We start from the raw sequence: 922746 nt of genomic DNA, 5'->3' as shown, positions 1-922746 counted from the left end.
CTGCGCTACAGCAGGCTTTTATGCAGCGGCTGGATCGCCAGATGGTGTGGCTGGTTTCACCCGGTGAGCAGGACGATCCGCAGGTCGCTGCCTGGTGGCTGGCGCAGTTGCGTGCGCTGCCTGACCTGAAGCTTGTGCAGGGCGATCTTGATGCACAGCAGCAGCAGCAGTGGGGCCGTTTCGCCTGGCAACACCGCAATGGTCTGCTTGATGAGTCGACACGCAGCCGCTTGCAGAACGGGGGTGAGGCGCAGGCAGACTGGCTGCTGGCGCAGCTTTTTTCAGCTTTCTCGGGCGTCAGCAGCAGAGAGTTGCAGGGCGATCCTTTGATGCTGGTGCGCGGTTCACAGCTGGCGCTGGCTCAGAATGCCGGACGTATGACGCTGCATGATGGCTGGCTGACCGTAAAAGACGAGCAGGGTAAGCAGTGGTATTTTCTGCATGGCGAACTGGCGAACAATGCTTTCAGTATGCAGCAGAGCCATGCGCTGGTGACCCGGCTTAGCGCGCTGGAGCAGCAGCTTAAAAGCCGCTGGCCGCAGGCGAAACTGCTGACGCGGGGTACTGTCCTGTTCAGCGACAACGCCAGCCAGCGTGCGCAGCACGATGTTAAAACCCTGGGGAGTGTAACGCTGGGTGGCGTCGTCCTGCTGGTGCTGCTGGTCTTCCGATCACTGCGTCCATTGCTGCTGACGGTGACGTCTGTGGCGGTAGGCGCGATGGCAGGCACAGTGGTGACGCTGCTTTGCTTCGGTGAGCTGCATCTGATGACGCTGGTGATGAGTCTGAGTATTGTCGGCATCTCGGCGGATTACACGCTCTATTATCTCACTGAGCGTATGGTTCACGGCGAACAGCAGTCACCGTGGCAGAGCCTGCGCAAAGTCCGCGGTACGCTGCTACTGGCGCTTGCGACCACCGCGATTGCCTGGCTGCTGATGCTGCTCGCGCCCTTTCCCGGACTGCGTCAGCTGGCGGTGTTTGCCGCCAGCGGATTAACCGCATCCTGTCTGACGGTAATTCTGATCACGCCGTGGCTGGTACGTGGATTACCGGTGCGCCCGGTGCCGCTGATGGTGCCGCTGGCGCGCTGGCTTGCCGCCTGGCGTCGCCAGCGCGGGTTGCGTGTCGGATTACCTGTATTGATGGCCATCTTCGCCCTGACCGGAATCGCTCAGTTAAAGGTAGATGATGACATCGCGCATCTGCAAAGTGCCCCCGCACAGCTGCTTGAACAGGATCGCCAGCTCGCTACTCTGACCGGCCAGCGTGCCGATCAGACCTGGTTTGTGGTCTGGGGCGATGATGCTCAGCAGACGCTGCAGCGGCTGGAAAAACTGGCACCGGATCTCCATCAGGCACAGCAGCAGGGCTGGCTGCAACATTATCGTCTGCTGCCGCTGAAGTCGCTGGCGCAGCAACAGCAGGATCTGCAGCTGCTGAAACAGGCCGTTCCGACGATTACGGCCCGCCTGCAGCAGGCGGGAATTGCCCTTGCCGCGCCGGATCTGACGCCAATGCCGGTAACACCCGATGCCTGGCTGTCGGGTCCGCTGAGTGAGGGCTGGCGTCTGCTGTGGCTGACGCTGCCGGACGGGCAGAGCGGTGTTCTGATCCCCACCAGCGGCGTAAAAAATAGCGCCGCACTCGCAGAGCTGGCTAAGCAGCATCCTGGCGTCAGCTGGATCGATCGCAAGGCGAGTTACGATGCGCTGTTCAGTTTCTGGCGTACCCTGCTCGGCGGATTACTGGCACTGGCGCTGCTGCTGATCACCCTGAGTTTTGTACTGCGCCTGGGATTAAAGGCGGGCTTACGCAGCGCGCTGCCGTCGGTGCTGTCGCTGGCGATGGCGCTGGCAACGCTGGGCTGGATCGGCGCATCGCTGAACCTGTTTGCGCTGCTGGCGCTGATTCTGGTGCTGGGGATCGGCATTAACTACACGCTCTTTTTCTGCAATCCACAGGGTACACCAATGACTTCGTTGCTGGCGGTATCGCTGGCGATGATCACCACCTTACTGACGCTGGGCATGCTGGTATTCAGCAGCACCAGCGCGATTGCCAGTTTTGGCACCGTATTATGCAGCGGCATCTTCAGCGCTTTCCTGCTGTCACCGCTGGCGATGCGACCCACCCGATCAAGGAGTAAACGATGATCCGCGCCGCCTGTATTCTGCTGACGGCTCTGCTGCTCAGCGCCTGTGCCGGACCGGCACCCGACAGCAGCCGTCCCACCGCCTGGCTGAAACCGGGCGTGAAGGTGACGCTGCCGCCGCCAGGCATCCGTCCCGCCTTTCAACAGCAGCAGTTGCTGACCGGCCAGGTTAAAGGTCAGAGTCAGTCACTGCTGGTGCTGCTCAGTGCTGATGAACAGCAAATTGATCTGGCGGGGCTCTCTTCAGTGGGTATTCGACTCTTCAGTCTGCGCTATGATGCCAGCGGTATTCATACCCAGCAGTTGATGCCGCTGCCACAGATGCCGCCCGCGAGTCAGGTTCTGGCAGACATCATGCTCAGCTACTGGCCGCTGGATGCCTGGCAAAAACAGCTGCCGCCAGGCTGGAAGCTGCAGGATAAGGGATTAAAGCGACGGCTGATCGATGCCGATAACCAGCTGGTAACGGAGATTAATTATCTGCAACGGGGTAATCAGCGCCAGCCAGTCAGCATTCGGCAGCATGCCTTTGGCTATCAGATCCGCATTCAACATCTGGACGCCTCATGATTTATATCTCTGCTATCGGCATGCTGAATGCCCTGGGAAATGACAGCCAGCAGATCGCGGCCAGCCTGAAAAAAGGTGAGGCACCCGGTATGCAGTTGCGTCATGGCTGGCTGAGCGGTGATCGCGCCTGTTGGCTTGGCAGAGTTGAAGGTGAGCTGCCAGCGATTCCTGCTGTCCTTAGCGCGCATAACACCCGAAACAACCAGCTGCTGCTGGCCGCGCTGATACAAATCCGTCCGACGCTTGACGCGGCGATTGCACGCTATGGCGCCAGCAGAGTGGCAATTGTACTGGGGACCAGCACCTCGGGGGTGGATGAGGGGGATCAGCAGATTTGCGGCGGCCAGCCCGATTATCACTACCAGATGCAGGAGCTTGGCGATCCGTCACGTTTTCTGGCGCACTACCTGCAGCTCGATGGCCCGGCCTATACCATTTCTACCGCCTGCTCTTCCAGCGCCCGCGCCATTATCAGTGGTGAGCGGCTGATCGCGGCAGGGCTGGCGGATGTCGCGCTGGTGGGCGGTGCAGACTCGCTGAGTCGGATGCCGATCAACGGTTTCGACAGTCTGGAATCGCTCTCTGAGCGTCGCTGCGCGCCGTTCAGCCGCGAGCGTGACGGCATCTCGATTGGCGAAGGAGCCGCGCTGATGCTGCTGACGCGGGAACCGCAGCCGCTGGCGCTGTTGGGTGCGGGTGAATCCTCCGACGCCTGGCACATGTCTGCGCCTCATCCGCAGGGCGAAGGCGCTGAACGGGCGATGCGAATGGCGCTGCAACAGGCGAATCTGTTGCCGCAGCAGGTGGGTTATATCAATCTGCATGGCACAGCCACGCCGCTGAACGATCAGATGGAAGCCGCCGTGATTCATCGTCTGTTTGGCAATGCGGTGCCATGCAGCTCAACCAAACATCTGACCGGCCATACGCTCGGCGCGGCGGGCGTGTGCGAAGCTGCGCTCAGCGCGTTGATCCTGCAGAACAATCTGCCGCTGCCTGCGCAGGATTTTAGCGCGGCGGCGCAGGATGAGACGCTGCCGGATTGCGGATTGCTGTTACAGCCACAGGCGCTGCAACGGCCGGTCATCGCCTCTAATTCATTCGCCTTTGGTGGCAACAACACCTGCCTGATTCTGGGACGCCTTGATGGACATTAATTCTCCCGCGGCACTCTGGCTGCCGCATGCTGCACCGATGCTACTGCTTGATCAGCTGATTGCCGTTGATGAAGAGCACGTTCACTGTCAGGTATCGACCTGTGCCGATGGCGTACTGGCGCCGTTTCTGACCCCACAGGGCGAACTGCCTGCCTGGTTTGGCGTCGAGATGATGGCTCAAACCGTAGGCGTCTGGTCGGGCTGGCATGCAAAGCAGGGTGGCGCAACCCTTGTCCCGCCCGGCATGCTGCTGGGTGGACGCGGCTGGCGGGCAGATCAACCGTACTTTCCCGCGAACGTCACGCTGGATATCAGAATGACGTTGCTGATGCGCGATGACCGTATGGGCAGCTTTGAGGGCGATATTTGTTACGGCCCGCAACGGCTTGCCAGCGGTCGTCTCAACACCTGGCAACCCAATGAAACAGAGTTAAAGCAATTAATGTCACAAGGAAATCAGCCATGACAAGGTCGGTATTAGTCACGGGCGCCAGTAAAGGCATTGGCCGCGCGATTGCGCTGCGTCTCGCCCAGGATGGCTATCAGGTTATCGTTCATTTTAACCGCGACCGCGCGGGGGCTGAGCAGTGCCTGCAGCAGATCGAATCTGCAGGCGGCAGTGGTCGTGTGCTGGGATTTGATGTGGCTGACCGGGCAGCCACCCGTGCCGCGCTGGAAGCGGATATAGCGCAACACGGGGCCTACTATGGCGTGGTGAGCAATGCTGGTATCACCCGTGATGCAGCGTTTCCCGCCCTGACGGATGAGGAGTGGGACAACGTGATCCACACCAATCTCGACAGTTTTTACAACGTTATCCAGCCCTGCGTGATGCCGATGATCGGCCTGCGCCGCGGTGGTCGCATTATTACCCTCTCTTCGGTCTCCGGGATGATGGGCAATCGCGGTCAGGTCAACTACAGCGCGGCGAAAGCGGGCATTATCGGGGCCACCAAGGCGCTGGCGATTGAACTGGCTAAACGCAAAATCACCGTTAACTGCATCGCGCCCGGTCTGATTGATACCGGCATGGAGGGGCTCGAACCTCAGGTGATTGAAGAAGCGATGAAGATCGTGCCGATGAAGCGCATGGGCACGGCCGACGAAGTCGCCGGACTGGCGAGCTATCTGATGTCCGATATCGCCGGTTACGTAACGCGTCAGGTGATTTCAATTAATGGAGGCATGCTGTGATCCAGCGGGTAGTCGTAACCGGTATGGGCGGCGTAACGGCCTTTGGTGAATCCTGGGCTGAGGTTTCGGCGCGTATTCGTGCCGGGCGCAACGCGGTACGCTTTATGCCGGAGTGGCAGATCTATGACGGACTGCATACCCTGCTCGGCGCGCCCGTGGATAACTTTGAACTGCCTGCGCATTATACCCGCAAGCGTATCCGCGCCATGGGCCGCGTTTCGCTGCTGGCAACGCGTGCCACCGAACTGGCGCTGACCCAGGCAGGGCTGATTGACCATCCGGTGCTGACCTGCGGAGAGACGGGCATCGCCTACGGCTCCTCAACCGGCAGCACCGGGCCGGTCAGCGAGTTCGCCACCATGCTGACCGAAAAGCACACCAACAATATTACCGGCACGACGTACGTGCAGATGATGCCGCATACCACCGCCGTGAATGCCGGGCTCTTTTTCGGCCTGCGCGGCCGGGTGATCCCGACCTCCAGCGCCTGTACGTCAGGCAGCCAGGCTATTGGCTATGCCTGGGAAGCGATTCGTCATGGATATCAGACGGTGATGGTGGCGGGTGGTGCGGAGGAGCTTTGTCCGTCGGAAGCGGCAGTGTTTGACACCCTGTTTGCCACCAGCCAGCGTAATGACGCACCGCACACCACGCCTGCACCCTTTGATCAGCAGCGCGATGGCCTGGTGATTGGCGAAGGTGCCGGCACGTTGATCCTGGAGTCGCTGGACCATGCCCTGGCGCGCGGCGCCACGATTTACGCGGAGCTCACCGGTTTCCATACAAACTGCGATGCCGCCCATATCACGCAGCCGCAGCGGGAAACCATGCAGATCTGCATTGAGCGGGCATTGCAGAGCGCCGGTATTACCGCATCAGAAGTCGGTTATGTGAATGCGCACGGCACGGCCACTGAGCGGGGTGATATGGCAGAAAGTCTGGCGACGGCAGCGGTGTTTGGCGAGTCAACGCCGATCTCCTCTCTGAAATCCTATTTTGGCCATACGCTGGGTGCCTGCGGGGCGCTGGAAGCCTGGATGAGCATTGAGATGATGCGGGAAGGGTGGTTTGCGCCCACGCTTAACCTGACGCAACCGGCCGCTGATGGCGGTCAGCTGGATTACATCATGGGTGAGCCGCGAGAGATTGAAACCGACTATATCCAGAGCAACAATTTTGCCTTTGGTGGCATTAACACATCTCTGATCTTCAGACGCTGGCGCGGCGTCTGATATCCGGTCCGTGCGGTACTGACACGGGCCAGTTTATTTTCCGAACGAAAAAACCGGACGATAAACAACCTTTCATTTACACTGTCACTCACCGCATTACGCCCTGCGGCCCTATTTTCCACAGGATAGTTATGTCTTTGCCCTTGCCACCCGACGATCACGATGAGCCAATTCGCCAGTCACTTGACGATGCGCACTTTGCGATAGTGGTGCTTGCGGTGACCTCGGTAACGCTTATAATCTTTGTCCTGATAGTTACGCTCTGGATGAGCTGACACGCCCAGGGATTCGTCGGATGGCATAAGGAGAAGACGATGGACTCCGGAGATGACAAATTAATCGCAATTATCGGTTTGCTGGCGGCCTGCCTGATCGGGGTCACTTTCCTGTTTACCATGGTCTGGCTGACCGACGTTCGTCATCCTGCCGATCCCTCTCTTGATGTTCGCTCCTGTTACCCGAAGAACCATCCTTCTCAGCATGCCTGATTATGCGTTACGAGTGGTGAACTTAATCTGCTGACTGCGCAGAACCAGCGCCAGCGCTTCATGCAGCTTGCGGTTGCCATTAGGATCAGCTAATCCCAGCAGCGGACCGGGTGAACGCCGGTCGTCAGCCCAGGCGGGATACTCCACCACCGGATAGAGCGAAATGCCCTCCACTGCAATGCCGTGATCCAGCGCTACCGCCACGTTTTCACTGATCTCCTGCAGCCAGGGGGCGCGCGCGTCACCCTCTGCGCCGGTTTCGGCAATTAACATCGGGCGCTGGTAGCGTTGCCAGCACTGCGCCAGCAAAATGTGCAGTGGAGTTCGTGCCGGATCCTCCAGTGACATCGGCTGGTCGGGGAAAAACCAGTGGTTATCGGGATAGTAGTTCAGGCCCAGGATATCCAGGCAATCTTCACTGCCGCCTAACTCTTTATCAACGCGACCGGCCAGCATATCCCAGGCCTCGAACTGCGCCTGATGCTGCGCATCCGCGTAAGGTTTGCTGTCTGGATTATCGGGATGATGGGCAATCTGTACCAGCGGATCGGTCAGAACAAAACGTGCTTCCGGATAGACTTCGCGAATGGCGTGAATCGCTGCCAGCGAGGCACGGACCAGCTGTCGCTTCAGTTCTTTACCGCGATTAGCGGCATGGGGATTGAACCAGGCCACATCGGCTCCAGCCCATGACCAGAATGAAATTTGATTTACCGGCGTAAAGAAGGGGCGTTCGATGCCCTGATCGCGCATCAGTTGTGCCATCGCACGGGCGAAACGACTAAAATGCTCAACGAATTCGGCTTTCCAGATATTAAGATGATCGGGATAACCAAAGTGCGCCAGCTCCCAGATGATCTCCATCTGCTGACGCTGTGAAGCTTCTATCATCGGCAGAAAACTTTGCCAGTCATACTGGCCGGGGATCTTTTCAATCAGATGCCAGCGTGCACCGTCACGGGCGGTGAGCAGATGCTGTTCAGTCAGGGCAGCATAATCTTTTTCCAGCAGCATATCGTGGCCACTGCTGAAAACCATATCGAGCCGTTTACCCGGTGTACGGCAGGCGGTGGAGCAGGGAAAACTGCCCTGAAAAAAGCTGCGAAACAGGCTGGGATGGTAGCGCTGGCGGGCATCTGTAAGGGATTGATGAGACATATTCCTCTCCTGCCGGGTTAATGCCGGTCACAGATCGTCCGGTTAAGTCTAGACTAAAAAACGCCCATAACTGCCCACGCATTCGGAACAGAGGTATGGTGTCAGAGGGCGGGCCGGGGAATAATAAAAAATAACTGCATTTTACAGGGAATTGTCATGACCGAAGCGTTTGAGCTCTCCCAGTCATCGGAACGTACCAGCTGGCTGGAAACGCAGCTGGAGCCAGAGTGTCAGCGTCATCCGGGAATGAGCGGTGTCCATCAGCTGAGCGACGGGCTGGATGCCTTTGCCGCACGCTATCTGCTGATGCAAAAAGCGGAACGTTCACTCGATATTCAGTACTACATCTGGCAAAACGATCTGTCGGGACGGTTGCTGTTCAGCGCGGTGCTGGAGGCGGCCCGTCGTGGCGTGAAAGTGCGGCTGCTGCTGGATGACAACAATACGCCGGGCCTGGACGATACGCTCGCCCAGCTTAATCGCCATCCCAACATTGAAGTGCGGCTGTTTAATCCCTTCTCGTTTCGTACCCTGCGCGCACTGGGATATCTCACTGACTTTACCCGTCTGAATCGCCGCATGCACAACAAGAGCTTTACCGTGGACGGTGTCACGACTGTGGTCGGCGGGCGTAATATCGGCGACGAATATTTCGGCACCGGCAATGAACCGTTGTTTGCCGATCTGGACGTGATGGCGATAGGCCCGGTGGTGAAAGAAGTCGCAGAGGATTTTGAGCGTTACTGGCGCAGTAAGCCGGTATCAAAGCTGCAGCAGGTGCTGGATGAAGAGGAATCCGAAGAGGACAGTGTGAGCCTGCCAGCAGAATGGCGTCACAGTGAACCGGTACAGCGTTACCTTCAGCGGCTGGAAAATTCGTCACTGCTACAGGAGCTGGAAGAGGGCACGCTGGACCTGACCTGGGCGAAAGCGCGACTGCTCAGTGATGATCCGCGTAAAGGACTGGGTAAAGCACGCGCCAGAAGCCTGCTGCCGCAGCGGATGATGGAGGTGATTGGTACGCCGCAGGAGCAGTTCGACATCATCTCTGCCTATTTTGTGCCGACACGCGCTGGCGTCGCTCAGTTGCTGGCGCTGAAGCGCAAAGGGGTAAAAATTGCCATTCTGACCAACTCGCTGGCGGCCAACGATGTCTCAATTGTCCATGCCGGCTATGCTAAGTGGCGCAAAAAACTGCTGCGTCACGGCATCGCGCTCTATGAACTTAAACCACAGGCGGGCGTGCCTGATGCCCCGCACGACCGGGGATTAACCGGTAACTCGGGCTCCAGCCTGCATGCCAAAACCTTTTCGGTAGATCAACAGACGCTGTTTATCGGTTCGTTTAACTTCGATCCGCGTTCTGCCGTGTTGAATACCGAGATGGGGCTGGTCATTGAGAGTGCGGCGCTGGCCGCAGAGACGCATCAGCGTTTCAGCCACTCGATGCGCGATCGGGCATGGACGCTGCGGCTGGATAAGTGGGGAAGGGTTAACTGGCTGGAGTATCCGGATGAGCCGCAGCAGATTGTGCATAAACACGAACCGGGTTGCTCGTGGTGGCAACGTCTTCAGGTAAGGCTGGTGTGGCGACTGCCGATTGAGTGGCTGCTGTAAACCGGACCTTGCCTGGGTACAGGCGCTGGCTCAGGAAACATACGCCCTCCGCAAAGACGCAAAACCCGCCATCCCTGGCTCGCTCAGCGCGGGCGATTACGCACCTCATCTCTGAGGTGCGCCCGTTGCCGGGCCAACGCGTTGCGTTGTTCAAAAACGCTCCCGACGTTTTGTCCCTGGCCCGCTATGCTTTGCTACGTGTGTATGCTCCCATCGCTTTAAACGCTTAAGCGGTCTGTGAGACACATCATTTATAGCCTGAGCTCACTGATGGCCTGAGATCAGTGATTGCCTGTCATTGTGCTTGTTTACGCTCAAATTTCCCCGAGAACAGGAAGCGCAGCAGCGGGATGCGCAGGTGAATCTCATACAGCAGAAACGCGATGCCAAACACCATCAGCAGGCCCACAAAGAAGCCCAGCGTGTTGTTTTCAATCCGTGGTGTGACATAAATACCATACAAGAGCGTCAGCGGATGGTGCACCAGATAGATAAACAGCGACGCATTCACCAGATACATGATGCGTGGCGAATGCGAATTCAGCAGCTTATGACCAAAGCAGAAGCAGACGTTCAGCATGCAGAGACCCATCAGCGTGGTGATAATCGCATCCAGCTCATATAACCAGCCATCGCCGCTGCTGAGACGCTGATTTGTGCAGTAGGCAACAAACATCACCACCGCGCCGATCCACATCACCGGATTAAACCGCACAAACAACTGCTTTAGCGGCGGATGTTTCCATGCCAGCGCCCCCAGCATAAAGAACGGCAGATAGAAAAGCGTTTGCATAACCACAATGCTGAATAAGCCATCCATCAGCCAGGCTGGCTGGAATATAAACACCAGACGGCGGAACACACACCACACCAGCGCCCATGTCAGTACACCCGCGGTCAACGCTCCCCAGCCCACCCGCGTATAATCAATGGTGCGGTGCTGATCGCGCAACCAGCGGAACGTGACCATGCCGAGCGTGGTCAGCATCACCAGCACCACCAGGAACCACAGGTGTGAAATCAGCTCCCACATCAGGTTATTGAATTTCTGGTACGGCGTGAATCGCGGCCAGTCAGCCAGCTTATCTGTCCAGGCCTTCAGCATGAAAAATTGCGGCAGCGTGAGCAGCGGAACGGCGGTGAGTAGCGGGATCCCCACACGCTCCAGACGCACTTTCAGGAAGCGACGTGGCTGATAGCGCAGATACAACATGTAGGAGAAGTATCCTGAAATGACAAAAAACACCTGCATACGAAATGCATGAATAAAGTCATTCAGCAGCGTCAGCCATAACGAGGCCTCATGACTGTTGACGGCCCATTTTTGCGCGGAGTAAATGAGGGAAACATGAAAAGGTACCCCCAGTAACATCAGATACGCGCGTATGGAATCAAGAAAGTATTCACGTTCAGGTTTTACAGTACTCATAAAGTTCCAGTTCGTTAGTACGTATGGCCGGTTTCACCCTGAAACCGGATTATGTTCTGTGAAAAGTCTACCTGGGATAAACCAGGTATACTATCAGTGGAATCCGTAGTGTCTAATTGTCCTAAAAGTAGCGTTAACCCAGACGAAATGCGGGAACAATGTTGCGCATAAGCTGTCGGAAAACCGAATAATCCTTTAAGATAAACGGGTTTGATTTAAGCACACGAAAGGGGGGGATGTGCCGACTAAAGAAAAAAATAAAGCCGGACTGATGAAGGTACGCTGGATTGGTACTGCAGTTCTGCTGGCGTTGTACGCCAATAACAGTTGGGCGTTTAACATCGATGATGTAGCCAAACAAGCCAAAGCGTTGGCAGGGAAAAGCTTTGAAGCGCCTAAAAGCAATTTACCCTCTCAATTTCGTGAAATGAAATTTGCTGATTATCAGCAGATCCAGTTTAACCACGATAAAGCGTATTGGGGCAAACTGCGCACGCCATTCAAGCTGGAGTTCTATCATCAGGGCATGTATTTCGATACCCCGGTGCAGATCAACGAAGTGACGGGCAGCGCGGTACGCGAGATTAAATACAACCCCGACTATTTTAATTTCGGTAACGTAAAACATGACGCAGAAGCGGTAAAAAACCTCGGATTTGCGGGTTTCAAAGTGCTTTACCCACTCAACAACAAGGGTAAAAACGATGAGATCGCCAGCTTCCTGGGTGCAAGCTACTTCCGTGTGATCGGTGCTGGCCAGGTTTATGGCCTGTCGGCGCGTGGCCTTGCCATCGATACGGCGTTGCCATCCGGTGAAGAGTTCCCGCGTTTCAAAGAATTCTGGATTCAGCGTCCTAAACCGCAGGACAAGCAGCTGGTGATCTACGCACTGCTTGATTCGCCGCGTGCGGCGGGCGCGTATCGCTTTGTGCTGCATCCGGGTGAAGCGTCAACGGTTGATGTGCAGTCTAAAGTTTACCTGCGTGATAACGTCGGCAAACTGGGGATCGCACCACTGACCAGTATGTTCCTGTTTGGTCAGAACCAGCCGTCGACGGTGAACAACTTCCGTCCGGCACTGCACGACTCTGATGGACTCTCTATCCATAATGGCAACGGAGAGTGGATTTGGCGTCCGCTGAATAACCCGCGTCATCTGGCGGTGAGCACGTTCACCATTGAGAATCCGAAAGGTTTTGGTCTGCTGCAACGTGGGCGTGACTTTGACAACTACCAGGATCTGGACGACCGCTATGACCTGCGTCCAAGCGGCTGGGTTGAGCCAATCGGCGACTGGGGTAAAGGCCGGGTTGAACTGGTTGAAATCCCGACGGCAGATGAAACCAACGACAACATCGTTGCTTTCTGGACGCCAGAGACGCTGCCAGAGCCTGGTAAAGAGATGAACTTCAAATATCGTCTGCACTTCTCGCGCGACGAAAACCAGCTGCACTCCGATGATACCGCCTGGGTCAAAAATACCCTGCGTTCAGCGGGTGACGTGAAGCAATCTAATCTGGTGCGTCAGCCGGATGGCACCGTGGCTTTCACCATCGACTTCGTGGGTAAAGACATGAGTAAGATGGCGGAAAACAGTCAGGTGGCACCTCAGGTCAGCGTCGGTAAAAATGCTGATGTGGTTGAGCAGAGCGTACGTTATAACCCGGTCACCAAAGGCTGGCGTCTGGTGTTGCGTCTGCGTGTGAAAGATGCCAAACAGTCCACGGAAATGCGTGCGGCCCTGGTAAGCGGCGACAAGACATTGACGGAAACCTGGAGCTATCAGTTACCTGCCAATGAATAAATCGACTTTTACACCTCAACGTTATGTGGAATCTCTGCCGCTGGATGCGGCAGGGAAGGCACGCCTGAGCGTCTCCTTGCAGAATGCCGGCGAGTTCCACTTCATCCATGATGCGCTGGGAAGGGATGTCGCAGCCAGTGATCGTCCGGATGATGCGCCGTTAAAATCGGTCTCATCGCGGGTTGAAATGGCCTGGCCTGATTCATTGGCCGACGGTCAGCAGCTGGGCAAAGATTATCTCGACCGCACCACGCTGAAAGCGATGCCGAAGGTCAAACGCTCACTGATGTTCCCGGAAGCGTGGCGGACCAACCCGGTCGCCCGTGCCTGGGACTCACTGCGTGGACACAAATCGGTTCCGCGTTATGCCAATGCGGAAGAGCGTCGTGCCGAAGAGAAGTGGCGTCATGTCGGTTCAATTCGTCGCTACATCCTGCTGATCCTGACCATATTTCAGACGGTGGTCGCCACCTGGTACATGAAGAGTATTCTGCCTTATCAGGGCTGGACGCTTCTGGATCCGATGGAGATGATCAATCAGAACTGGCAGCAGTCAGTGATGCAGATTCTGCCTTACTTATTGCAGACCGGTATCCTGTTCCTGTTCGCCATACTCTTCTGCTGGGTCTCTGCTGGCTTCTGGACAGCACTGATGGGCTTCCTGCAGCTGCTGATTGGACGTGACAAATACAGTATCTCTTATTCAACGGTCGGAGATGAGCCGCTAAATCCGGAACATCGTACTGCGCTGATTATGCCGATCTGTAATGAAGACGTTGAGCGTGTTTACGCCGGTCTGCGTGCGACATGGGAATCCGTGGTTCGCACCGGTAACGCTGAACACTTTGACGTTTACATCCTCAGCGACAGTTACGATGCGGATATCGCCATTGCCGAGCAGAAAGCCTGGATGGAACTGGTGCGGGATGTTGGCGGCGCAGGCAAGATTTTCTATCGCCGTCGTCGTCGTCGTGTGAAGCGTAAAAGCGGCAACATCGATGACTTCTGCCGTCGCTGGGGCAGCAACTATAGCTACATGGTCGTGCTGGATGCGGATAGCGTCATGAGCGGTGAGTGTCTCACCGGTCTGGTACGCATGATGGATGCTAACCCGAATGCCGGGATCATCCAGTCGTCGCCGAAAGCATCGGGTATGGATACGCTGTATGCGCGCTGTCAGCAATTTGCCACCCGTGTATACGGTCCGCTCTTTACGGCCGGTCTTCACTTCTGGCAACTGGGCGAGTCTCACTACTGGGGTCACAACGCCATTATTCGCGTAAAACCCTTTATTGAGCACTGTGCACTGGCTCCGTTACCGGGCGAGGGCTCTTTTGCCGGTTCGATCATGTCGCATGACTTTGTGGAAGCTGCGCTGATGCGTCGTGCTGGCTGGGGCGTCTGGATTGCCTATGACCTGCCGGGATCCTATGAAGAGCTGCCACCGAACCTGCTGGATGAGCTGAAGCGTGACCGCCGCTGGTGTCACGGTAACCTGATGAACTTCCGCCTGTTCCTGGTAAAAGGGATGCACCCGGTCCACCGTGCGGTATTCCTGACCGGTGTGATGTCCTACCTGTCTGCTCCGCTGTGGTTTATGTTCCTGGCGCTTTCAACTGCCTTGCAGGTGGTGCATACGCTGATGGAACCGACCTACTTCCTGCAGCCACGGCAGCTGTTCCCGGTCTGGCCGCAGTGGCGTCCCGAGCTGGCAATAGCGTTGTTCTCGACCACCATGGTGCTGTTGTTCCTGCCGAAGATGCTGAGTGTGGTGTTGATCTGGTTCAAAGGGTCAAAAGCCTACGGAGGTCCTCTGCGCCTGCTGGCTTCACTGGTGCTGGAAACGCTGTTCTCAGTGCTGCTGGCGCCGGTACGTATGCTGTTCCATACGGTGTTTGTTGTCAGTGCCTTCCTCGGCTGGGAAGTGGTGTGGAACTCTCCGCAACGTGATGACGATGCGACGCCGTGGAGCGAGGCATTTAAACGTCACGGTTCGCAGATGGCATTGGGTCTGGTGTGGGCAACGGGTATGGGACTGCTGGATCTTAACTTCCTGTGGTGGCTGGCCCCGATTGTCTTCTCGCTGATTCTGTCTCCGTTTGTTTCTGTGATGTCGAGCCGCTCAACACTGGGTCTTAAGAGCAAGAAAGCCAAATTGTTCCTGATCCCGGAAGAGTACTCGCCGCCGCAGGAGCTGGTGGATACCGATCGTTATGTGCTGCTAAACCGCGAACGTGCGCTGGAAAATGGCTTTATGCATGCCCTGTTCCATCCTGCGTTTAACGCACTCGCAACGGCACTGGCGACATCGCGCCATAAGCAGAGTCAGCTGCTGGACTATGCACGTGACCGTCGTGTGGATCAGGCACTGAGCGATGCACCGGATAAACTGGGCCGCGAGCAGCGACTGCAGTTAATCAGCGATCCGGTGGTACTGGCCCGTGTTCATACCCGACTGTGGGAAAATGCGGATAAGTATCATCAGTGGGTAGAGAGTTATCAGAAACTTAACCTCAACCCTAACGCGCTGGCAAAAAACGCGTAATCTGAAAAGCGGCAGCGATGCCGCTTTTTTTATGGGATTAAAACAGCGATACGCTGATAAATTGTTTGCTGGCAGTCACCGTGAGCAGCGCGTGACGTTTTCAATGGCAGTTCATAGCGGGTATCAGTGGTGAAAGCATTTTTAAAGGCAGGCGTTGTTGTAGCTGCGGTGCTTTGCTTAAGCGGATGTGGCAGTATCATCAGTCGCACCCTGCCGGGACAGGGACACGGCAATCAGTATTATCCCGGCGTACAGTGGGATGTACGCGACAGCGGCTGGCGAGTCTTAACGATCCTCGATTTGCCACTGTCGCTGGTGGTTGACACCCTGTTGTTACCGGTGGATGCCAGTCACGGTCCTTACGAATAACTGCGATCGGAGTCGCTGTTATCATCTTCCCACTCTTGCGCGGCGGCTTCACCCTCTTCGGTGTCCAGCGGCGGCTCAAGCTGGAATTCGCCGTCATCCCATTCGTGCAGGGTATTTTCTGCTAACCACTCCTGGCGCAGTTCAACTTCGTCAAAGTCAGCATCAAAGATGGCCTGTGCGGCGTCACCGCTGCGGAAGGGCAGGCATTCCCCCGCTTCACCTTCATCGGTCAGGAACTCAGCCTGCCACATAATATCGCCATCCTGCATGACATACTTTTGCAGGCCAAACTGACTGATCGATGCTTCTTCTTCATCCACCTCAGGATTGTTAGCGAGGTACTCTTCACGTGCAGCATCAATCGCTTCCTCTAACGTACTGTACATGCTCATCAATCTTCTCCTTACCGGGTTCATTAACTGCAGATTCATTTGATTTCAGTGAAGGATAGACGAAATTCAGGGGAGGGAAAGGGCGGGTCAGTGCAACTGGCGGGAAATAAACCATTTCCCGCCAGTCAGGGTCAGATCATCTTTTGTGGAAAGTGCAGAACGGGTTGAACAGAGTCATGAATCACCGGCGCTGAGTAGCGGATACAGCATTTTATACAGGGCTTAACTTTCTTAAAATTAATTCTGGCGATGGAAAGCGCCTGGCTCAGGTTATATAAAGTGCCAATGAAGATGACTTCATCTTTATCTGGCATTCGCTTACACCCTTTACGATGAAGGAAATGATAATTTTCCTGATCGGTACCAATTGTGACGTAATAGTAGAGACCTTTGTTCATATAATATGTCCCGATAGAGGTTTGCTGTGTTGTCTTTTTATAATTTTTGTCAGAGCGGTTAAAGATCTGACTGTCACGAAAGAAACTACCGATTAGCTTTAACTTCTTCAAATGCCATAACGGTCTATCAGGCTGTTAAAAAAATGTAAAAAGGAATATAGGTCAAATTAACAAGGCAAAAGCTTGTAATATAAGTTAATTTTAATCGATCCATTAGCCAGAATACATCGTTAAGCCTGGCTAAATAGGATTAGGCCTGGTTTGAAAGTTAATTAGCACCAGATATTATTAAATACAGTACGCTGAAAATTAATGACTAAAAGAAAATCAGGCAGAATAGCGCCTGTTAGTAAGGTTTTTGATTATAAAATCGAATTTTAAATAGATAAATAAACTATTTTGAACTTCATGGTTGATTAATTAACGGTCCTGAAAATTCGATGAAACGATGATCCCGCCACGAGCGACTGATTTATTCAGCAGAGCATAGAGTAAGAAAAGCGCTAAATGCCAGAAAGACATTTAGCGCGAAAGGATTAATAACGGGAGGGTTCGCCTTCGGGGCGGGTTTTAAAGCGACGATGAAGCCACATATACTGTTCCGGTGCCAGCAACACGCCTTCTTCAACCACTTTGTTCATTCTGGCAGCGGTGACAATATCGCTCTCCAGCGTAAATTCGTCGCTGATGTCAGGCAGTATCATCAGTTCATAACCACGACCACCAGGCAGACGACGCGGCACAAAGGGAATAACCGCCGGTTTACCAGTACGAATCAGCAAATGGGTGCCCACCGTGGTTGCCGCTTTTTCCACAGCAAAGAAGGGCGCAAAAACGCTGCTGCGTGGGCCATAATCATGGTCGGGTGCGTACCAGATAATGTCGCCGTTTTTCAGCGCGCGAATCATTCCTTTAAGATCTTTGCGGTCAATCATACTTTTATTTGAACGCATCCGGCCTTTAACCTGCAGCCAGTCGATCAATTTGTTGTCATTAGGGCGATAGACGCCAATGCCTGGATTATGGATACCAAACATGCGCGCCCCAATTTCCAGTGTCAGAAAGTGCATGCCAATAAGCAGGACACCACGCTGACTATCCCGCGCCTGCTGAATATGCTCCAGACCTGAAGGCTTATGCCATTTATTGATGCGCCAGTCAGGCCAGAACCATGCCATACCGGTCTCGATCAATCCCATGCCAACCGATTCGAAATTGTGTTTTACCATCGCTTCACGTTCATTGATCGGCATTTCCGGAAAACATAATTCCAGATTACGTCGGGCGACACTGACGCGGTGCTTCATAAAACGCATCCCGATACGACCAATATTGCAGCCGAGAACATAAAGCAGGGGATAGGGAAGTAGCACCAAAAGATAAAGAAAAGCGACACCCACCCAGGTCAACCAATAGCGCGGGTGAAGCAGTTCTCGTGAAAACTGAGGCAACTGGGTCATATGAAGGTTAATTTTCCTGCGTCGCGCACCGTGCGGTGCTGATATCTCATTAATTTCTGCCATTGTGCCAGTTTTTATCGGGCGTATAAATATCACTGACGGAACAGGCTACTGCAGGCGGATGTAAACTCTCCAGATATTGGCGGAAAAAACAGCACAAGATGATCGGTTCTTACACTGGCCTTTGCATCCTGCTGAAATCAGGTATCATGTGCCCGCTAAAATTCTCCTATTGATAACAGGAAAGAACACCATGCCAGTGTTACATAACCTCGTTTCCAATAAAGAGCTGAAGGCGCGCATGCTGGCTGAAACTGAGCCGCGCACCACTGTCTCTTTTTACAAATATTTCCAGATTGCCGATCCAAAAGCATTCCGTGATGCGCTCTACGTTGGCCTGACAGCACTCAAGGTGTTTGGCCGCGTCTATGTCGCGCACGAAGGTATTAATGCGCAGATCAGCGTGCCCGCCAGTCAATATGAAAAGATGAAAGCGTGGCTCTATAGCTTTGATCCGGCGCTGAATAATCTGCGTATGAATATTGCCCTGGACGATGATGGAAAATCGTTCTGGGTGCTGCGTCTGAAAGTGCGTGATCGCATTGTTGCAGACGGTATTGAAGACAGCAGTTTCGATGCCAGCAATGTGGGTCAGTATCTTAAAGCAGCAGACGTTAACGCGATGCTGGACGATCCTGACGCGCTGTTCGTGGATATGCGAAACCACTACGAATATGAAGTGGGGCGTTTTGATAATGCGCTGGAAGTGCCTGCTGACACCTTCCGCGATCAATTGCCGATGGCGGTTGATATGCTGCAGGATCAGAAAGACAAAAAGATCGTAATGTACTGCACCGGCGGGATCCGCTGTGAAAAAGCCAGCGCCTGGATGCGGCACAACGGCTTTGAGGATGTCTATCACATTGAAGGCGGGATCATCGAGTATGCCCGCCGCGCGCGTGAGCAGGGGTTACCGGTACGCTTCAAAGGCAAAAACTTTGTCTTTGATGAGCGGATGGGTGAACGTATTTCTGACGACGTGCTGTCGAACTGTCATCAGTGCGGCGAACCCTGTGATACCCACGTCAATTGCGTCAATGACGGCTGTCATCTGCTGTTTATTCAGTGCAAAAGCTGCGCAGAGAAGTTTGAGAACTGCTGCAGCCCAATCTGTCAGGAAGAAGCAAAACTCTCTCCGGAAGAGCAGCGCGCTCGCCGGGCGGGACGTGAGAATGGCAATAAGATCTTTAACAAGTCACGTGGCCTGTTAAATATGACTATTCCTTCGCCAGTGAAGAAATAAACGTGGCCGCCTGAAGTGAGCTTCAGGCGGCGTGTTGTTTTACTGACGTACACCTTCAACTGAGATCATCAGCTGCACCTTCTGCGAAGCGGGCCCCAGATCTTTAGTGATGTTGAAATCTTTCAGTGCAATTTCCCCTTCGGCCTCAAAGCCAGCGCGGTAACCGCCCCACGGATCTTTACCTTCACCCAGCATTTTCGCCTCCAGCGTCACCGGTTTCGTCACGCCATTCAGCGTCAGATTGCCGGTAATCTTCAGCTCATCACCCTCTTTTTTTACCTCTGTGGATGTAAACGTGGCCTGCGGGTTTTTACTGGTGTTCAGGAAGTCAGCGCTGCGCAGGTGCTTGTCACGTTCAGCGTGATTGGTATCGACGCTGCTGGTGTTAATCGTGACGTCGACTTTGTCTGCTGCAGGGTTCTTCTCATCAAAAGTGAAGCTGCCATCGAAATCTTTAAAGGTGCCGTAGAGCCAGCTGTAACCCAGATGCTGAATACGGAACTGAATAAACGCGTGCTGGCCCTCTTTATCGATTTTATAGTCTGCAGCATTGGCGGTCATCGAACTGAGCAGCAGGCTGGCACCGGTCATCGCCAGCAGAGTCTTTTTGAACATATTATTTATCCTTTTCAGAGGGAGAAGGGATGCGTAAACCTGACATCCGTTTTAGGGTGATATCACGATCGATAAAATGATGTTTTAACGCAGCCAGACCATGCAGTACCGAGAGGATCACAACCGTCCAGGCCAGCCAGAGGTGAATGTCGCCCGCCAGGTCAGCCTGCGCGCCTGCACCGCTGAACAGCGCAGGCAGGGTAAACCAGCTAAATACAGATATCGGTTTGCCATCGGCGGTTGAGATCAGATAGCCACTGATTAAAATGGTCAGCAGCAGGGTGTACAGCAAAAGGTGCGCAACCATTGAACTGATACGCACCAGCGGGGAATAACTGCTCAGCGGTTTTGGCGGCGGCGAAATAACACGCCACACCAGACGAACAATCAACGCCAGCAGCAGCATCACGCCAATGCTTTTATGAATTTCCGGCGCGTCGTGATACCAGCTATCGTAGTAGCCCAGGCCGACCATCCATAACCCCAGCGCAAACATGGCATAAATCGCCAGCGCCATACACCAGTGCAGCAGCACGGCAATCAGTCCAAACTGATGAGATGAATTGCGTAATAACATGATGTCGTTTCAAAAAAGAAATAATATGAAATAAGAATCTACATTATGAAATATAAAAGCAATTGCCCTTACGTTTCTATAAATTTTATTTTTTAATATGAAATGGCTGAATAAAAGGAGGTGAAGATGCGCAATATTTCTGAATGAGTTATTTGTGGCAAAGGGCTCGTCAACGAATAAGGCGGCGAATTAACCTGAAGTGCGGAATAAAACCGTGTCATTATGTCAGCAAAATTCAGTTTACGTCAGTTAATGTCAATGGGTGGCGCCCACTTGATGCCACCCATTTTCAGCGTCAGAAGCGCGAAAGGCGGAAAGGGGTCAGATCAAATGAGAACGGTTTTTTCTGAGCAAATTCTGCAGCCAGTTCACCTAATACACTGGCAAATTTAAACCCGTGTCCGCTGAGTCCGGTAATCAATAAACGGTCAGGTTCACCTGGCAGCGTATCAATAATAAAGTCCTCATCCGGGCTGAAATCGTAGCTGCAGGCTTCACCATGCAGACAGACACCCACGCCGGGTAAAAACTGACGCAGGAAACTAAAGGCTTCACTGCCATCGGCCGCGACCGCACCAAAAGGTTTACGATCCTCTGGCTGCTGCATCGGCTGTCCGCCATCATGACGCCCCACCTTCAACGCGTTATTATCCGCCGGGAAGCCATAGAACTGGCTGCCATTCGTCATTTCTACCGTAAAGCCGGGAAACTTATTGTTTTCGCTGTAGCGACCATCAGCCTGATACCAGGCAAACACTTTTCGGGTGGGGGCCACTGGCAGGTCAGGAACTAATTTACCGACCCAGGTGCCGGCACTGACCAGCATTTTGCGACCCCGATAGATACCGTCCAGGGTGGTGACCTGCTGCAGATCGCCATCACGTCCCAGCTCGGTGACCGGACAGTTAAACAGCTGTGCACAGCCCGCCTGCTCCGCCAGCTGAATCCAGCTGCGAACCGCCTGTTCGCACTTCAGATAGCCGGAGTCCGGCTCAAAGACGCCCAGATAACCCTCAGGCACGTTAATTTGCGGCCAGCGCTTTCGCACGTCATCGGGCTGCATTACCTCAATGTTGAGTTGCCAGCGAGCGGCGCTGTCGATGACGTTCTGAATAAAAGGTGACTGAATTGGCGCAAGGTTAAGTACGCCGCTGCGATGCATAATGCGCTCACCGGCGCGCTGTTCCAGTTCATCCCACAGCGTCTGCGCTCGCAGGACCAGGGGAACGTAGCGTTCGCCTTCGCCATAAGCGTGACGGATCAATCGACTTTCGCCGTGATGCGTGCCCTGATTGTGGGGAGGATGTGCACTGTCGATCATCAGCACCGATAAACCCGCCTGGGTAGCATAGTAGCCTGCCGCCGCGCCCACTGAGCCGCTGCCGACGACGATAAGATCATAAATCATGATAACTGTGCTCTAAGAGTAAGATAATCAAAAGAATACCAGAAACAGAAACGAAAAAGGCACCCCTGAGGGCGCCTCTTTGATGCGGCAGAGATTAATGCTTATTGAGGAGTCGTTCTATCTGCTCGGCTGATTCTATCTTGGCGATGCCCGCTTCGAGTATCGAGATAAACTGCCTTGCCACATCCGTTGTCAGCCAGTAAGTAGGGCCAACATCCGCTTCTTCTTCTTTTTGATCCTGCGACGACAGCGAGTGCAGGCGGATCATCATGGCGTCATAGCTATCAACGGTACTGATATCCCAGCCCACCAGCGGATGAGTCTGAATAACGTCTTTTCTTCTGTCCATTATAACCTCCTTATTACTCGTTAAACGAAGTGCATGGTGAGGTTCAATGCGGCTTTTTTATTCCAATAGCGAAACTATTATAACAGTAAACCAGGGAATCATGACTTTAAAAAGGCCGTGAGTCAGCTTCTCACAGAATATTTGCGTTTGAAAGGCGCGGAGGAAAAAATAAAATGCCTGGCAGGCAGGCAGGCAGGCAGGCAGGCAGGCAGGCAGGCAGGCAGGCAGGCAGGCAGGCAGGCAGGCAGGCAGGCAGGCAGGCAGGCAGGCAGGCAGGCATTTTAATCACTATTCATTGGGCAGGCAAAAAGTGGCTTCAGCCACGTGAGCCTGCTTAAAGTGTCGGGCTTTCTGGCACGATGCCGCCGCCGCGTTTCTGCAGTGTTTCTGCCAGACGGGCAAAGTGCTGCTGAAGCTGTTCATCATGGTTTTGATTTTGGGCTTCCAGCGACAGATTGTGCACCAGCAGCTGACTGGCGCGATCGTCAAGACAGAAAATCAGACTGGAAAAGGCATTTTCCAGCACCGTCAAACGACGCTGTTGATCACCAATCAGTGCTAACAACTCACCAAAGGTCATCGCCTCTTCCGGTTTATCAGTAGTCATGGTGCGCACCTCCTGTTATGCGTGACGAGCGCAAGGATAGGGTATTGATCATTAAGAGTCTAGATGCAGAGAGGGGGAAGTGCGAGAGGGAAGAAAAGATAAAAAAACCGGGTGGCGACACCCGGAAAAAAAGCACAGTGGCGGTTAATCAGTAATGAACCAGTCATCAGCACTTTCCCACGTCTGCTGCAGGATTTCGCTGATCTGGTCGCGCGTCTCTTTTCCACCGCCCAGCACGCTGAGATTATTGGCACTGGCGTAACGTACCTTGACGTGATTGGTCGAGTCAGGGAACTGTTCATCAATGCGGCGCGATAATTCATCGCTTAACGCTTCAATCGCGCCAGCAGGAAGAGGTCGGGTATTGGATACGGTAATTTCAACGCGCATAATAGCCTCCGGTTAAGATGCTGTATATATTTACAGTATCGACGAGCCGGAGGCAAGTAAAATTATGCGATGCGCCAGTTCAGTGTTTCACCCGCCAGGAACGGCACCAGAGCGTGGCTGCCGAGCGCGATTGATTCAGGCACCTGCCAGGGCTCACGCACCAGCGTAATCGTCCCTTCATTCAGCGGCAGGCCGTAGAAACGCGGCCCATTCTCAGAACAGAACGCTTCGAAATGTTCCAGCGCGTTCAGCTCTTCGAAAACGGTGGCGTAAGCGGGCAATGACGTTGGCGCATTAAACACGCCAGCGCAGCCGCAGCTGGCTTCTTTGAGATGGCGCAGATGCGGCGCAGTGTCAGTGCCGAGGAAGAATCGTGGGTTTCCGCTTGCTACCACCTTACGCAGCGCTTCCTGATGCACGTTGCGCTTAAGGATCGGCAGGCAGTAGAGGTGCGGACGAATACCGCCCACCAGCATATGGTTGCGGTTAAACATCAGATGCTGCGGGGTAATGGTTGCGCCCAGCGTCTCATCGGCGGCGGCGACATAGTCAGCGGCGTCCTGCGTGGTAATGTGCTCCATCACCACCTTCAATGCCGGAAACTGGCTGCGCAGCGGCACCATTACGGTTTCGATAAACCGGGCTTCACGGTCAAAAATATCAACGTGTGCATCGGTAACTTCACCGTGGATCAGCAGCGGCATACCGAGCTTCTGCATACGCTCCAGCACGCGGGCAATCGACGCGATGTTGGTGACGCCATGGCTGGAGTTGGTGGTGGCGTGCGCAGGATAGAGCTTGGCCGCGGTGAACAACCCCGAGGTAAAACCGCGCTCCAGCTCATCAGGATCCAGTGAGTCGGTCAGATAGCAGGTCATCAGCGGCGTAAAAGCGTGCCCGGCGGGCAGCGCCGCCAGGATACGATCGCGGTACGCTTCACCTGCCGCCACGCTGGTTACCGGCGGCACCAGGTTCGGCATGACAATGGCACGACCATTCACCGCGCTGGTATAGGGCAGGACCGTGTTGAGCATCTCATCATCACGCAGATGAATATGCCAGTCGTCAGGGCGACGCAGGGTAAGTTGCTGAGGTTGTGCTGTCATCAGTGAAGCTCCGGCAGAAGGGAAACAAAAGGCATGTTTTGGCCGGGGTCTAAGCATAAGGATTCAGGCAACCGTTTGCACCTGCTTTTTATGTCGATAAAGAAAATCCGCGCCATAAGGCGCGGAGATCGGGATTACTGTGTGAACGGAATGACCAGTTCTCCCGGTTTCACTTCCAGTCCTTTGGCAAATTTCTTCGCCAGCGACTCGCCTTTACTGCGGTCAGCACTCAGTACATAAGCAGGATTTTGATCAAAATAGCTTTTGAGTGACTGATTCAGGTATGGCGTCAGCGTTTTCATAATTGACGCCATTTTTTCCGGGGCAACCTGCGTATCGACAATCTCCAGATCGCGAAGATAGATGGCGCCCTGCTGCGGCTCATAAACCGGCTGAGCACGCATCTTCAATTGCATATCGGCCTGCTGAGGACCAAACAGTGAGGTGACGTTAATTTTTGCATTGCCGGAAAGTGTCACCTTTCCTGGCTCTTCGCGCCCAATCTGACTGGTCAGGTTGTTCAGCACAATATGCGCGTTAACCAGTCCGGATACGCCAATGTCTTTCTCATAGTTGTTGTGCTTCTGCAGCGCCTGATTCACTTCCTGTTCGCTGATGGTGTATTGGGTCAGTTGATTACATCCGCTCACCAGCAGCGCAATCAACAGGGCCGTCAGCCCGAAAAATGCCTTTTTCATCGATCTTTATCCTGAATATCAGAGCCAGTAAACAGGCTATAGCCTGCCTGAATGCGGGGCGGGTGTCATCAGGAAAGGGATGAGAAACGCCGCAGCGTCTCTCATCGCGGCAGGGTTAGTGGGATATTGAAGAGAGAAGATTTACCTGGGTCTGTTTAGCCATATTATCGCGGTAGTCAGCGACCCGTGCTGGCCAGTCGATACCCGCCACCAGCGTCAGTGAGCGCAGCAGTGGAAAGAGATTAAAATCATCTTCTGACAGCTCGCCGTTCACCGCATTGGGCTGTTCGATTAATTTGTCCAGCTTGCGCAGATCCTGGCTGACATTTTTAATCAGCCCGGCCGAGTGACTTTTCAGCGCGTCAAAATCACCGATGCTTGCCTGCTTTTTGGTGCGGAAATAGTCACGCGCCTCCGGGGTAGCGAATTCGGCAAACGCCGACTCAGCAATGCGCGGCAGTAGCAGTTTGTTGACATAGCTATTCATATGACGCAGCCAGTCAGCGATTGCCGGATTCAGCGCGCCGGTAATCAGCGGCTCGCGATCCTGCTGATCGACATAATGCACAATATCCATACTCTCAGGCATCGCGCTGCCATCCTGCTTCTGCAGAATCGGCGCCATTTTCTGCCCAATCAGCCGGTTCGGCGTCTCCTCGTCGTCGTTTAGCATCACCACCAGCTCAACCGGTTTGTTCTTCAGGCCAAAAATCATTCGCGCTTTAACGCAGAAAGGACAGTGGTCATAGATATAGAGCTTCATCCTGATCTCCCGGGTTTCAGAGGGTTATTGTTAAACAGAACGAATCAATTCTTTCTGTTTTCGGGCGTGTGAAAAGTATGGAAGAGATTACTCAACAGGGCAAACTCACCTGGCAGAGGCATCACAGGAACCGCCGCTTAAACCAGCCATTCTGATGAATGAAAGCGGTGATAACAGAGCAAAATCAACCTCTTTATGGCGAAAAAGCTGTAACGTTTTACCGCAGCCCAGGCGACGGTTATAGTGAAAGCCGGTTAATGACGGCTCATCTTCATCAGCCATTGATTTCAGGAGTCAGGATGTTTGGCTATCGTTCTGCCGCGCCCAGGGTGCGATTAACCACCGATAGACTGGTGGTCCGTCTGGTTCACGAACGTGATGCCTGGCGAATGGCAGATTACTATTCGGAAAATCGCCAGTTTTTAAAACCCTGGGAACCGGTGCGCGATGACAGCCACTGCTATCCCTCAGGGTGGCAGGCAAGGCTCGGACTGATTTCGGACATGCATAAGCAGGGCTCCGCCTTCTATTTTATTCTCATGGACAGCGATGAAACCGAGGTGCGGGGCGTGGCGAATTTCAGCAACGTGCTGCGCGGATCGTTTCATGCCTGTTACCTTGGCTATTCACTGGGTGAAAAGTGGCAGGGACAAGGGCTGATGTTTGAGGCGTTGCAGGCGGCTATCCGCTATATGCAGCGCCAGCAGCATATTCATCGCATCATGGCGAACTACATGCCGCACAACCAGCGCAGCGGCGATCTTCTGGCGCGACTGGGTTTTGAGAAAGAGGGATACGCGAAAGATTATCTGCTAATTGATGGGCGCTGGCAGGATCACGTGCTGACAGCGTTAACTCTGCGGGAATGGACGCCTGACCGGCGTGGATAATGATGAGGATGCGAGCATGAAGATGGTTTTATCGGCGCAGGCGTTGCGCGTACTGGGCTGTCTGCTGGAGAAGCAGGTCACCACGCCGGAGCAGTATCCGCTGTCACTGAATGGTGTTGTGGTTGCCTGTAATCAGAAATCGAATCGCGATCCGGTCATGGAGCTAAGCGAAAGCGAGGTTCAGAATCAGCTCGATCTGCTGGAAAAACGGCATCTGATCACCGCCAGCAGCGCCGCCGGGCAACGGGTAGTGAAATATGAGCAGCGTTTCTGTAACTCTGCGTTTGGTGCGCTGAAGCTCAACAGCGCGGAAGTCGCCCTGCTGACGCTGCTGCTGCTGCGCGGGCCACAAACACCTGGCGAACTGCGTACCCGCAGCGGTCGTCTGCATGAGTTCAGTGACGTCAGCGAGGTCGAGCAGACGCTGGAAGGCCTGATGCAGCGTGACGACAGTGCACAGGTGATGCGCCTGGCGCGAGAGCCGGGTAAGCGTGAAAGCCGCTTTATGCATCTGCTGAGTGATGAGAGCGATCAGCCGCAGGCCGCTGACGCGCCGGAAGAGCAGGGCGACCTGGCGACGCGCATTACCCTGCTGGAGCAGCAGGTCGCGGCGCTTCAGGCCCAACTCACCCAACTGCTGCAAACGGAGCGCTGAAATGACACTACGTATTGGTGTGTTGGGATTAGGCGGTATCGCGCAGAAAGCCTGGTTGCCTGTGCTTTCTGCAGCAACAGACTGGACGCTGGTGGGCGCATTCTCCCCGAATCAGGCCAAAGCCCGCCCAATCTGCGACAGTTATCGCATCTCAAATTTTGGTTCGTTAAATGATTTAGCGGCTGCCTGCGACGCGGTCTTTGTCCACAGCAGCACCGCTACGCATTACGACGTGGTCAGGGCACTGCTGCTGGCCGGAAAAGATGTCTGTGTGGACAAGCCGCTGGCTGAAACTCTGGAGCAGGCTGAGTCGCTGGTGGCGCTGGCGGAAAAACGTCAGCGTAAACTGATGGTGGCGTTTAACCGTCGATTCGCGCCGCGCTATCAGCAGCTGCGGGCGAAGATGACCGACGCTGCCTCTCTGCGGATTGAAAAGCATCGCAGCGATAGCGTCGGGCCACAGGATCTTCGCTTTACCCTGCTCGACGATTACCTGCATGTGGTGGACACCGCACTCTGGCTGGGCGGCAAACCGTTTCGCCAGGTTCAGGGACGTATCGACACCAACGAACAGGGACAGATGCTCTATGCTGAGCACCATTTCAGTGTTGAAGGATTAACGATCTCCACCAGCATGCACCGCCGCGCAGGCAGTCAGCGCGAGCGGGTCAGTGCGGTATGTGACGGTAAATGCATCGACATCAGCGAGATGCGCGACTGGCACGAAGAGCAGAGTGATGGCCTGATAATTACGCAGCCACCCGCCTGGCAGAGCCATCTTGCTCAGCGCGGTTTCAGCGGCGCGGCGCACCATTTCATTGACTGTGTACAAAATCAGACGAAGCCTGAAACCAGCGGTGAACAGGCGCTGATGGCGCAGCGTGTCGTAGAAAAACTGTGGCGCGAGGCCACCCGCGAATAACGCCTTGTAACACTCCGTGCTGGTCATTTCCCTCTGTGGCAGTAGACTGTCGCCGGGCATCCTCAGGTGCCCGCGCTAATTCTCCTTTTTTGCTGATTCTTTTCAGGATGCGCCGTCAATTATGAATTTGTTGAAATCGCTGGCAGCGGTCAGTTCTATGACCCTGTTTTCCCGCGTACTGGGCTTTGCCCGTGATGCCATTGTGGCGCGGGTGTTTGGCGCCGGAATGGCGACCGATGCGTTCTTTGTTGCGTTTAAACTGCCCAATCTGCTGCGGCGTATTTTTGCTGAAGGTGCATTTTCTCAGGCTTTCGTGCCGATTCTGGCTGAATACAAAAGTAAGCAGGGCGAAGAGGCGACCAGACTCTTCCTGGCTTACGTCTCGGGCCTGCTGACGCTGGCGCTGGCGCTGGTCACCGTGGCGGGCATGATCGCTGCGCCCTGGGTCATCATGGTCACGGCGCCCGGCTTTGCTGACAGTCCCGATAAGTTCGCGCTGACCAGCTCGCTGCTGCGGGTAACCTTCCCCTACATTATGCTGATTTCGCTGGCGTCGCTGGCGGGTGCGGTACTCAACACCTGGAACCGTTTCTCGGTGCCAGCCTTTGCGCCGACTCTGCTGAACGTGAGTATGATTGGTTTTGCGCTGTTTGCTGCGCCGCATTTCCATCCACCGGTGATGGCGCTGGCCTGGGCCGTGGTGGCTGGCGGCGTACTGCAACTTGGCTATCAGCTGCCGCACCTGAAGAAGCTGGGGATGCTGGTGCTTCCCCGCCTGAATCTGCGTGATGCGGGTGTCTGGCGGGTTATGCGTCAAATGGGGCCTGCCATTCTGGGCGTTTCTGTCAGCCAGATTTCCCTGATCATCAATACCATTTTCGCCTCGTTCCTGGTCTCAGGTTCAGTCTCCTGGATGTACTATGCTGATCGTCTGATGGAGTTTCCCTCTGGTGTGCTCGGCGTGGCGTTGGGCACTATTCTGCTGCCATCGCTGGCTAAAAGTTTTGCCAGTGGCAACCATGATGAATATTCCCGACTAATGGACTGGGGTCTGCGCCTGTGCTTCCTGCTGGCCCTGCCCAGCGCCGTAGCCCTGGGTATGCTCTCCGGCCCGCTGACCGTGGCACTGTTTCAGTACGGTAAATTTACCGCTTTTGATGCATTGATGACGCAGCGTGCCCTGATTGCTTACTCTGTCGGCCTGATGGGACTGATTGTGGTTAAAGTGCTGGCACCGGGCTTCTATTCCCGTCAGGACATCAAAACGCCGGTTAAAATCGCGATTATTACTCTGATCATGACGCAGGTAATGAACCTGGCGTTTATTGGTCCGTTGAAACATGCCGGTCTGTCACTGTCGATTGGTCTGGCAGCCTGTCTCAATGCGTCGCTGCTTTACTGGCAGTTGCGTAAGAAGAATATCTTTAACCCGCAGCCAGGCTGGAGCAGCTTCCTGATCCGCCTGCTGGTCGCGGTGGTGGTCATGGCTGGTGCACTGTTCGCCATGCTGCAGTGGATGCCCGCATGGGAGCAGGGCCCGATGCTGTGGCGACTGCTGCGTCTGGCGGCGGTCTGTGCAGTTGGCGGCGGGGCCTATTTCCTGGCGCTGGGGCTGCTGGGCTTCCGGTTGCGCGACTATGCTCGGCGCACGACTGTGTAAGGTTTGCAGCCATGAGAAATTCAATGTGCAGGGAACGGGGGCATAGGAGGAAAGCGTCCCGCGCCATGGACAAAAACGCCGGGAGCGTTTTTGAACAACGCGAAGCGTTGGCCCGGCAACGGGCGCACCTCAGGGATGAGGTGCGTAATCGCGTGGGCCGAGCGTGTCATGGATGACAGCTTTTGTGTCTTTCCGATCTGACCCGGTTCCCTGTACAGGCACAATCTCAAAGCGAATCGTGATAAAGAAAATAACGCACCAATAAAAAAATCCCGCACCTGGCGGGATTTTTTACGCTACTTTTCGACTCAGGCTTTACGGCTTAACGTCGCCTGGCCTTTACCCATCCCATCCGGGCCATAAAAGGCCTGCGTCTGATGCGGCTTCAGCACTTCAAGTGCATTTTCGGTGTAACGAATCTGATGTTGCAGCAGCAGGCCATTGTGGACATTGGCATCCTGCAGACGACGGGAATGCTGCTGGATCGTATCCCAGCGGCGAGCCATGTCGTTCTGACCACGATAAGGTGCTGATGTCGCCTGACTCTGTTCAGCGGCGCGACGCATCTCATCCAGATAGTTGAGCGTACTGAGCAGCGCGCTTTTATCTTCGGTGATACGCTGCAGCAGGTTGCTGTTAATGCTGCCCGCTGCCAGCTGCTGCTGCTCTTCTTCCAGCACGGCTGACAGCGATGCCAGCACGTCCTGCATCTTATCTAATGTGGTCTGCAAATTACTCATGGGAATTAGTTACCCTCTAAATACGCCTTGGTGTCGGCAATCAGCGCATCGGCGATTTTGCCGGTATCCATCTTCAGTTCGCCATTACGAATGGCGGTTTTCAGTTGTTCAACGCGCTCGACGTTAATATCTTTGCTGCTCGGCTGCATCAATTGCGCCTGCGCGCTGCTCAGGCTGACCTGGGCTGCTGCAGGGGTCGTGGCGGCTGCCACCGGGCTGGCGCTCTGGCGCACTTTGCTGTTACCGGACTCACTGCTATCGCGGCTCTGTACGGTGCTGGCGGGTTTCAGCGGTTGCGTTCTGTCAATGCTCATATTCGGGCTCCTGTACGGTCAGGGGGAAGTCTGCCACCTGAATCATAATAGCGTTATCGCTTTGTTGATTCTTCTATCGGCAGCACTTAGGGCTTCTTTAACACTTTACAGCGTTATAAGAATATTCCCATCCTCCCGGACCTTACCGCTGACAACCTGGCCATTTCCCATACGGACACGGACCGACTGCGAACGGGCGGCATTGTTCAGCGCCTTGCCCTCACCGCTGGCGTCAAATCCATCACCGCTGGCAATCACCATCACATTCTGACCCGCCTTAACCCGCCACGGCTGACGCAGCGTGGACGGATTAATCGGCTGTCCGGGCTGGATATCGCGCAGCACCACAGCATCGGCGACCGAGTCCGCATTCAGCAGGGCGCGGGCGGGCAGGGTGTCCAGGCGGCCGGTCTGCAGCGTGAAATCGCTCTCGCTAACGCTACTGCCCTGACTCAGCAGCCGGTTCGCCACCAGATAAGAGCCGGTGACCTGGACCTGTACCTGGATATAACGGCGATTCTCACCGCAATTTGCCGCCACGCTCATATTGCCCCACAACCGGCTGTTGCCGGGCAGCGTGAACTGTGGCGCCTCACAGGCTGGCCACTGTTCTTTCGGCGTGCGAACCACTACGACCATGCCAGCAGCATGCTGGGCGTCACGCGCTTTAAAAAATTGATTCAGTTGTGCATTGAGATCCCCGGCAGAAGCTGGCAGGGCAATCACGACCAGCAGACTGGTCAGCAGGGTCAGATATCGACGCATTGTGCATTTCCTCACTGATGATGGCGACGAGTGTAACCTTTAAGAAAAATCCTCAATTGTCAAAATAGCGGCCATTTAAGTCGCTATTCAGACGATGACGTCTTGCTTTTTCAAATTAAGCTGCGAGCTCGAAATTCTCATACGCGGAGGAAACATGCTCGACAAACTGGATGCGGCGCTGAAATTTGGTACGGAGGCCCTCAACCTGCGTGCTCAACGTCAGGAGATCCTGGCGTCAAATATTGCCAACGCCGATACCCCTGGATATCAGGCCCGGGATATCGACTTTGCAAGCGAGCTGAGTCGGGTGATGTCCAATGGTCGTGCGGAAGGCAGCAGCATGGCGCTAAAAGTCACGTCAGCCCGGCACATTGAAGCACAGACAAACGGCGCACCATCGATGGATATGCTTTATCGCATTCCCGATCAGCCTTCTGCCGACGGCAACACCGTAGATATGGACCGTGAGCGTACGCAGTTCGCGGATAACAGCCTGAAATATCAAACCGACCTCACCCTCATCAGTAGCCAGATCAAAGGCATGATGAGCGTGTTACAAGGGCAATAATTATGGCCTTGCTGAATATTTTTGACATTGCCGGCTCAGCGATGACCGCGCAATCACAGCGATTAAACGTCAGTGCCAGTAACCTGGCGAACGCCGACAGCGTCACCGGCCCAGATGGTAAGCCTTATGTTGCTAAGCAGGTGGTCTTCCAGACCGATGCGGCACCCGGCTCCGCCACCGGCGGTGTGAAAGTGGCAAAGGTCGTGGATGATCCCACACCCGCGAAGCTGGTGTATGACCCGGGCAATCCCATGGCTGATGCCAAAGGCTACGTGAAGATGCCGAACGTGGATGTGGTTTCTGAAAGCGTCAACACCATGTCGGCGTCACGCAGTTACCAGGCCAACGTTGAAGTGCTCAACACCGTGAAGTCGATGATGATGAAAACCCTGACCCTTGGGCAATAACGGAGAAAATTTATGGCTATCGCGGTAGGCGTTAACGACAAGCTGGACCCCACGGTTCTTAGCTCTTCTAACACCAGTGGCACGGGCAACAATGCACAGGATCTGCAGAACCAGTTCCTGACCATGCTGGTGACGCAGTTAAAGAACCAGGATCCTACGAATCCTATGGATAACAGCCAGCTCACCACGCAGCTGGCACAGATCAATACCCTGAGCGGCATTGAAAAACTGAATACCACGCTGGGATCGATCTCCGGCCAGATCAACACCAGCCAGTCACTGCAGAGCTCCACGCTGATTGGGCATGGCGTAATGGTCAATGGCGGACAGATTCTGGTCGGCAAAGGCACCACGACGCCATTTGGCGTTGAACTGGCCTCTGCCTCAACCGGCGCAACCGCCACCATTACAGATGCCAATGGCTCGGTAATCAACACCGTCGATCTGGGCGCGCTGAGCGCGGGCGTGCACACCTTCTCGTGGGACGGCAAGCTCACCGATGGCTCCGTTGCGCCAGATGGTAAATACAGCGTTGCGATTGCCGCAAGCAATGGCAACACACAACTGGTGGCACAACCGCTTAACTACGCCTACGTCAATGGGGTGAGTACAGCGAACAACACCACAAAACTGGATCTCGGCACCATGGGCTCCGCCACCCTTGACGACGTACGTCAGATTCTCTGATTAACCTGTAGACAGGAAACAAACACATGTCATTTTCCCAAGCGGTCAGCGGCCTTGGTGCTGCTTCAAGTAACCTTGATGTCATCGGTAACAACATTGCTAACTCCGCCACTGCGGGCTTTAAATCGAGCACCATCGCGTTTGCCGATATGTTTGCCGGTTCTAACGTCGGCCTCGGCACCAAAGTCGCTGCGGTAATCCAGAACTTTAACGATGGCGCGACCACCACCACCAGCCGTGGCCTGGACGTTGCGCTGAGCGGTAACGGTTTCTTCCGTATGACCGACAGCAGCGGCGGCGTCTTCTATTCACGCAATGGCCAGTTAACGCTGGATGCCAACCGTAACCTGGTCAACACCCAGGGTCTGAACGTGACCGGCTATCCGGCCAGCGGTTCACCGGCTACCATCCAGGCAGGTGCTAACCCGGTTGCACTGCGTATTCCTACTGAGCAGATGCCCGCCCGTGCGACTACCACTGCCGGTCTGGTTGCCAACCTGAACTCAACGGATACCACGCCATCCGTGCCTACCTTCTCGACGGCGAACGCGGACAGCTACAACAAGAAAACCACGGCCACCGTGTTTGACTCGCAGGGTAATGACCACGCGCTCGACATGTATTTCGCGAAAGACACCGCCAGCAACAGCTGGACCGTGCGCACCATTGATGCCAATACCGGCCTTTCAGCGGGCGATTTCAGAATGGCGTTTGACACCAGCGGTAAGCTGACCAGCGTCTCTAAACTGAATGCAAACGGTACGGTAGCGAGCACCACCACCGATGGCACTGTTGGCCTGACGCTTAACGTGGGCGGTGCCAATGGCGCGGTCGCCAATCAGCCCATCACTATGAGCATGCTGGGCAGCCTGCAGCAGAACACCGGCGCCACCAACTTTGGCAGCCCGACCCAGGATGGTTATGCCCCTGGCGATCTGACCAGCTACGCGATCAATAATGACGGCACCATCACTGGCAGCTACTCAAACCAGAAAACCCAGCTGCTGGGTCAGATCGTCCTGTCAAGCTTCTCGAACCCGGAAGGTCTGCAGTCGAAAGGCGATAACGTCTGGCAGGCGTCAAGCGCATCCGGTCAGGCAGCCATTGGTCTGGCTAACACCGGCACCTTTGGTTCACTGACCGCCGGCGCACTGGAATCTTCCAACGTCGACATGAGTAAAGAGCTGGTGAACATGATCGTGGCGCAGCGTAACTATCAGGCGAATGCGCAGACCATCAAAACTCAGGACCAGATTCTCAACACGCTGGTTAACTTACGTTAATTCGCTAACAGGATTGCCATATGGATCACGCGATATATACCGCGATGGGCGCGGCCAGCCAGACGCTGGATCAGCAGGCGGTGACCGCCAGCAACCTCGCCAACGCCTCTACACCGGGTTTTCGTGCGCAGCTGAATGCGCTGCGCGCAGTACCGGTGAGTGGCTGGTCGCTGCCGACCCGCACGCTGGTCGCCGCCTCTACACCCGGCGCCGACATGAGTCAGGGCGCGATGGATTACACTGAGCGTCCGCTCGATGTGGCGGTGCAGCAGGATGGCTGGCTGGCGGTACGCACCGCTGACGGCAGCGAAGCCTACACGCGTAACGGCAATATGCAAATCAGTCCGACCGGTACGCTGACGGTTCAGGGCAATCCTGTGATGGGCGATGGCGGTCCGATTGTGATCCCGCAGGGTACGGAAATCACCATTGCTGCTGACGGTTCGATCACCGGGCTGAATGCCGGTGATTCCCCGAACGCCACGGTCCAGCTGGGCAAGCTGAAGCTGGTCAGGGCAACCGGGCAGGAGCTGCAGCGCAGTGATGACGGCATGTTCCGTCCTACTGCGTCGACGCAGGCGACCCGCGGAGCCGCGTTACAGGCGGATCCCACCATGCAGGTTATGCCTGGCGTACTGGAAGGCAGCAACGTCAAACCGGTAGAAACCATGGTCGATATGATCGCCAACGCCCGACGTTTTGAGATGCAGATGAAAGTCATCACCAACGTCGACGAAAATGAACAAAAAGCCAACCAGCTCCTGAGCATGGGCTGAGGCACGAGGATAACAACATGATTCGTTCTTTATGGATCGCTAAGACCGGTCTTGATGCGCAGCAGATGAACATGGACGTCATTGCCAACAACCTGGCAAACGTCAGCACCAACGGCTTTAAGCGTTCACGTGCCGTGTTCGAAGACCTGATGTACCAGACCATGCGCCAGCCGGGCACCCAGTCATCAGAACAGACGACGCTGCCATCGGGTTTGCAGATTGGTACCGGTGTCCGTCCGGTGACGACGGAGCGTCTGCATACTCAGGGCAACCTGTCGCAGACCAGCAACTCGAAAGATATCGCCATTAATGGCCAGGGTTATTTCCAGATTCAGATGCCGGATGGCACCTCGGCTTATACCCGTGACGGCGCGTTTCAGGTTGATCAGAACGGCCAGCTGGTGACCAACTCCGGCTTCCCGGTGCAGCCAGGCATTACCATTCCCGCTAACGCCACCAGCATTACGGTGTCGCGTGACGGTGTGGTCAGCGTGACGCAGCAGGGCCAGGCTCAGGCCGCGCAGGTCGGTCAGTTAACCCTGAGCACCTTTATGAATGATGCTGGTCTCGATAGCGTGGGTGAAAACCTCTACAAAGAAACACAGGCATCGGGCGCACCGACAGACAGCACCCCAGGCCAGAACGGCGCGGGTCTGCTCTATCAGGGCTACACCGAAACCTCAAACGTTAACGTAGCGGAAGAGCTGGTCACCATGATCCAGACGCAGCGTGCCTACGAAATCAACAGCAAGGCGATCAGCACTTCCGATCAGATGCTGGCGAAATTAACGCAGCTTTAATCCCGAACAGGGCCAGCCCGTGCTGGCCTGAATGACAGACATTAATAAGGTCGTGACACCGTGGCGAAGCAACAGATTCTCAAGCCTGGACATTGGTTAGTCGCCTCGTTGCTGCTAACTCTTAACGGATGTGCTCTGGTCCCGCGTACCCCGCTGGTCGAAGGTGCAACCACAGCGCAACCCATGCCGTCCGCGCCACCGGTGGTCAACGGCTCCATATTCCAGGGCGTCGCGCCGCTTAACTACGGCTATCAGCCGCTGTTTGAAGATCGTCGTCCGCGCAACATCGGCGATACCCTGACCATTACGCTGCAGGAAAACGTCAGCGCCAGCAAAAGCTCCTCGGCCAGTGCCAGCCGCGATGGCAGCAACAGCCTGGGTATAACCGGGGTGCCGACTGGTCTGGCCGGTCTGGTCGGTGCAGGTGGCGAAAAAGCCAATCTCAGCGCCGAAGGCAAAAACGATTTCGCAGGTAAAGGCGGCGCATCTGCCAATAACACCTTTACCGGCACCATTACCGTCACCGTGGATCAGGTGTTGTCAAACGGCAACCTGCACGTGGTGGGCGAAAAACAGATCGCCATTAATCAGGGCACGGAGTTCATTCGCTTCTCGGGCGTGGTCAATCCACGCACCATCAGCGCCAGTAACGCCGTGTTATCTACCGCTGTCGCCGATGCACGTATTGAGTACGTCGGAAATGGTTATATCAATGAGGCGCAGACCATGGGCTGGTTCCAGCGTTTCTTCCTGAACATCTCGCCGATGTAAGAGGTTTCAATGAAAAAGTTAACGCTGTTACGCGCCGGGCTGGCGCTGCTGCTGGGCGTCAGCCTGCTGGCCAAAGCCGATTTGATTCGTGATTTAACCACGGTACAGGGCGTGCGTGACAACCAGCTGCTGGGCTACGGCCTGGTGGTGGGTCTGGATGGCACGGGTGACCAGACCACCCAGACGCCATTTACTACGCAGACAGTGAGCAACATGCTGTCACAGCTGGGTATTACCGTGCCTGCCGGCACCAACATGCAGCTGAAAAACGTGGCGGCCGTCATGGTCACCGCCAAACTGCCTTCGTTTGCCCGTCAGGGACAGACGCTGGATGTGGTGGTCTCCTCGCTGGGTAACGCCAAAAGCCTGCGTGGTGGCACGCTGTTAATGACGCCGATGAAAGGGGTTGATAACCAGGTTTACGCGCTGGCGCAGGGTAATATTCTGGTCGGCGGTGCCGGTGCATCAGCAGGCGGCAGCAGTGTTCAGGTTAACCAGCTGAACGGTGGACGTATCACCGGCGGGGCAACCGTAGAGCGTGAACTGCAGAGCAACTTTGGTACGCAGAACACCATCAACCTGCAGCTTAACAGCGAAGATTTCTCAATGGCACAGCGTATTGCTGATGCAATCAACGCCCGTGGCGGTTACGGCGCGGCACAGCCGCTGGATGCCCGTACTGTGCAGATCCGCGTGTCACCTAATAATGGTGCGCAGGTGCGCCTGCTGGCTGAGATCCAGAACATTAATGTGTCGATTCCGGTAGAAGATGCCAAAGTGATCATCAACTCCCGTACCGGCTCAGTCGTTATGAACCGTGAAGTGACGCTGAATCAGTGTGCGGTAGCCCAGGGCAACCTGTCGGTGACGGTTAACCAGCAACAGAACGTGAGTCAGCCTGATACACCGTTGGCCGGTGGTCAGACGGTCGCGACGACGCAGACGCAGATCGATCTGCGCCAGACCGGCGGTGCGCTGCAACGTGTTAACGCCAGCGCCAACCTGAATAACGTGGTGCGTGCACTGAATGCGCTGGGTGCGTCACCAATCGAACTGATGTCGATTCTGCAGTCGATGCAGAGTGCCGGCTGTCTGCGTGCCAAACTGGAAATTATCTGATGGCTGACATGCAATCTCTGACAAGTTCGGCTTTTGACAGCCGCTCCCTGAATGAACTGAAACGCCAGGCCAGCAACGATCCGAAAGCACATGCGTTGCAGGTCGCGCGTCAGGTCGAAGGGATGTTTGTACAAATGATGCTGAAGAGTATGCGCGAGGCGTTGCCGCAGGACGGGATTATGGGCAACGAACAGACCAAACTTTTCACCTCAATGTATGATCAGCAGATTGCACAGGAGATGGGTAAGCGCGGCCTTGGCCTGGCGGAAACCATCGTCAAACAGATGCAGCCTGCCACCGCGCCGGATGAAAAAGCCGGTACGGTGCCGATGAAGCTGGATAACAGCTTTATTCTCAGCACCAGCGGGGCAAAACCCATGGCCGCGGAGCAGCTGGAGCAGATTGTGCGTAAGGCGATGCCGCGTCTGCCGCCGGTTGCGTCACCCACAGGCCTGCCCAGCGACAGCCGCGAGTTCATCGCTCAGCTGACGCAACCGGCGCAGGCTGCCAGTCAGCAGAGTGGCATTCCGCATCACCTGATTCTGGCGCAGGCTGCGCTGGAGTCGGGCTGGGGCCAGCGTCAGATCCTGACCCGCGACGGCAAACCGAGCTACAACGTGTTCGGGATTAAAGCCAGCGGCGACTGGAAAGGTGACACCACCGATATCATGACTACCGAATATGAGCAGGGTGAAGCGAAGAAAGTCCGTGCCAGCTTCCGTGTTTATAACTCCTACTTCGAGGCGCTGACAGACTACGTCAAACTTCTCACCAAAAACCCACGCTATGCGGCGGTGACCAATGCCACATCTGCAGAGCAGGGCGCGCAGGCATTACAGGCGGCAGGATATGCCACCGATCCGAAATATGCGCAAAAGCTGGTGGGAATGATTCAGCAATTCAAAAGTATGGGCGACAAAGTCGTCAAAGCGTACAGCCAGGATATGGGTGACCTGTTCTGATCATTGCGCCTCAAGTTTCACTTAAGCAAGCCGATAACATCCCTATAGCCAGATGCGTTTTCGCCTGCTGGCGCCCACTTTGATGTCTGCCAGCCCGGTTAACGGGGAACGTAAGGAACCGAGATGTCCAGCATAATTAACTCCGCGATGAGCGGACTGAGTGCCGCGCAGGCCGCTCTGAGCACCACCAGTAACAATATTTCCAATTACACCGTAGCTGGCTATTCACGTCAGACCACGGTCCTGGCGCAGGCAAACAGTACCCTGCAGGGCAACAGCTATTATGGTAACGGCGTGAATATCACCGGTGTACAACGTGAATATGATGCATTTATTGCCACGCAGTTACGCGGTTCCAGCGCGAACTACAGCGCGGTAAGCACCCAGCACAGCCAGATTTCAAACATTGACGATCTGCTGTCGACTTCGACGACCAGCCTGTCAACCTCGCTGCAGGGCTTCTTTACTAACCTGCAGAACGTGGTCAGCAATGCCAACGATCCGTCAGCACGTCAGTCAATGCTCAGCAATGCACAGGGTCTGGTCAGCCAGTTCCAGACCTCGGCGCAATACCTGAACAATATGCAGAACAGCGTCAATGCAGACGTCGGTTCCAGCATCAAGCAGGTCAACACCATTACCAGCCAGATCGCCGATCTGAACAAGCAGATTGGCAAACTGAGTACCGCTAACGGTGCCGCTCCTAACGATCTGCTTGATAAGCGTGATCAGCTGGTGAATACCCTGAATAACGTAGTTGGCGTCACAGTGTCGCAGCAGGATGGCGGCTACACGGTCTCCATGGCGAATGGCCTGACGCTGGTAAACGGCGACAAATCTCACGATCTGGTGGCGATGCCTTCCAGCAGCGATCCGACACGCACTACTATCGGCTATGTCGATAAACAGGCGGGCAACGTCGAGATTCCGGAAAAGCTGATCACCACCGGCTCGCTGGGCGGTCTGCTGGCATTCCGTAGTCAGGATTTGGATCTGGCGCAGAACCAGCTGGGTCAGTTAGCAGCTGCGTTTACGACCAGCTTTAACGATGTTCACAAGCAGGGCTTCGACAGTAACGGCGATCAGGGCGTTGATTTCTTTAATATCGGCAGCCCGCTGGTGGTAAGCAACAGTAAAAACAGCACCGCCGCCTCCGTTACCGCTGAGTGGACCGATACCAGCGCGCTGAAAGCGACCAACTATAACGTCAGCTTTGACGGTACTAACTGGAGCGCCACCCGTGCCTCTGACAGCACCGCTGTGACCATTGCACAGGTTAAAGACGCCAGCGGCAACACCACGCTGAGCTTTGATGGTTTGAAGCTGACCGTTCCCGGCACGCCTGCACCGGCTGCTAAAGACAGTTTTCTGGTGAAGCCGGTCCAGAACGTGATCAACGACATGTCCGTCGCGATCACCAATGAATCTGAGGTCGCTGCTGCCGGTGCCGTTGGCGGTGAGAGTGATAACCGCAATGCGCAAAAACTGCTGAGTCTGCAGGATGCGAAGCTGGTCGGTGGCAACGCCACGCTGTCGCAGGCTTACGCGGCTATCGTCAGTAGCGTGGGTAACAAAACCAGTTCACTGCAGACCACCAGCGATACACAGAAAAGCGTGGTCAGTCAGCTGACCCAACGTCAGCAATCGGTCTCAGGCGTAAACCTTGATGAGGAGTACGCCAACCTGACTAAATATCAGCAATATTACATGGCTAATGCGCAGGTGCTGCAGACCGCCAGCACCGTGTTTAATGCATTGATCAATATTCGCTAAGGGCAGGAGATAACATGCGAATCAGTACAAATATGATTTTTGAGCAGCAGGTGCGTGGCATCACTGACTCACAGGCCTCCTGGCTGAAATCAGGCGAGGAGCTCTCCAGCGGCCGCCGTGTGAATAATCCTTCGGACGATCCCATTGCGGCGTCACGTGCTGTGGTGTTGTCACAAACCCAGCAGCAGGGCAAGCAATATGCGCTGGCGCGCACCTTTGCCGATCAGGGCCTGTCTCTGGAAGAGAATACGCTGAAAGGTGTCACCGATGGGATCATTGCGGCGCAGGGGCTGATCGTTAACGGTTCAACCGGTACCCTGAGCGACAGTGACCGCGGATCGATTGCCACTCAGCTGGAGGGCATTCGCGCTCAGTTACTGAACCAGGCAAACAGCCAGGATGCCAATGGCCGCTATATTTTTGCCGGTTATAAAACCGACAGCGCGCCGTTTGTTGACACGGCAGGCACCGGCGTCAGCTACACAGGCGGTACCGAGGCAATCACCCAGAAGGTCGACACCAGCCGAACCATGACCGTAGGGCATACCGGTGACAGTATCTTTATGTCGATTTCCGGTAACGCTAAAAAAGAGCCGGATGGCAGCGCCAGCGAAACCAATGTGTTTACGATGCTGGACAGTGCCATTGCTGCATTGAAAGTGCCGCAGGATGATGCAGACGCTGCAACCAAACAGACCTTCCAGGATGCGATGGATAAAACCAACCGTGGCCTGGGTAACTCGCTGAATAATGTTTTAACGGTACGTTCTGAGATTGGTACTCAGCTTTCAGAGCTCGATACACTGAATGCACAGGGCGATGACCGCAGTGTGATCTATAACTCGCAGATGAGTGACCTGGTTAACGTAGATTTAACCGAGGCGGCGTCCAGCTATACCATGAAGCAGACAGCCCTTCAGGCGTCGTACAAGACCTTTACTGATATGTCCAAGATGTCACTGTTCCAGATGAATTCGTAGTCTGACCTGAAATTTTAGGCGTACTTTAACCGGATGCGCTTACTTTTCCCCACTCTCCCGTTAAAGGAGGGTGGGATTTTTTTTGCCTGCGATTCGGTTGATGGCGGGCGGGAACATTAGCTTTTAAACCAGGTTCTGTGACAGCGGAAAATAATTCGCATGGTTATCCTGCTTTCACGTATTCACCGCACGGACTCCGGAATCACCCACCACAGCCCAATAGCCCAACAGCCCAACAGCCTACCTGCCGAAATGCCGGAGTAAACCTTCGTTGTTGCCTGAAGAGACCCCTGCAGAGACTGTTTATCCGTAATCCGGCTGGCGGGCAGAATTGCAGCCATAAAAAAACCCCGGCTTTAAGGCCGGGGTTCGGTTCACAACAGCTTATGCGTTACGGCTTGGTTGCCGGTGCAGTGGCCTGATGGGTGGCGCTATGCGCTCCTGCAGAACCGCGACCGTCGAACTCATACGGTGCACGCACCCAATCACTGTGCGGAGCCGGTTCTGACTGCCAGACTGGCGCAGGCGCTTTGGTCATTGGCGCAGAAGCAAAATGCTTCCAGCGTGTACCGTCGTTCGGTACAGCTGCAGCTGCTGGCACAGATGCGTCGGCAGGCAATGACACTGCAGGTTCGGTCGCCTTCACAGGTTCCGCTGGCGCGATATCACGTGCAGCAACCGGAGCATGAGGTTCACGAACCGGTGCTGTTTCAGCCTCTGCTGCGACTGGCGCATTCAGCACTTCTTCAACCTCGGCTGCGATCTCTTCACTGACATCAGTGGCTGACTGCTCAGTAACGTCCGCAGGCTGTTCAACCTCTGATGATTGTGCAACCTCTGCAGGCTGTACCGTCTCAACAGCAGGTGTCATAACCGGCGCTTCAGTGACGGGTTCAGCAGGCACGGCTTCAGCCGCGACAGCGTCTGCTTTCACTTCATCGGCAGCTGGAACCACAGAAGGCTGTTCGTCAACCGGGGCGTCAATAGCACGGGTATCATCAGTGTTGACGACCGGCACTGGCGTTTCTGCCTGCGGCTCAGCATGCTGCACTGGCGCGTCCTGCACACCCGATTCCACAGCGGCAGCCACGGGCAGGGCATGGGTAGCCACTGCTGTTTCTTCCGCGCTGTACGCGGGTGTCTGGTGTGTCACATTCTGCACCTGCTCTTCGCTGGCCTGGCTCACCGGATAGCGAATCCAGACTTTACCAGAGGCCATCTCGGGAGACGCTGCTGCTGCGGCCAGAGGCATGGCTGACTGCGTCGGGTAACGCTCATCACGGTAACGACGACGACGCTGTCCGCTCACACGCAGATGGCGTGGCGAACGACGTGAGCGACGTGGCATATTGGCGTTATCACGGTTGTCGCTGTCATCCTGTTCGTCACTCTGCTGGGCCTGGAACTCAGGCTGCGGCTGTGCAACTTCAGCTGGCTGAGGCTGACGCACTTCGGCAGGCTGGACAAAGTCGCTGGCTTCGGCTGGCATAGGTTGACGATTATCATCAACACGCACCTTCTGGTTCAGCTGACGCGGCTTACGACGCGGCATAACCTGTACGCGCTCATCATCCTGCACCTCGGTCGCGTCCGGGGCTTCTGCGACCACTGCTGGCTGCTCAGCTACTTTGGCGGCTTCTTCACCGGCGCGTTTCTCTTCCTGACGACGACGCTGACGTTCAGCGCGCTGTTCACGGCGCTGTTGCTGCTGCTCATCACGCTGCTGGCGCGCTTCTTCGCTCAATGCCGGACGCTCTTCGCGTACTTCACCTGACTGAGACTCACGCTTGTTGCGGCGGTTGTTATTATTGCCCTCGCGCGGCTCACGATTTTCACGTGGCTCGCGGCTTTCGCGCGGTTCACGGCTCTCACGCGGTTCACGACTTTCGCGAGGCTCACGGCCCTCACGCGACTGTGCGTTATCCCCGTTACGCGGCGTACGCTCACGACGATTGTTATTGCGACGGTTGTTATTGTTGCTGCGTCGTTCGCCACGACCGTTGTTGTTTTCCTGCTCACCTTCAGGCGCTTTTTGCGGTTCAGCAACCTCAGCGGTCACAGGTTTAGCAGCAGGGGCTTCCTCGCTGGCAAACATTTTTTTCAGGCCGCCAAGCAGACGCCCGAAGAAACCGGTGCTGGCCGTCGCAGGTGCAGCCACCGCAGGTTTAGCTTTTGCCGCTGGCTGAGCTTCAGCACGCTGCGCTTCCGGCTCAACTTCTACCGGAGCCGGCGGTGCATCAGGCATCACAAACGCGGCCAGAGCAGGCTGCTCAGGACGACGACGCTCTGCATGCTCTTCTTCCGACGGCATCGCCATTTCGGCTTCGTGCAGCTTCGGCAGATGATAGCTCAGGGTCTGGGTCTCTTCGCCTTTACGTACGCGCAGCACGGAGTAGTGCGGGGTCTGCATCTTGTCATCAGGAACGATGATTGCCCGCACGCCGCCCTGGCGTTTTTCAATCGCGTTGACCGCTTCACGTTTTTCGTTCAGCAGGTAGGAGGCAACCTGAACCGGAACAATAGCGTGAACTTCTTTGGTGTTGTCTTTCAGTGCTTCTTCTTCAATCAGACGCAGAATCGACAAAGCAAGTGACTCGTTATCACGGATGGTGCCGGTGCCGCTACAGCGTGGGCAAACGTGATGACTGGATTCACCTAATGATGGGCTCAGGCGCTGACGGGACATCTCCAGCAGGCCGAAACGCGAAATGTGGCTGATCTGAATACGGGCGCGGTCCTGACGAACAGCTTCGCGAAGACGGTTTTCAACTGCGCGCTGATGGCGTACCGGCGTCATATCGATATAGTCGATAACGATCAGGCCGCCCAGGTCACGCAGGCGCAGCTGACGGGCGATCTCGTCAGCGGCTTCAAGGTTAGTGTTGAACGCCGTCTCTTCGATGTCACCGCCGCGCGTTGCGCGTGCTGAGTTGATATCGATCGCGGTCAGCGCTTCAGTGCTGTCGATGACAATCGAGCCACCGGAAGGCAGGCGGACTTCACGCTGGAAAGCGGATTCGATTTGCGACTCAATCTGATAATGGCTGAACAGCGGGATTTCACCGGTGTAGAGCTTAATTTTGCTGCTGAAGTCCGGACGGCCCAGCGCAGCAATATGCTGACGTGCCAGTTCCAGAACTTTAGGATTATCGATAAGGATTTCACCGATGTCCTGACGCAGATAGTCGCGGAAAGCGCGGACAATCACGTTACTCTCCTGATGGATCAGGAACGGAGCAGGACGGTTTTCAGCGGCTTTCTTGATCGCTTCCCAATGCTTAAGACGGAAGCTTAAATCCCACTGCAGCGATTCGGCCGATTTGCCGACGCCGGCGGTGCGGACAATCAGTCCCATGCCTTCCGGCAGGTCAAGCGCCGACAGCGCTTCTTTTAATTCGGTACGGTCGTCACCTTCGATGCGGCGAGAGATACCGCCTGCACGTGGGTTATTCGGCATCAGGACCAGGTAGCTGCCCGCCAGAGAGATAAAGGTGGTCAGCGCAGCGCCTTTGTTGCCGCGTTCTTCTTTATCAATCTGAACAATAACTTCCTGCCCTTCACGCAGTACGTCTTTAATATTCGGACGACCATGCGCGTTATAGCTGGAGGGGAAGTATTCGCGGGAGATTTCTTTTAACGGGAGGAAACCGTGACGCTCTGCGCCGTAATCGACAAACGCAGCTTCAAGGCTGGGTTCAATGCGCGTGATTTTACCTTTGTAGATGTTGGCTTTTTTCTGTTCGTGTCCAGGACTTTCAATATCCAGATCGTACAGACGCTGACCGTCAACCAGGGCAACGCGCAACTCCTCCTGCTGAGTTGCGTTTATTAACATTCTTTTCATCGTGACTTACTCGTTATTCTTTCATGAGTGATTACAGCTGCGGGCATAATTACCCTGGACGAGTATCAACCGATGGCCCCGTGACTTAGTGCAATGTCGTCAACCTCACGGCTGTCGACCGCGCGAGGGGCGCAAATAACGTCGGTGGCCTGTTTTTCATAAGGGAAAACAGCACCAGATAGTGGAAATGCCTGAGAGAATAAAGAAAACCCGTGCATCCCATACTGCTGTCCAGGCCGCAACCCGCAGCCCGCTAAGTGCCTGATTTCGCATTACGTCTTACGCCATTGCTGCGTGTCTGCTCAATCCGGCAAAATGACAATTTCGCTCGGTTTCTGCCCTGAAATGCATCAGTTAGGAAACTCAGGCATTATTCCATTGCTAACCTTCATATAGCAAGGCGACTTTAGCCAGCTTGTGAAGTTTCTTTACATTTAACGCGTTAATGTGTCCGACAATGCAGCGCTTTGCTGAAAAAGCCAGCAGAGAGGCGACTTGCCGTCACACCAACTCCTGAGTTAAGCACAGAAAAAGGGGTGGCGCTATCAGGGGACACTATTTAGAATCGCCGCCATGAAAACAGAGAATCCCGGCGTACATTTTGTCGCCATCACGGCTGAAAATGCCGGACAACGCATTGATAACTTTTTGCGCACCCAGCTTAAGGGTGTGCCAAAGAGCATGATTTATCGCATCGTACGCAAAGGCGAGGTGCGGGTGAATAAAAAGCGCGTTAAGCCAGAGTACAAGCTGGAGGAGGGCGATGAGGTACGCATTCCGCCTGTTCGGGTAGCGGAACGCGATGAAGACGCTGTTTCCCCTAAACTGGCAAAGGTTGCCTCACTGGCTGATGCCATCCTGTTTGAGGATGAGTCGCTGCTGGTAATGAATAAGCCTTCCGGTACCGCCGTGCATGGGGGCAGCGGACTTAGCTTTGGCGTCATTGAAGGGTTACGCGCCCTGCGACCTGAAGCGCGCTTTCTGGAATTAGTGCATCGCCTCGATCGCGATACCTCAGGTATTCTGCTGGTTGCTAAAAAGCGCTCGGCGCTGCGTTCTCTGCATGAGCAACTGCGTGAAAAGGGCATGCAGAAAGATTACCTGGCTCTGGTGCGCGGTAACTGGCCCTCACATCTGAAGGTGGTTCAGGCACCGCTGCTGAAAAACATCCTGCAGAGCGGAGAGCGTGTTGTGCGCGTCAGCAGTGAAGGCAAGGCGTCGGAAACCCGCTTTAAAGTGGAAGAGCGGTTCGACTTTGCCACCCTGGTAAAAGCGAGTCCGGTCACCGGACGCACACATCAGATTCGCGTTCATACACTGCATGCCGGGCATCCCATCGCCTTTGACGATCGTTACGGCGAACGTGACTTTGACAGTCAGCTGGCCTCAACCGGATTAAAACGGCTGTTCCTGCACGCAGCGGCGCTGACCTTTACCCATCCTGGCACGGGCGAAGTAATGCGGGTCGAAGCGCCACTCGATGATGGGCTGAAGCAATGCCTGAATAAACTGCGTCAGATGAAGGCGTAACGGCTCTCCGGTATCAGTCCGTTAAAGGATTGATACCGGCCTGCTGCAACATCTCATTCAGCGCAATCAGCGGCAGCCCAATCAGCGTATTGGGATCGCGGCCCTCCAGTCGATCAAACAGACAAATTCCCAGCCCTTCACTTTTAAAACTGCCGGCACACTGCAGCGGCTGTTCTTTTTCCACGTATCCAGCGATTTCGGCGTCGGTTAAGGTGCGGAAATGCACCACAAAGGGCTCACAGCACTGCAGCAGTCTGCCACTGCCCGGATGAAAAAGGGCCAGACCGGTATAGAAGGTAATGGCTTTACCGCTGGCGGCACGCAGTTGCGCGCATGCATTCTCCGCCGTGTGAGGCTTTCCGGTGATCGTGCCATCCAGCACGCAGACCTGATCCGAGCCGATGATCCAGTGGCTGGGCCAGGTTTTTGCCAGCGCCTGCGCTTTTGCCACGGCCAGGCGTGTTACCAGCGCTTCGGCGGTTTCACCTGGCACGGGGGACTCATCAACCTCCGGCACGGCGGTCATAAATGGCAAGCCAAGCTTATGCAGTAAAGCCTGCCGGAAGGGCGACGTTGAAGCTAAAAGAATCGATGGTGTCATTTTTTTTCAATAGTGATAGCGAATTGGTGGCAGTCATTTTAAACTGTGCGCCGCACTGGATGCGAATAGTGGTTGAAAGATGCTGTTTAACGGCCTTTTTCTTTGACTCTATGACATTACAAAGTTAATATGCGCGCCCTATGCAAAAGGTAAAATTACCCCTAACGCTGGACCCTGTCCGCACCGCTCAGAAGCGCCTTGATTATCAGGGTGTCTACACATCTGTACAGGTGGAGCGTGTGGCCGAGTCGGTCGTTAGTGTGGACAGTGATGTGGATTGTGCCATGTCGTTTGCGGTTGATAACCAGCGTCTGGCGGTACTGACGGGTACTGCTGAAGTACAGGTGACGTTGCGTTGTCAGCGCTGCAACCAGACCTTTCCCCATCACGTAAAAGTGAGTTACTGCTTCAGCCCTGTCTCTTCTGAAGAGCAGGCCGAAGCATTACCGGAAGCGTACGAGCCGGTCGATGTCAACGAGTTTGGTGAGATCGATTTGCTGGCGGTTGTCGAGGATGAACTGATTCTCGCGCTGCCGGTCGTTCCGGTGCACGATTCTGAACACTGTGAAGTGTCCGAGGCGGACATGGTCTTTGGTAAACTGCCTGCAGAGGCGGAGAAACCAAATCCATTTGCCGTATTAGCCAGTTTAAAGCGTAAGTAATAGGAGTAAGGTCCATGGCCGTACAACAGAATAAACCCACCCGTTCTAAGCGTGGTATGCGTCGTTCGCACGATGCGCTGACCACTGCTGCTCTGTCAGTAGATAAAGTTTCTGGCGAAACTCATCTGCGTCACCACATCACTGCGGATGGTTACTACCGCGGTCGCAAGGTTATCGTTAAGTAAGTTTCTTGCTTAGCAAGGCGATACCTTGACACGTTTGACCCTGGCGATTGATGCCATGGGCGGGGACTTCGGTCCCTGCGTGACAGTGCCTGCAGCATTGCAGGCACTGGCCTCTCATTCGGAACTTTTCCTTCTTCTGGTCGGCAATCCCGACACCCTCATGCCATTGCTTGCCAAAGCGGATTCCTCCCTGACGGGGCGTTTGCAGGTTATCCCTGCCGAATCGGTTATTGCAAGTGATGCGCGGCCTGCTCAGGCCATCCGGAACAGTCGCGGCAGTTCAATGCGTGTCGCGCTGGAGATGGTCAAAGAGGGACGTGCACAGGCCTGTATCAGCGCCGGTAATACCGGTGCACTGATGGGGCTATCAACACTCTTATTAAAACCGCTGGACGGTATCAAACGCCCGGCGCTGATGTCCGTTTTACCGCACCAGCAGCAGGGTAAAACGGTGGTACTGGATTTGGGCGCGAATGTTGACTCAGACAGTGCCATGCTGGTGCAGTTTGCTGTGATGGGGTCGGTAATGGCTGAGCATGTGCTTGGTATTTCACGGCCCCGTGTCGCGTTGCTCAATATTGGTCATGAAGAGACTAAAGGGCTGGAAACTATTCGCGATGCCGCAGTAGTACTGCGAGAATCACCGCAAATCAACTATATTGGTTACCTCGAAGGCAATGACCTGCTTACCGGTAAAACGGATGTGATGGTCTGTGACGGTTTTGTCGGAAACGTCACGCTGAAGACAATGGAAGGCGTGGTAAGAATGTTTCTTTCTCTGCTGAAGTCATCAGGGGAAGGTAAAAAACGGTCATGGTGGCTGACGTTGCTGGGACGCTTAATCCAGAAACGCCTGGCGAAGCGCTTCGGGCAACTCAACCCTGACCAGTACAATGGCGCTTGTCTGTTAGGATTGCGCGGAACAGTGATCAAGAGTCACGGCGCAGCAAATCAACACGCTTTCGCCGTGGCGATAGAACAGGCAGAGCAGGCGGTGAGGCAGCAAATTCCCGAGCGAATTGCTGCGCGCCTTGATGCTGTATTAGCCAGGAGTGACAAAGCCTAGATGTATACCAAAATTATCGGTACGGGCAGTTATCTGCCCAGCCAGGTTCGCACCAATGCCGATCTGGAAAAAATGGTGGAGACGTCGGACGAGTGGATTGTGACCCGTACGGGCATCCGTGAGCGCCGCATTGCTGCGCCTGACGAAACCGTCGCCACCATGGGATTCAGTGCGGCGCAACGCGCCCTTGAAATGGCCGGCGTTGACGCGAACGAGATTGGGCTGATTATTGTCGCCACAACCTCTTCCAGCCACGCCTTCCCAAGCTCCGCCTGCATGATCCAGCAAATGCTGGAGATCAAAGACTGTGCGGCATTTGACCTTGCTGCCGCCTGTGCAGGTTTTACCTATGCGCTGAGCGTGGCCGATCAATACATTAAAAATGGCGCGGTTAAACACGCTCTGGTGATTGGTGCTGATGTTCTGGCGCGCGCGCTGGATCCTGAAGATCGCGGTACCATCATCCTGTTCGGTGATGGCGCTGGTGCGGTCGTGCTGGGTCAGAGCGAAGAGCAGGGGATTATCTCAACTCATCTTCATGCTGATGGTCGCTATGCCCAGTTGCTGACGCTGCCTTATCAGGATCGCGCTCATCAGGATCAGCCTGCTTATGTCACAATGGCAGGCAACGAAGTCTTCAAAGTCGCGGTTACCGAGCTGGCTCACATCGTTGACGAAACGCTTCAGGCCAATAATCTCGATCGCGAAATGCTGGACTGGCTGGTGCCGCATCAGGCTAATCTGCGCATCATCAGCGCCACCGCGAAAAAACTCGGTATGACCATGGATAAAGTAGTCGTTACACTGGATCGTCACGGCAATACCTCTGCCGCATCGGTGCCAAGTGCACTGGATGAAGCGGTTCGTGATGGCCGCATCAAACCCGGACACCTTATTTTGCTGGAAGCCTTTGGTGGTGGATTCACCTGGGGTTCTGCGCTGGTTCGCTTTTGATTGACAGGAACGAAAGATGACGCAAATTGCATTTGTTTTTCCAGGTCAGGGTTCACAGACCGTGGGCATGCTGACTGAATTAGCCGCGACCTATCCGCTGGTTGAAGAGACCTTTCGTGAAGCCTCGGACGCGCTGGGATATGATCTGTGGCAGTTAGTGAGTCAGGGTCCGGCTGAAGAGCTGAATAAAACCTGGCAGACTCAGCCTGCATTGCTTGCCGCCTCGGTGGCTATCTATCGTGTCTGGCAGCAGCAGGGCGGTCAACAGCCAGTCCTGATGGCCGGTCACAGCCTGGGTGAATACTCTGCGCTGGTTTGCGCCGGTGTGCTCAGCTTTGCTGATGCCGTGAAGCTGGTTGAGCTGCGCGGCAAACTGATGCAGGAAGCCGTGCCAGAAGGCACTGGCGCGATGCAGGCGATTATTGGCCTGGATGACGCAGCTATTCGCAAAGCCTGCGAGGAGAGCGCGCAGGGACAGGTGGTTTCACCGGTTAACTTCAATTCGCCGGGCCAGGTGGTCATTGCGGGTAACAAAGAAGCCGTTGAGCGTGCAGGTGCTGCCTGTAAAGCCGCGGGCGCTAAACGTGCCCTGCCACTGCCCGTCAGCGTGCCTTCCCACTGCGCACTGATGAAGCCCGCAGCGGATAAACTGGCGGTCGCGCTGGAAAACATTACGTTTGCTGCGCCTGCGGTGCCAGTGATTAATAACGTCGATGTGAAAGCAGAAACCGATGCTGCGGCAATCCGGCATGCGCTGGTTCGTCAGCTTTACAGCCCGGTTCGCTGGACTGAGAGTGTGGAAGCGATGGCAGAACAGGGCGTTACGCAACTCCTGGAGATGGGTCCAGGTAAAGTCCTGACCGGTCTGACGAAACGTATTGTCGATAGTCTGACAGCGGCTGCCGTTAACGATACAGCATCCCTGACAGCTGCACTCGGTAAGGAATAAGAGGAAAATCATGAGCTTTGAAGGTAAAGTTGCGCTGGTTACCGGCGCGAGTCGCGGCATTGGTCGTGCGATTGCAGAAACCCTGGCGGCACGTGGTGCTAAAGTTGTGGGTACTGCAACCAGCCAGAATGGCGCCGACGCCATCAGTGCTTACCTTGGCGACAAGGGTAAAGGCCTGTTACTGAATGTGACAGATGCTGACTCCATCAGCAGCGTTTTAGAGAATATTCGCGCGGAATTTGGCGAAGTGGATATTTTAGTCAATAATGCAGGCATTACGCGTGATAATCTCCTCATGCGCATGAAGGACGATGAGTGGGAGGATATCTTAGATACTAACCTCACATCGGTATTCCGCCTTTCTAAGGCGGTCCTGCGTGCCATGATGAAAAAGCGCGTGGGCCGTATCATCACCATTGGTTCCGTTGTTGGAACCATGGGTAATGCGGGCCAGGCAAACTACGCGGCAGCTAAAGCGGGTTTGATTGGTTTTAGCAAATCACTGGCGCGCGAAATCGCGTCACGTGGCATTACCGTCAACGTCGTGGCTCCAGGCTTTATTGAGACTGACATGACGCGGGCACTGAACGAAGATCAACGTTCCGGTATTTTGGCGGAAGTCCCTGCGGGTCGCTTAGGCGATGCACAGGAAATCGCCAATGCTGTCGCATTTTTAGCCTCTGACGAAGCAGCCTACATCACAGGTGAAACGCTGCACGTCAATGGCGGAATGTACATGGTCTGATAAATCACGAAATCATTTGCTTTATTTGCGGTTAAAACCGCAAAATAACGCAAAATCGTGGTTCGACCAGCCGGGATTTTGTTGCATCTTTTTCACCATTTTATACACTACGAAAACCATCGCGAAAGCGAGTTTTGATAGGAAATTAAATAGTATGAGCGATATCGAACAACGCGTTAAGAAAATCATCAGTGAGCAGCTGGGTGTGAAAGAGGAAGAAGTCACCAACTCTGCATCTTTCGTAGAAGACCTGGGTGCCGATTCTCTTGATACCGTTGAGCTGGTGATGGCTCTGGAAGAAGAGTTTGATACTGAGATTCCAGACGAAGAAGCTGAGAAAATCACTACCGTTCAGGCAGCGATCGACTATATCAATAGCCATAAAGGCTAATGAATATCTTCAGGCGGTCGCTCGACCGCCTGATTTTTTTGTTTGTCCCACATAGTTCCCTATTTCCCCTCCCTGGAGGACGAACGTGTCTAAGCGTCGTGTAGTTGTGACTGGTCTTGGCATGTTGTCTCCTGTCGGCAATACCGTAGAGTCTACCTGGAGTGCTCTCCTTGCCGGTCAGAGCGGCATTACCCTGATCGACCATTTTGATACCAGTGCTTATGCAACGCGTTTTGCAGGTCTGGTAAGAGGTTTTAATTGTGATGACTACATCTCGCGCAAAGATCAGCGCAAGATGGATGCCTTCATCCAGTACGGCATTGTAGCCGGTATGCAGGCCATGCAGGACAGTGGTCTGGTTGTCACCGACGAAAATGCAGGCCGTGTTGGCGCGGCAATTGGCTCCGGCATCGGTGGTTTAGGTCTGATTGAAGAGAATCATACTTCACTGGTCAACGGCGGTCCGCGCAAAATCAGCCCATTCTTTGTGCCTTCAACCATCGTTAACATGGTGGCGGGGCATCTCAGCATCATGTATGGCCTGAAAGGTCCAAGCATCTCTATCGCGACAGCCTGTACCTCTGGTGTGCACAACATCGGTCATGCTGCACGTATCATCGCTTATAACGATGCTGACGTGATGCTGGCGGGTGGCGCAGAGAAAGCCAGTACGCCATTAGGCGTGGGTGGTTTTGGTGCAGCACGTGCCCTCTCAACCCGAAACGAAAACCCGCAAGCGGCCAGCCGCCCGTGGGATAAAGATCGCGACGGTTTTGTGCTGGGTGACGGTGCCGGCATTGTGGTACTCGAAGAGTACGAGCATGCGAAGAAGCGTGGCGCAAAAATCTACGCTGAAATCGTAGGTTTTGGTATGAGCAGCGATGCCTACCACATGACTTCACCACCAGAAGATGGTTCAGGTGCCGCGGCGGCCATGATCAATGCGCTGCGCGATGCCCAAATGACGCCAGAGCAGATTGGCTATGTCAACGCGCACGGTACGTCCACGCCAGCGGGTGATAAAGCGGAAGCGCAGGCGGTGAAATCGGTCTTCGGGGCAGCGGCCAGCAGTGTGATGGTCAGCTCAACCAAATCAATGACCGGGCACTTGCTGGGTGCCGCAGGCGCTGTTGAAGCGATTTACTCGATTCTGGCACTGCGCGACCAGGCTGTTCCTCCGACTATCAATCTCGACAATCCGGATGAGGGCTGCGATCTTGACTTCGTACCTCACACCGCGCGTCAGGTTTCTGGTCTGGAATACACGCTGTGTAACTCTTTCGGATTCGGCGGAACCAACGGTTCATTGATTTTCCGTAAAGTGTAATCGTTGCTGATTGCTAAAAAGGCCCGCGATGCGGGCCTTTTTTTATCCTGCAAAATGCGGTGAAATCAGAGGTCACGCTCAGGAGAGAACGATGTGGATTAACGGGTTCAGACAATCGACAGTGGCCGCCAGCGACCGCGCACTGCAGTTCGGCGATGGCTGTTTTACTACCGCCGCCGTGCGTCAGGGTAAAATTGTGATGCTGGAAAGCCATATTCAGCGCCTTAAAGATTGCTGTGAGCGGTTATGGATCGCTGGCGTCGACTGGCATCAGCTTGAGACCGAGATGAAGCAGGCCGCTTATGAACAAACCCAGGCGGTGCTGAAAGTGATTATCAGCGCGGGCAGCGGCGGGCGGGGTTACAGCCGTCGCGGCTGTGGCGAACCTGTGCGAATCGTCTCTCTGGCCGCCTGGCCACAACACTACACCGATATACAGCAGCGTGGTGCCCGACTCCGGCTTAGTCCGATTCGTCTGGCGCGAAACCCGCAATTTGCCGGTATCAAGCACCTGAACCGCGTGGAGCAGGTGATGATCCGGGCTCATCTTGACCAGACAGACGCCGACGAGGCGCTGGTGCTTGACACTGAAGGTTGGGTGGTGGAATGCTGTGCGGCCAATTTATTCTGGCGTCAGGGCACGCAGATTTTCACGCCCGATCTCTCGGCATCGGGTGTCGATGGCATTATGCGGCGGAGTCTTATGGCGCAACTTGCTGCCGCAGGTCAGGCTTGCCAGATAGTGAAAAGCGAACCGGCGCAACTGCTGGCCGCCGATGAAGTGGTGATATGTAACGCGCTGATGCCGGTTCTGCCGGTCCGACAGATAGAAGCGGTGCAGTTTACTGAGCGCTCGCTGTTTAAGCAGCTGCTGGCAAGCTGTGAACAAATAATGGATGCATCATGATTCGAAGTAAAAAGATTCTCGTCAGCCTGCTGGCAATCGTCGTTCTCGCAGCGGTGCTGAGTTACTGGCAGGTTAAGCAGTTTGCTGCCACCCCATTGACGCTGAAACAGGAAACGATTTATACGCTGCCTGCCGGCACGGGGCGGGTTGCGCTTGAAGCGCAGCTGGAAGAGCAGAAAATTATTCCCCACAGTATCTGGTTTGGTGCGCTGCTGCGTCTGGAGCCGGAACTGGCGACCTTTAAGGCGGGCACTTATCGCCTTGAGCCAACCATGACCGTACGCTCGCTGTTACAGCTGCTGGCCAGCGGCAAAGAGGCGCAATTCCCGGTGCGGTTCGTCGAAGGTCAGCGGCTCAAAGAATGGCTGAGTGAACTGCGTAAAGCGCCCTACATCCGGCACACCCTGAAAGACGATCAGTTCGCCACCCTGGCCAGCGCACTCAAGGTGGAGCCTGAACAATTGGAAGGCAACTTCTTCCCGGATACCTATCTCTACACGGCGAACACCACCGATATGGCGCTGTTGCAGCGGGCGCATGATCGGATGAAAAAGACCATTGATGCGGTGTGGCAGGGACGGGCGGACAATCTGCCCTATAAAACGCCACAGGATATGGTGACGATGGCCTCCATCATTGAGAAAGAGACCGGTGTCAGCGAAGAGCGCGCACGTGTCGCCTCGGTGTTTATTAATCGCCTGCGCACGGGAATGCGGTTGCAGACCGATCCCACCGTCATCTATGGCATGGGTGACAGTTATAACGGCACGCTGACCCGCAAAGATCTTGAAACCGCCAGCGCGTACAATACTTACACGATTAACGGGCTGCCGCCTGGCCCGATTGCCATGCCGGGCAAAGCATCGCTGCAGGCAGCAGCGCATCCTGAAAAAACGAACTATCTCTACTTCGTTGCAGACGGGAAGGGTGGACATACGTTCACCACCAACCTTGCCAGCCATAACAAAGCGGTGCAGATTTACCGGCAGACACTGAAGGAAAAAAATGAACAGTAAGTTTATCGTCATTGAAGGCCTGGAAGGCGCCGGAAAGACCACTGCGCGTGATGCTATTGTTGCCACGCTGCGCGCCCGGGGCATCAACGATCTGGTCTTTACCCGTGAACCGGGCGGCACGCCGCTGGCAGAACAGCTGCGGACACTGGTCAAGCAGGGGATTGAGGGTGAGCAGGTTACGGATAAAGCAGAGCTGCTGATGCTCTATGCAGCGCGCGTTCAGCTGGTGGAGACCGTCATCAAACCTGCGCTGGCTCGCGGTGCCTGGGTGATTGGCGATCGACACGATCTCTCTTCTCAGGCTTACCAGGGCGGCGGTCGGGGACTCGACAGTGAACTGATGCAGACGCTGCGTGATGCTGTCTTAGGCGATTTCCGTCCCGACCTGACGCTCTATCTGGATGTGACACCTGATATTGGTCTCCAGCGTGCCCGTGCACGTGGCGAGCTGGATCGTATTGAGCAGGAGTCATTGCGCTTCTTTGAGCGCACCCGCGCGCGCTATCTGACGCTGGCAGCAGACGATCCCACCATTCTTACCATTGATGCCACTCAGTCGCTGGAAGAAGTGACCGCGTCACTTAAAGCGACGCTGGATAGCTGGCTGGCGGAGCAGGCGTGATGAACTGGTATCCGTGGCTGAATCAGCCTTACCGTCAGGTGATCAGTCAGCACCAGGAAAATCGCGCGCACCATGCGCTGATGATCCAGGCGATGGCGGGCATGGGCGATGAGGCACTGGTCTGGGGAATGAGCCGCTGGCTGATGTGCCAGCAGCGGGATGGTCTGAAAAGTTGCGGAGAGTGCCACGGTTGTCAGCTGATGCAGGCCAACACCCATCCTGACTGGTATCGACTTGAGGCAGAGAAGGGCAAAAGTACCCTGGGCATTGATGCGGTGCGTCAGGTGACGGAAAAGATGTATCACTTTGGTCAGCAGGGCGGCGCGAAAGTGGTCTGGCTGCCAGATGCTGCGCAGCTTTCGGAAGCCGCAGCTAACGCACTGCTGAAAACCCTTGAAGAGCCGCCTGCCAACAGCTGGTTCTTCCTCAGCAGCCGTGACCCCTCACGCCTTTTGGCCACGCTGCGCAGCCGCTGCATGACGCTTCATCTGACACCGCCGGACGAAGGACAAAGTCTGCTCTGGCTGAAGAAGCAATCCTCCCACGATGAACAGATGCTGCTGGCAGCGTTGCGCCTGGGCGCGGGCGCACCCGGAGCGGCACTGAGCCTGCTGGAAACCGGACCGTGGCAAGCCCGTCAGAAGCTTTGTGACGCGCTGCCCGCTGCGTTACAGCAGGACATCCTGCAACTGCTGCCTGCACTGAACGCGGACGACGCGGCCGCACGTATCGGCTGGCTGCTCTCGTTATTGCTGGATGCCATGAAATGGCAGCAAAATGCGGGACAATGGCTGAGTAATATTGATCGACAGGATGTGGTGCAGCTCCTGGCCGGTTACTTTTCCGCCAGTGCGCTCAACAGCAGCACCCAGGCATGGATGCGCTGTCGTGAGCAGTTACTGCATGTGGCGTCAGTCAATCGCGAATTATTGCTGACCGATCAGCTCCTGAGCTGGGCGGACCTACAGAAGCCCGCGCTGGTCGGCTAAACCTACCTGAGAGTAATTATGTTTATTGTTGATTCCCATTGCCATCTTGATGGCCTGGATTATGAAAAGAACCACCGTGACCTTGATGATGTGATCGCTAAAGCAGCAGCGCGTGACGTGAAATTTATGCTGGCTATTGCCACCACGCTGCCGGGTTTTCACACCCTGAAAAGTCTGGTTGGCGATCGAAAAAACATTGCCCTCTCCTGCGGCGTGCATCCGCTGAATCAGGAAGAGGCCTATGACGTTGAGGAGTTTCGCCGGCTCTCTGCCGATCCTCAGGTCGTGGCACTGGGTGAAACCGGGCTGGATTATCACTATCAGCCAGAGACCAAAGATCAGCAGCAGCGCTCATTCCGGGAACATATCCGTACCGGCATCGCGCTGAATAAACCGATTATTGTTCATACCCGGGATGCACGCGAAGATACGCTGGCGATTTTGCGTGAAGAGCAGGTCGAGCGTTGTGGCGGCGTGCTGCATTGCTTCACCGAGGATCAGCCCACCGCCGCAAAGCTGCTGGATATGGGCTTTTACATCTCATTTTCCGGTATTGTCACCTTCCGCAATGCTGAACAGTTACGCGAAGCTGCGCGTTATGTGCCGCTGGACAGGATGCTGGTGGAAACGGATTCACCTTATCTGGCACCCGTGCCGTATCGCGGTAAAGAGAATCAGCCCGCTTATACGCGCGATGTTGCCGAATATCTGGCCGTATTAAAAGGCGTGGATATGGAAACGCTGGCCGCTGCCACCACTCAAAACTTTTCAACGCTGTTTCATATCCCCATGAGTAAGCTGGGCGGCTAACCGTCTTTTATTTCACTCTCTGTAATTAATCTGCAACCTGCTTATATGACCCTGTCTATTCAGCCAGGGTCAGCTTTTTATCGTCGATTACTCGTGCGGATCAGTCAGAAATTTCGTAAAGTGCGCGGCTCTGTTTGTTGAAACGTGATAGCCGTCAAAGTAACAATTCGGGATTTATTTTACCCTTCGTAATAAATCAAAAGGCGGTCACCGCCAGCCCGGCAAAGAACCCTCCCTCTTTGCCACGCGCTCTGCGCAAATATGCACTCATACTCAGGAGCTTCACGCTATGTTCAAAAATGCTTTTGCCAACCTTCAAAAGGTCGGTAAATCGCTGATGCTGCCGGTATCGGTTCTGCCGATTGCCGGTATTTTGTTAGGGGTCGGTTCAGCCAATTTCAGCTGGTTACCAGCAGTGGTTTCCCATGTAATGGCAGAAGCGGGTGGATCGGTGTTCGCCAACATGCCACTGATTTTTGCTATCGGCGTGGCGCTGGGCTTTACTAACAACGACGGCGTTTCGGCACTGGCCGCCGTTGTCGCGTATGGCATCATGGTGAAAACCATGGCGGTCGTTGCACCGCTGGTGCTGCATCTGCCAGCGGCAGAGATCGAGGCGAAACACCTCGCCGATACCGGGGTGCTGGGCGGTATCATCGCCGGTTCCATCGCCGCTTACATGTTCAACCGCTTCTACCGCATCAAGCTGCCAGAATATCTGGGCTTCTTTGCCGGTAAACGCTTTGTGCCGATTATCTCTGGCCTGGCGGCGATTGTGCTGGGTGTGCTGCTCTCCTTTATCTGGCCACCCGTCGGTGCTGCGATTCAGGAGTTCTCACAGTGGGCGGCCTATCAGAACCCGGTTGTTGCCTTTGGTATCTACGGCGTTGTTGAGCGCGCGCTGGTGCCATTTGGTCTGCATCACATCTGGAACGTACCTTTCCAGATGCAGATTGGTGAATATACCAATGCGGCAGGTCAGGTATTCCACGGCGACATCCCACGTTACATGGCAGGTGACCCGACCGCAGGTAAACTCTCAGGTGGCTTCCTGTTCAAAATGTACGGTCTGCCAGCAGCCGCGATTGCTATCTGGCATTCAGCGAAACCTGAAAACCGTGCCAAAGTTGGCGGCATCATGATCTCTGCTGCGCTGACCTCATTCCTGACCGGTATCACCGAACCGATTGAATTCTCATTCATGTTCGTGGCGCCGATTCTGTATGTGATCCATGCGCTGCTGGCAGGTCTGGCCTTCCCAATCTGTATCCTGCTCGGAATGCGTGATGGCACCAGCTTCTCACACGGTCTGATCGACTTCATCGTGCTGAGCGGCAACAGCAGCAAAATCTGGTTGTTCCCGATTATCGGCATCATCTACGGCCTGGTTTACTACACCGTATTCCGCGTCCTGATTGCGAAACTGGATCTGAAAACGCCTGGCCGTGAAGAGAGCAGCAGCAGCGAGCAGTCTACCGCGACCGGAACGGAGATGGCGGGCAAACTGGTAGCTGCGTTTGGTGGTAAAGAGAACATCACCAACCTGGATGCCTGTATCACCCGTTTACGTGTCAGCGTTGCTGATGTAGCGAAAGTGGATCAGTCTGAGCTGAAAAACCTCGGCGCTCGTGGCGTGGTGGTTGCGGGTTCCGGTGTACAGGCAATTTTCGGAACCAAATCCGATAACCTGAAAACCGATATGGATGATTACATCCGCAGCATGTAATCATTAAGAGATGAAAAAGCCCCGCTAAGCGGGGCTTTTTTTTGGCCAGGACTCAGAGGTAAACACGCAGATACTCAGTCAGACAGAGCAGGGCCATCGCCTGACCGTACGGCATGGAGGTCAGGGGAACCGTGCGGTAGTAGTCCAGGTCACTGCCCATTGCAGTACCAAAAGAGACCTGCTTCAGCTCGCCATCTTCATCAATATTGGCAATTACTCCGTGCAGCGCTTTTTCTGCCACCTCTCGATACGCAGCGGGCAGATAACGCTTGCGCACCGCTTTCAGGATGCCATAGGCAAACCCGGCGGTGGCAGACGCTTCCGGATAGCTGTGCGGATCATCGAGCAGGGTGTGCCACAATCCGCTGCTGTGCTGACAGGCCTTCAACGCGTTGACCTGGCTCTCCAGCACCTGCTGCAGAAAGCGACGGGTCGCGTGATGTTCAGGCCAGTTCATCATCTCCAGGAAGTCGGGAATGACAATCGTCACCCAGCTGTTGCCGCGCGCCCAGCGCGCATTGGCGAAGTTATGGCGGCCATCAAAGTTCCAGCCGTGAAACCATAAGCCGGTTTCGCGATCCATCAGATACTGGGTATGCAGCAGAAACTGATAGCTCGCTTCTTCAACCCACTCATCGCGCTTCAGCAACTGACCAATTTTAGCCAGCGCCATTACGCTCATCATCAGCGTATCGTCCCAGAGCTGCTGGGTGTTCTCATTGTTATAGACAATATGCTGCAAGCCGCCCTGTTCAGTACGCGGCATTTCATACATGACCCATTCTGCCCAGCGCTCCAGCACCGGCACCCAGGCCAGGTTTCTGGTCTCTTCATAACGATAAGCCAGCGTCAGAAAGGGGCACACGGTATTCACGTTTTTGGTCGGCGTGCCTTCCGCCAGACGCTGCGTAAACCATCTGTCAATGATGGCCAGCGTCTGCGCGTCACCGGTCTGCTGATAGTAGTGCAGCATGCCGTACAGGCCGATGCCGTGTGTCCATTCCCAACCCGCCCAGCCTTTAGTATCAATCACCCGGCCATCGTCCAGCCGTAATAAAAATTCGCCTGTTTCATCCGTGATATTGACCAGATTCTGAGTCAGTTTCTGAATCAGCTGAACCAGTTCGCTGCGTGGCAGCAGATACTCAGGCTGGCACAATAAGTTGCTGTGTTTAACGGGAAATACAGTCATGGTCTATTCCTGTCGTTTTAAGGTGGTGTTTAAAGAAGGGGTTAATACGGGATGTGCGGTAAGTTTTTGCGGCGCGGGCTTGTTGCGATTAAGGAAGCCAATGTTGTTATTACCCCACAGATTCTCGTAAGGCATGCCTGCCAGCGTTTCGACAATGCTCCGTGCTTCCGGGGTGAGACTTTCCGGCACGATACGGCCTGCCTCGCGCATCTTCAGCGTCTCCTGGCGCAGCACGGTGTGCGTCTGCAAATTCAGTTTAAAACGCAGTGAGACAATAAAGCCGCAGGTCAGCACGGCCACCGTGCCGATGCTGAGAATCGCCAGAATAGTGTGGCTGACGCCCGGCGCCTGCGTGGCCTGGCCAGATACAAAGCCGGAGAGCTGCAGCACGATGCCCACCAGCATGACGGCACCCGCCTGGGACGCTTTACGCGTCAGGGTCATGATGCCGGCAAATATCCCTTCACGGCGCTGACCGGTGATCACCTCATCCACATCGGCGATATAGGTGTAGGTGTTCCACGGCACATAGTTGATGCCGCCACGCCCCAGGCCTGCGACGGCAGAGATCACCAGCAGCAGAGACATGTTGTCGTTCATTCCGGTATACCAAAGACCGGCATAGGAGAGCGCGGCGAGGCCAAAGAGTATGGCGACCAGACGATAGGCAGGGGCCGGTCCCATACGGATACAGAGCGGGATCATCACCATCACAGCAATAAACTGCAAGACTGCCATTGTGCCCATCAGGCTGGAGGCAACCTGTGCACTCTGCATCAGCACAAACACCACGTACCATGTAAAGACGGCGTTAAACACATCCTGAGCAATATAGCCGCCGAGATACATGCCAAGGTGTTGCCGGAAGATACGGATACGTAAGGTTGAGGCCAGTTCGACATAGAGCCGTTTAAGACTCTGCATCAGCGTCAGCTGCTGCTTTTCCTGCTCCGCACGGCGTGATTCGGCAGAAAAGTCATCGGGGTGACGTTCCCAGGTAAAGCACCACACCAGCGTCAGTACCAGCGCGCAAATTACTGAGAACACCAGGCTGGCATAGAAAAAGGAGAGGGGATTTTCTTTGCCCAGCATGCTCAGCAAAATACCGGGTAAGAATGCGGCCAGTATCGCTGATAATTGTGCCAGACCAATTCGCGCCCCGGAAAAGCGGGTCTTCTGTTTAAAGTCGTCGGTCATTTCCGGCACCAGCGTTTCATAAGGCACCAGAATCATGGTGTAGACGATATCAAACAGCAGGTAAGTGCAGAGATACCACCAGAAACTCATGTCGCTAACCCACATCAGGCTATAACTGAAGACACAGGGTATGCCGAGCAGGATAAAGAATTTCCGGCGGCCAAAACGTTTGCCCAGCCAGGTTGAACCGAAGTTGTCGGTAAGGAAGCCCATCAGCGGGCTGACCACGGCGTCCAGCACGCGAGCGGCGGCGAAAATCAGCGTGGCCTGAATGGGGGTTAATCCACAAAAGGTCGTGTAAAAATAGAGTAACCAGGCGGCAGTCAGCGCCGTTGTGCCTGCTCCGAGAAAATCGCCAGATCCATAGGCCAGATAGTGGCCAGGACCAATTTTACGTGAGCGCATGTGTGAGGCTCCTTAATGTTATGGGGCAATTTGACCGGGTGACGCCAGACATCTCCCCCGGACTGATTAGCAAAGTAGAGCTGACGCGGCGGTTAAACCTTCGCAATCTGGCAACCAAAAGCGTTGAAGTGGCAATCAGGCAAAGAAAAGGGGGGCATAATTCTAATTTATAAAACAGCGTTTCATTTTTATGTGATGGCGGCTGCTTTATGGGTATTCATACTGGGGTTTCAGGCAGGGGAGTGAGGGGGTGCTGCAAAGGCACGCGAACAATGCAAGAAAAGTGGTACTGAGGTTGAAAGAAAACAAATTTCTCCCGCATACTGATTGATTACGACTCAGGCTAAAGGAATTGCACCATGGCTGAAGAAACTATTTTTAGTAAAATTATCCGCCGCGAAATCCCCGCTGATGTGGTTTACCAGGACGAGCTGGTCACGGCCTTCCGTGATATTTCGCCTAAAGCACCGACGCATATTTTAATCGTGCCGAATGTGCTGATCCCCACGGTCAACGAGGTGGAAGCCGCGCACGAGCACGCGCTGGGACGCATGTTTACCACCGCGGCGAAAATCGCCCGCCAGGAAGGTATCGACCAAAATGGTTATCGTCTGATTGTGAACTGCAATCAACATGGTGGTCAGGAGGTTTATCACATTCATATGCATCTGCTGGGCGGCGAACCGCTGGGTCCGATGCTCTCTAACTGATAACGGAAACGTGCTATGCGATCCTGGCTGACTGGCCTGCCGATCCTGCTCTGCCTGACGGCTTGCAGCAGTGATAAACCGATGATCAATACGTCACAGTCACTGGTGATGGAGTCCTCTGTGCTGTCGGCAGGGATTATTACCGATGAGCCGACGCTGGATGAGAACGATGGACTCAAACGTGCCACCAGCGTGCTCTATAATCAGCGCGAAACACCGGTCGTTGTGCACTACCGTTATTACTGGTATGACGACAAAGGGCTGGAAATCACCCCGCAGGAACCGGCGCAGACCGTCACCGTTCCGGCGCAGGGCAGCATAGTCGCCGCCTCGCAAATGGGTAACCTGACTGCCAGTAAGGTTCGTCTTTATCTCTATCTTTAAGGATTTTCATCGTGATACGCAGTTTTAATCGTACCGGAACGCTTCTGATGGCGCTCATTCTGACCGGCTGTGTTGTGAAACAGCAGCAGCAGCCTGCACCGGTTGAACCGACCCAGCCCGCTGAGCCAACCCAGCCCGTTCCGCAACCTGAACCGGTACCGCAACCGCAGCCTGTGCCGCAGCCGCCAAAACTGGTGACTATCAACTGGGATGCCACCGTTCAGCCGCTGGTGGCGCAGATGTTACAGGCCGCCAGCGCCGAGCCTGGCAGCGTGCTGCTGGTCGATCGGATCAAAAACAGCACCAATGGCTCGCTGCAAAGCGACAAAGCCACGGCAGCAATCCAGAATGCGCTGAATAATAACGGTAAATTCACCCTCGTCTCTGCAGATCAACTGGCACAGGCCAAGCAGACGCTGGGATTATCGCCGGATGACAGCCTGAACTCGCGCAGTAAAGCCATTGGCCTGGCGCGTAACCTCAACGCACAGTATGTGCTCTACAGTAACGCGCGTGGCGATGTTAAAACACCGACCCTGCAGATGCAGCTGATGCTGGTTCAGACCGGCGAGATCATCTGGTCCGGCAACGGCATTGCTCAGAATTAATCCGGCATTCCAGCGGATCATTGAACAGGTCACGGGCGAACCAGACAAAGCATTGATTATGCCGCTGGCCGGTCTGACCGGACACAGCCAGAAGATTGTCAGCCCGTCCGGCACCTTTATCGTTCGGGCGACACCGCAACCGGCTATTCCCTTTGTGGACCGGCAGCGAGAATTCCGACTGTTACGAAAGTTGAGAACCACGGGGCTGGCGCCGCAGCCCGTAGCGTCACATCGTCAGGGAATTATCCTGACCTGGTGCGCGGGCGAGGCGCTGGATGCACAACGCTTCGGCGAGCAACGTCCGCAGATCGTGGCCCTTCTGAAGCAACTGCACCAGCAGCCGCTGACCGGCTATCAACTGTCGATGTTATCGCTACTGTGGGATTACTGGCAGCTTACACCTCAGCGGCATCATCGCTGGCTGCGAGCGCTCAGGCGCCTGACGCAGCAGGGTGAGCCCCGGCCGCTGAGGCTGGCACCGCTGCACATGGATCTGCATGCCGGTAATGTCATACAAGGTCCCGAAGGCCTGCGTCTGATTGACTGGGAATATGCCGCCGATGGCGACGTGGCGCTGGAACTGGCGGCCGTCTGTGCCAGCGATCCGCAGCACGATGCCGAATGGCTGGCAGAGTATGCAGCGGCGATGCAGCTGCCGCTTCCCGCGCTGGTGCAGCAGGTCAGACGCTGGCAACCCTGGCTGCGCTTGCTGATGGCCAGCTGGTATCAGCTGCGTGCCAGTCAGAGTGAAAACGAAACATTACACCAGCTGGCCCGACAGAGCTGGGAACAGATTTAATCGCGTTATGCAGCTGCATAACGCCACAGGATTCAGGTTATGAGAACACATTTACCCGGCCCGCTGATGCTTGACGTTGAGGGCTATGAACTGGATGGCGAAGAGCGCGACATCCTGAAGCATCCGCTGGTCGGCGGCTTAATTTTATTTGCCCGAAATTATCACGACCCGGCTCAGCTGGCAGAGCTGGTGCGGCAGATCCGCGCGGCCTCTCACTCCCGGCTGGTGGTTGCGGTGGACCAGGAGGGCGGTCGCGTTCAGCGTTTCCGTGACGGCTTTACTCAACTGCCCGCGATGCAATCCTTCGCCGCGCTTCACGATGCAGACACCGCAGGTGAGATGGCGCAGCAGGCGGGCTGGCAGATGGCGGCCGAAATGATCGCGATGGATATCGATATCAGCTTTGCGCCGGTGCTCGACATTGGTCATATCAGCGCTGCCATCGGCGACCGCTCTTTCCACGCCAATCCGGCCATTGCTCTTGCTGTTGCCCGCCGCTTTATTGCGGGGATGCACGAGGCAGGCATGAAGACCACAGGTAAACATTTCCCGGGGCATGGTGCGGTCAGCGCCGATTCGCATAAAGAGACGCCACGGGATCCGCGCGACGAAAAAACGCTGCGTGAGCATGACATGGCGATCTTCAGCAAGCTGATCACCGAGCAGGCGCTGGATGCCATCATGCCTGCTCACGTCATCTACACCGACGTTGATCCGCTGCCCGCCAGCGGCTCGCCATACTGGCTGAAAACCGTGTTGCGCGAGCAACTGGGCTTTAATGGTGTGATTTTCTCCGACGATCTGTCGATGGAGGGCGCCGCCGTGATGGGAAGCTATTCTGAGCGGGCGCAGCAGTCCCTTTCTGCCGGTTGTGACATGATTCTGGTCTGCAATCAGCGCCAGGGAGTCATCAGTGTGCTGGATAACCTGATCCCGGTCGGGTCAGAGCGCGTGACGCAGCTGTATCATCAGGGCAGGTTTACCCGCGGTGAGCTGCAGGCTACGCATCGCTGGAAAACCAATGCCCAGCAACTGAGTGCGCTTCAGGAACGCTGGCTGGCTCACAAGGCGTCGTGGTAAGCAGTGACTGCCCGGCGCTATCTCAACCCTGAGGATTATCATGATCATTTATCTGCACGGTTTTGATTCCAACAGTCCGGGCAATCACGAAAAGGTGCTGCAACTGCAATTTATCGATCCTGACGTCAGGTTGATCAGTTACAGCACCCGCCATCCTAAACATGATATGCAGTTTCTGCTGAAAGAGACCGATAAGATGCTGACGCTGTCCGACGATGACCGCCCTCTGATTTGCGGTGTCGGGCTGGGCGGCTTCTGGTCAGAGCGCATCGGGTTTTTGTGCGGCATCCGCCAGGCGATCTTCAATCCCAACCTCTTTCCGCAGGAGAATATGGAAGGGAAGATCGACCGTCCCGAGGAGTATCAGGATATCGCCACCAAATGCGTCAGCGATTTTCGCGAGCGCAATCGTGACCGCTGTCTGACCTTCCTCTCCCGTCATGATGAGGCGCTGGACAGCCAGCGCATCGCCGACCAGCTGCATCCGTTTTATGACATCGTCTGGGATGAGACAGAAGGGCACAAATTCAAAAACATATCCCCACACCTTCAGCGGATAAAATCTTTTAAAACATCAGGTTAAACATGTCAGGCACCGCAAGGTGCCTGTTTTCGTTACGTAATTATCTGAGTTTTATTTCTCCGCTTTGATGTATATCAATATTCTTATGTTCTCCTCTTCCCGCCATGCTATTCTGGCCGCAGATTGCGATTTTAACTTCGCCAACCCTATGTTTCTTAAGGTTTAATTTAACCTTTGGTTAACTTTTGGTTCACAATTTGAGGGGGTCTTTGTTGACTACGTCTGTTAAGAGAATTGTTATTGTCGGCGGGGGAGCGGGCGGCCTGGAAATGGCGACGCAATTGGGCCATAAACTGGGTCGTAAAAAGAAAGCCGAAATTATCCTGGTTGATCGTAACCATAGCCATTTGTGGAAGCCGCTGCTGCACGAAGTGGCCACGGGTTCGATGGATGAAGGCATTGACGCACTGAGCTATCTGGCCCATGCCCGCAACCACGGTTTTGAGTTCCAGTTGGGTTCGCTCACCGATATCGATCGCAGCCGCAAAGTGATCCGCCTGGCCGAAGTGCTGAACGCACAGGGCGAAGTGCTGGTGCCACAGCGTGAAGTGGCCTACGACCAGCTGGTCATGGCGCTGGGCAGCACCTCCAATGATTTCGGAACGCCGGGTGTCAAAGATCACTGCATCTTCCTGGATAATCCACATCAGGCGCGTCGTTTCCACAACGAAATGCTCAACCTGTTCCTGAAATTCTCTGCCAGCGAAGGCAAGGTCGAGAAAGTGAACATCGCTATCGTGGGCGGCGGCGCAACAGGCGTTGAGCTGTCAGCGGAGCTGCACAACGCGGTGAAACAGCTGCACAGCTACGGCTTCAAAGGCCTCGGACGCGAAGCGCTGAACGTGACGCTGGTGGAGGCGGGCGAACGTATTCTGCCTGCACTCCCACCGCGCATCTCTGCTGCTGCGCACCAGGAGCTGACCAAACTGGGCGTGCGCGTTCTGACGCAGACCATGGTCACCAGCGCTGAGCGTAATGGCCTGAATACCAAAGGCGGCGAGTTTATCGAAGCCGACCTGATGGTCTGGGCAGCAGGGATCAAAGCGCCTGACTTCCTGAAAGAGATTGGCGGACTGGAAACCAACCGTATCAACCAGCTGGTGGTGAAAGAGACCTTGCAGACCACGCTGGACGATGACATTTACGCCATTGGCGACTGTGCCTCCTGCGCCCTGCCGGGCGGCGGTTTTGTTCCGCCACGTGCCCAGTCGGCGCACCAGATGGCCTCACGCGCGATGGAAAACATCCTGGCGCAGCGTCACGGTAAACCGCTGAAAGCCTATGTCTATAAAGACCATGGCTCGCTGGTGTCGCTTTCCCGCTTCAGTACGGTCGGCAGCCTGATGGGTAACCTGATGCGTGGCTCGATGATGGTGGAAGGGCGTATTGCACGCTTTGTCTACATCTCACTCTACCGTATGCACCAGGTCGCGCTGCACGGCTACTTTAAAACTGGCCTGATGATGCTGGTGGGCAGCATTAACCGGGTGATCCGTCCCCGGCTTAAGCTGCACTAAGCAAGCGTAATCAGTCTGGTCAAGGCTAAGCCTCCTCGATATTGAGGGGGCTTTTTTTTTGCGCCAGACTGGTGGGGAGTCGCGGCTGGCGGACAGCCGTGCAACGGTTTATTCGTCGCGCTGGAGCCCCGTTCAGTCAGCTATGCCGCGCGAACCCTGAGGCGTCAGCGTGAATGGGATATCACCAGTCTGACTGGTTTACAGCCGCTTATTGTTCCTGCGAATCGGCTCACTGTATCGAATCTGACAGGGTTCATGTGTCAATATGATCAGGGCGTAGCGCCAATATTGGTCATCTCTTAATGTATTGAATTTGAAGTGATTAAAGTAAATTCTGGTGTCGATTACTTCTGGCTTACATCTCATCAGAACTCTCCTAAAAACTGGCCCTGATAGCAAAGTGACCAATTTCCTCCATTTATCTGATGTTGCATTTTCGGTCCATCTGTAAAACTTCATCTCAACAAACACGGCGCGTCGCGCACGCCGGTTATACCTCAGTTAACGAGGATGCTTTAACAGCAGGATTGCGCGGTAACACTTTTCAGGAGGAACTTCCTGTGAATAAATCAATGTTAGCGGGTATCGGTATTGGTGTAGCAGCAGCGCTGGGTGTTGCAGCCGTAGCAGGCATGAATGTGTTTGATCGCGGTCCTCAATACGCTCAGGTACTCTCTGCAACACCAATCAAAGAGAGCATCAAACAGCCACGTCAGGAGTGCCGGAACGTCACACTGACCCACCGTCGGGCCGTACAGGATGAAAACCGTCTTGCTGGCTCTGTATTAGGTGCAGTGGCAGGTGGGGTGCTGGGTCACCAGTTTGGTGGCGGTCGCGGCAGGGATGTAGCGACAGTAGCGGGTGCGGTAGCGGGCGGTTATGCCGGTAATCAGGTCCAGGGTGGACTGCAGGATCGGGATACCTACACCACAACCGAACAGCGCTGCAAAACAGTTTATGATAAACAAGAGAAAAAACTGGGATATGACGTGACCTATAAAATAGGCGATCAGCAGGGTAAAATCCGCATGGAAAATGACCCCGGCACGCGTATTCCTCTGGATCGCAATGGTCAGCTGGTTCTCAACGGCGATCAGGCGTAATTGGGCAAAGCTTTGCTGCACTCGCGGCCACACAGCACGACGTAATAGTGAAATAATGAAAAAGGCGCATCGTATGATGCGCCTTTTTTTATCGCCATTTCCCGCGCTTTACCGATTAGCTCAGTAGTGCGCGGGCAGAGGTGTTACGCCTGATGCTCAGCCAGTTGTGAAACAAAGCCCTGCACCCACTCCATCCGTATTTTCCTTTCCGACAGCTCGCGGGTAAACCGCAGGCGTGTCGGGCCATCCAGCTTCCACTGCTGTGGCTCTTTCTGCAACAGGCCGATCAGCCATGCTGGATCCACATTGTTCTTCGGCGCAAAATCGAAATAACCGCCTTTGTCGCTGGCTTCGATCTTACGCAGACCGACAGCACGGGCCTTCAGACGGATAATCGCCACGTCCAGCAGATTTCGGGCTGGATCGGGCAGCAGGCCAAATCGGTCGATCATCTCCACTTTCAGCTCCTGTAATTCCTCTTCAACCTCTGCGCTGGCGATGCGCTTATAGAGCGAAAGACGGGTGCTGACATCCGGGATAAACGTCTCTGGCAGCAGGGCGGGCATCCGCAGCTCTACCTCTGTCTGATTACTGGTGAGATCTTCCAGTGACGGCTCGCGACCCGCTTTTAGCGCGTCGACCGCATTCTCCAGCAGTTCCATATAGAGTGTGAAGCCCAGCGTCTCCATCTGTCCGCTCTGCTCATCACCCAGTAGCTCGCCGGCACCGCGAATCTCCAGGTCGTGCGTAGCCAGCGCAAAACCGGCTCCCAGATCTTCCAGAGAGGCGATCGCTTCCAGTCGCTTATGTGCATCGGCGGTCATCGATTTTGGATGCGGCGTTAACAGCCAGGCATAAGCCTGATGATGCGAACGGCCAACGCGACCACGCAGCTGATGCAGCTGTGCCAGACCAAAGTGATCGGCCCGCTCAATGATGATGGTATTGGCAGTCGGAATGTCGATACCGGTTTCGATAATGGTGGTACAGACCAGCACGTTAAAACGCTGATGATGGAAATCGTTCATCACCCGTTCCAGATCGCGCTCACGCATCTGGCCATGACCAATCGCCACACGCGCTTCCGGCACCAGTTCGCTGAGACGCTGCGCCGCTTTCTCAATATTTTCAACGTCGTTGTAAAGATAGTAGACCTGTCCGCCACGCAGAACTTCACGCAGGATCGCTTCACGGATCACCAGATCGTCAAATTCACGCACAAAGGTTTTTACCGCTAAACGGCGGGCAGGCGGTGTGGCGATAATCGAGAGATCGCGCATGCCGCTCATGGCCATATTCAGCGTACGCGGGATCGGCGTGGCGGTCAGGGTCAGAATGTCCACATCGGCACGCATCGCCTTGATGCGCTCTTTGTGACGCACCCCGAAGCGGTGCTCTTCATCAACAATCAGCAGGCCGAGATCGTGCCATTTGAGATCGCTCATCAGCAGCTTATGGGTGCCGATTAAAATGTCGATCTTGCCGTCACTGGCCTGTTCCAGCACCTGTGCCTGCTCTTTGGCGGTACGGAAACGGGAGAGCATCTCAATGCGGACCGGCCAGTTGGCGAAGCGATCGCGGAAGTTATCGTAGTGCTGCTGTGCCAGCAGGGTGGTCGGCACCAGCACGGCCACCTGTTTATGGTTCTCAATCGCCAGAAACGCCGCGCGCATTGCCACTTCGGTTTTACCGAAGCCGACGTCGCCGCACACCAGGCGGTCCATGGCCAGCGGCTGGCACATATCACTCAGCACCGCATTGATTGCCTGCGCCTGGTCCGGTGTGGTTTCAAAGGGGAAGCTTTCGCAGAACAGCTGATACTGTTCACGATTATGCTTAAAGGCAAAGCCGGATTTGGCGGCGCGCTGGGCATAGATATCCAGCAGTTCCGCCGCCACATCACGCACTTTCTCAGCCGCTTTCTGCCGGGCGCGTGACCAGGCATCGCTGCCCAGTTTATGCAGTGGGGCGTTATCGTCCGCGCCACCCGCGTAGCGACTGATCAGGTGCAGGGACGAAACCGGCACATAGAGTTTGGCGTCATTGGCGTAGGAGAGCATCAGGTATTCCGCCTGAATACCACCCGCTTCCAGCGTCGTCAGGCCGATATAGCGCCCCACACCGTGCTCCAGATGCACCACCGGCTGGCCGGGGCTCAGCTCCGCCAGGTTACGGATCAGAATGTCCGGATTGATAGTGCGACGGGTATCCTGACGGCGACGGCTGACGCGTTCGCCCAGCAGATCGCTTTCGCAAATCAGTGCCCGGTTACCCTGGGTATCAATGAAACCGCGCTCGCTGGCGCCAATCATCAGACTGAAACGATCGTCGACAGTTTCATCGAAACGATGTACCGGCTGAGGGCGCAGTTTAATCCGGGCCAGCAGTTCCTGCAGGGTCTCGCGGCGGCCTTCGCTTTCAACCGAGAAGACGACAGCACCGCTGAAGGTTTCAATAAACTGACGCAGATGGTCGAGCGGCGCTTTCGCCTGCGCCTGAACGGCAAGGTCGGGCAGCGGGGTGTAACCGAGGTTAGTATTCGCCGCTTTGTCGGGCAGCACTTCATTGGTCATCTGAATGCGCGGCCAGGCTTTAAGCTCACCCATCAGGGCATCGGGACGCAGCCACAGGGTAACCGGCTCCAGCAGCGGACGCATCGGATCAACGCGGCGATTCTCATAACGCACCTCAGCATCCTGCCAGAAGCGGCGGGCGCTGCCTTCCAGATCGCCACAGTTCACAATCAGGGTGTTATCTGGCAGATAGCTGAACAGACTCGGTAATGGCTGTTCAAAAAAGAGCGGCTGCCAGTATTCAATGCCCGCAGGCAGCGTGCCTTTACTTACCTGCTGATAGACATGCTCCGACTCGCGGCGCACATCAAAAATTTCGCGCCAGCGGCTGCGAAACAGCTCAATAGCCGCTTTGTCGCTGGGAAACTCATGGGCCGGCAACAGGTTAATTTCCGGGACGGCTTCCAGCGTACGCTGACTGTCGACGTCGAACAGGCGCAGGCTATCAATCTCATCATCGAAAAAGTCGATGCGATAAGGCTGATCGCTGCCCATCGGGAACAGGTCGAGCAGGGCGCCGCGCGTGGCGTATTCACCGTGCTCCATCACCTGATCGACATGGCGATAACCGGCCTGCTCAAGCTGGTCGCGTAGCCGGTCGCGTGACAGTTTTTGTCCCTGCTTCATCACCAGCGCATGGCCGTGCAGGAAACTGTGCGGGCAGACGCGCTGCATCAGGGTGTTGACCGGCATGATCAGCATACCGCGCTGCATCACCGGCAGCTGGTAGAGTGTCGACAGGCGCGCGGAGATAATATCCTGATGCGGCGAGAAGCTGTCGTAGGGGAGTGTCTCCCAGTCAGCGAGGTGCGTCACCGGCAGATCGGTAAACTGACGGATCTCATCCAGCAGACGCAGGGCGGTTTGGGTATCGGGGGTAATCATCAATACCGGACCCGCATGGTGTTCGGTAATGCTGGCACACTCCACCGCGTGCGCTGCGCCTATAATCTGGCCAAGCTGACGGTGATCGCCGGATTTAACGGGCAGGGTATAACGAGTCTGTTCGGGCATGGGATCTCGGGGTTGCTCCATTTTTCCAGGACGTAATCATTCCATATTATGTCAGGGGGATCACCTTTGCGGCACAATTTTCCTGCCGCGCCGCGCTGAATCCAGGGATTGGTCAGCCATTACCTGGCGTCAGCGGTAATGCAGCGGATAGAGAGAGAATAGACGGAGTCTGGCGAGGCAACATAAAAAACCGCCGTCGCTATGCAGCGACGGGGTTAAGCGGGCATTTTATTTTATGGATTGCTGTGTGTAATGCATGCGTGGGCGGTCGATATTTGCCCAGGATAGTTCCTGCTCAGGATGGTAGCTGAGGTTGCCGTCGTCCCACTTTACGTAGTAGCCGGCGGGTGCGTTTCCCTGCTCAAAGACATTGATAATTTCGCCTCTGATCTCCCCGGATTTATGTTTGACGATACTGCCTTTGGGAAATTTCAACATGGTCGCTACCTCTACCGCTGTGCGATAAATTCACCCCTTATCCTGTACTGATTATAGTCTACACCCCACCTGCGCTGAATAATCAGCCAATAAGCGGCGGCTTTATCGGCTATTCCGCGGCTTTGGGGCAAGAGATGACGCATCCGGATGCAACTTTGCTGCCGACTCAGAGGGTTAGAGGTTTCATAAAGCCAGCCGCTCCTTTATCATCCCACTACCTATTTTCAGGCAACGGCTTACTGGATTCCATGTATCAACCTGTCGCGCTATTTATCGGTCTGCGTTACATGCGCGGACGAGCATCGGATCGCTTCGGTCGCTTTGTCTCCTGGCTCTCAACGATTGGCATTACGCTTGGCGTGCTGGCGATGGTCACCGTGTTATCGGTGATGAACGGTTTTGAGCGTGAACTCGAAGGCAATATTCTTGGGCTGATGCCGCAGGCGCTGATTACCAGCGACAAAGGCAGTCTCAATCCCCAACAGCAACCCGCCGCCTCGCTGAATCTGCAGGGCGTTAACCGCATCGCGCCGCTGACCACCGCCAATGTGGTGCTGCAAAGCCCGCGCAGCGTCTCCGTTGGCGTAATGCTGGGCATTAATCCGGATGAAAAAGATCCGCTGACGCCGTTCCTGGTGAATACCCAGCAGAGCGTGCTGCAGCCCGGACAGTACAATGTCATTCTCGGCGAACAGCTGGCATCACAACTTGGCGTAAAACGTGGCGATCAGCTGCGTTTGATGGTGCCGTCTGTCAGCCAGTTCACGCCAATGGGGCGGGTGCCGAGTCAGCGTCTGTTTACGGTAGCGGGCACCTATGCTGCCAATAGCGAAGTCGACGGGTATCAGATTCTGGTCAATCTGCAGGATGCGTCGCGCGTCATGCGTTATCCGGCCGGGAATATTACTGGCTGGCGACTGTGGCTGGATAAACCGCTATCAGTCGACAGTCTGAGTCAGCAGACATTGCCTGCGGGCCTTATCTGGAAAGACTGGCGTGAGCGCAAAGGCGATCTTTTCCAGGCAGTGCGCATGGAGAAAAACATGATGGGCCTGCTGCTGAGCCTGATCATCGCCGTCGCAGCCTTTAACATCATCACGTCATTAGGCCTGCTGATCATGGAGAAGCAGGGCGAAGTGGCGATCCTCCAGACCCAGGGCCTGACACGCCGGCAAATCGTGGCGGTGTTTATGGTTCAGGGTGCCAGCGCCGGGATTATCGGCACGCTGCTCGGCACGCTGCTCGGCGTCCTGCTCGCCAGCCAGCTCAACAACTTAATGCCGGTAATTGGCCTGTTCCTTGATGGGGCCGCGTTGCCGGTTGATATTAATGTGTGGCAGGTGGTCACTATCGCCCTCAGCGCGATGATTGTGGCGCTGTTGTCTACGCTCTATCCTTCGTGGCGCGCTGCCGCCGTTCAACCTGCTGAGGCTTTACGTTATGAGTAACACTCCTTTGTTGCAGTGCCGCGACCTGTGCAAACGCTATCAGGAAGGCAGCGTGCAGACCGATGTGCTGCGCAATGTGGCTTTCAGCCTCCAGCCCGGTGAACTGACGGCTATCGTTGGCAGCTCAGGCTCCGGTAAAAGTACGCTGCTGCACCTGCTGGGCGGTCTGGATGCGCCGACCTCGGGTGACGTGGTGTTTGATGGTCAGTCACTGAATGCCATGTCCTCATCAGCCAAAGCCGAACTGCGTAACCGCGAGCTGGGCTTTATCTATCAGTTCCACCATCTGTTGCCGGACTTCAGTGCGCTGGAGAACGTGGCGATGCCACTGCTCATTGGCAAAACTGCGAAAGCGGAAGCGCAGGATCGCGCCCGTGAGATGCTGGCGGCAGTCGGTCTGGACCATCGCGCCACGCACCGGCCTTCTGAACTGTCAGGCGGCGAACGCCAGCGCGTGGCGATTGCCCGTGCGCTGGTCAACCGTCCTCGTCTGGTGATGGCGGATGAGCCAACCGGCAACCTGGATGCGCGCAACGCTGACGCTATTTTTGAACTGCTGGGCGAACTGAACGTGCGTCAGGGCACCGCGTTTCTGGTGGTCACGCACGATCTGATGCTGGCAAAACGCATGATGCGACAGATGGAGATGCGTGACGGTCAGTTAAGCGAGCAGCTTACTATGGCAGGAGCGCTGTAATGGGCTCGTCGTTATCCCTGTTGCTGGGCCTGCGCTTTAGCCGCGGCCGCCGTCGTGGCGGCATGGTCTCGCTGATTTCGGTGATCTCTACTATCGGGATTGCGCTGGGCGTGGCGGTGCTGATTATCGGTCTGAGCGCCATGAACGGTTTTGAGCGTGAGCTGAACAATCGCATTCTGGCGGTGGTGCCGCACGGTGAGATCGAGGCGGTCAATCAGCCGTTTCAGCACTGGCAGTCGATGATTGCCCCGATTGAAAAGGTGCCCGGCATTGCAGCGGCAGCGCCCTACGTGAACTTCACTGGCCTGATTGAGAGCGGTGCCCGGCTGGAAGCGCTGCAGGTTAAAGGCGTTGATCCCGCACAAGAGCTGCGTCTCAGCGCACTGCCACAGTTTGTCGCCAATAACGCCTGGTCCACTTTTGCCGCCGGTAAGCAGCAAATCATTCTGGGCGGCGGCATCGCGAAATCGCTGAATGTGAAGCAGGGCGACTGGATCACCATTATGATCCCCAATAACGATGGTGATAACAAACTGCTGCAGCCAAAACGTATCCGGCTTCAGGTCAGCGGTATCCTGCAATTGAGCGGCATGCTCGATCACAGTCTGGCGCTGGTGCCGCTGGCCGATGCGCAGCACTATCTGGAGATGGGTGACAGCGTGTCGGGCATCGCCCTGAAGATGACCGACCCCTTCCAGGCGGTCAAACTGGTGCGCGATGCGGGTGAGGCGACCCGCTCTTACGTCTACATCAAGAGCTGGATTGGCACTTACGGCTATATGTATCGCGACATTCAGATGATCCGCGCGATCATGTATCTGGCGATGGTGCTGGTGATTGGCGTTGCCTGTTTTAACATCGTTTCCACGCTGGTAATGGCGGTAAAAGACAAAAGCAGTGACATTGCAGTGCTGCGCACACTCGGCGCTAAAGATCGGCTGATCCGCGCCATCTTTATCTGGTACGGTTTGCTGGCGGGTCTGCTGGGCAGCGTCAGCGGCGTGGTCGTGGGCGTGCTGGTGGCGCTTAACCTGACCTCGCTGGTGCGCGGACTGGAGTCGATTACCGGCCATCATCTGCTGGCGGGGGATATTTACTTCATTGATTTCCTGCCGTCGGAATTGCACTGGATTGATGTGTTCTCAGTACTGATTACGGCGATTCTGCTGAGCCTGCTGGCGAGCTGGTATCCCGCCAGACGTGCCAGCCGCATTGACCCGGCTCGGGTATTAAGCGGTCAGTGAAAAAATGCGGCGCGAGAGGTTTTCGCGCCGCATCTGTTTAAGACCTTTGCTGTTGGGTTGTGCCCTCAGCAACCGTTACTATCGGGTGATGTTGACCCGGAATCTGTTTAGAGCGGCTCACCGCAGCCGCTACGCCAGGAGATTTTATGCGTACACCACGTCGCCGCATACGACTTGCCCGCCTGAAGAAAACCCGGAGAAAAGTGCATCAGCGCTTTCGCCAGCGCATTTTTGAGCGCGATCGTCAGGCCGAACTTGCCGCCCATCCTCAGCCGCATGTTGTGGTGCTGACCGGCGCAGGCATTTCAGCGGAGTCCGGCATCCGGACCTTCCGCGCGGCTGACGGCCTGTGGGAAGAGCACCACGTGGAAGATGTTGCAACGCCTGAAGGCTTCAGGCGCGATCCTGCGCTGGTGCAGCGCTTCTATAATGCGCGCCGCCAGCAGTTACAGGAGGCGGAGATTCAGCCCAATGCCGCTCATCTGGCGCTGGCAGAACTGGAGCAGGTATTAGGCGACAATTTCCTGCTGGTCACGCAAAACATCGACAATCTGCATGAGCGAGCCGGAAACAGTCGGGTGCTGCACATGCACGGTGAGCTGTTAAAAGTGCGCTGTGTCACCAGCGGTCAGGTGATTGAGTGGACCGGTGATATCACGCCGGACGATCGCTGCACCTGTTGCCAGTTCCCCTCTGCACTGCGGCCGCATGTGGTGTGGTTTGGCGAAATGCCGTTGGGCATGGAGCAGATTTATCAGGCGCTGGAACAGGCGGACTACTTTATTGCTATCGGCACTTCAGGCCACGTTTATCCGGCCGCAGGTTTTGTCCATGAAGCCAAAATCCAGGGCGCGCATACCGTTGAGCTGAATCTGGAACCGAGCCAGGTGGGCAACGAATTTGCCGAGCGGCACTATGGTCTGGCGAGCGAAGTGGTGCCGGAGTTTGTGCATAAGCTGCTGCGCGGGCTTTATAAGTAAGCGGGGCGGCTATAACCGCACCCGAGGTTACAGGCAAAATCTGGCCCGATTAGCGGTGAGATCCAGCCTGCACCGGGAACACGGTCAGATCGGAAAGCCGCAAAACCGTCATCCATAACTGCCTGGCCCGCACGATGACGCACCTCATCCCTGAGGTGCGCCCGTAAACAGGCCGACGCTTACGTTATTCAAAACGCGCCCGGATTTTTGTCCCAGCCACGGGACGCTTTTCTCCTCTGACCCTGTAACCGTTGTGTTGAGTCTGCACGCTGCGGTGATTTTCTCGCCGGGTCAAACCGCCTCTTTGTTATTAACATTGCGAGGTTTACTGCAACAATCTTGTAATAAGGCGTTTATTTCGGGCTTATTGCTTTCCCAAAGGTTATCGACAGCGCTAACCTGTCTCCAGATGATTTTACGCAACGTTATAACCGCCGGGTCTGTGAATAATATCGGACGGCACTTTTAAAGGATGGGCTATGGAACAGTTACTTGAGCGCTTTTTAAGTTATGTGGCAGTTGAGACGCAGGCTAAGCCGCAGGCTCGTCAGGTCCCCAGCAGTGAAGGGCAGTGGACGCTGGCGCGTCAGCTTCAGGAAGAGCTGCTGGCGCTGGGTTTTGTCGATGTCACCCTAAGCGATCACTGCTGCGTCATGGGCACACTGCCCGCCAATGTCGACTGGCCGACGCCGGTCATCGGTTTTATCTCACACATGGATACATCGCCTGACTTTACGGCAAAACATGTGAACCCCCAGATTATCGAAAATTATCGCGGCGGAGACATTGCCCTGGGTAATGGCAACGAGATTCTCTCGCCGGTGATGTTCCCGGTGCTGCACAAGCTGATTGGACACACGCTCGTTACCACCGATGGCAAAACCCTGCTGGGTGCGGACGATAAAGCGGGTATTGCCGAGATCATGACGGCGATGGCGCACCTGGCAAAAAGCGACACGCCGCACGGTGCGATCCGCGTCGCCTTTACGCCCGATGAAGAGATTGGTCGTGGCACCTCACATTTTGATGTGGACGCGTTCGCGGCTGACTGGGCCTACACCATTGATGGCAGCGATCTGGGCGAGTTCGAGTATGAGAACTTCAATGCCGCCTCCGCCACCGTCAAAATTGTCGGTAATAACGTGCACCCGGGCTCCGCAAAAGGCGTGATGGTCAATGCGCTGGAGCTGGCAAATCAGTTCCATGCTGCCGTTCCGGCCAGTGAAAAACCGCAATATACCGACGGCTATGAGGGCTTCTATCATCTGCATCAGATCAAAGGCAGTGTAGAACACGCTGAGATGCTCTATATCATTCGTGACTTCGAAACAGAGAGTTTTGAACAGCGTAAACAGACGCTGCTGCAGATTGCAGCGGAGATTAACAAAACGTTGCACCCGGACTGCTCCGTCACGGTTGAGATCACTAACAGCTATCGCAACATGCGTGAAAAGGTCGAGCCGTTCCCGCACATTATCGACCTGGCTTTACAGGCGATGCGTGACTGTGACATTGAACCGGTGGTGAAACCGATTCGCGGTGGTACAGATGGCTCGTCACTGTCGTGGAAAGGGTTGCCTTGCCCGAATATTTTTACCGGCGGCTATAACTATCACGGCAAGCATGAATTCGCCTCGCTGAATATCATGGCGAAGTCGGTGGAAGTGATTGTGCGTCTGTCAGAGCTGGCAGCGCAGAAGAAGAGTTAAATAAAAAGGCTCTCTGCCACAAGGGTCAGAGAGCCTGATTCAGCAGCAGCGCCCGATAGCGCTGTGTTGATTATTCGTCGTCGCCAAAGAACCAGTAACCGGCATTCACCAGACCGGCGATCTGCGCCAGTACGGCGGGATCATCCAGCGCATCACCCAGATCGTCGAGTGTGATGCGATAGTGATTCGCCAGCACTGCCATCACATCGGGGCGTGAACACTCAACCCGCTCGCCGTTGATATAAACCGAGTCGCCAAGGGTCAGAACACGCAGGCCACCTAACCGACTCAGGGTATCACCCTGTTGCAGCGCATCATAAATTTCGTCAGGCTGATAAGGCGGTTCCGGCGGCGCGACGTCGAGTTCGTGACGCGACTGCGAAATAAATTCGCCAAACCACTGCTCAAAATGCTCTGGCTGATTGACCACATCCAGCATCAGCTGACGAACGCCTTCAATCTCCTGCGGCAGGATCTGTGATGGACAGTCGCGAGAAGGCACATCCGGATCGCTAAAGCGCAGGCTGCCCAGCTCATTGGCCAGCGCGTAATCAGCAAAGCCGCTAATTAACTCCCGGCCGCTTGGAGCGCGGAAACCCACGGAGTAGTTCAGGGCGTTTTCCAGTGAGTAACCTTCGTGCGGGAATCCTGGCGGGATGTAGAGAATATCGCCCGGCTCCATTTCTTCATCAATGATGGCATCGAACGGTTCAACCTGCAGCAGATCCGGGTGCGGGCAGTGCTGCTTCATCGGCACTTTCTCACCAACGCGCCAGCGACGGCGACCGGTACCCTGAATGATAAATACATCATACTGATCGAAATGCGGGCCGACACCGCCGCCAGGCACGGCAAAAGATACCATCAGGTCATCGATGCGCCAGTCAGGCAGGAAACGGAAAGGGCGCATCAGCGCGGCAGAAGGCTCATGCCAGTGATTGACCGCCTGGACCAGCAGCGACCAGTTGTTCTCTCCCAGATGATCGTAGCTCTCGAACGGGCCGTGGCTGACCTGCCATTTGCCATCCTGATGACTGACGAGGCGGCTGTCCACCTCGTTTTCCATCGCCAGACCAGCAAGTTCATCCGGTGAAAGAGGATCGACAAAGTTTTTAAAACCACGCTTCAGCACTACCGGGCGTTTCTGCCAGTAGCGCTGAATAAAATCGGGCCAGTTAATATCGAGCTGATAGTCCATAAAAGGGTTCCGCTTAGGGCTGTAAATGCCAGCAAGTATAACAGCCCTGAGGGTTTTCTACTCGCGGCGATGTTCGACTTCCTGGCGCTGAAAGACTACTTCCATTCGTGTTCCGCCAAGTGCGCTGCTGGAGGCAATCACGTTGCCTTCATACTGCTCCAGAATGTCGCGCACCACCGCCAGACCCAGCCCCTGACCGGGACGCAGGGTATCGGCGCGCTGACCCCGGACGAAGACTAAATCACGCTTGCTTTCAGGAATGCCCGGACCATCATCGTCGATATAGAGATGCAGTGCATTTTCGCTCTGATAAGCGCTGACTTCGATAAACTCCAGGCAGTACTTGCAGGCGTTATCCAGCACGTTGCCCAGCACTTCCATAAAATCATTCTGGTCGCCCACAAAGGTCAGCTCCGGGGATATATCCAGCGAAATCGCCACACCCTTGCGCTGATAGACTTTATTCAGCGCCGAACAGAGGCTGTCGAGCAAACCGGACACGGAATGGATGTCGCGCTGCAAGGGGTTGTGGTCGGCCTGCATACTGGCGCGATGCAGATAATATCCGACCTGCTGCGAGATACGGCTGATCTGCTCCAGCATGACCGGCTCAGCCTGCTCTATTGTCAGCTCTTTGCCGTTTCGCAGCGACCGCAGGGTGCTCTGTAAGACGGCCAGCGGGGTTTTCAGGCTGTGGGTCAGATCCGAAAGCGTGGTGCGATAGCGGGTATAACGCTGCCGCTCATTCGTCAGTAACAGATTGAGGTTGCGCACCAGACTGCGCAGCTCCTGCGGTGGATTATCCGCCAGATTCTCGCGCTGACTGGTCTCCAGTTCACGCACCTGCTGTGTCAGCGCGCCAATCGGTCGCAGACTCCAGTGCGCCGCCAGCCACAACAGCGGAATAATCAGTATCAGGTTGGCCGCCAGCACATAGCTGAACCATGACCAGACCACATCAGAATGCTGCAGCTCCTGCGGGATCGAATCGACGACCACGATGGTGAGCGCAGGGAGATTGGTGGTGGCATCGTAACGGTTAACGGCAACTGAGTGGGTAAAGGTGTCGTTGCTGTCCGTGTCCCAGTCGTTGAGCCGCTGCTTAGCATTCACGTTATTGCCCATCGCCACCATGCTGGTGCGGTTGCTGGTATCAATCTCGTAAAAGTCGGGCTTCAGCAGCCATTCACGACGGATTTTTTTGCGGATCTCAGGCACATCGCGTTGCTGCCACAGCAGCTTACCGTGCTCATCGTAAATGAACACCAGTGTCGGGAAATTGAGTGTCATCCGTTCCGGCTGGGCGATGGTGAGCGTGTTGTCATGCCATTGCGCCAGCGTAAAGAACAGATTGCTCTCGCCGCGCATGACGCGGTAGGTGTTTTTATCGAAACTCACCACATAGCCAATCACGGCGACCATGCCGTAAGAGAGCGAGAGGAAGAGAACTATTGCTGCAGACGCCAGCAGAAAGCGGGCGCGCAGCGAGATAGGGCGATAACGGTTAAACCAGGACATGGTCAGAGATCAAAGCGGTAACCCTGGCCACGGACAGTGGCGATGACGTCGGTTGGGTGCAACGCCAGAATTTTTTTGCGCAGACGCCCCATCAGAACATCGATGGTGTGGCTTTCACGCAGTTCAGCGTCAGGATAAAGCTGCAGCATCAGCGAGTCTTTACTGACCACTTTGCCCGCGTTACGGATCAGCGTCTCGACAATGGTGTATTCAAAGGCGGTAAGCTTCACCGGCTCTTCATTGACCGTGAGTTCACGGCGCGAGAGATCCACCTGAAACGGTGCCATATCGATGATCTGCGACGCATGCCCACTGTTACGGCGCATCAGCGCCTGCAGACGTGCCGCGACCTCTTCAATGTGAAACGGCTTGGTGACGTAGTCATCCGCTCCGGCTTCCAGCGCTTCCACTTTCGCCTGCCAGCCTTCGCGGGCGGTTAGCACCAGAATCGGCTGACGCACGGCATCACTGCGCCAGCGGCGAATCAGCGACATGCCATCTTCATCCGGCAGGCCGAGATCGACCAGTGCGATATCGGGCAGATGTTCGCGAAGAAAATAGTCGGCTTCTTTGGCGTCTTCGGCGGCATCGACCTGATGGCCCATGTCACGTAACTGGACGGCGAGATGATGGCGCAGCAGGGCATTGTCTTCAACAACCAGAACACGCATAGAAATTCCTTACACTCTGTTTGAGTCAACCTGCAGAAAGTATACGCGAAATGTATTAAACAAGATGTTAACGCAGACCGGACGGGGCCGGTCTGCGGCGGGTATTATTTCAGATCGTCAACCATCTGAATAGCGCGGCCAATATAGTTTGCTGGCGTCATCTGCTTAAGACGGACTTTTTCTTCTTCTGGCAACGCCAGACTGTCGATAAACGCCTGCATACCGGCGGCATCCACGCGTTTACCACGCGTCAGCTCTTTCAACTTCTCATAAGGTTTTTCAATACCGTAACGGCGCATCACCGTCTGAATCGGTTCTGCCAGCACTTCCCAGTTGTGGTCCAGCTCATCCAGCAGGCGGTCACGGTTCACTTCCAGCTTCGAGATGCCTTTCAGGGTGGCCTGATAGGCGATCAGCGCATAACCGACGCCCACACCGAGGTTACGCAGCACGGTGGAGTCGGTCAGATCGCGCTGCCAGCGTGAAACCGGCAGCTTGCTGGCCAGATGCTGCATTACGGCATTCGCCAGACCCAGATTGCCTTCCGAGTTTTCGAAGTCGATAGGGTTCACTTTATGCGGCATGGTGGATGAACCAATCTCGCCCGCAATGGTTTTCTGTTTAAAATGGTTCAGTGCCACATAGCCCCAGATATCGCGATCGAAATCGATCAGGATGGTGTTAAAGCGGGCGATACAGTCGAACATCTCAGCGATATAGTCGTGCGGCTCAATCTGCGTGGTGTAGGGGTTCCACGTGATCCCCAGCGAGGTGACAAAGTTCTCGCTCAGTTCATGCCAGTCCACTTCCGGATAGGCGGCAATGTGGGCATTGTAGTTACCGACCGCGCCGTTGATTTTGCCCAGCACCTCGATCTGCTTCAGCTGACGTAACTGACGCTCCAGACGGTAAGCCACGTTAGCCATCTCTTTACCCATGGTCGACGGCGTGGCTGGCTGGCCGTGGGTGCGGGAGAGCAGCGGGATATCACGGTATTCGCTGGCAAGGCCTTTGACAGCGCTGATCAGCTGCTGCCAGTAGGGCAGGATGACGTCACGACGGGCGGTTTCCAGCATCAGCGCGTGCGACAGATTGTTAATATCTTCTGAAGTGCAGGCGAAGTGGATGAATTCAGAAACGGCGTGCAGGGCAGGCAGATCGGCGACTTTCTCTTTCAGGAAATACTCTACCGCTTTCACATCGTGGTTAGTGGTGCGCTCGATAGCTTTAATGCGTGCCGCATCATCTTCAGAAAAACCGGCGACAATCGCATCAAGGAAAGCGTTTGCGTCGGCATCAAATGCAGGAACTTCCTTGATCTCTGCGGTCCCGGCCAGTTTTTGTAACCAGCGAACTTCAACCTCAACGCGGAATTTCAGCAAACCGTATTCGCTGAAAATCGCACGCAGCGGGCTGACTTTATCGCCGTAACGACCATCGACAGGTGAAACGGCGGTCAGAGAGGATAATTCCATCAGTGCAACTCCTGAATCATTTAGCGTGTTTTGCCGCACCGACTTAGTAAGTCAGTGGCAGCCGGGATAAGAGGGTTTTTGCTTCACGCAGCAAACGCTGACGCGAGAACATCAGTTGCAGTCGGCCACCACCGACCTGCTGCCACAAGACAGCCGCACGGATACCGGCTAACAGCGTGGCGCGCACTTTACTCTGCACCTGCGTATTCTGAAGCACCGCAGGCGAACCGGTAACCTGAATACGTGGGCCAAGCGGGCTGATCACATCTACATAGATGGCCGCCATCGCGCTCAGTATGGTGTCGGACTCAAGTTCATAATGCGCCAGCTGGCGATCCAGCTGAGTAATGCGCTGTGCCAGTGTGGCCATGGCGGATTTACTGGCGCTAAGCTTGCGCTCCAGCACCATCATGCTCAGGGTATAACGCGTCAGTTCTGCGCCTGCACCCTGGCGACTGCTGCTGTTCAGCACCGCCATCAGGGTTTCGAGCCCGAGGCGCAGGTTGGCTTCATTGTTGCCAAACACCGCCAGCGTGGAGCCAGGATTAAGGTCCAGCACGCTGCGCAGCGACACGGTCAGCGCCTCTGGCTGGCAGTGACCCTGCTGAGCCAGCTGCTGCACCAGATGGGCGGACTGACAGATGCCCGCCAGCGCCAGCGTAATTTCCTGATAATTTTTCGCCACGGTTACTCCTGTTTACGCGTCATCAACGCGGGCTGTTCCCGCTTACTCCGCCACTAACGGCAGGCGCTGTTCGATAATACCGCCACCGAGGCAAACGTCACCAAGGTAAAACACCGCAGACTGACCCGGCGTGACCGCAGCGACGGGTTCATCGAAACGCACTTCAATGCGATCGTCGCCGTGTGGAATAATCTCACAGGGAATATCGGTCTGACGATAGCGGGTTTTCACAGTGCAGCGAAGCGGGGCTGTAATCGGCTGGCGATCAACCCAGTGCAGCTGCTGTGCAATCAGGCCTACGGACATCAGCCGCGGATGATCGCCGCCCTGGGCGACAATCAGGCGGTTACGTGCCACATCTTTGTCGACAACATACCAGGGATCATCTTTGCTCTCTTTCAGGCCGCCAATCCCCAGGCCTTTACGCTGTCCCAGAGTATGGTACATCAGCCCCTGATGTTCACCGACAATCTGGCCTTCCGTGGTTTCAATCTCGCCAGGCTGAGCGGGGAGATAGCGCGCCAGGAAGTCGCGGAATTTGCGTTCGCCGATAAAGCAGATGCCGGTCGAATCTTTCTTCTTCGCGGTGATCAGGTCCAGCTGTTCGGCAATGCGGCGCACTTCCGGTTTTTCCAGCTCGCCGACCGGGAACAGACTCTGGGCGATCTGCTGGTGGCTCAGCGTATAGAGGAAATAGCTCTGGTCTTTGTTGCCATCCAGACCGCGTAACAGCTGGCTCTGGCCGTCCACGTCATGGCGGCGCACGTAGTGACCTGTGGCGATGAAATCTGCGCCCAGGTCCTCTGCGGCGAACTCCAGGAACGCTTTGAATTTGATCTCTTTGTTGCAGAGAATATCGGGGTTAGGCGTGCGGCCCGCTTTGTACTCTTCGAGGAAATGCTCAAAGACGTTATCCCAGTATTCAGCCGCAAAGTTAACTTTGTGCAGCTTCATACCCAGCTTGTCGCAGACCGCTTGCGCATCCGCCAGATCGTCCGCGGCGGTACAATACTCCTCGCCATCGTCCTCCTCCCAGTTCTTCATGAACAGGCCTTCAACCTGGTAACCCTGCTGCTGCAGTAACCAGGCGGAAACGGAAGAATCGACGCCGCCGGACATACCGACGATCACTTTTTTCTGGCTGTTGTCAGACATGACACGCTCGCATTACGATAAAAAAACAGGCGGCGCATTCTATCATGCAGAAGGCAGGCGCGCACCCTCGTGAAACGGCCACTGGAACGGGCTGACAAGATGTAGCGGGTAGCGCGTGCCCTGTTGCCACAGCCGTACGCTTTCCGCAACCAGCGGCGAACGCAGGTTGGAGGCAGTGAGAATCTGCGCTGGCGGCAGCCACCAGCAACAATCGATGTCGCTGTCCTGCGGCTGGGTTGGTGCTTTCTCCGCCAGATCGACGCCAAATAAAAAACGCACAAAAGGCGTACTGTCGGGCGCGATCCACTGGTTTATTCCGATGAAATAGTGCATCGAAGCGGCGATGCCGGTCTCTTCATAGAGTTCACGTTCGGCAGCTTCCAGCAGCGTTTCATCCGCTTCGAGATGTCCGGCTGGCTGGTTCCAGGTGGCACGACCGTTAATCGTCTCTTCTACCACCAGCAGTTCACCTTCAGCCTGAACCAGACAGGCGACAGTAACATGAGGTTTAAACATCTCTTCTCCGCAATTGTTAACCTGAGGTTATAAAAGATAGAAGCTCAAGGTGCAATATTGCTGAGTTCGCGCCATGCACCGGGAGCCAGATCGTCGAGTGAATACTGTCCCATCGCGTAGCGAATTAACCGTAAGGTGGGGAAACCAATATGGGCTGTCATCCGGCGTACCTGACGATTACGGCCTTCATACAGTGTGACTTTCAGCCACTGCGTCGGGATATTTTTACGTTCGCGGATCGGCGGCTGACGTGGCCAAAGCCACTGAGGCTCAGGCACTTTCTCTATGCCAGCGGGCAGGGTCATGCCATCTTTAAGATTAACCCCATCCCGCAGCGGCTGCAGATCCGCCTCCTGTGGCTCGCCTTCTACCTGCACATAATAGACCTTGCCGGTCCGTTTACCGGGCTGCGTCAGCGCGGCCTGCAGCGCGCCGTCGTTGGTCAGCACCATCAAACCTTCACTGTCGCGATCGAGGCGGCCTGCGGCATAGACTTCTGCGACGCTGACAAAATCTTTCAGGGTGCGGCGACCTGCTTCATCGGTGAATTGTGGCAGCACGTCGAACGGTTTGTTAAACAAAATCACACGGCGCGGCATCGCAGGGCGAGCAGGGGGGCGTCGCGCATCACGCGTCGGGCGGCTGAATCGTTTATCCTGGTGAATTCGTTGAGTTGTTTTTCGCATGGGCTTTGCAGTCAGAGACAATCGGCGCATTATAACGTGAAATTGCGGTGATTGGCGTGGCCGAAATATTCAAGTAGTATTGACGCGCATCTTACAAATCATTAACAAACGCCCAGGAGAGGTTAATGGAAAGCAAAGTAGTTGTTCCGGCGGAAGGTCAGAAAATCACCCTGAATCAGGGCAAGCTTACCGTGCCAAACAATCCAGTCATTCCTTACATTGAGGGTGACGGTATCGGTGTTGATGTTTCCCCGGTCATGCTGAAAGTGGTCGACGCGGCGGTGAAGAAAGCCTACAACGGCGAGCGTAAAATCTCCTGGATGGAGATTTACACCGGTGAGAAGTCAGTTGAACTCTACGGCCAGGACGTCTGGCTGCCACAGGAAACGCTCGACTTAATCAAAGAATATCGCGTGGCCATCAAAGGCCCACTGACCACCCCGGTCGGCGGCGGTATTCGTTCACTGAACGTGGCACTGCGTCAGGAGCTTGACCTCTACGTCTGCCTGCGTCCTGTACGTTACTACAAAGGCACGCCAAGCCCGGTTAAACGCCCTGAAGAGACCGACATGGTGATCTTCCGTGAAAACTCCGAAGATATCTATGCGGGTATCGAGTGGAAAGCGGGCTCTGCCGAAGCGGACAAAGTGATCAAGTTCCTGCGCGAAGAGATGGGCGTGAAGAAAATTCGCTTCCCTGAGCAGTGCGGTATCGGCGTTAAGCCGTGTTCAGAAGCGGGTACCAAACGTCTGGTACGCGCGGCAGTAGAATACACCATCACCAACGATCGTGATTCACTGACCCTGGTTCACAAAGGCAACATCATGAAGTTCACCGAAGGCTCTTTCAAAGACTGGGGATACCAGTTAGTGAAAGAAGAGTTCGGCGGCGAACTGATCGACGGCGGCCCGTGGATGAAGTTTAAGAACCCGAACACCGGCAAAGAGATCATCGTTAAAGATGTGATTGCTGATGCGTTCCTGCAACAGATCCTGCTGCGTCCGGCAGAATATGATGTTATCGCCTGTATGAACCTGAACGGTGACTACATCTCTGACGCCCTGGCGGCGCAGGTTGGCGGTATCGGTATCGCCCCAGGCGCGAACATCGGTGACGAATGTGCACTGTTCGAAGCAACCCACGGTACAGCACCTAAGTATGCTGGTCAGGATAAAGTGAACCCAGGTTCAGTCATTCTGTCAGCGGAAATGATGCTGCGTCACATGGAGTGGTTCGAAGCGGCCGACCTGATTGTTAAAGGTGTTGAAGGCGCTATTGCTAACAAGACCGTGACTTACGATTTCGAACGCCTGATGGATGGCGCTAAACTGCTGAAATGTTCAGAGTTTGGTGACGCGATCATCGAAAATATGTAATCCGCATTACGTAACATACAGCCAACACGAATGTAAAAATCGTGTTGGCTTTTTATTTCACGCCTTCTTTCCCCAAAACTTCCCCAAAACTCTTCCCCAAAACTGTTCATAAAATCACCTTCACACAGCAACCACAATCCAGTCTTTACCGCGATCATCGTTATAGCGATCAGTCATTTTCTGGGTCTTATGGCCGAGTAACTTTTGAGTGTCCACACCCTGTTCACGATATAGACGTTCCGATAGCGAACGCTGCTCATGAAACGTTGGCGCAGCGCCTTCAGCCCACGTTATACCGCAGTGTTTCCGAGCTTTTTTGAATGTGGTGGTAATTGAGCTGGCAGACACTTTATCCCCCCGGACGGCCTGCGAGGTTGAGTGACGGAAATGGACCAGATATTTACTCACAACAGCGTCCCGGCATTGGGCGATAACCTCCCTGAGTGAGATCTCAATGGCCATGCACCTCAAGCTCAGAGGGATGGCTACACGGCAGCCGGTTTTCTCCTGGGTAACATGCAGCATGTCGTCCCAGATGTCCGAAAACTTCATATTAGAAATATCCCCAATCCGCTGGCCGGTGACAAGAGCCAAAAGCATTGCGCTCTGGAGATAGGGCGGGTGATCTTCTGCAGCGCTGAATATGGCCTGCCACTCGTCCAGTGACAAACGCTGACGTACGACCCGGTTGCGTGGCTGTTTAGTGGCCTGTGCAGGGTTGTAGCCGGGGGGAACGTGCCCAGCGTGCTGGGCCTCTTTGAACACATCGATGATCGCCATCCTTACTACCTGCGCCATTCGGTTATGGCCTTCGGCTTTAACAGCATCGACTATCTCCGCGACCTGTAATGCGCCAACATCCTTTAAAAACATCATCCCGCAATGCTGACGTAATAAATCGACAGGCTTCTTTTTTTGCTTCACGGAATTTAGTTTTATCTCGCCTGAAACAAGACGCTCTTGCTGTATTTCAAGATAACGATCAAGCCACGTTGTGACGGTGATAAATTCCCGCGACTCCCGCATTTTTGCGATCTTCTCATTAACGCTGAGGATCTGACGGGTGCGCTGTTCTGCAATAATGGCGTTGGCTTCATTTGCGACTTGTTTCGCTTCATCAGCATTAGTGCCCAGGCTGTGAAATTTTCCAGTGATAGGGTGCTTATATTGCCAATACACACGACCAGTACGTTTATCCAGTTTTGAATAAAGGTTGGGGATAGTAATGTTATGGGTGCGCGGTCTTGCAGCCATCCTCGATAATCCTTCTCAATTTTGGGTTTGCTGTCGGTGCTAATTTCGGTGCTGCGAGAATCCCGGTAAATCGCGCTTCACGATCAATCATCCATTTCCGGCCAACCTTTACTGCTGGTGGGGCCATCATTCTGCCTTTGGCATACGCCTTCAAAGTGCGTGCGCTTGGCGCTTCTTCCCCAAACTCATCTTTAGCCCAATCTTCAAGGCTAACCATTCTGGACATAATCAAACCTCATGACCGGCCAACCTCATTTCAGGTTGACCGAGAAAATTTTATTCTCAAAAATCAGCAATTCTTAACGTTAGAAATGCCAGTGCATTTATAGGCATGCATGCATGCAAGTCCTCACCCTGCACTATGCTTACTGCAGGAGGTACAACATGTGTGGACGATTTGCGCAGTACAGCAGCAGAGATGAGTATTTCGAAGCCCTCGGCGTTAAGCCTGATGAAGTCATCTATGACCCTGAGCCGATAGGGCGCTTTAACGTGGCACCAGGCACAAACGTTTTGCTGCTTAACGAACGTGATGATGAATTGCACCTCGACCCTGTTTACTGGGGTTATGGCCCTGAATGGTGGAACAAACAACCGCTGATTAACGCGCGCGGAGAAACTGCTGCTACTGGTCGCATGTTCAAACCACTCTGGAATCACGGACGCGCTATCGTGCCTGCGGATGGTTGGTTCGAGTGGAAGAAAGAGGGAAACAAGAAGCAACCTTACTTCATTCACCATAAGAAAAAGCAGGCGCTGTTCTTTGCTTCCATTGGTAAAGCGCCATTCAGTAAAGATCACGGCCATGAGGGTTTCGTCATTGTCACTTCTGCAAGTAACCAAGGCATGGTTGATATCCATGACAGACGTCCGCTGGTACTCACAGCCGACGCTGTGCGTGAGTGGCTCAGTGTTGAAACCAGCCCGGAACGTGCTCAGGAGATCGCGCATGACGCAGCAGTCCCTGAAAAGGACTTCAGCTGGCATCCCGTAGCTAAGGCGGTTGGTAATATCCATAATCAAGGTTCCGAGCTGGTGGATGAAATCGATGATCCGTTGGTGTAATACTCACTACCCTTTCCGGCACGGAGTTGGGCGGCGAACTGCTTAGCCTTTTCGCCGACAAAGGTGTCATCGTGAGCGCAGTTGTTCTCCCAGTGTTTTGCAAATAGCTCAACATTCTCAGCCCACATAGAGTTGAGATAGGTATCGGTGGATGGATGCTTCAGGGCCTGCATTGCGTCGTATAGCAGTGAATGTGCTGGATTCAGTGAATTCTGTACGGCGTGATAACACGCCGCACTGTATTGACCAATCAGGCGCTCAATTATTTCTCCACGAACTGCATTCTCAGCCATCAACGCGTCACGCTCTGCATTAAGAGCAGCGTAGCGTTCATAACTTACATAACGACCGGCTTTGTGCTCTAACATTCCCCGCAAACCATTATGGGAATAACGTTTAACTGCACTCATTTGTATCTCCCTAACCCATACATTCCATGTAAATCCCGCTGGCAATCAGTCTGGCGCGTCGTTTAGCTGCAGCACGGAGGCGCTGGATAGTCTCCTCTGAGCGGTCATTACTCTGGTTGATAACCATTGGCGGCAATGCCTGCCGGGCAACCCGGCGTGGACGTCTGGTCAGCGTGTAGGTGCGGTCAATAGCATTGCCACCCAGGCTAACCGGGTTAGATGCCTCAACCTGCAACGTCTCACCGCCACGTCTAAGCGTGCTGTTGATCAGGCGGTTGAACTCACGCAGGGTGATACCAAAGCGTGCCGCCAGCTCACGACCTGTCGCCGGACCCTTTGAGAGTTGCCAAGCAAGTTTCTCGCTGAATCCGGCGTTCGGGCCGTTGCTACGGCGATATTGGGCCACCTTCTTCATAGCTGTGGCTCCTGCTGAGCAGGGCGGCAACATACATGTGAGCGTGTTGGGGTCAGTCTGGTGCGCGCTGTGCGTTTCAGCTTGAGCTGCGAAACCAGTCTCGGTGTGTAATCGCCTGGGGTGTTACAGATGAGGCGTGGTTGGGGGTATTCGTCGAAAATTTCAGTAATCAGGTCGTCAATGTCCTGGATCATAATCATTTCCTCGATTATGGCTGGTGGGCTACTGCAATAGCCCCAGCCGTTTCTCCACATTAAAAAAGCATTACAGGGCATCCTTTATTTCATCAAAGCGAGTGATTTCCTGTAGAAAGGAAGTTTACCCATCAAAACATCCAAGTCAACTCATAAAGTTTTAATATCAAAACTTATGAGAGCAGGAGAGGACAAAAGGCCCGTTATAGCGGGCGGTTGATAATCAGAGGGAGTTGAGGATGTGAATTTATGGCAGTTTGGTCTGAACGGAAACACCTGTAGCAATAACATGGTCGAGCGATTCAAGCTCAATCGTTTTATAGCCGGGTTTTATGGGGGCAAGGTAAGCACTTGGCCCATCAATAACCAATTTCTTGATTACTGTTGATTCACCAACGCGAGCTAAAACTATCTTGCCTGATTGAGGTTTAACATCGGGGTCAAAAATTATGGTGGAGCCTTCAGGAATGCTGATGGAGCCATCCCCGGTCATTGAGTCATTATCCATTTTTACAGAAAATGCACGGGGGGAAACATCGTCTGTCACATTAGTCCAATCAGGAAAATCATTATCTTGGTTCATGAGGTTTCTCCAGTCCCCCGCCTGCGCCAGCGAGATTAGAGGGATCCTCTGAAGTGGCCTTTGATCCACCTCACCTGACTTAGCCCTTTGTGAATATGCCCCGCCATTTATTAACCAACTTTCAGTAACGTTTAGTATTTTAGCTAGTTTGGGAATATGTGTTGCAGAAGGGTTATTGTTTCCGTTAACCCACTGGCTAACAGTGCCCTTTGATACCCCGGTTGCAGCAACCAGATCCCTGCTTCGCAAGTTCAAGTCTCTCATTCGCTTATTTATACGGTCACTAACTGATTCAATCATGTGTTTGGTTTCTTAAACTGGAAAGTTTTTTATTATTGACGCTTTTAAGTTTTGTTGTTTAAACTGAATTCGTTTAAGGAGGGACTATGCGTAAAACAACAGTTATTAAGCATTTCAGGGGAACTGTTGCGACAGCTACAGCCCTAAACGTTTCAAAATCAACCGTAAGTTTGTGGGGGGATGTAATCCCTTGGAAGTATGCATTATTGATTGCCGCAGCTACGGCAGGCTCTGTGCCGTTTAACTGGAAAGATTATCCAGAACTTACTCCAGTCTTCAAACCACAGCAGAGGGCATCAAAGCGTGGGTAAGGAACCGAAATGGAAAGCTGAGAGACAGCCAGCATGGCTGATTAAAGCCATCAGGAAAACTGTTGCCGGTCTGGCTGGTGGATATTCCGAGGCCGCTGAGATTCTGGATGTTACCGAGGACGCTGTTCATAACAGGCTGCGCAGCGGTGGCGATCAGTTGTTTCCAATTGGCTGGTCTCTGGTTTTGCAGCAGGCAGCAGGCAGTCATCACATTGCAAACGCCATAGCCAAAACATCTGGTGGTGTATTCGTGCCATTGCCAGACGTTGAGCTGGTGGATTACGGCGATATCAATCAGCGACTGCTGGAGGCTATCGAGCAGATCACCCGCTACTCACAGCAAGTCAGAGCAGCCATTGAGGATGGAGTGGTGGAACCGCATGAGCGTGAGGTGATTGACGAGGAATTACACCGTGCCATTACCAAATTACAGGAGCACACCACGCTCGTTTACAGGGTTTTTTGTGCCCCAGAAAAGTGAGAACGCCGGGTTGCAGCCCAGCGTTCTCGGCGACTACATCAATTAGTGTGGAGAAATAATCGCGTGAATAATTTAAACAGATCCCCGGATTTTCCGCAATTCCGTTGCCTGCCCATGACGGGCGGGACCAGCCATCAGCCATTCCGTTATGCGCTCAATTTACCTGATGGCCATCATGCAGTTAACCACAGTTTCGTTGAGTGGGCTGTGGGTGAGCAACTTAAGAAATTAAGCAAATCAGGGGGCTAAATGCCCCAGCAGACAAATGAAATTATTCAGCCGTGGGTTGCGCGCTATGCCGATCCACGCGGTGTGATTGTTGAAACCATTGGCGTTGATGTAGCGAATAACAGGGTGCTGTTCAAGCGTCCAGGCTATCCGCACGTCTGCGTCCAGCCCCGCAATCTATGGGGCCAGAAGTTCAGGAGAGTTGGATGAGCGTTAAATTGTCTGCATACGTCTGGGACGGTTGCGCGGCTTCGGGTATGAAAATCACCAGCGTGGCCATAATGGCACGCCTGGCTGATTTCTCCAGCGATGAGGGCATCTGCTGGCCCTCAATCGCCACCATAGCCCGGCAGATTGGGGCTGGTCCCAGCACTGTACGCACCTCAATTCGCAAGCTGGAAGTCGATGGCTGGTTGAACAGTACGCCACGGCGTAAGGGCAACCGCAACACCTCGAACATGTATCAGCTAAACGTCAGGAAACTGCGTGAAGCCGCTGCTGTTCACCAGCCAGAATCTGATGCGTCAGAATCTGACACATCAAAATCTGATGCACCAAATTTTGATGCGTCACATTTTCACCCGTCAAAATCCGACCATAAAACGGGTTTTCACCCCCCAGAATCTGGCGACGATCCGTCAGTAAGATCAAAACATGATCCATTAGATAAAAACCTCTCTTGTCCGGACGCTTCGCGGCCAGACGACTCGCCTGTGAATAACCCTGATCAATTCCTGGCTCGCTTTCCCGACGCGGTGGTTTACAGCGAAAAGAAACGCCACTGGGGCAGCCATGAGGATTTGAAGTGCGCCGAATGGATTTGGGGGCAGATTACTCGCCTATACGAACAGGCCGCCGAGACTGATGGTGAACTGGCAAAACCCAAAGAGCCGAACTGGGCAGCGTGGGCTAACGACGTGCGCCTGATGTGCTCACAGGACCAGCGCACTCACTACCAGATTTGCAAGATGTTCAAACGCGTGCAGGGTGACCCGTTCTGGTGCCGGAACATCCTCAGTCCGTCAAAACTCCGCGACAAATGGGATGAGCTGGTACTAAGGCTCGGCCCGGTTCAGCGGTCAATCACAGACATTTCACCAGTTGATTACGCCATCCCAGAAGGGTTTCGCGGTTGTTAAGGGATTTCAAAAATGACTACGCTATCGAAAATTTACGACAACAAATCTAAAACTGAAACGAACATCACTACCCGCAAAACCTACTTGCTGGGCGTTGATGAACTCTATGTCGAGATTGGTTACAACATCCGGAAAATCGATCAGACCCACGTCGAGGAATTCCGCAATGCCTACATCGCTGGTGAGCATGTGCCTCCGCTCGCTGTACAGGTAACAGAGCAGGGCATAAAAATCATCGATGGCCACCACCGTTACTACGGGGCCAAACTGGCACAGGAGGCCGGTTATGACATCCGTCTGGAATGCAAAGATTTCGTGGGCAGTGAGGCTGACCGCATCGCCTTCATGGTCACATCAAGTCAGGGACGCGCACTGGAACCATTGGAGCGCGCAGCTGCATATCAGCGTCTGATTAATCAGGGCTGGGAACCGGCGCAGATTTCTAAAAAGGTTAAACGGTCGATCACTGACGTTGAAAATCACCTGGCGCTGCTGACGTCTGGTGATGAGCAGATCGCATTGGTTAAAAACAAAGAGGTTGCCGCCACTACGGCAGTCGCGCTGGTTCGTGAGCATGGAGCATTAGCTGGCATGGTAGCGAAGACGGAGCTAGCAAAGGCAAAAGCTACGAGCAAGAAAAAACTGACCAAATCCGCTGCCATGCCACAGGTCAGCACCAAACATGCTCGCTATCTGGTAGAGCTACTAACCAAACACTGCCAAGCAGAAGAGGGAGAGAAGGGCGCATGCGTCATCCTGACGTTTGAAACTGACCTGCAGGTGGCCGAGGTGATGGATATCATTCAGGCCGCAAAAGAATATTGAGGCATCACGAAATAAGAAATAAATGACAACCGCACCATCTTAGTCAAGAAAGCTTAGGATGATGGCTTACGTTGCTAAAGAAATAAGCTTTTAACAAAAGTCGTTAATGGCAACTACAAAGTGTATATAGTGTAGTTGCCATATTTCGAATTTAAAATTTATTATTCTTTGTCTTCATCTTCAAAGAAAACCCAGTCGTCATCATCATCGCCATCCGCATCATCTTCTATGTCATCAGGGATCTCGTTGAAATATCTTCCTAAGGTTTCATTATAAAGAGCCGTTAATTGTTCTCTATATCTTAATGGAAGGTTTTCATCATCTAAAACAGTAGAGATTCGCTCGAGCATTTCTGAGGGCAAATGTATGTGTTTAAGGTGATTGATATAAGTCATGATGTTCTTATAATATCTATCACTATTACGTGTGTCTATCGAGGTATTGAATGAATGAAGCTGCCTATAAAAGTTGTTTTTATGGGTTTTATTTTTATATGACAAATGGATTTTAGTCGACTTCTCAGATGCTCGCTCTAGTTCTTTAATTAACTCAGGAGAGGTTTCTTTACCATCCAGATGGCTGTTTGCAGCAATCAAAAACGAAGCAGATGAATATAAGAGTAGCTGAGAACCTTTTCCTTTTTCAGATAGCTCTGTTTTTAGTGATTCCAACGGCCCTCTGGTCCGACCCCCAGTTTCAAACCACCAGTCTTTTTTATTGTCATTGGTAACTAATATTACAGCTTTAGGTTCATATTCAGATGAATAATTAAGGATTTCATTCCAGATGAACCAATCACCAAATTTTCTTTTATAAATGATGTTATTGTAAGAAAATGTTTCTTCTTTTTTTGTTTTTGCATCTTCAAAACCTGGGGGGATTTGATTACTGTAGCGAATCTCACCTAATTTTTCTAATGCAAGAATATTTTCTTGGTTAGGCGCTTTACCTATGCGATTTCCTGCTAATTCACTGATGCGATCCCTTACTGTGTCATGGTTTTTTAAAAAGTCTGCCTCATGGATTCTAGTGTTTATCTGTTCTTCAACAAATTTGTCTACCGTACTCTGAAGGTGCGAGCTTAATTCGCTTACTTTGTCTCTTAAGCTATCGTATCTTCGTATGGTTGCGGCATGTTTTTTGTCAAAATTATTAATGTCAGATGCCTCTAATATTCGAGAGGCAATATGATCGCTAGAATGTTTGAGTTCCATAACATGATCTTTTATGGCGGTTAGTCTGTTTCGCTGATATTCAAGGCAGACATGATATGGAAGCCATACTCGATCCTGTATTTTTTCCCATTGACTAAAAAATGCAGCTCGAGTCTCACTTTCACAACGATAAAGAAGAAGTAGAGCATTTGTATCAAAAACAAATACACTTTTATTACTTCTCCATAATTTTTTTGTTTCAGCTTCGGTAGCTCCATAAAAACCACCAAACAAATCTTTCATATCCGTTCCACCATAAAGATGACATAAAATATAAATGTAAGCTTTTTTTTAACTAATGTTAAGTTTTTCTTTACTAAAAGGGTGAAAATAGTGACTTTTTGACTTAAAAGAGTGTTTTTATGACCAAGAGACACTTAAAGCATCAGTTTACCTAATTGTCTCTGTTTAAGAGGTGTGCTTTCTTTCTGAGCTTTTAATATGCCAAAAATGCAATAACAAAATTAAAAGTGACTTTCTAAAATATCTGAATAGATTAATTTAATTTTTTTTTGATATCATGAGTATGTGCATAAATCTCATAAGGTGCTGAACATGATTGTTCGGGCATGAGATTAAATCACTTAATTGTCAATGATGCTGCTTTGCAGAGCACATCATGATGAATTGCACCGGGATGTAAGGTCGCATAGCCAGATTGTAATGCTATCTCGGTTCTACGATTACCCATCGTAGTTGGCATTTTAGGTTCAGTTAAAAATTAATAGTGTGGAGGGATTATGCGTGACATGTCACAGCTTTTGGATTTATGGGGCGCCTGGGCAGCCAGCGATAATAGTGGTGTTGACTGGCAGCCTATAGCTGCAGGTTTCAAAGGATTACTACCTCATGGCAAAAAAACCAGGATGCAATGTTGCGATGATGAAGGGATAAAAATTGATGGATGCGTAGCAAAGTTACGTAAATACAAACCTAAAGAATATGAGTTATTGATCGCTCATTACGTGATAGGCATATCTTTACGCTGCATCGCTAGGAAAAGAAAGTGCTCAGATGGAACTATTAGAAAAGATTTAGAAACAGCTACTGGTTTTATTGAAGGCTGCTTATGCATGCTTGATTCGCATTTATCTTAACTGCTATAAGGCGGTTCAAAACCGCCTTACTGTTTTAAGAATACTTTAATGTTTTCGCGTATAATAATCAGGCAATATAGCATCAGGAAAACAGTTAGAATAGCAAGCCAAACACAAAACAAACTAGCATAAAAATTAGTCGACAAACCTATAGTGAATTGCGAGATGGCTGTGATAATGGAAAGCCAAATCGCAAGGTTAATGAATGCAGATAAATTATCCAGTGGTTTGAAAAGCTCGGATTCATTAACCTGCTCCTTCGTTATACCACGCGCGGCTGCGAAAGTTTCTTTGTAATCAGCAGTCCCGAACACTTTCTCTTTTAGGTTTACTATTACAAAAGTATGTAAACTAAGAAGGAAGGATCCTACTGATATAAAACCTGAAAAAAGATACCCCCTCAGGTTCTTATGATGAAACTCAAAAAAACGAGTATTTAATTCAGGCGAATGACGATACAAACAAATAAGTGCACCAAGAGTCAGAAAAGATAAAGCTATCAGTACCACGTACTGATAGCGAATTCTTAATGATCCAAGCCAATTAATTAAAAACATTCCTGTTTTTTCCATTGATGATTTGATCTTTTATTATACCTACTACATCATTCGAAGTGTAGTTGTCATTTGTCAAACCATCAACTTTATCAGCAATAAAATCGAAATCATATTGTTCAAAAAAAGTCGGGCAATTGACTACATCTATAAGCCTTTCGTTATCTAAATAGTCTATTGCAACAACCTTAGCTTTTAAAATGTTTGAAGTGTTTTTGTAAGCGTCAGAAATGAGTTGTCCTAAGGTGCTTGTTTTCGTTCTCGCAGCGTTTTCGATAGAGAAATTAACATCTATGTTATTAGTCAAGGTCTCAATGGCTTTCATTGGTTTCTCTATGAAATCCAAATGAGAGAATCTGAAAGACGCGGACTTAATTTTTTTGAATTGAGCTAGAATGTTTTCTATATTGTCTTTAGTTGTAAGGATCTTAAAGTTTGGCCTTTGTTTGTATTTCTTGTTGATGGCTATAACCGCTTTTTGTTTAGGTTTTTCTCCTAGCAAACTAATTTCATCAGTATTTTTCTTTCGAATATATTCGTTACTAATAGTTTGAAAATTTGAAAATAAAGAGCTAATTGAACATGACGAATGATGATAGAGGTATAAACCTTTAAGTGTTGACTTTTTGAGGCAAAAGAAATTGAATGAAACAAGTTTCTCATTACTTTTCAAGTCTTCAACTTTCAGTTTGAACTTACCTCCACTGATGGTGGACTTGCAGCTTTTCTTCTGATTCCTGTAAGTCAAAACCATGCCTACGTAGAACTCTGAGTCTTCTGTCAAAAGTATTTGTCTAGAGTAATCCAGATACGAGTGCACCCGCGCAGATGAATCTATGAAAGACTTCAATATTTCAGAGATATTAATGTGTGGATTCAAGTTTTCAATGTGGAAACCAATGCTTTTTACTTTCATATCAATCCTTTAGTGACAAAGTAAATTTCTAATACTTCTTTTTTTGAATCATACCGAAAAAAAACGTGCAGATCACTAACGCGTACGCAAAAATCCTTGTAATGTGATAAGAGTGGGTTCCACGCATTGCTGCTTACCATCCTAAGAATGGGTATAAGCGCTTGCGCTAAATCGCGTTAAATCTTTCCAATTGAGGTGAGTTTTTATATCCATTAATCCGAAGTTGAGTATTAACCCTCTTATTCCTTCATCTATAATTTTACGTTAAAATAGATAATATTTTTAGCTAACACTTTGATGTATAAGTGTTATGCACTCGATAGGTTGTCAGAGGATACTTACGAACCGAATGTTATTTTGGCTATGAAATAGAGTGACTTTTGAGTGATAAAAAGAATAACCATGCCCGGCATTGAGTTAATCAATGCCGATTGTTTGCGTGTGCTGAAAACCATGCCAGACGATTCAGTTGACCTGATTGTTAGCGACCCGCCGTATTTCAAAGTAAAACCGGTGGGATGGGACAATCAGTGGAAAGGGGATGAAGATTATTTACGGTGGCTGGATTGCTGCCTGGCGGAGTTCTGGCGGGTGTTAAAACCTAACGGGAGCATCTATCTATTTTCAGGGCATCGACTCGCATCTGACGTTGAAATCATGATGCGTAACCGATTTAACATCCTCAACCACATCATCTGGGCTAAGCCTGATGGACGCTGGAAGGGCTGCCACAAAGAAAGTCTGAGATCATACTTCCCCTCAACTGAACGCATACTATTTGCAGAGCATTATCAGGGGCCGTACAAACCAGACGCCTATACTCGAAAATGCGTTGAGCTGAAACAGCAGGTACTAAAGCCACTGATTGATTATTTCTGTAATGCCCGGTCAGAATTGGGTGTAACCGCTGCCCAGATTGTTGCGGCAACTGGTAAGAAGAACATGGTCTCGCACTGGTTCGGCACCAGTCAGTGGCAGCTACCCAGCGAGGCAGATTACCTGAAGTTGCAGGCGCTGTTTACTGAGATAGCCATCGCACGGCATAAATCAGGAACGTTAGCCACACTGTATCACCAGCTGGTGGACAACCATCACTCCCTGAACCGTAAATATCTGGAGCTGCAGGAGGAATACAAATCCCTGCGCAGGTATTTCGGCGTCACTGTAGCGGTTCCTTATACAGATGTATGGACACACAAACCGGTTCAGTTTTACCCAGGCAAACACCCATGCGAAAAACCCGCTGAAATGCTGGAGCAAATTATCAATGCCAGCAGCAGGCCGGGTGATGTGCTCGCTGATTTCTTCATGGGGTCAGGGTCAACGATAAAGGCGGCAATAAAGCTGGGCCGTTCTGCAATTGGCGTTGAGCTGGAAGAGGAACGGTTCAGGCAGACGGTTAGCGAACTGAATCAGCTAATCGATTAAATCAGAATTTATTAATCATTAAGAGGGACCGCTAATGGCTGAGCCATTAAGCACCGGCGCTACGGCAACCGTAGCTGGCTGGGGCATTGTCACGTCTGCGCTGGTGGGTTTTATCACCTCTGTAGATTACTCAATCGCGTTTGGAGCGTTTGCTGGGTCGATGTGTTTTATCGTCACCGCCAGCAATCTGACGCGAAAGCAGATATTCGGTTATTTCCTGTTTGGCTATGCCGCTGGAGTATTTGGGGCCGGATTTGTAGCGGACAAAGTAGAGAGCTATTTCGATTATCGGGAAAAACCACTTGATGCCCTGGCGGCTGTCGTTATTTCCGCTGCTGCGGTGCAAGGCTATTTCTGGCTAAAAAATGGTGGCGTTTCAAAACTACCATTCGTTAAAAAATGGCTGGGGGAGAAATCATGATTGGTAGCGATTTCCTGACAGTGATTGATGTCGTTATTTGCGCGGCTATTGCTTTACGCCTGATGGCATTCAGCAAAACAGGGCGAACACATAAGCGTGGTATTTCATGGATAGCCGCAGGGCTGATTCTGTTCTATGGCAATTTCACATTGCTCTGGCTGTTTGGACAGTACCACGCCAGCGGCTGGCCGGTTGTTATTACAAACGCGCTGATATGCGCGGCTGTATTTGCGGCGCGTGGAAATGTTGCGCGTCTTGTTTCATATCCAACACAGGGAAATACAAGAAATGACGGGCAATAAAATTCCACGCGGCATTCGCAATAACAATCCTGGCAATATCCGCTGGGGTGATGAGTGGAAAGGTCTGGTACCTGAAGCCCAGCGTACAGATAAATCATTCTGTCAGTTTGCGTCCCCTGAATTCGGCATCCGGGCAATGATCATCATTCTTCGCAATTACCAGAGCAAATACGGCCTGAAAACAATTACGGGCATCATCAAACGCTGGGCACCGCCGAACGAGAATGACACTCAGGCATACATCCTCAGTGTGGTGAAGGCCACGGGGGCTGATGCTGATAAGCCGATTGACCTGACAGACAGCCGTAAGCTATTCCCGCTTTTGCAGGCAATCATCAGGCATGAGAATGGCACGCAGCCATACAAATATGATGTTTTTATTCGGGCGCGCGATCTCGTCTGACAGCAGGAGGTCGCATGGCCGCTTTCCAGTTTATCAAAAATTATTCACACCTATTCGTCATCGGTCTTATCTGCCTGGCGCTCTGGATGCTGAACGCCCGAAGCTCACAGCTTGAGGCAACTAATCAGCGGCTGGAGAAGTTAGCCAACAGCAAAGACGATCAGATTAACGATCTGCGCTCCAAGAACGATGGCCTGGCATCAAGCGTCACGGAGCTGGTAACAGCCGTTAAGCAGCAAAACGATGTGATGAGTCAGGTTGCAGAGCAGCGTGCCGTAACAGCCCAGCAGAACCGGAAACTACAGAATGAAATTAAGCGTTACCTTGCGGCGGAAAAGTGTGCTGTTGTTCCTGTCCCACTTGATGCTGCTGACAGGCTGCGCGACGCAGCAAAAGCCGCTGGTGGAGTACCGGACAGTAAAACAGCCACAGCTAAGCCTTCCGGCTGAACTGACTATCCAGATTGACGTGCCAGCGCCATCACAGGATATGACGTTCGGTGACAGCGTGAGCCTCAACGCTGAGTTATATGGCGCTCTGGGACAATGCAACATTGACCGGGCGGCGCTCAGGTCGCTAGAGCAAAAAAAATGATAAGAACACGGCTTTACTTAGTAATAATCTTTTTTGCACCCTTGGAAAAAAGTCGTCTTTTCTTATAGTATGAATCCATACATAGAGGCAGTTAAAACTGAAGCGCGGAATTATGGCTGATTTAGCTTATATCAATCCTGACATCATCACCTGGGCGCAGAGCCGAGCTCGCGTTTCTGATGAGGATTTGTCTCGCGCTACAGGGGCCAAAATTGAAAAAGTGCTAAGTTGGATTCAAGGTATTGATAAGCCAACTTTTTCTCAGGCTCAGAAAGTGGCAGGTCGTCTCTATATTCCATTTGCTTATCTTTTTTTACCAGCGCCACCTCAAGAGCTAATTCCTTTGCCTGATTTACGCACCATCAGAAATGTAGGTATGCGTGATAACATCAGTGTGAATCTTAAAGATACTATTTTTACTGTTTTAAGAAGGCAGGATTGGTATAGGGATTATTTACAGGAGCAAGGAGCTTCCCCACTGGATTTTGTAGGTTCTCTGGAGTTGCAAAATGACCCCGCTGATGTCGCAGTCAGGATTAAAAATCACCTTGGTTTAGATAAAATTGATCCTGCAGGTATGAACTGGGAAGTATACCAGCGCACAATTGTCAACTCTGCAGAAAATGCAGGAATTCTTGTAATGAGAAGCGGTATCGTTGATAACAATACACATAGGCCGTTAGATATCAATGAGTTCCGTGGTTTTGCCATCAGCGATCCATTAGCCCCTGTTATTTTCATTAATTTGAAGGATGCACCTGCAGCTCGTCTGTTTACCTTGATCCATGAATTAGCTCATTTATGGATTGGGCAGAGCGGTATATCTTCTGCAAGTGCCAACGAAGAACTGCTGGTAGAAAGGTTCTGCAATCAAGTGGCGGGTGAGTTCTTAGCTCCTCGGAACAGTGTTCTAGGATTATGGGACGAAACTAAAGAGTTGGGCGTGAATATCGCTAATATTGCTAGGCATTTTCACGTAAGTCGGTATGTTATAATTCGAAGAGCATATGATCTTAATTTGGTCACATATGACGATTACCAAGATTACTATCGTACCTTAATGCGAGACTTTGATGAGGCAGAGGGAGGCGGTGGTAATTTCTATGCCAGTGCGCAGAATAAGAATAGCGCTAGATTTAGCAGGGCTTTACTAGACGAGGCTTTAAGCGGCAGAGTTTTGTTGCGAGATGCTGGCAAACTATTGGGTGTAGCCCCTGCGAAACTTAAAAAATTTGCAACGGAAATTGGTGCCTAATGTATCTGATTGATGCGAACGTTTTTATAGAAGCTAAAAATAAATACTACCATATGGCTTTTTGTCCGGCCTTTTGGGACTGGTTACTACATGGTTGCCAAGGCGGTAGGCTTTTTAGTATTCAAAACATATATCAAGAGCTCATCAATGGTAATGATGAGCTCAGGACGTGGGCTCAGGCCAATCGTCAGTTTTTTCTACCTGTGAGTGATAATGCTACGCAACAAAACCTTGCTTCAGTGGTTGCTCATGTTGCAGAACAACAGGTTCTAGCACGCATGAACCCAGGTGCTATGGATGAATTTCTTAGAGGAGCTGACACTTGGTTAATAGCCAAGGCCATGACAAGTGGGGCGACAATAGTTACGCATGAGAGACTTAACTTTGATTGCAAGCGTAAGTTTCTCATTCCTAACATTTGTAACCACTTTGGAGTGGCTTACATAGATACCTTTGCTTTGCTGCATACATTGAATGCATCATTTATCATGGCTGCATAATTTAAGGTCAAAAAATATATTCATGAAACCGCCTTCGGGCGGTTTTATTTTGTGCTGAGTACTGTACTCACTGCATTCACTTTCCAGCATGAACGCAAAGCATCACTTACTTGTGGATGGCCCTAACATTTTCTGGTTAAAATCTTCTGGCCACACTCTTGTGGTCAACAACAGTCAAAGGGCATTGAATGTCAGATTTTGATGAAGACGATAACGAAGAGCTTGTCACGTGTGACGCTTGTGGTGAGCAGTATCCTGCGGATAGTTATTGCGCAAGATGCGATGAGTTCAATCCACCTGCTGGCACAGATTGTGAATTTTGTGACAAGCCTGCAACCAGCTATGTTCAAGATCATCCGGTGTGTGATGATCATTTTGATGATGCGTACCCTATTGATTGAATTGCAGCGATAAGATCTTACAAGCCGCCTCCTGGCGGCTTTTTTATTGGAGCAACCAATGATTGTTACACCCGATGCCACTGTCATTGGTGGCACCAATACGCCGGGAATATCAGTACCTAGCGCTATCGTGATTGGCGGTCAGGCTAAACAGCCAGCCGACACGATATTCATTCAGAACGACAGCGACAAAACACCCACATCCCCGTGGTTCGTTACGCAGATAGATAGCACGCATTATACGATGCTGAACGCGACCGCCCCTAAAGGCTGGCAATACCTCGGCGCGTTTTTAGTCAGCGGTGAGACCGGCGCTCAAATCGGGCGCGCAGACGGCGCGGTCTGGACGATATCTAACCCCAGCATGGTGCAGCATATCAGCACATCTGCTGGTGGTCAGGCGGCTGTCAGTATCCTCACTGCAGGAACCTGCGTTCTGACGGTCACGCTACGTGACATGGTTTCAACATTAGTGATAACCGCCGTCTAACTTCCAACCCAATCAATGAGAGGAAGCTATGTCTGAGTCATTAACTGTAACGCGCACGCCCGTCCAGATTACAGATGGCAGTAACAGCGCGCACATAACTATTGAGGCTGGATACGTTGAATATGCGGACAGGGCAGATAGTCCCGCATGGCACAGACCTGATCGCAAGGTCGTTGATGTCAGCTGTCCGTGGGTGTTATGGATGCGTGCAACGCGCGGACCAGAGGCTGAAATAGTCATTACACGTCGCACTGAATAATTCTGATGGCAACCCTCAATGATCTTACCCGCCAGATAGAGTCGATAAAAAAACAAATACCGTTCGCCACAGCCAGGGCAATGACAAGTGTCGCAAGGCAAATCAGTAATGCCCAGAAAACTGCCATGCTGAGGACGCTGGATAATCCCACGCCATTCACGGTGAATTCTGTCAGGGCTGCGGGAGCATCAAAAAATAATCTGGTAGCGCGCGTTTACGTCATGGATACCGCTGCTGCCTACCTCACCCCGTTTGAGACTGGAGGTGTGCACCACCTCAGCAGCAGTGCGCTGCTCAATCCCAAAAATATACGGCTTAATAAGTATGGGAACCTGCCTCGCGCCAAGCTGGCGCAACTGAAGGGCAAAACCAATACCTTTATTGGTGACGTTAAGGGAGTGAACGGTGTGTGGCAGCGTAAAAACTCCAAGGTCCCAAAAAGCAGACGTTTGATGGCTCGCGGTACTGACGGCGAGATGAAGCAGGTTGGCTGGAAGAAGCGTAAGCGGTCTAAGAACGGAGCAAGACAACCTCGACATAAAACCCGGCCGCCGAAGCTGCTACTGCGATTCGGTGAGGCCATGCCGGTTCAGCCTGTCCTGGGCTATATGGATCGAGCCAACACGATGGCCAAAGCATTGCTGCCGGGAGAAATTCAAAAAGCGCTGGCCGATGCCATGCGGACAGCTCGGTAGGGGGCAGGACAGGGCACAAATTTTTTGGGTCCTTCCTGCGACCTTTTTGTTGCACGGGCATTGCGCGCCGCACGGTTTTACCAGCTATGAATTTTTGATTTTGTGTCCCAATGTCCCAATGCATAGTTATGCAATTCCGCGCTAACTCATCTTTTCTTATAGAAAATTTCTGGCCGCATAATTTTTTTGTGTCCCAGTCAATGTCCCACTTTATGGGACATGCCCCATTTTATGTCCCATTCGGAGGATTTCATATGTCAGAGATGAGCATGAGCGCCTACGCTGCGCACGCTGGCGTGGACAGGAAAACAGTCACCATAGTCAGGCCCGACCGGCTTTACCTCACAGTGACGCTGAATAGCCCGGACGGCAGCTCGCATCAATATAAATTTAACTGGTTATGGAGAGATAATAATGCCGTATCAGCGACCTATACTCAGTGAGCTGCGCAGCCGGAACCGGCAGTTCATTACCTCGGAGCTGGAAAATCCATCCGAGTTACTGAGATTTTCCAATCTGCGGATTATTGCAGATATGGACGCCGGTATGAGCCATCTGCATTTTGACTATCTGGACTGGATAGCGCGTCAGAGCAACCCATTCACCGCAGAAGACGAGTGGCTTGCTGCGTGGGGGGCACTAAAAAACGTCTACAGGAAAGACGCGACGGCGGCGACAGGACCCGAGGTGATGTTCTCCGGCGTGCCAGGGCGCACTATCGCAGCCGGAACCGTTCTGAACCGGACCGGTGGCATGCAATATACGCTGGGTGCTGCAGTTACGATTTCTGCCGCTGGAAGTGGCAGCGGCAGCATTACCGCTGTTCTGCCGCTCAGCGGAAGTGCACTCACTCCGGCAGACGGCAATGCTCAGGCAGGCACCCTGCTGGCAATCGATGGTGCCATCGAGGGCGTAGTCAGCACTGCGACAGCGGTGCAGGCTATTACAGGCGGCGCTGATATGGAATCACAGGAGGGATTCCGCAGCCGCATCCTGCAGGCGTATCAGTCATCCGCAGAGGGTGGTAGCGAGGATGACTACAAACGCTGGGCGCTGGAGGTGTCCGGTGTTACCCGTGCCTGGGTAGTGCCACGTTTATTGGGGGCGGGCAGCATTGGGCTTTACTTCATGTGCGATGGGACAGACCGAGCGAATCATGGATTCCCGGTTGGTGTTGACGGTGTCGCAACCAATGAAAAATACCTTTATGGCAAAGCGCAGGGCGATCAGCTTCGCGTAGCAAATCACATTTTCTCAAAACGTCCGGCCACCACACTGGTCTGGGTATGTTCACCCATAAATCGAACCGTTGATCTTGATATTGGCGGCATTCCTGACACTGATGCCGATACCGTCGCGGCCATTCAGAGCGCTGTTGATGAGGTGTTTTTCGACAACGGCGAGCCGGGCGGAAAAATTTTTATTTCCGATCTGAATCTGGCCATCGGCGCTATCAGTGCCACACGTGGTTTTGTTCTGAATGAACCCTCCGGCATTTTCATTCAGATGAGTGCTGGGGAGCTGCCGGTTCGCGGTAATATTACTTTCAGCCGGGGCGCATCATGAGCCGCTACAGCACAGATGATTACGCGCGCGCTCTGGGCTTGTTATTACCCCAGGGTAAAGCCTGGAAACATCCCCCTGGCTCAGTACAGGCGCGCGTACTGAGGGGGCTGGCAAAATCATATCAGGCTAGTGACACGGCGGCACTTTCGCTTCTTAGAAATGCATTCCCGGCCACGGCAGGTTCACTTCTGACAGACTGGGAGCAAGCACTGGGGCTGCCGGACGATTGCGCCATCAGTGAGATGGGCACGATAGCGCGGCGACGCCTGGCTGTCGTAACAAAACTGACAGGTTCGGGTGGTCTGTCAATCGATGCGCTCATACAGGCGGTCGCAACGTCCGGATATGTTATTACGGTCACTGAGTACCGACGCGCACGCTGCGGCTTGTCTGCCTGTGGCGACCCGATTAATGGCGATGACTGGCCTCTGGTTCTGCAGGTTAATGTGCCTGAAACGACCATATTGCGCGCGCGTTGTGGGCAGGCTCACTGCGGCGATCCGCTCAGGACATGGGGTAATAAAACGCTTGAGTGCATTCTTAAACGGCTTGTAGCGCCCGATCTTATTCTACGAATCAACTACATACCTGCCTGATTAAAACCTTTTTCTCAACTTTATATTCACTTCATTGTGAGGGACTTCTTATGCAAAAAATTGGTGATATCACCGATACAGCCGATGGTAATGGCGAATTTACAGATGGCAACGTTGCGGGGAATGTTCAGCCCACAGAGCTGATGGCCGCATGGTTTAACAGTGTTCAGAGAGAAATAATTGCGGTCCTGGCGGCAGCGGGAATAGTTCCGGATAAAACCAATGATAAGCAATTGTCTGAGGCTATTCAGGCGATTCTTTCAAAGGGAATTTCCGGAAGCGGTTATTTGATTTCTGAGAATAACCTGAGCGATCTGAAAAACGCGTCCGAGGCGCTCGGTCACCTTGGACTGGATAATGTAGGTAACTGGCAAGCTGTCCAGGCAAATGGCGGCAAGCATAGTTCCGGCAATCATCATCTGTATATTGACTGGGACGGGAAAAAATTACATTACACCGTTGACGATACTGACGTTGGAGAAGCATTCACCACACAAAACCCGCCTACAGCCGCGCAAACTGGCGCATATCCCATGACCGGGGGCTATCTCAATGAGGAGGTTAGCGCGACCGTTATCTCTAATCTTAAAGACGGTAGCGCCGGTCAGGCTCTTTACGCTCCTATGTGGCGCTCGTGTCTGAAGAATCGCGGCGGAGATATGGACTTCAAAGACGGCGCATCGGCTTGTTTCCGTCTGGTAGAGGTTATCAGTAATTATGCATTTGCTGAAATACTGGTTGATGGCTTTGGCATCGTCAGATCGTTTGAATTTCGTAATGATGGAACGATACATGCTCCGAGTTCGGTATATGCAGGGCAGGGATTCATTGCGCCGGATGGCAATTTATATGGCCCCGCCTGGGGAGGTTACGCGAATAATTGGATATTGGCTCAAATTAATGCGCTCAATGTCGCAATAAATAATCAGTTAAATAATATGAACGCTGACCGCAATAACTGTGTAAGGGCGACAGCACGCGGAGGCAGGCAGCATAAAGTTGGCGGCGATTGGGTGGGGGACTGGGAAGCTCCAGCCGGATGCCGCGTGACTGGGTTTAATACTAATGAAGGTGGTGACGGTCGCAAAATGGGAATCTACTATCGTGCCGATTATTACTACACCAATGCTAGCGGATGGGTGCAGGCAGGAGATATTGCATAATGAATGAGTTTAAAAACGTCAAAAACTATAAAACTGAGCCATTGGATGGAAACGGACCTTATATGGCTGCGTATTTCTGCGACGAGCTGGGGCGCGATTGGTATGAGACCCGTCAGGGCTGGGTGGGAGCAGTAGCTGTAGATGCCAATGGGCTGGTTTGTTCCGTTGCACGCTCACAAATGCAGGTTCAATTGTTTACGATGGTGGAGGGTCAAACGTTATATGAGGTTGACCCTGATACCATTCCAGCTGATCCGCTGGGAAAATATAATTATGTAAACGGGGTGTTTACAGTTAGAGATTTAACGGAGGAGTAATCATATCTGACGGCTATCTTCACTGAGCTTAAACTTTTCAGCCAGTCGGTGCAGGGCAACGATAGACATGAACTCCTGACTGATTTCAAAGAAATCATCCCAGTGAGCGCTAAGAAAAAGTGCGATCACCTCAGTTTCTTCTTCATTAAGTTCCATCTTAATACCTTTCATTTACCTTTATATAACAATGCGAATGAATGTGCCTGGAACCATACCATAACATATGTTTCGGTAGCTTAATTAACATGGGGCATATTTATAATTCATTTACTTTCAGATAGTTGAGGTAATCGATCTGTTTAACCGATCAATCTTTCGTTATTGATCGGTTAAAACAGTTATGACCAGATTGAAACTGAGATTATTTTAAGTGCTGTTAGATGGAGCTAATATTATGAAGAGGAGAACAGCGTGGACGTTAATATTATTTGGATGTGTGATAGCGTGGACGATAATAATATTTTTAGTGGTGAAGTTTTATAAAAGCTTCTGGTTCTACTTTTGATATGCCAACACCAGCCCGGCTAATGCCGGGTTTTTTGTGTTTAAAATACTTTTATGGAATGCGTCTCGCATACCTGAAACACTGTCCTGTATATTCAGGCCGACGGATTTAAAATGACGCCTCTTACAAGTTAGGAGGCACTATGGAACAGGAATTCGAGGCGCAGGCCTATGACGCAGCATGCAGGATAATGGGCGAGGCTGTGTGGCAGCTGGTGGCCGCAGGGGAACCGGTAACGCAGGATGCCATTGCTGACAAGATTGTGCTGCTCTCAGCGCGTCATGATGAGTTGGCGGCCAGCATTGCACGGTCAGTGTTGTTACAGGCATAAAAAATCCCCGGCGACGGGCAAGCAGTTAACCTTGAAAGCTAGCAGTGTCCGCTTTGTGCCATTAGCGGACGTCCAAGCCGCAATCCATTCGTTCCTATGGTTACGTAATGAAACAGATGACGAATGGTGTTTTTTTTACGTAAGGTAAATGCTGATTCCGCAGCTAAATAAAGGAAGTAAGCATGGGAAGATTTCAGGGTAAACGTATACTGATCACGGGCGGCACCAGTGGCATCGGGCTGGCAGGGGCTCAGCGTATTGTTACTGAAGGTGGCAACGTAGCCATTACAGGGCTTAATGAAGAAAGGCTTGAACGTGCACGCAGCTTGCTTCCTGCGACATCACTTATTTTAAAAAGCGATGCTGCAAGCGAAGTTGACATAAACGGACTGGGGGAAGCTATCAGAGGCTGGGGTTCACTTGATGGATTATGGCTTAATGCCGGCTTTGCAGAGGTAGGCTCTCCGGAATCTGTAACGGCAGATTCTTTCAATCATATGATGAATGCTAATGTGCGCGGTCCGATGCTACAGCTGGCAGCTCTCTCCAAATCACTTAATTCAGGGGCGTCCGTCCTGGTGACATCATCCTCATCTGTATATGAAGGAGCGGCGATGACAAGCCTGTATGCAGCGACGAAAGGCGCCGTTATCGCTATGGTCAAAAGCTGGGCATCTGCGTTTGCTGAACGCGGTATCCGCGCCAACACTTTGGTACCAGGTCCGATTGAAACTAACTTCAGGCACTTTATGCCAGAAGAGTCTCGTCAGCAGTTTGAAGATTTTGTGGTAAGCCAGGTTCCTTTGGGTCGTGCAGGAACAGCAGAAGAGGCCGCTGCAGTTGCACTTTTCCTCCTGTCCGATGACGCATCCTATGTTACCGGCAGCCAGTATGCTGTAGATGGCGGTCTGGCACATTACTGACCGCTTCCCAAAGTCACGAAATTAATCGAATAACGTCCGCTTCTCGCTCTTAGCGGACGTCACAAATGCTAGGTTAGTTAGGACTTATTTCTAGACGTATATGACCCGCTTGGATTGGATACTTACTCCTTCATTGAAGGAAATGCATTAACCGAATCATTAAATTGGGAGTATTACCACCAATTGCATCGGATTGTTATGAGTGAACACTATAATCGTTTTTTTCTGCTATTTCCCACGCGGAAGCAAACTCAGTTGGCGTTGGTGGAATGATATCAAACCAGTCAAAATTAAATACTTTTTCTCTCTGTTTATGTAAATCACCTGTCGTATCAAACCCATCTCCAGGTAATCCTGTCTCAGAATTTACAACCAATACACTTAATGGTGGTAATTTGTTTTGAGCACAAAAATGAAGAATATGACCTAGTTGACGATCCATCGTACCTGCGCCTTTATAACCAAGAATATCAGCAATCTCTCCATATGTAGTTATCTTACGCTCATAAGAGAATCCGATAAGAATTTGCCATATTTGTAATGCTCTATTCTCAAGGGTGTTTTTTTCAGAAAAATATTGGACCATAGATTCCTCTTCAAAGTTACGATACACACAACAGGGCATACTAAATTAGCGCAACGTTTTGTGTGTGCCCTGCAACTACAGGGAGAGCATACTGCTTGCGGTAGTTCTTCCCTCAGTAAAATATCATGCTCAAGGTTGTAAGCCATCCCCCAATTTTCAGTAGCGCAGGGTTGTAGAGTGGAAATATCTGTCAAAGACAGTAATTTGCTCATAAGGGACAACCATACTCAAATCTCTCACATTTCAGGAGATTTGAGTATGAATACGTAACCGTGGAACAAAGACCGTATCATCGGCCAAAAAAGACCTCTTCAGATCTCTCATATCTGGGGGATTAGTATCCGTCTTGAACTGGAAGGAAAAGTACGCGATTTAGCTCTGTTTAACATGGCTCTGGACAGTAAACTTCGGAGCTGTGTCTGGTTAAGCTAAAAGTTTATGATGTGGCCTATGGGCACTCTGTTTCGGGCAGAGCGACTGTGCTGCAGCAAAAAACGGGCAGCCCTGTTTAGTTTGAACTGACGAAGGGAACCAGAGCGGCTTTATCCGCATGGATCAAAATGGCTCATTTACGTAGTAGCGACTATCTTTTTCAGTCCCGCATTAGTTCTTCAAGACACATTTCAACCAGACTGACCTGCTCCATGTTGATTCACACAGACTGCTGTTATCAATGTCCGCTTTTCGCTCTTAGCGGACCTGTGCAGCATAGTAAAAAGAGCCGCAGCGTCGGGGCAAACTTTAACCGCGCCAGTCTCAGCGGGCTGCGGGTGTAATTTGAGATTAGTTACCCGCAATCGAAGCCGCCAGTCTAAAAATTCAGCACTCTCAGTGACTTTACAATGTTGCTCCCCGTTTCGGCTTGATCAAATCCACTGATCGATATTACTGTTTATCCATACAGTATTCATCAGAGGAGGATTTATCATGCCGCGAGATTACGAAATCATGATTGCTTTTCGGCAGGCAATAAAGCGCGATGCTGCCGGTCGCTATACCATCAGCACACTCGACTTCATCAGAGAACTCGACCGCATGAACTGGCATTACACGCTAAGGGCGGCGAATAAGTGGATAGAGACACATACGACTACGTTCCGAGATATCTCACCTACAGACGGTGATGAGCGCGTGTTTCAGGTGTTCAATCCTAATGGCGGCATGTGATGTTCGCCTTAGTTGATGTGAACTCGTTCTATGCGAGCTGCGAAACGATCTTTCGTCCTGACTTACGCGGCAAACCAGTGGTCGTCCTGTCGAATAACGATGGGTGTGTCATTGCACGTTCCGCAGAAGCCAAAAAGTTACAGGTGCCGATGGGAGCGCCTTACTTCAAGCTTAAAGACGAATTCAGAAAGCATGGCGTCCATATTTTCAGTTCGAACTATGCACTTTATGCTGACATGTCGAACAGGGTAATGACCACGCTTGAGGGTATGGCCCCAGCAGTGGAAATTTATTCAATCGACGAAGCGTTTATGAATCTCGGCGGCATGAGCCGTATTGAACCACTGGAGGACTTCGGACGCCGGGTTAGGGCGCGTATCAAGCAAGAAACACATCTCATCGTAGGTGTTGGCATTGCGCCAACCAAGACCTTGGCAAAGTTGGCAAATCACGCTGCAAAAAAGTGGTCAAAGACAGGCGGCGTACTAGACCTGTCGAATATTGAACGTCAAAAGAAACTGATGGCGCTGGTGCCGGTTGAAGATGTCTGGGGTGTTGGCCGTCGCATAAGCAAGAAGCTGAATGCCATGGGCGTTATTACCGCGAAAGATCTGTCTGAGCAAAGCACTTACATCATCCGTAAGCATTTTAACGTGGTGCTGGAGCGTACAGTAAGAGAGTTGCGCGGGGAGCCATGCCTGGAGCTCGAAGAATTTGCACCAGTAAAACAGCAGATAGTGTGCTCACGTTCATTCAGTTCACGCATCACTGAATATATTTACATGCGTCAGGCTATTTGCTCTTTCGCAGAGCGGGCAGCCGAAAAGCTGAGAAAAGAAAGGCAGTTCTGTAAGCAGATAGCAGTTTTTGTCCGAACCAGCCCGCACGCAGAGGGTGAAATCTTTTATGGCAATCAGGCCTCGCGAAAGTTGCTTACCCCTTCTAACGATACTCGCGACATCATCCGGGTTGCTATGGACGCACTTGATGACATATGGGTAGACGGACACCGTTATATGAAAGCAGGTGTGATGTTAGGCGACTTTTTCAGCCAGGGTGTGTCTCAGCTCAATCTATTTGATGAGTACCGGCCACAGCCTAATAGCGAAGCTCTGATGCGAGTGATCGATGGGCTAAATCAGAGCGGGAAGGCCAATTTATTTTTTGCCGGGCAGGGGATTGAAAGGTCATGGACCATGAAGCGAGAAATGCTTTCACCAGCTTACACGACCCGTTTTGCAGACCTGCCAGTCGCAAAATGAGCGTAGCTGTTTTTAACCTGTTACCACTGCCAATCTGAGATTGTAATGAGTGAAATTCATACAGAGTTGCGATAAAAGTCTTCCCCAAAACTCAGTGCAACCTATTGGATTTCGTAGCATTTATTTTCGTTAACAAAGGACATGAAAAGCACTTTTTTCTTGGTTTTTAATCAATTAAATCAGTTGGATAACCTTGTTTTGCAAAGATAATGCTGCGTCACATGGAGTGGTTCGAAGCGGCTGACCTGATTGTTAAAGGTGTTGAAGGCGCTATCGCTAACAAAACCGTGACTTACGATTTCGAACGCCTGATGGATGGCGCTAAACTGCTGAAATGTTCAGAGTTTGGTGACGCGATCATCGAAAATATGTAATGTCTGCCTGAGCCAGCATAGCGTTCAACGCTGTGCTGGTTTTTTTGTTTCTGCTTTCACCCCTCGCGCTTTCTTCCGCATCATTTTTAGTCATAACAGATTCAGCAGACGCACGCTTTAAAGACGCAGAAAACCCAACGACATTTATTGCTTTCGCACCGCATGCTGCAGGTGTCTTTTCAGGTAAGTGTGTGGATGAATCATTTATCGCTGCGTATCACGGTAATATTTCTATACGTACCTCTGCCTGATTACACGGTAAAAGAAACACCGCGATCGTCAATCTTCCCTCCAGCATCATCTGAATAATGATTAATGAAATAGCGTACTCAGAGAAAAGTTTTCAGAACGTTAAATAGTTAATGACGCTGAATATCTTTCGCCTGTTTTCTGCTCAGGTTTTGCCGGCGTTATAAGTGGGTAATTAATTCATAGTCATGAAGTCATGTCTGAAAAAATTCATTGCGTGTTTGTCGGCATTGAGTTTTGAAGTGTTATTTACTTTTTCAATCAACAGTCCGGCTAATGAATCAGTCAGAGAACGGGATTTTAAAATGGCCAATGTCTTTCCAGAATATCGTGACTATTGAACCAACCTCAATCTGCGCTGACTAATTTGCTGACTTGTGCCGTTACGTTAACGCGTTCAGAACGTTGAATGGGCAAGTCTTACTTTAATTCAGCCAGTACGGCGTAGCCTGTGCGCAGAGGATGTCAGATATGCGGGTTTTAATTATTTGTCGGGATAATATTGGCGACACGTTACTGACCACGCCGCTCATTAGTGCGCTGGCGCAATCTGGCCAGCATCAGGTCGATGTGCTGACCAACAATTACGCTGCGCCCGTGTTGCAGCATAATCCCGATATCCGGCAGCTCTTCTTTTACACCAAGCTGCATCACCGCGAGGCAGGGCAGAGCCGGCTGGCTTGTGTTTTACAGCGACTGAAGCTGATGCTGACCCTGAAAAAGCAACGTTATGACGCTGTGATTCTGGCAAAAAGCCGCTGGGATCAGCACGGTATGAAGTGGGTTAAAACGGTGCGGCCCACCAGAGTGATTGCTTTAGGTGAACAGTCGCATCCGCTAATTACCGATCTGTTGCCCCCGCCGGGCAAGTCTCCGTGTCATATCAGCGAAACCCTGTTCAGTCTGGGGCGGCCCTTCAGTCTCAGCGCCATAGCGCCGGGCAAACTGACGCTGTTGCCGGATACGGCAATTGCCGCCAGCCTGCGTGATACCTGTGCGATTGATTCCACTGTGCCGGTCTATGCCTTACAGATCAGCGCCCGTAAGCCGAGCCAGCAGTGGGAAGCCACCCGATTTGCCGAACTGGCTGAAAAGATTGCAACGCGGCATGCCTGTCAGATTATGCTGCTGTGGTCACCCGGCAGTCGCGATAATCCGCGTCATCCAGGTGATGACGAAAAAGCGCATGAAATTATGGCGCTCTGCCCGCACCTGCCGATCAAGGCGGTGTCAACCACCAGCCTGCCGCAGCTGATTGCAGCCATGTCGTTGTGTCAGGGGCTGGTGAGCAGTGATGGTGGGGCAATGCACATTGGTGCCGCGCTGGGATTACCGGTGGTGGCGCTGTTTGGCGACAGCGATCCGGCGTGCTGGCATCCGTGGCAGGTTAACTATCAGGTTCTGCAACCAGCGTCACGTGAGGTCAACGCGCTGAGCAGTCGCGAAGTTTATGACGCCTTCGTCCAGACCATTATTCCCTAATCATTTTCAGGCCAGTGTCCCTGTCTGGCCGCTTCACACAGCATGGCAACGGTTAATGGACAATATGTGCCTGCGCTGAACCTCCGGTCAGGCAGGAAGCGCCGCGGGGCAGAGGCCGGAAAATAGCGCGCTTCATTGTAGTGCTCTGCGCTGACGCCAAAAGTGCTAAAGAAATCGCTCATCAGAAGGGCAAACTCTACCTCATTCAGCGGTAATTGCTGCAGATGAAAATTTCTCCGATCCACTTTCCGGAACCAGCCCAGCGCGGTTGGCTGATTGTGATACTCAATCAGCGCAACAATGGCTTGAGAAAAATCGTTCATTAACCCACCAGCTTAGCCACGGCCTGCCCGACCTCTTCGACCCTGATATTTGCCATCGGATGCTGTGACGCCGTTTTATCCGGACGATGAATGATAATGTGGCGATCGCTGTCCTGGCAGGGGCCGGTATAGCGAGGATTGGCGGTTGAGAACAGGCTAACCGTTGGCGTCTGCGCTGCTACGGCGATGTGCAGTGGACCGGTATCACCGGTGACCAGCAGGTCCAGTGTGCGAATCAGGTTAATCAACCCACTGAGATTAGTTTTCCCTGCCATGGATGTAACATTCTTACGGTAGTCCAGCGGCAGGCTTTCGATAAATTTCCGCTCCAGCGGCTGTTCAGCGGCGGTACCCGTAATGATAATCTCAGTGTCGGGCCAGCGTTCCAGCAGGGTCATTGCCAGCTGCTGGAAAGAGGCCAGCGGCCAGCGGCGAATATCTTTCGATGCGCCCAACTGAAAACCAATACGGCGATGGTTAGCTTTAGGGGGCAGGCTGCTATTCGTCTCGGGCAGATGCATCCGGGTCTGCTCGGTCTCTGCACCCAGGGCTTCAATCAGTTTCAGCTTACGCTTGATGGTATGGTCGTCAAAATAGCCTGAATAGTGATTCAGATATTTATTTAACACAGGCGACTCGCTGCCATAATGGTCGCGCACAATGACCTTACTGCCCGTCAGTACTGAACTCATAATATCGTAGGGGAAATGGGCGTGTAATATGACTGAGAGGTCAGGTTTGTGGCGACGCAGTTTGAAAAACAGCGGCAGGAAATTCGCAATTTTGTTATCCCATATATAGATCCTGTCAAACCAATCATAACGGCTGACAAGGTCTTTATTTTTCTTGCTTGAGACCAGAACAAATTTGCTCTCAGGATAGTGCTTTTTCAGGCTACAGATAGCCGGGGTGTTCATCAGGAAATCCCCCAGCGCTGTCGTGGAGTAGATCACCACCGTATCGGGCGTCAGCGTCTTAAGGTCCTGAGGTTTTTTTCTGGTAGAAAAGCGAGAATAAAGCGTTAAAAGTCGGTCTATCAGATAAATCTTTTTTTTCTTCACGTCAGAATTCTCTTGAACTTAATAATGTTATTAAAATGAAAATATTATGGAGTGTTAGAGATTGACGCTACAGATAAAGTTCATTAATACGGAATGTTTTTCTGAGCCGTTGAATTTTCGTTTGAACTTTGGCCGATTTTTTTACTTAAATAAAAATGCAATTTAATTATTTGTGATCAAATTGAAATTTTCTGGGAAGTTTTATTAATGAATTAGGCAGGTTTTAATTTCAGGCTGGACTACTAGCAGATTAATCATTAGCGAAGATATTTTATGTGACTGAGGAATAATACAACGCCATGAATGAACCCCGGCATAGGTGCCGGGGCTGGGAATTATGACTGAGGCTGCCCCACGGGTCCGGCGCCCAGCGTACCGCCCGGTGAAGACTGACCGCTTGGCGCATGAGGACGGCCATCCGCTTTAATCGCGTCGCTCCTCTGTGAGCAGCCTGCCAGAGAGGTAAACGTCGCTGCAACCAGCAGCAGAGCAGAAAGTGTTTTCATAAGGTCACCTTGATGTTGTCAGAAACAGAACGTAACTCAACGCTGAGTCTCCCGGCACGCTGACCTGAAAAGGCTTATCTTTCAGATATATCTCAGCTGGCGAGACGCGTCGGAGCAAAAAAAACGGAAGCGCGCGGCTTCCGTTCTGTTGGCGTTCAGCGGGTTTACTTGCGGCCCAGCAGGAAGCCGATAAATACGCCAACGCCTGCAGCAACGGCCAGACCGGCGACAGGATTAGACTGAACCTGATCGCGGATAGTTTCAGCAGCGTCGCGGGCAGCATAGGTTGCCTGGTTGGTGTAACGGCGTGCTGCGCCTTTAGCCTGATGCTCAGATGAACCGGTTGCTGCACCCCATTGTTCCTGAACTGCGCCAGCGGCTTCTTTTACTTTATCTTCGATTTTTCCTGACATTTATTGCTCCTTGGTTATGAGTGAGACCCTCAAAGCGTAGCAAAGATAGTGAATTCTGCTCTTCCAGCGGGAGATTTAGGGCTAAGAAATCATTTCTGGCTGTTAATGGCGTGGTGTTTGCGGGCCAGCCATTTCCTGTCTGGCCTTTGAAAAGGCGGCACAGGCAGCCACAGCCGGAGGAGAAGCGATGAAACGTGATACACTGAATGATGATGACTATGAAGAAGTCTGCCGGGTGATTGGCGATGCGGTGATTGTGCTGATGGAGCGCGGTCATGACACCCGCCGTGGCGAAATCTATGACCTGCTAAAACGTACGCGCCAGCAGCGCGCCCATAGTGAACGGGATGAACAGCGGAGGCTGGATCATGCCATCCGGCTGGTCAAACCCGACGTATAGCGGGGGAGCGCCGCGCTACTGCAGCAGCACGCCCTGAATCAGGCTGGCCTCAACAAGGGTGACCTGATCTATTTTCAGCGCCTGCATAAACCCTTCCACCAGTAACAGATTGCTGACATCGGTGGCGCGGTAGTCACCCGACAGTTCACTGTCGCCTTTCCAGACCTGTTGCTGCGAAAGCTGCTGTAATTCCGTCAGCGTATAGCGATGGGGTTTTCCCGGTAACTGATTGCGGATCGAAAAACCGTGTACGCCTCCAATGCCAATGACCCGACGACCCGCCACATCCTGTTTAATCTGCGGGCTGACTTCATTCGTCGCGTAAAACTGCACAAAGCGCAGCACCGACGGCCGCCAGGAGCCAATCGGGTTAGGGGAGCTGACCTGCGGGCTATTCTTCAGCACCGTCAGAATAAAGTTTTTTAACGTTACCGAGGCCAGCTTACCCTGATAGATATCGGCTACCAGCTTGCCGGACTGCTGTCGCCAGGCGGTCATCTGCATCGACCCGCCGCCAATATCCCAGACCAGTAACTGCTCATCACGGATTGCCGGATCGTTAAGCGCGGCTTTAGCGGAAAGGAAACCGAGTTTCGCTTCCTGCTCTTGCGAGATGATGTTGATTTCCGCACCGGTCTGACGCTGCAACTGTTCAATGACTGCCTGACCGTTACTGGCGTTGCGGAACACCGCCGTGGCGACGCCGCTGATTCGCTGTGGATGAAAGCGCTTTGCGTGCGCAACAAGCTGCTGCAGTGCGGCTATGCCTTCCTGTGTTATCGCCGGATTGAGCTGGTTATCTGCTGAATGCGCTAATGCATCGTTCCAGGCCACGGCGCGCTGATCCTGATACAGCACTTTTTCAATGCGTAGCTGGCAGACGTTGACGCGTGCAACCGCAACTTTCGTGGTGCCAGAACCGATATCCAGGCCGGCGCGAATTTGCTGGCAACGATCGGCCTGGGCAGCGGCGGCAAAAAACAGCGAGCAGACGAGTGTAAAAGCAGACAGCGCAGCAGAACGCATAGCGACTCCGGAAGCAAAGGGGATCAGCGTGAACGAGCGGCAACGCAGGCCGGATAGACGCTCACCAGAAAATGACGAAGATGATCAAAACACCATTCGGCGTCATCCGCCTCAGGACAATAGAACTGAATAGTGATTTTTTCGTAATCGCGCTGACGCTGGCGCAGCGGTGACCAGCTCCAGTCGAGTACAGAACGGGCATAATTGACCAGGCTCTCTGCGGGCATCTGATGCTGCTTCTCCTGCCCGGCCAGATAACGGTAGAAGCTCGCCTCCAGCTGCAATGCCTCCTCGTGCCCGTGTTGCGGAAGATCGGGTCGAAAGGCCACATCGATAAAACCGCAGATAGCATCAGCCTGCTGCTGCCAGTCACAAGCCAGCGTCATAAACAGCCCTTCCTGCAGATTGATCTCTTCGACCAGCCGCCGAAGATTTACTGAGCGGTTCAGCACCGCGATCTCCTCAAGCCGACCGGTTTCCAGCGTCAAATCAAAACCACACGGATTCACTGAGCCATCTGCGTTGCGGGTGGCGGGGAAGGGGAAGTCAATATAACCGTTGTTATCCAGACGCTTTTCCATCAGAGGGACCTGCTGCTTGACGTTTCCTGACAATAAACGATCTGGCAGCAGGATTCATCCCCTATGGACAGGTCCAGGTGATTTGGGTGTCCTGATAAGGATTAATCAGGCGGAACTGCTTATCTGACAAGCGTTGCGCATAGTAGCCTTCAGGCGTAATGGCGGAGGGAACATATTTAAATCGATCCAGCGACTGCAGCGGACCACTCTTCACGCTGACATTCTCACGGGTCACCGTGAAGCTGTTAACAAGGTCAAAAATCACGCCCTGAGTTTCCCCCATCGACTGACCATAAATTGTCGAGACCTCACCTGGGCACTCCACACCTTTCGGGCCAGATGAACATCCAGTCATCATCGTGATGAGGATAAACATGCTTAGTCGCATCATGATTTTCTACCTGCTTCAATCCCTGGGCGTTTTATGACACCGCGTCTTTCCTGCGGCGCCACTAATGACTTAATCATAGCAGTTTCCACTACGCTTTCTGTTTGAGATTTGTTTAATCGTTAAGCAACAGGAATGTAAAGGGGTGACTTTGCTTATCAATAAACGTTATTCTTGGCTCCTTTGCGCACCACTTAGGCAAATCCAGGGATAAATGATGAAAGAAGAAGAAGCAAGTCTAATGATTATTCGCCATGCAGTTGACCAGCTTGAAGCCGATAAGAAGCAACAAGTGATCGCCTGCTCAGCGGATATTCGTGCAGCAATGCAGGCTTACGATAGCGAGAATGCGGGGCTGGCGCTGATGTTAGTGGCGGCCGAGGTGGCGGCTGAATAATCCTTATCCGGCCAGTATGGCTGCCTGTCTGACTGGCCGGATTACTTTATCTTTTCTCAACTTTCAGCTTTTTTCGCACACCGATTCCATTTTTTAATGGTCTTAGTGTCAATGCCTCACTACCCACCTGCGATCGTTAATATGTTAAGCTAAAAATTCTTAGTAAAATCAGCGGAGACACAGCATGAAGGCAGCGTTAATTGCCCTGGGCCTGCTGGCCTGTCACATTGCACCCGCCTGGAGCGAAACCGAATTTCAGCTTAACTGCCCTGGCAGGGCGACCATGACCGTTTCACGTGCTGAATATGGTTTAACCACCCTGATGTGGCCAGAAAATCATTTCCAGATTGCGGCCGGTCAGCAGCGTACCCGTCTGGAAGCGGGCGATAAGGTGGCGATTACCCGATTTCGCAACGGCGATCAGCTGATTGTAAACCAGCGCACTCAAGCCAGTTTCTTTGTCTATCACGACAGCGATAAACTGCTGCCCTGCAGCCGCACCGAAAAACGCGATGTGGATGCGCTGAGCCTGGAGCGCTATGACGATCGTCAGCGTTCCGACAGTTAACCGCCCTGGAGCCACTATGCAACCTGAGATTACCGATAACGTCACCGCGCAGGACCTGGATGAAGTCAGACTGGGTCTGACTGCGTTCAACAGCAAATATATTAATACTGATGAGATCAGGTCGATCGGCGTGTTTATTCGTGATGACCAGGGCAGAAAGCTGGCCGGGCTGACCGGATCAACCGCCGGAAACTGGCTGCGGATTGATATGCTGTGGGTGAGTGAGGCGCTACGCGGGCAGGGGGCGGGCAGCAAGCTGATGCAGGCGGCAGAGCAGGAGGCGCGGGATCGCGGCTGTCGTTTTGCGCAGGTGGATACCGCCAGTTTTCAGGCGCGACCGTTTTATGAAAAGCTCGGCTATACGCTGCGCTTCAGTCTGGATAACTATCCACGGCATCACCAGCGCCACTATCTGACGAAAGCCCTGTAATCAAAACAAGGGTTGCTGACGCAAATCCAGCGGATTCTGTTCAGCCTCATCAATCGCCGCCAGCCAGCTCTGCAGCGTGACCTTTTTCCAGGAGAGATGTCCACGCGTAGTGCTCATCAGCACCACGTCAGGACGCAGCGATCGATAAAACTCCAGCGTTTGACTCAGCTCAGCCAGATTACTGTCCGGCACCAGCACCGTGACCCACTGATCATGAGAACGTGTCACGGTGTCGCCGACAAACAGATAGGTCAGCCCCAGCGGCGAGGTATAGAGATAACTGCAACTGCCTGGTGTGTGTCCTGGCGTTGACAGTAATTGAACATCCCCGAAGTGCGTCTCGTGCTGTGAAAAGGTGTCGTCAGGTTCAGCAAAACGGCTTATCGCTCCCAGCGAACGGCTATGGCAGTAAAGCGCGCTACTAAAGCGTTGCTGAATCACCGCCGCGCCGGGCGCAGATTCGTGCCAGTGGGTCAGATAGTGGCGGATGACGCCGCCGCTATCGGCGATGACTTCATGATCAAGCGGGTTTTCTACACGGCCAATCAGCAGATTGCCGCGCGGGTGACGCAGCATAAAGCCATGCATCATCAGGTCGTTAACGGCATCTTCCACCGGAAATTCCGGGGTCGAGATCCACAAATCGTCATACAACGGCTTCAATGTCGATCTCCTGAAACGTACTTTATTCCCGCAGGACGGGGTGGCCGGTTGCCTGTAAATGGGCGTGGCCCTGACTGACCGCTAATCGTGCGCGGGTACCCAGCGGCAGTGTGACGGTGTCAGCAGCATGACCAAAATCTAATCCACTGATCACTGGCAAACCACTGATGTCACGCACGTGTTGCCAGACGGTCTCGAAATTAAACCCATTGTCATACTCTGACAGAGCCGTGCTGGTGAAGCTGCCTGTGACGATCGCCCGCTGGCGCGCCAGAATGCCGCTCTGCTGCAACTGAATGAGCATGCGCTCAATGCGGAACGGATGTTCATTCACATCTTCGATCACCAGAATGCCGTTCTCAATCTGTGGCATCCACGGCGTGCCAATCAGTGAGCAGAGCATCGCCAGATTTCCGCCCCACAGCGTACCCTGCCATTCGCCCTGATCTGGCGTTTCACTCTGCCATTTCACCTCTACTGTAGGCGATGTTAGTGCCTGCCAGAAGTGGTGGAGGGTAAATTCAGATAAGGTCGCGGCGCCGAAATTACCCGCCAGCATGGGGGCGCTGAAGGTAATCAGGCCGACCTGCGCCAGTAACGCCAGCTGAATCACGGTGAAGTCGCTGTGGCCACACAGCGCTACTGGCTGATTCATCAGACGGCGCTGCAGGCCGATGTAGTCGATGAATTCCAGTAACCGGCTGGCCCCATAACCGCCTCGCACTGCCAGCACGATATCGGGCAGGGTGCTCAGGCTGGCAAGCTGATTGATATCCGCCAGGCGTTCTGCATCTGTTCCCGCAAAGCGCTGAAAACGGCGGGTGATCACCTGTTCGTTCTCTATCTGATGGCCCGCCGCACGCAGGCGCGCAATAGCCTGCTGCGCCGCAGGTTGGTTGTGACAGTAACCGGAGGGGGAGATAAGACGAACTGAACGTGAAATCATCATACTTTCCTGCTGTTGGCGGCTGACTAACGGCGATGATGGCGAAAAGCCTCGCTGAAGTCACGGTACGCGCCGCATTTTAGTGCATTTAGGATAAACGGTAATTTTGCTCTCAGGCTGCCTGGGTATGATAGCATTCGCCACAACAGCTACGAGACGAAAAATTGCTGAAAATCCGACACCTTATACTCCCGGCGTTACTCCTGACCGGCTGTGCCAGCGAGCCACCGCATCAGGTCGTTAAGCAACGCAACACGCCATTAACTCAGGCACCCCCGTCCAGCGTCAATGGGACCTGGGCAATGTTTACCGAAGATGCCGCCAGTCATTATGGCGTTGATGAGAAGTTGATCAGCGCCATTATCAGTGTCGAGTCGGGAGGAAATCCGGGCGTGGTGAGCCGTTCTAATGCGGTGGGTCTCATGCAGATTAAAGCGTCAACTGCCGGGCGCGAGGTCTATCGCACACTGGGCCGTCGTGGTCAGCCATCGAATGCTGAGTTGCGCGATCCGGCCAAAAATATTGATATCGGCACCGCCTACATCCGTATTCTGCAGAATTCAGCACTGTCAGGCATTCGTGATCCGCTGACACTGCGTTATGCCACCATCGTCTCTTATGCCAACGGTGCAGGGGTGTTGCTGAGGACGTTTTCCAGCGATCGCGATCGGGCCATTGCGATGATTAATTCCATGTCCCCGGATGAGTTTTATCAGCACGTACAGAAAAAGCATCCGGCGGCGCAGGCACCGCGCTATCTCTGGAAAGTGACCACAGCCTACCGCACAATCTGATGGCGTGTGATTACTCCTGCGGCGTGAGCAGTAGTCGCGCCGTGGGATAATCGATAATCAGCACCTTAATGTAACCTCCCAGCAACGCTCCCCGAATCGCCTGCGCTTTTTCCCGTCCGCCTGCCAGCCCCACGACCTGCGGGCACTGTTTAACCTGCGCCAGTTCCATCCCAATCACCGGATCTTCCTCGGCTTTCAGCACCGGCTGTCCACAGGCATCAAAGTAGTGCAGGCAGATATCGCCTACCGCGCCGCGCGCTGCCAGCGTCTGCAGCATGTTGCCATCGTAGTAGTTGCCGGAGTTGCGCAGCAGTGCTGACGGCTCCAGGTCGCCAATACCGACAATCGCCAGGTCTACCTGATCAAATTTACTCAGGACTTCGGCGACCTCTGCGTTGGCTGATAGTCGCTGACGATCGGTGACCGAATGCTCAATTGACTGCGACGGCAACAGCCAGGCGGGACAGTTCAGCAGCGCCGCCAGATTCTGCGTCAGAATGGTGGCCTGCACGTTGCCGTTAGCCCCAACGCCGCCCAGCAGCTGAATCACCCCTTTACAGGCGCTGTTAAGCGGATGCAGCGCATCTACCATCGCCCGGATAGTACCGCTCCATGACGAAATGCCAATCAGTTCATCATTACGCAGCCGGGTCTCCAGATAGTGAGCAGCCGCCGATCCAATCGCCTGTTTAATCTGTAGCGATGACGCCTGCTCGGGCACATCCACCACAATCGCCTGTGGCAGGTTATAGGTCTGTTCAATGGCCTTTTCCAGCTCCGGATAGACGTTGGCCGGTGGCACCACACTGATCTTGACCACACCTTCTTTCACGCTGCGATTAAGTATGCGTGAGACAAACGACTGCGATAAGGTCAGTGACTGCGCAATGTCGGACTGCTTCATCCCTTCGACATAGTAAAGCGTGGCAATCTTCACCATCAGTCGTTGTTCATCCTGTTTTGCCATCGGTTTTCCCTCTCTGAATCTGCCCGGTATTGTTAACCAGGATGATCAAAATCACAACGCAGGCTAATTTGTGATCGTTTTCGCTTTTTAAAGATCGCGCATTGGACGGCGTGTCTGCGCAGGCGCATAGTCATTATGCATATAAAATCGCATGTGAATATATATTCAAGCGGAGAATAATAATGACTCGTCCTCTGATTAAACTGACCCTGCTGGCTTCAATGATCGCTTTTTCTGCAACGGCGCTGGCGGCGGAGCAAGGCCTGCTGGCGATTATCACCCCATCCCATGACAACCCTTTCTTTAAAGCCGAGGCGGAAGGCGCTCTGGCCAAAGCCAAAGAGCTGGGTTACGCCACGCTGGTGGCGTCGCATGACGATGATGTTAATAAGCAAAACCAGCTGATTGAGACCGCAATTGCACGAAAAGCCAAAGCGATCATTCTGGACAACGCCGGTGCGGACGCCACCGTCGGACCGGTGCAGAAAGCCAAAGATGCCGGCATCCCGGTTTTCCTGATTGACCGTGAAATTAATAAAACCGGCATCGCCGTGGCGCAGATCGTCTCCAATAACTATCAGGGCGCGCAGCTGGGTGCAGAGAAATTTGCCAAATTGCTGGGCGGCAAAGGGGACTACATTGAACTGCTCGGCAAGGAGTCTGATACCAATGCGGGCGTGCGGTCGCAGGGTTATCACGATGTACTGGATGATTATACCGACATGAAAATGGTGGCGCAGCAGAGCGCCAACTGGAGTCAGACCGAAGCCTTCAGCCGCATGGAAACCCTGCTGCAAAAACACCCCAACATCGTGGGTGTGATCTCTGGCAACGACACCATGGCACTGGGCGCAGAAGCGGCGCTGAAAGCCGCGGGAAAAACATCGGTGATCGTGGTGGGCTTCGACGGCAGTGACTACACCCGCGATTCCATCCTCAACAAAGGCAATATCAAAGCGACGGTGCTGCAGCCGGGCTGGGATCAGGCGCAGATGGCGGTCTCGCAGGCGGATTACTACCTGAAGAACGGCAAAGCGCAGAAGCAGGAGAAGCAGCTGATGGACTGCGTGCTGATTGACGAAAGCAACGCCGCGAAGCTGAAAAACTTCAACCTGGCGAAATAACCATGAAACGTATACTGGCGGTATTGATCGGGATGGCGCTGCTCAGCGCCTGTACCGTGGTGGATCTGGATGCGGACGGTAACCCGATCATGCCGAAAGATCCGCACGCGAAGCCCAGCTATACCACCCAGACGCCGCAGCAGATTGCGGAGGAAACCTGGCAGCCGCGTGTTATGGCCACTGCGAACAGCCACGCGCTGAGCTGGGCCGACATGGAAGCGAAAAGTCAGACGGTGAAATCTGGCGGCCGCGAAAGTGTCTTTGTGCGGGCCAGCGGGACGGCCAGCGCTTTTGATGAGAGTAACCCGCGTGAACGCACGCTGACGCTGATGATTAATGGTAAGCCGGTGGCGATCAGCGTTGGCCCGGTATTGCGCAGCAACGCTATCCGGGATGCCGCCGGTTTCCGTTTCGAAGAATTTACTAATCAGGTGCAGTACGCCCAGCTCACCCGGGCACTCAACCGTCATGCAGTGAAGCAGTTGCCGCCACTGGATGCCAGTTGGGTCAACCAGCCAGTGCAGGCGCTGCTGGCCGTAAGCATCGGGCAGAACAGCGTTGAAGAGGTGGTGGCGATTGAGCTGAAGCGGGGGACGCCCTGATGGAAGATGACATTATTCTGAGGGCTGAACAGATCTCCATGCTGTTTCCCGGCACGCTGGCGCTGGATCGCGTCGATTACCGGGTCTGGCGTGGCAAAGTGAATGTGATTATCGGGGAAAACGGCGCGGGCAAATCGACGCTGATGAAGATTCTGGCGGGCGTGCAGCAGCCTACCGCCGGGTCGCTGTTTCTGAATGGTGAGCCGCTGACGCTGAGCAGCACCCGCGATGCCGCCCGGCACGGCATCGGCATGGTGCATCAGGAGCTGAATCTGTTTGAAAACCTTACCGTGGCGGAGAACCTGTTTCTGGGCCGGGAGATCCAGCGTGGCCTGGCGCCGATCAATGAGGCGGAGCAGGCACGGCGCACCGCCGCACTGATGGCGCGTCTTGACCAGCCTATCCCGCCCGGTGAGCGGGTCGGCAATCTCAAAGTGGGTCAGCAGCAACTGGTGGAGATCGCTAAAGCGCTGGCGGAAGACGCGGACATTCTGATTCTTGACGAGCCCACCTCGGCGCTGAGTAAAACCGAAGTTGAGATCCTCTTCCGGGTCATCCGCGACCTGACGCAGCAGGGCGTTACCCTCATTTATATTTCTCATCGGCTGGAAGAGCTGATGGCAATTGGCGACGTGATTACGATTCTGCGCGACGGACGCTTTCAGGCAGAAGCGCCGGTCAGCACCATCGATGTGCCGTGGATCGTTCGCGAGATGCTCGGCAGTGAGCCGGTGACCACCTTCCTGCCGGACGAGCGTGAGTTTGGCGCGCCGGTTCTTGAGGCGCAGCACATCACCTGCGTCAGCCCCAACGGCAATACCCTGGTTGATGACGTCAGTTTTCAGGTGCGGGCCGGGGAGATTGTCGGGATCTACGGCCTGATGGGGGCGGGTCGCACGGAGCTGTTTGAGTGTCTGCTCGGCAGCCAGCGTCACTATCTGGGCAAGCTGTGGCTCGACAGTAAACCGCTGCCTACGCGCCTGCCCACTGCCGACCGCATCCGCATGGGGATGAGTCTGGTGCCGGAAGATCGCAAACGCGCCGGGATTTTCCCGGTCTCGTCAGTTGCCAGTAATCTCACCATCGCCAGCCTGTGGCGGCGATTGTCGCACCGCTTTGCCATTGCGCACCGGGCGGAGCAGCAGGCAGTGACTCAGACGGTCGGTAATCTGGCAATCAAAATCTCCTCGCCGGACGTTGCTATCAGCGCACTGAGTGGTGGCAACCAGCAGAAAGTGGTGATTGGCCGCGCGCTGCTGACGAATCCGCGTCTGCTGCTGCTGGATGAGCCGAGTCGCGGCATTGATGTCGGGGCTAAAGCGGAGGTGTTTCGCATGATGGTGGCGCTGTCGCAGCAGGGTATTGCGGTGCTGTTCTCCACCTCAGACCTGAAAGAGATTATGGCGGTAGCCGATCGCATCCTGGTGATGTCGGGCGGCAAACTTACGGCTGACCTTCCGCGAGACCAGGCGGAAGAGGCAGCGCTGGTGAAAGCAAGTGCGCAGGGGTTCTGAGCATGAAAAGCAATAACAGCGTCGCGCTGAACACACTTCCGGCGAAAGCGTTTAGTTCACGCGAAAGCATTCTGCTGCTGCTTCTGAAGCTGCGTACTTTTATTGCGCTGATTCTGATTGTCGGCTTCTTCGCCATCACCGTGCCGGACTTTCTTGCCACCGGCAGTCTGGTGATCATGGTGAAACACATCGCCATCAACGCCTTTCTGGCGCTGGGTATCACCTTTGTCATTATCACTGCCGGCATTGACCTGTCGATTGGGGCGACGCTGGGGCTGTGCGGCATGATCGCGGGCTGGCTGATCACCAAAGGGATTGTGCTGCCGATGTTTGGCATCGCCATCTTCCCCAGCGTCTGGGTAATCGTGCCGGTCGTGCTGTTGATCGGTGCGCTTATTGGCGCAGGCAACGGCTGGATCATTACCCGCTACAACGTCGCACCTTTCATCTGCACCCTTGGCACCATGTACATCCTGCGCGGTGCGGCGATGCTGACCTCCGGTGGCGAAACCTTTCCCGGTTTGCAGGGTAATCCGCTATTGGGTAATACCGGCTTCGATCGAATCGGGGCCGGCACCTTTCTCGGGCTGCCTTATGCCATCTGGATGATGGTGGTGCTGGCGCTGGTGATCGCCTATGTCGCTCGTCGCCTGCCGTTTGGCCGTCAGGTTTATGCCATCGGCGACAACGAGCGCGCCGCTGAACTCTCAGGCGTGAAAACCCGTCAGGTGAAGATTCTGGTTTATACCCTGTCGGGATTCTGCGCAGCGATTGCCGGCATTGTGGTCTCATCACAACTGGTCGCCAGCCATCCGGCAAACGGCACAGCGTTTGAGATGAACGCCATTGCGGCTGTGGTACTGGGCGGCACCTCACTGGCGGGCGGACGTGGCACGATTGTCGGGACGCTGATCGGTGCGTTCGTCATCGGCTTTCTGGCGGATGGTCTGATCATGATGGGCGTCAGCGAATTCTGGCAGATGGTGATCAAAGGCATCGTCATCATCATCGCGGTCATCATCGACCAGACTCAGAGCCGGATGCAGCAGAAGGCGGCGGTCGTGGCGCAGAAAGCATTAATTGAGGAGGGGGCACCGGCTAAATCCTGACTGGTTTATCGCCGTCCGGGCAGGGTGCACCGCTAAGCGATTCTGCATAAGCGGCAGCAGTCAGCCCGGAGTGACGGGCAGTGTGGTGAACAGAGGACAAGACCTTTATCAGCCACACACTTTTTTAGGCACAAAATTTTTTAACTGGCGTGAATATATATTCATAACCGATTTAAAATTCAGAGGTAGTGTATGAATCCTTTCAATCTTCCGGTCGAAGACCTTGAGCGCCGGGCGCGGGCTATCCGTCGGCGCATCATCCAGCTTAACGCAGGCAGCCCGGCAGGCGGTCATACCGGCGCTGACCTGTCGCAGGTGGAGATCCTCACTGCGCTCTACTTTCGCATTCTGAACTGCGCACCGGATCGCACGGATGATAATCAGCGTGACATCTACATCCAGTCGAAAGGGCACGCGGTGGGCGGCTACTACTGCGTGCTGGCGGAAGCGGGCTACTTCCCGACCGGCTGGCTGGCGACCTATCAGCACGCGGACTCGCATCTGCCCGGCCATCCGGTCCGGCAGAAAACGCCGGGCGTCGAGCTCAATACTGGCGCGCTGGGCCATGGCCTGCCTGTGGCGGTCGGCATCGCTATCGCAGCGAAAAAAGATAACAGTTCGCGCCGCATCTTTGTGGTCACCGGCGATGGTGAGCTGGCGGAAGGCAGTAACTGGGAAGCGGCACTGGTCGCGGCGCATTACGGCCTCGATAACCTGATCATCATCAATGACAAGAACAAGCTGCAACTGGCGGGTGCGACCCGCGACATCATGAACACCGATCCGCTGCCGGAAAAATGGCGCGCCTTTGGACTGGAAGTCACCGAATGCAACGGCAATGCGATGGCATCAGTGGTCGACACCATTGAAAACCTGCCGAAGAACGGCAAACCGCAGGTGATTGTGGCGCATACCGAAAAAGGCTTTGGCGTCTCCTTTATCCAGAGCAAGGCGGAATGGCATCACCGGGTGCCGAAAGGCGAAGAGATCGCACTGGCACTGGAGGAGCTCAAAGATGAGTAATGCACAACATTTAGCAAGCGTCATGGTGACGGCCTTTATCGACGCGGTGAATCGCGGCGTGGATCTGGTTCCTGTGGTGGCCGACTCAACCTCAACCGCCAAAATTGCCCCCTTTATTAAGGCATTTCCCGACCGGCTGATTAATGTCGGCATCGCCGAGCAGACGCTGGTGGGAACAGCGGCAGGTCTGGCACTGGGCGGCAAAGTCGCGGTGACCTGTAACGCCGCGCCGTTTCTGGTGTCACGTGCCAATGAGCAGGTGAAAGTCGACGTCTGCTACAACAACACCAACGTCAAACTGTTCGGGCTGAATGCCGGGGCCAGTTATGGCCCGTTAGCCAGCACCCATCACAGCATTGATGACATCGCGGTGATGCGCGGATTCGGCAATATTGAGATCTATGCGCCTTCCTGCCCGCTGGAGTGCCGCCAGATCATCGATTACGCCCTTGAGCATGTCGGGCCGGTCTATATCCGTCTGGATGGCAAAGATCTGCCGCAGCTGCACGATGAAAATTATCAGTTCAGACCAGGCGCGATCGATGTGCTGCGGGAAGGCAGTGACATCGCGCTGGTGGCGATGGGCTCAACGGTTCACGAGGTGGTTCACGCCGCCGAGCAACTGACTGAACAGGGCATTTCAGCCGGTGTGATCGCGGTTCCATCGATTCGACCCTGTGATACCCAACAGCTGCGCAACCTGCTAAATCACTATCCAGCGGTGATTACCGTGGAAGAGCACAACGTCAATGGCGGCGTCGGCAGCCTTGTGGCTGAGGTGCTGGCGGAAGGCGGTTGTGGCATCCCGCTGTTGCGGCTTGGCATTGCGGATGGGGAATATGCGATTGCAGGCGATCGCGCCTCCACCCGCGCCCATCACGGCATTGATGCCCGCAGCGTGGTCAACAGTGCAGCGCGCATCTGCGCAGGAGCATAAACATGGTGGGACCTCTGATTCTGGCGATTGACGAAGGCACCACCAATGCCAAGGCGATTGCGGTGGATCGCGACGGCCGTGTGGTGGCACGCGGTAGCCAGAGTTTAACCCTGCAACACCCGCAGCCCGGTCTGGCTGAGCAGGATCCTGTGGCAATCTGGCAGGCGGTAAAACAGGCCATCGCCCATTGTCTGGCGTCGTGTGCAGGTGCGCCTGTCGCGGCGGTGGCGATCAGTAATCAGCGTGAGTCGGTGATGATCTGGCAGCGGCGTGATGGTCAGCCGCTGACACCGCTGGTGAGCTGGCAGGATCGACGCTCCGAGTCATTCTGTCGCGACCTTCGTCAGGCGGGTAAAGCGCCTCGCATCACCGGCCTGACCGGGCTGGCTGTTGATCCGATGTTTCCGGCCGCCAAGCTGACCGGGATGCTGGCCACCATTCCCGAGGGCGCGGCGCGGGCGGCTGCCGGCGAGCTTTGCATCGGCACGGTCGACAGCTGGCTCACCTGGCAGCTCAGCGCGGGCGAAGTCTTTATCACCGATCACGCCAACGCCTCCCGCACGCAGCTCTACAGTCTGCACCTCAACGACTGGGACGACGAGCTGCTGACGCTGTTTCAGTTGCCGCGCGCCGCACTGCCGCGCATCACCTCTTCAGCCAGTGAACAGGGCGTGGTGGCGGTAAATGACATTCCCGGTCTGGCGGCAGGCACGCCGATTCTGGCGCGTATTGGTGATTCCCATGCCGCGCTGCAGGCGCAACGCCGCGGCGAGTCTGAAGTGGTGAAAGCCACATACGGCACCGGCTCTTCATTGATGATGTCCATGGCAACGCCGCTGCTGACGGAAAATGGCCTCAGCACCACGGTGGCCTGGCATGACGGCACGCTGCGTTATGCGTTTGAAGGCAACATCACGCACACCGGTTCCGGTGCCGCCTGGCTGGGTAAACTGCTCGGCGTACAGGATCCACGTGAGCTGACCGCGATGGCGCAACGCTGCGACGACAATCAGGGCATCTATTTTGTCCCTGCGCTCTCGGGTCTGGGCGCGCCCTGGTGGGATCTTCAGGCACGCGGCATGGTGTGCGGACTGACGGATGCCGCGACACCTGACGTGCTGGCGCGGGTGGCACTCGAGTCGATCGTCTGGCAAATCGCCGATGTCTTTTTCGCGATGGAGCAGGCCAGCGGACAGCAGCTTCCGGCGCTCTGTGTCGATGGCAGCGCCACTGAAAATAGCTGGCTGATGCAGTTACAGGCCGATGTGTTGCAGCGGCCGCTGCAGCGGGTCCCGACTGCTGAGGTCTCCGCGCTGGGCGCGGCACTGCTGGCAGGCAAAGTGCTGGGGTGGTGGCAGCAGGGCAGTGATATGCAGGCTTTACAGGGCGGCAGCGTCATCCTGCCGCGTGAAGAGAACGCGCAGCGTATGCAGGAAAATTATAAAGGCTGGATCGATGCCGTTGCACGCTGTCGTTATCAGCCACATTAATCCTTATCCGGAGCAGAGCCATGTCAACACTTCCTCAGCAGTTAACCTTCGGTGTCATTATTGGCAACCGGGGTTTTTTTCCCAGCTATCTGGTGGGCGAGGCGCGCCAGCAGGCGGTCGCGCTGTTTGAAAAAATGAAAATCAATACGGTCATGCTGGATGAAACCCAGACCAACCTGGGCGGCGTAGAGACGCGGCAGGAGGCAAAAATCTGCGCTGCACTGTTTCGCGAGCACCGCGAAAAAATTCACGGCATTGTGGTGCTGCTGCCTAACTTTGGTGATGAAAAAGCGATTGCAGAAGCGCTGCGTCTGGCTGGCCTGAATGTGCCAGTGCTGGTGCAGGCGGAAGAGGATAATCTCGATAAAATGGGGCTGGCGACCCGTCGCGACAGCTTCTGCGGCAAAATTTCGCTCTGCAATAACCTGCGGCAATATGGTATTCCGTTTACCCTGACCCGCCAGCACGTCTGCGCCCTGAGCGGTGAGGTCTTCAGGCAGGATCTGCAGCGGTTTAGCCAGCTCTGTCGTGTCGTGAATGCCATGCGTCGGGTGCGCGTCGGGGCGATTGGTGCGCGGCCCGCCGGATTTAACACCGTGCGTTATAGCGAAAAGCTGCTGGAGAAGATGGGCATCGCGGTGGAAACCCTGGATTTATCGGAGATTTTTACGCGTACCAACCGGCTGCGCGATGATGATATCCGCGTAGCAGAGAAGCGTGAAATCCTGGAGGCTAACGCTGATGCGCGCGGCATTCCGGGTGACAAACTGGTGACCATGGCCAAACTGTTTGTGGTGATCAGCGAATGGATCAGTGACAACGATATTGATACCACCGCTATTCAGTGCTGGACCTCACTGCAGGAGAATCTGGGGATTAACGTCTGCTCAATCATGAGCGTGATGTCGGGCCAGCTGATGCCCAGCGCCTGCGAAGTGGATGTGATGGGCGCGCTGTCGATGTACGCGCTCGCCAGCTGTTCGCTGAGTCCTGCCTCACTGGCGGACTGGAACAACAACTTTGGCGATGAACGGGACAAATGCGTGCTGTTTCACTGTGGTAACTTCGCCAGTGCCAGCCTGGAGTCACCGACGATGGGCACGGCCGATATCATCGGCACCACGGTGGGCAAAGAGAACACCTGCGGTGCAGTGCATGGCCGGATGAAGCAGGGTGATCTGACCTACTTCCGTCTTTCAACCGACGATTTTAGCGGCGAAATCAAAGCCTATGTCGGTGAGGGAATGTCGGTCACCGATCCGCTGGACACGGTGGGCTGTCGTGCGGTGATTCAGGTGCCGCAGCTGGAAACATTGCTGGCGTGGATCTGCCGTAATGGCTTTGAGCATCACGTGGCGATGAATCACTCAGCGACGGCAGATGTGCTGCAGGAAGCGTTTAGTGAGTATCTCGGTGTAAGTTGTTACCGGCATGAGTAAACGGTGAGACTGAATTGCAGAACGCCATAGGGGAAGGTGGGACAGCCGATGCGCTTACGGTTCTGGCCGCACCGGTATCCCTGCCCGCCATCCCAATACAGGAGGGCGGGCCTGGGTTTAGCGCGCCATCCTGCGCACCTCGCCATCTTCATTTTCCACCGCAACCAGATCCACCGGAGGCAGATTGCCGCCGCTGAACTCCACCTGACGAATCGGGAAGGCGAAGCGGATGTTACGCGCTTCAAGAGCCGCCATCAGCTGCAGGTTAATTTCCTGCTGAATATCCATGTATTTGTTGTAATCCGCATCCAGCACAAAATAGACCACTTCAAAGGTCAGCTTTGAGTCTTCAAAGGCCAGGAAGTGGGCGCGGTCAAAACGGGTCGTCTCAATGTCCTGGATGATCTCTTTAACCAGCGGGCTGATCGCCCGAACCTGATCAGAGGGCGTGGCATAGCTGATACCAAACTTAAAGACGATGCGGCGCTGCTGCATGCGTTTGTAGTTATGGATGGTCTGCTGCAACAGAATAGTGTTTGAGCAAACAATCTGCTCACCGCTCAGGCTGCGCAGACGCGTGGTTTTCAGGCCAATATGTTCAATAGTGCCCGCAATATCACCAAACACAATAAAGTCGCCGTGCTCAAACGGCTTGTCAAAGCCTATCGCCAGCGACGCAAACACATCACTCAGCACGGTCTGAATTGCCAGCGCAATCGCGATACCGCCAACGCCAAGGCTGGCAACCAGTGCTGTAATGTTGATGCCGATGTTCGACAGAATGGCAAGGAACATCATGATCCAGACCACCACCCGCAGCAGAATGCCCAGGATCACCGTCGTCACCGGATTACGCACATGAATCGGATCGCGCAGCAGGCTTTTCAGCCACAGCCGGATGCCGCAGTCTATCCATAGCGCGAGCTGCACAATCAGCGCCAGGAACCAGCCGTGCGCAATGGTCACGCTCCATGAAGCAGGCAGGTCGACAAACTTCAGGGCAATCAGCAGCGAAAAGATCAGCAGCAGTGTCTGGCTGGTGCTGCGCAATATCTCCACCAGAATCGCAGTGGCGCGGACGTGACGATGTTCGCTATAGAGGGCAATCCGGTTGGAGATAAAGCGAATCAGGGTACGTAATACCCAGTAAATCACCAGGGTAGAGACGATAACGATAGCGCTGTTGAGCCAGAGTTCCTGATTAAAAAAGAGGGCGTGAAAACGACGTGAAGAGAGCCAGTTTTCCATTGGGGAGGGTCTCCTTGCTGGGTTCCGGTTTAAAAGAAAACAAGCAGGAAGCATAGCCTGGATGCGGCCCACCTGCGTGGCGCATCCATAAAGCAGTTACTGGAATCGGGTCGATTTATCGCGCGCCAGGCGCTCAAGGGCAAAGATAATCTGCTGAAGCTGTCGCTCCTGTGCCGGATTCAGCGTGGCAAAACGAAAGCTCAGGCGGGGTGTAATCAGGGTTTCATTTTTGCGGTTCACGACACAGCGTTCGCCAATACTCAACAGCTTCACCGGCACTTCAAAAATGCCATATTCGCCCAGCTCAACCCGGAACTGATTGAAGCTGTCGCCATTCTGCAAGCCTTCCGGCAGCGGTTCATCCACCAGCACACCGATACCGCCCAGAGAGAGATCCTGTAATCGCAGACGCGTTTTACTGCCATCCGGCCACAGGGTGTGGCACCAGAACTGCGGCTCCATCGGTGCGCAGACCCGAAAAAATTCCCGTCGCTGAATCTGCCACAGCAGGTCCGGCAGCGGTGAGCTGAAAGCGGGTAAGCCTTCAAACTCAATTTTTTCCAGTGAGGTGAGGCTGAACTCCACTTTTGCACCAAAGGTTTCAGCGGTGATACTGAGATCATCGCTGGTTAGTGCGTACTCGTTATCCAGGTTATTACTGCCGAGGTCAAACACCACGCGATCTTTATCGGCAGTCAGCATCCGGCTGATAAACTGCCCGCGCGGGAAGCGCACCAGTAAGGGCGTCTGCAATCGCAGCAAATCTTTCATAACGCCCAGAACCGCCAGCGTGCCACGTTTTAAATATTGTTCCTGGTCGGCTTCTTTCACGTCCTGCTCCACAAGGGGTTACTGTATTTACACTCTTTTTTTGCCTCGTCACGGTTATCGGCGCGGCTGGAAAAAGCTTTAATTTGCTCGTCATCAATAATAACTGTGAGCGGACGAGCAATTTTCGAAATGCTGGCTATACTTATCGCGGTAAACCGCTTGATAAATCAGGCGTTCACGATTTAATCATAAAAAGGAAGGAGCAACAGATGGGTATTATTTCCTGGATCGTCTTTGGCTTGATCGCGGGTATTCTGGCGAAGTGGATTATGCCGGGTAAAGACGGTGGCGGTTTCATTCTGACTGTTGTACTGGGTATTATCGGTGCAGTAGTGGGTGGCTGGATCAGTACGCTGTTTGGCTTCGGCCGCGTCGATGGGTTTAACTTCGGCAGTTTTGTGGTCGCAGTGATCGGTGCCATCGTGGTGCTGTTCGTGTACCGCAAAGTACGCAGTTAACCGTAACAGTTTTAACAGAAAAGGGGACGAAGCGATTCGTCCCCTTTTTTTATCTTTTACTCTGCTATCAGAAGTCGTAACCGACAGTCGCCATCACGCTGCGCTCCGCGCCCCAGTAGCAATAGCCTGTGCCGTAACAGCCCGCTACATAGGTGCGGTCGGTCAGGTTATTGGCATTGACCTGAACCCATGCGCCTTTCAGGCTGCTGTTCCAGACACCCAGATCGGCCCGCACTGATGCATCAAACAGCGTCACCGACGGCACGCGCGTGGTATTTTCATTGTCCGCCCACTGTTTGCCGATGTAACGCACGCCCGCGCCCGCACTCAGACCGTAATCAAACTGATAGTGACCCCAGAGTGCAGCCATGCTGTTAGGGGTGACATACGGCGTATGGCCGCTGTTGCCATCCACCGAATCTTTGAAGCGCAGATGGTTCAGCGTATAGCTCGCCACGGTGCTCAGACGCGGGGTTAACTGATTACGTGCTTCCAGCTCAATACCCTGTGAATGGACTTTGCCCGATGGCGTAAAGGTGCCGTCTTTAACATTACGGTTTGCCACATCCTTCTGCGTCAGGTCATAAACCGCCATGCTGTAAAGATCGCGGGTGCCCACCGGCTGATATTTCACCCCGGCTTCATACTGCTCTGAGGTGGTCGGCTTCAGCAGGTTATTGTTGGGATCGGTAAGCGCAGTCGGGGTAATCGCCTGGCTCCAGCTGACATAAGGCGAAATGCCGTTGTCGAAAGCATAGAGCAGCGCCGCGCGTCCGCTAATGTGATCATCCTGACGACGATCGCTGCCGCTGTTTTGTGCGACGATGCGATCGTAACGGCCGGAGAGATCGAGATGCCAGCGATCCAGCTTCATCTCATCCTGCAGATAGAGGCCGGTCTGGTAGTAACGGCGGGTGCTATCTGCCCAGGTCTGCTCAGGCATATCGCCCACCTGATCGCCGGTCACGGCATTCAGCTGGTTAGCCGGACCGCCAGCCTCACTGATCTCATTTTTGTAACGATGATATTCGGCACCCAGCGTGACGCGGTGCTCCAGTTCGCCGGTGTTGAACTCCGCCTGTAAGCGGTTATCCGTGGACCAGGCGGAGAGTGACGAGCGCTCGCCAGAGTAGTAGCGATTCAGCAGATCGGGATTATTTTCATCCCAGCCAATCTGATAAACCTGATCGAGATCGACATTCGAGTGGCTGTAACTGCCGGTTGATGAGAACGACCAGACGTCGTTAAAGCGATGGGCGAAATCGAAGCTGTAGATCTGCTCGTGGCGTTTGAACTGATCAAGATCGCTGTTGCCCTCATAGAAGCCGTTGCTCAACTTATAGCCGTTGTGTTCGGTAAGGCTGCCGTCACCCGGCACGGAACCGTGATAACCGCCTGACGGATCTTTTTGCAGGTAGGCTTTCAGAATCAGATGGGTATCTTCATCAGGTTGCCACATCAGCTGCGGCATCAGCGCATATTTCTCTTCACGGGTATGATCGTACTGGGTATCGCTGTTGCGGGTTACGCCGGTCAGGCGAAACGCCCACTGGTCATTAATGGCATTGGTGTAGTCAAACATCGTGCCGGTGGTCGCGTTGCTGCCCGCCTGCACTTGAATGTGACCCTCCTCCGCGAACTGAGGACGTTTAGTCACCATGTTCACCAGTCCGCCCGGCACTGTCTGGCCATAGAGCGCGGAAGAGGGGCCTTTGATCACATCGATGCGTTCCAGGAAAGCATTATCCACCTGCAATATGTTGAAACTGCCGCCGTCACTCATCAGCCGCATCCCGTCGAGGAAGGTGTTATCGACATCGCCACCGTGGAAGCCGCGCAGGGCAATGGTGTCGTAACGGGTAGCGGCCCCGCCGAAGTTAGTAAAGACGCCTGAGCTGTAACCCAGCGCCTGATTCAGGGTCAGTGCGCCCTGATCCTGCATCTGCTGACGGGTGACTACGGATATTGATTGCGGCGTGGTGATCAATGGACGATCGCTCTTGGTTGCGCCCTGGCTGGTGGTCGCCAGATAGCCCTGGGTGGGCGTGGTCGAATCCTCCAGCGGTTGGGCAGTCACAACCATATCAGCAGCAAAACTCAGAGCAGGCGCAGTCAGCGCCAGGGTGCAGAGGTGAACATAACCTTTCAGCGACAATGACAGTTTCATCAAAATTCCTTTCTTGGCAAAGGGTCAGGCGGGTGAATAAAATTATTGATAGGCAATCTCATTATCATAATGAGAACTATTACCTTTTGTAAATTTGCTGCAATTTTGCCTGTAGATGAAAGAAGGTCAAGTAAAATTCGCTGAAAGGGAGTGCGGATACCTCCGGCGGGGCCAGAGGTATCCAGAGTGACTTAGTTTTGTGAGGCAGACGCCTGAGGAATATCGTGGGCGCTGTTACAGGTTTTATCTTTCGGGCAATACTTATCGAGCAGTTTCAGCGTGACGCCGTTTGTCCAGCCGAAGCCGTCCTGCAGCGGATATTCACCGCCACCGCCGCCGCCAAGATTTTTGCCGTCAACGACATATTTTTCTACCAGTTTATGCTCACGGTCATAGGTGTTCTGGACGTTTTGCAGGAAGCGTAAGCCGACCTCTTTTGCGAGTTTCGGCTGGTTATAGTGCTCAAGACCTTCCACGGCAACCCACTGCAGCGGGGCCCAGCCATTCGGTGCGTCCCACTGCTGACCGTTGTTTACGGTGGTAGTTACCAGACCACCAGGCTTCAGCAGCTGTTTTTCTACCGCGCTGGCGGTGCTTTCAGCCTGCCTGTCACTGGCTACCTGAAGATAGAGCGGGAACAGGGCAGCAGCCGTTAACTGCGGATGGACCTGTTTTTTCTGCCAGTCATAGTCGGCGTACCAGTTCTGTTTGCTGTCCCACAGATAGCGGTTGATTGCTGCCTGACGCTTCTCTGCGCGATCGGCAAACTGCTTTGCCAGATCGCTCTGCTTATTCATCTGGTAGCCTTTTGACAGCGTCTGCTCCAGGTGGAACATCAGGCTGTTAAGGTCAACGGGCGCCAGCTGTGTGGTGCGGATTGTCGACAGATTATGCGCATCGGTGAACCAGCGGGAACTGAAATCCCAGCCCGACGCGGCACCGGAACGCAGCTCGCGGTAGAGCTCGGCTTTATTGCGCTGCGGCGCTTTCTGCGCGGTGGCAATATCATCCATCCAGGATTCAGTACGTGGCACGTCGCGCGCATCCCAGTAGCGATTGAGCAACGTACCATCCGCCAGTTTAATCACCCGCTTGCTGGCGGCACCGGCCGCGACTTTATCGCTGTCGGCCATCCAGTAGTCATACTCTTTCTGCAATTGCGGCAGGTAGCGGGTATAGGCTTTGCCGTCATCATGCGTGGCCAGCAACTCGACCATCATGCTGAAGAACGGTGGCTGTGAACGGCTAAGGTAGTAGCTGCGGTTGCCGTTGGGAATGTGGCCATAGCGGTCAAGCAGCGAGGCGAAGTTATCCGTCATATCCTGGACTTTATCCCAGTGTCCGCTCTCGGCCAGCCCCAGCATGGTGAAGTAGCTGTCCCAGTAATAAACTTCGCGGAAACGCCCGCCAGGCACCACGTAGGGTTTTGGCAATGGCAGCAGCGAGTCGTACTGACCCACGCTGCTGGTGGTGCGGGTCAGTACTGGCCACAGGCCATCAATGTGCTCACGCAGGTTTTGTCCCGCGGGCGGGACATATTTGTCGCCCGCAGCGGGCAACGTAAAGTTGGTATCCACAAAACGTTTCAGGTCGAAATTGCGCTGTTTCTTCTGCATCTGCCAGTCGGCAAGAATCGAGGCGGGATCGAATTTCGGTACGGCATCAGCAAAGGTCTTTTGATCGGGATAGAACTTCGCCTGTTGCACGGCGTTAAACAGCGGCCCTAAACGAACGTCCGGCGGCTGCGGCTGATTGTTCAGCATGCGGCTGTTATCGTCGGCATGGGTGGTGAAAGCGGGAACGCTCAGCAGCAACGTGAGCAGAAAGGGCGCATAACGCTGACGCCGTGGGTTGGCGTTTACCTCAATTTTTGTCATCGGTTTTTCTCCTTGTCCGAAATGCGGCCGCGCGTAACGCATTGACCACAGGACCAACTTTAGACCTTATCTGTCTATTTAACCCTGACGCGAGCCGGAAATGTGAAGCCACGGGAATTATTTTTATGGAAAAAACCGCTTTTTCACGCCGGTTTTTTCTTGCTCTCACCCCACTTTTCCCCGACGCTGAAAGAAAAAAGGAGAGCAGGATGGAGATCATCTGGTATCACCCGTCGCAGTCTGCAGCGGCCTGGATTAACGGTTTACAACAACGCCTGCCTCAGGCGCGGGTTCGCGCCTGGCAGCCAGGCGACAACGGTCCGGCTGATTATGCGCTGGTCCGCTCCCCGCCCGCAGAGATGCTGCAGGGACGCGCCACACTGCGCGGCGTTTTTGCACTGGGCGCAGGTGTTGACGAAATTCTTAAGCAGCTGCAGCAGCATCCTGAGATGCTGCCCGACAGCGTGCCGCTGTACCGGCTGGAAGATACCGGGATGGCGCGTCAGATGCAGGAGTACGCGGTGCATAGCGTGCTGAGCTGGTTCCGTCGTTTTGACGACTACCGTCTTCAGCAGCAGCAACAGTGCTGGCAGCCGCTGCCCGCTTACACGCGTGAAGCGTTTACCATCGGCATCCTGGGCGCCGGCGTACTGGGACAAAGCGTGGCGGAGAGCCTGAAACCCTGGGGATTTCCGCTGCGTGTCTGGAGCCGCTCACCGAAAAAAATTGATGGCGTAACCAGCTTTGCCGGACGCGATGCGTTGCCTGCGTTTCTGCAGGAGACGCGGGTGATCATCAACCTGCTGCCGAGCACACACGAGACAATCAATCTCATCGATCAGCACTTTTTACAGCAGCTGCCGCACGGCGCGTTCTTCCTTAACATCGCACGCGGCGCGCAGGTGGTGGAAGAGGATCTGCTGGCTGCGCTCAACAGCGGTCAGCTGAAAGCGGCAGCACTGGATGTCTTTCAGGTGGAACCGCTGCCCGAAGCACATCCGCTATGGTCCCATCCGCGTGTCACGATCACACCCCATAATGCGGCGGTAACCTTAATCGACGAAGCTATCGACTACATCGCCCGTGCCATCAATCAGGATCAGGCAGGCGAGCCGCCGCAGGGCAGGGTGGATCGTCAGCGCGGCTATTAATGAAACGGCCCCGTCAGGGGCATTCAGCAGGAGAAGAGGATGTATCCGGTAGATCTGCATATGCACACCATCGCCAGCACGCATGCTTACAGCACGCTGCATGACTACGTGACTCAGGCGAAGCAAACCGGCCTGAAACTGTTTGCCATCACCGATCACGGCCCTGACATGGCCGACGCGCCGCACTACTGGCACTTTATTAATATGCGCGTCTGGCCGCGTGTCATTGACGGCGTAGGGATTCTGCGCGGCATCGAAGCCAATATTAAAAACCAGCAGGGCGAGATCGACTGTTCCGGCCCGATGCTCGATGCGCTGGATTTGATCGTCGCCGGTTTTCACGAGCCAGTTTATGCGCCGCGCGACAGAAAACATCACACTGACGCGATGATCGCCGCCATGGCAGGTGGGCTGGTTCATATCATCAGCCATCCGGGCAACCCGAAATTCCCGGTCGATATTCCGGCGATCGCCGAGGCCGCAGCGCACTATGACGTGGCGCTGGAGCTGAATAACTCCTCCTTTACGCACTCGCGTCCAGGCAGTGAACCGAACTGCCGGGCTATCGCCGCCGCCGTGCGTGATGCCGGAGGACGGCTGGCATTTGGCTCCGATTCCCACACGGCGTTTACGCTCGGAAATTTTGAACACTGCCTGCGAATTGCCCGCGAGGTGGATTTTCCCGAGGATCGGGTGTTAAATGTCACGCCGCGTCGCCTGCTCGACTTTCTGGAAATGCGTAGCGGCAAATCTATTGCTGAACTGGCTGACTTTTAATTTATTACTTCGGGGACTACATGCCGCCAGACTTTCTGCACCAGGTGTAAGCTGTGGGTCTGAAATATCTTATTTGCGGTTGAGTTCCCGAGTTGAACCGACTGTAAAAGGTACATATATAGCTAATGGTACAGTCGGGGATGACCTTAAGTTGCGAAACGAACGTGAAAACGAATGGTTTTATCAGGTGGTCAAATCATTAATCAGCAATGCAGAACCATTACGCAGATTAGTCACTACCGTAATTACCGAGTTTTACTGGAAACTTGATGCTCAAGGTAAGGAGGCTGTTCGCAATCAATTGGCCTATGGAGCCGGAAAGATAGGAGGCGATCAGGATCTGGATTATATCAGTAGCCACCCTCAGACCTTTCAAAGGATCAGTAATGAAATTTGTAAAAAGGCTGGGTAAACTTTCGGCACATGTAATTGAAGGGACGATTACAGTCGTGATGAGCTTCGTTGCTCTCGCTTCACTCTTTGTGTTCGATAGCCTGGCGTTGAAACTATGCTGTTTCTTCGGGGCTGTATTACTGGGATATGGGGCCGCTTACTTTCTGGGTAAAGTCAGAGGTGAGCATAAGGTATGAAAGTTACAGTAAATTCTCTCATCGACTCTTTTATATTACGGACAGCAAAGATTGAGACTATGTGCTTTACCAACGCGGCAGGAACATGTAATCGATACGCTGAACATGATGAAGTTTCTGAATTTATGCAGCAATATCATTATTGAAATTGAGGGGTATGCCTGTTCATGAAGATCAGGTTTTAAAATTTAATGGAAGATATTTTGATAAAATGAAAAAAATTATTCGCTGGTTTTACGCCTGGGTGAGTCAATCTTTCTTTGGGCTGATACCACCAGTTGTGGGTGTGGTTGGCGCTATTTTATTTATAAACGTTTTTCCTGACTATGGTTTGCTGTTCGCTTTACTGTGGTTTGTCTTAATCATCTATATTAGCGTAAAATATTTTCGTTTTTATTAGTAAGAAATTTTCTCTGCTGAACTGGCCGTTTTTTAAGATATTTTAGACATTTTGACTTTTTGCCTGGCTGAGATTGTTGAGTTTAAGATTGGGTTTCTGAAACAATAGACCAGCGACGTTGTTAAGACCATTGAAGTCGATGGACGGCTGGCATTTGGCTCTGGTTTCCCTACTGTTTCCAGGGCTCGGTCCTCTCTACAAGCACCTGCGCATTGCCCGCGAGGTGGATTTTCCTGAGGATCGGGTGTTAAATGTCACGCCGCGTCGCCTGCTCGACTTTCTGGAAATGCGTAGCGGCAAATCTATTGCTGAACTGGCTGACTTTTAATTTATTTTGCCTCAAGGAAATCTGACTCATGAATGAGTTTTCCATTCTGTGCCGTGTGATTGGCTCACTGTTTAATCGTCAGCCGCAGGACCCGCTGCTGGTGCCGCTGTTCACACTGCTGCGTGAAGGCAAACTGCAGTCGCAGTGGCCGCTGGAGCAGGATGAGCTGCTGACGCGTCTGCAACAGAACAGCGATCCGCAGGCGCTGGCTGCTGATTACAATACGCTGTTCGTTGGCAGCGAATGTAATGTCCCGCCTTACGCGTCACAGTGGCCCGAAGGCAAAGCTGAAGCGGACGTGCGTGCATTTCTGACCTCACGCGGAATGCCGCTGAGCGATGCGCCTGCTGACCATTTTGGTGTACTGCTGCTGGCCGCGTCATGGCTGGAAGATCAGTCCGCGGAAGATGAGAGCGCAGCGCAACTGGCGCTGTTTGAAGAGTATCTGCTGCCGTGGTGCGGTACGTTCCTGGGTAAAGTGGAAGCGCACGCGACCACTGCGTTCTACCGCACCCTCGCGATGCTGAGCCGCGAAGCGATTCAGGCGATGTACAACGAATTGCTGGATAGCAGCGAAGAAACGCCCGACGCCTGATTCACCAGGTCGCCGGGTGCGTACCCGGCGCGGAGCCAGATGTCGCGAACATCTGCGGGGTGCCGGGGAGCCAGGCTGCTGCCCGCAGCCTTACCCCCAATCCCCACGGCGTTAATTCGTAACAGGGCAGGTTATCTTTAACCTGTGGCTCAATGCCAGCGCCTGCGCACTGCCCGAGTGGGTGCTGCTGCAATAGCCATGCGGTGCGCGCCAGTGACAGCCGAACCTGGCTGCCGTGACCATCTGTAACGCGTCGCCTCAATCCCTCCAGCACCGCCGCCGCCAGCAGATAGCCAGTGGCATGATCCAGTGCCTGAACTGGCAGCGGAACCGGTTTGTCGCTCTGCTGCCACTGCATACCCCGTTCAGCAATGCCACATCCCATCTGCACCAGACTGTCAAACCCCCGGCGGTTGCGCCACGGTCCCTGCCAGCCCCACGCATTAAGCCCGGCAAGGACAAGGCCAGGTGAGAGCGCCTGAAGGGTCTCTGCGTCAAACCCAAGCCGTTCAAGCGCATCCGCCCGATAGCCATGCACCAGCACGTCTGCCTCGCGCAGCAGGCGGATAAACTGCTCGCGATCGGCAGTCTGAGTCAGGTTGAGCACCGCACGGCGCTTGCCACAGCTCAGCTCCTCATCCAGTGTCGGCTCCTGCCAGCCCGGCGGATCGATGCGCAGCACGCTGGCCCCCAGGCTGGCAAGAAATCGGGTAGCGACCGGCCCGGCAATAATCCGCGTCAGATCCAGAACTTTTATACCCATTAACGGACGTGCCTCGGCCATCGGCCAGTCGGGCAGAGGAGCCGGCTGGGTGGTCTGCCAGCTAAACAGCGGCTCGCGCTGCACTGCCTGACCCTGCGGGTGCTGCTGCCAGGCAGCGGCGCTTCGCATCTCTGCGGCACAGCCACCGGCATCAATAATCGCCTGCTCCAGTTCGCTGGCCTGCCACTGCTGGACCTGCATCGCCAGCGCCGCGCGATCGGCGTGCGCGCCCAGCACCTGCTCCATCGCCAGCCGGTGATGTGCGGCATTGGTATGCAGGCGGATCCAGCCATCGCGGCTGCGATAGTCACCGGCAAACGCATCCCACATCGCGGGTGCAGCACGGTTCAGCGGATAAAAACTCTGCTGAAACCAGCGCGATGCCAGGCGCACATTAACGGCGACGGGCGGAGAGCAATAGTCAGGGCGGGAGGCGGCGATGAGCGCGGCGGTGGCCTGAGTTGCCAGACCAATGCTGGTGGCCGCCAGTTCACTGACGGCAAAAGCAGAAGAGAAGGTGGCGCGATCAACGAAAGCGGGAAGAGGCAAGGCGTCGGCGTCGCCCCGCAATCCCTGCTGCATCTGCTGCCACAAAGAAGCGGCAAGCTTTAAGTCCATGTTGTGCTCCCTGAGAAAGGTCATTTCTCAAGCATAGCACGCCGGATTAACGCCGCCGCAGGCGCGGGAAGCGGGCATGCATCCGCAGGTTACGCAGGTTAATCACCGCGATGGCCGTGCCGAGGATCACCAGTGAAGCACCGATAATCTTAAAGCTGTTCAGGCTGTCACCGAGTACCACAATCCCCATCAGCACGGATAAAACCGGCGTCAGCAGCGAGTAGGGCATGATCAGATTGACGTTATATTTCTTTAGCAGCATATACCACAGCGTATACGCCACAATCGATGAGGCGATGGCGCTGTAGAGAATCGCGAACCAGCCGTGCCAGCCTGCATGCTGCAGGGCATAGAGCTGGTTCGACTCCATCACAAAGCTGGACGCGCCTGTGATTGGAATCGCCAGAAACGCAATCCATCCGGTCATGGTTAAGGGCTTTATCGGCGGTGACTTCTTCACAATCAGATTACTGACGGCCCAGCCGGTGGCGCTGCACAGCAGCAGACAAAGCACCCACCAGGACGGAATCGTCGGGCTGCCGGAGAGCACGACCACGCCGCTCAGCGAGATCATAATGCCCATCAACTGCACCAGCTTCAGCTTCTCTTTCAACACCACCATTGCCAGCAGCATCGCAATGGGCGTACCTAACTGCACCACAATCGCACCGGTGCCGGCATCGGTGTAGCGCAGGCCCACAAACAGCAGCGAGAAGTGCATAAAGCCGAACGTAAACGCCAGCAGCAACAGCCAGGGCAACTGCTGACGGTTAATCCGACAAAACGGCACCAGCACGATGGCCACGACCACAAATCTCATAAACGTCAGAAACAGAGGCGGCAGCTCCAGCAGGCCCCATTTCACGGCAACGTTGTTGAAGGCCCAGATTGAAACCACCATCAGAATCAGAAAAAAATGCCGCACAGCCACGATAATATCCTTTTGATGATTTTTGCTTAGCCCGCTAATGATGGCACGAACTGCGGCATTCCAGCCAATCGCAGCAACAAATTTTCTGCAATTGCCGCGCAGCCGCTGAGACTTTTGCGTGCGATGCTGGCAGACTGATTTGAAACGACTTCTTAAGGAACCGATTCGGTATGACACCTGTGTCCGCGTTACCCCTTGCGTTAATTCAGCTTGAAGTCCCACCCGCAAACGTCGTCTCAGAGATTGGTGAACAGCCACGCTGGTTTATTGATGCGCTGGATTTGCAACCTGATGCGTACCTGATTGTCCGGCCCCATCTGGGCGAGGCATTACCCGATTTCGATCAGATATCCGGGGCGATCCTCAGCGGTTCCTGGGCGATGGTCACCGATCACGCTGAGTGGAGCGAACGCAGTGCCGCATGGATTCGGGCAGCGATTGATCATGATCTGCCGCTGCTGGGCGTCTGCTATGGTCATCAGCTGATGGCCTATGCGCTGGGCGGCGAAGTGGCAGATAACCCCAATGGATGGGAGCGTGGTCTGTTACCGATTCGCTGCTCAGCTCAGGCGCAGCGCGATCCGCTGCTGCAAAACCTGCCACAGGATTTCAGCGTCTGGCTATCGCATCGTCAGTCGGTTATCAGCGCGCCGCCTCAGGCGCAGGTGCTGGCCGCGTCTGCACGCGATGGCTGCCAGATTGTGCGCTATACACCGCAGGCGCTCTCAGTGCAGTTTCATCCCGAATTTTCACGGCACATCATGAACGTCTGTACGCCGCAGGGCTGCGCAGAGGATGGGGCAAACGAGATTGAAGGGAAAGACTGGGCGCGCGAGTTGCTGGTGACGTTCTGGCAACAGACGCGCCCGGCAATGGGGCGTGCTCAGGGCGCGTAGTGACGCGTACAGCGATAGACCCAGGCGGGTGGCACGTTTTTCAGCACCCGCTGGCGCTCCCAGGTGAAGTAGCGCGACAAGTCAGGCTGGGTCAGCGAGGTGTACTGGAACTGTACAAACACGCCCTTGGGGCCGAGGGCGTTATAAACCGCGCGCAGAATGGCTTCACGCAGCTCAGGCGGAAGTGACAGCAGCGGCAGGCCAGAGAAAATCACGTCATATTCCCCGCTCAGGTACTCCGCAGAACAGGTCCGTACTGTCATGCGTGGATCATCCATCGCAACAAGTTTGTCTGCCAGCGTGTTACTGATCTCAAAAGCATCCAGCGTGGCATCAGGTGACATCTGCTCCAGTATCCAGCGCGTCAGCACCCCATCACCCGCGCCGAGTTCGGCAACACGTAATGTTTCAGGCCATTCGACTGATGCGATCATGGCGCGGCACAACGCCTCAGATGAGGGCGTAATGCTGCCCATCTTGCGTGGGTTGCGGATAAACTGATGCACGAAATTGGCTTTAGCGCGCATCAGGGTAATAGCTGAAGCCAGCATGTTCATCTCCAGAATGAATTTGTCCTCAGGTTGACCCTCTTTGTGCCGCAGAAGTTTCTCTTTGAACAGCCGTTTGGGTAAAAGTCGGAATTATCTAAAGACGAAGCGGAAACGCCTATTCCTTCGGGGCGGTCACAGTTTCCGGATAACAGACCTGACAGGCTCTCAATGATGCTTCATGTTAATAATAAGTTTCATCATTGTTACATCAGTCACCTGTCAGGAGAATGACCATGCGTTACGCCGCCCCCGGAGAACAGGGTTCTCTGATCACATTACAAAAGAATTATGGCAACTTCATTAATGGTGAATTCGTCGCGCCGGTGAACGGCAACTACTTCACCAATACTTCGCCAGTGAACGGCTCTGCGGCCGGTGAATTTCCCCGCTCAGATGCCGCCGATGTTGATAACGCCGTCGCCGCTGCGGCTGCGGCGGCTGACGCCTGGGGAAAGACATCGCCACAACAACGTTCTCTGCTGTTACTGAAGATCGCCGATCGGCTGGAACAGCATCTGGAGACCATGGCGGTCTATGAAACCTGGGACAATGGGAAACCGGTACGCGAAACGCTGGCGGCGGATATGCCGCTGGCGGTCGATCACTTCCGCTACTTTGCCGGTTGTGTGCGGGCGCAGGAAGGCAGTGCGGCAGAGATTGATGAGTTCACCGCTGCCTACCATTTCCACGAGCCGCTGGGCGTGGTGGCGCAAATTATCCCCTGGAACTTCCCGTTGTTAATGGCGGCCTGGAAACTGGCGCCGGCGCTGGGCGCAGGTAACTGCGTTGTACTCAAACCGGCAGAACAGACGCCGCTGTCGATCACCGTTTTTGTCGATCTGATTAAAGACCTGCTGCCGCCAGGCGTGCTGAACGTGGTGCACGGCTTTGGTAAAGAGGCAGGCGAAGCGCTGGCTTCTCACTCCGGCATTGCTAAGGTGGCCTTTACCGGCTCTACCGCGACCGGGGGTCACATTCTGGAACTGGCAGCGAAAAGCCTGATTCCCTCAACGGTCGAACTGGGGGGCAAATCACCCAACATCTTCTTTGAAGACATCATGCAGGCGGAAGAGAGCTTTATTGAGAAAGCCGCTGAAGGCGTGGTGCTGGGCTTCCTGAATCAGGGCGAAATCTGTACCTGTCCGTCACGTGCACTGGTGCAGGAGTCCATCTACGAACCGTTTATGGCCGCCGTAATGAAGCGGGTAAAAACCATTAAACGGGGCGATCCGCTGGACACCGAGACCATGGTCGGCGCGCAGGCGTCACAGCAGCAGTTTGATAAAATTCTCTCTTACCTTGAGGTTGCCCGTCAGGAGGGAGCTGAAGTGCTGGTGGGTGGGGGTGTTGAGAAGCTGGATGATGAACTTAACAGCGGTTACTACATTCAGCCCACCCTGCTGAAAGGCAACAACAGCATGCGGGTTTTCCAGGAGGAGATCTTTGGACCGGTGATCGGCATCACCACTTTTAAGGATGAGGCGGAAGCGGTCAGCATCGCTAACGACTCTATTTATGGGCTGGGTGCGGGCGTCTGGACGCGAGATATCAACCGTGCTTATCGGGTGGGCAGGGCGATTAAAGCCGGTCGCGTCTGGACTAACTGCTACCATCTCTATCCGGCACACGCCGCGTTTGGTGGGTATAAAAAATCGGGTATTGGTCGCGAGACGCACAAAATGATGCTGGACCACTATCAGCAGACCAAAAACCTGCTGGTCAGTTACAGCATCGAGCCGCTGGGCTTCTTCTGATCGACCTCACCAAATAATTTTTCCGTTTGTTACCGTTAAACCACGCTGAGGCGTGGTTTTTTTATGTCCCGATTTTGTAACCTGCTGACACACTTAAACTTATCAGCGGTCAGATTTTTGTAAAGAACACTTAATCAGTCCTGGCTGCGCACAGAGTGTGGCCGTGTAGCGTTTCGCTTATCTGCCTTAATTCCTTTCCCTTCTTCACTCACGGCAACGCTGTCATTCAATCAATTAACTCATTGATAAATTGTCTCTTTACAGATAAATCCTGCCGCTTTAACGGCACTTCAGTGAAGGATGCCTTTTCTCACCACGCTTCCGTCACCCGCAATCAGCGCCACTTTTTACATGAGTTACTTTAATGATGCTTCAGGGGTGAAAACACTAATTTGTAAAAATACTTTATATTTTTGCATGTTGTTAAGATTTGTCCTAAGTGGGTGCTTAAAAGCTCGACATATTTGGCTTAACTTATTTAGTTAATTATTTCTTAAGTAAATTCTAATGAAATAGGCCCGTTGAAATTTTGTCAATCTTCTGTAAACTCGCAGCTTATATTTACACATGGATCGTAATTTCGGACCCACGGGCAGGGACTACCTGGCTCGTGCGGTAGCTATGAAATTTTATAATGATAATAAATACATGAAATTTAAGCATTTAATTCATGTGTTAACAGGAGTGTTAAGTCATTTTATTTCGTAAGCGAATAGCGTTATGTATGTAAATCGTATTCAGTTTGTCGGTTTTACGACCAGGGATGGCATTAGTAAAACTTGGGTTTTGCCTGCCTGCTAAAATTTGCCGGGAAAAAATTGATCATGTTTCTGATCGTTTATTGCCAGGTCAGATTCTTCTCCATTCCCGCTCATACCTTCGCTGATGGTTTTTCATACTTAACTTTAACTGATCGTTTTTTGTAAGGTTACGCAACAGTTTTGCGCCGTTCGTTTAAGAATGATCATTCTGAATGGCCCTGATTGCGCTTCTTTCAAGCCCTGTTTCTAAATTTTCAACACTCACAACCGGCCTTTGGCCTCTCTCCAGGATATGAATGGAACACAACATGAAAAAAATGGCGAAGCTCCACATTGCACTAGGCCTGATGTTTGTTTTCTCTCTCGCGGGTTGTAAAACACCGCCGAAAATGACCGATGACACACTGGTCACCAGCACGGTGGACGGCGTAGCACTCAGCCACCGTTATGCCGTAAAACCCCCCGCGCAGTTCAGCCCGATTAACGAGACTTACCGCGCGCTCTATCCTGGCTCGGTGATGAGCCAGCCAGGCTACGGTGGCAAGGTGGTGGAGACGCTGAAAACCGGTGAAAGCTATACCGTGATTGGTCAGGTGGAGAACAACTGGCTGGCGCTGGGTGAACCGGCCCAGGCTGCAGAAGCGAAACCGGATAGCGGCACGGCTACCGTGAAAGATGCACCGCAATCTGCCACGCCGCAGGCGACAGTTACGTTGACGGGCTATGTGCCGTTTCGCGCCGTGGTGAAAAGCGATCTCTACGATCAGACAGTTAAAGCCGATCAGCCTAAACGTCGTGCGCGCAGTAGCAGCAAGAAGAAAACCTGTGTCGCGGTGAATGGTGACAGCACTGCCTGTCAGAACAGCACCAACGGAACCTGGATCATTAACTAATCGCAAAAAGCAGGGAGGGCTTGATGATGAGAACAACTCAACTGCGTGGTGGGCTGATAGTGCTGCTGGCGTTGCTGCTGGCGGCCTGTAGCAGCAGTAAGCAGCCTGTGGCTTATTACAACCTGGACGTGCAAGGACAGAATCAGCTCAATGGCGGTGCGCCGCTGAAAGTCCGGGTGTTGTTACTGAGCTCCGATGCGGAGTTCATGTCAGCAGACTTCTTCTCCCTGCAAAACCAGTCCGCCACCGTACTGGGCAGCGCACAACTCAATACCCAGCAGTTCTTCCTGACACCCGAGCAGCGCAGTAAAACGCTGCGCATCAAGAGCCTGCCGGAGACACGCTTCATCGGCATCATGGCGGAATATCAGGCGCTGGACGGCAAAGTCTGGCGCCTGTCGCTGCCGGTGCCTGAAGATGCGTCGCCCTCATTCTGGGCGTTCTGGAAACGTAACGATGGCGAGCTGAATGCGCGCATTGTGGCGGGGATTAATGGCCTTCGCGTGGAAAAACAGTGATGCCTATGAACAGAGCCGAAAAAGTGGTCTGGACCGAGGGGATGTTCCTGCGTCCCCATCATTTCCAGCAGTCAGAAAATTATCTTCTCAGCACCCTGCGTGAGTGGGGCCAGTCACAGCGCGCTTATACCTGGGGCTTTTACGATCTGGAGTTTGATGAAGCGTTGCTGCGTCAGGGAAAACTGGCGCTGAGCGCCGCCAGCGGCTGCCTGCCGGATGGCACATTTTTCTCCTTCAGCCAGCCACAGCATGGCCCGGCACCGCTGGACCTTCCGGCCTCTGTTGACCGCAGCAAGGTCGTGCTGGCGATACCGGCCCGACGCAATGGCCGCGAAGCCGTCGCTTTTCAGGAGTCGCAGGACTCTCTGGCGCGCTACCTTGCCTGGGAAGCGGACGTGGAAGATGACAACGCACAGGCCGTGGGCAGCGCCACAGTGCAATTCGGCAAGCTGCGCCTGCGTCTGATGCTGGAGCAGGATCTCACCGCCGAGTGGACTGCGATGGGCGTGGCGCAGGTGATTGAAAAACGCAGCGACAATCACATCCGGCTCGACAGCGACTACATCCCGCCGATGCTGGGCCTGAACAGCAGTCGTCCACTGCAAAACATGTTTAACGACCTGTACGGGCTGATCCAGCAGCGCAGTCAGCAACTGAGTCAGCGAGCGCCGGGCACCGGCCGCTTCAACAGCGCTGATATGGTCGATTTTATGCTGCTGGCGCTGCTCAATCGTCAGCTTGGCCTGCACAGCCATCTGCAACATCTGCCGTTACTGCATCCTGAAACGCTCTATAGCCACTGGCTGCAACTGGCGGCGGAACTCAGCACCTGGACGCCCGCCCGCGCACCTGATGCGCTGCCGCTTTATGACCATGACGATCTTCACAGCTGCTTTAGCCGTCTGTCGCTGCTGTTGCGGCAGGGACTGTCGCAGGTCATGGAAGAGAGCGCGATTCAGCTGCCGCTGACCCAGCGCTCGCACGGCCTTAACGTCGCCACTGTACCGGAAAGCAGCATGGTGCATGAGTTTGGCTTTGTGCTGGCAGTAAAAGCCAGCGTGCCGGCTGATACCCTAAAAACCCATTTCCCGGCGCAGATGAAAGTCGCGCCGGTCAGTAAAATCCGCGATCTGGTGCAGCTGCAACTACCGGGCCTGGCACTTCGGGCGATGCCTGGCGCGCCGCCGCAGATCCCGTGGCATGCCGGATACAGCTATTTCGAACTGGATAAGAACAGCGAGCTATGGAAAGAGATGGAGCGCTCGGGCGCTTTTGCGCTGCATCTTGCCGGTGAGTTTCCGGGCCTGAACATGGAGTTCTGGGCCATCCGCAGTCAGTCAGAATAATAAACTGAGCACGCAGCATGATGCAGGAACAACAAAAATCACACAGCGATCTTGCGCCCGATGCCAGCCACCAGAATGTGCTGGTCGCGGCGGCTAACCCCCTGATTAACGCGATTCCACAGATCCGCCATTCGGTATCGCATGACGATCCGGCGCAACTGCGCCAGCAACTGATTGACCAGATTCGCCGCTTCGAGCTGAGCTGCCAGCAGTCCGGTCTCGGCTACGAAGTGATCATCGGCGCGCGTTACTGCCTTTGTACCGCGCTGGATGAGGCGGCGGCGCTGACCCCGTGGGGCAGCCGCGGCGTCTGGACCAGCAACGGCTTACTGGTGACGTTTCACAACGAAACCTGGGGTGGCGAGAAGTTTTTCCAGCTACTGGCCAAGCTGTCGCAGAACCCAAGACGCCACATTCTGATGCTGGAGCTGATCTACTTCTGCCTGCTGCTGGGGTTCGAAGGCCGCTACCGGGTGCTGGACAATGGCCGTTCGCAGCTGGAGACCATCAAACAGCGTCTGCTGCAGATGATCAGAAGCGTGCGCGGCAATTACGCGACGGCGCTGTCACCGCATCCCACCGATCAGCCGGTGCTGCGCAAGCTGTGGCGACCGATGATCCCGCTCTGGGCCTGCGCCGCAGTCGCCGGGCTGGCGGCCTGTCTGTTCTATATCGTGCTCAACTGGCGTCTGGGCGATTACACCTCGCCGGTTCTGGCCCGCATCTATCAGACGACGTTACCGGAAGTGAAGATCGGCAACCCTGCGCCGCCACCGCCCGCCACGCTCGACCTGCGCGGTTTCCTGAAACCGGAAATTGATGCCGGGCTGGTGGCGGTTCGTGATGAAGCGGATCGCAGCGTAGTGACTCTGAAAGGGGATGGGTTGTTTGCTTCGGCGGCCACCGACGTGCGCGGACGCTATGTCGACGTGATCCAGCGCATTGCCGCCGCCATGAACAACGTCAGTGGCCAGATTCAGGTGATTGGTTACAGCGATAACGTACCGATCCGCAGTGCGCGCTTCGGCTCCAACTTTGAGCTTTCGCTGGCACGCGCGCGGTCGGTACAGTCCCTGCTGCAACAGCAACTGGCAGATCCATCACGGGTGAAAGCGGAAGGACGCGGCGAAAGCAATCCGCTGGTGCCAAACAACAGCGCAGAAAATCGCGCACGTAACCGTCGCGTTGAAATCACACTGCTGGTGGCGCCGGATGCGACGCATGCCGAACTCAACGGCCTGGCGAGAGGGAACTGATCCATGCTGAATATTCTGTTTGCGGTGCTGACCAGCCGCCTCGCGTGGGGCTTCGTCGGCATCACCGCGCTCTCATTCATTATCTGGGTCATTGGCCCGGTCTTCTCAATCGTTGATTCGCGGCCGCTTGAACCAGAGCAGAACCGGATGATCAGTATCGCACTGCTCTATCTGGTCTGGGGTCTGGGGCAGGCGATCCCACGGCTTTACAATTACTGGCTCAACCGCAAGCTGATGTCGAGTCTGGAAACCGGCAAAAGCGATGCGCCGGAAGCAGATCGTCAGCGTCTGACCAGTGAAGAGCAGGTGCTGGCAGGGCGCTTCTCTGAAGCCACAGAGATGCTGAGAAAGGCGCATTTTCAGCGCCACAGCAGCAAGGGTACGCCGTTCTGGGCGCAGCGCTTTGGCCGCCAGTATCTCTATCAGCTGCCGTGGTACATGATCATCGGCGCACCCGGTGCCGGTAAAACCACCGCGCTGGTCAACTCCGGCCTGCAGTTTCCGCTGGCGGACAAGTTCGGCAAGTCGGCGCTGCGCGGCATCGGCGGCACCCGCAACTGCGACTGGTGGTTCACCAATGATGCAGTCCTTCTCGATACCGCCGGGCGCTACAGCACCCAGGAGAGTCAGCAGGATAGCGATGCCAGCGAATGGCATCATTTCCTCGACCTGCTGCGTAAATATCGCGGACGTCAGCCAATTAACGGTGTCATCGTCACCCTGAGCGTATCCGATCTGCTGAGCCAGTCGCCCGAGGCACTGCGCAACCAGGCGCTGGCGCTGCGTCAGCGTCTGATGGAGCTGCACGATCGTCTCGGCATCCGTTTCCCGGTCTATGTGCTGGTCACCAAAGCTGACCTGCTTAAAGGCTTCCGCAGCTACTTCGGCTCGCTGGACAAAGCCCAGCGCGAACAAATCTGGGGGTTCACTTTTCCGTGGGCGAAGGCATCTGCCGCCGATTTTGAGCTGAACAGCCAGTTCCAGCAGGAGTATTCACTGCTGCAACAGCGACTTGATGCCGGACTGGCCGACCGTCTGCTGATGGAGAGTGACGCCCAGGCCCGGGCGGAAAGTTATCTCTTCCCACAGGAGTTTGCGGCGTTACGTCCATTACTGGCAGACGCACTTGATACGCTGTTTGCCCGCTCCGATTTTGAAACCCAGTTCGCGCCACGCGGCATCTATTTTGCCAGCGGCACCCAGGAAGGACTGCCGTTTGACCGGGTGATGGGCGAGCTGAACCGCGCGCTGAATCTGCCAGGCCAGCAGGCGGGCGAATCAGGCAGATGGGATCAGGTTGATAAAGACGCGCCAATTCCGCAGAACAAAGGCCAGAGCTTCTTCCTGAAAGGAGTGCTGGAAAATGTGATTTTCCAGGAGTCGGGCCTGGCGGGCAGTAATCGCTGGTGGGAACTGCGCAACCGCGCCGGATTGTGGTCGGGGTATCTGGCGCTGCTGGTGCTGCTACTGGTGGCGGGCGGACTGTGGCTTACCAGTTACAGCAAGAACAAAACTTACCTGCAGGAAATGGCTGCTAAAGGGCCACAGGTTGAGCAACTGGGCAATCAGCTTCAGCAGCAGGTCAACGGCGATCTCTTTGCGCTGGTGCCCTATCTCAACACCCTGTTGCACCTGCCAGAAAGCGCCGACTTCTCGCTGGAGTCTCCACCGCTGACGCGCCGCATGGGGCTTTATCGCGGCACCGAGGTCAGCGATGCAACCCGCGCGCTTTACGACAAAGCACTGAAACAGCTGCTGTTGCCGCAGGTGGCACAGAACATCACCCGCTGGCTGCGTAATGACACTGGCAGCGATGCGGACTACAGCTATGAAGCGCTGAAGGCGTATCAGATGCTCTATCAGCCGAAGCACTACGATGGCAAATTCCTGCAAGCCTGGCTGATGCTGAATCTCTCACGTGAGCTGCCGCAGAACGTCACGCAGCAGCAGGTAAAACAGCTGGCGTGGCATCTGCAACAGCTGCTGGAAACGCAGATCCACTCGTCGCCCTACGCGAAGGATGACGCACTGGTAAAGCGCGAGCAGGAAATGATTAATCAGATGCCGCTGTCACAGCGGGTTTATGGACGCCTGAAGCGCCTGCTGCAACGGGATGACAGCCTGCAACCGGTCACGCTGGCGTCGCTGGGCGGGCCTCAGAGCGAGCTGGTGTTTTCCCGCAAAAGCGGTAAATCGGTTAATGACGGGGTGTCCGGTCTCTATACACCGGACGGTTACTGGCAGCATGTCGATAAGCAGATTGCCCCGGTAACGCAGGCACTTTATCAGGACGATCTCTGGGTACTGGGCGGTGCTGCGCCGCAACAGAAAAGTGAGCAGACCGATCTCGCGGTGCGTCAGCTCTATGTGCAGGACTATATCCGCCAGTGGGAGCAGTTTCTGAGTGATATCCAGCTCAACAGCAGCGCCGACCTTTCGCAACGTATCAACACCGCGCGTCTGCTGTCAGGCAATCACTCGCCGCTGCGCCAGCTGGTCATCAATCTCAGCAATCTGCTGACGCTGAACCGGGCGCAACCCGATGAGAAAACCGCGCAGGCAGCAAAACCGTCGGATAACAGCGCCACCCGTACTCTGGAAGCGCTGTTTACGTCACCTGAAGCGAGCGCTGCGCGTGGACAGGCGGCAACGCAGGTCTCTCCGGAACAGGCCGTTGCTGTGCACTTTGCGCCGATCCTTGAGCTGGCACAGCCGCTGCAGCAGGGCAGCAAGGTGCTGGCGGTGGATGACTTCCTGCACCAGATTGACGACCTTTATCGCTACCTCACGGCGGTGCAGGATGCCGCCAACAGCGGAATGCCGCCACCGGCCAGCGATGCGATCAGTCGTCTTCAAGCCAGTGCCGGAAGACTTCCCGGTTCGCTACAGAATATGGTCTCCAGCATGGCGGTCGGCGCCAGCAGTGATGCACAGCGCCGCGACATGGATAACGTCCGTAAACGTATCACGATGGAGGTGGGCAGTTTCTGTCGTCAGGCGATCGCCGGTCGTTATCCGCTGGTGCGCTCCGCGCGCAGTGAAGTGACACCTGACGACCTGGCCCGGATGTTTGCGCCTGGCAGCGGCATGATGGACAGCTTCTTCCGCGACAACCTGGCCAGCAAAGTCGACACCACCAACGCATCGTGGCGCTTTACGCCAGGTATTGACGGCAAAACGCTGCCGGGTGGCGAAGCGCTGCTTCGTCCTTTCCAGCAGGCGCAGTCAATTCGTGATGCGTTCTTTGCCAACGGCGCAACCACGCCAGGCTTCCGCGTCACGCTACGCACCGTAAAAATGGACAATGACATCCTCAACCTGACGCTGGATGTGGATGGTCAGCAATTGCGTTACAGCCACGGGCCGCAGGCCGTGCAGATGGTCAGCTGGCCCGGCCCTGGCGGCACCAGCCAGGTGCGGATGCAGCTGGGCCTGACCAACGGCACCACGTCGACGCTGGTCACCAGCGGCCCCTGGGCGCTCAATCGTTTCTTTGACCGCGCCCGGGTTACTGCTGCAGGCGGCCTGACCCGTGAAGCCACGTTCAGCGTGGAGGGCCATCAGGTCACGCTGTCGTTCACCCCTGGCAGCATTCGTAACCCGTTCCAGCTTCCCGGCTTTAGCTGCCCCTGAAACAGGACCCGACAATGACTCATTACGCTGCACCCTGCTGGTACGGCAAATTGCCCAGCGCAGGTGACTTTGTGAAGCGCCGCTTTCCTGACGTGCTCTATCGCCAATGGTCCAGCTGGTTTCAGGTGGGCCTGCATCACTGGCAGAGCAGCCAGGAGAGTGAAAACGCCCCGTCGCGCCCGTTCCTTAACGCGCCGGTCTGGAATTTTGTGGTGCCGCCGATGCTGGGCAGTCAGCTGATCCAGATGGGCTGCCTGATCGCCGCACGGGACAGCGTAGGGCGTAACTATCCGCTCTGCGCGCTGCGCCACTTCACCCCCGCCGAGTGGTCTCCCGCGCTGCTGGCCCGCTCCGGCGAGTGGTATCAGCAGGTGGGCAATACGCTGCTGCGGGTGGTGCAGGGTGGCGGATCGCCGGAACAACTGGATCAGGCGCTGATCAGCATTCCGCAGCCGCAACCGCCGCAGGAAGCGGGCGAGTCATCAGATATTCTCAACGTCATCGGGCATGGCGACACGCCCTCGACGCTGAACTGGGCGCTGCCGGGCGAGAACTTCGACCCGCAGTTTTACACCAGTTTCTGGTGGACCAATCAAAGCGACGGCTTCCCGCTTTATACCCAGGTCCACAGCGGTAACTTCACCGCTCAGCTCTTTTCATTGCTGTTTGATCCGGCCGGTGGGGCAAAGCCGGGACGAAACGGACTTTATCCCCCGATGTTTGAATCCTGAGGCGACACGCATGACGATGAATACAGAGGCCTTGCTGGCTCCGGTCAGTGAAGAGAATCCCGGCGGCGATAACCTGGAGTACGACGCCGATTTTCAGGCGATGGAGCAGGCCAGTGCCGGCAAAGCGGAACAGCAGTTCGGCGATACCATCATTCCCGCGGAACCCGCCGACTGGAACAAAGTTGAGAAGCTGGCAATAGCCTTACTGGGCCGCAGCAAAGATTTGCGGGTGATGCTGGCGCTGACGCATGCCTGGACGGAGCTGAAAGGGTTGCCGGGCTATGCGCAGGGTCTGAAGCTGATTGAACAGGCGCTGCTGCTTTACTGGGAGCCGCTGTGGCCTCGTCTGGAAGAGTACGGCGAACAGGATCCCTTCTACCGTATCAATGCTCTGGCGTTGCTGGGTGACAAGACCTCCCTGAGCGGCGCGGTGCGTCAGTGCTGGCTGCTGCGCTATCCGTCCGACGGCATCTCGCTGCGCGATGCTGCCGCCCTGTGTGACGGCAGCAAAACCGAAGTGGCGGATTATCCCGGCGGCCTGCCGCGTCTGATCGACGAACTGGCACGCGGCGACCAGCCCGGCATTGAGGCGGTACTGCAGATTCATGAGCGGCTGCAGACCATCTGCGAAACCATCGCCGAACGGCTGGGCGAGGCGGCAGTGCCTGAACTGATACAGATGCGCCGACAGATTGCACTGATCGCCGAACGCTGCCAGGCCACGGACCTCAGCCAGCTGATTCCCACCGCAGCGGCGGAACAGACCGCAGAAGCCGCTGCACCGGCGGCTGTCGCAGCGGCCCCGCGCGCTGCAGCGGACTGGCGCACGGTACAGATCAGTTCCCGCGCCGACGCGCAGCTGATGCTGGAGAAAGTGAAACTGTACTTCACCCAGCATGAGCCGAGTCATCCGGCCCCGCTGATGATTGATCGGGTACAGCGCTTAATCGAGCGCGACTTTCTGGAGATCATCCGCGAACTGGCACCCGATGGCGTTCATCAGCTGGAAACCATTTTCGGACGTCGCGACTAAGCAGGCGTGACCCACTCACACAGCGGGACCTGCGCGCCTGCTGTGACACATTATCCGCGCATCATTGATGGAGAAAACCATGGCAACAAGCAAATCCAGTGGGCAGAAGTTCATTGCCCGCAATCGCGCGCCTCGCGTCCAGATTGAATATGACGTGGAAATTTATGGCGCGGAACGCAAAATCCAGCTGCCGTTTGTGATGGGCGTGCTGGCGGATCTGGTGGGTAAACCGCTGGAGCCGCAGCCGGGCATCGACGAACGGAAATTCCTGGAGATCGACATCGACAACTTCGATGAGCGCATGAAAGCGCTGAAGCCGCGCGCCGCGTTCCAGGTGGACAACACCCTGAATGGCGAAGGCAAGCTGAACATCGATCTCACCTTTGACAGCATGGATGACTTTTCGCCGGATGCGGTGGCTCGTAACGTCGAGCCACTGAGCAAGCTGCTGGAAGCGCGTACCCAGCTGGCGAACCTGCTGACCTATATGGACGGCAAAAACGGTGCGGAAGAGCTGATTGGTAAGGTGCTGCAGGATCCTACGCTGTTGCAGGCCCTGACCCATCTGCCAAAGCAGGATGAGGCCACTGAAGGTAAGGAGCCGCAGGCATGACGCAGACTTCACAACAACCGCAGTCGCAGGGCGCAGCCAGTTTCAGTCAGGATGAGTTCAGTGCGCTGCTGAATAAAGAGTTCCGGCCAAAAAGCGATCAGGCGCGCGCGGCGGTCGAAAGCGCGGTGAAAACTCTGGCGCAGCAGGCGCTGGAAAACACCGTCACCGTCTCCAGCGATGCGTATCGGACCATTCAGGCGCTGATTGCGGAGATCGACGAAAAGCTGTCGCAGCAGGTAAACCAGATTATTCACCACCCGGAGTTTCAGTCGCTGGAAAGCGCCTGGCGCGGCCTGAGCTATCTGGTGAACAATACCGAAACTGACGAGATGCTGAAAATCCGCTTTATGAGCATCTCCAAGCAGGAGCTGGGTCGTACTCTGAAGCGTTACAAGGGTGCCGGCTGGGATCAAAGCCCGCTGTTCAAGAAGATTTATGAGCAGGAGTATGGTCAGTTCGGCGGCGAGCCGTTTGGCTGCCTGGTGGGTGACTACTACTTCGATCATAGCCCGCAGGATGTTGAGCTGCTGGGTGAGATGGCACGTATCGGTTCGGCCGCGCACTGTCCGTTCATTACCGGTACCGCGCCGGAAGTGATGCAGATGGAGTCCTGGCAGGAGCTGGCGAACCCACGCGATCTGACCAAGATCTTCCAGAACACCGAATATGCTGCCTGGCGCAGCCTGCGTGAATCGGAAGATGCACGCTATCTGGGTCTGGTGATGCCGCGTTTCCTGGCGCGTCTGCCTTATGGCATTCGTACCAACCCGGTCGACAGCTTCGACTTCGAAGAGCAGACCGACGGTTCCGATCACGGCAACTACACCTGGAGCAATGCCGCCTACGCCATGGCCGCCAACATCAACCGCTCATTTAAAGAGTATGGCTGGTGTACGGCGATCCGCGGCGTGGAGTCGGGCGGTGCAGTGGAAAACCTGCCGTGCCACACCTTCCCGAGCGATGACGGCGGCGTGGACATGAAGTGCCCGACCGAAATCGCTATCAGCGATCGTCGCGAAGCCGAACTGGCGAAAAACGGCTTTATGCCGCTGGTGCATCGCAAAAACTCTGACTTCGCCGCCTTTATCGGTGCGCAGTCACTGCAGAAGCCGATGGAGTATCACGACGCCGATGCCACCGCCAATGCCCGTCTGGCGGCGCGTCTGCCTTACCTGTTCGCCTGCTGTCGCTTCGCGCATTACCTGAAGTGCATTGTGCGTGACAAGATCGGCTCTTTCCGCGAGCGCGACGAGATGGAACGCTGGCTGAACGACTGGGTGATGAACTACGTCGATGGCGATCCGGCTAACTCCTCGCAGGAGACCAAGTCCCGCAAGCCGCTGGCCGCTGCCGAGGTGAATGTGGAAGAGCAGGAAGATAACCCAGGCTATTACGCTGCGAAGTTCTTCCTGCGTCCGCACTATCAGCTGGAAGGCCTGACCGTTTCGCTGCGTCTGGTTTCTAAGCTGCCGTCACTGAAGAATGACAATGCTTAAACGTTGAGTCGCAAGGTTTTCAGGCGCGAAAGGGGTTTGCGCCTGATGCCTGACAGAAAGTTTGCTGAAATGAGTGTCAGGGAGGATGACAGCATGGTTAAAAAGCTAGTCCTGTATTTATTACATCTCCTGCTGAAATTTATTTCTGGCCTGATTTTATTCAGCTGTACAGGTTATTTCATTTTCTTCTGTGACTGGAATGTCACGATAATGATGAAAATAATTAACGGTATTCTGATTACTCTTTCAGTCACTGTTTCGTTAGGTTTTTACTGGGCAGGAGATAAGCTAAGAAGAATTTATTAAGTGCTTCTCTGCTTTCTGAATACAAGGTGAAAACCTCGATTCCGCATTATGAAAAGATGAATATATATTGCCCGGCTTAATGTCTGGTAATTCGGTATCTGAAATATCGTTTATGACGATATTTCAGAAGCAAGGCAAAGGTAAAATATGGACTGTTTTATTCAGCCCCATGCTTTTCTTTTTGCCATATCCTTGCTTTTTTGAAAGCAATAATCTCAACCAATAAAGAGTGAAAGATAATGGCTATTGATATGTTTATGAAGGTTGACGGTGTTACTGGCGAGTCGAAAGACTCAAACCACACTGGCTGGACCGATATTACCTCTTTCTCATGGGGTGCCTCTCAGCCAGGCAACATGTCTGTTGGCGGCGGCGGCGGTGCCGGTAAGGTTAACTTTAACGACCTGCACGTGAATGCATTAATCGATAAGTCAACTACGGCGCTGCTGAAGAACTGCGCAAGCGGTAAGCATCTCGCTAAAGTTGAACTCTCTATCTGTAAAGCGGGCGGCTCTCAGGTTGAGTATGCACGCATCACCCTGGAAGACGTTCTGGTGACCGCTGTGAATTACAATGGCTCCGACAACGGCGATACCCTCGGAATGACTTACTCCTTCCAGGCATCCAAAGTGAAGCAGCAGTACTGGGAGCAGAGCGCTTCCGGCGGCAAAGGCGCAGAGAGCAGCGCAGGCTGGGACATCAAAGGCAACAAAGAAGCGTAATAAACGACGCCTCCGAAAAGGGGGCGTATCTTCATTAAAATTAATGAATTAATGCAGTGGTTATACGTTTTGCTCATTTAATTGCAAAAGGAGGTTGTTTATGGCTGAAAAAAATTCAATTGAGCCGGGATTTTGTGTTGTTCAGCGTCCGGGAAGACTGACTGAGCAGGCAATGTGGCTTTATGGCACGCGCAATATGTCTGCCGCGAACTATTTTTTGCAATTAAATGCTGATGTTGCATGGGCTAAACCAGGCCAGATTTTAATCGTTGCTGACCCTGACGGTAACAATCATCCTGCAGCCATGCGCACTCTGGAAGAGGCTAAATCCAGAACCAATAATAGTGTCACTCATCTGACGGTTGATGAGGCTGATTTCTTTAACCGCCATTATGCCTCTATTGCTGCAATTACCAACTTTATGGATAAAGCCTCAGGTATCATAGGTGACGCAGGCGAGAAGTATTTTAATGAAATTGGCAATAAACTTACCGCCATTGAAAATGCCTATCGTAATCAATATCTGACATCTGGAACATTGTTCGGTCAGCAGTTTTTTGTTGAGCGGAAGCGGTTGTTTGGTGAGCTTGAAGTGTTACTGAATCGTTTATCCCGATTTGTGCTGAATTTGCGCCCCTACGAGAAGATAAAACATGCATTAAACCTTTCCAGTTCCTCTATCATCCATGATTGGCAAACGGCAGGCACAACAGCAATACGTGGTTATTCGACCTATGTAGATAGTGCAGCCAAAGCAGCAAAATTCATGAAAATGGGTGGGTGGGTTTCGATAGGATTTAGTGCTGTAAATACGACTAATGAGGTTTATCACAGTTGTACCAAAGAAAGAGAAAATGAATGCTCTAAAGTGGCGGTGAAAGAGTATTCTAAGTTTGCAGCAAGCACGACTGCAGCTATCTTAGGTGGTGCGGCGTCTGCAACACTTGCAACATCTGCCTGTGTGGCACTGGGTGTTGCAACCGGAGGCATTGGTGCGTTAGCTTGTGGAATAGTTGGTTCCACAGTGGGTGGTTATGGCTCTGCTAAGCTGGGTGAAAAAGGGGCGGGTATTTTGATGGATAAGATTTTATGATTTGGTATGATTTTTTTATGTATGGCAGCTTAATTTTATCTGTTTTAGTTATTTCGCTGCATGTTTATACTGCGTGGTTCTTTAGAGTTAATCAAAAAGCTTATCAGGATTTTATCAATCTTTATCAAAGTACAGGGTTGCAACTAGACTTGACCACTAAAGTTGCAAACCATTTGGGATTCTATGCTAATTATCAGAAAGTAGCATTTTTCATGAATCTCAGAAAGGGGCGGAAAATGCGTTTTTCTAAGTCTGAAAATGTCAGTATTCAGGCCTATGAATTTGTGCAGCAACAACCCAGAGAGAAAATGGTGTGGATGGAAAAAACGCTCCACCTTTACCAGTTTACATTTTTCCTGACCGTTGGCTGGGCTGTTTTTATGGCAGTTTTCGTTTATGTATTTAACTGAGGTTAGGGATAAGACTGCAGCAATGCCCGAGGGCGTGTGACACTCTGACGGCAATATCTGCTCTGATACCTGTCACTTCCTGGGTGGTGCAGAAAATGGTAGTTTTGTTCCTGATGTTGCCTCCCTGTGGATACTGAAATGAAAAAGTTACTGATTTTACTGGCTCTGACGTCATCTCCTGCGGCGCTGGCGATAACGCCTCCTGCCCCTGACTCGTTTAAACAACCGCAGATTTTCAGCAACTGGCTTCTCAACCGTTGCGCAGGTAGAGCTACCACTGACAAGGCTTTCACTGATGATGCCTTTAAAAGCGCGTCAGCCTGGTTAGAGATAAGCCATCTTCCCGTTGAAGCATTCAGCGAGGGCGATAAGTTAATCAATGACTATCTGAAGATGAACCTTACAGGCTCGGTTTCAGGAAATTTCAATATGATGAAATGCACGCTACTTGCGCAAAGCCAGGATGCTGAATCTCTCTATAATAAATATAAAAAATAATTTCTTTTTTGTGGAAAGCTCTAGGGGTTCAGTAACGCTAAATATCATAAATGAATTTTCATAGAAGATGTTTTTAGTTAAATGTAATCGCGTATTACAGCTGAAGCTCAGCATGATAGTGACTCGTAAATGGAATCAACATATGATAAAGAAAATAATCCATATTATTATCATGGTGCTTATTGGTTTGCCTTCATTGTCTTTAGCAAAATCAGTTTCACACTTTGAAGGAAAAATATTCAAGGCGGATATCACCTATAGTTGTGAGGAAGGTAATCTTACCTGTGATAACGTTTCGCTCAAGTCCAGAAAAGTAAAAGATAATTCTTCAATTGTCCTTAAAGGCGAGACCATCAATACAAATTGCCCTGATGTCTGCGACTTCAGGGGATATCGCTTTACGAATGGAAAGTACGAGTATTCTTTTTATCCCAGTCAGAAGGGCGATAACCTCTGGGATTATATCGTGACATTCAAGGGGAATGTTATTGCTCAGGATGTTGGCGTGATGAAATAAACCGCTTATAAAGTGCTGCATAATGAGCCTGCCCATTTGCTCAGGCATGGGTAAGTTATTACAGGTAAAGATTTTAATGAGAACATGTTTTTCTATATTGCTGTCTATCACGGTTATGTATGTTTCGCCCGTCCACGCAATGAGTGATTGTTCAAAAGGGAATAACGACCAGGAAGTTTACAATTGCGCCCGGAAAAACAGAAGCCAGACTGAGATTGATTTAAATAAAGAATATAAACTGGCTAAAGCCAGAGTTGAAACTCTTTTTGAAGGTGATAATAAAGCGCTTAGTCAATATATGAGTACATTAACTGACGCTCAACGAGCGTGGCTACAGTACCGGGATAATGACTGTAAACTGGCTTCTTATGTTGCAGATAAAGGAAGTGATTTAAGTAACGCTAATTTTAATATGTGCACTTCTGAGCTTAACGAGCAAAGAGTCATAAAGCTTAAGTTGATTCCCTATCATTGATCGTTAAGAGTGCTGAGATAATTATGAAAAGAATAAGTAAACTGATTTTGATCGGTGTGTCCCTTTCCGTAAGTGCTTCAGCGATCGCTGATGAGACCTGTGCAAAACAGCCTTCAGACGGCACGCTGTTTCAGTGTACTGTTCAGCAGAAGACGCTGGCGGAAGATGACCTGAACAAAGCGTATCATACGGCTAAAAGGCGGATTGTACAGATGTACGGCACACAGAAAAAACTGGCTGATGACTATGTCGCAACGCTGGTAGATACCCAGCGCAACTGGCTGAAGTATCGTGATGGACAGTGCAGGCTGGAGGCCTTTGCGGCTGAAGAAGGCAGCAATGCGAGTGCGGTGGCGACTAATCTCTGTGTTATCCGCATCGATAAAGAGCGTTTTGCTCTTCTGAAACAACTGCCTTACTGATGATTTTCCTTGCTCAGGCTTTACAAGTCGGGCACGACATTCTCTTTAACTATCGCGCATGGCGTTACGCTTTAATCCCGTTTTTTTCAATGCCTGTAAATGATTCTGAATAAATGCTATTTAAGCAAGAGAGTCTCTGGTGCTCATAATAAGATTATCTTTGAATTTATTTTAATTATTACCCTGTTCGTTAGTTAAAAATTAACCTTTAACGCAATGTTATCGGCTTAACTAAATATGATGGCTTTTCTGTTTATAAGTCTTAATTAACCGCCAGCTATTTAAGAAAACCAATTCTAAAATCTCCCGCTCCCTATACCCCGCGCCTTTCCCTGAGAGGTGCGCGGTATAGATGCCGAACCGCTAACCGCAGGAATCCGTTATGCGCTTTACGATAATAACGACTAAACCGGGCCAACAGCCGCCTCAGACTCATTGTGATTTCTTCCCGCCCGGCGGCACCATTGGTCGCGGCGTGGATAACAATCTGGTGCTGCCAGATGATGACCGGACGCTCTCCCGCCTGCAGGCGATTGTGCACATCACCGCGAACGGCGAATGTCGCCTGACCAACCGTGGCAATGTGACACGTGTGCTGCTGAACGATATTCCACTGGAGCGTGGTCGGCAGGTTGAACTGCAGGATGGAGACATTCTCGGCATTGATGATTATCAGCTGCTGGTCAGCGACCTCAACGGTGATCATCAGCCGCAGATGGAAAGGGCCGCTCCTCGTCCTGAACCCGTGCAGCCCGCTGCACCTGTTCGCGAACCTGCAGCCGAAAAAGACAGCACCACCGCTGCCATTCCCAGCGAAATCTGGGACAGCCTGGCGAAAGAGTTTTCGATTTCAGACGATCTCTCTAAACGCAAAGCGGTGCCCGAGATACCGGATGCCCATCCGCTGACCACGCCTGCTGCGGCTGACCGGAATCCGGAAGATCCGCTGGCGCAACTGATCAACGATGCGCCGCTGGATTATGGTCAGCAGCCTAAAAGCAGCAGCCTGTTTGATGACGGCGATGCGCTCTTCGCACAGCAGAGCATTTTTGACGATCGGACGCCGAGCACGCTGTCGGCTCAGCAGCATAACGCGCCAAAGCAGGCTGAAGCGCCCGCCGCTGAACTGGATCCGCTTAGTCTGTTTGACGGCGAGAGCCAGACTGATGTGCGCAACCATGACGATCCATTAGGACTGATGATGGGCAATGCGGTGCCGCTGGCACAGCCTGAGCTGCCGACAGCGAAACCGTCCACGTCGCCGGTATCGCCTCAGCAAGAGGCAAAACCTGAGCCGGTTACTGCACGCGCACCTGAGCAGGTCTCCGTCAGCCTGAACGAAATGGAAAACTCACCGCTGTTCAGCGGTATCGACTTACCGGTTGATGACCAGCCTCAGAGCCAGGTGCACAGCGAAGCCCCACGCCAGGCGGATGACGCGGAGTCCAGCCAGCCAGACGCGGTGAATCCGCAGAACGACTACGGTGGGATCACGCTGCCCACGCCGCAGGCAGTACAGCGCACGCCATCGCCAACGCCAAAAGGGCGACTGCGCATCGATCCGGTTGCTTCCGGTCATCATCATGCCGCTGCAGTTCCTCCCTCAACACCGAGCCAGAGCAGCGGCGACGCCCTCAAGGGCGAACTGCTGGATGCGCTGCTGGAAGGCATGGGCCTGCGTGACCTGCAGCCGACGCCACAGTTTGATCGCGAACAGATGCTGCAGTTTGGTCAGATGCTCAGCATGTTCTCACAGGGCACGGTGGCACTGCTGTCGTCGCGTTCGATCCTCAAGCGCGGCGTCAAAGCCGACATGACGGTGATCCTTGATGATGCCAACAACCCTTTCAAGCTGCTGCCGTCGGGTAAAACCGTATTAATGCAGATGTTCGGCAGCCGGATGCCGGGCTTTATGCCGCCGCGTCAGGCGGTGCGTGATGCGCTGATCGATCTGCAGGCGCACCAGCTGGGCATGATCGCCGGTATCCGCGCCATTATCGCCTCAATGCTGCAATCCTTTAACCCGGAGCAGCTGGAAGAAGAGGCTCGTCAGGCAGGTTCAGTGTCACGTATTGGTCTGCCGGGCAGCCGCAAAGCAGCACTGTGGGAGCATTTTGTTGAGCGCTACGGCGAGACAGCGGGCGAGATCGAAGACGACTTTCATACCCTGTTTGGCGAAGCGTTTCTGCACGCCTATGACCTGGAAGTCAATCAGTACAAAGACTCACAAACCCACACGGATGACGCATGAATATCACTATTGCCTCGACGTCCAATCAGGGCGATCGCGCCAGTAATCAGGATCAGATCGGTGATGTCATCGGTACGCGTTCAGCCTGCTTTGTCGTCTGCGACGGTGTAGCCGGGTTTCCCGGCGGTGACAGGGCGGCCGCCATCGCCCGCAGCAGCCTGCTACAGGCCTTTGATGGCGATGCGCACCTCAATGCGCAGTCGATTCGCAACTACGTTAATCACGCGAACCACGCCATCCGGCAGCAGCAGAAAGCCAGCAGCGAACACAGCCGGATGGGGACCACGCTGGTCAGCCTGTTCATTGACCGCGACTACCATCTTGCCTGCTGGGCCCATGCAGGCGATAGCCGCCTCTATCTGTTTCGTCGCGGCTATCTCTATCTTGTCACCACCGACCACAGCCTGGTGCAGCAGATGAAAGATGCCGGACATCGCACCGAAGGCATCAACAGCAACCTGCTCTATTTTGCGCTGGGGATGGGTGATGAGCAGCGTGACGCCAGTTACAGCGACGTGGTCGAAATCGAAGATGGCGATGCCTTTTTACTATGCACCGATGGTTTCTGGCATGGCGTTTCGCTGGAGCAGATGCAGCAGTCACTGCACATGGTGAACACACCGGAAGAGTGGCTGACGCTGATGCAGCAAATCATCAAAAACGATCAGTCGGATCAGGGGCAGCAGGATAATTTCAGCGCGCTGGCCGTCTGGATTGGATCGCCCCAGGACACCACCTTGCTGCACTCGCTCTCTGAAGCGGCGCAGTTCTTCCCTCTGCGAGATTGAGAACGCCAACATGAAATATGGATTACTGGGTCTGGCTGCGCTGGTGCTCAGCACGCAGGCTTATGCTGAAAACTATCGCATCGTACAGTCCCCGGCACAGAAACTGGATGTCTGGATTGATGACGTCAAAAACAATCAGCTGTCGAGCTGGTGTAACAGCACCATTAACCTGCGCATCGTGACGATGGGTGAGAAAAACCCGACTGTTTTAAAAGAGTTCTTGCCACGGGTAGCCGGACTGATGGCCACGCAGTGTAAACCGCTGCAGCAACTGCACTGGCAGCTGACCGATCCAGAGGGCAGTGAGATCGCCACCGGCAGTGCCGCTCGTGCGCAGCAGTGGAAAACCGTGGTGACGCCAGCGGCACCGCAGCAGCAACAGCAACAGCCAACCACGGCGGCCGTGCCTGTTGACGCTCTGCGCAATGCCGCCCAGGCGGATACCTCGCCGTGGCTGCAATTCAGTCTGCTGGATGGCTGCCATTTCCGCACCTGGTGGCAGCATCCGGCGCAGGGTAGCGCGCTGTTTGTTCCCGCAAAACAGGGGCTGGTCTGCGGTTCTGACGGCTGGCTCAGCGGGCAAAGCCGCCTGACTCAGCAAGGTAACGGTGCATCTGCGGCAATCGGCGTGACCTTCCTGCAGGGTTTCCCGGTGACGGGCCTGAGCAATCAGTCATCCACGGCCGAACTCCACATCACCACGGTCAATAGCGAGCGTATGGTGCTGAGCAACGAAAAATCCCCTGACAGCTGGCTGGTTCTGCCGTTCAGTAACCGTTTTAACGGCTGGCAGGCGGTGCGTCAGGTGGTGGTGCAGATGCCCGCCAGCGAAGCGGCTGATGAGAGTGCGGTTCAGGCGCGTCTGCAGGAAGTTCGCAAAGTCTGGTCACCGTGGGTCAGTGGGGATGGCACGCTCAGCGTGCAGCTGGTGGAAAAACTGCATCCTGAACTGAAAGATCCCGCCGCTGCGGTCTATCGCACCCTTAACTGACGCAAAAGGAGTTTGCATGGAATCCTTACAACACCTTCTGGCTAACGCCACGCTCGGCGAAACACTGGCTGACGTCACCCGCCAGATTCAGGCGAATCCGGCAAATGCCGATCTGCGGGCTGCCTTTGTGCAATTGCTTTGCCTGTCAGGTAACTGGTCGCGCGCGCAGACGCAGTTGCAATCCTGGCTGGCGTTAAGTCCGCAGGCGCAACCAACCGTCAATCTGTTGCAGCAGGCGATCGCCGGTGAACTGCAGCGTGACGCGGTACTGCGCGGTGAGGCCGATCCGGTACTGCCGGGCAGCGCCTGGCACTGGTGCGACACACTGCTGGCCGCCTTACAGGCCGACACCGCGGGTGATGTCGCGCGCGGCACTGCACTGCGGGCTGAGGCACTCGACCTCGCCGACGCCAATCCCGGCACCGCCACCCAACAGGATCAGCCAACCGCATTCAGCTGGCTGATGGATGGCGACAGCCGTTTCGGTCCGGTGTGTGAAGTGATCAATCAGGGGCGTTACTACTGGATCCCGTTTGCCGCCATTCGTGAGATGCAGTTCCAGGCGCCTGCCAGCGTCACCGATCTGGTGTGGCGTCACACACGCGTGCAGCTGGTGGATGGCAGCGAGCAGGTGTGTCAGATTCCGGCGCGCTATCCGCTGCTGGCGGGTGCAGACGAGCGTTTTCTGCGTGCCAGCGTCACCGAATGGAAGCCACTTGGCGATGATACGGATCAGTTCATTGGCCAGGGACAAAAAATGTGGCTCAGCGACAGCGCGGAATTCTCGCTGCTGAGCCTGCAGCAGGTCACGTTCGACAATACAGAGTCTGCCGATGAGTCATGATTCAGGCGCGCACAATGATGGCTATGCCCAGCTGCACGGCGGCTTTCGCGCGCGCAAAAAGCGCGATGCGTTGACCGCCCGCGACAAGCTGCAATCCTCATTGCTGGATCGCCTGACCGACAACGCGCCGGACAAGCAGCAGGAGGCGGAGAACAGCATGCTGATCAGCCACAGCACGCTGCGTCGCCACGTCCTGCGCGATCTGCAGTGGCTGTTCAACACCATTAATAACGAAGCGCAGCAGGATCTCAGTGGTTTCGATCAGGTGCAGCGCTCGGTCTGGAATTTCGGCGTTGCGCCGCTGGCCGGGCAGAACGTCTCCGATATTGAATGGCAGGATATGCAGCGCAAAATGACCAACGCCATTCTGCACTTCGAGCCGCGTATTCTGCCGCAGGGGCTGCAGGTGCGCTGCGTCAGCGATCTCGGCTCGCTCAGCCTGCACAACGTGCTGTCGATTGAGATCAAAGGGCGGCTCTGGTGTGTGCCTTATCCACTGGCGTTTCTGTTCCGCACTCAGGTTGATCTGGAGAGCGGCCATTTCGAACTTCAGGATGCAGGATAACCATGGACAGCAATCTGCTCGACTACTACAACCGTGAACTGGCCTACCTGCGCGAGATGGGGGCAGAGTTTGCGACGCGCTACCCGAAAGTGGCGGGACGTCTTGGCATGCATGGCATTGACGTGGCGGACCCCTATGTGGAACGGCTGATGGAAGGGTTTGCCTTCCTGACGTCGCGCGTGCAGCTGAAGATGGATGCGGAGTTTCCGCGCTTCTCACAGCGTCTGCTGGAGATGATTGCGCCATCTTATCTCTCGCCAACGCCCTCCATGGCGATTGCGCAGCTGACGCCGGACAGCCGCAAAGGTGATATCACTCAGGGTTTCCGGGTGCCGCGTGGCACCATGATGGAGAGCCAGAACCTGAAAAAAACCGGGGTGACCTGCAGCTACTCCACCGCACACGATGTGGTGCTGCATCCGCTGCGCATCACTGAAGCCAGCCTCGGCGGCGTGCCAGGTGATCTGCCTTCTGGCGAGCTGAAACTCACGGGCCTGGGCGCGGCAAGTGCGCTGCGCATCCGTATCACCTGTGAAGGGATCTCCTCGCTGAGTCAGCTCAACGTCGAGGACCTGATGCTGTTCCTCAGCGGCCCGGATATTCAGGCGCTGAAGCTGCTTGAGCTGCTGATGCAGCATCGGGTAGGTATCGTGCTGCAGTCGGTAGAGAAACGGCCACAGCGTCAGGTGCTGACAGATGACGCCCTGCAGCAGGAGGGTTTTGCGCCAGAGCAGGCGCTGCTGCCCGACGACCTGCGCAACTTCGACGGCTATCGTCTGTTGCAGGAATATTTCGCTTTTCCGGCACGCTTTCAGTTTATCAGCCTGAGTCAGCTCGGCCCGTTTTTGCGCCGCTGCGACAACGCCACAGCGTTCGACATCATCATCCTGCTCGACAAAGCGGACAGCGCGCTGGAAAGCGTGGTCGATCACAGCCATCTGGCGCTGCACTGCACGCCGGTCATTAACCTCTTCCCGAAAACCGCCGAGCGTCTGAAGGTCAGCGACAGTCAGCATGAATATCATCTGGTAGTGGATAACATCCGGCCGCTGGATTATGAGGTGCATTCGGTGCAGCGGCTGTTTGCCACCGTAGAGGGCAAGCGGGAAGAGCAGGTATTCCGCCCGTTCTGGAGCACCTTCAGCGGCGATCAGGGTGACTATGGCGCCTACTTCTCGCTGCGCCGCGAACAGCGCACCCTGTCAGAGCAGGCACAACGTTATGGCACGCGCACCGGCTACATCGGTTCAGAAGTGTTTCTGTCGCTGGTGGATGAGCATCATGCGCCGTGGCGCGACGACGTGCGCTATCTCTCTGCCGAGGTGATGTGTACCAGCCGCGATCTGCCGCTGATGCTGCAGCAGGATCAGGGCAACTTCGTGATGCCGGATTCCATTCCGGTGTCGGAGCTGAAGCTGTGCAAAGGACCGACACCGCCGCGTCCGGCGCTGGCAGAAGGCCTTTCGGCCTGGCGGCTGATCAGCCATCTGCAGATGAACTATCTCAGTCTGATGGACAGCAGCGACGGGGAAGGTGCGGCGGCGCTGCGCCAGTTGCTGAGCCTCTACGCTAATCTCGCCGAAGCGCCGGTTGCCCGCCAGATTGACGGCATTCGTCACTGTACGCTCAGCGCGGTAAACCGCCGTGTGCCTGAGCCAGGGCCGGTGGTGTTTGCGCGCGGTGTCAGCATCACGCTGGAAGTGGATGAGCAGGCGTTTTCGGGTGCCAGCCCATGGCTGTTTGGCAGCGTACTGGAGCGGGTTTGTGGCCGGCTGGTGGCGCTGAACAGCTTCACAGAATTCACCCTGAACAGCCAGCAGCGCGGGGAAGTGGGCTACTGGCCACCGCGCATGGGCAGGAAAGCGCTGATATGAGTGGCGAAAAAGTCATTACGCTGCCGCGTCTGACCCGACTGCCGGATGATTTCTGGCAGAAAGTCATGGCCGCGCCGTGGCGCTACGATCTGTTTCAGCTGCTGCGACGGCTGGACGCGCAGGGCGGTCAGCGCTATCCGCTGGGCCGTGCGCCGCTGCCGAAGTTCGAATCGGTACGCATCGGTCAGACGCCGTCACTGGCGTTTGCACCGGCCACCGTCGCCAGTGCCACCCCGCGTGAGGGTTCGGAGCGTCATGAGCTGTCGATCTACAGCTTTGGCCTGTTTGGCCCCAACGGCCCGCTGCCAACCCATCTGACCGAATATGTGCATGAACGCATCGTGCATCATCAGGATCACAGCCTGTCGGCGTTTGCTGACCTGTTTCACCACCGCGCCACGCTGCTGTTCTATCGTGCCTGGGCGGATGCGCAGCCGACCGTGTCGCTGGATCGTCCCGACGACAGTCGCTTCCTGAACTATCTCGCCTGTCTGGCGGGCATCGGTTTGCCGGCCCAGCAGCAGGCCAGCTCGCTGAGTCTCCATGCCCGACTGATGCTGGTGGGCCATCTCAGCCGTCACGGTCATGATGCGGAAGGGCTGGTGCGCATTCTGCGCCACTACTTTGGCGTACCGGTCCGGCTCACGCAGAACCTGCCGCACTGGCTGACGCTGGACAGCCGCGATCAGGCCCGACTGGGCGCGGGACGTCACATGCCCCGGCTGGGCGCCTCCGCGTTTCTCGGTGTGGCGGTACGTGATGTGCAGCACCGTTTTCGCCTGCACCTGGGCCCGCTCAACGCCGCGCAGTATGCCCATTTTCTGCCGGATGCGCCCGGCGCGCAGGAAGTGCGCGACTGGGTGCGTCACTACCTTGGCATCGAAATGCAATGGGATCTCAGTCTGATCCTGGCCGCTGACGAGGTGCAGGGTGTGGCGCTGGGCGGCACTGCCCGACTCGGCTACACCAGCTGGCTGGGGCAGATGCCGCAGCCGCACGATCGCGAAGATTTCATGTTTGAGGTTGAGGCTGCTTCACGCTAGCCCAGCCGCTTTCCCTGTTACACAGCCTGCGTCTTTCATTGAAGAGAGCCCCCTATGTCAGAAATCAGCCGTGCCGTGCTATTCGGCAAACTGGATACGCTGTTATTTTCCTCGCTGGAAAGCGCCACCGCCTTTTGCAAACTGCGCGGCAATCCCTATGTCGAACTGGTGCACTGGCTGCATCAACTGATGCAGCAGCAGGATGGCGACTTACAGCAGGTCATCACACATTTTTCACTGGATGAAAAGGCCCTGACTCAGGACATCGTTGCCGCGCTGGATCGCCTGCCTCGCGGTGCCAGTGCGGTCTCCGACCTCTCTGAGCATATCGACAGCGCCGTTGAGCGGGCGTGGGTTTATGCCTCGCTGAAATATGGCGCGACCCGCATTCGCGGCGGTCATCTGCTGATTGGTATGCTGAAAACCTTCAACCTGGCCAGCGTACTGAAAGGCATCTCCGGCCAGTTCAGCCGGGTTAATGCCGATGCGCTGCTGGCGGATTTCGACACGCTGCTCAGCAACAGCAAAGAAGCGCAGCAGGCGATGAGCGCGCCGGCAGATGCTGCTGGTACAGCGCCTGCGGCCAGTGGCAGTTCGCTGGAGCAGTATGGACAGGATCTGACCGCGCGCGCCCGTGAAGGCCGCATCGATCCGGTAACCGGGCGTGACGATGAGATCCGCCAGATGGTCGATATCCTGATGCGTCGTCGTCAGAACAACCCGTTGTTGACCGGTGAAGCGGGCGTCGGCAAAACCGCGGTGGTCGAAGGCCTCGCGCTGCGTATTGCCGCGGGGGATGTGCCTGCGCCGCTGCGCGATGTGCAGCTCTGGCTGCTGGATATTGGCCTGCTGCAGGCGGGTGCCGGGATGAAAGGGGAGTTCGAAGCGCGACTGCAGGCGCTGATCAATGAGGTGCAGTCCAGCCCGACGCCGATCGTGCTGTTTGTCGATGAGATCCACACTCTGGTTGGCGCGGGTGGTCAGCAGGGCACCGGCGATGCCGCCAACCTGCTGAAACCGGCGCTGGCGCGCGGCCAGCTTCGCACCATCGGCGCGACCACCTGGGCCGAATACAAAAAGTATATTGAGAAAGATCCGGCGCTGACCCGCCGCTTCCAGACCGTGCAGGTGCAGGAGCCGGATGAAGCCAAAGCGATTCTGATGCTGCGCAGCACCGTCAGCGCGCTGGAGAAACACCATCGCGTGCTGTTGCTGGATGATGCAGTCACTGCGGCAGTGAAACTATCCCATCGCTACATTCCGGCGCGTCAGCTGCCCGATAAAGCGGTGGCGCTGCTGGATACTGCCTGCGCCCGCGTGGCGGTGAGTCAGGGCGCGCAGCCTGCGGCGCTGGAAGATTGTCTGCATCGTCTGGCCGCGCTGGAGATTGAAGCGGAGATCATTGAACGTGAAATCCGCGTCGGCCTTGGCGATGTGACCCGCCAGCAGGCGATTGCCGCAGAGCGCACCGCCCTGGAAACTGAACGTGATGCACTGCAACAGCGCTGGCTGCAGGAGCGTGAACTGGTTGAGACGCTGATTGCGCTGCGCGCCCGCTGTGTAACCGAAGAGGATCCGGCGCTGCGTGAACAGCGTGATGCAACGCAGCAGCAACTCACGGCGCTGCAGGGCGACTCGCCGCTGCTGTTTGCCGCCGTGGATGCAGGCGTGGTGGCTGCCGTGGTCTCGGACTGGACCGGTATTCCACTGGGCCGGATGGTGAAGAATGAGATCGACGCCGTCCTGAATCTGGCTGACACCCTGAACCAGCGCGTCATCGGCCAGCGTCACGGTCTGGATCTGATCGCCAAACGGGTTCGCACTACGCGCGCCCGCCTGGATAACCCCAACAAGCCCGCAGGCGTCTTTATGCTGTGCGGCCCGTCCGGTGTCGGTAAAACCGAGACCGCGCTGGCGCTGGCCGAGTCGCTGTATGGCGGTGAGCAGAACATTATCACCATCAACATGAGTGAGTTTCAGGAGGCGCACACTGTCTCGACGCTGAAAGGTGCTCCGCCGGGCTACGTCGGCTACGGCGAAGGCGGCGTGCTGACCGAAGCCGTTCGCCGTCGTCCCTACAGCGTGGTGCTGCTGGATGAGATTGAGAAAGCCCATCCGGATGTGCATGAGCTGTTCTTCCAGGTGTTTGATAAGGGCTGGATGGAGGATGGCGAAGGTCGCCACATCGATTTCCGCAACACCATCATCATTCTGACCTCGAACGTCGGCACGCAGTTGATCAGCGCGATGTGTGCTGATCCTGAACTGATGCCCGATCCGGATGCCCTGAGCACCGCGCTGCGTAAACCGCTGCTGGAGGTGTTCCCGCCTGCGCTGCTGGGCCGTCTGCTGGTGGTGCCGTATTACCCGCTCAGCGATGAAATGCTGGCGGAGATTGTGCGGCTGCAGCTGGCGCGCATTGTGCGTCGTCTGGCCGACAACCATGGGATTGAGGCGCAGATCGACGAGTCGGTGGTGAGCCAGATCGTCCAGCGCTGTACCGAGGTGGAGTCGGGCGGTCGCATGGTGGATGCCATCCTCACTAACACGCTGTTGCCGCAGATGAGCCAGATATTGCTGAGTGCGCACGCCCGCGATGAACGCTATCGCCGCGTCGAAGTGCGTTGTGAGCAGGGCGAATTTGTCTGCCAGTTCGCTGTTTAAAGCTTAGTTATCAGAGAGTTTTCGAATATGTCGGAACATGATCAACCCCTGAATGTCCCCAACGCGCTGCCGCTGGGTTACCGCTTTAATGAGTTTGAAATCAAAGAGGTTATCGGCGGTGGTGGCTTTGGTATCGTCTATCGCGCCTGGGATCACCAGCTGGAACGTGATATCGCCATCAAAGAGTTTATGCCCGCGTCACTGGCGGTGCGCAGCGATGACCTTAATCTGGTACTGCGCAGCGAACGTTTCAGCAAAACTTTTCACGCCGGACTGAACAGCTTTATTCAGGAGGCGCGTCTGCTGGCGCGCTTTAACCATCCGAACCTGCTGCACGTGCTGCGTTTCTGGGTGCAGAACGACACTGCCTACATGGGCACGGTGTTCTACAGCGGCACCACGCTCTCAAACTTCCGCGAACGCAATCCGCAGTCGGTAGATGAAACCTGGATCCGTCGCATGCTGCCGCCGCTGCTGGGCGCGATTAAAACCATCCATGAAGCGGGTTACCTGCATCGTGATATCTCGCTGGATAACATCCAGATTCAGAGCAGCGGCGAGCCGATCCTGCTGGACTTCGGGTCGGCGCGCAAAACCATCGGCAACCTGTCGGATGAGAGCGAGACCATGCTGCGTCCCGGCTATGCGCCGATTGAGCAATACAGCGACAACGACGAGAGCGAGCAGGGCGCGTGGACCGATATCTACGCGCTGGGCGCGGTGCTGCATACGCTGATTACCGGTGCACCGCCACCGGTCAGCGTGGTGCGGAGCATCGAAGATAATTATCAGCCGCTGGTGCAGCGTCGTCTGGCGGGGTTCTCCACAGCGCTGCTCAGTGCCGTGGATCGTGCTCTGGCGCTGAAGCCGGAAGATCGCCCGCAGAGCATTGATGATTTTGCTGTGCTGATGGCGCTGCCGGAACGTGAACCGGAACCGCTGCTCAGCGCAAAAATGAGCGGGCCAGGTACGATGCTGGTGCCGATCACAGAAGAAGAGGAGGAGGTCAAACCCGCCTCGCCGCTGAAAACGCTGCTGGGACACCGGTTTGCTCTGCCAGGCCTGGTGGCTGCGGGTGTGCTGGTCGGCCTGTGCGCCGGTCTGCTGATGTCACGCGGTAATGAGTCATCGCCGGCTGAGGTCGCGCAAAACAGCGCGCCTGCCGTCACCGTCGCGCCGGTTAACCAGCCGGTGGCTGCGCCACCGACGCAGGCTGAGACCCCGGCAGAGAAGGTTGTCAGCGCGCCGGCGCAGACCTCTGAACCTGTACAGACCGCCGCACGTGAACCCGATCCTCAACCGGCACCGCCACCCGCCCCGGTCGCCCAGGTTTATATCCGTCTGCAGCAGGGCGAACGCGTTCAGGTGAACGGTCAACCGCAGGCGCTGGTCCCGGCGGTGAATGGCTTCGCGACGCTGCAGCTGGCCCCAGGTAATTACACCTTTGCCATTAGCGGCCAGAGTGGCACTCGCCAGCAGACGCTGAACATCAGCGAAGAAGGCGTCTGGTTGCTCGATCCACACAGTTAATAGTCAGGGATTACTTATGTTCTCACGCATTACTGCACAGCTGCCGGCGGACGGCCTGCTGTTCCACACGCTCACGGGCACCGAGACGCTGTCCCGTCCCTTTGTGCTCACCGCCGAACTGCTGGCCACCGACGCGCGCATCGACCGTCACGCCCTGCTGGGCAAGCCGGTGACGTTTACGCTGCCGACCGACGGCCTGATGAACGCGCTGAGCCCGCGCTACCTCAACGGCAAAATCACCCGGGTGGCGGTGCGCAGCCAGGAGCTGAGCGGCACCCGCTACGCGGTCTACCAGCTGACGGTTGAGCCGGACCTGTGGCCGATGCAGCGCGACCGCAACCTGCGCATCTTCCAGAGCCAGACGGTGCCGCAGATTGTGCAGACGCTGCTGAAGGAGTACGCGGTTAACGTAGAGACGCGCCTGGCGGGCAACTACCGGGTGTGGGAGTACTGCGTGCAGTATCAGGAGAGCAGCCCGGACTTCATCAGCCGCCTGATGGAGCTGGAGGATTTACTACTTCTTCCGCCACGAGGCGGACAAACATACGCTGGTGCTGTGCGACGCGCCGGACCAGCATCAGGCGTTTCCGGGCTATGAGACCATCGCCTATCACGTCACCCCGTCGGGCGGCGTGGTGACGGAAGAGGGCATCAGCCAGTGGTCGCTGGCGGAGAGCGTGACGCCGGGCATCTACAGCACCGACGACTACGACTTCCGCAAGCCGAACGCGTGGATGCTGCAGGCGCGGCAGAACCCGGCGTCGCCGGTGCCGGGGTCGGTGGACGTCTACGACTGGCCGGGCCACTTTGTCGACCACAGCCACGGCGAGTCCTACGCGCGCATCCGTCAGGAGGTGTGGCAGGCCGAGCACCACAGCGTCAGCGGGTCGGGCACCGCCACCGGCATCGCGCCGGGCTTCACCTTCGCCATCATCAACGCGCCGCACTTCAGCGACAACGGCGAATATCTGGTGACCTCGGCGACCTATGACTTCGCCGAGAACAGTTACGCCAGCGGCGACACCGGCGAGAGCCGGCACAATATCAGCTTCACGGTGCTGCCGTCGTCGGTGACGTACCGCACGCCGCCGGAGACGCCGTGGCCAAAAACGCACGGTCCGCAGACGGCGAAGGTGGTGGGGCCGAAAGGCGAGTCGATCTGGACCGACCGCTACGGCCGGGTGAAGGTGAAGTTTCACTGGGACCGTCTGGCAAAGGGCGACGACACCAGCTCCTGCTGGGTGCGCGTCTCCAGCGCCTGGGCGGGTCAGGGGTTCGGCGGGGTGCAGATCCCGCGGGTCAACGACGAGGTGGTGGTGGACTTCATCAACGGCGATCCGGACCGTCCGCTGATCATCGGCCGGGTGTATAACGAGGCGAGCATGCCGCCGTGGGCGCTGCCGGCAGCAGCGACGCAGATGGGCTTTTTAAGCCGGTCGAAGGATGGCACGGCGGATACGGCGAACGCGCTGAGGTTTGAGGATAAGGCGGGTGAGGAACACCTGTGGATTCAGGCACAGAAGAACATGGATACGCATGTTAAAAATGATGAATCACACAGTGTTGGTGGCTCACAAACCGTCAGCATTAATCGAGACTACAAAGGTAAGGTGGCCGGTGCGCATGAGCAGGCAACACAGCTTTCACATACGGAGGTAATTGGTGGTGGTTTTTTACAACTAGTGCAGGGAGGCATTGTGCAAGCTTCTGATACCGGAATACGTCTGGTGGCTGGTCAATCCATTCTGGAATTAGGCGCTAACGGTCAGGTCAATCTGCAATGTATAAATTTCACAGTGAACGCGTCCGGGCAGGGTGAAATTAATACCGGCGGTACGCTGGATTTAAATATTAGTAAACCTGCCGCTGCTTCTGATACAGAGCCCACATCAGCACAAATTCAGAATGCTGTAAAAGCGGCATTTAATCAGGGAAGTAAAGAATAATGGAAATTAAATCATTTGCTCTTTCAGAGGGCACCCTCAACTTGTCTGATGCCTGGCAGGATCACAGCATCAATGTTCTGAAATTTCCTGCCAGTGATGCAACTTTAGTCATCACCCGCGCATGGGATATCTCACCTGAAGAAGAAAATGACTATTTCTCCCAGCAGCTGGCCAGGATTAAGCAGCGAATGAAGAAGGTTGTAATGGGTGAGCAGGTGACAAGCACTATTGCGGGCCAGTCTGCAAAAGAGGTCAAACTCTCTTTCGAGAACCAGCATGTCATGATGTATGAACAGCTAGCGATCGTGCGAATGGAAGATCATCTCCTTGTACTGACCTTTAGCCGAACGACCCCTTTTGATGCAGATACAGATGCGCTCTGGAACTCAGTCAAAGCGGGTATGCAACTGGGAGTCTGACGATGACGGATTTTATTGCAGCCCGTATCGACGACCCCCTGGTGCATAGCTCGGCGCTTGCCGATTTTGTGGGAGGCCTGGTAGAAGGTGCCATCGTTGCAGGAGTGATGCTGGCAGCGGGTACAGGAATTGGTGCGGTGATTGGCGGTGCAGCGATTGCCGGGCTGATTTTCAGCGGAAAACTTGAGGAAATCGGCGACGCTGCAGGCAAATTTGTCGACAGCGTAATTGATCCCGGACCGCCTGATGCGATCATCATCAGTGGGTCTGACGATGTGTTGATAATGGGGAAAAAGGCAGCGCGCGCAGCCGGCACTGTGGATCGTGGCTATCTTAATATGCCAGTTGCCCAAGATGAAGGCATTGACTGGGCGGGGATCGGTATGCTTGCGCTTACTGGCGTAGCAATGGCAATGAAAACAACACTGAATCCCGGTGCTGCGCTTATGTCAGTGGCTGAGAAGGCTAGCCACATTACGTCTGATGACATTAAAGATTGGGGAAAAAGCGTCTGGACCAGCCTGACTCAGCCTGTGGTGGAAAGTGCAAACCCTTATGCGGCACCCATGCCGCAGGATAAAGTCGCATGTGCTAAAGGCCATATGGTCACCAGCAGTAATTTTATCGCGCAGGGTTCAAAAAAAGTGTTAATCAATAACCAGCCTGCTGCGCGTAATGGTGACAAAAGCACTTGTGAAGCAGTTATTAAAATTAGCGAAAATCCCCGTGTACGCATCGGCGGCGATACCATTACAGTGCGTGACATCCACAGCGGTAAAAACATGCTGGCGTATATGGCTGGTAATTTACTGGGCGGGGCCCTGGCAGGGGTACTGCCACAGCTGATCAAGTTTGGTTACAGCCGTCTAATTCTGCGCGGCCTTGCTAAAGAAATCATTTGCCCGCTCGGCGGCATCGTCGCAACCGAAGCCGCTGCTCAGGCAGTCATTAAAGCCAGTAGTACGGCATTTCCTGTCAATATTGCTACTGGCGCTAAAATCCTTGCACAGGATGAAGACCTCGATTTTGTGCTACCGGATCGCATACCACTCAGATGGCAGCGTATTTACCACAGTCGCAACTTAGCAGCCGGGATATTAGGTACTGGCTGGATGCTGCCTTTTGAAACCCGCTTGTATCGTTTGCCGGATAATCAACTGATGTTTCGTGATATGACTGGCCGTGAGTTGGGCATGGGCAAGGTCAATACAGGAGACGTCATTGATTTTCAGGAAGAAGGTCTGAAACTGTTCTGTAGCCCGAACGGTGCGATGGTGATACAGCATCATGACGGCGAACACCAGCTTTACGAACCGGATCCCTTAAATATGGGCGAATGGCGCCTGCATCGTCTCTACGATCGCCATGAAAATGCTCAATATTTTGAATGGAATAAGCAGGGGCAGTTGGTACGCATCTTTAGTGATAATGAAGCACTTGATGTCGAGCTTGAGTATCAGGAGTGGGGACGGCTTAGCGCAGTATATCAGGTTTGTGGAAATACGCGCCGCTGCATGGTGTCTTACCGTTACAACGAGCAGAACCAGCTGATCATGGTGAGCGATGCGGACAACATCGTTTTGCGCCAGTATGGCTGGGATCGGGCTAGTGACATGCTGGCATGGCACAGTTTTTCAACCGGCCTGAAAGTTCAGTATCAGTGGCAACCCGCTCTGGACAGCAGGCACTGGCGAGTTTCTTCCTACCAGGTGCTGGATGAACAGGCAAGCGTGCTGGAAAACTGGCGTATTAATACTGACGAAAAAGAACGCATCGCCTATGTGAGTAACGATGAAGGTGTATCCAGTCAGCATCGCTGGGATATGTTGTACCGTATAACGGCTTATACCGATGAACATGGCGGTAGCTGGGCATTCAACTGGGCTGGGACCAGTGAACAGCTAAATGAGATGGTACAGCCCGACGGAGCCCGCTGGGAGTACGCTTTTGATGCGCGTGGAAATCTGACGATGGAGCGCGATCCGCTGGAGCGCACCACGCTTAAAACCTGGCATCCGTTATATGCGCTCCCGTTGAAAGAGGTGTTACCGAACGGTGCAGTATGGCAATACGAGTATAATCTAGCCGGTGATGTTGTGTCTCTGACCGATCCGGAAGGTGCAACCACGCTTTTTAAATGGAATGAACAGGGAGATCTGGTTGAGCGCATAGATGCTCATTGTAACCGGCACTGTTTCTGGTGGGACAGTCGTGGCCAACTAATCCGCGAAGAAGACTGTTCCGGTTACCCTGCTCGCCGTCAGTATGATGATACAGGAAGGCTGGTAAGCATCACGGATGCGCTGGGCAATACACAGCGATTTGCATGGAGTCCGGCGGGGCGACTTGAAATTTTAACGCGTCCGGACGGACGTGAAACCCGATTCGAATACAATAAAGCCGGCTTACTATGCGGGCAAAGTATTGAAGGTATTCTGGCGCATAAAGTTACTTTAAATTCCCGTGGTCAGGTCATTGAGGCAGTTGATCCGGCGGGCCAGAAAACACAGTTTCGTTTCAATCGGGCTGGGCGACTGACAACATTAATTAACAGCAACATGCAGGAGTGGCATTTTAGCTATAGTTCGACTGGATTATTGCAGCAGCAGCAGGATTATGCAGGACGGAAGACCGAGTATCATTACAATGCGCTCCAGCAGGTAGAGTCGCTTATCCGCTATCCGGACAGCAGCAGCGAAATGCCGCCTCAAGTCACGAACTATGAATATGATGCGCTGGGGCGAATGACGGCGCGTGAAACATGTGAGCATCGGACCGAGTTCCGGCACAGTGCCCTGGCATTAGAGATTTGTCGCGCGCCATATCAGGAATGGCGTCAGGCTGCTATTGAGATGCGTGACCCGGAACATGCTGAATATCAGATATTTACCTATAATAAACTGGGCAGATTGATCAGCGAAAAAAATCATTCAGGGGAGTACTGTCATCAATATGATGCACTGAATAATCTGAGTGCAACGTCATACCCGGATGGACAGAAAATCGACTTTCTTCGTTACGGCAGTGGACATCTTCTGGAGATTCAACTCTCCTTCAACGCGAAAAAGTTGTCCCTGGCAGGATATCAGCGAGACCGTCTGCACCGGGAAACGAATCGCACGCAGGGCGTGCTAACGCAGGAGACATATTATGACGTGGCGGGACGGATTTCCCATCGGCGCTGTCTGGACAACCCGCGTAAAACGCTGATTGCAGAAAGACGTTACCAGTGGGATCAGGCCGATCAGATTATCCGTCAGATTTATACAGATGGCACACCGTCGTCGCCGCAGGAGAAATACCGACAGTTGCTATGGGGATACGATGCAGCTGGCAGGGTGACGCAAAGCATAATGCCGGGCTGTGATGAACAGTTTTTGTATGACGCTGCAGACAATCAGACAACACAGGATTTGCATCCGGTACGGAATAACATGCTGAGGCGTCTGGATGGTGTGCGCTGGGAATATGATGGCTTTGGTCGTATGACGGAGCGGCATGATAGCCACCGGGGTATTGTGCAGCGTTTTTTTTATGACAGTGAGCATCGTATCAGTGATGTTCAGATTGAGGGTGATATTGAATTCAGCCGCGCGCAATACTTGTACGATGCGCTGGGACGCCGTACGGAAAAACGCGTCTGGCGGCACCGTCAGGAGCAGCCGGAATGCACAAAATTTGCCTGGCTGGGCATGCAACTGGTTGGTGAAAGCAGCACTCACAGGCCAGACACAGGCGTACGCTATGTTTATGCAGAAAACAGCTACGAACCGCTGGCACGTATTGACAGCACAGGCGCGCATAGTGATATTTACTGGTACCACACCGAGATAAACGGCCTGCCGGACAGGCTGACTGATGAGGAAGGCAAAAGCGTCTGGCGCGGCAACTTCTCTGTCTGGGGGCGCACCCTGTCAGAACAGTGTAATGCGAGCTGGGGCGTGCCGCAGAACCTTCGTTTTCAGGGACAGTACCTTGACCGTGAAACCGGGCTGCACTATAACACGCTAAGATATTATGACCCGCGCGGCGGTCGCTATACGCAGCCGGACCCGATAGGGTTAAAGGGTGGATTGAATACTTACACCTATGTTAATGATCCAATGGTTTGGGTGGATCCATTAGGCTTGATTCCTTGGGAAAAAGGCACGTTTAACTCCTGGTTTAATGGCGCATCAGTTCAGGATATTATCGATAATAAATCAGCTGTTGAGAGTGCTCTTCGAAGTCCCGGTGGTATGCATGAAATGTTCCCTGTATCGATAGCATCTAAAGCGAAAGAGTTAGGGTTTAGCGCAGAAGAGCTTAAAGCAATGACAGTTCCGACTAGCGAAATTACATTTATTAATGTCACTGATAGAAATGGAATGCCTGTCCCAAATGGTCCTCATCATGGAAGTAAAGCAGGGCGGCATTTCCATAACAAACTTATCAGTGATTTAAAAAGTGCTGAAACTAAGATGCAAGCCATAGACATTATAGAAACACACCATTCGATCCACATGAAACGAACAGGATGCTTTTGATGAATACTAATTACGACGCGGATATTGTACATCTTTGGATAGGAAGTAATTATGATTCCGAAAAAGACTATTTGAAATATTTTGAGCTTGATTACTCAACTGAAGGGGATTTTGAGGATCCCTCCTATAAAGTTTGTGCATTTTGTCAGTATCTTGGCACAAAGTGGTACGATGAAGACTTTATAGGAATAATACCAAGAGAAGAAAAAGATGTTCCTCTTAATGAGATACTTGAGCAAGCAGCAGTTGATCTAAGTGAGATGGAAAAAATAAGAAATACATGCGCCAACTTGGGAATTGATAAAGCAAACGCCATTTTATGGTATTCAAATCTTGACGTTGATAATTTTCCTGCTATAGGTAGTGATTTTAAAGGATTAAAATATATTGGTTGCTTCAAAGGTGATTGATTTAACACTTTAAAAGTGATCTAACCTAGTTTCTTGGTATCTACCGGAGGCGGCTATTATGCTCATTCCGGTTTTTTATTCATAATTTCAACTCTCTGCTATTTTCTTAGAGATGCTCATATCCTTCAGTGAAAATTAACGATAATTTATATTTTATTATCTATTTTGACGAGTCTACTATTTTTATCGTGAGCTGGTCGCGAGGTTCAAGAATGCTTTCAAGTGGAACTATTTACTATTTAAATGAAGATGAAATTGTTTATTACAAGAAGAAATCCTTGGAGGTAAATAGCGATGCCTCTATTAAGCTATATCAGTATTATGCATTTTCAAATTTCATCAAGCCTGACATGATAAAATGGTTGAAAATATCTGCCTTACAAGGAAATGAGGTTGCCAGGTACAATTATGCGGTTTATTTGATAAATAAAGGAGATATGATTGAAGCTTCGAGATTGATCGATGAGATTCAATCTTCTGGTGATGCTGCATCAGCTAATGAATTGAGAGAAAAGATTAGGTGAGTACATTTATGGGTATTTTATTAATCAATTTATAATTCTCTATGTTGCTTTTTAAAATTTCTCCAACTTAAGGATAAATTTCACTGGGGTTATGATTAGGCTGGTAACTTAGCTCAGCTTTCTAAATTAATAGATCATCCGCAAGCGAGTCCTCAGGCATTAAATTTTCATTCTTCTATTTAAAGCCGCATTTTATCCGCATATTTGACCGCCCTGACTCAATCATCAAACTAATACGGAAACAACCAGCGTCAGATTTTCTTTATTATTAAGATTAACGGGTGAAGTTTATTTGTAACTTATCATAAATTCCGTGAGTGATTTTATTATTAGCAGTGTAGGATGTTCGGATAATGTTGAGGGAGGTGGCCTTAGCAATATTGCTATAATTAGCGGCTACATAACGATTCTGGCTGCTAATTGATTTTTAAAAATGGATGGCAACAACATGGAAATTTTAGCATTTTTATTCTTCTGGTCAGTGACGGTGTATTTTATCTGGAGCAGTAAGATTTCCTATGGAAAAGAAACGCTGGCTGGTATAGGGAAAGCTTTTGTTGGGATTTTTATCGCCATTATCGCTATTGGATTCGTGCTTAAAGGACTGGCAGCTATAATCCCGGGTTTTACCAGGGACGCCGCAGGGGACTTAATGGAGGCGTTAGGTGCATCATTATTTTTTATATGGGGTATGAAATTTATACTTGTCGGATTCTGCAATATGTTTGGCACTGTTATGGATTTTCACAAGAAATATAATGCAGACAATTACAGGCGGTTTTCACCGGCTATCAGTAAGCTGGCACCAGGGCTGTTCATTTTTTCAAAGGTCATTCTTTCTCTTGGAACTATAGTGATTTATTACGGCATCTGGCTGGCGAATTAAACTAAGAAGGGAAACAGGCTGTTAATATTAACAAGGAATATACTTTTCTTTTACGTCGGGCTTCTCCAGGGAAGCGATCTAACAGCGCTTCCGAAAATGCCTTTATACCCTGGCCAGAGAAGAAATCCTGCATTACCGTTGCGCTGCCAGGCAGCTTCCAGCCAAGGGACTGGAACCAGTTGCCTCCCTGATATCGGTTTAACTCACATCTGACGCTAATTAACCACGGATGACTCACCCTGCCTGGAAGTCTGGGCCGCGTATGAAGGCTGCCAGTGTGAGATAAATATGTCTGACTGGCTGTTTAAAAAGCCTGCCATGACGGGCTAAAAGTCCTGTAACACCACGGGAACTAAACCGGGACGGTGTGCTGCCTGTGTAGAGAGTTACAAACGGTAGGTGAAAGCAGCAGCGCGACACGCATTACCTGTCGACCGCGGATGGCTGGGAGCCACTGGTGCACATCGATACTCTGAATGACAGCGCCATGACGTACTGGTACCTAATCTCTAATATAAGCACGGAATCTGATTATGTTCTCACGCATTACTGCACAGCTGCCGGCGGACGGCCTGCTGTTCCATACGCTCACGGGCACCGAGACGCTGTCCCGTCCGTTTGTGCTCACCGCCGAACTGCTGGCCACCGACGCGCGCATCGACCGTCACGCCCTGCTGGGCAAGCCGGTGACGTTTACGCTGCCGACCGACGGCCTGATGAACGCGCTGAGCCCGCGCTACCTCAACGGCAAAATCACCCGGGTGGCGGTGCGCAGCCAGGAGCTGAGCGGCACCCGCTACGCGGTCTACCAGCTGACGGTTGAGCCGGACCTGTGGCCGATGCAGCGCGACCGCAACCTGCGCATCTTCCAGAGCCAGACGGTGCCGCAGATTGTGCAGACGCTGCTGAAGGAGTACGCGGTTAACGTAGAGACGCGCCTGGCGGGCAACTACCGGGTGTGGGAGTACTGCGTGCAGTATCAGGAGAGCAGCCTGGACTTCATCAGCCGCCTGATGGAGCTGGAGGGGATTTACTACTTCTTCCGCCACGAGGCGGACAAACATACGCTGGTGCTGTGCGACGCGCCGGACCAGCATCAGGCGTTTCCGGGCTATGAGACCATCGCCTATCACGTCACCCCGTCGGGCGGCGTGGTGACGGAAGAGGGCATCAGCCAGTGGTCGCTGGCGGAGAGCGTGACGCCGGGCATCTACAGCACCGACGACTACGACTTCCGCAAGCCGAACGCGTGGATGCTGCAGGCGCGGCAGAACCCGGCGTCGCCGGTGCCGGGCTCGGTGGACGTCTACGACTGGCCGGGCCACTTTGTCGACCACAGCCACGGCGAGTCCTACGCGCGCATCCGTCAGGAGGTGTGGCAGGCCGAGCACCACAGCGTCAGCGGGTCGGGCACCGCCACCGGCATCGCGCCGGGCTTCACCTTCGCCATCATCAACGCGCCGCACTTCAGCGACAACGGCGAATATCTGGTGACCTCGGCGACCTATGACTTCGCCGAGAACAGTTACGCCAGCGGCGACACCGGCGAGAGCCGGCACAATATCAGCTTCACGGTGCTGCCGTCGTCGGTGACGTACCGCACGCCGCCGGAGACGCCGTGGCCGAAAACGCACGGTCCGCAGACGGCGAAGGTGGTGGGGCCGAAAGGCGAGTCGATCTGGACCGACCGCTACGGGCGGGTGAAGGTGAAGTTTCACTGGGACCGTCTGGCGAAGGGCGACGACACCAGCTCCTGCTGGGTGCGCGTCTCCAGCGCCTGGGCGGGCCAGGGGTTCGGCGGCGTGCAGATCCCGCGTGTTAACGACGAAGTGGTGGTGGACTTCATCAACGGCGATCCGGACCGTCCGCTGATCATCGGCCGGGTGTACAACGAGGCGAGCATGCCGCCGTGGGCGCTGCCGGCGGCGGCGACGCAGATGGGCTTTTTAAGCCGGTCGAAGGATGGCACGGCGGATACGGCGAACGCGCTGAGGTTTGAGGATAAGGCGGGTGAGGAACACCTGTGGATCCAGGCGCAGAAGAACATGGATACCCATGTTAAAAATGATGAATCACACAGTGTTCTGAACAATAGGACAGTTTCGGTGGGCGCTAATAATGAGACGCGAGTGGATGGTGACCATGCTCTCGGCACTCAGGGAAATAGTAAAACGCTGACAACGGGCAATCGTACTGAACAGGCCTTTGCTTCTTACACCATTGCAGCCGGAGACACTGTAAGGATCGAGTGTGGTCTGAGCGCGATTGAGTTAACTAAAGAAGGTGCGATTAATTTTATTGGTAAAAATTTTAACATTACCGTCGATGGTAATGGAGAGATTAATACCAAAGGTGGTGATTTACATTTAAATCCGGAAGGAGGAAGCGCTGCAATAATTGCACCGGGTAGTGGACATAAAAATAAAATAAAAAGTGAAATTGAAAACTACTTTTCTTCATCAGCAAAAAATACCAAAGGATAAAAATGGCCACCTATACTCTTCAGGAAGCTTCAATTGAACTGCCCGACATATTTAAAGACAGGACAATGAACCTTTTTACGCTCAGCGAAAATAATGCGAGTGAGTTTACGTTCGTAGTGTCTCGCGCATCTGCTTTTCATCACGATACAGTGCAAAAAGTGGCCGCTAGAATTATCAATGAGATGAGTGTCACTGTTCCCGCTTTTGTAAACATAACATCACAACTGATCGAGATAGATAATCTGCCTGCAGTTGAGCTTTTTTATCATTTTGAAAATGATGGCGCTGAGATCTGGCAAAAACAATCGATTGTTTTATTTGATGATGACGCCGGGGGTAAAAAGATTGTTTGTTATATTGGAACATGCCCAGGACGTTTTAATGATTATTATACTAAGCAATATCATGAGATTATTAACAGTATAAAATTTAATTCTCGTGATTCTGATGATGAGCCGGTACCCGTGGCAACTGATGCGTCGGGGATTTTCTTTTCTTTTGATACCGATACTAAAGTGCTTACCGCACATGAAACGGTGACATTACTTTATCAGAATGTTGATTTGAAAAGAGCTCTGAATGGCAGTTATTTGTTCTTTGACTCAGCGGGAAGCCCATTACATATCGCCGCCTTAAATAATGAAGAGCCGTTGCGCTATGCACTATGGACATCACCACACAGAAAAAACTCATCTGTAAGAGATATTCTTGGCATGGCAAAAGCCTTTAAAGGACCAGAAGATCTCGCCAGCGAATCACAAATCCTTGCGTTTCTTCAGAGACATAAGGATGTATAAATCATGGCTGAATTCAATGCTGCCAGAGAGCAGGACGAGATAGCCCACACAGCTTCTAAAGGCTGGATGATCGCCGGGTTAATTGGCGGTGCCATTTTAGGTGCAGCAGCCGTTGTTGTAACCGGTGGAGCGGCTCTGGTTGTCGTATCTGCAGCAGCAGCCGGTGCCTGTGCTGCCGGAGGGGTGGGTGAAGTGCTAGGGAGCATGTCATGGGCTCCGCGGCATAACACAGGCAAACTGTTATCCGGCTCGCCGAATGTTTTCACCAACAGCAGAGCAGCGATACGTGCACATTTGTCCAAAGGCGACTGTGATGAGCACAGCGGCTCATCGCAACGGGTTGCTGAAGGTTCGGACAAAGTTTTTATTAACAACTTTCCTGCCGCCCGCATCGGAGACCGTTTGACCTGCAGTGCGGAGATATCTGGCGGTTCCACCAATGTCTTTATTGGCGGAGGCAAACTTCAGACCGACGATATCAACCCCGAAATCCCTGGCTGGGTAAACTGGGTGATGATGGGAGTGGGCACTGCTGCCGTTGCGGTCCTGGCTTCACCTGCTATAGCCCTGTTAGGATTAGCAGGCGCAATGGGTGGTGGTTACGCTGGCAGCTGGGTCGGTGGCAGACTGTTCGGGGAAGACTCTGACGGACAAAAATGGTCTATGCTGGCAGGCAGTTTTGCCGGTGGGGCATTGGGTGGCAAAGGGGTAATGAAGTTTGATGCCTGGCGTGCTGTCAAAACGGGTGAGAACGTTGAGGTTGTGCCTGAAGTTGTAGCTGAACCTGTTGTTCCGAAAATGTCTTTGTCTGAGGCTGTTGGAAAGGCCCAGGCGGATGAATGGATTGCAGCAGGACGTGCAAACGCATTGAGCAATAATGCGGTGAAGTCTGCAATGCTTACGGATGACCAAGTGGGAGCTTTATATGGCTATACCACGAATGAGGGTTACACAGCATTAAATCCAGCATTAAGAGGTCAAACTCCATTAACTCCAGAATTAGAAGCCTTTGCCGCACATGCTAAGGATGGCCTTTCCAAGCTCCCTCCTAATAAAGGACTTTCATATCGAGGGATAAATTCCCTTCCTGAAGAAATACTTGCTAAAAATCAGCCTGGTAACATTGTTTCAGATGGTGCATTTATGAGTACATCCTCAAATGAACCATTTCAAGGTAACATATTGATTAAAGTCAATGGTGCTTCCGGGCGAGACGTGGCATTTTTATCAGAGTATCCTCTTGAAGCGGAAGTTTTATACCCTCCAGACACACAATTTAAAGTTATCGAAAGAATTGATGATGGCGGGAATATTACATTGACTTATAAGGAGTTTTTATGATTGATCTTAGGGCTGATGATGATGCGCTTTTCATTTATGCCAGACGTTACGCTCATTTAATACCCCAGGCATCACGGCAGTTGATGAACAGAATGTCTTATGAGCAAAAACCTTTACGCGCTAAACCTGAGGACGCTCTCAAGCCAGAATGGGCGAAATCCTTACCTCAGAAAATTACTGATGAACAGGCATTAGATAAATGTCAGGGCGCTTTGATGGGGTTGGCGGTTGGAGACGCTATCGGCACAACGCTAGAATTTATGCCAAGAGATAAAGCTCGCGTTGATGATATGGTTGGCGGGGGACCTTTTTCTCTTAAACCCGGTGAGTGGACTGATGACACCTCGATGGCGCTGTGTCTCGCTGAAACTTATATTGAAAGCCATAAATGTGATATTACATTGTTCCGACAAAAGTTACTTAACTGGTATAAGAATGGGACAAATAGTTCTAATGGCGTATGCTTTGATATAGGTAATACAACGCGCTATGCGCTTGAGCAGTTTGTACTTCATGGACCAACCTGGATGGGGAATACTTCTCCTGAGACTGCAGGAAATGCAGCATTAATCCGCCATGCACCTACTGCTATTTTCAGAAGGAAATCGTTTATTGACGGTTGGCGAGATGCGATATTACAGAGTGAGGCTACACATTGTGCCGCAGAGTCTATAGATAGCTGTCGCTTTTTTAATGTCATGCTTCATTACATCTTAAATGGTTACAGTAAGAGTGAGAGCTTTGCTCCTCATCTTATGGGATCAACATTACGTGTATTGATCATCAATGCCGGTGAATATAAAGAAAAGCATCGGGATCAAATTCGCTCCTCGGGCTATGTTATCGACACCCTTGAGGCCGCATTATGGGCCGTCTGGCATACAGACAATTTTAAAGATGCCATTTTGCTGGCGGCAAATCTTGCTGATGACGCTGATAGTGTGGCAGCAACGGCTGGTCAGTTAGCGGGCGCATTGTATGGACTGTCAGGCATTCCTCAGGAGTGGGTTAATAAAATAGTCGATAAAGACAGAATTCTTGCGCTGGCCGAAAAGCTGTTTCACTTAGCACCTGAAGAGAAAGATTGATGATAAGATCCCATATCTGAAGTATGGGATTTTTTTTATAAATAAAAAGATTGAAGTTGAAGTGGTTTCTAATCACATTCACTAAACTGTAAAGACATTTCGATGAACTTGATCTGAGTAATAATGCATTGTTTGTTATTTATAAATTAAAATTATTCAAAAAAGAATTTTCTCCTTGTGTTTTCTGGTTGACATCCAAAAAACATGTTGACTAAAAAATTATTGCGATGACCATTTTCATAAATGTTTCTCGTTTTTAATCGGGATTTTTGATAAATAATTTCATCCTGAAATCCATTACTTCTAATCAGAAGATGCTTTAAATAAAAAAATCATTTCCCTTCCACTTTTACTGACCCGCTTCATCGTCAGTTCTGTCTGTACGGAAAAAAACATGTTCTCACGCATTACTGCACAGCTGCCGGCGGACGGCCTGCTGTTCCACACGCTCACCGGCACCGAGACGCTGTCCCGTCCCTTTGTGCTCACCGCCGAACTGCTGGCCACCGACGCGCGCATCGACCGCCACGCCCTGCTGGGCAAGCCGGTGACCTTTACGCTGCCGACCGACGGCCTGATGAACGCGCTGGGCCCGCGCTACCTCAACGGCAAAATCACCCGGGTGGCGGTGCGCAGCCAGGAGCTGAGCGGCACCCGCTACGCGGTCTACCAGCTTACGGTGGAGCCGGACCTGTGGCCGATGCGGCGCGACCGCAACCTGCGCATCTTCCAGAGCCAGACGGTGCCGCAGATTGTGCAGACGCTGCTGAAGGAGTATGCGGTTACGTGGAGACGCGCCTGGCGGGCAGCTACCGGGTGTGGGAGTACTGCGTGCAGTATCAGGAGAGCAGCCTGGACTTTATCAGCCGCCTGATGGAGCTGGAGGGGATTTACTACTTCTTCCGCCACGAGGCGGACAGGCACACGCTGGTGCTGTGCGACGCGCCGGACCAGCATCAGGCGTTTCCGGGCTATGAGACCATCGCCTATCACGTTACCCCGTCGGGCGTCGCCGGTGCCGGGCTCGGTGGACGTCTACGACTGGCCAGGTCACTTTGTCGACCACAGCCACGGCGAGTCCTACGCGCGCATCCGTCAGGAGGTGTGGCAGGCCGAGCACCACAGCGTCAGCGGGTCGGGCACCGCCACCGGCATCGCGCCGGGCTTCACCTTCGCCATCATCAACGCGCCGCACTTCAGCGACAACGGCGAGTACCTGGTGACCTCGGCGACCTATGACTTCGCCGAGAACAGTTACGCCAGCGGCGACACCGGCGAGAGCCGTCACAATATCAGCTTCACGGTGCTGCCGTCGTCGGTGACGTACCGCACGCCGCCGGAGACGCCGTGGCCGAAAACGCACGGTCCGCAGACCGCGAAGGTGGTGGGGCCGAAAGGCGAGTCGATCTGGACCGACCGCTACGGCCGGGTAAAGGTGAAGTTTCACTGGGACCGTCTGGCGAAGGGCGACGACACGAGTTCGTGCTGGGTGCGCGTCTCCAGCGCCTGGGCCGGTCAGGGGTTCGGCGGCGTGCAGATCCCGCGTGTTAACGACGAAGTGGTGGTGGACTTTATCAATGGCGATCCGGACCGTCCGCTGATCATCGGCCGGGTGTACAACGAGGCGAGCATGCCGCCGTGGGCGCTGCCGGCGGCGGCGACGCAGATGGGTTTTCTGAGCCGGTCGAAGGACGGCACGGCGGACACGGCGAACGCGCTGAGGTTTGAGGATAAGGCGGGTGAGGAACAGGTCTGGCTGCATGCTGAAAAGAACATGGACACTGAGGTGGAAAACAATGAAACCCACAGCGTCGGCAGCAACCGGACTAAAATTTATAACTAATGCCAGCAAATGCGGAGGTGCTGATGCTCCAGTGAGTAAAACATTTATGGTGAAAGATACTAAGCACGAACGTGTGGATATTGAGATTATTTCTGGTAAAGCATTTTTGGAGTAGATATGTTTAATAACTACCTTAATGATGAAAAGGTTTATTTAGAGTTAGAGTCTTTTTTAAAAAATTTCTTCTTAAATTTTATAAATTGCAAGGAATCAGTTGACTGTCCATATTACAATACTACGTTTTCAAATGGAAAGCCGTTTATGGATGGCAATCCAATATTTTCAGCACGAAAAAAAAATAATGGCACCATCATAAAAGTTGTTTTAGATGAAGATGCTAATTCATTAAGTGAGTTTGATAAAGAGGTCGACGGCTTTCCTATTCATGTCATAGTTGCTAATGCTTCTTCTTTAGACTCTATTAAAGAGAAGATTATCTCTTGGTACGAAAAATATAATTAATATATATCCGTAATTATCAATGCAGCAAATAGAAAATAATTACTAAGCACCAAGATTGACGCACAATATCTTACCGGACGGGCGGGAACTGAAGCAGTTCCACTATGGCAGCGGGCAGCGGGTGCAGGTCAACTTTGGTACCCGTGTCATCAGCGAAAGCGAACGTGGCGTCCTGCACCGTGAAGTGCGCCGCACTCAGGGTGCAATCACCAGTGAATATCGCGTTACTGAATTAGCATGGAATCTACTTATATTCGCACGCATTACCGGACAGCTGCCGGCGCACGGTCTGCTGTTTCATACGCCGAATGACACTGAGGTGCTGTCACGCCCATTTGTGCTTGCCGCTAAGCTGCTCTCCACCGACGCGCGCATCGACCGCCACGCCCTGCTGGGCCACAATTTACATACACATTGTTGAAGCGATAAAGTGATAAGAAGGTGAAAATGCATTTTTTAACTGAAATACCCTTCATTATCGGTATTACTATGACGGTTATGGGTTTGTTAGTGATGTTTTTACTGTTCAAACCAGATAAAAATGAGTTGATAGAAATAAAAAACTGGAAAGCCAGAGATGAGTGGCAGGGTTATATAATAACTACCGAGCCTGTCAGCTGGTCGCAAACAAATACCCAATATGATGACGGTTTTTTTTATAACTTCAATGTGCGGCTTACCCTTTCTGGTAAAGAGACTATATGCACCGGAAAAGGGTTGGTAATTAAAGGTAAGATCCATAAGTTAAAGAAAGGTATTAAAGTCATTGTAAAGTATAGCGACGAAATCCCATCAAAAGTCGCTATACTTGATGTGTTATATGAGTAAGTTATAATAATTCATCCTGCGGAAAATTTTTCTTGCTTGAAGATATGTTAACTATTTTTCATAGAAAACCTTGCTCAGGTTGCATTAAGGATATTTATACAAGTAAGGATATTTATACAAGTAAGGATATTTATACAAGTAATAATGTCGAACACTATGGTAAGCCTATCGCTTCATTTTCCCTATTTCTGAAAGGCATGCCCGCAATCCTTTTGCCTGGCAGGAGCCTTCAAAACTCTACCAATGCGAGTGCCATACATACCGTGCCTGATCAGCTCAACGTACTGATGCTGGTACCCAAAGCTAGTGCCTTTTGCCGAATTATCATCTTACAGGGATGAAAACCATGTTCTCACGCATTACTGCTCAGCTGCCGGCGGACGGCCTGCTGTTCCATACGCTCACCGGCACCGAGACGCTGTCCCGTCCCTTTGTGCTCACCGCCGAACTGCTGGCCACCGACGCGCGTATCGACCGTCACGCCCTGCTGGGCAAGCCGGTGACCTTTACGCTGCCGACCGACGGCCTGATGAACGCGCTGAGCCCGCGCTACCTCAACGGCAAAATCACCCGGGTGGCGGTGCGCAGCCAGGAGCTGAGCGGCACCCGCTACGCGGTCTACCAGCTGACGGTGGAGCCGGACCTGTGGCCGATGCGGCGCGACCGCAACCTGCGCATCTTCCAGAGCCAGACGGTGCCGCAGATTGTGCAGACGCTGCTGAAGGAGTACGCGGTCAGCGTGGAGACGCGCCTGGCGGGCAGCTACCGGGTGTGGGAGTACTGCGTGCAGTATCAGGAGAGCAGCCTGGACTTCATCAGCCGCCTGATGGAGCTGGAGGGGATTTACTACTTCTTCCGCCACGAGGCGGACAGGCATACGCTGGTGCTGTGCGACGCGCCGGACCAGCATCAGGCGTTTCCGGGCTATGAGACCATCGCCTATCACGTCACCCCGTCGGGCGGCGTGGTGACGGAAGAGGGCATCAGCCAGTGGTCGCTGGCGGAGAGCGTGACGCCGGGCATCTACAGCACCGACGACTACGACTTCCGCAAGCCGAACGCGTGGATGCTGCAGGCGCGGCAGAACCCGGCGTCGCCGGTGCCGGGCTCGGTGGACGTCTACGACTGGCCGGGCCACTTTGTCGACCACAGCCACGGCGAGTCCTACGCGCGCATCCGTCAGGAGGTGTGGCAGGCCGAGCACCACAGCGTCAGCGGGTCGGGCACCGCCACCGGCATCGCGCCGGGCTTCACCTTCGCCATCATCAACGCGCCGCACTTCAGCGACAACGGCGAATATCTGGTGACCTCGGCGACCTATGACTTCGCCGAGAACAGTTACGCCAGCGGCGACACCGGCGAGAGCCGGCACAACATCAGCTTCACGGTGCTGCCGTCGTCGGTGACGTACCGCACGCCGCCGGAGACGCCGTGGCCGAAAACGCACGGTCCGCAGACCGCGAAGGTGGTCGGACCGAAAGGCGAGTCCATCTGGACCGACCGCTACGGCCGGGTGAAGGTGAAGTTTCACTGGGACCGTCTGGCGAAGGGCGACGACACCAGCTCCTGCTGGGTGCGCGTCTCCAGCGCCTGGGCGGGCCAGGGATTCGGCGGGGTGCAGATCCCGCGGGTCAACGACGAAGTGGTGGTGGACTTTATCAATGGCGATCCGGACCGTCCGCTGATCATCGGCCGGGTGTACAACGAGGCGAGCATGCCGCCGTGGGCGCTGCCGGCGGCGGCGACGCAGATGGGTTTTCTGAGCCGGTCGAAGGATGGCACGGCGGACACGGCGAACGCGCTGAGGTTTGAGGATAAGGCGGGTGAGGAACACCTGTGGATCCAGGCGCAGAAGAACATGGATACGCATGTTAAAAATGATGAATCACACAGTGTTCTGAACAATAGGACAGTTTCGGTGGGCGCTAATAATGAGACGCGAGTGGATGGTGACCATGCTCTCGGCACTCAGGGAAATAGTAAAACGCTGACAACGGGCAATCGTACTGAACAGGCCTTTGCTTCTTACACCATTGCAGCCGGAGATACCGTAAGAATCGAGTGTGGTCTCAGCGCGATTGAGTTAACTAAAGAAGGTGCGATTAATTTTATTGGTAAAAATTTTAACATTACCGTCGATGGTAATGGAGAGATTAATACCAAAGGTGGTGAGTTACATTTAAATCCGGAAGGAGGAAGCGCTGCAATAATTGCACCGGGTAGTGGACATAAAAATAAAATAAAAAGTGAAATTGAAAACTACTTTTCTTCATCAGCAAAAAATACCAAAGGATAAAAATGGCCACCTATACTCTTCAGGAAGCTTCAATTGAACTGCCCGACATATTTAAAGACAGGACAATGAATCTTTTTACGCTCAGCGAAAATAATGCGAGTGAGTTTACGTTCGTAGTGTCTCGTGCATCTGCTTTTCATGACGATACAGTGCAAAAAGTGGCCGCTAGAATTATCAATGAGATGAGTGTCACTGTTCCCGCTTTTGTAAACGTAACATCACAACTGATCGAGATAGATAATCTGCCTGCAGTTGAGATTTTTTATCATTTTGAAAATGATGGCGCTGAGATCTGGCAAAAACAATCGATTGTTTTATTTGATGATGACGCCGGGGGTAAAAAGATTGTTTGTTATATTGGAACATGCCCAGGACGTTTTAATGATTATTATACTAAGCAATATCATGAGATTATTAACAGTATAAAATTTAATTCTCGTGATTCTGATGATGAGCCGGTACCCGTGGCAACTGATGCGTCGGGGATTTTCTTTTCTTTTGATAACGATACTAAAGTGCTTACCGCACATGAAACGGTGACATTACTTTATCAGAATGTTGATTTGAAAAGAGCTCTGAATGGCAGTTATTTGTTCTTTGACTCAGCGGGAAGCCCATTACATATCGCCGCCTTAAATAATGAAGAGCCGTTGCGCTATGCACTATGGACATCACCACACAGAAAAAACTCATCTGTAAGAGATATTCTTGGCATGGCAAAAGCATTTAAAGGACCAGCAGATCTCGCCAGCGAATCACAAATCCTTGCGTTTCTTCAGAGACATGAGGATGTATAAATCATGGCTGACTTCAATGCTGCCAGAGAGCAGGACGAGATAGCCCACACAGCCTCTAAAGGCTGGATGATCGCCGGGTTAATTGGCGGCGCGATATTAGGTGCAGCAGCCGTTGTTGTTACCGGTGGAGCAGCACTGGTTGTTGTATCCGCAGCAGCAGCCGGTGCCTGTGCTGCCGGAGGTGTGGGTGAAGTGCTTGGCAGCATGTCATGGGCTCCGCGACATAACACAGGCAAACTGTTATCCGGATCGCCGAATGTTTTCACTAACAGCAGAGCAGCGATACGTGCACATTTGTCCAAAGGCGACTGCGATGAGCACAGCGGCTCATCGCAACGGGTTGCTGAAGGTTCGGACAAAGTTTTTATTAACAACTTTCCTGCCGCCCGTATCGGAGACCGTTTGACCTGCAGCGCTGAGATATCTGGCGGTTCAACCAATGTCTTTATTGGCGGAGGCAAACTTCAGACTGACGACATCAACCCCGAAGTCCCCGGCTGGGTAAACTGGGTGATGATGGGAGTAGGCACTGCTGCCGTTGCGGTCCTGGCTTCACCTGCTATAGCCCTGCTAGGATTAGCAGGCGCAATGGGTGGTGGTTACGCTGGCAGCTGGGTCGGTGGCAGACTTTTCGGTGAAGGCTCTGACGGTCAAAAATGGTCTATGCTGGCAGGCAGTTTTGCCGGTGGGGCATTGGGTGGTAAAGGGGGTATGAAGTTTGACGGTTGGCGTGGTCGTAATAATATTAATGCTAACAAACTTCCGTTAAATGATGAAAAAATCGCCGAAATACAAAGTATCGAAAAAACATTTAGGCCAGACCCCGAAACATATTTACCTAAGGATTATATTGATTCTCATGCAAAATCCTTTGAAAATGGCGCATCTAGAATAGTCACTAGAAAAAGTTTTGAAGATTATGGTATTGGTAAACCTGATCCAGGGAGGACGGAATTTGTTCTAACCAAGGAGCGCGCTGGACAAATGATTTCTGAATCAAAAGGAGATGTAGGAGTGATTGCAGATAAATTAGGCATCCCACAGGAACAATTGAAAAACGATAGTCTTGTTTTGATTGAATTTGAACCTACAGAGTTGTACTCTCCAAAAATGCCTACTGGTAATGAATGGGGAGCTAATAAGCAATGGATTCCGGGTGGCAAACTACCACAAGGTGATCTTGAGGCTGTAGTAAAAACCGAAGGAATGGTTAAAGGCAGAGATTATACCGTGACCGATTTATTAACAGGAGAGAAATTATAATGAGTAAAAATAAAATAGCAATGAATCCTTGGGATTTTACTCTGTATGAGTGTGACGATAGCTCATATGTAATGAAGGTTATGTTTAGTGAAGGTGATTACAAAGTTGATGTCGAAAGGTTCTTCATTGTAACTCCATATATTGATATCCGTTCTATCGATAGTGAAATGTTAAAAGATCTATCAAAAAAAATAAGAGAAGCCCCAGAGCAGTACGTAATAAATGAAATTAGCAAGGAGAATTTTGAATTAATATAGTTTTAGTTTTTTCTATTTGGTGAATAAAAAGGTTTGTCTTTAGCTTACTTTATACATTCCGTTTGTAATAAGGTTGGCCTGGTGATTTTTAATTCAAGATCTGCCTTTGCTCTCAAACAAGAAGAGTGCATATTGGGTTTATGATGAAGAAAGAAAAATATACTGCTTTAGACTACATCAATGATGCTATTGATATCACTAATCAAAGAGCGATGGAAAAACCGGATTTTAGAGTTTTTCAGGTTGCTCTGAAACAGCTTATGTACGTAAAAAAAATATTAACTGGTGAAGAAAAAGATAAAAGTGTCCTGCATAGCATGAATCTGGGGAGTTTGGCTTCCAAAGAGTTTGATACAACTGACCCAGAGCTTGCCAAACATCTTTCAAACGCAAATTATATTGCATCTCAAATAGGCGCGGGACTCAAAGTCATTCTTCCTCATCAAATCGATCCTGAATATGAAAAACGGAAAAAAAGATATTTAAAAGTACAGTAGTAGATAAATATTGAGGCTTTAATGTATAAAGGATAACGCAAATAAAATTCCCTGGTGGTAAATCACCAACTGGTGATTATGAAACTGTTATTTCCATGAAAAATTTAGATAAAGAGATAGACTATCAAGTTTATGATTTAAAGAAGGGGCGATTTATTATTGAAGCTAAGATTGTTAAGTCACGTCAAGGTGACTTTAATTTACTGCGTTCGGATAGTAAATGGTTTATAGGTGTTCTTATTCCAAATTTCTATCCAAACTCGCATTTTGACATTAGTAAGGTGTTTGTATTAGATGAAAATGATCTTCTTCATAGAGATGACTTTGACTATCTAATCAGTTTGGCCGGGACTATTCGTAAGGATTGGACCAACTTTTGTGATAGAGAGGTTAAAGATATTAAGGTTGTGAAGTGATTTATTATAAGTGAATAAAAATAATTCCCTCTCACTAGAAAAAGGTTTTTTTAGAGAGTTAATCCTATCACTTTTTATATTAAGTTACTATAGTGTAGGGTTTTGGGTAGACACTGTATTTAAATATAGGGTGATGCCTCTAATTGGTTTAATCTGATGTATAATGCACGCTTTTAAGATTCTCATGGCCAGCGTTAACGTTCATTGCCTCCATTGTCAGTCTGCTCACGTTTACCGCCATGGTCAGAACCCTAAAGGCTATGACAGATTTCGCAGCCGTCACTGCCACCGCGTGTTTCAACTCACTTACGCTTATGAAGCCCGTAAGCCGTGCATTAAAGAACAGATCACTGAAATGGCCTTCATCAATGGTGCCTGGGTTCGTGATACCGCCAGAAAACTGAACATTGGCATTAACACCGTCATCCGGAGTTTAAAAAAATTAGGCCAAAGCGGTTAACCTCTTCACCCGTCGCCCATGCTGATGTGGCGCTTATCTGCGAACTTTATGAGCAGTGTAGCTTTGTTGGCAGTAAAGCCCGGCAGCATTGTTCCTTTTTTTCGTGTGTTTTGATTTTCGCTAACATGCATAATGAAATAATCAAGAAGTAGTTAGTCAGTGAAATAAATGGGGATGTTAAATGTGCATGCATCACGATGGTTTGTAATGTATATTATATTTCCTTATTTTAATTTAAAATTATTTAAAAAATAATTTCCTCTTTGTGTTTCCTGGTTGATATCCAAAATACATATTGACTGAAAAAAATATTATATTGATCATTTTCATAAATGTTTATTTTTTAATCGGGGTTTTGTTTTAAAAAATAATTTCGCCCTGATATCCATTACTTCTAATCAGAAGATGCTTTAAATAAAAAAATCATTTCCCTTCCACTTTTACTGACCCGCGTCATCGTCAGTTCTGTCTGTACGGAAAAAACCATGTTCTCACGCATTACTGCTCAGCTGCCGGCGGACGGCCTGCTGTTCCACACGCTCACGGGCACCGAGACGCTGTCCCGTCCGTTTGTGCTCACCGCCGAACTGCTGGCCACCGACGCGCGCATCGACCGTCACGCCCTGCTGGGCAAGCCGGTCACTTTTACGCTGCCGACCGACGGCCTGATGAACGCGCTGAGCCCGCGCTACCTCAACGGCAAAATCACCCGGGTGGCGGTGCGCAGCCAGGAGCTGAGCGGCACCCGCTACGCGGTCTATCAGCTGACGGTGGAGCCGGACCTGTGGCCGATGCGGCGCGACCGCAACCTGCGCATCTTCCAGAGCCAGACGGTGCCGCAGATTGTGCAGACGCTGCTGAAGGAGTACGCGGTCAGCGTGGAGACGCGCCTGGCGGGCAGCTACCGGGTGTGGGAGTACTGCGTGCAGTATCAGGAGAGCAGCCTGGACTTCATCAGCCGCCTGATGGAGCTGGAGGGGATTTACTACTTCTTCCGCCACGAGGCGGACAGGCACACGCTGGTGCTGTGCGACGCGCCGGACCAGCATCAGGCGTTTCCGGGCTATGAGACCATCGCCTATCACGTTACCCCGTCGGGCGTCGCCGGTGCCGGGCTCGGTGGACGTCTACGACTGGCCAGGTCACTTTGTCGACCACAGCCACGGCGAGTCCTACGCGCGCATCCGTCAGGAGGTGTGGCAGGCCGAGCACCACAGCGTCAGCGGGTCGGGCACCGCCACCGGCATCGCGCCTGGCTTCACCTTCGCCATCATCAACGCGCCGCACTTCAGCGACAACGGCGAGTACCTGGTCACTTCAGCGACCTATGACTTCGCTGAAAATTCCTACGCCAGCGGCGACACCGGCGAGAGCCGTCACAACATCAGCTTCACGGTGCTGCCGTCGTCGGTGACGTACCGCACCCCGCCGGAGACGCCGTGGCCGAAAACGCACGGTCCGCAGACGGCGAAGGTGGTGGGGCCGAAAGGCGAGTCGATCTGGACCGACCGCTACGGCCGGGTGAAGGTGAAGTTTCACTGGGACCGGCTGGCGAAGGGCGACGACACCAGTTCCTGCTGGGTGCGCGTCTCCAGCGCCTGGGCGGGTCAGGGGTTCGGCGGGGTGCAGATCCCGCGGGTCAACGACGAGGTGGTGGTGGACTTCATCAACGGCGATCCGGACCGTCCGCTGATCATCGGCCGGGTGTATAACGAGGCGAGCATGCCGCCGTGGGCGCTGCCGGCGGCGGCGACGCAGATGGGCTTTTTAAGCCGGTCGAAGGATGGCACGGCGGATACGGCGAACGCGCTGAGGTTTGAGGATAAGGCGGGTGAGGAACAGGTCTGGCTGCATGCCGAGAAGAACATGGACACTGAGGTTGAGAACAATGAAACCCACAGCGTCGGCAGCAACCGGACTAAAACCATCGGCGGCAATGAAACAACCGAGGTGAAGAAAAATCGTACAGAAACGGTTGATCAAAATGAAACCATTACCGTTCATCAGAATCGTACTGAAACGGTGGATGGTAATGAAACCATCACTGTACACAGTAATCGCACTGAAACAGTCGATCAGAATGAGAAAGTGCGTATTGGTCAGAATCAGTCGGTAACGATTAATGGCAACCAGACACTGAAAGTGGATAGGGCGAAAGCTGAAACCATTGCACTGGCTTCAATGCTCAATGTCGGTCTGGCTCAGAACACCAATATTGGCGCGGCATACATACTAAACGTTGGTGGCGGCTGGATGACCAATGTCGGCGGAATGCAGGCACACCATGTCGGCATGAAATATTCGCTCAATACCGGACGGGATATGGCATTGACTGCCGGGACTACTGCGGAGTTCAGTGCTGAAGACAAAATCACCCTGGTATGTGGCGAATCGATGATTGTGCTTGAGCATAATGGCACCATCACCATCAGCGCGAACAAGATCAAGCTGGTCGGTGAGAAGGTGATTGATATCGACGGAACACAGATAGACATCAACTGATTATGGAAAATTTTGCTAACTATAGCGCTTTTCCAGCGCTGCTGTTTGAGTCGCTTGACCAACATGATCATGGCTTTAACGTCCTGGTGGCTCGCGTCAGTTACGATCTTGATATCATCACCGGTAAGCTGAACTTGTGTGAAGATCAGGGCGAACTCTTCGAGCAGGATTACTATTACGATGAACCGGGTACCAGCAGTGTGCGTTTTGAAAGCGACCTTGCGCCTTATAAACCCAGACTGGATGTGGTGATCAATGGCACTGCGTGGGCACCCGAAGATAAGCCCGTGCGGCATTTCACTGTAGGCGCTCGAATCGGTGATTTCACCCGTCTGCTAAATGTTTATGGCCCGCGCGAGTGGCGAAAAATGGTTGCCACCTGGCAGCTCACTAACGGGAAGCCTGTTACGCATGTTGATTTACGCTATGAATTTGCTCAGGGAGGCTTTTACCGACTGGAAAAAGGTGAGGAACTGGCATCATCTTTTAATAGTGTTGGCATAGGTTGGTTACCGGCTAAGGCTCAGAAAGAGCTAAAATTTCAGCATCTTCCGGCACCCCAGTTTGAACTACTGCCCAACCCTGTTAAGAATATTGAAGATGAAAATCTGCCTGCCGGTTTTGGTTTCTATGGTAGAGGCTGGCATCCTCGTATTACGTTTGCCGGTACCTATGATGAAGCATGGAAACAGCATCGGCATCCGTTTCTGCCCGCTGATTTTAAGTTTGACTACTGGTGTGGCGCGCATCCCTGGATGCAATTCCCCTTGCCGAAACCTATGACAAGCATTCCCGTCACACTCAAAAATCTGATATCGCATCAGGAAAAGAGTGGGCAGCAGCTCGATTTTTCTGTACCGGTTGAAACACTTTTTGCTTTTGTTACCACGCAGCAGGGCGCCGGGTTGACGTATGATTTGCAACTCGACACGCTGGTTATCGATCTACCCACGCGCAAAGTGCATTGCAGCTATCGCGTGGTATTTTCTGAACAACTGGAACCCGCAATGACCGAGTTACGCTTTATCGCTATGGATGAGCGGAAAGTGATGGTACAACGTGCGCAGCAACAGCTTACCGACAGTCAGGCTGACAGTTTTATCCCCCTACCACCTTCGCTCTTGGCTCTTATCAACAAGGAGCAACGCCATGGCTGATAACTATGCCGCACGTAAAGACGGCGTATATAAAGTTGTCGGTTTAGCACCGGATCTCTGTTTTACCCCCGGTATTCAGCCACCGGTTCCTTATCCGGTAACGGCTACGCTGGCGCCTTCAAAAAGCACTGTCGATAGCGTGAAATTTAATGGTCATCCGGCGTTTGTTTATAAATCAAGCTACGTCCCTACCACTATTGGTGATGCAGCAGGGCGCAATAAAGGTGTGGTGAGTGGAACGGTTGAGGGTGACTGCTGGTCAATAGAGCACAGCCCGGACACCTATATTGGTGGTTATCCCTTAAACCGTGTGCAGGATCTTTTTGCCATGAATGGCAAAGCGCTTGGCGGACGTGGTGGAAACCTGACAAAAAAAGAGACGTGGGAAAGGCGTAAGGCTCTGATAGAAAAAGGGAAGAAAAGTAAGGACCCTAAAGTGGTGCAGGCGGCTTTGCGGCTTGAGCAGAATAATACTGGCATGGAAAAGGCGAGGTTAGCGGACTATGTTTATGAGCCCCGCGATCCCACCAGACCTATGCCTGAAATACCTGAAGGCTGGAAAGATATCAGTGACGACCCTGAGGCGCTGGCAAAATATAACCTTACGCCAAAATCACTAAGAATCGCTAAAGACCCGGGTTTCCGTGCAAGGGTATATGAGCCCGACGAAGCTGTTTTTGGAAAAGATATGTCTGCATCCGTCGTATTTAGAGGTACGCGAATGAGGGAAACCGCTGACTGGAAAAACAATGTTCAGCAGGGCATGGGTGTAGACTCAAATTATTACAAGCAGGCTGTTTCAATAGGCACATCGGTTCGACGCTCCACAGCGCCAATTGATATGACAGGACATTCTCTGGGAGGCGGAATGGCTTCATCAGCTTCACGGGCAAGCGGAAAAACGGGCTGGACATTCAACTCTGCTGGATTGAAATCATCAACCGTTAAAAAGTACAGCGGCGAAGTACCTGTCACTGAAACGGCAGAAAATATCTCTGCTTATCGTGTCAAAGGTGAAATTCTTACTATGATACAGGAGCCTGGATTCTGGGCAGGGGCTGCAGTGATTGGTGGACTAGGACTTACTGGACTGAAAACTCTGGGGCCATGGGGTGCAGTTGCATTTAGTGCGTTAGGAGTGGCGTTGGTAGCGTCTCCTTCTGCAGTTGGCAACAAGCATCCTATGGATGGCGGAGAGGGAAGTGCAATTGATATGCATGGGATGGACCAGGTAAAACACTGTATTGAACTGGAGAAAGATAATGACGAGAAGTTGTTATCTTCAATTTAAGGAGAAAAAATGGTTAAGTCTCTTATAAAAAAAGTAGCCCGCTATGGTGGTCTGATATTTTTAATTTCGATTTCAGGATGTAATGCAATGAGTAAATATCCTCCAGAACAATTTTTCCATGGTACACAATTGAGCCTTGCCCAGGCTATCGCCAGTGAGAATATCGCTGATGTCAGGAAGCTAACCCCTGACACCTCTCTTAATAAGCCAGGTAAGCAGGACATGACATTGCTCTATTTTGCTTTACAGCAAGCAAAAAATAGAAAAAGCCAGCAATTAGAAATCATCAGTCAGCTTGTCAAAGCCGGTGCCGACCCTCTTCAGGATGTGCCTGATATGGGCAGTGTCGCTGAATTAGTCGCCACATCGCCGCACCCGGAGTTTATGGCTGCGTTAATTGATGGTGGCATGGACGTGAATGTTAAAGTCCAGGGGCAACCCTTGCTGCATGATGCCGCTTCAGATGGTACCTTAAAAACTCTGGCGCTGATGGTAAATCGCGGCGCAAATGTTAATGCGACAGACTCGCTGGGAAAATCAACAGTTATGGCTGCGTTGGATGGAATGCAGTTAGATACCGTCGAGTGGTTACTGAATCACGGAGCCAATCCTAATGCGGTTGAAAAAAACACCGGATGGTCATTTATGCGTCAACTTGACGATGTGATCAAACGCAATAATGGTGAGAAAGGTTCTACACAGGACAAGTTAATGGAAATTCATAAGCTTGCTAAACAAAAAGGTGGACGTGCTTAATTTTGATTCCTGCTGATGAAGTTATGGCTGCTTTCGTCAGTGAAAAGACAAGGATGTCATAATGGCTTTAAGGAAAAATCAATAGATTTATTATTATTCAATATCAGTATGCCAGATTACTTAAATATAATAAATCAGTTGCCACTGAGGATGATGCCATTTGTTTTAACTGTGATTGGTTTATTTTCTTGATTGGAAAAGAAAGTTATAAGATTATTCCATGGGCCAGAAGGTTGAGCTGGCATAAGCGATGCTAAAGCCAACATAAGAGAATCTTGTTTAGTTCTGTTAGATAACAAATTAGATTGGCTTAAAAGCAGCGTATAGAAATACTTTTCTATTTTATTGAATGTAGATTGTGAAGGCAGATACAAAAGCTAAGGAGTGGTTTTTATCTTTAGTGCGGGTTCTGATCGCAATTGAAAGGTTATGCAATATTTTTGGTAACGTGATGAAATAAATAATCGCTCCCCAGTATGTAAGGGTCTGCTTATCAGGGTCTTGCCAGAAATGTAGTGGGATAGTTGTATATGGTTGATAAGGCATGATGCCGCTCCACGTATTAAAAATGAAAATGCTGAGGGGTTTAATATTATTCTGAATAAAATTATTAAGCGCCAGGGTATGAGGTTTTTTTAAAGTATGGGTCAGATGATTTATTTTCAGGAGTTAGAAAATAACATTGATATAAAAGCAACTCGCCGGAGGTGAATTTTGGGTTTTATAAGGAAAGTAATCTTATTGCCGTTAATATTTTCTTTGTTAACTTTACAGGCTTGTGATGATATGAAGAAAATCCATCCGGAGGATTACTTTTCAGGAAGCCAGTTACAACTGGCACAGGCAATTGAAGATGGCAATGTTGATGAGGTGGAAAAATTATCAACTCAAACTGATCTTAATAAACCTGGCGAGAAGGATTTGACCCTTTTGTATTATGCCCTCAGTGAAGCTTCAAATAAGGACGTTAACAGACTCAATGTAATGAGTGTTCTGGTAAAGCATGGCGCCGATCCTGTTCAATACGTTGCCGATATGGGTTCTGTGGCAAGTAACACAGCGGGATATTCAGATCCTGCTTTTGTCAAAGCATTAATCAAAGGAGGGATGGATAAAAACGCGAAATTTGACAGCACGCCGATAATATTTTATGCAACTAATGAAAAAGCCTTCCCTACTCTAAAGTATTTTGTTGAAATAGGTGCTGATGTCAATGCGAAAGATAGCTTAGGACAAACAGCAATTTTTGAGGGGATGTATGGTCGACAATATGATCAGGTTGAATACCTTCTTCATCATGGTGCGCATGCAAATGTTACTGATGTGAATAATGTAACTTTTAATCAACTGTTGGATAAAATTATTAGTAATACAAATAAAGATAATACAAAGGCCCTTAATAAGCTAGAAGATATAAGAAAATTAACGCAAAAAAATTAATAGATGTTTGGGCTAAATTGAAAATCAGCATCTTATGAATGCTTGAATTTTCGATTAATGTAGACTGAGATGAACCTGTCATAGTTATACTCAGTGACAGGTTCAGATTGCATAAAGGCCTGCTTATGCAGGTTTTCTCGTGATTTAACAGATGTTCAGAAGTGCTGGCTGGGGTGTCAGAAACATAGTGATAATAAACCTTAACTGCATCACTTTCTGGCGTGATAGCGAGACGGTCCAGTACTGGTATGATTCCTCGTACCTAAATGATGGGGCATGATGATTACTACTCTGACATTGCAATTATTATATGCCTGATTTTAAGTATATGTTCTGGCCTCACTAATTTATTCTGCATCTAAACCCTTTTTGACAAGATTTGACTGCTTCATCTTTTTTCACCTCAATTCATAAATGATTAAACGGTATCAGGTGAAACTATTCACCTGAACTGCATGGCATGCCTCAGATCTTATTCCTGAGTAAACAAGTTTAATAAATAATTCCTTCTTTAACCTGTACAGTTTCGCACGGAGCTCCAATGGCAACCGGAAATACGATTGGTAAATTACAATATGCGCCTGCGCCACAAGGCCATGTGGCGGCGGGCAGTGCCAACCCGCCGAAAAAGAAAAGCTGGTGGAGCAGTTATGGCGACTGGGTGCATACCGGTCTGGACGTGTTAGGCGCAGTTCCTGTTGTCGGCGCGGTAGCTGACGGCGCGAACGCCGCGATTTACACCGCAGAAGGGGATTATGGTAACGCTGCACTTTCAGCCGCTTCGGCGGCAGCTAACTTTGTACCCGGTGGCGGGGCGGCGTTTAAAGCCGGTAAGCTGGCAGCAAAAGCGGGTAAAGCGGTAGAAGCCGCGAAAGTGGGCAAAGGCATTGCAAAAGAAGGGGCTGAACTGGCTGAAAAAGCAGCCGTCAAAGCTGAAACGACCGCTGCTAAAGTCGAAGCTAAAGCCGCTAAAAAAGAAGCTGATGAAGTTATCAGCGCTAAAAAAGCGGGCAGCGAAAAGGGAGGCAGTGACAAAGGGCATGCGCAGAAAAAGACTGAGCCGTGCAAAATTCCGGCAAGGCCTCTGCCGCAGGTGGATATGGCGATTGGTAGTCCGGTTAACCCTGTACTGGGTATCAAACTGCTGTTCGGCCCTGAAGATAATGATTTCTCTTTCCCGGCATCAGTTCCCCTTAACTGGCAGCGCTACTATTTTTCTGATGAAATCGGCAATGGCTGGCTGGGACAGGGCTGGTCACTGCCCATTTCACAGGAAGTACGTAAGAAAGCGGGTCTGCTGGTCTTAATGGATGAACAGGGTCGCGAAATTGAGTTCCCCTATCCGGAAGCGGGCCGCCAGCCTCAGCTTCATCGCTATGAGCAACTCTACCTCTCGCAGCCGCAGCCTGAGGAATTTTGTATTTCGGCCGGGGATGAAAGCCAGCACTGGCACTTCAGTCATAAAGTTGAATCTGACCGCTGGCTGTTGTCTGCCATCAGCGATCGTCATGGCAACCGGCTGACGCTCCGTTATGATATCCGGCATCTGCCGGTGCAGATTGAAGATAGCGCTGGTCGTCGATTTAATATCAACTTCTCTCAGTTTGAATCGGACACGGGGAGTGCTTTTTTCCGTATCACCAGCGTCAGCGTCTGTTATCCGTCTGATCCTCTGAATGCCGAAATTCTGTGCCGCTACGATTATTCACCTCAGGGTGACCTGATTGCCGTGCGTAATGAGCTCAACGAGGTGCTGCGTGAATTCCGTTACCGTAACCATATTATGGTGGCGCATCGTCGTGCGGGCGAAATGGAGTGTTTTTATCATTACGATAAATATTCCCCTGAAGGAAAAGTTCTGGCACATCGTGACAGCCTCGGCGGGGAATGGCGTTTTGAGTATGGCGGTCAGACCACAACGGTTGTTGACGCTCTGGGGCGCGTGACACGTTACGACTTTGACGATAATCAGGAACTTATCGGCTATCGGGATGCGATGGAAGGAACCATTCGTATCAAACGTAATGTCCGCGGTCAGATGACACAACTTACTGATCAGTGTGGCCGATTTACACGCTACCGCTATGATGAACGCGGCAACTGTACGGCCATCATTGAGCCAGATGGTCAGACTACACGTTTTGATTATCACGAACGCTGGAACACGCCGGTTCGTGTGACCAACATGCTGGGCGGCTCGCGTGAATTTATCTACGACACAGCAGGAAACTTAATCCGTTTTTCGGATGAGATAGGACGCATTACAGAATACAACCATGATGACCGTGGCAATCTGGTCAGGGTGCGTGATGCTGCGGCGGGCGTACAAACGTTATGCTGGAACCAGGCCAACTTTCTGATTAGTCATACCGACTGTTCCGGACGCACATCGACCTTTGACTATGACAAATATGGCTGGATGAAGCAGCAGACGGATGCCGCAGGCAACCAGACGCTGTTTTATAACCGATGGAATGGCCTGCCCCAGCGTATTGTGCATGCCGATGGTGGAACGGAAAGCTTTGAGTTTGACCGCTGGAGACGTCTGATTGCCCGGCAGGATCCTCTGGGGCAGGTTACGCGCTGGACGCTGGCTGCTGATGGCTTGCCGCTATCACGCACTGATGCACTCGGCCACAGTATTGGCTACGAATACGATCTGGCCCGTCGCCTGACCGCACTGATTAATGAGAACGGTGCGCGATATACATTCCGCTACGACGCCCGGGATAACCAGGTCGAGGAGCGCGGGTTTGATGGTTGCAAAACGCGTTATGAATATGATGACAGTGGCTGGCTGCTGGTTCGTATTGAAGAAGGCGATGGCAGCGGTCAGGTAATCCACTCGCACTATCAACGGGATCCCGCCGGACGATTGCTGGAAAAGCTGGTGTCGCGCGGTGGAGATGCCACATGGCAACGTACCCGCTATCGTTACGATGCGCTGGGACGCCTCACAGCCGGTGTCAATCACGGCGGACGCTCTGAACTCGAATGGGATGATGCCGGACAACTGCTCGCAGAGCGGACGCTGGTTCGGGGTCACCGTTATGAACTGCGCCACAGCTATGACGAGCTGGGTAACCGGACGCACACTATCTTACCGGATGGGCGGGAACTGAAGCAGCTCTACTACGGCAGCGGGCATCGGGTGCAGGTCAACTTGGGTAACCGTATTATCAGTGAAAGCGAACGTGACGTTATGCACCGTGAAGTGCGCCGTACCCAGGGTGCAATCACAAGTGAATATCTTCACGACGAAATGGGACGGCTGATAAGCCAGCGTGCGGGCCGTGGCGCGCAGTCAGCGGTGGCACGCGAGTATGTCTGGCGTCGCGATGGCCAGCTGACGCAGATTACGGATAAATACACGGGTGATTATCGTTACGAATATGACGCGCTGGGACGGATGACGCGGGCGCGTGATGAGCATTTCGCCTTTGATCCGGCGCACAATCTGCTGAGTGAAACTCAGACGCAGCCATTACAGGATAACTGGCTCAGGGTTTATGAAGATAAACGCTGGACCTATGACGGCTTCGGTAATGTGACGCGCAAACAGAGCGGCCGCCACACAGACCAGCAGTTTATCTGGAACGCTGAACATCAGCTGACCGAATCGGTGAGCATCCGCAACGGGACCGAGCAGCGAACCACCTACGGCTATGATGCGTTTGGACGTCGAAGCTGGAAACGCGATGCTTTTGGTATCACGCGCTTTATCTGGGAAGGCAATCGCCTGCTGAGTGAGGTGAGAGGCTCGCGCCAGCACCTCTGGATTTACGAGGATGACAGCTTTGCTCCGCTGGCGCAGATCAGTCTGCAGCAGGGCGAGACGGAGCATGAAGCGCAGGTTAACTGGTATCATAACGACGTGTCAGGTCTGCCACGAGAGCTGACTGGTGCTGATGGCAGTGTGGTCTGGCGTGCCGTCTATCGTGCCTGGGGCAATACGCTGCGTATAGAGCAGGCAGCCGGAGAGAATGCAGAGCCGGTTTATCAGCCGCTGCGCTATCAGGGTCAGTATTTCGATGCAGAAACAGGTTTGCACTATAACCGCTTTCGCTATTATGATCCGGATGCGGGCAGGTTTGTGAGCCAGGATCCGATAGGGCTTGCTGGTGGGGTTAACCTTTATCAGTATGCGCCGAATCCGCTGAGTTGGGTGGATCCGCTGGGGTTGAATCGGGCGAAATGTAAACCCGAAGCTGTTGAGTTAGATCCCAAAACGATTCGTTTTAGCCAAAGTTCTGTAAATGGTGCTGCTGATTTAACTCATAGTATGAGAAAGAATGGGTGGACTGGAGACCCCATTGATGTTGTTAGAATGAGCGATGGAAAATTAACAACTATTGATAATACCAGAGTACTTGCAGCATCCAGAGCAGGGATAAATGTCAAAGCAAGAATTCATGATGGTTCATCATCTTTGCCAAATGAATTTATTGAACGCTTTACTACTAAAAAAGGAACGCCTTCTTCCTGGGAAGATGCAATACAATTACGAATTGGTAAACAAGCTTCTAAATACAAAAATGGTTATCCTAACGGGTCAAATATAATAGGGTCATTGGACTAATATGGAACAGCTTCTACTTGAAAAAGAACTACCAGTAGGGTTTTCTTATCCTGATGAGTTTAAAAGAATAGTATTACAAGGCTTACTGGATTTTGATCCGTGGCTCATTCTTCAGGGCGAGAGACTGAGAATTCGCTTTAATGGAATAAAAAGCCGTTATCCATCACGTGAATTAATACCTTTTGCAAGAAGAGAGGATAACGATGATGTTGCTTGTTGGGAAGTTAATAAGCCAGGTAAGGTTATAATTATTCATGACTTCGCCAGCGAAGGTTACGAAAATGTCCAGGAAATTGACAGCTTCTGGGACTGGTTAAGAAGCGCTCTTGAAGCTACGATTGAATACGATGGAGAGTAAAGTTTAAAAAGCCGGAAGCGATCTTAACGATCCTTCCGGCTTGTTCTGTTTAGCTGTCCGCTGTCAGAATCAGTCAGTCCTGTACAACCTTTACCGTTTACTTTTGATCGACCTCAAATCTCAACTCAGCCAGCTACTTCCCGGTAATATATCGCGTCTCTTCTGAACATAGCAGACCATTTCCTCATGCGATAAGGCCACGCAGCGAGCTTTGAGGATCAGCAGCATCACGACACCAGAATAACCGGCTCAGGGTTTATGAAGATAAACGCTGGACCTATGACGGCTTCGGTAATGTGACGCGCAAACAGAGTGGCCTCCACACAGATCAGCTCTTTATCTGGAACGCTGAACATCATCTGACCGAATCAGTGAGCACCCGCAACGGGACTGAGCAGCGAACCACCTACGGCTATGATGCGTTTGGACGTCGAAGCTGGAAACGCGATGCGTTTGGCATCACGCGCTTTATCTGGGAAGGCAATCGCCTGCTGAGTGAGGTGAGAGGCTCGCGCCAGCACCTCTGGATGTACGAGGATGACAGCTTTGCGCCGCTGGCGCAGATCAGTCTGCAGCAGGGCGGGACGGAGCATGAAGCGCAGGTTAACTGGTATCACAATGATGTGTCTGGTCTGCTATGCGAGCTGACTGGTGCTGATGGCAGTGTGGTCTGGTGTGCCGTCTATCGTGCCAGGGGCAATACGCTGCGCACAGAGCAGGCAGCCGGAGAGAATGCAGAGCCGGTTTATCAGCCGCTGCGCTATCAGGGTCAGTATTTCGGTGCGGAAACGGGTTTACTCTATAACCGCTTTCGCGATTATGATCCGGATGCGGGCAGGTTTGTGAGCCAGGATCCAATAGGTCTTGCCGGTGGGGTTAACCTTTGAGTTGGGTGGATCCGCTGGGGCTGAGTAAATGTTCTTTAGTTAAAGCTAAAAGCAGAAGTGATGCTTTGAAACGGGCTAAGGAACACGCTCAGGTGCCTAGGGGGAGACGCAATATTAGTATTGATGAACTTAACCCTACGAGCCGGGGTAGAACTTGGGCGAAAATGAAATCTGACGGAGAAAAATCACTGGGAAGAGAAAATCGGTATGGCAAAAATAAATGGTTTGAGCATCCAGACGGACATCCTGATGCTGGGCAGTCTGGTGTGCCCAAACATCATGAGTCAGGTCATATACATTCAGTAAATCCTAAGTGTGAAGAGGTAATATTTACATGGTAGCTAACGAAAGATTAATCAAAATTCCCGTTCCTAATTTTAACGAAATTATTGAAATCAAAAAAGACTCAGAAGCTTTTTGTTTATGCTACCAATTTAATGTTGATGACTACGGGTATGGTCCATATGGTTTTGATACGGATAAAGCTAAAGATTTACTCAAGGTTCTATTTTCTGAAATATATTACTATGACAATCAGGTTAGAGGGTTGGTAAAAAAAACGGTACTCGACTCTGAAGGTCTGTACTTTTTTAAACGTTGGGAGAAGTTAAAGTCTGACTTGGATAGTTATAAGTTGGCGATTAAGAAAAATGAAATTTTAGCTAGGAAAGGTGTTGCTGTAGAGGTCTTGAATGAAAAGCCTGAGTTGTATGACGTTTATGAGAATGGTAAGTTATCATCCCGGGTGCTAAATGATTTAAGCCGCCTGGGGTGCGAATTTTTCATTGTCAATAACTACATGCCACAAGGCGGTAAATGCCTTATCTTCACAGATTCATCATGCTTGAATAAGGTTAAGTCACTCGCTAAAGATCTTGAAATAAAATTCGACTCATTTCCTTCTATAGATTCGTTGAAAGCATGGTAATTTATTATGAATGATGATTGCAATGTTGACAGGCGATATTAATGTAAAAATTGCATTAAAACCCCTCCACAACCTGTTTTTTGGTGAAAGGGATAGTACAGAAAAATCTGGAAGCAATGGTGGTGCAGATGGTGCTATCATCAACGGTTGCGCAACGGTTTTAGTTGGCGGTTAAATAAAGATATGGTTGATTCTAACATGAAATTTATAGCATTTTTATTTTTCTGGATTGTAACGGTTTATTATGTCTGGAACGGAAAGGATTTTTATAATAAAAAAGAATGGGCAGGATTTGGTAAGAAGTTTGTAGGTGTGCTGGTTGGTATTGTAGTACTTGCCTTTGCGCTCAAAGGATTAGTGTTAGCTATTCCCGGGTTTAGTAATGATTTTGCTGGAGATTTAATGGAAGAAATAGGCATTTCTTTTATATTTATTCTTGGCATAAAGTTTATGATTATCATGATTTGCACTTTATTTATTGGGGTTGTGGGTTTTCAAAAAAAATATAATGCTGATAATTATGCCCGAATTTCACCTACTGCCAGTAAGTTAGTGCCTGGCATGCTCATCTTTGCAAAATGCGTGGTTTCTCTTGGCTCTATAGTGATTTATTACGGCATCTGGCTAGCGAATTAAATTAAGAAGGGAAACAGGCTATGAATTTTGAAACGGACTATACTTTCCCCTTACGCCGGGTTTCTCTAAAGAAGAAATCGAACAACGCTTCTGGAAATGCCTTTATACATCGGCCAGAGAAGAAATGCTCATTACTGGGTTGTGCTTCCTTAAAGCCTCAAACCTGCGGAACTGGAGCCGGTTGCGTTCCCTGGTGTCGGTTTAACCAATATCGGTCGCTACTTAACCACGGATGACTCACCTTATCTGGAAGTTTGGGCCGCGTATGAACGCTGCCAGTGGGAGATGAATGCGTCTGACTGGCTGTTTAAAAAACTCGCCATGATGGGCGAAAAAATTCTGCACCGCCGTCTTGTCGGTAAGGCCTCAGAAAACGGTATTTTTGCAGATGTATTGACCCTAAAAACGCACGCTTCCGGTGACGAAGTGATCTCACGATACACTGTTCAAAAAGATTACAATCGGGAGATCGGCGGTGGGAACTACCTCTTATTAAAAGCGTCCTGTGCAGCACGCGACTATCCTTCGCTTGCCAATGAAATCTATTTTACAGTGGTTAACTGGAATCAGCTGCATCGCAGTAACTTGGCCATGGCGGAGTTGCTGACCTCGGTTAACCTGGATGGGGAAAACGCTTTTAAAATACCTGCTTCCTGGCATGCCAGCGTTATTGCTGAGAACAGGCTTATCGTCGATCACACTATAGATGGTGTGAATTACGGGGTCATTAATTTTTGCTTTTATTCCGGTACCGTATGCCATTCCGCAGAGGATGCTTTTGAAAAGTCGACGCAACGTTTCCGGGACCATGAGCATTCGGTCACGCTGGTGGCAAACGAGCTGGAACCCATTCCTAATGATATCAATGCTGCGCTGGGATCATTATCGACCTGTACAGGTGAACTCTACAGCGACGAAGAGAAAATGCGCGCCTTTTATCAGAGTTATATATTCAATTGTTCAGGCTTGTGGTGCTACGTTGAATTGGTAGGGCAGCACAGAAATGATAAAAGTTATCACTTCGAAGCGAACAAACGCTGCGTAGAAATTATTCTGGCGACCCTGAATATCAACGTGAAATAATAGTAATCTTGCCAGTTACACATCTTTAGCTGGCATTCCGCCTCGTAGCAATGAGTATTGAGGCATCTATTTTTAACTCGTCATATGATCCGCTGCAATAATAAAAGACGCTTGTCTGACCCTCTGGTATTGCCTGACCTCGGGCAATACCCGGGTTAATTCACCGATTACCATCTGTCCGGGAAATCATCATGTTCTCACGCATTACTGCACAGCTGCCGGCGGACGGCCTGCTGTTCCATACGCTCACGGGCACCGAGACGCTGTCCCGTCCCTTTATGCTCACCGCCGAACTGCTGGCCACCGACGCGCGCATCGACCGTCACGCCCTGCTGGGCAAGCCGGTGACCTTTACGCTGCCGACCGACGGCCTGATGAACGCGCTGGGCCCGCGCTACCTCAACGGCAAAATCACCCGGGTGGCGGTGCGCAGCCAGGAGCTGAGCGGCACCCGCTACGCGGTCTACCAGCTGACGGTTGAGCCGGACCTGTGGCCGATGCGGCGCGACCGCAACCTGCGCATATTCCAGAGCCAGACGGTGCCGCAGATTGTGCAGACGCTGCTGAAGGAGTACGCGGTCAGCGTGGAGACGCGCCTGGCGGGCAGCTACCGGGTGTGGGAGTACTGCGTGCAGTATCAGGAGAGCAGCCTGGACTTTATCAGCCGCCTGATGGAGCTGGAGGGGATTTACTACTTCTTCCGCCACGAGGCGGACAGGCATACGCTGGTGCTGTGCGACGCGCCGGACCAGCATCAGGCGTTTCCGGGCTATGAGACCATCGCCTATCACGTCACCCCGTCGGGCGGCGTGGTGACGGAGGAGGGCATCAGCCAGTGGTCGCTGGCGGAGAGCGTGACGCCGGGCATCTACAGCACCGACGACTACGACTTCCGCAAACCGAACGCGTGGATGCTGCAGGCGCGGCAGAACCCGGCGTCGCCGGTGCCGGGCTCGGTGGACGTCTACGACTGGCCGGGCCACTTTGTCGACCACAGCCACGGCGAGTCCTACGCGCGCATCCGTCAGGAGGTGGGGCAGGCCGAGCACCACAGCGTCAGCGGGTCGGGCACCGCCACCGGCATCGCGCCGGGCTTCACCTTCGCCATCATCAACGCACCGCACTTCAGCGACAACGGCGAATACCTGGTGACCTCGGCGACCTATGACTTCGCCGAGAACAGTTACGCCAGCGGCGACACCGGCGAGAGCCGGCACAACATCAGCTTCACGGTGCTGCCGTCGTCGGTGACGTACCGCACACCGCCGGAGACGCCGTGGCCGAAAACGCACGGTCCGCAGACCGCGAAGGTGGTGGGGCCGAAAGGCGAGTCCATCTGGACCGACCGCTACGGGCGGGTGAAGGTAAAATTTCACTGGGACCGTCTGGCGAAGGGCGACGACACCAGCTCCTGCTGGGTGCGCGTCTCCAGCGCCTGGGCGGGCCAGGGGTTCGGCGGGGTGCAGATCCCGCGTGTCAACGACGAGGTGGTGGTGGACTTCATCAACGGCGATCCGGACCGTCCGCTGATCATCGGCCGGGTGTACAACGAGGCGAGCATGCCGCCGTGGGCGCTGCCGGCGGCGGCGACGCAGATGGGTTTTCTGAGCCGGTCGAAGGATGGCACGGCGGACACGGCGAACGCGCTGAGGTTTGAGGATAAGGCGGGTGAGGAACACCTGTGGATCCAGGCGCAGAAAAACATGGATACCCATGTTAAAAATGACGCCAGCCATTCCGTCGCCAACAATCACAGCCATTATGCGGGCGGCAATGAGTTGTATCGGGTCGAAACCAATCGCGTCCACGGCGTAAAAGGGGGCGAAGAGCGGCTGACCGGTAAAGGCAAGCTTGATGCGGTAGTCGATACCTATGTTGTGGGTTCGGGCACTAAACTTCGCCTTGAATGCGGAGAGAGCGCTATCGAACTCAATGCGAATGGCCAGATTAATATTGTGGGTAAAGGCTTCAATATTTTCGTGCAGGGCGATGGTCACATCACCACCTCTGGCGGCAAACTGAACCTGAACACAGATGGTGCGAAGCCAGGCACTAGCGCACCGGGCTCCAGTCATAAACAGAACATCAGCCAGGCGGTGGAGAACCTGTTCCCGCCGAAGCAAAAAGGCCAGGCCGCGCCCGCTGCACCAAAGGCTGCGGCGGCACCGGCGAAAGGGGCGGCTGCACCGTTGGCCAATTCTGCTTCTGGCGATAAGAAGAGCAAATATGACTACTCGGTAGATGAAATGGTCAAAAAGCAAAAAGGACTTAAAGCCACGCCAGTGAAATGGGATAAAACCAAAAAAGGCTTTGTAAACGCAACCGAGGATGATATTAAAAAATATGTCGATCCTGCCAACCACATGGAAGGCAAAGACAAATATCAGTTTGTGGATCTTTCCTCCTCAGCCGGGATTAGCAAAGAGGATATGAGCACTTTCCTTAAAGATAAAGGCACGCTGTCCGGTCAGGAACAAACTTACCTGGATGCAGCTAAAAATATAATGTCAATGAGGCATACCTGGCCGCGCATTCCGCGCTGGAGACGGGAAATGGCACCAGTGAGTTAGCTAAAGGTGTCATGGTTAATGGAACCAAAGTTTACAATATGTACGGTATCGGCGCGCTTGATGGCAATGCGGTAAAAACCGGTGCTAACTATGCCTATAAGCAGGGCTGGACAACGCCGGAAAAGGCGATTGACGGCGGCGCTAAATGGATATCTGATAAGTTTGTTGGCTCTGGTCAGAATACTTTGTATAAAATGCGCTGGAATCCGGCCTCGCCGGGTACACATCAGTATGCGACAGATGTTAACTGGGCTACTGCTCAGACAACCAGCATGAAGAAAATGTTCGACAGTTTTCCGAATGCGAATCTTTCTTATGACATACCTGAGTTTAAATAAGGGACTGATAAAAATGATTTTTTCTATGAGAAAGGCAGTGTTGTCGTTTGCGCTGCTGTTCCCTGCCGTTCAGGTAAATCTGGCTACTGCGGCGACAAGCCTCACAGTCCCTGCAGCCTTAACAGCCGCTGACTTTAGCGTGAAAATCAATAATCATCCTTTTACATTAGGTGATAAATGGAGCGATGAAACTCAGAAGCAGGTGGGCGCGCAGATTAGTGAAAACTTTGTTGGCGATGTGCCTGCCGGTGACATCAGCTATAAGTACTACCAGCACAAATATGATGGTTTTGAAATCTACACTGCAAACCTGTTCTGGCAAAAAGAGCAGCGTGATATCGACAGCTATCTTATTGCACAGATCACCATCAACACGCCTGCGATCAAAACAGCAAGAGGCGTAGGACCTGGCGATAGCCAGGATGTGCTGGTTAGTAAATATGGTCAGGGCACAGTGGATGACAGTGATAATCAACACTGGTTATATTATGACGCTGATCACAAACGCATGTCATTTCAGTTAGAGCATAAAAAAGTCAGTCATATTATGATGACGATTAATACGGATGATTGAAAGGGGTTCTGCGTGATATGTTGCGCGGAATTGAATTATGTTATATCTCTGATGTGATCATTATTGTTAAAAATGACAGAGTAGTTATGGTTAAATTTTTACCTTTAATAGTTTTTTCATTGCCTCTGACCGTGCTTGCCAATAACGCATGCCCGATGTTGAGTGATTCTGCCAACGCAAAAGGCGTGCGTTTCGACAATACAGATAATGTCTACAAGGTTGGCGGGTCAGGACGGCTGCAGTTTTATTCTGCGCCTGATAGCCGTTGTGCAGAAAAAGATGTTTTTGTGGTGCCTGGCAATGAATTATATGCTTACGTCGAATATGGAAAGTATTACAGCGTAATGTATGTGGCCAATGACGGAAACCAGGTTAATGGCTGGGTCGAGAAATTCAGATTAGTTGAAACACATACTGGTATCGCACCCAATTATGATGAAAATAAATAGTTAATTCCTCTGCTGTTAATAACATCCCGTTTTTACTTTCCCCATATGGAAATCTATTATGAATTACCAATTCAATGAGGGCGCCTTTGCGCTTTTTCCTGCTGTCTGGCAGGACACCACCATGAATATTCTCCGCGACGAAGCCAGTGGGCTGGCATGGGTTGTAAGCCGTGGTGTTATTTCTGAGGGCAGTGATGCGGAAAAAGAATTCCAGCGTCAGTGGGACACGTTGCGGAGTCAGATGGGTCACATCCAGCAGAGTGAGTTTGTACGCGTGATGGCGGGTGTAGATAACACCTTACACGCAATTGAAGTTGAAACTATGTTTGACCGTAATGGGCAGGCCGTGTGGCAGAAACAGCTGGCTACGCAGGTGCCGGACTCGAACACCTTAATGATTTTTACGCTCTCCGCGATGCGTCCATTCAATGAAGAAGACGGACAGCGCTGGAGTGCTTTTAAACAAAGCCTGACTCTGAACACGCCACGGAAAGCATAACTTATGGATAATCCTGCGGCCCGCGTGGGCGATGAGATCATTCACTCCAGCATTTTTGCTGATATCACCAGCATTGTGGCAGAAGGTGCGGCGTATGCCGTCATTGGTGCCGCAGTGGGTGCTGCTATCGTCTCGGCAGCGCCACTGCTGGGTACAGGGGCGGCAGCGGCGAGTGTCGCTGCCGTGGGTAACAGTTGCCTGCTCAGCGGTATTCTTGGCGGTATACTGGCCAATGCCGTGGGTCTGTCACAGGAGATCAGCAAAGCGGCCGATGGGCTGGGAAACATGATATTCCCGCCGTCACCCGCCGGAGTGATATCCAGCGGTTCAGACAACGTCTACGTAAATGGTCTTTTAGCCGTGCGTGCGGCCGGGATGCTCACGCCCGGTGAGACACCGCCACCGGAACCGCAATCGCCGAAGAGCTTTGCCGACTACGGCGGCATGCTGCTCTCTGCGGTGGGCCAGTTTGGCAGTGCAATGTGGCAACCTACGGTCGCCTCCGCCGATGCGGGTACCTCTCCGCTGGAGCAGGACAAAGTGGCCTGTGAAAAACACAGTGGACCGCAATATCTGGCGCAGGGATCGAAAAGTGTCTTTATCAATGGCCAGCCTGCGGTGCGCGCAAAGGATAAAACCACCTGTGATGCCACCGTGAGTGACGACGTCTCCCCCAATGTCATCATTGGTGGTGAAACGGTCACGGTCAGAGAGATCAAAAGCGGCAAGGTGCCGGGCCTGGCTGTGATGATGATCGGCCTTTCTCTGATCCGTGGTCGCCCCAGTCAGATCCTCAAAAACATGCCCTGCGCGCCGGCCTGTTCGGTCAGGGCTGGGCCACGGTGTTTGACAGTTACCTGACGCTGGAAGGGAATCGGGCGACCTGGTTTGATGACAACGGGCGCGAGCTGAGCTTTGACGTTCCTGGTGAAAAAGAGGTGCTCTACAGCATCAGCGAAGGGTTGATGGTGCGGCGCAATGATTCTGGCGATATCGCCATTGCCGATGACGACGGTGCGGTCTGGCGTCTGTACCGGCGCACGGCTGCTGACCCGCAGGTGCTGCGTCTGGCTTCACTGAGTGATGAGTACGGCAACGCCCTGGAGATGGGGTGGGATGAACAGGCTCGTCTGGTGCGTATTCATGACGCGCCGCTGGCGATTGACGTTACGCTGCACTACGACGACAAACAGCACGCGCGGCGCCCGACATCAGCCAGCCATTTTGATGGCAATCAGCACTGGTCCCTGACGCGCTGGACATACACTGAACAGGGCCAGCTTGCCAGCGTCACTGATGCCGCTGGCGTTGTGTCGCGGCGCTTCCGTTACAACGACGACGGGTTAATGGTCTGGCATCAGCTGCCCGGCGGGCTGGAAAGCGAATATCGCTGGCAGAAGCTGGATCACTGGCGCGTGGTTGAGAACCGCACCAATACCGGTGATGGCTGCCACATGCATTACGACCTTGAGGCGGGCATCACGCGGGTTTCAACCTATGACTGTCAGCAGCGCGAACATCACTGGAATGCTGCGGGCCTCATCACCTGTTTTATCGACGAGCGGGGCGAGAAGTGGCGTTATGAGTGGGATGAAAACGAACTCCTGACGCGCCGCATCGATCCGCTGGGCAACGCGGTGAGTTTCACCTATGACGATCTGGGCAACCGCATTGAAGAGAAAGATGCTGACGGCGGTGTGCAGGCTGTGCAATGGCTGTCCCACCGTTCGCTGCCGACAGTGGTTGCCGGAGCAGACGGTTCCACCACGAAGTACTATTACGATCCCCATCATGGCCTTGAGCGCGTTGTTGATGCGCTCGGGCAAAGCACGCTCTATAAACGGGATGAATTCGGACTGGTTGTCGAGGAGATCGACGCAGCGGGTAACAGCTACCGCCGGGAGTTTAACGATGCCGGCCAGGTTATCCGTGAAACCGACTGTTCAGGATTGACCACGCGCTACCGTTATCATCCCCTGGGATGGCTCAGCTCTGTCATCGCGCCGGATGGTGAAGAAACCCGTTATCACTATGACGCAGCAGGCCGTCCTCTTCAGCTGGAACGCGCAGAAGGATGGGAAGAGCGGTTGCACTGGAGTGAAAGTGGACTGCCGCTGGCCTATGAATCGGCTGATGGCAAGCGCAGTGAATTCCGTTACGACAACGTCGGGCGACTGATCGCCAGCCGCAATGCAGAGGGTGAGACGGTTCAGCGAAGCTGGGACAGCCGTGGCCGATTGACGGCGCTGCAAAACGAGAACGGCGAGCAGTATCAGTTCGAGTGGGGCGCGGATTCTCTGTTGCTGGCTCAGGTCGGGCTGGATGGCGTTGCCACGCGATATGATTATGACGCAGCGGGCCGCACGGTATCACGTACCTTTGCCGCCGGGCACCCTCAGTCCATCACCCATCGCTACCACTGGAGCCGTGCGGGACAACTGCTGGCGCGGACCACGCCGGAAGGCCAGACGCGCTATCACTACAGTGGCGGCGGTCAGCTGGGTAAAGTGTCGCAGCATCTGCCGCTGTCTGACGCGGAGTGGAGCCAGCAGGCCGAGCAGGAGATCACATTTAAATATGATGCGCTGGGCCGCATCGTTGCTGAACAGGGAGAGCAGGGCAAACTGGCGTGGGAGTATGACGCGCTGGGTAACTGCACAGCCTTAACACTGCCGGATGGTCGCAATCTCAGGCAGCTTTATTATGGCAGCGGTCATTTACTGAGCATCGCGTTAGACAACCTGCCGGTCACCGAGTTTACTCGTGACACGCTGCATCGGGAACTGAGCCGGACACAGGGCGGCCTGACCATGCGCAGTGAATATGATCGGTCAGGCAGACTGCGCCGCCGTGACGTGTTCAGGGGAGACGCGCAGCGTCCTGCGCCGCGCGTCTGGTCCCGTCGCCGCGACTTCGATTACGGCAACAACCTGATCCGTGAAGAGCGTGACGATAATCCGTTCAGCCAGACGTTATGGAACTACGATAACGCCGGCCGGCTGTTGTCCCAGGACGGCGCACAGCCGGGCAATGAACAGTGGCGCTGGGATGGCGCAGGCAACCCGCTGGATCGCCATAGTGCCGCGCACGTGATGCATAACCGTGTCACAGAACTGAACGGTATCCGCTGGCAATATGACATTCATGGCCGTACCACTGAGAAGGATGATGGTCAGACCCGCTGGCGATATCGCTACGATGGTGAGCATCGCCTGACGGACGTCATCAGCGAGCCACGGGACCGTAATAAGCCGCGCACTAAGGTGAGTTTTCGCTACGATCCGCTGGGACGCCGCATCAGTAAAACCAGCCAGCCGCTGTTACAGGGAAGACCGTCTGGCAACGCCGTCACGACGCGCTTTGTGTGGGAAGGTTACCGCCTGCTGCAGGAGATCCACGACGGCATTCCGCTGACCTACGTTTACAGCGACAGCCAGAGCTATGAACCGCTGGCCCGTATTGATGGTGTTGAAAGCCCGGAGATTTACTGGTTCCATAATGCGGCCAACGGGATGCCGGAGCTGCTGACCGACAGGGAAGGGCAAAAAGCGTGGGAAGGGATCAACAGCCCGTGGGGCAAGCTGCTGCGCGAGTCCAGCCAGCGGATGCCGGGCTACGATCAGAACCTGCGTATGCAGGGCCAGTACCTGGACCGGGAAACCGGACTGCACTACAATCTGTTTCGTTATTATGACCCGGACAGCGGACGGTTCACCCAGCAGGATCCGATAGGGCTGGCGGGCGGGATCAACCTTTACCAGTATGCGCCGAATGCGTTAGGGTGGGTGGATCCTTGGGGGTTAAGTAGGTGTAGTGTTAAACCAACCAAGCGGTTACCTGAGGCTGAACAAGGACAATATAATTATAGAGGGATACATAAAGGTCATCCTGAATGGGATAATGCTTTGAATGGAAAAGTTGTACCGGGTAATGTGTCTTCTAAAATATCTCCGGAAGAGCATAACTTTGGTGGTGTGTCTGGAAATAGTCCATACACTTCCTGGACTGATGATCCTGCTGTAGCGCGAGGATTTGCCGGAGCAGACGGTGTTGTGCTCAGAGTGAAAACGGGCGCGCCTAAACCAAGTGATGCTTGGTCGTGGGAATATTCTTTTGATGAATGGATGGAACGTGAGATATTAATGAAAGGAGTTCGGTTTGGCGATGTGGAGGTGTTTTTACCATGATTGACTTAAAAGTGTCTAAGCTAATTGATAAGCATTTCCCTGAGGTTTATAAGCATTTATTGAACGAGAACGGTAATAATAAAATTGCTGCTTTTGAATGCAGTAGAGAAAATGAATTGCGTTTGATGAAAGTTCATTATGAGAATGCTAAACGTTCAGGGCTAAATGCGATAGGTTTAGAAAACTTAATTATTGGGTTGAAGGAAAATCATGATGATGTAGTTTTCCTTGTTAACATAAAAAATCGGAGGTATTTTTTCAAATTGTACTTTAACAATAAGTTACAAGACCTATTAGGGTATGTGGTTTTAGAATTAAGAAAAAAAACAGAAGAGGAGTTACGTTGGGGGCGTGAAGTTTTGGGTATTAATAATAAGCATCCTGATATTTGAAATTATTAAATACTGTTTATAATAAGCGATCTTTTCGGGGTTTATCATATCCAATGACTTATATTCATAATATTTTTTCAAGAAAGTAAAAGTCTGAGTAACAAAATCCGCAACATACCTGCAATGTGTCAATGGTATCTACCAGGTTTATGATCTCGTCGAAAACGGTGGTCAAAACGTAGCGTGGCTGGACTCTCAGGATTGGTACGTTGCCACTTCAACGTCTCTTGACCTTATTTCACTTGCCAGTGTGGGCGGTGCATTAAAAGAAGCTCTCGCAACATGGCGAGCGATGAAATCGGTCTCTTCTTTAAAAGCTACGGAGTGGCTCAGGAACTATCCAAGGCAGGACAGGGCGCGGCTTACTGAATTAATCATCAAGGCACAAAACCCGGGTATAACTAATAAAGAGCTCAAAGCCGCCATCCGTGCAGGACTTTATCCAAAACGTTTCCCTGTAGAGCCGGTGCAAAAAGAACTTGTTAAGCAACTCGCACAGGTCGTCACCAGTGCAGCGGCTGTGGCTGGCAGTGCTGTCAGTGGTATCATTGCTGCTCCAGGTAACGTCCCGCGCACCGGACGCTACATCGTGGGAACAATCCAGTCACTGGCGGTAATTTAATGCAATTTTTATCATGGCTTATTGGACGTAATATCACTGAACTCCTGCAACAGGGGCGCGAAATAGATCAGGCAATCGCACGGCAGGATGATTCCATACTTGCCCGATCTACTTCAGAGCTTGAGCGCTATTTTAAGCAGCCTTCTGAGGCGCTGCCCCGGCAAAATGGCTTCCCCGTTGCAATTGTGCTGATGCTGTTACTGGTTGCATTTGCATTTAATCTGCTGACATTTCTGCACGCTTTACCTCCTCTGAGTCCACAGATACACGCGTTGAGTTTTTTTGTTCCCTCAATTGTTGTTATTGGCGCGATACTCACGTCCAGTTACCTGCTTGCGCGAGGCCATACAGCGGGTGTGGCGGGACTGGCTTATGTCTGTGCAATATTGCTTATATCGACTGTTTTACTCCTGAGCTACAGCGTTGTTACTGCTAGCCACTCGGGCCTGTGGCTGATTCTGGCACTCGCTGCTTTAGTGGGTGCTCGCTGGGTACTGAATGGGCAGGGTTTCGTCCTGTTTGCCATTTACTGCCGGACACAACGCCTTGCCAGCGTCGCCCGGCAGCGTCGCATGAAATAACCCATACGGGTCTGTAGTGCTGTTATCGCGGAATATCCATTCCGCGACTCTCGTCATACCATCCACTTTTCTCTCAAACCTTAGGCCTGAAACTAAAAGCCAGATGTAAGTTACTCCCTGGTGAGTATTGATGATGAGAATAGCTCTGCGATATTCAGGTTTCCCTGGCTTGATTTCGATTTAGGTAACAACCTCAACCCTGAAGAGTGCGACGATATCTTTTCAGCAGACATCATGTAACTACGATAATGCAGGTTGTTTGTTGCCTTATAATGACGTGCAGCCAGGTTTTGAGCAGTTGCGACGGGACAATGCAGGCAACCCATTGGATTGCCCCATACGGGTTCAGACATCATGCATAACCGCCGTGAACTATATCCGCTGGAAAAATGATATCCATGGTTATCACACCCGGGAAGGATGACGGTCAGACCCACTGGCACTTCCGTTACGAGGGTGAGCATCGCCTGACGGACGTCATCAGCGAGCCACGGGACCGTAATAAGCCGCGCACTAAGGTGAGTTTTCGATACGATCCGCTTGGGCGTCGTATCAGTAAAACCAGCCAGCAACTATTACAGGGAAGACCGTCTGGCAACGCCGTCACGACGCGCTTCGTGTGGGAAGGCTACCGCCTGCTGCAGGAAATTCACGACGGCACTTTGCTGACCTATGTATACAGCGACAGCCAGAGCTATGAACCGCTGGCCCGTATTGATGGCGTGGAAAGCCTGGAGATTTACTGGTTCCATAATGCGGCCAACGGAATGCCGGAGCTGCTGACTAACAGTAAAAGGACAAAAAGCCTGGGAAGGCATCAACAGCCCGTGGGGCAAGCTGCTGCGCTAGTCCAGCCAGCGGATGCCGGGCTACGATCAGAACCTGCGTATGCAGGGCCAGTACCTGGACCGGGACTAATTTGCTTAAGCAAATTTGAACATCGCTTCAGCGATGGCCCCTGGGGGGTGAGGCACCGCAGGTGCCGAATTAACCGGACTGCACTACAATCTGTTTCGTTATTATGACCCGGACAGCGGACGGTTCACCCAGCAGGACCCGATAGGGCTGGCGGGCGGGATTAACCTTTACCAGTATGCGCCGAATGCGCTGGGGTGGGTGGATCCTTGGGGGTTGATGAAGTGTAAAGACCCTGCGAAAGAAGCAACTAAGTGGCAGGGGCCACATAACGATAACTATCCATTCATAGATGTTTATGAGAATACAGTTATAAAAAAAGGGACGATACTTTATGCGCTTCATCCGAATGGAGATCAGTTACCTGCTTATACTGTGAGTCATCCTACTGTCAGACAATATAAAGGTAATCCACTTGGCTATCATGAGGCTTTGCAGGTTAAATTGGACCCAAAATATCCAATGCGTTCAAAGGTAAGAGCATATTTTGTTACAGAAGATATATATGTAGCCAGAGGACGTGCTGAAGCTAATCCTCAACATGGTAAGGGAGGGGGGCTGCAGTTCTATATTCCGGAAGAAGCCCGACTTAAACTGAAACCTGGGAAAGTAATTGACATATGAAAAAAATGAATTTAGACGAGTCAAATGGAGCTTTACTTATTGATGGAAATGAAATAGATCTTTCCTCTTACAGTGCCTTTACTAATTCTTCATTTTTTAAATGTGCTGATGATTTGACACCTTTTGGGAAATATTATTTTTTTTCAAAAGATGTCCTTTGGCATAATGAACCATTTTTTGTGGAGTTCAGACCATCCGTTTTTTCAATTAAGGGTAGTGTTTTTCTTACCAGCAAAACTGGTGAATTTTTTAAGAATATGAATGATTGGGAAAAAAGAGCAAACTTAAATATTTTAAAGGGAGAAGAGAGTAGATTGTTTGCATGGGTGCTAAATAGATACCCTAGTAATTATAAAGGTACAATAGAAAACCCTCCTTATGGTCATGTTTGGAGTTTTACATGGGGAGAAATAACAGTGCAGTCAGATACAAACGCATTTGAATGCGGGATATACATTAAATGGAGCTTAATTTAAATCTTCATGTCTTGCTTATATTTCAATGTAAAATATTTGTGTAAAATCATCATGATGATGCACTAATATTTGAAGGTTAAACGTGACTCAGAATGGAGTTGTAGCCGCTGGCAATAAGGTTTTCATTACTGCTCCATCTGAAAATATTAATGGTTTTAACCGCTGGTTTTATTGCTACAGATCAGCTCTGTTGTCGCATAAGTAAAACAACCTAAATTTGATTTAGAAAATACCTTCGGGCAGCTACATAATCCCGTGCTTTATGCTAGATGGTTCTCACCTGCTGTAGGAAATCTCCGACGGCTTTCCGCTGACCTACGTTTACAGCGACAGCCAGAGCTATGAGCCGCTGGCGCAAATGGATGGAGTGGAAAGCCCGGAGATTTACTGATTCCATAATGCGGCCAACTGGATGCCGGAGCTGCTGACTGACCGTGAAGGTCAAAAAGCCTGGGAAGGCATCAACAGCCCGTGGGGCAAACTGCTGCGCGAGTCCAGCCAGCGGATGCCAGTTGTTCAGCAGAACCTGCGTATGCAGGGCCAGTACCTGGACTAATTTGCTTAAGCAAATTTGAACATCGCTTCAGCGATGGCCCCTGGGGGGTGAGGCACCGCAGGTGCCGAATTAACCGGACTGCACTACAATCTGTTTCGTTATTATGACCCGGACAGCGGACGGTTCACCCAGCAGGACCCGATAGGGCTGGCGGGCGGGATTAACCTTTACCAGTATGCGCCGAATGCGCTGGGATGGGTGGATCCTTGGGGTTTGAGTAGGTGTAGTCTTAAAGGAAAGTATAAAGAAATTGATAAGGCAGAATTACCTGATTGGATAAGGGATTCTTTCAAAGATGGAGAATATAAAACAGTTTTAACAACTGAGGATGTGACCTTGTATCGCGTTTTTGGTGGTAATGCGAAAATAGATGGCTCATTTGTTGGTACATCTCCGGCGCTGAATAAAATTCAGGCGAAAATAGATGCTGCACTTTTACCGGAATGGAAAAATACCAGACAATTCGAGGCAACTTTAAAAATCCCGAAAGGAACGATTCTTCAGATTGGGAAAGTTGAGAAGCAGATTATGAAATCTGGTGCAGTTCTTGAGGGTGGGGTGGACCAGATACTGCTTCCGCACGGATATCCTGTCAGTTGGATAACTGATGTTAGATTTTTATAATTGAGAAATTAACTATGAACAAGCAACAACTATTGGTTGAAATAGATAAGACATCTTCTTACATAGAAGGAGTTATGAATGGCGAAAATAAAGGGAGGTTAATAGTATTTATTGATGAGTTGAAGTTGCTTAAAGTTAAAGTTATGAATAACAGTATTATGAATAATCCTTTAAGAGGTTTTCCGCGTCGCTATGCTGAGATGTATAACGATTACCTCCATGCAATAACGGATGTAATGAGCAAAATTGAAAAGTCTGTCGATGCATATTTGGATAGCAACTAATTCTTGCTTTAGTATTAATGGCTTTGCCTTAATGAAAAGAGGTGGGCGAATCCTGTGGTTGCGCTTATACCTTTTTATATTGTTGTATACTTAGTAAAATAAGAGAGTGCTTTAACTAAGTTTTATTGGCTTTGTTTCTTTTTACTGACTAGAATGTGATAGTTGTCACTTTATTCTAATTAGATTGGAAATTGTTATTCTTAAATTAAATATAATTATAAATAATCTTACATCCATTGTTTACTACAGTATGATCAGCATCCATGATATGGTGCTGTAAATATCCAACAGATGTATGCTGGTTATAGGGCAATAGAGTTCGATAAAATCGATATTTTACCGGAGAGAGAATGATAGATTTTTTTCCTACAGTGAGGTTTTAGATTTTCTTGAAACATTTTTCCAAAAAAGGATTAAAAATGAAGAGTATCGTGAGGAGATGAACGCTATCATTGATGGTAGTCGTAAAAATAAAACAGTTTCAATACGGGCTATAGATGTTTGTTTTATGAATTATCGTAAGGTTATAGGTGATTTTAGTCTTCCTACAGATGAGGAGATGGAAATCTGGAAGCAGTTATTTAATTTTTGGCAGTGATGCTTGAATTAATTCAAGTGAATGTCGAGTTGTGCTTCGCTTTACAGTGGGTATTTAATTGCCATGTTTAGATGATGATTATTTTTAAAATATTTTCTTTATATGGAATGCAAGTCCTCTATTAGGGCTTTTGAGTCAAAGTTGAGTAATGGAATGGCTGTTTTTTTGTGCAATCAAAAAAGGTAAGCTTGTTATTATATCACCTGCATAATGATATGAAGTTTTGGTGCGGTAACAATGGTTTTTCCATTTCGCATTTCAATATCTAAAAAACTCTCTTTTTACCCTGTTGAGCCTATAAGGAGATAAAATGAACCTGCCAGGAATGAATCCCGAAAATAACTTACCGGGTTATGACATCGCGAGACTAACCGGTTATGGGGCACCTGATTTTGATTTCAAAGCGCTGGGTGCAGCAATGGATTGTACCCGGGAGTTTTATCAGGCTGGCATCATCTATGCAGATGGCGCACAGCGTTATCTTGTCCGGCCTGGTCAGCGTCATCCTAATGGCCAAAGTGGTATCGTCACACATCTTATTGTGACCAAAACGCCTAAGCAAGCCACAGCGTCTGATACGGGCAAGTCACTGAGTGAAGCAGTCAGCGCGACCTCAATGGGCACGGAGATTGCCTCGACCGTTCTTTCCTGTGGTGCCATGATTATCACCGCTGGCGTGGCGGTTATCGGTGCTTCAGCAACGCCGATAACGGCTGGCAGTAGCGGCGTGCTTGTCGCCATTGGTTATGCCGGTGCTGCGGCAACAGGTGTGCAGTGTATTAATGGTATCTACCGGGTTTATGATCTCGTCGAAAACGGTGGTGAAAACGTCGCGTGGCTGGACTCTCAGGAGTGGTACGTTGCCACTTCAACGTCTCTTGACCTTATTTCACTTGCCAGTGTGGGCGGTGCATTAAAAGAAGCCCTGGCAACATGGCGAGCGATGAAATCGGTCTCTTCTTTAAAAGCTACGGAGTGGCTCAGGAACTATCCAAGGCAGGACAGGGCGCGGCTTACTGAATTAATCATCAAGGCACAAAACCCGGGTATAACTAATAAAGAGCTCAAAGCCGCCATCCGTGCAGGACTCTATCCAAAACGTTTCCCTGTAGAGCCGGTGCAAAAAGAACTTGTTCAGCAACTCGCACAGGTCGTCACCAGTGCAGCGGCTGTGGCTGGCAGTGCTGTCAGTGGTATCATTGCTGCTCCAGGTAACGTCCCGCGCACCGGACGCTACATCGTGGGAACAATCCAGTCACTGGCGGTAATTTAATGCAATTTTTATCATGGCTTATTGGACGTAATATCACTGAACTCCTGCAACAGGGGCGCGAAATAGATCAGGCAATCGCACGGCAGGATGATTCCATACTTGCCCGATCTACTTCAGAGCTTGAGCGCTATTTTAAACAGCCTTCGGAGGCGCTGCCCCGGCAAAATGGCTTCCCCGTTGCAATAGTGCTGATGCTGCTGCTGGTTGCATTTGCATTTAATCTGCTGACATTTCTGCACGCGTTACCTCCTCTGAGCCCACAGATACATGCGTTGAGTTTTTTTGTTCCCTCAATTGTTGTTATTGGCGCGATACTCACGGCCAGTTACCTGCTTGCGCGGGGCCATACAACTGGTGTGGCGGGACTGGCTTACGTCTGTGCAATGTTGCTTATATCGACTGTTTTACTCCTGAGCTACAGCGTTGTTACTGCTAGCCACTCGGGCCTGTGGCTGATTCTGGCACTCGCTGCTTTAGTGGGTGCTCGCTGGGTACTGAATGGGCAGGGTTTCGTCCTGTTTGCCATTTACTGCCGGACACAACGCCTTGCCAGCGTCGCCCGGCAGCGTCGCATGAAATAACCCATACGGGTCTGTAGTGCTGTTATCGCGGAATATCCATTCCGCGACTCTCGTCATACCATCCACTTTTCTCTCAAACCTTAGGCCTGAAACTAAAAGCCAGATGTAAGTTACTCCCTGGTGAGTATTGATGATGAGAATAGCTCTGCGATATTCAGGTTTCCCTGGCTTGATTTCGATTTAGGTAACAACCTCAACCCTGAAGAGTGCGACGATATCTTTTCAGCAGACATCATGTAACTACGATAATGCAGGTTGTTTGTTGCCTTATAATGACGTGCAGCCAGGTTTTGAGCAGTTGCGACGGGACAATGCAGGCAACCCATTGGATTGCCCCATACGGGTTCAGACATCATGCATAACCGCCGTGAACTATATCCGCTGGAAAAATGATATCCATGGTTATCACACCCGGGAAGGATGACGGTCAGACCCACTGGCGTTATCGCTACGATAGTGAGCATCGCCTGACGGAAGTGATCAGCGAGCCGCGGGACCGTAAAAAGCCGCGCACAAAGGTGAGTTTCCGTTACGATCCGTTGGGATGTCGCATCAGTAAAACCAGCCAGCAACTGTTACAGGGGAGACCGTCTGGCAATGCCGTAACGATGTGCTTTGTCTGCAAAGGTTACCGCCTGCTGCAGGAAATCCACGACGGTATTCCGCTGACCTATGTACACAACGACAGCCAGAGCTATGGGCCGCTGGTCCGTATTGATGGTGTTGAAAGCCCGGAGATTTACTGGTTCCATAATGCGGCCAACGGAATGCCGTAGCCGCTGACTGACGGTGAAGTGCAAAAAGCTTGGGAAGGCATTAACAGCCCGTGGGGCAAGCTGCTGTGCGAGTCCAGTCAGCAGCTTGCCTGTCGTTCAGCAGAACCTGCGTATGCGGGGCCAGTACCTGGACCGGTACAAATATGCCTGAGCAAATTTGAACATCGCTTCAGCGATGGCCCCAGGGGCCAAATCAACCGGACGGTACGACAATCTGTTTCGTTATTAAGACCCGGACAGCGGACGGTTCACCCAGCAGGATCCGATAGGGCTGTCGGGCGGGATCAACCTCTACCAGTATGCGCCGGATGCGTTAGGGTGGGTGGATCCGTGGGGGGTGATGAAGTGTAAAAACCCTGCGAAAGAAGTAACGAAGTCAAAAGAACAAAAAATCCCGATTATCCAGAAATTGATGTTTACAAGAACAGGAAGCTTTAAAAGGTACAATTCTCTATGCTATTTATCCTATCGCAGACCAAAAACCTGCATATGTAGTGACATTCCCTACTGTTAGACAATACAGAAATAATCCGTTAGGTTATCACTTGGCTTTGATAGTTAAATTAGGTCCACGCTGGCCAATTCGTACAAAATTAAGAGCATTTTATGTAAGCGAGGATATTAATGTTGCCTATGGCAGAGCAGTAGTAAATAAAATTTATGGTGATGGTGGGGGGCTTCAGTTCTTTGTACCAGAGAAATTTAGGTATTTCATAATCCCAGGGAAGATTATTGCTATATGAAAAAGTTAAAATTTGAACCAACTACAGGTACATTAGTCATAGATGAAAAATATTTGGAAATTATAAGTGAAGAGCTTTTTTGTAAAAGCGAGCTTTACAACAGCTTACAAAGTTCAGGTTCTATAAAAAGCCTGATGCCTCATCATTATCTTATCGACTCAATAATTTTCAATAATAAAGAGTTTGAACTTCATATAAGGCCAGTAATTTTTAATTTACCGTTCATGGTTCAACTTGTGGATAAAGGAAATGAATATTATCATTCTTTAAATGATTGGGATAGGCGAGCTGACATTGAAATGTTAAATGAATCAGTAAGAGACTTATCTAAATGGCTTGGCTCATCTCTTGAACTAGGGAGTCCTGATTTTATTAAAGCTGAAGTCGTTAGATGGGGTTTTCCCTGGGGGAACGTGTCAGTTTCATATGAGACAAGGTCATTTAACCATGGTATATATATAACCAGGGATGCAGGGTTATAAAACAAAATTATAATAACAAATAGTTAGGTTGGGTAAGTTAAAGAAAGATGCATATTAAAAAATGCAATATTTTTCTTATAAAAAATCAACTTGTTTACATGTTTACTTTAAAATGCAATCTAAAATGATTCAGTGATTATTAGATAAAATAAAGTAGATTTTAAAAATCAGACTCTGCACTTTTATCAGGATGGAAAAACTACACCATTCTAGGCAGTTTTTAAACTCTGGAAGAACAAATCTTCAGAACGAGCTGTTTGAGAAAAAAATAATGCGATCTGGTGCTGTTCTTGAGAGGGTAGCACGCTAAAAAAAATCTATTCGACTTATGAAATAATGAAACTATTGCCGGTTGATAATGAGTCAGCTATTCTTTGGTTTGTACAGCCGGGTTAAGCAACTCAACATGAGACCTTTTTAATATTGATAAATTAGCTGAAAACAGCTTTTTGAGGGGTTTATGAAAATAGTTAATTATCAGAGTGAAATTAGATTAATTCATGATGGTTTTGAAGATGCTTTGTTGAAGAATGATAAGGAAGTAAAATGTCCTTGCTGTGATAGTATTGTTTATTTTGGGTTGTACAACTCAGAAAGTTTAGATGTGTTTGACGAAAGAAAAAGAACACATATAGTCGGCGGCATTAAAGGACTGAAATTTATTGAAGGCGAAATTAAAGAATATAGATATAAAAATAGCCCACTGAGAGTGCTGAAAACAAAATGCTCAAATGGGCTGCATAACATAGTAGTTGTTTTTACTTACAAGGAAACACAACCTGCCCGATATGCGTCTTATCTTGTAGGTTTGTTTGATGATGAAAGTCTTAATAAATAATATTATGACATTTAGGTGTAGTTAGAATGTTATGGCCTCTTTAAATAATATCAAATATAACGAGAAAAAAGAACCGAGACAAGTTATTAATAAATATGAAAATGGTAAAAGTCAGGTGATATATAAGAGGGGATATAATATTTCTATTCAATAAATCGGTAATGATATATGTTTTTTAACGACTATTGTAATGATGCAGGTAATGATTTTAAGAATTAACATATGTTGACTATTTCAAAGGTACATAACTTATTACTTTAATATTGACGCGCTGAGGTTCGATGATAAGGCGGGTGTCTCTGCTGCGGCTAAGTCGTCCGCTGCACCTGAAGCAAGAAGCCCTGCTCGCAAAGCGCGTCCGTTGCCCGTGAATAAATAAGCTTTCTTTGATAAAGTTTATCCCGCAGAGCTAAGGTTAGTGAAAAAAACAGGCGTCCCGGCCGAAGTTACTATGGCTCAGTTAATCCTTGAGTCAAGCTGGGGGATTTGGTTCCTGTTGTTAAGAAAAGGAATACTGGCAGTAACAATACCTTTGGAATCAAAGTTGTTTGGTTCTGAAACTGTTACTCATGAAATTATCAAGGGTAAAAAAGTAAAGATCGTTTACAGTTTTGCCAATTATAGGTCGGTTGAAGAGAGCATTGAGCAACATGGTCAATTTTTGATGGACAACAAGCGTTGCAGCAGTCTTTTTAAATCTTAAGCTCCTATACAATGGGCGAAGGGGCTTCAAAAGAAAGGCTATGCAACAGATCCAGATTATGCTAAAAAACTTATCGGAATTATGAAAGGTAGAGGTCTTATATGATAAGATTTTAACGGCGTTGATGATTGTTTTTCCCCTGTCAGTTTTAGCTAATGATTTTTGCGAAAAGTTAGATAAGTCAGGTATTACTAATGGGGTTCAGCTTGATAATACCGATAATTTATATAAAGTTGGAGGGAAAGGGCATTTGCTGTTTTATTCAGCGCCTGATGAAAAATGTTTGTTGAAAGGAATTTTTGTTATACCCAATGATCATCTTTATGCTTACGTTGAACTGAATGGATTTTACCGCGTCATGTACCTCTCAAACAACGATGATCAAATTATGGGGTGGGTTAAAAAAAACAGACTGATTGAAACGCACAAGGGCTTAGCTCCTGACTACAATAATCCTGGCTGATTAGTTTTAAACCTGAACGAGGATAGCTAGAAACTGGGCGCGGGCTTACAGGGATCTTGTTATAAACAGACTATCAGTAAAGCCATAGAATTCCTGTTCGCGTCTGAGAATCATTCAAATGGCCTGACCAGACGATATACTAATGAAGCTGCAGAATTGTTAAAGGTTTCAGATGAATACAATGAATTTATTTATTAGGTTATTTTTTTTGGTTTTTGTTACAGGTTGCTCAATAGGTGTTGCAACAGCATCGGATACCCAGACGCTTTATTCTCAGTATAATAATCTGAATAGTGTTTCAAATGTTTTTAATAACCAGAAAGTCGTTTCCAGTTTGAAGTCTGTGCTAGGTAGTGAGTACATTAACTTCAGCCAGAATTTTGATGTTTTTGGCGAGCCTCACAAAACAGAGAGTGGTGGTATATTCGTTGAGGGCTGGTTAAAGGATCTTTATTTAGTGCAGGCTTCAGCATTTGTTATACAGCCTGACGGTAAAGTCTATGCTGCATGGATGTTGCCTGAAGATAATAATATACATTATGTAAGCAATGATCGTGCAAGTAGTAAAATGCAGGAAGATATTGCGAGTTGGGTAAAGCGTTTTGATAAAGAACAATCAGTTACTCGCGCAAAAAACAAAAAAGAAATGCAAAGTAATAGTGAGGGATTTTTCGAGACGGCAAAATTCAAAATAAGAATAACGTCACTCTGCGCTGTGGGTTCGAAGTGTAATGACGTTAGTTATGAGGGTGTAAGAAAATCGGATGGGGCACTTGTCAGATTAAAAGGCAAAGCCATGAAAAGTGATTGTGGTCAAGCATTCTGCCCGGTACTGAGTTATAAATTCCGTAATAATGATGCAACATACATTATCAACAATGTAATGAGTAATCTTACGGTTGTCGTTAATAATAAAATCGTGCTGTCTGAAGGCGGGAAGTGGATGGATATTTCCGAGTAGTTAAATTTTTGCGTGATGGTGTTTCATGTATGCGCACTATTGCACGGGATTATTCACAGCACATGTAAATAAAATATCATTAAAAATAAATATGGTTTGATTAATCTTGCTGCTTTCAGTTGTAGTTATTTATTAGCTTTATATCAACAGCTGGAAGAACAGGGTTAATTAGCATCTGAAATTTCAAGGTTAATTAAATGAAAAAAGTTGGATTTAGCATTGCGGTTTTATTGTCAACATCTTCATTATCCTTGTTTGCTTCTGAACACTTTACCGGCCAGTGGAGTGGGCAGGAAAAAAATGATAATGGGTCGTTATATTCAACGTTAACATTAAAATTAAAACAGAATAATAATAACATAATGGGTAGTTATTGTTATGTTATCAGAGGCGGGAACAAAATAGATTGCCCTGATGATAATGACATCAACATCAAAGGCACTGCAAATGATAAAAATGCTTTGATTGAATTTGATTCTTCATTTGGCGGGGTGAAGGGTAAAGCAAAGTTAGAATTTAAAGATAATAAAGTTTTATGGAAATTAATCAAAGACCCTGAGAATGGCGAGTTTTATGCACCAAAAACTTATACACTCGATAAAGAAGTTAATCAGAGAAATTTAAAATCGAAGATGAAAGTTTTTTCAACATCTGATTTCACTATTACCTTAGTCAATGGTTGCGGAGAGTTTTATACAGTATGTGATAAAATTAAATACTTTGGGCTCAGAAATAAAGATGGGAAGCAAATTACTCTTGAAGGTAAAACCACGCAACCTGTTAATGCAACAAAAGCGGAAGGAATGATTTTCACAAATGGTACCGTAGATTATATTGTGAGCTTTAATCCGCTTGTGCTGAAGGTAATGCAGGGAAATAAAACACTCGCACAGCAGGATGGTAAGTGGGAGTGATGATTTTTATGATTCTCATTTGATATTATTACTTCTTTTCAAATGCTATGAATAACCTTGGTTGATGCTGTGATTTTTCTTGGGGTGGTGATATTTTCTCTCCACCCAACAAATATTTTTGAAATGTAAATATTTAATATTTAGTGATTTTTTTACGCTGCATTAGTGAATAAATGTGACTTATTATGTTAAGCCCCTGGCTCTGATAAAATCCAATGATTATGAATCGTTTTTTCGCCAGTCTTATATTTGTGCCTGTTATCCTGTTTTTATCCTGCATTGCAAGTGCAGAATCCAGCACTGAATCGTCTCTTCCTGCTCTTTACGAGGGCGATTTTTCCGTTCTGCTGAACGATTATGTTTTCACTTCAGGTGACACCTGGAGCAACGAAAATTTCGTACGCGCAGGCAAGGCCCTGAGTTCAGTTCTGGCCGGAAAAGTGGCCATCAATAATCAGCAGTACAACTATCTTCAGCTTAGCTAGGACGGCTTTGAGTCGTTCAGCGCTGCGGCGGCTGGAGATGCCAGCCATACGGTTCTGGCTGAGATCCTTCTGAGAAGTGCCAGCGTGCCAACGGCCCAGAATATTGGGGTAGGTGATAGCACGGAACAGGTTCAACAAGCCTATGGACCAGGAAAAGAGGATAATAGTGATAATCAGCACTGGCTTGTACACACGTCGGGCGGGAAACAATTAATGTTCCAGATTGACCAGGGGGAGTTCAGCTCCGTCATGTTGAAAACAGACCTGGGTGCAGAGCAAAGCGAAATCAGCGCTGACCAGGCTATCATTGCCGCCACGGAAGCGATTCATACCTGGCACCTGACCAGCCTCGATGATAACTGCCTGCGGTACGATCCCGACGATAGCAGTAATAAACGTTTCTTTGTCATCACGGTTCGTGAAGATCATCACGACAGCAGTTGTGGTGGCGATCCTCATATTAAACATCAGCTTTTTGATATTAAAGTTGCGCGTGATAATACATAGCTACTCACTAATGCCGATAACTTTGATGGCGAATTCCATAGCCTGATTCCACCCAGCATAAAAAATTAATAAAACGGACCACCAATATGAATTACAAATTCAATGAGGGCGCCTTTTCGCTTTTTCCTGCTGCCTGGCAGGACACCACCATGAATATTCTCCGCGACGAAGCCAGTGGGCTGGCAGGGGTTGTAAGCCGCGGTGTTATTGCTGAGGACAGTGATGCGGAAAAGAATTGAAGCGTCATTGGGACACGTTGCGGAGTCAGATGTGTTATATCCAGCAGAGTGAATTTGTACGCGTAATGGCGGGTGTGGATAATGTCCCGAGAGCCAGAAAGTAAAATAGCACCCTGGTTTGGTGAGATTGGTTTAGGTGTACAATATCTTTTGCCAGAATCAATGAAGTCTATAATTGATTCCGGACATTTAAAAGAAGTTAAAACAGGAAGGCAATGTGGATAAGAAGTTATTAATCAAAACGTTATCATCTATGGATATTCCAGCGGACAGCTATTCGATTGAATATATATCTAATGAATCTTTATGTTTGATCTATGAAGGGTTGCTTTGGAAGATATTTTATAGTGAAAGAAGTCATCGTACTGACGAAAGATGCTACGCCGATGAAGAATCCGCATGCAAAGCATTTTTGGCGAGATTAAAACACATGCTGGGATGCTAAATAAAATGTTAAAGCCGCAGTGAAATTGATAGGCCAATATTATTCATCTTTTCGTTATGTAATATCTAAGGTCGTCTGCTAAGCGTTCACCTCTTATCCTATATGCGCTGCGCGTCTGGTCCCGTCGCCGCGACTTCGATTATGGCAGCAACCTGATCCGTGAAGAGCGCGACGATAATCCGTTCAGCCAGACATTAAAGAACTACGATAACGCTGGTCGGCTGTTGTCACAGGACGGTGCGCAGCCGGGTTATGAACAGTGGCGCTGGGATGGCGCAGGCAACCAGCTGGATCGTCATACTGCAACGCATGTGGTGCATAACCGTGTCACCGGACTGCACGGTATTCGCTGGCAATATGACATTCATGGCCTTACCACTGAGAGAGATGAAGGGCATACCCGCTGGCACTACCGTTACAATGGTAAGCATCGTCTTACGAAGGTGAGCAGCGAGCCGCGCGACCCTAACAAGACGCTCACTAAGGTGAGTTTTCGCTACGATCCGCTGGGACGCCGCATCAGTAAAACCAGCCAGCCGCTGTTACTGGGAAGACCGTCTGACAACGCCATCACGACGCGCTTTGTGTGGGAAGGCTATCGCCTGCTGCAGGAGATCCACGATGGCACTCCGCTGACCTATGTGTACAGCGATAGCCAGAGCTATGAGCCCCTGGGGCGTATTGATGGGGTGGAAAGCCCGGAGATTTACTGGTTCCATAATGCGGCCAACGGGATGCCGAAGTTGCTGACTGACAGTGAAGGGCAAAAAGCCTGGGAAGGAAATAACAGCCCGTGGGGCAAGCTGCTGCGTGAATCAAGCGAGCGATTTCCGATGGTGGAGCAGAACCTGCGGATGCAGGGCCAGTACCCGGACCGGGACTGACTTTCTTTAGCAAATTTGAACATCGCTTCAGCGATGGCCCCTGGGGTGAGGCACAGCAGGGGCCCAATCAACCGGACTGCACTACAATCTGTTTCGTTATTATGACCCGGACAGCGGACGGTTTACCCAGCAGGATCCGATAGGGCTGGCAGACGGGATCAACCTTTACCAGTATGCGCCGAATGCGCTGAGGTTGGTGGATCCGTGGGGGTTGAATTGTAAAAAATTCAAGGAAAATATAAAGAAATTAAGAAAAGGCCCCTTGCAGAATCACTCGCTGCTATATTTACAAATAGTGATTACGAAACTGTTATTACAACATAATATATTGTCTTATACCGTGTTTATGGAGGACGGGCTGATGTGGGCGGTTCATTCGTCTCAACATCAAGTGCAGGTGGTCGTATTCAACCAAAAATTGATGCTGCGTTGCTACCTGAATCGAAAAATACAAGACTGGTACCTAAGGGTACAATAATGTAGATTGCTTAAGTTGCCCCTCAAGTAACAAAATCTGGTGCAATCTTTAATGGTTAAGCTGAAAAAATAATTCCTCCTCGAGAATGGGAACAGAGTTAGATTTTAAATTTTAAAAAAATTAACACGCCATAGGTTTTAATATGAAAAAGAGTGAAGTTATAAAAATCCTGAATGATACTTTATTATTAATAAAACATGAAACTAACAATTATGGAAAAAATAAGCTTGATGATGTTATTAAAAAGTATGAACTTACAATAAAAAAAATAGTGAATGAAAGTCTTGAGCACAATGACATCCACAACTCAGTAAAAGCTTATTTGGAAATTTATAATGATTACGATAACCCATTGCTTTTTAAAATGTCAGATGCTGAGAAAGCAGTGTCTACATATCTGCGGCCAACGGGATGCCGAAGTTGCTGACTGACAGTGAAGGGCAAAAAGCCTGGGAAGGGATCAACAGCCCGTGGGTCAAGCTGCTGCGTGAATCCAGCGAGCGAGTTCCGGTGGTGGAGCAGAATCTGCGGATGCAGGGCCAGTACCTGGACCGGGACTAATTTGCATAAGCAAATTTGAACATCGCTTCAGCGATGGCCTCAAGGGGGTGAGGCACCGGAGGGGCCGAATCAACCGGACTGCACTACAATCTGTTTCGTTATTATGACCCGGACAGCGGACGGTTCACCCAGCAGGACCCGATAGGGCTGGCTGGCGGGCTCAACCTTTACCAGTATGCGCCGAATGCGCTGGGGTGGGTGGATCCGTAGGGGTTGATGAAGTGTAACAACCCTGCGAAAGAAGCAACGCAGTGGCAGGGACCAGGGAATAAATCTTATCCAGGTGTCGATGTTTATGAGAATACGGTAATAAAAAAAGGTACGATACTTTATGCCCTTCATCCTAATGGAGATCAGTTACCTGCATATACTGTAAGCCATCCTACAGTCAGACAACATAAAGGTGATCCACTTGGCTATCATGAAGCTTTGCAAGTTGAGTTGAACCCAGCATATCCAATGCGTTCAAAGGTGAGAGCTTATTACGTTACAGAAGATATATTTGTAGCCAGAGGGCGTGCTGAAGCTAATCCTAAACATGGAGAAGGGGGAGGGCTGCAGTTCTATATTCCGGAAGAAGCTCGGCTTAAACTGAAACCTGGAAAAGTAATTGACATATGAAAATAATGAATTTAGACGAGTCAAGTGGAGCTTTACATATAGATGGGAGTGAAATAGATCTTTCATCTTACGAGGCTTTTACTAAGTCCTTTTTTTTTAATTCAGTTGATGATCTGACATCAGTTGGAAAATATCGTTTTTTTTTAGAAGACGTCAGTTGGCACGATGAACCATTTACTGTGGAATTCAATCCGGCTGTTTTTTCTTTCAAGGCGCTTGTTTTCCTCACTAGCAAAACCGGTGATTTTTATAAAAGTCTATCTGATTGGGAAAAAAGAGCCAATGTAAAGGCTTTAAAGGAAGAAGAAAAAAGAATGTTTGAATGGATGCTTAATAGATATCCCAATAATTATAAGGGTGAATTAAAAGATCCTCCTTATGGTCATGTTTGGAATTTTGAATGGGGAGAGATAACGGTACAGTCGGAAGAGAGATCATTTAATTGTGGGATATACATTGAGTGGGGCTGATTTTAAATTACCAGTCTTATCAAGATCTTATTTTATAATATTTGTGCAATGACATATTAACAAGTTGCCAATATTTATAAGTTGGCTCTATATGATGGATGCGAATGTTCGATAGCGATTTTTTATTCCTTTGCTGCTGGAAGGAATGGCAAGCAGACCTGCTAGCGATATATTCACGATGGCAGGGGCATGGTGAATTCTATTTCAGATGCTAAATAATTTGTTATGATCTTTTTCTGATGGAATTTATGGTTGCTATTTGATGTCATTATTGCAGTGATAATAAATGGAGCATCTAGCATTTTTTTCAATCAAAAAATGATAGGGTTTTTTGTGGGTTGTATGCTTAACGATATATAAAACTGATGTGATAATGACTGGTTTTTCTCTTCAAATTTAATATCTCAAGAAATCTATTTTTACCCTGTTGAGCTTATAAGGAGATAAAATGAACCTGCCAGGAATGAATCCCGAAAATAACTTACCGGGTTATGACATCGCGAGACTGACCGGTTATGGGGCACCCGATTTTGATTTCAAAGCGCTGGGTGCGGCAATGGATTGTACGCGGGAGTTTTATCAGGCTGGCATCATCTATGCAGATGGCGCACAGCGTTATCTTGTCCGGCCTGGTCAGCGTCATCATTTCACTTGCCAGTGTGGGCGGTGCATTAAAAGAAGCTCTGGCAACATGGCGAGCAATGAAATCGGTCTCTTCTTTAAAAGCCACGGAGTGGCTCAGGAACTATCCAAGGCAGGACCGGGCGCGCCTTACTGAATTAATCATCAAGGCACAAAACCCGGGTATAACTAATAAAGAGCTTAAAGCCGCCATCCGTGCAGGACTCTATCCAAAACGTTTTCCTGTAGAACCGGTGCAAAAAGAACTTGTTAAGCAACTCGCACAGGTCGTCACGAGCGCAGCGGCTGTGGCTGGCAGTGCTGTCAGTGGTATCATTGCTGCTCCAGGTAACGTGCCGCGTACCGGACGCTACATCGTGGGAACAATCCAGTCACTGGCGGTAATTTAATGCAATTTTTATCATGGCTTGTCGGGCGAAATATCACTGAACTCCTGCAACAGGGGCGCGAAATAGATCAGGCAATCGCACGGCAGGATGATTCCATACTTGCCCGTTCCACTTCAGAGCTTGAACGCTATTTTAAACAGCCTTCTGAGTCGCTGCCCCGGCAAAACGGCTTCCCGGTTGCAATAGTGCTGATGCTGCTGCTGGTTGCATTTGCATTTAATCTGCTGACATTTCTGCACGCGTTACCTCCTCTGAGCCCACAGATACATGCGTTGAGTTTTTTTGTTCCCTCAATTGTTGTTATTGGCGCGATACTCACGGCCAGTTACCTGCTTGCGCGGGGCCATACAACTGGTGTGGCGGGACTGGCTTACGTCTGTGCAATGTTGCTTATATCGACTGTTTTACTCCTGAGCTACAGCGTTGTTACGGCTAGCCACTCGGGCCTGTGGCTGCTTCTGGCACTCGCTGCTTTAGTGGGTGCCCGCTGGGTACTGAATGGGCAGGGTTTTGTCCTGTTTGCCATGTACTGCCGCACACAACGCCTCGCTAGCGTCGCCCAGCAGCGTCGCATGAAATAACCCGTAGTTGTTTTTAGTGCTGTTATCGCGGAATACCCCTTCCGCGAATCTTTTCTTTTTTTCTCTCAGACCTGTCGTTGATAGATTTCGATAATGAGGATTGCCATGCAAAATTCAGGTTTCTTCGGCGCGACTTCGATTACAGTAACGTCCTGAGCCTTGAAAATCGTGATGATATACGTTCAGCCAGACATGATAGAAATACGATAACGGCAGTTGGTTATTGTCGCAGGAAGGTGCGCAGGCAGTTAAGGAACAACGACTCTGGTATAGCGCAGGCAACCCGCTGAATTGCGAGTCCACCCAGCGAAAATCAGTAGTTCAGCAGAACCTGCGTATTCTATATGGCATGAGACGGGTGCAAATAATTTTTGGCCGCCTGGCGTATATACTTCTGGGTGAATTCCAGATGAAATTATAGATCACAAAGTCAGTAAATGAATTTTTTATTAATATAGTTTAAAGAAAGGAGTAAATGATGGGAAAGACTATATTTAGTGGCTACGGCATGTTTATTACCCAAGAGGATGGAAAGTATTTTATCAACTATGATGCTGGTGGGATTTCTAATAAAGATGTTAAGTCTGAGATAAGCGAAGAAGAGTTTAATAAAGCCAGGCTATGCGAACAAGACGCTTATGAAGTAATCATTCGCACTCAAGTTAGAGATAAAATAAACTGCCAGCAGTGAGCTGATTATTTTGTGATTTCACTAACTCCAAAGGCGGCCAAACTATGTTTCTGTAGTTCGACTTTTCAAATCTACCAGTGGCATTAAGTGCTGGATAAACCATTTCCTCCCCTTGCCCATATCCATCCCTTCTCCCCGAACGCAATCTTTTTCCTATGACCCACCCCTTGCTTGAACCCATTCCCTGTGCCAAACCCCCTGAAAAACTCACCCATCATCACTATTCCCTCTGGCTATAACCTGCCGTTATACCCTCCTGCTAAACAAGCATTCGTCACCTTTCAGAACGCATGAAATAGTGGTTTCAGAACCTGATCTTTTGGCTGAAACGAGAGACAACATGCTAATCCCACAACCCTATTTACTCTTTCTTGGCGATGTTACCGATCCCCTCGCGGCAAAAACGGCGCGCGGTATTCATATCTGGCGGCCGGAGCAGTGCGTTGGCGAAATTAAACTGCCGGGCTGCACGGTCAGTCTGGGTCTGGATGAACTGGATATTCCCGGCGCCAAAGCACGTGGCGCGAAAACGCTGGTACTAGGCACAGCTAATGCCGGCGGCTATCTGCCTGCACACTGGCTGGAAACGATTAAAAGTGCCATTCAGGCAGGTATGAATGTGGCCAGTGGTCTGCACCATCGGCTGGTGGACGAACCTGAACTGGTCGCGCTTGCGCAGGTTGCTGGTGTTGCGCTGTTTGACCTGCGTCATATGCGTCCGGCGCTCAGTGTGGGCAGCGGTAAGAAGCGCTCAGGTAAGCGCATCCTGACCGTGGGTACGGACTGCTCTGTGGGCAAGATGTACACCTCTCTGGCGCTGGAAGCTGCGATGCGTGCGCGCGGCATGAAAGCTGATTTTCGTGCCACGGGACAGACCGGTATTCTGGTCGCAGGGGAGGGTATTGCTGTGGATGCGGTCATCGCTGACTTTATTGCCGGTGCCGCAGAAGCGCTGTCACCGGCGAATGACGAGGACCACTGGGATATCGTTGAAGGGCAGGGATCATTGTTCCATCCCTCCTATGCGGGCGTGAGTATGGGGCTGATGCACGGTGCGCAACCACACTGGCTGGTGATGTGTCATGAAATGGGACGTCCCCATATGCGTCATTTGCCACACCAGCCCATGGTCAGCCTGCAGGCGTGCGTGGAAGCCAATCTGCGTGCCGCGCAGGTGACCAGTGAGTCGGTTCAGCTCGCTGGCTTTGCAATCAACACCTCCAATTACAGTGAAGAAGAGGCGCTCGCTTATTGCGCCGAAATCAGCGCTGAGTTCGGCTTACCGGCCACGGATCCGGTGCGCTTTGGTATTGATGAGATCGCCGCACTGCTTCAGGAGCGTGGCTGAAATGCGACAGTTGCAGATTGAGGTGGTGGAGCTGCCGCTGGCACGACCCTTTGCTATCGCACGCGGTACCCGAACCGCCGTGACGGTCATCCGGGTCACACTGGAGCAGGAGGGGTTCATCGGGCAGGGCGAATGTACCCCGACGGCGCGTTACGATGAGTCGCCGGAGAGCGTTCAGGCCATGCTCGAAGCCGTTCGTACTGAGGTAGAGTCGGGCCTGAGCCGTCATGATCTGCAACACCGTTTACCCGCAGGTTCTGCGCGCAACGTGCTGGACTGTGCGCTGTGGCGACTTGATGCCGCCCGGGCGAATCAGACGCTGTGGCAAATGAGTGCGTGCTCTCAGCCAGAGTCAGTTGTGACTGCAGAAACCCTTAGCCTGGATACGCAGGAAAATATGGCTCTTGCAGCGGCGGATGCCGTGTTACGTGGCGCTATCCTGCTCAAAATTAAGCTCGACCGCAGTGAGATTCTGGAAAAAGTGGCGGCCATTCGTGCGGCGGCACCGCATGCCACGCTCATTATCGATGCCAATGAAGCGTGGTCGGGGCTGGACCTTGAAAGCCTGCTGGTGGCATTGAAGGCCTTCAATATTGCGATGGTCGAGCAACCGCTTCCCGCTGGACAGGATCATGACCTGCAACGCTTTAAGCATCCCATACCGGTCTGTGCCGATGAGAGCTGCCATACACGGGTGGATATTGCCGGATTACGCGATCGTTACGAAATGATCAACATCAAGCTGGATAAGTGCGGTGGCCTGACGGAAGCGCTGGCGATGGCGGATGAAGCCCGGACGCTGAATATGCGCATCATGGTCGGTTGCATGCTGGGCTCGTCACTGGCCATGGATGCAGCATTGCCCGTCGCGGTTAACGCAGAGTTCGTCGATCTGGATGGCCCCATCTGGCTTGCCGCCGACAGTTCTCCTTTTTTGAGCTACTCCGAAGGCCGCATCTGGCTATAACTCTGCGAGGCGACGATGACGGACACACAACGTACTTCTCCTGCAACCCGCGCTGCCTTGCCATCCCCCGTGCTGGCGATTCAGGATCTCAGCGTCTCGTTTCATGGACGCAGTGGTGAAAATCAGGCACTCAAAGGCATCAGTTTTGCCATTCATCCCGGTGAAATTGTCGCTGTCGTGGGCGAAAGCGGCTCCGGTAAATCTGTCACGTCGCTGGCTGTGATGGGCCTGCTGGCAAATAACGGCTGTATCGATCGCGGCAGTATGCAGTTTTGCGACCGGAGCGGAAACGTACATGCATTAGAAACGCTGGATGACGCTCAGCGCCGCACACTGCGTGGCCGTGAAATGGCGATGGTCTTTCAGGAGCCCATGACGTCGCTGAATCCGGTGCTGCGCGTTGATGATCAGCTTACAGAGGCATTACGCGATCACCATCTGTGTGACAAAAAGCAGGCCCATGCGCGCGTGCGTGAACTGCTGCGACAGGTGCGAATCGCCGATGTGGATCGCGTTATGAAAAGCTATCCGCACTCGCTGTCAGGCGGCATGCGGCAGCGTGTGATGATTGCGCAGGCCCTTGCCTGTGACCCGCAACTCCTGATTGCTGATGAGCCGACCACTGCGCTGGATGTCACCGTTCAGGCGCGCATTCTCCATATTCTGCGTGACCTGCAACGCGAGAAACAGATGGCGGTGCTGTTTATCACCCATGATATGGGCGTGGTAGCGGAAATCGCCGATCGCGTGGTGGTCATGCTGCGAGGCGAAGTGGTCGAGCAGGGAACCGTATCTGAGATTTTTGCCGCCCCGAAGCACGCTTATACCCAGGCGTTACTGGCGGCAGTGCCAAAACTCGGCGATATGCGGGAACACACGTGGCCGCAACGCTTTCCTCTGCCGGGTGCGGGCGAGGCTGTGCAAAGCGAACAGCAAACCGCTCGCTATGACGTTGCGCCGCTGCTGGATGTGCGCGGTTTGAAAGTCTATTACCCCATCCGCAGCGGCATCTTATCGGGCCTTACGCATCATGTGCATGCGGTGGAACAGATTGATTTCAGTCTGTGGCCGGGTGAAACCCTGGCCATCGTGGGTGAAAGCGGCTGCGGCAAATCGACAACCGGACGGGCGCTGATGCGCCTCATCAACAGTGACGCTGAAAGCATTCATTTTGAAGGAAAGGAAATCTCTGACCTGAAAGAGGCCGCGTTCCAGCCGCTCCGCCGTGAAATCCAGATGGTGTTTCAGGATCCTTATGCCTCACTGAATCCCCGCCTGACAGTGGGTTTTACCATTGCCGAGCCGTTACTGTTACATGGCATGGTCTCTTCACTGGAACAGGCTTCCCCACAGATTGATGCGCTGCTGAAGAGCGTCGGTCTCCTGCCAGAGCATGCGCGTCGTTATCCGCACGAATTCTCGGGTGGTCAGCGTCAGCGTATTGCCATTGCCCGCGCTATGGCGCTGAAACCGAAAGTGATTATTGCGGATGAAGCGGTATCAGCACTCGATGTTTCAATTCAGGCGCAGGTGGTGAACCTGATGATGGACCTGCAGCAGCAAACGGGCGTGGCATGGATTTTCATCTCTCACGATATGGCGGTCGTCGAGCGTATTGCGAATCGCGTCGCGGTGATGTACCTCGGCCAGATTGTGGAGCTTGGACCACGTCAGTCGGTCTTTAATCAGCCGCAACATCCCTATACCCAACGTCTGCTGGCTTCCGTGCCAGTCGCCGATCCAGAGAACCGTCAGCCCCGTCTTTTCGATGACAGCGAAATTCCCTCGCCGTTGCGTAAGGTGGGTGAAACGGTCACTAAACCCCGTTATCGCCAGGTTGCGCCCCAGCACTGGGTCGCTGACGGCATTGCATTGTAATTATCCTCAACGACCAGGAGAATCTATGAAAACGCTGTTTCGCCGTACTTCGCTAGCCCTCGCATTGACGACGACGCTGGTCATGACTGCGCAGGCACAGGATCTGCGCATTTCAATGTATGCCGATATCACGGGGCTGGATCCACATGACACCTCGGATAATGTCAGCTACTCGGTGCAGAGCGGCATCTTTGAGCGGTTGTTCCAGTTTGATCCCACGATGAAGCTGCAGCCCTGGCTGGCGACCGGTTATACCTCTAATGACAGTGCCACCGAATTTACGCTGACGCTGCGCAAAGGTGTCACTTTCCAGGACGGTACCCCGTTTGATGCCGAAGCCGTCAAAGCGAACCTTGATCGTCTGGCAGATCAGAAAAAAGGGCTGAAGCGTAATAGCCTCTACAAAATGATCGATAAGGTCACGGTAATGGCACCCGACCAGGTAAAAATCGATCTGAATCAGTCGTTCGGGGCCTTTATCAACACGCTGGCGCATCCTTCGGCGGTGATGTGGAGTCCATCCATTCTTAAGCAATACCCGGACGAAGCGCAGTTGCGACTGCATCCGGTCGGCACCGGTCCGTTTAAATTTGTTAACTGGACACCGGGCAAAGCGGTCACGCTGGCAAAGTATGACGGTTACTGGCAGAAGGGATGGCCTAAAGTCGACCATGTGATCTTCTCGCCGAGTCCGGAAGATGCGACACGCGTCGCCGCATTAAAATCGGGGCAAGTGGATGCCATCTGGCCACTGCCTTCAGACCTGATCGCTGCCGTGAAACAGGACAGCCATCTCTCCATTCAGCGCGATCCGAGCATTTATCTCTATTACATGGCGATCAACACGCAGCACAAGCCGCTGGCGGATGTTCGGGTGCGTCAGGCCATCAACTATGCGATTGATCGTAATCTGTGGCTGAAAGTGGCGTTTGCCGGTCTGGGTAAACCTGCCACATCCGCTATACCGGAAGGCGTACAGTTCTACCAGAAACAAACCGATCCTGAGTACAGTTATGCGCCGGATAAGGCCAAAGCTTTGCTGAAAGCGGCAGGCTATCCGAATGGTCTTGATCTTAAGCTCTGGGTGACCAATGCCACGGCCAGCGTGCGTGCCGCTCAGGTGCTGAAAGCGCAACTGGCCACGGCAGGCATTCGGGCCACGGTGACGCCGATGGATTCCGGCACGCGCAACGCTAAGTTGTGGGGTGTACAGGACCCGAAAAAGGCCGAGTTTGACCTCTATTATGGTGGCTGGTCGACCTCAACAGGCGATGCCGACTGGGCGCTGCGTCCGCTGTTTGCCACCGAATCCTGGGTGCCGACCTCCTATAACGTCTCCTACTTCAGTAATCCTGACGCAGACAAAGCGATTGCAGCCGGGCTGGCGACGGCCGATCCGGCAAAGCGCGGCATTGCCTATGCACAGGCGCAAAAGGTCTTGTGGAAAGAAGCGCCGGTGGCGTTCCTTGGTACGCCAGATAACCTGGTGGGCAAGCGTAGCACCCTGAGCGGCGTTTCAATGCTGCCTGATGGCAATTTCCTGTTCACTCAGGCGTCCTTTAAATAAGACGGTTCTTCTCTCGTCACCACTCTGGATCGGGGCGGAGACGTGAGGAGGCCAGTCACACCTCATTTCAGGGAATGGCATGTTTGCATACATCATTCGCCGATTACTGGAGATGATCCCGGTTTTGCTGGTGGTCTCGTTGCTGGTATTCGGTTTTATCAAGCTCATGCCGGGCGACCCGGCGCGCGCTTATGCCGGACCGGATGCGCCCATCGAGGCCATCGAGGCGGCGCGTCAGCATCTCGGGCTTAACGATCCGCTGCCGCAGCAGTACCTCCACTGGATCGGCAGCCTGTTGCAGGGCGATCTGGGCACCACCTATCGCACTCAGCAACCGGTGCGGGAGGTGATTCGACAGGGCTTTATGCCGACGCTGTGGCTGGCCTTAGCAGGTTTTACCTGGTCCGTTATTCTCGGGTTGTTATTCGGCGTGATGGCGGCCCTGAAACGGGGAAGATGGCAGGACTGGACGCTGATGAGCGTGGCGGTAGGCGGTATTTCGATGCCCGCCTTCTGGCTGGGGCTGTTGCTTATTCAGTTCGTCGCGATGCCTTTTGGGCTGTTTTCGGTCAGCGGTTTTAACCAGGCCAGCGATATTGTCCTGCCCGCCATCACGCTGGGTTCGTCGGTTGCGGCGGTCATGGCGCGCTTTACCCGTTCGGCCTTTCTTGAGGTGGCGCAGGAAGATTACGTGCGCACCGCCAAAGCCAAAGGACTGCGTAACCGGCTGGTAACGTGGAAGCATGTGATGCGCAATGCGCTCATTCCGGTGATTACCATGCTGGGTCTGCAGTTCGGTTTTCTGCTGGGTGGCTCCATCGTCGTCGAGAGTGTTTTCAACTGGCCAGGGTTAGGCTGGTTATTGATTGAGTCGATCAAAGCGCAGGATCAGCCGGTGATTCAGGCACTCGTGATGTTGTTCGTGTTTGAATTTATTGTGATTAATCTGCTGGTCGATCTGCTTTACGCGGTAGTTAACCCAGCCATTCGCCTGCGACAGGAGCCGAAATGAGTAGTCAATTGCTGACTGACAACCCGCCTCAGATCATTCGTTCGCCGTGGCGTGATTTCCTGCATGCCTTCGTGCGTAACCCTCTGGCACTGGTCTCAGGCGGCTTTGTGCTGCTGTTGATTGTGGTGGCGATCTTTGCGCCCTGGCTGGCGCCCTGGGATCCTATGGCCCCGGACTGGATGGCGTTATCGTCACCGCCAACGGCGGCACACTGGATGGGGACCGATGAACTGGGGCGCGACCTGCTTAGTCGCATTATCTATGGCGCGCGTATTTCGCTCTATATCGGCGTGCTGTCGGTGACGATCGGCATGCTGGTCGGGGTCATGTTCGGGTTACTGGCGGGCTATTACGGCGGTTGGGTTGATATGTTGATCATGCGCGGTGCCGACGTCTTATTCGCGTTTCCCGGCATGTTGCTGGCCATTGCGGTGGTGGCGCTGCTGGGGACGGGCCTTAACAATGTCATTATCGCGGTCGCGGTATTCAGCGTGCCGGTATTTGCCCGCATCGTGCGGGCATCGACGCTCTCTCTGAAGCAGGCTGCCTATGTTGAAGCCGTACGCTGTGCCGGTGCGCCAGACCGCGTGATTATTCTGCGGCATATTCTGCCCGGCACGCTCTCCAGCGTAATTGTCTATTTTACCATGCGCATTGGTACCAGTATTCTGACTGCGGCGGGCCTGAGTTTTATCGGACTGGGTCCGGAGCCAGACGTGCCGGAATGGGGCAATATTCTGGCGATGAGCCGCAGCATGATGATGGCCGGATCCTGGCACATGAGCGTATTTCCAGGGCTGGCGATTTTTATCACCGTGCTGGCATTCAATCTGCTTGGCGACGCGTTGCGCGATACACTCGATCCCAAACTCAAAGGCTGACGATGGATTACCAACAACTACAGCGCGATCTGCTGCTTGATCGCTGGCGTAACCTGCGTCAGCTTGGGCAGCCACGAAGCGCCTGCGGACCCACTAATCGCATCAGCGATGTTGCGGGCGTGCGTGTCGGACATTACACGCTGAATGAAGGCGAAAAGCAGACTGGCGTCACCGCTATCCTGCCGCCGGGCGATAATCTGTTTCTCACACCGCTGCCGTGTGGGGCTGAGGTGCTGAACGGCTTTGCGAAACCCGTCGGACTGGTTCAGATAGAGGAACTTGGCGTGCTTCAGACGCCGATTCTGCTCAGTAACACGCTGGCGGTTGGCACGCTGTTTACCGCGCTGGTGCGCGATGCCATCCGTCGTAACCCGGAACTGGGTAGGACGTTGCCCACGGTGAATCCACTGGTGCTGGAGTGCAACGATGGCTGGCTGAATGATATCCAGGCGCTGGCAATCAGTGAGGATATGGCTAAGGCGGCGCTGCAGACGGCCTCCGCAGACTTCGCGCGTGGCAGCGTCGGCGCGGGACGCGGGATGAGCTGTTTCAGTCTGAAAGGGGGCATCGGAACCGCCTCACGGGTAATTCCTTCACTCAACGCCACGCTTGGCGTGCTGGTATTGGCCAATTTCGGCGCGCTGGAGGCACTCACACTGGATGGCGTCCGGGCGGGCGAGATGATTGCGCCGCTGCTCGCCGGAGAGGCGCCGCAGCGTGATGCCGGCTCTGTCATCATCATCATGGCAACAGATGCCCCGCTGGACACACGGCAGCTAAAGCGCATCGCGAAGCGAGCCGGTGCCGGTCTTGGAAGGCTGGGCAGTTACTGGGGACACGGCTCGGGCGATATTGCCGTGGCGTTTTCCACGCAACCGCTGCCACTGCCGCCACAGGACGACACGCTGGAGCCGCTGTTTGCTGCCGCAGCGGATGCAACGGAACAGGCTGTACTCGATGCCTTGTTGAGCGCAGAGGCTGTTACTGGCTTTCGCGGTCATCATCGTCCCTCACTGACGCAGATTCTGGATAAATTAACCTCATGAAAATTTTTATCTCGGCCGACATTGAAGGTATCGCGGGGGTCATGCGCCCGGAGCAATGTTCACCCGGCCACCCGGAGCATCAGATCGCCCGTGGTCTGATGGAGCAGGAAGTGAATGCCGCGATTGCGGGTGCGTTTGCGGGTGGGGCAACCGAAGTGGTGGTTGCAGACAGCCATGCTCAGATGACCAATTTGCGTGCGGAAAATATCGATCCCCGCGCCCGACTGGTGCAGGGCAAACCCCGCTGCCTGTCGATGGTGGAGGGGATAGAACAGCAGACGTTCGACGGGCTGTTTCTGGTGGGATTTCACAGCGCAGCAGGTGAATCTGGCGTACTGGCGCATACCATTAACGGTCGGGCATTCTGGCGTATCCATATTAATGATCTGGTGATGGGCGAAACCGATATTTATGCGGCTGCCGCTGCTGAACAGGGCACGCCATTGCTGCTGGTCACGGGTGACGATCAGTTACAGAGCTGGATAGCGGAATATTACCCAGCGGTCGATTACGTCTGTGTAAAGCGCGCCATTTCGCATACCTGCGCGGAATCGGTCAGTCCGCAGGCGGCACAGCATGCGATCGCTGCCGCGGCAAGTGCCGCACTGCAACATCTCCATCAGGTGAGCACAACCCGCCTGACGGCACCTTACACGATGCGGCTTCAGGCCACTAAACCTGTACTGGCCGATCTGTTCAGTCTTATCCCCGGCGTCACGCGCCTTGATGCCGTTACCGTGGCGTATCAGGCGGAGAAAATGGAAACGTTGATCAGCTTACTCAGTGCATTCTCCTATCTGGCGAGTACGCAGTCGTAGCAACTTTATGCCGGGGCTGCACTGGTTTTGCGGTACAGTTTTTGCAGCAGGATAATGATTGCTCTCACTCTCCGCCGGTACAGCTGGTTGAAGAGGCCTCCGTGTCCGGTATTCCATCCAGGGTAAATCATCATGCGGCTCCGCCATATAGAAGTCTTTCAGGCCATCGTACAGACCGGCAGCATCAGCGCAGCGGCGCGCCTGCTGAATGTGTCGCAGCCGAATATCAGCCGTGTGCTGAATCACGCTGAACAGCAGCTGGGATTTGCGCTGTTTGAGCGACGGCTACAGGGAATGAGTGTGACGGCAGAAGGGCGACGTCTGCTGCCTGAAATAGAGGATCTCTGCCAGCGCCTGCAATCCATTACCCAGCTCACCGAACAGCTAAGGCGTGGCGAAGGGCAACTCGTTCGCGTTGGCGCCGCTCACGCGTTTGGTCAGATGGTGATGGCTCCCGCGCTGGTCACCTGGCGGCAACAGATGGCCTCGGTCAGTGTGGAACTGGTCACCGAGCACTTCAGTACCTTATGCCAGATGATTCTGGATAATCAGCTCGATTTCGCGCTGGTCTTTGGTCAGCAGGTCGATGCGGATCTTCTGGCCGAGCCTCTGTTTCAGTCCTCCATGGTGGCGCTGCTACCGCTCACTCATCACTGGCATGAACCCGTTACGCTGGAGTGGTTGTGCAACAATAATTTACTGATGATGCAGGCGCAGGATCCGCTTGGACGCGTACTTCACCGTGCGCTGCGCGATAAGAAACTGAACCCCGCCGTGTCATTGTCGATTAAAACCTATTCGGTCATTGCAGATATGGTGCTGGCAGGCGGCGGCACGGGCGTCGTGGATCTCTTCACCGCCTGCCGCTATGCCGAACAGTTAAAGCTGCTGCCCATAGCACAACCTCTGCCGTTTGAAGTGATGCTGATCAGCCGCCGTGACCAGCCGCAGTCGCAGTCCACTCTGCAACTTAAGCAGGTCATCCGTAACAGGCTGTGGGAGATCGCCCGGCAGTGTGAGGCGCAGTTTATCCGTGGCTGAACAGGTGCCGTTTCAGGTGAAGAGAAGGGGAAGAGGGTGCGCTCAGGTAGCTTTAGATTCTTTTGGCGGGTTTTGCAGAAGAAGGAGAGGAGCTAAAGCAGTAAACTTTTAAGTCATGATTCCAGCGTTGCGGGAATCTGCTGACAGACACTACTGTGAGAGCGTTAAAAAGAAAAACCCACGCCATTGCGTGGGTCTTAGCGAGTCTGTCAGGTTTTATGGGGTTGCTTAAACCGCATGAAAAAATCAGACGTTAAACAGGAAGTTCATCACATCGCCATCTTTCACGATGTACTCTTTACCTTCTGAACGCATCTTGCCGGCTTCTTTCGCACCTTGCTCGCCTTTATAGGCGATAAAGTCTTCAAACGCGATGGTCTGGGCGCGGATAAAACCTTTCTCAAAGTCGGTATGGATTTTACCGGCTGCCTGTGGGGCTGTTGCGCCAACCGGGATGGTCCATGCACGCACTTCTTTCACGCCAGCGGTGAAGTAGGTCTGCAGGTTAAGCAACGAGTAACCGGCGCGGATCACGCGGTTCAGGCCCGGTTCTTCCAGTCCCAGTTCGGCCATGAACTCGTCACGGTCTTCATCTTCCAGCTCAGCAATGTCAGACTCAACAGCGGCACACACAGGCACCACCACAGAACCTTCTGCTTCGGCGATAGCGCGCACCTGATCCAGGTACGGGTTGTTCTCGAAACCATCTTCATTGACGTTAGCAATGTACATGGTGGGTTTCAGGGTCAGGAAGCTCAGATAGCGGATGGCCGCTTTGTCGTCTGCATCCAGATCCAGTGAACGCAGCATGCCTGCTTCAGAAAGATGCGGCAGGCATTTTTCCAGTGCAGCCAGCTCGGCTTTGGCATCTTTGTCGCCGCCTTTGGCTTTCTTCTGCACACGCTGAATCGCACGTTCACAGGTCTCAAGATCGGACAGGGCCAGTTCGGTGTTGATCACATCAATATCTTCAGCCGGGTTGACTTTACCCGCCACGTGGATGATGTTGTCGTTTTCAAAGCAGCGCACCACGTGGCCGATCGCTTCGGTTTCGCGGATGTTGGTCAGGAACTGGTTGCCCAGGCCTTCACCTTTTGACGCGCCTTTCACCAGACCCGCGATATCGACGAATTCCATGGTAGTCGGCACCACGCGCTGTGGCTTAACAATCTCAGAAAGCTGGTCGAGACGCAGGTCAGGCATTGGCACCACACCGGTGTTTGGCTCAATGGTGCAGAAAGGGAAGTTAGCCGCTTCGATGCCCGCTTTGGTCAGCGCGTTGAACAGAGTGGATTTACCGACGTTCGGCAGGCCCACGATACCGCATTTGAATCCCATGGTTTGATACCCTTTATAACTGGATGGACAGCACGTCAGACGACGGACTGTCGGAGACGAATAGAAAAATTTCGCGCATTATACACGGAATCACGACGATTCGGGCGTTTAAGCAGGCTTGAAGGCGTGCAGCCGGTTCATCGCCTTAATGCGATCCTCTTTCAGCCACAGTTCGGTGCAGCGCACCGCTTCATCAATGGCATCATCAATCAGCTTCTGCTCACTGGCAGGCGGCTTGCCCAGTACAAATCCGGTTACCTTATTACGATCGCCGGGATGCCCGATGCCGATGCGGAGCCGATGAAAATTGTTGTTGTTGCCCAGTTTGCTGATGATGTCTTTCAGACCGTTGTGACCACCATGCCCGCCGCCTTGTTTAAACTTGGCTACGCCGGGTGGCAGATCAAGTTCATCGTGTGCCACCAGAATCTCTTCCGGCGCGATGCGATAAAAGGTCGCCATCGCCGCAACCGCTTTACCGCTCAGGTTCATAAAGGTGGTCGGCACCAGCAGGCGCACATCCTCTCCGGCGATCATCAGGCGGGCGGTGTAGCCATAGAATTTGCCTTCCTCTTTCAGTGACTGATTGTGGCGCTCAGCCAGTAAATCCAGATACCAGGCACCCGCATTGTGGCGCGTGGCGGCATATTCAGCGCCCGGATTGGCAAGGCCCACAATCAGTTTAATGCTGCTCACAATGATTATCCTGCTGTTATTGCGAAAGGGCGTTAGTTTACTTCGCCACAGCCAGGATGACAAAGCACAAGCGCCGAAATGGTTCAGTGAAGTGATTAATCATTTTCTATCTAAATCAACAGGCTGGACTCAGGGCCAGGGAATGCTTTATGACTGATGTGTGATCCAGTCCGCAACGTAATCTTTACCCATTGCCTAAACTTATGGCACTTAACATTGTGTGCGGTCATTTTCTCATAAGGATGGGGGTGCAGCATGAAATACCAACACTGCCGTGTAGCAGGTAACAGCTTGATGGTACTGGGATTAGTGACAATGGTGCTGGGCGTCGGCTTCTCAATTATTAATCAGCTCCCCTCACTTGATCTGCCACAGCTTCTGGCTCAGGGGGCGATTTTAGGCATCTTTATTGGTGCGCTGCTATGGCTGGTGGGCGCCGGTCTGAGTGGTCGTGAAAAGGTAGAAGATCGTTATTACTGGCTGCGTCACTATGACAAACGCTGCCGCAGATCGCACAACTCACATCATTAAGTGAGTGCAGCCGGGACCGGATGCTGCGCAGTGCAGTTCCGGCCACTGGCTTTCGCGTGATAAAGCGCCGCATCTGCCAGTGCCAGTAAATCCTCAAAGCCCTGATGCGGTTGGGTCAGCGTTGCGAATCCAATGCTGACTGAATAGGTAATCTCATTGGGCTGTGACTTACAAACCGCCAGTCGTGTCGCTTCACACCAGGCTTCCGTCTCCTTTGCTCCGGCCGGGATTATCGCCGCAAACTCCTCTCCACCCAGCCTTGCAAAGCGCCCGTCAGCAGGCATCAGCTCTCTGACAATGCCGCAAAAGTGGATCAAAATCTGGTCACCCTGCTGATGCCCATACCGATCATTAATGCTCTTGAAGTGATCAAGATCGAACAGGATTGCACTATAAGGCCGGTTCTGACGGCGGCAATGCGCCACAATTTTTTCTGCTTCGTTAAATAAAGCACGGCGATTCCAGGCGCTGGTCAGCGGATCGTGCAGGGAAGTGTGTTTCAACACGCTCTGCATCCGCTCATTCACCATGGCCAGAATGGTAAATGTCAGGCCAATGACAAACAGAATGGACTCCAGAATCACGTAAACCGAGAAGTCCGATCCGCCAATGGCACCATGCCTGGTACTGGCAATGGCGCTATCCAGAAAAATGCGCGCCAGATGAAACAGCAGGTGAATCCACAGCAGCAACTGTGCAGGCCAGAAAGTCGATTTTAGCGAGTCACGAGCCAGCCAGACCAGTTGAATAAATGCTGCGGTATAGGCCATACAGGCGATACACAGCACAAATACTCGCCTGGGCAAGCTGTAATAGAAGGCCGGAAAGCAGCAGAGGAGTGCCCAGAGCAGCGCGCCCAGCAGCCAGTGGGTACCGATGGGTTTGCCACTCAAGCGCCGCAACGCATTTAACAATCCGCCATAAGCCAGCATCACTAAAACATTGCCCACCGCAACCGGCAGAAAATGCAGGCCACTGCTGCGCAGGCTACTTAAGAACACGGAAATCAGGGTAAATATCAGCGACAGGCAGGTGAAGCCCAGAACGCGGTCATACTGCGATCCAATCCAGGCAAAGACCATGATGATGCTCAGAAACCCCAGTACATAAAGCTCGCAAATAAATAAGGTATAGATATCGAGGTTCATGAGGGCCGGGTTCTTATTAAAATTGCGTTGCAAATTACCACTTAACGGCATCGGGCAGAAGCGGGGAACGCAGCGTTTTACTAAAAGAGTGAGTGGCGTTGAAAATAGGGGATAGTGGGGAAATTTATCGCGGAAAAATCAGAAAAAGAAGTGCGTTAGTCGGGCGACTGGCTGGCTTAAAAAAACCGGGCACAGGGCCCGGTTCCGCGAAGAATTAATGCTCGAACATCGCCGAGATCGATTCTTCGTTACTGATGCGGCGAATCGCTTCAGCCAGCATGCCAGATAAAGTCAGCGTGCGCACATTCGGCAGTGACTTAATCTCGTCAGACAGTGGGATGGTATCGCAGACGATCACCTGGTCCAGAACGGATTTACGCAGGTTTTCAACCGCATTGCCGGAGAAGATCGGGTGCGTCGCGTAAGCAAACACGCGTTTAGCACCACGCTCTTTCAGCGCTTCAGCCGCTTTGCACAGCGTGCCGCCGGTGTCGATCATGTCGTCGACCAGCACACAGTCGCGGCCAGCAACGTCACCAATAATGTGCATCACCTGAGAAACGTTCGCGCGAGGGCGGCGTTTATCAATGATAGCCATATCGGTGTCGTTCAGCAGTTTAGCGATAGCACGGGCACGTACTACGCCACCAATATCGGGAGAAACAACAATCGGGTTTTCCAGACCGATCTGCATCATATCTTCCAGCAGGATCGGACTGCCAAATACGTTATCAACCGGGACGTCGAAGAAGCCCTGGATCTGCTCGGCGTGCAGGTCAACCGTCAGAACACGGTCAACACCGACGCTGGAAAGGAAGTCTGCCACTACTTTTGCGGTGATTGGCACACGCGCGGAACGCACGCGGCGATCCTGACGGGCATAACCAAAGTAGGGAATGACTGCGGTAATACGACCAGCAGAAGCACGACGCAGCGCGTCGACCATCACAACCAGTTCCATCAGATTATCGTTGGTGGGGGCACAGGTGGACTGGATGATGAAAATATCACCACCGCGTACATTTTCGTTAATCTGTACGCTCACTTCACCATCACTGAAACGTCCTACAGCGGCGTCTCCCAGGCTGGTGTAAAGGCGGTTGGCAATACGTTGTGCTAGTTCCGGGGTGGCGTTACCAGCAAATAGCTTCATATCAGGCACGAGAAGAACCTCAGGCTTTGCGTCCAGAGAATGAACGGCATGACAGTAACCGGCGCGTACAGTCATGTGCGTTCACACGGGTGTGTTGATGCGAAACGTGCAGTGTCTGGAACGTGGTGACACTGTCACGCAATCGCTAATCGCCTCGCAGGGTACGCTGTAGCGGCGAAACATTTACGCCCCGGGCTACAAATCCGCGCACCCCATTCGGGGCAAGCTCCAGCACCTGACGGGCAGCAGACTCAGTGTCGAATTCAGCAAACACACAAGCGCCCGTGCCAGTCAGGCGTGACGGCGCGTATTCTAGCAGCCAGGAAACAAGCTCATCAACCTTACGAAAACGTTTTCTTACCACTGCTTCACAATCATTGGTGAAGGGTGCAGCTAAAAGCGTCGATAAACTGCGCGATGGGGTATCACGCGTCAGTTCGGGGTCGTTGAATACCACTGGTGTGCTGATGTTCACGCCGGGATGAGCGACAAGATACCACTTTTCTTCCGGCTCTGCGGGCTGAAGTTGTTCACCCACTCCCTGCGCAAAAGCCGCGAAGCCGTGCACAAACACCGGCACATCCGCGCCCAGTTTCACGCCAATTGCTGCCAGCTCATCCGGTGTGAAGCCGGTTTGCCACAGATGATTCAGCGCCACCAGTACGGTAGCAGCATCCGATGAACCTCCACCGAGGCCGCCCCCCATGGGCAGATGCTTCTCAATGGCGATCTGTGCGCCAGCACGAGCAGGCAGGCAATGCTTATTCAGGGCTGCCTGTTTCAGCCTATTTGCGGCGCGCACAATCAGGTTATCTGCATCCGCGACGCCTGCCACCGGCGTTAACAGCTGAATGGAATCGCTGTCATCAACGGTAATCTGCAACTGGTCACCGTAATCCAGAAACTGAAACAGCGTCTGCAGGTTGTGATAGCCGTCGGGACGACGGCCAGTGATGTAGAGAAAAAGATTCAGTTTTGCCGGGGCAGGCCAGTGGGTGATCATTGAACGGTCCAGCCGTCCATACGCAGTTTAATTCGCTGATCACCCTCTTTCAGCTCCAGGCTGGACGGCAGCGGTGGGGTAACTTTGCTATCGTAACCCGCAATAGACACCTGCCAGTTCTGGCCGTCGCGGCTGTAGTTCAGGCTGCTTAGCTGATAGTTCTCGTTAAGCTGATAATCGGTGGCATCGCCAGGCAGACCCATCATCCACTGGCGCAGGTTTGCCAGCGGAATGTTCATGCCAGTAAGTTGCGAAATCATCTTCTGTGCATCATTGCTGACGTAACGCTTGCCTTTGTTATCGACGATCTGCACCACCGAGCCCTGTGCATCAAGCTGCAGTTCGGTACTGCCCAGTGGATTGGTCAGCAGCAGGCGATAGCGATCAGGCGCGGTCTGTTGCCAGTTGAAGCGGGCATAGACTTTCTGCTTGTCAGAGAGGTAGGCAAAGGCACCGCGGGTCTGATAGTGCGTAACCTTTGAGACCGCCTGCTGATGCTGTTGCCACTGTGGCGCGGTAACGCTGGGGCCCGGGCCTTGCGGTTTGTTGACGCTACAGGCCGCCAGCAGGACGCTGGCAAGGGGCAAAAGGCGCAACAGATTGCGTGGTGTATTAAGCATCAAGTGGTCATCTCCTCGGACACATGTATTTTTCGTAACGGATAACGCTAACCGTCCCGGTTTTAACCGTCAATGCTGTTATGCAGCAAATTGCGCACGATCGGGTTAATCTTATTACAGTCATAGCCTTTGTATGGCTTTTCTTGATCTGCCGCATCTTGTAGAATGCGCATCACAAAACCCTGACATTATTGGGACATCCCAACTAAAACCGCCATGACGCTGCTCGCTCTCGGAATCAATCACAAGACAGCCCCCATTGCTCTGCGCGAACGCGTCTCGTTCGGGCCGGAGACGCTTGAGCAGGCGTTAAACAGCCTGTTATCACAGCCCATGGTGCAGAGCGGCGTGGTGTTGTCCACCTGTAACCGGACTGAACTTTACCTGAGTGTAGAGCAACAGGCCGACTTACAGGCGCGTCTGGTGAGCTGGTTATGTAATTATCATCAGCTGGATGAAGAGGATGTACGCAACAGCCTCTACTGGCATCAGGATAACGAGGCGGTCAGCCATCTGATGCGCGTCGCCAGCGGACTCGACTCCCTGGTACTCGGTGAACCCCAGATCCTCGGTCAGGTAAAAAAAGCGTTTGCTGACTCCTCGCGCGGTCAGGCACTGAGCAGTGAACTGGAGCGCATGTTCCAGAAAACCTTCTCTGTGGCCAAACGCGTGCGCACAGAAACCGATATCGGTGCTAACGCGGTCTCGGTGGCGTTTGCCGCCTGTACGCTGGCCCGCCAGATCTTCGAATCTCTCTCTTCCGTCAATGTACTGCTGGTCGGCGCAGGCGAAACCATTGAGCTGGTGGCGCGTCATCTGCGTGAGCATCAGGTCAAAAATCTCATCATCGCCAACCGTACCCGCGAGCGCGCTGAAACGCTGGCGGCGGAAGTGGGTGCGGAAGTGATCACGCTGGCGGAGATCGATGCCCGTCTGGCTGAAGCCGACATCATTATTTCGTCAACCTCCAGTCCGTTACCGATTATCGGCAAGGGAATGATGGAGCGCGCCCTGAAAGCGCGCCGCAACAAACCGATGCTGCTGGTCGATATTGCGGTGCCGCGCGACGTAGAGCCGGAGGTGGGCGATCTGCCTAACGCTTATCTCTACAGCGTGGATGACCTGCAGGCGATCATCGAACAGAACCTGGCGCAGCGCAAAGCGGCCGCGGTTCAGGCCGAAAGCATCGTGGTTCAGGAAAGCAGCGAATTCATGGCGTGGCTGCGCTCACAGGGCGCGGTGAATACGATCCGTGAATATCGTTCTCAGGCGGATGAAATCCGCGCTGAGCTGGAAGGCCGTGCGCTGCAGGCGCTGCAGCAGGGTGCCGATCCGCAGAAAGTCATGCAGGAACTGGCGCACAAGCTGACCAACCGTTTAATACATGCTCCAACCAAATCACTTCAGCAGGCCGCCCGCGATGGCGATAATGAACGCCTGCAGATTTTACGCGACAGCCTGGGTCTCGATTAGGTACACCGCTGTCGCCACCTGTTACGGGAATCCCACATTTAAATGAAGACCTCTATAGTTGCCAAACTGGAAGCCCTGCAGGAGCGCCACGAAGAAGTGGAAGCGATGCTGGGCGATGCTGGCGTGATCGCCGATCAGGAGCGTTTCCGTGCGCTGTCACGCGAATATGCCCAACTGACCGATGTGACCCGTTGCTTCCGCGACTGGCAGCAGGTACAGGAAGATATCGAAACGGCGCAGCAGATGCTCGACGACCCTGAAATGCGTGATATGGCGCAGGAAGAGTTGCAGGAAGCGCGTGAGAAAAACGACGTGCTGGAGCAGCAGTTGCAGGTTCTGTTACTGCCGAAAGATCCCGATGATGAGCGCGCCTGCTTTATTGAAGTGCGCGCCGGCACCGGCGGCGACGAAGCCGCGATCTTCGCCGGCGATCTGTTCCGTATGTACAGCCGCTATGCCGAAGCGCGTCGCTGGCGCGTGGAGATCATCAGCGCCAACGAAGGCGAGCATGGCGGTTACAAAGAAGTCATTGCTCGCGTGACCGGCGACGGTGCCTATGGGCGCCTGAAGTTTGAGTCAGGCGGCCACCGTGTGCAGCGTGTACCGGAGACCGAATCTCAGGGCCGTATTCATACCTCAGCCTGTACCGTTGCCGTGATGCCGGAAATTCCGGAAGCAGAACTGCCGGAGATCAATGCCGGTGACCTGAAAATCGATACTTTCCGTTCTTCTGGTGCAGGCGGTCAGCACGTTAACACCACCGACTCCGCGATTCGTATTACCCACCTGCCCACCGGCATCGTGGTGGAGTGTCAGGATGAACGTTCACAGCATAAAAACAAAGCCAAAGCGCTGGCGGTGCTGGGTTCGCGTATTCACGCGGCAGAGATGGCCCGCCGTCACGCTGCCGAAGCCAGTACCCGCCGCAACCTGCTGGGCAGCGGCGACCGCTCTGACCGCAACCGTACCTATAACTTCCCGCAGGGCCGCGTGACCGATCACCGTATCAACCTGACGATCTACCGTCTGGATGAAGTGATGGAAGGCAAACTTGACAGCCTGATCGAGCCGATTGTGCAGGAATACCAGGCGGATCAGCTGGCGGCGCTGGCTGGTCAGGATTAATGGATTTTCGTCACTGGCTGAAACAGGCGGTTGCCACGCTGTATGGTGGTGACAGCCCTAAGCGTGACGCAGAGATCCTGTTGGGTTACGTGACCGGCAAGTCACGCAGCTGGTTAATTGCCTTTGATGAAACGGTGCTCAGCGATGAACAGCTGGCGCAGCTGAATAGCCTGCTGGCGCGTCGTGCCCGGGGCGAACCGGTAGCGCATCTGGTGGGCGAGCGCGAGTTCTGGTCGCTGCCCTTACGCGTCACTGATGCCACGCTGATTCCGCGTCCGGATACCGAACTGCTGGTTGAACAGGCGCTGGCGCATCTGCCTGCGACACCTTCGACCATTCTGGATATGGGCACCGGCACCGGAGCGATTGCGCTGGCACTGGCCAGCGAGCGCCCCGACTGTCAGGTGACCGGCGTGGATCGCATTCAGGCCGCCGTTGAGCTGGCAGGCAGTAATGCGCAGCAGCTCAGCCTCAGCAACACTCGCTTTCTGCTCAGTCACTGGTTCCAGGCTCTCACGCCGCAGCGCTTTAGTCTCATCGTCAGCAATCCGCCCTATATTGATGCCAGCGATAGTCATCTGGAGCAGGGTGACGTGCGTTTCGAACCGCGCAGCGCGCTGGTGGCCGATGAGGCGGGACTGGCGGATCTGCGCACGCTGATCGAGCAGGCACCTGCGTGGCTGCTACCCGGCGGCTGGCTGCTGCTGGAGCATGGCTGGCAGCAGGGCGAAGCGGTGGCTACGCTGATGCGGCAGAATGGCTATCACGCCGTTGAAACCGTCAACGATTACGGTGGCAATCCACGAGTCACCTTAGGTCAGTTCCCCTAATAAAAGCGCTTTAAAAAGGATTTATAATGGTCGCCTTTTATCCTCTGATTAAAAATCTGCACATCTTAACCGTCGTGCTGACCGTGACGCTGTTTCTGCTGCGGTTTTACTGGCTGCGCTGTGGTTCGGCAATGATGACGAAACGCTGGGTCCGCATTCTGCCGCACATTAATGACACGCTGTTACTGGTGACCGGCGTCTCGCTGGTGATGATTACCCACTTCTATCCCTTCACGCCGCAAGGAAGCTGGCTGACGGAGAAGCTTTTAGCGGTTATCATCTACATCGCCTTAGGATTTGTGGCATTGAGTCGACGTCCACGCACTGATCGCACCCGCTGGATCGCTTTTCTGGTGGCGTTACTCGCCCTGGTGACCATCATTACGCTGGCGCTGACTAAAATGCCGTTATGGGGATAGTATGACCTCGACCGAACAATTAGATTTCAGCCAGACACCGCTGTGTGAAGCGGTGATTGGCGCTACGCTTGCCATCCGCGCCGATTTTCCGGCGTTGTCGGTGGAAGCGCAACTTGCGGCGTTAGTCGCCGAAGCGCGTGACTATGTCAGCCACGCTGAAGATGCGGATATGCAGCTGGAAAAGCTGCTTGAGCTGTTTTATCGCCAGTGGGGATTTCGCGGCGCCAGCGGTGTCTACAAGCTTTCTGATGCGCTCTGGATCGACAATGTGCTGAAGACGCGTCAGGGCACGGCAGTGTCACTGGGCGTTATCCTGCTACATATTGCCGCCGAGCTGGAACTGCCGCTGATGCCGGTGATTTTCCCGACGCAGTTGATTCTGCGTGCGGACTGGATTGATGGCGACAAGTGGATGATCAATCCGTTCAATGGAGAAACCCTTGACCGGCACACGCTGGAAGTGTGGCTCAAAGGCAACATCAGCCCGACCGCGCGTCTGTATGATGATGACCTCGACGAAGCGAAGACCGTCACCGTGATGCGCAAAATGCTCGACACGCTTAAAGCGGCATTGATGGAAGAGCAGAAGATGGAACTGGCACTGAACGTCAGTCAGGTGCTGTTGCGTATTGATCCGGATGATCCCTATGAAATTCGCGACCGCGGTTTGATCTACGCGCAGCTGGAGTGCGAACATATCGCGCTGAATGATTTAACTTACTTCGTTGAGCAGTGTCCTGAAGACCCGGTCAGCGAAATGATCAAAGTTCAGATTCACGCAATCGAACAAAAACAGGTCACGCTGCACTAAGCGGACCCACTGAAAAGGAAAGGGCATGACACAGAAAGTCGTGAGTATTGGCGATATCAACGTCGCAAACGATCTGCCATTTGTACTGTTTGGCGGGATGAACGTGCTGGAGTCACGCGACCTGGCGATGCGCATCTGCGAACACTACGTCAACGTGACCACGAAACTCGGTATCCCTTACGTCTTTAAGGCGTCGTTTGATAAAGCGAACCGCTCCTCAATTCACTCTTATCGTGGCCCGGGCCTGGAAGAAGGGATGAAGATTTTCCAGGAGCTGAAGCAGACTTTTGGCGTGAAGATCATCACCGATGTTCATGAAGCGTCACAGGCGCAGCCAGTGTCTGAAGTGGTGGATGTGATTCAGTTGCCAGCTTTCCTGGCGCGTCAGACTGATCTGGTAGAAGCGATGGCAAAAACCGGCGCAGTTATCAACGTTAAGAAGCCACAGTTTGTCAGCCCGGGTCAGATGGGCAACATCGTTGATAAGTTCGCTGAAGGTGGCAACGAGCAGGTTATCCTGTGCGATCGCGGCAGCAACTTTGGCTATGACAATCTGGTTGTCGATATGCTCGGCTTTAACGTGATGAAGAAAGTCACCAAAAACAGCCCGGTGATTTTCGATGTGACCCATGCGCTGCAGACGCGCGATCCGTTCGGTGCAGCATCAGGCGGTCGTCGTGCTCAGGTGGCTGAGCTGGCGCGTGCCGGTATGGCGGTCGGCATTGCCGGTCTGTTTATCGAAGCGCATCCGGATCCGGAACACGCCCTGTGTGATGGCCCATCCGCGTTGCCGCTGGATAAGCTGGAGCCATTCCTGGTGCAGATGAAAGCGATTGACGATCTGGTGAAAAGCTTCCCGGAACTCGATACCAGCAAATAAGTTTGCTGAAAAAAAAGAGCGATTACTCGCTCTTTTTTTTCGTCTGAAGCCCGCTGCCGTTACAGCATGATGGTCATCAGATATCCGATAAACAACGCCAGATGGGCGGCACCGTTCAATACATTGGTGCGTCCGGTCGAGAAGGAGAGCTGACAGAGAATCAGCGACGCCATCATAATCACCATCTGTGGCGGCTCCAGACCGAATATCAGCTCCTGTCCGGTCAGGGTGGCGATAATGGTTACTGCCGGTACCGTCAGGGAGATAGTCGCCAGCACCGAACCAAAGAACAGGTTCATGGCGCGCTGTACCTGATTCATCAGCACAGCCTTAATTGCGCCGAGCCCTTCCGGCGAGAGGATAAGCAACGCCACCAGGAAGCCGGTAAACTGTGCCGGTGCATTCAGGTCTGTCAGCAGGCTTTCCAGCGTATTGGCGTTCATCTTGGTCACGGCAATGACCGCAATCAAATGCACGATCAGCCAGATAGTGTGCCAGACGCTGCTGTGCGCCGAAGGTTTACCATGATGCGGATCCCCATCGTCACTCTCATCTTCATGCTCATAAACAAACAGGCTCTGGTGGGTTTTGGTCTGAATCAGCAGGAAAACGCCATACATTGCGGCTGAAATTGCCGCGATGAGCAGGGCCTGGGTGACAGAGAAATTACCGCCCGGCAGCGCGTTGGGAAATACCAGCACCAGAATCGCGAGGGGAAAGATAGCGATCAGATATTGTTTCACGCCCGCCAGATTGACGTACTGCGTCGCAAACTTATTACCGCCCAGCAGCAGCGCAAAGCCGACCAGCCCGCCGGTCACAATCATCACAATCGAATAAAGCGTATCGCGCATCAGGCCGGGTGCGGCATCGCCTGTCGCCATCAGCGCCGAGATCAGACTCACTTCCAGAATGACGACAGAGAGGCTCAGAATCAGTGAGCCATAGGGTTCGCCCAGCCGGTGGGCCAGCACATCTGCATGTCTCACCACGCTAAACGCGCTGCTCAGAATGGCAATCAATGCCACTAAGTTGATACCGACGACAACGGGAAATGCGGTGTTAGCACCAAAAAAATAGAGTATACCCAGCGTGATAAGGGGAAATATCAGCGAGAATTCCTTGTGACGAGTTTTTTCATGTGAAGGCATTCACCATCCTCTCTGGTTAATGATTATCCGGACACAGCGGGGGCTGCTGTTAGAAATATAATCAGTTTTAGGGCAGTGCGCAGTTTATCTTTTCACCGGCCCTGACAGGAGAAATTTACTGGTTTTTACTTAAGTGCAATAACCTTTTGAAATGATATTAACCTGATGTTATCTGGAATATTGCAATATTAATCAGGATACAACAAGTTTGACCTATGCACCTATCCTGACGATATATGTCACAAAAATGGCATTTTAATCTAAATTTCAGGGATGGGCTCATATTTTTAAACTGAAGTGACGATAAGTACAGGTTTGCGTTTTTTTACTGTTGCGCCAGGCTTAACCAGAAACACTAAACCGCGACGATAAACAGAGGAAAAATTATGCCTTACGATAAACGAACCGACTTACCCGACAACGTTAAGCACGTGCTTCCTGCGCATGCGCAGGATATCTATCAGCAGGCATTTAATAGTGCGTGGGATCAATATAAAGAGGCGGAAGATCGACGCGGCGATGATTCGCGGGAAGAAGTGGCGCATAAGGTCGCCTGGTCAGCCGTGAAAAAAGAGTATGAAAAAGGGAATGACGATAAGTGGCATCCTAAAGCGTAATCGCCTTGCTAGTCTGTTCACGTCAAAGGGCCAGGATTATCCAGCCCTTTTTTTCGACTTCGCTATCAGGTTTATCTGGTTTTTTTTAACCTGCGACCGGAATCACGCTTGAAACCCCGCGCGTAAATAGATTAATGTCAATTTAATGAACGAAACGCAGCGCCGTTTTGGAGATCATGTTACAGGAGCACTTTCGCAGGACGCCGATGACGTTGAGGAGGTCGCATTGCTTACCCGGGAATTTCTATTAAAAGCGGATTGTAAAACATCATTCGGGGATATCGATGAGACGCTACTCTGGAGTTGCGAGCAGCGCGCCGCCTCGCTGGCCGCCACGCTGGCCTGCCGTCCCGATCACAGCCCTGTCTGGATCTTTGGTTACGGCTCACTGATGTGGAACCCGATTTTTGAGGCGGATGAAGTTGCATCCGGTTCGCTGGAGGGCTGGCATCGTGCTTTCTGCCTGCGGCTGATCGCGGGACGTGGCACTGCCACGCATCCGGGGCGCATGCTGGCGCTGAAACAGGGTGGCCGCACAACCGGACTGGCATTTCGTCTGCCGGAAGCGCGCTTACATGAAGAGCTGGCGCTGCTGTGGAAGCGTGAGATGATCACCGGCTGCTATTTACCGACCTGGTGCGAATTACAGCTGGAGGATGGCCGCAGCGTGACTGCGCTGACCTTTATTATGGATCCACGTCATCCGCTTTATGAATCGGACTCCTGCCCGGAGGCGATTGCGCCGCTCATTGCTGCGGCCAGCGGCCCGCTGGGTTCGAATGCGCAGTATCTGTTTGCACTGGAAGAGGAACTCACCCGTCGTGGCATGGAGGAAGAGAGCCTGAGCCGGCTGGCGCATCAGGTGCGGACGCTGCAGCAATCCTGTCTCAAACAGGCCTGAATCAGGCCACAGGCGAATCAGCAGCGCAGAAGCCGCATAGAAAAGGGCGCGACACTGTCGCGCCCTTTTACGATCGATCCGGGGATTACTTGCCCGGATTGATAAGCCAGGTTCCAGGCTTATCAATGGTCAGGGATTGGGTATGCGTCTCACTGCCATTTTGAACGTCTATTTTGTACTGCCCGGCCGCCAGATTCAGCGCGGCAAATCCGCTGCTGCCAGGCTTCACCTCGACCTGCTGTCCGTTGAGCACTACGCTTTCACCGCTTTCCAGCTTCAGATAGACCGTCGCCAGCGCGGCAGGAACGGCTGCGGCTGGCGGCGTCGATGCAGGTGCCGGATGCGTCACGGCTGAGCTGTTGCTGACCACATCTGGCATTGCCGTGTGGCGATTAGCCAGCCAGATGGCGACGACCACCGCCAGGATAGCCACGGCCGCCAGGCTCAGCAAGACAGGTGACAATTTGCGCACCGCACGCGGGGTAACAGGCTCCGCTGCGGCGGCTGCATGATTCATCGCCATCACAACCGGCGGAGCCGCCTCAACGACCTCTTCGATCGGCATAACCGGCGGCTCGCCCGGCACCGGGAAACTGTTGACCACGGCCTCAACATCACTGACCGGCAGATCGATCAGTGCGGCAAAGGCGTCGATGGTTTGCGGGCGATCACCAGGTTTCATGGCCAGCGCGCAGTCAATGGCGTGCAGCAGCGGCAGCGAGTAGCCTTCCGGCTGGCGTTCCACCAGCGGCTGATAATTATCTTCAATGCAGCGCACCACGCTCACCGGCGGGGGATTACCGGTAATCAGGCTATGCAGCACCGCGCCCAGGGCGTAGATATCCGTCCAGGGTCCCTGTTCAACTTCACCCTCTTCGCTGTACTGTTCGATGGGTGCAAAGCCAGGCTTAAGCATGATCTCCGTTTCGTCAGAGAGGTTGCCGATCTCCTTACGCGCCGAGCCGAAGTCCAGCAGTACGGGCAGCTGATTCTCCTGAAGCTGAATGTTGTCGAGGGAGATATCGCGATGCAGATAGCCAGCCTGATGAATCGTGCTGATAGCACCCAGCAGCGGCGGCAGCAGACGGCGGATCCAGGCTTCAGAAATCGACGCCGGGCTGGTAACCTGCCACTCTTTGAGCGTCATGCCACTGTAGTAGAGCGTGCCCATATAGGCCGTGCCGTTCTGCTCCCAGAAGCGCAGCACGTGCAGCAGTCCCGGATGATTAAATCGGGCCAGCAGACGCGCCTCCTGAATAAAGCTGTTCAGTCCGGCATTAAACAGTTTCTGAAAACGCTCTCCGCGCAGTTCCAGTGACAAATCGGCGGCACGAACCGCCAGCGACACCGGCATATACTCTTTTATAGCAATTGTGCGTTCGAGCTGGTGATCCCAGGCGCGATAGACAATGCCGAAGCCACCGCCTCCGATGACTTCCTTGATCTCAAACTCATTAAAACGGTAGCCGTCAGGCAGGGCATTCGGAACAGTTTTCGTATTATCATTTGCCGACATAGTGAACTCTCTGTACACGGCCTGATTGCCAGGCTGCGCGGTAATTAATTGATGTTACGCCAGGCACCAATGGCAGGATCAACCAGATCCGCGTGCAGGGTGTCGATAAGTAACACATTCACTTTTTGCTGTGGCATGAAATAGGGCGCCCACTGGCTGCGCAAGGTATCGACTCGCGATTTCACCGCGTCAGCATTCTGCTGCGCAGCATTCTTATCCATTTTAATCAACAGTGCGCCATTGAAGCGCCAGACATGTTGTCGTGCATCAAAGGGCAGGACCAGCCAGCTATCTGAGGCGTCCGGGCGGGTCACAATCATGCGCTGATTATTAGCGGCGATGACCTCAAGCTTGCTGTCCGGAATCGCCAGGTTGGCGATGGGATAGCCCTGATAGAAGGTGACAGCGACCGGCGTGGGATGTTCCGGGGTCACCAGCGTCAGCTCACTCTTGCCCTCAGCCCAGCCATCCGGCGAGCAGTGCTGCTTGCTGACGTCCGGTATAAACAGCGTCTGAGCATTTTCATTCCAAGCGGTGCGGAAGTGACAGCCGCTGGGGAGATCAAAATGTTGCAGCGGCGTGCTATTGGCAGGCCGTGACAGGTCAAGTGGTGCGGCGTTGCTGTCACTGGCGCTAACGGTGGCATCCGCCATCACAATAGGGCGCCAGTTCTGCAACTTGCTTGCGCTGCCGCTGGCCATGACGCCACCTTCTTTGTTGGTCATCTGCCAGGGCAGTTCATCCAGTAATCCGCACTGATTGGCGAGCAGGGTGCCGACGCGCGGTAAAAAGGTGGTCAGCACGGCGGAATCCTTACTTTTACCGGAGACGATGCGCAGCGGCAGCGTCTCTTTACACCAGTCGTCGGGCGCTTTGCTCACCACATTATCGATGTAGACCTCCAGCGCCAGGCTGGGGGAGTAGACCACCCGATAATTTTCAGCCTGGGCATTAAAGGCAATCAGCAGGGTGATGATGCCGGGCAACCACAGTTTCATAAGGATCCTTGGAATCAAAAACGAGGCGGCAGAAAGCGCGCCGAATCAGCCAGTGAATAAAGCAATGTTGCTTCTTCTGGCTCACCAATCCAGACCGCCAGTGCGCTGAGATTATCTTTCTTCACGTTGCGGCTCACCGCCTGTTCCATCAAAGCCAGCCACTCTTCACACGCATTCACCATGCGCAGCGCCTGTTCCATTTCATCACTGGTCAGATTCAGCCAGAAGCCGTCGGTACAAACCAGAAAAGCATCGCCATCTTCCAGCGCAATCTCTTCTGAAAAGCTCACTAAGCGAGACGGCTCAGCGCCGAGCGCATTATAGAGTAAATTACTGTTAATGCCGGTATTTTCATAGCCTGCATCTTTCAGTTGCTGGGCCAGACTGTGATCCCGTGTTACCTCATGAAGCGCGCCGCGGCGGAAGTGGTAAACCCGGCTGTCACCTGCATGCGCCCACCATGCACGTTGTTTATGGCGGTCAATAAACAGGGCCGCCAGCGTCGTACTCATGCGTGAATATTTCGGATTTTTACCCTGTGCCTCGTGCAGCGCCAGGCGGCACTGCTCAATCGCCTGACGGGTCATTTCCGGCGTAAAACCGTCATGCGCCTCTATCTGGCTGAGCAGGGTGTCGCGCACCAGCTGCGCCGCGATCTCCCCGCCAGGCAAACCGGCTACGCCATCGCAGACCACAAAACAGGCTTTATGCTCATCCAGCGCCGTGCCGGTGCGATCCTGATTTTCATCGCGTAAGCCCTGCTGGCAGCGGCTGGCAAAAACAATTTTCATGTTTCATCTACCCGCGTCTGCGAGTCCTTGTACTGATTCACCTCCATGTCATAGGCATGAAGAAAGGCCTCGCCAAACAGCGTGTGGAAATCATCTTCAATCTCACCGGCAGTTCGCTGGTAATTACGCATGAAGTAGTCCCACAGCGCCGCCTTTTTGACGGTGGAAAATGGCAGCTTTGATACCACGCCATCGGCACGCGCCTGCTCTTCCAGACGCTGTGGATTAAAGGATTGCAGCATTGCCGCAATAATGGCGCGGATACCGGCAATCATGCCCAGCTGGTGGGCCTGCAAATCGACCAGTGCATCACGTACTGCCTGTTCCGGCGGCATAAAACCGGGCATCTGGCTCTGGTACATCTGCATCAATACAGTTTTACCGGAGGGCAGGATCTTGAACGGATTATTGGCTTCGTTCAGGATCATCGTCATGTCTGCTTTTACGCCACGCTTGAGAATGGATCGCGACGAGAGCAGTGCCACGGTGCCCTGAGAAAACAGGCTCAGCATCCGGCCAGTAATCCGCATCTGCTCTTCGTCAATCGGTGTGGCATGCACATTGCTGAGCCCCATGCCGTCCAGCAGTGCGGCGATGAGCCGATCCTGATCCACCGGCTGTGTCATGAACGCTTTCTGCGGCTCACTGGCCTGCGGATCGATGGCCAGACGCGCATCGTTGTGGCGCTCGTGGCGTAAAGGAGGAGAATCGTTGACCAGCAGCCGATCCTCAACTTCATGATGTTCGTGAATGCCCAGCGGGTTTGCAGGCTCGGCGCTGTCGCCAGCAAACAGCGCCAGGGGATCGTTTCGCGCGTCATTGCAGGCGGGATCACGCACTTCCAGGGCATAGTCACCGATGCGCAACGCATCGCCATGCTTCAGAAGCACCTGCATGCCGCGCCCCAGGGCGATGCCGTTATGTTCTACCGGCGTCACGCTGCCCTGATTGGTCAGGCGACACTCTCCGTCATGTGACAGGTGAACCAGTGCCTGCAGACGCGAAATAGCCCGCGTCTCATCAGGCAGCACCAGATCGTTGTCCTGACTGCGGCCAATGGTGCCCCCAGGCGGTTGAAACGCAACGCTTTTGACCGGAAAATCCGCGGTGCTTTGCACAATGGTAAATTGCATGAGTTATCCCAGATTAAACAGCAAACGCATCCGGCCTCACTCGAACATCGGAGGATAGAGGCCATTACGTCCCGGCAGTGAACCTGCCGCCGGGTTGAACAGTAACGAAAACAGTTGCGCAGTGAGATTGCCGCTGTGCTTGTGGGTCGCATGGACAAACCCATCACTACGATTACTCCACCAGTAGCTCATGTGCTGCTGAGGGTCAAAGCGTTCAGCCACTTCACGCCAGCTCAGCGTGCAGGGCAGATCCTGAAAGCCGAGCACATCCATAATTTCAGAAGGCTTTCTGGCGGGAACCAGCAGCGGCGGCAATGCCTGAATCTGCTGCTCTAACTGCTCACCATCCAGCGGGGTCTGAACAGCCTGTAACAGCGTCGCGCCCAGATCCTGAAACCAGTCACCAGAGATGGTCAGTTGGGCCGGATGCCACTGCGCCAGTGAAAAGCTGTGCAGTGCCAGAAGCGGCCAGGCGCGTCCAACACGGTCACAGGAGGGCAGTAAACAGCCCATCTGTATCTGGGGTCGGGTCGCGGTCACCGGCAGGACAAAATTCCACACTGGCGCGTGAAGGAAGTTCGCGCTACTGGACCACGCCTGCTGATGCCAGTGCATCAATCCCTGCTGGAACCAGTGATTCCAGGGGCTAATCTGTTGCTCGCTCAGCCGACGGTGCAAAAAGTCACCGGTCGATGGCAGTTTGCCATACCAGCCGGGGGCGATGTAAGCAGCCATATTCACCTCACCGTTACTCGCTTTGCGAGTGTGATGGCGGGGCCTGGTGCAGCGGCGTAACCGCCAGCATGTCACCTTTCTGGCCCGCAATGTTCAGATTCTCCGCCAGCTTACGCATCATTAATGCATTATCCCGTGCATAAGGCGATGACTGAATCTGTTGGTCCAGCAACTGGCTCAGGTGCCAGTCGAGTTGCTGCAGATCGCGGGCGCTTACTGTGTCGGGCAGTGAACGCTGTAAATTTTGCAGCAGCCAGGCCCGCAAAAATTCGCCATCGTAGTTTCGCGGCTGATAAAGCATCTGATAGGCGCGCAGCGCATTGCGGCTGTAAGCGTTATCATCACCGGGATCGTTACGCAGAATGTTAGTGATCTGCTGTGCTACCCGCGGCAGCAATAAAGACTTAAGCGCATTTTGATAAAGCACCCAGGCGGCATCGCTGACCTGGCTACCGCGATATAAACCCGCCCGCATGGTAAGCGGTGGATTATCGAGAGAAAAACGTTCTGAGAGCGGTAGCTTTACCAGGTTGTTCAGAAAGGGTAGCAGATCAAAAATATTATCAGCAGGCTGATGAATCACCTGCTGACTCTGCTCGCGTATCGCCGGTACCCGCGCGGCAACCTGTTGCAGATAATGTTGATTCTGATAGTAGCTGAGGCTCCAAAGGCTGGAGGCGATCAGAAGTGCACCGGCCAGTACGCCATAGCCAATCCAGTGGAACAGCTGATTACGGTACTCCCAGCGACGATTACTGCCCGCCAGACCGCTTTCTTTGAAAATCAGATCGCTGAGCAGGTCACGAATAAAGAAGCTCTGGCCTTTGTTGCCCGGAATCGGACTGTTGCGGTTAACACTGTCCCAGGCCGCAATGGAGTGATCGCCCGCCTGACGTAACTGCAGTTTGCGGCTCAGTTCTCCCATCACCCGGTCAAACGGCAGGCCTTCCTGCGTGCCACTGGTGAAAAACAGGCCACGCGGGCTCCAGGCGACCGCATCCTGATGCTCAGAAAAAACGATATCCAGATATTCGTTCAGGAGTGGACGCAGTGAGGCAAACTCCTGCGGGAAGAGGAAGCACTCTGCACGCGCGTTCAGATCGCGCTCCTGGGTCATCTGTCCTGACAGATGCTGCTGGAGATTCTCTTCCAGCCGCTGGAACTGCTCGCCAAAATTGCGGTGCCAGTCATCTTTGTGCGGCTTACCCGAATCCCAGTTAAAGGTGAAGCCCCAGATAGCGTCACGCCGCGCTTTATCCATAGAGCCAAAGTAGCTCATAAAACCTTTCAGCAGGTCGGTTTTAGTGACCATCACATAGACCGGGAAGTGAATGCCGGTCTGCTGATGCAGTTCCGCCATCCGCTCGCGCAGCGCGCTGGCCTGGGCGAAACGCGCCTCGGCGGAATCACTCAGCAGATCGGCAACGCTAATGGTCATGATGACACCGTTGATCGGCTGACGAGTGCGATAGCGTTTCAGCAGATTGATAAAGCTGTGCCACTCCGCAGCATCGCGCACGCGCTGGCTTTCCTGCAACGCATACCGTCCGGCGGTATCGATCAGCACTGCACTGTCAGTAAACCACCAGTCGCAGTTGCGGGTGCCGCCAACGCCACGAATCGCCTGCTGGCCCAGGGTGTCAGTGAGCGGAAACTCAAGACCGGCATTAAACAGCGCGGTAGTTTTACCGGCACCGGGCGCACCCATCACCAGATACCAGGGGAGCTGGTAGAGATAATTGGCGTTAAAGCGAGACAGTAAACTGCCGCTGTGACGGCGTCCAAACTGCGTGCGTTTCAGCTGCAACGCGGCTTCGCTGAAGCGCTGGTTGAGCCGCTCATCTGTCATCTGGCGCTCGGCAGGATCGTCGTTATCCGACAGCTGAAGTTGGGTCAGTAAGCGACTGTTAAACCAGGCACGATAAAGCGACGGAATGAGTTGAAACAGGATCCAGAGAAAATAGAGCGCACCTACGGTGAGCTGGCGGGGCAGAACCGGTTCCAGGGGGCGTGACTGGCCCCATGACCAGAACGGGCCGAGCATCCAGACCAGGCAGCTCAGCGCCGTAACGCCAATAAAACTCCACAGCAGGCGATGTGTTAACAGCAGGCGAAGTGAGGCGCGCATTATTGTGCTCCTTGATGATTACTGAGCGTTTCAGGCGCGGCAAACAGGGTAATTTCGACGCGACGGTTGCGGGTCCGGTTTTCGCTGCTGTCATTAGGCAGCAGCGGATCGCTATCGCCACGGCCTTCAGAGCGAACGGTATGACCGTCGTTCAGCTGAACCTGTAACAGCTGAGTGATCGTGCGGGCGCGGGCAAAGGAAAACTCATAGCTGGAGGCAAAGCGGCTGTTATCCACCGGATGATCGTCGGTAAACACCGAGACCAGGATGGTCCCTTTGACATCTTTCATCGCGTTTGAGACGCGCGCCAGCAGCGCCCGGCCCACCGGATTGATCACCGTACCTTGCTCAGCAAACAGTTTGTCCGCCGGAATAATCACTTTGCTGCCAAAGGCGCCGTCACTGACTTCAAGCTGTCCGGCCGCAATCACATCATTCAGGCGCTGACGGAGGTCCAGCAATGCCTGTGGCGAAGAGGGTCGGCGGCCCGCGGTAATTTGCGGCAGGGGGGTCTGATAGATGGCGCGCAGCAGGGGTTCGGCGGCATTGCCAAGCCGCCAGTTTAGTCCACTGTAGATCAGGCAGCCAATCAGCGCGACCAGCATGGCACAGGCCCAGAGCGGTACCATGGGACGGGCAAGAGTGCTCACCAGCGGATGAACTTCTACCAGTGGCGGTTGCGGCGTCTGGCGCTGAGCGCGCGTTTCATCAATCAGGCTTTTCAGGCGATTACGGATGCCGTCGCACTGGTTGCGACCATTTTCGCTGCCGCGATAGCGGCCCTCATAGCCCAGTAGCAGGCAGTACTGCACGACTTCCAGCAGCCAGAGATGCTGCTGCGGGCTCTGTGAAATGCGTGACAGTAGCTGAAAGAATTTTTCACCGCCCCAGCTTTCATTGTGGAAGGTGACCAGCATGCCGTTGCCAGACCAGACCCCGCGCGTGCCCCATGGGGTCTGCGCCGCGGCTTCATCCAGCGCAGTGCAGATGCAGTAACGCGCGCCGATAATCATCTCAAAAGGCAGCCCTGCCTGTTTACAGCGTTGTTCAAACTGGCGGATTTCATCGATCAGAGACTGGCGCAGACCCGCAGGGTCGTCATGTGTGGCTGCCTGACGAATTTGTACTACCGCGTTCAGTAGTGGCGCCGCAGCCTGAAGTAATAGATTCTCATTGCCTGAGGGGGGCGCCTCACGCGCAGGGGATTCCACAGTCATTAATTAGTGATCTTCCAGCCAATGGCTAATCCCTGTACCCACAGCCCGGGACGGTGCTGCAGGCAATATGCGCCGGATTTCATATTCAGTCTAAGATCCAGGTCGCGGTATCGTTAGTCCGACAGGCTTTGCTGTCACCGCCAACGGCTACGCAGACCTGCTTGGTTTTGCGGGGACGGGGACGGTCGCTCTGCACGGTCGCATCATAACGATCGCTCGCGACGCCTGCTTTTAGCGGCACATAGCCGATCAGTGGACCGTCAGCCTGGTCGGCAATGGCCAGCCAGCTGTGTTCCACATTACCCAATACTTCAAAGGGTTTACCCGTTTCGAGATAACGAACGACTTTGCCGCCGTAGTCAGGCGAGGTCATCACTGATGCACCATAGAGCGCGCGCCAGGTCTGGTTAACGGGTTCAAATTCAGTCGGTGCCGCGACAGCGTGTCGATGGACCAGTTTGACGCCGTTAATTTCGCTGGTGACCAGCGTATCGTCAGTGACGGGCGGCGGCGGGGCCTTACAGCCTGCCAGGGTAAGGACCGCCAGCAGTGTTAACGCAAGACTCTTTTTCACCATGTTCCTCGTGATCTCATCAAAGTAACTGCATGTTGCCGGACCCGATGTCATGAGGCGCTGTTTGTCGCGCCGCATCGTGCCAAAATTCTGTGTTCCAAAAAAAGGTCAGTTTACATCGGGATAGTAACGCTTTTAGTCTACCTAAGACTTTTGAGAATTCAAACCATTGCACCCACTGCCGATGCGTGATAGTGGGCACTTTACGTGCGGGTTTTGAAGCCAGAAAAGCGCCAGCAGATATGATAGTTAAAGTTAACTGAATTATCGCGGCAACAAACTGCCTGAGAACAGTGCCGCGCATTCTGACATGCAATTAATCCGATTGGAAACTATTAAGTTTTACTAATAACTTGTTGTCGAAAAATTTTATCGATTTGCGTTAAGAATATTATCAAAATCAGAATTTACGCCCTGTTCTGGTCCGCGTTTTTACCGAAAGCGGCACGCCTTTTGCTTCTCAAAGCTTTTAACCGCACAGAGGTGAGCAATGGGTAATGCCATGACATGGCTGCAGGCATCGCGTAATAGCGATATTGCCAGTCTGCAACGGTTGCTTGAGACAGGCGAGTTGATAACCGCTATCAGTGAACTGGTTCATCGACTGCAGCGTGAACGTGGCGCAAACAACCTCTGGATCTGCTCAAATGGCGCGCTCTTCAGCGCCGAACGTCACGCCCGTCAGCAGGAGGTCAGTGCCAGCCTGCAGCATTTTTACCGGGCGCTACCGCCCGCCGTTGCGCAGCCTGGCTTTAGCCGCTTTTGCAATCTGATTGCTTCGGCCCTGCAGGCGCTGGACGGATTACCCGCGCTGCGTGAGCAGATCAGCCAGCGAGAGCATGATCAGGCTGCAGCGATGTCCGCGTTTAATCAGGTTATTCGCACCTTACTTAATCTGGTCTTTGAAGCCGCCGACACGGCAAGCTATCCCGCGATTTCCCGTGCGCTTATCGCGCTGTTCAGTTTTATGCAGGGCAAAGAGCTGGCCGGGCAGGAACGGGCAATCGGAGCTGCGGGCTTTGCGGCGCGTCATTTCACACCCGATCAGCGTAGCCAGCTGGTGGCCCTGATTGCGGCCCAGGAGCAGAGTTTTGCCACTTTCCAGGAATTTGCTGACAGCGCGACCTGCGAACGCTGGCAGCCGCTGTCTCAGGCCAGCCGGGACATTGAACGTCTGCGGCGCATCGCCTGTACCGGAGGGCCCTGTGATGAGACCGGCGCACTCCACTGGTTTTCTCTGCTCTCCAGGCGGCTCGATCAGATGAAAACCCTTGAGGATGCCCTGACGGCTACGCTGATGCAGCGCTGTCGTGAAGCGATTGATCAGGCGCACCAACAGCCGATGTTCACGATGGTACAGGGCGACAGCAACTTTTCGCTTTATGTCTCCGGCGCTGACTGGCTGCATGGTGCAGCTGCGCTCAACAGTGACGGCCTTGCCCCGCAGCTCGGGCGCTCGGTGCTGTCGCTGATTGGAGAACAGTCGCAGCGTTTGCAGCAGCAGACGAATGAGCTGGCGTCAATGCGTGCCTCACTCGACGAACGTCGGGTGATCGATCAGGCCAAGCACTGGCTGATGCAGCAGCAGGGTTTCACCGAAGAGGCGGCCTGGCAGGCGCTGCGCAAAAGTGCGATGAATCAGAATAAGCGGGTACTGGAGATCGCGCAGGCGGTGCTGGCGGTGGCGAAGACTCTGAACACCTAACCCGGATGAGGTAGCTGCACAGCGTTTGTGCGTGATCTGCGTCAGAAACGTGCAAAAACGGTTAATTTATCACCAGCCTCTTCCCGCAGATCGGCATTCACGCGGCTTCGGCGATCTGGCACACCCTTTGCTTTAACCTTACAGAGAGTACGCATTGCTCCCGCCAATGGCGGTGGGGTCAGTGCTTTGGATAAAGGCGTCCATCCGCAGGCTTCGGCTTGTCGGAGGACGCCTTTTTTTATTTCTGTTCAGGGGCAACATGATGAGCAAAACGCCTTTTTCACTGACACGACGTCAGGCGCTGATCTCCGGTGCTGCACTGGGTGCGGCCTGGATCGTTCCGGGATTACGAAATTCAGTCTGGGCGGCAGGTTCCGATGCGCCAGAAAAGCCGCAGGTACGGGTGGGCTTTATTCCGCTTACCGACTGTGCGCCCGTGGTCATGGCGTCGGTCAAAGGCTTCGACAAGAAGTATGGCCTGACGCTGGCGGTCAGCAAAGAGGCGAGCTGGGCGGCGGTGCGCGACAAGCTGACCTCCGGTGAACTGGATGCGGCGCATGTGCTCTACGGCATGATCTACGCACTGCAGCTGGGTGTGGCGGGACCGCAGCACGACATGGCGAACCTGATGACGCTCAATCACAACGGCCAGGCGATCACCCTCTCGAACCAGCTGAAAGCCAGTGGCGTCACCGATGCGGTCAGCCTGAAAAAAGCCGTGGATGGCAGTCCCAAAGGCAGCCTGACTTTCGCGCATACCTTTCCCACCAGCACGCACGCTATGTGGCTCTACTACTGGCTGGCTAATGCCGGCATTCATCCGTTTAACGATGTGCGCACCGTGGTCGTGCCGCCGCCGCAGATGGTGATGAACATGAAGATTGGCAACATGAGCGGCTTCTACGTCGGTGAGCCGTGGAACCAGCGTGCCATCAGCGACAACATCGGTTTCACCGCCGCCACCAGCCAGCAGATCTGGCCGGAGCATCCGGAAAAAGTGCTCGGCACCCGCGCGCAGTGGGTGAAAGAGAATCCTAATACGGCCCGCGCGCTGACCGCCGCGGTGCTGGAGGCGGCGCGCTGGATTGATGCCTCAGACGATAACCGCCGTGAAACCGCGCAGGTGTTAGCCGGGCGGGCCTGGATCAACACCAAAGTGGAGACGCTACAGGGGCGAATGCTCGGCCAGTATCAGAACGGGTTGGGGCAGTCCTGGCAGGACGCGCACCCGATGCGCTTCTTCGACAACGGCAACGTCAGTTTTCCGTGGCTCTCCGACGGCATGTGGTTCCTGACGCAGATGAAACGCTGGGGCCTGCTCGCCAGCGATCCCGACTACCTTACCGTGGCCCGCCAGATCAACCGTATCGACATCTACAAACAGGCGGCCAGCGCAGTCGGGCAGATTGCACTGCCCGCCAGTGAGATGCGCAGCAGCACCCTGATCGACGGCAAAGTCTGGGATGGCAGCAATCCTGCCGCCTACGCCGCCAGTTTCGCTATCAAACGTTAAGAGAGGTTGTTATGAGAACTGACGCGCGCGCGCTGGCTCAGCCGGAGCAAACCCCCGACAGTGCCACCGTAATTCCGTTACAGGTCACCCCGAAAGCCGCCGTTCGTCCGGCACGTCTGCGTCCGTTTTTGCAGCGCTGCATTCCGGCTGCGGGCGGCCTGCTGCTGATGTTGCTGGTGTGGCAGATCGCCGCCTTGTTTGAACCCTCGTTTCCTTCGCCTTACGCGACCTGGCAGGCTGCACAGGTTCTGTTCGCTGACCCGTTCTACAGCAATGGCCCCAACGATCAGGGCATCGGCTGGAATGTAATGGCCTCGCTGCAGCGCGTCGCCATCGGCTTCGGCCTGGCCGCGCTGGTGGGCATTCCGTCCGGTTTTCTGCTGGGACGCTTTACCTTTATGGCGCGGATGTTCAATCCGATTATCGCTCTGCTGCGCCCGGTCAGCCCGCTGGCCTGGCTGCCGATTGGACTGCTGCTGTTTCAGCGCGCCGAGCCAGCCGCCAGCTGGACCATTTTCATCTGTTCAATCTGGCCAATGATCATCAACACCGCCGAAGGGGTGCAGCGCATTCCGCAGGATTACCTCAACGTCGCGCGGGTGTTACAGCTCTCTGAATGGACGGTGATGCGCCGGATTCTGCTGCCCGCCGTGCTGCCTGCGGTGCTCACCGGCGTACGTCTCTCTATCGGCATCGCATGGCTGGTGATCGTCGCCGCCGAAATGCTGACCGGTGGTCTGGGCATCGGTTTCTGGATCTGGAACGAGTGGAACAACCTCAACGTGGCAAACATTCTGATCGCCATTCTGATTATCGGCGTGGTCGGGCTCCTGCTGGAGCAGGGTCTGATGCTGCTGGTGCGTCGTTTCAGCTGGGAAAAATAAGGAGAACATCATGCAGCAACACATTATTCGCGTTCAGCAGGTGAGCCAGCGTTTCAATACCGCCAGCGGCGAGTTCCTGGCCCTGGACAACGTCAGTTTTGATATCCGCGAAGGCGAAACCCTGAGCCTTATTGGCCATTCGGGCTGCGGCAAATCGACCCTGCTGAACCTGATTGCCGGATTAACCCGTCCCAGCAGCGGCGTACTGCTGTGTGATAACCGCGAAATCACCGGACCGGGTCCGGAGCGTGCGGTGGTGTTTCAGAACCATTCGCTGCTGCCGTGGCTGACGGCATTTCAGAACGTTGAACTGGCGGTGCAGCAGGTGTTTAAAGGGCGCTTCAACAAAGCGGAGATGCGCGACTGGATCGAACACAACCTCAATCGGGTACAGATGAGCCACGCCATGCACAAGCGGCCTGGCGAAATCTCGGGTGGCATGAAGCAGCGCGTTGGCATTGCGCGTGCCCTGGCGATGAAGCCGCGCGTGCTGCTGCTGGATGAGCCGTTTGGCGCGCTGGATGCGTTAACCCGCGCCCACCTGCAGGACAGCGTGATGCGTATCCAGCAGGAGCTGAATACCACTATCGTGCTAATCACCCATGACGTGGATGAAGCGGTGCTGCTCTCCGACCGGGTACTGATGATGACTAACGGCCCGGCAGCACAGGTCGGCGAAATCCTGACTGTTGATCTGCCGCGTCCGCGCTCGCGGGTCGCGCTGGCGGATGAGCCGCGCTACCACCAGCTGCGCCAGAAAGTGCTGCATTTTCTTTATGAAAAACAGACCACGGCGGCATAAGGAGCAGACCATGAGGCAACGGTTGCTGGTGATAGGTAATGGCATGGCGGGGATGCAGATGGTGGAGAGCCTGCTGCAACGTGCGCCGCAGCGTTACGCCATCACGGTCATTGGCCGCGAGCCGCACGGCAACTACAACCGCGTGCTGTTGTCGCCGGTGCTGGCCGGTGAAAAATCCTTCAGTGACACCCTGATCCACGATCAGGCGTGGTATCAGCGGCACGGCGTCACGCTCCTGAACGGTGAAACCGTCCTGCAGGTCGATCTTGCCGCGCGTACTGTGCAGACCGATCGGCGCCAGCTCAGCTGGGATCAACTGGTGTTTGCCACCGGTTCGCAGCCTCGTCTGCCCGCGATTCCTGGCATCGATGCGGATTGCGTCCGGGTTTTTCGCAGCATTGCTGACGTCCGGCAACTGCTGGCAGGTCAGGGACCGGTGGTGGTGTTGGGCGGCGGCTTTCTGGGTATTGAAGCGGCAGCAGCACTCCGCGCCCGTGGCCGTGATGTCACGCTGGTCCACCACAAACCCTGGCTGCTGGATCGCCAGCTGGATGCAAAAGCGGGCGAGCTCTTGCTGACGGCATTAGCGCAGCGCGGCATCCGCTGTGAACTCAACAGCGGACTTGTGGCGATTGACGAGACGGGTGTGACGCTGACCAGCGGCCACCACGTTGCCGCCACACAGGTGGTCATCGCCATCGGCGTTCAGCCCGGGATAACGCTGGCGCAGGCGGCGGGTCTGCCGTGTCAGCGCGGCATTCTGGTGGATGGTCAGCTGCGCAGTGCCATTCCTGGAGTTTACGCGGTGGGTGAGTGCTGTGAAATCGCGGGCGAAACCTTTGGTCTGGTCGCGCCTTGTCTGGCGCAGGCGCAGATTCTGGCGGCGCAACTGGCCGGATCGCCGCTGGCGGATTTTGTCAGCCAGCCGCTGGCGACACGCCTCAAAGTGAGTGGCATTTCACTGTTCAGCGCGGGCGACGTCAGTGAGGCGCCCTCTATCAGCAGTTTTGACCCGATATCCGGCGACTATCGCCGTCTTTTTCTTCGTCATGGCCGCCTCTGTGGCGTGCTGCTTTCTGGCGACACCCGGCAAGGGCCTGCGCTGATGGAGCGTCTTCAGCACGCCGAACCTGTCACGTTCGCTGCCCTGTTCGATCACGATCAACCTGAACCGCAGCCACAGGCTGCAGAGAGTCCTGAAATGAGTAAACCGGTTTTAGCCGTGGTGGGTCACGGCATGGTCAGTCACCATTTTCTTGAGCAGCTGGTTGCCCGCGAAATGCATCAGCACTATCACATCGTGGTTTATGGCGAGGAGCGCCAGCAGGCTTACGATCGGGTGCATCTGTCGGACTATTTCAACGGCAAAACGGCCGACGACCTGTCGCTGGTCGACGGGGACTTCTTTGCCCGGCACGGTATCGAACTGCGGAGTGGCTATTCGGTTGTCGCGATCGACCGCCAGCAGCACAGCCTGCGTGACAGCACGGGCAGTGAACTTGCCTGGGATAAGCTGGTGCTGGCGACTGGCTCACGCGCGTTTGTCCCCCCGGTGCCGGGCCACGACGGCGATCGCTGCTTTGTCTATCGCACGCTGGACGACCTTGATGCCATTGCCACCTGCGCCCGCCATAGCCAGCGCGGCATCGTGATTGGCGGCGGCCTGCTGGGTCTGGAGGCGGCGAATGCGCTGCGGCAGCTCGGGCTCGAAACGCACGTGGTGGAGTTTGCGCCGCGCCTGATGGCGGTGCAGCTTGATGAGGGCGGTGCGCTGATGCTGCGTCAGAAGATCGATGCGCTGGGCGTGACGGTTCACACCTCGAAACAGACCGAACTGATTGAGCGACAGCCTGACGGCAGCGTGGTGCTGCGCTTTGCCGACGGCAGCAGTTTACCCGGCGATCTGGTGCTGTTTTCCGCCGGTATCCGGCCGCGCGATGAGCTGGCGCGTGAGGCGGGTCTGACGCTGGGACCGCGCGGCGGCATTGAGATTAACGATCGCTGCCAGACCAGCGATGACGACGTGTTTGCCATCGGCGAATGCGCGCTGTGGAACGGTCAGATCTTTGGCCTGGTCGCGCCGGGTTATCAGATGGCGCGGGTGCTGGCCGGACATCTGGCGGCTGAACCCATCGCATTCAGCGGTGCAGACATGAGCACTAAGCTGAAACTACTGGGCGTGGAGGTCGCCTCGTTTGGTGACGCTCACGGCCGCACGCCGGGCAGCCAGCACTATCACTGGACCGACGGGCCAAAAGGCATCTACAAGAAAATCGTGGTCTCTGCGGAGGGCACCCGGCTGCTGGGCGGCGTGCTGGTGGGTGACAGTAGCGATTACGCCACGCTGTTGCAGATGATGCTTAATGACTTACCGCTGCCTGCCGCACCGGAAAGCCTTATTCTGCCTGCACTTGCCGGTGCGCCAAAAGCGCCAGGCGTCGCGGCGTTGCCGGACAGCGCCCAGGTCTGCTCCTGCCACAACGTCAGCAAGGGCGATATCTGCGCGGCGGTGAAAGGGGGCTGCGGTGAGATGAGCAGCATCAGGAGCTGCACCAAAGCGGCCACCGGCTGTGGCGGCTGTGCGGCGCTGGTGAAGCAGGTGATGGAGTTTCAGCTGGAAAATCTCGGCGTTGAGGTGAAAAAAGATGTCTGCGACCACTTCGGCTATTCACGCCAGGAGCTGTATCACCTGGTGCGGGCTGGCGAGTTTAAAACCTTCGATGCGCTGCTGGCATCGCACGGTCGGGGGAACGGCTGTGAAGTGTGCAAGCCGCTGGTGGCGTCATTGCTCGCCTCCTGCTGGAATGATTATCTGCTGAAACCGGCGCATCTGCCGCTGCAGGACACCAACGACCGCTACTTCGCCAACATCCAGAAAGATGGCACCTATTCCGTGGTGCCGCGCGTTCCGGCGGGTGAGATCACGCCGCAGGGGCTGATCGCCATTGGCGAGGTGGCGGCGCGTTACGACCTCTACACAAAAATCACCGGCGGTCAGCGTATCGACCTGTTAGGTGCGCGGCTCGACCAGTTGCCGGATATCTGGCAGACGCTGCTGGAAGCGGGTTTTGAAACCGGTCACGCCTACGGCAAATCGCTGCGAACGGTGAAGTCCTGTGTGGGATCGACCTGGTGCCGCTACGGCGTGCAGGATTCGACCGCCTTCGCCATTGCGCTGGAGAACCGCTACAAGGGGCTGCGCGCACCGCACAAGATCAAGATGGCGGTTTCGGGCTGTACCCGAGAGTGTGCAGAAGCGCAGAGCAAAGATATCGGAGTGATCGCCACTGAAAAGGGATGGAACCTCTACGTCTGCGGGAATGGCGGGATGAAGCCGCGCCATGCTGATCTGTTCGCCAGCGATCTCGACGACGCGACGCTGCTGCGCTATGTCGATCGCCTGCTGATGTTTTACATCCGTACCGCCGATCGGCTGCAGCGTACCAGTGTCTGGATGGACAATCTGGAAGGTGGTCTGGATTATCTGCGGCAGGTCGTGATTGAGGATAGCCTCGGGCTGGGCGCGACGCTGGAGCAGGAGATGCAGCGGGTGGTTGACGCGTACCAGTGTGAGTGGCAGACCACGCTGGCGGACCCGTCGAGACTTGCGCTGTTTACGCCGACGATCAACAGCGACCAGCCTGATGAATCGCTGTACTACAGCCGGGTACGCGGTCAGCGTCAGCCTGAATCCGTACCTGCGCGTCCGCTGCTGCAACTGCCCGCTGAGCCCTGGAGTGCAATCTGCGCACTGGAGGCGATTCCGCCGGAGGCAGGGATTGGCGCACGACTTGGCAGTGAGCGTGTCGCGCTGTTCCGTCTGGGTGACGCGCTGTTTGCGCTGGAAGATCGCGAACCTGGCAGCGACGCCAGCGTGCTGTCGCGCGGGATCCTGGGCGATGTCGGCGGTGAGCCGGTGGTGATCTCTCCGCTTTACAAGCAGCGGATACGGTTGCGTGACGGCCAGAGTCTGGATAATCCGCAGCACCAGCTGCGCTGCTGGCCGGTGAAGCTCGAAGCGGGGCAGATCTGGCTGGCAAATCGTCCGCTCAATCAGCTGGCGCAGGCATCATGAACAGCACCTGTCCCTATTGCGGCGTCGGCTGTGGCGTCTGCGTCACGCCGCAGGGACCTCATCAGGCAACCGTGACTGGCGACCCGCAGCATCCGGCCAATGCGGGCCGGTTGTGCGTTAAGGGGGCGGCGCTGGGTGAGACGCTGACGTCGCAGGGACGTCTGCTGACCGCCGAAGTTAACGGCCAGCCGGTCAGCCTTGATGCGGCGCTGGATGCGGCGGCGGCGGGATTGCGTGCGGTGATCGATCAATATGGTCCGCAGGCAGTGGCATTTTATGGTTCTGGCCAGCTGCTGACGGAGGATTACTACGTCGCCAATAAGCTGATGAAAGGCTACATCGGTGTCGCCAACATCGACACCAATTCACGGCTCTGTATGGCATCGGCGGTGGTCGGCTATAAGCGGGCGCTGGGAGCCGATGCGGTGCCCTGCTGCTATGAGGATCTGGAGCAGACCGATCTGGTGTTGCTGGTTGGCTCCAATGCTGCCTGGGCGCATCCTGTGGTCTGGCAGCGGCTGATGCAGGCAAAGCAGCAACGACCTGCAATGCAAATTGTGGTGATTGATCCGCGCCGCACGGCAAGTTGTGACCAGGCCGATCTCCACCTGCCGCTCCGGCCCGGCAGTGATTCGGCGTTGTTCTCCGGTCTGCTGCACTGGCTGGCTCAGCACGATGGCCTTGATAGCAGCATGTTGCCTCACCTTAATGGCGTGAATGAAACGCTGGCCGCTGCTGCGCAGTGGGATGTGGTGCGGGTGGCTGATACCTGTGATTTAACGGAGCAGCAGGTCGCGCATTTTTTCCAGCTGTTCAGCCAGCATGAGCGTGTACTTACGCTGTGGTGTATGGGGATTAATCAGTCCGTCACCGGCAGCGACAATAACCAGGCGATTCTTAATCTGCATCTGCTGACGGGTAAAATAGGGCGCGTGGGCTGCGGACCTTTTTCGCTGACCGGACAGCCGAATGCGATGGGCGGACGTGAAGTGGGTGGCCTGGCAAATCAGCTGGCGGCGCACATGAGTTTTACGGCAGCAGAATGCGATCGGGTGCAGCGCTTCTGGCGCAGCCCGACGATTGCCCGCGAGCCGGGGCTGACCGCACTGGACCTTTTCAGGACAATTGCGGCAGGCGAGGTGAAAGCGGTGTGGATTATGGGCACCAATCCGGCGGTGTCGATGCCGGAGGGGAATCGCGTAGCGCAGGCGCTGGCGGCCTGCCCGCTGGTGATTGTGTCGGATGTGATGGCGCAGACCGATACCAGCGCCTTTGCCGATATTCTGCTGCCGGCCCAGGGATGGGGTGAGAAGAACGGCACGGTGACAAATTCAGAACGGCGTATTTCGCGTCAGCGCGCTTTTGCCGCCGCGCCAGGTGATGCACGGCCTGACTGGTGGCTGCTGGCGCAGGTGGCGCAGCGGCTGGGCTTTGGTGAGGGCTTCAACTGGCAGCATCCGTCGGAGATTTTCCGCGAGCATGCCGCGCTGTCGGGCTTTGAAAATCATGGCCAGCGCGCGTTTGATATCAGCGGGCTGGCGCAGTTGAGTCAGGCTGAATGGGATGCACTGCGTCCGGTGCAGTGGCCGGTGAACTGTAATTTTCCGCAGGGTTGCGCCCGACTGTTTGGCGATCGCCGCTTTTTCCATCCGGACGGTAAAGCCCGTCTGCTTGTCCCGGCCACGCCTCTCCTGCCGCGGCGAGATTCTGCTTACCCGCTGCTGATGAATAGCGGTCGGGTGCGCGATCAGTGGCATACCATGACGCGTACCGGGCTGGTGCCGCGTCTGATGCAGCATTGCGATGAGCCCTTTGTGGCGCTGCATCCTGCTGACGCCGCGCAGTATGGCGTGACGGTGGGCGTTCTGGCGCGGGTGCAGTCTGCGCAGGGCTGGATCAGCGCCCGGGTGCGTATTGATGCGGGGATGCGGCGCGGCGAGTTGTTTGTGCCGATGCACTGGAACCGGCAGTTCAGTCAGCAGAGTCACGTCGATATGCTGATCGCCGGCCAGGCCTGTTCGTTTTCAGGGCAGCCTGCGCTGAAGCAGACGCCGGTACGGATTCGTCCTCTGGCGGTGACCTGGCAGGGCTGGTTCTGGCAGCGTGAGATTGCGCCGCTCGCGGGATTACGTTACTGGTCGCGCGCGCCTTATCCGGCAGTGCAGCGCTATGCCGTGGCGGGTGCGGGATCGCCGCAGGCGTGGCTGGCAGAGCAGATTGATCTGTCAGGCTGTGACGTGCAGGTCGCCACTGGCAGCGGCGCTGATTACCGGTTGCTGGCATGGCGCGACGGTGCATTGCAGCTGGCGTTTTATGCCGGTAGCGCCTTGCCGTCGCTGGATAGTGCGTTTGTTGCGGCGGCGTTTGCGGATGCGCCGCAGGATGCAGCCGGGCGGCACAGCGTGCTGGCGGGGCAGGCGATGCAGCGGCGTGCAGCGGGACGGATTATCTGTAGCTGTATGTCGGTGGGTGAGCAGACGATTTTGCAGGCGATGGCGCAGGGGTGTCGCACTACTCAGGCGTTAGGCGAGAAGCTAAAGTGCGGCACACAGTGCGGCTCCTGTATTCCGGAGCTGAAGCAGTTATTGCTGTCCGATGTGGTTGTGGAGGAATGATGACGCGAGCAATTGATTCTCTGGATAAGTTACTGGCTCCGGCCGGTGTGACAAAGCCGCAGGGTGCAGTATGGCTGGTGGGTGCAGGCCCTGGTGATGTGGAGTTGCTGACGGTGAAAGCATTGCGTTTACTGCAGCGGGCTGAGGTGGTGGTGTATGACCGGCTGGTGAGTGAAGCGGTGATGGCAGAGGTGCCGGAGAGTGCGTTATGCATTGATGTGGGTAAGCAGCCGGGGCAGCATGGGCTGAAGCAGGCGCAGATTAATCAGTTGCTGGTGGATCTGGCGCGTAGCGGGCGCAATGTGATCCGCCTGAAGGGAGGCGACCCGTTTATTTTTGGGCGGGGTGGCGAGGAGATGGTGAGCCTGCAGGAGGCCGGGATTCGCTGTGAGGTGGTGCCAGGGATTACCGCGGCGGTGGGCTGTGCGGCGGCCAGCGGCATTCCGTTGACGCACCGGGATTGTGCGCAGTCGTTGCGGTTGATTACCGGGCATGGGCGGAGTGGCGAGCCGCAGCTGGATGCGGCTGCGTTGTCGGCAGAGAATCAGACACTGGTGTTTTATATGGGGTTGAGCTGGAGTGCGTCGATCAGTGCGCAGTTGCAGGCGCAGGGACGGGATGCGGAGACGCCGGTGGCGATTATTGAGAAGGGAACCCGGCCGGATCAGCGGGTGCTGATTACCACATTGGGTGGGCTGGCGGAGACGGTCGCGCGGGATCAGCCGGTGTCGCCGTCGCTGCTGGTGGTGGGTGAGGTGGTGCGGTTTTATCGGGCGGATTTGCAGGTTCGGGGTGGGGGAGTTGGGGAGAGATGCGTTGCGGAGGAAAGGCCTGCCTGATCGCAAAGGGATCCTGCATCCCTGCGGATTGTTCGGGTGAGCAGGCTGGGAGGGTTTGATGAGCGGGTGAGCCGGTGCGTCGTGCAGGAAAGGCCTGCCTGATCGCAAAGGGATCCCGCATCCCTGCGGATTGGGCTCGCCTTCCCTGGCTCGCACACTTTGCTCTTCAGGCAGGCCTTACCTGCACTGTTGGCGATGGCGCGGGGTTTTGCTGGAGCAGGTCTGCGAGTATGCGGGATTTTTCGGGTGAGCAGGCTGGGAGGGTTTGGTGAGCCGGTGCGTCGTGCAGGAAAAGCCTGCCTGATCGCAAAGGAATCCCGCATCCATGCGGATTGGGCTCGCCCTTCCTGGCTCGCACACTTTGCTCTTCAGGCAGGCCTTACCTGCACTGTTGGCGATGGTGCGGCGTTTTGCTGGAGCAGATCTGGAGAGTGTGCGGGTTAGTTCAGGTGAGCAGTTGTGTTTAATATCAACCAGGGAGGGGCTAAAGATGCGCAGTGACTATAGGTGATTAATGTCCGTTATGAGCGAAAAGCGGACGTACGACTAAAAGCTGCCATCAGACGGTTTTTATCTGGATGATCAGGTACTGATCTTAATTTACAAAGCTATCCAAAGATAAATGAAGCCGGATTGAAAAGGGGGACTATCCGCTTAATTAGGCGGAAATTCGGTTACGCAGGCCAGCATAGATTTTGGTAAAAAAATGGCCCCCATCCGGGAGCCAAATACCAGCAATGGGGGGCCATATATCCCTGGTGGAGGATTAATTATCTTGAGTGCGCAGGCTGCTTTAGCTGTGCATCCTGTACACGGGGAATAAAAAAAAGGGGCCACGGATAAAGACCCCCCGGCAGAACGGCATGCCCCTTAGCCGTCTGCCAACACAGCAAGGTTCATCAGGCGGTACGCCGTCCAAATCCCATCCTTTTCAGACGAGGAGACAGCTCTACCGACGTACGGCAGCCAAGCTTGAGCATGATATTTTTACGGTGCTGGCTGATAGTTTTAACGCTCAGCTGAAGCCGATGGCCAATGTCGGTCAGGCTGCGCTGAGTAGCGAGCAGGCGCAGTAATCCGAACTCCCGCGCTGTCAGGGCCTCTTTGTTGTTTCTGACCGTCAGGGCTTCCTCCTGCACCTGAGGTCCGACTGCATAGCCGAACACTTCGCCTGCAAGCTGCAGGATGTCAGAACGCTTAGAGAGTACGCAGACACCGGGAAGGCGGCTGAGTACATGGCTGATAACTGCCTTTTCGCGCATATCCGTCAGGATAATCAGCCGGGTGTTCGGGGAAACGCGGCGCAATGAAACCAGCAGCTCTGTTACGGCCTGCACGTCCCTGCCGAAAGCGCAGAGTTCGCTGATTACCACATTTGAGCCTGCGGCAATGCGCAGTGCAACATCAAATTCTTCCTGCTCAACCAGCCGGACCCTTATGTGCTTTTCACTGAAATAGCAGTTGATGCCCTGTGCTATCCACTGGTCGCTGTCCATCACGGTTACTGTGAACATAATATCTCCTCGCATTCTCTGAGTGTTATTACACCCCAGCCAGCAGCGTGGATGAATCAGATAGTGTCATGTATGGCTGTAGGTATTGTCCTGGTTTCAGCGAGGAGATTTGGCGTTAAAAGCAAGGGCGAAGGCTTCAAGCATATTTGCTGCCTTCAGGACGTGATGAAGGATGACATCAGGCTCTTCCCCCATTTCAGCGAGCTCCTCCAGCTTCGCGCACTGTTCGTCCAGACGGCGGATGCCGGTCACCCGCAGCGTACCGGCAATACGATGAAAAATCCGGCAGGCGCCAGGTAAATCGTTTTCCATAACGGCCTGTCTGGCGCTCTGCAGGTCGCTTCGGGTCTCACTGATGGCGGTGCGGATAAAAAGGTCCGCCTCCTGAGGGCTGTCCGGAATAAAGGCATCGAGCGCAGCGCGGTCAATCCACCCGCTCAGATCGTCATCCGGCCCTGAGCCGGGCGGCTCATACGCACTGATGGCCTGAGCCAGCCGTGAAAGTTCTACGGGTCTGAACAGACAGTCGTTCATGCCTGCGGCCAGACAGCGTTCGCGGGCGGACTCCTGTGCGTCAGCCGTGATGCCGATGATGATAACGTCCGGATCCTCCTGCCGGATGAGACGTGCCATTTCCGGACCGTCCATTTCCGGCATGCTGCAGTCGGTCAGTATGATATCAGGGTGTGACTCGCGCCAGGCCTGTATACCGGCGCGCCCGTCATCAGCGATCAGCGCCTGATGACCAAGGAGTGCGAGCTGCCTGGATATGAGCAGCCTGTTAGCCGGGTGGTCGTCTACCAGCAGCACCCGGCGAGGCCGCCCGCGTGGCAGTTCGGATATTTCTTCAGGTTCAGCCGTGTGGGGGCGGGTCTGTACCGGCACGTCCAGCGTGAAAGTACTGCCGCGCCCTGGCATACTCTCAAGGGTGAGTGTACCCCCCATCAGTGTGACAATCTCGCGGCTGATGGCAAGACCCAGTCCGCTGCCGCCCGGAGCCGTATCCTGTGCCTGTTCAAAAGGTGCAAAGAGCCTTGCCTGGTCGCCTTTAGCTATGCCTGGGCCGGTATCTTCCACGGCGATACTCAGCCTTTCTGTCATCAGTGTAACGAGCACACGTATATGTCCCGCTTGTGTAAATTTCACCGCGTTTCCTGTGATGTTTGCCAGCACCTGCCGCAGACGATGATCGTCGGCAAAGATGTCAGCGTCATCAGGCATCTCCAGGGAAAGCGCGACACCTTTCTGCCGTGCCAGGCTGGTAAATGCCTGTATGACAGGCCTGGCGATCGTCCCGACCGGCGTCCAGCGGGGCTGAAGGCTCATCTTTCCGGACTCGATACGCGCGATATCAAGCACGTCACCTATCAGCGCCAGCAGACTCAACGAAGACTCATGAGCCACACGAATGAGCTCCGTATCAGCACGTTGCTCCTGCACCTGCAGTTCAAGCAGGCCGATAACGGCACTGAGCGGTGTACGGATTTCATGACTCATGGTCGCAAGAAAACGGCTCTTGGTTCTGCTCGAAAGTTCGGCCTCGGCCCGGGCCTCCTGAAGTGCGGTCTGCATATTCAGGTAAGCCGTGACATCCTGCCAGCCCCCGATATATCCACCGGTTTCTCCATCACCTTCCTGAAAGCTCGTCATCCAGTGCCGGATTGTCTGGCCAGACCCATTCCCGGCGTCAAGTTCGAACTCGGCCTCAAGCGGTATATCTCCTGAGGGCGGTGTTTGCATACACTCCGCCCACACCCTGTACAAAGGATGGCGGCTGTCCCAGAGCGGGAGGCTGAGACGACCGGCCGCACTACCGGTGAAGTAGCGTCTGAACGCCGCGTTAGTGTGGATAATATCTCCGTCTCGGCCGGTTACGTAGACGGGACGGGGCGGCCCGTTAATCAGCCGGTCGCGAAATGCGACTTCCTGACGTAGCAGAGACTTAGCCTGCCGGGTTCGCCGCACCTGCCTGCGCAGCGATGCGGCCCAGGCGGCGGTGACAAGGATTAGCGCCAGCGCACCCGCCGCGCCAGTATAAAACTCAGTACGATAAATTTTCCACGTATCAAAACGTGCAGCCGGCGTGGACTGCCAGTGAGCGAGAATGGCGGTGACGATGTCTGGCGGGATGATTGCCAGGGTTTTATTCAGTATTGACAGTAACTCCGGATCGGCCCGGCGCACACCAAACACTACGGCTGCATCCTCCAGTGGCAGGCTCTCGCGAAGGGAAAGTCGGTCCCGGTAGAGGCCCTGAGTCAGATAGCGGGCTCCCGTGAGCGTAGTCAGGGTGGCGTCGGTGTCACCGTCGGCCACTCGCTGCATGGCAAGCCCTGGATTCCCGGTCCAGGTTACCGTGGCAAGCGGCCACGTTGAGGTGAACCAGGCCGAGGCATCCTGCCCGGGCACCAGGTCGGCGCGCCGCATAGAGCCATCAAAATCACTGCGTGTCACCATCACCATTGGCGTGGACATAAACGGGGCGCTCAACAGCAGGCTTTGGCTGCGCTCCTGACTCCATATCAGGGGCGACGTCATCAGTACTTCGCCACGTACCAGCGCGTCGGGCAGGTCCCTGCTGTCACCGATATCTATGTAGCGGAACCGGATGCCCGTGCGGAGGCTCACAAGGGCGAGCAGCTCCGGGCCGATGCCGGCAGGTGCACTGCCAGAACCAGTGACGAAGAACGGTGCGTTGAAGGCTGAGCCGGCTACAGGCACCTCAGGGTGCTGGCTCAGCCATGCCTTCTCCTCACGGGTCAGGCTAAGTGGTGCGGCAACAAAGCGTGTCAGATCGTTCTGATCCCAGCGTGACGCAAGTATCTCGCCGACCTGACTGGCGCGCAGATTTTCTATCGCTGTGCGCAATGCGTCGCTGAATAATGGCTCGCGCCCGTCTGTGATAAGCCGGTAAGGGGACATGGGAGCATCCGAAAGGCGGCTGACTTCCAGGGAGTTAACGAAGTTTCGTCCGGTCAGATACCACGCCTCGCCAGCCGGCAGTATGACTGATGCTATGGCTCCCTCGTCGAGCAGAGCAAGCTGCCGCCCGGGACTGAGTTCAGACTGTACCCGGGCCGGCTTTTTAATGTTTGCAGCTCCGCGACGCGTTACCTCTACGGGAAGGGCTTCAGCTACGGTGACGAGATCACCCGCATTATAGTGTTTTGGGATAGCATCGCCGGCAGGAGTGAACACCGCATCCGCCCGTCCCGCGTCAAGCGCAGCGAAAGCCTCTTCTGCGCGGTCGTAATGCTCCACCTTCAGTGTCAGCCCCATACTACGGGCCGCGCTCCAGGCAAAGTCCGGCAGGTAACCGGTCAGGCGTCGTGACGGATCTGTTCTCACTACAGGGGGACGGGCTGGACCATATAACGCCAGCGTCATCTCGCGTTTTTGTCCCAGCCAGCGCCACTGCGCGTCGGAAAGTACCGGTGACTTAACATCCTGCAGGGCAGCAGGGGTGTAACTGAGCTTTACCGGCTCGGCACCCGCAGTCGGTAACAGTATGCACAACAGCAGAAGGCAGGCGCGCATCAGGAGATATTATTCCGGCGCGTAAAATCCAGCAGGTCGCGCTGGTTTTTAAGGCCGAGTTTCTCCATCAGCCGCGCCTTATAGGTACTTACAGTCTTGTTACTGATTTCCATTCGCGCAGCAATATTCATGATCTCCCGGCCCTCGCCCAGATAGCGCAGAACTTCGAACTCGCGCTTTGAGAGCTGGCGCAGACGGTCACTGTCAGGATCAGCCACACTTTCTGCCCAGGACTCGTGCATCCTGAGCGGAAAGTAGCCATAACCTGAAAATACCGCACTGACGGCGTGGGACAGATCGGCCAGGCTGTTCTGCTTGCTGATAAAACCATTGGCACCGGCCTTCATACTGAGCTGGGTGTAATATTCAGGATTTTTTCCACTCATAACGATGACCGGTACGCGGATGTTAGCCGCGCGTAACAGGGCAATAGCCTCCGTGCCACTTATACCCGGCAGGTCAATGTCCATTATCAGCGCCCCGGCGTCGTGCTGCCTGACAAGCTCTACGACGCGGTCAGCACTGTCAGACTCGGCCACCACATTATGTCCGTCTTTTTCTAACAGCATCCGGATAGCCAGGCGCGCCAGCGGATGGTCGTCAATGATTATAAACGCGGCCATATTCAATCTGCTCTGTTAAACATCATTCAACTATATTCTGCAGAATCATCACATGCAAAAAATATATTTATGTAGTCCCTTTCCTACGGCGCTTTTCCCACCTTCTTAGTTAAATCCGTGCTGGTTTAAAAATTAAGAATAAAAAAGTGCATATGTAGTCCCTGGCTTACAGGGCGCCTCCTGCCGTCTGATTCTTGATGTGGTCTCAAGGTGACAGAATCATCTCCGGACGTGCTCACACCTGCGCTGAGCCTTGGAGACAAGAGTAAAAAATGAAAAAAATATCTTCCCTGATGAATAACGAACTTCTGCGCCCTTCTGCCTGGATATTTATTACCGTTTTTTCACTGGGCTGGTGGTGCCTTGCGAGCGTACTTATTCAATTTATTTTCTGACTTTTATTAATCAATGTGAGCACAACACCATGAATAAAATTTTTAAAGTAAAATGGAATGCCGCCTGTCAGCGATATGATGTCACCTCAGAACTGGCTAAAGGTAAAGCTAAGTCTTCATGTAACAAACGAGCTCTTTTGAGGTCGGCTCAATTTTTTCTGGCCATTACGCTTCTTGCGTCTGCGGAATCATCAGTTGCTGATATCAATATTGATTTAATTCCATTCACACCTGTGGACGGTTTAACAATCGAAGTTAGTGATGTTAAGGAGTTAACTTCTTCTGATGGGTTTAAATCAGTCAAACCCGGGAAGCCTGGTTATATTGTTAGTACGTTTAAAGAAATGGCTGAGCTGGGCTACCTGAAATCAGGGGCAGAATATATCAATGAGAAAGCTTTGACGTTTGGTTCAAAAGTATCCACCTCAGTGTTTGATCCTCAAACTGGTAGTTTTGTAACTGTAGAAGTATATGATGGCAATAACATGAAGGAGATGCTTTTATCTTCAATAAAATCACAGATAAACGTACCTGTAGGTAATGAGCAATATGTAGGGAGAAATCTGATAAATGTCAATCCAGGTGGTAGTCTGGATGTTAATTTAGGAGATTCTTCCGGCGACTGGAAGAGCAACAGAGATAATAATCTTGTAGCATACATGAAAGGTAAGCGAGACGATCCAACGTTTGTCTCATCTTTCTTTAAAGTAAACTCTGATCTTACGAGTTCTCCTGCAAAGATCAATTATAAAAGCAAAACGATTGTTTCTCTTGGTAATGCTTTAAATTATATTCTTAAGAACGAATCTGGTGTGCAGGTGCCATTGTACACTTTCCTTTCAGGCTATAGTGGTAAGTTTGAAAGCGTAATTGGTCAACAAAATGTCACTAGTCTCGATGACCTAAGGCAATATAACAATGACCTGATTGCAGCGCTCAAGTCAGGTGTTATTACGTCAAATCAATATAACTCTGAGTTCAAGCTTGCCTATGATAATAAGTACAAGTTCGTATATGTTGACTCAGCGATTGACGATGATGATGCGATTTACGATCCTGTAACTAAAGATACTGTTTCTTATATCCTTGCCAGTGGATCTGGGGCTGAGATTGAAATTTCTTCAGATGCTGATATTGGAAGTTTTAGTTCAGATATAACACTTGTCATGCTTAAGGATGGAGCCAAGCTTGTCAATGATGGGAAACTTAGTAGTACTGCCAACACTTCTCGCGGAAGTTATTTGGTTCAAGCTGATAACTCATCATTCGAAAATAACGGCACGCTTTATGCGGGTTCAAATGCAGACATGCTGGGTTATCTCGCGGTCGGAGGCGTCACGCCAGTCGGTGATGCACAGATTATTTCAGGTCAGTCTTTTGCTGTTAGTGCTACTAATTCTTCAATAGTGCTAAATAACGGCGTTATTAATGTAGGGCCCCACGGTCAGTATGCAAGTAACTGGGGGGTTTGGCTTACTAATAATTCAAAAATGGTAAATAATGGAAGTCTAAATGTTTCGGCTTATTATGAATCCCCTTCATGGGTTGGCTCTGGACTTTTCACTGCGGGTGCAGTAGTCCGTTATGGCGCTGAGTTGCAAAATAATGGTGATATATATATAGGAAGACTCTCCCAAGAAAATACCTCAGATTCAACAAATAACATAGATACGGCGAACTCTGGAAACCGGCTCGTTTGGGTAAATAGTAATGGGGTTTTTTACAATAACGTCGGTGGAGTACTGACTATTGGTAATCTCGTTCAAGGGGCTGCGGCCATTGTAGCGGATGCAGCGGATGCAGTTGCCATTAACAATGGTGAAATTAACTTAAACGGTAGGGCGTCAGGCAAGACAGAGCCGGCACCATTGCAGAATATAGGCATGAGCTCTCTTAGTGGGGCACAAAATGTCATTAATGGTTCTAGCGGTAAAATTTCAATTAACGGAATCAACTCTGTCGGGATGAAAGCATATTCTTCATCAACTGACAGTATCAGTACCCATGTACGTAATGAGGGTACCATTGAGGTTGAGACCGGAGTCGACCCGGTGACGGGTACCGCCAACTATGGTCTGTGGGCCGAAGGACCTATGGCCACCGCCACTAATGCGGGCATCATTAATCTTGACGGCACAGGAGCTATCGCCGCACATGCGCGCAGTGGTGCGCAGCTGATTATCGAGGACGGTGCAGCCGTTAACTTCCGCGATAAAAATCAGACGGGTTACTACGTCTTCGGCGCCGGCTCACGCATCACCGACAACAGCGCCGGCAGGCAGGATGTCAGCACTGAAGGTTCCGTGCTTTACCGTATAGATGGCGGCGCTGCCTTTGACGGCGGCGGTACCGGTACACAGGTTGGAGTAAGCGGTAAAAACGCTACCGGCCTGCTGGTTACAGGCGGGCAGGGGGCAGGGAGCACCCTTAGCACCGGCAACATGAATCTGAACGTGACCGGGGAGGGAGCCTCAGGCCTGCGTGTAGCGGGCGACTCCAGCGGCGTGCTCACGGCGGATACCATTATTAATCTTAGCGGTGCTGGAAGCTCGGCGGGCATCGTGGAGAACACCTACACCGATATCAGCGGCAATCAGAGTCAGGCTGAAGGGGCTACGCTCACAAGCTTTGCCACACTCAACAGCGCCAACGCAGCGCCAGGTGCGGTGGGCTACATCGCCCGCAACGGTGGCACGCTTGACCACCGTGGCACGATCGATTTTACCGCACTGGACACTACGGGCGTGCAGGTTGAGGGTGGCGTTCTTAACAACAGCGGCACCATCCGCGTAAACGGCACGGCTGTGGACGTGTCAGGCGCGGACTCATCGGTCAGCAACGCCGGGATGGTTGATGCTACCGATGGCACGGCCGCCTTCCGCGTCCGTGACGGCGCAGCACTGAACCTTAATGGTAACGGGACGGTGCGCGCGGGCGGCAGCGCCCACGGGGTGCTGCTGGACAGCGGCGCAACCGGGCTTATGGTTGACGGCGCCACTATTGAAATGTCCAGTGGCGGTACCGGGAGTGCCATCGAGAATGCTGCAGAAATCGCGGGTATTCAGCTGAAGAACACCACCATCACCGTGGGTGACGGCTACGGCGTGCGCACGGCCGCCACCCTGGCAGAGGAGAACAGCGGCACCATCACCGTCAGCGGTGCAGGCGCCGGCATCTACTTTGGTCACGCCGATGGTTCCCTGTCAGACAAGGATTTTGATACTTCAAAATCGCAGAATCTGGTCATCAACGTAGACAGCACGCAGGGCCGTGGCGTCGTCACTCATACCAGCGGCGACGTGAAGTCGGGCGCGAGCATCAACGTTAATAACGTGGCTGGCGGGGCGGCGCTCGTCGTCAGTGGCAGTACCCGCAACGTCGAACAGTCGGGTTCGCTCACCTCGCAGTCTCTGACCTCGGCGGTGGTGGATGTGTCCGGCGGCAGCGTCAGCAGCTTTATAAACAAAGGCGTGATTCAGGCGGCAGGTGCGGCCTATGACGCCCTGCGGGTGACGGCCGGCAGCTATCTTAACTTTACCAACGCACGTGGTGGTGACATCACCGGACGGGTTGCACTCGCCGATGGCAACAACAGCGTCACGCTGGAAGGCGGCAGTTCGGCTGACGACGTCACGACCGGCAGCGGCAACGACAATTTCTACCTGAGCGGAATCCGCCCCTCTGATACCGGGCTTTTCAGCTCACTCCAGGCTGGCGCGGGCGCGGATACGCTTAACCTCAGCGACTCCCTGCTGGCGGTAACCGATCCGGCGGCCCTCACGGGCTTTGAGGCGGTGACGCTGACTCGTGGCTCAGCGCTCACGCTCGACGGCACGCTGCTGGCGCTCGGGGACACGAGGGATGACGCGGCGGGCACAGGCTACAGCGTCAGCGGGGATAGCACACTGCGCATCATTGGCGCGGGCGACACGGCCTTCGGTAGCTTCCTGCGTGGTGCGGGTACTCTGGCGGCGTCCGCACAGGGTAATGCCTTTAACTTTTCGTCAAACAATGCCGCAGCAGCGGGCCAGGACTTTACCGGCACCCTGATGCTGAACGACGCCACCTTCGCGCTGGGCGGCCTGAATGCACAGGCACTTGCCGCCTCCCGTCTGCTGGCAGGCTCTGGCAGCACAGTGCGCGTAGCGGACGGTGTGCAGCGCATCGGCGGACTCGCCTTTGACGGTGGCACCGTGGCCTTTGATACCGGCACGCCGGGCGAGAGCGAAGCTAAAGGCAGTGTGCAGACCGCAGGCCTGCTGAACCTGAGTGGCAACGGCACGGTGCAGGTAAATGCCGGAACCGTAGATAACTCCACGGTGCTGTCACCGGAGGCGCTGCCGCTGATGGCACAGGATGATGCAAACACCCTGCTTAAGCTGGCCGGCAGCGAGGGTACGGTCACCGGCAGCGGCGGTAACCTGGTGCTGAAGGACCAGAACGGCAACGTTATCAGCGATGCGCTTTACACGCAGGTGACACAGAACGGTCAGACCGTGGCGAACGCCACTTACGACTACCGTCTGACCGGTGGCGCAGCTTCTGACGGCCTCTATGCAAGCTATGGTCTGACGGCGCTGACGCTTCTGACCTCCGGCAGTGATGCACTGGTGCTGGACGCACGCGGGCAGACCGGCAGTGCGACAGACATGAGCGCTATGCTCAGCGGTGGCGGTGACCTCGCTGTTGACACCGGTACCGGCCAGACCGTGTCGCTTTCAAATACCGGTAACACCTATACCGGTCGGACGGATGTGCGCAGTGGCACGCTGCAGATGGGGAACGATAACGTGCTCGGCCAGACGTCTGAGTTGTCACTTGCCGCAGGCACCGCGTTTGACATGAACGGGCACAGCCAGACCGTGGGAGTACTGAATGCGGCAGCAGGCTCCCTGACGGATCTTAACGGCGGCAGCCTGTCGGTCAGCCAGGGTGGCACGACGGACGGACGCCTGCAGGGTGCGGGTTCGCTTAACGTCAATGGCGGAACCCTGACGGTACATGGCAGCAATGCCGGACTTACCGCCACCACCACCATTGGCAATGGTGCGGCGGCGGAGCTTGACGATGTGCAGGGACTGGGCAGCGGCAGCATCGTCAGTGATGGTCTGCTGGCCCTGAATCGTGCGACCGGACGGCTGGTCAACCGCCTGAGCGGCACCGGCTTGGTGGCACTTAACGATGCCAGCGACATTGTGGCTGAGGGTGACAACCGTGACTTCAGCGGTCGGTTCGCCATAACGGACGGTAGTACGCTGACCGCCACCGGCGAAAACAGTCTCGGAACGGCTGCGGTGGATAATGACGGCCTTCTGAACCTGAACGGTGCTGCAAGCTGGATGCTGGATAACGCCGTCACCGGAGGCGGTGCGCTGGCTCAGAACGGCGCCGGCGTGGTGACCCTGAGCAGCGCGTCTGCTCAGTACACCGGTAATACGGCAGTGAACGCGGGCGGCCTGCAGCTTGGCAGCGCCGGACAGGATGTGACCCTGGCATCAGGCAGGACTGACGTGGCGGCCGGGGCGGTGTTCGGTGGCTTTGGCGGTACGGCGGGAGATGTAATCAACGCCGGTACCCTTAAGCTGGGGGGACTCGGTCCGGTGACGCGCGCAGCGGGTGGTGCCGTGCAGTTTACCATCGGCAGAGACCTGACCAGCAGCGGTACCCTGGCGGTGGCGCAGTCGGGTGTGGCAGGCAGCATGCTGCATGTGAAGGGCAACTATACGGGTAACGGCGGGCGTCTGGTGCTTAATACCGCGCTGGGCGGTGATGGCTCGCTCACTGACCGCCTGGAGGTTGACGGCAACACCAGCGGAACAACCGCGGTGACGGTGAACAATGCTGGCGGCAGCGGTGCAAAAACCATTGACGGCATTGAAGTGATAACCGTTCATGGCATGTCAGAAGGTGAGTTCACGCAGGAGGGCCGTATTGTAGCAGGTGCTTTTGAGTATCACCTGGCCCGGGGCAAGGATGCAGACAGTCCCAACTGGTACCTGCACAATACCGTGGAAGAGGCTGGTGGTAACGAAGGCAGCGAAGAGGAGAAACCCGCCGAAGAGGATGACGTTGTACGCGTTTACCGCCCGGAATCCGGTGCATATGCGTCAAATATGGCTGCAGCCAACACTCTGTTTAACACGCGTCTTCACGATCGCCTTGGTGAAACGCACTACGTGGATGCCATCACGGGTGAGACGAAGGTGACCAGCATGTGGCTGCGTAATACTGGCGGGCACACGCGCTTTGCCGACAGCAGCGGCCAGCAGAAAACACAGGCTAACCGCTATGTGATGCAACTTGGTGGTGATGTGGCGCAGTGGAGTTCTGACGGCGCTGACCGCTACCACCTTGGCGTGATGGCTGGTTATGCAAATCAGCACAGCAATACGCATAACCATTTAAGCGGGCAATCAGCGAAAGGCAGTATTAGCGGCTACAGCGCAGGTGTTTATGGTACCTGGCTTCAGGACAATGAACAGAAAACCGGCGCATACGTAGACACCTGGGCGCAGTACAGCTGGTTTAACAATAATGTGCAGGGCGATTCGCTGGCACCGGAGTCGTATAAGTCTGAGGGTATAACCGCCTCGGTTGAGAGCGGTTATACCTGGAAGCTTGGTGAGAAAAATGAGCGTGAAAGCTATTATATTCAGCCCAAGGCACAGCTGACCTGGATGGGCGTGGAGGCAGACAGTATCCGGGAAGGTAACGGAACACAGGTTCAGGGCACAGGAGATGGCAACATTCAGGCTCGCCTTGGTGTCCGGGCATTTATGAAAGGTCACAGCAAAATTGATGACGGAAAAAACCGTACGTTTGAGCCGTTTATCGAGGCCAACTGGATTGGTAATACCAAAACTTTTGGCAGCCAGCTTAACGGTGTCAAAGTTTCGCAAAAAGGCACCCGCAATATCGGGGAGCTGAAAGTGGGTGTTGAGGGCCAGATCAAGCCGGGCCTGAACCTGTGGGGGAACATCGGTCAGCAGGTGGGTAGCAGCGGCTACTCGGATACCAGCGCGCTGGTCGGTGTGAAAGTGAGTTTCTGACCGTTAACGTAAATCATAAGGCGCCTTCGGGCGCCTTTTTTATGACGCCCCTCTTCGGCAGGAAAGTCCGGGCCGCCGACGAGCACAATTGTTTATAAGGTGAGCGAAAGTGTTACGCCTGAGAATGCTCAGTGGCTGACAGTCCGGCTGACCTTTGTACGCGAACGTCAGCTTCTGGCACATAGCGGACGTTAGCCCTATCTCCCAATCGTAGTTGAAACAACTCCTTTACAATCTCACTTTTCAACAAGGGAAATACACCTGTCGCTGTTCGGGAGTACTGAGCTCTGCTTTTATCTCTGTATTACAGCTCACAGCCGAGAGTACAGCGATGTATAACAGTGAACGGATATCCCTGCGGATTGGGCTCGCCTTCCCTGGCTCGCACACGTTGCTCTTCAGGCAGGCCTTACCTGCATTGTTGGCGATGGTGCGGGGTTTTTAGTGGCTAACTGAAATGTCCGCGCTTACCTGTGCCTCACATTTTCGGGTCTCACCGCTCTGGAATCACTCACTTTAGCGGGGTACGAATTTTAAATTAAATCGCCCGCTTCAGCGGCAGTGGGGCCACCAGCACTTTTACGCCCAGAGCTTCAAACGCTTTGACCTGCGCGGGGCTGATGCCGCTGTCGGTGATCAGGTAGTGGATGTTGCTCCAGTCACAGGGGAGCGCGAACATGGATACCTTGTCGATTTTACTGGAGTCGGCCACCACATATACTGTGCTGGCGGATTTGATCATCGCCAGTTTTACTTTGATATCCGTTTCACTGGGGAAACTCAGGCCCAGACGCGGCGAGATGCAGGCGGTCGCCAGGAAGAGTTTTTCAGCCAGCACGTTTTCAAAAAAGCTGGCCGCTTTCTCGCCTGAGGTGGAGAGCGTCGGAAATTTAAAGGTGCCGCCGGTCAGCAGGATATTGATCCCCGGCTCGCCACCCAGTTTCAGGGCGATATTGACTGCCGTGGTCACCACTGACAGACGGCGGATGTGGCTGATGGCGTCAGTAATCGCGGTGGTCGTGGTACCGGAATCGAAAATCACCGTGTCGCCATTTTCGATATGCTGCGCCGCCAGCCGGCCAATTGCCTTTTTCTCTTCCAGATGGGTCTGCCGCTCCAGCAGCATCGCCCCGGTATTCTGCTTGCCCGTCATCAGCGTTGCGCCACCGTGGTAGCGCTGCACAAAGCCCTGTTTCTGCAGCATGCGCAGGTCGCTGCGCAATGTGGCTTCGGTCAGGCCAAAGGTCTCCGTCAGTGCTTTGACCGTGACCGTGCCATCCTCACGGATCATCTCCAGAATTTTCTCGCGGCGTTGCTGCATGTCAGCGAACTGCTCACTTTTGCTTTTCAATCGAAATGCTCCCTTTTCCAATAACCTGAGAGGTCGGGCAAACAAGGTCTCTGTGGCTGAGTTTAACGCGCCATTTTTATGAATGCGAGATAGCCAGATAGGCCATTGGTTTTCGAACGAAAATTAGCAATCCGCATGTTATTGAATCTCTCAGGCTTTCCCGATTGCAGCAGTGCAGCTTTATTTCGTGACTGGAAGCCAGATCACGTCTTTTCAATCAGATAAGCGGCTTTGAGAGGCAGATGGTCGAAATTTGATCTGCTCCACACATCATTTCTTTTCGATAGCATATATTTTTGTTCGAAAATGAATGAATCAACCGCATCAGCAAAAATCTGAGGGGAAGAGTGGGATGAGTGGCGAATATGACGTAAACCTGCGCTACGGCGTAGATACCGCAATGAATCTGGCTGACAAAGTGGCGGTGGTGACCGGTGGTCTGGGCGGTATCGCCATGGCGACGAATGGCATGTTGCTGGAGAAGGGTGCGCGTCTGGCTCTGCTCTATCCGCCGTTTGAAGCGGAGAAGGTTGCCAGTCTGCAGGCGGATTTTGCGGCCGATCGGGTGCAGTTTGTCTGCTGTGATGTCACCGATCCCGCATCGGTGGAAGAGGCGTTTGACGCGGTCGTTTCACATCATGGCCGCATCGATATCCTGGTGAACTGCGCGGGCTACGTGATGCTGCAACCCGTGATTGAAACCGATTTTGCCGAGTGGCAGAAGCAGATCGCGGTGAATCTTACCGGGCCTTTTCTCTGCTCGCAGGCAGCTGCAAAGCTGATGATCCGTGCCGGTGCGGGCGGCAAAATTATTAATATCGCCTCTCAGGCGGCGTCCATCGCTATCGATAACCATGTCGCCTACACCTCCGCCAAAGCAGGTCTGCTGGGCATGACCAAAGTGATGGCCAAAGAGTTTGCGCCGCATCGCATCAACGTGAACACCCTGTCGCCCACCGTGGTGCTGACGCCTATGGGCGAGAAAGCCTGGCGCGGCGAAAAGGGCGAGCAGATGAAAAAACTGATTCCGCTGGGCCGCTTTGCCTATACCGATGAAATTGCCGCCGCCGTTCTGTTCTTCGCCAGTAACGGCAGCGACATGATTACCGGTGCCGATTTAATGATCGATGGTGGATTCACTATCTGGTAATGCCAGCCCAACATCCGGGACTTCATACCCTGCCATAACGATAAGAGAGAACATCATGAAAAAACGTACCCTGCTTTGCACTGCCGTGGCTGCCTGTCTGGTTTCGCAGGCGGCGTTTGCCGCCGAAAAAGGCACCATTATGATTCTGGTTAACTCACTCGATAATCCCTACTACGCCTCCGAAGCCAAAGGCGCCAATCTCAAAGCGCAGGAACTGGGTTACAAGACCACGGTGCTGTCGCATGGCGAAGATGTGAAGAAGCAGAGCGAACTGATTGATGCCGCTATCGGTAAGAAAGTGCAGGGTATCGTACTGGATAACGCCGACTCCACCGCCAGCGTGGCGGCAATTAAAAAGGCCAAAGATGCCGGCATTCCGGTGGTTTTAATCAACCGTGAAATCCCGGTCGATGACGTGGCACTGGCGCAGATTACCCACAATAACTTCCAGGCAGGTTCCGATGTGGCCAACGTCTTTGTTGAGAAGATGGGCGAAAAGGGCAAATACGCCGAGCTGGCCTGCAACCTGGCCGACAATAACTGCGTCACCCGTTCAAAGTCATTCCATCAGGTACTGGATCAATATCCTGATATGCAGAGCGTGGCGCGTCAGGATGCGAAGGGCACGCTGATCGACGGTAAGCGCATTATGGACAGTATTCTGCAGGCGCATCCGGATGTAAAAGGGGTGATCTGCGGCAACGGGCCGGTTGCGCTGGGCGCGATCGCTGCGCTCAAGGCGGCCGGTCGCAACGATGTGATTGTGGTGGGCATTGATGGCAGTAACGATGAACGCGATGCAGTGAAAGCGGGCACGCTGAAAGCCACCGTGATGTTGCAGGCCCAGGCGATTGCCGCCGAAGGTGTCACCGATCTCGATAATTTCATTCAGAAGGGCGTGAAGCCGGAAAAACAGCGTGTGATGTTCCGCGGCATTCTGATTACCCCGGAAAATGCCAAAAACGTCCAGGACTTCAACTACAAGTCGTAACTAAACGCTGCCGCGCCTGCGTAAGCGGGCGCCAGGGAGAAGAAGATGTCCCGAAGAGTCTGGCTGACGCTGGTGGTCTTACTGTTAAGCGGCTGCAAAATTGTGTCGCAGCAGGAGCTGGCTGACCTGAAAAATCCACCCAATCCAAAAATGGCTAACATCGACCAGCTGTGGCAGCAAAAACTGGTGCCGCAGGTCCAGGCAGAGGCGAAACCGCTGGCGACACTGATGAAGTCGCTGCAGTCTGCCAAAGACTTTGACAGCGCCTGTCAGACTTATGGCTATCGCAGTCAGGCTGAGAATCCCTGTGTCTTTAGCGTCTCGGTTCGCGGTGAGGTGACCGCGTTAAACACAACGTCGCGCAGCGGAAAAATGACGGTGAAAGACGAATCAGGTGACAGTGTCACTATTCAGACCGGGCCGATTATTCGCGGGACCGCGTTGCGCGATGCCTATAAAGGTGCGAGCTATCAGGACTTTAATGACCAGGTGCTGTTTGGTGACTACGGTAAGGCGATTAACCAGCACGCTTCCACCCTGATGCAGCAGTTCGCGCCGAAAGTGGGCGATAAAGTGAGTGTTTCCGGTGTGTTCAGTAGCTGGGATATTCCGCAGCAGTTGCCGGATATCACCCCGGCTGCGATTACCCGGCAATAAGGAGCGGCAGATGCAAAACCCTCAACCGCAACCGTCCGGCGATGTGATTATCGAAACGCGCAATGTGTCGCGCCTCTATCCCGGTGTGACTGCGCTCGATCAGGTCAGCTATCGGGTTTACCGCAACAAAGTGAATGTCCTGATTGGTGAGAACGGTGCCGGTAAGTCCACCATGATGAAGATGCTGGCGGGAGTGGAAACACCGTCGTCGGGTGAGATTTTGCTGGATGGCAAAGTGGTTTCACTCAATTCCACACATCAGGCGGAAAAACAGGGTATCAGCATCATTTTTCAGGAGCTAAACCTGTTTCCAAACATGAACGTGATGGACAACATTTTTATCGCCAATGAGTTTTTCCAGCGCGGTGTAATCAATGAAAAGTATCAATACGCGCTGGCGAAGTCGCTGCTTGACCGGCTGCAACTGGATGTCGATCCCTACGCGCCGCTGGGCGAGCTGGGCATTGGTCATCAGCAGCTGGTAGAGATCGCCCGCGCGCTGTCGAAGGATACCCGGGTGCTGATCATGGATGAGCCGACCAGCGCCCTGAGCCAGTCGGAAGTCAAAGTGCTGTTCAGCGTTATCGACCAGCTGAAGCGGCGCGGCGTCACCATCATCTACATCTCTCACCGGCTGGAAGAGCTGATGGAGATTGGCGACCACATCACCATTTTCCGCGATGGCCGCTTCATCAGTGAGCGTGAGGTGCGCGACGCCAGCGTGCCCTGGATCATCGCGCAGATGGTGGGTGATAAGAAAAAACAGTTCGACTATCAGCCTGCGCCACAAGGGGAAACGGTGCTGGAGGTCGAGGGACTGACCGCGCTGCATCAGAACGGCGGCTACAAGCTGAATGAGGTCAGTTTTACCCTGCGCAAAGGCGAGGTGATTGGCATTTATGGACTGCTGGGGGCCGGACGTACTGAGTTGTTCAAGGGGCTGATTGGCCTGATGTCCTGTCAGTCGGGCCGGGTTCGGCTGGCCGGTAAAGATCTGGCGAAACGCAGTTTCCAGCAGCGGCTGAAAAGCGGCATCGCGCTGGTGCCTGAAGATCGCAAGGGCGAAGGGGTCATTGAACTGATGTCGGTGACGGCCAACATGACGCTTTCTGACTTCAGTCTGCGCGGTTTTCGCCGGGCGCTGGGGCTACTGAATCCGGGCCGGGAGCATCAGCGGGTGAATGAGATGATCGGCCATCTGGCGATCAAGGTCAGCGATCCTGACCTGCCGGTGACGGCGCTGAGCGGCGGTAATCAGCAGAAGGTGGTGCTGGGTAAAGCGCTGATGACCGGACCGCAGGTGGTGTTACTCGATGAGCCAACGCGCGGCATTGATGTGGGCGCTAAAACCGACGTCTATCACCTGATTGGCAACCTGGCGCAGCAGGGGCTGGCCGTGATGTTTTCATCGTCCGAACTGGATGAGGTCATGGCGCTGGCAGACCGCATTTTAGTGATGGCCGATGGCAGGATCACGGCCGATCTGCCGCGCGCAGCGGCGACGCGGGAACATCTGATCGCGGCATCAACCCCGCAGGATTAAGCGCCTTATTTTATTTGTCAGTCTGAAGCGGGGCAGTGCTCACCATCCTCACGTACTGCGTGTACGTTTCGGTTGTTATGCGCTGTCCCTGTCCCGACTGCCTGCAACGATTACGCGTACTGGAACAGGCTCTAAGCTGGCCGGAGAATGTCATGAACCAAAAATATCTGCTTTATATGTATTTGCTTAAAGCGCGCACTTTTATTGCATTGCTGATAGTGGTCGGCTTTTTCAGCGTGATGGTGCCAAACTTTCTGACGCCCTCCAACCTGTTGATCATGACGCAGCACGTAGCGATTACCGGACTGCTGGCGATTGGTATGACGCTGGTCATCCTCACCGGCGGTATCGACCTTTCGGTGGGCGCGGTCGCGGGGATTTGCGGCATGGTGGCGGGTGCGCTGCTGACCAATGGCATTCCGTTGTGGGGCGGCAATACGCTATTTCTCAACGTGCCTGAAGTCATTCTGGTGGTGGCCATCTTTGGCGTGCTGGTGGGGCTGATTAACGGCGCGGTGATCACCCGTCTGGGCGTGGCGCCCTTTATCTGCACTCTGGGAATGATGTATGTGGCGCGCGGTGCAGCGTTGCTGTTCAACGACGGCGGCACCTACGCCAACCTGATAGGGCTGCCCGCACTGGGCAACACCGGTTTTGCGCTGCTTGGCTCCGGCACTGTACTGGGTGTTTATCTGCCTATCTGGCTGATGCTCGGCTTTTTACTGCTCGGCCTCTACCTGACACGCAAAACCCCGCTGGGTCGTTATATCTATGCCATCGGCGGCAATGAGTCCGCCGCACGTCTGGCGGGCGTACCGATTATCAAAGTAAAAGTCTTTGTCTACGCCTTTTCTGGCCTTTGTGCCGGTCTGGTCGGGCTGGTGGTCGCCTCGCAATTACAGACCGCACATCCGATGACCGGCAATATGTTTGAGATGGACGCCATTGGTGCCACGGTGCTGGGCGGCACAGCGCTGGCAGGCGGCCGTGGGCGGGTTTCCGGCTCGATTATTGGCGCGTTCGTTATCGTCTTTCTGGCGGATGGCATGGTGATGATGGGCGTCAGCGATTTCTGGCAGATGGTCATTAAAGGCCTGGTGATTGTGACTGCGGTGGTGATCGACCAGTTCCAGCAACGTCTGCAAAGCAAAGTGGTGCTGCTGCGTCGCCATGAAAAAAAGCAGCAGGCAGCGCCTCTCACTGATGTCCGTCACACATAACAGGAGCAATTATGAGCCGCGAACAACGTGGAAAAACAGTGGTGATTACCGGTGCCTGTCGCGGCATTGGTGCCGGGATTGCGGCGCGTTTCGCCCGCGACGGGGCCAGGCTGGTGATGGTGTCAAATGCTGACCGGGTCTTCACGACCGCCGACCAGATTCAGCAGCAATACGGCAGTGAGATTCTGGCGCTGCAGGTCGATGTCACGGATGAAGCGGCGGTGCAGCAGCTCTATCAGCAGGCATCTGAGCGCTTTGGTCAGATTGACGTCTCAATACAGAATGCGGGTGTGATCACCATCGACCGCTTTGACACCATGCCGAAGAGCGACTTTGAACGGATTCTGGCGGTGAATACCACCGGCGTCTGGCTCTGTTGTCGTGAAGCGGCAAAATATATGGTGCAGCAGCGCAGCGGCAGCCTGATCAACACGTCATCGGGGCAGGGACGCCAGGGCTTTATCTATACGCCGCACTATGCCGCCAGCAAAATGGGCGTGATTGGCATCACCCAGAGTCTGGCGCTGGAGCTGGCGCCGTGGAATATCACTGTCAACGCTTTCTGTCCCGGCATCATCGAAAGTGAGATGTGGGATTACAACGATCGTGTCTGGGGTGAGATCCTCAGCAGCGAGGAGAAAACCTACGGCAAAGGTGAGCTGATGGCGGAGTGGGTGAAAAACATTCCACTGAAGCGCGCCGGTCAGCCGGAAGACGTGGCGGGACTGGTGGCCTTTCTTGCCTCGGACGATGCGCGCTATATCACCGGGCAGACCATTAACGTGGATGGCGGGTTAATCTTCTCCTGACAGAGGCTTTTCTGCGTTGGGCCTGCGTTAAATGCAGGCCTTATTGAGTGCGGATTTTTCTGTTATATGCACAATTTGCCGCTGCTGTCCTGCATCACCGTCACAATATGTTAAGGTAAGTGCTAATGATTTGTCTTTAATCACAGCAACGAACTGATCAATGTGCCGGGTGACATGATACGGAAAACAGGAGTTCTCTCTTTGATTGCGCTGTCGCTGACTGCGACGCAGAGTGCCCGCGCATTCCAGACTGAAACAGCGGTGTCCGAAACGCCCTTCGATGATCCGGCGCGCTACAGTGAATCGCTGCCGACGCTGGGCGGTGCCAGCGATCAGGATGAAGAGTGGAGCAAAAAGCTGGCGGCCGTGGCCAAAAGTATCGGTGAAGCCAGTAACAACAGCGACAGCAATGTCACGTTTGGTCAACAGGCGGGTGTCTGGGCGTTCAATCATCTGCGGGATGAAGTGGCGGGCCGGGTTGAGAGCGAAGGGCAGTCACTGCTTTCCCCATACGGCAACGCGCAGCTGGACCTGAAAGTCGATATGAACGGGAACTTCGCGGGCACCGGTGGCGATCTCTTTAGCGCCCTGTCCGATGAGAACAGCCTGCTCACCTTCAGCCAGCTTGGCCTGCACGATACCGATGATGGTCTGGTTGGCAACGCGGGGCTGGGACAACGCTGGGACGCGGGTGACTGGCTGCTGGGCTATAACGGTTTTATTGATCGCACCTTCAGCAGCGGCCTGCAACGTGCATCGGTGGGCACAGAGGCGTGGAGCGATTCGATGCGCTTTTCTGCCAACTACTATCAGCCGCTTTCCGGCTGGAAAAACCTGAATGATTCACAGCAGCAGCGCATGGCGCGCGGCTATGACATCACCAGCCAGAGCTATCTGCCTTTTTATCGCCAGCTGGGTGTCTCGGTGAGCTATCAGCAATATCTGGGTGAGAATGTCGATCTGTTTAATAGCGGCAACCGTTATCACAACCCCTCCGCCATGTCGTTTGGCCTCTCCTACACGCCGGTGCCGCTGGTCACCTTTTCAGCCACTCACAAAGCCAGTAGCGCTGGTGAAAGCCAGGATCAGCTGGGGCTTAAACTCAATTATCGCTTCGGCGTGGCGCTGAGCCGTCAACTTGATGCCGGTAATGTCGCAGAGGCGCGCTCCCTGCGCGGCAGCCGTTATGATACCGTGACCCGCAGTGATACGCCGGTGCTCTCATTCCGTCAGCGCAAAACGCTCTCCGTATTTCTGGCAACGCCGCCGTGGCAACTGAGCAGTGGCGAGAGTCTGCCGCTGAAGCTGCAGGTGCGGGCCAGCAATGACATCAGGGCGGTAAGCTGGCAGGGTGATACGCAGGCGCTGAGCCTGACGCCACCGGCCAATAATGCCGATCCGCAGGGCTGGAGTGTCATCTTACCGCAATGGGATCCCTCACCAGAGGCCAGCAATGAATACCGCCTGTCGGTAACCCTTGAGGACAGCAAGCAGCAGCGTGTGACCTCTAACTGGATTACCTTAAAAGTCGAGCCGCCCATGGGCCTGGACACGGCTCCGCAGAACGATCGTTATGATTTGATGGCGCCTGCTGGTGCAGCACTTTAGCGGGTAAGTTCTGCTAAAAGAGAGGAAGGAGGGCGGTCTGGAACGCCGTCAGGCAGAGTGATCTGATGATCAGTTAACCAGTTTTGTCACAACGCGAACGGCTTTGGCGTAAATTTCTCTCTGGCCGTTGAACGATCGCGCCTGTTGAGATTGCAGAAATGCGATGATTTCCAGTACACCCGCACTCTGGCCTGACTTCAGCAGGCTTGATACAGCATGGCCGACAACGGCATGGACATCATCCATATCCCCCGGTTTATCGCTACTCAAAAGAAACTCCAGCGGTAACTGGTTGGCTGAATTGCGCATAACGAAATACGCTGATTATTTAACATGTTCATTCGTTTATCAAAAGCACCTTTCATGGCAGAGCCCTGAGCAATTTTTCGCGCAGCATGGCGACCTGGGTTGTCAGCAGGCCGAGCTCACTACAGTCAGTATCCATTACCGACACCATATCCGCCGGGACGCCAGCCGCGTCGATTTTAAGCTGGTGGCCCTGTTCTGTCAGAGAGATGAACACCCGGCGCTCATCGTTACCGGTGTCACGCTGGCGGCAGAGGATGCCCGCACCTTCCAGCCGCTTCAGAAGCTGGCTAAGCGTGCCGGAATCGAGCCGAACGCGGGCACCAATCTCAGAGACGGTCAGGCCATCTTTTTCCCACAACACCAGCAGCACAAGATATTGCGGATAAGTGAGTCCCAGCGGTTTTAGCCGGGATTGATAGAGCTTTGTCATGGCAAGTGAGGCGGAATAGAGCGCAAAGCAGAGAAACTGATCAATGGTTTCAGGCGCTGCGCTGGCGGGAGGCGTTTCAGAGTTCCCCGCGATTTCGTCATTCATACTTTTACTCATTCTGAGTCGGGGGAGATAAAGCCCGATGACGGGCAGTTTGCCAGCCTTGAATTCTCGCTAAGTGTCTCAGGAGAAATGGCTTGTTGCAGCCTCTCTTTGCTGGTGTCAGACATCAGATGTTCAGGCGCTATCGCGACGGAGGGAGCAGGCTACAGTGCACGTCTGAATGAAAGAAAGCACAGTATTGAGTCAAACTAAATTGAAGTCAATATAACCGGATGTACCTTCCGGCTTACCTCGCGCTTATTGATGTAATACAGAGTAAATCGACTGCAAAATTTAAGCACTTTGGCGGGCTGACAGGAGCACATTGCCCGTGTAATCGACCTTCGGTGTCAGCCTTTCCGGGAATCGGGTGTGCTTTTAACGCGTCAGGGCGCGGCGTCCAGCTGCTGGCGATTTTATTATTTCCGTTAAGGACCACTGCGCACGAGTGTCCAGAGAAATGAGAGGTTTTCCGTCCCTCTGTCTCATGCGTTCACCCTGTTGTAATAGCGTGGATAGAAATAAGAGGCCAATAGATTGATAAACCTGTTTTTATCGTCTGATGCCAGGGCTTGCTTTCCTCAGAATACCCGCAGGCTGTTCATACTGCTTAAGCGGTTAAAGCCGTCCGTGTTCACAAATATAACTGGACTGGCCTGTTAATTTTGCCCGCGCTGCCGATAGAACACTCAGCAGGATTGATGACGGAACCGACATGTTCGGGGCTCCGCCGATCGTTTGTCTTGCTGCCGTAAGGCTGAGAACGGGCGAATGCTATGTCCAGACATAGCGGAGGCGGGCTTATTGCAGACGGCTTAACTGACAGGGTATGAGAAGTACGCCCCGGTTTTTTTACTGATCATTAAAACAAAACTCTGAAACTTGCCATCACCGGGAACTAACGCATGCGCCTGAAACTTTTCTGGCTCGCAATGCTGAATATTGCGACCATTATTTTACTCTCCACACTGTGGGAGTTTGGGCTTGAAGCGCGGATTTGCCGCCTGCTAGGCCTGGGCTACGATACAAGTTTTGAAATCAGCGAGCGATTGCGGTTTATTCTCACCTCCTCCTCGTTTGCCGGGCTGGCGATGGTTGTTCCTGCGCTGCTTATCGCGGGGCTGATTCGCAAAACCCGAAGGGCGGAAAAAAACGCACTCAGGCTAGCCGGAACCGATGAGCTGACCGGTGTTATGAACCGCCGATCCTTCAATGCACACATTGCTTCGCTTAAAGCATGCGGCGCGGCCTACACTCTGACTCTGCTGAACGTTAATCACTTCAAGAGTATCAATGATCTGAATGGCCATCGTCAGGGTGACGCGACCCTGATCGCACTGGCTGATCTGCTGACCGCTTCGGCAGGCAGCACGAGCAAGGTGTTTCGTGTGGGCGGGGATGAATTCGCCATTGTTGCCGAAGATTCACAGGCTGAGCAGGCGCAGACTTTCGCCGAAAGTTTATGCGAACAGGCAGCATCGATACGGACAGGGCCGCACACCTTTCTGAGCCTCTCAGCAGGCATTGCAAGTTCCGCCTGTACGGGGCAGGCTGATGTCATGCGGGCGGCCGACCTGGCGTTATATGAAGCGAAGCAGGATAAGTGCTCTCATCTGGCACGATTCTCCCCGGACATGGAGCTGCGCTTTCGCCAGCGTGAATGGCTGGAGCAGGAGGTGGTGGCCGCCGTCAGCGGTCACGCCATCGTTCCCTTTCTCCAGCCGCTGGTCTCTTTGCGCACCGGAAACATTACCGGTTTTGAGATACTGGCACGCTGGATCACTGCGTCAGGCCAGACGGTTTCACCCGCAGAGTTTCTGCCGGTGGTGGAGCGACTGGGGCTTATGGACAGTATGACCGTGGCGCTTCTGCAGGATGCGGTCAGTGCCACCCGTGCATGGCCCGCCGGGCTCTGCCTGTCGCTAAACATCACTCCGGAACAGCTGCTGAGACCGTCACTCACCAGCTGTCTGTCTCGCATTATGCAGCATGCCGGACCGGTAATGCTGGAACTCGAAATCACCGAACAAAATGTTATGGCCATTTCCGATGATGCCCGCGAGGCGATTCGTCAGCTGAAAGAGACAGGTATCGGCGTGGTACTGGATGATTTTGGCACCGGCTATTCCAACCTGTCGGTATTGCTGGGGCTGGGTATTACCAAAATCAAAATTGATCAGTCATTTATCGCCGGCATCGTGACCGGATCGGAGCAGCGGAAAGTCGTTGAAACGCTACTGGCGCTCTGTCAGGGGTTGAATGTGGTGATCACGGCAGAGGGGATAGAAGATGTCGCCACGCTGAGATGGCTGAGAAAACGCGGCTGTGATTACGGTCAGGGCTATCTTTTCAGTCGTCCGGTGCCTGCCGGACAGGCAACCACGCTGCTGGCGTCTGCCAATGTGGAAGAACTGATGCAGGAAGCGACGGTAGCCGTCAGCTTAGTCAGGGCACTGGGTTAACGCCGCGTGACGTTGTCTGAAGTGTGGCGTGAGACAATAAACGGGCCTGGCGTGAAGTGCCAGGCCCATAATGACATCAGAACTGGTAAATCAGACCCAGCGCGGTAATGTCGTCGGTTGCCAGACCCAGCGGATTGTTATCTTTCAGCAGGTTAATGCGGTATTCACCATAAACCGACATGTTCTTGTTGAAGTAGTAAGTCGCACCCACTGCGGTGTATTTAATGATGTCGGCATCGCCGATATTCTCAATGTCCTTGCCCTTTGATGAGACGTAACCCAGGGATGGACGGAAACCGTTCAGGAACTGGTACTGCGCCACAGCTTCAAAATTCTGCGCTTTGTTGGCGAAGCCGCCGCTAATTGGGGTGGCATTCAGGGTCTCACCGTACATGGCGGCCAGATAAACCTGGTTCGCATCATATTTGACCGACGTCGCCCAGTGCTGGGCTTTCTCGCCTTCACCACGTGCGGCTCTGTTTTGCGCGGTCGTGCGATCGAGACTGGCAAACGCGCCAGCGAAGCTCAGACCGAAATCAAAGTCATAAGACGCGGACAGGGCGAAACCATCACCGTTGGAGCGACGTACGCCATCGATATTATTGCTGCGGTCGTTTTTGCCCTGATACTGCGCGGCAAGGTTTAATCCGTCTACCAGACCAAAGAAATCACTATTACGCCAGGTGAGCACGCCGGTTGAGCGGCCAGAGAGGAAGGCATCGGTATAACCGGAGTCGCCGCCGAAGAATGGCAGCATATCCGTATAGCTCAACGCGTCATACACCAGGCCATAGTTGCGGCCATAATCCAGCGATCCCGCCTGGCCAAACTTCAGGCCTGCATAACCCAGACGGGTACGGTTGGTCGCCTGCGCATCACTGCCTTCGGAGTTGTGAAGGCTGTACTGATACTGCCAGAAACCATAGCCAGTGAGTTGATCAGTAATCTTTGTCTCACCTTTAAAACCAAAGCGGGCATAAGAGGAGGTATCACCGTTGTTATTATTATCATCTGAAAAAAGGTGAGATACGTTAATCTTGCCGACCAGATCCAGCTTATTGCCATCCTTGTTATAAACTTCTGCGGCCTGTGTGGAGGAGAGACCGATCAGCAACGGCATAACAGCCGCCAGTAAAGTGCGCTTCATCATTTAATTATTATCCTGTCTTCATTAATTATTATTCCCCTGATACGGGGCGAAAAGAAAATGACACAAAAAGATAAATTTACAAAGTGGAATATAAGTAACAAAATGTGATTTAGATATTCCGCAGGCAGGAAAGCGATAGGAAAAGGAGATTAACTGAAAAGATAATAAGATTTTCTTCTTATATCAAATTATGATTAATTTTAATTTAATCCTTTTTAATCATGGATTTGATCAGTTACCGAGTGACATTAATCAATCCCTTTTGTTCATTTTTAAATCAACGTGTTCAATGCATTAATTATGATTAACAGGTGTAGAAGAATAAAATTGTAATGTTTTTATTCTAACCATTAGCGTGCATATTAATATCTGAACATATTTTAATGAATAATATTTTTATTCCATATAATCACGCCAGAAATAATCTTTCCAGTCACTGATCAAATTGTAATCTGATTGCGGATTAATTAATCAGGTTCAGATGCACGGATCTCTGCGGCAGTCGCGATAAATGAAAATATTTTGTTAAATCTAAACGATCAGCGTCTTTTTGAAGGATGACGCATCGATCCCGCGCTGCACCAGTGTGAGGCAAACCGCGCTAAAACAGGGCGCCGGCGGGGGTTTTCTGGAGAGATAATTTATCAGCGATCACAAAAGCGATATTTCATCCCGTGAATGCATAATTCCGCTGTTTAAAACCCGGCTATGCCGCTGCAATCAGACAATTATTCACTATATATGCAAATTAAGTGAATATTGATTGGTTGTAAGCTATTGATATTACGTTGTGAAGACCATTTTATGCATTAATTCTCTGGCTGGCACGTTAACTGCACTCTACAGTAGGGCAGCATTACAACATCTTTTAACAATTTTAAAACATAAGCTTTACCCAGCCGGTAAAGTCACGCAGGAGAATGGGTTATGGCACTGCACGTTTCACGTCACGATTTCGATCAATGGATGATGCCGGTTTATGCACCTGCGACCTTTATACCGGTTCGCGCGGAAGGCTCCACCGTCTGGGATCAAAACGGCAAGGATTATATCGACTTTGCTGGTGGCATTGCCGTCAATGCGTTAGGACATGCGCATCCGGCTTTACAACAGGCGTTGCAGGACCAGGCCGCACGGTTATGGCACACCGGGAATGGCTACACCAACGAACCGATCCTGCGGCTGGCGAAACAGTTAATTGACGCCACTTTTGCTGACCGTGTGTTCTTCTGTAACTCTGGCGCGGAAGCGAATGAAGCAGCCCTGAAACTGGCGCGTAAAGTGGCGCATGACCGGGTCGGCCCGCATAAAAGTGGCATCGTGGCGTTCAAAAATGCGTTTCACGGACGCACCCTGTTTACTGTGTCAGCCGGAGGGCAGCCCGCTTACTCCAAAGATTTTGCACCGCTGCCGCCAGAGATTCAGCATGCGCCATTTAACGATCTGGCCGCTGCGGCTGAACTGATTAATGACCACACCTGCGCGGTGATTGTTGAACCGATTCAGGGTGAGGGCGGCGTGTTGCCTGCCGATCCGGCGTTTCTCCGCGGACTGCGTGAACTTTGTGATAAGCATCAGGCCGTGCTGATTTTTGATGAGGTGCAGAGCGGCGTTGGCCGCACCGGCTCGCTTTACGCCTACATGCATTATGGTGTCACGCCGGATGTACTCACCAGCGCTAAAGCGCTGGGCGGCGGCTTCCCGATTGGTGCGATGCTGACCCGCGAAGATCTCGCAATGGTGATGGGCGTTGGCTCCCACGGCACCACTTATGGCGGCAATCCGCTGGCGGGTGCGGTGGCCGGTAAAGTGATGGAGCTGATCAATCAGCCTGAAATGATGACCGGTGTCACACAACGTCACGCGTGGATTGTTGCGGCACTGGATGAGATCAACCAGCGTCTGCATCTGTTTAAAGAAGTGCGCGGTCTGGGGCTGCTGATTGGTGCCGTACTGAGCGACAACTTTGCCGGTAAAGCCAAAGAGATCAACCTGGCCGCCGCTGAGATGGGCGTGATGGTGCTGATTGCCGGTGCCAACGTGGTGCGTTTTGCCCCGGCACTGAATATCAGCGAGCAGGAAGTGAAGCTGGGCATGGCTCGCTTTGCCGAGGTGTGTGAGCGTCTGGTCCGAGGGTCCGCATCATGATGGTAATCCGTCCCGTTGAACGCGATGACTTAAGTCAGCTGATGGCACTGGCCGGCAAAACCGGTGGCGGTCTGACCTCGCTGCCCGTCGATAGTGCCACGTTACAGGCGCGTATTGATCGATCGCTGCAGACCTGGGAGGGTACGCTGCCCCGCGCTGAACAGGGCTATGTCTTTGTGCTGGCGGACAGCGAAGATAACCGCGCCGTCGGCATCTGTGCCATTGAAGTGGCTGTCGGCCTGCAGGAGCCCTGGTATAACTTTCGTGTCGGCACGCAGGTGCATGCCTCAAAAGAACTGAATGTCTATGCCGCGCTGCCAACCCTGTCACTGAGTAACGATCACACTGGCAGCAGTGAACTCTGCACGCTGTTTCTCGATCCCGATTACCGTGACGGCAAAAATGGCTACCAGTTGTCGAAATCCCGCTTCCTCTTTATGGCTAATTTCCGTGAGCACTTCACGAATCGGGTTGTAGCTGAGATGCGTGGCGTCAGCGATGAGCAGGGGCATTCGCCATTCTGGGAGAGCGTGGGCAGCCGCTTCTTCTCAATGGAATTCAGCAAAGCCGATTTCCTCAGCGGCACCGGCCAGAAATCCTTTATTGCTGAGCTGATGCCGAAGCATCCGCTCTATATTGATTACCTGACGCCAGAGGCGCAGGCGGTCATCGGACAGGTGCATCCACAAACGGCACCTGCCCGTGCCGTGCTGGAGGCGGAGGGCTTCCGCTACCTTAACTATGTCGACATTTTTGATGGCGGCCCGACGCTGGAGTGCGATATCGACCACATCCGCGCCGTGCGTAAAAGTCGTCTGCGCAGCGCTGAACGGGGTGAAAATCCAGCGGATGCGCCACTCTGTCTGGTTGCTAATAACAATTACCGCCAGTTCCGTGTGGTGCTGATCCCGGCCCATGCCGACAGCGACAGCGTGCAACTGACGGATGAACAGATGCGGGCGCTCCACTGTCAGCCGGGCGACAGCCTGCGCGTAGTGACGCTCTGCAAAGAGGAGAAAACAGCATGACGCACCTGATAAAGGGAGAATGGGTAGACGGTGACGCGGAGGTCCTGACGAAAGCGGATCCGGTCAGCGGCGAGACGTTATGGCAGGGCAAGGCGGCATCAGTCGCACAGGTCACGGCAGCCTGTGACGCGGCGCGCGCTGCCTTTCCGGGCTGGGCCAGACGCCCGCTGGCGGAACGGCAGGCGATTATTGAGAAATTTGCGGCCGGGCTTGAGGTTCACAAAACAGACCTGGCAGAAACCATTGCCCGTGAAACCGGCAAGCCACGCTGGGAAGCACTGACCGAAGTCGGTGCGATGATCAACAAAATCGGCTTTTCGGTGAAGGCGTACCATAGCCGCACCGGTGAGCAGCATGAGGGCGAAAGCTCGCTGCGCCATCGTCCGCACGGCGTGCTGGCGGTATTTGGCCCTTACAACTTCCCCGGCCATCTGCCAAACGGTCATATTGTTCCGGCGCTGCTGGCGGGCAACTGCGTGGTCTTTAAACCCAGTGAACTGACGCCGCTGACCGCCGAAAAAACGGTTGAGATCTGGCTGGCTGCGGGTTTGCCTGCAGGTGTACTGGCGCTGTTACAGGGTGGTCGGGAGACCGGTCAGGCGCTGGCAACCTGCAGCCAGATCGATGGCCTGCTGTTTACCGGCAGCGCCCATACCGGCTATCAGCTGCATCGCCAGTTTGCCGGTCAGCCTGAGAAGATGCTGGCGCTGGAAATGGGCGGGAACAACGCCCTGATAGTGGAAGATCCGGCTGACCTGGATGCCGCCGTCAATATTACCGTGCAGTCAGCCTTTATTACTGCGGGTCAGCGCTGCACCTGCGCCCGGCGTCTGCTGGTTAAACGTGGTGATGCGGGCGATGCCTTTCTGCAGCGGCTGACAGAGGTGGCGGGGCGACTGCAGCCGGCTGCCTGGAATGCTGAACCGCAACCCTTTATGGGAAGCGTGATCTCTACCGGCGCGGCAGAGAAGATTATAGGTGAGTGGCAACGGCGGGTTGATGCGGGTGGCGAGGTGCTGCTGGCGATGCGCTGGCCGGATCGTCACAGTGCCATTCTTACACCGGGCATTATCGATTTAACCGGTGTGCAGGGCATTCCGGATGAAGAGGTCTTTGGCCCGCTGCTCGGCGTAATCCGCTATGACACCTTTGACGAGGCGATAGCACTGGCGAACCAGACCCGTTACGGCCTGTCGTGCGGATTGATATCGCCTTCACGTCAGCAGTTCGATCAGCTGCTGCTGGAAGCCCGTGCCGGTATCGTCAACTGGAACAAACCGCTGACCGGCGCAGCCAGCACCGCGCCATTTGGTGGCATCGGCGCTTCGGGCAACCATCGCGCCAGTGCCTGGTATGCGGCTGATTACTGTGCCTGGCCAATGGCCTCACTGGAGACGCCGGACCTGACGCTGCCCGCCACATTGTCGCCGGGACTCGATTTCTCCGCGCCGGAGAAGCGCTCATGAAGGCAACCGAAGCCAACTTTGATGGGCTGGTAGGATTAACGCACCACTATGCCGGGCTCTCTTTTGGGAACGAAGCCTCGACCCGCAACCAGCTGCAGCCGTCGAATCCCCGTCTGGCGGCAAAGCAGGGGTTGCTGAAGATGAAAGCGCTGGCTGATATGGGCTACGTGCAGGGCGTGATCCCGCCGCACGAGCGACCCAACATTGCGGTGCTGCGTCAGCTCGGCTTTAGCGGCAGTGATGAGCAGGTGCTGGCGTCAGCCGGGAAAACCGCGCCGGGATTACTCTCCGCCGCCAGCTCCGCGTCGGCGATGTGGGTCGCTAATGCCGCTACGGTTTCGCCGTCCGCAGACAGTCTGGATGGCCGGGTTCACCTGACGGTGGCGAACCTGAACAACAAGTTTCATCGGGCGATAGAAGCGCCAGAAACCGCCTGGCTGCTGCGTTCCATCTTCCGCGACGATCGCCATTTTGCCGTGCACGATGCGCTGCCGCAGGTGGCGATGTTTGGTGATGAAGGGGCGGCTAACCACAACCGTCTCGGCGGTGCCTATGGCGAGCGCGGCGTGCAGCTGTTTGTGTATGGCCGCGACAGCAGCCACGAAGGCAAAGCGCCGCAGCGCTATCCGGCGCGGCAAACCCGTGAGGCCAGCGAGGCGATTGCCCGCCTTCATCAGCTCTCACCCGAAAGCGTACTGTTCGCCCAACAGAATCCTGCGGTGATCGATCAGGGCGTATTTCATAATGATGTGATTGCGGTCAGTAACCAGCAGATGCTGTTCTGTCATCAGCACGCCTTTGTTGATCAGCCTGAACTGCTCGCGCAGCTTCGGGCGCGCATCCCCGGCTTTGTCGCTCTGGAAGTGCCGGCAGACCGTGTCTCGGTGAAAGATGCGGTAGAGACTTATCTGTTTAACAGCCAGCTGCTGAGCCGTCCCGACGGCACGATGATGCTGGTATTGCCGGAAGAGTCACGCCAGCATCCGGGTGTGTGGCGCTACCTGTGTGAACAGGTCGAGGCGGATACACCACTGAAATCACTGAAGGTGTTTGATCTACGCGAAAGCATGTATAACGGAGGGGGGCCAGCCTGCCTGCGTTTGCGGGTCGTGCTGACGCCAGAGGAGCAGCAGGCAGTAAATCCGGCGGTGCTGATGAACGATAACCTCTTCAGCACACTGAATAGCTGGGTTGACCGTCATTACCGTGATCGCCTGACCCAGGCCGATCTGGTCGACCCACAGTTGCTGCGTGAGGGACGTGACGCGCTGGATGAACTGACGAAGCTGCTAGACTTAGGAAATGTTTACGCATTTCAGCTGTGAAGCAGGAGGCAGCACAGTCTGCCGTCTGCTCAGGGCGCAAAGGAGGAATGATGCAGGACTTTTTACAGCAAACGCTTTCCGGCGAGGTGCCGCGTAAGCGTAGTGGTGAAACGGCGCATCTTCGCTGGCAGTGGTTGTATCACGGCATACTGTTGATGGAGCCGACGGTGCCGGTTAAACAGGCGCTGGTGCTCTCTGCCGGGATCCACGGCAATGAAACGGCCCCGGTAGAAATCGTAAACCAGCTGGTTAACCCGCTGTTGCGAGGCGAAAAGCCGTTACAGCAGCGCATGCTGGTCATTCTGGGTAATCCCTCAGCGCTGCGCGCCGGTAAGCGCTATGTGCGTTATGACATCAACCGGCTATTTGGCGGACGCTGGCAGCAGATTGATGACGGTGATGAAGCCCGCCGCGTGTTGCGGCTGGAGCAGGCGCTGGAAACCTTCTGGCAGTTGGGTGAGTGCGATGAGACGCGCTGGCACCTCGACATGCACACCGCCATTCGCGGCTCTTATCACCCTCAGTTCGGGGTGATGCCGCATAACGAGCGTCCCTGGCCGCCTGCGTTTTTAGACTGGCTGGCCGCTGCCGGGCTGGAAGCGCTGGTGTTTCATCGCTCGCCGGGCGGTACCTTTACCCATTTCAGCTGCGAGCACTTCGGTGCGGCCAGCTGCACGCTTGAACTGGGCAAGGCGCTGCCGTTCGGCGAGAACGATCTCAGCCAGTTCAGCGCGGCGCAGCAGGCGCTGGCTTCTCTGCTCTATGGCGAAGCGATGCCTGCCGCGACGGTGAAACCGCGTCACTATCGGGTTGCGCAGCAGATCACCCGACTGAGTGAGCACTTTACGCTGCATATGTCGCCGGAAACGCTGAACTTTACCGCGTTTCCTCAAGGGACGTTGCTGGCGGAAGATGGTAATACGCGCTATTACGTGCAGCAGGCGCGGGAATATGTGCTGTTCCCCAATCCCAACGTGGCCGCCGGGCTGCGTGCCGGACTGATGCTGATTGAAGAGGGTGAACAGACTCAGGCGCTGCCGGTGTGATAACCGTTCTTACTGTTGCAGTTCATCGGCGCTAAAAAAATCGACAGGAAAGCGGGAGATCGCCTTCCGCTTTCCAGTCGTAACCATTACACTCCTCCATGATTTCTGCCAAATTCGCTTTAAATTCATAAACTTTTTCAATTCCTCACGCCTTTCTTCTTATTCTCTTCATGATTGCCCGTTTTTTATCTTTTATGCTTTCACGGCTTTACTCAGGCTCTGAGTAGTTGACGTTCAGCGTCGTATGCTTGTTTCCGAAGACGCGACAGAGTGCTGTCGTCATTATCATGAATTATAAGGACACTATTATGCGCAAACTGACTTCCCTTTTACTGGCTTCTTCGCTGGCGTTTGGTGCAGCCAGCGCCGTCCATGCAGCAGCAGATAACCTGACTCCACCGCCAGCGGGCAGCGAAAAGGCGATGCACAAACCGCCAATGCGCCACGGCATGGAGATGATGTTTAAAGGTCTGAACCTGACCGACGCGCAGAAAACCCAGATGCGCGACATCATGAAAGAGAGCCACAAAGAGATGAAACGTCCGTCACTGGACGAGCGTCGCGCGGCTCACAGCATTATTGCGTCTGACAGCTTTGACCAGAGCAAAGCCGAAGCGCAGGCAGAGAAGATGTCCGCCAACGCGAAAGAGCATGCGCTGAAGATGCTGGAAACCCAGAACAAGCTCTATAACGTGCTGACGCCGGAGCAGAAGAAACAGTACAACGCGAACTTTGAAAAGCGTCTGACTGAGAAAGCCCCGCACGACGGCAAAATGGCGCCCCCAGCAGAACCGGCTGAATAATATTCGTTAAGCGAACGGTCTGAGACCGCCGACGCTGTCCACTGAACGTGAGTGGGCAGCGTCGGCGGTTTTTTTATAGCGGAAGAATAGGGTAGACACCCGACAGAATCGGGCGGCAGAGGATTTTATAGCCGTCGTGATCAAAACCGCCTTCGGGCCGCTGCAGTTTTCTGGCCTCATCCATGCTGCTCACCGAACCGAGATAGAACCAGTGATCGATAACATGGATTTGTGTCATCTCTTTGCCTTCCTCCACCAGACCTACGGCACCCTGCCACGGCCAGCAGAAGACCCGCACATTTTCCAGTGCCTCCAGCAGCCGATCCTGATGGTCGCTGACCGGCTCTTTACCGCAACAGGCTCCGGCGCAACGACGCAGAGCCGAGCGGAAGCAGCCGCGTCCCGCACTCAGCGCTTCCAGACCCAGCAGCCCATGACAGAGCTGATACTCATCCGCCAGTTGCTTGAGCCGTTCCAGCGCCGCAAAGCGGCTGCGATAAAGTCCAAACAGGTTGGGTGACTGACTGAAATCGAGATCTTTTGCGTAAACCACATTCGGTTTGCCGTCGGTAATCTGCAGCGAACAGAGCTGGCGATTTTTGCGCAGTCGCTTATTGAACAGCGGCTGCTGGGTTTTGATCATCTGCGCTTCCAGCAGCAGCGCACCGAGATCGCCTGCTGTGGGGATCCAGCTTACGCGCCGTGACTGGCGCAGCATTTTCGCCTCGTCCGGCGTGCGGAAATGGGACATCACTCGCGAACGCAGATTGACACTTTTACCGATATAAAGCGGCAGTGACTCACTTTCGCCATGAAAGGTGTAGACGCCAGGATGATTCGGCAGGCCTTCCAGCCATTCACGCAGGTGTTCGGGATATTGATAAATTGTATTCGCGTCGGGTTCGGGGCGAAGAATGGCAGCACGTCTGACCAAAATGGACTCCATTTACTGGTTGTCCATACAGCATAACAGGCAGGTGAAATGATCGCCAGCTGTCTGTTAAAGACGCCGTGTCGCCAGCCAGCAAATCAGCGAGCCCAGTGTAATCATCGCAACGCCCTGCCAGAAAGCCAGCGGCGGCGTCAGACCCAGCCACAGCGATCCCAGAAGAGCCGACAGCACTGGCGTGAAGTAGGACGCGGTGGCCAGCAGCGTCAGATTGCCCTGCTGAATCCCATGATTCCAGGCGGAATAGGCGATAGCAGTGGAGAGGCCGACAAACAGCACCTCCATTATCGGTATCAGATCGAACGTTAACGGCACAGGACGATCGCTGAAGGCATATTTCAGCCACAGCGCCAGTGCGGTCAGTATAAAAAACAGCGTGACGCCGTTCGAGCCGCGGGCAAAACGGCGGGTAAGGTTGTTGTAGACCGCCCATGTCAGGGCGGCGATAAAGGCGAGTGCATAGGCGACAGGGTTGCGCAGTATATTCTGCCACAGTAGCGCGGGCGAACTGCTGCCACTGCCTTTCATCACCCAGACGATCCCCAGCAGCGACAGCAGCAGCCCTGGCCAGAGCCAGACACGGAAGCGCTGCTGATTAAACGGAATCGCCAGCACGATGGTCAGGCAGGGCCAGAGATAATTGATCATTCCCAGCTCCAGCGACTGGGTGCGATCGCTGGCCAGCCCGATAGCCAGCGCCAGGCAGATCTCGTAACCGACAAAGAGGGCACCGCCCAGCCACAGGTAGAGCGCGGGCAGTGCGCCAGGTCTGGGCAAACCGCGGGTCAGGCAAAGCAGGATCGCCGTGGTGGTGTAGATCAGCGCCGCGCCGCCAGTGGCACCGAAGGCTTCACTGACGCTGCGCAGCAGACCCACGGTGGTGCTCCAGAGCAAAATGGCGATAAGCCCGATGAGGGTAGCGCGCGAGACGGTGGGAGGCATGCAGCGTTCAACAAATTAAATGAGTGAAGCCTCCTTTGCCGGAGCAAAGGAGGCGCAGGATTACTTCCAGAAGTCGTCGAACACAGTGATCGGCGGACGACGTTTGTGCTCAGTTTTCAGATACCAGCCTTCGATAATACGGGCGTTGTCAGGATCGATGCTTTTGCCTTCCAGATAGTCATCAATCATCTCGTAGGTGACACCCAGCGCCACTTCATCCTGCAGGCCTGGACGATCATCTTCCAGATCGGCAGTCGGTTTCTTCAGATAAAGATGTTCCGGGCAGCCAAGATGCTTCAGCAGCTGTTTGCCCTGACGCTTATTCAGGCGGAAAAGGGGATTGATGTCAGTACCGCCATCGCCATATTTGGTGAAGAACCCGGTGACCGCTTCAGCGGCATGGTCGGTGCCGACCACCACCCCTTTGGTCATGCCGGCGATGCTGTATTGCGCCTTCATTCGCTCGCGCGCTTTTTCATTGCCGCGCACGAAATCAGACAACGTGATACCGGCATCTTTCAACGCGCGCTCACTGGCCAGCACGGACTCTTTGATGTTCACCGCCAGCGAACGGTCGGGCTGAATAAAGGCCAGCGCGTCCTGACAATCCTGCTCATCCGCCTGCACGCCATACGGCAGACGCACCGCAATAAAGGTGTAGTCGTTATCGCCGCTCTCCTGACGCAGCTCGCTGATCGCCGTTTGCGCCAGCTTGCCCGCAAGGGTTGAATCCTGACCGCCGCTAATCCCCAGCACCAGCGTTTTCAGTCCGCTGTGACGTTTCAGATAGGCTTTAAGAAAATCGACGCTGACACGCACTTCCTGGTCGGCGTCGATAACGGGCTTGACACCCAGTGCTTCAATAATTTCCTGCTGCAGTGACATGAACTTCTCCTCAGGTCAGTGGCCAGTCGGCTCGATGCGAACGTTTTAGTAAAGCTAACGTGCCGAAGCGAAAACAACAAGCTTAAGCGGCAACTGATTGCGGCTAAACGTTGCGAAATCAGTGAGTTTTTAATTACGACAGCGGTTTTTTCGCCAGCACGTTAAACATCAGAATCGCCATCATAAAGCAGCCAAAAATGGTGGCGCACATGCTCAGTACCGACGTGCCGCCAATGCCGGTGAGCGGCACGGTAATCGCACCCAGCGTGAACATGGTGACGCCAATGACTGCAGAGGCGCTGCCAGCACGGTGGCCCTGACTCTGCATCGCCAGTGACGAGGCAGTGGTAGCGATCACGCCGTTGCTGGCGATGGTAAAGAACAGCGCCAGCAGCAGCAGCGCTAACGGTGCGTGTAGTAGCGCGGCCAGCAGCAGCAGGCTAGAGGCGACAAAAGCCAGTGTCAGACCGCCTTTCAGCACCCGATATTCGCCCCACAACGGACAGAGGCGAGCGCTGGTCTGCGAAGCAATGATCAGGCCAAACCCGTTGGCCGCAAAGCAGAAGCTAAAGGCCTGGGGCGACAGGCCATAGAGTTGTTGCAGCACAAACGGCGAGGCACCGATATAGGCGAACATGCCGGACATCATAAAGCCCTGGGTCAGACAGAAGCCCATAAAGGGTCGATGGGTGACCACCTGACCGAGTGCCGCGTAGGCGGAGAAAATCGAGCCTTGGTTGCGGCGGGCTTCAGGCAGGGTTTCATGCAGCTTCCAGCGCGCCAGCAGGATCAGCAGAATGGCAATGCCGCCCAGTACCATGAAGATGCCGCGCCAGTCGACTATCGTCATCAGCACACCACCCAGTACCGGCGCGCCGACTGGAGCCAGACCGTTAACCAGCATCAGCAGCGCGAAGAAGCGCGTCAGCTCATGACCACTGTACATATCGCGTGCAATCGCCCGCGACAATACCGCGCCGCCCGCCCCCGCTAATCCTTCAAACAGCCGCGCCACCAGCAGTTGGTGGATGTCCTGCGCCAGCGCACAGCCGATTGAGGCGATAAACAGCAGTATCAGTGACAGGGTTAGCGGACGCAGGCGACCGAATTTGTCACTCATCGGGCCAAACAGCAGCTGCCCAAAGCCCAGGCCCAACAGACCGGCGGTCAGACTCAACTGCGCGGTCGCAGTTTCGGTGTGCAGATCCTGCGCCATTTGTGGCAGGGCTGGCAGATAAAGGTCGATACAGAGCGGGCCCAGTGCGGCCAGCAGGCCCAGTGTAATCGCATAAACCAGGCGGTCAGAGTGAGCAGGGGTCATTGTTCCTCGGGATAGTCAGCGATGGGTGAACAGAAGCGGGCATGACAAGCGAACAGCGTCCGAAGGGCGATAATCTCACCGCTCTGCGCGGATACCCATGAGGCAGAGGGTGTCTGAATCGGCGGGGCTATCCAAAACCTGTTTTGGCGGAAAGTATACGGCCGCATTGACAACAAAACAGCCTTCTTTACGAAATCCTGACATTTGATGCACCACTAATTGTTCCTCATAAACTTGATAAATCAGCATTTATGTTCCAGGCTTGTTTCCACATGGACAATAAATGAGGAACAACAAGATGAATAAAGTGATGGGATGTATCGCTGCGGCGCTGACACTGGCTGCACTGTCTGGTTGTACGACTTACGATCGTGCGGAAAGCTACGTGACTAAGCCAGTGGTAAAGGATGTTAAAAAGGGTATGACACGTGATCAGGTTCGTCAGATCGCGGGTGCACCTTCTACTGAAATCACCATGGTCCACGCGCGCGGCACCTGCCAGACTTATGTTCTGGGTCAGCGCGACGGTAAAGCGCAGACTTATTTCGTGAGCTACAACGACACGGGCCGTGTGATGAACTACGGCTTCCAGAGCTGTGCGGAATATGATACCGATCCGCAGGTTCAGCAGTAAGTTTTCGTCTCTCTGAATAGTAAACGGCCCGTAATTTGACGGGCCGTTTTTCGTTGTGGCGCTGACTACAATCCTGCCGGGCGCGGCACCTCAACATAATCACCGTCTATCTGCCGCTGGTAGAAATGACCTGCCTGCACATAGAAGCGTTTGCCGTTAAAGTCGAGTACCCGCATCTCACTGCTGACCCGCGACTCTGCTGGCGGCTCTACCACCACATATTCATCGCCGTGGCGCTGATAGTAACTGCCATTGAGCAGGTAGTAGGTCAGTCCGCCGATCAGCACCGCCGTTGCGGCTTCAGGCAGAAAGCGAATCGGTCCAGGTCCGCCCCAGTGATGTCCGGGACCGATCCAGTGTGGATCGGGTCCGCCATGTCGACCCCATCCCGGGCCCCAGTCGCCAGGATGGGCGAAAGCCAGAGCGGGTGTCAGAAGCGTCAGCGTCAGAAGCGAGGCGATTATCTTTTTCATCAGGTGTTCTCCTCATAATACTGGATGCAGAATTCGCCTTTTACCGGGCAAAGACAAGCACTAAAGCGCGGATTTTTCGCCTGTTTACCATGCTTAACGCTTTCTTAACGGCGTCGCCATCAATGGGGGAGATTATGGAGAAGAGAGACGGAAAAAACCTGGCGCGGGCGCGCCAGGTTTAAGGCAGATTAACGGTGCGCCAGCTCGGCGTTGTCGTCACTTTCCAGTACGCGCTTATCGGTCATGCCTAACCAGCGGCTGGTCAGGGAACCTGCGGTCATCGAACCGTTGACGTTCAGTGCTGTACGGCCCATATCAATCAGCGGCTCAATGGAGATCAGCAGCGCCACCAGGGTCACCGGCAGGCCCATCGCAGGCAGGACAATCAGTGCAGCAAACGTTGCACCTCCACCAACACCGGCCACACCGGCTGAGCTCAGCGTGACTATCCCAACCAGCGTGGCAATCCACAGTGGATCAAACGGGTTAATCCCGACGGTTGGCGCAACCATCACGGCCAGCATGGTCGGATAAAGACCGGCACAGCCATTCTGGCCGATTGTGGCGCCAAAGGATGCCGCGAAGCTGGCAATCGACTCCGGCACGCCAAGACGACGGGTCTGGGTTTCAACGCTCAACGGAATGCTGGCTGCGCTGGAACGGCTGGTGAAGGCGAAGGTGATAACCGGCCACACTTTACGGAAGAAGCGCATTGGGTTGATACCATTCACCGACAGCAGCAGGGCGTGGACACCAAACATGATGGCCAGACCGAGGTATGAGGCGACCACAAAGCTGCCCAGTTTGATGATGTCCTGCAGGTTTGAACCGGCAACCACTTTAGTCATCAGCGCCAGCACACCATACGGCGTCAGCTTCATCACTAAACGCACCAGCTTCATCACCCACGACTGCAGCGTGTCGATCGCCACCAGCACGCGCTGACCTTTCACTTCATCATCTTTAAGCAACTGCAGTGCAGCCACACCCAGGAACGCGGCAAAGATCACGACGCTGATGATTGAGGTCGGACTGGCGCCTGTCAGATCGGCAAACGGGTTTTTCGGGATAAAGGAGAGCACCAGCTGCGGCACGGTCAGGTCAGCCACTTTGCCGACATAGTTGCTCTGGATCGCACTGAGACGCGCGGTCTCCTGCACGCCCTGTACCAGACCTTCTGCGCTCAGACCAAACAGGCCGGTGACGAAGACGCCGACCAGTGCTGAGATGGCGGTGGTAAACAGCAGAACGCCGATGGTCAGTACGCTGATTTTTCCCAGCGAAGAGGCATTATGCAGACGGGCGACCGCACTCAGAATGGAAACGAATACCAGCGGCATGACGACCATCTGCAGCAACTGGACATAGCCATTACCGACGATGTTAAACCAGCTAATCGACTCTTTAACCACTGCGCTGTTTTCGCCGTAGATCAACTGCAACACCAGGCCGAACAGTACGCCGATCACCAGACCGGTCAGCACTTTTTTCGACAGGCTCCAGTTATGACGGCTGAAGCGGGAGAGCAATACCAGCAGCGCCACAAAGGCCACGATATTAAGCGTAAGAGGAAGGTCCATGCTGAAACTCCAGAGTAATGCGGCCTTCCGTCATGGGAAGGCCGCATAATGTTAATCACGAATTAAGACAGCAGGAATGGTAACAGCAGGTGCAGAGGGTGCCTTATATCCAAATGGCATGGTTTATAACTAAATGGTGTTTTGCGCGTTTTTATTGCGCAGTATGACTGGAAATTAATCGCCCGACGCCATTTTGTAGCGTATCGAACAGCTGAGATGGCCAGCCGTTTGCACCAAAAGATGGCATCCCTACCGGGAACCACAGCGCATAGCCTACCAGTCCCAGACACAATGCCCGCTCCAGCTGATTGCCCTTCTGGCTGCGCAGAATCGGCAGGCGGAAGCGCCAGCGGCAGGGCCACAGCAGCGGAACCCCGGCGGGCGTCAGCATATCGGCCACTATATGGCTCAGGTAGCCGAGCGTCAGACCCTGCAGCACATCCGGTGGAATCGGTGACGACTGAGGCAGGTTAATCTGAAAAAGCCATAAACCGGCGGCAATCGCCAGCAGACTGTGGGTAAATCCCCGATGGCCGAACGCCCGTGCAATAGGATGAGAGAGCCAGCTGAGTCGCTGTCCCAGCAGAGATTTAGGATGATCGATGTCGGGCAGCAGACAGGTCAGCAGGGCTGAGGGAACAAGATGCCACCAGTCGGCCTGTGCCAGCACGGGTGTCAGCTCAGCACGCTTGGCAAAAATAGCGCTGGCAATGGCAAAAATGATGTGGCCTTCGCCCGTCATGATAGAACCTGGTTACAAAGAAAACTGTCGATGCATCCAGTATAGGGATTTATCCAGTAAATGAGAACATGTGACGCTGTAACGAAGCGTGAATTTTATTAATAAAATGGACAGTGCCAGGACACTGCCCGTTGGGGAAATTAACGCGCCAGCCAGCCGCCATCGACGGCCAGGGTGTAGCCGTTGACATAATCAGACGCAGCAGAAGCCATGAAGACTATCGGGCCCATCATGTCATCAGGCACGCCCCAGCGTCCGGCCGGTATCCGGCCCAGGATCTCTTCGCTGCGGGACGCGTCATTTCTCAACTGCTCGGTATTGTTGGTCGCCATGTAGCCAGGTGCGATGGCATTGACGTTAATGCCATGCTTTGCCCACTCGTTTGCCATGAGACGGGTCAGGCCCATCACGGCACTTTTCGAGGCGGTATAAGAGGGCACCCGAATTCCGCCCTGGAAGGAGAGCATGGACGCGATATTGATAATCTTGCCGCCGTGTCCCTGTGCGATAAATTGACGGGCAACCTGCTGAGACAGGAAAAACAGGCTCTTACTATTGATATTCATCACGTCATCCCAGTCCTGCTCGCTGAAGTCCAGGGCGTCTTCCCGGCGAATAATACCGGCATTATTGACCAGAATGTCAATTTTACCTGCAGCGGCCAGCGCCTGCTCAACCACAGAGGCTACTACGCTGGTCTGCAACAGATCGGCCTGCACCGGCCAGAAGCGGCGACCCAGCGCCTCCACCTTGCTTTGGGTGTCATCCGGGCCGTTACGGTTAACGCCGACAATATCGCAGCCCGCCTGTGCCAGACCCAGCGCCATGCCCTGACCTAAACCGGTGTTGCAGCCGGTTACCATTGCCACTTTACCTTCCAGGCTAAACGTATTCAGTACCATAGTATTTCTCCTCTGCTTAGCGCAGTTCACTGATTTTGACGTGATCCATGTCATCAAAGACCTGATTCTCACCCACCATGCCCCAGATAAAGGTGTAACGCTGGGTACCGACACCGGCGTGAATTGACCAGCTGGGTGAGATCACCGCCTGCTCGTTATGTACCAGCAGATGACGGGTCTGCTGCGGTTGCCCCATCATGTGGAAGACGGCGCTCTCTTCGCTCATATCGAAGTAGAAATAGACTTCCATGCGACGTTCGTGGGTGTGGCAGGGCATGGTGTTCCACAGGCTGCCTTCATCCAGTTTGGTCAAGCCCATGGTGAGCTGACAGGTGGGCAGCACATCCGGCACGATGAATTTATGAATGGTTCGGCGGTTCGAGGTCGCGGCATCGCCCAGCGTGGCGGTAGCCGCCTCCTGCAGCGTGATTTTCCTGTCCGGGAAGGTGCTGTGTGCGGGTGCACTGTTGAAATAGAATTTGGCGGGCTGAGACGGATTCAGACTGCGGAACAGCAGGTTGCGGGCACCTTTGCCGATGTAAAGCGCCTCTTCGTGACCGATTTCCCACGCTTTACCGTCCACTTCCACACGCCCCGGTCCGCCAATATTGATCATGCCCAGCTCGCGGCGCTCGAGGAAATAGCTGACGCCCAGCTGTTTTCCCATTTCATCACCCATCGTCACGGGCGCGTTTACCGGCATGACGCCGCCAATGATGATGCGGTCGATGTGGCTGTAAGTCAGGGCGTAGTCATCGGCAGTGAAAATCGTTTCAATCAGGAACTCACGGCGCAACGCATCGGTGTCGAGTTGTTTAGCGTGATCGCTGTGAATGCTTTGACGAATGTCCATCTCAGGCCTCTCTGCAGGTCAGGTTTTTATGCCCCGAATGGGGACGCTTCGGGCATCTTAGGCAGAGTGGTACTGGAATTCAATAAAAATGAAACGTTGTTTTATTTTATTGCGAGTGAGATCAAGTGAGAAGATTGCCAGGCAAAAAAAAGCCCGCATCAGGCGGGCGGTTCTTCATCCCTGCAGATGCTGCAGGCTGAGCTGTGTCAGAGCATCCAGCCGGACATCCGCCAGCGCCCAGCGAGAGTCGTCACGGTGTTCAGCGGCGGGTACCACAATTGACCGCATACGCGCCGCTTTGGTGGCGATCATGCCGTTAAAGGAATCTTCCAGCGTGACACAGTTAAGCGGATCGATTGCCAGGCTGTCGGCTGCGTTGAGATAGACCTGCGGATGAGGCTTACTGTAGGGCAGGGCTTCTGCGGAAGAGAGCACATCGAAATAGTGGCGCAGATTGAACATCTCCAGCACCTGCTCAAGCATCCTGAGCGGTGAGGCTGAGGCAAGGCCGATTTTCAGTCCCTGTTCGCGGCACAGTTGCAGCGCCGTTTCCACGCCTGGCAGCAGGGGCCGCGTCTGATCCACCAGCGTCATCGCACGGGCAATAATACGGTCAGTAACCTCCTGCTGCGAAGGACCCTGCCAGGGCAGTGTTTCGTACCACATCCGTACAGTCTGATCGATGCGCAGACCCAGAGTGTCGGGCATTTCACTGCGACGTGACAGGTCAACATCCAGCGTTGAAAAGATATCCAGCTCAGCCTGATCCCACAGCGGCTCAGAATCGATCAGTAAACCATCCATATCAAACAGGGCGGCGAGGACAGGGCGGTGATACGGCATCAGAGTTCTCCTTATAAAGTCGACTTTACCTTAACATCATTCTCTGCGGGCGCACTCTCTGCCCGATCGACCACGCTTTATTTGGGAAATTTCACCGTTGGCAGGTAGACTGACGGCAAATTGGATTCCAGGTTCAGGAGATATCATGACCTATCAACAGGCTGGCCGTATCGCCATCCTTAAGCGCGTGGCGGGCTGGGTGCTCTTTTTAGTGGCGCTGATGTCGACCATTATTTCTGTGCTGAGCTTTATGTTTAAGCACAGCGAAAAGCAGCCCGGCATTGATGCCGTTATGCTTGATTTCGTTCATGTCATTGTCGATATGCTGCGCTTCAATACGCCGTTCCTGAACGTTTTCTGGCATAACTCGCCGGTACCCGAATTTAACGGTCAGATGAACCTGGGCTTCTGGCTGATCTACATTCTGATTTTTGTCGGGCTGGCGCTGGAGTCGTCAGGCGCGCGGATGGGACGTCAGGCGCGTCACGTTAAAGAGGGCATTGAGGACCAGATGATTCTGGAACAGGCAAAGGGCCCGGAAGGGCGCACCCGTCAGCAACTGGAAGAGAAGGTGCGCGTCCCCCGCCACACCATCTTCCTGCAGATTTTCCCGCTTTATGTGCTGCCAGTGGTGATTGCGATAGCCGGTTATTTTGCACTGTCGCTGCTGGGTTTTATCTGACGGTAAACCTCGTCAGGCCGGCCTGGCCTGACTGTTGCCGAGTGCATCTTCATCCAGCAACTCGCCAATAGCGAACTGTGCATCGCCAGGCCAGTGCCCGCCAAACACGTTAGCCCGGTTCAGCAGATAGTAAAGCTGATAAACGGGCAGGCGCTGTGAAAACCCATCGGGTAACGGCCACACCGACTGATAACCGTCGTAAATCTGGCGGGGCAGGTCGGGGTACCAGCTTAGCATCGCTAAATCACATTCACGGTCACCCCAGTAGCAGGCGGGATCGAACAGCCAGGGGCCCTGGTCGCTGCTGGCGCAGTTAGCGGGCCAGAGATCGCCATGCAGCAGCGACGGTTGCGGATGATGGGACGCGAGCACCCGCTGCACGGAGGCGATAATCAACTCCGTATCGCCGTACTGAATGCCTTTTTCCGCCGCCAGCTGCAATTGCCAGCCAATGCGCTGTTCGGCAAAAAACACCGACCAGCGCCGCAGCCAGCTGTTAGGTTGTGGCGTGGTGGTAATATTATTGTCGAAATCCAGTCCGAACTGGGTCTGCTCGCTCCACTGGTGCAGGCGAGCCAGTTGCTGTCCCAACTGAAACGCGCTCTGTTCATCCAGCGGCTGTGGCCGGATATATTCCAGCAGCAGAAAGCTCTCCTCACGGTGATGACCCACACCATAGACTTTAGGCACCCGAACTGTGCCGGTGCGCGCCAGCAAGGCCAGCTGATCGGCTTCCCAGGTAAAAAGCGAAAGCATATCGCGGCTGTTACTTTTGACAAAGACGTCATGTTCACCGTAGCGGATATGCCAGGCAGGATGGATATCACCACCCGCAAGGGCGTGACGTTGAGTGATTTCGGCGTTGCCTAACTGCTCGCTTAACAGACGACTAATGGCTGACCACATTGGGCTATCCTCGTTATTCGCTGCGTAAGAACGATTGTATTGCCTAAATATTCACCAAAACGCGCACGATTGCACCTCTTATTCTGGCGCGGAGGTGGCGGGGCGAGAATCCGCCGTGTTGCGCAGATACTCTTCAACGGTCATGACAGTCACTTCAGGTTTCTGACCCAACGCGCTTTCACCGGCCGCCGTAACCTGTTGTCGCAGATCTTCAGCCTCCAGTGAACTGACAATGCCATAGCTGTTCGTTCCCAGCTCATGGGGGTGACCGTCGTTGTCAGTCAGCGTGGTGGTAAAACCGGCGGCGGTCATTGCGCTGGTCAGTTCCAGGATGTCACTCAATCCCGACTCCTGATAATGAAAGGTCACAATGTAGCGGGTTAAATCATTGCTGCTCATGCGGTACCTCCAGGGGAAAAGAAACTGAACTGAGCGTAGACCATGGCGAAAAATCAGGCGAATTATGAAGGAGATGCCGGGTATCGGACGTGACGCACAGCGTAAATCTGTGTAAGGAGCCAGGAGGATGATGAAAAATTCTTCTGCCGTTACGTCTGGCTTTTCATTTGTGCAGCACTATAATGCGCGACGTTAATAAGATGAGTCCCAATTAACAGGGGTTGTCAGGGCAATTCCAGGCATTTTGTGTAAGTTAATAATTTTTTACAAAACTTACCGTAAATTGCATTGAATGCCTGGCAAAACGCTTCAGACTCTCCGTTTTTTAAACAGTCGCACGGATCACATTTAATGAAAGCCTATAACAAGCTGTCTGCTGTTCTTTTGCTCTCCGCCGGAGCTTTTTGTCACCAGGCACTGGCCGATAACGCCGTATTTACATCAATGGATGACCCTTCTACCGCTAAAAAGCCATTTGAAGGTTCTGCTGCTGCGGGATACCTGGCGCAAACCGGTAACACGACCAGCTCATCCACAACGGCCCAGACCAATATGACCTGGTATCAGTCATCTATGGCATACAGCTTGTGGGGTAACGCAGCTAATACCTCTTCAAATGATGAGCGCTCTTCTGAGACCTACAACATTGGTGGTCGTTCACGTTACAACCTTAACTCGTATGACTACCTGTTTGGACAGGCGAGCTGGTTAAGCGATCGTTTCAACGGTTACGATTCACGCGACGTCCTGACTGCCGGTTACGGTCGTCAGATTCTGAATGGCCCGGTACACTCGCTGCGTGCGGAATTCGGTCCGGGCGTACGTTATGATGATTACCACGCCGGTGGCCATGAGACCAAGGCGCTGGGCTATGGCGCAGTCAGCTATCAGTGGCAGCTGACCGATACCACTAAATTCATTCAGGGTGTCTCCGTGCTGAGTACCTTCGGAGAAGACACCACGGTGAACTCCGAAACCGGTCTGCAGGTAGCGATTAACAGCCATTTCGCGCTGAAACTGGCTTACAACGTGAGCTGGAACAACCATCCGGCTGAATCTGCGCCGGATCGTACGGATACCAAAACCTCAATCATGCTCTCTTACGCCATGTAAGCGCATTTTTGCCTGGGGTGTATCCGGCGGCCTGACAGTGTGTCAGGCCGCTTTTTTTTGTCCTCTCCATGGCTTAGGGAAAAGGGGATGGGTTTTTCTCAACGGGGAAAACTGCTATTATCTGCCCCGCACTAAAATCCTGGCGACATTCCGACAATGTGGGTCTGATATCACGCCAGGTCACTCATTCTACATTACATTGCATGTAGGCTTTCGTGTGGCTTACCACTGCAAATAAGGATATGAAATGCCTGTAATTACGCTTCCTGATGGCAGCCAGCGTGTCTTTGACCGCCCCGTCAGTGTGATGGATATTGCGATGGACATCGGTCCGGGTCTGGCAAAAGCCTGCATCGCTGGCCGTGTTAACGGTGAACTGGTTGATGCTGTCGATCCCATTACCGAAGATGCTGCTGTTGCGATTATTACCGCTAAAGATGAAGCGGGCCTGGAAATCATCCGTCACTCCTGTGCGCACCTGTTAGGGCATGCGATTAAACAGCTGTGGCCGGATACCAAAATGGCGATCGGTCCGGTCATTGATAACGGCTTCTATTATGATGTCGACATCGATCGTACCCTGACTCAGGAAGATATCGACCTGCTGGAAAAACGCATGCATCAGTTGGCTGAAACCAACTACGATGTGGTGAAGAAAAAGGTCAGCTGGCAGGAAGCACGTGACGTCTTTGCGGCGCGCGGCGAAATTTACAAGACCACCATACTTGATGAAAACATCAGCCATGACGATAAACCTGGCCTGTATCATCACGAAGAATATGTCGACATGTGCCGCGGTCCGCACGTGCCGAACATGCGGTTCTGCCATCATTTTAAACTGCAGAAGATCTCCGGTGCCTACTGGCGCGGCGACAGCAGCAACAAAATGCTGCAGCGTATTTATGGCACCGCATGGGCAGACAAAAAGCAGCTGGCAGCCTATCTGCAGCGTCTGGAAGAGGCGGCGAAGCGTGACCATCGTAAGATTGGTAAGCAGCTGGATCTCTACCATATGCAGGAAGAAGCGCCAGGCATGGTCTTCTGGCATAATGACGGCTGGACCATCTTCCGCGAACTGGAAGTGTTTGTCCGCAGCAAATTAAAAGAGTACCAGTACCAGGAAGTTAAAGGTCCCTTCATGATGGATCGCGTCCTGTGGGAAAAAACCGGGCACTGGGAAAACTACAAAGAAGCGATGTTCACGACCTCGTCTGAGAACCGTGAATATTGCATCAAACCGATGAACTGTCCTGGGCATGTTCAGATCTTCAATCAGGGTCTGAAATCTTACCGTGACCTGCCATTGCGTATGGCGGAGTTCGGTAGCTGTCACCGTAATGAACCATCAGGTGCGCTGCACGGTCTGATGCGTGTACGTGGCTTTACCCAGGATGACGCGCACGTCTTCTGTACTGAAGAGCAGGTACGTGACGAAGTAAACAGCTGTATCCGCATGGTTTATGACATGTACAGCACCTTCGGCTTTGAAAAGATCGTGGTGAAGTTATCCACCCGTCCTGAGAAGCGCATCGGTACTGATGAAATGTGGGATCGTGCCGAGGAAGACCTGGCTGCCGCGCTGAACGAAAACAATATTGAGTTTGAGTTCCAGCCTGGCGAAGGTGCGTTCTACGGTCCTAAAATTGAGTTCACGTTGTATGATTGCCTTGATCGCGCCTGGCAGTGCGGCACAGTTCAGCTAGACTTCTCCCTGCCAAAACGCCTTGAAGCAACGTATGTGGGTGAAAACAATGATCGTCAGACGCCAGTGATGATTCACCGTGCGATTCTGGGATCAATGGAGCGTTTCATCGGTATTCTTACCGAAGAATTTGCCGGTTTCTTCCCAACCTGGCTGGCACCGCTGCAAGTCGTGGTAATGAATATTACCGATGGACAAGCGGAATATGTTGAGTCTTTGACGCGTAAGCTGCAGAATGCTGGCATTCGTGTGAAAGCAGACTTGAGAAATGAGAAGATAGGCTTTAAAATCCGCGAGCACACATTACGTCGCGTCCCTTATATGTTGGTCTGCGGTGATAAAGAGGTGGAAGCTGGCAAAGTTGCCGTTCGCACCCGCCGTGGTAAAGACCTTGGGTCGATGGATGTCGATGTGTTTGTTGCGAAATTGCAACAAGAGGTTCGCAGCCGAAATCTTCAACAATTGGAGGAATAAAGTATTAAAGGCGGAAAACGAGTACTACCTACGCGTCCGAACAAGATTAACAGTGAAATTCGCGCAACTGAAGTGCGCTTAACAGGCATGGATGGCGAGCCGATTGGCATTGTCACATTACGCGAAGCTTTGGAAAAAGCTGAGGAAGCGGGCGGCGACTTAGTCGAAATCAGCCCGAATGCCGAACCGCCGGTCTGCCGTATTATGGATTACGGCAAGTTCCTCTATGAAAAAAGCAAATCTTCTAAGGAACAGAAGAAGAAGCAGAAAGTTATTCAGGTCAAGGAAATCAAATTCCGTCCTGGAACCGATGATGGCGACTATCAGGTCAAACTACGCAACCTGATTCGCTTTCTGGAAGATGGCGATAAAGCCAAAATCACGCTGCGTTTCCGCGGTCGTGAGATGGCGCACCAGCAGATCGGTATGGAAGTGCTTAACCGCGTCCGTAAAGACCTGTGTGAAGATCTGGATTTGGCCATTGTCGAATCCTTCCCTTCGAAGATCGAAGGCCGCCAGATGATCATGGTGCTCGCTCCTAAGAAGAAACAGTAGGCTTTCAAGTAGCAGTAATCGCGCAACGCTTGCGTTGTGCGATTGTCTGTTCGCCTGTCTGGGTCATGTTATTAACAATGCGAAGTGGATATTTTTAAAATGCCAAAGATTAAAACTGTACGTGGCGCGGCTAAGCGCTTCAAGAAGACCGCTTCTGGCGGCTTCAAGCGTAAACACGCAAACCTGCGTCATATTCTGACTAAAAAATCTACTAAGCGTAAACGTCACCTGCGTCCGAAAGGCATGGTGTCTAAAGGCGATCTGGGTCTGGTTATTGCCTGCCTGCCGTACGCATAAGTAAATTTTTTTCTTTAATTCAGAATATTAAACAGGAGAGCTAAATGGCTCGTGTAAAACGTGGTGTAGTTGCTCGCGCACGTCACAAAAAAATCTTAAAACAAGCTAAAGGCTATTACGGTGCACGTTCACGTGTTTACCGTGTTGCTTTCCAGGCTGTTATCAAAGCTGGTCAGTATGCTTACCGTGACCGTCGTCAGCGTAAGCGTCAGTTCCGTCAGCTGTGGATCGCGCGTATTAACGCAGCGGCACGTCAGAACGGCATGTCATACAGCCGTTTCATCAATGGTCTGAAGAAAGCAGCCATTGAGATTGACCGTAAGATCCTGGCCGACATCGCTGTATTCGACAAAGTGGCATTCTCTGCACTGGTCGAAAAAGCGAAATCAGCCCTGGCGTAAGTCAGATGGAAAAGGGAGCTTGCTCCCTTTTTTATTGCCTGTAACTTACGCAAATGATTGACATTTTAGTCGCTGAGCATTTCAATAGTACCCCTGTATAGCATCACAAGGTAACCGCAAGCATGAATGCTGCTATTTTCCGTTTCTTTTTTTACTTTAGCGCCTGACATTCGGGGGCTTTTGCGCATAAGAGAAGAAACGAAAAATCGCGCTGAAAGCCTCCCTCGTGGAGGCTTTTTTGTTTCTGGCGCTAGCATATTGGACCGGCAGGTCCCAACGAGAACTGACCAGCCTGACTGGAAAAAGAGGAAATTATGTCCCAACTCGCAGAACTGGTGGCCAGCGCCACGGCGGCCATCGACGGGGCGACGGATATCGCCGCCCTTGACGCGGTGCGCGTCGAATACCTCGGTAAGAAAGGACATCTGACACTGCAGATGACCACATTACGCGAGCTGCCAGCCGAAGAGCGTCCTGCAGCGGGTGCTGTTATCAACGAAGCGAAACAGCAGGTCACCGAGCGTCTCAATGCACGCAAAGATGCGCTGGAATCCGCAGTGCTGAACGCCCGTCTTGCGGAAGAGACCATTGATGTTTCTCTGCCGGGCCGTCGTATTGAGAATGGCGGTCTGCATCCTGTGACCCGCACCATGGATCGCATTGAGACTTTCTTCGGTGAGTTAGGCTTTGCTGTCGTGACCGGACCAGAAATTGAAGATGATTATCATAACTTCGATGCGCTGAATATTCCTGCCCATCATCCGGCGCGTGCCGATCATGATACCTTCTGGTTCGACGCTACCCGCCTGCTGCGCACCCAGACCTCTGGCGTACAGATCCGTACTATGCAGGCTCAGCAGCCGCCAATCCGCATTATTGCACCAGGCCGCGTCTACCGTAACGATTACGACCAGACGCATACGCCGATGTTCCATCAGATGGAAGGGCTGATTGTTGATAAAAACATCAGCTTTACCAATCTGAAAGGGACGCTGCACGATTTCCTTAACAACTTCTTCGAAGAAGATTTGCAGATCCGTTTCCGTCCTTCTTACTTCCCGTTTACTGAGCCGTCCGCAGAAGTGGACGTGATGGGTAAAAACGGTAAATGGCTCGAAGTGCTGGGTTGCGGCATGGTACATCCAAACGTGCTGCGTAATGTCGGCATCGATCCGGAAGTCTATTCCGGCTTCGCCTTTGGTATGGGCATGGAGCGTCTGACCATGTTGCGCTACGGCGTGACCGATCTGCGTGCTTTCTTCGAAAATGATTTACGTTTCCTCAAACAATTTAAGTAAGGGCAGGATATCCAATGAAATTCAGTGAACTCTGGTTACGCGAATGGGTAAATCCAGCCCTGGACAGCGCTGCGCTGTCTGAACAAATCACCATGGCTGGCCTGGAAGTGGACGGCGTTGAGCCGGTTGCGGGTGCGTTTCATGGCGTCGTGGTCGGTGAAGTGGTTGAGTGCGGTCAGCACCCCAATGCCGACAAGCTGCGTGTGACCAAAATCAATGTGGGCGGCGAGCGTCTGCTGGATATCGTCTGTGGCGCGCCGAACTGCCGTCAGGGACTGAAAGTCGCCGTCGCGACCGTGGGTGCCGTGCTGCCAGGTGATTTCAAAATCAAAGCGGCCAAACTGCGTGGCGAGCCGTCTGAAGGTATGCTCTGCTCGTTCTCCGAGCTGGGCATTTCCGACGACCACAACGGCATTATCGAACTGCCTGCCGATGCGCCCATTGGCACCGACATCCGCACATACCTGCAGCTGGATGACAACACCATTGAAATCAGCGTCACGCCTAACCGCGCCGACTGCCTGGGTCTGATCGGTATCGCCCGTGATGTCGCTGTGCTGAACGGTTTACCGCTGAACAAGCCGCAGATGCAGCCGGTCACGGCTACGCTCAACGAGACATTCCCGATCCAGGTTGACGCAACAGAAGCCTGTCCGCGCTATCTGGGCCGCGTAGTGAAAGGGATTAACGTTGCGGCGGCGACGCCACTGTGGATGAAAGAGAAGCTGCGTCGCTGCGGCATTCGTTCAATCGATCCGGTTGTAGACATCACTAACTACGTTCTGCTGGAACTGGGTCAGCCGATGCACGCCTTCGACCTCGACCGCATTGACGGCGGTATCGTGGTGCGCATGGCGAAAGAGGGCGAAAAGCTGACACTGCTGGATGGCACTGAAGCCAGTCTGCAAAGTGATACCTTAGTGATCGCCGATCACCAGAAAGCGCTGGCCATGGCCGGTATTTTTGGTGGCGAACATTCAGGTGTGAACGGCGAAACGCAAAACATCCTGTTCGAGTGCGCATACTTTGACCCGCTTTCTATCACCGGTCGCGCACGTCGTCACGGTCTGCATACCGACGCGTCACATCGCTACGAGCGTGGCGTTGACCCGGCGCTGCAACACACCGCGCTGGAGCGTGCGACCGAGCTGCTGCTGTCAATCTGCGGCGGTGAAGCGGGCCCAGTCATCGATCAGACCCATCAGACAGCACTCCCTGTACCGGCGACGATCACCCTGCGCCGTGAAAAACTGGACCGTCTGATTGGCCACGTCATTGCGGATGATCAGGTTACTGACATCCTGACCCGCCTGGGCTGTGAAGTCACTGTGGGTGAAGGGCAGTGGCAGGCTGTGGCCCCGAGCTGGCGTTTCGATATGGCGATCGAAGAAGACCTGGTCGAAGAAGTGGCGCGTATTTACGGCTATAACAACATTCCGGATGTGCCAGTACAGGCCGGGCTGGTAATGACCCAGCACCGCGAAGCGAACCTGTCGCTGAAGCGCGCTAAAAACATGCTGGTGGATAAAGGTTATCAGGAAGCGATTACCTACAGCTTCGTTGATCCAAAAATCCAGCAGCTGCTTCATCCGGGTGAAGAGGCGCTGCTACTGCCAAGCCCGATCTCCAGCGACATGTCGACGATGCGTCTGTCACTCTGGACTGGCCTGCTCAGTGCAGTGGTTTACAACCAGAACCGTCAGCAGAGCCGCGTACGCCTGTTCGAGAGCGGCTTACGTTTTGTGCCCGATAGCCAGGCGGATTTAGGTATCCGTCAGGATCTTATGCTGGCTGGCGTGATCAGTGGCAACCGCGTTGAAGAGCACTGGGATCTGGCGCGTCAGACCGTTGACTTCTATGATTTGAAAGGCGATTTAGAGTCGCTGCTCGATTTAACCGGCAAACTGGATAACATCAGCTTCCGTGCTGAAGTGAATCCGGCGTTGCATCCAGGACAGAGCGCGGCGATTTATTTGCATGATGAACATATCGGTTTTATCGGCGTGGTTCATCCTGAGCTGGAACGTAAGCTTGATCTTAATGGCCGCACCTTAGTCTTTGAACTGCTTTGGAATAAGGTCGCAGACCGCGTCCTGCCTGACGCGCGCGAGATTTCTCGCTTCCCGGCGAACCGTCGTGATATTGCTGTTGTGGTGGCTGAAAACGTCCCTGCAGCAGATATCATCGCAGAGTGTAAGAAAGTTGGCGTAAATCAGGTAGTTGGCGTAAACTTGTTTGACGTGTACCGCGGTAAGGGCGTTTCTGAGGGCTACAAGAGCCTCGCAATCAGCCTGATTTTGCAGGATACCAGCCGGACACTCGAAGAAGAGGAGATTGCCGCGACCGTTGGCAAATGCGTTGCGGCATTAAAAGAGCGATTCCAGGCAACCTTGAGGGATTGAACCTATGGCGCTTACAAAAGCTGAGATGTCAGAGTACCTGTTTGAGAAACTCGGGTTAAGCAAACGCGATGCCAAAGAGTTAGTGGAGCTGTTTTTCGAAGAGGTTCGCCGCGCTTTGGAAAATGGAGAACAGGTTAAACTGTCTGGGTTTGGTAATTTCGACCTGCGTGACAAAAACCAGCGTCCTGGCAGAAACCCGAAAACGGGTGAAGATATTCCGATTACTGCGCGTCGCGTAGTAACGTTCCGCCCAGGACAGAAGCTGAAAAGCCGCGTAGAGAACGCTACACCCAAAGAGACTGACTGAATTTCAGCGTTTCAAAAAGGCCGCGAAAGCGGCCTTTTTTCATGGTTCCGGCACACAACATCACCGCTCCCCGCGCCGTTAATCGCCACGGCAGGCCTGCGCAAACCGCCTCATCAGCCTTTCTTTTTTCTGCAATCTCTCTACAATCAAATCACTGTTTTCTCAGCTAATCCTGCTTATGTCTCTGCTCGACACGTTCGCGCGCCAGTCCGACCAGCGCGGCCAGAAATGGCTGAGTGCGCTGGCTCTTACGCTCTGTGCACTGCTCTGTCTCAGCCTCTGTGCCGGAGACAGCTGGATCGCGCCCGCAGCGTGGTTCACCGAGAGCGGCAGACTCTTTGTCTGGCAGTTGCGGTTGCCCCGCAGCCTGGCGGTGGTGCTGGTGGGGGCGTCTCTGGCGATATGCGGTGTGGTGATGCAGGCGCTGTTTACCAATCCGCTGGCAGAGCCTGGCCTCCTTGGCGTCTCGAACGGCGCCGGTATTGGCCTGGTGCTCGGCGTGCTGCTGGGCAGCGGCTCGCTGTGGAGCCTCGGGCTGGCGGCGATGGCCGGTGCGTTGATTATTACGCTGATTCTGCTGCATTTTGCGCATCGTCAGCTTTCGGTCACCCGGCTGTTGCTGACCGGTGTGGCGCTGGGGATTATTTGCAGCGCCATCATGACCTGGGCGGTCTACTTCAGCACCAGTCTCGATCTGCGTCAGTTGATGTACTGGATGATGGGGGGATTCAGCGGGATTGACTGGCGCTATGGCTGGATGATGCTGGCGCTGCTGCCGGTGATGCTGGCCCTGGGAGCGACCGGGCCAATCCTCAATCTGCTGGCGCTGGGCGAGACATCCGCCCGTCAGCTCGGACTGTCCCTCTTTTACTGGCGTAACCTGCTGGTGCTGGCGATGGGATGGCTGGTGGGTATCAGCGTCGCGATGGCCGGTGCCATTGGTTTTGTCGGGCTGGTCATCCCGCATCTCCTGCGCCTGAGCGGTATCAGCGATCACCGTTATCTGCTGCCGGCCTCGGCGCTGGCGGGCGCGGCGGTGCTTCTGGCCGCCGATATCGTGGCACGTCTGGCGCTGACCTCGGCGGAATTGCCGATAGGTGTCGTGACCGCGACACTGGGCGCGCCGCTGTTTATTATTTTACTGGTGAAATCTTCGCGCTAGCTTCGGCTGGTTATTCTGGATCCACAACAGCATCCACAAAGGAAATAGCATGAACATTTATGAGACTGAACTGGTTACGCTCGATGGAGAAAAAACCACGCTGTCACAGTGGCAGGGCAAGGTTCTGCTGGTGGTCAATGTGGCCTCTAAATGTGGTCTGACGCCGCAATATGAAGAGCTGGAAAACCTGCAGAAAGCCTGGCAGGATCAGGGCTTCAGCGTACTCGGTTTCCCCTGCAATCAGTTTCTGGAGCAGGAGCCGGGCAGCAGTGAGGAGATCAAAACCTTCTGCAGCACGACCTATGGCGTCACGTTCCCGATGTTTGCCAAAACCGAGGTCAACGGCGAAGGTCGTCATCCACTCTATGCGCAGATGATCGCGGCCCGTCCTGACGCGGTGCGTCCGGAAGGCAGCGGCTTTTACGAGCGTATGGAGAGTAAAGGCCGCGCGCCGAAAGCGCAGGGCGACATTCTGTGGAATTTCGAAAAATTCCTGATTGGCCGTGACGGCAGCGTGATCCAGCGTTTTGCACCTGATATGACGCCGGAAGATCCAATCATTCTGGAAACCATTAAGCAGGCGCTGGCAAAATAGATGCTGTTACGCCTGCATCAGGCTGCTGTTCCCGGGCGGCTGCTGCCAATGAACGGTGAACTTGCCGCCGGTCAGCTGCTGCACGTGGCAGGCCCGAATGGCGCAGGTAAAAGCACCTTACTGAGTGTGATTGCGGGTCTGCAACCCGCCTCAGGGAGGGTGCTGCTGGATGAAAAGCCGCTGATTGACTGGCGCGGCGCGGCGCTCTCCAGGGTTCGGGGCTGGCTGCCCCAGCAGCAGGCGCCGCTGAGCCAGATGCCGGTCTGGCACTATTTACGTCTGCATCTGAAGCAGGCGGGGTCGCAGTCCGATGTCCGGCTCAGTACGCTGCTGCAACAGCTGCAGCTGCAGGATAAATTAACCCGTTCCCTGACCAGACTCTCCGGCGGTGAATGGCAGCGCGTCAGGCTGGCGGCAGTCTGTGCGCAGATTGATCCTCTCATCAATCCCCACGGGCGATTGTTAATTCTTGATGAGCCAATGACGGCGCTGGATATCGGCCAGCAGAAAGCGGCAGACGATCTGATTGCGGCGCTGTGCGCGGCAGGTATCAGCGTTATCGCCAGTAGTCACGACCTCAATCACAGCCTGCAACACGCCGATCGGGTCTGGCTGATGAACAGGGGACAGGTGGTTGCGCAGGGCGAACCGGCAAAGGTCCTGACGCCGCAGCGCCTGACTCCGCTTTACCAGATAACTTTCCGGCAGATTCAACTCGAAGGACGCACGCTACTGACCGTCCTGCCCTGACACTTGCTACATGGCGGGCTTTACCGCTACATTAAGCCGGTTGTAACTTCTGATAAGGACATTTGGCGATGCGCCTGGGTTTGCTGATTTTAGTTCTGCTGCTGACGGGATGCAGTCATCACGCTCCGCCGATTAATGGCCGTCTTTCCGATTCGATCACTGTGATAGCGGAACTGAACGATCAGCTCGGTCACTGGCGTGGCACGCCTTATCGCTATGGCGGCATGAGTCGTAACGGCGTTGACTGCTCTGGCTTTGTCTATCTGACCTTCCGCGACAAATTTTCGCTACAGCTGCCGCGCACCACCTCAGCCCAAAGCGATATTGGCACCCGAATCAGTAAAGATGAACTGTTGCCAGGCGATCTGGTCTTTTTCAAAACCGGACGTGGCGAAAATGGCCTGCATGTGGGTATTTATGACACCGATAATGCCTTCATCCACGCGTCAACCAGCCAGGGCGTAGTCCGCTCTTCGCTCGACAATGTCTACTGGCGGAAAGTGTTCTGGCAGGCGCGCCGTATTTAAACGCCGTTCGCCAAATCTGACTTAAGTCCAATTTTAAATAGAGCCGAAACAGAGAGTAAAAGCTTTATTTTAAATGACAGTTATTGACTGTGGGTTTTAATAACCAGAATAAATGCTTTTTTAATTCCACTAATAAGCGGTATTTTATCGCTATTATTTGGCTTAAGCGTGACTGCCTGTTGTCAAACGGCGGTGGAAGGGCAAAGAAGTCCGTCTCTTCAATGATTTGGCACTATTGCCTGTACCCAACCATTACTATACGATATCTCCATCGCCGCTTATTCTGGCATCAAAATGAAAATTCATCTCTCGGCCGACTATCAGTCGGAAATCTGGTTCTATCCTGTCTGTGATGTTCACGGACGGTTGACCGCTGTCGAGCTGGTAACGCAGTTGGTGCATGAAAGTGCTCCCATCACTCTGCCGCAGGATCTGTTGCTGCCGCAGCTTGATGAGTCGCAGCAGCTGCGCCTTCTGCAAAGTCAGATTGGATTGCTGGAGCAGAATCGCGCGTTATTTGAAGCGCATTCTGTGTCAGCATTTATCCGTATTGATGAAGGGATGGCCCGGACACTGCAGGCCAGTGAATTAGTTATGCGGAAAATAAAGCAGCTGCCGTTCATTCTGTTGAATATCACTGAAACGTTTCCGCAACTGAAACTGGGCAAAAATAATCCCTTACTGGCTGACCTGCACGCTGAATTTAATTTAGCACTTTCACATTTCGGCGCGGGTAAGACACCCTCTAATGCAGTCTACGATAATTTATTCAGTTGTATCTGTCTGGATAAAGAGTTTATTCATTCGCTGGCAAAACGCGCGTCATTCGTGCCGTTTATTCAGAGCATTATCGATAATTTTCGCGCCCATTGTGACCGACTCATTATTTGTGGCATTGACGATGAAGTGTTGTTCGATAAAGTCAGCCAGCTGAACGGTGTCGACTTCCAGGGTGCGCTCTTCCCGGTAGTAAAATCGGATGCACTGCGTTCACTGCTCTGCGCCGATGATCGTATGCCATCTTCTCAGCATCCTGGTTGATACCCTCTTTTAATCCCCGCTATCAGCGTTACACTAGAGGACTCATCTACGTACCGCTGAGCAGCGCATGGGAGAAATAATGTCTTCTGGTAAGGCCATTTTTGACAACACCTGGTTTCGGGAACTGACAGGGTGTTACACCGCGCTAAACCCCACACCGCTGACAGGCGGACGCCTGCTGTATCACAACGCACCACTTGCAACCTCAATGGGTCTGGATAGCAAACTTTTTGCCGGTAACGGTCATGACGTCTGGCACGGCGCAGCCCTGCTGCCCGGCATGCAGCCGCTGGCGCAGGTCTACAGTGGCCATCAGTTTGGTGTCTGGGCGGGCCAGCTTGGTGACGGGCGCGGCATTCTGCTGGGTGAACAGCGCCTTGATGATGGCAGTAAACTTGACTGGCATCTCAAGGGCGCAGGCCTGACGCCTTACTCAAGGATGGGGGATGGTCGCGCTGTCATCCGTTCCAGCGTGCGAGAGTTCCTCGCCTCAGAGGCGCTGCACCATCTTGGCATTCCCACCACGCGAGCATTGACCCTGTCGATAGGCGATGAGCCGGTCTACCGCGAAACCACCGAGCGTGGCGCAATGCTGATGCGTATCTCACCGAGCCATCTGCGGTTCGGGCATTTCGAGCATTTCTTTTATAGTCAGCAGCAGGAGAAAGTTCAGCAGCTGGCCGACTACGCGATTCGTCATCACTGGCCGCATCTGGAAGCGGAAGCGGACCGCTATCAGCAATGGTTTACCGACATTGTGTTACGTACCGCGCGGCTGATTGCCCTGTGGCAGAGCGTGGGCTTTGCGCATGGGGTGATGAACACCGACAACATGTCGATTTTTGGCCTGACCATCGACTATGGCCCCTTTGGTTTTCTGGATGATTATCAGCCTGACTTCATCTGCAATCACAGCGACTATCAGGGTCGCTACAGCTTTGAAAATCAGCCGATGATTGGCCTGTGGAATCTTAACCGGCTGGCGCACGCGCTTTCGGGTCTGCTGACCACGGAGCAGTTGCGGACGGCACTGAGCGCCTATGAACCTGAACTTATGCGGGTCTGGGGCGAGCGGATGCGTGCGAAGCTCGGTCTGTTGACACAGCAGAGCAACGATAATGAGATTCTGACCGATCTGCTGGCCCTGATGACCCAGGAGCACAGCGATTACACGCTGACGTTCCGGCTGCTAAGTGAGACTCAACAGGCTGAAAGCCGCTCACCGTTGCGCGATGAGTTTATCGATCGTGAGGCGTTTGATGGCTGGTATCAGCGCTATCGCAGCCGTCTGATGGACGAGCAGGTCAGTGATACGGAACGTCAGGCAGTGATGAAGGCCGCTAATCCGGCGGTGATTCTGCGCAACTATCTGGCACAGCAGGCGATTGAAGAGGCGGAGCGGGGCGAGCAGGGTGCGCTGGCACGCCTGCATCAGGCGTTACAGCAGCCCTTTAGCGATGAGACGGCCGCTGAATATCGTCAGCGGCCGCCAGACTGGGGCAAAACGTTAGAGGTGAGCTGCTCCAGCTAACTGAAAATCAGAGGCGATGAGAAACCGCCTCGGCCAGCAGGGCGAGCACTTTTTCGCTCTCCTGCCAGCCGAGGCAGGGATCGGTAATCGACTTGCCGTAAACCAGCGGTTCGCCGCTCACCACTTTCTGATTACCCTCTTCCAGGAAGCTCTCAATCATCACACCGGCAACAGCCCGCGATCCTGCTTTAATCTGCTCCGCTACCTCTGCCGCCACATCCATCTGACGACGATGCTGCTTCAGGCAGTTGCCGTGACTGAAGTCGATTACCAGCTGCTCTGGCAGATTAAAGGCAGACAGACTCTCCGCCGCGGCAGCGACATCACTGGCATGATAGTTAGGCTGCTTGCCACCACGCAGGATCACATGTCCATGCGGGTTGCCGCTGGTCTGATAGATCGTCATCTGCCCCAGCTTGTCCGGCGACAGGAACATATGGCTGGCGCGTGCGGCGCGAATCGCATCCACGGCAATCTGAACGTTACCGTCGGTGCCGTTTTTAAAGCCGACCGGGCAGGAGAGGGCCGACGCCATTTCTCGGTGGATCTGGCTTTCGGTGGTGCGAGCGCCAATCGCTCCCCAGCTGATCAGGTCGGCAATAAACTGGCCGATCACCATATCCAGGAACTCTGTGGCGGTAGGCAATCCCAGCGCGTTGATATCAATCAGCAGTTTGCGGGCGATACCAATGCCCCGGTTTACATCGTAGCTGCCATCCAGGTTCGGATCAGAGATTAAGCCTTTCCAGCCCACCACGGTGCGCGGCTTCTCGAAGTAGGCGCGCATCACAATTTCCAGCCGATCGTCATAGCGGCTGCGCAATGCGTTCAGACGCTCTGCATACTCCAGAGCCGCTTTCGGGTCGTGCAGTGAGCAGGGGCCAATCACCACCAGCAGGCGGGGATCTTCACCGGTCAGAATACGGGCTATACGTTTACGGGCAGCCGTGACATTGTCGGCAATGGCCGGGGAAACGGGATGGTCAGCCGCCAGGCTGGCGGGGGTAATCAGACTACCAATGCGTGCGGTACGCAGTTCGTCGGTTTTGTTCATGAGTTTCTCGAAAACGGTTCTTCGCAGCGGTGAAATACCGGGAAGTGATGGTGGTCACAATAAACCATTAGCCTGCGAATTCAACCCGGGATTTGATAATGAAATCAAAAGCGACGGCAGCATCGCTTTACAACTCAGCATCGATAACACTCTCAGTACATGCGGCGCGTCAGACCCATGATGTCGAGAATTTTGGTGGCAATCTCTTCCACCGAGTAGTTGGTGCTGTTGAGATAGCGGATCTGATGGGTGCGAAACAGCGCTTCTACTTCGCCCACTTCCAGTCGGCACTGACGCATTGAGGCGTAACGGGTATTTTCCGCCCGCTCCTGACGTATCGCCGCCAGGCGTTCCGGATCGATAGTCAGCCCGAACAGTTTATTCTGATGCGCGCGCAGCGCGGGCGGCAGTTTGAGGTTATCCATGTCATCTGCGATGAACGGGTAGTTGGCGGCGCGCACACCAAATTGCATCGCCAGATAGAGGCTGGTGGGAGTTTTACCACAGCGCGAGACACCCAACAGAATAACCTGCGCATCCTCGAGTCCGCGCAGCGAGATACCGTCATCATGCGCCAGTGCGTAATCGATCGCCGCAATACGCGCATCATATTTACCCAGATTACTGGCATCCAGTCCGTGAGTACGGTGAGCAACCGGTGCGGGGGACAAACCCAGCTCCTGCTGCAGCGGTGCCACCAGCGCCTGCACGATATCCTGACAAAAGCCGTCGCTCTGCACGATGATGTCGCGCACTTCCGGGGTGACGATCGAGAAAAACACCAGTGGCCGCACACCGCTCTGCTGATAAAGGGCGTTAATCTGGGCTTTAACCGCCAGCGCACGCTGGACATTTTCTACGAAGGGCAGCGTCAGACTGGTGATATTAACCGGAAATTGTGACAGCACCGCATGACCCAGTACTTCAGCCGTAATGGCCGTACCATCGGAGATATAAAAAACGCTTCTGTCAGTTGTCATAACGTAATCAGCCTCAGACAAGAGTGAGCCGTTAGCATGAGCCATGCGCTTAAATAATTCATCTCTGATTTTAGTTTCTGTAATGCCTGTCCGGATTTTTTGTCTGCTGTTTCATCAGGATAATTAAAAACTAACCGCGGTTTCGCTTCACCGGGATGCTTTAAACCCTTATTACGCTGCAAATAGTCACGCAACTGTTGCGCAACAAAACAGAGGGATTAAATGGCTGAAAATCTGTCATTTCCTGCTGCATCAATCATTTAGCGAAAAATAGCGTCATTGCGCAACAGCAAAAAATTTCGCTCACAATTCTGAAACTGTTGCTGAAATTCTGCTTTAACGATTCAACACATCGTTATTGAGGGGGTGATATGCCAGGCTGAAAAGAGATAACTCCCTGTGTCCATTCATTGTTAATTGATAAAGGATAAGCGCAATGTCCATTAATGGCGAACAGCCACTCGTGCTCTGGTATAACCAGCTTGGTATGCATGATGTTGATCGGGTAGGCGGTAAGAATGCCTCTCTGGGTGAAATGATTACTAATCTCTCTTCGCTGGGTGTTTCTGTACCCAATGGATTCGCGACGACATCCTATGCCTTTAACCTGTTTCTTGAGCAAAGCGGGCTCAATCAGCGAATTTACGCGCTGCTGGACGAGACCGATATTGATGATGTGAATGCGCTGGCATCAGCGGGTAAGCAGATTCGTCAGTGGGTGGTGGAGACCCCTTTTCTGCCGGAACTGGAGTCCGCCATTCTGGATGCCTATCAGCAACTTTCTGCCGATGATGATGCCGCGTCGTTTGCTGTCCGCTCCTCGGCCACCGCGGAAGATATGCCCGATGCCTCCTTTGCTGGTCAGCAGGAAACCTTCCTGAATGTGCAGGGTATCGACGCCGTGATGGTGGCGGTGAAGCATGTCTTTGCTTCGCTGTTTAATGACCGCGCTATCTCTTACCGCGTGCACCAGGGATATGATCACCGTGGCGTGGCGCTCTCTGCGGGTATTCAGCGCATGGTGCGCTCTGACCTGGCCTCTTCAGGTGTGATGTTCACCATTGATACGGAGTCTGGCTTTGATCAGGTGGTCTTTATTACTGCTGCGCTGGGACTGGGTGAAATGGTGGTGCAGGGTGCCGTTAACCCGGACGAATTCTACGTCCACAAGCCCACGCTGGCAGCGGATCGTCCCGCTATCGTGCGCCGCAATATGGGGTCGAAAAAGGTTCGCATGGTCTATGCCGATTCTCAGGCGCATGGCGAGCAGGTTCAGATCGAAGATGTGCCTGAAGCCGAACGCGATCGTTTTTGCTTAAGTGATGAGGAAGTGCAGGCCCTGGCTAAACAGGCTGTCTTAATTGAACAGCATTATCAGCGTCCGATGGATATTGAGTGGGCCAAAGATGGGCACACCGGTAAGTTGTTCATCGTTCAGGCGCGTCCTGAAACTGTGCGCTCAAATGGTCAGGTCATGGAACGTTATACGCTGCAGGGTCAGGGCAGCGTGGTGGTGGAAGGCCGTGCTATCGGTCATCGTATTGGCGCAGGCGTGGTGAAGGTCATCCACGATATCAGCGAAATGCACCGCATTGAAAAAGGTGATGTGCTGGTGACGGATATGACCGATCCGGACTGGGAACCGATCATGAAAAAGGCGTCAGCGATTGTCACTAACCGTGGCGGACGAACCTGTCATGCGGCAATCATTGCGCGTGAACTGGGTATCCCTGCTGTCGTTGGCTGTGGCGATGCAACCGATCGTTTGAAGGAGGGTCATCAGGTCACGGTTTCCTGTGCTGAGGGCGACACCGGCTACGTCTACGATCAGCTGCTTGATTTTGATGTCACCAGTTCTCAGGTCGATTCGCTGCCTGAACTGCCGCTGAAAATTATGATGAATGTGGGCAACCCCGATCGTGCCTTTGATTTCGCCTGTCTGCCTAACGAAGGTGTCGGTCTGGCGCGTCTGGAATTTATCATTAACCGTATGATTGGCGTCCACCCTAAAGCGCTACTGGAATTCGATCAACAGACACCGGAACTGCAGCAGCAGATCCGTAAAATGATGAAAGGATTTGATAATCCGGTCGAGTTTTACATTGGCCGCCTGACTGAAGGAATTGCCACACTTGGCGCGGCATTTGCACCGAAACGTGTAATTGTCCGACTTTCCGACTTCAAAACGAACGAATATGCCAATCTCGTGGGCGGTGAGCGCTACGAGCCTGAAGAAGAAAACCCGATGCTGGGATTCCGTGGGGCCGGTCGCTACGTAGCGGACAGCTTCCGGGATTGTTTCGCGCTTGAGTGTGAAGCGGTGAAGCGTGTTCGCAATGAGATGGGCCTTACGAACGTTGAGATCATGGTTCCGTTTGTCCGTACCGTGGATCAGGCGCAGGCGGTGGTGGAAGAGCTGGCACGTCAGGGACTGAAGCGCGGCGAAAACGGACTGAAAATCATTATGATGTGCGAGATTCCGTCCAATGCGCTACTGGCGGATCAGTTCCTGCAGCACTTTGATGGCTTCTCAATTGGATCTAACGACATGACCCAGCTGACGCTGGGGCTGGACCGCGACTCCGGCGTTGTCTCTGCACTGTTTGACGAGCGTAATGAAGCCGTGAAAGCGCTGCTTTCCATGGCGATCAAAGCGGCCAAAAAACAGGGTAAATATGTCGGAATTTGTGGGCAGGGACCGTCCGACCATCAGGATTTTGCCGCATGGCTGATGGAAGAGGGCATCGACAGCCTGTCGCTGAACCCGGATACCGTAGTGGAAACCTGGGTGAGTCTGGCGCAGTTAAATAAAACCGCCTGATCCCCGCTGTAGCAAGCATAAAGGCCCGCATTGCGGGCCTTTTCTATTTATAGCTGGCTTATTTCAGGCAAAAAAAAGCCCATCACAGGGGATGGGCAAAGACTACACACAGCAATTCTTTACTCTACTCAGGGGAATAAGTTTGTCTGAAAATCATCAGGTTGATTTCGAACATAGGAAACATGTTATTCATACGGCTGGCTGTCGTCTTTAAGAATCCTCTTATTAGTTTAAAGCCGATAATCTTTTGTCATCTTTACCTGGTCATTTGGCTTAAGAAACAGTGCAGAAAGTAATCTTTTTTAGCCCTGAATGGTCGTTTTTAGGTCAAAGATGGCTTTTTTATTAAAAATCGCTAATGAAAAACAGAATTTATCTGAATGATGAAGAGAGGTGCGGTTAATCATCATTAACCGCACTAATCAATGTACATCAGGGGGATTGGCGCAAAGTGCCATTGCACCGCATTATACAGCTGGTGGGGTACCCTCGTGATCGGCCAGTGCATCAGCCGAGGCCATCGGGTCTTTATCCGGGGCGGGCGCTTCATGTACCCAGACCGAAACCAGACGGTAGGAAACCGCCAGAACCACCGGGCCGATAAACAGACCAATCATGCCGAACGCGAACAGGCCACCAATCACGCCTGAGAGGATCAGAATCATCGGCAGGTCTGCGCCCATACGGATTAACATCGGGCGCAGAACGTTATCCATCGTGCCGACCACACAGCTCCAGACCAGCAGCACGGTGCCCCAGGTGGTATCGCCGCTCCAGTAGAGATAGATGATGGCAGGAACCAGCACCAGCAGTGGACCGAGCTGTACCAGGCAGCAGAGGATCATCAGTACCGTTAACAGCGTGGCATAAGGAATACCGGAAATCGCCAGACCGATGCCGCCCAGCACACCCTGCACCAGCGCCGTCACCACCACACCCAGCGCTACGGCACGAATGGACTGTGCCGCCAGCATCACCGCAGCATCACCGCGTCGTCCCGCCATACGAAACGCGAAGTGACGGATGCCCTGGGCAGCCTGTTCGCCACGCCAGTAAAGCAGCACGCTGAACAGTAACATCACGCCCAGATGGATCATAAAGCGCCCGAAATGACCGGCCTGAGCCACAAAAAAGCCTGTGGTGCGGCCGATGTAAGGCTGTATTTTCGCCATCACGCCGGCACCGCCACTCGCCACCAGCGTGTCATAACTGACATACAGCTTTTTACCCACCATCGGGATTTCCCTGAGCCACGTCAGTTTCGGCATCGTGTGGCCCTGGGTCACCCAGGCAATCACAGGCGCACTGTTATCAATCAGGCTGCTGACCAGCAGGGCGATGGGAATAATAAACAGTAAGAGCAGCAGCAGTGTCATGACGATCACCGCCAGTGAACGGCGTCCCCATAACAGTCGCTGGAATTTCAGCATCAATGGCCAGGTGGCAATCACCACCATGCTGGCCCAGGCAAAGCCCAGAATAAACGGCTGCACCACCCATAAACAGGCGACGATCAGCAGCAGAATGAACATCAGGGTGAAGAGTATTTGCGGTAAATCCATATCCCGGTACTGGCTTTTCATCATTGACTCATAACCTCGTCTTAATCCTTCATTTTCGGGCATTCGGATGCCTGTTTTTATCATGATCTATTTGCCAGGGATTAAACAGCGTCGTGGTGAAAGGTTTTTGCCTTTTCTGAAAAAAGGGCAGACGCAGGAAAAATATGATAAAACGAGAAATCGCTAACGTATAAACGCAAACGTTTACAACACCTTCGGTCAGACAATCATGATCCCACAGATTTCGCAGGCGCCGGGCCTCGTTCAACTGGTGCTGACGTTCCTTGAGTCACTGAAAGAGCAGGGTTTTACCGGTGACATGGCAACCAGCTATGCCGATCGTCTTTCACTCTCTACCGATAACAGCATCTATCAGTTGCTGCCCGACGCGGCGCTCTTTCCACGTTCAACCGCCGATGTTGCACTGCTCGCCCGCGTGGCCGGCGAAGCGCGCTTTGCCAGTCTGGTCTTTACCCCACGTGGCGGCGGCACTGGCACCAACGGGCAGTCGCTGAATCAGGGGATCGTGGTGGATATGTCGCGCTACATGAACCGCATCCTGGAGATTAATACGGATGAGGGCTGGGTTCGGGTTGAAGCCGGGGTGATTAAAGATCAGCTGAATGCCTGGCTGAAACCATTTGGCTTTTTCTTCTCGCCAGAATTATCGACCAGTAACCGTGCGACACTGGGCGGAATGATCAATACCGATGCGTCTGGTCAGGGCTCGCTGGTTTACGGCAAAACGTCGGATCACGTTCTGGGCTTGCGGGCTGTGTTGCTGGGCGGCGATATGCTTGATACGCGGCCCATGGCGACGGCGCTGGCAGAAACACTGGCACAGACGGCCACCCCGGAAGGGCGGATCTATCAGCAGGTGCTGACGCGTTGCCGCGAGCATCGTGCGCTGATTCTGGAAAAGTTTCCAAAGCTGAATCGGTTCCTGACCGGCTATGATCTGCGCCACGTTTTCAGTGACGATATGCAGACCTTTGACCTGACACGCCTGTTGTGCGGCGCTGAAGGAACGCTGGCCTTTATCACCGAAGCGCGGCTCGATATCACCCCGCTGCCAAAAGTGCGGCGGCTGGTGAACATTAAATATGACTCTTTTGACTCGGCCCTGCGCAACGCGCCATTGATGGTGGAAGCGCAGGCGCTCTCAGTCGAGACTGTTGACTCTAAAGTACTGAATCTGGCACGTGAAGATATCGTCTGGCACTCGGTGAGTGAATTAATTACTGACGTACCCGACAAAGCGATGCTGGGTCTCAATATTGTTGAATTCGCCGGTGACAACGCAGCGCTGATCGATCAGCAGATTGAACAACTTTGCGCCCGCCTTGACGCGCTGATGGCGCAGCAGCAGGGAGGCGTCATTGGCTATCAGTTCTGTAACGATCTGGATGGCATTGAGCGCATTTATAACATGCGTAAAAAAGCGGTGGGTCTGCTGGGGAATGCCAAAGGCCGCGCTAAGCCGATTCCGTTTGTGGAAGACACTGCCGTTCCGCCGGAAAAACTGGCGGACTATATTGTCGAATTTCGCGCCCTGCTTGATAGCCACGGTTTGAGTTACGGCATGTTTGGTCACGTCGATGCAGGCGTCCTGCACGTGCGTCCTGCGCTGGATATGTGCGATCCGCAGCAGGAGATGATGATGAAACAGATCTCCGACGATGTGGTGGCACTGACTGCGCGCTACGGCGGCCTGCTGTGGGGCGAACATGGCAAAGGTTTCCGCGCCCAGTATAGTCCGGCATTCTTTGGCGAGACGCTGTTTAACGAACTGCGCCGCATCAAAGCCGCCTTTGACCCGTTAAACCGTCTTAACCCAGGCAAAATCTGCACGCCCTTTAACCGTAACGACGAGATGATGCAGGTGGATGCAGTGAAGCGCGGCACCTTTGATCGGCAGATTCCGGTCACGGTGCGCGATGAATGGCGTGGGGCGATGGAGTGTAACGGCAACGGCTTGTGTTTTAACTTTGATGTTCGCAGCCCGATGTGTCCTTCCATGAAGATTACCCGCAACCGCATTCACTCTCCTAAGGGACGGGCGACGCTGACGCGGGAATGGCTGCGGCTGCTGGCTGAACAGGGTGTCGATCCCCTTGTACTGGAAAAGCAGCTGCCGGAAAACACGCTGTCGCTGCGCGGCTTGATTACCCGCACACGCAACAGCTGGCACGCCAGCAAAGGGGAGTATGACTTCTCTCACGAGGTAAAGGAGGCGATGTCGGGCTGCCTGGCCTGTAAGGCCTGCTCGACCCAGTGTCCGATCAAAATTGACGTACCCGCGTTCCGTTCGCGCTTCCTCCAGCTTTACCACACCCGCTATCTGCGTCCGGTCAGCGATCATCTGGTGGCGGCGGTTGAAAGCTATGCACCACTGATGGCGAAAGCGCCGAAGGTGTTCAATTTCTTCCTGCGTCAGCCCTGGGTGAAAGAGTTAAGTAAAACGCATATCGGCATGGTTGATCTGCCTCTGCTCTCGGCGCCAAATCTGAAACAGCAGCTCAGCGGTCATCCCGCCATGAACATGACGCTGGAACAGCTGGAAGCGTTGCCAGCTGCCGATCGCGCTAACTGTGTGCTGGTGGTGCAGGATCCGTTTACCAGCTTTTATGAAGCCCAGTTGGTAAATGATTTTGTCAGGCTGATTGAGAAGCTGGGCTACCGTCCGGTACTGCTGCCATTCTTGCCTAACGGCAAAGCGCAGCATGTGAAAGGTTTCCTGCAGCGTTTTGCACGCACGGCAGCTCGCACCGCCGATTTTCTTAATCGGGTAGCAAAACTGGAACTGCCTATGGTGGGTGTGGATCCCGCTACCGTGCTCTGCTATCGCGATGAGTATCGTCAGACGCTGGGTGAGTCGCGCGGCGACTTCAGCGTATTGCTGGTGCATGAGTGGTTAGCGCGTGCGCTGTCAGAACGTGACGTGCAGGCAACAGGCGGGGAATCCTGGTATCTCTTCGCGCACTGCACTGAGGTGACCGCGCAGCCCTCCACACCGAATGAGTGGCAGGGGATCTTTGCCCGGTTTGGTGCAAAGCTGGAAAACATCAATGTCGGCTGCTGCGGCATGGCGGGCACCTACGGCCACGAAAGTAAAAACCTCGAAAATTCGCTGGGAATCTATGCACTCTCCTGGCATCCACAGCTTCAGCGACTGCCTCGTCAGCGCTGCCTGGCCACGGGTTATTCATGCCGTAGTCAGGTCAAGCGTGTAGAAGGCAATGGCATGCGCCATCCGCTTCAGGCATTGTTAGAGATAATGTAAAAAAATTGTGCGCGACGTCACGCCGTGGCTGGATTAGAATATCCAGCCTGCGTGACGCATAAAGTCACTTTGCAGCACGGTGGCTTTGTTCCATTCTCCGACCATGGCCAGTTGATGGCAGAGTCGGGTCAGGGACAATCGCGCCAGTTGATAAGCCTGAAGGCGAAACAGGCGATCGCGATCGTTGTTTCCCATCTCCTGCAGCAGTCGGTGATGCAGTTTACCCATGGCGTGCAGGTAACTCTGATCGTCACCGTTCATCTGGCAGATTTCTGCCATATCCTGACAGGCATCATTGAACTGACGTAGCTGATGGATCGTGCAGTCGGCCCGGTCAAGTTTTGCCTGTGCCATATAAAAGTCGATGGTGATATCCCGCATCGAAAACTGGTATTCGTCGATTTTATGCTGCAGCCAGGCTGAGACAGAAAGGGTCATCGCGTCGCCCTGAATGTTAATGATAATAATTATCATATTCATCCCGGCCGTGATTGCAACGGGTGAGCAGAAAAATTTATCGATTTATCCTGCCTGTCGGTATAATCGGAAATAACAATCTGTTTACATCAAAGAAAGGCGTAACCTATCAATAAGCACTTTGATCAAAAATGGTTTTTTTAAAAAGAGTGATTTATTAATAGGTTATCACCCGCTTATTGACGCTGATTCTCTTACCGCAGGGTGAGCGGGAGCAGCTATGCTTAATAAATAAGCAGATAAAACAGCACTAGATGATTATCCCTGCAAAACAAGAGGTTGAAGTGATTGTACAGATCACTACCATAGGGGGATAGCCTGAAAAGGTCCGGACTCAAGAGGTATCAACATGGCATCCGTTAATACAGACTCTTTCTCACCCGACGATTTTGTCTGGAAAGGGTTGACGCTGACTGAAACCGCAGCACAACAAATTCTCAATCTGGCGGCTCAGGATCCTGAAGTCAAGGGTCTGCGGCTTGGCGTGAAACAATCCGGTTGCGCCGGGTTTGGCTACGTCATGGATCTGGTTAAAGAGCCTGTCGAAGACGATTTGCAGTTCTCATTCCACGGCGCAACGCTGTTTGTGCCGCTTCAGGCGATGCCATTCGTTGATGGCACCGAGCTGGATTACGTTCGCGAAGGCCTGAATCAGATTTTTAAATTCAATAACCCTAAAGCTCAGCACGCCTGCGGGTGCGGTGAAAGCTTTGGCGTCGAGTAAGTGAAATATGTCACGACACAGCGAAACATCTGACGATGTACAAATCTGGGAAGGCAAGCTCAACTATAAAGAGGGCTTCTTTACCCAACTGCAGACCGAAGAATTTGCCAACGGCATCAATGAAGATGTGGTGAGGGCGATCTCGGCCAAGCGTAACGAGCCAGAGTGGATGCTGGAGTTTCGTCTAAAGGCTTTTCGTGCCTGGCTTGAAATGGAAGAGCCACACTGGCTGAAAGCCCACTACGAAAAACTCGACTACCAGGATTACAGCTACTACTCCGCGCCCTCCTGCGGCAACTGCGATGACAGCTGTGCTTCCGAGCCGGGTGCCATGCAGGCTTCAGGCAGCGCGCCAGCCAGCGACTATCTGACGCAGGAAGTGGAAAATGCGTTTAATCAGCTGGGTGTACCGGTACGTGAAGGCCGTGAAGTGGCGGTTGACGCCATTTTCGACTCCGTGTCGGTCGCGACCACCTATCGTGGCAAGCTGGCGGAGCAGGGGATTATCTTCTGTTCATTCGGCGAAGCCATTCAGGAACATCCTGAGCTGGTGAAGCAGTACCTCGGCACGGTGGTTCCGGCGAATGATAACTTCTTTGCTGCGCTGAACTCAGCGGTCGCCTCAGACGGCACCTTCGTCTACATCCCGAAAGGGGTGCGTTGCCCGATGGAGCTGTCGACCTATTTCCGTATTAACGCGGCGAAAACCGGTCAGTTCGAGCGCACCATCCTCATTGCCGATGAAGACAGCTACGTCAGCTACATTGAAGGCTGTTCCGCGCCAGTACGTGATACTTACCAGCTGCACGCGGCCGTGGTGGAAGTGATTATCCATAAAAATGCTGAAGTGAAATATTCGACCGTTCAGAACTGGTTCCCTGGCGGCGAAGGTGAGGGCGGTATCCTTAACTTCGTGACCAAGCGTGCGCTGTGTGAAGGTGACCACAGCAAAATGTCCTGGACGCAGTCTGAAACCGGTTCTGCTATCACCTGGAAGTATCCGAGCTGCATTCTGCGCGGGGACTACTCGGTAGGCGAATTCTATTCAGTGGCATTGACCAGCGGTCGTCAGCAGGCCGACACCGGCACCAAGATGATCCACATTGGTAAAAACACCAAATCGACCATTATCTCTAAGGGGATCTCGGCCGGTAAAAGTCAGAACACCTATCGCGGGCTGGTGAAGATCATGCCAACCGCCACCAATGCCCGTAACTTTACGCAGTGTGACTCGATGCTGATCGGTCCGGATTGCGGTGCGCATACTTTCCCGTATGTCGAAACCCGCAACAATACCGCCCAGCTGGAGCATGAAGCTACTACCTCACGTATCGGCGAAGATCAGATGTTCTACTGTCTGCAACGCGGTATCAGTGAAGAAGATGCCATCTCAATGATCGTGAACGGCTTCTGTAAAGACGTATTCTCGGAGCTGCCACTGGAATTTGCCGTGGAAGCCCAGAAATTGTTAGCCATCAGCCTTGAGCACAGTGTGGGCTGATGCCGTCACACGCCTTGCCGGAAGCAATGTGAAGGAATAAGAATGTTAAGCATTAAAGATTTGCAGGTCAGTGTTGAAGATAAAGCCATTCTGCGTGGCCTGAATCTCGAAATTAAACCAGGCGAAGTGCATGCCATCATGGGCCCGAACGGCTCAGGTAAAAGTACGCTGTCGGCTACGCTGGCAGGCCGCGAAGATTATGAAGTCACGGGCGGTTCGGTGACCTTCAAAGGCAAAGATTTGCTGGAACTGGCGCCTGAAGAGCGTGCCGGTGAAGGTATCTTTATGGCCTTCCAGTATCCGGTCGAAATTCCAGGCGTCAGCAACCAGTTTTTCCTGCAAACCTCGGTCAACGCGGTGCGCAAATATCGTCAGCAGGAAGAGCTGGATCGCTTCGATTTCCAGGACTTCATTGAAGAGAAAATTCAGCTGCTGAAGATGCCGGAAGATTTGCTGACCCGTTCAGTTAACGTCGGCTTCTCCGGTGGTGAGAAGAAGCGTAACGATATTCTGCAGATGGCGGCGCTGGAGCCGGAACTCTGCATCCTGGATGAGACCGACTCCGGTCTGGATATTGATGCCCTGAAAATTGTTGCGAATGGCGTGAACAGCCTGCGCGACGAGAAGCGCGCCTTTATCATCGTGACGCACTACCAGCGTATTCTGGACTACATCAAGCCAGACTTCGTTCATGTGCTGTATCAGGGCAAAATCGTGAAATCTGGCGACTTCTCGCTGGTGAAACAGCTGGAGGAGCAAGGTTATGGCTGGCTTACCGACGAAGAGTGATTCTGTGCTGCAACAGTGGCATCACCTGTTTGAATCACGCGGCGACGTGCGTTCTCTGCAGGCTCAGCAGCACTGGCAGCAACTGATGCGCGTTGGCCTGCCAACCCGCAAGCATGAAAACTGGAAGTACACGCCGCTGGATACGCTGCTGTCTCAGCAGTTTGTGCTGCCCGATGCGCCTCAGACCCTGAGCGCTGAACAGGTTGATGCGCTGGCACTGCCGCTGGATGCGATCCGTCTGGTGTATGTTGACGGTCAGTTTCAGCCTGAATTCAGCAGCCGCGACGTCGAACTGTTCGAGGTTCAGCACAGCATGGCCGCTGAGCGTCCTCCGCTCCCCGCTGCGGTTCAGCCGGAAATTTTCCTGCATCTGACAGAAAGTCTGGCGGAAGAGGTGACGACCCTGCGTCTGGCACGCGGTAAATCCGCTGCGCGTCCGATCTACCTGCTGCATATCACCAGCGGCCAGCAGACGGGCATGAATACGGTTCACTATCGTCATCATCTGCAGCTTGAAGAGAGTGCAGAAGCGGAAGTCATTGAGCACTACGTTTCCCTGGATGAGCGCGCCCATTTCACTGGCACGCGCTTTACCTTTGCGGTCGGCGACAATGCAAAGCTGACCCACACTAAGCTGGCCTTTGAAAGCAGTGCCAGCTACCACTTCGCGCACAACGATCTGGTTATTGGTAACGATGGCCAGGTCAGCAGCACCAGCTTCCTGCTGGGTGCCGGCCTGTCGCGTCACAACACCAGTACGCAGCTGAACGGCGAAAATACCACGCTGGCGATTAACAGCCTGGTGCTGCCGGTGAAACAGGAAGTGGCGGACACCCGCACCTACCTGGAGCACAATAAAGGCCACTGTATGAGCCGCCAGATGCATAAAACCATCGTGCGTGATAAAGGCCGTGCGGTGTTTAATGGTCACATCAAAGTGGCTCAGCATGCGCTGAAGACCGACGGGCAGATGACCAACAATAACCTGTTGCTGGGCAAACTTTCTGAAGTTGATACCAAACCGCAGCTGGAAATTTATGCGGATGACGTGAAATGCAGTCACGGTGCCACCATTGGTCGCATCGATGATGAGCAGATGTTCTACCTGCGTTCGCGCGGTATTGAACAGGATGCGGCGCAGACCATGATCATTCATGCATTTGCCGCAGAACTGACAGAAACGCTGGAAAACAGTGTGATGCGTCAGGCCGTGCTGCAGCGTATTGCTGAACGCTTTCCCGGAGGCGACGTATGATGAACTTCGATCTCGAACGCATCAGGGCTGATTTTCCTATCCTGAAGCGTGAGGTCAACGGTCATCCGCTGGCCTATCTTGACAGTGCAGCCAGCGCACAGCGTCCACTCTCGGTGATTAACGCCGAGAGTCATTTCTACCAGCATGGCTATGCGGCCGTGCATCGCGGCATTCATACGCTGAGCCAGCAGGCAACCAGCGACATGGAGAATGTGCGCGAACAGGCTGCCCGTTTCATCAATGCGCAGTCGCAGGAAGAGATCGTCTTTGTCAAAGGCACCACCGAAGGTATCAATCTGGTGGCGAACACCTGGGGTAGCAGTAACCTCCAGGCGGGCGACAACCTGATCATCACCGAGATGGAGCATCACGCCAATATCGTTCCCTGGCAAATGCTGGCACAGCGTACGGGCGCAGAAGTGCGCGTGCTGCCATTAAATGACAATGGTGAGCTGGCGCTGGAGCATCTGGCGGGTCTGATTGACAGCCGCACCCGGTTACTGGCCGTCACGCACGTTTCAAACGTACTCGGCACCGTTAACCCGGTTAAGGCGATCGTAGCCCAGGCCAAAGCTGCCGGCGTCGTCACGCTGGTGGATGGCGCACAGGCGGTGATGCATGACAAGGTCGACATGCAGGATATCGGCTGCGACTTCTATGTCTTCTCCAGCCATAAACTCTATGGTCCAAACGGCGTCGGGATTCTTTACGGCCGCAAAGCGCTGCTGGATGAGATGCCACCGTGGGAAGGCGGCGGTTCGATGATCGGTCAGGTCATGCTGCCCACCGGCACCACCTGGAACAGTGCGCCGTGGCGTTTTGAAGCGGGTACGCCGAATACCGGCGGTATCATCGGCTTTGGTGCGGCACTGGACTATGTACAGGCGCTGGGGCTGGACACCATTCATCAGCGTGAAACTGCACTGATGAACTACGCGCTCGATAAGCTGGGCACCGTACCCGATATTCAGATTTACGGCCCGCAGTCACGTGCCGGTGTGATTGCCTTTAATCTGGGTAAACATCACGCCTACGACGTCGGCAGCTTCCTGGATCAATATGGTATTGCGATTCGCACCGGACATCACTGTGCGATGCCGCTGATGCAGCACTACAATGTTCCGGCGATGTGCCGTGCCTCCTTCACCTTCTATAACAGTGAAGAGGAAGTGGATCGTCTGGCTGCCGGTCTGACGCGCATTCATCGTCTGCTGGGCGGCTGAACAGTTTTAACGGAGTGAGTGATGGCGACTTTGCCTGAAAAAGAGAAACTGGTTCGCAACTTTAATCGTTGCGCCAACTGGGAAGAGAAGTACCTCTACATTATCGAACTGGGTTCAAAGCTTCCGGAATCTTCTGAAACCTTACACCAGCCGGAAAACGTGATTTCGGGTTGTCAGAGTCAGGTGTGGATCAGAATGACCCCGCAGGAAGATGGTTCGATTGCGTTTGAAGGCGACAGCGATGCCGCTATCGTTAAAGGACTGATTGCTATCGTATTTAGTCTTTATCAGAACCTTCAGCCCGCCGACATTCTGGCGCTGGATGTGCGCCACTGGTTTGGCGAACTGGCCCTGATGCAGCACCTGACGCCCACCCGGTCGCAGGGGCTGGAGGCGATGATTCGGTCTATTCGCCATACCGCTCAGAACCTCAGCTAAGTTACACTCCACAGACGCCATCCGGCGTCTGTTTTTTATCTGACGAGAAAATTGCATGAAACCTGCTTTACGTTTAGCCGGTGCATTGCTGCTGACCTGTTTTGGGCTCTCTGCACCCGCGTTCGCCACCGAATATCCGCTGCCACCGCCTGACAGTCGCCTGATTGGCGAGAACGTCCTGACACAGGTTCCCGATGATAAACAACCCCTGGAATCGATCGCGTCCCGTTACCAGGTCGGCCTGCTGGGTCTGCTGGAGGCAAATCCCGGAACCGATCCCTGGCTGCCCAAAGCGGGCACCCAGCTGACGGTGCCGCTGCAGATGATCCTGCCCGATACGCCGCGCGAAGGGATTGTGGTGAATCTCGCCGAGCTTCGCCTCTACTACTATCCCAAAGGGGAAGATAAAGTCATCGTCTATCCCATCGGCATTGGCCAACTGGGCGCAGCAACACCCGTCATGGTGACGCAAATCAGCCAGAAAATCCCGAATCCTACCTGGACGCCCACTCCGAACATCCGCAAGCGTTACGCCAAAGAGGGCATTACGCTACCCGGCGTGGTCCCGGCCGGACCGGATAACCCGATGGGACAGTTTGCCATGCGTCTGGCGCGCGGCACTGGCCAGTACCTGATCCACGGCACCAATGCGAAGTTTGGCATCGGCATGCGCGTCAGTTCAGGCTGCATCCGCCTGCGCTCAGAGGATATTGAAGCGCTGTTTAACGCGGCGCCAAAAGGCACGCGTGTTCAGATCATCAATCAGCCGGTGAAGTACGCCGTGGAGCCGGATGGGAAACGCTACGTGGAAGTACACCAGCCGCTATCCCATAGCGACAAAGACGATCCCCAGACCATGCCGATTGCGATCACCGGTGACCTGAAGAAGTTTATGAAAAGTGAGAAGAGTGATAGCGCGCTGATTAAAGCCAGCTTAACGCGCCGCTCAGGCATGCCTGTGCTGGTGAGCAGTGGAGAGCCGGTACAGAGTGACACCGTGCTGCCTGCGGGGCTGGAGAGTGCCTCTGCGAGCGCGGAGAATCCGGTTTCACAGACTGAAGGTAAAGCGGTTCAACCCTGAAGCAACACGTACCCGAAAGGGTGCTGAATTCAGGCAAAAAAAATGGCGCCATAAAGGCGCCATTTTTAAACCAGAACTCTTACTTACGGTAAGAGTGAGCCTGGTTGTCCAGACGCTGGTTAGCGCGAGCTGCGTCATCTTTAGCAGCCTGAACGTCTGAACGCACTGCGTTCACGTCGTTGCTCAGCTGGTCAACTTTAGCGTTCAGAGTCTGAACGTCTGAAGACAGCTGGTCGATTTTAGCGTTGCTTGAGCAACCAGCCAGCATAGTTGAAGCCAGAACTACCGCGCCCAGTACCAGTTTAGTACGATTCATTATTTATACCCTCTAGATTGAGTTAATCTCCATGTAGCGTTACAAGTATTACACAAAGCTTTTTAAGTTGAGAATAAATTTTTGATGAGAAGATGCTTAAATTTGATCGTTCGCTCAAAGAAGCAGCGGATCACAGAATATGATAAAAAAATTAAGGGAAAACAGAGAGATTTAATCGGATTAACCTTAATATTAAGAGTATTTGAATAGTTATTTTCGATTGGAATTTTCTGGTATTTGGTTTAGGTAGAAATAAAAAAAGCGCCTGACTCAGGCGCTTCAAAATAATGGCTTAAGAAAGTTTTACAGGACGTGAACGGAAGCGGTGTTGGTAGTTCCGCTTGGTACTAATGCACCGGACACCAGAACCACGACATCACCTTTCTGGCCAAAGCCACTTTCCAGCGCCGCTTCTTTACCCAGACGATAGAAATCGTCGGTTGATGCGATCTCAGTCACCAGACGCGTCTCAATGCCTTTACTCAGGATCAGCTGACGTGCAGTGGTCGGATTGGTAGTCAGCGCCAGGATAGTTGCGTTCGGGAAATATTTACGTACAGATTTCGCCGACTTACCGCCTTCGGTAGCCACCACAATCAGAGGCGCTTCCAGCTTCTCAGCGGTCTCAACAGCACCACGGCAGACGGCTTCTGTGATACGCATTTTGCGGTTATCACTCTGGCTGTCGATGCGTGACTTCATCACACGGTCGGTACGTTCGCAGATGGTCGCCATAATGGTGACTGACTCCAGCGGATAACGGCCTTTGGCGCTCTCACCTGACAGCATGACAGCATCAGTCCCATCAAGGATGGCGTTGGCGACGTCACCGGCTTCTGCGCGGGTAGGGCGCGGGTTCTTGATCATGGAATCAAGCATCTGGGTGGCTGTGATAACCACTTTGCGTGCTTTATTACATTTTTTGATCATCATCTTCTGCGCGAAGATCACTTCTTCAACCGGGATCTCAACGCCCAGGTCGCCACGTGCAACCATGATGCCGTCTGACGCTTCGAGGATTTCGTCGAAGTTATTCAGGCCTTCCTGGTTTTCAATTTTGGAGATGATCTGGATGTGTTCGCCACCGTTCTGTTTCAGGTGCTCACGAATTTCCAGCACGTCTGAACGTTTACGGATGAAAGAGGCAGCGACAAAGTCAACGCCCTGCTCACAACCAAAAATCAGATCGCGCTTATCTTTTTCAGCCAGAGCGGGCAGCTGGATAGAAACACCTGGCAGGTTAACGCCTTTGTTCTCGCCCAGATCGCCATTGTTCAGGACTTTACACACCACGGTATTTTCAGTGACTTCGGTGACTTCCATGCCGATCAGGCCATCATCGACCAGCACTGTGTTGCCGATTTTCAGGTCAGCCGTGAAGCCTGGATAGGTAACTGCAACGCGTTCGCTGTTACCGATCACGCTCTGATCAGTCGTAAAGGTAAATGTCTGGCCGGCTTTCAACGCTGCATCGTTACCGCCTTCCAGCTTCATGGTGCGGATTTCAGGGCCTTTGGTATCCAGCAGGATCGCGGCCTGACGACCGGTTTTTTGCATAACGGCACGCATATTGGTGATGCGCTGACCATGTTCGGCATAGTCGCCGTGCGAGAAGTTAAGACGCATGACATTCATGCCAGCTTCGAGGAGCTGAGTCAGCATCTCTTCGGATTCGGTTTTCGGGCCGATTGTACAAACGATTTTAGTCTTTTTCATGACGGATTTTCTGTAAGTTGTGATGGATGAATAAGGGCGGAATTCGATGGCAGCGCATCGAAGTGAAATTTCTGATTGAGACTGAAAAGGGCAGTACTGAGTAAGAATAGGTGACGAAGGCCAGGCGTGCAGGGAAGTTGTGCGGTTACGGTTGGTAACCACCACGCTGTTGTTGCGCAAATCATTTGAGTTATCGCAGTAAGCACGTGATCGCTGAAACCTTTCAAGTAAGCAACGCGGGACAGTATAGACGCTAAGTATGCGAAAACCAATCAAAAAGCAGAGGGGAGAAGCGATGCAGATCAATAAAAGGAGGCGTTGCGCAAACTGAAGGAATTCTGAAAGTGGTGCGCTCTAATGGACTCGAACCATCGACCCCCACCATGTCAAGGTGGTGCTCTAACCAACTGAGCTAAGAGCGCATACTAAATATTGGTGCGTCCGAGTGGACTCGAACCACCGACCCCCACCATGTCAAGGTGGTGCTCTAACCAACTGAGCTACGGACGCACTTGGTGCGCTCTAATGGACTCGAACCATCGACCCCCACCATGTCAAGGTGGTGCTCTAACCAACTGAGCTAAGAGCGCAACATGCTGTCAGGGCGACAGCGGGGACGAATATTAACGGCAGTGTGTAAGCCTGGCAAGGGGAAAATAGTTTTTTCGCCATGACTGAGCAGCAACTGTGCTAACCGTCGTTTTTTTCGACATTGCGGGCCACGAATGACCCGCGTTTAAAGCTATCGTGCTGCACGTGTCAGGATGATGTCCGCCGGTAACTGCTGCAACCGTCTGATACGCCAGAGCATCATCAGCGCCGCTGAAGTCAGACCGATAATAAAACCGCACCAGAAACCCGCCGGACCCATCCGCGGCACAATCCAGTCGGTCAGTGCCAGCAGGTAGCCCGCGGGCAGTCCCAGCAGCCAGTAAGCAATAAAGGTAATAAAGAAAATCGACCGCGTATCTTTATAGCCGCGCAGGATCCCGCTGCCAATCACCTGAATCGAGTCCGAAAACTGATAAATGGCCGCCAGCAGCATCAGCTGTGCCGCCAGTGTCACCACCTCGGGATTATCGTTATAGAGCAGGGCGATCTGATGACGAAACGTGACGGTAAAAATCGCGGTCAGCGCGGCCATGCTGATGCCCACACCCTGAGCGGTCCAGGCCGCGACCCGTGCCTGCTCGGTGGACCCCTGACCCAGACGATAACCGACGCGAATGGTGGTCGCGACACCCAGCGACAGCGGCAACACAAACATCAGTGAACTGAAGTTCAGCGCAATCTGGTGACCCGCCACATTGACGATACCCAGTGGCGAGACCAGCAGAGCAACAACGGCAAACAAGGTGACCTCAAAAAAGAGTGCCAATGCCACTGGCAATCCCAGCGTCATCAGGCGGCTCAGAATCGGACGCGAAGGAGGCGACCAGCGGCTCTCAAGCCGGATATCACGCATGCTGCCCATCCGGCGCACCCAGAAGCGCATACAGATAAACATCACCCAGTAAACAGAGGCGGTCGCTACACCACAGCCGACACCACCCAGGGCAGGCATGCCGAAGTGCCCATAAATAAAGACATAGTTGAGCGGGATGTTGAACATCAAGCCCAGAAAGCCCAGCACCATGCCGGGTTTGGTTTTCGACAGCCCCTCGCACTGGTTGCGCAGCACCTGGAAGAAGAGGTAGCCAGGCGCGCCAAACAGCAGGGCATGAAGATAGCCTTCTGCTTTCAGCGCCAGCGCAGGATCGATGTCATGCATCGCCCGGATGAGATAGCCTGCATGCCATAACAGCACCATAATCAGCAGCGAGACGAAGAAAGCGAGCCAGTATCCCTGGCGAATCTGTTCGCCGATGCGTTCGCGGCGACCTGAACCGTTGAGTTGCGCAACGGTGGGCGTCAATGCAAGCAGAAGACCATGACCAAACAGGATGGCCGGAAGCCAGACAGAGGTGCCGACAGCAACGGCGGCCATATCCGTGGCGCTGACTGCACCGGCCATAATGGTATCCACAAATCCCATTGCGGTTTGCGCCACCTGAGCAAGGATGACTGGAATCGCAAGGGCCAGCAATTGACGCGCTTCTGTTAAATACTTCTGCACGTTAACACCTGACTTGTTGAAAGAATTAAAAGGGCAGAAAAGCCCAGGAAATTGCGCGGGCTAGTGTAACTGGCGCAATAGCATTCGCCAATCTTTGTCACACAATGCGTTTTACGCCGTCATTAAATAGAGGGCGTCGGCTGAAATCTAACACCTGACCTGAGCTGTGATAAACTAGCGCAAACTTCGCAGAGGCAAAGACTATGTTTACCGGTATTGTGCAGGGCACCGCAGAAATCGTGTCCATTGAAGAGAAAGAACTGTTTCGTACCCACACTGTCCGACTGCCGGAAGCGCTTTTACCGGGTCTGGCGCTGGGCGCATCTGTCGCGCACAACGGTTGCTGTTTAACCGTGACGGCAATTGACGGCGACTGGGTCAGTTTTGATTTAATTAAAGAGACCTTGCGGGTAACTAACCTGGGTGATTTACGTCAGGGTGATGTGGTCAATATTGAGCGTGCAGCCCGATTCAGCGATGAAATAGGCGGTCATCTGATGTCAGGTCATATTATGACCACCGCTGAGATCTGCAAGATTATCCAGTCAGAACATAACCGCGAAGTCTGGTTTAAAATCCAGGACCCGACGCAGATGAAATATATTCTGCATAAAGGTTTTGTCGGCATCGACGGTATCAGCCTGACAGTCGGCGATGTGACGAAGACCAAATTCTGCGTCTATCTGATCCCGGAAACGCTGGAGCGCACCACGCTGGGCGCGAAGACGTTTGGCGATCGGGTTAATATTGAGATCGATCCACACACGCAGGCAATCGTAGAGACCGTTGAGCGGGTATTAGCACAGCGCGATGCCGCGGCAGCGATGAGCATGCTGACCGGCCAGACTGACGCCGAGAGCTAATAAGCGTCAAAGATTGCTGGGGAGCCCATCCGGGTGAATCTGGCAGCGATATAATAGCCTGAAGCACAGGGAACACAGTCAGAAGAGGAAAGCGTCCCCCGCCACGGATAACGGGTTTGTCTCTTTCAAATCTTTCTGTGTTCCTGTGCTGTTACACGCTCAAAACTGAACAGGCCCCTTTTTAAAGCCTTTAGCGCGGCAGCATCTTCTTAACATGACCCTACCGCGCCACCCGTAATCCGCCCTCAACACCGCGACTGAACACAATCTGCCACAGCTGAATATCACGCGCCCGGAAGGCACCGGCACAGGCATTGAGATAATAAGAGAACATCCGCTTAAAGCGTTCACCATATTTATCAGCCAGTTCTGGCCAGGCCTGCACAAAGCGTTCATGCCAGGCCATCATTGTTTTGTCGTAATCAGCACCAAAGTTATGCCAGTCTTCCAGAATAAAGTGGGGCTCGCTGGCATCCGCTACATGACGCACTGACGGCAGACAACCATTGGGGAAGATATATTTATCGATCCAGGGATCGACGCTCATATCGGTCTTAATTGCACCAATAGTGTGAAGCAGGAAAATACCGTCAGGTTTTAAATTACGATCGACCACATCAAAATAGGTGGCGTAATTTTTTGGCCCGACATGTTCGAACATTCCCACTGAAACAATACGATCAAACTGCTCATTCAGATCGCGATAATCCTGCAACAGAATTGTGACGTCTAATCCGTTACAGCGCTGCTGCGCCAGTTTTTGCTGTTCGGCGGAAATCGTCACGCCATGCACTTTGACGCCGTAATGACGTGCAGCAAATTCCGCGAGTCCGCCCCAGCCACAGCCAATATCCAGCAGCGACATCCCGGGTTCCAGCGCTAATTTCCGGCAGATCATATCCAGCTTGGCTTCCTGTGCTGTCGCCAGCGTCGTGGCCTCTTTCCAGTAGCCACAGGAATATTGCATATAAGGATCAAGCATCAGTGAAAAAAGATCGTTGCCGAGATCGTAATGTTCTTTACCGACAATCCAGGCCCGTTTTTTTGATTGCAGATTCGTTAAGCGAGCGGCGGCAATGCGCAACGTATCTTTAAAGTGGTGAGGCAATTGCTGATCGAGTTTATGTTTAAGTACGTGGTGAAAGAACATATCCAGCCGGTCACACTCCCACCATCCATCCATATAGCTCTCACCGAGCCCAAGTGAACCCTCCTGCAGAACACGTTTAAAAAAACCTGGATGCGTAACATGAATATCCCATGGACGTGAACCATTGATTTCGACATCCGCTGATTCCAGCAGTTCATGAACGATGCGATACCAATGGTTCTCTTCCGGGCTCACTACTTCAGCATAAGATGAACTCATAGCTTTTCCACCACCTGTCCAATCTGAACCTGAACAAAGAGTAGCCAATTTCGTCAGGCATTGAGAAACGTTACGGATGACTCCGCACACCGGTTATTGTGTGATACAGAGGACTGGAATAGCCTGCAGCTGGACGGGCAAGATGAGAATAACGCGCGCGAATACCGTCCCGGCAACAGGGTGCCAATCAGATTATTACGTTATTATATTGTTGATTTATTACAGATTTGTTGACCCGAATGAGTATATTCTCACGCGGGTCAATATTCAATGACTTATTGTTAGGATGCTAACTAAGAAGTCAGTGTGTCAGTGATTATCCTGGCAGGCAGGTTGCGCTGAGGCAACAACACTTTGTGCGCTGGCGGCACGCTGCATGGCGAAGCCGAACAGCGCGAGCACAATGGTCGCCGTCATCGTGAGTGTGGTGGTAAACAGCGCCTGAGTTAATCCGGCTGATACTGCCAGGCTTGCGGCGAAGCACAGACCTAACTGCAGTGTGTTCTGCAATGCGGCCGCTTTGCCGGTAGCATTCGGGAAGGGCATTAATGCACTGGAGACCACAATCGGATAGATCGCGCCGTTCGCCAGCGCCATGCCGCAGAATGGAACCATCAGGCTAACCAGCGTGCTGTTGCCGGCAAGCGCAACAGCAAACAGCGCCAGAATGCTCAGGCTGTAGATACCCAGTAACCAGGGCAGCAACTGTGAACCGTTAAAGCGGTTGAGCAGGGCGCGACAGCCGAAGCCACCTATTAAAAAGGCGAGGGTCTGTGGCACATAACTCAGGCCGATGTCGGCAGGCGAGAGACCCAAATCTGCCAGAATAAACGGCGAACCCGTCAGCCAGGCAAAGAAGCTGGCAGAACAGGCAGAGTAAATCAGCACGTTGCCGCTATAAACCCGCGATTTGAGCAGGGTAAAGAAACCCGGCTGTGCCTTTTTTTCACCTGCGACTTTGCGAACAGTGGGCAGACGCAACGTGGTCAGAATCAGCGCTACCGCAATCAGGGTCAGCACCAGGAAGATTGAACGCCAGTGGAAATGACCAATCAGCCAGGCGCCCAGCAACGGGGCCAGTGCCGGAGAGAGTGCAACCAGCGGCATAATGGTGGCAAAGACTTTGTTGGCACGTGCGGCAGGGTAGCGATCCACGACCAGTGCCTGCCAGCTAACAGCAGCAGCACAGACGCCAATCGCCTGAACAAAACGCAGCGCCAGCATCAGATAGATATCATTGACCCACAGCATGCCTGCACAACCGACCCCAAACATGGCCAGCCCGGTCAGCAGCACAGGTTTACGGCCGATGCGATCGGAGATGGGTCCCCAGAAGAGCTGACCCACAGCGAAGCCTCCCAGAAAGAGACTCATACTGGCGCTGATCAGGCCGGGTGAGGTGTTAAACGTTTGCTGCATCGCGCCGAAGGCGGGCAGGTACATATCGGTGGCTAAAAAGCCGAGCATGCTCAGCAGGGCAAGGTAAGGCATAAATCCTTTATTCGACAACATCTCATTCTCATTTTTGCAGGATAAACGCGGCAGAGTGTAAAAGGTGCGTTTGCTGCTGTGAAACGGTAATATTTGCCGCTTGCTGTTAAAAATTTTGAAGGCAGATTATGTGGTCAGAATATGCATTAGAAGTGGTTGACGCAGTCGCCCGTGGCGGCAGCTTTAGCGCTGCTGCGCAGGAGTTACATCGGGTGCCCTCTGCCATCAGTTACACGGTGCGGCAGCTGGAGAGCTGGCTGGCGGTGCCGCTGTTTGAGCGTCAGCACCGTGAAGTGGTACTGACTCCGGCAGGCGAGCATTTTGTCCGTGAAGGGCGCAGCGTCATCAAAAAAATGCTAGCCACACGACGACAGTGTCAGCAGCTGGCCAACGGCTGGCGCGGTCAGCTCAGCATCGCGGTTGACCGTATCGCTAAACCTCAGCGCACCCGGCAACTGGTTAAAGATTTCTATCGCCATTTCCCCGACATGGAGCTGATCATCAGTTATGAAGTTTTTAACGGCGTCTGGGATGCGCTGGCCGATGGCCGGGTAGAAGTGGCCATTGGGGCCACCCAGGCGATTCCGGTGGGCGGACGTTTTGCGTTTCGCGATATGGGCACACTCAACTGGCGCTGCGTGGTCGCGCCCGATCATCCCCTGACGCAGGCGAGCCAGATCGATGACGACACGCTGCGTAGCTGGCCGTCACTGGTGCTGGAAGATACTTCACGCGCACTGCCGCGCCGAATGACATGGACGCTGGATAACCAGCGCAGGCTGGTGGTGCCGGAATGGCAAACCGGGCTGGAGTGCGTGCAGGCGGGATTGTGTGTGGCGATGGTGCCCGGTCATCTTGCCAGGCCACTGCTCGACAGCGGCGATCTGGTTGAACTGACTCTGCCGGTGGCGTTTCCGGACAGTCCCTGCTGTGTCAGCTGGGCTGAGGATCGCGCATCACCGGCGACTGGCTGGTTGCTCAGCTACCTGGGTGATGCGCAAACGCTTAATCAGGAGTGGTTAAGCGAGGATTAACGGCGATAGTCGCGGAATGGACCGTCGGCCACCGAGCGGCGCTCAATCAGCGTAGGGTGTACTTCAATCGTCTGTGACACTTCACGCTTACTGGTGATGCGGTCCAGCAGCATATCCAGCGCTTTTTCACCTAACTGAGCTTTAGGCTGATGCACGGTGGTCAGGGCCGGTGCGAAATAGCGGGCGTTGCGCACATTATCATAACCGATCACCGAAATATCCTGCGGTACGCGCAAACCCATTTCGTCGGCGGCGCAAATTGCACCCATTGCCATGATATCACCACCGCAGAACACCGCCGTCGGGCGCTGTTTCTGTGACAGGATCTGCTGCATCGCCTGATAGCCCGACTCCGGCTCAAAGTCACCCTGGACAATCCACTCGGCGCGCGGCTGAATGCTGGCTTCTTCCAGCGCCTTCAGGAAACCGGCATGACGTCCGCCACCGGTATTACGCTCCATCTGACCGGGGATAGCACCAATGTCGCGGTGACCGCGTTCAATCAGATAGCGTCCTGCCAGATAGCCGCCCTGGAACGCGTTATCCAGAACCGTGTCGGTGAAGTCGGCGCGCGATTCGCCCCAGTCCATTACCACCATCGGGATGTTACGGTTCTCTTCCAGCATCTGCAGCAGGTCGTCTGGATATTCTGAGCACATCACCAGCAGACCATCGACACGCTTCTGCGCCATCATGCTGAGATAGGCGCGCTGTTTTTGCAGATCGTTATGCGAATTCCCCAGAATCAGCGTATAGCCTTTGTCAAAACAGTGATTCTCAATCGCTTCAATAATCTCTGCGAAATAGGGGGCTTCGCTGGAGGTCGCCAGCAGGCCCAGCGTTCTGGTGTGATTCACTTTCAGGCTGCGCGCCACGGCGCTTGGCGAATAGTGCAGTTCTTTTATCGCCTGCCAGACCGCGTTACGCGTCTCTTCTGCGACAAAGCGGGTTTTATTGATGACGTGCGAAACCGTCGTCGTTGAGACGCCAGCGCGTTTCGCCACATCTTTAATTGTTGCCATGAAAATCGGACTCCAGTGCTTATCTAACTCTATGATAAGCGTAGTGTTAAACGTTTGCGTCTGCTCAGGGTTTTTTCCGCAAAAATGCCGCGTTTTTGGCCGGTTTACAGGCCGCTGGCGAAAATAAAACGCCTGAAAACCGGCGCAAACGGAATCAGGATTGCGCGCGTTGCGCAACAAAGGCGGGATTCTAACAAGGCTGAACGGATAAAACGAGATTTTTACCGGGCCCTGTGGGAAAATGCGATATCCCCACAAATTGTGTGACTAAGGAGCAAACAATGAGTACCGATCTTAAACTGGCTTTAATGACGACTGCGGGCTGTCTGCTGATGATTGTAGCCTTTAGTTTTACCGCCATTCTGCACTAAAAAAAAGCCGGGAATCTCCCGGCTTTTTACGACTGTTTTCTGGTTAGCGTATGGTTTTCGGCGTCATCACACGACGGGCACCAATGTAATGACGCTGCCAGTAATCTTCCCCTAATGCGCTAATCTGAATGTCTTTTCCGGTACGCGGTGACTGGATAAACTTGCCATCTCCCAGGTACACGCCAACGTGATCCGCTGTACCGCGACCATTAATACGGAAGAAGACCAGATCGCCTTTCTCCAGCGACTCACGCTTGATGGGTGCGGCGTCACGCAGGTGATACATCTCATTAGCGGTACGCGGAATCTTAAACTTCACCAGATCTTTATAGGCGTACCAGACCAGGCCGCTGCAATCGAAGCCGGTATGCGGCGAAGTGCCGCCCCACTGGTAGGGTTTACCCAGCTGGCCCATCAGTTTGGTCATCGCGGTTTCGCGAGCCTTCTGATAACGCTGACGGTGGGATTTGCTCATTTTAATCGTGCCCGGCTCGCTGGTGGTGACCTCAGCGGTTTTTAGCAGGCGCTGATGGCCATAGCGTTTCTTCTCTTTGTTCTTTTGCAGGCTTTTGCTTATACGGGCGGTTTTAAGCGAGGTCTTCTTAGCAGGCGTCTGTTTGGCAGTGAGTTCGACTTTTTTCTGTTTTTTCGTTTTAAGTTTTTGAACAGGGCTGAGGCGAGTCTTTTTCGTCACCGTTTTTACCTGGCGACGTTTGCGGCGTTCATCGTCGCGCGCACTCTTTTTTTCTGCTTTATGCGTACTGACGTTCACCGGCGTGTGCGGTGAAGCAGCAGCGACGTTGAAAAACAGTTGCGCAATGGCCAGCATGAAAAGCGTAATGATTAAACGCATAGTCCGTTGATTAGTTAAGTTGTCAGGGCCACTACGCACCGCGACAAAGTTGAGATTAATCTGATCCAGGATCAGGGCCCAGGCCATTCTAGTCCAGTTCGTTTAAAAACTGTAATGCCTTTTAATATTAATCTGTGCAACCCACGTAATCGCGCTGAAAATGAACATTTTCAGCGTCTTATATCAGCGAAATTATTACGAATTATTAAACTGTTACCCGCTGTTAATAATCAGAGGGTCGTGCATCCCGCTGCAGGACTTAACAATGATGGCGGTATAATCGGTAGCGGACAAAATCTCGTTTTCAGTCACGCTGCGAAGTCGCTACAATAAACAAACACGAAGTCACGATTTAAGGAAGGCAATTATGAGTACTGTAGAAAAAATTCAGCGCCAGATCGCAGAAAATCCGATCCTGCTGTACATGAAAGGTTCCCCGAAACTGCCTAGCTGCGGTTTCTCTGCACAGGCGGTACAGGCGCTGTCAGCCTGTGGTGAGCGTTTTGCTTACGTGGATATTCTGCAGAACCCGGACATTCGTGCCGAGATGCCGAAATTCGCTAACTGGCCAACCTTCCCGCAGCTGTGGGTTGATGGCGAGCTGGTCGGTGGCTGCGACATCATCGTTGAGATGTTACAGCGTGGTGAACTGCAGACGCTGATCAAAGAGACTGCAGAAAAATTTAAAGAAGCAGAATAAAAAAAGGCCGACATCACGTCGGCCTTTTCCATTGCAGCCTCCCTTATGCGGATGCACTGGCTTCTGCATCGCCTTCCGCGAAAGGCAGTGGCCAGCCGCCTAAGCGTTTCCAGCGGTTCACCAGCTCGCAGAACAGTGTTGCTGTCTGCTGCGTGTCATAAAGCGCCGAATGCGCCTGGGTACTGTCAAACTCCATTCCCGCCGCAATACAGGCTTTCGCCAGAACCGTCTGACCCAGCACCAGTCCGCTGAGTGCCGCGGTGTCAAAGGTGGCAAAGGGGTGAAACGGATTGCGCTTCAGGCTGGCACGCTCTGCCGCTGCTGACATAAAGTTCAGGTCAAAAGTGGCATTGTGCGCCACCATAATGGCGCGATTGCAGCCACTGTCCTTAATCCCCTTGCGCACCATTTTGAAAATGGCATGCAGCGCTTCATATTCACTGACTGCTCCGCGCAGCGGATTGCTGGGATCGATACCGGTAAACGCCAGCGCTTCAGGATGCAGCAGCGAACCGACAAACGGTTCGACGTTGAAATGCAGCGTCTGGTCAATCTGAATCCAGCCCTCTTCATCCATTTTCAGCGTGATGGCAGCAATCTCCAGTAACGCATCGGTTTGCGCGTTGAAACCTGCGGTTTCAACGTCGATCACCACCGGATAGAAGCCACGGAAACGTTGATTGAGTGCATTAGGGGAATTCGATTCAGACATCAGGATCTCGTTGCAGAAAAAGGGCAGCGCGTATTATGGCAAAAAACGGGGCCGGGTGCAGCAGATGAAGCGCAGAGAAGGGGATTCAGCCCACCCGAACGGGCAGGCTGAGGGGCAGGTTTAGTTGCCCAGGCCGTTGCCGGCATCTTTGTTTTCGATCAGCTCGATTTTGTAACCATCGGGATCTTCAACAAAGGCAATAATGGTAGAGCCGCCTTTGACCGGGCCAGCCTCACGCGTCACGTTGCCGCCATCTTTACGGATGCGTTCGCAGGCAGCTGCCGCGTCATCCACGCCCAGTGCAATGTGACCATACGCATTACCGAGGTCATACTTATCGACGCCCCAGTTATAGGTCAGTTCGATTACCGCACCTTCGCTCTCGTCGGTGTAGCCCACAAAGGCCAGGGTATATTTATATTCGGTGTTTTCGCTCTGACGCAGCACGCGCATGCCGAGCACACGAGTGTAGAAATCGATTGAACGTTGCAGATCGCCAACGCGCAGCATGGTATGAAGTAAACGCATAACATCCTCTTTTAAATAAAACGCCATCGCCGGATGACCCAGGCGATAAGTATAGCGATGAAAATCGCCATTGAATAATGGCTGCCGTCATCGTCCCGGACGGCAGCCCAAAACGATTACAGCGTCGGGTAGTCGATATACCCTTCAGCGCCGCCGCCGTAGAAGCTTTCCGGGCGCTGTGGATTGAGCGGCGCATCCTGCTGCAGACGCTCAACCAGGTCCGGGTTAGCTATGTAATCGCGACCAAAGGCAACGGCATCGATCAGACCACGACCAATCAGGTCATCGGCTTTCTCAACGGTGTAGGCACCCGCACCGATGATGGCACCCGGGAAGAGATCACGCACTTTCTGGCGGAAAGCGTCGGTGTAAGGCTGACCACCGGCCCAGTCTGGCTCAGAGAGGTGCAGATAGGCGATATTGCGTTTTGCCAGCTCGCCGATGTACCACAACGCCGCTTCTTCTTCGTCCGGACCGTTATCCAGATTCTGGAAGCTGCCGATAGGTGATACGCGAATACCAATGCGATCGGCAGACCAGTTAGCAATGACCGCATCAACTACTTCAAGCGCAAAGCGACCGCGTTTTTCAATGCTGCCACCGTATTCATCGGTACGCTGGTTGGAGTCTGGTGCCAGGAACTGGTGAATCAGATAACCGTGCGCCGAGTGCAGCTCAAGCAGATCAAAGTCCGCTTCACGTGCGTTGGCCGCAGCCTGACCGAAATCGGCCACGATCTGCTTGATCTCCGGCACGGTCAGTTCACGCGGTGTTGAGGTATCTTCGCGATAAACGCTGCCATCTTCCGCACGCAGTGAAGTACGGGTGCCTGCAGCAATCGCCGAGGGAGCCACCGGTGCTTTACCTTCCGGCTGCACGCTGTTATGAGAGATACGACCGGTATGCCAAAGCTGCACGGCGGTGTGGCCGCCAGCCTGATGCACGCCTTCGTTAATCGCTTTCCACGCTGCAATCTGTGGCTGCGTATGTAAGCCTGGTGCACCAGCATAGCCTTTCGCCTGGAAAGAGATCTGGGTTGCTTCAGTGATGATCAGACCGGCGCTGGCGCGCTGACGGTAATATTCCGCCATCATCGGGGTAGGGATGTCGCCAGGCTCGATGCTGCGCAGACGGGTCAGCGGTGCCATGAATACGCGGTTTGGGACGGTAATTGCGCCGACTTTCAGCGGATTAAACAGCTGGGTACTCGCCATAATAGCTCCTGATTAGTAGACCAGTCGTCTACAAATGCGTTTTTTAAAAATTAGTGGCTCTTAAGCCACTGTTCGATGGTACTCAATGCCAGGCGCAGTGGCTGCGCCTCACGGGAAATTTTGCTCTGCAGGCTGGCGCCAAGCCACAGCAACGACAGTAATTCCGCCATCTGCGCGGGAGGCTGTGGCAGGTTCATCGACTCCTGCTGTTCTGCAGCGATCAGCGTCCGGGCGTAGAGGGCCGTGATTTTCGCTGCGCCCTGCTGCAGTGCGTCACGCATTGGCTCAGAAAGATCGCATACCTCAGCGGAGATCTTAACGCCCAGACAACCCATAATGTGACCCTGCTGCACAAACAGCTCAACGGCCGCACGAAAGTGGTTCAGCAGACGCTCACACGGGGTGCCGCTGGTCTGGTTGAGCTGCAGCTCGACATCCTGCAGGAAACGCGCAAAGTAACGTTCCAGTAACGCCACGCCAAACGCTTCTTTAGAGCGGAAATAGTAGTAGAAGGAGCCTTTCGGCACCGCCGCCTGCGTCAGCAGCTCACTGAGGCCCATTCCGGCAAAGCCGCGCTGAAGACAGAGTGTCTCCCCTGTCTGGAGCAGGTGTTCACGGGTTTCATTACGTTGCAGCGTCTTATTCATGGCTCTGAGATTAGTAGACCAGTCGGTCTAACGCAACTCAGTCTGTTGCATTTGGCACAGAGTGTTCACCCCAGAGAGAAAGAAAAGGATAATTCTGACCGGTCAGGATTTTCTTCCTGCGCAACCAGGCTACGCTTTTGAGTGGACTGATTTTGCTTTTTATTTAATGAATCTGGAGTCGTGGTGGCCGAGCAGCTTGAGTTTTTTCCGGTTCCCAGCCCCTGTCGCGGCATCTGCCAGACGGATGCACGCGGTTACTGCCTGGGATGTTTACGCAGCCGCGATGAGCGGTTCAACTGGCTGCGCTTTAGTGATGCGCAAAAGCGTGAGGTGATACGCCTTTGTCAGCAGCGTCGACAGCGTCTGCAGCGTCAACAGAAAGGCGACGAGCCACCCGAGCCACAACAGCCAGAGTTATTCTGACGACTTTGCGCTTTCCGTTATACTCTCTGACACATTAATTACAGCCCACGCGCAACAGGGAGAACGTCATGTTAGAACCGCAAGCCATCGCTTCACAGGGGCCAGAATTTTCACCGCTGGTTATGGGGTACTGGCGCCTGATGGAGTGGGGCATGTCACCTCAGGAGCGCGTCGCGTTTATTGAGCACCATCTGCGGCTTGGCATTACCACCGTTGACCATGCCGACATCTACGGTGACTACCAGTGTGAAGCGGCATTTGGCGAGGCGCTGAAACTGGCACCCGGACTGCGCGACCAGCTGCAGATTGTGACCAAATGCGGTATTGCTACCCGCGCCCGGCCTGAGCATCAGATTGGCCACTACATCACCGATAAAAACCATATCCTGCAGAGCGCTGAAAACTCGCTGCGCCATCTCCACACCGATCGCCTTGATTTGCTCCTGATCCATCGCCCCGATCCGCTGATGGCGGCTGACGACGTGGCTGAAGCCTTTATGGCATTGCATCAGAGCGGCAAGGTTCTGCATTTTGGCGTCTCAAACTTCACACCCTCTCAGTTCTCCCTGCTGCAATCCCGCTTGCCGTTCTCGCTGGTCACCAATCAGCTGGAGATTTCACCGGTTCAGCAAAGCGTGCTGCTGGATGGATCGCTGGATCAATGCCAGCAACTGCGCATTCGTCCGATGGCCTGGTCCTGTCTGGGAGGAGGCCGCCTGTTTAACGATCCGCACTATCAGCCACTGCGTAACGAACTGGAAACTGTGCGGCAGGAAACCGGCGCCACCAGCCTGGATCAGGTCGTTTATGCCTGGATACTGATGCTGCCGTCGCGCCCACTGCCCATTATCGGTTCAGGTAAAACATCCCGGGTCAGCGAAGCCGCTGGTGCACTGAATGTCATGCTGACACGTCAGCAGTGGTTCCGCATTCGTAAGGCGGCGCTGGGTTTTGATGTGCCCTGAAGCGTAAAAGTGCGTCAATCTTCAGCAAAATAGCGCAACAGCGACCAGACTTACCTCAATCCCTGGGATGAAAAAGGAGTCATCATGAAAATGAAAGCTGTTGCGCTATTCGCCCTGATCGCCTGCGGTGCAGCACAGGCTGCCAGCGAGCAGGTTACGGTCCATCAGGTTACCGCTGAAGGCATCGGAAAATCGGTTGGCACGGTAAAAATTGACGAGACACAGTATGGTCTGCAGTTCACGCCCGATCTGAAAGGCCTTCAGCCAGGCATTCATGGTTTCCATGTCCATGCTAAAGGCAGCTGTGAGCCGGGCGAGTCTGAAGGCAAAGTGGTCGCCGCCGGTGCTGCGGGCGGTCACCTTGATCCTGCCAACAGTGGCAAACATCTGGGGCCTTACGCTGAGGGACATCTCGGGGATTTGCCTGCGATTTATGTCGATGACAAAGGCAATGCAACCTATCCGGTGCTGGCACCTCGTCTGAAATCCTTAAACGAGATCAAAGGAAAAGCGCTGATGGTGCATGCTGGCGGGGATAACCACGCCGATCATCCTAAACCGCTGGGCGGCGGCGGGGCGCGTTATGCCTGCGGTGTAATCTGAGTGTCAGGGCGGCAGATAATGGCCGCCCGATTTTCTCCTGACTGTTTATGAAATGTTGTACCATCCCTGACATTTCCCCCCTATGATGTTGATTCAGGTAAGAAAGCGTGATGGGGAAAGGAGCAGGATAATGAAATTCAAGGGCGCATTACTGCTATGTCTGCTGCTGGTGGGATGCGATAAACCCAATGATACGCAGCTGGTGACCGAAACCGGTCGGGAACTTCAGCGCACCATTGATACCAGCCCGATGCGTGCCACCTGTGAAAAGATTGCTCAGGGTCGTGAATGGCTGAGTCGCAGCAGGGTGCGTAAGCTGGAGGCACAGGGTTGTGATCAGGTTTTTCGTAGCGCAACCGAAACCAATTTCACAGATACCACCATCTATCGTCGCACCATGACGATGGTGTGTGGTGGCATCCACGGTCAAAGTTTTACCGGCACTGAACTGACACGCCGGTTCATCTTTTCACCCGACGAGAAAGCGCTGGTCATTGAACCGATGACCGAGATGGATAAAACCCGCTTTGAAGGTCATAAAACGCTGCAGCAGTTGCAGGAAGATTTTAACCGGCAGCAACAGCAATATTGCCAGTAATTACGCCGGCACCGCCTGTTTCAGTTGTGCGAGCGAACAGCGCAGACGCCAGATAATGCCAGCCAGTTCGCTGGCTTCGTTGTTTTCCAGCGCCAGTAATGCGGTGATACTCTCCTCCAGTTCCCTTAGCATCTGATCCAGCGAGGTGTGGCGCACGCCACGGCTGCTGATGATCTGCTGCAGATTGTGCAGACTGCTATCACGAAACCCTGTCAGGGCCGCCGAATCGGCGCGCCATTCACGCAGTTGCCAGACAATATGTGAGCAGTTGAGTAGCACTACGCCCCAGCGAAGTAGCCAGGTGCGCGCCTGCTCATCCCGGCTATGGCTGAGCTGGCTGATGCGGTGGTAAATCTGCGATTCGAAGCGACTCTCACTGAGTCGGGGCCGCTGCCGCAGCTGATCGAGAAATGCCAGCCGCAGCGCGCGGATATGGCGTCGGCTGCGCCGCGCATCAGAGCTGGGCCGCAGAATCTGGAACGCCAGCCAGGCGAGCAGCACCCCGCAGACTTTGGCAATGTTATCGTTGAAAAAGGCCTGATAATCCCAGGTCGGTGGGTTTGTCACTGCGATAAACGAGCCCATAAAGACGATGAACTGTCCCCACATCCCGGCGCGCTGTTTCTGCTGCAGCTTGAAGAGTTGTAACGTCACCAGCAGCGGAAAGAGAAACAGTAAAAACGGCCACAGCTGACTGATCTGCACCATCAGGCCAAACTTCATCACAAAACTGAACGCAAACAGCCACAGCAGGGTTTTCAGCAGCAAGGTGACGCTGCCGCCGGGTGAGGGCACGGAGGCGTAAAGCACGCAGGCAATAGCGGTCAGGGTGAGCGCGGAAGCGCCTGAAGACCATTGCGTATTGATCCAGAAGGCGCAGCCCAGCACGATCACACAGAAGGTGCGCAGGGCGCTCCAGCCCGCTTCGGCACTGTCACTGTCGCGCGCCAGCGCCGGAACCGGCGGGGGTTGAAAGCGGGTATCGGCATCGGCACGATCCAGCAGACGAATCCAGCGCAGTACGTTGAGGTACATCCAGCAGAAGTAGCGCAGCCGCTGACAAAACGCGCGCTGCCGGTAGTCGCCGTCTGCGCCAGGCGTCACGCTGCGCAGGATTTGCGCAAGACGATATTTATCACACGCCGGTTTCGCCAGCTCAGCCAGCAGGCGCTGCAAGGCTTCAAACAGCGGCTCTGGCGCATCGGGCCAGTTCAGCAACATGCGCCGCAGGCTCGAAAGCACGCTGGTGAGTCGCAGCTGCTGATGCAGCACATAGTTCAGGACGTTGTTCTGTCGGCGAAAGCGGTAGTGGCTCCAGAACGCCTGAATCCGCAGCAGATTCATGGTCAGGATCTGGCTGATAACGTTTTCATGCGCGACACGAATGGTATCACTGGCCGAGGGCTGCAGCAGTAACACCGCATGCTCCAGCAAACGGGCATGCATCTGCTTCAGTGAGGTAATCAGCGCCTCGCCATCCGAGGTACTCGGCAGCACCATCATCATCAATCCGGCGCAGAGAATGCCGGAGATCACCTCGCAGACGCGTGCCTGCGCAATCGTCCACAGCGTGGTGATATCGGTGATATTCACGCTGCTGAAAGCGATGATGGCAGCGGTGTAACCCGCCAGTGAAAACGCGTAAGCGACGTTGTTCTGGTAGTGGTTCGAAATGCCGGTGCAGAGCGCCAGCCAGCCGGCAATGGCAAAGGTAAACAGCCAGGGCTCGTTCAGGGTGTGGCCGGCGATCAGCAGTGCGGCGGTGGCCCCCAGCAGGCTGCCGACAATGCGGCCAAGACTTTTGCTGATCGCGCCGCCAACGGTGGGAAAGCTGATCACGGCGGCAGAGGTCATCGCCCAGTAGGGTTCATCGAGATCCAGTCCATAGGCGATGCTCAGTGCCAGACACATGGCGATCGCGTTACGTAACGCATAGCGCCACTGGCCTCTGTTCGCTTTAATCCAGGGCAGTTGATCCCAGGCCAGCCACTGAACATTCATGGCTGGATGGTGATGGTGCAGCTGGTGCCGGCCACCAGATCAGCATTGGCCGGAAGCGAATCGAGACGAATGCGTACCGGTACCCGCTGCGCCAGCCGCACCCAGGGCACGTTTGGCTTGATATCGGGCACCAGGCCGCTGTCAGTCTCAATGCTCTGGTCATAGATGGCGCGGCCAATGCTGTCTACCTTGCCCTGCAGCCGCATGCTACTGCTGTAGAGCACCACCTGTGCCGTTGCGCCTGGATGAATATGGCGCAGCTTGGTCTCTTCGAAATAGCCCATGACGTAGTAAGAGTGGCTGTCGACCAGGGCAAACAGAGGCGAACCCGCAGTGGCATAGCTGCCGGGCCGAAGCGTGAGATTAGTGATCCAGCCATCCGCCGGTGCGGTCAGCGTTGTCTGTTGCAGATTCCAGCGCGCCCGTTCCCACTCCGCCTGCGCGGCTTTAGTGCTGGCAGCCGCAGCTCCGGCGCTTAAGCGTGCCGCATCGAGATCCTCGGCAGAGATGATGTTGCGCGGCAAGCTGCTGCGCCGGTTAAACTCGTGCTGCGCTTTCGCCAGGTCCGCTTGCGCTTTGCTGAGCTGAGCGGCGGCGTTGTCGAGCGCAATCTGCCACGGCACCGTGTCCAGCGTGACCAGCAGCTCGCCCTTGTGCACAAATTGATTGTCTTTGACCTTCAGTTCCGTAACCCGGCCCGAGACCTGAGGCGTGATATCCACCAGCTCTGCCCGCACTTTCCCGTCACGGGTCCAGGGCGACTGCATGTAGTAGTTCCACAGCCAGCCGCCGGCCAGTAACGCCAGTGCAAAGACAATGAGCGTTGAAAAATATTTTACCGCGTTAAATTTCATATCGATTATCCATGACCGATGAGCCAGAGAGCGGCGGTGACGCACAGCACAAACAGCGAGAGATCAAACAGGGTGGGATGCCAGATATCACCGGAGTAGATCCAGCCGCGCACCAGCGGGTGAATCAGCAGCCAGAAAAAGAAACCGAGGATCACCGCCTTGAACATCGGCGGGAAAAAGAGTGAGGCGCCAACCACCAGATCGGTCAGCGGGTTCTCACCTGAAAAAGCAGGAGTGAGCACGTGATAACATCCTTCGTTAACCCAAACAGCAGACGGGATGCGCTGCCGCGTTATCGTGGCCTGGCCCGGGATTTGTAATTTGTCCTGTAAACTCGCAGAATAGTGTAAAATCTGGCTTGATAGCTAGCAAGCTAATTATAAGGAGATGAAATGGATACGCCCCTCGGAACGGATTTATCTCGCCTGGTGCGCATCTGGCGCGCGTTGATTGATCAGCGGCTGAAACCGCTTGAGCTGACTCAGACACACTGGGTGACGTTGCACAATATTCATCAACTGCCGCCAGAACAGTCGCAGATTCAGTTAGCCAAAGCAATTGGGATTGAACAACCTTCGCTGGTGCGCACGCTGGATCAGCTGGAAGAGAAAGGACTTATAACCCGTTCGACCTGCGCTAACGATCGTCGTGCCAAGCGAATTAAGCTGACGCAGCAGGCTGAGCCAATTATCGAACAGGTTGAGACGGTAATTGATGAGACGCGGGATGACATTCTTTCCGGCATCAGCCAGGAAGAGATCCGTCAGATGGTGACGCTGATCGCCCGGCTTGAGAAAAATATTCTCGAACTTCAGAACAAAGAGAAATAAAAAAACCGACGCACAGGCGTCGGTTTTTTGTTTCACAACATCAGCGAGGTGAAACCGTCACCTGGCTGCCGTTGGATGCCATTGCAACACGCTGGCCAACAGAATAGCGCGAGGCGGCCTGCTTCTGAACCACCATGATGGTGTTGCCATCATCCTTACGGATTTCCAGCTCTACGCCATCCGTTTTATTCACTGCGCCCTGAACGCCCTGACCCGCAACGCCACCCAGAACGGCACCACCGGCTGTCGCCAGGCTACGTCCGGTGCCGCCACCAATGGTATTACCCAGGAAGCCACCTAACACCGCACCACCAATGGCACCGATGACGTTGCTCTCATCGCCGCCCTGGATCTTCACAGGACGAACGGAGACTAAGGTACCGTACGAAACGCTCTGGATTTGCTTTGCTTCACTGGCACTGTAGGTATCACCCGACAGCGTACTGGTATTGCTACAACCTGCGAGCATAGCACCGGTCAGAGCGACCACAATTACACGCTTAATCATTTGAAACTCCTTTAGTCGAGAAGGCGCCACGTTTACCGCTGTATCCTGCACACAGTATAAGACACAAACCTGGCAAATTAATCCCTGTCCGAATAAAACACGGTTGAACGAAGCATAGACTATGCAGGATTAACAATAATTCAATCGTGGTCTAAAAATAGTCCCATAACGTTATCAGTGAGCACGATTGGATAAAAACAATTTAATCATAGAATTAGCGATCATTATTTGTCAGGCTAGCCGCAGACGAATTGCACTTCCTGCCGGAAGTAAGGAATAGCTATGAAATCAGGACGCTATATCGGTGTGATGTCAGGCACCAGCCTGGATGGGGTGGATGTGGTGCTGGCTGCCATTGATGAAAATATGGTGGCACAGCAGGCAAGCTACTGCCATCCGATGCCAGCCGCGCTGCGTCAGGCGATTCTGGGAGTGTGTCAGGGGCAAACTCTGACGCTGTCGCAGCTTGGCCAGCTTGATACCCGCCTCGGCCAGCTCTTTGCTGAAGCCGTGGTGACATTGATGAAGCGTGAAGCGCTGGAGGCCAGTGACATCACGGCGATTGGCTGTCATGGTCAGACCGTCTGGCATGAGCCCCAGAGTGACGCACCTAATACGCTGCAGATAGGTGACAATAATCAGATTGTCGCGGCGACCGGCGTGACGGTGGTGGGTGACTTCCGCCGCCGTGACATGGCGCTGGGTGGGCAGGGTGCGCCGCTGGTGCCTGCCTTTCATCAGGCGCTGCTGATGGATGCCACTGAACGCCGCATGGTGCTGAATATTGGTGGCATTGCCAATCTCTCGCTGCTCATCCCGGGTCAGCCAGTGCGCGGCTTTGATACCGGCCCTGGGAATATGCTGCTGGATGCCTGGATCTGGCGCAATCAGGGGCAGCCGTATGACAAAGATGCACAGTGGGCGCGCAGCGGAACCGTGATTCAGCCACTGCTGGAGGCGCTGTTGCGTGAGCCATGGTTTGCGTTGCCGCCGCCGAAAAGCACCGGGCGCGAACACTTCAATCTTGGCTGGCTTGAACAGCATCTGCGCTATTTCCCGGGGCTGGCCCCACAGGATGTGCAGGCCACACTGGTTGAGCTGAGCGCCATCACTATCACGCAGCAGGTGTTACTCAATGATGGCTGCGACCGTCTGCTGGTGTGTGGCGGCGGGAGTCGTAATCCCCAGCTGATGGCGCGCCTGGCGGCGCATCTTCCTGGAACGGAAGTCACCCCTACTGATGCGGCGGGAATCAGTGGCGATGACATGGAAGCGCTGGCATTTGCGTGGCTGGCGTTTCGCACACTCTCCGGCCTGCCGGGCAATCTGCCTGCGGTAACGGGCGCACGGGAAAAGAGTGTGATTGGCGCAATCTATCCGGCCAATTCTCTCTATCGCCGTTAAGCGGGGATGGCGGGGGCACTTTGCCCCCGCGCTATGACAAGCGGCCGTCAGGCGGCGCCGGAGAGGTGCGTCAGATTGCGGACTCCGGTAATGACCGTAGCAACCATGGTTTCGCGTCGGGTAATCACCTCAACCTGGTAAAACCGGCTGCGGTAGGCGATAGAATAGATAATGGGATGGTACTTATTACCTTCTCCGTAGCGTGAGTAGTGCGCTTCAAGCGCACGGGTCGCTGCCAGGATATGGGAGGGCTCTTTATCACCGCGGATGATTTGCTTCATTCAGTTCCTCAAATGCTGTCCCTGGAGTCACGTCGCACGCATGGCGCGTAGCGCTGGCCTAAACACTGAACATCTGACTGCTAAACATTTAATCACTGACTGGGTAAGGTCTGACTGTGACGCGGGAAGATGACAGAAAGATGATCCCCCGGCGCTGTTAATTATTTAGCAGCCGCCGGGAAATCCAGCAAGGCAGGGGATTGAAAATTCATCCAAATCGCAGTGGAATTAAACCAGCTCGGGCCAGGCGACGGCTGCAAGGCCATTAAGTTGCGGTTGTGAGAACAGGAAACCCTGGAACTGAGTCACGCCTGCCGCTTCAAGCCACATCCACTCTTCTGGCTTTTCAATGCCCTCGGCGATAACGCCGATCTCCAGCGAGGAGCAGCATTTCAGAATGGCATGAATGATCGCCTGCTTGGGCCCGCTTTTATGCACATCCGAAATGATGGCACGATCAATCTTAATCTTGTCGGGCTGAATGCGGGTCAGCAGCGAAAGCCCGGCAAAGCCGGCACCAAAATCATCCAGCGCCAGGCTGATGCCGGCGGCTTTCAGCTGCCTGATAGCGGCTTCAAATGCCTCAGGTTGCGAGATGATTTCATTCTCGGTGAATTCCACCATAATCTGCTCCGGTACCAGCCCCTGGGCAGCAATCTCAGCCAGCAAAAACGGCACCGCGTCGGGCATTTCCACCAGAGTCATCGGCAGCAGATTGATCGACAAGGTCATCCCCTCGATCCCCAACTGCTTTGCCTGGGCAAACGCGACCTTTTTAGAGGTCAGATCAACCTGATAGAGCTGCTCCCGAGACAATCGGGAAAAATAGGCCAGCGGGGATTCACCCTGTGGGCCACGCAGCAGGGCCTCCAGCGAGACAATTTCGCAGGCAAAAGGATCGACGATAGGCTGAAAAGCAAAGCTGACGGCATTCTCAGCCAACAGTGCCGCGTCGCCTTCGCGCTGTTCTGATTCGTTACGGATAAACGTCCAGCCGCTGGCGGCTGGAATTTCAAAATAGTTCTCTTTTTCCCGCGCTTCGACAAAAGTTCGCAGGAACTGCAGGGCACGATCAGCGTAGGTCAGCTGATATTTCGTGGTGCATTTTGCCAGCACCGCTTCCAGCACCGTCTCTTTATCATGCAGCCGCAGATCGAACAGCTCCATTCCGACGTGACCAAAACGACGCGCTGGGGCGTAGTCACGCAGCAGTTCGACCAGATTATGATGGCGCGGGTCCTGGCAAATCCGGCTGTAGACCGCCTTAACCGCCGCCTCTGGACCTTCGAGCAGTTGGAAAAAGTGCGTGCCATTGAACAGCAAAATTCCGGTGACATTGGATGATTTATTGATTTTATTCGCTTTTAACGCCAGATCATTCAGGGTTTTCAGCGGCACATTCTCTGTAATGTGGCTGCGATAAATGATTGTCGACAACATAAAGTTTTCCGGAATTTTTAATTTTTGTTAACACACTTTACCAGAAGGTTCTCTACGGGAGAACGTGGGGCCGTGTGCCTTTCTCGCCAGCGCAATATTTAGTCTTTACTCGGTAACGCTGAATCGCCCAGTCCCAGAGTACGCTGCATAAAAACGGTATCCAGCCAGCGGCCCTGTTTAAAACCCACCGATCGCAGAATGCCGGTCATTTCAAAGCCCGCGGCGCGATGCAGGGCAATCGAACCCTGATTCTCGCTGTCACCAATGTTAGCGATCAACTGGCGATATCCTGCCTGCTCAGCCCACCTGATGGCATGTGCTAACAGATGTGAACCGGCTCCACGCTTTTGAAATCCGGGATCGATATAAATAGAGTCTTCCAGCGTATGCCTGTAGGCATGCCGTGGACGATAGGGGGCCAGATAGCAAAATCCACGGACGTCACCTTCACTGACAGCGACGAACCACGGCAGGCCCGCCTGCTGAACTTTACCTATCCGCTCGCCAATCGCGTCAGCGTCGGGCGGCACGGTCTCAAAGGAGCCGGTTCCGTTAATGACATGCCAGGCGTAGATTTGCTGAATCGCTGTGATGTGGCGCTCATCAGCCTCAAAAATTTCCATTATCTGGTTTTACCCCAAAAATCTGCACCTGGTGAAAAAACAACGGTATAGCGAGAGGTAAGAGGTCGCAATATAAATATTTCGCCTTTCAATGATTTTTATAGCGCCGTTCTCCAGGAAAAGTCCTGGCAGGTATAGTTAAATAAAACAGGTGGATTTAGTGCCACGACTCAATGGCGGTTAAGCCTATTCTGAAAACGGTGTTCGTCAGATGATCCGGGCCAGAGTTAACGTTATTATCTTTGCAATCAGGGCAGGGGCGATTATTTATCTGGAGGCGTGGCGTGATGCGATTTGTGGATTTTCTGAATAGTAAGCAGGGGCTGCATGCAGCCAGAAATCACTGCTTTGAATTAAATGGCGTGGTGCTGGGCCATTTCACGGCGCTATTTCTGCACGACAATCAGATTATTTTCACTAAAGACGGTAAGCAGTGCGCTGTGCCTTATTACCTGGGTCCTGAAGACGATTTACTCCAGCAGCAAATTAATCCTCGCATTAAAAATATCCGCGCTATCTGATTCGCGCGGGTGATTGTTATCACGCGATAGAGTCCGCCACGTAAAATTATTACGCCTCATTCTCCGGATACCTATTTTCGGGCTGTCTGGCATGGCACGTTAGCGACTATTAATTACGTTTGCCGGCGATTTTATTTCTTTCATCTCCCCCTGTTTATTTAACCGCCTCACCGCTGTTCTCTGCCGGTAAAACAAACAGCAACAGCAGAGCAACGATCGCAAAGAGCGTTAAGGCCGTAGTGGCACCCCAGCAGGCGTAGAGCTGGCCAAACAGCAGCGATCCCACAACCTGACCTACCGCCAGCATAAAAAACAGGATGCCGACGCCAGTCGCCGGGTCTTCGGCGGTGGCGCGAGCGCCCCAGACCAACAGCACGCCCGACAGGGTAACGTAACCTGCGCCGCAACAGGCAACCGCGATACCTAAGCCGATAGATTCACCATGACTCAGGGCCAGCACCAGCAGCGGCAGTGCCATACCACACAATGACAGCCGGTAAACGCCATTTAGCCCTATACGGGCAGCGACCAGGCCGGTTGCCGCACCCACAATGCCTGCACTTCCCGCAATCAGCCAGAGTAAGCGGGCGGTATCTGCATCAACACCGACATGCTGACGCAGAAGCGCCGACCCAAAGCTCCACCAGGCTGCACTGACCAGGCCCGACGTCAGCGCGATACCCATCAGCTGACGCATAGCGCGGCGATACAATCGCTGCTGCCAGTGACGCACTCTGGAGGTACGTTCCGCCGCTTGATCCTTTAACACGCGTATTACCGGCAGCACACAGAACAGTGATAGCAGGGCAAACAGCAGGCAGGCCGCGCGCCAGCCGCCTGGCAGCATGCTCAGGATCACTACCGTCAGGATAATGCCCGCGCTGGTACCTGCATTAATCAGCGTATTTATGCGCGGCTGACGTGCTGCAGGAATTCTGTGACTGACTGCCGCGGCCAGTGCGGGTGAAGCCAGACCAGAACTCAATCCGGCGATAAACAGTCCGGCCGCCAGCATCAGTACTGACGAGGCACTGGCGAGCAGAAGCAGACCTGCCGTTGCACTGAGTGAGGCCAGCAGCGCGGTCACGCGTGTGCCATAGCGATCTGTCAGCGCGGCTGAAGTGAGAATAGTGAAGCAGTAAGCCGCAAAGCTGCATGCCGACAGCAGCCCCGCCTGCTGTGGGGTAAACGGGATATCTGACGAGATAGCGGGCAGCATCAATCCCCATGAGAAGCGGGCCATGCCATAAGTCGCGGCGATCAGACTGAAGCCGGTGAGTGCCAGGGCGGTAGACGATCTCATCCGGTCACGCCGTTTTGACGCAGTAGCTGACGGGCGACCTGAGCCGCCTGTCGGGCTGCGGCGGGACCGGTGAGCAGCGCCGTAGTAATCGCGCCTTCGAAGAGTATCCAGATGGCATCACTCAGTTGCCGATCTTCAGCACCGTACAGATGCGTCACACACTGTGTTATGTAGTGGCGCATTGTGGCACGGAAGGCCAGTGCCTGAGCGGCCAGCTCACTGTCACGCTCAGCGTATTCCCCCCAGGCTTTCAGGAAGAAGCAGCCGTGGGCACCGTTCGCCCTGGTCCAGTCGCCCAGCACCACAAACAGCTGCTCTATCGCCTCTGGCTGTTGCGGTGGCAGCAGTTCAGCCATAAAACGCTGCTCGCGCGCACTCAGCACGGCAGAGGTCAGTGCTTCGCGTGAAGCGAAATGATGATAAAACGTACGCGTAGAGACGCCGGCTTCCCGACAGAGTTGATCGGTGCTGGTGGCGTGAAAGCCATGTGTGTAGAAGAGCCGCTCGGCAGCCTGAATGATATCGTTTCTCTTTTTCATGACTCAAAAGTAAACCGATCGTTTTACTTTTTCAAGCCCATTCCTATTCTTTGCACACGGCGGTATTGATAAATCCCCGACGGCGGGCACACTGGCGCTTCGCTTAAAGGGGCGCTGGAGGCTGCTTTTTTTCTTTTTCAGTCTCTGTTTATCAATACTCATACTTACCCCGGCGGGGGTTAATTTTGTTAGTTGTGATTCTAATCATAACGGAGGGTACTTACAGGGAATGCTTGCCGGTTTAATCATTAGACTGTTGTTTTTAATGCATTATTTTAAGTTTTGCTGATTTATTGATGCATTAGCATTACAAATACAATCGGGGGTGTAAAACGGGTGGGAATGTTTCAGTGCGTCGAATGCCTGAAGCGATGTAAACGGCAAAAAAGGGTATATTCTCAAAGTCAGTTTGAGTTACGCAATAAAGTGGTTTTAGGGATAATTCTCAGTTAGTTTAGTAACACTTCAGATTACAACAAAAACCTCTTACGAATTTTGGTTCGTTTTTTAAGATACATACAGCAACTATCAGGATGACTACCATGCTTAAAGCCAGCTATTATTATCTGTGCCCGCGCCCCATGGGTGGATGGATTTTACACAAAGAAGGTTGCGTTAATCTGTCAAAGAACGACAAACGCATTTTTATTGGTTCACTTTATACCCGCCAGCAGGCGCTGGCCGTGGCAAAAGTTCATCACGCAAATGCTATGCTCTGTAATGCCTGCCTGAGCACGTTTATTTGCCCGACCAGTAGCAGTACGGCAATTAAAACGGCGCGTGCGGCAACGCCAACCCGTCATACGCCAAGACATTAATGTATTCACATTAATTTGCTGTATAAAAAAGAGAATAAAGCGAATTAATCAGGGCAGGTGCTCAGAATATACAGGCAGCGTAATAACGCTGCCCTGATATTTATGCCTGCTTAGGCTGACCATTTGATGCGGTAATTCCGCCATCGACCGGCAAATTAACACCTGTAATATAACTGGCTTCTTCGCTGGCAATAAACAGAATGGCATGGGCGATATCATCGGCTTTCCCGGCGCGCTGCAGCGGAATACGATCGTAAAAGCGCTCCATCAATTCCTGGTCCTGACTGGCATCTTCAGTCAGATCGGTTAAGGTAAAGCCAGGACAGATTGCATTGACCCTTACGCCATCTGCGCCGTAGTCCATAGCCAGCGCACGGGTGAAGTTGGTAATCGCCCCTTTGGCTGCATTATAAATGCTCATGCCCCAGTCGCCGCCTAAGCCGGAAACGGAAGAGATGTTGACCACGTTGCCTTTGCTTTTTAGCAGGGCAGGCATGAAATAGTGCACACCATGGAAAACGCCATCAAGGTCGGTTTTCATCAGGGTTTTCCATGCGTCGAGTCCGACTTCATGAACGCGGCCCTGCACGATAACGCCTGCATTATTCACCAGCACGTCAACACGGCCATATTTCTTCAGCACGGTTTCTGACAACTGCTTAACCTGTTCGGCTTCTGAGACGTCGCATGCTGCCACCAGGTGGTCGCCCGGTGTCATCCCAGCCAGCGTCTCTTCCAGTTTCTGTGCGGTACGTCCCACCAGCACCACTGATGCCCCTTCTTCAGCGAAGCGCTTCGCGCTGGCTTCGCCAATGCCGGACCCGGCACCTGTCACAACCACAACTTTCTGCGTAAATCTGGACATCATGCCTCCTTATCAGCATCAATTCTTACTATTAACAACCGGTTAAGCCTGGCACCCATTGGCAGAAACACAAGCGCAGCGCGAAATGCGCTGCGCCAGATGACGGCTTTTTAACCGGAGTTAACGGCTAGGGACGTCTGAAAAGGGCGAAACTGCGTCCTTCCAGTTCGAAATCCTTCTCTTTGGTGATCACCAGACCGCGCTTCGCGGTGTCGCTGGTGGTCAGCTCCAGCACCCAGCCACCTTCACCGAACTGCGGAATGCGGAACGGCACATTGCCTTCAAACGGGTTAAGCAGCATCAGTACGTCATGCCAGATGCCTTCCTCGGTCTGCAGATCCGGCCGGCCGATATAAACCCCCAGCGTTGAGCCTTCATCCCACTGCTCAGACTGCTGGAAGCCGCCACCGGCGTTAAACCATTTGATATCCATACCGTCGCGCCAGTTTTCGCGGCGCAGCAACGGCTGTTGAGCACGCAGCGTCAGGATCTGACGAGTGAACTCGCGCAGTGCCTCAGCAGACTCTGGCAGGTTATCCCAGTGTACCCAGGAGATTTCGCTGTCCTGACAGTAGCCGTTGTTGTTGCCCATCTGGCTGCGGCCAAATTCGTCGCCTGCCAGCAGCATCGGCGTGCCGTGAGAGAAGATCAGCGTTGCAAGGAAGTTACGTTTCTGACGCTCACGCACCGCGTTAATGCCTTCGTCATCGGTCGGGCCTTCAACGCCGTAGTTGTATGAGCGGTTGTCGTTGTGACCGTCGTTATTATCTTCGCCATTCTCATCGTTATGTTTGTCGTTGTACGACACCAGATCGTTGAGGGTGAAGCCATCGTGTGCGGTAATGAAATTGACGCTGGCCCACGGACGACGGCCGTGCTGATCGTAAAGGTCGCCAGACCCCAGCAGGCGGGCGGCAAAGTCGGTAGAGACGTTGTTGCCTTTCCAGTAATCACGCACGGTATCGCGGTACTGATCGTTCCATTCTGCCCAGCCAGGCGGGAAGCTGCCCACCTGGTAGCCGCCCGGACCGATATCCCAGGGTTCGCCAATCAGCTTTTTCTGCGACAGGATTGGGTCCTGCATGATGGCATCGAAGAAGCCGCCGCGCGGGTCGAATCCATCGGGCTCACGACCGAGAATGGTGCCGAGGTCAAAACGGAAACCGTCGATATGCATCGACTCTGACCAGTAACGCAGGGAGTCGAGCACCATCTGCAGCACGCGCGGATGTGAGGTGTTGACGGTATTGCCGGTGCCGGTGTCGTTGATGTAGTAACGATGCTGGTCTGGCATCGTACGGTAATAGGAAAAGTTATCGATGCCCTTAAACGACAGCGTCGGGCCCAGCTCATTGCCCTCGGCGGTGTGGTTGTAGACCACGTCGAGGATCACTTCGATACCGGCATCATGGAAGGCGCGCACCATGTCACGGAAGCCCTGAATGCCGCGCGGCCCGAAATAGCGGGTCGCGGGCGCAAAGAAGCCCAGCGTGTTGTAACCCCAGAAGTTTTTCAGCCCTTTATCCAGCAGATGCTGATCATCCGGGAACCAGTGCACTGGCAGCAGTTCAACCGAGGTAATGCCCAGGCTTTTAATGTAGTTGACGGTCGATTTATGGCTCATGCCGTCAAAGGTGCCGCGCATCTCCGGTGGCAGTGCCGTGTTGAGCTGCGTGAAGCCTTTGACGTGGGTTTCATAGATGACGGTTTTCGGCCATGGCACGTTCGGGCGGTTTTGATCGTGCCAGTCGAATTCATTAGGATCGATAACCCGGCACTTTGGTGTAAACGGTGCGCTGTCGCGGGTGTCGAACGTCAGATCTTTATCGTCGTGGTAGAGATCGTACGCGAAGTGTGCCTCGTTCCAGGCGATATCACCTGCCAGTTCACGCGCGTACGGGTCGAGCAGTAACTTGTTCGGGTTAAAGCGATGACCATTTTCCGGATCATAAGGGCCATAGACGCGATAGCCATAGAGCGCGCCGGGTTTCAGCCCCGGAATGTAGCCGTGCCACACTTCATGGGTATATTCCGGCAGTTCCAGACGGGCAATTTCCGTTTTGCCGCTGGGATCGTACAGACAGAGTTCAACCCGCTCGGCGTGGGCGCTGAACAGGGCGAAGTTCACGCCCTGACCATCAAAGTTTGCCCCCAGTAAATGGCTGTAACCCGCCGTAATTTCAAAACGCTGACTGTTTGACATTTATGCCTCGTTATTCAATGAACAGATTGACGCGTATAAAACATTAATGCCGGTTTTCATTTTGCGACCAGCACAGCGCACCACTGTGCCGCCAGCGCTGTAAGCGGCAACTGGTCGCCTGCATCAAGCGTTTTACCGCTCAGGACATCCTGATACTCACGCTGGCCCAGTGCTGCAGGCAGGGCGATAACCGTATCAGCCCAGCGCGCGGCGGGTGGCTGATCGAGATTCTCTGGCAGCGCGTTAAACACCCGGCGTGACACAATCACAATCACCGCCTGATCCTGAAGCGTGCGGGCAAAAGCCAGCACCTTATCCTGCTGCTCGCCCTCCGCCGACAGCGCCAGATAGTCGCCGCGACGGAACAGCTCAGGCTGCGCCTGACGCAGCGCCAGCAGCTTCACAATTGCCTGCTGATTGACCTGACCACGCAGCCAGTGTGCTTCGCTGCCGTCGTGCTGTGGCGCGGTAAGCATCGCCGCCAGGGCATCGAAATCAGGCTCGCGGCGGTTATCGGGATCGACCAGGCTGAAGTCCAGCGCCTCGCTGCCCTGGTAAATATCGGGTACGCCAGGTGCGGTAAGTTTCACCACGGTCTGGGTCAGACTGTTAACCAGTCCGGCACGCATAAAGGGTTGCAGCGACTGGCAGAAGTCATTGAGGAATGCGCTGTTAGCGGGCGCGAGCAGGTGACGGGCATAACCCAGCACCGCCTCTTCATAGGCGTCGTTGTTATCGGCCCAGTCGGTGCGGAGTTTGGCTTCACGCAGCGCTTTCTCCACATAGACCACAAAGCGGGCTTCCAGCGCCGCCAGGCCGTCGGCATCCTGCGGCTGAAGCGTCGTGGGCCAGACCCCGGCCAGTGCTTCATACAGCATCCACTCGACGGCCGGCTCCGGTGCCGGACCATCTTTCAGCCGAACGACATGGTCCTGATTGATCTCCCGCCAGCGGCTGACGCACTCGGCCCAGCGCTGCGGCGCTTCGGTCAGCGTATAGAGACGCGCACGGGCATCTTCACCGCGCTTGGTATCGTGCGTTGAGGTGCCTGACAGCGCATCAGGCTGATGTTCGCGCCGCGCCTGCATCTCGGCATGAAACTGATCCAGCGAGAAGTGACGTGCCAGCGGTTCAGCGCCGACTTCATTCAGCGCCAGCGCCATATGCTGACGGAAGAAGAGGGTGTCCTCGACTGACTTCGCCATCAACGGCCCGGTCAGCTGCTGGAAGCGGGTGCGGAACTGCGTGGCATCGTCGCGAGCAGCGTCGGCAACGTCAGCGCGCAGAATACGCGTCAGGAAGTCGAGCGCCTGGGTGTCTGGCGCGTGGTCGCTGGCTTTGACCTCGCTGACCACCTGTTGCAGCAGCGCGGTGTCGGCGGGTGTCAGGCCTTCTGGCGTGCCATAGGTGCGATAAACCGGAAAGGCAACCAGCAGTTCCCGCAGCGCATTTTTCAGTTCCGCCTCCGGCTGTGGTTTGCCGTCTGCATCGGCAATCTTCAGTGCCAGTTGTTGTAACCGGTTAAATTCACCGGCGAAATTGCGGTTCGCCATCAGTAGTTTGGCGGCACGCAGCTCTGCTTTCATGTCAACGGTTTTGCCGATAACGGCCTGATACGCCTTGCGCAGGCCGCTCAGGCGGTCGCTGTCGACCAGCAGATTGGCGAGAGCAGCCATAAACTCATACCCGGTGGTGCCGGAAACCGGCCACTCGTCAGGCAGCTGTTCATTGTCGCCGAGGATTTTCTCCACGGTAAGATAGCAGTCGGGACCGGCAGCCTGGCGTAACTGCTCCAGATAGCCGCGCGGGTCGGCCAGACCATCCACGTGGTCAACGCGCAATCCCTGCACCGCGCCGCTGTGGACCAGTTCGAGGATCAGCTGATGTGCGGCATCAAAGACCGTTTTATCTTCCACACGCACGCCCACCAGACCGGTCACTTCGAAGAAGCGACGGTAGGAGAGATTGTTGGGCGCATCGCGCCAGGAGATCAGTTGCCACGGCTGCTGGTCATGCAGTTCAGCAATCTGTGCGGCATCACGCAGGGCCAGTACGGCCTCTTCCCGATCCTGCCAGGTCTCCGGCTTCAGCGGATAGAAATTATCGAAGTAGGCCAGCGCCGGTTTGCCGGTTTGCGGATCCCGCTGCACGCTGATTTCACCTTTTTCCAGCACCGCCTCAAAAGTGTCACCGAGGAACGGCAGCGTCAGGCGGCGTGACCAGTCGATATCGAAATAATGGGCATAGCGACTCTGTTCGCCATGCTCAATAACGTCGCGCCACCAGGTGTTCTCCAGCGAGGCGGCCATATGGTTAGGGACGATATCGAGAATCAGCCCCAGACCGGCGGCTTTCAGTGCGCCAGCCATGCGATCAAAGCCTTCACGGCCGCCAATCGACGGCTCGATCTGGTTAACGTCGGTCACGTCATAGCCGTGAGTCGACTCTGCGGTCGCGCTGAAGATCGGCGACGCATAGAGATGGCTGATACCCAGCTGTTTCAGGTAGGGCACCAGCGCCGCCGCACGGTCAAAGGTCATGCCGTTGCGGAACTGAATGCGGTACGTTGCGGTTGGAATATTCATTCTGCTTCTCTCTTTTCCAGACGCACGACAATCGCGTTGGGAATCAGTTCGGTGGCGGTCTGCGGCCAGGCAAACAGGGTTTCGCCCGGTAAATCCGGGATCGGCTGCGTGCTGTCGCCGACGTTCAGCGCCAGTGACAGTGTACCCAGCGGGAAGTCCCAGCGAACGGCCAGGAAACCTTCTGACGTTTTCACTATCTGACCGGCATCACCCCCGGCCGTCTGCAGCAGCGGCACAATATGTTCCTGACGCAGCGCCAGCAGATGACGCGTCAGCGCCAGCCACTGCTGACCTTCCGGCGTTTCTGTGCGCGGCCAGTTAAGCTTCGACTGTTCAAAGGTGGTGACATCATTGGGATCCGGCACCGTTTCGCCGTGACCGGCATGGCCTTCAAACTCGCGGGCGCGACCTTCACGCACAGCTTTCGCCAGATCGCCGTGGAAATCGGTAAAGAACAGGAACGGCCGGGTTTCACCATACTCTTCACCCATAAACAGCAGCGGGATGTGCGGCGAGGCCAGTAACATGGCCAGCAGCACCTGCGTCCGCTCTGCACCTGCCAGCGAGACCAGCCTTTCGCCCTGTGCACGGTTACCCGTCTGATCATGGTTCTGGATAAAGTCGACAAAGGCGACAGGCGGCTGACGGCTGCTTTTCACGCCGCGTGGCTCACCCGACTGCGGTGAAACCTCGCCCTGATAGACAAAGCCTTCGGCCAGCGCCCGCGCGACCCGCTGTTCCGGCTGGTCGGCGAAATCCTGGTAGTAAGCGTGCGTTTCACCGGTTGCCAGCACATGCACGGCGTTATGGAAGTCATCGTTCCATTCGCCGGTGAACAGCGGCGCTTCTCCGTTTTCATCACGCGGATGCAGGAAGGTGACGTTACGGCAGTCTTCGGTAGTGAGATGAACAGGGCGGTCGGTAATGGTGGCGCGGATGCGCTCAGCAATCTCAATCAGCACATGTTTTTCGCTCGGATCATCAATCTGATCGATGGCGTCAAAGCGCAGGCCATCCAGATTGAACTCCTGCAGCCAGTAGAGCGGCGCTTCCACGATATAGCGGCGTACCGCATCCACGTCATAGGCGATACCCGCGCCCCACGGCGTCTGGCGCTCTTTGTGGAAGAAGTCTGGCGCCAGCAGCGGCAGATAGTTGCCCTCCGGGCCGAAGTGGTTCAGCACGATATCCAGCACAACAGACAGACCATGGCCGTGCGCCGCATCGATAAAGGCTTTGAAATCATCGGGCGAACCGTAGGCAGCATGGGGTGCATAGAGCAGTACGCCATCGTAGCCCCAGCCGCGATTACCGCCAAACTGCGACACCGGCAGCACTTCAATCATGGTGATGCCGGTTTCAGCCAGCATCGGCAGTTTTTCAATTGCCGCCCGGAAGGTGCCTTCAGGCGTAAAGGTGCCGATGTGCAGTTCGTACACTACCGACTCCTGCCACGGACGGCCCTTCCAGCCTGTGTTTTGCCACTGATACGCATCAGGATCGATCACCAGCGACGGGCCGTTAACCTCCGCTTTCTGAGCACGGGCGGCGGGATCGGGCACGGCCGTGCCATCCGCCAGCACAAAATCATATTCGGCATTTGCTGCCACACCCGCGACCTGGGTTTCAAACCAGCCATCCGCCTGCGGTGTCATTTCAATGTCTTTACCGGAGAGCCGCAGCGTCACGCGTTGCTGACCGGTTGCCCAGAGGCGGAAACGCACCTCATCACTGGCAACCCGTTCAGCGCCCCAACTTTTGAAAAAAGATTTGGATTCCATTCAGTTGCCTCATTTAGCCTGGAAATACGCGATGGTGGCCACCGCGTGAAAAGGATGTCGATGACGTAAGCGTCAGAAATCATAAACCGTGCAGCGAGACCAGGATGCCAGGTGGGCTGGCGCGTCTCTTCAGCCAGAACGCAGGACTGATGTTCAGCGTTATGCGGCGGGAAGGGGGGAGTGAGACCGCTTCCACGCGGCATACAGAAAGTAATCATAGACTAAGATGTTGCAATCGCAGGGCGGCGAGGTGTCTGGTGGCATTAATTTGCGTTAATTACCCTGAATCGGCCTCTGCCTGGGGAAAGGAGACGGTGCAGGCGCAGAAAACCCTGCCGGATAGCGAGGATTCGCTATAAGCTTAAGCGCGATCGCGCAGGTCGTACTGGATGACCTGCGGCGCTGAACACTTCAAAAGGATGTTACGTGAGGAAACGCGTTCTGTTAGCCACGCTTTTACTGCTCGCCGCCTGTTCTAATCGGGTCGGACATCGGCTGGACAACAGTAATCTGCAGCAGATTCATGCCGGTCAGACCACCAAAGCTCAGTTGATTGCGCTGTTTGGTCAGCCTGACAGTGAAACGCCTTACCCGGACGGACAGCGGCTGCTGAAATGGACCTACAGCGAGGCGCGCACCCTGAACACCACCGAGGGGCAGACGCTGACCGTGCAGATGAAAAATGACAAAGTGCTGAACTATGCGCTCAGCAAGAGCTAAGGCTTAGCTAAGTTTACTACGGCGGTGGCAGGAGATTGCCACCGCGCATCATCGGTTACTGTATGCCGCTCTGCTGCGCATCCCGGCTCTCGGGCCGTGGCTGAGCCAGTCGGGCGAAATCGGAACCTGCCGGATGCTGGTAGATTTGCAGTTCAAACACGCGGGCTATTGCATAGATATACTCAAAAATCGCCGCCTGGGTATTTTCATAATCCGCCCAGAAAATTGATGAGGTGAAGCAGTAGATCTCCACCGGCAGCCCATCCGGCGACGGCTTCAGCGGTCGTACCACGATATACATCTCTTTCATAATGTCATCGCGTTGGGCCAGCCAGGCAGACAGGTATTTACGGAACACCATCAGATTAGTGATGCCGTTCTCCATAAACCAGCGTTCGCCGACGGCATTGATATCGCGTCCATCCAGCAGCTCAGTGATCGTTTCGCCTGCAAGGCGGATCTGGCTCATCGATTGCAGCATCTCCTGATTCACAAAGGTGATCGACTTCTGATCCAGATGAAAGCTGCGCATGATGCGGCGCGCACCCGACGAGAACATCGCCTGCCAGTTGGTGTAGGTTTCGGTCAGGAAGTTCTTGGTCGGAATACGTGAAATAGTGTTATCCCAGTTGCGGATGGTGATGGTATGCAGCGCAATGTCGATCACTTCGCCGCTGATGTTTCTGTCCGGCATCTCAATCCAGTCGCCCAGTTGCAGGACATCGTTGGAGGAGAGCTGAATGTTCGCCACCAGCGACAGCAGCGTATGCTGGAAGATCAGCATCAGCACCGCGGCAACCGCACCCAGCGAGGAGATAATAATGGCAGGTGACTTATTGGACATAATCGCCAGAATCATGATTGCGGCGATGATATGCACCAGGATTTTGCCAATCTGGATATAGCCCTTGATCGAGTGATTCTTGCGCTTGGATTTGCGCGTATAGGAGTTGTTAACAATCTCCAGCACTTCGTTGAAGAAGATCGACAGATAGACAAAAAACAGGATGCCGCAGATGGTCTGAATCGCCACTTTCAGGTTTTCAGGCAGGCCTGGCATAAATTGCAGAAAGTTGTAGACCACAATTACCGGCACAAAATTTGACAGCTTCTGAGAGAGGCGAATGTCCTTATCCAGTGGCACACCCTTTTTATGGCTGCTGAAAAAGACCTTCCTGATCACTTTGACGATGAAGAATTTGCAGATCAGGTGAGTGACCAGCCCGGCCACGATCAGCAGCAACAGGCTAAAGCTGATCGACAGCACTCTGTTTCCCTCTATAAAACTCATCAGACTCTGAATGTAATGCATGTTAACCACGTGCGAAAAAGTAAGGGGCGAATTCAACCACAGCACAGGGTCGGTTGTTAAGCGTCAAATGCGTTCAGGCAGAGCCGCAACTTTATTCTGTCCTGAGCGGCGCGCTGGCTGCGCCCGGCAGGTGGCGTCTTGTTAACTTCTTTGTTCGCAGACTCAGATAAATCTCAAGCCAGCCGATAACCACTCTAACTTCTCTGATATGAGCCTGCAGACATGCTTAAAAATCTTAAAATAACCCACGGTATTCTGGCGGTGCTTGCCGTCTTTATTACGTTACTGACCCTGACCGGATTTCTGTTTTACAACGGCGTCTCAAACGCCGACAAAAACTTCGTGGCAGCAGAACAGCTGACCCTGCAGCAGCAGCACCTGAGCGATGCGGTGAAAACCCTGATTAAAACCCGCGTGACCATCAACCGCGTCGCTATCCGTTTCCTGAAAAACCAGCAGGATCCTAAATCACTGGCCGCCATCGCCACGCTGCTGGAGCAGGCGGGCCAGTCTGCGGACAGAGCCGATGCCGACTTTAAAGCCTGGCAGGCGATGCCACGCAAAGAGGGGCAGAGCGAAGCGCAGTCGGCGCAGGTTCAGACCGCCTATCAGCAGATGCATGAGACCATGCTGGCCTCAATTACCTTTTTAAAGCAGGGTAATTACGCGGCCTATGGCAACCTCGAAGCACAGGCGGCGCAGGACCAGCTCGACAGTGCCTATGAGGCCTGGCGTGCGGTGAACATCCAGTTGATGAAAGATACTTCAGAACATAACCAGCGTAGTCTGACAGATGCGCTCTGGGCGCTGCTGACGATTAGCCTGATCACTGGCGTGATTGGCGTGGCGGTCTGGTTGGGACTGCAAAAATTGCTGATTAGTCCGCTGGCCAGGCTGACAGGGCATATGCGCACCATTTCGGCAGGTGATTTAACCTCTGATATTCAGCACGAAGGCCGCAATGAGATGGGCCTGCTGATTCAGGAACTGCAACAGATGCGCGATGCGCTGGTGGTGACCATTACTTCGGTCGATGACGCGACCCGCTCTATTTTTACCGGTGCCGCGGAAATTTCTGCTGGCAGCACCGATCTCTCTTCCCGTACTGAACAGCAGGCTGCTGCACTGGAACAGACCGCCGCCAGCATGGAGCAGCTCACCTCAACGGTGAAGCTCAACGCAGACAATGCGCAGCAGGCGACAACGGTGTCGAAAGAGGCGTCAGCCACCGCCCTGCAGGGCGGCGAAACCGTTGCCCGCGTTATCGCCAACATGGATCAGATCAGCGAAAGCTCGAATCAGATCGCCGGTATTATCGCCATTATCGACAGCATCGCCTTCCAGACCAATATTCTGGCGCTGAACGCTGCGGTTGAAGCCGCGCGTGCCGGTGAGCAGGGGCGTGGATTCGCCGTTGTCGCAGGTGAAGTACGCTCGCTGGCCGGACGCAGCGCCAGTGCCGCGCAGGAGATTCGTGGATTGATTGACCGCTCAGCCGAGCGCATTAAAACCGGTGCCGGTCACGCTTCCCAGGCGGGCATCGCCATGGAGAGCATCGTGAAGTCGGTGAGCCGGGTGACGCAGCTGATCGAAGAGATCGCTGCCTCCTCCACTGAACAGACCCGCGGCATTGAGCAGGTCTGCATTGCGGTTTCTGAGATGGATGGTGTAACGCAGCAGAACGCCGCGCTGGTAGAGGAGTCCGCGACTGCTGCTGCCTCACTGGAAGAGCAGGCGAGCTACCTGCGTAAAACAGTATCGGTCTTTAAAACCGGCAGCATGCACGCCGCGTTCTCCGCCGCACCGGTTGCGAAGGCGATTGCCGTGCCAAAACGTCAGCCTGTCGCCGTGACAGACAATGAGAACTGGCAGACTTTCTGATAATAAGGGTGAACCGATTTCTGGCTGTGAGACCGTGCCTGCATCCCAGCGCATTGAGTCTGGCCGTTGCTGCCAGATTTACCCTGATTCAGGTTTATCAGCAGCCATAAAAAAACCGCCCCCAGGGGCGGTTTTTTATTCACTTAACGCATCAGGCAGGAACGGACTGTGCCTTCTGGCTGCGTGACCAGACGCGGTGCGCTTTCATCGCCTGCGTAAAATCAGACATCAGTGCGTCCTCCGCCGCGTCGCCCTGCACAATGCCTTCTTCCTGATCGGCATCTTCCAGACCGAACTGCGCTTTAAAGCGACGCGCGTCGCCCACCAGACCAATCACCTTGAGGTGTTTGTAGGCTTCCAGCAGGAAGTAGCGGGCATCGCCGCTTAACAGCAGGGCATCAATATTACCATTCGGCACCATCACCGCATCAAAAGTCAGAGACGGCAGGCCGGCGAAGGTGGCATCGATCGGCAGCACAGAACCGTCATCCGCGCGCACCTGGCCCATATGCGGCGCCAGCAGTTTTGTGTGCACACCTTCCGCTTTCAGCGCCTGCAGAATCGCCAGCACATCCGCCGCCTTCACACCATCGCTCAGCAGCAGCGCCACCTGACGGCCTTTAATCTCACCATCCGGGATAGCGTAGAGGCTCAGGCTGTCATCTTTCGTCAGGCCATTCACCGCCGCAGGAGGCTGGATATTGCGCTGCTCATCGGTCAGGGCGAGTCCCAGATTATCCGCTACGCCCTGTGCCAGTTTAGTATCGATACGCGCCAGAAGATCCACCACGCGCTCACGGATGTAGGCACGGCCCACTTTACTCAGTTCAAATGAGTAGGCACCAATGATGTGCTGCTGTTCGACTTCTGTCTGGCTGTTCCAGAACAGGCGCGGCTGGGAATAATATTCACCAAATGAAGGGCTGCGCTCGCGCACTTTGTGGCCCTCAACCCGCTCCTGATAGCTTTCGAAACCGCCGCCTTTCGCAGCCGGTGGCGTTTCGCGCGGCCAGTTGTCGTTGATCGAGTTCGGCTCGTAGTTCGCCGGGTTGGTGTCGATGTCCTGGCGATGCATGCCCTGACGCTGGAAGTTATGGTACGGGCAGGTCGGACGGTTAATCGGGATCTCATGGAAGTTCGGTCCGCCCAGACGACTGATCTGCGTGTCGGTATAGGAGAACAGACGGCCCTGCAGCAGTGGATCGTTGGAGAAATCCAGGCCCGGCACGATATGGCCCGGGTGGAACGCCACCTGCTCGGTTTCCGCAAAGAAGTTATCCGGGTTACGGTTCAGCACCATCTTGCCGACAATTTCCACCGGCACCAGCGCTTCCGGGATCAGCTTGGTGGCATCCAGAATATCGAAGTCGAATTTGAATTCATCCTCTTCCGGGATTAGCTGCAGACCCAGTTCATATTCCGGGAAATCACCGGCTTCAATCGCTTCCCACAGATCGCGGCGATGGAAGTCGGGATCGCGACCGGTCAGTTTCTGCGACTCATCCCACAGCAGCGAAGCTTTACCGGCCACCGGCTTCCAGTGGAAGCGGACAAAGGTCGCTTTGCCTTCGGCGTTGATCAGGCGGAAGGTGTGAATGCCAAAACCTTCCATGGTGCGATAGCTGCGCGGAATACCCCGGTCAGACATCGCCCAGATGACGTTGTGCATGGTTTCCGGCTGAAGAGAGACGTAATCCCAGAAGGTGTCATGGGCACTCTGACCCTGCGGGATTTCATTGTGCGGCTCCGGCTTAACGGCGTGCACAAAGTCAGGGAATTTATGGGCATCCTGAATAAAGAACACCGGCGTGTTGTTACCGACCAGGTCAAAGACACCTTCTTCGGTGTAGAACTTGGCGGCGAAACCGCGGATATCACGTACGGTATCCGCAGAGCCAGCGCCACCCTGAACCGTGGAGAAACGCACGAACACCGGCGTGGTCTGCTCGGGGTCGCTCAGGAACTGCGCTTTGGTCAGATCTTTCAGTGAGCGGTAAGGCTGAAAATAGCCGTGTGCGGCAGAACCACGGGCGTGAACGATACGCTCCGGGATACGTTCATGATCAAAATGCGTGATTTTCTCACGCAGTATAAAGTCTTCCAGCAGCGTCGGACCTCGCGAACCCGCGAGCAATGAGCTTTGGTCATTGGCGATGCGCGTGCCCTGGTTCGTGGTGAGGGCCTGATGGGTGCCGTTTTTACGGCTGGCTTCAAGCTGGTCAAGTTTGGCGCTGTGTGTCTGCGGCGCTTTCAGACTGCCCGGGGCGGTGGGCTGTTTGCCTGGCGGGGTCGGTTCGGCTGGGGGCTGATGCGAACCATCTTTCGGTGCCAGCGATCCCAGACCCGGTTCTGATGATTCCGGACCGGTGGTGGGGGCGTGTTCGCTCAGGGGTTTCTTCTCTGTTTCTTTCGACATGAATCTATGCTCCAGCTGTTATTTTACTTTCGACGACACTAAATATAGAACAACCTGAACAATACTGAGGGTAAACCGGCCATTTAACCGCTGTCACTGTCCCTTTTTTGTCCGGCAGAAAAACCACGCTTACGTCTGAATGTCTGTTATCGCTTCGCTTATCCACGCCTTGTGCCGTCTGGCTTAGCGGCGTGTCAGCCCGCACCCGCTATGCTGGCTACCTGCTTTGTAACCCTGTCAGATTCGCCTCTCGCCGGACTGCGTGATATTCCGCGAGAGGGTGAAAATCTATAAATAAAATTAATAGGGAGAGGCGTCATTCCTGATTGAGTTTAGAAATGTTATATCATAACATTTCATTTTGTAATGTTGACTGAGGATCAGGCTTTGACGAATCATGCAGGTAAATGGATGGGAATCATGGGCGCGCTGCTCATCAGCCAGCAGGCGCTGGCACATAGCACGCATACACATGGCAAACCGCTATCAGTAATGGAGCAGAAAGCAGCCGAAGGGGTTTTTGCTGACAGCGACGTGAAAGATCGCCCACTCTCTGACTGGGACGGGCTGTGGCAGTCAGTTTATCCGCTGCTGCAAAGCGGCGAGCTGGATCCGGTCTGGCAGAAGAAAGCGCAGCAGGACAAGAGCAAAACGGCAGAGGAGATTAAAGCTTATTATCGCAAAGGCTACGCCACCGACGTCGATAATATCGGTATTGAAAACGGGGTAATGGAGTTCCATGTCGGTGATCGGGTCAGCGCCTGCCACTATCGCTATGCAGGCCACAAAATCCTGACCTATACCTCGGGTAAAAAAGGGGTGCGTTACCTGTTTGAGTGTCAGGACGCCAGCAGCAACGCCCCGAAATATGTGCAGTTCAGCGATCATACCATCGGCCCACGCAAGTCTGCTCACTTCCACATCTTTATGGGTAATCAGTCTCAGCAGACGTTGCTGGCTGAAATGGACAACTGGCCAACTTATTACCCTTACCAGATGACAAATCCACAGGTCGTGGAAGAGATGCTGCACCATTAAGTGAAGGGCCGGGATCGGATGGCCCGCTGATGACAGCGGGGTTTCTGTGACGCGCTGCCACCGCCGTCATCCCACCCAGGCCGGACGGCGTGAGGCGGGGATGCCGCGCACCACTCGCTGATACGACTCTTCAACCAGTTGCTGAATCAGGCCGGGTGAGAGGCCGTCACCCGGATACACCGTGATCCAGTGACGTTTATTCATATGATAACCGGCGGTGATCGAGGGATAGATCACCCGGTGCAGCTCTGCCTGCTGCGGTTCACACTTCAGGGTGATAATCGGCACGCCCCGCAGTTCCGTCAGCAGTAAAAACACTTTTTCACACACTTTATAAACCTGATGTTCCGGCCCGAAGGGATAGCCTGATTCGGCGGCGGGCAGCCGTTCAGCCGCGTCGATAGCGGTGCGCTGGATCTCGTGACCCTGCATAGTGATTCTCCCTGTCATGGTTAACCCCGATCTCTGTGGCCCGCGACTGGCTGGTCGCCAGAGGCCTGTTACACTTCTGATAAGCATAAATCAGGAGCAGACATGAAATTAGGTTTTGCATGTAAGTATCTCAATAGCGACGGTAAACAGTTTTTCCCGTTTCGCGCCACCACCCGTAAACGATTTCTGAGTTTACCTCAGGCTGAACGTCATCAGCTGATTCATGAGATTACCGTTACTAACCTTAATAATCTCTACCTGACACTGGAGCATCTGGCTACGTTACCGGCGCCACTCAGAATGATGCGTATCGGCAGCGACCTGCTGCCACTCTATACGGTACCCGAAGCCACGCCGCTGTTTGCGGAGTTTCTGCCTGAGCTTTATCCACTCTTTGCCCGCTGTGGCGAGCTGGCGCGGACGCATCAAATCCGGCTCTCATTCCATCCGGGACAATATACGGTGCTGGCTTCCGATAATCCGGATGTGGTGACGCGCGCACTGGAAGATGTGGAGTATCACGCGCTTTGCGCCTGTCTCATGGGCTACGGTAAGACCTTCCAGGATTTTAAAATCAACATTCATATGAATGGCAGGGCGGGATTCGACGGTTTTAAACGCGCGTTTACTCAGCTCAGCCCGGAAGCGCGGCGGATGCTGACGGTTGAAAATGATGAGATTTCCTGCTCGCTGGATGATGTGCTGCAGGCGGCACCCCTCTGTCCGGTGGTGCTGGATATTCACCATCACTGGGTAAAAGAGAGTGAGTTTATTCAGCCGGATGACGCGCGTGTTGCCAGCGTCATTGACTCATGGCGGGGTGTGCGGCCGGTGCTGCACTATTCGATTTCTCAGGAGGGAATTATTCCGGAGGAGGGCTGGCCCGATCAGCAGCAGCTGGGTGTGAGCAAAAGCAAACTGCGGGCGCACTCCGACTACTTCTTTAATCCGACGCTGAATGCGTGGGCACTGTCGTTCCAGGATTTCGATATCATGTGCGAAGTGAAAATGAAGAATCTGGCGCGGGAACCGCTTTATCAGTGGGGGATCGCGCAGAAACTGATAGGAAATTCCCTGGCCGAAGAGACCAGGGAAGCGGCGAACGTTAAATAATAGCCACGCCGCCCGTAACGGCGATAGTCGCGCCGGAAATGTAGCTGGCTTCGTCACTGGCCAGCATCACGTAGGTGGGTGCCAGCTCAGCAGGTTGACCGGCACGCTGCAGCGGCACTTCACTGCCAAAGTTTTTCACCTGTTCAACCGGCATGGTCGAGGGGATTAGCGGTGTCCAGATAGGACCGGGCGCGACCACATTAGCTCGGATACCTTTCTCTGCCAGCAGGACAGCCAGGCCTCCGGAGAAGTTAATAATGGCGGCTTTAGTCGCGGAGTAGGCGAGCAGCTTCGGTTTCGGCTGGTCGGCATTGATCGAGGCGGTGTTGATGATCGATCCGCCCGCTGGCATGTGCTTTGTGGCCGCTTTAGTGATGTAGAACATCGCGTAAAGATTCGTTTTCATGGTGCGATCAAACTCGTCGTCGCTGATCTCCTCCAGCGACTCGCGTGTCATCTGATATGCCGCATTATTGACCACAATGTTAATCTCACCAAAGGCTTCAACGGCTTTATCAACCAGCGCATTACAGTGTGAGGCATCGGTGATGTCGCCTGGCACCAGCAGCGCTTTCTGACCGGCGGCCTCGACAAGCCGGGCGGTGTCCTGCGCATCCTCATGCTCATCAAGATAAGAGATCAGCACATCGGCACCTTCCCGGGCAAAGGCAATGGCCACGGCCCGGCCAATGCCAGAATCCCCGCCGGTAATAATCGCTTTTTTACCCGCCAGACGGCCGGAACCCTGATAGCTCTCTTCGCCGTGATCGGGCTGTGGCTGCATCGCGGCAGTACTGCCTGGCCACGTCTGCTGCTGCGCGGCAAAAGGGGGGAGTGGACGCTGAGTGGATGACATGACTTTTCCTCCGTAAAAAGGGATCAACCCTGTCAGGGCATTGGACCCTGACAGGCGAGGGATTAAGGTTTTGGTGGTGTGACGCCATCGATCTGTTCTGACTGTGCACCGGAACCGGGACGGGCATTGCCGAGTATCGGTTCATCACCCAGAATATCGGGCTGCTGTTTCGCGCTGAACTGACCATGACCATCGTAAGCTGGACCACTGCTCCAGCGACCTTCCGGCAGCGGTTTATCCAGCGAGGTATTCAGGCAGTAGTAAGCGTGCTCCTGCGCTTCATGTTCCTGCGGGAAGCTGTTGGGGATCGGCAGCGACGCGTTCAATCCGCCCATCTCTTCGATCACCGCCAGCCACTGCTGCTGGTGCATGGTGTCACGGGCAATCAGGAAGGAGAGGAAATCCTTCATGCCTTTGTCTTCGGTCATGTTGTAGAGGCGGGTCGCCAGAACACGACCGGTGGCTTCTGCGGTGACATTAGCCAGCATATCGGCGGCCACGTTGCCGGACGCGTAGATGTGGCTCATGTCGAACGGCATGCCGTTGGCGTTTACCGGCATCGCGGCCAGACCGGAAGAGAGAATATGGCGTGGGTTCATGCCGCCCAAAATGGCATTAACCACCGGGTCTTTGGCTGATGCTTCCTGGTAAGAGAGCGGTGCGCCTTCAAGGTTCAGCGCCACAGCGTAGCCCAGCATTTCGATATGACTCAGCTCTTCGGTGGCGGTGGAGATCAGCAGATCCCGAATCCGCGCATCACCTCGCGCGCCCATCGCCTGGAAAAAGTATTGCATCGCTACACGAATCTCACCTTCGACGCCGCCGATGGCTTGCTGTAACAGCATGGCAAACTCTGGGTCGGGCTTCTCTACACGAACCGGGAATTGAAGTTTTGATGAATGATGAAACATAGCTATTTTCCTCGCCTGTGTTTGCAGTAGATGCAGGAAAAGCCTGGACACAGATATCGGATAAATAAAGCGAAACGAGAGCAATTAATCGGAATTTACGGTAAAAAAAGCGGGGAAATAGGTCATTTTCGGAGCTATATCTGGTACGACAGGACAGGCAATATCAACGATGAGAAAGTGACATATGACTCAGTGCAGAAGAGATAAAAAAGCCCCCATTAAAAGGGGCTGATTCAGTACGGGAAAGCATCCTCACTTCCGCTATAGCTGTTTAACAATTCAGCTTTCACTGGTGGCCGTTGCACGTTGCAAAACGTGTTCCAGAGCCTGACGGTAAATATCCTGCTTAACTACGTCACGCTCGCTCTCCAGGCGATGAATCAGGCCCAGCACAATGTCTTTATCTGAGACATGGGCTTTTGAATGGGCGAGTTCAGCGTGAACCGCAGCGATAACCTGTTTTTCTGTCGTCATCGCGGCGCCAGAGTTCATAAAGTAATCAGAAATCTGAGACTCTGTATTCATTGTTGTTTGCATGTCAGGCCTCATAAAGAATTGGGGAGTGTGCGTCGGTTGATAGCCGGTTGCCGGCTGACGCAAAAAAATTGCATCTGAAGGTGGAAATCCACAACACCTTCAGATGCGGTGCAAAGCACCTCGTTACAAGTGATTTAACATCACGAGATAAAGTTATACAGCAATTTAAAAGTTGTACAAGAAACTTTGACAGAATATTTCATTTTTTTAGCCTGGTATAAGCCGTGGTAAAGTGCGCTGAATGCGATTTTTTTATTTAATTAAACTAATACAATAAGTTATGAGTTTTTTTGTCAGGCGGGTTTTTTTGAGGCGGCCGTTTCTGCGTTTTTTACCCGGATTGTCTGACGGGGTGAAAACGGTTTTTCAGGAGAATTTTAGCAAAAGCTGTACAGCTTTTTACACCACAAATGGAGAGCAGTGTCAGAGTGCGGTGGCAGGCTGCTGCAATCTTGTGCTTCTGACGGCACAGGCTGCATAATTCACTTCCCACGCCTGATGCAGAAAGCTAAGGTGGCCTCTTATTCATCACAAGGAAATGATCATGGTTCACGACTATTTCGCGATTCCGCCTGCGGGCGTGACTCAGGAACAACATAAACGTTCAGTTGCTGTGGCGGCCGCGCTGTCAGTGGCAAAGGAGTCCGTCAGCGCTTCTACGTCGGCAACCGGCTCAAAAACCTCCTGGGACCTGCAGGCTGTGGCGAATGAAATTGGTAATCTGGCCGATGCGATTCAGGATGCGCTGGAGAGTGACAGCCAGCCTTAATCTCTGACCGCTTCGCCTGAAACGGCTGCTGAAGCAGGCCGATCAGGGAAGGGCAGCGTTCAGGAGCCGATAACGTCGTCGGCAAGCGAACGTTGCCCAGCGTTTGCTTATTCCATTGCGGGCGGTTCATATTTAATATATTCACGCAGGGCATCATGGATGGCCTGATTATTACCTTCCTCCAGACCGCGTTCGGCATATTCTTTCGCCAGCGCCGCCAGTACATCGTCAAACTTCCCTTTGTAATTGAGATTATTCAGTGCAATTTGCTGACCGAGTATCGCTTTTAATACCGTCGTCTCAACGGTTAACTGTGCGACTGCCTCTTCCAGATGTTTGATGCGATCGTCGTCTGCCATAACCCCTCCATGCTTTAAAAAGGCAGAATAACCAGCCCGCGCTAAATATTCAAACCTCACCCCATGCCAGAGAGTCGTTGTCGGATTTTCCTTAAGTCAAAATAATCGGCGGATTAATTTATAAGAGGCGTGACTGTAAGTAAAAAGCGAGACTATTACCGCAGTGCGGCGAAAGTAACCTGTTTCCGTTTATTCTCACACCAGTAAGAGAAAAACGGTTAAAAAAAAGTGCATTACCATCAATCTCTTCGCGTAAAAGGGGTCCACGTCACTTGATTAAAAGGGGGATTAGCTATTACTGTATTTATATACAGTAATCTGAAAAAGGAGTGAAATTGTGGAATTCATTAAACCTGCGGACGTCCGCGCCGTCATGTCTTTACCGCTTTATATCGAACGTGTGCCGTGTGGATTTCCCTCACCGGCGCAGGATTATGTCGAACAACGTATCGATCTCAATGCGCTCATGGTTCAGCATCCCAGCGCCACCTATTTTGTGCGGGTCAGCGGTGAATCAATGATTGAGGCGGGCATCAATGATGGTGACATGCTGGTCGTCGACAGCTCGCTCACCGCCTCACACGGCGATATCGTGGTCGCTGCCGTCGACGGTGAATTCACCGTTAAACGTCTTCAGCTTCATCCCTGCCTGCAACTGATGCCGATGAACACCAAATTTAAACCGATCGCTATCCAGACCGAAGATGCGCTGGAGGTGTTTGGCGTAGTGACGTTTGTGATTAAAGCGACACATTGAGCATGTTCGCGCTGGTGGATGTGAACTGCTTTTATGCGTCGTGCGAAACCGTTTTCCGGCCTGACCTTAAAGGCAAGCCCGTCGTCGTGCTATCGAACAACGACGGCTGTGTGATTGCGCGCAGCGCCGAGGCGAAGAAAGCCGGCATCAAAATGGGCGCGCCCTATTTCAAAATGCGCGAAGCGCTGACCCATCACAATGTACAGGTTTTCAGCTCAAATTACGCGCTTTACGCCGACATGAGCCTTCGGGTGATGACGATTCTGGAAGAGATGGCGCCGTCGGTGGAGATCTACTCGATCGATGAGGCCTTTATGGATCTCACCGGCGTGCAGAACTGTATGGCGCTGGAGAGCTTTGGTCACCAGGTCAGAGAGCGGATACGCAAAGAGACCCATCTGACGGTGGGCGTTGGCATTGCACAGACCAAAACGCTGGCCAAACTGGCGAATTTTGCGGCCAAAAAGTGGAGCAAAACCGGCGGCATTGTCGATCTGTCGGATCCCGAACGGCAGAAAAAGCTACTGGCCCTCGTCGATGTGGCTGAGGTCTGGGGTGTCGGTCACCGTATCGGCAAGCGGCTCAACGCCATGGGCATTACGACGGCGAAAGATCTGGCCTGCCAAAGCACCGAGTCTATTCGCAAACAGTTCAGCGTAGTGCTGGAACGTACCGTCAGAGAGCTGCGTGGTGAATCCTGCCTGGAGCTGGAGTCGGTGATACCGGATAAACAGCAGATCATGTGTTCGCGTTCGTTCGGCAGCCGTATTTCCAGCTACGACCAGATGCGCGAAGCCGTCTGCGCCTATGCTGAACGTGCGGCAGAGAAACTACGTCGTGACAATCAATATTGCCGTCAGGTAGGGGTCTTTGTGCGTACCAGCCCCCATGCTACGGATGAACCCTTTTATGGTAATCAGTCTACCGGTCAGTTGCTGATCCCGACGCAGGACACGCGCGACATTGTCGGCGTTGCGATGGCGTGTCTGGATAACATCTGGATTGAGGGGCATCGCTACATGAAAGCGGGCATCGTACTGGGAGATTTTTTCAGCCATGGCGTGGCCCAGCTTGATCTGTTTGACGAACATCAGCCACGCCGCAATAGCGAAGAGCTGATGACGCTGATCGATAAGATTAACAAAAGCGGCAGCGGCAAACTCTGGTTTGCCGGGCAGGGGATCAACAAGGCCTGGGCGATGAAGCGCGAGATGCTGTCACCTGCCTATACTACGCGGGTAACGGATTTGCCGGTGGCGGCGGTTAAGTAGGTTGGGTGGTTTTCCTCAGCTACTGAAACCGCAAGGTCTGCTAAATTTCTTTTAACCTGGTTTCTTCCGCAAAGCACTGCTCCAGCGCCGTAATCACTGCCCTGATACGTGCGACTTTTTGCAGATCCGGATGGAGCACCAGCCAGATATCAACCGGGTCGCGCTTTTCAGGAAATACCGGGATTAATTGCGGATCGCAGTTAGCTAAAAATGTCGAAAGCAGGCCGATGCCAATCCCGCGTTTAATAGCGGATTGCATCAGCAGTTGTGTATTACATTCCAGCACGACTTGCTGGCTGTTTACTGCAAAGCCACACAGGTTTTGTCGATGACGAGGCACCATGTCTGCCGGAAACATGACCAGTTGATGATCAGTCAATCCGCTTTCTTGCTGCGGTTCTCCGAGCCGATCAAAATAACGCTGGCTGGCGTAAAGCCCCATATCAATGGTCGCTAGTCGTTTAACTATTAACTCTTCAGAATCGGGTCGGGCACCACGAATGGCTATATCCACACTACGGTAAGAGATATCGGAGAAGCCTATTCCGGTCAATAAGGTTACGGTGATATCCGGGTATTGTTCGCGCAGGCGCTGAATGGCAGGTATGACAAACACAGTGGCGAGTGTGTCTGTGCTGGCGATGCGAACGTTACCTGCAGGGATGCTATCGCCGCAGGCGGCTTTACGACTCATCGCCTGCATAGCGCTTTCCATAGCACTGGCTTCTGCCATCACCTGTTCGCCAAACTCGCTCAGCATAAAAGCGCGGGGCGTACGTATAAATAACCGGGAACTGAGCGCGCTTTCGAACGCGGCGATACGGCGCCCGACTGTCGCCTGATCGACGTTCAACGATTTTGAGGCACCCCGCAACGTTTTTTGTCTCGCTAATGCGAGGAAAAAGCGAACATCATCCCAGTTCATCCACTGCTCCATGTTATTTTTAACTAAACGGATATCTTCAACGTGGCTAAAAAATTATCAAAACTCATAAGCCATATCATAAACAGCACCATAAAATTATAAGTATTTCTGCATTGTTGTGAAGCATTAATGCAACTTTAAAAATTTCGAATTGTGACTATGATGGGCCGTTTTTTGGATATAGGCGCGATGTGTTTTGTTATGTGAAGCCTTTCATATAACGCACATTTTTTCCTCATTACTTCTGATTATCTTTATTTTTATTCTAATGGATTTAGAAAATGAAATTTTTTGAAGATGATTTTTTTAACACTACCTGCCCGGCGTTTACCTCAGATAAAGTTGTTGGAAGAGAAACTATCAAAGCAGATGTTGCTTTGAATTATGCCGAGGCCCTTATTGCTCAATTACAGAATAAGCAAATCAGTCACATTTATACGAGTGGTTATCTATCCTTCCATATGTTTGAGCTTATGGGGATCGAAAAGCGGTAGTTATAAATGATTAATAGCAGCGCTAATTAATCATTTTTCATGGGCAGGCCTTATTAGCGATTTGCATTGCTATAACCCGTATCCAGCGTAACACGACACATTCAGTGCGGATTATCAAGCTGCATAAATGAATGCTTGTGATGCAATCTTGTCTCTACCATAGGGAATAAGCAGGTTTTATCATCACTTTGTTTGCTGCTCTGTGGTATTCGCATTCGCTGCACAGAGTTGATTTATCTACAGCTCAGGAAATAAAAATGTCAGAAGTGTTAACTATTGATAGTCGTCCGACAGACAAAAAGAATTCTGCTTCCAAAAAGAGCGTTTTATTCTTTCTTGCACTGGCGCTAGTCGCTGCCTTATTGAACAGCAGTGCACCAACGCCGCTTTATCCCCTCTATCAACAGCAGTTGGGCTTAACCGCCGTCAGCCTGACAATCATTTATGGCGCGTATGCGGCAGGTGTTTTGATTGCGTTGTTCAGTGTAGGAAATCTTGCAGGGAAAGTTGCTGACCTGCGCAGCCTGATGATGCCTGCACTACTGGCCGTCTTCGCAGGTGCATTGCTGTTTTCACTCGCCGATTCGTTTGCCTGTCTGTTTATGGCACGCCTGCTGGCGGGCGTAGGAACCGGGGCATTAACCGGCGCAGCTAATATTGCCCTTTTGCGTTTTGGCCCTAAAGATGGCGGTAAAGCTGCAGCTCTGCTCGCAACGCTTTCTTTCACCACCGGTCTGGCACTGGGGCCAGTTTTTAGCGGCGTGGCGATTCAGACAAATTTCCACAGCCAGACGTTGCCGTTTCTGCTGATTATGATCACGGCTGCGATTGCCCTGATCGGATTACGTTTTAGCTGGCCAGTGCGTCATCACGATCAACCCAAGGCTGCGCCATCCTCGTCTGCCATTTCAGCGGGTACGACACTTAAAGCCGGACTGAAAGCGACTGGCATACGTTTTTTCCTGTGCGCTGGCGCTCTGTTTATGAGCTGGGCGTTTGCCGCCAGTATTTTGTCGATTGGACCGGCAGTATCGGAGCATCTGCTCGGCATTCATAGTCAGGGCGTTTATGGCTATGTGATTGCGGTATACTTAATGGTGGCCGGTATCAGTCAGATTTTGAGCCGCCGGATTAGCGCTCGCACATCTCTTGCTGCCGGCTGTCTTACTCAGGCCATTTCGATTGTGTTTTTTACCTGGGCTATTAGCACCCACTCTTTAGTATGGGCATGCACAGGACTGCTTGTGGCTGGATATTCCTATGGCGCCATCTTTGTGGGAAGTGCGACCCTGCTAAATATGATCTCTCCTGCAGCCAGTCACGCAAAACTGATTTCATTGTTCTACGTCATTGCCTATATCGCTAACTGGGTGCCCGTGCTGTTAGGTGCGGTGGTGGATCATGCCAGCCTGAATCTGGCTGTTGATTTGCTGTTCAGCGTCGGTGCTGTTATCTGTCTACTGCTGAGCATCGCGGTATTTTGGATAAAGATGGAAAAACGCGACTAATTCAGAATCAGACCGTGCCTGATTCCTCCCAGGCCGGTCTGAGGACCAGCGAATGGACGCTTAAAATCACATCAACTGACTGACTGTCTCGGTCAGCAAAGCCGTGCTTCGCATCATTTTGCTATTGAGGAATACACCACTCGTCGTCTGATGCCGCTGATTAATAAAATTAACAAACCTGGCAGCAGAAAACTCTGGTTTGCCGGGCAGGGGATCAACAAGGCCTGGGCGATGAAGCGCGAGATGCTGTCACCTGCCTATACCACGCGGGTAACGGATTTGCCGGTGGTTGTGCTGAAGTAGATGCTGGTCCGCCATCATCATGAATATGAGCTTTACGCGGTCGACGATAACAGCGATATAAAAAACCGACTCTTTTTATATGTTGCTGACAATGAGAACCACGCCAGGCTGTTAATTAAGCCGCTCAGATTATGGCTGACCATAATAAACACACAGCAACGGGCTGATTGCCGCAAAAAAAACGCGTTACTACCTGAGTGAATCATGAGCGGTTTGTCCTGTAACCTGAGCCGGATTGCAGGTCACAACCGGTTAAACCCCCTCTGCCATTCAGCGACAGGAACAGAGATCTGTCCGAATGTATGCTGCGGGCTGATCGCCGCCAGCTATACTTGTTACCCGAGCCTGGGATAGAATCCCTGTTGATTCTGACAGGAACGCACTTCTTCAGGCCGGTAATTAATGAGCACGACAGCGACAGCGCATAAAAACAAAGAGCGGGGACGGCCCAGGGAGTTCGACATTGAACAGGCTCTGGATCGTGCCATGATCGTTTTCCGGCAAAAAGGCTATCACGCGGCATCAATAGGCGATCTGGGGGAGGCGATGAACCTCTCCGCAGGCAGCATCTATAAAGCGTTTAAAGACAAACGCTCCCTCTTTCTGCTGGTGTTCGAACGTTATCTGTTGCTGAGAAATACCGAACTGCGCCGCCGTCTGGCACCCTGTGTCAGCGGACGGGATAAAATCACGGAGTTGTTACAGTTCTACCTGGATTCGGCGCGTGCCATTGAGGGGCGATGCGGCTGTCTGGTGGTGTCCAGCGCCATTGCGCTGCAGACGATGGATGAAGATCTTGCGCAGCGCATTGATGATGTCATCAAGCGTAGTCAGCGCTTCCTGGTTTCATTGCTGGAGTTGGGACAACAGGATGGCTCTATCAATCGCACGCTGGACAGTGAAGCCGCAGCCGGTTTAATTCTCTGCATCGCATACGGTATGCGCGTGTCGGGCAAAGTCAGTGATGTGATCCATGAAGAGCAGACGCTGGCGCTGGCATTGAAAATACTGGGATAAGTGTTCTGAGTGGGGACCGCAGCATCCGTAAACAGGCGCTTCTCTGATATACGCTTTCCGGACAGAGAAATTCTTCCGCTTCCTTTCCCCGGGTCTGATTATGTGCCAGGCTTTTACGCTTTATTCTATTGCGTGGAAAATTAAGGCCCGTTTCGTGAAAACTTCAATCTTACTGACACTCGTGGCAGCCATTGGCTGTTCTGTTTTTGCCGCCCGTGGTGGGTTTGAAACCCAGACAGCGAAACATCCTCAGGCACAGCGGGTGACGGAGAGTGGGGAGCCACTGACGCGCTGACCGGGGCGAAGCGTGGCGATGATTAACGACCAAACAGCAGGCTGATGAGCGCGCGATAGTGGCGCTCTTCTTCCTCAGTGGACGCTGTTTCGAGGCGACGCAGGAGTTTGGTACAGATCGACTTACGGTTCACATTCCCGCCGGCATGCAAAATTTCCACGACTACCTGTCCCAGTGTCTCCTGCTGTGAGGGCAGGCTTGCCGCATTGAAATAACGGGCGATATCGTCTGCCGTCCGCGGCAGTCTCGGGTTCGGGTACATGGTGCGTTTCCTGGCTGTTGATGTAAAAACGATCGAATAGCCGCGAAGTTATACGCAAAAAGTGAATCTGTACAGTTATTTCAGCGTAATGATGAATGACGTTTTTTGGTCAGGATGCCGGGCAGCGAGAGAGCGGCCGTAAAGAGAAGCAAAGGGACAGCAGTATGAAGCGCATGAGAGCCAGAAGGGCGTCCGGCTCTCATGAGAAATGAACGTCGAAGCCTTATGACTACCGATAATCTTTCAGGGAAACCGGTGCCTGCCCGGTCTCGACCAGCCAGTTTAATTCGGCGCGGTCACGAGGCGAATCTTCAATGAAACCTTTGAGCCAGTGTCGTGCATCAGCAATCTGCTCTACACGTTCATCGCTGCGCTCCTTTTCGGCCATTTCGCCCAACTGACGAATCAGCGATACCAGCGTAATATCCTGTTCTTCAAATGCCAGATTAATTGCTGCTTCACCAAGAATCATATGACCAGTCGTTGTATCGTGATAAATCATTTATAGCCTCCTGATTGATAGCGATATAAATAGTCTAGTTAAAGAGGCGCTGGACTAAAAGGTCATAAGTTACAGACGGCACCAGATAATTTTGTTAAAAATAAAGGGAACCTTTGTGTCATGATATAACTTCATGATAGTAAATAATAAAAAACAATAGATTATTTTTGAAGTGAACAGGTTGAACTATTGTTCTGGTTAAAGAAGCAGACGTTTGCCTGAAATTCAGATAAGTGATGTGGCCTGTGCGCAACAGCATTTTCCAGTCGGTTTTTTACGCCTGTATAAACGATAAATTGCACAGTTCCTTATAATGCTTTGCAATATTATTGCCATATCGCATCGGATATTTCTGCTTTAAAAAAGCCCGCTCTGAGAGTGAGGCTATATCAGGTAAAAGGCGAAAAAAAGGCAAAAATAAAGCCGCTCTTAAGCGACTTTATTAACGCGAGAACAGCATTGCGATTATTTGTGCGGAACTTCAGAGACGGCTTTAACGTCTGCTTTATTAATCTGCTGCTTCACACCATTGGCATCGGTATAGGCCAGCAGGCCAGCATCCGATTCAGAAGGCTTGCCATCACTAATAATGGTGCGTCCATCGTTAGTCTGAATCGCATAACTGGTACGGGTGCAGCCAGTTAATACGGTCATACCAATCAATGCGGCGAGAGGTAAAATCAGCGCTTTTTTCATCGTCTTCACCTTATATTAGTTGTCGAGTTCGCTCATATTACTGATTTCATTACGATTGATCTGCTCAGTTTTTCCTGTCTGAGCATCACGGTAAGAAACAAGACCGGTATCTGAATCAATCTGCGGTTTGCCGTCAGTCACAATCGTGCGGCCATCGGTCGTCTTAATAGACTGATTCGAGGCGCAACCTGCAAGCGTACCTAAAGAGAGTGCCAGCAGCGCGATGGCTGACAGGGTTTTCATTTTCATTTTTCTGCTCCATGAAGTATATCCAGACGTTTACAGCATAGACGGCTTTATAAATTTTGCTGGCTCTGTCGCGCGTCGATGCCTGTTTTTTATACAAAAACAGAGTGTATTGCGTTAATTAGCAGGCATGGCGCCGGCGAATAGCATTTATTGCAAATGCATGCGGCTGTTTATGCGTTTCAGCTGAGCCCTGACCGCATCGAAATAAAAAACGGAGCAAAAGCGGGAAATAGAGAGCGCAGATAATTCCGTTAACGCGGAAGAATCGCATGCAGGATGCCACATCGATGGCGGCACCTGGCGCTATTCGCGGGTCCGACGCCTGAAGGGCTATCGGACCCGTGAAAAAGGATCAGAGAATAGAGTCTTCGCCCGCTTTGGCGGCCGCTTTTTCCGCTTTCATGGCGCTGACCGGGTCAGATGCGCTCAGCCAGCGGTCAAACTTCTGGTAGGTGTCGATAAAGGTTTTAAAGTAGCTGCTGGCGATGGTGGCATTCTCTTTATGGTTCATAAACGCCACGGCCAGCTTAAATGCATCTTCGTTATCAAATTTCATGTTTGTCTTCCTCGCTTAAGATCTATAGAGCGTAGCCTGATAACACGGCCTGTGCATTCAGACAACCGTCTGAAAAGGCGCAATAATTCAGCCTGGCTGACAGCATCCTCCAGATTGGCGCGGATTCCCACTTACTTCGCGACAAATCCTTCTTATAATGCCAGCTTCACTCGTGAAGGAGACCCGCTTATGTTGAAAGGATTAACCGTTGTCGCGGTGCTGCTATTGTCAGGCTGTAGCCTGATGCATAAACAGCCGGCATCGCCACAGACCCTGCATTATCGCTGCGGAACAATGCCCCTGACCGTGACGCTGGACGAGGCGCAGGAGCAGGTAAGTTTCATTATGGATGGCAAGCCTTTAACGTTGAAGCAGACCGTCTCCGCCTCCGGCGCGCGCTACAGCGATGACACCTATGTTTTCTGGTCCAAAGGAAACGGCGCATTTATCGAACGTAACGATAAAATTGTCGTGAATGATTGTGAGCTGCAACCTGCCAGCTGACTTTATCTCTGAATAGGCGAGCATTAATGAGCGACAGCGAAACGCTACACACCATTGCCCATCTGCGGCGTGAATATACCCGCGGCGGATTGCGTCGCAAGGATCTGCCGGACAATCCGATCGCGCTGTTTGAACAGTGGCTGAGCCAGGCCTGTGAGGCAAAACTGCCCGATCCTACTGCCATGACCGTGGCCACCGTGGATGAGCAGGGTCAGCCGTGGCAGCGTATTGTGCTGCTGAAACACTTTGATGCGCAGGGCATGGTGTTTTACACCAACCTCGGCAGCCGTAAGGCGTTACAGCTGGCGCACAATCCGCGCATTTGCCTGCACTTCCCGTGGCACTTTCTGGAACGTCAGGTGATGGTGCTGGGCAAAGTGGAAAAACTGTCGCCGCTGGAGGTGCTGAAATATTTCCACAGCCGCCCGCGTGACAGTCAGATTGGTGCCTGGGTATCGAAGCAGTCGAGCCGGATTTCGGCGCGCGGGATTCTGGAAGGGAAGTTCCTTGAGCTTAAACAGAAGTTTCAGCAGGGCGAGGTGCCGCTGCCCAGCTTCTGGGGCGGTTACCGGGTGAAATTTCACACAATGGAGTTCTGGCAGGGGGGCGAACATCGTCTGCACGATCGTTTCATCTACCAGCGCGACAATGACGGCTGGAAAATCGACCGTCTGGCTCCCTGAATCTGCACGATTTCTCCCTATCAGCGCTGGCACAGAAAGCGCCAGCGCTTTATGCTATAGCCCTGATTTTTTTCGATTCCGCAAGTCAGCGGAAAGCTGTGTACCAGCATAGGTGCAGTCTGATCAATTTGGAGTCAGTAATGACCAGCAGTAACCTGATACAACAATTGCAGGAGAGGGGCCTTATCGCCCAGGTGACGGATGAAGCCGCGTTAACAGAGAAACTGGCACAGGGGCCAATTTCGCTCTATTGCGGCTTCGACCCCACTGCTGACAGCTTGCATTTGGGTCATCTGGTACCGCTGCTCTGCCTGAAGCGTTTTCAGGATGCCGGCCACAAGCCGGTAGCCCTGGTCGGGGGTGCAACCGGCCTGATTGGCGATCCAAGCTTTAAAGCCGCAGAGCGTAAACTTAATACCAGTGACACCGTCAACGAATGGGTTGAAAAGATCCGCCAGCAGGTGGCGCCATTCCTCGACTTCGATTGCGGCAGCAACAGCGCCATCGCCGCCAACAACTACGACTGGTTCGGCAGCATGAACGTGCTGACCTTCCTGCGTGATATCGGCAAGCACTTCTCTGTTAACCAGATGATTAACAAAGAAGCAGTGAAGCAGCGTCTGAACCGTGACGATCAGGGCATCTCCTTTACCGAGTTCTCCTACAATCTGCTGCAGGGTTATGACTTTGCCTGCCTGAATGAACTGCACGGCGTATCGCTGCAGATCGGCGGCTCCGATCAGTGGGGTAACATCACCTCTGGTATCGATCTGACCCGTCGTCTGCATCAGAACCAGGTCTTTGGCCTGACCGTTCCGCTGATCACCAAGTCTGACGGCACCAAATTCGGTAAAACGGAAGGCGGCGCAGTCTGGCTGGATGCGAAGAAAACCAGTCCGTACAAGTTCTATCAGTTCTGGATCAACACCGCGGATGCTGACGTCTATCGTTTCCTGAAGTTCTTCACCTTCCTGAGCATAGAAGAGATCAACGCGCTGGAAGAAGAGGACAAAAACAGCGGTACCGCGCCACGCGCGCAGTATGTGCTGGCTGAGCAGGTCACGCGTCTGGTGCATGGCGAAGCGGGCCTGACGGCGGCGAAACGCATCACCGCCAGCCTCTTCTCCGGTTCGGTAAGCGAAATGACGGAAGCTGACTTTGAGCAACTGGCGCAGGATGGTATGCCAACTATCGCGCTGGGCGCAGACGATGACCTGCAGCAGGCGCTGGTGAAAGCGGAGCTCGTGCCGTCTCGCGGCCAGGCTCGCACCATGATCGGTTCGAATGCCGTCTCACTGAACGGTGAAAAACAGTCCGATGCGGAATACCGCTTCAGCGACAGCGACAAACTGTTTAACCGCTACACGCTGCTGCGTCGCGGTAAGAAACATTACTGCCTGATTAACTGGCAGTAAGATTTAGGGCCGGTTTCCGGCCCTTTTTTATGGCAAGGCAGGACAGGGCAAACTAGTGAAAAATATCTTAGCGATTCAGTCGCACGTTGTATTTGGTCATGCAGGTAACGCGGCAGCTGAATTTCCGATGCGTCGCCTGGGTGCAAACGTCTGGCCGCTGAACACCGTGCAGTTTTCCAACCATACGCAGTATGGCCACTGGACCGGCACGGTCATGCCTGCAACGCATTTAACCGACATCGTTAAAGGCATTGCGGATATCGACCGCCTGAAGACCTGTGACGCGGTGCTGAGCGGTTATCTGGGCTCGGCGGAGCAGGGCGAGCAGATTCTGCAGATTGTTCGTCAGGTCAAAGCGGCTAACCCACAGGCCTGGTATTTCTGCGACCCGGTGATGGGTCATCCGGAAAAAGGCTGCATCGTGGCACCGGGTGTGGCGGAGTTCCACTGCAAGATGGCGATGCCAGCCAGCGACATTATCGCCCCGAACCTGCTTGAGCTGGAGATGCTAAGTGAACGTACAATCACTGACGTCGACGCGGCGGTAGACGCTGCGCGGGCACTGATTTCCCAGGGACCACGTGTGGTGCTGGTGAAGCATCTGGCACGCGCAGGGCGTCGCAGCGACCGTTTTGAGATGCTGCTGGTAACAGCAGAAGACGCGTGGCACATCAGCCGTCCGCTGGTCGATTTCGGTGTCCGTCAGCCCGTCGGCGTGGGCGATCTTACCAGTGGTTTGCTGCTGGTTAATCTGCTGCACGGCAAATCACTGCAGGATGCGCTGGAGCACGTCACTGCAGCGGTGTATGAGGTGATGCTGAAAACTCATGAGATGGGCGAGTATGAGCTGCAGCTGGTGGCGGCACAGGATGCCATTGCCCGTCCGACGCAGCACTTCACGGCAGAAAAGCTGTAACGCATCAGGGCCGGTTAACCGGCCCTGTTCTCTCAGGCTAAGCCTTCCGCTTTCAGCGCCGCCTGCACCGCAGGACGTTCCGCGACACGATCAAACCATGCCCCAAGTGCCGTAAAGCCGGACAAATCCAGCCCCAGCGCTTTTGCCCAGCGCGTCACCACAAACAGATAAGCATCCGCGACGCTGAAATGCATCCCCATCAGCCACTGCCTGTCACGTAATGACTCATCGACATAGCGGAATTTCGCTTCCAGCTGGTTGCGGGTCTGCGCTTTCACCTCATCGGAGTATCCGGGGCGAAACAGCGGCCCAAAGCTTTTGTGCAGCTCGCTGCCGATGTAGCTCAGCCACTCCAGAGTGTGATAACGCGTCAGGCTGCCAACCGGCGCCAGAAGATGGCGATCGGGTTTGAGGTCTGCCAGATACTGTACAATCGCGGCGCCTTCCGTCAGCACGGTACCATCGCTGAGCTGCAGCGCGGGCACCTGACCTTTAGGGTTGATTTGGCGAAAATCGTCGCCCCGTTCGGTGAGTTTGGTTGCCAGATCAACATTCACCTGCGTGAAGTCCAGCCCGCATTCGCGCATAACAATGTGGGGAGAGAGAGAGCAGGCTCCTGCTTTGCAAAACAGTTTCATGACCATGTACTCCTTGTTGCAGTGGGATCACAGCATAGTAAAGACTCAGGATGGAATTACCAGTGATAAGGATCAGGGATCTGTTAAGGGGGAGTGTGAGGCATAAAAAAGCCGGGCAGAGCCCGGCTGATTTGTCACGTGGCAGCGATTACGCTTTCACATCGTTTGATCTGGCGTCGCTATCCTGCGCCTGTGTCATGCGGTTCAGCAACGGCGCCGTAATCAGCATCAGCAGAGCAATCACCGCCGTCACGATACCAATCTGCTGGAATACGCGACTGTAAGTTGCCAGCGAAATCAGCGGATCGGTTACGTTTTCAGGCACGGCCATCAGGTTTGCTACTTTACCTGCAATCACAGCTGCACCTGCCGTGGTCAGGAACCAGGAACCCATAATGAAGCCCATCAGGCGCTGTGGCACGAGCTGCGCGACCATCGCCAGGCCGAGGCCGGAGATCATCAGCTCACCAATACTCTGCAGCGCATAGCTCAGGATCAGCCAGTTTACAGAAACGATGCCTGCATCACTGGCGAACTTTGCACCCACCGGCAGCACCAGGAACGCAGCGGAGCAGAGCACCATACCAAAGGCAAACTTGTGCGGCATGGGCAGTTTATCGCCCAGCTTGTTATAGAGCGCCGCCAGCAGCGGACTGGCCAGCATGATCCAGAACGGGTTCAGTGCCTGGAACTGCTCTGGCGCAAACGTAATACCAAGAATGGTGTGTTCAACGTTACGGATAGCGAAGAAGTTGAGCGATGTTGGCATCTGCATATAGAGGACGAAGAACAGAATCGCTTCGACCATCAGCAGGAAGGCCACAATCATCTTACGACGCGCCGCGCCGTGCAGCGCAAAGGCTTCTTTGGCAAACACCAGCAAAATACCCAGCGCAATCACCGCCAGCACCAGTCGTGCAATAACCTGATGATGCAGCATCCAGTTGGCCAGCGCGATCAGCACAACGACGCCCATAAGAGTCATCAGCAGTTTACCGACCTGCAAAGGCGCAAAGTCTGGCTTAGAGCCGTAATCCTTGACCATATGTTTACAGAACAGGAAGTTAAACAGGGTAATAACCAGGCCAATGACGCACAGTGAGAAGGCGACGCTGTAGCCATATTTCGCGGCTAACCACGGTGTCAGCATCATCGAAAACAGGGAACCGATGTTGATCGACATATAGAACATGGTGAACGCACCGTCGAGACGCGGATCATCTTTGTCGTAACAGGTCGAGAGCAGCGAAGAGGGGTTTGCCTTGAACAGGCCGCTACCGACCGCGATGGTCGCCATGCCAATATAGACAATGCTGACGTTATGACCGGAGAACGCGACCAGCGCATAACCCAATGCAAGCACCAGCACGCCCAACACGATGACGCGTTTAGTGCCCAGCACTTTATCACCGAGCCAGCCGCCAATCGCGACCAGCCCATAAACCAGCGCACTGAATGAAGAGAACAGGGTAATGGAGTCTGATTCAGACAATCCCAGTTGCTTCACCAGGTAAACCGCCATAATGGCCTGCAGGCCATAGAATCCAAAACGTTCCCATAATTCGATCGAGAAGATTAAATAGAACGCCTTCGGCTGTTTAAACGCATTGAGACTGACAGCCTCATCAGTGTGTTTGTTTGCAGTTGACACATGTACCTCAGTTTTTTCACACCCTGTTTCGGGACAGGAATTAAGTCCGCGTCATGTGAGTTTTCCATGCGCAAGATTGTTATTAGAAGGGAAAAGCGGCGACTAATTTGGCTGATTACGGGCGTCAGGGCAAGAATTTTCTGGCAACCCGTTGAATCCAGGGATGTTGGGTTAAAAAACTTATAACAAATCGTTAATTGGTTTTAAATGTTGAAGCAGCAAAAAATATTAGTACAGATACTCTGAATGAGCACCTTGCACTAGCGAGTAATGATATTAACTGCTAAATCGAAGCTAACCAGATAAATCGGTTGTTGAATAATAATCAGACAGTGCTAATGACAGGTTACTGGCTGAATCACAGTCAATCTGACGAATTATCAGACATTACCTGCCCGGCACTGGCGAAAAAAGAGTCAAAAGGCGATCCGGCGCACAATCAGATGATTTATTTCAGAAAGCAAAAAAAGAAACCGATTGCGTCGTGAGATCGGGAGGGGAAGTGGAGGTCATGGGGCGGCCAGCAGGAAGTTAAAATGACCTCAGACCGCCGGTTAAAAACCGCGCAGTCATATTAAAATCTTATCAATACGCGGAAGCGCAATGTCACCCTCGACAGAAAATTAACATTACTGTAACCTCTCAATTTCTCCAGGAAGGATCTGTTCATGCCGTCTCCACTGCATTTATCTCTCGTCGGTGACTACCGCGCCGATGCGGTTGCCCATCAGGCTATCCCCCTTGCTATTGAACGTGCTTCACGTCGGCTAAATCTTATCGTTGAAACGAACTGGATCGCTACTGACCACCTCGAACAGACAGACCTGACGCGCAGTGATGCGGTCTGGGTTGTTCCTGGCAGTCCTTACCGCAACGATAATGGCGTATTTGAAACCCTACGCTGGGCGCGGGAGAGCGGTAAACCTTTCCTGGGTTCCTGTGGGGGATTCCAGTATGCGGTGATCGAGTATGCGCGCAACGTCCTGGGCTGGCACGATGCCCGTCATGCTGAAACGGATACCGGCGGACGGATGGTCATTGCCCCGCTGAGTTGCTCTTTGGTGGAGCAGCGTGGCAAGGTGAGGTTTGAAGCGGGTTCCCGTATTGCTCTGGCTTACGGGACGCTGGAGAGCGACGAGGGCTACCACTGTAACTTTGGCGTTAACCCGGAATTCAGTGACGCGCTGGGCGATAATACGCTGCGCATTACCGCCAGGGATGATGCCGGTGACGTTCGCGGCGTGGAGTTACCGGATCATCCTTTCTATGTGGCTACGCTGTTCCAGTCTGAGCGCGCGGCACTGCAGGAAAAAGACTCTCCGCTGGTGATTGCATGGATGCAGGCGGCACTGGCGCAACGCTAAACAAAGCCATCCTGTGACACTGTCACAGGATGGCGGTCATCAGCGCAACAGGGCCGGTCGTTTCGCGTTGAACGTCCAGTTATCAATCAGAAACTGCATGCCCAACGCGTCGTTTCGGTTTTTATCAGGTAGCGAATGGTAGAGTTCATGGGCAGCTTCGACCCGCGCCATGTCCAGGGTAATACCCAATCCTGGCCCCTCAGGCAGTTCCAGAAAGCCATCCCGAATCTGCGGCGCATGCTGCGTCAGCTGCTGACCATCCTGCCAGATCCAGTGGGTATCAAACGCAGTCAGTCTGTCGCCCGGTGCCGCGGCTCCCAGATGCGCCACCATTGCCAGTGATACATCAAAATGGTTGTTTGAGTGGCAGCCGGTTGTCAGGCCCCATTCATGGCACAACTGCGCCACGGTATGTGCATTACGCATCGTCCAGAAATGCGGGTCGGCCAGGGGGATGTCGATGGCATTAAGCTGTAAGGCATGCTGCAACTGTCGCCAGTCATTGGCGATCATATTGGTGGCGACCGGAATACCCGTGGCTCGCTTAAACTCCGCCAGCGTTTCCCTGCCGGAATAGCCCTGCTCCGCGCCGCAGGGATCTTCCAGATAGGGAATCCGGCCCGCCAGCTGTTTACCATAATAAATGGCCTCATCCAGCGACCAGCTGGCATTGGGATCAACCGTTACCCGTGCCTGAGGAAAACGTGTCAGCAGGGCGTTAACCGTTTCCACTTCCACTTCGGCATGATGAACGCCGCCCTTCAGTTTAAAATCCCGGAAGCCATAGCGATCGGCTGCCGCCTCCGCCAGCCGCACCACGCTATCCGCATCCATCGCTTTCTCATGACGCAGTTGCAGCCAGGCATCACCACCAGCGTGGCCCGCCTGATAGTCCATGCTGGTCAGGTTACGGTCGGCGATATAGAACAGATAGCCAAGTACTGGCACGCGATCGCGCTGCTTGCCGCTGGCAAGTAACTCGGCAACCGGCAGATTCAGGTGCTGGCCCAGCAGGTCAAGTAGCGCAGCTTCAATGGCTGCGGTGGCGTTGTAAAACTTCTCGGGATTCATCTGCGGAATATGAATGTCGTCGGTGTGCGCGGTCTGCTGGTGTCGTGCGTCGCTGGCAAACAGCGTCGCGACGGTGGCATTCAGCCGCAGCAGATCGCTGCCCTCAATCTGCGGACGAAAGCGCGCCAGCAGCGCCAGTGTTGAGGCGTGGCAGGGACTTTCGCCGACGCCGGTACGGCCAGCGGAATCGGTCAGGATCACCAGAATGCGGGTAAAATAGCAGTTGTGCGCGCCGCCAATGTTCAGCAGCATGCTGTCATATCCGGCGACAGGCACCACCCGCATTGTTTTAATGACTGGACTGTCTGACATTGTGATTCTCCATAGGATCAAGGGAAGGCGGGGAGGGCTTGCGGCGCAGCAGCAGCCACAGCCCGGTCAGCAGCGAGACGCTGGTCAGGGCATAGAGACCGCCGGTGGTGGAGCCTGTCTTCATCTCCAGATAGCCAAACACCGTCGGTGCGAAGAAGCCGCCAAGGTTGCCAACAGAGTTCACCAGCGCAATCCCAGGCGCAACAATTGAGGCAGGCAGTTCTCCCTGCGGCATCGGCCAGAAAAAGGTGGCGCTGACTTTCGAGCCGATACAGGCCACGATCATCGCCAGGAAGCCAAACCATGGAGAACCCAGCGTAGCCATAAAGGTGCCGCAGGCCGCGACCAGCATGGCGACGCCCAGCGCTTTATCGAGTTTGTCGCGGTGGCGGTCTGAAAAGCGACTCAGCAGGTTGATGGCAATAATGGCGCAAAGCCAGGGTACGGCGGTGAGAATGCCGATGCCAAAACTGCTGAAGCCCTGAATACGCTGAATAATCTGCGGTAGCCAGAACACCAGGGTATAGCCTGTCATGGTCATGGTGAAGAAGATCGCGCAGAAGAACAGCAGGCTGCGATTACGTAACAGCGACATTTTACCGGGCGCGCGGTTAAGCTCGTCACGCTGTGCCTCTTCACTATTCAGCTGCTGTATCAGGGCCTGTTTCTCCGCATCGCTCAGCCAGCGTGCGTCGCCGGGGCGTGACACCAGTACCCATGCGGCGAGAATACCGACCAGCACGGAAGCACCGCCTTCAAGAAACATCACCCATTTCCAGCCGGCAATGCCTGAAAAATCGTGCATCATCAGAATGGCGCCAGTGATTGGCCCGGAGAAGAGGAAGGCGCCCGCAGTTGCACTCAGCACCATCGCAGTGGCCCGGCCGCGCCAGGCATTCGGGACCCACTGACGGAAATAGAACAGTACGCCGGGAAAGAAACCTGCTTCAGCCACGCCGAGTAAAAAACGCAGCAGGTAAAACTGGATGGGTGAGGTGACGAAACCCGTCATGACCACCACCAGTCCCCAGGTAATCATAATGCGTGTCAGCCAGACGCGGGCGCCAAAGCGCTTCATCATCAGATTACTGGGAACTTCAAACAGCGCATAGCCGATAAAAAACAGGCCCGCACCCAGACCAAAAGCCGCCGCGCTGATCCCGGCATCGGTACGCAGTTCCGCCTTGATAAAGCCAATATTGGCGCGATCGATCTGGTTAATGATCAGCATCACCACCAGCATGGGGATGATATGGGTGAAGAATTTTTTGATGGCGGAGGCGATCAGCTCATCTTGCTGGGGGGACAAGGCGCTATCCATCGGTCTTCCTCGTAAGAAACGTAAAGAAGAGCAAAGTGTAGGGCGCGCAAAAGGGCAGCTCTATGGGCATTCGCCCAGGACCCGATGGGCGTCCGGCCTGGGTGGCTGTGTTATCAATATGTTATTGGATATGGCTGGCGCAGCGGCTAAGCAAAAGTGTGGCAGCGATCAATGTCGGCATCCCCGCCTCCGCAAGGAGAAAAGCGGAGGACCGACAGCCACAACAGGCAGGTTTCAGCCGTTAACCTGACGGCGTCCGGCAATCTCTTCGGCTCGCAGCAGCAATTCCTGCAGATCGTCTTCATCAATATCCAGCAGTTCACCGCCCTGTAAAGCCTGATGCAGATCGGCGCGCGTCAGCGAGACCGGCATCGCGATCGGCTCCGGTTTAACCTCCTGCGGCGCCAGTGGGTGGGGATAGCGGCGACCGGCCAGATTATTAAACAGCAATGCAAGCAGCGCCAGTGTCAGTGAGTTAAGCATGATCGGCGTAAGGACAAACTGATAACCCAGTTGCTCCACGGAAGGTCCGCCCAGAATAGCGGTTAGCGCGACTGCGCCGCCGGGTGGATGCAGACAGCGCAGTTGAAACATCAACAGGATCGCCACGCAGGCCGCGACGCCGCAGGCAATCGCCGGATCGGGGATGAGCTGGCTGACGGTGACGCCCGCCAGCGCGGACAGGGTGTTGCCGCCGACGATGGCCCACGGCTGCGCCAGCGGACTGGCGGGCAGACCAAAGAGTAAAACGGCCGAAGCACCCACCGGGGCAACAAACCACAGATTCAGCTCCCCCAGCATCCAGTGACTCAGCAGACTGGTGAGTACCAGGCCAATGCCCGCACCCAGTCCGGCAATCACCACATGCTTTTTACTTACTGTCAGCGGATGTGGCCAGAATCGTGCCAGAAACAGGCGCAGCGGATGTCTCTCCGCAGAAGAACCTTTGATCATTACTTTACTCACCGTGTCATAACATTTTCTTATCGTCAGGGGCGGCGATTTTCCATCATCAACCTCAATGTAACAACCCGACAAACAGTGGAGGTATTCAGACGAGCCAGAGCGTGCGGCGAAAAGGGGGAACCGGACTGGAAAGAAGGTTACAGAGGGTTCAACCAGACAATAAAAAACCCGCCGCAGCGGGTTAGTCAGGCGAATCACTCGACTTTGTCGGGATACTCGCAGAGGTCTTCAATCAGGCATGAGCCGCAACGGGGCTTGCGCGCCACGCAGGTGTAACGGCCATGCAGAATCAGCCAGTGGTGGCAGTCAACTTTATAGGCAGCCGGAACCACCTTCAGCAGCTTCTGCTCCACCTCTTCCACATTCTTACCCGGCGCAAATTTTGTCCGGTTGCTGACGCGGAAGATGTGAGTATCAACGGCAATTGTCGGCCAGCCAAAGGCGGTATTCAGCACTACATTGGCCGTTTTACGGCCAACACCAGGCAGGGCTTCCAGCGCCGCACGATCTTCCGGCACTTCTCCGTTGTGCTGCTCAAGCAGAATGCGACAGGTCTTAATCACATTTTCCGCTTTGCTGTTAAACAGGCCGATAGTCTTGATGTATTCCTTTACGCCATCCACGCCTAGCGCCAGCATCGCGGCAGGCGTATTCGCCACCGGATAGAGCTTTGCGGTGGCTTTGTTGACGCTGACATCGGTCGCCTGCGCCGACAGCAGTACCGCAATCAGCAGCTCAAACGGCGAGCTGAAGTTCAGCTCGGTGGTGGGATGCGGATTGTTCTGCTGCAGGCGATGAAGAATCTCGGTGCGTTTAGTCTGGTTCACACCGGCTTCCCGACGGCGTTCTGAGGTGCCGTGTTTTCAGCAGCCTGAGCACGCAGGGCAGCCCGCTGTTTCATCTTCTGATCGATCAGGTATTTACCCGCCAGCATCATGCCGAGGCCGATAAACGCGCCAGGCGGCAGCATTGCCAGCAGCATCGGTGAATCGAAATGGACCACTTCGATACGCAGCGATTTCGCCCATGGGCCGAGCAGCTGATCGGCGCCGTTAAACAGTGTGCCACTGCCGATAATTTCACGCAGCGAACCCAGCACTACCATGGCGCAGGTCGCGCCCATGCCGATGGCAAAACCATCCAGCGCGGCAAGCGGGATGCTGCTTTTAGAGGCGACCGCTTCAGCGCGACCAACCACAATGCAGTTGGTGACAATGAGTGGGATAAAAATCCCCAGCGACTGATAGAGACCATAGGCGTAGGCGTTGATCAGCATCTGCACGCAGCTCACCACGGAGGCGATGATCATCACATAAATCGGGATACGAATTTCAGACGGCACCCAACGGCGCGAGGCCGAAATAAAACTGTTGGTCAGGGTCAGCACCAGCGTGGTGGCCAGCCCTAAACCCAGCGCATTCGTTGCCGTCGCCGTAACCGCCAGCAGTGGGCACAGGCCCAGCAGCTGCACCAGTGCCGAGTTGTTTTTCCACAGTCCACCCACCAGCAGACTTTTAGCTTCACTCATTTGCGTCTCCACATGCCGGTAACGAAGAGAGTTTCTCCGGAAGCGTTTTCATCAACAGCGCGGTGCGTTTGGTCGCATTGACCACCGCGCGTGGGGTAATGGTGGCGCCGGTGAACTGATCGAAGTCGCCGCCATCTTTCTTAACCGCAAACGCTTTATCCGCCGGACCATGAACCACTTTGCCATTAAAGCTGTTGATCCAGTCAGAAATGCGTAATTCAATCTTATCGCCCAGACCAGGCGTCTCATGGTGTTCGATCACCCGCACGCCCAGTACTTTACCCTGGAAATCAGCACCGACCAGCATCTGTATCGCACCAGAGTAGCCGTCAGGCGCAGTTGTCTCCAGTGCGGCAGCGACCGGCTGGCCGCCTTTACGCGCCAGGAAGAGATGGTGCGGGGCGCTATTCCCCAGTGCAGCATCTGTGACAACGTAACAATCCTGCTGAATATTGTTGTCATAAAGGTCTTCAGGCACCACCTGATCCAGCAAATTTTTCTGCTGAAGCAGGGTCTGATGCTCCACTGTCGGTTTAGTGACCGTATTAACTACTGCAGTAGCAGCCGTGGTAATTGCGGCGAAAATCGCCAGCGTCACACCATTTTTGCGAATCGTCTCCAGCATCGCTTAATCCTTCTGATGGCCGTAAACGCGCGGCTGGGTGTAGTAATCGATGAGCGGCACGCAGATGTTTGCCAACAGCACAGCAAATGCCACGCCATCAGGATAGCCGCCAAAGCTGCGAATCAGCCAGACCAGCAATCCAATCAGCGCACCATAGATCAGGCGACCCCGATTGGTGGTGGAGGCGGTCACCGGATCGGTGGCAATAAAGAACGCCCCCAGCATGGTGGCACCGGAGAACAGGTGAATCAGCGGACTGTTGAGTGATTCCGGTGAGAAGAACCAGCCCAGCGTGGCGCAGAACGCCAGTGACAGCAGCATGGCTGCAGGGATATGCCAGCGAATCGCACTTTTCCACAGCAGGAACAGGCCGCCCACCAGATATCCGACATTGACCCACTGCCAGCCCAGGCCCGCCAGCACGCCGCTGTAGATCGGCTGGGCCAGCAAATGCTCTGCGCTGTGACCGGCGCGTAAACCGGTTTTAAAGGTATCAAGCGGCGTCGCCTGGCTGATGCCATCCACTCCCATCTGCAACTGCTGCATGGTTTCGCCCGCCAGCGTATGGCCACTGAACACCATGCTAAGACTGTCCATCAGCCCCGGTTTGATCGCCTGAAGGGTGTCAGGCGGCAGCCAGCTGGTCATTTGCACCGGGAAGGAGATCAGCAGCACCACATAGCCGACCATCGCCGGGTTAAACGGGTTCTGTCCCAGACCGCCATAAAGCTGTTTAGCAATGACCACAGCAAACAGCGTACCGATCACCACCAGCCACCAGGGCGCCAGCGGGGGCAGGCTGATACCAATCAGCACAGCAGTCAGTAACGCAGAGTTATCCGCCAGGGTGCTGCCAACGGGCGCTTTACGCAGCCGCAGAATGGCCGCCTCGGTCAGCCAGGCGGTGAGCGTCGCAAGCAGGACCTGCAAAAAGGTGCCGTAACCAAAGAAATAACATTGTGCAGCAAAACCAGGCACTGCAGCCAGCACCACCAGCAGCATGATGTTGCCTGTGCTGCGGCGGTTATGGGTGTAAGGAGAACTTGCGATACGAAAAGCCATTTAATCCTCAAGCGTCTTATACGACTGCGCTTTACGCGCTTTGGCACGGGCGATGGCGGCAGCAATAGCGGCCTTGCGCGCATCATCGGGTTGATTCAGTTCAGGTGCCTGTTCAGGTTCAGCATTCGCATTGTTTGCCTGCTCCTGCGCCTCTTCCGCTTTCTCCACCGCAAAATGCGCGGCAGTAGCGACTGCTGCGGCATCGCGTGAAGCTGTCTCCGCGTCATTTTCAGCCTGCGCGGCTTTCTTCGCTTTGACACGGGCAATGGCGGCCTGCACCGCAGCTTTACGCGGATCGGTTTCAGCAGCGGCGTCTGGCGCGGCTTCAGTAACGCTCGCCGCGTCAGCCGGAGTCGTCGCATCCACGCCTTCAGCCTGTGCGGCTTTCTTCGCTTTGGCGCGGGCAATGGCGGCCTGCACCGCAGCTTTGCGCGGGTCAGTTTCGGCAGCGGCGCCTGGCGCGGCTTCAGACTCGCTCGCCGTGTCAGCCGGCGTCGCCGCATCCGCGCCTTCAGCCTGTGCGGCTTTCTTCGCTTTGGCGCGGGCAATCGCGGCCTGTACCGCAGCTTTACGCGGGTCGGTTTCGGCAGCGGCGTCTGGCGCGGCTTCAGAAACGCTCGCCGTGTCAGCCGGAGCCGCGGCTTCAGCCTGCGCGGCTTTCTTCGCTTTGGCGCGGGCAATCGCGGCCTGCACCGCAGCTTTGCGCGGGTCGGTTTCGGCAGCGGCGTCTGGCGCGACTTCACTAACGTTCGCCGTGTCAGCCGGAGTCGCGGCTTCAGCCTGCGCGGCTTTCTTCGCTTTGGCGCGGGCAATGGCGGCCTGCACCGCAGCTTTGCGCGGGTCAGTTTCAGCAGCGGCGTCTGGCGCGGCGTCAGAAACGTTCGCCGTGTCAGCCGGAGCCGCGGCTTCAGCCTGTGCAGCTTTCTTCGCCTTAGCGCGGGCTACCGCCGCTTCGACAGCGGCTTTGCGCGGATCGACGCTGGCTTCAGCCACGGTCTCCACCGCATCAACCGGTGACACTTTCTTCACCTTAGCTCGGGCAATGGCCGCTTCAACCGCGGCTTTGCGCGGATCGACAGTCTGACGCGTTACTGGTTGGGTTTCCGCCTGAGCCTCGGCCTGACGCAGACGCGCCTGCGCATGACGGGCTTCACGTTGCGCTTCAAGCGTCGCTTCATCCGGTTCAGCGGCCTGGCGGGCTTTCACCCGCGCTTTCGCAGCCGCCAGCTCACTGGTATCGGTACGGGCTACACGCTGTTTTGCCTCCTCATGACGCGCTTCACGGGCCTGTTTCTCGCGCTCCAGCCTTGCCTGACGGGCTTCGAAGCGAGCTTTGGCTTCCAGCGTGCGTTTCGCTTCCAGATCGATGGCGCGCAGCTCCGCTTTTTCCTGGCGATAATATTGCACCAGCGGAATATTGCTCGGGCAGACATAGGCGCAGGCGCCACATTCAATACAGTCATCAATGTGGTGTGAGCGCGCTTTATCATGATCGCCGCCCTGGCTGAACCAGTAAAGCTGCTGAGGCAGCAGCTTAGCCGGACAGGCATCGGCGCAGGCGGAACAGCGAATGCAGGACTGCTCTTCATCGTTGTTACCCATCTCACTGGGAGAGGGGGCGAGAATACAGTTGGTGATCTTCACCACCGGCACATCCAGCGACGGCAGGGTAAAGCCCATCAGCGGGCCGCCCATGATCACCATCTGACGCGGTGCTGGTGTAAAACCGACATGGTGCAAGAGATGGCTGATTGGGGTGCCGAGACGACTCCAGACGTTACGCGGCTGGGCAATTGACTCGCCAGTCAGCGTCACGACACGTTCGGTAATCGGCTCACCATTAATTATGGCGCGTTTAACCGCCCAGGCGGTGCCAACGTTTTGCATCAGCACACCGATATCGGTGGAACGTCCGCCGTGTGGCACTTCCATGCCGGTCAGAATACGGGTCAGCTGCTTTGCGCCGCCAGAAGGGTATTTAGTCGGGATGACGCGAATGTGCAGATCGCGTTCGTTACCCAATGCCTGTTTCAGCGCGGCAATCGCCTCTGGTTTATTATCTTCAATACCAATCAAAACCCGCTCAGCCTGCAACACCCATGCGAGAATGCGACTGCCTTCCAGCACTTCGGCGGCGTAATCCTGCATCAGACGATCGTCCGCGGTGATGTAGGGCTCGCACTCGGCCGCATTAATAATCAGGGTTTTCACCCCGCGCAGGCCGCCTTTGAGTTTGGTGGCGGTAGGGAAGCCCGCGCCACCCAGGCCCGCAACGCCGGCGTCGTGAATACGTTGCACAATGTCGGCGCGCGGATGCTGACGGTAGTCAGGCAGAGGATCAAGCGGTATCCAGCGGTCGTCGCCGTCGGGCGTCAGAAAAATACACAGTTCTGACAAACCCGAAGGATGCGCGGTCATATGCTGACCAATATCATCAATGACACCAGAAGTGGGTGCATGGACCGGCAGCATACGGCCCGTGCCAAACGTCAGGGGCTGACCGCGCAACACCTTGTCGCCAGGTGCAACGCAGATCTCACCTTCATGTCCGATATGCTGTTTCAGCGGGATAATAAAACGGTGTGGCAACGGCAGTTCGCTGAGTGGCGTACCGTTAGACTGGGTTTTCATTTCCGGCGGATGAATACCGCCCTGAAAATCCCAGACCTTCTCTTTTTTCAGGAAGTTAAACAGATTAAGCATGAGTATCTACCGGAATCACCCGTACAGGAATGGTATTCAAATCCCACTTCCAGTTAGCTGGTGTGGTGGCAACCGGACGCATTTCAATACAGTCTGTCGGGCAGGGTGCGACGCAGAGATCGCAGCCGGTACAGACATCGCTCAGCACGGTGTGCATGGCGCGGGTTGCCCCGACAATCGCATCCACCGGACAGGCCTGAATACATTTGGTGCAGCCAATACAGTTGGCTTCGTCAATAAACGCCACCGTGCGCACCGGCTCTTTCGCTGATTCATCGCCATCAATCGGCTGCGGATCAACGTTAAGCAGCGCAGCCAGTTTGAGCATGGTCTGCTCGCCGCCTGGCGCGCATTTATTGATCGCTTCGCCGTTGTTGCCGACCGCATCCGCATAGGGACGGCAGCCTGGATAGCCACACTGACCACACTGGCTCTGCGGCAGAATGGCATCAATCTGCTCAACGATAGGATCTTCTTCGACTTCAAAGCGGCGCGAGGCGTAACCCAGCAGCGCGCCGAACACCAGGCTCAGCGCACTTAATACGGCAACAGCAATCCAGATCGCGGTCATCAGAATTTCACCAGACCGCTGAAGCCCATAAATGCCAGCGCCATCAGGCCCGCAGTGATCAGGGCGATGGAGTTGCCTTTGAACGGGGCCGGAACATTCGCCAGCACCAGGCGCTCACGCATACCGGCGAACAGGACCATCACCAGCGAAAAGCCGATGGAAGCACTGAAACCATACAGCGCAGCCTGCATAAAGGTGTGGTTGAGGTTAACACTCAGCAGCGGCACGCCCAGCACCGCACAGTTGGTGGTAATTAGCGGCAGAAAAATACCCAGCAGGCGATAGAGCGACGGGCTGGTCTTACGTACTACCATCTCGGTGAACTGCACGACAACAGCGATCACCAGGATATACGCCATGGTGCGCAGATAGACCAGATCCAGCGGCAGCAGGATCAGATGATTGACCAGCCAGGCGCAGATCGACGCCAGCGTGATGACGAATGTCGTGGCGAGGCCCATGCCAATTGCCGTTTCCAGTTTTTTGGAAACGCCCATAAAAGGACAAAGGCCGAGAAACTTCACTAATACGAAGTTATTCACCAGCACGGTGCCAACAAAGAGAAGCAGATAATCGGTCATTTTTTCGCCTGGGAGCCAGAAAGCGGCTTATTATCATTGATAGCGCGACGTATCTCAACACCCGCGCCACCCGCAAGGCGGCAGACCGCACTCAGTATTAAATTCCTGACACAACTCACCGCGTTACGGCGCGATAAAGGTCTTTTTTACCCGTTCTGAGCGTTTGAAATAGGGCACAAACACCGCCGCGGCCAGCAGCGACAGCAGTAATGTCTGAAGGGCTCGGCTATCAGCGACGGGTGTGAAAGCAAAGGTTTTCAGCGCCAGTAGCACGGTAATCAGCAGCCAGAGCAGATAATGGCGCGGCAGGCGTCGGGAGCGCTTCAGGAACAGCCAGCTGATCCAAAGACTATAGGCCCAGACCGCCACGGCGGTAAGCAGGGAAATGGCCCAGTATGAGAAGAGGGTGCTGCCGTGAGAAAACAGCGCCACACGCCACGCCGGATTAAACAGGGGAGTCAGATACATCGCCAGCACCAGAACGGTGGTTAACAGGGTCATTATCAGCCAGGCCAGAGGCAGCAAAAGCCAGCCACCAATGCGCGGCGCAGCAACCTGTTCATTCATCGTAGTTATTCCTGTCTCGGAGAGTCAAAGCGCAGCAGAATAACATGTCCAGAGAGGCACGCCCATCCGGACAACGTCAGCAGTAAACGAAGCGATAAATCAGTGAGAAATCAGACCACGTAGCGCCACACCGTTTTTGGTACGCAGCCCAGATCATATAACCGTCCGCCAGAGACCAGTTCAGCGCGTCGATGGTCGGCAGCCCGGTACATATTGATAATTTCCAGATCATTGGTCAGGGAGTAATTAAGATGATCGAAAAGCTTTTCCAGACTGTCTGAATTATTTACTTTGCGGAATTTAAGCAGGTAATCGTGCGCAGTCATCATTGCCATAATAGATAGAAGTAACAAAGGAGTGCTCAGTATAGGGGGCGGGCTTGGTCTGTCCAGATCTTGCAGGTGAAAAAAGCCGAAAATCAGACAAAATCACCTTATTAGTCACTAAAAGTCCATATTCCTCGTTCTGACTATGCACGATGTTGGTAACTCAGCGCCTTAGTTTACTACGTCAGCCTGACTGGTTCGGGTTACTGCGGCAATTAAACGTTAAAAATAAGCAGCACAATATTATTTTTTATTCCATTTGACCCTGACAGCACATGAATACCTTATTTATTACACTTTAACCGCAGGAAATTTAACCGTTAAATAACGAATGCCATAGAAACGTTTCGCGCCTGATTCGTCTTCACCATCGATTGTGCGGACAATCACAAATCCCATTTTTTGTTCACCGCAAACCGGATAACCCGTTTTGTACGCCTGCCTGTAATCGTTTCCAGTGGCATTAAACATAAGCGATTCTGTTTATTACATTTATTTAACCGGCATTGTAATTTTACTCAGCGATTTTATCCATAATACCCCTGTTGGAAAACTGCTCGCTCTGCACGTAACTCCTTTAAATTGCTCTGTTTTGTGAAGTGTGTCGCCATTATGCACGCTTTTTTAGTCCAGTCTAAGCAGGCTCTCTACCCTAAACAGCAAACGCCTTTCAGAGGATTAAAAACTATGTGGAAACGTTTACTTCTGACCACGCTGGTCAGCGCCGCGTTAACCGGCCCGGTACTCGCTGCTGATATGACGGTCGGCTTCTCGCAGGTCGGTTCAGAATCTGGCTGGCGCTCAGCGGAAACTAACGTAGCTAAAAGCGAAGCCAAAAAACGCGGAATCACCCTGAAAATCGCCGACGGACAGCAGAAACAAGAGAATCAGATCAAAGCCGTGCGTTCGTTCATTGCTCAGGGCGTTGATGCCATCTTTATCGCGCCTGTGGTACAGACCGGCTGGGAGCCGGTACTGGAAGAAGCCAAAGATGCCAAAATACCGGTTTACCTGCTGGATCGCGCCATCGTGGTGAAAGACAAATCGCTCTATCAGGCGGTGGTGACAGCTGACAACGTGCTGGAAGGCAAGCTGATTGGCGACTGGCTGGTAAAAACCGTAGGCGACAAAAAATGTAACGTGGTCGAACTGCAGGGCACGGTCGGTGCCAGCGTGGCAATCGACCGCAAGAAAGGCTTTGCCGAGGCAATCAGCAACCACCCTAACATTAAAGTGATCCGTTCTCAGTCCGGTGACTTTACCCGCAGTAAAGGTAAAGAGGTGATGGAGAGCTTTATCAAGGCGGAAAACAACGGCAAAAACATCTGCATGGTTTACGCGCATAACGATGACATGGCGATCGGTGCCATTCAGGCCATTAAGGAAGCCGGCCTGAAACCGGGCAAAGATATTCTGACTGGCTCAATTGATGGCGTACCGGATATCTACAAAGCGATGCTGGCGGGTGAGGCTAACGCCAACGTGGAACTGACGCCAAATATGGCGGGTCCGGCGTTTGATGCGCTGGAAAAATTCAAAAAAGATGGCACGCTGCCGCCAAAAGTGATCAAGACCGAATCGAAGCTGTTCCTGCCTGCTGATGCACAGGCGGAGCTGGATAAGAAAAACGGTATGGGTTACTGATTCACCGACCCGTCAAAGACCAGCCGCAGACCGCCCTCCGGGGCGGTTTTTCATGACGTAAGGCGGAGTGAGCAGAATGACCACGCAAAATGAAACACCGCTGCTATCCATCAGCGGCATTAGCAAAGGTTTTCCCGGCGTCAAAGCGCTGAATAATGTTTCCTTTGATATACGCAAAGGGGAGATCATGGCGCTGCTGGGCGAGAACGGTGCCGGTAAATCCACGCTGATTAAAGTGCTGACCGGTGTTTACAGCCGCGACGCCGGCACCATTACCCTGAACGGCGAGCCGATTACACCGCACAATACGGCGCAGGCGCAGGAGATGGGTATCGGCACCGTTTATCAGGAAGTGAATATGCTGCCGAACATGTCGGTGGCAGATAACCTCTATATAGGGCGTGAGCCGCGTCGTTTTGGCATGATTGACCGTCGCCGCATGGTGCGTGATGCCGATGCGCTGATGCGGAATTACGGTTTTTCCCTTGATGTCACGCGTCCGCTGGGCCACTACTCGGTGGCAATGCAGCAGATTATTGCCATCTGTCGCGCGGTCGACCTTTCTGCTCAGGTGTTGATCCTCGACGAGCCAACAGCCAGTCTGGATGCCAGTGAAGTCGAGATGCTGTTTACCCTGATGGCGCAGTTAAAAGCCAAAGGGATGAGCCTGATTTTTGTGACCCATTTTCTTGACCAGGTGTACCGAATTACTGACCGGATTACCGTGCTGCGTAACGGGCAATTTATCGCGACTCGTGAGACCGCCACGCTGCCACAGATTGAACTGATTAAGCTGATGTTAGGACGTGAACTGCTTGAGACGGCGTTACAGCGTCAGGGCAGCACGCTGCGCAGCAATCAGCCGGTGGTGTCATTTGAAGATTACGGCAGAAAGGGCACCATTGAGCCTTTTAACCTGGCCGTGCGTCCCGGTGAGGTGGTGGGACTGGCGGGTCTGCTGGGCTCAGGCCGCACCGAAACCGCAGAAGTGTTGTTTGGTATTCGTCGCGCCGATCGTGGAACCGCGACGATCAAAGGTAAAGTGCAGCGTATTACCAACCCGGCGAAAGCCTCACAGCTTGGCATGGGGTTTTGCCCGGAAGATCGTAAGACAGACGGGATTATTGGCGCGGCCTCCGTGCGCGAAAATATTATTCTGGCATTGCAGGCGCAGCGCGGCTGGTTACGGCCCATTAAAAAACGCGAGCAGCAGGCGATTGCCGATCGTTTCATCAAAAGTCTGGGCATTCGCACGCCGCACGCTGAGCAGCCGGTAGAGCTGTTATCGGGTGGCAATCAGCAGAAGGTGTTGCTGTCGCGCTGGCTGGTGACCAAACCGCAGTTTTTGATCCTCGACGAGCCGACACGCGGTATTGATGTGGGTGCGCACGCCGAGATTATCCGTTTAATCGAATCCCTTTGCGCCGATGGTCTGGCGCTGCTGGTGATCTCCTCTGAACTCGAAGAGCTGGTCGGTTATGCCGATCGGGTGCTGATCATGCGCGATCTGAAGCAGGTGGCAGAAATTCCGCTGGAGCAGCTTTCGGTGGCGTCGATCGTGAATGCTATCGCGGACGGAGGGGCAAAACATGCTTGAGTCACCTATGACATCTGAAAAAACGCCTCGTCGTAAGCTGAAACTCCCGCCGGGGATGCCGCAAATCGCCGCGCTGCTGTTGGTGCTGTTAATCGACAGTCTGGTGGCCAATAACTTTTTTGCAGTGCATCTGCAGGATGGCCGTCTGTTCGGCAGTCCGATCGATATTCTTAACCGTGCGGCACCGGTTGCCCTGCTGGCGATAGGGATGACGCTGGTGATCGCGACTGGCGGCATCGATCTTTCCGTAGGGGCGGTGATGGCGATAGCGGGCGCAACGGCCGCCACACTGACCGTCGCCGGGCACGGTGTGCCGTTTATTATTCTCTGCACGCTGGCAACCGGTTTAGCCTGTGGTTTGTGGAACGGGGTGCTGGTGGCGCTGCTGCGTATTCAACCATTTGTTGCGACGCTGATTCTGATGGTTGCCGGGCGCGGTATTGCTCAGCTGATTACCCAGGGGCAGATTGTGACGTTCGACAGTGACAGTCTTGGCTGGTTTGGTAACGGCTCGCTGTGGATGTTGCCGGTGCCGGTCTGGATCACGCTGGTGGTCGCGCTGGCCGTCTGGCTGCTGACGCGCAAAACCGCGCTGGGTCTGTTTATCGAAGCGGTGGGGATTAACCTGCGCGCTGCCCGCAATGCGGGTGTGACGGGCTGGCTGGTGGTGATGTCCACCTACGCGATCAGTGGCGTCTGTGCGGCAGTGGCTGGGCTCATCGTCGCGGCGGATATTCGCGGTGCAGATGCCAATAACGCCGGTTTGTGGCTGGAACTGGACGCGATTCTCGCCGTGGTGATAGGCGGCGCGTCCCTGATGGGTGGCCGTTTTAATCTGGTGCTGTCGCTGATTGGTGCGCTGATTATTCAGTCGATGAATACCGGGATTCTGCTCTCCGGCTTCCCGCCTGAGCTGAATCAGGTGGTGAAAGCGGTGGTGGTGATGTGCGTGTTGTTACTGCAGTCACCGCGATTTATTGCGATGTTAAAACGGAGGCGTCCGACATGATTAAACGTCATCTTCCGCTGATGATTACCTTGCTGGTGTTTGTGGCGGGTTATCTGTTTTGTCTGAGTCAGTTTCCGGGCTTTGCTTCTACCCGGGTAATTTGCAATATCCTGACCGATAACGCGTTCCTTGGCATTATCGCCGTCGGCATGACTTTTGTGATTTTATCAGGCGGTATCGATTTGTCGGTCGGCGCAGTGATTGCTTTTACTGGTGTGTTTCTGGCGCGGGCAATTGGTGATTTCCATGTCGATCCGCTGCTGGCCTTTGCGTTGATTCTGTCAATGGGCGCGCTGTTTGGTGCCATGATGGGCTGGCTGATCGATGCGCTTAAGATCCCGGCGTTTATTATTACGCTGGCAGGAATGTTTTTCCTGCGTGGCTGTTCTTATCTGGTGTCTGAGAACTCGATTCCTATTGATCATCCGCTTTATACCATGCTTTCCAGTCTGGCGTGGAAAGTGCCGGGTGGTGGGCGTCTGAGCCTGCTGGCCGTGATTATGCTGGTGGTGGTGATTGGCGGGATTATTCTGGCGCACCGCACGCGCTTTGGTAATCGGGTTTATGCTATTGGCGGGAATCTGACCTCCGCTCAGCTGATGGGTGTTTCAACCCGTGCGACCACCATTAAGATTTATATGCTTTCCACCACGCTGGCGACGCTGGCTGGCATCGTGTTCTCGATCTATACCTCGGCAGGTTATGCGCTGGCCGGGTTGGGTGTGGAGCTGGATGCGATTGCATCGGTGGTGATTGGCGGCACGTTGTTGTCGGGTGGTGTCGGTACGGTGCTGGGTACGCTGTTTGGTGTGTTGATTCAGGGGCTGATTCAGACGTGGATTAATTTTGACGGCACGCTGAGTTCGTGGTGGACCAAGATCGCCATCGGGATTCTGCTGTTTGCGTTTATCGCGCTGCAGCGGTTACTGACGGTGATCTGGGATCGTCAGCAGAACGCACCGGTTAAACGCATCCCAACCTGAGTATTGCGTATCCCGGTTAATGGCGGCTCTCAGGAGCCGCCTTTTACTGCGCCAGATGCAGGACCATCACCGTGACTTCTTCTCCCGCTATGTGCCGCTGTTCCACCGCCTGCCATCCTGAACGCTGATAGTACGCCTGCTGATCGGGAGTATAGAGCCAGAGTTCACTAATTCGCTTTTGTCTGGCCCGCGCAATTACCTGCTGGATCAACGCTTTTGCTACGCCCTGACCGCGAAATTTTTTGTCCGTCACCACTTCACCCATCCAGTATTCTCTTGCCGGGATGTCGTCCAGTTCATAGCGGATGACGCTACAGGTCGCGATGACCGTTTCGCCATCCGGCGTGGCAACAAGGGTAAATTCCGCCGAGCCTGTCTGGTTCCTTTGGTGTAAATGCGCAAGGATGGTGGGTTGATGTGACCAGGCTGGATGATGTGACCATTCAGCGTGCAGCAGTTGTGCTGTTTGTCTGGCGTAGTCGGGATGTTGGTTCAGATCGACAACTTGCATGGCGCTGGTTACCTTCGTTTTGTCAGTCTACAAGCAATACAGGCTGGTGGGGGAAAGTGCAAGATGATGAAAGAGTTGAGTTTTAGCAAAGAGACCGGTGCTCTCATGTATTACCGGGAAAACAATCGCTATTGAATGTTGATGCAAGGTCAGGAAATGACTGCCTGATCGCAAAGGATTCCCGCATCCATGCGGATCGGCCGCGCCATCCCCGGCGCGGACGCTTTGCTCTTCAGGCATACCATTCCTTCCCGGTTGGGCTTGATCATTGCTGTAATGGACAGTGCGAGATTGAAAGAATGGAGTGCACAGTTGCAGCGAAATGGGACTTTCGCAGTAAGGGCTTTTATTACATGCTGAGCTTTTGAATATTCGCAAAAATGCAAAATTAAGGAGGGGATGGCGGGCAGTGGAGTAAAGCGTCCGCCGCAGGGACGCGGCGGCCGAGCCTACAGGGATGTATTTACGGCGACTTTACGGAACGCCCGCCATTCCCGACTGAATAACACGAACCTGCAAACAAACGGCGCTTTATCGATCCTGAATTGATTTCTTTTCAGAACCCCTAAAGCGCCGCTTAATCACTCATTAACGTTTCAGACGGTAGTACGCTTCATTCCAGCGAAGCGCATCTTTAAACGCAGGCAAGGTGGTGTGCTCATCAATCACCAGCACTTCGATATCGTTCATCTCACCGTACAGATACATATCCTCCAGCGTCAGCGCCTGGCTGAACACCGTATGGTGTGCACCGCCGCCCAGAATCCATGCTTCAGAGGCGGTCGCCAGTGATGGCTGCGCTTTCCACAGCGCGCGCGCAACCGGCAACTTCGGCAGCGGTTTCGGCTGTTCGATAGCATCCACCACGTTAACCAGCAGACGGAAACGGTCGCCCATATCAATCACGCTGGCGTTAACCGCACGGCCCGCTGGGGTGGAGAAAATCATACGCGCTGGATCGGCTTTATCACCAATGCCCAGGAACTGCACATCGATTAAGGGTTTCTCTTCAATGGCAATTGACGGGCAGACTTCCAGCATGTGCGAGCCAAGCACTAAATCGTTGCCTGGTGAGAAGTGATAGGTGTAATCCTCCATAAAGGAGGTGCCACCTTTGCGGTCACCGGCCAGCACTTTGAAAATGCGCAGCAGGGCAGCGGTTTTCCAGTCGCCTTCGCCGGCGAAGCCATAACCCTGACCCATCAGACGCTGAACCGCCAGACCGGGCAACTGCGTCATGCCGTGCAGCGTCTGGAAGTTAGTAGTAAAGGCGTGGCAGCCTTCTGCTTCCAGAAAACGCTTCAGACCGAGTTCGATGCGTGCAGCATCCAGCACGTTCTGACGTTTCTCACCGCCAGATGCGGCGACATCGGTAAAGCGATAAAGACTTTCATATTCGTCGATCAGCGCATTCACGTCGCCATCGCTGACGCCATTGATCACCTCAACCAGATCGCCAACGCCCCAGCCATTCACTGAATAGCCGAACTGAATCTGCGCGGCGACTTTATCGCCTTCGGTTACGGCCACTTCACGCATGTTGTCGCCAAAGCGAGCGACTTTCAGCTGCTGGCTGGCCTGTTTAGCCAGTGCTGCACGCATCCAGTTGCCCAGGCGCTGCTGGCTGGCGCTGTCTTTCCAGTGACCGGTCACCACGCTGTGTTGCAGACCCATGCGCGCGCCGATGAAACCGAACTCACGGCCGCCATGTGCGGTCTGGTTCAGGTTCATAAAGTCCATGTCCATGCTGTCCCACGGGATCTCGGCATTGAACTGGGTATGGAATTGCAGCAGCGGCTTATTCAGTACGCTCAGGCCGCCGATCCACATTTTGGCCGGGGAGAAAGTGTGCAGCCAGGTAATGATCCCAACGCACTGCTTGTCATAATTAGCATCGCGACACAGGGCCAGCGCTTCATCCGGTGACTTCACCAGCGGTTTCAGCTCCAGACGCAGTGGTAAACCGGCCTGATTTAAACCCTCGACGACCTGACGTGCATTCTGTTCAACCTGGCGTAACGTTTCCGCCCCATAGAGATGCTGCGTGCCGATAACAAACCACACGCTGTAATTGTTTGACTGTTCCATAAAACCACTCCTTCACTTAGCGCCTACCTGATAGGCTATTTTATTTGTCATTCCGAACCTGGGCAGCGCTCACACAGGCTGCTTTAGCAACCTGAACGCCCGTCAGAGCGGCCCTGAAGGGGCGAGCGCAGCGAGTAATCCTCACGTACGCCCTCTACGCTCCGGTAGCTCCGCACTGTCCGTGTCCAGACTGCCTGCAACAATTACGCCTGTTGGGAGAGGCTCGTCGCGGAAGCGGGGCGGGCGGCGTATTGCGGTTCAGCCGTCACGCACCATTGTTGATAGCGTTGATACAGTTGTTGATAGCGGGCAACGCGCGCCGGATCGGGCTGCAGCGTCTCGGCAATCGGACTGGCCATGACCTGCTGAGCATCCGGGACGCTGGCGTGAACACCTGCGGCAACGGCGGCGAAAATGGCCGCACCCAATGCACAGCACTCGTCAGAGGCGACGATATCCAGTGGCCGGTTCATCACATCGCAGCAGGCCTGCATAATCGCCGGAGATTTTCGCGCGATGCCGCCAAGGGTCAGAATGCTCCCGACCGGGATCTGCTGCTGCTCGAAGCACTCCATAATGGCGCGCGCGCCAAACGCGGTTGCTGCGACCAGACCACCAAACAATGCAGGGGCATCAGTGCCCAGATTCAGGTCGGTAATCACCCCTTTCAGACGCTGATTTGCATTCGGTGTGCGGCGCCCGTTAAACCAGTCCAGTACCACCGGCAGGTGATCGAGCTGCGGATTGGCAGCCCAGGCCTCGGTTAAATCCTTAATCAGCGTTTTTTGCATCTCAGCCAGCTGAGGCTTCAGTTCCGGATGCTGCTGCGCCGCCAGCTGTAATGGCCAGCCCAGCAAACGGCTGAACCAGGCGTAGATATCACCAAAGGCAGACTGACCCGCCTCCAGTCCGATAGCGCCAGGTACCACGCTGCCATCAACCTGACCGCAGATGCCTTTGATATCGCGATCGCCGACCTTTTCTGCGTCAGCAATCAGAATGTCGCAGGTTGAGGTGCCGATGACTTTTACCAGCGTATAAGGTTTAGCTCCGCCGCCGACCGCGCCCATGTGACAGTCAAACGCGCCACCGGAAAGTGTCACGGTCTGCGTCAGACCAAGACGCTGCGCCCATTCCGGGCTGAGGGTGCCCACCGGCATATCAGCGGTCCAGGTGTCAGTAAACAGCGGGGAGTCGAGCTGCTGCGTTAACAGCGGGTCGAGCGCATTCAGGAAATCGACATCGGGCAGGCCGCTCCAGTCGCCGTGCCACAACGCTTTATGCCCGGCGGCGCAACGGCCGCGACGCAGCTTATCTGGTGCGGTGGTGCCGCTTAACAGGGCGGGCACCCAGTCGCACAGCTCCACCCAGGAGACGGCGGCTTCGCGCACAGCCGAATCTTCACGCGACACGTGCAGAATCTTCGCCCAGAACCACTCCGAAGAATAAATGCCGCCGATATAGCGGCTGTAATCCTGGAAGCGGCCACTGTGGCAAAGCTGATTAATCTCTTCCGCTTCTTCTATGGCCGTGTGATCTTTCCACAACACGAACATCGCGTTGGGGTTCTCAGCGAACTCCGGACGCAGCGCCAGCACGTTGCCGTCGCGGTCAATAGGCGCCGGGGTAGAACCGGTGCTGTCAACGCCAATGCCGACCACGGCGTTGCGCTGATCTTCACTCAGTGCATTCAGAACGCCGAGCAGCGCCTGCTCCATAGCGTCAATATAATCCTGTGGATGGTGGCGAAAACGGTTGGTGTGCGGATCGCTGTATAAGCCCTGTTGCCAGCGCGGATAGCTGAACACCGCACTCTGCAGCTCTTTGCCGCTATGACAATCCACGGCCAGCGCACGCACCGAATCACTACCAAAGTCCAGCCCAAGGGTGATGGCTCCAGCACGCATCGGAATCTCCTGTAGTTAGTTAACGCCTTTATCCTGGGTTCGGTGCGCCAAATCAGTTAGTCATGGCTGGCTGACAATATGCACTTTTCTGTCATCGGCAGTGATTTTGTGATCCATTGCATAAGTTAAGGACCGGTTAAATTTGCTGAATATATGGATGATTTTGCCGTGATTTTAAGATGTGATACCGCTCTACATTTTTCTTCGCTAATACCGCTAAAACTAGCCCAGCGTCTGGACACTCTGTCAGCACATGCCAGCCTAACGCACTGATTTATGGCTGTACCCACAAAACAAAACTTACTGGTAGCGTTTACACCGATTCGTTATTAGCAGCGAAAAATAACCTGGTACCGGAGAGCATCATGCATAAATTCACTAAAGCATTCGCGGCCATCGGCCTGGCAGCGGTTATGTCACAATCCGCTATCGCCGAGACCATGAAGCTGGGTTTTTTAGTCAAGCAACCAGAAGAACCCTGGTTCCAGACTGAATGGAAATTCGCCGATAAAGCGGGCAAAGATCTTGGCTTTGATGTCATTAAAATTGCCGTGCCGGATGGTGAAAAAACCCTGAATGCCATCGACAGCCTGGCGGCGAACGGCGCAAAAGGTTTTGTCATCTGTACGCCCGATCCAAAACTCGGTTCCGCCATCATGGCAAAAGCGCGCGGCTACGGCCTGAAAGTCATCGCAGTGGATGATCAGTTCGTCACCGCCAAAGGCAAGCCAATGGATACCGTGCCACTGGTGATGATGGCGGCCACTAAAATTGGTGAGCGTCAGGGTCAGGAGCTTTATAAAGAGATGCAGAAACGCGGCTGGGATGTGAAAACCACCGGCGTGATGGCCATTACCGCCAACGAACTCGACACCGCTCGTCGTCGTACTGGCGGCTCAATGGACGCGATCAAAGCCGCTGGCTTCCCGGCAGCCCAGATCTACCAGGTCCCAACCAAATCTAACGACATCCCTGGCGCGTTTGATGCCGGTAACTCCCTGCTGGTGCAGCATCCTGAAGTCAAACACTGGCTGATTGTCGGCATGAACGACAACACCGTGCTGGGCGGCGTACGTGCGACTGAAGGTCAGGGCTTTAAAGCGGCTGACGTCATCGGTATCGGCATCAACGGCGTCGATGCCATCAGCGAACTGTCGAAAGACAAGGCGACCGGCTTCTACGGTTCGCTGCTGCCAAGCCCGGATATCCACGGCTACAAAAGCAGCCAGATGCTCTACAACTGGGTCAGCAAAGGTGAAGAGCCACCTAAATTCACCGAAGTTACTGATGTGGTGCTGATCACCCGTGACAACTTCAAAACTGAACTGGCGAAAAAAGGACTGATGTAACTGTGAGCCTGCCGGGCTGTTCGTTGCCCGGCATCCTTAATAGCCCATTTCGCGTCGCCCGCCATAACCGGCCGGTGGCGCGAAAGAGTGAGGATTAACATGAACACTGATTCAGCATTTCTGTCGTTTCATGGCATCAGTAAAACTTTCCCTGGCGTGAAAGCGTTGCAGGATATCTCCTTCGACTGCCGTGGCGGTGAAGTTCACGCTCTGATGGGCGAGAACGGCGCAGGCAAATCGACGCTGTTAAAAATACTCAGCGGCAGTTATCAGCCGAGCGGCGGTGAGATTCGTATTAAAGGCAAGCCGATGAGTTTTCAGCGCACGACGGATGCACTGGACGCGGGCGTCGCCATTATTTACCAGGAACTGCATCTGGTGCCGGAAATGAGCGTGGCGGAGAACATCTATCTCGGTCAGATTCCGCACAAACATGGACTGGTCAACCGTAAGCTGATGCGTTTTGAGGCGGGCGTACAGCTGAAAAATCTCGGCATGGATATCGATCCCGATATGCCGCTGAAATACCTGTCGCTGGGCCAGTGGCAGATGGTGGAGATTGCCAAAGCGCTGGCGCGCAACGCACGTATTATCGCCTTTGATGAGCCAACCAGCTCCCTGTCGGCGCGTGAAATCGACAACCTGTTCCGCGTCATTCGCCAGCTCCGCGAGGAGGGCCGGGTGGTGCTCTACGTTTCACACCGTATGGAAGAGATTTTCGCCCTTAGCGATGCCATCACCGTGTTTAAAGATGGCCGCTACGTGCGGACATTTACTGACATGGCGAACACCCATCACGACGATCTGGTGCAGGCGATGGTTGGGCGCAACCTGGGTGATATCTATGGCTACTCACCGCGTCCCAAAGGGGAAGTGCGGCTGGAGCTGGACAAGGTTGAAGCGAAGGGCGTACGTACGCCAATTTCACTGAAAGTCCATGCCGGTGAAATCGTTGGACTGTTTGGACTGGTCGGTGCCGGACGCAGTGAACTGCTGAAGGGCCTGTTCGGCGGCACGCGTTTGCGTGGTGGTCAGGTCATCCTGGACGGCAAGCCACTGCCGCTGCGTGAGCCGATTGACGCCATTCGTGCCGGCATCATGCTCTGCCCGGAAGATCGTAAAGCTGAGGGCATTATTCCGGTGCACTCGGTGCGCGACAACATCAACATCAGCGCCCGCCGTCACAACCTGACTGCCGGTTGCCTGATAAAAAACGGCTGGGAAAACAAGAACGCCGACAGCCATATCCGCTCGCTGAATATTAAAACGCCCAGCGCCGATCAGCTGATCATGAACCTTTCTGGCGGTAATCAGCAGAAGGCGATCCTGGGACGCTGGCTCTCTGAGGATATGAAAGTGATCCTGCTGGATGAGCCAACGCGCGGCATCGATGTCGGTGCCAAACATGAAATTTATAACCTGATTTATCAGCTGGCGAACCGGGGCATTGCGGTGCTGTTCGCCTCGAGCGATTTACCGGAAGTGATGGGCCTGGCCGATCGCATCGTTGTGATGCGTGAAGGTGCCATTGCCGGTGAACTGCTGCACGACGACGCCACGGAGCAGCAGACGCTGAGCCTGGCGATGCCCAAAACCACTCAAGCGGCCGCCGTGGCCTGACAGGAGATCATCATGGCTTCATCTACGACCTCAAATACACCGCAGCCCGCTTCACGCGGCGGCCTGCAGTTAGGTCGCATCTGGGACAACTTCGGCATGCTGGTGGTATTTGCACTGCTGTTTATTGTCTGTGCGATTTTTGTGCCGAACTTCGGCTCGTTTATCAATATGAAAGGCTTAGGGCTGGCGATGTCGATGTCCGGCATGGTCGCCTGCGGCATGCTGTTCTGTCTGGCTTCCGGTGACTTTGACCTGTCGGTCGCTTCCGTCATCGCCTGTGCGGGTGTCGTCACCGCCGTGGTCATCAATATGACGGAAAGCCTGTGGATTGGTGTGGGTGCCGGACTGGTGCTCGGCATGATCACCGGCTTTATCAACGGCTTTGTGATCGCCCGGCTCAAGATCAATGCGCTGATCACCACGCTGGCGACGATGCAGATCGTGCGCGGCCTGGCTTATATCTTCTCTGACGGTAAAGCGGTTGGTATTGAAGATGAGCGCTTCTTTGAACTGGGCTTTGCCAACTGGCTGGGTGTGCCCGCGCCGATCTGGCTGACCCTGGCCACCATGGTGATCTTCGGCTTCCTGCTCAACAAAACCACCTTTGGTCGTAATACGCTCGCGATTGGTGGCAATGAAGAGGCGGCGCGCCTGGCGGGTGTACCGGTAGTGCGCACCCGTATCATCATCTTTATCCTCTCCGGCCTGGTCTCTGCGGCGGCGGGCATTATTCTGGCGTCACGTATGACCAGCGGCCAGCCGATGACCTCCATCGGCTATGAACTGGTGGTGATTTCTGCCTGCGTACTGGGTGGTGTTTCACTGAAGGGCGGCATCGGCAAGATCTCTTACGTGGTGGCGGGGGTATTGATCCTCGGCACGGTAGAGAATGCGATGAATTTATTGAATATCTCGCCATTCTCACAGTATGTGGTGCGCGGTCTGATACTGTTAGCTGCGGTGATTTTTGACCGTTACAAACAGAAAAAAGCCTGATTGAGCGAGCCGTTGGCCTGCGGACGCAGAGGTGTCTGCAGGCTATCCGAACAATAACAGACTGAGTGAGGACGCTATGTATCACCGCGAATTACCGGCTGAGCAGCAAAACCCCTTGTTGCCGGGCTATTCATTCAATGCCTGGCTGGTGGCAGGGCTGACGCCCATCACTGCCGATGGTCCACTCGATTTTTTTATCGACCGCCCGCACGGCATGAAAGGTTACATTCTGAATCTCACCATTAAAGGTAAAGGGCGGGTATTCGACGGCGAGCGGGCATTTGACTGCGAGCCCGGCGAAATGCTGCTGTTTCAGCCAAAAACCGCCCACTACTATGGTCGCGCGCCGGACAGTCCGCAGTGGTTCCACCGCTGGGTCTATTTCCGTCCGCGCGCCTACTGGCACGACTGGCTGCGCTGGCAGGATGAGCAGGAGGGTGTGGGACGACTGCTGCTGCCTGAGTCACTGCGTGGCGAGTTTGACCGACTGTTTGCCAGTATCGAACAGACCCATAATTCGGGTCGGCGCTTTGCGGAAGAGCTGGCGATGAACCTGCTGGAGCGACTACTGCTACGTGCCGTTGAAGAAGATCCGCGTAGTCATCAGCTCATCCGCGATCCACGCGTAATTGAAGCCTGCCAGTATGTGACCAACCATCTTGCCAGCGAAGTGAAGATTGAAGAGGTGGCGCGTCACGTCTGCCTGTCACCGTCGCGGCTGGCACACCTGTTCCGCGAGCAGATGGGTGTAAATCTGCTGCGCTGGCGTGAAGATCAGCGCGTTATTCGCGCCAAACTGTTGCTGCAGACCACCCAGGAACCGATCGCCTCGGTAGGGCGTGAAGTGGGTTACGACGACCAGCTCTACTTCTCGCGCGTGTTTCGCAAGCGTGTTGGTGTCAGTCCCAGCGATTTCCGCCGCCGCAATCAGGACGCACATGACAGCCTGGCGGCGCAGACGGCCTGGCCCCTGGCGCGGAGTGCTATCTCTTAGTTTTTTCGGGAGATTCCGCCTTGTCCTCACCTGGTTAATAGTCTTAAATCAATCAGGTTAGCGACAAAGAGGAATCAAAATGAGCGATAAATTACGTGTTGGTCTGATCGGCTACGGTTTTGCCAGTAAAACGTTTCACGCCCCGCTGATTGCAGGGACACCGGACGTCGAGCTGGCAGCCATTTCCAGTAGCGACGCCAGCAAAGTCCACGCCGACTGGCCTGCTGTTAAAGTGGTGGCCGATCCTCAGGCGCTGCTGGACGACCCTACGCTGCAACTGATTGTTATTCCTACCCCCAACGACACCCACTTCCCGCTGGCAAAAGCGGCGCTGAACGCCGGTAAACATGTGGTGGTCGACAAGCCGTTTACCGTGACGTTGTCACAGGCGCGCGAACTGGATGCGCTGGCGAAAGCCAAAGGTTTGCTGCTATCGGTGTTCCATAACCGCCGCTGGGACAGTGACTTTCTGACGCTGAAATCCCTCCTTGAGACAGGCTCACTGGGTGAAGTGCGCTATTTCGAATCGCACTTTGACCGCTTCCGTCTGGAAGTACGTAATCGCTGGCGCGAAATGAAGGGCGCAGGCAGCGGAATCTGGTATGACCTGGGGCCACATCTGCTGGACCAGGCGCTGCAGCTGTTTGGCCCGCCGGTCGCTATTAATGTCGACCTGGCCGAGATGCGTCCGGGCGCGCAGACCACCGACTACTTCCACGCCACGCTGACCTACCCGCAGCGCCGCGTGGTGCTGCACGCCAGCATGCTGGTGGCAGCAGAATCTGCCCGTTATACCGTCCACGGCACGCGCGGCAGTTACGTCAAATATGGTCTGGACCCACAGGAAGATCGCCTGAAGTCGGGGGATTTCCCGCCGCAGGAGGACTGGGGTTATGACATGCGCGACGGCACGCTGACGTTAGTTGACGGTGATTCACTGACGGAAACTACTCAACTGACTCAGCCGGGCAACTATCCCGCTTACTATGCGGGCATCCGCGATGCGATTGCCGGACGCGGTAACAATCCGGTGACGGCGGAAGAGGCGATTCAGGTGATGGAGCTGATTGAACTGGGTCTGCAATCCGCTGAGAAACGCCAGACGATGTCGCTGAAGCGCGTCTGATCTGCAGGTGCTTAATGCAGAAAGCAGAACGGGCCGGTTATCCGGCCCGTTTTATTAGCAGCGCCAACTGCAAGACCGAGCCAGCGAAGGGAGCACGGCCAGATCGGAAAGACGCAAAAGCCGCCATCCATGGCATGCTCGGCCCTCGCCGTCCTGGCGCGGGACGCTTTCCACTTCTGACCGTGTTCCCTGCGCGTCAAGCATATGCGTGGCTGTCAGAATTGCCCGGAGTGTGTTGGGGCAGCAGAGTGACGGGCCGGTTATCCGGCCCGTTTTTTGTCGCTACGCTTCAGGATTACTGCACGCGTGCCCGGATAGCCGCTTTCTCAGCCTCGCTGAGGAAGGCAATCGTCAGACCATTCTCCTGCGCCTGACGCATCTGCGCTGCGCTCAGACCGGCAGCCGGTGCGGCGTGCTGATACTCATGCGCCAGTTCAATGCCCTGAACCGCCGGATCATCCGTGTTGATGGTCGCCAGAATGCCATGCTCCAGGAAGGTTTTCAGCGGATGCTGCGCCAGTGAGGGCACAGTGCTGGTCTGAATATTGGAGGTCAGGCAGGATTCAATACCAATCCGGTGCTCCGCCAGGAAATCCATCAGCGCGCGATCTTCGATCGCTTTCACACCGTGACCAATACGTTCAGCGCCCAGCTCCCGAATCGCCTGCCAGATGCTCTCTGGTCCAGCCGCTTCGCCCGCATGTACGGTAACGCGGAAGCCGGCATCGCGCGCCTGGGTAAAGTGGCTCAGGAACTCGCTGCCCGGGAAGCCCAGCTCATCTCCCGCCAGATCGACCCCAGTGATGTGATCGCGATGGGCAAGCAAACCTTCCAGCTCGCCGAGGCAGGCATCTTCGCCAAAGGTACGGCTCATAATACCAATCAGACGCACGTCGATATCGTGTTGCTGCCGACCTGCGCGTACGCCCTCGATCACCGCTTCGACCACACCGGCAATCGGCAGGTTGTGGGTCATCGCCATATAACCAGGGGAAAAACGCAGTTCAGTGTAGTGAATGCCGGCGCGCGCGGCATCTTCGACATTCTCCTGCGCGATCCGGCGGCAGGCATCCAGATCGCCCAACACTTTCACGCCCCAGTCGAGCTTCTGCAGGAAGCTCACCAGGTCAGGTTCATTCTCGCCGACCTGCACGTGCGGAAGCAGAGTCTCAAGCGTGGTGGCGGGCAGGGTAAGGTTAAACTGGCGACCTAAATCGAGAATGGTTTGTGCACGAATGTTGCCATCAAGGTGGCGGTGAATATCAGTCAGTGGGATTTTTGAATCGATCATGGCGCACTCGCTCAGTTGTCGGTGAAGTGCAGAGCATTATAAAAATATCTTGCGCAACAGCGCCAGCTATTTGCGCAACAGCCTCGCCGGATGCTGCTTAATTACCCATAACCAGCGAGTGAGAGCCACTTCGCCGATGGATGTCAGCCCTGCAACTGATGTATCGCCGCAATAAGGCGCGAAATGCCATCTTCAATCTTACTACGCGGACAGCCAACGTTAAGACGCAGAAACCCGCTGCCTGCGTCGCCGTAGGTTGAGCCGGGCATAATCGCCACCCGTTGCTGGATCAGCGCCTGTTGCAGTGCCTCTTCAGGAATACCCAGCGCATTCATATCGATCCAGGCGAGATAGGTCGCTTCAGGGATGTGCCAGTCAAGTCCGGGAAACTCAGTGTTGAGGCGATCGGCAACCCGCGTGAAATTGCCGTAAAGATAGCTGCGTAGCGCATCCAGCCACGGCTCGCCATGTCGGTAGGCGGCAACGTGTGCCGTGACGGCCAGCACCGCCGGAGACGAAAGGCCGTCAGCATTTTTCAGCGCCTGAAACCAGGCTGCTCTGTCCGCCGCATCCGGGATGATGCCCCACGCACCCGTCAGGCCCGGCACGTTGAAGCTTTTAGACGCCGAGGTAAACAGCGCCCAGTCACTGCGTGCCACGCTGGCCCACGGAGTATGGGGTTGATTACCCATGATCATATCCATATGGATTTCATCGCTGATCACCCGCACGCCGTGACGATCGCAGAGCGCCGCCATCTGTTGCAGCTCCGTTGTCGTCCAGACTTTGCCGGTGGGATTGTGGGGGCTGCAGAGCAACAGGATTTTGCAGCGCGGGCGCGCCAGTCGCATCTCCAGCGCGGCCATATCACATCGCCAGCGCCCGCGATCCCGCTGCAACGGCATCTCCAGCACCTGTCGCTGATTGCCGCGTACAGTTTTATAAAAGGCATCGTAGGCGGGAGTATGAAGTACCACTTCATCATCCAGGTGACTCCAGCGACGCAGCATCTGCGCCACCATATAGATCACTGACGGGCCATAAACCAGCGTGTCAGCATCGGGCTGGTAGCCGAAACGACTGGACATCCAGTGACAGCAGGCGGAAAGAAAATCGTCATGCTGCCAGCGACTATAACCCAACACGCCGTGTGCCACGCGCTGCGCCAGCGCCTGCTGAACCGCTGGTGCTGTTCTGAAGTCCATATCGGAAATGGTAAATGGCAACAGATCGGATACGCCAAAGCGGTCAGCCACAAAATCCCACTGCGTAGACCAGCTGCCACGGCGATCGATGACTTCGTCAAAGTTAAACATTATCGGCTCCAGCGCATCATGCAGTCACATTCATCAGGTGTGACAGTTCATCTTTCACCGACTGCACCTGCGGGCCAATGACCACCTGCAGGCTGGTCTGATTGAGATGCACAACCCCAATCGCGCCGTTGGCTTTCAGCGCCGCATCGTCCACCTTACTCATATCCGCCATGGTTAAACGCAGACGTGTCAGGCAGTTGTCCAGCGAGGTAATATTCTCAACGCCGCCCAGCGCCGCCAGGATAGCCGGTGAGTTATAGCCCGATTTACCTTTACCGGCATTGCTGACCTGCTGCGCAACCGCACTGGTATTTTCTACTTCCCGGCCCGGCGTTTTGATGTTGAAGTGCAGAATGGCGAAACGGAAAATCAGGTAGTAACCGGCAAACCATATCGCTGCAACAACCGGTACCCAGTACCACTTTGTCGACAGGCCGTGTAGTACACCAAACACGACAAAGTCGATGATATTGCCATCTGTATTGCCGATAGTAACCCCGAGTATCGCCATGATGGTGAAGCCAACACCGGTCAGCAGAGCGTGGATAAGATAGAGGAAGGGGGCGACAAACAGAAACAGAAATTCGATCGGTTCAGTGGTGCCGCCGACCACGCAGGCCACTACGCCAGAGATTAACAGACCTTTAATCTTATGGCGATTCTCCGGCCGGGCGCAGTGATAGATGGCCAGGGCGGCACCAGGCAGACCACCGAGGAAGGCCGGCATTTTGCCCTGAGACAGGAAGCGGGTCGCGCTTTCAGCAAAACCGTGGGTTTCCGGGCAGGCGAGCTGCGCCTGGAAAATGGTTAACGCACCGCTGACGCTCCTGCCACACACATCCAGTGTGCCGCCTGCATCGGTAAAGCGCATGATCGCCACCAGAATATGCTGCAGGCCAAACGGCAGTAGCAGGCGTTCGCCGGTACCAAAAATCATCGGGCCAAAGTCACCCGCGCTATTAATCATCCAGCCTAATCCGGTAATGCCCCGTGCGAAAAATGGCCAGATCAGCGGCACGACCAGCCCCATTAACCCAATCACCAGCGTGGTGATAATCGGGACAAACCGGGTGCCGCCAAAAAAGGCCAGCGCATCGGGTAGTCGGATGTTATGGAAGCGCTCGTGTAGCCAGAACACGACGATACCCACAATCACCGCACCCAGTATGCCTGTATCGATCGACGGAATCCCCATGATCGGCTGAACGTTATTCGCTTTCAGCAGGGCGGCATCAGTGGTTGGCAGAATGCCATTGATATTTAGCCAGAAGTTGATGCTGAGGTTTAATACAGCATAACCCACGAAACCGGCAAACGCTGCAACACCTTTATTCTCGCGCGCCATACCCAGCGGAATCGCAATAGCGAACATCAGCGGCAGATAGCTGAAGGCAAACGATCCCAGCTTGGCCATCCACAGAAAGAGATATTGGAGCCAGGAGTGATCAAGCACAGGTAACAGAGTCAGAACGTCATGGCTGCTCAGTGAACTGCCAATCCCGAGCATGATGCCGCAGAATGAGAGCAGGGCAACCGGCAGCATAAAGGTTTTCCCCAGACTCTGGAAAAATTCCCAGACGGACATTTTTTGGTGAGAGGGTGACATGAACGCTCCTGGATAAAAGGACCATTGAGTAAAGTGGCGGGATGATAAAACGTTTTACCTGGATCTTATGCGCGCTGAATCACAATCCTCAGGTCATGGGTGATATTATTCTGACGTCATAAGGTGTAACGTTTTACCTTGTTTTCTAATGCTGTAGTTCAGTTGAGTAATCTGATGAGTAAAATCACCATCAATGATGTTGCGGCGGCGGCGGGCGTCTCGGTGACCACGGTATCGCTGGTGTTATCCGGTAAAGGACGGATCTCTGTGGCCACCATGGCACGCGTGAATGAGGCCATTGAGCAACTCGGCTTCGTCCGTAACCGTTCAGCGACCATGCTGCGTGGCGGTGAGAGTGGTGTGATTGGATTGATTGTCCGCGATCTCAGTCAGCCGTTTTATGCCGAGATGACGGCAGGTCTGAGCGAAGCGCTGGAGAAGCAGGGCAAATTGCTGTTCCTGACGCAAAGCGGTGCTCAGGGGCAGCATCTGCATCGCTGCTTTGAGTCACTGATCGCTCATGGGGTGGATGGTATAGTGCTGGGAGGCGGTGCCGACAAGGCCAGCCAGATTGTGACGAGAGCCAGCGAACTGAATATGGCGTTAGTCTGCGCCGCGCGCGCCAGTAGCCTGGAAGAGGTGGACGCTATCCGTCCCGATAATGCTCAGGCTGCGCGTCTTGCCACTGAATACCTGATTCGTCAGGGACATCAGCGGATTGCCTGGCTGGGCGGCCATAGCGCTTCACTGACGCGGGCGGAACGGCTTGGCGGCTATTGCGCCACACTGCTGCAATATGGTCTGCCGTTCAGGCCTGAATGGATTATTGAATGCGGCAGTACCCAGAAAGAGGCTGCCGAAGCGGCGGTCCAGTTGTTTCAGCACCATCCCCGATTGACCGCCGTGCTGGCTTACAATGCCACTACCGCGCTGGGGTGTTATTTTGGGCTGATGCGCACCGGGCGCACATTTTCCCGTGGTGCAGTCGACAGCTATTACGATCAACAACTGGCTTTAATGGGGTTTGGCGATGAACCGCAGGCGGAACTCACCGATCCCCCTCTGACGTTTGTCACCAGTTCCGCACGGGAGATTGGCCGCGTGGCCGCAGATCGTATCCTGCAGCGGATGGCGCATCCTGACGCCGCCCGGCAAAACGTGATTATGCCGCCACAGCTGGTTATTCGCGGGTCGGCATAAAAAAGGCGACCCGGAGGTCGCCTTTGATGGAAGACAGCGCAATTACTGTGGCATGCCTTCGCTGGTGGGCATGCCCAGCATATAGCGGGACATGAACTGCTCCAGCGTCATCTTGTCGCCGTTCATGTTCACCTGACCGTTGGCATACTGCAGGCTGGTCACGATGTTGTTATCCTGCTGCTGAGTCAGGCGGAACATCTGACCCATCGCCGCCAGACCCTTCACCTGCTGATCCGCCAGCTTTTGCGCGTCGTCGGCCTGATAACCTTCAGCCAGACCTACCTTACGCATGGTTTCGGTGGCCATCGGCATGTTGATGACCAGTTTGCTATCCAGGCTTTTCAGCACCCGATCAACCATGGCGCTGAGGGTCTGCGCTTCGCCGGTGACGGTGGACGGATCGTTGAAGCTGGCGGTCAGATTGAAGGTACTTTCACCTTTATCGTTTTTCCAGCTCAGCGGGGCAATGCTGATGGATGGCGAGCCTTTCAGCAGCATCGACAGGTTGTTCATCAGAATCTGATGAACGCCCGCCTGATAGCGGATAGGGTCTTCTGCGACGCCAGGCTGGCTCAGCAGTTCCTGCATCTGCGCGTTGTAACGATCGGAGAAGGCTTTGACTGCCTGGGCATCAAACTGGGACAACTTCATTTTCAGGGCTGCCTGACCAAAATCCTGTTTCTGCAGCTGAACGCCTTCAACCTTGTAATCGATATTGCCGCCAATCTTACCGGCACTATTATCGAACGAGGAGGTGCCTTTCATTTTATTCAGCGCCAGGGCATCCTGACCATTGATGCTGGCATTCACCTTCTCAATGTCGACCGACTGGTCGCCGATACGCACGCCTTCCGGGCTGAGATGGGTGTTACCGCTTAGCTTCAGACCATTAATGGTGAAGAGGACAGGCTGGCCCATCTCATTTTTGCTGGTCAGCGCGAGGCTATCAACGTCACCGTCCAGCGACACTTTATCGCCTTTGTTATCTGCACTGACGTTGAAGGTGCCGCCATTGGTGGCCAGGCGTTCGCCGGTTTGGGCATTCTGATAGTCAACCGGCAAGACGCGCAGCGCGGTATCCGTGGCGCCGCTGTAACCAATGCGGGTGTCTGCGTTAATCAGAGACTTGTTCCCGGTCAGTTCAAACAGTTTTTTCACCGCATCGGTGTTAGCCAGTTCGGTATGAACCGATGCCATGCTTGGAATCAGATTGAAATGCTTCAGCTGCGCGAACGGGAAAGGACCATGATCGATGGTCTCATTCAGGATGATGCTCTGACCCGGTTTCAGCAGCGGATTATCTTCCGTCTGTGAGCTTGCCTGAACCACCAGATTTACTTTGCTGCTGAACACGCCGCGCTGATAGTCCTGATAGCTGATCTTCAGTCGGCTGTTCGGGGCATAAGCATTCAGCTGAGCGTTGGCGTTTTGCACCAGCTGGTCCCTGTGGCTTTCAATCTGCTTGCCGGTGAACCATGCCGCGCCAGTCCAGACTACGCCCAGTGCGATGATCACACCTACGGCAACATTGGTCTTTTTCATTGCTGATTCGTCCTTATCCTTGAGTCCGCTTATGCCGCAGGTTTAGCCTGGCGACCGAAGAAAAACGCCCGCAGGCGTTTAAAAGCTAATAGGTTGAAATAATAGCAGTTAACAGGCATGCCGTCAGCCGCTTCACCCTAAGTCGTTAAACACCCGCGCCAGTCGGCCCGTGCCAGCCGCCGTAACCGGTGATTCGCTGGCGGCAATGAAGCAGGACTCGCCAGGCTTCAGCGTCACCTGCTGCTCGCCTTTGGCGATCACGGCCTGGCCTTCGATGCAGAACATTATCGCGGCGCTCTGCTGCGCCAGCGACTGGGGTTGTGCATTGAGACTGTGAATAGCAAAGGCAAAATCGTCGACCGGAATCGGGAAGCGCAGTGTGTTGCCCTGGTGCTCCGGCGCTGTCAGCAACGCATTAGCGGGCTTCTCATCGAACTTCAGATTAGCCATCAACTCGGCAATATCGATATATTTCGGGGTTAAACCGGCCCGCAGGACGTTATCGGAGTTTGCCATCACCTCCAGTGCCACGCCTTTCAGATAGGCGTGCGGGGTTTCCGCGTAGAGGAACATCGCCTCGCCAGGTTGCAGGGTAATGACATTCAGCAGCAGCGGTGAAAACAGGCCACTGTTGTCAGGATACTCTGCCGCAATCATACGGATGGTTTCCCATGGCTCGCCCTGTTGCACGTCAAGCGCAGATTTCAGCACGCCCAGCGCCAGCGATTTCGCCTCGCCCTCCAGTGACAGCAGGGTAGAGAACAGCGCGGCCAGCGTATCCTTTTCAGGGTGCTGCAAAAAATGCGCAATCTGTGGATGTGCGCCCGCCACCGGTTCCAGCAGTGAAACCATCTGCGTCAGTGTGCGAAAGCCATTCATCGCCTGAAACGCAGTCAGCGCGTAGACCAGCTCTGGCTTGTGGTTGGCATCTTTATAATTGCGCTCAGCCGCAGCCAGTGGAATACCCGCTGCATTCTCACGCGCAAAACCCACTTCGGCGGCATGCTTGCTGGGATGAACCTGAATCGACAGCGGTTGATCGGCACATAACACTTTGAACAGGAAAGGCAATTCACCAAAACGCTGCGCCACCGCATCGCCCAGCATCGCCGCAGGCGAAGCATCAATCACGTCACGCAAAGAACGCTCGCTGCCCTGATCAATAACGGTTGAAGGGCTTTTCGGATGTGCGCCCATCCAGAGTTCCGCCATCGGCAGCCCTTTTGGGTTCTCAACCCCATAAAGTTCAGTCAACGCAGTTTTGCTGCCCCACGCGTAGTTTTGCAGCGAATTGTTCATTTTTTGCATCGCATAATCCTTTATCACGGGAAATTATTGCGGCTATTAAAGCAGAAACTACCGGTAAAAATACATATCCAGCGCAAAAGGACGCTAAGCTCTGATAATGTTAAATTATTGTATATTACTATTCTGACTGCCTGGCAGCCGATCGTGATCACGGACCAGGCGGTCATTCTTTAAAACAAGGTGAAGGAGACGTATTCATGGCAGCCAACCGCATTGAGAAAGATTCAATGGGCCCCATCGACGTACCGGTAGACAAACTGTGGGGCGCGCAGACGCAGCGCTCACTGGAACACTTCCGCATCTCAACTGAAAAAATGCCGACCGCGCTGGTGCATGCACTGGCACTGACCAAGCGCGCCGCCGCCAGCGTGAACCGCGATCTGGGCCTGCTGCCCGCAGATCGCGCCGATGCGATTATCAGCGCGGCGGATGAAGTGCTGGCGGACAAGCATGCGGATGAATTCCCGCTGGCAATCTGGCAAACCGGTTCCGGCACGCAGACCAATATGAACATGAACGAAGTGCTGGCGAATCGCGCAAGTGAAATCCTCGGCGGCGAGCGCGGTATGTCGCGCCTGGTCCATCCCAACGACGATGTGAACAAGAGCCAGAGCTCCAACGATGTCTTCCCGACGGCGATGCATGTCGCCGCCGTGATTGCCCTGCGCGAACAGCTGATCCCACAAATTCAGGTACTGAAAAAGACGTTGAGCCAGAAGTCTGACGCCTTTAAAGATATCGTCAAAATTGGCCGTACTCACCTGCAGGATGCGACGCCGCTGACGCTGGGCCAGGAGATTTCCGGCTGGGTGGCGATGCTGGAGCATAATCTGAAGCATATCGAACAGAGCATTCCGCACGTGGCGGAACTGGCGCTGGGCGGAACCGCAGTTGGCACCGGCCTGAATACCCACCCGGAATATGCAGTGCGCGTGGCGAAGGCGCTGGCCGACCTCACGCAGCAACCGTTTGTCACTGCGCCTAACAAGTTTGAAGCGCTGGCCACCTGTGATGCGCTGGTGCATGCGCATGGCGCGTTGAAAGGGCTGGCTGCTTCACTGATGAAGATCGCCAACGATGTGCGCTGGCTCTCATCCGGTCCGCGCTGCGGCATCGGCGAAATTGCTATTCCTGAAAATGAACCGGGTAGCTCCATCATGCCAGGCAAAGTGAATCCAACGCAGTGTGAAGCGATGACCATGCTCTGCTGCCAGGTGATGGGCAACGATGTCGCCATTAATATGGGCGGCGCGTCCGGTAACTTTGAGCTCAATGTGTTCCGTCCGATGGTGATCCATAACTTCCTGCAATCGATTCGTCTGCTGGCAGATGGCATGGACAGCTTTAATCATCATTGCGCTGTCGGCATTGAGCCGGTGCGCGAGCGTATCGACCAGCTGCTGAACGAGTCACTGATGCTGGTGACGGCGCTCAATACTCATATTGGCTATGACAAAGCGGCAGAAATTGCCAAGAAGGCGCACAAAGAGGGGCTGACGTTAAAAGGCTCCGCGCTGAAGCTGGGTTATCTTACCGAAGAAGAGTTTGATGCCTGGGTCCGGCCGGAAGAGATGGTCGGCAGCATGAAGTCCTGATATTCAGGATGAGTCAGAGGCCAGCAGATGCTGGCCTTTTTTATTCAGAGGGGGCAATCAACCCACAGATGCAGGCGGGGTATCAGCAAATTCAGTGGCTCAGCGGCCGGTTTATGACGATGCGTTATGTTATCGGCGTCGTAATTGAGTAACTCGCCCAGCGCCGGAACCTGAGTGCGATCGCGACAGATCACCAGTATTGGCGACGGGCAGGCGAGTTGCGTTTGCTTCTGTTCATCCGCGCGCCAGACACGAGCCACCGGCTGAACTTTTACGGGACGCTTGATTTTCAGCCGTGCCGAAGCGGGCAGGGCGCGTACGCTTGCCAGCTCTTCCTGCACTTTTTCCGCCCACTGTTCCCGTGACCACGGTGCCTTCGCCCGTCCCGACTTCAGGCTTTTTTCCAGCTGGGCGATCACCTCTTCGCGCCTGAGATTCTTGATAATGTGCTTGTTGGCCCAGCCGAAACGCAGGCTGTCTGGCGCGCTCAGCAGGGTAATGGTGCGATAGGCATTCAGGGTAATCAGCCCGCGCAGGTGCTGGTGGACAAACTCAAAACGCGCTTCACTCGGCAGCCCTGAATCCACGGTAATCAGCTGCTCCAGCCTTGCTTTCAGCTGGTTGATAAGTTCGACCAGCGAGACGATTTCCGCTTCCTGTTGCGCATCACATTCAATACAGAGTGCGCCGGGTAAGCGTACGGCTGCTTTCGTGCTCAGCTGTTCAGACTGGTGCTGCATAAAAAGGCGGCAGTAGTGGTCAAGCGCCATCTTTAACGCGCGCTCACCGAGATGCTGCTCAACGGCAATCCGGGTAATCGCCTCATGTTCGCGGCCTTTCACCACCGGCGGCAGGCTGAAGACACGGGCGATCAGCAAGGGTGTCGCTTCAATCTGCTGACGCAATTCACCCAGTGCCAGTTCCAGATCGTTAACACACTGATGCATATCAGCCACTAAGTCATAGCGCGTCATGTTGTGCCTCCATAGTTACAACGTCCACAATGTGGCAGAAGCGTCGGAAGGATGCAAGCGCCATATAGTTACAACATACTATAAGGTTTAATCAAAAAACCGTGCGGTCTGTCTGGCCTGCCAGCGAAAAGGAGATCACGCATTTTGGCTTATCGCAGAACATGTTATAAAACGGTTCGCCTGCTAATGGAGAGACCCCTTGTGAATCAGAACATCAAACCCGGCATCGCCGCCATTTTTACCCTTGGCTGGGTACAGATACTTTCCTGGGGCGGGTCGTTCTACCTGATGGCGGTAATGGCGAATCCGATTGCCGCAGAGACCGGCTGGTCACAGCAGTGGATTTACGGCGCGCTATCAACCGGCATTCTGGTGTCGGGCCTGCTGTCACCGCTGGCGGGCAGAATTATCGCCCGAACCGGTGGCCGCCTGCTGCTGGCACTGAGTGGCGTCGTGATGGCGGTGGGGCTGGTGATAATGGCTTACAGCGTCACGCTGCCGCTGTTTCTGTTCGCATGGGTAATTATTGGCATCGGAATGGCGATGGGCCTCTATGATGCGCTGTTTGCCACCCTCGGCACCTGCTATGGCGGTAAGGCGCGTTCCGCGATTACCAGCATTACACTGATTTCGGGCTTCTGCACCACGCTGGTCTGGCCAGGCACGGCGTTGTTAATTCACGGCTTTGGCTGGCGGGATGCCACGTTGATTATTGCAGCCATGATGGTGGTCTGCGTTTTGCCTGCTTATCTGTTTGCCATACCGGCAAACCACGCGAAGCAGCCTGTGAAAAGACGGAGCAGGGAGCCTGCCTCAGCGGAGATCGAACCTGCGCTGTTCTGGCTACTGTGCGCCATTTTTACGCTGGCGTCCGTGATCATGACAGCGATTTCGGTCCAGCTCATCGCTTTGTTGCAGGCGACGGGCCATACGCTGACCTCGGCGCTGGCGATCAGTGCTGTGATGGGTCCGTGTCAGGTGGGATCCCGACTCGTCGACATCGCCTTTAAGCGCAGTCATCCCATTCGAACCACCTTTTTCTCCGTCGGACTGGTCGCCGCAGGCTTGCTGTTGCTGGCGATCTTTCCACAGATGGCGATACTGAGCATGGTGTTGTATGGCGCAGGAAATGGCTTACGTGCCATCGTGCGCGGAACTTTGCCGCTGGTGATGGTCAAACCAGAATCTTACGCAATCGTGGTGGGCAAAATGGCCCGCCCGGCATTAATGGGACAGGCGCTGACACCGCTGATTGGCGGATATGTGTTTGAAAGAATGGGCGCGCCGGCGACGCTGTGGTTGCTTTGCACCTTAGCAATCTTTAACGTGGTACTGGTTATGGCGCTGAAGCAGCGATTACCGGCGGTATCGGTCACCACCGCCCGATAGCAGGGGCTATCAAGTTTTGAGAGAAGCGGGCCGTTAGCAGGCTAAGCACCTTGTGCTATCGGGCCTCCGCCTTTGGTGAATACGTGCCTTGTCACCGCTGGCTTGCTTCAAAAAAGCAACAGTGTTTGTTATATTTATTGCTCATTGATTGTTCACTTATGCGGCAATAAAACAATAAGATCCACCGCAACTCAGGATAAAGAAATGCTTGATTATCGCTTCCCGACAGCTTTGCAAATGGTTCTGAGCGTAGCGATGGCGGAGCAGATGGGTAAACGCTCTACCAGCGCGATTCTGGCCTACGGGCTTGAAGCGAATCCCAGTTTCATACGAAAATTAATGGTTCCGCTGACCCGTGACGGCATTATCGTCTCGACGCTGGGCCGTACAGGCTCCATTCACCTGGGCCGTCCTGCTGCGGAAATTACCCTGCGGGATATCTATGTCTCCGTCATTGAAGACAAAAAGATCTGGGCCGCGCGTCCCGATGTCGCACCGCGCTGTCTGGTCAGTGCCAACCTCTGCTGGTACTTTAAGTCGATAGCTGATGAAGCCGAGCAGGCGTCGCTGGATGTGCTGGCAAAACGCACCGTGGCAGACGCGCTGAATGAGCTGAAGGTACGCGATACCAGCAACTGCACTGCCGTGCCAGAGCCTGAACCCGAAGAGATTGATGACCTCTGCAAAAAGAGCCGCTGATAGCGGCTTTTTTTATGCCTGCTGAACGTCCATTTCTGAGCCACTTCTTTGCCAAACCTGCAATGCAGGCCTTCTTTCCGAAAATTCCATCTTGAACTCTTACCGCGTAGCAATAGAATGACTTCACAGGATGAAGTCACGGAGGTCAGGGTGAACGCCGTTGTCAGGGAATTACGGAAAAACAGCGTGAAATACTGGCGCAGATTTTTCAAATGCCCCCACCGTGCGGACTGAAATGGCTGGCAGTTGAGTCAATAATCAGGGCGCTGGGTGGTGAGATTAAAGAAGGCAGGGGTTCAAGGGCCCGCTTTCTTCTCAGAGGAAAAATAGCGCGTTTTCACCGGCCGCATCCTTCGCCAGACACCGACAGAGGTGCTGTTGTTAATCTGCGCGAATGGCTGGAAAGTATTGGAGTTGATCCCTATGAATAATCGTTCAAATTCATCAATCACCGTCGCCGGGCAACCCGCGGTGATCACCTATGTCCCCGAACTCAACATGTTCCGTGGACGCTTTACTGGCCTGTCAGGTTACTGTGATTTTGTCTCTGACAGCGTACAGGGCCTCTACAAAGAGGGCGACATTTCGCTGCGCGAATACCTGGAAGATTGTGCAGCCTCCGGCATCAATCCTTACGCTGAGCAGGAAAAAATCAAAACCTTCACGCTGCGATACCCTGAATCGCTGGGAGAGCGCCTGACTCAGGCGGCAGCTGAAAATGAAACCTCACTCAATGCGTTTATCATTGAAACGCTGAATGAAAAATTAAGTCAGCGTTAACCCGCGAAGCCGGATTGACAGGCAATCAGTGAATCACAAATAAAAAAAGGGCGATCAGTTGATCGCCCTGATTAACTTCTGTGGTTTACACCGTCACTGACTCTGCATTGCCAGACCGGCGCGTCACCAGTTTGCGCAGGGCGACATAGAACACCGGCGTCAGGAACAGGCCGAACAAGGTCACGCCGAGCATACCGGAGAAGACGGTGATGCCGGTCACGCCGCGCACTTCTGCACCTGCGCCTTCACCCAGAATCAGCGGGATGGTGCCGGCGATAAAGGCGATGGAGGTCATCACAATCGGACGCAGACGCAGGCGACACGCTTCCAGCGCCGCTTCCACAATGCCTTTGCCCTGAATCTCCAGCTCCCGTGCAAACTCCACGATAAGAATCGCGTTCTTACAGGCCAGCCCCATCAGCACCACCAGTCCGACCTGCACGAAGACGTTGTTGTCACCGCCGGTCAGCCAGACGCCAAACAGCGCAGAGAGCATCGTCATAGGGACAATCAGGATCACCGCCAGCGGCAGCGTCCAGCTCTCATAAAGCGCCGCCAGCACCAGGAACGCCAGCAGGACAGCCATCGGGAAGACAATCAGCGCGGTATTGCCCTGAGTTGACTGCTGATAACTCAGGTCAGTCCACTCGATGTTCATGCCGTTCGGCAACAGCTGACCGGACATCGCCTCAAGCTGGCTCATTGCCTGCGCTGAAGAGAGCACGCGCGGGTCGGCATCACCAATCAAATCCGCCGCCGGATAGCCGTTATAGCGGATCACCGGGTCGGGGCCATAGGTGGTGGTGATGTTAACCATGCTGCCAATCGGCACCATCTCACCGCGGTCGTTTCGGGTGCGCAGGTTAGCAATATCTTCCACGCTGTCGCGGAAATCGCCATCCGCCTGCGCCATTACACGCCAGGTGCGGCCAAAGCGGTTGAAGTCATTCACATAGGACGAGCCAAGATAGGTCTGCAATGTGCTGAACAGGGCAGTCAGCGACACGCCCTGTGCCTTGGCTTTATCCCGATCAACCTTCACATCAAGCTGCGGAACGTTGGCCTGATAGGAGGAGATAGGGAAGTGCATCCCTGGAGTCTGCATGATGCTGCCCGACAGCGTATTGATTGCCGTCTGCAATGCGCCATAGCCCAGACCGGCACGGTCCTGCACATAGAGCGAATAACCGGAACCCTGACCCAGCCCCAGAATCGGCGGTGGCATAATTGAGAAGCCAAACCCTTGCTGGATTTGCGAGATCTTCGCATTGATCTCCGCGTTGATCTCCGCTGCCGTATGTTTGCGCTCATTAAACGGTTTCAGGCCGAAGAAGACCGTTCCGCTGTTTGGCGTATTAGTGAACTGCAACGCATTCAGGCCGGGGAACGCCACCGCATAGGCGACGCCTTCGGTCTGCATACCGATTTCACTCATCTTACGAATCACTTCATCGGTGCGCGCCAGTGACGAGCCTTCCGGCATCTTCACGCCACCAATCAGGTAGAGCTTATCCTGTGTTGGGATAAATCCACCTGGCACGGTGTGGAACATAAAACCAGCACCGGCCAGCAGCAGCACATACACACCAAACACCGCACCACGGCGACGCAGCGTGCGACCGACCAGTGATTCATAGCCATGCGCACTGCGCTGGAAGAAGCGGTTAAACGGACGGAACAGCCAGCCAAACAGCGCGTCAATGATCCGCGTTAACCGATCTTTCGGCGCATCATGACCTTTCAGCAGCATCGCTGCCAGCGCAGGCGAGAGCGTCAGCGAGTTAATGGCGGAGATCACCGTGGAGATCGCAATGGTGGTGGCAAACTGTTTGTAGAACTGCCCGGTAACGCCCGACAGAAACGCCATCGGCACAAACACTGCGCACAGCACCAGCGCAATCGCAATGATCGGCCCGGAGACCTCTCGCATTGCCTGATGCGCCGCAGCACGTGGCGAAAGTCCCATCTCAATATTACGTTCGACGTTCTCCACCACCACAATGGCGTCATCCACCACGATACCAATCGCCAGCACCAGCCCAAACAGGCTCAGGGTGTTCAGCGAGAAGCCGAGCAGATAAAGCACGCTAAACGTACCGACGATAGAAACCGGCACCGCCAGCAACGGAATGATCGAGGCGCGCCAGGTCTGCAGGAACAGAATCACTACCAGCACGACCAGGATCACCGCTTCAAGCAGAGTCTGAACCACCGCTTTGATCGAGTCCCGGACAAACACCGTCGGGTCATAAGGCGCGGCCCATTTCACATCGTTGGGGAAGCGGGTCGCCAGCTCATCCATTTTGGCGCGAACCGCATTAGAGAGGTCAATGGCGTTAGCACCAGGCGCCTGGAAGATACCAATACCAACGGCGTCTTTGTTATTCAGCTGCGAGCGCAGGGCATAACTGCCTGAACCCATCTCAATCCGCGCCACATCACGCAGGCGCACCAGTGAACCATCTTCTGAGGTTTTCAGGATGATGTCGCCGAATTCCTGCTCGCTCTCCAGACGTCCCTGCGTGTTGATCGACAGCAGGAAATCGCTCTGCTTTTTCAGTGGCTCGGCACCCAACTGACCGGCAGAAACCTGCACGTTCTGCTCCTGCATCGCCGTCACCACATCAGAGGCGGTCAGACCACGCGCCGCGACTTTGTTGGGATCAAGCCAGACGCGCATCGCATATTCGCCTGCGCCGAAAATCTGGATCTGACCGACGCCCGGCAGACGCGCAAGCTCATCTTTCACCTTCAGCGTGGCGTAGTTACGCAGGTAGAGCGAATCATAGGTATTGTTGGGTGAGAACATGTGGACGACCAGCGTCAGGGTCGGCGACATCTTCTGGGTTGTTACCCCCAGACGACGCACATCTTCCGGCAGACGGGCTTCCGCCTGTGCCACGCGGTTCTGCACCTGCACCTGTGCCTGATCGGGATCGGTGCCAGGACGGAAGGTGACGGTAGTCACTAGCACGCCGTCCGAACCGGCCACAGACTTCATGTACATCATGTTCTCGACGCCGTTAATCGCCTCTTCCAGTGGCGTCGCCACGGAGTCTGCAATCACCTTCGGGTTAGCGCCAGGATACTCAGCACGCACCTGCACACTGGGTGGCACGACGTCGGGATATTCACTGATCGGCAGTAACGGGATGGAAATGACGCCGGTGACAAAAATCAGGATCGACAGCACCGCAGCAAAAATTGGCCGGTCGATAAAAAAGCGGGAAAAGTCCATAGCGGCCTCGAATTATTGAGCGGCTGCCGCACGCATGGCGACCTGCTGAGCAGTGACCGGCATGCCGGGCATAAACACTTTTTGCAGACCGGCGATGATTACCTTGTCACCGGCGTGCAGACCCGACTTAACAATACGCAGGCCATCTATCATCGCTCCGGGCTGGATATCGCGCCGCTGCGCTTTGCCTTCTCCATCCACCACGTAGACATATTTCCGATCCTGGTCGGTTAACACCGCTTTATCATCGATCAGCACCGCCTCGAACTGCGCGCTGCCTGGCAGACGCACGCGGGCAAACAGACCCGGCGTAAACTGACGCTGTTGATTGTCGAGCAGGGCGCGCATCCGAATAGTGCCCGTGCTGGCGGTCAGCTGGTTATCCGTGAAATCGATTTTGCCCTGATGCGGAAAACCCTGTTCGCCAACCAGCGCAATCTCGACCGGCAGCGCATGACGCTGCTGGCCCTGACGCGCCATCGCCTGATAGTTGAGGAACGTGTTCTCATCGACATCGAAGTAGACATACATCTGCTGCTGCGACACCAGCGTGGTCAGCACGCTGGCGCTGTCGCCAGCGGTGACCAGGTTACCAGCGGTGATCTGCGCGCGGCTGGCGCGACCATCAATCGGTGCGGTGACGCGGGTAAAGTCCAGGTTAAGCTGCGCCATATCGACCGCGGCTTCTGCGGCCAGCACATCGGCCTGCGCCTGACTGGCAGCAGAACGACGCTGTTCCCACGCCTCGCGGGAAATCGCCTGTGTGCCGATCAGCTTCTCGCTGCGGCCGGACTCACTGCGGGCCAGACTCGCCTGGCTGAGTGCACGAGCCAGTTCCGCTTTGGCCTGCTCCAGCGCCGCGCGGTAACTCCGGTCATCAATTGTAAACAACACCTGACCTTTTTTGACTTCATCGCCTTCCCGATAGTTAACCGAGTCGATGTAGCCCGAGACGCGCGGACGCAACTGCACGCTTTGCACTGCTTCCACTCGTCCATTGAAGTTGTCCCACTGACTGACTGGCTTGATCAGCACGGGTGCGGCGCTCACTTCAGGCGGTGGCGGCGGGGCGTTTTGCGCCACACCCTTGTCGCAGCCGCTCAGTTGAGTGATGAGCAGTACCATCCCTAAGAGGGTTAAACCCTGACGAACCCGGTTCGTAATCATTGTTGTTATTCCGCGATAGATATAAACAGGCGGCCTGCAGGCCAATATTTGCAACTTTTAAGATTGCAATTAATCGCGGTGAGTGTAGGCTTGCGGGGCTGGCAACTGCAAGAATAACAGATACACTTTATGTGCGGTTTTGGGCAGGGCGATGAAGACCTGAACAGATCAGCATAAACCCTACAAAGAGTGCGGCATTTAATGTACTAATAAAACTTGCATTAAATGGCATAGTCAGCCACCCTTAAGTGTAACTGCAACTGATACTAATACTTTTCGCCACGGCGACAGGAGAGACTGGAATGATGAGTGATGCCTTTATTCACGATTTAATCGACTGGATTGATAACAACATCGAAGCACGTCTGGATCTGGATACTGTTTCAGAGCGCGCGGGTTACTCCAAATGGCACCTGCAGCGTATGTTCAAAGAGCACACCGGCTATCCATTGGGCGAATATATCCGCGTTAAGAAGCTGAAAAAATCAGCCGATCGCCTGACCACCACCGATGAGCCGATTCTCAATGTGGCGATCTCGTTAGGTTTCGACTCGCAGCAATCCTTTAACCGCAGTTTCAAACGTCAGTATGGTGTCGCGCCGGGTGCATGGCGTCGTCACAGCGGGGAATCGCACGCAGCTTAACCTCGCCAGGGCCAGCTTGTCTGGCCCGCGCTTTTCTCTGTGCATAAAACTGGTATCATCTGCGTCCTGTTGTCTCGGATGCCATCATGTCAAAAAAACTCTGGATTGGACTTTTCCTTGTCCTCGCGGCCTGTTTCTACGGCCTGAAACCTTATCTGAACACGGGTTCTACACCTGCCCAGGCGGATATCGCCACCCTGACCGATGCCCATACCGTGGCCCGCTGGGTGCTGCAGCATCAGCAATTGCCGGACTACTACCTCACTAAAAGCGATGCGCGTAAGCGTGGCTGGAATCCAGCCAAAGGCAATCTGTGCGAAGTTCTGCCAGGAAAAGCTATCGGCGGCGATCGATTTACCAACCGTGAAAAACGTCTGCCATCGCGTGCAGGTCGTCAGTGGTATGAAGCGGATGTGAATTATCGCTGTGGTCATCGCGACGCCGATCGTCTGGTCTACTCCTCTGACGGGCTGGTGTTTCTCTCCACCGATCACTACCGCAGCTTCAGACAGGTACCCTGATCATGCTTAATCTGACCTTTGACCTGCATCAGCTCACCACGCGCGCGGCCTTTTATCAGGCGCTTGCTGATCAGAGCGGCTGTCCGCAGACGTTCGGACATAATCTGGATGCGTTATGGGACTGGCTGACGGGTGGGATGGCGCTGCCTGCTACGGTATGGCTGCAACACTATGCTGCGCATCAGGCCGATTTAGCGCCAGTGCTGGCGCTGCTGGAAGAGGCGGCGCAGTCGCTGGAGGGCGAACTGCGCCTGATCATTGATTAAGCGCGCAGTGGCCTGAGCAGGGCAACCAGCGCTTCACGGGCTGCCAGTGGCAGATCGCCGCCGCCGGTATAACCATTGTTCTCAATGATGACCTGATTCAGCCCCACCAGCCAGTCGTAGATATAATAGGCAGTATGGTTAGCCGGGGCCGCTGAGAGTTTAGTCAGACGCTGACCGGCACTGAAGCTGACGCTGGGCGCCGGAGGACGTGAGAATATCACCTGACCCCGGTTAACGCGGCTGTCGGGGCGTTCGCTTTCAGGGCGCTGTAAAAAGCCGAGCCAGGCAACAAAATCCCCCAGCACCGTCATCGCCCGCGTCACCTGACGATCGGCGCGTGATTCATGGCTGACGCTCTGCGAATCGGGCTCATGCAGCGCCTGCTGCAGTTTCTGCGCGATATCGGTACGGAAACCGGCCGTGATTAACTCTTCAACCAGCCACTCCATCGTCGCCTTGTCCACGTTGAGCAACGCCAGCAGGCTGCGGTTTTCCGGCAGCTGACGCAGATGATCCAGCCACAGCAGCAGCACCTGACGCGGGAACTGCTGAGCGCTTTGCAGGCTCTGACGCGGCTGAACCGGTGCTTCGGCCGGGCTTTCACTGAACAGGTCAAATTCGAACCCGATGCCGAACTGATTTTCCGGTGCCTGGCTGTTCGCGGGTTTGCTGCCCTGTAATGCTGACTGATTAAGCCAGAGCTGGCGCAGCGCCTCACGCGGCGGCTGCAGGCGTTCCAGCAGTTCGCCATGCAGGCCAGTACGATGCTGCAAACACTTCAGCAGCGTGTCGGCGATGTTCTGTTTGCGTGCCGCCTGTTCCGGACTGGCACCCGCTTCGGTCCAGGGCAGTAAACGCCGCTCAACCACGGTGTGCTGAATCTGCGCCAGCTGAGCCAGCAGCAGGTCGCGGCGGGCTTCCGGCTGCATCTCATCCTGTAACCAGCTTGCCATGCGGTCGACGCCCGCACGATCCAGTGCCAGCATCGATCCCCAGTGCTGACCCGGTTGTCCCATCTGACGCTGCACCGCTTCATCCACATTGACCAGCTGATGACGGGCATCGAACGGGGTAATCGCCCAGATCAGGCGCGGTTTCTCTGCCGATTCCTGAGCGGGCTGCTGACGCTGCCATTCGCGCAGCGTTTCGCTGGCGAGATCCACATCCTGACGGTGACTGGCTGCGGTACAAACCAGCAGCAGGTCAATCGCCTGACGCGCGGCATAAAGACCAGGCAGCAGGGCGCGTTTCTGCGCCAGCAGCTGCGCACGCAGGGGATCCTGCTGTTGCAGACGCTGACGATCTTCCTGGGTGGCCGCATCACCGGACTGACCCGGCGCGGGCAGCTCCAGCATGTCGGCATCATCATAGAGGGCGGTACGCGGCGTCGAACTAAGTGGCGCCAGCACTTCCAGCGTCAGCAGCGCCAGTAATCCCAGCGGAACGTTCTGCGCCTTGCCGATGCGGTTACCGTTCAGCGGGCAGACTTCGACCAGCTGCTGCTGATCCTGCTCGCTGGCTGGCACAATCAGCTGCTCAGCCGGCAGCAGCGAGGTGTCGGTCAGCAGGCTCAGTGGCGCGATTACGCGGGTGCTGTTACGCAGCTGATGACGAAGATGCAGCAGGCTGCGCAGCATCTCGTTCAGTTCCGGCTGAGCTGGCCACAGCAGAGAAAAGAGCTGCACCCGGTCGTCAACGCTGAGCCACGGCGCCAGCTCAACCGCCTGCGGCCAGAAATGACGGTCCAGCCGCACATCGTGGTGTGAACGACGACGGCACCAGGACCAGAGCGTGACCAGTGCATCACCGTCAAGACCGGCCAGCGGCGTAGCGAGGCGATGACGCTGCAGGCGCTGCAGTGCGCTGTCAATCTGCGCGGTGTCAGGCGACGTCTCTCCGGCACACGCGACCATCAGCCGCACAATCTCCGCTTCGCTCAGCAGCGTCAGTTCAACCGGCCACTCATTTGAGAGCGGCTCGCGCTGATGGCTGAAACGGGTCGCGGTAGCAAAGTCGAGATTGCCGGGATTGATGTGCTGAAACCAGCTCAGCTGTTTATCGCCCATGCGGGTCACGAGCTGGCCCTGCGCATCAGCCACCATTTCGTTCAGCAGCCAGGCTTTGCCCGCCTGTGACTGTCCAAACAGTGCCAGCGTCACCGGACGTGCGACCTGCTGCGCCAGTGCCTGCGCCTGTACGCGCGCCTGACGCAGCTGCAGCGTCAGGGTTTCGGCTTCCAGCGCCAGTCGTGGCGACTGCTCGCGGGTAGTTTCAATCCACGTCAGGCTGTTATTCAGGGCGTCCTGCAGCAGGCTAAGGCGTTTTGCCAGCGTTTGCGGCTGACGAGGTTTCAAAGCTTTCATCGTTTACACACGCTCCCGCTGTCAATCCAGTATTGCGCATTGGCATTGCCGGTCGCCGACAGGGTATTCAACTTCAGACTTAACTGCTCCAGCGGCACGCGGGTGCCATCATCCAGGCGCGCATCGCTCAGCACCAGGGTTTCCGGGCCGGAGGCATCGGGGCCGGCTTTTACGGCCAGTTTGATGCGCAGCACGCTCTCACCGGCCACCTTACGCGCCAGCGTGGTGTCGTTCAGCGTCAGGCTATAGAGCGGCGAGGCGGGCCAGCGCTCGTTATCAAGCTGACGGAAGCCGAGACAGACGTTACCACGAATACGGAAACTGCTTTTTTTATCCAGCGCATAGCCAGGATTGTCGAGGTCAATTTCGCTGTAGCACAGGTTCTCATCCGTTAGCGCCTGGTTTTCGTCAAGCATGCCAAGATAGCGAATGGTCGAATAGGGTTCAAAATCGCCCGCGCGGAACCAGAAGCTGCTGAGGCGGAGATCCAGCGCCAGCAGACAGAGCATCGCGCCGACTGCCGCTGTGGATTTCGGGTTGTCGATGCGCCCATGTTTGTTAAACGGATACCAGTCGCTGGTGTGATAGCCTTCCAGCGACAGAATACGGCTGCCCGGCAGCGGCTGCAGATGACGGACCAGCGCCTGAATACCCGGGAAGCGCGACGGGCGACCGGTCAGCAGCAGCACGTCGCACTGATAGAGCGACACCACTTCACACATTGAGCGCAGCGCCGGAATAATTGCCATCCGGTGCTGCATAAATTCGCCATGCAACTGGGCCAGACTGACCACCAGCGGCACCTGCAGCAGGTCAAAACGGCTATTGCCACCCAGTTCGCGCTGAATTTCACCGTTAACAAACGCCAGCACCGCGTCGCCCGGAGGCTGATCGACCAGCTCGCCAAACAGCGCGTTGATCTCGGCGTGACTTTCCAGCGGATCCCAGTTTTCGTAACGCTCCAGCACTGCCTGCGCCAGCGGAATAAACAGCTGTAAGGTGACCTGCTGACGCAGTGTCGCCTGACCGTCCATGCGGCTGTCGTGACCAAACAGCTTGTTCATCAGCGGTTCTGCCAGCGTCAGACCTGCTTTCTGAAGATGCTGCTGCAGCGCCGGTAAAATCCACAGCTGAATCACATCCAGCAGGATATCGTCGCCTGCCACTTTAAAGCCTTCGCGGAACAGCAGGCGCGGGGTGATTTTGACATTGTTGCCCTGACCATCGTCCAGACGATACTGGGTGATGGCGAGGTCAGTGGTGCCGCCGCCGATATCAATCGAGGCGATACGCAGGCTTTTTCCTGGCAGTTCGTCGGCCTCACGCGGACGGTCCGGACGCGCCATGCTGCTGAAGAAGTCTTCGGCACGACCGGCAAAGTTGACCTGGGTTTCATTGAACAGCCAGACCATCTGACCACAGGTCGCTTCATCCCACTCCATCTGCACATCCGGCAGCGGTTTCGGGGTCTGACGCGACAGCGAGGGGGTAAATTCATCTTCGTCCGCCAGCCAGCCTTCCGCTTTCCAGACCAGCGCCAGCGCTTCCTGCATCCGGCGGCGGAAAATTTCACGCTCCGGCTTTGGCATCGCCGATGGCAGCGTCAGGATCACATGGCGCAGCTGACGCGGCGCGTGGCTCTGTGGCATGCGCTGACGCTGTGCCGCGCTGTTCATCTGCATCAGCGCCTGAGCCAGCAGCTCACACAGCATAAAGGTCATTAGCGAACTGCGGCTGTAGTGCGGCGAAAAGACCGGCAGACGATCGTCCGGTGCCAGCGTAGAGAGCGGCTGGCCTTCGTCGTTCAGCAATGTGGTAAAGGGTGCGGCGTAGGCCAGCGGTTCAGCCTGATCGCCAGGGGTGTTAAAGCGCCAGCCTGGCTGATAGCGCGCTTCATCCCACAGATAGCGGCGCGGGCTGGAGAGGCCGGTGCTGCCTTCCAGTCCCACACGCTGCAGGGCCAGACGGCTTGCTTCACGTCCAACGCGCGTCAGAGACGGCCACATAAAGGCCTGTTCACGACCGCTTTCCAGCGAGAAATTCGCTTTACCAAAACGGGTTTCGGCAAACTCCAGACGGCTGTCAAACAGCTCGTTATAAACCTGATGCGGCTCGGAGAGATCGCGCAGCTGCAGCTCATAGGTCTGCTTCAGGCCGTTGCTCTCTTCCGGGTGATCTTCCACCAGAACGCCGCAGGTATGGGAGTTGCCGACATCCAGAATGATATCGACATTGACCGCGGGGGTCTGCAATGTAGCGGCCTGAATGTGAATTTCGCTGAGGTCGAGCTGTTCGCCCAGCAGCTCCAGCAGATTGAGGTAGTGCGCCTGATACTCAAACTCGCGCAGTGCCTGATTAATCGCCTGTTCGCGGCGATCGGACACGCGGTCGGTAAAGGATTCGCGCAGCCAGCCGTCAACCCAGGTCAGATCAAGAAATTCGCCCAGCTCGTAGTTGTGCCAGGCGAGCGCAAAGGTCACGCCATTTTGTGCATCAGCAGGGCTCAGGCCGAGCTGCTCGCCACCGTCCTGTTCCGCCACGCAGCGGGTGTCGAAAGCCAGGCTGACGCGATGGGTATTGCCCGCCGCATCAGGAGTGGGCAGGGCAACCAGGCGCATCCGCGCCCAGTTTTCAGGGCCACCAATAAAGCGACGTCCGCTGGCACAGCGCAGCATCGGCAAGGGCAGCCAGCAGGCTGACAGCAGGGTCAGGGAGTCTGCCAGGGCGATATCGGACTCCGGGCGCACCACTTCAGCGGCACCCCCATCTTCCGGATAGAGCAGAAACTTACCGCTGTTGCCATCGACCTTCAGGCGCAGCAGCGGGCCATTGGCGGTCTGGCGCACAAACTGGCGGCGCGCCGGGGTATCGGAGAGTTGCAGGCCAAAATCCAGAAACTGCACACCGCTGTTTTCAATCAGCGTAATTTTTTGTTTGTCATCGATCAGGGGAGCCAGCATCGTTATTTACTCTCACGCTTAATCGTCATCGGGAAAACCCGGTCTTCAGCATACTGCGCTTCACACACAGCGGCGCCTATACTCGCATGGCAGACCAGCAGCGGCATACGGTAGCGCGAATTGTTCTGGCACTTCGCCGTATAGCGGCTCTCAATAACCAGGTTACCCGCGCTGGTCATGGCGGCGCTGACATCGGCTTTACAGGTGGTATTACCCTGAGCGACCTGCACGCTGCCTTTGCCATTTTTAAACTGGAAGCGCATCACAGGCGGCTTACCGGTTGGCGTTTGCATCTGGTCGATAGTGACCCGCCAGCGGCCATCAATCACCTGTACCTGGCCTTCACGCACGGCGTCCGGCGTTACAATCAGATCATCAGCTTTAGCTGGCACCGGCGGCGTTACCACACTGGCAAGGGTAGCAGATGAGGCAGCAGGCGCGGCGTCGGTGGTGCCCGCGTTTGCCGGGACCTGAGGCAGCGACTCGGGTGGTTTCTCGGCCGTTACTGTCTCCGCAGGAGGCGTCGCAGCTGACGGTGTTGCCGCAACTGGTGCCTGACTCGCAACCGGTGTTGGAGTAGATACCGGTGCTGGCGTTGTAATCGTCGCTGTGGCGGGCTTCGTTGTCGCAACCGGTGTAACCACAGGCTCAGGCTTATGCAGCAGCACGGCCACCGTCACGGCAGCGGCAATCGCCACGGGCGGTAACAGATACCAGATGCGGAAAGGGCGGCGAGCCGCTACAGGCGCGGCTGGCTGAGGTTCTGCAGGCACCACAACCGGCAGCGGTTCAGCCGCCGCTTCGGGTTCAGGTTCGGGCTCAGCGATAATGATCGGCTCAGCGACCACGGGCGTGGCAGGCAGCTCAGGCAGCGGTTCAACCAGTGTAGCCGGCAGGTTTTCATCCAGCGTCTCACGCAGGCAGGCCAGTGCATCATCACGACTGCGTGCCTGGGCATCGACAAAGCCCCAGAAGGTGATAACCGGTTTACCATCAACCAGATAGACATACTGCTGGTCGGGGAATTGCAGGGTTTTGCTCAGCAGGGCACCAAACAGGCGCATCGACGGGTTCTCTGCCGCGCGCGCGCGCGTACTGAGTGCCTGCATATCCTGCTGACAGGCGGTAAGCTGCTGCAGTGCGGCGCGACGTTCATGATCGCTGGCGCCCAGCCAGGATTTCACCCGGCCGTTAATAGGGGAATACCAGTCGAGGCGATCGCCCCGATCATTAGCCTGGGGTATCGCCAGGCAATCTGCCAGTGCGCCCTGACGGCGCAGACGCAGGGTTTCACGAATTTGCAGTGCGGAGGCGAAGACCGGCTGGCCATTTTCACCTAACGCCAGAACCGCATCCAGATTACCGCTGCGCAGAATAGTTTTTGCCACCTGTTGGGCCCTTATCGGTCGTTGTCTGAGGCAGAAAATCGCGTGTTATCGACGATTAGGTTGATTTTACGCGGGGCAATGACAAATCAAACGGCAGAAAAGGAGGTAAATCCAGTGTTTTTTTCATCGGCGGGTGGAAAAATAACCGATATTTCAGCGGGTATCACGTCATCAGACGGTTCTGCGCACCAGCACCAGGTGAGCGATGATGCCGCCTGCCAGTCCCCAAAATGCCGGACCAATACCCAGCAGCGAAACACCCGACGCCGTGATCAAAAAAGTCACTAACGCGCTGTCTCGTTCGGCAGGCACATCGAGTGCGCGATGCAGGCTGCCGCCCAGCGTTGCCAGGAGTGCCAGACCCGCCAGCGCCTCGATCAGCACCGCAGGCAGCGCACTGAACAGCACGGCAATGAGCGCACCGGACACGCCCGCCAGCAAATAAAATATGCCGGCCAGCACCGCCGCCCGCCAGCGCTGCTGAGGATTTTCGTCGACCTCATCGCTCATGCAGATCGCCGCCGTAATCGCCGCCACGCAGACCGAAAAGCCTCCAAACGGCGACAGCAGCAGGCCAGCCAATCCGGTCCAGCTCATCAGTGACGAGACCGGCGGTCGGTAGCCGTGCGCCTGTAATGTGGCGATGCCGGGGGCATTCTGCGAGGCCATCGTCACCAGGAAGTAGGGCACGCCCATCCCCAGCAGCGTGGCCAGGGTAAAGTGCGGCATCACCGGCTCCGGCAGAGCCAGCATAATCGACTGCTGCGGAAAGTGGATAGCGTGCTGCGCCAGCGCAATCACAACGCCCACCAGCAGCGTCACCAGAATGGCATAGCGGGTAAGCCAGCGACGCGCCAGCAGCCAGGCCAGGCACATGCTGCCGCACAGCACAAAATTGCTCTGTAAATCGGCAAAGGTCTGAAGTCCGAAGCGCAGCAGAATACCCGCCAGCATCGCCGCTGCCAGTGAAGCGGGAATGTGGTTCATCAGCCGGGCAAACAGACCCGTCACACCCGACACGACAATCAGCAGGTTGGCGAAAACAAAGACGCCAACCGCCTCATTCAGCGAAATGCCGTGGAAACTGGTCGCCAGCAGTGCGGCGCCCGGCGTGGACCAGGCGGCCAGCACCGGCATGCGATAACGCAATGACAGCCCTATTGAGACAATTCCCTGCGCGAGGCCCAGCACTGACAGCCAGCCCCCAATCTGTGCGGGCGAGGCACCTGCCGCCTGAAACATCTGATAGATGATTGCGCCGCTGCTGCTGTAGCCCACCAGCACAGCAACAAAACCCGAGACCAGCATCGGCAGGGTAAAACGGGACGATTCCGCTCTCGTCATGATCAGACTCTCAGTAAGGTTGTGCGTTATAGCGCACATAGTCGCATGATGCGCTATAACGCACAAGTGTTACACTATTACCCTGGTGTCATAGACCCGTGACCGGAATTCAGGAGAGAAAATGGCAGATTTTCAGCAACACCTGAGCGGCGCGCTCAGACAGTTGCGCCAGGCCAATGGCTGGAGCCTGACACTCACGGCGGAGCGAACCGGCGTCAGTAAAGCGATGCTGGGGCAGATTGAGCGAGGTGAATCGAGTCCCACTGTGGCGACACTATGGAAGATCGCCACCGGTTTTAACGTGCCTTTTTCCTTTTTTATCGACGGCAGCGCACTACCTCCCGGCACAGCGACAGGATTCAGTCAGACTAATGCCGAAATGTCCGTGCGCTCGCTGCTGCCTTACGATCCACACCTCCGATTTGATCTGCTGGCAGTGGAGCTGGCAGCGGGCGCGCAGAGTCATTCTTCGCCCCATGAAGCAGGCTGCGTGGAGCAGGTAGTGGTGATTGAAGGTGAACTGCTGCTGGGTGTCGGGGATGTCTGGCGGCGTCTGCTTACCGGTGAAGCCTTTCAGTTCAGGGCCGACGTGCCGCACAGCTACCGGAACCCGCTCAGCACACCGCTGCGCTTCCACAGCCTGATTCACTACCTGCAACGCCCGGACGTTACAAATTGATACCGCAGCAAACTACACAGTTTACCTTCCTATCTTTATACTTTCGCTTATCGATGGAGACGAGTAATGAGCGATCTGACTGAATCTGCTGCCATGCTGCGGATGCTGGTGGGCAAACTGGGCCGCCGGTTACGCGAGTCGGCACCGCCTGGCGAACTCACCTGGTCGCAGGTGGCGGTGTTGGGCCATCTGGTGCGCGACGGGGCAATGACGGTAACGCAACTGGCGGCTGCCGAGGGCGTACGTACTCAGTCAATGGGCACAACTGTCGCTGGGCTGGTGGCGGCAGAACTGGTGACCGGCGAGCCGGATCCCCACGATGGTCGTAAAACCCGCTATCGGCCCACCGAATCAAGCCTCGCGGTGATTAGCTCAAGTCGCGCGATGCGCGATGACTGGCTGGTCCGGACGCTGGATGCGCGGCTTAGCCCGGCAGAACAGCAGCAGCTGACCGACATTCTCCCTCTATTGCAACGACTTACTGACGATTAACCCCGAGGATTCAACATGGCTGTCACCACACTTGATGCAAAAACTGCGCTGATTGTTATCGACCTGCAACATGGCATTGTGGCGCTGCCGCTGGTTCACGAATCGCAGCCAGTGATCGAACGTTGTGCCGATCTGGCCGAAGCGTTTCGCGCACACGATCTGCCGGTCGTGCTGGTTAACGTGGCCGGTGGAGCGCCAGGCCGCAACGAGCAGGGGCGTCACAGCGGCGAATTCCCTGCCGACTGGGCGACGCTGGTTCCGGCGATGACCCCGCAGCAGAATGACCTCACCGTCACCAAAAAAACCTGGGGCGCGTTTCATGCCACGTCACTGCACGATGAGCTGCAACAGCGCGGCATCACTCAGGTGGTGATTTGCGGTATTGCGACCAGCATCGGCGTGGAATCGACCGCGCGCCAGGCGTATGAGCTGGGTTACAACGTCACGTTAGCAACGGATGCGATGACCGATCTGAACATGGATACCCACAACAACAGCGTAAAATTGATCTTCCCGCGTCTGGGTGAAACCGGCAGCTGTGAGGATATTAAGGCGCAGTTGAAAACACGCGGCTGATTAGCGAGTAGATCCGGGCCACCGCCAGGGTGGCCCGGATGCTTTTAGCGGAAGGCGTAACCCAGCGTTAAACCGACACTGTAGTTACGGCCTGGTGCTGACTCGAAGTAGCGACCATTACTCTCATTCACAATCACTGAACCCACATACTGCCGGTCAAACAGGTTATCGACCCGACCAAACAGATCCAGCGTCCAGTTCTCAACCAGCCACTTATAGCCACTGTTCACAGCCGCCACGGTGTAAGACGGGGTATTGACGTTGTTCTGATCTTCAGCGGCGATCTGGCTCAGATAGCGAACCTCACTGCCTGCGTAAAATCCCTGTTCCGGCAGATAGCCGAGTCCGGCATAGGCCATGTTGCGGGCGATGCCAGGGATGCGATTGCCGTCACAGCTGTCGCTGCCACAGGCGTTACTGCGGTAGCGCGCATCCAGCAGCGTATAGGCCATCTTCAGCCGCCAGTCCCAGGCGAACTGTTGATCCAGGCTTAACTCCAGACCGCGACGACGGGTCTGACCGGCATTTTTATAGGTCGTGCGTCCGCCGCTGCTGGCATCCGCCACAATCTCATCACGGGTGTCGGTCTGGAACAGCGCCGCGCTGACCAGGCCATTGCCGATGCGTTTTTTGCTGCCGATCTCCAGCGTGTCGCTGGTGGCCGGTTTCAGGCCCAGATTCAGGCCCGTCGCGTCATCTGAACGGTAAGACAGCTCATTAATGGTCGGAGTTTCAAAGCCGCGACCGGCAGAAACATAGGCATTCCAGCCTGGGTCAAAGGCATATTTCAGCGCCGCAGCGGGCAGCCATTTGTGATAGCGCGCCTCACCGCTGTCGTCACCGTTACCAGGCCGGATATAGAAGTCATTGGAGTCAAAGTTCACGGTGCTGAAGCGCACGCCGGCATCCAGCGACAGCTTATCGGTCAGCTGCCAGGCGGTCTGCAGATAAGGATCAAGCGTCCACATCAGATTGCGTTCATTGCGGCGCAGATTGCCCTGTTCACCCAACTGCGTCACGCCGTTGCTGACCGTGAAGTTCTCATAGCCCTTGCGGCGCTCGGTCATAGTTTCGTAGTCGAGGCCACCGGTCACGGCCACCGGAATCGACAGCAGCGTGTCGCGATGGGTCCAGCGGGTATCGACGCCCTGATAGTGGCGGGTCAGGGCGATGACGCCACCCGGATGAGACGGAGTGCGCTGAACAGCGGCAGGAATTGACTGGAACTGCGTGGTTTCGCGCATCCCGGCATAGAGCATCACGCTGAGGTCGTCGTTTTCACTCATCTGGCGCTGATAACGCAGGCCACCCTGAGTCTGATCCACCGTTTTACGGGTGTTATAGAGCGAAACGTTACTCACCACCTGACGCGGATTGTCTCGCCATTGCGCTTCGGTTAAACCGCCAGGATCCTGTGCATCAATGTGAACGCTGTTAAACAGCAGCGTCAGGGTACTGACTTCATCGATTCGCACGCCCAGCCGGGCATTGCCGAGGTTCTTTTGGGCAGCACTGTGATCGCGATAGCCGTGAGTGGTGAAGCGGGAGGCGGAGACCGTGTAGTTCACATCCCCGGCGTGGCTGCCGTCACCGGTCGCACCACTGGCTTTGACGCTGTTGCGCCAGCTGCCATAACTGCCGTACCAGTTGCTGGCTTCAAGCGTGGTTGGCTGCTGTCCCTGCTGGGTCGTCACGTTGATCACGCCGCCCGAGGCATTGCCATACAGCGCAGAAAAGGGGCCGCGCAGCACTTCGACATGATCAATTGAGCCGATATCAATATTGGAGGTTTGTGCCTGCCCATCCGGCATGGTGGCCGGGATGCCATCCACGTAGATGCGCAGACCGCGCACGCCGTAGGTTGAACGGGAGCCGAAGCCACGCATCGACAGCTGCAGGTCCTGTGCGTAATTCTGCCTGTTCTGGATCTGCAGACCCGGCACGCTGCTGAGGTTTTCCGACAGATTAACGCGCGGTGCTGCCTGACGCATATCGTCGCCGCTGACCACACTCAGGGCGGCAGGCGTGTCGAGTTCGTTAAGGCCCGTTTCCGGCGGCGCGGCCGTTACGACCAGCGTATTTTGATTATCTGCCGCCAGCAGCGGCAGCGGCAAAATGGCAGGCAACATCAGCAGCGTCGCCTGACGCAGAGAGATTATTTTCATTATCAGAGGCCTAAAAAAGAAGCGTAAATGAATCAGGTGAAACAATCGCCGCGTATGGTAAGGGTTTGATGCGATGGGGTACACCGTTTCGGGCTGGATTTTTTTTCGGTTTACCGCCAGGCTGGAATTCAGCTTTTCCGTGATAAATCATCCGACAGGGTCGGATACAGACAGATAAACCAGGGGAGTCAACATGCAACAACCTGAAGTGGCGGTTCTGGGATTAGGCGCAATGGGGCACGCATTTGCCGCCAACCTGCTGAAAAAAGGCTTTCGCGTACACGGCTGGAACCGTACCCGCGCACGCGGTGAGGATCTGCTGGAGGCCGGTTTACAGCTGGCTGACTCGCCGGAAGAGGCGGTGCGTCAGGCGGATGTGGTGATTGCCATGCTCTCCGATGGCGACACCACCGAGCAGGTGCTGCATCAGGCGAAAGAGACGTTTAAGCAGGGCGCGACGCTGTGCCAGATGGGTACCATTGGCATCGAGAAAACCGACGCGCTGATCGCCTTTTTCGCAGAAAAACGGCCCGATCTTTTACTGATCGACGCACCGGTCTCCGGCACCAAAGCGCCCGCAGAGAACGCACAGATTCTGGTGCTGGCCAGCGGCGATCAGAGCCGGGCGCAGGCGGCAGAAGCGGTGTTTGCCGCCATCAGTAAAGGGACAAAGTGGCTGGGTGAGGCGGGCAAGAGCAGCCGCATGAAACTGGTCATCAACAGCTGGCTGATCGGCATGATGCAGAGCCTGGCGGAGAGTACCCAACTGGCCGGGCAGTTCGGCTTCTCCACCGACGATCTCTGGCAGGTGCTGGAGGGCGGTCCACTGGCTGCGCCTTATGCGAAAATGAAGCTTGGGATGATCGCCAGCGACGACTATACACCGCAGATGCATCTGATCTGGGCGCTCAAAGATGCCCGCCTGGCGCTGGATGCGGCAGAGACGCCATTACCGGCGCTGGAGAACATCGCGCAGCTCTGGCAGCAGGCGGTTGACGCCGGACACGGCGAAGAGGATCTGGCGGTCATCTACCGCTACCTGAAGGCGCAATGAGTCAGCAGCATTTTGACTTCAGTACGCGCCCGCTGGTGCCGCTGGCGCACGACTACCTGCACGGGGCCAGCGAACCCTGGCATCATCACGCCTGCGCCCAACTGATCCATACTCTGAGCGGCGTGGTGCGGGTCGAGACAGAGTTTGGCAGCTGGGTTGTGCCGCCGAGCCGCGGCGTCTGGCTCCCGGCTTTTACCCGCCATGCGCTGCAGATTACCGGCAGCGTGGCGGCACGTACCCTGTTTATCGACCCACTGGCGCGCGCCGATCTGCCCGCCAGTTGTCAGGTGGTACAGATCTCGCCGCTGCTGCGTGAGTTAATCGTCACGGCCCTCAGCCTGCCGGAGCACTACAGCGCCGGGAGCCGGGCTGAGCGGGTGATGGAGTTAATTCTGGATGAGATTCGCGGCATGGATGTGCTGCCTTTTGCACTGCCGACACCCAACAGCCCCCGTTTACAGGCGCTGTGCGAGCAGATCAAGCAGACACCCGGTGAAAACTGGACGCTGCTGCGCGCCAGCGCCCACCTTAACGTTTCGGGCCGCACCCTGGCCCGTCATTTCATGCGCGAAACTGGCCTGCAGTTCAGTGACTGGGTGCGGCGCGCCCGTCTGGCCATCGCCCTGACGCGACTGGCGCAGGGCGACTCCGTGCTGCGGGTGGCACTGGAGCTGGGCTATGAAAGCCCCAGTGCGTTTAGTGCGATGTTTCGTCGTCTGCTGGGCGTTGCGCCCACGGACTATTTTCCCCCTCTAGAAACTGGCCTGCCGCGCTGAGCAGCGCCTGCAATGCGGCACGGGCCGTGTCGTTATCAATACTCACTCCCCAGGCCCGCACACCACGGACATCCACGCAGCTGATATAGGCCACCGAGCGGCTGTCACTGCGCCGTCCCAGCGTGTGCTCGTGATAGTCCTCAATGGTCAGATGCAAATCAAACGCGCTGCGCAGGGCATTCACCGCCGCAGAAAGCCAGCCATTGCCGCTGCCGGTCAGTGTCAGTGAGCGGTCCTGAACCACTACGCTGGCGCTGATCTGCGTCTGCCCGCCGCTGTCACTCTGGCTGTCCGCCCGCTGTAACGCCACCATGGGCCGTGTGACACCATACTGATGGCAGAAGAGCTGCCACAGCGCGTAGTGCGTCATCTCGCCACCGTGCCGGTCTGTCTCATGCTGAACACAGCGGCTGAAATCCTGCTGCAGCGAACGTGGCATTTGTAATCCATGATTCTGCTCCAGCAGCCAGGCAGCACCGCTTTTTCCCGACTGGCTGTTCACACGGATCACCGCCTCATAGCTGCAGCCAATGTCGGCTGGATCCAGCGGCAGGTAGGGCATCTGCCACACTTTCTCCTGCCGTTCGGCGCGGATGGCGAAGCCTTTTTTTATTGCATCCTGATGAGAACCCGAGAAGGCAGTAAAGACCAGTTCACCCGCATAGGGATGACGGGGATGAACCGGCAACTGGTTGCAGCGTGTCACCACCTCAATCACCTCATGCATCTGGCTGAAATTGAGCTGCGGCGAAATGCCCTGGGTATAGAGATTCAGCGCCAGCGTCACCAGGTCCACATTGCCAGTACGCTCACCGTTACCAAACAGACAGCCCTCGACCCGGTCAGCGCCCGCCAGCAGGGCCAGTTCGGCACAGGCTATGCCGGTGCCGCGATCGTTGTGCGGATGCACGCTGATACAGACGGCGTCACGACGGCTGAAGTGACGGCAGAAAAATTCAATCTGATCGGCATAGACATTGGGTGTGTTCACCTCCACCGTGGCGGGCAGATTAATAATCATCGGCCGCTGCGCGTCAGGCTGCCAGACATCGGCTACCGCCTCGCAAATCTCCAGCACAAACTCCGGCTCGGTAAAGCAGAAGGTCTCAGGCGAATATTCAAAGGTCCAGTCAGTCCCGGGTTGCGCCTCGCATTCCGCGCGGATCTGGCGTGCGCCCGCGGTGGCCAGCTCTACGATTTCCGCTTTGCTCTGTTTAAATACCCGCTCACGAAACAGCGGCGCGGTAGCATTGTAGAGATGTACGATGGCACGCGGAACACCCTGTAATGACGCAAACGTGCGGGTAATCAGATCCTCGCGTGCCTGAGTCAGCACCTGTAACGTCACATCCGCCGGGATGCGTTGCTGCTCAATCAGGTCGCGCACAAAATCGAAATCCGTTTGTGACGCCGAGGGAAAGGCGACCTCAATTTCGCGGAACCCGCAGCGCAGCAGCAGATCCCAGAATGCCATCTTCCGCTCCCGATCCATCGGTTCTGCCAGCGCCTGATTGCCGTCACGCAAATCGGTGGAGAGCCAGCGCGGGGCCTGGGTGAGCTGGCGTGAAGGCCACTGGCGATCGGGCAGAGACACGACCGGAGAGGCACGATATTTATCAGCAGGTTGGGTCAGCATAGTATTCTCCTTGTGTTTTTTACCAGTCTGACGACAAGCCCTGCAAACCGCGCGCGCAACGCTGACAACCTGATGTGCAAAAGTGACAACACCCTCCGTGCGCTCTGGTTTGATGAATCCGCCTGGTGGGGTTAGCATGGTCGCCTGTTTAACTGGGTGGACGCTTATGCTGATTTTTGACGGTCACAACGATCTGTTGCTTAACCTCTGGCTGCATCATCGTGATGCGCCCGCTCAGGCGTTTTATCAGGGTATTGAGCGGGGGCATCTCGACTTTCCGCGCATTCAGCAGGGCGGAATGGGTGGCGGGCTGTTTGCGATCTTTGTGCCGCCGCAGGAATATATCGCCCGCACCGTTCCGGTTCGGGCCGATGAGCCGTATCGCCCGCTGGAGATCATGTGGCAACAGCTTGAGATCCTGCAGCAGCTGGCCGATGCGTCAGGCGGGCGGGCGCGACTCTGCCGCAGCAGTGAAGATATTATTGCCTGTCGCGCCGACGGTGTACTGGCGATGGTGGCTCACATTGAAGGTGCTGATGCGCTGGACGAGGAGGGCGAACAGCTGCACGCCTTCTGGCAGACGGGGGTGCGCAGCATCGGGCCATTCTGGAATCTGCGCAGTCGCTTTGGTGAAGGCGTCAGCGGCAGTTTTCCCGGCTCGCCCGACACGGGGCCGGGCCTGACCGCTGCCGGCGAAAGGCTGATTCAGCAGGCGGGTGAGCTGAAGATGATGATCGACGTGTCGCACATGAACATGAAGACGTTCCAGGAAACCGCCCGGCTTTCCCGCGCGCCGCTGGTCGCCAGCCACTCCAACGCGCACGCCCTCTGTCCGCAGCCGCGCAATCTGACCGATGACCAGCTGCTGGCGATCCGCGACAGTGGCGGTCTGGTCGGCATTAATTTCGGCAATGCGTTTTTGCGCGCCGACGGTAAACGCGACGCTGACACGCCATTAACAGAAATTGTTAAGCATTGTGATCACCTCCTGAAGATAATGGGCAGCGACCATGTGGCGTTTGGCTCCGATTTCGACGGAATTACCCCGCCAGCAGCGCTGGGCGATGTCAGCGGAATGCCGCGATTGCTCGCTGCTTTTCAGGAAGCAGGCTATGATCAGACACTGACTGAGAAACTGGCATGGGGAAACTGGCAGCGGGTTTTACAACTGACCGGGCTGTGATAACAATTTCCTTACGTTCCGGACTTGATCCCGACGCGCCATTGGCGCAACATCTGCCTGGAAATTGTGACGGCCGTCTCATTCATTGCCGGTCACGCTGATTTCAGACAGCTTTTTTACTGTTAACCAAGAGGAAGTAACTCATGTGGAAAAAACCAACTTTCGTTGATATGCGTCTCGGTCTGGAAGTCACTCTGTACATCTCCAACCGTTAATCGTTCTGCCCGCCCTCTGAGCGGGCATTTTTTTTCAACTTCTGGTTTTCCTCTATGTTTATCAAAATCCTCGGTTCAGCCGCGGGTGGCGGATTTCCGCAGTGGAACTGTAACTGCGCCAACTGCCACGGCGTGCGTAATGGCACGATTCAGGCCCAGGCACGCACGCAATCGTCAATTATCCTGAGCGATAACGGCGAAGACTGGGTGCTATGCAACGCTTCACCCGATATCAGCCAGCAGATCCTGCATACGCCAGAACTGACCCGCCAGGGCGTGCTGCGCGGCACGGCGATTGGGGGGATTATCCTCACCGACAGCCAGATCGATCACACCACCGGGCTACTGAGCCTGCGTGAAGGCTGCCCGCATCAGGTGTGGTGTACGCCGGAAGTGCATGCTGACCTCAGCACCGGCTTCCCGATCTTTCCGATGCTCACCCACTGGAATGGCGGCTTACAGCACCGGCCGATTGCGCCACTGACGCCGTTCAGCGTCGATGTCTGCACAGATCTGCAGTTCACGGCGATTCCCATTATCAGCAATGCACCGCCTTACTCGCCCTTCCGCGACAGGCCGCTTGCCGGCCACAACGTGGCGCTGTTTATTGAAAACCGGGCGAATGGCCAGACGCTGCTCTACGCACCAGGTCTGGGCGAGCCCGATGCGGTGATATTGCCGTGGCTGCAAAAAGCGGATTGCCTGCTGATTGATGGCACCGTCTGGCAGGATGATGAGCTGCTGGCTACCGGCGTGGGTCACAACACCGGCAAGGCGATGGGCCATCTGGCGCTGGCGGAAGAGCAGGGACTGATGGCGTTGCTGGCGTCTCTGCCGGCCAGACGCAAAATTCTGATCCACATTAACAACACCAATCCGATCCTTAACGAGCAGTCACCGCAGCGTCAGTTTCTGACGGAGCAGGGAATAGATGTGAGCTGGGACGGGATGGCGATCCACCTTCAGGGCTAAATCATGCAGATCACTGACACGCTGTCACCACAGGCTTTTGAACAGGCCCTGCGCGACAAAGGCGCTTACTACCATATCCATCACCCGTATCACATTGCGATGCATAACGGTCAGGCCACGCGCGAGCAGATTCAGGGCTGGGTGGCAAACCGCTTCTATTACCAGACCACCATTCCGCTAAAAGATGCGGCGATCATGGCTAACTGTCCCGATCCGGCGACCCGCCGCAAATGGGTTCAGCGCATCCTTGACCACGACGGCAGCAATGGCGAAGAGGGCGGCATTGAGGCCTGGCTGCGGCTGGGCGAGGCGGTCGGTCTGACGCGCGAAGAACTCTTGTCAGAGCAGCATGTGCTGCCGGGCGTGCGTTTTGCGGTGGATGCTTACATTAACTTCGCCCGCCGCGCCAACTGGCAGGAGGCGGCCTGCAGCTCGCTCACCGAACTGTTCGCTCCGCAGATCCACCAGTCACGGCTTGAGAGCTGGCCGCAGCACTATCCATGGATCAAAGAAGAGGGCTATTTCTACTTCCGCAGCCGCCTGGGTCAGGCGAACCGCGATGTGGAGCATGGTCTGGCGCTGGCGCTGGAGTACTTCACTACCGCTGAAACGCAGAACCGGATGCTGGAAATTTTGCAGTTTAAGCTCGATATTTTATGGAGCATGCTGGACGCCATGACCATGGCTTACGAGCTGAAACGTCCGCCTTATCACACCGTCACAGACAAGGCGGCGTGGCACACCACCCGACTGGTATAACAGATGAATGAAAACTCGATTGCCGCGTTTCGTCGCGGCTACCGTATGCAGTGGGAAGCTGCTCAGGATACGCACGTGGTGCTTTATCCTGAAGGCATGGCAAAGCTGAACGAAACCGCCGCCGCCATTCTTGAGCTGGTGGATGGCAAACAGAATATCGCCGCGATTATCGCGACCCTGGATAACCGTTTTCCGGAAGCGGGCGGCGTGGGTCCGGACGTCTTAGAATTCCTGCAGTCAGCCTATGAACAGAAGTGGATACAGTTCCGTGACCCCGCATAAACCTGGTGTGAATCCGCCGCTCTGGCTGCTGGCAGAGCTGACCTATCGCTGTCCGCTGCAGTGTCCCTACTGCTCTAACCCGCTGGATTTCGCCCAGCAGGAGAAGGAGCTGACGACTGAGCAGTGGATCGAAGTCTTTCGTCAGGCGCGCGCGATGGGCAGCGTTCAGCTCGGATTTTCCGGCGGCGAGCCGCTGGTGCGAAAAGATCTGCCTGAGCTGATCAAGGCGGCGCGCGACCTTGGCTTCTATACCAACCTGATCACCTCCGGCATTGGCCTGACCGAGAAGAAGCTGGATGCGTTCAGCGAAGCGGGTCTGGATCATATCCAGATCAGCTTCCAGGCGAGTGACGAAACCCTGAATGCGGCGCTGGCGGGATCGAAAAAAGCGTTTCAGCAGAAGCTGGAGATGGCGAAAGCGGTGAAAGCCCACGGCTATCCGATGGTGCTGAACTTCGTGCTGCATCGTCATAACATCGATCAGATCGATAAAATCATTGACCTCTGTATTGAGCTGGAGGCAGATGACGTTGAACTGGCGACCTGTCAGTTCTACGGCTGGGCGCAGCTTAACCGTGAAGGTCTGCTGCCGACACGTGAGCAGATCGCCCGTGCGGAAGCCGTGGTGAAAACCTACCGTGAGCGGATGAGCACCACCGGCAATCTGACCAACCTGCTGTTTGTGACGCCAGACTACTACGAAGAGCGACCCAAGCCCTGCATGGGTGGCTGGGGCGCTATCTTCCTCAGCGTGACGCCAGAGGGCACGGCGCTGCCGTGTCACAGTGCGCGCCAGCTGCCGGTGGAATTTCCCTCTGTACTGACGCAAAGCCTGGACGATATCTGGTATAACTCGTTTGGCTTTAACCGTTATCGCGGTTTCGACTGGATGCCGGAGCCGTGCCGCTCCTGTGATGAGAAAGAGAAAGATTTTGGCGGCTGTCGCTGTCAGGCTTTCATGCTGACCGGCAATGCCGACAACACCGATCCGGTCTGCAGCAAATCGCCGCATCACGGCAAAATCCTTGAAGCCCGGCGTGAGGCGGATTGCAGCGACATTAAAATTGGTCAGCTGCAGTTCCGTAACCGCAGCAACTCGCAACTGATCTACAAAACACGGAACCTCTGATGAAAACGCGCGGCCTGGTGATAAACGGTCTGATGATTGAACTGGTGCATCAGGCAGATGCCAGCCAGGCCGCTGCCCTGATTCAGGTGGGTGCAGGGAGCCACGATGAGCCAGAACGCTGGCCCGGACTGGCGCATCTGCTGGAGCATCTGCTGTTCACCGGCAGCAGCGGCTGGCCTGATGAGGGCCGGCTGATGAGCTGGATTCAGACCCAGGGCGGGAAGGTCAACGCCACCACGCTGGCCCGGCGCAGCGCGTTTTTCTTTGAGGTGACGCCGTCGTTGCTGGCTGACGGGCTGGCCCGACTTCAGGATATGCTCGTCTCTCCGCTGCTGGATAATCAGGCCATCGCGCAGGAAGTGGCGGTGATTGACGCCGAGTATCAGCTGTTGCAGCGCCATGAGCCATCCCGCATCGAAGCGGCACTGCTGCATTCCGCGCAATCACCTGCGGAATTTCAGCGCTTCCATATCGGCAGCCGGGCGAGCTTTGGCGACGAGATGTCTGCGCTGCAACGGGCGCTGCGTCAGTTCCATCAGCGTTACTATTTCGCCAGTAATATGCGGCTCTGGCTACAGGGACCGCAGTCACTGGATGAACTGGAGCAGCTGGCACGTCAGTTTGCCAGCGCGCTGCCTGCTGGTCAGTGGCAACAGGATCTGCCCCCGCCGCAGCTGAACAGCCAGACCTGCTGGCAACTGGCGGGTAGCGCCTCGCCAGCATTATGGCGCACCTGGCTGATTGAAAGCAGTGACGGTGTCACTTTGTGGCGTGAATTTTTACTGGATGAGGCGCCCGGATCGCTGCTGGCAACGCTGCGTGAGCAGGGGCTGGCGGAGACGCTGGAGCTGAAGTGGATCTATCAGGCGGGCGGTGCGCTCTGGCTGGCGCTGGGCGTCGAAACTGAGATGCCAGAAACCGTGAATGCGCTGATTGATAGCTACGTGCAGGCACTGAGCCAGACCGGTGAGGCACAGCATCAGCACTATCATCAGCTTGCTCAGCAACGATTTGTGACGTTGTCACCTATGGAGCAACTCCGTCAGCGCGCCGTTGGCTTTGCGCCTGATGAAGCGCTGCCAGCACTGTTGCTGTTGCTGGAGAGGCTTAATGCCGCGCCGGGCACCCTGCTCTGCTGTACGCCGCAACCGGCAGCAGAAAATCTCATCACACAGGGTTACAGTCTGGCACTGACCCACTGGCAGCCAGCACCACCTGACGCGCTGCCCGCGGTGAATTTCACATTCTATCCGCTTGATGCCGCCATTACGCCTGATCCTCTGCCCGAAGAGTCGGTGGCGTTACCGCATTATCAGTCAGATAACCCGAACCCCGTGCTGATTCTGCGACCCGAGTTTTACTCAACGTTTACCGCCGAGGTGGGCGAAGCGCTGGGGCGGCGGTTGCGTCCGCTGTTTGCTGCGCTGCGTCACCAGGGCGGTAACGGCTGCTGGCAGGAAGTAGAGGGCGTATGGCAGCTCACGCTTCAGCTGACGACAGATGAGGCGGTCACTGATCAGGCGCTGAGCCAGATTGTCTGTGCACTGTCGCTGCCGGTTGAGGCAAACCTGCCGTCACCTGTCGAAAGCATCGCAATCCGCGCGCTGCAGCAGCAGCTGCCTTATCAGCTGGCAGCGACCTTTGCGCCGGATTGCTGGCGGGCGGCGCTTAAAGGCGGCAACGCGGCGCTGCATTCGCTGATTGCCAGGCGGCTGAGCGCGCTGTCGCTGCCGGTTAACCCTGACACGCCACCAAAACGTATGACCACACAAACGGGCATGACGCGTCTGCTGCACGCCAGTACGGATAACGCGCTGTTGCTGTTTATTCCACTGCACCGTCCTGAACAGCTTGCGGCATTACGTGCGCTGGCGCTGATCTACGAGCCGCGTTTCTTCCAGCGCTATCGGGTTGAACAACCTATAGGGTATGTCGTTAACAGCCGCTATATGCGCTGTGCCGATGAAGACGGCGTAGTGTTTGCGCTGCAGTCGCCCGATTACAGCGCGCTGTCACTGTTGCGCTACTGCCGCAACTTCCTGCGTTCCCTTAACGAGACGCTGGCAGAGTGTGACCTGGTGGCACTGAAAACGCGTCTGCTGAGCCGGGAAGTGGCGCAGCCACTGGCGCAGTTACGCCGTGAAAATGGTCTGGCAGAACCGGATGCGGCGCAGATAGAGGCGCTGACCCTTACCGATCTGCAACAGCTGCACCGCACACTGATTCAGGATCGCCGCCGCTGGCGCGTGCTGTTTACCGGGGGAGAAAATGTATAGCGCCCGATATAAAGTTGCTGAATTTATTTGAAAATTACGGACAAATCTCTTCACTGTCTATTCCGGGCTAACTGAACCACACTCAGTTCACTTTTGTCCGGATAAGGAATTGACTGTGAAGAACTTCAAACGTATCGCACTGCCCCTGTTAGCCGCTGCTACCCTTTACGCCCCGTTATCTCAGGCTGAGGCGATGCACTACCAGCTGAATCCTGAGCATACGTCTGTCATTGTGGCCTGGAACCATTTTGGCTTCTCAAATCCTACCGCGGATATTCCGGATGCAACCGGTACGCTGGTGTTTGATAAAGATCATCCGGAAGCATCACGCGTTGACGTAACCCTGCCAGTCAGCAAAATCGACAGCCATGTTGCGGCGCTGACCAAAGAGTTCAAAGGCGCTGAGTATTTCGACACGGCCAAATACCCAACTGCGACCTTCCACAGCACCAAAGTGGTTGCAAAGGGCGACAACAAATTTGACGTTGAAGGTAACCTGACCCTGAAAGGGATCACTAAGCCTGTTACGCTGCACGCCACGCTGAACAAGCAGGGCGAGCATCCGATGGTGAAGAAGCAGGCGATTGGTTTTGATGCCACCGGCACCATCAAGCGTTCTGACTTCAGGCTGGACAAATATGTCCCGGCGGTAAGCGACGACGTCACCCTGACGCTGTCTACCGAAGCTTACGCGAAATAAGTGTGTGGGGCGCAGCAGCTCGCTGCGCCCCTGATTCATTTTTCTTCCTTTCCTGCCTCTCCTGAAATATTCCCTTTTTTACGTGCACTGAATAATCCAGCCCTCCCGATAAAAACTATTTTAATCGCCTGAACCGGGCCAGAACAGGGAAAAATGAGGTGAAAGTCACAAATTCGCAATGCCATTTTTATGCCCGATCATTCGTTATTCTGTTGGCCAAATCAAAAACCTGTTCGGCAACCTAAGCTGATGATTTGTATTGATTCGTCCGTGAAGTAATAAGTTGGAATAGAGTGACTCAGCTCACAAATAAAGGCCTTAAGCTACTGCTGTCAACACGCCTGCCCGAAAAATACCGCGCGTAACTGTGATCTCCTCTGCAAATAGCAACCCCGTGAACCGGAAGAATGGCCCTCAGCAGAGTAAGCCAGCGGGGTGAGGGAAATGCGCATTGGAATGGTGATCAGTGGCGGGGATGTCACCGGAATAAATAACTTTGTCTTCCAGATAGGGCGTCTCGCGCAGGCTGAGATGGTGATATTTGACGGCGGCATTCCCGGCCTTCTGGCAAATAACCATCGTGATATCAGCCAGCGCGATCTGCTCGACTTTGCCATCGCCCCGATTCCGGTGATGCAGTCCGGAAGGACGCAAAAGAAACTGGTGCGCAGCGAATATGATTTAATTGCGCGCCAGCTTAAAAGCGCACGTATTGACGTATTAATCATGGCAGGCGGTGACGGATCGCTGCAGTTTCTCCACATCCTGTCGGAGTCTGGCGTTAATTGTTTCGGCGTCGGTATGACCATCGACAATGATGTCTTCGGCAGTGATTACACGCTGGGATTTTCTACCGCCTGCGAACAGGTATTAAAAGAGGTCGCAAAACTGCGTAATACCGGGCGCGCCTTACCGGGCCGGGTTTTTATGCTGGAGTTACTCGGCGGCTATTGCGGCGAATTAACGCTGCAATCGGCGATTAAATCCAATGCGGATATCGCCCTGATTCCGGAGTGCCAGATTCCTTTGCCACAACTGGCGCAGCGTATTACCGGACGGCTGGCCGAACAGAACAGCGTGGTCATCCTCTGTTCAGAAGGCTACACCCGTGAATATTCGCCCGGTTTTCAGGGGGCGATCGACACCTTAATCAAACAGCTTGAGCCGCTTATTGGCGTACGCATCCGTAAAACTATTCTCGGTTACGGACTGCGCAATGGTGATCCCACCTGCGAAGAAATTTATCAGGGCACCATTATGGCCAGTGAAGTGGTGCGTTGTATTCAGTCAGGCATGCGGAATAAAGCGGTCATTATTAATGGCAGCAATAAACCGATCCCGATTGATTTATTAAGCATGCAAAAACGCTTGGTCGATATTGACGGGCACCATTACAAACTCGCTAAACAACTCAATATAGTGTGAGGAAAAACCATGCTGAAAATATTATGTGTCTGTGGTTGTGGATTAGGATCCAGTTTTGCGATTGAGATGAGCGCAAAAGCAGTATTAAAAAAACTGGAAATTGAGGCCGATATCGATCACACCACCATTTCAGAAGCGAATGCATTTAAGTCAGATATGATCCTGACGCAAAAAGCCTTTGCCGATGTATTAAATGCCGACGCCAGTCCGGAACAGATTAAACGGGTCATTATTCTTAACCGGCTCACCGATAAAGTGGAAATAGAGCAGAAGATCCTGGCCTTTTTAAAAGAACGTAACGAGAAGGTCGCTGCCCATGAATAGTGTGATCGACTTCCTGGTAAAAGATCTGCTGGGGCAGGCCTCAATTCTGATCGCGTTTATTGCGCTGATTGGTCTGCTGCTGCAGAAGAAATCAGCAGGCAAGGTGGTGGAAGGCACCTTTAAAACCCTGCTCGGCTTTTTAATTATGATGGCGGGTATCAATATTATTGTGGGGACGCTGACGTTCCTCAATACCATTTTTACCCACGGCTTTGGTATGCGCGGCTATATCACCGATGTAGCCGCTATCGCCGGACTGGCTAACCGTGAGCTGGGATCTGAAGTGGCGCTGACGCTGCTGGTGATCTTTATCGTCAATATCATCATCGCGCGGCTGACACCGTTTAAGTACATCTTCCTGACCGGCCAGGCTCTGTTATGGATGGCGACGATTGGCGCTGTCATCGGCTACAAAGCGGGGCTGACTGGCCTGCCGCTGATCCTGACCGGCGGCATCTTCGGCGGGATTATGGCGGTCGTGATGCCCGCACTGGCACAGCCGGTGGTGCGGCGTATCACCGACTCCGACGATGTGGCGCTGGGTCACTTCTGCACCATTGGCTATCTGGTCACGGCGGCGGTCGCCAAAGTGGTGGGCAAAGGATCGCGCTCCACCGAAGACCTGAAGCTGCCCGATAACTTTAAGTTTCTGCAGGATACCTATCTGTCGATGGCGCTGGTGATGGTGCCGATGTACCTGATCCCCGCCGTGGCGGCCGGTCCGGCATTCATTGCCCAGTACAGCAACGGCATGAACTACCTGATGTACGCCTTTATGCAGTCGATTCAGTTCGTGGCCGGGGTCTTTGTGCTCTACAGCGGTGTCCGCCTGCTGCTCAACGAGCTGGTGCCTGCCTTCCGGGGCATCGCCATGCGCGTGGTACCCGATGCCAAACCGGCGCTGGACTGCCCGGTGATGTTTCCTTACGCCCCGAACGCGGTGATTGTCGGATTCCTCGCCACCACGCTCGGCTCCATCGTTGGCATGCTCGTCTTCCCGATGTTTGGACTGGCGATGATCCTGCCGGGACTGCTGACCAACTTCTTTGCCGGGGGCACCGCCGGGGTCTTTGGTAATGCCATGGGCGGACGACGCGGCGCGATGATCGGCGGCTTCGTCCACGGACTCTTTATCACCATTCTGCCCGCCATCCTGGTGCCAATGCTGGAGAGCTACGGCTTCACCGGCGTGACCTTCAGTGACTCCGACGTCATCAGTACCGGCCTGGTGCTCGGCCACGCCTTCCAGAATAACTGGCTGTTCGTCGCCCTGTTTATTGCTTTTGTTACCGCGCTTGCCTGGTTTGTTAACGGCAAATCCACCAAACCTCAAGAGGAAAAAATCCATGAAACTTTATAATTTCGCCGACCTGTTAAAGCTGGCTAAACAGCGTGACTTTAAAGCGGTGGGTTCTTTTAATCTTCACTGCCTGGAAATGTTGCCCGCTTATTTTAAAGCGGCAGAGAAGACCAACAGTCCCTTAATGATTCAGATCTCCACCGGCACGGCGAAATATCTCGGTCATAAGTTGCTGGTCGATGCCATTAAATCGCTGTCGGAGAGTATGAATGTGCCGACCTGTTTGCATCTCGATCACTGTTCCGATTTAGCGGCGATTCAGACGGCGATAGATGCCGGATTCAGTTCCGTGATGTATGACGGGTCACATCTGCCGATTGAAGAGAATATTGCCAATACCCGCCGGGTGATTGATATGGCGCGTCCGCATAATGTTTCAGTTGAAGCGGAACTGGGTGCGATTGGCGGTTCGGAAGATGGTAAATGTGTGGAGATGGAGGCGATCGCGTTTACGCCGGTGGAAGATGCACGCCGTTTCGTTGAAGAGACCGGCGTTGATATGCTGGCAATCTCAATCGGCACCGTACATGGCCTTTACACCGGGAAGGCGCATATTCAGCATCAGCGCCTGGCGGATATTACGGCGGCAACCCACACGCCACTGGTGCTGCACGGTGGCACCGGCGTCAGCGATGAAGATATGCGACTGGCGGTAAGCAGCGGGATTGAGAAGGTCAATGTCGGCACCGAAATGAATGTGCAGTGGGTGGCGCAGTGCAAATCGACCTTTGAGAAAGGCAAGGTCAATGACAGCGTGCGTAATTTCCTGGTGCCCGCCAATGATGCAGTGACCAATGTGCTGGTAGAGAAGATGCAGTTATTCCGTTAATTACCCGCGTCGCCATCACCGAATTATTGCGTTAAACGTTTTTATCATCACTATTAATCTGAGACACCCCGGCATATAGGGGGCAGGAGAGCCTATGTTTGGATTCTTAAAAAAGTCTCCGGCTGCGGAACAACCCAGCGAGCAGCAGCAGGATCATCTGGCGGAAGTCAGTCGCGAGAAAATAACGCAACTGGAGCAGCAGCTCGCAATTAACCCGCGTGATGGCGAAACGCAAAAACAATTAATGCTGGAATATAACCGGGCATTAAGTTTATTTGCGAAAAGCCGTCGCTATCGTAATGAAATTGATGCGCTGTTTGTCAAAATCGATGAATTACGCAATGTGGTTCGCCAGTCGATTTAAGGAGAGCTGATGACGATTAAGCAGTTATTGCAAGAGGCCAACGCCATTCAGATTGGCATCGACGCCACGGACTGGCGTCAGGTTATCGCGCTGGCCGCCGAACCGCTGGTTAGCGGCGGCTATCTCGACGCCACCTATCCGGATGCGGTGATCGCCAACACCCTGGCCCATGGGGCGTATTATGTTTTTGAGGAGGGAATTGCCATTCCTCATGCCCGGCCGGAAGCGGGGGTGATCCGCGACTGTTTCAGTATGATCCTGCTGAATAAACCGATCTCGTTTGAGGGCAGTGAAAAGGCGGACATTGTGATTATGTTTGGCGCGCGCGACAGCAACGCCCACATTGAAGAGGGGATCCGCGCGATTGTGTCGCTGCTGGAGGATGAGGAGACGCTGGTCCGGTTACGTCGGGCCAGCAGTGTCGCGGAGGTTATCGATATCCTATGACACAAAATATCCCCCCTAAACGCGTGGTGCTGGTTAACGGCATTCCGGCGTCGGGTAAGAGCACCCTGACGCACGCGCTATCACAACACTTTGGCTGGCCGGTGCTGACGCTGGACAGCCTGAAAGAGCCTTTTATGCACGCTTTTGCGCCGGTCGATCGGCAGCGTAACCGGCAACTGGGCTGCGCGGCCTATCAGGCGATCTGGAACATCGTCGAACAGGCACCCGCCAGTCAGGTCTGGCTGATCGATGCCTGGTTTGGTTTTCAGCCGCGCGCGCTGCTGGAGCAGGGACTGCAACAGGCGGGCGTCGAAGAGGTGCTTGAGCTGTGGCTGAAGATTGAACCGGAGGTGGCGGTGGCGCGCTATCAGGCGCGACTGACCCAGCGACTGCCGGGGCATCCAGGCGCTGAGTACCTGCCTGAACTTCATCAGCTGGCACAACAGGCCAGGCCAATGACGCTGGGGCCGTTGTTTGAGGTGGATGCCTGCGCCCAGGATCACGCTGCCGTTATCCACTGGCTGCAACAGCAACTGACCAGAACCCGCTACACTTCAGCTCATCATCAGAGGAGTGAGGAGTTGCAGGATGTCGTCGCCCCCGTATCTGCAAACCGGTGAAAGCGCCGTGCTTTATGACGGCGTCTGTAAGCTGTGTAATGGTTGGGTTCAGTTTCTGCTGCGCCACCATCTGGCGCGGCAGGTCCGTTTTGCCTCGGTGCAGAGCGAGCAGGGCAAAGCGCTGTTGCGCTGGGCCGGACTGCCGGAAGAGAATATCAGCACCCTTGTCTACATTGATGGTAATCAGCACTGGCTGCGGGCGCAGGCGGTTTTCCGTGTTATGCAGCACCTGCCAGCACCCTGGCGCGGGCTGGCGGTGCTGCGTCACTTTCCGGACGTGATCAGTAACGCGGCTTACGACCGCATCGCGTTAAACCGCTATAAGCTGTTTGGCCGTTACAGTGAGCAGCACGTTCTCACGCCCGATTATCCTGAACGTTTTCTGCATCCGATGCCGTCCGAAGGTTAGTGGCGGCTTGTCCGACAGGCAGGCCCGCGCTGTTGATGCCGCGGGAGACTACAGCGTAAACACTGTTCGACAGCGGCTGTCATCTTCATCCCATGCTGTATCCACCTCAGAAAGAGGCCGTGGTTTAAAAGGCACCGAAAAGCCGTGCTGCCCGGCAGCCTGTAGTAGTTCTGCCAGTGAGTCAATCAGGTCTGCGTTGGATACGCTGCCCAGACCACTCCCCATCAGTGTCAGCCCGGATGCACGCAGCAAATGACTGTGCAAAGGAATCTCCTGTGCGCTGAGTGAGCCAATCTGAACGAAGCGAACGACATGATCACCGCCTCGCACCGCCGCTTCCATGATCGCCAGCGCGCTCTCACCCCAGAGATAATCCAGCACCACATCAATGCCGTCTGCCATCAGGGCAGGAAGTTCAGCGGCCATAGCATCCAGTGTCACGACGCTGTCTGCGCCCTCATTAAGCAGTTGCTGCAGTATCTCCGGGTTCCGGCCGGTCGCAATAATTTTGCCCGCGCCAAGACTGCGGGCGATGCGAATCGCCAGGCGGCCGGATGTGCCGGTTGCGCCGTTAATCAACACGGTTTCCCTTTTGCGCAGTTCAGCCCGGCGGGTGAGTGCGGCCCATGAAGACATGCCTGGATTGGCAAGCGCGGCGGCGACCACGGGGTCCAGCGCTGGAGGAAGCGGAATGACGCAGCGGGCATTGACCACCACACTTTCCGCCATGCTGCCCGACGCGGTACCAAAGGTCAGAAAGTAAACGGCATCGCCGTTTTCGAGGTAACCGGTGCCGTCAATGCCTGGCACCAGAGGATAGGGCGCAGTGGCGCTGTAATGCGTGCCTGCCGCCCGTGCTTTGACCAGCTGGCTCATGGCGGCGGCTTTCACGCGAACCAGCAGTTGGTTTTCAGCGGGCTGAGGAGTGGGGAAATCCCCATAGTGTGGTTTCTGACCGGCCTGACGAATGATGGCTGCTTTCATAGGTTGCTGTCCTTCTAATAATAAGCAATTAAGTGTAAAGTACACACATTATTCCTGCCTCTGGATGGCGTCAATGAAAAGTGTGCAAAATACACATAAATACGATGCGCTGCACAATTGTCTGCTGACGATTGCTGGCGCGCTTAACCGGCCCCAGCGCGATGTAGCGATGATTAAAGCGGCGGGTATCGACCTCGATCGGGCGCTTTTTCCGCTTCTGGTGCAGGTCAGCCGGTTCGGGCCGATCGGCGTGGGTGAACTGGCCGATCGGGTAGGGCGTGACTACAGCACGGTCAGTCGTCAGGTCGCGAAACTGGAAGAGACCGGACTGGTCCGGCGGCAGAAAAACCGGCAGGACAAAAGAATTAACGAGGCAGCAATCACCCTGGATGGCAGAGCGATGACGGATAAAATCGATGCGCAACGTGTGCAGGTTTATCAGCGCGTCTTCCGGCACTGGCCGGAAAGCGATCGTGAAACGCTGGAACAACTGCTCAGCAGATTCGTGTCCGACTTTGGTCAAACGGAAGGCGATGAAAATGATGAACAAAAGTCTGATGCAGGTTAAGGGAAGAGAAAACCATGCCGGTTAATTTCGATCTCAACGATCTCTACGCCTTTCGCGCGCTGGTGGAGTTTGGTAATTTTCGCCTGGCGGCGGAATCGATCTGCCTTTCACAGTCGGCGCTAAGCCGCCGCATCGATAAGCTGGAAACCACGCTGGGTATTAAGCTGTTTGAGCGGACCACACGCCGCGTCACGCTGACGCTGAAAGGGCATGCGTTTGCTCAGCGTTCGGAAAAGCTGCTGGCCGATTTTGAAGAGGTCATGGCCGATCTGAGTGAGGTGAGCTTAGCCCGCACCGGACTGATTACTGTGGCCTGCGTGCCGTCAGCGGCCTACTATTTCATGCCCAACATCATCCGGCTGTTTCAGGTGCGCTATCCCCGCGTACGCGTGAAACTGATCGACAGCAGTGCGGCTAACGTCTATGACGCGGTGATTGGCGGGCAGGCTGACTTCGGCATCAGTTTTTCCAGCCGCTCGCAGCCGGATGTGCATTTTCAGCCGCTGATGGATGACCCGTACGTGGCGGCCTGCAGGCGAGACCATCCGATAGCAGGCAAAAAGAGCCTGAGCTGGCAGGCGTTTTATCAGCATGAATGGATTGGGCTGGATAAAACCTCCGGCAACCGTAACCTGCTCGATCAGGCGTTACAGGCTGTTATGCCGGAGAAGCCCTGTGTCTGTGAAACCCGGCACGTGACAACTATGCTGGGGATGGTTGAGGCGGGGCTCGGCATTGCTGCCGTCCCCGCCATGTCGCTACCTGGCTACGAGCACGCGCTGCTGACGGCGGTGCCGTTAACCGATCCACCGGTGAAACGCACTGTGGGCCTGCTGCGCAAAAATGGCCGGATACTGTCACATATCGCCAGCGAACTGGAGAACCTGATCATTGAACAGTATCAGCGACTTTAACCGGTTTTGACGCTTTCACGGTGTGCAGGCCGCTGGCGTGGACAGCCTGCTGAGCCTCGGGCGAGGCGAGCCAGTGCAGCAGCTTCGCTGCCTCATCTGGCTGTGCTGACCTGCGCACCACGGCACCGGCAAAACGAGTGGTGTATTGCAGCTTGTCCGGCAGTTCACCAATGAAGGTTACGCCTGAAACAGGCAACAGCTCACTGACCTGCTGAAACCCGATGGCGTATTTACCTTCAGCAACCTGGGAAGCGACCGGGATGCGTTCAACTTCTACCGCCTTGCCTTTAACCTGATCCTCAATGCCCAGCCGTTTGAACAGCTGACTGCTGACATATTTGCCGCTGGCGCTGTCAGAATAGGCGATGGAAGAGGCATTCAGCAGGGCAGTACGCAACTCACTTTCGCTGCCGATTTTAATGGGTGTGGCACCCTTTTTAATGACGGCGCCAATGCGGGAGTCCGCCAGTTCAACCCGTGAGCCTGGCAGCGTCGCGCCCTCTTTTTGCAGATTGCTTAGCGCATCGCCAACCATGATGACCACATCAGCCGGTTCACCGCGTGCCAGCCGGGCTGGAATGGCTTGCGGTGTTTTACCCATTGACGGACCAGCAACGGTGTTGATGGTGATCCCTTCCTGTTTTGCGAATTGTGGCGACAGCGTATCCCACGCCGCTTTAAACCCGCCGGAGATCATTACCGTCAGTTCTTTTGCCTGCGCCGTGGCGCTGCCTGCCACGCTAAACAGCAGGGCAGCATAAAGTGACATCGTTTTCAGTTTCATCTTCCGTTCCTCAGCTAACAGTTTCATGGGCAGGCGTGACGGCACTGCGGGTACGACGATAGAGGTAGAGTGTCGCGCCCAGAGCGCAAACTGCCGCAAAACTCATCCAGTAACCTGGCGAGGCTTTATCGCCGGTCATCTCAATCAGGCCGGTTGACATCACCGGGGTAAAACCACCGAACAGCGCTGTTGCCAGGCTGTAGGCCAGTGAGAAGCCCGCAACACGGACTTCCGCGGGCATAATTTCGGTCAGCGCCGGGATCATCGCGCCGTTGTAGAGCCCGTAGATCATCGACAGCCACAGCAGTACACCCAGCATCATCGAAAAGCCTGGTGCCGCCGCCAGCATGCTCAGGGCCGGATAGGTGGTGACGATCGCCAGCAGTGTCATGGCGACCAGTACAGGCTTACGGCCAAAGCGGTCGGAGATCGCGCCGCCAATCGGCAGCCAGATAAAGTTCGACACTGCTACCAGCAAGGTCACCAGCAGGCTGTCAGAGGCGCTGAGCAGCAGCACTTTTTTGCCAAAGGTCGGCGCATAAACCGTAATCAGGTAAAACGCCGTGGTGGTCATCGCCACCATCAGCATCCCGGCAATCACCACCTGCCAGTTAGCCAGCAGGATGCGGAACACCTGCTTCACATCGGGATGGCTGCGACGGTTGTTGAACGCCTGTGTCTCTTCAAGTTTGCGACGCAATATGAAGATAAACGGCACAATCAGACAGCCAAACAGGAACGGAATACGCCAGCCCCATTCACGGATGGCGCTCTCTTCCAGCACGGCGTTGAGGATAAAGCCCATCGCCGCCGCCACCATAATGGCGACCTGCTGGCTACCCGACTGCCAGCTGGTGTAGAAGCCCTTGCGGCCCGGCGTAGCGATCTCCGCCAGATAGACCGACACGCCGCCCAGCTCTGCTCCGGCGGAGAAGCCCTGTAACAACCGACCGATCAGCACCAGCATCGGCGCCCACAGGCCAATGCTCTGGTAGGAGGGGATCAGCACGATCATAAAGGTGCCTGCCGCCATGATGGAGAGCGTGACAATCAGGCCCTTACGGCGACCGACCTTATCAATGTACGCTCCCAGTACCACTGCGCCAATCGGGCGCATCAGGAATCCTGCGCCGAACACGGCAAAGGTCATCATCAGTGAGGCGAACTCACTGCTGGCCGGGAAAAAGGTATGGGCGATGTAAGTGGCATAGAAACCAAACAGGAAGAAATCGAACTGTTCGAGGAAATTGCCGGAGGTAACACGAAATATGGCGCCAATCCTGGCGCGATGAGTCATGGGTGAGGTCGTTTGCATCAGTAACTCCAGTAAGGTTTGACGCTTTTTGCCGCGCCTGTTACTGAAGAGTGGATCAGCGCCCGTCGCTAAATAAGTGCAAAAAAGGCATTGATTGATGTGTGGGGAACATGATTTCTGGGGGTTATCATATAAAACCTATTTTATTCAGCAAGTTGAAGCGGATGGCTGTTTTTCTGCTCGTGTTAACGTGCGTGAGATAAGTTTGCGGAATTGTGACAGATTTCATATGCGTGTTACCGTCTAAAACGGAGATTCTGGCGTGACCAGAGGTCAGCGATGCTGGGGGCAAAGAGGTTCAGGACCGAGGTGGCGTGGAGGCATCAGGCAACGGTGATGTCGAAAAACGTACGTAGAGTTGCAGGTAGCGCATCTGATGTTCGGGTCGTGCCTCGGCTTCAAACAGTACGGCAATCATCGCTATTTCCTTTGGGTAAGATCAAAAAGGGCTGTAGCGCAAAAATAGCGGGCGGGGCAAAGCCATGCTTCGGCCAGTGACGAAATATGACTGTACAGGTGATAACCAGCCCGAACAGTCTCATGATGGAGCAAAGCGTATGTTCAGCGGACTCAGTGCCTTTCCCCTTACTCCTTTTGCCGATGGCAAACCCGATGAAGCGGCCTTTCTTCGGATCCTGCGCAGGCTGACGGAGGCAAAAGTCGATTCTCTGGGCGTGCTGGGGTCCACCGGCAGCTACGCCTGGCTGACACGGGCACAGCGCAGGCGCATTGCTGAGCGGGCCGTTGAAAATGCGGAGGCGATTCCAGTGATGATCTGCATTGGCGCGATAAATACTGATGAGGTGCTGGCGCTGGCAGAGGATGCGCAGCAGGCGGGCGCAGCCGCTTTACTGCTGCCACCGCTGGGGTATCAGACGTTGAAAGAAGATGAGGTGTTTACGCTGTTTGAAACCGTGACGCGACACGCCTCGGTGCCAGTCTGCATTTATGACAATCCGCGCACCACCCATTTTACGTTCTCCGATGCGTTACTGAGCCGGATTGCCTCACTTCCCGGTATCGGGTCGGTAAAAATTCCCGGTGTTCCGGCGGCGCAATCGGCAGCAAATGATCGCCTGGCCCAACTGCGCGACATACTGCCTGCTTCCGTGTCGGTTGGCATCAGCGGCGACGCGTCTGCTGCCAATGCGTTGATTGCAGGCTGTGATGGCTGGTATTCCGTGTGCGGCGGGCTGTTCCCACGTGTCGCGAAAGCAATGACCGACGCAGCAGCAGCAGGTGATCATGAGAGCGTCAGGGCGCAGTCGGAGCGCCTGCAGCCTTTGTGGTCGCTGTTCCGCCAGCACGGCGGCAGCTTCAGGGTGATGAATGCCGCAGCAGGTCTGCTGGGACTGACGGCACGCGACTGCCTGCCGCGTCCGCTGTTGCCACTCTCTGATGCGGATAACCAGCAGATTGCTGAGGTGCTTGCGGCACTCGATCTCTCGTAAATTTGCAGAAGATGTTAACTGTGCCGCACCAGGTTAAAGCCTTCCTCCTCCTGCGGCGGTTCAAAATAGCGGGTAATCAGCGTGAACTGCTCGTCCGTGGCGGCAAAGGCGTGTTCGCCGCTCTGATTACGGGCGTGCAGACGCGCTTTACACAGCGCGTCCGGCACATCCAGGTAATGCATGCGATGGTCGGCAGAGGATGCCTCAATCACCGAGCGCATCCAGTCACGATTCCCCCGGGTGTTGGCCGGAAAATCGAGCACAACCGATACGCCTGCGTTAAGCAATGCGACCAGATGCGGCGTCATCGCCTTCCTGAGCTTTGCCGCAACACGCACGTAATCAGCCACCGATTGCATCTCATCCTTATAGAGTGCGGCCAGCCACTGATCTTCGCTGATCACTACGTAACCGGGCGCAGCACCCAGCTGTGCTGCCAGCGTCGATTTCCCGGACGCTATTTTTCCACACAGCAGATGCAGCGTGGCGGAGAAAGAGGTCATGGTCATAGCACGCCTGTGGAACCTGATAATAAATCGGGAAGATTAAGGCTAACAAAAGAGTTGAAAGAGAAGCAATGAGAGTCGTCGGGTCGGTTTAACAAGGTCGTACACGTATATCAGCTATCAGCTATCAATATTCGCGTCGGTGTAAATTACGGTGCAAAAAAGCGGCAGCTTTTCAGCAGAGGTGACGCGCCTGAACGGGGAAATACGGTCAGGCGGGTTTTCGTGGTAATGCCCGGTGTTGAATCTGTGCTGAACAGCCAGCCACAGACTTCATTTTTGGGCCATCAGCAACGTCAGCAGTTCACGGCAACAGGCTTCTTCTTCAGCACTGTCCGCAGAGGCCAGATGACGCAGTAACTCCATACAGCTTTTTTCCTTGCCCGCTTCCAGTAACTCTTCGATTAGAAAATTAAGTTTATCCTGCTCAGATGCAGCAAAGGATGAACGGAACTCACTATTAACCGGCGCGTTGTGATTCAGCGGCAAGGTAAGGGTGTTTTGCATCGGCATATTATTATCCTTTTACGGGTTAAAAAACGAACTGGCGTTGTCATTAAACTTATACAACGATCTTCATTTTGTACAGAAGTGAGCCCGAATGATTTTTTACAGGAAGCTAAGCGCAGCGCGGCCTGAGGGGAAACTGTGGTGAATCATTCTGTTAGCTGGGAAGGGAATGGTGGAAAAATTGTACGCGTTTTAAGTCAAATTTTTCGTGCAGGCAAAATGGGCATTCATGCGGCAGTTCATGAGGCGGCCCGCCGGGCCGCCTGCACTATTGCGTGGTCAGGAAATCTTCGCGCTGTGGCGTAAAGGTATCCAGCAGCACGCCAGCCTCAAGACAGACACAGCCATGAACCACATTGGGTGCTTTATAGAGTGTGTCCCCAGCGCCAACTTCCCGGGTTTCACTGTTGATGGTGAAGGCAAAGCGTCCGCTCAGCACATAGGTCAGCTGCTCATGGGGATGATGATGTAGCGGACCGATGGCGTCTTTTTCAAAACGCACTTCAACTGCCATCATTGTGCCGCCATGTGCCAGTACGCGGCGGGTCACGCCGTTACCCAGATCTTCCAGTGGTCGCTCTTTGTGGTAGATAAACATCATTGTCCTCAAGCAGTCGTGGGCGCTGCAATGGCCGTTTTGTGATGGGCCTCACAGCACCAGGGTGAATTAATCCATGCACTTTAATGGTTTTTCTCTAAAATGAAACGGTGTTTCATTTATTTTACGAGGGTAGATCATGAAAATCGCGTTAATGATGGAAAACAGTCAGGCCGCTAAAAACGTTACCGTGCTGAAAGAACTGGAAGGCGTCGCGCAGCCGCTGGGCCATCAGGTCTTCAACGTCGGGATGAGCGATGAGCAGGATCATCATCTGACCTACATTCACCTCGGCATCCAGGCCAGCGTGCTGCTTAACAGCCAGGCAGTGGATTTTGTCGTTGCGGGCTGTGGCACCGGCCAGGGCGCGCTGATGTCGCTTAACATCCATCCGGGCGTGGTCTGTGGCTACTGTATCGATCCGGCGGATGCTTACCTGTTCGCTCAAATCAACAACGGCAATGCCTTATCTCTGCCATTTGCTAAAGGTTTTGGCTGGGGCGCTGAGCTGAACCTGCGCTTTATCTTTGAAAAAGCGTTCACGGGCGAGAAGGGCAATGGCTATCCGCCAGAGCGCAAAGAGCCGCAGGTGCGAAACGCCGGTCTGCTGAATCAGGTCAAGGCTGCGGTGATCAAAGAGAACTACCTTGATACCCTGCGTGCCATCGATCCTGAACTGGTTCGCACCGCCGTCAGCGGCCCGCGTTTCCAGCAGTGCCTGTTTGAGCATGGCAAAAACCAGGAGATCGTTGCCTTTGTGCGTCAGCTGACCCACTAACGCATTCGATATCACAGGGCCGGTCCAGCCGGCCTTTTTTGATTCTTTTCAGATACCCGCTGATATTCAGCCCGGCTGCGCCAGCGCCGCATGATTGTGGCGACTCGCTTCCACCAGCATCCGCGTATAGGGCATTGCGGCGCGATCGGCCACCAGCGTCGGCACATCCAGCGTCTCCAGCACTTTGCCCTGTTGCATGACGGCTACGCGATGGCAGAGATGCGCCACCACGCCAAGATCGTGCGTCACCATCAGATAAGTCAGGTTCTCCTGCTGCTGCAGATCGCTGAGCAGATTCAGGATCTCTGCCTGCACCGAAACATCCAGTGCGGAGGTCGGCTCATCCAGCAGCAGCACGCGTGGCTCCAGAATCAGCGCCCTGGCAATTGCCACGCGCTGACGCTGACCACCGGATAGCTGGTGGGGATAACGCGTCTGCCAGGCACGGTTCAATCCGACTTTATCCAGCATCGCCACGACCCGCTGCTGACGCTGCCCGATACCCTGAATCTGCAACGGCTCTTCCAGAATGTCGCCCAGCGTGTGACGCGGATGCAGCGAACCGTAAGGGTCCTGAAACACCATCTGCACCTGCCGACAGCGCGCCCGAACGATGTGATGCGCCAGTGGCTGACCATCAATCATCAGCTCTCCCTGCCAGTGAGTGAACAGCCCCGCCAGACACTTCAGCACCGTGGTTTTGCCCGAGCCAGATTCACCGACCAGCCCGAAGATTTCACCCTGATTAACCTGCAGATTTACGTCGAACAGCACCTGATTCCGCGCGCCTTCATCGCCAAAGCTGAGGTTGAGATTTTTTACATTAATCATCACCACTCCTTAATCGGTTAACCAGCTTGCGTGACGTTGTAACACTGGCAGGCGTGTGCGGCGGTGATCAAGGTCGGGCAGCGCCGCCAGCAGTCCCTGCGTGTAAGGATGCTGTGCGCGATCGAGGTCACAGGCGGCCAGTGACTCCACGACGCGCCCGGCATACATCACCAGCACCCGATCGCAAAAGCTGCGCACCAGATTGATATCGTGACTGATAAAAATCAGCCCCAGTCCGCGCGCTTTCACCAGATCATCGAGCAGTGCCAGCACCTGCAGTCTTACTGAGACATCCAGCGCAGAGGTCGGCTCATCGGCAATCACCAGTTCCGGTTCGGTGATCAACATCATGGCAATCATCACGCGCTGACCCTGACCGCCGGAAATCTCATGAGGATAGAGCTGATAAACCCGTTCTGGATCGCGGATCTGCACTTCCTCCAGCATTGCCAGCGCCCGCTGACGTGCTGCCGATTTCTGATCGCGATGATGACTACGCCAGGCCTCGGCGATCTGCTCACCAACCCGAATCACCGGATTCAGCGAATATTTCGGGTCCTGCATAATCATTGAGATGCGTTTGCCACGAATGGCGCGCATCTGCGCCGGGCTGGCGTGCAGCAGGTCGATATCGCCAAACTGCATCCGGCTCGCCTCAATGCGCGCCTTCGCCGGATGCAGCTGCAGCAGGGCGCGACCCACGGTCGATTTACCGGAGCCAGACTCGCCGACTATCGCCAGCTTCTCCTGACCGAGCTGAAAAGAGACGCCGCGCACCGCCGGGGTTGCCTGGCGTCCGTTAATAAAGTTCACGTGCAAATCGCGCACGTCGAGCAACGGCGTGGCGTTACTCACTGCGGGGATCAAGCAGGTCACGTAGGCCATCTCCTAAGAAATTAAATGCCAGGCTGTTAATCAGGATCGCCAGACCGGGCACGGTGACCACCCACCAGCACTCAAGCATGTAGGTGCGGCCGCTGGCGATCATCGCGCCCCATTCCGGATCGGGCGGCTGTGCGCCCAGCCCGAGAAATCCCAGCCCGGCGGCAGTGAGGATAATGCCCGCCATATTCATGGTGATGCGGATAATCACCGACGGCAGGCAGAGCGGAATAATATGTTTCCACAGCACCCGCAGCGGCGATGCGCCCTGTAAACGGACCGCTGAGATAAAGTCCGCCTGACGCAGCGACAGCGTTTCGGCGCGCGCCAGACGGGCGATAGGCGGCCACGCGGTGAGCGTAATGGCAATCACCACATGCTCCAGACCCGGGCCCAGGGCGGCAACAAACGCCAGCGCCAGTACCAGGCTCGGGAAGGAGATAAAGATATCGGTGACGCGCATCAGCACGCTATCGACTTTGCCGCCGAAGTAACCGGCGGTGACGCCCAGCAGCAGGCCCAGTGGCCCGACGGTGACCGACACCAGCAGTACAATGTAAAGCGTGATGCGCGCGCCCCAGACCAGACGGCTGAAAATATCGCGGCCAAACTCGTCGGTGCCAAACCAGTGGGCTGCACCGGGCGGTGTCAGGGCGTTGTTCAGATCCTGAATCAGCGGATGATATGGCGCGATCCAGGGCGCAAACAGTGCGACGATGCAGAGCAGCAGCACAATGCCGCCGCCAATGGCGGTGAGGGGATTACAGGCCATGCGCCAGAGGAAATAGCCGCAGCGGGCTGCAAACCGCTGGCAGCGTGCCAGACGCTCGCGGGAGTGACTTACAGAGGCAGTGTCAAAGGAGATCGTCATACTTTGGTCCTCGGATCAAACACCTGATAGAGCAGGTCGGAGATCAGGTTAAGCAGTACAAAAATCAGGCCCACCACCAGCACACAGCCCATCACCGCATTCATATCGCCCAGCATCAGGCTGCCGGTGAGGTAAGAACCAAAGCCGGGCCAGGAGAAGACCGTTTCGATCAGTACCGCGCCCTCCAGCAGCGAGCCATAGGCCAGCGCCACGACGGTCAGTAGCTGCACCAGGATGTTGCGGAAGGCGTGCTGCCAGATCACCTGCCATTCGGTCAGGCCTTTGACCCGTGCGGTCAGGATGAACTCCTGCGAGAGCTGCGCCAGCATAAAGCTGCGCGTCATGCGGCTGATGTAGGCCATAGAGTGAAAACCCAGCAGCGAGGCGGGCAGTACCAGATGGTTGAGTGCGTTCCAGAATACCTGGCTGTTGCCGGCCAGCAGGGCGTCGATCAGCATGAAGCCGGTGCGATGGGGCACAATGCCATCCAGGCTGAAATCCACCCGTCCTGCGCCGCCGACCCAGCCGAGATGGGCATAGAACAGCAGCAGGCCCATCATGCCGACCCAGAAGATCGGCGTGGAGTAACCGGCCAGACTGAGCATCCGCACCACATAGTCGATGACGCTGTTACGGCGTGCCGCCGCCAGCACACCCAGCGGTACGCCGAGGCCCGCACCAATCACAATTGCCAGCGTGGCCAGCTCTACTGTGGCGGGAAAGACGCGCAGAATGTCGTATACCACCGGCTGACCGGTGAGCAGCGCATGGCCGAGATCGCCATGCAGCAGCGCGTTAAGGTAGATGCCAAACTGTACCCACAGCGGTTTATCAAAGCCGAGCTGGTGGTAGACCTGCTGGTAAGTGGCCTGATCGGCGTCGGGGCCGACAATCGCCAGCACCGGATCCAGCGGCATTACCCGGCCAATAAAAAAGGTCAGCAGCAGCAGGCCGAACAGGGTAATCAGCACCTGCACCGCGCGATGGGTGATGCGACGGCACTGATGTCGGGTCAGGGTCAGAATCATGGGGTGCCTCCCGCCAGGGCTTCAGGGGTTTTCCAGACGTCGCGCAGAAAGGTGGTCGCGGAGGGATGGGGCTGATACGCCTGCACCCGGTTACTGACCACCACGGAGTCGAGCATTTGTGAAATCGGCATCAGCGCAGGCACCAGCTGGTCATAGCGTTGCTGGATGGCGAAATAGTCCTGCTGCTGACGGGATTTGTCGCGTTCAACCAATGCCTGATCGATCATGCGGTTAAGCTGCGCGTCGTAGAAACCGGTGCGCCAGCCCTGAAAGTTAGTCAGCCGGGCGCTGTCCGCATTGTTCGGGTTGTAGACCAGCGAACGCAGGCTGGAGTGGGGATGCGGCTCTACACCGCTGCCGCCGCGTCCGACCAGCAGATTAAACTGACGATCGCGCATCGCGCCATAAATCTGGTTGCCGGTGCCGGTAATGATTTTTGCGCGAATCCCGCCCTGCAGCAGCGTTGACTGCACCGCGATGGCGATATTCAGGAACGGCTGATCGGCCAGCACCCGCAGCGTGGTGTTGAAGCCGTCCGGATAACCCGCCTCAGCCAGCAATGCCCGGGCACGCGGCACATCAAGCCGGTAACCGGGGTCGGGTAGCGTGGCGGGCATCCCGGCCTGAATCGGGCGCTGATGGAGTTCGCCGTAGCCGGTCATCAGGCTCTTATTGATGCCCTGATAATCGACCAGATAGCGGACCGCCTCACGCACTTTGCTATTCCCGAAGTGCGGATCTTTCATGCTCATCGCCAGGTAATAAATCGTCCCTTTTCTGACTGCGTCGATGGTGAGGTCGGGATCGTGGCGCAGGGCGCGCACGTCGGGGATCGCCATGTTACTGGCAATATCCAGGTCGCCTTTCTCCATCATCAGCCGCAGGGTCTGCGACTCCTGAAGGTGGCGGAACACCACCCGCGATATTTTTGCCTCTCCGCGCCAGTAGTCTGCCGCGCGACTCATCCGCAGCACATCTTTTGCCTGCCAGACATCCAGCCGGAACGGGCCGGAACCCGCTTCATGCGTGGTCAGCCAGCGGTTGCCCCAGTCGCCATCAACCTCATGCTGCTGCACCGTTTTGCGGTCCAGGACCACCATGCTGCCCAGCGCCGCCAGCGAGTAAATCACCAGTTGCGGATCGTTTGGCTTAGGAAGTGTGATCACCAGCGTGCGGTCGTCGGGGGCGGTGATCATCTGGTCAACGTTGTCGCGGCTGAAACCGTACGATTTCCACACTGAAGCCTGCGCCAGATTCAGATGCAGCACCCGCCGCATCGACCAGACCGCATCGGCGCTGGTGAGCGGATTACCGGAATGAAACCTGACGTTGTCACGCAGGTGAAAGGTCAGGGTGCGGTTATCGGGGCTCACTGACCAGCGTTCGGCCAGCGCCGGGCGCACCTCGGTGAGCTGCTGCGGGTTCAGCTCAACCAGGCCGTCATAAAGATTCACCACTATGCCGACCACCTCGTTGCCGGTCATGGCGGCCGGATCCAGGGTGAGCAGGTTATTCATGTTCATGCCGACGATTAGCTGATCATCCGGCGTTTTTGCCTGGATAGACGCGCTGCTCGTCAGCACCAGCAGCGTGATCAGCCACGCGCCACATCGTTGTGTCAGGGTCATAAGTGAAGTCCAGCAGGTCAGAGGTTTTTTCCCGTTTACCGCGTCGTCAGAGGTGCGCGGTAACGGGGTTCTTATTGTGTGCCGTACTTTCGGAAGTGCGATTTACCAGCGATTCAGCGTATGAGTCTCAATCCAGCTGAAATTAATATCTTCACCCAGTCCGTTTCCCGTGGGCAGGGTGACAAAGCCCTGATCGTCCATCGGATCAATCAGGCTATTGAGGTAGGCAGGCGGCGTCTCATAATCCAGGAAGGGATGCAGCAGGCCGCGCTCATACCAGCGGCAGTTACGAATCGCGCCGACCACCGCCAGGCTTGCTGCACCGTTGCCGTGGACTTCGCAATCCATACCAAAGGCTTCAGCCAGACTGGCCACTTTCATCGTGGCAGAGATGCCGCCTACGCCATTGGCACCCGCACGCAGAATGTCGCACGCGCCGGCGCGAACCCAGTCGGCACGGCTGTGATGTTTACCGCCCAGACTTTCCGGGCCGAGCACGTCGATAGAGAGCTTGTCCGCCAGCCAGGCGTAAGAGGCCATGCTCTCTTCTTCCATTGGCTCCTCAAACCAGGCGAAATTAAGTTTTTCCAGTGCCTTGCCGATGGTCAGCGCGTCACTTCGGCTATACCAGTGGTAGCCATCCAGCATCAGTGCGATATCAGGGCCGACCGCTTCGCGCACTGCCGCGCAGGCTTTGATATCCATCGCCGGGCTGGGCGCAAAGGAGACCGGCGGCATCCAGGTGTGCAGCTTGATCGCCTGATACCCGCGCGCCACCAGCTTTTCAGCAAACTGTGCATACTCATCGGGCGTCGATAAACCACCTTTCAGCTCATCGCCACACATGGTGCTGCCATAAGCCGGGATCTTCTCGCGATAGCCGCCCAGCAGCTTGTGGACCGGCTGTTTCAGTTTGCGCCCAATCAGATCCCACAGTGCCTGCTCCACAGCGGAGAGCGCCCGTTCGGTGAGCTGGTGGGCACTGCCGCGCTGCCAGTGCACCAGGTCCTGCCACAGACGCTCGCGGTCAAAGGCGTTCTGACCGATCAGCACCTTGCGGAAGAAGGCATTAACCACGTGAGAACGCACCACTTCCGGCGGCGCAAAGGCGTAACCGCAGTCGCCATCCTCGCTGGTCAGGGTCAGTAACGCCATCTGGGCATCATTCTCCGGACCCGGATGAGAGTGTCCTGCGCTGTCGGCGCAACGCTGGGTGGGATAAGTAAAAAGGGTGACATCAATGGCGCTGATCTTCACGGTTAAGCTCCTGTGGCAGGCTGTCCTGATGAATTATTAAAACGCTGTTTCATTTTAAATTTAGCGATCACAATTCATTAACGCATTAGCCAAAACGATACGATTAACGGCTAAAATATGTGCAGCCGCCCAGGCCGTTGTGAGCATATTCACGAAAGATGCGCGTTTTGTGAGCCGCGACACGCTGCGCTTTTTTGTGCCCGGAGGGAGCATTGTTTACCCTCTTCTCAGCCTGTTAACGCCGCGCAGCAAAAACATTTATTTGGATGACTTCCCCTGACCCCGGTTTTAGGTAATAGTAACGCCGTTTTACATTAATAATTCTCATTATCATTTGTGCGGGTTTTTACAATGAAAAAATGGTTTTTAGCGCTGGGGCTGTTGACGTTAGCCGGGACGGCTTCGGCCAAAATGATTACCGATGTTGCAGGCCGTCAGGTCGAGGTGCCGCAGGAGGCAAAACGCATCATTCTGGGCGAAGGGCGTCAGATCTATCTGCTGGCGGCGTTTGATACGGGTGCGCCGTTTAAGCGGGTGATTGGCTGGCGTGATGACCTGCATAAAGCGGACTGGGACGGTTATCAGGCTTATGAAAAACGCTATCCGGAAATTAAAAAATTACCGACCTTTGGTGGCGCAAAAGATGGCACCTTCAACGTGGAACAGGCGTTAACCCTGAAGCCCGATCTGGTGCTGATGAATCTGGAATCCAAAGCTGCCACCGATGAAGGCAAGCTGATTGAAAAACTGCAGGCGGTGGGTGTGCCTGTTGTGTTTATCGATTTCCGTGAAGCTCCGATGGTGAACGCGGAGAAAAGTATCCGCATCATGGGCGAACTGGTGAATAAACCAGAGCGGGCGCAGGAAATTATTACCTTCCGCCAGCAGCAGATTGACCTTGTCACCTCGCGTCTGAAAAACTTTACCGGCTACCGGCCGAAAGTGATGATTGACCGTGCAGGCGGCTACAGCGACGAGTGCTGCATGTCGTTTGGTAATGAGAACTTTGGTCAGATGGTAGAGATAGCAGGCGGTCGCAATATCGCTAAAGATCTGATTCCTGGTACCTTCGGCACCGTTAACCCGGAGCAGATCATCGCCAGCCAGCCGGATGCGGTGGTGGTGACCGGCGCGAACTGGAAGAACTACAATACCGTGGGCAAATGGGTCGGCGTGGGTCCGGGTGCCAACGTCACTGAAGCCACGGCGCGTCTGAAAGCGCTGATGATGCGCGATGCTTTCAAAACTCTGCCGGTGGCGCACAACGGCAACGTCCACGCCATCTGGCATCAGTTTTATGATAGCCCGTATCAGTTTGTGGCGATTCAGGCGCTGGCGAAATGGCTGCACCCCGATCTGTTTGCTGATTTGGATCCGGACGCCACGTTCCGCACCTTCCACGAGAAGTTTCTGCCGCTGCCTTACCAGCCAGGATACTGGGTCACGTTACCCGCGGATAAGTCCTGACAGACCGGCGATGACAGGGACGTCATCCGCCTGATTTGCAATTCCCTTCGAATAAACCCTCTGTTTCTCTTCAGATTTACTAATCTTTTACAGGCGCGGCGTCGGTTGCTCTGAGCAGCGCGACGTCTGACCCGATCCGCATTCACGTTAAAAATGGAGAGAAACATGCGCAATACCCTGGGAAGATCGGCGTTTGCCGTGACGCTTTATGCCTTGCTGGAGCCTGTGCCGCTGGGCTTTTTTGTCGCCGCCTGGCTGTTCGACATTCTCTACATGCAGACCTTTGTACAGTTCTGGACGGATGCCGCCAGCTGGCTGATTGCGCTGGGACTGATACTGGCGATTGTGCCGCGACTCATCGCGCTGGTTTATCTGTTTCGTGGCAGTGACAGTGCGGAAAAGGGCCATTTCTGGCTCTGGCTGGTGGCGATTGCGATCGCTATCGTCAATGCGTTTATTCACAGCCGTGATGCCGCCGCTGTGATCCCGCTGGGTGTGACGCTTTCGACGCTGGTGGTAGCACTGCTGCTGCTGGCGAATGTGCAACTTGCGTTACGTCAGCGTAGCGCTTAAGGAGGAGCCACCATGAACATACCGCATAAAACGCTGCTCGCGCTGACCCTGACCGCCTTGCTGGCAGGCTGTGATGAGGGTGCGCTGGTCGATCCGCAAAAGCAGACGGGACCGAACCCTGAACTGCCGCAGGCGAAGAATTTCTTTATGCCGCCAATGCAGGTGCCGGAAGGCACGCCCTGGAAAGCGGGTGAAATGCCAAAAGTGGCTGACGGGTTAAAGATTGAAAAAATTGCTGAGAATCTGCAGCATCCGCGTCAGGTCTATGTGCTGCCAAATAACGATGTGCTGGTGGCGGAATCCAACGGACCACCGAAGCCAACGACACGGCCTAAACAGCTGATCATGGGCATTGTGCAAAAAGCGTCAGGCAAAGGGGGAGAAGGCGGCAATCGCATTACGCTGTTGCGCAATGTTAACGGTAAATGGGAGCAGCATCGCTTTATTGAAAATCTGCATTCGCCGTTTGGTATGCAGCTGATTGGTAATACGCTCTATGTCGCGAACGCTGACAGCCTGGTGAAATTCCCCTATCGCGAAGGGGAAACGGAGATTCGCACCGCACCAGAAGAGGTGACAGAATTGCCGGGTGGACCGATTAACCACCACTGGACCAAGGCGCTGTTAGCCAGCCCCGATGGCAGCAAGCTCTATGTCGGTGTCGGCTCCAACAGTAACGTCACCGAGAACGGCATTGGTGCCGAATATCGTCGTGCGGCGGTGCTGGAGGTGGACGCAGCCAGTGGTGCCAGCCGTATCTTCGCCAGCGGACTGCGCAATCCAACCGGCTTACAGTGGGAGCCGCAGAGCGGCAAGCTGTGGGCTGTAGTCAATGAGCGTGATGAAATCGGCTCCGATCTGGTGCCTGATTACATGACCTCAGTGCAGGATAAAGGCTTCTACGGCTGGCCCTACAGCTACTATGGCCAGCATGTGGATACCCGTGCCGAACCGCAGCGCCCCGATCTGGTAGAGAAAGCGATCAAGCCCGATTATGCCCTGAGTTCACATGTCGCGCCGCTGGGTCTGCTGTTTTATGGCGCCGATAACATGCCGCAATACCGTGGTGGCGCGTTTATCAGTGAGCATGGCAGCTGGAACCGGACACCGCTGAATGGCTATAAAGTGGTGTGGGTGAAATTCGAGAATGGCAAGCCAGTAGGGCAGCCGCAGACGGTGGTCTCGGGCTTCCTGACGGATGACGAAAAGCAGGTGCGCGGTTTGCCGGTGGGTCTGGCCAGCGACAAACAGGGCGGTGTCCTGATTGCTGACGATGCAGGTAATACCGTCTGGCGAATCAGCGCCGCGAAGTAAGTTCCGTGCTGCTTTTTTAAGCAGGAAGCAGGCATAAAAAAAGGATTTGGCATGTCGCCAAATCCTTTATTTTTTTGTTCGCTACCCGGCTGGTAACCGCGCTGCGAACGAGGTGCTCAGCACTCTCCACAGACAAGATTGTAAAATGTGCGGCTAAGGATTTCAAGTTTCGCCAAAATGCTGTATGTTTATACAGGTGTTGAGTGTTGAGCATCGCCTCATTGTCGACTGGCCGCTCCCAGGGGCACGGTTTTAAAATCCCGGCAGGCATCAGGTGGTGCTGGCCTGTGGCTTTAACCATGAGTGCCGCTCAGCCCTCTCCACAAAGATGTGCTTAGGCACCCGGCGGGTAGAGTCAAAGCCCTGGTTTGCCGAACAGCGCGCTCCTGTAAAAGGAGAAGGAAAGTGATGGAACTGACTAAGCTGATTCTGGATCTTATCCGGGTCATCTTGCAGATCATCGTTGCCCTTATGCAACTGACCGGTCACGCAGGTTAACCGGAACTTGAAACAAGGCGGAGCTAACCACTCCGCCTTTTTTCTTTGTCAATTCTCTGTCATCGGCGTTGTGTAAGGTGGTAAGGCAAAAAGCAGGCCGCCGGGGCGCTGCTTATCCAGACCGGGAGTAATATGTCCATTGCCGCCGATGTACCTGCCCGTTTAGCGCACACCTGGATTGATGACACTGTGAAGATGCGGGAAACCACCGTGGGTCAGCAGTGTGAGATCCTGGCGCACAGTTCACTGGAATATAGCGAACTGGGTGACTTCTCCTATGTCGGCGAGCACTGCTGCCTGGCCGACACCAAGGTAGGGCGATTCTGCGCCATTGCCAATCAGGTGCGTATCGGTGCGCCAAATCATCCCATGGACCGCGCCTCTCAGCATCGCTTTACCTACTGCCCGGAGTATTATCATCATGATGCCCGACGGGACCAGGGCTTCTTTGCCGCCCGTCGCGCCGACCGTGTAGTGATCGGAAATGATGTCTGGATCGGTCACGGTGTCATTGTGCTGCCTGGCGTTACGATTGGAGATGGTGCGGTGCTGGCTGCGGGCGCCGTCGTGACGAAAAACGTTGCGCCTTACAGCGTGGTTGGCGGTGTGCCGGCCCGGCCACTGCGGGTGCGGTTTACCCCAGCGATTGCGGCCCGCCTTCAGCGCATTGCCTGGTGGAACTGGCCGCTGGAGAAATTGATGGCGAATCTGCCCGACTTTCAGCACGGCGACATCGACGCGTTCTGCCAGCGGCACGATAGTTAATTTGCTCATTATCCCGCTGACTGAGGGCGCGTCTGCCTATTTAAAAATGAGCCAGCCCGCCACGCTAAGCAGTCCCACGGTCAAAATGGCAAACACTTCCCCGCGAGCAAATGCATTCGCACGCTGCTGATCGTCATTATGAATGTCATGAAAACGTGCCAGCGCACGATTTTCATCAGGGGCGGTCACTTCTTCGAATTGTTTCTCGTAGCCGCGCTGAGACAGTTCAGCCGCGCCTGCGCTGTCGCTTCTCTCCAGCACGGTAATCTGGCGTCCATTCTTAAAAAAACAATATTCCGGCATGTGCTCCTCCTGGAACAGGGTGGCTGTGAGAAATAACCTATATGAACCGGCCGCGCGTTGTATAGCGAAGTCTTGAGACTCTGAATACTGGCGTCGCTTACCGCAAAGCATATCTGTCACGGATGATAACTTCCAGGCTGTTGAATGGTCTGCTGTGCCGGTCTGTCCCTCGCACCACACCAGAGAGTCTTACCGAGCCATCAGTGGAATAATGCCCTGCAGAGGTAATGTCATTAGTGACGCATACCGTACCAGCAGAGAAAGGCAGAGGCGCTGGCAGTTGCCCCGGCATAGCAGACCGCCTGCCATCCCCAGTGGGCGTAAAGCTGGGTAGCTGCAATCGCGCCCAGTGCACTGCCCAGCGAGTAAAAGCACATATAGGCACCGACCAGACGACTGGCTGCCTCGGGCCGGGCAGCCACCAGCAGGCTCTGATTAATCACATGTACCGTCTGAATAGCGAAGTCGAGCAGGACCACCCCGACTATCAGCAGCAGTAGCGAGCTTTGCAGCGCGGCTATCGGCAGCCAGGAGAAGGTCAGCAGCACCAGGGCGAAGCCGGTGGCTTGCTGCCCCCGTCCCTGGTCAGCCCATGAGCCTGCTCTGGAGGCCGCCAGCGCCCCGGCCAGACCCGCCAGTCCGAACATCCCAATCGCGGTGTGAGTCAGCGACAGGTCCGTCAGCGGCAGTACCATCGAAGACCAGAGCATACTAAAGGCCGCAAAAATCAGCAGCGCGAGGATGCCTCGCCTGCGCAACAGCGGTTCCGTCCGGAACAGCCGAAAAACCGACAGTAACAGCTGAGTGTAGGGGGTGCGCTGCGGCTGGCCGGTTGTGGCGGGCAGCACTTGCACCAGTACCAGCGAGATCAGCAGTAACAGGCAGGCGGCCGTCAGAAAGACCGCCCGCCAGCCCGCCAGATCGGCAATCATCCCGGAAATAAAGCGCGCCAGCAGAATGCCGATCACGATGCCACTGGTCACGCTACCCACCACCTGTCCACGCTGCGTGGGTGACGCCAGCATGGCGGCCCAGGCCACCATCAGCTGCGTGACTACCGCCATTAACCCCACCAGCAGCATCGCACAGAGCAGCGTCATCAGGTCGGGCGCGAAAGCCGCGGCGGTTAACGCCAGCACGGAAAGCACCAGCTGGGTGAGCACCAGTTTTTTGCGGTTGATGCAGTCGCCTAACGGCACCAGAAAGAGTAATCCGAGGGCGTAGCCGGTCTGAGTGACCGTAACCACCGTGCCAATGGTGCCGGGAGAAACCTGCAGGCTGGTGGCTATCAATTCCAGCAACGGCTGCGCCGAATAAACATTGGCGACCGCCAGCGCAGAGGTGAGTGAGAACAAAAAGATCATCCGGGGCGAGAGCACCGGCATCGCGGCGGGCGATGGATCGGCTTCCTGAGCCTTGCATGTCGTCGTGGTCATAATTATGCCTTCTGGTTTTTATTTGAAACTGGATTGACATTATCATTGATCGAGCTGGTTTTTTTTTGCAACTTCTTTTCAAGGTGGCTAAGCTGGATTCATCAGACAGGCAGAGTGAGAGAATAAAAATGGCTAAGCAGGAATCCCTGAGAACCAGCGAGTGTCCGGTTGCAAGAACCCTGGAGTCTATAGGTGAGCGCTGGTGCATGATGATCGTGCGTGAAGCCTTTGATGACGTCCGCAGATTCAGTGACTTCCAGCGCAACTTAGGGCTGGCGAAAAATATCCTGGCGTCGCGCCTGAAGCAGCTGGTGGAGATTGGGGTGTTTGAGATTGCGCCGGCCTCGGATGGCAGCGCCTACAGCGAATATGTCCTGACCGAAAGAGGCCGTTCACTGTTTCCGGTGGTGGTGGCTATGCGCCAGTGGGGCGAACGCTATCTGTTTGAAAAGGGCGAGACCCACTCGGTGTTGCTGGATAATGCGGAAGGCAAACCGCTGCCGCGTCTTGAAGTTTACTCGTCTCAGGGGCAGAAACTGGATCCCGCCGACTGCCATCGTCAGCGGGTCGTTGCTGAGGGTTAACCGTCGGAGTATCGCCTCCTCCCTGCACGCTGAGCCTGACCTACCTGGCATCGCACGCGATCCCGATCGGCGTTATCAGCCTGTCGATATCATCACATTTTCCAATGACAGGTTGCCTTGTAACTTTCAGATGTGCATGACATTCTCGCTAATTGTATAGACATGTAATTGCAACCAGGGATAGGGCAAATCACGCTTTCCGTTAACGCGTCTCTTACCGTTTCAGCGAGGAATCTATGTCGGTCAAATCATCCGTATCAGATTATTCAGGCGCAGAGAAACCGCGCCTGTCAGAAACCCGTTCTATTGATTACATCCATTGCGTGAACGGCATGGTCATCCTTTTAGCCAGTTCACGCTCTGGTTTGGTGGCAACCTGCAAATTACCGCGATTGTTACGGGTGCGCTGGCCGTGGTACTGGGCGGCGATGTCATATGGTCCCTAATCGGCTTACTGGTGGGACAGATTCTGGGTGCAGCGATCATGTCGTTGCATGCGATCCAGGGTCCGCGTCTTGGGTTGCCGCAGATGATCACCAGCCGTATGCAGTTTGGCGTCTTCGGTGCCGTGATTCCTCTGGTGCTGGTCTGCATGATGTATGTGGGGTTTTCAGCCAGCGGGACGGTCCTGGCGGGGCAGGCCCTGGCTAAACTTGTCGGTGTCAGCAATGCAACCGGGATGATCCTGTTCAGCACCCTCATCGTGATCATTGCGGTGCTGGGCTATCGCGTGATTCATCAACTGGGGAAGGTGGCGAGCGTCATTGGCGTGTTAGCCTTTGCTTATCTGTTTATCACGCTGTTCACTACGCATGATTTATCCGCCGTGTGGCAGAATCAGCACTTTACCCCGGCAAATTTTCTGCTGGCGGTCTCTCTCTCTTCCTCCTGGCAGATTGCCTTCTGTCCTTATGTCTCGGACTATTCGCGCTACCTGCCAGCAGATGTCTCTGCGAAGAAACTCTTCAGCGCGGTATTTTTGGGCACCGTACTGGGCACCCAGGCGTCAATGACGCTGGGCGTGATCGTCGCGGCCATTGCCGGAAGTGCGTTTGCAGGCAATGAGGTCGGTTACATCGTGAGTATGGGCAGCACAACAACCATGGCTATGGTGATTTATTTCGCCATTTGCTTTGGGAAAATCACCTTTACCACGCTGAATGCGTACGGCAGTTTTATGTCACTGACCACTATTGTCTCTGGCTTCCGTCAGCAGACCACACTGAGTCGCGGCGGGCGCATACTGTTTGTGGTACTGATGGTGGCGCTGGCCTGCGTTATTGCTCTCCTCAGTGAACCGGCCTTTCTGAAATCCTTCACGCACTTCCTGCTCTTTTTGCTGGCTTTCTTTGTGCCCTGGAGCGCGATCAGCCTGACCGATTTTTATCTGATCACCAAAGGCAGCGTTGATGTCCCGGCGCTGTCTCAGCCGGACGGACGCTATGGACGCTGGAACCTTGCCGGTATTACCGTCTATTTTCTGGGGGTGCTGGTGCAACTGCCGTTTATCGATAATCCGCTGCACCACGGATCGCTGACCTGGATTTTTGCCGGTAATGATGTCTCGTGGATCGTCGGCTGGTTTGCGACGGCACTGTTGTGGCTTGTCGCCAGCCGCTGGGATCGCCGTGGCACACCTGAACAGTCAGTTTATCCTGCGGGGTGACAGATTAAGCCGCCGGGCGGCTGGCATTCAGGGAGAGTCAGCGCGGGTGAGTGATCACCCGCGTGTCAGGGAATCTGCGCGTTTTAAATCAGGCTGCTGAAACATCCGCCGTGCCGGTCTGCGCCTCAGCCACCAGCGGCTTCTCAGGCTGTAGCAGCGTCATCGCCAGCATGCTGCCGAAGGCGATGACTGCGGTGACGGTAAACATGGCGTTATAGCCGTAATATTCCGCCAGCCAGCCACAAAGCATCGGGGAGATAATTGCCGCCAGATTGGCTATCGCCAGTGTCATACCGCTGTAGGTACCCACCGACGCCTTCGGGGTGACATCAATCACCACCGACCAGTAGACATTATTCACCAGTGCATTCAGCGCATTGCCCAGGGTCATCAGTGCAATAATTCCGGCTGCCGACTGGACATAGGGAATGGCCATAAAGCAGCAGGCGGTGCCGCACAGCGTGACTGCGGCAAAGAGATTGCGCGCCAGACGCAAATTACGAAAGCGGGCCAGCAGGGCATCAGCAATGCGACCGCCCAGCAGCACTGTAATACAGGCACCGCTCCACGGAATCATCGCCACGTACCAGAGCGAGTGCAGGTCATAATGAAAATTATCCTGCAGATACTTCGGCATCCAGGTCACCAGGGTAAAGGTGATGTAAAGGAAGGAGAAGTAGCCGAGTGCGTTGCAGACCAGCGTGCGGCTGGTAAAGAAGCGCCACCAGGGCAGTGGAACGCCATCGCCGGCGCTGCGGCGCTGACCGCTCAGGATCAGCGTGCGTTCTGCTGCGCTGGTGTGGGGACTTTTATCCGGGCTGTCGCTGAACGTGCGGGCAAACAGCAGCATTGCCAGCAGAGAGAACACCCCAAGCAGGATAAACATCATGCGCCAGTCATGGGTCAGAAGCAGCAGGCCTACCGCAATCGGCGCGGTCAGCAGTGCGCCAACCTGCGTCGAGAGCAGGCCGATGCCCAGCGCAAAGCCGCGCTCGTTATCGGGTGCCCAGTGGGCGATCGCCTTGTTCATCAGTGCATAGGCCGGGCCTTCGGAAAAACCAAACAGGATGCGCAGGGCAGCAAAGCCCATAATGGCCGAGCCGCCAAACAGCGCCATGCCCAACTCTCCAGCCCAGGCGGTCGCGATTTCCAGCAGTGACCAGAGCACACCTGCCAGCAGCCAGACCTTTTTCGTGCCGATACGATCGGCAAGGAAGCCGCCACATAGCGAACCAAACAGATACCCAAAGCCAAAATATCCCAGCACTGCGCCAAGCTGGACTTTGCTGAAGTGGTACTCGGTCGCAATGGCGTTGGCTGCAAATGACAGGGCGCCACGATCGATGTAATTGATCAGGGCGATCAGGAACAGCAGTGAAAATATGGTGTAACGGTAACGACGGGTATTCATCTTACTTCTCCTGATTAAGTGTCTCAGGAGGACTCAAGCAAGATTGATGCCGGAAAGAAAATTTGCCCGGCTAACACTGGCAGGTAGCGTGCCCGGGCAGTTTACTCTGCCCGAAACGGTATTCGCTGATCTGGCTAATTATTTGCCTGCGCATCAATGCGGTGCAGTTGCTGCCTGACAATGGTGAGTCTTACGCGGCGTTATGATGGCTCGGGCTGACGTGGGGCAGTGGGATAACCACGGCTTCTGCTTCGGCTTCGGCTTCTGTGTCCGGCATTTTGTTCAGTGATTCGCCGACGTGTTGCAAAATCTGCCGCTGGTAAGTTGCATCGGCCACGGTAGTCTGTTCACTCAGCAGCACGCCCGCTTCATTGACGTTTTTGCCTTCTACTTTTATTTTTTTGGTGGCACTGGCCAGCATCCACTCATATTCAATGTCAACGTGACCGCTATCGATACAGCGGATACCGCGCTGACTTAAATCATACGCCAGTACCGTTGCCGTCGGCCCTAAAGAAATCAAGACCAGATCAAAGTTGACGGCATTCTCTAATACGGTATCAAAAAGACGGTCATAAACGGAAAAGGCATTACGGTTCAGCGTGGTAATACGTTTAACGTCGCTTGCGCCATCCAGTAAATCATTGCCTAAACCGAGACGTGTGCCACTGCCCTCAACAATTAATACCCGACGGCCCTGATAAAGCTGTTTGAATTTATCAAATATCGTCCGGGAAAGTTTTTTTTCTTTATAATCGTGATAAGGGCGGGTGACAGACGTATTTCCATACCGGACCTGTTGATTCAGCAGAGTCTCATAATGTTTAAAGTAAAATGATTTATGGAAGAACCAAAACAGGGCCGATCCATTTTTCATATTACGGGTAGTGCGAAAGGCATCCGGCAGACAAATCAGGCAGTTCGGATTAGCCGCAGCGTCCTGTTGCAGCAAGGCTTTGAGCCGCCCTGACAGTTTTGGATCAAAGGGCTGAAAACCGATATTTTTATACCAGGTCATTTCAAGTTCGCCGTCGCCGTAACGGGCCAGAGATAATTGTGGATTACGTAATAACAGATCAATTGTTTCTTCTATCGACATTACGGAATAACGCTTTACTCGTGCCTGTGCAGCAGGGTAGCGAATAGCTGCATTTAAAAACTTAAACGGAAAACGAAACTTGCGATAAATAGCGTTGAGTGCGGACATAGTCAACCTGCCTGGGTTATTGCTGCCAGAGAAAATCCTGCCTGCTGGCTGGATAAAGAGAAGTGAGAAGAATGAAATATATCACAATTAGATTCCGCGTTATGCTACGGAATGTCTGAATTACTCTTCAGTCCCGGAACGACTTCTTTTATTAATCTATATATTTTTGAGGTTAAAGTGACAGAAATCATGACAGCGTAAAGTCAACTGCCAGATTTAATAATGTGAAAATCATTGACACCGCATGAGTGCTAATACTCTTTCTGTTTAAAAAAGGAACACAGTAACATTCCCGCTTTAAGCAATAAGAGTTATTGCAGGGCGGTGCAAACAAACCATTATGATTATTTGACGTTAAAAATTGTCCATCAATTACACTTAAGCCAGCTTTATAGAAGCGATGCTTGTCTGATATTTGTTCGCCTTTGAACAAAAGGTGCGATAGTTAGCTGCCTATGGTTAACATTTTGTGATGTATATCTCGTTATTCTCCCTTCAGAAAGTAAAAAAAGCGGTCTGAATACCTCTGAAGGTAACATTTACAATAAATATTGCTAATGATTTACGCCTGTACACGTTTTTACATATTTCACACGTAAGTTAAAATCTCGTTGAATTTATGTTTCCAGCTTAACTTACCTATCGTCGCTAATGACCCGAGGAAGGATCATGATCAATAAATTAACCAGTATAATCATGGTGATATTTGCTATCGCCCTGATTTACATGGGAGGACAACTCCTGCTGGCAGGAGGCAGCGCGTTCTATGCGCTGATGGGTGCAGGCGTTTTGCTCAGCGCTATTCTGCTATTAATGAACAAGCGCAGTGCGCTGACCCTCTATGCGCTGCTGATGTGGGTCACACTCATCTGGACTATCTGGGAAGTGGACTTTGACAAATGGCAGTGGATCCCGCGCGGTGACCTCTTTGGTGTGCTGGGCGTCTGGCTGGCTCTGCCGTGGGTGGTTCGTCCGCTTTATCAGGGACAGCGTCGCTTCCATCCGTTCCTCGGCGGCTCAGTGGTGCTGATGGTACTGCTGGTGGCTGGCCTCTGCTTCTACGATCCGTTGCCGCAGCAGGGCACTATCAATACGCCGCGTAACGCCTCTGCGACCGGCGGTGCCGCTGACGAGTGGAGCGCCTATGGCGGAACCGCGGATGGCCAGCGCTTCTCGGCGCTGAAGCAGATCACCAAAGATAACGTCAACGATCTGGAAGTGGCCTGGACCTATCACACCGGCGATCTGCGTCAGGGTGATGATGCGACCGAATACACCTTTGAAGCGACGCCGCTGAAAGCCAACGGCATGCTTTACTTCTGTACGCCGCACAACGAAGTCCATGCGCTTGACCCGGAAACGGGTGCGGTGAAGTGGAAAACCGCGCCGGATAAAAACCGCTCTTATCTGCAGCAGCATCAGACCTGTCGCGGCGTGAGCTATTTCGATGCCGGTCAGCAGGTGCAACAGCAGACGGGCGCAGCACCGGCCATCTGCCGCAAGCGTATCTTTAACGCGACCACCGATGCCCGCCTGCTGGCGCTGGATGCCGACACCGGCAAGCCGTGCGCTGACTTTGGTGACAACGGTGTGGTGAACCTGCGCGCCAACATGGGCGAGGTGCGTCCGCATGCGCTGATGCAGACCTCAGCACCGCTGGTGGCAGGCAATCTGGTGATTGTCGGCGGCTCAGTGATGGATAACGGCTTCAACAGCGGCAACCCATCGGGTGTGATCCGTGCCTATGACGCCGTCAGCGGTCGTCTGGTGTGGAACTTCGATCCGGCTAACCCGGATAACACCGCGCCCGTCGCTGCAGGAGCCACTTATCCGCAGGATACCCCGATCGCCTGGGCTACCCTTAGCGCGGACCTGAAAAACGGCCTGGTCTATGTGCCGTTTGGTAATGCCTCGCCGGATGAAGTAGGGATTGAACGCGATCCAGCCAGCAACACCGAGAAATTCCGTGATGCGCTGGTGGCGCTTGATCTGAAAACCGGTGCGTTCAAATGGCGCTATCAGAGTTCGAACCACGACCTGTGGGATCGTGATAACCCATCACAGCCCTCGCTGGTAGATATTAACTATCAGGGCAAGCCGCAGCCTGCGGTGATCCTGCCGACCAAAACCGGCAACCTGTTTGTGCTGAATCGCCTGACTGGCGAACCGGTTTACCCGGTAGAGCAGGTTAAGGTCTCTACCGATGGCATTAAGGGCGAGCAGTATGCGGCGACCCAGCCGGTCTCCAGCCTGAACTTCATCCCGCAACCACTGACTGAGAAGTCGATGTGGGGCATCACGCCGTTTGATCAGATGGCCTGCCGCACCACCTTCCGTGAGTTGCGCTATGACGGTAACCCGTGGACGCCGCCAACCGAGAAAGGCTCGCTGATCTTCCCGGGCAATATCGGGGTGTTTAACTGGGGTTCCGTGGCTGTTGACCCACAGCGTCAGATGCTGATTGCGGCACCGGTACGCCTGGCTTACAAATACAACCTGATTAAGCGCACGCCGGAAACCGAAACGCAGCGTACCTTCACCAAAGATGGCACGCCGTACTGGAATGAGAACTTCCACGGTGACTACGCGATTCACATCCAGCAGATGGCGTCGGGACTGGGTATTCCCTGCATCGCGCCACCGTGGGGACGGATGGTGGGTGTGGATCTGACCACCGGCAAAACCGAATGGCTGCGCCGCGTCGGCACCACCAAAAACCTCAAGACCAGCTTCCTGCCTGGCCGCTTCCCGATCGGTTTCCCGATGGGGATGGTGGCGCACGGCGGACCGCTGCTGACGGCGGGTGATCTGGTGTTCCACGGCGCAACGGCAGATAACTTCTTCCGTGCTTACGACAGCACCACTGGCGAACTGCTGTGGCAGACTGAACTCAGCGCCGGAGCGCAGGCCACGCCATCCACCTTTATGGGTAAAGATGGCAAGCAGTACGTGGTGATTGCCGCAGGCGGCCACGGCTCGCTCGGCACCACGCAGGGCGACAGTGTTGTCGCTTTCCGTCTGAAGTAAGTCATCTCGTCCCGCTGAGCGCCGCCCTGGCGCTCAGCTTTTTTCATTTATTTCTCTGCCAGATTCCATGCCCGGCTTCTCACGACAACCCGTTGTCTTTCAATTAAATTCTCCCTCCACTGCCTGTTATTCATCTGATAACACACCGAAACTATTTCGTGACAGTGCTCCCGGTTTAGAGATTTCCCCATCCTGACAGACTTGCGCATTAAGCCGCGAGGCGTAGATTAATATATAACTTCACAATTAATCGTGAATATGAAAAGTACTTCACAATACGCACTCTGAAGGATTGAGCCTCATGTCGGAACTGAAATTTGCTACCCGTCTCAACTCGTTCGCCTCGGGCGCACACCTCTACTGGCCTGACCTGCAGGGCAAGCCGTCGGTTCTCCAGATGGTTGCCCGTGCGGGAAAGGTAAATGGCTTAACACATCTCGATCTTAACTTTCCGCAGCATCTCACCACTGACATCGCCACTCTGCGCCAGGCGATTGAGGATGCGGGCCTGGCGGTAAATGGCATGCAGATGCGCTGGGATGCACCTCAGTTCAAAATCGGTGCATTTACGCATCCGGATGCGAAAGTGCGTCGTGAAGCGATCGAGCTGACCAAGCGCGGTATCGATGCGGGTCGGGAGTTTGGTTCCCGACTGATGACCCTGTGGATGGGGCAGGATGGATTTGATTACTGCTTCCAGGCCGACTACAAAAAGATCTGGGAGGATGCGGTCAGCGCTGTACGTGAAGTGGCAGAGTACGCGCCGGATGTCGACGTCAGCATCGAATATAAACCGAATGAGCCTCGCGCCTACAGCATCTTCCCCAACGCGACCACCTGTCTGCTGGCAGTGGAAGAGGCCGGCTGCGCCAATCTGGGTATCACGCTGGATTTCGCGCACGTCCTGTTTGCCAATGAGATCCCGGCTTACGCTGCTGCGATGGTGGCACGCCGCTCACGGCTGCTGGGACTGGACCTGAATGACGGCTGGGGCAAACGTGACGACGGACTGATGGTTGCCTCCGTGAATCCGCGCGCCACGCTGGAGTTTCTCTGGCAGATGCAGCGTGACGGCTACAGTGGCGCTTACTACTTCGATACCTTCCCGGATGCCAGCGGTCTGGACCCGATTCGTGAAGCAGAGAGCAACATCGCCACCGTTAAGCGCCTGCTCAGACTCTGTGACCAGTTGCACGGTAACGCGGCATTACTGGCGGCTATTTCGCGTCAGGATGCGGTGGCTTCCCAGCAGATAGTCAACGACATCATGCTGGCTCGCTGACAGTCGATTAATCCTAAGAACATCACACCTCTACCCACATGCTGAGACTATAAAAATGAAAAAACGCCTGCTTGCCTTTATCGCTTCTTCACTGCTCTGCAGCACAGTTTATGCGGCAGATCTGGCACCGCTGCAATCCGACACTGAACCGGATCGCACCGACTGGACCCAGCTTGATACTAAATATGGCGCGCTGCCGAAAGTCGACAAGTCGCTGAAAATTGGCGGGGTATCAAAAACCCTCACTAATGAGTACTGGCGCCTGCTCGGCCAGGGCTACCAGGACGCGGCGAAAAAGTATGGCATTACCGTCGAGTACCAGGCGGCAGCCAATGAGGACGATCAGCTTGGTCAGCTGTCGATTGCAGAGACCCTGATCTCCCAGGGCTTTAACGGCCTGCTGGTTTCGCCGCAGACCGACATCAACCTGCAGCCTGCGCTGGAGAGTGCGAACAGCAAGAATATCCCGGTGGTGAACGTCAACGATGCGGTGATGCCGAATGCGCGTTACTACGTCGGCAACGTGCAGAAAGATAACGGTGTGCGGGTCGCGAAGTGGTTTATTCAGCATCATCCGCAGGGCGGGAAAGTCGCGGTGATTGAAGGGCAGCCGGGCGTGTATGCCGCCGGACAGCGTACCCGTGGCTTCAAAGAGACACTGGACGCAAATGGCAAGTTCACCATTGTTGCCAGCGTGCCGGCGAACTGGAGTCGCGAGCAGGCCTTTAATGCGGCGTCAACCATCCTTCAGCAGCATCCTGACCTGATCGGCTTCTATGCGAACAACGACACCATGGCGCTGGGCGTGGTGGAAGCGGTGAGGGCGCAGAACAAAGCGTCACAGGTGGCGATTTTTGGCACTGACGGCATTTCGGATGCGTACGCCTCAATCAAGCGCGGCGAGCTGACCGGCACGGTGGACAGCTTCCCGGTGCTGACCGGTGAAGTGGCGATGGACGTCATGATCCGGCTGATCAATGGACAGAAACTGTCGCGCGTTATCTCCACGCCACAGGCGTTGATCACTAAAGAGAACGTCGACGCGTTCTCGACCAAAGACAACAACCGGTTGCGTGAGCTGCTGGCTCAGCAATAGTCGGCGGAGGCGGGTATGGAACAGTTTCGCTTAATGATGCGCGGCATCAACAAAAGTTACGGTAACGCCGCCGCACTGCAGGAGGTCGATTTTTCAGTGCGACCCGGCGAGGTGCATGCGCTGATTGGGGAAAACGGCGCGGGTAAATCGACACTGCTGAATATCCTCTCAGGCGTGCGCGGCGCTGACAGCGGAGAGATCAGCGTTAATGGCAACAGAGTGCAGATTCGCAGCCCGCTCAGTGCACGTCAGGCCGGTATCGCCATGATTCACCAGGAGTTGCAGCATGTTCCTGAGCTTTCCGTGGCGCAGAACATGTTCCTGGGTCGCCCGCTGACCCGTGCCGGTGGCTGGTGGGTGGATAAAAAAGCGCAGCTGGCGCGGGCGACGCTGATTCTGAAGACGCTGGATCCCACTATCGATCCCGATACGCCGATCAGAAATCTCAAGGTGTCGCAGCAGCAGATTGTTGAGATCGCCCGTGCGCTGCTGGATGACGCAAAAATCATCGCCATGGATGAGCCGACTTCCAGTCTGACGCCCCGCGAGTTCGACCGGCTGGCGGAGCTGATAGGCGATCTGAAGTCGACCGGCGTCTCGCTGATCTATGTGTCGCACAAGATGAATGAGATTTTCCGGGTCTGCGACCGCGCCACCATTATGCGTGACGGAAAGCAGGTGGGTGTGGTCAACATCAGTGATGAGGATGAAGAGAGCATTGTCGCCAAAATGGTCGGACGGAAGATCGAAAAACTCGACCATCAGGCGTTTGTCAGCGAACGCGAGGTGCTGCGGGTAGAGGATCTGACGCGGGGCAATGACGTGGTAGCCGCCAGTTTCAGCGTGCGAGCTGGTGAAGTGCTGGGCATTGCCGGGCTGGTGGGTGCGGGGCGGACCGAACTGCTCAAGCTGATTGCCGGCATCGACAGGCGTACCGGTGGCACGGTGAGCGTCAACGGCACCGCAGTGCAGAACCACAACGTGCGTGCGGCGATCAAAGCAGGTATTGGCCTGGTGCCGGAGGATCGCAAGAAAGAGGGCATCATTAAAGAGCGGGCGGTGAAGATGAACATGGCGCTGCCGTCGATGCACCGCTTCACGCTGGCGGGGCTGATGAACCATGCCCGGCTCGACCGTGAGGCGCTGAGGGTGATGGGCGACCTCAAACTGCGTCCGCTCGACATTGAGAAAACCATCGGCACGCTGAGCGGCGGCAATCAGCAAAAAGTGATTATTGGCCGCTGGGTGGCGGCGGATGCCAACGTGTTTCTGTTTGATGAGCCGACGCGTGGCATCGACATTGGCGCTAAGTCTGAGATCTATCACCTGATTGAGAAACTGGCGCAGGCGGGCAAAGCCATTGTCGTGGTGTCGTCAGAGATGACCGAGATTATGCGCATCTCTGACCGGGTGCTGGTGATGCGCGAGGGGCGTATCACCAAAGAGCTCACTGGCAGCGCGATCACCGAAGAGAACATTGCCCGCTATGCCATTAAAGATATCGACCAGACCGCCTGACCGCTTACCTGACACTATTTAAGGTTAATATTATGACGACTCAGACCTCCACCGCGCCAGGTACCCGACCCGCGCTGCGGCTTAAATTTAACGTGCGTGATGCCGGTACTTTAATTGGCCTGTTGATTATCGTGGTGACATTTTCGTTTCTGTCGCCGGTCTTTTTCACGCTGCCAAATCTGCTGAATATATTGCAGCAGTCTTCGATCAACGCCCTGATTGCTCTGGGCATGACGCTGGTGATTATATCCGGCGGGATTGACCTTTCGGTTGGCCCCACCGCGGCGCTCTCAGCGGTGCTGGGTGCCACGCTGATGACCTTGGGTGTGCCGGTGCCGCTGGCGATTCTCGCGACGCTGGGCGTCGGCGCGATGTGCGGGCTGTTCAGCGGTTCGCTGATTGCCTATGCCGGGCTGCAGCCGTTTATCGTTACGCTGGGCGGCCTGTCGCTGTTCCGGGCTATCGCGCTGATTTATACCGGCGGCAATCCGATCTTTGGCATTCCGCTGGCGTTCCGCAGCCTGATCAATAGCACGGTGCTGGGTATTCCGACGCCGATTGTGATTGTGGCGGTGATTGCGCTGCTGCTCTGGACGGTGATGAATAAGACCCCGCTGGGGGAATATATTCTGGCGATCGGTGGTAATGAAGAGGCGGCGCGGGTCGCGGGTGTGCCGGTGAAGCGCACCAAGGTGACGGTTTACATCTTCTCCGGTCTGCTGGCGTCACTCGCTTCGCTGATTCTGATTGGTCGTCTGGGCGCTGCCGAGCCGACTATCGGCAACCTGTGGGAGCTGGACGCTATCGCGGCGGCGGCCATTGGCGGTGCATCACTGATGGGCGGCAAGGGCAGTATTTTCGGCACGCTGATTGGCGTGGTGATCCTCGGGGTGTTACGTAATGGCCTGACCTTACTGAACATTCAGGCCTTTTACCAATTGCTCGCTACCGGCCTTATTATTATCATAGCGATGTTGATTGACCGGGCGACCCGAGGCAAGTAATGAAGCAAGATCCGCGAGCCATTGGCGCTCAGATTCGTATGCGTTTGCCCCAACTGACGCCGTTAGAACGCCGTGTGGCGGAGGCGATAATGGCCCGAACCGACATGACTGAGCAGTCGTCTTTAAAGGAGATTGCGCAGGAGAATAATGTCTCTGAAGCGATGATCGTTAAGATTACAAAAAAACTTAACTTCACCGGCTTCAGGCATTTCAGAAGTGGTCTGATCTATTACAACCAGTCTGAAGTGGCGGGACTGCATGCGGAAATTGAGCCGGATGATTCGTCGGAGCAGTTGCTGGCCAAAGTCTTCAGAACCTCTATCCAGGCCATCGAAGAAACATTATCGATTCTGGATGTCTCTGAATTCAATCGTGCGGCGGATATCATCTTTAAAGCGCGTCATATCGATCTCTATGCTGTCGGCGGCTCTGCCGCCGTGGCGCGGGACCTGTCGCACAAGATGCTGAAGATTGGCATCAAGTCGACCGCCTATGACGACGCCCACATCATGCTGATGTCAGCCGCCGTGTTATCTGATGACGATGTGGTTATCGCCATCAGCCATTCGGGTGCGACACGTGCAGTGAACGATCCGGTTAAACTGGCGGGAAAGAATGGCGCGAAAGTGATCGCCATTACTAACTACGCCGAATCCCCGATCGCGCAGAGTGCGCATGTGGTCCTCAATTCAACCTCTCAGGGATCGCATCTGTTGGGTGAAAACGCCGCGTCACGCATCGCCCAGCTCAATATTCTGGATGCGCTGTTTGTCGCTATCGCCAAGAAAGATCTGAAGCGGGCGGAGAAGAACCTGATGAAAACCCAGCATGCGGTTCAGGATCTGCGGGAATTCTAGCTATGAGCAAAATTGCAGTCACCGGCAGTCTTCATTACGACATTATGCTGGACGCACACCATCGCCCGGAGAAAGGCGAAACGGTGATGGGCAGCGCCTGTCACTATAAGTTCGGCGGCAAGGGCGGGAATCAGGCGGTCGCGGCGGCCCGTGCGGGCGCAGCAGTGCGTTTTGCCGGTTCGGTGGGGCGCGATCAGCAGGGGAAATTCCTGCTGGATCATCTGCAGCAGGCCGGTGTCGATTGTACGCAGGTGAGTGTGACCGATGCGCTTCCCTCCGGCATGAGCGTGGCGATTACCGATGCTGAAGGGGATTACGGCGCGGTAGTGGTTTCTAATGCCAATCAGCAAATCCCGCTTGAGACCTTTGCACAGCCAGGCTTCTGGCAGGATGTTTCGCTGCTGGTGCTGCAAAACGAAGTCCCGGAGGCGGTAAATCTCTGCGCGGCACAGGCGGCACGGCAGCGGGGGATTACGGTCTGTGTGAATGCTGCACCTGCCCGGACATTGTCGGCGGCGTTTGAGGGCTGTATCGATCTGCTGGTGGTGAACGCCATCGAAGCGCGCGATATGTGCGGGATTAACGTGCAGGATCTGACTTCAGCGCGTGCGGCGGCGGCATCGCTGGCGGGACGCTTTGCCCGCGTGGTGGTGACCGCGGGTGAACACGGAGTGGCTTACAGCGAGGCAGGAGAGACGCACACGCTGGCGGCGCAAAAGGTGACGCTGGTCAGTACACACGGTGCCGGGGATTGCTTTGTCGGGGTGTTGTGTCAGCGCCTGAGTCTTGGCGCAACGCTGGGAGAGGCAGTCAGTGACGCTAATCGTGCGGCTGCCGAACACGTTTCCCGGCAGCCGCATTGATAAATGCGTGCCACGTCAGTGACGTGGCACGCTAACGCGATTACTCGCTGACCTTCACCACGGTTTTACCGAAGTTTTTGCCATTCAGCATGTCGATAAACGCCTGTGGTGCATTCTCTAATCCCTCAATCATATGCTCGCGATAGTGGATTTTTTTGCTCTCCACCAGCGGGCTCATTGCTTTGAGGAACTCAGGATAACGGTCACCGTAATCCTGGAAGATGATAAAGCCCTGCATACGGATACGACGCTTAAGGATACCTGCCATGATCAGCGAGGTTCTGTCCGGACCGTCCGGCAGCTCACGCTGGCTGTACGCGGAGACCAGACCACAGACCGGCACGCGTGCCGCGGTGTTCAGCAGCGGGAATACGGCATCAAACACTTTGCCACCGACGTTTTCGAAGTAAATATCGATGCCATCCGGGCAGGCGTTTTTCAGTTGCTCTTCAAAGTCTGCGCTGTGGTGATCGAGGCAGGCATCAAAACCCAGCGTATCGACCGCATAACGGCATTTTTCTTCGCCACCGGCGACACCGACTACGCGGCACCCTTTCTGTTTGCCCAACTGACCGACCGTTGCGCCCACTGGACCGGTTGCGGCGGCAACCACCAGGGTTTCGCCCGCTTTCGGCTGACCGATATCCATCAGACCCATATAGGCGGTAAAGCCAGGCATACCGAGAATGCCCAGCGCCCATGAAGGATGTGGCATATCGTTGTCCAGCTTCGCAATCTCTTTGCCATCGGAAACGGCATATTCCTGCCAGCCGCTCTGCGCCAGCACCCAGTCACCGGTTTTAAAGTTGCTGTTTTTCGATTCTGCAACCTGACAGACGGTGCCGCCCACCATTGGCTCATCCAGCTCTGCGGGCGCAGCGTAGGATTTACCCTCATCCATCCGGCCACGCATGTAGGGGTCAAGCGAGAGGTAGATGGTTTTCAGCAGCACTTCACCCTCTTTGATTTCCGGAACGGGCTGAGCCACATGGCGGAAATTCTCTTTGGTCGGCTCACCGTGAGGGCGTGATGCCAGTAACCAGGCGTGGTTCTGGGTAGCGTGTTCAGTCATATTGTCTTCCTTTTATAGCCAGGCAATGCACAGGACATTGCCGTATGAATACCGGGAAAGTGTAGATGACCGCAGCGGGAATGCGTTTAGCGCTGTGAGCGGTAAGGTGATTTTCCGGATAACCGGAACAGGGTGCCGACCGCAGCGGCACGCCGACTGCAGAGCGATTTCAGGGTCAGGACTGCGCGGAAGGGTATTCACATCTTTTTGCAAAAAACGGTGGTTTGATGGAAGTGCCGGGGAAGTGGTTACGCATCCAGCGTCACGGGAAGCTCAGAGGATTGTGATAAATATCAGTGAACTCAACAAGGAGAGAAGCATGACTATCCCGCATCTGCGTATTGCCCGTCCAGTGACTGACCTGACGCAAAGCTGCCAAATCTATTGCCTTGGGCTGGGGTTGCAAAAAATCGGTGAGTTTACTGACCATCAGGGGTTCAGTGGTGTGATGCTGGGCGCTGACGGGCTGGCCTGGCATCTCGAATTCACGCTCTGTCACACGCATCCCGTCCGGCCATCGCCAACGGATGACGATCTGCTGGTGCTCTACATCCCACAACAGCCTGACTGGCTGGCTCGCTGTAACAGCATGGATGAGGCAGGCTTCCGGCGGGTGCCATCATTTAATCCCTACTGGGATCAACGGGGCGTGACATTTATGGATGGGGATGGTTATCGTGTCGTTATCCAGCAGGCCGCATGGTCGCCCGCACGCTAACTTTATGAAGAACCGGAGCTCACCCTGAACATTCTTTGCTTCCATACCGCCGCCAGTAATATCGCGATTTTTGATGATGCCGCCCGCGCACTGGCTCTTGATATTCTGCCCCTGAATCATCTGGTGATGCCTGCGCTGCTGACTGAGGCGGAGCGCAGCGGCGGGATGACAGTGGAATTACGCCGACGTATTGCACAGCTGATTGAAACACTGCTGCCGCAGTTTGATGCGGTTCTGATCACCTGTTCGACGCTGGGGCCGGTTGCTGATGATTTCAGTACGCATGCTGGGGTAATGCGCACTGACCGGATGTTAGCGGAGACACTGCGGCGTCTTACGGGGCCGACGGTGGCGCTGTGTGCCGCAGAATCGACGCTGGCTGCGACACGGACACTCTTCTGTCATCCAGACAGTCAGATCGAGGTCATGCTGGTGGAAGATGCGTGGGCAGCGTTTAAAGCGGGAGACACAGCACGCTACTTTGCCCTGATTGCGGCAGCAGCAGAGCAGGCTTATCAGCAGGGCGCGGTTGCCGTTGCCCTGGCACAAAGTTCAATGACGCCTGTCGCACAGCAGTTTCCCCCTGCGCAGAGACCGCTGACCGGCCCGTATCTTGCGCTGCAGGCTTGCTGCGATCTCAGATGATCGTCACACCATGCTGGCCGAGCGCCTTTTTCAGCGCCTCGTCCGGCTCTGTTTCCACTACCAGCGTACTCGCCAGTGACAGATCGCCAATGGCAAATGCCGACGCTGAATTGAGCTTTTCGGCGGACGCCAGTACCACGGTTTCTGCTGCGCGTCCTGCCAGCGCCCGCTTCACCGTCGCTTCTTCAAAATTCCCGGTTGTCAGACCCGCCGCCGGATGCACACCGGTAACACCCATAAAAAAGAGATCGGCGTTAATACGGTTTATCGACTCCAGCATAGCTGCGCCTACCGCCACCACCGAATGCTTATAAAGTTGCCCGCCAATCAGTATGACCTCCACGCGTGGGTGATCGGCTAACGCCAGCGCCACGCTGGGACTGTGTGTCACGGCGGTAAAGCTCAGCGTTGTCGGTAACTGTCGTACCAGTTCTGCGCTGGTGGTCCCGCCATCAATCAGCACAATCTGGCCCGGCTGGATCAGTGAGGCCGCTTTTCTGGCGATAATCTGTTTAGACGCCGTCTGCACGCTTTTTCGTGTTTCAAAGGTGCCCAGTGCAGCGGATACCGGTAACGCACCGCCATGCACCCGTTGCAGTAATCCTTCCGCCGCCAGTTCACGCAGGTCACGCCGGATAGAGTCTTCGGAGAGGCCAAATCGCTGGCTCAGGTCGCGCGACTGTACCTGTTTTTCCTGGGCGAGCAGGGCGAGAATTGTCTGTTTTCGTTGGCTGGATAGCATCATTCCACTCTGCGTGTTTTTTCTTGAGTTTGCACGATTGTGCATGATAGCGTGTGGGCTGTCCACTTATCCCGGAGAGTATCATGCAGCAGAATCATCCCCGCGTACGCATCATCAACGAGCAGTTGCTGTCAGATAACTGGTATACCCTGAAGAAGTACACCTTCTCGCTACTGCGCAGCGATGGACGCTGGCAGGAGCAGAGCCGTGAAGCCTACGATCGGGGAAACGGCGCGGTGATCCTTCTCTATAACCGTGATAAACGCACAGTCGTGTTGACCCGGCAGTTTCGCTTTCCGGTTTTTCTGAACGGGCATGATGGCTTTCTGATTGAAGCGGCCGCTGGTCTGCTGGATAACGCCTCGCCGGAAGCGCGTATTGTTGCCGAAGCGGAAGAGGAGACGGGCTTTCGCGTCAGTCGCGTAGAAAAGGTTTTTGAGGCTTTTATGAGCCCCGGTTCAGTGACGGAAAAACTCTACTTCTTTATTGCTGAGTATGACGATCAACAGCGCAGCGGGGAAGGCGGCGGAATAGCGGAAGAGGGCGAGGATATCGAGGTGCTGGAGTTCGGTTTCGACCAGGCACTGCAGGCGATTGATCAGGGTGAGATTGTGGATGCCAAAACTATCATGCTACTGCAGCATCTGCGGCTGAAAGGCATTTTATAAGAGAGCGGGCAGCCGCCGTTTATGCGGTCTGCCCGTTTAGCATTACTGATCCTGCGTCAGGATGCCTTTTACATCGTGCGGTTCAGAACGCAGATACTGCGGCGGAACCTGGACTTTGCCATCCAGCGCGGCCGCTGCGTGCCACGGCCAGCGTGGGTCATAGAGAATTCCTCGCGCCAGCGCCACCAGGTCAGCTTCGCCCTGTTGCAGCAGATCTTCTGCCTGCTGCGGCTCAGTGATTAAGCCAACCGCAATGACCGGAATCGACACCTGCTCACGAATATCGCGGGCGAACGGCACCTGATAATTGGGTCCGACGCTGATTTTCTGTTTTTCCGACAGGCCGCCACTTGAGACGTGAATATAGGCGCAGTTCAGCGCTTCCAGCTCACGGGAGAAGGCGATCGACTGCTCGATTTCCCAGCCGCCTTCAACCCAGTCAGTCGCGGAAATGCGCACGCCGACCGGCACGGCAGCCGGGACGGCTTCACGAACGGCTTTGAAGACTTCCAGCGGGAAGCGCAGTCGATTTTCCAGCGAACCGCCATATTCATCGCTGCGCTGATTCGAGAGCGGTGACAGAAACTGATGCAGCAGATAGCCGTGCGCGGCATGCACTTCAATCAGTTGAATACCCAGGCGCACTGCACGGCGGGCACTCTCAACAAAAGCCTTTTTTACCCGCTGCAGATCGTCAATGCTCATGGCAACCGGTTTAACTTCATCCGCGCTGTAGCTCAGTGCCGACGGGGCTACGGTTTGCCAGCCGCCTGCATCGGGTGCAATCTGCTTACCGCCTTCCCAGGGAACCGCGCACGACGCTTTACGTCCCGCATGGCCCAGCTGCATACCAATCGGGATAGAGGAGTAGCGGCGCACATCATCCAGAACTGTTTTTAGTGCGGCTTCATTATCATCATTCCACAAACCGAGATCGCCGGGAGAGATACGGCCAATGTCCTCAACGGCAGTGGCTTCAATAATCATCAGACCGGCGCCGGAAAAGGAGAGCTGGCCAAGATGGATCCGATGCCAGGCGGTCGCATTGCCTGCTTCAGCGGAGTACTGGCACATCGGGGCAATCACAATGCGGTTATCCAGCGTAAGTTCGCCTAGCGAGACAGTGGAAAAAAGTTGGCTCATGTTATCTCCATGGTGTTATGACGGACGTGACAGGCAATAACTATAGCGGGGATTTACCGGACGGGATGACTGCAACGTGACATTTTATGACTGCGTGCCGGACGACGGAGAGATCGCAGCTTTTCCTTCGGGTTATGAAACAGGGAGTGACTGGCTAGCGGTCAGCCAGCCAGGCTGTGCTGGTCTGGCTGAACCGGGATTTCGGGTTATCACTGTTGTGGCAGCGTTCAGGCTGGCTTAAACCTCAGACCTGTGCCATGCCGCCATCGACAAACAGCTCTGTCGCGTTAATAAAGCTGGCGGCATCAGACGCCAGAAACGCAACGGTACGGGCAATCTCCTGTGGTTCACCCAGACGGCCAAGCGGTATCTGTGCCGCCAGCGCATCAAACAGACCCTGACGCTGCTCTTCACTCACCAGATCACCCAACCCAGGCGTACGAACCGGGCCGGGACTCACGACATTGACCCGGATGCCGCGATCTTTCAGATCCAGCGCCCACGAACGGGCAACATCTCTCCGTGCGGCTACTGCAACGCACCACCCGGCGCGTGACCGTCACCGCAGAAGGGCAGGAATACTATGAGAAAGCACTGCGTATCCTGCACAATCTCGAGGATATTGATGCCTGTTTTAATGCGCGGCGCAGTAAACCGCGCGGGCAGTTACGCGTTGATATCGGCGGGTCTACCGCACGGGATATTCTTATTCCGCTGCTGCCCGATTTCTTTGCCCGCTATCCGGACATTACGCTGGATCTTGGCGTCTCGGACCGCCCGGCTAATCTGATTAGCGACAACATTGACTGTGTCATTCGTGGCGGTCCTTTGGCCGATTCCTCACTGGTGGCGCGTCTGATAGGGCACGCCACGCTGATCACCTGCGCGACACCCGCCTATCTCAAAGCATTTGGGATTCCTGCTTACCCTGATGAATTGCGCAACGGGCACCGGCTGGTGAGTTATCTTTCGCCGCAAACCGGCAAACCGTTTCCGCTAAAGTTTGAACGTCAGGGTGAGAAAACAGAGATCACCAGCGCGCATCGCATTGGCGTTAATGAAAGTAATGCACACCTGGCGGCGGGTCTGGCCGGGCTGGGGATCATTCAGACGTTCAGTTATTCACTGTCGTCGATTCTGCGGCAGGGCGATATGGTGGAGATACTGCGCGACTGGCGGCCTGCGGGTTATCCGTTTCATCTGGTTTATCCGCAAAACCGGCACGTAACGCAACGGCTGCGGGTGTTTATCGACTGGCTGGTGGCGTGTTTTCCGGCGCGCGTCGCGGGGGAATCCGGCACCTGAGTGCCGGATTAGCAGATTAGTTGCCGCGATAGGTTGAGTAACCAAACGGGCTCAGCAGTAACGGGATATGGTAGTGCTCGCCACTGGCTTCCATGTTGAATTCAACCGGAATCTCCGGGAAGAAGGTTTTCTGATTGGTTTTTTTGTAGAAGTCACCGGTTTTAAACACCACACGGTAGCTGCCCGCACTGGCCATCTTGTCCTGCGGGAACAGGGCGCTGATACGACCGTTGTTGTCGGTAACGCCGGAGGCCAGTTTTACCCAGTTATCCTGCTGCTTTTGATCCAGCTCGACTTCGATGCCCGCGGTAGGCTGACCGGTTTGCAGATTAAGAACGTGTACGCTCAGCGGATTTTTAGCGGCAGCGGGCTGAGCTGCGATAGCGGACGCGCCAGAGGCCATCAGTAATGTTGCGATCAAAGCGTATGATGTTTTCATCAATGTTTCCTTTATTGATTGGTTGAAGTCGTGTAGCAGTGCAGAGAGAGTAAAGGGCCTGAGACCAAAGCGAAAATCAGCCGCGGTAAATGTGAAATTTCTGAGGGAATTAATCTATTTAGTTACATCATACAAGAGTTGTTTTTTTAATTAATAGTCCGGCATTTATGCGATAAAAGTTGATCAGAGAAAAATGCCGCCAGGTTGAATTAACCGCGATTGGCAGCCAAAGCAGGGCACCAGGTGTTCAGTGCTGAGCAGAGAGCTGGATCAATTCAGGATTTTTCCGCTTCTGAAATTTAGCGCTCAATGACTGCAATTCGATACAGATAGCTGCAATTTGCCACGTTAACCCCGATGATTTCTAGGAAGGCTGGTTCTGCCATTTAAATGGCGCGCTATTTAGTTGTTTACATTGAAGAGGTGCCGTGTCATTGTCCGATCAACCAGATAGCACACTATTAAATAGCAAGTTAATCGGAGTCCTGTAATGAAAATGAAACTGATCGCCAGTGCATTACTGTTAAGCAGCCAGATAAGTAGCGCGTTTGCTGCGCCAACTGAAAACAGCCCGCAACCGACCGTAGGTGTTGCCGCCTTTCTGAAAGCGCTCAACAGCGGAACGGGTAAACCAATTGAGCAACTCTCTGTCAACGATGCCCGGGCAGTATTGACCGGAGCACAGAAGGGCGCAGAACTGCCGCCGGCACAGATTTCACAGAAGATCATTACTGTAATGGGCAAGCCTCTGACGCTGACCATCGTTAGACCTGAGCACGCCAGCAGCACATTGCCGGTGTTTATGTTCTTCCACGGCGGCGGATGGGTGCTGGGCGATTTTCCAACCCATGAACGTCTGGTTCGTGACATGGTGAATGCATCCGGTGCTGCAGCGGTATTCGTTAACTATCAACCTTCGCCAGAAGCCCATTTCCCGGTGGCAATCACTCAGGCCTATGAAGCCACTAAATGGGTCGCCGACCATGGTGCTGAAATTGGCGTTGACGGAAAACGTCTGGCGCTGGTTGGTAACAGCGTTGGCGGTAACATGGTGGCGGCAGTTGCGTTACAGGCGAAGCAGTTTAAAACGCCAGCTATCCGTTATGATGTGATGCTGTGGCCGGTTACCGATGCGCGTTTCGACACGCCGTCATATGAGCAGTTTGCTGACGGACATTTCCTGACGAAGAACATGATGAAGTGGTTCTGGGATAACTACACGACGTCGGAAAAGGATCGTAATAACATTCTGGCATCGCCGTTGCGCGCCAGCACTGAACAGCTGAAGGGGTTACCGCCAACGCTGATTCAGACTGCAGAGCTGGACGTATTACGGGATGAAGGTGAAGCATTCGGTCGTAAGCTGGATGCAGCAGGCGTGCCGGTGACCGTTACACGGTACAATGGCATTATTCATGACTTCGGTTTGCTGAACGCCTTGAGCCAGGAACCGACAGTCAGAACAGCCATTGACCAGGCGGGTGAAGCATTGCGTTCGCATCTGAAATAATCTGATGACAAACCCCGGACTGCATCCTTGTTCGGGGTTTTCAGGCGATCTGTTTGAAGGCATCACTATGAAGGTGCAGGGCAGTGGCAGTAACGTAACTGCAGGTCGGAAGTACAGGAATGAATGACGCAGTATCACAGCGATAAGTGCACTGTTAATCTCTTATTTAACATAATATACATTATGCGCTCTTTGGTCAGGTGTCTGTCTTATCCTGTTTTCCACCTTTCCTAGGGAATCTCTGCGGATGCCTGATGATTCTGTCTGACAATGAATCTCTCCGTCTTTTCATCATTCAGGCTGTAATCGATAAACATCTGCGTTGCCGTGTTGCACCTCTCAGCCTGTTCTCTTCTGACACTGTGTTCAGTGGGAAATTTTAATCGGCGCTAATTTCCGGCCAGACGCCTGCATTGCTGCGTTATGCCATCAAACACGCGTTCTGCCAGTTCTGACGGGAACTGATCTGGCAGTTGAGCGCGAACACGCTCGATGACGTCCGGTGCGTCAGAAATTATTTCATCCATCATCATCTCAACCTGCTTTTTACTCAGGCCGGTCTGCTCACCGTGGTTAATCCAGTGCCGTCTTTGTATTCTGTAGAGTTTGTAATAGTTGCTGCTGCCGCGAGCGGCCATCGCCAGTTTGCATTTTTGCCAGGCTATCTGATTATTGCCATTTCCGATGACCGGCCATGCCGATAAAACATCATAAAGTGGCGTAAGGCAATAATGCCCCTGAGGCCCTATCGCAATACTGAAATTTTTAGCATGGCCATCTGTGGCCGCCAGTACCCAGAAAATTATCTGCGCTTTAAAGAAATGCAATCTGTCCTGTTCTGCGTGATCTGAATGACTCAGAATCTCCATAATTTCAGAGATACCTGGCCCGCCGTCGGCCTGATATTTGCGTAATGGTGACATCCCCGCAGCCTGACACATATCTTCCTGAGGTAAACGAATGATCCACCGCTGGTCACCTGACCATTTGCGGTCAAAACGTTCAACCACCAGGACTTTCTGATCTTCGAATTGAGCGATTTCTGTTCTTGCGACCGGGATGCCGAATTGTTCAAGTAGCAGCGAACAGAGCCATTCGTTTTCCACGGATGTACTCATATCAGCTTTCATATTGCCGACCAGGCCAAGCGGCAACTTGAAAATATGCGTCGTTGGCGTATTCCCTTCAGGCCTGCACCACCGATCGTCATGCCATAATAACGCTGTTTTTTCCTGCGCACCGGCAATGGATAGCCGTAAGTCGCCTGTATCACTCTGTCTGCCGGGTAATGATGCCGCCGTGGTATTTCGCAATGTCATTGCGATCTCTGATTCAGAGAGCGGCCGATATTTTACGCAATATAAATCCGTGGGTTCATCGCCCTCTTTCAGTAACTGTATCGCGCCTACGCAATCTTTTCCCAACTCGGTCAACAGGTCAAAAGGGTCGAGACTTTCTGCCTGATACCGCATTGCCAGACGCCTGCGAATCCCTTCACTATCCGGTAATAAATTATCAAAGTAGTCACGTACCACATTTCCGCGCCAGATTTGATCGCCGGGGGTAAAAGGCAAAGAGAGCGATAACGGTCTTCCTTGCGCGTCGGCACTCCATTCAGGAAGATATTGCAGCGTATCTTCTCCTTTGCTTTTGTTCCAGAATCCAACCTGGATACCGTTCATCCATATCACTAAACGCTGCTGTCTCCGGCTCATAGCGTCACCACTTCTCCCGTCTCGCAGGTGAATTTTCTAACGTCCCCTTTTCTTCTGTCGGCTTTCCTGCGGATGAGCTTATTCCCGAAGAGAGAGTCATCTCCACGCCCAGTAGTGTGAAGATTTTGAAGAGGCGTTCAATGCTGGCTCTGGCCGGGTTGGCTTCCAGACGCGCATAAGTCTGCTGAGTGACGCCTAATCGTTCAGACAGATCTTTTTGCGTCAGTCCATTTGCTTTGCGAAAACCAATAAGCAAAGGACGCAACTGGCTGAGTGTTTTTATCGGATAGACATTTTTCATCGTGCGCTGACCGCTTTAACAGGTGATACAGCCTGTACGCTGTTTAATCAAAATACACTCTAAAAGCTGTTAAAGCAATATAACAGCTTAAAAGCTGTAATTTGCTAATACAGCCTTCAGGCTGTTAACGACGGCTTTCCTGTTTTAAATGTGTGCTCCAGGACCGGGATGCGGGCACCAGCTGTAGAATTTTTGTGCTCCGCAGGCGCTGCTACGTCAATTCTGAATAACTGGCGTGACGTCAGGGCTGCAGAATTTATCACAACGCGTTAAAGTAACCGGCTTTGAGTCTGGAAAACGAGGAAAAATGGAACGCTTATTTGTCTATGGCACGCTCTGTCCGGGCCGCGAGAATGCCCATATTCTTGAAAACATTGGCGGCGAATGGCTGGCCGGCTCGGTAAACGGCACCTTCTATGAGCGTGGCTGGGGTGCAGCGGCTGATTTTCCTGGCATTGTTCTGGATGAACATGGCCCCGCTGTACCAGGATACTTGTTTATCTCTGAGCAGCTGGATGTGCACTGGGCAATGCTGGATGCGTTTGAAGATGGCTATGATCGCGTCGAAGTTCGCGTAACTGCCGGGGATAACCAGTATTACACTGCGTGGATTTATCAGTTACAGCCACAGGTAAACAGCTAATTCTCTCAGCCTGTAATGCGCCAGGCGCACCCTGCTCTTATTGCGGGTTTCAGCCGCTGCGTGATGCGAATTTGACGAATCCCCAAATGACGGCAACAGTGTCAGGCTGACATGAAAAAGTATGCAACACACTGATTTTAAATGGGTATAATGTCCGCTTTACTCAGCAATCCACCCCAGCGTTTTCCTATCATCCCGGCTCGTTTTACTGTAAGACATGACAAACAGGCACCCTGTCTGACATCTTTTTTAAATTAAGATCTAATGTATGATGTAACTAAAAAGTATTCTCTTTACTACACTTCAATCCCGGTTCGAAACACCACCAGCCAGCCCCTGTTACTCCGGCCAGCGCTGATGGGGAAAAAGTGATACCCGAATATTAAAAAGATGGATTAATGGCGCGACAGCTGCACTCTCCTCGCGGGCAATTTTCTCTATCCGCAACAGTAACAGATCCAGTTCATCCAGCAGATCCTGATGCGGTGATAATTGCAGTGACTTCATTTTGCGTTTTAGATAAAGCGCCAGCTCGTGAAACATCTGACCGCTATCAATCCGATGGCTCTCCAGCACTTCCCTGTATCGTGCGTAAAAGTCATAACAGTTAGCACCCAGCCAGGTTTCGGTAATCAGATACCCACCCACCACGATATCCGGCACAGGATCGAGACGCTTACGCGGCAAAATAATGTTCACCCTGTCGAGCATTCGGGCAATAAATTGTTGCCGTGACAGCAGCGTGGCGGAATTACGTTCCACCATTTTGATAAATCCTAACAGGTCGCGCAGTCCCCGTTGCACCGCTCTTCTGGCAATCCAGGAGGGCCGCTTATTGCGGATCAACGCCGTCAGCACCACAGCAAACATAATCCCCACCATTGAGGAGATGGCCGCGTTCAGCGTGACGATCAGGTTTGGCACATAGTGATGGCTTAAGCCGATAAAGCCGGGGATCTGAATAGCGACACTCAGCCCCACCATATTGGTTGCCGGATTAGCGATAACCAGACTTAGCAGCATCAGGCCAGGCAGCAGACAGATCATCAACGCCTGTAAGGTATTGGCCTGTGGAATCAGGAACGCGATATAAAACAGGCTGACCACCAGTGCAATCACCACCCCTTTCACGAAGAGCTTCATCGGCGTCACCGGGGAATCAACACCCGCGAAAAAAGAGCTGATAATCGCCGCCATCAAAGGCGCATTCGCCCCATCGGCCCAGCCGCTGCCAATCCAGAACAGGCTGGAGAGAAAGGTGGCCAGAAAAGCGGTCAGCGCGGACAACCGCAGCAGGCCTTTATCAATATGACGATGTTCCCGGATATTGCGGATCGCCGCCCCATCCCCGTGGCTGTAGAGATCCCCGGCTCGCGCGCTGACATTTTCATAGGCATCGGCAATACGTACAAAGTTAGCCAGCCGCTCCAGCAGACCAATCAGCAGCAGACTCTCTTCAGTTAGCAGACGCCCTGCCCGCCATTCCTCTTCCAGCGTCGCCTGACTGGAGGCAATCGCCTCACGCAGTCCGGCAATATCGTTAATACGGTCATGATGCAGCCACAACAGAAATTCCTGAAACACGTCGGTGACGCACGGCGGAAAACGAATGTTCAGTTCGGCCAGTACGCCCAGCCGTGACTCAATCGCGGTCAGCGTCGGCAGCAGATAACTCAGATGCTGATACTGCACGCTGACCAGACGGATGACATTACGCGCCGCTTCGCCCTCATAAACACAGTGTGTCAGCAATGTTTCAACATTCAGCGGATAGCCCGCCATCTGAATCAGGATATCTTCCCGCTCCAGCGATTTGTTCTTCGCCATTCCGCTGATCAGTTCATCACAGAGTTTGCGCGCGTTGAGAAACCAGTGATTAACGCTCTGCCCCAGCAGATGGTGCATCGAAACCGGAAATACCAGCCGGTGAACCAGCGTACTGCAGAGGATACCCAGCGTAATCTCCTCAATACGTGAAATGACGGTATTAATAATCGCCGACGGCGTATCCACATCAGGAAAGCCCATAATCGCCGCACTGTAACCCGCCAGCATAAAAACATAACTCTTCGGCGTGCGGTCATGCAGAGAAAAATAAAGGCAAACCGTTACCCACAGTGACACACAAAGACTGAACAATACGGGTGACTGCACGGTTTCAGGATAGATCAGCAGAATGAAGATGCCGCCCAGCAGCGTGCCCATCAGACGAAACAGTGATTTCGAGACGGTCGATGCCGCATAAAGCTGTGACGTGACAAAAACGGTGGTCAGCGCCCAGGCGGGTTTTTCGAAGTTAAGAAAGAGTGCGACAGAGAGTGCGATAAACGCGGCAAGAGAGGTTTTGCAGGCAAACAAAACCGCGTTTTTGGTAAACCATTTCATCGAATGAGAGCAACCAGGAACTTTCTGAGGCGCGTATCCTGACAGATGCGCCTCTGTTTTACTCTCAGTTAAATTTTACAAATTATTACCGGCCTCGTCAGGCCGGGTAATCGTCTACTGACGCACCAGCGCGCGGCGCTTATCCAGTAAAAAAGGGCGTAAATACCCTACCGTATTTGAGAGCAAAATCACCTCCTCCGGCAACCGGATCCTCAGCACCTCCGCCAGGTAGGTTTTGCGCTGCGTCATACGCTGCCAGACATCCGGATAAGCGCGCGCCAGCTCATCACGCAATGCCGCATCTGCCAGCCCGACCGTATCCTCAATACTGCAGCCTCCGTAACCCGGCACCGACGGGATGATATCAATCTGCAGCAGCATACCGCTCTTTAGTGTCACGGCAGAGTCGGGATAGACAGGTGAGCTTAACCACTCCTCGTCAGCCACCAGATGCCCCGGATTCAGATGCCAGCCATACTCTGCTTTGGGCAACACGCTCTCAATAAGTGAATAGAGTTCGCCGCCGGTCATACCGATGTGCAGATCTTCCAGCCAGCTGACCACCGCATGATAATAGGGGATCGCCAGACGGGTTAACCAGTCCGAAACGTTACACTGTAACTCAGAAGCCTCGCTGACTACATAAGCGGAACGACTTGTCAGCCCGCCTTTATAGCCGGTAGTAAGAGAAAGCTTATCGCCAGTGACGAGCTGTTTATCCGATGGATAAAGCCGGGCATGCGCAAAACGATCGCCGGTTGCCGCAATCGTCATCACCGTATTAGGCTGACCTTCTGCGTTAAGCTGTGCGCCTAACGCCTTCTCCGTGTTGCCTGGCTCTACGCTATCCAGCGCAGCCAGCATGGCGGTTGACGCAAGATTTGCCCCAGCCTCATAAAACGCCACTTCATCGGCGCAATTCACGCAGCGCGCACCGTTATCCGGCGAAATAAACAGCCCGGTCGCGTTAACCAGCAGCGCATCACTGCCCGTCGCCTGCGCCGCTGCAGCGTAAACGAACTGCGGCAAATCACACATTCCTTGTTGCCTGCCGGTAAACAACTTCCAGCCCACCAGCCCGGTGCGTTCTCCCGCGACAATCCCGGCCTCATTTAACAGCTGATCCAGTGGCTGCTCACCGCGCATCGGCTGATTAGGCAACGAAAAGAGCGGCGCATGCAGACAGCGCCCCGGATTGCGGGCAAAAGGCACCAGCTTTAGATTCTCATTACCCATGATATAAGTGAGAGCGCCCTGCTGATTCACCACCAGCAGCGCCTCCTCGAAGCGAGGAATGAATCCCGCCAGATACTCAAAATTGCTGCCGTGCTCTTTGTCGGCATAGATAATCAGCTGTGCAATCTTCTGCTCCTGCATGCGCTGAATAATAGCGGCCAGACGACGATGCAGCGTTTCATCAGACAACACAGGACTGGCGACACCGGGAAACACCGGCGGTGAAGCAATGACTTCCAGGGCATAGCGATTGGCATCCATAACGCACTCCAGTGTCCGCATTGACAGAGTCAGGTTCCCGTTCCCAGGGTAAACCTAATGTTTCTCCTGTAGGGTGCCACCATCACACAACTTACTCGTTGCGTGTTATCAAAAGATGGACATTCCCTTATAACGATTTGCCTGCCTTGTGCAGGCTTTTTTATGGGTGATTCGTCGCAGGAAACATTGTTCGCCGGGACCGGCGACAAAATGGTCAGCGACGCAGGACCCAATAAGAGTGAGCCGATCAGAAGAGTACATAAAGCGATAAGCAGAGCCCGCTTTACGCGGGCTCCTGATATTATTTGATGGGAACGCCGGCATTCTCCAGCGCTTCAGCCTTTTCGGGATACTGCTCTGCCGTGCCGGCATTCATGATCACAGCCCCGCAACGGATGCAGTGATCGCCCTTCACATCGTGCACAACATCATCCGGATTACCGGTATTGAGACTGACATCACGCGTGGCGTAAACAAACGCCTCTCCTTCACATCCCGGACACTTCATACCCATACTCCTTTGTTATGCCTGTCAGATAAGCATAGCTGACCCGCTTTTAACGAGACATGGGCAGACTGGCTTTTCAGCATAGTGCCAGCTCCGTGCCCTCACTCTCCATGCCGTAACCGCTCCAGCATAATCAATGCATGGCTGAAAATGGCGTCGGCGATATGCTGAGGAAAGTCGGGCGGCAACGCATCACGCACCAAAACGATTGCCTGGGGAAGCGCTTTAATGAAGAAGTCAAAGATCTGCTGCAGGCTGTCACGATCAAAACTCACCTGCTTCGCCGTGGCGATAAAATGGCGCGGGTAAATTTTGTCGATCTCCGTCCTCTTCTCCTGAGTGGCACCCAGCCCCATCGCCAGTGTCAGCGTTTGCGTGTTCATGCCGGAACCCGACTGCACCGGGTACGCGGAGATCACATCATAAAAAGGGGTCAGACGGTAACTGCCGCCGCGCTCAATAAACAGTGAGAAATTCCTGGCGTGACCGTCGGTGGCACCAATCAGCCACTGAAACACCTGGAACATCATAAAGCGATAGCGATCTTCAATGGCGTGACGTGATCCCATCAGTATCTGCATGATCTCTGCGATGCCCGGCCCGCCATCCGATTCATATTGGGTTGACGAGGTCAGTCCCAGCGCCTGACAGAAATCCTCCTGTGGCAGGCGAATCAGCCGGGTTTTGTCACGTGACCAGCGGCGATCAAAGCGTTCAACGGCGAGGGCGCGCATCTTTCCGGCCCGGATAATGGTCGCCTGCGGCACATTGATACCGAGTGCGCGGGCCAGCGTCAGACAAAGATACTCATTCTCTACGCTTTCACGCATATCCAGCGTAGCGGTCGGCTGTTTAATCTCACCGACTGGCAGCTTAATGATGTGTGAGGCAGACGTGCCACCGGCAGGAATGCTCCAGCCTTCCTGCGTCAGCAGCAGCGCGGTTTTCTCCTGTGCACCCGCAACTGAGAGGCGGAAATCGGGCTCCTCATGCAACATTCCCAGCGGAATATCGTACCTGGCCGACAGTACGCTTTCGAGCCGGGCTTCATCCAGCACCTCATAACGAGCCTGCACGGCAGGCAATGGCCTGTCGGGCGGCAACAGCATGATTGCTCCGACGGTGTCACGTCCCACCTCCTGCAGTAAATCAAAGGGCTCACAGGATTGAGTCTGGTAACGCGCTGCGATTCTCTCACGAATCAGTGGGCTGTCCGGCAGCAGGTTATCGAAGAAGTTAATCACAGCGTGTGATGTGATCGCCTTAACCTGCAATGGCATTGAGAGTGACAGCGGCCGGGAGAGCGGATTACTCAGCCAGCCGGTATCATACTGAAACGCATGGGTGCCGTTTCGCTGCCATGTCAGTACACCCACCCGTTCGCCGTTCATCCACGCAATCAGCCTTTGCATTACCACTCATCCTCATCATGCAAATGAGTCGCCGTGACCGCCTCTTTTTCCTGAACGGCCAGACTCACTTCCAGCGCCTGTAACAGCTTAAACAGCGTGGCCAGTGAGGTGCTGTCAGGCGCATTTTCAAAATGAGAAATGGTAGCCTGTTTCAGGCCGACCTTTTTTGCCAGCTCACTCTGCGTCCAGCCATTGCGCTGGCGGATAAACTTGAGCTGGTTTGCCAGCTGTATCGGGCTGTATATCATGGGGTGACTCCTTAAGGATCACAGGCTGTCAGCATAACGCAGATGCATTATCCTTTACAGGGGATAAAAAGAGATTATACCCGCAAAGGGATAATTTGCCTATTATACCCTACAGAGGATAAATGGTAAAATATCCCTTTAAGGGGATAAAAACACGCAAATAGAAGAGGAACAGAATGCGCACATTTACCCTTACCCATCAGGAAAACGATAATGATCGGGACGCGTTGCTGGCAGGATTAGGCGCTTACAACCGGCAGTTTATCAGCCGCGAGAACTGGGGCCCGCTGTCGGTTTATCATAAAGATGCAGAAGGCGTGTTGCGCGGTGGAGTCATCGCCTCGCGCAAAGGCAACTGGCTCTGCATTGATTTTCTCTGGGTGGACGAAACTGTGCGTGGCAGTGGTCTGGGTCGCGTGCTGATGGAAGCCGCGGAACAGGAGGCGGCTAAGAGGGGATGTCTCTTTGCGCTGGTGGATACCTTCAGCTTTCAGGCTCTGCCGTTTTATCAGAAGCAGGGGTATCAGCAGCAGATGTCCCTGCCCGACTTTCCAGAGACCGGGATGCAGCGTCACTATCTGACGAAAGCGCTCAGGGTAATAGACTCACGCTGACCGCCATTAAAGCAGTCAGCGTGACAGGGTCACAAACCCGCAATACGCTTAAGGTCTGCTTCGGCGCCGGGAGCAACGGCCAGAACCTGCGCCCCTTTGATGATGCGGTCGCCTTCGGTATTGAACGGGTGGTACCAGCCGCCCGCCTCTTTCACCAGACAGTAACCCGCCAGGCAATCCCAGGCGTGCATATAGGGTTCGTAATATCCCACAACCCGACCGGCGGCGACCCACGCCAGCATCAGCGCGCCCGAACCAATGCGGATAAAGTTACCGCCCGCCGACAGCAGCGCCGCCACAATCTCGCCAACCTGCTGCGGACTGACATAACTGTTAGCGCCAAAGCCGGTAACATGGTTTTGCAGTGTGCGGGTGGGATCAACCTGCAGACGACGACCGTTCAGCGTCGCGCCCTGCCCCAGTGCCGCCACATAGCACTCCTCATAAGTGGGTGCGAAAATCACACCGATAACCGGCACATCGCCACGCAGCACTGCCACCGAAACGCACCAGCTCGGCATCCCATTGAGAAACGGGCTGGTGCCATCGATCGGATCAACCACCCAGGTGTAGTCAGAGTGTCCCGCCTGCAGCCCCGACTCCTCACCCAGAAAGCCATCATCGGGAAACGCATCCTTTATGCGGCTGGCGATCAACTGCTCTACTTCACGGTCGGCAATTGACACCACATCCTGCAAATCGTACTTGGTCTCTACCACCAGCGTGTCGCGACGGTTAAACCAGGCTAGCGCGGTCGCGCCACCTTCGCGGGCCACAGCCTCCGCTAAAGCCAGTCGCGCCATTATTTCATCATGCGATGCCATGCAAACTCCTCGGGTTAATCAGATTAACGGGCAATCAGGGCAAGGCCCTGCGGCTTAAAGTTGACGCCTACCAGGGTGGCGAGAGGCAGACGCTGTTCCATCTGCGGATCGATAATGAACAACGCGCCCAGCTCGGTCGCGACTTCATATTCAATATGGTCACCCAGCCAGGTGCTGTGGATCACTTCACCCTGCAACGCGCCCTGGCCATCGCCAGACAACGTAATAAACTGGGGTCTCACCGCCAGCTGGGCACTGCCGGTTTTAGCGCCCGCACCCCGCACCCGAAAGCGCTGGTTACCCAGACGAACCAGTGCGTCATCTGCATCCGCCTGCTCCACTTCACAGGGCAGAATATTGGCTTCCCCCATAAAGTCCGCAATAAAGACCGAGTTGGGCGAATGATAAAGCGTCTCCGGCGCGCCCTGCTGGGCAATATCCCCCTCTTTCATGACAATAATCTTATCGGAGACTGCCAGCGCCTCTTCCTGATCATGGGTGACATAGACCGCCGTAAATCCGAGCCGCTGCTGCAAATCACGGATATCGGTGCGCACCCGACGGCGCAGACGCTCATCAAGGTTCGACAACGGCTCATCGAGCAGCAGCACCTGCGGTTCCAGCACCAGCGCACGCGCTACCGCAATACGCTGCTGCTGTCCGCCAGAAAGTTCAGACGGCAACCGCTCTCCCTGACTCTCTAACCCCACCAGCTTCAGCCCCTCACGCGCCCTGTCCTGCGCTTCGCGTTTGTTCATGCCCGAGGAGAGCAGCCCGTAAAGAATGTTGTCGATAGCGTTCATGTGGGGAAACAGCGCGTATGACTGAAACACCATCGCCACATCCCGTTCGTTAGCGGGCAGATGCGTTACCTCTTTGCCGCCAATCAGAATCCTTCCCGAGGTGGGATGCTCCAGCCCGGCCAGCAGCCGCAGCGTGGTAGTCTTGCCGCAGCCGGACGGCCCGAGCAGCGTCACCAGCGTGCCTGGCTCTACGGTGAGCGACAGATCCGGCACGGCGGTAAAACCAGCAAAACGCTTCGCGACATGTTCAAACACCACCGATCCGGCGTTAATGGTCGTCATAGGGCTCTCTCCTGAGTCAGTGTGGAGGCAGAGGGTGCGGCAACCATCACCGCCGGTTGGGTTGTACGGCGCAGGCGACGTTCGCCCACCAGCAGCTGGAACAGGCCTATGATTAGCAGCATCACGACAATCAATACCGACGAGTAGGCAATGGCGACGCCATACTCACCGTTCTCCACCAGCCCGACGATGTAAGAGGTCGCCATGTTGTACTGGGCGCTGACCAGGAAAATCACCGCGCTGATCGAGGTTATCGCCCGCACAAAGGCATAGACCAGCGCGGCGCTGATCGCCGGTTTGAGCAGCGGCAGCACCACTTTGCGCAGCGTCCGAAAACTGTTAGCACCCAGGGTTAATGAGGCTTCATCCAGGCTTTTATCCAGCTGGCTCATCGCCGCAATCCCGCCACGCACGCCGACCGGCATATTGCGGAAGACAAAGCAGGCGATCAGGATCATCGCGGTACCGGTCATCTCCAGCGGCGGCAGGTTATACGCCATCACATAACTCACGCCGATGACCGTGCCGGGAATGGCGAAGCTCAGCATCAGCATGAATTCAAAGGTCTGACGGCCGGCAAACTTCTGCCGCACAATCAGCCAGGCCGTCAGCAGCCCCACAATGGCCGTGAGCGGCGCAGCGATAAGGGCAATCTCCAGCGTGGTCCAGAAGGAGTTCCAGGCGACGCCGCGCCAGACCAGCTGCCCCTGATTGATGCTGACGCTGAAGGCGCGAATGTAGTGATCCAGCGTCAGGTTGTTATTCAGCCCCCACGACTGTACAAAGCCGCCAATCATGATCATGCCGTAGATCACCAGCGTGAAGAGTCCCCACGGGATGACCATGCCATAGACGCTGTAGCGCACCGGACGCGGCAGCATCACGTGACGGCCACCGTCGCCTTTGCCGGTGACGGTGGCAAAGCTTTTTCCGGCGAGCCAGACGCGCTGCACCAGAAAAGCGGTCAGCGTAAAGCCCAGCAGGATCATCGCCAGCACCGCCGCGCGGCTCGGGTCGTTCTGTGCGCCGACCACAGAGAAGAAGATTTCGGTGGAGAGCACGCCATGACTGCCACCCAGCACCATCGGGTTACCGAAATCGGCCATGCTTTCGATAAAGCTGATCAGGAAGGCGTTGGCCAGACCGGGCGCCATCAGCGGCAGCGAGATGCGGGAGAAGGTGCGCCAGCGACTGGCGCGCAGCGTCTGAGAGGCCTCTTCCAGTGACGGACTGACACCCTCGACCACGCCAATCAGCACCAGGAAAGCGATAGGGGTAAACGACAGCACCTGCGCAATCCAGATGCCGGTCAGGCCATAGAGCCAGCGGCCCGGTTCGATGCCGAACAGCGTTGCCAGTGATTCTGTTACGACACCGGAGCGGCCAAACAGCAGGATAAGCGCCAGTCCGATAACAAACGGTGGCGTGATAATCGGCAGAATGGTCAGCATCCGCAGCGCTTTCTTGCACGGCAGCGACGTGCGCGTAGCCGCCAGCGCAAACGCCAGCCCCAGCAGCGTCGAACCGCTGGCGGTCATCAGCGCCAGTCCCAGCGTGCGCCACGCCGTGCCGCAGGTGCCACCGGTGAAACAGGAGAGACTCCAGATCGCAGGGTCCTGCATATTGGCAATCAGCCCATCCGGTTTGAAGCTGCCATCAATATCCTGCACCGAGGCGACAAACAGGCTCAGCACCGGATAGAGCACAAAGGTGGTCACCAGCGCCACCAGCAGTACAATCGACGCCACGACAAAGGCATCACCTTTCAGCACACCCCGCTCCGCCAGGGCAAACGCAAAGATCAGCAAAAACACGGTCAGCAGCAGCAGCGCGCCCGCGCCCATTGCTGGCTGGCCCAATGCCTGCGGACCCGCGATATGTTCCAGCCACAGCCAGTTCCAGCCACTGAAACCAATGGCATGCCCTTCCAGCACCAGAAACAGGATGCCCGTGACGCTGAACAGCAGCAGGAGCGTGCTACGCGTGCGGCCCGGCGGCAGAAAGACGCTGGCCGCAGAGAGCAGCCACAGCGCGACAGCAATACTCAGCCAGCTGCGTAACGCGAGCTGCCCCAGCGCCGGTGCACTGTTCTCATCGGTCCATAAGCTGAACAGCCACTCCCCGCTGAAGAAGCCCTGCTCCAGGCTGTACCAGGGCAGCAGCGTCAGCGCGACGGCGCCCGCCAGCAGCGCCGCGGTTAAGCGACGATTGTGCGCATTCATAAATTACCTCGATCAGGAAGCGGGCATCAGGCTTACGCCACCGCGGTCTGGCAACGGCCCGGCTCAGGCGGCCGGGACAACCCCACTGTTATTGCGCGCTGGCACCAATCTCTTTATCCCAGCGGCCCAGCAGCGCTTTACGTTTTGCCGAATCGCCATAGGTTTTGAAGTCATAATCGATCAGTTTGATGTTCTCGAAACGCGGCGCATATTCAGAGATCTCCGCCTGACGGTTGGAAGGGAGCTGGAACGATTTCGCCTCTTTCATGTGTGATTGCGCCTCAGCGCTCAGCGCCCAGTCATACCAGACTTTGGCATTTGCCAGATTTCGTGCTCCTTTGATGATCGACATTGAACCAATCTCATAGCCAGTGCCTTCACAGGGCGCGACGGGCTTAATCGGGAAGCCATCCACTTCCATCGCTACGGCATCGTGCATAAAGACAATCCCGAGGGTGGTTTCACCGCGCGCAGCGGCTTTGACCGGCGCAGAGCCGGACTTGGTGTATTGCGAGATGTTGGCGTTAAGCTTCTTCAGATAATCGAAGGCTTTGTCTTCACCCATAATCTGCACCAGCGTCGCCAGGGTGTTATAGGCCGTGCCGGAGGAGTTGGGATTGGCGATCTGAATCTCACCTTTAAAACCCGGGTCGAGCAGGTCAGCCCAGCAGGCCGGGACCTTCAGCTTTTTCTCCGCCAGCAGCTTCGTGTTATAGCCCCAGCCCAGCGCACCGGCGTAGACGCCCACGGTGCGATAACCGGAGATTTCCGCCACTTTTTGTGACCAGGGTTGTTGCTGATCGAGCAAAGGGGATTTATAGGCCTGGGTTAAGCCCTCTTCGGCAGCCTGCATGTGCGGATCCCCGGTGCCGGCCCACCAGATATCGGTACGGGGATTGCGTGCTTCACTGCGGATACGGGCATAGGCTTCACCGGCAGAGAGCCGCACCATGCTGAGTTTGATATCAGGATGGCTCTGGCTGAACAGCGTGGTCATCTGTTCACACACCACCACATCCGCTGAGCAGATCATGTTAAGGCCGGCCGCCGAGGCAGCAAACGGCATCATAGGGCAGACAATGACAGCAGCGAGCAGATAGGAATAACGCATGATGTTCTCCTGGGGCTGGATGACGCAGGTGCGCCAGCTATTGCACATGTGTGCAAACGTATGCGCAAAGTAGTACGGCGAGCTGTTGACACTGTCAATTCGGTTGTTACGCAATTGTCAGGCGCTGTCACAAATTTGAAACACTTTACGTGCAGCCATGTTTTGCACAGCCTTGCAATTTCAGGCAGACTCAGTGCAGACAACGGTGGGACGGGGAAATAAGATGCAGCAGCTTAAAGCGGTGGTAAGCGCACAGGATGTCGCAGACCGGGCGGGCGTTTCCCGTTCAGCGGTCTCCCGCACCTTTACGCCAGGTGCCAGCGTGTCGGAGGCCACCCGTCAGCGGGTGATGAAAGCGGCAGAAGAGCTGGGCTATCACGTCAACCATCTGGCACGGGGTCTGGTTCGCAACCGCAGCGGCATTGTCTGTTTAATTGCCTCCGAAGTGGATACGCCCTACCGTGCCAGCCTGGTGCGCTGGATGACCCAGTACCTGCAGGAAGCGGGAAAAGTGGCGATGCTGATTAACACCGACCGCTCGGATGCGCGCGTTTCCGCCGCGCTGCAACAGGCGATTAATTTTCGCGCCGACGCCTCCATTATTCTTTCAGGTATGCCTGACAGCGGCATTACCCGCCTCTGCTACAAACATGGCCAGCACCTGGTGCTGATTAATCGCGATGAGTCTTTGCCCGGTACGCTCAATATTAATCTCGACTCCGGCCCGGCAGCGGAAATGGCGGTCAACGCATTTGTGCGGGCGGGCTGCAACCGCATCGCTTTCGTGAATTCGCTGGCGGGAACACCCAGCCTGCTGAAGCGCGAAGCCGATTTTCTGGCCGCAGCCCAGAAAGCGGGCGTCGCGGTTCAGGTCGAACGCTTCGGCTCCACCTCCTATGAAAGCGGACAGATTCTGGCTCAGCGTCTGCTGACCCGAAAAGTTCGCCCTGACGCGGTTTACTGCGCCACCGACCTGCTCGCCTGTGGCTTTATGGATGAAGCGCGTCACCGCTTTGCGCTGCGTATTCCGGAGGATCTCTGCATCATGGGGCACGACAATATTCCGCAGTCGGGCTGGTCCTCTTACAACCTCACCACCTTCGCGCAGCCGGTGGAGCAGTTCGCCCGCGATGCGATTGCCTGGCTGGTGGAGACGGAAGCGCAACCGGAGACACTGATGCCGAAGAATGAACAGCAGCAGGAGCGCAGAATATACCCGGTGGATGTCGTCTGGCGGGGTTCAGTACGCGGCGGATAACCGCCTTTTTTTATTTCTGCCGATGCGCTTTATTCGCTGTAATAATAACCAAAACCCGCCACGCTTCGTTTTAAATATCCCCTTCCCGCGCAGAAAAATAATCGGAGGCTCCGGCACAGTTTTCTGATTTCATGACTACGCTTTATCAGCATTATTAATTTCTTCTGGTTTTACCTGCTCAATGAATCAGCAGTCAGATGTGACAAATATCACATTTGTGCCAGGCTTAATGTCTCAGATAACGTTGTTCAAGGAGCATACAATGGCGACACCCACTAACAAGACGCTCGATCTGGATCAATTCCCTAAACCTCCTTTTGAGGATCAGCCACAACAGGCACCAGGCCTGGCCAGCAAAATGATCCCGGTTCCCGATCACGGTGAAACCAGCTATCGCGGCACAGGCAGACTGACTGGCCGTAAGGCGCTTATCACCGGTGGTGACTCCGGCATTGGCCGCGCGGTAGCTATCGCTTATGCCCGCGAAGGCGCAGACGTAGTGATCAATTACCTGCCTGAAGAACAGCCCGACGCTGATGAAGTGGTTAAATTAATCGAAGCGGAAGGCCGTAAAGTTTTCGCTATTCCGGGCGATATTCGTTCTGAAGAATTTTGTCAGCAATTGGTTAAAGACGCAGCCGATAAATTAGGCGGCCTGGATATTCTTGTAAATAACGCCGGTCGTCAGCAATTTAATGAGTCCATCCGTACCCTGAGTACGGAAGATTTTGATGCGACTTTTAAAACTAACGTGTACGCCATGTTCTGGATCACCAAAGCGGCGCTGGAATATCTGCCACGCGGTGCATCCATTATTAATACTTCTTCGGTTCAGGCGTTTAAACCCAGCGATATTCTGCTGGATTATGCGCAGACCAAAGCCTGCATTGTCGCCTTTACGAAATCACTGGCTAAACAGCTGGGTGGCGAGGGTATCCGGGTCAATGCTGTTGCCCCAGGTCCTTACTGGACGCCGCTGCAGTCCAGCGGTGGACAGCCAATGGAGAAAGTGAAACAGTTTGGCGCCGATTCACCGATGGGTCGCCCGGGCCAGCCGGTTGAAATCGCCCCGCTCTATGTCACGCTGGCCTCAACCGAAAGCAGCTACTCTTCCGGTCAGGTCTGGTGCTCTGATGGCGGTACCGGCACGCTGTAACAATATCCCGATGGCCGCGTTATGCGGCCATTTTTTTGTCCCGCTTTCTTTCGTTTCGTTACCCAGTCGCCACGGTGGCAACCGAATGGCATTGGTGTGCCTGTTCAGATTGCGCGAGGTGACCGGGAAAGCCTGTTAGCGCCCTACTGCAGCCGGAAGCGCGGATCGAAGAAAAACGGCTCCACCACCACCTTGCTGACGATGCCGGCCGCCGCCGGATGACGGGGATTGAATAACGCATTCCACTCACCGGTCAGCGTGCTGGGCACCTTGAGCACCAGGCCGTTGTCCGGGCTGGCGAGCCAGTCGTCTCCAATCTGCCGTGTAGAGGCGGGTGCAGGATCAGTCTGCCAGTCGTCGGGCAATGCCGACAGCGAGAGCTCGGTGATCAGAGCCTCTGGCACACTAATCGCCAGCATAGCGTAGTCATGCGCCAGATCGTGAATGGTGAGATGCACTAAGGCCTCCAGCACACACAGCGCCCGGCTCGATCCCATATAAACACAAACCGTGCCCACAGAGTTCCAGCGCCCGCCATAAGTACGGGCACCAAACCCATCAAAAGCGGTCATTGCATATTCACGCTTCACCAGACGGTAAAAAGGCACCGCCATCAGGTAATCACGCCATGCTCAAGCTGACCAATCAGGTTAATGACCGCTTCTGCACCCGCTACCGTGGTGGTCATTTCCGCCGGTTTTTTACCTCCCAGCGCTTTAGCCGGCGTTTCCAGCCACTGCACCAGGCGCTGCCTGTCGTCGCGGAACAGTTTACTGGCGGCAGAGAGAACACGAATCAGCATGTAGATGCGTCCGCTCTGGTCGGGCGAAAAGGTCTGATCGGGATCTTTCACTTTGCGGTTATAGGTGGTGCGGTCAATGCCCGCCAGACGGCATAGCCAGCCTTCGTCAAAGGTGGACAATGACGCCGTGCGTTTCAGCACGCCGCTGCTGAACCCCACTGCAATACGCTGGTGCGCATCGGGCAGCGTATCCGGCAGGTTCAGTGCGTGCAGCAACGACGTATCGCGACGATGCTGAGCGGGTGTATAGATGGCGATGGACATAGCAGCCCTCCTGTTCATTTGATTTTTATTTTAGCTCAAATGAACAGGAGGTGCCAGCCTTACCCCGTCGCAGAGTAAGCAGATAGGTATTAAGGCGTGCCCTGATGTAACGCCTGCAGAATCTGCCAGGCGGCCTTTATGCGCAGCGGATTGGGGTAATTCTTGTTGGCGAGCATCACGATGCCGCTGTTCTGCTCAGGGATAAACGCGATATAAGCACCGAATCCATTGGTGGCACCGGTCTTATGCACCCAACTGGCGTTCAGTGAGGGCCCGACCGGATTTAGCAGGGTCGCTGGCCGCGGTTGTAACGCAACACCATTGTCGCTGTCGCTGATGATGGTGTCGGCAGTGGCAGGCAAATCATAGATCTCCCAGCCCAGTCCCTGCCAGAAACTGCCGATTTTGAAATAGCGCGACTGTGCGGTGCGGATAGCATTACGCAACACAGTGTTGCCCGAGGAGAGGCGATTAGGATCGACGTTGGCCTGCATAAAGGTCAGCATGTCACGCGCGGTGGATTTAACGCCGTACGCTTCGGCATCCAGCATGCCGGGGGAAACCCGAACCGGCTGACCCTTTTTATAGCCCCACGCGTAGTCCAGCATCATCGAGGGCGGCACGGTGATATAGGTGCGCGTCAGCCGCAGCGGCTGAAACACATTGCGCGTCATCGCCTGCTCATAATCCCCCTTCACCATCAGCGAGCCAAACAGACCGATACTGGCGTTAGAGTACTGACGAAGCGTGCCTGGTGATGCTTTTGGCTGCCATTCCTGATAAAAGCGCAGCAGTGAAGCCTGATCAGTAACCTCATCCGGCAGCTGTAAAGGTAAGCCACCAGCGGTATAGGTCGCCAGGTGCAGCATCCTCACCGGACGCCATTGTTCACCGGTCAGCTGCGGCCAGTATTTCTGTACGGGATCATTGAGGCGAATGTCACCGTTGCGGATCAGGATACCTGCCAGCGTACCGGTAAACGTTTTGCTCACCGAACCCAGCTCAAACAGCGTATTTTCCGTCACCTGGCGGCCTGATGCGAGATCGGCCACGCCGAGGTTCACAAACTGCGCCCGGCCCTTGTAAAGCACCGCCACCGACATGCCCGGGATCGCCTGCTGCTCCATCAGCGGTTCGATCGCGGCTTTAACCAGAGAAGTGACCTGCTGTGAAGAGAGATCGGCGGCAACACAGCTGGCAGAAAGAGACAGTAAAGCAAAATAAAACACAGACTTTTTCATTGGCAACTAAAGGCTTCTTCACTGAAATGAATTATTTACACTGGCTGGCACACGCCTGTACGCACATCTGCGCCTCTGAACTGCAGGCACCGTTTTCACGGGTGTTGCAGTGTGACTGTTCGACGTAACAGCTGGTCTGACAGGCGGAGACATCACAGCGGGCTGCCGCAGGGGTCAGCTGAACCAGGGGCGCGCGGGCCGGAAAAACCGGTGCGGGCTGAGCGAAGGCGCTGCTGCCCAGTAATCCGGACAGCAGCAGAGTGAGGATAATTTTCATAAGAGTTCTCCAGTGGGACGCTGCGCTAAGTATGGCTAGTCTGGCGCGCGCCGTCAGAGAAATCTAATCAAATTGAGACACCAGGAGGATGTTAAGTGGCATTCACTACGCCACGGCGATAAATATCGTTGAGCCGGGTAATGTACCGCCCGGTATCATGCTGCTCTTTGATGCGCAGAATCGCAGCCTCACCTTTCTCCTGCAGCATCTCAGGCCGTTCGATGATGGCGAGCAGCGTGGATTTAAGCCCTTCCACCAGGGATTGTCGCAGCTGCGTTTTCTGCTCTGTTGACGTAATGCTGTATTCACGGTCCGCGTTCAGCGAACTCGCCAGCACCCAGCCCGCGCTATCCGGGTTAATTTCTGGCAATGCACGCACGTTGCTGGTGATCACCGGGCAGCCATTTGCCTGCATTTCCAGTACAGAAAACCCGTAGGTTTCCTGCCAGGTCGGTAACAGGCCGGCATCGCTCTGGCGGAACAGCTGCATCAGCGCACTGTTTTCCATCTGGGTATGATGCGTAAAGCAGCGATGGCGTTTGATGCGATTCTCAATGTCGCGGTAAAAAGCCTCGTCATCCTGGAACTGGCGGTGAGCAACGTTGCGGCGCTTAGCGAGATCACCAATCAGCTGCACATCCAGCTGCGACGCATCCAGCCGCTTCTCTTCAATCAGCTCACTGATAGCCAGCACCACTTCGGCTCCGCCTTTGCGGTAGAACTCGTTACCGGCAAAAATCAGCCTGAGCGTTCCCGACTGGCGTGGCGCTTTTTGCTGAACAAACAGCGTCTGTGGCGGATGCAGCACCACGGTTTTACGCTGAATCTGCCGGGCGACATCCGCTTTGAACAGCTTCATCTGAATGTTCAGCGTGGCGTCGGAAATGGCAATCAGCCCCAGGCAATTGTCTTTTAACAGATAGGGGATCAGGCGTTGCAGCTCAGGGTTATCCTGCTTGGCTACGCCAGCCACCGGCAGCACGCGCGGCAGCTCAGTCTCAAATGAGGCGACCCACTTCTGTCGGGTAATCGCAACCTCATTAAACAGATGCAGGATGTCAGCCCGCGCTGCCCCTGAAAAAGGCACAGGCTGAAAGACAAAGGTTTTGTTTTTCTTGAGCAATCGGGTTCGTAACGGGTTGATAAAATAGAAAAGATTGCTCTTTTTCAGATTGATGTACTGGTTTTCCGGATTAACTAAAATATTACGTTGCTCCGGATACTGGTTATTCGTGATTCCAACTTTCATGGTCGTTTTCCAGAGTCCTTTATGTCCAGAGTGATCTATATCACGCGATCGTGCCAGATGCGTTTGAGCAATATCCTAAAAGACCGTTTCGCCTCGAAATAATTAACTTTACTAATCATTAAAAGCCATAACCGGAAGGCCTTCGTCGTGCCTGCGCGCCTGTACTGAACAAGGCTTTCTGATAACGTCACAGCGCATTATTGTCCGATAAAGAGGCAAAGCCACGGAAAAGGGTGTGTTGTGTGTCATGAGAATATGACGCTGCCCGGGCGGGCTGATTTCAGGGAAGCGGGTGATTTAGTTTATAATTTTTAAACAAATTAAAACGGGTATAAGGCTAAGCCGCCGACAATGCACGCTGAAGGATAAATGGCTCTGAAACTGACCGACTGCACCTGATGAATGATGAAACAATCGATGCAGAAAAAATGATCACTGCACCCTTTTGATTCGACCTTTTGCCACATTTAAGTGCATGAGGTCAGCAATCAGACGACGCAGCCACCTCAGAGATTATATGTCAACGTACTGATTAACCTGTTTTTTCTACTCACTCTCCCTGTAGGCCTCCCTCTGGTACAAAAGTTGCAGGAAAAGTCTATGCAGACAGGAGAGCATTATGAAAGCAATCGTGATTGGTGGCGGTATTGGCGGAATGAGCAGCGCCATTGCGCTGGAGAAAGCCGGAATTGACGTGGAAGTTTACGAAGCGGTGCAGGAAATGAAGCCTGTCGGCGCGGCGATTTCCATCTGGCCCAACGGCGTTAAATGCCTGAATGCGCTGGGAATGAAAGCCGCGCTTCGTGAGCTGGGCGGTAACATGGCCTTTATGGCTTATCACGACGGCGCGACCGGCGTCCCCCTGACCCGCTTCAGCATGGCGCCGCTGGTTCAACAGGTTGGCGAATACCCTTATCCGGTGGCGCGTGCAGAGCTGCAGGCGATGCTGATTGATACCTTTGGCCGTGAACGGGTGCAGTTTGGTAAGCGGGTGATCCAGGTTGAACAGACCGCAGACGGGGTGATCGCCACCTTTTCTGATAACAGTCAGGCCACCGGCGATTTTCTGATTGCTGCCGATGGCACCCATTCGGTGATTCGTGAATATGTGCTGGAAGAGAAGCTGGAGCGCCGTTACGCCGGTTACGTTAACTGGAATGGGCTGGTCACCATTGACGAGCGGATTGCACCCGCCGATCAGTGGACTACCTTTGTCGGTGACGGCAAACGCGTTTCGCTGATGCCGGTCAGCGGTAATCGCTTCTACTTCTTCTTTGATGTGCCGCTGCCGAAAGGTCTGCCGCAGGATCGCAGCACCGTGAAAGCCGATTTAACCGGCTACTTCCAGGGCTGGGCGGAGCCGGTACAGCAGCTGATCGCGGCGATTAATCCCGACACCACCAACCGGGTTGAGATCCACGACATTGAACCTTTTAGTCGCTTTGTGAAAGGACGCGTTGCTCTGCTGGGTGATGCAGCCCACAGCACCACCCCCGATATTGGTCAGGGCGGCTGCGCGGCGATGGAAGATGCTGTGGTGCTGGCGTCGACGCTGGCCTCACATTCGCTGGGCATCGAAGATGCGCTGCTACGCTATCAGGCGCGCCGCGTTGAGCGGGTCAAAGATCTGGTGCTGAAAGCGCGCAAACGCTGTGATGTGACCCATGCTCGCGACCCGGCGGTCACGGCGGAGTGGTATCAGTCACTGAAAAACGAAACCGGTGAGCGGGTGCTGGCCGGAATGTGCGAAACCATTGAAGGTGGCCCGCTGGGCTAGCCCCAATAACAAAAGGGCTGTCATGGTGACAGCCCTTTTCATTATGAATCCGCCAGACCGCGATTTTTCAGCATCGGCTCAAGCTGTGGAGGCGCGCCCCGCCAGCTTTCATACAGCGTTTTAAGATCGCTGCTGTTCCCACGTGACAGAATGTTCTGTCGGAAGATATCGCCGTTCTCACGCGTCAATCCGCCATGCTCCGCAAACCACTGATAGCCATCGTCGGCGAGCATCTGTGTCCAGATATAGGCGTAATACCCTGCGGCATAACCGCCGCCCCAGATGTGCTGGAAATAGCTGGAACGATAGCGCGGCGGCACCGCTGTCAGCGCCATATTGTCGCTCTGCAACGCCTGCTGCTCGAATCCCTCCACGCTTTGCGGCGCGGCATCACGGTTAAGGCTATGCCAGTGCAGATCCAGCAGCGCGGCAGCCAGCAACTCGCTCATCTCATAACCTTTGTTGAACGTTGCGGCCCGGACAATCTTTTCATGCAGCTCAGGGGGCATCAGCTCATGCGTCTGATAGTGGCGAGCGTAGTTGCGGAACACCGCCGGCTCGCTGGCCCAGTGCTCATTGATCTGCGAAGGAAACTCGACAAAATCGCGCGGGGTCTCCGTGCCCGACAGGCTCGGATAGCGCTGGCTGGCAAACAGGCCGTGCAGCGTGTGGCCGAATTCATGAAACATCGTAATGACGTCGTCCCAGCTCAGCAGCGCCGGTTCACCGGCGGGCGGTTTGGTGTAGTTACAGACGTTATAGATCACTGGTTTGGTGTCGAGCAGCGTCGACTGGTTGACGAAGTTGCTCATCCAGGCACCGCCGCCTTTGCTGTCACGCTTAAAGAAGTCGGTATAGAACAACGCCAGCGGCGTCTCGTCCGCATCGAAAATTTCATAGACCTGCACGTCAGGATGATAAACCGGCAGATCCTGTCGCGGGGTAAAACGGATGCCATAGAGCTGTGTCGCCGCCCAGAACACCCCGTTCTGCAGCACCGAGTTAAGCTCAAAGTAGGGCTTAATCTGGCTCTCATCGAGGTCATAGCGGGCGCGCCGCACCTGTTCAGCATAAAAACGCCAGTCCCAGGCCTGCAGGGTAAAGCCGCCCTGCTGCTGATCGATAGTCTGCTGGATAGCCGCGGCTTCGCGTTCGGCACGGGCGCGCGCAGCGGGCACGATGTTGTGCATAAAGGCCAGCGCTGCTTTGGGGGTTTTGGCCATCTGATCCTGCAGTTTCCACTCCGCATAGCTGGCAAATCCCAGCAGCCGGGCCTGCTCCGCCCTGACCTGCGCCAGCCTTAACACCAGCTCGCGGGTGTCGTTTTCATCCCCTTTTTCCGTGCGCGTCACGCCCGCCTTAAACAGCGCTTCACGGGTTGCGCGATCGGCGAGACTCTGCAGCGCCGGTTGCTGCGTGGTGTTCTGCAGCACCAGCAACCCGCTTTTTTCCAGCCCGCGCGCCTGCGCTTCCGCCTGTGCTACGGCCAGATCGGCCGGCGACAGACCCGCAAGCTGCTGCAAATCATTGACGACAAGTCCACCCGCTTTGGTGGCTGCCAGCAGTCTGTTGGTGAAGCGCGTACCGAGGCGTGCGGCCTCCTGATTCAGCGCTTTAAGCTGCTGTTTCTGCGCCTCAGGCAGATTGGCCCCCGCCAGCTGGAAGCGCTGCCAGATCACTTCAACCAGACGTTTTGATTCAGCATCCAGTTTAGCACGCTGCAGATAGACCGCGTCGAGCCGTGAAAACAGCGGCCGGTTCAGCATGATGTCATCGTTGAGCGCGGTAAGCTGGGGCGCTATCTCCTCATCCACCTGCTGCAGATACGGGCTGGTATGGGCCGAGGTCATGGCACCAAAGACCAGATTGACCCGGTTAAGCAGCTGTCCGCTCTTCTCCAGTGCTTCAAAGGTGTTAAGAAAGGTGGGCGCTTCGCTACTCAGGGCGATCGCCTCGATCTCCTGACGCTTCTCTTCGATGCCCGCCTGCAGCGCAGGCAGGAAATCCTGCTCCTCTATCTGGTCAAAAGGCGGAGCATGATAAGGCAGTGTGCTGACGCTAAAGAAGGGATTCTGACGGGCGTTCATGGTTCGCTCCTGATGGGGCATCGCAAAGTCTTATCCTGACAGGTTGCCGCGCAGGCCACAACTCAGGTGATATGTTGCTGATAAACGCAGATAATTTCACCGGCAATCGCCACCGCAATCTCGGCGGGTAGCTTGCCTTTAACATCCGGCAGACCAATCGGGCAGCGCAGGCGCGCCAGTGATTCGCTCTGAACGCCCCTGCCTGCCAGCCGGTAGCGAAAACGCTGGTTTTTCGTCGACGAACCGATTAATCCGGCATAGCGGAAATCCCCGCGTTTCAGCACCGCTTCACACAGTTCAAAGTCCAGCGGATGATGGTGGGTCATGATAATAAAGTAGCTGCCCGCAGGCGCCTGCGCCACGCAATCGAGCGGATCATCGGGCTGCCAGGTCACTACGCCCGCAGGGACGCTGGAAAATTGCGCCGGACGGCTGTCAATCCAGTTTATGTGACAGGGTAACGTCGCCAGCAGGTTAACCAGTGCCTGTCCGACATGACCTGCACCAAACAGAAATATCTCCGGCTGCGCCTGCAGCAGCGGCTCAAACAAAATCTTCGTTTTGCCACCACAGCATTGTCCAAGCCGCGCGCCGAGGCTGAAATCATCGGTATGGGGCGCGGTCGCCCCATCCTGCAGCATCGCCCTGGCCTGGGCGATACACACAAATTCCAGATGACCGCCACCGATGGTGAGAAAGCTCTCCTGCTGTGTGACGACCATTTTGCTGCCGCTGTCACGGGGCACCGAACCGTGCTCGCTAAGCACGGTAATCAGCACGCAGCTTTGCCGTTTTTCACGCAACTGGTGAAGCACGCCTATCCAGTCATGATAGATCATCAATGGCTCCCGACAGACGCTGCACGCCCCAGAAGATGCGCTCCGGTGTAGCGGGCGCATCCAGCAACGGATGCTGGCGGTAATCCGCCACGCTGGCGACCGCATCCTGCAGCGCACACCAGGCAGCTATCCCTAACATAAACGGCGGTTCGCCAACGGCCTTGGAGTGGAAGACTGTGTCTTTCGGGTTTTTGCGGTTCTCCACCAGTGTGACCCGCAGATCCGCCGGCACGTCACTGATGGCGGGAATTTTATAGCTCGCGGGACCGTCGGTCAGCAGCTGACCTTTGTCATTCCACACCAGCTCTTCGCAGGTGAGCCAGCCGACACCCTGGACAAAGCCTCCTTCGACCTGACCGATGTCGATGGCCGGGTTCAGCGAGGCACCAACGTCATGCAGGATGTCGGCGCGCAGCAGGCGGGATTCGCCGGTTAAGGTGTCGATGACGACCTCGCAGCAGGCCGCGCCATAGGCGTAGTAATAGAATGGCGTGCCGCGCCCGGCAACGCGGTCGTAATGAATGCCTGGTACGCGATAGTAGCCGGTGGCAGAGAGCGGCACCTGATTCAGCCACGCCAGTTTCGCCACCTCAGCGAAGGTGTAATGTTTTTCTCCGGCACGTACCACGCCATTGCGGAAGCTCACCGCCGCAGCGTCGCACTGATGCAGTTCGCAGAGCATGGCGGTCATGCGATCGCGCAGGATTTCAGCCGCATTCTGCGCCGCCTTACCGTTGAGGTCAGCACCGCTGGAGGCCGCTGTTGGCGAGGTATTGGGCACTTTACCGGTGTCGGTGGGGGTAATCTGGATTTTATCGGTCTCTATCTGCAGTACTTCGGCGACAATCTGGATCACCTTGGTGTTCAGGCCCTGGCCCATCTCGGTGCCGCCATGATTCAGCTGCACCGTGCCATCGGTGTAAATCAGGATCAGCGCGCCCGCCTGATTAAGGAAGCTGGAGGTAAATGAGATGCCAAATTTTACCGGCGTCAGCGCCAGACCGCGTTTCAGCAGCGAACTGCGGGCGTTAAACGCCGTGATTTCCGCGCGACGCGCCTGATAGTCGCTGCTCTGCTCCAGCTGTTCGGTAATCTCATCCAGCAGATTGTCCTCGACCTGCTGGTGGTAATGGGTGATGTTGCGATCCTGCTTGCCATAATAGTTACGCTTGCGCAGCGCCAGCGGATCCAGCCCACGGTGGCGGGCGATGTGATCCATGATCTGTTCAATCGCCACCATACCCTGCGGTCCGCCAAAGCCGCGATAGGCGGTGTTGGAGGCGGTATTCGTGCGGCAGCGATAGCCCGTGACCAACGCATCGCCGAGGTAATACGCATTATCGGCGTGGAACATGGCGCGATCGACAATGGATCCGCTCAGATCCAGCGAATAACCGCAGTTACCGGCCAGATCGATTTTGATGCCACACAGCCGGCCATCCTCCTCAACGCCTGCCTCGTAACGCACAAAGAAAGGATGGCGCTTGCCGGTCACGCGCATGTCGTCGCGGCGTGAGAGTCGCATCTTTGCCGCCCGCCCCGTCTGACGGGCTACGATGGCGCAGAGACAGGCGACACCGGCGGCCTGCGTCTCTTTGCCACCAAAGCCGCCGCCCATACGGCGCATATCTATCGTCACCTTATTCAGGCTGATGCCCATGACTTCCGCCACCAGCTTCTGCACTTCCGTGGGGTTTTGGGTGGAAGAAAAGACCTGCAGCTGCTGATCTTCGCCAGGAATGACCATTGCCGTCTGGGTTTCCAGATAAAAATGCTCCTGACCCCCGATATGAAACGACCCGCTCACCCGATGCGGCGCACGCGCCAGTGCCGCGTCCACATCACCGCGCTGATGGATGTGCGGTTCCTGTACAAAGCTGCCCTGCGCCAGCGCCTGCTCTACATCCAGCAGCGGTTCCAGCACCTCATATTCGATCACCGCTGCGGCCGCGCCAAGACGTGCAGCGTCAGGGGAGTCCGCCGCGACGGCAATCACGATCTGCCCCAGGTACTCGACTTTGTCATGCGCCAGCAGCGGATCGCCCGGCTCCAGCGGCCCGACATCATTGATGCCCGGCACATCCTGCCAGGTTAATACACTGACGACACCCGGCACGGCATAACAGGGCTGCACATCAATATTCACGATGCGCGCATGCGCGTGTTCACTCAGACGCGGGCAGAGATGCAGTAAACCCGGCAACTCCGGTTTATCGTCCATAAAATGCGCCTCGCCAGAGACATGTTTCTCCGCGCTTTCATGGCGGTTACTCCGGCCTACGCCGCTCTGTAAATCGGCGGCATACTGGGCCTTGATGACCTCTTCGTTGAGTTCCGGGCGGTTATGAGACATAGCGAGAGACCTCAAGGCAGGTGATTTCGCCGTTATGGCGATGCCAGTAGCGGCGAAGCAGGTTACGGGCGACCTGCAGACGGTAGTCACTGCTGGCGCGAAAATCGGAAAGCGGCTGGAAATCAGACGCAAGCGCGGCAGCGGCACGTGACACCGTCACGGCATTCAGTGGCTGACCCATCAGCGCCTGTTCACAGTGGTGGGCGCGTTTTGGCGTCGCCGCCATACCGCCAAAGGCGATGCGGGCACCACTCACCACGCCCTGTTCGATTTGCAGGTTAAAGGCAGCGAAGACGGCGGAGATATCATCATCCAGCCGTTTGGAGACTTTCCAGGCGACAAAATCAGGTGACACCGTCACCTTATCAATGCGAATTGCGCGGATAAACTCCCCTTTTTCCAGCTGTGTCTGCCGATAGCCGGTAAAGAACTGGTCCAGCGGCAGGCTGCGTTGTTCTTCACCGCGCTGCAGCAGCAAACTTGCATTGAGGGCCAGCAGCACCGGCGACGCATCGCCTATCGGGGACGCATTAGCGATATTACCGCCCAGTGTGCCCTGCAGACGAATTTGCAGTGAGGCAAACCGCTGCAGCATCTCGCTGACACCAGGAATGCGGGTGGCAAGAAACTCACTGACCTGCTGCAGTGAGGCACCTGCACCCAGCAGGTAATGATCGTCAAATTCACTGCAGACCTTAAGCGCGGCCACCTGTTCCAGCGCAATCAGCAGCGGTATTCTCTTATGCTGCTGGGTAATCTGCAGGCTGAGGTCGGTACCACCGGCAATCAGTTTCGCATCGGGATGCGCCAGGTAGATCTCTGCCAGCTGAGCCGGCGTTTTGGGCAGGAAACAACGGCGGCCTTCACCGTCTATCTCCTGCATTTCCGGGGTAGCCAGCGCCTCCAGCCGCTGCACGGTGGCGGCGGCACTGTGATCGAACTGGTCAGTAACCGGCTGGGAGCAGAGCTGTTCTGCGGCAGCCATAATGGGCCGGTAGCCGGTGCAGCGGCAAAGATTACCGGCCAGCGCCGTTTCCGCCTGATGGCGATCCCAGCCCGCTGCGTTTTTTTGCAGGCTGAACAGCGACATGACAAAACCCGGCGTGCAGAATCCGCATTGTGAGCCGTGGCAGTCGACCATCGCCTGCTGCGCCGGGTGCAGTGCACGACCGTGACGCAGATCCTCTACGGTGATCAGCTGTTTACCCTGTAATGACGAGACCAGCGTCAGACAGCTATTGACCGTTTCATACTGCATCTCACCCCTGACGGCTTTTCCCAGGGTGACACTGCAGGCGCCACAGTCACCAGAGGCGCAGCCCTCTTTGGTACCAGGACGATGCTGACGGATGCGCAGATAGTTGAGCACCGTAAGATTGGGGTCAAGTGCCTCTTCCCTGACCAGCTGGTTGTTTAACAAAAACTCAATCATGCGGCTTGCTCCTGTGCGTCGCGCTGCCAGACCGGACGACCATTTACCCAGGTCTGGGCAATATTGCGATCGTCGCCTAGCGTCATTAATACAAACAGCTTTTCCCAGATATCTTTGCTATTGCCAATACGCAGCTGCTGCAGCGCAGAGACTGCCGGATCGAGCACGACAAAATCGGCTTCTTTGCCGATGTTAAAATTTCCGATGGCGTGGTCGAGATCCAGCGCACGCGCTCCACCCAGCGTGGCGTGATAAAAGGCTTCAGCGGCGCTGAGCCGGTAATGCTGCAACTGGCCTACTTTGTAAGCCTCGCCCAGCGTCTGCAGGATATTAAAGGTGGTGCCCGCGCCGACATCCGTGCCGATTCCCACCTTCACGCCCTGCTGCCAGCTGCGTTTAATGTTAAACAGGCCGCTGCCGAGGAAGAGGTTTGAGGTGGGACAGAAAGCAATAGAAGAATCGGTATCGTGCAGACACTGCCACTCTTTATCGTCCAGATGCAGACAGTGCGCGAAGACGCTGCGACGCCCGGTTAGCTGGTGATGATGATAAACATCCAGATAGCCCTCACGCTCCGGGAACAGCGCTTTTACCCAGGCCACCTCCTGTGGATTTTCACTGAGATGGGTATGCAGCCAGGTATCCGGAAATGCCTGGCGCAGCTGCTGCACTTTTTCCAGCAGTTGCGGGGAGGAGGTCGGCGCAAAACGCGGCGTCAGGGCGTAGCTCAGCCGTCCACGATTATGCCAGCGCTCAATCAGCGCCCGTGTCTGCTGGTAGCTCTGCTCCGGGGTTTCGGTAAGATTGTCGGGCGCATTGCGATCCATCATCACCTTCCCGGCAATCAGTCGCATGTTCAGGGCTTCTGCGGCACTGAACAGCGCCTCCACCGATTGCGGATGGACAGTACCAAACACCAGTGCGCTGGTAGTGCCATTTGAGAGCAGCTGATGCAGGAAAAAGGCGGACATTTTGGCCGCATGGTCAGGACAGTGATACTGCGCTTCAACCGGAAAAGTGTAGTGGTTCAGCCACTCCAGCAGCTGTTCACCAAACGCACCAATCATCTCTGTCTGTGGATAGTGAATATGCGTATCGACAAAGCCAGGTACGATCAGTTTGCCGCGCAGATCGGTAATCGGATGGCCTGCCAGCATCGCCTCGCTGTTCTCCCAGCTATCCAGCCCTGCTACGCGTCCGTCACGCAGCAACAGCACAGCATCTTCCAGATAGCGCGCCTTACCGGCCAGGTCGTCGGGCTGATCCACGACACCAGTAAAGTCAAAGAAGCTGGCGCGAATCGCCGTGTCGGTTGCTGATAGCATGGGTTGTCCTTTCTGAAAGCGCGATAGAATAGTTGCAGGGAAATCTCCTGTTATAGCCTTGCAACCTGCGTGCCAGAACTGATGAGCTGTAAAATCCTTATAAATCAATCAAATAAATCATTTACTGCCTGTTGCGCAACATAAATCACCACAGATGGCTTAGCAACCGTTTGCGGAACGGAGGCAAACGGTTGCGACTCAATTTTATGTAAACTGATCATTCTGAGTATGGCCTGCCGGAGGGAAACGTGCCCTTTTTAGGTGCAGCCTGCCCTGAAAAGGCGCAGTCAGTTAACCGGTAAAATCCATTTACAGGCCTGGCGATTTTTCAACGCGCAGAAGCGGAAATGAAATGCTATGGTGAAGTCATCGACTCTGAAAATGGCATAAGGAACAGTGAGATGATTATTTTTGTCACCGGCGCGACCGCCGGTTTTGGTGAAAGCATCACCCGCCGCTTTATTGAGAATGGTCACAAAGTCATTGCCAGCGGACGCCGCGCCGAGCGTTTAAAAGCGCTGAAGGAGGAGCTGGGCGAGAATCTTTATACGGTGCAGCTGGATGTGCGTAACCGTGCCGCCATTGAAGAGATGGTCACGCACTTACCGGCAGAGTGGCGCAATATTGATGTACTGGTTAACAACGCCGGTCTGGCGCTGGGGATTGAACCTGCGCACAAAGCGAATGTTGAAGACTGGGAAAACATGATCGACACCAACACCAAAGGCCTGGTTTACATGACCCGCGCCCTGCTGCCCCACATGGTAGAGCGCGATATCGGCCACATCATCAACATTGGCTCGATTGCCGGTAGCTGGCCTTATGCCGGCGGCAACGTGTATGGTGCAACCAAAGCGTTTGTCCGTCAGTTCAGCCTTAACCTGCGAACCGATCTGCACGGTACGGCACTGCGCGTCACCGATATAGAACCCGGCCTTGTCGGCGGCACGGAGTTTTCCAATGTGCGCTTTAAGGGCGATGATGACAAAGCGGGCCAGGTTTATGAAGGCGCAAAGGCTTTAACACCCGAAGATGTCACAGAAGCGGTCTGGTGGGTTGCCACGCTGCCTAAGCATGTCAACATCAACAGTCTTGAAATGATGCCGGTCAGCCAGACGCTGGCAGGCCTGAAAGTCCATAAGCCTTAAGCCTCTGCAGCGCCAGTCCGTCCGGCTGGCGCTACCCGCGCCCCCAGCCCATCACGATGATCAGCATGCCGCTGAAGGCGATCACTGCCCCGCTCCAGTCCCACGCGCTTAGCTTCACGCCATCCACTACCCGCAACCAAAGCAGCGCAGTCAGCACATAGACGCCACCGTAAGCAGCATAGACCCGTCCACTGGCGGCAGGATGCAGGGTCAGCAGCCAGACAAACAGCGCAAGACTCGCCGCTGCAGGCAGTAACAGCCAGGCTGAGCCGCCTTTTTTTAGCCATAACCAGGGCAAAAAACAGCCGATGATCTCCGCCAGCGCGGTAATAAAAAACAGCAAGCCGGTTTTAATCAGCACCCTAACCTCTCCTGAACGTAAACAAATGGCTCACCACTGGTGAGCGAAGAAACGGCGATGATATAATAAGAATCTCTGTCATCGGGCTATTTTATTTTTAGCCTGAACCCGGGCAGTGCTCACCATCACCACGCGTATATGCCGGATTGCTTCGCGCTTTCCCTGTCCGGACTTACAGCAACAATGACGGCTGGTGGGCCAGTCTTAAAGCATACCCGCTGCAACAGACGTCCCGGAAGGCGATGTTTGCGTTAACTTAAGGATATTGTGATGAAAAAAATGATCCCTGCCGTGCTGTTGGTTCTGATCTCGTCTGCGGCATTCACTGCCAGTGCGAATACGAATCGTCTGATCATTGAAGATGGCAGCACCGCGCTGGGCAATGAAGCGGCGCGCCAGGATAAAGAGCAATGGAATGACACGCGCATGCTGCGTAACAAAGTGAACACCCGCGTCGAAAAAGAGTTTGATAAGGCCGATCGCGCCTATGACACCCGCGACAAATGCGAGCAGAGCCTTAATCTCAACGCTTACTGGGAACCCAACACCCTGCGTTGCCTGGACCGCCGTTCAGGTCGCCCGGTTGCGCCTTAATTTTGAGCTATAGTAATGACGGACGACTAACATAAGGAAGACGTGATGAAGATACAGAGGGTTTTGTTAAGCGCGGCGTTTTTAGCTCTGCCGCTGATGGCACAGGCATCCTGTGAGTCGGTGAAAGCCGATATCAGCCAGAAAATTATTCAGAACGGTGTGCCTGAGTCAGGTTTTAGTCTCGACGTCGTCGCCAACGATCAGGTTGATCAGGCGGGCGGTCAGGTCGTCGGACATTGTGAAAACGACACACAAAAGATTGTTTATAAGCGTACAGGCCGTGACGACGAAGCCAGTGTCCCCGCCAGTGCCGGCAGTTCACAGGACTCGCCTGCTCAGTAGTCAGCGTCAAATCAGGGCGACATCCTGTCGCCCTGCCTGCTAGTCCGCCTGTTCCGGCCGCTGACGTGGCATCATCCAGGCCACACCCACCGCAAACAGCGCAATCACCAGTGCCACCACAAATACCCAGTGCAATGACGTCGCGATGGACGCAACCATCTGTTGCAGCGTTTCCGGCTGCAAATGCTGACGACTGGATTCTGACATAATCTGCTGCACCGGATCCTGTACCTGTGGCAGTCGCCATTGCAGATTCAGATTCAGCACTGCGCCCATAATCGCCGTTCCCACCGCCGAGCCGATCATCCGGCTGAACATGATTGAAGCGGTGCAGATGCCACGAATCTGATAGTCCGCCTGATTCTGCACAGAAACCAGGAACGTGGTGCTGGTCATGCCCATGCCAGTCCCGATCAGAAATGCCGTAAAGCCCGCCTGATAGAGAGAGCTTGCGGGCTGTAAGAACAGTAGCAGGGCGCTGCCCGTCACCAGCAAGAGCGCGCCAAGCTGGGCGGTAAAGCGGTAGGAGGTGTGCAGCATCAGTCTGCCGCTGAGGGTACTGGCCAGCGGCCAGCCAATCGACATCATCGCCAGCACACTGCCCGCCTGCAACGGTGAGCCGCCGCGGATCCCCTGAATCCAGGTGGGTAAAAACGCGCTGATGCCCATCATGGCCGCCCCGATAATCAGATTGCCCGCATTACCCGCCACGATAAGCCGGCTGCGCCAGATGATCAGCGGAAACAGCGGTGCTGCTGAACGTTGCTCATGGCGTTTAAGCTGCCAGCCCGCAAACAGCGAGAACATCAGAAACGGCACCAGCCAGATGCCCAGCTGTTCTGCCTGCAATAGCGCCACCAGCAGGGCCGTCACGCAGAGCATCAGCCAGCCGCTTCCTGCCAGGTTCAGCGGCTGTGATTTCTCCTCCTTCTGGTGCGACGGTAGCCAGCGCGCCAGCATCAGCATGCTCATCAGGCCAATCGGCAAGTTAACCCAGAAAATCACCGACCAGCTAAAGTGCTGCACCAGCCAGGCCCCGGTCAGTGGCCCGACGATAGCCGCCACACCCCAGACGCTGGAGAGCCAGCCCTGCACGCTGGCCCGTTCGCGCGGTGAATAGATATCCGCCACGATGGTCGAGCTGAGCGGCATAATCGCGCCCGCGCCCAGGCCCTGAAATGCCCGGAACAGGATCAGCCAGGTCATCGTATGGGCAAACCCACACAGCACCGATCCCATCAGGAAGATGGCGGTCCCGACAAAAAACATCGTTTTGCGCCCCACCATATCCGCCAGCCGCCCATAGAGGGGTACGCTGACCGCCTGAGTCAGCAGATAGATGGAGAAGACCCAGCCAAACTGCGAAAAACCGCCAAGGTCAGCAATGATAGTGGGCATTGCGGTAGCCACAATCGTCACTTCAATGGCCGCCATAAACATCGCCAGCATGCAGGCAATTAAGATCCAGTGGCGATGTCCGGTCTGGAGTTGTGCGCTTTCAGTCATAGGGTTCCTTTTTTTATCTGCAAGGCTAGCTCAAAAACAGCCAGTGCAGTTTCCCGCGCGTGCGCACCTTTTGCGTCATCTGTGACGTTGTCACCAAATGTCGATGAATTTTTTTTATTGTCGCATTAACCCAGCGGCTATGCGGCTTTAACACCATTTTAACCTGTTTCTATCTGCCTGATATATGGCTTAAAAGCTGGCTTGTGCAAAAAAGGCCTGCTATAGCATTACCCCATCTTATTCGGTATTCGCTGAAAAAGAGTGGGTAAACAGTCATTTTATCTACATTTTATCGCAGTTTCGGTTTTGGGTGCGGCGGCAGTTTTTGTCGCGCCTGTCGGACTGTTTATGGTTGTTATAACTAATGAGATCGTCATCAGGGAGATTCTCCTATGCAAAATGCTTCACTGGCCCAACGCGCCGGTCTGGCACTGCTTGCAGTGGTCGCGGTGATCGCAGCATTGATCTGGGGCTTAGGCTGGGATCAACTGGTCGCACGTAAAGTCGATCTGCTCTATCTCGGGCAGCAGCACCTCTTCTTAGTTTTCTGGTCAATGTTGTTCGCTCTGCTGGTCGGTATTCCCAGCGGCATCCTGCTCAGTCGCCCGTTTGCGCGTCGCTGGGCCGAATATGTGATGCAGATTTTCAATGTGGGAAACACACTGCCACCGCTCGCGGTGCTGGCGCTGGCGATGGTAATCATCGGCATTGGCGATCGTCCGGCGCTGATTGCGCTGTTTCTGGCATCATTGCTGCCCATCGTTCGAAACACCTTCTCTGGCCTGAGCGCGGTTCCTCCGTCGCTGATTGAGGCCGCCAACGGCATCGGCATGACCAAATGGCAACGTCTGCGTCAGGTTGAGCTGCCCAACGCCCTGCCGGTCATTCTCGCAGGCGTGCGCATCGCCACCGCCATCAACGTCGGTACTGCTCCACTGGCCTTCCTGATTGGTGCCAGCAGCTTTGGTGAGCTGATCTTCCCGGGCATCTATCTGAATGACTTCCCGACACTGATTCTGGGCGCCGTTGCCACCGCACTGGTGGCACTGGTTCTGGATATGCTGCTGGCCGCACTGGGCCGCTTTCTGAGTCCGCATGCTGCGGCCTGACCACAAGGAGCTTTGTAATGCTAACGAAGTGGATTAAGAAAAGCGTTGTCGCGCTGACTGCGACGCTGCTGCTAAGCCAGACGGCGCAGGCTGCCACCCCGCTGGTGATGGCAACCAAAAGTTTTACCGAGCAGCATATCCTGTCCGCGATGACGGTGCTGTGGCTGCAGAAGAAAGGTTTTGAGGTGGTCCCTAAACGTAATATCGCCACTACCATTGGTCGTAATGCACTGCTGAACAAGCAGATTGATATGACCTGGGAATATACCGGCACCTCACTGATTATCTTCAACCATATCAACAAGCCGATGTCTTCGCAGCAGGCCTATGAAACGGTCAAAAAGCTGGATGCAAAGCTGGGACTGGTGTGGCTTAATCCGGCACCGATGAACAATACCTATGCCTTTGCCATGACCCGTGAGCGGGCCGAAAAAGAAGGCATCACCACCCTCTCGCAGCTGGTTGCGAAAATTGAGCAGGTGCGGAAATCTGACCCGGACCATAACTGGCGTCTGGGGCTGGATCTGGAGTTCGCCGGTCGTTCTGACGGCCTGAAACCCCTGCAGAAAACCTATAACCTGGCGCTCGATCGGCCGCAGATCCGCCAGATGGACCCGGGTCTGGTTTACAACGCAATTCGCGATGGATTCGTCGATGCCGGTCTGATCTACACCACCGATGGACGGGTTAAGGGCTTCAACCTGAAAGTGCTGGAGGATGATAAACACTTCTTCCCGAGCTACAACGTGACGCCGGTCGTGCGTAAGGATGTGCTGGCGAGCCATCCGGGGCTGGATACCGCGCTTAATCAGCTTTCTGCTCAGATCACTGATGAGGCGATCACAGAGCTGAACAAGCGGGTCGATATCGATCATGAGTCACCGGAAAACGTGGCGCGTGATTTCCTTCAATCCAAAAACATGCTGTAAGGAGGCACTGTGGATACCCTTCACTACATCATGGATAACTGGAGCACCCTGCTCACCCTGAGCTGGCAGCACAGCTGGCTGGTGCTGGTGGCGGTCGGCCTGGCCATTGTGATTGGCGTGCCGCTGGGCATTCTGATCGTGCGTGTCAGATGGCTGGCAACGCCGATACTCGGTATCGCTACCGTGGTGCTGACCATTCCTACCATTGCGCTGTTTGGTCTGATGATTCCGGTCTTTTCGCTGATCGGTCAGGGCATCGGCGCGCTGCCAGCGATCACCGCGGTGTTCCTCTACTCACTGCTGCCGATTGTGCGCAACACTCACACCGCACTGGAGAATCTGCCGGATGGACTGCGTGAAGCGGGCCGTGGCATCGGCATGACCTTCTGGCAGCGTCTGCGCTGGGTTGAAATCCCGATGGCGCTGCCGGTGATTTTTGGCGGCATCCGTACCGCCGTGGTGATGAACGTTGGCGTGATGGCGATTGCTGCCGTCATTGGCGCGGGCGGTCTGGGCCAGTTGCTGCTCGATGGGATCAGCGGCAGTGATATTCGTATGTTGATTGCCGGGGCACTGATGATTTGTCTGCTGGCTATTTTTCTTGACTGGCTGCTGCACCGTTTGCAGCAGGCGCTGACTCCAAAGGGGATTCGATAATGATTACGCTGGAAAACCTGACGAAAACCTTTACCCAGAAAAACGGCACCACTAACAAAGCCGTCGATAACGTCAGCCTTCACGTACCTGCCGGTGAGATGTGTGTGCTGCTGGGGCCATCGGGCTGCGGTAAGACCACCACGCTGAAGATGATTAACCGTCTGATCCCCGCCACCAGTGGCCGCATCCTGATCAACGGTGAAGATACCAGTACCCAGGACACCACCACTTTGCGTCGCAACATTGGCTATGTCATCCAGCAGATAGGCCTGTTCCCCAACATGACCATTGAGGAGAACATTACTGTAGTGCCACGCATGCTGGGCTGGGACAAAAAGCAGTGTCGTGAACGTGCTACTGAGCTGATGAGCATGGTCGCGCTGGACCCGACTAAATTCCTGCATCGCTATCCGCGTGAGATGTCCGGCGGTCAGCAGCAACGTATCGGCGTGATTCGCGCCCTGGCCGCGGATCCACCGGTGCTGCTGATGGATGAGCCTTTTGGTGCCGTTGACCCGATTAACCGCGAAGTGATCCAGAACGAGTTCCTCGACATGCAGCGCCAGTTGAAGAAAACCGTGATGCTGGTGAGCCACGACATCGATGAGGCGCTCAAGCTCGGCGACCGCATCGCCGTCTTTGGTCAGGGTAAAATCGTGCAGTGCGCCAGCCCGGATGAGTTGCTGGCGACTCCGGCCAATGATTTCGTTGGCTCGTTTGTGGGTCAGGACCGCACGCTTAAGCGTCTGTTACTGGTGCAGGCGGGAGACGTGACCGATCAGCAGCCGACCATCACCGTGCGCCGCTCAACGCCACTGGATGAAGCCTTTGGCACCATGGATGAGAACGATATGCGGTCGATTACCGTGGTCGATGAGGATGGTAAGCCGCTGGGCTTCGTGAAGCGTCGCGAGGCGCGTAACGTGAGTGGCCGTTGTGAAGAGAAGCTGCACACCTTTAAGGTCACCGGTAAAGCGGAAGAGAACCTGCGCGTGGTGTTGTCCAAACTCTATGAGCACAATACAGTCTGGATGCCAATAGTCGATGAAGAGGGTCGCTACAGCGGGGAGATTTCGCAGGATTACATCGCGGATTACCTCAGCTCGGGTCGAACCCGTCGTCGTCTGAATCCATAATGTCGTAATAGTGATATAAGTCAGAAAAAGGGCCGCTCTGGCCCTATTCCCCTCGCCGACGCCATCTTAAAGCCAGTTAAGTCACGACGTATTATGACTGTTAATTTATTACCAGCTCAGGGAGCTTACGCCCTCGACAAAGACGCAAACCACGCCATCCCTGGCGGGCTCAGCGCGGCCCATCCCTGGTCCGCGATGCTTTGCTACTGGCGTATGCTCCCATCGCTTTGAATTTCTGAGCCGTCTGTCAGAGCAACTTCAGCGGTTGTGCGTTATTCAGCGGTTGTGCGTTATTCAGCTTTTAACTTTCAGTCAGTGTTTCCGCCTCAACCTCTTCCACGGCAGATGCCTCGTCTGGCAGTACCAGATTGAGCATAATCGCCAGAATACCGCCGGTCGTTACCGCATGACCAAACAGACTGTTAATTAGCGGTGGGAACTGCTTCAGTACCTCCGGCACCGCTTCCACGCCAAGACCAATCCCGAATGAAATTGCGACAATCAGCATCTCACGGCGGCCCAGCGGCGTCTGTGTCATCACCCGGATACCCGCAGCGACGACGCTGCCAAACATCACAATAGTGGCTCCGCCAAGGACTGGCGGCGGGATCTGCTGCAGCAGCGAGCCAACAAAAGGAAAAAGCCCCAGTAGCGCCAGCATAATGCCTAAGAGCATGCCTACGTAACGACTGGCAACGCCCGTCATCTGGATAACCCCATTATTTTGCGCAAACGTGGTGTTAGGAAAGGCGGAGAAAACCGCCGCCAGCACACAGCTCAGGCCATCAGCGACAATACCGCCCTGCAGCCGCTGCTGAAAAGGCTTGCCCGCGATGGGCTGCTGTGAAATCAGGCAGTTGGCCGTGAGATCCCCAACGGCTTCAATTACGGCGATGACCGACACGAGTGCAATCGGCAGAAAGATAGTCCAGTCAAAGGCGAAACCAAACCGGAAGAAGGCTGGCAGTACCATCCAGCTGCTCTCCGGCGCGACGTGCAGTTGTAAATGTCCGGTTAAGACTGCCGCCACGCATCCCACCGCGATGCCGGCCACCACTGCCACCAGCCTTGCCCAGCGGTTGCGCGAACGGTTAAGCGCCACAATCACCAGCAGCGTCAGCGCTCCCAGCGCCAGATTCCCCGGCGAACCAAAATCTGTGGCGTTGTGACCGCCAGCCCAGTCGGTGATGCTCACCTTGATCAGGCTGATGCCGATGAGAGTAATCACTGTGCCGGTCACAACCGGCGTCAGGACTTTGCGCAGTGAGCCCACACAGCGGCTAATCAGAATCGGAATCAGCGCTGCCACCAGGTTGCAGCCAAACAACATCGCCATAATCTCTTCTGGCGATCCGCCGCGCCCTTTCACCATCAGCCCACCGGAGAGAATCACACCGAGAAACGCGAAACTGGTGCCCTGCAGGCAGATCATGCCCGCGCCAATGCCATAAAAGCGTCTGGCCTGCATAAAAGTGCCTAACCCTGAAACAAACAGCGACATGCTTATCAGATAAGGAATGTAGGCATTTAATCCCAGAACTGAACCAATAATCAGCGGTGGCGTGATAATCCCCACTACGCTGGCGAGCAGATGTTGCAATGCGGCCAGAAACGCCGGGGCGGGACCAATGCGGGCCTCAAGCCCATATAACAAACCTTTCTCGTGCGAATGCCACATGATGATACTCCGGCTCACTGTGATAAGCGGAGTTAATGCATTTTTTGCGCCATGACGTTGTTGTTTCGCGTTAACTGCGTCAGGCCATTCAAATATAAACAGAAATTTTTGCAGAGAGTCGAAAACGAGCCTGAAACTTTAGGCTCACTCCCGACTCAGATGACTCGTTTTGTTTCATAATCAGGCGATCTTTGCACTCACAGCGTGCAAACTGTCCGGCTCCAGCAGGGAAATATCGATATAAGGTGTGAGGTCGCGTTGTTCGGCACGCGGTAAATAAGGCAGTTCGCCCAGCAGCGGTGCGCCGATTTTTTCGCGCAGAATCCCGATAATGTCGCTGTAGTGCGCCAGTCCTGGGTTAATACGATTGCCTACCCAGCCCAGCAGCGGGAGACCATCCTGCGCAATTGCTTCTGCCGTCAACAAGGCGTGACTGATACAGCCCGACTGGATGCCGACCACCAGCACCACCGGCAGTTGCTGCTCAACGACCCAGCAGGAGAGCGGACGGCCATCGTTCATCAGGCTGCGCCAGCCGCCTGTGCCCTCAACGACCACGCGACTGGCCTGCTGCATCAGGCGGGTTAAGCCCTGAGTCAGCAACCCATAGTCGATGATCTGCGCGGGATGGGTGCAGATCTCCTCTTCCTGGAAAACCAGCGGATTGATTGCCTGATAAGGCAAGTCGATGGAGGACGCGCTTTGCAGAACCTGTGCATCTTTGTTACGCAGGCCATCCGGGGTTTTAACCGCACATCGCGCGATAGGCTTATAGCCGACTGCACTGTGTCCGGTCTGTATAAAACTTTGCAACAGGGCGCGTGACACCACCGTTTTGCCCACTGCGGTATCGGTGCCGGTAACAAATAATCTGTTCACTCAACTTCTCCTCTAAAACCGTTGCGATTAATCAGGGATTAACCTTGCTGCGAAACGGCATTTTAAGGAATGAAGGAGGGGAACAGATTGCGTTAGCGCAAGTTCAGGTCTGCTTAACCTTGCAACAACTTCACTAACAGATGTCCGTTATAGAGGGCGTCTTTGATTAGCGCGGCACCGCCCAGTGTCCCTGGCTCGCTAAATTCAGTGGGTGCCAGCTCAATACTCGCGCTGTAAGCGGGCAGTGACTGCTGCAGAATCGTATTGCTGACCGCCGGAAACAGCACATCAGCGGCGGCATTGAGCGGAGAACCTATAAGAATATGTTGTGGATTGAAGATGTTGACCATCATCGCCAGGATCCGGCCAACGTGGTGCCCGACGCTGGCAATGGTGTCGCGCGCCAGACGGTCGCCCGATTGCGCGGCCGCGCACAGTGACTGAAGCGTCAACGGCTGGTTGTTGAGCAGGCTGTCAGGCTGGGCTGGCAGACGCTGCGCTGCCAGCGCGAGCAGACTGCCGGTACTGGCTACTGTCTCCAGACAGCCATGATTACCGCAGTAGCACTGCTGACCATAAGGGTCTATCTGGGTATGGCCGATTTCGACCAGTGCCCTGCCACTTTTGTGCAGCAGCTGACCGCCACTGATCACGCCAGCACCGACGGTTTCATCAATCACAATCTGAATAACGTCCTGCGCACCGCGTGAGGCGCCAAACAGCGATTCCGCCAGCGTCCAGGCTGAAATGTCGTGCTGCACAAACACCGCTAAGCCGGTTCGCGCTGCCAGCGCATCGCCCAGCGGCATATCGCGTACCGCATAACCTGGCAAACGATGCACCACGCCTGAGGCGGCGTTAATCAGTCCTGGCAGGGTGATAGCGATAGCCGTCAGGCGTTCCAGCTTCTTTTGATGACGAATGAAAAAAGCATCGACCTGTTCTATTAGCGCGGAGAGTAATGGCTGAGCAGATTCATCAGGCAGCGGCAGGCTGTCTTCTGCCAGCGCCCGACTGCTGAGATCGCGCAGCGTGAAGGTCATTGCGCCGCGATGCAACCGAATCGCCAGATAGTGCCAGGCATCGGTGTCCAGTATCAGGCCAATCGCCGGACGGCCACGACTGCCGGGGTCCTGGTACTCGGTCTCCTGCACCAGATGCGCATCCAGCATTTCACGCACAATTTTGGTGATGCTGGCCGGCGCGAGCTGGGCACGGCGGGAAAGTTCGATACGCGAAATGGGACCGTAGCGATCAATTAATCGATATACGACACCTGCATTGGTCTGCTTAATCTGGTCAATGTGGCCAGGTTGACTGTCCGGATTCACAACCCTGCTCCCGGTTATTTTCGCGCTTCTAAATAAACATGCGCCATGGTGAGGCAGATCAGGCAACAGCGTCAAATATTTGATTAGAAATGTGATTTATCGCACAAATTGATGCGGTGACAGGCAGGGTTCAGCGCTGCTTCTCCTGCAGCAACGCCATCATGTGCTGCATCTGGGCATTTAATTCACGTCCTGCAGACCAGACCAGCCACAGCTCTGAAATGGCATCCTCTTCCGTTAACGGCAGCCAGACCAGATCGGCCAGCCGCGCCCGCCGGAATGAGGCGGGCAGAATGGATACGCCCAGACCGGTTGCCACCAGCCCCAGGATGGTCATCGCTTCACCCACTTCCTGCGTGATATAGGGCTTGATGTGATAGCGGTGCAGCAGCGCCAGAATATCGCTGTAAAGCGCGGTGCCGCCCTGAGGATCGAAGAAGACAAAGGGTTCAGCCGCCAGCGCAGTCACCGAAATTTTTTCGGCGCCCGCCAGCGGATGGGCCTTATGCACCACGGCATAGAGCGGCTCACTCAGCAGCAACTGATGCCGCAAATCGGCCGGCAGCGGCGTATTGCGCATCACACCAAGATCAAGCAGTCCTTCGTGCAACGGGACCAGTTGCTGACGGGTGTTGATCTCCTGCATCTTTATATGCACCTGTGGCCAGCGCTGACGAAACCGGAACAGTGCATCTGAGACCACCGCGGTAAACGGCGCCGAAGAGGTAAAACCAATTCTTAACTCTCCCTCTTCGCCACGATGCAGCCGGGCTGCGCGGTCAGACGCCTGCTCAACCTGTAAAAGAATCGCACGGGCATCACTCAGTAATTGCTCTCCGGCTGCAGTAAGTTGCACGCTGCGGTTGGTGCGATTAAATAGCCTGGCACCCGTTTCCGTTTCGAGCTGCATTATTTGCTGGCTGAGCGGCGGCTGAGAGATATTCAGATGCAGGGCTGCCCGCCCGAAATGTAACTCTTCGGCAACCGCAATAAAGTAGCGCAGGTGACGCAGCTCGATATTCATATTTTAAACGTCTTATTTGAGATTATTAATATATTAGACATCATAATTCCACTTTCCTATGCTGACCACTGGTTTTCTGACTGAAAGGATGATGTGTGAGTCGCTCAATACAGGCCGCCGTGGATGAGAGTGCGGTGTCTGCACCGCCAGAATCTGCGGCAGCTTCAGGATACATTCGCCGCGGAACGCCCGCGTTTATGCGCGTGACGCTGGCACTCTTCTCGGCCGGACTGGCCACCTTTGCCCTGCTCTATTGTGTGCAGCCGATTCTGCCAGTCATGTCACAGCAGTTTGGGGTTTCTCCGGCGACCAGCAGCCTGTCGCTCTCCATCTCTACCGGTCTGATGGCGCTGGGCCTCCTCGTCACCGGCCCACTCTCTGATGCTATCGGGCGTAAATCGGTGATGGTGACCGCCCTGATGCTCGCCGCCATCTGTACGCTGATCTCGGCCACGATGACCAGCTGGCACGGCATTCTGATCATGCGTGGGCTGATGGGCCTGTCGCTTAGCGGCGTTGCGGCGGTGGGCATGACCTATCTCAGTGAAGAGATGGATGCACGGGTCGTTGCCTTTTCCATGGGGTTGTATATCAGCGGTAATTCCATAGGCGGAATGAGCGGGCGTCTGCTCAGCGGTGTCCTGACCGACCTCTTCTCATGGCGGATCGCCGTGGCGGTAATCGGCTGTTTTTCACTGGCCTCCGCGCTGATGTTCTGGAAGATCCTGCCCGCATCGCGTCATTTCAGACCCATCACCCTGCGCCCGCGTAATCTGTTAATTAACTTCCGGCTGCACTGGCGCGATCCAGGCCTGCCGTGGTTGTTTGCCGAAGGCTTCCTGCTGATGGGCGCCTTCGTCACCCTGTTCAACTACATTGGCTATCGTTTACTGGACGCGCCCTGGCATCTCAGTCAGGCCGTGGTCGGGTTGTTATCCGTGGTCTACCTGACCGGCTCATGGAGTTCGCCTAAAGCGGGCGCGCTGACCAGCCGCATTGGGCGCGGGCCGGTAATGCTGGGCGCGACAGCCATCATGTTACTGGGCCTGCTGGTAACGGCCTTTAACTCCCTCTGGCTGATCCTGCCTGGGATGATGCTGTTCACTGCCGGTTTTTTTGCTGCTCATGCCGTTGCCAGCGGCTGGATCGGTCCCCGGGCGCGTCGGGCGCGGGGACAGGCTTCCTCGCTTTATCTTTTCAGCTATTACGTGGGTTCCAGCGTGGCGGGTACGCTGGGCGGTCTGTTCTGGCATAACTTCGGCTGGGGCGGTATTACGCTATTTATCAGCGTCCTGCTGATACTGGCGTTAGCGGTTGCCTGGCGCCTGCACAGTAGAAAACTCTGACAGCCTGCACGTTTGCCAGGCCCCGCCGGGTCTGGCAAACCGCCTCCAGAACGTTTGATTCAGATCCACAACAAACAAAGTGTGCGTTTCCCGCTATAATCATTTTATTGTCATAATTCATCTGTTTTGCCTTTCAGCACGGCAACAAGGAACGCCTGTGGCTCTCTACTATTACGTTAATAAACAATCAGGATATAACGATAATCATGTCGTCCATGCTGCGGGTTGCCCTCATCTTCCCGACATGGATAACAGACTGTTTCTGGGCAGTTTTTACCACGTTAACGCCGCTATTCTTCAGGCGAAAAAATATTATGTGGGTGCAATCGGCTGTGAAAATTGCTGTCCGCTCAATCATACGACCCATCCGGCAGCTCAGCTCAGTGTGGCCCTGAAGCACACGCCAACGTCGCGTTAAGCGCAGGGCTTTTAACGGTGATGGTGTTCTCTCCGGCGTGCTGCTCCGTCACATTTTGCTTATAGATTATGCTGCTGCACAGGATCTCCTTGCGTTGTCGCGGGTAATAACCTCTGGCTATCGCCCGGTGCCAGGGCGATAAAAAAATTCAGTATTAAAAGCGCGTTATCAGGTTTCTCTTCCCGGTTTATTGACTACAATAGCGGTTAATTTTGTGACGCAGGTCACTTTCACTGGGTGTGTCTGTCACATCCACATTCGCTATTCTGACTGGCTTGACTCCTCATGCAATCAACAACTGTTTCACGTAAGACTGCCTGGCTACGCGTGGTATTGCTGGCTATTGCTGCGTTTGTCTTCAATACCACCGAATTTGTCCCGGTTGGCCTGCTGTCCGATATTGCCGCTGACTTTTCAATGCCGACGGCTGATGTCGGGATCATGCTGACTATCTATGCCTGGGTCGTCGCGCTGCTCTCACTGCCGCTGATGCTGCTAACCCGTAATATCGAGCGACGCCTGCTGCTGGGCGTGCTATTCCTGATTTTCATCGTCAGCCATATACTTTCAACCGTCGCCTGGGATTTCCGCTCGCTGATGGTGTCACGTGTGGGCATCGCCCTGTCTCACGCGGTGTTCTGGTCGATTACAGCCTCACTGGCGATTCGCGTTGCACCCGCCGGCAAGAAAACACAGGCTCTGAGTATGCTGGCGACCGGTACTGCGCTGGCAATGGTCCTGGGCGTGCCGATTGGGCGTGTGGTCGGTCAGTATCTTGGCTGGCGTACCACCTTCGGCGCGATTGGCCTCTCGGCGCTGGTGCTGATGATTATGCTGGTGCGGATCCTGCCGCGCCTGCCGAGTGAGCATACCGGCTCGCTGAGCAGTGTGCCGATGCTGTTTCGCCGTCCCGCGCTGGTCAGCATGTATCTGCTGGTGACGCTGGTGGTGACCGCGCATTACACCGCTTACAGCTATATCGAGCCGTTTATGCAGAATGTGGCGCATTCCAGCGGCAATTTTACGACCCTGCTGCTGTTGCTGTTTGGTTCAGCGGGTATTGTGGGCAGCGTGCTGTTCAGTACCCTCGGCAATAAATTCCCTTCCGGACTGCTTATTGCCGCCATCGCACTGATAACCCTTTGTATGGGGCTGCTGATTTTTGCTGCCGTCCGACCTGCCGCTATTTCAACACTGTGCGTTGTCTGGGGCATGGCAATGATGATGATTGGACTGGGTATGCAGGTGCGGGTGCTGTCACTGGCACCCGATGCCACGGATGTGGCAATGTCGCTCATGTCAGGGATTTATAATATCGGGATTGGCGCAGGTGCGCTGCTGGGGAATCAGGTCAGTCTGCATCTGAGCATGGCGGAAGTCGGGAACGTCGGCGGGATGATCGGGCTGGTGGCGTTACTCTGGTGTATTTACATCTTCCGTCGTTATCCCCAGTTGCGGAGCAACGGATAAGGCTGTGACTTAAGAATAAAAAAGGCTTCAGATAAGTGGGTTTATCTGAAGCCTGTTTATGAATATTTATCGTGCTTTTACTTATAAAGAATGGCTGTGCCATGCAGGTTGTTGTTGCCAGAGGTCGAAGTGATGCGGAAAGACTTTGCCCCGACATCGCTGGCCTTTTCTGACAGTTGCTGCTCCAGCGAGGTCAGATTAGTACTGCCCGTCGCGCTGATGACACCGATTTTTTGCGCATCAGGCGGTGTACTGCTGACCTGCTGAGCCGCGACACTGGCAAATGAGATGCTGCTTAGCAAAGCCGCTGTCACCATCAAGCTAATACGTTTCATAACAAATCCCCTCTCACTGATTCTGTCGACACCCGATTTACTGATAAATCACTGCCGTGCCGTGCAGTTTGTTCTGGCCGCTGGTTGAGGTGATACGGAACGATTTCGCACCCGCTTCATCCGCTTTAGCACTCAACTGTGATTCAAGGGAGGTCAGGTTAGTGCCGCCCTGTACAGAGATGGTGCCGACTGGCTGCTGATTAGACGGTTCGCTGGTGACGAGGTCAGCGGCATATGCGCCAAAAGTCAGAGTGGTAAGTGCCAGTGCTGCCAGGGTGGTTTTAATGGTTTTCATCATCTTCTCTCTATTCGGTAGTTGAATTTGGTTGGTCTGAATTAGGTTGTCGCTATTTAATTAACGACCGTTAAACAAATGATAGACCCCGCCGGGGCTCGCCGTCAATATTTATTTAATGAGCGTTATTTTAATCGCGAAGTGGCGTGATTATGGGCTTCAGCCCCTTTTCTGACTTAACCATAGGGGCGATAACACTGCGCTGGCGCACAAAATGGCAACCCTGGCCGAGGGCATGCATAGCGGACCTTGCACATTTTTATAATGATCGGTAATTTAATAGGATGTTTTACTGTCAGTGAGGATGTATGAGCCAGGTTCAGGATTGTGATGTAAAGAAATGCCGTGGCCGACCTAAAGTGTTTGATCGTGACGCTGCGCTTGATAAAGCACTCACCCTGTTCTGGACACACGGTTATGAGGGAACGTCCCTGTCCGATCTTGTCGCCGCAACCGGTGCAAAAGCACCGACCCTTTACGCAGAGTTTGTGAATAAAGAAGGGTTGTTCCGTGCGGCGATGGATCGCTATATAGAGAAGTTCAGTGCCTGGCGAGAAGCGGTGTTAGGCGACGATACGTTACCCGTAGATCGCGCAATTGAAGCCTATTTCCGTGCCACCGCCGCCTGCTTTACTGAGCGTGACTCTCCCGGCGGCTGCTTCTTTATCTGCACCTCAACCGCCCTGTCGGCGGCGTCGAAGGAGATTGCCACTATGCTGCAACAGCAGCATCAGTCGCAGGAGCATGTATTAAGCGATTTTCTGCTGGCGCGTCAGCAGCGTAACGAACTGAGCGCGTCAGTCAATGTTCCGGCGCTGTCCCGTTATCTGGGTTGTATGCTGCAGGGCATGTCGGTGCGGGCGCGTGAAGGCACTGAGCGCGACGATCTTGATAGTATTATTGATACGTTGATGGCGATGTGGCCAACGCTGACCGGCCTGTGTCAGACTAAACGGTAGATCATCAGGGCGGCGATGCCGCCCTTTCCCTCCACTACTCCAGAAAGAACACCGGTTTCAACGGCTGACTGATTGGGCTGTTATCGGCATTCGACGGCATAAAATCTTTCATTGATGCCCACCAGCGCTGGCACACCTCCGTCTTTGCCACCGCGTGCCAGCGCTCCTCAGATTCAATCTCAACGCTGGCGAAGAGCAGATGCCGTTCGGCGTCCAGCCAGATAGCATAGTTGTGTGCGCCATGCGCTTTCAGCGTCTCAGCCAGTTCCGGCCAGATCGGGGAGTGGCGGCGCTCATACTCTGCATGAGCGTCGGCATTCACCTGCATCACAAAAGCTTTACGCAGCATTAGCAGGCCCCACATCCAGCGCGGGTTGCCACGGCTTCACCCCGAAGCGCTCACCCAATGCGACCAGCTGTTCTGTGGTAATGCTCTGGCGAATCCCGCCCATAGACAGCACTTTGACGATCACTTCGGACGATTTCTCCGCTGTGTCTATCAGACCAAAAGTCTCATCGAGCGTCGGGCCTGTACCAAAGACGCCGTGGAACGGCCACATTACCAACGTGTGCGACTGCATCTGCCCGGCCGTCGCCGCGCCGATTTCATCGGTGCCGGGCACCATCCATGGCAGCACACCCACGCCATCCGGGAAGACCACCAGACATTCAGTGCTGCCTTCCCATAACAGGCGGGTAAAGCGGGCAGAATCCATCTCCACCACATAGCTCAACGCCATAAAGTTGGTGGCGTGACAGTGCATGATCACCCGATCTGCGCCCTTGCTGACCGCTTTACGCACCGCGTGAGACTGGAAGTGTGACGCCAGCTCGGAGGTCGGCAATCCGCCATTCGACAGGCCCCAGTGAATGGTATAGGAGAGCCCTTTGTCATCGACCTGCAGCAGCGCCAGGCAATCCGCCGGATCAAGCTGAACGTTGCGCATGAATTTTCCAGACCCGGTCACCAGAAACCAGTCGTTTGCCAGCGAAGGTGCCGGTTGAGTCAGCTCAATGCAGCGAGGTGCTTTACAGAAGTCGTGGACGAAGGGTTTGACCTCCTCCTCCAGCAGACGCAGGCTGACGTTGCCGCCGTTGCGTTCGTCCCAGCCCTTCAGCCACATATCACTGGTCGCTTTGACCATTCCCTTAACAAACCCGGAAGAAAGAATGTTTTGCATCATGAAATCCTTAACGTTGGCTCAAGATCTGTTGTTCATAGTGACGGACATCACCTAACCAGCTGGCATCAGCCGGGACATCATGGCGCAGGCACCACGCTTCCCATACTGCCTGCCACGGCAGCGATTTTTGCTCTTCCAGCAGGGTCAACCGTGCGGTGTAATCACCGCTGTTTTCGGCCTGCCGCAAACGGTCGGTGGGCTCCAGCAAGGCACGCAGCAGCGCTTTTTTCGTGTTGCGTGTGCCGATAACCCAGGCGGCAATGCGGTTGATAGAGGCGTCAAAGAAATCGAGCCCGATATGGACTTTATCGAACAACTGGTGACGAACGATCTCATTCGCGATCGCCTGAGTTTCATCGTCCAGCAGCACCACATGGTCGCTGTCCCAACGCACCGGACGGCTGACATGCAGCAGCAGACGCGGCACATAGAGCATCGCGGCAGAAATTTTGTCGGAGATCACTTCGGTGGGATGGAAATGGCCTGCATCCAGGCACAACGCCGTCTGGCGGCTGGCAGCGTAGCCGAGACAAAACTCACTGGAACCTACCGTATAGCTCTCTGCGCCAATGCCAAACAATTTGCTCTCTACCGCATCGATATGGTGCTGCGGGTTGAGTTTTTCTGAGATGACCTCATCCAGTGCGCTCATCAGACGCTGACGCGGAGCCAGTCGATCCACGGTGATATCTTTCATGCCGTCTGGCACCCAGATATTCATCACTGATGGCGAGCCCAGTTGCTCACCAAAATAGGCGGAAATACGGCGACTCGCTTTGCAGTGATCGATCCAGAACTGACGCACGGTTTTATCACTGTGCGACAGCGTAAAACCGTCTGCGCTCATCGGATGCGAGAAGCAGCTGGGATTAAAATCCAGCCCTAAATTGTGCTCTTTCGCCCAGTCAACCCAATGGGCAAAATGGGCAGGTTCAATCGCATCGCGCGTCACGGGTTTGTCGCTTTCCAGATAGATGGCGTGCAGATTCAGGCGTTTTGCACCGGGAATCAGGGACATCGCTTTGTCGATATCTCTGCGGAGTTCATCGGCGTTACGTGCTCGCCCTGGATAGTTACCCGTCGCCTGAATACCGCCGGTCAATGGGCCCTGTGGGTTTTCAAATCCCCGGACGTCATCCCCCTGCCAGCAGTGCATCGAAACCGGGATGCGGTCCAGCTGACGAATAGCCTGTTCAACATCAACCCCCATGTCGGCGTAGCGGTGTTTAGCCAGTTCAAAAGCCTGTTCAATCTGCTTAGTCATAAATGGTTTCCTTAGCGGGTTGAGTCAGCGTCGCGAAGCGTGCCTGACTGGCACTCAAGACGCTGTGAGTTTGCGGTTCGAATTTTTCGAGCGGAAAGTTGTTAATAACGCTGCAGCGAAAATCCGCCACATCCCTCAGCTCGCCCAGCGCAATCAGCTGGCACCCAATATTGCCCAGCGTGGAGGCCTCAACCGGACCGGCCAGCACCGGAATCTGGCAGGCATCGGCGCAAAGCTGGTTCAGAAAACGATTCTGACTGCCACCACCCACTACGTGCAGCTGGCTGAAAGATTTGCCACGTAGTTGTGCAAGTTCGTGAATCACGTCGCGATAGAGGAGTGCCAGGCTGTCAAAAATGCAGCGCGCCAGCGCAGCGGCAAATTGCGGCACCGGCATGTCCTGCTCTGCACAGGCATTCTGAATTTCGCTTACCATGCTGTCGGGATTAATAAAGCGGGCATCGTTGGGATTGATCAGTGAGACACAGGCGGGCTGGCGGGCTGTTTCTTCAATCAGCGCGTTAAGATCGTCAATCTGCAGTTCGGCACAGATGCGCTGCAACAGCCACAAGCCCATAATGTTTTTAAGTACGCGATAACCCTCTGCGCCGCCCTCATTGGTGATATTGGCGCGCAGCGCGGCGTCGCTGGCATAGGGCTGCAGACTTTCAAAGCCCATCAGCGACCAGGTCCCGGAGCTCAGATAGGCGGCGTCATCCTGCATCAGCGGCGTTGCCAGCACTGCGCTGGCCGTGTCGTGCGTGGCGACCGCGATGACCGGAACCGGTATGCCTGCGCGGTTAATCCAGTGGCCGACGGTATTGCCCGGTGCCTGCGGCTGTCCGAACCACTGCGCATCCACCCCCGCCCAGGCGAGCAAATCACGATCCCACTCGCCGCTGTGAATATTGAGCATCTGCGTGGTAGTGGCGTTGGTGTATTCCCAGTTAAGGTTGCCGGTCAGACGAAAATGCAGGTAATCGGGAATCATCAGTGCATGTACTACGCGGGCCTGCCAGTCGGGCTGTTGCAGATGCAGGGCGCGCATCTGATAGAGCGTGTTAAATGGCAGAAACTGAATGCCGGTGCGGGCATAGATAGCACTGCGGCCCAGTTCCTGATGCGCCTGCTCCATCACACCGTGAGTGCGCGCATCGCGGTAGCTGACCGCCTCACCCACCGGCTCGCCCTGTGCGTCCAGCAGCACCATATCAACGCCCCAGGTGTCGATGCCGATACTGTCCGGCACAATGCCTTCTTCATCTAACTGAGCCAGCCCGGCGCGGATCTCCTGCTCCAGCAGCATCAGATCCCAGCAGTCATAACCGGCACGATGTTGACGCGTATTGTTAAAGCGCCGGACCTCACGCAGCATCAGCTTGCGCTGCGCTGCCTCCCAGCTGGCGAGCATAACCCGTCCACTGGAGGCGCCGAGATCGATAGCAACAAAACTTCTCCTGGTCATAGCGGCGGTTTCCTGTGATTGCGTCGTCACAGCGTAAAAATCTTAGGGGTTTCACACCTTCCCCGGAGTGCCAGCGGCGGACAGGCCCTGGCAGACTGGCAAAGAACTTCGTGAGAGAGATCACAGAGGCAGCAGTGAGGAGGATGTGACACCTGCCGCAAAATGATTAACTGCTGAGGATATCTTGAAAAATCAGCGTGATTCCTGCTGAGTCAGGATGAAAATTCAAGGTAAGGTGTTGGCGGGCTGATTAGACTGCGTTACGGTTTTGTAAAGTAGCGAGAGAAGATCATGACCATTTTACACAGTGCGGATTTCTTCCCCGAAGGTGATTACGCCATAGCAATTGAACCCCGACACCCGCAGGCAGCCTTTCCGGAACATCATCATGACTTCCATGAGATTGTGCTGGTTGAACAAGGCGCCGGCATTCATGTATTCAATGGTCAGCCACAAACGCTTTGCGCGGGGTGCGTCTGCTTTGTTCGGGATCACGATCGTCATCTCTATGAGCAGACAGATAATCTTTGCCTGACCAACGTGCTCTATCGCAGTCCCGGCGCGTTTCGCTTTCTCTCCGGGCTACAGGCCTTACTGCCCCGCGATCAGGATGGGCAATATCGCTCTCACTGGCGCATCAATCACAAAGTGATGACGCAGGCGCTGTGTGTGGCATCGCAAATGCAGCCCGATGAGAGCTGGTCGCTGGAGAAGCAGGCACGACAGGAGCAGCTTTTTTTACAGCTGCTGGTGCTGTTGCGAGAAGCATGCATTGACGGACAGAGTCAGGATCTGGAGGCACGGTTGCATCGCCTGCTTGACTGGCTGGGCGATCACTACAGTGACGAGATTGTCTGGGATGAGCTGGCCGATCGCTTCTCACTGTCGCTGCGTACGTTGCATCGGCAAATGAAGCAGCAGACCGGCAGCACGCCGCAGCGCTATCTTAACCGTCTGCGGCTATTACAGGCCCGTCATCTGCTGCGTCACAGTGATATGCGCATTACTGATATTGCCTTCCAGTGTGGATTTGGTGACAGTAACCATTTCTCAACGCTGTTCAGGCGCGAATTTGGCTGCGCACCGCGAACGGAGCGTCAGCAAATGCTGTAATGGAGGCGAACATGGCGTTGATACTCAGTCGGGATGACTATTTTCCCGCCACTACTTTGCCGGTGGCGGTGGCTGAAAGGATGCCACAACCCTCTTTCCCGCCGCACCGACACACGTTCAGCGAAATCGTGATTGTCTGGCGCGGCAACGGCCTGCATATCCTCAACGATCGTCCCTGGCTGATAACCTGCGGCGACGTTTTTTACATCCGCGACAGTGATTGCCACAGCTACGACAGCGTCAATGATTTGGTGCTGGATAACATCCTCTATTGCCGCGATCGCTTTGGTCTTGCCCTTGACTGGAACCATTTGCTGCCGCAACAGGGCGCGGATGAACCGGGCGGCTGGCGGCTGACCACGCGAGGGATGGCGCTGGCACGGGGCGTGATCAGCCAGCTGGAACGAGAAAGCCGCAAAAGCGATCCGCTGTCCGTGCAGCTCTCAGAGGCGCTGTTTTTACAGCTGGCGCTGATTCTGCGTCGCCACGGCTACGCCGCTGACCGTCCATGGGCGTTACCGGAGGGTGAACAGCTGGATCTGCTGATGTCGGCTTTACAGGGTGCGATTGCCCGCCCCTTCGATCTGGCGGCGTTTTGCCAGCAGAATCGACTCAGCGAACGGGCGCTGAGGCAGCTTTTCCGTCAGCAGACCGGCATGACCATCGGTCATTACCTGCGCCAGCTTCAGCTCTGTCAGGCAAAATATCTGCTGCGCACCCAGGATTGTCTGATTAGTGAGGTCGCCGCCCGCTGCGGTTTTGATGACAGTAACTATTTTTCTGTCGTCTTCACCCGTGATACCGGGTTAGCGCCCAGCGCCTGGCGTCAGCGATTTATTGCGCCCCGGCAGGCACTGAAGAGTGCCGAGTCTGACTAAAAAGGGCCTGCATAGCAGGCCCTTTCAGGTTACAGACAAAAGCAGCCCTGCATTGTTGTGAAATAGTGTTTTTACAGGGAACAGGATCAGACTGGAAAGACGCTAGAGCCGTGATCCGTGACATGACCGGCCCGCGCGATTACGCACCTCATGGATGAGGTGCGCCCGTGGCCGGGCCAACGCGTTGCGTTGTTCAAAAAAGCTCCCGGCGTTTTTGTCGAAGGCGGCGGGACGCTTTCCTCTTCTGACCCCGTCTCCTGCACGTTCTGCTAATAGGTTGCTGTAACTTAACTCCGACGGAGTGAGCAATCAGGCCGCCATGCCCAGACCGACTATATTGGCGGCAATGATAATCACCACACAGCCGAGCGACAATACGCTCACCGGACGACGTCCCGCAGACTTCCACTCTTTCAGCAGCAGCCCAACCAGCCCCCCGCATAAGACATAAAGACTCATGTGCAGCATCCAGCTGACATAGTCATACTGTGCCGGGATTCGCGCATGTCCCCAGGCGTAGAAGAAGAACTGCAGATACCACATGGTGCCGCCAAGCACGGCAAACGCGGTATTCGCAATCAGCAGTGACTTCCCGACGGAAAAGTCTTTATGCACTGACAGCTCCGGCCGGGTGGCCAGCCGCCAGAAACAGAAGCCCAGATTGACCAGCGCCCCGCCGCCCATGATGACCACGTAACTGGGTAAGGCCACATAAAGCGGATCGATGCCGAGATTAGCGGCAGCCTGATGCATCGGTTTCGCCGCATCCATCGCAAACGACATGCCTGCCGAGAAAATGCCGCACATCACCGCCAGCACCAGTCCCTTTTTGAGATTGAATTCCTCCGCGTTGATCCCCAGCGCGCGCTCCTTTAACAACCCGGCGCGTGTCACAATCCCCACGCCAATCAGCGCCACCATGACCCCCAGTAGCGTTAACCGGCCACCCGACGAGGCGAACAGCTCACCAAAGCGCCCTTGCAACAGCGGCGTCATCAGCGTACCAACCACCAGGGTGATGCCAATCGCGATACCAATACCCATCGACATCCCGAGATAGCGCATGGTCAGACCATAGTTGATATTGCCTATTCCCCACATCGCGCCAAACAGAAATACCGGCGTGAGTTGCGACAGCGTAAAACTGCTGTAATAGGCCATAACGTTCGGCAGCAAAATGGCACTCACCGTCCAGGGCAGGATTAGCCACGACATCAGGCCGCCAATTGACCACATGGTTTCCCATGACCATCTTTTCACCTGTTTAAACGGCGCATAGAAACACGCCGCGCTGGCTGCGCCGACAAAATGCCAGAAGATACCCGCAATAATGGCACTGTTCATTGTTATTCCCCGGTTTGGTTGAGGCCTGTCGGAAACCTGTCTGCTTCCGCTCAGCAGGCAGTCTACGTTTTGCAGGAATTCCTCAGCCTTTGGATAAATGCCGGAAACCGCAGCAGCGTGGCAATTTCTGACCGTTATTCCTGTCAGGGATCACAATTTCACAGTTGTTATAAAACTGGACCAGCGCAAAGGTAACTTACTTATTATTCACTGTTTTTTACTATTCTGCTGTGTAGCACAGCACAATTCTGTTATGGCTGCCATAAAGGCTGATGGAGTGGCAAGTCTGCAAAGAAGCCTTTTATAAACCCAGCCAGGATTGTATAAACTGGGGAAAATTGATCGGATCAGGGATTGGGATGACATCAAAATGGTTAACACTGTTTCTTTCGCAGTCAGTCAGCCGGGTGATGCTGGATGACATCAGGGCAATATTACCCGCAGATGCGATAAAGGTGTTTGTGAATGGCCTGGATGAAACGCACTATGCCACCATCGAGTGTGTGCAGTCAGAACAGCATTGCGCTCTCATCGCCTCAGCGATTGTAGTCTGGCGTCAGCTCGGCCATGTGCATCATATTGTCTATAAAAAAGGGGAAGTGTTGCGCGAAGAGAGTGATGCAACGCAGTTTCAGCTCTTTACCCTGCTGAAAACCCATCGCGCCGTTCTCCAGATCTCATGATAAGATCGTGGCCCCTGAAAACGCTGTTTGCAGCAGGTTGAATATGAGAATTGGAATTTTGTTTCCGATCGCCATTATTGTGGCGGGTGTAGGGTTTCTGGCATGGTTTATTGGCAGCGGCCTGGCGATGCCAGGCTCCTGAGGGTTAGCGCAGCTGACTATCTTTACTGCCCCGACGATTATACAGGCTGGTGCTATGCTGCTGTTTGTCGATTTTTTCCTGACACGCCACGCAATAGTGCACGCCTTTAAGTGCCTGACGACGTGCTTCAGGAATTGGCTCGCCGCAGAGTTCGCATTCTGTGGCGCTTTCGCCCTGCCCGATTGACTGCCTTACCCGCTCAATACCGTCGTTCACGGTGCTATCAATCTGTTCCTGTACTGCGCCTTCTGCAGCCCATCCGCTTGCCATTATTTAACCCCTTTCACGACTTCACTTCTTTAAATCTACAACAGATTGACGTTTTTGCCTCAGAACTTACCGATACCTGTGATTGGCTGCCAGCCGATTACGGCACCTGGCACTCAGCTAAAGGTCACGCTTAACGATCTGTTTCACTCTGCAATTACATCACTGCAACATATCGATAGCGGAGAGCAAAGCGAATGACAACACATCATCAACATTACATTAATGGCGAGTTCGTCGCCCATCACGGTGACGCATGGATTGAGGTGATCAACCCGGCCACTGAGGCGCTGCTGTCACGTATTCCCGAAGGCACTCGTCAGGATGCCAGCCGTGCCATCAACGCCGCAGAAGCGGCTCAGCCAGCGTGGGAGGATCTGCCCGCAGTGGAGCGTGGCACCTGGCTGCACAAAATTGCCAGCGCCATCCGCGACCGGGAGCCTGAACTGACGGCAACGATTGTGGCTGAGGGTGGAAAAACCCAGGGACTGGCGAAGACCGAAGTGCTGTTCACCGCCGACTACCTTGATTACATGGCGGAGTGGGCGCGACGTTACGAAGGAGAGATCATCAACAGCGACCGACCCAATGAAAACATCTTTTTGTTCAAAAAAGCGATTGGCGTTACCACCGGGATTTTACCGTGGAACTTCCCCTTCTTCCTGATTGCCCGCAAAGCGGCGCCTGCCCTGATTACTGGCAACACCATCGTGATTAAACCCAGTGAGCTGACGCCAGACAATGCGGCCATTTTTGCCGACATTATTCACACGCTGGGTCTGCCAGCGGGCGTGATTAACATTGTCTACGGTCTGGGTCCGGAAGTGGGACAGGAGCTGGCGGCAAACCCCAAAGTCGGGCTGGTGAGCCTGACCGGTAGCGTCGGCGCAGGTATCGCTACCATGGAAGCCGCTGCTAAAAATGTCACCAAAGTGTCGCTGGAACTGGGCGGCAAAGCCCCGGCTATCGTGATGGATGACGCCGATCTCGATCTGGCGGTTCAGGCAATTGTCAGTTCGCGAATGATCAACAGCGGTCAGGTCTGTAACTGCGCAGAGCGGGTCTATGTGCAGGAAGGCATCTACGCGCGCTTTATCAGCGCGCTGACCACGGCGTTTCAACAGGTTACGTTTGGCGATCCCGCCGAACGCAGTGATATCGACATGGGGCCACTGATTACGGGCGCGGCAAGGGATCGGGTTGAGCAGAAAGTAGCAGACGCCGTCGCCGCCGGCGCCAGAGTGGTGCTGGGCGGCAAGCGCGCCGGCGATAAGGGCTTCTTCTTTGAACCGACGCTGCTTACCGATGTGCGTCAGGAGATGGCGATTATGCAGGAGGAAATTTTTGGCCCGGTGCTGCCGGTGATGAAGTTCAAAACGCTGGATGAGGCGATCGCTTTGGCTAACGACTGCGAGTATGGGCTGACTTCTTCGATTTATACCCGGAATATCAATACCACCATGACCGCGTTGCGAAAGCTGAAGTTCGGCGAGACCTATGTTAATCGTGAGAACTTTGAGGCGATGCAGGGCTTTCATGCCGGATGGCGCAGGTCGGGTATCGGCGGTGCCGATGGGAAACATGGCCTGGAGGAGTATCTGCAGACCCATGTTGCTTACCTGCAGTTCAGTTAAACGCAGGCTCGATCTTACCGCCTCCCGTTCCTGACGTTGTCAGTCACAAAATGGGCCAGCTAACCGGCCCATTTTGCTATGCCACCCGCTTACTGCAGCGCAGCAGCGCGATGCCACTTAGCACTGCCACCGCCATCAGGTAGTAGCCTGGTGCCAGACTGCTGCCGGTAGCGGCAATCAGCATGCTGCAAATCAGCGGCGCAAACCCGCCAAATACTGTCACCGCCACGTTGTAACTGATCGCCATACCGCTGGCGCGGGTGGTCGCCGGAAAGAGATCGGCCATCACCGACGGCACCGTCGAGAAATAGACCGACTTCAGCAGCGCCATCCAGGCCACCAGCAGGATTAACGTAGTGGGCGTGGTGTGATCGACCATCCATTTAAACGCAGGATAGATGGTGGCCATCAATAGCAGCAGCGATCCCCACATCAGCGGCAACCGGCCAATCCGCTCTGCCCACAATCCCATGATGGGCGTCACGACCGTCAGGATAATGCCCGCAATCAGTGTGGCGGTGAAGGCAACCGATCCCGGCAGATGCAGGGTTTTGGTGGCGTAAGTCGGTATGTAGTTGAGCATGTAGTTTACTGCAGTGGAAATCACCATCACGCCTATCGCCAGGGTGATCAGCGCTTTCTGTCGCCCGAACAGCGTCTTCAGCGGCGCGGATTCCTTCTCCTGCGAGGTAAAGCTGGCAGGTTCCTGCACATGACGGCGAATGTAGATACCCAGCGGGCCAATCAGCAGGCCGAAGGCAAACGGAATGCGCCAGCCCCACGCCTGAATATCACTTTCGCTTAGCCAGTGCGTCAGCCCCAGCCCGAATGCGGATGCCATCAGTGTGCTGGCCCCCTGAGTGGCAAACTGCCAGCTGGCGATAAAGGCTTTACGTTCGGGAAAGTGCTCCACCAGAAAGGCAGTGGAACTGCCAAATTCGCCCCCGGCAGAGAAACCCTGAATCAGACGCGCCAGAATGATCAATAGCGGTGCGGCCAGACCGATAGTGGCGTAGCCCGGCATAAACGTAATGATCGCCCCGCCCAGCATCATCAGGTTAATCGACAACAGCAGCGCCTTTTTGCGCCCATGACGGTCGGCATAGTTGCCCAGCACAATGGCGCCCAGCGGACGGATCAGAAAGGAGATACCGAAGCTGCCAAAGGTCAGCAACAGCGACACTGAAGGATCGCTGACCGGAAAGAAAACGTGCGCGATGTAGCTGGCAAAAAAGCCATAGACCGCGATGTCGAACCACTCCAGCGCGTTACCGATGCAGGTGGCGAACAGTGTTTTGTGCAGGCTCGGTTTCACCTGCGAGGTCGTCTGCGCGATGCTGCTCATTGTTCACCTCTCCGCCACTGATGGTGGCGCGTCATCAACTGTTCGCCCTCTTCGCCCAGTTGCCAGAAAAGCCGTGTCATAATCGCCAGGCCTTCACGTGCAATGGAATTGAGCATGTGTTCGTTAACGCCATGCTGGCCGCAGGCGGGATAGGAGTGCGGCACCCACAACGTTGGCAGACCCAGGATATCGGCGAAGACTTCATTGGGCAGTGAACCGCCAAGATTGGGTAACAGCGCCGGTTTTTTACCGCTGCTACGCGCCAGCGTGTCCAGTGCCCAGGCCACCAGCGGATCCTGTGGATCGAGCCGCGTCGCCGGTGAGCCGCGCAGAAACTCCACACTGACGTTATCGAAGCCGTGCTGACGCAGGTGACTTTCGACATGCTGCACCAGGTTTTCCCAGTCAGTGCCGACCACAAATCGCAGCTGACACACCGCCGTGGCGCTGCCCGGAATCGCGTTCATGGGGCGCGCCGGATTGCCGGTTTCAAAGGCCAGCACTTCCAGCGTGTTCCAGCCATAAAGGCGCTCTGCAGGCGTCAGACCTGGCTCACCCCAGCCCTCCGCCAGCGCCGGATCGCCCGGCATACCGCCGACGTCAATATCACTCAGGATTGCACGCACGGCCCCGGTCAACGAGTCAGGTTTAAGCGCAGCGACCTGCAATACGCCCTGGGCATTCACCAGACAGGCGATCGCATTAGCCAGTTGCGTACCGGGATTACTGAGCAGTCCGCCCCAGTTGCCGGAGTGATAGGCGTTGTCACGCGCCCGAATGGTCAGACGAAAGTTCGCCGCACCACGCGAACCCAAAAACAGCGTTGGTCGCACTGCGTTGAGCCGTGGGCCATCAGAGGCGATAAAGAGATCGGCTTTTAACAGCGCCTGCTGCTGCTGGCAGATCGCCGCCAGTCCCGGCGAACTGATCTCTTCGCCCATTTCAAACAGGATTTTGCAGTTAAAGCCCAGCTTTCCACCGCGCGTCTGCCACACCTGTTCCAGCGCCGCGAGGTTGATGCAGTGCTGACCTTTGTTGTCCGCACTGCCACGTCCATACAGGCGATCGCCTTCAGCTGTGAGTTGCCACGGCGATAAGCCTTCGCGCCAGTTTTCATCGTCGCCGAATACCACATCACCATGGCCATAGCAAAGCAGCGTCGGTTTCAGCGGATCTTCAATGCGGGTGGCAATCAGAAACGGCGGGCTGCCTGGCTGGGGATTTTCAAATGGATGTAACGTAAATCCCATCTTCGTCAGTTGCGGGCCAATTTCCTGCTGCAGATAGTGGTCCAGCTCCGCCCCTCTGCTGGCCTGCTGGCTTTCGGTCACACAGGCGACACGCCGTGCCAGCAGTTGCTGAAACTCACCGCTATCGAAATAGTTCATCGCCTGATCAACGGCCTGTTGCTCTGTCATGTTTGCCCTGCCTGTTTTTTTATCGTGCTTTATCTTTGACAAACTTCTCTCTTTGCCACAATTATCAATTTATCGAGTGGGCGTTGCTTTTAAAGCAATGCCTGACTGCCCTTTTATGATGCGTTTTGACGGAGTGGAGATGATAAGCAGCGAGATCCGCTATTTCCTGGCGGTTGTTGAGAGCGGCTCGTTGAGCGCCGCCAGTGAACAACTTTTTGTTGCGGTGTCGGCGATCAGTCGTCAGATTCAGCGGCTGGAGGCACAGGTCGGGGTGCCGCTGTTTGAGCGTCATGCGCGCGGCATGGTGCTGAATGAAGCAGGTGAGATTTTTGCGCATCACGTGCGTAAGAGTCAGCTTGATATGGCGTATGCGCTGGCAGAGATTAAGGGATTGAAAGCGATACGCCGCAGTTTGATCCGCATCGCCTGCACGGATGGTATGGCGTTTAGTCTGCTGCCTGGCCTGCTGGCGGCGTTTCGCCTGACAAACCCGGGCGCGCTGTTTGCGATTAACGTGACGCACTCGCAGGGCGTGGCCGCATGCGTCCGGGCGGGAGAATGCGATGTGGCGCTGCAGTTTAGTCTGCAGCCGGAGCGCAGCGTTGAGGTACTGGGTTCGTGGCCCGCACCGGTGTTGCTGGCGATGCATGAGTCACATCCGCTGGCGTCACGCGAGGTCACGCTAAGCGATTTGCATCGCTGGCCGCTGGCGCTGCCGGGCCATCACACCACCGTCCGGCAGCTGTTTGATCTTTCCTGTCAGATGAATGACTGCGTGGTGGAGCCGGTGCTGACCTGCGACTATTTCGCTACGCTTTATCACTTTTTGCTGCATACGCCGCAGGCGGTAACCATCTGTAGCGCCTTTACGCTGTTGTTTGAGCGCGATGCGCAAAATCTGGTGTTGCGGTCGATGGGGGTGGATCAGTTGAGTCAGCGCACGTTGCAGCTTCAGACGGTGTCGGGCCGTCAGCGCAACGCGGCTTTGACGCTATTTCTGGCGTTTTTGCAGCAGCGGCTGACGGAGATGGATCAGCAGGTGAGGATGGGATAAGGGGCCCACTGATGCGTGGGCCATTGACGTTAACTGCCACGGGTTACTGCTTAATATTAACCTGATAGAAAATATGTTTGCCGAACGGGTCGACCTGATAACCGCTGACCGATTTGCGTACCGGCTCAAAGATGGTGGAGTGCGCAATCATCACGGCAGGCATCTGGTCATGCATTATCTGCTGCGCCTGTAGATAGAGCGCGGTGCGTTTGCCCTGATCCGGCTCGGCGCGGGCTTCGGTGATTAACTTCTCGAACGGCTGGTAGCACCATTTTGAGGAGTTAGAACCGCCCTGCGCAGAGGTACAACTGTACAGCGGGCCGAAGAAGTTATCCGGATCGCCGGTCGCTGTCGTCCAGCCCATCAGCGCCGCCTGATGCTCGCCACTGCGGACGCGCTTCAGGTATTCGCCCCACTCATAGCTGACGATATTGGCTTTGATGCCAACTTTAGCCCAGTCCGACTGAATCATCTCCGCCATGCGGCGCGCATTCGGGTTGTAAGGCCGCTGAACCGGCATCGCCCAGAGCGCAATTTCGGTACCCGGTTTGACGCCAGCCTGTTGCAGCAACGTTTTGGCCTTCTCCGGATCGTAGTCGTAATCCTTCAGATCTTTGTCAGCACTCCAGACGCCCGGCGGCAGGATATTCTTCGCGACCGTGCCGGTGCCTTTGAATATCGCCTCAATGATCGCCGGTTTGTTGATCGCCATCGCCAGCGCCTGGCGCACTTTGACGTTGTCGGTTGGCGCTTTAGTGGTATTAAACGCCAGGAAGCCGGTGTTCAGACCCGCCTTCTGTTCCAGAGTGATGTCCGGATTGGCGCGCATTTTGTCCAGATCGGCGGGGTTCGGGAATGGCATTACCTGACACTCGTTCTTCTCCAGCTTGGCATAACGCACGGAGGCGTCAGGCGTAATACTGAATACCAGCCGATCGAGCTTCGCCTTGCCCTGCCAGTAGTCCGGAAACGCTTTATAGAGGATGCGGGAATCTTTCTGATACTGCACCAGTTCAAAGGGGCCGGTGCCAATCGGGTTCATATCGACCTTCTCCGGCGTCCCCGCTTTCAGCATCGCGTCTGCATATTCCGCCGAGTGGATTGAGGCGAAATACCAGGCGAGATCGGCAAGAAATGGTGCTTCCGGATGAGCAAGCGTGAAGCGCACGGTGTGGTCATCAACCCGGTCAATACCTTTAATCAGCGTGGAGAGTTCCAGGCTTTCGAAGTTGGAATAGGTGCCGCCAGAAACATTGTGGTAGGGATTTTTCGGGTCCATCTGACGCATAAACGAGAAGATCACATCATCGGCGTTGAAGTCGCGGCTGGGTTTGAACTGTTTATTGCTCTGGAACTTCACATTTTTGCGAAGATGGAAGGTGTATACGGTGCCATCCGGGCTGATCTCCCAACTTTCCGCCAGGCTCGGGACCAGATTGGTGGTGCCGGGCGTGAAATCCACCAGCCGATTAAAGACCGGTACGGCACTGGCGTCAACACTGGTTCCGGAGGTATAGAGCTGAGGGTTAAAATTCTCTGGCGATCCCTCAGAACAGTAGACCAGCGTTTTGGCGTTTACGCTGCCAGCCAGCGCTATCCCAGCAGTAACAAGCGCTAAGGTGGCTATCTTGATTTTCATTATCATCCTCGCTTTGTATTGACTTCCGGTGATCACAATATCTAAATGAATCATTCAGATGCTTCATTGATAGCACGATTCGGCACCATAGCGAACCCCGCCAGTGGCTGACTAATAAGGAATAGTGATGACAGACAAACTTGAGTCGCAACTCACCGAACGTTTTTTTCGTTACCTCGCCGTCAGCAGTCAGAGCGATGCTAAATCAACCTCCTTGCCCAGCACCCCGAGTCAGCACGCCATGGCAAAACTGCTGGCGGATGAGCTGCGCGATTTGGGTCTCGATGAGGTGGTAATTGATGAACATGCCACAGTGACGGCAGTAAAACGCGGTAACCGTCCTGACGCACCGCGCATCGGGTTTATTACACACATCGATACCGTTGATGTCGGTTTGTCGCCTGATATTCACCCGCAGATCCTCACCTGGCAGGGCGAAGATCTCTGTCTGAATGCAGAGCAGGATATCTGGCTGCGCCGCGATGAACATCCTGAGATCGCGCCCTATGTGGGTCAGCAGGTGATTTTCAGCGACGGGACCAGCGTGCTGGGCGCTGACAACAAAGCGGCGGTTACTGTAGTGATGACGCTGATGGCCAATCTTAAAGGCGACCACGGCGATATCGTGGTGGCCTTTGTGCCGGACGAAGAGATTGGCCTGCGCGGGGCGAAAGCACTCGATCTGGAATCGCGGTTTAATGTCGATTTTGCCTGGACCATCGACTGCTGCGAACTGGGTGAAGTGGTATATGAAAACTTCAATGGTGCTGCTGCAGAGATTGTGTTTACCGGTGTGCCCGCACACCCGATGTCGGGCAAAGGCGTGCTGGTCAATCCGCTGCTGATGGCACATGACTATATCAGCCTGTTTGATCGCCAGCAGACGCCGGAGCACACCGAAGGTCGCGAAGGCTATATCTGGTTTAATGAGATTCAGGCCAACGCCAGCAAAGCCACGCTAAAGGCCTCCATTCGTGATTTTGACCTCACCAGCTTCGCCGCACGCAAGCAGCAGTTGCAGCAGGCAGCGGAAAAACTCGCAGCGCGTTATCCCACCGGCGACGTGAGCATCACGATCAGCGATATTTACAGCAATATCAGTAATGCACTGGGTGAGGATCGTCGGGCGATTGATTTGATCTTCAGTGCGTTTGCCGCACTGGAAATTGAGCCAAAAGTCATTCCGATGCGTGGCGGCACGGATGGGGCTGCGCTGTCAGCCAAAGGGTTGCTGACGCCGAACTTCTTTACCGGCGCACACAACTTCCACTCACGCTTCGAGTTTCTGCCGATTACGTCCTTCGTGAAATCCTATCAGGTGGCGAAAAAACTCTGTTATCTGGCGGCGGGTTAACAGTTTTATTAATGCTTATATGTACAGGGCTGAAATGGGAAATTCAGCCCTGATTTTGATACAGCCAGTGAAACCTAATCAGCGAATTTTCCACATTAAACGCGCGTTTTATTAAGGCCAGAACCTGCGTTATTCCGTCACTATTATAACTTCACCTCCCAAAAGCACCCTCCTTTTATCCGGTTTATTTTGATGGCGCGCATTAATGAGCACTTAAGCGGATTTACATACATCTTAATGCTCTTTATCTTCAATGAACATTTAAATACGGGGATAATTTAAGGGGTTCAGTTATGCAACACGCTGATGAAATAATCAATTATTTACAGGCGAACGAAATTTTAGCAAAAAAGTTAGATCGGGCCTTTAATGGGGTTAGTGATGCATTATCACATCAGATTGAACACATAGGTTCAGGCGTGCAACGTGCGCTTTATTACACCTCCTGCTTCACAGAAAAATATCAGGAGGTTTGTCAGAAGCAAAAAGTCGAGGACGTAAGATTTGCATAGGGAGTATATCAACAGCTTAGCCATGGTAATGTTGTGATCGATATGCTTAAGATATATTTCGATGGATTATTCAGATTTAAGACAGATCACCAGCTTGAATGGATAAAAAAATCTCTCATGGCCATCAATATACACATTGCCGCCAGTCATCTCACCCAACACGGTTTTTCTTCCGCCGTTACGGCAGCAGTTGCAGTCGGTATGAAAGTGAACCTTGATATGAGCGCGCTAATTGGCGAAGGGCTGGCAGTGCACTTACAATTGCTGGAATTTATGGAGTCATTCAGAAAGCAGCAGATTGCGCCAACCGGTTAAATTACACTTTACCGGTATATTATGCAGCACTCTATGAAAAAGAACTTGAAATGATGTATTTCCTGATTGACCCGTTATTTGTTAACTCGGGAGCCCTCAAAAACACGTCCCCATCCGATAATGAAATTTCAAAAATAATCACGACTATGATTCGATAGCCAAATGATTAAAAATATTATATACCGGATTTTTAAAAGAATATTCAAATCAATGATTGAGGTTTATGCCCCCCCATTTCTTATTCTTACTTTCGCAGTCATCTTCGTGCAGATTTTTCCAGAAGGTCCTTTATGGCCCATTGCAGTCTTTGCCTTAATTGTAATAATGGTTTTTCCACGAATATTCAAATAGCAATGCTAAACATCAGATAATGTCAGAAACCTCAATAAGGAAATAAAATTATGTCTGTACCCGCTCATCTATGGCTTGACGATGAAAACGGTTCACCCATCGTGGGGAGCTGCCAGATGCCACTCCGACTCGGTTCAATAGAGTTAAAGTCGTTCGCGCACCACATCACCATTCCTGTTGATCCCGCCTGGGGAAAACTAACCTGTACGCGTGTTCACAGCCCGATTACTATCGTCAAAGAGTTCGACCAGACAACGTCCGTTCTTTATCGCGCAATCTGTGAAGGACGAATACTTAAAAATGGCACAACAAAAATGTACAGAATTGTGGAGTCAGGCAGCGAGGTTGAATATTTCAATATTATGCTGGAAGGGATTAAGCTCACTACCGTTTCTCCCTATCTTACCCCTAACGGACTAAGCAGCACGCACCTGGAAACACTGGAATTGCGATATCAGGCTATTACCTGGAAATATACGGACGGAAACATTATCTATCGGGATGAATGGAATAACTTTGCAAAGGCTTAAATCTAAGAACTGTTTGATAAAAATGAAGGCTGACATAATCAATCGGAGAGAATCGGGCGCAGAGTGCGCCCGATTCTGTTTATGGCTTCGCGCTCACATCAATGCCCGGGAAGTATTTTTCAGCCAGCTTTTTGATGGTGCCATCGCCCTGCACTTTGGCGATCGCCGCATCAAGAGACTGCTTCAGCTGGGCGTCATCTTTGCGCAGGCCGTAGCCGATGCCCGAGCCAAGAATCGCGTCATCTTCGACCGGCTTGCCGACAAAGCCAAAGCCTTTACCCTGGGGCTTATCAAGGAAACCGGACTGACCGGCAGCAGACATCACCAGCGTGCCATCAAGGCGGCCCGCGACCATATCGTTGTAAACCTGGTTCTGATCCTGATACGACGTGACCGTTACGCCCTGCGTCTCCCAGTGCTTCTTCGCATAGGTTTCCTGAATAGAGCCCTGCAACACGCCGATGTTTTTACCTTTGAGACTGTCGGCGGTCGGTGCCAGATTTTCACCGTTTTTCGCCACAAGCATGGTCGGAATACGGTAGATCGGCTGCGTAAACGCGATGCTTTTGGCGCGCGCTTCGGTGATATTCATCGCCGAGTTGATGGCATCAAATTTTTTCGCCTGCAGCGCCGGGATCAGCGCATCAAAGCTGCTCTCGACCCAGTGGCAGCTGAAATTGCCGGCCTTACAGATAGCGTTGCCCAGCTCAATATCAAAGCCTTCCAGCTCCCCTTTAGCATTGCGGCTTTCAAATGGCGGATATTGTGACTCTACGCCGTAACGTAAATCCTGTGCCAGTGCCTGTACCGATGTCATCATGCCCAGAGCAAGAAAAAGCGCGTTCAGTTTCTTCATTATTTACCCCGAAAAGTCCTGGTTACCTGTTCCCGATGCTGCCTCACGCGGTGGCGTGATTCAGTGAGAAAAAGCAGATAGCGCCGCTGCGCCAGCCTCTAGTGTCGCCTCGTCTTTCGCAAATGAGAGACGAATCAGTTTGTTGTCTGTGCCATCCATATAAAACGCCGACAGCGGTATGGTGGCCACACCGTGATCGACGATGAGACGTTTTACCATTTCACTGTCCGGCTCGTCACTGAAATGTCCATAGCTGGCGAGCATAAAGAACGAACCGGCACTCGGCAGCAGCTGGAACGGCGAATTTTGCATCAGGGTGATCAGGCGATCGCGTTTCTGCTCATAGAAGGCGCTGAGCGACAGGTAGTTCTCCGGCCGCTGCAGGTAGTGTGCGAAACCCACCTGCATCGGCGTGTCGGCGGCGTACATCATAAACTGATGCACTTTCACCAGTTCGGTCATCAGCGCTGCCGGCGCCAGGCAGTAACCCACCCGCCAGCCCGTGACGTGGAAGGTTTTACCAAACGAGGAGACGATGACGCTGCGCGCCGCCAGTTCCGGGTGCGTTGCCATGCCACAGTGAGAGTGACCATCAAACACAATATGCTCATAGACTTCATCGGAGAGCACCACGATATCGGTATTGCGAATTAACGCTGCCAGCTGATTAAGGTCATCAGGCGTCAGTACCTGCGCGCTGGGGTTGTGCGGTGTATTAATGATGATCATGCGGGTGCGCGGTGTGATCGCCGCCCGCAGCGCATCCCAGTCGATGGCAAATGACGGCACCTGTAACTTCAGGCCTATCGGCGTACCGCCCTGCAACCGCACCACCGGTGCATAGCTGTCAAATGCCGGTTCAAAGAAGATCACTTCATCGCCCTGATGCACCAGCGCGGTAATCGCCATATAAAGCCCCTGGCTGGCGCTGCCGGTGATCAGCACTTCACGGGCAGGATCATATTTCTGGCCATAGAGCGCCTCCACTTTACTGGCGAGCGCCTCGCGCAAGGCCGGCAGGCCCATCATGGCGGCATACTGATTATGACCCTCCAGCATCGCGCGACTGACAGAGTCGACCAGCGCCGGATCGCAGGGGAAGTTGGGCGCACCCTGCGACAGGTTGATCGCCTGATGCTGCGCCGAGAGCTGGCCAATCACGCTGAAAATAGTGGTGCCGACGTCCGGCAATTTTGAGTGGATAGCGACAGGCGTTTTCAGGGACATAGTCTCTCCGTCAGGGGCATAACCGATCAGATGCGGTAAACGCTATTCAACGGGCTGCCACTTGAGTCGGCAAGCGAAATGTCGTCATAATAGCCATGACAAAAATGCATAGCTGAGGTTCACTGTGTCACGCTTATCGCTGCCGGTTAATGCCATTCACGCCTTTCTGGTGACCGCCCGTCATCTCAATCTGACCCATGCAGCCCGTGAGCTGTGTCTGACTCAGGGTGCCGTCAGTCGCAAGATCGCCGCGCTGGAGCAGTGGCTGGGTGTCACACTGTTTGATCGCCACGCGCGTGGCCTGCGGCTCACGCCACAGGGCGCCGCGCTGCTACCCGAATTGCAGCAGGGTTTTGAACTGATGGTTAAGGCCAGCGAGAAAGTCCGCCGCAGTCAGGTCAGCATTCGCCTGAAAGCGCCGACCTGTGCGATGCGCTGGCTGGTCCCCAGGCTGATGGCGCTGGAACAACAGCGCCCTGAACTGCATGTGGCCCTGACGACAACGCTGGATCATGCTACGCAGCTTGAAAATTTTGATGCCGCGATTGTCTATGGCAAGCCGCATCCCGAAGGCGTCTGCCTGTTCTGTGAGTCACTAACACCGGTAATGGCAGCGAATCAGCCCTGCCCGGACTCTCCGGCGGCGCTGACTGCCATGACCTTTTTGCATCCCACCGCAGACACCCGTGACTGGCAGTGCTGGCTGAAAGCGCAGCAGGTCACACTCAGCATGAAGCGAAACCAGCATTTTGCCACGATGGATTTAGCGATCAGTGCAGCGATTCAGGGATTTGGCGTGGCGATTGCCGACAGCAATCTGGTGGAGAGTGATATCGCCAGCGGCAGGCTGATTAAGCCGTTCGCTGGCGAGGTTAAAACGGGCGCCGTTTACAGTCTACTGCAACGGCCTGCGCAGGATGCGCCACCGTTCCTGGCGGAACTGGTGGCGTGGCTTAGCCGGGATCAGAAGGTGACCCAGTCGCCATTATCAGCAGGTTTGGCCTGAGGCGCACTTAGCACCGGGGCTTTTGGCGCAGCCGGTTTATTGCCGGTGACAGGTGCGCTCTGGCGTTCACTGGAAAGACGGAACTTCGACACAGAGGCCTGCAGCGCTTCTGTCTGCAGCGCCAGCGCGCTTGCGGCGGCGGAAACCTCTTCAACCAGTGAGGCGTTTTGCTGCGTGACACTGTCCATTTCTGTGACTGCTGTTCCCACCTGAGAAATGCCTTTGCTCTGCTCTTCTGAGGCGGAGGCGATCTGTTTCATAATCGCATCCACATCCTGTACCGATTTCAGAATATTATTCATGGTGCCGCCGGTGGTGCTCACCAGCTCGGCGCCTTTACCCACACGCTGAACGGACTCTTCAATCAGAGTCGCGATCTCTTTGGCCGCATTGGCACTGCGCTGGGCAAGGTTACGTACTTCAGACGCCACTACAGCAAAACCCCGACCCTGTTCACCGGCACGAGCCGCTTCAACGGCGGCGTTCAGCGCCAGAATATTGGTCTGGAAAGCGATACCGTTAATCACGTTGGTGATCTCAGCAATTTTCTTCGAACTGCCTGAAATGCCATCCATGGTGCTGACCACTTCGCTGACCAGCTGGCCGCCTCGCTGTGCCGTCGTGGTGGCGGTTTCAGCCAGCAGGCTGGCCTGACGGGCGTTATCAGCGTTGAATTTCACCGTAGCAGTCAACTGCTCCATGCTGGCTGCAGTCTGCTCCAGCGCAGCGGCCTGCTCTTCAGTGCGTGATGAGAGATCATTGTTACCTGCAGAAATTTCTGCCGCCCCACGCGAGATATTCTCAGTACCGCTGCGAATGGCGCTAACCGCTTCACGCAGGCTATCCTGCATGGCGCTCAGCAGCGGAACCAGTTTACCCACACAGTTGCGACCGAATTCATTGACCGGCTGGCTGAGGTCACCCGTGGCAATCACGGCGAAATGGTTGCGAATGCTTTCCAGCGGACGAACCAGCATCGTTACCAGATAGCGGTCGGTAAACAGCAGAATAAACAGACCAATGATGACCGTGATGGTAATTATTGTTTTCGTCGTCGCGGTGAGGTGATCAACTTCAACGCGGGTGGTATCCAGCTTTTGAGCTGCACCCTGACTGAATTTCTCTGCGCTGACGCCAAACGCGCGGCTTAATGCCGGAGTGACGTTGTTCGCCTGCTGGCGATAAGCATCAGGTGTTGGCTGACGCGCCAGCTGAAATTGTGGCGTTACGCCTTCATCCAGCAGCTTCTGCCAGCTCTGAATCACACCATCCACGACTTCCGGGTTCATCGGACCGGGGGCGAGCTGTTTGAAGCGTGCCAGTTGCTGGGTCATACCATCCAGCGCCTGTTGCACCGGCGCGTACGATTCGTCGGTCAGGGTTTTACCTGCCGCTTTGCTTTCCATCACACGGGACAAGCGCGTGACAACACGAAAATATTGATCGTTTCCTTTGCTCAGCACCGTCATTTGCTCAACCAGATGACGGTCAACCTCGTTGCCTTCGCTGAGCGCGCCAAGAGAGTGGATGCTATACAGCCCGACGCCGGTCCACAGTAAGCAAAACAGCCCCAGAATCGTGAGCATCACTGCGCGAATGGTAAAATTTTTGAGCATTCCCATACCAAAATCCTATACACGTTGACCCGCAAGCGTCGGGCATAGGAGGTTTATCGGCACAGGAAGGTGAAAATGTAACTGTTTTGTTACCTATTATTTTACAGCGTCAAATAGGATTTAACGCTGTAAAATTCTCAAATTTTAATACCTTACAGTTAATTAAGCAGATTAATTTCATTTGAAAAATTTAATGATTAGCAGGCTAATCTTAATGGCACACCTACAGCCTGACCAGATGCGTCATTAATAATCTGAAGAGACGCATTCGGGCGCGCATAAAGTTTCGCTTCAGAACCAATCCGCTTTTATGCTCCTGACCAAGTGACATTGTCACATCCTGCCCCGGATGCCAGGCGGGCCAGGCGACCTCGCCTTCCAGCTGGTGCTTATATTCTGTGGCATCTCGGGCGAAGGTAAACCAGTAGTCACTGACCTGCTCAGCAAAGGCCCGATCGGTATCACTGAACGGACGATTTTCGTTGGGATCGGGCATCTGGCTCAAAGTATTCAATACATAGGGCACTTCATTACCGTGCCAGGTACCGTGTGGATAGAGATCGTACGCATGCTCTGAAACATAATCAAACCAGTATCGCCAGCCCGGCATGCCCGCATTGTGCTGTGCCCGCATCACCAGCCATGGCACCAGCGTGAAAGCCATATCGCGTGCCACGGCGCGTCCCAATAGATGATCGTCATGGATGTCATACATCCATTTAAGCGTACGGTAAGTGAGTCGATTTTTGTCGCGTAACTGCTGCAGCACTGCAGTAGCATCAACACCAAAATATTCCAGAACGCTGGCCTCATCGCTGTTACTGCCTGCCATCAGCGGCAGACGGTGCTGTTTTGCCGCCATAAAGGTTTTCAACATGGGCTCAGGCAAAACGGCGTCACCGGCAATGGGTACCGGCGGAATCGCCAGTGGGCCGTCCAGCGACCAGAAGGCGTCAGCGGGCAGTGCGCGCAACGCCTCTGCGCTGACATCGGCCGGCAGTCCAAAATGGCGGGCTACAGCGACGCCCTGCTGACGCGCTTTTTTCAGCGGCGTGTCCGGCAGGCTATAGGCGCTCTGTACGATGCCTTTGTGAAACAGCCCTTCGGCCAGTGGTGAACAGCAGAGTGACAGCACACTGCGCGCACCAGAGGATTCACCGAAAAGCGTCACATTGCGGCGGTCGCCGCCGAATGCAGGAATGTTGCGCTGCACCCACTGCAGTGCGGCAATCTGGTCAAGCAGACCAAAGTTGTTTACCGTGCCCGCGGCAGGATACTCAGCGTCCAGGGCCGGGTGTGAGAAGAAGCCGAGATGACCCAGTCGGTAGTTAAGGGTGACCACCACTGCGCCCCGGGACGCCAGCGGTTTGCCGCTGTACGGTGCCAGGCCGCCCGCACCAATGGTGTAGCCTCCTCCGTGCAGCCACACCATCACCGGCAGCGGCGTTGACGGTTCGACATCGGGTGTCCAGACATTCAGGTAGAGACAATCTTCACTAAACTCACCGGGATCGCCGCCGCCCACAGCCTGGCAATACGTGCGATTTTGCCAGGCAGATGACCCGAACGCCGTGGCATCGCGCACATGCTGCCACGGTATCACTGGCTGAGGCGGGCGCCAGCGTAGTGCGCCCTGCGGTGCCGCCGCATAAGGTATGCCTTTAAATACGAAAAGGTCATCATCCATGCCTCCACGTAACTCTCCCTCAGCAGTCATGATCCTCAGACCCGTTTCGTTTTTCATTCCTGTTTCCCTGTCTAAACGTTCCTCCATTATTTGCAGGCACGCCAGTATTGTCCAGGTACGGAGGGGATTTGCAGAATATGCCGAAGCGAGAGATGCAGGGGTTAACATGCCCATCAACAGGTTAAGAGCGTCAGTGATGACCAGGGATTAACGTTGTTTACGTTTCCCCAGCACGTGAATGCGTTGTCAGCGCCGACGATATCCACATTTCTCACGCGTCCCACGCGTTTTTACTGCAAATAATTAGTCAGTTTTCTAACACATCAGGATACTCACGCCGGTAAATTTGCGCTGGATGGTGAAGCGTCTTTTTTCCAGGTGAACTGAACAGGCCTGATCGATTACCTTCCATCAGGACCATCCGCTTAACAGGGCTGTGGTGAAGAGAGCAACGCGGGCAACGAAGACGTTGCCCGTAGACACTGTCAGGCCTCGCGCAGGCCGCACTGCGCCAGTGAGCGCTGCTGGCGCTCTTCATATAACGCCATTTCATCCAGCACAGGGGTACCCAATGCGGCTTCAAACGCCTGCCGGCTCGCCTGTCCCGCCGAACGAACCTGCGCCCGATCGCCAAGGTTAGACTGAAAAATGCCTGCTGCGCTCACGGGAAGAAAATCCTCATAGGTGATGGGGTCAGCCAGTACACGCCCTTCTTTGATAAGGGTCTCCAGCGATTCCCCCTGGGCAGGCGGCGTAGCAATACCCTTTTCGCTCAGGCGATAATGAAACCACGCCAGTCCCTGCTGGCGCAGCGTGGTTTCGTCGTCAGGGAAATCGCGGAAAATCGTCGACAGATGTTGCTGGTGTTGCTGATTATCCTGACCGCTGCCCGCCTCGCTCAGTAATCGATCGTAGAGTGCGCGTCCTGCGGGCGTCAGCGCTGCCCCGCGCTGCTCAATTTCCCCGAAGCGCGCCGTATGCGTTCCCTGATGACCTTCTTTAAAGATGATCGGCTCTTCCAGCGCTTTAAAGCTGGTTTGACGTAACAGGATGGGGACCTGACGACGAGGCGGCCCCTCGATCAGGGTTTTCGGATCGATACCGCGCGACGGCATCAGTTGCTGGACACGGTCGATATCCAGTGTGCGCGGCGTAAGATGGTTGATGTGACAACCGGGAAAGCAGACTACATCCGCAATCAGCCGGTGCTGCTGGTTCAGCGCCTGATAGGTCTGGCTGTCTACACTGCTGTGAGCATGCCAGCGGAAGGTTTCCAGCGCTTCAGTCACAAATTCACCGGCCTGCTCCTCCGTTAATCCGCCCTGCTGCTGATGCAGTTGCAGCAACGCCCGGCAACGGGGAGTGAAAATGTTGCGCGCAGAGAGAATCTCCGCCGCTTTTTCGCGCAGCGCCGCATCGTCGATCAGTTCAGGGCGTAACAGCGAGGTAAAGACCCGGAAGGGGTTGCGCCGCAGTGCCGCATCGGTTACTGGCCGGAACGCGGTGGAGTGCACCGGCACCCCTGCCTGAGAGAGATCGTAATAGCCAACCGGATGCATTCCCATCACTGCAAACACCTGTCGCAGTGTGGCGAGTTCGTCTGCGGTGCCGACACGGATCGCGCCATGACGTTCAACATTAAGTCGGCCGATTTCATCAGCAGCCGTGAGGCGATCTTTCAGCGCACTATCCGCTTCCAGTACGCGTTCATTAACGGTTGCGACCAACTGCATCAGCGTGCCATATTGCGGCACTTCCTGCTGATACATGGCTGACATTGCCTGAGAGAAACGGGTGCGGATGAGGTCCGCACTGATAAAGTTGTCCATCTTATCCACCTGACACCATGATCGTTGCTGCTAATGTAATGCAACGCGCTGGCGCCAGTGGAAAAAATCACGAATCTGTGATCGGCTTAAAGCCATAGCGGTTTTTTAACAGCAGCATCAGGGTAGTGATCACAGCCGGTATCGCCAGCAGCAGAAAGATAACGCTGAAAGACCAGCCGAGTGACATCATCTCTGCACCGACGAAAGCGCTTAAAATCGCACCAATGCGGCCCACACCATGCATCCAGCTGGAGCCAGTGGCGCGTGCGTGCGTGGGATAGTAGCTGGCGGATAAGGCATTCATGCCGGTGTTAGCGCCGTTGAAACAGAAGCCACTGCAAAAAGCGATTGCGCTCATCATGCCCACTTCGGCTGGCGAAAAGCCAAGGGCCACGATAAACAGCCCGCCACAGCCGTAAATCGCTGCCAGCGCCAGATTGGCATTAAAGCGATCCATCATCCAGCCTGCAAACAACGATCCCAGCGTCCCGCCAGCCTGATACATCGCGGTGATAATCGCCGCTTCGGTGACAGACATGCCCAGCGTGTTGACCAGTGATGGCAGCCAGCTGCCAATCAGGTAGACCATGAACAGTCCCATAAAATAGCCACCCCACAGCATCGTGCTGCCAAACAGATAGCGGCGTGACAGGACGGTGCCGATCGCGCCACCCGCCGGCACGCTGACTTCCGGCGCGTGAAACGCACAGTCTGGTCGGGTTTTGCCCGGCATCATCCGATCAAGGATGGCGTGAATGCGGGCAGCCGGTGCACCACGACTGATGAGGAATCGCACGGATTCCGGCAGGCCACGAATCAGTAATGGCAGCACCAGCAGCGGCAGTATGCCGCCCAGTAGCAGCACGGAGTGCCAGTTATAGCGCGGGAGCAGCCATGAAGCGGCAAATCCCCCGCTGGCCGCGCCAAAGGTGAAGCCGCAGAACACAACGGTGATAAGAAATGCCCGCCGCCGTTCAGGCGCATACTCCGCCACCAGCGTACCGACGTTGGGCATTGCGGCACCCAGCCCCAGCCCGGTCAGGAAGCGGAACAGCATCATCTGTTCAATGTTTTGTGACAGCGCGGTTGCCAGCGTCCAGAGACCAAAAAAGAAAACGCTTAAGATAATCATCATGCGACGGCCATAACGGTCAGCCAGCGGCCCCGCTACCATCGCACCCAGCGCCAGACCGATTAAGGCGGCGCTGATGACAACGCCGAGCTGATGATTTGTTACGCCCCACGCGGCTTTAAGCGTCGGCGCAATAAAACCCATAATCGCAATGTCCATGCCATCGAGTGCTACCACGATAAAGCAGAGAGCAATGAGCCGCTTTTGCCAGGGGCTCAGTTGCTGCTGGTTGATAAGCTGGCGGACATCTACCGCCTCGATGCTGGTCAATGAACACTCCCTGAGTAAAGAAATCTGGCATCAGTTTAAGTAAAAAAAACGGCGTTTATGATAGCCGATCGTTAACCTTAAGCGGTCAGATTTTTGTTTGATAGTGAGAATCATTCATATTCATGCAATTAAGTCGTTGATTTCTCTTTAACCAGAGAATGAACACATTACAACCGTTTTAAGATGAATGCTTGAAAATCATGGTCTTAAACAGCGAAGCGGTCATTCCCGTGCTTTTGTTAAAAAAAATTTGCAGCAAAGTTAACAGAATTCATTATTAACAGTTGCCTCACGCCCTTCATTCTCATTAAGTTTAGGATATGGAAAAAAATATCCTTTTCAATCAGCGCATTCGCTTGCGCCACTTACACACCTTTGTTGCGGTTGCGCAGCAAGGTACGCTGGGCCGGGCGGCTGAGACGCTTAGCCTGAGTCAGCCTGCCCTGTCTAAAACCCTGAATGAGCTGGAGGAACTGACCGGCGTTCGTCTGTTTGAACGTGGCCGTCTGGGCGCGCAACTGACCACCATGGGGGAACAATTTCTGACGCATGCCGTGCGTGTGCTCGACGCGCTCAATCATGCCGGTCAAAGTTTTAATGAGCAGCCAGGCGATGCGCCGGTGATTATCCGGCTGGGTGCGCTGACCACCGCCGCAATGGGGATGCTGCCACGCATTCTTGATCGTTTTCATCAGTTACAACCCAATACCACTATCCAGGTGGCAACGCTGCACAACAATGTGCTGCTGGCGGGATTACGCGGCGGTGAGTTTGATATCGGCATTGGACGGATGGCGGACAGCGACATGATGACCGGTCTGACCTATGAGCTGCTTTTTCTGGAGTCGCTTAAGCTGGTGGTAAGGCCGGAACACCCGCTTTTAAGTGACAACGTCACGCTGTCACGGGCAATGCAGTGGCCGGTGGTGATTTCGCCCGAAGGCACTGCACCGCGCCGGATTGCACAACAGATGCTGGATGAGCAGGGATGTACGTTGCCACCTCACTGCATCGAGACCTCATCGACCTCACTGGCACGCCAGCTGGCTCTCCGCTACGACTATATCTGGTTCGTTCCTTCCGGCGCGATTAAAGAGGATCTCAGCCACAACGCGGTCTGTGCGCTGCCGATCAACTCATCCGGCCCGGGCGAGCCAGTGGGCATCATTACGCGTACCGGCGCAGAGCTCAGCCTGAGTGCCGAAGTGCTGATGTCTACCATTCGTAAATTTCACAGCTAGCGGCTGCGTTTCGCATGTCGCTCGCGGTTTTCAAGGCGCGCTTTATCGGTTTTACGTAAACCCACGTAGAGCGCACCGCCTCCGCCATGGCGGGTCTGTGCCACGCAAAAAGTCTGTACGTCGTCAAACTGCTGTAACCAGCGCGCGAGATAGCTTCGTACGATATTGGCATGTGACTCGTTATCACGTCCTTTGCCGTGAATGATCAGCAAATTTCGTAATCCCTGTTTGTGTGCCTGCATCATAAAATTGAACAGCGCCTGACGGCAGGTTTCCACCGGTTGCCGTAACAGGTTGAGACTGGCATCCAGCTTGTATTCACCCCGACGGAGTTTATCCAGAATACCCTGCTGGATGCCGTCGGCTTTATATTCCAGCTGCGTATTAAGTGGGATAATCTCCAGGTCACCCCGGGTCAGGAAATTCTCCAGCTCAGATTCGCCCGGCGGTTTGCGTGGTGCTTTGGTTGAAGGGGCTTTCAGCCACAGGGTCGTGGTGGTGTCTTTCAATGGCGTGACATCGCCCATGGCATCCCGAAAAAGATCGTTATCATCAAGGTTCATGGTTTTCTCACACCGGGTTAAATTGATCGAATGTGTCAGACAGGCTTTAACAGTTAGCGTAGCAAAACCTGGAATTACCGGGCCACCCGCCTTTTCCCACCCTAACGGGCCGTAGAGAATCGTGCAACAGATCACATAAGCGGAAAGTTATCGTGACAGCGGTCTCTACCCGGGTACTGAAAAGCCCGTCACAGCGGCCTTTGACGCCGTGTAACTCATCCATAATGTTTGTGGGTGTAAAACTGCTCGGATGAGTTCCCTTCAGCACAAAAAATGTTAAAATTGACCCCAGTCACTTATCGTCGAGCAAACCATTATGATCCCTGAAAAACGCAGCATACGTCGTATTCAGTCGGGCGGTTGTGCCATTCACTGCCAGGATTGCAGCATCAGTCAGCTCTGCATCCCCTTCACGTTAAATGAACATGAGCTGGATCAGCTCGACAATATCATTGAGCGTAAAAAACCGATTCAGAAAGGGCAAACCCTTTTTAAAGCGGGAGACGAACTCAGGTCTCTGTATGCCATTCGTTCCGGCAGTATTAAAAGCTATACCATTACCGAACAGGGTGATGAGCAAATTACCGGTTTCCATCTGGCGGGTGATTTAGTTGGCTTTGATGCCATTTTAAATGCCAGCCATCCCAGCTTTGCGCAGGCGCTGGAAACGGCCATGGTGTGTGAAATTCCTTTTGAAACGCTGGATGACCTGTCAGGTAAAATGCCGGCACTGCGTCAGCAGATGATGCGTTTAATGAGCGGTGAGATTAAAGGCGACCAGGATATGATTCTGCTGTTGTCGAAGAAAAATGCTGAGGAGCGACTGGCGGCGTTTATCTGGAACCTCTCACGCCGTTTCGGCCAGCGCGGCTTTTCACAGCGTGAATTTCGCCTCACCATGACGCGCGGTGACATTGGTAATTACCTGGGCCTGACGGTTGAAACCATCAGTCGCCTGCTGGGCCGTTTTCAGAAGTCCGGTATGCTGGCGGTGAAAGGCAAATACATCACGATTGAAAACCACGCCCTGCTGGAAGAGTTAGCGGGCCAGAGTCACCAGGCCGCCTGATTCATAGCCGGATCAATAAATCTTATTTTATTGATCCGGCAATAACTTTTTCACTTCTTCCGCTGTATAACATAGGCTATCTTTACTCCAGTCGCTCTGGTTTAAGGAGAACGCCTCATGTCCCAGTACCAAAATATTCTGGTCGCCATTGATGCCCAGCAAGACGATCAGCCCGCGCTGCGACGTGCGGTCTATCTGAATCAACGTATCGGCGGAAGAATTAAAGCCTTCCTGCCTATCTATGACTTCTCATATGAAATGACCACCCTGCTTTCGCCGGATGAGCGCGCGTCTATGCGCCAGGGTGTCATCAGCCAGCGTACCGAATGGATCCGCGAGCAGGCCCGCGCTTATCTTGATGCCGGTGTCGACATTGATATCAAAGTGATCTGGCATAACCGCCCCTTTGAGGCCATCATTCAGGAAGTGCTCGCTCATCAGCATGATCTGGTGCTGAAAATGGCGCATCAGCATGACCGCCTGGAGTCCGTGATTTTCACCCCGACCGACTGGCATCTGCTGCGTAAATGCCCGTGCCCGGTCTGGATGGTCAAAGATCAGCCGTGGCCGGAAGGCGGTAAAGCCATTGTCGCCGTCAATCTTGCCAGCGAAGAGCCGCATCACGATGGCCTGAATCAGAAGCTGATTCGTGAAACGATGAAGCTGGCGGAAAAGGTGAATCAGACCGAAGTCCACCTTGTCGGTGCCTACCCGATTACCCCAATCAATATTGCTATCGAACTGCCCGATTTTGATCCCAGCGTCTACAACGATGCTATCCGGGGTCAGCATCTGGTGGCCATGAAAGCACTGCGCCAGAAATTCTCAATTGGTGAAGAGTTCACCCACGTGGCTAAAGGCTTGCCGGAAGAGGTTATCCCCGATCTGGCCGCGCATCTCGGTGCCGGCGTAGTCGTGCTGGGCACCATCGGAAGGACCGGACTATCAGCGGCGTTCCTGGGCAATACGGCGGAACAGGTGATCGATCATCTGCGTTGCGATCTGCTGGCGCTTAAGCCTGACGATTTCAAGTCGCCGATTGATCTGGATGATGAAGAGGACGAGGAGGATTAACGTCTCCTCGTAAAGAAAATGGGCGGCTGATTAGCCGCCCTTTTTTTATTACAGCGCTTTGAGAATTGCTTCCACGCTGGCTTTGGCATCGCCAAACAGCATCTGACTGTTCTCCTTAAAAAACAGCGGATTCTGAACCCCGGCATAGCCTGTGTTCATTGAACGTTTGAACACCACCACGTTGTGCGCCTTCCACACTCCCAGCACCGGCATTCCCGCAATCGGGCTCCGGGGATCATCCTGCGCTGCCGGGTTGACGGTATCGTTAGCACCAATCACCAGCACCGTGTCGGTGTCGCTGAAGTCATCGTTGATTTCGTCCATCTCCAGCACCACGTCATAAGGCACTTTGGCCTCAGCCAGCAGCACGTTCATGTGTCCCGGCAAACGCCCCGCGACCGGATGAATGCCGAAGCGCACTTTGATGCCAAGCGCGCGCAGACGTGCCGTGATTTCCGCTACCGGATACTGCGCCTGCGCCACGGCCATGCCGTAGCCTGGGGTAATAATCACCGAGCGGGAGGCTTTAAGCATCTCTGCGGTCTCTTCAGCGGTAATTTCACGATGCTCTCCCGCTTCCTGCGTTTCGTCACCACGACTGACTTCAGTACCGAATCCACCCGCGATCACGCTGATGAACGAACGGTTCATCGCTTTACACATGATATAGGAGAGAATCGCACCGGACGAACCCACCAGTGCACCGGTCACAATCAGCAGATCGTTGCTGAGCATGAAACCGGCGGCGGCGGCGGCCCAGCCTGAATAGGAGTTCAGCATCGATACCACGACCGGCATATCGGCACCGCCAATCGACGCGACCAGATGCCAGCCAAACGCCAGTGCAATCACCGTCATCAGCAGCAACGCAAAGACCTGCGCAGCGCTGCTGCTGGTGTTAACAAACCACAGCAGCAACAGGAACGAGACCAGCAGCGCCAGCAGATTGAGCTTGTGACGATGCGGTAACGCCAGCGGTTTTGAGGAGATTTTGCCGCACAGCTTGCCAAACGCCACCAGCGAGCCGGTGAAGGTGACGGCACCGATAAAAATACCGATAAACACTTCACTGAGATGGATATTTTCCATCACTGCTGGCAGGCCAGGTGCATGGTCGATATAGCTGTTTATGCCGACCAGTACCGCGGCCAGGCCAACAAAGCTGTGCAGAATCGCGACCAGTTCCGGCATTTCGGTCATTTCGACTTTCTTTGCCATGCGGATACCAATAGCGCCGCCAATCACCATCGCCAGCAGGATCCAGACCACGTTACCGCTGTCCGGACCAAAAATGGTGGCGACCAGCGCAATCGCCATGCCGCTGATGCCAAAAATATTACCCCGCTTAGACGTCTCGTGACGCGAGAGACCGGCAAGGCTACAGATGAAGAGAATTGCAGCAACAATATAGGCTGCAGTGACTAATCCGCCAGACATGTCTTACCCCTTACGAAACATTTTCAGCATGCGCTGGGTGACGGTAAAGCCACCAAAGATATTGATGCTGGCAATCAGCACGGCAATAAAGGAGATAAAGGTGACCCAGCCACCGTGCCCCATCTGCAAGACTGCCCCGATCACGATGATGCCGGATATGGCATTGGTCACGGACATCAGCGGCGTATGCAGCGCATGACTGACGTTCCAGACCACGTAATAACCCACCACACAGGCGAGCGCGAACACGGTAAAATGGGAGAGGAAATCGGCAGGCGCCACGTTGGCCAGGCTGCCAAACAGCACGATGGCCAGAGCAATAAGCAGATATTTTCGCCACGGTGAAACAGGTTTCACCTCAATCTTCACTGCCGGTTTCGCGGTTGCCGGTGCAGCCTGAGGTGCAGCGGACACCTGAATCGGCGGTGCCGGCCAGGTGACTTCCCCCTCGCGCACCACAGTCACGCCCCGTACGACTACATCGTCGAAGTCGACCTGGATTTCGCCATTCTTCTCTTTGCACAGCAGCGTCATCAGGTTGACCAGGTTGGTGCCATAAAGCTGGGAGGATTGCGTTGCCAGACGGCTCGGCAGGTCGGTATAGCCAATGATTTTGACGCCGTCAGGTGTCACAGTAACCTGATCCGCGACGGTCAGCGCACAGTTGCCGCCAGTCTGCGCGGCCAAATCCACAATCACACTGCCGGGCTTCATGCTGGCAACCATCTCTTCGGTGATCAGTTTCGGTGCCGGTTTGCCAGGGATCAGCGCCGTGGTGACAATGATATCGACTTCTCTGGCCTGACTGGCAAACAGTGCCATTTCCGCTTTAATGAACGCCTCGGACATCACTTTGGCATAGCCATCACCGCTGCCAGCTTCCTCTTCGAAGTCGAGTTCAAGGAATTCGGCGCCCATACTCTGCACCTGCTCTTTGACTTCGGGACGGGTATCAAACGCCCGGACAATCGCGCCCAGACTGCCCGCTGCACCAATTGCTGCCAGCCCGGCCACACCTGCCCCAATCACCATCACTTTTGCCGGTGGCACTTTGCCCGCCGCCGTGATCTGCCCGGTAAAGAAGCGACCAAATTCATGCGCAGCTTCCACAATCGCACGATAACCGGCAATGTTTGCCATGGAGCTCAGCGCATCCAGCGACTGCGCCCGTGAAATGCGCGGCACCGAGTCCATTGCCATGACAGTGACCTGACGCGCGGCCAGTTTTGACAGCAGATCGGGATGTTGCGCGGGCCAGATAAAGCTAACCAGCGTGCTACCCGCGCGGGTCAGTGCAATCTCTTCGTCATCGGGTGCATTTACTTTCAGCACGATGTCGGACTGCCAGACCTGATCTCTGTCGCTGAGCGTGGCGCCAGCGGCGATATAGCTTTCATTATCGAAGCTGGCGCGTTTACCTGCGTCACGCTCCACGGTGACACTAAAACCCAGCCTGATGAGTTGTTCCACGGTCTTTGGCGTGGCGGCCACGCGCGACTCGTTTGGCAACCTTTCCTTGGGTATTCCAATTAACATAGTGTTTCCTTTCATCGGTTAAGGATGATGGCCCGTATCTGCACCACGATTACGCAACTGAAACGCCGTTTCGGTTACTTATAGACGAAATGCATGTATTTCAAAGTGTTTATAACCTACTGAAAATGTGACCAGCGATCTATAGCGTCTGTACAGAGTGATGACATTCACTCAATTATTCAGCGTTCTGGTTAAAAATCGGGGTTAACCCACTGTAAAACAGCCTGACAGGCAAATATTCTGCCAGTGATAATGATCTGCGGGCGAATTAAGCATCAATAAAAACCTATAATTAACAATGCATTAACTGTTTAACCGATATTAGTTATCGCTTTTAGTGATAACCGTGGCTAAAACGGGCCATAACTGCGTTTGATGACAATTAAATGAAAAAATGATGGTTGAATAACGCGATCTGACACAAAAAATCGCTGCGACAGTCTGTTTATAACATGTAATAATCAGCGGCTAATCTGTTATACATCAAGAGTCCAGCACGTTTTCGTACTCATTTTTGCGTAAGGCGAAGGATTATTTTTATGAAGCTGAAGAACACTATTCTGGCGTCCACTTTGTTGTCCCTGCTGGCAGCCAACGCATTCGCTGCGCAGGAGTTAACGCCAGAAAAAGCGGCAGCGTTGAAGCCATTCGAACGTATTAATATCACCGGCCGTTTCAACGCGATCGGCGACGCTGCCGATGCCGTCTCTAAGCGTGCAGATCAGATGGGCGCTGCCTCTTATTACATCCAGGCAATCAACGACAGTAACGGCAACAGCGGTAACTGGCGCGTCACGGCTGACCTCTATAAAGCCGATGCGCCGGCAGCTTCAGCGTCAACAACGTATCGTCGCTTTAACGGCGTTAATGAACTGCCAAAAGCAGAAGCCTACAGACTTGAACCGTTTGATACCGTTTCGGTCAGCGGCTTCTTTGCCAGCCAGCCGGATGTTAACGACGCGATTTCAAAAGCCGCGAAAGAGAAAGGTGCCGCATCATTCTTTATCGTGCGCCAGATTGATGCTAACAGCGGTGGCAACCAGTACGTCACCGCCTATGTCTACAAAGCGGATGCTAAAGAACGTACAGTGCAGACACCAAACGCCATCCCAGCCGATTCAGAAGCAGGTAAAGCTGCGCTGGCAACCGGTGGCGCGGCAGCCGCTAACGTAGAGATTCCTGGCGTGGCCTCATCTGAAACGCCAAGCAACAAAGTGGGCCGTTTCTTCGAAACACAAAGCTCTACCGGTAAGCGCTACACGGTGAATCTGCCTAACGGTAAATCGGTGCAGGAAGTTAACGCGATTACCGCCGCGCAGATGCAGCCGTTTGATACCGTGACTTTCACGGGCCACTTCGGTTCACCTACTGAGGTTTCAGAAGAAGTGGCGAAGCGTGCTTCAGATAAAGGTGCCAAGTTCTATCACGTGACTCGTCAGTGGCAGAACCAGAGTGGCGGTAACCTGACCGTGACGGCTGACCTGTTTAAGTAATCCCTCACAGGGCGGCACCCGCCGCCCTGCTGTTTGCAAACCTGCTTTGTTTTGCATAGTTATGCATTGCCATCCCCTGCCACACTCCGTAAAATCCCCCGCCTGTTTTACCGGATATTGTCCCTGGATTGTGCCATTGGTCTGACATAACCCAGCGATATAATCCGATTTACCCAGCCATATATGCTAGCGGGAAGGTTGTTTTGGAGAAAAAATTAGGTCTCGGTGCGCTGACAGCACTGGTGCTCAGCTCAATGCTGGGTGCAGGTGTGTTCAGTCTGCCGCAAAACATGGCTGCAGTGGCCGGTCCGGCTGCTCTGCTGCTGGGTTGGCTGATCACCGGTGTCGGCATTATCTTTCTTTCGCTGGCGATGTTGCTGTTAACCCGCCTTAAACCCGAACTTGACGGCGGCATCTTTACTTACGCCCGCGCCGGATTCGGCGAACTAATGGGGTTCTGCTCTGCATGGGGCTACTGGCTGTGTGCTGTTATCGCCAATGTCTCCTATCTGGTAATTGTCTTCTCGGCCCTGAGCTTCTTCACCGATACGCCGGACCGGATTATTTTTGGTGATGGCAACACCTGGCAGGCGATGCTGGGCGCATCCGTGCTGCTGTGGCTGGTTCACTGGCTGGTGCTGCGCGGTGTGCAGACAGCAGCCAGCATCAATCTGATGGCCACGCTGGGCAAGCTGGTGCCCTTACTGCTGTTCATTGTGCTGGCGGTGATGGCGTTCAATTATGATCGCTTTCGCTTCGATTTTTCCGGCGTCACGCTGGGGCAACCGCTCTGGGAGCAGATCAAGCAAACCATGCTGATCACTCTTTGGGTCTTTATCGGGGTTGAGGGTGCGGTGGTGGTTTCTGCGCGTGCACGTCAGAAAAAGGATGTGGGCCGTGCAACACTTTTTGCCGTTCTGGCTGCCTTACTGGTCTATTTGCTGGTAACCCTGCTGTCGCTGGGCGTGGTTCCGCGCGCTGAACTGGCTGAAATGCGCAATCCGTCCATGGCGGGATTGATGACAAGACTGATGGGCAACTGGGGCGATGCGGTGATTGCGATTGGCCTGATCGTCTCTGTCTGTGGTGCCTACCTGAGCTGGACGATCATGGCTGCTGAAGTGCCGCTGATTGCTGCGCAGCAGGGGGCGTTTCCTCGCATTATCGCCCGGCAGAACCGACACAACGCGCCGGCCGCCTCGCTGTGGCTGACCAACGGCAGCATTCAGCTCTGCCTGATCCTGATTGCCCTGACCGGTGCTAACTACAATAACCTGCTGACCATCGCCTCAGAGATGATTCTGGTGCCCTATTTGCTGGTGGGGTTATACCTGATCAAAGTGGTGCGCGGACAGAATAAACCCATGGCGATGGCGGTGGGTGTCGGCGCCAGTCTGTATGGCATCTGGCTGCTTTACGCGTCGGGGCCAATGCACCTGATGGCGTCAGTCGTGCTCTACTCCCCAGGCCTGCTGTTGTTTCTGTTTGCCCGACGCGGCGGCCGCGCTGATGTTGCGCTGACCTCGCTGGAGCGGATTGCAATGGGATTACTGATTGCTGCGACGCTGCCCGCTGTGTGGCAGCTAACCACATAGCGCCGGATCCATCGGGCGTCATTGTTGCAGAGAGTCTGGACACGGGTAGCGCAGGACACGCAGGCGTACATGAGGATAATGAGCGCTGCCCGGTGTCAGACTGACTGATTTACTAGCCTGGAGAGAGAGGTGCTTAGTGTGACTGCACCGGGATCGACACACACAGCAGGTCATCCTGCTGGGTAAGATTCAGCGGTTTTGAATATTCATGATGGATCGCGTCCAGCTGCTCCGCAGAGAGCGGATAAGGGAGCAGAATATCAAAACGGCTTATCTGCTGCTGTTCTGCGAGCGTAATCAGGCGTGCGATGTTAATTTCGTCGCTGACCTGAGTAGAAATGATTTGTAATGCTAATTCTTTTAACGGGTCGTCACTGCCCTGTAAACGGTGTGCTGATTTACGTGTCACCATGCCAAAGATCGGCATCACACCATAAATAGCATCAACGAAGCTCCAGCGCTTTTTGCAGGAAGCGGAAAGAAAGTCACTGTAATTGAAGCAGATGCGGTCGGGGTATATGGCTGATGCCAGCTCTTTATCAGACACACTAACGCTCCTCATGATAATCATCGATATCCCAAACCTGGCGCAAAAATGCCGCGCTAATGATTGCACATATTGACGGTTATATACCAGCAAGCCACGGATATTTCGTGCGATAACGTAGAGCTCAGGACCAGGACAAGATATGATTTCTCTCACGTCTGTTTCTGCTTTGTGAACTATGAACAAAATTGTTTATGTTGAAGATGAACCTGAAGTGGGTTCGCTGATTGCAGCTTACCTGGGTCGTCATGATATTGAGGTGATTGTCGAGACGCGCGGTGATCGTGCTGAAGCGGTGATAGCGGAACAGCAGCCGGATCTGGTGATGCTGGATATCATGTTACCCGGCAAGGATGGCATGACCATCTGCCGCGACCTGCGGGCCAACTGGCAGGGACCGATTGTGTTACTGACGTCACTGGACAGCGACATGAATCATATTCTGGCCCTGGAGATGGGTGCGCAGGATTACATTCTGAAAACCACCCCGCCTGCTGTGCTGCTGGCTCGCCTGCGCCTGCACCTGCGTCAGTCCCATCAGGGACAGCCGGAAGATACACCGAGCGCACCTGCTGCCAACCGTATGCTGCGTTTTGGCTCGCTGACCATTGATGCCCTGAACCGCCAGGTCACGCTGTTTGAGGAGCAGATCGCCCTTTCTACCGCAGATTTCGATCTGCTCTGGGTGCTCGCCAGTCATGCGGGCCAGACACTGAACCGGGATGCGCTGCTGAAAACATTGCGTGGCGTCAGCTATGATGGTTTAGACCGCAGCATCGACGTGGCGATCTCGCGGCTGCGTAAAAAGCTGCACGACAGCGCCACCGAGCCCTTCCGCATCAAAACTATCCGCAACAAAGGCTATCTGTTTGCACCTCAGGCCTGGGATACCCGCGGACTATGAGAAAGCTTTTTATTCAGTTCTATCTGCTGCTGTTTGTCTGCTTCCTGGTGATGGCCTTACTGGTGGGGCTGGTTTATAAGTTCACCGCTGAGCGGGCAGGCCGCCAGTCGATGAATGACCTGATGGCCAGCTCGCTCTACCTGATCCGCAGCGAACTGCGCGAGATCCCGCCGCGCGACTGGAATAAGACCATCAAGAGTCTCGATCTTGGTCTCTCATTCGACCTGCACATCGAGCCGATGAACAAATATCAGCTTGATGAAGGCAACATGCGTCGGTTGCGTGCCGGAGAGATTGTTGCGCTCGATGACCAGTACACCTTTTTACAGCATATTCCGCGCAGCCACTATGTGCTGTCAGTCGGACCAATTCCCTATCTTTTCTACCTGCATCAGATGCGGCTGCTGGATATTGCCCTGCTGGTGTTTATTGGCATGTCTCTGGCACTGCCGGTGTTCATCTGGCTTCGTCCCCACTGGCAGGAGATGCAGCGACTGGAAAAAGCAGCGCAGCGTTTTGGCCGGGGTGAGCTGGATGTACGTACCCATTTTGACAGTACCTCCAGCCTCTTTCGGCTTGGTATCGCCTTCAACCAGATGGCCGAGAATATCAATACGCTGGTAGCCAGCAAAAAGCAGCTGATTGATGGCATCGCCCATGAGCTTCGAACGCCGCTGGTGCGCCTGCGTTACCGGTTAGAGATGAGCGACAATCTTACGGATGGCGAACGGGTAGCGCTGAACCGCGATATCGGCCAGCTTGAAAGCCTGATAGAGGAACTGCTGACCTATGCACGACTTGATCGGCCGCGCGTCGATCTCAATCTTAAAACACTGGATCTCGCCAGCTGGCTGAGCGAGCGGCTTGACGATTTTCGCACCATCAACCCGGACATACGGCTCGACCTTGACCTGCCACAGCGTGAAAACATCGGCGTTTCTGATACCCGCCTGATGGAACGAGTGCTGGATAACCTGGTGAACAATGCGCTGCGTTATGCTCAGCAGCGGCTGCGTGTCAGTTTATGGTTTGATGGCGCGATTGGGTGTCTGCAGGTGGAAGATGATGGTCCCGGCATTCCGCCGGAAGAGCGTGAACGGGTTTTCGAACCCTTTGTCCGACTTGACCCGAGCCGCGACCGCGCCACAGGCGGCTGCGGATTAGGCCTGGCAATTGTCTACTCTATTGCTCAGGCGCTCAGCGGCAAGGTGACGATTGAGTCCAGCCCGCTGGGCGGCGCCAGCGTTCGCTTTTGCTGGCCGGTTGATCTAACCTTGCGCGAAATTGCGCAGCGTTAAAACCACAAGGAGTCTTACGTGACCTCAGCGTATCAACAACTGACCAAAACTTTCCAGCGCCTGTCCCGTTTCAGTCACGTCACGGCGATTGCCGGATGCGACATGCAGACCACCATGCCGCCGGGCGGCAGTCAGGCTCGCGGTGAAGCACTGGCTGAAATGAGCGTGCTGCAACACCAGATTCTGACTGCCCCTCAGGTCGGTGAGTGGCTTAAGGCTGCTGAGCAGCAGTCGCTGAACGATGTCGAGCGGGCCAATCTCAACGAGATGCAGCGCGCATATCAGCAGGCAACGCTGCTGCCTGATGATTTTGTTGAAGCCAAATCGATCGCCGGTTCGGTCTGCGAACATGCATGGCGCACTCAGCGTCCCGCCAATGACTGGCAGGGTTTTGCCGCCAACCTCAAAGAGGTGGTCCGCCTGAGCCGTGAAGAGGCCCAGCGCCGCGCCGACGCCAGTGGCTGTTCCCGTTACGATGCGCTGCTGGATCTCTATGAACCAGGTATGACCCGGGCCCGACTGGATCAAACCTTTGGCGAACTGAAAACCTGGCTACCTGACCTCTTACAGCAGGTCGTGGAAAAACAGGCACAGCAGAAGGTCATAACGCCGCAGGGGCCATTCGCCGTGCCTGCGCAGCGGCAGCTAGGTCTGAGCATTATGGAGACGCTGGGTTTCGACTTTAACCACGGTCGTCTGGACATCAGTGCACATCCCTTCTGTGGCGGTGTGCCGGAAGATGTGCGCATTACCACCCGTTACAATGAGAATGAGTTTCTCAGTGCCATGATGGGCGTGATTCACGAAACCGGCCATGCTCGCTATGAACAAAATCTGCCGAAGCAGTGGCGCGGTCAGCCGGTAGCACTGGCGCGATCAACGGCTATCCACGAATCACAAAGCCTGTTTATGGAGATGCAGCTTGGTCGCAGCCGTGAATTCCTGCAGCGCATTCTGCCGCAGGTGATCGCCACCTTTGGCGATCAACCCGCCCTGCTGGCGGATAATTTCGTGCGCCTGACCCAGCGGGTTTTGCCTGGCCTGATCCGGGTTGACGCTGACGAGCTCAGCTATCCGGCGCATGTCATTTTACGCTACGAAATTGAGCAGGCGTTGATCGAAGGGGACATTGAGGTTGAAGATATCCCGGCGCTGTGGGATGAGAAGATGATGCAGTCGCTGGGGCTGGATACGCGGGGTAACTACCGCGATGGCTGTATGCAGGATATTCACTGGACCGACGGCGCCTTCGGCTACTTCCCCACCTATACGCTGGGCGCAATGTACGCCGCGCAGCTGTTCCAGTCGTTACAGAAGGCTATTCCTCAGCTCAGTGAGCTGATTCAGCATGGTGAGCTGCAGCCGGTGTTCGACTGGCTGCAACAGAATATCTGGCAGCACGGCAGCCGTTTCCAGACCGACCAGTTGCTGATCAACGCCACTGGCGAAGCGCTGAACCCGGCTTTCTTCCGCCAGCACCTTGAACAACGTTACCTTAATAGCTAAGCTTTCGGGCGGTCATCTGACCGCCCTTTCCCGCCTTTGTACAATCGGTTACACGCCGATACCAAACACCCACGGACACCGTTCATTGATTTCCCTATAGTCTCTTCACCGGCCCCGCAGTGGGCTACACATGAAAAAATAGTCTCCGAGGGATTTGCGATGAAAAAATTATTTGCACTGGTTGTCGCCGCTGCTATGGGTATGTCTTCTGTTGCTTTCGCTGCTGACACCACAGCTGCTCCAGCTGCTGCGCCAGCCGCAACAACTACTACTCCTGCCGCTGCAGCACCGGCTAAAACTGTTCACAAGACTGCGCACAAGAAACACCATAAAGCTGCTCAGAAAGCCCAGGCTGCTAAGAAACACCACAAAAAAGCGGTGAAAAAAGATGCAGCGCAGAAAGCGCAGGCTGCTAAAAAAGTTCACCACAAAAAAGCGGTAAAACCTGCTGCACAGAAAGCTCAGGCCGCTAAAAAAGTTCACCACAAAAAAGTAACTAAACCAGCCGCTCAGAAAGCGCAGGCTGCTAAAAAAGTTCATCACAAAAAAGTAACTAAACCAGCTGCCCAGAAAGCTCAGGCTGCTAAAAAAATGCACCACAAAAAAGTAACTAAACCAGCTGCCCAGAAAGCGCAGGCTGCTAAGAAAATGCACCACAAAAAAGTTGTGAAACCAGCAGCTAAAAACTAAGGTCGCCTTCAGCGCACGGCCACGAGATGATGAATAAAAACACCCGGTTCTGCCGGGTGTTTCTTTACTGGAGTGGATGAAATGACGAGAGTGGATGAAATAGTGCGTCGCTATCGCTTCGAAATTATTCTGCTTGTTATGATCCTGTGTGGCATTGTTGCAGCCAGCTTTTTTATTTAGACGCTGTAGCGTACTGATTAACCAATAAAACTCCCTTTTTCAACGCTCACCGACTATAGTTACCGTACTTACGTAATAACAATAACGTTAATTTTTTCTCGCCATTGAGATTTCTATGCGCCTGGCTACCTTGTTAATGGTTGGACTCTTCAGCTTTGCCACCACGGTTCATGCCGATGATGACGATGACTCACCTACTCCTGCTGAGATTAAGATGCTGTTCTTCGGCAAGGATCATCGCCAGGCAATCACCGATATTACTGCTGCCCCCTGGGATGCCATTGGCCAGCTGGAAACCGAAAGTGGTAACCTCTGTACTGCCACGCTCATCTCTCCCCATCTGGCCCTGACCGCCGGACACTGTCTGCTTTCCCCGCCCGGGAATTTCGATAAGCCGGTTGCGCTGCGATTTATGGCCAGCGATAAAGGCTGGCGCTACGAGCTTCATGATATTGATGCGCGGGTGGAACCTTCGCTGGCGTCAAAATTAAAAGCGGATGGCGAAGGCTGGATCGTGCCGAGCAGTGCAGCACCCTATGATTACGGCATTGTGATATTACGCAATCCGCCTTCAGCGATTACGCCCATTCCCTTGTTTGATGGCTCACGCAGCGATCTCACGGCGGCGCTGAAGCTGACCGGACGTAAAGTGACGCAGGCAGGCTATCCGGCCGATCATCTGGATACGCTCTACTCCCATAGCGATTGCCTGATTACCGGCTGGGCGCAACGTGCGGTGCTGTCGCATCAGTGTGACACGCTGCCGGGTGACAGTGGTTCACCGCTGCTGCTTAAAAGCGATAATGGCTGGCAGTTAATCGCGGTACAAAGCTCTGCGCCCGCAGCGAAAGATCGCTATCTGGCTGACAACCGCGCAATTTCGGTCACCTCGTTTAAAGACAAGCTGGAATCCCTCGCGCAGTAACCGCACTGACGCTTTACCATTGGGTGCGCGCCTGTTAAGACGCGCACCCTGGCTTTTTAAGCCGCTATCTGTTCCATCGTCTGCAGGATGCGCTTATCTGAAATGGGATAAGGTGTGCCTAACTGCTGAGCAAAGTAGCTGATACGTAGCTCTTCAATCATCCAGCGGATGTTCTGAACCTCTTCATCATCCTGACGCTGCGGCGGCAACTTATTACGCCACGCCTGATACGCCTGTTCCACTGCCTGCACTTTTAACATGCGCGCCCGATCGCTGTGCGGGTCAGCAGGCAGCTTTTCGAGCCGCCGTTCAATACCATTCAGATAACGCAGCGTATCGGCCAGTCGCTGCCAGCCATTGCCGGTGACAAAGCCGCGATAGACCAGACCATTTACCTGCGCCTTGATATCCGATAATGCCAGCGCCATGGTCATATCAACCCGGCCTTTCAGACGCTTATTGATGTTGAAGACGGCCGTGAGGATCTGCTCAACCTGTTGTGCGATCGTCACAACGGTCTCATTGAGTTCACCGCGCACTTTGTCACGCAACTGCTCAAACGCGCCCTGGTCCCAGGCCGGACCGCCCGCTTCACCTATCAGCTTATCAATACCACAGGCGATACAGTCGTCGATGAGCTCCAGCACTTTGCCATAGGGGTTAAAGTAGAGTCCGAGCTTGGCTTTATTCGGCAGCTTCTCATGCAGATACTTAACCGGAGACGGCACATTCAGCAGCAGCAAGCGACGCTGACCGCGCCACATCATTTTTTGCTGCTCCTGCTCGCTGTCAAACAGGCGAATGGCGACGCTCTCTTTCTCATCGACCAGCGCAGGCCAGGCTTTGACCTGATAGCTGCCGCGCTTCTGTTCATAGCTGCGCGGCAGATCGCCGAAGCTCCAGATGTGCAGTCCGCTCTGCTCCAGCCCGTCATCCGCCACTTTCGATAGCGTTTCCTGCACTTTATCTTTCAGCTGCGCCTTGAGCGCGGTGAGATCTTTACCTTCCAGCAGTTTACGGTTGTGCTCGTCTACCACGCGGAACGTCATTTTCAGATGATCGGGCACCTGTTCCCACTGCCAGTTTTCACGTTCCAGCGTGACACCGGTCATGCGGCGAAACTCACGCGACAGCGCATCAAGCAGTGGCATCTCCATCGCCTTCACGCGTCCCAGAAACGCTTCAGCGTAGTTGGGAGCTGGCACCAGATTACGGCGCAGCGGTTTGGGCAGCGACTTAATCAGCGCGATGATCAGCTCACGACGCACGCCTGGGATCTGCCATTCAAAGCCGCTATCCTCAACCTGATTCAGCAGCGGCAGCGGAATATGCACCGTGACGCCATCCGCATCGGCACCTGGCTCGAACTGATAACTCAGCCTGAGTTTGAGGTTGCCCTGATGCCAGAAATTGGGGTAGTCGAGCTGGCTGACTTTATCCGCGCCTTCTTTGATCAGCATCTGCTTGTCGAAGTTCAGCAGCTCGGCGTTTTCACGGCTGGCCTGCTTCCACCAGCTGTCAAAATGCTTCGCCGACACCACCTCTTTGCCAATGCGCTGGTCATAAAAAGCAAACAGCGTTTCGTCATCCACCATGATGTCGCGGCGACGGGATTTGTGTTCCAGATCTTCCACTTCACTACGCAGCTTCTGGTTAGCCCGGAAGAAAGCATGACGCGTCTGCCAGTCGCCTTCCACCAGCGCGTGGCGGATAAACAGCTCACGGCTCAGTGTAGGATCGATGCTGCCATAGTTCACTTTGCGAGCGGCCACAATCGGCAGACCATAGAGCGTGACTTTTTCAGCGGCCATCACCGCGCCCTGCGATTTCTCCCAGTGCGGTTCGCTGTAGCTGCGCTTAATCAGATGCTGCGCCAGCGGCTCAATCCACTCTGGCTCAATGCGCCCCGCCGTGCGGCCCCACAGGCGGCTGGTCTCAACCAGCTCCGCGACCATGGCCCACTTCGGCGGCTTCTTAAACAGCCCGGAGCCAGGGAAGATGGCGAAGCGGGTGTTGCGTGCACCGGTATACTCCTGCTTATCGGCATCTTTCTGACCGATGTGCGACAGCAGACCACTTAACAGCGCACAGTGAACGGGCTGCAGCTCAGCCGGTTCGCTGTTCACCGGAATCCCCAGTTCCCGCACCACCTGCCGCAGCTGGGTATAGATATCCTGCCATTCCCGCACGCGCAGATAGTTAAGGAAGTCGGTTTTGCACTGACGACGGAAAACATTGCCGGACAGCGCTTTCTGCTGATCCGCCAGATAGTTCCAGAGATTCACGTAGGCAAGAAAGTCGGAGTCTTTATCAGCAAAGCGTCGATGCTTCTCATCCGAAGCCTGCTTTTTATCTGCCGGACGCTCACGGGGATCCTGAATCGACAGGCCTGCGGTGATAATCATCACTTCGCGCACGCAGCCAAATTTCTGCGCTTCCAGCACCATCCGCGCCAGGCGAGGATCCACGGGCAGCTGCGCCAGCTGACGCCCGGATCCGGTCAGCTTGTAGTGGCCGTTCTCTTCATTCAGCGTCAGCGCCCCCAGCTCTTCCAGCAGACGGACACCATCCTGAATATTGCGTTTATCGGGTGCTTCCACAAACGGGAAGGCGGCAATATCGCCCAGACCCAGCGAGGTCATCTGCAGGATCACCGATGCCAGGTTGGTGCGCAGGATTTCAGGATCGGTAAAGGCCGGACGACTCAGGAAGTCATCTTCTGCGTAGAGGCGAATACAGATACCGTCTGACACACGCCCGCAGCGCCCTTTACGCTGATTGGCAGACGCCTGGGATATGGGCTCAATCGGCAGACGCTGCACTTTGGTGCGGAAGCTGTAACGGCTGATACGCGCCGTGCCGGGATCGATCACATATTTAATTCCAGGCACCGTCAGTGAGGTTTCCGCAACGTTGGTCGCCAGCACGATGCGACGACCGCTGTGCGACTGAAACACCCGATTCTGCTCAGCATTGGACAGCCGGGCATAGAGTGGCAGCACTTCGGTGTGCGGCAGATCGCGTTTGTTGAGCGCGTCGGCGGTGTCGCGTATTTCGCGCTCGCCGCTCATAAAGATCAGGATATCGCCACGGCTTTCCCGTCCCAGTTCATCCACCGCATCAAAAATCGCCTGCAGCTGATCACGGTCGCCATCATCCGCCTCTTCGACCACCGGACGATAGCGCACTTCAACAGGATACGTGCGGCCAGAAACTTCAATAACCGGCGCATTATTGAAATGACGGGAGAAGCGCTGAGGATCGATGGTAGCGGAAGTGATGATGACCTTCAGATCGGGGCGGCGCGGCAACAGCTCACGCAGGTAACCGAGCAGGAAGTCGATATTCAGGCTGCGTTCATGGGCTTCATCAATGATGATGGTGTCATATTGCATCAGCAGGCGATCCTGCTGGATTTCCGCCAGCAGAATCCCGTCAGTCATCAGTTTAATCTGCGTCAGATCGCTGACCTGGTCGTTGAACCGCACTTTGTAGCCGACACAGCCGCCCAGTGAGGTGCTGAGCTCATCGGCAATGCGGTTCGCCACGGTCCGCGCGGCCAGACGGCGCGGCTGAGTATGGCCAATCAGCCCGGTAACACCGCGTCCCAGTGCCAGACAAATTTTCGGCAACTGGGTGGTTTTACCTGAACCGGTTTCACCAGCGACAATCACCACCTGATGATCGCGAATCGCCTCAGCAATATCCTGCTGCTTCTGACTCACCGGCAGATTGTCCGGGAACGTAATCGCTGGGGTAGCCGCGCGGCGCTGGGCCACGCGCTGTTCGGCGGCGACGAACTCCAGCGCCAGCTCGCTGGCAATGCCCTGCTGCGCCTCAGGATTTTTGGTTTTTCTGGCTCCCTGCAGGCGGCGCTGCAGCCGCTGGCGATCGCGCAGCATTAAACCGTCGAGCCGTGACCAGAGCGCTGCCAGTGGGGAAGTATCGGGTGATGACATAATTGTGACGTACCTTACTCAGACGGTGTCGCTACATAAAGCAGCGCCCAGAAGCCGGGGTAACCAGCTGATTCAATAAAATAATTGCGCGTATCATAGCACATTCTGAACTGTTCAGGCGGCCGCTCCCGGTTACGCTTATTCAATAAATTCGAACATGGGTCTCGAAATATTGCGCTTTCACCGCGCCATCGATAACCGTAGAGTGTAAACCATTGAGCGGAAAGTCTTCCGCGTAACAGACAGGAAACCACCATGAGCACAGTTTTAGTTCTGAAATCAAGCATCCTTGCAGGCTACTCACAATCAAGCCAGCTCGCTGACTTCTACGTTGAACAGGCAAAGGCACAGGGTAAAGAAGTTACTGTACGTGACCTGGCGGCTAACCCGATTCCGGTTCTGGATGGTGAGTTAGTGGGTGCAATGCGTCCTTCTGATACGCCACTCTCCCCGCGTCAGCAGGAAGCACTGGATCTGTCCGATGAACTGATTGCAGAACTGCAGGCTCATGATGAAATCGTCATTGCCGCGCCAATGTACAACTTCAACATCCCTACGCAGCTGAAAAACTATTTCGACCTGATTGCCCGTGCTGGCGTGACGTTCCGCTACACCGAAGCAGGCCCGGAAGGTCTGGTTAAAGGCAAAACTGCAGTGGTTATCTCAAGCCGTGGTGGCATTCACAAAGATACCCCAACTGACCTGCTGACCCCTTACGTCAAGCTGTTCCTTGGCTTCATCGGCATCACTGACGTTGAGTTCGTGTTTGCTGAAGGCATCGCCTACGGTCCGGAAGTGGCCAGCAAAGCGACCGCTGAAGCGAAAGATGCTATCACGCAGATCGTGACCGCATAATTCTCAGCCATCTCAGGATGACGCTGTCAAAGACCGGGCCTGTGCCCGGTTTTTTTTCGCCGGTTAGTTGCTGCTGTCTGCCTCTTTTCTCAGCCATTGACCATTAATGCCACGCACATACTCTCCCGCTGCAGCACGGCTCACCAGCTTCTGTCCGGCAATGCTGGCCACATCGGCCGTGGAGAGATTGTTCTGCCCGGCCAGCCGCTGATACTCCTGCTGACGCCCGGCATTAATCCGCTGCACCAGCGCCAGCGTTTCACTGTCCTGCGAACGTGCCGCCAGATAGCCGGAGAGCGTTTCACCTGCACGGCCTGATTGCCTTGCCTCGTCGAGCGTCAGTGCCCAGGCAGGGTGCGCCATCGTCAGGGCAAGTAACAGCGCCGCGCTTATGCGTTTCATCATGGCTCTCCTCAGAACAGTCCGCTCTGGTTTTTCAGTAACGCTTCCACGTCTTTATCAACTTTGATGTGGATCTCATGCTCGATTTTTACATTCATATTGATGGTGATAGGGTCTTTGGGTGCCGTGACTTCAATGCGTGGCACGCATCCGATGCTCAGCAGTCCGGCTGCCAGAACCAGTAATGGCCTCAGGCTCATGGTGAAGTGTCCTTGTTCGATGGCAAAGTCGCATGTTGCTCTAACCAGGATTGCAAATTATCGCCAAAGCGCAGGCTGCGCCAGAGCTGAAACAGGTTTTCCTGATGACGATAGTTAAGATTGACCGTCTGACGACGGTTACTGAACTGGCTGACGCCCTGTACCTGCGCTTCCATAGTGAGGTCGCCGAGGTTATTCAGATTGATTGTCGCCCAGCTGCGGGAGACTTCCATATAGCGTAACCAGTCCAGCGCTGCGCCGGTCGCTACGTTGTTGCGGGTAATCGCATCCGCCATATCTTTATCCAGCCGGAAAGTCAGCGGACCGCTGTTAGCAATCCACCCTTTCTCCACCAGCCAGCGTGGATTATTCAACCACAGCGGCAACTCACCGTTAACCTTACCTGACATGGCAAACTGTTTAGGCTTCAGCGCCGTCACCAGCTCGCTGAGGCTGATATTACGCAGCGACACCCGGGCGGGATCATGTTGCGGCATACGCAGGGCTGGCAGCGTAATCTGTCCGCCAAGCAGGTCAAGACTGACATCCTGTAAAGTCAGGGGGGATTGTTCAGACCACGGCCAGTTACCCTGCAGATCGGCCCGAATATTCTGCATGGCAAACTGGTTCTTCACCTCGGCAATGCGGAGTGATACCGGGCCATGCTGACCAAACTGCCATTGCTGCTCATGAAACCTGAACGGCAGCGAGAAGTCGATACCGTTCACCTGACTGTCCGGCGTCCAGACACTGCCCTGTTTGACCGTCCAGTGGCCTCCCGCCTGGAAGCCCTGTTTACTGGCAGCGGAGAATGCGACCTGTGCCTGCAAACTGCCGCCCTGAATCTGCATTTTCATGTCGGGGCTGAGCAGCGGCTGAAACACGGTCAGCGACTGTGCCGGCCACCAGGCCTGACCGCGTAACCGTTCACCGTCCCAGCGGCCATTCACCCGCAGCGGGCCAACCCTCCCCGCTTTTAACTCGCCCCGCCAGAGGAAATAGCCGGGATCACGGCCTTTCGCCTCAAAGTCCAGCGTGGAATCAGCCAGACGGCCGCCATAGGTGAAGTGGGTCTGGCCCGCCTGCAGTCTGAAATGGCCTTTGAAGGAAGGTTGCGCCACATCGCGCTGCCACTTAACGGGTTCGGTCAGTGTCAGGCGCGGTTTTGCGACGCTAACGCTGCCATAAGCCAGCTGATTAAATCCGGTGGAGAGCGTATCAAGGTGGATCAGCGTGTCGTGCCAGCCGCCGGTGCCTTTGACATCCCAGCGTGCCTGCAGCGGCAGCATCTCGCCCCCGCCCCAGTAGCGCCAGTCCCACTCGCCCTTATCGGGCCAGAAATTTGTGGCGCGACCATCAAGATGCAGCCGGAAGCGGCCAAAGCTGGCATCGTGCGCGTTGAGAATGGCCTGCAGGCGGCCATCAATACCCTGCGAGGAGAGTCGCACGCCGGCCAGCGGCCAGCGCGCTTCGTCCACTTCCAGCGTGGAGAGCAGTCGCCCCCGCAGGCGCAGCAGCGATTTAGGTTGCAAAACTAACTGAGGATCGAGCAGCGAGCCGTTGAGCACGCCGGGAATAGAGCCGAAAAGTTGCAGATCGGCCAGCTTGCTTTCACCGGTCAGCTGAAACGGCAGGTGGCTATTGGTCAGACTCAGGTTACCGGGACCGACGCCCAGTACCACGTTACCTTTACCGCCACGTCCCTGGGTCAGCAGGTTAACGCGCCCCGTAATCTGGCTGTTTTCAAGGCCTGACTGCCAGTTATCCAGCGTCAGGTTAATAAATCCAGACAGTGGCTGAGCCGCCAGAGGCCAGAAATACTCGCCCTTTTCGATCCGAATCTGATCGCGGCTGATTTGCCACGGCAGTCTGAGAAGCGGCCTTTTCTCATCCATCATCCCCACGCGCAGCTCGCCCTGCTGCTGCTGCCAGCTGAGCGTTAACTGCAGCGGATGCGGTAAGGCATCCAGCGCCAGTTGTCCGTCCACCTCGCCATTCACCGGCAGATCGGTGGCGAAAGCAGGTAACTCAAGATGACCACTTAGCGTAATGGGTTCAGGCAGCGCAGGATGGGTAAGCGTCAGGCGACTGATCGCGAGCTGCTGACCGGTCAGCGTCGCCGCCAGTTGCAGGTTGTCGCCCTGATAATTAAGTTGCTGGCGATCTTTTTCCAGCGTCAGGTCCAGCACGCCCGCATAGGCCTGCCAGGGTGCCACGACAAGTTTGTTCAGATGAACATCGGCACCCGGTAGCATTGCCTGCCATTCGGCCAGCGTTTTGGGGGCTGTCGTTCTCTCGTCACTGGCGGGTAATTTTTGCAGGCAGGTGCTCTCCACCACCAGTTCGTCCGCATCCAGCTTCCAGCGCGACTGATGCCAGCCCAGTGACACTGCCTTTACGGTTGCCAGTGAGCAATCGCCGGCGAGGTAACGAATCTGAGGCAGCCACAGGCCGCCCTGCCGCCAGCGCGGTGCACCCGTCAGTTCAATGCGGGTATCCTCAGGCAGCCAGATGCCGACCAGCCTTGGCAGCCATTGCGTCACAGTCAACATCAGGCCGAGCAGCAGGAGAATCAGCGCAAGTACGGCCGCCAGCCGTCGCCGGAACATCCGTGGCATAAAAGCCATAATCCTTTTCCTTACAGTATCCTGACAACGATGATGGCATGTAATCTGCCAGAGGTGAAGGCGTGCACGGGACGCAAATACGCAGTTTCAGCAAAGTCGGTCAGAAAACGTTATCCTTGGTTTATCACCTCTGCAGGAGCACAACGATGAAAATCGCGGTTTACAGCACTAAACATTACGATCAGAAATACCTTGAGCAGGTTAACCAGCAGTTTGGTTTCGAACTGGTATTTTTTGACTTTTTACTCTCAGAGAGCACGGCCAAAACCGCAGTGGATTGCGATGCCGTCTGCATTTTTGTTAATGATGACGGCAGTCGCCCGGTGCTGGAAGAGCTGGCCGGGCTGGGTGTGAAATACATCGCGCTGCGTTGTGCTGGCTTCAATAATGTCGATCTGGCTGCAGCGAAAGAGCTGGGTCTGGAAGTCGTACGGGTGCCGGCCTACTCACCGGAAGCGGTGGCGGAACATACGATCGGCCTGATGATGACCCTCAACCGCCGTATTCATCGCGCGTATCAGCGTACCCGTGATGCGAACTTTTCGCTCGACGGACTGACCGGCTTTAACATGTACAACAAAACGGCGGGCGTTATCGGCACGGGTAAGATCGGCATTGCGACCATGCGGATTCTGAAAGGGTTTGGTATGCGGCTGCTGGCGTTTGATCCCTACCCAAGTGAGCAGGCGCGTGAGCTGGGCGCAGAATATGTTGATTTAAAGACGTTGTTTACAGAATCCCACGTCATTACGCTGCACTGTCCGCTGACCCCGGAAAACCATCATCTGCTGAATGCCGACGCGTTTCGTCAGATGCGCGATGGGGTGATGATCATCAACACCAGTCGTGGCGGGCTGATTGATTCACAGGCAGCGATTGATGCGCTGAAACAGCAGAAAATCGGCGCGCTCGGCATGGATGTGTATGAGAATGAACGTGGCCTGTTCTTTGAAGATAAGTCGAATGATGTGATTCAGGACGATGTGTTCCGTCGTCTTTCAGCGTGCCATAACGTACTGTTTACCGGTCATCAGGCATTTTTAACGGCTGAAGCGCTGACGGCCATTTCCGAGACGACACTGAATAATCTTAGCCAGCTCGATCGGGGTGAAGAGTGCCCGAACCGACTCTCAGCCTGACGATTCTCTGCTAATGATGCGGGCCGGTGCTATCCGGCCTGTTCATCAGCGCGCGCAGTTCCCGCCAATTAACGCCTGCTCATCGCAGCGACGGCCATTCACTAACTGACACATGCCCACACGTGATCCATCCAGCTGATGTGAAAACGCCAGCGTTCCGCCTGCGTTCGAACAGGTGCTTTCTGCCAGGGAAGACATCACCACACGAGGCTGGATGTGCGCGGCGGTGGCTTGTTGCGGTGGCTCGTTATCATCACTGTTGCTACTGCAGGCAGAGAGTAATAATGCGGCACCGGCCAGCAAAAAGGTGGCTGCTTTCATCAATCGGACTCCGGGAATGGGGATAATAGGCTGGCTCAGCATATGTCAGGCAGCACAAGGGGTCGAGAGGTGAAACAGCATTTTACAAAATTCTCCGCCGTGATTTGCAAGCAGAATTATCTTGTTTACCTGCTATCGCTGAACTGTCACCCTTTTTCGGTTCCTATTATTTCGGAGTAAAGCCATGTTAATGGATATGTTAATTCGCATCGCCCTGGCCGGTATTCTTGGCGGCCTGATTGGTCTGGAGCGTCAGATGCGGGCCAAAGAAGCGGGACTGCGTACCCATATTCTGGTCGGTATCGGCAGTGCGATGTTCATGCTGGTGTCGAAGTATGGTTTCGCCGATATGCTCACCAGCGACCATGTGGCACTGGACCCCAGTCGTATTGCAGCCCAGGTCGTCAGCGGTATGGGCTTCCTGGGCGCAGGCACCATCATGATTCAGAAGCAGGTGGTGAAAGGCCTGACCACGGCAGCGGGATTATGGGTAACGGCAGCGATTGGTCTGGTAATCGGCAGCGGCATGTATGAGATCGGCATTTATGGCACAGTGCTGGCGCTGGTGGTGCTGGAAGTGTTCCGCCGCCTGAGCCATGTTTTAATCGGCAAGCACCATACGTTACTGGTTTTCCTTAAGCCTAAAAGCGTGCCGCTGGTGCTACTGGTTATGCAGCGGGAAGGTATTCGTTATGGCAATGTGACGGTGATTAATCGTGATGAGGAGAGCGGCCTGTGCGAACTCAGCATACAGGTAACGTTGTCCCGCAAGTCAAATGATGCGCACCTCTACGATAAGGTCATTGAGATAAAAGGCGTACAGTCGCTGGAGATGATGTAAACGTTTGCTGAACAAACCCGCCACTACACATGGCGACAAAGACATAAGAACCTTGCAGAAGGCGGTGAGCGGCAGTCACCGCCCTCCTTCTCCTGCCATTTCTGAAAAATCAAAAATGCGCAGAGTCTGACCTTAAAAGTAGTGCCTGCCGGGAAGTAATGGCATAATCCGTTATTGTTAATTTACGTAATCATTTTACCCGGAAACTAATGCCTCAGAACTCTGACCATTCAGAAGACGCCCTTTCCAGTACTTCGCCTAAATATCGGTTCGCAGTCAGCATGCTGATTTTTACGCTGATAGCGGGCGCCGCAGCCATCATGATGCTCCTGGAACATCGGGATTCAGTGAATAATGCGCTGGAGACCGGACAATGTCTGGCAGAAGAAGGGGCTGAGGATTTAATGGAAGTGCTCAGGCATTTTCTGCATCATGCCTACCGCTGGATTTTTAAAGCCTGTGGCTGACGGTAATGCGTTTAGTGCAGCAGAAAATGCAGCAAACCGTGTCGGTTAACCAGCAACAAAACCCCGCAATACATGACGGCAACATAGCAAAGTGAAAAGAGTAGCAGCGTCATAATAAATCTGATGCCGTACTTCTTTATTTTGTCTGTTTTATCCGAATATTTCATAGACGTTAAATGTTGATTCATTTTTTAATTTTATACCCGGTCATTAAACGGCTTCATCGGAATGCTGTATTGCCGAAATGTGCGAAACGAACGGCATCCACGCAGGACGTTGCAATAAAAAAATCAAACGCAAAACACCTTTCCCGCATCCTGACAATTTACTGATCATTGTAACCTGATGGATACATATTCACCTTTAGCAGCAATGACTTAAGCAACGGCGCGGTGTGTAAGCAAAATAATCTGAATTTAACGTTTCACAGGCTTCAGCGGCAATATAAGGATCAGTCTCTATCTGATTGGTCAAACGTATATTCAACAAAGTATGATTTTCAGATTTTGACATTGTAAAAGTCATTCCGGGTCACAAAATAAACCCTGTGAGGTTTCGTATCCGACTTAATTTGATGCGCATCAAATCTGGCAAGTACAGACAACACGCCGTTTAATCAGTATTGATTAATAACTGCGTAAGCTGCTTTTTTTACTCATTAAATCGACCCGATGAAAACGCTATTCATTCTCTCTGTCATTTTTATGATCGCCGGTTGTACAGCAAAAAAAGATCATGTGCGTGCTGATGCTTACAAGGCCTCCCCCCCTTCCTGCTCAACACACAGTGATGAAATTGATTGTCAGTGGAAGAATGTTCCTGCCAGCTGACCTCGCACTATTCTCCCGCGTGGCATCGTCTCATCCAGCAGGCTGTCTTCCTGGGGATGTAAAGGCGCGCTCTCACCAGCATCTTCCTCGCGGCATTCCTTTTCGGCAATATCTGCTTTAAAAGAGAGACGCTGCCGGATGCCTCCGGCAGCGATTTTCCGCTGATTACTTCACTCCAGTGCTGGCATTCGCGACAACAATCCGTACCATACGCTGCATATTCGTGACACCGCAGTGAAGTGTCTGGCTGGACGCGCACAGCAATTTGCCCTTCGGCTACGCTCTCTGGTTTTTGAGATAGGTAAAAATGCAAGATAATCAAACGGTTGACAAGAAAGAACAGTACAACCTCAATAAGCTGCAGAAACGTCTGCGTCGTAACGTCGGCGAAGCCATTGCAGATTTTAATATGATTGAAGAAGGCGACCGCATCATGGTCTGTCTGTCGGGCGGTAAAGACAGCTACACCATGCTGGAAATTTTGCGCAGCCTGCAAAAAAGTGCGCCGGTCAACTTCAGCCTGATTGCCGTTAACCTCGACCAGAAACAGCCTGGCTTCCCGGAGCACATCCTGCCGCAATATCTTGAGGCACAGGGCGTTGAGTACCGGATTATCGAAGAAGACACCTACTCCATCGTCAAAGAGAAAGTGCCGGAAGGTAAAACCACCTGCTCACTCTGCTCGCGCCTGCGCCGTGGCATTCTCTATCGCGTCGCGACTGAACTGGGTTGTACTAAAATCGCGCTCGGCCACCATCGCGATGACATCCTGCAGACGCTGTTCCTGAACATGTTTTACGGCGGAAAACTGAAAGGTATGCCGCCAAAACTGATGAGTGATGATGGCAAGCAGATTGTGATTCGTCCGCTGGCCTACTGCCGCGAGAAAGATATCATTCGTTTCTCAGACGCGCGTCAGTTCCCGATTATCCCGTGCAATCTCTGCGGTTCTCAGCCAAACCTGCAGCGGCAGGTGGTAGCCGATATGTTGCGTGACTGGGATAAGCGCTATCCTGGCCGCATTGAAACCATGTTCAGCGCAATGCAAAACGTCGTGCCGTCGCACCTGGCAGATATCAATCTGTTCGATTTTAAAGGGATTAAGCATGGCGATGCGGTCGTTGATGGCGGCGATCTCGCTTTTGACCGCGAAACCCTGCCGTTGCAGCCTGTGGGCTGGCGAGCTGATGAAGAGGATGCACCGGACCTCAGCGCACGTCTGGATGTGCTTCAGATTAAGTAAGTACCTGATAAGTTAAGGGCGTGCTGCTGGCAGCACGCCCTTTTTTTATATGTTGCGGTGCGGCGGTGGATCCATTATCGGCGGATATTCCGGATCGGTCGGCTGATCAGGCTGGGGTTGCGGATGAGGAATCGGTTCAGGAATCGGGACTGGATCCGTAGGGATCGGCTCGCTGTTGTAAATCGCGCTCATGCCGTACTCCTTTTCTTGCGAATGGACTTTAAGTTTAGAAAAGGATTGGCGTTCCAGCCAGGCGGGCAAAAAAAAAGCCGGCACACGGGCCGGCATGTTTTGAATTAATTGTGCTATGCAATAATTCTAAATATGGAAGTAAGACAATATGGAGCGCAACGCCCATCGCTTGACGTTGCATTCACCTGCGGGAAAGAGTTTGCGTCAGCAGCGGCATTAGGTTCTTGATGTCGATCAGCTTTTGCTTTCTTATTATGATTTTTATCCCACCCGGCGGGATTTTCGTCCTCAAATCAGACGCCCCCGCCGATGTGACCTTTCCGCGTTACAGCCAGCGCCGTTTACGCAGATAACCCGCGACGCCCACCGCCAGTGCCACGAGCAGCAGACAGAAGATAGAGAAGCCGTACTCCCATCCACCGCCCGGAATGCCACCCAGATTAACCCCAAACAGACCGGTCAGGAACGTAGCGGGCAGGAAGATCATCGCCATCAGTGACATAGTATAGGTGCGGCGGTTCATCGACTCCGCCATCGCAGAGGCCACCTCGTCAGCCAGAATCGCAGTGCGCGCTACGCCCGCATCCAGATCATCCAGTCCGCGTCCCAGCCGATCGGCGATTTCCTGCATCCGGCGTCGTTCACTGTCATCCATCCAGCCCAGTTTTTCACTGGCCAGCCGGGCATAAACATCGCGCTGCGGTGCCATGTAACGCCGCATCACAATCAGCTGTTTGCGCAGCAGGCCCAGCTCGCCGCGCGCGGGCATCCGCTGGTCAAGCAGCGCATCTTCCAGCTCAATGATTTTGTCATGTAACTCTTCGATAAATTCGCTGGTGTGATCGGTCAGGGCATCACAGACATCGACCAGCCAGCTGCCGCAGTCAATCGGGCCGTTACCGTTTTGCAAATCGGTGAGCACTTCATCGACGGCAGAGACTTTACGCCGCCGGGTCGAGACGATGAGCTTATCGTTGATGAACACGCGCATTACCACCAGCTGGTCGCGACGCGCATCGGTGTTGTGGTTAACGCTGCGCAGCACGATCATAAATCCGTCGCCCAGCCGGCTGACGCGGGGACGCATGCTGTCACCCGCTAAGGCGTCACGCACGGCATCGGGAATCTGCGGCGTTGACTGCAGCCATTCTGCGCTTTTGCTGTGGGTATAGTTCAGATGCAGCCAGCAGGGCTGCTCACACTCGATAACTTCATCTTCAGCTATCGGGATCATCCCACCCTTGCCATCCAGCTGGCATGAAATGATGGCATCTGAAACCTGTAATGCTTTTCCTTCAATGACGTCCACAACATTCCCTCACCATTAATATCAATACGATACAGTCTAACGTGACGGCGTTGAGTTGCAATCTCCGGGCTGTGAAGAAAGATGTCAGCAGGTGGCCGGGAAACCGGCCACCACAGGCTTAGTGCTTTTCAATCCACAGTTCACGGCTGTAGGCGACATCTTCAGGGTTGGTGATGGGATAGCCTTTAACCCAGGGTTTAATCAGTCGGCCATTCGTGTACTGATAGATGGGCGCAATCGGGGCCTGTTCAGCGAGGATCTGCTCGGCACGGTTGTAATCGCTGTTACGTGCCTGCTCGCTGGTTTCACGGCTGGCTTTAGCGACAACTGCATCATAATCCGCGTTGTTAAAGCGCGCGATATTGCTGCTGCTGCCCGAGGTCAGCAGATTCAGGAAGGTGGAGGGCTCATTGTAGTCTCCCACCCACGAGGCGCGAATCACATCGAAGTTCCCGCTGTTACGACTGTCGATGTAGGTTTTCCACTCCTGATTCTCCAGTGTGACATCCACACCGAGGTTCTTTTTCCACATAGAGGCCACGGCAATCGCAATCTTCTGATGGCTCTCAGAGGTGTTGTAGAGCAGTTTGAGCTTCAGCGGTTTACCCGGACCGTAACCGGCGGCGGCAAGCAGCGATTTGGCCTGCGCATTCAGGGCGTTCTGATCGTGCTGTTGCATGAACGTGGGCAGTGGCTTAAAGCCTGCTGTCACATCTGGCGTAAAGTGCCACGCCGGTTTCTCACCGGTGCCCAGCACTTTGTCAGCAATGACGTTTCGGTCGATAGACCAGGACAGTGCTTTGCGAACCCGCACATCGGCAGTTGGTCCTTTCTGCGTGTTAAACGCATAGTAATAGGTGCCTAACTGGTCAGGTGTGTAGACCTCTCCCGGCAACGTTTTCTTTAATAGCGCATACATGTTCTTAGGGAAAGATTCGGTGATATCAATGTCGTTGGCACGATAACGTTTAGTCGCGCTCGACTCTTCATTGATTGGCACAAAGGTCACTTTCGTCAGCACCGAATGTGCATCATCCCAGTAATGAGGATTACGGGTCAGGACGATTTTCTCGTTCACTACCCGCTCGCTGAGCTGATAGGCACCGTTACCGACCAGTTTGCCGGGTGCCGTCCAGCTGTCACGTTGCTGGGCAATGACTATTTGCGGCACCGGAAAGAGCGCCACGTTAGCCACCAGCGCCGGGAACCACGGCACAGGACGATCAAGCGTCACTTTCAGCTGGGTTTTGCTCTGGGCAGTCACTCCCAGTTTATCGGGGGTCATTTCGCCTTTGGTAATCGCTGCCGCATTTTCAATACCGCTTAACCCCGCAAACCCGGCAGAGCCTGAGCTGTTTTTGGGATCGACCAGCCGCTGCCAGCTGTAGACAAAATCCTGCGCCGTGACCGGTTCGCCGTTTGACCAGCGCGCGTTATTGCGCAGGGTGAAGACCCAGGTTTTGTTGTCGCTGCTGCTCCAGCTCTGTGCCACGCCCGGCACGATTTTGCCCTGAGCATCCTGATTTGTCAGACCTTCAAACAGATCGCGAATCACCTGAATTTCAGGCAGCCCTACCGCTTTAAGCGGATCAAGTGAAGCGGGTTCATCTTTAATATGGCGAACGATCTGCTGCTGTTCGGCCAGCTGCGCGCCAGCGGGTAGATTCGCCGCAATGGCGGGTGTGAGGATGCTGCTCAGACTGATTGCTGCCAGCGTCATACGAAAGGTCTTAACCATTATCACTCCTTTACCCCAAAGAAGTGCTGCATCAGTCTGTTGCCGATGTAGCTTGTGCAGGGCACTTTATCGCAAATGGCTGACAGATAAATAGCTATTTTCCGCACACGGCTTTTCCGCTACTTTGAGTAAAACCCTTTGAGGAAATCTGTATGTCGCCACTTCATCCGCGTCCCCTTCGCGGCAAACTTGACGTTTCGTATCAGCAGTATGGCCGCTCCGTGCTGGGCGCGCCGCTGCTGTGGTTTCCAGCGCCACTGGGTGACCCCGACAGCGGTCTGATTCTGGCTGGCACACACGGTGATGAAAATGCGGCCATCGCCACCCTTTCTGCTGCGTTACGGACACTGCCCGATGGCATGCGTCGGCACCACGTGGTGCTGGCAGTCAATCCTGATGGCTGTCAGCTTGGCCTGCGCGCTAACGCAAATGGCGTCGATCTCAACCGCAACTTCCCGGCAGCGAACTGGCAGCCCGGAGAGACCGTTTATCGCTGGAACAGCGCTGCCGATGCGCGGGATGTCACGCTCTCAACCGGCACGCATCCGGGTTCTGAACCGGAAACACTGGCGCTCTGTGCCCTGATACATCAACTTAAGCCAGCCTGGATCGTTTCCTGGCATGAGCCGCTGGGCTGTATTGACGACCCGCATCAGGTGGAGATTGGCGGCTGGCTGGCCAGCCAAACCGGCCTTCCTCGCGTCAGCAGCGTGGGATATGACACGCCTGGCTCATTCGGCAGCTGGTGTTACGATCTCAGTCTGCCCTGCGTGACCGCTGAGATGCCGGTGATTTCCGTGGATGAAGCCACGGAGACCTATCTTGAGATGATGGGTAGTTTGCTGCGCTGGCAGCAATAATCAGCCGACCGCTGCGCACGGTGATCGCCGGTTCTGCATCCACCGCCAGCCAGGTCGGCCCATCAAGATCGGCGAAACGGGTCTGCGGCACCAGCGGTAGCGCAGCACGTATCGCCCGCGAGGTGCAGAGCATGCAGCCCAGCATTACCGCAAAGCCCTGCTGCTGCGCGGCATCGGCAAGCGCCAGCGCCTCGGTCAGACCGCCCGTTTTATCCAGCTTGATGTTGACCATCTCATAACGGCCTCGCAGCGCGGCCAGGCTTTCACGTGTATGACAGCTCTCATCGGCACAAATGGGCAACGGGTGAATAAAGTTCTCCAGTGCCGCATCTTCACCTGCAGGTAAAGGCTGTTCCAGCATCGCCACATCAATGTCTGCCAGCAGCTGACAGCGTGCCGCCAGGCCTTCAGCGTACCAGGACTCATTTGCATCCACAATCAGGGTTGCTTCCGGTACGGCGGCGCGGATGGCCATCAGCCGTTCAGTAATAAAATTGTTATCCAGCTTAATTTTCAGCAGTGTTGCACCATGCTGCCACAGTGCGAGTGCGCTGCTGGCCATCGCCTCAGGGGTATCAATGCTGACGGTCTGCGCGGTCACGACATCAGCAGGCGCAGTCACACCGCTAAGCGCCCAGAGGCTGCGCTGCTGCTGATGTGCGGCGAGATCCCACAGTGCACTGTCGATGGCGTTGCGCGCCGCCCCGGCAGGCAGCGCCTGTTGTAATGCCTCGCGCGTCATGCCCTCTTGCAGCGCGGGCAGCAACGTGGCGATCTGCGCCAGCACCGATGCTTCGCTTTCACCATAGCGCGCATAGGGCGTCGCTTCACCGACGCCTTTTACGCCATCTTCCTCAATTTCAACCACCACCACTTTGACTTCGGTCCGGGTTCCACGGGCAATGACAAACGGCGTATGCAACGGCCAGGCTTCGGGATAACTTTTTACCGTTCTCATTTACACTCCACAAAGTGTGACGCAGTGGCAGACCGCCACGTTAAATTCCACAATTGAACTCGTAAACCCTTAACATTTATGTCATAAACAACGGCTATCTTTAGCCGTTTTGTGTCAGATCTTTTTTATCATCAAAAGGAATCACTATGTCTCAGACTGTTCATTTTCAGGGTAATGCCGTTCCGGTTGCAGGTCAGTTTCCACAGGCTGGCGATAAAGCTAAGCCTTTCACGCTGGTAGCAAAGAACCTGGTTAACGTTGCGCTCTCTGAGTATGCAGGAAAACGCAAAATTCTGAACATTTTCCCAAGCGTTGATACCGGTGTCTGTGCCTCATCAGTGCGCAAATTCAACCAGGCGGCAAGCGAGCTGAATAACGCCGTGGTGTTATGCATCTCTGCCGATCTGCCTTTTGCCCAGTCGCGTTTCTGTGGCGCGGAAAACCTGAGCAATGTGGTGACGCTGTCGACGCTGCGCGGCTCAGAATTTAAGTATGAGTATGGTGTAGAAATTGCTGATGGTGCGCTGGAAGGCCTGACCGCACGTGCGGTGATCATTCTGGATGAGAACGATAAAGTGATTTACAGCCAGCTGGTTGATGAAATCACCACTGAGCCTGATTACGACGCTGCCCTGGCCGCGCTGAAGTAATAAAAAAAGCGGATAACCTGGTTATCCGCTTCCTGCTTTCTGCTTACCGATCATTCGCTTTCGGTGCGCTTCTGCCCCAGACCATATTCACGCAGCTTGTTGGCAATCGCGGTATGGGAAACACCCAGACGTTTTGCCAGTTTGCGGGTGCTGGGATAGGAGAGATAAAGCCGCGTCAGAATTGACCGCTCAAAACGGCTGGTAATCTGATCCAGCGTTCCTTCCAGTGCTTCATCGCCCAGCGATACATCCAGTGTCTGTTCAGGCAACACAATATCCTGCGGTCGCAGTTCATATCCTTCCAGCTGGGTTAACGCGCGATACAACGCATTTTTTAACTGACGCACATTGCCTGGCCAGGCGTAGCGCGTCAGAAATGCAATGAGCTGTGGCGAGAGTCGCGGCCGGGCCATCCCCTGCTCATCCGCAAAGCGGGCCACAAACATCTCGGTCAGTGGCAGGATATCCTGCGGTCGATCGCGCAGCGGGGGCAGTTGCAGCGTCAGCACATTGAGCCGGTAAAAAAGATCTTCGCGAAACTCACCGCGTTGCACCAGTTCAATCAGGTTCTTCTGCGTAGCGCAGATTACGCGCACATTAACATGGACTTCATGCTCTTCACCGACGCGGCGGAAGGTGCCATCATTGAGAAAACGCAGCAGCTTGGTCTGCATTCTCGGCGACATCTCGCCAATCTCATCCAGCAATACCGAGCCACCATTGGCCTGCTCAAAAAAGCCCTTCTTGCCTTCCAGCGCATTCGGATAGGCACCGGCGGCATGACCAAACAGCTCGCTTTCCGCAACGTCGTCGGGTAATGAGGCACAGTTCAGCGCCAGGAAAGGATTTTTCCCACGGGCGCTGCGCAGATGGCAGGCGCGTGCCAGCATATCTTTCCCGGTGCCGGTATCGCCGACAATCAGTAACGGCGCATCCAGCATCGCCAGTTTGCGCGCCTGATCGACCACCTGACGCATCTTCGGCGTGACGGCAATGATATGGTCAAACTCGGATTCGTCGGTGACCACCAGATTCTGTAACTGACGGCCCATGCGAGCGGTTGACTTCAACATCACCATCGCCCCGACCGGCCTGTCGTTCTGGCCCTCTTCACCCGGCAGATAAATAGGACGCGCTTCCATCAGAAAATCGCGCCCTTCAATGACGACATGCTGCGCCTGCGCCTCAACCCGATCGCTTTCCAGCCAGCGCATGAAGTTAAAGCCATTAATCAGGTTGCCGGCGCTGAAATTGCGCATTTTCTCTTCATCAAGATTAAACAGGTTTTGTGCCGCCGGATTAGCCAGTTCCACCTTGCTTTTCAGATCGATGGAGAAAACCGGATCTGGCATGGCCACCAGTAAGGCACTCAGCGCGCGATGTTCACGCTCCGAAGGCATGTACGTTACCGTGCGCACATCTGTTACGCCCGGTGTACGCCGGATTTCTGCCATCAGATTACTGAAAGCGTCAAATTCCAGTGCCGAAAAATTCAGGTAGATGCGGCCAAGCGCCGTAATTTCGATACCGCGTAAATCAATGTTGCGTGCCACCAGCAGATCGAGCAGTTCACGCGTCAGACCGATGCGGTCCTGACAGAACACTTCCAGACGCATTGCGTTCGCCTTAATCAGGTTCAGATAAATGAATATTACGCTAAGTGATGCGCCGGTAGAAAGGGATCTGTCAGGAAAAGTTGACAGCTTAAGCGTGTATGCCGGAGTTTTGTACTGACCGGCTGGATTCCGGTATCGATCGCTGGTTGTCAGCTTTTGTCAGTACCAGACTGTTGATTAGAGACTGATTGCTGTATATTTTTCTCAACTGAGTAGAATTGATTATAATATGCTGACTTTCTTCGCAAAATATCTGACTGTGGGCCTGGTAAATACCCTGATCCATTGGGTGACTTTTTTTATCTGCCTCAGCCTTGGATTATTCCAGTCGACCGCTAACCTGATTGCTTTTAGCCTGGCCGTTACCTTCTCTTTTTTCGTTAATGCGCGCTGGACCTTTGAGCAGCAGGCAACGGCCTGGCGTTATCTTATTTACGTCGTTTTTATGGGTGCGATGGCTTTCAGCGTAGGTTATCTGGCTGACCATTTTGGCTTCTATCCCCTTATTACGCTGATCGCCTCCTCGGCTATCAGTCTGGCGTGTGGCTTTCTTTTTTCCCGCTTTATTGTTTTCAAAGGAGAATAATGAAAATCTCTCTGGTGGTACCGGTATTCAATGAAGAGGATGTCATCCCTATTTTCTATGACGCGGTCAGAAAAGATGAAGCACTGGCCGCCTGGCAGATTGAGATCGTATTTATTGATGATGGCAGCACAGACGCAACGCATGCGCTGATTACCCAACTCAGCCAGTGCGATCCGCTGGTGCGCAGCTTGTCGTTTATTCGAAATTTCGGCAAAGAACCGGCGCTGTTTGCCGGACTGGAAGCCGCAACCGGCGATGCGGTTATCCCGATAGATGTGGATTTGAAGGATCCGATCGCGATTATTCCCGATATGATCCGGAAATGGCAGGCTGGGGCTGATATTGTGTTAGCTAAACGGATTGACCGCAGTGCCGATGGCCACCTCAAACGCAAAACAGCCCGCTGGTTTTACAAATTGCATAACAGCATCAGCCATCCGCAGATTGAAGAGAATGTCGGTGATTTCCGGCTGATGTCGCGTGAAGTCGTTGAGAATATTAAATTGCTGCCTGAGAAGAATCTCTTTATGAAAGGCATTCTTAGCTGGGTCGGCGGACAGACGGATATTGTGGAATATACGCGAACGGAGCGGATCGCAGGCCGCAGTAAATTTGGCGGCTGGAAGCTGTGGAATCTTGCGCTGGAGGGTCTGACCTCATTCTCTACCGTTCCGCTGCGGATTTGGTCATACCTGGGCTTTCTGGTGGCCTCACTGGCCTTTTTATATGGTCTCTGGATGATCGCGGATAAACTGCTGTTCGGTAACCCGGTGCCAGGCTATCCCTCAATTCTGGTCTCCGTGCTCTTTCTGGGTGGCGTTCAGCTTATTGGCATTGGCGTGTTAGGCGAATATATTGGCCGCATCTACATGGAAGCTAAAAACCGGCCTCGCTATATTTTGCGAAAAGTGGCACCGACAAAAATAACCCCCTCTCAGGACACCGACTAAACGGCCCGTTCAGACTCAGAGAAATGGTCAGATTAAAAAGGATGACAGATGTTCGCCACTGATAACGGCATAAGCCGCAATAAGGTGTTTTTGCTTTTTGCGACAGTATTTCTGCTTGCATACAGCCCCGCTTATTTAACGCATTACGCCTATACCGATGACTGGACGAATCTCTATTGGGCTAATTTTGACAGGCTCAGTATTTTAAACTGGGACACATTATCCGGCAGGCCGGTTTATGGCATTATCCAGTACAGCGCTTCCTTTCTGGTCGGGAGTGTAGAACGTCTGGCACTGCTGCGTTCAGTCTCGATTGTTCTGCTCATTTTTACCGGGTATTACATTTATACCCTGTGTCAGAAAATGGCACTTCTTGAGAGTCAGGCTCAGCGAATCACATTTTCGCTATTGCTTTGTCTGCTGCCTTCCTTCCAGGTTTATATCGCCTGGGCATCCTGTTTCCCCTATATCGCTGCAATTTTGCTGGCGGGAACAAGTTACCGTTTTTCCATTAAAACGGCCTTGACCAGTCGCCTTATCGCGTTCTGTCTGCTGACCCTTGCCTTCTGTCTTTATCAACCGGCAGCGATGACCTTTACCTTCTTTGCCGCGCTTGACCTCTGCTTTTCAGAAAGAAAAGTCGATACGAAACGTGCAGTGATCTCACTGATGGTTCTGGGTGCGGGTATGTTCGCTGCGCTGATCGCGTCAAAGGTACTGCCCGTTCAGCTTTATGGTCATACGTTGCCACGTTCAGCATTCAGCTACGACATCCCGGTTAAGCTGAAATGGTTTTTCACCGAATACCTTAAGAACGTTATATGTAATTTTGACCTCGGCGCAAAAACGGTGTCGGTGATCATCTCATCGATCATTATTGGGTCTGGACTGAAAAAAATTAAAGCAGCAGGTAACGACAAATTCTATCTGATGTTTGTTTTATTGCTGATCGCCGCACTGCCTAATCTGATCGTCAGTGAAAGCATGGCGGCTTACCGCACCCTGATTGCCGGTGCGCTGATTACCACCAGTGCGTTTATTCTCGGCCTGTTTGAAATCAGCAAAAAATTAAAATGGAAAAATGCATTTTATGCGCTGCTCGTGATCGCTGCCGCCTCACTGTCGATAAGTCATTTAATCAACGGCTATTCCGTGCCGGCTCGTAAAGAGTTTGCCCTGCTCGATCAGGCGATTACCCGGCAGGTGCCAAAGGCATTTAAAGGGGCACTCTATTATCGCCTGACCGGTGAATACCTGCCGAAGGTTGCGACGTTGCGGAAGTATGATGATTTCGGGGGGCTGGGCCTGAGTATGTCCTGGACATTTGCCGGGATGGCGCATTTTATCAGGGAAAAAAATGGAATGGCCTTTACGCTGCCGGCGGATCCAGTGATCACCGATGAATCTACCTGTCCGGGTGAGTGTCTGATTATCGATTCACGGCAGGTGCTGCGCCAGCCTCACTGATCATTAAAGGCGGCTATGCCGCCTTTAATGTGTCACGAGAGATTCAGGCTGATTTGTTACCGCCCTTCTGCAGTGCCTCTTTCAGCTGGCCCAGCAGTTCGCGCCGAAAATCGCCAAGCCGTGGCTTATCCTGCTCCAGCCACGGCAGTGGACGACAAAGCTCCATCGCTTTGATGCCCAGCCTTGCCGTCAGCAGGCCTGCACCAATGCCCTGGGCAGCGCGCGTGGAAAGCCGGGCAGCGATATCCTGCGACATCCAGTCCATTCCCACTTCCCGCACCAGTTCGGACGCGCCGGCAAAAGCCATATTGAGCAGCACCAGGCGGAACAGCCGGATACGGCTGAAGTAGCCCAGTTCGATGCCGTATATCGCCGCGATGCGATTGACCAGCCGCAGATTACGCCAGGCGATAAACGCCATATCCACCAGTGCCAGCGGACTGACCGCAATCATCAGTGTTGCTTCCGCAGCATGACGACTGATTTCACGCCGCGCCTGCCTGTCCAGAACGGGCTGCACCAGCTGCGCATACAAGCGCACGATTTCGCTGTCATTGTGGGTTTCGTGCAACGAGGCATGCCAGCGTTGCAGGGCCGGATGCGCCTGATCCAGTTCAGCCTGCTGGGCCAGTTTTTCGCAGAATGCCCGACCTTTACCGATACCATGACTGTGCAATAGCTCCCGGCCCACATCCCGCTCTTCGGCACGCTGACGCAGCTGGTAGAGCCGACGCCACTCAGTGGTCAGCGCGCCGACACCCGCCAGCACAATAAGTCCGCCTGCTACGCCGCTCCCCAGTGAAAACCAGTCGCGTGCCAGCCAGGCGTCATGCGTCCACTGCACCCCCTGCGCAATCACGCTAACGCCAAACAGCAGTGCGCCTGCAGTCACCATTTTGCGCCACAGACTGCGTTTAGGTTTCAGAGCCGCTTCCACTGCGCGCTCCCCTGCACCTTCTTCTTCTACGGCAACATCTTCATCCTGCACTGCCAGAAACGCAGCCTGCGCGTCCGCTTCAAAGGTCTGCGCCGGACGCAGCGGCGTGGTGGTGCTCTCATCCAGCGGAAGAGCAAAATCGATACGCGGCTTCAGCGGATCACTCATCGCAGTTTATCTCCCAACAAAAATTCCAGCGCGGCATCCATGCGGATATGCGGCAGTGGACGGTCGACGTCGAGCTGCTGCGGCCGGAACTGTTCAAACTGAAAACCCTGCTGCTGCCAGAAGGCATTGCCAGGCAGGCGCGGCGGGACTTCACCCGGATAGACGGTAAGCGGTTCACCATCATCCAGCCGGTGACCGCGCAGGGCCGGGATCTTCTCGCCACGGTGGTCGACCAGGCCGCTCTGTGTCGCCTGCACTGATGCCAGTCCGATGCAGTCCATGCTAATCCCCTCAAACGCGGCGTTCTGCCAGGCATCCTGCACCAGTTGCTGCAACAGCGAGACCATGTTGCCGTGCTGATCGCTGGTGATGTGATCCGCTTTAGTCGCCGCAAACAGTAATTTGTCGATCACCGGTGAGAAAAGCCGGCGAAACAGGGTGCGCTGGCCGTAATGAAAGCTCTGCATCAGCTGAGTCAGCGCCAGCCGCATATCATTAAACGCCTGAGGACCACTATTCAGGGGCTGGAGGCAGTCAACCAGCACGATCTGGCGGTCAAAACGCAGGAAGTGATTTTTGTAAAAGCCCTTCACCACATGCTGGCAGTAGTAGTTGAAGCGCTGCTGCAGCATGCTGAAGTTACTCCCCTTATCCGCCTGCGCCAGCTTAGTGAGTTGCGCTTCATCAGCGGTTGGCCAGGGGAAAAACTGCAGCGCAGGCGCGCCTGCCATATCGCCAGGCAGCACGAACCGGCCAGGCTGAATAAAATGCAGGCCTTCAGATTTACAGCGATGAAGGTAGTCAGTCCAGGCCGCAGCAATCTCTGCCAGCTGGGTTTCATCGGCGGGAGCAAGCGGATCGAGTTTTTCGCAGAGCGTGCGCCAGGGTTTTGCCCACTCCGCACGATCGCCCTGCAGCAGACCGTTCATCTGCCGTGACCAGGCGAGATAATCCTGCGCCAGCATCGGCAGATCCAGTAGCCATTCTCCGGGATAGTCGACAATTTCCAGATAGAGTGTTGCCGTCTCTTTCAGATGACGCAGCAGCGAATCATTGGGACGGTAACGCAGCGCCAGACGCATTTCGCTGACGCCACGGGTGGGCGTCGGCCAGGCGGGCGGCGTGCTGTAGAGTTGTGCCAGGCCTTCGTCGTAGGTAAAGCGCGCGGTTCCCATGTCCCGCTGCGGCACCCGTTTGACGCCCAACAGTCGCTCGTCCCGCACAACGGAAAACAGCGGCAAACGTGCGCCGCTGTGAACCGTTAAAAGCTGATTGACCAGTGAGGTAATAAAGGCGGTTTTACCGCTGCGGCTTAATCCGGTGACCGCCAGCCGAAGGTGGCGATCAACGCCACGGTTCATTAATGCCATTAATTCAGTTTGCAGTCTTTTCATCGTTCTCCCTGATGAAGCGCGATGCCACCCGATTCATCACGCGTTTCAGCAATGGCTCAAGTGCCACAGCCAGCAGAAGACGTAACGGGCGTCGCGCTACCGATTTCACCGCCCAGCCAGTGACACCGGCGGGACCGTAGGTAACAGCATTGATAATGATAAATTTAGCCGCCGACTTCAATGCAGGTGCCGCGCGGTGGCGAAAAGCAGTGGATCGCGAAAAAGACATCAACACCTCCATTGAGAGAGCGGACGGGCCCGTAACGGCCCGGCAATAATATAATCAAATCTGGCGGAAGCGGCTGCGTACGCTGAAAGTTTCAGACGTCACATAACGCTCCACGTCGCGCACGCTGCGCTCATCGCGCTGCAGCGCACTCTCCAGCTGGTCCAGCAGCTCGCTGGCGCTGAGCTGACGTTCGTCCTCCGTGACATTGGCGGGTTTCACATCCAGCACAAAACCCAGCACGAAATAGGCGACCACCGTAAACATAAACAGACCAAAGAACAGTGATAAGACCACAATGACCCGAAGCAGACGCACCGGAATATCGAGATACTCCGCCAGACCCGCACAGACGCCCATCAACTTTCCTTCGTCAGGCTTGCGCCACAACTTACGGCCTTTCATCATGGCTGCCTCCAGTTAGGGTGTTCGGCATCCAGAATCGCTTCCAGTGCGTCAATGCGTTCACGCATCCGCTGTGCATCCTGCGTAACACGCTGCAGGCGCTGGATTTCGCTTTGCGACAGTTCCGAACCGCCGTTGCGTTTGTTGTTGTAATGCAACCATAACCAGATCGGTGCGACAAACAGCACGAAGATCGTTAAGGGTATGGCAAGAAAAAGTGCGCTCATTGACTCTCCTTAATCACTTATTGCAACGTCGATCATTACTCACTGCGGTTCATTTTGGCTTTCAGCGCATTAAGCTGCTGGCTGATTTCATCATCCGCTTTCAGGTCAGTAAACTGCTGGTCCAGGGTTTTTGGCTTACCGAAGCCGTGGCTTTCAGCTTCCGCTTCCATGTGGTCAATGCGACGTTCAAAGGATTCAAACCGGGCCATCGCTTCGTCGATTTTACCGCTGTCCAGCTGACGACGAACATCGCGTGATGAAGAGGCCGCCTGGTGACGCAGTGTTAACGCCTGCTGGCGGGCACGTGTTTCAGTCAGCTTTTTCTCCAGCTCACTGATTTCGCCTTTCATACGTTCCAGCGTCTCTTCAACCTGGCCCACTTCCTGTTTCAGTGAAGCGATAAGGTCAGTGAGTTTCTGTTTTTCGATCAGTGCTGACCGCGCCAGATCATCTTTATCCTTGCGAAGCGCCAGTTCCGCTTTTTCCTGCCATTCGGCCTGCTGGATCTCTGCCTGCTCAATACGGCGTGACAGCTGTTTCTTTTCAGCCAGCGCCCGCGCAGAGGTGGAACGCACTTCGACTAAGGTGTCTTCCATTTCCTGAATCATCAGACGGACCAGTTTCTGCGGATCTTCAGCACGCTCCAGCAGGGAATTAATGTTGGCATTTACGATGTCAGCGAAACGAGAAAAAATACCCATAATGATGTTCCTCTTTTAATGTTTTAAAACGTGTTGCCCTGCTTAGTTAATACAAGATGCGTGCCAATTTTTATCGCATTGATTTTTAAGGAATTTGATATTTTACAGCCTCGTCCGCATATTTTAAGATAGTCAAAATGATTAAGGGATGGCGAAATTCATCATGACAGGCACTAACGATAATCTTTTAGGTGAGTCGAACAATTTTCTGGAGGTTCTTGAGCAGGTCTCCAGACTGGCTCCGCTGGAAAAGCCGGTTCTGGTGATTGGCGAGCGCGGAACGGGTAAAGAGCTGATCGCCAGCCGTCTGCACTATCTCTCTGACCGCTGGCAGGGACCGTTTATCTCGCTGAACTGCGCCGCGCTGAATGAGAACCTGCTCGATTCTGAACTCTTTGGTCATGAGGCCGGTGCCTTTACCGGTGCGCAGAAGCGCCATCTCGGACGTTTTGAGCGGGCTGATGGTGGCACGCTGTTTCTGGATGAGCTGGCAACCGCGCCGATGCTGGTGCAGGAAAAGCTGCTCAGGGTAATTGAATATGGGCAGCTGGAGCGTGTCGGCGGCAATCACTCCCTGCAGGTGAATGTGCGGCTGGTCTGCGCCACTAACGAGGATCTCCCTGCGCTGGCGGCAGAGGGGAAATTCCGAGCCGACCTGCTGGATCGTCTGGCCTTTGATGTGGTGCAGTTACCGCCCCTGCGCGAACGCCGCAGCGATATTCTGGTGATGGCCGATCATTTTGCCATCCAGATGTGCCGCGAACTCGGCCTGTTACTTTTTCCTGGTTTTACCGCTCAGGCGCAGCAGGCTCTGCTTGATTACCACTGGCCCGGCAACGTCCGTGAGCTTAAGAACGTCGTGGAACGCTCAGTCTATCGCCATAACAGCAGCGAGCAGTTGCTGGATAACGTCATTATCAACCCGTTTGCTTCACGTCCTGAACCGGTTGCGCTCATCCGTGCCAGTCAGAACGCGGAGAGTAACGACCTGCCCGCCCTGCCGCTGGATCTGCGCCAGTGGCAGAATCAACAGGAGCGGAATCTGGTTGAAGCCAGCCTGCAACAGGCACGCTATAACCAGCGTCGCGCCGCCGGGTTGCTAGGTGTTACCTATCATCAGCTGCGCGCGATGATGAAAAAGCACGACATAAAAGCCGAAAACTAAACAGGTCGACGATGACATCTTTGTCTCTTCGTTTTGTTTTCTGGTTAATCGCTGTCAAAACTGTCTGGTAACGTCCTGGCTGCTTTAGCAGGAACAAAACAGCAATTACGTGTTATGCGGCTTAGTGCCCATTTTGTCAGGTTGCCTGAGGGTCGGAACCAGCAGGACAGCAGCTGTCACTATGACCACGGCCAGTGCTGACATCAGCAAAACATTGTCTGTGCCATATTGTGCCGCCAGCGGCCCCGCAACCAGTTGACCAATAGGAATGGAGATAAAGGAACCCATCGCATCATACGCGTACACGCGAGCCAGTTTATCGGCTGGGATATGAGTCTGTAATGAATGCGCCCAGGTTACGCCAAACAGGCCTAATGAAACGCCAGCGATAAAGAACCCTGCAATCAGCCATGCTGCTGATGCATTCAGGCCTAGCATCATTATCGGGAGTGCACAGAGACCTGCCAGCATAGCGCCAATCAGCAGATCACGACGTGGATGCCATTTCATAGCCAGAAATGATCCAGCAATTAAACCTGCGCTCTGGGCGGCCACAATCATCCCCCACTGCGCCCGCCCGAAAGAGGCGTCAGCAATTATCGGGCCATAGACTTCTACAATGCCATTAAACGCGACGTTGATAATGGCGAACTGAAGGACTATCGACCAAATCCAGCTTCGCCCGGCAAATTCTGCCCAGCCTTCTTTAATATCGCGCAGGATATTGCCTTGCATCGTCCCGCCCTTATTCGGGCTCACACGCATAAGGAAATAAAGCGGCGCGGAGACCGCAAATCCCAGCGCATCTATCGCCAGCCCCCAGCCCGGCCCGACAGCACTGGTCATCACGCCTCCCAGCGACGCTCCCAGTACCGTGCCGCCATAAACACTGAGCTGAATGAAAGCATTGGCCTGACGCAGGTGCTGTGCAGGCACGACCTGCGGAACCAGCGCAGAGGAAGCTGGCAGAGCAATCCCCGATGCCGCGCCATTCAGCGCGCCCAGCAAGGTGAGGCTGATTACTGTGGCTGAACCCTCAAGCACAGTCCACGCAACGAAAGCCTGAGAAACAGCAGCTATCAGCGCCGATACAACTAATACCCGACTACGTGAGTAACGGTCGGCAACCACACCGCCCACCAGCAGAAACAGCACGTTGAACAGGGAGCGGGATGCCACCACGACGCCTAAATCAGAGGCAGATCCATCCATATCCAGAACTGCAAAGGCCAGCGCGATGGGCGCGATTCCATTGCCCAGCACGGTAAACAAACGTCCGAAAAACAGATAACGAAAGGAGGGATAGTGGAAAGCCTGAGCGCTTTTCTGGAATTTAGTCATTGTCCGGCGTTGGTTGGGCAGAGGTTGTGCTTATAGTAACGGCGTTTCTGTAATAGTTAAGTCCGGTTTTAAGCCGGTCTTGCTCAGGTAAATGCCAGGCCATTACAGATATCATTCTGTTTTACTCTTTTTCCATCCCCATGCTTTCATGCAAAACCGCAATCAGTGCACCTGTTCAGTCAGCGGTGATCCTGCTCTTCAGCGCTATGCACCCGACAAAAAAAAGCCCGCCATGAGGCGGGCAACAATACTGGAAGCAATGTGAGCAATGTCGTGCTCTTCTTCGGCAGAGCCACCGTCGAAGTGCATATGAATAATAATCATTCCTATTATCATTTGTAAAGCACCCGTTGAGAATTTTTCTCATTACCACACCTTCTGTGCGCTCTTTTTCCTGATGCAGGATGAAAAACAGCCTGGTAGCCGCTGCAGGTTTTGGGACAATGCCCGCTTTGAGATACACTCTGCCTAATGCCTCAAAATCGTTGAGTTCTATGTCAAAACTACTATGTTCGCTGTTGCTCAGCCTCAGCGTGTTGAGTGCCCCTGCGTGGTCAGCGCCTGCGGGTGATATCCGCCAGACCGGCTTTGTCTATTGCGTCAGCGGCACGCTGAATACCTTTAACCCGCAGATGGCCAGCAGCGGGCTGACTGTCGATACCCTGGCGGCACAACTTTATGACCGCCTGCTGGATGTTGATCCCTACACCTATCGTCTCAAACCCGATCTTGCGTCCAGCTGGGAAGTGCGCGACAACGGCGCAACGTATCGCTTTCATCTGCGGAGCGGCGTGCAGTTTCAGCAGACCAATCAGTTCCACCCTACCCGGCCGCTGAACGCAGACGACGTTGTTTTCAGCTTCGAACGGATGTTTGACCGTAATCACCCCTGGCATAACGTCAACGGCGGTAATTATCCCTATTTTGATAGCCTGCAATTTTCCGACTCAGTGCAGAGCGTGAAGAAAATCGACAGCAGGACGGTTGAGTTCAGACTCAACAGCCCGGATGCGTCGTTCCTGTGGCACATGGCGACCCACTATGCGCCGGTGCTGTCGAAGGAGTATGCCGACCAGCTGACGGCGCAGGGACACCAGGAAGAGATGGACAGGCAACCCGTTGGCACCGGCCCTTATCAGCTCAGCGAATATCGCACCGGCCAGTACATCCGTCTGGCGCGCAATCCTCATTACTGGAAGGGTGTTCCGCGTCTGCAACAGGCGGTAATCGATCTGGGGTCTGGCGGTACCGGGCGGCTCTCCAAACTGTTAACCGGCGAATGCGATGTACTGGCCTATCCAGCGGCCAGCCAGCTCAGCATTCTGCGCGATGATCCGCGCCTGCGGATGACCCTGCGTCCTGGCATGAATATCGCCTATCTGGCTTTTAATACCCGCAAGCCGCCGCTCGACCGTCCTGAAGTGCGTCACGCGCTGGCGCTGGCAATCAACAATGAGCGGCTGATGGAGTCGATTTATTACGGCACCGCCGAAACGGCTGCCTCCATATTACCGCGCGCTTCCTGGGCCTATGACAATGATGCGCGTATTACCAGCTATGATCCGGATAAATCCCGGGCCGCGCTGGCGGCATTGGGCATCAGCGATTTGCATCTGCGACTGGTGGTGCCAGTGGCATCGCAGTCCTGGAATCCCAGCCCGCTTAAAACCGCCGAATTGTTACAGGCAGATCTGGCACAGGTTGGTGTGCGGCTGACGATTGTACCGGTAGAAGGCCGTTTCCAGGAGGCGCAGCTGATGGCGATGAATCATGATCTGACGCTGTCAGGCTGGGCCACTGACAGTAACGATCCTGACAGCTTCTTCCGTCCTCTGCTCAGCTGTGCGGCGATTCGCTCACAGACCAATTACGCGCACTGGTGCTCGCCGGCCTTTGACGAAACACTGCAGAACGCCCTGTTATCACAACAACTTTCGGGCCGCATCGACAGCTATGACAAAGCGCAACAGATTCTGGCACAGGAGTTACCGGTACTGCCGCTGGCATCCTCTTTGCGGCTCCAGGCGTTTCGTCATGATATCAAGGGGCTGGTGCTGAGTCCGTTTGGCAACGCCTCGTTTGCCGGGGTTTATCGTGAAGCTGATGAGGGGAGTAAATGATTATCTATATTTTGCGGCGCCTGCTACTGCTGCTCATTACCCTGTTTCTGCTGTCGCTGGTCAGCTTCAGCCTGAGCTATTTTACCCCTAATGCGCCACTGGAAGGCGCTGCACTCTCGGACGCCTGGTGGTTCTGGTTTAAAGGGATGCTGCAGTTTGATTTCGGCGTCTCCAGCACTAACGGTCAGGAGATTGGTTTACAGCTGCGCGAGGTGTTCCCGGCCACCATGGAGCTCTGTATCCTGGCGTTTCTGTTTGCGCTGCTGGTGGGCATTCCGCTGGGAATCTGTGCCGGTGTGATGCGCAACAAATGGCAGGATAAAACCATCAGTGCGCTGGCGCTGATTGGCTTTTCTGCGCCGATCTTCTGGCTGGCGCTGATTCTGACGCTCTTTTTCTCGCTGACGCTGGGCTGGCTGCCAGTGTCAGGTCGCCACGATCTGCTTTATCCGGTTCAGAACGTCTCTGGTTTTGCGCTGATTGACGCCTGGCTGAGTCGTTCGCCGTGGCGACATGAGATGATTATCAGTGTCCTCTCGCACCTTATTTTGCCGGTGCTGGTGCTGGCGATGGCACCGACAACAGAGGTGATACGTCTGCTGCGCAACAGCACCAGCGACGTGATGGACAAAAATTATGTCAAAGCGGCCGCCACGCGCGGTCTTTCACGCTTTACCGTCATCCGCCGCCACGTGCTGCATAACGCGCTGCCGCCGGTGATACCACGTCTTGGCTTGCAATTTTCCACCATGCTGACGCTGGCGATGATTACGGAGATGGTCTTTAACTGGCCGGGTCTTGGACGCTGGCTGATTAACGCGATTCGCCAGCAGGATTATGCGGCGATCTCAGCCGGTGTCATGGTTATTGGCGGACTGGTGATCCTGGTGAATGTGATTTCTGACATTATTGGCGCGGCCATGAATCCGCTGAAACATAAGGAATGGTATGCCGTCCGATAATATCTACGCCGAAAAACGCCTGCCCAGCGCATTTCGTCAAAGCTGGCATCATTTCTACGGCAACCCGATTTCAATGGTCGGACTGTATGGCTTTGGCGCACTATTATTGCTCTGCCTGTTTGGCGGTCTGATAGCACCCTACGGTATTGACCAGCAGTTCCTGGGCTATCAGCTGCTGCCGCCCTCCTGGTCACGCTATGGCGATGTCTCGTTCTTTCTCGGGACTGACGATCTGGGTCGCGACGTACTGAGCCGCCTGCTGAGTGGCGCAGGCCCCACAGTGGGTTCTGCGATTCTTGTGACGCTCTCCGCCACCCTCGGGGCGCTGGTGTTGGGCGTGCTGGCGGGCATGACGCACGGTATCCGCTCGGCCGTCATGAACCATGTCCTGGACACCCTGCTCTCGATTCCGTCGCTGTTGCTGGCGATTATCGTGGTGGCGTTTCTCGGGCCACGACTCGAACATGCGCTGCTGGCCGTCTGGCTGGCATTGATGCCACGTCTGGTCCGCGAAATATACAGCGCCGTGCATGATGAGCTGGAAAAGGAGTATGTGGTGGCTGCTCGCCTTGATGGCGCTCGCGGTCGCAACATTCTGCGCTATGCCATATTGCCCAATATTCTGCCGCTGCTGATTACCGAAATAACCCGCGCGCTGTCGATGGCCATTCTGGACATTGCCGCACTTGGCTTTCTCGACCTTGGCGCGCAGTTGCCTTCGCCAGAATGGGGCGCGATGCTCGGCGATTCACTGGAGCTGATCTACGTCGCACCCTGGACCGTTATGCTGCCCGGCGTGGCGCTGATGGTGAGCGTATTAATTGTTAACCTGCTCGGTGACGGCATCCGTCGCGCCGTCGAAGCGGGAGTGGAATAAATGCCGTTACTCGATATCCGTAATCTCACCATTGAATTTATGACCGCTGACGGGCCGGTCAAAGCCGTTGACCGCGTTAATCTGACGCTGGGCGAAGGCGAAGTCCGGGGACTGGTCGGAGAATCCGGCTCCGGCAAGAGTCTGGTCGCCAAAGCTATCTGCGGCGTCACCAACGATAACTGGCGTGTTACCGCTGACCGCATGGTGTTTGATGATGTGGACCTGCTGCGCTTATCGCCGCGCGAGCGTCGTCGCATTATCGGACACAACGTCTCAATGATTTTTCAGGAGCCGCAATCCTGTCTGGATCCCTCAGAGAGCATTGGTCGCCAGCTGATGCAGGTGATCCCGCGCTGGACGTACAAAGGGCCATGGCTGAAACGCTTCTGGTTCTGGCGCAAAACCCGCGCTATCGAACTGCTGCATCGCGTCGGCATTAAAGATCACAAAGATATTATGCGCAGCTTCCCTTATGAGCTGACTGAAGGTGAGTGCCAGAAAGTGATGATCGCCATTGCGCTGGCTAACCAGCCGCGCCTGCTGATTGCGGATGAACCAACAAATGCCATGGAACCGACCACCCAGGCGCAGATTTTCCGCCTGCTGAGCCGCCTCAACCAGAATAACAACACCACTATTCTGCTGATCAGCCATGACCTGCGCACAATGAGTCAGTGGGCAGATCGAATCAACGTGATGTACTGCGGTCAGACGGTGGAAACCGCCCAGAGCGAAGATTTGATGAGTACGCCGCATCACCCTTATACCCAGGCGCTGATTCGGGCCATGCCCGATTTTGGGCGCGCCCTGCCGCACAAAAGCCGTCTTAATACCCTGTCGGGCGCGATTCCGTCGCTGGAGAGTTTACCGATTGGCTGTCGTCTGGGGCCTCGCTGTCCCTATGCCCAGCGTAAATGTATTGAAACGCCTCGGCTCACCGGCAGCAAAACCCATCTCTACGCCTGTCATTTCCCGCTGAATATGGAGGGCCAGTAGCATGGAGACCCTGCTGGAAGTGCGCAACCTGAGCAAAACCTTTCGCTACCGTACGGGCCTGTTTCGCCGTCAGCACGTTGAAGCAGTGAAATCGGTAAGCTTTACCCTGCGTGAGAAACAGACGCTGGCGATCATCGGCGAAAACGGCTCGGGTAAATCCACCCTGGCGAAGATGCTCAGCGGCATGGTCGCCCCCACTGAAGGTGAGATTCTGATTGACGATCATCCGCTGACCTTCGGCGATTATGGCTATCGCAGTCAGCGCATACGCATGATTTTTCAGGATCCCTCAACCTCACTGAATCCGCGACAGCGCATCAGTCAGATCCTGGAGTTTCCATTGCGGCTCAATACCGAGCTGAATGCGGAGGAGCGCGAGAAACGCATCATTGCTACGCTACGTCAGGTTGGCTTACTGCGCGATCATGCCGGGTACTATCCTCACATGCTGGCGCCCGGTCAGAAACAGCGTCTGGGTCTGGCGCGTGCATTGATCCTCCAGCCTAAAGTCATTGTGGCCGACGAAGCGCTGGCCTCGCTGGATATGACTATGCGATCTCAGCTGGTGAATCTGATGCTGGAACTGCAGGAGAAGCACGGGATCGCCTACATTTATGTCACGCAGCATCTGGGCATGATGAAGCACATCAGCGATAAAGTGCTGGTGATGCATCAGGGCGAAGTGGTCGAGCGCGGCGGCACGGCGGACGTGCTGGCCTCCCCGCTGCATGATCTGACACGACGGCTGATCAGCAGCCACTTTGGCGAAGCACTGAGTGCCGAAGCCTGGCGGCGTGAGCGCTGATTTTTGCTGCATATCGCGGAAATTGCGGGGCGATTTACCTGATTTATGAGAGACGTGCTAGAATCCGCACGTCGATTAACGTCGGTCGCTTACTTTTTAATCATGCGGCCGCCAACTACAATGACCATAAGGATTACAGCTATGGGTTTTCTTTCCGGTAAGCGCATTCTGATTACTGGCGTTGCCAGTAAACTTTCCATCGCCTACGGTATTGCACAGGCGATGCACAAACAGGGCGCAGAACTGGCTTTCACCTACCAGAACGACAAGTTAAAAGGTCGTGTGGAAGAGTTTGCCAAAGAGTTGGGTTCAGACATCGTGCTGCCATGTGACGTAGCTGAAGATGAGAGCATCAAATCTCTGTTCACTGAACTGGCAAAAACCTGGCCAAAATTTGACGGTTTCGTTCACTCTATCGGTTTCGCGCCTGGCGACCAGCTGGTAGGCGACTACGTGAACGCCGTGACTCGTGAAGGCTTTAAAATCGCGCATGATATCAGTGCTTACAGCTTCGTCGCGATGGCCAAAGAGTGCCGCGAGATGCTGAATCCACAGTCTGCGCTGCTGACCCTCTCATACCTGGGTGCTGAGCGCGCAATCCCGAACTACAACGTGATGGGTCTGGCGAAAGCGTCGCTGGAAGCTAACGTGCGTTATATGGCGAACGCCATGGGGCCGGAAGGCGTGCGTGTTAACGCCGTTTCTGCGGGTCCAATCCGCACCCTGGCAGCTTCAGGCATCAAAGATTTCCGTAAGATGCTGGCGCATTGCGAAGCGGTCACCCCGATTCGCCGTACTGTCACCATTGAAGATGTCGGCAACTCAGCAGCATTCCTCTGCTCTGATCTGGCTGGCGGCATCACCGGTGAAGTGGTACACGTTGATGGCGGCTTTAGCATCGCTGCAATGAACGAGCTGGAACTGAAATAAGTTCTGCAAGGGCGAGCCTGGCTCGCCCTTCTCTTTATCCCCGCCTCGCTCTTCCTGCCTGATTTCACTCCCGTTATACCGTAACGCTATTAATTATCACCGATCATTCTTTTGCCCCGGCCTGCCCATCAGCGACGATAAGCCTGACCTTCGGTTTATGCACATTTTCAGATTTTGCCGCCTGCATGCCGAACCCGATTTTGCAAAAGGATTGATCATGGAACAACGCCGCTATCCGGGCCATAACCACTGGTTTTATGAAAGCCAGACCAGTCCACGTATTGCTCAGGCCGCACCGCTGGTGCCAGAGGCTGCCCACATTGATGACCGTTTTCTGCTGGGATGCTACGCCGATAACGCCGTAGTGCAGTCACTGCTGAGCACGCATCAGCCGGCCCTGCTGGCCGCGCGCGATCTGGCACAACTGCTTTTTCCTGATCGCGTCAACAACTCACTCACCCATACACTAACGCTCTACGATCGCCTCAGCACTGCGCTAACCGTCGCGCAGGTCGCGGGCGTGCAGCGGTTGTGTAATCACTACTCTGCCCGATTAAATCCATTGCCCGGGCCCGACTCCTCACGCGAGAGTAATAATCGCCTGACCCAGATCACACAGTATGCCCGCCAGCTGGCGATGCAGCCTGAGCTTATCAACGCGAGCGCGATCACCGCCCTCGATGCGGTCGGCCTGACTGAACCCGATATTGTCACGCTGAATCAGGTGATCGGGTTTGTCAGTTACCAGGCACGCGTGGTTGCCGGATTGCAGGCGCTGCAGGGTCAGCCGGTACGCTGGCTGCCGGGCAGCTCCCTGCCCCCTGATGCTGATTCCAGCGGTTTTGACCAGCCTGCCCGCTGGCAGCCCGTGCTGAAACCGCTGGAGTTGCGCTATGCCAGTGCTGAGCAGCTCGCTGCCGTTACCCGCTGTCAGTCTCTGCCCGGCATGCAGGAGGCGGTATGGCTGCTGGCCCATGATCCCTCGGCGCTCTATGGCTGGGCGCAGCTGTGTCAGCATCTTTCTCAGGAGGATACGCTGGCCGAGGCAACCGCTGCGCGTATTCTGGGCAGTCGCTGGGCGTTCCGGCTGCTGGACGGGAACGACATCCTGATTGAGGGTGTGGAGGAGACGGCGTCAAAAGGTGAAGAACAGCTGATTATTGCGCTGTCGGTACAGCTGACCCGGTCACCTGAGCGATTCAGCGCCGCCCACCTGCAACCGCTGATGGAGGCAGGCTGGGAGGCTGAAGCGTTGTTCGCGCTAATACAGCGTGTTGCGCTAGGCAACTGGAACAGCCGCCTGTTTTACGCGCTGGGCGAGGCGAAGTAACTGCGTTATACCGGCAGCAGACCACGCGCTTCGTCGAAAAAGTGCTGTGCCAGCGGTGTGGCACGGCCAGGTTCGGCTATCACCAGTGCCGCCTGACGTGCCATCGGCGGCAGCGTAATGGCGCGCTGCTGCAGTCCCTGCAGTGAAGCGGGCAGCAGGTGACCAACCGGCGACACCAGCAACCCCAGCCCGACCTGTGCACACTGCATCAGTTGCATAATAGAGGCACTCTCAACGATCACTCGCGGCACCAGTGCCGCCTCGCGAAACGCCATATCAATGTAGCGGCGGAAATAGCGCGTGGGCTCCGCCAGACAAAGTGGCTGTTGAGCCAGTTCATCCAGTGTCAGCGGGGTTCCCCCCACCAGCTCGGGGAAATGGTCGGGATGGAATACAGCTTCAGCGCCCCGGTCTGCCAGCATCTCGGTCTGAAAATGGAGTTCCCGTAGCGTCGCCATCTCGAAAAAACCGATACCGACATCCACGGTGTGGCTATTGAGCGCTTCCAGCAGCTGATCAGCACTCAGTACCGCAATGCGGTAGTCGAGCTGGGGATAACGCGCCTGCACCGCTTTCAGCAGCAACGGCAGCGCCATGCTGCACTGCGGCACCACGCCAACCCGCAGCGTGCCGTTCACCCCATGTTTCAGTGATTCAACTTCCAGCTTCAGCCCCTGATACACCGAAACAATTTCACGCGCCCAGGCCAGCACGCGATCGCCCTCTGGCGTAAATCCGGCAAAGTTATTGCTGCGGTTAATCAGCGGCAGGCCCAGCTCGCGCTCCAGGTTTTTCAGGCGCATCGAGAGCGTTGGCTGTGTAACAAAACTGGCTTCTGCGGCCCGCCCGAAATGGCGTTCACGCTCCAGATTACATAGGTAGATCAGTTGTTTAATGTCGATGTTATTTATCCATCTGCAGGTTAAAGCGTGTTTTCGTCACTGTCTCGCTGTCAGAGTCAACCCGAGTTAAGAGTGAGATGTTACCCTGCTTAAACATGGCGGTTTTAACCGCACGGTTCATTGGCGCAAGGGGAACGATGAATCAGCAACCGATGTGCCCTGAAAAAGCGGCAGAGCGTATGCCCCTCTACATCTTCACGACCGCTGTTTTCGCGGGTTTAGTGAATATGGCATTCAGCGCCAGACAGATTAAGCCGAACCCCACCGGTAGCAAAAAATCGTAGCCTAACAGCCGGTAAAGCCCGATTCCGGCTATTCCTCCTGCGAGGAAAGCCAGCAATGTCAGCGTGTGCAGTCGCAGCCGGTCCAGATATAGCGGTGCATCTTTCGGCGAGGTTTTACGCCGTAGCACCTCAAACAGCATCGCCATTTCAATGCCGATGTCGGTCGCTGTGCCAGAAATATGGGTTGTACGAACACGTGCATTAGAGATCCGCGTAACAACCGCATTTTGCAACCCCATCAGGAAGCTCAGGCTCGTGATTAACACCACGCCAGGTGACAGCGGCGGAAAGTGATTCTCGATCACGCCCAGCGCAATCAGCGCGGTGCCCTCCAGCAGGATGACAAACGCATAGATAGTGCGGATGTTTCTGCGGTGCCCGGCATTAATGACGAGGGTCGAAAACAGGGAACCCACAATAAATAACAGGACGATCGACAGAAAAAACAGGCCGGGCCCCAGATTCGCTTTTGCCAGATGATCGGACAACAGCGAGACATTCCCTGTCATGTTGGCTGAAAAAAAACCGACGATCTCAAAGGCTGCGGTATTCAGCGCGCCTGCAGCAGCGGCAAGCGTGCAGGCGAGTCGGGTATCGGCGCTATTGCTGCGGCCATGGGTGCTGGTTAGCATGACGACCCTGTGTTCAATGGAAAGCCTTATAATCCGCCGAATCTCTGCCCGCGACAAGGCGCTGCGTCAAACTCGCCCCTCTCTGCCATGCTTTACTTAGCAGCCCGCTGCTCAGCACGCTGCGCTGCATACACTCAGCGCAGAGTGGGCTGATTAATGCGTTGCCAGCCGGAAGGTGGAGACCGACTGCGTCAGGTACTGCACCTGCTCTTCCAGCGAGGCAGAGGCCGCCGCAGACTCCTGCACCAGCGCCGAGTTCTGCTGAGTAACGCTATCCATCTCGGTGACGGCCTGCTCAATCTGACCGATGCCGCGACTCTGTTCATCAGAGGCCGTGGAGATATGCTCCATCAGCAGATTGACGCGGCTGACCGAGGAGATAATCGCGCTCATGGCATCACCGGTCCGGCTGACCTGATCAGAACCGGCATGAATGATCGAAACCGATTCGGCAATCAGCCCTTCAATCTCTTTGGCAGCGGTGGCGCTGCGCTGGGCAAGATTACGCACTTCCCCTGCCACTACCGCAAAGCCACGTCCCTGCTCACCTGCACGGGCGGCTTCAACGGCTGCGTTCAGCGCCAGAATATTGGTCTGGAAAGCGATGCTGTCGATAACGGTCGTGATCTCTTCAATCTTCTTCGAGCTGGCATTAATCAACGCCATTGATGTCACCACTTCCTGCGAGACTTTTTCACCGCTCTCTGCATTCTTCACCGCTTCACTGGTCAGACGGCAGGCTTCAAAGACGTTTTCGGTATTCTGTTTCACCGTGGCGCCCAGTTGCTCCATGCTGGCCGCCGTTTCAGTCAGTGCGGCGGCCTGCTGTTCGGTACGCGAGGCAAGATCGATGTTACCCGCTGCAATCTCCTGCGAGGCGGTGGAAACGGAGCGGGTTGAATCACGCACCTGCAGAATAATGGTGGTCAGCGCACTGCGCATCTGCTCCAGTGAGCCCATCAGCAGCTGAATTTCGCTGCGTGAACCTGACCTGGCCGGTACCGTGGTATCCAGCACACCCGCCGCAATCAGTTTGCAGTGTTCCTGCGCGTCATTAAGCGGTGAAAGTACGTAGCGCTTCATGAAGATGTAAATGGCAATAATAATGGCAAAAAACAGGACGCCAAACAGCCCAAGCAGCGTAATGCCGGCGGTGAAGTGACTCTGGGCATCGCTGTTCAGCTTTTTAGCATACGTTTCATGCTGGGCCAGCACCCGATCCAGAATGATTTCGTACTGGCGATCAAGGCGAACCACGTTAGGGATCTGACTTTTAAAGCGCACCTGATCATGCGCCTCAGCGGCATCAATTAAGGGTTGTAGTCCCTGCTGACGATAGGCCAGATAAGCCTGACTATAGGCGTCAGCTTCGGCTTCTTCGCCTGGCAGACGCGGCGCATTCATGTAGGCCTGAAATGCGGCATCCGCTTTACCTGCTACGGTCCGCACACTGTCCAGCGTGGCGGGATTGTTTGCGTCGCTGCCCTCAATCTCCTTCATATATTCCATCAGACGGACACGCAGCGTTCGGCTGTGGTTGATCGGGTCAATCACTGAGAGCACCACACGGATCTCTTTGTTAACCGCATTCAGGGAGTGATTGCTCTGAATCAGGAGCCAGGTACTGATTGCCACGCTGGTCAGAAACAAGGCCAGCAGGAAGGAAAATATCATCAGGGAAGATTTTTTTAACGACATTGCGGTGTTCCAGTAATGAGGGGATTAATCGCTATATCGGCAGAAAGAGGTGCCCCATTAGGGTAAGGATTTTTTTAGTTACAATAGGCGGGTGGGCAGTGGTCAGTATCTCCACCAGGAATGGTGCAAACCGCCCGCTGCACCGGGCGGATAACGTGATGCTCACGCCTGAAATGGGCTGGGGTTATGCAACACCCAACGCCATTTTCACCTCATTTGCGATCTTCTCAACCTGCGGGCCATAGATCACCTGAATATCGTGCTCGCTGACACGATTAACACCGTTCGCACCGGTGCTCATCAGCGTCTGATCGACCACCTGATTCATCTCTTTAACCCGAACCCGCAGACGGGTAAAGCAGCAATCGACATCCTCAATGTTGGCCTGCCCACCCAGTCCGCTAATAATCACCTGCGTGCGTTCATCCGCGATCACCTGTTGCGGTTTTTCATCCTCCGACTCCCGGCCCGGTGTTTCCACATTCATTCGGGTAATCACCAGCCGGAAAGCGTAGTAGTAGATCGGCGCATAGATTACGCCCAGCGCCAGCGTCCACCACCAGTGGGTTTTCGCCCCGCCCAGCATGCCGAACACCACCAGGTCGATGACGCCGCCCTGCACATTGCCGATCATCAGATGCAACATCGACATCAGCATAAACGACAGGCCGGTCAGGAAAGCATGCAGCAGGTAGAGCACTGGCGAGACAAAGATAAAGCAGAACTCCAGCGGTTCCGTGATGCCGGTGGTGAATGAGGTCAGTGCGCCCGCCATCACCAGTGCTTTGACCCGCTGTTTATGTTCAGGCCGCGCGGTGTGATAGATCGCCAGTGCCGCCGCGGGCAGGCCAAACATCATGACCGGAATCTTGCCCTGCGCCAGAAACTGCGTGGCGGTGCGCAACGTCTCATCGGGGATCGACCCCGGATGGGTCAGTGAGGCGTTGAAGATGTTCAGCGCGCCGACAACCGTCTGGCCATCGACCACGGCCATGCCGCCAATGGGTGTAAAGCGCACGGTTTCATTGAGAATATGATGCAGGCCGGTGGGGATCAGGATGCGCTCAAAAGCCCCCAACAGAAAAGCACCATACTGGCCGCTTTTACCAATCATCTGTCCAATCCAGGCGATGCCATTGCCAATGGTCGGCCAGATCAGCGCCAGTAACACGCCAATCAGCGGCAGACAGACCACGGTAATGATCGGCACAAAACGCCGTCCGCCAAAAAAGCTGATCGCCGTGGGCAGTTGCTGCGTGTAAAAACGATTGTGCAGCGCCACCGTGATCAGTCCGGCAATGACCCCACCCAGCACGCTCATGTTGTAAGTGAAGACACCCAGCATGTTGATGTACTCCGCCGAGGTCATCATGGCGGTGGTCTGATCCATTCCCGCCTGCTGCAGGGCTGCCGGTGTGGTCGTCGCCGCCGTAATCCCTTTCGCCGCCAGCGTGGCGCTGATGCCGACATTCATCACGATGTAGCCAATCACTGCGGCAAAGGCGGCCGTGGGTTTTTCTGCTTTAGCCAGGCCGATGGCACTCGCTACCGCAAAGAAGACGGGCAGATTAGCAAAGAGCGCGCCCGCCACTTTGCGAATAAAGCCAATGATTATCTGGGGAATCTGCATCTGCGCAAAGGCATCGCCGGTTACCGCCGGATTCTGCATCGCCGCCGCCAGTCCGAGAAAAATACCGGCGGCCGCAATGACTGAGATGGGCATCATCAATGCTTTGCCAAACGCATGGATCTGGCTGGTCAGCTGTTTCATGGCGTCACGCTCTCTCTGATTGTGAACAGCAAGTATTAGCCTGTTGTCAGCAGAACTCCCGTTATCGGCCGGTTTAAGGCGGGTAAAATCTGAGCACCATCACATTTCAGGCCTGTTCACGATAAACGCCAGCTATCGCACCATTATGTCAATCAATTAGACAAGGTATAACGATAGCTGCAGACTTCCTTTCACCATCAGGCTATAACCTGATAACAAACACCAAACAATAATGCCTACTATAAAAGCCTGCACTCACTATGAAATTTAAACGCCAAATCAAACCCTATCGCGCGGCTGCGGGCGGCTGGGGTTCTCTGGAAGCCACCACGCGTTTCGTGCTTGACAGCAAAGCGGCCCTGAAAAATATGCGCAACCTGATGCGCATGAATAAAGCACGCGGTTTTGACTGTCCGGGCTGCGCCTGGGGTGATGACAACAAAAGTACCTTCAGCTTCTGCGAAAACGGGGCCAAAGCGGTCACCTGGGAAGCGACGCGCCGCATGGTCGACACCGACTTTTTTGCTAAACACAGCGTAACCACGCTCTATACCCAGAGTGATTACTTCCTGGAGTATCAGGGGCGTCTGACTCATCCGCTGCGCTATAACGCGGAAACTGACCACTATGAGCCGATCAGCTGGGAAGATGCGTTTGCGCTGATCGCGCAGCACATCAAGGCGATGGATCATCCGAATCAGATGGAGCTTTACACCTCCGGTCGCGCCAGCAACGAAGCCTCCTGGCTCTATCAGCTGTTTGGTCGCCTGATGGGAACCAATAACTTCCCTGACTGCTCGAATATGTGCCACGAAGCCAGCGGCACCGGTCTGAAGCGCAGTATTGGCGTCGGTAAAGGCACGATTCGTCTGGATGATTTCGATCACGCCGATGCGATTTTCGTCTTCGGTCAGAATCCCGGCACCAACCATCCGCGTATGCTGCACAGCCTGCGTCATGCTGCCGATCATGGTGCGAAGATCGTCACCTTTAATACCCTGCGCGAGCGCGGTCTGGAACGTTTTGCCGATCCGCAGAAGCCGCTGGAAGTCGTCACCTCAAAAGCGGGTAACATCAGCTCGTCTTATTATCAGCCCAATCTGGGTGGTGATATGGCGGCGGTGCGCGGCATGGTGAAATCCCTGCTGGAGACCCATCGCGCGCGTCTGGCAGCCGGTGAAAGTGGCCTGTTTGACCAGACCTTTATCAATGCTAAAACCAATGGCATTGAGGCCTATCTGGATGCGGTGGATAACACCAGCTGGATGCAGATTGTGGCGCAGTCTGGCCTGACGCAGGCGCAGATCCGTGAAGCTGCGGCGATTTACCAGAGCGCTGACCGGGTGATTTGTACCTGGGCAATGGGCATCACCCAGCACAAACACTCGGTAGACACGGTTCGCGAAATCACCAACCTGCAGTTGCTGTTTGGTCAACTGGGCAAAAAAGGCGCAGGCCTCTGCCCGGTTCGCGGTCACAGCAACGTGCAGGGTAACCGCACCATGGGGATTGATGAGAAACCGGCTAAAGCGTTCCTGGACGCGCTGGGTAATCATTTCAATTTCGAGCCACCGCGTGCCGCGGGCCATAACACCGTTGAAGCGCTGAACGCGATGCTGCGTGATGAAGTCAAAGTGCTGATCGCGCTGGGTGGCAACCTGGCTGCGGCTGCACCAGATTCACCGCGCACCGAAGAAGCGATGTCACGCTGTGGTCTGACTGTGCATATCAGTACCAAACTGAATCGCAGCCATCTGGTGCCGGGTCATGAAGGGCTGATTCTGCCGACGCTGGGCCGCACCGAACGCGATCTGCAGGCGACCGGCAATCAGTTTATTACCGTGGAAGACTCCTTTAGCATGGTGCACGCCTCTGAAGGGATTGGTATTCCGCTGGCGGAAACACAGCGTTCTGAGACCTGGATTGTTGCCGGTATCGCGCAGGCGGTGCTGGGTGATGAGAAAGTGAAATGGCGCGAGCTGGCCGGTAATTACAACCTGATTCGTGAGCATATCGCGGCAACGATTCCGGGCTTTGCCGACTTCAATGCGAAATGTGATATCCCCGGCGGTTTCTACCTGGGTAATGCCGCTGCCGAGTTGCGCTTCAATACGCCGAGCCAGAAAGCAGAGTTCAATGCCGCGGCGCTGCCGACCTCGCTGTTCCCGAATCTGGATCAAGAGGTCCCTTTCACTCTTCAGACGCTGCGTTCACATGACCAGTACAACACCACGATTTACGGCCTTGATGACCGTTACCGTGGCGTGTTTGGTCAGCGCGAAGTGGTGTTCATCAACCCGGACGATATGACAGACCTTGGTTTCACCGAAGGTCAGAATGTCGATATCGAGACCCTCTGGAATGATGGCATTACCCGTCGCGTCAGCGGCTTCAAACTGGTTCCCTATAATATTCCGCGCGGTAATCTGGCGGCTTATTACCCGGAAACCAACCCGCTGGTGCCGCTGAACAGCTTTGGTGATGGCAGTGGCACACCGACCTCTAAGTCGGTGCCGGTGAAGCTGGAACTGTCAGCGGCACTGCCTGAACAGCGCATTGCCTGACCTCCCTTTCACTCCTCTCTGAAAAGCCGGTTCGTCCGGCTTTTTGCCTTGCCGCGCGCCGCCGAATCGCGTAAAACTGTCAGCCGCAATCAGGCCACGAAACGTAAAAATTATGTTCCAGGATAACCCGCTGCTCGCGCAGCTGAAACAGAAGCTCCATTCGCAAACGCCTCGAGCTGAAGGCGTCGTTAAAGGCACCGAAAAAGGCTTCGGCTTTCTGGAAGTCGATGCGCAGAAAAGTTACTTCATTCCGCCCCCGCAGATGAAGAAAGTGATGCATGGCGACCGTATTACCGCTGTGATCCATAGCGAGAAAGATCGCGAAAGCGCTGAGCCGGAAACGCTGGTTGAGCCGTTCCTGACCCGCTTTGTTGGTCGGGTGCAGAAGAAAGACGATCGCCTGTCGATTGTGCCGGACCATCCCCTGCTGAAAGATGCGATCCCGTGTCGCCCCGCACGCGATGTCAGCCATGAGTTTGAGAATGGCGACTGGGCAGTAGCAGAAATGCGTCGCCATCCGTTAAAAGGCGATCGCGGCTTCTATGCCGAACTTACCGATTTTATTGTCAAAGCTGATGATCATCTTGCTCCGTGGTGGGTGACGCTGTCGCGTCACAACCTTGAGCGTGAAGCACCTGATGTCAGCTTTGGCGAGATGATGGATGAAAACCTGACGCGTGAAGATCTGACCGCGCTGGATTTCGTCACCATCGACAGCGCCAGCACCCAGGATATGGATGATGCGCTCTATGCAGAAGCACAGGACGACGGCACCCTGCGTCTGACTATCGCTATCGCCGATCCGACCGCCTATGTGGCAGAGGGCAGTCAGCTTGATAAGCTGGCGGCACAGCGTGCGTTTACCAACTACCTGCCGGGCTTTAATATCCCGATGCTGCCGCGCGAACTCTCTGATGATGTCTGCTCGCTGCGTCCGAATGTGCGTCGTCCGGCGCTGGCCTGCCGCGTCACGGTAGCTGCCGATGGCACCCTGGGTGATGACGTCGAGTTCTTTGCGGCCTGGATCGAGTCTAAAGCCAAGCTGGCTTATGACGATGTCTCTGACTGGCTGGAAAACAGCGGCACCTGGCAGCCAGAAAGCGAGGCGATTGCTGAACAGATTCGTTTGTTGCACCGCCTTTGCCTGGCGCGCAGCGAGTGGCGTCAGACCCACGCGCTGGTGTTTAAGGACCGCCCGGATTACCGCTTCCTGCTCGGTGATAAAGGCGAAGTGCTGGAAATTGTGGCTGAACCTCGCCGCATCGCTAACCGTATCGTTGAAGAGTCCATGATTCTGGCCAACGTCTGCGCGGCAAAAGTGCTGCGTGATCGTCTGGGCTTTGGTATTTACAACGTGCATGCCGGTTTCGATGCCACCAATGCTGAACAGGCTGCGGCGGTACTGGCGAATCATGGTATTAACGTGGATGCACAGGCGATCACCACACTGGAAGGTTTCCGTGTGCTGCGTCGTGAGCTGGACGCCCTGCCGACCCAGTTTCTTGATAGCCGTATCCGTCGTTTCCAGACTTTCGCTGAGATCAGCACCGAGCCCGGCCCGCACTTCGGTCTGGGTCTGGAGGCTTACGCTACCTGGACCTCACCGATTCGTAAGTTCGGCGACATGATCAACCATCGTCTGCTTAAAGCAATTATTCGCGGTGAGTCGATCGCACGTCCGGATGATGCGGTGACGGTAACGATGAGTGAACGCCGTCGCCTGAACCGGATGGCGGAACGTGACGTTGGTGACTGGCTCTACGCCCGTTATCTTGCACCCTTTGCGGCTACCGATCGTCGTTTCAGCGCCGAGATTATCGACGTGTCGCGTGGCGGCATGCGTGTTCGCCTGGTCGAGTTTGGTGCGGTTGCCTTTATCCCGGCACCGTTCATTCACGCGGTGCGTGATGAGCTGGTCTTAAGTCAGGAGAATGGCAGCGTACAGATCAAAGGTGACGTGGTTTACCGTGTGACCGACGTGATTGATGTCACCATCGCCGAAGTCCGCATGGAAACTCGCAGCGTCGTGGCCCGGCCCGCCGTCTGAATGTCGCGTATTTAAGCGCTGACACAAGCGGGATAACACTGGTTATCCCGCCCTTTCCCGCCCCGTTCTGATTGCAAAAAAGTTAAATTTGTACCCCGCTTCACACTTCTCCACTGATTAACTTTCACTTACATTCCATTACATTAAGTTTAACTCGTTGTTTTCGATCGCTTTCCTCTCGGTCCTCACAAGGAGTTAGTCATGAAAAACGTCAAAACCAGTGTGATCTGGTTAGTGGTGGCGTTAATCGGCGCGGGCGCTTTCGCCATGCTGGCCCTCAGCCGCGGCGAACACGTCAATGCAGTCTGGCTGGTGATCGCCGCTGTCGCCTGTTACAGCATCGCTTACCGCTTCTACAGCCTGTTTATCGCCCGCAATATTTTTGAACTGGACGATCGCCGGATGACGCCTGCCGAGCGGCTGAGCGACGGACTGGATTATGTTCCCACCAATAAATGGGTGCTGTTTGGCCACCATTTCGCGGCCATTGCGGGCGCCGGTCCTCTGGTCGGTCCGATTCTGGCCGCGCAGATGGGGTTTCTGCCGGGCACTATCTGGATTCTGGTCGGGGTGATGCTGGCAGGCGCGGTTCAGGATTTCCTGATCCTGTTTATCTCGACCCGCCGTGATGGCCGTTCGCTGGGTGAAATGGCGCGGCAGGAGCTGGGCGCATTCGCCGGTGTCGTGACAATGCTCGGCGCGCTGGGCGTGATGATCATCATCCTGTCGGCGCTGGCGCTGGTCGTCGTGAAGGCACTGGCGAACAGCCCGTGGGGGTTGTTCACTATCGCGGCCACCATTCCGATTGCGCTGTTTATGGGCGTCTACATGCGCTTTATCCGCCCCAGTAAAATCGCCGAAGTGTCATTGATTGGCTTTGTGCTGATGATGGCGGCGATTATTTATGGCGGCGACGTGGCACAACATCCGTACTGGGGCCCCTTCTTTACCCTGAAAGGCACCTCGCTGACCTGGGTTCTCGTCATCTATGGCTTTATTGCTTCTGTGCTGCCGGTCTGGCTACTGCTGGCACCGCGCGACTACCTCTCCACTTTTCTTAAAATTGGCGTGATTGTCGGCCTGGCGGTGGGCATCGTCTTTGCCATGCCAGAGATGAAAATGCCAGCAGTGACCAAATTTATCGACGGTACCGGTCCGGTATTCTCCGGCGCGATGTTCCCGTTCCTGTTCATTACCATTGCCTGCGGAGCAATCTCAGGCTTCCATGCGCTGGTCTCCAGCGGCACTACACCAAAACTGGTGGAGAGGGAGAGTCATATCCGCTTTATTGGCTATGGCGCGATGCTGATGGAGTCTTTTGTGGCGATCATGGCGCTGATTTGTGCCTCGGTGCTGGATCCCGGCGTCTATTTTGCCATGAACTCCCCTGCCGCGCTGATTGGTACCACCGTTGAGAGCGCCTCTCAGGTCATTAATGGCTGGGGCTTTGTGGTCACGCCAGAAATGCTGAGTGGCATCGCCCGCGATGTCGGTGAAGGTTCCATTCTCTCTCGCGCAGGCGGCGCACCTACCTTCGCAGTGGGAATGGCCCATATTATTACCGAGATCTTCAACAGTCGGGCGATGATGGCATTCTGGTATCACTTCGCCATTCTGTTTGAAGCGCTATTTATCCTGACCGCGGTCGATGCCGGTACCCGCGCCTGCCGCTTTATGGTGCAGGATCTGGTGGGAACAGTGGTGCCTTCTATGGCGAACAACCGTTCCTGGCTGGGTAATATGGCAGGCACGTCCGTCGCCGTTGCAGGCTGGGGTTTCTTTGTTTATCAGGGCGTGGTCGACCCGCTGGGCGGCATTAATACCCTGTGGCCACTTTTTGGTATCGGCAATCAGATGCTGGCCTCGATGGCGCTGATTCTCGGTACTGTGGTGCTCTTCAAAATGAAAAAGCAGCGTTACGCCTGGGTGACGATTCTGCCGACCGTCTGGTTGTTTATCACCTCAATGACCGCGGGCTGGCAGAAAATCTTCCATGAGAAACCTTCTATCGGTTTCCTGGCGCAGGCGAATAAATTCCGCAAAGGGCTGGATGAAGGCGTGATCATCGCGCCAGCAAAAAGCGTGGCGGATATGCAGACCATCGTGTTCAGCAATCAGATTAACGCCGCGCTATGTGCTTTCTTTATGCTGGTGGCGGTCACCATGCTGATCTCGGCATTCTTTGTCATTCGTCGTGCACTGAACAGCTCGGTGCCGACCACCCGCGAGACGCCGGTAGCAATGCGCAACAAGGAGGTGCGCCATGTCTGATGCTATTCATCAGGTCCACCGTCCACACGGTGACTGGCAGATTCTGCACTGTAATGTGATTGCTGCTTCTCCGCCGCAGAGGTTTAGCTGGCGGGGATTCTGGCGCGGCCTGCAACAATGTTTTCGCTTAATGGTCGGGGTGCAGGATTATCAAAAATATCTGCAGCATATGCGACGGCATCATCCCGGGCAGGCGCCGATGAGTGAGCGCGATTTTCACCGTTATTGCCTGGATGCGCGCTTCCCCAGCCAGGCCGGTAAACTGGGCAAATGTCCCTGCTGAACGCACTGAACAGCCCCGCACCGTCGGGGCTTTTTTGTGCCATTCTTATCTGGATGGAAAAATATATTTGGTTTGCACCTTGTGCTTGCCTCAGATGATGAATACTGTTGCTAAAATAATGAGATAACGCCTGCAGAGCACTTCCCGGAGGAAGTTTCCATGACCGATGAACAAGGGCAAACGTTGTTGTACACCCTTTTTGGTACAACCAGCCCTCATTGGCGTCTGACCGCGGACAGCGATGCATTGCATTTTGCCGAAGATGAGTCGTCACAAACTAATATCGCCCTGCCGCTGACACCCGGCCAGGCTGCAATGATCCGCGCAATGCCCGTCATCACTTCAAGTATCAATCTGACCATGTCCCTGCAAGGCATTGATGTGCCAATGCATTTTGTCGGACGTAAAGTGAACCAGGCCTCCTGGGCCGGAACTGCTTCTGCCTGGGGAGATACGTCTGCGGTCGCCCGTGACCTGACCCTGGGCCTTTCATTCGCCGAACAGGTGGTTTCTGAAGCTAATTCAGTGATTGTTATCCTCGATCAGCGTGGCAATATTCAGCGTTTTAACCGCCTGAGTGAAGAATATACCGGTCTGAATGAACATGAAGTTATAGGCCGAAATGTCTTTCAGTTGTTCATGACCCGGCAGGAAGCCTCACAGTCGCGGCGCAACATTGCAGGCTTCTTCCGTGACGGTAACTCGTACGAGGTGGAGCGCTGGGTTAAAACCAAAAAGGGCCAGCGACTGTTTCTGTTTCGTAATAAGTTTGTTCACAGCGGCAGCGGCAAAAATGAAATTTTCCTCATCTGTTCTGGTACAGACATTACCGAGGAGCGACGTGCCCAGGAACGCCTCCGGGTGCTGGCAAACACCGATACGGTCACCGGTTTACCTAATCGCAACGCCATTCATCAGCAGATTAGCCTGGCGCTGGAGCGCGCCGGGCATGATGAGACCGGTGTTGTCTATCTCGATCTCGATAATTTCAAAAAAGTGAACGACGCCTACGGTCATATGTTCGGCGATCAATTACTGCAGGCGGTCTCTCTCGCGATTCTTAGCTGTCTGGGTAAGGACCAGACGCTTGGCCGTCTGGGTGGCGATGAGTTTGTGGTGCTGGCTGAACACACCAGCCAGGCTGCGCTGGAGGCGATGTCCTCCCGCATTCTTGAGCGCCTGCGACAGCCTTTCCGTATCGGACTGATTGAAGTTTACAGTGGCTGTTCCATCGGTATCGCTTTCGCACCGCTGCATGGCGAAGATAGAGAGAGCCTGATTCGTAACGCGGACACCGCGATGTATCACGCTAAAGAGAATGGTCGCGGCAAGTTCTGTGTCTTTGCCGCCGAGATGAACCAGCGGGTCTTTGAGTATCTGTGGCTGGACACCAACCTGCGCAAGGCGCTTGAACTCGATCATCTGCTGGTACATTACCAGCCTAAGATTGATAGCGATGGACAGGTTCGCAGCGCCGAGGCATTAGTACGCTGGAACTCACCAGAGCGTGGTATGGTTTCGCCCGCAGATTTTATTCCCTATGCCGAAGAGTCAGGGCTGATTGTGCCGCTGGGACGCTGGGTAATGCTCAACGTGCTTCAGCAGATTATCGTCTGGCGTCAGCAGGGTATTTTCCTGCGCGTCGCTGTCAATGTGTCTGCCCGTCAGCTGCTCGACCAAAGTATCTACACCGATCTGAAACAGGCACTGCATGAGGCGAATATCACTGATTGTCCGATTGATATTGAGCTCACAGAAAGTTGTCTGATTGAGAATGAAACTGAAGCGCTGAAGCTGATGAAACAGTTTCAGGAGCTGGGCGCACAGGTTCATCTGGATGATTTTGGCACCGGTTACTCTTCGCTTTCTCAGCTCGCACGTGTGCCGATCAATGCGATTAAGCTCGATCAAAGCTTTATCCGCGACATCAATAAACAGCCGGTATCACAATCGCTGGTGCGTGCAATCGTCGCCGTCGCGAAGGCGCTTGATTTGCAGGTGATTGCAGAAGGTATTGAGACGCCGGATGAAGAGAAGTTCGTGCTTAAAAGTGGTGTTGATGGGCGTCAGGGTTACTATTACGCAAAACCAATGCCCGCGGAACAATTTGGGCATTGGCTGGCTAAGCATCCTGCCCGCGTTTAATGCTGGTCCGGATTAACCCGCTTTACGCAGTGATGCGCTGTGGCGGTTTTGTAACTGTACCAGGCGTTCCATGTAAGCAATATCTTTAGGTTCGATAGTAAACGCGTAATCGACCCAATCTTCTGTGATATCCATGAGCTCAGCGCGTGACAATTGCAGCACGCGCTGGCGCGCTTTCAGCATCGCCCGCACGCCATTGAGTTTAGGCCGTAACGTGTCGATAAAGGTGCGAGTGGCACGATAGCTGTCGCCTGGCTGGAAGACCTTATCGACCAGTCCACGCGTCTCATACCACTCAGCGCTGTGAGACTCCCCTTCACAAATCAGCTCTTCGGCCAGTTTCATGCCGGAACGACGCGCCACCAGTGAGTAGCCGCCCATACCAGGGAACAGGTTAAAAGCAATTTCCGGGAAGCCCATCCGTGCATTGTTTTGCGCCAGGATGAAGTGATGCGCCAGCGCCGCTTCGAATCCGCCGCCTAACGCACTGCCCTCGATCATCGCCAGCGTCACCGCGCCTGTATCAAAACCGCGTGCTGCAGAATGGATGCAGTCCACGCAGGCACGCGCATAAGCCCGGAGCGCCTCGCGGCGGTTGTTGCGAATGCACTCAACAAAGAAGCGCAGATCGCCACCGGCGTTGAACATTTGCGGAACCAGTGACCCGGTGACCCAGAAGTCGATTGGCAGGCCCGAACGCTGAGCGGCATAGCTCAGGTTCATGATCTCCTCAATCAGTTCATGGTTGAAACTCGGACGGGGCTGTGCACGCAACATCATCCACATGGTACGACGCCCTTCTTCGTAATAGGCGACTAACTGCGTGGTATTGCCGACTTCGGTAAATAATCTGCACGTTGCTTGGTTAATAACTGTCATTGTCTCATCCTCTGTTTATATTTTGATGCGTTAAATACGCCACATCAGCGTAATGCAGAGTGAGGCCAGACCAAATGAGAGATTGATTTACAACACAAAATCCAGAGTGATCCCCAACTGGCGCGCCGGGGATTGATTAGGCAGGTTACTTAATAGTGGCACGCTGCCCGACGGCAACATGGAGACGCTTAAGGCGTTTTGAATAGATAGCGGTGATAATGGGCACCAGCACTGAGGTCACAATGACAGATGTGGCAACCAGCGCCGTTGCGGCAGGCGCAACCGGTTTAAACTGCGGCAACATCTCGGCAATCAGTACGGGTGTCGCCACTGCGGCGCCTGCCGTACTGGATGCGGCTATACCGGCCGTGCCATCCCCGCCGCCAATCAGCCGGTCGGCCAGAATAAGCGGGATACCTGTAATGATGATCACGGCGATGCCCAGCATGATGCCCAGCAGTCCGGTTTCCGCAATCACGCCCAGGTTAATGGTGTTACCCAGCGCAAAAGCGAAAAAAGGAATCAGCGTATGTACCGCTTTTCCGAAGAAGTCACGCAACTCCGGATCAAGATTTCCTAATGCAAATCCGACCACAAACGGCAGGACAGCGCCCACAAACACGTGTGGCTCGAATGAGGCGATACCCGCGGTACCCAGAATAACCATGGTCATTAATGGCCCGGACTCCAGTGACATCAGCACAAACGCGCCAGCCTCCTCTTTGGAACCGTATTGCTGCATGATCGAGGCATACAAGCCGCCATTTGTCATGTCCATTGCAGCTACCAGCGCCAGCGTGGATAAGCCCGCGAACATCCCCACTTCTACCCCATTCTCCGGCATCACGCGTGAGGCGATAGCCGCCACAACCCAGGCAACGGCAATTTTCGTTAACACCAGCGTGCCTGATTTACGCAGTACCGTGCCGGTAGCGCTGAGCTTTATCGATGCTCCCATACAGAAGAACCAGACGGCCAGAATCGGCACCGTCCCCGTCATCAGACCGTTGGTGAAAGAGCCGAAGTATTTCCCGGCACCGGGAGAGAATGTATGGCAGAGTGCGCCGATAAACAGCGGAATAAGCATCATGCCGCCCGGAATTTTGTCTATTGCCCGTTTGATGTGCATACAGGTTTCACCTTTGCTTTGCCAGTGTTGGAGCAGGAAGTGCCCGAAGGCGATGAAAGCAAAGTAGTGATTTGAGGTTATTAAAACAGTGATCGCCTCGATATAAATGAAACGCTGTTTTATTTTTTCAGGATGAATGTTTTGATAACTATGATGGGGATCGCCATACCAGCGGCAATGGCGACAAAAAAAGGGACGCCGTCGCGTCCCGTTCGTTATTTTTGCCCGTACCAGGCATTCTCACCGTGCTTTCGCAGGTAGTGTAAATCGAGCAGCGTCTGATTAATGGGCGGCAGGTTAGCGGTAAGCTGCTGGCTAAAGAGCCCCATATAGGCCACCTCCTCCAGGACAACCGCGCTGTGTACAGCGGCATGGGCGTCTTTACCCCAGGCAAATGGGCCGTGGGAGTTGACCAGTACCCCCGGGATCGCCGAAGGCGATAATCCGCGCTGCGCGAACGTCTCAATAATCACTTCGCCCGTGTTCCACTCGTACTCGTGCTGAATCTCTTCGTTACGCATCGCGCGGGTGCAGGGGATCTCGCCATAGAAATCGTCGGCGTGGGTTGTTCCCCAGGCCGGAATGGGTCGTCCTGCCTGCGCCCAGATGGTCGCATGACGAGAATGCGTATGGACAATGCCACCGACTTCCGGCCAGGCGAGATAGAGCGCACGATGCGTCGCCGTGTCCGATGAAGGGCGTTTATCCCCTTCTACTACATTGCCACTCGCCAGATCGACCACAACCATGTCGTCGCGCTTCATCACTTCATAGCGCACGCCGGAAGGTTTAATCACCAGCAAACCCTGCTCGCGATCAATCGCGCTGACATTCCCCCAGGTAAAGGTCACCAGGTTGTATTTGGGTAGATCCAGATTCGCTTCCAGAACCTGTTGTTTAAGGTGTTCCAGCATCTCTTTTCTCCTGCTGACAATCGTCCCTGAATTTTGCGGAGTCGGACGCGAAAGAGTTATGGAGCAAATGGCTATAAACGCAGAAGGAATGGCTGTGAATGAAAAAATGTGTCGTGATTTCAGAATTTTCCATCTTCGGAATTATTGCAGAACGCTTAGAATCCTCTCAGACAATGCGTGGACCTGTTGGCCTGTCGCATTGTGACTCACCCGCTACAAACGGTTTGTCCATGGTGATCACATTTCTATGCCGTCAGGGATGAGGCAATAATGCGACACAAGCGGGCTGAGGAAATATCGGAGCTATACTAAGAGTGTTGCCTCTGTGAGCACATCAAAGGAGAAGTGTATGACTACAACAATGAAACGAATCACTGCCGTTGTACTGGCTACCACGTTAGCTGTTGCCCTGAGCGGCTGTTCTAACTGGTCTAAGCGTGACCGCAACACCGCCATTGGCGCGGGCGCAGGTGCGATTGGGGGTTCAGTATTGACCAATGGTAGCGCGCTCGGCACAGTCGGTGGCGCCGCAGTTGGTGGTATTATCGGTCATCAGGTCCACTAAGGACCTTATTAAAAGAATAAACGGCTACGCTAAGCATCTACATGACCATCGGGCTACTTCGGTAGCCCGATTTTTTTAATTCAGCCGCCCGCCAGTTTGACTTTCATCCCTTTAGCTTCCAGCAGGCTTTTCAGTAAATCGCGTTTGTCACCCTGAATCTCGATAACACCCTCTTTTACCGATCCACCACAGCCACACTTCTTTTTCAGTTCAGCGGCCAGCAGCGTCAGTGCTGCATCATCCAGATCAATGCCGGTGATCAGACAGACGCCTTTGCCTTTGCGTCCGCTGGTCTGGCGCTGGATGCGTACAATGCCATCCCCTTTTGGCCGCTCTGCTTTAGTCTCAGGCTGGGTAATGCGCCCGCTGTCGGTGGAGTAAACCAGTCGATTATCCTCTGCCATTATGGTGTCTCCAGACTGTGCAGGATCGCCTGCAGGGTGGCGGCGGGATCGGCAGATTGGGTGATCGGACGCCCTATCACCATGTAGTCTGCGCCCGCCTGCTTCGCCTGCTGGGGTGTCATGATGCGACGCTGATCGCCTGCATCGCTGCCTGCCGGGCGAATTCCCGGCGTGATCAGCGCAAAATCCTGCCCCAGAACCTGTTTGAAGCGAACCGCTTCATGTGCAGAACAGACCACGCCATCCAGCCCGCATGATTGCGTCAGCTTCGCCAGTCGTTCTGCCTGTTCGGCAGGCGAAAGTGTAATGCCCAGCTCTTTGAGATCGTCTGCATCCATGCTGGTCAGTACGGTCACCGCAATCAACAGAGGCGCATCTTTGCCAAAAGGAAGCAGCGCCTCGCGCGCTGCGTTCATCATCCGCGCGCCACCGCTGGCATGGACGTTGACCATCCAGACGCCGAGATCGGCAGCAGCAGCCACGGCATGGGCAGTGGTGTTAGGAATATCGTGGAATTTCAGATCGAGAAAGAGCTCAAAGCCGCGCTGCTGCAGGGTGTTAACCAGCGAGGGTCCGAACAGCGTAAACATCTCTTTGCCCACTTTCAGTCGGCAACTGCGGGGATCAATCTGGTCTACGAAACGCAGCGCGCTGTCGAGGTCATGGTAATCCAGCGCGACCAGAATCGGCGAAGCGGTCACATTGTGGGGTGAAGGCATGGCATTTCCTCTGCAACAGGCGCCCGCAGGCGCATTAGACAAACGGCAAGCATTCTACCTGCGGTATCTGGCCATCACAATCGCCTTTGCCCCTCTGCCCGGCGTTTTATGCACGATGGCGGAGGTCAGGGAGGTGATAATTCAATAGTATGTTGTAACTATAATAAGGTGTGTGCTGTGCGCGGCGGCCAGTTTTACTGGCCGTCGAGCCCACGAATAGGTTTAACGGAAGACCAGGTACGGCAGGATGGGCAGTGCCAGTAAAGTGCATGCGCGGTGAAACCACACTTCTGGCAGCGATAGCGTGGCTTGGTACGAATCTGTTCGCCCACCATGTCACGCAGCACCATCAGGCTTTCTTTGGCACGACCATCTTCCGCCTCATGCAGGTTCAAATCCATCAGGCGATGGAACACACGCATTGTTGGATGGCGTTGCAGCTGTCGACTGATGTAGTTTTGCGCCGCTTCAGCACCCTGCTGCTGCTCCAGGATATCCGAGAGATAGAGTTCCGCTGCGGCTCCCGTATTCTCTTCCACACAACGCTGCAGGAAATCAGCCCAGGCTTCGGGCTGATTAAGCCGCTGGAAACAGGTCTCCAGCATCCCCAGCGTTTCACTGACCAGCTCTTTATCCTGATCCAGCACCCGCTGCAGATGGCCCACCGCTTTGGTGAAATCCTCTTTCTCCATGAAAATACGGCCCATCATGATAGAGATGCGCGCGCTGTTGCGATCGGCCGCCTCCCCTTTCTTCAGCAGGCTCATTGCGCGATCCAGGTCGTCGCTGCTCATGGCCTGTAACGCCAGTTCACAGTAGAAGTGGGCAATTTCGCCCTTCTGCTTATCTTTACCGAGCTTAACCAGACGTTCTGCCACCTCAATCGCCTGCTGCCAGTCGCTGGTTGCCTGATGGATCAGCAGCAGCTGCTGCAGTGCGCCCACCCGGAAGTCCGTTTCATCGGTGAGCTGCTTAAACATATCTTCAGCGCGGTCATAAAAGCCCGCCGCCATATAATCACGCCCCAGTTGCTGAACGGCGAGCAGACGCTGCTCGTAGCTCAGGGAAGCGCTTTCCATGAGAGCCTGATGAATACGGATAGCGCGATCAACTTCGCCACGCGATCGGAAGAGATTACCCAGCGTCAGGTGGGCTTCTACCGTGCCGCTGTCCTCTTTGAGCATATCAAGGAACAGATCGACCGCTTTGTCCTGCTGATTTGAGAGCAGGAAGTTTACGCCAGCGACATATTCACGCGACAGTCGGTTGGCTTCCTGTTGCTTGTCCTGATGTGCACTGCGGCGGCCCATATACCAGCCATACGCAGCCGCCACCGGCAGTAACAGAAACAGCAATTCATGCATCGGGGATTATTCCCGGCCAGCCGGCGAAGCTGGCGTGGTCGCCAGAGCAGTACTCTGCTCGATTTGCGTCTGCATACGCTTGATTTTCCGGTTGGCATTTGCCAGTGCGACGCGGGTCCGTAACCAGAACAGCCCACAGATAATCCAGCCAAGCACGAAACCTGCGCCAAACAGCGATGCCAGTAAGGTCGAGATGCTGAACTCACCCTGCGCCAGCAGATAGTTAAAAGTAATGACCTGATCGTTATGCGCACCCAAAGTGACGGAAATAATAAAAATGACCAGTACCACTAAAAAAATCAGCAAATATTTCACAGTGCATCCTGTTGTGAGGTTGTCGGGTAGAATTATGCCAAAACTCCAGCAAAAATGCTGCTCCCAGCAGCATCGGCCAGGTCACTTTTGCGCAGGCCTGACTAATAATATGGGGTCTTAAGGGTGAATTACAATCAGGGCTCCCGCTGCGCCACCTCTTTTTGCTCTTCCGGCGGCAGCGTCAGTGGTCCACAGAATCGCTGTGCCAGCCAGGTAGCAACGGTGACCAGTATCCAGGAAAGTACCGTTGCCATTGCCAGATCGCGCGGCCAGTGCATGCCCAGCAACAGACGGCTCGCCATTACGCCCGTGGCCCACAGGAAGATCACCACCACGGTTTTATAGTGACGACGCGGCCAGAGCAGGCCCAATGCCAGTAGCGCCCAGCTGGCGGCAAACATGGTGTGTCCAGAGGGAAAAGCGAAACCGGTTTCAAATGCCCAGTGACGTTTCAGCCAGCCAGGGATCTGCGTCTCATCGGCTATCAGCGAGGTCACCATCTCCCCACGCTGTTTACGTTTGAGTTCGTAAAAGGTCTTTTCGTCCAGACCATGATGCTGTTCCAGCCAGATCACATAGGGACGCGGCTCCTGTATCTGCTCTTTAATAAAGGATTTGGTGTATTGCCCGGCCAGAATCGTCGCGTTCATGATCAACAGAAGCAGAATGGCGGGCTTCAGGCGAAAGCGCAGGCACCAGAGCATCCATGCACTCAGCAGTACGCTGGTGACAATGCCCCACGGATTGGTGACGGTTTCGGTCATCCAGAACAGACCTTTCAGCACCGCATTGCTTTCACCTGCCTGCCAGCGCCAGCCAGTAAGCCAGACGGCAACGGGCATGATCAGCAGCAGCAGCATTCCGAAGGTGGTTCGACGCGAAATCTTAAACATCCTCTTCCCTTATCCCGGTGTTAAAAGACAACAATTGCATAACTTTAGCTTAAAAAAGAATAACATAACCGTTGCCGATTGGATAATTGTGCTTTATCACTGCAATTGGTATCAGAGATTACCAGCCCGCTTGCGGGTTGTGGCACAATATTGCACGTTTGTCGGGCCACACTGGCCTGTGCACTATCATGATGATAGTGCATCCTCTGAAGGTTCTGGAGAGTCACATGCAGCTTAAACGGGTGGCAGAAGCCAAACTGCCCACGCCATGGGGAGATTTCCTGATGGTTGGTTTTGAAGAACTGGCAACCGGACATGACCACGTTGCACTGGTCTTTGGCGATATTAATGATAACGAGCCGGTACTGGCGCGCGTTCACTCCGAATGCCTGACCGGCGATGCGCTCTTCAGCCTGCGTTGCGACTGCGGCTTTCAGCTTGAAGCCGCCCTTAATGCCATCGCAGAAGAAGGTCGCGGTGTGCTGCTGTATCACCGCCAGGAAGGCCGTAATATCGGTCTGCTGAATAAGATCCGCGCCTATGCGTTGCAGGACAAAGGCTATGACACCGTGGAAGCAAACCATCAGCTAGGCTTTGCCGCTGATGAACGCGACTTCACCCTGTGCGCCGATATGTTCAAACTGCTGGGCGTAAATGAAGTGCGCCTGCTGACCAATAACCCGCGTAAAGTTGAGATCCTCAGCGAAGCCGGGATCAACATCGTTGAGCGTGTGCCGCTGGTCGTGGGACGTAACCCGAAGAATGCGCACTATCTGGATACCAAAGCGGCGAAGATGGGGCATCTGCTGCCGAAATTCTGAATGAAAAAGCCGGGTCGCCCCGGCTTTTTTTGTCAGTCCAGCATATTGCGGATAACGTAGTGCAGGATGCCGTCGTTACGGTAATAGGTCAGCTCATTACCGGTATCAATGCGACAGCGGGTGTCCAGCGCCTCTTTACTGCCGTCAGCACGGGTCAACGTCACTTTCACGCTGCAGCCTGGCGTCAGTGCCTGAAGATTCTCCACGTCGATACGCTCTTCACCGGTCAGGCCCAGGGTTTTGCGGGTCACGCCCTGCGGGAATTCCAGCGGCAGAATGCCCATGCCGATCAGGTTTGAGCGGTGAATACGCTCAAAAGATTCAGCAATGACAACTCTCACACCCTGCAAACGTGGGCCTTTCGCCGCCCAGTCGCGGCTTGAACCGGATCCATACTCAAGGCCGGCAATCACGGCCAGCGGTATACCTTCCGCCTGATATTTCATCGCCGCGTCATAGATAGCCAACTGCTCGCCACTCGGATAATGACGGGTATAACCGCCCTCCACGCCTGGCACCATCTCATTGCGGATTCGGATGTTGGCGAACGTGCCGCGCATCATCACTTCATGGTTACCGCGACGGGAACCGTAGGAGTTAAAGTCGGTTCGCTCAACGCCGTGCGACAGCAGATAACGTCCGGCCGGACTCTCAGCTTTAATGCTGCCCGCCGGTGAGATATGGTCCGTGGTAACGGAGTCGCCCAGCATAGCAAGGACCCGCGCACCGCGAATATCCTGCACCGGCTTAGGCTCTTTCTCCATATCATCAAAGAACGGCGACAGACGAATATAGGTCGAGCCTTCATCCCAGTCATACGTCGCCGCTTCACTGACCTTGATCTCCTGCCACTCGGGCGTGCCGTCGAAGACTTCAGCGTACTCTTTATGGAACATGTCGCTGGTAACCTGCTGCACGGCTGTGGCGATCTCTTCCGGCGTTGGCCAGATATCTTTCAGATAGACCGGCTGGCCCTGACGATCGTGGCCCAGTGGCTCAGTCTGCAGGTTGATTTTCATATTACCCGCCAGCGCATAGGCTACCACCAGCGGTGGCGACGCGAGCCAGTTGGTTTTAATCAGCGGATGAATACGACCTTCAAAATTGCGGTTGCCGGACAGCACTGCACCGACAGTCAGATCGCCCGCTTTGATGGCAGACTCAATCTCATCTTTTAGCGGACCAGAGTTACCGATACAGGTGGTGCAGCCATAACCGACCAGATTAAAGCCCAGCTCATCAAGATAAGGGGTGAGTTGCGCGACGGCGAGATAGTCTGAAACCACTTTAGAACCGGGTGCCAGTGAAGCTTTAACCCACGGCTGACGTTTCAGGCCACGCTCGACCGCTTTCTTCGCAAGTAAGCCAGCCGCCATCAGCACGCTGGGATTAGAGGTGTTAGTACAGGAGGTAATCGCACTGATTACAACGGCACCGTCGGTCAGTGTATGCGTCAGGCCGGTGTCACTGTCGGTGTATTCGACATTTTTATGCGGTTTCTGCGCCTGATTCACTTCCAGCTCGTTGCTGGCGTCAAACGCGGCAGGCACATCACCCAGCGAAACCCGATCCTGCGGACGTTTTGGTCCGGCAAGGCTCGATTCCACTTCGTTCATGTCCAGTGACAGGGTGCTGGTAAAGCGCGGCTCATCGCCGGCGTTACGCCACAGGCCCTGCGCTTTGGCATAAGCTTCCACCAGGGCGACCTGGTCAGCATCGCGTCCGGTGAGCGTCATGTAACTGAGCGTGACATCATCGACCGGGAAGAAACCGCAGGTCGCGCCATATTCCGGGGCCATGTTGGCGATAGTGGCGCGATCAGCCAGCGGCAGATCGGCCAGACCATCACCGTAAAACTCGACGAACTTGCCGACGACGCCGTGTTTACGCAGCATCTGGGTAACGGTAAGCACCAGGTCAGTCGCGGTGATGCCTGGCTTGAGTTTGCCGGTGAGTTTGAAACCCACTACATCCGGAATCAGCATGGAGACGGGCTGACCAAGCATGGCAGCTTCAGCCTCAATTCCCCCTACTCCCCATCCCAGCACACCCAGCGCGTTGATCATGGTGGTGTGGGAGTCAGTGCCGACCAGCGTATCGGGCCAGGCATACTCTTCGCCGTTGAGCGTTTCATGCCAGATCGCCTTACCCAGATACTCCAGGTTCACCTGATGGCAGATACCCGTGCCCGGCGGAACAACCCGGAACTTATCAAATGCTTTCTGTCCCCAGCGCAGGAAGACATAACGCTCATGGTTGCGCTCCATCTCCAGCCGGACGTTCTCCTCGAAAGCGTCATCATCGCCAAAGTGATCAACGGTAACTGAGTGGTCAATGACCAGATCCACTGGCGATAACGGATTCACTTTCGCCACATCGCCACCCAGGCGATTTACCGCTTCGCGCATCGCCGCCAGGTCAACTACGGCAGGTACGCCGGTAAAGTCCTGCATTAATACACGGGCGGGACGATAGGCGATTTCACGATCGGCGTGGGCATCTTTTTGCCAGTCAACCAGCGCCTGAATATCTTCTGCCGTAACAGAATCACCATCCTGCCAGCGCAGTAAATTTTCCAGCAGGACCTTCAGAGATTTGGGCAGACTGTCTATATTGCCGAGATGTTGAGCAGCGCGGGGAAGACTGAAGATGTGATATTTTTTGGTGTCGACCTGCAGTATTTCCTGACTCTGCTCGCGTAGGGTAGACGACATAGCTCCTCCTTTTTCATTCATGGTCTTAAACCTTAGAGAGACAAAGGTTTATGTTAAAGATAGACCAAAATTCGTTAACGATTTGATTACAACACAAATTGCCACAATCGCTCACAAACGAAAATGCCCCGTGAGATCACGAGGCATCATAAAAAAGGTGATTTAATTCAAATTACAGCGTTATCCACACCGCCGCAGACCAGAACGCAAAGGAGAAGGCATACGCGCTGAGCCAGGACATTTTAATCATATTCATTTGGTTCACTCCTTCGCCGGAATCTGGCGTAAAAGTTTTTGCGGTCACCTCATCAAGGCGACACCCTTTGGTCGTACGCAATGTGGTAAAGGGCAATTAACAAGCCCGCCGGAAACTCCGGTAATAAAAACTGCGACTAATAAATGGTCTGAAAAGGTTATTTACTCTTAGGGTCCAGGAATGACTCAATAAAAAGTCTCTGGTTATCACTCAAATCCCACGATTCGGGGATAGACACTTTCTCGTCCTTTGCAAGTGGTTCTTTTCCTTTGCAGGCAACCGGCTTGTGCTGACGTGAAGTCAGGGAACGTTTATGGCTGAGTGTGTTTGCCCACATGGCTTTAGCCCCAGATACGCCAAATCATTAACGCTACTACCACCCAGAACAGCGCAGAGGCAGCGAATACGGTTAACCAGGCATTGCGACGGGTGTTGCCGGTACGCTCAACCTTGGTGCTTTTTGCCGGGAAACCCGGTTGTACAGTCAGTCGTGTATTCATAGTTTTTGATAATCACTCTCAACAAAATGATTGATAACATCGATTAAGATTTAGGAGGAATCCTAAACGCGTTAAGGCCAAAAATCCAGTTATTTTTATTGAGTAAAACGATTAACAGTATTAATCAATAGGTGCCAGTAACGTAAGAAACCATTAACTTCGGAACAAATATTTAATTAAACAGAGAGCTAATAAATTTGAGTTAATTTAAAAACAGGTCCATTTAAAACTAAAGAGATCGCTAAAGACCCTTATGTTTACTGGCTTCCTGCATTAACTCTTAACTGGAGTATGGGAATAATCCTGGCAAGTCGCAAAGTAACATAGTTAAAAATGTGTGGTAATTCGCATTTAAGAAAGCCCAATGGGAAAACATGTGATCAATGTTTCATTTACAAAAAAATCATAAAAATTTTGATTCTCATTTGGCGCTAAAGCCTGGAAACAAAAAAGGCTGCACCAGGCAGCCTTAAGTTTAAGTGAAGCGCGTAAACTCTATTTAAACGGCAGTTTGATATCTTTAAACATCGCCTCAATATCCTCGTTTGAGCGTAAGGCTACCGCTGTGTCCACCACGTCGCGCGTCAAATGTGGCGCAAAACGTTGTATAAAATCATACATATAACTACGCAGGAAGGTACTTCGACGGAAGCCAATTTTTGTGGTGCTGTTGGTAAAGATGTCAGCGGCTTCAATACGAATAAGGTCAGGATCGGCCACCGGGTCCACCGCCATACTGGCAATAACCCCTACGCCCAGGCCCAGGCGAACATAAGTTTTGATGACGTCTGCGTCAGTGGCGGTGAAAACAATGCGTGGCGTTAATCCCGCGCGATTAAAGGCCGTATCCAGTTCAGAACGCCCGGTAAAGCCGAAGGTGTAAGTGACCAGAGGATACTCAGCCAGCTCCTCAATGGTCACCTGGCCTTTCCCCGCCAGCGGATGGTCAGCGGTGACGACAATCGCCCGGTTCCAGTGGTAGCAAGGCAGCATGATTAAGTCGTCATAGAGATGCAGTGCCTCGGTGGCAATGGCAAAATCCGCATTGCCCTTGGAGACCGCTTCGGCAATCTGAGTCGGGGAACCCTGATGCATGTGGAGTGAGACACGCGGATAACGCTCAATAAAGCCTTTGATCACGCCAGGCAGCGCATAGCGAGCCTGAGTGTGCGTGGTCGCCACATAGAGCGAGCCTTTATCCGGCCAGGTATGCTCACCCGCCACCGATTTGATCGCATCCACTTTTGAGAGCACTTCACGCGCTATACGAATGATCTCTTCACCTGCCGGCGTGACCTGGGTGAGATGTTTCCCGCTGCGGGCAAAGATTTGCACGCCCAGTTCATCTTCCAGCATGCGAACCTGTTTGCTGATGCCAGGCTGAGAGGTGTAGAGGCCTTCCGCTGTCGAAGAGACATTGAGATTATGGTTTACCACTTCGACGATATAGCGCAACTGCTGTAATTTCATATCTGTTCCATCCGGTAAGTTACAGAGTCGCATCCCCGGTTGACGTATAGTCGCTAGGGTAGAAAATGCTATGCATCAGGAAAGGTCGGAAATGCTATAACAACTATATCAGTTTACGTTAAAGAGTAGAACGGATTGATATAAGGCTCAGAAAAAGGCCAGCGAGCGCTGGCCTGAGTGGATTACTTCTTCGCGACCTGCCATTTACCGTCTATATAGAAGGCGGACCAGCCTGTTGCTTTGCCCTCTTTTTCAGAGGAAACATACTGCTGTTTGGTTTTACGGCTAAAGCGCACCATCGCTTTGTTACCTTCCGGATCGGCTGCTGGCGCGTCGGCCAGATATTTCAGCTTTTCAGGCAGACGATCTTTAAAGCGCTGAAGCTCTTCCACCAGCGGCGCACGCGTTTCGCGTGATTTCGGGAAGGTGTTGGCTGCAAGGAAAACGCCCGCTGCGCCGTCTCGCAACACGAAGTAAGCATCGGACTTCTCACACGCCAGCTCTGGCAGTGGAACCGGATCTTCTTTCGGTGGAGCAACCTCACCACTACGCAAAATCTTACGGGTGTTTTTGCACTCTTCATTGGTACACGCCATGTACTTCCCAAAGCGTCCCATCTTCAGGTGCATCTCAGAACCACACTTCTCACACTCCACTATCGGGCCGTCATAGCCTTTGATGCGGAACTCACCCTTCTCGATTTCGTAACCATCACACTCCGGGTTATTACCACAGACATGCAGTTTACGTTCGTTATCGATCAGATAGCTGTCCATGGCTGTGCCACACTTCTGGCAGCGGCGACGGGCACGCAGTGCGTTGGTTTCAGCATCATCCCCTTCCAGAATATTGAGAACTTCATTTTCCGGAATCAGGTTGATGGTCTGTTTGCAGCGTTCTTTAGGCGGCAGCGCGTAGCCAGAACAGCCCAGGAAGACGCCGGTACTGGCGGTGCGAATTCCCATCTGACGGCTACAGGTCGGACACTCGATTGAGGTCAGCACCATCTGGTTTGGCTGCATGCCACCCTCTTCAGGATCTTTCTCAGCCAGTTCAAGCTGCTGAGTAAAGTCGCTGAAGAAGTGGTCGAGCACCGCTTTCCATTGCGCCTCGTTATTGGCAACCTGGTCAAGGTTGCTCTCCATGCGGGCGGTGAAATCGTAATTCATCAGTTCGCGGAAGTTCTCTTCCAGACGATCGGTAACGATTTCACCCATTTTTTCCGCATAGAAACGGCGGTTTTCCACCCTCACATAGCCACGATCCTGAATGGTCGAGGTAATGGCTGCGTAGGTTGATGGACGGCCAATTCCGCGTTTCTCAAGCTCGCGCACCAGGGATGCTTCGCTGAAGCGCGCCGGTGGCTTGGTGAAGTGTTGACCCGGCTGCAGTGCTTTAAGGTCCAGAACATCCCCCACACTGACCGCAGGCAACGTACGATCTTCATCATTCTTGCGCAGCGCTGGCATCACTTTGGTCCAGCCGTCGAAACGCAGAATACGCCCTTTTGCTTTGAGTCTGAACTCACCCGCGGCGGCGGTGATGGTGCTGGAATCATATTTTGCCGGTGTCATCTGACAGGCAACAAACTGACGCCAGATAAGCTGATAGAGTTTCTGTGCATCCGCTTCCATATCTTTCAGCTGTTCCGCCACCACGTCCACATCAGAAGGACGAATCGCTTCATGCGCTTCCTGGGAGTTTTCTTTGCTGGCGTAAGTCACAGGATTGTCAGGCAGATATTTTTTACCGAAATTGCTTTCGATATAACCCCGTGCCATGGCGACCGCATCCTGACTCAGGTTGGTTGAATCGGTACGCATGTAGGTAATGTGACCCGCTTCGTACAGGCGCTGGGCCATCATCATGGTTTTCTTAACACCAAAGCCAAGACGGGTACTGGCAGCCTGCTGCAGCGTTGAGGTGATATAGGGCGCGCCCGGCTTACTGCTGGTCGGCTTATCTTCACGATCGACGATCTCATAACGCGCTTTTTCGAGCAGCGCGACGGCGGCGTAGGTTTCATCGCGATTGACCGGACGGAAGGCTTTATCGCCTTTGTGCGTCACATCCATCGACAGCTCATCACCTTTCGGCGTGCTTAGCGCGGCATTAACTTCCCAGTACTCTTCAGGCACAAAGGCTTTAATTTCTCGCTCACGCTCCACGACCAGACGCACGGCAACGGATTGAACACGTCCGGCAGAAAGACCACGGGCGATCTTTTTCCACAGCAGTGGTGAGACCATATAACCCACCACGCGGTCCATGAAACGACGCGCCTGTTGAGCATTAACCCTGTCAATATTCAGTTCGCCCGGCTTTTCAAACGCCTGACGAATCGCATTCTTCGTAATTTCGTTAAATACCACGCGGCTAAAGCGTGAGTCATCACCCCCGATCACTTCCCGCAGGTGCCAGGCAATGGCTTCCCCTTCGCGGTCAAGGTCGGTTGCGAGATAGATGTGGTCAGCATTGGCGGCTAATGCCTTCAGTTCCGCAACCACTTTCTCTTTGCCGGGCAGAATCTGATAATCCGCTTCCCAGCCGTGATAGGGGTCAACACCCATGCGGCTGACGAGTGCGGCTTTCTCATCTTTTTTTACTTTTTTGACTTTCTTATCAGTCGCAGCGTCTTTGGCTTTCTTTTCAGTCGAGGCGTCAGCACTCTTCTTTGCGGTTGAACCACTGGTCGGCAGATCCCGGATATGACCGACGCTGGATTTAACCACGTAGTCATTGCCCAGATATTTATTGATTGTTTTAGCCTTTGCCGGGGACTCAACAATAACGAGTGCTTTACCCATATTTACCTTTACCTAATGAAAACATCCTGCTTAACGGGAGAGGATTGGATGCCCAAAAACCCATCGGGTTCAATATTGCTGCGCCTGTTTAACATTTCAAGGCGGAGGGGTCAATCTCAGAACAGATGATGCGGTGTAATGCAACTGCATGATAAGGCATACTTTTTCCATCTGAACTCTTCACACATCCCGGTGCAAAATCCCTAAAATCGGAATCGCCCACACTCTACCTGATAAAATCTGTTACGCAACCTAATTAGCACTCAGCCTGAACTTACGCCAGATTTCATCGTTCAGACCGATTTGTCATACCGTCTGGCACGCCAGTAATATAGAAAGGATTTGGGTGCTGTCAAAAAGGAACGAATAAATGGAGAGAACGACACAGGCTATTTCCCGCCAGGCGTTGCTGGAAAAGGCCAATACGCTGATCAAAGAGCATGACGATTATTTAGCAGGCATGCAGGCGGACGAGGTGACTCAGCAGGCCGATGTACTGGTCTTTCGCGGACCGTTTTTTCTTGACGCGGACGGACTGCCGACCGCGAAAACCACCGCAGTGTTTAACGTCTTTAAACACCTTGCAGTGGTGCTGTCGCCGCGCTATCACCTGGAATAAAACACCCGCACCTGAAATAAAAAACCCGGCACAGGCCGGGTTTCGCATCAGAGCAATGGCTTTTCACCACGCTGCCAGAGTTTCAGCAACAGCCGCTCGGCCACCGAACCAGCACTCTGGGTAAAGCGGTCCATCATTTTACGGCGACGGGCATAATGCACGCCAAGAACGTTGAACTGATCCATCTGACGAATGATCAAATCATCGCTGGTGCCAATTTCGTCAATCAGCCCCAGATTCAGCGCCTGACGGCCATACCAGTGTTCACCGGTTGCAACCTTATCGATATCGAGTGACGGGCGCATCTGGTGAACGAACTGTTTAAATAACAGGTGTGTTTCGTCAAGATCTTCCTGGAACTTCTCACGCCCTTCTTCGGTGTTTTCACCGAAGAGCGTCAGCGTACGCTTATATTGTCCGGCGGTATGCAGCTCAACATCGATATCGTTACGTTTCAGCAGGCGGTTGAAGTTAGGAATTTGCGCAACCACACCAATTGAGCCAATGATTGAGAACGGTGCTGCCACGATGCGGTCAGCTACGCAGGCCATCATGTATCCGCCGGAGGCCGCCACTTTATCCACGGCTGCCGTAATACGCAGTCCCTGATCGCGCAGACGCTGCAGCTGCGAGGCCGCCAGGCCATAGCCATGTACCACGCCGCCCGGACTTTCAAGACGCAACAGCACTTCATCGCCGGGCTGTTTTACGGCCAGTACTGCTGATATCTCTTCACGCAGTGAGGTCACCTCACCGGCATCCATGCTGCCTTTAAAATCGAGCACATAAAGGGTGGGTTTGACGCTGTCAGTCTGCCCCTGCTTCGCCGCCTGTTTTTCCGCTTTCGCTTTCAGCTTTTCGCTTTTTTTATGGTTTTTCAGCCAGACTTTTTGCGCCTGGGGTTTCATTTTTGCCAGCTGCAAATCCTCTTTCATCTGCTGATAGTCATCACCCAGATGCGTCAGGCGAAGCTGACCATTTTGTGCCCGCTTGCGCAGCGCAGCATTCATAATAATCATGACGATCGCGGCGACGGCAACCACCAGTGTCACCGCTTTCGCTAAAAACAGTCCATACGTTGAAATAAAATCCATCAGGTCGCCTTAGTTACAGAGAATCAAAAACAGTTCGCCAGTTTAGCCGTTTTGCCCTGCTCCGTCGCCTGAAATGCCAGCAGCCGGCACAGAATGCGCAGGTTGGCGATTGCGCCCATTCGTAAATTCAGGCATAAAGCGGAATCATGCTGTTTTCGCTGGAGGATCCCGCTGTGCACTATCAACCGAAAAGCGACCTGCTCAATCACCGTATTATCCTGGTCACGGGTGCTTCCGATGGTATTGGCCGGGAGGCGGCGCTGACTTACGCCCGTTATGGCGCTGAAGTGATCCTGATGGGCCGTAACGCTGATAAGCTTCAGCAGGTCGCACAGGCTATCAATCAACTTAATCAATGCCCTGCTCACACTGTGGTGTTCGATCTGGCCGATGCGACGCCGGAACGTTGCCATCAGATTGGAGAGCAACTGGCTCAGCAGTTTCCGCGTCTTGACGGCGTGCTGCACAACGCCGGTATCCTGGGTGAGATTGTGCCGCTGGCGGAACTGGACCCACAGATCTGGCAGGAGGTGATGAATATCAATCTGGATGCGACCTTCTTCCTGACCCAGGCACTGTTACCGCTGCTGTTAAAATCGGATGCCGGTTCACTGGTCTTTACCACCTCCAGCGTTGGCCGTACGGGTCGCGCGGGCTGGGGCGCTTATGCCGTCTCTAAATTTGCTACCGAAGGAATGATGCAGGTACTGGCTGATGAATATAAGACGCACTCGCTGCGGGTAAACTGTATCAATCCGGGCGGCACGCGCACCAAAATGCGCGCCAGTGCTTTCCCGCAGGAAGATGCTAATAAGCTGAAAACCCCTGCCGATCTGATGCCGCTCTACCTTTATCTGATGGGTGATGACAGCCGACGCAAAACCGGTATCAGCTTTGATGCACAGCCGGGCAGAAAACCGGGAGCCGCGGAATAATGGCTGACGATCGTCATCAACAACGTCAGCAACGTTTAAAAGAGCAGGTCGATGCGCGCATTGCAGCGGCCACCGAGGTTCGTGGCATCCTGATGGTGTTCACCGGCAATGGCAAAGGCAAAACCACGGCAGCCTTTGGCACAGCACTTCGCGCCACCGGACATGGCAAGCGAGCAGCAGCGATCCAGTTTATTAAAGGTGACTGGCCGAATGGCGAGCGAAACCTTCTGGAACAGCACGGTGTGGAGTTTCAGGTGATGGCAACCGGGTTTACGTGGGACACGCAGAACCGCGAAACGGATACCGCCGCCTGTCTGGCTGTGTGGCAGCATGCAAAGCGGATGCTGGCCGATGAGCAGATCGATCTGGTGGTGCTCGATGAAATCACCTATATGGTCAGCATGGATTATCTGCCGCTGGACGATCTGATCACCACCCTGCAACAGCGCCCGGCACATCAGAGCGTGATTATTACCGGACGAGGCTGTCATCGCAGCCTGACGGAGATGGCAGATACGGTAACGGAGATGCGGCCAGTGAAACACGCATTTGATGCCGGTATACAGGCTCAGCAGGGAATTGACTGGTAACAGAAAAAGAAAACGCAGCCACGGGGCTGCGTTTTTAGCATTCAGGCAACGCTATTAACCGGAGTTACGTTTGCTGCCCGGATTGCGGCGTGGCGCACGAGGTGTGCTGCTCACTTTAGTGTGCCGTTTCACGGCACGACGAATCTGGTTCGCCTTGGTACGACGACGATCTTTTTCGACCACCAGCTTAGTGACGGTTTCATCATCCAGCTCAACCAGGTTACGCAGGTAGTTTACCGCTGGCAGATCCAGTTCAGTCCAGCCACCACGTGGCAGGCCTTTTGGTAAGGTGATATCGCCGTAGCGGACACGCATCAGACGACTGACCTGCACGCCGACCGCTTCCCACAAACGACGTACTTCACGATTACGTCCTTCGGTGAGGGTGACGTTATACCACTGGTTGATCCCTTCCCCGCCGCCAAACTTAAGCGTTTTAAACGCAGCCGGGCCATCTTCCAGCTGAACACCTTTACTCAACTGACGAATTTTATCATCGTCGACCTGGCCAAAGACGCGCACTGCATATTCACGTTCCACTTCACGGCTCGGATGCATCAGGCGGTTCGCCAGTTCACCGTCGGTGGTGAAGAGCATCAGACCACAGGTGTTCACATCCAGACGGCCAACGGCAATCCAGCGTGAACCACGCAGACGAGGCAGGCGGTCAAACACCGTTGGGCGGCCTTCAGGATCGCTGCGGGTACAGAGTTCGCCTTCCGGTTTGTAGTAAGCCAGCACACGGCATACTTCGGTTGCGGATTCAGCAATCGATACCAGATGGCCATCAATACGGATTTTCAGGGATTTGCTGCTTTCGACGCGGTCGCCCAGTGTGGCGATCTTGCCGTCAACGCTGACACGGCCAGCAGCTATCATTGATTCGATTTCACGACGCGAGCCATGACCGGCACGCGCTAAGACTTTCTGTAACTTTTCGCTCATTGAGCTTCCTCTTTGTCGCCTTCCCAGGCGTCATGATTGGGTGATAATTCTTTCTAAATCAACAGGTTAACTTAGCAGGTTGGCCCCATTATACAGGCATTTAACGCTGATGTAACGTGCTTTATGAGCAGAGCAATGGCTTAATAATAGTTTGGTTTCTGATTGTTTTATATCTGATAATCTTTAATTTACATCTAAATAACATCACCCTTTATCATAAGAAAATATGTTTAATAAAACGCAGACATCAAAAACTTTATAGCTGAGCGTAATTAAATTTCTTAAGCATTCATTTCCAGGCAAAACCATGTTCTGATGATAAAAACCTTAACACTACCTTAAGCTTCTTTTGCTGGGCTCGTGCTTTTGATGCTCTGCAAAAAGCGCCAGTGCTAGTGTAAAAAACTGCCTGTTTGATTTTATCCATGACAAGCGATCGGTCGATATAAAAAAGGCAGTTGATTCCTAAGGGAGATTTATTTAAAACCTTATTTTCCGTGATATTTGTTTTTTATTAACTTTAATAAATTGTACGATACTATTAAGATGGTACACTTAATCTCAGCAGTACAATAAAAAAGCATAAAAACGCGATAAAGCGTTTTTGCAACATCAGCGTGTGGTTATGCCATACGTTAATAAAAATAGCGTTTTTTAATTAATCCAATAAACCGGCGCATCCGGAGTTGTTGCGTTAATACGGTTCAGTGATGAACCTTGCTTGCATGTCACAAATCTTCACCAGGGATTTTCCGACATGCCTGAATAAAGAAAACCATTATGAGAAACCTGTTTCTGTGCCCGGTGCTTGCTGCACTGGTCCTGAGCGGTTGCTCTGTGGGCCATACTGAGTACAGTCGCACGGCGATGCAGCACGTAGATATGAGCGTGACGGGCATTCCGACGATCCTCGGTCTCGGCACACTGGGCACCAGCATACCTCTGACGCCTGAATATAGCCTCACCGCTGCGCACGTTGCTAAAACTGCCGTACAGCGCGTGAAGTCATATCACCCTTATTGCGACCTTGCGATTATTTATCACAAGAATGATGCTAACACGCTGGCTAAATTCCGCAGCGGTGACATCGGCGATCCCGTTAAAATGTATGGCTACAGCTTTATTTCCGCGATGCCCGTTGAATCGACAGGGGTTAATTTAGCCCGCACGGCTATCAGGAATAACTGGAATAAAAGCCCGTGTATCGCCATGGCGTCTAACGCAGGCGTGGTTCAGGGAATGTCGGGCGGCGGCGTTTACAACCGTGATGATACGCTAAGCGGCGTTATTGTTGGCTATTCTGATTCGATTAAGAATGGTCGTAATAACAAAGTGATCCTGAAAGATGTGTCACTTTATATTCCTTACGGCCAGTTTAAGAGCTGGCTAGAGTCGAATCTGGCTCAGACACCGACCCGCGGTGTCTGAAGCCCGACTTAATTACAGGAACGGGCGGGTATCGCCCACCCCTTCACGCACAATTTCCGGTGCATCGGTGGTCAGATCGACCACCGTGGTCGGCTGCTGTCCCAGCGTGCCGCCGTCAATGATCAGATCGACCAGCTTACCAATGCTGTGCTGAATCTCTTCCGGATCGGACTCGGTGAAATCGTTGCCGGGCAGGATCAATGAGGTCGACATCATCGGCTGATTCAGGGCTTCCAGCAGCGCCAGTGCGACTGGATTCGACGGTACGCGCAGACCAATGGTCTTACGCTTCTCATTCATCAGGCGACGCGGCACTTCTTTGGTCGCCTTAAGAATAAAGGTGTAGTTACCCGGCGTGTTGTTTTTCAGCAGACGAAAGGCGGAGTTGCCCACCTGCGAATAAACCGACAGTTCTGAGAGGTCACGGCACATCAGGGTGAAGTTGTGGTGCCCATCGAGCTGACGGATACGGCAAATGCGCTCCATCGCGCCCTTCTCTTCCAGCCGACAGCCTAGCGCATAGCCGGAATCGGTCGGATAGACGATGACGCTGCCTTTGTTCAGGTAGTCGACCGCCTGATTAATCAGGCGCGGCTGTGGGTTATCCGGATGAATGTGAAACAATTGACTCATAAAAACCTCGTGTCACCTTTCCGTGATTGCCAGGCTGGGAGCGAGATCCGGGAAGCGTTCCCAGACCGGCTCAACCGCCGCGGGCAGCCAGAGTTTGCGGCCCAACTCAATCCACGGGCAGGGTTGATGAAAATCAGAACCTTGTGATGCGGCCAGTTCATTATCTCTGGCGTATTGCGCCAGTGTCGTGCGCTCATTAGGTGGCTGCTGGCACTGTGCGACTTCCATCGCATCGCCCCCCGCTTCGCGGAAATGGGCGACCAGTCGTTTAAGCCACTTTGCCGATAAACCGTAACGGCCAGGATGCGCCAGCACGGCACAACCACCAGAATGATGAATCGCATCAATAGCTTGTTTAATTGTACACCATTGTGGCGGCACGTAGCCGGTTTTGCCACGCGCCAGATAATTTTTGAACACCTGCACCATGTTCTCAGCTTTACCCTGCTCAATCAGGAAGCGGGCAAAGTGACCACGGGTAATGATGCCGCCATCTGCCAGTCGCATCGCTCCCGCCAGCGCATCCGGAATACGCGCCCTGGCCAGTCGTTCACCGATCTCTTCGGCCCGTATCCGACGGCACGCATGTTGTCCGGCCAGAAAGGTCACCATCGCCGGATGGTGGATGTCAATGTTCAGGCCCACGATGTGAATCTCATGGTTCTCCCAGAGTGTGGAGATCTCTGCACCTGCCAGCACCTTTATCGGTAAATCCTGGTCGAGTGCCGTTTGCTGCGCTTCTTCTACACCTGCAACGCTGTCGTGATCGGTGATCGCCAGTACGCCGACGCGCATCTCTACAGCTCGCTGCACCAGCGCAGCTGGCGTCAGAAAGCCATCGGAGGCACGCGTGTGACTGTGTAAATCGTAAACCGGGAAACGGGCGATATCGCTCAAGAGAACTCCTGCTAATACTAAACCGGCCAGCATGATAACGATTTTAATGCTCAGTGAAAAAGGCTATTGACTTTTCCGCGCTGAACCCGTTAACTAGTACACAAGTTCACACGTAACGGGTATTGAATCATGGCTGTTGTAATCACGCATTTAAACGGTTGGCGCGATGTTCCCGAATACGGGCGACTGGGTCGTGCACACTTTGCGTAAACGCTGTGCTAATACCTGAGCCCGCCACCGAGCGGGCTTTTTTTTGAGCGAAATTCAGAGAAATCATCATGCCAAATGCGAAACCTACAGTGAAGTTGATTACCGGCAACGCGCCCTACCGCGAAGATCCGGCCGCAGTGTTTCATCAGCTGTGCGGCGCACGTCCGGCAACCCTGCTGCTCGAATCTGCTGACATCGACAGCAAGCGCAATTTGAAAAGCCTGCTGATTGTCGACAGCGCGCTGCGTATCAGCGCCATGGGTAATACGGTTACCGTTCAGGCGCTGTCAGAAAATGGCCGCGCCGTGCTGCCACTGCTGGATGAGGCGCTGCCCGCCTCCGTCAGCAATCAGGTCCGTCCCGATGGACGCGAGCTGACTTTCCCGCAGAGCACCGATCATCAGCAGGATGAAGATTCCCGCCTTAAGGCCCTGTCGGTGTTTGATGCATTGCGTCTGATTCCACAGCTGGTTAACTCCTCTGCCGACGAACGTGAAGCCGTGCTGCTGGGAGGCTTGTTCGCTTATGATCTGGTGGCAGGTTTTGAAACCCTGCCGGAGCTGGATAATCAGCAACGCTGCCCCGACTACTGTTTTTACCTGGCAGAGACCTTACTGGTGATCGATCACCAGACCCGCAGCGCGCGTCTGCAGGCCAGCCTGTTCTGCCCGTCCACCAGCGAATTCCAGCGCCTGCAACGTCGCATTGAGCAGCTTCATGGTCAGATGCTGCAGCCTGCTCCGGCCCTGCCGGTTCAGTCGGTAGAACAGATGTCGCTGACGACCAGCCAGAGTGATGAAGAGTACTGCGACGTGGTTCGCACCATGCAGCAGGCGATTCGCATCGGCGAGATTTTCCAGGTCGTGCCGTCGCGCCGCTTCTCGCTGCCGTGCCCGTCACCGCTGGCCGCCTACGACACGCTGAAAAACAGCAACCCAAGCCCGTACATGTTTTTCATGCAGGATCAGGATTTCTCCCTGTTTGGCGCGTCGCCTGAAAGCTCGCTGAAGTATGACGCCACCTCGCGTCAGATTGAGATCTACCCGATTGCCGGTACCCGTCCACGTGGCCGCCATGCAGATGGTTCACTGGACCGCGATCTCGACAGCCGCATTGAACTGGAGATGCGCACCGACCATAAAGAGCTGGCTGAACATCTGATGCTGGTGGATCTGGCGCGTAACGATCTGGCGCGTATCTGCGTGCCCGGCAGCCGTTATGTCGCTGATCTGACCAAAGTCGACCGCTATTCCTTTGTGATGCATCTGGTTTCCCGCGTCGTGGGCACGCTGCGCGCCGACCTCGACGTCCTGCACGCCTATCGCGCCTGTATGAACATGGGCACGCTAAGTGGTGCACCTAAGGTTCGTGCCATGCAGCTGATTGCCGGTGCTGAACGCACGCGTCGCGGCAGCTATGGCGGCGCGGTGGGTTACTTCACTGCCCAGGGCGATCTCGATACCTGTATCGTTATTCGTTCGGCCTATGTCGAAGACGGCGTTGCCACCGTGCAGGCGGGCGCCGGTGTGGTGCTGGACTCTAATCCGCAGGCTGAAGCGGATGAAAGCCGCAATAAAGCTCGCGCCGTACTGCGCGCTATTGCAACTGCCCATCACTGCAAGGAGATCTTCTGATGGCCGATATTCTGCTGCTCGATAACATCGACTCATTTACCTATAACCTGGTTGATCAGCTGCGGACCTTTGGTCACAACGTGGTGATTTATCGCAACAATCTTCCCGCTGAACTGTTAATTGAACAGCTGCAGCGGATGGAAAATCCGGTGCTGATGCTCTCCCCCGGCCCCGGTGCACCAAAAGATGCTGGCTGTATGCCGGCGCTGCTGCGGGTGCTGCGCGGTCGTCTGCCAATTATCGGTATCTGTCTGGGGCATCAGGCAATTGTCGAAGCCTATGGCGGCCATGTGGGTCAGGCAGGCGAGATCCTGCACGGCAAAGCCTCTTCCATCGTTCATGACGGCGAAGCCATGTTTAACGGCCTGAGTAATCCACTGCCGGTGGCGCGCTATCACTCGCTGGTGGGCAGCAACACGCCAGATGAGCTGACGGTCAACGCCAGTTACAACGGGATGGTCATGGCTGTTCGCCATGAAGCCGATCGCGTCTGCGGTTTCCAGTTCCATCCAGAATCGATTTTGACTTCTCAGGGCGCGCGTCTGCTTGAACAGACGCTGGCCTGGGCGCTGGCGAAGTAACAGGGAGAATAACGATGCAACAGACACTGGAAAAACTTTACCAGGCGCAGACGCTGAATCAGGCTGAAAGTCATGCGCTGTTCAGCGCCATTATTACCGGACAGCTGGAGCCCACGCAGCTTGCTGCCGCGCTGGTTGCCATGAAAGTACGCGGTGAAACGCCGGAAGAGATTGCCGGAGCCGCCACGGCGCTGCTGGAAGATGCCAAACCGTTTCCCCGCCCGGATTACGCGTTTGCCGATATCGTGGGCACCGGTGGAGATGGCAGTAACAGCATTAATATCTCGACGGCCAGCGCCTTTGTGGCCGCGACCTGCGGTCTGAAAGTCGCGAAGCACGGCAACCGCAGCGTCTCCAGTAAATCGGGTTCATCGGATCTGCTGGCCGCTTTTGGTATTAATCTTGATATGCCCGCTGACCGTGCGCGCCAGGCGCTGGACGATCTGAACGTCTGCTTCCTGTTTGCGCCCCAGTACCACACCGGCTTTCGCCACGCGATGCCGGTCCGTCAGCAGCTGAAGACCCGTACGCTATTTAATGTGTTAGGTCCGCTGATCAACCCGGCGCGCCCTCCACTGGCAGTAATCGGTGTTTATAGCCCGGACCTGGTGATGCCGATTGCCCAGACGCTGAAAGTGCTGGGTTATCAGCGCGCCGCAGTGGTTCACGGTGGCGGCATGGATGAAGTGGCGCTGCACGATGTGACACACGTGGCTGAACTCCGTGAAGGGGAAATCACCCGCTATCAGCTTTCGCCAGAAGATTTTGGTTTTGGCTTCCATCCCAAAGAAGCGCTGGCGGGCGGCACGCCGGAAGAAAATCGTGACATTCTGACGGCTTTACTCCAGGGTAATGGCCAGCAGGCCCATGAGGAGGCGGTCGCCGTCAACGTGGCGATGTTGCTTAAAGTATTTGGTCAGGAAGATCTGCGTGAAAACGCACAGCAGGCGCTTAACGCCATCCGCAGCGGACAGGCTTATGAGCGTGTAGTCGCACTGGCAGCAAGAGGATAATCATGAAAGGCACCGTGTTAGAAAAAATTGTTCAGGACAAAGCGATTTGGGTTGAAGCCCGCCAGCAGCAGCAGCCTCTTTCCACCTTTCAGAACAGCATTGAACCTGCCAGCCGTCATTTCTACGACGCGCTGCAGGGCGCAAGAACCGCGTTTATCCTGGAGTGTAAAAAAGCGTCACCCTCAAAAGGCGTGATTCGCGAGGATTTCGATCCAGCCGCCATTGCCGGGGTTTACCGCCATTACGCTTCCGCGGTGTCCGTGCTGACTGATGAGAAATATTTTCAGGGCGACTTCGCCTTTCTGCCGATTGTCAGCGCTGCCATCACCCAGCCTGTGCTGTGCAAAGATTTTATCATCGACCCTTATCAGATCTATCTTGCCCGCTACTACCAGGCGGATGCGATCCTGCTGATGCTGTCGGTACTTGACGATGAGCAGTATCGTCAACTGGCCGCCGTGGCGCACAGCCTGAAGATGGGCATTCTGACGGAAGTGAGTAATGAAGAGGAGCTTGAGCGGGCTATCGCGCTGCAGGCTAAAGTCGTGGGAATTAACAACCGCGACCTGCGTGACCTCTCTATTGATCTCAACCGTACCCGCCAACTGGCGCCACGCCTGTCGCACGGCGTGACGGTCATCAGCGAATCGGGTATTAACAGCTACGCTGATATTCGCGAGCTGAGCCACTTTGCGAATGGCTTCCTGATTGGCTCAGCCCTGATGGAAGAAGCTGACCTGACGGGCGCGGTGCGTCGCGTCACGCTGGGCAGCAATAAAGTGTGCGGCTTAACCCGTGACGAAGATGCACGTGCTGCGTATGAAGCTGGCGCGATCTACGGTGGTCTGATTTTCGCTGAAGGTTCACCGCGCCAGATCGACACCGCCACTGCACTTACCGTGATTGCTGCCGCGCCGCTGCGCTATGTCGGCGTATTCCGCAACAACTCAGTTAGTGACATTGTCACGCATGCCACCGAACTTTCACTGTCCGCAGTGCAGTTACATGGCAATGAGACACCGGAATTTGTGGCCGAACTGCGTGCGGTGCTGCCCGCAGAGATTCAGATCTGGAAGGCGCTGCGCATTGAAGGCACGTTACCGGCGCGCGACTGGCCCCATGTTGACCGCTATGTCTTTGATAATGGCGATGGCGGCACCGGACAGCGTTTCGACTGGTCGCTGTTGCAGGGTCAGACGCTGAACGATGTGCTGCTGGCCGGTGGCCTGAGCGCAGATAACTGTGTTGAAGCCGCGCAGCTGGGCTGTGCCGGACTGGACTTCAACTCTGGCGTGGAAAGTGCGCCTGGCATCAAAGATGCCCGTAAAATTGCCGCTGTGTTTCAGACACTGCGTGCCTACTGATTTGCCCGGCCTGCTCCACAGCGGGCCCGAGAAAGGAAGATAAAAATGACGTTACTGAATCCCTATTTTGGCGAGTTTGGCGGAATGTATGTTCCGCAGATCCTGATGCCCGCTCTTCAGCAGCTGGAACAGGCGTTTGTCGACGCCCAGAAAGATCCTGAGTTTCAGGCCGAATTTACCGACCTGCTGAAGAACTATGCGGGTCGTCCTACTGCCCTGACGCTGTGCAAAAACCTGACAAAAGGCACGAAAACCCGCCTCTACCTGAAGCGTGAAGATCTGCTGCATGGTGGCGCGCACAAAACCAACCAGGTGCTGGGTCAGGCGCTGTTAGCCAAACGCATGGGCAAAAACGAAATCATTGCCGAAACCGGTGCCGGTCAGCACGGTGTGGCTTCCGCGCTAGCCTGTGCGCTGCTGGGCATGAAATGCCGCATCTATATGGGTGCGAAAGATGTCGAGCGTCAGTCACCTAACGTATTCCGTATGCGTCTGATGGGCGCAGAAGTGATCCCGGTTCACAGCGGCTCCGCCACGCTCAAAGATGCCTGTAACGAAGCGCTGCGCGACTGGTCTGGCAGCTACGAGACCTCTCACTACATGCTCGGCACCGCGGCGGGTCCGCACCCCTTCCCGACCATTGTGCGTGAGTTCCAGCGCATGATCGGCGAAGAGACTAAAAAGCAGATTCTGGAAAGAGAGGGCCGTCTGCCAGACGCCATCCTCGCCTGTGTGGGTGGCGGCTCCAACGCTATCGGGATGTTTGCCGACTTTATCGACGAACCCGGCGTGAAGCTGATTGGCGTTGAGCCTGCCGGCCACGGCATTGAGACCGGCGAGCATGGCGCACCGCTTAAGCACGGCCGCGTCGGTATCTACTTCGGAATGAAATCACCGATGATGCAAACGCATGATGGCCAGATTGAAGAGTCTTACTCGATTTCTGCCGGTCTCGACTTCCCTTCAGTTGGTCCGCAGCATGCGCACCTGAACAGCATCGGTCGTGCAGAATATGTCTCCATTACCGATAACGAAGCAATGGACGCGTTTAAACAGCTGTGTCGTGCGGAAGGTATCATTCCGGCGCTGGAATCCTCTCACGCCCTGGCGCACGCTATGAAGATGATTCACGCCGAACCGGAAAAAGAGCAGTTGATTGTCGTTAACCTCTCTGGCCGTGGCGACAAAGATATTTTCACCGTTCATGATATTTTGACAGCGCAGGGAGAAATCTGATGGAACGTTACAATCAACTTTTTACCCGTCTGTCAGCGAACAACGAAGGGGCTTTCGTTCCTTTTGTGACGCTGGGCGACCCTTCTCCCGAGCTTTCACTGCGCGTGATTGACGCCCTCGTTGAAGGTGGCGCGGATGCGCTGGAGCTGGGCATTCCCTTCTCCGATCCGCTGGCGGATGGGCCGACCATTCAGAACGCAACATTGCGCGCCTTTGCGGCGGGCACCAACACCAGCCAGTGTTTTGAAATGCTGGCGACTATCCGCCGGAAATACCCGGATTTGCCGATTGGATTACTCATGTACGCCAATCTGGTCTTCACTAACGGCGTGGATGCGTTTTATGCCCGTTGTGCCGAAGCGGGTGTCGATTCGGTTCTGGTGGCGGATGTCCCGGTTGAAGAGTCAGCGCCTTTCCGCCAGGCGGCTCTGCGTCACGGCGTTGCCCCTATCTTTATTTGTCCGCCTAACGCCAGCGATGACCTGCTGCGCGAGATTGCGTCGCACGGCCGGGGTTATACCTACCTGCTGTCACGCGCCGGTGTCACGGGGGCCGAAAATCGCGCCAGCCTGCCGCTGAAGCATCTGATCGACAAGCTGCGCGAATACCACGCGGCACCACCGCTGCAGGGCTTTGGGATTTCAGAGCCTGAACAGGTGAAAGAAGCGATTGCTTCCGGCGCCGCAGGTGCGATCTCCGGTTCTGCGATTGTCAAAATCATTGAAAAGCATCATGCAGAACCTGAAGTGATGCTGAGCGAACTGAAAAATTTCGTCAGCCGCCTCAAAGCCGCCAGCCGTTAATCCTGCCAGCATGCCTTATCCCACGATAAGGCATGATTTGTTTCCTTTTTTTCATCTCGATATTTGCCCTTTTTGCAAAATCTGCACCACAATGACAATGCGCCGTTACGGTAACGTCGCATCCATTTTGTGACAGGGAGAGAAGGCAATGAAATTCGTTAAACTGCTGACAGGTGCTGTACTGGCGGGCGTGGTTGCGCTGACACTGAGCGCCTGTGCGCCAACCGCAACCAAAGAGGGAACCGGTGGCTATATTGATGACACCGTGGTGACCACGAAAGTTAAAGGTGAGCTGCTGAAAGATGAGTCGCTGAAATCAACTGAAATCAACGTAGAAACCTTTAAAGGTAAAGTTCAGCTGAGCGGCTTTGTTTCATCACCACAGATGGCTAATCGTGCCGTACAGGTCACGCGCAGCGTGCCGGGCGTGAAGTCAGTCGTCAACAACATGCAGATCAAATAACGTCTTAACCGACACAAAAAGGCCGCTGATTCAGCGGCCTTTTTCTCATCAGAAACGGTAACCCGCTCCGAAGAAGAAGACCCAGGGATCGATACGCATATTGATGTTCTGCTGTTCGCCACCCGCTTTAAACTTCACTTCCGTGTCAATATCCATGTACCACAACGACGCGTTCAGCATCCAGTCACGGTTAATCTGATAATCCAGACCAACCTGACCTGCCATACCCCAGGAATCTTTTACGCTGAGATCGGTCAGTCCCGCATCGCGGCCCGTCTGATTGAAATCGGCATCGTAGAAGGTGGTGTAGTTGATACCTACGCCGATATAAGGACGCACTTTACTTTTGCTGTCAAAAAAGTAGTACTGCGCCATCAGCGTGGGTGGTAACTGGCGCACGGTAGCCAGCGTGCCGGTCGGACCAAGACCCACTTTATGGCGGAATGGCGTGGCCGCCAGTAGCTCGACGCCAATGTTATCCGTTGCCATATAGGTAAAGGTCAGACCCAGTTGCGTGTCGTTGGAAGCGCTGAAAGACCCCATCCCCAACACATTATCGGAACCTTCGGTAGGACGGACGGTGGCACTGCCGGCCCGCATAAAGAAGTCGCCCGCTTCGTGTGCCATTGCCAGCTGGGGAAGAGCCAGCGCCAGCAGCATCGCGCATTTTGCCAGTTTCATCATCACTCCTTTGCTTAATGTGAATGTAGCGACTGTCATCGCTTTTTAGCTGGCAATTATTTAACGTGATTCAGAGAAAATTGCACTCTGTAACATTCAGATAAAGTGTTTAAAAAACAATGGATTGATTTAGATCAATTTCAACTGCGGCGGCCACAGCCAAATTCCCCTTGCTGAATAATTTTGCCCGCTCTATGTTGCTTATCTTCATTGTTGATTTTGGTTCGATGCCCTGGGAGGGGCGGATGATCAAATGAGTGAGCTTTCCAACCCTTGTGTCAGCTGTGGCGCCTGCTGCGCCCATTTCCGTGTCTCATTTTACTGGGCTGAAGCCGATGATGCGGGCGGCCTGGTGCCGACCGAATTAACCGAACCGCTTAACCTGTTCATGCGTAATATGCGTGGCACTAACCGTGCAGCACCCCGCTGCGTTGCTTTACAGGGCGAAATTGGCGGCTGTGTCTCTTGCGGCATCTATGAACGGCGTCCTGCGCCCTGTCGGGAATTCACTTTGTCCGGTGAAGGAGGTATTCATAATGAAGCCTGCGATCGTGCCCGCGCCCGTTATGGTCTTCCTCCCCTTTTTTCGCCATCTTTACCTGTTATGACAGAAAGTTATGCCCTGCCGGGTGCCCCGGAGCTGCCAGAACATGTACAATCGCCGGGTTAATTAACCCGGTTCCTTCAAGGAGTGTACATGTCTATCACGGCAAGCTCGTTATACCGTGACACAGGAAATTTTGCGCGGCATCAACTCTCTACAGTGTTGTTGATGTCGCTGCTGGCCGCTTTTGTCACTGTCATGCTGGTGCATGTGCTGACACCCGGTGCCGATCAGATGGCCATCCTGCAACAGGGCGATGACAGTGCCAGTTCGTTGTTTGAGATGGTGCAGAATATGTCACCGGAACAGCAGCAGGTGCTGCTGCGTGCCTCGGCGGCCAGCACCTTTGCGGCGCTGATGGGGAATACGCTGCTGCTTGGCGGCATGCTCTATCTGATCCCGATGGTCTCCTCAGGCCAGCGTGTCAGTGCGCTGCGGGCGATTGGTGCGTCAGCGCCGCTGTTGCCAAAGCTGCTGCTCCTGACCTTCCTGATGACGCTGGTGGCGCAACTGGGCTTTATGGTGCTGGTGGTGCCAGGCATTCTGCTGACGATTCTGCTGTCGCTGGCGCCCGTGATGGTCGCCAGTGAGAAGATGGGTGTCTTTGCCGCGATGCGCGCCAGTATGCGGATGGCCTGGAAGAATGTGAAGCTGATTGCCCCCGCAATACTGCTCTGGCTGCTGGCCAAAGTAATAGTGATGCTGTTTTTCTCTTCGCTGACGGTACTCCCGCTGAATGTTTCCTCGGTAATTTTCACTGCCGCAGGCAATGTGGTTTCAGCAATGTTGATTATCTACCTCTATCGGCTCTATATGCTGTTACGTTGATTGACGGTGTGCCTTCGGGCGCATTTGAAGCCAACTCTGAATGGAAAAACTATGAAGCAGCTACTCGACTTTCTCCCCCTGGTGGTCTTTTTCATCTTTTATAAGCTTTATGACATTTTTGTCGCCTCGGGCGCCCTGATTGTGGCAACCGGTCTGGCCCTGGTGGTCAGCTGGGTGCTTTATCGCAAGCTGGAAAAGATGACGATTTTCACCTTTGTGCTGGTGGCCGTTTTTGGCACCCTGACGCTGGTGTTCCACAACGATGAGTTCATTAAGTGGAAAGTCACGGTGATCTACAGCCTGTTTGCCGCCGCCCTGCTCTACAGTCAGTGGTTTATGGAGCAGACGCTGATTCAGCGCATGCTGGGTAAAGAGCTGCAACTGCCTGATGCGGTCTGGCGCAGGCTCAATGTCGCCTGGGCACTGTTCTTCCTGATCTGCGGCCTGGTCAACATCTATGTTGCCTTTTGGTTATCTCAGGCGTTTTGGGTTAACTTTAAAGTGTTCGGTCTCTCGGGTCTGACCTTACTGTTTACCCTGCTTAGCGGGCTTTACATCTGGCGACAGATGCCGCAGCAGGAACAAAAATAATCATCTGCCCGGCTCGCCGGGCATTTTTTTAGCATTTACCTGCATAAAAAGTGGAAGCAATGGGCGAAAAACATAAATTACCGCAAGGCGAAATGGTGCTGCGAACGCTCGCCATGCCGGCAGACACCAACGCCAACGGCGATATTTTTGGTGGCTGGCTGATGTCACAGATGGATATGGGCGGCGCTATCCTGGCAAAAGAGATCGCTGAAGGACGTGTGGTTACCGTGCGCGTTGACGGTATGTCATTCATGAAGCCTGTCGCGGTGGGCGATGTGGTGAGTTGCCATGCGAGCTGTCTCCGTACCGGTAACAGTTCCATGACGATTAACGTGGAAGTGTGGATCAAAAAAGTGTCATCTGAGCCGATTGGTCAAACCTACTGTGCAACGGAAGCGGTATTTATCTATGTGGCAGTCGACAATGAGGGGAATTCACGTCCTCTGCCAGCCGGCCGCGCCAATCAGCAGCCTGCAGGATAACTGACGGGTCAGGCAATCTGAGCCTGACCCGGCGCCTTACTCAATACTGGCACCGCCATTGATTTTGAAAACGATATTCATCGTCAGCCCCTGTCCTGGCTTCTCTTTCTCGTAGCGCCAGTTTTTCATCGCCTGTTTGACGGTCCGCTCAAACATATTGCTCGGCTGTGCAGAGAGGATCTGGATATTATCCACCCGTCCGTCGCTGTCCACATCGAATTTTACCCGAACGCGCCCTTCTATCCGCAGTGCCAGAGCACGCGGCGGATAACCTGGCTTGGTAACGGCCAGGGCTTTGGGACCGGTTGAGGCCGATGCCGTGGGTGACGGCGTTGCTTTTGGCGCTGCAGCAGGTTTGTTCTGGGTCGCCGGAACATCCTGCTTAAAGGGGTCAGCCTGCGGTTTGGTCTCCCGACGCGGCTTCACCTCGCGTTTGGGCTGCTCCCGCTTGTGCTCCGGTTTGGGTTTAGGTTTGGGCTTTGGTTCAGGTTTAGGGATCGGCACCGGCTCTGCTTTCGGCGGCTCCGGTACAGGCTGCGGTTCGGGTTCTGGCTGGGGTTCTGGCTGCGGCGCAGGCGGCTGCACGATGGCCGGTGCAGGCTCGGGCTGGACCTCCGGCGCGACCATCGTCACGCTGATAGGCTGCGACGCCTTAGGCACCTCACTCACCTGCTGGAATGACATATACAGAATTCCGGCAATCACAGCGCCATGCAAAGCTACAGACAACAACATGGAGACAGGCGTGCGTTTAGGTAATGGCATAGTCAGCGTGGTCATAACAGTCGCGGCGATTGAATGAAGCAGCGATTTTAAATGCAAATAGCAATCAGTTTCAATAACTCCCGCCATCCTCTCTGAAGAAAAGCGCTTTTTAGCCCTTTATGCTGAGCGATTCACCCTCTACAGGTTTCGTTTGCACTCTAATCGTCAATCCCTTAACGTGTTGCAAAATTCGGATAATCAGGAGTTCCTTAGTGCTTTACGTCATTTATGCAGAAGATACTGCAGAGTCACTGGAAAAACGTAACGCCGTTCGCCCCGCCCATCTGGCGCGGCTTAAACTGCTGCAGGAAGAGGGACGCCTGATCATTGCAGGGCCGATGCCTGCAGTTGACAGTAACGATCCGGGCGTGGCGGGCTTTACCGGCTCAACGGTGATTGCTGAGTTTCCATCATTAGAAGCCGCACAATCCTGGGCGCAGGATGACCCTTATTTTGCCGCAGGCGTCTACAAACAGGTCTCGGTTAAACCATTCAAACGCGTCTTCTGATAGAGAACATGCAGTCAAAATGGCTTCTGTGCCTGGCACAGAAGCCATTTTTGTTTTTATCATTGAAGGAGGAAAGATGCAGATAATCATTATGGGACTGCTGGCAATTATCACGCTGCTGATTGGCGGTGCAGTTTATCTCTGGCGCAGCCAGGGGTGGCGTAATAAAAAACAGTGGATTGTCATGCTGATTGTGCTGGCGGCCGCCCTGCAACTGGTCAACGTTACGCTGATGATGACGGCGCAGCGTCTTCCGGGATAATGTTCACTTAGCAATGCATCTGGTTCACAGAATAATTGATTAACGCTTTAACCTTAACTGTGTTACGAGATAATCATAAGGCAACCCAATTTAATACCGTGGCGTTTATGCAGGACCACAATTAATAAAGGCGTTGCCCCTGACTGACTGAATTCGATCGCGTAGTGAGATTCGCCTGCACTCTGCTTTACACATCTCTTGCTGACACAATATCGGCGCGCGATTAACTCCGGTCCAGGATCAGGCCAATTAATGCATGGTAGTGCTGCTCTTCTTCCGGGTTGTCGACATGTTGTAAACGGCTGATAAGTTTTGAGCAGATAGCTTTACGATTCAGGCTACGGCCAGAACTGATAATTTCTGTAACAACAGATCCAAGAATGGCCTGCTGGGAAGGCTGCGCAGCACTGTGCAAATAAGCTGAGATATCAGATACTGAAGCGGGAATACGAACGTTAGTCTGCATGGTTGGCCCTCATAGGATTCATTAAAAGTTACTAACCGATGCGGTAAAGCTATACAACCAGGCCTTAGTTGTACAGGTATTTAGGTTAAAAAATCGCTGATTTGTACATTTAAAAAAATAAAATCATAAATTTCAGTAGCTTGACTAAATGTAAAGTTGTACAGGTTTCCTGTCATTCATCACCTCCTGTTCTGGTATCCTGACCGCTACGCGCTGTTGTTCGGCTAATTATGATCTGAACATCATTTTTTTAGCTTTAAAGAGGAATTATTCAGAAGGGCTGTCTACATTTATTACTGATTGATTACACCTCTGACCTCGAAGGGATGCGCAGTATCGTCGCGGGCTCATTATGAATAAAACCTACACTCGCCAGACTATTACGCTGTTTGATCCGCTGTTATCACGGATTCAGGCTATTGCCGATCCAAAAATTGAAGTCCTGAGTGGTTATCCGGCCAACTGCTCAGCGTGGCTGACCGTTTATTATCAGCGTAAGTCTGATAAATGGTCTTTTGAATGGTATGACCGTGTGGGTTATCGCAGACCCACATCGCTGGGCAGCGTAGTGGATTGTCTGATGCGTGAAGTCACCGATCGGGGAGCGTCACGACAGGAACATTCCATGGCGCGACGAGTAATGGATGAATTAGGGTTTCTGGAAGCCTGATTATATTATCTGCGTAATAAACAGAATCGAGCGACGCTGCTGCTGGGCCAGTTGATGGCGGATGCAGTGGATGCGTTTATAGCGTCGCGACTGCCCTTCCAGCCAGCGTGAACGACGGCGATGCACCTGGCGTAACATTCTCCAGCGCGCCACTTCATTTCTGCTTCGTTTCATCACTTCCTCACTGACGTCATCTATGCCGGGGCATTATAGAGATCTTTGCGGCAATGCCAAATCGGATCCTTCATCGATGATGTCCTGGATTAAGGGTTTCGTTAACCGGCTTCTGCACGTAAACTTGCCGGACGAAAGCGCGAACGGGACGTCCACTTTATGACCACTTTTTACACCCTGATCAGCTGGTTACTGGTATTTGGTTACTGGCTGCTCATAGCCGGGGTGACGCTGCGCGTATTAATGAAAAGACGTGCGGTAACATCCGCCATGGCATGGCTTCTGGTTATCTATATTCTGCCACTGGTAGGCATAATCGCTTATCTTTCGTTTGGCGAACTGCATCTGGGTAAACGTCGTGCGGAGCGTGCGCGCACCATGTGGCCGTCTACCGCCCGCTGGCTCAGTGACCTGAAACAGTGCCGTGAAATTTTTGCCACTGAACACAGTGACGTTGCTCGCTCGCTCTTCGAGCTTTGTTACCATCGCCAGGGCATTGCCGGGGTCAAGGGAAACCAGCTTCAGCTGCTTACCAGCTCTGACGATGTTATGCAGGCGCTGATTCGTGATATTCAACTGGCACGCCACAACATAGAGATGGTTTTTTATATCTGGCATCCCGGTGGGCTGGCAGATGAAGTCGCAGAATCGCTGATGGCGGCCTCGCGCCGTGGCGTTCACTGCCGACTGCTGCTCGACTCAGCGGGCAGCGTCGACTTTTTCCGCAGTCCCTGGGTGGGCATGATGCGCAATGCCGGGATCGATGTCGTAGAGGCGTTGCAGGTTAGCCTGCTGCGCGTCTTCCTGCGACGAATGGATCTCCGCCAGCATCGAAAAATCGTTCTGATTGATAATTACATCGCCTATACCGGCAGCATGAACCTGGTCGATCCGCGCTTCTTTAAACAAAGCGCGGGCGTAGGCCAGTGGATTGACCTGATGGCGCGTATGGAAGGTCCGGTAGCGACCGCGATGGGCATTGTTTTCAGCTGCGACTGGGAGATTGAGACCGGTAAGCGCATTCTGCCGCCGCCGCCCGATCGCAACATCATGCCGTTTGAACAGGAGAGCGGCCACACGGTGCAGGTCATCGCCTCCGGTCCTGGCTTCCCGGAAGATATGATTCATCAGGCGCTGCTGACCGCGGTCTATTCAGCGCGTGAGCAGCTGATCATGACGACTCCTTACTTAGTGCCGAGCGACGACCTGCTGCATGCTATCTGTACGGCCGCACAGCGTGGCGTTAATGTCAGCGTGATTGTGCCGCGTCATAACGACTCGCTGCTGGTCGGCTGGGCCAGCCGCTCCTTCTTCAGCGAGATGCTGGAAGCGGGCGTGAAAATCTATCAGTTTGAAGATGGTCTGCTGCACACTAAAAGCGTGCTGGTCGATGGACAGCTGAGCCTGGTGGGCACCGTGAACCTGGATATGCGCAGTTTATGGCTCAATTTTGAAGTGACGCTGGTGGTCGATGATGCCGGTTTTGGCAGCGATCTCGCCTGTGTGCAGGATGATTATATCGCCCGTTCCCGCCTGCTGGATGGCAAGCGCTGGGCAAAACGTGCGTGGTGGCAGCGCATCGTCGAACGACTGTTTTACTTCTTCAGCCCTTTACTGTAAAACGAGCCAGATTGTGTAAATGGCCGCAGGCCGACAGGACAGACTATGGATTTAAATAATCGCCTTACCGAAGATGAAACGCTGGAACAAGCCTACGATATCTTTCTTGAACTGGCTGTCGACAATCTTGATCCGGCAGACGTCATTATCTTCAATCTGCAGTTCGAAGAGCGCGGTGGCGCAGAGCTGTTTGATCCGTCTGAAGACTGGAAAGATCATGTCGATTTCGATCTGAACCCTGACTTTTTCGCCGAGGTGGTGATTGGGTTGGGTGAAGCGGACGGTGAACCGATTACCGACGTCTTTGCTCGCGTGTTGTTGTGTCGCGAAAAAGATCACAAGCTCTGTCATATCCTGTGGCGTGAATAAGCGTCAAAGCAGATAAGAAAACGCCGGGCAAGTGCCCGGCGTTTTGCATTATAGCGGGTCGACTTTCAGACAGGATACCGCATGGTGGAAACTGCCTTCCAGAAGCGGACGGGTTTTCGCACATTCCGGACCGGCAATCGGACAACGGGTGCGGAATACGCAGCCGGATGGCGGATTAATCGGCGACGGCAGCTCCCCTTCCAGCAGCTGAATCTCCTTGTTCTTCTCTTTATCCGGATCGGGAATCGGTACAGCAGACATCAGCGCACGGGTGTATGGATGCTGCGGATTGGTGTAGACCTCTTTGTAAGTCCCCAGCTCCACCGCATGCCCCAGATACATCACCAGCACCCGGTCAGAGATGTGTTTCACCACCGCCAGATCGTGCGCAATGAAAATCAGCGACAAGCCCATTTCCCGCTGCAACTGCTGCAGCAGGTTCACCACCTGCGCCTGAATCGAGACATCCAGTGCAGACACCGGCTCGTCACAGATAATCAGCTTCGGCTCCAGAATCAGCGCACGTGCGATACCGATACGCTGACACTGCCCACCCGAGAACTCATGCGGGTAGCGGTTAATCAGGTTTGGCAGAAGCCCGACTTTCATCATCATATTTTTGACACGGTCTTTGACTTCCTGACGCGCCATTTTTGGATGATAAGTACGAAGCGGCTCTGCGATGATATCGCCGATGGTCATGCGCGGGTTCAGGGACGCCAGGGGATCCTGGAATATCATCTGGATATCGCTGCGGGCTTTGCGCCACTCCTCTTCGCTCTGACCCAGCAGATCGCGGCCTAACCAGGCGACACGACCTTCGGTGGCCTTAACCAGGCCGATAATGGCGCGCGCCAGCGTCGATTTACCGCAACCCGACTCGCCCACCACGCCCAGGGTTTCACCTTCATACAGACGCAGGCTGACACCATCCACCGCTTTCAGGGTTTTTGATGGCTGCCAGAACCACTGTTTGCCATCTTTAATGTCGAAATGCACCTTGAGATCGGCGATTTCCAGTAACACTCTTTTTTCAGCTACGGTGCTCATACTAACTCCTCCACCGGCTTAAAGCAGGCACGCAGACGGCCATTGCCAAACGGTTCCAGCGGCGGTGCCTGGGTGCAGATATCCATCGCGTGCGGACAACGCGGCTGGAACGGGCAGCCCTGCGGCAGACGCAGCAGGTTCGGTGGATTGCCCGGAATGGTGGCCAGGGTTTCGCCTTCAATCGCATCCAGACGTGGCACCGCATTAAGCAGGCCAATTGAGTAAGGATGGGCTGGCTGGTAGAAGACATCACGGGCGCTGCCATACTCCATAGTGCGTCCGGCATACATCACCAGCACTTTGTCGCAGATGCCTGCCACCACGCCGAGATCATGGGTGATCATGATAATGGCGGTGTTGAACTCGCGTTTCAGGTCGTTGAGCAGCGTCATAATCTGCGCCTGCACCGTCACATCCAGCGCGGTAGTTGGCTCATCGGCAATCAGCAATTTTGGGCGGCACAGCAGCGCCATGGCGATCATCACACGCTGACGCATTCCGCCGGAGAATTCATGCGGGTACATTTTCATGCGTTTGCGTGCTTCTGGCATTTTCACCGCATCCAGCATCCTTACGGACTCTTCGAATGCCTGGGCGCTGTTCATCCCTTTGTGCAGCTTAAGCACTTCCATCAGCTGCTCGCCTACCCGCATATAGGGGTTCAGTGAGGTCATCGGATCCTGGAAGATCATCGCAATCTGTTCGGCGCGGAGTTTATTGAGCTGGTTCTCAGGCAGATTCAGGATCTCTTTACCGTTGAACATTGCTGAGCCGCCAATGCGGCCATTTTTTGCCAGTAGCCCCATCAGGGCAAAGGCGGTTTGTGACTTGCCAGAACCAGACTCGCCAACAATGCCCAGCGTTTCACCGGCGCGCAGCGAGAAGTTCAGGTCGTTGACGGCGGTAACATCCCCATCGTGCGTGCCAAAGGTCACGCGTAAATCTTTGACCGTAAGTAGCTGTTCGCTTCCCGCGCGGGCCGCCATCGCTGGCTTGAATTCATGAATAGTCATCGGGAAACTCCTTAACGATCTTTCGGGTCGAGGGCATCACGCAGGCCATCGCCAATAAAGTTGAAACAGAACAGCGTGACCACCAGGAAGCCCGCCGGATAGAGCAACAGCCACGGCGACACCTCCATTGAGTTAGCCCCGTCGCTGAGCAGCGCGCCCCAGCTACTCAGCGGCTCCTGTGTCCCCAGACCCAGGAAGCTCAGGAAGGATTCAAACAGGATCATGCTCGGTACCAGCAGCGAGGCGTAAACCACCACCACGCCCAGTACGTTTGGCACGATGTGACGTACCACGATTTTCCAGGTTGATACCCCACCGACATGCGCCGCTTCGATGAACTCTTTGCGCTTCAGGCTCAGCGTCTGGCCGCGCACAATACGCGCCATATCCAGCCATGAAACCATGCCGATAGCGGCAAAAATCAGCAGGATATTACGACCAAAGAAGGTCACCAGCAGGATCACGAAGAACATAAACGGGAAGGAGTTGAGAATTTCCAGAATACGCATCATCACCGAGTCGGTTTTGCCGCCCAGGTAACCGGCTATTGAGCCATACAGCGTGCCGACGATCACCGCAATCAGCGCAGACGCTACGCCCACCATCAGTGAGATACGACCACCGATGGCCACACGGACCAGTATGTCACGTCCCGATGAATCGGTGCCAAACCAGTGACCAGATGTCGTATCGGGCGGTGAGGACATCATGGACCAGTCGGTATCGTCGTAGGTGAAATGCGCCAGCATCGGCGCAAAAATCACGAACAGCGTGATTACTAACAACACCAGCAGACTGATTAAGGCTGCCCGGTTATGGATAAAACGACGACGCGCGTCCTGCCAGAGACTGCGCCCTTCTACTTCCAGCTTTTCACTGAACGCATCAAGAGCTTCGCTGTTTTTCTTACTTAACATCATGGCGAACTCCGCAATCAGTAACGAATTTTGGGATCGATAACGGCATAGAGCACGTCAACAATCGCGTTAAACAGAATGGTCAGCAAACCGACCAGGATGGTCAGGCTCATCACCAGAGAGTAGTCACGGTTCAGCGCGCCGTTCACAAACAGCTGACCGATACCCGGCAGACCGTAGATCGACTCAATCACCATCGAACCGGTGATGATGCCGACAAACGCCGGTCCCATGTAGGAAATCACGGGCAGCAATGCGGGCTTGAGCGCATGACGCAGCACAATGCGGCGCAGCGGCAAGCCTTTGGCGCGCGCGGTGCGGATAAAATTGGAGTGCATCACTTCAATCATTGAACCACGAGTGATACGCGCAATACTGGCGATATACGCCAGCGACAGCGCCACCATCGGCAACAGCATGTAGTTCCACTGACCACCGTTCCAGCCACCGCCGGGCAGCCATTTCAGGGTGATGGCGAAGAGCAGAACCAGCAGCGGCGCGACCACGAAACTCGGTATCACCACGCCGGTCATTGCCACCCCCATCACCACGAAGTCCCATATACTGTTCTGTTTAAGCGCGGCGATCACACCCGCCGTGACGCCCAGTATCACCGCCAGCAGGAACGCGGCCAGGCCGAGTTTGGCTGAGACCGGGAACGCGTGCGCGACCAGATAGTTGACCGAATAATCTTTGTATTTAAACGAAGGGCCGAAATCGCCGTGCGCCAGCTGCAGCAGGTAATCAACATACTGCTTACCGATGGGATCGTTGAGGTGATATTTCGCCTCAATATTGGCCATCACTTCCGGGGCCAGGGTGCGCTCGCCGGTAAACGGGCTGCCGGGTGCCAGTCGCATCATAAAGAAGGAGATGGTGATCAGGACGAACAGCGTCGGAAGCGCTTCAAGCAAGCGACGCAGGATGAATTTTAACATTGCCGTACCTACCAGGCTGTTGCATCACAACATATAAATAAGTAAAAAAGGCGGCGCCAGACGCGCCGCCACTGCTGATAGCCTGAATGCTATTAGTGTTTGATAATGTAGAAGTCTTTATCCAGGGTTTTATCCAGTGGATCTTTACCGGTATAACCGCCGACATAAGGCTTCACCAGACGCGTATTTACGTAGTAGTAAACCGGTACGATGGTGCTGTCTTTATCCAGGATCTGCTCCGCTTTCTGATAATCCACTGCGCGGGCTTTCGCATCCGGTGCCTTAATCGCGTCACGGATCACTTTGTCAAACGCCTCGCTCTTATAGTGCGAGGTGTTACTGCTGCTGTTAGACAGCATGGTGTTCAGGAATGAAGTGGGTTCGTTATAGTCCGCACACCAGGCCGCACGCGATACATCGAAGTTACCCTGATGACGGGTATCCAGGAAGGTTTTCCACTCCTGGTTTTCCAGCTTGATGTTCACACCGATGTTTTTCTTCCAGATCGACGAGGCGGCAATCGCCAGCTTCTTATGCAGATCGGAGGTGTTATACAGCAGGTTAAAGGTCAGCGGTTTGTCGGCGGTATAGCCGGCTTCAGCCAGCAGCTTTTTCGCTTCGGCATTACGTTTGTCCTGTGACCATTTGAACCAGTCTGGCGGCAGGATATCCATGCCGTCGGTTGATGGCGGCGTGTAGCTGTAGGCCGGCTTCTGGCCCTGCGCCAGCACTTTGTTAACCATGATGTCACGATCCAGACCCAGCTTCAGGGCGGCGCGAACGCGTGGATCGGTGAATGGCGCTTTCTGGTTGTTGATTTCGTAGTAATAGGTGCAGAGATAAGGATCGACGTGCAGCTCTTTGCCGTTGTCACGCTGCAGTTTCTTAAACAGCTCAATCGGCAGATTGTTGTAAGTCATGTCGCTGCCGTTCTCGGAGAAGTAACGGTTAACGTCGCTGACTTCGGAACTGATTGGCAGGAAGGTGACTTTGTTCAGCACGGTGTGTTCGTTGTCCCAGTAATTCGGGTTACGCACCAGGGTGATACGCTCGTTGATCACGTGCGCGTCGAGTTTAAAGGCACCGTTGCCGACCCAGTTCTGTGGCTGAGTCCACTGATCGCCAAACTTCTCAATCGCCGGTTTATAAACCGGTGACATTACGGAGTTGATCAGCAGTTTATCAAAATAGGGAACCGGCTCACTCAGCGTGACTTCCAGCGTGTGATCGTCCAGGGCTTTCACGCCCAGATCGGTAATCGGTTTTTTACCGGCAATGATGTCATCGACGTTCAGGATATGACCATATTGCGGATAACTGGCGTACGGTGAAGCGGTTTTAGGATCGACCAGACGCTCCCAGCTGTAAACGAAGTCCTGCGCGGTCACCGGCTCGCCGTTGGACCATTTAGCATTTTTACGCAGGTGGAACGTCCACACTTTGAAGTCTTTATTTTCGTAACTTTCCGCTACAGCCGGAATCGGTTTACCGTTGCTGTCATTGACCAGCAGACCTTCGTAAAGATCGCGCGCCACGTTGTCTTCCGGCACGCCTTCGATTTTGTGCGGATCGAGCGACTGCACTTCATCGCCATTGCCGCGAATCAGCTCCTGTTTAGCGGCCAGCTCAACGCCTGCGGGCACATTTGCTGCGAAAGCCGCATTCCCTGCCAAAGCACTCACTGCGGCGAAAACACCCGCTGCTATCAGGCTTTTTTTCGTGATGTTGTTCATTATTACACTCCAGTTTTATTATCGTCACCGTGGCGATGCGCTGCCCCGGCGTCCCCCGTCTCCGGGCTCCCTGGCCTGTTACCAGGGAGATTGACCCCAAAATGGTCTGTACGTTGATGCGTTCCCGACTGTCTCGCCGTACGGGCGATCAGATCAGTGTTGTTTGATGAAATAGTACTTCAGGTCTGTCATGTCCTGCGGGTCTTTGCCCGTAAAGCCGCCAACCCAGGGCTTTACCAGGCGCACACTTACGCGGTAGTAAACTGGCACAATTGGTGAGTCTTTGTCGAGTTGTGTTTCAGCCTGCTGATACAGGTCGGCACGCTGCGCCTCACTGCCCGCCGTCAGCGTTTCCTTCATCAGACGATCGAAGGTCGCGCTGCTGTAAAACGCGGTGTTGATCGAGGCGTTGCTGATTAGCATATTCAGGAAGGTTGAGGGTTCGTTGTAATCGGCACACCAGGTAGCACGGACCACGTCATATTGCGCCTGATGGCGGGTCTCCAGCATGGTTTTCCATTCCTGATTCTGCAGTGTCACTTTCGCGCCAAGGTTTTTCTGCCACATCGAGGCAGCTGCAATCGCCTGCCGTTTGTTCTGATCTGAGGTGTTATAGAGCAGCGTAAAGGTCAGCGGATGGGCAGCATCGAAGCCTGCCTCGGCCAGCAGCTTCTTCGCGGCGTCATTACGCTGCGCCTGCGTCCAGGTGAACCAGGCAGGCGGCGTGAGTTTGATACCGGCGGTGAAAGGCGGTGTCAGGCTATAGGCGGGAATTTGTCCCTGGGCCATGATCTTATTGGCAATCACTTCGCGATCGAGGGTCATTTTCAGCGCGGCACGAACCCGTGCATCGGTGAACGGCGCCTTTTTATTGTTAATTTCGTAGTAGAACGTACAGAGCAATGGACTGACTTTCACTTCGTCGCCCAGCTCTTTGCGTAGTTTGCCAAACATCTCCGGCGGCACCGCACTGTTGGTCATATCCGTGCCGCCGCTGCGGTAGCGATTGATATCACTGTTTTCAGAGGCGATAGGCAGAAATGTCCCCTGCTCAATGACCGTATGGGCATTGTCCCAGTATTGTGGATTGCGTTTCAGGACGATTTTTTCATTGACGATCCAGTCGTCCAGCGTATAAGCGCCGTTACCAATGTAATGACCCGGACGCGTCCAGGCTTCACCCCACTGCTTAATGGCCGGTTCATAAACCGGCTTCATCGCGGTAAGCGCCAGCATCGCGACCAGGTAAGGCACTGGTTCACTCAGGGTAATCTGCAGACGATGGGCATCCAGCGCTTTCACACCCAGTTGATCAGGTGACGCTTTACCGGCAAGGATGGCATCGATATTGGCAAAATGGGCTGCCTGCGGATAGCTTGAATAAGGCGACGCCGTTTTCGGGTCCACCAGGCGACGCCAGCTGTAGACGAAATCATTCGCGGTCACCGGCTCACCATTGCTCCACTTTGCATCACCCCGCAGATTAAAAATCCAGACGGTAGGTTGCGGATTCTCCCAGCTTTTGGCGACGCCTGGCACGACCTGACCGCTGTTGTCAGTATTGACCAGTCCGTCCAGCAGATTTTGAATAATATTGGACTCCGGCACGCCTTCAGTTTTATGCGGATCCAGTGAAGAGACTTCGCTTCCGTTATTAATCACCATCTGCTGTTGCGCAGCCAGTGCCGTTCCCGGCGGAACGGTGGCGGCATAGGCCGGTGAAAACGCCAGTAACAGAACACCTGCGAGTGAGGACCGCTTTTGCTGCAAGTTCTTTATCCCAATCATCCGAAACGCCAACCTTATTTAAGTATCCCGATAGGCTTAAGCAAAAAGCGTTCTCACTTTGGGCTTTCAGAGAAAAAATTCACGTTAAGCCAAAAATTATCAGAAGGCGTTAAGGGGCGCCAAAGCAAAATAACGAAAATGTTAACTAATTCTCTTTTATCATGAGATGTCACGAAGCGGAAGTGTTAATTTTCGTTCTGAAAATTTCATATCAATATGAAAAATAGGCGTTTTAGCCGGAAAGCTCTTTGCGAAGCAGGATCAGGTGACAAATTGTGCCTGTTTTGGCATTCATACTGATAAATCCGGCTTCAGCATGATGAAATTCAGGCTTACCGTAATATTGTGGCGGATTATGAGGCAGAGTTAAAAGTGCAGAGGAGAATATCGTGTGAAAATAGTGACATTATTTCCCACGAAAAAGTCTGTGAGCAAACACGCAGTAATGAAATTTATAATCGTGCCTCTATTTTAAGTATCGCGAATAATTGCATCGTAATAGTGCAATGAAAGGCCATTTTGCACCATTACGGATCATTACTTCATTTCATTGCCTGAAATAAGTGAGGGTTTAATTCAGCAGACCGGGAAAAATAGACTTCATACCGGTTACAACAAATTCAATGCCCAGTGCCATCAGTAACAAACCCATGATACGGGTAATGACGTTGATGCCGGTCTGGCCGAGAATACGCACCATTAATGGTGCAGCCCTGAACAGTAACCAGCAACAGAAGGCAAAGATAGCGATTGCCAGGGTAAAACCCATCAGGTTCAGCCAGCTGTGATAACGGGTACTCCAGACGATTGTCGAGCTGATAGCACCTGGCCCCGCCATCAGTGGCAGCGCCAGAGGCACAACGCCCACGCTTTCACGGATCGCCGTTTCTGACTTTTCCTGCTTGTTCTGCTTATCCTCACCCAGCTTGCCGCTGATCATCGACATCGCAATGGTGACGACCAGAATCCCACCCGCAATGCGGAAAGAGTCAATCGAAATACCGAACACATGCAGAATCGCATCGCCCAGAAAAAGTGACGTCCAGAGAATGATGGCCACCGCAAGATTAGCGGTAAGGTTAGTTTTATTACGCTCAGCCACGCCCTGATATCGGGTCATGCTGATGAACACCGGAATAATGCCCACTGGATTGACCAGCGCAAAGAGCCCGACAAAAAATTTTATATAGCCTGATAAATCTAACAGCGCAGGGTTCACGACTTTAACTCCGTACCACAGGGGGGAAACGCGCCTAATGTATGTGAAAACAGACCTGTACACCAGATGCTGAGCCAGCTATTTATATAGATGAATGAACGCTCCTTTAGCGCTTTACACCAGAGATTAAAAAGTGACTGGATTTAGACGCTACCAGGCTGACTGCCAGCATGTGAAAGTCCATTTGAGCTGATAAAGGATCAGCCCTGTGCTGAAAGGTGTCAGCCTGCGGTTAAATTGATCTGCATCAAAATTGACCTACCCCAAACCAGGTAATATTTTCACAACGGAAGTATTAGCGGCATCAATGAAAACGTCTTCACAGACAACGCAAGACTTATTCAGTAAACAGTTGAAAATCCTGTCATTACATCCTGATATAGCGCATTTTTTGAGCATAGCTATACTCAGGGCGCAGGATTGTTTACTAAAAAAGTTTAACTTCCTTCAGGAGAACACCATGGCCGTAACCAATGTCGCTGAACTCAATGCACTGGTTGAACGTGTAAAAAAAGCCCAGCGTGAATATGCCAATTTTTCTCAGGAACAGGTCGACGCCATATTTCGTGCCGCCGCCCTCGCTGCCGCAGATGCCCGCATCCCCCTTGCTAAGATGGCTGTTGCCGAATCCGGTATGGGCATCGTCGAAGACAAAGTCATTAAAAACCATTTTGCTTCAGAATATATCTACAACGCCTATAAAGATGAAAAGACCTGCGGTGTGTTAGCCACCGACGATACTTTCGGCACCATCACCATCGCCGAGCCGATTGGCCTGATTTGCGGTATCGTCCCGACCACCAATCCAACCTCAACCGCCATCTTCAAAGCGCTAATCAGCCTCAAAACCCGCAACGGTATCATTTTCTCGCCACATCCACGTGCCAAAGACGCAACGAATAAAGCGGCAGATATCGTCCTGCAGGCCGCGATTGCCGCCGGTGCGCCTAAAGACATTATCGGCTGGATCGACGCCCCATCTGTTGAGCTGTCAAACCAGCTGATGCATCACCCCGATATCAACCTGATTCTCGCCACTGGTGGACCGGGAATGGTGAAAGCGGCTTACAGCTCCGGCAAACCGGCAATTGGTGTGGGTGCCGGTAATACGCCGGTGGTGATTGATGAAACCGCCGATGTGAAACGTGCCGTTGCGTCAATTCTGATGTCGAAAACGTTTGATAACGGCGTGATCTGCGCCTCAGAACAATCGGTAATCGTGGTTGATTCGGTCTATGACGCAGTGCGTGAACGTTTTGCCAGCCATGGTGGTTACATGCTGCAGGGCGCCGAGCTGAGTGCAGTTCAGAATATCATCCTTAAAAACGGCGGCCTCAATGCGGCCATCGTGGGTCAACCGGCATTTAAAATTGCGGAGATGGCCGGGCTAACCGTACCAGCAGACACGAAAATTTTGATTGGTGAAGTGAAACTCGTGGATGAATCTGAACCTTTTGCCCATGAAAAACTCTCCCCAACGCTGGCGATGTATCGGGCGAAAGATTTCCAGGATGCGGTTAATAAAGCGGAGAAACTGGTCGCGATGGGCGGTATCGGTCACACCTCCTGCCTTTATACCGACCAGGACAACCAGACTGAGCGCGTGCACTACTTCGGCGACAAAATGAAAACTGCGCGTATTCTGATCAACACGCCGGCTTCACAGGGCGGTATCGGTGACCTCTACAACTTTAAACTGGCCCCCTCTCTGACGCTGGGTTGTGGTTCATGGGGCGGTAACTCTATTTCAGAAAACGTCGGTCCAAAACACCTGATTAATACCAAAACTGTCGCCAAGCGAGCTGAGAATATGTTGTGGCATAAACTTCCTAAATCCATCTACTTCCGTCGGGGTTCACTGCCTATTGCGCTGGAAGAAGTGGCAACGGATGGCGCGAAACGTGCCTTTATTGTCACTGACCGTTTCCTGTTCAACAACGGCTATGCCGACCAGGTCACCCGCGTGCTGAAATCACACGGCATCGAAACCGAAGTCTTCTTCGAAGTTGAAGCTGACCCGACGCTGAGCATCGTGCGTAAAGGTGCCGAGCAGATGAACAGCTTCAAGCCTGATGTCATCATCGCACTGGGTGGTGGTTCCCCGATGGATGCCGCGAAAATCATGTGGGTGATGTACGAACATCCGGAAACCCACTTCGAAGAGCTGGCGTTACGTTTCATGGATATCCGTAAACGTATCTACAAATTCCCGAAAATGGGCGTAAAAGCACGGATGGTGGCCATCACCACGACCTCCGGGACCGGTTCAGAAGTCACACCGTTCGCCGTGGTGACCGATGACGCGACAGGTCAGAAATATCCACTCGCTGACTATGCATTGACCCCGGATATGGCGATTGTCGATGCTAACCTGGTGATGGATATGCCGCGTTCACTCTGCGCCTTTGGTGGTCTGGATGCAGTGACCCACGCGCTGGAAGCCTACGTTTCTGTGCTGGCAAATGAGTACTCTGATGGGCAGGCACTGCAGGCACTGAAACTGTTAAAAGAGAATCTGCCAGCCAGTTATGCTGAAGGCGCGAAAAATCCGGTTGCGCGTGAACGTGTCCACAACGCTGCTACTATCGCCGGCATTGCGTTCGCCAACGCCTTCCTTGGGGTCTGTCACTCAATGGCGCACAAACTGGGTTCAGAATTCCATATCCCTCACGGCCTGGCTAATGCGCTGTTAATCTCGAACGTTATTCGCTACAACGCCAATGACAACCCGACTAAACAGACCGCTTTCAGCCAGTATGATCGTCCGCAGGCCCGTCGTCGCTACGCTGAAATTGCGGACCATTTAGGTTTGAGCGCGCCGGGCGACCGCACTGCGCAAAAAATCGAGAAGTTACTGGCATGGCTGGATGAGATTAAAACTGAACTGGGTATCCCGACCTCCATCCGTGAAGCGGGTGTGCAGGAAGCGGACTTCCTGGCAAAAGTCGACAAACTGGCCGATGATGCCTTTGATGACCAGTGTACCGGTGCTAACCCACGTTATCCGCTGATTGCTGAGCTGAAACAGATTATGCTCGACACTTTCTACGGTCGTGAATTTGTTGAACCGTTCTCAAGCGTCGCTCAGGCGGTTGCTCAGCAGCCGGTTAAAGGAATCAAGGCTGATAAGAAGGCGAAAAAGGTCTGATAATGACCCGCTGACACTGTGATAAGAAAACCCGCCACGGCGGGTTTTTTATTACCTGAAAAGAGGGTTACGGCAGCGGAGTCTGTGCACCATGAATCGCCTGTAACGAGCCCTGCTCTATCGCCTGTTTATAGTGCTTACGACAGACGGAGATATAACTTTCGTTACCGCCAATCACGACCTGCTCACCTTCACTGAACGGTTTACCTTCACTATCCAGTCGCAGCACCATGCTGGCCTTGCGGCCGCAGTGACAGATAGTTTTAAGCTCAACCAGCTTATCAGCCCATGCCAGCAGATACTGACTGCCCACAAACAGTTCACCCCGGAAATCAGTTCGCAAGCCATAACAGAGCACAGGGATGTCCAGATCGTCCACGACATCAGAGAGCGCTTTGACCTGTTCCCGGGTCAGGAACTGACTCTCATCAACTAACACGCAGTGAATAGGCTGCACAGCATGTTCAGCAGCAATTTCACTGTAAAGTGCAGTCTCTGCATTGTAGAGCACAGCGGGAGACGAAAGTCCGATGCGGGAACTCACCTGCCCGGCACCAAAGCGATTATCGATCTCAGCGGTGTAGACCAGTGAACGCATGCCGCGCTCCTGATAGTTATAGGAAGATTGCAGCAGTGCAGTTGATTTCCCTGCATTCATGGCAGAGTAATAGAAATAAAGTTGGGCCATAGGAACGTATCTTCATCGGGACTGAACAGAATGGCGCGCATATTAACACAAAGCGCAGGGAATACGTTGACGCCGATGGAGGAATAGAGCGTAATGCCCGCCCGCTTACCGTTAAACAGGCAGTTTATGACGACCGTCAGGTGCGTCAGGAAAGAGAATAAGTTTTGCTTATTTTAACTGCAATGCAAGCAATGACATTTTTGTTACTGCCTTAAATACATTAAATTTATTTCATATCATACTAAGCGAAAATATTTTTCATTCGGCATAATTATGAATTATTCCCCCTCAGGTTATTTTAATTTCCAGCGTTATTAGCCGTGATCATTTTTTTTATGATTGAAGTTATTTAACGTCACCACTACTATTAGCGGGCAACACAACTTTCCCCTTATTCAGAGACCAGGACAATGAGCGAAGCACTAAAAGTTCTTAATAATATCCGTACGCTGCGCGCCCAGGCCAGAGAGTATTCCGTAGAAACACTGGAAGAGATGCTGGAAAAACTGGACGTGGTGGTAAAAGAACGCCGCGAAGAAGAGTCGCATTTTCAGGCAGAAAATGAAGAACGCACGCGTAAACTTAATCAGTATCGTGAAATGTTGCTGGCCGATGGAATCGACCCGAATGAACTGATTAACGCCCAGGCCGCGACTCCCCGAACTGCGGCAAAAGCTAAACGCTCAGTGCGCCCGGCTAAATATGCTTATACCGATGAAAAAGGTGAGTCCAGAACATGGACCGGTCAGGGACGTACACCTGCGGTGATCAAAATAGCACTGGAAGAACAGGGTAAAACGCTGGACGATTTTTTACTGAAACAGTAAACAGTGCCGCGACATTAGTATCAGCCTGATGCGCAAAAAAAAGGAAGCAGACGCTTCCTTTTTTCTTTAAATCAGACGCTGTAAAAATCCCGATACCAGTCAACGAATTTTTTAACGCCCTCTTCAACACCGGTCTGCGGTTTAAAACCAATGGCCTCAAACAACGCGCTTGTATCCGCACTGGTTTCCAGTACATCACCGGGTTGCATCGGCATCAGATTTTTATTCGCAGTAATACCCAGTGCTTTCTCAATCGCTTCGATATAGCTCATCAACGTAACAGGCTGACTATTACCAATGTTATAAACACGATATGGGGCTGAACTGGTTGCGGGTGAACCGGTTTCAACGGTCCAGTGATCATCCTTCTGAGGTATAACATCCTGCAGACGAACAATCGCTTCAGCAATATCGTCAATATAGGTAAAGTCGCGTTTCATCTGGCCCTGGTTATAAACATCTATCGCTTCACCGGCAATCATTGCGCGCGTGAATTTGAATAATGCCATATCCGGGCGGCCCCACGGCCCATAGACGGTAAAGAAGCGCAATCCGGTTGTCGGCAACTGATAAAGATGCGAGTAAGTATGCGACATGAGCTCATTGGCTTTTTTGGTCGCCGCATATAATGATACCGGATGATCAACGCTGTCTTCCGTTGAGAACGGCATCTTGCGGTTCAGACCATAAACTGAACTGGATGAAGCATAGAGCAGATGTTCAATTTTATGATGACGGCAGCCTTCAAGGATATTGAGGTGACCGATCAGATTAGCGTCTGCGTAAGCATGAGGGTTTTCGATGGAATACCTGACACCAGCCTGAGCGCCAAGGTGAATAACGCGCTGGAACCTGTTCTGGCCGAACAGTGATGCCATTGCATCACGGTCCGCCAGGTCCATCTCAATAAAGGTAAAACCTGGGTTGGCTTTAATTAAATTGAGACGGGCATGCTTGAGATTTACGTCATAATAATCATTCAGGTTGTCGATACCGACAACCTGGTGACCGGCGGCCAGCAGACGCTGACTAACATGAAAACCAATAAAGCCTGCGGCGCCGGTGACCAGAAAGTTCATAAATCCCTCGTTAATTATGCAGTTTGAATAGACGCTCCGCGGCCGATTGCATAATAAACGAAACCGCGTTTGCTGATACGCTCTGGATCATACAGGTTACGACCATCAAAAATCACGGCTTCTTTCAGCGCATTTTTGATAATGTCGAAGTCAGGCGCACGGAAGTTTTGCCACTCCGTACAGATGACCAGACCGTCTGCACCCTGCAGGGCTGCTTCTTTGGTCCCCATCAGCTTCAGATCGCTGCGGTGACCATAGATACGCTGCGCTTCGTCCATTGCTTCAGGGTCAAACGCCTGAACAGAAGCGCCCGCTTCCCACAGCGTTTCCATCAGCACACGGCTTGAGGCTTCACGCATGTCGTCCGTATTAGGCTTGAATGACAGACCCCAGAGTGCAAACGTTTTACCTTTCAGATCGTCGCCAAAATGACGCTTAATGAAGGTAGGCAGTTTATTTTTCTGGTTGTCATTCACATCTTCCACGGCCTGTAACAGACGTGGCTGATAGCCAATAGACTCCGCGGTACGGATCAACGCCTGCACATCTTTCGGGAAGCAGGAGCCGCCGTAGCCACAGCCAGGGTAGATAAAGTGGTAGCCAATGCGGGGATCTGAACCGATGCCCTGGCGTACTTTTTCAATATCCGCACCTAAACGTTCAGCCAGGTTAGACATCTCGTTCATAAAGCTGATTTTGGTTGCCAGCATGCAGTTAGCGGCATACTTAGTCAGCTCTGCGCTGCGGATATCCATCATGATCATGCGATCGTGGTTACGGTTAAACGGCTCATAAAGCTCACGTAACAGCTCTACCACGTCGTCGTTGTCAGTACCGACAACGATACGCTCCGGACGCATGCAGTCATTAACTGCAGCACCCTCTTTCAGGAATTCAGGGTTTGAAACCACATCAAATGTGATGTTGGCATCACGCGCTTTCAGCGCTTCCGTCATTACCGCACGAACTTTGTCTGCTGTGCCAACCGGAACGGTTGATTTGTCGATAACCACTTTGTGATCGTTCATATGCTGCGCAATGGTGCGCGCTACGGCGGTCACATATTTCAGATCGGCAGAGCCGTCTTCATCCGGTGGAGTACCGACTGCAATAAACTGCATAACACCATGGTTTACGCCCAGCTCAGCATCAGTGCTGAACTTCAGACGACCCGCTTCGTAATTGGACATTACCAGCGGCGTTAAACCTGGTTCGAAAATAGGAATGATGCCTTTTTTCAGATTTTCGACTTTGTTTTCGTCGACATCAATGCAGAGAACGTCATGTCCGACTTCGGCTAACACCGCAGCCTGAACCAGACCGACATAGCCGATACCAAATACAGTGACTTTCATCGAGTTATCCTGTGTTTATGAATTACTTTTTGTTGCCAACTGCGCCATCGAGCCATTCAGAAAAATCTTTGCCCAATACCGGATGACGAACACCGTACTCAACGAAAGCCTGCATGTAGCCCAGCTTATTACCGCAATCATGGCTCACGCCTTTCAGGTGGTAAGCTTCGACAGTCTCTTTTTCCATCAGCATGGCAATGGAGTCAGTGAGCTGAACTTCACCGCCTGCACCTGGAGGGGTTTTCGCCAGCAGTGGCCAGATCTCTGAAGAGAGAACATAACGACCGACTACAGCCAGGTTAGAAGGTGATTCTGACGCTTTAGGCTTCTCAACCACACCGACCATCGGCGCGCTGTCGCCTGGGTTCAGTTCTGCGCCCTGGCAATCAACAACACCATAAGCGGTCACATCGGCAACCGGCTCAACCATTATCTGGCTGCGGCCAGACTCTTCATAACGGCTCAGCATTTCTGCCAGGTTATCTTTGGTTGGGTTGGATTCGTATTCGTCGATGATGACGTCTGGCAGGATAACGGCAAATGGCTCATCACCGATCAGTGGGTGTGCACACATCACTGCGTGACCCAGACCTTTGGCAATGCCCTGACGAACCTGCATGATGGTAACGTGTGGCGGGCAGATTGACTGGATTTCGTCCAGCAGCTGACGCTTAACACGTTTTTCCAGCATGGATTCCAGTTCGAAGCTGGTATCAAAGTGGTTTTCGATGGCATTTTTTGATGAATGCGTTACCAGCACAATTTCATTGATGCCAGCAGCGATACACTCGTTAACGACATACTGGATTAACGGCTTATCAACCAGCGGTAACATCTCTTTTGGAATCGCTTTGGTAGCCGGGAGCATACGCGTGCCCAAACCCGCTACCGGGATTACCGCTTTTTTTACTTTGGTATTATTGGCAGACATTAAGATACCTCTCTCATAGGCCGTTCAAGTTAATACTTGATATGTCGGTTTAAATTCGGAAATGAGTATATCAGCTAGTATCGAACGGATTTATCCTGGAAGGCATGAAACCGTCGAAATTAAGACTATTACCCAACTGTAAAGCTAAACTCTGGCCCTGTCCTCAGCACCAGAATCTTTCGTTTTTTAGCCCTTATTCTTCGGTCGACAGCATCAGCCGGATGCGCCCGCCCGCGCCCCACACATGGCATTGCCAGTTATCAGCACGCTGACTGATTTGGTTCAGATGGGTGCTACCCATAGTGCCAAGAGGGACGCCATTGCTGAGCTGAATCTGATGGGTATGAACATGAAGTGTGGCGTTTAATCCGGCGGAAACCAGGATCAAGTTTTTTAAACCGCGGTGATAGTAACCAACCAGCAACGGGAACTGACCGCTGAGATTTGCCTGACGGAGTAACAGATTAACCTGTCTGAGCAATCCATTAAGCTCTGGCAGGCGCTGTTTTTGTCCGGTCAGCTGCTCCTGTAACAGACCATTGAACAGAGCCCGCAACAGCAACGCCGCCAGCACGCCATTGTCACCGGCGCGCGTGACGTCCAGACAGTAAAATGCCAGATCTTTATCGGAGAGCGCCGCGATATCAAGCACCAGTCCGGGCTGCTCAGCCATTGTCAGCTGGCGGTAGTTAACCCGACAGTTGGCAATCGTCTGTTGTACCGGAGGCTGGAGTTGCTTAAGCAGCTTGGCAGCCGCTTTGGGATCGCGAACCAGCGCATCCCAGTCCTGGAACAGTTGCTCATCCTCTTCCACTTTCGAGGTGAACATAGAGGGATAGAGACACTCATAGACCGCTTCACGGAAGCGTTCAAAGTTTTTCAGCGGTTTTAGCAGCACATCCTGCACCCCAAGACGCAGTACGTGAGCGATATCAGACATGTTTTCAGTGGCCGAAATGATTAAAATCGGCACCACATTGCCACGGGTGCGAATATGCTCAACAAACTGGATGCCGCTCATGCGAGGCATTTCCAGATCGCAGATAATCAGGTCGACAGTATGCTGTTGTAGTTGTGTAATTGCTTCCAGACCGTCTTCCGCTTGTAACGTCACAGCACCCATCGATAACAAAAATTGGTCCAGCAACGAACGGAAAACAGCCTCATCTTCGACAATGAGTATCTTTTTGCCGAGTAGTGGTTTTTCCATTCTTTCCCCCTGCGTACCAGATATTTCAATAGTGGTTCATAAAACGCAGTTGCGCCTTTCAGAATTGCCCGAAGTCACCGCTTTGAATGAACAACTTCATTATCTGCCACGGACCAGTGGTAATAGTTCATCCATTTTCTTCTCTACGGCCGCCCTGCCTGCCTCGATAGCCTCTTCAGCACGATGAAAGTCCAGCGTCGAAATTTGCGGACAGACCGGCTGTATTAAAACGTCGGGTGGATCGCCTGCCATACGGTTCATCTTCAGGCGATTCTCCAGCACCTGGATTGAGGTGGACATAATCTCCATCGCGCCAGGCGACTGAGATGCACGGCGCTGGGTGAAATTCACCAGGCGCTGTCGCAGTTTCCCACCCCAACTCAATGCCGCTGCTGCGGCTTCTTCTTCGCTGTTCTGAGGCGTAACGGAAAAGAGATCCTGTTGCATTAAATGCGCGTCATGCTGTAAATCAACGGCAATAACAATGTCTGCGCCCAGGGCACGCGTCAGTGAGACTGGCACCGGATTGACCACGGCACCATCTACCAGCCAATACCCATTGTAGCCCACTGGTGGTAATAAACCTGGCATACTACAGGATGCACGCACGGCCTGATGTAAATCGCCCTCAGTGAGCCAGAGTTCACGACCGGTACTTAGGTTGGTCGCCACCACGCCAAAAGGTTTATGGCACTGCTCAATCGCATCGTTAGGGATAAGCTGACGAACATGGTTGAAAACCCGCTCGCCGCGTAAAAGTCCGCCACGCTGCCACGAGACATCCATCAGACGAATAACATCCCAGTAGCGGAATGCACTGACCCATTTCTGCATCAACGGCAAACGATTATTCACATAGGCAGACCCAACCAGTGCGCCGACTGAGCAACCTGCAACAACGTCAATCTCAATGCCAGCGCGCTCCAGGGCGTTGATCACACCAATGTGTGCCCATCCTTTGGCCGCTCCAGACCCCAGAGCCAATCCAATTTTTACTTTTCTCATTTGTATCTGGTCCTGCCGTCAATACGTAGCGTCACAACGTGGGGTCAGCTAACATAGCGCGCCTGTGAAATCGACTCATCATTCTCTGGAGATAATGTGTCAGAAACCTGCCCATGTTGTAGCGGAGAGCAGTATAGCGTATGTTGCGAGCCCTTTCTGCAGGGCAACCAAATTCCTTTTACAGCTGAACAACTTATGCGATCCCGTTATTGCGCTTATGTTCAGCATAATGCGGAGTATCTGGTTGCGACCTGGCATCCTGATAAACGCCATCCCGGCCTGTCAGGGCTTTTATCTGAAAGTTTCCCGGGTACCGTTTGGCTTAGCCTGAATGTAACCCGTTGTAATCATGGAAGCCATGAGAACGAAGCTTTCGTCACCTTTTTTGCGCGATACCGCGAGAACGACAACATTCATGCCATTCATGAGTGTTCACGCTTTCTTCGCGAGGATCAACGCTGGTACTATGTTGACGGTACAGCACCGCCCGTGGGGCGTAACGATCCCTGCCCATGTGGCAGTGGCAAAAAATACAAAAAATGTTGTGGTTAAGCTGATGGCTGCCCCAGCGGTTTACCCCTAATGCTTTGACAGGACTCTGATTGAGATGCAAGCGCAAACCATGCAAAGAAAAGTTTTACGAACCATTTGTCCCGATGCAAAAGGTCTGATCGCCAAAATCACCAATATTTGTTACAAGCACGAACTCAATATCGTGCAGAACAATGAGTTTGTTGATCATCGCACCGGGCGTTTTTTCATGCGCACCGAGCTGGAAGGGATTTTCAACGACAACACCCTGCTCGCCGATCTCGACAGCGCTCTGCCACAGGGTTCTGTGCGTGAACTGCACAGCGCCGGTCGTCGTCGCGTAGTGATTCTGGTCACCAAAGAAGCGCACTGCCTGGGCGACCTGTTAATGAAGAGCGCCTTTGGCGGCCTGGATATGGAGATCGCGGCAGTAGTCGGTAATCACGACACGCTGCGTTCACTGGTTGAGCGTTTCGATATTCCCTTTGTACTGGTGAGTCATGAGGGTCTGACGCGGGAAGAGCACGATAACCGCATGGTGGAAGAGATTGATCGCTATCAGCCCGACTACGTGGTGCTGGCAAAATATATGCGTGTCCTGACGCCTGCTTTTGTGCAGCGTTATCCGAACCAGATCATCAATATTCACCACTCGTTCCTGCCCGCCTTTATCGGTGCCCGCCCTTATCACCAGGCTTATGAGCGCGGCGTGAAGATCATCGGTGCCACCGCGCACTATGTGAATGACAATCTCGATGAAGGCCCCATCATCATGCAGGATGTGATCAACGTCGATCACAGCTACACCGCTGATGAGATGATGCGCGCCGGTCGCGACGTAGAAAAGAATGTTCTGAGCAACGCACTCTACAAAGTTCTGGGGCAGCGCGTCTTCGTTTATGGCAATCGCACGATTATTCTTTAATCAGCCAGCGTGCTGAATTGTCTGCAGATTCAGCGCTACGCGTAAAAAGTGGGCAAACAGATGTTGTTTTGCCAGTGGGCGCTTTACACCTTTATCGCATTTGGTATGATGCGCCCCGCTTTAAGAGAGAAAGATTCAGGCCATGGTGGGATTCCCGAGCGGCCAAAGGGAGCAGACTGTAAATCTGCCGTCACAGACTTCGAAGGTTCGAATCCTTCTCCCACCACCATCTGAATCTGAAACATCTTAAGCCACGTCAATATATCCCTGGTGGGATTCCCGAGCGGCCAAAGGGAGCAGACTGTAAATCTGCCGTCACAGACTTCGAAGGTTCGAATCCTTCTCCCACCACCATTCTGCAAATCGCATATGAATCCCAAAAAACTACCCAAGCTTCCTGTTCTGCGGGGAGAGGGATGAGAACCTTCGATTAAGGTTCGTGTCGAGCATCGCGAGACAACGCGCTTCAGCGCGGCCCGCAGGGTGAGGCGCAACGCGCCGAATAATCCTTCTCCCACCACCATTCTGCAAATCCCACACGAATCCCAAAAAACTACCCAAGCTTCCTGTTCTGCGGGGAGAGGGATGAGAACCTTCGATTAAGGTTCGTGTCGAGCATTGCGAGACAACGCGCTTCAGCGCGGCCCGCAGGGTGAGGCGCAACGCGCCGAATAATCCTTCTCCCACCACCATCCTGCATATCGCACACGAATCCCAAAAAACTACCCAAGCTTCCTTTTCTGCGGGGAGAGGGATGAGAACCTTCGATCAAGGTTCGTGTCGAGCATCTCGTGACAACGCGCTTCAGCGCGGCCCGCAGGGTGAGGCGCAACGCGCCGAATAATCCTTCTCCCACCACCATTCTGCAAATCGCACACGAAACCCAAAAAACTACCCAAGCTTCCTGTTCTGCGGGGAGAGGGATGAGAACATTCGATTAAGGTTCGTGTGCAGCATCGCGCTTCTGCGCTACCCGATAATTCCTTACCCGCTTTCGACCAATCTTCCCCTGTTCTGCCATGACTTTATGCATAAAAATCGTTACCATCTCCGGCTATCACTTGCTGAACAATGGTCGATCTCATGAAATTTGTTTCATTTAACATCAATGGGTTGCGCGCCCGCCCGCACCAGCTTCAGGCGCTTGTCGAACAGCATCAGCCCGATGTGATCGGTCTGCAGGAAACCAAAGTTCATGATGACATGTTCCCGCTGGAAGAGGTGTCAAAGCTCGGTTATCACGTCTTCTATCATGGACAGAAAGGCCATTATGGCGTGGCATTGCTCACCAAAGCTCAGCCCGTGTCGGTCAGTCGGGGATTTCCGGATGATGACGAAGAATCCCAGCGCCGTCTGATCGTCGCGGAAATCCCCAGCCCGATTGGCGATATCACCGTGATTAATGGCTATTTTCCACAGGGAGAAAGTCGTGACCATCCTACAAAATTTCCGGCTAAAGAGAAATTCTACCGCGATCTGCAACGTCTGCTGACCGACGATCTGCCTGCTGATAAGCCGGTTCTGATTATGGGTGACATGAATATCAGCAGCACCGATTTGGATATTGGTATTGGTGAGGATAACCGTAAGCGCTGGCTGCGCACCGGCAAATGCTCATTCCTGCCGGAAGAGCGCGAATGGATGGATCGCCTGCTGAGCTGGGGACTGGTTGATACCTGGCGTGAGCACAATCCGGAAGTTGCGGACCGTTTCTCATGGTTCGATTACCGTTCGAAAGGGTTTGACGATAATCGCGGGTTACGTATTGATCTGGTGCTGGCAAGTAAAAACCTGGCGTCACACTGCGTCGAGACCGGCATTGATTATGCTATCCGGAGCATGGAGAAACCTTCTGACCATGCACCCATCTGGTCAACCTTCCGCTTTTAACTGACGGTCGCGTGGCAGAGCGCCACGCGACGGCTATTTGACGATCTTCCAGATCAGGTTGTTGGTGCCAAGAGACTGTTCATCACGCGCGCACTGCAGCAGCACACCCTCAGATTTCACTACCGCGCCTTCTGTGTAGTTGCGGTTCTCAAAAATACAGCAGCGGAGACAGTCCTGCTGGCGTCTCTCTGACTGCGTCCAGGCTTCCGGCGGCATATCCACCACCACATCTGTGTTCACACCGTTGCTGCCCTGTTGTGGCATCGACTGATAACGACTGTTGGCCTGCACTGCGCTGGTCACCAGCGTCAGAGCCACGACCAGAAATACCGAATAATGCCTCATTCCGTCTCCTTCACTTTACGCCTGGTTTTGCGCACCGGACGTTTCTGTCCGGTGGACGGTAATCCCCGAAATGCATGCGCCGCAGGCTGCTGCCGCGCCTGCTGGATAAGGCCGGTTAAGGTCTGCACCAGCGGCTGCATAAACTCATCATAGCGGCAGGCCTTTTCGCTGATACGCGTCAGTGTCGATTCCCACTGCGCCGTCATATCCGGGCGCGCTGCCAGATCGGGCAGAGAGTGAATCAGGGCGCGTCCGGCATCCGTGGAATTGATGTAACGGCCCTTCTTCACCAGGAAGCCACGACGAAACAGTAATTCGATAATGCCGGCGCGTGTGGCTTCCGTTCCTAAACCATCGGTCGCACGCAGCACTTTCTTTAATTCTTTATCCTGAACGAAACGGGCGATGCCGGTCATTGCAGAAAGAATGGTGGCATCGGTAAACGGTCGAGGCGGCTGAGTCTGCTTCGCCAGCACCTCGCCCCGCTCGCACAGAAGCTCATCCCCTTTTGCCACCACCGGCAGCGGCATACCATCATTCTCTTCATCCCGCTCTTTACTGCCCAGCAGCGCGCGCCAGCCTGCTTCTGCAAGAAAACGCGCTTTCGCCACGAATTTTCCGCCCGCAATATCAAGGTCGATGACGCATTTGCGGAACACGGAATCGGGGCAGAACTGCATCAGATACTGGCGCGCCACCAGCTCATAAATATTCTGCTCGTTTTCACTGAGCTTAACCGCGCTGGAACGCGCCGTGGGGATAATGGCGTGGTGGGCATCCACTTTTTTATCGTCCCAGCAGCGGTTTCTGCGATCGGCATCGAAGTCTCCGGGCGGGATCAGCTGCGACTGATGGGCTTGTATCGCCTTTAATACCGCATGTCTACCGGCAAAATGCTCTTCCGGCAGGTAGCGGCTGTCTGAGCGGGGATAGGTAATCAGTTTATGCGTTTCATAGAGCCGCTGGCAGGTATCCAGCACCGTCTGCGCACTCAGCCCGTAGCGTTTAGCCGCTTCAATTTGCAGGCTGGAGAGGGAGAATGGCAGCGGAGCCACCTCATTTTCACGCTTATCACTGTAAGCGGTGACGGTTGCAGGCTGGCCGGTAATGCGCGCCACCACATGATCGGCCAGCGCACGCTTGAGCAGACGGCCCTCTTCATCCTGCCACGGCTCACAGGCTTCGCTGGGGATCCAGCTGGCGATAAACTGAGTGCCATCAGGCGTGATAATATGGGCCTTCACTTCGAAGTAATCTTTCGGCACGAAGTTTTCGATCTCTTCATCGCGCCGGACGACCAGCCCCAGCACCGGCGTCTGTACGCGGCCAACCGACAGCACACCGTCATAGCCCGCATTACGCCCGAGAAGTGTCCAGGCACGGGTCATGTTAATACCGTAGAGCCAGTCAGCACGCGCGCGGGCCAGCGCGGAAACGCATAACGGGATAAACTCGCGATTCTCACGCAGGCGGTTTACCGCCCGGTCCACCGCCTGAGGATTGAGATCGTTGATCAGGCAGCGCTGCACGTTTTTACGTTTTTCTGGTGACAGATTCAGGTAATCGAGTACCTCATCCACCAGCAACTGCCCTTCCCGATCCGGGTCACCGGCATGCACCACTTCGCTCGCCTGCGCCAGCAATCCCTCAACCACTTTCAGCTGCTTCGCGACCGAGGGACGAGGTTTAAGCTGCCACTTTTCCGGAATGATCGGCAGATCGGCCAGCGACCAGCGCGCATAACGGCTGTCATAACTGTCAGGTTGTGCCTGCTCCAGAAGATGGCCTACGCACCAGGTGACGATCTGATCGTTGCCGCAGGCAATGAATCCATCACCGCGTCGATGCGGTTTCGGTAGCACATCCGCGATAGCACGCCCAAGGCTCGGTTTTTCCGCAATAAACAAACGCATTGAATCAGGTAATCCTTAACATCAGGGGAACACGTTGATAACCGGTTATTCGCTGTCGGTTTGCATCTCGCGGGCTATGTTAGCCTGGCTGCTCTTCTGGCGTAAGCATGATACGCGGTGTTAGCGATCGTTCGCACAGGAACCGTGCAAAAGGCAGGGCTGAAGAGCACCCTGCCCGAACCCGCAGACAATCAGAAGTAACGGACGAAAGGCGCAGTGTCTGGCGGGAGCACAGTAGTGCTGGATTTCAGTTGCGGCGTGCCCAGATAGAGGAAGCCGACGATAGCATCCTGCTCGCGGCAGCCAAAGGCCTGGCGTACCTGCTCGTCATCGGTCCAGGCACCACTGCGCCAGATACCGTTGAAGCCCTGGGCCACGGCCGCCATCTGCATCGCCATCACGGCACAGCTTGCTGAGGCGATCTGTTCCCAGCGCGGCACTTTATGGTGCTCTTCGCAATGCGCCACTACCGTGATGATCATCGGCGCGCGAAACGGTGCCTGGCTCGCTTTGTTAATCGCCTTTTCATCCAGCTGATTATCGCGTGCTGCTTTCTCCAGCAGCTGGCTCATCCGGTCGCGGCCCTCATTTTCTACAATGATAAAACGCCAGGGCTGCAGCGTCCCATGATCCGGTGCGCGCATGCCAGCCCGCAGAATGTTTTCCAGCGCGTCACCTGCCGGTGCCGGCTCGGTCAGGCGTGAGGCCGAACGTCGGTTGACCAGTAATTCAAGTGCGTCCATGTTTCTCTCCCGATCTCTGTAATGTGGCCGTTATCCTGGCACAGGCAGATTTTTTGTAACAGTGCACAGTGATTTCCTGCTGACTTTTAACACGCCGCTCTTTAGGATGAGCTCGTCGTGGAAGTCTGGTCCGCGCGGCGGCCACTTCCTGCTACATATTTATGGAGAGTCTGATGCGCACATTGTGGCGAATAATTGCAGGTCTGTTCCGCTGGAGCTGGCGGGTATTGAATTTTATCAGGGAATTTATTCTGAATATTTTCCTGATTTTGTTGATTGTGGTGTGTGCAGGGATCTGGCTGCAGGTCAGCGGATCGGGCGGAAGTTCAGCGCCGGTTCAGCAAGGCGCACTGAAAGTCGATCTCAGCGGCGTACTGGTGGATAAACCCTCGGTGAGCAATCGTCTGAGTAAAATCGGCCGCCAGCTGCTGGGTGCCAGCAGTGACCGTTTACAGGAAAATTCGTTGTTTGATGTGGTCGACGCGATTCGCCAGGCAAAAGGCGACAGCAACATTAAAGGCATCGTGCTGGATTTACGCGAATTTGCCGGCGGTGATCAGCCTTCGCTGCAATATGTCGGAAAAGCATTACGGGAATTCCGTGACAGCGGTAAGCCGATTTATGCACTGGGCGACAGCTACAGCCAGGCGCAGTACTACCTTGCCAGCTACGCCACTAAAATCTATCTGTCGCCGCAGGGCAGCGTGGATCTGCATGGTTTCGCCACCAACGGGCTTTACTACAAAACGCTGCTGGATAAGCTGAAAGTCACCTCACACGTTTTCCGTGTCGGGACTTATAAATCCGCGGTAGAACCGTTCCTGCGTGACGATATGTCCCCTGCTGCACGGGATGCTGACAGCCGCTGGGTCGGTCAGCTGTGGCAGAATTACCTGAACACCGTGGCGGCCAATCGTCAGATTACGCCTGAGCAACTCTTCCCGGGCGCAGCGGCAATCATTGCCGGATTGAACGCGGTGAAAGGCGATACCGCGCAATATGCACTGGACAATAAGCTGGTTGATACGCTGGGTTCCCGTGCAGCAGCGGATGAAGAACTGATAAAGACCTTTGGTCTGGATAAGCAGAGCAATGATTATCGCAGCGTCAGCATTTATGACTACAGCGTGAAACCGGCTGGCTCTCAGCAGGATGGCAACATCGCCGTCGTCATGGCCAGCGGAGCCATCATGGATGGCGAAGAGACGCCGGGCAACGTCGGCGGCGACACCACGGCAGCTCAGATTCGCGATGCGCGTCTTGATCCGAAAATCAAAGCGATCATTCTGCGGGTAAACAGCCCGGGCGGCAGCGTCACGGCTTCTGAAGCCATTCGTGAAGAGCTGGCAGCGGCTCAGGCCGCGGGCAAGCCGATTGTGGTTTCAATGGGCGGTATGGCGGCATCCGGTGGTTACTGGATCTCAACACCCGCCAGCTACATCGTGGCGAACCCGAGCACGCTAACCGGCTCGATTGGTATCTTTGGCGTGATCAATACGCTGGAGAACAGTCTGGACAGCATTGGCGTACACACAGATGGTGTCGCGACCTCCCCGCTGGCGGATATCTCTACCACCAAAGCGTTGCCAGCCGAAGTTCAGCAGATGATGCAGCTGACCATCGAAAATGGCTACCGCAACTTTGTGGGTCTGGTGGCGAAGTCGCGTCACAAAACACCAGAGCAGATTGATGCCATTGCCCAGGGCCACGTCTGGACCGGCAGCGATGCAAAAGCCAATGGTCTGGTTGATGCGCTGGGTGACTTTGATGATGCCGTGAAGAAAGCAGGCGAGCTGGCGAAAGTCGATAAACCTATGCTGAGCTGGTATCAGGATGACCCGAGCTTCCTGGATATGATGCTGAGCCAGATGAACGCGTCTGTGCAGGCAGTATTGCCGGATACGCTGAAAGCCTGGCTGCCAGCGCCGATGCTGGATGTGATGAGTGCCATGAAAGCCCAGCCGGGTCTGTTTGATAAGCAAAACGATCCTCAGAACCGTTACGCCTTCTGCCTGAACTGCGGCGAAGTGCGATAAACCTCTCAGCCCGGCCGCTGGTCGGGCTGCTTTTCCCCGCTATTCCCCTTATACTGCGCGTTTTATGGCGAGTCTGAGTTCTCTGATGCAAAAGAAAAATATCTATGTAGCCTACACTGGCGGGACAATCGGTATGCAACGCTCGGCGCAGGGCTATATTCCGGTCTCCGGACACCTGCAGCAGCAGCTGGCAAACATGCCTGAGTTCCACCGCCCTGAGATGCCTGATTTCACTATTCACGAATATCAGCCGCTTATCGACTCTTCCGACATGACACCGGAAGACTGGCAGTCTATTGCCGAAGATATTCGCCAAAACTACGATCGATACGATGGTTTTGTGATTTTGCATGGCACGGACACCATGGCGTTTACCGCGTCAGCCCTCTCTTTTATGCTGGAGAATCTGGCTAAGCCGGTAATTGTGACCGGGTCACAGATTCCACTGGCTGAGCTGCGCTCAGATGGCCAGCAAAATCTGTTAAATTCGCTTTATGTCGCGGCTAACTATCCGATCAGCGAAGTATCACTGTTTTTTAATAACACTCTTTATCGCGGCAACCGTACGACCAAGGCCCACGCTGACGGCTTTAATGCCTTTGCTTCGCCAAACCTTTCTGCGCTGCTGGAAGCGGGCATTCATATTCGCCGACTGAATACACCACCCGCCCCGTCCGGTCAGGGCGAGCTCAGGGTCCACACGATTACGCCTCAGCCTATTGGTGTGGTCACAATCTATCCTGGGATTTCAGCAGACGTCGTGCGTAACTTCCTGCGTCAGCCGGTGAAAGCGTTGATCCTGCGTTCTTACGGCGTGGGTAACGCACCGCAGAACAAAGAATTCCTTGCCGAACTGCAGCAGGCCAGCGAGCGCGGCATCGTGGTGGTGAACCTCACTCAGTGTATTTCTGGCAAAGTGAATATGGGCGGATACGCTACCGGCAATGCACTGGAACATGCTGGCGTAATCAGCGGATTCGATCTTACTGTGGAAGCAGCATTGACCAAATTACACTTTTTACTCAGCCAGGATCTGTCGGCCGATCAAATCCGTGCAAGAATGCAGCAGAATCTGCGCGGCGAACTGACTGAAGACTGAAACGGAGCGACAAATAATGAAGCGGGCACTCATCATTATTGATATCCAGAACGATTTTTGCCCAGGCGGCCCAATGGCCGTTCATGAGGGTGACCACACTGTCGAGGTGGCAAATCGTTACGCGCGCATGTTCCGTGAAAACGGTGAGTGCGTTCTGGCCCTGCAGGACTGGCACCCGGCCGATCACGGCAGTTTTGCCTCGATCTCAGGCGAACCGGTTTACACCCTGGGCGAATTAAATGGTCTGGCGCAGATCTGGTGGCCCGATCACGGTATTCAGGGCTCAGCGGGCGCCGATTTTCATCCCGGTCTGGATCGCTCGCTGTTTGATGCGACATTCCACAAAGGCGAAGATCATGATGTCGACAGCTACAGCGCCTTTTTTGACAACGGTCATCGCCGTAAAACCGAACTGGACAGCTGGCTGCGTGAGCGTGGCATTACCCATCTGGTGATGCTGGGGCTGGCGACGGACTACTGCGTGAAATATAGCGTACTGGATGCGCTGGAGCTGGGGTATCACGTTGAGGTGGTCAAAGAGGGTTGCCGCGGAGTGAATCTGAATCCAGAGGACAGTGAGATCGCCTTCGCACAGATGACCGCTCAGGGCGCTATTTTGATTTAAAGATAGAGCTGGCTCGACGCCAGCTCTATTTCGTGCAGATTAGTGCAGATGAATCCGTGTTACATCCGGGTCGATGCCGAACTCCTCTTTCAGTTCTTTTTTCGACTTCATCACCATCTCGCCACCTTTACCGATGGTCATATGCTGTGGCGCGTCGTTGTGCCTTGCCTGCCACATCATTACCAGTTGCAGGCAGTTGTCACGCTGCTCCTGAGTCAGCGCCACACCATCCGGCCACTTACCAATCTCAACCGCCGTCGCCAGCCGCTGATAAACTTCAGGTGTCATTGACGCAAGCATTGCTTCAAGTTGTTCCTTCATTGCCGTTACCCTTTGGTCTGTTCGCCCTGCTCGTCGGTAAAATTCAATGAGGCGGAGTTAACACAGTAGCGTTCGCCAGTCGGTTGCGGGCCATCGGGGAAGACGTGCCCCAGATGCGCATCACAACTGCCACAGCGGATCTCAACACGCTGCATGCCATGTGAGTTATCTTCGATGTAACGAATCGCATCATCACTCACTGGCTGATAAAAACTGGGCCAGCCACAGCCAGAATCATATTTGGTCTCAGAGAGAAAGAGTGGCGCCTCACAGACCAGGCAGTGGTAAATCCCTTCCTGCTTGTTGTGGAGCAGTGCGCCGCTGTAGGGCGGTTCCGTTCCGCGCTGCTGTGTCACATAACGCTGCATCTCTGTCAGCTCGGCGATTTTTGCGTCGGTTGCGGTGTCTTTAGCCATTTTAGGATTCCGGGGAAGTGCCATTCTGAAAAATTCGACTATTATTCTAACAAATGATCAACATAACCCGGGTCTTTTTTTGTGCTCACCCTTTCAGCCCGTCTGCTGCTAAGCGGATTTGTGACATCGATCACCTTTTGTTTCGGGCATCCCTATATATTCGGCGATTGAATCGACGAAGCGCTATATGATGAGCGGCGCGCAAGCGGTTGCGCATCGAATAATTCCTTTCAGGCGAATTGACCTGTCGCAACAATTGACACGATTCCGCTTGACGCCTGGTAAGGTTTTTGTAATTTTACAGGCAACTTTTATTCACTAACCAATAGCTGGTGGAATATATGACTATCAAAGTAGGTATCAATGGTTTCGGCCGTATCGGTCGCATCGTTTTCCGTGCTGCTCAAAAGCGTTCTGACATCGAAATCGTTGCTATCAACGACCTGCTGGACGCGGATTACATGGCGTACATGCTGAAGTATGACTCTACTCACGGTCGTTTCGACGGCACCGTAGAAGTTCAGGATGGCGCACTGGTGGTTAACGGTAAAAAAATCCGTGTTACTGCTGAACGTGATCCAGCGAACCTGAAGTGGGATGAAGTGGGCGTTGACGTTGTTGCTGAAGCAACCGGTATCTTCCTGACCGACGAAACCGCACGTAAACACATCACCGCGGGTGCTAAGAAAGTCGTTCTGACCGGTCCATCTAAAGATGACACCCCAATGTTTGTTCGTGGTGCAAACTTCGACAAATATGATGGCCAGGATATCGTTTCTAACGCTTCCTGTACCACCAACTGCCTGGCACCACTGGCCAAAGTGATCAACGACAAGTTCGGCATCGTTGAAGGTCTGATGACCACTGTTCACGCGACCACTGCAACCCAGAAAACCGTTGATGGCCCATCTCACAAAGACTGGCGCGGCGGCCGCGGCGCATCGCAGAACATCATCCCTTCATCAACTGGCGCAGCGAAAGCCGTTGGTAAAGTTCTGCCAGAGCTGAACGGCAAACTGACCGGTATGGCATTCCGCGTACCTACCCCTAACGTTTCCGTTGTTGACCTGACCGTGCGTCTGGAAAAAGCGGCGTCTTACAAAGAAATCTGTGCTGCAATCAAAGCAGCTGCAGAAGGCGAGATGAAAGACGTTCTGGGCTATGTTGAAGATGACGTGGTTTCTACCGACTTCAACGGCGAAATCCTGACTTCAGTGTTTGACGCTAAAGCCGGTATCGCGCTGAACGATAACTTTGTGAAACTGGTTTCCTGGTACGACAACGAAACTGGCTACTCAAACAAAGTTCTCGACCTGATTGCACTGGTTTCTGCTAAATAAGGCAGCCAGACAGCATTGAGAATAAGGGCGACTTCGGTCGCCCTTTTTTTATCCGTACAGGAAGGAATCGAACATGCAAGATAAGCTGTTTACTCTGCCGGTGGTTAATCAGATTTCCCCTTACCTCACCCAGCGTCAGGTAGGTGAACTCCCGGCGATTGTCATCGGTCACCCTAAGGTTCGGGCTGCGATCACCCTGCAGGGCGCGCACCTGATCGCCTGGCAGCCAAGCGGTGAGAAGCCGGTGCTCTGGCTGAGCGATAAGAGTCTCTTCTCACCGGGCAAAGCAATTCGTGGCGGTGTCCCCATCTGCTGGCCGTGGTTCGGCCCGGCAGGCGAACCGGCACACGGTTTTGCCCGTATTCAGCCGTGGAAGCTGACTGCGCATGATGAGAATGAAGATGGCGTGATGCTGACGCTGGTGCTGGAGAGCAATGCACAGACGCTGAAGCTCTGGCCGCATGAGTTTACCCTGATTGCCCGCTTCCGCCTGGGCCAGCATTGTGAGATCGAACTTGAAGCCTACGGTGACTTCGAAGCGACAGCAGCGCTGCACAGCTACTTCACCGTCAGCGACATCAACGGCGTTGAGGTTTCCGGTCTGGGCAATAGTTTTATCGACAAGGTGAATAACGGCGAGGCTGGCAGCAGCGACGGCAAGCAACGTTATCCGGGACGCATTGACCGTATCTTTACCGCCGCAGAAGATTGCTCGGTGATCAATGATACGGCGGATCAACGGCAGATTGAGGTTTATCACCACCACCACAGTGACGTTGTCACGTGGAATCCAGGTGTGGAACTCTCCTGCAGCATGTCGGACATGGCGAATGAGGGTTATAAAACCATGGTCTGCGTCGAGACGGCGCGCATCAGCAAAACGTTACGCAGCGCAGGTGAGAAGCCAGCACGCCTGGCCACGACTTTCCGCCTGAAGAAGAAAGCCGCAGCGGGCGACAAGGTCAGCGGCTAAACGATATCCAGCGGTAACTTATGCTGTGGTGCTGGCCAGGCACGATCGATGAGCTGCAACTCTTCATCGGTCAGGACGACCTCCAGTGCCGCAGCATTTTCCTGAACGTGAACGACTGAGCTGGCTTTGGGAATGGCAATCACCCCAGGTTGACGAATGACCCAGGCCAGCAGAAGCTGCGCGACGCTGATGCCCTTCTGCTGTGCAATCTGCGTCAGTACCGGGTCGGTAAAGAGTGAGTCACGCAGCCGCCCTGCCTGTGCCAGCGGACAGTAGGCCATTATCGGCATCTCACGCTGCTGACATGCCGGCAGCAGATCAAATTCAATACCGCGTGATGCCAGATGATAGAGCACCTGATTGGTCGTACACTGACTTCCTTCCGGTTCATCCCACAGTTCTGCCATGTCATCTGTGTCAAAATTCGAGACGCCCCAGTGACGGATCTTGCCCTGCTGCTGCAGACGTTCCATGGCCCGCAGGGTCTCTTCCAGTGGAACATTACCGCGCCAGTGCAACAGGTAAAGGTCAAGATAATCGGTCTGCAGACGGCGCAGGCTGCGCTCACAGGCTTCAATAGCATCCACTTCGCCTGCATTCCACGGATAGACTTTTGATACCAGCAGCGCCTTGTCGCGACGCCCCAGCATGGCCTGCCCGACCACCTCTTCGGCTCCGCCGTCGGCGTACATTTCGGCGGTATCAATCAATTGCAAACCACATTCAATACCTGCCTGCAGTGCAGCGATTTCAGCGGAACGCTGCGCCGGATTCTCGCCCATGTACCAGGTGCCCTGGCCAATGACCGGCAGATTGTTGAAGTCAGCAAAGTTAATCGTGTTGCGCATTCTGCTCTCCCGCCCCCTTTCGGGGCCCTGTAAAAGAACAGAGGGCCATAAATGCCCTCTTTTGGTGCGAATGAAGCGTTATCAGAAGGTGTAGCTGATACCTGTCCAGATTAACGCCTGCCCGCTTTTATCAATCATCGGGCTGTCTTTGATTTCGCTGTCAAAGCGCGTGTAGCGTCCTGTGAGGCTGGCATTCCACTGCGGAGAAATCTGATAGCTGGCATTCAGCTCAACGTAAGGGGACCAGCTGTCATCAGGGGTATAGCGACTGATACCGGTCCGGGCGCTTTCATGGCCGGATACACCGTAGTAGTAACGGTTTTGATTGGCGCTGTTCCAGATAGCACCAATGCCCGGAGTAAGACTGAAGTCGCCCATCTCAAAGCGATATAGGTAGGTTAAATCCCACATCATCCCGTTGCTGTTGTTCAGCACATCGCCCAGTAATGAAGTACGGACGATACCCCAGTCAGCAACGTGACGATACGTTGCGCCACCCATCAGCGTCATACGGCGTTTATCCAGCCCTTTCATGTCGCCCAGGTCATTCTCACTGGGTTTGTACTCCTGCGGTGAACCCAGCAGCGTCAGCGACAGCTGGTTCTGGGGATCTTTCCACAGATAGTAGCCACCCTGCAGGCTGCGGAACCAGAAGTCTTCACCCTCATAGTTGATCACCGGAAGGGGGAGATAGCGATCCTGACCGCCGCGATAAGGTGACTGGGCATAGAGTACCGACGCACCAAGAGAAAGCGGTGCGGCAAAGGCCTGCGAGCTCAGTAAATAACACGGCAGAAGTGCAACAAGCGTCTTAAATTTGAATTGGTTCACAATTTATTCATTCCATAAATATAACAATCAAACAGGAAGTCTAACGTTTTTTTACGGCTGCATTAACTTATATCGAATTCCTTTAAGTTACTCACCAATCAAAGTGGCATTTAAGGTTAAAAACACGTTAAGTTAAAGCATCACCCATATGAACTCATCTCACGACAAACCTGAATTACTCTTGATCTCCCCCTCATTCACCTAAACCCGTGGAGGAAATTTCCTAGAAGCCATCTACAGTTAGAAGTAACAGCATAGAATTTGACCGAGCAGAGTAACCACAAACGTTGTGTATCCCGATAAAAAAGATCAGGTTGGCATAAGGGTTGCTGTACTCAACAGAGAATATCTTCCGGGAGCTGCTACAAGTCATTAATTGTGCTCCTTACCTGTGCTAAAAACGAAAGGACGGGCATCGCTATGAATATATTCGATCACTATCGTCAGCGTTATGAAGCTGCCAAGGACGAAGAGTTCACACTGCAGGAATTTCTTGCTATCTGTAAGCAGGATCGCAGTGCATACGCCAACGCTGCAGAGCGACTGTTAATGGCTATCGGAGAGCCGGTAATGGTCGACACTGCTCAGGAGCCACGCCTTTCCAGAATATTCTCCAACCGTGTGATGGGACGCTATCCAGCGTTCGAGGAGTTTTACGGCATGGAGGAAGCGATTGAACAGATCGTCTCCTACCTGAAACATGCCGCTCAGGGACTGGAAGAGAAAAAACAGATCCTCTATTTGCTGGGGCCGGTCGGTGGCGGTAAATCCTCACTGGCGGAACGGCTTAAGTCGCTGATGCAGCGGGTGCCTATTTATGTGCTCAGTGCTGACGGCGAACGCAGCCCGGTAAATGACCACCCTCTTTGCCTGTTCAATCCGCAGGAAGATGCGCACATTCTTGAAAAAGAGTATGGCGTACCACGCCGCTACCTCGGCACGATTATGTCGCCTTGGGCCGCTAAACGTCTGCACGATTTTGGTGGTGATATTTCACGTTTCAAAGTCGTTAAAGTCTGGCCGTCGATTCTGGAACAGCTGGCGATCGCCAAAACTGAACCGGGCGATGAGAACAACCAGGATATCTCTGCGCTGGTGGGTAAAGTGGATATCCGTAAACTGGAAAACCATGCGCAAAACGATCCCGATGCCTACGGCTATTCCGGTGCCCTCTGCCGCGCGAACCAGGGCATCATGGAGTTCGTCGAGATGTTTAAAGCGCCGATTAAAGTGCTGCATCCGTTACTGACGGCGACGCAGGAAGGGAACTATAACGGTACCGAAGGCATTTCGGCCCTGCCGTTCAACGGCATTATTCTGGCGCACTCCAACGAATCTGAATGGGTGACGTTCCGTAACAACAAGAATAATGAGGCGTTCCTTGACCGTGTCTATATCGTAAAGGTGCCCTATTGCCTGCGGGTCTCTGAAGAGATCAAAATCTATGACAAGTTGCTTAACCACAGTGAGCTGGCGACCTCGCCCTGCGCACCTGGCACGCTGGAAACGCTGGCACGCTTCTCTATCCTGTCGCGCCTGAAAGATCCTGAGAACTCCAGTATCTATTCCAAAATGCGGGTGTACGATGGTGAAAGCCTCAAAGATACCGACCCTAAAGCGAAGTCCTGGCAGGAGTATCACGACTACGCCGGTGTGGATGAGGGGATGAACGGTCTCTCGACCCGCTTTGCCTTTAAAATCCTGTCACGGGTGTTTAACTTCGACCACGCTGAAGTGGCCGCCAACCCGGTTCATCTGTTCTATGTGCTGGAGCAGCAGATTGAACGTGAGCAGTTTCCACAGGATCAGGCAGAGAAATACCTTGAACATCTTAAAGGCTATCTGATTCCTAAATACGCTGAGTTTATCGGCAAAGAGATTCAGACTGCTTATCTGGAGTCCTACTCTGAGTATGGTCAGAACATCTTTGACCGCTATGTCACTTATGCTGACTTCTGGATTCAGGATCAGGAGTATCGCGATCCCGATACCGGACAGCTGTTTGATCGTGAATCGCTCAATGCGGAACTGGAGAAAATTGAGAAACCCGCTGGCATCAGTAACCCGAAAGACTTCCGTAATGAGATCGTCAATTTTGTGCTGCGCGCCAGAGCACATAATAATGGTCGCAATCCAAACTGGACCAGTTACGAGAAGTTACGCACGGTAATTGAGAAGAAAATGTTCTCGAATACCGAGGAGTTACTGCCGGTGATTTCGTTCAATACCAAGACCTCTACCGATGAGCAGAAAAAACATGATGATTTTGTCGATCGCATGATGGAAAAAGGCTATACCCGCAAACAGGTTCGCCTGCTGTGTGAATGGTATCTGCGTGTGCGTAAATCGTCCTGATAGAGGTAAGCTTGCCGGTAAGTGATACCGGTCTGACAGGGTCGGGTGCGCCCGACCTGCTTACAATGTAGTTTGGGGGAATACCATGGCCTATTTCATCGATCGCCGGCTTAACGGTAAGAACAAGAGCGCGGTTAACCGCCAGCGCTTTCTTCGCCGTTATAAGTCGCAAATTAAGCAGTCGATCTCCGAGGCCATCAATAAACGCTCGGTGACCGACGTCAGCAGCGGCGAGTCCGTCTCTATACCTATTGACGACATCAATGAGCCGATTTTCCATCAGGGACGCGGCGGAAATCGTCATCGGGTCCATCCGGGTAACGACCATTTTGTGCAGAATGACCGTGTTGAGCGTCCACAGGGCGGCGGCGGCGGTGGCAGCGGACAGGGTAATGCCAGCCAGGATGGTGAAGGACAGGATGAGTTTGTCTTTCAGATCTCGAAGGATGAGTATCTTGACCTGCTGTTTGAAGACCTTGCCCTGCCTAATCTGCGCCGCAACCAGCATCGTCAGCTTAATGAATATAAGACTCACCGTGCCGGTTTCACCTCTAACGGCGTACCAGCCAATATCAGCGTCGTGCGTTCGCTGCAGAACTCACTGGCGCGTCGTACCGCAATGACGGCAGGGAAACGCCGTATGCTGCATGAACTGGAAGAGACGCTGCAGGAGATTGAGAAAACTGAACCTGCTCAGTTGCTGGAGGAGGAGCGGCTACGCAAAGAGATCGCTGAATTGCGGGCGCGCATCGAACGGGTGCCCTTTATCGACACCTTCGATCTGCGCTACAAAAACTTTGAGAAACGCCCGGAGCCTTCCAGCCAGGCGGTCATGTTCTGTCTGATGGATGTCTCAGGTTCGATGGATCAGGCCACCAAGGATATGGCGAAACGCTTCTATATCCTGCTTTACCTGTTCCTGAGCCGCACCTACAAGAACGTTGATGTGGTTTATATCCGTCATCACACGCAGGCCAAAGAGGTGGACGAACAGGAGTTCTTCTACTCTCAGGAGACGGGCGGCACCATCGTGTCCAGTGCACTGAAACTGATGGATGAAGTCGTAAAAGAACGCTATGACCCGGCGCAGTGGAATATCTACGCGGCGCAGGCATCGGACGGTGACAACTGGGCCGACGATTCACCGCTCTGTCATGAGATTCTGGCGAAGCATATTCTGCCGGTCGTGCGTTATTACAGTTATATCGAAATCACCCGCCGTGCGCATCAGACGCTGTGGCGTGAGTATGAGCATCTGCAGGCAACATTCGATAACTTTGCCATTGAACATATTCGCGAACCGGAAGATATCTATCCGGTGTTCCGATCGCTGTTTCATAAACAGGCAACGGAAGCCTGACCCACCAGGCCGGTTAATCACCGGCTTTTTTTATCTGCCGAATAACCTGCTAAAACAGTCTGTTTTCTCCCGCTTGCCTGCCAACCCCCTCATTCTTCACATTAATCTGATTCCATACCCTCTTCAGCAATTGGTATAATGATCATTTTCACAATGACAACTCCTTGATAAAACATTATCTTTCAGAGATAGCATGGATATTTGTCAGCAGTTGCTGCAGCGCACTGTCATATCTCAGGAGACCGGGTTTGAACCACACTATTGTCTACAGTCTTTTTATCATCGGTTCCGTGCTGGTAGCATCGAGCATTCTGCTCAGCTCTTTCTCATCCCGACTGGGCATTCCTATTCTGGTTATCTTCCTCGCACTGGGTATGCTCACCGGTGTTGATGGTATCGGCGGCATCGCTTTCGATAACTATCCCGCGGCTTACTTAATTTCTAACCTGGCGCTGGCGATCATCCTGCTGGATGGCGGTATGCGAACCAAAGCCAGCTCGTTTAAAGTCGCGCTCGGGCCTGCGCTGTCGCTGGCCACCGTCGGCGTGATGATCACCGCAGGTTTAACGGGCGTCGTGGCCGCATGGCTCTTTAACCTCGACATGATGCAGGGCTTCCTGATTGGCGCCATTATTGGCTCTACGGATGCTGCTGCGGTCTTCTCACTGCTGGGTGACAAAGGCCTGAATGAGCGCGTCAGCTCCACGCTGGAGATTGAATCGGGCAGCAACGACCCGATGGCCGTGTTTCTCACCATTACCCTGATTGAAATGATTGAACAGGGCCGCAGCGGCCTTGACTGGATGTTCCTGGTGCATCTGGTACAGCAGTTCGGTCTGGGTATCGTATTAGGCCTGGGCGGCGGCTGGGCGCTGCAGCAACTGATAAACCGTATCAGTCTGGCTCCTGGCCTTTACCCGTTGCTGGCGTTGAGTGGCGGCATTCTGGTGTTCGCGCTGACCACGGTATTAGAGGGCAGCGGTATTCTGGCGGTCTATCTCTGTGGCTTCTTACTGGGCAACCGCCCGATTCGTAACCGCCACGGCATTCTGCAGACCTTTGACGGTATGGCCTGGCTCAGTCAGATTGGCATGTTCATTGTGCTGGGCCTGCTGGTCACACCCTCTGATTTGTGGCACATCGCGGTGCCAGCCATGCTTCTTTCGCTGTGGCTCATTCTGGTGGCACGTCCGCTGTCGGTCTTTATTGGCCTGCTGCCATTTCGCAACTTCACGACCCGTGAACGGGTCTTTATCAGCTGGGTCGGCTTACGTGGTGCGGTACCGATTATTCTTGCGGTCTTCCCGATGATGGCAGGCTTAGAGAACGCTTCGCTCTATTTTAATATCGCTTTCTTCGTGGTGCTGGTCTCCCTGATGCTGCAGGGTACATCACTGGGCTTTGCTGCCAAAAAAGCCAAAGTGGTGGTGCCGCCAACCGCTTCACCTATCAGCCGTGTGGGTCTGGATATTCATCCGGAAAATCCCTGGGAGCAGTTCGTCTACCAGCTCAGCGCCGACAAGTGGTGTGTCGGTGCCGCACTGCGTGACCTGCAGATGCCACGAGAGACGCGTATCGCCGCCCTTTTCCGTGACAATGTGCTGATGCATCCCAATGGCGGGACGCGTCTGAAAGAGAACGACGTTATCTGCGTCATTGGCCGCGAGCGCGATCTTCCCGCGCTGGGCAAGATGTTCAGTCAGTCACCGCCGGTTTCGCTCGACCAGCGCTTCTTCGGCGACTTTATTCTGGATGCAGAAGCTCGCCTGCGCGATGTTGCGCAGATTTACGGACTGGAACTGGATGAGAGCACGAATGATCAGCAGTCACTGGGACAGCTGGTTCTGGCTATGCTCGGCGGTTCACCGGTGGTCGGCGATCAGGTGGAGTGGAATCAACTGACATGGACTGTTGCTGAGAAAGAGGATAACCGTATTGTGAAAATTGGTGTCCGGCCAGCGGAAGAGAAGGAATAATCCTAATGATTCAGCCACGTTATTTTCTCTCATTACGCTAAGCTTAACGTTCTATGCCAGTAAAAACGGGAGAAATGAATGGGACACGTGGTTAAAATTGGTCGTTATGAGATTGTTGATGCCGATCTTGGCGGTGAGAATCCGGACACTGTCAGTATCCCCTGTCACACTAATCCCGGTTTAATTACGCAACTTGATGGCTGGGATCGTGATACCAGCGTCCCGGCCTGGATTGACGGTGAACCGGTGAATCTGCAAATCGGCCATTACGATAAACAGCAGGACCGCTGGATTTTAAAGAAACCTGCCTGATGCGCGATCATTACCGCCAGTCGTCAGATTCGGCGGTAATTCCTAAAAAGCGTCTTAAACAGTTTAGTTATAACTGACCCCTTCCTTATTTTATCTAATTAAATCCACAAGTTAGCTATTTAAAACTTTAATCAGTTTTGATGTTTTCAGATTTTTTCCGTATTAACTCTGTCAAATAACTCCTGCATACTCATTCTCAATGCTGCAACATTCCGTGATTATCATCACGCTTTAATCGTTATCTTTTTTGCAGCTGAACTGGCTTTACTGACTGCAACAGACTGAAAATTATTTTTTAATTTTTCAGAGGCCCACTCCTGAGCGCGCACCTGATTCTGGTCAGGCCATCTTTTACTTGAGAAAGAGAGCAGGTTTTATGGCAAGTACATTGATAATGAATAGCCCGAGCCGCTCATGGAGCGGCACGCGTAAAAATATCATCGTGAAATTCGCCCTGAGCTTTTCCGATCTGATTGCACTTAACCTGGCACTGTTTTTATCTGCCGCGACGATACAAGGTATTTGGGGCGAGCTGGATACCTTTATTCCACCGCACCAGATCGAATATCGTTTCGTGGCACAGTTTATTATGTCAGTAATGTGTACCGGCTGGTTCTGGGTACGTCTGCGTCACTATACTTATCGCAAACCGTTCTGGTTTGAGCTTAAAGAGATCGTTAAAACATTATTTGTTTTTTCACTGCTCGACCTCGCACTGATCGCTTTTTCTAAATGGGACTTCTCCCGCATGGTGTGGGTCTTCAGCTGGACATATGCCCTGCTGCTGCTCCCACTGATGCGTGCTCTGGTGAAACGCGCCATCAACAAGGCGGGCCAGTGGCAGAAAGAGACCATCATTATCGGTTCCGGCCGCAATGCCACCGAAGCTTATGCGGCGCTGCAGAGTGAAGAGATCCTGGGCTACAACGTGCAGGCCTTTATCTCGGTTGATGATGTTCCTGCCCAGCAGAGCGTGAATGGCGTGCCCGTTATCACCTGGAAAGACATTAACTGGCAGACCATTGACCGCGATAACGTGCAGTTTATTGTTGCCATGGAGTATGAGCAGCAGCCAATGCGCGATCGCTGGCTGAAATTCCTGTCAAAGATGAACTGCCGTTCAGTCTCGGTGATCCCTACGCTGCGCGGTGTACCGCTTTATGGTACGGACATGTCCTTTATCTTTAGCCATGAAGTGATGATCCTGCGCGTCAGCAACAACCTGGCGAAACACTCCTCGCGTTTCATGAAGCGTGCCTTTGATATCGTGGTGGCGTCAATGCTGCTGCTGTTCCTTGGCCCGATCTTCGCCCTGCTCTGCTACATGGTGAAACGCGATGGCGGCAATGCAATTTATGGTCACGAACGTGTGGGCCAGAATGGCAAAAAATTCAAATGCCTGAAATTCCGTTCCATGGTGACCAATTCAAAAGAGGTGCTGGAGAAATTACTGGCAACCAGTGAAGAGGCGCGGATTGAGTGGGACAAAGATTTCAAACTGAAAAACGACCCGCGCGTGACCCGTATTGGTAGCTTCCTGCGAAAAACCAGTCTGGATGAGTTACCGCAGTTATGGAACGTGATCCGCGGCGAGATGAGCCTGGTGGGTCCGCGTCCGGTTATCGAAGCGGAGCTGGAGCGTTATGCGGGTGATGTGGACTATTACCTGATGGCCAAACCCGGCATGACAGGTCTTTGGCAGGTCAGCGGACGTAACGATATCGACTATGACACTCGCGTCTACTTTGACTCCTGGTATGTCAAAAACTGGGCGCTCTGGACCGATATCGCGATCCTGTTTAAAACCGCAGGGGTGGTATTACGCCGCGACGGCGCCTACTAGGCCTTTAATGCGATGCCTGTTTACAGCAGGCATCGCACTTTCCGCACGACTTCCTCTATCTTTTTTGCCTCTGAATCATTACCCTCTTCGATCGTTTTTCAACAGAACGTTACCCTCTGGTTGTTATGCAAAAATTTACGCTGCTGTTATTAAGCCTGGTGCTGCTGGCACCCTTAGGCATTGATCTCTATTTGCCCACGCTGCCACAAATCGCAGAAGGGCTGGATACGCCGGTTAATCTGGTTCAGACCACGATTCCGCTGTTTCTGCTGGTCATGGGGCTGGGACAACTGGTCACGGGTCCGCTGGTGGACAACTATGGCCGCAAGCCGATTGCCCTGCTGGGACTTGCGCTTTACATCGCCGGCAGTGCTATCGCTGCCACGGCGACGTCATTCCCGCTGTTCGTCGTTGCTCGTCTGGTGCAGGGCTGTGGCGTCTGTTGTAGCGCCGTTGTCGCCTTTAGCGGCGTGCGCGACCGCCTGAGTGGCGATGATGCCGCACGCGCCTATGGATTCCTGAACGGCGCACTGAATATCGTTCCGGCACTCGCTCCGTTACTGGGTGGCCTGCTGGCCAGCGCCTTTGACTGGCGCGCGCCCTTCTGGTTCCTCTGCGCCTATGGTCTGCTGATTACGCTGCTGGTGATTATCTGGCTGCCCGAGACGCGCCCGGCAGATACCCTGCGGGTGAAAGGATTACCGGTTAAGCAGTACGCTGAAATCCTGCGTCAGCCGCGTTTTCTGGCGTTCGCTTTTGCCAATGCCGGTGCGCTGGGCATGGTGCTGACCTACGTGTCACTGGCACCACAGGTATTAATGACCGAAGGCGGCCTGACGCCGATCCAGTTCTCGTTTGCTTTCGGGGCCAACGGTTTCTGGATTATGTTTGTCAGCATGTTTGTGAATAAAGCGATTCGCAAAGCGGGTCGCCCTTTCTGTCTGGCAATGGGTTTTTTAACGATGCTGCTGGGCGCGGTGCTACTGATGGCGGGAACGCAGATATTTCCGGCGGAAATGCAAACACACTGGGCGCTCTACATGTTCCCGGTGGCGGTATCGGTTGCCGGACTGGCCTTTACGGTAGGACCCGCCACCAGCTATGCGCTGGAGCCGTATCAGCAACAGGCAGGCGTGGCGTCCGCCCTGCAGGGATTTATTCAGATGGCTGGTGGTGCAGCAGGCAGCCTGGTAATCGTTGCGCTGCCGGTGGCGGAGAAGCTCTCGCTGAGCCTGATGATGCTGCTGGGTGCAGCGCTGGCGTTTATCGCCTGGCGCTGCAGCAGAAAGATGCGCGGCAGCCTGACCGCGCTTAAATAACGGTGACCGGAACGCGGGGTGCCAGGGCGCACATCAGCTCATACCCTACCGTTCCGGCTGCTTTTGCGACCTGATCGATTTTCACCTGCTCACCCCACAGCTCAACGGCTGAGCCAATGCCAGCCTGAGGGCAAGGCGTTAAGTCCACGGTAATCATATCCATGGAGACGGCTCCCACCACCTGCGTCATTACACCATCGACGCAGACCGGCGTGCCGGTTGGGGCATGACGCGGATAGCCATCAGCGTAACCGCAGGCCACCACGCCAATCCGCTGCGCCGTGCTGGCATGATAGCGATAGCCGTAACCCACGCCATCGCCAGCCTGTAATTGCTGAACCGCGATAATCTCACTGCTTAAGGTCATCACCGGCTGCAGGCCACTGCCTGCAATGTCCTGCCAGTTACCGCTGGGCGATGCGCCATACAGAATGATGCCAGGACGAACCCAGTCAAAATGCGCTTCAGGATGCCATAAGGTGCAGGCGGAGTTAGAGAGCGATCGCGGGCAGCTCAACCCTTCTGCCGCCTGCTCAATGCGCTGCAGCGGTGCAACTAAACCCTGCGGATTTTCAGCATCGGCGAAATGCGCCATCAGCGTCATCTCACCGACATTGCTCAGCGCCCGCAGTTTCTGCCACGCGCCGTTGACCTGCTCCGGGCGAAAGCCCAGACGATTCATCCCGCTGTTCATTTTGAGATAAATATCAACCGGGGCAGAGAGTTGGGCACTGGCCAGTGCTTTGATTTGCCAGTTGCTGTGCACACTGGTAGTCAGACGATAGCGATCGATTAACTGCAAATCTTCTGGCTGGAAAAATCCCTCCAGTAACAGAATCGGTTTTTTCCAGCCCTGCTCACGCAGCTGAATCGCCTCCTCCATATTAAGCAGTGCGAAGCCGTCAGTGGCAGATAACGCCTCGCGGACGCGTTCAATACCATGGCCGTAAGCATTCGCTTTCACCACTGACCAGACGCGGGATGCAGGTGCCGCCTGGCGAACGACCGCCAGGTTCTGACGTAACGCCTGCTGATTGATGGTAGCGATAATCGGACGTGACATCCTCTCTCTCCCTGAAGACTTAACGAGTTGCGTTGGCGTTACGCAGCGGCGATGACGTCGCCGCGAAACCGGGTAAGTAGCGGAACACCGCTAAGTCATCCGCCGCAATGGCAGGCTTTTTACCGGAGATGAGATCGGCCAGCAGCTGACCAGAACCACACGCCATCGTCCAGCCCAGCGTACCGTGACCGGTATTGAGCCAGAGATTAGAAATTGGCGTGGCACCCACAATCGGCGTACCGTCTGGCGTCATCGGACGCAGCCCGGTCCAGAAACTCGCCTGCGCGACATGACCGCCTTCAGGATAGAGATCACTGACGACCATCTCCAGCGTTTCCCGACGTGCTTCAGTGAGTCTGGTGTTAAAACCAACAATCTCTGCCATGCCACCCACACGAATACGATCGTCAAAACGGGTCACCGCCACTTTGTAAGTCTCATCCAGAATGGTCGAAACCGGCGCAGCGTCAGGGTTTTTAATCGGAATGGTCAGAGAGTAGCCTTTTAGCGGATAGACCGGGATATCAATGACATTTTTTAACAGCGCGGTGGAGTAAGAACCAAAGGCCACCACATAACTATCCGCCTTGATGATCTCCTCACCACACTTCACACCATAAATACGATTGCCATCGCGCAGCAGGTGGTCAACCGGGGTGTTAAAGCGGAAAACGACGCCCGCCTCTTCGGCCATTTTTGCCAGACGCTGAGTGAAAAGCTGACAGTCGCCGGTTTCATCGTTGGGCAGCCGTAATCCGCCAGTGAGTTTATGCTGCGTTGCCGCCAGAGCTGGCTCAACGCGTGACAGTTCATGCGCCTCTAACAGCTCATAGGGCACGCCCGCGTCGCGCAGCACGGCAATATCTTTGCTGGCGCTGTCAAACTGCTGTTGAGTGCGGAACAATTGTAATGTTCCACCCTGACGACCTTCATAGGCGATGCCGGTCTCAGAACGCAGCGCTTTCATGCAGTCGCGACTGTACTCGGCAATCCGTACCATGCGGCTTTTGTTCTGCTGATAGTGGTTGATGTCGCAGTTACGCAGCATGCGCCACATCCACTCCAGCTGAAAACTGCTGCCATCCAGCCGGATAGCCAGCGGCGCGTGGCGCTGAAACATCCACTTCACGGCTTTCAATGGCACGCCTGGCGCGGCCCAGGGTGCGGCATAACCGGGTGAGATCTGGCCGGCATTACCCGCGCTGGTCTCCATCGCCGCCGCGGGTTGACGATCGATGACGGTCACCTGATGTCCGGCGCGCGCCAGATACCAGGCGCTTGCCACTCCCACCACACCACTTCCAAGAATTACAACGTGCATAGCTCCCCCACCCGGCATGTAAAAGCATAATTCACTGTTAAGAAGATGATAGTCAGCGGATTTACACAGCGGACATCACCCCATAAATTCAGCATCCATTTCACATCTTTTTCACTTTTCAGGTAACTAAAATCTTGCTGCCCGGCTAATTTCAGCGCTTTATGCGCCTTAATCACGAAAGACAGAAATAAATGACAACAGTGGCAGTTAAATCTGCGCATTGCAGGAGAATCCTTCAACCCCATACATTCCGCTTATAAACAGGATGATATTCCGCATTTTAAATTAATAGTCGCATCAAAGGCTGTTAAATTCGCTGCTGCAACACTCTTAATGATTTTGTGCCAAAGAATTCATTTGAGTTCGCATTTCGGATAAGCGACAGTGGGCTATCATTGTTGTGTTCGCTCAGTTTTTTTCGGGTTCCCTTTTTCAGGACGAAGCCTTAAATAACCAGAACGGGTTGTCTTTCGGGTCAGCCGGTTTGCAAAAAAGAGGTGCGCTATGACGACAATCTTTGACGAAGCCATCAGAGACAGCAAACGACTCAATGACGGACCAGACTGGACATTCGAACTGCTTGATGTCTATTTAGCAGAGATCGACCGGGTGGCTAAACTCTACCGGCTTGATACCTACCCGCACCAAATCGAAGTGATCACCTCTGAACAAATGATGGATGCCTATTCCAGCGTCGGCATGCCCATCAACTATTCACACTGGTCATTCGGTAAAAAGTTTATCGAGACCGAGCAGCGTTATAAGCACGGTCAGCAGGGGCTGGCCTATGAGATTGTCATCAACTCGAACCCCTGCATCGCCTACCTGATGGAAGAGAACACCATGACCATGCAGGCGCTGGTGATGGCGCATGCCTGCTATGGTCACAACTCATTCTTCAAAAATAATTATCTGTTCCGCAGCTGGACCGATGCCGGCTCAATTGTCGATTATCTGCTGTTTGCCAAAAACTATATCAGTGACTGCGAAGAGCGCTATGGCGTCGAAGAGGTCGAGCGACTACTCGATTCCTGCCATGCCTTAATGAATTATGGCGTGGATCGCTATAAACGCCCGCAGAAGATCTCCCTGCAGGAGGAGAAGGCGCGCCAGAAAAGTCGTGAAGAGTATCTGCAAAGTCAGGTAAACACCTTGTGGCGCACGCTGCCACGACGTGAGACCGAGGCGGTGGCTTTTGAAGCCGCACGCTACCCTTCTGAGCCGCAGGAAAACCTGCTCTATTTTATGGAAAAAAACGCCCCGCTGCTGGAGTCCTGGCAGCGTGAGATCCTGCGCATCGTGCGCAAGGTAAGCCAGTATTTCTATCCACAGAAACAGACCCAGGTGATGAATGAGGGCTGGGCAACCTTCTGGCACTACACCATCCTGAATCACCTGTATGACGAAGGCAAAGTGTCGGAACGCTTTATGATGGAGTTCCTGCACAGTCACACCAATGTGGTGTTTCAGCCGCCTTATAACAGTCAATGGTACAACGGTATCAACCCTTACGCCTTAGGGTTTGCGATGATGCAGGACATCAAGCGCATCTGTCAGTCGCCAACGGAAGAGGACCGCTACTGGTTCCCGGATATCGCCGGTTCCGACTGGCTGGAAACACTGCATTTTGCGATGCGTGAGTTCAAGGATGAGAGTTTTATCAGCCAGTTCCTGTCGCCGAAAGTGATGCGCGATTTCCGGCTGTTCACTGTGCTGGATGATGACCGCAATAACTATCTCGAAATCGCCGCGATCCACGATGAAGCGGGTTACCGGGCGATTCGTCAGCAACTTTCCGCACAGTACAACCTGAGTAATCTTGAGCCTAACATTCAGGTTTACAACGTTGATGTGCGCGGTGACCGTTCGCTGACACTGCGCTATGTGCCGCAGAGCCGCACGCCGCTGGATAAGAGCCGTCGCGAGGTGCTGAAGCATGTGCATCGCCTGTGGGGGTTCGATGTGATTCTGGAACAGCAGAACGAGGATGGCAGTGTGGAGCTGCTGGACCGCAATCCGCCACGCGGTTCTTCACTTTGAGGGGTCAGTTGAAGGTGACGGCTTAGAAACAAAAAACCGGACGCGATGTCCGGTTTTTTTTAACGTTTGTTGCCGAGATCGTCAGGCAAGTTTTTCTGCATGCTGTGCCAGATTTCACCGCTGCGGCGACCATAGTTGCGCACCACATCCACAATCTCATCCTGTCCTGGTTCTTTATCGCACAGCGCCAGAAGCTTAAGATAGAAATCGCGCGCGACCTGGCGAGCTTCCGGGTTAGAGAAGTAGTGACGACCAACGCGAGTATAGAGGCCTTTCAGGCCATTCAGAATCAAACCATAAATCGGGTTACCTGACGCAAATGCCAGGCCACGGAACACCCGATAATCAAGTTCGGTATAGGCATCAGCCTGATCGGCTGCGGCACTGACTGTCTCCAGCACTTCACGGGCTTTATCAGGATGATGGCGCAGCGCACGGCTGATAAAAATCGATGAAATGTTGCTGCGGACAGACAGCAGGTTGTCGATTAACACGGGAACGCTGTCGTGATCGAGACGGGCCAGGGTTTCCAGAATATTGAGGCCGGAGGTCTCCCAGAAATCGTTTACCCGTGTCGGTTTGCCATGCTGAATCGTCAGCCAGCCATCGCGTGCCAGTCGCTGCAGCACCTCACGCAAGGTAGTGCGCGTTACCCCAATCAATTCAGAAAGCTCACGCTCAGCAGGAAGAATCGATCCGGGCGGAAAGCGACTGTTCCAGATGCTTTCAATAATATACTCTTCAGCAAATCCCGCTGGACTCTGAGCCTTTATAACCATAGCAATGTGTTCTCGTTGCTTTTCTCATCATGATGGGGACTCATCATACCAGACGCCCTATAGCGGATATAGCCTGCGTACTCATTAAACCGGGCGTAGTCGCATATTTCAGAATGGCTGACAATCTAATCTGCTGCGCAGAGACAACCGTCATCAGAACAGTTTTATGGGCTGAAACAACCTGTGTCCCCGAACAGCATAATGGCGTTCTGAATGCGTGGACTGTTTGCGCAGGATAGTTGCTGCCAGCCGTTTCACTGACTGCCTTATGCGACCCACTCTCTCCGCCTGACTGATTTCAATCGCCGTGCTGATGCGACCTCCGCGGCGATAGCCTCTGCAGATCCTCATTTAACCTGTTCTGGATCAGAATCAGGTCATGTTTGCACACGATTTTTCCTTGCGACTGGCTGGTTTGCAAACGCTTTTGGTTTACACTGCGTGGCATTAACGTTTACAGGGAATGCAATATGTTGCGATATCTGAATCAATGTTCACGGGGGCGTGGAGCCTGGTTATTACTGGCACTGACGGCGCTTGCACTGGAATTGACGGCACTCTTTTTTCAGCATGTGATGGGCCTGAAGCCCTGCGTAATGTGTATCTATGAGCGTAATGCCCTGTTTGGTGTGCTGGGTGCGGGTCTGGTGGGCGCAATTGCGCCTAAATCGCCGTTGCGTCTGGGCGCGCTGGCCTTGTGGATCTACAGTGCCTGGGAAGGACTGCGTCTCTCCTATGAACATACGATGATTCAGTTGCACCCTAACCCATTCACCACCTGTGATTTCGCCGCACGCTTCCCCAGCGGATTACCGCTGGATAAGTGGATGCCATCCGTGTTTCAGGCTACCGGCGATTGCGCTGATCGCAGCTGGACGTTCCTGACGCTCAGCATGCCACAGTGGATGATTGTGGTATTCGCCGGTTATCTGCTGGTTGCGGCGCTGGTACTGATTGCCCAGCCGCTAAAACCAAAACGTCGCGATCTCTTTAGTCGCTGAGATCAGGAAAGGCTGCCAATGGCAGCCTTTTTTTCATATCACGACTCACGCGACGCGTTTAGCCGTTGCGATCGGGGCGATCGATAATGTGATCTTCCCAATCCCGCACTTCACTCTCGCGCACGGCAATATACCTTACAGAAATACGCTTCGCGTGCATGGCGGTTTTAGAACCGGCTCGCAGCGGATGCCAGGCGGGGAGATCTTTACCTTCACCCAGCAACCGGTATGCACAGGTACGCGGTAACCAGTTAAACGTGGTCAGATTTTCGCGCGTCAACTTGATGCAATCCTCTTCAAGTTCGAAGCGGCGCTCATAGTTGCGGCACTGGCAGGTTTTAATATTGAGCTGATTACAGGCGACATTGGTGAAGTAGATCTCATCGGTGTCTGCGTCCTGTAACTTGTTCAGGCAACACTGTCCACAACCATCACACAAGGATTCCCATTCCTCATCGCTCATTTGTGCCAGGCGTTTTTGTTGCCAGAAAGGGGTGTCTGTCATGATGATTTGTCCGGGTTGTGCCTAAACCGCACCTTATAAAGCCTATGCTGCGGTGATGCAAGTTTTTAGAGTACGCGCGTGCTGATGCCGTGACCCGCCAGGGAGACTTCCAGCTGATCACCCGAGCGCATCGGGCCCACCCCTTCTGGCGTACCGGTCAGAATCACGTCACCGGCGCGCAGGGTAAAGTAGTGGCTCATGTGTGCAATCAGCGGCAGGATTTTATGAATCATATCTTCGGTGTTACCGTGCTGCCGCACTTCACCATTCACCACCAGTTTCAGTTCGACATTCTGCGGATCGCCACTGAAGTCTGACACCGGGATAAAACCGGAAACCGGACAGGCGTTATCAAAACCTTTGGATTTTTCCCAGGGCTGGCCTGCTTTTTTCAGCCCGGACTGCAGATCACGCAATGTCAGGTCCAGCGCCACGCCATAACCTGCAATCGCTTTAGCCACATGTGCCTCCGTCGCCTGCTTCAGCGTCCCGCCAATCAGCACGGCCAGTTCGACCTCGTGATGAACTTCGCCAAATGCGTCGGGAATAGAGAGCGGCTGGCGTAAATCACACAGCGCTGTTTCCGGCTTGATAAAGATCACCGGCTCAGTCGGCGTTGCGCTGCCCATTTCTTTAATGTGTTTTGCGTAATTACTGCCCACGCAAACCACTTTACTGACCGGAAAATCTAACAGAGCGCCTTGCCAGTTACGATGCTGATACATGCTCATCCCCTGTTCAGGTTAGGTGTGATGCCAGCGCTGCTGGCGGGTTGATGTTTGCTTTTGTGTTGATCGAAATGCCAACCTCATGGCGTGATAATAAGATCCTTTTAACGGTCCGGGGGATGGAATTTGTCAAAAAGCGTAAATGGCGGCGCTGAGGTGCTGAATAATCGTACAAATCAGGCGAAAAAAATGGGCAGGAAATTTAGAAACGGGTGAAACAGATAAGCTGCGCCGTTAATTTTACGCAGCGTCGGGCAATATTATCCTGCCAGGATGACGCCGACAGGATTTATATTTACAGAAGAATCTGAGTTAAACTTTTTTATCAGCCTCTAAATGAATTTTTAGCAGACTTTCAATCGGCGGAGGAAGTTGCAAATAATAGCCCTGCTCACTCAATCCCTGCTTAACTTTATTGATATCTGCATTTGCCAGCCTGTCCCGGCCCGCCAGCTTTAGCACCATCGCCAACTGCGGCTTGCCAAACCCTTTCAGCAATTCTTCAGGAACGCGCGAGAAATCGTCCTTTTTTTCTACATAGAGATAAGTCTGGTCACGTAACGGGCTTCTGTAGATCACACAAAACATATTTTTTACTCGAATTAACCGGCGTTGAGGCTTGTCTGAATATAGCTGTAACTATAACATGCTTGCAGAACTTCGAATATTCACCGTTAGCGCTTCAGTGATGATTTTATCATCGGCTTGCTAACGGTAGTGAAAACAGGACTGAGTCGGGACAGATGTCGCAAACGCCAATCGAATTCAAAGGTAGCAGTTTCACCCTATCTGTCGTCCATTTGCACCACCATGACCCTGCGGTGATTCGTAAGGCACTTCAGGACAAGATTGATCAGGCTCCGGATTTCCTGAAAAACGCACCGGTTGTACTTAACGTCGCCACATTGAGTGCCGAGGTTAACTGGAAACAGTTGCAGCAGGCGATTCTCGCCACCGGTTTACGTATTGTCGGCGTAAGCGGCTGCAAAAATGACGCACTGAAACGCATGATATCCCGGGCAGGCCTGCCGGTTCTGGCAGAAGGCAAAGAGTCCAGACCGCGTGCAGAAGCGCCACCACCCGTGCCAGTTCCTGAACCGCTGCCGGTGGTCACCGAAACGGTGGCAACGAAAACACGCATCGTGAACACGCCGGTGCGTTCAGGCCAGCAGATTTATGCGCGTGACGCTGATTTGATTATCACCAGCAGCGTCAGCGCCGGCGCCGAACTGGTCGCCGATGGCAACATTCATATTTACGGCATGATGCGCGGTCGCGCACTGGCGGGTGCCAGTGGTGATCGCAATTGCCAGATTTTTTGTACCAACCTGGCCGCCGAGCTGGTCTCGATTGCCGGAGAGTACTGGATCATGGATCAGATCCCGCAAGAATTTTTTGGTAAAGCCGCGCGTCTGTGCCTGCAGGATGGCGCGCTGACTATCCAGACACTTAATTAGGCCCCTTTTCTTTTGTTAAGGAAATCAACATTTATGGCACGCATTATTGTAGTTACATCCGGTAAAGGGGGCGTTGGTAAGACCACGTCAAGCGCGGCCATCGCCACCGGTTTAGCGCAGAAAGGCAAAAAGACGGTCGTTATCGACTTTGATATCGGTCTGCGTAATCTGGATTTGATCATGGGTTGTGAACGCCGCGTGGTTTATGACTTCGTCAACGTTATCCAGGGCGATGCCACGCTGAACCAGGCGCTGATTCGCGACAAACGCACTGAGCAACTCTACATTCTGCCCGCCTCGCAGACCCGTGATAAAGATGCGCTGACTCGCGAAGGTGTTGAAAAAGTTCTGAACGACTTAGCCGCTATGGAATTCGATTTCATCGTCTGCGATTCACCGGCAGGGATTGAAACCGGTGCACTGATGGCGCTCTATTTTGCTGATGAAGCCATTATCACTACGAACCCGGAAGTCTCATCTGTGCGTGACTCCGACCGTATCCTCGGTATTATTTCGTCTAAATCGCGTCGTGCGGAAAACAGTCAGGATCCGGTGAAGGAGCATCTGCTGCTGACCCGCTATAACCCTGGCCGGGTTAACCGTGGCGATATGCTGAGCATGGAAGATGTGCTGGAGATTCTGCGCATTCCTCTGGTTGGCGTGATTCCTGAAGATCAATCGGTGTTACGTGCCTCTAACCAGGGTGAACCGGTGATTCTTGACGGCGAATCTGATGCTGGCAAAGCCTATGCCGATACCGTTGAACGGTTGCTCGGTGAAGTACGCCCCTTCCGCTTTATCGAAGAAGAGAAGAAGGGTTTCCTGAAACGCCTGTTCGGGGGATAAACCATGGCATTACTTGATTTCTTTTTATCCCGGAAGAAGAACACTGCCAACATAGCCAAGGAAAGGCTGCAGATTATCGTGGCAGAACGGAGAAGGGGCGACAGTGAGCCCCATTATCTTCCGCAACTTAAGCGCGACATTCTGGAAGTGATTTGCAGATATGTGAAGATCGATCCCGAAATGGTGACTGTGCAGCTCGATCAGAAAGGTGACGATATCTCGATTCTGGAGCTGAACGTAACGTTGCCGGAAACGGATGAAGTGACTAAATGACGCTGACGGTTTCCTGAATTTCCCCTGCGCTCTGGCAGGGGAAATTTTTACCGTTAACAACCCGCCAGAATCTCCTCAATGCCGGGTTTCAGCAGTTCGCCCCGCCATCCGGTCAGTAACTCCGGTTGACGTCCCTGTGGCTTAAGACCCCAGTGCTGGCTTAATACCTGATTAATCTGACGTCGTGACGCCAGTAATTCCTGACTGAACCCACTCTGCCCGCTGACCTGCTGCACCAGAGCTTTCATCGCTTTAAACACCTGCTTGTAATCAGGATGGTCGATCAGATTGCCCAGCGGAGCCGGCAGTTCACTTTCATCCAGCGCCTCTGCTTCGGCCACCAGCGCCACCAGCGTTTTACCGTGGAAACGGATTTCATGACCTGACAGTCCCAGATGATCCAGCTCACCCAGTGAACCTGGCATAAAGCGCGCGACTTTCCACAGGTGCTCTTCGCGCACAACAAAGTTAACCGCCATATCCTTTTCACGCGCCAGTTTCAGACGCCAGGCCGCCAGTCGCTGCAACGCGGCCAGTTGACGCGGACGCAATTGCCAGGCATTGGTGATATCCCGCCAGGCTTCATCCGGCGAAAGGCTATCCAGACGGCGCTGACAAAGATTGTCGCACTCACTGAGCGCCGCCGCCATGTTGCCGGCCTCTTCAGTGTTGATCATCAGCTGGCGCGCAATCGGCAGCAGATAGTGAACGTCTGCCGCCGCATATTCGCACTGACGCTGGGTCAGAGGGCGTGCCAGCCAGTCGGTGCGTGATTCACTTTTATCGAGTTCGACCTGCGTGAAATGCGCCACCATTGAGGCAAAGCCCCAGGAGAGCGGCTGGCCGGAGAAGGCTGCCAGAATCTGTGTATCGATCATCGGTGTCGGCAGCACGCCGAAACGGTGCAGGAAGACTTCCAGATCTTCACCTCCGGCATGGAGGAATTTGGTGACACGGGTGTCGGTAAGCAACGCAATAAAGGGTGACCAGTCACGGATATTCAGTGGGTCAATCAGCACCAATTGGTGATCGTCGAACAGCTGGATCAGGCCAAGCTGAGGATAGTAAGTACGGGTACGGACAAATTCGGTATCCAGTGCCACCGCCGCCTGCTGGCGCGCTTTCTGACACACGTCTGCCAGTTGATCATCCTGGTCGATAAGGGAATAGTTCACGTCTGATTTCCACCGCAGCTAACAACGCGCGGCGCTCCATGTTAAAAACAATAAAAACGCCGGACATGCCGGCGTTCAACCTCAATTTTGCCCGGATTCAGCTCGCGCCGGGTTTTACCTCGTCACGCAACTCGCGCCGCAGAATCTTGCCGACGTTGGTTTTGGGCAAATCATCACGAAACTCAATGATCTTCGGCACCTTGTAGCCGGTCAACTGACGGCGGCAGTGATCGAGCACGTCTTCTTTAGTCAGTGACGCGTCTTTTTTCACGATACAGACTTTTACGGCTTCGCCAGAAAGATCGCTCGGCACACCAATTGCCGCCGCTTCACGCACTTTAGGATGCTGCATCAGCACATCTTCGATTTCATTCGGATAGACATTAAAACCGGAGACCAGAATCATATCTTTTTTGCGGTCAACGATGCGGATAAAGCCTTCCTGATCAACGGTAACAATATCACCGCTGTGGAGCCAGCCATTTTTCAGCACTTCCGCTGTCGCTTCCGGATGCTGCCAGTAGCCCAGCATCACCTGGGGACCTTTGATGCAGAGCTCACCCGGCTCACCTGGCGGCACTTCGTTGCCATCGTCATCCAGAATCCGCACGTCTGTCGAGGGCACCGGCAGGCCGATACTGCCGGTATGACAGCTGATGTCATACGGATTGACTGACACCAGCGGCGAACATTCGGTCAGGCCATAGCCTTCCAGCAGATAGTGTCCGGTTAGCTTTTCCCAGCGTTCCGCCACCACTTTCTGCACAGCCATCCCGCCACCGGCCGAAAGACGCAGCGTTGAGAAATCGAGCTTATTGAACTGCTCATCGTTGAGCAGCGCATTGAACAGCGTGTTCACGCCAGTGATCGCGGTAAACGGAAATTTACCCAGCTCCTTAACGAAGCCAGGAATATCACGCGGATTCGTGATCAGCAGATTCTGACCGCCCAGCTCCAGGAAAAGCAGGCCATTCACTGTTAAAGCGAAAATGTGATAAAGCGGCAGCGCAGTGACGACAAACTCTTTACCGTCGCGCAGCACTTTACCGTAAGTCGCGCGGGTCTGCTCCAGGTTCGCCTGCATGTTGCGATGGGTCAGCATTGCCCCTTTGGCTACGCCGGTCGTGCCGCCGGTGTACTGCAGGAAAGCGAGATCGTCATTTGAGACGGTCGGACGCTGATAATTGAGTGTGGCACCCACGTCCAGAACATGACGAAAGGAGATGGCGCCAGGCAGATGATATTTAGGCACCAGCTTCTTCACATACTTGACGATAAAGTTAACCAGCGTCGCTTTTATGGGTGCCAGCTGATCGCCCATCCGCGTCAGAATGACATGACGCACCGCGGTTTCCGCCACCACTTTTTCCAGCGTGTGGGCAAAATTCGAGACGATGACGATGGCGCTGGCACCGCTGTCATTGAGCTGATGCCTGAGTTCACGTGGCGTATAGAGCGGGTTAACGTTGACCACCACCATGCCAGCGCGCAGCACACCAATCAGGGCCACCGGATACTGCAATAAGTTAGGCATCATCAGGGCCACGCGGTCACCCGCTTTCAGGCCCAGTTGCTGCTGGAGATAGGCGGCAAACGCGCGGCTCTTCTCCTCCAGCTGACGGTAACTCATCTTCTGACCCATGTTTATAAACGCGGGTTGATCAGCGTAGCGTTTTACGGCCTGCTCAAACAGATCCACCAGCGAGGTGTAACGATCTGCACTTATTTCGGCAGGCACATCTGCCGGGTAGCGTTTCAGCCAAACCTTATTCAAGGATTCACCCCGATAATTATGTTGTATTTCCATCGCTGCCTCAGCCAATCTGTTTTGTTAACAATATTTTAACTGATTGTACCAGTTTGCCTGGTTTGGCATGTTGAGGTTGCGAAGTGCATCACTAAATTTCGTGCAGCGAAAACAGGCAAATAAAAAGCCCGGCAGCGAGCACCGCAACCGGGCTGGATATCACCTTTTTCACCGTTACTCGGTCAGTATGGTTTGCACCTCAGTCGGCCCACTGTTAACCATACCCCAGTAAGGATTTGGGCCCCAGTAGCCGCCGCGATGACGAGTCGGACCATACCAGATCCAGGGATCCATTGGCTGAGGCGGTGCTGTTACCTGTTGCGCGAGACGCCAGCGCTGGTAACCTCGTACATCGATAACGGCAAATTTATAATCTGCCTCACCAATTTTGCCCTGCTCCGTTCCCTTCAGGGTACCCAGCACAGTGACATACTGGTTTCTGACATCCACTGGATCAACGAAGCCGTGGATATCGGCATAAATCCGCCCCACCGACGCCGCCCCCAGACGCGGTCTGGCGCTATCGTCCAGCGGCTGTGCAGCAATCTCAAGCCGGGTTTTGCCGTTCAGATTAGTGACATTCACGACCTTGCCGCCAAAGCGAGATTCCTGCCCGACGAAGATCGAAGGATCGCTCATGACCCGCAACAAATCCTGCTGCGGCTGAGGCGAGCTGCCCTGCAGTGTGTCGGGAATCGAGACACAACCGGTTAACGCCAGCACACAGGTCAGCAGCAGACCTGAAAGCCCTTTACCACACATTGACGACATAGACGTTCTCCCGTTAGGTAAAGACTTAGACTGGACGCATAACAATAAGTTGCGTGCATTTTACCGGCCAGGTAATTTTTTCCAGGCGACTTCATTGCGCAGATAAGTGGGCTCCGCCGTCTCCGGCAGCAGCGTATTCCCCTGCGCCAGAGCAAGTATCGCCAGCGGCAGCATATCCTGAGCGGCAGGCAGCGTGACCTCACTGGCAACCAGCGTCAGTTCATGTCCCTGCTGCAGGCCAGGATAAGCCTGCCAGCCGGTGCCAGCGGTCATCCATTCACCAGAGAGCGACTGCATGCGTGCCAGTGCCGCTTCCGGCGACAACACACTTTCGCTGGCTTCGCCCTGCCAGGCACCGTGCTCATCACGCTGATATTCGGCCCAATAGACTTCGCCCATCCGCGCGTCAATCGCCGTTAATACCCGGGTTGCCCCGTGAAGGCGCCATGCGCCTTCCGCCAGCGTCGCGAGGGTAGAAACCGCGATCATCGGCAGTGCTGCGCCCAGTGCAAGGCCCTGCGCAATGCCAATGCCAATGCGTACGCCAGTAAAACTGCCCGGGCCGCGACCAAAGGCGAGCGCGTCCAGTTCGGTCAGTTCCAGCTGCTGTGCCAGCAGGAGCTCTTCGACCAGCGGTAAAATACGCTGGGTATGATCACGCGGGGCGATCTCGAATCGGGCATCAATCTGTTGCTGATTCAGCAAGGCAGCTGAACAGGCTTCTGTCGCCGTATCCAGCGCTAAAATTCGGGCTGACATGACCACCTCAGAAGAAAGAAAACGGCGCGCATATTAGCATAAAATTATGCGTCTGGTTCTGGTTGCTGACGGATAAAGGCGATGGCACGATCAATGTCCCGGGTGCGCGGCGTAGGTGGCAGGCTGTTGAGAAACAACGCGCCATAAGGACGCGATACGAGGCGCTGATCGCAAATCACCAGCACACCCCGATCATCCGTATCACGGATCAACCGCCCCACCCCCTGCTTCAGCGTGATCACGGCATCCGGTAGCTGCACATCCGTGAAGGGATCGCCGCCACGAATCCGGCAATCTTCCATTCTGGCTTTTAACAGGGGATCTTCCGGCGAGGTGAACGGCAGTTTATCGATAATAACCAGCGACAACGCATCACCCCGCACATCAACCCCTTCCCAGAAACTGCTGGTCGCCACCAGCAGGGCGTTGCCTTTGTCGATGAACTGTTTCAGTAACTGACCTTTGCTGGTTTCACCCTGTACCAGCACAGGCAGGGTCATTGAGGCGCGAAATTCTGCCGCCAGTTCACGCATCATCAGGTGCGATGTGCAGAGGAAGAAACAGCGGCCTTTGTTGGCATCGATCAGCGGTTTCATCATCGCGGCCAGCTGGCGGGCGCCGCCGGGACGGTTAGGCTCAGGCAGATTGCGCGGCACGCAGAGCAGTGCCTGCTTCGCAAAGTCAAACGGGCTATTCAGAATCAGGCTCTTTGCCGCATTCACACCCAGTCGTTCGGCGAAATGGGCCATTTTTTCATCCACCGCCAGGGTGGCCGAGGTGAAGATCCACGCCGCTTTACGGTTGTCCATCACTTCCCGGAATCGTTCAGCGACCGAGAGCGGCGTCAGCGCCAGAATAAAATGACGCGACGTACATTCATACCAGTAGCTGTAGCCCGGCTCGTTAATCGCCCGTAACCGTTTTAAGCGGGTACGGTAAAGCGCGGCGCGCTCAAAGGCGGCATCCAGCAGAGCTGAACGACCCAGCGAGAGTTTGATAACGTCGTAACAGAGCTCCAGCGCATCGTCCAGCAAGGTGAACATGCGCAGTATCTGGTTATCGCTCAGCAGTTCGCGTAAATTACCGCGATAACCCGGATCGCCTAATGACAGGCGGAAATCCTGTGCGCATTGCGCCAGTCGATCAGCTGATTTCTGCAGTTGCTGGGCATCACGCACTTCCGTGCGGTAGGCGGTAATAATATCTTTAGCCAGATCGAGTAACTGGCGGCTGGAGAGTTGCTGACCAAAATACTGGCTGGCGATATCGGGCAACTGATGGGCTTCATCGAAGATCATCACATCAGCCTCGGGAATCAATTCGCCAAAGCCCCCCTCTTTTACCACCAGGTCGGCAAGAAACAAATGGTGGTTAACGACCACCACATCAGCGTCCATGGCGCGCTTACGTGCCATGACCACAAAACACTCTTTATAGCGCGGACAATCCATGCCCAGGCAGTTGTCGTTGGTGCTGGTCACCAGCGGCCAGATCGGGCTATCTTCGGTCACACCCGCACAGCTGCTGATGTCGCCATCTTTTGTCTGTGATGACCAACTGCGCAGCGTCACCAGATCGGTTAGCGCCTGCACGGTGAGCTCACCACCGGCCATCGACTGCTGTTCCATGCGTTCCAGGCAGAGATAGTTAGAGCGCCCTTTCAGCAAGGCCGTTTTCCCTTTGAACTTCAGTGCCTTAATCATGGTGGGCAGATCGCGGCCATAAAGCTGATCCTGCAGCGCTTTTGAGCCGGTGGAGACAATGACTTTTTTTCCGGCCCGCAAGGCGGGTGCCAGGTAAGCATAGGTTTTGCCGGTGCCGGTGCCGGCTTCAACCACCAGTTCACCCTGCTGTTTTACGGCTTCAGATACCGCCTGCGCCATCTCACGTTGTGCTTCACGCGGTTTAAAACCCGCGATCGCCAACGCCAGTGCGCCATCCACTGCAAAATCGTCTGCCACATACCCTCTCTAAGAACGGCAAAAACACTGTAATTATGTCAGTATTGGATAAACAAATCAAAATCGATAAATATCAACAGGTTGAGGTTTTAGCCGTTTCAGGTGCGGCGGTACGTGACCCGAAAGTACGATAAGAAAACCTGAAATTTTACCGCTTCATTAAATACCCTGCTGAATAAGCTAATTAATAACAGGGACATTATTCCATTCGCTTTTTAATCTGTAAGGCGATAAACCGCCGTGCATCCGCGCAGGAATCGCTAAAGGTTTTCATCGATGCGAATGTCAGTAAGACTAATGACTGAAGGATTTTATCCGGGTAGTTTATCTGAACAACCCGAGCGGTCAGAGGGTCATCACCAGGGTGTTGTTTAGCCAGATTCCAGCAACCCGGGTAAAGCGGAAAAGGCGCGGAGAGAAGTGAGTCAATGAGACCGGTGTAGAAACCGCAAAACTGCGCGACTGACGGTTTTGCGGCGTGAGTCAGAATTCAGAAGAAATAGAGGTCGTCAGACAACCGTTTCAAACGCCTAAACATCCTTTTCTAAGGGATCGTTTTCCTCATCCTCTTCTTCATCTTCCGGATAGATCTCAGCATCATCTGGCAGCGGTTCATCGTAATCAGGACGTTCAGACATAATTACCTCCGGTGATAAATAGCAAGGCTGCTATTTCAACTGATCATAGTTAACACTCACTGGAGGCCGCACACTTTCCACCTGAAATGTGAACCAAACGTGAATTCACTGTAATGGACTGAAAACAGCCCAACCGCACCTTGCTAATGATGCAGGTACAGTGCACCCGCCAGCATGATGATGAACAGCACGGCAAAGGTAACAAATCCCTGCTTACTGCCTTTGGATAACCCCACAAATGCCGCGATAACAATAAACAGCAGCGTCAGAGCGCCAGCCATTACCCAAAAAAGATACTGCGTATTCGCCATGCTTTAATCCTCAACCTGTGGCGCAATCTCATGACTGATTTATAACATTTTTAAGCCGCCAGTTCCCCTAATTCCGTGTTTCTTATCCCCTGTCAGCGCTAACAGCAGGCGCGATTAAGGACACCTCATTGTCAGCGCAGTTAGCGCCACAGTGTGATGCAGTTATCAAATGCAAATGAACACATCAGGTAATCAAAAGGCAGGATTATAATGATTAAATCAGCTTACTGTTGGGATGTGGCACCCGTAGGCTGATGTGCTGAGACTGGCTTAACATTGCCCTTCAGGTGATGTTTCGCAGATGGCTAAACCCGACTGCCTGTTTCAGGCGGAGGTACATCATGAATTATGTCCGCATCGGATCTCTGGCTGGCGTGCTGCTGCTCTGGGGCTGCCAGGCACCTACCCCTGATCAGGCTCGTCTGCAGCAACCCGTTTTCCAGGGCCAAAGCGCCCGCACCGTCCCTCAGCTCAGCGACTGTATTTATCGCGGCTGGTCCACCACCAGCGTCATTGCACGGGATAACACCACCCACACCCAGCCGAACGGCAGTGAGATCAGCGTCTTTACCTGGGAAGATTCTATTTTTGCGGATGTTTCGCCCCGCCGAAAAGGTGCTGATGTGAAATATTTCACCACCTTCCGGATGTCCCCGGAAGTGATGGCAGACAGACAGGCGATTGTTGAGCGCTGCCTGTAAAGCGTAAGAGGTGACAGCGATATCAGGAGTGTGCCAGGCTAATGCGCAATTAACCAGGGAGAAACCGATGAGTATTACCCGCATTGACCCGGAACATCGTATGTCCGAAGCCGTCATTCATAACGACACAATCTATTACACCAGTGTGCCCGAAAATCTGGATGCCGACGCAGAAGCACAGACCGCCAATGCGCTGGCGGTGATTGACGCCATTCTGACCCGGCTCGGTAGCGATAAAAGCAAAATTCTGGATGCGACGCTGTTCCTGGTAGATAAAGCCGACTTCCCCGCCATGAACCGCGCCTGGGATGCCTGGGTTTCGCCGGGCAATGCGCCGGTGCGCTGTACGGTTCAGGCCGGTCTGCTAAATCCAAAATACAAGATCGAAATTAAAATCATCGCTGCACGTTAAACCTGCCGGGCGTTATTCCTCTTCGTTTTCGTCATCTTCGTCTTCGAATAACGCCCGAATACGTTCGCCCTTGTGATTTTCGCGGATTTCCTGCGCCACCTGGGCGATTGCTTCACCGCTCGATAGTCCGCCTGCCATCAGCGCCTGAATACGTTCGACGGCCTGTTGTTGTTGCTCATGAGAGAGAGCCGGTAATCCAATAAACATTTTTTACTCCTGCGTTGGGTCAGACAGTATCCCACGTGGAACTAACAGGTGCCAGTGAGGAAAAAATATGTCAGTCTGACCGCCTCTTAGCTTTCTGATTTGTCTGCCCGATGATTGTTGAAACCCTCACGCTTGATTATACCCCCGATGCGCTGACTCAGCGTTTCGCCACCCTTGCCCATCTGCCCTGGGCGATGCTGCTCTCCTCCGCGCAGGCCAGCCACAGTGACAACCGTTTTGATCTTCTGACCGCCGATCCCCGCGCCACCCTGGTGACCCGCGGCGCAATCACGACGCTCAGCGACCCAACCGGTACAACCGAATCAACCGCCGATCCCCTGTTGCTGGTGCAGCAACAGTGTGATGCGCTGGGCGTCACACCTGCATCCAGCGAGACGCTGCCGTTTCAGGGCGGTGCGCTGGGGCTGTTTGGTTATGACCTGGGCCGCCGGTTTGAGTCCCTGCCGCAGCGGGCTGCAGCCGATCTCACTACGCCTGACATGGCCACAGGAATCTATGACTGGGCATTGATTGCCGACCATCATCAGCAAACCCTGACGCTCGTGGCGTTGAGCAATGTTGAAGAACGTGCCGCCTGGCTGGCACAGTGGCCTGTACGCGAAACTGTACCCTTTTCGCTGACAAGCCGCTGGCGCTCTAATATGAGCTATGCCGAATACGCCGCGCGCTTTGCCGCCGTTCAGGCTTATATTCAGGCCGGTGACTGTTATCAGGTAAACCTGGCACAGCGTTTTCAGGCGGGTTATCAGGGTGATGAGTGGCAGGCATTCACTCTCCTCAATGCGGCTAACCGCGCACCCTTCAGCGCGTTTCTGCGGCTGCCTGACAGTGCAATTCTCAGCCTGTCGCCGGAACGCTTCCTGTCGCTGAATAACAAGCAGATTGAAACTCGCCCCATTAAAGGGACCCGACCACGCTGTGACGACCCGATTGCCGACGCACAACAGGCGGAGTCGTTGCGCCATGCGGAGAAAGATCGGGCTGAAAATCTGATGATTGTTGATTTGCTGCGCAACGATATTGGCCGTGTGGCGCGACCCGGTTCGGTTACGGTGCCAGAGCTGTTTGTGGTTGAACCCTTCCCCGCCGTGCATCACCTGGTGAGCACGGTGCGGGCGCAGCTACCTGACAGCCTGCAGGCCACTGATTTACTGCGCGCCTGTTTTCCTGGCGGCTCGATAACCGGTGCACCTAAGATTCGGGCAATGGAGATTATTGATGAGCTGGAACCGCAGCGCCGCAATGCCTGGTGCGGCAGCATCGGCTATATCAGCCTGTGTGGCCGGATGGATACCAGCATCACGATTCGCACGCTAATCGCCGAAGGCCAGCAACTCTACTGCTCTGCCGGTGGCGGATTGGTGGCTGACAGCGATCCGGAAGCGGAGTATCAGGAAACGCTCGATAAAGTCAGCCGGATCTTACCGACACTTGAGCAGGCAGGAGGTTCAGTTGGCACTGACGATTGATGTTTTTCGCAGCCGTTTTTTATTGCAGCAACCCGCCCGCAGCACCCAGCGTCTCTCAGGACGTCATGCTGCGGTGCTGGTGCCTATTGTGGCCCGTCCTGAGCCGGGTTTGTTGCTGACGCAGCGTTCGCAGGCCCTGCGCAAGCACGCCGGACAGGTCGCCTTTCCCGGCGGGATGCAGGATGACACCGACGCCTCACTGATCAACACAGCACTCCGTGAAGCGCAGGAAGAGGTCGGCATCGATCCGCAGCAGGTCGAGATACTGGGTGCGCTGCCTGCCGTCACCAGCAGCACCGGCTTCCAGGTCACGCCCGTGCTGGGCATTATTCCGGCCGATTTACGACTTACTCTTAACCCGGATGAGGTCAGCAGTGCTTTTGAGATGCCGCTGGCCGAAGCTCTGCAGCTAAGCCGCTACAGCGCGCTGGAGGTGCATCGGGCCGGTGTACGCCATCCGGTCTGGCTCTCGCGCTACCAGGATTATCTGGTGTGGGGCATGACCGCCGGAATCATCCGTTCATTGAGCACCCAGATCGCCTTCTGAAACCTTTTTGCCTGTTTTTTCACAGATGCTCGCCAGCGACCTGCCGGGCTGCGCTATAATTTTTTCTATCTTTTTAGATAAGTTTATTTCATGCGAAAAAGCGCTCTTTTCCGGTGCATGACTATTACTATGGGCGCCATAAACTGCCCCGGCAGACTGAGAATAATTGTGAGGAGTGTCACCTGTGATTAGTGTTTTCGACATGTTCAAAGTGGGCATCGGCCCATCGAGTTCGCATACTGTCGGCCCGATGAAAGCGGGTAAGCAGTTTGTGGATTTGCTGTGCGAACAGGAAAAGCTTCAGGAGGTGACCCGAATCGCCGTAGATGTCTATGGTTCTCTGTCTCTGACCGGCAAAGGCCATCATACGGATATCGCGATCATCATGGGTCTGGCGGGTGAATCGCCCGATACCGTGGATATTGATGCGATACCCGCGTTTATTAAAGATGTCGAACAGCGTGAGCGGCTGCTGCTGGCGAAAGGCGCGCATGAAGTCGATTTTCCGCGCGAAGGCGGCATGGTGTTCCGCAGCGAGAACCTCTCGCTGCATGAAAATGGTCTGCGTCTGCTGGCGTTTGCAGGTGACCTGCTGATTCTGTCGAAGACCTATTACTCCGTTGGCGGCGGTTTCATCGTTGATGAAGAGCACTTTGGGCAGTCGGCACTGGATGAAGTGTCAGTGCCATGGCCGTTTCATTCCGCTAAAGATCTGCTGGCGCACTGCCATGAGACCGGCCTCTCCCTCTCTGGCCTGGTGATGAAAAATGAGCTGGCGCTGCACAGCCGCGATGAGATCTATGCCTATTTCACCGATATCTGGCAGACGATGCAGGCCTGTATCGATCGCGGTCTGAATACCGAAGGTGTGTTGCCCGGACCGCTGCGCGTGCCACGTCGTGCTGCCTCACTGCGTCGCCTCCTGACCTCCTCCACTAAGCACTCCAGTGACCCGATGATTGTTATCGACTGGATTAATATGTATGCACTGGCCGTCAACGAAGAGAACGCCGCAGGAGGTCGTGTCGTCACCGCACCAACAAACGGTGCCTGTGGCATCGTGCCGGCGGTGCTGGCTTATTACGATCACTTTATCGAGCCGGTAACCCCCGATATTTTTCTGCGCTATTTCCTTGCCTCCGGCGCCATTGGCGTACTGTACAAAATGAACGCATCTATTTCCGGTGCTGAAGTGGGTTGCCAGGGTGAAGTGGGTGTGGCCTGCTCCATGGCGGCGGCCGGTCTGGCCGAGTTGCTGGGCGGCAGTCCTGAGCAAGTCTGCGTGGCCGCTGAAATTGGCATGGAGCACAACCTGGGACTAACCTGTGACCCGGTTGCCGGTCAGGTTCAGGTGCCCTGCATTGAGCGCAATGCGATCGCCTCAGTTAAAGCCATTAACGCGGCGCGAATGGCACTGCGTCGTACCAGCGAACCTCGCGTCTCGCTGGATAAGGTTATTGAGACGATGTATGAAACGGGCAAAGATATGAACGCTAAATACCGCGAAACCTCACGCGGCGGTCTGGCAATTAAAGTGCAGTGTGATTGAACGAAACGTTTAAATGTTTAAATAACGTTCAACTGTAATAAAATCCGCATCCTGCGCTATCTCAGCGCAGGTTTTAACGGTAGAGTGTTTTCCGCGCAACCGTCCGGCTTTCGTCGCTTTCCAGACCCGCTTTTCTGCATTTCGGCCTCAATATTGATCTGGCCGTGCCGATACTAACCCCGTAATTTTTTGCTTTATTCTGGCTTTTTGGGAAGGTGGATACTGATGTTTATGGCCCAGCAATTTGTTGGACAATTCAGACGCAAGCGTTTGCTCATAGCATTCTCAATCGCCATCGTGGTCATGATATTGACGCTGGCCTTTCGCTATTTTGAAGAAAAGTCACGTATTGAACGTCAGGCAATGGATTTCGCCAATAAAGCGATTATGCGGTTTGACCGGATGTTTTCGCCGCTGGAAGTTTCCGCGAATAATACGCTGGGCCTCGTGGGTGTACCCTGCAACAATGTTCGTTTTCCACTCATCGAAAAAATCTCTTCTCTGCAGACGCTCCGGGCGATTCTGCTGGTGGATAACGATGTACTTTACTGCTCCAGTGTTTATGGACCCCGCGCGATTCCTTTTAGCCAGACCTGGCCCGACCTTGCCTATAATGGCGAGCGTATGACCCTCTCAACCGATGATTATCTTCTCAAAGGCTCACCGATTTTAATGTTGTGGACGCCAAAAAGCCCGGATAACCGCTCAGGCATTTTGCAGGTAATTAACATCGAAATGATGAGCAATTATCTGCTGGAGCCGCAGTTACCCTGGGTTGAACGCGCCGTGTTTAACGTTAACGGACAGAGCCTGGAGTATGGTAATCCGTTGATCGAGTCGACAGTCGCTGCAGACGATGAGGTGAGCTATGAACAAGGCTCGCTGCGCTATCCATTCACGCTTACACTCTATGGCCCCTCTCCTACCCGATCGGCGCTGGCAACGCTACCCTCACAGCTGCCGCTGGCAGTGCTGCTGAGCCTGCTTATGGGCTATATCGTCTGGCTGGCAACTGCAAATCGCATGAGCCTGAGCTGGCAAATCAGTTATGGCATTACCGCCCGCGAGTTTATGGTTTATTGCCAGCCACTGATCAATAGCAAAAGTGGTCAGTGCGACGGTATTGAGATACTGATGCGCTGGCATAATGCCCGTCAGGGCTGGATTGCACCGGATGTTTTTATTCCGCTGGCTGAGCGCCAGAATCTGATCAAGCCGCTGACGCGCTTTGTGCTGAATGAAGTGGTGAGTCAGCTACCGCTATTGCCCACGGATCCCGCCTTCCATATCGCTATCAACGTGGCTGCCAGTCATTTCCGGGACGGCGCAATTATTGAAGATCTGCAAAAGCTGTGGTGGCCCGCCTCGCCAGTGCCGACACTGATGGTGGAGCTCACCGAGCGGGATGCACTCCCGGTGGTGGATCAATCGGTCATTACGCAGCTGCACGATATCGGCGTTCAGCTGGCGATTGATGACTTCGGCACCGGTCATAGTTCACTCTCCTATCTGAAAGACCTGCAGCCCGACGTGCTGAAAATAGACAAAATTTTCACAGCAGCTATCGGCACTGACGCCATCAACGCGACGGTAACGGATATGGTGATTTCGCTGGCCCAGCGCCTGAACATCAGTCTGGTTGCTGAGGGCGTGGAAACGGCTGTGCAGGCGGCTTATCTGCGCGAACGCGGCGTGGATCATCTGCAGGGTTACTATTTTGCCCGTCCGATGCCGCTGCAGGATTTTCCGGCGTGGCTGTTACTGCACCAGGCCGATACCCACAGATAAAAAAACAGCCGCGACGTTGAAGCAGCGGCTGTCGGGAAGATTTACCGCGGCCGGTTATGCCAGCCGCGCCTTAGCAACAACGTGAAGAATTAACCCTCTTCATCTTCGTCATGCGGTTTATCTTTGGTGACACGCACCAGATCGATGCGGTAGTCGGTCGCTTCGATGATCTGGAAATGCAGCGGAGTGATATCAATTACATCGCCAGGCAGCGGTAACTGCCCTTTCTGCTCAATCAGCAGACCGGCCAGCGAGGCGTGGTCCTCTGTCGGATCGACCAGCTCATGGAAATCGAGCAGTTGCTGCAGCGAATGCAGATCGGTCCCGCCCTTAACTAACCAGCCATCACCGTCCGCCACAATATCAGGCGTTTCATCTTCATCCGGGAATTCACCCGCGATCGCTTCCAGCACGTCCAGTGGCGTGATCAAACCCTGGACCACACCAAACTCGTTGGTGACGATAACGAAGCTACCTTTGGCACGGCGCAGCACGCCAAGCAGGTTAATCGGATCCAGCGTCTCCGGCACCACAATGGTCGGGCTATTGGCCGCAAAGGTTGCCACATCCACGCCATGCTCCAGCGCCACCAGCAGCTCTTTAGCGCGCACTACGCCGACAATTTCGTCCAGCTCACCCCGGCAGACCGGAAACAGACTGTGGGGGGTATCAAGCAGCTGACCGCGAATCTCATCCACCGGACGATTCGCATCAACCCAGGAGATTTCACCGCGCGGCGTCATGATGCTGCGAATTGAACGTGACGCCAGGGTCAGTACGCCATTAATCATGTAACGTTCTTCATCTTTAAACGCTTCCTGCGGCATCGCTTCCGCCAGCGCAGCCTCTTCGCTGCTGCTGGTGTTGCTGTTACTGGCCATCTGGGCACGATTGCGGCCTCCCATCAGGCGCAGAATCGCCTCTGCGGTACGTTCACGCATCGGACGGTTGGACTGATGGCGGATAAAGTTTCGACGCGCAATCTGGTTAAACATCTCAATCAGAATTGAGAAGCCGATTGCCGCATAGAGATAACCTTTAGGAATATGGAAGCCGAAGCCTTCTGCTACCAGTGACAGACCGATCATTAACAGGAAGCTCAGACAGAGCACCACCACGGTCGGATGCGCGTTAACGAAGTTAGTTAACGGCTTAGACGCCAGCAGCATCACACCCATCGCAATCACCACAGCCGTCATCATCACCGGCAGGTGGTTGACCATACCTACAGCCGTAATCACAGCATCCAGCGAGAAGACCGCATCCAGCACCACAATCTGCGTCACGACTGCCCAGAAACTGGCATATCCCCGATTACCTGATCCGTCGAGCTGCCGGTTCTCCAGCCTCTCGTGCAACTCCATCGTCGCCTTAAATAACAGGAACAGACCACCCGCCAGCAGAATTAAATCACGACCCGCAAAGCTGAAACCGCCTACGCTGAAAAGAGGTGTTGTCAGCGTCACCATCCAGGAAATCAGTGACAGCAGGCCCAGACGCATAATCAGTGCCAGCGACAGGCCAATCAAACGGGCCTTGTCACGCTGCTTTGGCGGCAGTTTGTCGGCCAGAATGGCAATAAACACCAGGTTATCGATGCCGAGTACGATTTCCAGCACGATGAGCGTCAGTAAACCCGCCCAGATTGAGGGGTCGAATAAAAATTCCATTATTTATGACTCCAGAACAGGGAACAGATTGAGCCGGTGCGTATCAGCGCAGTGAAACGTGACATCCGGATGGTCGGTAAAGCGGTGAAAACGCCGCGAGGCGAAGGGTGACGCGCCAGCAGGCGCAAAGAACAGGTTAAGCGACGTCGGTGACGATCCATAAAGGTGGGCTGAAGCCCGTTACTCCTGAGTATTAAACAGAACGTTAATGTATCAGGTCGGTGATTTGCGTCAAAAAATTTTCTTATTTTTACAATCTGCAGAGCGGATGATCGGGCGCATAAAAAGGGTGACTCGCCTCTTCACAGGGTGAATAGCTGACAGACATCACATAATTTATTTTTTCGATCACTAAAATAAATCGCGACTTTATCGCCTTAACGTCATTAACCCATGTTTTTTCGACGCTAAACCGATTAATCGAATCACCCGGTTAAAACAATAACCAAAGCATGACTCAATACAGTTCATTGACTCAGATGAGCATCTCTAGCGAACGGAGGTAGCACGTGACCATTGCGATTGTAATTGGTACACACGGCTGGGCAGCGGAACAACTGCTGAAAACAGCAGAAATGCTGTTGGGCGAGCAGGACAATGTCGGCTGGATAGATTTTGTCCCTGGTGAAAATGCAGAAACGCTGATTGAAAAATATAATGCACGACTGGCAGAACTGGATACCAGCAAAGGGGTCCTGTTTTTAGTCGATACCTGGGGTGGCAGCCCGTTTAATGCGGCCAGCCGTATCGTCGTCGATAAGCCCCAGTATGAGGTCATCGCCGGGGTCAATATCCCGATGCTGGTCGAAACCCTGATGGCGCGCGATGACGATCCCGGATTTGACGAACTGGTCGCCGTCGCGGTCGAAACTGGCCGTGAAGGGGTTAAAGCCCTGAAAGCCAAAGAAGAAGCACCGGCACCGGCTGCGGTAAAACCGGCCGCTGCAGCGCAACCGGCTAAACCGATGGCACCTGGCGATCACATGAAAATCGGACTGACGCGCATAGATGACCGTCTGATTCATGGACAGGTCGCGACACGCTGGACGAAAGAGACCAACGTTCAGCGCATTATCGTGGTCAGTGATGAAGTGGCCAACGACCACGTGCGTAAAACCCTGCTGACGCAGGTCGCCCCGCCCGGCGTGACAGCCCATGTGGTGGATGTCGATAAAATGGTGCGGGTGTGGAATAACCCGAAGTATGGTCAGGATCGCGTGATGCTGCTGTTTACCAATCCCACCGATGTTCTGCGCGTCGTGGAACAGGGTGTGGATATTAAAACGGTGAACATCGGCGGGATGGCATTCCGCCAGGGAAAAACCCAGGTGAATAATGCAATCTCGGTTGATGAAAAAGATATTGCCGCCTTCCGAAAACTCAACGAACGCAATATTGAACTGGAAGTGCGTAAAGTTTCCAGTGACCAGAAACTGAAAATGATGGATCTGATTGCGAAAGTTAACGCGTAACAGAAGCACTTCTGCGCCTGCGTTTCCGGGCTCGTCGTTATCCTGCTGAGGACAAGAAGTATGATGGAAATAACCTCGCTACAAATTATTTTAATTTTTATTGTCGCCTGCATTGCCGGTATGGGGTCGATTCTGGATGAGTTTCAGTTTCACCGACCGCTGGTGGCCTGTACTCTGATTGGTATCGTGCTGGGTGATATGAAAACCGGCATTATCATCGGTGGTACGCTGGAGATGATTGCACTGGGCTGGATGAACATCGGTGCCGCCGTGGCCCCTGATGCCGCCCTCGCCTCCATTATCTCGACCATCCTGGTGATCGCCGGCGGTCAGAGTGTGGGTGCCGGTATCGCGCTGGCCATTCCGCTGGCGGCGGCCGGACAGGTGCTGACCATTATCGTGCGTACCCTGACTGTGGCCTTCCAGCACGCAGCTGATAAAGCCGCCGAAAAAGGTAACCTCACGGCCATCTCCTGGATCCATGTCTCTGCCCTGTTGTTGCAGGCGATGCGTATCGCTATTCCGGCGCTGATTGTGGCGATTTCGGTCGGCACCAGTGCGGTTCACGCCCTGCTCAGTTCTATCCCTGAAGTCGTCACCAACGGTCTGAATATCGCGGGTGGCATGATTGTGGTCGTCGGTTACGCGATGGTCATCAACATGATGCGCGCAGGCTACCTGATGCCGTTCTTCTATCTCGGCTTCGTCACCGCGGCGTTTACCAACTTTAACCTGGTGGCGCTGGGCGTGATTGGCGTGGTCATGGCCGTGCTCTACATCCAGCTCAGCCCGAAATACAACCGTGTAGCAGGCGCACCCAATGGTGCAGCAACCGCAAACGATCTTGATAACGAACTCGATTAAGGAACAGGTGAGCACATGGTTGATATTACGAAAGTCGGAAAGAAACTGACAGCCGGAGATGTTCGCGCCGTCTTTATGCGCTCGAACCTGTTCCAGGGCTCATGGAACTTTGAACGTATGCAGGCGCTGGGCTTCTGCTTCTCTATGGTGCCGGTGATCCGCCGTCTCTATCCGGAGAACAATGATGAGCGTAAGCAGGCAATAAAGCGTCATCTGGAGTTCTTTAACACCCATCCTTATGTGGCCGCGCCGGTACTGGGCGTCACCATGGCGATGGAAGAGCAGCGTGCCAACGGCGCACCCATCGACGATGCGGCGATTAACGGCCTGAAAGTCGGCCTGATGGGACCGCTGGCCGGTGTCGGCGACCCGATCTTCTGGGGCACGGTACGTCCGGTGTTTGCCGCGCTGGGTGCCGGTATCGCAATGAGCGGCAGTCTGCTGGGGCCGTTGCTGTTCTTTGTGCTGTTTAACCTGGCGCGTCTGCTAACCCGCTACTACGGCGTGGCGTATGGCTATCGTAAAGGAATCGACATTGTCAGCGACATGGGCGGCGGTTTTCTGCAGAAGCTCACGGAGGGCGCCTCGATTCTGGGCCTGTTTGTCATGGGGGCGCTGGTCAACAAGTGGACGCACGTTAACATCCCGCTGGTCGTCTCGCGCATCACCGACTCCACTGGTAAAACCACCGTCACCACGGTTCAGTCGATCCTTGATCAACTGATGCCGGGCGTGGTGCCGCTGCTGCTGACCTTTGGCTGTATGTGGCTGTTGCGTCGTAAAGTGAACGCGCTGTGGATTATCGTCGGCTTCTTCGCCATCGGTATCTTTGGTTACTGGATCGGCCTGCTCGGTCTGTAATTTCACCCGGCCGGGAGCCTGCGCTCCCGGCTTTTAAGCGTGGTGAGCTGAGCCACAACCGGCTGAGCTCACCCTGTTTGAGGTAGATGTGATGTCTTTAACTGACGCGTTGATTGCGTGTTGTATCGCCGCCCTGATGGGGTTTGCCGTTTACCATGAGGCGATTCTGCCGCGTCGGCATGGCCCCACCCGCTTAAGGGTCACGCTGCGCAGGCAGCATAAACTCGACAGCCTGATTTTTATCGGTCTGCTGCTGATTTTGCTGTGGAACAACGTCAGTCATCACGGCCCGCAGCTCACCACCTCTCTGCTGATGATGCTGAGTTTTCTGGCGTTCTGGCTCTTCTGGCTGCGAAAACCTACGCTACTGATGAAGAATGATGGATTGTTTTACGCCGGTGTCTGGATCGATTACCGGCGGATTCAGGGGATGAATCTCTCTGAGGATGGCATTCTGGTGATTCAGCTTGAACAGCGTCGACTGCTGATCGCGGTGCAGCAACTCGACGATCTGGAGCGCATCTATAACACCCTGGTAGAAGCGCGTTAGTCGCGCTGCCACATCGTCAGGCTAAAGTCGGCATCGCAGCTGAACTGCTCGCTCTGCTGCAGCGTTTGCCAGACCTCCTCCCGCGCCCGCCAGGCGAATGGCGTCATCTGCAACAGGGTTGTCGCCGCTGCGCCGGTTAATGCCATCGGGTAACGCAGCGCCTGCTGTGTCACCTGCGTGAATCCGGGGTACGCTTTCTGCTCCGGCACATGCAACTGCACTTCGCGGTAAATCAGCGCTTTAAACTGTTGCAGATGATGCGGGCCAGGTGTGACCGTCAATACCAGGCCACCCGGCTTCAGCACGCGTGCCAGTTCTGCTTCATTGCAGGGGGCGTAGATGCGTACCACCGCATCCAGGGCCTGATCGGCAAAGGGTAAGCGCTGGCTGGAGGCGACGCAGAAGCGCACCGCAGGATAGCGCTTTGCCGCCAGACGGATTGCCATTCGGGCAACATCCAGCCCATAAATCTGTGCCTCTCCGCCTGCCGCCTCAGCCAGTGCGGCGGTGTAGTAGCCTTCGCCACAGCCTATATCAAGAATTTTGCACGCCGGCTGGGTCAGTGCCGGGCTGAGCAGGCTGACCACCTGATCACGAAGCGGTTGGTAGTAGCCTGCCTCAAGAAACGTCCGCCGTGCCTGCATCATCTCTGCACTGTCACCTGGCTCCCGTGAGCGTTTGTGCTGAACGGGCAGCAAATTGACGTAGCCTTCTTTCGCCTGATCAAACTGATGGCGATTTTCACAGCACCAGCTGCGGTTTGTGAAGGTCAGAGGTGAGTGGCAAAGAGGGCAAATCAGGGACATAAGGTGCTCCGGCATCAGATAACGCGGCGCAGTGTAACCTTATCGTTTACGCATCGGAAGCATAAAGAAAGCCCCGGCTGAGAAGCCAGGGCTTTGAGATTCCGTGTCAGGGTGCGACGCACCGAGGCGGAGTCGAATCAGATAGCAGTTACGTTAACTGCTGCCGGGCCTTTCTGGCCGTCCTGAATTTCGAACTCAACGCTCTGGCCTTCAGCCAGGGTTTTGAAACCATTGCCCTGGATAGCAGAGAAGTGTACGAACACATCTTTGCTGCCGTCAGCAGGGGTGATAAAACCAAAACCTTTAGACTCGTTGAACCACTTAACCTGACCTTTAATCTTTGCCATTTTGCAAATTCCTTTAGATGTTTATTTAGCCCGAAGGCTGTCATACAGAAAAACCAGAGACATTACTGCATGAGGCACTAATTAAGGTTCGGCAAGGAAGCGGTATTCAACGTCAACGTCTTTACTCGTACTTCTTTACTGAAGATGCCATGCATAAACAGAACTGTACCTCGTTTAACTCAGGAATTGTTATCACATATCCTAAAAATAATGGCAAGCCATTTTTAGGGGCTCAGAGAGCCTGTGCACATAATTGCCAAAAGGCTCACATTGCCTGTCAGGTGGGTTTACGCATGTCTGCACGAATAAGGCCCCTGCCCGGCCAGCGCGGTGCCACGTTGCGGCTGCCAGTATGAATTCGATGGATACCATAAGAAATTAATATTTCACAAATATGGCAATTGCAGAATGATAAAGCGAAGCGGTAACGGTTGAAGATATCAGAAATCTGACGTCAATCCTGTACACCGCTGTTTATTTTTGTACAAACAACATTTTTTTGCACCAAAACCATGAGTAACACATTAGCCTTGCGTCAAATAAAAGCATCGAAGACAATTTTTCTTATTAATAATTTAACTTTCGATTTGAAAAATTGATATCAGATAAAAAAGTACTGGCTTTTATTTATCCATCAGGGTTTAGGATAATTCCTGGGCGTCATTATTCAGCCTTCGGCTTTCACCTATTCGCCAGGGCGTGAAGCCGTCGTTTCGCTCGTTTGCCCGCAGCAGCGCATCTGCCAGTTCTTTTGGTGGCGCATCCAGTGACTCATCGGCCAGTTCGTACACACCCCAGTGGATCGGCAGCGTTAACGGCCTGCCGGCTGCCTGCCACAGCGCCACCGCCTGATCGGGATTCATATGCTGGCTTGCCATGAACCATTCAGGTGCATAGGCGCCAATCGGCAAAGCGGCCAGGTTGAACGGCCCCAGTCTGCCTGGAATGTCCAGCAGGCTGTCGCTATAACCGCTGTCGCCCGAAAACCAGAAACGTACGGAGGCAGACCGCACAACCCAGCCGCACCAGAGCGAACGGTTTCGATCGCGTAGCGTTCTCATGCTCCAGTGACGTGCCGGAACGGCATCAAAACAGAGGCCATTGACCGCAGTCTGCTGCCACCAGTCGAGCTGATGCACCTGTTTCACGCCCCGCGCCCTGCACCACTTAGCCAGACCCAGCGGCACAATAAAGGTTGCCTGAGGGAAACGCCGGACAATAGCTTTAACGGTCGTCCGATCAAGATGATCGTAATGGTTATGAGAAATCAGCACCACATCCAGACGCGGCAGATCAGCGATACTGAGCGGCGCAGGTGTTTTTCGCTGTGGTCCGGCAAATGAGAACGGCGAAGCGCGTGAGCCGATTGCAGGATCGATCAGGATATATTGCTCGTTCAGCCGCAACAGCACGGCAGCATGCCCCAGCCACCAGATGCGATCGTCACTGCCGCGGATGTCGGCTGGCTGCCACCATTGATCGGTGAACGCCGCATAGCCCTGCTGTGGAGGATGCGGCAGTCCCTGAGCCTTACGCTCTCTGCGCCAGCGCTGCAGATCGCCTGGCTGGCGCTGCTCCGGTTCTGGACTACAGAACCCCTCGGGCGTATGGTGCGCTTTACTGCTGTCATACCACGGATTTTTCCAGGCCATCCTGCCTCTCTGCTGTGATTAACGTTCCGGAATTAACCGGATAAAGTCCCGTTTCTCCGCATCTTCATCGGTTTTTTTGACCTCGGAGACGGGCTGCATCTCAATCAGACGGCGCAGCAACTGGTTCTGTTTCTTCTGCTCTTCCAGCAACGACGCCAGTAAGTGAATTTGCTCTCCGGCGCGAACGCTGGCCCGGTTAACAAAGAACCAGGCAATAAACGCCACAATTAAAATAATGACCATCAGGCCATAACTGACCAGCGGTCCCGGATTTGCGGCTAACTCATTCATAACTGCCTCATAAAACAAAGTGAACACGCCAACCCCCTATTCTACCTTTAGCCATCACAAAAGATAATGGGGATCACGTCAATGCAGATTTTGCCGTTTCAGTTATCTCTGATCGATCCTGCCTGAAAACCGAGGCATGCTGATATCATCATAACCGGCAGCACCAGGTTGTGCGCTGAGTTATCTTTCACAAGGAGACATAATGAAACTGTTGATTCGCACGATAGGCTTGCTAGCGGTGATCTGGCTGGCGATGCTGTTTACCGGCTATGGCGTATTAACCGGCAGCACTAAAAATGCAGCCGGACTTGGCCTGCAATGCAGTTATCTGACCGCTCGCGGCGTGATCAGCGCGCAGTATCTGCACACTGACAGTGGTGTAGTGGGCGTAACGGATTGCCCGTTGCTGAAGAAAAGCGGAGAAGTGATCGATAACTAGTAGAATGGCGGGCCGGATGGCCCGCTGTTTTCAGAACGGGTAGTCGTGATAGCCCATCTCTGATGAAAGCGTGCGCGCCGCACGATGCAGCATGGCCACGTAATCCTGACGGGCATCTTCTGAAAAACGAATGGTGGGAAAAGAGATACTGAGTCCCGCAATCACCACGCCAAATCGGTCGAATACCGGCACGGCGAGGCAGCGCAATCCCTCTTCCTGTTCTTCATTATCCTCACCATAACCCTGCGCTCTGACCTGATCCAGCGTCGTAATCAACGCCTCCGCGCTTAACAGCGTATTGGCCGTGCTACGTTTAAACTCCACATCCCGTAGAATCTCCTCCACTTCGCTTCGGTCGCGCCAGGCCAGCAGCACTTTACCGATCGCAGTGGTATGCAGCGGATTACGACGACCAATGCGTGAATACATACGCAGGTTATAGAGCGAGTCGATTTTGTGGATGTAGACAATACTGTCCTCTTCCAGCGCGCCCAGATGAATCGTCTCTTTGGTCAGACGCGACAACTCACGCATCTGCACATCCGCGCTGCGGATTAAATCAACGTTCTGTAATGCTTTTGCACCCAGCTCAAACAGCTTCAGCGTCAGTGAGTACTTCTCGCTCTCGCCTTCCTGCGTGACATAGCCCAGCGACTTCATGGTCTGCAGAAAACGGTAGACGGTGCTTTTTGACATCATGACGCGCTGCGCGAGCTCAGTAATACCATGATCGCGCTCTTCGCCCAGCGCCTGCAAAATGCCAAACACTTTAAGAACAGAAGAGACCGAATCAGGCTGTTTATCATTTTCACCAATGGACATCGCGCACCTTATTAAACCTGTTTCAAAAAAAATGGAACGGATAGTCAGTATAGAGTGAGGCGCAGCATGGCAGCAATGCTTTAACCCATGCGTCATATTTTAAGACAGTTTTTTATCCGTTCGATCGCTGCATTTCAGCGTTAATTTCATTAGCATGATGATATTCACCCTCTTTAGTAATTAACTTATGACTCTTTCTCCTCCGCAGGATGGATTACCAGGCCGTCAGCGCTATATGGCTATTGCCACAATCGCTATCGGGCTGACCATGGCGGTGCTGGATGGCGCGATTGCCAACGTCGCCCTGCCGACCATTTCGCGTGAACTCAATGCAAGCCCGGCGCAGTCAATCTGGATAGTGAATGCCTATCAGATTGCGATTATCGTCTCGCTGCTGTCGCTCTCGTTTCTGGGCGATATGCTGGGCTATCGGCGCGTCTACCAGGCCGGCCTGGCGCTGTTTATTGCCACCTCGCTGTTCTGCGCCTTCTCGACCACGCTAACCATGCTGACCTTTGCCCGCGTGCTGCAGGGGTTAGGTGGCGCCGCGCTGATGAGTGTGAACACTGCGTTGATACGCATTATTTATCCCCAGCGCTATCTGGGACGCGGCATGGCAATTAACTCGCTGGTGGTGGCGGTGTCGACCGCGGCAGGCCCGACAGTAGCGGCTGCGATTCTGTCAGTGGCGAGCTGGAAATGGCTGTTTCTGATTAACGTCCCGCTGGGTGCTATTGCATTGTGGCTGGCGCTGCGCACACTGCCCGATAATCCGCAAAAAGCCACCGCACAGAAATTTGATGTGCCCAGCGCGATCATGAATGCCCTGTTCTTTGGTCTGATCATCTCCGCATTGAGCGGTTTTGCGCAGGGTCAGAGTCATCTGCTGGTGCTGTCGGAGGTCGTTGTTCTGTTGGTGACAGGCTGGTTCTTTATTCGTCGTCAGTTAAACATGGCGGTGCCGCTGCTGCCGGTTGATCTGTTGCGTATCCCCATTTTCAGCCTGTCGATGGGCACGTCGGTCTGCTCCTTCTGCGCGCAGATGCTGGCGATGGTCTCACTGCCCTTCTTCCTGCAAAACGTCCTGCAGCGTGATGAGGTGGCAACCGGTTTACTTCTGACGCCCTGGCCGCTGGCGACCATGGTGTTTGCGCCAATAGCCGGCCGGCTGATTGAGCGGGTGCATGCCGGGCTGCTGGGAGGAATCGGGCTGGCGATGTTCGCCCTGGGGCTGTTCCTGCTCGCCTGGCTGCCAGCAAACCCTGGCGATGGTGATATTATCTGGCGCATGATGCTGTGCGGTGCCGGTTTTGGGCTGTTCCAGTCACCTAACAACCACACAATTGTCACCTCTGCTCCACGTAACCGCAGCGGCGCTGCCAGCGGCATGCTGGGTACCGCGCGCCTGCTGGGTCAGAGTATGGGTGCTGCGCTGGTTGCGCTGATGTTTAATCTGTTTGATGAGCGTGGCACGCACGTTTCGCTGCTGCTGGCGGGCAGCTTTGCCGCCGTGGCGGCGCTGGTGAGCGTGTCGCGCATGACGCAGACCCGCGCCTGATGGCAGCGAAAAAGCGAACGCCTTACAGCATGTGAACCGATTCGCTGTAAGGCCGGGTCTGCACAGGGAGCCCAGACAGATCGGAAAAACTACTGTCATCCATGACGGTCGTCCCACACGATTACGCACCTCATCCCTGATGTGTGCCCATAAACGGGCCAACGCTTTGCGTTGTTTAAAAACGCTCCCGGCGTTTTTGTACAGGCGTCGGGACGTTATCCTCCTCTCTCTGGGTTCCCTGCTCTTTGAGCTAAGATACTGGAGCTGAGATATTGCTGTCAGATTCAATCTGATGCTGATTTCTAAAACAGAAAAGGCGACCCGCGGGTCGCCTTATTTGCTCTGCTTAGTGCTACTTCAGATACTGACCGCTGCGCAGTGCTTCAATACGCTTATCTAACGGCGGATGCGACATAAACAGCTCACTGAATGATTTGCCTTTGCCGTTGATGCAGAACGCCATCATGCTGCTCGGCTCCTGCGGTTCATAGCTGGTTTTCAGACGCTGTAACGCCGCAATCATCTTCTCACGACCCACCAGCTTCGCTGAACCGGCATCGGCATGGAACTCACGGTGACGGGAGAACCACATGGTAATGATGCTGGCGAGAATACCAAACACCAGTTCCAGCACCATCGACACCGCAAAGTAGACCAGCGGGTTGCCGTTGCTGCTCTCCTCACCATCACGGTTGCCGGACATAAAGCCTGCCGCGATCTGCGCCAGAATGCGTGAAACGAAAATCACAAAGGTGTTCACTACGCCCTGGATTAGCGTCATGGTGATCATGTCGCCATTAGCGATGTGCGACACTTCGTGTGCCAGTACCGCTTCCGCTTCATCACGGCTCATGTTTTGCAGCAGACCGGTTGAGACAGCAACCAGTGAGGCGTTACGTCGTGCGCCGGTCGCAAAGGCGTTGATGTCAGGTGCGTGATAGATTGCGACCTGTGGCATCGCAATGCCCGCCTGCTGGGCCTGACGGCCAATAGTATCCACCAGCCAGCGCTCGGTTTCGTTGCGTGGCTGTTCAATCACTTCACCGCCAACCGATCGCAGCGCCATCCACTTCGACATCAGCAGTGAAACAAACGCACCGCCGAAGCCAAACAGGCCTGCCATGATCATCAGGCCCTGAACACTGCTTGACTGGATCCCTGTCAGGCTGAGAATCAGCCCGAATACCAACATCACAGCCAGGTTGGTCATCAGGAAAAGAGCAATACGCATCATTTTTGTTAATCTTCCTCAGTAGTTCACGCGCCTATACGCGGATCCATATCCTATGGGCATTGGGCTGCTTTTCAAGCAACCTTAACGTTTAAGTGCCTAAAAAGACATAACTTTACATTCTGACACGCCTGATGAGCAACCCAGCCTGCAGGCGGCTTCTCGCGCGCTAATCATTGGTTAATGGAAACTTTTTCGGACGCAAAAAAAAGCACCGCTTAGCGGTGCTTTTTCTGGCAACAGCGGCTTATTTCGCCGCGGGTGCGTCTGGCTGGGATTTCTCCAGCTGGGCAAGATCATTTGCGATCTTCACCGTCTCGTCGAGATACGGATCCGGCTCTTTATAATCTTTCGGCAGCTCATCCAGGTTTTTCAGCGGTTTTTTGCCTTCTGCCTGATAGCGCGCGTTGATGCGCTCCAGTCGTGATGCATCATCTTCGTGGTTCTCTTTCTCGCGCTGAGCAAGATTAAGTGACACGATATTGCGCTTATCTTTCAGGGCATTGTAACGGGCAATGTCCTTCATGATGTACTGGAACTCGCGATCCTGTGCGATGCGATCAGCATGCTGCTTCGTCAGCTGCGCAACCAGCGGTTTAACATCACCGGTTTTGGTGTAGGTTGCCGCTTTGATGCTGTCCCACGGCAGTGCGTTATCCTCAAATTTCTCACCGGTTTCAGCCGCTTCTACGCCGGTTGGCATCAGCAGATCCGGCGTGACGCCTTTGCGCTGTGTACTGCCGCCGTTAATGCGATAGAACTTCTGGATGGTATAAGAAACGGAGCCTAACGCTGGCCACTCCGGACGCAGCATCTGATCATAGATGCGGTTCAGAGAGCGATACTGCTGAACGGTGCCTTTACCAAAGGTTGGCTCGCCAACAATCACTGCACGACCATAATCCTGCATCGCGGCAGCGAAGATCTCAGAGGCTGAGGCGCTGAAGCGATCGACCAGCACCACCAGCGGACCTTTATAGTAAACAACGCCGTCGTTATCGCTGTCTTCGCGCACCCGACCATTGTTGTCGCGAACCTGCACCACCGGACCACTCGGAATAAACAGGCCGGAAAGGGATACCGCTTCGGTCAGCGCGCCGCCGCCGTTGGTACGCAGGTCGATGACCACGCTGTCGACGTTCTGTTTCTGCAATTTCTGCAACTGGACCTTCACGTCGTCGGTCAGACCGACATAGAAGCCAGGAATATCGAGCACGCCGACTTTCTGCTTGCCGACATTTTTAATGGTCAACTTCACCGCACGGTCTTCCAGACGGATTTTCTCACGCGTCAGCGTGACAGTACGGGTTTTCGTGCCCTTACCGGCTGGCAGAACTTCCAGGCGCACTTTGCTGCCTTTAGGCCCTTTGATTTTTGCAACAACATCATCAAGACGCCAGCCGATAACATCTTCCATTGGCTTGCCTGGCTGCCCGACACCCACAATGCGATCGCCAACGGTAATGGCTTTGCTTTTCGCTGCCGGACCGCCTGCCACCATTGAGTTGATCACGGTGTAGTCGTCATCCATCTGCAGAACCGCACCGATGCCTTCCAGAGAGAGGCTCATCTCCGTGTTGAACTGCTCGGTGTTACGCGGCGACAGATAGCTGGTGTGGGGATCGATTTCGCGGGCGAAAGCGTTCATCACCAGCTGGAAAACATCTTCACCGTTGCTCTGGGCCAGACGGCGGATCGCGAAGTTGTAACGCTTAGTCAGAACGTCGCGAATCTCATTGTCGTCTTTACCGGCCAGCTTCAGGCTCAGCTGGTCATATTTAACCTTGGCATCCCAGAGCGCGTTTAGTTCAGCCTCATTTTTCGGCCATGGCGCTTTGGCGCGGTCAATGTCGATAGTGTCATTGCCGCTGAAATTCATCGGACGCGCCAGCACCGTCAGCGCATATTGATAGCGCTCAAAACGGCGCTTCTGCGCCAGATTATAAATATCGTAAAAAAGATCCAGCTTGCCACTGCGGAGCTCATCGCCCACGGTGGTTTTTTTGCTGGCAAACTGCGCCACATCCGATGCCAGCAGCACATTGTGGCTGTAGTCGAGCATGTTCAGATAGCGATCAAAAATTTTCGCTGAAAAGTTCTGATCCAGATCGAACTGGCGATAGTGGGAACGGGTAAAGCGCGACGTGACGCGCTCACTGACAGTGGGATCCTGCGGGTCTTCGTGAAGCTGGGGAATCTGGTCGGCGCGCGTAATGTTCTCTGCGCCGAAGGATGGGCCTGCTAATAGCAGGCCCGCAATAAGTCCAACTTTAAAAAGGGTGTTCATGCCGGGGTTAGCCTCCGTTTCAGAACTGCAAGTGTTCTGCGCGCACAATCATTGCCATGCCGGAAGCGAGCTGGACCCGAACGCCGTCTTTTGATACTTCAAGAACGGTAGCGTCCATCGCACTTTTGCCTGCTTTAACTTTAATACTCTGGCCGGGTTGCAAAGTTGAGGTATCAGTGATGGGTCGGGCTTCCTGCTCCGGACGTGGGGCTGGCTTGCGATGCTGTGAAGCGGTCGCACGCGGTGCTGCAGTGGTCTGCGGACGCGGTTTACGCGCAGCGTCACCTTCTGCAGGCTTACGAGCCGCGGGCTTGCGTGGACGACGCGGTGCTGCGCCCTCTTCGCTTTCACCGGCTTCACGACGTGCAGCGCGCTGCTGGTCACGCTGCGCCTGGACGCGGGCTTTCGCTTCTTCCAGCTGCTTGCGTGCATGCTCTACGTGTTGCTCATCCAGCACGCCACAGGCGTTGCCGTCGAGATCGACACGGATAGCACCGGCTTTAATGCCGTACAGATAACGCCAGCTTGACGTATAAAGACGCAGCGCGGAACGCAGCTGTGTTTTGCTCAGACCCATTTCGCCCTGAACACGCTCGACCAGATCCTGAAAGATACCGATTTTGAGCGGACGCGCTTCACCTTCAGCGCTAAAGCAGTGCGGAAAGCGCTCCGCCAGAAAAGTGATGACTTCTTTACTGCTATTCAACTTAGGTTGATTTTCCATGAAATTTCCTGATTACAACGGGTTTGCCGACCAGCGCAGGCATGAACAGGCGACATTATAATGACAACATCGCTAAATGCCATGTGATCCAGTCGATTAGCTGCGCGTCAGCTGCAGATATTTTTCTAAGTCGCTGTTCGCAAGCACTTCACAAAGCCCATCAGTCAGTGTGACCAGCCCCGATTCGTCTTCGCTGTCAAAGCGATTGTATGTCACGCTGTCGATGTCCAGCACGCCAACCACCGTGCCATTCACTTTCAGAGGAATCACAATCTCAGCATTGCTGGCAGCGTCACAGGCAATGTGGCCCGGGAAGGCATGCACATCGTCAACGCGTTGCACTTTTTCTTCTGCCAGCGCCGTGCCACACACACCTTTACCGACCGGAATCCGCACACAGGCAATTTTGCCCTGGAAAGGACCCAGCACCAGCGTATCGGCTTCCGTCAGCAGGTAGAAACCCGCCCAGTTCACGCCATCGAGACGTTCATACAGCAGCGCGCTGAAGTTTCCCATCGCGGCGAGGAACGCCGTTTCTCCCGCCAGTAAGGCGCGCATATCGCGATTCAAATCGGCGTAAAAGGCAGTTTTGTTCATTATCCAACCGTTACCAATGACATCTGTACAGGAGATACAGACCGTTCGTTAAAAATAAGTTTTAAATATCCAGAGCCACAAGGTGAATCATAGCGTTAGTTGCTATACCCTTAGCATTCTGTGGATCGAAGCGTGATGCCCGAGACAGGCACACAGACAATGTCTTAATGACCGATATCTGTTACTTCTGAAGAGCGAAGATTGCATCACCCTATGAAAATTCACGCTATCAGCCAGACATTGCCTCACGCACGTTATCAGCGTTGCCCGCAATGCGATACCCTTTTTTCCTTACCGGATGTGAAATCGCATCAGTCGGCTTATTGCCCGCGCTGTAACGCCGAGATTCTCAGTGGTCGGGACTGGTCAATGACTCGCCTTATGGCGATGGCCGCCACCATGATGGTATTGATGCCCTTTGCATTCTCATTGCCGCTGGTGGATATCCGGCTGCTTGGCATGCGCATCAATGCCAGCGTGCTGGAAGGCGTGATCCAGATGACCCAGCAGGGTGATGTACTGACCGCCTCAATGGTGGCGTTCTGCACCATCGGCGCACCGGTGACGCTGGTGGCTGGCATCTGTTATCTCGGCATTGGTCATCAGCTTGGTATGAACCTGCGACCGGTGCTGCTGATGCTGGAGAAGCTGAAAGAGTGGGTCATGCTCGATATCTATCTGATCGGCATCGCCGTGGCGTCGATTAAAGTGCAGGACTATGCGTCGCTGGAGATCGGTTACGGGCTGGCAGCTTACATTGCCCTGACGGTACTGAGCGTGCTCACGATGATCCACCTGAATATTGAGCAGCTGTGGGAGCATTTCTACCCGCAACGTCCCGGCAATATGGCCCGCAACGAGATGCAGGTCTGTCTGAACTGTCACAACACGGGCGTAGCCGATGAACGGGGCCGCTGCCCGCGCTGCCATACGCCGCTCGACTTCCGGCGCCGTCACAGCCTTCAGAAATCCTGGGCCGCACTGATCGCCTCGATTGTGCTGCTGATTCCTGCGAACCTGATGCCCATTTCCGTGGTTTATCTGAATGGTTCACGGCGTGAAGACACGATCTTTTCCGGCATCCTGGGGCTGGCTGAAGGCAACATTCCGGTGGCAGCAATTGTTTTTATCGCCAGTATTTTAGTGCCCTTTATCAAGGTGCTGGTGATGCTGACGCTGTTGCTCAGTATTCATTTTCGCTGTGAACAGGGGCTGAGAACCCGCATACGGTTACTGCGCTTTGTCACCTGGGTTGGCCGCTGGTCAATGCTCGATCTGTTTGTCATTTCGTTAACCATGTCGCTGGTCAACCGTGATCAGCTGCTGGCTTTTACCATGGGACCGGCGGCGCTGTTTTTTGGCGCGGCCGTCATCCTGACCATTATGTCTGTTGAGTGGCTGGACAGCCGCCTGCTCTGGGATGCACATGCAACAGGAAACGCCGACTACACCGACTAACGCCACGCTGCGCAATAAGCGTAAAATTTCGCCTTTCTGGCTGCTGCCGATCATTGCGATGCTCATCGCAGGCTGGCTGCTCTGGGCTAACTATCAGGAGCGCGGCACCACCATCACCATCAATTTCCAGACGGCGGATGGTATCGTGCCGGGCCGCACACCGATCCGGTATCAGGGTGTGGAAGTGGGCACCGTGCAGGGCATTAATCTCAGCGACGATTATCGCCGCATTCAGATTAAAGCCAGCATCAAAAGCGATATGCGCGACGCGCTGCGTGAAGACACGCAGTTCTGGCTGGTGACGCCTAAAGCCTCACTGGCAGGTGTGTCGGGGCTGGATGCGCTGGTCGGCGGTAACTATATCGGGATGATGCCAGGCAAAGGTAAACCCAGCGAGGCGTTTACCGCGCTGGATACTCAGCCTAAATATCGCGTGAATACCGGCGAACTGATGATTCATCTGCATGCGCCGGATCTTGGCTCGCTCAATACCGGCTCGCTGGTCTATTACCGCAAAATTCCGGTTGGCCGTGTTTATGACTACAGCATTGATAATAAGGCTGATGGTGTGGCAATTGATGTACTGATTGACCGTCGCTTTATCAATCTGGTGAAGACCAACAGCCGCTTCTGGAACGTGTCGGGCGTCAATGCTGACGTCAGCCTGAGCGGCGCTAAAGTCCAGCTGGAGAGCCTGGCAGCGCTGGTGAATGGTGCAATTGCGTTTGACTCCCCTCAGGGTTCGGAAACCGCCAAAGCGGAGCAGAATTACCGGCTCTATCCCGATCTGGCACACAGTCAGCGTGGCGTTCAGATCACACTGGACCTGCCTGACGGAAAAAATCTTAAGGCAGACAGCACTCCGCTGATGTATCAGGGCCTGGAGGTCGGCACACTGACCAAACTGAACCTGCTGGATGGCGGCAAAGTCACCGGCGAGCTGACCATCGATCCTTCCGTGGTGGGTCTGATGCGCAGCGGCACCCGCATTGAGATGCACAGCCCGAAAATCAGCCTGACGGATACCAGCCTCAGCTCCCTGCTGACCGGCAACACGCTGGAACTGGTGCCTGGCGAAGGCGAGCCGCAACAGCACTTCACCGTGCTGCCATCCAGCGAGACCCTGCTGCAGAAACCTAACGTGCTGACGGTCAAACTCAGTGCACCGGAGAGTTATGGTATCGACCAGGGCCAGCCGCTGATGCTGCACGGTATGCAGATTGGCCAGGTGATATCACGTTCGCTGGATGAAAATGGCGTTAACTTCGTGGTGGCGGTTAATCCTGAAAATCGCGATCTGGTGCATGGCGACAGCAAATTTATCGTTAACAGCCGCCTTGATGTGAAGTTTGGCCTTGATGGCATGCAGGTGTTAGGCGCCAGCGCCCGTGAGTGGGTGGATGGCGGTATCCGGCTGGATCCGGGCAAAAAAGGTGAGCCGAAGAGTGCCTATCCGCTGTTCGCTGATGCTGAAAAAGCGGAAGAAGGCATCACAGGTGATGGCCCTTCTACAACGCTGACGCTGACCGCCAACAGCCTGCCTGACGTGCAGGCCGGTTCTGTCGTGCTTTATCGCAAGTATCAGGTGGGGGAAATTGTCAAAGTCACACCGCGCGCGGATGCCTTTGATATTGCGGTCCACATCCAGCCGGAATATCGCAAGCTACTGACCAGCGAGAGCGTGTTCTGGGCTGAGGGCGGCGCACGTGTGAGCCTTAACGGCAGCGGCCTGACGGTGCAGGCATCGCCGCTTAACCGTGCGCTGAAAGGCGCAATCAGCTTCGACAATATGAGTGGTGCGCAGTCGGCCAAAGGGGCAAAACGCGTGCTCTATCCGTCTGAGACGGCGGCACGCGCGGTGGGCAGTCAGATTACGCTGCACACCTACGACGCCAGTAAGCTCTCGGCCGGTATGCCGATTCGTTATCTGGGAATTAATGTCGGCCAGGTGGAGTCACTGTCGCTGAGCAAAGATAACAACCAGGTCGTAGCGAAAGCGGTGCTCTATCCGGAGTATGTGAATGATTTCGCCCGTCTCGGCAGCCGTTTCTCCGTGGTTTCACCAGAGATTTCCGCCACCGGAGTGAATCATCTGGAAACCCTGTTGCAGCCTTACGTTAACGTGGATCCAGGCAAAGGCGGTGCGGTGCGCACCTTCGAGCTGCAGGAGAGCACGATAACCGATTCACGTTACCTGAATGGCCTGAACATTTATGTTGATGCCACGGAGGCAGGCTCGCTGTCGCTGGGCACGCCGGTGCTGTTCCGCGGTGTCGAAGTGGGTACGGTGACCGGCACCTCGCTGGGTACGATGGCAGATCGCGTGCAGATCGCCCTGCGCATCAGTAAGAAGTACCAGCATCTGGTGCGTAATAACTCGGTGTTCTGGCAGGCGTCCGGTTACAACCTCGACTTCGGCCTGGTGGGCGGCGTGGTGAAAACCGGTACCTTCCAGCAGTTCATTCGGGGTGGCATTCAGTTTGCGACGCCGCCGACGGTGCCGCTGGCACCGCAGGCGAATCCGGATAAACACTTCCTGCTGCAGGATGAAGCGCCGAAAGAGTGGCGTAACTGGGGAACGGCGATTCCGTCTCCGCGTTAATTGAGTCTTAACGGGCCGCTTCTTTCAGACGGCTCAAAACGTAAAGCGATGGGAGTATACGCCTGTAGCAAAGCATCGCGGCCCAGGGATGGGCCGCGCTGAGCATGCCAGGGATGCCCGGCCCTCGCCATCCCTGGCGCGGGACGCTTTCCTCTTCTGCCCGTGTTCCCTGCGCGTTGAGTTTATCCGTTGCGGTCAGATTCACCCTGATTTGGGTTTGTCAGCAGCCTCAAACGGGCAGCAAGGCTACCCGTTTCCTTTCCGCATGATACACTGCCGCCTTTGCCTTAACTGGAATGTGCCCGTGTCCGAAGCTTCTTCGTTTTTCCCCGCCGATTTTCTCTCGTTAATGCGTCAGAGCCTGCCCGATGAGGCGAGCTTCGCGCAATTTATTGCGTACAGTCAGCAACCCCTGCGCCGCAGTATTCGCGTCAATACCCTGAAGATAAGCGTGGCCGATTTCCTGAGCCAGACTGCAGGTTATGGCTGGCAGCTGACGCCCGTGCCGTGGTGCGAAGAGGGATTCTGGATCAGCCGGGAAGATGAGAGCCTGCCGCTGGGCAGCGTCGCTGAGCACCTCAGCGGCCTGTTCTACATTCAGGAAGCCAGCTCCATGCTGCCGGTAACCGCCCTGTTTGACGCTCAGCCAGAGGTCAGCGCGGTGATGGATATGGCGGCGGCGCCGGGTTCTAAAACCACCCAGATCGCTGCGCGGATGGGCAATCAGGGCATTATCCTGGCAAACGAATTCTCATCCAGCCGGGTAAAAGTGCTGCACGCCAACATCAGCCGCTGCGGCGTCAGCAACAGTGCCTTAACGCACTTTGACGCGCGGGTATTTGGCCCAGCATTGCCGGAACAGTTCGACGCCATCCTGCTCGACGCGCCCTGCTCCGGCGAAGGGGTGATTCGCAAAGATGCTGACGCGCTGAAAAACTGGTCGCTGGCCAGCACAGAAGCGATCGCCGATACTCAGCGCGATCTGCTCGACAGCGCCTTTCACGCACTCAAAGCGGGCGGCACGCTGGTTTACTCGACCTGTACCCTGAACCAGATTGAGAATCAGCAGGTGATTGACTGGCTGTTGCAGCGCTACCCGGATGCAGTTGAGGTCGTGCCGCTGGAGGGGCTGTTTAGCAGTGCCGAAAAGGCCGCGACGCCAGAAGGGTATCTGCATGTCTTCCCGCAGATGTTCGACAGCGAAGGTTTCTTCGTGGCCCGTCTGCGTAAAACCGCATCGGTCGAGCCCCTTCCAGTGCCAGGTTATAAAGTCGGTAAGCTGCCCTTCTCTCACCTTAGCCGCAAACTGGAAAGTGAGATCGCGCAGGCCGCCGCGGCCGTCTCTATAAGATGGGATGACTCACTGGAGCTGTGGCAGCGTGATAAAGAGATCTGGCTATTCCCTAAAGCCGTCACCCCGCTGCTTGGCAAAGTGCGGTTTTCACGCATTGGCCTGAAGCTGGCAGAAACGTTTGCCAAAGGCTATCGCTGGCAACATGAAGCGGTGATTGCACTGGCGCAGCCCGATACGACGCAGACCTTTGAGCTAACGGCGGCAGAGGCGGAAGAGTGGTATCGCGGCCGGGATATCTATCCGGAAACCGCACCCGCAAACAACGAGATGATTGTGACGTATCAGCACCAGCCGCTGGGGCTGGCAAAGAAAGTCGGTACCCGCATCAAGAACAGCTACCCACGTGAACTGGTTCGCGACGGACGCCTGTTCCGGTAACTCATTTTAGTCGCAGCAGGGTCAGATGATTGCCAAACACTGCACCGGTATCGATATAGTGCAGATTGGCAATCGTCAGCGATTGTTTTAGTGGCGTGTGCCCAAAGTAAAAGGCGTCCGCGCCACGGATGCCTGCCTGTTCACCTGACTCAATACCCTCCAGCCGCTGACGGCTCCAGACCACCTGTTGCCAGTCGAGTGGCTTATTGAGCGCGTATTCCTGAGCAGGATAATCCGCATGAGCAATGACAATAATGCGCTCGCCGAGTTGCAGATGAAGGATCAGCGGCAGCTCGCGGCAGCGGCGCAGCGCGTGACGTGCCGCGATCAGCGCCGCACCACGCAGACGAAAAAACCAGTCTCCCCCGTTCATCTGCCAGAGCGCCATCTCCTGGCCCTGCAACGCCGACAGCGCCATCTCCTCATGATTTCCCCGTACGCAGCGAAACCAGGGTTCCTGCAGCAGCGCCAGACAACCCAGACTGTCCGGCCCGCGATCGATAATGTCGCCAACCGAAATCAGTAAGTCCTGCTGCGGATCAAACTTATGCTGCTCCAGCAATAGATCCAGTTCGCGACGGCAACCATGCAGATCGCCAACGACCCAGATCCGCCGCCACTTCGCGCCATTCAGGACGTGGTAACACATCGCTGCCCCCGCTTCTCTGCTGAAAATATCCCCAAAGTATAGTCAGAGCTCAACCTGAACCGGCATGGGGAAAAGGAAAGCAGAGTGCAAAGGAAGCAGGCAGAGAGTGTAAGGCTATTGGGGAAAGAGAAATAATGGTGGTCAAGAAGTGCGTCCCTTCCGGCGCTTATCTCCGGCACTCAGTTAAGGTGGTAGCTCTGTAAGGGACGTAATTTATGATAACGACATCAGAGACGACAGGCTATTCTGTCCGAAACATTTTCGTTGTCATTTGAGATCAACTGCGCAGTTTAGCCGGGTATTTTTGCAACTTCTCTGCCGGACGCACCGGACGGCGCACCAGTTCGCCGCTGCAGTTGGGACAAATATGCGCGAGATGCTCATCGCAGTCAGCGCAGAATGTGCATTCAAACGAGCAGATGCGAGCCGCCAGAGAGGATGGCGGAAGATCAACATCGCAGCGTTCACAGTTGGGGCGAAGTTCCAGCATGGTGTATCTCCTGAAGAAGTGTATCCGTCAGCATCGCGTTTACTGGCCCGGATGTCGAGCCAGTAAACGGACAGGTATGTACCACATCCGGACATCATGCCAGTAACGAACCGACAACGGCGAGCAAGGCAATGCCGTGCAGACGCTATTTTTGTTGCTGATTCTCTTGGGCATCACCCGTCGAAGGTTCTTCGTCACCTGCGCCCTCGTCACTCTCACCTTCATCGTCCGGCGCCTGACCGCCCATCGACGCCTGAATGACCTCCTCTTCCAGCGTCGGGATTAACGCCGCACCCAGTGGCGACGTAGCCAGACTGTCAGGCATCACCACGTGCGGCAGCGGCACTTCAGTCGTCGGAAGCGGGCCTGGCGCACGAACATAACTCAGTCCGCCGATCACCAGCGCGCAGAGCATAAAGAAGAGATAGAGCATATTGCTGCCGAGCGGCTCCATCAGCGCGCCCACCACCAGCGGCCCGATACTGGCGCCAATACCAAATGCCATCAGCAGACAGGCGGTTAACGAGACACGACGCTCGGGGGCAACCTGATCGTTGGCCAGCGCCACCTGCAACGGATAGAGCGCAAACTGCATCATGCTGGCAGCAAAGGCGATGCCGATCATCCAGTGGAAGGTCAGGTGCGGCAACACCACCAGCGGCACGCAGGCTACGGCAAACAGGATGGCAATGATAAACAGCAGTCGCTGACGATCGAAGCGGTCAGAAAGCCAGCTCAGCGGAAATTGTGATACCAGACCGGCAAAAATCGTCAGACTCATAAAATAGCCGGTCTGGCTGGTAGTAAATCCCTTGCTGCTGCCGTAAACCGGTGCCAGGCCGTAGAACGCGCCAATGGCCATACCGGTCACCATTGTGGTGCCGAGAAGTTTGGGGATCGCATGGATAAAGTAGCCCAGTTCCATTGGCGCAGGTGTCATCGGCCTGACGTGAGTGCGGGTCGTCAGGGCAATTGGTACCAGACAGAGTGCGAAACAGAGTGCCACAATCAGCAGGGTGCTGACGCCAAAGCCCGTTTGCAGGCTCAGAATCACCTGTCCGCCACTGAGTCCAAGATAGGTGGCGACCATGTATAAGCCAAAAATCATGCCGCGCTGCGATGATTCCGCCTGATCGTTAAGCCAGCTCTCCAGCACCATGTACTGACACATCATGCAGAGCCCGATAATCAGACGCAGAAAGACCCACAGCGGAATAAAGTCGGTGAGCCCGTGACCAACCACAGACGCGGTAATGATCCCGGCACAGGCCACGTAGGCGCGTATATGGCCGACGCGGGCTATCAGGTTGTGCCCCACTTTGCCGCCGATCACCAGTCCGATGTAGTTGGCCGCAATGATTGAGCCAATCAGCGCGCCGTTGACATGCTCGCTGGCCAGCCGTAATGAGACATAGGTGGTCAGCAAACCGGAACCGAGCAGCATCAGCAACGTGGTCGTGTAAAGCGGCAGAAACGTACTGAATATTTTTCCCATCATGACTCCCTGTCTGTGCTTTTCTGGCATCAGGCCAGAAAGCCCTAAAGATAGTCGATTTCGTCAGGTGAACACGGTTAGTTCAGGACGACGGTAGCGAAAAAAAAGCCCGCCAGCAATTGCTCACTGACGGGCCCTGATTCAGACGCTCGGGAAGCTGATGTTGCTGCCCGGTGCTTCACGGTTGAGATGGATGAAGTTCAGGTGTCGCTCATACTGATCCAGTATGTCGATGATCACCTGCTCTTTGCTGTAATCCATCAAGTCGTTGCCCTGACTGCCCTCCATCAGGAAGGTTTCCAGGCGGTAGTAGGTCGACTTACCGCTCCGGGCGCGATAGGTAAAGCCCGGGATCGAATATTGCTGCGGCCAGACCTGATAGACAAAGTCCTGCTCTTCGCCCAGATGAACGCGCAGATCCAGATAGCCAATCGGGTTAGCCTCATCAGCCTCAACGCTTTCCAGCGTGACGCGGCCATCACGCAACTCCAGCTCCTTCGCCACCTCCTGCATCGCCGGATAAATGGTCTTTTCCATCATCTGCTGGGTGTAGCGCGAGCCAGGATAGTTCATCAGACGCGACAGGCGTTTCTTCCAGGTCAGACGATCGGTGGCATGCGCCAGATAAGGCGCAGTGTCGCGCGTGGCGCTGGCCCGACGGTGGTCTTCAATCTTCAGAGATTTAAACAGCCCGGCCATCACAAAGAAGATAACAAAGCTGAACGGCAGCCCCATGATCACCGTGGTGTTCTGCAAGGCAGTGATACCGTTGGTCATCAGCATGCTCAGGGTCAGTACCCCAATCGCCACAGACCAGAAGATGCGCAGCCAGTTCGGTGCATCGCTATTGATGTCTTTCAGGCGTGAGGTGAAGTTACCCAGTACCAGCGAACCGGAATCCGCCGAGGTCACATAGAACAGCATACCGGTGATGGTGGCGATCGATGCGCTGAGTTTAAACGCCGGATATTGCGCCAGCAGGCTATAGAAGCCGCGTTCTGCATGATTCATCACTTCCTGCGCAAACTCGGTATTGCCATGAATGATCTGATACAGCGCGGCATTACCGAACACAGAGAGCCACAGCAGCGTAAAGGTGAAAGGAATAATCAGCGTGCCCAGTACGAATTCACGGATGGTACGACCGCGTGAGATACGTGCCAGGAACAGGCCGACAAATGGCGACCAGGCCACCCACCACGCCCAGAAGAAGAGCGTCCAGCTGTTCATCCATTGGGTCGGACGATCAAAGGCAAAGGTATTAAGCGTCATGCCCATAAAGCGGTTGATGTAATCGCCGACGTTCAGTACCAGCGCATTCAGCAGGAACTCGGTGTTGCCAAAGAACAACACAAACAGAATCAGCCCCAGAGCCATGATCACGTTGAGCTCAGAGAGAAAACGAATTCCTTTATCGACGCCTGATGTGACAGAGATTGTAGCGATCACGACGGAAAGGACTATCAGCGCAGCCTGTGCGGTCAGGCCTTCCGGAATATCAAACAGCACTTTCAGGCCGTAGTTCAGCTGTACGACCCCTATCCCTAATGTGGTGGCGATACCAAAAATGGTGCCGACCACGGCTGCGATATCCACCGTGTGACCAATCGGGCCATAGATGCGTTTACCAAAAATAGGATAGAGCGCCGAACGGATAGTCAGTGGCAGATTATAACGATAGCTGAAGTAGCCCAGTGCGATGCCCATCAGTGCATACATCGACCAGCCGGTCAGTCCGTAGTGGAACAGCGTCCAGACCATCGCCTGACGGGCCGCTTCAAGGGTCTGCCCTGCGCCCTCCGGTGGCTGCATGTACTGCGTCACCGGTTCAGCGACCGAGAAGAACATCAGGTCGATGCCGATCCCGGCGGCAAACAGCATGGCAGACCAGCTGAGCACGCTGAACTCGGGTTTGGAGTGCTCAGGCCCGAGCTTGATCGAGCCAAAGCGTGAGCAGGCCATGTAGAGCACAAACACGATATAGAGCGTGGCAGCCAGCATGTAGTACCAGCCAAAGGTGGCGGAGACCCAGTTTACCGCCTTGAGGATCCAGCTCGCGGCCAGTTCACTGTAGAGAATCGTCACAAGTGAAAACGTCAGAATCAATCCGGCAGAGGTATAAAATACAACGGGATTGAGTCTGTCTTTTTCACCGGCAGGTGGATTATTCATCGATTACCTCTGGTTAATGTCCTGAAAATACGCAATGGATACGTTGTGCCGCCCCCGGACTACGGGCCGTGCGGCTATGTTTCTATCTGTGACTTCCTGTTAGAGCGTGCAGCAAACCAGCCTATTTTAGCACTCATTGCCGTTTCGCTTTTGCTACATTTTAAGAACAGCATCCTAACAAAGTTTCTTTTTATATTGAACGTGCAATCAAAAAAAGTTTAAATAGGGGCTCGATTTGAGGGTGGAGCTGGAGCAATGCCAAAGGTAGGGATGCAGCCGATACGACGTCGGCAACTGATTGATGCGACCCTGAGCACGATTAATGAAGTAGGGATTAATGATGCCACTATCGCCCAGATCGCCCGTCGGGCGGGTGTGTCCACCGGCATCATCAGTCACTATTTCAAAGATAAGAACGGTTTGCTGGAAGCAACAATGCGTGATGTCACGCGCCAGCTCCGTGAGGCAGTACTGTCGCGGTTACAACCGCTTCGCGATGCACCGGCAGAAGAGCGCCTGCGTGCCATCGTTGACGGGAATTTTGATGAAACTCAGGTGCACACGGCAGTGATGAAAGCCTGGCTCGACTTCTGGTCGAGCAGCATGCATCAACCCCAGCTCAACCGCCTGGAGCGGGTCAGCAGCAGGCGACTCTACTCTACGCTGGTGGTCGAGTTCCAGCGTGAACTGCCACTGGAAAAGGCACGACTGGCCGCACATGGTCTGGCCGCCCTGATAGATGGTCTCTGGCTCCGCGCCGCGCTGAGTGGAAAGCCCTTCAGCCCGGTCATCGCCCGTACACTGACCACCCAATTCATCCGTCAGCAACTGGCTGGCGAGCACGAATAACGGAAGGAGAAAACATGTCCCGATTTACCGAGCAGAAACTCTACATTGATGGCGCTTATGTTGCCGCAGCGTCTGGCGAAACATTCCAGACGATTAATCCGGTCAACGGCGAAGTGCTGGCAGAGGTTCATGCCGCCGGCCAGGAAGATGTCAATCGCGCCGTTGCTGCCGCCAGAAAAGGCCAGAAAGTCTGGGCCGCGATGACCGCCATGGAGCGTTCGCGCATCCTGCGTCGCGCTGTTGATATTCTGCGTGAGCGGAATGATGCGCTGGCTGAGCTGGAAATGCTCGACACCGGTAAGCCTTACAGCGAAACCTCAGCGGTCGATATCGTCACCGGTGCAGACGTGCTGGAGTATTACGCAGGGCTCGTTCCGGCGCTGGAAGGTCAGCAGATCCCCCTGCGTGAAACCTCTTTCGTCTATACACGCCGTGAACCGCTGGGCGTAGTCGCCGGTATCGGTGCCTGGAACTACCCGATTCAGATCGCCCTGTGGAAATCAGCCCCAGCGCTGGCTGCGGGTAACGCAATGATTTTCAAACCCAGCGAAGTGACGCCGCTTACTGCCCTGAAGCTGGCTGAAATCTACACCGAAGCAGGTGTGCCGGATGGCGTATTTAACGTGCTGCCGGGCATCGGTTCGGTCACCGGCCAGTTGCTCACTGAGCATCCTGGCATCGACAAAGTCTCCTTCACCGGCGGCGTTGTCAGCGGCAAAAAAGTAATGGCGAATGCAGCGGGTTCAACGCTGAAAGAAGTCACCATGGAACTGGGCGGTAAATCCCCGCTGATTATCTTTGATGATGCCGATCTCGATCTGGCCGCCGACATCGCCATGATGGCGAACTTCTACAGCTCCGGACAGGTCTGCACCAACGGCACCCGCGTCTTTATTCCTGCAAAACTGAAAGCGGCATTCGAAGCCAAAATCAGCGAACGCGTTGCCCGTATCCAGGCTGGCGATCTGCGTGATCCCGCCACCAACTTTGGCCCGCTGGTGAGCTTCAGCCATCGCGATAACGTGATGCGCTACATCGAATCGGGCATTGCTGAAGGCGCACGCCTGCTGTGCGGCGGCAAACGTCTGACCGGTGGTGATTTCGACCAGGGTGCCTGGGTTGCACCTACTGTGTTTACCGACTGCCGTGATGAGATGAAGATCGTCCGTGAAGAGATCTTCGGACCGGTCATGTCGATCCTGAGCTATGAAACCGAAGAAGAAGTGATTCGCCGCGCCAACGACACTGAATTTGGTCTGGCCGCCGGACTGGTGACGCAGGACCTTAATAAAGCGCACCGCGTGATTCATCAGATCGAAGCAGGAATCTGCTGGATTAATACCTGGGGCGAATCAGCCGCAGAGATGCCAGTGGGTGGCTACAAGCACTCCGGCATTGGCCGTGAGAATGGCCTGATGACACTGCAGAGCTACACCCAGGTGAAGTCCGTGCAGGTTGAGCTGACGCGTTTTCAGTCAGTCTTTTAATCACTTAACCTGAGGAACGACGAATGGAATATGATTACATTATTATTGGCGCCGGATCCGCAGGAAACGTTCTGGCCACCCGCCTGACCGAAGAGAGCAACGTCAGCGTTCTGTTGCTGGAAGCGGGCGGCCCGGATTATCGTTTTGATTTTCGCACTCAGATGCCTGCTGCCCTCGCCTTCCCGCTGCAGGGAAAACGCTATAACTGGGCGTATGAGACTGAGCCAGAGCCGTACATGAACAATCGCCGTATGGAATGTGGTCGCGGAAAAGGCCTGGGCGGTTCATCACTGATTAACGGTATGTGTTACATCCGTGGTAACGCGATGGACCTCGATAACTGGGCCAGTGAACCAGGGCTGGAGAACTGGAGCTATCTGGACTGCCTGCCTTACTACCGTAAAGCGGAAACCCGTGATATCGGCCCGAACGATTTCCACGGTGGAGATGGCCCGGTGTGCGTCGCCACGCCTAAAGCAGGCAATAACGTGCTGTTTGAAGCCATGATTGAGGCAGGCGTGCAGGCGGGTTATCCGCGCACTGATGACCTCAACGGCTATCAGCAGGAAGGTTTTGGTCCGATGGATCGTACCGTAACACCAAACGGTCGCCGTTCCAGCACCGCACGTGGCTATCTCGACATGGCCAAAGGCCGTGCAAACCTGAAGATCATTACTCATGCCACCACCGATCGCATTGTGTTCGATGGCAAACGCGCCGTCGGCGTGGAATATCTGCAGGGCGACAGCAACACCATTAATAAAGTGACCGCTCGCCGTGAAGTGCTGCTGTGTGCTGGTGCTATTGCCTCGCCGCAGATCCTGCAGCGTTCTGGCGTGGGCTCACCGGAGCTGCTGAAGCAGTTCGATATTCCACTGGTTCACGATCTGCCGGGCGTGGGTGAAAACCTGCAGGACCATCTGGAGATGTATCTTCAGTATGAGTGTAAAGAGCCGGTTTCAATCTATCCGGCCCTTAAGTGGTGGAACCAGCCGAAAATCGGTGCAGAGTGGATGTTTAATGGCACCGGCATCGGCGCCAGTAACCAGTTTGAAGCGGGTGGTTTTATCCGCAGCCGCGAAGAGTTCAGCTGGCCGAACATTCAGTATCACTTCCTGCCGGTAGCGATTAATTACAACGGTTCTAACGCCGTTGATGCGCATGGCTTCCAGTGTCACGTCGGCTCGATGCGTTCGCCAAGCCGCGGTCATGTGCGCCTGAAGTCACGCGATCCGCGTCGTCATCCGGCCATTCTGTTTAACTACATGTCGCATGAGCAGGACTGGCATGAGTTCCGCGATGCTATCCGCATCACGCGCCAGATCATCAATCAGCCAGCGCTGGATAAGTATCGTGGACGTGAAATCAGTCCGGGCCTGGATTGCCAGACGGATGAACAGCTGGACGAATTCGTCCGTAATCACGGCGAAACCGCTTATCACCCGTGCGGTACCTGTAAGATGGGTAACGATCCAATGTCTGTCGTTGATGGCGAAGGTCGCGTGCATGGGCTGGAAGGATTACGCGTGGTGGATGCGTCGATTATGCCGTTGATCATCACCGGTAACCTGAATGCGACCACCATCATGATTGGCGAGAAGATTGCCGATAAGATCCGTGGACGCGACCCACTGCCACGCAGCACCGCTTCATACTATGTTGCTGGTGACGCCCCGGTTCGTACAGCCCCCCAGCGTGCTGAATAGTTAGTTACAGTGTCACTTATAAGGTGCCGGGCAGACTGTTGTCCGGCACTTTTTTTGCCCGATTTATCGCACTTATTATTACACGCCATCATTTTCTAAACTCGCCCCGGTAAACCCCTGAACCTTAACCGCAATCAAACCAGGCAGTATCTGCTGTTGATTTGATGATTTGCAGAATGCTGTAAACCCAGCATCTGTTTTACCGGAGACACTATTCGTCCACTAATGAGAAGCAACAATGTGGATGCGTTGTAAATTTTATGAGCAGAATGTTCATGTCCTGCCTCTTCCCCGCTTTCCCCTCTTGCTGGAATGCCGCCGATCAGCACTGGCGTAACGCCCTGTAGTTTCCTCACCACATCGATACTGTTTTGAGTCTGCCTGCACACTGTGCGTTATGGCAGGTCGTCATTTTTCGTTGCTGGAGAGTTCCCATGCGCGCCTGGGTTTTATTGTCACTCGCGATTATCACTGAAATTATTGGCACCCTTTTTATGAAATGGTCCAGCCTCAACGGCAGCCACTCAGGCTACCTGATGATGCTGGGCATGATTGCCTGTTCTTATATCCTGCTGAGCTTCACCACTAAACGTATAGCTCTGGGCGTGGCTTACGCCCTGTGGGAAGGCGCTGGCATCCTGCTGATTACATTATTCAGCGTACAGCTGTTTGATGAAGTGTTGTCTGCGATGAAAGTCTGCGGACTGATGACGCTGGTCGCTGGCATTGTGTTGATCAAAACCGGCATGCACTCATCAGCGGAGGTTAATCATGGTCATCGCTGATTTCGTCCACGCAGCCTGGCTGGCGCTGGCTATCGTGCTGGAGATTGCCGCCAATATATTCCTTAAATATTCTGATGGGTTTAAAAGACCGCTGCACGGTCTGCTTTCACTCTGCTGTGTCCTGCTTGCGTTCAGCGCACTGGCTCAGGCGGTAAAAGGTATTGCTCTGTCGATTGCCTATGCGGTCTGGGGTGGTTTTGGAATTATCGCGACTGTCGCGGCCGGCTGGGTATTATTCGATCAACGGCTGAATCGTAAAGGCTGGGCAGGCCTGACCCTGCTGCTGGCCGGCATGATCCTGTTAAAGCTGGCATAACAGGCATTTTGATTCAGTTATTTTTGTTATGGGTGTGCCTTCGTACACCCTTAACTTTCCGTGCTCTCTTCTCCAGTTTCAGTTGATTTCCCCTTCCCGACCGCGTCGGAATCTTCTCACTTTTGTAAAGACCCGTTTACATATCTGTTGTCTTAAGGCTTAGTGAGCGCCAAAAGTCGGATAAAAACGAGGAAGAGTTATGTCTGCAACACGAGGTTGGTCCACGGAGCTGGAGGGGTTACGCGGCATCGCCTCTCTCTGGGTACTGGTTGGCCATATCAGCTTACTGATACATTGCCACATCACACTGATTTCATCGCCTGGCATCGGGGTCGATCTGTTTATTCTGTTATCGGGTTATCTGATGGCGAAAAACTATGTTGAACGTCAGCAGAAAGAGCCGTGGCAGAGCATGGAGACCATTAAAAAGTTCTGGATCCGTCGCTTCTTCCGTATCGCCCCGCTCTACTATCTGCTTTTAATCATCGCGCTGATTTATGGCCCGTGGTTTGGCGAGATGCGTGACACTATCGCCCATTTTTATTCCGGCACCGCCACTGAATCGTCGCGTTACACCGATCAGTCGCTGGCAAACATCCTCACTCACTTCAGCTTCCTGTTCGGCCTGCTGCCCGAATATGGTTTCAATACCGTGCTGCCTGACTGGAGCATCGGGCTGGAGATGCAGTTCTATGTGCTGTTTCCGTTCATTATGCTGGTGACGCTGCGCTTTGGTTATGCGGCCTCACTGATAGGCATTATGGCGCTCTGCTGCGCCGGACGGTATGTGCTGGCAGATTATTATGAGGCGTTTGAAATGCCTTCCATGATTCTGATAAAGCTAAATATGTTCCTGGCGGGCATGCTGCTGGCGGAAGCAATTCGCCGTAAATCCCTGCTCTATGTCGCCTTCGCGCTGCTCGGCCCGGTCGTCAGCGTGGCAATGGGAATGGGCGCGATCAAGCTGCAGGTGATAATGGAAGCGCTGATGATTGTCGGGATGGCAGCAATTCTGTGGCAATACCCACAGGGCAGCCTGATGGCAACGCTGATTGCTCTGCCACGTAAGCTGCTGAACAACCGTCTCAGCACCTGGCTGGGTGACGTCTCGTTCTCGGTCTACCTGCTGCACCTGCTGATTGTGATCCCGATGATTGCGCTGCTGCTCACTCACACCGACATTGAGTTTAAGAGCGACATGATGCGCTTCCTGATCGTCTGTGTCTCAACCATCCCGCTAACCTATGCCCTGGCCTCTTTACTCTATAAGTATGTTGAGAAGCCCGGCATTCAGATGGGTAAACGCGTGCTGAAGCCGAAGCTGGCCGATCAGACCAGTTGAGTTTTTAACACCGGCCGTTCTTTTTTTAAAAGCCCCGGATGGGGCTTTTTATTGCCGCTTACACAATCTATCTGCTCTGAACAGGTGTTTATCACATGCCGTCGCCAGCACGCCTGCTGAGGTGAACTAGACTTTGCTGGTCGAACTCCACACCACCCGCTAAATGTCTGGCATAAAAATATACCATTGCCAAAACGCGGTATCAGGATTTAAAACGAGGATAAGCATTATGGAAAAGAAGAAGTGGTTTGTTTCTTACGTGATCAAGCCAAAAGGTGAAAATCATGTCACGACTCACGCCTTTATTGAGGGTGACGATGTCGAGGAGGCGCTGGAAACCTTTATGTTCGAAACCAAAAAAAGTCTGTCGCTGGAAACCGAAGAGCTGATACTGCTGTCAGTGAGTCTGGTATAACGTCAATTCAACCTCGCCATCGCGGGGTTGTTTGCCCTGTGAGAGGGTCATTTATTAATGCTTTCCCTGGTGTGGCACTCAGTTACTGATTGGGATAAGGCCAGGCATGATCCACGCCTGTTGATGACAGTAACCCTGTCAAAATCAGATATGCCAGTATCAGAACAAAGAGCACAATCGCTGTTATTTCAATCGATTTAAGTAAGTGATGCTTCGCCATAAATAACCCTCCTTCACGTGTGTGTAATAACCTTTCACCCCATAAACTATAATGTTACCGGTAAAGTTCAAGTCAAAATCACATCATGAAACATAAAGACTGGCTTATTAATGGTTAGAAGGATTGTGCTCTGAAGGGCTCAGAGAGATCTTAACGATATTAAAAAGCCCGCAGGATGCGGGCCTTTGCAGGATTCAGATGAACTTTAATCAGCAGAGTGACCGGTGAAGTCGATTACCATCCTGCCACGGATTTTGCCCTGCACCATCTCATCAAAGATGTCATTGACCTCACCAATCTTCCTTTTGGTCACTTTAGGCACGACTTTCCCTTCTGCCGCAAACTGGAAGGCTTCTGCCAAATCGTTTCGCGTTCCGACCAGTGATCCCACCACCTGAATGCCATCAAGTACCAGACGGGGAATATTAAGACTCATCGCTTCCGGCGGCAGTCCGACAGCCACGACGCGCCCTCCTGCTCTCACCGCATCCACCGCCGAGTTAAAGGCCGCTTTAGCTACCGCCGTGACCACAGCAGCATGTGCTCCGCCGGTTTTCTCCTGAATAATGCGCGCTGCATCTTCGCTGGCCGAATTGACCACCAGATCGGCTCCCATCTCCTTCGCCAGTGCCAGCTGACCATCACTGACATCAACCGCAATCACTTTGGCGTTGAAGACATTTTTTGCATATTGCAGCGCGAGATTTCCCAGCCCGCCAAGACCATAAATGGCCAGCCATTGTCCCGGTTTAACTTCTGACACCTTAACCGCTTTATAGGTGGTGACACCGGCACAGGTGACGCTACTGGCAGCGTAAGGATCAAGTCCATCAGGGACTTTGACCGAGTAATCTGCAACGACAATGCACTCTTCAGCCATGCCGCCATCGGCTGTGAAACCGGCATTGATTACCGATCTGCAGAGGGTTTCGTTACCGGAGTTACAGTATTCGCAGTGACCGCAGCCCTTGAAAAACCAGGCGACGCTGGCCCGATCGCCAGGCTTGAGTGACGTCACATCCGGTGCGACTTCCTCAACGATACCGATCCCTTCATGACCCAGGGTCACACCCGTTTTATCGCCGAAATCACCGTTCTTCACATGCAAATCGGTATGGCATACACCACAGCATTCCATCCTGAGCCGGGCTTCACCGGTTTTGAGAGGACGCAGCGTCTTCTCAACAACTTCAACCTTGTGTTCACTATTAGCAATTGCCGCTTTCATAAACGTTACTCCTTTTGATTGAATCTCAAGAATATGCCATACGGGAATGATGGCAAGATTACAGATTAGCTTTGGGTGCGGGACAGAAAGAGTTGTTGCTGCCTTTGTGAGTGAAGTCAGTTTTGAGGTGCGTTACTAAAGGGATTTTGCGTGTTAAAGCTTTGGAAATCATGAGTGACTTACTGGATGCGTGAAGCACGTTTATCGTGAAGAACCTTTTCAGACGGCGATTACCGGTTAAAAGGGGCGATAGCGCCCCTGTTCATCTAAATGCTTCGTATCAATTACTCAGCGGAGTCGCTCGGTTGCCAGCGGTGAATGCCACTGTCAGTTGCCGGTCCCCTGTGTTCAGTAGAATCATCCGAGGCTGGCGGTGGCCCCAGATGCTGGGCTGCACTATACGTCGCTGGCGGTGGCCCCAGATGCTGAGAAGCGTTATTTTCTGATGCGGCTGGTCCGGCATGGTGGCTCCAGCCATTATCATTTTGCTGGTCCTGATAAGACGCATGGTGATGATGCCATTCAGATGATGGGTCGCGATGGTATCCTCCCTCTGCCATCACACAACCAGACATGGATGCACTCGCTAACGCTACGAGCGCACAAGGAATAACTTTTTTTAAGAACATAATAAACCCTGGTTAAAAATCACCGGGGCAGGTTACGACGTGGTTTTTATACGTTAAATAAACGTGGAGGACCGTTCGGGGAAGATGTTTAGATATATTGATTGAGATCAATTTTGAGGAGAAGCGTCCGGAAAGCCTCTGTTCTGCTGGCAGTAAAATGGGGGGTATCATGAGTATTAAGGGGACCCAAAGTAAGAATAACAGAGCAGTTATTAAGATGATTTACATATCAGAAAATAAGAAATAGCGCGAGCCTGATTCAATCATATCTCAGACAGGACTTAACCAGAGAAACCAGATTATATAATCGCTAAATGGCAGATAACCTCACTAAGGAGATCATTTTTTTCGTCACACTTCACACTTTAACGCTATCGATTAAATCAGGATCACGAAGATCTCTTAACAAACCTAATACCATCGATTGTATTTGATATACACATAAGAAAAAACTATCACCCATATTATGCTAAGAATCGCCGCATATGCAGGAATAAATCGAATGAAAATATAAACCCCTGCAACAATTAAAGCAGCAGGGATTAAATAGATAAATGATTGCATGAGCCATAAAAATACACGCTTCACTTATTCAACCTCTCATTTATAGCATCTGATTTTTCTGCGTTGTAAACACTGCATCCACGTGAAATAGTGTCATGATCATTTTAATATCCAATAAGCATATAGAATGTCAGAAGAAACATTCAATCAGACTGGACGAGATGTTATAACGCGCATGGCGTAGCCATTTTCCTGCCGCAACGGGCTGGCTATGCGTAACTGATGTTAGCTTTAGCTTGTGGGGAAAATAAAATCTAAATCATGAATGAACAACCCGAAGACATTCAGCGCCCGCGCGGGTAAAATCCGCTCCTGGAATGCGCCGTCAGTGGGTGAGCAGGTGCTTGAACTGTGCCTCGGTGGTGAACTTGATACCGGCTTTGTGCTGCCGGGAATTTTCTCTTATGACAATCCGGCTCCGTCTGCCTGGGCCGATGCGCTGGTCATTTCCTGACGATGCGGTGATCGAATACGAGCCGGAAACCGGCGCACTGACCGCAACCGGCATACAGACGGCAACCATCAAAGCGACGGTAAAATCCTGTTCGACTCGCCAGAAGTGGAATGCGCAACGCTGCTCAAAACTGCGCAGCTGGAAGTCAAAAAGGGCGGCACGATGAAAGCCAACATTAGCGTGCCGGACCATCGCGGTGAAACGGCTTACCCGATTTCAGGCGGCGCGCCGGTGAAAATCACGGTACTGGGCGACAATCCGGCGGACACCATAACGCATTCTCCGGCAACCGCGTTTGATAAGTGGGACGGTGAAAAGTGGCTAACCGACAGCGATGCGCAGCAGCAGCTACTGCTTGACGCAGCGGCCAGCGAAAAGTCAGCGGGCGTGAGTGAGGTCAACGGAATTACTCAGGCATGGCAGACGCAGCTGCTGCCCGGCATCATTACTGATGCGGATAAAGCCACGCTGACCACCTGGATGAAGTACGTGCAAGCGGTACAGGCTGCAGATATCACAAATGCGCCAGCTATCAGCTGGCCGAAAACGCCTGAATAGAAAATTCGTTTTACGCCCGTAGCTTTCTATTAAAATTTTCAATGGCAGAATGTTTAATTCTGCCATTGAATCATTTCATCAAGTCGATTCAGAATGTCGGGGAAATAGCTTTCATCAAGGCCAAAGCTGCCTTTAACCTGGACGCTGTCGGCATGTGGTTCCGGGCGAAGAATGAAATCAACAGTTACGCCATCAATACTTTTTTCATTGGTCAGTATCATGTCCAGTTGATGAATATCGCTCTGATAGTTAAACGACTTGATCTTTTGCTGATTAATAAGCGCCTGATGAAAAGCTGAGAATTCTTTTTTCAGCATTTTCAATTCTCCAACGGTGAACTCCGTTTTAAATGCCACTTTCAGGCCGCTTACCGAAAACTCCACCCAGGACTGTATCCAGTCCCAGTGATGGTTAACAGGATCGGCTTCGTTATCCACTACGCGTTCAAAGGGAGCGATTGCGAATGCAAACTCTTCATTCCTGATATCAAACATTGAAATTTCCTTGTCAGCTAATAAAAATATTTAAAATGAGATATTGTCCAGTCTGATTCCCTGACTATTACTTCAAATTTGTATTTCTGATGAACATATTCCCTTCGCTGCTTATCGTAGCGCAGTTTATAAATATCCGTTTCGTATCGGAACATTCCTTTTCCTTCACGAGGGTCTGGCATTCGCTTACCAAAACGAATAGCTCTTTCCTGAATCTGCAAAGGTACATACCGACTGGGTTCAAGCATATGTTTTGCTGCTGTTTCGGTCATTTTCAAATTGCGCGCATGCAGCCCGATTTTAAGCCGCCCTCGCAAAAGAGATATGGTCCCTTGACTGATTCTGGCTGTAACAGCCGCGCGCGCGCCTGCTGTAAGCGCCTCATTTTGTGAAGACTGTGATGCCCCAATTCCTGAAAAGCGCAGGCGCGCGTATCTGGGTGTAACTCGCTGCGTTTCCTGCCAGGAAATTGAGGAACATCGCAGTAAACACCGGCAGGGTAATTCCTGATGCATGAGGAATTTGCTTACCCGTGGAATGCTCCACGGGAAGCCATCGCCAGCCCCTATCCCACCTATGAGGAAATGCACAGCCGCAGTCAGATGATTGCGGCTTTAGTGCGTGCGCAGGAGTTGCTCGTTATGCAGCCTGCTCTGATACAACTCGACGTTAAACGCCGCGTCAGTGATCTGGAAAAGACACAGGGAACAGCCCGCGCCAATGCGTACTTAACAAAGACATTTGTTGAGCGCACATTGCCACGCGTTGAAACCGTTAACGCTAAATATCGTGTCGGCGTAATGAAGGGGTGCACATTAAATTTACTCGGGGGTAACGCAACTGAGCGCGACAATGCGGCTATAGCAGGTGGTCAGCTTTTCATTCTAATGCGCCGTTTTAACCGCCTGCCAGATATGGCTCGCGCCGATGTCGATCTGCTGGCCGGGTATGTGGCTAATTTCATTCTCGCTGAGCTGGTACAGGCGCACGCGCAGGCCAGCGACGAGTCAGATTACAAATACACGCACCGCGTTTACATGACCGCCGCCACCATTACCCGTGAGCTGAGCCAGACCCCGCCATTATGGGATAAAGTCACGTCACGGCTGTTTGACCCGGAGGAAGTTATCCCGGCGATCATGCGTATGCAGACGGAAAAGTGGTGGAAAGGCCGACTGCGGCGAGTGGCTGCATCATGGCGTGAACACCTTCAGATCGCCCTGGCTAACGTCAGCAAAAAGCACACCCCCTACGCCAGCAGCATGACCGTTTCAGAGTGGCGCGAGCAGAAGCGCCGCACCCGTGAGTTTCTGAAGGGAATGGAGCTGGAAGACGAAGAAGGCAACCGTATCAGCTTGATCGAGAAATATGACGGCAGTGTGGCCAATCCGGCTATTCGCCGCTGCGAGCTGATGACCCGCATTCGTGGCTTCGAAAATATCTGCAATGAAATGGGCTTTATCGGCGAATTCTACACGCTGACCGCCCCCGCGCGCTATCACGCCACAATCAAAACCGGGCATCGTAACCGTAAATGGAACGGTTCCAGCCCGGCCGACACCCAGCGTTATCTCTGCAGTGTCTGGCAGAAAATTCGCGCCAAGCTGCACCGCGAAGAAATCCGCATCTTCGGGATCCGCGTTGCTGAGCCTCATCATGATGCGACTCCGCACTGGCACATGCTCATGTTTATGCGTCCGGAGCAGGCTGAACGCGTGCGCGAGATTATGCGCGACTACGCCTGGCAGCAAGACGGCAGCGAGCTGACAACCGACAAAGCCCGTAAGGCCCGCTTTCACGCCGAGGCTATCGACCCGGAGAAAGGTAGCGCGACGGGTTACGTTGCTAAATACATTTCCAAGAATATCGACGGCTACGCGCTAGACGGCGAGACGGACGCCGAAAGCGGCAAAGACCTTAAGGAAACTGCCTCGGCCGTTTCTGCCTGGGCGGCACGCTGGCACATCCGGCAATTTCAGTTTGTGGGCGGTGCGCCGGTCACGGTTTACCGCGAACTGCGCCGCATGGCAGACAGCGAAACCGCGCACGGCCTGAGCGTTGAGTTTGCGGCCGCGCATGACGCCGCCGACGCAGGAGACTGGGCCGGATACGTTAACGCGCAGGGTGGCCCATTTGTGCGCCGCGACGAGCTGGCTGTGCGCACCTGGTATCAGGCAAGCGAAGACATGAATGAGTACGGAGAGGAAACTGTGCGTATCAAGGGTGTTTACGCAACTGAAGTTGGCAACGATACGCCAATTTTAACCCGTCTGATGCAATGGAGGATTGTCCCGAAACGTGCCGTTGATTTGGATTTTGAATTTAAGGACGCGCCTGCGTCCTCTCGGAGTTCTGTCAATAACTGTACGGAGCCGACAGGCTCTGAAGCCGCTATCGATTTCACAAAGCCCCCTACTCGCGCCGAGCGAAGAAGGATTCTTAAGCGATTAAGAGAAAAGCCAGCGCAGGAGCAACCTGAGCCGGACAAATATCACTCTGAACGGAGTCATTGCGCAGAACGTGAGGCGTTGAAAAAGAGTTTCTTTGAGATCTCCAGGTTAACACTGTCCGACGGTGAAGCTGTGCGCATGATGAAAGGCCACACAATCAAGATTGGAGAGCTTTCTTACTGGAGCGGAACAAGCGGCTATCTGTTCCATAGACGTCGCATAAATGCCGCCCCATTAAAGCGCTTCAATGCTCTAGCGAGAAAAAGAGGCATACAGTTGCCTGATTAATAAAACGGCAGTCGGACTAATCTGAGCCGCACGATTGTTTACGATTTTAGTTCATCATGACACTGTTTATACATACAGTACATTTTGACTAAAAGGAGTTAATCATTTGATGAAAATAGATAATCTAAGTGAAACGGTTGCACGCATTCAGTTCATTGCTGACGTATCGCTGATCGCACATTGCAAAGAAGATGAATTAAAAATGGCACTGTCGATGATTAGCGACATGGCAGGGACAATCGACACAGCTATTTTCGAAGCCGCTATTTACTGCCAGGCAGAATGATTAATTGCCCCTTCCCTACCGTTCACTAGCCACCTTTAAGGTGGCTTTTTGCTTCTGCATCAAAGTGCATATGCTTGCATTAATCCGCATGATCCAAAGTGGATCGCTAAGCGTCTGTAAGACCAGAGCTGGCGCGCTCAGAGGTTGTACATGCAACTGCATTAAAAGCGATGCACAAAGCGGGCAGGCGTGGCGGGGATAGCATTGCGCGCGAGGGGTGTAAACATGTATTCGGAGGTTGCGCCAGCGGCACGGAGGCGCACGCAAGGGTTTGATGAGATTGAACTGGTGAAGAGGATTTGAGCCTCGCAAATCGGGCCTGAGAGCGGCAGATGAGGTATGGCACTGATCGGAATTAATATGATAAAGTTTTGACCAATACGGTTAACCATGTAAGGGAATAATATGGATACAACTGAGCAGTTAAACGGGACTTACTTCTATGGCGGGCTTACCAACCTTTCCCCGGCAGAGCTTTATTTCTGAATTATGATTGATGTGACCGCTGAGCATTTTAGCGGTGCAAAGGATACATAGCCATAGCTGCAATTTACTCGGGACAGAATACGATTGACGTGTCAGGAAAGTTAAAGGGTGCCTGGAAAGGTACCTCTTATGCCTCGGTTTATTCTCGCAAGCTGTTGCGCGATTACCGTCTCCCGTTCAGGTTGCCTACGTGGATACAAAACCCTAAAAAACCATTCCAAATTAAAATGTTGATGACCCATAAATTGGGTACTTTCGTCGGTCGCACAATACCGGTTTTAGGATGGGTAATTATGGCCGCTGATGTGGCGGAGATAGGCTGGAAAACTACGGTAAAATACAACCTTATTGCCCATAAGGACGACAGAATATGGTAAGTGAGGATATAGAGAAGGCAGTATTTGCGCTGGTTGAAGATTATAACGGCAGAAGCTTGTTTACATTAAAACGTTACAAGCTTGAGCTGGACACTGATCTGAACAACGACTTTCGCATGGATCCCATCGACGCTTATGAATTACTTGAGCGGTATGCTGACAGTTTTGGCATTGACCCCGGCACCATCTCTTTTAACGACTATTTCCCGGAAGATTTCACCGCACCGCATGATCCGCTTACTCTCCGTTTGTTGGTTGAGTCTGCACAGGCCGGGCGCTGGTTGGGTAAATAACTAACGCCTGCACAGGCAGGCGTTACATCTTCAGTTTGTTGCCGCTTCCAGCGAATAAGGGCGGAAGGCGATCACCTCTTCGCCCAGCCAGTTATTGATTTCCTTCAGACGTTCCTGCAGCGGTGTCAGTTCGTTACGCACAAACACCTATGCCGCTTTCACCGCATCACCGAATCCGCCGGAGTTGTCCGGGATAATCCCCATCATCTGCGGCGGCACGCGGTGTGCGCTTAGCAGGTCGTCGCGGCTGGCCTTCTTGATGTTAAAGAAATCGTCCTTCGTCGCTACCTCGCTGAGCGGCAGAATCTTGATCCCGTCCGGCTTACCGTTCGGCGCGTACATAAACAGGTTGCGGAAGTTGCCGATCCCTTTCGTGTCGCGCATAGCCTGGCGCATCCGGTCAACGTCGCTGCTGCTCTGCGCCGCGTCGGTCATATACAGGATGTAACCGGCGTGCACGCCGTTCTGATAGTACTTGCGGCGGAACAGCGTTGCTGCCTCATCCAGCCAGGCGGAATTGAGCGCGCTGAGGTATTCCGGCAGGCCGTAAAGCTCCTGATTAATATCCGGCTCCAGCAGGTGAAACACGCTGCCGGCCGAAAACTCATGCGGCTCTTTCCAGTCATTCACAAACCAGTAAACGCCATCCTTCACGCCTCTGCGTGTGAATTTGGCCGGGGTGGTTTCAAGGCGCAGCGGCTTACCCAAGCCATTACGGCGCAGCTCGGCAAAGGCGTTACCGAAGACCAGATAATCCAGCGCAAACTTGCTGAACTCCTGCTGACTCATCATTGGGTTCGGGATGAATGTTGATGCCAGAATGTTGCGCTTTACATAAATCGGCGAGCTGTGATGTACGGCCGCACGCAGGCTTTTCGCCAGGCCGTTAAAGCTGACCGGCGGCTCAAACCAGCGCCCGTTACCGATGCATCAGCCATCAGCCCGTCGCCCGCCGTTGTTACCGTGACTGTGCTCGCGCGTGAGGGCAACGGCGTGGCCGGTGATGATTTGCTGGCCGTGGTTAACGCTGCGCTCAATGACGAAGACGTGCGCCCGGTTGCTGACCGGGTGAGCGTGCAGTCAGCGAAGATTGTTAGTTACGAAATCGAGGCCGAGCTTTACCTCTATCCGGGGCCGGAAGCGGAGCCAATCCGTGCCGCTTCAGAGGCAAAACTCGCCGCCTTTGTCAGCGCACAAAAGCGTCTCGGCCGTGACATTCGCCTGTCTGCGCTGTATGCCGCCATGCACGTTGAGGGCGTGCAGCGCGTCAACCTTATCAAGCCTTCCGCTGACGTGGTGCTAGACAAAACCCAGGCCGCTTACTGCACAGGATACGCGCTGACCGTGGGAGGCTCGGATGAGTGATCGCCTGCTGCCGACCGGCTCGTCAGCGCTTGAGGTTGCTGCCGCCGAGGCTCTTGCAAGCCCCGGTACGATGAGCGTGCCGTTGCGCCAGTTATGGAATCCGCAAGCCTGCCCGGTTGAGCTTCTGCCCTATCTGGCGTGGGCGTGGTCAGTTGATCGCTGGGATTCAGCCTGGCCGGAATCAACAAAGCGCGCCGTGGTTGCCGCCTCGCAGTACGTGCATCGGCACAAGGGAACGATTGGCGCTATACGCCGCGTCGTTGAGCCTCTGGGCTATCTCATCAGAATCATTGAGTGGTGGAAAACCGGCGAAGCGCCTGGCACGTTCCGGCTGGATGTGGGCGTACTCGATACCGGCATTACTGAGGAAATGTATAACGAGCTTGAGCGCCTGATAGCCGATGCGAAGCCCTGCAGCCGTCACCTTATCGGCCTGTCTATCAATCTTGACGTGAACGGCGCGCTGCCGGTTGCCGTTGCCAGCTACAGCGGCGACGAGCTGACCGTTTATCCCTATACCCCTGAACTTATCAGCGTCGGCGGGCCGGGTTATTCCGGCGTGGCGGTGCATCTTATTGACCTGACGGAAGTGAGCGCATGACGACAAAATATTTTGCCCTGCTGACCAATCAGGGCGCGGCTAAGCTGGCGAACGCCGCCGCACTCGGCACGAAAGTAAACATCGCCTCGATGGGCGTCGGCGACGGTGGCGGCACACTGCCGACCCCTGATGCGGCACAGACAAAGCTCATTGGCGAGAAGCGACGCGCGCAGCTTAATTCGCTGACCGTTGACGCGGCAAACAGCAGCCAGATTATCGCAGAGCAGATTATCCCGGAAAGCGAGGGCGGTTTCTGGATCCGTGAAATCGGCCTGTATGACGCTGACGGCGTGCTGATTGCCGTTGCTAACTGCCCGGAGACTTACAAGCCTCAGCTGGCCGAAGGAAGCGGCCGGACGCAGACCGTGCGCATGATTTTAATCGTGAACAGCACAACCGCCGTCACGCTGAAAATTGATCCGTCAGTGGTGCTGGCAACGCGTAAGTATGTTGATGACGCTGTGATCGAGGTGAAAGCCTACGCTGACGAGATGATGGCAAAGCATCTCAAAAGCGCTAATCCGCATGGTCAGTACCCGTTAATTGAAAACGCATTAAAGGAAATGGCCGATGCCGGGCTGTTGCCTGACGTTCTGAAAAATCTTGGCATCAGCGATAAGTTTTCCGGCCGTTTTATCGGGTACCAGATTTTCACCACGCCCGGAGCAGTTAACTACAAACCCACGCCGGGAACGAAACGAATCAAGATTATCCTGACCGGAGGTGGTGGCCGGGGTTATGGTTATCTTGCCTGGGGATCGCGTTATGTTTCCCGTGGTGCGGGCGGGGGAGCAGGCGGAACGGTAATCGCTTGGCTGAACGTGGATGAGACAAAAAATTATCCTGGCGTAGTCGGTAGAGGCAGTAACGAAACCGACGGCGCGACTAGCAGTACCTTTAACGGTCAGCTGACAGCGGGCAATGGCTATAATATGACTTCCGGTGATGCCGGTGGCGTTGGCGGCTCGGCCATAGGCGGATTGTTAAATATACAGGGGGGTGATGGCAGCGACGCGCCCGGACTGATTACGGCCTCAAGCAACCCTTACCGGGGCGGCTCTGGTGACGTCGGCGTCAGTTACTGGGGCGGCGGTAGCCGTAGCGGGGAAAGCTCATCATCAGGCAAAAAAAATACCTATGGTGCAGGCGGCGGAGGTACAACGCGTACCGATCCCTTTATCGGAAGTTATGGATCTGACGGTATTATTTATATTGAGGAGTTCAGCTGATGAAAACCTACGCCCGGATTGAAGATAAGCGAGTTGCGGAAATTGTCTCTATGAGTGTCAAGCCAGAGAAACTCTATCATCCGTCACTGGAGTGGGTAGATATTACCGCATTGTCTGAACAGCCCGGCTGTAATTATCTCTACAGTGACGGCGTATTTACAGCGCCATTTGTGGATGCCAAAGATGCTGGCTTTCTGGCCAGCAGCCGTTTGTCGGCAGAAATGGACGAAGCTAATCGTACTATAACCCCTTTGCAGGATGCGGTTGATATCAGCATTGCAACTGACGAGGAACTAACGCGACTGGCTGCATGGAAAAGATACCGCGTTATGCTGAGTCGGACGGATATCACGACCGCGCCAGATATCAGCTGGCCAGATAAGCCTGAATAAAAAATTCATTTTACGCCCGAAGTTTTCAGTTAAAAATTCTCAATGGCAAAATGTTTAATTCTGCCATTGAATCATTTCATCAAGCCGCTTCAGAATGTCAGGAAAATAGCTTTCATTAAGGCTGAAGTCACCTTTAACCTGAACGCTGTCGGCGTGTGGTTCAGGGCGGATATCAAACTCCACTATAACACCTTCTTTACCCGTAACTTTTCTGATAACCATATTGAGCTGGCCACGTTCGCTGCGAAAATTAAAAGGTTTTAATTCACGCTGCGTGATAAGTGCCTGGTAATGTGCGAAAAACTCATCCTTTAAAATCTTTAGCTCGCCGATGGTAAATTCAGTTTGAAACTGCATTTTAAGGCCGCTAACAGAGAACTCAATCCAGGACTGGATCCAGTCCCATAGATGATCAACCGGGTCGGCCTCATCGTCTGAGATTCTTTCAAAGGGAGAAATTACAAATGTGAAATCTTCATTGCGCAAATCAAACATACAAGTTGTCCAGTCTGTCAATCCATGTATTTAAAATGCGATATCGTCCAGTCTGACTCACGCACGACGACTTCAAGTGTGTATTCTTTATACTCATATTCCATTGTTTGCTTATTAAAGCGTAGTTTAAACAATCTGGTCTCATATCTGAACATACCTTCACCTTTGCGGGGATCTGCCATCCGCCTGCCATAGCGAATCGCTCTTTCCTGAATTTGCAGAGGGACATAGCGACTCGGTTCATACATATGTTTTGCAGCAGTCTCGGTCATTTTAAGGTTACGTGCATGCAGCCCGAGTTTAAGTCTGCTGCGCAGAAAGGATATAGTGGAGTGACTGAGCTTCGCATAAACAGCGGCACGTGCCCCTGATTCAAACAGCACCCGCCCTGTACGAAGGATACGAAAAATACCCAAGCCAAACAGGGCAATATCAGTGGGATCGATCAGGGGTGTTTCAAGCGGCGCTTCTTCCAGCCTGACAAAATGTCCCTGCACATCATAAATCTGCCATAAGCCCGGAGCCTGTACCACCGTGTAACCGATACACATTCCGCTGGCTTCATCTGTTACGGGCTTTGCATTTCGGGGCAAATGGCTGGGCCGAATCTCAAAAAAACGCCCTGAGGCAGTCTCGACTCAAATGTGTAGTAACGTCCGAATTCCTGTTTTGCTGCTGTTCCTGAAATCATTCTCAATCCCTCGTTCATGACAATGGCTGTTTTATAGTGCCACAGGAAGATAAAACAATCATTTTCTGATAGATGCCCATAATCCTGTTAACAGACGGCAACTGCGTGTGCCCCTTTCCCTGATGTCAGACCATGAGCACTCCCTCAAAACAGCATGCATCAAATGTCTGATTATCTTTATGGTGTCCGCATCGTCTGAATAAACGATGCCAGGCGCACAATTTCTACCACAATCGTAAAATGTTCTAAATCGTTCAGGATATTGATGCTGAAAATGCAACATAAGCGTACTTATTGCGACAGGGTATAAGCAGGCTGCGTAGTTATTTACTAAAGGATAGAAACGGCAGGTTCAGTAAACTCAATCCACTGGCGTTGATGGCGAAGAAAAATAGCGACAAAGTGGCGGCACAGAGTCCAGCAGAGTAGAACAGGAAGTCACAGGAGCGGGCTTAACTGATTGATTTCACGTTAAGTCATTGATACGAAGTGCCACCCAAAAAAAGACCGAATACGATTCCTATATTCGGTCCAGGGAAATGGCTCTCAAGGAGCCGTGCGCTAAAAGTTGGCATTTATGAAGGCGGTGTCGCCTTGCCATTTAAGATTAGAACAGCGCGGTGGAAATGCCAGCAAACGCGGGAATCAGGGCCATAAACTGGATCAGATTGTGATCGCAACGGCAAAATTTCGGAGAGTGGGCGCAGCGCGAGGCTGCACCCGAAAGGCCTATTTTCCGCACAGCGCCTGAGTGCGTTCGATAATCGGCTGCAGGCTCATCATCTGGCCCGGATGGGCTTTGTCTTCGGCCTGAATCACGCTGATCGGCTGGGCTTTCACCTGCTTGTTTTTAAACAGTGTGTCAGCGATGTCGTTCAGCGGGTATGTCATCAGCGTACTCGGATTGATGGCAAACATCGCACCATCTTTCTCGCAGGTCAGCATCACCTCTTCACGATTAAAGGGCCACTTATCTTTACCGATCTCAAAGCGGCTGACGGTAATGATTTGCGCCGCCAGCGCCTGGCCGCATACGGATAACAACAGGATTGCGGGAATCACTTTCTTCAGCAACATAACTACCCTTTTCTCTCTTAAACTACATTCAGGCTGGCGACAGCGTGGCAAATACGCTGACCAGCCCAACCACGCCGCATGCCAGCAGTAGTTCAAGCTGCGTCATGCGAATAAATTTTTGCTGCGCCCCGCTGCCCGCCAGGCGGAATCGCGGCACCAGCCAGTATCGATTAATCAGCGCCACCAGAACCATCAGAGCAACCAGCAGCACTTTGCACAGCAGCAATATAACGTAGCGTGAATCGTGCCACATCAGCGGCCAGCCCGCGATCATTACGCTGTTTATCACCCCGCTGAGCAGCGTTAACGCCACCGCCAGATGACCATAGCGTGAGAAACGCATCATAGTGCGAATCGCATCGGTGCGGCGATCAATCTGCCGTGCCTCGCGCATCAACAGCAACAGTGGCAGTAATCCACCTGCCCAGAACGTCGCCGCAATCAGATGCAGTGCATGGTTAATCTGCTGAAGATCGCCGGGCCAGCTATCGCGCATCGCAGCATGGCCTATCAGCGCCATGCAGGCCAGTTGCAGAACGCCAGCCAGCAGTAACACCTGCTGACGCAGGCTTCCGGTCAGTAATAGCGCGCCAACAGCCAGCACGCCGAAAATGATTTCCCACTGCCACACTTCACCAAAGTGCGTGCCCAACACTGCCAGCCAGATATCGATGTCGGTCAGGTTAGTGCTGGTGCCGCTCATTAACACATTCTGGCAGGCCAGCATCGCCACCGCACTGAGCAGCGCCAGCCAGGCACTCCCCTTCACCAGCGGATTTAATTGAATCGCCAACAGGGATCGGTAGCGTTTGGGCGCCAGCAGCGCACTGTAACAGGCGCTGCCGGTCAGCAACATCACGGCAGTAAAATGCAGCGCGCGCAGCAGGATCCAGAGGGTTGTCACCGGGTTACTTCACACTAAAGCGATAGCTTCCAGCGGTTTTATGTCCATCCACCGACAGCACATGCCAGTTAACCTGATAGCTTCCCGCTTTTAGCGGCTGCGGCAGGCCGACAATCAGGCGTTTTTTCTGGTCAGACTCAACACGGGCTTTGGCGGTCTCGACGGGCTTCTGTGCACTGTCCAGCAGCGTCACGCCACTGAACGCCGCTTCAATATCTTCACTAAAGTTCAGCGTCAGCGCATCGGGGGATGTCGTGACCTGCGCTTTAGCCGCCGGGAGAGAAGACTGGAGGTGTGCATGCGCCCCCGCCAGCGAGCTGAAGGCCATCATGCCCGCTGCCGTCACTGCTATAATCATGCGGGAAATAGTTTTTTTCTGCATAAGATCATCCTTTTAACCGCCGCCAGGGCGATAAACGTGGCAAAAGGATACGCTGCTGGTTTTACACTGTCGAGGCCAGCGATGCGATCCTTTATCCTTGATTCAGACCGACGAAAACATTACTTTTGCCGGCTATCGTCAGGAGATAATTATGAGCCGTAACCTTGCATTGCTGTCCCAGGAAGAGAAAGACAAGATAAATGTCGATTTGGCGGCTGCGGGCGTGGCGTTTAAAGAGCGCTATAACATGCCGGTCGTCGCCGAGATGGTGGCGCAGGAGCAGCCTGAAGCGCTGCGTGACTGGTTTCGTCAGCGTCTGATGCAATACCGTCAGGCATCACTCAGCCTGTCGCGCCTTCCTTATGAACCGAAGATGAAGCAATGATGTTCCGCGTTATTGATACCGAAACCTGCGGCCTGCAGGGCGGCGTAGTTGAAGTTGCGTCCGTGGATGTGGTCGACGGTAGAATTGTGAATCCGATGAGCGATTTGACCCTACCGGACCGCCCGATCAGCCGTCAGGCGATGGCTGTACATCGCATCACCGAAGCAATGGTCGCCGGTAAACCCACGATTGAAGAGGCGATTCCACGCTATTACGGCAGCGCTTTTTATGTCGCGCACAACGCCAGTTTTGATCGGCGGATGCTGCCTGAAATGTACGGCGAATGGATCTGCACTATGCAGCTGGCGCGCCAGCTCTGGCCGGGCATTAAATATGGCAACCAGGCGTTACGTCATTCGCTGAAGCTGGATGTCACGCCACCCGCTGAGCTTCATGCGCACCGCGCACTGTATGACTGCTATGTCACGGCGGCGCTGCTGATCCGTATCATGGAGACCTCCGGCTGGAGTGCCTCCGAAATGATTGTGCGTTCGCAACCGGCGGCCCAGCGCGATGATATTCTGCCGTTCGGCAAATATCGCGGCCAGGCGATTGCCGTAATTGCCAGAAAAGATCCTGGCTACCTGAAGTGGGTACTGAATAATGTCAGTGATTTGCGCCCGCCATTGCGGCAGGCGCTGAATAAATACCTCTCTGAATCTCAGTAATCCTGGGCTGGCGGCAAGGTACCCTGCGCCAGTCCGAGCAGGAAGGTGTACTCCATCGCGATCCCTTCGTAGGCTTTGTAGCGTCCGGACTTGCCGCCGTGACCGGCATCCATGTCGGTGCAGAGCAGCAGAAGATTATTGTCGGTTTTCATCGACCTTAGCTTCGCCACCCACTTGGCCGGTTCCCAGTACTGCACCTGTGAGTCGTGCAGGCCAGTCGTGACCAGCAGATGGGGATAATCCTTCGCCTCGATATTGTCATAGGGGCTGTACTGGCGGATATAACGGTAATATTCAGGATCATTGGGGTTGCCCCACTCGTCATACTCACCGGTAGTCAGCGGGATCGATTCATCCAGCATCGTGGTAACCACATCCACAAATGGCACCTGAGCCACCACGCCGTGGAACCGTTCTGGTGCCAGGTTAATCACCCCGCCCATCAACAGCCCGCCTGCGCTACCGCCCATGGCATAAAGCCGCTCCGGGTGGCCGATGCCGCGTGCCACCAGCGCATCCGTCACCTCAATAAAATCAGTAAAGCTGTTCATTTTGTTCAGCAGACGACCACCGTCATACCATTGCTGTCCCAGCTCACCGCCACCGCGTACCTGAATCAGGGCATAGACAAAGCCGCGATCCAGCAGGCTCAGACGGCTGACGCTGAAATCGGCATCCATGCTGCTGCCATAAGCGCCGTAGCCATAGACCAGCATCGGGTTCTGACCGGGCTGATAATGCTTGCGGTGATAAACCAGCGAGACCGGCACTTCGGTGCCATCGCTGACTTTGATCCAGTGGTGCTCGCTTTTGTAATCTTCCGCGTTAAAGCCTTTCACCGCGCTCTGTTTCAGAATGCGACGTTCACCCGTATCCATATCCAGTTCAAACAGCGTGGTCGGCGTGGTCATGGACGAGTAGCCATAACGCAGTTTGCTAGTGCGGGGCGTGGGATTATAAGCAAGCCACGTCACATAGGTCGGATCGTCAAAGGCGATGCCGCTGGTCTCGCCGCTGGCCCAGTTGATCTGACGCAGACTGGTTAAGCCGCGCTGACGCTCTTCCACTACCAGCCAGTCGCGGAACAGCTGAAAATCTTCCATCACCACCTGTTCCCGCGCAGGAATCAGCGTTTCCCAGCGTGACTCATCCAGATAGCGACTGCGGTAGAGCCCGAAGTTTTTCCCGTCACGGTTTGATCGAATGAAAAACTGATGATCGTAATGATCGATGCTGTATTCGTGATCGCGACGGCGGGGCAAAAACACATGCGGCTGCGCATCAGGGAAGTTCGCATCGATTAACTGGATTTCGCTGGTGTTAGTGCTGTAGAGCGCAATCATGATGAACTGCTTGGAGGTGCTCTTGTGCACGCTGAGATGATAGGTGTCATCGCGTTCTTCATAGACCAGCTTATCATCAGACTGCGGCGAACCGAGTTCGTGTCGCCAGACCTGATAAGAGAGCAGCGTCTGCGGGTGCTTGCGCACATAGTAAAGGGTGCGTGAGTCATTGCCCCAGGCGAAGCTGGATGAGGCGTTGCTCAGCACTTCGGGATACCAGCTGCCACTCTCCAGGTTACGGAACCGGATGCCATATTGCCGCCGCGACAGGAAATCTTCCGCCAGCGCCATGACCCGGTTATCCGGGCTGATATGCAGCGCGCCCATGGTGTAGAAATCGCTGTGCGAGGCGCGCTGATTGGCATCCAGCAGCAGGCTCCACTCGCCCGATTCATCGCTTGCTGCGGGCTGACGGTAGTAGGCCGGGTATTCGTTACCGCTCTGATAACGACTCTGATAGCGGTAGCCGTTTTTGACATAAGGCACGGAGTGATCTTCCGGCGGCAGCCGATCGATAATCTCTTTTAACACCCGGTCCTGCAGCGGTTGCTGCGACGACATGATTTTTTTGCCGTAATTATTTTCGGCTCGGAGGTAATCAAGAACCTCGCTGTTTTCGCGTTTGTCGTCGCGCAGCCAGTAATAATTGTCAACGCGGGTCTCGCCATGCAGCGTCATCTCGTGGGGTATTTTTTTTGCGATGGGTGCTTTCATCCATCCGTCTCCATCAACGTAATGATCTGTAAGCGTAACACTTCAGCAGCGGGAAGCCAGACATAGGGTGAGAAGCTGCCGCCAGCGGAACATCTTCAGTGACCCGCTGGCGGAGAATCGAAGGTTTAACTGGCAGGCAGACGGGCTTTTTCGGCCTCGAGGTCCTGCTGAATGCCATCACGAACATCCTGAGGAATCTTCAGCGCGTCGCCCAGGGCGGAGAGATAGCTGCGCTCCATAAAGTGGTCGACGTCGATAGCGGCACAACTCAGGAAATAAAGCTCCAGCGCCTCCTCTTCATTTTTCACATCAGCCGCCAGCCACTGCGGATCCAGTGGGCGATTCATCGCTTTCTGAATCAGCAGCTCTGCATCCTGACCATAACCGGATTGATGAATGTTCTGCTCAATCGCGGCTCGCTCCTGATCGTCGATATGCCCGTCACTTTTAGCAGCAAACACCAGCGCAGTGACCAGGCGCTCAGCGCGCAGGTCAACGGGCGTCTGTGCCACACCAAAGTCAGGCTCATTCTGGTGCGCTTCGCTAACCCGCTGCTTGTATTTGTTCCACAGTACCGCGCCTGCTGCCGCACCCCCTCCCACAATCAGGGCTTTGCCGCCATATTTGGTCAGCAGTTTGCGCGACGACTTACTGGAGATCAGCATCGCAGCCAGACCGCCCAGCGCGCCGGGTGCCAGCATGTCACTTAAGCCGCCGCCCGGTTTGCTCTCACCGCTCTTCTTTGTCAGCACCGACTGAATCTGTTGCAACCAGTTATTCATCATTCACTCCTTTCAGGATGTCAGCCGTTATCCTGACCAAAAGGATGTCAGGAAACGTCAGAGCGGGAAAAGTACGGCAAAAAGCGGTGTCACATGGATGAAAGATGAGAACGCAAACGTTTTCGTTTATACTTGCGCGCGAATTTTGACTGCTTAGGGGAATGTATGACAACTCTCGGAACAGCGCTGCGTCCGGCGGCGACGCGTGTAATGCTATTGGGTTCAGGTGAACTGGGTAAAGAGGTGGCGCTGGAGTGTCAGCGTCTGGGGGTGGAAGTGATCGCGGTTGATCGTTACGCCGATGCCCCGGCGATGCATGTCGCCCATCGCAGCCATGTGATTAACATGCTGGATGGCGCGGCCCTGGCTGCGCTGATAGCGGAAGAGCAGCCGGATTTTGTGGTACCGGAAATTGAAGCCATCGCCACGGATACCCTGGTTGAACTGGAGCAGCAAGGCCAGCGCGTGGTTCCGACTGCCCGTGCCGCACGCCTCACGATGAATCGCGAAGGCATTCGTCGCCTGGCGGCTGAAGAGTTGTCACTGCCAACTTCCTGTTATCGCTTTGCCGACAGCAAGGCGCGCTTCGACGAAGCCGCTGCAGAGATTGGCTTTCCCTGCATTGTGAAGCCGGTGATGAGTTCATCGGGTAAAGGCCAGAGCTTTATCCGCGACGCCAGCCAGCTTGATAAAGCCTGGGACTACGCACAACAGGGCGGTCGCGCCGGAGCCGGTCGCGTCATTGTTGAAGGCGTCGTCAACTTCGATTTTGAGATCACCCTGCTCACTATCAGTGCCGTCGATGGCATTCACTTCTGTGCACCGATTGGTCATCGTCAGGAAGATGGCGATTACCGTGAATCATGGCAGCCGCAGCAGATGAGTGAGCTGGCGCTGCAGCGGGCACAGGATGTTGCCGCAGAGGTCGTTAAGGCGCTTGGCGGCTATGGTCTGTTTGGCGTTGAGCTGTTTGTCTGCGGAGATGAAGTGGTGTTCAGTGAAGTATCACCGCGCCCACACGACACCGGCATGGTGACGCTGATCTCGCAGGATCTGTCTGAGTTTGCGCTGCACGTGCGGGCGTTTCTGGGTCTGCCTGTTGGCGGGATTCGTCAGTATGGTCCCTCTGCTTCCGCCGTTATCCTGCCGCAACTGACCAGCCAGAACGTACAGTTTGTGAATGTCGAAGCAGCACTGGGTGCAGGGCTGCAACTGCGACTGTTCGGCAAGCCGGAGATCAGCGGTCAGCGTCGTCTTGGTGTGGCGCTCGCCAGCGGTGATAGCACCGAACAGGCGATTGCGCGTGCGGTTGCCAGCGCAGCCGCGGTCACGGTTCAGGGTTGACGTTATGCGGTGAGCAAATGCTCACCGCCATTACTTACTTCGCGCCTTCCACAGCTTCGCGTGCCAGGCGGGTAATGCGAGCCCAGTCGCCCGCTTCCAGCGCATCGTTAGGCACAAGCCATGAACCCCCGATGCAGAGCACGCTTTTCAGCGCCAGATAGTCACGATAGTTGGCCGGGGAGATACCGCCGGTCGGACAGAAACGCACCTGCGGGAAAGGTCCGCCAATCGCCTGCAGCGCTTTAACGCCACCATTCGCTTCTGCCGGGAAGAACTTAAACTCGCGCAGACCGTAGTCCATACCCGTCATTAACTCAGAAACGGTGCTGATACCCGGAATCAACGGAACCGGCCCGTCAACCGCCGCTTTCAACAGCGATTCGGTGACGCCGGGGCTGATAACAAACTGCGCACCGGCATCGGTCACTTCCTGTAACTGCTGCGGGTTAATTACGGTTCCCGCACCAACGATCGCATCCGGCACTTCTTTGATCATCGCCCGTAAGGCATCCATCGCCACCGGTGTGCGCAGCGTCACTTCCAGCACTCTGACACCGCCCGCCACCAGTGCTTTCGCCATCGGCACCGCGTGTTCGAGTTTGTTCACCACGATGACCGGCACCACAGGTCCGGTGGTCAGAATCTGTTCAGCACTCGTTTTCCAGTTTTTCATCAGTTCCCCTTGCTTGATAACACCGGGATTATGACCCGGTCATGGAGCATCGGCTCCTGCCCTGTAAATTGCGTCACTACCATACATGATCCGCTTCCTGAGCGTCTATCACCCTGCGACCATTTTGAAACAGCAGTTCAATTTTATCTGCATGCTCTGGCCCGGTTTAACGGCGAAAAAAAAGCCCGCGTTGCGGGCTTTATCATCACTTTAGTTATTCAAATTCGTTCCACGACCGGCCATCGCGGGTGATCATCGCGACCGAAGCCACCGGACCCCAGGTGCCCGCCTGATACGGTTTGGAGGAATCGCCATCCGCAGCCCATGCTTCGATAATAGAATCGACATAGGTCCATGCGGCTTCCACTTCATCACGGCGCACAAACAGCGCCTGGATACCGCGCATGCTCTCCAGCAGAAGACGCTCATAAGCATCAGCGAGGTGCGACTGGTTAAATGTCTCGGAGTAACTCAGATCGAGCTTGGTGGTCTGCAGTTTGTGCTTGTGATCGAGGCCTGGCACTTTATTCAGGATCTCGATATCCACACCTTCGTCCGGCTGCAGACGAATCGTCAGCTTGTTCTGTGGCAGTTCTGAGTAGGAATCCTTAAACAGGTTCATCTCAGGGTTTTTGAAGTAAACCACAACTTCAGAGCACTTGGTCGGTAAGCGCTTACCGGTACGCAGGTAGAACGGCACGCCTGCCCAGCGCCAGTTATCGATATCGACACGAATCGCCACGAACGTCTCTGTTGCGCTCGTTTTATTGGCGCCCTCTTCTTCCAGGTAGCCCGGCACTTTTTTGCCCTGCACAAAGCCAGCGGTGTACTGACCGCGCACGGTTTTCTCACGTACGTTGGTCTGATCGATGCGGCGCAGCGAGCGCAGCACTTTCACTTTTTCGTCACGGATGCTGTCGGCGCTGAGATCGGACGGCGGCGACATCGCAATCATGGTCAGAATCTGCAACAAATGGTTCTGGATCATGTCGCGCATCTGGCCCGCTTTATCGAAGTAACCCCAGCGGCCTTCAATGCCCACTTCTTCGGCCACGGTGATCTGCACATGGTCGATGGTGCGGTTATCCCAGTTGTTGACGAAGATGGAGTTAGCAAAGCGCAACGCCAGCAGGTTAAGCACGGTCTCTTTGCCGAGATAGTGGTCAATACGGAACACCTGGCTCTCTTCAAAGTATTCGCCAACGCTGTCGTTGATCTCCTGAGAGGTTTCCAGTGAGGTGCCCAGCGGCTTCTCCATTACCACGCGCGCCGGTTTGGCATTCAGCTTCGCCGTGCCCAGGCCCTGACAGATCGCGCCAAAGGTGCTGGGTGGCATCGCAAAATAGTTGATGGTGGTGCGGTTTTTCTGATCCAGCATCTTGCCCAGTTTCGGGAAGTGCGTGGTGTCATTAACATCGAGGTTGCAGAAGTCGAGACGGTTGCTGAGTTTATCCCACAGCGCTTCGTCAATCTTCTCCTTCATGAAGGTTTCCAGCGCTTCACGTACCACTTTGGTGTATTCCGCTTTATCCCACTCAGCACGGCCGACACCAATAATGCGGGTTTCTTCGTGGATCTGACCCGCTTTCTCTAACTGGTACAGTGAAGGCAACAGTTTACGGCGTGCAAGATCGCCTTTGGCACCGAAAATCACCAGATCGCATGCCTGGGCTATTTGTGTTACCGCCATTTTCCTCTCCTCGTTGCAGGATAATCCGGTGGTGATGCATCTTCTGCCACCGGGTCCAGGTTATTATTTTCTTTCAGCACAATGTACTTTTTTCCCTGCGCCAGGTAAACCGACTCGCCGGGTCAACCGCATTAACTCTGTACCGGATGTGCTAAACACGTGTGATGACACGTGCGGATTGCCGTTTTTTTCTGTTTCTGTTGGTGTCAGGAAAATCTGGCACCGGTCAAAGTATCCCAAAAAAAAGAGCAATCAACTTGTCAGCCGTTGCGCTTGCCAGGTGCTGGCGCGATATAGTCTCTGTTAATCGGCTCCTGCGACAGTGATAATTGAAATGATAAAAGTGATTATGGTCATCAGCTTATGAATATGCTGGAAAAAATTGAGGCGCAGTATGCAGCGCTGAGCAAAGCGGAAATGAAAGTCGCCCGGCAGATTCTGGCTGAACCGCAGGCGGCGATGCACTCCAGCATCGCAACACTCGCCGGCATTGCCGGCGTCAGTGAACCCACCGTGAACCGCTTTTGCCACCGACTGGGTGCACGGGGCTTTCCCGACTTTAAACTGCATTTGGCGCAGAGCCTGGTGAAGGGCAGCAACTGGGTCAGCCGGGGCGTTGAAGACGACGACACAGCAGAGAACTACAGCCACAAAATCTTCGACTCAGCGCTTGCAGGACTGCAGCGGGTGCGCGATCAGCTGAACAGCGCGCATCTGCAACAGGCGGTAACCCTGCTCGCGCAGGCCGATAAACTCGCCTTTTTCGGGCTCGGTGCGTCCGCTGTAGTGGCGCATGACGCTTTCACCAAATTTCTGCGTTTTAATCTGCCGGTCATCTGGTCGGACGATATTGTGATCCAGCGCATGAGTTGCATAAATAGTCGAGCCGGTGACGTATTTGTTCTTATTTCGCATACTGGACGCACAAAAAATATGGTAGAACTGGCTCGCCTGGCCCGTGTAAACGGTTCCACCGTTATTGCCATCACCTCTCCCGATTCACCCCTTGCTCATGAAGCAGCGATAGCTTTAGTGCTTGATGTACCGGAAGATACTGATGTCTATTTGCCGATGGTGTCGCGCCTGGCGCAGTTGACCGTGATTGATGTGCTGGCGACTGGTTTTACTCTGGAACGGGGTGCGCCCTTCCGGGAAAACCTGAAACGCGTGAAAGAGGCGTTGAAAGCGTCGCGTTACGAAAAGAACACCCTTCGGGAAAAGGATGATCAGCAAAAAAATTAACATCACATTTACAATGTGAGTCGTATCACAACCCATCGATCATATAGAATAGATAACCTTGCTGTGTCCACTGTCCATGACACGCTTAAATGTTTACGGAGTCCTCGATGTCAAGACGTCTCAGAAGAACCAAAATCGTTACAACCCTCGGCCCGGCTACCGATCGTGATAATAACCTGGAAAAAATCATCGCTGCCGGCGCGAACGTTGTACGACTCAACTTCTCTCACGGCACGCCAGAAGACCACCAGCTGCGTGCTGATAAAGTGCGCGAAATCGCGGCAAAACTGGGTCGCCATGTGGCTATCCTCGGTGACCTTCAGGGCCCAAAAATTCGCGTTTCAACCTTCAAAGAAGGCAAAGTTTTCCTGAATATCGGCGACCGTTTCCTGCTGGATGCCAATCTGGGTAAAGGCGAAGGCGATAAAGAGCGTGTCGGAATCGACTACAAAGGCCTGCCTGCAGATGTGGTGCCAGGCGATATTCTGCTGCTGGATGATGGTCGCGTGCAGCTGAAAGTGCTGGAAGTTCAGGAGATGAAAGTGTTCACCGAAGTTACTGTCGGTGGCCCACTGTCGAACAACAAAGGCATTAACAAGCTGGGCGGCGGCCTGTCGGCTGAAGCGCTGACCGAAAAAGATAAAGCGGATATCATCACCGCCGCTAAAATCCGTGTTGATTACCTGGCTGTCTCCTTCCCCCGCTGTGGTGAAGATATGAACCTGGCACGTCGCCTGGCGCGTGAAGCCGGTTGTGACGCCAAACTGGTGGCTAAAGTGGAACGTGCCGAAGCGGTTGCCAGCCAGGAAGCGATGGATGACATCATTCTGGCCTCTGACGTGGTGATGGTTGCGCGTGGCGACCTGGGCGTTGAGATTGGCGATCCGGAACTGGTCGGCATTCAGAAAGCGTTAATTCGCCGTGCCCGCCAGCTTAACCGCACTATCATTACCGCGACCCAGATGATGGAGTCGATGATCACTAACCCGATGCCGACCCGTGCAGAAGTTATGGACGTGGCAAACGCCGTGCTGGATGGTACCGATGCCGTGATGCTGTCTGCGGAAACCGCCGCAGGTCAGTATCCGGCTGAAACCGTTTCAGCGATGGCGAAGGTCTGCCTGGGTGCAGAGAAGATTCCAAGCGTTAACGTCTCCAAACACCGTCTGGATGTGCAGTTCGACAACGTCGAAGAAGCGATCGCTATGTCTTCTATGTATGCTGCGAACCATCTGCAGGGCGTGACCGCCATCATCACCATGACCGAGTCTGGCCGTACGCCGCTGATGACCTCGCGTATCACTTCAGGCCTGCCGATTTTTGCGATGTCGCGCCATGAACGCACCCTGAACCTTACCGCACTCTATCGCGGTGTCACGCCGGTGTTCTTCGACAGCAACAACGACGGCGTCGCTGCTGCACACGACGCGGTTAACCTGCTGCGTGATAAAGGCTTCCTGGTCTCCGGCGATCTGGTCATCGTGACGCAGGGTGATGTGATGGGCGCCACCGGCACCACCAACACCACCCGTGTGCTTCGCGTGGATTAATTGAGTCTGGGTTGACATTGTCGGTGTAGAATCAATGACGCGACTGCCAGGCAGTCGCGTTTTCTTTTCTGACAAGGAGGCAAGATGCCCCGTTTCCAGCCTATCAGCCAGCTTACCGGCCGAATTTTACTTTTTCCTCTGGCGTTAGTGCTATTCGAGTTTGCTACCTATATTGCTCACGACATGATCCAGCCTGGTATGCTGATCGTCACCAGTGAGTTCTCTGTTGGCCCTGAGTGGGTCTCTACTTCGCTAACCGCCTACCTGATTGGTGGTGTAGTGCTGCAATGGCTGCTGGGTCCGCTCTCTGATAAGTTTGGCCGGCGACCGGTGATGCTGTCTGGCATCCTGTTTTTTGCTGTCGCCTGCATGCTGACGCACTGGGTCAGCTCGATTGAGGAATTTGTCAGCCTGCGCTTCATTCAGGGCATCAGCCTCTGCTTTATCGGTGCAGTTGGCTATGCCGCGATCCAGGAAGCCTTTGATGAGGCGCTGGCGGTGCGGATGATGGCGCTGATGGCTAACGTAGCGTTACTGGCTCCGCTGGCAGGCCCACTGGCTGGTGCCGCCTGGCTCACTGTTGGCAGCTGGCGCAGCATGTTCTGGCTGTTTGCCGCCTGCAGCCTGGTCGCTTTTGTGGTGCTGTGGCGTGTGATGCCCGAAACTGCAGGCGACCGCAGTCATTCTATCGCCCTGCCCAATCTGGCGCGCAACTATGGCCGGTTAATGAAAGACCGTCTGGTGGTGTCTGGCTCTTTTGCGATCGGGCTGGTGTTTATTCCAATCCTCACCTGGGTTGCCCTTTCGCCGGTGATCCTGATGCATGATGAAGGTCTGTCACGCATGCAGTACGCCCTGCTGCAGCTGCCGGTGTTTCTGGCGATGATCGCCGGTAACCTGACGCTGAGTAAGCTGGCGGGACGGGTGCCGATTGAACAGCCGGTGAAGTTCGCCGCCTGGCCCATTCTGATTGGCCTGAGTCTTGCGCTGGCCGCAAGCCTGCTCAACAGTCATAGTTATCTGCTGATTACCGCCGGCCTGAGTCTCTACGCTTTTGGTGCCGGAATGGTAAATGCCGGGCTGTATCGCCTGACGCTTTACGCCAGTAATGAAGGTAAAGGTAGCGTAGCCGCGATGCTGGGTATGATCAGTATTCTGACGCTGGCGGTGGGAATTGAACTGGCGAAAAGTGGCTATTTCAGTGGCGGCACGCTGTGGTTCTGTCTGATTAACTTTATCAGCGGCGTGCTGTGGTTTGGGCTGGTTATTCTGTTTATGCGTGAGCGTAAACGCCGCAGCCGGCTCGAGGCGTTATAACAAGCTGCGCTGTCGTTTTTCTCAGACGGCGACCCTGGCCAAAGCGATGGAGCATAGGCCTAGTGCAAAGCATGCTCCGTAGCGCAAACTTCATGATCAAAAAAGGCCGCGAGAGCGGCCTTTTTCTATTTGCGCGGATAAAGCTCTTTGCGCGAATAAGGTTCGATGTCACCCTCTTTGCGGGTTTTCAGCAGCTTGAGGATCCAGGTGTACTGCTCGGGATGCGGACGGACAAACACTTCCACCTCTTCATTCATCCGGCGCGCCAGCTGACGATCATCTGCTTCCAGCAGGTCATCCATCGGTGGACGCACATAAATCTCAAGCTTGTGCGTGTCGCTGTTATAAACCGGGAACAGTGGCACCACGCGGGCACGACACACCTTCATCAGTCGACCGACTGCAGGCAATGTTGCTTTGTACGTGGCAAAGAAATCGACGAACTCGCTGTGCTCCGGGCCATGATCCTGATCGGGCAGATAGTAGCCCCAGTACCCCTGCCGAATCGAACTGATAAACGGCTTAATCCCGTCATTGCGGGCATGCAACCGGCCTCCATAACGGCGACGTGCCGTATTCCAGGCATAATCCATCAGCGGGTCGCTCTGATTATGGAACATCGCCGCCATCTTCTGCCCTTCTGACGCCAGCAACATCGCGGGGATATCCACCGCCCAGCCGTGTGGCACCAGGAAAATCACATTCTGCTGGTCAGCCATCATCTGATCGATAATGTCACGGCCGTGCCACTCAACACGCTCACGGATACTCGCCGGATCGCGCAGCACCAGCTCGGTCATCATTGCCATTGCCTGCGGTGCGGTCGCAAACATCTCATCGACCAGCGTTGCCCGCTGCGCTTCACTCAGTTCCGGCAGACAATAATAGAGGTTAATCAGTGCACGGCGACGTGCACCCTTTGCCAGCTTACCGGCAAAACGGCCTAAACGGCCCAGCAGCGGATCGCGCACTTTCGGCGGTAAATAAGCCAGACCCGCCAGCGCACCAATTGCCAGCCAGCTGCCCCAGTACTTAGGTTTGAGAAAAGAACGTTCAAAAACGGGAATAAATTCAGTGTTATTTTTTTTACGGGTTTCCATGCACTCGCCTCAAGCAATGACCGGCTTATGATAGTGACGACCTGAAAATTTGCAATCATCCTGCGCCAGATAGCAAAAAACCGACGGAGATGCCGTCGGTTTTTGTGCGATTTGACGAAATTCGCTTACTTCAGACCCAGCTGAGGCAACCAGGCTTTCACCTGCGCCATATAATCACTGCGATCTTTGCCAGTCAGACCTTCCATGCGCGGCAGTTTCGCCGTTAATGGGTTAACCGCCTGATTGTTGATCCAGATTTCGAAATGCAGATGCGGGCCGGTAGAGCGTCCGGTATTACCTGACAGCCCGATACGGTCGCCACGCTTCACTTTCTCACCGGGTTTCACCAGCACTTTCTTCATGTGCATATAGCGGGTCATATACTGACGGCCATGACGGATAGCTACATAGTTACCCGCAGCGCCGCCGTTCTTCGCCACGACAACCTCACCATCCCCGACTGCCAGCACGGGCGTACCGATTGGCAGCGCAAAGTCGACGCCTTTATGCGGCGCAATGCGACCGGTCACCGGATTAAGACGACGCGGATTAAAGTTCGATGAGACACGATACTGCTTAACCGTCGGGAAACGCATAAAGCCGCGCGCCAGACCGGAGCCGTTGCGATCGTAGAACTTGCCATCTTCAGCGCGGAAGGCGTAATAGTCTTTCCCGCCGCTACGCAGGCGCACACCCAGCAACTGGCTCTGTGCACTCTTACCCTCCAGCATTTCGCGTGACATCAGAACGCTGAACTGGTCTCCCGCACGCAGTTTGCGGAAGTCCATCTGCCACTGCATCGCTTTAATGACGGCGCTGGCTTCGGCACTGCTCAATCCCGCCCGCATGGCGCTGGCGGCAAAACTGCCGCGCACTTCACCCTGCATTACGCTGTTGCGCCATTCACCCTTCTGCATCTCCGCTTCCATCTTAAAGCCACCCGATGGGGTGCGCTCATAGGTGCGGGTTTCGCGGCGGGAAATTTCCCAGCTCAGGGTTTTCAGGCCGCCATCATCATCCAGCGTCCAGCTCAGTTGCTGACCCACCTGCAGATTACGCAGATCCCGGTCGCTTACCACCAGCGCGTTAATGTCGCTGATGTCGATGCCATACTGATTCAGTGCGCTGCTCAGGGTATCGCCGGATGAGACGGTGTAGTCGTGAACCCCAGCCATTTCCGGCGCGTCGGTGTCCACATCGTCCGCTGGCAGCTCTTCGTCCGGTTCCGGTGTGCTTTGATCGATCGGCTCACTGGCTTCCGGCAACAGCGTGCGGAGGGTGTTCTTATCCAGCTCAATGTTTTTAACGATGGGCGTCACATCATCCGTGGGATGATAAACGTAAGGCCGCCAGACAGCGACGGCCAGAGTGACGACAGTTAACGATCCCAGCATTACGCGGTGGGGGCGCGGCAAATTATTAAATGCGAGGGCGACAGAGCGGGCTATCTGCTGCACTTTTACCTATTCCTCATGCTCCATTCAGGCAGCTTTCATACTGGCTCGACAGTTGTGAGAGGAATTTCACATAGCTGTCTTTGGCTAAGCTGATGTCTGTGCCCAGAGGATCGAGTGTGCCTTTACGCACCTGCGTTCCACGGGAGACAGCATCGATGACTGCTGGCCTGAATTGTGGCTCAGCAAAGACGCAGACCGCCTTTTGCTCAACCAACTGTGTTCGTATCTGGTGTAAACGCTGAGCGCCCGGTTGAATTTCAGGATTGACGGTAAAGTGCCCGGTGGGCGAAAGACCGTAGTGCTTTTCAAAGTACGTGTAAGCGTCGTGAAAAACGAAATATCCTTTATTTTTAACCGGAGCAAGTTGTGCGCTAACGCGTTTGTCCGTGTCCGCCAAAGCTACCTCAAACTGCTGGAGGTTGGCGTCAAGTTTGGCTTTATCTTGCGGCATAAGTTCCAATAATTTTCCATGGATTGCAACCGCGGTTTTGCGCGCAATCTCTGGCGACAACCACAGGTGCATATTAAACTCGCCGTGATGATGGTGATGAGCATCTGCGTCCTGATCTTCGGATTTTTCCGCTGCATGTTCCTCTTCATCTTCACCACCGCTAATCAATAACGGTTTTACCCCGTCGATGTTCACCATGGCGAGGTTTTTTTGGGCTGGAAGTTCGGCTGCAGATTTCGCCATAAAGGCTTCCATTTCAGGCCCGACCCAGACAACTAAGTCCGCGTTTTTTAAGCGTTTTGCATCAGAAGGTCGCAGGGAGTAATCGTGTTCAGATGCCCCGTCCGGCAGCAGCACTTCTACCGGCGTGACGCCATCGGCGATGGCCGCAGCGATAAAACCTACCGGTTTGAGTGAAGCCACGACATTTGCCTGGGCAGGAAGGGTTAATAAAGCTGAAACAGTTAAAGCCCCTAAGGCGAAAATTGCGCCCTTTTTATTGTGTAACATATTGCGTCATTCCATCGTGACCATGAGGTGGAATGTGATATTATAACATTCGAAATTCTGTGCAACCTGTAAATACTATGACCCCACTTGTCACACTCGATAACGTTTCGATAAAGTTTAACCAGCGCAATGTGCTGTCTGGCGTCAGCCTGACCCTGCAGCCTGGTCGCATCCTCACTCTGCTGGGTCCCAACGGTGCCGGTAAATCAACACTGGTGCGTGTGGTGCTTGGCCTGCTTGCCCCGACGTCCGGTTCCGTTCAGCGTGATCCCGGCCTGCGTATTGGTTATGTCCCTCAGAAGCTGCACATCGATCCTACTCTGCCGGTAACAGTAGAGCGTTTTATGCGCCTGACGCGTGGCAGTAAAAACGCGGAGATTCTGCCGGCCCTGAAACGGGTGCAGGCGGGCCACCTGCTTCATTCGCCGCTGCAAAAACTGTCGGGTGGGGAAACTCAGCGTGTGCTGCTGGCCCGCGCGCTGCTGAATCAGCCTCAGCTGCTGGTGCTTGATGAGCCAACGCAGGGTGTGGATGTGAACGGTCAGGTTGCGCTGTATGACCTTATTAATCAGTTACGCGTGGAACTGAACTGCGCCGTGATGATGGTCTCCCACGATCTGCATCTGGTCATGGCAAAAACTGACGAAGTGCTGTGCCTTAACCACCACATCTGCTGTTCCGGTACCCCGGAAGCGGTCTCGCAACATCCGGAATTCATCGCGATGTTTGGCCCGCGTGGCGCAGAAGAGCTGGCGATTTACCGTCATCATCATAATCACCGTCACGACCTTCAGGGACGTATCGTTTTACGCAAAGGACAGGGTTCATCATGATTGAGTTGCTATTACCGGGCTGGATAGGCGGTGTGATGTTAGCGCTGGCTGCCGGTCCGCTGGGTTCGTTTGTGGTCTGGCGCAAGATGTCCTATTTCGGCGATACCCTGGCGCACGCCTCTCTGCTCGGGGTGGCATTTGGCCTGCTGTTAAATGTGAATCCTTACTATGCGGTGATTCTGGTCACGGTCTGCCTGGCGCTAGGCCTGGTCTGGCTGGAGCGTCGTCCGCATCTGGCTATTGATACCCTGCTGGGCATTATGGCGCACAGTGCGCTGTCGCTGGGTCTGGTGGTGGTCAGCCTGATGAAGAACGTGCGCGTCGATCTGATGGCGTATCTGTTTGGCGACCTGCTGGCGGTCACACCCGACGATCTCTGGATGATGGGTGGCGGCGTGGTGATCGTGCTGCTGGTGATGGCGTGGCAGTGGCGGTCGTTGCTGTCGATGACCATCAGCCCGGAGCTGGCGCAGGTCGATGGCGTCAATATCCAGCGTACCCGGTTGGTTCTGATGCTGGTCACGGCGCTGACAATTGGGGTAGCGATGAAGTTTGTCGGTGCGCTGATCATCACCTCACTGCTGATTATCCCGGCGGCGACCGCACGCCGTTTCGTGCGCTCACCGGAAGGCATGGCGGGCGTCGCGGTGGTCATCGGTGTGATTGCCGTCACCGGCGGTCTGACCTTCTCCGCGTTCTACGACACGCCTGCCGGGCCGTCGGTTGTGCTCTGCGCTGCCATCCTGTTTATCTTCAGCATGGTACGCAAACCGGCCATGTAGTTACTCTTCGCGCGTCATACCGAAGTGACGATAAGCATGCTGCGTGGCCATCCGGCCACGTGGTGTGCGCTGAATGAAGCCCTGCTGAATCAGGAAGGGTTCAATCACATCTTCAATGGTTTCCCGCTCTTCACCAATGGCAGCAGCCAGGTTGTCCAGCCCCACCGGCCCACCCATAAATTTGTCGATGATCGCCAGCAGCAGTTTACGGTCCATATAATCGAACCCTTCGCTGTCAACGTTAAGCATATCCAGCGCGCTGCAGGAGACTTCACCGCTGAGATCACCGTTTGCCCGCACTTCTGCGAAGTCACGAACGCGACGCAGCAGGCGGTTGGCGATACGCGGTGTGCCGCGTGCGCGACGGGCGATCTCTAATGCCCCTTCATCACTCAGCGCCAGGCCCAGACAGGCGGCACTGCGACCCACGATATGCTGCAGATCTTTAATCTGATAGAACTCCAGACGCTGCACAATGCCAAAACGGTCGCGCAGCGGCGAGGTCAGCGAGCCAGCACGCGTGGTGGCACCAATCAGCGTAAACGGCGGCAGATCGAGTTTGATTGAACGCGCAGCCGGGCCTTCACCAATCATGATATCCAGCTGATAATCTTCCATCGCCGGGTAGAGTATCTCTTCCACTACCGGTGAGAGGCGATGGATTTCATCGATAAACAGGACGTCATGGGGCTCAAGGTTGGTCAGCATCGCCGCCAGATCGCCCGCCTTCTCCAGCACCGGACCGGATGTGGTGCGCAGATTGACGCCCATCTCATTGGCCACGATGTTGGCCAGAGTGGTTTTACCCAGCCCTGGTGGACCGAAGATCAACAGATGATCGAGCGCATCGCCGCGCAGTTGCGCTGCCTTGATGAATATTTCCATCTGCTCACGCACCTGCGGCTGACCGACATATTCGGTCAGCATCTTCGGGCGAATCGCGCGGTCAATAACCTCTTCTTCGCTGATACTGGCAGCGGAGATCAGGCGGTCGGCTTCTATCATGACTTACCTCAAATGGCGGCGCGTAGCGCTTCGCGGATCAGGGTTTCGCAATCCGCATCCGGTCGACCGACTTTACTGATCATACGGCTCGCTTCCTGCGGTTTATAACCCAGTGAAACCAGCGCTGCAACCGCTTCGGATTCCGCATCATTGGTTTCCGGCTCGGCGCTCGGCGTGGTGAGCGTAAACGCAGAATCGCCGCCAAACAGGTCGCCGTGCATCCCTTTGAAGCGGTCCTTCATCTCGACCACCAGTCGCTCAGCCGTCTTCTTGCCCACACCGGGCAGTTTAACGAGTGATGCGATCTCTTCTTTCTCGACGGCAGTCACAAACTGCTGCGCCGACATGCCGGAGAGGATCGCCAGCGCCAGCTTGGGCCCGACGCCATTCACTTTAATCAGTTCGCGAAACAGCGCGCGCTCCTGCTTGCTGTTAAAACCAAACAGCAACTGCGCATCTTCACGCACCACAAAATGGGTAAAAATCACCGCTTCGTGCTGAAGTTCAGGCAACTCATAAAAACAGGTCATGGGCATGTAAATTTCATAGCCGACGCCGTGTGCCTCAAGCAGCACCAGTGGCGGCTGCTTTTCCAGAATATTGCCCCGTAAACGACCTATCACCTGAATGCTTCCTTAACTAAAGAATGTGGCGGATTTTATAACATAAAAAAGGCTGGATGAATATCCAGCCTGAGAGTGAGACCTGAGCGATAAGCGCTAACCTGAGCGCAATCGTCCGCGCGTCAGCACCAGCTTGCTGTCACTCATGCGCGCCGCGTTTTGGGCCACGTGACAATGAGTGATGGCTATCGCCAGTGCATCGGCGGCATCCGCCTGCGGGTTTGCGGGCAGCTTCAGCAGGGTTCGCACCATGTGCTGCACCTGACTTTTCTCGGCGCTGCCGATGCCAACCACGGTCTGTTTCACCTGACGGGCGGCATACTCAAACACCGGCAGATCGTGGTTAACCGCGGCAACAATGGCGGCACCGCGCGCCTGGCCGAGCTTCAGCGCCGAGTCGGCATTCTTCGCCATAAACACCTGTTCAATGGCGAAGAAATCGGGTGAAAACTGCGTGATGATTTCGCAGACGCCCGCATAAATCAGCTTCAGACGGGCGGGCAACTCGGTGGTATTGGTGCGGATACAGCCGCTGCCCAGATAGGTGAGCTGGCGGCCAGTCTGACGAATAACACCATAACCGGTGATGCGTGAGCCGGGATCAATTCCCAGGATAATCGACATTACGCCTCTCCGGTTAACAGGGCGACAGACGCCATTACAGCGTTTCCGCCACCTCGTCGGAGATCTCACCGTTGTGATAAACCTCCTGCACATCGTCGCAATCTTCCAGCATGTCGATCAGACGCAGCAGTTTTGGTGCGGTTTCCGCATCCATTTCGGCTTTGGTCGTCGGGATCATCGCCACTTCTGCGGTATCCGCTTTCAGACCAAGTGCTTCCAGTGCATCACGCACCGTGCCCATCTCTTCCCATGCGGTGAAAACATCAATCGCGCCGTCGTCATAGGTGACAACGTCTTCGCCGCCCGCTTCCAGGGCCGCTTCCATTACCGCATCTTCATCCTGACCTGGCGCAAAAGAGATCACGCCTTTCTTGTTGAACAGGTAAGCCACGGATCCGTCAGTACCCAGGTTGCCACCGGTTTTGGTAAAGGCGTGACGCACTTCACCCACGGTACGGTTACGGTTGTCACTGAGGCATTCAATCATGATGGCTGAACCGCCTGGACCATAACCTTCATAAATGATGGTTTCCATGTTGGCGTTGTCATCGCCGCCCACACCGCGCGCGATAGCGCGATCCATGGTGTCGCGGGTCATGTTGTTCGCCAGCGCTTTATCCATCGCGGCACGCAGACGCGGGTTTGAGCCCGAATCACCACCGCCCAGCTTGGCCGCTGTCACCAGTTCACGAATGATTTTGGTGAAGATTTTGCCGCGCTTAGCATCCTGCGCCGCCTTACGGTGTTTGGTGTTTGCCCACTTACTGTGTCCTGCCATTTTAACGTTTCTCCGATCTTTTACAGGGTGCAGGCTATCCTGGCTGCGAGCCTGTTTACCGTCGGTGCTTACACCGTTTTTAAAAACCCGTGTACCCGCTTTGGGCGAGCATCGCGCATGATCATCACGTACAACAGTATGCTGATGACTTCACGCGGGTGGTAAACAACGTCGCAGCGTAGATGATGCCTGGCTGTTCAATATATTGGTGAAGTCCTGTTAAAACTCACCAGATTCATAAAATTTAATCTATCCGCCGCCGGAATCCCGGGCGATGGCGAGCATTCAGATAAATTCTTCAATTGCCTGGCGGTTACTCCATGATCGGGTTAATGCTGCAGCGTCAGCAGGTGCCAGCCAGCGAAACGCCAGATGCTCCGTGAGCGTCACATCGCGCTCTTCCGGCAGTTGCAGGCGAAACCAGTGCTCGTGATTATGGGTGACATCAGGCGCATAGCGATGGCGGAAATGGGGAAAGATTTCAAAGTCGATTTGACGATGACAATCCTCCACCTCCAGCTGCTCAGTCAGCACGTCAATGCCGACCTCCTCATTCACTTCACGACACGCGGTCGCCAGTGGTGACTCCCCCGTTTCCAGGCTGCCGGTAACCGACTGCCAGAATGAGGGATCGTCACGCCGCTGCAGCATCAACACCCGGCCAGTATCGCGCGCCGAAATAACCACCAGCACTGAAACCGGGTGTTTATAGCCCATTATTTAATCTCAGGCTTTTCTTTTTTAATGACCTGAATGCCCAGTTCCAGCAGAGAAGCCGGGTTCGCTTCGCTTGGCGCTTCGGTCATCATGCAGGCTGCCGCCGTGGTTTTCGGGAACGCAATAACGTCACGAATGTTGTCGGTGCCGGTCAGCAGCATGGTCAGGCGATCCAGACCAAACGCCAGGCCCGCATGCGGTGGTGTACCGAATTTAAGCGCATCCAGCAGGAAGCCAAACTTCTCGCGCTGCTCGTGCTCTTCAATACCCAGAATGCTGAACACCGTCTGCTGCATTTTGCCGTTGTGGATACGCACTGAACCGCCGCCCACTTCATAACCGTTGATCACCATGTCGTAGGCATTCGCCACGGCACGGGTTGGATCCGCAGCCAGCTCTTCTGCGCTCATCTCTTTCGGCGCAGTGAACGGGTGGTGCATCGCAGCCAGACCGCCTTCCTCGTCCTCTTCGAACATCGGGAAGTCGATCACCCACAGCGGTGCCCAGGCTTTTTCATCGGTGATGTTCAGCTCGCGACCCACTTTCAGGCGCAACGCACCCAGTGCATCCGCAACCACTTTGGCGCGATCGGCACCAAAGAAGATGATGTCGCCATCCTGCGCGCCGGTGCGGCTCAGAATGCTTTCGACGATCTCTGCATTCAGGAACTTGGCAACCGGACTCTGCACGCCCTCCAGGCCGTCCGCGCGGACGTTGACTTTCATCCACGCCAGGCCTTTCGCGCCGTAAATTTCTACGAACTTGCCATATTCATCAATCTGCTTACGGCTCAGCTGCGCACCGGTTGGCACACGCAGTGCCGCAACACGGCCTTTTTCGTCGTTAGCCGGGCCAGAGAAGACCTGGAACTCCACATTTTTCAGCAGGTCACCCACGTCCACCAGCTCCATCGGGTTACGCAGATCCGGCTTATCAGAACCGTAACGATGCATCGCTTCCGCAAAGGTCATCTGCGGGAACTCGCCGAGATCAACGCCCTGCACGTCCTGCCACAGATTGCGGATTAAACGCTCCATGATTTCACGCACCTGCGGCGCGGTCATAAAGGAGGTTTCAACGTCGATCTGGGTAAATTCGGGCTGACGATCGGCGCGTAAATCTTCATCACGGAAGCATTTAACGATCTGATAGTAGCGGTCAAAACCCGACATCATCAGCAGCTGTTTGAACAGCTGCGGTGACTGCGGCAGCGCGTAGAACTTGCCTTTGTGAACCCGGCTAGGCACCAGATAGTCACGCGCGCCTTCTGGCGTCGCTTTGGTCAGCATCGGGGTTTCGATATCCAGGAACCCTTCGTCATCCATAAAGCGACGGACAAAGCTGGTGATTTTTGCGCGGGTTTTCAGACGCGTCACCATCTCAGGACGACGCAGATCCAGATAGCGGTATTTCAGGCGCGCTTCTTCGCTGTTGGTCTGATTAGAGTCCAGCGGCAGTGGCTCAGAGCGGTTGATGATGGTCAGCGCCTGGGCAAACACTTCGACTTCGCCGGTCGCCATGTCGCTGTTTTTATTCTTCTCATCACGCGCACGCACGGTGCCGGTGATCTGGATGCAGAATTCGTTACGCAGTTCAGAAGCCAGCTTAAATGCGTCCTGACGATCGGGATCGAAAAACACCTGCACGATGCCTTCACGGTCGCGCATGTCGATAAAAATCAAACTGCCGAGATCGCGACGGCGGTTTACCCAGCCGCAAAGCGTGACTTGCTGACCTACATGAGACAGATTGAGCTGTCCGCAATATTCTGTACGCATAACACTATCCTTTTAACTTCGCCGCTGCAGCTGACAGCATCCGGCCGCGTTACCTGTTGCGATGCTGTCGCAAAAATGGCGGTCATTATAATGGAAAAAGCCAGGCAGGATAAGCAGATCCACGCCAAAGCACCGATTTCCTGTGTGCATTTGCCCACCTGACCGAACATAGAAGATAATGGGGCATCTTAACCCATCGCCAGGAGCGCGCGTGACACTTCGTATTGGCCTGCCCCAGTGGGGGCATTCACACTGGAAACGCTGGGGTATCACGAGCCTGGCGGACTATGCCCGATACTTCCATTGTGTAGAGGGAAACACCACGCTTTATGCGCTGCCTGATACCGAAACGGTGATGCGCTGGCGCGATATGACGCATGATGCGTTTCGCTTCTGCTTTAAGTTTCCCAACACCATCAGCCATCAGGCGGCGCTACAGCACAGTGACGACCTGCTGACCGATTTCCTGCGCCTGATGGAGCCGCTGGCCGATCGCATCGGTCAGTACTGGCTGCAGCTGCCTGCCAGCTTCTCTCCGGCGCAGATCGCCGATCTGTGGCGCTTTCTGGATAGTTTGCCGCGTCGTTTTCACTACGGCGTCGAAGTCCGCCATCCCGCTTTCTTTGCCAAAGGTGACGCAGAGCGGGCGCTGAATCGCGGATTGCTTGAGCGCGGCATCAATCGCGTCATGCTGGACAGCCGCCCGGTTCACGCCTCCACCTCGCAAAGCCCGGCAGCGCTGGTGGCCCGTGCTCAGAAGCCTAAAGTGCCGCCTCATGCCTTACGAACCGGCTCGCAGCCAATGGTCCGTTTTATCGGCAGCGACAGTGTGGAAGAGACCGTGCCGCTGTTTCAGATCTGGCGTGACAAGCTCTCGCAATGGCAGCAACAGGGCGACGCCATGTTGTTTCTGCATACGCCCGATATGGGTCAGGTGTTTCCGCTGGTGCAGGCGCTATGGCCGCAGCTGCAGCAGATCGATCCGGCTATTGGCAATGGACCCGACTGGCCGCAACAGACATCACTGTTTTGATCACTGCACAGGACAGCGTGCTGTACGCTGGATAGAATAGCCACTTTACGGATGGATACCGGAGTGACAATGATTAGCGCGTTATACGTCGTACTGGGTGCATTGCTGGTAATGAAATTTACAATGGACGTGGTGCGTTACCGCCGTTTCTATCGCGTGGCGTATGGCGATGGCGGCTATCACGACCTGAAAATGGCGATTCGCATTCACGGCAATGCCATCGAAACTATCCCGCTGGCGCTGTTGCTGCTGGTGATGATGGAGATGAATGGCGCCGATATCTGGATGGTGCATCTCACTGGCCTGCTCTTTTTCATCAGCCGGTTACTCCATGCCTGGGGTTTACGCAGCAGCGCCATGGCTGGCCGTAAATATGGCATGCTGCTGACGCTGTTTTCCCTGTGCGGCATGGTCATTTTTAATCTTATTTATCTGCCGTGGGAACTGGTGCTGACACTCCATTAAGTCGCCCTGGGTTAAGGGGTGCAGGCCGCCCCACTTTCTGCGAGAATAGCGCCCTTTCCGTCGTCTCTTCGGATTTTCGATATGTCTGACCGCGATCAACTCTTCTCAGCGCCCATTGCAAAACTGGGCGACTGGACTTTTGACGAGCGCGTAGCTGAAGTCTTTCCAGACATGATTCAGCGCTCGGTGCCGGGCTACTCCAACATCATTTCGATGATTGGCATGCTGGCAGAACGTTTTGTTACGCCCGACAGCACGGTTTATGACCTGGGCTGCTCGCTGGGCGCCGCCACCCTCTCGGTGCGCCGCAATATTCATGTCCCGGGTTGCCAGATCATCGCAGTGGATAACTCCCCGGCGATGGTGGAGCGTTGCCGTCGTCATCTGGATGCGTTTCGCGCTGATACGCCGGTGACGGTGCTGGAAGCGGATATCCGTGATATTGACATAGAAAACGCCTCGCTGGTGGTGCTTAACTTTACGCTGCAGTTTCTGGAGCCACCCGCACGTCTGGCTCTGCTGGAAAAAATCTGGCAGGGACTTAAACCCGGTGGCGCGCTGGTGCTGTCGGAGAAATTCAGTTTTGAAGATGCCGAAGTCGGTGAACTGTTGTTCAACATGCACCATGACTTCAAGCGCGCCAACGGCTACAGCGAACTGGAAATCAGCCAGAAACGTAGCATGCTGGAAAATGTGATGCTGACTGACAGCGTCGAAGCCCATAAAGCCCGCCTGAAACAGGCCGGTTTCTCGCACGCCGAACTCTGGTTCCAGTGCTTTAATTTTGGATCTCTGGTGGCGTTGAAATGATCGACTTTGGCCGTTTTTATCAGCAAATTGCCGTAGGTCCACTGGCGAAGTGGCTGGAAGTTTTACCGGCGCAAATCAGCGAGTGGCAGCGTGAAAACCTGCATGGCCACTTCCGTGACTGGTACAAATCGCTGGAGTATCTGCCGCTGCTGGAGCCGCAAAAGCTCGATCTGCTGCATAGTGTCACCGCCGACCGCGATGACATCAGCGATCGTCATCGTCAGGGTATTGAGAAATTACTGCGTAACCTGATGCCATGGCGCAAAGGGCCCTATTTCCTCTATGGCACCCATATCAACACTGAGTGGCGTTCTGACTGGAAATGGGAGCGTGTCCTGCCGCATATATCCTCGCTGGCGGGCCGGACGGTGCTGGATGTTGGCTGTGGCAGCGGTTATCACATGTGGCGGATGATTGGTGCGGGTGCGCATCTGGTGGTCGGCATTGATCCGATGCAGCTCTTCCTGGTGCAGTTTGAAGCCGTGCGTAAGCTGCTGAACGATGATCGCCGGGCGCACATGCTGCCGCTGGGTATTGAACAGTTACCGGCGTTACAGGCGTTTGATACCGTGTTTTCGATGGGTGTGCTCTACCATCGCCGTTCCCCGCTGGATCACCTGTTACAGCTGAAAAATCAGCTGGTGAGCGGCGGTGAACTGGTGCTGGAGACGCTGGTCATTGAGGGCGATCTGAATCAGGTGCTGGTGCCCGGTGAGCGCTATGCGCAGATGCGCAACGTCTTCTTTATCCCCTCCGCCGAGGCGCTGAAAAGCTGGCTGGAGAAAAGCGGCTTTGTCGATGTACGGATTGTCGATTTCGCCCTGACCACCACCGAAGAACAACGTCGGACAGACTGGATGACCAGCGAGTCGCTGGCGGAATTCCTCGATCCCGATGATCCGAGCAAAACGGTTGAGGGCTATCCGGCTCCGCTGCGCGCCGTGCTGGTCGCCACCAAACCTTAAATCTCAGCGGCGAGACAACGCCAGTTTCGCCGCAAATCCAATAAACACGCAGCCGGTCAGGCGATCCATCACCCTTAATACCCGCGGTTTTTGCAGATGACTCGCAAAATAGTGACTGCCGCCGATTAACACAGCATTCCATATCAGCCCCAGCAGCATGTGTGCCAGCGCCATCAGCGTACACCAGAGCGCCACGGACGCCCCGGCCGGAATAAACTGTGGCAGGAAAGTGACGTAAAACACGCCCACTTTTGGATTCAGCAGATTCCCCATCAACCCCCGACTGAAGCAGGCCAGATAACCCTGCGACCTGGCAGGCTGTTCGTCCACGATGAGCGGTTGCTGACGCGGTTTAAGCAGTAGCCTGATACCGAGCCAGAGCAGCCAGGCCGCCCCCATCCACTTCAGCAGGTTGTATGCAATTTCAGAGGCCAGCAATAGCGCACCCAGCCCCAGGCCTGCCGCCACTCCCCAGATCAGACAGCCCAGCGTCACGCCGAGCGCGGTGGCGCAGGCGCGCTGCCAGCCCTGCGCGATAGCGGTTCGCAGCACCAGTGCGGTGTCAAATCCGGGTGTGAGCGTCAGAATGGTTATCGCAAGCAGAAATGAAAAGAGCATTGCGCTCATCATGATTTCTCCGTTATCTCCTGGGTGTTCACGCAGCTTAACAGCTCCGGTGACCGCAATCCTTCATCAACTGTCACTCTTCCCGGATTGTGCCAGACTGGATCAGGTTGATTCATTCATATCAGGGAGTTTTGATTATGAGTAAATTTATTTTTTCCTCACCCCGTAAATATGTACAGGGCGCAGGAGTGCTGGACGAGCTGGGAACGTATCTGACTGAACTGGGCGATCAGGCTTTTCTGGTGGCTGACAACACGGTCTGGACGTTGATTGGCGAACGGACGCAACACGCCCTGCATTCCGCTGGCGTGACATTCAGCTGGCAGCAATTCAATGGCGAAGCCTCGAGTAATGAGATTTCCCGACTCAGTGCGCTCGCAAAAAGTCAGGACTGTAATGTGATTGTCGGCCTGGGCGGGGGAAAAACGCTGGATACGGTTAAAGCGGTGGCGGATGAACTTAAACTGCCGGTGGCTATCGTGCCAACCATTGCGTCCACCGATGCGCCCTGTAGCGCCCTGTCGGTCATCTATTCTGACAGCGGTGTATTCGAGAGCTATCGCTTTTACAGCAAAAATCCAGATTTGGTGCTCGTGGACACGGCAGTCTGCGCCAGTGCGCCAGCACGGCTGTTTGCATCAGGCATTGCAGATGGACTGGCGACCTGGGTTGAAGCGCAGGCCGTGGCACGTTCGCATGCGAAATCAATGGTTAAGGGTGATCCGACACTTGCCGGACTGGCCATTGCCCGAGCCTGTGAAGAAACGCTTCTTACATGGGGTTACAGCGCCTATGTTGCCGTTTCCGAAAAACGGGTAACGCCAGCGGTGGAAGCGGTCGTTGAGGCCAATACGCTGCTCTCGGGACTGGGGTTTGAGAACGGTGGTCTGGCAGCCGCTCACGCGATTCATAATGGTTTTACCGCCATCGATGGCGATATCCACCATCTGACTCATGGCGAGAAAGTTGCCTATGGCACGCTGACGCAGATGGTGCTTGAGAAGCGTACGGATGAGGATATTGCGCGCTATATACGCTTTTATCGCTCAATCAATATGCCAACCACACTCCGGGAGCTGCATCTGGAAAATGAAAGCTGGGAGAATCTGGTGAAAGTGGGGGCGCTGGCAAACAGTGAGGGAGATACGCTGAAAAACCTTAACCCACACCTGTCACCCGAAGATATCGCTAATGCTCTGCTGGCACTGGATGCCTTTAGTCAGACAGTAAAATAGGTCAGGAGCGGGCGATCACCCGATCGCCTGTTACTCTTCTGCCGCAGGCTGGTTCCAGTACTCATATTTGTAGGCCGAACTGAGGTGGCGCTCGATAGTGCCACGCGTAAAGATCTCGGTCTCATGCAGATAGCTGAGTGTACAGTTGCCGACCTCATCCCATGACTGGCACTCATCAACCGACCGGATGGTGCTGAGCGGTGTGGTCTCGGTGCCGTTAAGTCGTACTTCACGCCATTGAGGATCATAGGTGTATTCGTCGGTGCCTCTTGCAGATGTGGTGCGCGTGACCAGACCTTTTGGGTTCCAGTGATAGTGAAATTCACCGTTGGTCAGCGGATCGCTGCCGCGCGCCACGCTCTTTTCCAGCCGTAGCTGGGGATCATAGCGATAGGTGATGTCGGTAAAGCCGCTTTTCCCCATGCTGGTAAATCTATCAGAGGCGCTGGTGATCGTGCCATGCCGGCCTTTCTGCCAGTTAATCGTTCCCTGTCGATTATCCACGACGACTTCCTTACCTTCTTTCAGCACTTTGACCAGATAGGCGTATTCCGCCACCCAGCCGCCCTGCACTCTGGCGATATGTTGCTCCATGCTGAGAATCACATTTCGTTCGCTTTTATCGTAGCTGACGTCGGCGACGGTCAGATCGCCGCAGGCGTCAAACTGCCCCAGTACCCGCTTTTGCGAATTCACATCTTTGCCAAACTCGCCCGCAATCACCTGCTTCACAGCGCCTTTCGCGTTTCCCCCCAGCAGAATAAGGTTATTGCTGTTTGCAACGGCCGCATTATTCGGGCTGCAGGCGCTGGCCGCTGCGCTTTCAGTCCAGGCAGTCAGCATCAGGCTTAAAACAAGAATCTGATTGCGTTTCATAGGGTAATTTCCAGGCGACGTTGCTTTCAGTGTAAACGCTGTGGTGATAAACAGCGCCAATCTTTGACGATTCCGGCCTGCAGTGCTTTAAATGATGAGAGAGGTGAAAAGGCACAAACGTCAGATATCATCTCCCCCTCACATCATGACAATGCCAGAGAACCCCGGAATAAGGTCACTGCACTTGAGAGGGCTTCAGACAAAAAGAACCCCAGCAAGAATACTGGGGTTTGGTACTTGCAAACACCACGTCAATAATCGGCGTGCTGCGCGGCAAAATCTGTTGTGATTCAGGCGACCCGAACGGTGCTCATCTGCATCACACTTTTCATCGCCTCAACGACATCGCCGTCTACACAGTAGCGGCTGAACTCATCGCTTTCGGCTTCAGAACACATGGAAACCCCCGCTTTGCGGTAGCGCATCGGCGACACCATCAGGCGACTTGCCGAGCTGTGAACTTCATCAATCCCCATGTCGAGAAACTTTTGCAGGTTGCTGAGACGAACCCCGGCACCCGCCATAATAATAGGACCGGTGCTGGCCTCATTTAGTTCCCTGAGGAGTGCAATTCCGTTTTCAGCACTGTGTTGCTGACCGGATGTCAGAATGCGCGCTACCCCCAAATCTGTTAATTCTTCCAGCGCTCGCTTAGGGCTGTGGCACAGATCGAAGGCGCGATGGAACGTCACTGACAGGCCGTCACACAGCGCCATAATCTGCCGCATCTGACCATGATGGATATGCGCATCCTCATCAAGCATCCCAATGACCAGCCCCGGAAAACCCAGTTCGCGTATCAACGCCACATCCGATTTCATCGCTTCAAACTCGCGCGCGGTATAACAAAAGTCACCACCCCGTGGCCGGACAATAGGATGAACCGGGATTGAAACCTCGCGCCGGGCGGCATTCAGCATCCCTGCCGATGGGGTCAGACCACCCTCACGCGGTGCGGCACAAAGTTCAACCCGATCGGCGCCCGCCTGTTGTGCGGTCACGGCGCAATCCACGCCATAGCAGCAAATTTCCAGTGTGGTCATTCTCTTCTCCTTTACATGACTCTGGTTCAAGGCAGATTCATCAGTTAGTCTGGCTGCTGATATGAGTTTACCGGGAAAGTTAACTATGGCATTCAATTTCGACCAACGGATAGACCGTCGTCACAGCGATAGCCTTAAATGGAACAAATATGCGGACCAGGACATTCTGCCGTTGTGGGTGGCAGATACCGATTTCCGATCGCCTGACTGCGTTATCGATGCGATCAAAACCCGCGCCGGGCATGGCATTTTCGGCTATGGCGATACGCCGGTAGCGTTTCTCGACAGCGCAGTTGCGTGGCTCGCCTCACGCTATCAGTGGCACGTCAATCCGGAATGGATTGTGGTTTTACCCGGCGTGGTGAGTGGACTGAATCTCGCCGTGCGTGCCTTCACTGCGTCGGACGAGCTGACGATTTCTCCCACGCCGATCTATCCACCGTTTCGCGGGGCGGCAAAACTGGCAGAGCGAGGTCAGATCAATGTGCCTGTCACGTTGCAACAGGGGCGCTGGCTGCTGGATCTGGATGCAGCCGAAGAACAGACTAGGGGTAAAGAACGGCTGTTAATGCTGTGTAACCCGCAGAATCCGGGCGGCACGGTCTATCGCCAGGACGAACTACAGGCGCAGCTGGAATTCGCCCGGAAACACAATCTGATTGTCTGTTCCGACGAGATCCACAGCGATTTGCTACTGGAACCGGGCGTGCAGCACATTCCGTTTGCTTCGCTAAGTGAGGATGCGGCCCAGCGAAGTGTCACGCTGATGTCGCCCTCCAAGAGTTTCAATATCGCCGGTCTGGGTGCGTCCATCGCCATCATACCGAATGCTGAACTGCGCGCGCGCTTTAACCGGGTGCGACGCGGCATTGTGCCGGATGTAGATATTCTGGCCATCACCGCAGCAGCAGCAGCCTGGCGCGAAGGTGAGCCCTGGCTGAAGGCACAGAATGCTTACCTGCGCAGTAACCGGGACTGGCTGGTATCTCAGGTCAATAAAATGCCCGGTCTGTCAGTTGCCACGCCGGAAGCAACCTACCTGGCCTGGATTGATGCCAGCGCGCTGGGTGTGGCCAGTCCTGCCCTCTATTTTGAGAAGCACGGACTGGGCTTAACCGCCGGACGTGAGTTCGGCAACGACCAGTTTGTCCGGCTCAATTTCGGCTGTACCCGAGCGCTACTGGACGAGGCGGTTGCCCGACTGAAACGCGCCGTGGCTGCCCGCATTTAGTGCTGCTCACTGGCGACAATTTCCTCCAGTCGCCACGGATGAAACTTGATGGTTGTCTGCCCGTCCGTCACCGCCAGGGTCGGATTAGGCAGACGCTCATTCTCGCCCTGCGGTGAGCTGGTTTTAAAGGAAATACCGGGCTGCGTCAGTGCCTCATCAGACAATAATGCCATCGCGCGCATGCCCAGCGTTCGATGATCGCCACGTAACACCACTTCAATGTGCTCCCAGCCTTCATGGCGATAACGCTTCTCACCCGGCCACGGCAGCTCAACCACATCGATCTCTCTGCCCGCCACAACCAGTGGATCATGTAGTTTAAACAGGCAAATCTGCCGTCCGTTAATCATCGTCGCGGAAAACTGCGTACCCATCTGCTGCAGGCCTTGCTGCCAGCGGATCGCCGTCGTGTCCTGATGACAACGCACCGAAATATGGTCCACTTCAAGATCGTTAAGGCGCAAACCAAGTTGCTGCGCAAAACTTTGCAACGATTTTTCAAAACGCCTTAAATCTGTCTTTAAATCGTCCAATTCTGCCGGAAAAGATCGCTCTGACACCGTAAATCCTCTCAATTTGTTTAGCATTTATAAACAGTCTCGTTTATGGAGCGCCGCGTGCCTGACGTCACATAATGATAAGATTCATCTTATTTGGACTGAAATTTAACGCAAAACCTCATAATAACATCTTTCATTTCGGATTTATCTCCTGTTTAGGGCCATAAGTTCCTTGATGAAAGTGAGTTAACTGTATGATTATAATCAACTTCTTTAATACAATAAGATAAGTCTCAATTGGCTGATAAACAATTGCAGCATTCTCTGCCTTCCTATAAATTTGACCTAACACAAACAAAAGGAATGGCTATATGTCTATGCTCATCGTTGTCGCTGTACTGATCGCACTGATGGGATTCGCAATTGCGCGCCACTGGAAGGTGCTTGAAGATAAAAGCGTAAAGAACCCACGTCGTCATCTGCGACGTCGTTAACGCCTCCGGGAAACATCTTCTTCAGCTCTGTTTCCCCGCTTCATCCAACTGCTGACGCCCATCCACATTTCACGTATACTTTTCCCCTCATTTTTTTCCATTTTGTCTGCCCCATCCGTTTCTGCCCCGCCGTAACGCGATGTGCTCAGGCAAGATGATGACAGCCCGGTTTAGCAGTCCAGGGCGTTGTTCAGCTTATGAAGGTAACTCGGTGAATATTCAGGCACTTCTTTCCGCAAAAGTCAGTCAGGCAATGGTTTTAGCCGGCGCACCCGCCGATTGCGAACCACAGGTTCGTCAGTCTGCACGGGTTCAGTTTGGAGACTATCAGGCCAACGGCATTATGGCCGTGGCGAAAAAGCTGGGACAGGCACCGCGACAATTAGCGGAAGCGGTGATTCAGCACCTCGACCTGACCGGCATCGCCAGCAAGGTTGAAATTGCCGGGCCGGGTTTCATTAATATTTTCCTTGACCACAACTGGCTGGCAACACACGCCCGTCAGGCACTTAGCCTGCCGCGTCTTGGCGTGCAGCTGGCTGAGCCGCAGACCATCGTGGTCGACTATTCCGCCCCTAATGTTGCAAAAGAGATGCACGTCGGTCACGTCCGCTCCACCATCATTGGTGATGCGGCGGTGCGTACGCTGGAGTTTCTCGGCCATAACGTTATCCGCGCTAACCACGTTGGCGACTGGGGTACGCAGTTCGGCATGTTGATCGCGTTCCTTGAAAAGCAGCAGAATGAAGATCACGCAGAGATGGCGCTGGCCGACCTCGAAGGCTTCTACCGTGAAGCAAAACGCACTTATGATGAAGATCCTGAGTTTGCCGAGCGTGCACGCAGCTATGTCGTGAAACTTCAGGGTGGCGATGAATATTGCCGCCAGATGTGGAAGAAGCTGGTCGACATCACCATGAGTCAGAACCAGAAAATCTACGACCGCATGAACGTGACGCTGACGCGCAACGATGTCATGGGTGAAAGTCTTTATAACGACATGCTGCCCGGCATTGTTTCCGACCTGAAACAGAAAGGCTTAGCGGTCGAGAGCGAAGGCGCAACCGTGGTGTTCCTGGATGAATTCCAGAACAAAGAGGGTGAGCCGATGGGCGTCATCATCCAGAAAAAGGATGGTGGCTACCTCTACACCACCACGGACATCGCCTGTGCGAAATATCGTTATGAAACGCTGAAAGCCAATCGCGTACTCTATTACATCGATTCACGTCAGCATCAGCATCTGGTGCAGGCATGGACGATTGTCCGTAAAGCGGGTTATGTGCCGGAGTCTGTGCCGCTGGAGCACCATGCATTCGGCATGATGCTGGGCAAAGATGGACGACCATTTAAAACACGTAGCGGCGGTACTATTAAACTCTCTGATCTGCTGGATGAAGCCTATCAGCGTGCCTACTCGCTGGTGCGTGAGAAGAACCCGGAGATGAGCGAAGCGGAAGTGAAAACCCTGGCGGAAGTGGTGGGGATCAGTGCTGTCAAATATGCTGATCTGTCAAAAAGCCGCACCACCGACTACATCTTCGACTGGGATAACATGCTGGCGTTTGAAGGCAATACCGCGCCTTACATGCAGTATGCCTATACCCGTGTGCTTTCCGTGTTCCGTAAAGCGGGCATTAATGCCGATTCGCTGGATGCAGAGATTGTGATCAGTGAAGAGCGCGAAGCACAGCTGGCCACGCGTTTGCTACAGTTCGAAGAGGTCATTACTCAGGTCGCTCGCGACGGCACGCCACATGTGATGTGTGCCTATCTCTACGATCTGGCCGGTCTGTTCTCCGGCTTCTACGAGCACTGCCCGATTCTCAGCGCAGAATCAGACGCAACGCGCCTGAGCCGTCTGCAGCTGGCCGCGCTGACGGCGAAGACGCTGAAGCAGGGTCTGGATACTCTGGGTATCGACACCGTCGAGCGCATGTAACCTGTAAAACGGAGAGGGATTTCCCTCTCCGTTGCTGTTCCCAGTCATCCGCTCTGAACGCCCCCCAAATTTCCGCAGCAGGATGGTGTTATGTCTGTCGCCGCGCACCTTATCAGCAGTCATCTTCCCACCATAAAGCAATTGCAGTGCTTTCTGGCTGTTGCGCACGAGCTTAATTTTCGCCGGGCCGCAGAACGTCTCAGCATGACGCAGCCGCCGCTCACCCGTCAGGTTCAAAGCCTGGAAGATCTGCTCGGTCAGCCGCTGTTCAGCCGTACGACTCATGAGGTGATGCTCACCGATGCTGGCCGTGCGCTGGTTGCAAAAGCAGAAGCGATTCTTACCGCGCTGAATAGCCTAAAGCAGCCTGCTGCCGTGCGACCACGTATCGGACTGACCCGCACGCTCAACTTTGAATTAATGGCACCGCTTAACCGGCAGCTCGCCAGTTTCCATGCCAGCGATGAAATGGAGATGCCCAGCATGACCTCCGCTCAACTGATGCAAAGCCTGGCCAAAAACAGCCTGGATTTAATTCTCACTGGCGAAAAAGGTCCTGAAGCGGAAACCCTGGTTCAGTACACCTGGGTTTACCGTGAACCGTTGCTGCTCGCTATGCCGTCAACGCACCCTGCCAGTCTGGCAGGAGAAAAGGTCGCACTGGAGGCGCTGGCCGACCTGCCGCTGTTCTGGTTTGCGCGCAGTGCCAATCCGCAGTTTTACGATAAATGCGAACGCTACTTTGCGACGCTCAGCGTCACGTTAAAACGAATAAGAGAGCCGGATGATTCTCTGCTGATGCTGTCGCACATTGCCAGAGGCAAAGGATTCGCCCTGATGCCGCAGTCAAAATGTACCTTTAACCAGACAGGACTCTGTTATCGCCCGCTGACTGAAAGCGCGGCGCGGCAATTGACGATTGATGTTTATGCGGCCATTCGCGCCAATGAAAAAAATGCGGCAGTGCTGAATGCGCTGAGCGTGCTTTCACAGTCGGCTGATCACGACGCTCACCCGCATTCATCGGACTGAGTCGCCGCCCTCTTACGTCGCGCTGCCTGTGGCTGATGATGCGCGGTTCCGCCCGCTCCTGTGTTGTCCCCGGTCTTACCTTTCCTGATACCTTTTTTGCATGACGAAAAGAGCAATTCATTGCCTTCACGCGGGGTGAAACAATCGCCTTTCACTCACGAGGAGAAACAATGAAAAAGCGAACCTTAAGTCAGGGTCTGGATGTCAGCGCCATAGGCTATGGCGCAATGGGGCTGAGCGAATTTTACGGTCACTCCGACGACCGCCAGTCTCTCCAGCTGCTTAGCCAGCTGCGCGACCTGGATATCACCTTCATTGATACCGCCGATCTTTACGGACGTGGCCACAATGAGCAGCTGATCGGTGAGTTTCTTGCCGGGATGAGCAAGGCTGAACGCCTGACGTTCACCGTCGCCACCAAATGTGGTATCGAGCGTCCGGCAGATGAGGCTTATGCCCGTACCATTAACAATAAGCCGGACTACATTACCCGCAGCTGCCATGCCTCCCTGAAACGATTGGGCGTCGAGCGTATCGATCTCTTTTATCTGCATCGTATCAGCGCGGCAACACCGATTGAGGAGAGCATGCAGTGTCTGAGCCGTCTGGTAAAAGAGGGGAAAATTGCCCGTATTGGATTGTGTGAAGCGTCTGCTGCCACGCTCAATCGGGCGCACGCCGTCCATCCGCTGGCCGCGCTGCAGACGGAATATTCTCTGTGGACGCGTGACATTGAAGAAGACATCCTGCCAGCGGTGAAACAGCTCGGTATCGGTCTGGTGCCCTATTCCCCGCTGGGCAGAGGTTTTCTGACCGGTAAATACCGCCAGAACAGTGATTTTGCCGGGGATGATTTCCGCAAAAATAACGCGCGTTTCCAGCAGGAGAATATCGATCACAACCTGCAGCTGGTAAATGCGATTACGCCGCTGGCGGATAAATATCACGCCACCACCGGGCAGATTGCGCTGGCCTGGCTCCTGGCCCAGTATGAAAGAATTGTGCCGATACCGGGCACCAGGCAGATCGCATATCTTAATGAAAACGCGCAGGCCGCGGATATTCAGCTGGAAGAGAATGATCTCCTGTTGCTGAATGCACTTCACCGGCAAATAGAAGTTAAAGGGGGGCGTTACTCGGAAGAGGGAATGAAAGGCGTTAATGCCTGAATTCTGACCTTTGCGTCGGTGCCTGATGTATCGGCTGAGAGTCAGTGCGTTAATTGTTGCTCTGTAAACGACGTAACAGCCGATGCACATATCTGATGTGCATCGGCGTGTCCCGCGCAGGCATCAACGTTGCTGATTCATTATTCGTAATTGACCATCACTTCACTGCTGACCACCCGTAATCCGGGTGGAAGCGCCCCACTGCCCGCAAAACCAAACACCATGTGCAATGTCTCTCCGGCATTCAGATGCGCCAGCCCGCGCGTGGTGCCGCTGGCACCTTCAAGCGACGTGCAACGCTGTTCGCCGCACAGCCGCACTTCCAGGCCAGAGGGCGCCGGCCTGCTCAGCTCATAACGCCAGTTAATGATGCTGACTTCCCCACCAACGCCGGCGGGTGGCGTCAGCGGCTGCGCCCGTTGCCAGCTGCCACGGTTCGCCAGTAGCGGCCCGTTAGCCGAGGCACTCCAGGCCCCTCCAGCCGCCTGAGCCATCAGTGGCATCATTAACAATGCCATGATCAGTCTGCGCATTATTTGCCTCCAATGGTGGCAGTCATACGGATCTGACGGTTATCGCTCAGCTCCAGGTTTGAGAGCACCACCAGCTGTGGCAGATTGCGGCGCAGGAATCGCGCCAGCAGCGCACGCAGTGGATGATTGACCAGCAGCACCGGCGGTGCTCCCAGCATCTCCTGGCGCTGCAATGCGGCCTGTGCCTGACTCAACAGCCGATCGGCCAGACCCGGCTCCAGTCCGCCACCACCCTGCAACGCCTGCAACAGCAGACGCTCCAGCGTTGAATCCAGCCCGATAACCTGCACTTCGTCATTACCCGGGAACCACTGTTGCGTAATCGCACGGCCCAGCGCCACACGGACCACGCTGGTCAGCTCCTGGGGATCGCTCTGCACCGGCGCGTGTTCCGCCAGCGTTTCGATGATGGTGCGCATATCGCGAATCGACACCCGCTCCACCAGCAGGTTCTGCAGCACCTTGTGCAGCGTGGTGAGTGAAATCACGCCTGGCACCAGATCTTCAGTCAGTTTCGGCATCTCCTGGGTTACGCGATCCAGCAGTTGCTGCGCTTCCTGACGGCCAAACAGTTCGCTGGCGAACTGGCCGATCAGATGGTTAAGATGAGTTGCTACGACGGTACTGGCCTCGACGACAGTAAAGCCCTGAATCTGCGCCTGCTCTTTGAGTGCGCTATCAATCCAGACCGCTGCCAGACCAAAGGCGGGATCGACGGTCGCTTCACCAGGCAGACTTCCGGCAGCCGTCCCCGGGTTAATCGCCATCCAGCGGCCAGGATAGGCATCACCGCTACCAATCTCTACCCCTTTCATCAGGATGCGATAGCGCGCAGGCGGCAGCTCCATGTTGTCACGGATATGCACCACCGGCGGCAGGAAACCAACATCCTGAGCAACCTTCTTACGAATACTGCGGATACGTCCCAGCAGTTCACCGTTTTGCTGATGATCGACCATCGGAATCAGGCGATAGCCCACTTCCATGCCCAGGGTATCTTCCAGCTGCACATCGGTCCAGGACGCTTCGGTGGCGGCTGGCGTGTCTGCTGGTTTGTTGCTGATGCTGCCTGCAACGTCCACTTTCTTCTTCGGCTGTGCTTCGCGACCACGCAACCACCAGGCCAGACCCAGTAAGGCGGCGGTGAACAGCAGGAAAACAAAGTTAGGCATGCCAGGCACCAGACCCAGTAAGCCAATCACCCCGGCGCTGAGCATCAGTACGCGGGGATCTTTGAACAGCTGAGTGACCATCTGCTCACCGACATCCTGATCGGTGGCAACGCGCGTCACGATAACACCGGCAGCAGTGGAGATAACCAGCGCCGGGATCTGCGCGACCAGTCCATCACCGATGGTCAGCAGCGTATAGGTCTCTGCGGCATGACCCGCATCCATACCGTGCTGCACCACGCCCACCAGCAGGCCGCCGATGACGTTGATGACCATGATCATGATACCGGCGATGGCATCACCACGAACGAACTTACTCGCACCGTCCATCGAACCGTAGAAGTCGGCTTCCTGGGTCACTTCTGCACGGCGGCGTTTGGCATCATCTTCACCGATCAGACCGGCGTTGAGGTCGGCATCGATTGCCATCTGCTTACCGGGCATGCCGTCCAGCACAAAGCGCGCACCCACTTCCGCGATACGACCGGCACCCTTGGTGATAACCATAAAGTTGATGATCACGAGGATGATAAACACCACGATACCGATGGCGAAGTTACCGCCCACCAGGAAGTGACCGAACGCTTCAACCACCTGTCCGGCCGCAGCGGCACCAGTGTGCCCTTCCATCAGGATGATACGGGTTGACGCAACGTTCAGCGCCAGACGCAACAATGTTGAGAAGAGCAGAATGGTCGGGAACGCCGCAAATTCCAGGGTCCGCTGGGTGAACATCGCCACCAGCAGGACCATGATCGACAGCGCAATGTTAAAGGTGAACAGCAGATCGAGGATAAACGGCGGCAATGGCAGAACCATCATCGACAGGATCATCAGGATCAGTACCGGCCCGGCCAGTACCTGCCACTGCATATCTTTAAAGCCCGGTAGACGTAGCTTTACGGCCAGGTTATTAGCCATCGTTTTTGCTCTCTCCTGCAAAGTCCATCTCTGCCGGAACCGGCAGGTCTTTTGGTTTGGTTGGAATCAGGCCGCCTTCGCGCTTCCAGCGACGCGACTGCCAGACCCACGCCAGCACCTCGGCCACGGCAGCATACAGCGCGCCAGGGATGTGCTGACCAATTTCGGTATGACGATATAACGCACGCGCCAGCGGCGGTGCTTCCAGAACCGGGATGCGGTGTTCAGCAGCCAGTTCACGAATTCTCAGGGCGATCTCGCCGGCCCCTTTCGCGACAACTTTTGGCGCACTCATCTTTTTCTCGTTGTACTGCAGGGCGACGGAGTAGTGCGTCGGGTTGGTAACGATGACATCGGCTTTTGGCACATCTGCCATCATTCTGCGTCGTGCAGCGGCGCGCATCTGCTGACGGATGCGTCCTTTAACATGCGGGTCGCCTTCCTGCTGCTTATGCTCGTCGCGAATCTCCTGCATCGACATCTTCAGCTTTTTAAAGTGGCTGTAGAGCTGCCAGAAAACGTCATAGCCCACCATCGGTATCAGCCCCAGCATCACCAGCGAGCAGCAGACCGCAATCATCTCCATGCCGTGGATGAGCGCGGTCACCGGTGCTTCGCTGATCAGCCGCAGCATCTCAGGCCAGTGACTCCAGATGTACCACCAGCCCACTGCGCCAACCAGGATAGTCTTGAGGATCCCTTTAAACAGTTCGGTCCAGGCCTGAGCGGCGAACATTCGCTTAAAGCCGGCAATCGGGTTCATCTTTTTCGGATCAAACTTGATCGATTTACCGCTGAAAACGATACCGCCCAGCAGCATAGGGGCGGCAATCGCCACCAGCACCAGACCGCCCATCAGCGGCAGCAGCGCCATCAGTGCCTGCGTGATCAGGCTGCCAATGTGGCTGACGATAATTTTGTCATCTCTGACCATGCCGTGGTCAAAACGAAGCCCGGTAGCGACCATCGCCGCCAGCCGGTGCGCCATCATGTTGCCGCCCATCCACAGGATCATGATGCCGGCCAGCAGCATCAGTACGGATGTCAGTTCGCGCGAACGCGGAATCTGGCCCTCTTCACGCGCTTTCTCAAGTCGGTGGGCCGTGGGCGATTCTGTTTTGTCCTCGTCGCTATCAGACACGACAAACCTCGGTTGGCAGGAATTCTGAGCATAGGATGCCAAATCTGGCTTAAGTCAAAGCGGAGATAAGATGGGAAAAACAGGCGTTCTTTCGGGGATGGATCTGACAATGCAGAACGGGGCCACCGGAAGGTGACCCTGTTTAATATAATATGCCGCTGTTTCGCCCGCACGCGGGCGAACGACGCTTAAAACCCTAAGCTGTCCAGCAGGTCATCAACCTGATCCTGGTTCGCCACCACGCCTGGAGCATCAGCGTGAATCTGCGGTCCGTTCAGCAGGCTGGTGCCTTCCTGACGCTTTTCAGCACTGACTTCTGGCATGTTTTCCAGCAGCACCATTAACAGCTGGCGCTCAATTTCCTGAATCACATCCATCATACGCTTGATCACCTGACCGGTAAGGTCCTGGAAATCCTGCGCCATCATGATTTCAAGCAACTGCTTGTTGGTAAAGGCGGTATGCTCTGGCACGGCGGTGAGGAATGCGCGCGTATCCGTCACCAACTCCCGCGCATCACCCAGTTCAATTGGGTTCTCAAACCACTCATCCCAACGTCCTTTCAGCTGGGTTGCCCCGGCTTCCATTTTATCCTGATGAGGTTGTGCTGCTTCAACACAGTTCAACGCACGGTCAGCGGCCTGCGCCGTCATCTGCACAACATAATCCAGACGATCGCGGGCATCAGGAATGGCTTCAGCCGCATCGGCAATGGCTTTATCCAGCCCCAGCTCGCGCAGACTGTCGCGCAGCATGCGCGTCAGAGAGCCAATACGTGAAATGATGTCGTGTGCCGCGGCATCCTCAGTTGGTTTCGGAAAGTCGCTCATCACATCCCCTTACATGCCCAGTTTTTCGAAAATTTTACCCAGCTTTTCTTCCAGGGTTGCCGCAGTGAAAGGTTTCACTACATATCCACTGGCACCCGCCTGGGCGGCGGCGATAATGTTCTCTTTCTTGGCTTCCGCAGTGACCATCAACACCGGCAGCGAACTCATTGCCGCGTCAGCACGAATGGTCTGCAGCAGCTGCAGGCCATCCATGTTTGGCATGTTCCAGTCGGAAATCACGAAGTCGAAACCACCCGCTTTCAGTTTGCCGAGGGCATCCACACCATCTTCCGCTTCTTCTACGTTATTGAAGCCAAGCTCTTTCAGCAGGTTACGTACAATACGACGCATCGTATTGAAGTCGTCTACTACCAAAAAGCGCATGTTTTTATCTGCCATATCTACTCCTGAGTTGTCTCGCCCGGCGGGACGGGCCTGTTAAATACGCAATGCCTGTCCGGCGCTAATTTTCGCCAGCATGTGCTGGCTGATGTTGCTTAAATCTACGACTTCGCTCACGCCGCCCGTGGCAATAGCCTCACGCGGCATGCCAAATACCACACAGCTGGCTTCGTTCTGGGCGATGGTCCAGGCGCCTGCCCGGTGCATTTCCAGCATCCCGGCCGCACCATCGTTGCCCATTCCGGTGAGGATGACCCCCACCGCATTTCGTCCGGCGTTAATCGCCACCGATTTGAACAGCACATCCACAGAGGGTTTGTGCCGGTTTACCGGGGGCCCTTCATTCAGTTTCACCACATAGTTGGCACCACTTCGGCCCAGCTCCATGTGCATTGCGCCTGGGGCGATATAGGCGTGGCCTGGCAAAATACGTTCACCATCTTCGGCTTCTTTTACCGTGATCTGACACAGCTTGTTCAGACGCTCGGCAAAGGAGCGGGTAAAGCCTGGCGGCATATGCTGGGTAATCAGCAGTGCCGGGCTGGTTGCCGGTAACGGCTGCAGCACATGGCGAATCGCCTCAGTTCCGCCGGTTGAGGAGCCAATCGCAATCAGCTTCTCACTACTCAGCAGCGGACCCGCTTTCAGTGTTGCCGGCACCGGCATCGCTGTGCGGTTGTGCAGGCGCGCACGGGAAGCCGCACGAATTTTGTCGCCAATCATCTGGCTGTACGCCAGCATCCCTTCGCGGATGCCGAGCTGCGGCTTGGTCACGAAATCCACCGCGCCCAGCTCCAGCGCCCTCAGCGTAATTTCGGAGCCTTTTCCGGTCAGCGATGAAACCATCACCACCGGCATTGGCCGTAACCGCATCAGTTTTTCCAGGAAATCGAGGCCATCCATGCGCGGCATTTCCACATCCAGTGTCAGCACCTGCGGATTGAACTGCTTGATCAAATCGCGGGCGACCAGCGGATCGGGCGCCGTAGCGACCATCTCCATATCCGGATGGCTGTTGATGATCTCTGTCATCAACTGCCGCATCAGCGCAGAGTCATCTACGCACATCACGGTGATTTTGCTCATCATCTTTCCTTCGTCAGTCCATAGACGGTTTGCCCACGCAGCCAGAACTCTTTACTGATCTGACTGAAGTTTTCTGAGTGTCCGGCGAACAGGATTCCGCCCGGTTTTAGCAGTGGGACAAACCGACGCAGAATCTTCTCCTGCGTCTCTTTATCGAAATAGATCATCACATTGCGACAGAAAATAGCGTCGAACTGACCCGGCAGCGCCCAGTCATTCGCCAGCAGGTTTAGCTGCGCGTAAGTGACCATATTGGTCAGCTCGGGACGCGCCCGCACCATACCGGCATGCGGACCGGTTCCGCGCAGGAAGAAACGCTGCATTTGCGCCGGTGACAGCGTGCGCAGCTCTTCCTGGCGGTAAACCCCTGCCACCGCCTTTTCCAGTACCTGAGTATCGATATCGCTGGCATGAACCTGGAACTTGCCAGGTCCTGTGCCCAGCGTTTCCGCCAGCGTCATGGCGATCGAATAAGGCTCTTCACCCGTTGACGCTGCGGTACTCCAGACGCTGAAGTTGCCCTGTCGCTTACGTGCATGCTCCGCCAGAATCGGGAAGTGATGCGCTTCGCGGAAGAACGCGGTCAGGTTGGTCGTCAGCGCATTGATAAAAGCCTGCCACTCGGCACTGTTTGGATCGGACTCCAGCAGCGCCAGGTAGCGACCAAAATCGTCGATATTCAGCGTACGCAGACGACGAACCAGACGGTTGTAAACCATCTCACGCTTGTGGTCGGCCAATACGATGCCGGCACGCTGATAGATCAGCTGGCTGATACGGCGAAAATGCGTATCGGAGAGCGGCAAACGCTGCACCATTTGCGACAGCAGCGTTGTCGTCTCATTTTGATCTAAAATCGTCGATTTTTTCATCTCTGCACCTGGCCCGAACTTTATACATTAACTGTCTGCTGCGATGCCCGGCGCTATAACAGCGACCGGACCACGGGCGTTTAAAAGGTTTCCCAGTTATCGTCGCCGCGTGACGCAGACGAACGACCAACGGCTAACGGTGCATCTAACTGGAGAGTTTTCATCGCCGTTGTCTTGTTAACGGCCTGAGCGACAAATTCTTTACCAATATTGAACACTGAAACCGCTTGTTTTAAGTGACTTGCCTGATCTTCGAGCGCTGCAGCGGCGGCGGCTGACTCTTCAACCAGTGAGGCGTTCTGCTGTGTAACGCGATCCATCTCGGTCACCGCAAGGCCCACCTGGTCAATGCCACGGCTCTGCTCGTCTGACGCGGAGGCGATCTCACCCATGATGTCGGTGACGCGGGTAACCGCGCTGACGATGTTGCTCATGGTGTCACCGGCACTCTCTACCAGCACTGAGCCGGTATTAACGCGGCTAACGGAATCTTCAATCAGCCCTTTAATCTCTTTGGCGGCCTGGGCGCTGCGCTGTGCCAGGCTGCGGACTTCACCCGCCACTACCGCAAAACCACGACCCTGTTCTCCGGCACGCGCGGCTTCAACCGCGGCATTCAGCGCCAGGATGTTGGTCTGGAAAGCAATGCCATCAATCACGCTGGTGATATCGGCAATCTTCTTAGAGCTGCCCGCAATCTCTTTCATGGTGGTGACCACCCCATCCACCACTTTGCCGCCCTGCTGCGCGGTTTCTGAGGCAGTCAGCGCCAGCTTCGACGCCTGACGGGCGTTTTCAGCATTCTGTTTCACGGTTGCGGTGAGCTGCTCCATGCTGGCGGCAGTCTGCTCCAGCGAGGCGGCCTGCTGTTCCGTTCGCGAAGAGAGATCGTTATTGCCGATGGAAATTTCGCTGGCGCCGGTATAGATGGCGTCGGAGCCATCACGGACAGTGCGAACGGTACGCACCAGCTCCTGCTGCATGTGCTGCAGTGAAATCAGCAATTCGCCGATTTCATTTCGTACGTTAATCTCAACCGGCTGGGTCAGATCACCACGTGCAATGTGCTGGATGTGCTCAATGCTCTGACGCAATGGACGGATCAGCACTGAACGCATCACGTTCCACACCAGAACAATCATCAGCAATGTCACAGCCAGCGTGGCAATGACAATGGTGATAGAGCGGCTGTAAGCCTGCTGGTTTGTTTTTACACCCTCCTCTGCAAGCTCTTTGTTGTGCTCAAGCCAGGCGCTGTAATCTTTCTGGAACTTGTCCTGGAAACTTTGCGTAGGCTGATCGACAAAACCTTTGAAGTTACCGGTCGTGAAGAAGACCATCAGTTCTGCCAGGGCATCGTGATAGGCCTTATAGTTCGCCTGTAACGTCAGGACGTTTTCAGCTGTTTTGCCCTTTTCTGACAGGTTATCGTTGAAAATCTGATAGCTGGTTTCGGCCTGTTTCAGCTCCTCGCCCGCCAGGGCGACCAGCTCTTTCACGCTGGCTCCCGACCCCGACATCTGTGCATCCTGCAAAAAACGGATACCGGCGCGGTTAAGGGTGTTACGCGCCTGAACAAGCGAAACCCATGAGGTGCCCATCGCCTGTTGCAACGTATTCAGACGCTGGTTGTAGGCAAAATTCTCTTTATCTGAGCTGACAGTTTTGAAAAACATTCCGCCGGAAAAAAGCTGCAGCAGCGCAAACAGCGCCAGCACACACAGCAGGCCGGAAACGACTCGTACACGACTAAACATACACACCTCATTGGTTGGCGATTCGTGTTTATTTATCGGCGGAGTCAGGGGGAACTTTATGCATGGCAGCAGCTTAAAGCCGCTGCCATGGTGAAAAGCAGAAAATCAGGCGCGGGAAATTTTGAATACGGAGACTGCCTGGGTCAGAACGCTGGCTTGCTGCTCCAGAGCGGCGGCGGCGGCGGCAGACTCCTCAACCAGAGAAGCATTCTGCTGCGTCACGCGATCCATTTCAGTAACGGCCACGCCGACCTGTTCAATACCGCGGCTCTGTTCATCAGACGCTGAGGCGATTTCGCCCATGATGTCGGTAACGCGGGTCACGGCACCCACAATCTCATTCATGGTACTGCCGGCGCTTTCAACCTGCAGTGACCCATCGTTAACGCGAGAGACGGAGTCTTCAATCAGGCCTTTGATCTCTTTGGCGGCCTGGGCGCTACGCTGTGCCAGGCTGCGCACTTCACCCGCCACTACTGCAAAACCACGCCCCTGCTCACCGGCCCGCGCGGCTTCAACGGCGGCATTCAGCGCCAGGATATTAGTCTGGAAGGCGATACCGTCGATCACACTGATGATGTCAGCAATTTTCTTCGAGCTGTCCGCAATCTCTTTCATCGTGGTGACAACGCCATTAACCACTTTCCCGCCCTGCTGTGCGGTTTCGGAGGCGGTCAGCGCCAGTTGCGACGCCTGACGGGCGTTGTCCGCATTCTGCTTCACCGTGGCGGTCAACTGCTCCATGCTGGCGGCAGTCTGTTCCAGTGAGGCGGCCTGCTCTTCGGTGCGTGACGACAGGTCGTTGTTACCGGCGGCGATTTCGCTGGCACCGGTAAAGATGGCATCTGAGCCATCACGGACATTACCCACGGTCATTACCAGAGACTGTTGCATCTCATGGATGCCTGCGGCCAGCTGGCTCATCTCATTGCGTCCCTCAACCACAATAGTCTGTGTCAGATCACCGGAAGCGATAGCACGAATCTGTGCCAGCAGCTGTTGCAGGGGCTGAATCAGTACCTGACGCAGGCCAAACCAGCAGGTAATAATCACCGCCAGTACCGCAACGCCAATGGTGGCCAGCAGACACATCATCTGGGTGTACGCGTTGTGGTTCTGTTCCATGCCCTTGTCAGAAAGTGCAGTCTGCAGCGCACGCCATTTATTGTAACTCTCCTGCATCGCCACCTGCTTCTGTTCGATGTTCTGTTTGAACATCCCTTCCAGGTCACGTGCCTGCAGACTTTTTACCATCGCTTTCAGGCCGTTTTCATAATTGCCGTAATCAGCTTCAAGCTTGTCCCCCAGCGTCTCGTCAAGACCGGCTGTGGTAGGCAGATGGTAATAGATTTTGAAGTGACGATCGGCCTCTGCTAACTGGTTATTGGCTTTGGTGATAAGTTCATCAAGCTGACCGCCGTTCATCTGCGAAGCCATGCTGGTCTGTAACCGAAGCATGCCGCGGTTCAGCGTGGTACGGCTGTTGTTTAAGGAAATATAAGCATCTGTCATCTCAGTAACATTACGATTAGAGACCTGAGACAGCGCGAAGGAAGCTTTGTCTTTATTCAGTGCTGACCAAAAAAGGCTGCCAGAGACTAACTGGAGCGCGCCAAAGATAACCAGTACTGCGATTAAACTGGTTACCACTTTTATTTTTTTTAACATCTTGTTCCCCTGCAGGTTGATTAAGGTGCAGCGGCTATATCGGCGACCCTTCAGGATTAATTAACGCTTTTTGGCGCTTTCAGGAGAGAAGTGGCTTTTGTAATTATTTTTATCAGCATGAGCTGCTGAGTTTGGCTTTAAGCAGAAGAATAACGGGGAGTGTTGCGCATCCCTCAGGATGCGCAACGGGACATCAGAAGGTTTCCCAGTGGGTATCACTGACGGGGGCCGTCAGGGCTTTGCGGGGGATCTGCGCAACCGTGGCTGGCGCGGCAATCGGCAGATGCTTTGTCAGTGTCTGCTGCACGGTGCCGCGTGTAATGTTGAACACAGACACGGCCTGGCTTAACCGGCTGGCCTGGTCTTCCAGCGAGGCTGCCGCCGCAGCGGATTCCTCCACCAGCGAGGCGTTCTGCTGGGTCACGCGATCCATCTCAGTAACCGCCTGACCGACCTGATCGATGCCGCGACTCTGCTCGTCCGACGCCGAGGCAATTTCACCCATGATGTCGGTGACGCGTGTGACGGCACTGACGATATCGCTCATGGTTTCGCCCGCGGTGCCAACCAGCTGCGAACCGACGTTGACCCGGCTCACGGAGTCATCGATCAATCCTTTGATCTCTTTGGCCGCCTGGGCGCTGCGCTGCGCCAGACTGCGCACTTCACCCGCCACCACAGCAAAACCGCGACCCTGTTCTCCGGCACGCGCCGCTTCAACGGCCGCATTAAGCGCCAGAATATTGGTCTGGAACGCAATCCCGTCAATCACGCTGGTGATATCGGCAATTTTCTTCGAGCTGCCGGCGATTTCGCTCATGGTTTTCACCACGCCAGCCACAACGTTCCCGCCTTTCTCTGCGGTTTCGGAGGCGCTGAGTGCCAGCTGTGACGCCTGGCGGGCGTTTTCAGCATTCTGTTTTACCGTGGCGGTGAGCTGCTCCATGCTGGCTGCCGTCTGCTCAAGGGAGGCCGCCTGCTGTTCTGTGCGGGCGGAGAGATCATTATTCCCGGCAGAGATCTCGCTGGCACCGGTGAAAATCGCATCCGATCCTTCACGTACATTGGTTACGGTGCGCACCAGCGACTGCTGCATATCATGCAGGCTGGCCGCGAGCTGGGTCATTTCATTGCGCCCTTCCACCACGATCGGCTGGGTTAAATCGCCCCGGGCGATATGCTGAATGTGATGAATGCTGCTGTTCAGTGGCGTCATCACGATTTTGCGCAGGCCAAACCAGCACAGCACGATCACCGCCACCACGGCAGCCATAATGGTGGCGAGGATCCACATCATATGGCTATAAGCACTGCTGTTCTCTGCCACGCCCAGTGAAGTCAGCCGACTCTGGTCGGCCCGCCACTCGCGGTACAACGTCAGAAAGGCACTCTGGCTCGGTGCAACCGGGGCTTTGCCCGCCGCGACCATATCATTGACCTGCAGCGCGCTCTGCAGGCTGTTAAGCGCGGTCGCATAGTCGCCGTATCGCTGATCAAGCTGGTCGTTAAGTTGCTGATCCTGTCCTGGCGTATCTGGCGTTTCTTTGAACGTCTTATAGAAGCCCTCTGCCTCCTGCTGGAAGCGCTGACTGTCTGTAAACAGCGTGGCAACATCTGCCGTTTTGCCTTCCAGTTTACTGGTGGCGAGACGGAGCTGAATGCGTGTCAGTAATACACGGCTCTGGTTAAGGCTCATATAGGCATCATTTAGCGCCTGCGTATTTTGCATCGCCAGCTGAGAAACAGCGAAACTTTGCTTATCGTGACTTAATGCGGAGTAAAAGACGGAACCGGAGAAGGCCTGTAACAGCCCAAACACCAGTAATACCAGCAACAGACTGGTGACAACACGGATTTTCGTTAACATGCGTAACCCTGAAAAAGGAGGTAATTAAAAAGTGACGCAGGGATTATCGGCAGGTGATAGCGGGAAATTAGGGGGAGTCGCTTTATTCTATGATTTCAAAAGGCTTGTTCGCGATGAAACTATCACGGGCCAGTGTTAACCAGCCCGTGATAACCCGATTACGCGCTACGCAGATTATCAACCAGCGCCATCTCGTCGCTGCTCAGCAGCTTTTCGATGTCGACCAGAATCAGCATGCGATCGCCCAGTGCACCCAGACCGGTCATGTACTCGGTCGACATGGTCACCGCAAACTCCGGTGAAGGTCGGATCTGATCCTGAGTCAGCGACAGCACGTCAGAAACGCCGTCAACCACAATACCAACCACACGATTTTCCAGATTCAGCACGATAACCACAGTGTTTTCATTGTACTCAACATCGGGCTGCGCAAACTTCACGCGCAGATCGATAATGGGCACGATGACACCGCGCAGGTTAGTCACTCCGCGGATAAAATCAGGGGTATTCGCAATACGTGTTACCTGATCGTAACCGCGAATTTCCTGAACTTTGAGGATATCGATGCCGTATTCTTCGTCGCCCAGCGTGAAGACCAGAAACTCCTGACCCACAGTTTCGCCAGCAATTTTTGTCACGGTTGCCATTCCATTCATGTTATTTACCCTTTCGTTATCAATCAGGCGGCAGCGCCAGCCACACGTTTTTCACGGTTAAGTGATTGCAGTGCTGAAACATCGACAATCAGCGCTACGCTACCATCGCCAAGAATGGTGGCAGCAGAGATGCCCGGCACTTTGCGATAGTTACTTTCCAGGTTCTTCACCACCACCTGATGTTGACCAATCAGCTGATCGACCAGCAGCGCATAGCGTTTGCCCGCGCTTTGCAGGATCACCACGATGCCCTGAGTGGCTTCGGTTTTAGCATCCTGCACATCAAAGACGTTCCACAACTCAACCAGTGGCAGATATTCACCACGGACTTCCAGTACGCACTCGCCACCGGCCATCGGTTTGAGATCTTCGGCACGCGGTTGCAGCGACTCCATCACCGCATTCAGCGGCAGAATAAAGACTTCATTGGCGACGCGAACGGACATGCCATCAAGGATGGCCAGCGTCAGCGGCAGCAGAATACGAATGGTCGTGCCTTTGCCCTGCTTCGAGGCGATTTCAACGTGACCGCCCATCTCCTGAATATTTCGTTTCACCACGTCCATACCGACGCCGCGTCCTGAAACATCCGTCACCTGCTCCGCTGTAGAGAAGCCTGGTGCGAAAATCAACATGCCGACCTCTTCGTCGCTCATGTTCTCATGGACTGGCAGGCCCGATGACAGTGCTTTTGCAAGAATACGTTCACGGTTCAGACCGGCACCATCATCAGAGACTTCGATGCAGATGTTGCCACCCTGATGTTCCGCTGAAAGCGTCAGGTTACCGGTTGCCACTTTACCGGCGACAAGGCGTTTCTCTGGCGTTTCGATACCGTGGTCAAGACTGTTACGCACCAGGTGTGTTAATGGATCAATGATGCGTTCAATCAGGCTCTTATCGAGTTCGGTTGAACTGCCCAGCAATGTCAGTTCGACCTCTTTGCCAAGTTTGCTTGCCAGGTCACGCACCAGACGCGGGAAGCGGCTGAAGACATATTCCATTGGCATCATACGAATCGACATCACCGATTCCTGCAGATCGCGGGCGTTACGCTCCAACTGACCCATGCTGTTCAGCAGGTCGCCGTGCGCCACCGGATCGAGTTCGCCGGAACGCTGGGCGAGCATTGACTGGGTAATCACCAGTTCGCCCACCAGGTTGATCAGCTGATCGACTTTCTCCACGGCTACGCGGATGCTGGTGGATTCGCTTGATTTAGCCGGCGCTGCAGCGCGCTTAGTTTCACGCTTCGCCGCTGCCACAGGCAGTTCGGTGACGGTCGCGGTGTGAACCTCTTCCACCACAGGTGCGGCGGGAGCGGCGACGGCAACCGGCTCAGCAACAGCGTCATCAGCTGCCGGGAAGCGAATTTGCGCTTCGTCAATGACGAAACAGAGCACCGCCACGATGTCATCTTTACCGACGCCATCAATGCAGACGTCCAGCATGTTGCTGCCCTTCTGCACATTGGTCAGCGTGCCCAGATTACTCATCTCTTCCAGCATCAAATCGACCTCTTTCTCTTTGAGATCGATCAGCTGTACACGCAGGCCGCTGGTGCTGGCGGGCTCTGCGCTGGCAGTGGCAACACTGGCCGGTGCTTCAACCGGCAGACCTTTGGCCTCTAACGCCAGCTGGCGCAGCGCTTCACAGATATATTTGAAGCTCTCCGCGTTAGGCTCCTGCGCGGTTTTATAAGCATCGAGCTGTTCCTGCATAATATCTTTGGTTTCCAAAAACAGGTTGATGATGTCGGTGCTGAGCTGCATCTCGCCGCGACGAGCACCATCCAGAATGTTTTCCAGGATATGAGTCGTTTCCTGCAATACCGTAAAACCAAAGGTTCCGGCCCCACCCTTTATGGAGTGAGCGGCACGGAAGATGGCGTTAAGCTGTTCCGAATCTGGCTCCTGTGGGTCCAGACCCAACAGGTGTTGTTCCATATCCGCTAATAGCTCATCGGCTTCATCAAAAAACGTCTGGTAAAAATCGCTGATGTCCATACTCACGGGAATCACCTCGGCTGTGAGGGGGCTGCTGTATTCACCGCGCTGCCTGGTGTTGCAGGTGCGGTAATCTGTTCAATCGCCGCCGGATCGCTGATCTGGACGGCATCACTTTCTGCGTTCTCTTTTTCAATTGCCGCTTCGGTGTCGTGGTTCAACACCAGCAGGCTAATGCGGCGGTTTACTGCATCATTCCCGCCACGATTTTTCAGGCTCATGGTGTCGGCCATGCCTAACACCCGTAAAATCTTGCCACTGTCCAGGCCGCCAATAACCAGTTCACGGCGTGAGGCGTTCGCACGGTCAGCCGACAGTTCCCAGTTGCTGTAGCCTTTATCACCGCTGGCATACTGAAAATCGTCGGTATGTCCGGCCAGGCTGATGCGGTTCGGGATGTCATTAAGGATGGGCGCTATTGCACGCAGGATATCGCGCATATAAGGCTCCACCTCGGCCCGACCGGTTTTAAACATCGGGCGATTCTGACTATCAATAATCTGAATACGCAGCCCCTCTTCCACCATGTTGATGATCAGATGCGGGCGCAGCGTTTTAAGGCGCGGATCCGCTTCGATCAACTGGTCGAGCTTTTCACGCAAACGGTTAAGACGAATCTCATCCAGCTTGCGTTTCTGGGCATCCATATCGACAACTTTATTAACTTCACCAATCTTTTTCGTCGGATCGTCACCGCCGCCAGGGATTGGACTGGTACTGTCGCTGCTGCGTTGACCACCGGTAATCGCAACTTTAAGAGGTGTTTTAAAGTAGTCTGCAATCTGCACCAGCTCCTGCGGGTTGGCGATAGAGAGCAGCCACATCACCATAAAAAAGGCCATCATCGCCGTCATAAAGTCGGCGTAGGCAATCTTCCACGATCCGTGGCTGCCTTCATGGCCTTTATGTTTGCGCTTTTTGATCAGCACAATTGGGCGATTGCCGTGTTTCATGAAGCCTCGTCTGACGTCTGTTTAGCCGGGTTCTTAGCGTTACGCACGTGCTCTTCCAGTTCGCTGAACGATGGGCGCTCGGCGGAATAAAGTGTTTTACGACCAAACTCCACTGCGATTTGCGGCGCGTAACCATTCAGGCTCGACAGCAATGTCACTTTAATGCACTGCATCATCTTGGTGGTTTCCGCACACTTCTGACGCAATACTGACGACAGCGGGGAGACAAACCCGTACGCCAGCAAAATGCCCAGGAACGTCCCCACCATCGCATGCGCGACCAGCGCACCCAGCTCAGCGGCCGGACGGTCAGCAGAAGCCAGTGCGTGAACCACGCCCATTACTGCTGCGACGATACCGAATGCAGGAAGACCATCACCGACTGCAGCAATACTTTGCGCTGGTACGTCACACTCATGTTCGTAGGTCTCTATCTCTTCATCCATCAACGCTTCGATTTCAAAGGCGTTCATGTTGCCGCTCACCATCAGACGTAAATAGTCAGTGATAAAATCGACTAACTGTTTATCGGCAAGAATACGAGGATAATTAGCAAAAATTTCACTCTGGCTCGGATCTTCAATATCCCGTTCCAGCGACAACATCCCCTGCTGGCGCGACTTCGCCATCAGGCGATAAAGCAGCGCCATTAAATCCATGTAAACGGCTTTATTATATTTGGAGCCGCGAAATAATTTAGGCAGCGCTTTCAGCGTTTTTTTAATCGACTTGCCATTGTTGCCGACTAAAAAAGCACCCGCACCGGCACCGCCGATCATTAATAATTCAGCAGGCTGATAAAGCGCGCCCAGATGGCCACCTACCAGCGCATATCCGCCCAACACGGAGCCTAAAACAATCAGGTAACCTATAATTATCAGCACAAAAAATCCTTACGTCCGTAACGTGTTGGTGGAAGTTAAGCCAGAGAGCTGCAGGTGCTATTCCTGAACCGCAAGCAAAAAAAAAGCAGCGGTATTAACCGCTGCTGGATGGCTTCCACAATGCGAACAAATTTAAACGGCGTGTTTAACCTGTTCATCCAGCAGTTGTGGAAACATATCGGCAGATTCTGCAGAAAGTTTACGTCTTTTTACGGCACGTGATGGCGGCTGGCACAGGCTGCAGGTAAAGCTGCCAACCGGCTGATGCGCATGGTTAATAAAGCTGCCATTGCAGCTCTTACAATCCGCCAGTTCCAGCATACCGCTATCAACAAATCGGACCAGGGTCCAGGCTCGAGTCAGCGCCAACAGTGGGCCCTCGTCCGATTGAGGACACTGTTCAAGATACAGGCGGTAAGCTTTAATCACGGCATCTACGCCGCTGCACAGGCCAGTTTTCAGTAAAAACTTCCAGGCGTTACAGAACATCGAAGCATGGATGTTCTGCTCCCACGTCATAAACCAGTCCGTGGAGAACGGCAGCATGCCTTTCGGTGGCGGACTGCCACGTAATTCTTTATAGAGCTTGATCAGACGACCACGACTGAGCTGGGTTTCACTCTCTAACATCTGTAAGCGTGCACCCAGTGTGATCAGCTCCATTGCGAGCTGAATATCACGTGCTTCCTGAACAATACTTTTCTCACTCATGACATTGCTCTCTTTTTAGCAGGCGCATCATCTTTAGACGCATTACGCAGTAAACGGCTGGATAATAAAATTCCTGTATGGATTTGTTGTAAATCATCCACGCGAGATTCCTGCGTCAGCCGACTAATGCTGCTGCTGTCGGTAAAACGAAACTGACAAACCAGTTGATTGGTTTCTGCCATTTTTACCATTTCAGGCAATGTTAATTCAGATAATGCGTTCGCCATTTTCTCGTCAATGCCGAGGCGAAACATCGCTGAGGCTTTATCCTGGTTAATTAAGCGCTGTGCCAGCAGTAAATAAGACAAGTTGAGATCGTAAATATGTTTCAGTACTTCAGAGGTGCCCATTATTTTTCCATCCTGAGAGATGCGACGTAACTGTATCGCAGATAAAACTCTGCGGTTCGAGCTGCTGTTTGTTAAATCAAAAGATGGCAAAAAAACTTCACATATAATTAATGTCACCGTTTTCGCCTTCTGTTTTTTGTGGGTTTCAGACCCACCGAAGGTCGAAAATCCATGCCATTCTATTTTCGAGTTCTGGACATCTTCCGTGACATCTTCTTACGTTTTTTAGGACTAATCCGAAAACAAGGCAAATCTATATCGTCTGATTTCGACATACAACGACAGTGACGCGTAATTTTAGATAAAGTGTGATGTAGATCACACTTTTAAGGCAAATTTCTTCAGCAACCCTTTACGATTTCTTACCGACCGGTCATTTTTTGCTCAAAAAAGAGCAATTTTAAGTCCAATTGGTCCTGAGAAAGGTTTAATAGGGGGTAAAATCATCGCTATTCGACGCTTTGAGCAGTCCGGAATGAATATTGGGTGTTAATCGTTTTAACACCCTATTTAGAACCAGCCAAACACGCGTTATCAGAAGATTGTGCTGGCAGGCGGTGCGCGTAATTGCTGTTAAATTAGTTACTTAACGGGAGTATCGCAGAAGGTAAGTAATGAAACCGTTAAGGTTTATACGGCAGTACGCGAATTTTCTGACAACGGGTGTTAACAGTTGCAGGGATGTGTCCGGGCTGAGATATCCGATGTAACAAGGGGTTACATAAGAATGTCGAATGAATTAACGAGGAGTTATAGGTTGGCACTAACACTATCGGCAGCCTGTCAGAAAACTTGAGTAAAGAAGGTAAATAAAGCGGCAGGGGCCGTGCTGACGGGGTTCGGGACATGGTGGGCGTTGCAGGGATCGCAGGGGTTGCAGGAATCGAGCCACTCTGCGCACTCACGGCAGGCACTAACGCCTGCTTACCACATACGGTCCTTAACAGATGCGGGGCGGCTTTTCTGTGAGCGGTACCAAAAAAAAGCAGCGAAACCCTGACTCGGGTATCGCTGCTTTTATCATCTTAACCTGGACTCAGATCAAGCCAGTTTTGGGAAGGTTGCAACCTTGTTGTCCGTGTTGTGGTCAACGCTACGTGGGTCGATGCGTTCCAGGTCTTTCAGGAAGCTTTCACGCCATGCGGTAATATCATTCTTACGCAATACCGCCATCATGTCGTTGTAGCGTGAAATCCTTTCGGTACGCGGCATGGTAATCGCCTTGTCCAGTGCGGCGGCCACTTCATCACGGTCATAAGGATTGACTATCAGCGCTGAGGTCAGCTCATTTGCTGCCCCGGCAAAGCGCGACAGCACCAGTACGCCTGGATCGTCCGGGTCCTGCGCAGCAACATACTCTTTGGCCACCAGGTTCATCCCATCACGCAGCGGCGTCACCAGACCGACATCGGTGAGGCGGAAGATCTTCATCAGCAGGCGACGGTCGAAATGCTGGTTAAGATAGTAGAGCGGGGTCCAGCCCAGCGTGCCGTACTTACCGTTGATACGCCCTGCTTCGGTCTCCAGCTGATGACGGATATCCTGGTACGCCTGCACATCGCCACGCGAAGTTGGGGCGATCTGCGAATAGCGGATCTTGCCGCGATGCTCCGGGAAGTTTTCCAGCAGCGCTTCATAAGCCAGGAAACGCTCCGGAAGACCTTTGGAATAGTCGAGACGTTCGCAGGCAATGATGTTGCGCGCATCGCCAAGCTCTTTCTTCATGGCAGCCATTTTCGGCGGCAGCGGTCCTTCGGCCATCTCTTTAATGCTGTCTGGCTCAATCCCGATCGGATACACCTCCGTCATAAAGGTGTTGCCAAAGGCACGATGCTTTTTGTCGCCCTTATTCTGTAACTGCGTGAGCTGGCTGACGCTGTCAAGGAATGCCACCCGATCGGATTCGGTCTGGAAGCCCAGCAGATCATACTCACACAGCATTTCCAGCAGCTCTTTGTGTGGTGGCAGCGCGTTAAAGATTTCAGGCGTCGGGAACGGAATATGCAGGAAGAAACCGATGCGGTTATTGATGCCTGCGCGACGCAGTGCGGCGGCAAACGGTAAAAAGTGATAATCGTGGATCCAGACAATATCATCAGGCTTGATCAGCGGTTTTAAACGCTGCGCCACCGAATCATTGACGTCGCAATACCCTTCCCACGCTTCACGCTGGAACTGCACCAGGTCGAGGCGATAATGGAAGGCAGGCCAGATCACTGTATTGGAGAACTGACAATAATAGAGATCGTAATCGTTTTGGCTCAGCGGGAACGAGGCATATTCGATACCTTCATGTTCCTGAACCTTGACGTCCTCTACCTCCTCGCCAGTGAACTCGCTGATTTCACCGTTCCAGCCAAACCACATTCCACCGGTGCTTTTCAGAGCATCGAGAATGCCTACGGCCAGGCCGCCAGCACTGGTTTTAGACCCATCTGGCATGGCGACACGGTTAGAAACAACCACTAAACGACTCATAACCTAAACTCCTTACCGACGTTGTCTTGCTCTAATAGTAATAATGTTTTTTCCAGCCAGCCGTAAACCGCATCGACATCACTTAGCCGATAATCGGCCTGGCTGAACCCTTCGCCGACTTTGACAGAAACGCCCTGTCGTTCGTTGACGGCCAGAAAGCCCTTCTCATCAGTGAGATCGTCGCCAATAAAGACCGGCGTACGTCCGGCAAAAGGGGACTGCTGCATAAAGTCGCCTATTGCGGCGCCTTTATCGATACCTGCTGGTTTGATTTCTACCACACATTTTCCCGGCTGAAGCGCCAGTCCCGGGAAACGCTTTACTGACTGTTCGGCCAGTCGCATGACATCCTGCTCATGCTGCATCGCCTGACGATAATGAAGCGCAAAGGCCATGCCTTTGATCTCCAGTTGAGTGCCTGGCCACGCGGCCATGGCCGCCTGCAGTTCGGTTCTGAGCGGTTGCTCAACCTCAGCGGGCAGGCTGATGCGATGCAGATTACCCTCGGCATCACGGCGTTCAGCACCATGCACACCCGCGGCCGGGCCGTGCAGAGGCGCGGCCAGCGCATCAAGTTGTTCTATGGGTCTGCCAGAAACCAGCGCAAGTGCACCCTGTGAGAGTGCAGACAGTCGCTGCAGTTGCGCAATGACCTGCTCAGGAATAAATACCGCTTCGGGACGGGACTGTATCGCTGCCAGCGTGCCGTCGACATCAAAAAAGAAGGCGTATTGCCCGCTGCTTAATGTCGGGTACCTGGCATGGGTATCTGCCGCTTGAGTCACGTTACTTCTCCTGAAAATCGAATTTTAATAAAACATTGAGTTAAAACAAGAATGTCCTGACGCAGTCAGGTCAGCAAGCGGGAAATTCTGATAAAACGGTGATTGAGGGATAAAACGCGGTGATTGAATAGGTCACACTCCTCAAACTTGCAAGCGCATTGCTGACAATACTGGCTAACTGAGAACATCTTCACATTAAGTGTAGTCATTAACAGGGGTTATGCCAGAAAGATGCAGTTTTCATGCCAGCCGCTGCGGTTAAGACAGCATAACAGCGCACTGCACATCTGTTTTTTTTAGCTTTACGGGCCTTCGCCGATCCACTGTTCGCTGCGGCCGTTGTTGTATCGCTGCCTCACCAGCCAACCAGATTCAAACCTTAAGTTTCTTAAGGTATTCCTAATATTGAAAGTGCATTCTCGTGACACTTTTATTACTTTGGTTCCTGCTCACATGGCGTTAACCCTTAAAAGGCCGCTAATCAGCCGCCTTACGTTGTTGATTCTGGCTGCGGTTTACATCGCGATTTTCCTTAATATTGCCTATTACCGTCAGGTGCTGACGATAATGCCGCTGAACGACCTGCATACGACGCTGGTGTTTTTATCAATGCCGCTGGTCGCCTTTAGCGTCATTAATATCGTGATTACACTGGCCTCGTTTATCTGGCTGGATCGCCTGCTGGCCGCGCTGTTTATTCTGCTCTCCGCGTCGGCACAATATTTTATTCAGACCTATAACATCGTGGTCGATCGCTCGATGATCACCAACATGATGGACACCACGGCTTCGGAATCCTTTGCGCTGATCACGCCAAAGCTGCTCGTGACCCTGCTTAGCTCAGGGGTGCTGATGGCGTTGCTGGTGTTCTGGCCGCGAATCAAAAAGCAGCGGTGGCGCGGCGTGTTGGCGCGACTGCTCAGCGTGCTGCTCTCAGCCGCACTGATCGTGCTGGTCGCCCTGCTCTTCTATAAAGATTACGCCTCGCTATTTCGCAACAACCGCGAGCTGGTTAAAGCGCTTAGTCCTTCTAACAGCATTGCGGCGACGCTCTCCTGGTATAAACACGAGCAGCTGCAGAACGCGCCGCTGATTCGTATCGGTGAAGATGCCCACCTGCAACCCAGCCGCAGCAGCGGCAAGCCGAATCTGACGATTCTGGTGCTGGGTGAAACCTCACGCGCGCAAAACTTCTCGCTGGGCGGTTATGGCCGTCTTACCAATCCCTTACTGGCGAAAGATGATGTGATCTATTTCCCGCACACCACCTCGTGCGGCACCGCTACGGCGGTTTCTGTGCCGTGCATGTTCTCTAATATGCCGCGCGCACATTATGATGATGTACTGGCCGCGCACCAGGAAGGATTGCTCGATGTCATTCAGCGTGCCGGGATCAGCGTGTTGTGGAATGAGAACGATGGCGGCTGTAAAGGTGCCTGCGATCGTGTTCCACATCAGGATATGACCAGCCTGAACCTGCCTGGTATGTGCATTGAGGGTGAGTGTTATGACGACGTGCTGTTCCACGGTCTGGATGAATACATCAGTCAGTTAAAAGGCAATGCGGTGATCGTGCTGCACACCATTGGCAGTCATGGTCCGACTTACAGCCATCGCTATCCGCCGCAGTTCCGTCAGTTTGAACCGACCTGTGATACCAATCAGATACAGGACTGTTCGCAGCAACAGCTGATCAATACTTATGACAATACGCTGGTCAATGTGGATCATATTGTCGATAAAGCCATTAACGTACTGCGTGCGCATCAGGATCGCTTCACCACCAGCCTGGTCTATCTGTCAGACCATGGCGAATCGCTGGGTGAAAACGGGGCTTACCTGCATGGCCTGCCCTATGCTATTGCACCGGATACCCAGAAACATGTGCCGCTTCTGATCTGGCTTTCCGATGATTATCAGAAACGCTATGCCGTTAATCGCAGTTGCCTGAATAAACTGGCGGCGACAGACGAATTTTCACAGGATAATCTGTTTTCAACCATGCTGGGATTAACCGGCACCGCGACTCACGAATATGTGCCTGCGGATGATATTTTGACGTCGTGTCGGAGCCAACCTTAATGAAGATACTGATTGTTGAAGATGATGCTCTGCTGTTGCAGGGTCTGATACTGGCGCTGGAAGGTGAAGGCTATGTCTGTGATGGCGTGACGCGCGTGCGGGACGCTGAAGCGCACTTCGCCAGCGGCCTCTATAGTCTGGTGGTGCTGGACCTTGGCCTGCCGGACGAAGATGGCCTGCATTTTCTGATACGACTGCGTCGCCAGAAGCAGATGACACCTGTGCTGATTCTGACCGCGCGCGACACCATCAACGAGCGGATTGCCGGACTCGACGCGGGTGCTGACGACTATCTGATTAAACCGTTTTCGCTGGATGAGCTGCTGGCGCGTATCCGCGCATTGATCCGCCGCCATGTTAATCAGGGCGACAGTCATGTCAGAGTGGGTGCGCTGGCACTGGATATGACCCATCGCCAGATTATGCTTAATGACGTGCTGCTGGATCTGACACCTAAAGAGTTTGCGATTCTGTCACGGCTGATGCTCAAGGCTGGAAATCCGGTGCACCGTGAAATTCTCTACCAGGATATTTACAACTGGGAGACCGAGCCTTCTACTAATACGCTGGAAGTACATATCCATAATCTGCGTGACAAAATTGGTAAAAGCGCGATTCGCACCGTGCGCGGCTTCGGTTATGCGCTGGTAACGCAGGATGGCGTTCGTGAGGCAACATGATAAGAGGTTTCGATCACCGTAGTATGCGCTTTCGCCTCATTCTGGCTATCGGCCTGATTCTGCTGGTCTTTCAGATCATCAGCGTGATCTGGCTATGGCATGAGAGTAAAGAGCAGATTCAGTTTCTGGTGGAAGCGCAGTTGCAGAAACGTAACATGGACAGTCACGTTAAACGTGAAATTCATGAAGCGGTAGCCAGCCTGGCGGTGCCTAGTCTGGTCATGATTACTCTGACGCTATTGCTTTGCTATCAGGCGGTAAAATGGATTACCCGGCCGCTTTATCAATTGCAGCGTGAACTGGAGAGTCGCAGCGAAGAAAATCTCGAGCCTGTCGCCTGTTACAGTCAGGTCCATGAGATCGATGCCGTGACCCAGGCGATCAATCAGCTGGTCGCGCGTCTGAACAGCAGCCTCGAGCGCGAGCGGCTGTTCACTGCTGATGTGGCGCATGAGTTGAGAACGCCGCTGGCGGGATTACGCCTGCATCTGGAATTAATTGAGCGTAATAGCGATGTCAAAGTTCAGCCGCTGGTGCAGCGCCTGGATCAAATGACACACAGCGTGTCGCAGTTGCTGAATCTGGCGCGAGCCGGGCAGTCGTTTACCTCTGGTACCTATCAGAACGTCGGGCTGATCGAAGATGTGATCCTGCCGATGGAGGCGGAGCTGAGTATCATGCTGGAGGCGCATCAGCAGACGCTGTTGCTTGATTTGCCGCAGGAGCAGTTTGTGCGCGGTGATGCCACGCTGCTGAAGATGTTGTTGCGTAATCTGGTAGAGAATGCTCATCGCTACAGCCCGGATAACAGCACGATCAGTGTGCAGCTGCTCTCTGCTCCCGACCTGATGTTGGTGGTGGAAGATGAGGGACTCGGTATCGATGAGAGTAAAAGTGGCGAGCTGAGTAAGGCATTTATCCGCATGGACAGTCGTTACGGCGGTATCGGACTTGGGCTGAGCATTGTCAGCCGTATCGTCCAGCTACACCGGTTTCAGTTTTTCCTGGGGAATCGTCGCGACCGAAGCGGGTGTCGGGCCGTCGTTAAATTTTAAGCAGTAAACCAGGCTGACAGGAAAAGAACAACGGTGGCTGCGGCAATCAGCAATGCAGCATATTCACTCATCGGATGTGAAGCAGTAACAGGAAGAGAGACAGGTACAGTTTTCATAATATTATCCTCACTTAGAGCGGGCAGTATCGCGACTGCATATTAAGGAAACCTTAAGGTCGCGATACTGCAGTAAAATGTCACCGCTCTTCCCTCCGCTATCAACCTCGCATTTCTGACCATTGAGGCTCCTGCTCTATGCGCCGGGTGCTCTACACTTAATGGCACCCTTACGCTAAAGGAGTTATGTCATGAGCCAACGCATGCACAAATATGCTTTCCCGGTCAGTAAAGCCCGTAAATATCTTGAACCCGGGCCGGTGCTGCTGCTCAGTTCACAGTACAAAGATCACCATGACATCATGACGCTCGGCTGGCACACGGTGATGGAGTTCTCGCCCTCCCTGGTCGGCTGCGTGATTGCCGGCATGAATCACAGCCATGAGCTGATTCGGAATAGCGGTCAATGCGTGCTGAATATCCCTTCGGCCTCACTGATTGATGAAGTTGTAGGGATTGGCAACAGCCACGGAGACCAGCTGGATAAGTTCGAGGCTTTTGGCCTCACGCCTGAACCGGCTCAGGTCGTGGGCGCGCCGATGATTGCCGAATGCTTTGCCAGCTTTGAGTGTCAGCTCTATGACGATTCGATGGTCGCTAACTACAACCTGTTTATTTTTGAGATCGTGAAAGCCCATGTTGCTGAGCAGCCGGAATATCCCACGACTCTGCACTATACCGGCGAGGGCCGGTTCAGCGTGATGAGCGAGAAAATAGTGGACAGGAGCAGAGATTTTAAACCGGAGATGCTGATCTAGTTGAAAGCAGTCTGTCGCGCCCCCATTCACCTCTTTCGACCTGACAGGAGTAAATTATTATGGCTATCGAATATGCAGTTATCGCCGGCGGCTGTTTCTGGTGTACCGAAGCGGTGTTTAAAGATGTGATCGGCGTAGAGTCGGTTGAAAGTGGCTATACCGGTGGTGCCCGTCCTAATCCGACTTATGAGCAGGTCTGCAGTGGTGCAACCGGTCATGCAGAAGCCATCCGCATTGGCTTTGACCCGGAGAAAGTGACCTACGGCGATCTTCTGGATATCAGCTTTGTGACGCATGATCCGACCCAGCTTAACCGTCAGGGCAATGATATCGGCACCCAGTATCGCTCGGCGATCTTCCCGGCCAACGCAGAACAGGAAGCAGAAGCGCGCGCCGCCATTGCCCGTGCTCAGGCTGACCATGATGTGCCGGTGGTAACCACCATTGAGCCGCTGAAAGAGTGGTACCCTGCCGAAGCCTATCATCAGGATTACTGGGAAGGCGCGGGCCAGCGCAACGGCTACTGCATGGCGGTAATCCCACCGAAGCTGCAGAAACTGCGCAAAAGTTTCGCGAATCGGGTGAAGAGCTGATTTAGCCTTTAACGAAGCAAAATATGCGACATAAATCCTCGGTTTTATGTCGCAGTAAATCGATTCGTTCAGAGCTTAAGCGAATAGATCAAAAGAGAAAAATAGTGCTTGACCCTTTTCAGCCGACTCCCTATAGTACCGCCCCGTTGACCCAGCGCGGTCGGCGAAGTAAATGTGGTGAGGTGTCCGAGTGGCTGAAGGAGCACGCCTGGAAAGTGTGTATACGGCAACGTATCGGGGGTTCGAATCCCCCTCTCACCGCCACATTCTGAAGAAGAGCCTGAACGTTTGTTCAGGCTTTTTTTTTGCATATTGCACTGAGAGAGGGGTATGAGAACCCCCGCCGGGGTTCGACAACGGGCCATGCCCGCTGGACAGCGGAGCCTGCGACGCTGCCCGAAGGGTGAGCGCAGCGAATCAATCCCCCTCTCACCGCCACATTCTGAAGAAGAGCCTGTACGTTTGTTCAGGCTTTTTTTTTGCATATTGCACTGAGAGAGGGGTATGAGAACCCCCGCCGGGGTTCGACAACGGGCCATGCCCGCTGGACAGCGGAGCCTGCGACGCTGCCCGAAGGGTGAGCGCAGCGAATCAATCCCCCTCTCACCGCCACATTTTGAAGAAGAGCCTGAACGTTTGTTCAGGCTTTTTTTTGCATATTGCAAAGAGAGAGGGGTATGAGAACCCCCGACGGGGTTCGACAACGGGCCATGCCCGCTGGACAGCGGAGCCTGCGACGCTGCCCGAAGGGTGAGCGCAGCGAATCAATCCCCCTCTCACCGCCACATTCTGAAGAAGAGCCTGAATGACGGTTATTGTGAGAGCCGCACACCTTTAAATGCAAAGTCACAGCCTTAAATTAACGCATGGCAGACACAAGTCCTGGCGCCTGCCACCAGCATCACACCGCCACAGCCTGCGGCGTCACTGAATCCCGGCTTACCAGCGTTCCCTGATGAGAAGACGGGACGCTCTCATCGGGATGCAATAAAATCTTAATCGCATCCTGTATCATTTCATCAATAGGCACACGAACAGTCGTTAGAGAGGGTGTGTAATACTTTCCAATCACTGAGTCATCAAACCCGGCAAGTGAAATATCGCCAGGTATAGTTTTGCCCGCGTCCTGAAACGCTTTTGCCACACCAATGGCCATGTCGTCATTGGCCGCCAGCACGCAGGTGAACGGAATATTGCGCGCTAATAGCTGGAGTCCGGCGTCGTATCCACTCTCTGTGCTCCAGCTACCCTGCACCACTAATTGCGGATCCGGGTCGATCCCCGCGTTCAGTAGTGCATTACGATAGCCCTGTAAACGACGCTCACCTGTCGGTGAATCATTGCATCCCGATATAAACGCAATCCGGGTATGCCCATGCGCCAACAGATGCGCCATCATCTCTTCACTACTGCGCTGATGGTCGGTGAACACACAGTGGCGTCGATTTCTGATGAGTTCACGATTAATGACCACTATCGGCGTCTGAATTTTATCGACAATATCATCCAGCTCACTGACTGAAAGATACTTGGGGTAGAGCATAATCGCTTCGCAACGGAGCTCAATAAGTAAGTCAATCGCATTGCGCTCGTCCTGAGCACTGTGTTTACCGTCCGCGAGCACCAGCTGACGGTTTTGTTTCTCGCTGAGCGTTGCCGCCTGATAAACCAGGCTTGAAAAAAACGGCCCGTTGTACAATCCGTTAGTGATAACCAGCCCAATCGAATGCGTTTTATTAGTAGAAAGGTTTCGTGCCAGCAGATTAGGTCGATAACCCGTATCAGCTACAGCCTGCATAATTCTGGCTTTCACCTCTTCGCGCACAAAAACCTTGCCACTTAACGCACGCGATACGGTGGCTTTTGATACACCAGCCACCCTGGCGATGTCCTGTATTGTGACCATTAAGGAACCTCAATCATTGGATGGCTTAAACCACCCAGGCTGAACCAGGCTGTAAAGTGAGATACACATTAATCGTATCGACTAAAACCGGGGTCATTTAACCTGTGCGCGCCCAGCCCCCTCTCTTTGTGTCATAGACATCAGCGGCATCCCTGGCCCGATGGGACCCTGAGACTGATATTCTGTTAAAATAAAGTCTTCGCTATTCACCACCAGGACGGGTGTTGTCAGGTCATAGCCTTCACGTTCAATGCAGTCTTTGTCGAATTCAAGAAGTGGCGTACCTGCTTTAACAACATCCCCCTCTTTTACCAACGGTCGGAAATATTGCCCCTGCAACTCGACCGTATTTAATCCAACATGGATCAGCAATTCGGCGCCATTATCACACAATAACCCGATGGCATGATGGGAAGCGATCAGGGATTCCACCCTCGCATTACAGGGTGCCACCACTTTTCCCGCGGCCGGCTTAATGGCGATACCGTCACCCATCACCTTACCGGCAAAGACCTCATCAGTAACACTTTCCAGCGCGAGGACCTCTCCTTTTAACGGGCTAAGAATATCAATCGCCTGACCACTCGCCGCTGTGGATGTTGCCTGCGGGGTGGATGCCAGAGGCGCAGACTCTTCTTCATCGATGGGATCGTCGAAGCCTACAAACTGCACCATCAAAATAGTCAGCACTATTGTCGTACCCGCACCTGCAAGCTCACCAATAAACGACATCGGCGCATCAGGACTGATGGCATTAACCAGCGTAAACAGACCCGGCAGTGCAGCATACGCGTAGTAAAGGCTACCGAACAGGCTGGCAACAACGGCACCAATTGCCCCGCCAATACAGCCACAGATAAAGGGTTTTTTAAAGCGCAATGTCACGCCATAAATCGCCGGCTCAGTGATGCCAAAAATAGCGGTGACGCCGGCAGAGAGCGAAGTTGCTTTTAACTGCGCGTTGCGGGTTTTCAGAAAGACACCTAACACTGCCGCCATC

At 54.2% G+C, this 922746-nt stretch carries 860 protein-coding genes, 6 tRNA genes, 7 other RNA genes, 27 pseudogenes and 2 other annotated features (2 of these 902 running past the window's edge); of the genes and pseudogenes, 527 read left to right on the top strand and 373 right to left on the bottom strand.

Annotated features, from left to right (window positions below; all coding sequences use genetic code 11):
- The 8 genes from EE896_RS12360 to EE896_RS22405 form a co-directional block, all read left to right on the top strand.
- Positions 1 to 2156: the 3' portion of an MMPL family transporter gene (locus EE896_RS12360; RefSeq protein ID WP_181405306.1), read on the top strand. Its footprint begins 151 nt before the window's first position; only the last 2156 of its 2307 coding nucleotides appear in the window; the start codon falls outside the window, past its left edge; its stop codon occupies positions 2154 to 2156.
- Positions 2153 to 2725, top strand: coding sequence for a DUF3261 domain-containing protein (locus tag EE896_RS12355; protein ID WP_140915872.1), 573 nt, complete (start codon positions 2153 to 2155; stop codon positions 2723 to 2725). Before EE896_RS12360 ends, EE896_RS12355 begins: the two co-directional genes overlap by 4 nt.
- On the top strand, positions 2722 to 3882 hold the full coding sequence (locus EE896_RS12350) for a beta-ketoacyl-[acyl-carrier-protein] synthase family protein (protein ID WP_078804267.1): 1161 nt from the start codon (positions 2722 to 2724) through the stop codon (positions 3880 to 3882). Before EE896_RS12355 ends, EE896_RS12350 begins: the two co-directional genes overlap by 4 nt.
- Positions 3872 to 4348 carry a hotdog family protein gene (locus EE896_RS12345; RefSeq protein WP_078804268.1) on the top strand — a complete coding sequence of 159 codons (477 nt, stop codon included), beginning with the start codon at positions 3872 to 3874 and terminating at the stop codon, positions 4346 to 4348. Before EE896_RS12350 ends, EE896_RS12345 begins: the two co-directional genes overlap by 11 nt.
- Positions 4345 to 5076: a 3-ketoacyl-ACP reductase FabG2 gene (locus EE896_RS12340; RefSeq protein WP_140915873.1), complete on the top strand. Its 732-nt coding sequence runs from the start codon at positions 4345 to 4347 to the stop codon at positions 5074 to 5076. The genes EE896_RS12345 and EE896_RS12340 overlap by 4 nt, the downstream gene beginning before the upstream one ends.
- Positions 5073 to 6308: a beta-ketoacyl-ACP synthase gene (locus tag EE896_RS12335; protein ID WP_181405305.1), complete on the top strand. Its 1236-nt coding sequence runs from the start codon at positions 5073 to 5075 to the stop codon at positions 6306 to 6308. Before EE896_RS12340 ends, EE896_RS12335 begins: the two co-directional genes overlap by 4 nt.
- Positions 6309 to 6439: 131 nt before the next feature.
- Positions 6440 to 6583: a hypothetical protein gene (locus EE896_RS22410; RefSeq protein WP_003849938.1), complete on the top strand. Its 144-nt coding sequence runs from the start codon at positions 6440 to 6442 to the stop codon at positions 6581 to 6583.
- 39 nt (positions 6584 to 6622) lie between these two features.
- Positions 6623 to 6796: a hypothetical protein gene (locus EE896_RS22405; protein ID WP_003849936.1), complete on the top strand. Its 174-nt coding sequence runs from the start codon at positions 6623 to 6625 to the stop codon at positions 6794 to 6796.
- Here EE896_RS22405 and EE896_RS12330 read toward each other — a convergent pair whose 3' ends face one another.
- Positions 6797 to 7954 (bottom strand): glycoside hydrolase family 1 protein, encoded by a 1158-nt coding sequence (locus tag EE896_RS12330; RefSeq protein ID WP_078804269.1) that lies wholly within the window; start codon positions 7952 to 7954, stop codon positions 6797 to 6799.
- Positions 7955 to 8110: 156 nt separating this feature from the next.
- On the opposite strand from EE896_RS12330, the gene EE896_RS12325 reads away from it, so the two are divergent.
- Positions 8111 to 9571, top strand: a complete 1461-nt coding sequence (locus EE896_RS12325; protein ID WP_003849932.1) for a phospholipase D family protein — start codon at positions 8111 to 8113, stop codon at positions 9569 to 9571.
- 295 nt (positions 9572 to 9866) lie between these two features.
- Here EE896_RS12325 and mdoC read toward each other — a convergent pair whose 3' ends face one another.
- The gene (gene mdoC, locus EE896_RS12320; protein WP_008925914.1) at positions 9867 to 11000 is read right to left on the bottom strand and encodes a glucans biosynthesis protein MdoC; all 1134 of its coding nucleotides are present in this window, start codon (positions 10998 to 11000) and stop codon (positions 9867 to 9869) included.
- 268 nt (positions 11001 to 11268) lie between these two features.
- Between mdoC and EE896_RS12315 the strand changes: the two genes are divergently transcribed.
- The 3 genes from EE896_RS12315 to EE896_RS12305 all read left to right on the top strand — a co-directional run bounded on the left by EE896_RS12315 (position 11269) and on the right by EE896_RS12305 (position 15718).
- Complete coding sequence (locus EE896_RS12315) at positions 11269 to 12804, top strand: glucan biosynthesis protein G (protein ID WP_175501468.1); 1536 nt, start codon at positions 11269 to 11271, stop codon at positions 12802 to 12804.
- Positions 12797 to 15349 (top strand): glucans biosynthesis glucosyltransferase MdoH, encoded by a 2553-nt coding sequence (mdoH, locus tag EE896_RS12310; RefSeq protein ID WP_003849929.1) that lies wholly within the window; start codon positions 12797 to 12799, stop codon positions 15347 to 15349. The genes EE896_RS12315 and mdoH overlap by 8 nt, the downstream gene beginning before the upstream one ends.
- A gap of 129 nt (positions 15350 to 15478) precedes the next feature.
- A complete protein-coding gene (locus EE896_RS12305; RefSeq protein ID WP_033743162.1) occupies positions 15479 to 15718 on the top strand; it encodes a YceK/YidQ family lipoprotein in 240 nt (79 codons plus the stop codon).
- On the opposite strand, the gene EE896_RS12300 is transcribed toward EE896_RS12305, so the two are convergent.
- The 3 genes from EE896_RS12300 to EE896_RS12290 form a co-directional block, all read right to left on the bottom strand.
- Entirely contained in the window at positions 15709 to 16110 is a 402-nt protein-coding gene (locus EE896_RS12300; RefSeq protein ID WP_003849925.1) for a MysB family protein, read from the bottom strand. The two genes, EE896_RS12305 and EE896_RS12300, sit on opposite strands and share 10 nt — an antisense overlap.
- 131 nt (positions 16111 to 16241) lie before the next feature.
- Positions 16242 to 16508 (bottom strand): hypothetical protein, encoded by a 267-nt coding sequence (locus EE896_RS12295; protein ID WP_008925916.1) that lies wholly within the window; start codon positions 16506 to 16508, stop codon positions 16242 to 16244.
- A 536-nt stretch (positions 16509 to 17044) separates the two neighbouring features.
- Entirely contained in the window at positions 17045 to 17968 is a 924-nt protein-coding gene (locus EE896_RS12290; protein WP_110411566.1) for a Kdo(2)-lipid IV(A) acyltransferase, read from the bottom strand.
- Between the two features lie 253 nt (positions 17969 to 18221).
- Between EE896_RS12290 and trhO the strand changes: the two genes are divergently transcribed.
- Positions 18222 to 19271, top strand: a complete 1050-nt coding sequence (gene trhO, locus EE896_RS12285) for an oxygen-dependent tRNA uridine(34) hydroxylase TrhO (RefSeq protein WP_003849918.1) — start codon at positions 18222 to 18224, stop codon at positions 19269 to 19271.
- Positions 19272 to 19310: 39 nt separating this feature from the next.
- On the opposite strand, the gene EE896_RS12280 is transcribed toward trhO, so the two are convergent.
- The 9 genes from EE896_RS12280 to grxB all read right to left on the bottom strand — a co-directional run bounded on the left by EE896_RS12280 (position 19311) and on the right by grxB (position 25784).
- Positions 19311 to 19886 (bottom strand): YceI family protein, encoded by a 576-nt coding sequence (locus tag EE896_RS12280; RefSeq protein WP_078804271.1) that lies wholly within the window; start codon positions 19884 to 19886, stop codon positions 19311 to 19313.
- A gap of 1 nt (position 19887) precedes the next feature.
- Positions 19888 to 20463: a cytochrome b gene (locus tag EE896_RS12275; protein WP_003849915.1), complete on the bottom strand. Its 576-nt coding sequence runs from the start codon at positions 20461 to 20463 to the stop codon at positions 19888 to 19890.
- Positions 20464 to 20758: 295 nt separating this feature from the next.
- Positions 20759 to 21871, bottom strand: a complete 1113-nt coding sequence (gene solA / locus EE896_RS12270; RefSeq protein ID WP_140915874.1) for an N-methyl-L-tryptophan oxidase — start codon at positions 21869 to 21871, stop codon at positions 20759 to 20761.
- A gap of 94 nt (positions 21872 to 21965) precedes the next feature.
- Positions 21966 to 22220 carry a biofilm formation regulator BssS gene (gene bssS, locus EE896_RS12265; protein WP_003849911.1) on the bottom strand — a complete coding sequence of 85 codons (255 nt, stop codon included), beginning with the start codon at positions 22218 to 22220 and terminating at the stop codon, positions 21966 to 21968.
- A 334-nt stretch (positions 22221 to 22554) separates the two neighbouring features.
- A complete protein-coding gene (locus EE896_RS12260) occupies positions 22555 to 22827 on the bottom strand; it encodes a hypothetical protein (protein WP_003849909.1) in 273 nt (90 codons plus the stop codon).
- Between the two features lie 144 nt (positions 22828 to 22971).
- On the bottom strand, positions 22972 to 23217 hold the full coding sequence (dinI, locus tag EE896_RS12255; RefSeq protein ID WP_003849907.1) for a DNA damage-inducible protein I: 246 nt from the start codon (positions 23215 to 23217) through the stop codon (positions 22972 to 22974).
- A 62-nt stretch (positions 23218 to 23279) separates the two neighbouring features.
- On the bottom strand, positions 23280 to 24323 hold the full coding sequence (pyrC, locus tag EE896_RS12250; protein ID WP_003849906.1) for a dihydroorotase: 1044 nt from the start codon (positions 24321 to 24323) through the stop codon (positions 23280 to 23282).
- A 134-nt stretch (positions 24324 to 24457) separates the two neighbouring features.
- Positions 24458 to 25021 carry a lipoprotein gene (locus tag EE896_RS12245; protein WP_003849904.1) on the bottom strand — a complete coding sequence of 188 codons (564 nt, stop codon included), beginning with the start codon at positions 25019 to 25021 and terminating at the stop codon, positions 24458 to 24460.
- 115 nt (positions 25022 to 25136) lie between these two features.
- Positions 25137 to 25784 carry a glutaredoxin 2 gene (grxB, locus tag EE896_RS12240; RefSeq protein WP_003849902.1) on the bottom strand — a complete coding sequence of 216 codons (648 nt, stop codon included), beginning with the start codon at positions 25782 to 25784 and terminating at the stop codon, positions 25137 to 25139.
- A gap of 299 nt (positions 25785 to 26083) precedes the next feature.
- On the opposite strand from grxB, the gene rimJ reads away from it, so the two are divergent.
- The 4 genes from rimJ (at position 26084) to murJ (ending at position 29911) form a co-directional block, all read left to right on the top strand.
- Positions 26084 to 26674, top strand: a complete 591-nt coding sequence (gene rimJ, locus EE896_RS12235; protein WP_003849899.1) for a ribosomal protein S5-alanine N-acetyltransferase — start codon at positions 26084 to 26086, stop codon at positions 26672 to 26674.
- 16 nt (positions 26675 to 26690) lie between these two features.
- Entirely contained in the window at positions 26691 to 27329 is a 639-nt protein-coding gene (locus EE896_RS12230; RefSeq protein ID WP_008925922.1) for a DUF480 domain-containing protein, read from the top strand.
- Position 27330: 1 nt separating this feature from the next.
- On the top strand, positions 27331 to 28251 hold the full coding sequence (locus EE896_RS12225; RefSeq protein ID WP_110411565.1) for a Gfo/Idh/MocA family protein: 921 nt from the start codon (positions 27331 to 27333) through the stop codon (positions 28249 to 28251).
- A gap of 121 nt (positions 28252 to 28372) precedes the next feature.
- Positions 28373 to 29911: a murein biosynthesis integral membrane protein MurJ gene (gene murJ, locus EE896_RS12220; protein ID WP_003849898.1), complete on the top strand. Its 1539-nt coding sequence runs from the start codon at positions 28373 to 28375 to the stop codon at positions 29909 to 29911.
- Positions 29912 to 30219: 308 nt separating this feature from the next.
- Here the strand turns inward: murJ and flgN are convergent, their stop codons facing one another.
- The 3 genes from flgN to flgA form a co-directional block, all read right to left on the bottom strand.
- Positions 30220 to 30651, bottom strand: coding sequence for a flagellar export chaperone FlgN (gene flgN, locus EE896_RS12215; RefSeq protein ID WP_003849895.1), 432 nt, complete (start codon positions 30649 to 30651; stop codon positions 30220 to 30222).
- Between the two features lie 5 nt (positions 30652 to 30656).
- Positions 30657 to 30965, bottom strand: a complete 309-nt coding sequence (flgM, locus tag EE896_RS12210) for a flagellar biosynthesis anti-sigma factor FlgM (RefSeq protein WP_003849894.1) — start codon at positions 30963 to 30965, stop codon at positions 30657 to 30659.
- Positions 30966 to 31070: 105 nt separating this feature from the next.
- Positions 31071 to 31730 carry a flagellar basal body P-ring formation chaperone FlgA gene (gene flgA / locus EE896_RS12205; RefSeq protein ID WP_008925924.1) on the bottom strand — a complete coding sequence of 220 codons (660 nt, stop codon included), beginning with the start codon at positions 31728 to 31730 and terminating at the stop codon, positions 31071 to 31073.
- Between the two features lie 154 nt (positions 31731 to 31884).
- Between flgA and flgB the strand changes: the two genes are divergently transcribed.
- From flgB to flgL, 11 genes are all read left to right on the top strand, one after another.
- On the top strand, positions 31885 to 32298 hold the full coding sequence (gene flgB, locus EE896_RS12200) for a flagellar basal body rod protein FlgB (RefSeq protein WP_003849889.1): 414 nt from the start codon (positions 31885 to 31887) through the stop codon (positions 32296 to 32298).
- A gap of 2 nt (positions 32299 to 32300) precedes the next feature.
- Positions 32301 to 32705 (top strand): flagellar basal body rod protein FlgC, encoded by a 405-nt coding sequence (flgC, locus tag EE896_RS12195; protein WP_003849888.1) that lies wholly within the window; start codon positions 32301 to 32303, stop codon positions 32703 to 32705.
- 12 nt (positions 32706 to 32717) lie between these two features.
- Complete coding sequence (gene flgD / locus EE896_RS12190) at positions 32718 to 33392, top strand: flagellar hook assembly protein FlgD (protein ID WP_003849885.1); 675 nt, start codon at positions 32718 to 32720, stop codon at positions 33390 to 33392.
- 26 nt (positions 33393 to 33418) lie between these two features.
- On the top strand, positions 33419 to 34675 hold the full coding sequence (gene flgE / locus EE896_RS12185) for a flagellar hook protein FlgE (protein WP_003849884.1): 1257 nt from the start codon (positions 33419 to 33421) through the stop codon (positions 34673 to 34675).
- 20 nt (positions 34676 to 34695) lie between these two features.
- The gene (locus EE896_RS12180) at positions 34696 to 35451 is read left to right on the top strand and encodes a flagellar basal body rod protein FlgF (protein ID WP_008925926.1); all 756 of its coding nucleotides are present in this window, start codon (positions 34696 to 34698) and stop codon (positions 35449 to 35451) included.
- Positions 35452 to 35468: 17 nt separating this feature from the next.
- Positions 35469 to 36251, top strand: coding sequence for a flagellar basal-body rod protein FlgG (flgG, locus tag EE896_RS12175; protein WP_003849881.1), 783 nt, complete (start codon positions 35469 to 35471; stop codon positions 36249 to 36251).
- A gap of 60 nt (positions 36252 to 36311) precedes the next feature.
- Complete coding sequence (locus tag EE896_RS12170; RefSeq protein WP_008925927.1) at positions 36312 to 37022, top strand: flagellar basal body L-ring protein FlgH; 711 nt, start codon at positions 36312 to 36314, stop codon at positions 37020 to 37022.
- Positions 37023 to 37031: 9 nt separating this feature from the next.
- Positions 37032 to 38141, top strand: a complete 1110-nt coding sequence (locus tag EE896_RS12165) for a flagellar basal body P-ring protein FlgI (RefSeq protein WP_003849879.1) — start codon at positions 37032 to 37034, stop codon at positions 38139 to 38141.
- Complete coding sequence (flgJ, locus tag EE896_RS12160; protein ID WP_003849878.1) at positions 38141 to 39103, top strand: flagellar assembly peptidoglycan hydrolase FlgJ; 963 nt, start codon at positions 38141 to 38143, stop codon at positions 39101 to 39103. The genes EE896_RS12165 and flgJ overlap by 1 nt, the downstream gene beginning before the upstream one ends.
- 123 nt (positions 39104 to 39226) lie before the next feature.
- Positions 39227 to 40876, top strand: a complete 1650-nt coding sequence (gene flgK / locus EE896_RS12155; protein ID WP_078804276.1) for a flagellar hook-associated protein FlgK — start codon at positions 39227 to 39229, stop codon at positions 40874 to 40876.
- Between the two features lie 14 nt (positions 40877 to 40890).
- The gene (gene flgL / locus EE896_RS12150) at positions 40891 to 41856 is read left to right on the top strand and encodes a flagellar hook-associated protein FlgL (protein ID WP_078804277.1); all 966 of its coding nucleotides are present in this window, start codon (positions 40891 to 40893) and stop codon (positions 41854 to 41856) included.
- A 391-nt stretch (positions 41857 to 42247) separates the two neighbouring features.
- On the opposite strand, the gene rne is transcribed toward flgL, so the two are convergent.
- Positions 42248 to 45700: a ribonuclease E gene (gene rne / locus EE896_RS12145; RefSeq protein WP_140915875.1), complete on the bottom strand. Its 3453-nt coding sequence runs from the start codon at positions 45698 to 45700 to the stop codon at positions 42248 to 42250.
- Positions 45701 to 46273: 573 nt separating this feature from the next.
- On the opposite strand from rne, the gene rluC reads away from it, so the two are divergent.
- On the top strand, positions 46274 to 47230 hold the full coding sequence (gene rluC, locus EE896_RS12140) for a 23S rRNA pseudouridine(955/2504/2580) synthase RluC (RefSeq protein WP_003849873.1): 957 nt from the start codon (positions 46274 to 46276) through the stop codon (positions 47228 to 47230).
- Positions 47231 to 47243: 13 nt separating this feature from the next.
- Here rluC and EE896_RS12135 read toward each other — a convergent pair whose 3' ends face one another.
- The gene (locus EE896_RS12135) at positions 47244 to 47831 is read right to left on the bottom strand and encodes a Maf family protein (protein WP_140915876.1); all 588 of its coding nucleotides are present in this window, start codon (positions 47829 to 47831) and stop codon (positions 47244 to 47246) included.
- 140 nt (positions 47832 to 47971) lie between these two features.
- On the opposite strand from EE896_RS12135, the gene yceD reads away from it, so the two are divergent.
- The 14 genes from yceD (at position 47972) to ptsG (ending at position 60180) form a co-directional block, all read left to right on the top strand.
- A complete protein-coding gene (yceD, locus tag EE896_RS12130; protein ID WP_008925931.1) occupies positions 47972 to 48493 on the top strand; it encodes a 23S rRNA accumulation protein YceD in 522 nt (173 codons plus the stop codon).
- 14 nt (positions 48494 to 48507) lie between these two features.
- Entirely contained in the window at positions 48508 to 48678 is a 171-nt protein-coding gene (rpmF, locus tag EE896_RS12125; protein WP_003849870.1) for a 50S ribosomal protein L32, read from the top strand.
- A 25-nt stretch (positions 48679 to 48703) separates the two neighbouring features.
- Entirely contained in the window at positions 48704 to 49744 is a 1041-nt protein-coding gene (gene plsX / locus EE896_RS12120; RefSeq protein ID WP_003849869.1) for a phosphate acyltransferase PlsX, read from the top strand.
- Positions 49745 to 50698, top strand: a complete 954-nt coding sequence (locus tag EE896_RS12115; RefSeq protein WP_003849868.1) for a beta-ketoacyl-ACP synthase III — start codon at positions 49745 to 49747, stop codon at positions 50696 to 50698.
- A 16-nt stretch (positions 50699 to 50714) separates the two neighbouring features.
- Positions 50715 to 51647 (top strand): ACP S-malonyltransferase, encoded by a 933-nt coding sequence (fabD, locus tag EE896_RS12110; RefSeq protein ID WP_003849867.1) that lies wholly within the window; start codon positions 50715 to 50717, stop codon positions 51645 to 51647.
- A gap of 10 nt (positions 51648 to 51657) precedes the next feature.
- A complete protein-coding gene (fabG, locus tag EE896_RS12105) occupies positions 51658 to 52392 on the top strand; it encodes a 3-oxoacyl-ACP reductase FabG (protein WP_003849866.1) in 735 nt (244 codons plus the stop codon).
- A gap of 154 nt (positions 52393 to 52546) precedes the next feature.
- Positions 52547 to 52783: an acyl carrier protein gene (gene acpP / locus EE896_RS12100; protein ID WP_003849865.1), complete on the top strand. Its 237-nt coding sequence runs from the start codon at positions 52547 to 52549 to the stop codon at positions 52781 to 52783.
- Between the two features lie 85 nt (positions 52784 to 52868).
- Positions 52869 to 54110, top strand: coding sequence for a beta-ketoacyl-ACP synthase II (gene fabF / locus EE896_RS12095; RefSeq protein ID WP_008925932.1), 1242 nt, complete (start codon positions 52869 to 52871; stop codon positions 54108 to 54110).
- Between the two features lie 91 nt (positions 54111 to 54201).
- Positions 54202 to 55017 carry an aminodeoxychorismate lyase gene (pabC, locus tag EE896_RS12090; protein ID WP_003849862.1) on the top strand — a complete coding sequence of 272 codons (816 nt, stop codon included), beginning with the start codon at positions 54202 to 54204 and terminating at the stop codon, positions 55015 to 55017.
- The gene (yceG, locus tag EE896_RS12085) at positions 55014 to 56033 is read left to right on the top strand and encodes a cell division protein YceG (protein ID WP_003849861.1); all 1020 of its coding nucleotides are present in this window, start codon (positions 55014 to 55016) and stop codon (positions 56031 to 56033) included. Before pabC ends, yceG begins: the two co-directional genes overlap by 4 nt.
- Positions 56023 to 56655 (top strand): dTMP kinase, encoded by a 633-nt coding sequence (tmk, locus tag EE896_RS12080; protein WP_003849860.1) that lies wholly within the window; start codon positions 56023 to 56025, stop codon positions 56653 to 56655. Before yceG ends, tmk begins: the two co-directional genes overlap by 11 nt.
- A complete protein-coding gene (holB, locus tag EE896_RS12075; protein WP_078804279.1) occupies positions 56655 to 57644 on the top strand; it encodes a DNA polymerase III subunit delta' in 990 nt (329 codons plus the stop codon). The genes tmk and holB overlap by 1 nt, the downstream gene beginning before the upstream one ends.
- 18 nt (positions 57645 to 57662) lie before the next feature.
- Positions 57663 to 58454, top strand: coding sequence for a metal-dependent hydrolase (locus tag EE896_RS12070; protein ID WP_140915877.1), 792 nt, complete (start codon positions 57663 to 57665; stop codon positions 58452 to 58454).
- 289 nt (positions 58455 to 58743) lie between these two features.
- On the top strand, positions 58744 to 60180 hold the full coding sequence (gene ptsG, locus EE896_RS12065; RefSeq protein ID WP_003849857.1) for a PTS glucose transporter subunit IIBC: 1437 nt from the start codon (positions 58744 to 58746) through the stop codon (positions 60178 to 60180).
- A 52-nt stretch (positions 60181 to 60232) separates the two neighbouring features.
- Here the strand turns inward: ptsG and bglB are convergent, their stop codons facing one another.
- Positions 60233 to 61372 carry a beta-galactosidase BglB gene (bglB, locus tag EE896_RS12060; RefSeq protein ID WP_105099311.1) on the bottom strand — a complete coding sequence of 380 codons (1140 nt, stop codon included), beginning with the start codon at positions 61370 to 61372 and terminating at the stop codon, positions 60233 to 60235.
- A gap of 3 nt (positions 61373 to 61375) precedes the next feature.
- Positions 61376 to 62974 (bottom strand): MFS transporter, encoded by a 1599-nt coding sequence (locus tag EE896_RS12055; protein WP_008925937.1) that lies wholly within the window; start codon positions 62972 to 62974, stop codon positions 61376 to 61378.
- A 359-nt stretch (positions 62975 to 63333) separates the two neighbouring features.
- Here EE896_RS12055 and hinT point away from each other — a divergent pair, with 359 nt between their 5' ends.
- From hinT to EE896_RS12015, 8 genes are all read left to right on the top strand, one after another.
- On the top strand, positions 63334 to 63684 hold the full coding sequence (hinT, locus tag EE896_RS12050; RefSeq protein ID WP_003849854.1) for a purine nucleoside phosphoramidase: 351 nt from the start codon (positions 63334 to 63336) through the stop codon (positions 63682 to 63684).
- A gap of 15 nt (positions 63685 to 63699) precedes the next feature.
- A complete protein-coding gene (locus EE896_RS12045; protein WP_003849853.1) occupies positions 63700 to 64068 on the top strand; it encodes a YcfL family putative periplasmic lipoprotein in 369 nt (122 codons plus the stop codon).
- Positions 64069 to 64079: 11 nt separating this feature from the next.
- Positions 64080 to 64676: a penicillin-binding protein activator LpoB gene (lpoB, locus tag EE896_RS12040; protein ID WP_003849852.1), complete on the top strand. Its 597-nt coding sequence runs from the start codon at positions 64080 to 64082 to the stop codon at positions 64674 to 64676.
- A gap of 16 nt (positions 64677 to 64692) precedes the next feature.
- Complete coding sequence (gene thiK, locus EE896_RS12035) at positions 64693 to 65475, top strand: thiamine kinase (RefSeq protein ID WP_110411774.1); 783 nt, start codon at positions 64693 to 64695, stop codon at positions 65473 to 65475.
- Between the two features lie 39 nt (positions 65476 to 65514).
- A complete protein-coding gene (gene nagZ / locus EE896_RS12030) occupies positions 65515 to 66555 on the top strand; it encodes a beta-N-acetylhexosaminidase (protein ID WP_140915878.1) in 1041 nt (346 codons plus the stop codon).
- A gap of 40 nt (positions 66556 to 66595) precedes the next feature.
- On the top strand, positions 66596 to 67138 hold the full coding sequence (ycfP, locus tag EE896_RS12025) for an alpha/beta hydrolase YcfP (protein ID WP_003849849.1): 543 nt from the start codon (positions 66596 to 66598) through the stop codon (positions 67136 to 67138).
- Positions 67139 to 67350: 212 nt separating this feature from the next.
- On the top strand, positions 67351 to 68655 hold the full coding sequence (locus tag EE896_RS12020) for an NAD(P)/FAD-dependent oxidoreductase (protein WP_003849848.1): 1305 nt from the start codon (positions 67351 to 67353) through the stop codon (positions 68653 to 68655).
- Positions 68656 to 69215: 560 nt separating this feature from the next.
- Positions 69216 to 69758 carry a glycine zipper 2TM domain-containing protein gene (locus EE896_RS12015; protein ID WP_003849847.1) on the top strand — a complete coding sequence of 181 codons (543 nt, stop codon included), beginning with the start codon at positions 69216 to 69218 and terminating at the stop codon, positions 69756 to 69758.
- A gap of 143 nt (positions 69759 to 69901) precedes the next feature.
- On the opposite strand, the gene mfd is transcribed toward EE896_RS12015, so the two are convergent.
- Entirely contained in the window at positions 69902 to 73345 is a 3444-nt protein-coding gene (mfd, locus tag EE896_RS12010; RefSeq protein WP_078804281.1) for a transcription-repair coupling factor, read from the bottom strand.
- Positions 73346 to 73573: 228 nt separating this feature from the next.
- On the bottom strand, positions 73574 to 73783 hold the full coding sequence (locus tag EE896_RS12005; protein WP_003849845.1) for a hypothetical protein: 210 nt from the start codon (positions 73781 to 73783) through the stop codon (positions 73574 to 73576).
- A gap of 248 nt (positions 73784 to 74031) precedes the next feature.
- Between EE896_RS12005 and lolC the strand changes: the two genes are divergently transcribed.
- The 5 genes from lolC (at position 74032) to pepT (EE896_RS11980) (ending at position 79861) form a co-directional block, all read left to right on the top strand.
- Positions 74032 to 75231 carry a lipoprotein-releasing ABC transporter permease subunit LolC gene (gene lolC / locus EE896_RS12000; RefSeq protein ID WP_033743171.1) on the top strand — a complete coding sequence of 400 codons (1200 nt, stop codon included), beginning with the start codon at positions 74032 to 74034 and terminating at the stop codon, positions 75229 to 75231.
- Positions 75224 to 75928: a lipoprotein-releasing ABC transporter ATP-binding protein LolD gene (gene lolD / locus EE896_RS11995; protein ID WP_140915879.1), complete on the top strand. Its 705-nt coding sequence runs from the start codon at positions 75224 to 75226 to the stop codon at positions 75926 to 75928. The genes lolC and lolD overlap by 8 nt, the downstream gene beginning before the upstream one ends.
- Positions 75928 to 77172: a lipoprotein-releasing ABC transporter permease subunit LolE gene (gene lolE / locus EE896_RS11990; protein ID WP_140915880.1), complete on the top strand. Its 1245-nt coding sequence runs from the start codon at positions 75928 to 75930 to the stop codon at positions 77170 to 77172. Before lolD ends, lolE begins: the two co-directional genes overlap by 1 nt.
- 146 nt (positions 77173 to 77318) lie before the next feature.
- Entirely contained in the window at positions 77319 to 78152 is an 834-nt protein-coding gene (cobB, locus tag EE896_RS11985; RefSeq protein WP_003849841.1) for a Sir2 family NAD+-dependent deacetylase, read from the top strand.
- Between the two features lie 479 nt (positions 78153 to 78631).
- The gene (gene pepT / locus EE896_RS11980) at positions 78632 to 79861 is read left to right on the top strand and encodes a peptidase T (protein WP_003849839.1); all 1230 of its coding nucleotides are present in this window, start codon (positions 78632 to 78634) and stop codon (positions 79859 to 79861) included.
- Positions 79862 to 79931: 70 nt separating this feature from the next.
- Here pepT (EE896_RS11980) and EE896_RS11975 read toward each other — a convergent pair whose 3' ends face one another.
- From EE896_RS11975 to rluE, 8 genes are all read right to left on the bottom strand, one after another.
- A complete protein-coding gene (locus EE896_RS11975; RefSeq protein WP_140915881.1) occupies positions 79932 to 81059 on the bottom strand; it encodes a ribosomal protein uL16 3-hydroxylase in 1128 nt (375 codons plus the stop codon).
- A 57-nt stretch (positions 81060 to 81116) separates the two neighbouring features.
- Positions 81117 to 82577, bottom strand: a complete 1461-nt coding sequence (phoQ, locus tag EE896_RS11970; protein WP_003849837.1) for a two-component system sensor histidine kinase PhoQ — start codon at positions 82575 to 82577, stop codon at positions 81117 to 81119.
- Positions 82578 to 82579: 2 nt separating this feature from the next.
- A complete protein-coding gene (phoP, locus tag EE896_RS11965) occupies positions 82580 to 83248 on the bottom strand; it encodes a two-component system response regulator PhoP (protein WP_003849836.1) in 669 nt (222 codons plus the stop codon).
- 104 nt (positions 83249 to 83352) lie between these two features.
- Positions 83353 to 84723, bottom strand: a complete 1371-nt coding sequence (gene purB / locus EE896_RS11960) for an adenylosuccinate lyase (protein ID WP_003849835.1) — start codon at positions 84721 to 84723, stop codon at positions 83353 to 83355.
- Positions 84724 to 84766: 43 nt separating this feature from the next.
- Positions 84767 to 85408, bottom strand: coding sequence for a high frequency lysogenization protein HflD (gene hflD, locus EE896_RS11955; protein WP_008925946.1), 642 nt, complete (start codon positions 85406 to 85408; stop codon positions 84767 to 84769).
- Positions 85409 to 85450: 42 nt separating this feature from the next.
- Entirely contained in the window at positions 85451 to 86563 is a 1113-nt protein-coding gene (mnmA, locus tag EE896_RS11950; RefSeq protein WP_003849832.1) for a tRNA 2-thiouridine(34) synthase MnmA, read from the bottom strand.
- 42 nt (positions 86564 to 86605) lie between these two features.
- Positions 86606 to 87079 (bottom strand): NUDIX domain-containing protein, encoded by a 474-nt coding sequence (locus EE896_RS11945; RefSeq protein WP_003849831.1) that lies wholly within the window; start codon positions 87077 to 87079, stop codon positions 86606 to 86608.
- A gap of 44 nt (positions 87080 to 87123) precedes the next feature.
- Positions 87124 to 87786, bottom strand: coding sequence for a 23S rRNA pseudouridine(2457) synthase RluE (gene rluE, locus EE896_RS11940; RefSeq protein WP_219848843.1), 663 nt, complete (start codon positions 87784 to 87786; stop codon positions 87124 to 87126).
- A gap of 104 nt (positions 87787 to 87890) precedes the next feature.
- Here rluE and icd point away from each other — a divergent pair, with 104 nt between their 5' ends.
- Positions 87891 to 89141 carry an NADP-dependent isocitrate dehydrogenase gene (gene icd / locus EE896_RS11935; RefSeq protein WP_008925947.1) on the top strand — a complete coding sequence of 417 codons (1251 nt, stop codon included), beginning with the start codon at positions 87891 to 87893 and terminating at the stop codon, positions 89139 to 89141.
- Between the two features lie 120 nt (positions 89142 to 89261).
- Here icd and EE896_RS11930 read toward each other — a convergent pair whose 3' ends face one another.
- Both EE896_RS11930 and EE896_RS11925 read right to left on the bottom strand, forming a co-directional pair.
- Positions 89262 to 90395 carry a site-specific integrase gene (locus tag EE896_RS11930; protein ID WP_140915882.1) on the bottom strand — a complete coding sequence of 378 codons (1134 nt, stop codon included), beginning with the start codon at positions 90393 to 90395 and terminating at the stop codon, positions 89262 to 89264.
- On the bottom strand, positions 90370 to 90621 hold the full coding sequence (locus EE896_RS11925; protein ID WP_140915883.1) for an excisionase: 252 nt from the start codon (positions 90619 to 90621) through the stop codon (positions 90370 to 90372). The genes EE896_RS11930 and EE896_RS11925 overlap by 26 nt, the downstream gene beginning before the upstream one ends.
- A gap of 158 nt (positions 90622 to 90779) precedes the next feature.
- On the opposite strand from EE896_RS11925, the gene EE896_RS11920 reads away from it, so the two are divergent.
- Complete coding sequence (locus EE896_RS11920) at positions 90780 to 91460, top strand: SOS response-associated peptidase family protein (protein ID WP_140915884.1); 681 nt, start codon at positions 90780 to 90782, stop codon at positions 91458 to 91460.
- Here the strand turns inward: EE896_RS11920 and EE896_RS11915 are convergent.
- The 3 genes from EE896_RS11915 to EE896_RS11905 all read right to left on the bottom strand — a co-directional run bounded on the left by EE896_RS11915 (position 91415) and on the right by EE896_RS11905 (position 93362).
- Positions 91415 to 91870, bottom strand: a complete 456-nt coding sequence (locus EE896_RS11915) for a hypothetical protein (protein ID WP_140915885.1) — start codon at positions 91868 to 91870, stop codon at positions 91415 to 91417. The genes EE896_RS11920 and EE896_RS11915 overlap by 46 nt on opposite strands.
- A 10-nt stretch (positions 91871 to 91880) precedes the next feature.
- A complete protein-coding gene (locus EE896_RS11910) occupies positions 91881 to 92285 on the bottom strand; it encodes a hypothetical protein (protein WP_140915886.1) in 405 nt (134 codons plus the stop codon).
- 441 nt (positions 92286 to 92726) lie between these two features.
- On the bottom strand, positions 92727 to 93362 hold the full coding sequence (locus EE896_RS11905) for a LexA family protein (protein ID WP_140915887.1): 636 nt from the start codon (positions 93360 to 93362) through the stop codon (positions 92727 to 92729).
- Between the two features lie 86 nt (positions 93363 to 93448).
- On the opposite strand from EE896_RS11905, the gene EE896_RS11900 reads away from it, so the two are divergent.
- The 5 genes from EE896_RS11900 to EE896_RS11880 all read left to right on the top strand — a co-directional run bounded on the left by EE896_RS11900 (position 93449) and on the right by EE896_RS11880 (position 96346).
- Positions 93449 to 93673: a Cro/CI family transcriptional regulator gene (locus EE896_RS11900; protein ID WP_140915888.1), complete on the top strand. Its 225-nt coding sequence runs from the start codon at positions 93449 to 93451 to the stop codon at positions 93671 to 93673.
- On the top strand, positions 93666 to 94154 hold the full coding sequence (locus EE896_RS11895; RefSeq protein WP_140915889.1) for a YmfL family putative regulatory protein: 489 nt from the start codon (positions 93666 to 93668) through the stop codon (positions 94152 to 94154). Before EE896_RS11900 ends, EE896_RS11895 begins: the two co-directional genes overlap by 8 nt.
- A 249-nt stretch (positions 94155 to 94403) precedes the next feature.
- Positions 94404 to 94592: a DUF4222 domain-containing protein gene (locus tag EE896_RS11890; RefSeq protein ID WP_140915890.1), complete on the top strand. Its 189-nt coding sequence runs from the start codon at positions 94404 to 94406 to the stop codon at positions 94590 to 94592.
- Positions 94589 to 95521, top strand: a complete 933-nt coding sequence (locus EE896_RS11885; protein WP_140915891.1) for a helix-turn-helix domain-containing protein — start codon at positions 94589 to 94591, stop codon at positions 95519 to 95521. The genes EE896_RS11890 and EE896_RS11885 overlap by 4 nt, the downstream gene beginning before the upstream one ends.
- A gap of 12 nt (positions 95522 to 95533) precedes the next feature.
- Positions 95534 to 96346, top strand: a complete 813-nt coding sequence (locus EE896_RS11880) for a ParB/RepB/Spo0J family partition protein (protein ID WP_140915892.1) — start codon at positions 95534 to 95536, stop codon at positions 96344 to 96346.
- Between the two features lie 161 nt (positions 96347 to 96507).
- Here the strand turns inward: EE896_RS11880 and EE896_RS11875 are convergent, their stop codons facing one another.
- Positions 96508 to 97803 carry a PIN-like domain-containing protein gene (locus tag EE896_RS11875; RefSeq protein WP_153574576.1) on the bottom strand — a complete coding sequence of 432 codons (1296 nt, stop codon included), beginning with the start codon at positions 97801 to 97803 and terminating at the stop codon, positions 96508 to 96510.
- Between the two features lie 497 nt (positions 97804 to 98300).
- Between EE896_RS11875 and EE896_RS11870 the strand changes: the two genes are divergently transcribed.
- Entirely contained in the window at positions 98301 to 98657 is a 357-nt protein-coding gene (locus tag EE896_RS11870; protein WP_153574575.1) for an antiterminator Q family protein, read from the top strand.
- 26 nt (positions 98658 to 98683) lie between these two features.
- Here the strand turns inward: EE896_RS11870 and EE896_RS11865 are convergent, their stop codons facing one another.
- Together EE896_RS11865 and EE896_RS11860 are read right to left on the bottom strand one after the other, a co-directional pair.
- Positions 98684 to 99214, bottom strand: coding sequence for a hypothetical protein (locus EE896_RS11865; protein ID WP_167518475.1), 531 nt, complete (start codon positions 99212 to 99214; stop codon positions 98684 to 98686).
- Positions 99201 to 100127: a hypothetical protein gene (locus EE896_RS11860; RefSeq protein WP_153574574.1), complete on the bottom strand. Its 927-nt coding sequence runs from the start codon at positions 100125 to 100127 to the stop codon at positions 99201 to 99203. The genes EE896_RS11865 and EE896_RS11860 overlap by 14 nt, the downstream gene beginning before the upstream one ends.
- 402 nt (positions 100128 to 100529) lie before the next feature.
- Here EE896_RS11860 and EE896_RS11855 point away from each other — a divergent pair, with 402 nt between their 5' ends.
- From EE896_RS11855 to EE896_RS11790, 15 genes are all read left to right on the top strand, one after another.
- Positions 100530 to 101555 (top strand): DNA-methyltransferase, encoded by a 1026-nt coding sequence (locus tag EE896_RS11855; protein ID WP_153574573.1) that lies wholly within the window; start codon positions 100530 to 100532, stop codon positions 101553 to 101555.
- A 34-nt stretch (positions 101556 to 101589) separates the two neighbouring features.
- Positions 101590 to 101976, top strand: coding sequence for a putative holin (locus tag EE896_RS11850; protein WP_140916447.1), 387 nt, complete (start codon positions 101590 to 101592; stop codon positions 101974 to 101976).
- Positions 101973 to 102278 carry a phage holin family protein gene (locus EE896_RS11845; RefSeq protein WP_238343223.1) on the top strand — a complete coding sequence of 102 codons (306 nt, stop codon included), beginning with the start codon at positions 101973 to 101975 and terminating at the stop codon, positions 102276 to 102278. The genes EE896_RS11850 and EE896_RS11845 overlap by 4 nt, the downstream gene beginning before the upstream one ends.
- Positions 102265 to 102681, top strand: coding sequence for a structural protein (locus EE896_RS11840; protein ID WP_140916485.1), 417 nt, complete (start codon positions 102265 to 102267; stop codon positions 102679 to 102681). Before EE896_RS11845 ends, EE896_RS11840 begins: the two co-directional genes overlap by 14 nt.
- A 14-nt stretch (positions 102682 to 102695) precedes the next feature.
- Positions 102696 to 103130, top strand: a complete 435-nt coding sequence (locus tag EE896_RS11835; RefSeq protein WP_140916449.1) for an Rz lytic protein — start codon at positions 102696 to 102698, stop codon at positions 103128 to 103130.
- Positions 103045 to 103275 carry an Rz1-like lysis system protein LysC gene (gene lysC / locus EE896_RS22885; RefSeq protein WP_420372163.1) on the top strand — a complete coding sequence of 77 codons (231 nt, stop codon included), beginning with the start codon at positions 103045 to 103047 and terminating at the stop codon, positions 103273 to 103275. Before EE896_RS11835 ends, lysC begins: the two co-directional genes overlap by 86 nt.
- Before the next feature lie 112 nt (positions 103276 to 103387).
- The gene (locus tag EE896_RS11830; protein WP_140916450.1) at positions 103388 to 104530 is read left to right on the top strand and encodes an ImmA/IrrE family metallo-endopeptidase; all 1143 of its coding nucleotides are present in this window, start codon (positions 103388 to 103390) and stop codon (positions 104528 to 104530) included.
- Positions 104530 to 105030: a DUF4411 family protein gene (locus tag EE896_RS11825; RefSeq protein WP_140916451.1), complete on the top strand. Its 501-nt coding sequence runs from the start codon at positions 104530 to 104532 to the stop codon at positions 105028 to 105030. Before EE896_RS11830 ends, EE896_RS11825 begins: the two co-directional genes overlap by 1 nt.
- 188 nt (positions 105031 to 105218) lie before the next feature.
- The gene (locus tag EE896_RS11820; protein WP_140916452.1) at positions 105219 to 105431 is read left to right on the top strand and encodes a hypothetical protein; all 213 of its coding nucleotides are present in this window, start codon (positions 105219 to 105221) and stop codon (positions 105429 to 105431) included.
- A gap of 58 nt (positions 105432 to 105489) precedes the next feature.
- Positions 105490 to 105921 (top strand): hypothetical protein, encoded by a 432-nt coding sequence (locus EE896_RS11815; protein WP_140916453.1) that lies wholly within the window; start codon positions 105490 to 105492, stop codon positions 105919 to 105921.
- Positions 105922 to 106185: 264 nt separating this feature from the next.
- Positions 106186 to 106875, top strand: a complete 690-nt coding sequence (locus EE896_RS11810; protein WP_140916454.1) for a hypothetical protein — start codon at positions 106186 to 106188, stop codon at positions 106873 to 106875.
- A 414-nt stretch (positions 106876 to 107289) separates the two neighbouring features.
- Positions 107290 to 108441 (top strand): baseplate J/gp47 family protein, encoded by a 1152-nt coding sequence (locus tag EE896_RS11805; RefSeq protein ID WP_140916455.1) that lies wholly within the window; start codon positions 107290 to 107292, stop codon positions 108439 to 108441.
- The gene (locus tag EE896_RS11800) at positions 108438 to 109037 is read left to right on the top strand and encodes a YmfQ family protein (protein WP_140916456.1); all 600 of its coding nucleotides are present in this window, start codon (positions 108438 to 108440) and stop codon (positions 109035 to 109037) included. The genes EE896_RS11805 and EE896_RS11800 overlap by 4 nt, the downstream gene beginning before the upstream one ends.
- A 50-nt stretch (positions 109038 to 109087) precedes the next feature.
- The gene (locus EE896_RS22475) at positions 109088 to 110200 is read left to right on the top strand and encodes a hypothetical protein (RefSeq protein ID WP_181405315.1); all 1113 of its coding nucleotides are present in this window, start codon (positions 109088 to 109090) and stop codon (positions 110198 to 110200) included.
- Positions 110200 to 110517 carry a hypothetical protein gene (locus EE896_RS11790; protein WP_140916457.1) on the top strand — a complete coding sequence of 106 codons (318 nt, stop codon included), beginning with the start codon at positions 110200 to 110202 and terminating at the stop codon, positions 110515 to 110517. Before EE896_RS22475 ends, EE896_RS11790 begins: the two co-directional genes overlap by 1 nt.
- On the opposite strand, the gene EE896_RS11785 is transcribed toward EE896_RS11790, so the two are convergent.
- Positions 110518 to 110673: a hypothetical protein gene (locus EE896_RS11785; RefSeq protein WP_153574572.1), complete on the bottom strand. Its 156-nt coding sequence runs from the start codon at positions 110671 to 110673 to the stop codon at positions 110518 to 110520.
- Between the two features lie 491 nt (positions 110674 to 111164).
- Between EE896_RS11785 and EE896_RS11780 the strand changes: the two genes are divergently transcribed.
- Positions 111165 to 111353 carry a DUF2767 family protein gene (locus tag EE896_RS11780; RefSeq protein WP_140916458.1) on the top strand — a complete coding sequence of 63 codons (189 nt, stop codon included), beginning with the start codon at positions 111165 to 111167 and terminating at the stop codon, positions 111351 to 111353.
- A gap of 182 nt (positions 111354 to 111535) precedes the next feature.
- Positions 111536 to 112276 carry an SDR family oxidoreductase gene (locus EE896_RS11775; RefSeq protein WP_140916459.1) on the top strand — a complete coding sequence of 247 codons (741 nt, stop codon included), beginning with the start codon at positions 111536 to 111538 and terminating at the stop codon, positions 112274 to 112276.
- 196 nt (positions 112277 to 112472) lie between these two features.
- On the opposite strand, the gene EE896_RS11770 is transcribed toward EE896_RS11775, so the two are convergent.
- A complete protein-coding gene (locus EE896_RS11770) occupies positions 112473 to 112862 on the bottom strand; it encodes an MGMT family protein (protein WP_140916460.1) in 390 nt (129 codons plus the stop codon).
- Between the two features lie 288 nt (positions 112863 to 113150).
- Between EE896_RS11770 and EE896_RS11765 the strand changes: the two are divergent.
- From EE896_RS11765 to EE896_RS11745, 5 genes and pseudogenes are all read left to right on the top strand, one after another.
- Positions 113151 to 113494, top strand: a pseudogene (locus EE896_RS11765) (site-specific integrase); the annotation flags it as partial.
- A gap of 295 nt (positions 113495 to 113789) precedes the next feature.
- A complete protein-coding gene (locus EE896_RS11760) occupies positions 113790 to 114029 on the top strand; it encodes a DNA polymerase V (RefSeq protein WP_140916461.1) in 240 nt (79 codons plus the stop codon).
- Positions 114029 to 115291, top strand: a complete 1263-nt coding sequence (umuC, locus tag EE896_RS11755) for a translesion error-prone DNA polymerase V subunit UmuC (protein ID WP_140916462.1) — start codon at positions 114029 to 114031, stop codon at positions 115289 to 115291. The genes EE896_RS11760 and umuC (EE896_RS11755) overlap by 1 nt, the downstream gene beginning before the upstream one ends.
- A gap of 200 nt (positions 115292 to 115491) precedes the next feature.
- Positions 115492 to 115665 (top strand): annotated as a pseudogene (locus tag EE896_RS11750) (isocitrate/isopropylmalate family dehydrogenase); the annotation flags it as partial.
- 720 nt (positions 115666 to 116385) lie between these two features.
- A complete protein-coding gene (locus EE896_RS11745; protein WP_008925948.1) occupies positions 116386 to 117396 on the top strand; it encodes a glycosyltransferase family 9 protein in 1011 nt (336 codons plus the stop codon).
- Here EE896_RS11745 and EE896_RS11740 read toward each other — a convergent pair.
- The 4 genes from EE896_RS11740 to EE896_RS11730 all read right to left on the bottom strand — a co-directional run bounded on the left by EE896_RS11740 (position 117393) and on the right by EE896_RS11730 (position 119699).
- A complete protein-coding gene (locus EE896_RS11740) occupies positions 117393 to 117719 on the bottom strand; it encodes a DUF1493 family protein (RefSeq protein ID WP_140916463.1) in 327 nt (108 codons plus the stop codon). The two genes, EE896_RS11745 and EE896_RS11740, sit on opposite strands and share 4 nt — an antisense overlap.
- A complete protein-coding gene (locus EE896_RS11735) occupies positions 117719 to 118780 on the bottom strand; it encodes a glycosyltransferase family 9 protein (RefSeq protein ID WP_003851422.1) in 1062 nt (353 codons plus the stop codon). Before EE896_RS11735 ends, EE896_RS11740 begins: the two co-directional genes overlap by 1 nt.
- 335 nt (positions 118781 to 119115) lie before the next feature.
- Positions 119116 to 119286, bottom strand: a complete 171-nt coding sequence (locus tag EE896_RS22400) for a hypothetical protein (protein ID WP_003851420.1) — start codon at positions 119284 to 119286, stop codon at positions 119116 to 119118.
- A 164-nt stretch (positions 119287 to 119450) separates the two neighbouring features.
- Positions 119451 to 119699 carry an ElaB/YgaM/YqjD family protein gene (locus tag EE896_RS11730; RefSeq protein WP_003851418.1) on the bottom strand — a complete coding sequence of 83 codons (249 nt, stop codon included), beginning with the start codon at positions 119697 to 119699 and terminating at the stop codon, positions 119451 to 119453.
- A 187-nt stretch (positions 119700 to 119886) separates the two neighbouring features.
- Here EE896_RS11730 and EE896_RS11725 point away from each other — a divergent pair, with 187 nt between their 5' ends.
- Positions 119887 to 120099 carry a DUF2767 family protein gene (locus EE896_RS11725; protein WP_008925950.1) on the top strand — a complete coding sequence of 71 codons (213 nt, stop codon included), beginning with the start codon at positions 119887 to 119889 and terminating at the stop codon, positions 120097 to 120099.
- 15 nt (positions 120100 to 120114) lie between these two features.
- On the opposite strand, the gene EE896_RS11720 is transcribed toward EE896_RS11725, so the two are convergent.
- From EE896_RS11720 to EE896_RS11710, 3 genes are all read right to left on the bottom strand, one after another.
- A complete protein-coding gene (locus EE896_RS11720) occupies positions 120115 to 121125 on the bottom strand; it encodes a Ppx/GppA phosphatase family protein (protein ID WP_140916464.1) in 1011 nt (336 codons plus the stop codon).
- A gap of 23 nt (positions 121126 to 121148) precedes the next feature.
- Positions 121149 to 121706: a hypothetical protein gene (locus tag EE896_RS11715; protein WP_105099306.1), complete on the bottom strand. Its 558-nt coding sequence runs from the start codon at positions 121704 to 121706 to the stop codon at positions 121149 to 121151.
- A 61-nt stretch (positions 121707 to 121767) separates the two neighbouring features.
- The gene (locus EE896_RS11710) at positions 121768 to 122097 is read right to left on the bottom strand and encodes a hypothetical protein (RefSeq protein WP_033762441.1); all 330 of its coding nucleotides are present in this window, start codon (positions 122095 to 122097) and stop codon (positions 121768 to 121770) included.
- Positions 122098 to 122311: 214 nt separating this feature from the next.
- Between EE896_RS11710 and EE896_RS11705 the strand changes: the two genes are divergently transcribed.
- The 3 genes from EE896_RS11705 to EE896_RS11695 all read left to right on the top strand — a co-directional run bounded on the left by EE896_RS11705 (position 122312) and on the right by EE896_RS11695 (position 123489).
- Positions 122312 to 122491 (top strand): hypothetical protein, encoded by a 180-nt coding sequence (locus EE896_RS11705; RefSeq protein WP_003851407.1) that lies wholly within the window; start codon positions 122312 to 122314, stop codon positions 122489 to 122491.
- 184 nt (positions 122492 to 122675) lie between these two features.
- A complete protein-coding gene (locus EE896_RS11700; protein WP_003851405.1) occupies positions 122676 to 123059 on the top strand; it encodes a hypothetical protein in 384 nt (127 codons plus the stop codon).
- A 16-nt stretch (positions 123060 to 123075) separates the two neighbouring features.
- Positions 123076 to 123489 (top strand): GNAT family N-acetyltransferase, encoded by a 414-nt coding sequence (locus tag EE896_RS11695; RefSeq protein WP_003851403.1) that lies wholly within the window; start codon positions 123076 to 123078, stop codon positions 123487 to 123489.
- Here EE896_RS11695 and EE896_RS11690 read toward each other — a convergent pair whose 3' ends face one another.
- Both EE896_RS11690 and ldcA read right to left on the bottom strand, forming a co-directional pair.
- A complete protein-coding gene (locus tag EE896_RS11690) occupies positions 123490 to 124152 on the bottom strand; it encodes an MBL fold metallo-hydrolase (protein ID WP_003851401.1) in 663 nt (220 codons plus the stop codon).
- 22 nt (positions 124153 to 124174) lie between these two features.
- Entirely contained in the window at positions 124175 to 125098 is a 924-nt protein-coding gene (ldcA, locus tag EE896_RS11685; RefSeq protein WP_181405316.1) for a muramoyltetrapeptide carboxypeptidase, read from the bottom strand.
- Positions 125099 to 125262: 164 nt separating this feature from the next.
- Here ldcA and emtA point away from each other — a divergent pair, with 164 nt between their 5' ends.
- Positions 125263 to 125892: a membrane-bound lytic murein transglycosylase EmtA gene (gene emtA, locus EE896_RS11680; protein ID WP_140916466.1), complete on the top strand. Its 630-nt coding sequence runs from the start codon at positions 125263 to 125265 to the stop codon at positions 125890 to 125892.
- A 10-nt stretch (positions 125893 to 125902) separates the two neighbouring features.
- Here the strand turns inward: emtA and EE896_RS11675 are convergent, their stop codons facing one another.
- Positions 125903 to 126859 carry a sugar-binding transcriptional regulator gene (locus EE896_RS11675; protein ID WP_003851396.1) on the bottom strand — a complete coding sequence of 319 codons (957 nt, stop codon included), beginning with the start codon at positions 126857 to 126859 and terminating at the stop codon, positions 125903 to 125905.
- 182 nt (positions 126860 to 127041) lie between these two features.
- Between EE896_RS11675 and EE896_RS11670 the strand changes: the two genes are divergently transcribed.
- The 8 genes from EE896_RS11670 to EE896_RS11635 all read left to right on the top strand — a co-directional run bounded on the left by EE896_RS11670 (position 127042) and on the right by EE896_RS11635 (position 136097).
- Complete coding sequence (locus EE896_RS11670) at positions 127042 to 127983, top strand: D-ribose ABC transporter substrate-binding protein (protein ID WP_003851394.1); 942 nt, start codon at positions 127042 to 127044, stop codon at positions 127981 to 127983.
- A 2-nt stretch (positions 127984 to 127985) separates the two neighbouring features.
- Positions 127986 to 128585, top strand: a complete 600-nt coding sequence (locus tag EE896_RS11665; RefSeq protein ID WP_003851391.1) for a DUF2291 family protein — start codon at positions 127986 to 127988, stop codon at positions 128583 to 128585.
- Entirely contained in the window at positions 128585 to 130099 is a 1515-nt protein-coding gene (locus tag EE896_RS11660; protein WP_003851390.1) for a sugar ABC transporter ATP-binding protein, read from the top strand. The genes EE896_RS11665 and EE896_RS11660 overlap by 1 nt, the downstream gene beginning before the upstream one ends.
- Before the next feature lie 2 nt (positions 130100 to 130101).
- The gene (locus EE896_RS11655) at positions 130102 to 131208 is read left to right on the top strand and encodes an ABC transporter permease (RefSeq protein ID WP_140916467.1); all 1107 of its coding nucleotides are present in this window, start codon (positions 130102 to 130104) and stop codon (positions 131206 to 131208) included.
- Positions 131209 to 131400: 192 nt separating this feature from the next.
- Positions 131401 to 132231 (top strand): transketolase, encoded by an 831-nt coding sequence (locus EE896_RS11650; RefSeq protein ID WP_140916468.1) that lies wholly within the window; start codon positions 131401 to 131403, stop codon positions 132229 to 132231.
- A complete protein-coding gene (locus tag EE896_RS11645; protein ID WP_033762428.1) occupies positions 132224 to 133168 on the top strand; it encodes a transketolase family protein in 945 nt (314 codons plus the stop codon). The genes EE896_RS11650 and EE896_RS11645 overlap by 8 nt, the downstream gene beginning before the upstream one ends.
- A 2-nt stretch (positions 133169 to 133170) precedes the next feature.
- On the top strand, positions 133171 to 134658 hold the full coding sequence (locus EE896_RS11640; protein WP_039661048.1) for an FGGY family carbohydrate kinase: 1488 nt from the start codon (positions 133171 to 133173) through the stop codon (positions 134656 to 134658).
- 20 nt (positions 134659 to 134678) lie between these two features.
- On the top strand, positions 134679 to 136097 hold the full coding sequence (locus EE896_RS11635) for an L-fucose/L-arabinose isomerase family protein (protein ID WP_140916469.1): 1419 nt from the start codon (positions 134679 to 134681) through the stop codon (positions 136095 to 136097).
- A 117-nt stretch (positions 136098 to 136214) separates the two neighbouring features.
- On the opposite strand, the gene EE896_RS11630 is transcribed toward EE896_RS11635, so the two are convergent.
- On the bottom strand, positions 136215 to 137345 hold the full coding sequence (locus EE896_RS11630; RefSeq protein ID WP_008925964.1) for a mechanosensitive ion channel family protein: 1131 nt from the start codon (positions 137343 to 137345) through the stop codon (positions 136215 to 136217).
- Between the two features lie 96 nt (positions 137346 to 137441).
- Entirely contained in the window at positions 137442 to 138176 is a 735-nt protein-coding gene (locus EE896_RS11625; RefSeq protein WP_008925965.1) for a flagellar brake protein, read from the bottom strand.
- 209 nt (positions 138177 to 138385) lie between these two features.
- On the opposite strand from EE896_RS11625, the gene EE896_RS11620 reads away from it, so the two are divergent.
- Positions 138386 to 138634 carry a GlsB/YeaQ/YmgE family stress response membrane protein gene (locus EE896_RS11620; protein ID WP_003851381.1) on the top strand — a complete coding sequence of 83 codons (249 nt, stop codon included), beginning with the start codon at positions 138386 to 138388 and terminating at the stop codon, positions 138632 to 138634.
- Positions 138635 to 138701: 67 nt separating this feature from the next.
- Here the strand turns inward: EE896_RS11620 and EE896_RS11615 are convergent, their stop codons facing one another.
- Together EE896_RS11615 and treA are read right to left on the bottom strand one after the other, a co-directional pair.
- Complete coding sequence (locus EE896_RS11615) at positions 138702 to 140801, bottom strand: TonB-dependent siderophore receptor (RefSeq protein ID WP_039661054.1); 2100 nt, start codon at positions 140799 to 140801, stop codon at positions 138702 to 138704.
- A gap of 191 nt (positions 140802 to 140992) precedes the next feature.
- A complete protein-coding gene (gene treA / locus EE896_RS11610) occupies positions 140993 to 142678 on the bottom strand; it encodes an alpha,alpha-trehalase TreA (RefSeq protein ID WP_039661055.1) in 1686 nt (561 codons plus the stop codon).
- 209 nt (positions 142679 to 142887) lie between these two features.
- Here treA and ghrA point away from each other — a divergent pair, with 209 nt between their 5' ends.
- From ghrA to EE896_RS11575, 6 genes and pseudogenes are all read left to right on the top strand, one after another.
- The gene (gene ghrA, locus EE896_RS11605; RefSeq protein WP_003851376.1) at positions 142888 to 143829 is read left to right on the top strand and encodes a glyoxylate/hydroxypyruvate reductase GhrA; all 942 of its coding nucleotides are present in this window, start codon (positions 142888 to 142890) and stop codon (positions 143827 to 143829) included.
- A gap of 39 nt (positions 143830 to 143868) precedes the next feature.
- Positions 143869 to 144606 (top strand): phosphatase, encoded by a 738-nt coding sequence (locus EE896_RS11600; protein WP_136197786.1) that lies wholly within the window; start codon positions 143869 to 143871, stop codon positions 144604 to 144606.
- A complete protein-coding gene (locus tag EE896_RS11595; RefSeq protein ID WP_140916470.1) occupies positions 144584 to 145018 on the top strand; it encodes a hypothetical protein in 435 nt (144 codons plus the stop codon). The genes EE896_RS11600 and EE896_RS11595 overlap by 23 nt, the downstream gene beginning before the upstream one ends.
- Positions 145019 to 145353: 335 nt before the next feature.
- Positions 145354 to 145596, top strand: coding sequence for a hypothetical protein (locus EE896_RS11585; RefSeq protein ID WP_225613730.1), 243 nt, complete (start codon positions 145354 to 145356; stop codon positions 145594 to 145596).
- Positions 145597 to 145737: 141 nt separating this feature from the next.
- Positions 145738 to 145924 (top strand): annotated as a pseudogene (locus EE896_RS11580) (phosphatase); the annotation flags it as partial.
- Between the two features lie 28 nt (positions 145925 to 145952).
- The gene (locus tag EE896_RS11575) at positions 145953 to 146519 is read left to right on the top strand and encodes a TorD/DmsD family molecular chaperone (RefSeq protein WP_140916472.1); all 567 of its coding nucleotides are present in this window, start codon (positions 145953 to 145955) and stop codon (positions 146517 to 146519) included.
- Position 146520: 1 nt separating this feature from the next.
- Here EE896_RS11575 and EE896_RS11570 read toward each other — a convergent pair whose 3' ends face one another.
- Complete coding sequence (locus EE896_RS11570; RefSeq protein ID WP_140916473.1) at positions 146521 to 147900, bottom strand: CoA transferase; 1380 nt, start codon at positions 147898 to 147900, stop codon at positions 146521 to 146523.
- 46 nt (positions 147901 to 147946) lie between these two features.
- Entirely contained in the window at positions 147947 to 148831 is an 885-nt protein-coding gene (locus tag EE896_RS11565; RefSeq protein WP_003853334.1) for a DMT family transporter, read from the bottom strand.
- A gap of 170 nt (positions 148832 to 149001) precedes the next feature.
- Between EE896_RS11565 and EE896_RS11560 the strand changes: the two genes are divergently transcribed.
- Positions 149002 to 149727, top strand: coding sequence for a glutamine amidotransferase (locus tag EE896_RS11560; protein WP_110411546.1), 726 nt, complete (start codon positions 149002 to 149004; stop codon positions 149725 to 149727).
- Here the strand turns inward: EE896_RS11560 and EE896_RS11555 are convergent.
- Positions 149715 to 150278 carry a class I SAM-dependent methyltransferase gene (locus tag EE896_RS11555; RefSeq protein ID WP_110411545.1) on the bottom strand — a complete coding sequence of 188 codons (564 nt, stop codon included), beginning with the start codon at positions 150276 to 150278 and terminating at the stop codon, positions 149715 to 149717. The genes EE896_RS11560 and EE896_RS11555 overlap by 13 nt on opposite strands.
- Positions 150279 to 150511: 233 nt before the next feature.
- Between EE896_RS11555 and exaC the strand changes: the two genes are divergently transcribed.
- The 104 genes and pseudogenes from exaC to EE896_RS11040 all read left to right on the top strand — a co-directional run bounded on the left by exaC (position 150512) and on the right by EE896_RS11040 (position 260035).
- On the top strand, positions 150512 to 152032 hold the full coding sequence (gene exaC / locus EE896_RS11550) for an acetaldehyde dehydrogenase ExaC (RefSeq protein WP_003853329.1): 1521 nt from the start codon (positions 150512 to 150514) through the stop codon (positions 152030 to 152032).
- Positions 152033 to 153089: 1057 nt separating this feature from the next.
- Positions 153090 to 153686: a hypothetical protein gene (locus tag EE896_RS11545; RefSeq protein WP_003853326.1), complete on the top strand. Its 597-nt coding sequence runs from the start codon at positions 153090 to 153092 to the stop codon at positions 153684 to 153686.
- Positions 153687 to 153709: 23 nt separating this feature from the next.
- Positions 153710 to 154204, top strand: a complete 495-nt coding sequence (tssJ, locus tag EE896_RS11540; RefSeq protein WP_003853323.1) for a type VI secretion system lipoprotein TssJ — start codon at positions 153710 to 153712, stop codon at positions 154202 to 154204.
- A 5-nt stretch (positions 154205 to 154209) separates the two neighbouring features.
- Positions 154210 to 155550, top strand: a complete 1341-nt coding sequence (tssK, locus tag EE896_RS11535; protein WP_039661097.1) for a type VI secretion system baseplate subunit TssK — start codon at positions 154210 to 154212, stop codon at positions 155548 to 155550.
- 17 nt (positions 155551 to 155567) lie between these two features.
- Positions 155568 to 156806, top strand: a complete 1239-nt coding sequence (locus EE896_RS11530) for a DotU family type VI secretion system protein (RefSeq protein ID WP_140916474.1) — start codon at positions 155568 to 155570, stop codon at positions 156804 to 156806.
- A 3-nt stretch (positions 156807 to 156809) separates the two neighbouring features.
- Entirely contained in the window at positions 156810 to 160439 is a 3630-nt protein-coding gene (gene tssM, locus EE896_RS11525) for a type VI secretion system membrane subunit TssM (protein WP_003853316.1), read from the top strand.
- Positions 160440 to 160453: 14 nt separating this feature from the next.
- Entirely contained in the window at positions 160454 to 161170 is a 717-nt protein-coding gene (gene tagF / locus EE896_RS11520; RefSeq protein ID WP_003853313.1) for a type VI secretion system-associated protein TagF, read from the top strand.
- Positions 161171 to 161186: 16 nt separating this feature from the next.
- Entirely contained in the window at positions 161187 to 162203 is a 1017-nt protein-coding gene (gene tssA / locus EE896_RS11515; RefSeq protein WP_033743189.1) for a type VI secretion system protein TssA, read from the top strand.
- Between the two features lie 79 nt (positions 162204 to 162282).
- A complete protein-coding gene (tssB, locus tag EE896_RS11510) occupies positions 162283 to 162816 on the top strand; it encodes a type VI secretion system contractile sheath small subunit (RefSeq protein ID WP_008925979.1) in 534 nt (177 codons plus the stop codon).
- Positions 162813 to 164312, top strand: a complete 1500-nt coding sequence (gene tssC, locus EE896_RS11505; protein ID WP_003853307.1) for a type VI secretion system contractile sheath large subunit — start codon at positions 162813 to 162815, stop codon at positions 164310 to 164312. Before tssB ends, tssC begins: the two co-directional genes overlap by 4 nt.
- Positions 164313 to 164857: 545 nt before the next feature.
- Positions 164858 to 165340 carry an Hcp family type VI secretion system effector gene (locus EE896_RS11495; protein WP_003853303.1) on the top strand — a complete coding sequence of 161 codons (483 nt, stop codon included), beginning with the start codon at positions 164858 to 164860 and terminating at the stop codon, positions 165338 to 165340.
- A 100-nt stretch (positions 165341 to 165440) separates the two neighbouring features.
- Positions 165441 to 166433 (top strand): hypothetical protein, encoded by a 993-nt coding sequence (locus EE896_RS11490; protein WP_140916475.1) that lies wholly within the window; start codon positions 165441 to 165443, stop codon positions 166431 to 166433.
- A complete protein-coding gene (locus EE896_RS11485) occupies positions 166430 to 166843 on the top strand; it encodes a hypothetical protein (RefSeq protein ID WP_140916476.1) in 414 nt (137 codons plus the stop codon). The genes EE896_RS11490 and EE896_RS11485 overlap by 4 nt, the downstream gene beginning before the upstream one ends.
- 138 nt (positions 166844 to 166981) lie before the next feature.
- Positions 166982 to 167341: a T6SS amidase immunity protein Tai4 family protein gene (locus EE896_RS11480; protein WP_140916477.1), complete on the top strand. Its 360-nt coding sequence runs from the start codon at positions 166982 to 166984 to the stop codon at positions 167339 to 167341.
- A gap of 142 nt (positions 167342 to 167483) precedes the next feature.
- Entirely contained in the window at positions 167484 to 167858 is a 375-nt protein-coding gene (locus EE896_RS11475) for a hypothetical protein (RefSeq protein WP_105099293.1), read from the top strand.
- Positions 167859 to 167880: 22 nt separating this feature from the next.
- Positions 167881 to 168333: a lysozyme inhibitor LprI family protein gene (locus EE896_RS11470; protein WP_225613734.1), complete on the top strand. Its 453-nt coding sequence runs from the start codon at positions 167881 to 167883 to the stop codon at positions 168331 to 168333.
- Positions 168334 to 168356: 23 nt separating this feature from the next.
- Positions 168357 to 168755, top strand: a complete 399-nt coding sequence (locus EE896_RS11465; RefSeq protein ID WP_140916478.1) for a lysozyme inhibitor LprI family protein — start codon at positions 168357 to 168359, stop codon at positions 168753 to 168755.
- 382 nt (positions 168756 to 169137) lie between these two features.
- Complete coding sequence (gene tagH, locus EE896_RS11460; RefSeq protein WP_140916479.1) at positions 169138 to 171006, top strand: type VI secretion system-associated FHA domain protein TagH; 1869 nt, start codon at positions 169138 to 169140, stop codon at positions 171004 to 171006.
- Positions 171003 to 171794 carry a PP2C family protein-serine/threonine phosphatase gene (locus EE896_RS11455; protein ID WP_003853291.1) on the top strand — a complete coding sequence of 264 codons (792 nt, stop codon included), beginning with the start codon at positions 171003 to 171005 and terminating at the stop codon, positions 171792 to 171794. The genes tagH (EE896_RS11460) and EE896_RS11455 overlap by 4 nt, the downstream gene beginning before the upstream one ends.
- Before the next feature lie 10 nt (positions 171795 to 171804).
- Complete coding sequence (locus tag EE896_RS11450) at positions 171805 to 172785, top strand: hypothetical protein (protein WP_140916480.1); 981 nt, start codon at positions 171805 to 171807, stop codon at positions 172783 to 172785.
- Between the two features lie 16 nt (positions 172786 to 172801).
- Positions 172802 to 173629, top strand: a complete 828-nt coding sequence (locus EE896_RS11445; RefSeq protein ID WP_140916481.1) for a type VI secretion system accessory protein TagJ — start codon at positions 172802 to 172804, stop codon at positions 173627 to 173629.
- Positions 173619 to 174194, top strand: a complete 576-nt coding sequence (gene tssE, locus EE896_RS11440; protein ID WP_003853285.1) for a type VI secretion system baseplate subunit TssE — start codon at positions 173619 to 173621, stop codon at positions 174192 to 174194. The genes EE896_RS11445 and tssE overlap by 11 nt, the downstream gene beginning before the upstream one ends.
- Before the next feature lie 2 nt (positions 174195 to 174196).
- The gene (gene tssF, locus EE896_RS11435) at positions 174197 to 176068 is read left to right on the top strand and encodes a type VI secretion system baseplate subunit TssF (protein ID WP_003853283.1); all 1872 of its coding nucleotides are present in this window, start codon (positions 174197 to 174199) and stop codon (positions 176066 to 176068) included.
- Complete coding sequence (tssG, locus tag EE896_RS11430; RefSeq protein ID WP_003853282.1) at positions 176065 to 177111, top strand: type VI secretion system baseplate subunit TssG; 1047 nt, start codon at positions 176065 to 176067, stop codon at positions 177109 to 177111. Before tssF ends, tssG begins: the two co-directional genes overlap by 4 nt.
- Before the next feature lie 54 nt (positions 177112 to 177165).
- A complete protein-coding gene (gene tssH, locus EE896_RS11425; protein ID WP_140916482.1) occupies positions 177166 to 179775 on the top strand; it encodes a type VI secretion system ATPase TssH in 2610 nt (869 codons plus the stop codon).
- Positions 179776 to 179802: 27 nt separating this feature from the next.
- Positions 179803 to 181305: a serine/threonine protein kinase gene (locus EE896_RS11420; RefSeq protein WP_140916483.1), complete on the top strand. Its 1503-nt coding sequence runs from the start codon at positions 179803 to 179805 to the stop codon at positions 181303 to 181305.
- Positions 181306 to 181321: 16 nt separating this feature from the next.
- Positions 181322 to 183251 (top strand): annotated as a pseudogene (locus tag EE896_RS11415) (type VI secretion system Vgr family protein).
- Positions 183251 to 183670, top strand: a complete 420-nt coding sequence (locus EE896_RS11410; RefSeq protein ID WP_003849020.1) for a DcrB-related protein — start codon at positions 183251 to 183253, stop codon at positions 183668 to 183670. Before EE896_RS11415 ends, EE896_RS11410 begins: the two are co-directional and overlap by 1 nt.
- A gap of 2 nt (positions 183671 to 183672) precedes the next feature.
- Positions 183673 to 188196 carry an RHS repeat-associated core domain-containing protein gene (locus tag EE896_RS11405; protein WP_039661310.1) on the top strand — a complete coding sequence of 1508 codons (4524 nt, stop codon included), beginning with the start codon at positions 183673 to 183675 and terminating at the stop codon, positions 188194 to 188196.
- A complete protein-coding gene (locus EE896_RS11400; protein ID WP_033761564.1) occupies positions 188196 to 188606 on the top strand; it encodes an immunity 22 family protein in 411 nt (136 codons plus the stop codon). The genes EE896_RS11405 and EE896_RS11400 overlap by 1 nt, the downstream gene beginning before the upstream one ends.
- 212 nt (positions 188607 to 188818) lie before the next feature.
- On the top strand, positions 188819 to 189130 hold the full coding sequence (locus EE896_RS11395) for a hypothetical protein (RefSeq protein ID WP_033761562.1): 312 nt from the start codon (positions 188819 to 188821) through the stop codon (positions 189128 to 189130).
- A gap of 448 nt (positions 189131 to 189578) precedes the next feature.
- Positions 189579 to 190016: a hypothetical protein gene (locus EE896_RS11390; RefSeq protein ID WP_181405318.1), complete on the top strand. Its 438-nt coding sequence runs from the start codon at positions 189579 to 189581 to the stop codon at positions 190014 to 190016.
- Between the two features lie 533 nt (positions 190017 to 190549).
- On the top strand, positions 190550 to 192499 hold the full coding sequence (locus EE896_RS11385; protein WP_153574569.1) for a type VI secretion system Vgr family protein: 1950 nt from the start codon (positions 190550 to 190552) through the stop codon (positions 192497 to 192499).
- A gap of 2 nt (positions 192500 to 192501) precedes the next feature.
- Positions 192502 to 193296, top strand: coding sequence for a DcrB-related protein (locus tag EE896_RS11380; protein ID WP_140916421.1), 795 nt, complete (start codon positions 192502 to 192504; stop codon positions 193294 to 193296).
- A 3-nt stretch (positions 193297 to 193299) separates the two neighbouring features.
- The gene (locus tag EE896_RS11375) at positions 193300 to 194637 is read left to right on the top strand and encodes a PAAR domain-containing protein (protein ID WP_140916419.1); all 1338 of its coding nucleotides are present in this window, start codon (positions 193300 to 193302) and stop codon (positions 194635 to 194637) included.
- On the top strand, positions 194634 to 195725 hold the full coding sequence (tri1, locus tag EE896_RS11370; RefSeq protein WP_008927182.1) for an ADP-ribosylarginine hydrolase Tri1: 1092 nt from the start codon (positions 194634 to 194636) through the stop codon (positions 195723 to 195725). Before EE896_RS11375 ends, tri1 begins: the two co-directional genes overlap by 4 nt.
- Before the next feature lie 394 nt (positions 195726 to 196119).
- Positions 196120 to 197568: pseudogene (locus tag EE896_RS11365) on the top strand (type VI secretion system Vgr family protein).
- A 117-nt stretch (positions 197569 to 197685) separates the two neighbouring features.
- Positions 197686 to 198030 carry a hypothetical protein gene (locus tag EE896_RS11360; RefSeq protein WP_105100193.1) on the top strand — a complete coding sequence of 115 codons (345 nt, stop codon included), beginning with the start codon at positions 197686 to 197688 and terminating at the stop codon, positions 198028 to 198030.
- A 55-nt stretch (positions 198031 to 198085) separates the two neighbouring features.
- Positions 198086 to 198451, top strand: coding sequence for a hypothetical protein (locus tag EE896_RS11355; protein WP_003854915.1), 366 nt, complete (start codon positions 198086 to 198088; stop codon positions 198449 to 198451).
- A 26-nt stretch (positions 198452 to 198477) separates the two neighbouring features.
- Entirely contained in the window at positions 198478 to 198858 is a 381-nt protein-coding gene (locus tag EE896_RS11350) for a hypothetical protein (protein ID WP_003854912.1), read from the top strand.
- Between the two features lie 346 nt (positions 198859 to 199204).
- Positions 199205 to 201154 (top strand): type VI secretion system Vgr family protein, encoded by a 1950-nt coding sequence (locus EE896_RS11345; RefSeq protein WP_153574568.1) that lies wholly within the window; start codon positions 199205 to 199207, stop codon positions 201152 to 201154.
- A gap of 2 nt (positions 201155 to 201156) precedes the next feature.
- Positions 201157 to 201951 (top strand): DcrB-related protein, encoded by a 795-nt coding sequence (locus EE896_RS11340; RefSeq protein WP_153574567.1) that lies wholly within the window; start codon positions 201157 to 201159, stop codon positions 201949 to 201951.
- A 3-nt stretch (positions 201952 to 201954) separates the two neighbouring features.
- Positions 201955 to 203214, top strand: coding sequence for a PAAR domain-containing protein (locus EE896_RS22640; protein ID WP_008927175.1), 1260 nt, complete (start codon positions 201955 to 201957; stop codon positions 203212 to 203214).
- Positions 203214 to 203471: a hypothetical protein gene (locus tag EE896_RS11330; RefSeq protein WP_008927176.1), complete on the top strand. Its 258-nt coding sequence runs from the start codon at positions 203214 to 203216 to the stop codon at positions 203469 to 203471. Before EE896_RS22640 ends, EE896_RS11330 begins: the two co-directional genes overlap by 1 nt.
- 140 nt (positions 203472 to 203611) lie before the next feature.
- A complete protein-coding gene (locus tag EE896_RS11325) occupies positions 203612 to 203968 on the top strand; it encodes an immunity protein Tsi6 family protein (protein WP_008927177.1) in 357 nt (118 codons plus the stop codon).
- A gap of 95 nt (positions 203969 to 204063) precedes the next feature.
- A complete protein-coding gene (locus EE896_RS11320; protein WP_008927178.1) occupies positions 204064 to 204384 on the top strand; it encodes a hypothetical protein in 321 nt (106 codons plus the stop codon).
- Positions 204385 to 204568: 184 nt separating this feature from the next.
- A pseudogene (locus EE896_RS11315) lies at positions 204569 to 204948 on the top strand (IS1-like element transposase); the annotation flags it as partial.
- Positions 204949 to 205329: 381 nt separating this feature from the next.
- Positions 205330 to 207346 (top strand): annotated as a pseudogene (locus EE896_RS11310) (type VI secretion system Vgr family protein).
- A gap of 2 nt (positions 207347 to 207348) precedes the next feature.
- Entirely contained in the window at positions 207349 to 208503 is a 1155-nt protein-coding gene (locus tag EE896_RS11305; RefSeq protein ID WP_140916592.1) for a DUF2169 family type VI secretion system accessory protein, read from the top strand.
- Entirely contained in the window at positions 208496 to 209794 is a 1299-nt protein-coding gene (locus EE896_RS11300) for a DUF4150 domain-containing protein (protein WP_003852271.1), read from the top strand. The genes EE896_RS11305 and EE896_RS11300 overlap by 8 nt, the downstream gene beginning before the upstream one ends.
- A gap of 9 nt (positions 209795 to 209803) precedes the next feature.
- Entirely contained in the window at positions 209804 to 210550 is a 747-nt protein-coding gene (locus EE896_RS11295) for an ankyrin repeat domain-containing protein (RefSeq protein WP_003852272.1), read from the top strand.
- Between the two features lie 786 nt (positions 210551 to 211336).
- Positions 211337 to 211990: an ankyrin repeat domain-containing protein gene (locus EE896_RS11290; protein WP_008927154.1), complete on the top strand. Its 654-nt coding sequence runs from the start codon at positions 211337 to 211339 to the stop codon at positions 211988 to 211990.
- A gap of 541 nt (positions 211991 to 212531) precedes the next feature.
- Positions 212532 to 216569, top strand: coding sequence for an RHS repeat-associated core domain-containing protein (locus EE896_RS11285; RefSeq protein ID WP_140916593.1), 4038 nt, complete (start codon positions 212532 to 212534; stop codon positions 216567 to 216569).
- 1 nt (position 216570) lies between these two features.
- Positions 216571 to 216927: a hypothetical protein gene (locus EE896_RS11280; RefSeq protein WP_008927156.1), complete on the top strand. Its 357-nt coding sequence runs from the start codon at positions 216571 to 216573 to the stop codon at positions 216925 to 216927.
- 236 nt (positions 216928 to 217163) lie between these two features.
- A pseudogene (locus EE896_RS11275) lies at positions 217164 to 217870 on the top strand (RHS repeat-associated core domain-containing protein); the annotation flags it as partial.
- A gap of 278 nt (positions 217871 to 218148) precedes the next feature.
- Positions 218149 to 218742, top strand: coding sequence for a hypothetical protein (locus EE896_RS11270; RefSeq protein ID WP_140916594.1), 594 nt, complete (start codon positions 218149 to 218151; stop codon positions 218740 to 218742).
- 10 nt (positions 218743 to 218752) lie between these two features.
- On the top strand, positions 218753 to 218917 hold the full coding sequence (locus tag EE896_RS11265) for a hypothetical protein (RefSeq protein WP_153574566.1): 165 nt from the start codon (positions 218753 to 218755) through the stop codon (positions 218915 to 218917).
- Between the two features lie 23 nt (positions 218918 to 218940).
- Positions 218941 to 219378, top strand: coding sequence for a hypothetical protein (locus EE896_RS11260; RefSeq protein ID WP_223296470.1), 438 nt, complete (start codon positions 218941 to 218943; stop codon positions 219376 to 219378).
- A gap of 285 nt (positions 219379 to 219663) precedes the next feature.
- On the top strand, positions 219664 to 220461 hold the full coding sequence (locus tag EE896_RS11255; RefSeq protein ID WP_238343222.1) for a hypothetical protein: 798 nt from the start codon (positions 219664 to 219666) through the stop codon (positions 220459 to 220461).
- 191 nt (positions 220462 to 220652) lie between these two features.
- Entirely contained in the window at positions 220653 to 223031 is a 2379-nt protein-coding gene (locus tag EE896_RS22505; RefSeq protein ID WP_238343221.1) for a type VI secretion system Vgr family protein, read from the top strand.
- Positions 222983 to 223369 carry an N-acetylglucosaminidase gene (locus EE896_RS22500; protein WP_197739809.1) on the top strand — a complete coding sequence of 129 codons (387 nt, stop codon included), beginning with the start codon at positions 222983 to 222985 and terminating at the stop codon, positions 223367 to 223369. Before EE896_RS22505 ends, EE896_RS22500 begins: the two co-directional genes overlap by 49 nt.
- A 13-nt stretch (positions 223370 to 223382) precedes the next feature.
- Positions 223383 to 223943 (top strand): hypothetical protein, encoded by a 561-nt coding sequence (locus EE896_RS11245; protein ID WP_140915789.1) that lies wholly within the window; start codon positions 223383 to 223385, stop codon positions 223941 to 223943.
- Positions 223944 to 223960: 17 nt separating this feature from the next.
- Complete coding sequence (locus EE896_RS11240) at positions 223961 to 224392, top strand: hypothetical protein (RefSeq protein ID WP_223296452.1); 432 nt, start codon at positions 223961 to 223963, stop codon at positions 224390 to 224392.
- A 58-nt stretch (positions 224393 to 224450) separates the two neighbouring features.
- On the top strand, positions 224451 to 224891 hold the full coding sequence (locus tag EE896_RS11235) for a DcrB-related protein (protein ID WP_140915788.1): 441 nt from the start codon (positions 224451 to 224453) through the stop codon (positions 224889 to 224891).
- A gap of 3 nt (positions 224892 to 224894) precedes the next feature.
- A pseudogene (locus tag EE896_RS11230) lies at positions 224895 to 229078 on the top strand (RHS repeat-associated core domain-containing protein).
- Entirely contained in the window at positions 229075 to 229470 is a 396-nt protein-coding gene (locus EE896_RS11225) for a hypothetical protein (RefSeq protein WP_140915787.1), read from the top strand. The pseudogene EE896_RS11230 and the gene EE896_RS11225 overlap by 4 nt, the downstream one beginning before the upstream one ends.
- A gap of 292 nt (positions 229471 to 229762) precedes the next feature.
- Positions 229763 to 230092 (top strand): hypothetical protein, encoded by a 330-nt coding sequence (locus EE896_RS22635; RefSeq protein ID WP_238343220.1) that lies wholly within the window; start codon positions 229763 to 229765, stop codon positions 230090 to 230092.
- Entirely contained in the window at positions 230092 to 230673 is a 582-nt protein-coding gene (locus EE896_RS11215; RefSeq protein WP_039660426.1) for an immunity protein Sip4, read from the top strand. Before EE896_RS22635 ends, EE896_RS11215 begins: the two co-directional genes overlap by 1 nt.
- Positions 230674 to 230844: 171 nt before the next feature.
- Positions 230845 to 232212 (top strand): annotated as a pseudogene (locus EE896_RS11210) (RHS repeat domain-containing protein); the annotation flags it as partial.
- Positions 232209 to 232688 (top strand): hypothetical protein, encoded by a 480-nt coding sequence (locus tag EE896_RS11205; protein WP_071591708.1) that lies wholly within the window; start codon positions 232209 to 232211, stop codon positions 232686 to 232688. The pseudogene EE896_RS11210 and the gene EE896_RS11205, both read left to right, overlap by 4 nt.
- Positions 232689 to 232920: 232 nt before the next feature.
- Positions 232921 to 233868 (top strand): annotated as a pseudogene (locus EE896_RS22780) (RHS repeat domain-containing protein); the annotation flags it as partial.
- 14 nt (positions 233869 to 233882) lie between these two features.
- Positions 233883 to 234152 (top strand): hypothetical protein, encoded by a 270-nt coding sequence (locus EE896_RS11195; RefSeq protein ID WP_008926138.1) that lies wholly within the window; start codon positions 233883 to 233885, stop codon positions 234150 to 234152.
- A 439-nt stretch (positions 234153 to 234591) separates the two neighbouring features.
- Positions 234592 to 234750, top strand: a complete 159-nt coding sequence (locus tag EE896_RS22615; protein WP_238343218.1) for a hypothetical protein — start codon at positions 234592 to 234594, stop codon at positions 234748 to 234750.
- 310 nt (positions 234751 to 235060) lie between these two features.
- A complete protein-coding gene (locus EE896_RS11185; protein ID WP_153574565.1) occupies positions 235061 to 236023 on the top strand; it encodes an Ssp4 family T6SS effector in 963 nt (320 codons plus the stop codon).
- On the top strand, positions 236023 to 236604 hold the full coding sequence (locus EE896_RS11180) for an immunity protein Sip4 (protein WP_153574564.1): 582 nt from the start codon (positions 236023 to 236025) through the stop codon (positions 236602 to 236604). The genes EE896_RS11185 and EE896_RS11180 overlap by 1 nt, the downstream gene beginning before the upstream one ends.
- Before the next feature lie 171 nt (positions 236605 to 236775).
- Positions 236776 to 237894, top strand: a pseudogene (locus EE896_RS11175) (RHS repeat domain-containing protein); the annotation flags it as partial.
- A 225-nt stretch (positions 237895 to 238119) separates the two neighbouring features.
- The gene (locus EE896_RS11170; RefSeq protein WP_153574563.1) at positions 238120 to 238605 is read left to right on the top strand and encodes a hypothetical protein; all 486 of its coding nucleotides are present in this window, start codon (positions 238120 to 238122) and stop codon (positions 238603 to 238605) included.
- A 460-nt stretch (positions 238606 to 239065) separates the two neighbouring features.
- Positions 239066 to 239443 (top strand): hypothetical protein, encoded by a 378-nt coding sequence (locus EE896_RS11165; protein ID WP_033762193.1) that lies wholly within the window; start codon positions 239066 to 239068, stop codon positions 239441 to 239443.
- A gap of 451 nt (positions 239444 to 239894) precedes the next feature.
- Positions 239895 to 240251, top strand: a pseudogene (locus tag EE896_RS11160) (glucosaminidase domain-containing protein).
- Between the two features lie 19 nt (positions 240252 to 240270).
- A complete protein-coding gene (locus EE896_RS11155; protein WP_140915488.1) occupies positions 240271 to 240609 on the top strand; it encodes a hypothetical protein in 339 nt (112 codons plus the stop codon).
- Between the two features lie 172 nt (positions 240610 to 240781).
- Entirely contained in the window at positions 240782 to 241570 is a 789-nt protein-coding gene (locus tag EE896_RS11150) for a hypothetical protein (RefSeq protein WP_140915487.1), read from the top strand.
- Between the two features lie 197 nt (positions 241571 to 241767).
- The gene (locus tag EE896_RS22610) at positions 241768 to 242484 is read left to right on the top strand and encodes a hypothetical protein (protein ID WP_238343217.1); all 717 of its coding nucleotides are present in this window, start codon (positions 241768 to 241770) and stop codon (positions 242482 to 242484) included.
- A gap of 215 nt (positions 242485 to 242699) precedes the next feature.
- Complete coding sequence (locus EE896_RS22605) at positions 242700 to 242969, top strand: hypothetical protein (RefSeq protein WP_003850782.1); 270 nt, start codon at positions 242700 to 242702, stop codon at positions 242967 to 242969.
- An 84-nt stretch (positions 242970 to 243053) separates the two neighbouring features.
- On the top strand, positions 243054 to 243476 hold the full coding sequence (locus EE896_RS22600) for a hypothetical protein (protein WP_238343216.1): 423 nt from the start codon (positions 243054 to 243056) through the stop codon (positions 243474 to 243476).
- 86 nt (positions 243477 to 243562) lie between these two features.
- Positions 243563 to 243810 (top strand): annotated as a pseudogene (locus tag EE896_RS11135) (DcrB-related protein); the annotation flags it as partial.
- The gene (locus tag EE896_RS22880) at positions 243797 to 243940 is read left to right on the top strand and encodes a glycohydrolase toxin TNT-related protein (protein ID WP_153574562.1); all 144 of its coding nucleotides are present in this window, start codon (positions 243797 to 243799) and stop codon (positions 243938 to 243940) included. The pseudogene EE896_RS11135 and the gene EE896_RS22880, both read left to right, overlap by 14 nt.
- Positions 243933 to 244160, top strand: a complete 228-nt coding sequence (locus EE896_RS11125) for a hypothetical protein (RefSeq protein WP_140915549.1) — start codon at positions 243933 to 243935, stop codon at positions 244158 to 244160. Before EE896_RS22880 ends, EE896_RS11125 begins: the two co-directional genes overlap by 8 nt.
- Positions 244161 to 244270: 110 nt before the next feature.
- Positions 244271 to 245522: pseudogene (locus EE896_RS11120) on the top strand (RHS repeat domain-containing protein); the annotation flags it as partial.
- A 142-nt stretch (positions 245523 to 245664) separates the two neighbouring features.
- On the top strand, positions 245665 to 245949 hold the full coding sequence (locus EE896_RS11115) for a hypothetical protein (RefSeq protein ID WP_140915548.1): 285 nt from the start codon (positions 245665 to 245667) through the stop codon (positions 245947 to 245949).
- A pseudogene (locus EE896_RS22875) lies at positions 245922 to 246290 on the top strand (RHS repeat-associated core domain-containing protein); the annotation flags it as partial. The gene EE896_RS11115 and the pseudogene EE896_RS22875, both read left to right, overlap by 28 nt.
- 9 nt (positions 246291 to 246299) lie before the next feature.
- A complete protein-coding gene (locus tag EE896_RS11105) occupies positions 246300 to 246704 on the top strand; it encodes a hypothetical protein (RefSeq protein WP_153574561.1) in 405 nt (134 codons plus the stop codon).
- A 5-nt stretch (positions 246705 to 246709) separates the two neighbouring features.
- Complete coding sequence (locus tag EE896_RS11100) at positions 246710 to 247174, top strand: hypothetical protein (RefSeq protein WP_238343215.1); 465 nt, start codon at positions 246710 to 246712, stop codon at positions 247172 to 247174.
- A gap of 448 nt (positions 247175 to 247622) precedes the next feature.
- A pseudogene (locus EE896_RS11095) lies at positions 247623 to 248205 on the top strand (hypothetical protein).
- Complete coding sequence (locus EE896_RS11090; RefSeq protein WP_153574560.1) at positions 248205 to 248786, top strand: hypothetical protein; 582 nt, start codon at positions 248205 to 248207, stop codon at positions 248784 to 248786. Before EE896_RS11095 ends, EE896_RS11090 begins: the two are co-directional and overlap by 1 nt.
- A gap of 478 nt (positions 248787 to 249264) precedes the next feature.
- Positions 249265 to 249477, top strand: a complete 213-nt coding sequence (locus EE896_RS11085; protein ID WP_008926142.1) for a hypothetical protein — start codon at positions 249265 to 249267, stop codon at positions 249475 to 249477.
- A gap of 340 nt (positions 249478 to 249817) precedes the next feature.
- Complete coding sequence (dgcN, locus tag EE896_RS11080) at positions 249818 to 250825, top strand: N-acetyltransferase DgcN (RefSeq protein WP_008926143.1); 1008 nt, start codon at positions 249818 to 249820, stop codon at positions 250823 to 250825.
- A 1-nt stretch (position 250826) separates the two neighbouring features.
- Positions 250827 to 251792: an N-acetyl-D-Glu racemase DgcA gene (dgcA, locus tag EE896_RS11075; protein WP_078804329.1), complete on the top strand. Its 966-nt coding sequence runs from the start codon at positions 250827 to 250829 to the stop codon at positions 251790 to 251792.
- A 15-nt stretch (positions 251793 to 251807) separates the two neighbouring features.
- Positions 251808 to 253670, top strand: coding sequence for an ABC transporter ATP-binding protein (locus EE896_RS11070; protein WP_078804330.1), 1863 nt, complete (start codon positions 251808 to 251810; stop codon positions 253668 to 253670).
- A 25-nt stretch (positions 253671 to 253695) separates the two neighbouring features.
- Entirely contained in the window at positions 253696 to 255237 is a 1542-nt protein-coding gene (locus tag EE896_RS11065; protein ID WP_078804331.1) for a glutathione ABC transporter substrate-binding protein, read from the top strand.
- Between the two features lie 79 nt (positions 255238 to 255316).
- Positions 255317 to 256249 carry an ABC transporter permease gene (locus EE896_RS11060; RefSeq protein ID WP_003850806.1) on the top strand — a complete coding sequence of 311 codons (933 nt, stop codon included), beginning with the start codon at positions 255317 to 255319 and terminating at the stop codon, positions 256247 to 256249.
- Entirely contained in the window at positions 256246 to 257130 is an 885-nt protein-coding gene (locus EE896_RS11055; protein ID WP_008926148.1) for an ABC transporter permease subunit, read from the top strand. The genes EE896_RS11060 and EE896_RS11055 overlap by 4 nt, the downstream gene beginning before the upstream one ends.
- Positions 257131 to 257132: 2 nt before the next feature.
- Complete coding sequence (locus EE896_RS11050) at positions 257133 to 258176, top strand: DmpA family aminopeptidase (protein WP_140915550.1); 1044 nt, start codon at positions 257133 to 257135, stop codon at positions 258174 to 258176.
- Positions 258173 to 258994: a M55 family metallopeptidase gene (locus EE896_RS11045; RefSeq protein WP_039660403.1), complete on the top strand. Its 822-nt coding sequence runs from the start codon at positions 258173 to 258175 to the stop codon at positions 258992 to 258994. The genes EE896_RS11050 and EE896_RS11045 overlap by 4 nt, the downstream gene beginning before the upstream one ends.
- Positions 258995 to 259126: 132 nt before the next feature.
- A complete protein-coding gene (locus tag EE896_RS11040; RefSeq protein WP_140033501.1) occupies positions 259127 to 260035 on the top strand; it encodes a LysR family transcriptional regulator in 909 nt (302 codons plus the stop codon).
- Positions 260036 to 260281: 246 nt separating this feature from the next.
- On the opposite strand, the gene ychF is transcribed toward EE896_RS11040, so the two are convergent.
- Together ychF and pth are read right to left on the bottom strand one after the other, a co-directional pair.
- Positions 260282 to 261373: a redox-regulated ATPase YchF gene (ychF, locus tag EE896_RS11035; protein ID WP_003850816.1), complete on the bottom strand. Its 1092-nt coding sequence runs from the start codon at positions 261371 to 261373 to the stop codon at positions 260282 to 260284.
- A 108-nt stretch (positions 261374 to 261481) separates the two neighbouring features.
- Complete coding sequence (pth, locus tag EE896_RS11030; RefSeq protein ID WP_003850818.1) at positions 261482 to 262069, bottom strand: aminoacyl-tRNA hydrolase; 588 nt, start codon at positions 262067 to 262069, stop codon at positions 261482 to 261484.
- A 255-nt stretch (positions 262070 to 262324) separates the two neighbouring features.
- On the opposite strand from pth, the gene ychH reads away from it, so the two are divergent.
- Positions 262325 to 262600: a stress-induced protein YchH gene (gene ychH / locus EE896_RS11025; protein ID WP_008926152.1), complete on the top strand. Its 276-nt coding sequence runs from the start codon at positions 262325 to 262327 to the stop codon at positions 262598 to 262600.
- On the opposite strand, the gene EE896_RS11020 is transcribed toward ychH, so the two are convergent.
- The 4 genes from EE896_RS11020 to lolB all read right to left on the bottom strand — a co-directional run bounded on the left by EE896_RS11020 (position 262597) and on the right by lolB (position 266524).
- Positions 262597 to 263748, bottom strand: a complete 1152-nt coding sequence (locus EE896_RS11020; RefSeq protein WP_140915551.1) for a GGDEF domain-containing protein — start codon at positions 263746 to 263748, stop codon at positions 262597 to 262599. The genes ychH and EE896_RS11020 overlap by 4 nt on opposite strands.
- Positions 263749 to 263962: 214 nt before the next feature.
- Positions 263963 to 264910 (bottom strand): ribose-phosphate diphosphokinase, encoded by a 948-nt coding sequence (gene prs / locus EE896_RS11015; protein ID WP_003850825.1) that lies wholly within the window; start codon positions 264908 to 264910, stop codon positions 263963 to 263965.
- 136 nt (positions 264911 to 265046) lie between these two features.
- A complete protein-coding gene (ispE, locus tag EE896_RS11010) occupies positions 265047 to 265904 on the bottom strand; it encodes a 4-(cytidine 5'-diphospho)-2-C-methyl-D-erythritol kinase (protein ID WP_003850827.1) in 858 nt (285 codons plus the stop codon).
- Positions 265901 to 266524 (bottom strand): lipoprotein insertase outer membrane protein LolB, encoded by a 624-nt coding sequence (lolB, locus tag EE896_RS11005; protein WP_008926155.1) that lies wholly within the window; start codon positions 266522 to 266524, stop codon positions 265901 to 265903. Before lolB ends, ispE begins: the two co-directional genes overlap by 4 nt.
- 216 nt (positions 266525 to 266740) lie before the next feature.
- On the opposite strand from lolB, the gene hemA reads away from it, so the two are divergent.
- From hemA to kdsA, 6 genes are read left to right on the top strand one after another with little or no spacing between them, the layout of a single operon-like run.
- Positions 266741 to 267997: a glutamyl-tRNA reductase gene (hemA, locus tag EE896_RS11000; protein WP_003850831.1), complete on the top strand. Its 1257-nt coding sequence runs from the start codon at positions 266741 to 266743 to the stop codon at positions 267995 to 267997.
- A 42-nt stretch (positions 267998 to 268039) separates the two neighbouring features.
- A complete protein-coding gene (prfA, locus tag EE896_RS10995) occupies positions 268040 to 269122 on the top strand; it encodes a peptide chain release factor 1 (protein ID WP_003850832.1) in 1083 nt (360 codons plus the stop codon).
- Entirely contained in the window at positions 269122 to 269952 is an 831-nt protein-coding gene (gene prmC, locus EE896_RS10990) for a peptide chain release factor N(5)-glutamine methyltransferase (protein WP_039660399.1), read from the top strand. The genes prfA and prmC overlap by 1 nt, the downstream gene beginning before the upstream one ends.
- A gap of 26 nt (positions 269953 to 269978) precedes the next feature.
- Complete coding sequence (locus tag EE896_RS10985; RefSeq protein ID WP_003850837.1) at positions 269979 to 270371, top strand: SirB2 family protein; 393 nt, start codon at positions 269979 to 269981, stop codon at positions 270369 to 270371.
- Position 270372: 1 nt separating this feature from the next.
- The gene (sirB1, locus tag EE896_RS10980; RefSeq protein WP_003850839.1) at positions 270373 to 271182 is read left to right on the top strand and encodes an invasion regulator SirB1; all 810 of its coding nucleotides are present in this window, start codon (positions 270373 to 270375) and stop codon (positions 271180 to 271182) included.
- 25 nt (positions 271183 to 271207) lie between these two features.
- On the top strand, positions 271208 to 272062 hold the full coding sequence (gene kdsA, locus EE896_RS10975) for a 3-deoxy-8-phosphooctulonate synthase (protein ID WP_003850840.1): 855 nt from the start codon (positions 271208 to 271210) through the stop codon (positions 272060 to 272062).
- 59 nt (positions 272063 to 272121) lie between these two features.
- Here kdsA and chaA read toward each other — a convergent pair whose 3' ends face one another.
- Positions 272122 to 273213 carry a sodium-potassium/proton antiporter ChaA gene (chaA, locus tag EE896_RS10970; RefSeq protein ID WP_003850842.1) on the bottom strand — a complete coding sequence of 364 codons (1092 nt, stop codon included), beginning with the start codon at positions 273211 to 273213 and terminating at the stop codon, positions 272122 to 272124.
- 386 nt (positions 273214 to 273599) lie between these two features.
- On the opposite strand from chaA, the gene chaB reads away from it, so the two are divergent.
- Both chaB and EE896_RS10960 read left to right on the top strand, forming a co-directional pair.
- Positions 273600 to 273830: a putative cation transport regulator ChaB gene (gene chaB, locus EE896_RS10965; protein ID WP_003850845.1), complete on the top strand. Its 231-nt coding sequence runs from the start codon at positions 273600 to 273602 to the stop codon at positions 273828 to 273830.
- 226 nt (positions 273831 to 274056) lie between these two features.
- Positions 274057 to 274731 carry a gamma-glutamylcyclotransferase gene (locus EE896_RS10960; protein ID WP_003850848.1) on the top strand — a complete coding sequence of 225 codons (675 nt, stop codon included), beginning with the start codon at positions 274057 to 274059 and terminating at the stop codon, positions 274729 to 274731.
- 85 nt (positions 274732 to 274816) lie between these two features.
- On the opposite strand, the gene EE896_RS10955 is transcribed toward EE896_RS10960, so the two are convergent.
- From EE896_RS10955 to EE896_RS10920, 8 genes are all read right to left on the bottom strand, one after another.
- Positions 274817 to 276247, bottom strand: coding sequence for a serine/threonine protein kinase (locus EE896_RS10955; protein ID WP_003853128.1), 1431 nt, complete (start codon positions 276245 to 276247; stop codon positions 274817 to 274819).
- Between the two features lie 44 nt (positions 276248 to 276291).
- A complete protein-coding gene (locus EE896_RS10950; protein WP_003853126.1) occupies positions 276292 to 277245 on the bottom strand; it encodes a hypothetical protein in 954 nt (317 codons plus the stop codon).
- Between the two features lie 14 nt (positions 277246 to 277259).
- Positions 277260 to 278036, bottom strand: coding sequence for a PP2C family protein-serine/threonine phosphatase (locus EE896_RS10945; RefSeq protein WP_003853125.1), 777 nt, complete (start codon positions 278034 to 278036; stop codon positions 277260 to 277262).
- Entirely contained in the window at positions 278033 to 279169 is a 1137-nt protein-coding gene (gene tagH / locus EE896_RS10940) for a type VI secretion system-associated FHA domain protein TagH (protein WP_003853124.1), read from the bottom strand. The genes EE896_RS10945 and tagH (EE896_RS10940) overlap by 4 nt, the downstream gene beginning before the upstream one ends.
- A 36-nt stretch (positions 279170 to 279205) precedes the next feature.
- Entirely contained in the window at positions 279206 to 279904 is a 699-nt protein-coding gene (gene tagF / locus EE896_RS10935; protein ID WP_003853123.1) for a type VI secretion system-associated protein TagF, read from the bottom strand.
- Positions 279905 to 279917: 13 nt separating this feature from the next.
- Positions 279918 to 282032, bottom strand: coding sequence for a type VI secretion system membrane subunit TssM (tssM, locus tag EE896_RS10930; protein WP_003853121.1), 2115 nt, complete (start codon positions 282030 to 282032; stop codon positions 279918 to 279920).
- Positions 282032 to 283249, bottom strand: a complete 1218-nt coding sequence (gene icmH / locus EE896_RS10925) for a type IVB secretion system protein IcmH/DotU (protein WP_003853120.1) — start codon at positions 283247 to 283249, stop codon at positions 282032 to 282034. Before icmH ends, tssM (EE896_RS10930) begins: the two co-directional genes overlap by 1 nt.
- 85 nt (positions 283250 to 283334) lie before the next feature.
- The gene (locus EE896_RS10920; RefSeq protein WP_181162208.1) at positions 283335 to 283826 is read right to left on the bottom strand and encodes an SH3 domain-containing protein; all 492 of its coding nucleotides are present in this window, start codon (positions 283824 to 283826) and stop codon (positions 283335 to 283337) included.
- Positions 283827 to 284313: 487 nt separating this feature from the next.
- On the opposite strand from EE896_RS10920, the gene EE896_RS10915 reads away from it, so the two are divergent.
- The 7 genes from EE896_RS10915 to cobA all read left to right on the top strand — a co-directional run bounded on the left by EE896_RS10915 (position 284314) and on the right by cobA (position 296256).
- Positions 284314 to 285528, top strand: coding sequence for a nitrate regulatory protein (locus tag EE896_RS10915; RefSeq protein WP_140915552.1), 1215 nt, complete (start codon positions 284314 to 284316; stop codon positions 285526 to 285528).
- Between the two features lie 262 nt (positions 285529 to 285790).
- Entirely contained in the window at positions 285791 to 287041 is a 1251-nt protein-coding gene (locus EE896_RS10910) for a CmpA/NrtA family ABC transporter substrate-binding protein (protein ID WP_140915609.1), read from the top strand.
- Between the two features lie 11 nt (positions 287042 to 287052).
- Positions 287053 to 287925: a nitrate ABC transporter permease gene (ntrB, locus tag EE896_RS10905; protein ID WP_140915553.1), complete on the top strand. Its 873-nt coding sequence runs from the start codon at positions 287053 to 287055 to the stop codon at positions 287923 to 287925.
- A 10-nt stretch (positions 287926 to 287935) separates the two neighbouring features.
- Positions 287936 to 288727 (top strand): ABC transporter ATP-binding protein, encoded by a 792-nt coding sequence (locus EE896_RS10900; protein ID WP_105099246.1) that lies wholly within the window; start codon positions 287936 to 287938, stop codon positions 288725 to 288727.
- Between the two features lie 10 nt (positions 288728 to 288737).
- Positions 288738 to 292802 carry a nitrite reductase large subunit NirB gene (nirB, locus tag EE896_RS10895; protein WP_140915554.1) on the top strand — a complete coding sequence of 1355 codons (4065 nt, stop codon included), beginning with the start codon at positions 288738 to 288740 and terminating at the stop codon, positions 292800 to 292802.
- Positions 292799 to 295417: a nitrate reductase gene (locus EE896_RS10890; RefSeq protein WP_140915555.1), complete on the top strand. Its 2619-nt coding sequence runs from the start codon at positions 292799 to 292801 to the stop codon at positions 295415 to 295417. Before nirB ends, EE896_RS10890 begins: the two co-directional genes overlap by 4 nt.
- A complete protein-coding gene (cobA, locus tag EE896_RS10885; RefSeq protein WP_008926166.1) occupies positions 295417 to 296256 on the top strand; it encodes a uroporphyrinogen-III C-methyltransferase in 840 nt (279 codons plus the stop codon). The genes EE896_RS10890 and cobA overlap by 1 nt, the downstream gene beginning before the upstream one ends.
- Positions 296257 to 297155: 899 nt before the next feature.
- On the opposite strand, the gene EE896_RS10880 is transcribed toward cobA, so the two are convergent.
- From EE896_RS10880 to EE896_RS10870, 3 genes are all read right to left on the bottom strand, one after another.
- Positions 297156 to 297770: a helix-turn-helix transcriptional regulator gene (locus EE896_RS10880; RefSeq protein ID WP_167518471.1), complete on the bottom strand. Its 615-nt coding sequence runs from the start codon at positions 297768 to 297770 to the stop codon at positions 297156 to 297158.
- Positions 297771 to 297866: 96 nt separating this feature from the next.
- The gene (locus EE896_RS10875) at positions 297867 to 301307 is read right to left on the bottom strand and encodes an ATP-binding protein (RefSeq protein ID WP_140915557.1); all 3441 of its coding nucleotides are present in this window, start codon (positions 301305 to 301307) and stop codon (positions 297867 to 297869) included.
- A complete protein-coding gene (locus tag EE896_RS10870; protein WP_140915558.1) occupies positions 301307 to 301930 on the bottom strand; it encodes a response regulator in 624 nt (207 codons plus the stop codon). Before EE896_RS10870 ends, EE896_RS10875 begins: the two co-directional genes overlap by 1 nt.
- 424 nt (positions 301931 to 302354) lie before the next feature.
- Between EE896_RS10870 and EE896_RS22870 the strand changes: the two are divergent.
- Together EE896_RS22870 and EE896_RS10865 are read left to right on the top strand one after the other, a co-directional pair.
- Positions 302355 to 302438: pseudogene (locus EE896_RS22870) on the top strand (ESPR domain-containing protein); the annotation flags it as partial.
- Positions 302439 to 304289: 1851 nt separating this feature from the next.
- The gene (locus EE896_RS10865) at positions 304290 to 309374 is read left to right on the top strand and encodes an autotransporter outer membrane beta-barrel domain-containing protein (protein ID WP_238343214.1); all 5085 of its coding nucleotides are present in this window, start codon (positions 304290 to 304292) and stop codon (positions 309372 to 309374) included.
- Between the two features lie 538 nt (positions 309375 to 309912).
- Here the strand turns inward: EE896_RS10865 and EE896_RS10860 are convergent.
- On the bottom strand, positions 309913 to 310725 hold the full coding sequence (locus tag EE896_RS10860) for a DeoR/GlpR family DNA-binding transcription regulator (RefSeq protein WP_140915560.1): 813 nt from the start codon (positions 310723 to 310725) through the stop codon (positions 309913 to 309915).
- A gap of 352 nt (positions 310726 to 311077) precedes the next feature.
- Between EE896_RS10860 and EE896_RS10855 the strand changes: the two genes are divergently transcribed.
- From EE896_RS10855 to EE896_RS10825, 7 genes are all read left to right on the top strand, one after another.
- Complete coding sequence (locus tag EE896_RS10855; protein ID WP_140915561.1) at positions 311078 to 311875, top strand: GolD/DthD family dehydrogenase; 798 nt, start codon at positions 311078 to 311080, stop codon at positions 311873 to 311875.
- A 55-nt stretch (positions 311876 to 311930) separates the two neighbouring features.
- Entirely contained in the window at positions 311931 to 312866 is a 936-nt protein-coding gene (locus tag EE896_RS10850; protein WP_003848377.1) for a D-ribose ABC transporter substrate-binding protein, read from the top strand.
- 45 nt (positions 312867 to 312911) lie between these two features.
- Positions 312912 to 313523 (top strand): DUF2291 family protein, encoded by a 612-nt coding sequence (locus tag EE896_RS10845; protein ID WP_140915562.1) that lies wholly within the window; start codon positions 312912 to 312914, stop codon positions 313521 to 313523.
- Between the two features lie 10 nt (positions 313524 to 313533).
- Positions 313534 to 315066, top strand: a complete 1533-nt coding sequence (locus EE896_RS10840) for a sugar ABC transporter ATP-binding protein (protein ID WP_003848372.1) — start codon at positions 313534 to 313536, stop codon at positions 315064 to 315066.
- Between the two features lie 152 nt (positions 315067 to 315218).
- Positions 315219 to 316286: an ABC transporter permease gene (locus tag EE896_RS10835; protein ID WP_078804345.1), complete on the top strand. Its 1068-nt coding sequence runs from the start codon at positions 315219 to 315221 to the stop codon at positions 316284 to 316286.
- Between the two features lie 11 nt (positions 316287 to 316297).
- A complete protein-coding gene (locus tag EE896_RS10830) occupies positions 316298 to 317095 on the top strand; it encodes an SDR family oxidoreductase (RefSeq protein WP_003848368.1) in 798 nt (265 codons plus the stop codon).
- Positions 317096 to 317269: 174 nt separating this feature from the next.
- Positions 317270 to 318703 (top strand): YchO/YchP family invasin, encoded by a 1434-nt coding sequence (locus EE896_RS10825; protein ID WP_181405298.1) that lies wholly within the window; start codon positions 317270 to 317272, stop codon positions 318701 to 318703.
- Between the two features lie 69 nt (positions 318704 to 318772).
- Here EE896_RS10825 and EE896_RS10820 read toward each other — a convergent pair whose 3' ends face one another.
- Both EE896_RS10820 and EE896_RS10815 read right to left on the bottom strand, forming a co-directional pair.
- The gene (locus EE896_RS10820) at positions 318773 to 318973 is read right to left on the bottom strand and encodes a hypothetical protein (protein WP_238343213.1); all 201 of its coding nucleotides are present in this window, start codon (positions 318971 to 318973) and stop codon (positions 318773 to 318775) included.
- 91 nt (positions 318974 to 319064) lie between these two features.
- Entirely contained in the window at positions 319065 to 319559 is a 495-nt protein-coding gene (locus EE896_RS10815; RefSeq protein ID WP_033743259.1) for a MarR family winged helix-turn-helix transcriptional regulator, read from the bottom strand.
- An 890-nt stretch (positions 319560 to 320449) separates the two neighbouring features.
- On the opposite strand from EE896_RS10815, the gene EE896_RS10810 reads away from it, so the two are divergent.
- Positions 320450 to 322006: a putative bifunctional diguanylate cyclase/phosphodiesterase gene (locus EE896_RS10810; protein WP_039660381.1), complete on the top strand. Its 1557-nt coding sequence runs from the start codon at positions 320450 to 320452 to the stop codon at positions 322004 to 322006.
- Between the two features lie 76 nt (positions 322007 to 322082).
- Here the strand turns inward: EE896_RS10810 and EE896_RS10805 are convergent, their stop codons facing one another.
- The gene (locus tag EE896_RS10805) at positions 322083 to 323156 is read right to left on the bottom strand and encodes a porin (protein WP_078804348.1); all 1074 of its coding nucleotides are present in this window, start codon (positions 323154 to 323156) and stop codon (positions 322083 to 322085) included.
- A gap of 927 nt (positions 323157 to 324083) precedes the next feature.
- On the opposite strand from EE896_RS10805, the gene EE896_RS10800 reads away from it, so the two are divergent.
- From EE896_RS10800 to spy, 6 genes are all read left to right on the top strand, one after another.
- Positions 324084 to 325304 carry an aspartate aminotransferase family protein gene (locus tag EE896_RS10800; RefSeq protein WP_105099240.1) on the top strand — a complete coding sequence of 407 codons (1221 nt, stop codon included), beginning with the start codon at positions 324084 to 324086 and terminating at the stop codon, positions 325302 to 325304.
- Positions 325301 to 326332 (top strand): arginine N-succinyltransferase, encoded by a 1032-nt coding sequence (astA, locus tag EE896_RS10795; RefSeq protein ID WP_140915564.1) that lies wholly within the window; start codon positions 325301 to 325303, stop codon positions 326330 to 326332. The genes EE896_RS10800 and astA overlap by 4 nt, the downstream gene beginning before the upstream one ends.
- Positions 326329 to 327798 carry a succinylglutamate-semialdehyde dehydrogenase gene (gene astD / locus EE896_RS10790; protein WP_008926172.1) on the top strand — a complete coding sequence of 490 codons (1470 nt, stop codon included), beginning with the start codon at positions 326329 to 326331 and terminating at the stop codon, positions 327796 to 327798. The genes astA and astD overlap by 4 nt, the downstream gene beginning before the upstream one ends.
- The gene (gene astB, locus EE896_RS10785) at positions 327795 to 329123 is read left to right on the top strand and encodes an N-succinylarginine dihydrolase (RefSeq protein ID WP_105099239.1); all 1329 of its coding nucleotides are present in this window, start codon (positions 327795 to 327797) and stop codon (positions 329121 to 329123) included. Before astD ends, astB begins: the two co-directional genes overlap by 4 nt.
- 50 nt (positions 329124 to 329173) lie before the next feature.
- The gene (astE, locus tag EE896_RS10780; RefSeq protein ID WP_105099238.1) at positions 329174 to 330169 is read left to right on the top strand and encodes a succinylglutamate desuccinylase; all 996 of its coding nucleotides are present in this window, start codon (positions 329174 to 329176) and stop codon (positions 330167 to 330169) included.
- Between the two features lie 308 nt (positions 330170 to 330477).
- Complete coding sequence (spy, locus tag EE896_RS10775; RefSeq protein WP_003848356.1) at positions 330478 to 330972, top strand: ATP-independent periplasmic protein-refolding chaperone Spy; 495 nt, start codon at positions 330478 to 330480, stop codon at positions 330970 to 330972.
- A gap of 73 nt (positions 330973 to 331045) precedes the next feature.
- On the opposite strand, the gene cho is transcribed toward spy, so the two are convergent.
- From cho to EE896_RS10750, 5 genes are all read right to left on the bottom strand, one after another.
- Entirely contained in the window at positions 331046 to 331906 is an 861-nt protein-coding gene (gene cho / locus EE896_RS10770) for an excinuclease Cho (RefSeq protein WP_105099287.1), read from the bottom strand.
- Positions 331907 to 331972: 66 nt separating this feature from the next.
- Entirely contained in the window at positions 331973 to 332863 is an 891-nt protein-coding gene (gene yddG / locus EE896_RS10765) for an aromatic amino acid DMT transporter YddG (protein WP_008926175.1), read from the bottom strand.
- 60 nt (positions 332864 to 332923) lie between these two features.
- Positions 332924 to 333748 (bottom strand): ammonia-dependent NAD(+) synthetase, encoded by an 825-nt coding sequence (gene nadE, locus EE896_RS10760; protein WP_008926176.1) that lies wholly within the window; start codon positions 333746 to 333748, stop codon positions 332924 to 332926.
- Positions 333749 to 333881: 133 nt separating this feature from the next.
- Positions 333882 to 335069: a multidrug effflux MFS transporter gene (locus EE896_RS10755; RefSeq protein ID WP_003848351.1), complete on the bottom strand. Its 1188-nt coding sequence runs from the start codon at positions 335067 to 335069 to the stop codon at positions 333882 to 333884.
- A gap of 75 nt (positions 335070 to 335144) precedes the next feature.
- A complete protein-coding gene (locus tag EE896_RS10750; RefSeq protein WP_008926177.1) occupies positions 335145 to 335318 on the bottom strand; it encodes a hypothetical protein in 174 nt (57 codons plus the stop codon).
- 49 nt (positions 335319 to 335367) lie between these two features.
- Between EE896_RS10750 and osmE the strand changes: the two genes are divergently transcribed.
- Positions 335368 to 335703 (top strand): osmotically-inducible lipoprotein OsmE, encoded by a 336-nt coding sequence (gene osmE / locus EE896_RS10745; RefSeq protein ID WP_003848350.1) that lies wholly within the window; start codon positions 335368 to 335370, stop codon positions 335701 to 335703.
- 65 nt (positions 335704 to 335768) lie between these two features.
- On the opposite strand, the gene EE896_RS10740 is transcribed toward osmE, so the two are convergent.
- The 6 genes from EE896_RS10740 to hxpB form a co-directional block, all read right to left on the bottom strand.
- On the bottom strand, positions 335769 to 336176 hold the full coding sequence (locus tag EE896_RS10740; protein WP_003848349.1) for a DUF6515 family protein: 408 nt from the start codon (positions 336174 to 336176) through the stop codon (positions 335769 to 335771).
- Positions 336177 to 336364: 188 nt separating this feature from the next.
- Positions 336365 to 337756: an L-cystine transporter gene (locus EE896_RS10735; RefSeq protein ID WP_110411488.1), complete on the bottom strand. Its 1392-nt coding sequence runs from the start codon at positions 337754 to 337756 to the stop codon at positions 336365 to 336367.
- A 151-nt stretch (positions 337757 to 337907) separates the two neighbouring features.
- A complete protein-coding gene (locus EE896_RS10730) occupies positions 337908 to 338498 on the bottom strand; it encodes a metal-dependent hydrolase (protein WP_003848345.1) in 591 nt (196 codons plus the stop codon).
- A gap of 140 nt (positions 338499 to 338638) precedes the next feature.
- Positions 338639 to 339400 (bottom strand): 2-dehydro-3-deoxy-D-gluconate 5-dehydrogenase KduD, encoded by a 762-nt coding sequence (gene kduD / locus EE896_RS10725; RefSeq protein ID WP_003848343.1) that lies wholly within the window; start codon positions 339398 to 339400, stop codon positions 338639 to 338641.
- A gap of 16 nt (positions 339401 to 339416) precedes the next feature.
- Entirely contained in the window at positions 339417 to 340253 is an 837-nt protein-coding gene (kduI, locus tag EE896_RS10720) for a 5-dehydro-4-deoxy-D-glucuronate isomerase (protein WP_008926179.1), read from the bottom strand.
- A 174-nt stretch (positions 340254 to 340427) separates the two neighbouring features.
- A complete protein-coding gene (hxpB, locus tag EE896_RS10715; RefSeq protein WP_140915565.1) occupies positions 340428 to 341096 on the bottom strand; it encodes a hexitol phosphatase HxpB in 669 nt (222 codons plus the stop codon).
- Between the two features lie 145 nt (positions 341097 to 341241).
- Here hxpB and EE896_RS10710 point away from each other — a divergent pair, with 145 nt between their 5' ends.
- The gene (locus EE896_RS10710; RefSeq protein WP_003848337.1) at positions 341242 to 341778 is read left to right on the top strand and encodes a YniB family protein; all 537 of its coding nucleotides are present in this window, start codon (positions 341242 to 341244) and stop codon (positions 341776 to 341778) included.
- A 12-nt stretch (positions 341779 to 341790) separates the two neighbouring features.
- On the opposite strand, the gene EE896_RS10705 is transcribed toward EE896_RS10710, so the two are convergent.
- Both EE896_RS10705 and ghoS read right to left on the bottom strand, forming a co-directional pair.
- A complete protein-coding gene (locus tag EE896_RS10705) occupies positions 341791 to 342684 on the bottom strand; it encodes a fructosamine kinase family protein (RefSeq protein ID WP_008926180.1) in 894 nt (297 codons plus the stop codon).
- 78 nt (positions 342685 to 342762) lie between these two features.
- The gene (gene ghoS / locus EE896_RS10700) at positions 342763 to 343083 is read right to left on the bottom strand and encodes a type V toxin-antitoxin system endoribonuclease antitoxin GhoS (RefSeq protein WP_003848334.1); all 321 of its coding nucleotides are present in this window, start codon (positions 343081 to 343083) and stop codon (positions 342763 to 342765) included.
- 351 nt (positions 343084 to 343434) lie between these two features.
- Here ghoS and EE896_RS10695 point away from each other — a divergent pair, with 351 nt between their 5' ends.
- From EE896_RS10695 to EE896_RS10625, 15 genes are all read left to right on the top strand, one after another.
- The gene (locus EE896_RS10695) at positions 343435 to 344196 is read left to right on the top strand and encodes a DUF481 domain-containing protein (RefSeq protein ID WP_003848331.1); all 762 of its coding nucleotides are present in this window, start codon (positions 343435 to 343437) and stop codon (positions 344194 to 344196) included.
- A gap of 247 nt (positions 344197 to 344443) precedes the next feature.
- Positions 344444 to 346372: a threonine--tRNA ligase gene (thrS, locus tag EE896_RS10690; RefSeq protein WP_008926181.1), complete on the top strand. Its 1929-nt coding sequence runs from the start codon at positions 344444 to 344446 to the stop codon at positions 346370 to 346372.
- Positions 346373 to 346375: 3 nt separating this feature from the next.
- Entirely contained in the window at positions 346376 to 346927 is a 552-nt protein-coding gene (gene infC, locus EE896_RS10685; RefSeq protein WP_033732471.1) for a translation initiation factor IF-3, read from the top strand.
- A 99-nt stretch (positions 346928 to 347026) separates the two neighbouring features.
- Positions 347027 to 347224 (top strand): 50S ribosomal protein L35, encoded by a 198-nt coding sequence (gene rpmI, locus EE896_RS10680; RefSeq protein ID WP_004157374.1) that lies wholly within the window; start codon positions 347027 to 347029, stop codon positions 347222 to 347224.
- A 44-nt stretch (positions 347225 to 347268) separates the two neighbouring features.
- Positions 347269 to 347625, top strand: a complete 357-nt coding sequence (gene rplT / locus EE896_RS10675; RefSeq protein WP_003853267.1) for a 50S ribosomal protein L20 — start codon at positions 347269 to 347271, stop codon at positions 347623 to 347625.
- A 117-nt stretch (positions 347626 to 347742) separates the two neighbouring features.
- Positions 347743 to 347868, top strand: a sequence feature (Phe leader region).
- Positions 347748 to 347792: a pheST operon leader peptide PheM gene (gene pheM, locus EE896_RS10670; RefSeq protein WP_106120997.1), complete on the top strand. Its 45-nt coding sequence runs from the start codon at positions 347748 to 347750 to the stop codon at positions 347790 to 347792. (Overlaps the previous feature by 45 nt.)
- Positions 347869 to 347939: 71 nt before the next feature.
- Positions 347940 to 348923, top strand: a complete 984-nt coding sequence (pheS, locus tag EE896_RS10665; RefSeq protein WP_003853264.1) for a phenylalanine--tRNA ligase subunit alpha — start codon at positions 347940 to 347942, stop codon at positions 348921 to 348923.
- Between the two features lie 14 nt (positions 348924 to 348937).
- Complete coding sequence (pheT, locus tag EE896_RS10660; protein ID WP_105099235.1) at positions 348938 to 351325, top strand: phenylalanine--tRNA ligase subunit beta; 2388 nt, start codon at positions 348938 to 348940, stop codon at positions 351323 to 351325.
- Between the two features lie 4 nt (positions 351326 to 351329).
- Positions 351330 to 351632, top strand: a complete 303-nt coding sequence (gene ihfA / locus EE896_RS10655; RefSeq protein WP_003853259.1) for an integration host factor subunit alpha — start codon at positions 351330 to 351332, stop codon at positions 351630 to 351632.
- Positions 351633 to 351810: 178 nt separating this feature from the next.
- Positions 351811 to 352794, top strand: coding sequence for a vitamin B12 ABC transporter permease BtuC (btuC, locus tag EE896_RS10650; protein WP_008926184.1), 984 nt, complete (start codon positions 351811 to 351813; stop codon positions 352792 to 352794).
- A 49-nt stretch (positions 352795 to 352843) separates the two neighbouring features.
- Positions 352844 to 353389, top strand: coding sequence for a glutathione peroxidase (locus EE896_RS10645; protein ID WP_008926185.1), 546 nt, complete (start codon positions 352844 to 352846; stop codon positions 353387 to 353389).
- Positions 353390 to 354139, top strand: a complete 750-nt coding sequence (gene btuD, locus EE896_RS10640; protein WP_003853253.1) for a vitamin B12 ABC transporter ATP-binding protein BtuD — start codon at positions 353390 to 353392, stop codon at positions 354137 to 354139. It begins immediately after the preceding gene.
- 68 nt (positions 354140 to 354207) lie between these two features.
- Positions 354208 to 354666, top strand: a complete 459-nt coding sequence (locus EE896_RS10635; protein ID WP_003853251.1) for a C40 family peptidase — start codon at positions 354208 to 354210, stop codon at positions 354664 to 354666.
- Positions 354667 to 354960: 294 nt separating this feature from the next.
- Positions 354961 to 355707, top strand: a complete 747-nt coding sequence (locus tag EE896_RS10630) for an EAL domain-containing protein (RefSeq protein WP_105099231.1) — start codon at positions 354961 to 354963, stop codon at positions 355705 to 355707.
- A 79-nt stretch (positions 355708 to 355786) separates the two neighbouring features.
- Positions 355787 to 357238 carry a protein adenylyltransferase SelO gene (locus EE896_RS10625; RefSeq protein ID WP_105099230.1) on the top strand — a complete coding sequence of 484 codons (1452 nt, stop codon included), beginning with the start codon at positions 355787 to 355789 and terminating at the stop codon, positions 357236 to 357238.
- Positions 357239 to 357245: 7 nt separating this feature from the next.
- Here the strand turns inward: EE896_RS10625 and EE896_RS10620 are convergent, their stop codons facing one another.
- Together EE896_RS10620 and ppsR are read right to left on the bottom strand one after the other, a co-directional pair.
- Complete coding sequence (locus EE896_RS10620; protein ID WP_039660358.1) at positions 357246 to 358292, bottom strand: 3-deoxy-7-phosphoheptulonate synthase; 1047 nt, start codon at positions 358290 to 358292, stop codon at positions 357246 to 357248.
- Between the two features lie 152 nt (positions 358293 to 358444).
- Complete coding sequence (ppsR, locus tag EE896_RS10615; RefSeq protein ID WP_003853242.1) at positions 358445 to 359272, bottom strand: posphoenolpyruvate synthetase regulatory kinase/phosphorylase PpsR; 828 nt, start codon at positions 359270 to 359272, stop codon at positions 358445 to 358447.
- Between the two features lie 436 nt (positions 359273 to 359708).
- Here ppsR and ppsA point away from each other — a divergent pair, with 436 nt between their 5' ends.
- Positions 359709 to 362093: a phosphoenolpyruvate synthase gene (ppsA, locus tag EE896_RS10610; RefSeq protein WP_140915566.1), complete on the top strand. Its 2385-nt coding sequence runs from the start codon at positions 359709 to 359711 to the stop codon at positions 362091 to 362093.
- A gap of 67 nt (positions 362094 to 362160) precedes the next feature.
- Here ppsA and rprA read toward each other — a convergent pair.
- Both rprA and ydiK read right to left on the bottom strand, forming a co-directional pair.
- Positions 362161 to 362268: antisense sRNA RprA (gene rprA, locus EE896_RS10605), an RNA gene on the bottom strand.
- A 292-nt stretch (positions 362269 to 362560) separates the two neighbouring features.
- Positions 362561 to 363679 (bottom strand): AI-2E family transporter YdiK, encoded by a 1119-nt coding sequence (ydiK, locus tag EE896_RS10600; protein ID WP_373681450.1) that lies wholly within the window; start codon positions 363677 to 363679, stop codon positions 362561 to 362563.
- Between the two features lie 205 nt (positions 363680 to 363884).
- Between ydiK and ydiJ the strand changes: the two genes are divergently transcribed.
- Positions 363885 to 366938: a D-2-hydroxyglutarate dehydrogenase YdiJ gene (ydiJ, locus tag EE896_RS10595; protein WP_140915567.1), complete on the top strand. Its 3054-nt coding sequence runs from the start codon at positions 363885 to 363887 to the stop codon at positions 366936 to 366938.
- Between the two features lie 33 nt (positions 366939 to 366971).
- On the opposite strand, the gene EE896_RS10590 is transcribed toward ydiJ, so the two are convergent.
- A complete protein-coding gene (locus tag EE896_RS10590; RefSeq protein ID WP_140915611.1) occupies positions 366972 to 367376 on the bottom strand; it encodes a hypothetical protein in 405 nt (134 codons plus the stop codon).
- A gap of 388 nt (positions 367377 to 367764) precedes the next feature.
- Between EE896_RS10590 and sufA the strand changes: the two genes are divergently transcribed.
- Genes sufA through EE896_RS10555 form a run of 7 tightly spaced genes read left to right on the top strand, consistent with a single transcriptional unit; the run spans position 367765 to position 374426 of the window.
- Positions 367765 to 368139, top strand: coding sequence for a Fe-S cluster assembly scaffold SufA (gene sufA / locus EE896_RS10585; RefSeq protein WP_003853229.1), 375 nt, complete (start codon positions 367765 to 367767; stop codon positions 368137 to 368139).
- 7 nt (positions 368140 to 368146) lie between these two features.
- Positions 368147 to 369640 (top strand): Fe-S cluster assembly protein SufB, encoded by a 1494-nt coding sequence (gene sufB, locus EE896_RS10580; protein WP_003853227.1) that lies wholly within the window; start codon positions 368147 to 368149, stop codon positions 369638 to 369640.
- A gap of 42 nt (positions 369641 to 369682) precedes the next feature.
- Complete coding sequence (gene sufC, locus EE896_RS10575; RefSeq protein ID WP_003853225.1) at positions 369683 to 370429, top strand: Fe-S cluster assembly ATPase SufC; 747 nt, start codon at positions 369683 to 369685, stop codon at positions 370427 to 370429.
- Positions 370404 to 371684, top strand: coding sequence for a Fe-S cluster assembly protein SufD (sufD, locus tag EE896_RS10570; protein ID WP_039660351.1), 1281 nt, complete (start codon positions 370404 to 370406; stop codon positions 371682 to 371684). Before sufC ends, sufD begins: the two co-directional genes overlap by 26 nt.
- Entirely contained in the window at positions 371684 to 372907 is a 1224-nt protein-coding gene (sufS, locus tag EE896_RS10565) for a cysteine desulfurase SufS (protein WP_039660498.1), read from the top strand. Before sufD ends, sufS begins: the two co-directional genes overlap by 1 nt.
- 21 nt (positions 372908 to 372928) lie before the next feature.
- Positions 372929 to 373345 (top strand): cysteine desulfuration protein SufE, encoded by a 417-nt coding sequence (sufE, locus tag EE896_RS10560; RefSeq protein WP_003853221.1) that lies wholly within the window; start codon positions 372929 to 372931, stop codon positions 373343 to 373345.
- A gap of 55 nt (positions 373346 to 373400) precedes the next feature.
- A complete protein-coding gene (locus EE896_RS10555) occupies positions 373401 to 374426 on the top strand; it encodes a L,D-transpeptidase family protein (protein ID WP_039660350.1) in 1026 nt (341 codons plus the stop codon).
- 79 nt (positions 374427 to 374505) lie between these two features.
- On the opposite strand, the gene EE896_RS10550 is transcribed toward EE896_RS10555, so the two are convergent.
- The 6 genes from EE896_RS10550 to EE896_RS10525 all read right to left on the bottom strand — a co-directional run bounded on the left by EE896_RS10550 (position 374506) and on the right by EE896_RS10525 (position 378574).
- Positions 374506 to 374742 (bottom strand): major outer membrane lipoprotein, encoded by a 237-nt coding sequence (locus tag EE896_RS10550; protein ID WP_003853216.1) that lies wholly within the window; start codon positions 374740 to 374742, stop codon positions 374506 to 374508.
- 303 nt (positions 374743 to 375045) lie between these two features.
- Positions 375046 to 376458, bottom strand: a complete 1413-nt coding sequence (pykF, locus tag EE896_RS10545) for a pyruvate kinase PykF (RefSeq protein ID WP_003853214.1) — start codon at positions 376456 to 376458, stop codon at positions 375046 to 375048.
- A 345-nt stretch (positions 376459 to 376803) separates the two neighbouring features.
- Positions 376804 to 376880: transfer RNA gene (locus EE896_RS10540), tRNA-Val, on the bottom strand.
- An 11-nt stretch (positions 376881 to 376891) separates the two neighbouring features.
- Positions 376892 to 376968: transfer RNA gene (locus EE896_RS10535), tRNA-Val, on the bottom strand.
- Positions 376969 to 376971: 3 nt separating this feature from the next.
- A tRNA-Val gene (locus EE896_RS10530) sits at positions 376972 to 377048 on the bottom strand.
- A 152-nt stretch (positions 377049 to 377200) separates the two neighbouring features.
- Complete coding sequence (locus EE896_RS10525) at positions 377201 to 378574, bottom strand: MATE family efflux transporter (protein WP_003850300.1); 1374 nt, start codon at positions 378572 to 378574, stop codon at positions 377201 to 377203.
- A 203-nt stretch (positions 378575 to 378777) separates the two neighbouring features.
- Here EE896_RS10525 and EE896_RS10520 point away from each other — a divergent pair, with 203 nt between their 5' ends.
- Positions 378778 to 379437 carry a riboflavin synthase gene (locus EE896_RS10520; protein WP_039660346.1) on the top strand — a complete coding sequence of 220 codons (660 nt, stop codon included), beginning with the start codon at positions 378778 to 378780 and terminating at the stop codon, positions 379435 to 379437.
- A gap of 220 nt (positions 379438 to 379657) precedes the next feature.
- On the opposite strand, the gene cfa is transcribed toward EE896_RS10520, so the two are convergent.
- On the bottom strand, positions 379658 to 380806 hold the full coding sequence (gene cfa / locus EE896_RS10515) for a cyclopropane fatty acyl phospholipid synthase (RefSeq protein ID WP_140915568.1): 1149 nt from the start codon (positions 380804 to 380806) through the stop codon (positions 379658 to 379660).
- 309 nt (positions 380807 to 381115) lie between these two features.
- Complete coding sequence (punC, locus tag EE896_RS10510; RefSeq protein ID WP_140915569.1) at positions 381116 to 382318, bottom strand: purine nucleoside transporter PunC; 1203 nt, start codon at positions 382316 to 382318, stop codon at positions 381116 to 381118.
- A 107-nt stretch (positions 382319 to 382425) separates the two neighbouring features.
- On the opposite strand from punC, the gene punR reads away from it, so the two are divergent.
- Positions 382426 to 383331, top strand: coding sequence for a DNA-binding transcriptional activator PunR (gene punR / locus EE896_RS10505; protein WP_003850292.1), 906 nt, complete (start codon positions 382426 to 382428; stop codon positions 383329 to 383331).
- Here the strand turns inward: punR and purR are convergent.
- Positions 383328 to 384353 carry an HTH-type transcriptional repressor PurR gene (gene purR / locus EE896_RS10500; protein ID WP_003850290.1) on the bottom strand — a complete coding sequence of 342 codons (1026 nt, stop codon included), beginning with the start codon at positions 384351 to 384353 and terminating at the stop codon, positions 383328 to 383330. The genes punR and purR overlap by 4 nt on opposite strands.
- Before the next feature lie 281 nt (positions 384354 to 384634).
- Here purR and cydH point away from each other — a divergent pair, with 281 nt between their 5' ends.
- Positions 384635 to 384724 carry a cytochrome bd-I oxidase subunit CydH gene (gene cydH / locus EE896_RS10495; protein WP_010245592.1) on the top strand — a complete coding sequence of 30 codons (90 nt, stop codon included), beginning with the start codon at positions 384635 to 384637 and terminating at the stop codon, positions 384722 to 384724.
- Positions 384725 to 384767: 43 nt separating this feature from the next.
- On the opposite strand, the gene EE896_RS10490 is transcribed toward cydH, so the two are convergent.
- On the bottom strand, positions 384768 to 385577 hold the full coding sequence (locus EE896_RS10490; protein ID WP_033743298.1) for a C40 family peptidase: 810 nt from the start codon (positions 385575 to 385577) through the stop codon (positions 384768 to 384770).
- 364 nt (positions 385578 to 385941) lie between these two features.
- Between EE896_RS10490 and EE896_RS10485 the strand changes: the two genes are divergently transcribed.
- The gene (locus tag EE896_RS10485; RefSeq protein ID WP_170933470.1) at positions 385942 to 386277 is read left to right on the top strand and encodes a Grx4 family monothiol glutaredoxin; all 336 of its coding nucleotides are present in this window, start codon (positions 385942 to 385944) and stop codon (positions 386275 to 386277) included.
- 43 nt (positions 386278 to 386320) lie between these two features.
- Here the strand turns inward: EE896_RS10485 and rnt are convergent, their stop codons facing one another.
- From rnt to EE896_RS10465, 4 genes are all read right to left on the bottom strand, one after another.
- Complete coding sequence (gene rnt, locus EE896_RS10480; protein WP_003850282.1) at positions 386321 to 386989, bottom strand: ribonuclease T; 669 nt, start codon at positions 386987 to 386989, stop codon at positions 386321 to 386323.
- Positions 386990 to 387109: 120 nt separating this feature from the next.
- The gene (gloA, locus tag EE896_RS10475) at positions 387110 to 387517 is read right to left on the bottom strand and encodes a lactoylglutathione lyase (RefSeq protein WP_008926200.1); all 408 of its coding nucleotides are present in this window, start codon (positions 387515 to 387517) and stop codon (positions 387110 to 387112) included.
- Between the two features lie 116 nt (positions 387518 to 387633).
- A complete protein-coding gene (gene nemA, locus EE896_RS10470) occupies positions 387634 to 388731 on the bottom strand; it encodes an alkene reductase (protein ID WP_003850277.1) in 1098 nt (365 codons plus the stop codon).
- Between the two features lie 50 nt (positions 388732 to 388781).
- Entirely contained in the window at positions 388782 to 389378 is a 597-nt protein-coding gene (locus EE896_RS10465; protein WP_110411480.1) for a TetR/AcrR family transcriptional regulator, read from the bottom strand.
- A gap of 183 nt (positions 389379 to 389561) precedes the next feature.
- On the opposite strand from EE896_RS10465, the gene EE896_RS10460 reads away from it, so the two are divergent.
- The 4 genes from EE896_RS10460 (at position 389562) to EE896_RS10445 (ending at position 391967) form a co-directional block, all read left to right on the top strand.
- Positions 389562 to 389801, top strand: coding sequence for a DUF1289 domain-containing protein (locus EE896_RS10460; protein WP_003850275.1), 240 nt, complete (start codon positions 389562 to 389564; stop codon positions 389799 to 389801).
- Positions 389802 to 389869: 68 nt separating this feature from the next.
- Positions 389870 to 390766 (top strand): aldo/keto reductase, encoded by an 897-nt coding sequence (locus tag EE896_RS10455; RefSeq protein ID WP_140915570.1) that lies wholly within the window; start codon positions 389870 to 389872, stop codon positions 390764 to 390766.
- An 84-nt stretch (positions 390767 to 390850) separates the two neighbouring features.
- On the top strand, positions 390851 to 391369 hold the full coding sequence (gene sodC, locus EE896_RS10450) for a superoxide dismutase family protein (protein ID WP_003850273.1): 519 nt from the start codon (positions 390851 to 390853) through the stop codon (positions 391367 to 391369).
- A gap of 130 nt (positions 391370 to 391499) precedes the next feature.
- Positions 391500 to 391967, top strand: a complete 468-nt coding sequence (locus tag EE896_RS10445; RefSeq protein WP_003850272.1) for a hypothetical protein — start codon at positions 391500 to 391502, stop codon at positions 391965 to 391967.
- Here the strand turns inward: EE896_RS10445 and EE896_RS10440 are convergent, their stop codons facing one another.
- From EE896_RS10440 to EE896_RS10430, 3 genes are read right to left on the bottom strand one after another with little or no spacing between them, the layout of a single operon-like run.
- Positions 391968 to 393968: an FUSC family protein gene (locus EE896_RS10440; RefSeq protein WP_140915571.1), complete on the bottom strand. Its 2001-nt coding sequence runs from the start codon at positions 393966 to 393968 to the stop codon at positions 391968 to 391970.
- Positions 393965 to 394822, bottom strand: a complete 858-nt coding sequence (locus EE896_RS10435) for an efflux RND transporter periplasmic adaptor subunit (RefSeq protein WP_003850270.1) — start codon at positions 394820 to 394822, stop codon at positions 393965 to 393967. Before EE896_RS10435 ends, EE896_RS10440 begins: the two co-directional genes overlap by 4 nt.
- A gap of 5 nt (positions 394823 to 394827) precedes the next feature.
- Positions 394828 to 395064: a DUF1656 domain-containing protein gene (locus EE896_RS10430; protein WP_003850269.1), complete on the bottom strand. Its 237-nt coding sequence runs from the start codon at positions 395062 to 395064 to the stop codon at positions 394828 to 394830.
- 150 nt (positions 395065 to 395214) lie between these two features.
- Here EE896_RS10430 and slyA point away from each other — a divergent pair, with 150 nt between their 5' ends.
- Positions 395215 to 395652: a transcriptional regulator SlyA gene (gene slyA, locus EE896_RS10425; protein ID WP_003850268.1), complete on the top strand. Its 438-nt coding sequence runs from the start codon at positions 395215 to 395217 to the stop codon at positions 395650 to 395652.
- Positions 395653 to 395692: 40 nt separating this feature from the next.
- Here the strand turns inward: slyA and slyB are convergent, their stop codons facing one another.
- A complete protein-coding gene (gene slyB / locus EE896_RS10420) occupies positions 395693 to 396160 on the bottom strand; it encodes an outer membrane lipoprotein SlyB (RefSeq protein ID WP_003850267.1) in 468 nt (155 codons plus the stop codon).
- A 282-nt stretch (positions 396161 to 396442) separates the two neighbouring features.
- On the opposite strand from slyB, the gene anmK reads away from it, so the two are divergent.
- On the top strand, positions 396443 to 397564 hold the full coding sequence (gene anmK / locus EE896_RS10415) for an anhydro-N-acetylmuramic acid kinase (RefSeq protein WP_003850265.1): 1122 nt from the start codon (positions 396443 to 396445) through the stop codon (positions 397562 to 397564).
- A 47-nt stretch (positions 397565 to 397611) separates the two neighbouring features.
- Here anmK and EE896_RS10410 read toward each other — a convergent pair whose 3' ends face one another.
- From EE896_RS10410 to EE896_RS10400, 3 genes are all read right to left on the bottom strand, one after another.
- The gene (locus tag EE896_RS10410; protein ID WP_003850264.1) at positions 397612 to 397845 is read right to left on the bottom strand and encodes a DUF4060 family protein; all 234 of its coding nucleotides are present in this window, start codon (positions 397843 to 397845) and stop codon (positions 397612 to 397614) included.
- 228 nt (positions 397846 to 398073) lie between these two features.
- Positions 398074 to 399285 carry a diguanylate phosphodiesterase gene (locus tag EE896_RS10405; protein ID WP_003850263.1) on the bottom strand — a complete coding sequence of 404 codons (1212 nt, stop codon included), beginning with the start codon at positions 399283 to 399285 and terminating at the stop codon, positions 398074 to 398076.
- Between the two features lie 98 nt (positions 399286 to 399383).
- Positions 399384 to 399908 (bottom strand): GNAT family N-acetyltransferase, encoded by a 525-nt coding sequence (locus EE896_RS10400; RefSeq protein ID WP_003850262.1) that lies wholly within the window; start codon positions 399906 to 399908, stop codon positions 399384 to 399386.
- 287 nt (positions 399909 to 400195) lie between these two features.
- Between EE896_RS10400 and EE896_RS10395 the strand changes: the two genes are divergently transcribed.
- Positions 400196 to 400429, top strand: coding sequence for a hypothetical protein (locus EE896_RS10395; RefSeq protein ID WP_003850261.1), 234 nt, complete (start codon positions 400196 to 400198; stop codon positions 400427 to 400429).
- Positions 400430 to 400583: 154 nt separating this feature from the next.
- On the opposite strand, the gene EE896_RS10390 is transcribed toward EE896_RS10395, so the two are convergent.
- Both EE896_RS10390 and EE896_RS10385 read right to left on the bottom strand, forming a co-directional pair.
- A complete protein-coding gene (locus EE896_RS10390; protein WP_003850260.1) occupies positions 400584 to 401732 on the bottom strand; it encodes an MFS transporter in 1149 nt (382 codons plus the stop codon).
- Entirely contained in the window at positions 401729 to 402271 is a 543-nt protein-coding gene (locus EE896_RS10385; RefSeq protein WP_003850258.1) for a TetR/AcrR family transcriptional regulator, read from the bottom strand. The genes EE896_RS10390 and EE896_RS10385 overlap by 4 nt, the downstream gene beginning before the upstream one ends.
- Positions 402272 to 402813: 542 nt before the next feature.
- Here EE896_RS10385 and EE896_RS10380 point away from each other — a divergent pair.
- Positions 402814 to 403089 (top strand): hypothetical protein, encoded by a 276-nt coding sequence (locus EE896_RS10380; RefSeq protein ID WP_003850257.1) that lies wholly within the window; start codon positions 402814 to 402816, stop codon positions 403087 to 403089.
- Between the two features lie 100 nt (positions 403090 to 403189).
- Here EE896_RS10380 and budC read toward each other — a convergent pair whose 3' ends face one another.
- The 4 genes from budC to treZ form a co-directional block, all read right to left on the bottom strand.
- Positions 403190 to 403954 carry a meso-2,3-butanediol dehydrogenase gene (gene budC / locus EE896_RS10375; RefSeq protein ID WP_003850255.1) on the bottom strand — a complete coding sequence of 255 codons (765 nt, stop codon included), beginning with the start codon at positions 403952 to 403954 and terminating at the stop codon, positions 403190 to 403192.
- Between the two features lie 127 nt (positions 403955 to 404081).
- Positions 404082 to 406157 carry a glycogen debranching protein GlgX gene (gene glgX, locus EE896_RS10370; RefSeq protein WP_003850253.1) on the bottom strand — a complete coding sequence of 692 codons (2076 nt, stop codon included), beginning with the start codon at positions 406155 to 406157 and terminating at the stop codon, positions 404082 to 404084.
- 56 nt (positions 406158 to 406213) lie between these two features.
- Complete coding sequence (gene treY, locus EE896_RS10365; RefSeq protein ID WP_140915572.1) at positions 406214 to 408742, bottom strand: malto-oligosyltrehalose synthase; 2529 nt, start codon at positions 408740 to 408742, stop codon at positions 406214 to 406216.
- Complete coding sequence (gene treZ / locus EE896_RS10360; protein ID WP_003850248.1) at positions 408739 to 410523, bottom strand: malto-oligosyltrehalose trehalohydrolase; 1785 nt, start codon at positions 410521 to 410523, stop codon at positions 408739 to 408741. The genes treY and treZ overlap by 4 nt, the downstream gene beginning before the upstream one ends.
- 426 nt (positions 410524 to 410949) lie before the next feature.
- On the opposite strand from treZ, the gene EE896_RS10355 reads away from it, so the two are divergent.
- Positions 410950 to 411243 (top strand): hypothetical protein, encoded by a 294-nt coding sequence (locus EE896_RS10355; RefSeq protein ID WP_003850246.1) that lies wholly within the window; start codon positions 410950 to 410952, stop codon positions 411241 to 411243.
- 55 nt (positions 411244 to 411298) lie between these two features.
- On the opposite strand, the gene EE896_RS10350 is transcribed toward EE896_RS10355, so the two are convergent.
- Positions 411299 to 412555 (bottom strand): mechanosensitive ion channel family protein, encoded by a 1257-nt coding sequence (locus EE896_RS10350; RefSeq protein ID WP_003850244.1) that lies wholly within the window; start codon positions 412553 to 412555, stop codon positions 411299 to 411301.
- A 222-nt stretch (positions 412556 to 412777) separates the two neighbouring features.
- On the opposite strand from EE896_RS10350, the gene EE896_RS10345 reads away from it, so the two are divergent.
- A complete protein-coding gene (locus tag EE896_RS10345) occupies positions 412778 to 414436 on the top strand; it encodes a methyl-accepting chemotaxis protein (protein WP_008926208.1) in 1659 nt (552 codons plus the stop codon).
- 151 nt (positions 414437 to 414587) lie between these two features.
- On the opposite strand, the gene katE is transcribed toward EE896_RS10345, so the two are convergent.
- Complete coding sequence (gene katE / locus EE896_RS10340; RefSeq protein ID WP_003848945.1) at positions 414588 to 416852, bottom strand: catalase HPII; 2265 nt, start codon at positions 416850 to 416852, stop codon at positions 414588 to 414590.
- A gap of 387 nt (positions 416853 to 417239) precedes the next feature.
- Here katE and zinT point away from each other — a divergent pair, with 387 nt between their 5' ends.
- Entirely contained in the window at positions 417240 to 417890 is a 651-nt protein-coding gene (gene zinT / locus EE896_RS10335; RefSeq protein WP_140033486.1) for a metal-binding protein ZinT, read from the top strand.
- Positions 417891 to 417956: 66 nt separating this feature from the next.
- Here zinT and EE896_RS10330 read toward each other — a convergent pair whose 3' ends face one another.
- Positions 417957 to 418322, bottom strand: coding sequence for an MmcQ/YjbR family DNA-binding protein (locus tag EE896_RS10330; RefSeq protein ID WP_039660327.1), 366 nt, complete (start codon positions 418320 to 418322; stop codon positions 417957 to 417959).
- A gap of 102 nt (positions 418323 to 418424) precedes the next feature.
- Here EE896_RS10330 and EE896_RS10325 point away from each other — a divergent pair, with 102 nt between their 5' ends.
- Positions 418425 to 419435 (top strand): UV damage endonuclease UvsE, encoded by a 1011-nt coding sequence (locus EE896_RS10325; protein ID WP_039660325.1) that lies wholly within the window; start codon positions 418425 to 418427, stop codon positions 419433 to 419435.
- Here the strand turns inward: EE896_RS10325 and EE896_RS10320 are convergent.
- The 3 genes from EE896_RS10320 to EE896_RS10310 form a co-directional block, all read right to left on the bottom strand.
- Positions 419428 to 420291 (bottom strand): glucose 1-dehydrogenase, encoded by an 864-nt coding sequence (locus EE896_RS10320; RefSeq protein WP_140915573.1) that lies wholly within the window; start codon positions 420289 to 420291, stop codon positions 419428 to 419430. The genes EE896_RS10325 and EE896_RS10320 overlap by 8 nt on opposite strands.
- 62 nt (positions 420292 to 420353) lie before the next feature.
- A complete protein-coding gene (locus EE896_RS10315; protein WP_003848955.1) occupies positions 420354 to 421202 on the bottom strand; it encodes a manganese catalase family protein in 849 nt (282 codons plus the stop codon).
- Positions 421203 to 421481: 279 nt separating this feature from the next.
- Positions 421482 to 421676, bottom strand: coding sequence for a biofilm development regulator YmgB/AriR family protein (locus tag EE896_RS10310; RefSeq protein ID WP_223296455.1), 195 nt, complete (start codon positions 421674 to 421676; stop codon positions 421482 to 421484).
- Between the two features lie 607 nt (positions 421677 to 422283).
- On the opposite strand from EE896_RS10310, the gene EE896_RS10305 reads away from it, so the two are divergent.
- Positions 422284 to 422508, top strand: a complete 225-nt coding sequence (locus tag EE896_RS10305) for a hypothetical protein (RefSeq protein ID WP_003848959.1) — start codon at positions 422284 to 422286, stop codon at positions 422506 to 422508.
- Positions 422509 to 422615: 107 nt separating this feature from the next.
- Here the strand turns inward: EE896_RS10305 and EE896_RS10300 are convergent, their stop codons facing one another.
- Positions 422616 to 422867 carry a hypothetical protein gene (locus EE896_RS10300; RefSeq protein WP_003848961.1) on the bottom strand — a complete coding sequence of 84 codons (252 nt, stop codon included), beginning with the start codon at positions 422865 to 422867 and terminating at the stop codon, positions 422616 to 422618.
- 337 nt (positions 422868 to 423204) lie between these two features.
- Here EE896_RS10300 and umuD point away from each other — a divergent pair, with 337 nt between their 5' ends.
- Positions 423205 to 423624 (top strand): translesion error-prone DNA polymerase V autoproteolytic subunit, encoded by a 420-nt coding sequence (gene umuD / locus EE896_RS10295; RefSeq protein ID WP_003848963.1) that lies wholly within the window; start codon positions 423205 to 423207, stop codon positions 423622 to 423624.
- A gap of 2 nt (positions 423625 to 423626) precedes the next feature.
- Positions 423627 to 424895, top strand: a complete 1269-nt coding sequence (gene umuC / locus EE896_RS10290) for a translesion error-prone DNA polymerase V subunit UmuC (protein WP_003848965.1) — start codon at positions 423627 to 423629, stop codon at positions 424893 to 424895.
- Between the two features lie 40 nt (positions 424896 to 424935).
- Here the strand turns inward: umuC (EE896_RS10290) and EE896_RS10285 are convergent, their stop codons facing one another.
- Entirely contained in the window at positions 424936 to 425820 is an 885-nt protein-coding gene (locus tag EE896_RS10285) for a LysR family transcriptional regulator (RefSeq protein ID WP_008926215.1), read from the bottom strand.
- Between the two features lie 281 nt (positions 425821 to 426101).
- On the opposite strand from EE896_RS10285, the gene EE896_RS10280 reads away from it, so the two are divergent.
- The 5 genes and pseudogenes from EE896_RS10280 to EE896_RS10260 all read left to right on the top strand — a co-directional run bounded on the left by EE896_RS10280 (position 426102) and on the right by EE896_RS10260 (position 429437).
- The gene (locus tag EE896_RS10280; RefSeq protein WP_008926216.1) at positions 426102 to 426314 is read left to right on the top strand and encodes a hypothetical protein; all 213 of its coding nucleotides are present in this window, start codon (positions 426102 to 426104) and stop codon (positions 426312 to 426314) included.
- Between the two features lie 257 nt (positions 426315 to 426571).
- On the top strand, positions 426572 to 427822 hold the full coding sequence (locus EE896_RS10275) for an MFS transporter (RefSeq protein WP_078804363.1): 1251 nt from the start codon (positions 426572 to 426574) through the stop codon (positions 427820 to 427822).
- A gap of 147 nt (positions 427823 to 427969) precedes the next feature.
- A pseudogene (locus EE896_RS10270) lies at positions 427970 to 428125 on the top strand (DUF4113 domain-containing protein); the annotation flags it as partial.
- Positions 428126 to 428527: 402 nt separating this feature from the next.
- The gene (locus EE896_RS10265) at positions 428528 to 429142 is read left to right on the top strand and encodes a TetR/AcrR family transcriptional regulator (protein WP_008926218.1); all 615 of its coding nucleotides are present in this window, start codon (positions 428528 to 428530) and stop codon (positions 429140 to 429142) included.
- 154 nt (positions 429143 to 429296) lie between these two features.
- Positions 429297 to 429437 carry a hypothetical protein gene (locus tag EE896_RS10260; RefSeq protein WP_223296456.1) on the top strand — a complete coding sequence of 47 codons (141 nt, stop codon included), beginning with the start codon at positions 429297 to 429299 and terminating at the stop codon, positions 429435 to 429437.
- A gap of 22 nt (positions 429438 to 429459) precedes the next feature.
- On the opposite strand, the gene ycgZ (EE896_RS10255) is transcribed toward EE896_RS10260, so the two are convergent.
- The 5 genes from ycgZ (EE896_RS10255) to EE896_RS10235 all read right to left on the bottom strand — a co-directional run bounded on the left by ycgZ (EE896_RS10255) (position 429460) and on the right by EE896_RS10235 (position 431702).
- Positions 429460 to 429699 (bottom strand): regulatory protein YcgZ, encoded by a 240-nt coding sequence (gene ycgZ, locus EE896_RS10255; RefSeq protein WP_003848978.1) that lies wholly within the window; start codon positions 429697 to 429699, stop codon positions 429460 to 429462.
- A gap of 229 nt (positions 429700 to 429928) precedes the next feature.
- Positions 429929 to 430201, bottom strand: a complete 273-nt coding sequence (locus tag EE896_RS10250; protein WP_003848983.1) for a hypothetical protein — start codon at positions 430199 to 430201, stop codon at positions 429929 to 429931.
- A 465-nt stretch (positions 430202 to 430666) separates the two neighbouring features.
- Complete coding sequence (locus tag EE896_RS10245) at positions 430667 to 430897, bottom strand: YgdI/YgdR family lipoprotein (RefSeq protein WP_003848985.1); 231 nt, start codon at positions 430895 to 430897, stop codon at positions 430667 to 430669.
- 15 nt (positions 430898 to 430912) lie between these two features.
- A complete protein-coding gene (locus tag EE896_RS10240; RefSeq protein ID WP_003848987.1) occupies positions 430913 to 431146 on the bottom strand; it encodes a YgdI/YgdR family lipoprotein in 234 nt (77 codons plus the stop codon).
- A gap of 352 nt (positions 431147 to 431498) precedes the next feature.
- Complete coding sequence (locus EE896_RS10235) at positions 431499 to 431702, bottom strand: hypothetical protein (protein ID WP_003848989.1); 204 nt, start codon at positions 431700 to 431702, stop codon at positions 431499 to 431501.
- Positions 431703 to 431891: 189 nt separating this feature from the next.
- Between EE896_RS10235 and EE896_RS10230 the strand changes: the two genes are divergently transcribed.
- The 4 genes from EE896_RS10230 to pdxY all read left to right on the top strand — a co-directional run bounded on the left by EE896_RS10230 (position 431892) and on the right by pdxY (position 435220).
- A complete protein-coding gene (locus tag EE896_RS10230; RefSeq protein WP_003848990.1) occupies positions 431892 to 432206 on the top strand; it encodes an MliC family protein in 315 nt (104 codons plus the stop codon).
- 26 nt (positions 432207 to 432232) lie between these two features.
- A complete protein-coding gene (pdxH, locus tag EE896_RS10225; protein WP_140033479.1) occupies positions 432233 to 432889 on the top strand; it encodes a pyridoxamine 5'-phosphate oxidase in 657 nt (218 codons plus the stop codon).
- Between the two features lie 140 nt (positions 432890 to 433029).
- Positions 433030 to 434304, top strand: coding sequence for a tyrosine--tRNA ligase (gene tyrS / locus EE896_RS10220; RefSeq protein ID WP_008926220.1), 1275 nt, complete (start codon positions 433030 to 433032; stop codon positions 434302 to 434304).
- Between the two features lie 55 nt (positions 434305 to 434359).
- Positions 434360 to 435220, top strand: a complete 861-nt coding sequence (gene pdxY / locus EE896_RS10215) for a pyridoxal kinase PdxY (protein ID WP_140033478.1) — start codon at positions 434360 to 434362, stop codon at positions 435218 to 435220.
- Between the two features lie 32 nt (positions 435221 to 435252).
- Here the strand turns inward: pdxY and gstA are convergent, their stop codons facing one another.
- Together gstA and dtpA are read right to left on the bottom strand one after the other, a co-directional pair.
- Positions 435253 to 435858: a glutathione transferase GstA gene (gstA, locus tag EE896_RS10210; RefSeq protein ID WP_003848994.1), complete on the bottom strand. Its 606-nt coding sequence runs from the start codon at positions 435856 to 435858 to the stop codon at positions 435253 to 435255.
- Positions 435859 to 436006: 148 nt separating this feature from the next.
- Positions 436007 to 437509: a dipeptide/tripeptide permease DtpA gene (gene dtpA / locus EE896_RS10205; RefSeq protein ID WP_003848995.1), complete on the bottom strand. Its 1503-nt coding sequence runs from the start codon at positions 437507 to 437509 to the stop codon at positions 436007 to 436009.
- 668 nt (positions 437510 to 438177) lie between these two features.
- On the opposite strand from dtpA, the gene EE896_RS10200 reads away from it, so the two are divergent.
- Positions 438178 to 438873 carry a CTP synthase C-terminal region-related (seleno)protein gene (locus EE896_RS10200; RefSeq protein WP_140915574.1) on the top strand — a complete coding sequence of 232 codons (696 nt, stop codon included), beginning with the start codon at positions 438178 to 438180 and terminating at the stop codon, positions 438871 to 438873.
- A gap of 39 nt (positions 438874 to 438912) precedes the next feature.
- Here EE896_RS10200 and EE896_RS10195 read toward each other — a convergent pair whose 3' ends face one another.
- From EE896_RS10195 to EE896_RS10135, 13 genes are all read right to left on the bottom strand, one after another.
- The gene (locus EE896_RS10195) at positions 438913 to 440256 is read right to left on the bottom strand and encodes an enolase C-terminal domain-like protein (protein ID WP_008926222.1); all 1344 of its coding nucleotides are present in this window, start codon (positions 440254 to 440256) and stop codon (positions 438913 to 438915) included.
- Entirely contained in the window at positions 440234 to 441577 is a 1344-nt protein-coding gene (locus EE896_RS10190; protein WP_003848999.1) for an MFS transporter, read from the bottom strand. Before EE896_RS10190 ends, EE896_RS10195 begins: the two co-directional genes overlap by 23 nt.
- A gap of 234 nt (positions 441578 to 441811) precedes the next feature.
- Positions 441812 to 442531: an HPP family protein gene (locus tag EE896_RS10185; protein WP_033761549.1), complete on the bottom strand. Its 720-nt coding sequence runs from the start codon at positions 442529 to 442531 to the stop codon at positions 441812 to 441814.
- A 206-nt stretch (positions 442532 to 442737) separates the two neighbouring features.
- On the bottom strand, positions 442738 to 443370 hold the full coding sequence (gene nth, locus EE896_RS10180) for an endonuclease III (protein WP_003849001.1): 633 nt from the start codon (positions 443368 to 443370) through the stop codon (positions 442738 to 442740).
- Positions 443367 to 444071, bottom strand: coding sequence for an electron transport complex subunit E (locus EE896_RS10175; RefSeq protein WP_078804367.1), 705 nt, complete (start codon positions 444069 to 444071; stop codon positions 443367 to 443369). The genes nth and EE896_RS10175 overlap by 4 nt, the downstream gene beginning before the upstream one ends.
- A complete protein-coding gene (rsxG, locus tag EE896_RS10170; RefSeq protein ID WP_003849005.1) occupies positions 444064 to 444696 on the bottom strand; it encodes an electron transport complex subunit RsxG in 633 nt (210 codons plus the stop codon). The genes EE896_RS10175 and rsxG overlap by 8 nt, the downstream gene beginning before the upstream one ends.
- A gap of 3 nt (positions 444697 to 444699) precedes the next feature.
- The gene (gene rsxD, locus EE896_RS10165) at positions 444700 to 445758 is read right to left on the bottom strand and encodes an electron transport complex subunit RsxD (RefSeq protein ID WP_039660307.1); all 1059 of its coding nucleotides are present in this window, start codon (positions 445756 to 445758) and stop codon (positions 444700 to 444702) included.
- The gene (rsxC, locus tag EE896_RS10160; protein WP_140915575.1) at positions 445759 to 448461 is read right to left on the bottom strand and encodes an electron transport complex subunit RsxC; all 2703 of its coding nucleotides are present in this window, start codon (positions 448459 to 448461) and stop codon (positions 445759 to 445761) included. It lies immediately after the preceding gene.
- Positions 448454 to 449032: an electron transport complex subunit RsxB gene (gene rsxB / locus EE896_RS10155; protein WP_008926226.1), complete on the bottom strand. Its 579-nt coding sequence runs from the start codon at positions 449030 to 449032 to the stop codon at positions 448454 to 448456. The genes rsxC and rsxB overlap by 8 nt, the downstream gene beginning before the upstream one ends.
- A complete protein-coding gene (gene rsxA, locus EE896_RS10150; RefSeq protein WP_003853423.1) occupies positions 449032 to 449613 on the bottom strand; it encodes an electron transport complex subunit RsxA in 582 nt (193 codons plus the stop codon). The genes rsxB and rsxA overlap by 1 nt, the downstream gene beginning before the upstream one ends.
- A 123-nt stretch (positions 449614 to 449736) precedes the next feature.
- Positions 449737 to 450180, bottom strand: coding sequence for a DUF2569 domain-containing protein (locus EE896_RS10145; protein ID WP_003853425.1), 444 nt, complete (start codon positions 450178 to 450180; stop codon positions 449737 to 449739).
- A gap of 110 nt (positions 450181 to 450290) precedes the next feature.
- The gene (ydgT, locus tag EE896_RS10140; RefSeq protein WP_003853427.1) at positions 450291 to 450506 is read right to left on the bottom strand and encodes a transcription modulator YdgT; all 216 of its coding nucleotides are present in this window, start codon (positions 450504 to 450506) and stop codon (positions 450291 to 450293) included.
- Positions 450507 to 450797: 291 nt separating this feature from the next.
- Entirely contained in the window at positions 450798 to 450977 is a 180-nt protein-coding gene (locus EE896_RS10135) for a hypothetical protein (RefSeq protein WP_003853428.1), read from the bottom strand.
- Positions 450978 to 451193: 216 nt separating this feature from the next.
- Between EE896_RS10135 and ytfQ the strand changes: the two genes are divergently transcribed.
- The 4 genes from ytfQ (at position 451194) to yjfF (ending at position 455739) form a co-directional block, all read left to right on the top strand.
- Positions 451194 to 452150: a galactofuranose ABC transporter, galactofuranose-binding protein YtfQ gene (gene ytfQ, locus EE896_RS10130; protein WP_008926228.1), complete on the top strand. Its 957-nt coding sequence runs from the start codon at positions 451194 to 451196 to the stop codon at positions 452148 to 452150.
- A 76-nt stretch (positions 452151 to 452226) separates the two neighbouring features.
- A complete protein-coding gene (locus tag EE896_RS10125) occupies positions 452227 to 453747 on the top strand; it encodes a sugar ABC transporter ATP-binding protein (RefSeq protein WP_078804369.1) in 1521 nt (506 codons plus the stop codon).
- Entirely contained in the window at positions 453740 to 454756 is a 1017-nt protein-coding gene (ytfT, locus tag EE896_RS10120) for a galactofuranose ABC transporter, ATP-binding protein YtfT (RefSeq protein WP_008926230.1), read from the top strand. The genes EE896_RS10125 and ytfT overlap by 8 nt, the downstream gene beginning before the upstream one ends.
- Positions 454753 to 455739 (top strand): galactofuranose ABC transporter, permease protein YjfF, encoded by a 987-nt coding sequence (gene yjfF, locus EE896_RS10115; RefSeq protein WP_003853433.1) that lies wholly within the window; start codon positions 454753 to 454755, stop codon positions 455737 to 455739. Before ytfT ends, yjfF begins: the two co-directional genes overlap by 4 nt.
- 43 nt (positions 455740 to 455782) lie before the next feature.
- Here the strand turns inward: yjfF and EE896_RS10110 are convergent, their stop codons facing one another.
- The 3 genes from EE896_RS10110 to EE896_RS10100 form a co-directional block, all read right to left on the bottom strand.
- Positions 455783 to 456250: a GNAT family N-acetyltransferase gene (locus EE896_RS10110; protein ID WP_078804370.1), complete on the bottom strand. Its 468-nt coding sequence runs from the start codon at positions 456248 to 456250 to the stop codon at positions 455783 to 455785.
- A gap of 588 nt (positions 456251 to 456838) precedes the next feature.
- Positions 456839 to 458338 (bottom strand): L-arabinose isomerase, encoded by a 1500-nt coding sequence (gene araA / locus EE896_RS10105; protein WP_039660298.1) that lies wholly within the window; start codon positions 458336 to 458338, stop codon positions 456839 to 456841.
- 203 nt (positions 458339 to 458541) lie between these two features.
- On the bottom strand, positions 458542 to 460245 hold the full coding sequence (locus EE896_RS10100) for a ribulokinase (protein WP_140915576.1): 1704 nt from the start codon (positions 460243 to 460245) through the stop codon (positions 458542 to 458544).
- A 365-nt stretch (positions 460246 to 460610) separates the two neighbouring features.
- Here EE896_RS10100 and EE896_RS10095 point away from each other — a divergent pair, with 365 nt between their 5' ends.
- From EE896_RS10095 to EE896_RS10075, 5 genes are all read left to right on the top strand, one after another.
- Entirely contained in the window at positions 460611 to 461594 is a 984-nt protein-coding gene (locus tag EE896_RS10095; protein ID WP_003853437.1) for an arabinose ABC transporter substrate-binding protein, read from the top strand.
- A gap of 99 nt (positions 461595 to 461693) precedes the next feature.
- Positions 461694 to 463214 carry an L-arabinose ABC transporter ATP-binding protein AraG gene (araG, locus tag EE896_RS10090; RefSeq protein WP_003853438.1) on the top strand — a complete coding sequence of 507 codons (1521 nt, stop codon included), beginning with the start codon at positions 461694 to 461696 and terminating at the stop codon, positions 463212 to 463214.
- A 12-nt stretch (positions 463215 to 463226) separates the two neighbouring features.
- Entirely contained in the window at positions 463227 to 464210 is a 984-nt protein-coding gene (gene araH / locus EE896_RS10085; RefSeq protein ID WP_003853439.1) for an L-arabinose ABC transporter permease AraH, read from the top strand.
- 76 nt (positions 464211 to 464286) lie between these two features.
- Positions 464287 to 465204 carry an arabinose operon transcriptional regulator AraC gene (araC, locus tag EE896_RS10080; protein ID WP_003853440.1) on the top strand — a complete coding sequence of 306 codons (918 nt, stop codon included), beginning with the start codon at positions 464287 to 464289 and terminating at the stop codon, positions 465202 to 465204.
- Between the two features lie 79 nt (positions 465205 to 465283).
- The gene (locus EE896_RS10075; protein ID WP_003853441.1) at positions 465284 to 466330 is read left to right on the top strand and encodes an oxidoreductase; all 1047 of its coding nucleotides are present in this window, start codon (positions 465284 to 465286) and stop codon (positions 466328 to 466330) included.
- A 295-nt stretch (positions 466331 to 466625) separates the two neighbouring features.
- On the opposite strand, the gene add is transcribed toward EE896_RS10075, so the two are convergent.
- The 3 genes from add to malX form a co-directional block, all read right to left on the bottom strand.
- Positions 466626 to 467621 (bottom strand): adenosine deaminase, encoded by a 996-nt coding sequence (gene add / locus EE896_RS10070; protein WP_003853442.1) that lies wholly within the window; start codon positions 467619 to 467621, stop codon positions 466626 to 466628.
- Between the two features lie 143 nt (positions 467622 to 467764).
- The gene (locus EE896_RS10065; RefSeq protein ID WP_140915577.1) at positions 467765 to 468937 is read right to left on the bottom strand and encodes a MalY/PatB family protein; all 1173 of its coding nucleotides are present in this window, start codon (positions 468935 to 468937) and stop codon (positions 467765 to 467767) included.
- A gap of 16 nt (positions 468938 to 468953) precedes the next feature.
- Complete coding sequence (gene malX / locus EE896_RS10060; RefSeq protein ID WP_003853444.1) at positions 468954 to 470543, bottom strand: maltose/glucose-specific PTS transporter subunit IIBC; 1590 nt, start codon at positions 470541 to 470543, stop codon at positions 468954 to 468956.
- 174 nt (positions 470544 to 470717) lie between these two features.
- Between malX and malI the strand changes: the two genes are divergently transcribed.
- Positions 470718 to 471743, top strand: a complete 1026-nt coding sequence (malI, locus tag EE896_RS10055) for a Mal regulon transcriptional regulator MalI (protein ID WP_039660295.1) — start codon at positions 470718 to 470720, stop codon at positions 471741 to 471743.
- A gap of 42 nt (positions 471744 to 471785) precedes the next feature.
- Here the strand turns inward: malI and EE896_RS10050 are convergent, their stop codons facing one another.
- Together EE896_RS10050 and manA are read right to left on the bottom strand one after the other, a co-directional pair.
- Entirely contained in the window at positions 471786 to 473285 is a 1500-nt protein-coding gene (locus tag EE896_RS10050) for a YdgA family protein (protein WP_140915578.1), read from the bottom strand.
- Between the two features lie 132 nt (positions 473286 to 473417).
- Entirely contained in the window at positions 473418 to 474593 is a 1176-nt protein-coding gene (gene manA, locus EE896_RS10045; protein WP_140915579.1) for a mannose-6-phosphate isomerase, read from the bottom strand.
- A 197-nt stretch (positions 474594 to 474790) separates the two neighbouring features.
- On the opposite strand from manA, the gene fumC reads away from it, so the two are divergent.
- Positions 474791 to 476188: a class II fumarate hydratase gene (gene fumC, locus EE896_RS10040; protein WP_003853448.1), complete on the top strand. Its 1398-nt coding sequence runs from the start codon at positions 474791 to 474793 to the stop codon at positions 476186 to 476188.
- Between the two features lie 44 nt (positions 476189 to 476232).
- On the opposite strand, the gene tus is transcribed toward fumC, so the two are convergent.
- The gene (tus, locus tag EE896_RS10035; RefSeq protein WP_003853450.1) at positions 476233 to 477162 is read right to left on the bottom strand and encodes a DNA replication terminus site-binding protein; all 930 of its coding nucleotides are present in this window, start codon (positions 477160 to 477162) and stop codon (positions 476233 to 476235) included.
- Positions 477163 to 477348: 186 nt separating this feature from the next.
- Between tus and EE896_RS10030 the strand changes: the two genes are divergently transcribed.
- From EE896_RS10030 to EE896_RS10020, 4 genes are all read left to right on the top strand, one after another.
- The gene (locus tag EE896_RS10030; protein WP_220486731.1) at positions 477349 to 478551 is read left to right on the top strand and encodes an MFS transporter; all 1203 of its coding nucleotides are present in this window, start codon (positions 477349 to 477351) and stop codon (positions 478549 to 478551) included.
- 204 nt (positions 478552 to 478755) lie between these two features.
- Positions 478756 to 479250, top strand: coding sequence for an RrF2 family transcriptional regulator (locus EE896_RS10025; protein WP_003853455.1), 495 nt, complete (start codon positions 478756 to 478758; stop codon positions 479248 to 479250).
- 170 nt (positions 479251 to 479420) lie between these two features.
- Positions 479421 to 479681, top strand: a complete 261-nt coding sequence (locus EE896_RS22585) for a type II toxin-antitoxin system HicA family toxin (RefSeq protein ID WP_085980568.1) — start codon at positions 479421 to 479423, stop codon at positions 479679 to 479681.
- Positions 479674 to 480030 (top strand): type II toxin-antitoxin system HicB family antitoxin, encoded by a 357-nt coding sequence (locus tag EE896_RS10020; protein ID WP_008926241.1) that lies wholly within the window; start codon positions 479674 to 479676, stop codon positions 480028 to 480030. Before EE896_RS22585 ends, EE896_RS10020 begins: the two co-directional genes overlap by 8 nt.
- Before the next feature lie 85 nt (positions 480031 to 480115).
- Here the strand turns inward: EE896_RS10020 and oqxB are convergent, their stop codons facing one another.
- Both oqxB and EE896_RS10010 read right to left on the bottom strand, forming a co-directional pair.
- A complete protein-coding gene (gene oqxB, locus EE896_RS10015; RefSeq protein WP_003853459.1) occupies positions 480116 to 483268 on the bottom strand; it encodes a multidrug efflux RND transporter permease subunit OqxB in 3153 nt (1050 codons plus the stop codon).
- Positions 483269 to 483280: 12 nt separating this feature from the next.
- On the bottom strand, positions 483281 to 484435 hold the full coding sequence (locus tag EE896_RS10010; RefSeq protein WP_110411449.1) for an efflux RND transporter periplasmic adaptor subunit: 1155 nt from the start codon (positions 484433 to 484435) through the stop codon (positions 483281 to 483283).
- 302 nt (positions 484436 to 484737) lie between these two features.
- Between EE896_RS10010 and EE896_RS10005 the strand changes: the two genes are divergently transcribed.
- The 3 genes from EE896_RS10005 to EE896_RS09995 all read left to right on the top strand — a co-directional run bounded on the left by EE896_RS10005 (position 484738) and on the right by EE896_RS09995 (position 485866).
- Positions 484738 to 485079 carry a helix-turn-helix domain-containing protein gene (locus EE896_RS10005; protein WP_003853463.1) on the top strand — a complete coding sequence of 114 codons (342 nt, stop codon included), beginning with the start codon at positions 484738 to 484740 and terminating at the stop codon, positions 485077 to 485079.
- Between the two features lie 86 nt (positions 485080 to 485165).
- Complete coding sequence (locus EE896_RS10000; protein ID WP_003853465.1) at positions 485166 to 485600, top strand: ribonuclease domain-containing protein; 435 nt, start codon at positions 485166 to 485168, stop codon at positions 485598 to 485600.
- Between the two features lie 2 nt (positions 485601 to 485602).
- A complete protein-coding gene (locus tag EE896_RS09995) occupies positions 485603 to 485866 on the top strand; it encodes a barstar family protein (RefSeq protein ID WP_003853468.1) in 264 nt (87 codons plus the stop codon).
- Here the strand turns inward: EE896_RS09995 and EE896_RS09990 are convergent.
- The 4 genes from EE896_RS09990 to EE896_RS09975 all read right to left on the bottom strand — a co-directional run bounded on the left by EE896_RS09990 (position 485863) and on the right by EE896_RS09975 (position 493921).
- Entirely contained in the window at positions 485863 to 488229 is a 2367-nt protein-coding gene (locus EE896_RS09990) for a virulence factor SrfC family protein (protein ID WP_008926243.1), read from the bottom strand. The genes EE896_RS09995 and EE896_RS09990 overlap by 4 nt on opposite strands.
- Complete coding sequence (locus EE896_RS09985; protein ID WP_039660289.1) at positions 488226 to 491189, bottom strand: virulence factor SrfB; 2964 nt, start codon at positions 491187 to 491189, stop codon at positions 488226 to 488228. Before EE896_RS09985 ends, EE896_RS09990 begins: the two co-directional genes overlap by 4 nt.
- A gap of 2 nt (positions 491190 to 491191) precedes the next feature.
- Positions 491192 to 492577 carry an SrfA family protein gene (locus tag EE896_RS09980; RefSeq protein ID WP_110411447.1) on the bottom strand — a complete coding sequence of 462 codons (1386 nt, stop codon included), beginning with the start codon at positions 492575 to 492577 and terminating at the stop codon, positions 491192 to 491194.
- 171 nt (positions 492578 to 492748) lie between these two features.
- On the bottom strand, positions 492749 to 493921 hold the full coding sequence (locus EE896_RS09975; RefSeq protein WP_039660287.1) for a benzoate/H(+) symporter BenE family transporter: 1173 nt from the start codon (positions 493919 to 493921) through the stop codon (positions 492749 to 492751).
- A 121-nt stretch (positions 493922 to 494042) separates the two neighbouring features.
- On the opposite strand from EE896_RS09975, the gene EE896_RS09970 reads away from it, so the two are divergent.
- The 3 genes from EE896_RS09970 (at position 494043) to EE896_RS09960 (ending at position 495668) form a co-directional block, all read left to right on the top strand.
- Positions 494043 to 494600, top strand: a complete 558-nt coding sequence (locus EE896_RS09970) for a helix-turn-helix domain-containing protein (protein ID WP_039660285.1) — start codon at positions 494043 to 494045, stop codon at positions 494598 to 494600.
- A gap of 66 nt (positions 494601 to 494666) precedes the next feature.
- Positions 494667 to 495092: a MarR family winged helix-turn-helix transcriptional regulator gene (locus EE896_RS09965; RefSeq protein WP_003853479.1), complete on the top strand. Its 426-nt coding sequence runs from the start codon at positions 494667 to 494669 to the stop codon at positions 495090 to 495092.
- 15 nt (positions 495093 to 495107) lie between these two features.
- Positions 495108 to 495668 carry an isochorismatase family protein gene (locus tag EE896_RS09960; RefSeq protein WP_039660283.1) on the top strand — a complete coding sequence of 187 codons (561 nt, stop codon included), beginning with the start codon at positions 495108 to 495110 and terminating at the stop codon, positions 495666 to 495668.
- A 44-nt stretch (positions 495669 to 495712) separates the two neighbouring features.
- On the opposite strand, the gene pqqU is transcribed toward EE896_RS09960, so the two are convergent.
- A complete protein-coding gene (pqqU, locus tag EE896_RS09955) occupies positions 495713 to 497833 on the bottom strand; it encodes a TonB-dependent receptor PqqU (RefSeq protein ID WP_181405299.1) in 2121 nt (706 codons plus the stop codon).
- 193 nt (positions 497834 to 498026) lie between these two features.
- On the opposite strand from pqqU, the gene EE896_RS09950 reads away from it, so the two are divergent.
- The gene (locus EE896_RS09950; RefSeq protein WP_140915580.1) at positions 498027 to 498887 is read left to right on the top strand and encodes an NAD(P)-dependent oxidoreductase; all 861 of its coding nucleotides are present in this window, start codon (positions 498027 to 498029) and stop codon (positions 498885 to 498887) included.
- Positions 498884 to 499663, top strand: a complete 780-nt coding sequence (locus EE896_RS09945) for an AraC family transcriptional regulator (RefSeq protein WP_033762954.1) — start codon at positions 498884 to 498886, stop codon at positions 499661 to 499663. The genes EE896_RS09950 and EE896_RS09945 overlap by 4 nt, the downstream gene beginning before the upstream one ends.
- Here the strand turns inward: EE896_RS09945 and leuA are convergent.
- Entirely contained in the window at positions 499584 to 501299 is a 1716-nt protein-coding gene (gene leuA, locus EE896_RS09940) for a 2-isopropylmalate synthase (RefSeq protein WP_140915581.1), read from the bottom strand. The genes EE896_RS09945 and leuA overlap by 80 nt on opposite strands.
- 166 nt (positions 501300 to 501465) lie before the next feature.
- Here leuA and EE896_RS09935 point away from each other — a divergent pair, with 166 nt between their 5' ends.
- From EE896_RS09935 to EE896_RS09860, 16 genes are all read left to right on the top strand, one after another.
- Positions 501466 to 502482 (top strand): dipeptidase, encoded by a 1017-nt coding sequence (locus tag EE896_RS09935; RefSeq protein WP_140915582.1) that lies wholly within the window; start codon positions 501466 to 501468, stop codon positions 502480 to 502482.
- A 143-nt stretch (positions 502483 to 502625) separates the two neighbouring features.
- Positions 502626 to 502697, top strand: coding sequence for a pyrroloquinoline quinone precursor peptide PqqA (pqqA, locus tag EE896_RS09930; RefSeq protein ID WP_010245082.1), 72 nt, complete (start codon positions 502626 to 502628; stop codon positions 502695 to 502697).
- A 54-nt stretch (positions 502698 to 502751) separates the two neighbouring features.
- Positions 502752 to 503669, top strand: coding sequence for a pyrroloquinoline quinone biosynthesis protein PqqB (pqqB, locus tag EE896_RS09925; protein WP_140915583.1), 918 nt, complete (start codon positions 502752 to 502754; stop codon positions 503667 to 503669).
- Between the two features lie 3 nt (positions 503670 to 503672).
- Positions 503673 to 504428: a pyrroloquinoline-quinone synthase PqqC gene (pqqC, locus tag EE896_RS09920; RefSeq protein WP_003853494.1), complete on the top strand. Its 756-nt coding sequence runs from the start codon at positions 503673 to 503675 to the stop codon at positions 504426 to 504428.
- A 3-nt stretch (positions 504429 to 504431) separates the two neighbouring features.
- Positions 504432 to 504710 (top strand): pyrroloquinoline quinone biosynthesis peptide chaperone PqqD, encoded by a 279-nt coding sequence (gene pqqD, locus EE896_RS09915; protein ID WP_003853497.1) that lies wholly within the window; start codon positions 504432 to 504434, stop codon positions 504708 to 504710.
- Complete coding sequence (gene pqqE / locus EE896_RS09910) at positions 504673 to 505839, top strand: pyrroloquinoline quinone biosynthesis protein PqqE (RefSeq protein ID WP_003853499.1); 1167 nt, start codon at positions 504673 to 504675, stop codon at positions 505837 to 505839. The genes pqqD and pqqE overlap by 38 nt, the downstream gene beginning before the upstream one ends.
- Positions 505839 to 508115, top strand: a complete 2277-nt coding sequence (gene pqqF, locus EE896_RS09905) for a pyrroloquinoline quinone biosynthesis protein PqqF (RefSeq protein WP_140033464.1) — start codon at positions 505839 to 505841, stop codon at positions 508113 to 508115. The genes pqqE and pqqF overlap by 1 nt, the downstream gene beginning before the upstream one ends.
- A 115-nt stretch (positions 508116 to 508230) precedes the next feature.
- Positions 508231 to 508815, top strand: coding sequence for a YceI family protein (locus EE896_RS09900; RefSeq protein ID WP_003853502.1), 585 nt, complete (start codon positions 508231 to 508233; stop codon positions 508813 to 508815).
- A gap of 444 nt (positions 508816 to 509259) precedes the next feature.
- Complete coding sequence (locus EE896_RS09895) at positions 509260 to 510240, top strand: 6-phosphofructokinase (RefSeq protein WP_140915584.1); 981 nt, start codon at positions 509260 to 509262, stop codon at positions 510238 to 510240.
- A gap of 9 nt (positions 510241 to 510249) precedes the next feature.
- Positions 510250 to 510564, top strand: coding sequence for a PTS sugar transporter subunit IIB (locus tag EE896_RS09890; RefSeq protein WP_003853506.1), 315 nt, complete (start codon positions 510250 to 510252; stop codon positions 510562 to 510564).
- A complete protein-coding gene (locus tag EE896_RS09885; RefSeq protein ID WP_008925155.1) occupies positions 510557 to 511924 on the top strand; it encodes a PTS sugar transporter subunit IIC in 1368 nt (455 codons plus the stop codon). Before EE896_RS09890 ends, EE896_RS09885 begins: the two co-directional genes overlap by 8 nt.
- Positions 511911 to 512753, top strand: a complete 843-nt coding sequence (locus tag EE896_RS09880; protein WP_003853511.1) for a class II fructose-bisphosphate aldolase — start codon at positions 511911 to 511913, stop codon at positions 512751 to 512753. Before EE896_RS09885 ends, EE896_RS09880 begins: the two co-directional genes overlap by 14 nt.
- A 94-nt stretch (positions 512754 to 512847) precedes the next feature.
- Entirely contained in the window at positions 512848 to 513117 is a 270-nt protein-coding gene (locus EE896_RS09875; protein WP_003853512.1) for a hypothetical protein, read from the top strand.
- Between the two features lie 9 nt (positions 513118 to 513126).
- A complete protein-coding gene (locus EE896_RS09870) occupies positions 513127 to 513564 on the top strand; it encodes a PTS sugar transporter subunit IIA (RefSeq protein WP_140915585.1) in 438 nt (145 codons plus the stop codon).
- Positions 513561 to 514184 carry a P-loop nucleotide/nucleoside kinase family protein gene (locus tag EE896_RS09865; protein WP_003853517.1) on the top strand — a complete coding sequence of 208 codons (624 nt, stop codon included), beginning with the start codon at positions 513561 to 513563 and terminating at the stop codon, positions 514182 to 514184. The genes EE896_RS09870 and EE896_RS09865 overlap by 4 nt, the downstream gene beginning before the upstream one ends.
- Positions 514153 to 514593 (top strand): thiol-disulfide oxidoreductase DCC family protein, encoded by a 441-nt coding sequence (locus EE896_RS09860; protein WP_003853519.1) that lies wholly within the window; start codon positions 514153 to 514155, stop codon positions 514591 to 514593. The genes EE896_RS09865 and EE896_RS09860 overlap by 32 nt, the downstream gene beginning before the upstream one ends.
- Positions 514594 to 514641: 48 nt before the next feature.
- Here the strand turns inward: EE896_RS09860 and EE896_RS09855 are convergent, their stop codons facing one another.
- A complete protein-coding gene (locus tag EE896_RS09855; RefSeq protein ID WP_140915586.1) occupies positions 514642 to 515577 on the bottom strand; it encodes a quinone oxidoreductase family protein in 936 nt (311 codons plus the stop codon).
- Between the two features lie 73 nt (positions 515578 to 515650).
- Here EE896_RS09855 and EE896_RS09850 point away from each other — a divergent pair, with 73 nt between their 5' ends.
- Both EE896_RS09850 and psrA read left to right on the top strand, forming a co-directional pair.
- A complete protein-coding gene (locus EE896_RS09850) occupies positions 515651 to 516145 on the top strand; it encodes a MarR family winged helix-turn-helix transcriptional regulator (protein WP_105099195.1) in 495 nt (164 codons plus the stop codon).
- A gap of 14 nt (positions 516146 to 516159) precedes the next feature.
- The gene (gene psrA / locus EE896_RS09845; RefSeq protein WP_003853527.1) at positions 516160 to 517059 is read left to right on the top strand and encodes an L-proline-binding transcription factor PsrA; all 900 of its coding nucleotides are present in this window, start codon (positions 516160 to 516162) and stop codon (positions 517057 to 517059) included.
- Here the strand turns inward: psrA and EE896_RS09840 are convergent.
- Positions 517034 to 517843 carry a molybdate ABC transporter substrate-binding protein gene (locus EE896_RS09840; protein ID WP_003853528.1) on the bottom strand — a complete coding sequence of 270 codons (810 nt, stop codon included), beginning with the start codon at positions 517841 to 517843 and terminating at the stop codon, positions 517034 to 517036. The two genes, psrA and EE896_RS09840, sit on opposite strands and share 26 nt — an antisense overlap.
- 10 nt (positions 517844 to 517853) lie before the next feature.
- On the bottom strand, positions 517854 to 519161 hold the full coding sequence (tcuC, locus tag EE896_RS09835; protein ID WP_105099194.1) for an MFS transporter: 1308 nt from the start codon (positions 519159 to 519161) through the stop codon (positions 517854 to 517856).
- A gap of 554 nt (positions 519162 to 519715) precedes the next feature.
- Here tcuC and EE896_RS09825 point away from each other — a divergent pair.
- Complete coding sequence (locus EE896_RS09825; protein WP_008925162.1) at positions 519716 to 520609, top strand: dihydrodipicolinate synthase family protein; 894 nt, start codon at positions 519716 to 519718, stop codon at positions 520607 to 520609.
- A 14-nt stretch (positions 520610 to 520623) separates the two neighbouring features.
- On the opposite strand, the gene EE896_RS09820 is transcribed toward EE896_RS09825, so the two are convergent.
- The 3 genes from EE896_RS09820 to EE896_RS09810 form a co-directional block, all read right to left on the bottom strand.
- The gene (locus EE896_RS09820; protein ID WP_008925163.1) at positions 520624 to 521118 is read right to left on the bottom strand and encodes a P-loop nucleotide/nucleoside kinase family protein; all 495 of its coding nucleotides are present in this window, start codon (positions 521116 to 521118) and stop codon (positions 520624 to 520626) included.
- A gap of 270 nt (positions 521119 to 521388) precedes the next feature.
- Positions 521389 to 521628: a hypothetical protein gene (locus EE896_RS09815; RefSeq protein WP_008925164.1), complete on the bottom strand. Its 240-nt coding sequence runs from the start codon at positions 521626 to 521628 to the stop codon at positions 521389 to 521391.
- A 265-nt stretch (positions 521629 to 521893) separates the two neighbouring features.
- Positions 521894 to 522223, bottom strand: coding sequence for a cupin domain-containing protein (locus EE896_RS09810; RefSeq protein ID WP_110411418.1), 330 nt, complete (start codon positions 522221 to 522223; stop codon positions 521894 to 521896).
- Between the two features lie 139 nt (positions 522224 to 522362).
- On the opposite strand from EE896_RS09810, the gene EE896_RS09805 reads away from it, so the two are divergent.
- Positions 522363 to 523001, top strand: a complete 639-nt coding sequence (locus EE896_RS09805) for an RpiB/LacA/LacB family sugar-phosphate isomerase (protein ID WP_003853539.1) — start codon at positions 522363 to 522365, stop codon at positions 522999 to 523001.
- Positions 523002 to 523067: 66 nt separating this feature from the next.
- Here EE896_RS09805 and EE896_RS09800 read toward each other — a convergent pair whose 3' ends face one another.
- From EE896_RS09800 to EE896_RS09775, 6 genes are all read right to left on the bottom strand, one after another.
- Positions 523068 to 523832 (bottom strand): ABC transporter ATP-binding protein, encoded by a 765-nt coding sequence (locus tag EE896_RS09800; RefSeq protein ID WP_033762966.1) that lies wholly within the window; start codon positions 523830 to 523832, stop codon positions 523068 to 523070.
- Positions 523833 to 523841: 9 nt separating this feature from the next.
- Positions 523842 to 524708, bottom strand: a complete 867-nt coding sequence (locus tag EE896_RS09795; protein WP_008925168.1) for an ABC transporter ATP-binding protein — start codon at positions 524706 to 524708, stop codon at positions 523842 to 523844.
- Positions 524680 to 525585, bottom strand: a complete 906-nt coding sequence (locus tag EE896_RS09790) for an ABC transporter permease (protein ID WP_003853540.1) — start codon at positions 525583 to 525585, stop codon at positions 524680 to 524682. The genes EE896_RS09795 and EE896_RS09790 overlap by 29 nt, the downstream gene beginning before the upstream one ends.
- Positions 525582 to 526613, bottom strand: a complete 1032-nt coding sequence (locus EE896_RS09785; protein ID WP_003853543.1) for an ABC transporter permease — start codon at positions 526611 to 526613, stop codon at positions 525582 to 525584. The genes EE896_RS09790 and EE896_RS09785 overlap by 4 nt, the downstream gene beginning before the upstream one ends.
- Complete coding sequence (locus EE896_RS09780) at positions 526610 to 528136, bottom strand: ABC transporter substrate-binding protein (protein WP_225613765.1); 1527 nt, start codon at positions 528134 to 528136, stop codon at positions 526610 to 526612. The genes EE896_RS09785 and EE896_RS09780 overlap by 4 nt, the downstream gene beginning before the upstream one ends.
- A 207-nt stretch (positions 528137 to 528343) precedes the next feature.
- Positions 528344 to 529498, bottom strand: coding sequence for a mandelate racemase family protein (locus EE896_RS09775; RefSeq protein WP_110411414.1), 1155 nt, complete (start codon positions 529496 to 529498; stop codon positions 528344 to 528346).
- 351 nt (positions 529499 to 529849) lie between these two features.
- Here EE896_RS09775 and EE896_RS09770 point away from each other — a divergent pair, with 351 nt between their 5' ends.
- From EE896_RS09770 to EE896_RS09755, 4 genes are all read left to right on the top strand, one after another.
- A complete protein-coding gene (locus tag EE896_RS09770) occupies positions 529850 to 530965 on the top strand; it encodes an ABC transporter substrate-binding protein (RefSeq protein ID WP_008925171.1) in 1116 nt (371 codons plus the stop codon).
- Between the two features lie 165 nt (positions 530966 to 531130).
- Entirely contained in the window at positions 531131 to 531538 is a 408-nt protein-coding gene (locus EE896_RS09765) for a DUF2231 domain-containing protein (RefSeq protein ID WP_003853554.1), read from the top strand.
- 12 nt (positions 531539 to 531550) lie between these two features.
- Positions 531551 to 532852, top strand: coding sequence for a PQQ-dependent sugar dehydrogenase (locus EE896_RS09760; protein ID WP_003853556.1), 1302 nt, complete (start codon positions 531551 to 531553; stop codon positions 532850 to 532852).
- Positions 532853 to 533482: 630 nt separating this feature from the next.
- Positions 533483 to 534115: a DapH/DapD/GlmU-related protein gene (locus EE896_RS09755; RefSeq protein WP_140915588.1), complete on the top strand. Its 633-nt coding sequence runs from the start codon at positions 533483 to 533485 to the stop codon at positions 534113 to 534115.
- Between the two features lie 36 nt (positions 534116 to 534151).
- On the opposite strand, the gene EE896_RS09750 is transcribed toward EE896_RS09755, so the two are convergent.
- Together EE896_RS09750 and EE896_RS09745 are read right to left on the bottom strand one after the other, a co-directional pair.
- Entirely contained in the window at positions 534152 to 534418 is a 267-nt protein-coding gene (locus EE896_RS09750; RefSeq protein ID WP_039660253.1) for a hypothetical protein, read from the bottom strand.
- Positions 534419 to 534651: 233 nt separating this feature from the next.
- A complete protein-coding gene (locus tag EE896_RS09745; protein ID WP_008925174.1) occupies positions 534652 to 535854 on the bottom strand; it encodes an MFS transporter in 1203 nt (400 codons plus the stop codon).
- Positions 535855 to 535982: 128 nt separating this feature from the next.
- Here EE896_RS09745 and EE896_RS09740 point away from each other — a divergent pair, with 128 nt between their 5' ends.
- Together EE896_RS09740 and EE896_RS09735 are read left to right on the top strand one after the other, a co-directional pair.
- Positions 535983 to 536438 carry a winged helix-turn-helix transcriptional regulator gene (locus EE896_RS09740; RefSeq protein WP_008925175.1) on the top strand — a complete coding sequence of 152 codons (456 nt, stop codon included), beginning with the start codon at positions 535983 to 535985 and terminating at the stop codon, positions 536436 to 536438.
- Between the two features lie 236 nt (positions 536439 to 536674).
- Positions 536675 to 538104, top strand: a pseudogene (locus EE896_RS09735) (purine-cytosine permease family protein).
- An 88-nt stretch (positions 538105 to 538192) separates the two neighbouring features.
- Here EE896_RS09735 and EE896_RS09730 read toward each other — a convergent pair.
- A complete protein-coding gene (locus tag EE896_RS09730) occupies positions 538193 to 539515 on the bottom strand; it encodes an MFS transporter (protein WP_003853566.1) in 1323 nt (440 codons plus the stop codon).
- A gap of 190 nt (positions 539516 to 539705) precedes the next feature.
- Positions 539706 to 540722: a GT-D fold domain-containing glycosyltransferase gene (locus tag EE896_RS09725; protein WP_140915589.1), complete on the bottom strand. Its 1017-nt coding sequence runs from the start codon at positions 540720 to 540722 to the stop codon at positions 539706 to 539708.
- Positions 540723 to 541391: 669 nt separating this feature from the next.
- On the opposite strand from EE896_RS09725, the gene EE896_RS09720 reads away from it, so the two are divergent.
- From EE896_RS09720 to EE896_RS09690, 7 genes are all read left to right on the top strand, one after another.
- The gene (locus tag EE896_RS09720; protein WP_140915590.1) at positions 541392 to 543749 is read left to right on the top strand and encodes a membrane-bound PQQ-dependent dehydrogenase, glucose/quinate/shikimate family; all 2358 of its coding nucleotides are present in this window, start codon (positions 541392 to 541394) and stop codon (positions 543747 to 543749) included.
- Positions 543750 to 544050: 301 nt separating this feature from the next.
- Positions 544051 to 545031, top strand: a complete 981-nt coding sequence (locus EE896_RS09715) for a TIM barrel protein (protein WP_008925178.1) — start codon at positions 544051 to 544053, stop codon at positions 545029 to 545031.
- 55 nt (positions 545032 to 545086) lie between these two features.
- Positions 545087 to 546127: a sugar ABC transporter substrate-binding protein gene (locus tag EE896_RS09710; protein WP_003853575.1), complete on the top strand. Its 1041-nt coding sequence runs from the start codon at positions 545087 to 545089 to the stop codon at positions 546125 to 546127.
- Positions 546128 to 546142: 15 nt separating this feature from the next.
- A complete protein-coding gene (locus EE896_RS09705; protein WP_140915591.1) occupies positions 546143 to 547645 on the top strand; it encodes a sugar ABC transporter ATP-binding protein in 1503 nt (500 codons plus the stop codon).
- A 32-nt stretch (positions 547646 to 547677) separates the two neighbouring features.
- Positions 547678 to 548649 carry an ABC transporter permease gene (locus EE896_RS09700; protein WP_140915592.1) on the top strand — a complete coding sequence of 324 codons (972 nt, stop codon included), beginning with the start codon at positions 547678 to 547680 and terminating at the stop codon, positions 548647 to 548649.
- Positions 548649 to 549506: a MurR/RpiR family transcriptional regulator gene (locus EE896_RS09695; RefSeq protein WP_039660244.1), complete on the top strand. Its 858-nt coding sequence runs from the start codon at positions 548649 to 548651 to the stop codon at positions 549504 to 549506. The genes EE896_RS09700 and EE896_RS09695 overlap by 1 nt, the downstream gene beginning before the upstream one ends.
- Before the next feature lie 2 nt (positions 549507 to 549508).
- Complete coding sequence (locus EE896_RS09690) at positions 549509 to 550369, top strand: PfkB family carbohydrate kinase (RefSeq protein WP_008925182.1); 861 nt, start codon at positions 549509 to 549511, stop codon at positions 550367 to 550369.
- A gap of 40 nt (positions 550370 to 550409) precedes the next feature.
- Here the strand turns inward: EE896_RS09690 and EE896_RS09685 are convergent, their stop codons facing one another.
- On the bottom strand, positions 550410 to 551441 hold the full coding sequence (locus EE896_RS09685) for an NADP-dependent oxidoreductase (protein WP_003853584.1): 1032 nt from the start codon (positions 551439 to 551441) through the stop codon (positions 550410 to 550412).
- 319 nt (positions 551442 to 551760) lie between these two features.
- Here EE896_RS09685 and EE896_RS09680 point away from each other — a divergent pair, with 319 nt between their 5' ends.
- Positions 551761 to 552159 (top strand): VOC family protein, encoded by a 399-nt coding sequence (locus tag EE896_RS09680; RefSeq protein WP_003853586.1) that lies wholly within the window; start codon positions 551761 to 551763, stop codon positions 552157 to 552159.
- A 126-nt stretch (positions 552160 to 552285) separates the two neighbouring features.
- Positions 552286 to 552804 (top strand): glutamate racemase, encoded by a 519-nt coding sequence (locus EE896_RS09675; RefSeq protein ID WP_140915613.1) that lies wholly within the window; start codon positions 552286 to 552288, stop codon positions 552802 to 552804.
- Here the strand turns inward: EE896_RS09675 and EE896_RS09670 are convergent.
- On the bottom strand, positions 552797 to 553546 hold the full coding sequence (locus EE896_RS09670; protein ID WP_078804513.1) for a DeoR/GlpR family DNA-binding transcription regulator: 750 nt from the start codon (positions 553544 to 553546) through the stop codon (positions 552797 to 552799). The two genes, EE896_RS09675 and EE896_RS09670, sit on opposite strands and share 8 nt — an antisense overlap.
- An 83-nt stretch (positions 553547 to 553629) precedes the next feature.
- Here EE896_RS09670 and EE896_RS09665 point away from each other — a divergent pair, with 83 nt between their 5' ends.
- Positions 553630 to 554214, top strand: coding sequence for an NUDIX domain-containing protein (locus tag EE896_RS09665; protein ID WP_140915593.1), 585 nt, complete (start codon positions 553630 to 553632; stop codon positions 554212 to 554214).
- 42 nt (positions 554215 to 554256) lie between these two features.
- On the opposite strand, the gene EE896_RS09660 is transcribed toward EE896_RS09665, so the two are convergent.
- Both EE896_RS09660 and EE896_RS09655 read right to left on the bottom strand, forming a co-directional pair.
- The gene (locus EE896_RS09660) at positions 554257 to 555357 is read right to left on the bottom strand and encodes an NADH:flavin oxidoreductase/NADH oxidase (protein WP_008925189.1); all 1101 of its coding nucleotides are present in this window, start codon (positions 555355 to 555357) and stop codon (positions 554257 to 554259) included.
- A 244-nt stretch (positions 555358 to 555601) separates the two neighbouring features.
- Positions 555602 to 555886 (bottom strand): annotated as a pseudogene (locus tag EE896_RS09655) (SDR family oxidoreductase); the annotation flags it as partial.
- On the opposite strand from EE896_RS09655, the pseudogene EE896_RS09650 reads away from it, so the two are divergent.
- A pseudogene (locus EE896_RS09650) lies at positions 555871 to 556662 on the top strand (LysR substrate-binding domain-containing protein); the annotation flags it as partial. The pseudogenes EE896_RS09655 and EE896_RS09650 overlap by 16 nt on opposite strands.
- A gap of 16 nt (positions 556663 to 556678) precedes the next feature.
- Here EE896_RS09650 and uraH read toward each other — a convergent pair.
- Complete coding sequence (gene uraH, locus EE896_RS09645) at positions 556679 to 557101, bottom strand: hydroxyisourate hydrolase (protein WP_008925192.1); 423 nt, start codon at positions 557099 to 557101, stop codon at positions 556679 to 556681.
- 490 nt (positions 557102 to 557591) lie between these two features.
- On the opposite strand from uraH, the gene EE896_RS09640 reads away from it, so the two are divergent.
- Positions 557592 to 558611, top strand: coding sequence for an alpha/beta hydrolase (locus tag EE896_RS09640; RefSeq protein ID WP_140915594.1), 1020 nt, complete (start codon positions 557592 to 557594; stop codon positions 558609 to 558611).
- Positions 558612 to 559000: 389 nt separating this feature from the next.
- Here the strand turns inward: EE896_RS09640 and EE896_RS09635 are convergent, their stop codons facing one another.
- Entirely contained in the window at positions 559001 to 560326 is a 1326-nt protein-coding gene (locus EE896_RS09635; RefSeq protein WP_039660233.1) for a type II toxin-antitoxin system HipA family toxin, read from the bottom strand.
- A gap of 4 nt (positions 560327 to 560330) precedes the next feature.
- Positions 560331 to 560627, bottom strand: coding sequence for a helix-turn-helix transcriptional regulator (locus EE896_RS09630; protein ID WP_003853607.1), 297 nt, complete (start codon positions 560625 to 560627; stop codon positions 560331 to 560333).
- 307 nt (positions 560628 to 560934) lie between these two features.
- On the opposite strand from EE896_RS09630, the gene EE896_RS09625 reads away from it, so the two are divergent.
- Positions 560935 to 561270, top strand: coding sequence for a gamma-glutamylcyclotransferase family protein (locus tag EE896_RS09625; protein ID WP_105099181.1), 336 nt, complete (start codon positions 560935 to 560937; stop codon positions 561268 to 561270).
- 339 nt (positions 561271 to 561609) lie between these two features.
- Here EE896_RS09625 and EE896_RS09620 read toward each other — a convergent pair whose 3' ends face one another.
- From EE896_RS09620 to hipB, 5 genes are all read right to left on the bottom strand, one after another.
- Entirely contained in the window at positions 561610 to 563655 is a 2046-nt protein-coding gene (locus EE896_RS09620) for an FUSC family protein (RefSeq protein WP_140915595.1), read from the bottom strand.
- Positions 563656 to 563769: 114 nt separating this feature from the next.
- Positions 563770 to 565152, bottom strand: a complete 1383-nt coding sequence (locus EE896_RS09615; RefSeq protein ID WP_140915596.1) for a M24 family metallopeptidase — start codon at positions 565150 to 565152, stop codon at positions 563770 to 563772.
- A 301-nt stretch (positions 565153 to 565453) separates the two neighbouring features.
- Complete coding sequence (locus EE896_RS09610; RefSeq protein WP_003853616.1) at positions 565454 to 565660, bottom strand: type II toxin-antitoxin system MqsA family antitoxin; 207 nt, start codon at positions 565658 to 565660, stop codon at positions 565454 to 565456.
- Positions 565661 to 565761: 101 nt separating this feature from the next.
- Positions 565762 to 567072 (bottom strand): type II toxin-antitoxin system HipA family toxin, encoded by a 1311-nt coding sequence (locus EE896_RS09605; protein ID WP_140915597.1) that lies wholly within the window; start codon positions 567070 to 567072, stop codon positions 565762 to 565764.
- Entirely contained in the window at positions 567072 to 567320 is a 249-nt protein-coding gene (gene hipB / locus EE896_RS09600; RefSeq protein WP_003853619.1) for a type II toxin-antitoxin system antitoxin HipB, read from the bottom strand. Before hipB ends, EE896_RS09605 begins: the two co-directional genes overlap by 1 nt.
- A 176-nt stretch (positions 567321 to 567496) precedes the next feature.
- Here hipB and EE896_RS09595 point away from each other — a divergent pair, with 176 nt between their 5' ends.
- On the top strand, positions 567497 to 567934 hold the full coding sequence (locus EE896_RS09595; protein WP_140915598.1) for a GNAT family N-acetyltransferase: 438 nt from the start codon (positions 567497 to 567499) through the stop codon (positions 567932 to 567934).
- A gap of 29 nt (positions 567935 to 567963) precedes the next feature.
- On the opposite strand, the gene EE896_RS09590 is transcribed toward EE896_RS09595, so the two are convergent.
- The 4 genes from EE896_RS09590 to EE896_RS09575 all read right to left on the bottom strand — a co-directional run bounded on the left by EE896_RS09590 (position 567964) and on the right by EE896_RS09575 (position 573176).
- Positions 567964 to 568758, bottom strand: a complete 795-nt coding sequence (locus EE896_RS09590) for an inositol monophosphatase family protein (RefSeq protein WP_105099176.1) — start codon at positions 568756 to 568758, stop codon at positions 567964 to 567966.
- Between the two features lie 23 nt (positions 568759 to 568781).
- Positions 568782 to 569843 (bottom strand): ABC transporter ATP-binding protein, encoded by a 1062-nt coding sequence (locus tag EE896_RS09585; protein WP_003853623.1) that lies wholly within the window; start codon positions 569841 to 569843, stop codon positions 568782 to 568784.
- Positions 569840 to 572065, bottom strand: a complete 2226-nt coding sequence (locus tag EE896_RS09580; RefSeq protein WP_039660224.1) for an ABC transporter permease — start codon at positions 572063 to 572065, stop codon at positions 569840 to 569842. The genes EE896_RS09585 and EE896_RS09580 overlap by 4 nt, the downstream gene beginning before the upstream one ends.
- A gap of 88 nt (positions 572066 to 572153) precedes the next feature.
- Complete coding sequence (locus EE896_RS09575) at positions 572154 to 573176, bottom strand: ABC transporter substrate-binding protein (protein WP_140033437.1); 1023 nt, start codon at positions 573174 to 573176, stop codon at positions 572154 to 572156.
- A 223-nt stretch (positions 573177 to 573399) separates the two neighbouring features.
- Between EE896_RS09575 and EE896_RS09570 the strand changes: the two genes are divergently transcribed.
- Both EE896_RS09570 and EE896_RS09565 read left to right on the top strand, forming a co-directional pair.
- Complete coding sequence (locus EE896_RS09570; RefSeq protein WP_003853628.1) at positions 573400 to 574434, top strand: LacI family DNA-binding transcriptional regulator; 1035 nt, start codon at positions 573400 to 573402, stop codon at positions 574432 to 574434.
- Between the two features lie 262 nt (positions 574435 to 574696).
- On the top strand, positions 574697 to 575590 hold the full coding sequence (locus EE896_RS09565; RefSeq protein ID WP_003853629.1) for an SDR family oxidoreductase: 894 nt from the start codon (positions 574697 to 574699) through the stop codon (positions 575588 to 575590).
- Between the two features lie 143 nt (positions 575591 to 575733).
- Here the strand turns inward: EE896_RS09565 and EE896_RS09560 are convergent, their stop codons facing one another.
- From EE896_RS09560 to EE896_RS09540, 5 genes are all read right to left on the bottom strand, one after another.
- A complete protein-coding gene (locus EE896_RS09560; protein ID WP_140033435.1) occupies positions 575734 to 576204 on the bottom strand; it encodes an RES family NAD+ phosphorylase in 471 nt (156 codons plus the stop codon).
- Positions 576204 to 576656, bottom strand: coding sequence for a type II RES/Xre toxin-antitoxin system antitoxin (gene parS / locus EE896_RS09555; protein WP_003853631.1), 453 nt, complete (start codon positions 576654 to 576656; stop codon positions 576204 to 576206). Before parS ends, EE896_RS09560 begins: the two co-directional genes overlap by 1 nt.
- An 89-nt stretch (positions 576657 to 576745) precedes the next feature.
- On the bottom strand, positions 576746 to 577897 hold the full coding sequence (ampC, locus tag EE896_RS09550; RefSeq protein ID WP_078804409.1) for a class C beta-lactamase: 1152 nt from the start codon (positions 577895 to 577897) through the stop codon (positions 576746 to 576748).
- A 31-nt stretch (positions 577898 to 577928) separates the two neighbouring features.
- The gene (locus EE896_RS09545; protein ID WP_140033433.1) at positions 577929 to 578174 is read right to left on the bottom strand and encodes a hypothetical protein; all 246 of its coding nucleotides are present in this window, start codon (positions 578172 to 578174) and stop codon (positions 577929 to 577931) included.
- A 91-nt stretch (positions 578175 to 578265) separates the two neighbouring features.
- Positions 578266 to 579423: a glycosyltransferase family 4 protein gene (locus EE896_RS09540; RefSeq protein ID WP_140915599.1), complete on the bottom strand. Its 1158-nt coding sequence runs from the start codon at positions 579421 to 579423 to the stop codon at positions 578266 to 578268.
- Positions 579424 to 580042: 619 nt separating this feature from the next.
- Between EE896_RS09540 and hpxO the strand changes: the two genes are divergently transcribed.
- A complete protein-coding gene (hpxO, locus tag EE896_RS09535) occupies positions 580043 to 581200 on the top strand; it encodes an FAD-dependent urate hydroxylase HpxO (protein ID WP_140915600.1) in 1158 nt (385 codons plus the stop codon).
- A gap of 41 nt (positions 581201 to 581241) precedes the next feature.
- On the opposite strand, the gene dcp is transcribed toward hpxO, so the two are convergent.
- The 5 genes from dcp to guaD all read right to left on the bottom strand — a co-directional run bounded on the left by dcp (position 581242) and on the right by guaD (position 589236).
- The gene (gene dcp / locus EE896_RS09530; RefSeq protein ID WP_140915601.1) at positions 581242 to 583287 is read right to left on the bottom strand and encodes a peptidyl-dipeptidase Dcp; all 2046 of its coding nucleotides are present in this window, start codon (positions 583285 to 583287) and stop codon (positions 581242 to 581244) included.
- Positions 583288 to 583349: 62 nt separating this feature from the next.
- A complete protein-coding gene (gene xdhC / locus EE896_RS09525; RefSeq protein WP_140915602.1) occupies positions 583350 to 584126 on the bottom strand; it encodes a xanthine dehydrogenase accessory protein XdhC in 777 nt (258 codons plus the stop codon).
- A complete protein-coding gene (gene xdhB, locus EE896_RS09520; RefSeq protein WP_140915603.1) occupies positions 584113 to 586479 on the bottom strand; it encodes a xanthine dehydrogenase molybdopterin binding subunit in 2367 nt (788 codons plus the stop codon). Before xdhB ends, xdhC begins: the two co-directional genes overlap by 14 nt.
- On the bottom strand, positions 586469 to 587911 hold the full coding sequence (gene xdhA / locus EE896_RS09515; protein WP_140915604.1) for a xanthine dehydrogenase small subunit: 1443 nt from the start codon (positions 587909 to 587911) through the stop codon (positions 586469 to 586471). The genes xdhB and xdhA overlap by 11 nt, the downstream gene beginning before the upstream one ends.
- Complete coding sequence (guaD, locus tag EE896_RS09510) at positions 587908 to 589236, bottom strand: guanine deaminase (protein ID WP_105099170.1); 1329 nt, start codon at positions 589234 to 589236, stop codon at positions 587908 to 587910. The genes xdhA and guaD overlap by 4 nt, the downstream gene beginning before the upstream one ends.
- Positions 589237 to 589637: 401 nt before the next feature.
- On the opposite strand from guaD, the gene ydfG reads away from it, so the two are divergent.
- Positions 589638 to 590384 (top strand): bifunctional NADP-dependent 3-hydroxy acid dehydrogenase/3-hydroxypropionate dehydrogenase YdfG, encoded by a 747-nt coding sequence (ydfG, locus tag EE896_RS09505; RefSeq protein ID WP_003853646.1) that lies wholly within the window; start codon positions 589638 to 589640, stop codon positions 590382 to 590384.
- A gap of 31 nt (positions 590385 to 590415) precedes the next feature.
- Here the strand turns inward: ydfG and EE896_RS09500 are convergent, their stop codons facing one another.
- Positions 590416 to 590742, bottom strand: a complete 327-nt coding sequence (locus EE896_RS09500; protein WP_140915614.1) for a YnfA family protein — start codon at positions 590740 to 590742, stop codon at positions 590416 to 590418.
- 273 nt (positions 590743 to 591015) lie between these two features.
- Between EE896_RS09500 and EE896_RS09495 the strand changes: the two genes are divergently transcribed.
- Positions 591016 to 591339 carry a DUF1283 family protein gene (locus tag EE896_RS09495; RefSeq protein WP_003853649.1) on the top strand — a complete coding sequence of 108 codons (324 nt, stop codon included), beginning with the start codon at positions 591016 to 591018 and terminating at the stop codon, positions 591337 to 591339.
- Positions 591340 to 591384: 45 nt separating this feature from the next.
- Entirely contained in the window at positions 591385 to 591681 is a 297-nt protein-coding gene (locus EE896_RS09490; protein ID WP_140033421.1) for a DUF1161 domain-containing protein, read from the top strand.
- Between the two features lie 39 nt (positions 591682 to 591720).
- Here EE896_RS09490 and EE896_RS09485 read toward each other — a convergent pair whose 3' ends face one another.
- On the bottom strand, positions 591721 to 593187 hold the full coding sequence (locus EE896_RS09485; protein WP_140915605.1) for an MDR family MFS transporter: 1467 nt from the start codon (positions 593185 to 593187) through the stop codon (positions 591721 to 591723).
- A gap of 392 nt (positions 593188 to 593579) precedes the next feature.
- Between EE896_RS09485 and osmY the strand changes: the two genes are divergently transcribed.
- Genes osmY through osmV form a run of 4 tightly spaced genes read left to right on the top strand, consistent with a single transcriptional unit; the run spans position 593580 to position 597018 of the window.
- The gene (gene osmY, locus EE896_RS09480) at positions 593580 to 594296 is read left to right on the top strand and encodes an osmoprotectant ABC transporter permease OsmY (protein ID WP_078804414.1); all 717 of its coding nucleotides are present in this window, start codon (positions 593580 to 593582) and stop codon (positions 594294 to 594296) included.
- A 17-nt stretch (positions 594297 to 594313) separates the two neighbouring features.
- Positions 594314 to 595225, top strand: a complete 912-nt coding sequence (locus tag EE896_RS09475) for a glycine betaine ABC transporter substrate-binding protein (protein ID WP_078804415.1) — start codon at positions 594314 to 594316, stop codon at positions 595223 to 595225.
- A 9-nt stretch (positions 595226 to 595234) separates the two neighbouring features.
- On the top strand, positions 595235 to 595882 hold the full coding sequence (gene osmW / locus EE896_RS09470; RefSeq protein WP_003853661.1) for an osmoprotectant ABC transporter permease OsmW: 648 nt from the start codon (positions 595235 to 595237) through the stop codon (positions 595880 to 595882).
- Positions 595882 to 597018 (top strand): osmoprotectant ABC transporter ATP-binding protein OsmV, encoded by a 1137-nt coding sequence (gene osmV, locus EE896_RS09465; protein WP_003853663.1) that lies wholly within the window; start codon positions 595882 to 595884, stop codon positions 597016 to 597018. Before osmW ends, osmV begins: the two co-directional genes overlap by 1 nt.
- 301 nt (positions 597019 to 597319) lie before the next feature.
- On the opposite strand, the gene EE896_RS09460 is transcribed toward osmV, so the two are convergent.
- The 4 genes from EE896_RS09460 to EE896_RS09445 all read right to left on the bottom strand — a co-directional run bounded on the left by EE896_RS09460 (position 597320) and on the right by EE896_RS09445 (position 601930).
- Positions 597320 to 598696, bottom strand: a complete 1377-nt coding sequence (locus EE896_RS09460) for a nucleobase:cation symporter-2 family protein (protein ID WP_140915606.1) — start codon at positions 598694 to 598696, stop codon at positions 597320 to 597322.
- A gap of 180 nt (positions 598697 to 598876) precedes the next feature.
- Positions 598877 to 599575: a dethiobiotin synthase gene (gene bioD, locus EE896_RS09455; RefSeq protein ID WP_008925219.1), complete on the bottom strand. Its 699-nt coding sequence runs from the start codon at positions 599573 to 599575 to the stop codon at positions 598877 to 598879.
- A 113-nt stretch (positions 599576 to 599688) separates the two neighbouring features.
- The gene (gene mlc, locus EE896_RS09450; RefSeq protein WP_003853668.1) at positions 599689 to 600906 is read right to left on the bottom strand and encodes a sugar metabolism global transcriptional regulator Mlc; all 1218 of its coding nucleotides are present in this window, start codon (positions 600904 to 600906) and stop codon (positions 599689 to 599691) included.
- 130 nt (positions 600907 to 601036) lie between these two features.
- A complete protein-coding gene (locus EE896_RS09445) occupies positions 601037 to 601930 on the bottom strand; it encodes a LysR family transcriptional regulator (RefSeq protein WP_140915607.1) in 894 nt (297 codons plus the stop codon).
- Positions 601931 to 602025: 95 nt separating this feature from the next.
- Between EE896_RS09445 and EE896_RS09440 the strand changes: the two genes are divergently transcribed.
- From EE896_RS09440 to EE896_RS09430, 3 genes are all read left to right on the top strand, one after another.
- The gene (locus EE896_RS09440) at positions 602026 to 603276 is read left to right on the top strand and encodes an MFS transporter (protein ID WP_153574559.1); all 1251 of its coding nucleotides are present in this window, start codon (positions 602026 to 602028) and stop codon (positions 603274 to 603276) included.
- Positions 603277 to 603433: 157 nt separating this feature from the next.
- Positions 603434 to 603694: a hypothetical protein gene (locus EE896_RS09435; protein ID WP_003853675.1), complete on the top strand. Its 261-nt coding sequence runs from the start codon at positions 603434 to 603436 to the stop codon at positions 603692 to 603694.
- 285 nt (positions 603695 to 603979) lie between these two features.
- Entirely contained in the window at positions 603980 to 605164 is a 1185-nt protein-coding gene (locus tag EE896_RS09430) for a sugar transporter (protein WP_003853676.1), read from the top strand.
- Between the two features lie 77 nt (positions 605165 to 605241).
- Here the strand turns inward: EE896_RS09430 and bhsA (EE896_RS09425) are convergent, their stop codons facing one another.
- Both bhsA (EE896_RS09425) and bhsA (EE896_RS09420) read right to left on the bottom strand, forming a co-directional pair.
- Positions 605242 to 605499 (bottom strand): multiple stress resistance protein BhsA, encoded by a 258-nt coding sequence (gene bhsA / locus EE896_RS09425; protein ID WP_003853679.1) that lies wholly within the window; start codon positions 605497 to 605499, stop codon positions 605242 to 605244.
- Between the two features lie 37 nt (positions 605500 to 605536).
- Entirely contained in the window at positions 605537 to 605794 is a 258-nt protein-coding gene (bhsA, locus tag EE896_RS09420) for a multiple stress resistance protein BhsA (RefSeq protein WP_003853680.1), read from the bottom strand.
- Between the two features lie 308 nt (positions 605795 to 606102).
- Here bhsA (EE896_RS09420) and EE896_RS09415 point away from each other — a divergent pair, with 308 nt between their 5' ends.
- Positions 606103 to 606753, top strand: a complete 651-nt coding sequence (locus EE896_RS09415) for a TetR/AcrR family transcriptional regulator (protein WP_140915426.1) — start codon at positions 606103 to 606105, stop codon at positions 606751 to 606753.
- 34 nt (positions 606754 to 606787) lie between these two features.
- On the opposite strand, the gene rhaM is transcribed toward EE896_RS09415, so the two are convergent.
- The 4 genes from rhaM to rhaB are packed head-to-tail and all read right to left on the bottom strand — an operon-like array spanning position 606788 to position 610666.
- Positions 606788 to 607102: an L-rhamnose mutarotase gene (gene rhaM / locus EE896_RS09410; protein WP_140915427.1), complete on the bottom strand. Its 315-nt coding sequence runs from the start codon at positions 607100 to 607102 to the stop codon at positions 606788 to 606790.
- The gene (gene rhaD, locus EE896_RS09405; protein WP_008925223.1) at positions 607092 to 607934 is read right to left on the bottom strand and encodes a rhamnulose-1-phosphate aldolase; all 843 of its coding nucleotides are present in this window, start codon (positions 607932 to 607934) and stop codon (positions 607092 to 607094) included. Before rhaD ends, rhaM begins: the two co-directional genes overlap by 11 nt.
- Positions 607935 to 607944: 10 nt before the next feature.
- Positions 607945 to 609201 carry an L-rhamnose isomerase gene (locus EE896_RS09400; protein ID WP_003853686.1) on the bottom strand — a complete coding sequence of 419 codons (1257 nt, stop codon included), beginning with the start codon at positions 609199 to 609201 and terminating at the stop codon, positions 607945 to 607947.
- Complete coding sequence (gene rhaB, locus EE896_RS09395; protein WP_140915428.1) at positions 609194 to 610666, bottom strand: rhamnulokinase; 1473 nt, start codon at positions 610664 to 610666, stop codon at positions 609194 to 609196. Before rhaB ends, EE896_RS09400 begins: the two co-directional genes overlap by 8 nt.
- A 291-nt stretch (positions 610667 to 610957) precedes the next feature.
- On the opposite strand from rhaB, the gene rhaS reads away from it, so the two are divergent.
- Together rhaS and rhaR are read left to right on the top strand one after the other, a co-directional pair.
- The gene (gene rhaS, locus EE896_RS09390; protein ID WP_003853688.1) at positions 610958 to 611779 is read left to right on the top strand and encodes an HTH-type transcriptional activator RhaS; all 822 of its coding nucleotides are present in this window, start codon (positions 610958 to 610960) and stop codon (positions 611777 to 611779) included.
- 11 nt (positions 611780 to 611790) lie between these two features.
- Positions 611791 to 612657: an HTH-type transcriptional activator RhaR gene (gene rhaR, locus EE896_RS09385; protein ID WP_140915429.1), complete on the top strand. Its 867-nt coding sequence runs from the start codon at positions 611791 to 611793 to the stop codon at positions 612655 to 612657.
- Between the two features lie 309 nt (positions 612658 to 612966).
- Here the strand turns inward: rhaR and rhaT are convergent, their stop codons facing one another.
- On the bottom strand, positions 612967 to 614001 hold the full coding sequence (gene rhaT / locus EE896_RS09380) for an L-rhamnose/proton symporter RhaT (protein WP_039660203.1): 1035 nt from the start codon (positions 613999 to 614001) through the stop codon (positions 612967 to 612969).
- 359 nt (positions 614002 to 614360) lie between these two features.
- Here rhaT and EE896_RS09375 point away from each other — a divergent pair, with 359 nt between their 5' ends.
- Positions 614361 to 614684, top strand: a complete 324-nt coding sequence (locus tag EE896_RS09375; protein WP_140033411.1) for a hypothetical protein — start codon at positions 614361 to 614363, stop codon at positions 614682 to 614684.
- 43 nt (positions 614685 to 614727) lie between these two features.
- Positions 614728 to 614826 (top strand): YoaK family small membrane protein, encoded by a 99-nt coding sequence (locus EE896_RS09370; RefSeq protein WP_008925225.1) that lies wholly within the window; start codon positions 614728 to 614730, stop codon positions 614824 to 614826.
- A gap of 3 nt (positions 614827 to 614829) precedes the next feature.
- Here EE896_RS09370 and EE896_RS09365 read toward each other — a convergent pair whose 3' ends face one another.
- Positions 614830 to 615096 carry a DksA/TraR family C4-type zinc finger protein gene (locus EE896_RS09365; protein WP_140915431.1) on the bottom strand — a complete coding sequence of 89 codons (267 nt, stop codon included), beginning with the start codon at positions 615094 to 615096 and terminating at the stop codon, positions 614830 to 614832.
- Positions 615097 to 615290: 194 nt separating this feature from the next.
- Here EE896_RS09365 and aldA point away from each other — a divergent pair, with 194 nt between their 5' ends.
- Positions 615291 to 616727 carry an aldehyde dehydrogenase gene (aldA, locus tag EE896_RS09360; RefSeq protein ID WP_140915432.1) on the top strand — a complete coding sequence of 479 codons (1437 nt, stop codon included), beginning with the start codon at positions 615291 to 615293 and terminating at the stop codon, positions 616725 to 616727.
- 76 nt (positions 616728 to 616803) lie between these two features.
- Here the strand turns inward: aldA and EE896_RS09355 are convergent, their stop codons facing one another.
- Both EE896_RS09355 and EE896_RS09350 read right to left on the bottom strand, forming a co-directional pair.
- Positions 616804 to 618072 carry an MFS transporter gene (locus EE896_RS09355; RefSeq protein ID WP_008925227.1) on the bottom strand — a complete coding sequence of 423 codons (1269 nt, stop codon included), beginning with the start codon at positions 618070 to 618072 and terminating at the stop codon, positions 616804 to 616806.
- Positions 618069 to 619490: a M20 family metallopeptidase gene (locus EE896_RS09350; protein ID WP_140915433.1), complete on the bottom strand. Its 1422-nt coding sequence runs from the start codon at positions 619488 to 619490 to the stop codon at positions 618069 to 618071. The genes EE896_RS09355 and EE896_RS09350 overlap by 4 nt, the downstream gene beginning before the upstream one ends.
- A 139-nt stretch (positions 619491 to 619629) precedes the next feature.
- On the opposite strand from EE896_RS09350, the gene EE896_RS09345 reads away from it, so the two are divergent.
- Positions 619630 to 620544 carry a LysR family transcriptional regulator gene (locus EE896_RS09345; protein ID WP_140915434.1) on the top strand — a complete coding sequence of 305 codons (915 nt, stop codon included), beginning with the start codon at positions 619630 to 619632 and terminating at the stop codon, positions 620542 to 620544.
- A gap of 43 nt (positions 620545 to 620587) precedes the next feature.
- On the opposite strand, the gene EE896_RS09340 is transcribed toward EE896_RS09345, so the two are convergent.
- Complete coding sequence (locus tag EE896_RS09340; RefSeq protein ID WP_140915435.1) at positions 620588 to 622183, bottom strand: ABC transporter substrate-binding protein; 1596 nt, start codon at positions 622181 to 622183, stop codon at positions 620588 to 620590.
- A 127-nt stretch (positions 622184 to 622310) separates the two neighbouring features.
- On the opposite strand from EE896_RS09340, the gene pepT (EE896_RS09335) reads away from it, so the two are divergent.
- The 4 genes from pepT (EE896_RS09335) to EE896_RS09325 all read left to right on the top strand — a co-directional run bounded on the left by pepT (EE896_RS09335) (position 622311) and on the right by EE896_RS09325 (position 625245).
- Positions 622311 to 623537: a peptidase T gene (pepT, locus tag EE896_RS09335; RefSeq protein ID WP_140915436.1), complete on the top strand. Its 1227-nt coding sequence runs from the start codon at positions 622311 to 622313 to the stop codon at positions 623535 to 623537.
- Between the two features lie 293 nt (positions 623538 to 623830).
- The gene (locus tag EE896_RS22840; protein ID WP_309148308.1) at positions 623831 to 624049 is read left to right on the top strand and encodes a hypothetical protein; all 219 of its coding nucleotides are present in this window, start codon (positions 623831 to 623833) and stop codon (positions 624047 to 624049) included.
- Between the two features lie 33 nt (positions 624050 to 624082).
- The gene (locus tag EE896_RS22835; RefSeq protein ID WP_309148309.1) at positions 624083 to 624364 is read left to right on the top strand and encodes a hypothetical protein; all 282 of its coding nucleotides are present in this window, start codon (positions 624083 to 624085) and stop codon (positions 624362 to 624364) included.
- A gap of 401 nt (positions 624365 to 624765) precedes the next feature.
- A complete protein-coding gene (locus EE896_RS09325) occupies positions 624766 to 625245 on the top strand; it encodes an Hcp family type VI secretion system effector (protein ID WP_140915437.1) in 480 nt (159 codons plus the stop codon).
- Between the two features lie 79 nt (positions 625246 to 625324).
- On the opposite strand, the gene EE896_RS09320 is transcribed toward EE896_RS09325, so the two are convergent.
- A complete protein-coding gene (locus EE896_RS09320; RefSeq protein ID WP_003853710.1) occupies positions 625325 to 626101 on the bottom strand; it encodes a transporter substrate-binding domain-containing protein in 777 nt (258 codons plus the stop codon).
- Between the two features lie 60 nt (positions 626102 to 626161).
- Positions 626162 to 627328 (bottom strand): methionine aminotransferase, encoded by a 1167-nt coding sequence (locus EE896_RS09315; RefSeq protein ID WP_078804431.1) that lies wholly within the window; start codon positions 627326 to 627328, stop codon positions 626162 to 626164.
- 124 nt (positions 627329 to 627452) lie between these two features.
- Here EE896_RS09315 and EE896_RS09310 point away from each other — a divergent pair, with 124 nt between their 5' ends.
- Positions 627453 to 628334: a LysR family transcriptional regulator gene (locus EE896_RS09310; protein ID WP_140915438.1), complete on the top strand. Its 882-nt coding sequence runs from the start codon at positions 627453 to 627455 to the stop codon at positions 628332 to 628334.
- Here the strand turns inward: EE896_RS09310 and EE896_RS09305 are convergent.
- From EE896_RS09305 to EE896_RS09290, 4 genes are all read right to left on the bottom strand, one after another.
- A complete protein-coding gene (locus EE896_RS09305) occupies positions 628292 to 629956 on the bottom strand; it encodes a methyl-accepting chemotaxis protein (protein WP_140915439.1) in 1665 nt (554 codons plus the stop codon). The two genes, EE896_RS09310 and EE896_RS09305, sit on opposite strands and share 43 nt — an antisense overlap.
- Positions 629957 to 630173: 217 nt before the next feature.
- A complete protein-coding gene (locus tag EE896_RS09300) occupies positions 630174 to 631694 on the bottom strand; it encodes a carboxylesterase/lipase family protein (RefSeq protein ID WP_140915440.1) in 1521 nt (506 codons plus the stop codon).
- Between the two features lie 428 nt (positions 631695 to 632122).
- Positions 632123 to 633466 carry a 2-oxoadipate dioxygenase/decarboxylase HglS gene (hglS, locus tag EE896_RS09295; protein WP_039660191.1) on the bottom strand — a complete coding sequence of 448 codons (1344 nt, stop codon included), beginning with the start codon at positions 633464 to 633466 and terminating at the stop codon, positions 632123 to 632125.
- A 67-nt stretch (positions 633467 to 633533) separates the two neighbouring features.
- A complete protein-coding gene (locus EE896_RS09290) occupies positions 633534 to 634868 on the bottom strand; it encodes an MFS transporter (RefSeq protein WP_003853721.1) in 1335 nt (444 codons plus the stop codon).
- A 320-nt stretch (positions 634869 to 635188) separates the two neighbouring features.
- Between EE896_RS09290 and EE896_RS09285 the strand changes: the two genes are divergently transcribed.
- Positions 635189 to 636109 (top strand): LysR substrate-binding domain-containing protein, encoded by a 921-nt coding sequence (locus EE896_RS09285; RefSeq protein WP_003853723.1) that lies wholly within the window; start codon positions 635189 to 635191, stop codon positions 636107 to 636109.
- Here the strand turns inward: EE896_RS09285 and smrA are convergent.
- Positions 636106 to 636672 carry a DNA endonuclease SmrA gene (gene smrA, locus EE896_RS09280; protein ID WP_003853725.1) on the bottom strand — a complete coding sequence of 189 codons (567 nt, stop codon included), beginning with the start codon at positions 636670 to 636672 and terminating at the stop codon, positions 636106 to 636108. The two genes, EE896_RS09285 and smrA, sit on opposite strands and share 4 nt — an antisense overlap.
- A 316-nt stretch (positions 636673 to 636988) precedes the next feature.
- Here smrA and EE896_RS09275 point away from each other — a divergent pair, with 316 nt between their 5' ends.
- Together EE896_RS09275 and uspE are read left to right on the top strand one after the other, a co-directional pair.
- Complete coding sequence (locus EE896_RS09275; protein ID WP_003853727.1) at positions 636989 to 637741, top strand: FNR family transcription factor; 753 nt, start codon at positions 636989 to 636991, stop codon at positions 637739 to 637741.
- Between the two features lie 117 nt (positions 637742 to 637858).
- Positions 637859 to 638815 carry a universal stress protein UspE gene (gene uspE / locus EE896_RS09270; RefSeq protein ID WP_003853729.1) on the top strand — a complete coding sequence of 319 codons (957 nt, stop codon included), beginning with the start codon at positions 637859 to 637861 and terminating at the stop codon, positions 638813 to 638815.
- Between the two features lie 48 nt (positions 638816 to 638863).
- On the opposite strand, the gene pntB is transcribed toward uspE, so the two are convergent.
- Positions 638864 to 640252 carry a Re/Si-specific NAD(P)(+) transhydrogenase subunit beta gene (gene pntB / locus EE896_RS09265; protein ID WP_140915441.1) on the bottom strand — a complete coding sequence of 463 codons (1389 nt, stop codon included), beginning with the start codon at positions 640250 to 640252 and terminating at the stop codon, positions 638864 to 638866.
- A 3-nt stretch (positions 640253 to 640255) separates the two neighbouring features.
- A complete protein-coding gene (gene pntA / locus EE896_RS09260; protein ID WP_033762993.1) occupies positions 640256 to 641788 on the bottom strand; it encodes a Re/Si-specific NAD(P)(+) transhydrogenase subunit alpha in 1533 nt (510 codons plus the stop codon).
- Between the two features lie 539 nt (positions 641789 to 642327).
- On the opposite strand from pntA, the gene ydgH reads away from it, so the two are divergent.
- Together ydgH and EE896_RS09250 are read left to right on the top strand one after the other, a co-directional pair.
- The gene (ydgH, locus tag EE896_RS09255; protein WP_003853736.1) at positions 642328 to 643281 is read left to right on the top strand and encodes a DUF1471 family protein YdgH; all 954 of its coding nucleotides are present in this window, start codon (positions 642328 to 642330) and stop codon (positions 643279 to 643281) included.
- Between the two features lie 203 nt (positions 643282 to 643484).
- Positions 643485 to 644876, top strand: coding sequence for a basic amino acid/polyamine antiporter (locus tag EE896_RS09250; RefSeq protein WP_003853738.1), 1392 nt, complete (start codon positions 643485 to 643487; stop codon positions 644874 to 644876).
- A gap of 133 nt (positions 644877 to 645009) precedes the next feature.
- On the opposite strand, the gene EE896_RS09245 is transcribed toward EE896_RS09250, so the two are convergent.
- The gene (locus EE896_RS09245; RefSeq protein WP_105099146.1) at positions 645010 to 645423 is read right to left on the bottom strand and encodes a hypothetical protein; all 414 of its coding nucleotides are present in this window, start codon (positions 645421 to 645423) and stop codon (positions 645010 to 645012) included.
- A 178-nt stretch (positions 645424 to 645601) separates the two neighbouring features.
- Between EE896_RS09245 and rstA the strand changes: the two genes are divergently transcribed.
- From rstA to EE896_RS09220, 6 genes are all read left to right on the top strand, one after another.
- On the top strand, positions 645602 to 646327 hold the full coding sequence (gene rstA, locus EE896_RS09240) for a two-component system response regulator RstA (protein WP_003853741.1): 726 nt from the start codon (positions 645602 to 645604) through the stop codon (positions 646325 to 646327).
- Positions 646324 to 647625, top strand: coding sequence for a two-component system sensor histidine kinase RstB (gene rstB, locus EE896_RS09235; protein WP_003853743.1), 1302 nt, complete (start codon positions 646324 to 646326; stop codon positions 647623 to 647625). The genes rstA and rstB overlap by 4 nt, the downstream gene beginning before the upstream one ends.
- Before the next feature lie 18 nt (positions 647626 to 647643).
- Positions 647644 to 649131, top strand: coding sequence for a carboxypeptidase M32 (locus EE896_RS09230; protein WP_078804437.1), 1488 nt, complete (start codon positions 647644 to 647646; stop codon positions 649129 to 649131).
- Positions 649132 to 649290: 159 nt separating this feature from the next.
- Positions 649291 to 649821: an acid resistance repetitive basic protein Asr gene (gene asr / locus EE896_RS09225; RefSeq protein WP_003853747.1), complete on the top strand. Its 531-nt coding sequence runs from the start codon at positions 649291 to 649293 to the stop codon at positions 649819 to 649821.
- Between the two features lie 81 nt (positions 649822 to 649902).
- A complete protein-coding gene (gene ydgU / locus EE896_RS22940; protein ID WP_008925242.1) occupies positions 649903 to 650001 on the top strand; it encodes a small membrane protein YdgU in 99 nt (32 codons plus the stop codon).
- A gap of 115 nt (positions 650002 to 650116) precedes the next feature.
- Complete coding sequence (locus tag EE896_RS09220; RefSeq protein ID WP_003853749.1) at positions 650117 to 650926, top strand: trypsin-like serine peptidase; 810 nt, start codon at positions 650117 to 650119, stop codon at positions 650924 to 650926.
- Between the two features lie 56 nt (positions 650927 to 650982).
- Here the strand turns inward: EE896_RS09220 and hrpA are convergent, their stop codons facing one another.
- Positions 650983 to 654885, bottom strand: coding sequence for an ATP-dependent RNA helicase HrpA (gene hrpA / locus EE896_RS09215; RefSeq protein ID WP_140915442.1), 3903 nt, complete (start codon positions 654883 to 654885; stop codon positions 650983 to 650985).
- 255 nt (positions 654886 to 655140) lie between these two features.
- On the opposite strand from hrpA, the gene azoR reads away from it, so the two are divergent.
- Complete coding sequence (azoR, locus tag EE896_RS09210; RefSeq protein WP_140033388.1) at positions 655141 to 655740, top strand: FMN-dependent NADH-azoreductase; 600 nt, start codon at positions 655141 to 655143, stop codon at positions 655738 to 655740.
- Between the two features lie 63 nt (positions 655741 to 655803).
- Here azoR and EE896_RS09205 read toward each other — a convergent pair whose 3' ends face one another.
- From EE896_RS09205 to EE896_RS09195, 3 genes are read right to left on the bottom strand one after another with little or no spacing between them, the layout of a single operon-like run.
- Complete coding sequence (locus tag EE896_RS09205; RefSeq protein WP_039660490.1) at positions 655804 to 656142, bottom strand: YdbL family probable chaperone protein; 339 nt, start codon at positions 656140 to 656142, stop codon at positions 655804 to 655806.
- 11 nt (positions 656143 to 656153) lie between these two features.
- A complete protein-coding gene (locus EE896_RS09200) occupies positions 656154 to 656342 on the bottom strand; it encodes a YnbE family lipoprotein (protein ID WP_003853757.1) in 189 nt (62 codons plus the stop codon).
- On the bottom strand, positions 656339 to 658969 hold the full coding sequence (locus EE896_RS09195; protein WP_140915443.1) for a YdbH family protein: 2631 nt from the start codon (positions 658967 to 658969) through the stop codon (positions 656339 to 656341). The genes EE896_RS09200 and EE896_RS09195 overlap by 4 nt, the downstream gene beginning before the upstream one ends.
- 146 nt (positions 658970 to 659115) lie before the next feature.
- Between EE896_RS09195 and EE896_RS09190 the strand changes: the two genes are divergently transcribed.
- On the top strand, positions 659116 to 660108 hold the full coding sequence (locus EE896_RS09190) for a 2-hydroxyacid dehydrogenase (protein WP_003853762.1): 993 nt from the start codon (positions 659116 to 659118) through the stop codon (positions 660106 to 660108).
- Between the two features lie 45 nt (positions 660109 to 660153).
- Here the strand turns inward: EE896_RS09190 and EE896_RS09185 are convergent, their stop codons facing one another.
- Positions 660154 to 660429: a putative hemolysin gene (locus tag EE896_RS09185; RefSeq protein ID WP_003853763.1), complete on the bottom strand. Its 276-nt coding sequence runs from the start codon at positions 660427 to 660429 to the stop codon at positions 660154 to 660156.
- A gap of 184 nt (positions 660430 to 660613) precedes the next feature.
- On the opposite strand from EE896_RS09185, the gene EE896_RS09180 reads away from it, so the two are divergent.
- From EE896_RS09180 to ttcA, 3 genes are all read left to right on the top strand, one after another.
- Complete coding sequence (locus EE896_RS09180; RefSeq protein ID WP_003853765.1) at positions 660614 to 661270, top strand: MgtC/SapB family protein; 657 nt, start codon at positions 660614 to 660616, stop codon at positions 661268 to 661270.
- 209 nt (positions 661271 to 661479) lie between these two features.
- Positions 661480 to 661737 carry a hypothetical protein gene (locus EE896_RS09175; RefSeq protein WP_078804442.1) on the top strand — a complete coding sequence of 86 codons (258 nt, stop codon included), beginning with the start codon at positions 661480 to 661482 and terminating at the stop codon, positions 661735 to 661737.
- Positions 661738 to 662874: 1137 nt separating this feature from the next.
- Positions 662875 to 663810: a tRNA 2-thiocytidine(32) synthetase TtcA gene (ttcA, locus tag EE896_RS09170; RefSeq protein WP_008925249.1), complete on the top strand. Its 936-nt coding sequence runs from the start codon at positions 662875 to 662877 to the stop codon at positions 663808 to 663810.
- A 45-nt stretch (positions 663811 to 663855) separates the two neighbouring features.
- Here the strand turns inward: ttcA and ynaL are convergent, their stop codons facing one another.
- The 3 genes from ynaL to EE896_RS09160 all read right to left on the bottom strand — a co-directional run bounded on the left by ynaL (position 663856) and on the right by EE896_RS09160 (position 667049).
- Positions 663856 to 664002 carry a proline-rich small protein YnaL gene (gene ynaL, locus EE896_RS22385; protein WP_003853775.1) on the bottom strand — a complete coding sequence of 49 codons (147 nt, stop codon included), beginning with the start codon at positions 664000 to 664002 and terminating at the stop codon, positions 663856 to 663858.
- A 325-nt stretch (positions 664003 to 664327) separates the two neighbouring features.
- Positions 664328 to 665311 (bottom strand): zinc transporter ZntB, encoded by a 984-nt coding sequence (zntB, locus tag EE896_RS09165; protein ID WP_003853777.1) that lies wholly within the window; start codon positions 665309 to 665311, stop codon positions 664328 to 664330.
- Positions 665312 to 665429: 118 nt separating this feature from the next.
- Complete coding sequence (locus EE896_RS09160; protein WP_140033382.1) at positions 665430 to 667049, bottom strand: peptide ABC transporter substrate-binding protein; 1620 nt, start codon at positions 667047 to 667049, stop codon at positions 665430 to 665432.
- A 152-nt stretch (positions 667050 to 667201) separates the two neighbouring features.
- On the opposite strand from EE896_RS09160, the gene mpaA reads away from it, so the two are divergent.
- Positions 667202 to 667909, top strand: coding sequence for a murein tripeptide amidase MpaA (mpaA, locus tag EE896_RS09155; RefSeq protein WP_140033380.1), 708 nt, complete (start codon positions 667202 to 667204; stop codon positions 667907 to 667909).
- Here the strand turns inward: mpaA and ycjG are convergent.
- Positions 667806 to 668867 (bottom strand): L-Ala-D/L-Glu epimerase, encoded by a 1062-nt coding sequence (gene ycjG / locus EE896_RS09150; RefSeq protein ID WP_238343235.1) that lies wholly within the window; start codon positions 668865 to 668867, stop codon positions 667806 to 667808. The genes mpaA and ycjG overlap by 104 nt on opposite strands.
- A 146-nt stretch (positions 668868 to 669013) precedes the next feature.
- On the opposite strand from ycjG, the gene tpx reads away from it, so the two are divergent.
- Entirely contained in the window at positions 669014 to 669517 is a 504-nt protein-coding gene (tpx, locus tag EE896_RS09145) for a thiol peroxidase (RefSeq protein ID WP_140915444.1), read from the top strand.
- A 50-nt stretch (positions 669518 to 669567) separates the two neighbouring features.
- Here tpx and tyrR read toward each other — a convergent pair whose 3' ends face one another.
- Positions 669568 to 671133 (bottom strand): transcriptional regulator TyrR, encoded by a 1566-nt coding sequence (gene tyrR, locus EE896_RS09140; protein WP_003853785.1) that lies wholly within the window; start codon positions 671131 to 671133, stop codon positions 669568 to 669570.
- Positions 671134 to 671362: 229 nt separating this feature from the next.
- On the opposite strand from tyrR, the gene EE896_RS09135 reads away from it, so the two are divergent.
- Genes EE896_RS09135 through EE896_RS09125 form a run of 3 tightly spaced genes read left to right on the top strand, consistent with a single transcriptional unit; the run spans position 671363 to position 674136 of the window.
- A complete protein-coding gene (locus EE896_RS09135) occupies positions 671363 to 671719 on the top strand; it encodes a GtrA family protein (RefSeq protein WP_008925255.1) in 357 nt (118 codons plus the stop codon).
- Positions 671719 to 672669: a glycosyltransferase family 2 protein gene (locus tag EE896_RS09130; RefSeq protein ID WP_140915445.1), complete on the top strand. Its 951-nt coding sequence runs from the start codon at positions 671719 to 671721 to the stop codon at positions 672667 to 672669. The genes EE896_RS09135 and EE896_RS09130 overlap by 1 nt, the downstream gene beginning before the upstream one ends.
- Before the next feature lie 48 nt (positions 672670 to 672717).
- On the top strand, positions 672718 to 674136 hold the full coding sequence (locus EE896_RS09125; RefSeq protein ID WP_140033376.1) for a hypothetical protein: 1419 nt from the start codon (positions 672718 to 672720) through the stop codon (positions 674134 to 674136).
- Positions 674137 to 674179: 43 nt separating this feature from the next.
- Here EE896_RS09125 and EE896_RS09120 read toward each other — a convergent pair whose 3' ends face one another.
- From EE896_RS09120 to pspA, 6 genes are read right to left on the bottom strand one after another with little or no spacing between them, the layout of a single operon-like run.
- Positions 674180 to 675241, bottom strand: a complete 1062-nt coding sequence (locus EE896_RS09120; protein WP_140033374.1) for a YcjF family protein — start codon at positions 675239 to 675241, stop codon at positions 674180 to 674182.
- A complete protein-coding gene (locus EE896_RS09115; protein ID WP_008925258.1) occupies positions 675238 to 676635 on the bottom strand; it encodes a YcjX family GTP-binding protein in 1398 nt (465 codons plus the stop codon). Before EE896_RS09115 ends, EE896_RS09120 begins: the two co-directional genes overlap by 4 nt.
- Positions 676616 to 676864, bottom strand: coding sequence for a phage shock protein PspD (gene pspD, locus EE896_RS09110; RefSeq protein WP_003853796.1), 249 nt, complete (start codon positions 676862 to 676864; stop codon positions 676616 to 676618). The genes EE896_RS09115 and pspD overlap by 20 nt, the downstream gene beginning before the upstream one ends.
- Positions 676865 to 676918: 54 nt before the next feature.
- Positions 676919 to 677269 carry an envelope stress response membrane protein PspC gene (pspC, locus tag EE896_RS09105; protein WP_039660164.1) on the bottom strand — a complete coding sequence of 117 codons (351 nt, stop codon included), beginning with the start codon at positions 677267 to 677269 and terminating at the stop codon, positions 676919 to 676921.
- Complete coding sequence (gene pspB, locus EE896_RS09100; protein ID WP_003853799.1) at positions 677266 to 677493, bottom strand: envelope stress response membrane protein PspB; 228 nt, start codon at positions 677491 to 677493, stop codon at positions 677266 to 677268. The genes pspC and pspB overlap by 4 nt, the downstream gene beginning before the upstream one ends.
- A 35-nt stretch (positions 677494 to 677528) precedes the next feature.
- Positions 677529 to 678194 carry a phage shock protein PspA gene (gene pspA, locus EE896_RS09095; protein WP_008925259.1) on the bottom strand — a complete coding sequence of 222 codons (666 nt, stop codon included), beginning with the start codon at positions 678192 to 678194 and terminating at the stop codon, positions 677529 to 677531.
- Positions 678195 to 678357: 163 nt separating this feature from the next.
- On the opposite strand from pspA, the gene pspF reads away from it, so the two are divergent.
- Positions 678358 to 679359, top strand: coding sequence for a phage shock protein operon transcriptional activator (pspF, locus tag EE896_RS09090; RefSeq protein ID WP_039660487.1), 1002 nt, complete (start codon positions 678358 to 678360; stop codon positions 679357 to 679359).
- A 105-nt stretch (positions 679360 to 679464) separates the two neighbouring features.
- On the opposite strand, the gene EE896_RS09085 is transcribed toward pspF, so the two are convergent.
- Entirely contained in the window at positions 679465 to 680700 is a 1236-nt protein-coding gene (locus EE896_RS09085; RefSeq protein WP_140915446.1) for an MFS transporter, read from the bottom strand.
- A 494-nt stretch (positions 680701 to 681194) separates the two neighbouring features.
- On the opposite strand from EE896_RS09085, the gene sapA reads away from it, so the two are divergent.
- The 7 genes from sapA to EE896_RS09050 all read left to right on the top strand — a co-directional run bounded on the left by sapA (position 681195) and on the right by EE896_RS09050 (position 688720).
- Positions 681195 to 682820: an ABC transporter substrate-binding protein SapA gene (gene sapA, locus EE896_RS09080; protein WP_140033370.1), complete on the top strand. Its 1626-nt coding sequence runs from the start codon at positions 681195 to 681197 to the stop codon at positions 682818 to 682820.
- Entirely contained in the window at positions 682817 to 683782 is a 966-nt protein-coding gene (gene sapB, locus EE896_RS09075; protein WP_039660158.1) for a putrescine export ABC transporter permease SapB, read from the top strand. Before sapA ends, sapB begins: the two co-directional genes overlap by 4 nt.
- Positions 683769 to 684659 (top strand): putrescine export ABC transporter permease SapC, encoded by an 891-nt coding sequence (gene sapC, locus EE896_RS09070; RefSeq protein WP_039660156.1) that lies wholly within the window; start codon positions 683769 to 683771, stop codon positions 684657 to 684659. The genes sapB and sapC overlap by 14 nt, the downstream gene beginning before the upstream one ends.
- Positions 684660 to 685655, top strand: a complete 996-nt coding sequence (gene sapD / locus EE896_RS09065) for a putrescine export ABC transporter ATP-binding protein SapD (RefSeq protein ID WP_003853811.1) — start codon at positions 684660 to 684662, stop codon at positions 685653 to 685655.
- Between the two features lies 1 nt (position 685656).
- Positions 685657 to 686460 carry a putrescine export ABC transporter ATP-binding protein SapF gene (gene sapF, locus EE896_RS09060; protein ID WP_003853814.1) on the top strand — a complete coding sequence of 268 codons (804 nt, stop codon included), beginning with the start codon at positions 685657 to 685659 and terminating at the stop codon, positions 686458 to 686460.
- A gap of 141 nt (positions 686461 to 686601) precedes the next feature.
- Complete coding sequence (fabI, locus tag EE896_RS09055; protein ID WP_003853816.1) at positions 686602 to 687390, top strand: enoyl-ACP reductase FabI; 789 nt, start codon at positions 686602 to 686604, stop codon at positions 687388 to 687390.
- Positions 687391 to 687607: 217 nt separating this feature from the next.
- Positions 687608 to 688720, top strand: a complete 1113-nt coding sequence (locus EE896_RS09050; protein ID WP_140915447.1) for a CMD domain-containing protein — start codon at positions 687608 to 687610, stop codon at positions 688718 to 688720.
- A gap of 5 nt (positions 688721 to 688725) precedes the next feature.
- Here EE896_RS09050 and EE896_RS09045 read toward each other — a convergent pair whose 3' ends face one another.
- The 4 genes from EE896_RS09045 to EE896_RS09030 form a co-directional block, all read right to left on the bottom strand.
- Positions 688726 to 689622, bottom strand: coding sequence for a LysR family transcriptional regulator (locus EE896_RS09045; protein WP_033743061.1), 897 nt, complete (start codon positions 689620 to 689622; stop codon positions 688726 to 688728).
- Between the two features lie 187 nt (positions 689623 to 689809).
- Positions 689810 to 690538, bottom strand: a complete 729-nt coding sequence (locus EE896_RS09040) for a YoaK family protein (protein WP_008925266.1) — start codon at positions 690536 to 690538, stop codon at positions 689810 to 689812.
- Positions 690539 to 690691: 153 nt separating this feature from the next.
- A complete protein-coding gene (locus EE896_RS09035) occupies positions 690692 to 692236 on the bottom strand; it encodes a methyl-accepting chemotaxis protein (protein WP_003853826.1) in 1545 nt (514 codons plus the stop codon).
- 184 nt (positions 692237 to 692420) lie between these two features.
- Entirely contained in the window at positions 692421 to 694007 is a 1587-nt protein-coding gene (locus EE896_RS09030; protein WP_140915448.1) for a PTS transporter subunit EIIC, read from the bottom strand.
- Positions 694008 to 694267: 260 nt separating this feature from the next.
- Here EE896_RS09030 and EE896_RS09025 point away from each other — a divergent pair, with 260 nt between their 5' ends.
- From EE896_RS09025 to pdeR, 5 genes are all read left to right on the top strand, one after another.
- A complete protein-coding gene (locus EE896_RS09025) occupies positions 694268 to 696571 on the top strand; it encodes an FdhF/YdeP family oxidoreductase (RefSeq protein WP_140915449.1) in 2304 nt (767 codons plus the stop codon).
- A 112-nt stretch (positions 696572 to 696683) separates the two neighbouring features.
- Positions 696684 to 698618, top strand: coding sequence for an exoribonuclease II (locus EE896_RS09020; RefSeq protein ID WP_003853834.1), 1935 nt, complete (start codon positions 696684 to 696686; stop codon positions 698616 to 698618).
- A 201-nt stretch (positions 698619 to 698819) separates the two neighbouring features.
- A complete protein-coding gene (locus tag EE896_RS09015; protein WP_140915450.1) occupies positions 698820 to 700889 on the top strand; it encodes a carbon starvation CstA family protein in 2070 nt (689 codons plus the stop codon).
- Positions 700882 to 701172 (top strand): YbdD/YjiX family protein, encoded by a 291-nt coding sequence (locus tag EE896_RS09010; RefSeq protein WP_003853839.1) that lies wholly within the window; start codon positions 700882 to 700884, stop codon positions 701170 to 701172. The genes EE896_RS09015 and EE896_RS09010 overlap by 8 nt, the downstream gene beginning before the upstream one ends.
- A gap of 159 nt (positions 701173 to 701331) precedes the next feature.
- Positions 701332 to 703317, top strand: a complete 1986-nt coding sequence (gene pdeR, locus EE896_RS09005; RefSeq protein ID WP_105099139.1) for a cyclic di-GMP phosphodiesterase — start codon at positions 701332 to 701334, stop codon at positions 703315 to 703317.
- Between the two features lie 12 nt (positions 703318 to 703329).
- Here the strand turns inward: pdeR and EE896_RS09000 are convergent, their stop codons facing one another.
- The 3 genes from EE896_RS09000 to araD all read right to left on the bottom strand — a co-directional run bounded on the left by EE896_RS09000 (position 703330) and on the right by araD (position 706239).
- Positions 703330 to 704196, bottom strand: coding sequence for a crotonase/enoyl-CoA hydratase family protein (locus tag EE896_RS09000; RefSeq protein WP_003853843.1), 867 nt, complete (start codon positions 704194 to 704196; stop codon positions 703330 to 703332).
- Positions 704197 to 704341: 145 nt separating this feature from the next.
- Positions 704342 to 705325 (bottom strand): 2-keto-3-deoxygluconate transporter, encoded by a 984-nt coding sequence (gene kdgT, locus EE896_RS08995; protein ID WP_140915451.1) that lies wholly within the window; start codon positions 705323 to 705325, stop codon positions 704342 to 704344.
- A 215-nt stretch (positions 705326 to 705540) separates the two neighbouring features.
- Positions 705541 to 706239, bottom strand: a complete 699-nt coding sequence (araD, locus tag EE896_RS08990) for an L-ribulose-5-phosphate 4-epimerase (protein WP_039660139.1) — start codon at positions 706237 to 706239, stop codon at positions 705541 to 705543.
- Positions 706240 to 706588: 349 nt separating this feature from the next.
- On the opposite strand from araD, the gene osmB reads away from it, so the two are divergent.
- The gene (gene osmB, locus EE896_RS08985; protein ID WP_003853848.1) at positions 706589 to 706804 is read left to right on the top strand and encodes an osmotically-inducible lipoprotein OsmB; all 216 of its coding nucleotides are present in this window, start codon (positions 706589 to 706591) and stop codon (positions 706802 to 706804) included.
- Positions 706805 to 706884: 80 nt separating this feature from the next.
- Here osmB and yciH read toward each other — a convergent pair whose 3' ends face one another.
- From yciH to pgpB, 5 genes are all read right to left on the bottom strand, one after another.
- A complete protein-coding gene (yciH, locus tag EE896_RS08980) occupies positions 706885 to 707208 on the bottom strand; it encodes a stress response translation initiation inhibitor YciH (protein WP_008925275.1) in 324 nt (107 codons plus the stop codon).
- Positions 707208 to 707927 carry an orotidine-5'-phosphate decarboxylase gene (gene pyrF, locus EE896_RS08975; protein ID WP_181405290.1) on the bottom strand — a complete coding sequence of 240 codons (720 nt, stop codon included), beginning with the start codon at positions 707925 to 707927 and terminating at the stop codon, positions 707208 to 707210. Before pyrF ends, yciH begins: the two co-directional genes overlap by 1 nt.
- 194 nt (positions 707928 to 708121) lie before the next feature.
- The gene (lapB, locus tag EE896_RS08970) at positions 708122 to 709291 is read right to left on the bottom strand and encodes a lipopolysaccharide assembly protein LapB (protein WP_008925277.1); all 1170 of its coding nucleotides are present in this window, start codon (positions 709289 to 709291) and stop codon (positions 708122 to 708124) included.
- A 6-nt stretch (positions 709292 to 709297) separates the two neighbouring features.
- Complete coding sequence (locus EE896_RS08965; protein ID WP_003853856.1) at positions 709298 to 709606, bottom strand: LapA family protein; 309 nt, start codon at positions 709604 to 709606, stop codon at positions 709298 to 709300.
- A gap of 134 nt (positions 709607 to 709740) precedes the next feature.
- Positions 709741 to 710499: a phosphatidylglycerophosphatase B gene (gene pgpB, locus EE896_RS08960; RefSeq protein ID WP_078804456.1), complete on the bottom strand. Its 759-nt coding sequence runs from the start codon at positions 710497 to 710499 to the stop codon at positions 709741 to 709743.
- Positions 710500 to 710726: 227 nt separating this feature from the next.
- Here pgpB and ribA point away from each other — a divergent pair, with 227 nt between their 5' ends.
- Positions 710727 to 711320, top strand: coding sequence for a GTP cyclohydrolase II (gene ribA / locus EE896_RS08955; protein WP_140915452.1), 594 nt, complete (start codon positions 710727 to 710729; stop codon positions 711318 to 711320).
- A 32-nt stretch (positions 711321 to 711352) separates the two neighbouring features.
- Here ribA and acnA read toward each other — a convergent pair whose 3' ends face one another.
- The 4 genes from acnA to topA all read right to left on the bottom strand — a co-directional run bounded on the left by acnA (position 711353) and on the right by topA (position 719067).
- Positions 711353 to 714034: an aconitate hydratase AcnA gene (gene acnA, locus EE896_RS08950; RefSeq protein WP_140033359.1), complete on the bottom strand. Its 2682-nt coding sequence runs from the start codon at positions 714032 to 714034 to the stop codon at positions 711353 to 711355.
- 597 nt (positions 714035 to 714631) lie between these two features.
- Positions 714632 to 714790: a YmiA family putative membrane protein gene (locus EE896_RS08945; RefSeq protein ID WP_003853864.1), complete on the bottom strand. Its 159-nt coding sequence runs from the start codon at positions 714788 to 714790 to the stop codon at positions 714632 to 714634.
- Positions 714791 to 715285: 495 nt separating this feature from the next.
- Complete coding sequence (gene cysB / locus EE896_RS08940; protein WP_003853865.1) at positions 715286 to 716260, bottom strand: HTH-type transcriptional regulator CysB; 975 nt, start codon at positions 716258 to 716260, stop codon at positions 715286 to 715288.
- Positions 716261 to 716442: 182 nt separating this feature from the next.
- Positions 716443 to 719067 (bottom strand): type I DNA topoisomerase, encoded by a 2625-nt coding sequence (gene topA / locus EE896_RS08935; protein WP_003853868.1) that lies wholly within the window; start codon positions 719065 to 719067, stop codon positions 716443 to 716445.
- A 370-nt stretch (positions 719068 to 719437) separates the two neighbouring features.
- On the opposite strand from topA, the gene EE896_RS08930 reads away from it, so the two are divergent.
- The gene (locus tag EE896_RS08930) at positions 719438 to 719686 is read left to right on the top strand and encodes a YciN family protein (protein ID WP_003853871.1); all 249 of its coding nucleotides are present in this window, start codon (positions 719438 to 719440) and stop codon (positions 719684 to 719686) included.
- A gap of 47 nt (positions 719687 to 719733) precedes the next feature.
- Here EE896_RS08930 and sohB read toward each other — a convergent pair whose 3' ends face one another.
- Positions 719734 to 720780 carry a protease SohB gene (gene sohB, locus EE896_RS08925; RefSeq protein WP_003853872.1) on the bottom strand — a complete coding sequence of 349 codons (1047 nt, stop codon included), beginning with the start codon at positions 720778 to 720780 and terminating at the stop codon, positions 719734 to 719736.
- Between the two features lie 173 nt (positions 720781 to 720953).
- Here sohB and EE896_RS08920 point away from each other — a divergent pair, with 173 nt between their 5' ends.
- Both EE896_RS08920 and cobO read left to right on the top strand, forming a co-directional pair.
- On the top strand, positions 720954 to 721715 hold the full coding sequence (locus EE896_RS08920) for a YciK family oxidoreductase (RefSeq protein ID WP_003853876.1): 762 nt from the start codon (positions 720954 to 720956) through the stop codon (positions 721713 to 721715).
- Entirely contained in the window at positions 721715 to 722305 is a 591-nt protein-coding gene (gene cobO, locus EE896_RS08915) for a cob(I)yrinic acid a,c-diamide adenosyltransferase (RefSeq protein WP_003853878.1), read from the top strand. The genes EE896_RS08920 and cobO overlap by 1 nt, the downstream gene beginning before the upstream one ends.
- Positions 722306 to 722359: 54 nt before the next feature.
- On the opposite strand, the gene rluB is transcribed toward cobO, so the two are convergent.
- Positions 722360 to 723250 carry a 23S rRNA pseudouridine(2605) synthase RluB gene (gene rluB, locus EE896_RS08910; protein ID WP_003853880.1) on the bottom strand — a complete coding sequence of 297 codons (891 nt, stop codon included), beginning with the start codon at positions 723248 to 723250 and terminating at the stop codon, positions 722360 to 722362.
- 780 nt (positions 723251 to 724030) lie between these two features.
- On the opposite strand from rluB, the gene EE896_RS08905 reads away from it, so the two are divergent.
- Positions 724031 to 724678 carry a hypothetical protein gene (locus tag EE896_RS08905; protein ID WP_008925283.1) on the top strand — a complete coding sequence of 216 codons (648 nt, stop codon included), beginning with the start codon at positions 724031 to 724033 and terminating at the stop codon, positions 724676 to 724678.
- A gap of 12 nt (positions 724679 to 724690) precedes the next feature.
- Here the strand turns inward: EE896_RS08905 and EE896_RS08900 are convergent, their stop codons facing one another.
- Positions 724691 to 725311: an L-threonylcarbamoyladenylate synthase gene (locus tag EE896_RS08900; protein ID WP_003853883.1), complete on the bottom strand. Its 621-nt coding sequence runs from the start codon at positions 725309 to 725311 to the stop codon at positions 724691 to 724693.
- Between the two features lie 12 nt (positions 725312 to 725323).
- Positions 725324 to 726208, bottom strand: a complete 885-nt coding sequence (rnm, locus tag EE896_RS08895) for an RNase RNM (RefSeq protein ID WP_003853885.1) — start codon at positions 726206 to 726208, stop codon at positions 725324 to 725326.
- Between the two features lie 153 nt (positions 726209 to 726361).
- Positions 726362 to 726463 (top strand) — a sequence feature (Trp leader region).
- Between the two features lie 23 nt (positions 726464 to 726486).
- Here rnm and EE896_RS08890 point away from each other — a divergent pair.
- The 6 genes and pseudogenes from EE896_RS08890 (at position 726487) to EE896_RS08860 (ending at position 733512) form a co-directional block, all read left to right on the top strand.
- Positions 726487 to 728052, top strand: coding sequence for an anthranilate synthase component 1 (locus EE896_RS08890; protein WP_140033352.1), 1566 nt, complete (start codon positions 726487 to 726489; stop codon positions 728050 to 728052).
- Positions 728052 to 729646, top strand: a pseudogene (trpD, locus tag EE896_RS22580) (bifunctional anthranilate synthase glutamate amidotransferase component TrpG/anthranilate phosphoribosyltransferase TrpD). The gene EE896_RS08890 and the pseudogene trpD overlap by 1 nt, the downstream one beginning before the upstream one ends.
- Before the next feature lie 2 nt (positions 729647 to 729648).
- On the top strand, positions 729649 to 731010 hold the full coding sequence (gene trpCF, locus EE896_RS08875; RefSeq protein ID WP_003853888.1) for a bifunctional indole-3-glycerol-phosphate synthase TrpC/phosphoribosylanthranilate isomerase TrpF: 1362 nt from the start codon (positions 729649 to 729651) through the stop codon (positions 731008 to 731010).
- A gap of 45 nt (positions 731011 to 731055) precedes the next feature.
- Positions 731056 to 732246 (top strand): tryptophan synthase subunit beta, encoded by a 1191-nt coding sequence (gene trpB / locus EE896_RS08870; RefSeq protein WP_003853891.1) that lies wholly within the window; start codon positions 731056 to 731058, stop codon positions 732244 to 732246.
- Positions 732246 to 733049: a tryptophan synthase subunit alpha gene (gene trpA, locus EE896_RS08865; RefSeq protein ID WP_078804458.1), complete on the top strand. Its 804-nt coding sequence runs from the start codon at positions 732246 to 732248 to the stop codon at positions 733047 to 733049. The genes trpB and trpA overlap by 1 nt, the downstream gene beginning before the upstream one ends.
- Positions 733050 to 733197: 148 nt before the next feature.
- On the top strand, positions 733198 to 733512 hold the full coding sequence (locus EE896_RS08860; RefSeq protein WP_003853895.1) for a BON domain-containing protein: 315 nt from the start codon (positions 733198 to 733200) through the stop codon (positions 733510 to 733512).
- Between the two features lie 48 nt (positions 733513 to 733560).
- On the opposite strand, the gene ompW is transcribed toward EE896_RS08860, so the two are convergent.
- A complete protein-coding gene (gene ompW / locus EE896_RS08855; protein ID WP_181162201.1) occupies positions 733561 to 734196 on the bottom strand; it encodes an outer membrane protein OmpW in 636 nt (211 codons plus the stop codon).
- A gap of 250 nt (positions 734197 to 734446) precedes the next feature.
- Here ompW and EE896_RS08850 point away from each other — a divergent pair, with 250 nt between their 5' ends.
- From EE896_RS08850 to yciA, 4 genes are read left to right on the top strand one after another with little or no spacing between them, the layout of a single operon-like run.
- Entirely contained in the window at positions 734447 to 734863 is a 417-nt protein-coding gene (locus EE896_RS08850; protein ID WP_140915453.1) for a YkgJ family cysteine cluster protein, read from the top strand.
- Between the two features lie 27 nt (positions 734864 to 734890).
- Positions 734891 to 735625: a YciC family protein gene (locus EE896_RS08845; RefSeq protein WP_003853901.1), complete on the top strand. Its 735-nt coding sequence runs from the start codon at positions 734891 to 734893 to the stop codon at positions 735623 to 735625.
- 51 nt (positions 735626 to 735676) lie between these two features.
- Positions 735677 to 736216 (top strand): septation protein A, encoded by a 540-nt coding sequence (locus EE896_RS08840; protein WP_003853904.1) that lies wholly within the window; start codon positions 735677 to 735679, stop codon positions 736214 to 736216.
- A 59-nt stretch (positions 736217 to 736275) separates the two neighbouring features.
- Positions 736276 to 736698 carry an acyl-CoA thioester hydrolase YciA gene (yciA, locus tag EE896_RS08835; protein ID WP_003853906.1) on the top strand — a complete coding sequence of 141 codons (423 nt, stop codon included), beginning with the start codon at positions 736276 to 736278 and terminating at the stop codon, positions 736696 to 736698.
- A 36-nt stretch (positions 736699 to 736734) separates the two neighbouring features.
- Here the strand turns inward: yciA and tonB are convergent, their stop codons facing one another.
- On the bottom strand, positions 736735 to 737478 hold the full coding sequence (tonB, locus tag EE896_RS08830) for a TonB system transport protein TonB (protein WP_008925290.1): 744 nt from the start codon (positions 737476 to 737478) through the stop codon (positions 736735 to 736737).
- A 197-nt stretch (positions 737479 to 737675) separates the two neighbouring features.
- Between tonB and EE896_RS08825 the strand changes: the two genes are divergently transcribed.
- Positions 737676 to 737972, top strand: a complete 297-nt coding sequence (locus tag EE896_RS08825) for a YciI family protein (protein ID WP_003853909.1) — start codon at positions 737676 to 737678, stop codon at positions 737970 to 737972.
- A gap of 76 nt (positions 737973 to 738048) precedes the next feature.
- Positions 738049 to 738234 carry a hypothetical protein gene (locus EE896_RS08820; protein ID WP_140915454.1) on the top strand — a complete coding sequence of 62 codons (186 nt, stop codon included), beginning with the start codon at positions 738049 to 738051 and terminating at the stop codon, positions 738232 to 738234.
- Positions 738235 to 738457: 223 nt separating this feature from the next.
- On the opposite strand, the gene ycgZ (EE896_RS08815) is transcribed toward EE896_RS08820, so the two are convergent.
- Positions 738458 to 738700, bottom strand: coding sequence for a regulatory protein YcgZ (ycgZ, locus tag EE896_RS08815; protein WP_003853913.1), 243 nt, complete (start codon positions 738698 to 738700; stop codon positions 738458 to 738460).
- A 352-nt stretch (positions 738701 to 739052) separates the two neighbouring features.
- On the opposite strand from ycgZ (EE896_RS08815), the gene EE896_RS08810 reads away from it, so the two are divergent.
- The gene (locus EE896_RS08810; protein ID WP_003853915.1) at positions 739053 to 739370 is read left to right on the top strand and encodes a hypothetical protein; all 318 of its coding nucleotides are present in this window, start codon (positions 739053 to 739055) and stop codon (positions 739368 to 739370) included.
- Here the strand turns inward: EE896_RS08810 and EE896_RS08805 are convergent, their stop codons facing one another.
- Positions 739371 to 739544, bottom strand: coding sequence for a YciY family protein (locus EE896_RS08805; protein WP_003853917.1), 174 nt, complete (start codon positions 739542 to 739544; stop codon positions 739371 to 739373).
- 159 nt (positions 739545 to 739703) lie between these two features.
- Between EE896_RS08805 and cls the strand changes: the two genes are divergently transcribed.
- Positions 739704 to 741164: a cardiolipin synthase gene (cls, locus tag EE896_RS08800; RefSeq protein ID WP_003853919.1), complete on the top strand. Its 1461-nt coding sequence runs from the start codon at positions 739704 to 739706 to the stop codon at positions 741162 to 741164.
- Positions 741165 to 741209: 45 nt separating this feature from the next.
- Positions 741210 to 741533, top strand: coding sequence for an HI1450 family dsDNA-mimic protein (locus EE896_RS08795; protein WP_140915455.1), 324 nt, complete (start codon positions 741210 to 741212; stop codon positions 741531 to 741533).
- 48 nt (positions 741534 to 741581) lie between these two features.
- On the opposite strand, the gene oppF is transcribed toward EE896_RS08795, so the two are convergent.
- The 7 genes from oppF to EE896_RS08760 all read right to left on the bottom strand — a co-directional run bounded on the left by oppF (position 741582) and on the right by EE896_RS08760 (position 750191).
- Positions 741582 to 742583 (bottom strand): murein tripeptide/oligopeptide ABC transporter ATP binding protein OppF, encoded by a 1002-nt coding sequence (gene oppF / locus EE896_RS08790; RefSeq protein WP_003853922.1) that lies wholly within the window; start codon positions 742581 to 742583, stop codon positions 741582 to 741584.
- Complete coding sequence (gene oppD, locus EE896_RS08785; protein WP_140915456.1) at positions 742580 to 743596, bottom strand: ABC transporter ATP-binding protein; 1017 nt, start codon at positions 743594 to 743596, stop codon at positions 742580 to 742582. The genes oppF and oppD overlap by 4 nt, the downstream gene beginning before the upstream one ends.
- Before the next feature lie 11 nt (positions 743597 to 743607).
- Positions 743608 to 744516 carry an oligopeptide ABC transporter permease OppC gene (gene oppC / locus EE896_RS08780; RefSeq protein WP_003853926.1) on the bottom strand — a complete coding sequence of 303 codons (909 nt, stop codon included), beginning with the start codon at positions 744514 to 744516 and terminating at the stop codon, positions 743608 to 743610.
- Positions 744517 to 744530: 14 nt separating this feature from the next.
- Positions 744531 to 745451, bottom strand: a complete 921-nt coding sequence (gene oppB / locus EE896_RS08775; protein ID WP_003853929.1) for an oligopeptide ABC transporter permease OppB — start codon at positions 745449 to 745451, stop codon at positions 744531 to 744533.
- A 92-nt stretch (positions 745452 to 745543) separates the two neighbouring features.
- A complete protein-coding gene (oppA, locus tag EE896_RS08770) occupies positions 745544 to 747184 on the bottom strand; it encodes an oligopeptide ABC transporter substrate-binding protein OppA (protein ID WP_008925291.1) in 1641 nt (546 codons plus the stop codon).
- 153 nt (positions 747185 to 747337) lie between these two features.
- A complete protein-coding gene (locus tag EE896_RS08765) occupies positions 747338 to 748972 on the bottom strand; it encodes an ABC transporter substrate-binding protein (protein ID WP_110411362.1) in 1635 nt (544 codons plus the stop codon).
- Positions 748973 to 749543: 571 nt separating this feature from the next.
- A complete protein-coding gene (locus EE896_RS08760; RefSeq protein WP_003853931.1) occupies positions 749544 to 750191 on the bottom strand; it encodes a YchE family NAAT transporter in 648 nt (215 codons plus the stop codon).
- A gap of 460 nt (positions 750192 to 750651) precedes the next feature.
- On the opposite strand from EE896_RS08760, the gene adhE reads away from it, so the two are divergent.
- Positions 750652 to 753339 carry a bifunctional acetaldehyde-CoA/alcohol dehydrogenase gene (adhE, locus tag EE896_RS08755; RefSeq protein WP_039660120.1) on the top strand — a complete coding sequence of 896 codons (2688 nt, stop codon included), beginning with the start codon at positions 750652 to 750654 and terminating at the stop codon, positions 753337 to 753339.
- A gap of 67 nt (positions 753340 to 753406) precedes the next feature.
- Here the strand turns inward: adhE and tdk are convergent, their stop codons facing one another.
- Entirely contained in the window at positions 753407 to 754027 is a 621-nt protein-coding gene (tdk, locus tag EE896_RS08750; RefSeq protein ID WP_003852240.1) for a thymidine kinase, read from the bottom strand.
- A gap of 410 nt (positions 754028 to 754437) precedes the next feature.
- On the opposite strand from tdk, the gene hns reads away from it, so the two are divergent.
- Positions 754438 to 754854, top strand: coding sequence for a histone-like nucleoid-structuring protein H-NS (gene hns / locus EE896_RS08745; RefSeq protein WP_003852241.1), 417 nt, complete (start codon positions 754438 to 754440; stop codon positions 754852 to 754854).
- Between the two features lie 71 nt (positions 754855 to 754925).
- Here the strand turns inward: hns and EE896_RS08740 are convergent, their stop codons facing one another.
- The 5 genes from EE896_RS08740 to rssA all read right to left on the bottom strand — a co-directional run bounded on the left by EE896_RS08740 (position 754926) and on the right by rssA (position 760434).
- Positions 754926 to 755933, bottom strand: a complete 1008-nt coding sequence (locus EE896_RS08740; RefSeq protein ID WP_003852243.1) for an NAD-dependent epimerase — start codon at positions 755931 to 755933, stop codon at positions 754926 to 754928.
- A gap of 14 nt (positions 755934 to 755947) precedes the next feature.
- Positions 755948 to 757288: a UDP-glucose dehydrogenase family protein gene (locus tag EE896_RS08735; RefSeq protein ID WP_003852248.1), complete on the bottom strand. Its 1341-nt coding sequence runs from the start codon at positions 757286 to 757288 to the stop codon at positions 755948 to 755950.
- Positions 757289 to 757310: 22 nt separating this feature from the next.
- Positions 757311 to 758219 (bottom strand): UTP--glucose-1-phosphate uridylyltransferase GalU, encoded by a 909-nt coding sequence (gene galU, locus EE896_RS08730; RefSeq protein ID WP_008925296.1) that lies wholly within the window; start codon positions 758217 to 758219, stop codon positions 757311 to 757313.
- Positions 758220 to 758412: 193 nt separating this feature from the next.
- Positions 758413 to 759429 (bottom strand): two-component system response regulator RssB, encoded by a 1017-nt coding sequence (gene rssB / locus EE896_RS08725; RefSeq protein WP_003852251.1) that lies wholly within the window; start codon positions 759427 to 759429, stop codon positions 758413 to 758415.
- 99 nt (positions 759430 to 759528) lie between these two features.
- Positions 759529 to 760434, bottom strand: coding sequence for a patatin-like phospholipase RssA (rssA, locus tag EE896_RS08720; RefSeq protein WP_003852252.1), 906 nt, complete (start codon positions 760432 to 760434; stop codon positions 759529 to 759531).
- A gap of 96 nt (positions 760435 to 760530) precedes the next feature.
- Here rssA and EE896_RS08715 point away from each other — a divergent pair, with 96 nt between their 5' ends.
- The 8 genes from EE896_RS08715 (at position 760531) to xthA (ending at position 763780) form a co-directional block, all read left to right on the top strand.
- A complete protein-coding gene (locus tag EE896_RS08715; protein ID WP_071591703.1) occupies positions 760531 to 760986 on the top strand; it encodes a YchJ family protein in 456 nt (151 codons plus the stop codon).
- Positions 760987 to 761041: 55 nt separating this feature from the next.
- Entirely contained in the window at positions 761042 to 761890 is an 849-nt protein-coding gene (gene purU, locus EE896_RS08710; RefSeq protein ID WP_003852258.1) for a formyltetrahydrofolate deformylase, read from the top strand.
- Positions 761891 to 762034: 144 nt separating this feature from the next.
- Positions 762035 to 762119: transfer RNA gene (locus tag EE896_RS08705), tRNA-Tyr, on the top strand.
- 40 nt (positions 762120 to 762159) lie between these two features.
- Positions 762160 to 762244, top strand: a tRNA-Tyr gene (locus EE896_RS08700).
- A 41-nt stretch (positions 762245 to 762285) separates the two neighbouring features.
- Positions 762286 to 762413, top strand: a non-coding RNA gene (locus EE896_RS08695) — RtT sRNA.
- Between the two features lie 41 nt (positions 762414 to 762454).
- Positions 762455 to 762582: non-coding RNA, RtT sRNA (locus EE896_RS08690), on the top strand.
- A 41-nt stretch (positions 762583 to 762623) separates the two neighbouring features.
- Positions 762624 to 762751, top strand: a non-coding RNA gene (locus EE896_RS08685) — RtT sRNA.
- A gap of 222 nt (positions 762752 to 762973) precedes the next feature.
- Positions 762974 to 763780, top strand: coding sequence for an exodeoxyribonuclease III (gene xthA, locus EE896_RS08680; RefSeq protein ID WP_033762790.1), 807 nt, complete (start codon positions 762974 to 762976; stop codon positions 763778 to 763780).
- A 33-nt stretch (positions 763781 to 763813) separates the two neighbouring features.
- Here the strand turns inward: xthA and EE896_RS08675 are convergent, their stop codons facing one another.
- The 3 genes from EE896_RS08675 to EE896_RS08665 form a co-directional block, all read right to left on the bottom strand.
- Positions 763814 to 764125 carry a YnjH family protein gene (locus tag EE896_RS08675; RefSeq protein ID WP_003852760.1) on the bottom strand — a complete coding sequence of 104 codons (312 nt, stop codon included), beginning with the start codon at positions 764123 to 764125 and terminating at the stop codon, positions 763814 to 763816.
- Positions 764122 to 766038 carry a DNA topoisomerase III gene (locus EE896_RS08670; protein ID WP_140915457.1) on the bottom strand — a complete coding sequence of 639 codons (1917 nt, stop codon included), beginning with the start codon at positions 766036 to 766038 and terminating at the stop codon, positions 764122 to 764124. Before EE896_RS08670 ends, EE896_RS08675 begins: the two co-directional genes overlap by 4 nt.
- Positions 766039 to 766229: 191 nt before the next feature.
- Positions 766230 to 766781 carry an NAD(P)H nitroreductase gene (locus EE896_RS08665; RefSeq protein ID WP_008925301.1) on the bottom strand — a complete coding sequence of 184 codons (552 nt, stop codon included), beginning with the start codon at positions 766779 to 766781 and terminating at the stop codon, positions 766230 to 766232.
- 173 nt (positions 766782 to 766954) lie between these two features.
- Between EE896_RS08665 and sppA the strand changes: the two genes are divergently transcribed.
- The 3 genes from sppA to pncA all read left to right on the top strand — a co-directional run bounded on the left by sppA (position 766955) and on the right by pncA (position 770541).
- Positions 766955 to 768817 (top strand): signal peptide peptidase SppA, encoded by a 1863-nt coding sequence (sppA, locus tag EE896_RS08660; RefSeq protein ID WP_003852755.1) that lies wholly within the window; start codon positions 766955 to 766957, stop codon positions 768815 to 768817.
- An 85-nt stretch (positions 768818 to 768902) separates the two neighbouring features.
- On the top strand, positions 768903 to 769916 hold the full coding sequence (gene ansA / locus EE896_RS08655) for an asparaginase (protein ID WP_008925303.1): 1014 nt from the start codon (positions 768903 to 768905) through the stop codon (positions 769914 to 769916).
- Positions 769917 to 769932: 16 nt separating this feature from the next.
- Positions 769933 to 770541 (top strand): bifunctional nicotinamidase/pyrazinamidase, encoded by a 609-nt coding sequence (pncA, locus tag EE896_RS08650; RefSeq protein ID WP_003852752.1) that lies wholly within the window; start codon positions 769933 to 769935, stop codon positions 770539 to 770541.
- 39 nt (positions 770542 to 770580) lie between these two features.
- Here pncA and EE896_RS08645 read toward each other — a convergent pair whose 3' ends face one another.
- Positions 770581 to 770862, bottom strand: a complete 282-nt coding sequence (locus EE896_RS08645; RefSeq protein ID WP_003852750.1) for a YeaC family protein — start codon at positions 770860 to 770862, stop codon at positions 770581 to 770583.
- 5 nt (positions 770863 to 770867) lie between these two features.
- Complete coding sequence (gene msrB, locus EE896_RS08640) at positions 770868 to 771278, bottom strand: peptide-methionine (R)-S-oxide reductase MsrB (RefSeq protein ID WP_003852748.1); 411 nt, start codon at positions 771276 to 771278, stop codon at positions 770868 to 770870.
- A 341-nt stretch (positions 771279 to 771619) separates the two neighbouring features.
- On the opposite strand from msrB, the gene gapA reads away from it, so the two are divergent.
- On the top strand, positions 771620 to 772618 hold the full coding sequence (gene gapA / locus EE896_RS08635) for a glyceraldehyde-3-phosphate dehydrogenase (protein ID WP_003852747.1): 999 nt from the start codon (positions 771620 to 771622) through the stop codon (positions 772616 to 772618).
- A 73-nt stretch (positions 772619 to 772691) separates the two neighbouring features.
- A complete protein-coding gene (locus EE896_RS08630; RefSeq protein WP_140915458.1) occupies positions 772692 to 773591 on the top strand; it encodes a D-hexose-6-phosphate mutarotase in 900 nt (299 codons plus the stop codon).
- On the opposite strand, the gene EE896_RS08625 is transcribed toward EE896_RS08630, so the two are convergent.
- Positions 773588 to 774439 (bottom strand): aldo/keto reductase, encoded by an 852-nt coding sequence (locus EE896_RS08625; protein ID WP_140915459.1) that lies wholly within the window; start codon positions 774437 to 774439, stop codon positions 773588 to 773590. The genes EE896_RS08630 and EE896_RS08625 overlap by 4 nt on opposite strands.
- Positions 774440 to 774520: 81 nt before the next feature.
- Entirely contained in the window at positions 774521 to 775270 is a 750-nt protein-coding gene (locus tag EE896_RS08620; RefSeq protein ID WP_008925305.1) for a MipA/OmpV family protein, read from the bottom strand.
- Between the two features lie 420 nt (positions 775271 to 775690).
- Between EE896_RS08620 and yeaG the strand changes: the two genes are divergently transcribed.
- The 6 genes from yeaG to EE896_RS08590 all read left to right on the top strand — a co-directional run bounded on the left by yeaG (position 775691) and on the right by EE896_RS08590 (position 784435).
- The gene (gene yeaG / locus EE896_RS08615) at positions 775691 to 777625 is read left to right on the top strand and encodes a protein kinase YeaG (RefSeq protein ID WP_003852739.1); all 1935 of its coding nucleotides are present in this window, start codon (positions 775691 to 775693) and stop codon (positions 777623 to 777625) included.
- Positions 777626 to 777710: 85 nt separating this feature from the next.
- A complete protein-coding gene (locus EE896_RS08610) occupies positions 777711 to 778985 on the top strand; it encodes a YeaH/YhbH family protein (protein ID WP_003852738.1) in 1275 nt (424 codons plus the stop codon).
- 248 nt (positions 778986 to 779233) lie between these two features.
- Entirely contained in the window at positions 779234 to 780961 is a 1728-nt protein-coding gene (locus EE896_RS08605; RefSeq protein WP_003852737.1) for a potassium/proton antiporter, read from the top strand.
- A 78-nt stretch (positions 780962 to 781039) separates the two neighbouring features.
- Complete coding sequence (locus EE896_RS08600) at positions 781040 to 781273, top strand: DUF1480 family protein (RefSeq protein WP_003852736.1); 234 nt, start codon at positions 781040 to 781042, stop codon at positions 781271 to 781273.
- Between the two features lie 376 nt (positions 781274 to 781649).
- Positions 781650 to 783116 (top strand): undecaprenyl-phosphate galactose phosphotransferase WbaP, encoded by a 1467-nt coding sequence (wbaP, locus tag EE896_RS08595; RefSeq protein ID WP_008925307.1) that lies wholly within the window; start codon positions 781650 to 781652, stop codon positions 783114 to 783116.
- A gap of 125 nt (positions 783117 to 783241) precedes the next feature.
- Positions 783242 to 784435 carry a multidrug effflux MFS transporter gene (locus EE896_RS08590; RefSeq protein ID WP_008925308.1) on the top strand — a complete coding sequence of 398 codons (1194 nt, stop codon included), beginning with the start codon at positions 783242 to 783244 and terminating at the stop codon, positions 784433 to 784435.
- Here EE896_RS08590 and dadX read toward each other — a convergent pair.
- On the bottom strand, positions 784428 to 785498 hold the full coding sequence (gene dadX, locus EE896_RS08585) for a catabolic alanine racemase DadX (protein ID WP_039660087.1): 1071 nt from the start codon (positions 785496 to 785498) through the stop codon (positions 784428 to 784430). The genes EE896_RS08590 and dadX overlap by 8 nt on opposite strands.
- A 19-nt stretch (positions 785499 to 785517) precedes the next feature.
- Positions 785518 to 786819, bottom strand: coding sequence for a D-amino acid dehydrogenase (locus EE896_RS08580; protein WP_033762787.1), 1302 nt, complete (start codon positions 786817 to 786819; stop codon positions 785518 to 785520).
- Between the two features lie 504 nt (positions 786820 to 787323).
- Here EE896_RS08580 and EE896_RS08575 point away from each other — a divergent pair.
- Positions 787324 to 788859 carry a SpoVR family protein gene (locus tag EE896_RS08575; RefSeq protein WP_003852729.1) on the top strand — a complete coding sequence of 512 codons (1536 nt, stop codon included), beginning with the start codon at positions 787324 to 787326 and terminating at the stop codon, positions 788857 to 788859.
- A gap of 59 nt (positions 788860 to 788918) precedes the next feature.
- On the opposite strand, the gene fadR is transcribed toward EE896_RS08575, so the two are convergent.
- Entirely contained in the window at positions 788919 to 789638 is a 720-nt protein-coding gene (gene fadR / locus EE896_RS08570) for a fatty acid metabolism transcriptional regulator FadR (RefSeq protein ID WP_003852726.1), read from the bottom strand.
- A gap of 470 nt (positions 789639 to 790108) precedes the next feature.
- On the opposite strand from fadR, the gene dsbB reads away from it, so the two are divergent.
- On the top strand, positions 790109 to 790639 hold the full coding sequence (gene dsbB, locus EE896_RS08565) for a disulfide bond formation protein DsbB (protein ID WP_033762785.1): 531 nt from the start codon (positions 790109 to 790111) through the stop codon (positions 790637 to 790639).
- A gap of 58 nt (positions 790640 to 790697) precedes the next feature.
- Here dsbB and EE896_RS08560 read toward each other — a convergent pair whose 3' ends face one another.
- From EE896_RS08560 to EE896_RS08550, 3 genes are all read right to left on the bottom strand, one after another.
- Positions 790698 to 791144 (bottom strand): YcgN family cysteine cluster protein, encoded by a 447-nt coding sequence (locus EE896_RS08560; protein WP_003852723.1) that lies wholly within the window; start codon positions 791142 to 791144, stop codon positions 790698 to 790700.
- A gap of 65 nt (positions 791145 to 791209) precedes the next feature.
- On the bottom strand, positions 791210 to 791869 hold the full coding sequence (locus EE896_RS08555) for a fumarylacetoacetate hydrolase family protein (protein ID WP_003852721.1): 660 nt from the start codon (positions 791867 to 791869) through the stop codon (positions 791210 to 791212).
- 315 nt (positions 791870 to 792184) lie between these two features.
- Positions 792185 to 792460: a YcgL domain-containing protein gene (locus EE896_RS08550; protein ID WP_003852719.1), complete on the bottom strand. Its 276-nt coding sequence runs from the start codon at positions 792458 to 792460 to the stop codon at positions 792185 to 792187.
- A 155-nt stretch (positions 792461 to 792615) separates the two neighbouring features.
- On the opposite strand from EE896_RS08550, the gene minC reads away from it, so the two are divergent.
- Genes minC through minE form a run of 3 tightly spaced genes read left to right on the top strand, consistent with a single transcriptional unit; the run spans position 792616 to position 794448 of the window.
- A complete protein-coding gene (minC, locus tag EE896_RS08545) occupies positions 792616 to 793329 on the top strand; it encodes a septum site-determining protein MinC (protein ID WP_008925313.1) in 714 nt (237 codons plus the stop codon).
- 33 nt (positions 793330 to 793362) lie between these two features.
- Positions 793363 to 794175, top strand: coding sequence for a septum site-determining protein MinD (minD, locus tag EE896_RS08540; protein WP_003852716.1), 813 nt, complete (start codon positions 793363 to 793365; stop codon positions 794173 to 794175).
- 3 nt (positions 794176 to 794178) lie between these two features.
- The gene (gene minE / locus EE896_RS08535) at positions 794179 to 794448 is read left to right on the top strand and encodes a cell division topological specificity factor MinE (RefSeq protein ID WP_008925314.1); all 270 of its coding nucleotides are present in this window, start codon (positions 794179 to 794181) and stop codon (positions 794446 to 794448) included.
- Positions 794449 to 794501: 53 nt separating this feature from the next.
- Here minE and rnd read toward each other — a convergent pair whose 3' ends face one another.
- From rnd to EE896_RS22380, 6 genes are all read right to left on the bottom strand, one after another.
- The gene (gene rnd, locus EE896_RS08530) at positions 794502 to 795623 is read right to left on the bottom strand and encodes a ribonuclease D (protein ID WP_003852713.1); all 1122 of its coding nucleotides are present in this window, start codon (positions 795621 to 795623) and stop codon (positions 794502 to 794504) included.
- A 97-nt stretch (positions 795624 to 795720) separates the two neighbouring features.
- Positions 795721 to 797397 (bottom strand): long-chain-fatty-acid--CoA ligase FadD, encoded by a 1677-nt coding sequence (fadD, locus tag EE896_RS08525; RefSeq protein WP_128755131.1) that lies wholly within the window; start codon positions 797395 to 797397, stop codon positions 795721 to 795723.
- Positions 797398 to 797604: 207 nt separating this feature from the next.
- Positions 797605 to 798201, bottom strand: a complete 597-nt coding sequence (locus EE896_RS08520; protein WP_003852709.1) for a Slp family lipoprotein — start codon at positions 798199 to 798201, stop codon at positions 797605 to 797607.
- A gap of 60 nt (positions 798202 to 798261) precedes the next feature.
- Positions 798262 to 798960 carry a tRNA (adenosine(37)-N6)-threonylcarbamoyltransferase complex dimerization subunit type 1 TsaB gene (gene tsaB / locus EE896_RS08515; protein WP_003852707.1) on the bottom strand — a complete coding sequence of 233 codons (699 nt, stop codon included), beginning with the start codon at positions 798958 to 798960 and terminating at the stop codon, positions 798262 to 798264.
- Positions 798961 to 799004: 44 nt separating this feature from the next.
- Positions 799005 to 800921: a DNA repair helicase YoaA gene (locus EE896_RS08510; RefSeq protein ID WP_105099122.1), complete on the bottom strand. Its 1917-nt coding sequence runs from the start codon at positions 800919 to 800921 to the stop codon at positions 799005 to 799007.
- 781 nt (positions 800922 to 801702) lie between these two features.
- The gene (locus EE896_RS22380; protein WP_003852701.1) at positions 801703 to 801870 is read right to left on the bottom strand and encodes a hypothetical protein; all 168 of its coding nucleotides are present in this window, start codon (positions 801868 to 801870) and stop codon (positions 801703 to 801705) included.
- Positions 801871 to 802211: 341 nt separating this feature from the next.
- Here EE896_RS22380 and EE896_RS08505 point away from each other — a divergent pair, with 341 nt between their 5' ends.
- Together EE896_RS08505 and EE896_RS08500 are read left to right on the top strand one after the other, a co-directional pair.
- The gene (locus EE896_RS08505) at positions 802212 to 802571 is read left to right on the top strand and encodes a hypothetical protein (protein ID WP_140915460.1); all 360 of its coding nucleotides are present in this window, start codon (positions 802212 to 802214) and stop codon (positions 802569 to 802571) included.
- Positions 802572 to 802638: 67 nt separating this feature from the next.
- A complete protein-coding gene (locus EE896_RS08500; RefSeq protein WP_003852699.1) occupies positions 802639 to 802983 on the top strand; it encodes a RidA family protein in 345 nt (114 codons plus the stop codon).
- A gap of 12 nt (positions 802984 to 802995) precedes the next feature.
- Here the strand turns inward: EE896_RS08500 and EE896_RS08495 are convergent, their stop codons facing one another.
- Positions 802996 to 803190, bottom strand: coding sequence for a YoaH family protein (locus EE896_RS08495; RefSeq protein WP_003852697.1), 195 nt, complete (start codon positions 803188 to 803190; stop codon positions 802996 to 802998).
- Positions 803191 to 803300: 110 nt separating this feature from the next.
- Here EE896_RS08495 and pabB point away from each other — a divergent pair, with 110 nt between their 5' ends.
- The 4 genes from pabB to EE896_RS08475 all read left to right on the top strand — a co-directional run bounded on the left by pabB (position 803301) and on the right by EE896_RS08475 (position 808564).
- Positions 803301 to 804680 carry an aminodeoxychorismate synthase component 1 gene (pabB, locus tag EE896_RS08490; RefSeq protein WP_140915461.1) on the top strand — a complete coding sequence of 460 codons (1380 nt, stop codon included), beginning with the start codon at positions 803301 to 803303 and terminating at the stop codon, positions 804678 to 804680.
- Complete coding sequence (locus EE896_RS08485; protein WP_003852695.1) at positions 804664 to 805227, top strand: CoA pyrophosphatase; 564 nt, start codon at positions 804664 to 804666, stop codon at positions 805225 to 805227. Before pabB ends, EE896_RS08485 begins: the two co-directional genes overlap by 17 nt.
- 184 nt (positions 805228 to 805411) lie before the next feature.
- Positions 805412 to 806776: an L-serine ammonia-lyase gene (locus EE896_RS08480; protein ID WP_003852693.1), complete on the top strand. Its 1365-nt coding sequence runs from the start codon at positions 805412 to 805414 to the stop codon at positions 806774 to 806776.
- Positions 806777 to 807001: 225 nt separating this feature from the next.
- Positions 807002 to 808564, top strand: a complete 1563-nt coding sequence (locus tag EE896_RS08475; protein ID WP_110411356.1) for an EAL domain-containing protein — start codon at positions 807002 to 807004, stop codon at positions 808562 to 808564.
- Between the two features lie 89 nt (positions 808565 to 808653).
- Here EE896_RS08475 and EE896_RS08470 read toward each other — a convergent pair whose 3' ends face one another.
- Positions 808654 to 810234 carry a TerC family protein gene (locus EE896_RS08470; protein ID WP_003852691.1) on the bottom strand — a complete coding sequence of 527 codons (1581 nt, stop codon included), beginning with the start codon at positions 810232 to 810234 and terminating at the stop codon, positions 808654 to 808656.
- 509 nt (positions 810235 to 810743) lie between these two features.
- Here EE896_RS08470 and manX point away from each other — a divergent pair.
- The 4 genes from manX to EE896_RS08450 all read left to right on the top strand — a co-directional run bounded on the left by manX (position 810744) and on the right by EE896_RS08450 (position 813981).
- A complete protein-coding gene (gene manX, locus EE896_RS08465) occupies positions 810744 to 811706 on the top strand; it encodes a PTS mannose transporter subunit IIAB (protein WP_003852689.1) in 963 nt (320 codons plus the stop codon).
- A 63-nt stretch (positions 811707 to 811769) separates the two neighbouring features.
- On the top strand, positions 811770 to 812570 hold the full coding sequence (locus tag EE896_RS08460; RefSeq protein WP_033743088.1) for a PTS mannose/fructose/sorbose transporter subunit IIC: 801 nt from the start codon (positions 811770 to 811772) through the stop codon (positions 812568 to 812570).
- Positions 812571 to 812585: 15 nt separating this feature from the next.
- On the top strand, positions 812586 to 813431 hold the full coding sequence (locus EE896_RS08455; RefSeq protein WP_140915462.1) for a PTS mannose transporter subunit IID: 846 nt from the start codon (positions 812586 to 812588) through the stop codon (positions 813429 to 813431).
- Between the two features lie 91 nt (positions 813432 to 813522).
- A complete protein-coding gene (locus tag EE896_RS08450) occupies positions 813523 to 813981 on the top strand; it encodes a DUF986 family protein (RefSeq protein ID WP_003852686.1) in 459 nt (152 codons plus the stop codon).
- Here EE896_RS08450 and rlmA read toward each other — a convergent pair.
- The 4 genes from rlmA to EE896_RS08425 all read right to left on the bottom strand — a co-directional run bounded on the left by rlmA (position 813978) and on the right by EE896_RS08425 (position 817077).
- Positions 813978 to 814787, bottom strand: coding sequence for a 23S rRNA (guanine(745)-N(1))-methyltransferase (gene rlmA / locus EE896_RS08445; protein ID WP_003852685.1), 810 nt, complete (start codon positions 814785 to 814787; stop codon positions 813978 to 813980). The two genes, EE896_RS08450 and rlmA, sit on opposite strands and share 4 nt — an antisense overlap.
- 137 nt (positions 814788 to 814924) lie before the next feature.
- A complete protein-coding gene (gene cspE, locus EE896_RS08440) occupies positions 814925 to 815134 on the bottom strand; it encodes a transcription antiterminator/RNA stability regulator CspE (RefSeq protein WP_003852684.1) in 210 nt (69 codons plus the stop codon).
- 641 nt (positions 815135 to 815775) lie between these two features.
- Positions 815776 to 816786 carry an MBL fold metallo-hydrolase gene (locus EE896_RS08430; RefSeq protein WP_140915463.1) on the bottom strand — a complete coding sequence of 337 codons (1011 nt, stop codon included), beginning with the start codon at positions 816784 to 816786 and terminating at the stop codon, positions 815776 to 815778.
- 18 nt (positions 816787 to 816804) lie between these two features.
- Positions 816805 to 817077 carry a YebO family protein gene (locus tag EE896_RS08425; RefSeq protein WP_008925326.1) on the bottom strand — a complete coding sequence of 91 codons (273 nt, stop codon included), beginning with the start codon at positions 817075 to 817077 and terminating at the stop codon, positions 816805 to 816807.
- A 202-nt stretch (positions 817078 to 817279) separates the two neighbouring features.
- Between EE896_RS08425 and EE896_RS08420 the strand changes: the two genes are divergently transcribed.
- Entirely contained in the window at positions 817280 to 817516 is a 237-nt protein-coding gene (locus EE896_RS08420; protein ID WP_003852681.1) for a YobH family protein, read from the top strand.
- Positions 817517 to 817546: 30 nt separating this feature from the next.
- Here the strand turns inward: EE896_RS08420 and kdgR are convergent, their stop codons facing one another.
- A complete protein-coding gene (kdgR, locus tag EE896_RS08415) occupies positions 817547 to 818338 on the bottom strand; it encodes a DNA-binding transcriptional regulator KdgR (RefSeq protein ID WP_003852680.1) in 792 nt (263 codons plus the stop codon).
- A gap of 187 nt (positions 818339 to 818525) precedes the next feature.
- On the opposite strand from kdgR, the gene EE896_RS08410 reads away from it, so the two are divergent.
- On the top strand, positions 818526 to 819896 hold the full coding sequence (locus EE896_RS08410; protein ID WP_008925327.1) for an MFS transporter: 1371 nt from the start codon (positions 818526 to 818528) through the stop codon (positions 819894 to 819896).
- A gap of 352 nt (positions 819897 to 820248) precedes the next feature.
- Here EE896_RS08410 and htpX read toward each other — a convergent pair whose 3' ends face one another.
- The 4 genes from htpX to EE896_RS08390 form a co-directional block, all read right to left on the bottom strand.
- Entirely contained in the window at positions 820249 to 821130 is an 882-nt protein-coding gene (gene htpX, locus EE896_RS08405; RefSeq protein WP_003852678.1) for a protease HtpX, read from the bottom strand.
- Between the two features lie 244 nt (positions 821131 to 821374).
- A complete protein-coding gene (gene prc / locus EE896_RS08400) occupies positions 821375 to 823414 on the bottom strand; it encodes a carboxy terminal-processing peptidase (protein ID WP_003852677.1) in 2040 nt (679 codons plus the stop codon).
- Between the two features lie 19 nt (positions 823415 to 823433).
- The gene (gene proQ / locus EE896_RS08395) at positions 823434 to 824138 is read right to left on the bottom strand and encodes an RNA chaperone ProQ (RefSeq protein WP_003852676.1); all 705 of its coding nucleotides are present in this window, start codon (positions 824136 to 824138) and stop codon (positions 823434 to 823436) included.
- A 96-nt stretch (positions 824139 to 824234) separates the two neighbouring features.
- Positions 824235 to 824735 (bottom strand): GAF domain-containing protein, encoded by a 501-nt coding sequence (locus EE896_RS08390; RefSeq protein ID WP_003852675.1) that lies wholly within the window; start codon positions 824733 to 824735, stop codon positions 824235 to 824237.
- 213 nt (positions 824736 to 824948) lie between these two features.
- Here EE896_RS08390 and yebS point away from each other — a divergent pair, with 213 nt between their 5' ends.
- The 3 genes from yebS (at position 824949) to rsmF (ending at position 830527) form a co-directional block, all read left to right on the top strand.
- On the top strand, positions 824949 to 826193 hold the full coding sequence (gene yebS, locus EE896_RS08385; RefSeq protein ID WP_003852674.1) for a membrane integrity lipid transport subunit YebS: 1245 nt from the start codon (positions 824949 to 824951) through the stop codon (positions 826191 to 826193).
- Positions 826162 to 828795 carry a PqiB family protein gene (locus EE896_RS08380; RefSeq protein WP_003852673.1) on the top strand — a complete coding sequence of 878 codons (2634 nt, stop codon included), beginning with the start codon at positions 826162 to 826164 and terminating at the stop codon, positions 828793 to 828795. Before yebS ends, EE896_RS08380 begins: the two co-directional genes overlap by 32 nt.
- 304 nt (positions 828796 to 829099) lie before the next feature.
- Positions 829100 to 830527: a 16S rRNA (cytosine(1407)-C(5))-methyltransferase RsmF gene (rsmF, locus tag EE896_RS08375; RefSeq protein ID WP_197739808.1), complete on the top strand. Its 1428-nt coding sequence runs from the start codon at positions 829100 to 829102 to the stop codon at positions 830525 to 830527.
- Between the two features lies 1 nt (position 830528).
- Here the strand turns inward: rsmF and EE896_RS08370 are convergent, their stop codons facing one another.
- The 4 genes from EE896_RS08370 to EE896_RS08355 all read right to left on the bottom strand — a co-directional run bounded on the left by EE896_RS08370 (position 830529) and on the right by EE896_RS08355 (position 835333).
- Entirely contained in the window at positions 830529 to 831176 is a 648-nt protein-coding gene (locus tag EE896_RS08370) for a metallophosphoesterase (protein ID WP_003852671.1), read from the bottom strand.
- A gap of 277 nt (positions 831177 to 831453) precedes the next feature.
- Positions 831454 to 831666: a DUF1272 domain-containing protein gene (locus tag EE896_RS08365; protein WP_003852670.1), complete on the bottom strand. Its 213-nt coding sequence runs from the start codon at positions 831664 to 831666 to the stop codon at positions 831454 to 831456.
- Between the two features lie 145 nt (positions 831667 to 831811).
- Positions 831812 to 833161, bottom strand: coding sequence for an MFS transporter (locus tag EE896_RS08360; RefSeq protein WP_110411351.1), 1350 nt, complete (start codon positions 833159 to 833161; stop codon positions 831812 to 831814).
- A gap of 141 nt (positions 833162 to 833302) precedes the next feature.
- Positions 833303 to 835333, bottom strand: coding sequence for a choline transporter (locus EE896_RS08355; protein WP_003852668.1), 2031 nt, complete (start codon positions 835331 to 835333; stop codon positions 833303 to 833305).
- A gap of 255 nt (positions 835334 to 835588) precedes the next feature.
- Here EE896_RS08355 and betI point away from each other — a divergent pair, with 255 nt between their 5' ends.
- From betI to EE896_RS08320, 7 genes are all read left to right on the top strand, one after another.
- Positions 835589 to 836182 (top strand): transcriptional regulator BetI, encoded by a 594-nt coding sequence (betI, locus tag EE896_RS08350; RefSeq protein ID WP_110411350.1) that lies wholly within the window; start codon positions 835589 to 835591, stop codon positions 836180 to 836182.
- A gap of 14 nt (positions 836183 to 836196) precedes the next feature.
- Positions 836197 to 837669 (top strand): betaine-aldehyde dehydrogenase, encoded by a 1473-nt coding sequence (betB, locus tag EE896_RS08345; RefSeq protein ID WP_003852666.1) that lies wholly within the window; start codon positions 836197 to 836199, stop codon positions 837667 to 837669.
- Positions 837670 to 837692: 23 nt separating this feature from the next.
- Positions 837693 to 839375 (top strand): choline dehydrogenase, encoded by a 1683-nt coding sequence (gene betA, locus EE896_RS08340; RefSeq protein ID WP_140915464.1) that lies wholly within the window; start codon positions 837693 to 837695, stop codon positions 839373 to 839375.
- 434 nt (positions 839376 to 839809) lie between these two features.
- A complete protein-coding gene (gene mdtJ / locus EE896_RS08335; RefSeq protein ID WP_140915465.1) occupies positions 839810 to 840160 on the top strand; it encodes a multidrug/spermidine efflux SMR transporter subunit MdtJ in 351 nt (116 codons plus the stop codon).
- Positions 840147 to 840476 carry a multidrug/spermidine efflux SMR transporter subunit MdtI gene (gene mdtI / locus EE896_RS08330; protein WP_140915466.1) on the top strand — a complete coding sequence of 110 codons (330 nt, stop codon included), beginning with the start codon at positions 840147 to 840149 and terminating at the stop codon, positions 840474 to 840476. Before mdtJ ends, mdtI begins: the two co-directional genes overlap by 14 nt.
- Before the next feature lie 199 nt (positions 840477 to 840675).
- Entirely contained in the window at positions 840676 to 841818 is a 1143-nt protein-coding gene (locus EE896_RS08325; RefSeq protein WP_008925336.1) for an acyltransferase family protein, read from the top strand.
- 229 nt (positions 841819 to 842047) lie between these two features.
- A complete protein-coding gene (locus EE896_RS08320; RefSeq protein WP_003852661.1) occupies positions 842048 to 842233 on the top strand; it encodes a hypothetical protein in 186 nt (61 codons plus the stop codon).
- Between the two features lie 82 nt (positions 842234 to 842315).
- On the opposite strand, the gene EE896_RS22375 is transcribed toward EE896_RS08320, so the two are convergent.
- A complete protein-coding gene (locus tag EE896_RS22375) occupies positions 842316 to 842453 on the bottom strand; it encodes a hypothetical protein (RefSeq protein WP_003852660.1) in 138 nt (45 codons plus the stop codon).
- Between the two features lie 205 nt (positions 842454 to 842658).
- Positions 842659 to 843681, bottom strand: a complete 1023-nt coding sequence (gene adhP, locus EE896_RS08315) for an alcohol dehydrogenase AdhP (protein ID WP_003852659.1) — start codon at positions 843679 to 843681, stop codon at positions 842659 to 842661.
- 1479 nt (positions 843682 to 845160) lie between these two features.
- Between adhP and EE896_RS22470 the strand changes: the two are divergent.
- Together EE896_RS22470 and EE896_RS22465 are read left to right on the top strand one after the other, a co-directional pair.
- Positions 845161 to 845508, top strand: a pseudogene (locus EE896_RS22470) (phage baseplate assembly protein V); the annotation flags it as partial.
- Positions 845491 to 845886 carry a tail fiber assembly protein gene (locus tag EE896_RS22465; RefSeq protein WP_039660479.1) on the top strand — a complete coding sequence of 132 codons (396 nt, stop codon included), beginning with the start codon at positions 845491 to 845493 and terminating at the stop codon, positions 845884 to 845886. The pseudogene EE896_RS22470 and the gene EE896_RS22465, both read left to right, overlap by 18 nt.
- 53 nt (positions 845887 to 845939) lie before the next feature.
- Here the strand turns inward: EE896_RS22465 and EE896_RS08305 are convergent, their stop codons facing one another.
- Complete coding sequence (locus EE896_RS08305; RefSeq protein ID WP_140915467.1) at positions 845940 to 846380, bottom strand: WapI family immunity protein; 441 nt, start codon at positions 846378 to 846380, stop codon at positions 845940 to 845942.
- A 336-nt stretch (positions 846381 to 846716) separates the two neighbouring features.
- On the opposite strand from EE896_RS08305, the gene EE896_RS08295 reads away from it, so the two are divergent.
- The 5 genes and pseudogenes from EE896_RS08295 to EE896_RS08285 all read left to right on the top strand — a co-directional run bounded on the left by EE896_RS08295 (position 846717) and on the right by EE896_RS08285 (position 850560).
- Positions 846717 to 846890, top strand: a complete 174-nt coding sequence (locus EE896_RS08295; protein WP_140915482.1) for a TraR/DksA C4-type zinc finger protein — start codon at positions 846717 to 846719, stop codon at positions 846888 to 846890.
- A complete protein-coding gene (locus EE896_RS08290) occupies positions 846890 to 849118 on the top strand; it encodes a replication endonuclease (protein ID WP_140915468.1) in 2229 nt (742 codons plus the stop codon). The genes EE896_RS08295 and EE896_RS08290 overlap by 1 nt, the downstream gene beginning before the upstream one ends.
- Before the next feature lie 109 nt (positions 849119 to 849227).
- Positions 849228 to 849404 carry a hypothetical protein gene (locus EE896_RS22370; RefSeq protein WP_008925343.1) on the top strand — a complete coding sequence of 59 codons (177 nt, stop codon included), beginning with the start codon at positions 849228 to 849230 and terminating at the stop codon, positions 849402 to 849404.
- A gap of 405 nt (positions 849405 to 849809) precedes the next feature.
- A pseudogene (locus EE896_RS22570) lies at positions 849810 to 850267 on the top strand (STM2901 family protein).
- Positions 850261 to 850560: a DUF1493 family protein gene (locus EE896_RS08285; RefSeq protein WP_003854584.1), complete on the top strand. Its 300-nt coding sequence runs from the start codon at positions 850261 to 850263 to the stop codon at positions 850558 to 850560. Before EE896_RS22570 ends, EE896_RS08285 begins: the two are co-directional and overlap by 7 nt.
- Positions 850561 to 850590: 30 nt before the next feature.
- Here EE896_RS08285 and EE896_RS08280 read toward each other — a convergent pair.
- Positions 850591 to 851490: pseudogene (locus tag EE896_RS08280) on the bottom strand (phage portal protein); the annotation flags it as partial.
- Here EE896_RS08280 and EE896_RS08275 point away from each other — a divergent pair.
- From EE896_RS08275 to EE896_RS08260, 4 genes and pseudogenes are all read left to right on the top strand, one after another.
- A pseudogene (locus tag EE896_RS08275) lies at positions 851479 to 851925 on the top strand (baseplate J/gp47 family protein); the annotation flags it as partial. The pseudogenes EE896_RS08280 and EE896_RS08275 overlap by 12 nt on opposite strands.
- The gene (locus EE896_RS08270; protein WP_008925347.1) at positions 851918 to 852526 is read left to right on the top strand and encodes a phage tail protein I; all 609 of its coding nucleotides are present in this window, start codon (positions 851918 to 851920) and stop codon (positions 852524 to 852526) included. The pseudogene EE896_RS08275 and the gene EE896_RS08270, both read left to right, overlap by 8 nt.
- Complete coding sequence (locus EE896_RS08265) at positions 852523 to 853755, top strand: phage tail protein (RefSeq protein ID WP_140915469.1); 1233 nt, start codon at positions 852523 to 852525, stop codon at positions 853753 to 853755. Before EE896_RS08270 ends, EE896_RS08265 begins: the two co-directional genes overlap by 4 nt.
- Positions 853755 to 854147, top strand: coding sequence for a tail fiber assembly protein (locus EE896_RS08260; protein WP_008925349.1), 393 nt, complete (start codon positions 853755 to 853757; stop codon positions 854145 to 854147). The genes EE896_RS08265 and EE896_RS08260 overlap by 1 nt, the downstream gene beginning before the upstream one ends.
- Before the next feature lie 54 nt (positions 854148 to 854201).
- On the opposite strand, the gene EE896_RS08255 is transcribed toward EE896_RS08260, so the two are convergent.
- The 5 genes from EE896_RS08255 to copC form a co-directional block, all read right to left on the bottom strand.
- Positions 854202 to 854642, bottom strand: coding sequence for a WapI family immunity protein (locus tag EE896_RS08255; protein WP_003854558.1), 441 nt, complete (start codon positions 854640 to 854642; stop codon positions 854202 to 854204).
- Positions 854643 to 854659: 17 nt separating this feature from the next.
- On the bottom strand, positions 854660 to 855193 hold the full coding sequence (locus EE896_RS08250; RefSeq protein WP_140915470.1) for a hypothetical protein: 534 nt from the start codon (positions 855191 to 855193) through the stop codon (positions 854660 to 854662).
- Positions 855194 to 856062: 869 nt separating this feature from the next.
- Positions 856063 to 856410 (bottom strand): YebY family protein, encoded by a 348-nt coding sequence (locus EE896_RS08245; protein WP_003849240.1) that lies wholly within the window; start codon positions 856408 to 856410, stop codon positions 856063 to 856065.
- A 28-nt stretch (positions 856411 to 856438) separates the two neighbouring features.
- The gene (copD, locus tag EE896_RS08240; RefSeq protein WP_078804481.1) at positions 856439 to 857314 is read right to left on the bottom strand and encodes a copper homeostasis membrane protein CopD; all 876 of its coding nucleotides are present in this window, start codon (positions 857312 to 857314) and stop codon (positions 856439 to 856441) included.
- A 4-nt stretch (positions 857315 to 857318) separates the two neighbouring features.
- A complete protein-coding gene (copC, locus tag EE896_RS08235; protein WP_078804482.1) occupies positions 857319 to 857696 on the bottom strand; it encodes a copper homeostasis periplasmic binding protein CopC in 378 nt (125 codons plus the stop codon).
- A 151-nt stretch (positions 857697 to 857847) separates the two neighbouring features.
- Here copC and EE896_RS08230 point away from each other — a divergent pair, with 151 nt between their 5' ends.
- Both EE896_RS08230 and exoX read left to right on the top strand, forming a co-directional pair.
- Complete coding sequence (locus EE896_RS08230; protein ID WP_008925353.1) at positions 857848 to 858081, top strand: DNA polymerase III subunit theta; 234 nt, start codon at positions 857848 to 857850, stop codon at positions 858079 to 858081.
- Positions 858078 to 858749, top strand: a complete 672-nt coding sequence (exoX, locus tag EE896_RS08225) for an exodeoxyribonuclease X (protein ID WP_008925354.1) — start codon at positions 858078 to 858080, stop codon at positions 858747 to 858749. Before EE896_RS08230 ends, exoX begins: the two co-directional genes overlap by 4 nt.
- Here exoX and EE896_RS08220 read toward each other — a convergent pair.
- Both EE896_RS08220 and EE896_RS08215 read right to left on the bottom strand, forming a co-directional pair.
- Positions 858743 to 860806: a prolyl oligopeptidase family serine peptidase gene (locus EE896_RS08220; protein WP_008925355.1), complete on the bottom strand. Its 2064-nt coding sequence runs from the start codon at positions 860804 to 860806 to the stop codon at positions 858743 to 858745. The two genes, exoX and EE896_RS08220, sit on opposite strands and share 7 nt — an antisense overlap.
- A gap of 125 nt (positions 860807 to 860931) precedes the next feature.
- Positions 860932 to 861588, bottom strand: coding sequence for a tellurite resistance TerB family protein (locus tag EE896_RS08215; protein WP_140915483.1), 657 nt, complete (start codon positions 861586 to 861588; stop codon positions 860932 to 860934).
- A gap of 165 nt (positions 861589 to 861753) precedes the next feature.
- Here EE896_RS08215 and purT point away from each other — a divergent pair, with 165 nt between their 5' ends.
- On the top strand, positions 861754 to 862932 hold the full coding sequence (purT, locus tag EE896_RS08210) for a formate-dependent phosphoribosylglycinamide formyltransferase (RefSeq protein ID WP_033761624.1): 1179 nt from the start codon (positions 861754 to 861756) through the stop codon (positions 862930 to 862932).
- 34 nt (positions 862933 to 862966) lie between these two features.
- Here purT and EE896_RS08205 read toward each other — a convergent pair whose 3' ends face one another.
- Both EE896_RS08205 and zwf read right to left on the bottom strand, forming a co-directional pair.
- Positions 862967 to 863605 (bottom strand): bifunctional 4-hydroxy-2-oxoglutarate aldolase/2-dehydro-3-deoxy-phosphogluconate aldolase, encoded by a 639-nt coding sequence (locus EE896_RS08205; protein ID WP_003849225.1) that lies wholly within the window; start codon positions 863603 to 863605, stop codon positions 862967 to 862969.
- A 214-nt stretch (positions 863606 to 863819) separates the two neighbouring features.
- Positions 863820 to 865295 carry a glucose-6-phosphate dehydrogenase gene (gene zwf, locus EE896_RS08200; RefSeq protein ID WP_003849222.1) on the bottom strand — a complete coding sequence of 492 codons (1476 nt, stop codon included), beginning with the start codon at positions 865293 to 865295 and terminating at the stop codon, positions 863820 to 863822.
- Positions 865296 to 865658: 363 nt separating this feature from the next.
- Between zwf and EE896_RS08195 the strand changes: the two genes are divergently transcribed.
- The 3 genes from EE896_RS08195 (at position 865659) to EE896_RS08185 (ending at position 869404) form a co-directional block, all read left to right on the top strand.
- Positions 865659 to 866537, top strand: coding sequence for a MurR/RpiR family transcriptional regulator (locus tag EE896_RS08195; protein ID WP_003849221.1), 879 nt, complete (start codon positions 865659 to 865661; stop codon positions 866535 to 866537).
- A gap of 107 nt (positions 866538 to 866644) precedes the next feature.
- Positions 866645 to 868087 (top strand): pyruvate kinase, encoded by a 1443-nt coding sequence (gene pyk / locus EE896_RS08190; RefSeq protein WP_003849220.1) that lies wholly within the window; start codon positions 866645 to 866647, stop codon positions 868085 to 868087.
- Positions 868088 to 868171: 84 nt separating this feature from the next.
- Entirely contained in the window at positions 868172 to 869404 is a 1233-nt protein-coding gene (locus EE896_RS08185; protein ID WP_003849218.1) for an MFS transporter, read from the top strand.
- Between the two features lie 125 nt (positions 869405 to 869529).
- Here the strand turns inward: EE896_RS08185 and lpxM are convergent, their stop codons facing one another.
- The 3 genes from lpxM to znuA form a co-directional block, all read right to left on the bottom strand.
- On the bottom strand, positions 869530 to 870504 hold the full coding sequence (lpxM, locus tag EE896_RS08180) for a lauroyl-Kdo(2)-lipid IV(A) myristoyltransferase (RefSeq protein WP_008925360.1): 975 nt from the start codon (positions 870502 to 870504) through the stop codon (positions 869530 to 869532).
- Between the two features lie 125 nt (positions 870505 to 870629).
- Positions 870630 to 871961 carry a murein DD-endopeptidase MepM gene (gene mepM / locus EE896_RS08175; protein ID WP_008925361.1) on the bottom strand — a complete coding sequence of 444 codons (1332 nt, stop codon included), beginning with the start codon at positions 871959 to 871961 and terminating at the stop codon, positions 870630 to 870632.
- Positions 871962 to 871974: 13 nt separating this feature from the next.
- Positions 871975 to 872922, bottom strand: a complete 948-nt coding sequence (gene znuA / locus EE896_RS08170; RefSeq protein ID WP_003849214.1) for a zinc ABC transporter substrate-binding protein ZnuA — start codon at positions 872920 to 872922, stop codon at positions 871975 to 871977.
- Positions 872923 to 872999: 77 nt separating this feature from the next.
- Here znuA and znuC point away from each other — a divergent pair, with 77 nt between their 5' ends.
- Positions 873000 to 873755, top strand: coding sequence for a zinc ABC transporter ATP-binding protein ZnuC (znuC, locus tag EE896_RS08165; protein WP_003849212.1), 756 nt, complete (start codon positions 873000 to 873002; stop codon positions 873753 to 873755).
- Complete coding sequence (znuB, locus tag EE896_RS08160; protein WP_003849211.1) at positions 873752 to 874537, top strand: zinc ABC transporter permease subunit ZnuB; 786 nt, start codon at positions 873752 to 873754, stop codon at positions 874535 to 874537. Before znuC ends, znuB begins: the two co-directional genes overlap by 4 nt.
- On the opposite strand, the gene ruvB is transcribed toward znuB, so the two are convergent.
- From ruvB to aspS, 6 genes are all read right to left on the bottom strand, one after another.
- The gene (gene ruvB / locus EE896_RS08155) at positions 874538 to 875542 is read right to left on the bottom strand and encodes a Holliday junction branch migration DNA helicase RuvB (RefSeq protein ID WP_140915471.1); all 1005 of its coding nucleotides are present in this window, start codon (positions 875540 to 875542) and stop codon (positions 874538 to 874540) included. It lies immediately after the preceding gene.
- 8 nt (positions 875543 to 875550) lie between these two features.
- Positions 875551 to 876165: a Holliday junction branch migration protein RuvA gene (gene ruvA, locus EE896_RS08150; protein ID WP_003849207.1), complete on the bottom strand. Its 615-nt coding sequence runs from the start codon at positions 876163 to 876165 to the stop codon at positions 875551 to 875553.
- Positions 876166 to 876261: 96 nt separating this feature from the next.
- The gene (gene ruvC, locus EE896_RS08145) at positions 876262 to 876789 is read right to left on the bottom strand and encodes a crossover junction endodeoxyribonuclease RuvC (protein WP_003849205.1); all 528 of its coding nucleotides are present in this window, start codon (positions 876787 to 876789) and stop codon (positions 876262 to 876264) included.
- A 34-nt stretch (positions 876790 to 876823) separates the two neighbouring features.
- Positions 876824 to 877567: a YebC/PmpR family DNA-binding transcriptional regulator gene (locus EE896_RS08140; RefSeq protein WP_140915472.1), complete on the bottom strand. Its 744-nt coding sequence runs from the start codon at positions 877565 to 877567 to the stop codon at positions 876824 to 876826.
- A gap of 285 nt (positions 877568 to 877852) precedes the next feature.
- A complete protein-coding gene (gene nudB, locus EE896_RS08135) occupies positions 877853 to 878284 on the bottom strand; it encodes a dihydroneopterin triphosphate diphosphatase (RefSeq protein WP_003849197.1) in 432 nt (143 codons plus the stop codon).
- Complete coding sequence (gene aspS / locus EE896_RS08130) at positions 878284 to 880062, bottom strand: aspartate--tRNA ligase (RefSeq protein WP_003849194.1); 1779 nt, start codon at positions 880060 to 880062, stop codon at positions 878284 to 878286. The genes nudB and aspS overlap by 1 nt, the downstream gene beginning before the upstream one ends.
- Positions 880063 to 880273: 211 nt before the next feature.
- Here aspS and EE896_RS08125 point away from each other — a divergent pair, with 211 nt between their 5' ends.
- From EE896_RS08125 to cmoB, 4 genes are all read left to right on the top strand, one after another.
- Complete coding sequence (locus EE896_RS08125) at positions 880274 to 881095, top strand: DUF72 domain-containing protein (protein ID WP_003849190.1); 822 nt, start codon at positions 880274 to 880276, stop codon at positions 881093 to 881095.
- A gap of 69 nt (positions 881096 to 881164) precedes the next feature.
- A complete protein-coding gene (locus EE896_RS08120) occupies positions 881165 to 881560 on the top strand; it encodes an MAPEG family protein (protein ID WP_003849188.1) in 396 nt (131 codons plus the stop codon).
- An 81-nt stretch (positions 881561 to 881641) separates the two neighbouring features.
- A complete protein-coding gene (cmoA, locus tag EE896_RS08115) occupies positions 881642 to 882370 on the top strand; it encodes a carboxy-S-adenosyl-L-methionine synthase CmoA (protein WP_003849187.1) in 729 nt (242 codons plus the stop codon).
- Entirely contained in the window at positions 882367 to 883335 is a 969-nt protein-coding gene (gene cmoB / locus EE896_RS08110; RefSeq protein WP_008925363.1) for a tRNA 5-methoxyuridine(34)/uridine 5-oxyacetic acid(34) synthase CmoB, read from the top strand. The genes cmoA and cmoB overlap by 4 nt, the downstream gene beginning before the upstream one ends.
- Positions 883336 to 883338: 3 nt before the next feature.
- Here the strand turns inward: cmoB and EE896_RS08105 are convergent, their stop codons facing one another.
- On the bottom strand, positions 883339 to 883962 hold the full coding sequence (locus tag EE896_RS08105; protein WP_140915484.1) for a LysE family translocator: 624 nt from the start codon (positions 883960 to 883962) through the stop codon (positions 883339 to 883341).
- Between the two features lie 137 nt (positions 883963 to 884099).
- Here EE896_RS08105 and EE896_RS08100 point away from each other — a divergent pair, with 137 nt between their 5' ends.
- Positions 884100 to 885197 (top strand): glycerol dehydrogenase, encoded by a 1098-nt coding sequence (locus EE896_RS08100; protein ID WP_140915473.1) that lies wholly within the window; start codon positions 884100 to 884102, stop codon positions 885195 to 885197.
- A 30-nt stretch (positions 885198 to 885227) separates the two neighbouring features.
- Here EE896_RS08100 and EE896_RS08095 read toward each other — a convergent pair whose 3' ends face one another.
- Entirely contained in the window at positions 885228 to 886073 is an 846-nt protein-coding gene (locus tag EE896_RS08095; RefSeq protein ID WP_105099095.1) for a hypothetical protein, read from the bottom strand.
- A gap of 290 nt (positions 886074 to 886363) precedes the next feature.
- Positions 886364 to 887116, bottom strand: coding sequence for a copper homeostasis protein CutC (cutC, locus tag EE896_RS08090; RefSeq protein WP_003849180.1), 753 nt, complete (start codon positions 887114 to 887116; stop codon positions 886364 to 886366).
- 85 nt (positions 887117 to 887201) lie between these two features.
- Here cutC and EE896_RS08085 point away from each other — a divergent pair, with 85 nt between their 5' ends.
- The gene (locus EE896_RS08085; RefSeq protein ID WP_039660036.1) at positions 887202 to 888347 is read left to right on the top strand and encodes a MalY/PatB family protein; all 1146 of its coding nucleotides are present in this window, start codon (positions 887202 to 887204) and stop codon (positions 888345 to 888347) included.
- On the opposite strand, the gene EE896_RS08080 is transcribed toward EE896_RS08085, so the two are convergent.
- Positions 888344 to 888934, bottom strand: a complete 591-nt coding sequence (locus tag EE896_RS08080; protein ID WP_050540834.1) for a VOC family protein — start codon at positions 888932 to 888934, stop codon at positions 888344 to 888346. The two genes, EE896_RS08085 and EE896_RS08080, sit on opposite strands and share 4 nt — an antisense overlap.
- A 284-nt stretch (positions 888935 to 889218) precedes the next feature.
- On the opposite strand from EE896_RS08080, the gene EE896_RS22775 reads away from it, so the two are divergent.
- From EE896_RS22775 to EE896_RS08065, 4 genes are all read left to right on the top strand, one after another.
- A complete protein-coding gene (locus EE896_RS22775) occupies positions 889219 to 889341 on the top strand; it encodes a hypothetical protein (protein ID WP_003849175.1) in 123 nt (40 codons plus the stop codon).
- A 211-nt stretch (positions 889342 to 889552) separates the two neighbouring features.
- Positions 889553 to 891283 (top strand): arginine--tRNA ligase, encoded by a 1731-nt coding sequence (gene argS, locus EE896_RS08075; protein ID WP_033743091.1) that lies wholly within the window; start codon positions 889553 to 889555, stop codon positions 891281 to 891283.
- 90 nt (positions 891284 to 891373) lie between these two features.
- Positions 891374 to 892315 carry a LysR family transcriptional regulator gene (locus EE896_RS08070; RefSeq protein ID WP_140915474.1) on the top strand — a complete coding sequence of 314 codons (942 nt, stop codon included), beginning with the start codon at positions 891374 to 891376 and terminating at the stop codon, positions 892313 to 892315.
- A 170-nt stretch (positions 892316 to 892485) separates the two neighbouring features.
- Positions 892486 to 893484, top strand: coding sequence for an aldo/keto reductase (locus tag EE896_RS08065; protein ID WP_140915475.1), 999 nt, complete (start codon positions 892486 to 892488; stop codon positions 893482 to 893484).
- Between the two features lie 140 nt (positions 893485 to 893624).
- On the opposite strand, the gene flhE is transcribed toward EE896_RS08065, so the two are convergent.
- The 18 genes from flhE to otsB all read right to left on the bottom strand — a co-directional run bounded on the left by flhE (position 893625) and on the right by otsB (position 914556).
- Positions 893625 to 894017, bottom strand: coding sequence for a flagellar protein FlhE (gene flhE / locus EE896_RS08060; protein ID WP_105099091.1), 393 nt, complete (start codon positions 894015 to 894017; stop codon positions 893625 to 893627).
- Positions 894017 to 896110, bottom strand: a complete 2094-nt coding sequence (flhA, locus tag EE896_RS08055; protein ID WP_003849166.1) for a flagellar biosynthesis protein FlhA — start codon at positions 896108 to 896110, stop codon at positions 894017 to 894019. Before flhA ends, flhE begins: the two co-directional genes overlap by 1 nt.
- A complete protein-coding gene (gene flhB, locus EE896_RS08050; RefSeq protein WP_003849164.1) occupies positions 896103 to 897251 on the bottom strand; it encodes a flagellar biosynthesis protein FlhB in 1149 nt (382 codons plus the stop codon). Before flhB ends, flhA begins: the two co-directional genes overlap by 8 nt.
- 188 nt (positions 897252 to 897439) lie before the next feature.
- Complete coding sequence (cheZ, locus tag EE896_RS08045) at positions 897440 to 898081, bottom strand: protein phosphatase CheZ (RefSeq protein WP_003849160.1); 642 nt, start codon at positions 898079 to 898081, stop codon at positions 897440 to 897442.
- A 9-nt stretch (positions 898082 to 898090) separates the two neighbouring features.
- Complete coding sequence (gene cheY / locus EE896_RS08040) at positions 898091 to 898480, bottom strand: chemotaxis response regulator CheY (RefSeq protein ID WP_010258559.1); 390 nt, start codon at positions 898478 to 898480, stop codon at positions 898091 to 898093.
- A gap of 39 nt (positions 898481 to 898519) precedes the next feature.
- Positions 898520 to 899569, bottom strand: a complete 1050-nt coding sequence (locus EE896_RS08035; protein WP_003849155.1) for a protein-glutamate methylesterase/protein-glutamine glutaminase — start codon at positions 899567 to 899569, stop codon at positions 898520 to 898522.
- On the bottom strand, positions 899569 to 900441 hold the full coding sequence (cheR, locus tag EE896_RS08030) for a protein-glutamate O-methyltransferase CheR (protein ID WP_003849153.1): 873 nt from the start codon (positions 900439 to 900441) through the stop codon (positions 899569 to 899571). The genes EE896_RS08035 and cheR overlap by 1 nt, the downstream gene beginning before the upstream one ends.
- 80 nt (positions 900442 to 900521) lie before the next feature.
- Positions 900522 to 902198, bottom strand: coding sequence for a methyl-accepting chemotaxis protein (locus EE896_RS08025; RefSeq protein ID WP_140033320.1), 1677 nt, complete (start codon positions 902196 to 902198; stop codon positions 900522 to 900524).
- A 105-nt stretch (positions 902199 to 902303) separates the two neighbouring features.
- Entirely contained in the window at positions 902304 to 903866 is a 1563-nt protein-coding gene (locus EE896_RS08020) for a methyl-accepting chemotaxis protein (RefSeq protein WP_140915476.1), read from the bottom strand.
- A 193-nt stretch (positions 903867 to 904059) separates the two neighbouring features.
- Complete coding sequence (locus EE896_RS08015) at positions 904060 to 905733, bottom strand: methyl-accepting chemotaxis protein (protein ID WP_140915477.1); 1674 nt, start codon at positions 905731 to 905733, stop codon at positions 904060 to 904062.
- 158 nt (positions 905734 to 905891) lie between these two features.
- Positions 905892 to 906389 (bottom strand): chemotaxis protein CheW, encoded by a 498-nt coding sequence (gene cheW / locus EE896_RS08010; RefSeq protein ID WP_003849145.1) that lies wholly within the window; start codon positions 906387 to 906389, stop codon positions 905892 to 905894.
- Positions 906390 to 906412: 23 nt separating this feature from the next.
- A complete protein-coding gene (cheA, locus tag EE896_RS08005) occupies positions 906413 to 908395 on the bottom strand; it encodes a chemotaxis protein CheA (RefSeq protein ID WP_003849143.1) in 1983 nt (660 codons plus the stop codon).
- An 11-nt stretch (positions 908396 to 908406) separates the two neighbouring features.
- Positions 908407 to 909348 carry a flagellar motor protein MotB gene (gene motB / locus EE896_RS08000; RefSeq protein WP_003849141.1) on the bottom strand — a complete coding sequence of 314 codons (942 nt, stop codon included), beginning with the start codon at positions 909346 to 909348 and terminating at the stop codon, positions 908407 to 908409.
- Positions 909345 to 910232 (bottom strand): flagellar motor stator protein MotA, encoded by an 888-nt coding sequence (gene motA, locus EE896_RS07995; RefSeq protein ID WP_003849139.1) that lies wholly within the window; start codon positions 910230 to 910232, stop codon positions 909345 to 909347. The genes motB and motA overlap by 4 nt, the downstream gene beginning before the upstream one ends.
- Before the next feature lie 132 nt (positions 910233 to 910364).
- A complete protein-coding gene (gene flhC / locus EE896_RS07990; RefSeq protein ID WP_140033318.1) occupies positions 910365 to 910943 on the bottom strand; it encodes a flagellar transcriptional regulator FlhC in 579 nt (192 codons plus the stop codon).
- On the bottom strand, positions 910940 to 911293 hold the full coding sequence (flhD, locus tag EE896_RS07985) for a flagellar transcriptional regulator FlhD (protein ID WP_003849135.1): 354 nt from the start codon (positions 911291 to 911293) through the stop codon (positions 910940 to 910942). The genes flhC and flhD overlap by 4 nt, the downstream gene beginning before the upstream one ends.
- A gap of 1041 nt (positions 911294 to 912334) precedes the next feature.
- Entirely contained in the window at positions 912335 to 913771 is a 1437-nt protein-coding gene (otsA, locus tag EE896_RS07980; RefSeq protein ID WP_140915478.1) for an alpha,alpha-trehalose-phosphate synthase, read from the bottom strand.
- Positions 913768 to 914556, bottom strand: coding sequence for a trehalose-phosphatase (otsB, locus tag EE896_RS07975; RefSeq protein WP_003849131.1), 789 nt, complete (start codon positions 914554 to 914556; stop codon positions 913768 to 913770). The genes otsA and otsB overlap by 4 nt, the downstream gene beginning before the upstream one ends.
- 453 nt (positions 914557 to 915009) lie before the next feature.
- On the opposite strand from otsB, the gene eptA reads away from it, so the two are divergent.
- From eptA to EE896_RS07930, 9 genes are all read left to right on the top strand, one after another.
- A complete protein-coding gene (gene eptA, locus EE896_RS07970) occupies positions 915010 to 916638 on the top strand; it encodes a phosphoethanolamine transferase EptA (protein WP_140915479.1) in 1629 nt (542 codons plus the stop codon).
- On the top strand, positions 916638 to 917318 hold the full coding sequence (gene pmrA / locus EE896_RS07965) for a two-component system response regulator PmrA (protein WP_003849128.1): 681 nt from the start codon (positions 916638 to 916640) through the stop codon (positions 917316 to 917318). The genes eptA and pmrA overlap by 1 nt, the downstream gene beginning before the upstream one ends.
- Positions 917315 to 918373 carry a two-component system sensor histidine kinase PmrB gene (pmrB, locus tag EE896_RS07960; protein ID WP_140915480.1) on the top strand — a complete coding sequence of 353 codons (1059 nt, stop codon included), beginning with the start codon at positions 917315 to 917317 and terminating at the stop codon, positions 918371 to 918373. Before pmrA ends, pmrB begins: the two co-directional genes overlap by 4 nt.
- A gap of 307 nt (positions 918374 to 918680) precedes the next feature.
- Positions 918681 to 919247, top strand: a complete 567-nt coding sequence (locus EE896_RS07955; protein WP_181162200.1) for a flavin reductase family protein — start codon at positions 918681 to 918683, stop codon at positions 919245 to 919247.
- A gap of 59 nt (positions 919248 to 919306) precedes the next feature.
- The gene (msrA, locus tag EE896_RS07950) at positions 919307 to 919840 is read left to right on the top strand and encodes a peptide-methionine (S)-S-oxide reductase MsrA (RefSeq protein ID WP_003849120.1); all 534 of its coding nucleotides are present in this window, start codon (positions 919307 to 919309) and stop codon (positions 919838 to 919840) included.
- Between the two features lie 176 nt (positions 919841 to 920016).
- A tRNA-Ser gene (locus EE896_RS07945) sits at positions 920017 to 920104 on the top strand.
- A 45-nt stretch (positions 920105 to 920149) separates the two neighbouring features.
- Positions 920150 to 920278, top strand: a non-coding RNA gene (locus EE896_RS07940) — RtT sRNA.
- A gap of 45 nt (positions 920279 to 920323) precedes the next feature.
- A non-coding RNA gene (locus tag EE896_RS07935) (RtT sRNA) lies at positions 920324 to 920452 on the top strand.
- 44 nt (positions 920453 to 920496) lie between these two features.
- A non-coding RNA gene (locus EE896_RS07930) (RtT sRNA) lies at positions 920497 to 920625 on the top strand.
- A 116-nt stretch (positions 920626 to 920741) separates the two neighbouring features.
- Here EE896_RS07930 and EE896_RS07925 read toward each other — a convergent pair.
- Positions 920742 to 921746: a LacI family DNA-binding transcriptional regulator gene (locus tag EE896_RS07925; protein ID WP_033762711.1), complete on the bottom strand. Its 1005-nt coding sequence runs from the start codon at positions 921744 to 921746 to the stop codon at positions 920742 to 920744.
- 93 nt (positions 921747 to 921839) lie between these two features.
- A protein-coding gene (locus EE896_RS07920; protein ID WP_008925384.1) for a beta-glucoside-specific PTS transporter subunit IIABC crosses the window boundary here: on the bottom strand, positions 921840 to 922746 show its final stretch. 1007 nt of this gene lie beyond the right edge of the window; 907 of the gene's 1914 nt are visible here — the last part of the coding sequence; the start codon falls outside the window, past its right edge; its stop codon occupies positions 921840 to 921842.

This window comes from Pantoea eucalypti (assembly GCF_009646115.1).
Classification (GTDB): domain Bacteria; phylum Pseudomonadota; class Gammaproteobacteria; order Enterobacterales; family Enterobacteriaceae; genus Pantoea; species Pantoea eucalypti.
Note: the sequence above shows the minus strand (reverse complement) of the source record. Positions and strands in the feature narration are given on the sequence as shown.

Coding starts and splice junctions, on each gene's coding strand:
- EE896_RS12355 (WP_140915872.1), top strand. CDS start 2,153: ATGATCCGCGCCGCCTGTATTCTGCTGACGGCTCTGCTGCTCAGCGCC.
- EE896_RS12350 (WP_078804267.1), top strand. CDS start 2,722: ATGATTTATATCTCTGCTATCGGCATGCTGAATGCCCTGGGAAATGAC.
- EE896_RS12345 (WP_078804268.1), top strand. CDS start 3,872: ATGGACATTAATTCTCCCGCGGCACTCTGGCTGCCGCATGCTGCACCG.
- EE896_RS12340 (WP_140915873.1), top strand. CDS start 4,345: ATGACAAGGTCGGTATTAGTCACGGGCGCCAGTAAAGGCATTGGCCGC.
- EE896_RS22410 (WP_003849938.1), top strand. CDS start 6,440: ATGTCTTTGCCCTTGCCACCCGACGATCACGATGAGCCAATTCGCCAG.
- EE896_RS22405 (WP_003849936.1), top strand. CDS start 6,623: ATGGACTCCGGAGATGACAAATTAATCGCAATTATCGGTTTGCTGGCG.
- EE896_RS12330 (WP_078804269.1), bottom strand. CDS start 7,954: ATGTCTCATCAATCCCTTACAGATGCCCGCCAGCGCTACCATCCCAGC.
- EE896_RS12325 (WP_003849932.1), top strand. CDS start 8,111: ATGACCGAAGCGTTTGAGCTCTCCCAGTCATCGGAACGTACCAGCTGG.
- mdoC (WP_008925914.1), bottom strand. CDS start 11,000: ATGAGTACTGTAAAACCTGAACGTGAATACTTTCTTGATTCCATACGC.
- mdoH (WP_003849929.1), top strand. CDS start 12,797: ATGAATAAATCGACTTTTACACCTCAACGTTATGTGGAATCTCTGCCG.
- EE896_RS12300 (WP_003849925.1), bottom strand. CDS start 16,110: ATGAGCATGTACAGTACGTTAGAGGAAGCGATTGATGCTGCACGTGAA.
- EE896_RS12295 (WP_008925916.1), bottom strand. CDS start 16,508: ATGAACAAAGGTCTCTACTATTACGTCACAATTGGTACCGATCAGGAA.
- EE896_RS12290 (WP_110411566.1), bottom strand. CDS start 17,968: ATGACCCAGTTGCCTCAGTTTTCACGAGAACTGCTTCACCCGCGCTAT.
- trhO (WP_003849918.1), top strand. CDS start 18,222: ATGCCAGTGTTACATAACCTCGTTTCCAATAAAGAGCTGAAGGCGCGC.
- EE896_RS12280 (WP_078804271.1), bottom strand. CDS start 19,886: ATGTTCAAAAAGACTCTGCTGGCGATGACCGGTGCCAGCCTGCTGCTC.
- EE896_RS12275 (WP_003849915.1), bottom strand. CDS start 20,463: ATGTTATTACGCAATTCATCTCATCAGTTTGGACTGATTGCCGTGCTG.
- solA (WP_140915874.1), bottom strand. CDS start 21,871: ATGATTTATGATCTTATCGTCGTCGGCAGCGGCTCAGTGGGCGCGGCG.
- bssS (WP_003849911.1), bottom strand. CDS start 22,220: ATGGACAGAAGAAAAGACGTTATTCAGACTCATCCGCTGGTGGGCTGG.
- EE896_RS12260 (WP_003849909.1), bottom strand. CDS start 22,827: ATGACTACTGATAAACCGGAAGAGGCGATGACCTTTGGTGAGTTGTTA.
- dinI (WP_003849907.1), bottom strand. CDS start 23,217: ATGCGCGTTGAAATTACCGTATCCAATACCCGACCTCTTCCTGCTGGC.
- pyrC (WP_003849906.1), bottom strand. CDS start 24,323: ATGACAGCACAACCTCAGCAACTTACCCTGCGTCGCCCTGACGACTGG.
- EE896_RS12245 (WP_003849904.1), bottom strand. CDS start 25,021: ATGAAAAAGGCATTTTTCGGGCTGACGGCCCTGTTGATTGCGCTGCTG.
- grxB (WP_003849902.1), bottom strand. CDS start 25,784: ATGAAGCTCTATATCTATGACCACTGTCCTTTCTGCGTTAAAGCGCGA.
- rimJ (WP_003849899.1), top strand. CDS start 26,084: ATGTTTGGCTATCGTTCTGCCGCGCCCAGGGTGCGATTAACCACCGAT.
- EE896_RS12230 (WP_008925922.1), top strand. CDS start 26,691: ATGAAGATGGTTTTATCGGCGCAGGCGTTGCGCGTACTGGGCTGTCTG.
- EE896_RS12225 (WP_110411565.1), top strand. CDS start 27,331: ATGACACTACGTATTGGTGTGTTGGGATTAGGCGGTATCGCGCAGAAA.
- murJ (WP_003849898.1), top strand. CDS start 28,373: ATGAATTTGTTGAAATCGCTGGCAGCGGTCAGTTCTATGACCCTGTTT.
- flgN (WP_003849895.1), bottom strand. CDS start 30,651: ATGAGTAATTTGCAGACCACATTAGATAAGATGCAGGACGTGCTGGCA.
- flgM (WP_003849894.1), bottom strand. CDS start 30,965: ATGAGCATTGACAGAACGCAACCGCTGAAACCCGCCAGCACCGTACAG.
- flgA (WP_008925924.1), bottom strand. CDS start 31,730: ATGCGTCGATATCTGACCCTGCTGACCAGTCTGCTGGTCGTGATTGCC.
- flgB (WP_003849889.1), top strand. CDS start 31,885: ATGCTCGACAAACTGGATGCGGCGCTGAAATTTGGTACGGAGGCCCTC.
- flgC (WP_003849888.1), top strand. CDS start 32,301: ATGGCCTTGCTGAATATTTTTGACATTGCCGGCTCAGCGATGACCGCG.
- flgD (WP_003849885.1), top strand. CDS start 32,718: ATGGCTATCGCGGTAGGCGTTAACGACAAGCTGGACCCCACGGTTCTT.
- flgE (WP_003849884.1), top strand. CDS start 33,419: ATGTCATTTTCCCAAGCGGTCAGCGGCCTTGGTGCTGCTTCAAGTAAC.
- EE896_RS12180 (WP_008925926.1), top strand. CDS start 34,696: ATGGATCACGCGATATATACCGCGATGGGCGCGGCCAGCCAGACGCTG.
- flgG (WP_003849881.1), top strand. CDS start 35,469: ATGATTCGTTCTTTATGGATCGCTAAGACCGGTCTTGATGCGCAGCAG.
- EE896_RS12165 (WP_003849879.1), top strand. CDS start 37,032: ATGAAAAAGTTAACGCTGTTACGCGCCGGGCTGGCGCTGCTGCTGGGC.
- flgJ (WP_003849878.1), top strand. CDS start 38,141: ATGGCTGACATGCAATCTCTGACAAGTTCGGCTTTTGACAGCCGCTCC.
- flgK (WP_078804276.1), top strand. CDS start 39,227: ATGTCCAGCATAATTAACTCCGCGATGAGCGGACTGAGTGCCGCGCAG.
- flgL (WP_078804277.1), top strand. CDS start 40,891: ATGCGAATCAGTACAAATATGATTTTTGAGCAGCAGGTGCGTGGCATC.
- rne (WP_140915875.1), bottom strand. CDS start 45,700: ATGAAAAGAATGTTAATAAACGCAACTCAGCAGGAGGAGTTGCGCGTT.
- rluC (WP_003849873.1), top strand. CDS start 46,274: ATGAAAACAGAGAATCCCGGCGTACATTTTGTCGCCATCACGGCTGAA.
- EE896_RS12135 (WP_140915876.1), bottom strand. CDS start 47,831: ATGACACCATCGATTCTTTTAGCTTCAACGTCGCCCTTCCGGCAGGCT.
- yceD (WP_008925931.1), top strand. CDS start 47,972: ATGCAAAAGGTAAAATTACCCCTAACGCTGGACCCTGTCCGCACCGCT.
- rpmF (WP_003849870.1), top strand. CDS start 48,508: ATGGCCGTACAACAGAATAAACCCACCCGTTCTAAGCGTGGTATGCGT.
- EE896_RS12115 (WP_003849868.1), top strand. CDS start 49,745: ATGTATACCAAAATTATCGGTACGGGCAGTTATCTGCCCAGCCAGGTT.
- fabD (WP_003849867.1), top strand. CDS start 50,715: ATGACGCAAATTGCATTTGTTTTTCCAGGTCAGGGTTCACAGACCGTG.
- fabG (WP_003849866.1), top strand. CDS start 51,658: ATGAGCTTTGAAGGTAAAGTTGCGCTGGTTACCGGCGCGAGTCGCGGC.
- acpP (WP_003849865.1), top strand. CDS start 52,547: ATGAGCGATATCGAACAACGCGTTAAGAAAATCATCAGTGAGCAGCTG.
- pabC (WP_003849862.1), top strand. CDS start 54,202: ATGTGGATTAACGGGTTCAGACAATCGACAGTGGCCGCCAGCGACCGC.
- yceG (WP_003849861.1), top strand. CDS start 55,014: ATGATTCGAAGTAAAAAGATTCTCGTCAGCCTGCTGGCAATCGTCGTT.
- tmk (WP_003849860.1), top strand. CDS start 56,023: ATGAACAGTAAGTTTATCGTCATTGAAGGCCTGGAAGGCGCCGGAAAG.
- holB (WP_078804279.1), top strand. CDS start 56,655: ATGAACTGGTATCCGTGGCTGAATCAGCCTTACCGTCAGGTGATCAGT.
- EE896_RS12070 (WP_140915877.1), top strand. CDS start 57,663: ATGTTTATTGTTGATTCCCATTGCCATCTTGATGGCCTGGATTATGAA.
- ptsG (WP_003849857.1), top strand. CDS start 58,744: ATGTTCAAAAATGCTTTTGCCAACCTTCAAAAGGTCGGTAAATCGCTG.
- bglB (WP_105099311.1), bottom strand. CDS start 61,372: ATGACTGTATTTCCCGTTAAACACAGCAACTTATTGTGCCAGCCTGAG.
- EE896_RS12055 (WP_008925937.1), bottom strand. CDS start 62,974: ATGCGCTCACGTAAAATTGGTCCTGGCCACTATCTGGCCTATGGATCT.
- hinT (WP_003849854.1), top strand. CDS start 63,334: ATGGCTGAAGAAACTATTTTTAGTAAAATTATCCGCCGCGAAATCCCC.
- EE896_RS12045 (WP_003849853.1), top strand. CDS start 63,700: ATGCGATCCTGGCTGACTGGCCTGCCGATCCTGCTCTGCCTGACGGCT.
- nagZ (WP_140915878.1), top strand. CDS start 65,515: ATGAGAACACATTTACCCGGCCCGCTGATGCTTGACGTTGAGGGCTAT.
- ycfP (WP_003849849.1), top strand. CDS start 66,596: ATGATCATTTATCTGCACGGTTTTGATTCCAACAGTCCGGGCAATCAC.
- mfd (WP_078804281.1), bottom strand. CDS start 73,345: ATGCCCGAACAGACTCGTTATACCCTGCCCGTTAAATCCGGCGATCAC.
- EE896_RS12005 (WP_003849845.1), bottom strand. CDS start 73,783: ATGTTGAAATTTCCCAAAGGCAGTATCGTCAAACATAAATCCGGGGAG.
- lolC (WP_033743171.1), top strand. CDS start 74,032: ATGTATCAACCTGTCGCGCTATTTATCGGTCTGCGTTACATGCGCGGA.
- lolD (WP_140915879.1), top strand. CDS start 75,224: ATGAGTAACACTCCTTTGTTGCAGTGCCGCGACCTGTGCAAACGCTAT.
- lolE (WP_140915880.1), top strand. CDS start 75,928: ATGGGCTCGTCGTTATCCCTGTTGCTGGGCCTGCGCTTTAGCCGCGGC.
- cobB (WP_003849841.1), top strand. CDS start 77,319: ATGCGTACACCACGTCGCCGCATACGACTTGCCCGCCTGAAGAAAACC.
- pepT (WP_003849839.1), top strand. CDS start 78,632: ATGGAACAGTTACTTGAGCGCTTTTTAAGTTATGTGGCAGTTGAGACG.
- EE896_RS11975 (WP_140915881.1), bottom strand. CDS start 81,059: ATGGACTATCAGCTCGATATTAACTGGCCCGATTTTATTCAGCGCTAC.
- phoQ (WP_003849837.1), bottom strand. CDS start 82,577: ATGTCCTGGTTTAACCGTTATCGCCCTATCTCGCTGCGCGCCCGCTTT.
- phoP (WP_003849836.1), bottom strand. CDS start 83,248: ATGCGTGTTCTGGTTGTTGAAGACAATGCCCTGCTGCGCCATCATCTC.
- purB (WP_003849835.1), bottom strand. CDS start 84,723: ATGGAATTATCCTCTCTGACCGCCGTTTCACCTGTCGATGGTCGTTAC.
- mnmA (WP_003849832.1), bottom strand. CDS start 86,563: ATGTCTGACAACAGCCAGAAAAAAGTGATCGTCGGTATGTCCGGCGGC.
- EE896_RS11945 (WP_003849831.1), bottom strand. CDS start 87,079: ATGTTTAAACCTCATGTTACTGTCGCCTGTCTGGTTCAGGCTGAAGGT.
- icd (WP_008925947.1), top strand. CDS start 87,891: ATGGAAAGCAAAGTAGTTGTTCCGGCGGAAGGTCAGAAAATCACCCTG.
- EE896_RS11930 (WP_140915882.1), bottom strand. CDS start 90,395: ATGGCTGCAAGACCGCGCACCCATAACATTACTATCCCCAACCTTTAT.
- EE896_RS11925 (WP_140915883.1), bottom strand. CDS start 90,621: ATGTCCAGAATGGTTAGCCTTGAAGATTGGGCTAAAGATGAGTTTGGG.
- EE896_RS11920 (WP_140915884.1), top strand. CDS start 90,780: ATGTGTGGACGATTTGCGCAGTACAGCAGCAGAGATGAGTATTTCGAA.
- EE896_RS11915 (WP_140915885.1), bottom strand. CDS start 91,870: ATGAGTGCAGTTAAACGTTATTCCCATAATGGTTTGCGGGGAATGTTA.
- EE896_RS11910 (WP_140915886.1), bottom strand. CDS start 92,285: ATGAAGAAGGTGGCCCAATATCGCCGTAGCAACGGCCCGAACGCCGGA.
- EE896_RS11905 (WP_140915887.1), bottom strand. CDS start 93,362: ATGATTGAATCAGTTAGTGACCGTATAAATAAGCGAATGAGAGACTTG.
- EE896_RS11900 (WP_140915888.1), top strand. CDS start 93,449: ATGCGTAAAACAACAGTTATTAAGCATTTCAGGGGAACTGTTGCGACA.
- EE896_RS11890 (WP_140915890.1), top strand. CDS start 94,404: ATGCCCCAGCAGACAAATGAAATTATTCAGCCGTGGGTTGCGCGCTAT.
- EE896_RS11885 (WP_140915891.1), top strand. CDS start 94,589: ATGAGCGTTAAATTGTCTGCATACGTCTGGGACGGTTGCGCGGCTTCG.
- EE896_RS11880 (WP_140915892.1), top strand. CDS start 95,534: ATGACTACGCTATCGAAAATTTACGACAACAAATCTAAAACTGAAACG.
- EE896_RS11875 (WP_153574576.1), bottom strand. CDS start 97,803: ATGAAAGATTTGTTTGGTGGTTTTTATGGAGCTACCGAAGCTGAAACA.
- EE896_RS11870 (WP_153574575.1), top strand. CDS start 98,301: ATGCGTGACATGTCACAGCTTTTGGATTTATGGGGCGCCTGGGCAGCC.
- EE896_RS11865 (WP_167518475.1), bottom strand. CDS start 99,214: ATGTTTTTAATTAATTGGCTTGGATCATTAAGAATTCGCTATCAGTAC.
- EE896_RS11860 (WP_153574574.1), bottom strand. CDS start 100,127: ATGAAAGTAAAAAGCATTGGTTTCCACATTGAAAACTTGAATCCACAC.
- EE896_RS11855 (WP_153574573.1), top strand. CDS start 100,530: ATGCCCGGCATTGAGTTAATCAATGCCGATTGTTTGCGTGTGCTGAAA.
- EE896_RS11850 (WP_140916447.1), top strand. CDS start 101,590: ATGGCTGAGCCATTAAGCACCGGCGCTACGGCAACCGTAGCTGGCTGG.
- EE896_RS11845 (WP_238343223.1), top strand. CDS start 101,973: ATGATTGGTAGCGATTTCCTGACAGTGATTGATGTCGTTATTTGCGCG.
- EE896_RS11840 (WP_140916485.1), top strand. CDS start 102,265: ATGACGGGCAATAAAATTCCACGCGGCATTCGCAATAACAATCCTGGC.
- EE896_RS11835 (WP_140916449.1), top strand. CDS start 102,696: ATGGCCGCTTTCCAGTTTATCAAAAATTATTCACACCTATTCGTCATC.
- lysC (WP_420372163.1), top strand. CDS start 103,045: ATGCTGCTGACAGGCTGCGCGACGCAGCAAAAGCCGCTGGTGGAGTAC.
- EE896_RS11830 (WP_140916450.1), top strand. CDS start 103,388: ATGGCTGATTTAGCTTATATCAATCCTGACATCATCACCTGGGCGCAG.
- EE896_RS11825 (WP_140916451.1), top strand. CDS start 104,530: ATGTATCTGATTGATGCGAACGTTTTTATAGAAGCTAAAAATAAATAC.
- EE896_RS11820 (WP_140916452.1), top strand. CDS start 105,219: ATGTCAGATTTTGATGAAGACGATAACGAAGAGCTTGTCACGTGTGAC.
- EE896_RS11815 (WP_140916453.1), top strand. CDS start 105,490: ATGATTGTTACACCCGATGCCACTGTCATTGGTGGCACCAATACGCCG.
- EE896_RS11810 (WP_140916454.1), top strand. CDS start 106,186: ATGGCAACCCTCAATGATCTTACCCGCCAGATAGAGTCGATAAAAAAA.
- EE896_RS11805 (WP_140916455.1), top strand. CDS start 107,290: ATGCCGTATCAGCGACCTATACTCAGTGAGCTGCGCAGCCGGAACCGG.
- EE896_RS11800 (WP_140916456.1), top strand. CDS start 108,438: ATGAGCCGCTACAGCACAGATGATTACGCGCGCGCTCTGGGCTTGTTA.
- EE896_RS22475 (WP_181405315.1), top strand. CDS start 109,088: ATGCAAAAAATTGGTGATATCACCGATACAGCCGATGGTAATGGCGAA.
- EE896_RS11790 (WP_140916457.1), top strand. CDS start 110,200: ATGAATGAGTTTAAAAACGTCAAAAACTATAAAACTGAGCCATTGGAT.
- EE896_RS11785 (WP_153574572.1), bottom strand. CDS start 110,673: ATGGAACTTAATGAAGAAGAAACTGAGGTGATCGCACTTTTTCTTAGC.
- EE896_RS11780 (WP_140916458.1), top strand. CDS start 111,165: ATGGAACAGGAATTCGAGGCGCAGGCCTATGACGCAGCATGCAGGATA.
- EE896_RS11775 (WP_140916459.1), top strand. CDS start 111,536: ATGGGAAGATTTCAGGGTAAACGTATACTGATCACGGGCGGCACCAGT.
- EE896_RS11770 (WP_140916460.1), bottom strand. CDS start 112,862: ATGGTCCAATATTTTTCTGAAAAAAACACCCTTGAGAATAGAGCATTA.
- EE896_RS11760 (WP_140916461.1), top strand. CDS start 113,790: ATGCCGCGAGATTACGAAATCATGATTGCTTTTCGGCAGGCAATAAAG.
- umuC (WP_140916462.1), top strand. CDS start 114,029: ATGTTCGCCTTAGTTGATGTGAACTCGTTCTATGCGAGCTGCGAAACG.
- EE896_RS11745 (WP_008925948.1), top strand. CDS start 116,386: ATGCGGGTTTTAATTATTTGTCGGGATAATATTGGCGACACGTTACTG.
- EE896_RS11740 (WP_140916463.1), bottom strand. CDS start 117,719: ATGAACGATTTTTCTCAAGCCATTGTTGCGCTGATTGAGTATCACAAT.
- EE896_RS22400 (WP_003851420.1), bottom strand. CDS start 119,286: ATGAAAACACTTTCTGCTCTGCTGCTGGTTGCAGCGACGTTTACCTCT.
- EE896_RS11730 (WP_003851418.1), bottom strand. CDS start 119,699: ATGTCAGGAAAAATCGAAGATAAAGTAAAAGAAGCCGCTGGCGCAGTT.
- EE896_RS11725 (WP_008925950.1), top strand. CDS start 119,887: ATGAAACGTGATACACTGAATGATGATGACTATGAAGAAGTCTGCCGG.
- EE896_RS11720 (WP_140916464.1), bottom strand. CDS start 121,125: ATGCGTTCTGCTGCGCTGTCTGCTTTTACACTCGTCTGCTCGCTGTTT.
- EE896_RS11715 (WP_105099306.1), bottom strand. CDS start 121,706: ATGGAAAAGCGTCTGGATAACAACGGTTATATTGACTTCCCCTTCCCC.
- EE896_RS11710 (WP_033762441.1), bottom strand. CDS start 122,097: ATGATGCGACTAAGCATGTTTATCCTCATCACGATGATGACTGGATGT.
- EE896_RS11705 (WP_003851407.1), top strand. CDS start 122,312: ATGAAAGAAGAAGAAGCAAGTCTAATGATTATTCGCCATGCAGTTGAC.
- EE896_RS11700 (WP_003851405.1), top strand. CDS start 122,676: ATGAAGGCAGCGTTAATTGCCCTGGGCCTGCTGGCCTGTCACATTGCA.
- EE896_RS11695 (WP_003851403.1), top strand. CDS start 123,076: ATGCAACCTGAGATTACCGATAACGTCACCGCGCAGGACCTGGATGAA.
- ldcA (WP_181405316.1), bottom strand. CDS start 125,098: ATGATTTCACGTTCAGTTCGTCTTATCTCCCCCTCCGGTTACTGTCAC.
- EE896_RS11675 (WP_003851396.1), bottom strand. CDS start 126,859: ATGGCAAAACAGGATGAACAACGACTGATGGTGAAGATTGCCACGCTT.
- EE896_RS11670 (WP_003851394.1), top strand. CDS start 127,042: ATGACTCGTCCTCTGATTAAACTGACCCTGCTGGCTTCAATGATCGCT.
- EE896_RS11665 (WP_003851391.1), top strand. CDS start 127,986: ATGAAACGTATACTGGCGGTATTGATCGGGATGGCGCTGCTCAGCGCC.
- EE896_RS11660 (WP_003851390.1), top strand. CDS start 128,585: ATGGAAGATGACATTATTCTGAGGGCTGAACAGATCTCCATGCTGTTT.
- EE896_RS11655 (WP_140916467.1), top strand. CDS start 130,102: ATGAAAAGCAATAACAGCGTCGCGCTGAACACACTTCCGGCGAAAGCG.
- EE896_RS11650 (WP_140916468.1), top strand. CDS start 131,401: ATGAATCCTTTCAATCTTCCGGTCGAAGACCTTGAGCGCCGGGCGCGG.
- EE896_RS11645 (WP_033762428.1), top strand. CDS start 132,224: ATGAGTAATGCACAACATTTAGCAAGCGTCATGGTGACGGCCTTTATC.
- EE896_RS11640 (WP_039661048.1), top strand. CDS start 133,171: ATGGTGGGACCTCTGATTCTGGCGATTGACGAAGGCACCACCAATGCC.
- EE896_RS11635 (WP_140916469.1), top strand. CDS start 134,679: ATGTCAACACTTCCTCAGCAGTTAACCTTCGGTGTCATTATTGGCAAC.
- EE896_RS11630 (WP_008925964.1), bottom strand. CDS start 137,345: ATGGAAAACTGGCTCTCTTCACGTCGTTTTCACGCCCTCTTTTTTAAT.
- EE896_RS11620 (WP_003851381.1), top strand. CDS start 138,386: ATGGGTATTATTTCCTGGATCGTCTTTGGCTTGATCGCGGGTATTCTG.
- EE896_RS11615 (WP_039661054.1), bottom strand. CDS start 140,801: ATGAAACTGTCATTGTCGCTGAAAGGTTATGTTCACCTCTGCACCCTG.
- treA (WP_039661055.1), bottom strand. CDS start 142,678: ATGACAAAAATTGAGGTAAACGCCAACCCACGGCGTCAGCGTTATGCG.
- ghrA (WP_003851376.1), top strand. CDS start 142,888: ATGGAGATCATCTGGTATCACCCGTCGCAGTCTGCAGCGGCCTGGATT.
- EE896_RS11600 (WP_136197786.1), top strand. CDS start 143,869: ATGTATCCGGTAGATCTGCATATGCACACCATCGCCAGCACGCATGCT.
- EE896_RS11585 (WP_225613730.1), top strand. CDS start 145,354: ATGCCTGTTCATGAAGATCAGGTTTTAAAATTTAATGGAAGATATTTT.
- EE896_RS11575 (WP_140916472.1), top strand. CDS start 145,953: ATGAATGAGTTTTCCATTCTGTGCCGTGTGATTGGCTCACTGTTTAAT.
- EE896_RS11570 (WP_140916473.1), bottom strand. CDS start 147,900: ATGGACTTAAAGCTTGCCGCTTCTTTGTGGCAGCAGATGCAGCAGGGA.
- EE896_RS11560 (WP_110411546.1), top strand. CDS start 149,002: ATGACACCTGTGTCCGCGTTACCCCTTGCGTTAATTCAGCTTGAAGTC.
- EE896_RS11555 (WP_110411545.1), bottom strand. CDS start 150,278: ATGCTGGCTTCAGCTATTACCCTGATGCGCGCTAAAGCCAATTTCGTG.
- exaC (WP_003853329.1), top strand. CDS start 150,512: ATGCGTTACGCCGCCCCCGGAGAACAGGGTTCTCTGATCACATTACAA.
- EE896_RS11545 (WP_003853326.1), top strand. CDS start 153,090: ATGGAACACAACATGAAAAAAATGGCGAAGCTCCACATTGCACTAGGC.
- tssJ (WP_003853323.1), top strand. CDS start 153,710: ATGATGAGAACAACTCAACTGCGTGGTGGGCTGATAGTGCTGCTGGCG.
- tssK (WP_039661097.1), top strand. CDS start 154,210: ATGAACAGAGCCGAAAAAGTGGTCTGGACCGAGGGGATGTTCCTGCGT.
- EE896_RS11530 (WP_140916474.1), top strand. CDS start 155,568: ATGATGCAGGAACAACAAAAATCACACAGCGATCTTGCGCCCGATGCC.
- tssM (WP_003853316.1), top strand. CDS start 156,810: ATGCTGAATATTCTGTTTGCGGTGCTGACCAGCCGCCTCGCGTGGGGC.
- tagF (WP_003853313.1), top strand. CDS start 160,454: ATGACTCATTACGCTGCACCCTGCTGGTACGGCAAATTGCCCAGCGCA.
- tssA (WP_033743189.1), top strand. CDS start 161,187: ATGAATACAGAGGCCTTGCTGGCTCCGGTCAGTGAAGAGAATCCCGGC.
- tssB (WP_008925979.1), top strand. CDS start 162,283: ATGGCAACAAGCAAATCCAGTGGGCAGAAGTTCATTGCCCGCAATCGC.
- tssC (WP_003853307.1), top strand. CDS start 162,813: ATGACGCAGACTTCACAACAACCGCAGTCGCAGGGCGCAGCCAGTTTC.
- EE896_RS11495 (WP_003853303.1), top strand. CDS start 164,858: ATGGCTATTGATATGTTTATGAAGGTTGACGGTGTTACTGGCGAGTCG.
- EE896_RS11490 (WP_140916475.1), top strand. CDS start 165,441: ATGGCTGAAAAAAATTCAATTGAGCCGGGATTTTGTGTTGTTCAGCGT.
- EE896_RS11485 (WP_140916476.1), top strand. CDS start 166,430: ATGATTTGGTATGATTTTTTTATGTATGGCAGCTTAATTTTATCTGTT.
- EE896_RS11480 (WP_140916477.1), top strand. CDS start 166,982: ATGAAAAAGTTACTGATTTTACTGGCTCTGACGTCATCTCCTGCGGCG.
- EE896_RS11475 (WP_105099293.1), top strand. CDS start 167,484: ATGATAAAGAAAATAATCCATATTATTATCATGGTGCTTATTGGTTTG.
- EE896_RS11470 (WP_225613734.1), top strand. CDS start 167,881: ATGAGCCTGCCCATTTGCTCAGGCATGGGTAAGTTATTACAGGTAAAG.
- EE896_RS11465 (WP_140916478.1), top strand. CDS start 168,357: ATGAAAAGAATAAGTAAACTGATTTTGATCGGTGTGTCCCTTTCCGTA.
- tagH (WP_140916479.1), top strand. CDS start 169,138: ATGCGCTTTACGATAATAACGACTAAACCGGGCCAACAGCCGCCTCAG.
- EE896_RS11455 (WP_003853291.1), top strand. CDS start 171,003: ATGAATATCACTATTGCCTCGACGTCCAATCAGGGCGATCGCGCCAGT.
- EE896_RS11450 (WP_140916480.1), top strand. CDS start 171,805: ATGAAATATGGATTACTGGGTCTGGCTGCGCTGGTGCTCAGCACGCAG.
- EE896_RS11445 (WP_140916481.1), top strand. CDS start 172,802: ATGGAATCCTTACAACACCTTCTGGCTAACGCCACGCTCGGCGAAACA.
- tssE (WP_003853285.1), top strand. CDS start 173,619: ATGAGTCATGATTCAGGCGCGCACAATGATGGCTATGCCCAGCTGCAC.
- tssF (WP_003853283.1), top strand. CDS start 174,197: ATGGACAGCAATCTGCTCGACTACTACAACCGTGAACTGGCCTACCTG.
- tssG (WP_003853282.1), top strand. CDS start 176,065: ATGAGTGGCGAAAAAGTCATTACGCTGCCGCGTCTGACCCGACTGCCG.
- tssH (WP_140916482.1), top strand. CDS start 177,166: ATGTCAGAAATCAGCCGTGCCGTGCTATTCGGCAAACTGGATACGCTG.
- EE896_RS11420 (WP_140916483.1), top strand. CDS start 179,803: ATGTCGGAACATGATCAACCCCTGAATGTCCCCAACGCGCTGCCGCTG.
- EE896_RS11410 (WP_003849020.1), top strand. CDS start 183,251: ATGGAAATTAAATCATTTGCTCTTTCAGAGGGCACCCTCAACTTGTCT.
- EE896_RS11405 (WP_039661310.1), top strand. CDS start 183,673: ATGACGGATTTTATTGCAGCCCGTATCGACGACCCCCTGGTGCATAGC.
- EE896_RS11400 (WP_033761564.1), top strand. CDS start 188,196: ATGAATACTAATTACGACGCGGATATTGTACATCTTTGGATAGGAAGT.
- EE896_RS11395 (WP_033761562.1), top strand. CDS start 188,819: ATGCTTTCAAGTGGAACTATTTACTATTTAAATGAAGATGAAATTGTT.
- EE896_RS11390 (WP_181405318.1), top strand. CDS start 189,579: ATGGAAATTTTAGCATTTTTATTCTTCTGGTCAGTGACGGTGTATTTT.
- EE896_RS11385 (WP_153574569.1), top strand. CDS start 190,550: ATGTTCTCACGCATTACTGCACAGCTGCCGGCGGACGGCCTGCTGTTC.
- EE896_RS11380 (WP_140916421.1), top strand. CDS start 192,502: ATGGCCACCTATACTCTTCAGGAAGCTTCAATTGAACTGCCCGACATA.
- EE896_RS11375 (WP_140916419.1), top strand. CDS start 193,300: ATGGCTGAATTCAATGCTGCCAGAGAGCAGGACGAGATAGCCCACACA.
- tri1 (WP_008927182.1), top strand. CDS start 194,634: ATGATTGATCTTAGGGCTGATGATGATGCGCTTTTCATTTATGCCAGA.
- EE896_RS11360 (WP_105100193.1), top strand. CDS start 197,686: ATGTTTAATAACTACCTTAATGATGAAAAGGTTTATTTAGAGTTAGAG.
- EE896_RS11350 (WP_003854912.1), top strand. CDS start 198,478: ATGCATTTTTTAACTGAAATACCCTTCATTATCGGTATTACTATGACG.
- EE896_RS11345 (WP_153574568.1), top strand. CDS start 199,205: ATGTTCTCACGCATTACTGCTCAGCTGCCGGCGGACGGCCTGCTGTTC.
- EE896_RS11340 (WP_153574567.1), top strand. CDS start 201,157: ATGGCCACCTATACTCTTCAGGAAGCTTCAATTGAACTGCCCGACATA.
- EE896_RS22640 (WP_008927175.1), top strand. CDS start 201,955: ATGGCTGACTTCAATGCTGCCAGAGAGCAGGACGAGATAGCCCACACA.
- EE896_RS11330 (WP_008927176.1), top strand. CDS start 203,214: ATGAGTAAAAATAAAATAGCAATGAATCCTTGGGATTTTACTCTGTAT.
- EE896_RS11325 (WP_008927177.1), top strand. CDS start 203,612: ATGATGAAGAAAGAAAAATATACTGCTTTAGACTACATCAATGATGCT.
- EE896_RS11320 (WP_008927178.1), top strand. CDS start 204,064: ATGAAAAATTTAGATAAAGAGATAGACTATCAAGTTTATGATTTAAAG.
- EE896_RS11305 (WP_140916592.1), top strand. CDS start 207,349: ATGGAAAATTTTGCTAACTATAGCGCTTTTCCAGCGCTGCTGTTTGAG.
- EE896_RS11300 (WP_003852271.1), top strand. CDS start 208,496: ATGGCTGATAACTATGCCGCACGTAAAGACGGCGTATATAAAGTTGTC.
- EE896_RS11295 (WP_003852272.1), top strand. CDS start 209,804: ATGGTTAAGTCTCTTATAAAAAAAGTAGCCCGCTATGGTGGTCTGATA.
- EE896_RS11290 (WP_008927154.1), top strand. CDS start 211,337: ATGAAGAAAATCCATCCGGAGGATTACTTTTCAGGAAGCCAGTTACAA.
- EE896_RS11285 (WP_140916593.1), top strand. CDS start 212,532: ATGGCAACCGGAAATACGATTGGTAAATTACAATATGCGCCTGCGCCA.
- EE896_RS11280 (WP_008927156.1), top strand. CDS start 216,571: ATGGAACAGCTTCTACTTGAAAAAGAACTACCAGTAGGGTTTTCTTAT.
- EE896_RS11270 (WP_140916594.1), top strand. CDS start 218,149: ATGGTAGCTAACGAAAGATTAATCAAAATTCCCGTTCCTAATTTTAAC.
- EE896_RS11265 (WP_153574566.1), top strand. CDS start 218,753: ATGATGATTGCAATGTTGACAGGCGATATTAATGTAAAAATTGCATTA.
- EE896_RS11260 (WP_223296470.1), top strand. CDS start 218,941: ATGAAATTTATAGCATTTTTATTTTTCTGGATTGTAACGGTTTATTAT.
- EE896_RS11255 (WP_238343222.1), top strand. CDS start 219,664: ATGAATGCGTCTGACTGGCTGTTTAAAAAACTCGCCATGATGGGCGAA.
- EE896_RS22505 (WP_238343221.1), top strand. CDS start 220,653: ATGTTCTCACGCATTACTGCACAGCTGCCGGCGGACGGCCTGCTGTTC.
- EE896_RS11245 (WP_140915789.1), top strand. CDS start 223,383: ATGATTTTTTCTATGAGAAAGGCAGTGTTGTCGTTTGCGCTGCTGTTC.
- EE896_RS11240 (WP_223296452.1), top strand. CDS start 223,961: ATGTTGCGCGGAATTGAATTATGTTATATCTCTGATGTGATCATTATT.
- EE896_RS11235 (WP_140915788.1), top strand. CDS start 224,451: ATGAATTACCAATTCAATGAGGGCGCCTTTGCGCTTTTTCCTGCTGTC.
- EE896_RS11225 (WP_140915787.1), top strand. CDS start 229,075: ATGATTGACTTAAAAGTGTCTAAGCTAATTGATAAGCATTTCCCTGAG.
- EE896_RS22635 (WP_238343220.1), top strand. CDS start 229,763: ATGAAATCGGTCTCTTCTTTAAAAGCTACGGAGTGGCTCAGGAACTAT.
- EE896_RS11215 (WP_039660426.1), top strand. CDS start 230,092: ATGCAATTTTTATCATGGCTTATTGGACGTAATATCACTGAACTCCTG.
- EE896_RS11205 (WP_071591708.1), top strand. CDS start 232,209: ATGAAAAAAATGAATTTAGACGAGTCAAATGGAGCTTTACTTATTGAT.
- EE896_RS11195 (WP_008926138.1), top strand. CDS start 233,883: ATGAACAAGCAACAACTATTGGTTGAAATAGATAAGACATCTTCTTAC.
- EE896_RS22615 (WP_238343218.1), top strand. CDS start 234,592: ATGAACGCTATCATTGATGGTAGTCGTAAAAATAAAACAGTTTCAATA.
- EE896_RS11185 (WP_153574565.1), top strand. CDS start 235,061: ATGAACCTGCCAGGAATGAATCCCGAAAATAACTTACCGGGTTATGAC.
- EE896_RS11180 (WP_153574564.1), top strand. CDS start 236,023: ATGCAATTTTTATCATGGCTTATTGGACGTAATATCACTGAACTCCTG.
- EE896_RS11170 (WP_153574563.1), top strand. CDS start 238,120: ATGAAAAAGTTAAAATTTGAACCAACTACAGGTACATTAGTCATAGAT.
- EE896_RS11165 (WP_033762193.1), top strand. CDS start 239,066: ATGAAAATAGTTAATTATCAGAGTGAAATTAGATTAATTCATGATGGT.
- EE896_RS11155 (WP_140915488.1), top strand. CDS start 240,271: ATGATTGTTTTTCCCCTGTCAGTTTTAGCTAATGATTTTTGCGAAAAG.
- EE896_RS11150 (WP_140915487.1), top strand. CDS start 240,782: ATGAATACAATGAATTTATTTATTAGGTTATTTTTTTTGGTTTTTGTT.
- EE896_RS22610 (WP_238343217.1), top strand. CDS start 241,768: ATGAAAAAAGTTGGATTTAGCATTGCGGTTTTATTGTCAACATCTTCA.
- EE896_RS22605 (WP_003850782.1), top strand. CDS start 242,700: ATGATTATGAATCGTTTTTTCGCCAGTCTTATATTTGTGCCTGTTATC.
- EE896_RS22880 (WP_153574562.1), top strand. CDS start 243,797: ATGTCCCGAGAGCCAGAAAGTAAAATAGCACCCTGGTTTGGTGAGATT.
- EE896_RS11115 (WP_140915548.1), top strand. CDS start 245,665: ATGAAAAAGAGTGAAGTTATAAAAATCCTGAATGATACTTTATTATTA.
- EE896_RS11105 (WP_153574561.1), top strand. CDS start 246,300: ATGAAGTGTAACAACCCTGCGAAAGAAGCAACGCAGTGGCAGGGACCA.
- EE896_RS11100 (WP_238343215.1), top strand. CDS start 246,710: ATGAATTTAGACGAGTCAAGTGGAGCTTTACATATAGATGGGAGTGAA.
- EE896_RS11090 (WP_153574560.1), top strand. CDS start 248,205: ATGCAATTTTTATCATGGCTTGTCGGGCGAAATATCACTGAACTCCTG.
- EE896_RS11085 (WP_008926142.1), top strand. CDS start 249,265: ATGGGAAAGACTATATTTAGTGGCTACGGCATGTTTATTACCCAAGAG.
- dgcN (WP_008926143.1), top strand. CDS start 249,818: ATGCTAATCCCACAACCCTATTTACTCTTTCTTGGCGATGTTACCGAT.
- dgcA (WP_078804329.1), top strand. CDS start 250,827: ATGCGACAGTTGCAGATTGAGGTGGTGGAGCTGCCGCTGGCACGACCC.
- EE896_RS11070 (WP_078804330.1), top strand. CDS start 251,808: ATGACGGACACACAACGTACTTCTCCTGCAACCCGCGCTGCCTTGCCA.
- EE896_RS11065 (WP_078804331.1), top strand. CDS start 253,696: ATGAAAACGCTGTTTCGCCGTACTTCGCTAGCCCTCGCATTGACGACG.
- EE896_RS11060 (WP_003850806.1), top strand. CDS start 255,317: ATGTTTGCATACATCATTCGCCGATTACTGGAGATGATCCCGGTTTTG.
- EE896_RS11055 (WP_008926148.1), top strand. CDS start 256,246: ATGAGTAGTCAATTGCTGACTGACAACCCGCCTCAGATCATTCGTTCG.
- EE896_RS11050 (WP_140915550.1), top strand. CDS start 257,133: ATGGATTACCAACAACTACAGCGCGATCTGCTGCTTGATCGCTGGCGT.
- EE896_RS11045 (WP_039660403.1), top strand. CDS start 258,173: ATGAAAATTTTTATCTCGGCCGACATTGAAGGTATCGCGGGGGTCATG.
- EE896_RS11040 (WP_140033501.1), top strand. CDS start 259,127: ATGCGGCTCCGCCATATAGAAGTCTTTCAGGCCATCGTACAGACCGGC.
- ychF (WP_003850816.1), bottom strand. CDS start 261,373: ATGGGATTCAAATGCGGTATCGTGGGCCTGCCGAACGTCGGTAAATCC.
- ychH (WP_008926152.1), top strand. CDS start 262,325: ATGAAATACCAACACTGCCGTGTAGCAGGTAACAGCTTGATGGTACTG.
- EE896_RS11020 (WP_140915551.1), bottom strand. CDS start 263,748: ATGAACCTCGATATCTATACCTTATTTATTTGCGAGCTTTATGTACTG.
- ispE (WP_003850827.1), bottom strand. CDS start 265,904: ATGATCACCCACTGGCCTGCCCCGGCAAAACTGAATCTTTTTCTCTAC.
- lolB (WP_008926155.1), bottom strand. CDS start 266,524: ATGCTTAATACACCACGCAATCTGTTGCGCCTTTTGCCCCTTGCCAGC.
- hemA (WP_003850831.1), top strand. CDS start 266,741: ATGACGCTGCTCGCTCTCGGAATCAATCACAAGACAGCCCCCATTGCT.
- prfA (WP_003850832.1), top strand. CDS start 268,040: ATGAAGACCTCTATAGTTGCCAAACTGGAAGCCCTGCAGGAGCGCCAC.
- prmC (WP_039660399.1), top strand. CDS start 269,122: ATGGATTTTCGTCACTGGCTGAAACAGGCGGTTGCCACGCTGTATGGT.
- EE896_RS10985 (WP_003850837.1), top strand. CDS start 269,979: ATGGTCGCCTTTTATCCTCTGATTAAAAATCTGCACATCTTAACCGTC.
- sirB1 (WP_003850839.1), top strand. CDS start 270,373: ATGACCTCGACCGAACAATTAGATTTCAGCCAGACACCGCTGTGTGAA.
- kdsA (WP_003850840.1), top strand. CDS start 271,208: ATGACACAGAAAGTCGTGAGTATTGGCGATATCAACGTCGCAAACGAT.
- chaA (WP_003850842.1), bottom strand. CDS start 273,213: ATGCCTTCACATGAAAAAACTCGTCACAAGGAATTCTCGCTGATATTT.
- chaB (WP_003850845.1), top strand. CDS start 273,600: ATGCCTTACGATAAACGAACCGACTTACCCGACAACGTTAAGCACGTG.
- EE896_RS10955 (WP_003853128.1), bottom strand. CDS start 276,247: ATGTCGGCAAATGATAATACGAAAACTGTTCCGAATGCCCTGCCTGAC.
- EE896_RS10950 (WP_003853126.1), bottom strand. CDS start 277,245: ATGAAACTGTGGTTGCCCGGCATCATCACCCTGCTGATTGCCTTTAAT.
- EE896_RS10945 (WP_003853125.1), bottom strand. CDS start 278,036: ATGAAAATTGTTTTTGCCAGCCGCTGCCAGCAGGGCTTACGCGATGAA.
- tagH (WP_003853124.1), bottom strand. CDS start 279,169: ATGCAATTTACCATTGTGCAAAGCACCGCGGATTTTCCGGTCAAAAGC.
- tagF (WP_003853123.1), bottom strand. CDS start 279,904: ATGGCTGCTTACATCGCCCCCGGCTGGTATGGCAAACTGCCATCGACC.
- tssM (WP_003853121.1), bottom strand. CDS start 282,032: ATGCGCGCCTCACTTCGCCTGCTGTTAACACATCGCCTGCTGTGGAGT.
- icmH (WP_003853120.1), bottom strand. CDS start 283,249: ATGACTGTGGAATCCCCTGCGCGTGAGGCGCCCCCCTCAGGCAATGAG.
- EE896_RS10920 (WP_181162208.1), bottom strand. CDS start 283,826: ATGGTGAAAAAGAGTCTTGCGTTAACACTGCTGGCGGTCCTTACCCTG.
- EE896_RS10915 (WP_140915552.1), top strand. CDS start 284,314: ATGGGTAATGCCATGACATGGCTGCAGGCATCGCGTAATAGCGATATT.
- EE896_RS10910 (WP_140915609.1), top strand. CDS start 285,791: ATGAGCAAAACGCCTTTTTCACTGACACGACGTCAGGCGCTGATCTCC.
- ntrB (WP_140915553.1), top strand. CDS start 287,053: ATGAGAACTGACGCGCGCGCGCTGGCTCAGCCGGAGCAAACCCCCGAC.
- EE896_RS10900 (WP_105099246.1), top strand. CDS start 287,936: ATGCAGCAACACATTATTCGCGTTCAGCAGGTGAGCCAGCGTTTCAAT.
- nirB (WP_140915554.1), top strand. CDS start 288,738: ATGAGGCAACGGTTGCTGGTGATAGGTAATGGCATGGCGGGGATGCAG.
- EE896_RS10890 (WP_140915555.1), top strand. CDS start 292,799: ATGAACAGCACCTGTCCCTATTGCGGCGTCGGCTGTGGCGTCTGCGTC.
- cobA (WP_008926166.1), top strand. CDS start 295,417: ATGACGCGAGCAATTGATTCTCTGGATAAGTTACTGGCTCCGGCCGGT.
- EE896_RS10880 (WP_167518471.1), bottom strand. CDS start 297,770: ATGTTCACAGTAACCGTGATGGACAGCGACCAGTGGATAGCACAGGGC.
- EE896_RS10875 (WP_140915557.1), bottom strand. CDS start 301,307: ATGCGCGCCTGCCTTCTGCTGTTGTGCATACTGTTACCGACTGCGGGT.
- EE896_RS10870 (WP_140915558.1), bottom strand. CDS start 301,930: ATGGCCGCGTTTATAATCATTGACGACCATCCGCTGGCGCGCCTGGCT.
- EE896_RS10865 (WP_238343214.1), top strand. CDS start 304,290: ATGAAAGCATATTCTTCATCAACTGACAGTATCAGTACCCATGTACGT.
- EE896_RS10855 (WP_140915561.1), top strand. CDS start 311,078: ATGAGTGGCGAATATGACGTAAACCTGCGCTACGGCGTAGATACCGCA.
- EE896_RS10850 (WP_003848377.1), top strand. CDS start 311,931: ATGAAAAAACGTACCCTGCTTTGCACTGCCGTGGCTGCCTGTCTGGTT.
- EE896_RS10845 (WP_140915562.1), top strand. CDS start 312,912: ATGTCCCGAAGAGTCTGGCTGACGCTGGTGGTCTTACTGTTAAGCGGC.
- EE896_RS10840 (WP_003848372.1), top strand. CDS start 313,534: ATGCAAAACCCTCAACCGCAACCGTCCGGCGATGTGATTATCGAAACG.
- EE896_RS10835 (WP_078804345.1), top strand. CDS start 315,219: ATGAACCAAAAATATCTGCTTTATATGTATTTGCTTAAAGCGCGCACT.
- EE896_RS10830 (WP_003848368.1), top strand. CDS start 316,298: ATGAGCCGCGAACAACGTGGAAAAACAGTGGTGATTACCGGTGCCTGT.
- EE896_RS10825 (WP_181405298.1), top strand. CDS start 317,270: ATGATACGGAAAACAGGAGTTCTCTCTTTGATTGCGCTGTCGCTGACT.
- EE896_RS10815 (WP_033743259.1), bottom strand. CDS start 319,559: ATGAGTAAAAGTATGAATGACGAAATCGCGGGGAACTCTGAAACGCCT.
- EE896_RS10810 (WP_039660381.1), top strand. CDS start 320,450: ATGCGCCTGAAACTTTTCTGGCTCGCAATGCTGAATATTGCGACCATT.
- EE896_RS10805 (WP_078804348.1), bottom strand. CDS start 323,156: ATGATGAAGCGCACTTTACTGGCGGCTGTTATGCCGTTGCTGATCGGT.
- EE896_RS10800 (WP_105099240.1), top strand. CDS start 324,084: ATGGCACTGCACGTTTCACGTCACGATTTCGATCAATGGATGATGCCG.
- astA (WP_140915564.1), top strand. CDS start 325,301: ATGATGGTAATCCGTCCCGTTGAACGCGATGACTTAAGTCAGCTGATG.
- astD (WP_008926172.1), top strand. CDS start 326,329: ATGACGCACCTGATAAAGGGAGAATGGGTAGACGGTGACGCGGAGGTC.
- astB (WP_105099239.1), top strand. CDS start 327,795: ATGAAGGCAACCGAAGCCAACTTTGATGGGCTGGTAGGATTAACGCAC.
- astE (WP_105099238.1), top strand. CDS start 329,174: ATGCAGGACTTTTTACAGCAAACGCTTTCCGGCGAGGTGCCGCGTAAG.
- spy (WP_003848356.1), top strand. CDS start 330,478: ATGCGCAAACTGACTTCCCTTTTACTGGCTTCTTCGCTGGCGTTTGGT.
- yddG (WP_008926175.1), bottom strand. CDS start 332,863: ATGCCTCCCACCGTCTCGCGCGCTACCCTCATCGGGCTTATCGCCATT.
- nadE (WP_008926176.1), bottom strand. CDS start 333,748: ATGTCACTGCAGCAGGAAATTATTGAAGCACTGGGTGTCAAGCCCGTT.
- EE896_RS10755 (WP_003848351.1), bottom strand. CDS start 335,069: ATGACCCCTGCTCACTCTGACCGCCTGGTTTATGCGATTACACTGGGC.
- EE896_RS10750 (WP_008926177.1), bottom strand. CDS start 335,318: ATGCTGATTTATCAAGTTTATGAGGAACAATTAGTGGTGCATCAAATG.
- osmE (WP_003848350.1), top strand. CDS start 335,368: ATGAATAAAGTGATGGGATGTATCGCTGCGGCGCTGACACTGGCTGCA.
- EE896_RS10740 (WP_003848349.1), bottom strand. CDS start 336,176: ATGAAAAAGATAATCGCCTCGCTTCTGACGCTGACGCTTCTGACACCC.
- EE896_RS10735 (WP_110411488.1), bottom strand. CDS start 337,756: ATGGACCTTCCTCTTACGCTTAATATCGTGGCCTTTGTGGCGCTGCTG.
- EE896_RS10730 (WP_003848345.1), bottom strand. CDS start 338,498: ATGACGGGCGAAGGCCACATCATTTTTGCCATTGCCAGCGCTATTTTT.
- kduD (WP_003848343.1), bottom strand. CDS start 339,400: ATGGTACTGAATACGTTTAGCCTGGAAGGTAAAGTGGCAATGGTAACC.
- kduI (WP_008926179.1), bottom strand. CDS start 340,253: ATGGACATTCGTCAAAGCATTCACAGCGATCACGCTAAACAACTCGAC.
- hxpB (WP_140915565.1), bottom strand. CDS start 341,096: ATGCCGTATCACCGCCCTGTCCTCGCCGCCCTGTTTGATATGGATGGT.
- EE896_RS10710 (WP_003848337.1), top strand. CDS start 341,242: ATGACCTATCAACAGGCTGGCCGTATCGCCATCCTTAAGCGCGTGGCG.
- EE896_RS10705 (WP_008926180.1), bottom strand. CDS start 342,684: ATGTGGTCAGCCATTAGTCGTCTGTTAAGCGAGCAGTTAGGCAACGCC.
- ghoS (WP_003848334.1), bottom strand. CDS start 343,083: ATGAGCAGCAATGATTTAACCCGCTACATTGTGACCTTTCATTATCAG.
- EE896_RS10695 (WP_003848331.1), top strand. CDS start 343,435: ATGAAAGCCTATAACAAGCTGTCTGCTGTTCTTTTGCTCTCCGCCGGA.
- thrS (WP_008926181.1), top strand. CDS start 344,444: ATGCCTGTAATTACGCTTCCTGATGGCAGCCAGCGTGTCTTTGACCGC.
- rpmI (WP_004157374.1), top strand. CDS start 347,027: ATGCCAAAGATTAAAACTGTACGTGGCGCGGCTAAGCGCTTCAAGAAG.
- rplT (WP_003853267.1), top strand. CDS start 347,269: ATGGCTCGTGTAAAACGTGGTGTAGTTGCTCGCGCACGTCACAAAAAA.
- pheS (WP_003853264.1), top strand. CDS start 347,940: ATGTCCCAACTCGCAGAACTGGTGGCCAGCGCCACGGCGGCCATCGAC.
- pheT (WP_105099235.1), top strand. CDS start 348,938: ATGAAATTCAGTGAACTCTGGTTACGCGAATGGGTAAATCCAGCCCTG.
- ihfA (WP_003853259.1), top strand. CDS start 351,330: ATGGCGCTTACAAAAGCTGAGATGTCAGAGTACCTGTTTGAGAAACTC.
- btuC (WP_008926184.1), top strand. CDS start 351,811: ATGTCTCTGCTCGACACGTTCGCGCGCCAGTCCGACCAGCGCGGCCAG.
- EE896_RS10645 (WP_008926185.1), top strand. CDS start 352,844: ATGAACATTTATGAGACTGAACTGGTTACGCTCGATGGAGAAAAAACC.
- btuD (WP_003853253.1), top strand. CDS start 353,390: ATGCTGTTACGCCTGCATCAGGCTGCTGTTCCCGGGCGGCTGCTGCCA.
- EE896_RS10635 (WP_003853251.1), top strand. CDS start 354,208: ATGCGCCTGGGTTTGCTGATTTTAGTTCTGCTGCTGACGGGATGCAGT.
- EE896_RS10630 (WP_105099231.1), top strand. CDS start 354,961: ATGAAAATTCATCTCTCGGCCGACTATCAGTCGGAAATCTGGTTCTAT.
- EE896_RS10625 (WP_105099230.1), top strand. CDS start 355,787: ATGTCTTCTGGTAAGGCCATTTTTGACAACACCTGGTTTCGGGAACTG.
- EE896_RS10620 (WP_039660358.1), bottom strand. CDS start 358,292: ATGAACAAAACCGACGAACTGCGTACCGCACGCATTGGTAGTCTGATT.
- ppsR (WP_003853242.1), bottom strand. CDS start 359,272: ATGACAACTGACAGAAGCGTTTTTTATATCTCCGATGGTACGGCCATT.
- ppsA (WP_140915566.1), top strand. CDS start 359,709: ATGTCCATTAATGGCGAACAGCCACTCGTGCTCTGGTATAACCAGCTT.
- ydiK (WP_373681450.1), bottom strand. CDS start 363,679: ATGATGAAAAGCCAGTACCGGGATATGGATTTACCGCAAATACTCTTC.
- ydiJ (WP_140915567.1), top strand. CDS start 363,885: ATGATCCCACAGATTTCGCAGGCGCCGGGCCTCGTTCAACTGGTGCTG.
- EE896_RS10590 (WP_140915611.1), bottom strand. CDS start 367,376: ATGACCCTTTCTGTCTCAGCCTGGCTGCAGCATAAAATCGACGAATAC.
- sufA (WP_003853229.1), top strand. CDS start 367,765: ATGGCATCCGTTAATACAGACTCTTTCTCACCCGACGATTTTGTCTGG.
- sufB (WP_003853227.1), top strand. CDS start 368,147: ATGTCACGACACAGCGAAACATCTGACGATGTACAAATCTGGGAAGGC.
- sufC (WP_003853225.1), top strand. CDS start 369,683: ATGTTAAGCATTAAAGATTTGCAGGTCAGTGTTGAAGATAAAGCCATT.
- sufD (WP_039660351.1), top strand. CDS start 370,404: ATGGCTGGCTTACCGACGAAGAGTGATTCTGTGCTGCAACAGTGGCAT.
- sufS (WP_039660498.1), top strand. CDS start 371,684: ATGAACTTCGATCTCGAACGCATCAGGGCTGATTTTCCTATCCTGAAG.
- sufE (WP_003853221.1), top strand. CDS start 372,929: ATGGCGACTTTGCCTGAAAAAGAGAAACTGGTTCGCAACTTTAATCGT.
- EE896_RS10555 (WP_039660350.1), top strand. CDS start 373,401: ATGAAACCTGCTTTACGTTTAGCCGGTGCATTGCTGCTGACCTGTTTT.
- EE896_RS10550 (WP_003853216.1), bottom strand. CDS start 374,742: ATGAATCGTACTAAACTGGTACTGGGCGCGGTAGTTCTGGCTTCAACT.
- pykF (WP_003853214.1), bottom strand. CDS start 376,458: ATGAAAAAGACTAAAATCGTTTGTACAATCGGCCCGAAAACCGAATCC.
- EE896_RS10520 (WP_039660346.1), top strand. CDS start 378,778: ATGTTTACCGGTATTGTGCAGGGCACCGCAGAAATCGTGTCCATTGAA.
- cfa (WP_140915568.1), bottom strand. CDS start 380,806: ATGAGTTCATCTTATGCTGAAGTAGTGAGCCCGGAAGAGAACCATTGG.
- punC (WP_140915569.1), bottom strand. CDS start 382,318: ATGTTGTCGAATAAAGGATTTATGCCTTACCTTGCCCTGCTGAGCATG.
- punR (WP_003850292.1), top strand. CDS start 382,426: ATGTGGTCAGAATATGCATTAGAAGTGGTTGACGCAGTCGCCCGTGGC.
- purR (WP_003850290.1), bottom strand. CDS start 384,353: ATGGCAACAATTAAAGATGTGGCGAAACGCGCTGGCGTCTCAACGACG.
- cydH (WP_010245592.1), top strand. CDS start 384,635: ATGAGTACCGATCTTAAACTGGCTTTAATGACGACTGCGGGCTGTCTG.
- EE896_RS10490 (WP_033743298.1), bottom strand. CDS start 385,577: ATGCGTTTAATCATTACGCTTTTCATGCTGGCCATTGCGCAACTGTTT.
- rnt (WP_003850282.1), bottom strand. CDS start 386,989: ATGTCTGAATCGAATTCCCCTAATGCACTCAATCAACGTTTCCGTGGC.
- gloA (WP_008926200.1), bottom strand. CDS start 387,517: ATGCGTTTACTTCATACCATGCTGCGCGTTGGCGATCTGCAACGTTCA.
- nemA (WP_003850277.1), bottom strand. CDS start 388,731: ATGGCGAGTACCCAGCTGTTTAATCCGCTGAAAGTCGGCGCAATTACC.
- EE896_RS10465 (WP_110411480.1), bottom strand. CDS start 389,378: ATGAATAAGACGCTGCAACGTAATGAAACCCGTGAACACCTGCTCCAG.
- EE896_RS10455 (WP_140915570.1), top strand. CDS start 389,870: ATGTTAGAACCGCAAGCCATCGCTTCACAGGGGCCAGAATTTTCACCG.
- sodC (WP_003850273.1), top strand. CDS start 390,851: ATGAAAATGAAAGCTGTTGCGCTATTCGCCCTGATCGCCTGCGGTGCA.
- EE896_RS10445 (WP_003850272.1), top strand. CDS start 391,500: ATGAAATTCAAGGGCGCATTACTGCTATGTCTGCTGCTGGTGGGATGC.
- EE896_RS10440 (WP_140915571.1), bottom strand. CDS start 393,968: ATGAATGTTCAGTGGCTGGCCTGGGATCAACTGCCCTGGATTAAAGCG.
- EE896_RS10435 (WP_003850270.1), bottom strand. CDS start 394,822: ATGAAATTTAACGCGGTAAAATATTTTTCAACGCTCATTGTCTTTGCA.
- slyA (WP_003850268.1), top strand. CDS start 395,215: ATGGATACGCCCCTCGGAACGGATTTATCTCGCCTGGTGCGCATCTGG.
- slyB (WP_003850267.1), bottom strand. CDS start 396,160: ATGATTAAGCGTGTAATTGTGGTCGCTCTGACCGGTGCTATGCTCGCA.
- anmK (WP_003850265.1), top strand. CDS start 396,443: ATGAAATCAGGACGCTATATCGGTGTGATGTCAGGCACCAGCCTGGAT.
- EE896_RS10410 (WP_003850264.1), bottom strand. CDS start 397,845: ATGAAGCAAATCATCCGCGGTGATAAAGAGCCCTCCCATATCCTGGCA.
- EE896_RS10405 (WP_003850263.1), bottom strand. CDS start 399,285: ATGTTGTCGACAATCATTTATCGCAGCCACATTACAGAGAATGTGCCG.
- EE896_RS10400 (WP_003850262.1), bottom strand. CDS start 399,908: ATGGAAATTTTTGAGGCTGATGAGCGCCACATCACAGCGATTCAGCAA.
- EE896_RS10395 (WP_003850261.1), top strand. CDS start 400,196: ATGCGATTTGTGGATTTTCTGAATAGTAAGCAGGGGCTGCATGCAGCC.
- EE896_RS10390 (WP_003850260.1), bottom strand. CDS start 401,732: ATGAGATCGTCTACCGCCCTGGCACTCACCGGCTTCAGTCTGATCGCC.
- EE896_RS10385 (WP_003850258.1), bottom strand. CDS start 402,271: ATGAAAAAGAGAAACGATATCATTCAGGCTGCCGAGCGGCTCTTCTAC.
- EE896_RS10380 (WP_003850257.1), top strand. CDS start 402,814: ATGCTTAAAGCCAGCTATTATTATCTGTGCCCGCGCCCCATGGGTGGA.
- budC (WP_003850255.1), bottom strand. CDS start 403,954: ATGTCCAGATTTACGCAGAAAGTTGTGGTTGTGACAGGTGCCGGGTCC.
- glgX (WP_003850253.1), bottom strand. CDS start 406,157: ATGTCAAACAGTCAGCGTTTTGAAATTACGGCGGGTTACAGCCATTTA.
- treY (WP_140915572.1), bottom strand. CDS start 408,742: ATGAATATTCCAACCGCAACGTACCGCATTCAGTTCCGCAACGGCATG.
- treZ (WP_003850248.1), bottom strand. CDS start 410,523: ATGGAATCCAAATCTTTTTTCAAAAGTTGGGGCGCTGAACGGGTTGCC.
- EE896_RS10350 (WP_003850244.1), bottom strand. CDS start 412,555: ATGCATTACATTCAGAGTCTGATGAGTTTTATAGAGGGAAACAGAGTG.
- EE896_RS10345 (WP_008926208.1), top strand. CDS start 412,778: ATGCTTAAAAATCTTAAAATAACCCACGGTATTCTGGCGGTGCTTGCC.
- katE (WP_003848945.1), bottom strand. CDS start 416,852: ATGTCGAAAGAAACAGAGAAGAAACCCCTGAGCGAACACGCCCCCACC.
- EE896_RS10330 (WP_039660327.1), bottom strand. CDS start 418,322: ATGCAGGGTCACGAGATCCAGCGCACCGCTATCGACGCGGCTGAACGG.
- EE896_RS10325 (WP_039660325.1), top strand. CDS start 418,425: ATGAAATTAGGTTTTGCATGTAAGTATCTCAATAGCGACGGTAAACAG.
- EE896_RS10320 (WP_140915573.1), bottom strand. CDS start 420,291: ATGTCATCCACTCAGCGTCCACTCCCCCCTTTTGCCGCGCAGCAGCAG.
- EE896_RS10315 (WP_003848955.1), bottom strand. CDS start 421,202: ATGTTTCATCATTCATCAAAACTTCAATTCCCGGTTCGTGTAGAGAAG.
- EE896_RS10310 (WP_223296455.1), bottom strand. CDS start 421,676: ATGACGACAGAAAAACAGGTTATCGCTGCGGTTCACGCTGAACTCGCC.
- EE896_RS10305 (WP_003848959.1), top strand. CDS start 422,284: ATGGTTCACGACTATTTCGCGATTCCGCCTGCGGGCGTGACTCAGGAA.
- EE896_RS10300 (WP_003848961.1), bottom strand. CDS start 422,867: ATGGCAGACGACGATCGCATCAAACATCTGGAAGAGGCAGTCGCACAG.
- umuC (WP_003848965.1), top strand. CDS start 423,627: ATGTTCGCGCTGGTGGATGTGAACTGCTTTTATGCGTCGTGCGAAACC.
- EE896_RS10285 (WP_008926215.1), bottom strand. CDS start 425,820: ATGAACTGGGATGATGTTCGCTTTTTCCTCGCATTAGCGAGACAAAAA.
- EE896_RS10280 (WP_008926216.1), top strand. CDS start 426,102: ATGAAATTTTTTGAAGATGATTTTTTTAACACTACCTGCCCGGCGTTT.
- EE896_RS10275 (WP_078804363.1), top strand. CDS start 426,572: ATGTCAGAAGTGTTAACTATTGATAGTCGTCCGACAGACAAAAAGAAT.
- EE896_RS10265 (WP_008926218.1), top strand. CDS start 428,528: ATGAGCACGACAGCGACAGCGCATAAAAACAAAGAGCGGGGACGGCCC.
- ycgZ (WP_003848978.1), bottom strand. CDS start 429,699: ATGTACCCGAACCCGAGACTGCCGCGGACGGCAGACGATATCGCCCGT.
- EE896_RS10250 (WP_003848983.1), bottom strand. CDS start 430,201: ATGATTTATCACGATACAACGACTGGTCATATGATTCTTGGTGAAGCA.
- EE896_RS10245 (WP_003848985.1), bottom strand. CDS start 430,897: ATGAAAAAAGCGCTGATTTTACCTCTCGCCGCATTGATTGGTATGACC.
- EE896_RS10240 (WP_003848987.1), bottom strand. CDS start 431,146: ATGAAAATGAAAACCCTGTCAGCCATCGCGCTGCTGGCACTCTCTTTA.
- EE896_RS10235 (WP_003848989.1), bottom strand. CDS start 431,702: ATGAAATTTGATAACGAAGATGCATTTAAGCTGGCCGTGGCGTTTATG.
- EE896_RS10230 (WP_003848990.1), top strand. CDS start 431,892: ATGTTGAAAGGATTAACCGTTGTCGCGGTGCTGCTATTGTCAGGCTGT.
- pdxH (WP_140033479.1), top strand. CDS start 432,233: ATGAGCGACAGCGAAACGCTACACACCATTGCCCATCTGCGGCGTGAA.
- tyrS (WP_008926220.1), top strand. CDS start 433,030: ATGACCAGCAGTAACCTGATACAACAATTGCAGGAGAGGGGCCTTATC.
- gstA (WP_003848994.1), bottom strand. CDS start 435,858: ATGAAACTGTTTTGCAAAGCAGGAGCCTGCTCTCTCTCTCCCCACATT.
- EE896_RS10200 (WP_140915574.1), top strand. CDS start 438,178: ATGCCGTCTCCACTGCATTTATCTCTCGTCGGTGACTACCGCGCCGAT.
- EE896_RS10195 (WP_008926222.1), bottom strand. CDS start 440,256: ATGTCAGACAGTCCAGTCATTAAAACAATGCGGGTGGTGCCTGTCGCC.
- EE896_RS10190 (WP_003848999.1), bottom strand. CDS start 441,577: ATGGATAGCGCCTTGTCCCCCCAGCAAGATGAGCTGATCGCCTCCGCC.
- EE896_RS10185 (WP_033761549.1), bottom strand. CDS start 442,531: ATGATCAAAGGTTCTTCTGCGGAGAGACATCCGCTGCGCCTGTTTCTG.
- EE896_RS10175 (WP_078804367.1), bottom strand. CDS start 444,071: ATGAGTGAAGCTAAAAGTCTGCTGGTGGGTGGACTGTGGAAAAACAAC.
- rsxG (WP_003849005.1), bottom strand. CDS start 444,696: ATGCTGGAGACGATTCGCAAAAATGGTGTGACGCTGGCGATTTTCGCC.
- rsxD (WP_039660307.1), bottom strand. CDS start 445,758: ATGGCTTTTCGTATCGCAAGTTCTCCTTACACCCATAACCGCCGCAGC.
- rsxC (WP_140915575.1), bottom strand. CDS start 448,461: ATGCTTAATCTGTTTAACTTCCTGAAAAAAGAGAAGGTCTGGGATTTT.
- rsxB (WP_008926226.1), bottom strand. CDS start 449,032: ATGACCGCGATCTGGATTGCTGTTGCCGTATTAAGTGCGCTGAGCCTG.
- rsxA (WP_003853423.1), bottom strand. CDS start 449,613: ATGACCGATTATCTGCTTCTCTTTGTTGGCACCGTGCTGGTGAATAAC.
- EE896_RS10145 (WP_003853425.1), bottom strand. CDS start 450,180: ATGAATGAACAGGTTGCTGCGCCGCGCATTGGTGGCTGGCTTTTGCTG.
- ydgT (WP_003853427.1), bottom strand. CDS start 450,506: ATGACTGCGCACGATTACCTGCTTAAATTCCGCAAAGTAAATAATTCA.
- EE896_RS10135 (WP_003853428.1), bottom strand. CDS start 450,977: ATGTTTAATGCCACTGGAAACGATTACAGGCAGGCGTACAAAACGGGT.
- ytfQ (WP_008926228.1), top strand. CDS start 451,194: ATGTGGAAACGTTTACTTCTGACCACGCTGGTCAGCGCCGCGTTAACC.
- EE896_RS10125 (WP_078804369.1), top strand. CDS start 452,227: ATGACCACGCAAAATGAAACACCGCTGCTATCCATCAGCGGCATTAGC.
- ytfT (WP_008926230.1), top strand. CDS start 453,740: ATGCTTGAGTCACCTATGACATCTGAAAAAACGCCTCGTCGTAAGCTG.
- yjfF (WP_003853433.1), top strand. CDS start 454,753: ATGATTAAACGTCATCTTCCGCTGATGATTACCTTGCTGGTGTTTGTG.
- EE896_RS10110 (WP_078804370.1), bottom strand. CDS start 456,250: ATGCAAGTTGTCGATCTGAACCAACATCCCGACTACGCCAGACAAACA.
- araA (WP_039660298.1), bottom strand. CDS start 458,338: ATGGAACAGTCAAACAATTACAGCGTGTGGTTTGTTATCGGCACGCAG.
- EE896_RS10100 (WP_140915576.1), bottom strand. CDS start 460,245: ATGCGTGCTGGAGCCATCACCCTTGGGCTGGACTTTGGTAGTGATTCG.
- EE896_RS10095 (WP_003853437.1), top strand. CDS start 460,611: ATGCATAAATTCACTAAAGCATTCGCGGCCATCGGCCTGGCAGCGGTT.
- araG (WP_003853438.1), top strand. CDS start 461,694: ATGAACACTGATTCAGCATTTCTGTCGTTTCATGGCATCAGTAAAACT.
- araH (WP_003853439.1), top strand. CDS start 463,227: ATGGCTTCATCTACGACCTCAAATACACCGCAGCCCGCTTCACGCGGC.
- araC (WP_003853440.1), top strand. CDS start 464,287: ATGTATCACCGCGAATTACCGGCTGAGCAGCAAAACCCCTTGTTGCCG.
- EE896_RS10075 (WP_003853441.1), top strand. CDS start 465,284: ATGAGCGATAAATTACGTGTTGGTCTGATCGGCTACGGTTTTGCCAGT.
- add (WP_003853442.1), bottom strand. CDS start 467,621: ATGATCGATTCAAAAATCCCACTGACTGATATTCACCGCCACCTTGAT.
- EE896_RS10065 (WP_140915577.1), bottom strand. CDS start 468,937: ATGTTTAACTTTGACGAAGTCATCGATCGCCGTGGCAGCTGGTCTACG.
- malX (WP_003853444.1), bottom strand. CDS start 470,543: ATGTCACCCTCTCACCAAAAAATGTCCGTCTGGGAATTTTTCCAGAGT.
- malI (WP_039660295.1), top strand. CDS start 470,718: ATGAGTAAAATCACCATCAATGATGTTGCGGCGGCGGCGGGCGTCTCG.
- EE896_RS10050 (WP_140915578.1), bottom strand. CDS start 473,285: ATGAAAAAGACCAATGTTGCCGTAGGTGTGATCATCGCACTGGGCGTA.
- manA (WP_140915579.1), bottom strand. CDS start 474,593: ATGCAAAAAATGAACAATTCGCTGCAAAACTACGCGTGGGGCAGCAAA.
- fumC (WP_003853448.1), top strand. CDS start 474,791: ATGGCAGCCAACCGCATTGAGAAAGATTCAATGGGCCCCATCGACGTA.
- tus (WP_003853450.1), bottom strand. CDS start 477,162: ATGACGCGCTATGACTTAGTGGCTGATATGCATCAGTGTGTTAACGAT.
- EE896_RS10030 (WP_220486731.1), top strand. CDS start 477,349: ATGGAGAGACCCCTTGTGAATCAGAACATCAAACCCGGCATCGCCGCC.
- EE896_RS10025 (WP_003853455.1), top strand. CDS start 478,756: ATGCTTGATTATCGCTTCCCGACAGCTTTGCAAATGGTTCTGAGCGTA.
- EE896_RS10020 (WP_008926241.1), top strand. CDS start 479,674: ATGAATAATCGTTCAAATTCATCAATCACCGTCGCCGGGCAACCCGCG.
- oqxB (WP_003853459.1), bottom strand. CDS start 483,268: ATGGACTTTTCCCGCTTTTTTATCGACCGGCCAATTTTTGCTGCGGTG.
- EE896_RS10010 (WP_110411449.1), bottom strand. CDS start 484,435: ATGATTACGAACCGGGTTCGTCAGGGTTTAACCCTCTTAGGGATGGTA.
- EE896_RS10005 (WP_003853463.1), top strand. CDS start 484,738: ATGATGAGTGATGCCTTTATTCACGATTTAATCGACTGGATTGATAAC.
- EE896_RS10000 (WP_003853465.1), top strand. CDS start 485,166: ATGTCAAAAAAACTCTGGATTGGACTTTTCCTTGTCCTCGCGGCCTGT.
- EE896_RS09995 (WP_003853468.1), top strand. CDS start 485,603: ATGCTTAATCTGACCTTTGACCTGCATCAGCTCACCACGCGCGCGGCC.
- EE896_RS09990 (WP_008926243.1), bottom strand. CDS start 488,229: ATGAAAGCTTTGAAACCTCGTCAGCCGCAAACGCTGGCAAAACGCCTT.
- EE896_RS09985 (WP_039660289.1), bottom strand. CDS start 491,189: ATGCTGGCTCCCCTGATCGATGACAAACAAAAAATTACGCTGATTGAA.
- EE896_RS09975 (WP_039660287.1), bottom strand. CDS start 493,921: ATGACGAGAGCGGAATCGTCCCGTTTTACCCTGCCGATGCTGGTCTCG.
- EE896_RS09970 (WP_039660285.1), top strand. CDS start 494,043: ATGGCAGATTTTCAGCAACACCTGAGCGGCGCGCTCAGACAGTTGCGC.
- EE896_RS09965 (WP_003853479.1), top strand. CDS start 494,667: ATGAGCGATCTGACTGAATCTGCTGCCATGCTGCGGATGCTGGTGGGC.
- EE896_RS09960 (WP_039660283.1), top strand. CDS start 495,108: ATGGCTGTCACCACACTTGATGCAAAAACTGCGCTGATTGTTATCGAC.
- pqqU (WP_181405299.1), bottom strand. CDS start 497,833: ATGAAAATAATCTCTCTGCGTCAGGCGACGCTGCTGATGTTGCCTGCC.
- EE896_RS09950 (WP_140915580.1), top strand. CDS start 498,027: ATGCAACAACCTGAAGTGGCGGTTCTGGGATTAGGCGCAATGGGGCAC.
- EE896_RS09945 (WP_033762954.1), top strand. CDS start 498,884: ATGAGTCAGCAGCATTTTGACTTCAGTACGCGCCCGCTGGTGCCGCTG.
- leuA (WP_140915581.1), bottom strand. CDS start 501,299: ATGCTGACCCAACCTGCTGATAAATATCGTGCCTCTCCGGTCGTGTCT.
- EE896_RS09935 (WP_140915582.1), top strand. CDS start 501,466: ATGCTGATTTTTGACGGTCACAACGATCTGTTGCTTAACCTCTGGCTG.
- pqqB (WP_140915583.1), top strand. CDS start 502,752: ATGTTTATCAAAATCCTCGGTTCAGCCGCGGGTGGCGGATTTCCGCAG.
- pqqC (WP_003853494.1), top strand. CDS start 503,673: ATGCAGATCACTGACACGCTGTCACCACAGGCTTTTGAACAGGCCCTG.
- pqqD (WP_003853497.1), top strand. CDS start 504,432: ATGAATGAAAACTCGATTGCCGCGTTTCGTCGCGGCTACCGTATGCAG.
- pqqE (WP_003853499.1), top strand. CDS start 504,673: ATGAACAGAAGTGGATACAGTTCCGTGACCCCGCATAAACCTGGTGTG.
- pqqF (WP_140033464.1), top strand. CDS start 505,839: ATGAAAACGCGCGGCCTGGTGATAAACGGTCTGATGATTGAACTGGTG.
- EE896_RS09895 (WP_140915584.1), top strand. CDS start 509,260: ATGCGCATTGGAATGGTGATCAGTGGCGGGGATGTCACCGGAATAAAT.
- EE896_RS09890 (WP_003853506.1), top strand. CDS start 510,250: ATGCTGAAAATATTATGTGTCTGTGGTTGTGGATTAGGATCCAGTTTT.
- EE896_RS09885 (WP_008925155.1), top strand. CDS start 510,557: ATGAATAGTGTGATCGACTTCCTGGTAAAAGATCTGCTGGGGCAGGCC.
- EE896_RS09880 (WP_003853511.1), top strand. CDS start 511,911: ATGAAACTTTATAATTTCGCCGACCTGTTAAAGCTGGCTAAACAGCGT.
- EE896_RS09875 (WP_003853512.1), top strand. CDS start 512,848: ATGTTTGGATTCTTAAAAAAGTCTCCGGCTGCGGAACAACCCAGCGAG.
- EE896_RS09870 (WP_140915585.1), top strand. CDS start 513,127: ATGACGATTAAGCAGTTATTGCAAGAGGCCAACGCCATTCAGATTGGC.
- EE896_RS09865 (WP_003853517.1), top strand. CDS start 513,561: ATGACACAAAATATCCCCCCTAAACGCGTGGTGCTGGTTAACGGCATT.
- EE896_RS09860 (WP_003853519.1), top strand. CDS start 514,153: ATGTCGTCGCCCCCGTATCTGCAAACCGGTGAAAGCGCCGTGCTTTAT.
- EE896_RS09855 (WP_140915586.1), bottom strand. CDS start 515,577: ATGAAAGCAGCCATCATTCGTCAGGCCGGTCAGAAACCACACTATGGG.
- EE896_RS09850 (WP_105099195.1), top strand. CDS start 515,651: ATGAAAAGTGTGCAAAATACACATAAATACGATGCGCTGCACAATTGT.
- psrA (WP_003853527.1), top strand. CDS start 516,160: ATGCCGGTTAATTTCGATCTCAACGATCTCTACGCCTTTCGCGCGCTG.
- EE896_RS09840 (WP_003853528.1), bottom strand. CDS start 517,843: ATGAAACTGAAAACGATGTCACTTTATGCTGCCCTGCTGTTTAGCGTG.
- EE896_RS09825 (WP_008925162.1), top strand. CDS start 519,716: ATGTTCAGCGGACTCAGTGCCTTTCCCCTTACTCCTTTTGCCGATGGC.
- EE896_RS09820 (WP_008925163.1), bottom strand. CDS start 521,118: ATGACCATGACCTCTTTCTCCGCCACGCTGCATCTGCTGTGTGGAAAA.
- EE896_RS09815 (WP_008925164.1), bottom strand. CDS start 521,628: ATGCCGATGCAAAACACCCTTACCTTGCCGCTGAATCACAACGCGCCG.
- EE896_RS09810 (WP_110411418.1), bottom strand. CDS start 522,223: ATGTTTATCTACCACAAAGAGCGACCACTGGAAGATCTGGGTAACGGC.
- EE896_RS09805 (WP_003853539.1), top strand. CDS start 522,363: ATGAAAATCGCGTTAATGATGGAAAACAGTCAGGCCGCTAAAAACGTT.
- EE896_RS09800 (WP_033762966.1), bottom strand. CDS start 523,832: ATGATTAATGTAAAAAATCTCAACCTCAGCTTTGGCGATGAAGGCGCG.
- EE896_RS09790 (WP_003853540.1), bottom strand. CDS start 525,585: ATGACGATCTCCTTTGACACTGCCTCTGTAAGTCACTCCCGCGAGCGT.
- EE896_RS09785 (WP_003853543.1), bottom strand. CDS start 526,613: ATGATTCTGACCCTGACCCGACATCAGTGCCGTCGCATCACCCATCGC.
- EE896_RS09780 (WP_225613765.1), bottom strand. CDS start 528,136: ATGAACATGAATAACCTGCTCACCCTGGATCCGGCCGCCATGACCGGC.
- EE896_RS09770 (WP_008925171.1), top strand. CDS start 529,850: ATGAAAAAATGGTTTTTAGCGCTGGGGCTGTTGACGTTAGCCGGGACG.
- EE896_RS09765 (WP_003853554.1), top strand. CDS start 531,131: ATGCGCAATACCCTGGGAAGATCGGCGTTTGCCGTGACGCTTTATGCC.
- EE896_RS09760 (WP_003853556.1), top strand. CDS start 531,551: ATGAACATACCGCATAAAACGCTGCTCGCGCTGACCCTGACCGCCTTG.
- EE896_RS09755 (WP_140915588.1), top strand. CDS start 533,483: ATGTCCATTGCCGCCGATGTACCTGCCCGTTTAGCGCACACCTGGATT.
- EE896_RS09750 (WP_039660253.1), bottom strand. CDS start 534,418: ATGCCGGAATATTGTTTTTTTAAGAATGGACGCCAGATTACCGTGCTG.
- EE896_RS09745 (WP_008925174.1), bottom strand. CDS start 535,854: ATGACCACGACGACATGCAAGGCTCAGGAAGCCGATCCATCGCCCGCC.
- EE896_RS09740 (WP_008925175.1), top strand. CDS start 535,983: ATGGCTAAGCAGGAATCCCTGAGAACCAGCGAGTGTCCGGTTGCAAGA.
- EE896_RS09730 (WP_003853566.1), bottom strand. CDS start 539,515: ATGAATACCCGTCGTTACCGTTACACCATATTTTCACTGCTGTTCCTG.
- EE896_RS09725 (WP_140915589.1), bottom strand. CDS start 540,722: ATGTCCGCACTCAACGCTATTTATCGCAAGTTTCGTTTTCCGTTTAAG.
- EE896_RS09720 (WP_140915590.1), top strand. CDS start 541,392: ATGATCAATAAATTAACCAGTATAATCATGGTGATATTTGCTATCGCC.
- EE896_RS09715 (WP_008925178.1), top strand. CDS start 544,051: ATGTCGGAACTGAAATTTGCTACCCGTCTCAACTCGTTCGCCTCGGGC.
- EE896_RS09710 (WP_003853575.1), top strand. CDS start 545,087: ATGAAAAAACGCCTGCTTGCCTTTATCGCTTCTTCACTGCTCTGCAGC.
- EE896_RS09705 (WP_140915591.1), top strand. CDS start 546,143: ATGGAACAGTTTCGCTTAATGATGCGCGGCATCAACAAAAGTTACGGT.
- EE896_RS09700 (WP_140915592.1), top strand. CDS start 547,678: ATGACGACTCAGACCTCCACCGCGCCAGGTACCCGACCCGCGCTGCGG.
- EE896_RS09695 (WP_039660244.1), top strand. CDS start 548,649: ATGAAGCAAGATCCGCGAGCCATTGGCGCTCAGATTCGTATGCGTTTG.
- EE896_RS09690 (WP_008925182.1), top strand. CDS start 549,509: ATGAGCAAAATTGCAGTCACCGGCAGTCTTCATTACGACATTATGCTG.
- EE896_RS09685 (WP_003853584.1), bottom strand. CDS start 551,441: ATGACTGAACACGCTACCCAGAACCACGCCTGGTTACTGGCATCACGC.
- EE896_RS09680 (WP_003853586.1), top strand. CDS start 551,761: ATGACTATCCCGCATCTGCGTATTGCCCGTCCAGTGACTGACCTGACG.
- EE896_RS09675 (WP_140915613.1), top strand. CDS start 552,286: ATGCCTGCGCTGCTGACTGAGGCGGAGCGCAGCGGCGGGATGACAGTG.
- EE896_RS09670 (WP_078804513.1), bottom strand. CDS start 553,546: ATGCTATCCAGCCAACGAAAACAGACAATTCTCGCCCTGCTCGCCCAG.
- EE896_RS09665 (WP_140915593.1), top strand. CDS start 553,630: ATGCAGCAGAATCATCCCCGCGTACGCATCATCAACGAGCAGTTGCTG.
- EE896_RS09660 (WP_008925189.1), bottom strand. CDS start 555,357: ATGAGCCAACTTTTTTCCACTGTCTCGCTAGGCGAACTTACGCTGGAT.
- uraH (WP_008925192.1), bottom strand. CDS start 557,101: ATGAAAACATCATACGCTTTGATCGCAACATTACTGATGGCCTCTGGC.
- EE896_RS09640 (WP_140915594.1), top strand. CDS start 557,592: ATGAAAATGAAACTGATCGCCAGTGCATTACTGTTAAGCAGCCAGATA.
- EE896_RS09635 (WP_039660233.1), bottom strand. CDS start 560,326: ATGAGCCGGAGACAGCAGCGTTTAGTGATATGGATGAACGGTATCCAG.
- EE896_RS09630 (WP_003853607.1), bottom strand. CDS start 560,627: ATGAAAAATGTCTATCCGATAAAAACACTCAGCCAGTTGCGTCCTTTG.
- EE896_RS09625 (WP_105099181.1), top strand. CDS start 560,935: ATGGAACGCTTATTTGTCTATGGCACGCTCTGTCCGGGCCGCGAGAAT.
- EE896_RS09620 (WP_140915595.1), bottom strand. CDS start 563,655: ATGAAATGGTTTACCAAAAACGCGGTTTTGTTTGCCTGCAAAACCTCT.
- EE896_RS09615 (WP_140915596.1), bottom strand. CDS start 565,152: ATGGATGCCAATCGCTATGCCCTGGAAGTCATTGCTTCACCGCCGGTG.
- EE896_RS09610 (WP_003853616.1), bottom strand. CDS start 565,660: ATGAAGTGTCCGGGATGTGAAGGAGAGGCGTTTGTTTACGCCACGCGT.
- EE896_RS09605 (WP_140915597.1), bottom strand. CDS start 567,072: ATGCAAAGGCTGATTGCGTGGATGAACGGCGAACGGGTGGGTGTACTG.
- hipB (WP_003853619.1), bottom strand. CDS start 567,320: ATGATATACAGCCCGATACAGCTGGCAAACCAGCTCAAGTTTATCCGC.
- EE896_RS09595 (WP_140915598.1), top strand. CDS start 567,497: ATGCGCACATTTACCCTTACCCATCAGGAAAACGATAATGATCGGGAC.
- EE896_RS09590 (WP_105099176.1), bottom strand. CDS start 568,758: ATGGCATCGCATGATGAAATAATGGCGCGACTGGCTTTAGCGGAGGCT.
- EE896_RS09585 (WP_003853623.1), bottom strand. CDS start 569,843: ATGACGACCATTAACGCCGGATCGGTGGTGTTTGAACATGTCGCGAAG.
- EE896_RS09580 (WP_039660224.1), bottom strand. CDS start 572,065: ATGAATGCGCACAATCGTCGCTTAACCGCGGCGCTGCTGGCGGGCGCC.
- EE896_RS09575 (WP_140033437.1), bottom strand. CDS start 573,176: ATGCGTTATTCCTATCTGCTCGCTGCTGTCATTGTCTGCCCTATGATG.
- EE896_RS09570 (WP_003853628.1), top strand. CDS start 573,400: ATGCAGCAGCTTAAAGCGGTGGTAAGCGCACAGGATGTCGCAGACCGG.
- EE896_RS09565 (WP_003853629.1), top strand. CDS start 574,697: ATGGCGACACCCACTAACAAGACGCTCGATCTGGATCAATTCCCTAAA.
- EE896_RS09560 (WP_140033435.1), bottom strand. CDS start 576,204: ATGGCGGTGCCTTTTTACCGTCTGGTGAAGCGTGAATATGCAATGACC.
- parS (WP_003853631.1), bottom strand. CDS start 576,656: ATGTCCATCGCCATCTATACACCCGCTCAGCATCGTCGCGATACGTCG.
- ampC (WP_078804409.1), bottom strand. CDS start 577,897: ATGAAAAAGTCTGTGTTTTATTTTGCTTTACTGTCTCTTTCTGCCAGC.
- EE896_RS09545 (WP_140033433.1), bottom strand. CDS start 578,174: ATGAAAATTATCCTCACTCTGCTGCTGTCCGGATTACTGGGCAGCAGC.
- EE896_RS09540 (WP_140915599.1), bottom strand. CDS start 579,423: ATGAAAGTTGGAATCACGAATAACCAGTATCCGGAGCAACGTAATATT.
- hpxO (WP_140915600.1), top strand. CDS start 580,043: ATGAAAGCAATCGTGATTGGTGGCGGTATTGGCGGAATGAGCAGCGCC.
- dcp (WP_140915601.1), bottom strand. CDS start 583,287: ATGAACGCCCGTCAGAATCCCTTCTTTAGCGTCAGCACACTGCCTTAT.
- xdhC (WP_140915602.1), bottom strand. CDS start 584,126: ATGATCTATCATGACTGGATAGGCGTGCTTCACCAGTTGCGTGAAAAA.
- xdhB (WP_140915603.1), bottom strand. CDS start 586,479: ATGTCTCATAACCGCCCGGAACTCAACGAAGAGGTCATCAAGGCCCAG.
- xdhA (WP_140915604.1), bottom strand. CDS start 587,911: ATGATTGAGTTTTTGTTAAACAACCAGCTGGTCAGGGAAGAGGCACTT.
- guaD (WP_105099170.1), bottom strand. CDS start 589,236: ATGCTATCAGCAACCGACACGGCGATTCGCGCCAGCTTCTTTGACTTT.
- ydfG (WP_003853646.1), top strand. CDS start 589,638: ATGATTATTTTTGTCACCGGCGCGACCGCCGGTTTTGGTGAAAGCATC.
- EE896_RS09495 (WP_003853649.1), top strand. CDS start 591,016: ATGAAAAAAATGATCCCTGCCGTGCTGTTGGTTCTGATCTCGTCTGCG.
- EE896_RS09490 (WP_140033421.1), top strand. CDS start 591,385: ATGAAGATACAGAGGGTTTTGTTAAGCGCGGCGTTTTTAGCTCTGCCG.
- EE896_RS09485 (WP_140915605.1), bottom strand. CDS start 593,187: ATGACTGAAAGCGCACAACTCCAGACCGGACATCGCCACTGGATCTTA.
- osmY (WP_078804414.1), top strand. CDS start 593,580: ATGCAAAATGCTTCACTGGCCCAACGCGCCGGTCTGGCACTGCTTGCA.
- EE896_RS09475 (WP_078804415.1), top strand. CDS start 594,314: ATGCTAACGAAGTGGATTAAGAAAAGCGTTGTCGCGCTGACTGCGACG.
- osmV (WP_003853663.1), top strand. CDS start 595,882: ATGATTACGCTGGAAAACCTGACGAAAACCTTTACCCAGAAAAACGGC.
- EE896_RS09460 (WP_140915606.1), bottom strand. CDS start 598,696: ATGTGGCATTCGCACGAGAAAGGTTTGTTATATGGGCTTGAGGCCCGC.
- EE896_RS09445 (WP_140915607.1), bottom strand. CDS start 601,930: ATGAATATCGAGCTGCGTCACCTGCGCTACTTTATTGCGGTTGCCGAA.
- EE896_RS09430 (WP_003853676.1), top strand. CDS start 603,980: ATGCAATCAACAACTGTTTCACGTAAGACTGCCTGGCTACGCGTGGTA.
- bhsA (WP_003853679.1), bottom strand. CDS start 605,499: ATGAAACGTATTAGCTTGATGGTGACAGCGGCTTTGCTAAGCAGCATC.
- bhsA (WP_003853680.1), bottom strand. CDS start 605,794: ATGAAAACCATTAAAACCACCCTGGCAGCACTGGCACTTACCACTCTG.
- EE896_RS09415 (WP_140915426.1), top strand. CDS start 606,103: ATGAGCCAGGTTCAGGATTGTGATGTAAAGAAATGCCGTGGCCGACCT.
- rhaM (WP_140915427.1), bottom strand. CDS start 607,102: ATGCTGCGTAAAGCTTTTGTGATGCAGGTGAATGCCGACGCTCATGCA.
- rhaD (WP_008925223.1), bottom strand. CDS start 607,934: ATGCAAAACATTCTTTCTTCCGGGTTTGTTAAGGGAATGGTCAAAGCG.
- EE896_RS09400 (WP_003853686.1), bottom strand. CDS start 609,201: ATGACTAAGCAGATTGAACAGGCTTTTGAACTGGCTAAACACCGCTAC.
- rhaB (WP_140915428.1), bottom strand. CDS start 610,666: ATGACCAGGAGAAGTTTTGTTGCTATCGATCTCGGCGCCTCCAGTGGA.
- rhaS (WP_003853688.1), top strand. CDS start 610,958: ATGACCATTTTACACAGTGCGGATTTCTTCCCCGAAGGTGATTACGCC.
- rhaR (WP_140915429.1), top strand. CDS start 611,791: ATGGCGTTGATACTCAGTCGGGATGACTATTTTCCCGCCACTACTTTG.
- rhaT (WP_039660203.1), bottom strand. CDS start 614,001: ATGAACAGTGCCATTATTGCGGGTATCTTCTGGCATTTTGTCGGCGCA.
- EE896_RS09375 (WP_140033411.1), top strand. CDS start 614,361: ATGACATCAAAATGGTTAACACTGTTTCTTTCGCAGTCAGTCAGCCGG.
- EE896_RS09370 (WP_008925225.1), top strand. CDS start 614,728: ATGAGAATTGGAATTTTGTTTCCGATCGCCATTATTGTGGCGGGTGTA.
- EE896_RS09365 (WP_140915431.1), bottom strand. CDS start 615,096: ATGGCAAGCGGATGGGCTGCAGAAGGCGCAGTACAGGAACAGATTGAT.
- aldA (WP_140915432.1), top strand. CDS start 615,291: ATGACAACACATCATCAACATTACATTAATGGCGAGTTCGTCGCCCAT.
- EE896_RS09355 (WP_008925227.1), bottom strand. CDS start 618,072: ATGAGCAGCATCGCGCAGACGACCTCGCAGGTGAAACCGAGCCTGCAC.
- EE896_RS09350 (WP_140915433.1), bottom strand. CDS start 619,490: ATGACAGAGCAACAGGCCGTTGATCAGGCGATGAACTATTTCGATAGC.
- EE896_RS09345 (WP_140915434.1), top strand. CDS start 619,630: ATGATAAGCAGCGAGATCCGCTATTTCCTGGCGGTTGTTGAGAGCGGC.
- EE896_RS09340 (WP_140915435.1), bottom strand. CDS start 622,183: ATGAAAATCAAGATAGCCACCTTAGCGCTTGTTACTGCTGGGATAGCG.
- pepT (WP_140915436.1), top strand. CDS start 622,311: ATGACAGACAAACTTGAGTCGCAACTCACCGAACGTTTTTTTCGTTAC.
- EE896_RS22840 (WP_309148308.1), top strand. CDS start 623,831: ATGCAACACGCTGATGAAATAATCAATTATTTACAGGCGAACGAAATT.
- EE896_RS09325 (WP_140915437.1), top strand. CDS start 624,766: ATGTCTGTACCCGCTCATCTATGGCTTGACGATGAAAACGGTTCACCC.
- EE896_RS09320 (WP_003853710.1), bottom strand. CDS start 626,101: ATGAAGAAACTGAACGCGCTTTTTCTTGCTCTGGGCATGATGACATCG.
- EE896_RS09315 (WP_078804431.1), bottom strand. CDS start 627,328: ATGTCCCTGAAAACGCCTGTCGCTATCCACTCAAAATTGCCGGACGTC.
- EE896_RS09305 (WP_140915439.1), bottom strand. CDS start 629,956: ATGGGAATGCTCAAAAATTTTACCATTCGCGCAGTGATGCTCACGATT.
- EE896_RS09300 (WP_140915440.1), bottom strand. CDS start 631,694: ATGAAAAACGAAACGGGTCTGAGGATCATGACTGCTGAGGGAGAGTTA.
- hglS (WP_039660191.1), bottom strand. CDS start 633,466: ATGGACAACTTTATCAGTGCGGACCTCATCCGCACCCGTTTCTCTCAG.
- EE896_RS09285 (WP_003853723.1), top strand. CDS start 635,189: ATGGAAAAAAATATCCTTTTCAATCAGCGCATTCGCTTGCGCCACTTA.
- smrA (WP_003853725.1), bottom strand. CDS start 636,672: ATGAACCTTGATGATAACGATCTTTTTCGGGATGCCATGGGCGATGTC.
- EE896_RS09275 (WP_003853727.1), top strand. CDS start 636,989: ATGATCCCTGAAAAACGCAGCATACGTCGTATTCAGTCGGGCGGTTGT.
- uspE (WP_003853729.1), top strand. CDS start 637,859: ATGTCCCAGTACCAAAATATTCTGGTCGCCATTGATGCCCAGCAAGAC.
- pntB (WP_140915441.1), bottom strand. CDS start 640,252: ATGTCTGGCGGATTAGTCACTGCAGCCTATATTGTTGCTGCAATTCTC.
- pntA (WP_033762993.1), bottom strand. CDS start 641,788: ATGTTAATTGGAATACCCAAGGAAAGGTTGCCAAACGAGTCGCGCGTG.
- ydgH (WP_003853736.1), top strand. CDS start 642,328: ATGAAGCTGAAGAACACTATTCTGGCGTCCACTTTGTTGTCCCTGCTG.
- rstA (WP_003853741.1), top strand. CDS start 645,602: ATGAACAAAATTGTTTATGTTGAAGATGAACCTGAAGTGGGTTCGCTG.
- rstB (WP_003853743.1), top strand. CDS start 646,324: ATGAGAAAGCTTTTTATTCAGTTCTATCTGCTGCTGTTTGTCTGCTTC.
- asr (WP_003853747.1), top strand. CDS start 649,291: ATGAAAAAATTATTTGCACTGGTTGTCGCCGCTGCTATGGGTATGTCT.
- ydgU (WP_008925242.1), top strand. CDS start 649,903: ATGACGAGAGTGGATGAAATAGTGCGTCGCTATCGCTTCGAAATTATT.
- EE896_RS09220 (WP_003853749.1), top strand. CDS start 650,117: ATGCGCCTGGCTACCTTGTTAATGGTTGGACTCTTCAGCTTTGCCACC.
- hrpA (WP_140915442.1), bottom strand. CDS start 654,885: ATGTCATCACCCGATACTTCCCCACTGGCAGCGCTCTGGTCACGGCTC.
- azoR (WP_140033388.1), top strand. CDS start 655,141: ATGAGCACAGTTTTAGTTCTGAAATCAAGCATCCTTGCAGGCTACTCA.
- EE896_RS09205 (WP_039660490.1), bottom strand. CDS start 656,142: ATGAAACGCATAAGCGCGGCGCTGTTACTTGCCCTGACGATGGCGCAC.
- EE896_RS09200 (WP_003853757.1), bottom strand. CDS start 656,342: ATGAGCCTGAGGCCATTACTGGTTCTGGCAGCCGGACTGCTGAGCATC.
- EE896_RS09195 (WP_140915443.1), bottom strand. CDS start 658,969: ATGGCTTTTATGCCACGGATGTTCCGGCGACGGCTGGCGGCCGTACTT.
- EE896_RS09190 (WP_003853762.1), top strand. CDS start 659,116: ATGAAAATCGCGGTTTACAGCACTAAACATTACGATCAGAAATACCTT.
- EE896_RS09185 (WP_003853763.1), bottom strand. CDS start 660,429: ATGAAAGCAGCCACCTTTTTGCTGGCCGGTGCCGCATTATTACTCTCT.
- EE896_RS09180 (WP_003853765.1), top strand. CDS start 660,614: ATGTTAATGGATATGTTAATTCGCATCGCCCTGGCCGGTATTCTTGGC.
- EE896_RS09175 (WP_078804442.1), top strand. CDS start 661,480: ATGCCTCAGAACTCTGACCATTCAGAAGACGCCCTTTCCAGTACTTCG.
- ttcA (WP_008925249.1), top strand. CDS start 662,875: ATGCAAGATAATCAAACGGTTGACAAGAAAGAACAGTACAACCTCAAT.
- ynaL (WP_003853775.1), bottom strand. CDS start 664,002: ATGAGCGCGATTTACAACAGCGAGCCGATCCCTACGGATCCAGTCCCG.
- EE896_RS09160 (WP_140033382.1), bottom strand. CDS start 667,049: ATGGTTAAGACCTTTCGTATGACGCTGGCAGCAATCAGTCTGAGCAGC.
- mpaA (WP_140033380.1), top strand. CDS start 667,202: ATGTCGCCACTTCATCCGCGTCCCCTTCGCGGCAAACTTGACGTTTCG.
- ycjG (WP_238343235.1), bottom strand. CDS start 668,867: ATGAGAACGGTAAAAAGTTATCCCGAAGCCTGGCCGTTGCATACGCCG.
- tpx (WP_140915444.1), top strand. CDS start 669,014: ATGTCTCAGACTGTTCATTTTCAGGGTAATGCCGTTCCGGTTGCAGGT.
- tyrR (WP_003853785.1), bottom strand. CDS start 671,133: ATGCGTCTGGAAGTGTTCTGTCAGGACCGCATCGGTCTGACGCGTGAA.
- EE896_RS09135 (WP_008925255.1), top strand. CDS start 671,363: ATGCTGACTTTCTTCGCAAAATATCTGACTGTGGGCCTGGTAAATACC.
- EE896_RS09130 (WP_140915445.1), top strand. CDS start 671,719: ATGAAAATCTCTCTGGTGGTACCGGTATTCAATGAAGAGGATGTCATC.
- EE896_RS09125 (WP_140033376.1), top strand. CDS start 672,718: ATGTTCGCCACTGATAACGGCATAAGCCGCAATAAGGTGTTTTTGCTT.
- EE896_RS09120 (WP_140033374.1), bottom strand. CDS start 675,241: ATGAGTGATCCGCTGAAGCCGCGTATCGATTTTGCTCTTCCGCTGGAT.
- EE896_RS09115 (WP_008925258.1), bottom strand. CDS start 676,635: ATGAAAAGACTGCAAACTGAATTAATGGCATTAATGAACCGTGGCGTT.
- pspD (WP_003853796.1), bottom strand. CDS start 676,864: ATGTCTTTTTCGCGATCCACTGCTTTTCGCCACCGCGCGGCACCTGCA.
- pspC (WP_039660164.1), bottom strand. CDS start 677,269: ATGATGAAAGGCCGTAAGTTGTGGCGCAAGCCTGACGAAGGAAAGTTG.
- pspB (WP_003853799.1), bottom strand. CDS start 677,493: ATGAGCGCACTTTTTCTTGCCATACCCTTAACGATCTTCGTGCTGTTT.
- pspA (WP_008925259.1), bottom strand. CDS start 678,194: ATGGGTATTTTTTCTCGTTTCGCTGACATCGTAAATGCCAACATTAAT.
- pspF (WP_039660487.1), top strand. CDS start 678,358: ATGACAGGCACTAACGATAATCTTTTAGGTGAGTCGAACAATTTTCTG.
- EE896_RS09085 (WP_140915446.1), bottom strand. CDS start 680,700: ATGACTAAATTCCAGAAAAGCGCTCAGGCTTTCCACTATCCCTCCTTT.
- sapA (WP_140033370.1), top strand. CDS start 681,195: ATGTCAAAACTACTATGTTCGCTGTTGCTCAGCCTCAGCGTGTTGAGT.
- sapB (WP_039660158.1), top strand. CDS start 682,817: ATGATTATCTATATTTTGCGGCGCCTGCTACTGCTGCTCATTACCCTG.
- sapC (WP_039660156.1), top strand. CDS start 683,769: ATGCCGTCCGATAATATCTACGCCGAAAAACGCCTGCCCAGCGCATTT.
- sapD (WP_003853811.1), top strand. CDS start 684,660: ATGCCGTTACTCGATATCCGTAATCTCACCATTGAATTTATGACCGCT.
- sapF (WP_003853814.1), top strand. CDS start 685,657: ATGGAGACCCTGCTGGAAGTGCGCAACCTGAGCAAAACCTTTCGCTAC.
- fabI (WP_003853816.1), top strand. CDS start 686,602: ATGGGTTTTCTTTCCGGTAAGCGCATTCTGATTACTGGCGTTGCCAGT.
- EE896_RS09050 (WP_140915447.1), top strand. CDS start 687,608: ATGGAACAACGCCGCTATCCGGGCCATAACCACTGGTTTTATGAAAGC.
- EE896_RS09040 (WP_008925266.1), bottom strand. CDS start 690,538: ATGCTAACCAGCACCCATGGCCGCAGCAATAGCGCCGATACCCGACTC.
- EE896_RS09035 (WP_003853826.1), bottom strand. CDS start 692,236: ATGTCGTTAAAAAAATCTTCCCTGATGATATTTTCCTTCCTGCTGGCC.
- EE896_RS09030 (WP_140915448.1), bottom strand. CDS start 694,007: ATGAAACAGCTGACCAGCCAGATCCATGCGTTTGGCAAAGCATTGATG.
- EE896_RS09025 (WP_140915449.1), top strand. CDS start 694,268: ATGAAATTTAAACGCCAAATCAAACCCTATCGCGCGGCTGCGGGCGGC.
- EE896_RS09020 (WP_003853834.1), top strand. CDS start 696,684: ATGTTCCAGGATAACCCGCTGCTCGCGCAGCTGAAACAGAAGCTCCAT.
- EE896_RS09015 (WP_140915450.1), top strand. CDS start 698,820: ATGAAAAACGTCAAAACCAGTGTGATCTGGTTAGTGGTGGCGTTAATC.
- EE896_RS09010 (WP_003853839.1), top strand. CDS start 700,882: ATGTCTGATGCTATTCATCAGGTCCACCGTCCACACGGTGACTGGCAG.
- pdeR (WP_105099139.1), top strand. CDS start 701,332: ATGACCGATGAACAAGGGCAAACGTTGTTGTACACCCTTTTTGGTACA.
- EE896_RS09000 (WP_003853843.1), bottom strand. CDS start 704,196: ATGACAGTTATTAACCAAGCAACGTGCAGATTATTTACCGAAGTCGGC.
- kdgT (WP_140915451.1), bottom strand. CDS start 705,325: ATGCACATCAAACGGGCAATAGACAAAATTCCGGGCGGCATGATGCTT.
- araD (WP_039660139.1), bottom strand. CDS start 706,239: ATGCTGGAACACCTTAAACAACAGGTTCTGGAAGCGAATCTGGATCTA.
- osmB (WP_003853848.1), top strand. CDS start 706,589: ATGACTACAACAATGAAACGAATCACTGCCGTTGTACTGGCTACCACG.
- yciH (WP_008925275.1), bottom strand. CDS start 707,208: ATGGCAGAGGATAATCGACTGGTTTACTCCACCGACAGCGGGCGCATT.
- pyrF (WP_181405290.1), bottom strand. CDS start 707,927: ATGCCTTCACCCCACAATGTGACCGCTTCGCCGATTCTGGTCGCGCTG.
- lapB (WP_008925277.1), bottom strand. CDS start 709,291: ATGCATGAATTGCTGTTTCTGTTACTGCCGGTGGCGGCTGCGTATGGC.
- pgpB (WP_078804456.1), bottom strand. CDS start 710,499: ATGTTTAAGATTTCGCGTCGAACCACCTTCGGAATGCTGCTGCTGCTG.
- ribA (WP_140915452.1), top strand. CDS start 710,727: ATGCAGCTTAAACGGGTGGCAGAAGCCAAACTGCCCACGCCATGGGGA.
- acnA (WP_140033359.1), bottom strand. CDS start 714,034: ATGTCGTCTACCCTACGCGAGCAGAGTCAGGAAATACTGCAGGTCGAC.
- EE896_RS08945 (WP_003853864.1), bottom strand. CDS start 714,790: ATGAATACACGACTGACTGTACAACCGGGTTTCCCGGCAAAAAGCACC.
- cysB (WP_003853865.1), bottom strand. CDS start 716,260: ATGAAATTACAGCAGTTGCGCTATATCGTCGAAGTGGTAAACCATAAT.
- topA (WP_003853868.1), bottom strand. CDS start 719,067: ATGGGTAAAGCACTCGTTATTGTTGAGTCCCCGGCAAAGGCTAAAACA.
- EE896_RS08930 (WP_003853871.1), top strand. CDS start 719,438: ATGGAGAGAACGACACAGGCTATTTCCCGCCAGGCGTTGCTGGAAAAG.
- sohB (WP_003853872.1), bottom strand. CDS start 720,780: ATGGATTTTATTTCAACGTATGGACTGTTTTTAGCGAAAGCGGTGACA.
- cobO (WP_003853878.1), top strand. CDS start 721,715: ATGGCTGACGATCGTCATCAACAACGTCAGCAACGTTTAAAAGAGCAG.
- rluB (WP_003853880.1), bottom strand. CDS start 723,250: ATGAGCGAAAAGTTACAGAAAGTCTTAGCGCGTGCCGGTCATGGCTCG.
- EE896_RS08905 (WP_008925283.1), top strand. CDS start 724,031: ATGAGAAACCTGTTTCTGTGCCCGGTGCTTGCTGCACTGGTCCTGAGC.
- EE896_RS08900 (WP_003853883.1), bottom strand. CDS start 725,311: ATGAGTCAATTGTTTCACATTCATCCGGATAACCCACAGCCGCGCCTG.
- EE896_RS08890 (WP_140033352.1), top strand. CDS start 726,487: ATGCCAAATGCGAAACCTACAGTGAAGTTGATTACCGGCAACGCGCCC.
- trpCF (WP_003853888.1), top strand. CDS start 729,649: ATGAAAGGCACCGTGTTAGAAAAAATTGTTCAGGACAAAGCGATTTGG.
- trpB (WP_003853891.1), top strand. CDS start 731,056: ATGACGTTACTGAATCCCTATTTTGGCGAGTTTGGCGGAATGTATGTT.
- trpA (WP_078804458.1), top strand. CDS start 732,246: ATGGAACGTTACAATCAACTTTTTACCCGTCTGTCAGCGAACAACGAA.
- EE896_RS08860 (WP_003853895.1), top strand. CDS start 733,198: ATGAAATTCGTTAAACTGCTGACAGGTGCTGTACTGGCGGGCGTGGTT.
- ompW (WP_181162201.1), bottom strand. CDS start 734,196: ATGATGAAACTGGCAAAATGCGCGATGCTGCTGGCGCTGGCTCTTCCC.
- EE896_RS08850 (WP_140915453.1), top strand. CDS start 734,447: ATGAGTGAGCTTTCCAACCCTTGTGTCAGCTGTGGCGCCTGCTGCGCC.
- EE896_RS08845 (WP_003853901.1), top strand. CDS start 734,891: ATGTCTATCACGGCAAGCTCGTTATACCGTGACACAGGAAATTTTGCG.
- EE896_RS08840 (WP_003853904.1), top strand. CDS start 735,677: ATGAAGCAGCTACTCGACTTTCTCCCCCTGGTGGTCTTTTTCATCTTT.
- yciA (WP_003853906.1), top strand. CDS start 736,276: ATGGGCGAAAAACATAAATTACCGCAAGGCGAAATGGTGCTGCGAACG.
- tonB (WP_008925290.1), bottom strand. CDS start 737,478: ATGACCACGCTGACTATGCCATTACCTAAACGCACGCCTGTCTCCATG.
- EE896_RS08820 (WP_140915454.1), top strand. CDS start 738,049: ATGCAGATAATCATTATGGGACTGCTGGCAATTATCACGCTGCTGATT.
- ycgZ (WP_003853913.1), bottom strand. CDS start 738,700: ATGCAGACTAACGTTCGTATTCCCGCTTCAGTATCTGATATCTCAGCT.
- EE896_RS08810 (WP_003853915.1), top strand. CDS start 739,053: ATGAATAAAACCTACACTCGCCAGACTATTACGCTGTTTGATCCGCTG.
- EE896_RS08805 (WP_003853917.1), bottom strand. CDS start 739,544: ATGAAACGAAGCAGAAATGAAGTGGCGCGCTGGAGAATGTTACGCCAG.
- cls (WP_003853919.1), top strand. CDS start 739,704: ATGACCACTTTTTACACCCTGATCAGCTGGTTACTGGTATTTGGTTAC.
- EE896_RS08795 (WP_140915455.1), top strand. CDS start 741,210: ATGGATTTAAATAATCGCCTTACCGAAGATGAAACGCTGGAACAAGCC.
- oppF (WP_003853922.1), bottom strand. CDS start 742,583: ATGAGCACCGTAGCTGAAAAAAGAGTGTTACTGGAAATCGCCGATCTC.
- oppD (WP_140915456.1), bottom strand. CDS start 743,596: ATGACTATTCATGAATTCAAGCCAGCGATGGCGGCCCGCGCGGGAAGC.
- oppC (WP_003853926.1), bottom strand. CDS start 744,516: ATGATGTTAAGTAAGAAAAACAGCGAAGCTCTTGATGCGTTCAGTGAA.
- oppB (WP_003853929.1), bottom strand. CDS start 745,451: ATGTTAAAATTCATCCTGCGTCGCTTGCTTGAAGCGCTTCCGACGCTG.
- oppA (WP_008925291.1), bottom strand. CDS start 747,184: ATGAACAACATCACGAAAAAAAGCCTGATAGCAGCGGGTGTTTTCGCC.
- EE896_RS08765 (WP_110411362.1), bottom strand. CDS start 748,972: ATGATTGGGATAAAGAACTTGCAGCAAAAGCGGTCCTCACTCGCAGGT.
- adhE (WP_039660120.1), top strand. CDS start 750,652: ATGGCCGTAACCAATGTCGCTGAACTCAATGCACTGGTTGAACGTGTA.
- tdk (WP_003852240.1), bottom strand. CDS start 754,027: ATGGCCCAACTTTATTTCTATTACTCTGCCATGAATGCAGGGAAATCA.
- hns (WP_003852241.1), top strand. CDS start 754,438: ATGAGCGAAGCACTAAAAGTTCTTAATAATATCCGTACGCTGCGCGCC.
- EE896_RS08740 (WP_003852243.1), bottom strand. CDS start 755,933: ATGAACTTTCTGGTCACCGGCGCCGCAGGCTTTATTGGTTTTCATGTT.
- EE896_RS08735 (WP_003852248.1), bottom strand. CDS start 757,288: ATGAAAGTCACTGTATTTGGTATCGGCTATGTCGGTCTGGTTCAGGCT.
- galU (WP_008925296.1), bottom strand. CDS start 758,219: ATGTCTGCCAATAATACCAAAGTAAAAAAAGCGGTAATCCCGGTAGCG.
- rssB (WP_003852251.1), bottom strand. CDS start 759,429: ATGGAAAAACCACTACTCGGCAAAAAGATACTCATTGTCGAAGATGAG.
- rssA (WP_003852252.1), bottom strand. CDS start 760,434: ATGAGAAAAGTAAAAATTGGATTGGCTCTGGGGTCTGGAGCGGCCAAA.
- purU (WP_003852258.1), top strand. CDS start 761,042: ATGCAAGCGCAAACCATGCAAAGAAAAGTTTTACGAACCATTTGTCCC.
- xthA (WP_033762790.1), top strand. CDS start 762,974: ATGAAATTTGTTTCATTTAACATCAATGGGTTGCGCGCCCGCCCGCAC.
- EE896_RS08675 (WP_003852760.1), bottom strand. CDS start 764,125: ATGAGGCATTATTCGGTATTTCTGGTCGTGGCTCTGACGCTGGTGACC.
- EE896_RS08670 (WP_140915457.1), bottom strand. CDS start 766,038: ATGCGTTTGTTTATTGCGGAAAAACCGAGCCTTGGGCGTGCTATCGCG.
- EE896_RS08665 (WP_008925301.1), bottom strand. CDS start 766,781: ATGGACGCACTTGAATTACTGGTCAACCGACGTTCGGCCTCACGCCTG.
- sppA (WP_003852755.1), top strand. CDS start 766,955: ATGCGCACATTGTGGCGAATAATTGCAGGTCTGTTCCGCTGGAGCTGG.
- ansA (WP_008925303.1), top strand. CDS start 768,903: ATGCAAAAGAAAAATATCTATGTAGCCTACACTGGCGGGACAATCGGT.
- pncA (WP_003852752.1), top strand. CDS start 769,933: ATGAAGCGGGCACTCATCATTATTGATATCCAGAACGATTTTTGCCCA.
- EE896_RS08645 (WP_003852750.1), bottom strand. CDS start 770,862: ATGAAGGAACAACTTGAAGCAATGCTTGCGTCAATGACACCTGAAGTT.
- msrB (WP_003852748.1), bottom strand. CDS start 771,278: ATGGCTAAAGACACCGCAACCGACGCAAAAATCGCCGAGCTGACAGAG.
- gapA (WP_003852747.1), top strand. CDS start 771,620: ATGACTATCAAAGTAGGTATCAATGGTTTCGGCCGTATCGGTCGCATC.
- EE896_RS08630 (WP_140915458.1), top strand. CDS start 772,692: ATGCAAGATAAGCTGTTTACTCTGCCGGTGGTTAATCAGATTTCCCCT.
- EE896_RS08625 (WP_140915459.1), bottom strand. CDS start 774,439: ATGCGCAACACGATTAACTTTGCTGACTTCAACAATCTGCCGGTCATT.
- yeaG (WP_003852739.1), top strand. CDS start 775,691: ATGAATATATTCGATCACTATCGTCAGCGTTATGAAGCTGCCAAGGAC.
- EE896_RS08610 (WP_003852738.1), top strand. CDS start 777,711: ATGGCCTATTTCATCGATCGCCGGCTTAACGGTAAGAACAAGAGCGCG.
- EE896_RS08600 (WP_003852736.1), top strand. CDS start 781,040: ATGGGACACGTGGTTAAAATTGGTCGTTATGAGATTGTTGATGCCGAT.
- wbaP (WP_008925307.1), top strand. CDS start 781,650: ATGGCAAGTACATTGATAATGAATAGCCCGAGCCGCTCATGGAGCGGC.
- EE896_RS08590 (WP_008925308.1), top strand. CDS start 783,242: ATGCAAAAATTTACGCTGCTGTTATTAAGCCTGGTGCTGCTGGCACCC.
- dadX (WP_039660087.1), bottom strand. CDS start 785,498: ATGTCACGTCCGATTATCGCTACCATCAATCAGCAGGCGTTACGTCAG.
- EE896_RS08580 (WP_033762787.1), bottom strand. CDS start 786,819: ATGCACGTTGTAATTCTTGGAAGTGGTGTGGTGGGAGTGGCAAGCGCC.
- EE896_RS08575 (WP_003852729.1), top strand. CDS start 787,324: ATGACGACAATCTTTGACGAAGCCATCAGAGACAGCAAACGACTCAAT.
- fadR (WP_003852726.1), bottom strand. CDS start 789,638: ATGGTTATAAAGGCTCAGAGTCCAGCGGGATTTGCTGAAGAGTATATT.
- dsbB (WP_033762785.1), top strand. CDS start 790,109: ATGTTGCGATATCTGAATCAATGTTCACGGGGGCGTGGAGCCTGGTTA.
- EE896_RS08560 (WP_003852723.1), bottom strand. CDS start 791,144: ATGACAGACACCCCTTTCTGGCAACAAAAACGCCTGGCACAAATGAGC.
- EE896_RS08555 (WP_003852721.1), bottom strand. CDS start 791,869: ATGTATCAGCATCGTAACTGGCAAGGCGCTCTGTTAGATTTTCCGGTC.
- EE896_RS08550 (WP_003852719.1), bottom strand. CDS start 792,460: ATGTTTTGTGTGATCTACAGAAGCCCGTTACGTGACCAGACTTATCTC.
- minC (WP_008925313.1), top strand. CDS start 792,616: ATGTCGCAAACGCCAATCGAATTCAAAGGTAGCAGTTTCACCCTATCT.
- minD (WP_003852716.1), top strand. CDS start 793,363: ATGGCACGCATTATTGTAGTTACATCCGGTAAAGGGGGCGTTGGTAAG.
- minE (WP_008925314.1), top strand. CDS start 794,179: ATGGCATTACTTGATTTCTTTTTATCCCGGAAGAAGAACACTGCCAAC.
- EE896_RS08520 (WP_003852709.1), bottom strand. CDS start 798,201: ATGTCGTCAATGTGTGGTAAAGGGCTTTCAGGTCTGCTGCTGACCTGT.
- tsaB (WP_003852707.1), bottom strand. CDS start 798,960: ATGTCAGCCCGAATTTTAGCGCTGGATACGGCGACAGAAGCCTGTTCA.
- EE896_RS22380 (WP_003852701.1), bottom strand. CDS start 801,870: ATGGCGAATACGCAGTATCTTTTTTGGGTAATGGCTGGCGCTCTGACG.
- EE896_RS08505 (WP_140915460.1), top strand. CDS start 802,212: ATGAATTATGTCCGCATCGGATCTCTGGCTGGCGTGCTGCTGCTCTGG.
- EE896_RS08500 (WP_003852699.1), top strand. CDS start 802,639: ATGAGTATTACCCGCATTGACCCGGAACATCGTATGTCCGAAGCCGTC.
- EE896_RS08495 (WP_003852697.1), bottom strand. CDS start 803,190: ATGTTTATTGGATTACCGGCTCTCTCTCATGAGCAACAACAACAGGCC.
- pabB (WP_140915461.1), top strand. CDS start 803,301: ATGATTGTTGAAACCCTCACGCTTGATTATACCCCCGATGCGCTGACT.
- EE896_RS08475 (WP_110411356.1), top strand. CDS start 807,002: ATGTTTATGGCCCAGCAATTTGTTGGACAATTCAGACGCAAGCGTTTG.
- EE896_RS08470 (WP_003852691.1), bottom strand. CDS start 810,234: ATGGAATTTTTATTCGACCCCTCAATCTGGGCGGGTTTACTGACGCTC.
- EE896_RS08460 (WP_033743088.1), top strand. CDS start 811,770: ATGGAAATAACCTCGCTACAAATTATTTTAATTTTTATTGTCGCCTGC.
- EE896_RS08455 (WP_140915462.1), top strand. CDS start 812,586: ATGGTTGATATTACGAAAGTCGGAAAGAAACTGACAGCCGGAGATGTT.
- EE896_RS08450 (WP_003852686.1), top strand. CDS start 813,523: ATGTCTTTAACTGACGCGTTGATTGCGTGTTGTATCGCCGCCCTGATG.
- rlmA (WP_003852685.1), bottom strand. CDS start 814,787: ATGTCCCTGATTTGCCCTCTTTGCCACTCACCTCTGACCTTCACAAAC.
- cspE (WP_003852684.1), bottom strand. CDS start 815,134: ATGGCAAAGATTAAAGGTCAGGTTAAGTGGTTCAACGAGTCTAAAGGT.
- EE896_RS08430 (WP_140915463.1), bottom strand. CDS start 816,786: ATGGCCTGGAAAAATCCGTGGTATGACAGCAGTAAAGCGCACCATACG.
- EE896_RS08425 (WP_008925326.1), bottom strand. CDS start 817,077: ATGAATGAGTTAGCCGCAAATCCGGGACCGCTGGTCAGTTATGGCCTG.
- EE896_RS08420 (WP_003852681.1), top strand. CDS start 817,280: ATGAAACTGTTGATTCGCACGATAGGCTTGCTAGCGGTGATCTGGCTG.
- kdgR (WP_003852680.1), bottom strand. CDS start 818,338: ATGTCCATTGGTGAAAATGATAAACAGCCTGATTCGGTCTCTTCTGTT.
- EE896_RS08410 (WP_008925327.1), top strand. CDS start 818,526: ATGACTCTTTCTCCTCCGCAGGATGGATTACCAGGCCGTCAGCGCTAT.
- htpX (WP_003852678.1), bottom strand. CDS start 821,130: ATGATGCGTATTGCTCTTTTCCTGATGACCAACCTGGCTGTGATGTTG.
- prc (WP_003852677.1), bottom strand. CDS start 823,414: ATGAACACCCTTTTTAAAGTTGGACTTATTGCGGGCCTGCTATTAGCA.
- proQ (WP_003852676.1), bottom strand. CDS start 824,138: ATGGAAAATCAACCTAAGTTGAATAGCAGTAAAGAAGTCATCACTTTT.
- EE896_RS08390 (WP_003852675.1), bottom strand. CDS start 824,735: ATGAACAAAACTGCCTTTTACGCCGATTTGAATCGCGATATGCGCGCC.
- yebS (WP_003852674.1), top strand. CDS start 824,949: ATGAAAATTCACGCTATCAGCCAGACATTGCCTCACGCACGTTATCAG.
- EE896_RS08380 (WP_003852673.1), top strand. CDS start 826,162: ATGCAACAGGAAACGCCGACTACACCGACTAACGCCACGCTGCGCAAT.
- EE896_RS08370 (WP_003852671.1), bottom strand. CDS start 831,176: ATGTGTTACCACGTCCTGAATGGCGCGAAGTGGCGGCGGATCTGGGTC.
- EE896_RS08365 (WP_003852670.1), bottom strand. CDS start 831,666: ATGCTGGAACTTCGCCCCAACTGTGAACGCTGCGATGTTGATCTTCCG.
- EE896_RS08360 (WP_110411351.1), bottom strand. CDS start 833,161: ATGGGAAAAATATTCAGTACGTTTCTGCCGCTTTACACGACCACGTTG.
- EE896_RS08355 (WP_003852668.1), bottom strand. CDS start 835,333: ATGAATAATCCACCTGCCGGTGAAAAAGACAGACTCAATCCCGTTGTA.
- betI (WP_110411350.1), top strand. CDS start 835,589: ATGCCAAAGGTAGGGATGCAGCCGATACGACGTCGGCAACTGATTGAT.
- betB (WP_003852666.1), top strand. CDS start 836,197: ATGTCCCGATTTACCGAGCAGAAACTCTACATTGATGGCGCTTATGTT.
- betA (WP_140915464.1), top strand. CDS start 837,693: ATGGAATATGATTACATTATTATTGGCGCCGGATCCGCAGGAAACGTT.
- mdtJ (WP_140915465.1), top strand. CDS start 839,810: ATGCGCGCCTGGGTTTTATTGTCACTCGCGATTATCACTGAAATTATT.
- mdtI (WP_140915466.1), top strand. CDS start 840,147: ATGGTCATCGCTGATTTCGTCCACGCAGCCTGGCTGGCGCTGGCTATC.
- EE896_RS08325 (WP_008925336.1), top strand. CDS start 840,676: ATGTCTGCAACACGAGGTTGGTCCACGGAGCTGGAGGGGTTACGCGGC.
- EE896_RS08320 (WP_003852661.1), top strand. CDS start 842,048: ATGGAAAAGAAGAAGTGGTTTGTTTCTTACGTGATCAAGCCAAAAGGT.
- EE896_RS22375 (WP_003852660.1), bottom strand. CDS start 842,453: ATGGCGAAGCATCACTTACTTAAATCGATTGAAATAACAGCGATTGTG.
- adhP (WP_003852659.1), bottom strand. CDS start 843,681: ATGAAAGCGGCAATTGCTAATAGTGAACACAAGGTTGAAGTTGTTGAG.
- EE896_RS22465 (WP_039660479.1), top strand. CDS start 845,491: ATGAAAGCCAACATTAGCGTGCCGGACCATCGCGGTGAAACGGCTTAC.
- EE896_RS08305 (WP_140915467.1), bottom strand. CDS start 846,380: ATGTTTGATATCAGGAATGAAGAGTTTGCATTCGCAATCGCTCCCTTT.
- EE896_RS08290 (WP_140915468.1), top strand. CDS start 846,890: ATGCATGAGGAATTTGCTTACCCGTGGAATGCTCCACGGGAAGCCATC.
- EE896_RS22370 (WP_008925343.1), top strand. CDS start 849,228: ATGAAAATAGATAATCTAAGTGAAACGGTTGCACGCATTCAGTTCATT.
- EE896_RS08285 (WP_003854584.1), top strand. CDS start 850,261: ATGGTAAGTGAGGATATAGAGAAGGCAGTATTTGCGCTGGTTGAAGAT.
- EE896_RS08270 (WP_008925347.1), top strand. CDS start 851,918: ATGAGTGATCGCCTGCTGCCGACCGGCTCGTCAGCGCTTGAGGTTGCT.
- EE896_RS08265 (WP_140915469.1), top strand. CDS start 852,523: ATGACGACAAAATATTTTGCCCTGCTGACCAATCAGGGCGCGGCTAAG.
- EE896_RS08260 (WP_008925349.1), top strand. CDS start 853,755: ATGAAAACCTACGCCCGGATTGAAGATAAGCGAGTTGCGGAAATTGTC.
- EE896_RS08255 (WP_003854558.1), bottom strand. CDS start 854,642: ATGTTTGATTTGCGCAATGAAGATTTCACATTTGTAATTTCTCCCTTT.
- EE896_RS08250 (WP_140915470.1), bottom strand. CDS start 855,193: ATGTGTATCGGTTACACGGTGGTACAGGCTCCGGGCTTATGGCAGATT.
- EE896_RS08245 (WP_003849240.1), bottom strand. CDS start 856,410: ATGTTGCTGAAGAAAGTGATTCCCGCAATCCTGTTGTTATCCGTATGC.
- copC (WP_078804482.1), bottom strand. CDS start 857,696: ATGCAGAAAAAAACTATTTCCCGCATGATTATAGCAGTGACGGCAGCG.
- EE896_RS08230 (WP_008925353.1), top strand. CDS start 857,848: ATGAGCCGTAACCTTGCATTGCTGTCCCAGGAAGAGAAAGACAAGATA.
- exoX (WP_008925354.1), top strand. CDS start 858,078: ATGATGTTCCGCGTTATTGATACCGAAACCTGCGGCCTGCAGGGCGGC.
- EE896_RS08220 (WP_008925355.1), bottom strand. CDS start 860,806: ATGAAAGCACCCATCGCAAAAAAAATACCCCACGAGATGACGCTGCAT.
- EE896_RS08215 (WP_140915483.1), bottom strand. CDS start 861,588: ATGAATAACTGGTTGCAACAGATTCAGTCGGTGCTGACAAAGAAGAGC.
- purT (WP_033761624.1), top strand. CDS start 861,754: ATGACAACTCTCGGAACAGCGCTGCGTCCGGCGGCGACGCGTGTAATG.
- EE896_RS08205 (WP_003849225.1), bottom strand. CDS start 863,605: ATGAAAAACTGGAAAACGAGTGCTGAACAGATTCTGACCACCGGACCT.
- zwf (WP_003849222.1), bottom strand. CDS start 865,295: ATGGCGGTAACACAAATAGCCCAGGCATGCGATCTGGTGATTTTCGGT.
- EE896_RS08195 (WP_003849221.1), top strand. CDS start 865,659: ATGAATATGCTGGAAAAAATTGAGGCGCAGTATGCAGCGCTGAGCAAA.
- pyk (WP_003849220.1), top strand. CDS start 866,645: ATGTCAAGACGTCTCAGAAGAACCAAAATCGTTACAACCCTCGGCCCG.
- EE896_RS08185 (WP_003849218.1), top strand. CDS start 868,172: ATGCCCCGTTTCCAGCCTATCAGCCAGCTTACCGGCCGAATTTTACTT.
- lpxM (WP_008925360.1), bottom strand. CDS start 870,504: ATGGAAACCCGTAAAAAAAATAACACTGAATTTATTCCCGTTTTTGAA.
- znuA (WP_003849214.1), bottom strand. CDS start 872,922: ATGTTACACAATAAAAAGGGCGCAATTTTCGCCTTAGGGGCTTTAACT.
- znuC (WP_003849212.1), top strand. CDS start 873,000: ATGACCCCACTTGTCACACTCGATAACGTTTCGATAAAGTTTAACCAG.
- znuB (WP_003849211.1), top strand. CDS start 873,752: ATGATTGAGTTGCTATTACCGGGCTGGATAGGCGGTGTGATGTTAGCG.
- ruvB (WP_140915471.1), bottom strand. CDS start 875,542: ATGATAGAAGCCGACCGCCTGATCTCCGCTGCCAGTATCAGCGAAGAA.
- ruvC (WP_003849205.1), bottom strand. CDS start 876,789: ATGTCGATTATCCTGGGAATTGATCCCGGCTCACGCATCACCGGTTAT.
- EE896_RS08140 (WP_140915472.1), bottom strand. CDS start 877,567: ATGGCAGGACACAGTAAGTGGGCAAACACCAAACACCGTAAGGCGGCG.
- nudB (WP_003849197.1), bottom strand. CDS start 878,284: ATGGGCTATAAACACCCGGTTTCAGTGCTGGTGGTTATTTCGGCGCGC.
- aspS (WP_003849194.1), bottom strand. CDS start 880,062: ATGCGTACAGAATATTGCGGACAGCTCAATCTGTCTCATGTAGGTCAG.
- EE896_RS08120 (WP_003849188.1), top strand. CDS start 881,165: ATGATTAGCGCGTTATACGTCGTACTGGGTGCATTGCTGGTAATGAAA.
- cmoA (WP_003849187.1), top strand. CDS start 881,642: ATGTCTGACCGCGATCAACTCTTCTCAGCGCCCATTGCAAAACTGGGC.
- cmoB (WP_008925363.1), top strand. CDS start 882,367: ATGATCGACTTTGGCCGTTTTTATCAGCAAATTGCCGTAGGTCCACTG.
- EE896_RS08105 (WP_140915484.1), bottom strand. CDS start 883,962: ATGAGCGCAATGCTCTTTTCATTTCTGCTTGCGATAACCATTCTGACG.
- EE896_RS08100 (WP_140915473.1), top strand. CDS start 884,100: ATGAGTAAATTTATTTTTTCCTCACCCCGTAAATATGTACAGGGCGCA.
- EE896_RS08095 (WP_105099095.1), bottom strand. CDS start 886,073: ATGAAACGCAATCAGATTCTTGTTTTAAGCCTGATGCTGACTGCCTGG.
- cutC (WP_003849180.1), bottom strand. CDS start 887,116: ATGACCACACTGGAAATTTGCTGCTATGGCGTGGATTGCGCCGTGACC.
- EE896_RS08085 (WP_039660036.1), top strand. CDS start 887,202: ATGGCATTCAATTTCGACCAACGGATAGACCGTCGTCACAGCGATAGC.
- EE896_RS08080 (WP_050540834.1), bottom strand. CDS start 888,934: ATGCTAAACAAATTGAGAGGATTTACGGTGTCAGAGCGATCTTTTCCG.
- EE896_RS22775 (WP_003849175.1), top strand. CDS start 889,219: ATGTCTATGCTCATCGTTGTCGCTGTACTGATCGCACTGATGGGATTC.
- EE896_RS08070 (WP_140915474.1), top strand. CDS start 891,374: ATGTCTGTCGCCGCGCACCTTATCAGCAGTCATCTTCCCACCATAAAG.
- EE896_RS08065 (WP_140915475.1), top strand. CDS start 892,486: ATGAAAAAGCGAACCTTAAGTCAGGGTCTGGATGTCAGCGCCATAGGC.
- flhE (WP_105099091.1), bottom strand. CDS start 894,017: ATGCGCAGACTGATCATGGCATTGTTAATGATGCCACTGATGGCTCAG.
- flhA (WP_003849166.1), bottom strand. CDS start 896,110: ATGGCTAATAACCTGGCCGTAAAGCTACGTCTACCGGGCTTTAAAGAT.
- cheZ (WP_003849160.1), bottom strand. CDS start 898,081: ATGAGCGACTTTCCGAAACCAACTGAGGATGCCGCGGCACACGACATC.
- cheY (WP_010258559.1), bottom strand. CDS start 898,480: ATGGCAGATAAAAACATGCGCTTTTTGGTAGTAGACGACTTCAATACG.
- EE896_RS08035 (WP_003849155.1), bottom strand. CDS start 899,569: ATGAGCAAAATCACCGTGATGTGCGTAGATGACTCTGCGCTGATGCGG.
- cheR (WP_003849153.1), bottom strand. CDS start 900,441: ATGAAAAAATCGACGATTTTAGATCAAAATGAGACGACAACGCTGCTG.
- EE896_RS08025 (WP_140033320.1), bottom strand. CDS start 902,198: ATGTTTAGTCGTGTACGAGTCGTTTCCGGCCTGCTGTGTGTGCTGGCG.
- EE896_RS08020 (WP_140915476.1), bottom strand. CDS start 903,866: ATGTTAAAAAAAATAAAAGTGGTAACCAGTTTAATCGCAGTACTGGTT.
- EE896_RS08015 (WP_140915477.1), bottom strand. CDS start 905,733: ATGTTAACGAAAATCCGTGTTGTCACCAGTCTGTTGCTGGTATTACTG.
- cheW (WP_003849145.1), bottom strand. CDS start 906,389: ATGAATGGAATGGCAACCGTGACAAAAATTGCTGGCGAAACTGTGGGT.
- cheA (WP_003849143.1), bottom strand. CDS start 908,395: ATGGACATCAGCGATTTTTACCAGACGTTTTTTGATGAAGCCGATGAG.
- motB (WP_003849141.1), bottom strand. CDS start 909,348: ATGAAACACGGCAATCGCCCAATTGTGCTGATCAAAAAGCGCAAACAT.
- flhC (WP_140033318.1), bottom strand. CDS start 910,943: ATGAGTGAGAAAAGTATTGTTCAGGAAGCACGTGATATTCAGCTCGCA.
- flhD (WP_003849135.1), bottom strand. CDS start 911,293: ATGGGCACCTCTGAAGTACTGAAACATATTTACGATCTCAACTTGTCT.
- otsA (WP_140915478.1), bottom strand. CDS start 913,771: ATGAGTCGTTTAGTGGTTGTTTCTAACCGTGTCGCCATGCCAGATGGG.
- eptA (WP_140915479.1), top strand. CDS start 915,010: ATGGCGTTAACCCTTAAAAGGCCGCTAATCAGCCGCCTTACGTTGTTG.
- pmrA (WP_003849128.1), top strand. CDS start 916,638: ATGAAGATACTGATTGTTGAAGATGATGCTCTGCTGTTGCAGGGTCTG.
- pmrB (WP_140915480.1), top strand. CDS start 917,315: ATGATAAGAGGTTTCGATCACCGTAGTATGCGCTTTCGCCTCATTCTG.
- EE896_RS07955 (WP_181162200.1), top strand. CDS start 918,681: ATGAGCCAACGCATGCACAAATATGCTTTCCCGGTCAGTAAAGCCCGT.
- msrA (WP_003849120.1), top strand. CDS start 919,307: ATGGCTATCGAATATGCAGTTATCGCCGGCGGCTGTTTCTGGTGTACC.
- EE896_RS07925 (WP_033762711.1), bottom strand. CDS start 921,746: ATGGTCACAATACAGGACATCGCCAGGGTGGCTGGTGTATCAAAAGCC.